Source organism: Moraxella sp. ZY210820, from assembly GCF_030674635.1.
Classification (GTDB): Bacteria; Pseudomonadota; Gammaproteobacteria; order Pseudomonadales; family Moraxellaceae; genus Acinetobacter.
This window is the reverse complement of record NZ_CP089978.1, coordinates 1,672,475-2,402,979: the sequence shown is the minus strand read 5'-3', so window position 1 is coordinate 2,402,979 and position 730,505 is coordinate 1,672,475. Positions and strand designations below refer to the sequence as shown.

The 730,505-nt window shown below is 36.0% G+C and carries 717 protein-coding genes, 15 tRNA genes, 9 rRNA genes, 2 other RNA genes, 9 pseudogenes and 2 CRISPR repeat arrays (1 of these 754 cut by a window edge); of the genes and pseudogenes, 460 read left to right on the top strand and 292 right to left on the bottom strand.

The features are described from left to right. Window positions 1-521 precede the first annotated feature (521 nt). The 5 genes from rpmH to omp38 all read left to right on the top strand — a co-directional run bounded on the left by rpmH (window position 522) and on the right by omp38 (window position 4,694). A complete protein-coding gene (gene rpmH, locus LU301_RS12025; RefSeq protein ID WP_305271220.1) occupies window positions 522-656 on the top strand; it encodes a 50S ribosomal protein L34 in 135 nt (44 codons plus the stop codon). Between the two features lie 28 nt (window positions 657-684). Further along, window positions 685-1,071 carry a ribonuclease P protein component gene (rnpA, locus tag LU301_RS12020; RefSeq protein WP_305271217.1) on the top strand — a complete coding sequence of 129 codons (387 nt, stop codon included), beginning with the start codon at window positions 685-687 and terminating at the stop codon, window positions 1,069-1,071. Between the two features lie 12 nt (window positions 1,072-1,083). Next, window positions 1,084-1,428 carry a membrane protein insertion efficiency factor YidD gene (gene yidD, locus LU301_RS12015; protein WP_305271213.1) on the top strand — a complete coding sequence of 115 codons (345 nt, stop codon included), beginning with the start codon at window positions 1,084-1,086 and terminating at the stop codon, window positions 1,426-1,428. Next, window positions 1,412-3,151, top strand: a complete 1,740-nt coding sequence (yidC, locus tag LU301_RS12010) for a membrane protein insertase YidC (protein WP_305271209.1) — start codon at window positions 1,412-1,414, stop codon at window positions 3,149-3,151. The genes yidD and yidC overlap by 17 nt, the downstream gene beginning before the upstream one ends. Before the next feature lie 487 nt (window positions 3,152-3,638). Next, window positions 3,639-4,694 (top strand): outer membrane protein Omp38, encoded by a 1,056-nt coding sequence (omp38, locus tag LU301_RS12005; RefSeq protein ID WP_305271206.1) that lies wholly within the window; start codon window positions 3,639-3,641, stop codon window positions 4,692-4,694. 109 nt (window positions 4,695-4,803) lie between these two features. Here the strand turns inward: omp38 and LU301_RS12000 are convergent, their stop codons facing one another. The 8 genes from LU301_RS12000 to prpB form a co-directional block, all read right to left on the bottom strand. Continuing rightward, complete coding sequence (locus LU301_RS12000; protein WP_305271203.1) at window positions 4,804-5,658, bottom strand: alpha/beta fold hydrolase; 855 nt, start codon at window positions 5,656-5,658, stop codon at window positions 4,804-4,806. Between the two features lie 31 nt (window positions 5,659-5,689). Beyond that, window positions 5,690-5,815 (bottom strand): hypothetical protein, encoded by a 126-nt coding sequence (locus LU301_RS11995; RefSeq protein WP_305271200.1) that lies wholly within the window; start codon window positions 5,813-5,815, stop codon window positions 5,690-5,692. 33 nt (window positions 5,816-5,848) lie between these two features. Next, entirely contained in the window at window positions 5,849-6,664 is an 816-nt protein-coding gene (locus LU301_RS11990) for a hypothetical protein (RefSeq protein ID WP_305271197.1), read from the bottom strand. A gap of 77 nt (window positions 6,665-6,741) precedes the next feature. Further along, complete coding sequence (gene prpC / locus LU301_RS11985; protein ID WP_305271194.1) at window positions 6,742-7,902, bottom strand: bifunctional 2-methylcitrate synthase/citrate synthase; 1,161 nt, start codon at window positions 7,900-7,902, stop codon at window positions 6,742-6,744. A gap of 189 nt (window positions 7,903-8,091) precedes the next feature. Continuing rightward, a complete protein-coding gene (locus LU301_RS11980) occupies window positions 8,092-8,754 on the bottom strand; it encodes a hypothetical protein (RefSeq protein WP_305271191.1) in 663 nt (220 codons plus the stop codon). A 159-nt stretch (window positions 8,755-8,913) separates the two neighbouring features. Next, a complete protein-coding gene (locus LU301_RS11975) occupies window positions 8,914-9,513 on the bottom strand; it encodes an SMI1/KNR4 family protein (RefSeq protein ID WP_305271188.1) in 600 nt (199 codons plus the stop codon). A 337-nt stretch (window positions 9,514-9,850) separates the two neighbouring features. Further along, window positions 9,851-10,216, bottom strand: a complete 366-nt coding sequence (locus LU301_RS11970) for a hypothetical protein (protein WP_305271186.1) — start codon at window positions 10,214-10,216, stop codon at window positions 9,851-9,853. Between the two features lie 67 nt (window positions 10,217-10,283). Further along, window positions 10,284-11,162, bottom strand: coding sequence for a methylisocitrate lyase (prpB, locus tag LU301_RS11965; RefSeq protein WP_305271184.1), 879 nt, complete (start codon window positions 11,160-11,162; stop codon window positions 10,284-10,286). A 310-nt stretch (window positions 11,163-11,472) separates the two neighbouring features. On the opposite strand from prpB, the gene erpA reads away from it, so the two are divergent. The 9 genes from erpA (at window position 11,473) to LU301_RS11920 (ending at window position 21,547) form a co-directional block, all read left to right on the top strand. Continuing rightward, window positions 11,473-11,808 carry an iron-sulfur cluster insertion protein ErpA gene (gene erpA / locus LU301_RS11960; protein WP_305271181.1) on the top strand — a complete coding sequence of 112 codons (336 nt, stop codon included), beginning with the start codon at window positions 11,473-11,475 and terminating at the stop codon, window positions 11,806-11,808. Between the two features lie 11 nt (window positions 11,809-11,819). After that, on the top strand, window positions 11,820-13,100 hold the full coding sequence (locus LU301_RS11955) for a replication-associated recombination protein A (RefSeq protein WP_305271178.1): 1,281 nt from the start codon (window positions 11,820-11,822) through the stop codon (window positions 13,098-13,100). A gap of 366 nt (window positions 13,101-13,466) precedes the next feature. Then, window positions 13,467-16,049, top strand: a complete 2,583-nt coding sequence (acnD, locus tag LU301_RS11950) for a Fe/S-dependent 2-methylisocitrate dehydratase AcnD (RefSeq protein WP_305271175.1) — start codon at window positions 13,467-13,469, stop codon at window positions 16,047-16,049. Between the two features lie 78 nt (window positions 16,050-16,127). Continuing rightward, on the top strand, window positions 16,128-16,763 hold the full coding sequence (locus tag LU301_RS11945) for a DarT ssDNA thymidine ADP-ribosyltransferase family protein (RefSeq protein WP_305271172.1): 636 nt from the start codon (window positions 16,128-16,130) through the stop codon (window positions 16,761-16,763). Between the two features lie 2 nt (window positions 16,764-16,765). Then, complete coding sequence (locus LU301_RS11940) at window positions 16,766-17,470, top strand: DarT1-associated NADAR antitoxin family protein (protein ID WP_305271169.1); 705 nt, start codon at window positions 16,766-16,768, stop codon at window positions 17,468-17,470. Between the two features lie 41 nt (window positions 17,471-17,511). Beyond that, on the top strand, window positions 17,512-17,682 hold the full coding sequence (locus LU301_RS11935; RefSeq protein WP_305271167.1) for an acetyltransferase: 171 nt from the start codon (window positions 17,512-17,514) through the stop codon (window positions 17,680-17,682). Next, window positions 17,682-18,086 (top strand): type II toxin-antitoxin system death-on-curing family toxin, encoded by a 405-nt coding sequence (locus tag LU301_RS11930; RefSeq protein WP_305271165.1) that lies wholly within the window; start codon window positions 17,682-17,684, stop codon window positions 18,084-18,086. The genes LU301_RS11935 and LU301_RS11930 overlap by 1 nt, the downstream gene beginning before the upstream one ends. A 4-nt stretch (window positions 18,087-18,090) precedes the next feature. Next, entirely contained in the window at window positions 18,091-19,266 is a 1,176-nt protein-coding gene (gene prpF, locus LU301_RS11925) for a 2-methylaconitate cis-trans isomerase PrpF (RefSeq protein WP_305271162.1), read from the top strand. Between the two features lie 253 nt (window positions 19,267-19,519). Continuing rightward, entirely contained in the window at window positions 19,520-21,547 is a 2,028-nt protein-coding gene (locus tag LU301_RS11920) for a BCCT family transporter (protein WP_305271159.1), read from the top strand. A gap of 250 nt (window positions 21,548-21,797) precedes the next feature. Here LU301_RS11920 and LU301_RS11915 read toward each other — a convergent pair whose 3' ends face one another. The 3 genes and pseudogenes from LU301_RS11915 to mnmE all read right to left on the bottom strand — a co-directional run bounded on the left by LU301_RS11915 (window position 21,798) and on the right by mnmE (window position 24,126). After that, entirely contained in the window at window positions 21,798-22,265 is a 468-nt protein-coding gene (locus LU301_RS11915; protein ID WP_305271156.1) for a hypothetical protein, read from the bottom strand. A gap of 106 nt (window positions 22,266-22,371) precedes the next feature. Beyond that, window positions 22,372-22,572: pseudogene (locus LU301_RS11910) on the bottom strand (universal stress protein); the annotation flags it as partial. A 201-nt stretch (window positions 22,573-22,773) separates the two neighbouring features. Beyond that, complete coding sequence (mnmE, locus tag LU301_RS11905) at window positions 22,774-24,126, bottom strand: tRNA uridine-5-carboxymethylaminomethyl(34) synthesis GTPase MnmE (RefSeq protein ID WP_305271153.1); 1,353 nt, start codon at window positions 24,124-24,126, stop codon at window positions 22,774-22,776. Window positions 24,127-24,296: 170 nt separating this feature from the next. Here mnmE and LU301_RS11900 point away from each other — a divergent pair, with 170 nt between their 5' ends. Genes LU301_RS11900 through LU301_RS11890 form a run of 3 tightly spaced genes read left to right on the top strand, consistent with a single transcriptional unit; the run spans window position 24,297 to window position 26,271 of the window. Beyond that, on the top strand, window positions 24,297-25,286 hold the full coding sequence (locus tag LU301_RS11900) for a GTPase family protein (protein ID WP_305271150.1): 990 nt from the start codon (window positions 24,297-24,299) through the stop codon (window positions 25,284-25,286). 4 nt (window positions 25,287-25,290) lie between these two features. After that, window positions 25,291-26,007, top strand: coding sequence for a GTPase family protein (locus tag LU301_RS11895; protein WP_305271147.1), 717 nt, complete (start codon window positions 25,291-25,293; stop codon window positions 26,005-26,007). Window positions 26,008-26,022: 15 nt separating this feature from the next. Beyond that, a complete protein-coding gene (locus LU301_RS11890; RefSeq protein WP_305271145.1) occupies window positions 26,023-26,271 on the top strand; it encodes a hypothetical protein in 249 nt (82 codons plus the stop codon). Between the two features lie 245 nt (window positions 26,272-26,516). Here LU301_RS11890 and LU301_RS11885 read toward each other — a convergent pair whose 3' ends face one another. Further along, on the bottom strand, window positions 26,517-27,050 hold the full coding sequence (locus LU301_RS11885) for a GspH/FimT family pseudopilin (protein ID WP_305271142.1): 534 nt from the start codon (window positions 27,048-27,050) through the stop codon (window positions 26,517-26,519). 551 nt (window positions 27,051-27,601) lie between these two features. Between LU301_RS11885 and LU301_RS11880 the strand changes: the two genes are divergently transcribed. The 7 genes from LU301_RS11880 (at window position 27,602) to LU301_RS11850 (ending at window position 35,564) form a co-directional block, all read left to right on the top strand. Continuing rightward, window positions 27,602-29,134 (top strand): 16S ribosomal RNA (locus LU301_RS11880). A 71-nt stretch (window positions 29,135-29,205) separates the two neighbouring features. Beyond that, window positions 29,206-29,282, top strand: a tRNA-Ile gene (locus LU301_RS11875). A 66-nt stretch (window positions 29,283-29,348) separates the two neighbouring features. After that, a tRNA-Ala gene (locus tag LU301_RS11870) sits at window positions 29,349-29,424 on the top strand. 445 nt (window positions 29,425-29,869) lie between these two features. Continuing rightward, window positions 29,870-32,763, top strand: a 23S ribosomal RNA gene (locus tag LU301_RS11865). A gap of 111 nt (window positions 32,764-32,874) precedes the next feature. Beyond that, window positions 32,875-32,989, top strand: a 5S ribosomal RNA gene (gene rrf, locus LU301_RS11860). Together the 16S, 23S and 5S rRNA genes with 2 tRNA genes alongside form the textbook arrangement of a ribosomal RNA operon. A gap of 121 nt (window positions 32,990-33,110) precedes the next feature. After that, window positions 33,111-35,039, top strand: coding sequence for an ATP-binding cassette domain-containing protein (locus LU301_RS11855; protein ID WP_305271139.1), 1,929 nt, complete (start codon window positions 33,111-33,113; stop codon window positions 35,037-35,039). 99 nt (window positions 35,040-35,138) lie between these two features. Beyond that, complete coding sequence (locus LU301_RS11850) at window positions 35,139-35,564, top strand: hypothetical protein (protein ID WP_305271138.1); 426 nt, start codon at window positions 35,139-35,141, stop codon at window positions 35,562-35,564. Between the two features lie 101 nt (window positions 35,565-35,665). Here the strand turns inward: LU301_RS11850 and LU301_RS11845 are convergent, their stop codons facing one another. Beyond that, a complete protein-coding gene (locus LU301_RS11845; protein WP_305271136.1) occupies window positions 35,666-36,106 on the bottom strand; it encodes a universal stress protein in 441 nt (146 codons plus the stop codon). A 169-nt stretch (window positions 36,107-36,275) separates the two neighbouring features. Next, window positions 36,276-38,114: an autotransporter domain-containing protein gene (locus LU301_RS11840; RefSeq protein ID WP_305271133.1), complete on the bottom strand. Its 1,839-nt coding sequence runs from the start codon at window positions 38,112-38,114 to the stop codon at window positions 36,276-36,278. A gap of 154 nt (window positions 38,115-38,268) precedes the next feature. On the opposite strand from LU301_RS11840, the gene parE reads away from it, so the two are divergent. The 8 genes from parE to LU301_RS11800 all read left to right on the top strand — a co-directional run bounded on the left by parE (window position 38,269) and on the right by LU301_RS11800 (window position 46,341). Continuing rightward, window positions 38,269-40,152 (top strand): DNA topoisomerase IV subunit B, encoded by a 1,884-nt coding sequence (gene parE, locus LU301_RS11835; RefSeq protein WP_305271130.1) that lies wholly within the window; start codon window positions 38,269-38,271, stop codon window positions 40,150-40,152. Window positions 40,153-40,229: 77 nt separating this feature from the next. Further along, entirely contained in the window at window positions 40,230-40,463 is a 234-nt protein-coding gene (locus tag LU301_RS11830) for a putative hemolysin (RefSeq protein WP_305271127.1), read from the top strand. A 202-nt stretch (window positions 40,464-40,665) separates the two neighbouring features. Further along, complete coding sequence (locus tag LU301_RS11825) at window positions 40,666-41,577, top strand: bestrophin family protein (protein ID WP_370692266.1); 912 nt, start codon at window positions 40,666-40,668, stop codon at window positions 41,575-41,577. A gap of 99 nt (window positions 41,578-41,676) precedes the next feature. Further along, entirely contained in the window at window positions 41,677-43,593 is a 1,917-nt protein-coding gene (gene htpG / locus LU301_RS11820) for a molecular chaperone HtpG (RefSeq protein ID WP_305271121.1), read from the top strand. A gap of 67 nt (window positions 43,594-43,660) precedes the next feature. Next, window positions 43,661-44,149: an SMI1/KNR4 family protein gene (locus tag LU301_RS11815; RefSeq protein WP_305271119.1), complete on the top strand. Its 489-nt coding sequence runs from the start codon at window positions 43,661-43,663 to the stop codon at window positions 44,147-44,149. A gap of 26 nt (window positions 44,150-44,175) precedes the next feature. Beyond that, window positions 44,176-44,682 carry a hypothetical protein gene (locus tag LU301_RS11810; RefSeq protein ID WP_305271116.1) on the top strand — a complete coding sequence of 169 codons (507 nt, stop codon included), beginning with the start codon at window positions 44,176-44,178 and terminating at the stop codon, window positions 44,680-44,682. 69 nt (window positions 44,683-44,751) lie between these two features. Further along, window positions 44,752-45,111, top strand: coding sequence for a hypothetical protein (locus tag LU301_RS11805; protein WP_305271113.1), 360 nt, complete (start codon window positions 44,752-44,754; stop codon window positions 45,109-45,111). A 57-nt stretch (window positions 45,112-45,168) separates the two neighbouring features. Beyond that, window positions 45,169-46,341: a leucine-rich repeat domain-containing protein gene (locus LU301_RS11800; RefSeq protein WP_305271111.1), complete on the top strand. Its 1,173-nt coding sequence runs from the start codon at window positions 45,169-45,171 to the stop codon at window positions 46,339-46,341. A gap of 108 nt (window positions 46,342-46,449) precedes the next feature. Here LU301_RS11800 and LU301_RS11795 read toward each other — a convergent pair whose 3' ends face one another. Further along, window positions 46,450-47,505 carry a D-alanyl-D-alanine carboxypeptidase family protein gene (locus LU301_RS11795; RefSeq protein WP_305271110.1) on the bottom strand — a complete coding sequence of 352 codons (1,056 nt, stop codon included), beginning with the start codon at window positions 47,503-47,505 and terminating at the stop codon, window positions 46,450-46,452. Window positions 47,506-47,790: 285 nt separating this feature from the next. Between LU301_RS11795 and LU301_RS11790 the strand changes: the two genes are divergently transcribed. From LU301_RS11790 to rrf (LU301_RS11750), 9 genes are all read left to right on the top strand, one after another. After that, a complete protein-coding gene (locus LU301_RS11790; RefSeq protein WP_305271108.1) occupies window positions 47,791-48,426 on the top strand; it encodes a response regulator in 636 nt (211 codons plus the stop codon). A gap of 12 nt (window positions 48,427-48,438) precedes the next feature. Continuing rightward, a complete protein-coding gene (locus LU301_RS11785) occupies window positions 48,439-50,019 on the top strand; it encodes a sensor histidine kinase (protein ID WP_305271106.1) in 1,581 nt (526 codons plus the stop codon). 67 nt (window positions 50,020-50,086) lie between these two features. Further along, the gene (locus tag LU301_RS11780; protein ID WP_305274091.1) at window positions 50,087-51,532 is read left to right on the top strand and encodes a sigma-54-dependent transcriptional regulator; all 1,446 of its coding nucleotides are present in this window, start codon (window positions 50,087-50,089) and stop codon (window positions 51,530-51,532) included. Between the two features lies 1 nt (window position 51,533). Continuing rightward, entirely contained in the window at window positions 51,534-52,763 is a 1,230-nt protein-coding gene (gene coaBC, locus LU301_RS11775) for a bifunctional phosphopantothenoylcysteine decarboxylase/phosphopantothenate--cysteine ligase CoaBC (RefSeq protein ID WP_305271105.1), read from the top strand. A gap of 536 nt (window positions 52,764-53,299) precedes the next feature. Then, window positions 53,300-54,832 (top strand): 16S ribosomal RNA (locus LU301_RS11770). Between the two features lie 71 nt (window positions 54,833-54,903). After that, window positions 54,904-54,980: transfer RNA gene (locus tag LU301_RS11765), tRNA-Ile, on the top strand. 66 nt (window positions 54,981-55,046) lie between these two features. Then, a tRNA-Ala gene (locus LU301_RS11760) sits at window positions 55,047-55,122 on the top strand. A gap of 445 nt (window positions 55,123-55,567) precedes the next feature. Then, window positions 55,568-58,461 (top strand): 23S ribosomal RNA (locus tag LU301_RS11755). A 111-nt stretch (window positions 58,462-58,572) separates the two neighbouring features. Continuing rightward, window positions 58,573-58,687 (top strand): 5S ribosomal RNA (gene rrf, locus LU301_RS11750). A gap of 98 nt (window positions 58,688-58,785) precedes the next feature. Here rrf (LU301_RS11750) and LU301_RS11745 read toward each other — a convergent pair. After that, window positions 58,786-59,220 carry an RrF2 family transcriptional regulator gene (locus tag LU301_RS11745; RefSeq protein WP_305271102.1) on the bottom strand — a complete coding sequence of 145 codons (435 nt, stop codon included), beginning with the start codon at window positions 59,218-59,220 and terminating at the stop codon, window positions 58,786-58,788. Between the two features lie 191 nt (window positions 59,221-59,411). Here LU301_RS11745 and LU301_RS11740 point away from each other — a divergent pair, with 191 nt between their 5' ends. Then, complete coding sequence (locus LU301_RS11740; protein ID WP_305271099.1) at window positions 59,412-59,831, top strand: hypothetical protein; 420 nt, start codon at window positions 59,412-59,414, stop codon at window positions 59,829-59,831. A 58-nt stretch (window positions 59,832-59,889) separates the two neighbouring features. Here the strand turns inward: LU301_RS11740 and LU301_RS11735 are convergent, their stop codons facing one another. Beyond that, a complete protein-coding gene (locus LU301_RS11735) occupies window positions 59,890-60,399 on the bottom strand; it encodes a hypothetical protein (protein ID WP_305271096.1) in 510 nt (169 codons plus the stop codon). 125 nt (window positions 60,400-60,524) lie between these two features. On the opposite strand from LU301_RS11735, the gene LU301_RS11730 reads away from it, so the two are divergent. From LU301_RS11730 to LU301_RS11720, 3 genes are read left to right on the top strand one after another with little or no spacing between them, the layout of a single operon-like run. After that, window positions 60,525-64,232: an exodeoxyribonuclease V subunit gamma gene (locus LU301_RS11730; protein WP_305271094.1), complete on the top strand. Its 3,708-nt coding sequence runs from the start codon at window positions 60,525-60,527 to the stop codon at window positions 64,230-64,232. Window positions 64,233-64,271: 39 nt separating this feature from the next. After that, window positions 64,272-68,021 carry a UvrD-helicase domain-containing protein gene (locus LU301_RS11725; protein ID WP_305271091.1) on the top strand — a complete coding sequence of 1,250 codons (3,750 nt, stop codon included), beginning with the start codon at window positions 64,272-64,274 and terminating at the stop codon, window positions 68,019-68,021. A 39-nt stretch (window positions 68,022-68,060) separates the two neighbouring features. Further along, complete coding sequence (locus LU301_RS11720; protein ID WP_305271088.1) at window positions 68,061-68,744, top strand: hypothetical protein; 684 nt, start codon at window positions 68,061-68,063, stop codon at window positions 68,742-68,744. A 91-nt stretch (window positions 68,745-68,835) separates the two neighbouring features. Here LU301_RS11720 and LU301_RS11715 read toward each other — a convergent pair whose 3' ends face one another. From LU301_RS11715 to ygfZ, 4 genes are all read right to left on the bottom strand, one after another. Next, window positions 68,836-70,551 carry an electron transfer flavoprotein-ubiquinone oxidoreductase gene (locus tag LU301_RS11715; protein WP_305271084.1) on the bottom strand — a complete coding sequence of 572 codons (1,716 nt, stop codon included), beginning with the start codon at window positions 70,549-70,551 and terminating at the stop codon, window positions 68,836-68,838. Between the two features lie 141 nt (window positions 70,552-70,692). Continuing rightward, a complete protein-coding gene (locus LU301_RS11710) occupies window positions 70,693-71,055 on the bottom strand; it encodes a RidA family protein (RefSeq protein ID WP_370692203.1) in 363 nt (120 codons plus the stop codon). A 297-nt stretch (window positions 71,056-71,352) separates the two neighbouring features. Beyond that, window positions 71,353-72,507: an acetyltransferase domain-containing protein gene (locus LU301_RS11705; RefSeq protein ID WP_305271081.1), complete on the bottom strand. Its 1,155-nt coding sequence runs from the start codon at window positions 72,505-72,507 to the stop codon at window positions 71,353-71,355. A gap of 226 nt (window positions 72,508-72,733) precedes the next feature. Beyond that, on the bottom strand, window positions 72,734-73,468 hold the full coding sequence (gene ygfZ / locus LU301_RS11700; RefSeq protein ID WP_305271079.1) for a CAF17-like 4Fe-4S cluster assembly/insertion protein YgfZ: 735 nt from the start codon (window positions 73,466-73,468) through the stop codon (window positions 72,734-72,736). 239 nt (window positions 73,469-73,707) lie between these two features. Here ygfZ and LU301_RS11695 point away from each other — a divergent pair, with 239 nt between their 5' ends. The 8 genes from LU301_RS11695 to lpxC all read left to right on the top strand — a co-directional run bounded on the left by LU301_RS11695 (window position 73,708) and on the right by lpxC (window position 84,330). Next, on the top strand, window positions 73,708-75,654 hold the full coding sequence (locus LU301_RS11695; protein ID WP_305271076.1) for a TonB-dependent receptor domain-containing protein: 1,947 nt from the start codon (window positions 73,708-73,710) through the stop codon (window positions 75,652-75,654). A 486-nt stretch (window positions 75,655-76,140) separates the two neighbouring features. After that, window positions 76,141-77,214 carry an undecaprenyldiphospho-muramoylpentapeptide beta-N-acetylglucosaminyltransferase gene (murG, locus tag LU301_RS11690; protein WP_305274087.1) on the top strand — a complete coding sequence of 358 codons (1,074 nt, stop codon included), beginning with the start codon at window positions 76,141-76,143 and terminating at the stop codon, window positions 77,212-77,214. A 16-nt stretch (window positions 77,215-77,230) separates the two neighbouring features. After that, on the top strand, window positions 77,231-78,685 hold the full coding sequence (gene murC, locus LU301_RS11685; RefSeq protein ID WP_305271073.1) for a UDP-N-acetylmuramate--L-alanine ligase: 1,455 nt from the start codon (window positions 77,231-77,233) through the stop codon (window positions 78,683-78,685). Window positions 78,686-78,708: 23 nt separating this feature from the next. Further along, window positions 78,709-79,629, top strand: coding sequence for a D-alanine--D-alanine ligase (locus LU301_RS11680; RefSeq protein ID WP_305271072.1), 921 nt, complete (start codon window positions 78,709-78,711; stop codon window positions 79,627-79,629). Window positions 79,630-79,646: 17 nt separating this feature from the next. Continuing rightward, a complete protein-coding gene (locus LU301_RS11675) occupies window positions 79,647-80,465 on the top strand; it encodes a cell division protein FtsQ/DivIB (RefSeq protein ID WP_305271069.1) in 819 nt (272 codons plus the stop codon). A 104-nt stretch (window positions 80,466-80,569) separates the two neighbouring features. Next, window positions 80,570-81,829, top strand: a complete 1,260-nt coding sequence (gene ftsA, locus LU301_RS11670) for a cell division protein FtsA (RefSeq protein WP_305271066.1) — start codon at window positions 80,570-80,572, stop codon at window positions 81,827-81,829. A gap of 273 nt (window positions 81,830-82,102) precedes the next feature. Next, window positions 82,103-83,323: a cell division protein FtsZ gene (gene ftsZ / locus LU301_RS11665; RefSeq protein ID WP_305271064.1), complete on the top strand. Its 1,221-nt coding sequence runs from the start codon at window positions 82,103-82,105 to the stop codon at window positions 83,321-83,323. A 107-nt stretch (window positions 83,324-83,430) separates the two neighbouring features. Next, window positions 83,431-84,330, top strand: coding sequence for a UDP-3-O-acyl-N-acetylglucosamine deacetylase (lpxC, locus tag LU301_RS11660; protein ID WP_305271061.1), 900 nt, complete (start codon window positions 83,431-83,433; stop codon window positions 84,328-84,330). A gap of 96 nt (window positions 84,331-84,426) precedes the next feature. On the opposite strand, the gene LU301_RS11655 is transcribed toward lpxC, so the two are convergent. Beyond that, a complete protein-coding gene (locus LU301_RS11655; protein WP_305271058.1) occupies window positions 84,427-84,876 on the bottom strand; it encodes a DUF721 domain-containing protein in 450 nt (149 codons plus the stop codon). A 362-nt stretch (window positions 84,877-85,238) separates the two neighbouring features. Here LU301_RS11655 and LU301_RS12105 point away from each other — a divergent pair. From LU301_RS12105 to LU301_RS11635, 4 genes and pseudogenes are all read left to right on the top strand, one after another. Beyond that, a pseudogene (locus tag LU301_RS12105) lies at window positions 85,239-85,595 on the top strand (M23 family metallopeptidase); the annotation flags it as partial. 75 nt (window positions 85,596-85,670) lie between these two features. Further along, window positions 85,671-86,123 (top strand): hypothetical protein, encoded by a 453-nt coding sequence (locus LU301_RS11645; RefSeq protein WP_305271053.1) that lies wholly within the window; start codon window positions 85,671-85,673, stop codon window positions 86,121-86,123. A gap of 253 nt (window positions 86,124-86,376) precedes the next feature. Next, on the top strand, window positions 86,377-89,079 hold the full coding sequence (aceE, locus tag LU301_RS11640; protein WP_305271050.1) for a pyruvate dehydrogenase (acetyl-transferring), homodimeric type: 2,703 nt from the start codon (window positions 86,377-86,379) through the stop codon (window positions 89,077-89,079). Next, window positions 89,076-90,746 (top strand): 2-oxo acid dehydrogenase subunit E2, encoded by a 1,671-nt coding sequence (locus LU301_RS11635; RefSeq protein WP_305271048.1) that lies wholly within the window; start codon window positions 89,076-89,078, stop codon window positions 90,744-90,746. Before aceE ends, LU301_RS11635 begins: the two co-directional genes overlap by 4 nt. A gap of 63 nt (window positions 90,747-90,809) precedes the next feature. Here the strand turns inward: LU301_RS11635 and LU301_RS11630 are convergent, their stop codons facing one another. After that, window positions 90,810-91,712 carry a helix-turn-helix domain-containing protein gene (locus LU301_RS11630; protein WP_305271045.1) on the bottom strand — a complete coding sequence of 301 codons (903 nt, stop codon included), beginning with the start codon at window positions 91,710-91,712 and terminating at the stop codon, window positions 90,810-90,812. A 124-nt stretch (window positions 91,713-91,836) separates the two neighbouring features. Between LU301_RS11630 and LU301_RS11625 the strand changes: the two genes are divergently transcribed. Together LU301_RS11625 and LU301_RS11620 are read left to right on the top strand one after the other, a co-directional pair. Then, window positions 91,837-92,184, top strand: coding sequence for a carboxymuconolactone decarboxylase family protein (locus tag LU301_RS11625; RefSeq protein WP_305271042.1), 348 nt, complete (start codon window positions 91,837-91,839; stop codon window positions 92,182-92,184). Window positions 92,185-92,194: 10 nt separating this feature from the next. Next, window positions 92,195-92,569 carry a rhodanese-like domain-containing protein gene (locus LU301_RS11620; protein ID WP_305271039.1) on the top strand — a complete coding sequence of 125 codons (375 nt, stop codon included), beginning with the start codon at window positions 92,195-92,197 and terminating at the stop codon, window positions 92,567-92,569. Between the two features lie 286 nt (window positions 92,570-92,855). Here LU301_RS11620 and LU301_RS11615 read toward each other — a convergent pair. After that, window positions 92,856-93,155 (bottom strand): annotated as a pseudogene (locus LU301_RS11615) (hypothetical protein); the annotation flags it as partial. Between the two features lie 124 nt (window positions 93,156-93,279). Here LU301_RS11615 and LU301_RS11610 point away from each other — a divergent pair. After that, the gene (locus tag LU301_RS11610) at window positions 93,280-93,939 is read left to right on the top strand and encodes a hypothetical protein (RefSeq protein ID WP_305271033.1); all 660 of its coding nucleotides are present in this window, start codon (window positions 93,280-93,282) and stop codon (window positions 93,937-93,939) included. A gap of 47 nt (window positions 93,940-93,986) precedes the next feature. Here the strand turns inward: LU301_RS11610 and LU301_RS11605 are convergent, their stop codons facing one another. From LU301_RS11605 to LU301_RS11595, 3 genes are all read right to left on the bottom strand, one after another. Continuing rightward, on the bottom strand, window positions 93,987-94,586 hold the full coding sequence (locus LU301_RS11605) for an SMI1/KNR4 family protein (RefSeq protein WP_305271030.1): 600 nt from the start codon (window positions 94,584-94,586) through the stop codon (window positions 93,987-93,989). 163 nt (window positions 94,587-94,749) lie between these two features. Then, a complete protein-coding gene (locus tag LU301_RS11600; protein ID WP_305274085.1) occupies window positions 94,750-95,799 on the bottom strand; it encodes an AraC family transcriptional regulator in 1,050 nt (349 codons plus the stop codon). A gap of 83 nt (window positions 95,800-95,882) precedes the next feature. Then, window positions 95,883-96,224 carry a Spx/MgsR family RNA polymerase-binding regulatory protein gene (locus LU301_RS11595; protein WP_305271028.1) on the bottom strand — a complete coding sequence of 114 codons (342 nt, stop codon included), beginning with the start codon at window positions 96,222-96,224 and terminating at the stop codon, window positions 95,883-95,885. 211 nt (window positions 96,225-96,435) lie between these two features. On the opposite strand from LU301_RS11595, the gene LU301_RS11590 reads away from it, so the two are divergent. Further along, the gene (locus tag LU301_RS11590; protein WP_305271026.1) at window positions 96,436-98,634 is read left to right on the top strand and encodes a TonB-dependent receptor domain-containing protein; all 2,199 of its coding nucleotides are present in this window, start codon (window positions 96,436-96,438) and stop codon (window positions 98,632-98,634) included. A 101-nt stretch (window positions 98,635-98,735) separates the two neighbouring features. Here LU301_RS11590 and LU301_RS11585 read toward each other — a convergent pair whose 3' ends face one another. Next, window positions 98,736-99,179, bottom strand: a complete 444-nt coding sequence (locus LU301_RS11585) for a hypothetical protein (RefSeq protein ID WP_305271024.1) — start codon at window positions 99,177-99,179, stop codon at window positions 98,736-98,738. A gap of 273 nt (window positions 99,180-99,452) precedes the next feature. Between LU301_RS11585 and LU301_RS11580 the strand changes: the two genes are divergently transcribed. The 3 genes and pseudogenes from LU301_RS11580 to LU301_RS11570 form a co-directional block, all read left to right on the top strand. Then, a complete protein-coding gene (locus LU301_RS11580; RefSeq protein WP_305271021.1) occupies window positions 99,453-99,941 on the top strand; it encodes a hypothetical protein in 489 nt (162 codons plus the stop codon). Window positions 99,942-99,953: 12 nt separating this feature from the next. Beyond that, complete coding sequence (dinB, locus tag LU301_RS11575) at window positions 99,954-101,009, top strand: DNA polymerase IV (RefSeq protein ID WP_305274083.1); 1,056 nt, start codon at window positions 99,954-99,956, stop codon at window positions 101,007-101,009. Between the two features lie 337 nt (window positions 101,010-101,346). Continuing rightward, a pseudogene (locus tag LU301_RS11570) lies at window positions 101,347-102,495 on the top strand (lytic murein transglycosylase); the annotation flags it as partial. Window positions 102,496-102,606: 111 nt separating this feature from the next. Here the strand turns inward: LU301_RS11570 and LU301_RS11565 are convergent. Together LU301_RS11565 and LU301_RS11560 are read right to left on the bottom strand one after the other, a co-directional pair. After that, the gene (locus LU301_RS11565; RefSeq protein WP_489681443.1) at window positions 102,607-103,272 is read right to left on the bottom strand and encodes a ribonuclease T2 family protein; all 666 of its coding nucleotides are present in this window, start codon (window positions 103,270-103,272) and stop codon (window positions 102,607-102,609) included. Window positions 103,273-103,309: 37 nt separating this feature from the next. Beyond that, window positions 103,310-105,304 (bottom strand): lytic transglycosylase domain-containing protein, encoded by a 1,995-nt coding sequence (locus LU301_RS11560; RefSeq protein WP_370692202.1) that lies wholly within the window; start codon window positions 105,302-105,304, stop codon window positions 103,310-103,312. A 242-nt stretch (window positions 105,305-105,546) separates the two neighbouring features. On the opposite strand from LU301_RS11560, the gene LU301_RS11555 reads away from it, so the two are divergent. Then, window positions 105,547-106,476, top strand: coding sequence for an LpxL/LpxP family acyltransferase (locus LU301_RS11555; protein ID WP_305271013.1), 930 nt, complete (start codon window positions 105,547-105,549; stop codon window positions 106,474-106,476). 32 nt (window positions 106,477-106,508) lie between these two features. Next, window positions 106,509-107,624, top strand: coding sequence for a glycosyltransferase family 4 protein (locus tag LU301_RS11550; protein ID WP_305274081.1), 1,116 nt, complete (start codon window positions 106,509-106,511; stop codon window positions 107,622-107,624). A gap of 6 nt (window positions 107,625-107,630) precedes the next feature. Here the strand turns inward: LU301_RS11550 and LU301_RS11545 are convergent, their stop codons facing one another. Together LU301_RS11545 and LU301_RS11540 are read right to left on the bottom strand one after the other, a co-directional pair. Next, window positions 107,631-108,818: a vWA domain-containing protein gene (locus LU301_RS11545; RefSeq protein WP_305271010.1), complete on the bottom strand. Its 1,188-nt coding sequence runs from the start codon at window positions 108,816-108,818 to the stop codon at window positions 107,631-107,633. Next, window positions 108,818-109,660: an AAA family ATPase gene (locus tag LU301_RS11540; protein ID WP_370692201.1), complete on the bottom strand. Its 843-nt coding sequence runs from the start codon at window positions 109,658-109,660 to the stop codon at window positions 108,818-108,820. The genes LU301_RS11545 and LU301_RS11540 overlap by 1 nt, the downstream gene beginning before the upstream one ends. Window positions 109,661-109,830: 170 nt before the next feature. Here LU301_RS11540 and LU301_RS11535 point away from each other — a divergent pair, with 170 nt between their 5' ends. The 5 genes from LU301_RS11535 (at window position 109,831) to LU301_RS11515 (ending at window position 114,208) form a co-directional block, all read left to right on the top strand. Next, complete coding sequence (locus LU301_RS11535) at window positions 109,831-110,106, top strand: hypothetical protein (RefSeq protein WP_305271006.1); 276 nt, start codon at window positions 109,831-109,833, stop codon at window positions 110,104-110,106. Window positions 110,107-110,245: 139 nt separating this feature from the next. Beyond that, entirely contained in the window at window positions 110,246-110,806 is a 561-nt protein-coding gene (locus LU301_RS11530) for an ankyrin repeat domain-containing protein (protein WP_305271003.1), read from the top strand. A gap of 19 nt (window positions 110,807-110,825) precedes the next feature. After that, a complete protein-coding gene (locus LU301_RS11525) occupies window positions 110,826-111,593 on the top strand; it encodes a transporter (protein ID WP_305271000.1) in 768 nt (255 codons plus the stop codon). A 69-nt stretch (window positions 111,594-111,662) separates the two neighbouring features. Next, the gene (gene dsbD / locus LU301_RS11520) at window positions 111,663-113,825 is read left to right on the top strand and encodes a protein-disulfide reductase DsbD (protein ID WP_305270997.1); all 2,163 of its coding nucleotides are present in this window, start codon (window positions 111,663-111,665) and stop codon (window positions 113,823-113,825) included. A gap of 308 nt (window positions 113,826-114,133) precedes the next feature. Continuing rightward, window positions 114,134-114,208: transfer RNA gene (locus LU301_RS11515), tRNA-Gln, on the top strand. A gap of 336 nt (window positions 114,209-114,544) precedes the next feature. On the opposite strand, the gene LU301_RS11510 is transcribed toward LU301_RS11515, so the two are convergent. The 3 genes from LU301_RS11510 to LU301_RS11500 are packed head-to-tail and all read right to left on the bottom strand — an operon-like array spanning window position 114,545 to window position 118,363. Next, complete coding sequence (locus LU301_RS11510; RefSeq protein WP_305270994.1) at window positions 114,545-116,731, bottom strand: polysaccharide biosynthesis tyrosine autokinase; 2,187 nt, start codon at window positions 116,729-116,731, stop codon at window positions 114,545-114,547. A gap of 56 nt (window positions 116,732-116,787) precedes the next feature. After that, window positions 116,788-117,216 (bottom strand): low molecular weight protein-tyrosine-phosphatase, encoded by a 429-nt coding sequence (locus LU301_RS11505; RefSeq protein WP_305270991.1) that lies wholly within the window; start codon window positions 117,214-117,216, stop codon window positions 116,788-116,790. 10 nt (window positions 117,217-117,226) lie between these two features. Then, the gene (locus LU301_RS11500) at window positions 117,227-118,363 is read right to left on the bottom strand and encodes a polysaccharide biosynthesis/export family protein (RefSeq protein ID WP_432525570.1); all 1,137 of its coding nucleotides are present in this window, start codon (window positions 118,361-118,363) and stop codon (window positions 117,227-117,229) included. Between the two features lie 210 nt (window positions 118,364-118,573). Here LU301_RS11500 and LU301_RS11495 point away from each other — a divergent pair, with 210 nt between their 5' ends. Together LU301_RS11495 and xerD are read left to right on the top strand one after the other, a co-directional pair. Continuing rightward, window positions 118,574-119,107 carry an inorganic diphosphatase gene (locus tag LU301_RS11495; RefSeq protein ID WP_305270986.1) on the top strand — a complete coding sequence of 178 codons (534 nt, stop codon included), beginning with the start codon at window positions 118,574-118,576 and terminating at the stop codon, window positions 119,105-119,107. Window positions 119,108-119,200: 93 nt separating this feature from the next. Continuing rightward, window positions 119,201-120,118, top strand: coding sequence for a site-specific tyrosine recombinase XerD (gene xerD / locus LU301_RS11490; RefSeq protein WP_305270981.1), 918 nt, complete (start codon window positions 119,201-119,203; stop codon window positions 120,116-120,118). Between the two features lie 63 nt (window positions 120,119-120,181). Here the strand turns inward: xerD and LU301_RS11485 are convergent, their stop codons facing one another. Genes LU301_RS11485 through hisH form a run of 3 tightly spaced genes read right to left on the bottom strand, consistent with a single transcriptional unit; the run spans window position 120,182 to window position 123,470 of the window. Further along, window positions 120,182-121,954: an SLC13 family permease gene (locus tag LU301_RS11485; protein ID WP_305270979.1), complete on the bottom strand. Its 1,773-nt coding sequence runs from the start codon at window positions 121,952-121,954 to the stop codon at window positions 120,182-120,184. A 21-nt stretch (window positions 121,955-121,975) separates the two neighbouring features. Beyond that, window positions 121,976-122,839, bottom strand: coding sequence for an acyl-CoA thioesterase (locus LU301_RS11480; RefSeq protein WP_305270976.1), 864 nt, complete (start codon window positions 122,837-122,839; stop codon window positions 121,976-121,978). Window positions 122,840-122,852: 13 nt separating this feature from the next. Continuing rightward, entirely contained in the window at window positions 122,853-123,470 is a 618-nt protein-coding gene (hisH, locus tag LU301_RS11475; RefSeq protein ID WP_305270973.1) for an imidazole glycerol phosphate synthase subunit HisH, read from the bottom strand. Window positions 123,471-123,596: 126 nt separating this feature from the next. On the opposite strand from hisH, the gene LU301_RS11470 reads away from it, so the two are divergent. Beyond that, on the top strand, window positions 123,597-124,199 hold the full coding sequence (locus tag LU301_RS11470) for a Uma2 family endonuclease (protein ID WP_305270969.1): 603 nt from the start codon (window positions 123,597-123,599) through the stop codon (window positions 124,197-124,199). Between the two features lie 61 nt (window positions 124,200-124,260). Here LU301_RS11470 and hisB read toward each other — a convergent pair whose 3' ends face one another. Continuing rightward, complete coding sequence (hisB, locus tag LU301_RS11465) at window positions 124,261-124,857, bottom strand: imidazoleglycerol-phosphate dehydratase HisB (RefSeq protein ID WP_305270966.1); 597 nt, start codon at window positions 124,855-124,857, stop codon at window positions 124,261-124,263. Window positions 124,858-125,073: 216 nt separating this feature from the next. Here hisB and LU301_RS11460 point away from each other — a divergent pair, with 216 nt between their 5' ends. After that, on the top strand, window positions 125,074-125,457 hold the full coding sequence (locus LU301_RS11460) for a GNAT family N-acetyltransferase (RefSeq protein WP_305270965.1): 384 nt from the start codon (window positions 125,074-125,076) through the stop codon (window positions 125,455-125,457). 63 nt (window positions 125,458-125,520) lie between these two features. Here the strand turns inward: LU301_RS11460 and LU301_RS11455 are convergent, their stop codons facing one another. After that, window positions 125,521-126,753, bottom strand: coding sequence for a hypothetical protein (locus LU301_RS11455; protein ID WP_305270962.1), 1,233 nt, complete (start codon window positions 126,751-126,753; stop codon window positions 125,521-125,523). 148 nt (window positions 126,754-126,901) lie between these two features. Here LU301_RS11455 and LU301_RS11450 point away from each other — a divergent pair. Next, window positions 126,902-126,977, top strand: a tRNA-Phe gene (locus LU301_RS11450). A 107-nt stretch (window positions 126,978-127,084) separates the two neighbouring features. On the opposite strand, the gene LU301_RS11445 is transcribed toward LU301_RS11450, so the two are convergent. Then, window positions 127,085-128,542: an NAD-dependent succinate-semialdehyde dehydrogenase gene (locus LU301_RS11445; RefSeq protein WP_305270960.1), complete on the bottom strand. Its 1,458-nt coding sequence runs from the start codon at window positions 128,540-128,542 to the stop codon at window positions 127,085-127,087. Window positions 128,543-128,709: 167 nt separating this feature from the next. On the opposite strand from LU301_RS11445, the gene uraH reads away from it, so the two are divergent. After that, window positions 128,710-129,156, top strand: coding sequence for a hydroxyisourate hydrolase (gene uraH / locus LU301_RS11440; protein ID WP_305270957.1), 447 nt, complete (start codon window positions 128,710-128,712; stop codon window positions 129,154-129,156). A 75-nt stretch (window positions 129,157-129,231) separates the two neighbouring features. Here uraH and LU301_RS11435 read toward each other — a convergent pair whose 3' ends face one another. Together LU301_RS11435 and argS are read right to left on the bottom strand one after the other, a co-directional pair. Then, window positions 129,232-129,825 (bottom strand): SPOR domain-containing protein, encoded by a 594-nt coding sequence (locus LU301_RS11435; RefSeq protein ID WP_305270954.1) that lies wholly within the window; start codon window positions 129,823-129,825, stop codon window positions 129,232-129,234. A gap of 89 nt (window positions 129,826-129,914) precedes the next feature. Then, window positions 129,915-131,699: an arginine--tRNA ligase gene (argS, locus tag LU301_RS11430; protein WP_305270951.1), complete on the bottom strand. Its 1,785-nt coding sequence runs from the start codon at window positions 131,697-131,699 to the stop codon at window positions 129,915-129,917. A gap of 297 nt (window positions 131,700-131,996) precedes the next feature. On the opposite strand from argS, the gene LU301_RS12100 reads away from it, so the two are divergent. The 5 genes from LU301_RS12100 to LU301_RS11405 all read left to right on the top strand — a co-directional run bounded on the left by LU301_RS12100 (window position 131,997) and on the right by LU301_RS11405 (window position 141,157). Beyond that, entirely contained in the window at window positions 131,997-132,347 is a 351-nt protein-coding gene (locus tag LU301_RS12100) for an RcnB family protein (RefSeq protein ID WP_370692200.1), read from the top strand. Window positions 132,348-132,461: 114 nt separating this feature from the next. Further along, entirely contained in the window at window positions 132,462-133,925 is a 1,464-nt protein-coding gene (gene guaB, locus LU301_RS11420) for an IMP dehydrogenase (RefSeq protein ID WP_305270948.1), read from the top strand. 357 nt (window positions 133,926-134,282) lie between these two features. Continuing rightward, the gene (locus LU301_RS11415) at window positions 134,283-138,806 is read left to right on the top strand and encodes a S6 family peptidase (RefSeq protein WP_305270945.1); all 4,524 of its coding nucleotides are present in this window, start codon (window positions 134,283-134,285) and stop codon (window positions 138,804-138,806) included. A 154-nt stretch (window positions 138,807-138,960) separates the two neighbouring features. Then, window positions 138,961-139,761 carry a DsbC family protein gene (locus LU301_RS11410; protein WP_305270942.1) on the top strand — a complete coding sequence of 267 codons (801 nt, stop codon included), beginning with the start codon at window positions 138,961-138,963 and terminating at the stop codon, window positions 139,759-139,761. A 94-nt stretch (window positions 139,762-139,855) separates the two neighbouring features. Then, entirely contained in the window at window positions 139,856-141,157 is a 1,302-nt protein-coding gene (locus tag LU301_RS11405; RefSeq protein WP_305270940.1) for a homoserine dehydrogenase, read from the top strand. Between the two features lie 455 nt (window positions 141,158-141,612). Here LU301_RS11405 and LU301_RS11400 read toward each other — a convergent pair whose 3' ends face one another. Together LU301_RS11400 and LU301_RS11395 are read right to left on the bottom strand one after the other, a co-directional pair. After that, window positions 141,613-142,308 carry a DUF3108 domain-containing protein gene (locus LU301_RS11400; RefSeq protein ID WP_305270937.1) on the bottom strand — a complete coding sequence of 232 codons (696 nt, stop codon included), beginning with the start codon at window positions 142,306-142,308 and terminating at the stop codon, window positions 141,613-141,615. A gap of 113 nt (window positions 142,309-142,421) precedes the next feature. Continuing rightward, window positions 142,422-143,114 carry a hypothetical protein gene (locus tag LU301_RS11395; RefSeq protein WP_305270934.1) on the bottom strand — a complete coding sequence of 231 codons (693 nt, stop codon included), beginning with the start codon at window positions 143,112-143,114 and terminating at the stop codon, window positions 142,422-142,424. A 154-nt stretch (window positions 143,115-143,268) separates the two neighbouring features. On the opposite strand from LU301_RS11395, the gene LU301_RS11390 reads away from it, so the two are divergent. The 5 genes from LU301_RS11390 (at window position 143,269) to LU301_RS11370 (ending at window position 148,999) form a co-directional block, all read left to right on the top strand. Next, entirely contained in the window at window positions 143,269-144,186 is a 918-nt protein-coding gene (locus tag LU301_RS11390; RefSeq protein WP_305270931.1) for an energy transducer TonB, read from the top strand. 9 nt (window positions 144,187-144,195) lie between these two features. After that, window positions 144,196-144,642 (top strand): ammonium transporter, encoded by a 447-nt coding sequence (locus tag LU301_RS11385; protein WP_305270929.1) that lies wholly within the window; start codon window positions 144,196-144,198, stop codon window positions 144,640-144,642. 131 nt (window positions 144,643-144,773) lie between these two features. Next, window positions 144,774-147,410, top strand: a complete 2,637-nt coding sequence (gene topA / locus LU301_RS11380) for a type I DNA topoisomerase (protein WP_305270926.1) — start codon at window positions 144,774-144,776, stop codon at window positions 147,408-147,410. Window positions 147,411-147,413: 3 nt separating this feature from the next. Beyond that, entirely contained in the window at window positions 147,414-148,385 is a 972-nt protein-coding gene (locus LU301_RS11375; protein ID WP_305270924.1) for an NYN domain-containing protein, read from the top strand. Next, window positions 148,382-148,999 carry a DUF6304 family protein gene (locus LU301_RS11370; protein WP_305270921.1) on the top strand — a complete coding sequence of 206 codons (618 nt, stop codon included), beginning with the start codon at window positions 148,382-148,384 and terminating at the stop codon, window positions 148,997-148,999. Before LU301_RS11375 ends, LU301_RS11370 begins: the two co-directional genes overlap by 4 nt. A gap of 10 nt (window positions 149,000-149,009) precedes the next feature. Here LU301_RS11370 and LU301_RS11365 read toward each other — a convergent pair whose 3' ends face one another. The 9 genes from LU301_RS11365 to LU301_RS11325 all read right to left on the bottom strand — a co-directional run bounded on the left by LU301_RS11365 (window position 149,010) and on the right by LU301_RS11325 (window position 158,901). Continuing rightward, a complete protein-coding gene (locus tag LU301_RS11365; RefSeq protein ID WP_305270919.1) occupies window positions 149,010-150,305 on the bottom strand; it encodes a DUF445 domain-containing protein in 1,296 nt (431 codons plus the stop codon). Between the two features lie 9 nt (window positions 150,306-150,314). Next, window positions 150,315-150,869 carry a CC0125/CC1285 family lipoprotein gene (locus tag LU301_RS11360; RefSeq protein ID WP_305270916.1) on the bottom strand — a complete coding sequence of 185 codons (555 nt, stop codon included), beginning with the start codon at window positions 150,867-150,869 and terminating at the stop codon, window positions 150,315-150,317. Window positions 150,870-150,879: 10 nt separating this feature from the next. Further along, complete coding sequence (locus tag LU301_RS11355; protein WP_305270913.1) at window positions 150,880-151,287, bottom strand: Na+/H+ antiporter subunit G; 408 nt, start codon at window positions 151,285-151,287, stop codon at window positions 150,880-150,882. A 12-nt stretch (window positions 151,288-151,299) separates the two neighbouring features. Next, entirely contained in the window at window positions 151,300-151,575 is a 276-nt protein-coding gene (locus tag LU301_RS11350; RefSeq protein WP_305270910.1) for a K+/H+ antiporter subunit F, read from the bottom strand. Further along, window positions 151,572-152,111: a Na+/H+ antiporter subunit E gene (locus tag LU301_RS11345; RefSeq protein WP_305270907.1), complete on the bottom strand. Its 540-nt coding sequence runs from the start codon at window positions 152,109-152,111 to the stop codon at window positions 151,572-151,574. Before LU301_RS11345 ends, LU301_RS11350 begins: the two co-directional genes overlap by 4 nt. Then, window positions 152,108-153,889: a monovalent cation/H+ antiporter subunit D gene (locus LU301_RS11340; protein WP_305270904.1), complete on the bottom strand. Its 1,782-nt coding sequence runs from the start codon at window positions 153,887-153,889 to the stop codon at window positions 152,108-152,110. Before LU301_RS11340 ends, LU301_RS11345 begins: the two co-directional genes overlap by 4 nt. After that, window positions 153,882-154,295: a Na+/H+ antiporter subunit C gene (locus tag LU301_RS11335; RefSeq protein ID WP_305270902.1), complete on the bottom strand. Its 414-nt coding sequence runs from the start codon at window positions 154,293-154,295 to the stop codon at window positions 153,882-153,884. Before LU301_RS11335 ends, LU301_RS11340 begins: the two co-directional genes overlap by 8 nt. A gap of 3 nt (window positions 154,296-154,298) precedes the next feature. Beyond that, entirely contained in the window at window positions 154,299-157,142 is a 2,844-nt protein-coding gene (locus tag LU301_RS11330; RefSeq protein ID WP_305270899.1) for a monovalent cation/H+ antiporter subunit A, read from the bottom strand. Between the two features lie 157 nt (window positions 157,143-157,299). Beyond that, window positions 157,300-158,901 (bottom strand): phospholipase D family protein, encoded by a 1,602-nt coding sequence (locus LU301_RS11325; RefSeq protein WP_305270896.1) that lies wholly within the window; start codon window positions 158,899-158,901, stop codon window positions 157,300-157,302. Window positions 158,902-159,201: 300 nt separating this feature from the next. Between LU301_RS11325 and LU301_RS11320 the strand changes: the two genes are divergently transcribed. The 3 genes from LU301_RS11320 to recJ all read left to right on the top strand — a co-directional run bounded on the left by LU301_RS11320 (window position 159,202) and on the right by recJ (window position 162,706). Then, window positions 159,202-160,194, top strand: a complete 993-nt coding sequence (locus tag LU301_RS11320) for a metallophosphoesterase (protein ID WP_305270894.1) — start codon at window positions 159,202-159,204, stop codon at window positions 160,192-160,194. Window positions 160,195-160,335: 141 nt separating this feature from the next. Next, window positions 160,336-160,920 carry an OmpW/AlkL family protein gene (locus LU301_RS11315; RefSeq protein ID WP_305270891.1) on the top strand — a complete coding sequence of 195 codons (585 nt, stop codon included), beginning with the start codon at window positions 160,336-160,338 and terminating at the stop codon, window positions 160,918-160,920. A gap of 79 nt (window positions 160,921-160,999) precedes the next feature. Then, window positions 161,000-162,706 carry a single-stranded-DNA-specific exonuclease RecJ gene (recJ, locus tag LU301_RS11310; RefSeq protein ID WP_305270889.1) on the top strand — a complete coding sequence of 569 codons (1,707 nt, stop codon included), beginning with the start codon at window positions 161,000-161,002 and terminating at the stop codon, window positions 162,704-162,706. 174 nt (window positions 162,707-162,880) lie between these two features. On the opposite strand, the gene LU301_RS11305 is transcribed toward recJ, so the two are convergent. From LU301_RS11305 to LU301_RS11205, 21 genes are all read right to left on the bottom strand, one after another. Continuing rightward, entirely contained in the window at window positions 162,881-163,513 is a 633-nt protein-coding gene (locus LU301_RS11305) for an N-acetylmuramidase family protein (protein ID WP_305270886.1), read from the bottom strand. A gap of 54 nt (window positions 163,514-163,567) precedes the next feature. Then, the gene (locus tag LU301_RS11300) at window positions 163,568-163,888 is read right to left on the bottom strand and encodes a phage holin family protein (RefSeq protein WP_305270884.1); all 321 of its coding nucleotides are present in this window, start codon (window positions 163,886-163,888) and stop codon (window positions 163,568-163,570) included. A gap of 46 nt (window positions 163,889-163,934) precedes the next feature. Then, on the bottom strand, window positions 163,935-164,498 hold the full coding sequence (locus LU301_RS11295) for a DUF4376 domain-containing protein (protein ID WP_305270882.1): 564 nt from the start codon (window positions 164,496-164,498) through the stop codon (window positions 163,935-163,937). Then, on the bottom strand, window positions 164,495-170,917 hold the full coding sequence (gene gpJ, locus LU301_RS11290; RefSeq protein WP_305270879.1) for a TipJ family phage tail tip protein: 6,423 nt from the start codon (window positions 170,915-170,917) through the stop codon (window positions 164,495-164,497). Before gpJ ends, LU301_RS11295 begins: the two co-directional genes overlap by 4 nt. 35 nt (window positions 170,918-170,952) lie before the next feature. Continuing rightward, on the bottom strand, window positions 170,953-171,528 hold the full coding sequence (locus LU301_RS11285) for a tail assembly protein (protein ID WP_305270876.1): 576 nt from the start codon (window positions 171,526-171,528) through the stop codon (window positions 170,953-170,955). Beyond that, window positions 171,525-172,301: a C40 family peptidase gene (locus LU301_RS11280; RefSeq protein ID WP_305270875.1), complete on the bottom strand. Its 777-nt coding sequence runs from the start codon at window positions 172,299-172,301 to the stop codon at window positions 171,525-171,527. The genes LU301_RS11285 and LU301_RS11280 overlap by 4 nt, the downstream gene beginning before the upstream one ends. 1 nt (window position 172,302) lies before the next feature. Further along, on the bottom strand, window positions 172,303-173,004 hold the full coding sequence (locus tag LU301_RS11275; protein ID WP_305270873.1) for a phage minor tail protein L: 702 nt from the start codon (window positions 173,002-173,004) through the stop codon (window positions 172,303-172,305). 65 nt (window positions 173,005-173,069) lie between these two features. Next, window positions 173,070-173,438, bottom strand: a complete 369-nt coding sequence (locus tag LU301_RS11270; protein WP_305270871.1) for a hypothetical protein — start codon at window positions 173,436-173,438, stop codon at window positions 173,070-173,072. A 23-nt stretch (window positions 173,439-173,461) separates the two neighbouring features. Continuing rightward, entirely contained in the window at window positions 173,462-173,797 is a 336-nt protein-coding gene (locus LU301_RS11265; protein WP_305270869.1) for a phage tail protein, read from the bottom strand. After that, complete coding sequence (locus LU301_RS11260) at window positions 173,794-176,874, bottom strand: phage tail tape measure protein (protein ID WP_305270867.1); 3,081 nt, start codon at window positions 176,872-176,874, stop codon at window positions 173,794-173,796. The genes LU301_RS11265 and LU301_RS11260 overlap by 4 nt, the downstream gene beginning before the upstream one ends. Window positions 176,875-176,877: 3 nt before the next feature. Beyond that, a complete protein-coding gene (locus LU301_RS11255) occupies window positions 176,878-177,132 on the bottom strand; it encodes a hypothetical protein (RefSeq protein WP_305270866.1) in 255 nt (84 codons plus the stop codon). 32 nt (window positions 177,133-177,164) lie between these two features. Next, window positions 177,165-177,524, bottom strand: coding sequence for a phage tail assembly chaperone family protein, TAC (locus LU301_RS11250; RefSeq protein ID WP_305270863.1), 360 nt, complete (start codon window positions 177,522-177,524; stop codon window positions 177,165-177,167). Between the two features lie 9 nt (window positions 177,525-177,533). After that, window positions 177,534-177,998, bottom strand: a complete 465-nt coding sequence (locus LU301_RS11245; RefSeq protein WP_305270860.1) for a phage tail tube protein — start codon at window positions 177,996-177,998, stop codon at window positions 177,534-177,536. A gap of 34 nt (window positions 177,999-178,032) precedes the next feature. Then, window positions 178,033-178,410 carry a DUF3168 domain-containing protein gene (locus tag LU301_RS11240; protein ID WP_305270858.1) on the bottom strand — a complete coding sequence of 126 codons (378 nt, stop codon included), beginning with the start codon at window positions 178,408-178,410 and terminating at the stop codon, window positions 178,033-178,035. Next, window positions 178,407-178,931 carry an HK97-gp10 family putative phage morphogenesis protein gene (locus tag LU301_RS11235; RefSeq protein WP_305270856.1) on the bottom strand — a complete coding sequence of 175 codons (525 nt, stop codon included), beginning with the start codon at window positions 178,929-178,931 and terminating at the stop codon, window positions 178,407-178,409. The genes LU301_RS11240 and LU301_RS11235 overlap by 4 nt, the downstream gene beginning before the upstream one ends. A 3-nt stretch (window positions 178,932-178,934) precedes the next feature. Further along, window positions 178,935-179,267: a phage head closure protein gene (locus LU301_RS11230; protein ID WP_305270854.1), complete on the bottom strand. Its 333-nt coding sequence runs from the start codon at window positions 179,265-179,267 to the stop codon at window positions 178,935-178,937. A 1-nt stretch (window position 179,268) separates the two neighbouring features. Then, a complete protein-coding gene (locus tag LU301_RS11225; protein WP_305270852.1) occupies window positions 179,269-179,562 on the bottom strand; it encodes a head-tail connector protein in 294 nt (97 codons plus the stop codon). After that, entirely contained in the window at window positions 179,559-179,801 is a 243-nt protein-coding gene (locus LU301_RS11220; RefSeq protein WP_305270851.1) for a hypothetical protein, read from the bottom strand. The genes LU301_RS11225 and LU301_RS11220 overlap by 4 nt, the downstream gene beginning before the upstream one ends. A 41-nt stretch (window positions 179,802-179,842) precedes the next feature. Continuing rightward, complete coding sequence (locus LU301_RS11215) at window positions 179,843-181,039, bottom strand: phage major capsid protein (RefSeq protein WP_305270849.1); 1,197 nt, start codon at window positions 181,037-181,039, stop codon at window positions 179,843-179,845. Window positions 181,040-181,051: 12 nt separating this feature from the next. After that, window positions 181,052-181,588, bottom strand: coding sequence for an HK97 family phage prohead protease (locus LU301_RS11210; RefSeq protein ID WP_305270847.1), 537 nt, complete (start codon window positions 181,586-181,588; stop codon window positions 181,052-181,054). Further along, the gene (locus LU301_RS11205; RefSeq protein WP_305270845.1) at window positions 181,581-182,786 is read right to left on the bottom strand and encodes a phage portal protein; all 1,206 of its coding nucleotides are present in this window, start codon (window positions 182,784-182,786) and stop codon (window positions 181,581-181,583) included. The genes LU301_RS11210 and LU301_RS11205 overlap by 8 nt, the downstream gene beginning before the upstream one ends. A 453-nt stretch (window positions 182,787-183,239) precedes the next feature. On the opposite strand from LU301_RS11205, the gene LU301_RS11200 reads away from it, so the two are divergent. Continuing rightward, window positions 183,240-183,440 carry a hypothetical protein gene (locus LU301_RS11200; RefSeq protein WP_305270843.1) on the top strand — a complete coding sequence of 67 codons (201 nt, stop codon included), beginning with the start codon at window positions 183,240-183,242 and terminating at the stop codon, window positions 183,438-183,440. Between the two features lies 1 nt (window position 183,441). On the opposite strand, the gene LU301_RS11195 is transcribed toward LU301_RS11200, so the two are convergent. The 17 genes from LU301_RS11195 to LU301_RS11115 form a co-directional block, all read right to left on the bottom strand. Next, window positions 183,442-185,151, bottom strand: a complete 1,710-nt coding sequence (locus LU301_RS11195; RefSeq protein ID WP_305270841.1) for a terminase large subunit — start codon at window positions 185,149-185,151, stop codon at window positions 183,442-183,444. Window positions 185,152-185,166: 15 nt separating this feature from the next. Beyond that, window positions 185,167-185,643 carry a phage terminase small subunit P27 family gene (locus tag LU301_RS11190; protein WP_305270839.1) on the bottom strand — a complete coding sequence of 159 codons (477 nt, stop codon included), beginning with the start codon at window positions 185,641-185,643 and terminating at the stop codon, window positions 185,167-185,169. An 88-nt stretch (window positions 185,644-185,731) separates the two neighbouring features. Next, on the bottom strand, window positions 185,732-186,115 hold the full coding sequence (locus LU301_RS11185; protein ID WP_305270837.1) for an HNH endonuclease: 384 nt from the start codon (window positions 186,113-186,115) through the stop codon (window positions 185,732-185,734). 12 nt (window positions 186,116-186,127) lie between these two features. Continuing rightward, window positions 186,128-186,997: a DNA adenine methylase gene (locus LU301_RS11180; protein ID WP_305270835.1), complete on the bottom strand. Its 870-nt coding sequence runs from the start codon at window positions 186,995-186,997 to the stop codon at window positions 186,128-186,130. Beyond that, window positions 186,963-187,145 (bottom strand): Com family DNA-binding transcriptional regulator, encoded by a 183-nt coding sequence (locus LU301_RS11175; protein ID WP_305270833.1) that lies wholly within the window; start codon window positions 187,143-187,145, stop codon window positions 186,963-186,965. The genes LU301_RS11180 and LU301_RS11175 overlap by 35 nt, the downstream gene beginning before the upstream one ends. Before the next feature lie 220 nt (window positions 187,146-187,365). Continuing rightward, on the bottom strand, window positions 187,366-187,857 hold the full coding sequence (locus LU301_RS11170) for a hypothetical protein (protein WP_305270831.1): 492 nt from the start codon (window positions 187,855-187,857) through the stop codon (window positions 187,366-187,368). A 59-nt stretch (window positions 187,858-187,916) separates the two neighbouring features. Continuing rightward, complete coding sequence (locus LU301_RS11165; RefSeq protein ID WP_305270829.1) at window positions 187,917-188,360, bottom strand: hypothetical protein; 444 nt, start codon at window positions 188,358-188,360, stop codon at window positions 187,917-187,919. An 8-nt stretch (window positions 188,361-188,368) separates the two neighbouring features. Further along, on the bottom strand, window positions 188,369-188,677 hold the full coding sequence (locus tag LU301_RS11160) for a hypothetical protein (protein WP_305270827.1): 309 nt from the start codon (window positions 188,675-188,677) through the stop codon (window positions 188,369-188,371). Window positions 188,678-188,685: 8 nt separating this feature from the next. After that, window positions 188,686-189,228, bottom strand: coding sequence for a hypothetical protein (locus tag LU301_RS11155; protein ID WP_305270825.1), 543 nt, complete (start codon window positions 189,226-189,228; stop codon window positions 188,686-188,688). Beyond that, window positions 189,221-189,394: a hypothetical protein gene (locus tag LU301_RS11150; protein WP_305270823.1), complete on the bottom strand. Its 174-nt coding sequence runs from the start codon at window positions 189,392-189,394 to the stop codon at window positions 189,221-189,223. Before LU301_RS11150 ends, LU301_RS11155 begins: the two co-directional genes overlap by 8 nt. Before the next feature lie 27 nt (window positions 189,395-189,421). Beyond that, window positions 189,422-189,736, bottom strand: coding sequence for a hypothetical protein (locus LU301_RS11145; protein WP_305270821.1), 315 nt, complete (start codon window positions 189,734-189,736; stop codon window positions 189,422-189,424). A 96-nt stretch (window positions 189,737-189,832) separates the two neighbouring features. Next, on the bottom strand, window positions 189,833-190,036 hold the full coding sequence (locus LU301_RS11140) for a hypothetical protein (protein WP_305270819.1): 204 nt from the start codon (window positions 190,034-190,036) through the stop codon (window positions 189,833-189,835). Then, a complete protein-coding gene (locus LU301_RS11135; RefSeq protein ID WP_370692264.1) occupies window positions 190,033-190,779 on the bottom strand; it encodes an ATP-binding protein in 747 nt (248 codons plus the stop codon). The genes LU301_RS11140 and LU301_RS11135 overlap by 4 nt, the downstream gene beginning before the upstream one ends. A 3-nt stretch (window positions 190,780-190,782) precedes the next feature. Beyond that, complete coding sequence (locus tag LU301_RS11130) at window positions 190,783-191,676, bottom strand: YdaU family protein (protein WP_305270815.1); 894 nt, start codon at window positions 191,674-191,676, stop codon at window positions 190,783-190,785. Further along, window positions 191,676-192,374 (bottom strand): phage antirepressor KilAC domain-containing protein, encoded by a 699-nt coding sequence (locus LU301_RS11125; protein WP_305270814.1) that lies wholly within the window; start codon window positions 192,372-192,374, stop codon window positions 191,676-191,678. The genes LU301_RS11130 and LU301_RS11125 overlap by 1 nt, the downstream gene beginning before the upstream one ends. Window positions 192,375-192,426: 52 nt before the next feature. After that, entirely contained in the window at window positions 192,427-192,900 is a 474-nt protein-coding gene (locus tag LU301_RS11120) for a phage regulatory CII family protein (RefSeq protein ID WP_305270812.1), read from the bottom strand. A gap of 24 nt (window positions 192,901-192,924) precedes the next feature. Beyond that, a complete protein-coding gene (locus LU301_RS11115) occupies window positions 192,925-193,113 on the bottom strand; it encodes a YdaS family helix-turn-helix protein (protein WP_305270810.1) in 189 nt (62 codons plus the stop codon). A gap of 129 nt (window positions 193,114-193,242) precedes the next feature. Here LU301_RS11115 and LU301_RS11110 point away from each other — a divergent pair, with 129 nt between their 5' ends. From LU301_RS11110 to LU301_RS11060, 11 genes are all read left to right on the top strand, one after another. Further along, the gene (locus LU301_RS11110; RefSeq protein WP_305270808.1) at window positions 193,243-193,869 is read left to right on the top strand and encodes a LexA family protein; all 627 of its coding nucleotides are present in this window, start codon (window positions 193,243-193,245) and stop codon (window positions 193,867-193,869) included. Window positions 193,870-193,882: 13 nt separating this feature from the next. Then, window positions 193,883-194,536, top strand: a complete 654-nt coding sequence (locus LU301_RS11105; RefSeq protein WP_305270806.1) for a 3'-5' exonuclease — start codon at window positions 193,883-193,885, stop codon at window positions 194,534-194,536. A gap of 179 nt (window positions 194,537-194,715) precedes the next feature. Continuing rightward, window positions 194,716-195,030 (top strand): hypothetical protein, encoded by a 315-nt coding sequence (locus LU301_RS11100; protein ID WP_305270804.1) that lies wholly within the window; start codon window positions 194,716-194,718, stop codon window positions 195,028-195,030. 71 nt (window positions 195,031-195,101) lie between these two features. Further along, window positions 195,102-195,272: a hypothetical protein gene (locus LU301_RS11095; protein ID WP_305270802.1), complete on the top strand. Its 171-nt coding sequence runs from the start codon at window positions 195,102-195,104 to the stop codon at window positions 195,270-195,272. A gap of 11 nt (window positions 195,273-195,283) precedes the next feature. Next, window positions 195,284-195,619 carry a hypothetical protein gene (locus LU301_RS11090; RefSeq protein WP_305270800.1) on the top strand — a complete coding sequence of 112 codons (336 nt, stop codon included), beginning with the start codon at window positions 195,284-195,286 and terminating at the stop codon, window positions 195,617-195,619. A gap of 15 nt (window positions 195,620-195,634) precedes the next feature. After that, window positions 195,635-196,420, top strand: a complete 786-nt coding sequence (locus tag LU301_RS11085) for a DUF2303 family protein (protein WP_305270797.1) — start codon at window positions 195,635-195,637, stop codon at window positions 196,418-196,420. Window positions 196,421-196,505: 85 nt separating this feature from the next. Then, window positions 196,506-196,766 carry a hypothetical protein gene (locus LU301_RS11080; RefSeq protein ID WP_305270793.1) on the top strand — a complete coding sequence of 87 codons (261 nt, stop codon included), beginning with the start codon at window positions 196,506-196,508 and terminating at the stop codon, window positions 196,764-196,766. A 2-nt stretch (window positions 196,767-196,768) separates the two neighbouring features. Further along, window positions 196,769-197,431: a DUF1281 family ferredoxin-like fold protein gene (locus LU301_RS11075; protein WP_305270791.1), complete on the top strand. Its 663-nt coding sequence runs from the start codon at window positions 196,769-196,771 to the stop codon at window positions 197,429-197,431. Between the two features lie 17 nt (window positions 197,432-197,448). Next, window positions 197,449-197,913 (top strand): DUF551 domain-containing protein, encoded by a 465-nt coding sequence (locus LU301_RS11070; RefSeq protein WP_305270790.1) that lies wholly within the window; start codon window positions 197,449-197,451, stop codon window positions 197,911-197,913. Window positions 197,914-197,915: 2 nt separating this feature from the next. Next, a complete protein-coding gene (locus tag LU301_RS11065) occupies window positions 197,916-198,086 on the top strand; it encodes a DUF7167 family protein (protein ID WP_305270787.1) in 171 nt (56 codons plus the stop codon). Window positions 198,087-198,089: 3 nt separating this feature from the next. Beyond that, window positions 198,090-198,287 carry a hypothetical protein gene (locus LU301_RS11060; RefSeq protein ID WP_305270784.1) on the top strand — a complete coding sequence of 66 codons (198 nt, stop codon included), beginning with the start codon at window positions 198,090-198,092 and terminating at the stop codon, window positions 198,285-198,287. A gap of 6 nt (window positions 198,288-198,293) precedes the next feature. Here LU301_RS11060 and LU301_RS11055 read toward each other — a convergent pair whose 3' ends face one another. From LU301_RS11055 to LU301_RS11030, 6 genes are all read right to left on the bottom strand, one after another. Continuing rightward, on the bottom strand, window positions 198,294-199,418 hold the full coding sequence (locus LU301_RS11055; RefSeq protein ID WP_305270781.1) for a tyrosine-type recombinase/integrase: 1,125 nt from the start codon (window positions 199,416-199,418) through the stop codon (window positions 198,294-198,296). Window positions 199,419-199,608: 190 nt separating this feature from the next. Further along, window positions 199,609-199,968: a transfer-messenger RNA gene (ssrA, locus tag LU301_RS11050) on the bottom strand. A gap of 70 nt (window positions 199,969-200,038) precedes the next feature. Further along, complete coding sequence (locus LU301_RS11045) at window positions 200,039-201,025, bottom strand: mechanosensitive ion channel family protein (RefSeq protein ID WP_370692263.1); 987 nt, start codon at window positions 201,023-201,025, stop codon at window positions 200,039-200,041. Window positions 201,026-201,236: 211 nt separating this feature from the next. Beyond that, complete coding sequence (gene tsaC / locus LU301_RS11040; protein WP_305270777.1) at window positions 201,237-201,803, bottom strand: L-threonylcarbamoyladenylate synthase type 1 TsaC; 567 nt, start codon at window positions 201,801-201,803, stop codon at window positions 201,237-201,239. 1 nt (window position 201,804) lies between these two features. After that, complete coding sequence (dprA, locus tag LU301_RS11035; protein WP_305270774.1) at window positions 201,805-202,977, bottom strand: DNA-processing protein DprA; 1,173 nt, start codon at window positions 202,975-202,977, stop codon at window positions 201,805-201,807. 34 nt (window positions 202,978-203,011) lie between these two features. Next, a complete protein-coding gene (locus LU301_RS11030) occupies window positions 203,012-204,187 on the bottom strand; it encodes a LysM peptidoglycan-binding domain-containing protein (RefSeq protein WP_305270772.1) in 1,176 nt (391 codons plus the stop codon). Between the two features lie 126 nt (window positions 204,188-204,313). Between LU301_RS11030 and def the strand changes: the two genes are divergently transcribed. The 12 genes from def to LU301_RS10970 all read left to right on the top strand — a co-directional run bounded on the left by def (window position 204,314) and on the right by LU301_RS10970 (window position 213,837). Next, on the top strand, window positions 204,314-204,832 hold the full coding sequence (gene def / locus LU301_RS11025) for a peptide deformylase (protein WP_305270770.1): 519 nt from the start codon (window positions 204,314-204,316) through the stop codon (window positions 204,830-204,832). Between the two features lie 153 nt (window positions 204,833-204,985). After that, window positions 204,986-205,237: a BolA family iron metabolism protein IbaG gene (gene ibaG, locus LU301_RS11020; protein WP_305270768.1), complete on the top strand. Its 252-nt coding sequence runs from the start codon at window positions 204,986-204,988 to the stop codon at window positions 205,235-205,237. A gap of 2 nt (window positions 205,238-205,239) precedes the next feature. Further along, window positions 205,240-206,499: a UDP-N-acetylglucosamine 1-carboxyvinyltransferase gene (gene murA / locus LU301_RS11015; RefSeq protein ID WP_305270766.1), complete on the top strand. Its 1,260-nt coding sequence runs from the start codon at window positions 205,240-205,242 to the stop codon at window positions 206,497-206,499. Next, window positions 206,500-207,177, top strand: a complete 678-nt coding sequence (hisG, locus tag LU301_RS11010) for an ATP phosphoribosyltransferase (protein WP_370692262.1) — start codon at window positions 206,500-206,502, stop codon at window positions 207,175-207,177. It abuts the gene before it with no gap. Between the two features lie 61 nt (window positions 207,178-207,238). Then, window positions 207,239-207,931, top strand: a complete 693-nt coding sequence (locus tag LU301_RS11005; RefSeq protein WP_305270762.1) for a YidX family protein — start codon at window positions 207,239-207,241, stop codon at window positions 207,929-207,931. 328 nt (window positions 207,932-208,259) lie between these two features. Next, window positions 208,260-209,603 (top strand): phosphoglucosamine mutase, encoded by a 1,344-nt coding sequence (glmM, locus tag LU301_RS11000; RefSeq protein ID WP_305270760.1) that lies wholly within the window; start codon window positions 208,260-208,262, stop codon window positions 209,601-209,603. Next, window positions 209,600-210,262: a pyridoxamine 5'-phosphate oxidase gene (gene pdxH / locus LU301_RS10995; protein WP_305274076.1), complete on the top strand. Its 663-nt coding sequence runs from the start codon at window positions 209,600-209,602 to the stop codon at window positions 210,260-210,262. The genes glmM and pdxH overlap by 4 nt, the downstream gene beginning before the upstream one ends. 121 nt (window positions 210,263-210,383) lie before the next feature. Beyond that, the gene (gene ubiG / locus LU301_RS10990) at window positions 210,384-211,094 is read left to right on the top strand and encodes a bifunctional 2-polyprenyl-6-hydroxyphenol methylase/3-demethylubiquinol 3-O-methyltransferase UbiG (protein WP_305270758.1); all 711 of its coding nucleotides are present in this window, start codon (window positions 210,384-210,386) and stop codon (window positions 211,092-211,094) included. A 5-nt stretch (window positions 211,095-211,099) separates the two neighbouring features. Next, on the top strand, window positions 211,100-211,771 hold the full coding sequence (locus tag LU301_RS10985) for an HAD family hydrolase (RefSeq protein ID WP_305270756.1): 672 nt from the start codon (window positions 211,100-211,102) through the stop codon (window positions 211,769-211,771). Between the two features lie 16 nt (window positions 211,772-211,787). Continuing rightward, a complete protein-coding gene (locus LU301_RS10980; RefSeq protein WP_305270754.1) occupies window positions 211,788-212,510 on the top strand; it encodes a YciK family oxidoreductase in 723 nt (240 codons plus the stop codon). A gap of 8 nt (window positions 212,511-212,518) precedes the next feature. Beyond that, a complete protein-coding gene (locus tag LU301_RS10975; protein WP_305270752.1) occupies window positions 212,519-213,397 on the top strand; it encodes a DMT family transporter in 879 nt (292 codons plus the stop codon). After that, window positions 213,394-213,837, top strand: coding sequence for a type IV secretion protein Rhs (locus LU301_RS10970; protein WP_305270750.1), 444 nt, complete (start codon window positions 213,394-213,396; stop codon window positions 213,835-213,837). Before LU301_RS10975 ends, LU301_RS10970 begins: the two co-directional genes overlap by 4 nt. A 9-nt stretch (window positions 213,838-213,846) precedes the next feature. Here the strand turns inward: LU301_RS10970 and LU301_RS10965 are convergent, their stop codons facing one another. The 9 genes from LU301_RS10965 to LU301_RS10925 form a co-directional block, all read right to left on the bottom strand. After that, complete coding sequence (locus LU301_RS10965; RefSeq protein ID WP_305270748.1) at window positions 213,847-214,401, bottom strand: DNA-3-methyladenine glycosylase I; 555 nt, start codon at window positions 214,399-214,401, stop codon at window positions 213,847-213,849. A gap of 12 nt (window positions 214,402-214,413) precedes the next feature. Next, window positions 214,414-214,665 carry a hypothetical protein gene (locus LU301_RS10960; RefSeq protein WP_305270747.1) on the bottom strand — a complete coding sequence of 84 codons (252 nt, stop codon included), beginning with the start codon at window positions 214,663-214,665 and terminating at the stop codon, window positions 214,414-214,416. 25 nt (window positions 214,666-214,690) lie between these two features. Continuing rightward, on the bottom strand, window positions 214,691-215,722 hold the full coding sequence (gene mutY, locus LU301_RS10955; protein ID WP_305274074.1) for an A/G-specific adenine glycosylase: 1,032 nt from the start codon (window positions 215,720-215,722) through the stop codon (window positions 214,691-214,693). Between the two features lie 56 nt (window positions 215,723-215,778). After that, on the bottom strand, window positions 215,779-216,225 hold the full coding sequence (secB, locus tag LU301_RS10950; protein WP_305270746.1) for a protein-export chaperone SecB: 447 nt from the start codon (window positions 216,223-216,225) through the stop codon (window positions 215,779-215,781). 47 nt (window positions 216,226-216,272) lie between these two features. Then, window positions 216,273-216,530 (bottom strand): glutaredoxin 3, encoded by a 258-nt coding sequence (gene grxC, locus LU301_RS10945; RefSeq protein WP_305270743.1) that lies wholly within the window; start codon window positions 216,528-216,530, stop codon window positions 216,273-216,275. A 32-nt stretch (window positions 216,531-216,562) separates the two neighbouring features. Next, on the bottom strand, window positions 216,563-216,973 hold the full coding sequence (locus tag LU301_RS10940) for a rhodanese-like domain-containing protein (RefSeq protein WP_305270741.1): 411 nt from the start codon (window positions 216,971-216,973) through the stop codon (window positions 216,563-216,565). A 191-nt stretch (window positions 216,974-217,164) separates the two neighbouring features. After that, window positions 217,165-218,658 (bottom strand): glutamate--tRNA ligase, encoded by a 1,494-nt coding sequence (gene gltX, locus LU301_RS10935; RefSeq protein ID WP_305270739.1) that lies wholly within the window; start codon window positions 218,656-218,658, stop codon window positions 217,165-217,167. A 106-nt stretch (window positions 218,659-218,764) separates the two neighbouring features. Further along, entirely contained in the window at window positions 218,765-220,096 is a 1,332-nt protein-coding gene (locus LU301_RS10930) for an SWIM zinc finger family protein (protein WP_305270737.1), read from the bottom strand. Window positions 220,097-220,123: 27 nt separating this feature from the next. Beyond that, complete coding sequence (locus tag LU301_RS10925) at window positions 220,124-223,510, bottom strand: DUF6493 family protein (RefSeq protein ID WP_305270735.1); 3,387 nt, start codon at window positions 223,508-223,510, stop codon at window positions 220,124-220,126. A 158-nt stretch (window positions 223,511-223,668) separates the two neighbouring features. Between LU301_RS10925 and LU301_RS10920 the strand changes: the two genes are divergently transcribed. Together LU301_RS10920 and LU301_RS10915 are read left to right on the top strand one after the other, a co-directional pair. Next, complete coding sequence (locus tag LU301_RS10920) at window positions 223,669-223,926, top strand: hypothetical protein (RefSeq protein ID WP_305270733.1); 258 nt, start codon at window positions 223,669-223,671, stop codon at window positions 223,924-223,926. Beyond that, a complete protein-coding gene (locus LU301_RS10915; RefSeq protein ID WP_305270731.1) occupies window positions 223,926-224,291 on the top strand; it encodes a hypothetical protein in 366 nt (121 codons plus the stop codon). Before LU301_RS10920 ends, LU301_RS10915 begins: the two co-directional genes overlap by 1 nt. Window positions 224,292-224,349: 58 nt before the next feature. Here LU301_RS10915 and LU301_RS10910 read toward each other — a convergent pair whose 3' ends face one another. Beyond that, complete coding sequence (locus LU301_RS10910) at window positions 224,350-225,750, bottom strand: phosphohexomutase domain-containing protein (RefSeq protein WP_305270729.1); 1,401 nt, start codon at window positions 225,748-225,750, stop codon at window positions 224,350-224,352. A gap of 93 nt (window positions 225,751-225,843) precedes the next feature. Between LU301_RS10910 and LU301_RS10905 the strand changes: the two genes are divergently transcribed. Further along, window positions 225,844-226,428: a uracil-DNA glycosylase family protein gene (locus tag LU301_RS10905; RefSeq protein ID WP_305270726.1), complete on the top strand. Its 585-nt coding sequence runs from the start codon at window positions 225,844-225,846 to the stop codon at window positions 226,426-226,428. Between the two features lie 59 nt (window positions 226,429-226,487). Here LU301_RS10905 and LU301_RS10900 read toward each other — a convergent pair whose 3' ends face one another. Beyond that, entirely contained in the window at window positions 226,488-226,913 is a 426-nt protein-coding gene (locus tag LU301_RS10900; protein WP_305270724.1) for a DUF2147 domain-containing protein, read from the bottom strand. A 243-nt stretch (window positions 226,914-227,156) separates the two neighbouring features. Between LU301_RS10900 and yhbY the strand changes: the two genes are divergently transcribed. The 4 genes from yhbY to LU301_RS10880 all read left to right on the top strand — a co-directional run bounded on the left by yhbY (window position 227,157) and on the right by LU301_RS10880 (window position 234,969). Continuing rightward, window positions 227,157-227,483, top strand: a complete 327-nt coding sequence (gene yhbY, locus LU301_RS10895; protein ID WP_305270721.1) for a ribosome assembly RNA-binding protein YhbY — start codon at window positions 227,157-227,159, stop codon at window positions 227,481-227,483. Window positions 227,484-227,510: 27 nt separating this feature from the next. Next, window positions 227,511-228,461, top strand: coding sequence for a glutathione synthase (gene gshB, locus LU301_RS10890; RefSeq protein WP_305270718.1), 951 nt, complete (start codon window positions 227,511-227,513; stop codon window positions 228,459-228,461). Between the two features lie 229 nt (window positions 228,462-228,690). After that, on the top strand, window positions 228,691-229,092 hold the full coding sequence (locus LU301_RS10885) for an ACP-like domain-containing protein (protein ID WP_305270716.1): 402 nt from the start codon (window positions 228,691-228,693) through the stop codon (window positions 229,090-229,092). 294 nt (window positions 229,093-229,386) lie between these two features. Continuing rightward, window positions 229,387-234,969, top strand: a complete 5,583-nt coding sequence (locus tag LU301_RS10880; protein ID WP_305270714.1) for a S6 family peptidase — start codon at window positions 229,387-229,389, stop codon at window positions 234,967-234,969. Between the two features lie 59 nt (window positions 234,970-235,028). Here the strand turns inward: LU301_RS10880 and pssA are convergent, their stop codons facing one another. Continuing rightward, window positions 235,029-235,841 carry a CDP-diacylglycerol--serine O-phosphatidyltransferase gene (gene pssA / locus LU301_RS10875; RefSeq protein ID WP_305270712.1) on the bottom strand — a complete coding sequence of 271 codons (813 nt, stop codon included), beginning with the start codon at window positions 235,839-235,841 and terminating at the stop codon, window positions 235,029-235,031. 9 nt (window positions 235,842-235,850) lie between these two features. Then, on the bottom strand, window positions 235,851-236,714 hold the full coding sequence (locus LU301_RS10870) for a 23S rRNA (adenine(2030)-N(6))-methyltransferase RlmJ (protein WP_305270710.1): 864 nt from the start codon (window positions 236,712-236,714) through the stop codon (window positions 235,851-235,853). 152 nt (window positions 236,715-236,866) lie between these two features. Here LU301_RS10870 and LU301_RS10865 point away from each other — a divergent pair, with 152 nt between their 5' ends. Next, window positions 236,867-237,478 carry a 2OG-Fe(II) oxygenase gene (locus LU301_RS10865; protein ID WP_305274072.1) on the top strand — a complete coding sequence of 204 codons (612 nt, stop codon included), beginning with the start codon at window positions 236,867-236,869 and terminating at the stop codon, window positions 237,476-237,478. 58 nt (window positions 237,479-237,536) lie between these two features. Here LU301_RS10865 and LU301_RS10860 read toward each other — a convergent pair whose 3' ends face one another. Then, window positions 237,537-237,905, bottom strand: a complete 369-nt coding sequence (locus tag LU301_RS10860; RefSeq protein WP_305274070.1) for a type II toxin-antitoxin system VapC family toxin — start codon at window positions 237,903-237,905, stop codon at window positions 237,537-237,539. Then, window positions 237,902-238,159, bottom strand: a complete 258-nt coding sequence (locus tag LU301_RS10855; RefSeq protein ID WP_305270708.1) for a hypothetical protein — start codon at window positions 238,157-238,159, stop codon at window positions 237,902-237,904. The genes LU301_RS10860 and LU301_RS10855 overlap by 4 nt, the downstream gene beginning before the upstream one ends. Window positions 238,160-238,468: 309 nt before the next feature. Here LU301_RS10855 and LU301_RS10850 point away from each other — a divergent pair, with 309 nt between their 5' ends. The 3 genes from LU301_RS10850 (at window position 238,469) to LU301_RS10840 (ending at window position 241,111) form a co-directional block, all read left to right on the top strand. Beyond that, window positions 238,469-238,924, top strand: coding sequence for a hypothetical protein (locus LU301_RS10850; protein WP_305270706.1), 456 nt, complete (start codon window positions 238,469-238,471; stop codon window positions 238,922-238,924). Between the two features lie 91 nt (window positions 238,925-239,015). Further along, window positions 239,016-240,578 carry a glutamate--cysteine ligase gene (gene gshA, locus LU301_RS10845; protein WP_305270704.1) on the top strand — a complete coding sequence of 521 codons (1,563 nt, stop codon included), beginning with the start codon at window positions 239,016-239,018 and terminating at the stop codon, window positions 240,576-240,578. A 35-nt stretch (window positions 240,579-240,613) separates the two neighbouring features. Then, a complete protein-coding gene (locus LU301_RS10840; protein ID WP_305274067.1) occupies window positions 240,614-241,111 on the top strand; it encodes a disulfide bond formation protein B in 498 nt (165 codons plus the stop codon). Between the two features lie 60 nt (window positions 241,112-241,171). Here the strand turns inward: LU301_RS10840 and LU301_RS10835 are convergent. Further along, window positions 241,172-241,247, bottom strand: a tRNA-Ala gene (locus LU301_RS10835). Window positions 241,248-241,518: 271 nt separating this feature from the next. Here LU301_RS10835 and LU301_RS10830 point away from each other — a divergent pair. Further along, entirely contained in the window at window positions 241,519-242,232 is a 714-nt protein-coding gene (locus tag LU301_RS10830) for a hypothetical protein (RefSeq protein ID WP_305270703.1), read from the top strand. A gap of 159 nt (window positions 242,233-242,391) precedes the next feature. Next, the gene (locus tag LU301_RS10825; RefSeq protein WP_305270701.1) at window positions 242,392-244,755 is read left to right on the top strand and encodes a TonB-dependent hemoglobin/transferrin/lactoferrin family receptor; all 2,364 of its coding nucleotides are present in this window, start codon (window positions 242,392-242,394) and stop codon (window positions 244,753-244,755) included. A gap of 79 nt (window positions 244,756-244,834) precedes the next feature. Here LU301_RS10825 and LU301_RS10820 read toward each other — a convergent pair whose 3' ends face one another. The 5 genes from LU301_RS10820 to LU301_RS10800 form a co-directional block, all read right to left on the bottom strand. Then, entirely contained in the window at window positions 244,835-245,044 is a 210-nt protein-coding gene (locus LU301_RS10820) for a type II toxin-antitoxin system RelE/ParE family toxin (protein ID WP_305270699.1), read from the bottom strand. Between the two features lie 84 nt (window positions 245,045-245,128). Continuing rightward, window positions 245,129-245,437 (bottom strand): hypothetical protein, encoded by a 309-nt coding sequence (locus LU301_RS10815; protein ID WP_305270697.1) that lies wholly within the window; start codon window positions 245,435-245,437, stop codon window positions 245,129-245,131. A gap of 85 nt (window positions 245,438-245,522) precedes the next feature. Then, window positions 245,523-247,067, bottom strand: coding sequence for a murein biosynthesis integral membrane protein MurJ (murJ, locus tag LU301_RS10810; protein WP_305270695.1), 1,545 nt, complete (start codon window positions 247,065-247,067; stop codon window positions 245,523-245,525). Window positions 247,068-247,136: 69 nt separating this feature from the next. Beyond that, entirely contained in the window at window positions 247,137-247,712 is a 576-nt protein-coding gene (gene ampD / locus LU301_RS10805) for a 1,6-anhydro-N-acetylmuramyl-L-alanine amidase AmpD (protein WP_305270693.1), read from the bottom strand. Next, on the bottom strand, window positions 247,699-248,076 hold the full coding sequence (locus tag LU301_RS10800; RefSeq protein WP_305270691.1) for a hypothetical protein: 378 nt from the start codon (window positions 248,074-248,076) through the stop codon (window positions 247,699-247,701). The genes ampD and LU301_RS10800 overlap by 14 nt, the downstream gene beginning before the upstream one ends. Before the next feature lie 77 nt (window positions 248,077-248,153). Here LU301_RS10800 and LU301_RS10795 point away from each other — a divergent pair, with 77 nt between their 5' ends. The 6 genes from LU301_RS10795 to rrf (LU301_RS10770) all read left to right on the top strand — a co-directional run bounded on the left by LU301_RS10795 (window position 248,154) and on the right by rrf (LU301_RS10770) (window position 254,626). Then, on the top strand, window positions 248,154-248,615 hold the full coding sequence (locus tag LU301_RS10795) for a YcgN family cysteine cluster protein (protein WP_305274065.1): 462 nt from the start codon (window positions 248,154-248,156) through the stop codon (window positions 248,613-248,615). Between the two features lie 623 nt (window positions 248,616-249,238). Next, window positions 249,239-250,771 (top strand): 16S ribosomal RNA (locus tag LU301_RS10790). A gap of 71 nt (window positions 250,772-250,842) precedes the next feature. Further along, window positions 250,843-250,919, top strand: a tRNA-Ile gene (locus LU301_RS10785). Between the two features lie 66 nt (window positions 250,920-250,985). Then, a tRNA-Ala gene (locus LU301_RS10780) sits at window positions 250,986-251,061 on the top strand. 445 nt (window positions 251,062-251,506) lie between these two features. Next, window positions 251,507-254,400: ribosomal RNA gene (locus LU301_RS10775) — 23S ribosomal RNA — on the top strand. A 111-nt stretch (window positions 254,401-254,511) separates the two neighbouring features. After that, window positions 254,512-254,626: ribosomal RNA gene (gene rrf / locus LU301_RS10770) — 5S ribosomal RNA — on the top strand. A 94-nt stretch (window positions 254,627-254,720) separates the two neighbouring features. Here rrf (LU301_RS10770) and LU301_RS10765 read toward each other — a convergent pair. The 8 genes from LU301_RS10765 to LU301_RS10730 all read right to left on the bottom strand — a co-directional run bounded on the left by LU301_RS10765 (window position 254,721) and on the right by LU301_RS10730 (window position 258,938). Next, complete coding sequence (locus LU301_RS10765) at window positions 254,721-254,903, bottom strand: zf-HC2 domain-containing protein (protein ID WP_305270689.1); 183 nt, start codon at window positions 254,901-254,903, stop codon at window positions 254,721-254,723. A gap of 5 nt (window positions 254,904-254,908) precedes the next feature. Further along, window positions 254,909-255,475 carry a sigma-70 family RNA polymerase sigma factor gene (locus tag LU301_RS10760; RefSeq protein WP_305270687.1) on the bottom strand — a complete coding sequence of 189 codons (567 nt, stop codon included), beginning with the start codon at window positions 255,473-255,475 and terminating at the stop codon, window positions 254,909-254,911. Between the two features lie 12 nt (window positions 255,476-255,487). Then, on the bottom strand, window positions 255,488-256,210 hold the full coding sequence (locus LU301_RS10755; protein WP_305270685.1) for an HvfC family RiPP maturation protein: 723 nt from the start codon (window positions 256,208-256,210) through the stop codon (window positions 255,488-255,490). 1 nt (window position 256,211) lies between these two features. Continuing rightward, entirely contained in the window at window positions 256,212-257,084 is an 873-nt protein-coding gene (locus LU301_RS10750) for an HvfB family MNIO-type RiPP peptide maturase (protein WP_305270682.1), read from the bottom strand. 185 nt (window positions 257,085-257,269) lie between these two features. Further along, window positions 257,270-257,617, bottom strand: a complete 348-nt coding sequence (locus tag LU301_RS10745) for an HvfA family oxazolone/thioamide-modified RiPP metallophore (RefSeq protein WP_305270680.1) — start codon at window positions 257,615-257,617, stop codon at window positions 257,270-257,272. Window positions 257,618-257,676: 59 nt separating this feature from the next. Then, window positions 257,677-258,054: an HvfA family oxazolone/thioamide-modified RiPP metallophore gene (locus tag LU301_RS10740; RefSeq protein WP_305270678.1), complete on the bottom strand. Its 378-nt coding sequence runs from the start codon at window positions 258,052-258,054 to the stop codon at window positions 257,677-257,679. Window positions 258,055-258,081: 27 nt separating this feature from the next. Then, the gene (locus tag LU301_RS10735; protein WP_305270676.1) at window positions 258,082-258,537 is read right to left on the bottom strand and encodes an HvfX family Cu-binding RiPP maturation protein; all 456 of its coding nucleotides are present in this window, start codon (window positions 258,535-258,537) and stop codon (window positions 258,082-258,084) included. 164 nt (window positions 258,538-258,701) lie between these two features. After that, complete coding sequence (locus LU301_RS10730; protein WP_305270674.1) at window positions 258,702-258,938, bottom strand: hypothetical protein; 237 nt, start codon at window positions 258,936-258,938, stop codon at window positions 258,702-258,704. A gap of 466 nt (window positions 258,939-259,404) precedes the next feature. Between LU301_RS10730 and grpE the strand changes: the two genes are divergently transcribed. The 25 genes and pseudogenes from grpE to LU301_RS10610 all read left to right on the top strand — a co-directional run bounded on the left by grpE (window position 259,405) and on the right by LU301_RS10610 (window position 283,515). Then, the gene (gene grpE / locus LU301_RS10725) at window positions 259,405-259,929 is read left to right on the top strand and encodes a nucleotide exchange factor GrpE (protein ID WP_305270672.1); all 525 of its coding nucleotides are present in this window, start codon (window positions 259,405-259,407) and stop codon (window positions 259,927-259,929) included. Window positions 259,930-259,948: 19 nt separating this feature from the next. Continuing rightward, window positions 259,949-260,398, top strand: a complete 450-nt coding sequence (locus LU301_RS10720) for a hypothetical protein (protein ID WP_305270670.1) — start codon at window positions 259,949-259,951, stop codon at window positions 260,396-260,398. Window positions 260,399-260,715: 317 nt separating this feature from the next. Continuing rightward, window positions 260,716-262,656, top strand: coding sequence for a molecular chaperone DnaK (gene dnaK, locus LU301_RS10715; RefSeq protein ID WP_305270668.1), 1,941 nt, complete (start codon window positions 260,716-260,718; stop codon window positions 262,654-262,656). 88 nt (window positions 262,657-262,744) lie between these two features. Then, on the top strand, window positions 262,745-262,903 hold the full coding sequence (locus LU301_RS10710) for an AbiTii domain-containing protein (protein ID WP_305270666.1): 159 nt from the start codon (window positions 262,745-262,747) through the stop codon (window positions 262,901-262,903). Window positions 262,904-263,223: 320 nt separating this feature from the next. Next, window positions 263,224-263,334 (top strand): annotated as a pseudogene (locus tag LU301_RS12120) (hypothetical protein); the annotation flags it as partial. 42 nt (window positions 263,335-263,376) lie between these two features. Further along, a complete protein-coding gene (locus tag LU301_RS12115; protein WP_305270665.1) occupies window positions 263,377-263,688 on the top strand; it encodes a hypothetical protein in 312 nt (103 codons plus the stop codon). Window positions 263,689-263,789: 101 nt separating this feature from the next. Continuing rightward, entirely contained in the window at window positions 263,790-263,927 is a 138-nt protein-coding gene (locus LU301_RS10700; RefSeq protein ID WP_305270663.1) for a hypothetical protein, read from the top strand. A gap of 204 nt (window positions 263,928-264,131) precedes the next feature. Next, window positions 264,132-265,427 carry a 3-deoxy-D-manno-octulosonic acid transferase gene (locus LU301_RS10695; RefSeq protein WP_305270661.1) on the top strand — a complete coding sequence of 432 codons (1,296 nt, stop codon included), beginning with the start codon at window positions 264,132-264,134 and terminating at the stop codon, window positions 265,425-265,427. 5 nt (window positions 265,428-265,432) lie between these two features. Next, entirely contained in the window at window positions 265,433-266,155 is a 723-nt protein-coding gene (locus tag LU301_RS10690) for a 16S rRNA (uracil(1498)-N(3))-methyltransferase (RefSeq protein WP_305270659.1), read from the top strand. Then, entirely contained in the window at window positions 266,148-266,711 is a 564-nt protein-coding gene (locus LU301_RS10685; RefSeq protein WP_305270657.1) for a DUF1285 domain-containing protein, read from the top strand. Before LU301_RS10690 ends, LU301_RS10685 begins: the two co-directional genes overlap by 8 nt. Before the next feature lie 27 nt (window positions 266,712-266,738). Further along, on the top strand, window positions 266,739-267,632 hold the full coding sequence (murI, locus tag LU301_RS10680; protein ID WP_305270655.1) for a glutamate racemase: 894 nt from the start codon (window positions 266,739-266,741) through the stop codon (window positions 267,630-267,632). 118 nt (window positions 267,633-267,750) lie between these two features. Next, window positions 267,751-268,764 carry a DUF4062 domain-containing protein gene (locus LU301_RS10675; protein ID WP_305270653.1) on the top strand — a complete coding sequence of 338 codons (1,014 nt, stop codon included), beginning with the start codon at window positions 267,751-267,753 and terminating at the stop codon, window positions 268,762-268,764. Window positions 268,765-268,863: 99 nt separating this feature from the next. After that, window positions 268,864-270,165: a nucleotide sugar dehydrogenase gene (locus tag LU301_RS10670; protein ID WP_305270650.1), complete on the top strand. Its 1,302-nt coding sequence runs from the start codon at window positions 268,864-268,866 to the stop codon at window positions 270,163-270,165. 19 nt (window positions 270,166-270,184) lie between these two features. Next, window positions 270,185-271,132, top strand: coding sequence for a Gfo/Idh/MocA family oxidoreductase (locus tag LU301_RS10665; protein ID WP_305270648.1), 948 nt, complete (start codon window positions 270,185-270,187; stop codon window positions 271,130-271,132). Next, entirely contained in the window at window positions 271,132-271,707 is a 576-nt protein-coding gene (gene wbpD / locus LU301_RS10660) for a UDP-2-acetamido-3-amino-2,3-dideoxy-D-glucuronate N-acetyltransferase (protein WP_305270646.1), read from the top strand. The genes LU301_RS10665 and wbpD overlap by 1 nt, the downstream gene beginning before the upstream one ends. 8 nt (window positions 271,708-271,715) lie before the next feature. Next, window positions 271,716-272,795 carry a DegT/DnrJ/EryC1/StrS family aminotransferase gene (locus LU301_RS10655; protein WP_305270644.1) on the top strand — a complete coding sequence of 360 codons (1,080 nt, stop codon included), beginning with the start codon at window positions 271,716-271,718 and terminating at the stop codon, window positions 272,793-272,795. A 6-nt stretch (window positions 272,796-272,801) separates the two neighbouring features. Continuing rightward, window positions 272,802-274,286: a BCCT family transporter gene (locus LU301_RS10650; protein WP_305270642.1), complete on the top strand. Its 1,485-nt coding sequence runs from the start codon at window positions 272,802-272,804 to the stop codon at window positions 274,284-274,286. Window positions 274,287-274,288: 2 nt separating this feature from the next. Next, on the top strand, window positions 274,289-275,551 hold the full coding sequence (locus LU301_RS10645) for a lipopolysaccharide biosynthesis protein (protein WP_305270640.1): 1,263 nt from the start codon (window positions 274,289-274,291) through the stop codon (window positions 275,549-275,551). 2 nt (window positions 275,552-275,553) lie between these two features. After that, window positions 275,554-276,819 (top strand): ATP-grasp domain-containing protein, encoded by a 1,266-nt coding sequence (locus LU301_RS10640; protein WP_305270638.1) that lies wholly within the window; start codon window positions 275,554-275,556, stop codon window positions 276,817-276,819. An 18-nt stretch (window positions 276,820-276,837) separates the two neighbouring features. Beyond that, the gene (locus LU301_RS10635) at window positions 276,838-278,214 is read left to right on the top strand and encodes a polysaccharide deacetylase family protein (protein WP_305270636.1); all 1,377 of its coding nucleotides are present in this window, start codon (window positions 276,838-276,840) and stop codon (window positions 278,212-278,214) included. 20 nt (window positions 278,215-278,234) lie between these two features. Beyond that, window positions 278,235-279,404 (top strand): hypothetical protein, encoded by a 1,170-nt coding sequence (locus LU301_RS10630; RefSeq protein ID WP_305270634.1) that lies wholly within the window; start codon window positions 278,235-278,237, stop codon window positions 279,402-279,404. Window positions 279,405-279,419: 15 nt separating this feature from the next. Further along, window positions 279,420-280,523, top strand: coding sequence for a glycosyltransferase family 4 protein (locus LU301_RS10625; RefSeq protein ID WP_305270632.1), 1,104 nt, complete (start codon window positions 279,420-279,422; stop codon window positions 280,521-280,523). A 15-nt stretch (window positions 280,524-280,538) separates the two neighbouring features. Beyond that, window positions 280,539-281,618 (top strand): non-hydrolyzing UDP-N-acetylglucosamine 2-epimerase, encoded by a 1,080-nt coding sequence (gene wecB, locus LU301_RS10620; protein ID WP_305270630.1) that lies wholly within the window; start codon window positions 280,539-280,541, stop codon window positions 281,616-281,618. Window positions 281,619-281,624: 6 nt separating this feature from the next. Continuing rightward, entirely contained in the window at window positions 281,625-282,857 is a 1,233-nt protein-coding gene (locus LU301_RS10615; protein ID WP_305270628.1) for a glycosyltransferase family 4 protein, read from the top strand. 25 nt (window positions 282,858-282,882) lie between these two features. Continuing rightward, a complete protein-coding gene (locus tag LU301_RS10610; protein WP_305270626.1) occupies window positions 282,883-283,515 on the top strand; it encodes a sugar transferase in 633 nt (210 codons plus the stop codon). A 109-nt stretch (window positions 283,516-283,624) separates the two neighbouring features. Here LU301_RS10610 and LU301_RS10605 read toward each other — a convergent pair whose 3' ends face one another. Next, window positions 283,625-284,536 carry a LysR substrate-binding domain-containing protein gene (locus LU301_RS10605; RefSeq protein ID WP_305270624.1) on the bottom strand — a complete coding sequence of 304 codons (912 nt, stop codon included), beginning with the start codon at window positions 284,534-284,536 and terminating at the stop codon, window positions 283,625-283,627. A gap of 142 nt (window positions 284,537-284,678) precedes the next feature. Between LU301_RS10605 and dcd the strand changes: the two genes are divergently transcribed. Further along, on the top strand, window positions 284,679-285,248 hold the full coding sequence (gene dcd / locus LU301_RS10600; protein ID WP_305270622.1) for a dCTP deaminase: 570 nt from the start codon (window positions 284,679-284,681) through the stop codon (window positions 285,246-285,248). A 100-nt stretch (window positions 285,249-285,348) separates the two neighbouring features. On the opposite strand, the gene LU301_RS10595 is transcribed toward dcd, so the two are convergent. Then, window positions 285,349-285,425, bottom strand: a tRNA-Met gene (locus tag LU301_RS10595). A gap of 103 nt (window positions 285,426-285,528) precedes the next feature. Next, window positions 285,529-285,883, bottom strand: an RNA gene (gene rnpB, locus LU301_RS10590) — RNase P RNA component class A. 107 nt (window positions 285,884-285,990) lie between these two features. Between rnpB and LU301_RS10585 the strand changes: the two genes are divergently transcribed. Together LU301_RS10585 and LU301_RS12090 are read left to right on the top strand one after the other, a co-directional pair. Beyond that, the gene (locus LU301_RS10585; protein WP_305270620.1) at window positions 285,991-286,137 is read left to right on the top strand and encodes a hypothetical protein; all 147 of its coding nucleotides are present in this window, start codon (window positions 285,991-285,993) and stop codon (window positions 286,135-286,137) included. Window positions 286,138-286,147: 10 nt separating this feature from the next. Continuing rightward, window positions 286,148-286,264 (top strand): BrnA antitoxin family protein, encoded by a 117-nt coding sequence (locus tag LU301_RS12090; RefSeq protein WP_370692260.1) that lies wholly within the window; start codon window positions 286,148-286,150, stop codon window positions 286,262-286,264. Window positions 286,265-286,294: 30 nt separating this feature from the next. Here LU301_RS12090 and LU301_RS10580 read toward each other — a convergent pair whose 3' ends face one another. Continuing rightward, a complete protein-coding gene (locus LU301_RS10580) occupies window positions 286,295-286,552 on the bottom strand; it encodes a YfhL family 4Fe-4S dicluster ferredoxin (RefSeq protein WP_305270618.1) in 258 nt (85 codons plus the stop codon). Window positions 286,553-286,574: 22 nt separating this feature from the next. Continuing rightward, window positions 286,575-287,063: a pantetheine-phosphate adenylyltransferase gene (gene coaD / locus LU301_RS10575; protein ID WP_305270616.1), complete on the bottom strand. Its 489-nt coding sequence runs from the start codon at window positions 287,061-287,063 to the stop codon at window positions 286,575-286,577. Window positions 287,064-287,197: 134 nt separating this feature from the next. On the opposite strand from coaD, the gene smpB reads away from it, so the two are divergent. From smpB to LU301_RS10520, 11 genes are all read left to right on the top strand, one after another. Next, window positions 287,198-287,674, top strand: a complete 477-nt coding sequence (gene smpB / locus LU301_RS10570) for an SsrA-binding protein SmpB (protein WP_305270614.1) — start codon at window positions 287,198-287,200, stop codon at window positions 287,672-287,674. Window positions 287,675-287,689: 15 nt separating this feature from the next. Continuing rightward, entirely contained in the window at window positions 287,690-288,820 is a 1,131-nt protein-coding gene (gene dapE, locus LU301_RS10565) for a succinyl-diaminopimelate desuccinylase (protein WP_305270612.1), read from the top strand. A 137-nt stretch (window positions 288,821-288,957) separates the two neighbouring features. Beyond that, the gene (galU, locus tag LU301_RS10560; protein ID WP_305270610.1) at window positions 288,958-289,833 is read left to right on the top strand and encodes a UTP--glucose-1-phosphate uridylyltransferase GalU; all 876 of its coding nucleotides are present in this window, start codon (window positions 288,958-288,960) and stop codon (window positions 289,831-289,833) included. Between the two features lie 12 nt (window positions 289,834-289,845). Next, complete coding sequence (locus tag LU301_RS10555) at window positions 289,846-290,145, top strand: BrnT family toxin (protein WP_305270608.1); 300 nt, start codon at window positions 289,846-289,848, stop codon at window positions 290,143-290,145. Next, window positions 290,138-290,383, top strand: coding sequence for a hypothetical protein (locus tag LU301_RS10550; RefSeq protein WP_305270606.1), 246 nt, complete (start codon window positions 290,138-290,140; stop codon window positions 290,381-290,383). Before LU301_RS10555 ends, LU301_RS10550 begins: the two co-directional genes overlap by 8 nt. Window positions 290,384-290,450: 67 nt before the next feature. Then, window positions 290,451-291,713: a nucleotide sugar dehydrogenase gene (locus tag LU301_RS10545; protein WP_305270604.1), complete on the top strand. Its 1,263-nt coding sequence runs from the start codon at window positions 290,451-290,453 to the stop codon at window positions 291,711-291,713. Continuing rightward, window positions 291,710-293,356, top strand: coding sequence for a glucose-6-phosphate isomerase (pgi, locus tag LU301_RS10540; RefSeq protein ID WP_305270602.1), 1,647 nt, complete (start codon window positions 291,710-291,712; stop codon window positions 293,354-293,356). The genes LU301_RS10545 and pgi overlap by 4 nt, the downstream gene beginning before the upstream one ends. Then, the gene (galE, locus tag LU301_RS10535; protein ID WP_305270599.1) at window positions 293,349-294,368 is read left to right on the top strand and encodes a UDP-glucose 4-epimerase GalE; all 1,020 of its coding nucleotides are present in this window, start codon (window positions 293,349-293,351) and stop codon (window positions 294,366-294,368) included. Before pgi ends, galE begins: the two co-directional genes overlap by 8 nt. A 150-nt stretch (window positions 294,369-294,518) precedes the next feature. Next, a complete protein-coding gene (locus LU301_RS10530; RefSeq protein WP_305270597.1) occupies window positions 294,519-295,976 on the top strand; it encodes a surface lipoprotein assembly modifier in 1,458 nt (485 codons plus the stop codon). A 248-nt stretch (window positions 295,977-296,224) separates the two neighbouring features. Further along, the gene (locus tag LU301_RS10525) at window positions 296,225-298,015 is read left to right on the top strand and encodes a transferrin-binding protein-like solute binding protein (RefSeq protein ID WP_305270594.1); all 1,791 of its coding nucleotides are present in this window, start codon (window positions 296,225-296,227) and stop codon (window positions 298,013-298,015) included. 82 nt (window positions 298,016-298,097) lie between these two features. After that, on the top strand, window positions 298,098-300,899 hold the full coding sequence (locus LU301_RS10520; RefSeq protein WP_305270592.1) for a lactoferrin/transferrin family TonB-dependent receptor: 2,802 nt from the start codon (window positions 298,098-298,100) through the stop codon (window positions 300,897-300,899). Window positions 300,900-301,143: 244 nt separating this feature from the next. On the opposite strand, the gene LU301_RS10515 is transcribed toward LU301_RS10520, so the two are convergent. Further along, complete coding sequence (locus LU301_RS10515) at window positions 301,144-301,944, bottom strand: DUF4198 domain-containing protein (protein ID WP_305270590.1); 801 nt, start codon at window positions 301,942-301,944, stop codon at window positions 301,144-301,146. Between the two features lie 384 nt (window positions 301,945-302,328). Between LU301_RS10515 and LU301_RS10510 the strand changes: the two genes are divergently transcribed. The 10 genes from LU301_RS10510 to LU301_RS10465 all read left to right on the top strand — a co-directional run bounded on the left by LU301_RS10510 (window position 302,329) and on the right by LU301_RS10465 (window position 312,983). Next, the gene (locus LU301_RS10510) at window positions 302,329-305,178 is read left to right on the top strand and encodes an ATP-binding protein (RefSeq protein WP_305270588.1); all 2,850 of its coding nucleotides are present in this window, start codon (window positions 302,329-302,331) and stop codon (window positions 305,176-305,178) included. A 131-nt stretch (window positions 305,179-305,309) separates the two neighbouring features. Beyond that, window positions 305,310-305,762 carry a hypothetical protein gene (locus LU301_RS10505; protein WP_305270586.1) on the top strand — a complete coding sequence of 151 codons (453 nt, stop codon included), beginning with the start codon at window positions 305,310-305,312 and terminating at the stop codon, window positions 305,760-305,762. 83 nt (window positions 305,763-305,845) lie between these two features. Next, entirely contained in the window at window positions 305,846-306,703 is an 858-nt protein-coding gene (locus LU301_RS10500; protein WP_305270584.1) for a hypothetical protein, read from the top strand. A 112-nt stretch (window positions 306,704-306,815) separates the two neighbouring features. Next, complete coding sequence (locus tag LU301_RS10495) at window positions 306,816-307,253, top strand: surface-adhesin E family protein (protein ID WP_305270582.1); 438 nt, start codon at window positions 306,816-306,818, stop codon at window positions 307,251-307,253. 9 nt (window positions 307,254-307,262) lie between these two features. Continuing rightward, window positions 307,263-307,937 carry a glutathione S-transferase family protein gene (locus LU301_RS10490; protein ID WP_305270580.1) on the top strand — a complete coding sequence of 225 codons (675 nt, stop codon included), beginning with the start codon at window positions 307,263-307,265 and terminating at the stop codon, window positions 307,935-307,937. Window positions 307,938-308,045: 108 nt separating this feature from the next. Further along, on the top strand, window positions 308,046-309,380 hold the full coding sequence (gene tig / locus LU301_RS10485; RefSeq protein ID WP_305270578.1) for a trigger factor: 1,335 nt from the start codon (window positions 308,046-308,048) through the stop codon (window positions 309,378-309,380). Window positions 309,381-309,505: 125 nt separating this feature from the next. Further along, window positions 309,506-310,102, top strand: coding sequence for an ATP-dependent Clp endopeptidase proteolytic subunit ClpP (clpP, locus tag LU301_RS10480; protein ID WP_305270576.1), 597 nt, complete (start codon window positions 309,506-309,508; stop codon window positions 310,100-310,102). A 19-nt stretch (window positions 310,103-310,121) separates the two neighbouring features. Beyond that, window positions 310,122-311,390: an ATP-dependent Clp protease ATP-binding subunit ClpX gene (gene clpX, locus LU301_RS10475; protein ID WP_370692198.1), complete on the top strand. Its 1,269-nt coding sequence runs from the start codon at window positions 310,122-310,124 to the stop codon at window positions 311,388-311,390. 52 nt (window positions 311,391-311,442) lie between these two features. Beyond that, window positions 311,443-311,856 (top strand): diacylglycerol kinase, encoded by a 414-nt coding sequence (locus LU301_RS10470; RefSeq protein WP_305270574.1) that lies wholly within the window; start codon window positions 311,443-311,445, stop codon window positions 311,854-311,856. 119 nt (window positions 311,857-311,975) lie between these two features. Beyond that, window positions 311,976-312,983 carry a magnesium and cobalt transport protein CorA gene (locus LU301_RS10465; protein ID WP_305270572.1) on the top strand — a complete coding sequence of 336 codons (1,008 nt, stop codon included), beginning with the start codon at window positions 311,976-311,978 and terminating at the stop codon, window positions 312,981-312,983. Window positions 312,984-313,037: 54 nt separating this feature from the next. Here LU301_RS10465 and LU301_RS10460 read toward each other — a convergent pair whose 3' ends face one another. From LU301_RS10460 to mdh, 4 genes are all read right to left on the bottom strand, one after another. After that, window positions 313,038-313,550 (bottom strand): hypothetical protein, encoded by a 513-nt coding sequence (locus LU301_RS10460; RefSeq protein ID WP_305270570.1) that lies wholly within the window; start codon window positions 313,548-313,550, stop codon window positions 313,038-313,040. Between the two features lie 21 nt (window positions 313,551-313,571). Further along, window positions 313,572-314,783: a nicotinate phosphoribosyltransferase gene (gene pncB, locus LU301_RS10455; RefSeq protein ID WP_305270568.1), complete on the bottom strand. Its 1,212-nt coding sequence runs from the start codon at window positions 314,781-314,783 to the stop codon at window positions 313,572-313,574. Between the two features lie 189 nt (window positions 314,784-314,972). Next, entirely contained in the window at window positions 314,973-315,818 is an 846-nt protein-coding gene (locus tag LU301_RS10450) for a carbon-nitrogen hydrolase family protein (protein WP_305270566.1), read from the bottom strand. Window positions 315,819-315,951: 133 nt separating this feature from the next. Continuing rightward, window positions 315,952-317,124: an iron-dependent methanol dehydrogenase gene (gene mdh / locus LU301_RS10445; RefSeq protein ID WP_305270564.1), complete on the bottom strand. Its 1,173-nt coding sequence runs from the start codon at window positions 317,122-317,124 to the stop codon at window positions 315,952-315,954. A 431-nt stretch (window positions 317,125-317,555) separates the two neighbouring features. Between mdh and exaC the strand changes: the two genes are divergently transcribed. Then, window positions 317,556-319,067 (top strand): acetaldehyde dehydrogenase ExaC, encoded by a 1,512-nt coding sequence (gene exaC, locus LU301_RS10440; RefSeq protein WP_305270562.1) that lies wholly within the window; start codon window positions 317,556-317,558, stop codon window positions 319,065-319,067. 118 nt (window positions 319,068-319,185) lie between these two features. Further along, the gene (locus LU301_RS10435; protein WP_305270560.1) at window positions 319,186-321,168 is read left to right on the top strand and encodes a TonB-dependent receptor domain-containing protein; all 1,983 of its coding nucleotides are present in this window, start codon (window positions 319,186-319,188) and stop codon (window positions 321,166-321,168) included. Window positions 321,169-321,228: 60 nt separating this feature from the next. On the opposite strand, the gene LU301_RS10430 is transcribed toward LU301_RS10435, so the two are convergent. Both LU301_RS10430 and argH read right to left on the bottom strand, forming a co-directional pair. Then, a complete protein-coding gene (locus LU301_RS10430; protein WP_305270558.1) occupies window positions 321,229-321,504 on the bottom strand; it encodes an oxidative damage protection protein in 276 nt (91 codons plus the stop codon). Between the two features lie 144 nt (window positions 321,505-321,648). After that, window positions 321,649-323,055 carry an argininosuccinate lyase gene (gene argH / locus LU301_RS10425; RefSeq protein WP_305270556.1) on the bottom strand — a complete coding sequence of 469 codons (1,407 nt, stop codon included), beginning with the start codon at window positions 323,053-323,055 and terminating at the stop codon, window positions 321,649-321,651. A gap of 28 nt (window positions 323,056-323,083) precedes the next feature. On the opposite strand from argH, the gene LU301_RS10420 reads away from it, so the two are divergent. The 18 genes from LU301_RS10420 to LU301_RS10335 all read left to right on the top strand — a co-directional run bounded on the left by LU301_RS10420 (window position 323,084) and on the right by LU301_RS10335 (window position 335,845). Beyond that, a complete protein-coding gene (locus LU301_RS10420; RefSeq protein ID WP_305270554.1) occupies window positions 323,084-324,169 on the top strand; it encodes a sensor histidine kinase in 1,086 nt (361 codons plus the stop codon). Window positions 324,170-324,219: 50 nt separating this feature from the next. Then, complete coding sequence (locus LU301_RS10415) at window positions 324,220-324,948, top strand: LytR/AlgR family response regulator transcription factor (RefSeq protein WP_305270552.1); 729 nt, start codon at window positions 324,220-324,222, stop codon at window positions 324,946-324,948. Window positions 324,949-324,978: 30 nt separating this feature from the next. Continuing rightward, window positions 324,979-325,899 carry a hydroxymethylbilane synthase gene (gene hemC / locus LU301_RS10410; RefSeq protein WP_305270550.1) on the top strand — a complete coding sequence of 307 codons (921 nt, stop codon included), beginning with the start codon at window positions 324,979-324,981 and terminating at the stop codon, window positions 325,897-325,899. 15 nt (window positions 325,900-325,914) lie between these two features. Further along, entirely contained in the window at window positions 325,915-326,685 is a 771-nt protein-coding gene (locus LU301_RS10405; RefSeq protein ID WP_305270547.1) for a uroporphyrinogen-III synthase, read from the top strand. Next, entirely contained in the window at window positions 326,682-327,398 is a 717-nt protein-coding gene (locus LU301_RS10400; protein ID WP_305270545.1) for a hypothetical protein, read from the top strand. Before LU301_RS10405 ends, LU301_RS10400 begins: the two co-directional genes overlap by 4 nt. Continuing rightward, a complete protein-coding gene (locus tag LU301_RS10395; RefSeq protein WP_305270544.1) occupies window positions 327,395-328,564 on the top strand; it encodes a hypothetical protein in 1,170 nt (389 codons plus the stop codon). Before LU301_RS10400 ends, LU301_RS10395 begins: the two co-directional genes overlap by 4 nt. A gap of 192 nt (window positions 328,565-328,756) precedes the next feature. Further along, the gene (locus LU301_RS10390) at window positions 328,757-329,356 is read left to right on the top strand and encodes an FHA domain-containing protein (RefSeq protein ID WP_305270542.1); all 600 of its coding nucleotides are present in this window, start codon (window positions 328,757-328,759) and stop codon (window positions 329,354-329,356) included. A 205-nt stretch (window positions 329,357-329,561) separates the two neighbouring features. Further along, entirely contained in the window at window positions 329,562-330,080 is a 519-nt protein-coding gene (locus LU301_RS10385; protein ID WP_305270540.1) for a GbsR/MarR family transcriptional regulator, read from the top strand. A 21-nt stretch (window positions 330,081-330,101) separates the two neighbouring features. Continuing rightward, entirely contained in the window at window positions 330,102-330,338 is a 237-nt protein-coding gene (locus LU301_RS10380) for a hypothetical protein (protein ID WP_305270538.1), read from the top strand. Beyond that, window positions 330,332-330,499: a PIN domain-containing protein gene (locus LU301_RS10375; protein ID WP_305270536.1), complete on the top strand. Its 168-nt coding sequence runs from the start codon at window positions 330,332-330,334 to the stop codon at window positions 330,497-330,499. The genes LU301_RS10380 and LU301_RS10375 overlap by 7 nt, the downstream gene beginning before the upstream one ends. Window positions 330,500-330,655: 156 nt before the next feature. Continuing rightward, window positions 330,656-331,066, top strand: a complete 411-nt coding sequence (locus LU301_RS10370; protein WP_305270534.1) for a thiol-disulfide oxidoreductase DCC family protein — start codon at window positions 330,656-330,658, stop codon at window positions 331,064-331,066. A gap of 56 nt (window positions 331,067-331,122) precedes the next feature. Next, complete coding sequence (locus LU301_RS10365) at window positions 331,123-331,614, top strand: hypothetical protein (RefSeq protein WP_305270532.1); 492 nt, start codon at window positions 331,123-331,125, stop codon at window positions 331,612-331,614. A 55-nt stretch (window positions 331,615-331,669) separates the two neighbouring features. Further along, window positions 331,670-332,107, top strand: a complete 438-nt coding sequence (locus LU301_RS10360; RefSeq protein ID WP_305270530.1) for a thiol-disulfide oxidoreductase DCC family protein — start codon at window positions 331,670-331,672, stop codon at window positions 332,105-332,107. A gap of 46 nt (window positions 332,108-332,153) precedes the next feature. Then, entirely contained in the window at window positions 332,154-332,990 is an 837-nt protein-coding gene (locus tag LU301_RS10355; RefSeq protein ID WP_305270528.1) for a fatty acid desaturase family protein, read from the top strand. Beyond that, window positions 332,987-333,529, top strand: a complete 543-nt coding sequence (locus tag LU301_RS10350; protein ID WP_305270526.1) for a hypothetical protein — start codon at window positions 332,987-332,989, stop codon at window positions 333,527-333,529. The genes LU301_RS10355 and LU301_RS10350 overlap by 4 nt, the downstream gene beginning before the upstream one ends. Then, window positions 333,526-334,059 carry a hypothetical protein gene (locus tag LU301_RS10345; RefSeq protein ID WP_305270524.1) on the top strand — a complete coding sequence of 178 codons (534 nt, stop codon included), beginning with the start codon at window positions 333,526-333,528 and terminating at the stop codon, window positions 334,057-334,059. The genes LU301_RS10350 and LU301_RS10345 overlap by 4 nt, the downstream gene beginning before the upstream one ends. Then, window positions 334,056-334,961 carry a TIGR01777 family oxidoreductase gene (locus LU301_RS10340; RefSeq protein ID WP_305270523.1) on the top strand — a complete coding sequence of 302 codons (906 nt, stop codon included), beginning with the start codon at window positions 334,056-334,058 and terminating at the stop codon, window positions 334,959-334,961. The genes LU301_RS10345 and LU301_RS10340 overlap by 4 nt, the downstream gene beginning before the upstream one ends. 170 nt (window positions 334,962-335,131) lie before the next feature. Then, window positions 335,132-335,845: a phosphatase PAP2 family protein gene (locus tag LU301_RS10335; RefSeq protein WP_305270521.1), complete on the top strand. Its 714-nt coding sequence runs from the start codon at window positions 335,132-335,134 to the stop codon at window positions 335,843-335,845. Between the two features lie 57 nt (window positions 335,846-335,902). On the opposite strand, the gene LU301_RS10330 is transcribed toward LU301_RS10335, so the two are convergent. Next, the gene (locus LU301_RS10330) at window positions 335,903-336,202 is read right to left on the bottom strand and encodes a hypothetical protein (RefSeq protein WP_305270520.1); all 300 of its coding nucleotides are present in this window, start codon (window positions 336,200-336,202) and stop codon (window positions 335,903-335,905) included. 119 nt (window positions 336,203-336,321) lie between these two features. Here LU301_RS10330 and LU301_RS10325 point away from each other — a divergent pair, with 119 nt between their 5' ends. Continuing rightward, window positions 336,322-336,996 (top strand): phosphoglycolate phosphatase, encoded by a 675-nt coding sequence (locus LU301_RS10325; RefSeq protein WP_305270518.1) that lies wholly within the window; start codon window positions 336,322-336,324, stop codon window positions 336,994-336,996. Between the two features lie 196 nt (window positions 336,997-337,192). On the opposite strand, the gene LU301_RS10320 is transcribed toward LU301_RS10325, so the two are convergent. Further along, complete coding sequence (locus tag LU301_RS10320; protein WP_305270516.1) at window positions 337,193-337,561, bottom strand: transposase; 369 nt, start codon at window positions 337,559-337,561, stop codon at window positions 337,193-337,195. Continuing rightward, window positions 337,545-338,108, bottom strand: a complete 564-nt coding sequence (locus tag LU301_RS10315) for a hypothetical protein (protein ID WP_305270514.1) — start codon at window positions 338,106-338,108, stop codon at window positions 337,545-337,547. The genes LU301_RS10320 and LU301_RS10315 overlap by 17 nt, the downstream gene beginning before the upstream one ends. Before the next feature lie 75 nt (window positions 338,109-338,183). Between LU301_RS10315 and LU301_RS10310 the strand changes: the two genes are divergently transcribed. Both LU301_RS10310 and LU301_RS10305 read left to right on the top strand, forming a co-directional pair. Further along, window positions 338,184-338,801 carry a DMT family transporter gene (locus LU301_RS10310; RefSeq protein WP_305270512.1) on the top strand — a complete coding sequence of 206 codons (618 nt, stop codon included), beginning with the start codon at window positions 338,184-338,186 and terminating at the stop codon, window positions 338,799-338,801. A gap of 148 nt (window positions 338,802-338,949) precedes the next feature. Then, the gene (locus tag LU301_RS10305; RefSeq protein WP_305270510.1) at window positions 338,950-341,229 is read left to right on the top strand and encodes a GIY-YIG nuclease family protein; all 2,280 of its coding nucleotides are present in this window, start codon (window positions 338,950-338,952) and stop codon (window positions 341,227-341,229) included. Window positions 341,230-341,303: 74 nt separating this feature from the next. Here LU301_RS10305 and LU301_RS10300 read toward each other — a convergent pair whose 3' ends face one another. Then, entirely contained in the window at window positions 341,304-341,486 is a 183-nt protein-coding gene (locus LU301_RS10300) for a hypothetical protein (protein ID WP_305270508.1), read from the bottom strand. An 18-nt stretch (window positions 341,487-341,504) separates the two neighbouring features. Beyond that, window positions 341,505-342,692: a PLP-dependent transferase gene (locus LU301_RS10295; RefSeq protein ID WP_305270506.1), complete on the bottom strand. Its 1,188-nt coding sequence runs from the start codon at window positions 342,690-342,692 to the stop codon at window positions 341,505-341,507. Window positions 342,693-343,123: 431 nt separating this feature from the next. Between LU301_RS10295 and rpsJ the strand changes: the two genes are divergently transcribed. The 28 genes from rpsJ to rplQ all read left to right on the top strand — a co-directional run bounded on the left by rpsJ (window position 343,124) and on the right by rplQ (window position 356,661). Then, a complete protein-coding gene (gene rpsJ, locus LU301_RS10290; protein WP_000070912.1) occupies window positions 343,124-343,435 on the top strand; it encodes a 30S ribosomal protein S10 in 312 nt (103 codons plus the stop codon). A 65-nt stretch (window positions 343,436-343,500) separates the two neighbouring features. Continuing rightward, on the top strand, window positions 343,501-344,139 hold the full coding sequence (rplC, locus tag LU301_RS10285) for a 50S ribosomal protein L3 (protein ID WP_305270503.1): 639 nt from the start codon (window positions 343,501-343,503) through the stop codon (window positions 344,137-344,139). A gap of 14 nt (window positions 344,140-344,153) precedes the next feature. Further along, window positions 344,154-344,756: a 50S ribosomal protein L4 gene (gene rplD / locus LU301_RS10280; protein WP_305270502.1), complete on the top strand. Its 603-nt coding sequence runs from the start codon at window positions 344,154-344,156 to the stop codon at window positions 344,754-344,756. After that, window positions 344,753-345,073 carry a 50S ribosomal protein L23 gene (rplW, locus tag LU301_RS10275; RefSeq protein ID WP_305270501.1) on the top strand — a complete coding sequence of 107 codons (321 nt, stop codon included), beginning with the start codon at window positions 344,753-344,755 and terminating at the stop codon, window positions 345,071-345,073. The genes rplD and rplW overlap by 4 nt, the downstream gene beginning before the upstream one ends. A gap of 11 nt (window positions 345,074-345,084) precedes the next feature. Further along, the gene (gene rplB, locus LU301_RS10270) at window positions 345,085-345,909 is read left to right on the top strand and encodes a 50S ribosomal protein L2 (RefSeq protein WP_305270499.1); all 825 of its coding nucleotides are present in this window, start codon (window positions 345,085-345,087) and stop codon (window positions 345,907-345,909) included. A gap of 20 nt (window positions 345,910-345,929) precedes the next feature. Beyond that, window positions 345,930-346,205, top strand: a complete 276-nt coding sequence (gene rpsS, locus LU301_RS10265) for a 30S ribosomal protein S19 (protein ID WP_305270498.1) — start codon at window positions 345,930-345,932, stop codon at window positions 346,203-346,205. Window positions 346,206-346,216: 11 nt separating this feature from the next. Beyond that, entirely contained in the window at window positions 346,217-346,546 is a 330-nt protein-coding gene (gene rplV, locus LU301_RS10260) for a 50S ribosomal protein L22 (RefSeq protein WP_305270497.1), read from the top strand. Window position 346,547: 1 nt separating this feature from the next. Continuing rightward, complete coding sequence (gene rpsC / locus LU301_RS10255) at window positions 346,548-347,300, top strand: 30S ribosomal protein S3 (protein WP_370692197.1); 753 nt, start codon at window positions 346,548-346,550, stop codon at window positions 347,298-347,300. 3 nt (window positions 347,301-347,303) lie between these two features. Beyond that, the gene (rplP, locus tag LU301_RS10250; RefSeq protein WP_305270496.1) at window positions 347,304-347,717 is read left to right on the top strand and encodes a 50S ribosomal protein L16; all 414 of its coding nucleotides are present in this window, start codon (window positions 347,304-347,306) and stop codon (window positions 347,715-347,717) included. Then, the gene (gene rpmC / locus LU301_RS10245) at window positions 347,718-347,915 is read left to right on the top strand and encodes a 50S ribosomal protein L29 (protein WP_305270495.1); all 198 of its coding nucleotides are present in this window, start codon (window positions 347,718-347,720) and stop codon (window positions 347,913-347,915) included. Next, complete coding sequence (rpsQ, locus tag LU301_RS10240; RefSeq protein ID WP_305270494.1) at window positions 347,912-348,169, top strand: 30S ribosomal protein S17; 258 nt, start codon at window positions 347,912-347,914, stop codon at window positions 348,167-348,169. Before rpmC ends, rpsQ begins: the two co-directional genes overlap by 4 nt. 89 nt (window positions 348,170-348,258) lie before the next feature. Then, window positions 348,259-348,627, top strand: a complete 369-nt coding sequence (gene rplN, locus LU301_RS10235) for a 50S ribosomal protein L14 (RefSeq protein WP_305270493.1) — start codon at window positions 348,259-348,261, stop codon at window positions 348,625-348,627. A gap of 12 nt (window positions 348,628-348,639) precedes the next feature. Further along, complete coding sequence (rplX, locus tag LU301_RS10230; RefSeq protein WP_305270492.1) at window positions 348,640-348,957, top strand: 50S ribosomal protein L24; 318 nt, start codon at window positions 348,640-348,642, stop codon at window positions 348,955-348,957. 15 nt (window positions 348,958-348,972) lie between these two features. Then, complete coding sequence (rplE, locus tag LU301_RS10225; RefSeq protein WP_305270489.1) at window positions 348,973-349,509, top strand: 50S ribosomal protein L5; 537 nt, start codon at window positions 348,973-348,975, stop codon at window positions 349,507-349,509. 9 nt (window positions 349,510-349,518) lie between these two features. Beyond that, on the top strand, window positions 349,519-349,824 hold the full coding sequence (gene rpsN / locus LU301_RS10220; RefSeq protein WP_305270487.1) for a 30S ribosomal protein S14: 306 nt from the start codon (window positions 349,519-349,521) through the stop codon (window positions 349,822-349,824). 11 nt (window positions 349,825-349,835) lie between these two features. Then, a complete protein-coding gene (gene rpsH, locus LU301_RS10215) occupies window positions 349,836-350,231 on the top strand; it encodes a 30S ribosomal protein S8 (RefSeq protein ID WP_305270485.1) in 396 nt (131 codons plus the stop codon). Window positions 350,232-350,246: 15 nt separating this feature from the next. Beyond that, a complete protein-coding gene (rplF, locus tag LU301_RS10210) occupies window positions 350,247-350,780 on the top strand; it encodes a 50S ribosomal protein L6 (protein WP_305270483.1) in 534 nt (177 codons plus the stop codon). Window positions 350,781-350,791: 11 nt separating this feature from the next. Continuing rightward, on the top strand, window positions 350,792-351,142 hold the full coding sequence (rplR, locus tag LU301_RS10205) for a 50S ribosomal protein L18 (protein ID WP_305270481.1): 351 nt from the start codon (window positions 350,792-350,794) through the stop codon (window positions 351,140-351,142). A 2-nt stretch (window positions 351,143-351,144) separates the two neighbouring features. Then, window positions 351,145-351,642 carry a 30S ribosomal protein S5 gene (rpsE, locus tag LU301_RS10200; RefSeq protein ID WP_305270479.1) on the top strand — a complete coding sequence of 166 codons (498 nt, stop codon included), beginning with the start codon at window positions 351,145-351,147 and terminating at the stop codon, window positions 351,640-351,642. A 6-nt stretch (window positions 351,643-351,648) separates the two neighbouring features. Next, entirely contained in the window at window positions 351,649-351,825 is a 177-nt protein-coding gene (rpmD, locus tag LU301_RS10195) for a 50S ribosomal protein L30 (RefSeq protein ID WP_305270477.1), read from the top strand. Between the two features lie 3 nt (window positions 351,826-351,828). Further along, entirely contained in the window at window positions 351,829-352,269 is a 441-nt protein-coding gene (gene rplO / locus LU301_RS10190) for a 50S ribosomal protein L15 (protein WP_305270475.1), read from the top strand. Between the two features lie 6 nt (window positions 352,270-352,275). Beyond that, a complete protein-coding gene (gene secY, locus LU301_RS10185; protein ID WP_305270473.1) occupies window positions 352,276-353,619 on the top strand; it encodes a preprotein translocase subunit SecY in 1,344 nt (447 codons plus the stop codon). Window positions 353,620-353,630: 11 nt separating this feature from the next. Then, complete coding sequence (gene rpmJ / locus LU301_RS10180; RefSeq protein ID WP_000867907.1) at window positions 353,631-353,747, top strand: 50S ribosomal protein L36; 117 nt, start codon at window positions 353,631-353,633, stop codon at window positions 353,745-353,747. A gap of 106 nt (window positions 353,748-353,853) precedes the next feature. Further along, entirely contained in the window at window positions 353,854-354,210 is a 357-nt protein-coding gene (gene rpsM, locus LU301_RS10175) for a 30S ribosomal protein S13 (RefSeq protein ID WP_305270470.1), read from the top strand. A gap of 19 nt (window positions 354,211-354,229) precedes the next feature. Continuing rightward, window positions 354,230-354,616 carry a 30S ribosomal protein S11 gene (gene rpsK / locus LU301_RS10170; protein WP_004641037.1) on the top strand — a complete coding sequence of 129 codons (387 nt, stop codon included), beginning with the start codon at window positions 354,230-354,232 and terminating at the stop codon, window positions 354,614-354,616. A gap of 12 nt (window positions 354,617-354,628) precedes the next feature. Continuing rightward, window positions 354,629-355,252, top strand: a complete 624-nt coding sequence (gene rpsD / locus LU301_RS10165; RefSeq protein WP_305270466.1) for a 30S ribosomal protein S4 — start codon at window positions 354,629-354,631, stop codon at window positions 355,250-355,252. 18 nt (window positions 355,253-355,270) lie between these two features. Continuing rightward, a complete protein-coding gene (locus LU301_RS10160; protein WP_305270464.1) occupies window positions 355,271-356,281 on the top strand; it encodes a DNA-directed RNA polymerase subunit alpha in 1,011 nt (336 codons plus the stop codon). A 14-nt stretch (window positions 356,282-356,295) separates the two neighbouring features. After that, window positions 356,296-356,661 (top strand): 50S ribosomal protein L17, encoded by a 366-nt coding sequence (gene rplQ / locus LU301_RS10155; protein WP_305270463.1) that lies wholly within the window; start codon window positions 356,296-356,298, stop codon window positions 356,659-356,661. Window positions 356,662-356,746: 85 nt separating this feature from the next. Here the strand turns inward: rplQ and LU301_RS10150 are convergent, their stop codons facing one another. The 4 genes from LU301_RS10150 to LU301_RS10135 all read right to left on the bottom strand — a co-directional run bounded on the left by LU301_RS10150 (window position 356,747) and on the right by LU301_RS10135 (window position 361,374). Continuing rightward, a complete protein-coding gene (locus tag LU301_RS10150) occupies window positions 356,747-357,685 on the bottom strand; it encodes a patatin-like phospholipase family protein (protein ID WP_305270462.1) in 939 nt (312 codons plus the stop codon). Between the two features lie 138 nt (window positions 357,686-357,823). Continuing rightward, window positions 357,824-360,565, bottom strand: coding sequence for a DNA polymerase I (polA, locus tag LU301_RS10145; RefSeq protein WP_305274063.1), 2,742 nt, complete (start codon window positions 360,563-360,565; stop codon window positions 357,824-357,826). Between the two features lie 144 nt (window positions 360,566-360,709). Further along, window positions 360,710-361,096 carry a type II toxin-antitoxin system tRNA(fMet)-specific endonuclease VapC gene (vapC, locus tag LU301_RS10140; protein ID WP_305270461.1) on the bottom strand — a complete coding sequence of 129 codons (387 nt, stop codon included), beginning with the start codon at window positions 361,094-361,096 and terminating at the stop codon, window positions 360,710-360,712. 5 nt (window positions 361,097-361,101) lie between these two features. Then, window positions 361,102-361,374, bottom strand: coding sequence for a type II toxin-antitoxin system Phd/YefM family antitoxin (locus tag LU301_RS10135; protein ID WP_305270460.1), 273 nt, complete (start codon window positions 361,372-361,374; stop codon window positions 361,102-361,104). Between the two features lie 813 nt (window positions 361,375-362,187). On the opposite strand from LU301_RS10135, the gene LU301_RS10130 reads away from it, so the two are divergent. Both LU301_RS10130 and LU301_RS10125 read left to right on the top strand, forming a co-directional pair. Beyond that, window positions 362,188-377,130 (top strand): ESPR-type extended signal peptide-containing protein, encoded by a 14,943-nt coding sequence (locus LU301_RS10130; protein WP_305270459.1) that lies wholly within the window; start codon window positions 362,188-362,190, stop codon window positions 377,128-377,130. Window positions 377,131-377,211: 81 nt separating this feature from the next. After that, window positions 377,212-378,189, top strand: coding sequence for an OmpA family protein (locus LU301_RS10125; protein ID WP_305270458.1), 978 nt, complete (start codon window positions 377,212-377,214; stop codon window positions 378,187-378,189). 145 nt (window positions 378,190-378,334) lie between these two features. On the opposite strand, the gene rpoZ is transcribed toward LU301_RS10125, so the two are convergent. Together rpoZ and gmk are read right to left on the bottom strand one after the other, a co-directional pair. Beyond that, a complete protein-coding gene (gene rpoZ, locus LU301_RS10120; protein ID WP_305270457.1) occupies window positions 378,335-378,625 on the bottom strand; it encodes a DNA-directed RNA polymerase subunit omega in 291 nt (96 codons plus the stop codon). A 100-nt stretch (window positions 378,626-378,725) separates the two neighbouring features. Continuing rightward, window positions 378,726-379,346: a guanylate kinase gene (gene gmk, locus LU301_RS10115; protein ID WP_305270454.1), complete on the bottom strand. Its 621-nt coding sequence runs from the start codon at window positions 379,344-379,346 to the stop codon at window positions 378,726-378,728. Window positions 379,347-379,481: 135 nt separating this feature from the next. Between gmk and ispH the strand changes: the two genes are divergently transcribed. From ispH to LU301_RS09990, 25 genes are all read left to right on the top strand, one after another. Next, window positions 379,482-380,435, top strand: coding sequence for a 4-hydroxy-3-methylbut-2-enyl diphosphate reductase (gene ispH / locus LU301_RS10110; RefSeq protein ID WP_305270451.1), 954 nt, complete (start codon window positions 379,482-379,484; stop codon window positions 380,433-380,435). A gap of 148 nt (window positions 380,436-380,583) precedes the next feature. Beyond that, window positions 380,584-381,054 (top strand): pilus assembly FimT family protein, encoded by a 471-nt coding sequence (locus tag LU301_RS10105; protein ID WP_305270449.1) that lies wholly within the window; start codon window positions 380,584-380,586, stop codon window positions 381,052-381,054. Window positions 381,055-381,067: 13 nt separating this feature from the next. Next, a complete protein-coding gene (gene pilV / locus LU301_RS10100) occupies window positions 381,068-381,577 on the top strand; it encodes a type IV pilus modification protein PilV (RefSeq protein ID WP_305270447.1) in 510 nt (169 codons plus the stop codon). After that, entirely contained in the window at window positions 381,570-382,616 is a 1,047-nt protein-coding gene (locus LU301_RS10095; protein WP_305270445.1) for a PilW family protein, read from the top strand. The genes pilV and LU301_RS10095 overlap by 8 nt, the downstream gene beginning before the upstream one ends. Window positions 382,617-382,619: 3 nt before the next feature. Further along, window positions 382,620-383,393, top strand: coding sequence for a PilX N-terminal domain-containing pilus assembly protein (locus tag LU301_RS10090; RefSeq protein WP_305270443.1), 774 nt, complete (start codon window positions 382,620-382,622; stop codon window positions 383,391-383,393). A 33-nt stretch (window positions 383,394-383,426) separates the two neighbouring features. Continuing rightward, window positions 383,427-387,314, top strand: coding sequence for a PilC/PilY family type IV pilus protein (locus LU301_RS10085; protein WP_305270441.1), 3,888 nt, complete (start codon window positions 383,427-383,429; stop codon window positions 387,312-387,314). A gap of 11 nt (window positions 387,315-387,325) precedes the next feature. Beyond that, complete coding sequence (locus tag LU301_RS10080; protein WP_305270439.1) at window positions 387,326-387,817, top strand: prepilin-type N-terminal cleavage/methylation domain-containing protein; 492 nt, start codon at window positions 387,326-387,328, stop codon at window positions 387,815-387,817. Then, window positions 387,817-388,254, top strand: coding sequence for a type IV pilin protein (locus LU301_RS10075; RefSeq protein WP_305270436.1), 438 nt, complete (start codon window positions 387,817-387,819; stop codon window positions 388,252-388,254). Before LU301_RS10080 ends, LU301_RS10075 begins: the two co-directional genes overlap by 1 nt. A gap of 152 nt (window positions 388,255-388,406) precedes the next feature. Then, complete coding sequence (gene rpsP / locus LU301_RS10070) at window positions 388,407-388,658, top strand: 30S ribosomal protein S16 (protein WP_305270434.1); 252 nt, start codon at window positions 388,407-388,409, stop codon at window positions 388,656-388,658. 35 nt (window positions 388,659-388,693) lie between these two features. Further along, window positions 388,694-389,245, top strand: coding sequence for a ribosome maturation factor RimM (gene rimM / locus LU301_RS10065; protein WP_305270432.1), 552 nt, complete (start codon window positions 388,694-388,696; stop codon window positions 389,243-389,245). Between the two features lie 68 nt (window positions 389,246-389,313). Beyond that, window positions 389,314-390,024, top strand: a complete 711-nt coding sequence (gene trmD, locus LU301_RS10060; RefSeq protein ID WP_305274061.1) for a tRNA (guanosine(37)-N1)-methyltransferase TrmD — start codon at window positions 389,314-389,316, stop codon at window positions 390,022-390,024. 132 nt (window positions 390,025-390,156) lie between these two features. Next, window positions 390,157-390,534: a 50S ribosomal protein L19 gene (gene rplS / locus LU301_RS10055; protein WP_305270430.1), complete on the top strand. Its 378-nt coding sequence runs from the start codon at window positions 390,157-390,159 to the stop codon at window positions 390,532-390,534. Between the two features lie 72 nt (window positions 390,535-390,606). Continuing rightward, window positions 390,607-391,521 carry a tRNA pseudouridine(55) synthase TruB gene (truB, locus tag LU301_RS10050; RefSeq protein ID WP_370692196.1) on the top strand — a complete coding sequence of 305 codons (915 nt, stop codon included), beginning with the start codon at window positions 390,607-390,609 and terminating at the stop codon, window positions 391,519-391,521. Window positions 391,522-391,620: 99 nt separating this feature from the next. After that, window positions 391,621-392,922, top strand: coding sequence for a lytic murein transglycosylase (locus LU301_RS10045; protein WP_305270426.1), 1,302 nt, complete (start codon window positions 391,621-391,623; stop codon window positions 392,920-392,922). Window positions 392,923-393,364: 442 nt separating this feature from the next. Next, a complete protein-coding gene (mqo, locus tag LU301_RS10040) occupies window positions 393,365-395,068 on the top strand; it encodes a malate dehydrogenase (quinone) (protein WP_305270424.1) in 1,704 nt (567 codons plus the stop codon). A 234-nt stretch (window positions 395,069-395,302) separates the two neighbouring features. Further along, window positions 395,303-397,009, top strand: a complete 1,707-nt coding sequence (mqo, locus tag LU301_RS10035; RefSeq protein ID WP_305270422.1) for a malate dehydrogenase (quinone) — start codon at window positions 395,303-395,305, stop codon at window positions 397,007-397,009. A gap of 142 nt (window positions 397,010-397,151) precedes the next feature. Further along, window positions 397,152-397,496, top strand: a complete 345-nt coding sequence (locus tag LU301_RS10030) for an FKBP-type peptidyl-prolyl cis-trans isomerase (protein WP_305270420.1) — start codon at window positions 397,152-397,154, stop codon at window positions 397,494-397,496. Between the two features lie 113 nt (window positions 397,497-397,609). After that, entirely contained in the window at window positions 397,610-398,287 is a 678-nt protein-coding gene (gene mtgA, locus LU301_RS10025) for a monofunctional biosynthetic peptidoglycan transglycosylase (protein ID WP_370692257.1), read from the top strand. Window positions 398,288-398,300: 13 nt separating this feature from the next. Continuing rightward, on the top strand, window positions 398,301-399,113 hold the full coding sequence (locus LU301_RS10020; protein ID WP_370692195.1) for a DUF432 domain-containing protein: 813 nt from the start codon (window positions 398,301-398,303) through the stop codon (window positions 399,111-399,113). Between the two features lie 10 nt (window positions 399,114-399,123). After that, complete coding sequence (locus tag LU301_RS10015; protein WP_305270413.1) at window positions 399,124-400,005, top strand: mechanosensitive ion channel family protein; 882 nt, start codon at window positions 399,124-399,126, stop codon at window positions 400,003-400,005. Window positions 400,006-400,026: 21 nt separating this feature from the next. Beyond that, on the top strand, window positions 400,027-400,773 hold the full coding sequence (locus LU301_RS10010) for an AAA family ATPase (RefSeq protein WP_305270410.1): 747 nt from the start codon (window positions 400,027-400,029) through the stop codon (window positions 400,771-400,773). Between the two features lie 60 nt (window positions 400,774-400,833). Continuing rightward, window positions 400,834-401,670 carry a sulfurtransferase gene (locus tag LU301_RS10005; protein ID WP_305270408.1) on the top strand — a complete coding sequence of 279 codons (837 nt, stop codon included), beginning with the start codon at window positions 400,834-400,836 and terminating at the stop codon, window positions 401,668-401,670. A 1-nt stretch (window position 401,671) separates the two neighbouring features. Continuing rightward, window positions 401,672-402,526, top strand: a complete 855-nt coding sequence (gene asd / locus LU301_RS10000; protein WP_305270406.1) for an archaetidylserine decarboxylase — start codon at window positions 401,672-401,674, stop codon at window positions 402,524-402,526. Window positions 402,527-402,557: 31 nt separating this feature from the next. Then, window positions 402,558-402,929: a hypothetical protein gene (locus LU301_RS09995; RefSeq protein WP_305270404.1), complete on the top strand. Its 372-nt coding sequence runs from the start codon at window positions 402,558-402,560 to the stop codon at window positions 402,927-402,929. 374 nt (window positions 402,930-403,303) lie between these two features. After that, window positions 403,304-403,555 carry a type B 50S ribosomal protein L31 gene (locus LU301_RS09990; protein ID WP_305270402.1) on the top strand — a complete coding sequence of 84 codons (252 nt, stop codon included), beginning with the start codon at window positions 403,304-403,306 and terminating at the stop codon, window positions 403,553-403,555. 59 nt (window positions 403,556-403,614) lie between these two features. Here LU301_RS09990 and LU301_RS09985 read toward each other — a convergent pair whose 3' ends face one another. The 5 genes from LU301_RS09985 to LU301_RS09965 all read right to left on the bottom strand — a co-directional run bounded on the left by LU301_RS09985 (window position 403,615) and on the right by LU301_RS09965 (window position 407,305). Beyond that, the gene (locus tag LU301_RS09985) at window positions 403,615-404,256 is read right to left on the bottom strand and encodes an alpha/beta hydrolase (protein ID WP_305270400.1); all 642 of its coding nucleotides are present in this window, start codon (window positions 404,254-404,256) and stop codon (window positions 403,615-403,617) included. Between the two features lie 107 nt (window positions 404,257-404,363). Continuing rightward, complete coding sequence (locus LU301_RS09980; RefSeq protein ID WP_305274059.1) at window positions 404,364-404,720, bottom strand: roadblock/LC7 domain-containing protein; 357 nt, start codon at window positions 404,718-404,720, stop codon at window positions 404,364-404,366. A gap of 101 nt (window positions 404,721-404,821) precedes the next feature. Next, a complete protein-coding gene (locus LU301_RS09975; RefSeq protein ID WP_305270398.1) occupies window positions 404,822-405,859 on the bottom strand; it encodes a hypothetical protein in 1,038 nt (345 codons plus the stop codon). Between the two features lie 456 nt (window positions 405,860-406,315). After that, window positions 406,316-406,735, bottom strand: a complete 420-nt coding sequence (locus LU301_RS09970; protein WP_305270396.1) for a roadblock/LC7 domain-containing protein — start codon at window positions 406,733-406,735, stop codon at window positions 406,316-406,318. Window positions 406,736-406,765: 30 nt separating this feature from the next. Continuing rightward, window positions 406,766-407,305, bottom strand: coding sequence for a GTP-binding protein (locus LU301_RS09965; protein ID WP_305270394.1), 540 nt, complete (start codon window positions 407,303-407,305; stop codon window positions 406,766-406,768). Window positions 407,306-407,992: 687 nt separating this feature from the next. Here LU301_RS09965 and LU301_RS09960 point away from each other — a divergent pair. From LU301_RS09960 to lysS, 7 genes are all read left to right on the top strand, one after another. After that, the gene (locus LU301_RS09960) at window positions 407,993-409,717 is read left to right on the top strand and encodes an acetolactate synthase 3 large subunit (protein ID WP_305270393.1); all 1,725 of its coding nucleotides are present in this window, start codon (window positions 407,993-407,995) and stop codon (window positions 409,715-409,717) included. Beyond that, window positions 409,717-410,208, top strand: a complete 492-nt coding sequence (ilvN, locus tag LU301_RS09955; protein WP_305270391.1) for an acetolactate synthase small subunit — start codon at window positions 409,717-409,719, stop codon at window positions 410,206-410,208. Before LU301_RS09960 ends, ilvN begins: the two co-directional genes overlap by 1 nt. Window positions 410,209-410,275: 67 nt before the next feature. After that, a complete protein-coding gene (gene ilvC / locus LU301_RS09950; RefSeq protein WP_305270389.1) occupies window positions 410,276-411,292 on the top strand; it encodes a ketol-acid reductoisomerase in 1,017 nt (338 codons plus the stop codon). Between the two features lie 463 nt (window positions 411,293-411,755). Further along, window positions 411,756-412,232 carry a hypothetical protein gene (locus LU301_RS09945; protein WP_305270387.1) on the top strand — a complete coding sequence of 159 codons (477 nt, stop codon included), beginning with the start codon at window positions 411,756-411,758 and terminating at the stop codon, window positions 412,230-412,232. A gap of 144 nt (window positions 412,233-412,376) precedes the next feature. Beyond that, window positions 412,377-412,655: a hypothetical protein gene (locus tag LU301_RS09940; RefSeq protein WP_305270385.1), complete on the top strand. Its 279-nt coding sequence runs from the start codon at window positions 412,377-412,379 to the stop codon at window positions 412,653-412,655. Then, a complete protein-coding gene (locus LU301_RS09935) occupies window positions 412,639-413,034 on the top strand; it encodes a type II toxin-antitoxin system VapC family toxin (protein WP_305270383.1) in 396 nt (131 codons plus the stop codon). Before LU301_RS09940 ends, LU301_RS09935 begins: the two co-directional genes overlap by 17 nt. A 31-nt stretch (window positions 413,035-413,065) precedes the next feature. Then, window positions 413,066-414,577 (top strand): lysine--tRNA ligase, encoded by a 1,512-nt coding sequence (gene lysS, locus LU301_RS09930; protein WP_305270381.1) that lies wholly within the window; start codon window positions 413,066-413,068, stop codon window positions 414,575-414,577. Between the two features lie 469 nt (window positions 414,578-415,046). Here the strand turns inward: lysS and LU301_RS09925 are convergent, their stop codons facing one another. The 9 genes from LU301_RS09925 to LU301_RS09885 all read right to left on the bottom strand — a co-directional run bounded on the left by LU301_RS09925 (window position 415,047) and on the right by LU301_RS09885 (window position 424,029). After that, on the bottom strand, window positions 415,047-415,685 hold the full coding sequence (locus tag LU301_RS09925; protein WP_305270379.1) for an MlaC/ttg2D family ABC transporter substrate-binding protein: 639 nt from the start codon (window positions 415,683-415,685) through the stop codon (window positions 415,047-415,049). A gap of 64 nt (window positions 415,686-415,749) precedes the next feature. Beyond that, window positions 415,750-416,430 carry an outer membrane lipid asymmetry maintenance protein MlaD gene (mlaD, locus tag LU301_RS09920; protein ID WP_305270377.1) on the bottom strand — a complete coding sequence of 227 codons (681 nt, stop codon included), beginning with the start codon at window positions 416,428-416,430 and terminating at the stop codon, window positions 415,750-415,752. Next, complete coding sequence (gene mlaE / locus LU301_RS09915; RefSeq protein ID WP_305274057.1) at window positions 416,427-417,209, bottom strand: lipid asymmetry maintenance ABC transporter permease subunit MlaE; 783 nt, start codon at window positions 417,207-417,209, stop codon at window positions 416,427-416,429. The genes mlaD and mlaE overlap by 4 nt, the downstream gene beginning before the upstream one ends. After that, on the bottom strand, window positions 417,209-418,012 hold the full coding sequence (locus LU301_RS09910; protein WP_305270375.1) for an ABC transporter ATP-binding protein: 804 nt from the start codon (window positions 418,010-418,012) through the stop codon (window positions 417,209-417,211). The genes mlaE and LU301_RS09910 overlap by 1 nt, the downstream gene beginning before the upstream one ends. 147 nt (window positions 418,013-418,159) lie before the next feature. Further along, entirely contained in the window at window positions 418,160-418,789 is a 630-nt protein-coding gene (gene bioD, locus LU301_RS09905; protein ID WP_305274055.1) for a dethiobiotin synthase, read from the bottom strand. Window positions 418,790-418,802: 13 nt separating this feature from the next. Further along, entirely contained in the window at window positions 418,803-419,573 is a 771-nt protein-coding gene (bioC, locus tag LU301_RS09900) for a malonyl-ACP O-methyltransferase BioC (protein ID WP_305270373.1), read from the bottom strand. Window positions 419,574-419,578: 5 nt separating this feature from the next. Further along, entirely contained in the window at window positions 419,579-420,772 is a 1,194-nt protein-coding gene (locus LU301_RS09895) for an aminotransferase class I/II-fold pyridoxal phosphate-dependent enzyme (protein WP_305270370.1), read from the bottom strand. Continuing rightward, entirely contained in the window at window positions 420,769-422,049 is a 1,281-nt protein-coding gene (bioA, locus tag LU301_RS09890) for an adenosylmethionine--8-amino-7-oxononanoate transaminase (RefSeq protein ID WP_305274053.1), read from the bottom strand. Before bioA ends, LU301_RS09895 begins: the two co-directional genes overlap by 4 nt. A gap of 156 nt (window positions 422,050-422,205) precedes the next feature. Beyond that, window positions 422,206-424,029 (bottom strand): acyl-CoA dehydrogenase C-terminal domain-containing protein, encoded by a 1,824-nt coding sequence (locus tag LU301_RS09885; protein ID WP_305270368.1) that lies wholly within the window; start codon window positions 424,027-424,029, stop codon window positions 422,206-422,208. Window positions 424,030-424,367: 338 nt separating this feature from the next. Between LU301_RS09885 and LU301_RS09880 the strand changes: the two genes are divergently transcribed. Further along, window positions 424,368-426,623 carry a hypothetical protein gene (locus LU301_RS09880; RefSeq protein ID WP_305270366.1) on the top strand — a complete coding sequence of 752 codons (2,256 nt, stop codon included), beginning with the start codon at window positions 424,368-424,370 and terminating at the stop codon, window positions 426,621-426,623. Window positions 426,624-426,846: 223 nt separating this feature from the next. Here the strand turns inward: LU301_RS09880 and LU301_RS09875 are convergent, their stop codons facing one another. From LU301_RS09875 to LU301_RS09850, 6 genes are all read right to left on the bottom strand, one after another. Continuing rightward, window positions 426,847-427,251 (bottom strand): ExbD/TolR family protein, encoded by a 405-nt coding sequence (locus tag LU301_RS09875; protein ID WP_305270364.1) that lies wholly within the window; start codon window positions 427,249-427,251, stop codon window positions 426,847-426,849. Next, window positions 427,251-427,868, bottom strand: coding sequence for a MotA/TolQ/ExbB proton channel family protein (locus LU301_RS09870; RefSeq protein WP_305270362.1), 618 nt, complete (start codon window positions 427,866-427,868; stop codon window positions 427,251-427,253). Before LU301_RS09870 ends, LU301_RS09875 begins: the two co-directional genes overlap by 1 nt. A 39-nt stretch (window positions 427,869-427,907) precedes the next feature. Continuing rightward, a complete protein-coding gene (locus LU301_RS09865) occupies window positions 427,908-428,714 on the bottom strand; it encodes a TonB family protein (RefSeq protein WP_305270360.1) in 807 nt (268 codons plus the stop codon). Between the two features lie 271 nt (window positions 428,715-428,985). After that, a complete protein-coding gene (locus LU301_RS09860) occupies window positions 428,986-429,315 on the bottom strand; it encodes a type II toxin-antitoxin system HicB family antitoxin (protein WP_305270358.1) in 330 nt (109 codons plus the stop codon). Further along, window positions 429,302-429,589 carry a type II toxin-antitoxin system HicA family toxin gene (locus LU301_RS09855; protein WP_305270356.1) on the bottom strand — a complete coding sequence of 96 codons (288 nt, stop codon included), beginning with the start codon at window positions 429,587-429,589 and terminating at the stop codon, window positions 429,302-429,304. The genes LU301_RS09860 and LU301_RS09855 overlap by 14 nt, the downstream gene beginning before the upstream one ends. A gap of 200 nt (window positions 429,590-429,789) precedes the next feature. Next, a complete protein-coding gene (locus tag LU301_RS09850; protein WP_305270355.1) occupies window positions 429,790-430,278 on the bottom strand; it encodes a YajQ family cyclic di-GMP-binding protein in 489 nt (162 codons plus the stop codon). 96 nt (window positions 430,279-430,374) lie between these two features. On the opposite strand from LU301_RS09850, the gene LU301_RS09845 reads away from it, so the two are divergent. The 37 genes and pseudogenes from LU301_RS09845 (at window position 430,375) to LU301_RS09665 (ending at window position 454,324) form a co-directional block, all read left to right on the top strand. Beyond that, complete coding sequence (locus tag LU301_RS09845) at window positions 430,375-430,689, top strand: rhodanese-like domain-containing protein (RefSeq protein WP_305270353.1); 315 nt, start codon at window positions 430,375-430,377, stop codon at window positions 430,687-430,689. Between the two features lie 268 nt (window positions 430,690-430,957). Beyond that, window positions 430,958-432,184 carry a bifunctional glutamate N-acetyltransferase/amino-acid acetyltransferase ArgJ gene (gene argJ, locus LU301_RS09840; protein ID WP_305270351.1) on the top strand — a complete coding sequence of 409 codons (1,227 nt, stop codon included), beginning with the start codon at window positions 430,958-430,960 and terminating at the stop codon, window positions 432,182-432,184. A 225-nt stretch (window positions 432,185-432,409) separates the two neighbouring features. Beyond that, window positions 432,410-432,486 (top strand) — tRNA-Pro (locus LU301_RS09835). 36 nt (window positions 432,487-432,522) lie between these two features. After that, window positions 432,523-432,599: transfer RNA gene (locus LU301_RS09830), tRNA-Arg, on the top strand. Window positions 432,600-432,630: 31 nt separating this feature from the next. Continuing rightward, window positions 432,631-432,706, top strand: a tRNA-His gene (locus LU301_RS09825). A 21-nt stretch (window positions 432,707-432,727) separates the two neighbouring features. After that, window positions 432,728-432,804: transfer RNA gene (locus LU301_RS09820), tRNA-Pro, on the top strand. Between the two features lie 118 nt (window positions 432,805-432,922). After that, complete coding sequence (gene yfiR, locus LU301_RS09815; protein WP_305270349.1) at window positions 432,923-433,411, top strand: regulatory sequestration protein YfiR; 489 nt, start codon at window positions 432,923-432,925, stop codon at window positions 433,409-433,411. Further along, complete coding sequence (gene dgcN, locus LU301_RS09810) at window positions 433,412-434,671, top strand: diguanylate cyclase DgcN/YfiN (RefSeq protein ID WP_305270347.1); 1,260 nt, start codon at window positions 433,412-433,414, stop codon at window positions 434,669-434,671. Beyond that, complete coding sequence (yfiB, locus tag LU301_RS09805) at window positions 434,652-435,131, top strand: outer membrane lipoprotein YfiB (RefSeq protein WP_305270345.1); 480 nt, start codon at window positions 434,652-434,654, stop codon at window positions 435,129-435,131. The genes dgcN and yfiB overlap by 20 nt, the downstream gene beginning before the upstream one ends. Before the next feature lie 84 nt (window positions 435,132-435,215). Further along, complete coding sequence (gene pdxA / locus LU301_RS09800) at window positions 435,216-436,184, top strand: 4-hydroxythreonine-4-phosphate dehydrogenase PdxA (protein WP_305270344.1); 969 nt, start codon at window positions 435,216-435,218, stop codon at window positions 436,182-436,184. An 89-nt stretch (window positions 436,185-436,273) separates the two neighbouring features. Beyond that, the gene (locus LU301_RS09795) at window positions 436,274-437,242 is read left to right on the top strand and encodes an SLAC1 family transporter (protein ID WP_305270342.1); all 969 of its coding nucleotides are present in this window, start codon (window positions 436,274-436,276) and stop codon (window positions 437,240-437,242) included. Between the two features lie 72 nt (window positions 437,243-437,314). Beyond that, window positions 437,315-437,497 (top strand): annotated as a pseudogene (locus LU301_RS09790) (RHS repeat-associated core domain-containing protein); the annotation flags it as partial. Between the two features lie 108 nt (window positions 437,498-437,605). Beyond that, the gene (locus LU301_RS09785; protein WP_305270340.1) at window positions 437,606-437,785 is read left to right on the top strand and encodes a hypothetical protein; all 180 of its coding nucleotides are present in this window, start codon (window positions 437,606-437,608) and stop codon (window positions 437,783-437,785) included. After that, window positions 437,782-438,321, top strand: coding sequence for an acetyltransferase (locus LU301_RS09780; RefSeq protein ID WP_305270339.1), 540 nt, complete (start codon window positions 437,782-437,784; stop codon window positions 438,319-438,321). Before LU301_RS09785 ends, LU301_RS09780 begins: the two co-directional genes overlap by 4 nt. 7 nt (window positions 438,322-438,328) lie before the next feature. Continuing rightward, a complete protein-coding gene (locus LU301_RS09775; RefSeq protein WP_305270338.1) occupies window positions 438,329-438,595 on the top strand; it encodes a hypothetical protein in 267 nt (88 codons plus the stop codon). A 57-nt stretch (window positions 438,596-438,652) separates the two neighbouring features. Further along, window positions 438,653-439,198 carry a hypothetical protein gene (locus LU301_RS09770; RefSeq protein WP_305270337.1) on the top strand — a complete coding sequence of 182 codons (546 nt, stop codon included), beginning with the start codon at window positions 438,653-438,655 and terminating at the stop codon, window positions 439,196-439,198. Window positions 439,199-439,219: 21 nt separating this feature from the next. Continuing rightward, window positions 439,220-439,801: a hypothetical protein gene (locus LU301_RS09765; protein WP_305270335.1), complete on the top strand. Its 582-nt coding sequence runs from the start codon at window positions 439,220-439,222 to the stop codon at window positions 439,799-439,801. Window positions 439,802-439,869: 68 nt separating this feature from the next. Then, complete coding sequence (rsmA, locus tag LU301_RS09760; protein WP_305270333.1) at window positions 439,870-440,676, top strand: 16S rRNA (adenine(1518)-N(6)/adenine(1519)-N(6))-dimethyltransferase RsmA; 807 nt, start codon at window positions 439,870-439,872, stop codon at window positions 440,674-440,676. Between the two features lie 2 nt (window positions 440,677-440,678). Beyond that, complete coding sequence (locus tag LU301_RS09755) at window positions 440,679-441,926, top strand: hypothetical protein (protein WP_305270331.1); 1,248 nt, start codon at window positions 440,679-440,681, stop codon at window positions 441,924-441,926. Window positions 441,927-442,138: 212 nt separating this feature from the next. Next, window positions 442,139-442,411, top strand: a complete 273-nt coding sequence (locus tag LU301_RS09750; protein WP_305270329.1) for a type II toxin-antitoxin system prevent-host-death family antitoxin — start codon at window positions 442,139-442,141, stop codon at window positions 442,409-442,411. Further along, window positions 442,411-442,830 (top strand): type II toxin-antitoxin system VapC family toxin, encoded by a 420-nt coding sequence (locus tag LU301_RS09745; RefSeq protein WP_305270327.1) that lies wholly within the window; start codon window positions 442,411-442,413, stop codon window positions 442,828-442,830. Before LU301_RS09750 ends, LU301_RS09745 begins: the two co-directional genes overlap by 1 nt. Window positions 442,831-442,832: 2 nt before the next feature. Continuing rightward, complete coding sequence (locus LU301_RS09740) at window positions 442,833-443,669, top strand: symmetrical bis(5'-nucleosyl)-tetraphosphatase (RefSeq protein ID WP_305274048.1); 837 nt, start codon at window positions 442,833-442,835, stop codon at window positions 443,667-443,669. 86 nt (window positions 443,670-443,755) lie between these two features. Further along, window positions 443,756-444,670: a thioredoxin fold domain-containing protein gene (locus tag LU301_RS09735; RefSeq protein WP_305270326.1), complete on the top strand. Its 915-nt coding sequence runs from the start codon at window positions 443,756-443,758 to the stop codon at window positions 444,668-444,670. 126 nt (window positions 444,671-444,796) lie between these two features. Next, on the top strand, window positions 444,797-445,195 hold the full coding sequence (locus LU301_RS09730) for a hypothetical protein (protein WP_305270325.1): 399 nt from the start codon (window positions 444,797-444,799) through the stop codon (window positions 445,193-445,195). Between the two features lie 10 nt (window positions 445,196-445,205). Continuing rightward, a complete protein-coding gene (locus tag LU301_RS09725; protein WP_305270324.1) occupies window positions 445,206-445,436 on the top strand; it encodes a hypothetical protein in 231 nt (76 codons plus the stop codon). Window position 445,437: 1 nt separating this feature from the next. Next, window positions 445,438-445,842 (top strand): type II toxin-antitoxin system VapC family toxin, encoded by a 405-nt coding sequence (locus LU301_RS09720; protein ID WP_305270323.1) that lies wholly within the window; start codon window positions 445,438-445,440, stop codon window positions 445,840-445,842. 10 nt (window positions 445,843-445,852) lie between these two features. Further along, window positions 445,853-447,265 carry a threonine synthase gene (gene thrC / locus LU301_RS09715; protein ID WP_305270321.1) on the top strand — a complete coding sequence of 471 codons (1,413 nt, stop codon included), beginning with the start codon at window positions 445,853-445,855 and terminating at the stop codon, window positions 447,263-447,265. Window positions 447,266-447,326: 61 nt separating this feature from the next. After that, on the top strand, window positions 447,327-447,953 hold the full coding sequence (locus LU301_RS09710) for a histidine phosphatase family protein (RefSeq protein WP_305270319.1): 627 nt from the start codon (window positions 447,327-447,329) through the stop codon (window positions 447,951-447,953). A gap of 189 nt (window positions 447,954-448,142) precedes the next feature. Continuing rightward, window positions 448,143-448,403 (top strand): type II toxin-antitoxin system Phd/YefM family antitoxin, encoded by a 261-nt coding sequence (locus tag LU301_RS09705; protein ID WP_305270317.1) that lies wholly within the window; start codon window positions 448,143-448,145, stop codon window positions 448,401-448,403. A gap of 2 nt (window positions 448,404-448,405) precedes the next feature. Next, window positions 448,406-448,807 (top strand): type II toxin-antitoxin system VapC family toxin, encoded by a 402-nt coding sequence (locus LU301_RS09700; protein WP_305270315.1) that lies wholly within the window; start codon window positions 448,406-448,408, stop codon window positions 448,805-448,807. 24 nt (window positions 448,808-448,831) lie between these two features. Then, window positions 448,832-449,176, top strand: a complete 345-nt coding sequence (locus tag LU301_RS09695; protein WP_305270313.1) for a 5-carboxymethyl-2-hydroxymuconate Delta-isomerase — start codon at window positions 448,832-448,834, stop codon at window positions 449,174-449,176. 19 nt (window positions 449,177-449,195) lie between these two features. Next, window positions 449,196-449,798, top strand: coding sequence for a glutathione S-transferase N-terminal domain-containing protein (locus LU301_RS09690; RefSeq protein WP_305270311.1), 603 nt, complete (start codon window positions 449,196-449,198; stop codon window positions 449,796-449,798). A 10-nt stretch (window positions 449,799-449,808) separates the two neighbouring features. Further along, complete coding sequence (locus LU301_RS09685) at window positions 449,809-450,459, top strand: HAD family hydrolase (RefSeq protein ID WP_305270309.1); 651 nt, start codon at window positions 449,809-449,811, stop codon at window positions 450,457-450,459. 5 nt (window positions 450,460-450,464) lie between these two features. After that, window positions 450,465-451,157 (top strand): two-component system response regulator CreB, encoded by a 693-nt coding sequence (gene creB / locus LU301_RS09680; RefSeq protein ID WP_305270307.1) that lies wholly within the window; start codon window positions 450,465-450,467, stop codon window positions 451,155-451,157. Window positions 451,158-451,178: 21 nt separating this feature from the next. Then, the gene (creC, locus tag LU301_RS09675; RefSeq protein WP_305270305.1) at window positions 451,179-452,633 is read left to right on the top strand and encodes a two-component system sensor histidine kinase CreC; all 1,455 of its coding nucleotides are present in this window, start codon (window positions 451,179-451,181) and stop codon (window positions 452,631-452,633) included. Window positions 452,634-452,765: 132 nt separating this feature from the next. Next, complete coding sequence (gene creD, locus LU301_RS09670; protein WP_305270303.1) at window positions 452,766-454,139, top strand: cell envelope integrity protein CreD; 1,374 nt, start codon at window positions 452,766-452,768, stop codon at window positions 454,137-454,139. A gap of 11 nt (window positions 454,140-454,150) precedes the next feature. Next, window positions 454,151-454,324, top strand: a complete 174-nt coding sequence (locus LU301_RS09665) for a hypothetical protein (RefSeq protein WP_305270301.1) — start codon at window positions 454,151-454,153, stop codon at window positions 454,322-454,324. A gap of 82 nt (window positions 454,325-454,406) precedes the next feature. Here the strand turns inward: LU301_RS09665 and LU301_RS09660 are convergent, their stop codons facing one another. Together LU301_RS09660 and LU301_RS09655 are read right to left on the bottom strand one after the other, a co-directional pair. After that, window positions 454,407-455,582, bottom strand: coding sequence for an acyl-CoA desaturase (locus tag LU301_RS09660; protein WP_305270298.1), 1,176 nt, complete (start codon window positions 455,580-455,582; stop codon window positions 454,407-454,409). Between the two features lie 203 nt (window positions 455,583-455,785). Then, window positions 455,786-456,100, bottom strand: coding sequence for a hypothetical protein (locus LU301_RS09655; RefSeq protein ID WP_305270296.1), 315 nt, complete (start codon window positions 456,098-456,100; stop codon window positions 455,786-455,788). A gap of 92 nt (window positions 456,101-456,192) precedes the next feature. On the opposite strand from LU301_RS09655, the gene LU301_RS09650 reads away from it, so the two are divergent. Continuing rightward, window positions 456,193-456,681, top strand: a complete 489-nt coding sequence (locus tag LU301_RS09650; protein ID WP_305270294.1) for a hypothetical protein — start codon at window positions 456,193-456,195, stop codon at window positions 456,679-456,681. Window positions 456,682-456,843: 162 nt separating this feature from the next. Here the strand turns inward: LU301_RS09650 and LU301_RS09645 are convergent, their stop codons facing one another. Beyond that, on the bottom strand, window positions 456,844-458,178 hold the full coding sequence (locus LU301_RS09645; RefSeq protein ID WP_305270292.1) for a metabolite/H+ symporter: 1,335 nt from the start codon (window positions 458,176-458,178) through the stop codon (window positions 456,844-456,846). A 178-nt stretch (window positions 458,179-458,356) separates the two neighbouring features. Continuing rightward, on the bottom strand, window positions 458,357-459,733 hold the full coding sequence (locus LU301_RS09640; protein WP_305270291.1) for an FAD-binding oxidoreductase: 1,377 nt from the start codon (window positions 459,731-459,733) through the stop codon (window positions 458,357-458,359). 154 nt (window positions 459,734-459,887) lie between these two features. On the opposite strand from LU301_RS09640, the gene LU301_RS09635 reads away from it, so the two are divergent. Then, window positions 459,888-460,181, top strand: a complete 294-nt coding sequence (locus LU301_RS09635) for a nucleotidyltransferase family protein (protein WP_305270290.1) — start codon at window positions 459,888-459,890, stop codon at window positions 460,179-460,181. Continuing rightward, window positions 460,178-460,525: a HepT-like ribonuclease domain-containing protein gene (locus LU301_RS09630; RefSeq protein ID WP_305270287.1), complete on the top strand. Its 348-nt coding sequence runs from the start codon at window positions 460,178-460,180 to the stop codon at window positions 460,523-460,525. The genes LU301_RS09635 and LU301_RS09630 overlap by 4 nt, the downstream gene beginning before the upstream one ends. 64 nt (window positions 460,526-460,589) lie before the next feature. Here LU301_RS09630 and LU301_RS09625 read toward each other — a convergent pair whose 3' ends face one another. Beyond that, on the bottom strand, window positions 460,590-461,354 hold the full coding sequence (locus LU301_RS09625; RefSeq protein ID WP_305270285.1) for a YaaW family protein: 765 nt from the start codon (window positions 461,352-461,354) through the stop codon (window positions 460,590-460,592). A gap of 131 nt (window positions 461,355-461,485) precedes the next feature. On the opposite strand from LU301_RS09625, the gene LU301_RS09620 reads away from it, so the two are divergent. Next, entirely contained in the window at window positions 461,486-461,737 is a 252-nt protein-coding gene (locus tag LU301_RS09620; RefSeq protein WP_305270283.1) for a helix-turn-helix domain-containing protein, read from the top strand. An 87-nt stretch (window positions 461,738-461,824) separates the two neighbouring features. Here LU301_RS09620 and scpC read toward each other — a convergent pair whose 3' ends face one another. The 9 genes from scpC to LU301_RS09575 all read right to left on the bottom strand — a co-directional run bounded on the left by scpC (window position 461,825) and on the right by LU301_RS09575 (window position 473,039). Beyond that, entirely contained in the window at window positions 461,825-463,357 is a 1,533-nt protein-coding gene (scpC, locus tag LU301_RS09615) for a succinyl-CoA:acetate CoA-transferase ScpC (RefSeq protein ID WP_305270281.1), read from the bottom strand. 216 nt (window positions 463,358-463,573) lie between these two features. Further along, on the bottom strand, window positions 463,574-464,806 hold the full coding sequence (gene serA / locus LU301_RS09610; protein ID WP_305270279.1) for a phosphoglycerate dehydrogenase: 1,233 nt from the start codon (window positions 464,804-464,806) through the stop codon (window positions 463,574-463,576). A gap of 357 nt (window positions 464,807-465,163) precedes the next feature. Then, the gene (gene rplT, locus LU301_RS09605; RefSeq protein ID WP_305270278.1) at window positions 465,164-465,520 is read right to left on the bottom strand and encodes a 50S ribosomal protein L20; all 357 of its coding nucleotides are present in this window, start codon (window positions 465,518-465,520) and stop codon (window positions 465,164-465,166) included. 11 nt (window positions 465,521-465,531) lie between these two features. Further along, the gene (gene rpmI / locus LU301_RS09600; RefSeq protein WP_034585468.1) at window positions 465,532-465,726 is read right to left on the bottom strand and encodes a 50S ribosomal protein L35; all 195 of its coding nucleotides are present in this window, start codon (window positions 465,724-465,726) and stop codon (window positions 465,532-465,534) included. A 127-nt stretch (window positions 465,727-465,853) separates the two neighbouring features. Further along, a complete protein-coding gene (locus tag LU301_RS09595) occupies window positions 465,854-467,089 on the bottom strand; it encodes a S41 family peptidase (protein ID WP_305270273.1) in 1,236 nt (411 codons plus the stop codon). 107 nt (window positions 467,090-467,196) lie between these two features. Next, window positions 467,197-468,732 carry a 2,3-bisphosphoglycerate-independent phosphoglycerate mutase gene (gene gpmI, locus LU301_RS09590; protein WP_305270271.1) on the bottom strand — a complete coding sequence of 512 codons (1,536 nt, stop codon included), beginning with the start codon at window positions 468,730-468,732 and terminating at the stop codon, window positions 467,197-467,199. A 176-nt stretch (window positions 468,733-468,908) separates the two neighbouring features. Continuing rightward, the gene (locus LU301_RS09585) at window positions 468,909-469,970 is read right to left on the bottom strand and encodes an ABC transporter ATP-binding protein (RefSeq protein WP_305270270.1); all 1,062 of its coding nucleotides are present in this window, start codon (window positions 469,968-469,970) and stop codon (window positions 468,909-468,911) included. Between the two features lie 119 nt (window positions 469,971-470,089). Beyond that, on the bottom strand, window positions 470,090-471,184 hold the full coding sequence (locus LU301_RS09580) for an Lnb N-terminal periplasmic domain-containing protein (RefSeq protein WP_370692194.1): 1,095 nt from the start codon (window positions 471,182-471,184) through the stop codon (window positions 470,090-470,092). 238 nt (window positions 471,185-471,422) lie between these two features. Continuing rightward, complete coding sequence (locus LU301_RS09575; protein WP_305270268.1) at window positions 471,423-473,039, bottom strand: ABC transporter permease; 1,617 nt, start codon at window positions 473,037-473,039, stop codon at window positions 471,423-471,425. A 143-nt stretch (window positions 473,040-473,182) separates the two neighbouring features. Between LU301_RS09575 and LU301_RS09570 the strand changes: the two genes are divergently transcribed. The 10 genes from LU301_RS09570 (at window position 473,183) to LU301_RS09525 (ending at window position 481,449) form a co-directional block, all read left to right on the top strand. After that, a complete protein-coding gene (locus LU301_RS09570) occupies window positions 473,183-474,178 on the top strand; it encodes an extracellular solute-binding protein (protein WP_305270266.1) in 996 nt (331 codons plus the stop codon). Window positions 474,179-474,419: 241 nt separating this feature from the next. Beyond that, the gene (locus tag LU301_RS09565; RefSeq protein ID WP_305270265.1) at window positions 474,420-474,974 is read left to right on the top strand and encodes an acyl-CoA thioesterase; all 555 of its coding nucleotides are present in this window, start codon (window positions 474,420-474,422) and stop codon (window positions 474,972-474,974) included. A gap of 3 nt (window positions 474,975-474,977) precedes the next feature. Further along, window positions 474,978-476,165 (top strand): iron-sulfur cluster carrier protein ApbC, encoded by a 1,188-nt coding sequence (gene apbC, locus LU301_RS09560; RefSeq protein ID WP_305270263.1) that lies wholly within the window; start codon window positions 474,978-474,980, stop codon window positions 476,163-476,165. Between the two features lie 91 nt (window positions 476,166-476,256). Further along, the gene (locus LU301_RS09555; RefSeq protein ID WP_305270261.1) at window positions 476,257-476,988 is read left to right on the top strand and encodes a hypothetical protein; all 732 of its coding nucleotides are present in this window, start codon (window positions 476,257-476,259) and stop codon (window positions 476,986-476,988) included. A 17-nt stretch (window positions 476,989-477,005) separates the two neighbouring features. Beyond that, a complete protein-coding gene (locus LU301_RS09550; protein ID WP_305270259.1) occupies window positions 477,006-478,151 on the top strand; it encodes an ImmA/IrrE family metallo-endopeptidase in 1,146 nt (381 codons plus the stop codon). Window positions 478,152-478,160: 9 nt separating this feature from the next. Then, window positions 478,161-478,595 (top strand): nucleotidyltransferase substrate binding protein, encoded by a 435-nt coding sequence (locus tag LU301_RS09545; protein ID WP_305270257.1) that lies wholly within the window; start codon window positions 478,161-478,163, stop codon window positions 478,593-478,595. After that, complete coding sequence (locus LU301_RS09540) at window positions 478,579-478,881, top strand: nucleotidyltransferase family protein (protein ID WP_305270255.1); 303 nt, start codon at window positions 478,579-478,581, stop codon at window positions 478,879-478,881. The genes LU301_RS09545 and LU301_RS09540 overlap by 17 nt, the downstream gene beginning before the upstream one ends. 205 nt (window positions 478,882-479,086) lie before the next feature. Further along, window positions 479,087-479,335 carry a FeoA family protein gene (locus LU301_RS09535; RefSeq protein WP_305270253.1) on the top strand — a complete coding sequence of 83 codons (249 nt, stop codon included), beginning with the start codon at window positions 479,087-479,089 and terminating at the stop codon, window positions 479,333-479,335. Continuing rightward, a complete protein-coding gene (gene feoB / locus LU301_RS09530) occupies window positions 479,332-481,197 on the top strand; it encodes a ferrous iron transporter B (RefSeq protein WP_305270251.1) in 1,866 nt (621 codons plus the stop codon). The genes LU301_RS09535 and feoB overlap by 4 nt, the downstream gene beginning before the upstream one ends. A 12-nt stretch (window positions 481,198-481,209) precedes the next feature. Then, window positions 481,210-481,449: a DUF6587 family protein gene (locus LU301_RS09525; protein WP_305270249.1), complete on the top strand. Its 240-nt coding sequence runs from the start codon at window positions 481,210-481,212 to the stop codon at window positions 481,447-481,449. A 63-nt stretch (window positions 481,450-481,512) separates the two neighbouring features. On the opposite strand, the gene LU301_RS09520 is transcribed toward LU301_RS09525, so the two are convergent. The 4 genes from LU301_RS09520 to LU301_RS09505 form a co-directional block, all read right to left on the bottom strand. After that, window positions 481,513-481,704, bottom strand: coding sequence for a hypothetical protein (locus LU301_RS09520; protein ID WP_305270247.1), 192 nt, complete (start codon window positions 481,702-481,704; stop codon window positions 481,513-481,515). Further along, window positions 481,688-481,960, bottom strand: coding sequence for a BrnT family toxin (locus LU301_RS09515; protein WP_305270245.1), 273 nt, complete (start codon window positions 481,958-481,960; stop codon window positions 481,688-481,690). The genes LU301_RS09520 and LU301_RS09515 overlap by 17 nt, the downstream gene beginning before the upstream one ends. A 102-nt stretch (window positions 481,961-482,062) precedes the next feature. After that, window positions 482,063-482,530 (bottom strand): hypothetical protein, encoded by a 468-nt coding sequence (locus tag LU301_RS09510; RefSeq protein ID WP_305270243.1) that lies wholly within the window; start codon window positions 482,528-482,530, stop codon window positions 482,063-482,065. Window positions 482,531-482,600: 70 nt separating this feature from the next. Then, window positions 482,601-483,077, bottom strand: coding sequence for a Dps family protein (locus tag LU301_RS09505; RefSeq protein ID WP_305270240.1), 477 nt, complete (start codon window positions 483,075-483,077; stop codon window positions 482,601-482,603). A 176-nt stretch (window positions 483,078-483,253) separates the two neighbouring features. On the opposite strand from LU301_RS09505, the gene murD reads away from it, so the two are divergent. From murD to LU301_RS09490, 3 genes are all read left to right on the top strand, one after another. Next, a complete protein-coding gene (murD, locus tag LU301_RS09500) occupies window positions 483,254-484,597 on the top strand; it encodes a UDP-N-acetylmuramoyl-L-alanine--D-glutamate ligase (RefSeq protein ID WP_305270238.1) in 1,344 nt (447 codons plus the stop codon). A gap of 30 nt (window positions 484,598-484,627) precedes the next feature. Then, a complete protein-coding gene (ftsW, locus tag LU301_RS09495) occupies window positions 484,628-485,875 on the top strand; it encodes a putative lipid II flippase FtsW (RefSeq protein WP_370692256.1) in 1,248 nt (415 codons plus the stop codon). 318 nt (window positions 485,876-486,193) lie between these two features. Continuing rightward, window positions 486,194-487,852: a glycosyltransferase family 8 protein gene (locus LU301_RS09490; RefSeq protein WP_305270234.1), complete on the top strand. Its 1,659-nt coding sequence runs from the start codon at window positions 486,194-486,196 to the stop codon at window positions 487,850-487,852. A 237-nt stretch (window positions 487,853-488,089) separates the two neighbouring features. Here the strand turns inward: LU301_RS09490 and LU301_RS09485 are convergent, their stop codons facing one another. Further along, window positions 488,090-489,106, bottom strand: coding sequence for an AraC family transcriptional regulator (locus LU301_RS09485; RefSeq protein WP_305270232.1), 1,017 nt, complete (start codon window positions 489,104-489,106; stop codon window positions 488,090-488,092). A 193-nt stretch (window positions 489,107-489,299) separates the two neighbouring features. Between LU301_RS09485 and infA the strand changes: the two genes are divergently transcribed. After that, window positions 489,300-489,521 carry a translation initiation factor IF-1 gene (gene infA / locus LU301_RS09480; protein WP_305270230.1) on the top strand — a complete coding sequence of 74 codons (222 nt, stop codon included), beginning with the start codon at window positions 489,300-489,302 and terminating at the stop codon, window positions 489,519-489,521. 62 nt (window positions 489,522-489,583) lie between these two features. Here infA and hrpA read toward each other — a convergent pair whose 3' ends face one another. From hrpA to LU301_RS09445, 7 genes and pseudogenes are all read right to left on the bottom strand, one after another. Beyond that, window positions 489,584-493,465, bottom strand: a complete 3,882-nt coding sequence (gene hrpA / locus LU301_RS09475; RefSeq protein ID WP_305274044.1) for an ATP-dependent RNA helicase HrpA — start codon at window positions 493,463-493,465, stop codon at window positions 489,584-489,586. 206 nt (window positions 493,466-493,671) lie between these two features. Further along, window positions 493,672-494,016 (bottom strand): annotated as a pseudogene (locus tag LU301_RS09470) (MBL fold metallo-hydrolase); the annotation flags it as partial. A 241-nt stretch (window positions 494,017-494,257) separates the two neighbouring features. Next, complete coding sequence (locus LU301_RS09465) at window positions 494,258-494,401, bottom strand: hypothetical protein (RefSeq protein ID WP_305270227.1); 144 nt, start codon at window positions 494,399-494,401, stop codon at window positions 494,258-494,260. A 12-nt stretch (window positions 494,402-494,413) separates the two neighbouring features. Beyond that, a complete protein-coding gene (locus LU301_RS09460; RefSeq protein WP_305270225.1) occupies window positions 494,414-494,881 on the bottom strand; it encodes a hypothetical protein in 468 nt (155 codons plus the stop codon). Window positions 494,882-494,956: 75 nt separating this feature from the next. Further along, entirely contained in the window at window positions 494,957-495,613 is a 657-nt protein-coding gene (locus tag LU301_RS09455) for an NAD(P)-dependent oxidoreductase (RefSeq protein ID WP_305270223.1), read from the bottom strand. A gap of 135 nt (window positions 495,614-495,748) precedes the next feature. Beyond that, window positions 495,749-496,012, bottom strand: a complete 264-nt coding sequence (locus LU301_RS09450; protein WP_305270221.1) for a hypothetical protein — start codon at window positions 496,010-496,012, stop codon at window positions 495,749-495,751. Further along, entirely contained in the window at window positions 495,993-496,136 is a 144-nt protein-coding gene (locus tag LU301_RS09445) for a hypothetical protein (protein WP_305270219.1), read from the bottom strand. Before LU301_RS09445 ends, LU301_RS09450 begins: the two co-directional genes overlap by 20 nt. A 123-nt stretch (window positions 496,137-496,259) precedes the next feature. Between LU301_RS09445 and LU301_RS09440 the strand changes: the two genes are divergently transcribed. The 3 genes from LU301_RS09440 to LU301_RS09430 are packed head-to-tail and all read left to right on the top strand — an operon-like array spanning window position 496,260 to window position 499,737. Next, complete coding sequence (locus LU301_RS09440) at window positions 496,260-496,625, top strand: winged helix-turn-helix transcriptional regulator (protein WP_305270217.1); 366 nt, start codon at window positions 496,260-496,262, stop codon at window positions 496,623-496,625. A gap of 49 nt (window positions 496,626-496,674) precedes the next feature. Next, window positions 496,675-498,633 carry a DUF2075 domain-containing protein gene (locus LU301_RS09435; protein WP_305270215.1) on the top strand — a complete coding sequence of 653 codons (1,959 nt, stop codon included), beginning with the start codon at window positions 496,675-496,677 and terminating at the stop codon, window positions 498,631-498,633. 3 nt (window positions 498,634-498,636) lie between these two features. Further along, window positions 498,637-499,737 carry a Shedu anti-phage system protein SduA domain-containing protein gene (locus LU301_RS09430; protein ID WP_305270213.1) on the top strand — a complete coding sequence of 367 codons (1,101 nt, stop codon included), beginning with the start codon at window positions 498,637-498,639 and terminating at the stop codon, window positions 499,735-499,737. A gap of 146 nt (window positions 499,738-499,883) precedes the next feature. Here the strand turns inward: LU301_RS09430 and LU301_RS09425 are convergent, their stop codons facing one another. The 4 genes from LU301_RS09425 to LU301_RS09410 all read right to left on the bottom strand — a co-directional run bounded on the left by LU301_RS09425 (window position 499,884) and on the right by LU301_RS09410 (window position 503,423). Continuing rightward, entirely contained in the window at window positions 499,884-500,156 is a 273-nt protein-coding gene (locus LU301_RS09425; RefSeq protein ID WP_305270211.1) for a hypothetical protein, read from the bottom strand. Between the two features lie 208 nt (window positions 500,157-500,364). Then, window positions 500,365-501,138, bottom strand: a complete 774-nt coding sequence (locus LU301_RS09420; RefSeq protein ID WP_305270209.1) for an isocitrate lyase/PEP mutase family protein — start codon at window positions 501,136-501,138, stop codon at window positions 500,365-500,367. Window positions 501,139-501,153: 15 nt separating this feature from the next. Next, complete coding sequence (locus LU301_RS09415) at window positions 501,154-502,212, bottom strand: bifunctional transcriptional activator/DNA repair enzyme AdaA (RefSeq protein ID WP_305270207.1); 1,059 nt, start codon at window positions 502,210-502,212, stop codon at window positions 501,154-501,156. Window positions 502,213-502,364: 152 nt separating this feature from the next. Next, window positions 502,365-503,423, bottom strand: a complete 1,059-nt coding sequence (locus LU301_RS09410; RefSeq protein ID WP_305270205.1) for an NAD(P)-dependent alcohol dehydrogenase — start codon at window positions 503,421-503,423, stop codon at window positions 502,365-502,367. A gap of 316 nt (window positions 503,424-503,739) precedes the next feature. Here LU301_RS09410 and LU301_RS09405 point away from each other — a divergent pair, with 316 nt between their 5' ends. Continuing rightward, a complete protein-coding gene (locus LU301_RS09405; RefSeq protein ID WP_305270203.1) occupies window positions 503,740-504,672 on the top strand; it encodes a site-specific integrase in 933 nt (310 codons plus the stop codon). A 163-nt stretch (window positions 504,673-504,835) separates the two neighbouring features. Here the strand turns inward: LU301_RS09405 and LU301_RS09400 are convergent, their stop codons facing one another. From LU301_RS09400 to fghA, 6 genes are all read right to left on the bottom strand, one after another. Further along, entirely contained in the window at window positions 504,836-507,817 is a 2,982-nt protein-coding gene (locus LU301_RS09400) for a type I restriction endonuclease subunit R (protein WP_305270201.1), read from the bottom strand. 185 nt (window positions 507,818-508,002) lie between these two features. Beyond that, entirely contained in the window at window positions 508,003-508,509 is a 507-nt protein-coding gene (locus tag LU301_RS09395; protein WP_305270199.1) for a transposase, read from the bottom strand. Window positions 508,510-509,002: 493 nt separating this feature from the next. Next, the gene (locus LU301_RS09390) at window positions 509,003-510,124 is read right to left on the bottom strand and encodes a restriction endonuclease subunit S (protein WP_305270196.1); all 1,122 of its coding nucleotides are present in this window, start codon (window positions 510,122-510,124) and stop codon (window positions 509,003-509,005) included. Between the two features lie 183 nt (window positions 510,125-510,307). Then, window positions 510,308-511,516 (bottom strand): restriction endonuclease subunit S, encoded by a 1,209-nt coding sequence (locus tag LU301_RS09385; protein ID WP_305270194.1) that lies wholly within the window; start codon window positions 511,514-511,516, stop codon window positions 510,308-510,310. Further along, a complete protein-coding gene (locus LU301_RS09380; protein WP_305270192.1) occupies window positions 511,516-514,056 on the bottom strand; it encodes a type I restriction-modification system subunit M in 2,541 nt (846 codons plus the stop codon). Before LU301_RS09380 ends, LU301_RS09385 begins: the two co-directional genes overlap by 1 nt. Window positions 514,057-514,211: 155 nt before the next feature. Continuing rightward, on the bottom strand, window positions 514,212-515,054 hold the full coding sequence (gene fghA / locus LU301_RS09375) for an S-formylglutathione hydrolase (RefSeq protein WP_305270190.1): 843 nt from the start codon (window positions 515,052-515,054) through the stop codon (window positions 514,212-514,214). A 220-nt stretch (window positions 515,055-515,274) separates the two neighbouring features. Between fghA and LU301_RS09370 the strand changes: the two genes are divergently transcribed. Beyond that, complete coding sequence (locus LU301_RS09370; RefSeq protein ID WP_305270188.1) at window positions 515,275-516,084, top strand: HamA C-terminal domain-containing protein; 810 nt, start codon at window positions 515,275-515,277, stop codon at window positions 516,082-516,084. After that, complete coding sequence (locus LU301_RS09365; protein ID WP_305270186.1) at window positions 516,084-518,240, top strand: DEAD/DEAH box helicase; 2,157 nt, start codon at window positions 516,084-516,086, stop codon at window positions 518,238-518,240. Before LU301_RS09370 ends, LU301_RS09365 begins: the two co-directional genes overlap by 1 nt. Before the next feature lie 116 nt (window positions 518,241-518,356). On the opposite strand, the gene LU301_RS09360 is transcribed toward LU301_RS09365, so the two are convergent. Further along, window positions 518,357-519,466 carry an S-(hydroxymethyl)glutathione dehydrogenase/class III alcohol dehydrogenase gene (locus LU301_RS09360; protein WP_305274042.1) on the bottom strand — a complete coding sequence of 370 codons (1,110 nt, stop codon included), beginning with the start codon at window positions 519,464-519,466 and terminating at the stop codon, window positions 518,357-518,359. Window positions 519,467-519,742: 276 nt separating this feature from the next. Between LU301_RS09360 and glyQ the strand changes: the two genes are divergently transcribed. The 3 genes from glyQ (at window position 519,743) to LU301_RS09345 (ending at window position 521,755) form a co-directional block, all read left to right on the top strand. Then, the gene (gene glyQ, locus LU301_RS09355) at window positions 519,743-520,702 is read left to right on the top strand and encodes a glycine--tRNA ligase subunit alpha (protein ID WP_305270184.1); all 960 of its coding nucleotides are present in this window, start codon (window positions 519,743-519,745) and stop codon (window positions 520,700-520,702) included. Window positions 520,703-520,823: 121 nt separating this feature from the next. After that, window positions 520,824-521,378 (top strand): hypothetical protein, encoded by a 555-nt coding sequence (locus LU301_RS09350; protein WP_305270183.1) that lies wholly within the window; start codon window positions 520,824-520,826, stop codon window positions 521,376-521,378. After that, window positions 521,378-521,755: a hypothetical protein gene (locus tag LU301_RS09345; protein WP_305270181.1), complete on the top strand. Its 378-nt coding sequence runs from the start codon at window positions 521,378-521,380 to the stop codon at window positions 521,753-521,755. The genes LU301_RS09350 and LU301_RS09345 overlap by 1 nt, the downstream gene beginning before the upstream one ends. Before the next feature lie 169 nt (window positions 521,756-521,924). On the opposite strand, the gene LU301_RS09340 is transcribed toward LU301_RS09345, so the two are convergent. From LU301_RS09340 to LU301_RS09310, 7 genes are all read right to left on the bottom strand, one after another. Then, the gene (locus tag LU301_RS09340) at window positions 521,925-522,470 is read right to left on the bottom strand and encodes a hypothetical protein (RefSeq protein WP_305270179.1); all 546 of its coding nucleotides are present in this window, start codon (window positions 522,468-522,470) and stop codon (window positions 521,925-521,927) included. Window positions 522,471-522,566: 96 nt separating this feature from the next. Further along, window positions 522,567-524,252 carry a dihydroxy-acid dehydratase gene (gene ilvD / locus LU301_RS09335; RefSeq protein ID WP_305270177.1) on the bottom strand — a complete coding sequence of 562 codons (1,686 nt, stop codon included), beginning with the start codon at window positions 524,250-524,252 and terminating at the stop codon, window positions 522,567-522,569. 167 nt (window positions 524,253-524,419) lie between these two features. Then, the gene (acpP, locus tag LU301_RS09330) at window positions 524,420-524,653 is read right to left on the bottom strand and encodes an acyl carrier protein (protein WP_305270175.1); all 234 of its coding nucleotides are present in this window, start codon (window positions 524,651-524,653) and stop codon (window positions 524,420-524,422) included. Window positions 524,654-524,821: 168 nt separating this feature from the next. Further along, the gene (fabG, locus tag LU301_RS09325; RefSeq protein ID WP_305270173.1) at window positions 524,822-525,553 is read right to left on the bottom strand and encodes a 3-oxoacyl-ACP reductase FabG; all 732 of its coding nucleotides are present in this window, start codon (window positions 525,551-525,553) and stop codon (window positions 524,822-524,824) included. Between the two features lie 27 nt (window positions 525,554-525,580). Then, a complete protein-coding gene (fabD, locus tag LU301_RS09320; RefSeq protein WP_305270171.1) occupies window positions 525,581-526,531 on the bottom strand; it encodes an ACP S-malonyltransferase in 951 nt (316 codons plus the stop codon). A gap of 165 nt (window positions 526,532-526,696) precedes the next feature. After that, a complete protein-coding gene (rpmF, locus tag LU301_RS09315) occupies window positions 526,697-526,873 on the bottom strand; it encodes a 50S ribosomal protein L32 (RefSeq protein ID WP_305270169.1) in 177 nt (58 codons plus the stop codon). A gap of 92 nt (window positions 526,874-526,965) precedes the next feature. Beyond that, window positions 526,966-527,517: a YceD family protein gene (locus LU301_RS09310; protein ID WP_305270167.1), complete on the bottom strand. Its 552-nt coding sequence runs from the start codon at window positions 527,515-527,517 to the stop codon at window positions 526,966-526,968. 81 nt (window positions 527,518-527,598) lie between these two features. Between LU301_RS09310 and LU301_RS09305 the strand changes: the two genes are divergently transcribed. Further along, window positions 527,599-528,225, top strand: a complete 627-nt coding sequence (locus tag LU301_RS09305; RefSeq protein ID WP_370692193.1) for an elongation factor P hydroxylase — start codon at window positions 527,599-527,601, stop codon at window positions 528,223-528,225. Window positions 528,226-528,248: 23 nt separating this feature from the next. Then, window positions 528,249-528,848 carry an L-threonylcarbamoyladenylate synthase gene (locus LU301_RS09300; RefSeq protein WP_305270165.1) on the top strand — a complete coding sequence of 200 codons (600 nt, stop codon included), beginning with the start codon at window positions 528,249-528,251 and terminating at the stop codon, window positions 528,846-528,848. A gap of 65 nt (window positions 528,849-528,913) precedes the next feature. Here the strand turns inward: LU301_RS09300 and LU301_RS09295 are convergent, their stop codons facing one another. Genes LU301_RS09295 through LU301_RS09285 form a run of 3 tightly spaced genes read right to left on the bottom strand, consistent with a single transcriptional unit; the run spans window position 528,914 to window position 530,704 of the window. Next, window positions 528,914-529,909, bottom strand: coding sequence for a TonB-dependent receptor (locus LU301_RS09295; protein WP_305270163.1), 996 nt, complete (start codon window positions 529,907-529,909; stop codon window positions 528,914-528,916). A 30-nt stretch (window positions 529,910-529,939) separates the two neighbouring features. After that, window positions 529,940-530,374 carry an invasion protein expression up-regulator SirB gene (locus LU301_RS09290; protein WP_305270161.1) on the bottom strand — a complete coding sequence of 145 codons (435 nt, stop codon included), beginning with the start codon at window positions 530,372-530,374 and terminating at the stop codon, window positions 529,940-529,942. Between the two features lie 24 nt (window positions 530,375-530,398). Then, window positions 530,399-530,704, bottom strand: coding sequence for a BolA family protein (locus tag LU301_RS09285; RefSeq protein ID WP_305270159.1), 306 nt, complete (start codon window positions 530,702-530,704; stop codon window positions 530,399-530,401). 154 nt (window positions 530,705-530,858) lie between these two features. On the opposite strand from LU301_RS09285, the gene LU301_RS09280 reads away from it, so the two are divergent. The 15 genes from LU301_RS09280 (at window position 530,859) to ahpC (ending at window position 545,296) form a co-directional block, all read left to right on the top strand. Continuing rightward, a tRNA-Gly gene (locus LU301_RS09280) sits at window positions 530,859-530,934 on the top strand. 541 nt (window positions 530,935-531,475) lie between these two features. Beyond that, window positions 531,476-531,835, top strand: a complete 360-nt coding sequence (locus tag LU301_RS09275) for a hypothetical protein (protein WP_305270157.1) — start codon at window positions 531,476-531,478, stop codon at window positions 531,833-531,835. 89 nt (window positions 531,836-531,924) lie between these two features. Beyond that, window positions 531,925-532,125 (top strand): hypothetical protein, encoded by a 201-nt coding sequence (locus tag LU301_RS09270; RefSeq protein ID WP_305270155.1) that lies wholly within the window; start codon window positions 531,925-531,927, stop codon window positions 532,123-532,125. 3 nt (window positions 532,126-532,128) lie between these two features. After that, window positions 532,129-533,376, top strand: a complete 1,248-nt coding sequence (gene lysA, locus LU301_RS09265) for a diaminopimelate decarboxylase (protein ID WP_305270153.1) — start codon at window positions 532,129-532,131, stop codon at window positions 533,374-533,376. A 16-nt stretch (window positions 533,377-533,392) separates the two neighbouring features. Then, complete coding sequence (gene dapF / locus LU301_RS09260; protein ID WP_305270151.1) at window positions 533,393-534,235, top strand: diaminopimelate epimerase; 843 nt, start codon at window positions 533,393-533,395, stop codon at window positions 534,233-534,235. A gap of 203 nt (window positions 534,236-534,438) precedes the next feature. Next, window positions 534,439-535,641 carry a S1C family serine protease gene (locus LU301_RS09255; protein ID WP_305270149.1) on the top strand — a complete coding sequence of 401 codons (1,203 nt, stop codon included), beginning with the start codon at window positions 534,439-534,441 and terminating at the stop codon, window positions 535,639-535,641. 227 nt (window positions 535,642-535,868) lie between these two features. Continuing rightward, entirely contained in the window at window positions 535,869-537,254 is a 1,386-nt protein-coding gene (locus LU301_RS09250) for an APC family permease (protein WP_305270147.1), read from the top strand. 185 nt (window positions 537,255-537,439) lie between these two features. Next, the gene (gene map / locus LU301_RS09245; protein ID WP_305270145.1) at window positions 537,440-538,255 is read left to right on the top strand and encodes a type I methionyl aminopeptidase; all 816 of its coding nucleotides are present in this window, start codon (window positions 537,440-537,442) and stop codon (window positions 538,253-538,255) included. Between the two features lie 9 nt (window positions 538,256-538,264). Beyond that, window positions 538,265-539,050, top strand: coding sequence for a peroxide stress protein YaaA (yaaA, locus tag LU301_RS09240; RefSeq protein ID WP_305270143.1), 786 nt, complete (start codon window positions 538,265-538,267; stop codon window positions 539,048-539,050). A 112-nt stretch (window positions 539,051-539,162) separates the two neighbouring features. Beyond that, entirely contained in the window at window positions 539,163-540,878 is a 1,716-nt protein-coding gene (gene proS / locus LU301_RS09235; RefSeq protein ID WP_305270141.1) for a proline--tRNA ligase, read from the top strand. Between the two features lie 54 nt (window positions 540,879-540,932). Beyond that, complete coding sequence (locus LU301_RS09230) at window positions 540,933-541,529, top strand: tetratricopeptide repeat protein (RefSeq protein WP_305270139.1); 597 nt, start codon at window positions 540,933-540,935, stop codon at window positions 541,527-541,529. 159 nt (window positions 541,530-541,688) lie between these two features. Next, window positions 541,689-542,027 carry a YMGG-like glycine zipper-containing protein gene (locus LU301_RS09225; protein WP_305270137.1) on the top strand — a complete coding sequence of 113 codons (339 nt, stop codon included), beginning with the start codon at window positions 541,689-541,691 and terminating at the stop codon, window positions 542,025-542,027. Between the two features lie 516 nt (window positions 542,028-542,543). Then, window positions 542,544-544,199 carry a DEAD/DEAH box helicase gene (locus tag LU301_RS09220; RefSeq protein WP_305270135.1) on the top strand — a complete coding sequence of 552 codons (1,656 nt, stop codon included), beginning with the start codon at window positions 542,544-542,546 and terminating at the stop codon, window positions 544,197-544,199. Between the two features lie 130 nt (window positions 544,200-544,329). Next, entirely contained in the window at window positions 544,330-544,611 is a 282-nt protein-coding gene (locus tag LU301_RS09215; RefSeq protein ID WP_305270133.1) for a hypothetical protein, read from the top strand. A gap of 121 nt (window positions 544,612-544,732) precedes the next feature. Further along, window positions 544,733-545,296 (top strand): alkyl hydroperoxide reductase subunit C, encoded by a 564-nt coding sequence (gene ahpC, locus LU301_RS09210; RefSeq protein WP_305270131.1) that lies wholly within the window; start codon window positions 544,733-544,735, stop codon window positions 545,294-545,296. 79 nt (window positions 545,297-545,375) lie between these two features. Here the strand turns inward: ahpC and truA are convergent, their stop codons facing one another. Together truA and LU301_RS09200 are read right to left on the bottom strand one after the other, a co-directional pair. Then, entirely contained in the window at window positions 545,376-546,200 is an 825-nt protein-coding gene (gene truA / locus LU301_RS09205; protein ID WP_305270129.1) for a tRNA pseudouridine(38-40) synthase TruA, read from the bottom strand. Then, window positions 546,193-547,182 carry an asparaginase domain-containing protein gene (locus tag LU301_RS09200; protein ID WP_305270127.1) on the bottom strand — a complete coding sequence of 330 codons (990 nt, stop codon included), beginning with the start codon at window positions 547,180-547,182 and terminating at the stop codon, window positions 546,193-546,195. The genes truA and LU301_RS09200 overlap by 8 nt, the downstream gene beginning before the upstream one ends. A gap of 175 nt (window positions 547,183-547,357) precedes the next feature. Here LU301_RS09200 and LU301_RS09195 point away from each other — a divergent pair, with 175 nt between their 5' ends. The 5 genes from LU301_RS09195 (at window position 547,358) to LU301_RS09175 (ending at window position 553,975) form a co-directional block, all read left to right on the top strand. Next, a complete protein-coding gene (locus LU301_RS09195; RefSeq protein WP_305270124.1) occupies window positions 547,358-548,467 on the top strand; it encodes a beta-ketoacyl-ACP synthase III in 1,110 nt (369 codons plus the stop codon). 122 nt (window positions 548,468-548,589) lie between these two features. Beyond that, window positions 548,590-549,750: a hypothetical protein gene (locus LU301_RS09190; RefSeq protein WP_305270122.1), complete on the top strand. Its 1,161-nt coding sequence runs from the start codon at window positions 548,590-548,592 to the stop codon at window positions 549,748-549,750. A 214-nt stretch (window positions 549,751-549,964) separates the two neighbouring features. Beyond that, complete coding sequence (ileS, locus tag LU301_RS09185; RefSeq protein ID WP_305270120.1) at window positions 549,965-552,775, top strand: isoleucine--tRNA ligase; 2,811 nt, start codon at window positions 549,965-549,967, stop codon at window positions 552,773-552,775. Continuing rightward, a complete protein-coding gene (lspA, locus tag LU301_RS09180; RefSeq protein WP_305270118.1) occupies window positions 552,768-553,292 on the top strand; it encodes a signal peptidase II in 525 nt (174 codons plus the stop codon). Before ileS ends, lspA begins: the two co-directional genes overlap by 8 nt. A gap of 194 nt (window positions 553,293-553,486) precedes the next feature. After that, complete coding sequence (locus LU301_RS09175; RefSeq protein ID WP_305270116.1) at window positions 553,487-553,975, top strand: FKBP-type peptidyl-prolyl cis-trans isomerase; 489 nt, start codon at window positions 553,487-553,489, stop codon at window positions 553,973-553,975. Window positions 553,976-554,358: 383 nt separating this feature from the next. Here the strand turns inward: LU301_RS09175 and LU301_RS09170 are convergent, their stop codons facing one another. Then, window positions 554,359-555,507 (bottom strand): class I SAM-dependent methyltransferase, encoded by a 1,149-nt coding sequence (locus LU301_RS09170; protein WP_305270114.1) that lies wholly within the window; start codon window positions 555,505-555,507, stop codon window positions 554,359-554,361. Window positions 555,508-555,654: 147 nt separating this feature from the next. Here LU301_RS09170 and LU301_RS09165 point away from each other — a divergent pair, with 147 nt between their 5' ends. Next, the gene (locus tag LU301_RS09165) at window positions 555,655-555,975 is read left to right on the top strand and encodes a type II toxin-antitoxin system RelE/ParE family toxin (protein WP_305270112.1); all 321 of its coding nucleotides are present in this window, start codon (window positions 555,655-555,657) and stop codon (window positions 555,973-555,975) included. 1 nt (window position 555,976) lies between these two features. Next, the gene (locus LU301_RS09160) at window positions 555,977-556,261 is read left to right on the top strand and encodes a helix-turn-helix domain-containing protein (protein WP_305270110.1); all 285 of its coding nucleotides are present in this window, start codon (window positions 555,977-555,979) and stop codon (window positions 556,259-556,261) included. 7 nt (window positions 556,262-556,268) lie between these two features. On the opposite strand, the gene LU301_RS09155 is transcribed toward LU301_RS09160, so the two are convergent. Beyond that, on the bottom strand, window positions 556,269-557,513 hold the full coding sequence (locus tag LU301_RS09155; RefSeq protein WP_305270108.1) for an aromatic amino acid transporter: 1,245 nt from the start codon (window positions 557,511-557,513) through the stop codon (window positions 556,269-556,271). 146 nt (window positions 557,514-557,659) lie between these two features. On the opposite strand from LU301_RS09155, the gene fumC reads away from it, so the two are divergent. The 3 genes from fumC to mscL all read left to right on the top strand — a co-directional run bounded on the left by fumC (window position 557,660) and on the right by mscL (window position 562,243). Next, window positions 557,660-559,051 carry a class II fumarate hydratase gene (fumC, locus tag LU301_RS09150; RefSeq protein ID WP_305270106.1) on the top strand — a complete coding sequence of 464 codons (1,392 nt, stop codon included), beginning with the start codon at window positions 557,660-557,662 and terminating at the stop codon, window positions 559,049-559,051. A gap of 171 nt (window positions 559,052-559,222) precedes the next feature. Further along, entirely contained in the window at window positions 559,223-561,061 is a 1,839-nt protein-coding gene (typA, locus tag LU301_RS09145; protein WP_305270104.1) for a translational GTPase TypA, read from the top strand. Between the two features lie 756 nt (window positions 561,062-561,817). Next, window positions 561,818-562,243, top strand: coding sequence for a large conductance mechanosensitive channel protein MscL (gene mscL / locus LU301_RS09140; protein WP_305270102.1), 426 nt, complete (start codon window positions 561,818-561,820; stop codon window positions 562,241-562,243). A gap of 50 nt (window positions 562,244-562,293) precedes the next feature. On the opposite strand, the gene holA is transcribed toward mscL, so the two are convergent. The 5 genes from holA to LU301_RS09115 form a co-directional block, all read right to left on the bottom strand. Then, window positions 562,294-563,280: a DNA polymerase III subunit delta gene (gene holA, locus LU301_RS09135; protein WP_305270100.1), complete on the bottom strand. Its 987-nt coding sequence runs from the start codon at window positions 563,278-563,280 to the stop codon at window positions 562,294-562,296. 1 nt (window position 563,281) lies between these two features. After that, complete coding sequence (locus LU301_RS09130) at window positions 563,282-563,776, bottom strand: LPS-assembly lipoprotein LptE (RefSeq protein WP_305270099.1); 495 nt, start codon at window positions 563,774-563,776, stop codon at window positions 563,282-563,284. A 130-nt stretch (window positions 563,777-563,906) separates the two neighbouring features. Continuing rightward, complete coding sequence (locus LU301_RS09125; RefSeq protein ID WP_305270098.1) at window positions 563,907-564,905, bottom strand: M48 family metallopeptidase; 999 nt, start codon at window positions 564,903-564,905, stop codon at window positions 563,907-563,909. A gap of 18 nt (window positions 564,906-564,923) precedes the next feature. Next, window positions 564,924-566,072: a YjgN family protein gene (locus LU301_RS09120; RefSeq protein WP_305270097.1), complete on the bottom strand. Its 1,149-nt coding sequence runs from the start codon at window positions 566,070-566,072 to the stop codon at window positions 564,924-564,926. 9 nt (window positions 566,073-566,081) lie between these two features. Continuing rightward, complete coding sequence (locus tag LU301_RS09115; RefSeq protein WP_305270096.1) at window positions 566,082-567,485, bottom strand: C13 family peptidase; 1,404 nt, start codon at window positions 567,483-567,485, stop codon at window positions 566,082-566,084. 469 nt (window positions 567,486-567,954) lie between these two features. Here LU301_RS09115 and LU301_RS09110 point away from each other — a divergent pair, with 469 nt between their 5' ends. From LU301_RS09110 to bioB, 9 genes are all read left to right on the top strand, one after another. Then, window positions 567,955-569,574, top strand: a complete 1,620-nt coding sequence (locus LU301_RS09110; protein ID WP_305270094.1) for an NAD+ synthase — start codon at window positions 567,955-567,957, stop codon at window positions 569,572-569,574. A 229-nt stretch (window positions 569,575-569,803) separates the two neighbouring features. Then, window positions 569,804-569,995 carry a hypothetical protein gene (locus tag LU301_RS09105; protein ID WP_305270093.1) on the top strand — a complete coding sequence of 64 codons (192 nt, stop codon included), beginning with the start codon at window positions 569,804-569,806 and terminating at the stop codon, window positions 569,993-569,995. Window positions 569,996-570,034: 39 nt separating this feature from the next. After that, a complete protein-coding gene (locus tag LU301_RS09100) occupies window positions 570,035-570,550 on the top strand; it encodes a hypothetical protein (protein ID WP_305270092.1) in 516 nt (171 codons plus the stop codon). Between the two features lie 96 nt (window positions 570,551-570,646). Continuing rightward, window positions 570,647-571,582 carry a lysozyme inhibitor LprI family protein gene (locus LU301_RS09095; protein ID WP_305270091.1) on the top strand — a complete coding sequence of 312 codons (936 nt, stop codon included), beginning with the start codon at window positions 570,647-570,649 and terminating at the stop codon, window positions 571,580-571,582. Between the two features lie 23 nt (window positions 571,583-571,605). Next, complete coding sequence (lipB, locus tag LU301_RS09090) at window positions 571,606-572,253, top strand: lipoyl(octanoyl) transferase LipB (protein ID WP_370692192.1); 648 nt, start codon at window positions 571,606-571,608, stop codon at window positions 572,251-572,253. Then, on the top strand, window positions 572,243-573,391 hold the full coding sequence (locus LU301_RS09085) for a DUF1176 domain-containing protein (RefSeq protein WP_305270087.1): 1,149 nt from the start codon (window positions 572,243-572,245) through the stop codon (window positions 573,389-573,391). The genes lipB and LU301_RS09085 overlap by 11 nt, the downstream gene beginning before the upstream one ends. 2 nt (window positions 573,392-573,393) lie before the next feature. Beyond that, on the top strand, window positions 573,394-573,954 hold the full coding sequence (locus tag LU301_RS09080) for a hypothetical protein (RefSeq protein WP_305270085.1): 561 nt from the start codon (window positions 573,394-573,396) through the stop codon (window positions 573,952-573,954). Beyond that, window positions 573,951-575,138 (top strand): iron-containing alcohol dehydrogenase, encoded by a 1,188-nt coding sequence (locus LU301_RS09075; RefSeq protein ID WP_305270083.1) that lies wholly within the window; start codon window positions 573,951-573,953, stop codon window positions 575,136-575,138. The genes LU301_RS09080 and LU301_RS09075 overlap by 4 nt, the downstream gene beginning before the upstream one ends. A gap of 177 nt (window positions 575,139-575,315) precedes the next feature. Next, window positions 575,316-576,305, top strand: a complete 990-nt coding sequence (gene bioB / locus LU301_RS09070; protein ID WP_305270081.1) for a biotin synthase BioB — start codon at window positions 575,316-575,318, stop codon at window positions 576,303-576,305. Window positions 576,306-576,360: 55 nt separating this feature from the next. Here bioB and LU301_RS09065 read toward each other — a convergent pair whose 3' ends face one another. Next, window positions 576,361-576,966, bottom strand: a complete 606-nt coding sequence (locus LU301_RS09065; protein WP_305270080.1) for a LysE/ArgO family amino acid transporter — start codon at window positions 576,964-576,966, stop codon at window positions 576,361-576,363. Window positions 576,967-577,041: 75 nt separating this feature from the next. Between LU301_RS09065 and LU301_RS09060 the strand changes: the two genes are divergently transcribed. From LU301_RS09060 to LU301_RS09050, 3 genes are read left to right on the top strand one after another with little or no spacing between them, the layout of a single operon-like run. Continuing rightward, window positions 577,042-577,494, top strand: coding sequence for a hypothetical protein (locus LU301_RS09060; protein WP_305270078.1), 453 nt, complete (start codon window positions 577,042-577,044; stop codon window positions 577,492-577,494). Window positions 577,495-577,509: 15 nt separating this feature from the next. After that, window positions 577,510-578,847, top strand: a complete 1,338-nt coding sequence (gene pepP, locus LU301_RS09055; RefSeq protein ID WP_305270076.1) for a Xaa-Pro aminopeptidase — start codon at window positions 577,510-577,512, stop codon at window positions 578,845-578,847. Continuing rightward, the gene (locus LU301_RS09050; RefSeq protein ID WP_305270074.1) at window positions 578,848-579,168 is read left to right on the top strand and encodes a low molecular weight protein tyrosine phosphatase family protein; all 321 of its coding nucleotides are present in this window, start codon (window positions 578,848-578,850) and stop codon (window positions 579,166-579,168) included. Window positions 579,169-579,182: 14 nt separating this feature from the next. Here LU301_RS09050 and LU301_RS09045 read toward each other — a convergent pair whose 3' ends face one another. Continuing rightward, on the bottom strand, window positions 579,183-580,373 hold the full coding sequence (locus LU301_RS09045; protein ID WP_305270072.1) for a BaiN/RdsA family NAD(P)/FAD-dependent oxidoreductase: 1,191 nt from the start codon (window positions 580,371-580,373) through the stop codon (window positions 579,183-579,185). Continuing rightward, complete coding sequence (locus tag LU301_RS09040; RefSeq protein ID WP_305270070.1) at window positions 580,360-581,220, bottom strand: 1-aminocyclopropane-1-carboxylate deaminase/D-cysteine desulfhydrase; 861 nt, start codon at window positions 581,218-581,220, stop codon at window positions 580,360-580,362. Before LU301_RS09040 ends, LU301_RS09045 begins: the two co-directional genes overlap by 14 nt. A gap of 122 nt (window positions 581,221-581,342) precedes the next feature. On the opposite strand from LU301_RS09040, the gene rpsL reads away from it, so the two are divergent. The 11 genes from rpsL (at window position 581,343) to cas6f (ending at window position 596,428) form a co-directional block, all read left to right on the top strand. After that, window positions 581,343-581,717 carry a 30S ribosomal protein S12 gene (gene rpsL, locus LU301_RS09035; RefSeq protein WP_305270068.1) on the top strand — a complete coding sequence of 125 codons (375 nt, stop codon included), beginning with the start codon at window positions 581,343-581,345 and terminating at the stop codon, window positions 581,715-581,717. Between the two features lie 157 nt (window positions 581,718-581,874). Continuing rightward, window positions 581,875-582,345: a 30S ribosomal protein S7 gene (gene rpsG / locus LU301_RS09030; protein WP_305270065.1), complete on the top strand. Its 471-nt coding sequence runs from the start codon at window positions 581,875-581,877 to the stop codon at window positions 582,343-582,345. 114 nt (window positions 582,346-582,459) lie between these two features. Next, window positions 582,460-584,598: an elongation factor G gene (gene fusA / locus LU301_RS09025; protein WP_305270063.1), complete on the top strand. Its 2,139-nt coding sequence runs from the start codon at window positions 582,460-582,462 to the stop codon at window positions 584,596-584,598. A gap of 100 nt (window positions 584,599-584,698) precedes the next feature. Beyond that, window positions 584,699-585,889 carry an elongation factor Tu gene (tuf, locus tag LU301_RS09020; RefSeq protein ID WP_305270061.1) on the top strand — a complete coding sequence of 397 codons (1,191 nt, stop codon included), beginning with the start codon at window positions 584,699-584,701 and terminating at the stop codon, window positions 585,887-585,889. A gap of 155 nt (window positions 585,890-586,044) precedes the next feature. Continuing rightward, entirely contained in the window at window positions 586,045-587,085 is a 1,041-nt protein-coding gene (gene ftsY, locus LU301_RS09015) for a signal recognition particle-docking protein FtsY (RefSeq protein WP_305270058.1), read from the top strand. 135 nt (window positions 587,086-587,220) lie between these two features. After that, a CRISPR array of direct repeats spans window positions 587,221-587,488; the repeat unit is 28 nt; unit sequence TTTTCTAAGCCACCTATGCGGTGTAAGA. A gap of 241 nt (window positions 587,489-587,729) precedes the next feature. Further along, entirely contained in the window at window positions 587,730-588,671 is a 942-nt protein-coding gene (cas1f, locus tag LU301_RS09010; RefSeq protein WP_305270055.1) for a type I-F CRISPR-associated endonuclease Cas1f, read from the top strand. 12 nt (window positions 588,672-588,683) lie between these two features. Further along, window positions 588,684-592,004 carry a type I-F CRISPR-associated helicase Cas3f gene (gene cas3f / locus LU301_RS09005; RefSeq protein ID WP_305270052.1) on the top strand — a complete coding sequence of 1,107 codons (3,321 nt, stop codon included), beginning with the start codon at window positions 588,684-588,686 and terminating at the stop codon, window positions 592,002-592,004. A gap of 11 nt (window positions 592,005-592,015) precedes the next feature. Next, window positions 592,016-593,713 carry a type I-F CRISPR-associated protein Csy1 gene (locus LU301_RS09000; RefSeq protein ID WP_305270051.1) on the top strand — a complete coding sequence of 566 codons (1,698 nt, stop codon included), beginning with the start codon at window positions 592,016-592,018 and terminating at the stop codon, window positions 593,711-593,713. 13 nt (window positions 593,714-593,726) lie between these two features. Further along, entirely contained in the window at window positions 593,727-594,725 is a 999-nt protein-coding gene (gene csy2 / locus LU301_RS08995; protein ID WP_305270049.1) for a type I-F CRISPR-associated protein Csy2, read from the top strand. Window positions 594,726-594,750: 25 nt separating this feature from the next. Beyond that, window positions 594,751-595,851, top strand: a complete 1,101-nt coding sequence (gene csy3, locus LU301_RS08990) for a type I-F CRISPR-associated protein Csy3 (protein ID WP_305270048.1) — start codon at window positions 594,751-594,753, stop codon at window positions 595,849-595,851. A 4-nt stretch (window positions 595,852-595,855) separates the two neighbouring features. Next, window positions 595,856-596,428, top strand: coding sequence for a type I-F CRISPR-associated endoribonuclease Cas6/Csy4 (gene cas6f / locus LU301_RS08985; protein ID WP_305270044.1), 573 nt, complete (start codon window positions 595,856-595,858; stop codon window positions 596,426-596,428). 68 nt (window positions 596,429-596,496) lie between these two features. On the opposite strand, the pseudogene LU301_RS08980 reads toward cas6f, so the two are convergent. The 4 genes and pseudogenes from LU301_RS08980 to LU301_RS08965 form a co-directional block, all read right to left on the bottom strand. After that, window positions 596,497-597,708 (bottom strand): annotated as a pseudogene (locus LU301_RS08980) (DEAD/DEAH box helicase); the annotation flags it as partial. Window positions 597,709-597,872: 164 nt separating this feature from the next. Continuing rightward, a complete protein-coding gene (gene clpB, locus LU301_RS08975) occupies window positions 597,873-600,437 on the bottom strand; it encodes an ATP-dependent chaperone ClpB (protein WP_305270042.1) in 2,565 nt (854 codons plus the stop codon). A gap of 414 nt (window positions 600,438-600,851) precedes the next feature. Beyond that, window positions 600,852-601,721, bottom strand: a complete 870-nt coding sequence (locus LU301_RS08970) for a crotonase/enoyl-CoA hydratase family protein (RefSeq protein ID WP_305270040.1) — start codon at window positions 601,719-601,721, stop codon at window positions 600,852-600,854. A 98-nt stretch (window positions 601,722-601,819) separates the two neighbouring features. Beyond that, complete coding sequence (locus tag LU301_RS08965) at window positions 601,820-602,266, bottom strand: universal stress protein (protein ID WP_305270038.1); 447 nt, start codon at window positions 602,264-602,266, stop codon at window positions 601,820-601,822. A gap of 236 nt (window positions 602,267-602,502) precedes the next feature. Between LU301_RS08965 and ahpF the strand changes: the two genes are divergently transcribed. From ahpF to LU301_RS08950, 3 genes are all read left to right on the top strand, one after another. Continuing rightward, window positions 602,503-604,068 carry an alkyl hydroperoxide reductase subunit F gene (ahpF, locus tag LU301_RS08960; RefSeq protein ID WP_305270036.1) on the top strand — a complete coding sequence of 522 codons (1,566 nt, stop codon included), beginning with the start codon at window positions 602,503-602,505 and terminating at the stop codon, window positions 604,066-604,068. Window positions 604,069-604,486: 418 nt separating this feature from the next. After that, entirely contained in the window at window positions 604,487-604,915 is a 429-nt protein-coding gene (locus tag LU301_RS08955; protein ID WP_305270034.1) for a hypothetical protein, read from the top strand. A 183-nt stretch (window positions 604,916-605,098) separates the two neighbouring features. Beyond that, window positions 605,099-606,196, top strand: coding sequence for a beta-ketoacyl-ACP synthase III (locus LU301_RS08950; RefSeq protein ID WP_305270031.1), 1,098 nt, complete (start codon window positions 605,099-605,101; stop codon window positions 606,194-606,196). 294 nt (window positions 606,197-606,490) lie between these two features. Here LU301_RS08950 and LU301_RS08945 read toward each other — a convergent pair whose 3' ends face one another. From LU301_RS08945 to LU301_RS08930, 4 genes are all read right to left on the bottom strand, one after another. Continuing rightward, complete coding sequence (locus LU301_RS08945) at window positions 606,491-608,119, bottom strand: hypothetical protein (protein ID WP_305270029.1); 1,629 nt, start codon at window positions 608,117-608,119, stop codon at window positions 606,491-606,493. A gap of 281 nt (window positions 608,120-608,400) precedes the next feature. After that, window positions 608,401-609,999 carry a type IV pilus assembly protein FimV gene (locus tag LU301_RS08940; protein ID WP_305270027.1) on the bottom strand — a complete coding sequence of 533 codons (1,599 nt, stop codon included), beginning with the start codon at window positions 609,997-609,999 and terminating at the stop codon, window positions 608,401-608,403. Between the two features lie 264 nt (window positions 610,000-610,263). Further along, window positions 610,264-611,382: an aspartate-semialdehyde dehydrogenase gene (asd, locus tag LU301_RS08935; protein WP_305270025.1), complete on the bottom strand. Its 1,119-nt coding sequence runs from the start codon at window positions 611,380-611,382 to the stop codon at window positions 610,264-610,266. 162 nt (window positions 611,383-611,544) lie between these two features. Next, the gene (locus tag LU301_RS08930; RefSeq protein ID WP_305270023.1) at window positions 611,545-612,321 is read right to left on the bottom strand and encodes a DUF2310 family Zn-ribbon-containing protein; all 777 of its coding nucleotides are present in this window, start codon (window positions 612,319-612,321) and stop codon (window positions 611,545-611,547) included. 310 nt (window positions 612,322-612,631) lie between these two features. On the opposite strand from LU301_RS08930, the gene LU301_RS08925 reads away from it, so the two are divergent. From LU301_RS08925 to LU301_RS08915, 3 genes are all read left to right on the top strand, one after another. Further along, window positions 612,632-613,612 carry a putative oxygenase MesX gene (locus LU301_RS08925; RefSeq protein WP_305270020.1) on the top strand — a complete coding sequence of 327 codons (981 nt, stop codon included), beginning with the start codon at window positions 612,632-612,634 and terminating at the stop codon, window positions 613,610-613,612. Between the two features lie 132 nt (window positions 613,613-613,744). Further along, the gene (locus LU301_RS08920) at window positions 613,745-614,779 is read left to right on the top strand and encodes a methionine synthase (protein WP_305270018.1); all 1,035 of its coding nucleotides are present in this window, start codon (window positions 613,745-613,747) and stop codon (window positions 614,777-614,779) included. An 11-nt stretch (window positions 614,780-614,790) separates the two neighbouring features. After that, window positions 614,791-615,264 carry a flavin reductase gene (locus tag LU301_RS08915; protein ID WP_305270016.1) on the top strand — a complete coding sequence of 158 codons (474 nt, stop codon included), beginning with the start codon at window positions 614,791-614,793 and terminating at the stop codon, window positions 615,262-615,264. A 99-nt stretch (window positions 615,265-615,363) separates the two neighbouring features. On the opposite strand, the gene LU301_RS08910 is transcribed toward LU301_RS08915, so the two are convergent. Next, window positions 615,364-616,314 carry a GlxA family transcriptional regulator gene (locus LU301_RS08910; protein WP_305270014.1) on the bottom strand — a complete coding sequence of 317 codons (951 nt, stop codon included), beginning with the start codon at window positions 616,312-616,314 and terminating at the stop codon, window positions 615,364-615,366. Next, complete coding sequence (locus LU301_RS08905) at window positions 616,315-616,926, bottom strand: 2OG-Fe(II) oxygenase (RefSeq protein ID WP_305270012.1); 612 nt, start codon at window positions 616,924-616,926, stop codon at window positions 616,315-616,317. 204 nt (window positions 616,927-617,130) lie between these two features. On the opposite strand from LU301_RS08905, the gene LU301_RS08900 reads away from it, so the two are divergent. Both LU301_RS08900 and LU301_RS08895 read left to right on the top strand, forming a co-directional pair. Next, window positions 617,131-617,979, top strand: a complete 849-nt coding sequence (locus LU301_RS08900; protein WP_305270010.1) for an MBL fold metallo-hydrolase — start codon at window positions 617,131-617,133, stop codon at window positions 617,977-617,979. Between the two features lie 24 nt (window positions 617,980-618,003). Further along, entirely contained in the window at window positions 618,004-618,504 is a 501-nt protein-coding gene (locus LU301_RS08895) for an isochorismatase family protein (RefSeq protein ID WP_305270008.1), read from the top strand. A gap of 36 nt (window positions 618,505-618,540) precedes the next feature. Here LU301_RS08895 and LU301_RS08890 read toward each other — a convergent pair whose 3' ends face one another. The 4 genes from LU301_RS08890 to LU301_RS08875 are packed head-to-tail and all read right to left on the bottom strand — an operon-like array spanning window position 618,541 to window position 623,343. Further along, a complete protein-coding gene (locus tag LU301_RS08890) occupies window positions 618,541-619,146 on the bottom strand; it encodes a DUF3841 domain-containing protein (RefSeq protein ID WP_305270006.1) in 606 nt (201 codons plus the stop codon). After that, window positions 619,118-620,008 (bottom strand): LysR family transcriptional regulator, encoded by an 891-nt coding sequence (locus LU301_RS08885; protein ID WP_305270004.1) that lies wholly within the window; start codon window positions 620,006-620,008, stop codon window positions 619,118-619,120. The genes LU301_RS08890 and LU301_RS08885 overlap by 29 nt, the downstream gene beginning before the upstream one ends. A 14-nt stretch (window positions 620,009-620,022) precedes the next feature. Then, window positions 620,023-621,261, bottom strand: a complete 1,239-nt coding sequence (locus LU301_RS08880) for a DNA-processing protein DprA (protein WP_305270002.1) — start codon at window positions 621,259-621,261, stop codon at window positions 620,023-620,025. Window positions 621,262-621,264: 3 nt separating this feature from the next. Next, window positions 621,265-623,343, bottom strand: coding sequence for a RecQ family ATP-dependent DNA helicase (locus LU301_RS08875; RefSeq protein WP_305270000.1), 2,079 nt, complete (start codon window positions 623,341-623,343; stop codon window positions 621,265-621,267). A 169-nt stretch (window positions 623,344-623,512) separates the two neighbouring features. Between LU301_RS08875 and LU301_RS08870 the strand changes: the two genes are divergently transcribed. Next, window positions 623,513-624,460 carry an NAD(P)H-dependent flavin oxidoreductase gene (locus LU301_RS08870; protein ID WP_305269998.1) on the top strand — a complete coding sequence of 316 codons (948 nt, stop codon included), beginning with the start codon at window positions 623,513-623,515 and terminating at the stop codon, window positions 624,458-624,460. 65 nt (window positions 624,461-624,525) lie between these two features. Here the strand turns inward: LU301_RS08870 and LU301_RS08865 are convergent, their stop codons facing one another. After that, entirely contained in the window at window positions 624,526-625,104 is a 579-nt protein-coding gene (locus tag LU301_RS08865; RefSeq protein ID WP_305269996.1) for a TetR/AcrR family transcriptional regulator, read from the bottom strand. A gap of 273 nt (window positions 625,105-625,377) precedes the next feature. Here LU301_RS08865 and LU301_RS08860 point away from each other — a divergent pair, with 273 nt between their 5' ends. The 17 genes from LU301_RS08860 to LU301_RS08780 all read left to right on the top strand — a co-directional run bounded on the left by LU301_RS08860 (window position 625,378) and on the right by LU301_RS08780 (window position 636,369). Next, the gene (locus tag LU301_RS08860) at window positions 625,378-625,599 is read left to right on the top strand and encodes a hypothetical protein (protein WP_305269994.1); all 222 of its coding nucleotides are present in this window, start codon (window positions 625,378-625,380) and stop codon (window positions 625,597-625,599) included. A gap of 59 nt (window positions 625,600-625,658) precedes the next feature. After that, window positions 625,659-626,045 carry a hypothetical protein gene (locus tag LU301_RS08855; RefSeq protein ID WP_305269992.1) on the top strand — a complete coding sequence of 129 codons (387 nt, stop codon included), beginning with the start codon at window positions 625,659-625,661 and terminating at the stop codon, window positions 626,043-626,045. A 184-nt stretch (window positions 626,046-626,229) separates the two neighbouring features. Further along, entirely contained in the window at window positions 626,230-627,072 is an 843-nt protein-coding gene (locus LU301_RS08850) for an N-acyl homoserine lactonase family protein (protein WP_305269990.1), read from the top strand. Window positions 627,073-627,226: 154 nt separating this feature from the next. Continuing rightward, window positions 627,227-627,664 carry a MarR family winged helix-turn-helix transcriptional regulator gene (locus tag LU301_RS08845; RefSeq protein ID WP_305269988.1) on the top strand — a complete coding sequence of 146 codons (438 nt, stop codon included), beginning with the start codon at window positions 627,227-627,229 and terminating at the stop codon, window positions 627,662-627,664. Window positions 627,665-627,693: 29 nt separating this feature from the next. Then, the gene (locus LU301_RS08840; protein ID WP_305269986.1) at window positions 627,694-628,029 is read left to right on the top strand and encodes a DMT family transporter; all 336 of its coding nucleotides are present in this window, start codon (window positions 627,694-627,696) and stop codon (window positions 628,027-628,029) included. Window positions 628,030-628,138: 109 nt separating this feature from the next. Further along, complete coding sequence (locus LU301_RS08835) at window positions 628,139-628,567, top strand: MarR family winged helix-turn-helix transcriptional regulator (RefSeq protein ID WP_305269984.1); 429 nt, start codon at window positions 628,139-628,141, stop codon at window positions 628,565-628,567. Beyond that, window positions 628,555-629,421 carry a glutathione S-transferase C-terminal domain-containing protein gene (locus tag LU301_RS08830; protein WP_305269982.1) on the top strand — a complete coding sequence of 289 codons (867 nt, stop codon included), beginning with the start codon at window positions 628,555-628,557 and terminating at the stop codon, window positions 629,419-629,421. Before LU301_RS08835 ends, LU301_RS08830 begins: the two co-directional genes overlap by 13 nt. Window positions 629,422-629,569: 148 nt before the next feature. Further along, on the top strand, window positions 629,570-630,022 hold the full coding sequence (locus LU301_RS08825; RefSeq protein WP_305269980.1) for a ferritin-like domain-containing protein: 453 nt from the start codon (window positions 629,570-629,572) through the stop codon (window positions 630,020-630,022). Window positions 630,023-630,084: 62 nt separating this feature from the next. Continuing rightward, window positions 630,085-630,516: an organic hydroperoxide resistance protein gene (locus tag LU301_RS08820; RefSeq protein WP_305269978.1), complete on the top strand. Its 432-nt coding sequence runs from the start codon at window positions 630,085-630,087 to the stop codon at window positions 630,514-630,516. A gap of 154 nt (window positions 630,517-630,670) precedes the next feature. Beyond that, window positions 630,671-630,988 (top strand): ArsR/SmtB family transcription factor, encoded by a 318-nt coding sequence (locus LU301_RS08815; protein WP_305269976.1) that lies wholly within the window; start codon window positions 630,671-630,673, stop codon window positions 630,986-630,988. Between the two features lie 7 nt (window positions 630,989-630,995). Next, a complete protein-coding gene (locus LU301_RS08810) occupies window positions 630,996-631,646 on the top strand; it encodes an NAD(P)H-binding protein (protein ID WP_305269974.1) in 651 nt (216 codons plus the stop codon). 74 nt (window positions 631,647-631,720) lie between these two features. Beyond that, window positions 631,721-632,302, top strand: a complete 582-nt coding sequence (locus LU301_RS08805) for an NAD(P)H-dependent oxidoreductase (protein WP_305269972.1) — start codon at window positions 631,721-631,723, stop codon at window positions 632,300-632,302. Window positions 632,303-632,507: 205 nt separating this feature from the next. After that, entirely contained in the window at window positions 632,508-633,233 is a 726-nt protein-coding gene (locus LU301_RS08800; RefSeq protein ID WP_305269970.1) for a DUF5131 family protein, read from the top strand. Window positions 633,234-633,299: 66 nt separating this feature from the next. Beyond that, a complete protein-coding gene (locus LU301_RS08795; protein ID WP_305269968.1) occupies window positions 633,300-634,316 on the top strand; it encodes an NADP-dependent oxidoreductase in 1,017 nt (338 codons plus the stop codon). Window positions 634,317-634,331: 15 nt separating this feature from the next. Continuing rightward, window positions 634,332-634,472, top strand: coding sequence for a hypothetical protein (locus LU301_RS08790; protein WP_305269966.1), 141 nt, complete (start codon window positions 634,332-634,334; stop codon window positions 634,470-634,472). Between the two features lie 71 nt (window positions 634,473-634,543). Next, entirely contained in the window at window positions 634,544-635,005 is a 462-nt protein-coding gene (locus tag LU301_RS08785; RefSeq protein WP_305269964.1) for a cyclophilin-like fold protein, read from the top strand. 152 nt (window positions 635,006-635,157) lie between these two features. Beyond that, window positions 635,158-636,369, top strand: a complete 1,212-nt coding sequence (locus tag LU301_RS08780; RefSeq protein WP_305269962.1) for an NADH:flavin oxidoreductase/NADH oxidase family protein — start codon at window positions 635,158-635,160, stop codon at window positions 636,367-636,369. Between the two features lie 46 nt (window positions 636,370-636,415). Here the strand turns inward: LU301_RS08780 and LU301_RS08775 are convergent, their stop codons facing one another. Beyond that, window positions 636,416-637,285: a LysR family transcriptional regulator gene (locus LU301_RS08775; protein WP_305269960.1), complete on the bottom strand. Its 870-nt coding sequence runs from the start codon at window positions 637,283-637,285 to the stop codon at window positions 636,416-636,418. Beyond that, on the bottom strand, window positions 637,285-639,207 hold the full coding sequence (locus tag LU301_RS08770; protein WP_305269958.1) for an AAA family ATPase: 1,923 nt from the start codon (window positions 639,205-639,207) through the stop codon (window positions 637,285-637,287). The genes LU301_RS08775 and LU301_RS08770 overlap by 1 nt, the downstream gene beginning before the upstream one ends. A 162-nt stretch (window positions 639,208-639,369) precedes the next feature. Here LU301_RS08770 and LU301_RS08765 point away from each other — a divergent pair, with 162 nt between their 5' ends. Both LU301_RS08765 and LU301_RS08760 read left to right on the top strand, forming a co-directional pair. After that, the gene (locus LU301_RS08765; protein WP_305269956.1) at window positions 639,370-639,903 is read left to right on the top strand and encodes an alpha/beta fold hydrolase; all 534 of its coding nucleotides are present in this window, start codon (window positions 639,370-639,372) and stop codon (window positions 639,901-639,903) included. After that, window positions 639,900-640,304 carry a serine aminopeptidase domain-containing protein gene (locus LU301_RS08760; RefSeq protein WP_305269955.1) on the top strand — a complete coding sequence of 135 codons (405 nt, stop codon included), beginning with the start codon at window positions 639,900-639,902 and terminating at the stop codon, window positions 640,302-640,304. Before LU301_RS08765 ends, LU301_RS08760 begins: the two co-directional genes overlap by 4 nt. Window positions 640,305-640,397: 93 nt before the next feature. Here LU301_RS08760 and LU301_RS08755 read toward each other — a convergent pair whose 3' ends face one another. Continuing rightward, window positions 640,398-640,940 (bottom strand): TetR/AcrR family transcriptional regulator, encoded by a 543-nt coding sequence (locus LU301_RS08755; protein ID WP_305269953.1) that lies wholly within the window; start codon window positions 640,938-640,940, stop codon window positions 640,398-640,400. A gap of 143 nt (window positions 640,941-641,083) precedes the next feature. On the opposite strand from LU301_RS08755, the gene LU301_RS08750 reads away from it, so the two are divergent. From LU301_RS08750 to LU301_RS08735, 4 genes are all read left to right on the top strand, one after another. After that, window positions 641,084-641,926 (top strand): N-acyl homoserine lactonase family protein, encoded by an 843-nt coding sequence (locus LU301_RS08750; protein ID WP_305269951.1) that lies wholly within the window; start codon window positions 641,084-641,086, stop codon window positions 641,924-641,926. Window positions 641,927-642,089: 163 nt separating this feature from the next. Further along, window positions 642,090-642,533, top strand: coding sequence for a MarR family winged helix-turn-helix transcriptional regulator (locus LU301_RS08745; protein ID WP_305269948.1), 444 nt, complete (start codon window positions 642,090-642,092; stop codon window positions 642,531-642,533). Next, the gene (locus LU301_RS08740; protein ID WP_305269946.1) at window positions 642,534-643,376 is read left to right on the top strand and encodes an ABC transporter six-transmembrane domain-containing protein; all 843 of its coding nucleotides are present in this window, start codon (window positions 642,534-642,536) and stop codon (window positions 643,374-643,376) included. It begins immediately after the preceding gene. 51 nt (window positions 643,377-643,427) lie between these two features. Further along, window positions 643,428-643,760, top strand: a complete 333-nt coding sequence (locus tag LU301_RS08735; protein WP_305269942.1) for a DMT family transporter — start codon at window positions 643,428-643,430, stop codon at window positions 643,758-643,760. A 100-nt stretch (window positions 643,761-643,860) separates the two neighbouring features. On the opposite strand, the gene tet(H) is transcribed toward LU301_RS08735, so the two are convergent. After that, window positions 643,861-645,063, bottom strand: a complete 1,203-nt coding sequence (gene tet(H) / locus LU301_RS08730) for a tetracycline efflux MFS transporter Tet(H) (protein WP_006248867.1) — start codon at window positions 645,061-645,063, stop codon at window positions 643,861-643,863. Between the two features lie 91 nt (window positions 645,064-645,154). On the opposite strand from tet(H), the gene tetR(H) reads away from it, so the two are divergent. Next, window positions 645,155-645,778, top strand: a complete 624-nt coding sequence (gene tetR(H) / locus LU301_RS08725) for a tetracycline resistance transcriptional repressor TetR(H) (protein ID WP_006248868.1) — start codon at window positions 645,155-645,157, stop codon at window positions 645,776-645,778. 2 nt (window positions 645,779-645,780) lie between these two features. Here the strand turns inward: tetR(H) and LU301_RS08720 are convergent, their stop codons facing one another. Both LU301_RS08720 and LU301_RS08715 read right to left on the bottom strand, forming a co-directional pair. Next, entirely contained in the window at window positions 645,781-646,299 is a 519-nt protein-coding gene (locus LU301_RS08720) for a diacylglycerol kinase catalytic domain-containing protein (RefSeq protein ID WP_006248869.1), read from the bottom strand. A gap of 48 nt (window positions 646,300-646,347) precedes the next feature. After that, window positions 646,348-646,527, bottom strand: coding sequence for a hypothetical protein (locus tag LU301_RS08715; RefSeq protein WP_010787307.1), 180 nt, complete (start codon window positions 646,525-646,527; stop codon window positions 646,348-646,350). A gap of 59 nt (window positions 646,528-646,586) precedes the next feature. Between LU301_RS08715 and copM (LU301_RS08710) the strand changes: the two genes are divergently transcribed. Beyond that, window positions 646,587-647,330 carry a CopM family metallochaperone gene (gene copM / locus LU301_RS08710; RefSeq protein WP_305269846.1) on the top strand — a complete coding sequence of 248 codons (744 nt, stop codon included), beginning with the start codon at window positions 646,587-646,589 and terminating at the stop codon, window positions 647,328-647,330. 85 nt (window positions 647,331-647,415) lie between these two features. On the opposite strand, the gene LU301_RS08705 is transcribed toward copM (LU301_RS08710), so the two are convergent. Next, window positions 647,416-647,814 carry a Cd(II)/Pb(II)-responsive transcriptional regulator gene (locus LU301_RS08705; protein WP_012340851.1) on the bottom strand — a complete coding sequence of 133 codons (399 nt, stop codon included), beginning with the start codon at window positions 647,812-647,814 and terminating at the stop codon, window positions 647,416-647,418. Between the two features lie 71 nt (window positions 647,815-647,885). Here LU301_RS08705 and LU301_RS08700 point away from each other — a divergent pair, with 71 nt between their 5' ends. Next, the gene (locus LU301_RS08700; RefSeq protein WP_305269854.1) at window positions 647,886-648,500 is read left to right on the top strand and encodes a cation diffusion facilitator family transporter; all 615 of its coding nucleotides are present in this window, start codon (window positions 647,886-647,888) and stop codon (window positions 648,498-648,500) included. An 83-nt stretch (window positions 648,501-648,583) separates the two neighbouring features. On the opposite strand, the gene cueR is transcribed toward LU301_RS08700, so the two are convergent. Both cueR and LU301_RS08690 read right to left on the bottom strand, forming a co-directional pair. Then, on the bottom strand, window positions 648,584-648,970 hold the full coding sequence (cueR, locus tag LU301_RS08695) for a Cu(I)-responsive transcriptional regulator (protein ID WP_305269852.1): 387 nt from the start codon (window positions 648,968-648,970) through the stop codon (window positions 648,584-648,586). Window positions 648,971-649,144: 174 nt separating this feature from the next. Then, window positions 649,145-649,324, bottom strand: a complete 180-nt coding sequence (locus LU301_RS08690) for a hypothetical protein (protein ID WP_115008289.1) — start codon at window positions 649,322-649,324, stop codon at window positions 649,145-649,147. A gap of 59 nt (window positions 649,325-649,383) precedes the next feature. On the opposite strand from LU301_RS08690, the gene copM (LU301_RS08685) reads away from it, so the two are divergent. From copM (LU301_RS08685) to LU301_RS08655, 7 genes are all read left to right on the top strand, one after another. Next, complete coding sequence (gene copM, locus LU301_RS08685; protein ID WP_305269846.1) at window positions 649,384-650,127, top strand: CopM family metallochaperone; 744 nt, start codon at window positions 649,384-649,386, stop codon at window positions 650,125-650,127. Window positions 650,128-650,287: 160 nt separating this feature from the next. Continuing rightward, the gene (locus tag LU301_RS08680) at window positions 650,288-650,731 is read left to right on the top strand and encodes a MarR family transcriptional regulator (RefSeq protein ID WP_305269844.1); all 444 of its coding nucleotides are present in this window, start codon (window positions 650,288-650,290) and stop codon (window positions 650,729-650,731) included. Between the two features lie 28 nt (window positions 650,732-650,759). Further along, the gene (locus tag LU301_RS08675) at window positions 650,760-651,092 is read left to right on the top strand and encodes a DMT family transporter (protein WP_305269841.1); all 333 of its coding nucleotides are present in this window, start codon (window positions 650,760-650,762) and stop codon (window positions 651,090-651,092) included. A 171-nt stretch (window positions 651,093-651,263) separates the two neighbouring features. Further along, window positions 651,264-651,935 (top strand): nitroreductase, encoded by a 672-nt coding sequence (locus LU301_RS08670; protein WP_305269839.1) that lies wholly within the window; start codon window positions 651,264-651,266, stop codon window positions 651,933-651,935. 19 nt (window positions 651,936-651,954) lie between these two features. After that, window positions 651,955-652,569, top strand: coding sequence for a glutathione S-transferase family protein (locus LU301_RS08665; protein WP_305269837.1), 615 nt, complete (start codon window positions 651,955-651,957; stop codon window positions 652,567-652,569). 169 nt (window positions 652,570-652,738) lie between these two features. Then, window positions 652,739-654,097 carry an NtaA/DmoA family FMN-dependent monooxygenase gene (locus LU301_RS08660; RefSeq protein WP_305269835.1) on the top strand — a complete coding sequence of 453 codons (1,359 nt, stop codon included), beginning with the start codon at window positions 652,739-652,741 and terminating at the stop codon, window positions 654,095-654,097. 238 nt (window positions 654,098-654,335) lie between these two features. After that, complete coding sequence (locus tag LU301_RS08655; RefSeq protein WP_305269833.1) at window positions 654,336-654,557, top strand: hypothetical protein; 222 nt, start codon at window positions 654,336-654,338, stop codon at window positions 654,555-654,557. Between the two features lie 55 nt (window positions 654,558-654,612). On the opposite strand, the gene LU301_RS08650 is transcribed toward LU301_RS08655, so the two are convergent. From LU301_RS08650 to LU301_RS08610, 9 genes and pseudogenes are all read right to left on the bottom strand, one after another. Continuing rightward, window positions 654,613-655,386: a Nif3-like dinuclear metal center hexameric protein gene (locus LU301_RS08650; protein ID WP_305269831.1), complete on the bottom strand. Its 774-nt coding sequence runs from the start codon at window positions 655,384-655,386 to the stop codon at window positions 654,613-654,615. Between the two features lie 137 nt (window positions 655,387-655,523). Beyond that, complete coding sequence (gene argB, locus LU301_RS08645; protein WP_305269829.1) at window positions 655,524-656,429, bottom strand: acetylglutamate kinase; 906 nt, start codon at window positions 656,427-656,429, stop codon at window positions 655,524-655,526. Window positions 656,430-656,467: 38 nt separating this feature from the next. Then, a complete protein-coding gene (locus tag LU301_RS08640; protein ID WP_305269827.1) occupies window positions 656,468-657,946 on the bottom strand; it encodes a phosphomannomutase/phosphoglucomutase in 1,479 nt (492 codons plus the stop codon). 28 nt (window positions 657,947-657,974) lie between these two features. Further along, window positions 657,975-658,430 (bottom strand): dUTP diphosphatase, encoded by a 456-nt coding sequence (gene dut, locus LU301_RS08635; RefSeq protein WP_305274040.1) that lies wholly within the window; start codon window positions 658,428-658,430, stop codon window positions 657,975-657,977. 71 nt (window positions 658,431-658,501) lie between these two features. Beyond that, window positions 658,502-660,715 carry a primosomal protein N' gene (locus tag LU301_RS08630; protein WP_305269825.1) on the bottom strand — a complete coding sequence of 738 codons (2,214 nt, stop codon included), beginning with the start codon at window positions 660,713-660,715 and terminating at the stop codon, window positions 658,502-658,504. Between the two features lie 184 nt (window positions 660,716-660,899). Continuing rightward, window positions 660,900-661,280, bottom strand: a pseudogene (locus LU301_RS12085) (septal ring lytic transglycosylase RlpA family protein); the annotation flags it as partial. Window positions 661,281-661,798: 518 nt separating this feature from the next. Continuing rightward, the gene (gene rodA, locus LU301_RS08620; RefSeq protein ID WP_305269822.1) at window positions 661,799-662,944 is read right to left on the bottom strand and encodes a rod shape-determining protein RodA; all 1,146 of its coding nucleotides are present in this window, start codon (window positions 662,942-662,944) and stop codon (window positions 661,799-661,801) included. A gap of 147 nt (window positions 662,945-663,091) precedes the next feature. Then, the gene (locus tag LU301_RS08615; protein ID WP_305269820.1) at window positions 663,092-663,931 is read right to left on the bottom strand and encodes a glycosyltransferase family 2 protein; all 840 of its coding nucleotides are present in this window, start codon (window positions 663,929-663,931) and stop codon (window positions 663,092-663,094) included. Window positions 663,932-664,033: 102 nt separating this feature from the next. After that, entirely contained in the window at window positions 664,034-664,798 is a 765-nt protein-coding gene (locus LU301_RS08610) for a DUF481 domain-containing protein (RefSeq protein WP_305269818.1), read from the bottom strand. 327 nt (window positions 664,799-665,125) lie between these two features. On the opposite strand from LU301_RS08610, the gene mnmG reads away from it, so the two are divergent. After that, a complete protein-coding gene (gene mnmG, locus LU301_RS08605; protein WP_305269815.1) occupies window positions 665,126-666,991 on the top strand; it encodes a tRNA uridine-5-carboxymethylaminomethyl(34) synthesis enzyme MnmG in 1,866 nt (621 codons plus the stop codon). Window positions 666,992-667,124: 133 nt separating this feature from the next. On the opposite strand, the gene LU301_RS08600 is transcribed toward mnmG, so the two are convergent. After that, complete coding sequence (locus tag LU301_RS08600; RefSeq protein ID WP_305269813.1) at window positions 667,125-667,967, bottom strand: cysteine hydrolase family protein; 843 nt, start codon at window positions 667,965-667,967, stop codon at window positions 667,125-667,127. A gap of 190 nt (window positions 667,968-668,157) precedes the next feature. Between LU301_RS08600 and LU301_RS08595 the strand changes: the two genes are divergently transcribed. After that, window positions 668,158-668,994, top strand: coding sequence for a helix-turn-helix transcriptional regulator (locus LU301_RS08595; protein ID WP_305269811.1), 837 nt, complete (start codon window positions 668,158-668,160; stop codon window positions 668,992-668,994). An 18-nt stretch (window positions 668,995-669,012) separates the two neighbouring features. Here LU301_RS08595 and LU301_RS08590 read toward each other — a convergent pair whose 3' ends face one another. The 3 genes from LU301_RS08590 to LU301_RS08580 are packed head-to-tail and all read right to left on the bottom strand — an operon-like array spanning window position 669,013 to window position 671,324. Next, a complete protein-coding gene (locus LU301_RS08590; protein WP_305269809.1) occupies window positions 669,013-669,627 on the bottom strand; it encodes an acyltransferase in 615 nt (204 codons plus the stop codon). An 11-nt stretch (window positions 669,628-669,638) separates the two neighbouring features. Beyond that, the gene (locus LU301_RS08585; protein WP_305269807.1) at window positions 669,639-670,226 is read right to left on the bottom strand and encodes an IMPACT family protein; all 588 of its coding nucleotides are present in this window, start codon (window positions 670,224-670,226) and stop codon (window positions 669,639-669,641) included. 6 nt (window positions 670,227-670,232) lie between these two features. After that, a complete protein-coding gene (locus tag LU301_RS08580; RefSeq protein ID WP_305269805.1) occupies window positions 670,233-671,324 on the bottom strand; it encodes a tetratricopeptide repeat protein in 1,092 nt (363 codons plus the stop codon). Window positions 671,325-671,453: 129 nt separating this feature from the next. Between LU301_RS08580 and LU301_RS08575 the strand changes: the two genes are divergently transcribed. Then, on the top strand, window positions 671,454-672,977 hold the full coding sequence (locus LU301_RS08575; RefSeq protein WP_305269803.1) for a cryptochrome/photolyase family protein: 1,524 nt from the start codon (window positions 671,454-671,456) through the stop codon (window positions 672,975-672,977). Here LU301_RS08575 and LU301_RS08570 read toward each other — a convergent pair. Next, complete coding sequence (locus LU301_RS08570) at window positions 672,967-673,584, bottom strand: YidB family protein (protein ID WP_305269801.1); 618 nt, start codon at window positions 673,582-673,584, stop codon at window positions 672,967-672,969. The two genes, LU301_RS08575 and LU301_RS08570, sit on opposite strands and share 11 nt — an antisense overlap. Before the next feature lie 136 nt (window positions 673,585-673,720). Between LU301_RS08570 and LU301_RS08565 the strand changes: the two genes are divergently transcribed. Continuing rightward, the gene (locus tag LU301_RS08565) at window positions 673,721-674,584 is read left to right on the top strand and encodes a DUF2797 domain-containing protein (RefSeq protein ID WP_305269799.1); all 864 of its coding nucleotides are present in this window, start codon (window positions 673,721-673,723) and stop codon (window positions 674,582-674,584) included. A gap of 201 nt (window positions 674,585-674,785) precedes the next feature. Here the strand turns inward: LU301_RS08565 and LU301_RS08560 are convergent, their stop codons facing one another. From LU301_RS08560 to queE, 4 genes are all read right to left on the bottom strand, one after another. Next, window positions 674,786-675,265 carry a peroxiredoxin gene (locus LU301_RS08560; protein WP_305269797.1) on the bottom strand — a complete coding sequence of 160 codons (480 nt, stop codon included), beginning with the start codon at window positions 675,263-675,265 and terminating at the stop codon, window positions 674,786-674,788. A gap of 205 nt (window positions 675,266-675,470) precedes the next feature. After that, entirely contained in the window at window positions 675,471-675,848 is a 378-nt protein-coding gene (locus LU301_RS08555; protein WP_305269795.1) for a hypothetical protein, read from the bottom strand. Between the two features lie 27 nt (window positions 675,849-675,875). After that, a complete protein-coding gene (gene queC / locus LU301_RS08550; protein ID WP_305269793.1) occupies window positions 675,876-676,541 on the bottom strand; it encodes a 7-cyano-7-deazaguanine synthase QueC in 666 nt (221 codons plus the stop codon). Between the two features lie 21 nt (window positions 676,542-676,562). Then, on the bottom strand, window positions 676,563-677,273 hold the full coding sequence (gene queE / locus LU301_RS08545) for a 7-carboxy-7-deazaguanine synthase QueE (RefSeq protein WP_305269791.1): 711 nt from the start codon (window positions 677,271-677,273) through the stop codon (window positions 676,563-676,565). 288 nt (window positions 677,274-677,561) lie between these two features. On the opposite strand from queE, the gene LU301_RS08540 reads away from it, so the two are divergent. From LU301_RS08540 to LU301_RS08500, 9 genes are all read left to right on the top strand, one after another. Further along, window positions 677,562-678,431, top strand: coding sequence for an ATP-binding protein (locus tag LU301_RS08540; protein WP_305269789.1), 870 nt, complete (start codon window positions 677,562-677,564; stop codon window positions 678,429-678,431). 395 nt (window positions 678,432-678,826) lie between these two features. Further along, window positions 678,827-679,411, top strand: coding sequence for an anthranilate synthase component II (locus LU301_RS08535; protein ID WP_305269788.1), 585 nt, complete (start codon window positions 678,827-678,829; stop codon window positions 679,409-679,411). A gap of 113 nt (window positions 679,412-679,524) precedes the next feature. Continuing rightward, window positions 679,525-680,577: an anthranilate phosphoribosyltransferase gene (trpD, locus tag LU301_RS08530; RefSeq protein WP_305269786.1), complete on the top strand. Its 1,053-nt coding sequence runs from the start codon at window positions 679,525-679,527 to the stop codon at window positions 680,575-680,577. A 3-nt stretch (window positions 680,578-680,580) separates the two neighbouring features. Then, a complete protein-coding gene (trpC, locus tag LU301_RS08525) occupies window positions 680,581-681,384 on the top strand; it encodes an indole-3-glycerol phosphate synthase TrpC (protein ID WP_305269784.1) in 804 nt (267 codons plus the stop codon). Between the two features lie 65 nt (window positions 681,385-681,449). Then, complete coding sequence (locus tag LU301_RS08520) at window positions 681,450-682,400, top strand: tetratricopeptide repeat protein (RefSeq protein WP_305269782.1); 951 nt, start codon at window positions 681,450-681,452, stop codon at window positions 682,398-682,400. 13 nt (window positions 682,401-682,413) lie between these two features. Further along, window positions 682,414-683,085, top strand: a complete 672-nt coding sequence (locus LU301_RS08515) for a Smr/MutS family protein (protein WP_370692191.1) — start codon at window positions 682,414-682,416, stop codon at window positions 683,083-683,085. Window positions 683,086-683,233: 148 nt separating this feature from the next. Next, window positions 683,234-683,641 carry a hypothetical protein gene (locus LU301_RS08510; protein WP_305269780.1) on the top strand — a complete coding sequence of 136 codons (408 nt, stop codon included), beginning with the start codon at window positions 683,234-683,236 and terminating at the stop codon, window positions 683,639-683,641. Window positions 683,642-683,750: 109 nt separating this feature from the next. Next, window positions 683,751-684,305 (top strand): GTP cyclohydrolase I FolE, encoded by a 555-nt coding sequence (gene folE, locus LU301_RS08505; RefSeq protein WP_370692190.1) that lies wholly within the window; start codon window positions 683,751-683,753, stop codon window positions 684,303-684,305. Between the two features lie 116 nt (window positions 684,306-684,421). Beyond that, a complete protein-coding gene (locus tag LU301_RS08500) occupies window positions 684,422-685,195 on the top strand; it encodes a D-Ala-D-Ala carboxypeptidase family metallohydrolase (protein WP_305269777.1) in 774 nt (257 codons plus the stop codon). 80 nt (window positions 685,196-685,275) lie between these two features. On the opposite strand, the gene LU301_RS08495 is transcribed toward LU301_RS08500, so the two are convergent. Further along, window positions 685,276-686,484: an aspartate aminotransferase family protein gene (locus LU301_RS08495; protein WP_305269775.1), complete on the bottom strand. Its 1,209-nt coding sequence runs from the start codon at window positions 686,482-686,484 to the stop codon at window positions 685,276-685,278. A 158-nt stretch (window positions 686,485-686,642) separates the two neighbouring features. Between LU301_RS08495 and grxD the strand changes: the two genes are divergently transcribed. Together grxD and LU301_RS08485 are read left to right on the top strand one after the other, a co-directional pair. Beyond that, window positions 686,643-686,978 carry a Grx4 family monothiol glutaredoxin gene (gene grxD, locus LU301_RS08490; RefSeq protein ID WP_305269773.1) on the top strand — a complete coding sequence of 112 codons (336 nt, stop codon included), beginning with the start codon at window positions 686,643-686,645 and terminating at the stop codon, window positions 686,976-686,978. A 134-nt stretch (window positions 686,979-687,112) separates the two neighbouring features. Next, entirely contained in the window at window positions 687,113-687,862 is a 750-nt protein-coding gene (locus LU301_RS08485; protein ID WP_305269771.1) for a YebC/PmpR family DNA-binding transcriptional regulator, read from the top strand. 63 nt (window positions 687,863-687,925) lie between these two features. Here the strand turns inward: LU301_RS08485 and LU301_RS08480 are convergent, their stop codons facing one another. Next, on the bottom strand, window positions 687,926-690,079 hold the full coding sequence (locus tag LU301_RS08480; RefSeq protein ID WP_305269769.1) for a TonB-dependent hemoglobin/transferrin/lactoferrin family receptor: 2,154 nt from the start codon (window positions 690,077-690,079) through the stop codon (window positions 687,926-687,928). Between the two features lie 272 nt (window positions 690,080-690,351). Between LU301_RS08480 and LU301_RS08475 the strand changes: the two genes are divergently transcribed. After that, window positions 690,352-691,233, top strand: a complete 882-nt coding sequence (locus LU301_RS08475) for an EF-hand domain-containing protein (protein WP_305269767.1) — start codon at window positions 690,352-690,354, stop codon at window positions 691,231-691,233. Window positions 691,234-691,290: 57 nt separating this feature from the next. On the opposite strand, the gene LU301_RS08470 is transcribed toward LU301_RS08475, so the two are convergent. The 5 genes from LU301_RS08470 to LU301_RS08450 form a co-directional block, all read right to left on the bottom strand. Continuing rightward, window positions 691,291-692,361 (bottom strand): DUF475 domain-containing protein, encoded by a 1,071-nt coding sequence (locus LU301_RS08470; RefSeq protein ID WP_305269765.1) that lies wholly within the window; start codon window positions 692,359-692,361, stop codon window positions 691,291-691,293. A gap of 361 nt (window positions 692,362-692,722) precedes the next feature. After that, the gene (locus LU301_RS08465) at window positions 692,723-694,120 is read right to left on the bottom strand and encodes an FAD-binding oxidoreductase (RefSeq protein WP_305269763.1); all 1,398 of its coding nucleotides are present in this window, start codon (window positions 694,118-694,120) and stop codon (window positions 692,723-692,725) included. A 68-nt stretch (window positions 694,121-694,188) separates the two neighbouring features. Beyond that, window positions 694,189-695,538, bottom strand: coding sequence for a deoxyguanosinetriphosphate triphosphohydrolase (locus LU301_RS08460; protein WP_305269761.1), 1,350 nt, complete (start codon window positions 695,536-695,538; stop codon window positions 694,189-694,191). Between the two features lie 41 nt (window positions 695,539-695,579). After that, the gene (locus tag LU301_RS08455) at window positions 695,580-695,867 is read right to left on the bottom strand and encodes a type II toxin-antitoxin system RelE/ParE family toxin (protein WP_305269759.1); all 288 of its coding nucleotides are present in this window, start codon (window positions 695,865-695,867) and stop codon (window positions 695,580-695,582) included. Beyond that, window positions 695,855-696,139, bottom strand: a complete 285-nt coding sequence (locus LU301_RS08450) for a type II toxin-antitoxin system RelB/DinJ family antitoxin (protein ID WP_305269758.1) — start codon at window positions 696,137-696,139, stop codon at window positions 695,855-695,857. Before LU301_RS08450 ends, LU301_RS08455 begins: the two co-directional genes overlap by 13 nt. Window positions 696,140-696,326: 187 nt before the next feature. Here LU301_RS08450 and LU301_RS08445 point away from each other — a divergent pair, with 187 nt between their 5' ends. Further along, the gene (locus LU301_RS08445) at window positions 696,327-696,632 is read left to right on the top strand and encodes a hypothetical protein (protein WP_305269756.1); all 306 of its coding nucleotides are present in this window, start codon (window positions 696,327-696,329) and stop codon (window positions 696,630-696,632) included. 78 nt (window positions 696,633-696,710) lie between these two features. Here LU301_RS08445 and LU301_RS08440 read toward each other — a convergent pair whose 3' ends face one another. The 3 genes from LU301_RS08440 to LU301_RS08430 form a co-directional block, all read right to left on the bottom strand. Then, the gene (locus LU301_RS08440; RefSeq protein ID WP_305269754.1) at window positions 696,711-697,232 is read right to left on the bottom strand and encodes a DUF302 domain-containing protein; all 522 of its coding nucleotides are present in this window, start codon (window positions 697,230-697,232) and stop codon (window positions 696,711-696,713) included. Window positions 697,233-697,382: 150 nt separating this feature from the next. Continuing rightward, window positions 697,383-698,481, bottom strand: a protein-coding gene (prfB, locus tag LU301_RS08435; protein ID WP_370692254.1) for a peptide chain release factor 2 whose coding sequence is annotated in 2 segments (ribosomal slippage) — window positions 697,383-698,405 and window positions 698,407-698,481 — 1,098 coding nt in all. Because the reading frame shifts where the segments join, the coding sequence is not laid out codon by codon here. Between the two features lie 115 nt (window positions 698,482-698,596). Continuing rightward, on the bottom strand, window positions 698,597-699,316 hold the full coding sequence (locus LU301_RS08430) for an outer membrane protein OmpK (RefSeq protein WP_305269750.1): 720 nt from the start codon (window positions 699,314-699,316) through the stop codon (window positions 698,597-698,599). 330 nt (window positions 699,317-699,646) lie between these two features. Here LU301_RS08430 and LU301_RS08425 point away from each other — a divergent pair, with 330 nt between their 5' ends. Continuing rightward, entirely contained in the window at window positions 699,647-700,249 is a 603-nt protein-coding gene (locus LU301_RS08425) for a threonine transporter RhtB (protein WP_305269747.1), read from the top strand. Here LU301_RS08425 and LU301_RS08420 read toward each other — a convergent pair. Together LU301_RS08420 and LU301_RS08415 are read right to left on the bottom strand one after the other, a co-directional pair. After that, complete coding sequence (locus LU301_RS08420; RefSeq protein ID WP_305269745.1) at window positions 700,234-700,656, bottom strand: hypothetical protein; 423 nt, start codon at window positions 700,654-700,656, stop codon at window positions 700,234-700,236. The two genes, LU301_RS08425 and LU301_RS08420, sit on opposite strands and share 16 nt — an antisense overlap. An 11-nt stretch (window positions 700,657-700,667) precedes the next feature. Continuing rightward, a complete protein-coding gene (locus LU301_RS08415) occupies window positions 700,668-701,834 on the bottom strand; it encodes a L,D-transpeptidase family protein (RefSeq protein ID WP_305269742.1) in 1,167 nt (388 codons plus the stop codon). Between the two features lie 327 nt (window positions 701,835-702,161). On the opposite strand from LU301_RS08415, the gene hflX reads away from it, so the two are divergent. From hflX to LU301_RS08400, 3 genes are read left to right on the top strand one after another with little or no spacing between them, the layout of a single operon-like run. Beyond that, window positions 702,162-703,472 (top strand): ribosome rescue GTPase HflX, encoded by a 1,311-nt coding sequence (gene hflX / locus LU301_RS08410; protein WP_305269740.1) that lies wholly within the window; start codon window positions 702,162-702,164, stop codon window positions 703,470-703,472. A 12-nt stretch (window positions 703,473-703,484) separates the two neighbouring features. After that, window positions 703,485-703,850 carry a CidA/LrgA family protein gene (locus LU301_RS08405; RefSeq protein WP_305269738.1) on the top strand — a complete coding sequence of 122 codons (366 nt, stop codon included), beginning with the start codon at window positions 703,485-703,487 and terminating at the stop codon, window positions 703,848-703,850. A 9-nt stretch (window positions 703,851-703,859) separates the two neighbouring features. Continuing rightward, on the top strand, window positions 703,860-704,528 hold the full coding sequence (locus LU301_RS08400) for an LrgB family protein (RefSeq protein WP_305269736.1): 669 nt from the start codon (window positions 703,860-703,862) through the stop codon (window positions 704,526-704,528). A 174-nt stretch (window positions 704,529-704,702) separates the two neighbouring features. After that, a CRISPR array of direct repeats spans window positions 704,703-707,427; the repeat unit is 28 nt; unit sequence TTTCTAAGCCACCTATACGGTGTATAAC. A 257-nt stretch (window positions 707,428-707,684) separates the two neighbouring features. Here LU301_RS08400 and rho read toward each other — a convergent pair. The 7 genes from rho to LU301_RS08365 all read right to left on the bottom strand — a co-directional run bounded on the left by rho (window position 707,685) and on the right by LU301_RS08365 (window position 714,483). Next, on the bottom strand, window positions 707,685-708,959 hold the full coding sequence (gene rho, locus LU301_RS08395; protein WP_305269734.1) for a transcription termination factor Rho: 1,275 nt from the start codon (window positions 708,957-708,959) through the stop codon (window positions 707,685-707,687). Between the two features lie 471 nt (window positions 708,960-709,430). Beyond that, window positions 709,431-710,324, bottom strand: a complete 894-nt coding sequence (locus LU301_RS08390) for an ABC transporter substrate-binding protein (protein ID WP_305269731.1) — start codon at window positions 710,322-710,324, stop codon at window positions 709,431-709,433. A 139-nt stretch (window positions 710,325-710,463) separates the two neighbouring features. Beyond that, window positions 710,464-710,787: a thioredoxin gene (gene trxA, locus LU301_RS08385; RefSeq protein WP_305269729.1), complete on the bottom strand. Its 324-nt coding sequence runs from the start codon at window positions 710,785-710,787 to the stop codon at window positions 710,464-710,466. A 242-nt stretch (window positions 710,788-711,029) separates the two neighbouring features. Continuing rightward, window positions 711,030-711,758: an amino acid ABC transporter ATP-binding protein gene (locus tag LU301_RS08380; protein WP_305274035.1), complete on the bottom strand. Its 729-nt coding sequence runs from the start codon at window positions 711,756-711,758 to the stop codon at window positions 711,030-711,032. Between the two features lie 113 nt (window positions 711,759-711,871). After that, window positions 711,872-712,543, bottom strand: coding sequence for an amino acid ABC transporter permease (locus LU301_RS08375; protein ID WP_305269727.1), 672 nt, complete (start codon window positions 712,541-712,543; stop codon window positions 711,872-711,874). Between the two features lie 3 nt (window positions 712,544-712,546). Beyond that, window positions 712,547-713,287 carry an amino acid ABC transporter permease gene (locus LU301_RS08370; RefSeq protein WP_305269726.1) on the bottom strand — a complete coding sequence of 247 codons (741 nt, stop codon included), beginning with the start codon at window positions 713,285-713,287 and terminating at the stop codon, window positions 712,547-712,549. Between the two features lie 152 nt (window positions 713,288-713,439). Then, window positions 713,440-714,483 (bottom strand): glutamate/aspartate ABC transporter substrate-binding protein, encoded by a 1,044-nt coding sequence (locus LU301_RS08365; protein ID WP_305269725.1) that lies wholly within the window; start codon window positions 714,481-714,483, stop codon window positions 713,440-713,442. A gap of 394 nt (window positions 714,484-714,877) precedes the next feature. Here LU301_RS08365 and ppx point away from each other — a divergent pair, with 394 nt between their 5' ends. The 5 genes from ppx to LU301_RS08340 all read left to right on the top strand — a co-directional run bounded on the left by ppx (window position 714,878) and on the right by LU301_RS08340 (window position 720,668). Beyond that, window positions 714,878-716,389: an exopolyphosphatase gene (gene ppx / locus LU301_RS08360; RefSeq protein ID WP_305269724.1), complete on the top strand. Its 1,512-nt coding sequence runs from the start codon at window positions 714,878-714,880 to the stop codon at window positions 716,387-716,389. Window positions 716,390-716,413: 24 nt separating this feature from the next. After that, window positions 716,414-717,259 (top strand): acetyl-CoA carboxylase carboxyltransferase subunit alpha, encoded by an 846-nt coding sequence (locus LU301_RS08355; RefSeq protein WP_305269723.1) that lies wholly within the window; start codon window positions 716,414-716,416, stop codon window positions 717,257-717,259. Then, window positions 717,196-718,560, top strand: coding sequence for a tRNA lysidine(34) synthetase TilS (gene tilS / locus LU301_RS08350; RefSeq protein WP_305269720.1), 1,365 nt, complete (start codon window positions 717,196-717,198; stop codon window positions 718,558-718,560). The genes LU301_RS08355 and tilS overlap by 64 nt, the downstream gene beginning before the upstream one ends. 1 nt (window position 718,561) lies before the next feature. Then, window positions 718,562-719,371 (top strand): pyrroline-5-carboxylate reductase, encoded by an 810-nt coding sequence (gene proC, locus LU301_RS08345; protein WP_305269718.1) that lies wholly within the window; start codon window positions 718,562-718,564, stop codon window positions 719,369-719,371. 175 nt (window positions 719,372-719,546) lie between these two features. After that, window positions 719,547-720,668, top strand: coding sequence for a PilT/PilU family type 4a pilus ATPase (locus LU301_RS08340; protein WP_305269716.1), 1,122 nt, complete (start codon window positions 719,547-719,549; stop codon window positions 720,666-720,668). A gap of 79 nt (window positions 720,669-720,747) precedes the next feature. Here the strand turns inward: LU301_RS08340 and LU301_RS08335 are convergent, their stop codons facing one another. Both LU301_RS08335 and LU301_RS08330 read right to left on the bottom strand, forming a co-directional pair. Next, window positions 720,748-721,158: a WG repeat-containing protein gene (locus tag LU301_RS08335; protein ID WP_370692253.1), complete on the bottom strand. Its 411-nt coding sequence runs from the start codon at window positions 721,156-721,158 to the stop codon at window positions 720,748-720,750. A gap of 4 nt (window positions 721,159-721,162) precedes the next feature. Continuing rightward, window positions 721,163-721,390 (bottom strand): WG repeat-containing protein, encoded by a 228-nt coding sequence (locus LU301_RS08330; protein WP_305269714.1) that lies wholly within the window; start codon window positions 721,388-721,390, stop codon window positions 721,163-721,165. Window positions 721,391-721,595: 205 nt separating this feature from the next. Between LU301_RS08330 and LU301_RS08325 the strand changes: the two genes are divergently transcribed. The 10 genes from LU301_RS08325 to ubiE form a co-directional block, all read left to right on the top strand. Continuing rightward, complete coding sequence (locus tag LU301_RS08325) at window positions 721,596-723,635, top strand: UvrD-helicase domain-containing protein (RefSeq protein ID WP_305269712.1); 2,040 nt, start codon at window positions 721,596-721,598, stop codon at window positions 723,633-723,635. A 9-nt stretch (window positions 723,636-723,644) separates the two neighbouring features. Next, complete coding sequence (locus LU301_RS08320; protein ID WP_305269710.1) at window positions 723,645-724,379, top strand: sulfite exporter TauE/SafE family protein; 735 nt, start codon at window positions 723,645-723,647, stop codon at window positions 724,377-724,379. Window positions 724,380-724,759: 380 nt separating this feature from the next. After that, on the top strand, window positions 724,760-725,260 hold the full coding sequence (gene purE, locus LU301_RS08315; protein WP_305269706.1) for a 5-(carboxyamino)imidazole ribonucleotide mutase: 501 nt from the start codon (window positions 724,760-724,762) through the stop codon (window positions 725,258-725,260). Between the two features lie 10 nt (window positions 725,261-725,270). Further along, entirely contained in the window at window positions 725,271-726,401 is a 1,131-nt protein-coding gene (locus tag LU301_RS08310) for a 5-(carboxyamino)imidazole ribonucleotide synthase (RefSeq protein ID WP_305269703.1), read from the top strand. Between the two features lie 184 nt (window positions 726,402-726,585). Beyond that, window positions 726,586-727,152, top strand: coding sequence for a hypothetical protein (locus LU301_RS08305; RefSeq protein ID WP_305269701.1), 567 nt, complete (start codon window positions 726,586-726,588; stop codon window positions 727,150-727,152). 128 nt (window positions 727,153-727,280) lie between these two features. Further along, window positions 727,281-727,922 (top strand): hypothetical protein, encoded by a 642-nt coding sequence (locus tag LU301_RS08300; RefSeq protein WP_305269700.1) that lies wholly within the window; start codon window positions 727,281-727,283, stop codon window positions 727,920-727,922. Window positions 727,923-728,369: 447 nt separating this feature from the next. After that, on the top strand, window positions 728,370-729,026 hold the full coding sequence (gene adk, locus LU301_RS08295) for an adenylate kinase (RefSeq protein ID WP_305269698.1): 657 nt from the start codon (window positions 728,370-728,372) through the stop codon (window positions 729,024-729,026). 147 nt (window positions 729,027-729,173) lie between these two features. After that, a complete protein-coding gene (locus LU301_RS08290; RefSeq protein WP_305269697.1) occupies window positions 729,174-729,404 on the top strand; it encodes a hypothetical protein in 231 nt (76 codons plus the stop codon). Window positions 729,405-729,536: 132 nt separating this feature from the next. Beyond that, the gene (locus LU301_RS08285) at window positions 729,537-729,866 is read left to right on the top strand and encodes a TraR/DksA family transcriptional regulator (protein WP_305269696.1); all 330 of its coding nucleotides are present in this window, start codon (window positions 729,537-729,539) and stop codon (window positions 729,864-729,866) included. 108 nt (window positions 729,867-729,974) lie between these two features. After that, window positions 729,975-730,505, top strand: partial view of a bifunctional demethylmenaquinone methyltransferase/2-methoxy-6-polyprenyl-1,4-benzoquinol methylase UbiE gene (ubiE, locus tag LU301_RS08280; protein ID WP_305269694.1) — the 5' portion only. Its footprint extends 336 nt past the window's final position; the window shows 531 of its 867 coding nt (coding positions 1-531); the start codon lies at window positions 729,975-729,977; the stop codon falls past the right edge of the window.

The following is a 730,505-nucleotide window of genomic DNA, read 5'->3' as shown; positions in this document are numbered from 1 at the left end:
AGTAACCTCAAAAAGAAATAAATTTAAAATCTTTGCATATTATAGTTATCCACAAGCGAAAGTGCAAAATAAATTTGAATTTAAATTTAAAATAACTTGTGGATAACTTCGGATTTAAATTTAAATTTAAAACCTTAAAACTTATCCACAGGGCAACTTAACCATTAGACCATCACATTAGTAACAACTTAAGTTATTGTAAATGCTTAATATTTAATATTTATCCACAAGCAAAGACCATTCTAATAAATAATAAATTTAAATTCAAATTTAAAATTCAAGATTTAATATGAGTTGTCTTGTGAATTTAAATTTATAAATTTAAATTCACAGTATATAAAAGTGGAATAAATTTAATCCGCAAAATCACGTCAATAGACTAATAAAAATAAAATCACCTGTTTTTAGTAAAAAATACGATTAAAAGTACGATTTAAGCTGTTTTTTTATTGACAGTTGCTTAAATAAACAATAAAATTTCCTATCTTTATTGTATTAATAGTTTTTTGGGAAGTTTTGTCATGAAACGTACATTTCAACCATCTGAATTAAAGCGTAAACGTACTCACGGTTTCCGTGCTCGTATGGCTACAAAAGCAGGTCGTCAAGTTTTAGCTCGTCGTCGTGCAAAAGGTCGTCATAGTTTAACTGTTTAATTTAAACTTTTAATGATAGACTTGGGTTATGTCTGTTTTTAGCTTTGCTAAGCAATCTCGATTACTTAATGCACAAGATTTTAAAGCAGTATTTGATGATGCACATTTTAAAGTGCATCAACCCAATTTTTTATTTTTAGCAAAACTAAATACTCAACATCGTTTAGGTTTAGTAGTTGCTAAAAAAAAAATACGTCGTGCTCATGAAAGAAATAGAATAAAGCGCTTGACACGAGAAAGTTTTCGTTTATTTCAACAAATTGATTTTCCTATCGATATTGTTGTAATGCCTAAAATGGGAATTGAGCAGGTATCTAATACTGAATTGTTACAACAGTTAGAGACTGCATGGGCTAGATTGCAGTATTTGGCTCGTAAACATTCACATAAATTTTCCTCTCCTTCATCATCTTAATCGTGTAATACAATGACTTGGTTATTGCGTGGTTTAATTCGTAGTTATCAACTATTTATAAGCCCTTTATTAATGCCACGTTGTCGCTATATTCCCACTTGTTCACAATATGCTTTAGAAGCACTACAGTTACATGGTGCTTTGAAAGGTAGTTATTTAGCTACACGGCGTATTTGTCGTTGTCATCCTTGGGGAGGCATGGGATATGACCCTGTTCCTTTAGCTAAAACACAAGTTGGCATTTCTTATGTGTGGTTTGATGTAAAAAGCTCTTATTTTGTTGTGCCTTTGAGCCAGTATTTTATTCAACACCATTTTTCAGTGTTTAGGATTATTCATTATGCAAAAGTGGGCTAGATTGGTCTTATTAGCAGGTATTTTTATTACTGCTTATATGCTTATTTTAGCTTGGCAAAAAGATTATGGCCAAGCCACTTCAGTATCAACACAAGAACCTGTAGCAGTTGCACAAGATGTATCTGCTGATTTGCCAGGTAATACAGCATCTTCTGATTTACCGCAAGCACATGTTGCTAGTGTGTCTCAACAAGCGGCAACACAAGATACTCGGGTTACAACATCTTTGATTAGTGTACAGACGGATTTATATCGTGTACAAATTAATCCTAAGGGTGGTGATATTGTCCATTTAGAACTACTATCGCATGACAAAAGTAAAAATGGTAATGAACCATTTGTGATGTTAGAAAACGATGCTCAACGGACTTATGTTGCTCAATCTGGTTTAATTGGTGTTAATGGTTTTGATAGTAGTCCAATGGGGCGACCAACCTATGAAGTAGAAAAAACAGCTTATACCTTAAATGATTTTAAAATTATTCAAGAACAGGGTATTTTGACTGTACCATTGGTTTATAAATCTGCTGATGGTGTAGAAGTGATTAAAACTTTTACTTTTAAGCAAGGTGAATATCCGATTACAATTGCTCATAAAGTGACTAACCATAGTACACAAACATGGCAAGGTCAAATGTTTGGTCAAATTAAGCGAGATAATTCTGCTGACCCTGGTACAGAAGATCAAGGTATTTTTACTTTGGGTACTTATTTGGGAGGAGCTTGGGGTACGCCTAATGAACATTATAATAAGTTGAAATTTGCTAACTTTACTGACGAAAAGTTAAATGTTGAAGCAAAAGATGGTTGGATTGCAGTTGTTCAACATTATTTTGTGAGTGCTTGGGTACCTGGTAAACTTGATCTAAAACAAGATGGTGGACAGGTATATACTGCAAAATTAGAATCTCGTAAATCTGCTGATAATATGAATATTATTAGCTTTACATCTCCGATGATTACTGTACCAGCTGGAACATCAATGACCGTTGATGCTACCTTCTTCTCTGGCCCTAAAATTCAGTCAATCTTAAAAGATTTGGCTGTGGGGTTAAACCAAACAGTTGATTATGGTTGGTTATGGCCTGTAGCAAAACTATTATTTATGGGCTTAGACTTCTTCCATAATTTAGTGAAGAACTGGGGGTGGGCGATTATTTTATTGACGATTTTGGTGAAATTAATTTTATGGCCATTATCTTCAAAAAGCTATCGTTCAATGGCAAAAATGCGTGTGATTGCACCTGAAATGCAACGTATGAAAGATGAATTCGGTGAAGATCGTATGCGTTTTTCACAAGAAATGATGGCACTTTATAAACGTGAGCAAGTAAATCCTTTATCAGGTTGTTTACCGTTATTTTTACAAATGCCAATTTTCTTAGCATTGTATTGGGTATTGATGGAAAGTGTGGAATTACGCCATGCACCATGGTTAGCATGGATTCAAGATTTATCAGCAAAAGATCCATGGTTTATTTTACCATTGATTATGGGGGGGACAATGTGGATTCAACAACGTTTAAATCCGCAACCAACTGACCCTGTACAAGCAAAAGTATTTGCGATGATGCCGATTATTTTCACAGTATTTGTATTGTTTATGCCAGCTGGCTTGGTATTGTATTGGATTGTCAATAACTTGATTACCATTTTACAGCAAGGAATGGTCAATAATGCTGTTGAAAAAGAGCGTTTACAAAAAGAACAAGCGACCAGCTAATCTTGAATGAAAAAATCCGTCTAAAATAAAATTTAGGCGGATTTTTATTTTTAGGTAGTGGTTGGAAAAGTATATTACTTATGTTTTAAATTGCAAATATTTATGTAATATATTGATTTATCATTAGATTATTCATTATAAATAAATAAGAGTTAGCATATTTTTTAAACCATAACCATGTACTGTAGAAATGTTTGATGTGTCGTTATTTGATATTTTATATTGGTTAATATGCATATTTTAACAAAAAAACTATGATAATAATGAGAATAATGTTATAATTAGCAATTGCAGTAGATGAATATTAATCATTTTTTCTATATAATAGATTAAATTTTAATATTATCTATGAATTGTCAGGCACTTAAAGAGTTTTGAAGGCTCAGTGTTTCGATGATATCTTTTAATGACAGCTTATATGAATGAAAGGGTAAATTTAAATCCTATATAAGCTTGAACAGTAATTTTTATCTTTTGGAGAATATCCATGAAATTAAGCCGTATTGCATTAGCAATGTTAGTTGCTGCTCCTTTAGCAGTTGCAAACGCTGGTGTTACAGTAACTCCTTTAATGCTTGGTTACACTATGTTTGACACTGAGCATAACAATGGTAAAACTGGTGATAACCGTTTGACATCTGGACCTGAATTACAAGATGATGTATTCGTTGGTGCAGCTTTAGGTGTTGAATTAACACCTGCAGTGGGTTTTGAAGCTGAATATAGCCAAATCAAAGGCGATGTAAATGTTGCTAAAGATGTAAAAGGTGGTGAATATAAAGGTCAAAACATTGCTGGTAACTTCTATGTAACGACTGATGCAATCACTAAAAACTATGACAGCAAAATTAAGCCATATGCTTTATTAGGTGCTGGTCATTATAAATACAAAGTTGATGGTGTTCGTGATAATGAAGAAGGTACTTTAGGTAATGCAGGTGTTGGTGTATTCTGGCGTTTAAATGATGCATTATCTCTTCGTACAGAAGCTCGTGGTACTTACCACTTTGACGAGCAATTTTGGAATTACACTGCTTTAGCAGGTTTGAATGTTGTTTTAGGTGGTCATAACAAACCAGCTGCTCCAGTTGAAGAAGTTGTTGAGCCTGTAGCACCTGTTACTCCTGTAGCACCTCCAGTTGTTGTTGAACGTCCACAACCACAATTAGTGAATGAAGACTTGAACATGGAATTGCGTGTATTCTTTGACGTGAACAAGTCTAATATCAAAGCACAATATCAACCAGAGATTGCTAAAGTTGCTGAGGCATTAAATGAATTCCCTAACGCAACTGCTCGTATCGAAGGTCATACAGATAATACAGGTCCACGTAAGTTAAATGAACGCTTATCTTTAGCACGTGCTAACTCTGTTAAATCTGCTCTTGTTAATCAATATAATATCAATCCAAATCGTTTAGCAACTCAAGGTTTTGCATGGGATCAACCTATTGCAGATAACAAGACTAAAGAAGGTCGTGCTATGAACCGCCGTGTATTTGCTACGATTTCTGGTAATCGTCAAGTAATGGTTCAACCATAATTTTTAGTTTTAAAAATTAGCTTGAATAAAAAATCGCCTTAGCAATAAGGCGGTTTTTTTATTTTAAGATGAATAGATTGTATATGGAGAATAACAATATCATAAACATTTAATCATTTTCATACTTATTTATCCAAAAAACAATGGTTTTCCAAACTTCAAGTTTGGCATTACTACTTATCATAATACGACTGTGATTATAATCTTCTAAATGACCATTCTTAATGCCAAATTCTTGAAATTTTTTATCATCTCCATTAAATAATTCAAAAAATTTATAACAACCAATCGTAGGAGCTATGATTTTATCTCCACTACCACAAATACAATAAATGGGTATGCTGATTTCTCCTAAATGATAAGCATAATCCATACCATCTATTTGGCTAATAAATTTTTTTGATAAATTCCAGTCGTACCACAGTTTCATCGTATGGTAGTTTTCATTAACAATGCCCAATCCGAGCTTTTTTGCTGGAATAAATCCCAGCATTTTATTTAAATATTTAAATATCAAAATTCTTAAATAGCTTTTATCATCAAAGACCGCTCCAAAAGACTGACAAGCAACCATTGTCATACTTTTAATACAGTTTTTAAATTCTGGGTAGCGTATCAAAAATATACTAAGACAAATGCCTCCACCACTATGAGTAATGGTGTGAATTTTTGTTAATTTTAGTTGATGACATAAATAATCAAAAGCTGTATAAAAATCATATAAAGCAACGGTTTCAAAGTCAAAAGGTTTTTTGGCTTTATAGCCATTATGACCTTGCCATTCCAAAATATAACAGGTAAAACCTTTGTCTTTTAAATAATTTGCCAATCCCAAACAAACACGCTTGTCAGAAAAAGTACCGTGCGTTAAAAAACAAACCTTACCGCTCTTATCGCCAATCTTGTGCAAAGTGATTATTTCTTGGTCTTTGGTTGTCAGATGGATTGTGTCATTTGTTGTCATTGTTTTATTTTTTTGATGATGATTGTAAGATTTATAAACATATCAATTTAAATACCACTTTATTATCATACGCACTTGGGCGAATGTCGTTAATCGCCTGCTCTACATCAAAGTAGTCTAATGCAGTATCGGCTAAGGGTTTACGGTAGTTTTTCATTGCTAAGTTCCTTTGGCTGTGAAAAATATATCGTTATTTATTCAAATCATTAAAAGATTTAAAATTGGTTGGCGTAGCACCAGAATTTTGGCTACTTAAATTTAATGTAGAACATAATCTTGCATAGAATTTTGGGTCAATTCCACCAACAAAATCCCAAGTATCCGAACCCCTGCTCATTTTCAAAACACCTGCAAGATGTCTGTATTTGTTACCTAAGCGATTTCTTTTTATATAGTTTGAAACTTGATTGCTATGAGTAAATCCGAAACTTTGAATTTCATTAACTAACTGTTCAAATTCACGCTCTTGAATTTCTTCAAGTTCTTTCCTTTTTTGAATTTCTTGTTGTCTGATAGCCATTAACCTATCATTTTCCGCCTGTATCTCTCTTTGACGCTCAATTCTTTTTTGGTTTTCTATCTGTTCTAAAATATTTCTTTCATTTTTTAGGACTTCTATTTCTTTTTTATCCAATACATCATTGATTGCTATTTCAACCCATTTTGGCAACGAAGTGGAAATATCAAGAAATTTATTTTTTAAAATTTCAATAAATGTAGGGTTGTTTTTAATTTGTTTATCATCTGATTTTAATAACCTTAAAACCTGTTCTCCTTTGTCTGTTTTTTCAATTTCAAACCAAAAATAAATGTCGTCAATGTCGCTATTTTCTAATTTGTTAAAAATTTCATAATTAAACTTTTTAATAGCTTTGATGTGGAAAAATACCTTATGATTATTACTTATAAATGAATAACTATCATTTGCATTTTTAAAACAGCAACTGACGAAACCAAAACCCCTATGTTGGATATATTTTTCAACTTTACCAAATTCAATCGTCATAAAAAATACCTTTTACAAAAATCTTAAAAAACAAAGGCACATTTTCCCAATTAAAAATATGCCTCTGTTTTATTTAATTACCGCTCACCCATCGGCACAAATTTTAAATTCTCAGGACCTGTATAATTGGCACTTGGGCGAATGATTTTACCGTCCGCTCGCTGTTCTAAGATATGAGCCGCCCAGCCTGCGGTGCGAGCCAGCACAAACAGTGGGGTAAACATCGCCGTTGGTACGCCCATTTTTTGATAGGACACCGCCGAGAACCAGTCAAGATTTGGGAACATTTTTTTCTCGTCCCACATTACACTTTCCAAGCGTTCGGCGATGTCAAATAAACGCATATCGCCTGTTTCCTCACTTAAATCTTTGGCAACTTGCTTGATGACGACATTTCTAGGGTCGGCAATGGTATAAACTGGGTGCCCAAAACCAATGATAATCTCTTTTTTGGCAATACGCTCTTTGATGTCGGCTTCGGCTTCATCAGCATTGCGATAGCGTTTTTGAATGTCGTAAGCCACTTCGTTGGCACCGCCGTGTTTTGGACCTTTTAACGCCCCAATCGCCCCTGCCACGCACGAATAGATGTCCGAGCCAGTCCCTGCAATCACACGGCTGGTAAAGGTTGAGGCATTAAACTCGTGTTCTGCGTATAGGATTAAGCTAATGTGCATCGCTTTGGTGTGATAGGCACTTGGGCGTTTGCCGTGCAGTAGGTGCAAGAAATGCCCGCCAATGCTATCTTCTTCACTTTCTACCTCAATGCGTTTACCATTGTGTGAATATTGATACCAATATAGGAGCATTGAACCAAAACAAGCAATCATTTTATCAGCAATATCACGAGCCTCAGAAGCAGGCTGGCTCTCTCGCTCTGGGTGTACACAGCCAAGCATAGACACACCAGTACGGAGGACATCCATTGGGTGCGTGTGAGCAGGTAAGCTTTCTAAGACTTGAATGACACGAATAGGCAAGCCTCGCAAGGTTTTGAGTTTTTGCTTGTAGGCGATGAGTTCAAATTTACTCGGCAAATGTCCGTGAATGAGCAAGTGGGCGACTTCTTCGTATTCACAGTGATTTGCCAAATCCATAATATCATAGCCACGATAATGCAAATCGTTACCCGATTTACCAACGGTACATAGGGCGGTATTACCAGCGACTTGTCCGCTTAGGGCGACACTCTTTTTGGGTTTAAAACCCTCTACTTTGGGTAATGCTTGGTCTGTCATAACAGCGTTCCTTTTGTCCTTAATGGGAAATGATAATTTAATGGCATTAGGCGGTTAAATTATCAGGTTTGGGATAATTATGGTTAGATAATTATCCGTTTTTAAATATCCTTTTTAAAACTTAATGGGGATATTTAAATGGGTTAAAATATTTAAAGTTTGGTTTAAGGTACATATAACGCACCGTTTTTAAAACCGACTAATTGTATAAGTATGAATTTTATGATCAATAAACTGCTTAAATAACAATTTTTTAACATCATCTCTTTCAAACAATCTTGGATCATTGCGAAACAATTCGTCCAACTTATCCATATACTCAAAATGCTTATCTTCTTCATACTTACCAAATAACAACTTTGATAAAGCAATATGGCTTTCTCTATGATAACCATCTACTTCAAATAATATCCGATAATTGTCTTTTTCTACAATCAGATTATCAGTAATTTCAATACGAGAAGGACAATTAAAACAGCCAATTTGTATATAAACTTCATTGGGTTTGACTTGATTTAAAATATCTCGCATCGTCATTTTATCCACTTGATAATTTAATGGAGAAGTTGTGCCAAACTGACAATCCTTATTGCCCCAAATTGAAATGGACTTAATTTTAGCTCTTTTGGTTGTTTCTACCGAAACAAAGCATTTGGCACTTTCGGGCGTTTGATAAAGTCGCCCATTATCACCCCATTCTTTTTCGGATAATTTTAAACCTATTTTATATTTTTTGTTTAAAATATGAACATCTTTACCCAAAGAATTTGAGCTGATAAAATTTTGATAATCCGCTCCAAAACTTACGGTTGGGACAAGCGATAAAGCCATTGCAATAAGATATTTTTTCATTAAAAATCCCCAATCGGTTATTATCAGGTTTGGGATAATTATGCTTGGATAATTATCTGTTTTTTAAATATCCTTTTTAAAACTGGGTGGGGATATTTAAATTTTTTTTAAAAAGTTTTAGGGTTTGGGTAAGGTGCGTATGACGCACCATTAAACACATTATTCAAAATCATCTACTTCATCAGCCCGAACAATACCTTCATATTCTGGGTGAATAATATATTCATCATTTTCCAAATCGGTAGCAAATTGCTCAAACAAGGTTTTTAAAGAAATGGCTTCTAATGTACGATTTGGCTCATCGTGCCACATTTGAATGATTTGTCCAACCGTGCCAGTGTCACTGGGGTCAAGGTCAATCATTTTGCTATCACCACAACCATTTCCTGTTAATGGTATCCATTTTGGATTAAACCAAAAATCCGCTTTGATTTCGTTATGTTCAGGACTGCAACCACAATCACCATCACCGTCCTTAAAATCACCATTATTGTATAAATCTATCCAAATTTGATATTCAATGATAATATCATCAATAGAAAACCAACTTTCATCAACAAAGACACCAAGATTATACGAACCATTATGAATGCGATAAATTTCTTTAAAGTCATTAGGTAATTCAAAGCCCAATACTTTTTCTAATTTAGCAAAATCATCATCGGTCGCCCCATCATTAAAAGATAAATCCATATCGCTTTGATATTTTTCTTTTAAGCGGGCGAATTCGGTGTGAATACGGTCAAAAATTTGTTGCATTTTAAATTACTCCAAAATTATTTGTTTAAAAATCATTTCTTAAACGCATTATCCAAACGGTATTCAAAATAATGATAATCAATGTGTTTATATTTTTTGGGCTTAAAGCCATCAATTTTGGGTAAGGTTTGTTCACTCATAGCAGTGTTCCTTTTGTCCTTAATGGGAAGAATGATAATTTAATGGCATTGGGCGGTTAAATTATCGGTTTTTGGATAATTATGGTTGGATAATTATCCGTTTTTAAATATCCTTTTTAAAACTGGGTGGGGATATTTAAATTTTTTTAAAAGTTTTAGGGTTTGGGTAAGGTGCGTATTACGCACCGATTTTACAGTTAAGGGTTGAAAAATTGATAAAAATGCAATGCCCAATAAGTCAGTACAATTACAGAAGTAATTTTATGAAAATAATTGGATATTTTCTCATATTTATTCAATTTTTCTGGTGAAAATTGTTGTTTGATAAAATAAGTTCTTATCCATTTTTCACTGCAAATCATAAAGATTAGTCCTATTATTACAGTAGAGAAAAATATCGTGAAAAATAAATAATCATCAATGTTATTTTTGATTTCAATTTTTATAAATCCCATTCTTGAAAGTATGCCAAATAAATGCAAAACAAAGTACAATAAATACATTGGCATACTTGATAGATGTTTATAGGATTTTTTTAAATCTAAATTTTGCTTATCATTCATTATCTTACCAATCTGCAACATTTTACCTTAACAGTGCGTAATACGCACCTTACGCACCAAATAAAACCTATTTCTTAAACGCATTATCCAAATAATCCTCAAAAGCGTGGTAATTAATGCGTTCGTATAATTCCGCACGAGTTTGCATTGTGTCTATGACATTTTTTTGCGTGCCGTCAGCTCGTATGGCATTATAGACATTCTCTGCCGCTTTATTCATCGCTCTAAATGCCGATAGGGGATACAGCACCAGTGACACATCAACGCTGGCTAATTCGTCCGTGGTATAAAGGGGTGTTGAACCAAATTCGGTAATATTGGCAAGAATAGGTACACCCGTTTTATCGCCAAACTGTTTGTACATTGACAAATCAGTAATCGCCTCTGGAAAGAGCATATCTGCCCCAGCCTCGACATAGGCACAGGCACGGTCTATCGCACTTTCCAAGCCTTCTACGGCAAGGGCATCGGTGCGAGCCATAATCACAAAATTCTCATCGGTGCGAGCATCCACCGCCGCCTTGATGCGATCTACCATTTCTTGTGTAGAAACTACAGCCTTGTTGGGGCGGTGTCCACAGCGTTTGGCACCGACTTGGTCTTCTATGTGCATTGCTGCTGCTCCAAATTTAATCAAAGATTTGGTGGTACGAGCCATATTAAAGGCACTTGCTCCAAAGCCAGTATCAGCGTCCACCAAAAGGGGTACATCACAGACATCGGTAATTCTACGAACATCGGTCAAAACATCGTCAAGACCGCTAATGCCCAAATCAGGCAAGCCCAAAGACCCTGCCGCCACTCCCCCGCCAGATAAATAAATGGCTTTAAAGCCAGCTCGTTTGGCAAGTAGGGCGTGATTGGCGTTGATGGTGCCGACAACTTGTAGCGGTTTTTCACTAGCAACCGCTTGGCGAAATAATAAACCTGCAGAAATATGGCTCATAATAAAAATCCTTTCAAATGTTCATTTTTATCAATATATCATTAAAAAAACAAATTATCATTAGGCTAAAAGTAGTAGATATTGTATAATAAATATGCAAATAGAACTTGAAGCACAATTTATCATGATGTTTCACGTGGAACATTACATCCAGTATAACAATCCCTGTAAATATCCTAATAAAATAAATAAAACTTTATAACACTCATTTTATCTGATTTTAAGCTATAATATAAAACTATCCTAAAAATTTGATATATAATTTAGGATAGTTTTATTTCCATTTTTCCTATTAATAAGTGAGATAATGATGACTGAACCAGCACTAATTTTAACTGATAATGCTGCTAAAAAAGTTCGCCAATTAAGAGAAAGTGAAGGAAATCCTCATCTAATGTTGCGTGTTTATGTAACAGGTGGTGGCTGTTCTGGCTTTTCTTATGGTTTTAATTTTGCGGAAAGTGTAAATGAAGATGATGCAGAGTTTATCAATGATGATGTCAAAATGGTGGTTGATGCTTTAAGTTATCAATATCTTGTTGGCTCAACGGTTGATTATGTTGAAGGTTTGGAAGGTTCTCGTTTTATCGTTCAAAATCCAAATGCAACAACAACTTGTGGTTGTGGTTCATCATTTTCCATTTAAAAGCGATTATTATGTCAGCACAATATATTCCTTTACCTGAACGCATACGTCCACGAGATTTAAGTGAAATTGTTGGGCAAAGCCATTTATTAGATGAGAATGTTCCATTCCGTCAAATGATTGACCAAGGACATTTGCCATCAATTATTTTTTGGGGGCCACCGGGTGTCGGGAAAACTACATTGGCGTTGTTGCTGGCTCAAGCGGTGGATCGTCCATTTATTAGCCTTTCTGCATTAAGTGCGGGAGTTAAGGATTTGCGTGAAGCGATTGGCGATGGGCAAGATTTATTACCACCTGTGCTGTTTATTGATGAAATTCATCGTTTTAATAAATCACAACAAGATGCGTTACTTAATGCGGTAGAAAAAGGAAAAGTAACACTGATTGGTGCAACGACAGAAAATCCATCATTTGAAGTGAATAATGCGTTATTATCACGTTGTCAGGTTTATACATTAAATGCTTTAACGGCTGATGAAATCCAACAATTATTAACCATCGCCGTGAAACGAGATAAAATTTTAAAACAAAAAAATATTCAAATTGATGAATACGATGCCTTAATTCAATTTTCTGCAGGCGATGCACGTAAGGCTCTCAATTTATTAGATTTAACTGCAAATACATTTGAGGATGTTGATGAGCAAGATAATGTCAATGTGATTGATAATCAGTTGGTAATTCAAGTTGCACAGCAAAATATCGCACGTTATGATAAAAATGGCGAACAGCATTATGATTTAGTATCGGCAATGATTAAATCAATTCGTGGCAGTGATCCTGATGCGAGTTTGTATTGGTTAGCTCGTATGCTAAAAGGTGGTGAAGACCCAACATTTATTGCTCGCCGTTTATTGATTTTAGCATCAGAAGATATAGGTAATGCTGACACAAATGCGTTATTATTAGCAGGAGAATGTTTTCGTTCAGTGCAAGTTTTGGGTATGCCTGAAGCACGCATTATTTTAGGTCAATGTGTGGTGTATTTGGCGACTACAGGTAAAAGTAATAGTACTTATTTGGCAATTAATAAGGCGATGGAATTAGCTGAACAAACGGCTCATTTGGCAGTGCCTTTACATTTGCGTAATGCTCCTACAGGCTTGATGAAACAGCAAGGTTATAGCGATGGTTATTTGTATCCACATGATTTTCCAGAGCATTTTGTGTTGCAGGATTATTTTCCACCTGAGCTAAAAGGTACAAAACTCTATACTTATGCGTTAAATAAACGTGAAGTTGAAAGTGAAAAATTACAACAACGTCGTTGGTTTAATAAGAAAGATTAGTTGTAAGATAAACTATCGTTAATTTATCTTTGACCGATGAATAACATACTTTGTTTGTTCAGGCTCTAAATTTTCTAAAATAATATTAGATCAAGGGTATTTGTTTTTTAATTATGCTAAAGATATTCACCAAGCGATTTACACTACTAAAAAATGGATGATGTTTATGAGAGACTGGACTTCTGCTTTAAATCGATTTATGATTGAATTTAATGATAGAGTGGAGCCTTATCTTTAATATCAAATCTAGTTCACAGATGATGAAAAAGGTTCAATTTAAAAACAGTGTGTCCTATTTTATAAAAAACAGGCGACACTGTTGCCTAAATTCAGATTTTTCACAGCCAAAGAAAAGGAAACTTAGCAATGAAAAACTACCGTAAACCCTTAGCCGATACTGCATTAGACTACTTTGATTTAGAACAGGCAATTAACGACATTCGCCCAAATGCGTATGAAGCACTTCCCTACACCGCCAAAGTACTTGCCGAGCAACTGGTACGAAATTGTAGTGATGACCCAAAACTTACCGATTATCTAAATGAACTTATCGGTAATAAGCAAGAGCTAGATTTTCCTTGGTATCCTGCACGAGTGGTATGCCACGACATTTTGGGGCAAACCGCCCTTGTGGATTTGGCGGGACTTCGTGATGCGATTGCCCAAGCTGGCGGAGACCCCTCCAAAGTCAATCCTGTGGTACAAACCCAGCTCATTGTAGACCATTCTTTGGCGGTGGAACACGGAGGCGATGACCCAGACGCTTTTGCCAAAAACCGTGCCATTGAAGACCGCCGTAATGATGACCGTTTTCATTTTATCAACTGGACAAAAACCGCCTTTAAAAATGTTGATGTGATTCCTGCTGGCAACGGCATTATGCACCAAATCAATTTAGAAAAGATGTCGCCTGTGGTGCAAAGAAAAGATGGTGTCGCTTTCCCTGATACTTGTGTGGGAACAGACAGCCATACGCCACATACCGATGCTTTGGGCGTGATTTCGGTGGGCGTAGGCGGACTTGAAGCCGAATGCGTAATGCTAGGACAACCCTCAATGATGCGTACCCCTGACATCATCGGTGTGCATTTAACAGGTAAACGGCAAGCAGGGATTACGGCAACCGACATTGTATTGTCTTTGACCAAATTTTTACGAGAGCAAAAAGTCGTTGGTGCATTCTTGGAATTTTTTGGCGAAGGGGCGAACTCTCTGTCGGTGGGCGACCGTGCCACCATTTCTAATATGACCCCTGAATATGGGGCAACGGCGGCGATGTTTTATATTGACCAAAATACCTTAGATTATTTGACCCTAACAGGGCGAGAGCCCGAACAAGTAAAATTGGTGGAAACTTACGCCAAACAAATCGGACTATGGGCGGATAAAATGGTAAACGCCCAGTATCCACAAGTGTTAGAATTTGACTTATCCAAGGTAACTCGCACCATCGCAGGACCTTCCAATCCACACGCCAAAGTTGCCACCAGCGAACTAAAAGAGAGAGGCATTGCAGGGGTGGTAGAAGAGCGTACGGACGGATTAATGCCTGACGGAGCGGTCATTATCGCAGCGATAACCAGTTGTACCAATACCTCAAACCCAAGAAATACTGTTGCAGCAGGACTTTTGGCAAAAAAAGCCAATGAACTTGGTCTAACTCGTAAACCGTGGGTCAAATCGTCCTTTGCCCCTGGCTCTAAGGTTGCCAAACTCTACCTAGAAGAAGCAGGGCTATTACCCGAACTTGAAAAATTAGGCTTTGGCATTGTTGCCTATGCTTGCACGACTTGTAATGGAATGAGCGGTGCGTTACGACCAGAAATTGAACAAGAAATCATCGACCGCGATTTGTACGCCACAGCCGTACTCTCGGGCAATCGCAATTTTGATGGACGCATTCACCCACAAGCAAAACAGGCATTTTTGGCAAGTCCGCCACTCGTTGTGGCGTATGCCATTGCTGGCACGATTCGTTTTGATATTGAAAATGATGTCTTAGGCTATCATAACGACAAGCCGATTTATCTAAACGACATTTATCCATCAGATGATGAGATTGACAAGATTGTCGCCAAGTGCGTAAAACCAGAGCAATTTAAAGAAATCTACATTCCAATGTTTGATTTGGATAAATCTGACAAGGCAAGCAATCCTTTATATGATTGGCGTGAAAAGTCCACCTATATCCGCCGTCCACCCTATTGGGAGGGAGCATTGGCAAAAGAATGTGAACTTAAAAACCTACGACCGCTTGCTATTTTGCCTGATAATATTACCACCGACCATTTGTCGCCCTCTAATGCCATTGTCAAAAATTCAGCCGCAGGCGAGTACCTTGCCAAAATGGGCGTGCCAGAGGAAGATTTTAACTCTTATGCCACACACCGAGGCGACCATTTGACCGCACAAAGAGCGACTTTGGCAAATCCAAAACTCTTTAATGAAATGGTCAAAAACTCTGACGGCACCGTGCGACAAGGCTCGCTGGCACGAGTTGAACCAGATGGCACAGTGATGAGAATGTGGGAGGCGATTGAGACCTATATGAACCGCTCACAACCTCTTATCATCATTGCAGGGGCGGATTATGGGCAAGGGTCAAGCAGGGACTGGGCAGCAAAAGGCGTGCGTTTGGCTGGTGTGGAAGTGATTGTCGCAGAAGGCTTTGAACGCATTCACCGCACCAATTTGGTGGGAATGGGCGTGTTACCACTGCAATTTATAAACGGTCAAAATCGCCATACTCTAAAATTGGACGGTACGGAAATTTATGCGGTACAAGGGGAAATTTCGGCTCGCTGTACTTTGGATTTAATCATTGAACGCAAAAATGGCGAGACCCAAACCGTGCCTGTCTTATGCCGCCTAGATAGCGATAGTGATGTCAAAACCTATAAGGCGGGGGGCGTGCTTAGGGAGTTTGCGAGTAAATTTTTAGGTAGCTAAAAATTTATAAATCGTGTAAGGACAAGGCAATTTTGTGGTAGAATTGTCTTGTTCAACTAATTTTTTTAGGAGTTCAAAATGACTATTCAAGATGTGATTAACAGACGAAATATAAAATATTTGGTGCATTTCACAAGATTGGAAAATTTGGATAATATCTTAACAAAAGGAATTATCCCAAGAAATGATATGAAAGATGAATTTATAAATCCGCTTGATTTTTTGCTTGATGACAAAAAAAGTAATGGAAAATATATTTACAATGATGATTATAGATATGACGGTAAATGTGATTACTCTTGTTTAAGCGTTGGTTTTCCAAATGATTTAATGTTTTATAAATTAAGGGCAAACAATCCCAATTCAGAATGGGCTATTATCGTAATATCAATAGAAGTTTTAATAAGTCATAATTGCTTATTCTATCCGTGCAATTCAGCTAGTAGCGATGTTAGTCATCAAGACATTTCAAATTTTCAAGGAGCAAAAGCACTTGATGAAATGTTTCAAAATGAGTTGGATTATCCAAAAAATGTCCAAGCAGAAGTTATGGTAAAAGGGATAATTGAACCAAAGCATATAAAAGGTTGTGTGTTTTCAGAACAGAAATATGTTGATGAATACAGCAAAAAATTTCCAAATTTAAAATTTATTTTACATCCAAATGGTCAAGGTTTCTTTGGAAAAAGAGAATGGACTAATATAGGTTACTAATTATGGCTAAACGACCCGTTTTTATCCCGAGTTCAAACCCAAGTAAATTGGTTGATGTTGAAATGGTGGATTTTACCTATCATTCTGGTTTCGCTGTCAGCCAAAAGCAAAAATCAATCAATTCATTGCATCAAGCAATCAATCAAAAATTTGGTTTCACGGATATTTTAGAAATATCTAGTAAATCAGAAATTGAGCTTGGCGTACAATTAAGTGCATTTAATCTAATGATTACTACTAAAATGAAAGGTAAAACTTTTAGTGTAGAAAGTGCTTTTCAAAGTAGCAAGGTTTTTGAAGGCAATATTCAATATCTTGATTTACTAGATAAATCATCACGAGAAGCCAAAAAAGATGATAGATTAAAAAGCTCTGGCAAAGTTATTGGTTTTAATTTTTATAATCAGTTTTGGGAAACAACGCCATTAACTGCATTTTATGATTGGCTGTATGTTAATGCTTTAAACAATAAACCTGAATATCACGATGAGTTATTACAATATCAAGCATTTACGGATATAGAATTTAATCCTGAAAAATCCATTAACTGTCAAGCTCAATCCGTTGCTTTATTTTGTTCGCTATATCGTAGAAATATGCTAGATGAAATAAAATCACAAGAGTTTTTCTTAACTTTATATCAAGATTATCAAATAGATAACTCTTATAAAAAGTCAAAAGATAATTCGCAAGGTAATCTATTGTAAAACGGTGCGTAATTCGCACCTTACGCCCAAAGGACAATTTTATGAGCAACAAACTTTCAAAATACGGCATTACCAAAGCCAATCGCCCAAAAATCCCTGCAACCAAAAAACTGGATTTAACAGGCGAACAAGGGCAACAAATCATCAAATCCGAAACCAAACTTGTGTTACGGACACATAAAGAAACCTTTAAACGCTTGGCGGATATGTAATGCAAATTATTTGTTTTCCATTTGAACGGGTCATTGAAATTAATACCTACATTCTTTCTACCGAAAAAGGAATGAAAGGACAAGCGGATATTGGCAAATTACAAGGAGCATTATCTCGGATTGATAATGCGATTTTGTATGAAGGTTTAAATGATGTTTTTGAAATTGCCAGTAAATATGCAAATAGCATTGCAATGGCTCACGCCTTATCTGATGCCAATAAACGCACAGGGTTGGCGGTTGCCCTAGAATATTTATCGCTCAATGATTATGAAATCACAATAGACCATATTTTAATGGCGGACGCAATGCGTGATTTGGTAATTGGCGAATTGACCGAAAGTGAATTTGCGGACATTTTGTATTATCAATATTTAAGTAGCATAAACCCACAAAAGGACTAAAACAATGCAAACCCCTATCCCAGCCACTTATATGCGTGGTGGCACATCAAAAGGCACATTTTTTAATTTAGCGGATTTGCCAGAGCCTTGCCAAGTGGCAGGGACGGCACGAGACGCATTTTTGCTCCGTGTTGTCGGCAGTCCAGACCCCTACGGCAAGCAGATTGACGGACTGGGCAACGGCTCATCAAGCACTTCCAAAGTCGTAATTATCTCGCCTGCCACAGACGGCATACACGATGTCAATTATCTGTTTGGGCAGGTCGCCATTGACAAGGCGATGATAGACTGGTCGGGCAACTGTGGCAATTTGACAGGGGCGGTGGGTAGTTTTGCGATTTTTAATGGTTTGATTTCTAAGGATAAAATCCCCGAAAACGGCATTTGCACCGTCAAAATTTATCAACAAAACATCAAAAAAACCATCATCGCCTATGTACCGATTGAGAATGGTCAAGTAGTAGAAACAGGCGATTTTGAGCTTGATGGGGTAACTTTTCCAGCCAGTGAAATTAAAATTGAATTTATAGACCCTGTGGACGAGGGCGGAGAGATGTTCCCCACAGGCAATTTAAAGGACACTTTGTCCGTGCCTGATGTGGGCGAGTTTGAAGTTACAATGATTAACGCAGGCATTCCTACGATATTTTTACACGCCCACGAGCTTGGCTTTACAGGCACAGAGCTACAAAAAGACATTAATTCTAATGCAGAAATTTTAGACAAATTAGAAAAAATCCGTGCATTCGGTGCGGTCAAAATGGGCTTGATTAATGATATTAGCGAAGCCCAAACACGCCAGCACACGCCCAAAATTGCTTGGGTCGCACCGCCGTCAGACTACATAGCATCTAGCGGCAAGACGGTCAAAGCTGATGATATTGACTTACTTGTCCGTGCAATGAGTATGGGGCAGTTGCATCACGCTATGATGGGAACAGCCAGTGTGGCAATTGGCACCGCAGGGACGATTGTTGGCACGATTGTCAATGATGAGGCAGGTGGTCAGGCACTCACAGAGGTAAAGTTTGGACACCCATCAGGAACGCTGACGGTGGGCGGACAGTCCGAATGCGTGAATGGCAAATGGCTGGCTCGTAAGGTGTCTATGAGTCGTTCGGCACGGCGGTTGATGGTGGGACAGGTGTTTGTGCCACAGGATTGTTTTTTAAAAATGTAAATAAATATTTCAAAAAATCATGTTAAATTACAATAATTTAGCATGATTTTTTTGTTTTTATGACTTATTATACATTTGATACTAAGAATAAAATTTGAAATTTACCAAATGATTTGTTAAGGTAAATCATATAGTTACTGATTAAAGTATTCTTTTACCAGAATATTTTAATTTGATTTTGTGTTTTTCATGTTTCTTCCCACATTTTAATTTAGCCATTTTAAGCTAAATTGACACAATAACAGGAGATTTTATGAGTTTAAAGACTTTTTTTAAGGAAAAATCTTCCTTTAATCTTTTCGTTACGGGTATAACACTATTGTTAGTTACCTTATTAGTTGTCGTAACCTTATTATTACCTGAGCAAATGCGTAGCATACTTGATACAGCTAAAGCAGGTATTTTTAGCAATTTTAGTTGGTTCTATATTGTTGCTTGTTCTATTTTCTTATTTTTTCTTATTTTTACAGCATTGAGCCAATTTGGTAATATTAAATTAGGTACCGATGAAGAAGAACCCGAATTTAAATTTGTATCATGGCTTGCGATGTTATTTGCCTCAGGTATGGGTGTCGGTTTAATGTTCTTCGGTGTTGCCGAGCCTTTATCTCATTATACATCTGAAATTACCACAGGTCAGCATGCTGAAAAAGCACAACAAGCCTTATTACATACTACTTTTCACTGGGGAATACACGCTTGGGCAATTTATGGATTAATTTCTCTTGCATTAGCCTATTTTGCCTTTCGTTATAAATTACCCTTAGCCTTACGTTCCTGCTTTTATCCATTATTAAAAGATAAAATTCATGGCAGACTAGGTGATAGTATCGATATTCTTGCTTTAGTTGCAACCTTATTCGGTATCATCACTACACTTGGTTTTGGTTCAGCACAAATGGGGTCAGGCTTAACCGCAATGGGTTTAATTGAAGAAAGTGGTTTTGGTTTGCAAGCCTTAGTCATTATAACGGTGATGACACTTGCCATTATTTCAGCCATTTCTGGAGTGGGCAAAGGTGTAAAAATCCTGAGTGAAATTAATTTAATTATTGCCATTGGTCTTTTGTTATTCGTACTAGCTACAGGTCCAACGCTGTATTTATTAGGGGCTTTTAGTGATAATATCGGCACATATTTTAGCAATGTTATCCAAATGAGTTTTAAAACCTATAGCTACGAACCTGAAAATACAACATGGTTTAATGGCTGGACAGTTTTATATTGGGCATGGTGGTGTTCATGGGCACCTTTTGTCGGCTTGTTTATCGCTCGTATTTCTCGTGGACGTACCATTCGTGAATTTGTATTTGGCGTATTAGCCATGCCAACTTTATTTTCAATTTTATGGTTTACCGTATTTGGTAATAGTGCAATTTGGTTCGACCATGCTACAGCACAAGGTGCATTATCAGCCTTAACAGGTTCGCCTGAAATTCTACTATTCCGCTTTTTGGAATATTTACCATTATCAAGTTTAACTAGTATCATCGCTTTAGTGAGTATTGCCCTATTTTTTATTACATCAGCCGATTCAGGTATGTATGTACTGAATAATATTGCATCACGAGATAAGAGCTTAACTTCACCTAGATGGCAAACTCTGATGTGGGGTGTGTTAATGTCGATTGTGGCGATGACCTTGCTCGGTTTTGGTGGATTAGGGACATTGCAAAGCGTAACATTAATTGTGGCTTTACCATTTGCGATGTTAATGTTATTAATGTGTATTAGCTTATTTTTAGCATTAACTGCGGATAAAAAATATTTTGATAGCCAATTTACCGCAAGTTCAGTAGCTTGGACAGGCGATAAATGGAAACAGCGTTTAACTGCTATGCTCAGTCAAAATCAAGAGCATGATGTATTAAAATTTTTACAGCAAACTGCTCAACCTGCAATGACTGAATTGAGTGATGAAATGACACGTCAATACGGTTTAAGTGTGCAAGTGAATACTTTATTTGAACAAGACGAACCAGCCATTGAATTTATTATTCAACAAGCCAGCGTGCGTGATTTTAAATATGGCATTCGTTCGGTACGTCAGCAAGTATCGGAAAGCTTGGTGCAAGATAATCATTTGCCACATATCCAACATCATCATAGCTACCAACCAATGACGTACTTTTTTGATGGTCGTTCAGGTTATGATGTACAATACATGACACATAATGAATTGATTAGTGATATTCTAAAACATTATGAACGTTATCTTTCACTCATGGGCGATGTCGGTCAGCAAATTATGGGACATCAACAAAGTGAATTAGCGGAATAATTTATTTAACATCATATAAGATATAAGGTTTCCTTTTCGGAAGCCTTATATTTTTATAAAACTGAGAGCCGATGATGGTTTGTAAGAGACCCCTACATACTAGATTAGGTAGTGGTCTGAAAAGTATGCTGATAAGATTTTCCGTTCGGACTGAGCCTGTCGAAGTCTAGGAAAATCGTACCATTCGACAAGCTCATGGCGAACGATTTTCTTTTCTAGCATACTTTTTGAACTAGAACCCTAGATTATTTTATAACTTAATTTCTTTAACAGGAATATTATGCTTTTCTACATATTCACAAACTGTAACGTGAGATTTGGTAACCATTGGTGTGTCAATACTAAATGCTTGATTACCTTTTGCAACAGTAACTCGTTTACCATTGGCATTTATTTTACTAAAACCTGCACTAAAACCACCTTGAAAAGGTGCTTTAGTTTGTTTATTAATAGGACATTCAACAATAAATGTATGAACAATAGACTTAAGTACTTTAGATTGATTAGGCTTAGCTATATTTTCTAATACATTGTAGGTTAAAGTAGGAGAAATGTTTTTATCTATATTTGTTAAAACCATTTTTTGATAAGAAATACTATCTTTTAGAATAAATAATTCATTACCATTTTCTTTTTTACCTAGCTCAATCAACTGCTCAGGTACACTTGCAGTTGCAAATAATGGACATAAAAAAATTGCACATAGCCATCTTTTCATATTAAATCTCACAAAATATATTTATAAAATCATTATAACAGTTAGAACCTATTCTTACAATAATATCAGGGCGAGCATTCGCCCCCGATAGACTGATCAATAAAACTTAATCACGCACCACTAAAACAGGCACATGAATTTCGCCTAATAGATTTTGAGCCACACTTCCTAAAACCATTTTTTTAAAGCCTTTACGACCATGTGAACCCATCACCACTAAATCAGCATTGACTTGTTCAACAAATTTAACCAATTCCGTATGGATTTCTAACCCTTCAATAATTTGTGTATCAACCACCACATCCTGCTCATGTGGAACAACTCAATGAATTTCAGGTCAATGCTGAATTTTATTTATATTTATTACAAAAAGTCTAAGATTTAATCATTCATTGTCATATTAAAATGATAATGAATGATTGACCTTATTTTTATGTTGATAATTTACACTATATTTAACATAATATTTTATTGTTAAAATAAGTTAAATTAATCATATAGTTATATATTACTTGCCAATACAGAAACTACCAAAAATCTTACCTAATAAATCATCAGCTGAAAACTCACCTGTAATTTCACCTAAAGCATTTTGTGCCAAACGTAATGATTCTGCTACTAATTCACCTGCATGATAATCAACCAACTGTTCACGAGCTTCTGTTAAATAATATTGTGTACGTTTCATGGCATCAAGATGACGAGTACGAGCAATAAAGGTATCTTCTTCAGGTTGATAGCCTGCAAATTTACTGATGATGTTGATTAAATCATCAATACCTAACTGCTGTTGTGCAGAAATAATTACACGTTGAAAACCATCTAATTCATCGACTTGAGCCGATTGTGTGGTTAAATCGCATTTATTAGCAATCAAAATCGTACGTTTTTGATCTAAATATTGTGCAAAAAATTGCTCCGCCACAGTTAATGGCTGTTGTTCATTGCTCATATCATAAACAAATAAGAGTAAATCCGCCTGTTCAATCTCTTTCACTGCACGGCGAATACCTTCTTGCTCCACAATATCGCCTGTTTCACGCAAACCAGCGGTATCCGTCAGCGTGATAGGTAAACCATTTAAGGTAATTTTTTCGTGTAAAACATCACGAGTTGTGCCTGCAATATCGGTAACAATCGCTCTATCCACACCAGCTAGGGCATTGAGTAAACTAGATTTTCCTGCATTTGGCTTACCTGCAATCACCACTTGTAAACCTTCTCGTAATAATTGCCCTTGTCGTGCCGATAGTTGCACTTTTTGCACAGATAATTGTACATCATCTAATAATGCTAAAATTTTACCATCAGCCAAAAAGTCAATTTCTTCTTCTGGAAAATCAATCGCAGCTTCAACGTGTAAACGTAAATGGATTAATTTTTCTAATACATCATTGACCCGTTGTGAAAATGCACCTTGTAATGAACGCATCGCAGAACGTGCCGCTGATTGCGAACTTGCATCGATTAAATCGGCAATCGCTTCGGCTTGTACTAAATCCATTTTGCCATTTTCAAAAGCACGCATAGAAAATTCGCCTGCTTGGGCAGGGCTTGCCCCTAATTCAAGCGTACGGGCTAATAGGGCATTTTGTACCATCACACCGCCATGCCCTTGAATTTCTACCACATCTTCACCTGTAAATGAATGTGGATTGGTAAAACACAATAAAATCCCTTCATCAATAACTTCACCATTAGCATCATAAAATTGGCGGAAACCTGCATAACGGTTTTTAGGTAGTGATTTTTGGGTTAATTGCTCGGCAATAGCAAAGGCTTTTGACCCAGACAGGCGAATCACACCCACACCGCCACGCCCAATCGGTGTTGCAATCGCTGTAATAGTTGGTTGTTGCATTGTTTTCTCTATCATTCAGTCAATATTAAATTTTCAATATGCATTGTATGGATAGATAATATTTTTATCAATAAATAAATTTTGTAAACAAAAACATTGTTTTTTTTTTGACCAATTTTATAATATTTGTGTTTATTTTAATCTTTCATTTAATGGAAAAAGGAGTCATTATGACTAATTTTCAAGATTTTGTTAATAGTATCAATCAATCAAATTTATCTGAAATTGATAAAATGCAAATATTAAAAAATGCAGAGAAATTAAAAACAGAAAAAGTTCATGTACTCATTACAGGCGCAACTGGCTGTGGTAAATCATCAACCATTAATGCACTTTTTGGTACAGAAAAAGCTAAAGTAGGACAAAGCTCAAATCCTGAAACGATAGATATTGCTCGTTATGATTTAGGTAATGTAGTACTATTTGACTCTCCAGGATTAGGCGATGGTTATGAAGCTGATTTACGTCATTCTAAAAATATCATCAATAAATTATTAGAAAAAGACAGTCAAGGTAACTTATTGATTGATTTAGTTTTAGTAATTTTAGATGGCGGTTCTCGTGATTTAGGTACATCTTATGAATTAATTAACAAGGTCATCATTCCAAATTTAGGCGAAGATAAAAGTCGCTTATTAATTGCTATCAATCAAGCTGATGTTGCAATGAAAGGACGTTATTGGAATTATGAAAATAATCAACCAGAACCAAAACTTGTTGCTTTTTTAGATGAAAAAGTCGATTCAACACGCACAAGAATTTTTGAAGCAACAGGTGTAACGGTTAATCCGATTTATTATTCAGCAGGCTATAAAGATGGTAATGATGAGCAACAGCCATGGAACTTAGCTAAGCTATTGTCTTATATTCTCAGTCATACAAGTGAAAATAAACGTATTGTTTATGCTTCTGAAATTAACCAACGTCAAGAAGTTTGGCAAAAAAATGATGATTTAGAAGATTATCAAGCAAAAGTAAAAGAAAGTTTCATTGAATCTTTTATAAATACAATTGCTAGAGGTGCTGGCGAGTTAGCTCGTGGTGTTGTAGAAGGAGCTTTAAGCGGTTTACGTACTGTTGGCAATGTGATTGGCGGTGTGGCACGCGGTATAGGTAATGCGATTGGTAGTGTAGTACGTACTATTAGCAGTTGGTGGTAATAGAATGCAAAATTTATATTACGATATTCAACGTGAAATTGAACAACGCAATTTGTTACGTCCTTTAGATGTATTATTAGTTGGTGCTACAGGTGTAGGCAAAAGCTCTACCATCAATGCTCTTTTTGGAGATAATGTTGCCAAAGTGGGTACAGGTTGTGAACCAGAAACTCAAATCGTATCTCATTACGAAGTAAATGATTATTTCCGTATTCATGATTCCGCAGGTTTGGGTGATGGTAAGGAAAATGACAAACGCCATGCTCGTAATATTACTGACATTTTAATCAAAACGGTATCGGTAGGTGGAGATAATTCAATTCCTTATGGTTTGATCGATATGGTTATGGTCATTCTTGATGGTAGTTCTCGTGATTTAGGAACAGCTTATCAATTATTACGAGATGTAATTGTACCAATTATCGACCCAAAACGTATTATTGTTTTAATTAATCAAGCAGATATGGCAATGAAAGGGCGTTATTGGGATTCGGTCAATAATTGCCCTGAAGCTACATTAAAACAGTTTTTAGATGAACAAGCCTATAATGTTCAGCAACGTATTAAAGAGGCGACAGGATTAAACATTCACATGCCTATTTATTATAGTGCAGAACATGGCTATAACATCGATAAAATATTATTGCATATCAAACAGAATCTACCTACACAGCGTAGAGTAATTCAAATTGATAGTAATAGTCGCAAGTTTATTTTTTAATAAAGGCTGAATGATATGAGTAATCAAAATAAAATTAATCAACTACGCTCTGAGATTGAAGTGCTTGAGCGTAACATCGAAAGCTACGAAGACGGAATCTATCGCCGTAGTGTGGCATTGAATAAGTTAAAAAAAGGTTTTTTTGAATCTGACGAATCTTTTTGGGAACGCTATGATAAACTAGACCGTGCCCATATGAAGACAGATAATGAAGCTGAACAAGAAATTGATAAGTGTCGCAATAAAATCCATTCTATACAGTAACAGATTCAACAACTACAGAATCAGAATGTATATAAAGATTCTATCTAAATAAAAAATCTGCTTAAAACTCAATTTAAGCAGATTTTTCTCTTTTATCTCACTTCAATCCTTCTTATTAAATCAACGACGTTGTTGCAATTTTTCTTTTCACTTTCAACTTCATGTGTGTTTAAAAAAACGCCTTATCACTAAGGTGATTTTTATTCAAGTAATAGAATTATATCTAAAAATTATATAGGAGGTATTTAAGAACAAGAATCTAATTTTTCAATTCTATGCCACCCCATGCCATTTAAGATAATACGGCGATTTAAAGATTTGTCCATTAAAGAGCAATAATAAAAACTACCTTGAGAACCTTGAGGGAGAGCATTGCTACTTTTAAACATAATATAATTGGCGTGTCTTGCACCTATACGTGTAATCGTTGCATATTTTGCGTTTACATATTGTGATGAAAGTATTTCTTCATGCTCATCTTTTTGACGATTATGATTTGTATCAACAAATGTAATAATATGGTTTTGCCACAGAGAATGATTGGTACATATTAGTCCATCATTACTCGAACAAACAACAATATCTTTACGCCGTAAGAAAGCCTCATGCCGAGCGGCTCTTAAGATTTGTGGAATTAAAATGGAAATATTTTGCATTTCTTGTCTTGCTAACATGAGTTGAATACGTGGGATAGCAACTGTAGCAATAATAGCTAAAATAGCAATGACAACTACCAGTTCAATGAGTGTTAGACCTTTTTGATTCCATATCCTATCCATACGATTAGAAACCCCTACAATCCTATGATTAATTTAGAAGAAATCTATTCAAACATAAAATAGTTGATAAAACAATAATAAAAGCAAAAGACATTGTGTTAAATGCAATAAAACATCAATATTTGCTCAAATATCATGCAACTGGAATAATTAATTGAAAGATGATGAAAATATTTTGAAAAAAAGTTTGACAAAGGTTTGAGTTGTGTCTATAATACACATCTATCGCAAGATGATAATATTTTGAATTTAAATTAAATATTGATTTTAAGTATTTATGTTTATAAGATATTATCTTATAAATTTGTGATAGTAATAATCAACAATTGAAGAGATGGTTGATAATTCATTAAGAGAGATAGAAGAACAACTTGTGTGGATTTTTGCTATTATTGGATGGATTTTTATATTTTAAATTGAATATAAAGTTCATTTGATTTGGTAGAAATTGACTCGAGATTTATTTGAGCGAAAATTTTGCTAGTGATTGAATGGGCGAATTGGTATTTGTTGTTATGTTTATGATGATGAATGCTGATTAAGAATGAATTAAACTGAAGAGTTTGATCATGGCTCAGATTGAACGCTGGCGGCAGGCTTAACACATGCAAGTCGGACGGTTGAAGGGTGCTTGCACCTGGAGATAGTGGCGAACGGGTGAGTAATGCTTAGGAATCTGGCTATTAATGGGGGACAACAATTCGAAAGGATTGCTAATACCGCATACGCCCTACGGGGGAAAGCAGGGGATCTTAGGACCTTGCGTTAATAGATGAGCCTAAGTTGGATTAGCTAGTTGGTGGGGTAAAGGCCTACCAAGGCGACGATCCATAGCGGGTCTGAGAGGATGATCCGCCACACTGGGACTGAGACACGGCCCAGACTCCTACGGGAGGCAGCAGTGGGGAATATTGGACAATGGGCGCAAGCCTGATCCAGCCATGCCGCGTGTGTGAAGAAGGTCGTAAGATTGTAAAGCACTTTAAGTGGGGAGGAGGGTACCGATGCTAATATCATTGAGTACTGGACGCTACCCACAGAATAAGCACCGGCTAACTCTGTGCCAGCAGCCGCGGTAATACAGAGGGTGCGAGCGTTAATCGGAATTACTGGGCGTAAAGCGCGCGTAGGTGGCTAATTAAGTCGGATGTGAAATCCCCGAGCTCAACTTGGGAATTGCATACGATACTGGTTGGCTAGAGTATAAGAGAGGAAGGTAGAATTCCAGGTGTAGCGGTGAAATGCGTAGAGATCTGGAGGAATACCGATGGCGAAGGCAGCCTTCTGGCTTAATACTGACGCTGAGGTGCGAAAGCATGGGGAGCAAACAGGATTAGATACCCTGGTAGTCCATGCCGTAAACGATGTCTACTAGCCGTTGGAGTCGTATAAGACTTTAGTGGCGCAGCTAACGCGATAAGTAGACCGCCTGGGGAGTACGGTCGCAAGACTAAAACTCAAATGAATTGACGGGGGCCCGCACAAGCGGTGGAGCATGTGGTTTAATTCGATGCAACGCGAAGAACCTTACCTGGTCTTGACATACAGAGAACTTAGCAGAGATGCTTTGGTGCCTTCGGGAACTCTGATACAGGTGCTGCATGGCTGTCGTCAGCTCGTGTCGTGAGATGTTGGGTTAAGTCCCGCAACGAGCGCAACCCTTATCCTTATTTGCCAGCACTTTGGGTGGGAACTATAAGGAGACTGCCAGTGACAAACTGGAGGAAGGCGGGGACGACGTCAAGTCATCATGGCCCTTACGACCAGGGCTACACACGTGCTACAATGGTAGGTACAAAGGGCAGCTTAGTCGCGAGGCTTGGCGAATCCCAAAAAGCCTATCGTAGTCCGGATTGGAGTCTGCAACTCGACTCCATGAAGTCGGAATCGCTAGTAATCGCAGATCAGAATGCTGCGGTGAATACGTTCCCGGGCCTTGTACACACCGCCCGTCACACCATGGGAGTTTGTTGCACCAGAAGTGGTTAGCTTAAAAAAGGGCGATCACCACGGTGTGGCCGATGACTGGGGTGAAGTCGTAACAAGGTAGCTGTAGGGGAACCTGCGGCTGGATCACCTCCTTAACGAAAAAAAAGATTCGTTTGATGATAGTTAGAATCCACAACAAGTTGTTCTTCTGAAAGAGTTTATCTGAGGGTCTATAGCTCAGTTGGTTAGAGCACACGCTTGATAAGCGTGGGGTCATAAGTTCAAGTCTTATTAGACCCACCACTAATTGCAAGCACTTTAAAGTGCAAGTAGTTAAAAATATAGATGGTAAGATAAATGAAAAGCTATGGGGACTTAGCTTAGTTGGTAGAGCGCCTGCTTTGCACGCAGGAGGTCAGGAGTTCGACTCTCCTAGTCTCCACCATAAGTGAGGAATAGCAAAGATTAATAATCTTAGTCCGAACACAAGATAAAAATCTATGATTTTTCTGTACGGTATAGATTAAATGATTTATTTGATTGAATAAATTAGTTATTATGTTATAATAATTAACTTATGCAATTAAGTTCACTAAGTAAAGAAATTAGTGAGTAATTAAAGCATAAAATTTAAGTGATACTGATGAGGTATTACAGTTTTATAAGTGATAACACAGGTTAAAGCTATAAAACATCATTCATTAACAGCAAGAATTGAGTCTGAAAATAATTGTTCACTCAATAGATTGAAGTAGTCGTAAGATGAAAAGATTTAATTGAGGACTAGCAAAAACTGAATCAAGCGTTTTGGAATAGATTGTGTGACTTTAAGTTGAAAGAATGAATAGATATTTTAAAATATTTATTTAAACGACAATTTGGGGTTGTATAGTCAAGTGAATAAGTGCATACGGTGGATGCCTAGGCAATCAGAGGCGAAGAAAGACGTTGTAGCCTGCGAAAAGCGTCGGGGAGTTGGCAAACAAGCATTGATCCGGCGATGTCTGAATGGGGGAACCCACCTACCATAAGGTAGGTATCATTAACTGAATCCATAGGTTAATGAAGCGAACGAGGGGAAGTGAAACATCTCAGTACCCTTAGGAAAAGAAATCAATTGAGATTCCCTTAGTAGCGGCGAGCGAAAGGGGAGTAGCCCATAAAGTTTTATATAGTTTAGTGGAACGCTCTGGGAAGTGCGAACGTAGAGGGTGATATTCCCGTACACGAAAGGCTATATAAGATGATGACGAGTAGGGCGAGGCACGTGAAACCTTGTCTGAATATGGGGGGACCATCCTCCAAGGCTAAATACTCCTGATTGACCGATAGTGAACCAGTACCGTGAGGGAAAGGCGAAAAGAACCCCTGTGAGGGGAGTGAAATAGATCCTGAAACCGTATGCATACAAGCAGTAGGAGCATACATTGTTATGTGACTGCGTACCTTTTGTATAATGGGTCAGCGACTTATATTTTGTAGCAAGGTTAACCGCATAGGGGAGCCGTAGAGAAATCGAGTCTGAATAGGGCGTTAAGTTGCAAGGTATAGACCCGAAACCGGGTGATCTATCCATGAGCAGGTTGAAGGTTGGGTAACACTAACTGGAGGACCGAACCCACTGTCGTTGAAAAGCCAGGGGATGACTTGTGGATAGGGGTGAAAGGCTAATCAAACTCGGTGATAGCTGGTTCTCCCCGAAAGCTATTTAGGTAGCGCCTCGGACGAATACCATTGGGGGTAGAGCACTGTTTCGGCTAGGGGGTCATCCCGACTTACCAAACCGATGCAAACTCCGAATACCGATGAGTACTATCCGGGAGACAGACTATGGGTGCTAACGTCCATAGTCAAGAGGAAAACAATCCAGACCGCCAGCTAAGGCCCCAAAATCATAGTTAAGTGGGAAACGATGTGGGAAGGCATAGACAGCTAGGAGGTTGGCTTAGAAGCAGCCACCCTTTAAAGAAAGCGTAATAGCTCACTAGTCGAGTCGGCCTGCGCGGAAGATGTAACGGGGCTAAAACTATGTGCCGAAGCTGCGGATTTACATTTTATGTAAGTGGTAGGGGAGCGTTCTGTAAGCCAAAGAAGGTGGGTTGAGAAGCCCGCTGGAGGTATCAGAAGTGCGAATGCTGACGTGAGTAACGACAAAACGGGTGAAAAACCCGTTCGCTGAAAGACCAAGGGTTCCAGTCCAACGTTAATCGGGGCTGGGTGAGTCGACCCCTAAGGCGAGGCCGAGAGGCGTAGTCGATGGGAAATTGGTTAATATTCCAATACTTCTGTGTAATGCGATGAGAGGACGGAGAAAGTTAAGTCAGCCTGGCGTTGGTTGTCCAGGTGGAAGGTTGTAGGCATGTATCTTAGGCAAATCCGGGGTACTCTATGCTGAGAACTGATAGCAAGCTATACTTGTATAGCAAAGTGGCTGATACTCTGCTTCCAAGAAAAGTCTCTAAGCTTCAGTTACACAGGAATCGTACCCGAAACCGACACAGGTGGTCAGGTCGAGTAGACCAAAGCGCTTGAGAGAACTCTGCTGAAGGAACTAGGCAAAATGGTACCGTAACTTCGGGAGAAGGTACACTGTTGTTGGTGATGGGACTTGCTCCTTGAGCTGACGACAGTCGCAGAAACCAGGCCGCTGCAACTGTTTATTAAAAACATAGCACTCTGCAAACACGAAAGTGGACGTATAGGGTGTGATGCCTGCCCGGTGCTGGAAGGTTAATTGATGTGGTTAGCGCAAGCGAAGCTATTGATCGAAGCCCCAGTAAACGGCGGCCGTAACTATAACGGTCCTAAGGTAGCGAAATTCCTTGTCGGGTAAGTTCCGACCTGCACGAATGGCATAATGATGGCGGCGCTGTCTCCAGCAGAGACTCAGTGAAATCGAAATCGCTGTGAAGATGCAGTGTACCCGCGGCTAGACGGAAAGACCCCGTGAACCTTTACTACAGCTTGACATTGAACTTTGACCTTACTTGTGTAGGATAGGTGGGAGGCTTAGAAGCAGAGACGCCAGTTTCTGTGGAGCCATCCTTGAAATACCACCCTGGTAATGTTGAGGTTCTAACTCAGTCCCCTAATCGGGGACGAGGACCATGTCTGGTGGGTAGTTTGACTGGGGCGGTCTCCTCCTAAAGAGTAACGGAGGAGTACGAAGGTGCGCTCAGCGTGGTCGGAAATCACGCAAAGAGTATAAAGGCAAAAGCGCGCTTAACTGCGAGACCCACAAGTCGAGCAGGTACGAAAGTAGGTCTTAGTGATCCGGTGGTTCTGTATGGAAGGGCCATCGCTCAACGGATAAAAGGTACTCTGGGGATAACAGGCTGATACCGCCCAAGAGTTCATATCGACGGCGGTGTTTGGCACCTCGATGTCGGCTCATCTCATCCTGGGGCTGAAGCAGGTCCCAAGGGTATGGCTGTTCGCCATTTAAAGAGGTACGCGAGCTGGGTTTAGAACGTCGTGAGACAGTTCGGTCCCTATCTACCGTGGGCGTTGGAAATTTGAGAGGATCTGCTCCTAGTACGAGAGGACCAGAGTGGACGAACCTCTGGTGTACCGGTTGTCACGCCAGTGGCATCGCCGGGTAGCTATGTTCGGAAGGGATAACCGCTGAAAGCATCTAAGCGGGAAGCCTACCTCAAGATGAGATTTCCCTAGTAATTTAATTACTCTAAAGAGCCGTTCAAGACTAGGACGTTGATAGGTTGGATGTGGAAGCATGGCGACATGTGAAGCTGACCAATACTAATTGCTCGTGTGGCTTGACTATACAACACCCAAGTTGTTGTATAAACACAATAATCCAAAATAAATGTGAAAACTTGATTCAGAAAATGCAATGAACAAAACAACTCAGCTCAATACTCGCTGTACCAGTTTCGTTGGCGACCATAGCAAGTGTGAACCACCTGATCCCTTCCCGAACTCAGAAGTGAAACCACTTAGCGCTGATGGTAGTGTGGTGTTAACCATGTGAGAGTAAGTCATCGCCAACTCCTTTTTAAATAAAAACCTTCAATCAAATAAATAATGGTTGAAGGTTTTTTATTACATAAATTATTTGTATTCTTAATTATTTACTTTTAAAATATCTTTTATTTATTTGATTATACTATCATGATTCAATTACAAAATTTTGCTTTACGTCAAGGCTCTCGTGTTTTATTTCAAAATGCAAATTTACAAATTCATCCAAATTGGAAAGTCGGTTTAACGGGTATCAATGGTGCAGGGAAATCATCACTATTTGCGGCATTATTGGGCGAATTGGGGGCAGATGTTGGTGAATTAAGCCGTCCTCAACATTGGACGATTGCTCACATGGCACAAGAAATTGAAGCCTTAGAGATGACAGCACTCGATTTTGTACTTTCTGGTGATACAGAGTATTGGTCAATTCAACAGCAATTACAACAGCCTGAACAATTAAGCGATGAACAATTGGCTCGTTTACATGGGCGTTTTGATGAAATTCAAGGCTATTCAGTAGTAGCAAAAGCCTCAACATTATTGGCTGGATTAGGCTTTTTACCACATCAACCACAACAATCGGTGAAAAGTTTCTCGGGTGGTTGGCGTATGAGATTAAATCTTGCTCGTACTTTGATGAGCCGTTCTGATTTATTATTGCTCGATGAGCCGACCAACCATTTGGATTTAGATGCGATTTTATGGTTAGAAGATTGGTTAAATCATTATCAAGGGACGTTGATTTTAATTTCACACGATAGAGATTTTTTAGATGCTGTGACTGACCATATTTTACATATTGAAAATGCAGAATTAACACTCTATACAGGTAATTATTCTCAATTTGAAATTATTCGTAGTGAACGCTTGGCTCAACAACAACAAGCCTATGAAAAACAACAAGAAACTAAAGCCCATTTACAAAAATTTATTGACCGTTTTAAGGCTAAAGCGACTAAAGCACGTCAGGCACAAAGCCGTATTAAACAACTTGAGCGTATGCAACAGCTTGCTCCCGCCCATATTGATACGCCATTTACCTTTCAATTTCGTGAACCGAGTAAAATGAGTTCGCCATTATTGCAACTCAATGAGGCAAGTATTGGTTATTCTGCTGATAAAATACTAGCAAAAAAAATTAATCTACAAATTACACCAAATAGCCGTTTGGGATTATTAGGTTTAAATGGTGCAGGAAAATCAACGCTAATTAAAAGTTTAGTTGGTGATTTGTTATTATTGGCAGGGGAGAGGAAAGCATCGGAATTACTCAATATTGGTTATTTTACTCAACATCAAATGGATAATTTAGATGCTCAAGCTAGTCCAATGTTGCAACTGTCTCGTATTGCTGATAAAACCATTAGTGAAGCAAGTTTGCGTGCATTTTTAGGCGGTTTTGGCTTTAGTGGCGAGCGTATGGATACGCCATGTGAGAAATTTTCAGGTGGTGAACGAGCGAGATTAGCGTTAGCATTGATTGTTTGGCAACGTCCTAATGTATTGATTTTAGATGAACCAACTAACCATTTAGATTTAGATATGCGTCATGCTTTGTCGATGGCATTGCAAGATTTTGCAGGAGCTGTAGTGTTGGTTTCACACGAACGGCAACTAATTGCAGCAGTTTGTGATGAGTTATATTTAATTCATGATGGTAAAGTCAAAGAGTTTGATGGCGATTTAAATGATTATAGTCAATGGTTACGCCAAGCCCGCCAGCAGATGATTGCACAACAAATGGCTGAATATAAAACCGCTGAACCTGAAATTAAACATCAAAAAGTCGATAAAGAAGCCCAACGTAAAGAAATGGCTCGCAGACGAGAATTAACCCGTCCAATTCGTAAAAAAATTGAGCAAAATGAAGCTAAAATGAGTAAAATCCAAGCTACATTAGCCGAAATTGAGCAAAAATTGGCGGATGAAAGTTTGTATCAAGCGGATAAAAAAGCAGAATTGTTAGCCATTATGGAACAACAACAGCAACAAAAATCTCAACTCGCTGAATTAGAAGAGTTATTATTAGAATTGATGATGGAACTAGAAGAAATGGAAAATGGATTTGATGAATGATATATGTGTGATTTGATATGATGGTAGGGGCAGAAATATTTTGCCCTAGTATTATTAAAAGGTATAGTATGTTAGATGTATGCTGTATAATGGAGAATCATGTTATATGGTTTAGAGATAATAATGCGAAAGGTTCAAACAAAAGATGCTTATGATAAACTATTGAATTCTATGCTAATATTATCAATGAGTGTTTATGGTATAGCTACTGTTTTGGGTATGATTTTTATTAACCTTTTGGTGTTGTTATTTGCAATATTTATGATACCTGTTTTTTTAATAGGTGTATTCGTATCTTCAACGGTGGTAAAAAACATTGCACGTGCCTTAAAATTTACAAATAATTTTGTTCATAGAGCAATGGTTGGATTATTGTATACCATATTAGCAGAGATTTCTGCAGTGTTTTATCTTGTGCTTGTAGCGGATCAAAATATTTGGAATGAATATGGTGTATTGATTGTTATTCTAGTATTTTGTATATGCATTGGCTTTATTTCAGCAAGAGTTTTACCTAGTGAATGATACATAATGATTGAATGGAATAAAGTAGGGATAATTATTTTTATCCCTACGCTAAATCAATGGATTACAATCATTTAGATACAATTTATATCATTAAATGCTTAATCACGCACCACCAAAACAGGTACATGAATTTCGCCTAATAGGTTTTGAGCCACACTTCCTAAAACCATTTTCTTTAATCCTTTACGTCCATGTGAACCCATTACCACTAAATCGGCATTGACTTGTTCTACCAATTTAACCAATTCAGTATGTACTTCTATTCCTTCGATGATTTGCGTATCAACTACAACACCTTGTTCAGCAAATAATTGTTTTGCATGGTCCAAAATCTCTTGTATGCCTTGACGTGCTTCTTGTGCGTAACGTTCTGACAAAGCACGTGTATCAACAAATTCTACACCCACAAAAGGATCTAAAGTTAATACACAAACAGCTGTAACTTTACTCTGAAAGGTTTTTGCTAATGTGGCTGTTTGAGCAATCGCCTTAAGTGAAGTGCGAGAACCATCAACAGGGACAATAATATGTTGGTACATACCTAACTCCTTATTATTTACATACTATTTATAAGGATATTACTGCATTTTGCAATAAATTAAAAGTGAATTTTAAAATTTTTATTGCTTGAATAGATATTTATCTCAAAATAAAGAAAGGCACTATGCAGTACCTTTCCTTATCATTAAAAAAGAAACTCTAAAATATTTAGAATTGTCCGTTTACACCGATAAAACCACCAATATTTTGTGTTTCGCTACCTGCAGTTTGTGTATTGATACCGCCTATCAAAGTCGCTTTAGGTGCAAATTGCCATTCAGCACCTATGTGAGCATTGACGGCAGTTTTGTCTGTTTTTGAGTTAATTGGCATTGTAAAACCACGGTTATATTGGCTAATGCTTGGTAAAGATGCTGTAATATTAAAATCTTGATTTTCAAATTCATGACTTACGCCTAAACCACCATAGATATTGGTTTGAGGATTAACTTTATAATTCACATTTAAACCTAACTCACCTTGTAATGACTTCTGGCTATGCCCATGAAACTTCATTGCAGTTGATAAATTAGTTTGATTTTCCAACAAATCGTTAATATTTAAACGCTGATAACTTGCACCTAAATATGGTGTATAAGTTAAATTGCCTTGTTGAATATCATAAGAGCCACGGGTACTCACTTGTAAACGTTGTCCATCAGTTTCTGCATTATGCTGACGTGCTTCCCCATCCCAATTTACCTGACGTGTATGTTCAATCGCTAAATGGTCAAGACCTGCATGGCTTTGTAATCGCCATTGATTATGTTGATAACGATGGTACAGTCCTAAACCAAATTGTTGTACATCGGTAGAATTTTTACCGATTTCATTTTTTTGCTGACCTAATTGTACATATAAACCAGTATTATGCCCACCTTTGGCGACATCAGCACCTAAACGTACTTGGCTATCTAAACCATCAGTTTTGACTTGATTGACTTCACTATGACTTACTTGCCCATCAACCCACCAGTTATTTTGTGTAGGCTTGATTTGTTGTAAACGGCGTTGCATTTGCTGATTTTGGTTATTACCTTGTACTACTAAACTATTAGTCAATACACCTACTTGTGCAGGTGCTTCAATAATTGAACGGTAATATTGAGCTAGAATACGATGAGTACGCCCTGCTGGGTGAATAGCATCGGCAAACATATAATTTTCACTATCGTTAGCATCGGCTAAATTTGCTGTAGTACATGCCAATGATTCAGATGTTGGTACACCTAATTGATTTGCACACGCTACCCCCGTTACATTTTTAAAGCCAAAACCAGTCGGGTTTGCTGTTGCTTCTTGCAATAATTTAAAAGTATTGGCAGGAACAACATTGGCAGTAGTTTGATTTAACCCATTGTATAGATTTGCATTATATAGCTGAGCTGCTTGCTGAGCAGGTGTTGCTAAAGCAGGATTATTTAAAATTAATGGTGTTAATGCTAAATCAGGAATATTAGGTACTAAAATCAGTTTTGCACCTGCTTGATTCAGTGTTTCAACATCTGCTACTGCACGAGTTGCTGAATTTATAATTGAAGCTTGAGCATTGCTAGGATTTTCTGCTACCGCAAATAAATCATTTGCCCCAATCCAAACAGAATATAATGCATTTGGGTCAGCTTTTCCGTTATTATTGGCTAAATAACTAGCAATTTGTTTTTTAGTCGATGGAATTTCTACTAAGCCATTCCATATTGCTTCTTTTCCTGCTTGCGAAGCTCCAACGGTATAATTTGTACCTTTAGGATTGTTTGCAGTATAAGGTTCAGCACTTGTGCCATAGCTATTAGCTAATACACGTGTCCATACTGGTGTTGGATTCGTGGTAAATGAGTCTTGCAATATGCTTCCTAAGGCAGGATTTTCACCGCTAATAATTTCTTTAATACGCCCTGTATCGGACAAGCTATCACCAAAGAAAACAGTTTTACTAAAATCTTGTGCAAAACTCGCTGTACTCATTAATGCAGATAATGCTAGTGTTAATGTTAATGGACGAAACATCGCAAGCTCCCTTGAATGGATAAAAATGATATTTTTCATTATAGAGTAATCATTCTAAAAGTCAAATATTTTATACAGTTATGAATAAGTGATTATTTTGCATTAACTGATATTTTCCGTTAAAATTTCATTTTTTAAATTAGAGCCATCTGCTATGTCCACGCAATACACTACTCATGAATTACAAGTTTTAACAGGTCTCGACCCAGTCCGTCTTAGACCAGGAATGTACACCGACACATCTCGTCCAAATCATTTGGCTCAAGAAGTGATTGATAATGCGGTTGATGAAGCCTTAGCAGGTTTTGCCAATAAAATTGTGGTTAAAGTGTATGCTGATGGCTCATTGTCGGTGCAGGATAATGGACGTGGTATGCCTGTGGATATTCACCCAGAATACGGACAATCAGGGATTGAAATTATTTTAACTAAATTGCACGCTGGTGGTAAATTTAGCGATAAAAACTATGAATTTTCAGGCGGTTTACACGGTGTAGGGATTTCTGTGGTCAATGCTTTATCGCATAAAGTGGAAGTTGCAGTTCAGCGTAATGGGCATATTTATCGCATGGATTTTGTTGATGGCGAAGCGGTCGGTGGTTTACAGATTGATGAAAATAAAGTCGCTAAAAAACAGACTGGTACAACTGTGCGTTTTTATCCCAATGAAAAATATTTTGATAATGTTAAATTTGCTTTAAAAGCCCTAAAGCATAATCTTAAAGCGAAAGCGGTACTCTGTGCGGGCTTAAGTATTGAATATATTGATGAAATTAACCATGAAAATATTGTTTGGCAATTTGATAATGGCTTAGTTGATTATCTAAAAGATGAAATTAATGATAGAGAAATTTTGCCAGAGATACCATTTGTGGCTAAAGGAACGGTAGAAAAATCGCAGGCGGAATTTGCCATTTGTTGGAATATTGATGGCGGAGAGCAAGTTCAAGAAAGTTATGTCAATCTCATTCCAACCGCTCAAGGTGGCACACATGTCAATGGTTTACGTACAGGTATGACTGAAGCCTTACGAGAATTTTGTGAATTACGCAATTTATTACCACGCAATGTCAAATTATCGCCTGAAGATGTCTGGGACGGCGTGAATTTTATTTTGTCATTGAAACATCAAGAACCACAATTTTCAGGACAAACCAAAGAACGCTTATCGAGCCGTGAAGCCGTGGCAATCGTACAAAGTATCGCCAAAGATAGTTTTGCATTATGGCTCAATCAATATCCTGAGATTGCTACGCAACTGGCTGAACTCGCCATCGAAAAAGCAGGCAGACGTTTAAAAGCATCGAAAAAAGTTGAACGTAAAAAAATCACATCTGGTCCTGCTTTACCGGGTAAATTAGCCGATTGTGTTGGTACGGAGCGTGAAAATTCTGAATTATTTATTGTCGAAGGCGACTCGGCAGGTGGTTCAGCCAAGCAAGCTCGAGATAAAAATTTCCAAGCGATTATGCCAATTCGTGGCAAAATTTTAAATACTTGGGAAGTCTCGTCTGATGAAGTATTGGCATCGCAAGAAGTACATGATATTGCCATTGCGATTGGTGTTGACCCAGCGAGTGATGATTTATCAGAATTACGTTATGGCAAAATTTGTATTTTAGCCGATGCTGATTCGGACGGTTTACATATCGCAACCTTATTGTGTGCGTTGTTTGTGAAACATTTCCCAGCTTTAGTCGCAGGTGGACATTTATATGTGGCGATGCCTCCATTATATCGTATTGATAGTGCGAAAGAGGTTTATTATGCCCTTGATGATGATGAATTGAATACCATCTTACAAAAAGTCAAAGGTAAAAATCCGCAAATTACTCGTTTTAAAGGCTTGGGCGAGATGAATCCATCACAATTACGAGAGACGACTATGTCACCAGATACTCGCCGATTGGTACAACTTGATTTAGATGATATTCAATTTACATCAGGCTTGTTAGATAAATTATTGGCGAAAAAACGTGCATCTGACCGCAAAATATGGCTCGAACAAAAAGGTGATTTAGCGGATTTAGCAGTGTAATATTTCCATAAATTTTTTTTGATAAGATGAGACATATTATGTTATGATGGCTATATATTTTTAAATGGGAAAAATAAATGAAATTTATCTTCTCTCTAAGTTTATTACTCAGTTTAACAGGCTGTATTTCTGTTAATATGGAATTAGAAAGTGCCAAAATTGGTAAATCTAATCCTGCTTCAGAATTTTGTTTGCAACAAAAAGGCTTTTTAGATTATCAAAAAGATGCCAATGGGAATACAGTTGGTATGTGCCATCTTAAAAATGGACAAGTGATTGAAGAGTGGCAATATTATCGCCAGTATCATTAATCGATGATTTGTTACAGATAGACTAGGACGTATGCTGATTAATACTTAAAAATGCGTCTTTGTGATTATAAAATATATCATTGAGTAAAAATTATCACTACAATAGCATAAAAATACACTAGCGATTTTATGCTATTTTGATTATAATATTTGAATTACATCACACTTTAGCTATTTATTAATTTTTTACTTTGCTATTATGATTGTCAATCGTGAAACGCCATCAGTTTTTAAATTACTGTTTTCTTGGCAAGGGACTATATTGCCTAAAATTTTACCGCCTTTGGGTGTGGTGATGTTGATTTCAGGCATTGTGGGGGGGATTGAATATGTACAATGGTATCATTTTCCTAAATTCCCGTTGATTGGCTTTACTTTAATTGGTGTAGTGCTATCTCTATTTTTAAGTTTTAAAAATAATACTTGTTATGACCGTTGGTGGGAAGCACGAAAATTATGGGGGAATTTAATTGCGACTTCACGTAACATTGACCGTGAAAGCCGTATTTTAACGCAAGCACGCCGTGAGCGAGTGATTCAACATACATTGGTATTTGCTAATGTTTTAAGGGATCGTTTACGCCGTCAAACTGTTCATCCAAATGAATTGGCTCAAATTAGTGGTGTGTCAGAACAAACATTATATCAATTATATCAACAACATAATGCACCACAATATACAATTAATCTTATTCATTGGGAAATTATGCAAGCGTATAAAGAGGGTGAAATTAGCGATATTATTTATCATCGTTTTATTGAACATTTGGCAAATTTTGGCAGTGTACAAGCGGGTTGCGACCGTATTGCCAATACACCGATTCCTTTTGCGTATTCGGTACTGTTAAATCGTACGGTTTATTGTTTTTGTTTTATGTTACCGTTTAGTTTAGGTTCAACATTGGGTCTGGTAACGCCTTTATTAGTTGGATTATTAACTTATACTTTTTTGGGTTTAGATGCGTTAAGTAGCGAATTAGAAGAACCTTTTGGTACGCAAAGCAATGATTTACCATTAGATGCAATGGTACGTAGCATTGAAATTGATTTATTATCAACCTTAGGAAGACCAACGCCACCACCTATTCAAGCACATGGCAATAATTTATTATAATCATAAGTTGTATAAAAATAATTCAATTAATATTGAAAAACTACAAATCATTCCCATATTGATAACATCGTTTAATTGATTTATTTTTGGGAATTTCTTATGACAGAACAAGCGAAACAACATAGTTTCCAAGCCGAAGTGGCACAACTTTTGCATTTAGTAACGCATTCATTGTATTCAAACCCTGAAATTTTCTTGCGTGAGTTAGTGTCAAATGCGTCTGATGCGTGTGATAAATTGCGTTTTGAAGGTATCAACAATCCTGAATTTTATGAAAATGACAGCGATTTGCGTGTGCGTATCAGCCTGGATAAAGATGCAAAAACCATCACCATTTCTGATAATGGTATCGGTTTAAGCGAGCAAGAAGCGATTGATAATTTAGGCACGATTGCAAAATCTGGTACCAAAGATTTTATGTCAAAACTCACAGGCGACCAAAAAGCAGATGCTCAATTGATTGGTCAATTTGGTGTGGGTTTTTATTCTGGCTTTATCGTAGCAGAAAAAATTACCGTTGAAAGTCGCCGTGCAGGGCTAGACAGCAAGCAAGGCGTGCGTTGGGTAAGTGGCGGTACAGGTGAGTTTACGGTTGAAAATATTGATAAGGTTTCACGTGGAACAGATATTATTTTACATTTGCGTGATGATGCCACAGAATATTTAGAAGCATGGAAAGTGCGTAATATTGTCAATAAATATTCTGACCATATCAGCTTACCAATTCAAATGCAAAAAGAAGTGTGGCAGGAAGAAGAAGTTGCCGAAGGCGAAGAGCCAAAAGGCGGACAAATGGTGAAAACCGATGAGTGGGAAACCATTAACTCGGCAAGTGCCTTATGGACACGCAGTAAAAATGACATTACTGAAGAGCAATATATTGAATTTTATAAAAATTTAAGCCACGATTATGAAGCACCAATCACTTGGTCGCATAACCGTGTAGAAGGTAATACTGAATATACACAATTATTGTATATCCCAAGCAAAGCACCACATGATATTTTTACGCGTGAAGCGAAAGCAGGCATTAAACTGTATGTGAAACGTGTGTTTATCATGGACGATGCGGATAATTTAATTCCAAATTATTTGCGTTTTGTGCAAGGTGTGGTTGATAGTGCTGATTTACCATTGAATGTCAGCCGTGAATTATTGCAAGAAAGCCGTGATGTCAAAACCATTCGTGAAGGCAATGCTCGCCGTGTTTTAACCATGCTTGATGGCTTGGCAAAATCAGAAGATGAACAAGACCAAGAGAAGTTCAAGCAATTCTATAGCGAATTTGGTGCGGTGATTAAAGAAGGTTTAGGCGAAGATTTTGGTAATCGTGAACGTATTTTAAAATTATTGCGTTTTGCGACATCAACCAATGATGAGATTTCAACATCATTAGCCGACTATAAAGCACGCATGAAAGAAGGTCAAAAGGCGATTTATTATGTGACGGCTGAAAGTTTGACTGCTGCTAAAAATTCACCACAGCTTGAATTATTTAAGAAAAAAGGCATTGAAGTGTTGTTGATGGCTGACCGTGTTGATGAATGGGCGATGAATTTTGTGCATGATTTTGACGGTACGCCAATGCAAAGTATCGCCAAAGGTGCGGTCGATTTAGGCGATTTGCAAGATGAAGAAGAGAAAAAAGCCTTAGAAACTGCACAGTTAGAGTTTAAGCCGATTGTTGATAAACTCAGCGATACACTTAAAGACAAAACCAAAGAAGTACGTGTAACCACACGTTTGGTGGATAGTCCAGCGTGTTTAGTAACAGCTGATGGTGAATTATCGCCACAATTATTGCGTATGCTGAAACAAGCGGGGCAAGCCGTGCCAGAAAGTAAGCCGATTTTGGAAATCAATCCACAACATCCATTGGTACAAAAATTGCAAGGTTCAAGCCAATTTGATGATTTAGCCAATGTGTTATTTGACCAAGCGGTGATTGCTGAGGGTGGATTACCTGATGACCCAGCAGAATATGTGAAACGTATCAATAGTTTATTGTTAAAATAATCGCTTGATTTATATTGAAAAATAGGCTAATGTTTAGGCATTAGCCTATTTTTTAGAGATACATTCAATGAAAAATATATTAGGTTTAGTTGCAAGAGAGCAAATCATTAAAAATCCTAAACCATATTTTGATTTTGATGAAGATTATCGATATTTTGTGTGTCATTATCAAAAGGCAGAATTAAATCCAGATGTTGTGTTGCTGGATTATGAGCAGAGTATTCTCCGAAATCGTGAGATGCAAAATGAATACTCTGAATTTGCTCAACAACTTTGGTTATTTGCTGATAGTGGTTGCGGAGATATGTGGTTTTTGCATAAAACAAGCAAACAAGTTTTATTTTATGACCACGAACAAGGTGAACTTTCATCTTTTGATGATTTTACAATCATGTCAGTGGAATTTAAAGAATTTGTGAATTTAATTTTAATACTTGAACAATTTCAGCAAAAATTAGATAATGATTTAATTGATGATTCAGAACAGTATTTTTTGGATCATGTATATCATATCAATCCTAATTTTTTTGCTATTTATCCCTATCAAATTTATTGACAAACTGTCATATTGGAGACTAAATAATGGTAACAATAAAAGAGATGAGAGCTTATAAAAATACAACTGAATTTCAAGATTTTTTACTTAAATTTCATCAAGATAAAGAATTTCAAAAGATTTTAAAAGCAACAAATACGATTTATCGAGATGATGATGACATTATGATGGATAAAATACTGACTGATGACATTAATCTATCGTCGTTAAGTCTTGATGATATTCACTACAATGTTCAACATCATACAGAATTATTTTTTCGTTATTATAAGCGGTTTTTATGTTTATATGTAGATGAAGATTTAGTCAATGAAATTGATGAAGATGATGATTATGAGCCAGAAGAAGATGACGATGAAGAGAACGTGATTTATCCAAAAGTTATCAATAGTTATACATTATTACATTGTATGATCGATTTCCATTTATTAAATACCAATCAAAAAGCATTATTTGAGTATCATAAAAAACTAAAAATTCCAAATGCAAAAAAGCATTCGAAAAAATTGGTTGATTTATTTAATGCATTATAAAGTTAATAATATGTTTAATTATCATCGTGAAATTTTAGGTAATATTATTATCTATAAGAGAGATGTGATATGCAATTATTATCACTTTTAACAGATTCTTATATTGCTAGAAGCCCAATTCGTTTCCAATATACAGAAAGTGAAGGTGTTGATTTAGATGTTTTTATTAGCATTCATCAACATCAAAACCTTGTTGATACTGTCATTAGATTTAAAAATGTTGCACAATTTCAATGTATTAATGTTTATTTTCCTGAATTTTATTACCAAAAATATTGTATTATCAATCAAATAGAGAGTGGATTTTTTGAAGTTTTAGATGGTAATTTTTTCACTCAGCGTTTATTAGAAGAAAAATCGAAAATCTATTTGCTATATGGTTATGATTGTTATCTCATCATTGAATGTTGTGATTATCAAATCTCTTGATTTCAGTAAATATATAGGTTAATTTAAATCATTCACCTATTTTTAAGGAATATTATCATGTCAAAAATCACCCGAGAATATGCACTTACTCCCAATAGAGTTTATCAAGTAACCACTGATATTGGGCAAGGTTCGCTCTGTATAGGCTTAGAAGGTATGGATAAAAAATATTATGATGTGCTGATTGAGCCTAATCAGCCTGTAAATTGGGATACATTTAATGAATATTATACGGGTTCTGGCGAGCAGAATAAGCATTTATATCCTTATGGTAATTTTCCCCGTTGGTTTATTTATTATGGCAATGATATAAGTTTTATTGAATGGTCAAAAAAGAGAAAAATTGAAGGTTTTGATTGGTGCCCACAACAGAATATTGAAATAGATTTTAGCAATGCTCAAATTCATGGATTATCCATTTATGCTCAATATCCAACCATTATTCATTCTATTTCAGCACATAGTAGACGCTTATATTTAAAAGGAGATTTAAATTTATTTGATATTCAGCATAATGCCAGTGATGATTTATCATTATCACTAAGCCCAGCTTTAACAAAAAATGATGAGCCATATCAAATTCCATTTTTCTCTGCATTTAAAACACAAAAATCTTTAGATATTAGCGGTCAAATTGCTCATCAAGCGATTGATTGTCGCAGTTTATTGGCTTATGAAGAGTTAGAATCGCTTGCTTTATCTGGCAATGTCATCAATCTGCAAGCATTAAGTCAATTAAAACATTTAACATCATTGCAATTACGCTACATTCCTGATTTATCCGATTTAATCGATTTAACTGCATTTCCAAAATTAGAAAGTATTTTACTGTGGAATGTGGAAGAACAAGGTGCAAAACGCTTAAAAGCACATATTAAGCAACATAAAAATCAATTATCACATTTAGACAGTCATTTTAGCCAATTAAAAAAGGCAAGTTGGTTTGTTACTGAATATCAAATGCCATTTTCTGCGTGGGAAGGGAAAAATGCCAAAACTGCTGTGAAATTGTATAAAAATGCAGTTAAATCCCTAAAAAAATTAGATGATGTGGAACAAATTAAAGCCGTTATTGTTGAATTTGTTTGTGCGTTTAATGCTTTAGAACAAATAGAAACCACCGAACGAGAAGACATAGGTACAGCCGTATTACAACTTATTCAAGTACCGAATGTGATTGTAGATGATGAGATTGCCTTACAGTGGTTTGATGAAGGGCGGGATTATTAAAATCAATTAAAAAATAGACTAATGTAAATCATTAGTCTATTGTTATTTCACCATAAAAACCGTATTGAAATTTCAATACAGCCTTTATTTTATCTTTTTACATTTAGTTTAGAAACGTTGTGGTTGTTGAGCCACCCAGTTAAATAAACGTGTAGCATCTTGTGTGCGTGCTGCACTATCAGAACCACCCAATAATACCACCACGACAGGACGAGAATTAATATTCGCTTGCATTACAACACAACGTCCAGCTTCTTTAATATAACCTGTTTTTGATACATCTAAACTCCAACCACCATTACGTACAATCGCATTGGTATTGTTTGAAGTGAGCATACGATAACCTAAATTAAAACTGTTACTTGCAGATGTTGAAAAATGACGAATCGTACCATAACGAGCAGCTGAACTGGTTAAAATACCTAAATCACGAGCTGATGATACATTCTTAGGGTCTAAACCTGATGGGTCTGTAAAATTTGAAGAATACATACCCAAACTGGCAGCTTTATTATTCATAGCCGCAATAAAAGCATTACGCCCACCTGGATAAGTGCGACTTAAAGCCATTGCTGCTGGATTTTCAGACTTCATCAACGCTAAATATAAAGCATCAGAACGAGTCATCGTATCACCAACACGCAAGGTTGAACTTGAGTTTTTACCACCAGCACCTGCAAAATCACTTGATGTTAAAGTAATTTGTTCATATAAGTTTAAATTGGCATCTAAAGTAACCATTGCGGTCATTAATTTGGTAATAGAAGCAATTGAACGTACACTTTCGGTGTTTTTACTATACAATACTTCGCCTGTAGTTGCATCCATCACTAAGGCTGCACGTGCATTGACTTCGGGTTTATAAGCACTATAATCTTGATATTGAGTATAATTACTATTGGTATAACTATTATTATAACTATTATTGTTATAGCTATAAGTATTTGTATCTTGTTGATATGAAACTGGTGTGCTAGTCATTGTTGTACTCGTTACGATACGAGCTTTTTGTGGCACTTCATTATTATTTAAAAATTTATCAGCTTCATCTGCTGACCAAATCGCACCTTGACCTGAGCGAATAACAATATCTGCAAAGCTACCAGTGCTTGCAGTTAATAATGCCGCTGCTAAAGTACAGCGTACCAATTTTGAGTTAAGCATTTCCATCTCCTGCTATCAGTATCAGAGTTTATCAAATCACCTATGTAAACCATTTATTGGTGATTGTTGTGATGAATGAAATTCTCACATTTTTTTAAGCAATTTATATTTTGTGTTGCCTATAATTTGCAAAACTATTTTGCCATGATATTATGTATAAATCACATAGAAATTCATATTTTTTGTAACGATATGGCACTAATTATTTGCAGTATGTAATATTTTAACAGAAACTTGTATTTATGGCTGTATTTTAACACAATATTTCATCAGTGAGTAGTTGCTATGATTAAAGTTTTAGTAGTTGATGACCATGAATTAGTCCGTATGGGGATTTGTAGTATTTTACAAAGTTATCCTGATATTGAAGTGGTTGGACAGGCAGAAACTGGCGAAATGGCATTGGTATTTTTAAAACAACATGACGTTGATGTGGTATTACTCGATGTAAATATGCCGGGTGTGGGCGGTGTTGAAACGACTAGACGTATCGTACAATATGATGCACAATGTAAAGTCATTGCGGTGAGTGGTATGACTGAGGAGCCTTACCCTTCAATGATTTTAAAAGCAGGTGCAAAAGGATATTTGACTAAAGGTTGTGAACCGAATGAAATGCTTAAAGCGATACAAAAAGTCATGCAAGGCGGTAAATATTTGTGTAGTGTGGTGGCAGAACAATTAGCGAGTAGCTTGTTGTCAGAACATCAACAATCGCCTTTTGAACAATTATCAGAACGAGAATTACAAGTAGCAATGATGGTGGCAAATGGCATTTCTGCTCAAGAAATTGCTGATAAATTATTTGTCAGTGTAAAAACCATTAATACTTATCGTTATCGTATTTTTGAAAAATTAGATGTGGATAGTGATGTGAAATTAACACATTTAGCCATTCGCCATAAATTAATTCAGATTTAAAGATAATGTGTCATGTCTATTGAAACTACATATATTATTCATCGCTTAGGATTATTATATTCTCTGTATCGTTTGGTGTTGGCATGCTCGTTAATGCTCACCTTTGTGATGACGTTTAATAATTTAAAAGCCTATTATGGCTATCCTGATTTATATCTTTATACATCAATAATATATATTATATTTGCTTTAGTGCAAATGACACTAATGCGTTTTGTTAAAATTGGTTCACCTGTACATTTAATTGCCATGTTTGTAGTTGATGTGGTGCTTTTAGGTCTTTTAACTTTTGCGTTGGTGCATGGTGTTAATTTACAAATTGGCTTGATTTATATGATTGCAGTGTTTTTGTCGAGTATTTTGCTCGATAAAAAATTCTCATTAATCATTATGTTATCAGCCATTATTAGTGTAACTTATCAAAATTTTATTGGTGGGATTTTTAGTTTAAGTTTATTGCGAGATTTTACCAATAATATTTTATTGGCATTTTTATTTATTGTTATGCATCAGGTGGGGCGTATTGCTTTAGAACGCTTTAAAATTTTAGAAAATATGACCATTCATCAATCGGAAGAGTTAAGCCAATTACAAGGTATTAACCAGTCGATTATGCAACAGATTGATGTAGGATATTTGCTGATAAATAAGCAAGCACAGATAGTATTATCTAATCCACGAGCGTGTCAGTTATTAGGATTACCACAATTAGTATCATATGAAAAATATCCGTTAGAAGTTTGGCAAGATGAGTTTTATCAATATATTCAAGAGCATAGTTTAATTTGTCCAGATGAGCAATTACATCATCATGCGTTTCATTTTCATAGTCATCAATCAGGGTATAAAATGAGCGTTAAATGGCATATTTTACATACTGCTAATGAGCCGATGACGTTATTTATTCTAAAAGATACGCAAGAAATTAATCAGCAAGTTCAACAGTTAAAATTAGCAGCTTTGGGACAACTCTCTGCCAGTATTGCCCATGAAATTCGTAATCCACTTGCGGCAATTGTGCAAGCGAATGAATTGTTAAAAGATGAATTATCAGAAGATGCCAAAATGCTATCAAATATGATTAGTAAACAAACCGAGCGTATTAATAAAATTATTCAAAGTACGCTAAGCATGGCAAAAAATGATGGTGTACGTACGGTGATGATTTATTTACAAGATTTTGTACAAGGAATGCTTGATGAAGATTTAAATGATGTTAAAGAACAAATTCAAGTAGAAATTGAGCCTGATTCTTGTATTTATTTTGACCAAAATCAATTGCGTCAAGTGATGATTAATTTGATACGTAATGCTTTACGCCATAATCAAAGTGAGCAAGCAATTATTATTCGTACGCAAATGTTTGAACACCTGATTTGGATTGATGTGATCGATTTTGGGCAAGGTGTGGAAAAATCACAACAAGCTAATTTATTTAAACCTTTTTTTAGTACCGAAATTAATGGTACAGGCTTGGGTTTATATTTATCGAGCAGTTTTTGTGAAGCTAATCATGCAACTTTACGTTATATTGATGAATATCAAGGGGCGTGTTTTAGAATCGAAGGTTTAGCTTGTAAGATGAGTAATTGAGAATAACAATTTAATATTTATAGATTTTATGTTAAGATGTCTGCCATTAAACTGCTCATATAGGTGAATTATGTCGCAACAACCTTTAGTTCTGATTGTCGATGATGAAGAAGATATTTGCTTACTCATGCAAATGACTTTAAAAAAACTAGGTATTGATTCACATGTTGCCTATACTATTCGCCAAGCCAAAGATGCGTTAAAAAAACATCATTATGATGTATGTTTAACCGATTTTAATTTACCAGATGGTACAGGTTTAAATTTAATAGAATTTGCGGTTGAAAAATACCCTAATATGCCTATCGCCGTGCTGACCGCTTATGGTAATATGGAAATTGCAATTTCAGCATTAAAAGCGGGTGCATTTGATTTTGTCAATAAACCTGTTAATCAAATGCACTTAGAACAATTATTACAAAAAGCATTGAGTCATTCGCAACATTTATTATTTTCACAAGAAAACTCTTTAGAAAATAAAATGTTAGTTGGCGATTCAGAACCAATTCGTCAGCTTAAAAATAGTCTTAAGAAAATTGCACGTTCGCAAGCCCCTGTGTTTATTACGGGAGAATCAGGTACAGGGAAAGAAGTGGTGGCGAATTTAGTCCATCGTTTAAGTCATCGTAGTGAAGGGTCTTTTATTAGCGTGAATTGTAGTGCGATTCCGCATGAATTGATTGAAAGTGAATTATTTGGACATAAAAAAGGTAGTTTTGCAGGTGCAACACAAGATAAACAAGGTTTAATTACATCGGCACATGGCGGTAGTTTATTTTTAGATGAAGTAGCGAATTTACCATTAACGATTCAAATTAAATTATTACATGCTATTCAGGATAAAAAAGTCCGACCTATTGGTAGTGAGCAAGATATTCACGTTGATTTTCGTTTAATCAGTGCCAGCCAACAAGATTTGGAAGCTATGGTACAACAAGGTAAATTCCGTCAAGATTTATATTTCCGCTTAGTGGTAATGGATTTACATTTACCACCATTGCGTGAGCGTGGTCAAGATGTAATTTTATTAGCAGAATATTTTATTCAGCGTATTTGCCAAGAATGGAATATTGGTGTGAAACAGCTATCTGCCGATGTGAAACACTTTTTATTGCAACAATATTTTGCAGGTAATGTGCGTGAATTACGTAATTTAATGGAACGTGCGATTACCTTATGTGATGGTTTACATATTCAGTTAGAGCATGTACAAGCTCATCATTCTCGTGTGCTGGCACCTGTAGTAGAAACATCAACGAACAAAGAAGAAAATGGAACATCAATCATCATAGAAGATCCTATGCCAGAGTTTAAACGTGGGTCAAAATTACCGATGGAAGGTTTGGAGCGTTATTTAGAAAATATTGAGAAAGAAATTATTTTGACTGCTTTAGATTTAACGCACTGGAATAGAACATTAGCTGCAAAAAAATTAGGCATGTCATTCCGTTCATTACGCTATCGTCTGAAGAAATTTGGTTTAGATGATATTGATGAAGTAGGAGATGAATAAAATGTCAGCACAACAATGTAAAAATATTATTGTAGGTATTACAGGTGGAATTGCTGCTTATAAAAGTGCAATTTTGGTTCGCCGTCTAAAAGAATATGGTTATGATGTGCGTGTGGTGATGACGCAAGGTGCATTAGCATTTATTACACCACTGACTTTACAAGCATTGTCAGGCAATCCTGTGCATACAACGCTATTAGATACTGAAGCTGAAAAGGGTATGGGGCATATCGAGTTGGCAAAATGGGCTGATTTAATTTTGATTGCACCTGCGAGTTGTGATACTTTGGCACATTTGGCACATGGTTTTGCTGATGATTTATTAAGCACTTTATGTTTAGCAACGATTGCACCTATTTGGCTTGCTCCAGCGATGAATCAACAGATGTGGCAAGCAAAAACGACACAGCGTAATTTAAAATTATTGGCTGATGATGGTTTTTATATCGTTCAGCCTGCAAGTGGTGAACAAGCGTGTGGCGATGTTGGTGTTGGGCGTATGCCTGAGCCTGAACAGATTGCGTTACAAGTTCATCAATATTTTTTACAGCAAAATATGCCATTAATTTTGGCAGGTAAAAAAGTAACGATTACCGCAGGACCAACCCGTGAAGCAATTGACCCTGTACGTTATATTTCAAATCATAGTACAGGAAAAATGGGTTTTACCATAGCTCAAGTTTGTGAACAAGCTGGAGCGGAAGTTACTTTAATTGCAGGACCCGTGTATTTAGATACACCAAAAAATATTCAGCGTATTAACGTGCAATCAGCACAACAAATGCTTGATGCAAGTTTACAAAGTGTAGAAAATGGGTGCGATATTTTTATTGCTACGGCTGCGGTGGCAGATTATCGAGTAGCTGAAGTTGCGGAACATAAAATAAAAAAAACGTCTGATAAACAAGATATGATTTTAGAATTAGTCAAAAATCCAGATATTGTAGCAACTATTGCTCAATTGACTAATGCACCTTTTATGGTTGGTTTTGCAGCGGAAACACAAAATGTTGAACAATATGCGAGCAAAAAACTAGTTGATAAAAAATTAGATATGATTGCATGTAATGATGTTTCTCGTACAGATATTGGTTTTGGTGCTGATGATAATGCGATGGTAATTTTTTTCGCAGAGCAATATCAAAAAACGGCTTTGAAACTGGAAAAAGCCAGTAAACATAAAATTGCTCAACAGTTGATTACTGCTATTGCTGAAAATATTCCAAAATAAAGTGATGTAAGTCGCATTTTAATGGTTGTTAGTTTAAAAAACAACCACTTGTAATAAATTAATAAAAAAAGTAGTTGCAAAGTATATTAAGTTACTGTAACATACGCACCTGTCGAGATAGCGTTAGTAAATAAAGCTAGTAAAATCAGGAACTTAGCTTATATTTGTATTGGGTTAAGTGATTTTAGAAGGTGTTATTAGTTTTGTTTTTGATGAAGTTTTAGTTTAAAAACAAAATAATTTTTTAAAATAAAGCTTGACAAAGATTTAAAACAGTATATAATATTCGACACTGAAATTATGAGTGATATTGAAGAGATATTACCTTACTCAATTAAAACATTTAGAAGAACAACTTGTGTGGATTTTTGCTATTATTGGATGGATTTTTATATTTTAAATTGAATATAAAGTTCATTTGATTTGGTAGAAATTGACTCGAGATTTATTTGAGCGAAAATTTTGCTAGTGATTGAATGGGCGAATTGGTATTTGTTGTTATGTTTATGATGATGAATGCTGATTAAGAATGAATTAAACTGAAGAGTTTGATCATGGCTCAGATTGAACGCTGGCGGCAGGCTTAACACATGCAAGTCGGACGGTTGAAGGGTGCTTGCACCTGGAGATAGTGGCGAACGGGTGAGTAATGCTTAGGAATCTGGCTATTAATGGGGGACAACAATTCGAAAGGATTGCTAATACCGCATACGCCCTACGGGGGAAAGCAGGGGATCTTAGGACCTTGCGTTAATAGATGAGCCTAAGTTGGATTAGCTAGTTGGTGGGGTAAAGGCCTACCAAGGCGACGATCCATAGCGGGTCTGAGAGGATGATCCGCCACACTGGGACTGAGACACGGCCCAGACTCCTACGGGAGGCAGCAGTGGGGAATATTGGACAATGGGCGCAAGCCTGATCCAGCCATGCCGCGTGTGTGAAGAAGGTCGTAAGATTGTAAAGCACTTTAAGTGGGGAGGAGGGTACCGATGCTAATATCATTGAGTACTGGACGCTACCCACAGAATAAGCACCGGCTAACTCTGTGCCAGCAGCCGCGGTAATACAGAGGGTGCGAGCGTTAATCGGAATTACTGGGCGTAAAGCGCGCGTAGGTGGCTAATTAAGTCGGATGTGAAATCCCCGAGCTCAACTTGGGAATTGCATACGATACTGGTTGGCTAGAGTATAAGAGAGGAAGGTAGAATTCCAGGTGTAGCGGTGAAATGCGTAGAGATCTGGAGGAATACCGATGGCGAAGGCAGCCTTCTGGCTTAATACTGACGCTGAGGTGCGAAAGCATGGGGAGCAAACAGGATTAGATACCCTGGTAGTCCATGCCGTAAACGATGTCTACTAGCCGTTGGAGTCGTATAAGACTTTAGTGGCGCAGCTAACGCGATAAGTAGACCGCCTGGGGAGTACGGTCGCAAGACTAAAACTCAAATGAATTGACGGGGGCCCGCACAAGCGGTGGAGCATGTGGTTTAATTCGATGCAACGCGAAGAACCTTACCTGGTCTTGACATACAGAGAACTTAGCAGAGATGCTTTGGTGCCTTCGGGAACTCTGATACAGGTGCTGCATGGCTGTCGTCAGCTCGTGTCGTGAGATGTTGGGTTAAGTCCCGCAACGAGCGCAACCCTTATCCTTATTTGCCAGCACTTTGGGTGGGAACTATAAGGAGACTGCCAGTGACAAACTGGAGGAAGGCGGGGACGACGTCAAGTCATCATGGCCCTTACGACCAGGGCTACACACGTGCTACAATGGTAGGTACAAAGGGCAGCTTAGTCGCGAGGCTTGGCGAATCCCAAAAAGCCTATCGTAGTCCGGATTGGAGTCTGCAACTCGACTCCATGAAGTCGGAATCGCTAGTAATCGCAGATCAGAATGCTGCGGTGAATACGTTCCCGGGCCTTGTACACACCGCCCGTCACACCATGGGAGTTTGTTGCACCAGAAGTGGTTAGCTTAAAAAAGGGCGATCACCACGGTGTGGCCGATGACTGGGGTGAAGTCGTAACAAGGTAGCTGTAGGGGAACCTGCGGCTGGATCACCTCCTTAACGAAAAAAAAGATTCGTTTGATGATAGTTAGAATCCACAACAAGTTGTTCTTCTGAAAGAGTTTATCTGAGGGTCTATAGCTCAGTTGGTTAGAGCACACGCTTGATAAGCGTGGGGTCATAAGTTCAAGTCTTATTAGACCCACCACTAATTGCAAGCACTTTAAAGTGCAAGTAGTTAAAAATATAGATGGTAAGATAAATGAAAAGCTATGGGGACTTAGCTTAGTTGGTAGAGCGCCTGCTTTGCACGCAGGAGGTCAGGAGTTCGACTCTCCTAGTCTCCACCATAAGTGAGGAATAGCAAAGATTAATAATCTTAGTCCGAACACAAGATAAAAATCTATGATTTTTCTGTACGGTATAGATTAAATGATTTATTTGATTGAATAAATTAGTTATTATGTTATAATAATTAACTTATGCAATTAAGTTCACTAAGTAAAGAAATTAGTGAGTAATTAAAGCATAAAATTTAAGTGATACTGATGAGGTATTACAGTTTTATAAGTGATAACACAGGTTAAAGCTATAAAACATCATTCATTAACAGCAAGAATTGAGTCTGAAAATAATTGTTCACTCAATAGATTGAAGTAGTCGTAAGATGAAAAGATTTAATTGAGGACTAGCAAAAACTGAATCAAGCGTTTTGGAATAGATTGTGTGACTTTAAGTTGAAAGAATGAATAGATATTTTAAAATATTTATTTAAACGACAATTTGGGGTTGTATAGTCAAGTGAATAAGTGCATACGGTGGATGCCTAGGCAATCAGAGGCGAAGAAAGACGTTGTAGCCTGCGAAAAGCGTCGGGGAGTTGGCAAACAAGCATTGATCCGGCGATGTCTGAATGGGGGAACCCACCTACCATAAGGTAGGTATCATTAACTGAATCCATAGGTTAATGAAGCGAACGAGGGGAAGTGAAACATCTCAGTACCCTTAGGAAAAGAAATCAATTGAGATTCCCTTAGTAGCGGCGAGCGAAAGGGGAGTAGCCCATAAAGTTTTATATAGTTTAGTGGAACGCTCTGGGAAGTGCGAACGTAGAGGGTGATATTCCCGTACACGAAAGGCTATATAAGATGATGACGAGTAGGGCGAGGCACGTGAAACCTTGTCTGAATATGGGGGGACCATCCTCCAAGGCTAAATACTCCTGATTGACCGATAGTGAACCAGTACCGTGAGGGAAAGGCGAAAAGAACCCCTGTGAGGGGAGTGAAATAGATCCTGAAACCGTATGCATACAAGCAGTAGGAGCATACATTGTTATGTGACTGCGTACCTTTTGTATAATGGGTCAGCGACTTATATTTTGTAGCAAGGTTAACCGCATAGGGGAGCCGTAGAGAAATCGAGTCTGAATAGGGCGTTAAGTTGCAAGGTATAGACCCGAAACCGGGTGATCTATCCATGAGCAGGTTGAAGGTTGGGTAACACTAACTGGAGGACCGAACCCACTGTCGTTGAAAAGCCAGGGGATGACTTGTGGATAGGGGTGAAAGGCTAATCAAACTCGGTGATAGCTGGTTCTCCCCGAAAGCTATTTAGGTAGCGCCTCGGACGAATACCATTGGGGGTAGAGCACTGTTTCGGCTAGGGGGTCATCCCGACTTACCAAACCGATGCAAACTCCGAATACCGATGAGTACTATCCGGGAGACAGACTATGGGTGCTAACGTCCATAGTCAAGAGGAAAACAATCCAGACCGCCAGCTAAGGCCCCAAAATCATAGTTAAGTGGGAAACGATGTGGGAAGGCATAGACAGCTAGGAGGTTGGCTTAGAAGCAGCCACCCTTTAAAGAAAGCGTAATAGCTCACTAGTCGAGTCGGCCTGCGCGGAAGATGTAACGGGGCTAAAACTATGTGCCGAAGCTGCGGATTTACATTTTATGTAAGTGGTAGGGGAGCGTTCTGTAAGCCAAAGAAGGTGGGTTGAGAAGCCCGCTGGAGGTATCAGAAGTGCGAATGCTGACGTGAGTAACGACAAAACGGGTGAAAAACCCGTTCGCTGAAAGACCAAGGGTTCCAGTCCAACGTTAATCGGGGCTGGGTGAGTCGACCCCTAAGGCGAGGCCGAGAGGCGTAGTCGATGGGAAATTGGTTAATATTCCAATACTTCTGTGTAATGCGATGAGAGGACGGAGAAAGTTAAGTCAGCCTGGCGTTGGTTGTCCAGGTGGAAGGTTGTAGGCATGTATCTTAGGCAAATCCGGGGTACTCTATGCTGAGAACTGATAGCAAGCTATACTTGTATAGCAAAGTGGCTGATACTCTGCTTCCAAGAAAAGTCTCTAAGCTTCAGTTACACAGGAATCGTACCCGAAACCGACACAGGTGGTCAGGTCGAGTAGACCAAAGCGCTTGAGAGAACTCTGCTGAAGGAACTAGGCAAAATGGTACCGTAACTTCGGGAGAAGGTACACTGTTGTTGGTGATGGGACTTGCTCCTTGAGCTGACGACAGTCGCAGAAACCAGGCCGCTGCAACTGTTTATTAAAAACATAGCACTCTGCAAACACGAAAGTGGACGTATAGGGTGTGATGCCTGCCCGGTGCTGGAAGGTTAATTGATGTGGTTAGCGCAAGCGAAGCTATTGATCGAAGCCCCAGTAAACGGCGGCCGTAACTATAACGGTCCTAAGGTAGCGAAATTCCTTGTCGGGTAAGTTCCGACCTGCACGAATGGCATAATGATGGCGGCGCTGTCTCCAGCAGAGACTCAGTGAAATCGAAATCGCTGTGAAGATGCAGTGTACCCGCGGCTAGACGGAAAGACCCCGTGAACCTTTACTACAGCTTGACATTGAACTTTGACCTTACTTGTGTAGGATAGGTGGGAGGCTTAGAAGCAGAGACGCCAGTTTCTGTGGAGCCATCCTTGAAATACCACCCTGGTAATGTTGAGGTTCTAACTCAGTCCCCTAATCGGGGACGAGGACCATGTCTGGTGGGTAGTTTGACTGGGGCGGTCTCCTCCTAAAGAGTAACGGAGGAGTACGAAGGTGCGCTCAGCGTGGTCGGAAATCACGCAAAGAGTATAAAGGCAAAAGCGCGCTTAACTGCGAGACCCACAAGTCGAGCAGGTACGAAAGTAGGTCTTAGTGATCCGGTGGTTCTGTATGGAAGGGCCATCGCTCAACGGATAAAAGGTACTCTGGGGATAACAGGCTGATACCGCCCAAGAGTTCATATCGACGGCGGTGTTTGGCACCTCGATGTCGGCTCATCTCATCCTGGGGCTGAAGCAGGTCCCAAGGGTATGGCTGTTCGCCATTTAAAGAGGTACGCGAGCTGGGTTTAGAACGTCGTGAGACAGTTCGGTCCCTATCTACCGTGGGCGTTGGAAATTTGAGAGGATCTGCTCCTAGTACGAGAGGACCAGAGTGGACGAACCTCTGGTGTACCGGTTGTCACGCCAGTGGCATCGCCGGGTAGCTATGTTCGGAAGGGATAACCGCTGAAAGCATCTAAGCGGGAAGCCTACCTCAAGATGAGATTTCCCTAGTAATTTAATTACTCTAAAGAGCCGTTCAAGACTAGGACGTTGATAGGTTGGATGTGGAAGCATGGCGACATGTGAAGCTGACCAATACTAATTGCTCGTGTGGCTTGACTATACAACACCCAAGTTGTTGTATAAACACAATAATCCAAAATAAATGTGAAAACTTGATTCAGAAAATGCAATGAACAAAACAACTCAGCTCAATACTCGCTGTACCAGTTTCGTTGGCGACCATAGCAAGTGTGAACCACCTGATCCCTTCCCGAACTCAGAAGTGAAACCACTTAGCGCTGATGGTAGTGTGGTGTTAACCATGTGAGAGTAAGTCATCGCCAACTCCTTTTTAAATAAAAACCTTCAATCAAATAAATAATGGTTGAAGGTTTTTTTATTATGAAAGATAGTAAAATAATAGGATATTTTTTTAATTATTAGGTTAATCTATAAAAGTAGTAGGAATTAAGTTCGCTTTAAGTTTAGGTTGTTGTAAAATTTGAGATAAGGTATATTGATTGAGACTGTTATAAAATTGTTGTAATGCTTGGTCTAAAATAGGTTTTAAACCACAAGCAGGTCTTAATATACAAGGTGGCTCAGAACAATTAATAACAGGTGGGTCATCTTGTAAAATTCTTACTATTTCACCTAAAGGTAAATCAAGTACACTAGGATGAATTGTTAAACCTCCATTTTTTCCACGCATAGTAGTCAGCCATTGTTGTTTAGCCATAAAATGTACGATTTTCATCAAATGGTTTTGTGAAATTTGTAAGTATTGAGCAAGTTCAGCGATAGTATAAAGTTGTTCACGTGGCTGAGCGATATGCAATAAAATACGCAATGCATAGTCAGTAAATTTAGTAAGTTGCATAATTTATTATCACAAAATTTATGTTAGTTAAGGTTAATATAAAATTAGAAAACTAATCTTATCTTTTAATTATAGCTTAAAATGGTGGGTTATTTACAAAAATATAGAGAATATATTAGTAAAATTATTGACGAAGTTCACAAAATTGTTCAATATGTAGCATCTAAATTTTAATATAATGTGAGATTATGATGTTGCAATCTATACACAAATTATCGCTACTTGCTGTTGGCAGTATGTTGTTTTTAACCGCTTGTAGCACGACAAATGTCAAACCGAGTTATGTATCGCCATCAAAATATCAGGCGTTAGATTGCTCACAATTACAAGCAGAATATCAACGTATTGAACAGTATATTGCAAGTGGTGTACAAGGTTCATCATCACGTGTTGGTACAGGGATTGGTATTGGTTTAGGTGGCGGTTGGAGTAGTGGAGGTGGCTGGGGTGTAATACCTTCTATCTCTATTAATATGGGTCAAGCAACTTCAACTAAGCGTTCAGAAACAGCACGTTTATTAGGTGAACAAGACGCTATTGCACAAGCAGCAAAGTTTAAAAACTGTTCTGTGAATTTAGCAACTCAAAGTGAAAAGCAAGCACAAAAATAATATTTTGTTAAAAAATCCGTATAATTAAAAACTATACGGATTTTTGTTGATAGAAATTTTAAGTTGAATGATTAGCGACACGTTGTTGAATACGTTTAGCGGTTTGATAGCTTTCTTCAACATGAGCATCAGCAATTTTTTTCATAATAATATAACCTAAAGTTGCTGCAACCATCTGCCCACCTAAAGGAATAAATTTAGTCACTTGTTTTGTAACCATTTTAGTCATAAAACCTTGTAGCGATGATTTGACAGCAATACGTGAAGCGACTAAACCTGTAAATTCAACGCCACGTTTGCGTAATTCATCCCAATAGATTGTTTTGGTGTGTGGATCATAGACTGTTACTCGTTCTTTACTTAAACCAAAACGTTCATTAATTTCAGGAATCAATTGAGATAAGATGCCTGCATCAATTAAAGCATCTAAAAAAGGTACAGGAATAACAGCAACCCCTGCTGAAATATAAGCACGCTTTTTGACTAACTCTAAACATTCTCTACGAATTTGCTCAAGATTAACATCTGGTGCAATATAATCCTGTGTGTGATTTTGGGTTGTATTCATGGTGTACTCTCAATAATCTATGCTCTTACTATAATGGGTGCATTGTGTTAAAAAATCAAATTTATTTTTGTGGTATTTTTATGATATTATTTTATTTATTTATGAATATGTTGTAGTTGTGTCCTATGTCGTTAAATATTACTCAAAGTCATCAAATTGAAACTTTATTTCAGGTATTGGCATTACAATTACAGCAACCATCATCAACCATTTTTGATTTACGTCATATTGTTATACCTAATTTAGCGGTAAAACAATGGCTTATTCAACGTATTGCTCAACAATTTGGGATTTGTAGTCAAATTTATTGGCATCAAAATGTCAATGAATTACAATGGTTTTTATATCAGGCAGTCGAGCAAGATAAGGATAAAGTACGTAGAGCTAATTTGCCACGTGTCGTGATGAAATGGCAGATTTATCAATATTTATTGACAATGGTACAATCAGCACAAATGGATTTAACATCGGAACAACACGTTTTTGAGCCGATTATTCAGCGTATTTATGATTATAGTCAAACGATTATTGATGAACAGCAAGCACGTTTAAAACGTCAGCAAATGGCGTATTGGTTAAGTCATCAAATTACTCATGTATTTCAACAGTATATGCGTTATCGACCGACTTGGTTGCAGTTATGGACGCACAATCAGCCCTTAAATATTGAACCTTTATTACAGCAAGATAGTGATATTCCTGCAGAATATATGCAACAACAACTCAATAAAGCACAAAAATTAGCGAGTTGGCAACAGGCATTGTGGTTTTCGTTATTTGCTGAACATCATACCACGATTGAACAGATTAAACAGCAATTTTTCTATACAGCAAATTTAACTGAACAGTTACCATCAACCATTTATATTTTTACCTTATTGGATTTAGCACCAAGTGAATGGCAATTTTTACAACAACTTGCACAGCATACACAAGTGGAAGTGTATCATTTAACGGTTACGCAAGAATATTGGGCGGATAGTGTCGATCCACGTTGGAAAGCCCAGCATGACTTAAAATTACAACAGCGTTTACAAGCAAAGTATCAAAAAAATATTGCTGATGATATTGGAGCATATCAATTTAATGTAGAGCAAGGTTTTGATGCTCAATTACGTGAAGATAGACATCCAATTTTAACTCGTTTTGGTAAGCAAGCTCGTGATAATTTTAGTTTGCTAGTGGAATTATCTGGCGGAGAAAGTGGTGGAGAATGGACGGATTTATTTGGACAATATAGCGATGATGGCGAAATATTGAATGAAGGGCCTGAGTTCGCATCGACATTGTTGGGGCAATTACAACAAGATATATTTTATCTGATGAGACCTGAACCACAAAGTTATGTTTTATCGCCTGATGATACATCAATACAAATTCATGCTTGTCATTCTACTTTACGTCAATTAGAAATATTAAAAGAACAATTAATGTTGTGGTTGGCACAACATACACCACAACAACCACGTTATTTGCATGATATTTTAGTTTTAGTACCCAATATCCAAGATGTAGAGCCACTCATTCGTAGTGTATTTGTTGGGAAAGATAGTCCACCGATTAGTATTTCTGGCATTGTGCCATTGCCGATACGCACGGTATGGCAATCGTTGATTTTTCCAATGATTTGGTCTCGTGGACGTTTTACTTTAGATGATTTAATTGATTGGTTAAATTTGTCTGCGACTAAACGTTATTATCAGTTACAAGATGAACAAATTGAACGTATTGCACAATTATTACAATCAGCAGGGTTTAGACGTGGTTTTGATGCGATACATTTAAGTCAAACTTTAGAGCAAAATGACCATGATTATCGCTACAGTTTTAAATATGCCTTAGACCGTTTAGCAATGGGTGTTGCGGTTGATAGAGAAAATATTTGCCCTGTTACATTGGAGCAATGGCAAAATCCTTATATCATGAGTAGTGCTGATGTACACCTTACTGATGCTGAATTAATCGGAATTTTATTAGAAATTTATCAACGTTTTGCTGAGCGTCGTGATTATTTAGAGCGTTATGATGTCTTAGCCGAGCGATGGTTAGCAATTTTGTTAGATGATATTCAACAATTACAACAAAAAGGTGTTGAATATACGCAACAACTGTATCAAGTGGTCAAACAATATGACCGTATGTTGTCATTAACTTATAATTATGAACAAATGGAGCAAGAAAGTTTTAGCTTGAAAAATTTATATTTACCATTGTGGGATATTTTGCAAGAAATTCAACAAAAATTAGAAAGTTTACAAGAAGATATTCAATTTACAGGTAAAATTTGTTTTGGGCAAATTGGTAAAGTGCGTTTATTGCCTTATCAATTAATCGCGTTACTGAATATGGATAGTGGTATTTTCCCAAATCGAGAATATCCGCAAGTTTTTGATTTATTGCATTATGTGCGTAATCAATTAGGCGACCGTTCACGTTTGGAAGACCATCAAGGGGCATTTTTAGATGCGATTTTGCACGCTCAACAACAAGTGTGGTTTTTCTATACCGCTTTTGATGTTGAAAATAGTGAATTATTAGAGCCATCAACAGTATTATTAGAATTTGTACAGCATTTGGAACAAGTGATACAGCAACCCAACTATGAACAACATGATGAAACTGATAGTTTTTTAACCAAAGAATTAGGCGTGAGTACAGCATTAGAGCCAATTTATTATCGCCATTCCGCTCAACCATTTATTCCTGCGTCTTATAGTAAATATGCGGCAAAACGTCCTTTTAGTCATTGGTATGCGTTGGCACAAATTTTAAATCATGGTGTGCAAAGTCAGAATTTTAATGTATTCCAAAGTGTATCGATGGAGATGTGGGACTTATCATTATCACAAAAATTATATGAGACACCACGTCAATGGTCGGAATTAATACAACGTTATCAATTAGATACACAACAAGTGATTCAACTCAATAGCCGACATTGGGCGAAAGAATTACGTCACCCAGCACAATTATTTTTAAAGCATTTTAATATTAGTAATGCACAAGGTGATGAGCATTTAAATGCATTTGAACCATTGATTTTAAATAGTCTAGAAAAATATCAGGTTTTGGACCGTATCATGCAACAGCATGATGAACAAGCCATATCATTTGATAGTGCACAAATTGATTTACATTTAGAGCCATTATTGCCTGTGGGTAAATTAAAATACAGTTATTGGCAAGATACGGTGAATATCTATCAACAAATGCAACAAATATTGCACAAGTTAGATTTGATGGAAACATCAACCTTACAGAAAATTTGGCAGTTTGCACCGCAATTACAATTCACTTGCACGTTACCACAAGATTTAAGTACAACGGTTTGGGCGAGAATTTTGCCGAATAGTTTATCCGCCAGTCAGCGTTTAGCAGTGTGGATTGATTATTTATTATGGTTAGCTTATTTAGATGCCGATGAGACAAGTCGAGATTATCACATGGTATGTGTGTTTAAAAATGGTGTATTGACCCAATCAGGTTTAAGTAGTGATGAAGCAAAACAACAATTATTAGCGTGGTTGGATTTATATTTTGCAGGACAACGTATGCCGATTATTTTGCCAGCAGGTTTATTATTAGATAAAGATATAAAAAAAGAACAAGATTGGCAAGATGGAAAATTGAATCCACAAGTCTATGAAAGCCTTGATAAAAAACGCAATAATAGTTTCCATCATAATAGTTATGTCAAAGAACATGAAGCTGAACACCCAGATTGGCAGTTAGTTTTACAAGGTTTTACGCAATCACAAGCATTATTTTATCGTTGTTTGGAGCAATATAGTCATTTGTATTATCCAATTTGGCAATATCAAATATTATCTTAATGATAAATAAACTAAGTACATAGATAAAGGTTCATGATTATGCACAAACAAATTCATTATTCAGTACAGCCGATTCAAGATATAACGATGACAGGGATTCATTGGATTAGTGCATCTGCGGGGACAGGAAAAACTTTTACTTTATCGAGCGTGATTGTACGCTTATTATTAGAACAATATTTGCCGAAACAAATTATCGTAACCACATTTACCCGTAAAGCAGCCAATGAATTAAGGGGGCGTATTCGTGGTCGTTTACAAGAAACCTTAAAATTATTATTACAAATACAAAACCAACAACTAACGATTGATGAATTTATTGCACAAGATGACCCTTTATATGTAAAAATTGGACGTGATTTGCAGGCTGAATTATTATCTTTAAACCATGTCATTGAGCGTTTAAAAATTATTCTTGATGTATATGATGAATTATATATTGGCACTTTAGATAGTTTTACGCAAAAAATCTTGCGTGAATTTGCTTTTGAAAGTGGGCAATTACAGCAAGTACAAATTAGTGAGCAACAAAAAGAATATATTAGTGAAATTTTACACGATAGTTTGCGTGCATGGATTGAGCAACAACCGCAAGATTTGATTACTTATTTACATCAACAACAGGTTTTACAATCACCTGAAACTTATATTTCTACAGTGTTAAATAGTTTGAATTTTACATCGGCACAATGGCAAAGTGTTGCACAACCAAGTGTTTGGGAAAATTTTGATTTGGTGCAACAAGTTGAATCATTATCGATGATTCATGTTGATGATTTAAGACAAATAGCACCCTTAGTTACTGAATTTATTAAAGAATCAGGTCGTTCAACCAATAAGGTTAAATTTAATACATTCATGCAAATATTAGCTAATCAACGCTATGATGAATTGCACCGTGATAAAGATTTAACGTTACTCAAATTACGCTATGGATTTAAAAAAGCCATACCACAAGAATTAGAACAACAATTTTTAGCCCATCCGTTGTGGGCAAAGTTAGATGAAATTATTGAGCAAAAACAGCGGAATGATCGCTTAATTGAACAATATCGAGCTTATTTGCAATATTATTTAATTCAAAGTGTGCAACAGAAATTATCGCAACGTTTAATGACAGAGCAAGAAACTACGTTTACTGAGCAAGTACAACATTTAGCTCAAGCGGTACAAAATGAATTGTGTGCTCAAGTGGTACAACAGCGTTATCCTGTGATTTTAGTTGATGAATTTCAAGATACCAATCATTATCAAGATAGTATTGTACAACGTATTTGGCGAGATAAAGCACGTTACCATCGTGGTTGTTGTATTATGGTGGGTGATGATAAACAGGCGATTTATGGCTTTCGTGGCGGTGATATGCTGACTTATAATCAGGCACGGCATGAAATTGAACAATTATATCAACAAAATCAATCACATATTTATTTTTATACTTTAGAACAAAATCATCGTACTATTCCTAATCTGGTGATGGCGGTCGATGCGTTATTTCAACGTAATATTGATTTTGGTGAGCAAGTCATTTATCGTCCTATTCAAGCAGGTAAACGTCCACATGACCGACTGGTTGAAAAAATCAATGGACAAATTTTGGTGAATCATCAACCAATGCGATGGCTTAATACGACCAAACCAAAGGCAAAATCTGAAAAGGATAGTGATATTTCACTATATGCTTATAATGATTTAGATCAAATTTCATGGCAAATTCAACATATTTTGCAACAATCGGAACAAGGCAATTTATATTTTGAGTTGGAAAAATATAATTATCAAAAAATACGTCCTGTTGATGTTAATGATATTGCGGTTTTGGTAAGTAGTAATAATCAAGCACTCACTTTAGCTGATTATTTACGCCGTGCCAATATTCCGTGCATTATTCAATCTAATCAAAGTGTATTTAATAGTGGTCTAGCTCGTGATGTTGGACACGTTTTAACCGCTATTTTAAATCCGTATCGTGAAGATAAAATTAAACGTGCCTTGATGACGCAATTATTTGCTTGCTCGATTCAAAAAATTCAAGAGCTGGAACAGCAACAAAAATTAAGCGATTATATGCAATCTTTTGCCGAAGCTAAACAACAATGGCAACAATATGGTTTTTTAAATACTTGGCAACGCTTTTTATTAGAACATGGGATTTGGCAAAATTTAATGTATGCACCAGACTATGAACGTGAACGTTTGGTTATTAATTTACGTCATATTACAGATATTCTGGCACATTATAGTACGGTGTATGATGGACAAAATCGTTTATTGTCATGGTATCAAAAACAACTGAATGCCCCACAAGAACGAGAATGGGAAATTGAACGCAAATTAAGCCAAGCACAAGGCGTGCAAATTATGACCATTCACAAGTCAAAAGGTTTGGAATTTAGACTCGTGTTTTTGATGAGTGATATAAGCGTTAAATTAGATGAGCATCTTGTTTATTCGGTACATGAACAACAGCGAACCATACACATTAAGGGTCAAGCAAATGAACAACAACTAGAACAAAATTTACAACGTAGTTTAAGTGAAAATCATCGTTTGTGGTATGTGGCATTAACACGTGCAAGTTATCGTTTATATTTGTGCGTGAAAGATAGTGGTAAATCTTTTGATGCTAAAGTTGGTGTGAATTATTGGCGATTGGCAGAAAATCAAGCAGAATTTAACCATGTAGAATCAGTTGAATTACCATTAATTGCGGATAATCCACAATTTCGTTATAGCGTACAACAGCAAGAGGATACGATTCAAGTACCACAAAAAGTCTATGTGCAACAACGAGAATATAGCAAAACCAGTTTTACTGCATTGGCCTTAGGACAAGTGTATGGACAAGCTGATCCATTTAGCGAGCCACAATTAGAAGAGATTGATTTTGATGCTAACGATGATATGAATTATATTGATGAATTTATCGTCAATGATGAGCAAGAAACAGCTTTAGCTCCGATACAACATTTATTTCCACGTGGTAAATCAGCAGGGACGTTATTGCATGGTTTGTTTGAAAAAATTGATGTGCAACAGCAAAGTACATGGCAAAGTGAAATTCAGCGACAATTTAAAAATGACTATTTATTGTTGAATAGTGCCTTATGGCAACATTACCAACAGCAATTATTGGGCGAACAGTCTATGAATGACTTAGACCATCAAACCTTGATTGCATTAGAACATCAAGTAAAACAACAATTCATGTTTGATATGCAACAGTGGATAGCACAAGTTGTTGGTGTGCCATTGGTGAATAATTTAGCGTTAGTACATATTCCAATGAAACATAAAATAATGGAATTAAAATTTTATTTAGCTTTAAAAAACAGTAATTTAGCGATAAAGCGTATTGAACAATTATTTGCCGAATATGGAATGAATTTACAGCTCAATGTCCAAGAAACAGCTCGCTATCTGGAAGGAGCAATTGATATGGTATTTTTTGATGGGCAACGTTATCATATTTTAGATTATAAAAGTAATTATTTAGGCGATAAATTTGCTGATTATCAAACGCAGGCTTTAGCACAAGATATGACCAAACATCAATATTGGTTACAAGCGAGTTTGTATTTGGTCGCGATACATCGTTATTTACAAGCCCATTTAGTGAATTATGATATAGAGCAACATTTAGGTATGGCACATTATGTGTATTTGCGTGGGGTCAATGGACAAATCGGACAAGGTGTCTATAGTTGGCAAGCTGATATTGAATTTTTACTACGTTTAGATGCGTTATTGGGTTATCATGAAAAAGCAAATCAAAATTTAAGTGTTTGATTTTTATAATATTAGACTCACACAAAAGGTAAAAAAACAATGAATAGATATAGTTATGAGATAACAAATAATGATGATAGCTTTTTTCCATTTGAATATGGAACATTATTACATAATTATTTATCATTTCATTTCATACAAAATATTTTTGAAATTGTGCTAGAAAATATAGAAATATATTTAACAGATGAGAATATTATAGGTTTGCATACTAAAACATATCCTAATAGTTGTATTACTCAATCTATTAAATGTGGATTGGATAATACAGACTTATATTGTTCTTTTTATTTGAAAAAATTAAATCTAAAAATTGAATATGTTCAATATATTTCTATAAAGATTAAGTATCAACGTAAAATTTTTTGGCATAGTTTTGGTGCTTTTAAAAAAAATGATAAGTCCTTTTTTACGTCAGGTAAATGTTTAAATTACAAAGATGTATATTATGATATATTTGTTGTGTACTCGAATACCTTAACTGCATACTTTAAAGAAGAAGATATTGTTATACATAATTATGATAATATATATGCACTATACGAAAGCAAAAATATAAATAAAGAAAAATTATTATCCTTAAATTTATTGGATAATTTTAATCCAAATAATTATAATAATATTCCTTCAATATTTTTTAACCAAAGAGATTACAATAACTTTTTTGATGATGGATTAGCTATAAAGGATTATACACCCAACCTATCTAAAATGATGTATTAGAACTATTTTAAACGTATTTTTGATTGTTTTTCTGCTTTATTAAGCAAAATAAATAAGGTGTATTTAAATCATACACCTTATCTTTTATGTTTTACATATTTGGATAGTTAGGGCCGCCGCCACCTTCAGGCGTTACCCAAACAATATTTTGTGATGGGTCTTTAATATCACAAGTTTTACAATGTACGCAGTTTGCCGCATTGATTTGGAAACGTTTAGAACCATCATCATTATCCACCACTTCATACACGCCTGCTGGGCAGTAACGTTGTGCTGGTTCGTCCCATTTTGGTAAATTGACCTGAATCGGCACATTCGGGTCTTTTAATTGCAAATGAGCTGGTTGATTTTCTTCATGCACCGTATTAGAGATAAATACTGATGATAAACGGTCAAAAGTCAATTTGCCATCTGGTTTTGGATAATTTGGTTTAAAGTTTACTGCATCAACCGTTTTTAAGGCTTTAAAATCAGGCAAGGTATCGTGCAAGGTATATGGAATTTGGAAAATATTTTGGTCGATAAAGTTAAATGCACCACCGAACCAAGTACCAAATTTGTGCATAGCAGGTCCAAAGTTACGGCTACGATACAGCTCTTCTTTTAACCAGCTATTGTTAAATTTATCGGTATAGCCAGTTACTTCTTTGGTAAAATGGTCATCTCCTTCAACCACACGAGCAACCATTAAATCACCACCTTTGGCAACGCCCGCTTGAATCGCTTCAAATACAGCTTCAGCACAAAGCATACCTGATTTCATCGCCGTGTGTGAGCCTTTGATTTTGGCAAAATTCAAGAAACCAGCGTCATCACCGATTAAGCAACCACCTGCAAATGTGAGTTTAGGCAAGGCATTAAAACCGCCTTTCACCACCGCTCTCGCACCGTAAGAAATACGTTTACCACCTTCTAAATATTGTTTGATGAGTGGGTGAGTTTTCCAACGTTGCATTTCCATAAATGGGAACATATGTGGATTTTCGTAGGCTAAATCGACAATCATGCCCAATGTTACTTGATTATTTTCTGCATGATATAACCACCAACCACCAGATGAGCCAGTTTCTGTTAATGGCCAACCTGTACCGTGCATCACTAAACCTTGTTGATGTTTGGCAGGGTCAATTTCCCATAATTCTTTAATACCAATGCCATAATGTTGTGGGTCAGCATCTTTATCGAGCTTAAATTTTTCAATAATGCGTTTGCCTAAATGCCCACGACAACCTTCAGCAAATAGCGTATATTTGGCGTGTAATTCATACCCCGGCATAAAGTTATGTGTAGGCTCGCCATCTTTACCAATGCCCATATCGCCTGTAACAATGCCTTTAACTGTTACACCATCTTCATGATACAACACATCAGCCGCAGCAAAACCTGGGAAAATTTGTACTTCTAATTCTTCTGCTTTTTGCCCTAACCAACGCACGACATTACCCAAAGAGATTACATAATTCCCTTCATTGTGCATGGTTTTTGGTACAAACAGATGTGGCACTTCTTTAGCATCTGTTTCTGATAATAAGAAATAGGTTTTATCCGCAGTAACAGGAGCGTTTAATTCTAAACCTTCATCTTTCCAATTTGGGAAAAGTTCATTTAATGCTCGTGGTTCAAGTACCGCACCCGATAAAATATGAGCTCCAACTTCTGATCCTTTTTCGACCACGCAGACCGATAAATCATTGAGATTATGCTCAATCGCTAATTGGCGTAAACGAATTGCTGCCGAAAGTCCTGCAGGACCTGCACCAACAATCACGACATCAAATTCCATCGACTCTCGTTCAATGTGTTCCATAAAGGACTCCTCTGCAAATTGGGTGGTCAAATGACTGCCTAAATTAAAAAATGTGGGCAATTATAACATAAATCCTGCTTAGTATGCTTGAATATTCAGGTTTTTGTATTGGCGGAAATGTCAATTTAATGTGTCATAAATTCAAGTTGATATTGCTCTTTGTGCAGCGATAATGCTAATTTCAACCAATACATTAGGTTGATATAATTCTGCTTGTATGCAAGTACGAGGTGGTGCTTTGATGTCTTTGACCCAATCGTCCCACACTTGGTTAAAGGCTTGATAATGTTGTGTAATGTCTTTGAGATAAATGGTTGTATTTAAAATCAAGGATTTATCACTATTGGCTTGTGTGAGCAGTTCATCAATAATAGCGAGTGTTTGTTGGGTTTGTGTTGTAATATCACTTGATAAATCATGTGCAAGTTGTCCAGCCAAATAAACAATGCCATTATGGATGGTTGCCTCACTAAAACGTGCCGATGTATGTAAATGTTGAATCATAATATGAATGGATTATAAGAAAGTTGATGAAATTGTAACATAAATTATTGTATGATAGTATTTGCTGTGTTTTTAGAATAGTCAAAGCAAAAGCCCTAATAAAAATTAGGGCTTTTGCTTATCTTGCTTTTCAGCTAAAAAATAATCTTGCCTTGCGGCTTAGATTACATATTAATATACTCACCCAACTTCAAAATAATCAAAAATTTTAAGGTGTGTAATACGCACAATTTTACTCCAAAATTCTTTAAAAATATCCCCAAAAATTTGCACTTTTAGGGATATTTACAGCAATATTTAGAAGTATTTTAAAATCGTAATATGTGGATGTGAATGTTTAAAGCGAGAGAATGCCAATACAATTGGATATAAAGCAAATGATAAAATAATACTCATAATCCAAAGGGTAGAAACATTATCTACACCAAAATAATTGCCGTGCGTGAGACCAAACATCGCCACACAAATCAAATAGATAATTTTTAATACATATAAATGTAATAAATAGAAAAACATCGGTACAGAACCAAACACGGTGAGATGATAAATCCAGCGTTGTTGTTGATATTTTTCAAATAAAATCAATAAGTAAAAACCTATCGATAATGTTAATAAAATAAACATTAATGATGGTGGATATTTGGTAATATTAAAGAAACTCATGATAGTTTGTTGAGTTGTTGGCATAATTTGCCAAGCGTGATCGCCATAAATATTGATAAAACGCAACACAAAAAAACTGATGAGCATGGTGGTAGCAATGGCAAATAGCTGTTTGATACGTGTTTGAATAGCAACCGTTGAGACAAAGGTTTTACCTATTAGCCAGCCAAATAAAATAATGCCAATCCACGGTAAAATAGGGTAAGATGTGCGTGCTTTTAGATTTTCAGTTAATTCAATCCAGCCACGGTCATGTAAAATAAACCACAAATAACGTAAAGGACTATCCGATTGACTAAAATCAATGCTGTCTAGTAAATTATGTCCAATAATAATCACACTCGCCAATGCGATTTGTAGAGTTCTCGGCAAACTGATTAAGCAGGCAAGGCTAATCATACTAAAGCCAATTGCCCAAATCACTTGTAAATACAATTTTTCAGGTGGAAATTGAGCTGTCCAAGCAAAATTCACGAGAGTGAGTTCAAGTAAAATTAAAAATAAACCACGTTTAAATAAAAAAGCACGGGTTTGAGCAAGACTTTGTTTCTTTTGGAAAAATAAATAAGCCGATAGACCTGTTAAAAATACAAAAACGGGCGCACATAGATGAGCCAATAAACGACTGACAAATAAAGCAGGCTCGGTTGCAGTAACATCCATTGGGTCAGGTACTTGATGATGTAAAAAAACTGTTTCACGAACGTGGTCAAGTAACATAATGATAATGACAAAACCACGCAAAGCATCAATGGCTAATAAGCGTTGGGATAATTGAGAGTGAGACATAGAAAATGCGATAAGAGAATATTATAACGTTTCGCATTATAAGCGATGAGATAAAAAAATAAAGAAAAATAGTGAAACATTATGTATCACTATTAGATTTCATTTTTTGTAGTGTAAATTTAATTCAAAATTGATAGTAGGGGCGTATTATATACGCCCAAATAATTGATTTTACAAAGGGTTTATATAATAAACCCCTACATTTGTGGTATTGTGTTGATATAATTTATTTTGGTCGTCCAATTTCGCCATTTAATGCTTCAGGTAAATCTAAAATTTTAACATCTAATGTTGCTAATGCCTCAGGTTTTGCCACCACTAATGCTAACCATTGATTGTCGGCATTAATTACACTATTGACCACTTGTACATCTTTATTTAATTGTGCCGCAGGCTGTGGGCAATCGCCGTGTCCTGCAATCAAATGTAACCAATGTTTAGGTTGAGCTCTAAACCATAAACGAGCGACAATTTCCTGCCCTAAATAACAGCCTTTATCATAATCTACACCACCACGTTGATGTAAACGTAATTCTTGTGGTTGAAATAAATGGCTTGTTGTGTGATTGATCCATGCTTGTCCTTGTTGAATGGCGGTACTTTGCCATAATTCATCGGCAACTTTTTGTTCAATATCTGTACTAAAATTAGCTAAACCATGTTCAATACTAGGATAAATATCAGAGGCAATCGTTAATTCCGCCTTAGAAAAAGCTCCAAATTTTTTAATATGTTGTTGAAACATTTCGGCTAAGTCTTGTGCAATAATAATAGAAAATTGTTCTGTATCAAGACGTTTAATCCATAAACCAAATTGTACACGTCCTTTTAAATCGCAAATTGCGGTGGCTTGATAATGTTCAGCATCTAACTTTCCAGCATTTACTGTGAGTTGCCCTTGTAAGAACTTTTCAGCATCTCGCCCTGTATAATAAAAATGGCTAAATTTTAACTCGTTCATATTTATCATCAATACTTTATTAAAAAATACATCTTAATGGAAATTAAAGTTAAATTCTAGCATTATTTTTCTTGATGAGATGATTGATTATTGTATTTGATAGCGTATATTGATTATTTTATAATCAAATAATATTACAAAAAGTGATATATATAACACAATTTATATACATTATTATTGATAATTACTATCAATTAAATTATCATTAGATGTATTGATAATATTATTTTAGGGTCGAAATGATGAAGAAATTTTTGTTTAAACTGAGTTTATTAACCAGTGCAATTTTGTCATGTTCTTTAGCAATAGCACAGCAAAAGGTAGAAACAACACCAGTTTTACCAACCATTGAAGTTACTGCTGAAGAGGGTGCAAAAACTAAAACCAATGTGGTAACAATTGAAAAGCAAAATAAAAGCACTGAAACCACATTGCGTGGTTTATTAAGTGATGAGCCTGCAATTGATTTTGCTGGTGGTAATGGTCGTTCACAATGGATTACAATTCGTGGCATGGGGCAAGACCAAATTAGTATGGTTGTTGATGGTTCATCAACAGATGCTCAAATGTTTCATCATGAATCACGTTTTGGTTTAGACCCATCATTAATTAAAATTGTAAAAGTACAAAAAGGTACTGGTTCTGCTAGTTCAGGTATTGGTATTAATAATGGTGCGATTATAGCTAAAACGGTTGATGCACAAGATTTATTGCGTGATAATCAAAACTTTGGTTTTAAAATTAATGGTGGTTATGCGAGTAATGATGAGCATTCTTATGGTGCAAGTGTGTTTGCTCGAGCAGGAAAATTTGATTTCTTAGTGGGTACAAACTTCCAAGACCAAAGCCATTATAAAGCAGGTAAAAAAGATGGTTCAAATTATGAAGTTTCTAACAGTGCTTTAGATAATCGTGCATGGTTGGCAAAAATCGGTTTTAATGCTAATGATAATCACCGCTTTGTATTAGGTCATCGTAATCAATTTAATAAAGGTGTGCGTAATTTACGAGAAGAGTTTGACTTTATACAAACAGGCGGTACTCGAAATAGTCCTGTTTATCGTGAAATTGAAGTTAATCAAACAACTTTAGAATGGCAAGGTAAAAATTTAGGCTTTATTAGCCAAGTAGATGCAGATGTTTCTTATGCTGAACAAACACGTGCACAAGGAACACCACTTGCACGACCTACAGGAACAAATACTTGGGCGGCTAATATTAATTTAGATAGTGAAGTTGCAAAGGGTTCATTATTAAAATATGGTGTGAATTATCGTAAACAGGAAGGCTATCCATCAAGTGGTCAAATTGTACAAGAAAAAACAGACGTTGGTGTTTATGTTGAAAGTGTCAATAAAGTAGGCAATTTTACGATAACGGGTGGATTACGCTATGATGCATGGGATTTTGAAACGATTAATGGTTCATCTCGTTCAGATTATGATTTAAACCCAAGTTTAAGCGTAGTATGGGATATTAATAATGCATTAAGTGTCAATGCAAGTCATAGTTATGCAACACGCAGTCCACGTTTTGTTGAAACATTATTAACAGGTAATAATAATACAACAGGTCAAAATGACATCACTATTTCTCAAGATACAGTTGCTGACCGTACACGTAATACAGAAATCGGATTTAATTTTGATTATTCGGGTTTAAGTGTTGATGGTAGCTATTTTTGGACTTATACTGATAATTTAGCAAGTATTATTGGTCGAAATACGATTAGCAATAATGGTCGATTAAAAAATACAGGCTATGAATTAAATACGGCTTATCAATGGGATGCGTTAAAATTACGTGCAGGCGTAGCGTATAATAAACCAACTTTAAATGGGGCAAGTATTGATAATGTAACTGTTGCTATGCCAATAGGTCGTACATGGACGACAGGTGTAAGTTATCAGTTTGATACGCCAAATATTGAAGTGGGGTATAAAGGTCGTATTGTACAAGATACTTCTTATGTTAATGGTAGTGGTACTACAATTAAACGTGATGGTTACGATGTGCATGATATTTATGCCAATTGGAAACCTTTAAATGATGACCGTTTAAATGTAAACTTTGCGATTAATAATATTGCTGATAAATATTATAAATCACATAGCCAACGTGCAACGGATAATGCTTTACCATCAGCAGGGCGTGATTTCCGTGTAGGATTTAATTATACGTTCTAATCTTAGTTGATGATTTAAACTATTCTCTTAAAAAACCGAAAAATGCCTAATCGAATGATTGGGCATTTTTATAGTTGATTGATAAATAATACAACAAATGTAGGGGGTTATTATACAGCGAAATAACTTAAGAATTGGTACAAAATTCACCATTGTGTCGTAGGGGCGAATTATATTCGCCCAATAAACACAAGGTTTGCACAGGGCAAATGTGATTTGCCCCTACAAATCTGTTCAATGTTAAATTGAATTTACTATAAAAACAATTTAAATAAAGTATTTGGGTGTTGATGATAGTTGTTATTTTGATAATATTAGATAAATTTATTTACAAAAAAACATAAATCAGTCAGATATTTTGTTAAAAATATCAAAAAATCTATAGGCTTGAAATTAAAAAAAAATTATAATATAAGGTCTGATTTTATATTAAATAGATTTTGAGATTTTATTTTTGTGTCAAATTTAACCCAACCTAAACATGTCATGATGATGGCTGCTGGTACAGGCGGTCATGTATTTCCTGCCTTAGCCGTTGCTAAACAATTACAACAGCAAGGTTATCGTGTATCATGGCTCGCTACACCGACAGGTATGGAAAATCGGTTATTACAACAAGAAAATATTGAAATTCATCAAATTAATATTCAAGGTTTACGTGGTAATGGTATTGTGCGTAAACTCATGGCACCGTTTAAAATTTTAGGTGCTATGCGTTCAGCACGAAAATTTATGCAACAACATCAAGTAGATGTGGTGGCTGGTTTTGGTGGTTATGTTGCAGGACCAGGTGGTTTGGCTGCCAAAAGTTTAGGTATTCCTGTGTTAATTCATGAGCAAAATGCCATTGCAGGTTTTACCAATATGCAACTTTCTAAAATTGCACGAGTGGTATGTCAAGCATTTCCTCATACATTTGCATCATCTGTACAAGCGATAACAACAGGAAATCCAATTCGTGCCGAAATTGCCAATATTTTCAATCCACAATGGCGTTATGATGAACGTGAAAAAGCAGAGCAACCTTTGCGTATTTTAGTGGTTGGTGGTTCTTTAGGAGCTCAAGCTTTAAATGCAACAGTACCTGAAGCACTTAAAAAATTAAATATGCCTTTAAAAGTATTTCATCAATGTGGACAACAACAACTAGAATTAACACAACAACGCTATGCAGATACAAATCAATTAGATGTGGAAGTACAACCATTTATTGCAGATATGGCACAGGCGTATAGTGAAGCTGATTTAGTAATTTGTCGTGCAGGGGCATTAACTGTAACTGAGATTGCAACGGCTGGTGTAGCAGCAATATTTGTGCCATTACCAAGTGCGGTTGATGACCATCAAACAGCAAATGCAAACTATTTGGTTAAACATGGTGCGGGGAAATTATGCCCACAAAAAGATATGACGGTTGAGTATTTAACTTCATTATTAGCACCATTAATGAACCGTAAAGTTTTGAGTGAAATGGCAGTAAAAGCACGTCAATACGCACAACCACAAGCGACTGAGCAAGTGGTACAACTTATTGAACAATTAATGAATCATGATAAATAAGTGAAAGGTAAAGATGATGGATTTTAAACAAACCCAAAAATTAATTATAATTCCTGAAATGCGTCGTATTAAACAAATTCATTTTGTAGGAATTGGTGGTGCTGGTATGTGTGGTATCGCTGAAGTTTTGAAAAATCAAGGCTATCAGGTATCGGGGTCAGATATTAAAGCGTCAAAAACAACTGAACGTTTACAAGCTCTAGGTATTCATGTCTATATTGGTCATGCTGAACATAATATTACAGGTGCAAGTGTAGTCGTGGTTTCAACCGCAATTGATACGGATAATCCTGAAATTAAAGCGGCAATAGAGCAACGTATTCCAGTGATTCGTCGTGCAGAAATGCTTGGTGAATTAATGCGTTATCGTCATGGAATTGCGGTAGCGGGAACGCATGGTAAAACCACAACCACAAGTTTGCTAACCATGATGTTGGCAGAAGGTGGTTATGACCCAACATATGTTATTGGTGGATTATTAAACAGTACAGGTGTGAATGCTGGTTTGGGAACTAGTCGTTATATCGTGGCGGAAGCTGATGAATCAGATGCATCATTTTTACATTTACAGCCAATGGCGGCGATTGTAACCAATATTAATGCTGACCATATGGATACTTATGGCGGTAGTTTTGATGTATTAAAAGATACTTTTATTCAGTTTTTACACCGTTTACCGTTTTATGGTTTGGCGGTCGTATGTGGTGATGATGAAAATATTCGTGAGATTTTACCACGCATTGCACGTCCTGTTTTGACTTATGGTTTTGGCGAACATAATGATATTCGTGCGATTGACATTGAACAAGATGGTATGCGTAGCCATTTTACAGTGTTGCGTAAAGATAAAGTACCATTACGTTTGACGATTAATCAACCGGGTTTGCATAATATTTTAAATGCGTTGGCTGCGATTGGTGTGGCGACTGATGAAGGTGTTGATGATGATGCGATTGCTCGTGCTTTAGCGGGATTTAGTGGTGTTGGTCGCCGTTTTCAAGTACAGGGTGAATTTGATATTAGCAAAAATGGCGAACAAGGTAATGTAAAATTGGTGGATGATTATGGACATCATCCAAAAGAAGTACAGGCAACGATTAAAGCAGCTCGAGATAGCCACCCAGATCGCCGTTTAGTGATGATGTTCCAACCGCATCGTTATAGCCGTACACGGGATTGTTTTGATGATTTTGTTAATGTTTTATCGCAAGTTGATCAATTATTCTTGTTAGAAGTGTATCCAGCTGGTGAAAAACCAATTGAAAAAGCAGATAGTCGTACATTGGCTCACGCATTGCGTATGCGTGGTGTTGAACCGATTTTAATTGACCCTGTGGATAGTGAAAATTTATCGCAAATTTTAAATGCAGTATTAAAACCAAATGATTTATTACTGACACAAGGTGCGGGTAATGTGGGAGCGATTTCACTTGAATTGGCTCAAAATCATTTATATTTAACCAAAGATTAATCAAAAATAGTTGAGAATAGATTGTGTCAAATGTAGAACAATTTGGTAAAGTTGCGGTTTTATTTGGTGGTATTTCTGCTGAACGTGAGGTCTCACTCAATAGTGGACAAGCGGTATTAGATTCATTATTACGCTCTGGAGTAAATGCGGAAAAATTTGACCCGAAAGAGCGTTCGATTACTGAATTAGTCCATTATGACCGTGCATTTATTGTATTACATGGTCGTGGTGGCGAAGATGGTGCGATTCAAGGCGTATTGGAATGGTTAAATATTCCATATACAGGTACAGGTGTACAAGGCTCTGCTATTGGTATGGATAAAGTGAAAACCAAACAAGTATGGGCAGGTTATCAATTACCAACAGCACCTTATAAAATCGTCAATGCACAAATAAATGTGGCTGATGTGATTGCAGAAATTGGCTTGCCATTTATTATCAAACCTGTACATGAAGGCTCAAGTATTGGTATGAGTAAAGTCGAAAAATCGGAAGATTTTGCACAAGCCTTTGCGAAAGCAACAGCACATGATGCGGTGGTTATGGCAGAAAAATGGATTACAGGTAAAGAATATACCATCGTGATTTTAAATGGTAAGGCGTTGCCTGTGATTAGTTTACAACCACCAAAAGAAGTGGCATTCTACGATTTTGAAGCGAAATATAAACGTAACGATACACAATATGGTATTCCGTGTGGTTTAAGTGCTGATGATGAACAACGCTTACAAGCATTAGCCTTAGAAGCATTCCAAGTAGTTGGAGCTGAAGGTTGGGGACGTGTTGATGCTATGCGAGATGAGCAAGGCAATTTCTGGTTATTAGAAGTGAATACTGTACCGGGAATGACCGATCATTCACTTGTACCAAAAGCAGCGAATGCGGTGGGCTATAGCTTTGATGAATTGTGTGTGCAAATTTTATCGCAAACACTCAATAAATAAGTTGGAAAAAGCACACCATGTTTAAACTCCGCAAGCGTTCTGAAGAAAATCAAGCGATTAGTACGTTTGAAGAAATTGAAATTCAGCAACAGCAAAATACAAAAAGTCTATTAAATTGGCTTTTTGTGGTGGTGAGTGTGCTTTTATTTTTCTTGAGTATTTATGCTTTTACTAAAATGTTTGAACGTGGTAAGCATATTCAATATCAAGTGTTGGGTGCTCCCACAGCTCAGGCAAAACAAAACTTAGAACAACAAATCCAAGATTTACAACAATCACATTATCTTACAGCAGATATGATGCAAATCCGTGATACGGTACTCAAACAACAATGGGTTGATGAAGTGGTAGTATCACGGTTATGGCCAAATCAAATTACGGTTAAAGTGACTCCACGCCAAGCAGTTGCACGTTGGGGTAAGGCTGGACGTTGGGTAAATGAGCAGGGTGAGATTTTTAGTTTATATCAAGAAAATCCTAATCATCGCTTAGTCACTTTATCTGGACCAAATGATCAAGCTAAGCAAATTATGCAAATTTATCGTGATGTTGATCAGTTATTTAAACCGATAGATATTCGTTTGGTTGATGTACATTTAACCGACCGTATGACGTGGTTATTACAATTTGACAGTGGTTTGCGTATTGTGGTCGATCAAGATAATACTATGCTGAAACTGCAACAATTAAGCACCATTGCACGCCGTGATTTAAAACCAATATGGTCGCGTATAGCAGGCTTTGATTTACGTTATCGTGATGGTTTGGCAATTCAGTGGAAAACAGGGCAAGCAGTCCCCGTTAGTAAGGGGAAATTTTTAATTCCGTCATCATGATGTATAAGATATATTATTAATACTAGAATAGCGATATAATCATGTTATAATAGTAAGATGACAGTAAAAATTAAATGCTAAAAGATGAACATAGGTAATTTATTATGACATTAAGCGGTACATCGTCAGTTGTTGCAATTGATATCGGAAGCACTCGTGTCTCTGTGATTATTGCACGCATCCAAGATCAACATACGCTTGATGTTATTGGTATGTCTCATGTTACTCATACTAGCATGAAAAAGGGTAAAGTTACTGATTTAGGTTTATTGACTGATGCAATTAAACAAGCAGTTGCAGAAGCAGAAGAAATAGCACGTTGCCGTGTCCATCAGGCGTGGGTGTCTATCCCAAGTGATGAGTTGTATTGTACGGTTGATGATGCAACTATTGCTATTTCATCACCAACCATTAGTACGTCTGATATGGTAGCTGTGCGTGATATTGCTAAAAATAAAAGTAGTAAACCCAATTATTATGTGACCAATGCTATTCCCTTAGCTTATTATTTAGATGGCTCGACTGATGCAGTACTTGACCCAGTTGGCATGGTAGCAAATGAATTACAGGCGTATTATCATTTTATTATGATGCCTGTAAATACCATGCAAAATATTCGTCAAGCACTTAAGAATGCCAATATTCAAGTCAGTCAAATTGTGGTTGCACCTTTGGCGACAGCAACCAGTTGTTTATTGGACGATGAAAAACGTGAAGGTGTCTGCCTATTAGATATTGGTGCAGATATGACCAATCTTTTAGTATATTTAGATGAGAAATTAATTTTAGTTCATCATTTAGCGGTTGGTGGTGAGTTAGTAACACAAGATATTCAACAAACATTCCAAGTATCGTATGAAGAAGCGAATAAATTAAAATTAAAATATGGTACACTTGACCAAAAGAATGTAAAACCTGAAAAAATGATTAAGCTTAAACAGCTTAATGGTGAATATAAAACCATCAGTCATGCTGATTTAGTTGAAGTGATTGTCGCACGTTATCGTTATATTTTACGTCAGGCTTATCGTGCATTACATCATAATCATGTAGGTATTTTGCCCCGTGGTGTGGTTTTAACGGGTGGAGCAAGTACCATTGAGCATATTGTGGCGGTGGCAAAAGAAGAGTTACACCAAGCGATTCATTTGGCAAATCGCCATGAGCATGTGGTACATCGTGAACCTGCTCAACAAGCCTTATTAGCAACACCTGATTATCAAACTGCTGTAGGGTTGGCGGTGTTTAGTCAGACAGATACAACATCGACTGAAGAGCCAATCAGCGAAGTTCCGCAAGATTTTTGGTCAAAAATGGCACGTTTATGGCATAAATTTGTGCAGGCATTTAAAAAATTGATGTAAGATATTGATTAATCATGATATTCTCAGAGAATTGTAAATGATTGATTTGATGTAAGGGCGAAAAATATTTCGTCCTTACAAATTTAAAAGAATAGAATTTGACTTTGAATTTACACTAACAAAAGTATTTCTTTAAATATGAGTATGTAAATCTTAACTTGATAAGTCAATAAAAACAGTATATTATAGCAGGTTAAATGTTTAACAATTTTTAGGCAGTATGGACGGACGAAAACGATAAGTAACTGCCAAACCTATTTTTGGAGTACACATATGTCTACTTTTGCATTTTTAGATGAAAATGGCACAAGTGATGGTAATGCACGTATCACTGTATTAGGTGTTGGTGGTGGTGGTGGTAATGCTATCCAGCATATGCTGATGTCGAATATTACAGGCGTAAAATTTGTCTGTGCTAATACTGACCGTCAAGCCCTTGAACGAGTTGATACAGAAAATAAAATTCAACTTGGCGAACAAAGTACCCGTGGTTTAGGTGCTGGTGCAAACCCTGAAGTGGGTAAAATTTCAGCAGAAGAAAGTTTGCAAGAAATTAAATCTTATTTAGAAGGCACAGATATGCTATTTGTTACTGCTGGTATGGGCGGTGGTACAGGTACAGGTGCAGCTCCTGTCATTGCTAAACTTGCTAAAGAAATGGGCATTTTAACGGTAGGTGTTGTAACCACACCATTTAGTTTTGAAGGGAAAAAGCGTTTATTAGCGGCAGAAAAAGGCATTGAAGCTTTAGAAGAAAATGTAGATTCTTTAATTGTTATTCCAAACCAACGCTTATTAAAAGTGTATCGTAATATTACAATGGCAGATGCCTACAAAAAAGTAGATGATGTCTTATTAAATTCTGTACGCAACATTTTTGATTTGATTATTCGCCCTGGTTATATCAACCTTGACTTTGCTGATTTACAAACAGCGATGAGTAGTCGTGGTTATGCGATGATGGGTGCTGGTTTAGGTCGTGGTGATGACCGTGCAAGACAAGCAGCGGAACAAGCGATTCGTAGTCCATTACTTGAGGGTGTTACCAGTATGGATGCGAAAAGTCTTATTATTAACATTACCAGTGGTGAAGATCCAGAGTATTGTGCAACACTTGAAGAAGTGGAAGAAATTACAGCCATTGCTAACCAAATTGCTAACCTTGATGAAGGTAATATTTTCTTTGGTACAGCATTTGACCCCGAATTGCGTGATGAAATCCGTGTAACGATTGTAGCGACAGGTTTAGAGCGTAGTAAATTGGCTGATGAACCACGCCGTACAACGACAGTAACATCCCGTCCTGCGATTACACCTGTAGCACATACATCGGCACCTGAAAAACCTGCTGTTGCCAATACAGGTGCTGATTTATCAGATGCACCATCAGTAACTTTAGTGATGGACACGCCACCTGCACCAGAGCCAGAAATTCCAGTACAGCAACCAACTCGTTTATCAATTGGTGATTTCTTAAAAAATCGTCAAAAATAAATGGAAAATTGCGATAAAGTTACATAAAGACAGTGAAAAATTCACTGTCTTTTTTATTTTCAGAGTATAATAGTTAAATGTAACAAGATTTTTCAAGAGATAAAACCATGCTAAAACAACGTACACTACAACAAATTGCTGAAATACAAGGTGTGGGTTTGCATAGTGGGCAAACTGTGCGTATGCGATTTTTACCAAATGATGTTGATAATGGTATCATTTTTCGCCGTGTAGATTTAAATCCTACAGTTGATATTCCTGCTCAAGCATTATTAATTCAAGAAGCCTTTATGTGTTCAAATTTAGTACAAGACGATGTTAAAGTAGGTACGATTGAACACGTCATGAGTGCAGTTTCGGCATTGGGCATTGATAATTTAATTATAGAAGTGGATGCATCAGAATTAGTGATTGCTGATGGTAGTGCTAAACCATTTATTGATTTATTCTTACAAACGGGTTTGGTGGAACAGCAGGCGAGTAAGAAATTTATTAAAATTATTGAGCCTGTAGCTATTCAAATTGAAGATAAAACAGCAAGTTTTACACCGTATGATGGCTTTTTAGTGAACTTTAAAATTGATTTTCAGCACCCAGTATTTAAACCAGAATATCAATTTTATTCCTTTGATTTGCATTCACAAGATTATATCGAACAAATTTCCTCTGCTCGCACCTTTGGATTTTTACGAGATTTAGAAATGTTACAATCAAAAAATCTTGCTTTAGGAGCAGGTTTGCATAATGCAATTGGTTTAGATGATGAAAAAGTACTTAATCCTGAAGGTTTACGTTTTGAAAATGAGTTTGTTCGCCATAAAATTTTAGATGCAATTGGTGATTTATCATTGTTAGGTTGTCAAATTTTAGCCAAATTTGATGGTTATAAAGCAGGTCATGCAGTCAATAATGCGTTATTACGTGCAGTTTTAGCCAATCCAAATTGCTATGAAATTGTAACATTTGATGACATAAAAAAATGTCCAATTCACTATCTTACTGTTTAATAACATAAAATTAAAATATCTATAAAATATAGGTGTTATAAAGTAACAAAAAAAAACTGATATATTTTGCAATTTGAGCAAAAATTAGTTATGCTATTAGGGTAAGATAGGTGGTTGGGATAATTTCTCAAACGCTCGCTTAAGTGCGGGGTCTTGTACATAACTAGCAGAGATAGCAAATAGTTCACGACTAGATGCATCAATCGTGTTTAAGGGTGTATGGGTTTCATTGGTCTTATGATTGAATGGAAGTAGTATGGCTTGTATGTTTTGCAAATCATGGAAAGCATCAAGTTGTGCTAGTTTTAAGGTATATTGGGAACGTAAATAGTTAAGCTGACTTACCATCACTTGATTATGTCCCGCAATGGTCAATATACCTGCTTGATAGCAGACAATCTGCCATTGTTCTGGCTGTGGTAATAACGGCTGAATCGATGTGCTTAATGTTTGCCAGTGTTTGACCTGTCGAGAGATTTGTGCAAATAGACTAATTTTTCGATTGGGTTGTTTGTTTTGTTGAAAATGTTTAATATGTTGTAACATTATTTCATCTCATGGTGAATTATTTACTATATATTAAGCTGTTATATTGATAAATATCAAGAGATACAACAACGTTGACCATGCGTTGCAAGAGGTTTTTTATGCGATTTTCTAAGTTTTTATTAGCCGCAACTACGGCTGTGGCAATGACTTCAGGTTTTGCAGATATTCGTACGACATTTACGCCATCTAGCGAGGAAGTGGCGTTAGAAGAGCAACAATGGTTAGAACAGCAATTGGAAGATAATACACCAAGTGTGGTATTAACTAATGCTGATGCTGCAAAATATGCTCCATCTAAAGTGTCGTTTGGTGGTAATAATGCGTGGATGTCGCATATGCCAGTTGTGAATGCACGTTCAACTTCAGGTTGGGGTGTTCGTACATTAATGGGTACAACACGTCATCATTCAGGTGTAGATTTAGCAGCACCTACAGGTACTCCTATTTATGCAACAGGCCCTGGTATTGTAACTAAATCTGGTTGGGGTTCAGGTTATGGTCAATATATCGATATTGATCACGGTAATGGTTATACAACACGTTATGCTCATGCGTCACGTTTAATTGCTAAAGTAGGTCAGCAAGTTAAAGCGGGTCAGCATATTGCTAATGTAGGTTGTACGGGTCGTTGTACAGGTCCACACTTACATTTTGAAGTAGTGAAAAATGGTAAGCGTCAAAATCCATCAACTTATTTAGCGATGATTCCAAAATAATTGATGAAAGATTACAGATTTTATAAAATTTAAGGTGTTATTCAAACACCTTAAATTTTTATTGGGGGAATAATCATGAATAAGATATTTGCATTGGTCTTGGTCTTAGTGAGTGGTTTATGTTTAACGGCTTGTGATAAAGCTCCAGATAATACATCATCTCAAGTTGGACAGACAACAAGTGCGATAATCAATGATGGTTGGGTTGAATTAGGTACCAAGACAGGTGGTATAGCGGTAGATTATTATCAACCAGCAAGCCAACGGCAGATGGATGATTATCAAGTTATAACATTTAAAACTATTCTCATACAAGATGATAGTAAACGAAAATTAAAAACTGGTGATTATTTGATTGGTGAGCTTGTTTTGGATTGTAAAAATAAGCAAGGTGGCTTATTAAAATCGAAACTGTATGGTGCTAACCAAACATTAAAACATGAATTTGATATGACGAACAATTTGCAAATGAAATCGATTGTACAAGGTGAGCCGACAGGTCGATTATGGAAGCAAGTGTGTACTTAAAGATAAAAAATTATTGTTTTATTTGGTTTGCTTAAGTTATAAGCAATAATAACTTTGTTAAGCATGGAATTAGCTTTATATTTATTTACTGAATGTATTTTTTATTAATATTTATTTTAAATAATACCTATTCTTATTAAAAATATGGTAAATATAGTCATGTAAATATTCAAATGAATTAATTACAAGGTTCGGATATTTTTTAAGCAAAAATTTCCATTTTATTCATCATTTACAAAATGTAGGTAGTTTTATGGCATATTATGGCGATACTGACGCTCTCGAAACCAAAGAATGGCAAGATGCTTTTGATTCTGTATTACAAAATATGGGAACAGAACGAGCAGCGTTTTTATTAGAAAAATTATATCAACAAGCGATTGCGAAACACGTTCCAATCCAACGTTTAAATACCCCTTATTTAAATACCATTCCTGTAGATGAACAACCTGCCATGCCGGGTGATCAACACATGGAACGCCGTATTCGTGCATTAATTCGTTGGAATGCGTTGGCAATGGTGTTGCGTGCCAACAAAACAGGTGATGATTTAGGTGGACATTTAGCAAGTTTTGCCTCATCAGCGACTTTATACGATGTTGGTTTTAACCATTTTTTCCGTGCTAATAATGAAACCTTTGGTGGAGATATGATTTATTATCAAGGACATTGTGCGCCGGGTATCTATGCACGTTCGTTCCTTGAAGGGCGTTTGACTGAAGAACAGCTGAATAATTTCCGCCGTGAAGTGGGCGGTAATGGTTTATCAAGCTATCCGCACCCTTATTTGATGCCTGATTATTGGCAATTCCCTACTGTTTCTATGGGTTTAGGTCCAATTATGTCAATTTATCAAGCACATATTCAAAAATATCTAATGAATCGTGGTTTAATTAAAGAAGAAGACCGCAAAGTATGGGCATTCTTGGGTGATGGCGAAATGGACGAGCCTGAAAGTTTGGGTGCAATTTCATTAGCAGGACGTGAAAAATTAGATAATCTTATTTGGGTGGTAAACTGTAACTTACAACGTCTTGATGGTCCTGTGCGTGGTAATGGTAAAATTATTCAAGAACTTGAATCGGTATTCCGTGGTGCAGGCTGGCGAGTCATTAAAGTGGTTTGGGGACGTCATTGGGATCCACTATTGGATAAAGACAGTTCAGGAGCATTAAAAGCCATTATGGAAGAAGCAGTTGATGGTGATTATCAACGTTTCCAAGTTAAAGGTGGCGAATATATGCGTAAAAACTTCTTTGGTCGTTATCCTGAAGCTGCTGAGTTAGTGCGTAATTTAAGTGATGAAGACATCGAAGCACTCAATCGTGGTGGGCATGACCCATATAAAGTATTTGCAGCCTATGCTAAAGCGGTACAAGCTGATGGACAACCAACAGTAATTCTCGCTAAAACAGTAAAAGGTTATGGTTTATCAGAAGAAGCAGAAAGTGTAAACCGTACGCATCAGATTAAAAAATTACAGCATTCTTCATTACAATATTTCCGTGATCGTTTCAATTTGCCATTTACTGATGAGCAATTGCATGAATTACCATTCTACCGTCCTGCAGAAAATTCACCTGAATTAAAATACATGAAAGCTCGCCGTGAGGCTTTGGGTGGATATTTACCTGCACGCCGTAAAGAAAGTGAAGTTTTGCAGATTCCTGAATTATCAATTTTTGATAGTGTATTGCAAGGGACTGGTGAAAAAGCGATTTCTACGACAATGGCAATGGTGCGTTTAATTTCAGCATTATTGAAAGATAAAGCGATTAAAGACCGTGTTGTACCTATTGTACCTGATGAGGCTCGTACCTTCGGTTTGGAAGGTATGTTCCGTCAATTAGGTATTTATGCGGCTCATGGTCAAAAATACACCCCTGAAGATAATGAACAATTGATGAACTATCGTGAAGCCAAAGATGGTCATATGTTGCAAGAAGGGATTAATGAAGCAGGTGCAATGAGTGCTTGGGCAGCTTTGGGTACAAGTTATTCAACTAATAATTTACCAATGATCCCAATGTATATGTATTATTCAATGTTCGGTTTCCAACGTATTGGTGATATTGCATGGGCAGCAGGTGATGCTCAGGCACAAGGTTTCTTATTGGGAGCGACAGCAGGACGTACCACATTAAATGGTGAAGGTTTACAACATCAAGATGGTCATTCGCATATTTTAGCAAGTACTATTCCAAATTGTGTTGCGTATGACCCTTGTTTTGCCTATGAATTGGCCGTGATTGTACATGATGGTTTACAACGTATGTATGTCAATCAAGAGCGTGTGTTCTATTATCTCACATTGATGAACGAAAATTATGAACACCCAGCAATGCCAGAAGGTGCAGAAGAAGGCATCAAGCGTGGTATGTATTTATTTGCTAAAGATGATAAAGCGACAGTACAACTCTTAGGCTCTGGGGTGATTTTGCGTGAAGTGATTAAAGCAAGTCAAATTTTGCGTGATGAATTTCAAATCCATTCAAATATTTGGTCGGTTACCAGCTTTAATGAATTAGCTCGTGATGGTATGGCGTGTGAAGAATATAACCGCTTACACCCAAATGATGAAGCAATGGAATCTTGGGTTGCTCAACAATTGCGTGATACAGCAGGTATTGTAGTTTCAGCGACTGACCATATGCGTGCTTATAGCGACCAAATTCGTGCTTATTTACCAGATAATCGTCCTTACGTTACATTGGGTACAGATGGCTATGGACGCTCAGATACTCGTGCGAATTTGCGTAGTTATTTTGGCGTTGATGCAAGTCATATTGTGGTTGCAACGCTGAAAAAATTGGCAGATGAAGGGGAAATTGATTACCGTTTAGTGAAAGACGCAATTGTGTCTTTTGAATTGGATACCGATAGCCCAATGGCATGGCAACCTCAAGCAACGCCTGAAGTGAAAGATGCATCAGTATTTACAGGAGAAAATGTATGATTATTCAAACACCAGACATTGGGGTGGATAAAGCTCTTGTAAGTGAGATTTTGGTTAAAATTGGTGATGTAGTTGAAGTCGAACAAAGCATTATGGTGCTAGAGTCCGATAAAGCAACGGTCGAAGTCCCAAGTACAGTTGCAGGAGTAGTTAAGGCAATTTTAGTCAATAAAGATGATAGCGTTAAAGAAGGCGTAGCGTTGATTGAAATTGAAGCAGTTGAGGCAAGTCAAACCACAAGTGAGCCTGCTCCACAAGTTGTTGAAACAGTACAAGTAACGACATCATCAGCACCACAAAATGAATCTATCAGCAATAGCAACGTTGCATCATCTGCATCAATTGGTGGTAGTGTTGATGTGAATGTACCTGATATTGGGGTAGATAAAGCACTTGTGAGTGAAATTTTGGTCAAAGTTGGCGATGTGGTTGAACTTGAGCAAAGTATTGCTGTACTTGAATCTGATAAAGCAACAGTTGAAGTTCCTAGTAGTGTCGCTGGTGTGATTGAAGCGATTTATATTGAATTAAATCAAAGCGTATCACAAGGTGTACCGTTGATGAAAATTAAATCATCAGCAGAGAATACGCCATCAGCGAACAATTCGCAAGCTGTTGCACCATCAACTGCACCACAAAGTACAACCGTTGAGCAAAAAACGACACCTGTTGCCACATCATCAACGCCATCAGCAGTATCATCACATTCAAGTGATAATAAATTAACTGCTGAACAAGAAGCAGATAATGCCAAAGTCTATGCTGGTCCTGCTGTGCGGAAATTAGCTCGTGAATTGGGCGTGGTTTTATCACAAGTACAAGGAACGGGTACGCAACAACGTATTTTAAAAGATGATGTTTTTGCGTATGTGAAACAGCGTTTGGTGGCGTGTGAAGTATCTTTACCAATTGGTAAACCTGCACCTGTTGTGCAAGCGAGTGGTTTACCTCCATTACCAGATTTTTCTGCATTTGGTGGTGGTGAAGTCAAAGAAATGACACGTTTACAACAAGTATCTGTGCCACAATTGTCGTTAAATAACTTTATTCCACAAGTAACCCAATTTGATTTGGCGGATATTACTGAGCTTGAGGCATGGCGTAATGAGTTAAAAGATGGCTTTAAGAAACAAGGTATTAGCTTAACGATTTTGGCATTTATTGCTAAAGCGGTGGCTCATTTATTGCTTGAAGAACGTTATTTTGCCAGCCATTTGGCAGATGACCAAAAATCGGTGGTATTGCGTAATGAAATTCACATGGGCATTGCGGTGGCAACACCTGATGGTTTAACTGTACCTGTTTTGCGGAATCCTGACCAAAAATCGATTAAGCAAATTGCACAAGAATTAGCAGAATTAAGCCAAAAAGCCCGTGATAAAAAATTATCACCCAAAGATTTGCAAGGTGCGAACTTTACCATCACGAGTTTAGGCTCGATTGGTGGTACCGCATTTACACCATTAGTCAATTGGCCACAAGTGGCGATTTTAGGGATTTCTCCTGCTAAAATGCAACCTGTATGGAATGGTAAAGAATTTGAACCACGTTTAATGTTACCATTATCATTATCGTACGACCATCGTGTGATTAATGGTGCAGATGCTGCTCGTTTTACCAATAAATTAACCAAGTTATTGGCAGATATTCGTACCTTGTTGATTTAATGGCAGTGTGAACTCAATAAAAGCGGACTTCGGTTCGCTTTTATTTTATGTGATGATTTTAAGTTAAATTTGAAAATCTACATCTGTTTTGGTTTGAGTTTGTGTCTGCTGACGATATTCATGCGGTAAACAACCATAATATTTTTTAAAAGCTTTAGAAAAATTGGTATCTGAACTAAAACCCGTGCTAAGGGCAATACTAAGAATATTTTGTGCAGAGTGTCTGAGTAAATGGGCTGATTTTTGTAAGCGTAAATTTAAAATAAATGCATAAGGGCTAATATCCATTAACTGTTTAAACAGTCGCATAAAAGTCGCACGAGATAAATGTGTCATATCTGCCATTTGTTCAATATTCCAGTCATGTTCTGGATTTTGAATCAGTTGATGAATAAGTTTGCCTAATTTAGGGTGTTGTAAACTAGAAAATAATCCTGTTAAATGTTGTTGATAATGTTGTAAATAGCCTCGAATGAGCTGTACTAATAGCACAGAAGATAATGCATTCATCACGCTATTTGCACCGAGTAAATGATTTTGTTGTTGTTCAATTTCAAATAAATGAATTAATGAGGCTAAAGGTTTATAATCTAATTTTAAATGAATTAAAGGTGGTAGGCTTTGAATGAGTTGAGCAGGTTCAGCATAACTAAATTGTACGCAGAATAATTCACATTGTGTAAGTGGTGTTTGATGTTCTAGGTTGATGCTTTCGACATGATGGCTTAAAATATGTTCATCTAACATAGGAAAGAAAATCACATCACCTTGCGTTAAAAGCTGTGTTGAGCCATCTTTAAGGCGTAAATAACTTTGTCCTTGTGTTACGATATGTACTAAACCTTGACCTTGTTGTTGCTGTTGATGTATCAACCATTCATTACTTAAATGACAATGAATATGAATATTTGCAGAAAGTTGAGCAAATTGAATGAGTTGGTCAAGGGTGTCGTATGTGTGTAGCATAATTATATCGATGTATCACTAAATCGCATACATTTTAGCAGTTTTTTGAGATGATTTATAAGTTATTTCTAGTAAAAAATTGCAATAATAGTATCATCGAAAGTAACTATATAGGACAATGAAGATGTTCAAAGATTGGTCAGCACATACGACAGAAGTAAAGCAAGCCTTTGCAAAATTGGGTAAAGAATATCCTGATATGTTGAAAGCCTATGGTGCATTAGGTCAAGCAGCAGCAAATAGCGGTTTAGATGCAAAAACACGAGAGTTAATTGCTATTGCAGTTGCAATTACTACACGTTGCGAGAGTTGTATTAGCGTTCATGCGGAAGCTGCGATTAAAGCAGGTGCAACAGACGAAGAAGTGGCAGGTGCATTAGCAACAGCAATTGCTTTAAATGCGGGAGCAGCGTATGCTTATGCATTACGAGCAATGGAAGCGGTTGATGTACAACGTCCTGAAAATGGTTAAGGAGAAATAGATGAAAGTACTTCTATTGACACCCATCATTGTACTAGGGCTAATGGCATGTACTGATAAATCACAAGTAAATTCTCAACCTGCAATGGTACAACAACCTGTACAAAGCACACAACAAGCTGAAAAAGGTATTTGGATTGACGTGCGTACTGCTGATGAGTTTAATCGTGGACATTTAGCTCATGCAGTCAATATTGCACATGGTGATATAGCGGAGAAAATTGCTACTGTTGAACCAAATAAAAATGCACCGATTCATTTATATTGTCAGAGTGGTCGCCGTGCAGAAATTGCTCGTAAAACTTTATTGGAAATGGGCTATACCAATGTCATCAATCATGGGGCTTATGATGATTTGAAAAAGCAACAGCCATAATGCAAAAAAACGCTATTCTTGAGAATAGCGTTTTATTTTGTAAACAATCAACAATTTGCCTTGTAAATAGGTATTCATACTAAAGCAATTAAAATATATTTAAGATGAGTTTATAGAGTGTTTCGTTATGGTTTAGATACAATTACTCGTTTGTTGAATACTCATCATAAACCTAAATAATTCAATGGGATAGATTTATTTAGGCTTTAGTTATGTATTTAGATATAGACGTTAATATCAATATTTTTGTGAATTAATCTACATCTGCACCCCTTCATAATAACCATGTAATTGACGATAAATCGTTATTGCCTTTGACATCATAAGCAAAATCGGCAAATCGTTTGCCACGATAATCGGCTTCGGCTAATTTATAATTTTGAATCTCTGTTCCCATCGCTCCATCAAGAAATAAAATTCGCTCTTGTAATAAGGCTTGCAAACGGGCTTTGTTGGTGCTTTGAGTGGTTTGATAAGGAAAATGAGCAGGAGGCGTAAGCTGAAAATTATCTGGATTATGGATTTTGTGGGGTGTATTTTCTTTTTGGCTAGGAGTACAACCGCAGGTGTCGGAATGGATGTGCATTTTGGCTAATCTCTTGGCTAAATTTATGGATATTATAGCATTTTTGGGGAATTTTTGGAAAAATGTGCTAAAATTGAGCAGGGGACTATTGAAGTGTCAAAATTGATTGGGTTAGGAGAATGCTATGAAAAAATCATCACCAGACGATTCTTTGAATGATTTAGCGAAATATTTAAATGACTTGGCAGAAAAATCTCCAGCAAAATTAGTTGCTCTTGTCATCTCTTTTCTGTTACTGCCCACGATCTTTGTAGCAAGTATTGTTGGTTTGGGGCAGAAGTTAGTATATGAGTATAAAGGCTACGAAACTCATCGTTATCGCCATTCACCATCAAAAACTACTTATATTTTTGGTGGCTATAATTTTACCAGTGTCTCAGTCAATGAATACAGAGCCTTAGATAAATTGCCACCACCACTCACAGATGTGATAGACATTTATCCAAATGCCAAAATTTTTAAGGGTAATTTGTCCTTTGATCGCAAAGAAGTTTATTGGTTTGATGGCTCACTTTATATTCATTCACCAGATGAGCTAGAACAAATCATTCAATTTTATGAAAATTCCGTGCGTAATAAACCCAATGTAGGTAATATTCAACCAAGTATTATTGGTATTGAATTTTATGAAAAAGACGGTCAGGTCAATCGTTTTGATATTTCAAAACTAGACGAACAAGGTGCAATATCGCCAATTAGACCAGAATACCCAGAAATCCCCGACAACCATCATATTTATCATCTGCATTTTAAGGGAAAATCTGACCCTGTTAGGGTGAAGTGATTGTTGCTTATCATCATAACTTTTTTAAATGGTTTACAGAATATTGGCTATTCTGCTTCAAGATATTTTAAAGTATCTCTTTTAATAAAACGATGTTTTGGGTGAATAAGATACTTATCATTTTCTAAATCTGTGGCAAATTGTTCAAAAAAATCTGTTAATGATACAGCCAATAATTCACAGCTTGGGTCATCGTGCCACATTTGAATAATTTGCCCTTTGGTGCCTGTCTCGCTTGGGTCAAGGTCAATCATTTTATAATCAGCAGTAGAGCTTTGTGTGAATGGTATCCATTTTGGATTAAACCAATAATTAGGTTTAATCGCTAAACTATCTGGTTCGCAACCAAAATCTATACCATCATCACTAAAAACTTGCTCATCATATAATTGTTTTAATATTTGATAATTTGTGATTATCTGCTCAATGGAAAGCCAATCATCGTGCAATACCGAACCAAAATCCAAACCATTATAAATACGATAAATATCTTTAAACTCTTTGGGTAATTCAAAACCCAATACCTGTTCTAATTTAGCAAAATCATCATCAGTCGCTCCATCATTAAATGATAAATCTATATCACTTTGAGAATGTTGTTTTAAGCGTTCAAATTGAGCGTAAATACGATTGAAAATGACTTGCATAGGTATTTCCTAGAGTTATGAATTACATGGTAGGTTTAAGGGGAAAATTTGAATCCATTATAAGAAAACTGTACCGTTTCGTTTTAATGTCTAGTAAAACATCCATGTATCCCTAAAACTTAAATAATACACCCACCTTTTAGGTCATAGCAAAAGCATACATCTACATCTGCACGCCTTCATAATAACCATGTAACTGACGATACAAACCCGGTGTAACCCCAGTCCATTTTTTAAAAGCACGATGGAATGTACTGCTTTCACTAAAGCCAATATGTAATGCGACATCTTCCAAATTATACTTTGGATCAAGTAATAAATGAATAGCAACATCACGGCGTAAAGCATCTTTTACCCCTTGATAGCTTTTACCCTCTGTTACTAAACGGCGACGTAAAGTTTGCTGTGAAATATACAACATATTTGCCACTTCATTTAAAGTTGGCATTTCTTCACCGATATGAGATTTTAAAATATCACGAATACGTGAGCTTAAAGAATGAGTATTTTTATATTTTACCAATAGATTAGCAGGAGCATATTTTAAGAAATCTTCTAAATTCTCTTTGGTACGGCGTACTGGTAAATCTAAATAATCTGATGCAAAAATCATTTCACTGCGTGCCATATTAAACTTGAGCACAGGTGCAAAAAATAATGCATCATATTCTTCTACATGGGCAGGGCGTTCATAGTTAAAATGACAACGTTCTAAGGGAATACGGCGGTCTATCAACCATGAAGCTAAACCATGCCAAATCATCATTAAGCCTTCACTTAAAAAATGGTCTGGGTCTTTTTCATTTGGGATATTAAATACTAAACGTGAGTCGTGTTTATCACGCTCTAAAGTTACTGTCCAATCATCGCCAAATAATTTGTAAAATTGCGAACTTAAATCTAAGGCTTCACCTAAAGTTTTACTATGGATAATTAACTGACACATCATAGCAAACGTACCTAAACGGCGTGGTTGCTCATCAAATGCAACGTGTTCATCTTGCGTAACGAGCCACAACATTTTAACAAATCGCATATATTGTTCTGCTGAAATGCGTGCCTGTGGATGATTTAGCAATTCTGCTTCAATTCCAACATGGGCAAGTAAGTTTTCTACATCCATACCCAAACGCTTAACCCCCGTTAAACCTGCTTTCACAAAATGAATGCTAATTGTTTCACGGCTGACTTGTTGCAGTTGTTTTTCAGTCATCATCATCGATGTTCACCTATTGGCATTATTGACAGTATAGGGTGGTTATTTTAGCAAGTTTATATGAAATTGACTATAATCATTTAGAGTTTTTGATATATTTGTTCATCAAAACCTGCTATTAATTCTTCGCCTGTATCTAAAATAGGGCGTTTAATCATACTGGTATTTGCTATCAGCATTTCAATCAAATTTTGTTCATTTTCAATCGTATATTGCTGTTGCTGTTCACTCAATTTTTTCCACGTTGTGCCTTTTTTATTTAAAACAGTTTCTGTACCAAGTTGTGCAATCCAAGTTTTTAAAGTATCTGCATCGATACCTAGTTTTTTATAATCATGAAATTCATAAGCAATATTTGCCTGTTGTAAGGCATCAAATGCTTTTTTCATTGAGTTACAATTTTTAATACCATAAATTTTCATAGCTTATTTCTCGCTTTATATTGATAAGCTATTTTACACAATTATCTTTTTAATATACAAGTCTAAAACCTAATTATCATACTGAAATATATAAAAATAATTTATCTAAATAATCAATAGTATAAAACTAAATGAGATAGATTAAGGTTTATAATTGATAATAGTTATTAAATTTGTTATGATAAGTAAAATTTTTTTGAGGATTTTTGTAATGAAAAAAATTTTATTTAAACTCAGTTTATTAACTAGTGCTATTTTATCGTGTTCTGTAGCAATGGCACAACAAACGGTAGAAACAAAACAGGTGTTACCGACAATAGAAGTAACAGCTCAACAAGGTACAAAATACAAAACTAATGTTGTAACAACTGAAGTGAAAAATGAAAGTACTGAAACGGATTTACGTGGTTTATTAAAAGAAGAACCTGCAATTGAAATTAGCGGTGGTAATGGTACTTCTCAATATTATGCTATTCGTGGTATGGGACAAAATTCTATTGATGTTAAAGTAGATAATACTTATTCAGATAGTCAAATTTTATATCATCAAGGGCGTTTTATGCTTGACCCTTCTTTAGTAAAAATTGTTGAAGTACAAAAAGGTGCAGGTTCTGCAAGTGCAGGTATTGGTGCAACCAATGGTGCAATCATCGCAAAAACAGTTGATGCTTTAGATTTGCTAGAAAATAGTGATAAAGATTACGGTTTTAAAATTCATGGTGGCTATAATAGTAATGATGGTCATAACTATGGTGCAACTGCTTTTGCTAAAGCAGGAAATTTTGACTTTTTATTATCAGCAAATCGTATAGATGAAGATGATTATAAAGGTGGTAAAGGCTATAAAAATTCAAGCAATAGTGATGTTGTTACCAATAGTGCTTTAGATAAAATTGGCGGTTTAGCAAAAATTGGGGTAACTGCAGGTAATCACCGTTTTGTTATTAGCCATATGCATGAACAGCATGAGGGTGATCGAGGTATTCGTCAAGAATTTGATATGGCAGAAACACGTTTAGCTGTAGCAAGTTTAAATGGTCGTCAAAGAGCAGCTGGATTACGATTAGCTGAAGCCACAGGTCGTAAAGATAATCAAGGGCGAGATACTTTCTATGTAGTACGTGCGAATGGTCAACCAGTTTTACAAAATGAAGCGAGTGATACAAAAATCACACAGCAAACGACTAATTTAGAATGGACTGCAACGGATTTAGGGCTTGTTGATAAAGCAACCGCTAACGTTTATTTCATGGAAAAAGAGCGTAAATCGGCAGATGATACCGCAAATGGTTATGCAGGTAATGTTCCAGGTGCTACGGTTACAACGATTAAAACCAAAGGTGCAAATGTTAATTTTGACTGGAAAGTTGCTGATGATACTATCTTGAAAACAGGTGTTAATTACCGTCATCAAGAAATTTCACCACATGAATTTAATCAAAATATCCGTAATTTAGATAACACAGGAACAATAACTTTAAGTAATCCTGAAAAAACAGATACAGGTGCTTATGTTGAAGTGATTAGTGAGATTGCTGATACTGTTACTTTAACAGGTGGTTTACGCTATGACCATTTTAAATTTAAAGCTATGGACGGTAAAACTGTTTCTAGTGATGATATTAACCCAAGTATCGCTATTAAATGGACTCCAATTCAAGGTCTCAGTTTAAATGCTAATCATCATTATGCAACACGTAGTCCACGTATGTATGATGCTTTATTAACACATGGCTATCGTGGTATTACCACTATTGCTGATGGTACAACTGCAGAACGTGCAAAAAATACTGAAGTTGGTATAAATTATACACATACTTTTGCGAATGATAGTACATTATCTGCAAATGCAAGCTATTTCTGGCAACGTATTGATGATGCTGTAATTAATCCACAAGATCGTCATACAACAGCTGATAGAACAACTATCCGTGAAATTGAAAATGCAGGTTATATTACCAATAAAGGTTTTGAAATTGATTTCACATATCGTATTAATGGCTTAACTGTTAAAGCGGGTATGGCAGATAGCGATCCTGTTTTCCATGCAGTTAAGCAAAGCAATAATAATGATATGAACCCTGAATTTGGTGCAAAAGTTGGACGTACTTGGACAAGTTCTATTGCTTATCGTTTTAATCAACCAAATTTAGAACTTGGTGTGCGTAACCGTACTGCAGAAAAATCAGATAAATCATTACGTGAAGGTATAATTACTGCACAGCGTGATGGCTATAGTGTAACAGATATTTTTGCAAATTGGAAACCATTAGCGAATGACCGTTTAAATGTAAACTTTGCTATCAATAATATCACTGATGATAATTATCGTCTGCATAGCCAACGTGCAAATGCTGGTTTACCTGCTACAGGTCGTGATTTCCGTGTAGGATTTAACTATACGTTCTAATCTAAATCGACACACTTAAAAAACCTAAAACGGCTCATCAATATGATGAGTCGTTTTTGATGTAAAATTGACTTAATTTATCTGATTAATATTGTGAATATTTAAAAAACTGCCTTTTTAAACAATAACTTGCCTATACCTTTTAACCAAGCATTTAGTAAATATAAAAAAGCGATTAATAAAATTACTGAACCTAATACAATACTTGATTTGGTTAAAATATCAGCATTCCATGTTGTCCATAATAAAGGGCTAAACCATACACTAGCCAAAGCCAATAAAGCCGAAAAAATCAAACTATTACGCATAATCCAACGAGCGTGGGCTAAAATCCATTGTTCATTTTTATGGTTACGCTCAATATTCCACGCCACTGCATAGGCTAAAATAACGCCAATTCCTGTAAATAAAGCTGTCAATAAAAATAAATACGCTAAACTTAAACCCACACGAGATGTACCATTTATCGTGGTATCGATAACTAGTTCTGTTGCGACATCATCTATTGTAGTCGTATGGGGTGTATCTGTTGGTTTTTCGGTCATTTTATCATCAAACGGGCTTTTATGAATACATGGACTTGTGTTGTATCATCATGCAAAAATTAGTTGTTACTATAATGTTTTTTTCAAATTTTCGCACCTAATTTTTGTTTAATTTGAGTAGCTTTTCAGCATATCGTCAATTTTTACATCTCTTGGTCATATTATTTACCATGATGTCGTTTTTAGTTTATAAACATGAAATTTTTGTAACTATGGCGATAGTTTAATCCTTTTTATGATAAAATCCTATCACATTTTTCATTTGTATCGAGTATGACAATGTTAAAATCATGTATGACTTTATCTCATGTAAAACAAAGTATTTTAGTGCTGTCTATTTTAGCACTTTCAGCGTGTACAACCATTGTTGAACCCCCTGCTTATGTAACAGCAATGAACCAAAATACGGCGACTAATAGCGTAAATGGCGTAAATCAGAGCATAAATACCATTCAAGATAATTTAAAACTCGATAGTCAAATTACGCAAAAATTAGCGATGCTGACCAATGAAGTAAAAGTGCATAATTTGAGTCATGTAACTCATCAAGCAGTAAACTTAGATGGTGAACGCTATATTATTTTAAGTTTTCATACTTTAGATAATAAAGTGTATCGTACACGTGTCATTGCATCAAAAATTAACAACCAAACCTTACAACGTTTACAGCAGTTAAAAGGAGCAACTTTAATTGGTTATATGCCAATTTCAGGTTATCCACAACAATTTTTCTTTAGAAATTATAAAGACCTAATCTTTTAATCATTTCCCATGATACATAAAATCATTCATATTGATATGGATGCATTTTATGCATCTGTGGAATTAAAAAAACGTCCTGAATTACAACATTTACCTGTGGTAGTGGCATTTAACCGCTCTCGCTCAGTAATTTGTGCAGCTTCTTACCCCGCTCGGCAATTCGGTTTACGTTCTGCTATGCCTTTAAGTCAAGCCAAAAAATTATGTCCACAACTTATTACCATTTCACCTAATTTTGATGAATATCGTCAAATTTCTCAACGTATTCATCAAATTTTTAAACATTATACCGACAAAATCGAACCTATTGCCTTAGATGAAGCTTATTTAGATGTTACGCAAAATAAACTTGGTATTGCTACAGCAACTGAAGTCGCTCAATGTATTCGTCAAGATATTTGGCAACAGTTAGGTTTAACTGCATCAGCAGGCGTTGCACCCAATAAATTCTTAGCAAAAATTGCCTCAGATTGGCAAAAACCGAATGGATTATTTGTCATCAAGCCACATCAAGTACAACAGTTTATATTACCCTTAGCACTCAAAAAAATACCGGGAGTGGGCAAAGTTACTCAACAAAAATTAGCTGATTTAGGTTTTCATACTTTGGGTGATTTACAACAGGTTGATGAAAATTTTTTAATACAACATTTTGGTAAATATGGCAAACAGTTATTTTTATTTGCTCAAGGTATTGATGAACGTCCTGTCATTAGTGAACGTCATTATCAACAAATTTCTAAAGAAATAACCTTTAATCAGGATTTAAATCTCATTCAAGCACAACATTATTGGCAAGACCTAGCTCAACAAATTTGGCATAGCTTACTCAAAAAACAATGTGTTGCTTTTGGTTTAAACGTCAAACTTAAACGTACCAATTTTCAAATCATACAACATAGCCAAAGTTTTAAACAGCCATTTCATTCTGTACATGATATTTTAATCGCTTGTCAGCAGTTACTATATGAACTACATATTGCTGATGATATGCCATTTCGTTTAATTGGTCTAGGTGTGTACCATTTAGAAAAAAATTATCAGCCCTCACAGCTCAATTTATGGTAGCTTAATTGGTGGCTTAATGTAGCAGAAATATGCCTAAATCCTATATTGTACAACATTTCTATACTACTCTTTTTATTGAAATCATGTTATGTTACATCTCAGAATTTAAGATGGTGTAAATATTATGAAACGTTTAACTTTAATTTGTGGATCATTATTTTTAGTTTCTTGTACCAAAATGGTTGTACCACCAACAAATACTGCCATTCAACAGCCTAATACACAAACCACACATCAACCATTACCATCAATGAATGAACAGGCGACTTATATTCCATTACCAACACAAATCACTACACCAGTCCAAAAACCAATTTATACACCAAGCATAAGCCAATATCAACCGCAAAATGATTATTATAGTTGTTTGGCAAATTTACGTCAGCGTGCGATTGCAAGTGGTGTGCGTGGCGATGTTTATGACCGTTATACGTCATCATTACGTCCTGATTATTCAGTCATTGACCGTTTAAATTATCAACCTGAATTTTCTACACCAGTTTGGGATTATTTATCAGGCTTAGTTGATGATGAACGTATTGAACAAGGTCGCCAACAACTAGCTCAACAACGTGCAACTTTAAATCGTGTACAAAACCAATATGGTATTCCTGCTGAAACAGTGGTTGCTGTGTGGGGGGTAGAAAGTAATTATGGGCAAATTTCTGGACGTTATCCATTATTAACTGCACTTAGTACCTTAAGCTGTGAAGGTCGCCGTCAAGATTTTTATCGTGGACAATTTTTTGCTACTTTACGCATTTTACAACGTCAAGATTTACAAGAACATCAACTCTATGGCTCATGGGCAGGAGCTTTTGGTCATACCCAATTTATGCCCGGAACTTATGAACAATTAGCTGTTGATTTTGATGGAGATGGTCGTCGTGATTTAGTTTCTAGCACACCTGATGCCTTAGCTTCAACTGCCAATTTCTTAAAACGTGCAGGTTGGCAAACAGGTATGCCGTGGGGATTTGAAGTCAATATTCCTGCCAATATGTCAATCAATGGTGAAGGACGTACTCATAAAAAAACATTGAGTCATTGGTTAAACCGTGGTGTGATGCGTGCTGATGGTTCACCACTCATTCAAGGTAATTTAAATTCAAGTACATCGGCAGGTTTAATTGCTCCTGCAGGGCGGAATGGTCCAATTTTCTTAGTCTTTAAAAATTTTGATACGATTTATGGTTATAATCAATCAATTAGTTATGCTTTAGCAATTGCCCATTTATCAGACCGTTTAAAAGGTGGCTCACCAATTTTAGCGTCATGGCCAACTGATGATGCAGGTACATCTCGTGCTGAACGTCGTCAAATTCAACAATATTTAATCAATAAAGGTTATGATATTGGCACAGTTGATGGTTTAATTGGTGATAAAACTCGTCAAGCTATTCGACAAGAACAATTACGCTTAGGCTTAGAGCCAACAGGTCGTGCAGGACAAAAAATCTTGCGTGCCTTGCAATCTGGTCAATAATTATCGTCAATTCAATTCATAATTGAACAGTAAGGGCAAATTATATTTGCCCAAACAATTGATAAAAAGGGTTTATATAATAAACCCCTACATTTGTTATATTGTTCTGATTTAATACATACCTTGAATTGTAAATGAACTTGGACAAGTTTGAGTAACAGGTGTGGTACAGGTTTTATATTGACCATTTGCCTTATAACATACATGAATTTGTGTTAATAGTGTTTGTTTGCTTTTCCCATGTGTTTGGCAAACAAAACGAACTGCATCTCGTGGTAAATGTTGATTCACTTGCACAAAACGATTTTGCATATCATGATAAGATACATGATGAGACTGGGACGGTCGGACTTCATTTGGAATTTTTAATTTTTGTGAAAAGTTTATAATTTTACGAAAATATTGACTTGCATTACCACTTTCACAACCACCTACTTGAGTCCATACTTGCTGACGTACATATTCATTTGGCATCACTCGTGAAATGGCTTGTGCTTGTAAAGGTGGAAGTTGTGCTGATGTTGCAGTTACACAATTATGTGATGTATCAGGAAATAAACCTAAAATGGTGAAAGAATAGCCTTCTAAACATTTACGTTGTTTTTGTTGTGATGGCTCAAGCAAGCATATGGCTGGAGCCAGTTCAATTTTTAAATCGTAGGCAGATGGTGCTGCATGGCTCGTTGAACTCATCATCAATGATACACACCATACACAAAAAGATCCCAAATATGCTATATATCGGTAAGAGCAGGGGGTGAGTTCTGTGTTTTGCATCATCATTCTACTTAGTTTTTAGTTTATGACTTGAGATTTAAGGACTAATCGGTTGCATACGTTGTAAAATCGATGCATTACCTTGACCTAAAATCACACTATAATGTGTTGCATTAGTCATCACATGTTTAACATAATTGCGTGTTTCAACAATTGGGATACTTTCAGCATATTGGTCTGCTTGTAATGTACCAAATTGTGGTCGCCAACGTTCAGCACGGGATATACCACCATTATAACCTGCTGTGGCTAAGACTGCACTACCCGAACGGTTTAATAAACTTGATAAATAATGTGTTCCGTAACGAATATTGCTTTGTGGATTGCGTAATTTTGCATCACTATATGACTCGCCCATATCACGTGCAATAGTACGTCCTGTTGATGGCATCACTTGCATTAACCCCATTGCACCAACAGGCGAGCGTGCATTTTCATTAAAACGACTTTCTTGACGAATAATACCATAAGCCCATGCAGGATTAATACCCACATTTTGACTATAATTGACCACATCATAACGATAATTTTCAGGATAACGTAACTGATAATTATGTTTGGCTACTGTACGCTCAGCTGCATAAATACTACGGTCATACCAACCCATTTGTTGAGCACGCTGTGCGGCAGCTATTAGCATACCATCATCTTGTTGTAAAACTGCCTGACGTACTGCCCAATTCCATTCACGGTTAGTATAATTCGCTGGAGCATTAATATTTTTTAAAGTAAATGCACGTTGAAAATGCACATTTTGATTTAAGCGACTTTCATCTTGATAATTTGGCTGATAATTCATTTCATGTTGTAATGGTTCACCCAAACGTGATTTTGCCCATAAATGATGATAATCACTACCTGATTTTGATAACTGCTTATAAATTTGATTTGCACGAGAATGATGACCTAATTGCTCATACGCACGAGCTATCCAATATCGCCAACGGTCTTCTTGTTGAGTCTGTTTTGGCATAGCTTCAATTGCAGATAATACACTATTCCACTCACTAAAACGAATCGCTTGGCGAGCATAAATTTCCGCTTCGCCTAAGCTAAACGGAATACCTTCACTTTTCTTGAAATAATTGACCACTTCACGGTTAAAGCCATGATCCATCACATGTGTACCGCCTATATAAGCAACCGTACGATACAAATATTTGGTTACATAAGCAGGTGTACCTTGAGCAACTTGCTCGACCATTTCAAATGCACTTGATAAATTATTTTTTGCTAAACGCCCCATCGCATAAATTAAATATGCCTGTTCTTCATTGGAATGTTTACCAGCCGACCATAAATAAACTTGTGGATTTTGTTCAATCATCGCTAATTGTTCATTTGATAATTGTAATCCTACCTGATAGCCTGCATTCACCGCATTAAAACGCTCGTCGGCAAGCAATAATCCCCAAATACGTTGTAGTTTTTGTGGGTATGCAATTTGCTGACTACGCATTAAATGATTAGCTAAATCTTTACAAGCCTGAGTCTCTTCCTTTTGTTCCATGACTCGATTCCAATAAATATCATTGAGTAAAAATACGTCTTGTTTATCGCTATGACTTGATTTTTTTCCTGTATTCAATTCAGCTTGAGCAATGGCACAACTTTCAGGCAAATCAGGATTATTTACCGCAGATACCAATTGTTGAGCCGAATGATAATCGCCCATTTTCACTTTAGTTTCAACATAATCGGCTGATAGTTTTTCTGCCATTGCCGAGTTTGGATATTTTTGTGCAAATTGTTGAATTGCATAGGCAGGTTGGCTAGCTAAATTATTATTTAACATCCAATATTCTGGATAATAGCCTAAATAATCGCCTTGCATCGATTGTTGAAAATATTCTAAAGATGCCATATCCCCAGATTGAGCTGCACGTAAAGCATCATTAAATTGTTCTTCACTTGCACAAGCAGATAAACCATACCCCAAACCTGTAGCTAAAATAATTGTTTTTAGACTTGATGTCAAAATCGTTGAGCAAAAATGCTGATTTAATAAATGTGTACGTATTTTCATCATCATAAGACCGAATATTTATTAAGTTCTATTCTAACCATTTTACAAATATAATCATTGTAGATTATGTAACATTTGATTGTGAAATCATAATTATTCAGTAGTATTTATCAACTAAATAGCATAATTTATCCAATATTTTATAGATAGTTTTAATCTTTGATAACACACCTGTTATATCTTTACTCTAGTAATTTCTTTTAAATCAATGCTATCATTAATACTTGTTTTTCGTTAATATTGATTTCATGAAACAAAATAATCTGCGTGGTCAATTTCAATGGTCATTTCTGCACCCTAAATATTGGGGGATTTGGCTTGCTTTAGCTTTTTTAATTTGTATGGCTTATCTTCCATGGGCAATACAATGGCGTTTAGCCCGTGCTTTAGGAAAATTTGCATGGAAAATACTCAAATCACGGCGTAAAACCACACTACGCAACCTAGAATTATGCTTTCCTGAATGGTCGCCAAACCAACGAGTACAACAAGGTGAACAAGTTTTTATCGATATGATGACAGGCGTATTTGAAACGTTGAATGCGTGGTATTGCCCACAATGGTTTAAAGGGCGTGTCGATATTGTCGGTTTAGAACATTTACAGCAGGCTCAACAACAAGGGCATGGCGTATTATTATTAGGCACGCACAGCACGCTACTTGATGCAGGTGGCTATATTTGTCGCCATTATTTTGACCCTGATGTCGTATATCGTCCACAAAATAATCCTTTACTTGATATGTTGATTTATCATAATCGTCATAAAATTTATCAACATCAAATTGCTCATCATGATATGCGTGGTTTAATTCGTAACTTAAAAAATCAGCGTGTAATTTGGTATAGTCCAGACCAAGATTTTGGTTTAAAACAAGGTGTGATGGCAAATTTTTTTGGTATTCCAGCCGCAACCATTACCGCTCATCGCCGTTTATTAAAAATGACCAATGCGGTGGCGATTCCTTTATTTTTCTATCGTAAAGGCGATATTGATAATCCACGTTATGAAATTATCATCGAACCAATTTTAGAACATTTCCCAAGTGATGATGAAGTTGCTGATGCCAATCGTACTAACCAAATTATTGAACGTCAATTACGCATTGCTCCAACCCAATATATGTGGTTTCATCGCCGTTTTAAAACACGTCCAGATGGCTATCCATCACTTTATTAAAATTGATAGCATATAGATTTCGAGAAGTTATGATGAAAAAAACATTAAAAATTATGCAGTTGTTGCCAGAACTCAATAGTGGTGGTGTAGAGCGTGGCACATTAGAATTAGCTCGTGCATTGGTCGCTCAAGGACATCAATCTCTTGTGGTTTCTAATGGTGGACGTTTAGTTTCACAACTTGAATCTGAAGGTTCTCAACATTTTCAACTCGCTATTCATAAAAAATCATTGGCAAGTTTATGGCAAATTCGTCCTTTACGTCAGCTCATTATGCAACAACGCCCTGATATTGTGCATGTACGTTCTCGTGTACCTGCATGGCTTACGCATTTTGCTTTGAAAGGTATTCCAGCAGAACACCGTCCACATTTAGTGAGTACCGTTCATGGTTTTTATTCGGTCAATGCTTATAGTGCCATTATGACTAAAGCTGAAAAAGTGATTGCTGTTTCAGAGAGCGTGGTAGATTATATTCATCAACATTATCCGCATTGCCCAAAACAAGATATTATTCGTATTTATCGTGGTATTGACCCGAATGCTTTTCCGTTTAATTATCGCCCAAGTGAAGCATGGCAACAGCAAATTTTACAACAATTTCCACAATTTCAAGATAAATATTTGATTGCATTGGCAGGACGTATTACACGTTTAAAAGGGCATGAAACCTTGATTAATATTATGCAACAACTTAAAAATGATTATCCACACGCTCATGCAGTGATTATTGGTGATGCTCACCCTAAAAAACAGGATTATCTTGCTGAATTAAAACAGAAAATTAAAGATTTAAATTTGGAACAACATATCACTTTTGTCGGACATCGTAGTGATATGAAAGACTGGCTCGCATTTTGTGATGTCTCACTTTCGCTGTCTAATCAAGCTGAAACCTTTGGACGCACCACATTGGAAAGTTTAGCACTTGGTCGTCCCGTCATTGGGTGGAATCGTGGTGGTGTGGCAGAAATTTTATCGGCACTCTACCCACAAGGTTTAATTGATGTTGATGATGAAATTACTTTATTGCACACTATTCAGCAACATATTCAATATCCACCGCAATTAAAAGCAGTAGAAAAATTTCATTTAAATGAAATGACAGGGCAAACTATTGATTTATATCAATCGTTAATGCAATCTTAGATGTGTTTATCTCGCTAAAAAACGAGTCATATCTTCAATGCCTTGCAAGGTCATCGGAAACATTTGCCCTTGCATAATAGTTTTAATAATATCAATACTTTGTGTATATTGCCAATACTGCTGATGTTCAGGATTTAGCCAAGCCACTTTATCAAAATGGTTGATAAAACGCTTTAACCATACTTGTCCTGTTTCAGCATTCATATGTTCCACACTTCCGCCTACTGATAACAATTCATAAGGCGACATTGATGCATCGCCAACAAAAATCACCCGATAATCTTGAGCATAAGTGTGTAATAAATCAAATGTAGGCATTGCACTCGCCGCACGGCGTTCATTATCTTTCCACACATATTCATAAACACAGTTATGAAAATAAAAAAATTCTAGCGTTTTAAATTCATTTTTACAGGCAGAAAATAGTCGCTCACATTCTGTAATATAGCTATCCATACTTCCGCCAATATCAAATAACATCAACACTTTCACACGGTTACGTCTCTCAGGTCGCATTTGAATATCTAGCAGACCTTTTTGTGCAGTTTTTTGAATGGTTGCTTCAATATCAAATTCATTTGCTGAGCCTGTACGGGCAAATTGACGTAATTTGCGTAATGCCATTTGCATACTACGAATTTCAAGTTGACTATCGCTATCTAAATTGCGATATTGACGTTGTTCCCAAACTTTTACCGCACTTCTTTTGCGAGATTCTCCGCCAATGCGAATCCCTTCAGGATGATCACCATAAGAACCAAATGGCGAAGTTCCACCCGTACCAATCCATTTATTGCCCCCTTGATGACGTTCTTTTTGTTCTTTAAAACGTTGTTCTAAGGCTTTGAGCAATTCTTCTAATGAGTCATATTTTTTAAGTAAACGGCGTTGTTCTTCTGTTAAATTTTTAGGGTTGAGTTTTAACTCAAGCCACTCTTTGGGAATTGTGCCGAGTCGATTGATTAATTCATCAATATCTAAACTATCGATACCTTGAAAATAATCCGCCATTGCACGGTCAAATTTATCAAAATATTTTTCATCTTTGACCATACACAAACGCACTAATTGATAAAACTGTTCTTGATTGGCAAAAACCAAACCTGCCTCTAATAATGCGTGTAAATCCAACAATTCTCGTGTAGAAACAGGTACGCCATACACACGTAAAGTATAAAATAAATTAATAAACATTAACGATTTAACCGAAACATAAATCCTAAACGTTCAAGCAAATTCATATCTTGCTCATTTTTAATTAATGCCCCTGCCATCGGTGGGAGTTTATCTTGGCTGTCAAATAAGGCTTGGGTTTGCTGTTCATCAGCGGTTAAAAGTTTTAACCAATCCACCAATTCAGATGTTGATGGTGGTTTTTTCAAACCATTGATTTCTCGAATGCCATAAAATACCGCTAATGCTTGTTCAACTAAACGTTCTTGTAAACCATTAAAATGCACATCAATGATGGCTTTCATGGTTTCTTGATCAGGAAAATCAATATAATGGAAAAAGCAACGGCGTAAAAATGCATCAGGCAATTCTTTTTCATTATTAGAGGTAATAATCACAATTGGACGTTGCTTTGCGGTAATGGTTTCGCCTGTTTCATAGACGTAAAATGACATTTTATCCAATTCATGTAATAAGTCATTGGGAAACTCAATATCTGCTTTGTCAATTTCATCAATTAATAATACTACACGCTGTTTGCTCGTAAACGCCTGCCATAATTTTCCTGCTTTAATATAATTAGCAATATCATAAACACGGTCATCACCAAGCTGACTATCACGCAAACGAGAAACCGCATCATATTCATATAATCCCTGCTCGGCTTTTGTGGTCGATTTAATATGCCAAGTTAGCAATTCTAAACCTAAACTCTGTGCAACTTGTTCTGCCAATAGTGTTTTACCTGTCCCCGGTTCACCTTTAATTAACAATGGTTTTTGTAAACGAATGGCAGCATTAACTGCTAGTTTTAGACTTTCTGTAGCAATATATTGTTCGGTGCTATTAAATTGGTTCATCATTTTTTAACCATTGGCTTCGTGATAATATCATTATTGTAAGCGAATTTATGATGAACGGCAATCAACAATTTATTTTCATTTTTGAGTAAATTTGATGGTTAATTGAGTATATAATATAATCATTATTTGCTATAATAGGATAATTTATTTTTAATAATGGGTTGGCTAAAATGAGTCATGATAACTTAAATGAAACAGCACCAGAGAAATCAATTTGGGGCTATAAAGGTGTAATTGCAGGTGCATTGTTTTTCGGTTTATTTTTATTTGGCTTTTTTATGGCGGCAACGTCTGAACCTGACTATATGCCAAGTCAGCAAGTAAAACGTCAGCAGGAAGCCTTGACACAGCAAAAAGCACAACAGGCAACTTCAACAGAAGCGACTGCAACAACAGAAACAGATGCAACAAAAGCAACAGCTGATGATAAGAAAACACAGCAATAATTTTTAAAAAAGTGTACAATATCTAAAAGCAGGTAAATGATGTTATATTTACCTGCTTTAGATTTTTTTATGATAATTTGAGCATAAAAAACCAAACACAATAACCAAATTCAGGTATTATCACCTAAAGTGAGTTTATATGTTAGCTGATCAGCAACAAGCCCTTGTGGATGCTATTCAAGATTTAAATACAGAAGCGGTTAAGCAACTGTTAAGCGAAGTTGAACCTAATTTTTTAACTGAACATGGCGTACCTGTCGTATCACTTTTAACTGACCGTTTATATGACTGGTGGGAAAAAATTAGTGATGCCTATGAAGCAGGTCATGCCTTAAGTGAGCAGGAAAAGTTAGCTAGCGTTAAAGTCTATGTTGATATTTTAGATGCACTCATTCAAGCAGGTGCTAATGTGCATTTATGGGATAATGAAGAGTTTTATGGACCACTTTGGGATTGTGCAAGTGCGTGTTGTGTTCCTATGGTACAACGTTTACTTGATGAAAATGTCAATCCAAACACTTTAGATGATGAAGGTTTAACGATTTTATCATCAATTAGCCAATTATTTTTTGAATGTGATTTTGATGAAATTGATTGGTATGGTGTATATCCTGAAATTCAACAAACACTCCAGTTACTCCGTGAAAACGGTGCTAAAATGAGTAAAGAGTTAGAAGTATCAACCGCTTTAAAATCTTAAATCATAGAAGGATTATGTAATGAAAAAATTAATTTCATGTGTTGCTTTATCGGTCATTACTAGTTCAGCAATGGCGTATGAATTTGCTTTTGACCGTCCGGGTACTGGTTTTGGTACAGGTATTACACCTGTTGGTCATGTGGTTTGGGAACAAGGTTTACCAACCGCAAACTATACTGAAACCAATGACAATGGTCAAAAGAGTAAAACTTGGACATTAAATACCGATACACAATTACGCACAGGCTTAGGTGGTGGTTTTGAATTACAACTTGGCTGGAATGGTTATACTTGGCAACAAACCGATGTAAACGGTGTAAAATCTGATGTCGAAGGCTTAGGTGATAGTTTTGTTGCGGTCAAAAAAGCCATTGATTTAAAAGATGAACGCTTAAAATGGGCATTATTAGCTCAAGTTAATTTTAACACAGGTGATGATGAGTTTAAGGCGGAGAATGATAGTTATTCTTTAGGTTCATCATTAGAATATCAATATGATGATATTGTAAGTACAGCATTAACCATGAATTATAGTTTTGAAGATGGTGCAAATTGGACAATCCAAGCTATTCCAACTTTAGGCTATCAATTTAATGACAAATGGAGTGGTTATTCTGAATTTGTTTATACCAAAACTGAAAGTCAGAAAAATCAAAAATCATTAGCAACTGGTGTGGTCTATACCATTAATGATAAAGCCCAAGTCGATGCTAGTATTGGTGTAGATTTAAACACAAGTGAACAACGTAGTTACAATACTGGTTTAGGCTTTTCACTCTTCTTTTAAACAGAGATTTTTCTTAGTTTAAGCTAGGGGAAACTCTAGCTTTTTTATTTGAACTATAGGTTGAAAATTATGCGTTATCTTACCTTTTTAACATTAAGTTTAATGTTTAGTCATATGGCTTATGCCGAATTATTACCTGCAAACAAAGCTTTCCAATTTTCAGTACAATCTGATGTACCACAACAAGCGACTTTAACGTGGAATATTCAACCTGATTATTATTTATATCAACAAAAAATTTCAGTACAACAGAACAATAAAGCCATCAAGTTAAAATTACCCAAAGGTGTGAGCCAATACGATGAAAATTTTGGACATAGTCAAGTGTATTGGAATAAATTATCATTTAATATAAAAGTTGATAAAAATCAAACATATACAGTGATGTGGCAAGGTTGTGCTAAAGACCAAATTTGCTATGCACCACAACGTATGCAATTTCAAACTGATGCAACAGGAGCAGTGATTAGCCCACAATCAGGCTTTAGTTTAAAAACGACAAAGTCCAATAGCGTTTTTATGCAATCTAAAACAACAGAAAGCAACACGCCTACAACAGGCTTAGGCGAGCAAACTAAAACAATGTTGGTTGATGAAAAGCCTAATGATAAAAACCAAGATAAAGCTAATGCTAAAACTGATGATAAATCCAATACTAAACTTGATGATAAAAAATCATCAACAACATCTCAAAAAGTAGATGAAAAACAATCTGCTAGTAAAACAGCCGATGAGAAAAAAAATGATAAAAATTCGTTAAAAAATAACGAACAAACGACCGAAATTCAAACGACTATTGAATCAAATCAAAATCAATCCAAACTTAAATTAGATGATAAAAAACTGGCTGATGATACACAAAATCCATCATCAGCCAATGATCAAAGCAATGATGATATTCATAATGAAAATATCCTAAATCAAAGTGATGACACCGCATTATCATCGTCAAATTTAATGCCAAATAATCAAACTTCAACATCTAAGCCATCACAAATAGTTGCTGAAGACCAACATTGGTTACAACAATTACAGCAACATTCTTTTGGTTATGCTGTCTTATTGTTTTTAGGTCTAGGCTTTTTATTGGCATTTACGCCGTGTTCATTACCAATGATACCAATTTTAAGTTCATTATTAGTTCGTGAACATAAAGGTGTCAAAGCATGGACCATTGCTTTAGTCTTTGTACTCAGCATGGCAAGTGTTTATGCGGTCATGGGTTTTATTGCTAGTAGTGCAGGTTTAGGCTTACAGCGTTGGTTACAGCAACCTGCAACGGTGATTGGTTTTGCGATTTTATTTGTGATTTTTGCCATTAATTTATTTGGTGCATTTGAAATTAAATTACCTAATCGTATTGTACAACGTTTAGACCATTGGCAATCATTGCAACAAGGTGGAACACTCGTCAGTGCGGGTATCATGGGTATGTTATCAGCATTATTAGTTGGTCCATGTATGACTGCACCATTGGCAGGCGTGTTACTTTTTATCTCACAGAGTGAACATCAATGGCAAGGGGCTATGTTACTATTTAGCATGGGTTTTGGTATGGGGATTCCATTACTACTCGTTAGTATTTTAGGGGAAAAAGCCTTACCGAAAGCAGGTATGTGGATGAACCAAGTCAAAGTATTTTTTGGTTTTGTGATGTTGGCACTGGCATTATATTTTATCCGTCCATTAATACCGACTGTTATGTATCAAATGCTAATGACGATTTTAGCGTTAAGTGCTGTCGCTTATATTTTATATAAATTTATGTGGAAATCGTTAGTACTTAAAACCATCTATGCCTTAAGTGTAGTCGCTAGTTTAATGGCTATTGGTTATTACCATTATCAGCAACATCAGCCTCAAAATCAAATTGCAGTACAACAATTACAATGGCATAAGGTTACGCAAGCACAGCAATTACAACAGACCCTTGCCACTGCTCAAGGTCAAAAAGTACTGATTGATGTGTATGCCGATTGGTGTGTATCATGCCAGCCAATTGAGCGTATGTTTAAACAAGCTGATGTACAAAATGCCTTGCAAGGCTACTATTTAATCAAATTGGATTTAAGTGAATATGACCCAGAGCATCAAGCGTTATTAGATAGCTTAGAAGTACTAGGACCACCAACGGTAATGTTTTTAGATGAACAAGGGCAAGAATTACGCCAATTACGTTTAACTGGTAGTTTTAAACAAGCGGAGTTTATGCAACGAGTCAATGATTTTTGATGAATTGAAGTGCAACCAGCTCTTCTGGCATTATAAAAGACAGATTAAAGCGATGGAGTTAGGGTTGAGAAATATTAAGTTTTGCTAGATGCACCTTTTACAAGTATTTATCGAAATGGTGTGTCTTGTGTAGCTTTAATTGCTACTCAACTCTACTTATTCTTTTATTTTCAACAGTTTATTCAAATATTAAGTCTGAACTCATGTTACTCTAGCATTCTATTTCATCTATTTGTTTAATAAAAATACAATAAAATCAATTATGATTTGACAATTCTCTTTTTTAGCTTTAGAATAACTAAACCTAAAGGGGCGTCGCCAAGTGGTAAGGCAGCGGGTTTTGATCCCGCCATCCGTTGGTTCGAATCCAGCCGCCCCTGCCATATTTTATTATACTTAAAATTATTCTATATATTTTTTATACTAAGTACATAACAAAAACCTAAACAAATCTATCACCTTCTCATTACATTCTTTAGGTTTATTGCTAAATAAGACCTAGAATATTCTAAGCCCTTGAATAAATATTTAATCTACCGATAACTGCAATATAAATCTAAACGATTGATATGATATGTATTTTTAATACTACATTACTGCTCATTGATAACGTGATAATCAACTGAAATATAACATCAATGACCTATTATTAGCGTTTGTAATTTATTGATCATCAAAAAAAGCCTATCATCAGATAGGCTTTTTTTTAAATTAATGATTTAATCATCTTTGGTTGCGGTATAGTTATAAGCATAATTATAGTTGCCATATCTATAACCAGCTTCTTTCTTAATACCATTGAGAACAAAACCATTGATTGCCAAGCCAGCTTGTTTGAAACGGCTAAGGGTAATTTCTAATTCACTTAATTGTGTTTGTGCATAACGTGCAACAAGTAAATTCACATCACTATGTTTACCAATTAAAACAGCATCAGTTACAGCTAATACAGGTGGTGTATCAATAATAATACGGTCATAACGTTTGCGTAATTCTTCAATTAATTTTTCAAAGCGTACAGAACCTAATAATTCAGATGAATTACTTGCTGCTTTACCACGTTGGATAAAATCTAAGCCATCAATTGAAGTTTTACTGATGATATTATCAAGTTTAGTAGATTCTAATAAATATTGCGTTAAACCTGTACCAACTTCTTGAGCAAAGTACTTATGTAAATAACCACGGCGTAAATCAGCATCGATAATGAGTGTGCGTTGTCCACCTAAAGCGAATAATCCAGCTAAATTTGCAGAAATAAATGATTTACCGACTCCCGGTGCAGGACCAGAAATATTAATAATTGAGTTTTTAATTTGTGCTAAATTTAAGTGAATAATGGTACGCACGCTTTTTAAACTTTCAATCGCAACATCATCATTTTTGGTAACTGCTAATACTGGAATAAATTTACGTTTCTGTAATACACGAATACGGCTTTCTTGGATATCTGAATGCGGTACAGTAGCATAAACTGGAATATCCAGCATATTTTCAATTTCTTCTGAAGAACGAATACCAGAACGTAATAAGTTTTTCGCTAATGCTAATAATATGCCTAAAAATGCACCTACAATGAGTGATAAAGCTAATATAATTGCTTTTTTCGGTTTTACTGGATTTTCAGGAATAACAGCAGTATCAATAATACGTACTGAACCAATTTCACCTGCTTTAGCAACTTTTAATTGTTGATAAGAGTTGAGCAAATTGGTATAAAGTTGTGTGTTTACTTCAACATCTCGATAAAGCTGTAAATGCTGACGCTGTAAATCGGGAACTTCTTTTAATGTAGAATTTAATTCAGCTAATTTTTGATTAATTGATTGTTCTTGTGTGATTAATTCCTGCATCATTGGATGTTCATTGGTATATTTTGCTGAATATTCTGCACGTTTTTGTTCCAATTCCAATTTTTTAGTTTCTAAAGTAATGGTTTGGCTTAAGAATAATTCAGATTCCTTTTTAATATCAATGGTATTATTTTGACTACGGAATTCATTATATAAACGTTCAGATTCATCAAGTTGAGCTTTTAATTCAGGTAATTTTTCTTCAAGCACACGCAAGGTTTGTGCTGTTTCAGCACCACGACGTTCAATATTTTGTGCACTATAAACTTGTAATACATGGTTAAGTACTTTAACTAAATGCTCTTTGTCTTGTCCTTGATAGCCTAGTTGAATAATACCAGAGGCTTTACCTTTCTCTGCTACATTATATGAACTGATGAAATGATTGACTGCTGCAGAAGTTGAAAGTTTCTTTAAATAATAACGACCATGGAGAGATGGACTTTCACTATAGACATTTAAATTCCATGTCGAGTCAAAAGTTGGTTGATTAATTTCCCCTTTATGCAAAACTTTACCTTCATGATCTTCAAGAGTAAAGTTTTTATCTTGTAAATTGAGTACTAAATTTTGATTTTCATAAATTTCTGGAACACTAAATTTATCAACAGCAAAAGTTTGTGTACCATCAGAAAAACCAACATAATTTGGTTGATATTCAGTATGATATTTAGGCTGATGAACAATGCGATTATATAATGTATTGTCTGGACTATTAATTAAGACATTTAAATTTAAATTCTCAATGACTTGACCTAAAATCATACGTGATTTTAAAATTTCAATTTCAGCTTGAGCGGGTGAACTTTGATCCATTATACTTGATAAATCACCCAATAAAGCAGCAGAAGCTCCTTTTTTAGATTCAACTTGCACCATAGCATTGACGGCATAAGTATCTGGTGTCGCACGTAAATACAATGCTCCAGCTGATAATGCAAGTACTGAGCATAATGAAATCATCTTCCATTGATAAGCTAATGAAAAAAATAATTCCCTTAAATCAATGGTATCTTCAGAATGATTGTTATTTGTTTGACCTGTATGTTTCATGTAAAATTACTCTGCTTATGCCGATAGATGGTGCTAGTTTACTTAAAAAATAATGGTTAAATACGCTGGTTCCAATCATTCACAGAATCTTGAATTAATTGACAAACTTCATCAAAAAATGCTTGGTCATGTTGATAAGGGTCTGCAATATTGGTATTACGCCAATGTCCTAAGCGAAAGACTTTACCTTTAGCAAAAGACCATGTTTTTTCAATATGTTGTTGCTGTCTGCTACTCATCACTAAAATTAAATCAGCTTGTTTAACGTGTTGTTCATTGAGTTTACGTGCTTTATGTTCACGCATATCAATATTCAAGCGGTCCATACACAAAATCGCTTTATCATCTGCAGGATAATCAACCATACCTGAAATACCTGCTGATGAAATATTTAATTCTGGGCGTGCGGTTTTAAAAAAATATTCTGCCATTGGACTACGGCAAATATTGCCTACACAAACTACAAGGATATTATTAAATTTCATAAATTTACCTTTAATTTCCGAGTTGTGCAAAACTATTAATCGCACTAGAGAATGGAACTAATTGACTGACAATACGTTGCCAACGTGCAATACCCGTTGCATCGACATAAACAATATCATTACGGTTCATGGCAAATTGGTTAGCTAACCCAAAATTACCTAAAGTTGCTAAATCCATGACATAGATATTCGTTTGTTTGCTATTTAAATCGGTACGCAAAATATAAATACGTTTCGCACTTGCGTACATTGGATTTACGCCTAAACTTTCACCCAAAGTATCACTTAAGGTCATACCTTGTTCACGCAAAGTAATCGCTTGGTTTTTACCTGATTCACCCATGACATATACTTTTTGATTTTCTTTGGCACCTACATATAAGGTATCATTTGGCTTAAGTAATAATTTATGTAGAGAATAGCCAGTTTTTTCTAAGTCTAATGGATTTAGTTGATAACTTACACCATTGCGGATTAAAGTAATGGCAGATTGGTCTCCTGTTTGGCTAATGCCACCTGCTAAACCTAAAGCGGTGTAAACACTCACAGGTTGGTTATCAAAATAAAATTGTCCGCTACGATTAACATTACCTTGTACTGAATAACGCTGGCTTTCATAGGACAACACACGAACAATAGGGTCAGGTTGAGTCAAATAGCGTGCAAATAATTGACGTAACTCTTTGCTGATTTGTGCAACCGTTTTACCCGAAGCTTTATAACGTCCAATTAATGGTAATTCAATATGACCTGTGGCATCAATTTGATAACCTGCTGATTTGGCACCAACTTCATTGTTAATAGTGATAGGTGGTGTTATTTCAGGATACGCCCACATCTGAATAGATAACACATCATAAGGTTGTAAGTGATATTGTACAGGTGTATTATTGCTAAATAATGTTGCTAAATTTTGTGTTTTATTAGGTACAGGCGTTATCGGTTGTGGACGATTAATCTCCATTAAATTATGTTGTGTAATTGGTATAATATTCACCATCGCACCTTGTTCGGTTTGATATGAGCCAGTAGTTGGTAAATCATAGGTTTGAAAACCAGGTGCTATAGCACAGCCAGTTATCAAAACACATAAACTGAACGGTAAAAAAAATGATGAATAAGATTTCACAATAGTAGCCCTGTACATATCGATAATTAACTTGTCATTATAAAATAAAAGCGATGTAAAATAAATAAAAGATACAAAAAATACCATAAAGTTTAGCATTATCTAACTTATTAATTTATAATAATTATCAATAATAATGAATAAATTTGTTGTTTTATTAGTGCTAGAGAAAAAACATAAATATTGTTATAATTCCTATCATTTTTAAACCTTAAACAGGATAATGTAATGGCTGATTTTAACCAAATTTTAGATGCAGGCGATGTTGATGGCGGTATTATTAACGTTGTTATTGAAATTCCAGCAGGTTCAAATAATAAAATCGAGTGGAATCGCAAATTAGGCGTGATGCAACTTGACCGTGTAGAGCCAAAATTATTTGCTAAACCAACCAATTATGGTTTTATTCCACAAACTTTAGATGAAGATGGCGATGAATTAGATGCTTTAATCATCACAGAAGAACCATTACCAACAGGGATTTTTATGGAAGCCAAAGTAATTGGTGTGATGAAATTTGTTGATGATGGCGAAGTTGATGATAAAATCGTTGTTGTACCTGCAGATGACCGAAATAATGGTAATGCAATCAATAGCTTAGCGGATTTGCCAGCTCAATTGATTAAGCAAATTGAGTTCCATTTCAATCACTATAAAGATTTGAAAAAAGCTGGCACGACCAAAGTTGAACATTGGGGCGATATTGAAGAAGCAAAACAAGTGATTAAAGAATCACAACAACGTTGGAAAGAACAAGCTTAAGTATTGTTTGATAAATTAATAGAATGTTCATAATCTCATATTGATGCTCAATGGTCATCACAAGATTATGGACATTTTTTATGGAATATCATCATGATAGCCAAAAAACCACGCACACCAACACCTGTACAAATCCCTGATTCTATGCCATTTTTATATGGTTTTCGTGATTATTTAATTGCCCAAGATGTTAGTCCACACACACGTAATGCTTATCTTTCAGATTTAATTCAATGTACAGCAAGTCATCAACACGCTTTAACTGAGTGGAAAAGTGTTGATATTGGCGATGCGGTGATGTATCTCACTAAACAAGGAAAAAGTCCACGTTCAATTGCACGCACTTTATCGGCATTACGCCAATTTTTTAAGTTTTTACGCTTACAAAATTTAAGAGATGATGACCCTGTAAAAGAACATAAAATTCCAAAATTAGGAACACCTTTACCAAAAGCATTATCAGAAGATGATGTAATAGCTTTGCTTAATGCTCCGAATATTGAAGATGTATTAGGCTTAAGAGATAAAGCTATGTTAGAAGTGTTATATGCCTGTGGTTTGCGTGTATCGGAACTATTGTTATTAAAAACAGAATTAATTGATTTAAATCATGGATTTATTCGAACATTAGGCAAGGGGAATAAGGAGCGTTTAGTGCCTTTAGGCGAAAATGCGGTATTTTGGTTGCAACAATATTTTAAATTATCTCGTCCGTTGTTGTTAAAAAGTCAGAGCGATTATGTATTTTTGACCCAACATGGTGGGATTATGAGTCGGCAAAATTTTTGGTATGCGATTAAACGTTATGCCTTACAAGCTAAAATTACTGCAGAATTATCGCCACATACTTTACGTCATGCGTTTGCTACTCATTTGTTGAATTATGGAGCTGATTTGCGTACCGTACAATTATTATTGGGACACGAAAATCTATCAACCACACAAATTTATACGCACGTTGCTCAACATCGTTTACAACAGCTACATGAATTATATCATCCACGTGGTTAATCATAAAAAAAGCCTGATAAAATGATGATTTACATCAAATTATCAGGCTATTTAAGCCGTGATTTATTGCACATTAAATGGGAAGAAATATGGAATACAAATCACCCCAACAATCCAATAAATAATATTCAATGGCACACCAATTTTGATAAAATCACTAAATTTATATCCCCCTGCACCATAAACCATCGTATTGGTTTGATAACCCACAGGTGTCATAAAACTGGTTGCGGCGGCAAACATTACCGCAATGATGAATGGGGAAGCATCTACACCAAGCATTTGAGCGGTTGAGATGGCAATGGGTGTCATTAATACAGCAGTCCCAGCATTACTCATCAGTTCTGTTAAAACCATTGTTAATAAATATAATACTGCTAATACCACTAAAGGACCAAAAGAAGTCATTTGTCCTAAGGTATTATCCACAATAAATTGTGCGGCTCCGCTATTTGCCATTGCTTCGCCCAAAGGTAATAAGCCTGCTAAAACCAAAATGATTTTCCAATCTATTGATTCATAGGCTTCGTCAGGCGTTAAGCAACGTGCGGCACACATGGCAAGTGCACCTAATAAGGCACAAATAGCAATCGATATATCAAATAAACTCGAACTTGCAACAACTGCAACCATCACACCCATCGCAAATTTACCACGCCAGTTACCTTCGGGTTTAGCTAACTGTGCTGATAATACAATAAAATCTTTATTTTTACGCAAAGCCGAAATATCTTCTTTGGGTAAGGTTAGTAATAAAATATCGCCCACTTTAAATGATGTACGGCGTAAACGTTCACGAATGATTTTACTGCGACGTTGCATACCTAAAATCGTTGCATTTTTATTCCAACGTTCTTGTAAAATCGGAATTGTGCCTCCTAACCAACGAGATGTTGGCGAAATCATTATTTCTGCCACCATTAAGCTGTCATCAATATCATCATCGCTATCACGGCGACCATAGACTACATGATGTAAACCATATTTATCTCTCACTTTGCGTAAATTTTCTGATTCACCACGCAATAATAAAATATCGTATTTTTGTAATGCTTGATAACTTGGTGTTGGTAAGCGTTCGCCATCACGCAACACGCCAATGGTAAATAAATTTAATTCATCATTTAATCCTGATTCAGAGGTGCTTTTACCAATCAAAGGAGAATCTGAATTGACCTTAAGTTCCGCCACATATTTACCAAAACCTTCACCATCTTCTAATTGCAAACGTGTTTCTGGTAATAAAAACTTACTAGTCAATAATATATAGACCATACCAACGACAAAGAAAATCATACCAAGCAAGGCAAAATCAAACATAGCAAAGCCTTGATGTCCTTGTTTTTGTGCAATGGCATTGACCAATAAATTAGTTGATGTACCAATCAAGGTACAAACACCTGCCATTTGTGATGAGAATGACAGTGGAATCAATGCCTTAGATGGTGCCATTTTAATATTTTGTGCAGCGGCAATCACAAGAGGAATTAATACTGCCACGACTGCGGTATTATTGACAAAGGGTGAAATCACGGCATTGATGCCAAACAAGGTAAGCAAAAATATCCATGGTGATTTAGCTTTAGATAATAAACTGCCAACATTATCTAAAGCACCGCTATTTTGTAAGCCAGCAGCAAGCACAAACATGGCAGCAACGGTTACGGTTGCTGAATTGGCAAAACCACTAAATGCAGTTGATGTATCAACTTGTCCTAAAATAACCAATGAACACAGCACTAAAATGGCAACAGCATCCATTCTTAATTTTTCAGTAGCAAATAAGAAAACGGCAATACCTGTTACAGCAAGTGTTGCCACAATATCCCAAGACATATTGACCTCAGTAGATAAATATTAAATTTCAATTTCCCGCAAACGCATTAAACCTTCTTGTACCGTGCTTGCAACGAGTTCACCATTTTGGAACATTTTACCAAAATTCAAACCACGAGAATTACTACTAGTTGTCGCTTCAATATCGTATAACATCCAATCATCAGCACGAAGTGGACGATGGAAATAGATAGTATGGTCAATACTGGCACACTGTAAATTCGGTGTAAATAAACTCATACCGTGTGGACGTAAAGCAGTGGTCATTAAAATAAAATCAGAATAAAACGCAACAATAGCTTGATGTAATGCAACATCATCTGTACTTAATGGCTCATGAGTGCGTAAATAATGGGCATTTTTAGCAGGGCTCGGTTCAGGTCTAAATGGATTTTGTAAATTAATTGGGCGAATTTCTACATGACGATCACGCATAAAAAAAGTCCGCACATTTTCTGGCACAAATTCAACCATTTCCTGTTTAATTTGTTGCTCATTTTTTAAGGTTTCTGGTGCAGGATATGTAGGTGGATTCATTTGATAATCTAAACCTTGTTCATATTCTGCAAAAGATACCATTGCCGAGAAAATAACACGTCCATGTTGAATTGCATTGACTTGACGATTGGTAAAACTTTTGCCATCACGAATACGCTGTACTTCATAAACAATTGGAGCATTAATATCGCCACCATATAAAAAATAGGCGTGTAATGAATGGGCAGGGCGGTCAGTCGTATAAGATGCAGCCCGTAAAGCTTGACCTAAAACTTGTCCACCAAATACACGTTTACCTACTAAATTACGGCTTTGTCCCCGAAATAAATTGTCTTCTAAGCGTTCTAAAGTCAATAATTCAATTAATTCTTGGGTTAAATTTGTCATCGTACTATCCTGATTAAATATCCCATTCCACAAAGTTTTTCAATAACTGTAAACCAACCGTATGGCTTTTTTCTGGGTGAAATTGCGTAGCAAATAGATTTTCTTGATGAATCGCTGTACAGAAATTTATTCCATATTCACAACTTCCTGCGGAAATGGCAACATTTTCAGGTTCTACATAATAACTATGTACAAAATAAAAACGGCTATTTTGCTCAATATTACGCCACATTGGGTGATTTTCGTCATGTTGATATACAGTATTCCAGCCCATATGTGGTACTTTTAAGCCATCAATCTGCAGAAAACGTTTGACTTTACCTTGAAAAATCCCCAACGCATCAACACCATCATTTTCTTCAGAATGTTGCATTAATGCCTGCATTCCCACACAAATTGCCAGTACAGGTTTATTAAATACAGCATTTTTCACCACATTATCAATACCTGCCTCACGCATACCGTGCATACAATCACGCATCGCCCCTACACCGGGGAAAACGATTTTATCTGCTTTAGCAATGATTTGTGGATTATTGGTAATATCAACGGTTGCTCCAACGTGTTCTAGGGCTTTAGACACGGAATGCAAATTGCCCATGCCATAATCTAATAATGCAATACGAGTCATATGTTCACTTCAAATTGAATTTTGTAATATTGTAATATAAAATAGTGATATTCACATCATCTTTTCAGTAGATTTGATGAATTTACACCATTTCATTTGACCCAACAACACATAGGAGTAAGCAAAATGACAACATTAATATTGCCAACCATGAGTTTTTTGTGGATTAAAAATAATGAACAATCTTATATTAGCCAAAAAACCAATACGACAGATTTTTTACATTTTTTAGAAAGTAATCCAAATGAACGCTTTGAATTGGTTGATGGCATGATTATTCCCATGTCTAATGCCAGTCCTAGACATGGCAAAATTATGACCAATTTTTCAGGTAAAATGATCCAACATTTAACTGATACTGGTAGCCCGTGTTTTTATTTTTCAGATATGCAATGTAAAATTGATGAATTTAATTGCCCACACCCAGATATTTTAGTGGTATGCAATGAGAGTGTGGATAGTGATTTATTAAAATATCCAACATTAGTTGGAGAAATCCATTCACCAAATAATCGTAATAATGATTTTAATAAATTATCTCGTTATAAAAAATGTTCATCAATTCAAGAAATTATGATGATTGAACAGGATAAAATAGCAATTACTGTTTATACTCGGCAGGGTCAAGATTGGCTTGAAAAAAATTATGTTCAAGATGATATTTTAATATTAAGCAGTATTGATTTAGAAGTAAAAGTGAATGATTTATATGCGAGAGTTAAATTTTAATTCTATTCGATTAAAATAAGGGCGAAAAATATTTCGCCCCTCATATCAATCACGGATTGAATTATAAACAACCTTTAGTCGATGCGACTACATTTTCTGCTCGTGGGTCGATTTCACACGCCATACGCAAGGCACGAGCAAAGGCTTTAAACGCACTTTCAATTTGATGATGGCTATTTTTACCTTTAAGATTATCGATATGTAGAGTCATCATCGAATGATTGACAAAGCCTTGAAAAAATTCAGAAAATAAATCGACATCAAAACGTCCAATGGTGGCACGAGTAAATGGAATATCCATAAATAACCCTGGACGACCCGATAAATCAACCACCACACGGCTTAAACTTTCATCAAGCGGTGCATAAAAATGTCCATAACGGCGTAAACCTTTTTTATCGCCCAATGCTTTGGCAAACGCCATGCCCAAGCTAATACCACAATCTTCAACGGTATGATGGTCATCGACTTCTAAATCGCCATCGCATTCAATATCAATATCAAATAAGCCATGACGTTTGAGCTGGTCAAGCATATGGTCAAAAAATGGAATACCTGTATTTAATACGCCTTGCCCTGTGCCATCTAAATTGACACGCACTTTGATTTTGGTTTCATTGGTATTTCGCACAATTTCGGCGATACGTTGAGTGGTCATGGGGATTACCTATTTCAAAAATATTGCGATGACATCATTTTCAATGTGATATAAATGATTGATTTTATGTAGGAGCGGAAGATTTTCCGCCCGTACGCCATTAAATGATTTAAATCATATCAATCAGTTATCAACTTAAATTGAGAATAATGTTGCTATTATAAAAAAATATCTGTTATTCTACCATAATCAACGCTCAACATAGGAATTTATTTTATGCCTGTTATCGTTCATTCATTAAACAACATTGCTGATGAAAATATCAAAACGCAAATTATCAAACTCTATCATCACACGCATGAATTTAGCGATGGCGAACACGCTTATCAACAATTAAGCCAAGCTATTCAAGATGATACACAATATTATGTTGCTGTTTTTAATGAAAAAATTATTGCTTCAATTTGGAGTACAGGTACAGGCGATAATCGATTATTACGCCATATTGTAGTGCACCCTGCCAATCGTGGGCGTGGTATTGCTGAACGTTTAATTAGTGAAGTGTGCCGTTTAGATGAAGAACAAGGCGTAAAATATTTTCAGCCCTATTGTCCAGCGATTCGTAAAACTTTGCAAAAAATTGGCAAATTAGGCGAGTAATTTCATCAAATATTTTAGATGATAAAGTAGGGACGAATACTCATTCGTCCTGATAGGTTAAATTTATTTATAAATACATTTCCACACATTATCACTTTGTTCATCGATAAAATCCATACAAATAGAATTTTCACTGTGCTGAATTTGTTTTTGGAAGAGATTATTTAGCGGTATTTTACCATCAGTTAAAATATAATTGGTGATATTAATCATATTTTGTGTATGGTATAAACGAGCCATATAAACCTTATAATCAGGTGGTGCAATATTGGCTAAAGTATGCCCAATATAATTATAAAAACGATTGATTTTAACTGCATATTCTGATTCTTTGTTATTTTCCTGCTGATAAAATTCATTAAATTTTTTTATATCAAGTTGTTGTATCTCAACAATTTTAATCCAAAAATCAGCAGTCTTATTGATAGTATCATTCGGTTTATAAAGTAAAATATAGTATTCATTTAAGAGATTTTTAAACAATTCTGTCTGCATGGCAAATTCCTGATAAAAAGCTAAGGTAAAATTTCGTTCTTGCTCTGTTAATGGTGTAATGTCTTGCTGAAAATCCACTTGATAACGTGTTTTTAATAACGCAATCGCTTGTAATTGATTGTTAATTAAGTTATTCAATACCATTTTATCAATCAACGTATCACTTTGAGCAAGATGTAAGCGTAATTGAGCCAGTTGTTGTAAACTCTGTTCTCTAGCCAACGCTTTTTGCCCATTTTTCGCCTGTTGAAATAATTGCAAAATCGCCAATTTTTGCCCTTGTGTTAAATGTTGATAACTTGGAATAGGAGAAATGGCTTCCATCACAAAAGGTGTAACCGCAGGGGGCATATTTAAAAACTGTAAATAACGTTGTTCAAGTGCATGATATTTTTGACGGTTATTTTGCCATTCATGTTGTTGTTTAAATATTTCATCAATGCAAGATTGATTATTTCGCCAATTACAAAATAAACCATCAGATTCAGGTTTTTCTAGTTTTGCAAATTGTGCACGAAATTCATGAAGTTTTTGACTGCGTGTATCATCATCGCCGTGATATTGTGTGGAAAGTTGTTGATATTGTTCAATAATCTTTTTGCCTGTTTCAATCGGTTCACTTTGATATTCTAACCCGAGTAAGAAATAAGCGGTTTGTGTTTGTTGTGGCGTGGTATTTTGACGATGTTTAGCCATGGTGTTGAGCATAGTTTGACTTGATGAGTTAAGTGCAACATCAGCACAACCTGTCATAAATGCTATAGAAATAGCTAAGATAGCAACGAGAGTAGAACGTATCATCCGTTTAAGATACCTGAAAATTAAGTATTATTTTGAGTATAAAAGAGAGCATTTATTTTGTCAAAGGTTGTTTTTTGTACTGTTATACTATATTTATAGAAAAAATAATTGACATTTACTTTAAAAAAGTGTTTAATATGCACCTATTGGCGCGATAGCTCAGTCGGTAGAGCAACGGATTGAAAATCCGTGTGTCGGCAGTTCGATCCTGCCTCACGCCACCATATTTGTTAAAGCCTTTCTTAAAAAAGAAAGGCTTTTTTAATGTTGGATATTTAAGATGATGTAAGCGTGATTAGTCTCAAACGCTTACATCATCTTAAACCTTATCTTATTCTGCAATATCTAAGCACCAATATTTGATACTGATATATTCATCAATCCCATATTTTGAACCTTCACGCCCAAAACCAGATTGTTTTACGCCACCAAATGGGGTAACCGCATTAGAAATCAATCCTGTATTTTGCCCAATCATACCATAATCTAAACGTTCTGTAACTCGCCATGAACGTGCTAAATCCTGTGTATAAAAATAAGCCGCTAAACCATAGATACTATGATTAGCGTGTTCAAGCACTTCTTGTTCATGCGTAAAACTAAAAATTGCGGTTACTGGGCCAAAAATTTCTTCATGAGCAATGTGCATATCATCGGTTAAACCATGAATAATAGTTGGTTGAAAACATAATGCACCTGCTTTATGTGTTTTACCGCCCAAAATAATTTTAGCTCCTTTACTCACTGCATCATCAAGTAATTGTTGTACTTTTTCGACTGCTGATTGATTAATCAATGGGCCAATATCAGTATTTTCATCTAAACCATTACCCACTTGTAAGGCTTTCACTTTTTTACTGTAACGTTTGATAAATTTATCTTGAATATTTTCATGTAGATAAATACGATTGGCACAAATACAGGTTTGACCAGCATTGCGATATTTTGATGCAATCAGACCATCAACTGCTTTATCAATATCGGCATCTTCAAATACAATAAATGGTGCATTTCCACCTAATTCCATCGATAATTTTTTGATAGTGGATGAACATTGTTGCATTAATTGGCGACCGATTTTGGTTGAACCTGTAAATGATAATTTTCGGATACGTTCATCTTGAGTCAGTACCGCTCCTACAACATCAGCCGAACCCGTAACGATTTGCAATACGCCGGCAGGTAAGCCCGCTTGTATTGCTAATTCACCTAAAGCTAACGCAGAAAATGGTGTTTGACTAGCAGGGCGTACAATCATAGTACAACCTGCAGCGAGTGCTGGAGCAACTTTGCGTGTAATCATTGCTGATGGAAAATTCCACGGAGTAATAGCAGCACAAACACCTATCGGTTGTTTGAGCACACTATAACGTAAATTGGTATTTAAACTTGGAATAATATCGCCATAAATACGTTTACCTTCTTCAGCAAACCAACGAATAAAACTATTGGCATAAGCAATTTCACCACGACTTTCTTTAAGTGGCTTACCTTGCTCTAAGGTCATGATAATAGCTAAATCTTCTTGATGTTCATCAATTAAATCCGCCCAACGCTGTAAAATTTGAGCTCGTTTTTCTGCTGTAAGTTTTGCCCATTCCACTTGGGCTTGTTCAGCATGAGCAATTGCTTTTTCTACTTCTTTTGCTGATAAATTTGGTACATTTCCTAATAACTCGCCTGAAAATGGATTATAAACATCGATGGTTTTACCACTTTTTGCGGTTTTCCATTTATTATTAATTAAACAGGCTTGTTTCATTAATTGTGCATTTTTTAAGTTGCTCATCAGCATTCTCCAAGAAAAGTTATTGACGACATTATAAAAATGATTTATCTTGATGAACAGGATGAACTAGGTTATAAAGATTGATTTAATGTATTTTTTTGTAAAATTAGTCTGATGACTCTTAGTTTATGATATTTGAAATAACTGTGTAAAATAGGATTATCGAGATGTTATTTAAAAAATTAGCAACCGCTACCGTATTAGCGATGGGCTTGGCAACTTCAGTTGTTAGCTATGCAGCACCAAATGCAGGGGTACAGGCAGAGAAGCCTGTTAAATATTTGATAACAAGCCATGTGTTAGATATTAATGCAGGTTTTCCAGCAAAAAATGTAAAAGTTGATTTACTTAAACAACAAGCTGATGGCAGTTGGAAAACTGTAGACAGTAAATTGACAAATGAAAAAGGTCGTATTGTTGATTTCTTACCTGAATCAGGCAATGATGAAGGCATTTATAAGTTAATTTTCCATACAGAAGCGTATTATAAAGAGCGTAATGTGCCAACATTCTACCCATATGTAGAAGTAAACTTTAAGATGCAAAATGGTCAGCACTATCATGTGCCGATTACGTTGTCTCCTTTTGGTTATAGCACTTATCGTGGTAGCTAATTATATCTTAAACATGAAAAGAGAGTTCCAAATATGCGAACTCTCTTTTTGTTGATATGATTCATGTGCTAGAGGCTAAGGTTGTTTTTTAATAGATATTTCACTTAATACTGAATCAATACCTTGCTGTGTTAAAATACTTTTGGCATGTAAAGCCTGTTGTTTATGTGGAAAAGGTCCTGCAATCACACGATATAAAGGCTGACCTTGTGCATTTTTTTCAATAATGACATCAGCAGGTAAATTAGCAAATTGAATACGACTACGTTGTTTATCTGCAGCATCAGCATTATCAAAACTGTTAATAATCAAGACTGCTCGTGTTGTGCTGTTTGTGGGCGATGATTGATAAGTCATCGGTAATGTATTTTCACTGAGTGGATTATCAGGAGCTGTTGTTAATGGTTTATCTGGCATAGGCAAAACACGCTGTTGTGCCAATAATTCATAAAATTCATAATGTGTTTGTAATTGTTCATTCTGTGTTGTATCAGGTTGTGTTTGTTGTTTGCGTTGTGTTGAATCGACAGGTTGCCAAGGTTTCCATAAATTAATAAATGCAAAAAAAGCAAACAATACACCAAGCATGACAATCATGCTAAAGCCTTTAGGAATGAAGAGAAAAGTTTGTTGTTCTTGTTGCATAGTCGTTGGGTCTTGCTGCGACATGACACACCTTTTAGACGACAAAATAAATAAAAGTTGATAATCTATCACAAAGGGCGTGAGTGATACGCCCTTATTCTGCATGATTGATATTACATAGTTTCTGGTGCAGAAACACCGAGTAAAGTTAAGCCATTTTTAATCACTTGTTGTACTGCTATTGACAGTAATAAACGAGCTTGGGTTAATTCAATATCATCATTGAGTACACGATGTTCATTGTACCAAGCATGGAATAATGCACACAATTCTTTGAGATAATGACCAATTTGATGTGGTTCATAAGCATTGGCTGAACGAATAACAACATCGCCATAAGCAGATAATTTTGCTAAAATTTCTGTTTCAATATCTAATGTTAAACGTTGTGCAGTCGCTAAATTTGGACTAAACTCGCCGTGTAATTCCGCATATTTTTCTAACATACGGCAAACACGAGCATGAGCATATTGAATATAGTAAACAGCATTATCTTTACTTTGTGATACGGCTAAATCTAAATCAAAATCAATATGTTGCTCTGATTTACGCATCACATAATAAAAACGAGATGCGTCATTCCCCACTTCTTCACGCAATTCACGCAAAGTTACAAATTGTCCAGAACGAGATGACATTTGCACCATTTCGCCACCACGCCATAAGCTGACAAATTGTACTAATAACACCGTTAAACTGTTTGAATTGTAGCCCAATGCTTCAATAGCTGCTTTAACACGTGTGATATAACCATGATGGTCTGAACCCCAGATGTTAATTAAATGCGTATAGCCACGTTGTAATTTATCTAAATGATAGGCAATATCTGATGCAAAATAAGTTGGCTGACCATTACGGCGTTTCACCACACGGTCTTTTTCATCGCCAAAATCAGTTGATTTAAACCACAAATTGCCATCTTGCTCGTAAATATAACCACGTTGCTGTAAAATTTCCAATGCTTCATCAATCTTACTTACAACGGATGCTTCACTAAACCATTGATTAAAAGTTACCCCAAACTCTGCTAAATCTTGTTGAATATCATCTAAAATGGCATTTAAGGCAGTTTGATGGAATACACGATAATCATCGCCTAACAATGTTTTGCTATTGTCGATTAACCCATCGATATGGCGTTCTTTATCGCCTGATAAAATGATTTTTTCGCCTTTTTCATCAACTTGGTCTGAATATACCACATCTTCAGGGACATTCGCATATACATTAGCCACAGGACGTATATACTGTTCGCCATCTTGATTGATAATGCTTTGTGCAATGTCTTTTACGTAATCGCCTTGATAAGCATTTTTAGGAAAAACTAAATTTTGCCCTAATAATTCTAAATAGCGTAAATAAGTTGATGTTGCTAAAATATCCATTTGACGACCTGCGTCATTGACATAATATTCCCGTTCAACAGTTGCTCCAGTTGCCTCAAGTAAGTTTGCAACAGTCATGCCATAAGCGGCACCACGACCATGTCCAACGTGTAAACTTGATGTTGGATTGGCAGATACAAACTCCACTTGAATGCGTTGTTTAGCATTGACATCACTACGTCCAAATTGTTGTTTTTGTTGTAAAATATGTTGTAATACTACAAAACGTTGGTCTGCATTTAAAAAGAAATTGATAAAACCTGCACCTGCAATTTCTACTTTACTAATTTCTGCGACTTGTGGTAATTCTGCTACGATTTTTTCTGCTAAATCACGTGGTTTCATACCAGCAACTTTAGAAGCCACCATTGCAATATTTGATGCAAAATCACCATGACTACGATCTTTTGTACGATTGAGTACACTATTATTTTGCCAATCTTGTGGAATAATTTGTTGCGTTTTTAAATTGTCGATTGCCTGTGTTAGGGCAGTTTGGATTGCAGTATTCATTTGTCAAGCTATATAATATAATGAAAATGCTAACTATAACAAATTTCCACGCTTTTTTTAAGGGTATTTTGGCGACTTTTATTTAAAAATGTAAACTTTATCACAAATATAAACTGTCTTCATAATTTCTTTGCATTTTTTTTATACTATAATAAGCGTTATACAATACTTGGTTTTTAATTGTATATAAGTAGTGATTTACGCTATCGTGCTGATTAAATGGAAATTTAATCGCTTATAATATTTAGGTATTACAATCACATGGTGATGTAGCCTATTATATCTAAGGTGTTCAATATGTATGATGATAAACGAAGTTTCCTATGGGTGTTAGTAGCATTATTGCTCAGTACGCAAACTCATGCTAATGAGAAAAGAGTAAATGTCTATAAAATAGAACCGCATCAACGTCATCAAATGATGAAAGCGGATATACGCTGTCAAGATGATAGCTGTCGTGAGCGTAAACATCGTTTTAAAGAAGGTTTTGTATTGCCACAACATTATCGTGGTAATGCTTATAAAGTAGATTATCGACAGGATAATTTAACACGCCCCAATAATAACCAACAATGGTATAAAATTAATGGTGATTATATTCTATTAGATACAGAAAAAAATCGTATTATACAAATCCATGATGATTGATTTTTGATAGCGATAAATTGTGTTTTATACAATGGTCAGTCATGATTTATGGCTAGCTTGTAACCTTAAAAAAAGGTATAATACGGCAAGTAAATCACAAGAGAGAATGATTATATGCTTACCATTATTCAAGATGCTTTAACTTTCGATGATGTGTTATTAGTGCCTGCTTATTCAACTGTTTTACCTAAAGATGTTAATTTGCAAACACGTTTAACACGGGGTATTCAACTCAATATTCCTTTAGTTTCTGCGGCAATGGACACGGTTACAGAATCTCGTATGGCAATTGCAATGGCACAAAATGGTGGTATTGGTATTTTACATAAAAATATGGATATTGCAACACAAGCAGGAGAAGTTCGCCGTGTTAAAAAATTTAAAGCAGGTGTAGTAAAAGACCCTGTGGTGGTTACACCAGAAACATCGGTGCGTGAATTGAGCGAATTAACACAAGCATATAATATTAGTGGTGTGCCTGTTGTTAAAGATGGTAAAGTGGTGGGGATTGTTACAGGTCGTGATACACGTTTTGTAACCAATTTAGAACAGCCTGTAAGCAATGTGATGACACCACAAGAGCGTTTAGTCACGGTGCGTGAAGGTGAATCACAAGAAAATATTCAAGCTTTATTACAACGTCATCGTATTGAAAAAGTGTTGGTGGTTGATGAAAATCAAAACCTAAAGGGTTTAATTACAGTTACTGATTTCCGCAAAGCTGAATTATATCCAAATGCAAGTAAAGATGATTTAGGTCGTTTACGTGTAGGTGCAGCGGTTGGTACTGGTGCAGAAACGCCAAGCCGTGTTGAAGCATTAGTTGATGCAGGTGTGGATGTGATTGTGGTCGATACTGCTCATGGTCATTCAGCAGGTGTGATTGAACGTGTGCGTTGGGTAAAGAAAAACTTCCCACAAGTGCAAGTAATTGGCGGTAATATTGCAACAGGTGATGCAGCTTTAGCCTTACTTGATGCAGGTGCTGATGCTGTAAAAGTTGGTATTGGACCGGGTTCGATTTGTACCACTCGTATCGTGGCAGGTGTGGGGGTTCCACAAATTTCTGCGATTGATATGGTTGCTCGTGCATTAAAAGACCAAATTCCATTAATCGCTGATGGTGGTATTCGTTATTCTGGCGATATGGCAAAAGCGATTGCGGCAGGTGCAAGTACCATTATGGTTGGCTCATTAATGGCGGGTACAGAAGAAGCACCGGGTGAAGTGGAATTTTTCCAAGGTCGTTATTATAAAGCGTATCGTGGTATGGGTTCTTTAGGTGCTATGGCTGGTTCATCTGGTTCAGCAGATCGTTATTTCCAAGATGCGAAAGCAGGTGCAGAAAAGTTGGTTCCTGAAGGCATTGAAGGTCGTGTACCATATAAGGGTCCAATGGGTAATATCATTCATCAAATGATGGGTGGTTTACGTTCTGCAATGGGCTATACAGGTTCGCCAACCATTGAAGACTTACGTCAAAATGCTCAATTTGTAAAAATTACATCAGCGGGTATGAAAGAATCTCATGTGCATGATGTAACCATTACTAAAGAAGCACCGAACTATCGTGTGTAATGATTTTAAAATATAAAGTTTGATTTAAGTCGAGCTCACGTTAATTAGATTATTTTTGATTATTGTAACAGCATAATTCTGCATAAGGGTTATGCTGTTTTTTATATTATGTGTAAGAAACGCAAGGGTTATTTATACTTAATCTAAAACTATCATTTTTCTATAGAGTTGAAATTAGGATTATAAAGTGAAAGTCAAAGAAATGGACACCTTACTTGTTCTAACTCTATGAGATGAGATGATCAAGCAAAAAGATATCTTGATTTTCACGAGTCTAGTTTTATTTTGCCATTGCATTATAGGCTTATTTTGTGTAGGATAACAAAAAAGACATTTTTTATATAGGTATTTAAAGCCATGAAATTAACCAAATTGAAAAAAACACTATTGGCTGTTGCATTAAGTAGTATATTGATGACATATGTACAGGCTTCAACAGTACGTGAAGATATTGACTATCAAACTTATCGTGATTTTGCTGAAAATAAAGGTGTTTTTGTTGTTGGTGCAACTAATATTGAGATTAAGGATAAAACAGGAAAAAGTTTAGGTTCACTGTTTCAGGACAATATTCCAATGCCTGATTTGAGTGCCTCTTTGGTAAATACAGGTACGGCAACATTGATTGATCCGCAGTTTATTGTTACTGCAATGCACAATGGTGAAGATACATTTCAACAATCGACACGCCCAATCCAGTTTGGTAATCAATATGGCTATCGCTATAATATTGTGGATATTAACTATGCAGAAGATTTAACCACTGCTGAAGTCGATGACGAATCTGATATTCATGGCAAATATAAAGACTTGGGTGCACCACGCCTGAATAAATTGGTAACAGAGGTAGTTCCACAATCCTATCTTGATCAAAATAATGTTATTGCAAGAGGATTAGACTTATCAAACTATACTGCCTTTGCTCGTGTCGGTAGTGGTGTACAGCGAGTAACAAATGGTGCGGCTGAACCAGAATTGTTGAATGATGCGTATGATTATTTGACTGGTGGTTCAGTGATGGCATTTAACCCAACCGTGGAGAAAAATAGCGGTGGTGGTCAATATATTGGTTCAAAGGCTGAACTCATCGATGTATATGATCCTAATGATAAAACATTTATAGGGACAAATGATCAGGTGTATCATTTTAATGATGCAATGAAGACGCATTTTGCTGATGGTCGTCCTGTTTCTTCTTCACCACTCATTACCATGACAGAACAAGGGGATAGTGGTAGTGGTCTGTTGGGTTATAACCGTAATACCAATCGTTGGGAATTGATTGGTGTTTTACACGGTGGCTTTGAAATGAGTGATAAAGATGGTAATCCACTGGCATCGGATACCTATGCGGTGTTTGATAGAGATGTGTACGACACAATCAAAGGTAGGTATATCGGCTTAGACGCTATGGGGCGCAATCTCAATTGGTCGATGACTGGACTTGATAGTAGTTTGGTGAACGGTGCGATTTCAAATCGTTTGGAGAAAGGAAAAGACATTTATTTTAGTCAAGATGCGACAGTGTCGTTGACGCAAAATATTGATCAAGGGTCGGGTGCAATTAAGGTGGGTTATCAGCCGATTGCGAATATGATTATCTCTACGCCAGCTAAAACGGTTACTTTCCGTGGCGATAATACGAGCAATCGAACATGGCTTGGTGCAGGCTTAGACATCAATACAGGTAGTACGGTTAATTGGCAATTACATAACCCTGAAGATGACCGTTTATCAAAGATTGGTGGAGGAACACTTAATGTCAATGGTAAGGGTGAAAATCTAGGTGATATTAGTGTTGGTGATGGTTTAGTGATTTTGGCTCAACAGGCTGATGCTGGTAAAAAGCAAGCTTTTAATAACGTTGAAATTACCAGTGGGCGTGGTACAGTGCGTCTAACGGACAATCAGCAAATCAATTTGGATAATTTAACATTTGGTTATCGTGGCGGACGCTTGGATTTGAATGGGGTACAAAATCTTAGCACACATAGTATTCACAATGTCGATGATGGCGGTTTGATTGTGAATCACAACGATCAAAAAGCCAGCTTGGTTTGGTTAGGTGAAAAACAGTTGCCAGAAAGAGTCGCTTTTCCTTTTGTTAATGGAACTGATGGTAATGCATATCGTGTAAAAACATCTGCCTCTTTGTTTTATAACCCAACTCGTGATAATAGCTTATATTATGATTATTTAGGCGAAGGATTTAATACAGGTAATACTACAAAAGACGATGCAAATGCCGAAAAAGCCCATGCTAATTATGTGAATCAAATCAATCGTGTGAATTTGATTACTACATTTGCAGGACATTTAGGAGAAAAAGCGGATAGCGGTAAGAAAAATGGACAAATTGATTTTACTTATCGTCCAGAAGATCGTCCTAGTGAATCAACGTTACTGCTCACTGGTGGTAGTAATTTGAATGGTCAGTTGATTGCTGAAGCTGGGCGTGTCGTGATGTCAGGTCGTCCTACACCACATGCACTGGATTATATCGCACAAAAAGAAGTTATCAAAGATGATGACTGGATTAATCGTAGCTATACGGCAAGCACAATCCAAGCAAAAAATGATGCCAAAGTCTATATCGGACGTAATGTGAGTGAAGTCAATGCCAATATTGACGCCAGTAGTACATCGAAAGTTCAATTGGGCTTTATACAAAATTCAACGCCAGTTTGCGTTCGTTCGGATTATAACTTTGAAGAAAGCTGTGATGTCAAAAACTACTCGACCGCAGTGTTGAATACTTTGCCAACGACACAAGTCAAAGGCGATGTCAATTTAGCAAATTCGGCTGAATTGGAAATAGGGCGTAGTCATTTGACTGGTAAAATCCAAGCCGTAGCAGGTACAACAACCAAGATTCAGGCAGATGGTAAATGGACACTCACTGGCAATAGCCAAGTGGGGGATTTGAGCTTAAATCAAGGTGCTATCGTACAATTAAATAACGCTAGCAATGCCAATGGTGCAACCAGTTATAATACATTGAATATTTTAGGAAATTTAACTGGTAATGGTCAGTTTAATTACTTAACTAATATTTCTAAATTGGTTAGCGACAAAGTTATTGTGAATGGCAACAATGATGCCAATGTGAAATTATTGGTACAAGATACAGGTTTAGAGCCACAAAAAACCAAAGAACATCTTACCTTGCTAAGTGTGAAAGGTACAGATCGTGGCACGGTCTTATTAGCCAATAATAACCAACAAGTTGATTTAGGTGCATATCGTTATACCTTACAAAGAGAAGGCAATGATTATCGCTTATGGAGTCCTAACTTAGAACAAGAAATTGACAACCAAGCGAATGCAACAGCACAGGCGATTAATGATGTACGAACACAAGTGAATGCTGTTGTTGGTAACGCTGAACAGGCTCTTGCTAATGCACAGCAAGTGTTGCAGAATGCTGAACGAGATCAATTAAGTGTAGCAGCGATTAATAATGCTAAAGCAGAAGTCGCTAAAGCCCAACAAGCAGTCAATGATGCAAAAGCAGCTCAAGCGGCAGCGAACAGTGCAACAACAGTTCAAGGTGCTAATAATGCCTTGGCAACAGCAACGACCGCTTTAGGTGTTACCACAGCAGTGGTTGCAACCGTAAATACAATTGTGAATGATGCGAAAGCAAAAGCTAAGGCAGAAGCAGAGGCGAAAGCTAAGGCAGAAGCAGAAGCGAAGGCTAAGGCAGAAGCAGAAGCGAAGGCAAAAGCGGAAGCAGAGGCGAAGGCTAAGGCAGAAGCAGAAGCGAAAGCTAAGGCAGAAGCAGAGGCGAAGGCTAAGGCAGAAGCAGAGGCGAAAGCTAAGGCAGAAGCAGAAGCGAAGGCAAAAGCGGAAGCAGAGGCGAAGGCTAAGGCAGAAGCAGAGGCGAAAGCTAAGGCAGAAGCAGAGGCGAAAGCTAAGGCAGAAGCAGAAGCGAAGGCTAAAGCGGAAGCAGAGGAAGAAGCACGCCGTAAAGCACTAGCACAAAAACAACAATCAGAATTAATAAGTCGTTATGCCAATACAGCATTATCAGATTTATCATCACAAGTGAATAGTGTTATTCATGTTGGGGATGGTTTAAATCATCATTTACTGGATAATATTCATTCAGGTGGCGTATGGTTAAATGTAAATCGCTATAATGAAACTGAACATGGTTCAGCGTATTATCGTGATTATAAAAAACAAGAAACCCTAACTCAAATTGGTGCTGATACGGTGCTTGATACAGCAGATGGTCAATTGCTGGTTGGTGTTGCGTATAGTCATAGTGAAGGGACAAATCGTTTTGCTGATAATGCAAGCAGTGAAAGCAAATTAGATATGCTTTCGGTTTATAGTAAACTTAACTATGCTGATAATAGTTTTGTCAGTGTTGATGTAGGTTATGGACGTACAGATAGTGAACTTCGTTCAGAAGGAGAAGATACCAAACTTGCACGCAATATAGCGACAGCAGGAGTGAATGTAGGGACAACCGTATCGACAAAGTTGGTCAATATTAAACCAAGTGTAGGTGTACGTTACCACTATTTAGAAGGACGCAACTATAACTTAAATGGTGCAAATATAGCATTGCCAGATGCAAATATTTTAAGCTATCGAGCTGGTGTATCATTAGAGAAAAGTTTTAGTTTAGGCAATGGTATTGAACTTACACCATCAATTTCTAGTCATTATGTTGATACGATGAATGAAAAGAGTGAGGTTAAAGTAAACGGTCATAGTTTAAGACAAGCGTATGGACGTTATGGACATCATGAAGTTGGTGTTAAGGTGGGTGGTAAGCAATGGTCTACAGAAATTCATGCGGGTCGTTCGGAAGGAAGTGAAGTTAATACACAGAATTCAGGTGGTGTGAAATTAAATTATCATTGGTAATGATTCCATTCTGAGCTATCCATAGTAAACGTTAATTAGGCAAATATCAGTTACATCAAACTTATAGATATTTGCCTATATTTTGCTATACTAATTGCAGTTAAGAAATAATGAATATAGTATTCATTATTTTATTGATAAAAAGAGTTTTTTTATGAAAATCAAAACATTAAGCCTATCATTACTGATAGCAAGTATAGCATTGGTGGGTTGTAAACAAGAGCAGACCACAGAAAAAGTGAGTTTAACAGCTTCAGCACCTGCTGGAGAAGCTTCTACTTTAACAGAAACTAACGCTATTCAACGTTTGCAAACTACTTTAGAACAACATTTTAAGACTGCGAATTTAAATGTTAAAATCACAGAAATTAAAGCAATTCCTAATTCTAATTTTTATTGGGTAATTCTTGATAATCATACTTCAATCTATGCTACAGCTGATGGCAGTTTTGTTTTACAGGGTGATTTATTACGTTTAGGTGGTAAACAAGTAGAAAATGTAAGTGAAAACTTCCGTGCGGATATCAACAAAAAAGCCCTAGCGACACTTAACGACAAAGATTTAATTATTTATCCTGCTAAAGGTACAAAAAAACATACAATTTATGTGTTTAGTGATGTAAGTTGTAGCTATTGCCAACGTTTACATCGTCAAATGGAAGACATGAATGCTAAAGGCATTGAAGTTCGCTATATTGCTTGGCCACGTGGTGAGCAATTATTTCCTGCTATGGAAAGTATTTGGTGTAGTGATGACCGTAAAAAAGCCTTTGATGATGTAATGAATGGGGTAAATTTACCACCTGCTACCTGTACTAATCCTGTTAGAACACAATTTGAGCTTGGGCAACAAATGGGCGTTTCAGGTACACCTGCTATTTTCACTGAAGATGGTCGTCAAATTGGAGGCTATTTAGGTGTTGATGATTTAATCAAAGCCATTAACCAAAAATAAGCCAAATTACAGTGATTTATGTTAAATTTAGCTTAACAAAATTGCTTTTTTTGGGTATGATGATGACGTTTTATCGAAAAAGATGGAGTTCATTATGAAACCTGTTCGCCTAGCAATATTAGGTTTAGGTACTGTTGGCGGTGGTGCTTTAAAAATATTACAAGAAAATGCGGCTGAAATTAAACGCCGTACGGGACGTGAAATTCAAATCACTTATGTGGGAACTCGCCGCCCACGTCCTGATTTAAATCTTGATGGCATTAAAGAAAGTGCTGATTTATTGGACATTGTACGTCAGCCAGATGTTGATGTTGTGATTGAAGTGATTGGTGGTATTCACCCTGCTTATGAAGTGGTAAAAGAAGCGATTTTACATAAAAAACAAGTGGTTACAGCCAATAAAGCTTTACTTGCTAAACATGGTAATGAGTTATTTAAACTTGCCGATGAAAATAATGTACAAATTATGTACGAAGCAGCGGTAGCTGGCGGTATTCCAATCATTAAAGTATTGCGTGAAGGTTTATCAGCAAACCGTATTGAATGGTTAGCAGGTATTATTAACGGTACAGGTAACTTTATTTTATCGGAAATGCGTGAAAAAGGTCGTGCATTTGATGATGTATTAAAAGAAGCTCAAGCTCTAGGCTATGCTGAAGCTGACCCAACATTTGATGTGGAAGGCATTGATGCGGCTCATAAATTAACATTATTGGCATCGATTGCGTTTGGTATTCCATTACAGTTTGATAAAGTGTATACTGAAGGTATCAGTAAAATTACAGCCCAAGATGTGAAATATGCTGAAGAATTAGGCTATCGTATCAAGCATTTGGGGATTGCTCGCCGTGCTGAAAAAGGTATTGAATTGCGTGTACATCCAACCTTAATTCCAGAAGACCAATTGATTGCTAATGTGAATGGCGTGATGAATGCAGTTTTAGTTAATGCGAATGCAGTTGGCTCTACTTTGTATTATGGTGCGGGTGCGGGTGCAGGTCCGACAGCATCTGCGGTAGTGGCTGATGTCATTGATATTGTACGTGATATTAGCTATACTGAAGATGGTGCAGGTACAATTCCTCATTTTGCCTTTGAAGCCCTTGCTGATATGCCGATTTTAAGCAGTGATGAAATGCAGACTGGTTACTATTTGCGTGTTCATGTTGAAGACCAAACAGGTGTATTAGCTAATATTACCACGATTTTAAGCCAAAAAGGTATTGGTGTTGATGCGATTATGCAACAAACTCGCTTAAAAGATTTAATTCCAATTGTGATTTTGACTGACCCAATCGCAGAAAGTAAAATGAATGAAGCTGTAGCAGAAATTCAAGCTCTACCTGCGGTATGTGATGAAGTAGTACGTATTCGTTTAGAAGCATTAGATAGTTAATTTAGATTGATTATCTGTTTTAAGATTTAAGGGATAACTGATAAGTTATCCCTTAATGTTTTAATGAAAAAATGTGGATAACTTTTTACTTATCCACATTTCATATGATTTATAGTAAATTCAGTTCAAAATTGAATGGTAGGGGGCGAATTATATTCGCCCAAGCGATTGATTTTAAAAAAGGGTTTATATAATAAACTCCGACATTTGTTGTATTATTCTGATATAAAAAGACTATATTTAACGTGAATTCGGTTTAAATTAATTTTTATAACCCATTGAAATATAAAGATTAAGTAGGGTTGAGAAACATCGTTTTGCAAGACGCACCATTTCGATGAAAACTTGCAAAAGGTGCGTGGTACGCACCCTACTTCTCATCTATTTAATCTATCTTTTATTTAATATCAAATAGTTACATTTTAAAATACTCCGAACTCACGTTATATTTAAATTTACTGCGAGAATTTAGTTAAATTTAAACTATAAGACGCATCTTCATCTTTATGTGTTACTTTGACTGGCAAATAATCTAACTGTGGGGCAAGCCAAAATACCGTTTGACGATTTTTACCGTTGTGTTGCATAACCACTTTTACTGTATTATAGGTGCCAGCAGGTGTTTTAATTTGTTCAGTACCTTGACGCACAAATTTACGCCCTTCGACTTCTTTGGCATCAGCGATGAAATATTGTGCTTTTAAAGCATTTTTCTTTAAATCTTCACGCACTTGCAATTCAGCATTAAGTTCATCAAGTACACCTGCTTGCCATGCAAAAGAACGTGTTTTTTTATCTTTTTGGGTATTAATTAATTTACTGCTTGGATTAAAATTAATACTCATAGTACGGTTATGTACCAAAATTTTACTGCTACGGCTAAAACTTTGCGATGAAATTTGTCCATTATTAAAGCTAAAACGGCTTGTTTCACTCGCAGAACCAATTCCTAATGCTTTTGCACTAAAGGTATATGTCCATTGCTGATGATTTTGTTGTTGTAATACACGAGTTGCGGTACCCACATTTTTACCATTATAAGCAAACTGATAACTTGCTTGGAATGGAGCAAGTGCCATAGCTGAAGTGCTTAAACCTACACTTGTGATCAATGTAGTGGCAATGAGTACTGTTTTAACATAAGCGTGCATAACTGTATCCGCAATAACTAATAAAAAGAGAATAGTATTATGATAAATACTATCAGCTAAAAAACAATGAACATTATAATGTGTTTATGATGATAAAATGTAACAAAAAATGACTACGGTATCATTGTATCTGTTTCTATAGGGGCATGGTCATAGCTTAATATCTTGTTTAAATTGAGAATTTCATCTAAATAAATCTTACCTTTCATATTTAAACTTTGCTCACTGGTTGAACCATCTAAAATATTTACTTTTTTAAGCGTATTGATAATGGTTTTGTTTGTAGCAATCCATTGCATAATATCTAAATGCAATAAACCATTATGAATTTCCACTACTTTATATGGACGTTTCAAGATAAAAGTCATACCTTTTTCACTTAAAATCCAACCTAAAGGGTCTTTTTGTAAAATTTCTTGTAGTATAAATAATGCACTATGAGCGAGCCAACCTTGCCACTTTTGTGGAAAACGAGCTTGGATAACTTGAGTATCGCTTAGTTGTTCAAAAACAAATAGTTGTTGATGATGATTAATTTTCATTTCTACTAAACATAAATCTACTGATAATTCAAAATGTGTATAGCGACCAAATTCTAAAGTTGCGTATAACCGTAACCAATCATCATGTAAATCAAGGTGTAAATCTTTCATCCACGAATGCAAATTATCAACAACAAAACGTTCTAAAGTTGCATTTAAAAATTTTTCAGAAATGCTAAAATGACGTGGTTCATCAGCCAATCGTTCAGCTTTTTGGTAGCCTTGATTTAATTGTTTATAAAATTGGGTGATAAATTGTTGCATAATTTAAAGATTCCACACAAGTTAAAAGCCTAAAGTAGTGCTATAATAACAGGTTATGCGATATTGTGCATTAGGCGATGTAAAATTATTATCAGATTAAAAGTATGTCATATTCTATGATAGATAATCTGTGATCAATAGTAGGTTTAAATTTGTGAATCCAAAATTAACTCGTATTTTAAATCAGCAGGCTTTGTGGTGGAGAGATCCATTATTTTTAGGTGCAATCTTTATTGCACTATTGGTGCATGGTGCAATTTTGAGTGTACATTTTGCTATGCCTACTGCGACTAATGCTAGTAATAAAGATACAGCTATTGCTATTAATATTCACTCTGAAGAAGTAGAAGAATCGGACTTTTTAGCTCAAGCCAATCAAGTTGGTAGTGGAGATTCGGAAGAACAAAAACGTACAGAAAAATTGTTTGATGCCCAAGACAAAGAAATGAGTGATGGTAATCAACTTGAGCAAAATTTAGAGCGATTGAAACAGCAACAAGAATTTAAATTTGAAGATAAAGTGTTGATGACCGTATTAAGCTGGCAAAAACAAGCAGAAGAAAAACAGCGTAAAAAAGCAGAAGAAGCATTTGAGAGTGAATATCAAACCCGAGCTGCGATGATTGCTAGCTTAGAAGCTCAGTATGCCAATCGTCAGCAAGATTTAGCTAAAATGCAAAATATCGAAACAGTCTCATCAAATATTACCGCAAAACAAAATGCATCGGCGGCTTATTTAGAAAAGTTCCGTCAAAAAGTGGAAACTTTTGGTAACCGTGATTATCCTGAACAAGCTCGTTTACAAAATTTAGCGGGTGAGGTACGTTTGATGGTCAGTTTAAATCAGCGTGGTGGTATTCGTGATATTCAGTTGATTAAAAGCTCTGGGCATGATGTGTTAGATAAAGCAGCAATTGCGTCTGTGCGTAAAGCAGCACCGTTTGGCGAGTTTGACCCTGCCATGAAGAAAGATATTTCTGAATTGCGTATTATTCGTACATGGCGATTTGACCCCGCTTCATCAGAAATTGGTGTTCAGGCTTCAACTGATAAATCTCAAGATGATGAATAAGGATAGAGTATGGAAAATACAGGTTTATGGGTAACGATTATTATCGTATTATTTGTGCTTGGAAGTATTTTTAATTTACGTACCAGCCCACGAGATAAGGCATTGGCTCAACTGCGTGAAAATGCACGTAAAATGGGTTTAAATCCACGTTTAGTTGCTGCACCAGATTGGTTGAAATTAGAAAAAAATGGTCAATATGCACCAATGATAGCCTATTATCATGTAATGATTGCTGATGGAAAATTACCACTAATGCGTGCATTAATTGAACAGCAACAATTAAAAGTGGTCATGGGGGATGCACGTTATCAGCACATGACTATAAATTTAAATGGATTATATGGTATTGAAATGCAGGCAAATACGGTTGCAGTATATTGGGACGAAAGTGCAGATTTACATGGTAATTATTTAGTTGATTTAAAAGCATTTTTACAGCAACTTGCCGATGCGTAAAGGGGAAATTGTATAAAAATTATCAATATGATAAATAATAAGCAAATCTGCCCTTGACGAATGCTAGTAAAACAATTTATTGTAAATAATAGAGCTATTTTTGATATTAATATTGTATTTGGAACATCACCATGACAACCGCAAAGACGACTACTTCAACAAGTACAAAAGCAAAATATTTAGTGATTGTCGAATCACCAGCAAAGGCAAAAACCATCAATAAATATTTGGGTTCGCAATATATTGTGAAATCATCGGTCGGTCATGTGCGAGATTTACCTAAGGGCGGTACAGCAAATAAAGAAAAAGGTGAAAAAGTAGAGAAAACAACCACAAAACGTACCAAACAAACACCTGAAGAAAAAGCCATCAAAGCTCAACAAGCCTTAATCAATCGTATGGGCATTGACCCTGAACACGGTTGGCAGGCACATTATGAAATTTTACCAGAAAAGCACAAAGTGGTGGCAGAACTTAAAAAATTAGCTAAAGAAGTTGATGAAATCTATCTGGCAACGGACTTGGATAGAGAAGGAGAAGCGATTGCTTGGCATCTCAAAGAAGTCATTGGTGGTGATGATAGTCGTTATCATCGTGTTGTATTTAATGAGATTACTAAAAAAGCCATTCAAGAGGCTTTTCAACAACCAACCAAATTGGATAATAATCGTGTTAATGCCCAACAGGCACGCCGTTTTCTTGACCGTGTGGTTGGATTTATGGTTTCACCATTATTGTGGGAAAAAATTGCTCGTGGTTTATCGGCAGGACGTGTACAATCAGTTGCTGTAAAATTAGTCGTTGAAAGAGAACGGGAAATTCGTGCTTTCATCCCTGAAGAATATTGGGAAATTTTTGCAGATACACACAATGCAGACAAAGAAAATATTCGCCTTGAAGCATCAAAATATCAAGGTAAAACCTTAAAATTAAAAAATAAAGAACAAACTGATAAAATTTTAGCCATTCTGCAAAATGCTGAATATAAAATTATCAATCGTGAAGATAAACCAACTAAGGTCAATCCATCAGCACCTTATATTACATCAACCTTACAGCAAGCGGCGAGTACCCGTCTCGGTTTTTCTGTGAAAAAAACCATGATGCTGGCTCAGCGTTTATATGAAGGTGGTTTTATTACTTATATGCGTACTGATAGCACTTTTTTAAGCGATGATGCAGTGGCAATGGTGCGTGAACATATTGAACAAAATTACGGTGCAAAATACTTACCAAGTAAACCAAATCGCTATGGAAATAAAGCGAATGCTCAAGAAGCTCATGAAGCCATACGACCATCAAATGTGGCATTGGTTGGAGCAGATTTAACAGCAATGGAACGAGATGCTCAACGTTTGTATGATTTAATTTGGCGACAATTTGTTTCATGTCAAATGACACCTGCTGAATATTTATCTTCAACGATTTTAGTCGAAGCCAATGGTGTGGAACTGAAAGCGAAAGGAAGAACGTTGATTTTTGATGGTTTTACTAAAGTGCGTGGAGCCAATCAATCTGCCGATGATGTATTATTGCCTGCGGTGAAAGTAGGTGATATTTTAAGCTTAGAAAAGCTCGATCCAAGTCAGCATTTTACGAAACCACCTGCTCGCTTTACTGAGGCATCATTAGTCAAAGAATTGGAAAAACGTGGCATTGGACGACCATCAACCTATGCTGCGATTATTTCAACGATTCAAGAGCGTGGTTATGTCAAATTAGAAAATAAACGCTTATTTGCAGAAAAAATGGGTGAAATTGTAACTGACCGTCTTGATGAAAGTTTTAATAATTTAATGAATTATGATTTTACTGCTGACCTAGAAGGGCAGTTGGATAAAGTGGCTGAAGGCGAACGCAATTGGAAAGAATTATTAGACCAATTTTATGGTGATTTTAAACAACGTTTGAATATTGCATCAAGCGAACAAGGTATGAGACGAAATCAACCTGTTGAAGTAAAAGATATTTCTTGTCCAACTTGTAGCCGTGCGATGCAAATTCGTACAGGTTCAACAGGGGTATTTTTAGGTTGTTCTGGCTATAATTTACCATTAAAAGAACGTTGTAAAGAAACTTTAAATCTTACTCCTGTGGAATCTTTAGCGGTATTATCTGATGATGATAATGCAGAAATGGAAGATTTACGAGCAAAACGCCGTTGCCCAATCTGTGAAACTGCAATGGATAGCTATATTTTAGATGGCGGACGAAAATTGCATATTTGTGGCAATAATCCTGATTGTCATGGTTATCAAGTCGAACAAGGTGAATTTAAAGTGAAAGGCTATGATGGACCAACTATTCCATGTGATAAATGCAATGGTGAAATGCAATTTAAAACAGGGCGTTTTGGACCTTATTTTGCCTGCACCAGTTGTGATAATACTCGTAAAGTGTTGAAAAATGGTGAAGCTGCACCGCCAAAGGCTGACCCTATTAAAATGGAGCATTTACGTTCAACCAAGCATGATGATTTCTTTGTATTGCGAGATGGTGCTGCTGGTTTATTTTTAGCAGCATCTAAATTTCCAAAAATTCGTGAAACCCGAGCACCTAAAATCAGTGAATTACGCACAGTTGCCGAACAACTCGACCCAAAATATCAATATTTACTGCAAGCCCCAGATACCGACCCAGAGGGCAACCCAACCATTTTAAAATTTAGTCGCAAGACCAAATCGCAATATGTGGCATCAGAAACTGCAGACGGCAAAGCGACTAAATGGTCAATGGTGTTTGATAATGGGCAGTGGGTTGAGGGGTAAGATATGAATAAAACTAATACTATAAAATTAGCTGTTTTAATTGACGCTGATAATTCTTCATATAAAGAAATACCTTTAATTCTACAGGAAATTGCTAAATATGGTATTGCAAGTGTAAAACGTGTTTATGGAGATTGGAGTAGTGAAAATTTAGGTGCATGGCGTGATATACTATTACCGCACGCTATCACACCTATTCAGCAATTTACTTATACTAAAGGTAAAGATGCAACGGATATGATGTTAATTATCAATGCGATGGATTTATTACATCAAGGAAATTTAGATGGATTTTGTCTTGTTTCAAGTGATAGTGATTTTACACCACTAGCGTCTCGCATTAGGGAAAGTGGTTTAATAGTTTATGGTTTTGGGAAAAATAAAACACCACAAGCATTTATTAATGCGTGTGATAAATTTGTTTATACTGAAAATTTATTATCAAATACGATGAAAGAAAGTGATAATGTGAGGAATGGTAGTGAAATTTCTCATGAGCAAAATTTAGAAGTAGAAAAACATGTTATTAATTTAATTTATAAGGGAATAAAAGATACAGCTGATGACAATGGTTGGGCTAATTTGGCTGATTTAGGTGGATACTTAGTTGCAGTTAAACCTGATTTTGATAGTAGAACTTACGGTAGAGCTAAATTATCTGGTCTTTTAGAGCAATTAAATTTATTTGATATTGAGTTGAGAGGGTCTCAAAAATATGTGAGAAAAAAACCTAGTTTTGGTGGTTTTATTAAAATTTTCCAAGAACTGATAATAAGTAAAAATAACTTAGATAATTGGTTAGATTTAAATGGTTTAGTTAGTGAATTATCGACTAAGTACCCAGATTTAGATATGCAACAGTATGGTTGTAAGAATATCAAAGATGCTATTTTGAAAATTAATAGTAAAAACTTTGAGTTTAATATTGATAAAACACAGATAAAAATGACTTCTTCAAAAGAAAGTGGCGAGTGATAAACTATCCAACAACTTACTATCATCAAAACCAATACCACGCCATCACGATTCAAAATGACGGTAAACAACTTTCATTTGAATTGTGTGGTCATTATTTTTATGGTACTGAATTATCTGCAATGCAAACTGATGATGTGGATTTAAGCATTGATTTAGCCTTTCATGATGATTGTTTATGCGACTGCCAATTTCATTATCAAATCACACAAATTTTGATTGATAAGAATAATATTCATCATCAAATCATATTAAACATTGAACATCGTTTAGGAAAACCTGCCTATCATGGTGGTTTAGATGATGAAACCATTATTATGCAATTTGATTTTAACAATCAACATTATATTGCTCAAGGTGGTTGGTATGAAGATGTTTTTATGGATTTAATACAACAGCTTGGGCAAGGATTTTATTTTAAAAATTGTTTATTTTGTAAATATAGCGATTATTCGATTTTTGGACAATCGGCATTTGCTAGTTTAATGTGTTTTTATGCACAAAAAGAGGATTATTTTAAAGTGAAAGATAAATCAGATTATATTCCATTCTATGAATATGCGGAAAATGTTCAAGAAATTGGATTGTGTGAATATTTTCAAGTAAATCAATAAATTAGATTAATTAAATCCATTCAATCACCGCTCGGATTAATCCTAGCCCTAAACCAATCATTGCCCCCACAGCAACACCATTGACACGAATCATATGTAAATCGCCACCAACCGCATTTTCAATTTTGTTAATCATTTCACGGCTATCCCATGATTCAATTTGTTGGCTGACGAAAAGAACCACTTTATCGCCATATTGTTCACTCATTTGTACAGCTAATTGTGTTAAACGCTGATTGAGTAATTCACGAACTTCTTGATTTTGTTGTAAATTTTCGCCAAGTTGTTGTATCGCTGATTGTAAATGTAAAGCAATGCCTGATGATGGTTGCTGTAAATCGTATTTAATCGCATCACAGAGCATAGCAACCGCTTGCGTGATAAAATTGAGCAAGGCAGGGCTGTCTAATAATTGATTTTTAATGTGATTGGTACGCTGACTCGTTGGGTGTTCAGGGTCAGTAAGTTCCTGCATAACACGTTGAATATGTTGCTCAATTTTGATACGCAATTCATGCTCAGGATTTTGTAAAATATCCTGTACTTTGTGCAAAATTGCTTCAATACTACGTTGTTGTACATCATAGCCGAAAAAACTTGCTCCTTGTGCGATTTTCCATAAGCCCATTTCTTTGAGTGTATCGCCAATTAAAACTTTTACTTTTTGTGGATTACGGATAATCCATTGGTAAATTTGGTCAAGTAACTGTTGTAATACTTCTTGATGGAAATCGTTATCAATAATCGCTCTTAATACTTGGCTACTGGTTTGATGGATTGGCGTATTTTTGAGCCATTGTACCGTATTTTGTTTAATAAAATCAGCAAGTTGCTGTTGCCCAATAAAATCTAAAATTCTCGGGAATAGCTGTTGTATGATAGAAACAATTTGCTGATTATTGTGCGGTTGAGCGAGCCATTGTCCCACAATTAAACTCATATCAGTACGTTGTAAGCTCGTTTGTACAATCTTTGGCGATAAAAAATTGGTTTGAATAAATTTACCCATCGATTGAGCAATGCGTGCTTTATTGCGTGGTAAAATTTCCGTATGATTACGTAAAAATGCAGGAATAGGCATTTTACCAAAAGGATTACGAAATAAAACAGTTACCGCATACCAATCGGCAAGTCCACCCACGACCCCCGCTTCTGCACTCAACAATAGAATATGCAAAATAAATTGATATTCAGGTAAAAACTTGGCAGTAATCAACAGCACCAGCCAAATCACTAAAGCAATAATGAGTGCGGTTAATGCAAGCCGTTTACTGCGATTGAGTGCAGATTGTTCGTGCGGTAACATAGTGATAATTTATTGAGCTGATTTTGGTATGATGGTTTGTCCTGTGGTCGATACGCCGTATTTTGCACCTAAATGCTGTAAAATTAAACGTGCATCAAACGCATCTTGTGGTTGATTATTTTCTTTAAATAATTCAATATGATAACTAACTTGCACAGGTTCAATTTGTACCACACGAGGTGGATTGAAAAATGGGTCATCATAAAATGGCGAATAACCATAAAATGAACGATAAGGATAATAAAAAGGCTGTGGGTAAACCACCGCCGTGCGAGCTGGTTGTACTTGACTAGTTGGGTCATTTAATACTTTAAAGTATTGATAACCTTGTTGTACCGTTATTTGGGCTGATTTTAGTAGCGTTACTTCTTCTGCTGTGGCTTGACTCATATTATTGGGTGCTTGAAAGCTAATACGATAATTATGAGCATTGAGTGGATAGCTACTAAATTGTCCGACTTGGTCAAAACTTTTAGGTGTTGTTGATGATGTAGTAGCACACGCTGAAAGCCATAATGCACCACAGATAATCACAGTTGCTTTTAAAAGCGTTTGATATTTCATAAGATAAACCCTATTTTTGGCGTTGTTGATGGCGTTGATATTGTTGAAGTTTTTTGCGTTGAACCGCACGGCTTCGTCCTGCTTGCCAAGGCAGTGGACGTTCTAAACTTTCAGGTACAGCACCACTTTTTGAACGTAAACGTAAATGTAAAGCTGCTTGTGCCATCAAATTTGCTGAAACAGGAGCGGTTAAAAAGGCGAAGAGCGAAATAATTAATTCGCCAAATACAAAATAGCCTTGTCCTAATGAATAAAAAATACTGGCTAAAATAAAGCTACCTAAGCCTAATGTACTGGATTTGGTTGGAGCGTGTAAACGGGTAAATAAATCGGGTAAACGCACCATACCTATCCCACCAATAATGGTAAAAAATGCACCAAAAATCAAGAAAAATGAAACGATAATATCAAAAAACATCATGCATCTCCATTAATCAATTACATGGGCAGATGTGAAATAACGTGCCAATGCCACAGTTGAGACAAAGCCCAACATGGCAATGAGTAACGCCGTTTCGAACATTAATGCAGTAGACCAATAAATACTGAGTACAATAATTAAACATACAGCATTTAAAAATAAAGTATCTAATGCCAATAATCTATCTACAACCGAAGGTCCAATCACTAAACGATACAAACACATCAACATAGAACAAGCAATCATTAAAATCGCAATCATTAAACTAATCGATAAAATATTCATGATGATGTTCCTTGTGTATCAACATTAAAAATTTGGATTAATAATGCTTCATAACGCTGTTTGATTTCATCAATATCCGCTTGTTCATTATCTGAACGTAAAGCATGAACCAAAATATCATGATGTTCTTGATCAATTCCTGCAGAAACTGTCCCCGGAGTAGTCGTAATAATCATTGCTAATAGCGCATTGACTAATTCATGGTCAGTATCTAATGGTACACGGAACCATTTAGGTTGTAAATTATCCATTGAACCTAAAACGATTTTTGCCACTTTAAAGTTAGATACTATAATATCCCATAATACAATGAAAATGAGTTTAATCGCTAATCCCCAACGGATATTAGGTGCTTTTGTGATAAACGGACGTACCATTTTAGGAATGATAATGGCTAATAAACCTGCCATGACAAAACTTTGCGTTGAATAACTACCAGCAAGAATAATCCATGTTATAGCGACCATACACGAGACAAATGGTAACGGAAAACAACGTTGCACGAAGTTTATCGATGTTGGAGAACTTTGTTTCATGGCTGTGTTACTCCTTGCTGTTGCAGTTGTTCAGCGATTTGCTGTTTTTTATCGTATGAAATATTCACACCATTTAAACTATCTTCATGGATAATATATGGAATAGTATGAGCATTTTTATCTTTTTGCTCACCACCATATTTGGTTTGTGGTGCATAGTTTTTATCATACGGTAATACACTAATGATATTATTTTGTGCATCACGATGTAAAATAAGTTGTTGATATTCAGCAGTATTATTAATTTGTTGCCCAGCTAGTAACGTATATTGATAAACAGGCGATGCCCACAGCATATAAGCAACCAAGATACTCAACATGATATAAATTGCGGTATCATTGGCTTTTGGTGCAACATTTGGTAATGCTTGTTCCGTCTCATACTCTGGGTGATGTGGGTCAGTATGCATAGGGCGTGCCTGCCAAAATAAGATAAAACCAACACGTACAAAACCAATAATACTTAATAAACTAACGATTAAAATAACACCAATAATCCAAAATTGTGCAGGGTGTCCTGTAGTTGCATTTAAGATAAAGACTTTACCAATAAAACCACTAAATGGAGGTAAACCTGCCATCATCAGACTGATTAAAAAGAAACAAGTAGCAATGAGATTATGTTGTTTCATACGCACTGCAACTTGGATATGGTCTTTTAATTCGCCACGTTGAGATGTAATCCAACCGCAGAGTAAATAAAATACGGCAGCAATTAAAGTACTATGCACGGTGTAATATAAAGTCGCCGCCCATGCTTCAGGAGTTGCTATGGCAATCGCAGTTAATATCGTACCGATACTAGATAATATCATAAAGCCGACAAAACGGCGTAAACGTACCGCAGCTAAAGCGGCAATAACACCATAAAGTGAACTTGCTAGACCGATAATTAATAAGAGATTTTGCCAGATTTCTTGTGATAAGTCATCATTAAATACCGTACCATTCACACGCAAAATGGCATAAATCCCTACTTTAGTCATAATAGTAAATAATGCAGCAACAGGTGTGGCAACCACAGCATAGGTTTTTGGTAGCCAAAAACCAACAGGTAACATCGCTGCTTTAATGCCAAATACGGTAAATAGCAGTAATCCACTTGCCACCGCCATGCGTTGTTGGTCAGCGTCTAATAATGGCGTTAAACGTCCAATATCTGCCATATTTAAGCTACCTACGCTGGCATACATCATGCCTAAACCAATTAGGAACAATGCAGAAGCAAATAGATTAATCACTACATAATGAATACCCCATTGGAAACGCACTTGCCCTTGTGCATAGATGAGTAGTACATAAGATGACATTAACAAAATTTCAAAAAATACAAATAAGTTAAATAAATCACCTGTTAAAAATGCACCACATACGCCCATCAATAAAAAATGGCTCATCGCATGGAAATAACGTCCACGTTGATCCCATTTATGGCTGGCATACCAAATTACAGGCACGGCTAACACATAAGTGAGTAATACCATTAATGCAGATAAACGGTCTAAAACTAAGATAATACCAAACGGTGCAGACCATTGTGCTAGATGATAAACGAAAATTTCGCCAGTATTGGCTAAAGCCACATAACTAATGGCAACGCCTAAACCGAGTAATGCTGATAGCATACTGATATGACGGCGAATCGGTTGTCGCCAATCTTGATATAACGAACCAGCACCGGGATTGCCCAATAATACCAATAAGAACCCTGTAAATGCAGGAATTAAAATACTTAAAATCGGAGCATGATGGAGCCAAAATGCAATAAATTCAGACATTTTTTTGCTCCTGTTCGTTTTCTAGTAAAGTATTGAGATGTTCATCTTCATCGACTTCATCATCACCAACAATTTCGTCTTGTTTAGCATCGACATGGTCTGTCCCTGACTCATAACGGCTACGCAAAGCCAATTGTACAATAAATGCAGTTGTTGCAAAACCAATCACAATCGCAGTTAAAACTAAGGCTTGTGGTAATGGGTCGGTAATAGTCGTAACATGAGTTAAAATTGCACTTGAATTAACTTCAAGTCGTCCTGTTGAAAATAAAAATAAATTGACTGCATAACCTATAATCGCTAATCCCATGACTACAGGGAATGTTCTCGCACGTAGGATTAAATAAATCCCTGTAGAAAATAGTACCGCAATGGCAGATGACATTAAAAATTCTAAACTTATCATGTCTTAGTCTCCCTTGCCTTTGGGTAAAGGTCCTGACATACTTGAATAGCGTGAGTCGCCTAGTACAGAAATTAATAACATCGTCGCTCCTACTACAGTCAAGTACACACCTACATCAAATAATGCTGCTGATGCTAAGTGCATATCGCCTAATAAAGGTGGGTGTACATGGGTGTGTCCGCTGGTTAAGAATGGACGTCCCCAGAACCAAGAGGCAATGCCTGTTAAACCTGCAATACTTAAACCTGCACCAATCCAAATTTCATACAAACGACCAGATTTTGCTCTAAATAAACGTTCAGCTCTATCTTGACCGAGTGCAATATATTGAATCACCATTGCCATTGCCGTAATCAAGCCTGCAATAAAACCACCACCCGGTAAGTTATGCCCACGTAAGAAAATGTATAAACTTGCGACTAATGCAATTGGTAATAACCATGAAGCCGTTACACGCAACATTAGTGGTGATGGATTAAAACTATAGCTTAAACCACGTGTGGTTGTTGTACCATGTGTACGCATACCATCCATTAAACATAAAGCACCAATAGCAGCGATACCTAATACAGCAATTTCGCCAAAAGTATCAAAGCCACGGAAATCGACTAAAATGACATTGACTACGTTTGAACCACCACCTAATGGAATTGAGTTTTGTACAAAGAACCATGAAATGGATTGATGGTCGCGAGTAAGCATCAACCAAGTAATCCAACCCATACCTAAACCTGTAACAGTGGCGATGATACCATCTCTCCAACGCCGTGCATTACTTGATTCATAAGGTGTGAGTTGAGGTAATAAAGCCAATCCCATCAATAATAATACGGTAGTTACCACATCAACGGTAATTTGTGTTAAAGCAAGGTCGATGGCAGAAAAACCAATAAATGCCATCGTTACCACTAAGCCGATTGCACCACTAATGAGTACCGCTTTAATACGCTCATGATGGAACCAAAGTAACATCAAATTAGCAATAATCAAGACAGACCATAATACGATGGAGATAAATGGAGCAGGCGTAAGTTGTCGTGTGCCTGTACCAATGTCATAGCCGATAAATGGAATGGCAACTATACCAACCGAAAAAATCACAATTAATAATAAATAATTTTGTAAAGAACCACGTTCGGTTTTAGCTTTAAATTGGGTCGCAAAGCTAAATAAGCGTTCTAAACTTTGCTCAAATAATAGCTTGCCTTGCATAAACCCAAGATGATTTTCAAGTTTAATTTTGCGTAAACGACCATCTTTTGCTAGAGCAAAATAGAATGCTAAACCGCCAATTAATGCAATTAAACTCATCATTAATGGTACATTAATACCATGCCAAATCGCTAAATGCGTAGAGAAATCTGCTTGTAAAATTGTGGCTTGAGTAACTTGATTAACCAACGTTTCAGCAAAAAAAGCAGGTGCTAAACCAACTAAAATACATAAAATAGCTAATAAAGTCGCAGGTAAACGCATTCCCAATGGTGGTTCATGGGCATTTTGGTTAGGAATATCTTTACCCAATGCACCATCAAAAAACATACCATGCACTAAACGTACTGAATAAGCTACTGCAAACATACCAGCGAGGGTAGCAACGATTGCTCCTAAATACAACGCTCCACCCGTTAAATTTGCCAAAAGTTCGGTAAAGAACATTTCTTTCGATAAAAAGCCGTTCGTTAAAGGTACACCAGCCATCGCAGCAGCAGTAATCATAGTAAGTGTGCCAGTAAATGGTAATACTGTCCACAAGCCACGTAATTTACGCATATCACGGGTAGCTGTTTCATGATCGACAATCCCCGCAATCATAAATAAAGCAGCTTTAAATGTGGCATGGTTTAAAATATGGAAAATAGCAGCAGCAACTGCTAAAGGTGAACCTAAGCCCAATAAACAAACAATCAAACCTAAATGACTGATGGTTGAATAAGCCAATAAGCCTTTTAAATCAGTTTTAAATATGGCGAAAAATGCACCTAAGCATAAGGTAATTAAACCAATTGTAGTAACAAGATTATGATATAAAGCAAAGCCTGCAAAAATTGGCAATAAACGTGCTAATAAGAAAATCCCTGCTTTTACCATGGTTGCTGAGTGTAAATAAGCCGATACAGGAGTTGGGGCTGCCATTGCATTTGGTAGCCAAAAATGAAATGGGAATTGTGCTGATTTCGTAAATGCACCTAATAAAATGAGTAATAAACTTGGAATAAATAATGTGTGCTGTTGTAAGCTATCGCCCATTGCAATAATTTGGCTGATACGATAAGTATCTGCCATTTCACCGAGTAAAATAAAACCACCCAGCATGGCTAAACCGCCCATACCTGTGATGGTTAATGCCATTCTTGCACCTTTTTGGGCGGTATCATAATTACTCCAATAACCAACCAATAAGAAAGAGGTAATACTAGTCATTTCCCAAAAAACGAGTAATAATAATAAGTTGTCTGATAGGGAAATGCCGAGCATGGCGGTCATAAACAACATGAGCAAAATATATAATTTACCCAATGAATTTTTGGCATCTAAATAATAATAAGCATAGATAAAAATCAATGTACCAATACCCGAAATGAGTAAGGCAAAAAATAAAGCTAAGGCATCTAAACGTAAATTAATATCAAATCCAATCTGCGGAATCCACGCCCAATCAAAAGATACGCTTTGACCTTGACTAATCAAGGGTAATAGACTGAGTAGTAAGCCAAAACAGCTTAAGCTAATCGCGACTGCACTCACAGCAGTTGCTCCACGCGATAAGCGATGTAATAGGCTAACTAATCCTGTTCCCACTAATAGCGGTAAAAGGATAATAAGTGGTAAAACATTCATATCCATGCACACAAAAACAAAAAATAAAGTATATGACTGCTAGGTCGGCAAAAGGCATACCAAAATTGACAGTCTCTAATAAAATCATCATATTAGATGAAATGGGATTGTACTATATTTTTAAAAATAATTTAAATTATCTTACATAAAACAAGCAAAAAAATTAAAATAAATTTTCAATTGGTAGCCATGAAACGATTTTTAAGCCTGATTTTTGCCACCATTGTATATTAGGTTCATGATTAAGCAATAATTCAGGATGTTCATCAGTTGCTGGAACATACCATGTGATGTCTTGTTGTGGGTTGAGTTGTAAATGCCACGCATAAAAACCTAAATTATGATCCATTTCTTGATGTAAATGTTGTGCCAGTTCAGGACTTTCCAATAATACGCCTAATTCAGTGTTATAAATAATTGAGCGTGGGTCAAAATTCATAGAGCCAATAAATACTTGTTGATAATCTAAAATATAAGTTTTGGCGTGTAAACTGGCGTGGCTTGAACCACCACGTGTGAGTTTCGCTTTGGAAACGGATTTTTGAGTAATTTCTTGTTGGTTATTCATAAATTGTTCGATGTTAGTTGTTGGTAAAAACTCATATATCGACACGCCGTGTGAAAGTAAATCTTTACGATAAGGTGCATAAAATGCGTGTACATAAGGCACATCATTCGATGCAAAAGAATTGGTTAAAATACGCACATTAACGCCAGATTGTTGTAATTGATTGAGTTGTTGTGTGCCTTGTTGAGTTGGAATAAAATAGGCTGAAATAATATCTAATTGCTGTTGTGGTGTTTTGATATTTTGTAATAATTGCGGGTAAACATAATCTTGTTGATTGGCTTGATTACGAATTTTGGCAACAGGGTCAATCAATGCTTTGCCTTTTACCCAAGTAAGTGATAAATCTTGTTGTAACCATTGACTTTTTTTGGTTGTATCTTGTTCAATCACTAAAAACTCATGGCGATGTTGTTGATAAAAATCATAGAGTTGCTGTGCTAATTGTGGATAGCGTAAAGTATGACGACGAGCGTTTAGCACATCACGCACTTCAAAGGCATAATCATCGAACCAATATTGTTCAAAAGATGAGGCAATTTGTTGATGAGCCTGTCCTGCCAATAGCACATCAATATCGGCAAATTGGAATTCATCACTTACATTAAAGTATTCATTACCAATATTACGCCCACCAATGATGGATAATTTTTGGTCAGCAATTACTGCTTTATTGTGCATACGGCGATTGATGCGTTTGACATCAAATAACCAATCCCATTGACGAATTTCACGAAAACGGTAAGGATTAAATAATTTAATTTCAATATTAGGGTGCTGAACAAGAGCTAAGAGCGTACTTTCTAATTCTTTGGCATTATTATCATCAATTAATAGGCGAATATGTACGCCACGATTAGCGGCTTGTATGAGCTTATAGAAAAAAAGTTGTCCAATTTTATCGTTATGCCAAATATAATATTGAATATCAAGGCGATATTGAGCCTGTTCAATCAATGCTAAACGGCTGGCTAAGGCTTCAGCGGGATTGGATAATAAATGATAACCTGTTAAATGTGGGTGTTGTTGTAATGCTGAATTTAATTGGCTAAAGGTTTGTTGATGATTTATAGGCGTTGGCGTAGATGGATATAAATTGGAATGTTGGGGTAAAGTGCTACAGGCAATTAGACCATTTGCACAAAAAAAGCCTATTAAAATTGCCTTAAATATGCGAAAATGAGAAAGATTTTTCATTATAACCGCCATCATGTGATGTTCAACTAAAAATGGCTTTATTATAATGATTTTTAAAGCATCGTCTTAAACTATTTTGTAATGATATTTTAAGTTGATAACTCCTTTTTCAACTTAAAATCATAGTATATTGATATGATTTAAAATATTTAATTTTGTACGAGCGAATAATCATTCGCCCCTACACAAAATCAATAATTTACTATGAGTTGAGAATGATGTGTTGATATTGATTTCATCAAGGTAAAATCCCACGCTTATGATTACTTTATTTGCTCAACCATCTTCGAGGCATTGGCAATGACTTATTTATATTGGAGTTTATTGTTAGTCTTGTGTTGGGCAATTGTGCAGTCATGGCGACATCAAGCTAAAACCTTAACTGTACAACCTTTTAAATCTTTTGTGCATTTATTGGCATGGTATTTGCCTTATTTATTCTTTCCCCTATTAGCAATAGTGCTCTATGCAGTTTATAGCTATCAATTATCGGTTATAGTTGGTGTAATATTAGGATTATTTCTGGTCTTGTGTATTTATGCACGTTTTATTGAGCCTAAAACATTAAGAGTAAAATATCACCGCTATGATGGATTATTGAATGCACAAGATAAGTCCAAAAGTATAAAAATGGTTGTATTATCAGATTTACATATAGGTTTATTTTCAGGACATCGTAAACAATTAGAAAATATCGTGCAACGTATCAATGAAATTGAAGTTGATATGGTATTAGTGATTGGCGATTGGACTTATGAGCCTTATGCAACATTAGCTGATGAATTACAGATTTTTAAAAAAATTCAAGCACCGATATATTCTGTTTTGGGTAATCATGATGAGCAATGTCCCGGCCCGCCAGTAAGAGAGTTATTACAACACGGTTTGACGCAGGCAAATGTCATTGATGTGGAAGGTTGTATTATTGAGCATGAACAATTTTATTTAGTGGGTGTTGGCGATTTATGGGCAGGTAAAGCGGATATGTACTTATTACCGCAATGTCCTGATGATAAACCTTATATTATTATGGCACATAATCCTGATACGGTTGATTTAATGCCAAAGTTAAATAGTAAAGTATTAATGGTGTCTGGACATACACATGGTGGACAAGTCGCATTGCCATGGATTACCAATTTTTATTTAAGACAAAGCTCAATTTTGGGACATCGTGAAGGTTGGTATCAACATGAACAAGCACAACTTTTTGTGAGTGTCGGTACAGGTATGGTGGGCATACCGTTTCGTTTTTTAACACCACCAACTATTGATGTGATTGAATTAATATAATTTTCATTAAAATGTTACAAAATATATCCATATAAATATCAGTTGTTTATATAAAGTGTGTTAAAAAAATATGCAAAAATACTTGTCAAAAAGCTATGTAAAAAGTATTATATTAATAGGTTTTTTAAGAGGTGTTTTAAAATGTTAAAACAAACTGCAATTGCTATCGCATTAGTTGGTCTTTCTTCAGCTGCGATGGCTGGTAATTTCCAAGTTAAAGTAGGTGGTTCTTTAGTTAATCCTACTCAAGATACAACTGTATCGGGTGTTGGTGTTGTTGAAGCTGCAAATGAATATGCGTTTACACCATCTGTAGAATATTTCTTCGGTAATACTGGTTTATCTACTGAAGTTTTATTGGCTACTCCAGTAAACCACGATGTAAAAATTAATGGTGCTAATGCTGTTAAATTAAAGCATTTACCACCAGTTGTTACAGTTAAATATAACTTTAACCAAGATGGTCGTTTTAACCCTTACGTTGGTGTAGGTGGTGCAGCGTTTATTCCTTGGGACGTTGAAGGTGTTAAAGACGTTAAAGAAACTTTTGGTGTTGCAGGTCAAGTAGGTTTTACATATAAGCCAGCTGATGCGAAAAACTGGGGCGTATTCTTCGATGCTCGTTATGCTAAATTAAGCCCAGAAGTTAAAGTTAATGATACACTTAAATTCGATTTAGACATTGACCCAATGGTTTATACACTTGGTTATAGCTACCGTTTCTAATCGATTTATGTGGTTATAAATCATAAAAAGACTAAGTTTAGGCTTAGTCTTTTTTATTGTGATAGATTTTGCTAGGTTAATGATGAGTTTACAGGTTCAAACACGCCCATTTTTAACAGACCCTATATCCTTTCCCCATCTCTCTCCGTTTATGGCACGAGTGATGGCTCGGCGTGGTTTATCATCAGAGCAAGAATTAGAATTAAAATTACAACATTTATTAAAGCCTAATTTAAAAGGTTTAACACAAGCAGTTGAATATATTGACCAAGCGATTGATTTACATAAAAAAATTATTATAATCGGTGATTATGATGCTGATGGTGCAACCAGTACCGCATTGATGATTTTAGCATTACGTGCATTAGGAGCAAATGTAGAATATTTAGTACCAGACCGTTTTAAATATGGTTATGGCTTAACACCTGCCATTGCTGATTTAGCTTATCAACAATTTCAACCTGATGTATTAATTACGGTAGATAATGGTATTTCTAGTCATGCAGGTGTGGAGCAAGCCCAAAAATTGGGTATGCAAGTGATTATTACTGACCATCATTTAACCACTAAAGCTACACCACAAGCAGAAGCGGTGGTTAATCCAAATCAGTTGGGTTGTGAATTTGCAAGTAAAAATTTGGCAGGCGTAGGTGTCGCATTTTATGTATTGGCTAGTTTAATGACACATCGTGCTAAACAGCAAAAATCAAATGTTAAAATGAGCCAATATTTAGATTTAGTGGCTTTAGGAACGTATGCTGATGTAGCACAACTGGACTATAATAATCGTATTTTGATTGATGCGGGAGTGAAAAAAATTCGCCAAAAACAGTGTAGATTAGGTATTTTGGCAATTTTAGAGGTGGCAAAACGTCAAGCGGAATTGTTACAAGCACAAGATTTTGGTTTTAGTATTGGTCCTCGCTTAAATGCTGCAGGACGTATGGATAATATGCAAATTGGTGTAGAATGTTTATTGGCAGAAGATTGGCAGACTGCTTATAGCTTAGCGGAACGTTTAAACCAATTAAATTTAGAACGCCGTCAAGTTGAAACCAAAATGAAACAGCAAGTATTAGAAGAGTTACAACATATTGAAATACAACATCATAACTTACCATCAGCTTTAGTGATGTTTGAGGAGCATTTCCATCAAGGAGTGATTGGTATCGTGGCAGGACGTTTAAAAGACAAATTTCATCGTCCGAGTATTGTATTTGCTCCTGATATTAATCCACAGTATATCAAAGGATCAGCACGTTCGATTGATGGTATTCATATTCGAGATATGATTGAACGTGTAGCAGAACAATATCCACATTTAGTGTGCTTTTTTGGTGGACATTCAGCTGCAGCAGGATTAACCATTGAAAAACAATATTTTAATGAATTTAAGCGTGTATTTTGTGAATTAATTTCCCAATGTGATGATGAATTATTTTCCGCAAAACTGTGGACAGATGGAGAGTTATCCATAGATGAGTTTAATTTATCCACAGTAGAGCAAATTCAATACTATGCACCATGGGGACATAAATTTCCATCGCCTGTGTTTGAAGGGAAATTTTATGTGATGGATTATCGTTGGTTGAAAGAAACGCATTTAAAATTATTTTTAACCACATCAACAGGGCAGTCTTTACAAGCAATTGCGTTTAATGCTAAAGATAAATGGTATTTTGACCCACAATCTACCCATGTATTTTTGGTATATGAATTGGATAAAAATGAATTTAATGGACAAGTAGAATTACAACTTAAAGTGAATTATTTAAAGTCGGTTTAAGATATATTTATGATTTATTTTTAGGTGATTGGTGGAGATGGCGGACTATTAATATAAGTGTCAATATATTGATTTTTAATTTAAAATATATTAAAAATATAAAATAGTGTGTTTTTTGTGTGTAAATAATTAAAGTAAGAGGTTTGCTCCTACTTTAATATTTAAAAATAATAGTTAAGCATTCGTATAGGCTTGAGCAAGTCGATTATGATAATTAAACTTTTGATAATTTTTGCCGTTGTACGTTCGTGCGATGGTGTGCCAGTCTTTGCGGTTCATTGCCCCTGTCAGCCCTGCCGATTTTAGAAAGTTAATCATGGCTTGTAATTGGGCTTGTTCGCTTTCATACATAGCATTAATAAATGATTGTAAATCATCATAACCGACTAATTTATGATTAAAGCCCATAATTTGCCCCAATCCCCACGAACACGCTTTTAAGGCACATTCACGGATAATATTTTGTAAATTTTCATCACTATCAGGACGTACTTTCAACAATAAATCTTGAGCCATTTGTAAGCGTTGATGTTGCTCATCTACTTTGCCATAACCACCTTTAGGTGTTGGTTTAGCATGGCACAAATCAGGGCGTAAAGCCGACATTTGACGTGCTAAAGTTTTATAGCCTAACGTATTTAATTCACGCCAAAAAATATGACGCTCAAATAAAATCTTAGGCTCGCCACTTGCTAAAAAGCCTTTGCCCTTGCTTTCCACTTGATAAATTGCTTTAATCACGCCAAATTCTAAGCCGTTTTTATCTGCAACTTCACGGATTTGCTCATCAGTTAAAAATTTAGACATCATTTACTCCAAAAATAAATCCAATATTTCTATTGGGCTGTTGATTAAAATTGTTTACGGTTTTTTCATCAGCGTTTCAAAAATCTGTACGATTTTATCAATGCTTGCACCACCCAAATGTCCACTAATTGCTACACATACCGCAGTCAGCAATGGGGCAAAATTCCAATACTCACACAAATAAAATGTAACAACACCTGCAAAACCACTTACAATCAATTCGCCACCTAATTTGCAAAAAATCATGGTAAGCGGTAACTCTTCTTTTGACTTGTTCAGACGGCGAATAAATGCAACTAAACCGCCTGACATCGCTAGTAAAAACACCCACACATAGGTAATAGCCGTGTAGGTTGTTGGGTCTTTTTCGTCCACGAGATTACTCCAATAAAAAACCGCTTATTTGAATAAGCGGTTAGGGTTAAAAACTAATTTTATCAACATCTGCAATGGTTTCAGCGACTTCAATCATCTGCCTTAATTGTTCAGATTTTAAATGCAGTTGTGTGATATGATATGCAATAGCTTGATGTAACAATTTTAACTGTTTATGTGTCAAATCAACCAGTTGATTATCTTTAGTCTTCCATTGTACACTTTTATTTAATGCAATCGCTGTAGCAATGCGTTGTTGTGATATTAAATCACTATCATAATAATGACCTTCGAACATCACACCGCCAAACTCTAAAGCATGACGTTGAGCTTTGATTTCTTGCCATTTTTGATATTTGACATCATCAAGCGTGCGTACATCTTGCCATTGTTTAAGTTCATAATTAAATTGATGATGTGGACTAGGTGTTTCTCCAATTGATTGCCATTGTTGCAAATCAAAATCCCAGTAATCACTTAAATCATTAGGCGGAATGCTAATTTTAAGATGTTCATCAATATGGCTAGTGTTGATTTGAATGACATCATTATCAGCTATAAATGACGATTGATATTGACCGTGTTTTGAAACAATGCAAAGATATATCATTTCTTTAACTCCAAAAATACAACTTCAACTGATGATGAATTAATGAAATTTGTAGATTTACCATCCCATTTACCGTTATCAGTATCATCTAAAAATTCAAATGAATAAATTTGCCGACCTGTTAGGTTTAAATCACACAAATATTCATTAATATCAAATTCACAAGCGTATTCTACAGACGAAATAACAAAACCACCATCTCCACCTTCCCAACGTTGATACCCACCTTTCAAACCTACTTGTTTCATATAGGCATTATAACGTTTAATTTCTTTACCGTTTCTTTTAATGATAAAAGCAGGGTTATATCGTAGATTACTACTAGAAAATCTATTATCTATAGTAATTTTAGCTTTGATTTTAAGCAACATTAAAATTTTTTTATTTGCTACTTCTAAAATTGTAAAAGACGGTACAGCATTGATTTTTCCTGAAACTAAACTACCAACAGTTACAGAACCATGAGCAATTTTTATTTCGCCAACCGCTAAATCTTGAATATGTGCTGTTTGAATTGAGCCATTTTTAATTTTGGCATTATCAATACTGGCATTTGCTATTTTTGCGTTAGTAATTGCCCCATCTTTAATTTTGGCTGTTTCAAGTGTGCTATCTTGAATGTGAGCATTTTTAATAGTCGCATTTGCAATATAAGCTGAATTAATCCAAGCCCCTGCAGGATAACTCACGCCATCAATCACTCGTGGGCTTGCGTTGAAAATAAACGGTTTTTTGCCGTTTGATGGCGAACCAATATAAAACGTATCAGCATTTACGCCAAACTGTGATGTAACACGCCCATTTCTCAATTCAGACATTAAGCCATAACCGCTAATCACACCGTTGTTATCCACCGTAACCGCACGCACCGCTGAAATGCCGTTAATGGTTTGTGTTTGTTGGCTAATGGTGGTGCTTTGGCTATTTTGTTGTGTCGTTAATGTTGTGATTTGTTTGGCTTGAGTTGTTAATTGACTGTTTAAATTACTGACATTAGTGTTAGTTTGTTGTAGTGCCGTTGCCGTTGCTACAGTATTATCCATATCATTACTTGATAATACAGATTCACATCTAAAACCTTGCAATTCCCACCAACCGCCAACTTGTGCATGACCGATTGCAAAACCAAAAAAGATTTTGGCAATGTCTGTTCTATGAGTTAAATCTACAGTTAATGATACTAAATGCCAACTTTCATCTGCAGGAACTTTAGCTGTAATATTGCCAAAATTCCCATATTGTGATTGAACAATTTGGTTATCTTCAGCTTTTAAAAAGCGATAAGTAAAATACATTGCACCAGCAGAGTTGCTACTACGTCTAACCCATGCAGATAATTTATATTTGCGAATATTAGGCACACTTGTTCTATTGTAATTCCAACAAGCAGAGTGCCGTGTATCTTTTCTAAAAACAGTTGGGGCAACCTTGCCATCTGTTACCGTTTTTAAATATTGACTAAAATCATAATTATAATGCGACCACCAACTATTTACATCGCTCATGTTAGGGTCGGGTAATAATGATGTATTATCTAAAGTCGCTTTGAATTGCTCAACTTTACCGCCAATGACATTATCCGTTTCAGCTTTTGTATAATAATTAACAATGGCTGAACTATCTAATTTAGTGGCAATATTTTGATTTGCGGTATTTAATCCGCTTTGTAGTGCGGTAATTTGATTTGCTTGAGATGTGATGTTATTGCCTTGTTGTGTTACTTTATTATCTAAAGCGGTTAATGCTGTGCTGTCTGCTTTTTGGCTGACATTAGTATTAATAGCAGTTAAATTATTATTCAACTGGGTAATGGCTTGACCTTGTGATGTAACAATATTGTTTAAATTTGATACATTACTATTGATTGTGTTGATGGCTTGAGCGTTTGCATTGATACTGTTTTGAACAATCGCACTTGCTTTATGAAATGCGGTAGCTTTTGTACCACGCTGTAATTGTACATAACGAATTTCAAACCAATCATCAGCATTCCAAATAGTGTTATTTTCCAAGCGAACGCCAAAATGAATAATACGAGTATTGATGTTTTGTGTAAATTCAATCGTTTGCCATTGTTCATTTACTGCAATATTAGTTTTAGCATAAGAATAAGCCCAGTTTATATCTCTAAGAAAAATACGGTGAACCATCAATGCTTTTGAAGCACGAATTTGACATGAAAATACATATTCTCCTTGTAAATCTAAATCTTGTGCTAAGCGAAATTCAGAATTAAAAGGAAACGCTCTTCTATTCAATGTAATACGATAATGTTCATCATAAGCATTTATTAATTCTTTACGAGAAATATCACTACTTGAAAACACGGCTTTGTCTAAAGTTAAAATGTTTTCGCCACCAATCACTAAACTGGTTTTAAATTCATCAATTTTACCGCTGACAGCATTATCTGTTTCGGTTTTAGTGTAATAATCACTTAAAGCACTTGCATTGACTTTATTATTCAGCGTTTGATTAACCGTATTTAATCCACTTTCAAGCTGTGTGATTTGATTTGCCTGCGTTGTTACTGCACCGTTGATATTTTGAACGGTCGTATTTAAGTTTGATAGAGCAGAACTATCGGCTTTGCTATTTAAAGTGCCACTAACCGTATCTAAACTGTTTTGTAATGCAGTAATTTTTTGACTTTCGGCTGTGATACGGTCATTAGTTTGCGTTACACGGCTGTCTAATGTGTTGAGTGCCGTTGTATCGGCTTTGGTTGCTACATTAGCATTGGTCAGCGTTAAATCATTGCGTAATTGCGTGAGTTGTTGGCTTTGTGATGTTAATGTATTATTGAGATTGCTTACATTGCTGTTAATTGTATTAATCGCCTGAGCATTTGCATTAATTTTGCCATCAACATCACTTAAAGCAGGTGTCCAATCGGTTGCTTTATTACCGCTTTCAATTTTAACATTTTTAACTGTTGGAATACGACCAGTACCATAAACTCCCCAGAACTCTAGTGTGCCATTAGGATTATTCGGAGAATTAGTATGTGGTTTTGGAGTAACCGTAACCGAATATCTTTTAAAAACATTAATTTCCGTAACGTTGATGTTTGCTACAAAATAAACACCTGAGTTATTGGTACTATAAACTTGTACACGACCAACAACAGGAACTTTAATATCAAAAGAAATCGTTACAACAGGGTTATTTAAATAAAATTCTTTAAGTTCTGGTAAAATCGCATAATATAAATGTTCATTTTTTCCCGTTCTTTCTACATGAGAATTAGGCAAGATATTAACACCGCCAACAGTCAAATTCGCATTAAACTCTTCAACCTTGCCACTAATCGCATTATCTGTTTCGATTTTAGTGTAATAATTGCTAATCACACTTGCATCTAATTTATTTGCCAAGCCATTTTGTACCGTGCTAATGCTTGATTGTAAATTACGTACATCATTGCTTATCGCAGTAATATTTGAGCCTTGTTGCGTTACACAAGTGGTTAATGCGTTTAGGGCGGTTGTACTTGCTTTGCTTGCAAGTGTATTATTGACGTTGTTTAATTCGCTTTGTAAGGCATTAATTTTACTTGCATTACTCGACATATCCGACACGCTAACATTGACACGCTCAATAACATTTGCAACGGCTCTATCATTACTGACTTTGTAAGCGTTAAGATTTGCAAGCGTGCTATTGTAGCCATCTTTACGCTGTTGAATTTCTTGGGTTAAGCCATTTTGTAATCCTGCTAAAGTTGTACCAATTTCGCTATTTAAAGCGGTAACACGTTGATTAATTTCAGCAGTGCGTGCTTTGGCTTCATTGCTAATTGCTGTTGCTCGTGCTTGTGCTTCTGCGGTTACTGCTTGGGTGCGTGCTTGTTGCTCGGCTAAAATCGCTTGTGTATTTGCCGTGCCTGTGGTTACTGCTGTATTGATTTTGCCTGTGAGTATGTTATCAAGCGTGCTTTCGTTGATTTGACCTTCCAGAATTTCTAATACGGCTTGTGGGTCGGCTGATGTTGTACCGCTTGTCCAATCCGTCCAGTCGCTTTCATTGCCTAATCTATCAACAATTTTAGCACGATAGAACTGTGTTAAATTGCCTTGTAAGCCTTGAATTTGGTGTGTATCAGTAGGGTAGGCAAACTGTCCAAGTGTGGCAATATTGGAGCGACCATCTGGCGATACTTGGATTTCGGTGTATGCCGTATCTTCTGATTTTGCACTAAATGCCCAGTCTAAACGCATACCGAATAGCGTGCCTGTAGCCGTTAATCTGGCTAATTTGGGTGGTTTGCCTGCTTTGCCTTGTACGGCGGTTAAAGTAGAATGTGTGGCTAAAGAATGAACATCAAACGCACTAATAGCAGTTACTCGTGCTTCATATTGACCTGCATAGACACCGACCACTTCTACGCTATTTGCTCCTGTGATAGGTAATTTAATCCAATTGCCATTATCTTTTCGCCATTCAACTTGATATTTGACCGCACCGCTGACTTGTGGATAGCTAATAATCATCGTTGCTACATTTAAGCCTTGCACGGTGCGATATTCAGTCTCAATATTTACTTCTGTAACAGGGGCTTGAATTTTGGGATTAATCACAGAAATAGGACGTTCATCAATATAAGCCCCTGTATCAATAGCATCATATTTAGAGGGTGTGTATTGCACGGCGGTAATTTTAAATTGATGTTTTTCATCTTGAGTAATCGACAGCACACGAAATTTCATGGTTGCTAAATCTTTGCTATCCAACACCCAAACATTTTCGACAGCGATATTATCAAAAGGTTGTGTTACCGTAACTTGATGATTTTGCACCGTTTGAATAATACGAGTTTCAGCTCTACCATTTTCGCCATTAATAATCAATTTGTCGCCTGCTTTGGCGGTAATTGCTCTATCTAAGCTGATGATATTTTTGCTCGTATTGATCGCAGATACACGCCCACCGTTGGCTCGCCCTGCAAATAATTCATCCGAAATTTCAATCACTTTCCCTGGTTGGGGAATATAACCATCAAGCCCAACTTTAAAAGACACCATACGAGTTTCTAATTGTTCAGATTTTAACGCCCACCAACCTGCACGTTGTGCTTGTCCTTTGGACGTACAGCCCCACGCCTGAATATCAACAAATTTAATACCAAGTTTAGAAATGGCTTGTTCATCTCGTACAAATTCATATTCTGTTTTAAAACGATTGTTTTTATTATCCCAAGCCACTTTGGCCACAGTGTGGCGGTCTCTTGCTCGTGTGCCTGTATATTCAAATTGCCCGTCAATTACATTGGCACGGCTAAAACTGTACATACTATCTTGTGGCATATCTGCATCACAAATAATTTGCTGACCGTTCCAATAGCTAATTGCACGAAACACGCCAGACATTTTAGACAAAATAGCAAATGCATCGTCAGCAGATTGCAAATAAACATTGAGCGTAAAACGTGGCTCTAATCCACCATTACCATCTGATACCATTTCATCACAATATTGTGCAAGGCGGTATAAACTCCATTTATCCACCATAAATGGCTTTAATCTTTCGCCCAAGCCGTAACGGTCAGCAGTACAAATATCATAATAAATCCATGCAGGATTATTGCTATATTCACGTTTAAATGTGCCGTCCCAAAAGCCGTGATATTGTCGTGTTTCAGGGTCATAATTACTTGGTACTTTGATTTTTAAGCCTTTTAAGCGTACAGCCATTTTTGCCACATTGCTAAAATGTTCAGCATCATATTGTAAACCCAATAGGGCAGTATTTGGATAGCGTAATTTTAAATCCACTACTTCGGTAACGGCTGAAATGTACATTTTATCAGATACATATTCAGATGTAGAATTAGGCGTAATACGGCGTACACGGATTTGCCACCCACGTTGAGCTGTTGGCAAATCAATACGGTGTGAACGTTCATAATTAGTTGATGTTTTAGCATTAATTTCGGTATTTAACACTTCTTGCCATGCTAAATTGTCTATTTTTAAATCAATAGCATACTGAATACGCACACCATTAACATCGCCATTTTCGGCATTTTGTTGTTTTAACGCTCCCCATTTTAGGCGTACACGTACCGCATCCAAATCAAGATTGTTAAATGATTTGACCCACGGCGTGCCATGTCGTAATTCAACATTAACCGCTACTTCACTAGCGACATCTGGAAAGCCTTCAATATACGTTTGGTCGTTTGTGCCATGACGAAAATCCACCGTTACATTTTGGAAATTCCACTCGCCACTTGCATTTTTAAGTGGCGTATCATCTAAATAAATGCTTTGTTCATCGCCTGTGGCTAATCCTGCAATCTCGCCTTCTGATAAGCCATACAGCATATTAATATACACTTTAGATTGTAAACTGTCAGGAGCGATAACAGGTTTCCGTTGTTTGCCACTACCTGATTTTGCACCGATAATTTTATTCATTTTATCCACCTTACACATCACACAATCAAAAAATATTACAACTGGTCTTCTGGACGTTGGCTTGCTGAAGCAATAAAGCCACCGACTTCACGCTCGCCATATAAAATCGGTACAGGATTACCTTGTGCGACTGTTGTAACCGCACCGCCAAAACCTTTATTGGCTTTATTGCCATCTTGGTTTTGGTCTTGGGTATCGACTTTAGGCATCATCATTTGAGCAATACCACCGACCATTAAGCCAATCCCCGCTTGAATAAATGGCGTTCCCCAACCGCCGTAAATATTCCCCACAATACCGACCACGATTAGCACCGCTCCCAGAATAGTTTGCATTAAGCCATTATCGCCCCCTGCACCTTCCACCACAGGCACTACTTTAATCACTTTTGATGAATGAGCCATGTCTAATTCATTTTCGCCAATATTGACATCATCATGATAGACTGCAAAACGTAAACCTTGTAAATGAGCATTGAGCATAAATTGTTCAAAACCTTGCACTTGTACACACAACGCACGCATAGCTTCTTTGGTGCTATCAACTGCTAATTTAAATTCTTTGCCAAATTTTTTCGCCAAAATGCCGTATAATTTAATTGTTTTCATCATAATAAATCTCGATGTCTAACCACTTTTGCCACACGTTCCGCCCAATTTTGCCCAAAAATTTCACGCACCGATGGACGGTTATAAGGGTGATGTAAAATAATGGTATTGCCTACACAAGGTTCAACATTTTCACTTTTTAGCGTAGTTTTATCGCCAAGCCAAATCACAGCATGATTAATATGCTCAGTACGACCGACACGGCACAATAACACATCGCCATAATGATAATGTCCTGTATTTTCCACTTCGACAAAATCAGCTTTACTAAAATTATCGGCATACAAGGCTTGATGATGTTTATCTTCCCACCACAAGTCAGAGCGTTCAAAATCAGGCAGGGCAATGTTGAATTCACGTTGATAAAAATCTCGCACAATAGCATAGCAATCTTGCCAACCATGATAATAGGCTCGTCCAATGAGTGGGGCTTGATAACCGCACGGCGTATAAACAGCAAAATCAGGCTTATCGGCATACTCTAACTCGCTATAACTGATAATGATCCACGTTAAACTGTGCAATTCAATTTGATGTAAATCTAAATCGCTGGCTTGGGTTGAGCCGTCAGGGTGCGAATGTACAATGGCTTGAATTTTGCCCATATCTTCCGCTTTTGCCCAATCCTTAGGGCAAATCTCAAACTGATTATGATTAGGAGCAATATTTTGGCATGGTATATAATCATCATTGACAATAAGACCGCAACATTCAGCAGGGTAACATTGCTTGGCATGGTCTAAAATTTTTTGTTTTAATCCATCGGATAATTGCATACTAATTCCCCAATAAGCTACTGGCAGGAAAACCGCCAAATGAGAGCGGTTTATTACGCCCAAAACGTAACTGACATGCTTTAAGCGTACCACAACATTTGTCTAGTTCAGGATTATCTGTCGGCTGATTATCATAATTAAAGCGAGCTGTACCTGTATAACCGCACTCTTCGCCACGATATTTTTCACAAACTGCCCAATGACAATAATTACTAATTTGACGTACAGGGATTTTTAGACCTTCAAAATCAACAGGATTAGACAATTCAAAACTGACTTGTTGAGCATTTTCTGATGTTTTTTGCTCAACGTACCAAATTTGCTCTTTGCATTCATCGCTTGCGTGTGGGTTGCCATCATCAAAATTAACCGCATCTAAATATTTAGCTAAGGTGGTAATGACTTTTAATTCAGCTCCTGCAAAGTCATTAAATTGTAAACAATAAGCCGATACCGCCCCTTGAATACCATTAATGTTATTTGCCATTGTCATATTAGGGGCTGAGGCTTTACCATCGGTTCGCATTTCCAAGCCTGACACTTGCATAGCCATCGGTTCAAATGTTTGTCCCCTAAACACAATATTGCCAGATTGCATATGCGAGTGAAAACGTAAAATACCTGCTCCCAATTTTTCGGCATTGAGTTCGTATAGTGTAATTAAACCATCAACGTGTAATTTTTGAAAATCAGCATTTAACATTTTATCCCCCAAGATGAGCAGAATGATGACTTTCGCCACCATTCTATTTGTTTTATTCTGATAAATTAGTTTTCACTTAATTCATCGCTTGTTGCAGTTGTTTCATCGGTGCTTGTGGTGTCTTCGACAAGCAAATCAATGCTATATTGACCGTTATCATAATGACATACCATTTTTTGTACGGTTAATTTTTGGATAAATTCTAAATTATCTAATTGACCGTTTGCCCAACTTACCACATCAGCAATCAATTTAGAGATACGGCGGCGGCGGCCCGTTTCTTTTTTGTTGGTTTCGACATCAAAATCGCCTGATTCAACATCAAATTCAATTTTGATGATATTGGCTTCTTCGCCATGATTTTGTAACATTTGCTGTACATGAAATGAAAAAGCCACCAACAAGGCAACTTCATGTGTAGTTAAAGTTTTCATAATAACTCCAATAAATCAAAGGTTTAAGGATAAAAGACTTGTGTAAATGTGGTGCTAATCTGCCATACATCACCCCCTAAGCAATTGAGTTTATAATCGCTGGTTTTGACTTTAATTTTTCCGTCAAGTGGACTTTGCCATAAAAACGCTTTCGCTCCGCTATGCTCATCAAAAAAGGCTTTAATCTGTAAAATTAAAGCCTTATTTGCAGTACGTTGGTAGCTAAATTCATGTTTACGGTTGTTGATACCTATGCTTGTATTTTGTTCATAGCCATCGCCAAAATTCGAGTTCAACACATTAAACTTGGTGTTTTGGCTATTTCCGTTTAAATCTTGTTCAAATTCAAAAGTTTTCATGCGAGCATTCCGCCTTGACGTTTCTCTTGCTGAATGATTTTAAGCACGGCGGTTTTAATGGCTTCGCCCATCGCTTGTCCAAACTGTTCATTGCTTTCAACGCTTGATGAGTTATCGCTATTAACAACAACATTAATGACAATATTTTGCCCACTTTCTGAACGGTTTTGATTTTGCAAAAATTGGGTTAGATCCGCATTTTGACGTGGACTTAATACACGCTCGCCTTTATCGAGTAGCCATGTTCCTTCTTGTGGGATATTGTCGATACCAGAGTGAGCCATGCCTACAGGGGCAACACTTTTCAATAACGCCACAAATTGACCTTGAGCCGCCACCGCTTGAGCTGCTGCCGCTGCTTTTACCCATACGTTACCTGTGGTTTCTGCATATGCTTTTGAGCCTGATTTCCACATATTCATGATGGCTTCGCCAATAGCAAAACTACGTTGTAACGCAAATAGTCGTTTATATGTGGAGCTAGATTGACTGACTAATCCCATCAATGACCCTGCAAAATCTTGTCCAATCGCTAGACTAGTATTCATCTGTAGGGCAAGGCGTTGTTGATGATATTCTTGCTCAGTAATGAGCATTTGCTCTCGTGCTTTTTTAAGTAAATCCATGTCCGATTGATATGGATTTTCTAATGTAGGGTTAAATCGTTGTTGATATTTATCCCATGTTGCTTCACGTTCGCTATTTTGCTGGATACTTTGCTCGGCATAGCTTTGTTGTATTAACGCATTTTTAACATCTTGCGGTTGGTTACTTAAATTAATTTCTTGACGGATTAAGTCAAAATAACGTTGAGCATAATCAGTAACATTTAACCAGCCCTTTTGAGTTTCCAAAATAGTTTTTTGAAATTGCACTTGTTTTAAAGATTCAGCATTGGTAAATTCCATCATCTGCTGTTTGTAGCGTGCGATTTCATTTTGCGTATAATGCTGTTTTTGCTGTTCAAGCTGTGCTAATTGTTCTTGGGTTTCTGTGCCTGTTGCTGTGTAGGCTTCTGCAATAGCTTGTAAACGTTCTTGATGTTCAAACTCCATTCTTTCAGTATCGGTCATGTATTGTTTCACGATACTTTGGCGTGCCTTATAAATTTCTTGGGCTTGTCTAATTAAATCTCGTTCACGTTTTTCTTCATTTTTTGCCACTTCATTTAACGCTTCGCCTAATTTTAAGCTGTCGCTACCATTTGGAAACCAATTTTTCATGTGCTTTTTAAAAGCACCAGATTTAACCGATTCTCCAGGTGCAATATAGCCATCTTTATTGGCGTCCCATACTTTATTTAACCGATATGCTTCTGTTCCTGCTCGGTAGCCTGTGCCTGTTACCGCATCATACACTTGTCCTAGACTTGCATTTTCTTTTAAGCCTTTGCCTTTAAAAAATTTAACTGCATATTGCATTTGCTCCATTGCTGACAACGCCCCAAATTGGTTGCGTGTCATGCCCCAATATAATTTATCTTTTTTACCATCGGCATCGTCCATAAACTGAATTAAACCTGTGCCACTTGAATTAGGATTACGGGCATTGGTACTAAATGTTCCGCCTGTTTCAAACGAGATAACGGAGGCTAAATGATTTGGGTCAATCTTAAGTTGGCTTGCACCCCATAAAATTGCTTTTTCCATGTCGCTATTTAGGCGTGCTGCCGTTGCTTGGACTGCTTTAGTCGCTTTAGTTGATGTACTTTTATTAATTTTATCGGTTTCGTTTAGGGTTTTGTTTTGAGCAATCCCTGCTGTATAGCCTGTTTGGTTATATTTGACAGAGTTTTGACTTGCTTGATTAATTGCTAAAATAGATTTTGCTAAACCATCTGCTTTGGCGGTATTACTATCTAAAATATCTCCCATAGCCCCCATACTGCGATTAACATTGGCAAAAGTATCATTACCAAAAGCACTAATATTATTTTTGAGATTGCCAAATCCATGTGCTAGGGCAGATGTAACGCCATCAAAATCATTATTGCTCATTGCTGTAAATACATGACGAGCGGTCATGCCCAATTCAGCAAAATTTTCTACAGCAAGGCGGATAAATCGTACTACACCTTCAATGGCAGAGCCAAGCCCAACCATGACAATCGCTACACCTTTAGCAACTGCAGATAGCCCAGTTAATACGCCACTTAATTGACCGCTTGCATTTGTACCGTTCATAAAATACGCAATAAGATTACTTAAGGTCGGCATCATCTGTTCTGCTAAAGTTGATTTGACCGCACCAAATTGTAATTGTAAGGCTTTAGTTTGGGCTTGTAATAATGCTGATTTCTCTATTGCTTCTTCGCTTGTGATGACCCCTGCTTGTTCAAGTGCTTTCTGATAGTCTTTCCACAATTTACCGCCATTTTCTAAAATTGGAGCAAGGGCGGTTAAATCTGACCCCATACTTTCTAAATAAAAAGATAATTGTTGTTGGTTTACCCCTGCTTCTTCCAATTTATCAACATATTTTTGTAGGGCTTCAACGCCATTCATAGCTGACATTTCTTTAGCGAGTTTTTTCGCTCCTTCAGCTCCTTTTTCGGTTTTCACGGCGATTTGCTCAAAAAAATCCATCGCACCACCAGAACCAACTGAGGCAAATTCGCCCAATTTCTCGTTAAAATCTTTGAGTTGGTCGGCTAATTTATCTTGGCTAATGCCTAATAATTCGCTTGCACCTGCCAAGCCCTGAAAACTAATCACAGAGCTATTAGCAAGATTAGCAAATTTTTGTAGCTCCATGTTAGCTTGTGCGGTTTCAATGGCGATTTTAGACATTGCACCAAAAGCCAGCACAGCACTACCTGTTGCCATACCTGCTAATGTACCGCTTAAGGCTAAAGCACTACCATTGACCCCTGCAAATTTTTGTTGTAAATCGTTTGCCCATGAGCCGATAGTGGTATTGGCTAAGGTATCATTAACACTTTTACCAAAATTACCAAAAGCACCAGACATTTTATCGGTGCTTTGTTTTGTTTGGTTTTCGGCATCTTGCATACCACGCTTAAACCCTGTCAAATTGACAAGCATATCAAGGGTTAATGTGCCTAAACTTTTTGACATGATTTAAACTCCAAATAATTGATGTAATTTATCATCAATGCTCGGTGGGTCTTCATAGCACATCAAGTCTTGGATTTCGACTTGTGAACCGCCCTTAGAAACAATAAAAGAATGATGTAAATGAGCTAATTCTTGTTGCAATCTACGCCCAATATTTAGGCTACCACGTTTATTGCGGTATTTTTGCCACAAATTAAATTCTCGCATACTCATATTGCGTTTGGCTTCGGCAAGCGTACACCCACCGATACCATTCAATACCAATTCACACCATATTTCATCTTCATCACTTAATTGGACTTTCCCCCATCATCTTTTTTGTCATTTAAGTTTTCCAAACCTAAAATTTGATTAAAGATTGCCATTGCTAATTGTTGATTAAATTTTTGTTGAATATCATCAACGGTTAAATAATTTTCGCCTTTTTCATTGACTACCGCTAAACTAATCCACTCCGCTACTAAGGTTTTATCATTATCTAATTGAGTTAAACGCTTAAATAATGGCTCAGTTGTTTGATAGCTTAAAGGTTTGATAAAGACATCGACTTGATATTCTTCGTCAAAATGCTTAAATTTAATTGAGTGTTTGACTGGCTGACCTACCAATACATCATCTTTCACAATTTTATTTAAATCTAACTTTTTCATGTCTGCTCCTTAAGATTTAGCCTGAAAATCAACGGTTGATGAGCGTGTAATGCTGACATCACAAGTTACAACATTATCACTTTCAAATTTAAAACTAGCTGAACCAATGCTACCGACAAATTTCCACCATGAGCGAGTATTAGGTAAAGTAACATTACCGCTAGGTGCTGTTGGTTCAGCAGTACCATCGGACGCACCAATTGCAAATGTCAAGCCTTCTTTTTTGCTTTTTGATAATTCAATTACTTTTTTATGGGCTGCTGAATTACTATCAAAACGCAATGATAAACTTGATTCTGATGGATCAGTTAAACCTGACATATATTTTTTTGCTACTTTTTCAGCAAGTGGGGTAACATCAATTTTGTTTACGCTGTCTGAACCTGGTTCAACATTGATGATTTCGCCAATTTCATGCACGCTTGTACCATCAATCACATAGACTTGCGTGCCTTGTGTTTTAATTAAAGCCATATTATTTACTCCAAAAAAAGCCCATAATGGGCGGTTAAATTCGTGGGTTTAACATTTCAACTTCGAGCAACACTCGAAAATTTTTAGTGATAGGGTCTTGCTCAATGCGTGATCCACGCACACGGCATTCGGTTTCTAAAATTCGCTCAATTTCATAGGCGATGTCTTGGGCTTGTTGATGTTGATGACTATACACATCAATTTGAATTAAATAATCGTCCATTTTTGGTCTATCGCCTAAAGTATTGAGTGGATTTCGTGAAATTTGTTGCCAAACCACATAAGGCAATTTCACTTCATCAGGGGCAAGCCCTGCCAAAAATAATCTAAAAATCTGCTTGTCTTGTAAATGTTGTTTTAGGACATCAGATTGTTTTAATAACTTAAAAATCGGATTATTAGGTTTCATCATGATAATTCCTTATCAAGTTCTGTACTCATGGCATTTCTAAACGTATCAATTACTTTTTCACGGTTATTTTCAAGTGCGGGTCGCATAAATGGCACGGCGGGAATATGTTGCGTACCAAATTCAATATAACGCCAGTGGCGAGTATCGCCACCAGTTAAGCCAATTTCATTATCTGCAAAAGTTTGTTTTGCTTCGCCTTTTTTTCTACGCTCTTTGATGACAATAGTTTTGCTTTTATCATTGCGACTAGCACCGCCAAGCACGCCAACACGACCAACCACATAATTGGATTTTTGTTTCGTGCGACCCGCTTTATATGTGATATTTTTTGCGATATTTTCTCTGGTTTCAGGGTCATCAATTGCTTGTGCGTTTTGTCTTGCACTTTCTACAACTGGTTTCATCGCTTGGCGAACGGCTCTTTTAGTTGCATTGACCAGTTTTTTATCATCTGCCAGTTGTCGCATTTTACGCTGGATGTCTTCAAATCCTTTTAATTGTGAGATAATTTTATTTGTCATATTTTACGCTGTTGATAATTCTAAAGTTATCCACGTTTTACCGTCTTTATGGTCAGGGATTGGCTGACCGATAATGTTGTAAATCTGATTACCAAATCGTACACGCATAGCCGTATCAATTTGAGCAGTTTTTAAACTGTGGCGAATGGTTAGACGTGCGGATAATTGACTTTGCACCGCTTGAGCCTGTAGCATTTCTTTACTGCTTAGATGGATAAATTTCCCCCAAAATGTACCCAATACTTGCCATTGTTGGCTAATTTCGCCTGTATTTTCGTCTTGCACCGTGATTGATTGCTCAATCGTAATCCGATGTTTGAGTTCGCCTGCATTCATATTACACCCCCATCAGCCGATAAGGGCGTAATAACTCATACACTGATTGAGGTACATTGGGCGTTAATTCACGCACTGCATACCAATGAGCCACCAATAACAACATCGCTTGTTTGATAATCGGTGTAATTTCAATGCCTGTTTCATCATCAAAAGCATTATCAATATAAATTTTACGGTCAAGGTAATTTTGACAAAACTCTTGAGCAGATAAAATATACAACGTTAAAATATCGTCTTCTTCGTCATGTTCGATACGGCATTGAAATTTTACTTGCTCAAGTGTAATCATCATTCATCGCCTTTTTTTGCGGTTTTCTTGGTTGATGGTTTTTCATCTTCAGGCTTTTTGTCATCAGATGTTTTTTCGCCATCAGGCTTTTTGTCATCATTTGCTTGCTGTTCATCAAGTGGTTTAATCAAACCCATATTGATAAGTTGCTCGGCATCTTGTTCATTTTCAACGATACGCACATCATTTTCAAAATATTGCTTATCGCCAAAATGCTGTTGGATAACAGTATATTGTGTCATTTTTGCACCCCAATAAAAATAGCCCAATTCAGGGTTATTGTTTAACCTTTGTCAGCTAATGTGCCTTTAATAAAGGCTTCAGGGCGATACACGGCTAAGGCTAATCGCTCAGTCGCTCGGAGCGTTGTTAATAACTTAGTAAAGTCATCATTTTCAAAACCTGCTTCAATGGTCGATAACTTACGGTCATACAGTTGAGCTGCTAAATCAAACGCACCAGTTAAAAACTTACCTAAACCAATCGCTTGCGTTTCTACAACAGGTAAACGCCATAATGATGGAGCAATCGAACCTTGTGGATTGCCGATAATATAATTATTATTTTCATCTTTGGTTAATTCAATGGTTGCCCAATCAATCGGATTGAGTACAAAACCATTGGCAGGGTATTCCGCTAAAGCAACCTGCAAAATTGCTAAACGTAACTGGTCAATTTTACTATATTTCGCCAAACTTGCAGGGTCAGCAAAGTCTGTAGCCTGTGGCATAATCCCTTTAAGATTACCGCCTAAACCATCACCATTTAAAATTTGACGGTCTTCAACCAGTTTTAAACCATAATATAAACGCCCATCAATATTGCTTGCTAATTGTGGAGCATCATCTAAAATTTGGCTCGATACTTTGACAAAATGTCCTAAAGTTTTAACCGCAACAGATTGTTCATCATATTTAATGCTTGATTGAGCGAGTTTTTCGCCTTCTGCACTTTGGGCTTTAGCATTATTGGTAAAACCAGTTTCACGCAAATATACAATGCTGTTACTATCTGTTGAACCAGCCATGATTAAATCACGCATGGTTAATCGCTGATTAGGTGGCGTAATCACGCCATTGACACGGTGCGGATTAACCAAAGCACCTGCTGAACCGTCCGCATTGGTTGTTGCTGATGTAATGGTTGCTTTAACTTCTAATTTAGCAAAACGCCCATTGCCTTGATTGTCCTTTAAATCTAAGTATTGTTTCGAGTTTACAAACTCATCGCCAATACTTTTATATTGTGGCTCGCCATGACCTGCACGGCGATAGGATTTTTGTTCCACATCATCAAGGCGTGCCTTTAATTCATTCATCGTTACTAAAGCTTCATCAGCTTTATCAATTGCCGATTGGCTTAACTTTTCGCCATTTGCCATTTTGCCCTTGAGTTCTTCTGCCATTTCTTTGACTTTATCAGTCGCTTGGGCAAATTCTTGAGCGAGTTGGGTTTTGCTTTTTTCTGTGGTATCAGACATGATATTCTCCGTTTAAAATTGGATAGATTGTAAAATGTGGATTGCGTTTTGTTCGTCTAAATCTTTTTGCCGTTCGGCTTTGACTTGGGCGACTGTGCTTTCTTCGTTGGCTGGAAATGTAACGATAGAAATTTCTTTTAAATCAATATCTAACAATTCCATAATGCTATTTTCGGCATCATACGCCCATTTGCTAACACGATAACCAATGCTTAAACCGTCAATCGCACCTGCTTTAATTAGGGCGTGTGCTTCTTTCGCTTTTGCGACATGATCAACGAGTAATCGACCTTCGACATACAAGCCTTTTTCGTCTTCGACCATTTTCGTCCACACGCCAATGACTTCCGAGCGTTGATGTTGCCATAGCACAGGGGGCATTTTATTTTTGCTTTGCCACTCGTTGATAGAGTTTAAAAAAGCACCTTTTTTAACCACATCGCCATAACTATCTTCAACATCAAAAACGCTGGCATAGCCCGAAAAAAAGCCGTCATCTTGGACGGCTTCGGCTTTAATTTGCATTGATTTAGTGTAAAAATCATTCATTTGTTATTCCCAATTTATCTAAAGGCGTTAAATTAAGCTGTACAGTTAAGACATCGCCACCATCTAAAGGCGGTAAATCTTCTAATTCTCTAACTTCATTTCTCGTCATCCAACCATTTTGCAATGCTGAAGTATAAAAATTAGCACGCCCTTGACTGTCAGCACGCAATAAACCTTCAACCGCAAATCGTGGCTTGTATAAATCACGCTCCGATGGATTAAGTAATTTTTTGACAATTGTTTGTTCAATTCGCACTAACACTGACCGCAACGAATACACCAAAAATCCTGAGTTCATACCTTCCAAACTGCTTGCCCATGAGCTTGCTTTGTCTGTGTGATAAATCAACTGTGGTGGTACGCCAAAAGTACGGCAAATTTCTTCAATGCCAAAATAACGACTTTCTAAAAGTTGGGCATCTTTGGGATTGATACGCAAACTTGAGACCACGTCCATACCCGCCTCAAGAACCATATATTTACCTGCATTTTCAGGCTTAGAAAAAGTTTCTAAATTGGCTCTTAGGCGACTGCGTTGTTCATCATTTAAGATTTTTTCGCCTGTTCTTAAAAATCCGCCTGTTTTCAACTGATTTTTAAATTCTGCATTTGATGCAGTATTCGCATCAATCTGTGAACCCATTACTTGAGATTGATATTGAATAGGAGATAAACCAACTAAGCCGTCCAATGTCATACCTTTAATGTGCAAAATATCATCACTATGATAACGCTGATATTGCCCATTTTCTTGATATTGATAATAAACTTCGCCCGTTTTTTCTCTGAAAATCGTCATAAATTCAGGGTTTAATACATCTAGGGCAATCACACGGCGAGATTTTTCATGACGATGGATAAAGGCGTAGGCATTGCCCCATAAATCCAAACTTAACACCATTGCCTCCCAAAATTCGCACGCTGTCATATCGGCATTTGGGCTATCGTGCAAAATACGATAAAGCCAATGGTCTGATGCAATGGTTTTATCATTGTTATACAAATGCAATGGTAAACTGGCAATCGTTTGGCTACGCAATCGTACGCACGCCCACACCGCTGATAATTTTAGCGATGTTTCAGCGTTTACTACATTCCCGCTCGCTGTGTGGCTCTCGGTAAATGTGTGTACATGACCGCCTTTATTTAGCCGTTTCTGACTACTAAACAAACCGCCAAACCAACTCCAAAAACTCATTAAATTTCGCCCAATAAAAAAGCCCAATGTTTAAAACATTGGGCATAGATACAATTCTGTTATGATAGCAAAATGATACCTTTTTTTGTCTCACTTGTCAAATATTAGGCAAAATAAGCTAAAAAATAAGCGTAATGAATATGTTATAGACAACAAAAAAAGCCAAATAATTTAAATAATTACTTGACTTTATACATAGATTAACCTATAATATCTATATCAACAGAATGGGTCTGTTGATTGGGCTAGGACAAGCCTAGTATTACAAGGAGGCAAAAGCGATGAAAGCTACTTTAATCATCATCGCCCTTGTTGTGTTATTACTGGTAAGCATGAACGCATACTAAACACAGCAACCTAGAATGTAATGACGGTTACAAACTAGGCGGAACAAGGAAGTTCCGAACTCCTTAACCCTTATATTAATCCCATTTTTTTTAAAGGTCAAGTCTTATGCCTAAAATTGTAGAACAACCAAAATCACGCAATCAAATTCAATATGATAGCGATGAAAAGCGTGGCGTAAAAATTAAGGGCTTTAAATTACATCTTGATGACATTGCCTTAATTGAGCAACTATCAGCACGGTTAGACGTACCACAAAATCAGTTGATTATGGATGCAATCCGAGCATATGAAAAAGGGCTAGAATAATCTAGCCTATAATTGGGTTGTTTAAAAAGTCATCAATATTGCTATTGTCCATATCTCGTTGATGAACCAACGCACGCCCTAATGCCATAATCAGAGCGACCACACCATCAATTTTATTTTCGGCTCGTTCTTTATTTGGGTAGATATTTTCTTTTTTGTCTAAGGTTGCGACCACGTTAGACATCATCCATGTCATAATAGGGCAGTCGCCATGTGCTAATTTTTTCTGCAAAACTAACGCTTCAAGTTCTTTCATTGGCTCGGACATATTTTGCACAGTATGACGTAATTCGACCATGGTCATATTTTCTTTTTCTAACTCTTGGGCGAGTTGTGTCGCTTGCCATGGGTCATAGGCGATTTCTTGCACGTCAAAACGACTATAAAATTCTCGTAAATCGTCTTTAATGGTATCAAAATCCACCACTTCGCCCATGGTCAAAGTCAATAATCCATCAGCATCAAACTGGCGATAGCGGTCTGTATTACTATCCAATTCTTCCAAAACTCGCACATCTGGCAAATAATAGCGACCATGTACATGATAATAAGGGTCATCGGCAGTCGGTGGAAACAGTAAAATTGTAGCGACCATATCGATTTTTGTCGCTAAATCCAGTCCAATATAACAGGTTCGCCCATCAAGCTCATGCAATGATTTACGCTGTGGAGCTTGTCGCCATTTTGCCATGTTCATCCACGCATTTTTAGCACCCACCCATTCATTTAAATGTTTTGTTCTAAAAACGTTTTGCTTTGTTGATGATTGTTTGGCATCTCGCTGACGAGCAAGCAAAAATTCACCGCTGACTGACACATCATAATTAGGATTGGCTTTGCGTAGGGCAATATCGCTGGTCCAATCGTCATCGACATCTTTGCCGTACAGAATCGCCCACAAATCAGGAATATCGGTTACGCCGTCAAGCATTTTTTCAGCTTCACGCACCATTAAATAGCACGGACCGCCGATATTCGAGCCTGCTGTGGTAATCACAAGCATAATGGGCTGTTCCCTTGCCCCCATACCTGTTTCCATGGTATCGTACAATTTATCATCTTTATGTTCATGATATTCATCGACAATGGCACAACTTGGGCTTGCTCCGTCCCCTGGATTGCCGATGACTGGCTCAAAACGGCTACCATCAGTAATACGGTTCATATTGGATGCGTTTACTTCTACACCAAAATAATCTTTCAGTTCTGGCGTGCGTTGGACCATCAATTTTGCAGGTCTAAAAACTTCCCATGCTTGCTTTTCTGTAGTCGCACCGCTATACACTTCCGCACCAAATTCGCCATCAGCACAAAACATATAATTGCCAATTCCTGCGGCGATAGCAGACTTGCCATTTTTACGACAGACAAAAATTAAAATCTTGCTATAACGTCTAAAGCCAGTTGATTTTTTCAGCCAACCGAACGGAATACAACAAGCGAAAATTTGCCATGGCTCAAGCGTGATTTTTTCGCCTTTACTTGCCCATTTTCCTTTTGTGTGTGGCAATAATTGGATAAATTTTGCTACTCGTTCAGCTTTTTTTGGGTCAAAATAATAGGGAAAATCATCATTTTCGCTTAATTTTAAATCGTCAAAATGACGTTTACAAGCGAGTTTAATCCATTTATTTGATATGATTTTCCCGTCAATAATGTCTTGGGCGTATTTTTCAGCTTTAGCAACATTAGGAAAATCGTTATTTTTCATATAGATAAATAATAATTACAAATCTGCAAATGGATTAGCAACCGTTTCTTTTTTCGCCCCACCAATCAAGCGGGTACGGCTTGATGGGTCAAGCCCTAATAACGCCCCAAATTGCATCATTTGTTTTAGAGCCTCATTAACAACGGTAACCGCAGGATTTTTGATTACGGTGGCTTCAGTTGTAATTGTAATGCCGTTGATTTTGACATCATTTTCGGCTTCACGCCATCTTGCATACGCCATACAAAAGGCTTCGACATTGTGTAAATCTGCCACAGTTAAAATCTTATTTTTAAGCAGTTCAGGCGTAATAGTTTGCCACATTTGGACTGCTATTTCTGATAACCATTCAGGCGGTTCAACCGCCACGATTTCAGTAAATTGCGGTTCATCTTTATTCAATGGTCGTTTACCTGCATTACCATTTAATTCACGCAATTTTGTCGGCTTAGGCTTTCGCCCACGCCCACTAATTGTTGCTGTTCCGCTCATTTTTTCATCTCTCTATTTTTGACCTAAATTTTTAATTTCGCGGTCGTAAAAATTTAGATGGGCGGGCGTTCATTTAGCCACGCCCATTTTAAACTTTTTTACCGCCCCTACCGCCGTGCGATTCGGTTTGTGTTTTGGTTTTATGACAGGTTTTACAGATTGATTGTAGATTTTCCATGTCATCCGTTCCGCCATTGGCTTTGTTGATGATGTGATCTACTTCGGTTGCAGGCGTAAAATAACCTTGAGCTAGGCACACTTGGCATAAATATTGGTCTCGTGCTAAAACTTCAGCACGGCGTTTACGCCACGCATGACCATAACCACGTTCAGTTGTATTACCTTGTTTATGCTGATAGCTTGACCAGTTGCTTTGTGTGCGTAAGTGTGCGTGTTTGTCGCAATAACCACGTTTTAAGCGACTGTTTACAAGCCCTGAACAGCCTTTAAATCTGCACGGCGTTGATGGCATTTTTACTCCAATTTATTTGAAACGGTAAATCATATTGTCTTCATAATTTGCACCACTACCATTTAAGGTAACTTGAATATTGATTTTGTCGAAACCGCCTGTACGTTGCCATGTTTGGGGTTCATATTGTTCAACATATTGCAAATAATCTAACAGCTCACTGCGTGTACTACTAAAGAAAATATAAGGTGGTCGTACCATTTGCATTAATGTTAAAAATTTAACCATGCCAAAATATTTACTTAATGCGTATGCTTGTTGCTGTGTACAGATATAGGGTGGGTCAAGTAATAATAGTGTGTTGGGTTGATGATAATATTGAGGAAGTAGTTTATCGAAACTTTGTGATGTAATTTCCAATCCATGTAAATAATCATCTGCTGTTTTATAATCAGTCAAACGAATGTTATTATACATTTCATGTTTGGATAATTCATCAATACTACTAATTTGTTTGCTACTAAATAGTAACCATGTACTTACACTACGAACATCAATATAGCCATCAAAATTGTGAATGACATTGATTATAGATTGCTTTGTTTCGTCATTAATTCGTTTATCTTTGGGGAATGGTTCTAAAATGTTATATATGATTTGTCGTAAACGATTAATATCTGTGATATTTTTTAATCGTTCGGTATAACCATCATAATCATTATAGATAACGGTTGCTTTGGGTTTTAAGCATTTGGCATTATGGGCTAATAAACCACTACCACCAAACACATCAACAATTGTCCAATTCTCGCCATCATCAGGGATATGTTGATTAATTAACGCTCGGAAATGTTTAAGAAAATTTCGTTTTTGTCCAACGAAAGGAAGTGGGGCGGAATTGTAAATTTTACGATTTTCCACGAGATTTTTTACCTTTGGCATGAACCTCTAGGGTTTCTTGTTCGGCGTTCTGGACGCTCAATGCAAAGTAATTTAATGTTTTACAGCGTGGGCATTTAATTTCTAATTGCTTAAATGATTTCGCTTTTGCTAAAAGTTTTCCACAAGTACCACATTGAATTAAATTCATTTTTGACCTATCGCAATTTTATCGAAAATATGATAGCCTTGCGTTGCTGTGTACATAGCAACAGGGCTCGCTTGCGACAAGGTAGGTTTGTCAAAAGGGTTGTTCATTGCTCCAACAGTGAACAGCACCCTGTTTTAAGACGTAAAAAAGCCCAATAAATCATATTGGGCTTTTCTATTTACACTAATCTTAGTATGACATAATCATACTGTTTTTTGTCTCACTTGTCAATTACAGCAATTTTTATCGCTTCTCTGATTATACTTTCCCATGTTGCTATCTCCTGCTCTGCACGTTGATAATATCTTGTATAAGTACGATAGTATGTTTGCTTATCCATATCGCACGCCAACGCAATATCTCGTATACTCGCATTCGTACGTTTTGATGTTTGTACATCCATCACCCCCCACGCAATATTATTAGCATGGATAAGTTTACGGCTTTCGCCAATATTAAGATGTGCCATTTCAGCATAGATAATTGACATCAAAACACGCTGACATAAATACATTTCTGTTGAGCGTGCATGGTGATTTGCAAGGATGTAAGCCCACGCTTGCACCCAATCATCAAGGTCTGCTAGTGCAGAGGCGATAACATTACCATCAATCGTGGCAGGTTTGCTACTATGAGACACAATGTCATAGCTTAAATTTTTATTATTCAAAAACTTAAGCAAATCTAAATAATCAAATTTATTGTCAAACATTTTTTACCCATGAATTACATACAGAAAACAAATAATAAATACAATGATGAATAGCTCAATCACGGCGTACGCCCCCACACCAACATAACTGCATCTCGTGCGTGTTCTGATGTGCGACCTGTCCAACCTGTGATTTTTTTAAACAAATCTCTTGAAATTTTGGTTTTGTTGTTTTTAGGTGAGACTAATTCAAAATCGATACCATAATGCACACAAAACTCTTGCCAAATTTTACTATCTCGCTTAACTGAGCCTACACCTTGCAATTTTTCACGACCACCAGTAACCCATTTGCGTTTTCGAGCATCTTCAATAAAGATTTTTATTTCTACGCCACAGCCTTTCATCATTCTGACAACGTCCATTACACGTTCTAATGCTCCAATTACGCTCAACGTTTGTACATTGACTAATTGACCGTTACACCATTCAGCAATACCAGTTTTTACACCTGGATCAATGCCAAAGTAATAGTATTCTTTGTTTTGATTTTCTGTCATCATTTCACTACCTAAAAATTAAAATCACGCTTTAAGAAAAATGTTTCATCAGCATGATATAAAACTGGATTTCTGTAAAATATATTTTGTTGCTCTCGAGTAAAACAACGAATGCAAATATATTCAATTTCATTTGGTTTGAGATAAGCATAATAACAACGAGATTGCTCTAAATTTTTACAATCCGAACATTCAATCTCATGTTCATATTCTTCATCAATAACCAAAATATCGCCATTTTCACATTTGTCTAAATCAACATTGCCACAGCTACGATTATCTGGAAGATATTTATACGCAACGTGAATATACTTACGCATATTTATACCTACTTTTTAACCATTTCCAAATGTCCAATCAACCCATTCAACAATCCACAGGCAGGACTAGGCTTTTTCACATATTCATAACAAGTCATTGTGCATATTGCTCTTTGACACTCGTATTCATGATTAAATACATCGTCAATATCATCTAGCCAAAATGCCACAATACCTTTCCAAATTTTGCCATTGATTTCAATATTTTGCTGTTCAGCGTCCAACACCTCATGAAAACTTAATAATGTTGGGATATGATATTCAACTGAACACTCTTTTTCAGAGCCATCATTATGTTTAGCCAACGTAGTGATTTTAATGTCCCAAGCATGATGATGGTCTAGTAATTGTCCAGCATATAAGGTTGGTAAATAATCGCCTTGTGTTAATGAAAACAACTCATCTTTAGTTAATCTACGCTTTTCCACATCAACCACTTGGTGCATTTTTTGACCTAGCTGTTGAATATCAAATGTAACACTTAATTTCTTAAGCTCATGTGTGCGTTTATTATTAACTTTAGCGTTAAACGATTTACGCTTTTTAGACATCTTTCCCACCATAACGCTGATTAATTTTATGTTTTGTTGCTTCAATTTCGCTTTTAAAGTGTTGATTTTCCTTATACATTTTTTGAAATACGATAAAAATAAAAATCAACGCCATAACCCATAACAAAAACGACAGTCCAACAACAATTAATACAAAATCACTCATTACATCACCTAAACCAAATCCCCAAAATTAAACACTCATCAATTCAGCCGTTGGGCTATATCCACCGACATTTTGCGTAAAATAGTAACGTGCAAACTGATAAACGTTGTACAAATTATCTCGTGCCACTTCATGGCTTGCAATTTTCATCTGTTGCCATTGTTCATCGCTTAACTTCGCCATATTCACGCCATTCATCATTTCTTTAGTGAATAAATATTTACCCACAACCGTTACATAACTGGCATAATTTTTTAAGAAATCACAATGTACCATTGGATAATTGCCACTGTGATTACTTGCAACCAATATTGCTAAAGATAAACATGAAAGCATTTTCATCTCTTTACCGCCCAATAATAACTATTTGCTTGATTTACATTTTCCCCACTTGCCACCGTTGCAAAAGTAATCAGGGCAAGGCATATCACTAAAAACTTATTTTGTTGTGTCAATTTCAATTACCTTTACTAATGGTGAAATATGATTGCGAATATCACGCACATCATCGGTATAATCATCATCTTGTTGAGTACAACAAAATGATGTCTTATCATTTTCCTGATGTCGGGAAGATGATTGTTTTAGCATGGCCCAATTTTCACGTTTGCGATTTCTACGTTTTTGATATTTGCTCATCATGCTTTTACTCCTATACGATTATCAGCCCAATTACACTCTAAATTAATCAAGCCATCATGTTGAAACCTAGACCATAAACGGTCGCCTAAATTTTCTTGCACCTGTTGAGCGGTCCAATTAGAAATGAGTACAGTCGGCTTTGCTTGGTCGTAACGTGCATAAAGTACCTTATGTACTAACTTCAAGCGTGTTTCATGCTGATCGTGCAAGCCGTACTCATCTAAAATCAATAAGTCGTAATCTGCAAAATATTTAACAGCCGTTTCTTCATCAGTATCGCTACGTTTCCACGTATTCGCAATTTCAGTCGCTAGGGCATCACTTGTGATATATCGCACTTTTTTACCATGACTGAGTAAATTTTTAGTAATTGCACACGCTAGATGTGTTTTGCCTGTACCTGTTCGCCCTGTCATGATGATATTACTTTGACTACCATCTAAATAATTTTTGCAAAATTGAATACATTGGCTCAATACATATTGTTGCTGTTGATGTGTAACCACATAATTTTTAAAACCGCTGCCTAAATGTCTTGCGGGTAACATCGCACTTGCAATATGCTTACTAAATAAATCACGGCGTACATTGTGCTGATGTTGTGCATTGGTTTTACGCAAATGTTCATCAGCACAATAACGACAGATGAGATGTCCTGCAATCATTAAAAAAGGCGTATGATGGATAGGGCAAACCTGCTCACTTTGTTTACTTTCAAGTATCTTATTAATTGGCATATTCATCATTTAGTCCCACCCTTCAGGAATTGTTACCGATTGATTTAGGTCTAGCGGTTGAATGTTAGGCTCACTCCACATTGCATTAACATTACGCTGATCATGATTTTGGTTTACAACGTTTGGTGTAGCGGTTGTCGATTTTTTCGCATATTTTGCTTGACGAATATCATTGTCAAGTTTTTCACGTTTGAGCCAACTTACCAATTTTGATAATATTTTTCCTGATGATATGCCATTGCGTATATCATCAGCATAGTAACCAACAAAGGCAGGTTTAAATTGATTAAATTCGCTTTCAGTCATTGGCTGCAAAGCTGACATTTGAATAAAATCGTTTACTTGCTTGAGCGGTATCGTCCACAACTTCAGTAACTCCTGAACGTCATCGACTTGCTCGCCTGTTTGCCCGTGCGGTGTAGATATATGAATATCTTGGTTAATGGTTACTGGTTCTTGGTTAATGGTTGCCTTTTCATTGGGTTTTAATTCGGTTTCGTTTGGGTTTTCGTTGGGTTTTGTGTCGGTTTCTGATGGGTTATCATCAGTTTGCACATCGTTTTTACTTGGGTTATCGTCTGATTTTTTAGGACGACCGCCTTTTTTACCGTTTTCGCTGTTTGTTTCTTGTTTTGTGTGATATTTATGTAACATCTCATCAACACGATTGTTGTGATAAAATCCATCAACCTCAATAAAAAAGTCACTTAACACATTTTGCAACTGTGCTACATTCTTTTTTGGCAATCCTAAAATACGCAATAAATAATCAATATTCGCTTTCAATGGTTTTTCATCAAGAAAATACCAGTCCAACAAAGTACGATAGATATAATGCTCCATCGGTGTTAAATGCGTTGTTCTACGGCGATAGTCTCCAATGTGAAATTCGTAATAGTACATTACACCGCTCCTTGATTTAACATCATTGATAATTTCGCTACGCCTTTCGCTGTGATTTTGACCTGCGAAAATACACGTTCGCCGTGTGCTGTTTGCTGTGGGCTACTGTAATGATGGATTAAATAACCTTGATTGATTTTGTCTTGATATGCCTGCGGTTTATATTTTGCATCTCGATAAATCCATTTTTTATCAATTAAAAAGTTGATAAATTTATCTTGAGCAATTTTTAAGACTTTGGCACTTTCACGCAATCCCAAATCTTCGCCTACTTGTGTAATACGCTGTAGGGCATGGGCTTGTGGTTCAATCACGGCGATACGTTGCTTTAAATGTTGGTTTTCTTGCTCGGCTTGCATAGCCAGTTGCAAAATATCCATACGAGATAAATTAGCAGGATTAAATTGCTGTTGTTGCTCTAACTGTTGCCAGCGTTTGATGATTGCCATGCGTAATTGGGCGTTATAGCCACTTACAAGATTAAGCGTTAGATTTTTATTCAGCAAAATTTCAGCCATATAACCACGCTCATCTTTAAGTATTTGATATTGTTCATCATTCAAAAATGAATGACCTAAATTATCAAACATGGTACGAATATCACGCAAAACATTGGCGTGTGTTTTTTGACAAAGTTCAGCAATTTCTAAACTAGACATTGTCTTTTGTGTAAATTGTGCTATAATAGGACTATTCATTAAAGTTTCTCCTGTAGAAACGCTTAAGCCCCTAGTGTCCGCTAGGGGTTTTTTATTTGTCATCAAAAGGGCATGGGCTTGGATTAACGCACGCCATCATTTGCATTTTGAATTGATTTAACTGTCTCACTAATTCATAAATAAGAGTATCCATATCCATTGCTTCGCCACGAGTAATACGCCCGTCCGCTATCATTTGCTTAAAGGCTTTTGTTACATCGCCCTTTTTTATAGATATTTCAAGCATTTGCTCCATCAATGACACATCTCGCTGACTTTCTGGAATATCAGGCAAATCAATCGATACTTTGCCCAGTTGTGCATTGATAGCGTGCAAAATGCGATAATCGCCTGTAATTTGCATGATTTTGACCGCTTCCATCAATGTAAGATGATGAGTTTCAGTATTTGGATTGACCTTGCTATTTAACACGGCGTGGCTTTTAATGCCCATGCGTGGGGCTAGAGCAGTCGCTCCACCTGGAAAATCATGTACTGTGTTATAAGCGGTATCTAATATGTTCATTTTTGCTCCTGTTGAACGTGTTTTTTAGCGGGTGGATACTTTATGATTTTCATCAACAGATGATGATTGCATGAAAATATCAGCGTGTTCTAATTTCACTTTCGCAGGAATACCTCGTATTTTCCAGTTTTGTACTCTTTGAACGCTATATTTAATTCTTTTTGCAAGCGTTGTAGCACCGCCTAATTTTTCAATCAATTCTTTATCTGTCATATAGGGTCTCTCTAATAAACAAAATGATTTATATTTAAACATAATGTTTATTATAAGTCAATCATAATGTTTAACACACTTTGTTTATTTGTGGGATAATTGGATATAATTAATCAAAGGTATATTGCTATGCACGACACAATGAAACGCACATTTCAAGCCTCTGGAGATTTATCGCCTACAGATTTAGCATTAGCTTTAGATGAATTACCACAGACAATTACCAATTGGTCCAAACGTGGTATTTCTAAAAAGGGTGCTTTGAAAGTTGTGGAAAAATTTAATGTCGATATGCAATGGCTTTTGACTGGGCATAGCAAAGAAGAACCTACATTAAAAGCAGAGAATTTTAGATTGGCTGATTTAAAAATTCGTGCTGTTCCTATTATTGGTTTTACACAAGCAGGGAATTGGCGATTAGCGATAGAACAGCCACTAGGTACAGCTTCAAGTACCTACCCTAAAGATGAAATTTTTGGTGTATATATGGAAGGGGATAGTATGCAGCCATTATTTTTTGAGGGGGATTTGTTGATTGTTGATCCAATGCGGTCAGCAAGACCAGGCGATTATGTTATTGCTCAAAATGGCGATTATGAAACAACATTTAAAAAGTATCGTGTGATTGATTATGATGAATACGGTAGAGAAATTTTTGAATTAATTCCACTTAATCCTGATTATCCAAAGATACGCTCAGACCGTCGTGAGATTGGCATTATTGGTGTAGTAGTTGAGCGTGTACAACGGTTCTAATACATGGTAGCGTATGGAATTTTTGATTTTTATCATTGTGATATTGGTTGTGTGGTTGATAGTTAAGCCTAAAAATCAATCCGTAACTATCGGATATAAAAAACAACAGGCTTTACAACAAATCAATCACACTATCCGTCAGATATTGACTGATAATACAGTTATTTTAGATACTGAAACAACAGGATTAGGTCATCATCATCAAGTCATAGAGATTTGTATTCTTGATAGATATGGAAATTGTTTATTAGATACCTATGTAAAGCCTAAACGTAAGATGGGACAATATAATCAAGCGGTGGCTATTCATGGCATTACCAATGAAATGCTTGAAAATGCTCCGACATGGGATAAAATTCATCAACAAGTATGTGAAATTTTACAAGGGAAAATGGTACTTGCTTACAATGCTCCATTTGATTTAAGGCTACTTGAACAAACCATGAAAAAATATGATTTATCTATGCCTGATTGTACTTTTGAATGTGCCATGAATGTTTATACTGCTTATCGTATGATTGAAAATAATGAACAGCCACAGCGATATAAACTAACAGAGGCGTGTTATCATTTAGGAATTGTACCACAAGGTCAAACTCATAGAGCATATATGGATTGTATGATGACCTTAAAATTATTAAACACGATAGAGCAACGTACACGCTGAAAAACTATTTATTATTTGAACCCACCTTGTGTGGGTTTTATTTTGCCTATTTGAATTGAGTATCAGAATAAAAAATAATCAAATAAACATCAATATAAACAAAATGTGTAAATAGTTGTTGATTAAAATAAACATTTTGTTTAATATAAATCATCAAATCAAATCACAGGTAACTAACCATGAACAACATCATCGTAACCGCTAAAGCTATGTTTAACGACTTAGAAAAAGCACAAAGCATTGGCACAATCGCAAAGGCGATGAAAAAAGCGGTAAAGGTACTTGGTATCAAACATGATACAGAAGAGATGATTGCTTTTCTCACCGAACAGCAAGCGAAATACCAGAAGCCAACAAAACAGGCAACGAAAGAATTTCAAAAGTTTGGCTTAACAGTACAACGTACACGTGCATTTATCAGCGTTTTTGGTGCGTATGACGAAGTCGAAGAAGTGAAAAATCTATACGGTAAATTGTTAGCAAAACAAAAGTAAGTTTACCAATTTTTGCTAGTTCAATGAGCTAGCAAATATGGGTAAACCAAAGCAACGAACAGGAGATAACCATGAAACACTACATTACTATGCTACAAGATTTATTTCTTACGCTCGTTTTTGTTTGTACGGTTGCGATTGCACTAGGCGGTAGCGTAAAGCATGGCGAGTGCGAAGCTGATGTCCGCCCAATGTTATGTATTCCAGTTTACAAACTACCAAGTTTTCAACAAATCCCTTAAAGGAGTTTTTTATGTCTAAACAAGCTACAGAAGCCACCGCATTTATTAGCACATTAGGTGGTGGCGTTTTTGCCGAGCAATTGGGTCAAATTATTAGCGATGTCGCTACAAGTGTTGTCGCTCACGGTAAGAAAGGCAAAATCAATATCACACTTGATATTTCACGCATTGCAGAAACTCATCAAGTCAGCATTTCGCATACTTTAGCATTTGTTGAGCCGACAGCAAAAGGCAAACGTTCAGAAGATACGTCATCTGAAACACCAATGCACTTAAACGCTGATGGTACGGTAACATTATTTGCCAACCATACCAAGCAACTTTTTGAATTACATGAAACTGCCTAACAGGAGATTAAATCTATGGCAACTTTTAACATTGCAGAACTTGTAGAACATACAAACCCTGTACAAGACTTAAACTATGATGGCTTATTTGCTATTCATGAAAATTTCCATATCAAAAATACGGAAATTTTTGCACCGCACCGCAATCGCAAACGTGGCACATTTAAAACGCCAATGCTTGACGATTTCAAAGCCTATGTTGCTGATAAAAAAGCTCCAATTTTTGTTAATCCCCAAGACATGACCGCCATTGCGATTTTCAATTATGGCGATGATGAACAGCAAGGACATTGTGATGATACGGCACAATTAAAACTTGAGCCAACTATCATTTATAAAAAGTTGCAGGCGATTAAAGACAAAAAATTTAATCAACGTGAATTTGCAACATTTTTAGAAGATTATGCAAGTGTATTTACCGCAATTGACGGTAGCGGAGAACATATCGATTTTAGCATTGCTATTACTGCCGTGCGAAATATGAAAGTCGATAATGAGCGTAAAACCGAAAGCACGGTTAATCATTTGACTGAAACACGCTCTGCATTTGACAAAATCGAAGCCAATGCAACGATGGGTAAATTACCTGCCTATCTTAAAGTAACTGACACGGCGTATGTTGGTTTACAAAAACGTGAAATTAGTTTACGCCTTGTGTTAAATACTCAAGACGACAAAGCCTATTTTGCATTACAAATCGTCAAAGAAGAGTTATTGCAAAATGAATTGGTCGATGAATTTAAGCAAACCATCTTAAATTTATTTGATACTGATGTATTTATCGGTACATTTACAGCGTAAATTTTAAATGGGTTAAGCATATCATGTCGGTTTTTAATCGGCATGATATGCAGATTGGGTAAAGCAATGCAGGAATTTTTAAGTTATGAATAAATTTAAATCTGGCGATAAAGTTTATTGTCCTAAAATTGGCGGAAAGATTTATACGCTAACGAATTATGACCGAAAGTTTTTAGCGATATATTTTATTCCAGCTGCTAGTAATTGTTATTTATTCAGCAAAAAAGGCTATGATTGTTGTAGTTATAACCGTGATTACGTCGCACTTTTTCATGTAACTCATGAAAATTATGAGTTGTTATCAAAATTACACCCTAACACCGTTTTTGAATTGCCAAAGGAATAAATATGCCAAATCATATCACAACAATCATCAAGTCATCTAATCAAGACTTGGTAAAGTTGCTTAAAGATTTTAATCAAATCATTAAAATGCCAAAAGTTTTTGATGAATTTGGCAATGGGATTTGTGTATTTTTTTATATTAATGATTTTATTGATTTTGTTAAAAGTCAAAATTTAACAAATATTGATAAAGACGTATTAAAAAAATTAGCTGCCGAATTTGCCCCATATAACGATATACGAAATAAAGATGAATTTATCTTACAAGCATATTGTTATTTTGAAATAGGGTATAAAGACCCTATTGATTGGGCGAGAGCAAATTGGAATACAAAATGGAATAGCTATGATTATGAATTAACTAATAATGGCTGTAAATTTGATACAGCTTGGACACACCCATTTTCGGTTATTCAAAAACTATCTGAAATGTATCCAGATGATGAAATTGAAGTCAAATATGCTGATGAAGATATTGGCTACAATCTCGGTCATTATAAAATCAAAAATAGTCATATTGAGATTATTTTTGATGAAGATAAGCAATCTATGAAAGATAGAAAATGGTTTGCTTTATGTGTTAAAGGTAGCCAAAATGAATATGTTTGGTCTGAAAAAGATGATGACTATATTTATGTTGATGAGAATGAAAATGTTAAATTGTAAAGATGGGTGGGACGGTAATGATTAAATATTATTTGCAAAATCAAAGTTATTATGATGGCAATATTATGAACTGGTGGGCTAAAGGTCGCAACGGCTACACCGCAAATCTTGATAATGCACATCAATTTACAGCTGAAGAATTAGCGGAAATGAGCTTACGTCCGACAGATGTCGCATGGTTATGTAGTTATATTGATGGTAAGACATTACGTTCTGCTCATACTTCATATTGCAATTATGATGAGATGAAAGAGCAGGAAAATATGCTTTTAAGTCAGTCGAATAATGGCGGTTGGATTAAGATTGAAGACGGTGGATTTGATGAAGGTCAAGAAATCTTAATTACAGATGGTAAAGATGTTTGGACTGATACTGTTATGTTTGATTTTGATGAAGGTGTACATTTTATCTATTTTGATAATGGCTCAGACCCTGAAGCTATAACGCATTGGCAACCAAAACCACAACCACCGCAGGAGTAAATATGTCAATATATCGTGTAGTCGTTTGGGCTGATACTGGCATTACAGGTAGTTACAAAAGTGCAACTATCGAAATTGAGCAAGACCAACTGCCAACTGATGAAGAAATGGCAGAAATATTTCAAGAACATATCAGTGATATTGTAAATTCAGGTTATTATTTGGAAGAGTGAATTATGAGTGAAAAATCAATAAAATGGTATTCACAAAAAGACCTTGCAAAAGCAATAGGTGTATCTGTGAACACATTTAAAGAACAATATCGTGAACAATTTCCACCTAATCGTACAGTAGGGCAACGTATGTACTGGTCCAGTGGTTATGTTGAAAATATTAAACAGCAACTTGATACCCCACAAACAACCACGATTTAATCGTGGTTATTTTATGTGTACCCATTCACTAACGATATTCGCCCACCACTGCATTAATTTAATCCGTTCATCTAAATATTCAGCACGATTATAGACATGGCGGACATCTGTTTTTACATGAGCGAGTTGTCGTTCGATGACATCAGCACGCCATAATCCACTATTATTTGCAGATGTAGAAAATAAAGAACGGAAACCGTGTGTTGTCATTTTACCGCCAAATCCTGAACGCTTAATGACTGCTAATAGGCTCTCAATTCTCATTGGTCGAGTTGGATCAAGTCGGTTTTTAAAAATAAAGTCGTTATCTGTTCGTTTTGCATATAGTTGTTTTAATAATTCAAGTGGTTGAGATGCAATAGGAACAATATGTTCTAATCTCATTTTCATACGATGGGTTGGGATAATCCATTGGGCATTATCTAAATCAAATTCACACCATTTTGCATTGCATAATTCGCTTGGTCGCACGGCGAAATAGTTTGCTAAAATTAATGCAATAATAATATACTCTTGACTTGGTGTACTTAATACTTTATCCCAAAAGATAGGCATTTCATCAATAGCTAGGCTTGCCATATTTTGTACTTTGTTGTCAGGGATAATATCTGCAACTAATAGACAAGGATTTTTTTGTGTGTATTCATGAGCTATTGCATAATTAAATACTTGAGATAATAAGCGTAATGCACGTTTTGCTGTTTCAAATGTCCCATTTTGTACAATTCTTTCTACTGCTTTTGATACCATAGCTCGACTGATTTCATGTACATATTTATTTTCTATATCTTCAGATATAAGATTTAGACGGTAAATTACGGTATATTTATATTTTTCGCTTGTCCATTGCACAGAGTAAATTTCAATCCATTTTTGGATTAAATCTTTTAATGTGATTTCTTTTACAACAGCATTATTCTTCTTTAGTTCAGCTAATTCTCGTGCTTGCTTGAGTGAAATTTGTGGGTATTCGCCTAATTTTACACGTTTACGTACACCATCTAAACGGTATTCAAGCACCCAAGATTTTTTACCTGTCGGCATAATATCAATGCTTAACCCTTTTCCATCTGAGATAGAATAGCGTTTATCTTGTGGTTTTAGACCTTTTAATTTGTTATCTGATAGCATGACTGTGTGTTATCTCGTGTGTGTCTGTGTGGTTTTTGTGTGTAAATCACATTTGATGTAAGTTGATTTAACATGATTTATTATGACACAAATTAATAGCTTTAGACAATAGAAAAGCCCTTAAATAAAGGGCTTTTTGATATATTTTGCTTGAATTTGATATGTTTTGATTTTAGTTGATTTGATGTGTTGGTGGAGATGGCGGGAGTTGAACCCGCGTCCGTAAGCACTACACTCGAGAATACTACATGCTTAGATATCGTTTATTGTTTTAACCCTAAGCGACCCAACGAACAGGGTGCAAAGAGCGATTCTCTAAATTTGGTATATCGCCCCGAGACTTGACGTTATACGGACTTGTGTGCGTTCGCTTCAGTCGGGCTAGTAGACCACAAGTATTCTACTAGGCGGACAAGCGCCCTTAGGCAGCTAGAGCGTAAGTTTCGTCGTTTGCGACTATTTAAATTGCGTATTTTATTTACGAGAGAAAACGCACTCTCGACATGCATCTATGAGTTTCATTACTAACGTCGAAGCCAATAACATCCCCATTAAAAGCTGATTATAAAATAAAAATGTATGAATTACCAGTCATATTAACATTTTTATGTAATATAATATTAAGGAGCTTTATCTGTTACTGTGATAGGAGCTACAGGGGTATTCTCTGTTTTAACAGTATGGATAGGATACGGAATACAGATATTTGCCGAATCAAAAGCCTGTTTTACTTCGGCTTGAATTTCACTTACTGATTCTACAATCAGAATTTGTGTTGTATCAATCCACCAACGCACGGTTAAATTGACTGAAAAATCAGCAAAAGTTGTTACATAAACATTAAACTTACGCTCTTTGATGACGTGTTGATTATTGTTTAGTACATTACAGATAATTTGTTTTGCCTGCTCAATATCATCATCATAGCTAATACCTACCACAAATTCACAACGACGTTCATGGTAAGCAGTATTTACCGTAATTGGACTAATATAGACTGTTGCATTTGGAATAATTATTTTTCGTCCATCAACGGAACGTAAATGAGTTGCACGGATTTGAATGTCTTCAACAGTTCCTTCTAAATCCTCAACTTGTATATAATCTCCAATCTTAAATGGTTCACTTAATAAAATTAAAATACCTGATAATAAATTTTGAAAAATATCTTTAAACGCAAAACCAATGGCAACCGAACCAATACCTAAGCTACCTACGAGCTGTGCAGGTGTAAAACTTGGAATAACAATGACCAATGCAATTAAAAAACCAATAAATAAAATGACAACATGTCCAATACGATTGAGTACTAATAGTAGGTTTTGGCGTTGTGGACTGCTGTTAGAAAGTACTTTTTCAAGAAATAAACGAAATAGTTTGGAAATACACCAAAAAATGAAAAAGACAATAAGGGCAATACATAAATAAGGTAAACGCTCCCAAAAAGCATGTGCAAATTGATCAATCACATCATAAGCATCTTTATATTTTTCAGAATGTTCAACTACTTTTTGAGTGGCAATGTGGGTTGCATCTGTTACTTTTTCGGTTGCTTGCTGTGTTGCATTGACTACTTTTTCACTGGCTTGTTGTGTAACATCAACCATTTTATCGGTTGTTTTTTTTGCAATATCTTCGACTGTTTGTGTGGTGTCTTGAACATTATTACTCATTAAAAAACCTATCATTATAAAAATACCCTTAATATGAGTTAAGGATTAAAATAAAACTAAATTATACAAGTGAATGATAGGATTCAATACCTTATTTCGTTATAAAAATGTAATGAATCGCGGAAAACTGCAATAAATAAAAATTTTAGGTACGTAAAACTGCTCCTGTTATTACATCAATAATACGGCTCGGACGTGTGGCATGTCCTAATTCGCCATTAACAATATGCAGATTGGGAAAATATTCACGCACTTGTTCTATAGTTTGAGCTGGTGTTAAACCGCTTGGGTTTGCACTGGTTGAGACAATAAATCCACCAAATTGCTGACATAATTGTTTACAAATAGGGTGATGGCTAACTCTAACGGCGACTTGCTGATATTGCCCTGTAATCCATGATGGAATATTCTTATGAGTAGGAAATAGCCAAGTTGTTGCTTGTTCAGCTTGAGTATCTTGCCAAGATGATATGACTTGTTGATACTGTTGATGGTTTAAATGATCCAATAAAAAAGAGATTTGTTGTATATCACTGGCTAATAGAATCACGCCTTTTTCAATAGGACGTTGTTTTAAAGCTAAAATTTTAAGAAATGCAGATTGTTGATAAGGGTCGCAACCTAATCCCCAAACTGCTTCGGTCGGATAGGCAATTACTTCGCCATGTTGTAATTGTTGTACGGCATGGTTGATAACGGTTTGTTCTGACATATTAGGCTCGTAAAAATAATCCTGCACGTTGTAAACTTAATCCCAATAATTCAAGTTCCATGAGCTGAGCGGTTAAATCGGTAATGGCTAATCCTGTTTTAGCATTCAATTGGTCAATGTCTAAACCTGTAAAATCTAAATGTTGATATAAATGTTGTAAATGTGCTGGTACATCGGCTTGATTCTGTTGGAATGCTAAATTATTTTGAGTTGTAACATTTGTAGGTTGTTTCTTAGATGATGAAACTGTTGGAGTTGGAATGTAAGATGAAGTTTGCCATTGTACTGTTTGTTGTAATTCATCAATGATTTGTTGTGGCTCATCAACTAGAATAGCCCCTTCACGAATTAATAAATGACACCCACGATGATATTCACTTTGAATATGCCCTGGAATGGCAAATACAGTTTTGCCTTGTTCTAAAGCCCATTTGGCAGTACTCAGTGAGCCACTTTTAATGGCAGCTTCAACCACCAATGTACCTAAACTTAAACCACTAATAATACGATTCCGTCTAGGAAAATGATGCTGTAAAGGCGGTGTGGTAGGTAAAAACTCTGTTAAGATTGCACCGTGTTGAGCAATAATCTGTTGCTGTAATGGACGATTGGCGGCAGGATATACTTGGTCTAAACCAGAACCAATTACGGCAATAGTTTTTTGAAATTTAACTCCTGCATGATGAGCTGCTGTATCGATACCATTAGCTAAACCACTGGTAATATAATAACCTTTTTCAGCTAAATAATGTGCAAAATCATAGGCAATTTTGGGGCCATGAGCACTCGGTTTGCGACTGCCAACAATAGCAATTTGAGCTTGCGTTAATATTGATAAATCACCTTGACCAAAAATTAAAGGTGAACGGTCATTATAAGGTTTTAATTGTTCAGGATAATGTTCATCGTCATCAGCAAGGATAAAATCACAATAATCACATAATTGCTGTAAGCAATGAAAAAAAGCTTGTGGATTTTGTAGATATTGTGTGGCTCGCTGTTTGTGGGAACTATGGATAGTAAGATTTTCCCATTGTCTTAAAGCATTATCTTGGGTGGCTAATTCTGCTGAACCAAAATATTGAATTAAATGATGATAGGTGGTTAAAGAATGTTGCACCAAATACCAGAGTTTAATGCGATGGAGCAAAACTTCACTAATTTGGTGCAACATAATATTTAAAATCTAAAATAATTTTAGGAATGAATTAGTCGATTAATTCAGATGGAACAATTGAACTACCCGTATGTACAGGTCCAGTTGCATCCAAAATTAAACCGTAACTCATATTATCAAAGGTTTTAAAAATCATCACATGACCAATGCCACGATCAGGTAAGCGTACAGATTGTTTAGTCTTTGGATCTTGAACCACTTCACCTGCTTCATTAATCGCAAAAACTTGTCCAGAATCCATACCGTGTTTTGTACCACGATTGATGGTTATGACGCTATTTTTTGCACCAGAAGAAATAGAACCTTGTACACGAATGACTTTACCACCAGCTGTTACTTGATTTTTAAGGGTAGGGAAGAACATTGATGGATAATTTGTTTCGTAAATTGGTAACACTACATCTGTACTGCGTACTTCAGCCGTGTAACTTTCAGTTAATTCAATGGTTGCAGTACCAGATGCATCAATTGAAGTTACTACACCTGCTGCCACTTGTTCTAACTCTTCAGCCAGTACTTTAACGGTTGGCTTTTTGTATTTTTTCTCTGCTGGAATGACTTCAGTATAAGGGGTCGTTTGGCGATATACACCATATTCTTGACCAATTTCTAAACCATTGCCGCGAGCATAAACAATTTGCCCTTTACCTGCAAGTACGCGTTTATCTGCTGGTGCAAGTATATATGGAACATGAGTCAAGCTATCTGGTGACATGATAATTGAGCGTGTAAGCCAATGTTCAATATGTGCTAAAGGAATAGTTGCAATAGAGGCTTCTAAAGGTTCTATACGGACTTGAGGGTTATTTGGACCTTTGGCACTACCTGTATGGCGTTTGATGATTCCTGCACAGCCATCACCTTGGTCTTTACCAATTAAAGGCTTACCTTTATAACTACACATTAATAAGCGATCGCCCGGATAGATACGATGTGGATTTTTAACATGACGGTTACCTGCCCAAATTTCTTTCCAACGCCATGGGCTTTTTAAAAATTTTCCAGCAATACCCCATAAAGTATCTCCTTTTTTTACCACATATACTTGTGGTGCACCTGCTTTAATTGATGGTGGTGCCTTATTTGGGCTTGCATGAACTGCTTGTGTACCTGTAAGTGCTAAACCTGTTGCTAATGCAACAGCTAAAACACTTTGCTTAAAACTTGAACGTTTTTTTGACGAAATGCCATTAAAAAGCTGAGCCATTATGATAATTCCCAAAATTAAAGTTTAGAATTAAGATATAATAACATTTTTATTGATAAAATTTCGATGTAGTTTACATTTTTATTCGATTTTTTTTAAGAAAATAGCATTTTTTGAGGTATTTTTATGGCTTTACTTCCTATTTTACATTATCCAGACCCTAAATTGCGTACCATTGCTCAACCTGTTGCGGAAATTAATGATGAAATTCGTCAATTAGTCGCTGATATGTTTGAGACGATGTATGAGGCTAAAGGTATTGGTTTGGCAGCAACCCAAATTGATCGTCATATTCAATTGATTGTGATGGATTTAACGGAAGACCATAGTGAACCAATGGTATTTATTAATGCACAAGTTACTCCTTTAACTGAAGAATGTGCAGTATATAAAGAAGGCTGTTTATCTATTCCACAAGTGTATGATGATGTGGAACGTCCAACACGTGTGAAAATTGAATATTTAAATTTAGATGGCGAACAAGTAGAAGTTGAGGCAGAGGGTTTATTTGCTGTATGTATTCAGCATGAGTTAGACCATCTAAATGGTAAATTATTTGTCGATTATTTATCGCCTTTAAAACGTCAGCGTGCTAGAGAAAAAGTGGAAAAAATTGTTCGCCAACGTCAGCGTAAACAAAAATAATATAATGAAATGATGGTAGATTGATACGGCAATAAAATCTGTATCATCTACTTTACAAAACAGTTGCTAAGGCATATTTAAAAATTGCTGAATTTCATATAAAAATCAGGTAGAATAGAAAAAATATTTTGCCAACCATCATGAAGGTCGCCCATGAATAGTGAACAATTAGCACAAATTTTAAAACAAGCATTTCCACAAGCTGAAATCCATGTAACAGGAGAGGGTGGCAAATTTGATTTGCGTATAGTTGATGACATATTTGAAGGTAAGCGTACGGTAGCACGTCAGCAATCCGTTTATGCACCATTAAATGAACATATTAAATCAGGTGTTGTTCATGCAGTTACCATTCGTGCCATGACTCAAGAAGAATGGCGTAAAGCAAGTTTATTTGGAGTGTAGAGATGGATAAATTTGTCATTCGAGGTGGTAAAGCACTCAATGGGGAAGTGCGTATTTCGGGTGCTAAGAATGCAGCATTGCCACTATTAGCAGCGATGATTTTAGCAGAAACACCAACTAAACTGACCAATGTCCCATGTTTAAGAGATGTTACAACATTAATCAAATTGATTGAAGGTTTAGGTATTACGATGACTTATGAAAAAGATATGGTCATTGCAGATACCAGTACTTTAAATAATCAATTTGCACCTTATGAACTTGTCAAGACCATGCGTGCATCCATTTTAGTATTGGGTCCGTTATTAGCACGCTATGGGCAAGCTCAAGTGTCATTACCGGGGGGCTGTGCCATTGGTTCTCGTCCTGTTGATCAGCATTTGAAAGCATTGGAAGCCTTAGGTGCGGAAATCGTGGTTGATGCAGGTTATGTTCATGCTAAAGTTGATGGTCGCTTAAAAGGTGGTGAAGTGGTTTTTGATATGGTTACAGTGGGGGGGACAGAAAATATTCTGATGGCTGCTGTGCTTGCTGATGGCGTAACCACGATTCGTAATGCAGCTCGTGAGCCTGAAATTACCGATTTAGCCAATATGCTCAATAAAATGGGTGCCAAAATTGAAGGTATCGATACCGATACTTTAATTGTAACAGGTGTAGAAAAATTATATGGTTGTGAATATGCGGTGGTCGCTGATCGTATTGAAACAGGTTCGTATTTAGCTGCGGCAGCGATGACTGGTGGTAAAATTAAAACCACGCACACCGACCCAAATTTGATGGAAGCAGTCCTAGAAAAGTTTGAAGAAATGGGTGCGGAAGTCACTCGTGGTGATGATTGGATTGAGTTGGATATGCAAGGCAAACAGCCAAAAGCAGTCAGTTTCCGTACCTTACCTCACCCAGATTTTCCAACCGATATGCAAGCTCAGTTGATGGCAGTTAATACCATCGCTCGTGGATTTTCAACCATTTCTGAAACCATTTTTGAAAATCGCTTTATGCATGTACCAGAATTATGCCGTTTAGGGGCAAATATTCAAGTCAATGGTAATGATGCAGTAGTAACAGGCGTAGAAAAATTAACAGGTGCACCTGTAATGGCGACTGATTTGCGTGCCTCATTTTCCTTAGTGATTGCAGCATTAGCGGCAGAAGGCGAAACTATTATTGACCGTATTTATCATATTGACCGTGGTTATGAAAATGTTGAAGCTAAATTACAGGCTTTAGGGGCAGACATTCAGCGTATTAAAGGATAAATCATGAGTGATATAAGTAATGATATTATGGGGCATTTTGATAATGGCTTGACTTTAGCATTAAGTAAAGGGCGTATTCTTAAAGAAACTTTACCATTGTTAAAAAATGCAAATATTGAATTATTAGAAGACCCAGAAAAATCCCGTAAATTGATTTTTCCAACGACTGACCCCAATGTACGTATTTTGATTTTGCGTGCGTCTGATGTACCAACCTATGTAGAAAATGGTGCGGCGGATTTTGGTGTGGCAGGTAAAGATGTATTGATGGAACACGGTGCGGAACAGGTCTATGAATTAGTCGATTTAAAAATTGCCCGTTGCCGTTTAATGACCGCAGGTAAAGTGGGGATGCAAAAACCACAGGGGCGTTTACGCATTGCTACAAAATATGTTAATTTGACTAAGCAATATTTTGCTAGTCGTGGTGAACAAGTTGATGTGATTAAATTGTACGGTTCTATGGAGCTTGCTCCACTGGTCGGTTTAGGGCATTATATTGTTGATGTGGTGGATACAGGAAATACCTTGCGTGCTAATGGTTTAGAGCCATTGGAAGAAATTTGCCAAATTTCATCACGTTTGATTGTCAATAAAGCCAGTTTTAAACGTAAACAACATTTGCTTAAACCGATTTTAGAACAGGTTGAACAAGCGGTGAATGAGAAAAAATCATAGCTAAAAGAAAACTTCTATGCTAATATCCAGTATAGAAGTTTTTATTTTGAGAGGAATGAAAATGAAAAAAATCCTATCAGCGAGTTTATTAGCCTGTACAGTTGTATTATCAGGCTGTGCGACACATGAGTTGCTTAATCAAGGGGGGGCAAAAACCGTAACAAGTAAGCAAAAACAAGTGCTTGTTGATGACCATGTCCTTGCATTTGCGAAACCTGCCTATCCTTTACCCAATATGCCAAATAATAGCCTTGTGATTGTTGGGCAAAAACATAGTTATGTTTTGACATCAGGGAGTGATGAATTTTTAGCATTGATTGGCAAATTAGATGCAAAAAATATTACTTTAACCAAAGGTTTAGATTTTTATTCTGCTAATGATGGCAAATTTTCAGGCTCACTTGCATTTAAATATCGTAAATTAGCAGAAGATGTTACCAAAGCCGAACGCAATTATTTTTTACAACATGGTGTAAGAGAATGTACATCATATGATGATAAAAACCTACAAGCACAAAGTTTCTGTTTTGATATTCCATTGCAAGGGGTGATTTATCCTGCGGTAAGTAATCCAGCCAGTTTAAAGCATTTGAGTAAGCCATATCCTGTAACCATTTATACTGAAGTGGAAACATCAAAAGTGGAATATGAGTCAGGTAAAAGTGTGTTCCGTAAATTAGTGTTATTACCATTTGCGGTGGCGTTTGATGTAGCGACTTTACCATTCCAAGCTTTAAATGAGATTTTTGATTAAAATCATATTTATGATTTGATATTAATATCATAAAAGACCTATTATTTTGATAATAGGTCTTTGATTTTGTTATAAAATATTAATTAAAGTGTGGAATAAATAGAAAAATCTATTTCAAATATCTTGTTTAATATATCACTTATTCTTATAATAATCTAAAGATATATTCACTATAGATCTTTAATTATGTATATTTTTGATTAGATTAATTTATCAGACTTTAGTCTAAAATTGATTTAAATTCAAGCAAATAGACTGTAACTGATTTATTAATTAGCATAAGTAGCATATAATTTCTATACTATCAACATATAGTACAGGTGTAATCATGAACCAAAACTATTTTGGCACAGATGGTATTCGTGGTGAATTCGGTCAATTTCCAATTACACCAGAATTCGCTCTTAAATTAGGCTTTGCAACAGGCAAGGTATTAAAACGTCATAGTGAAAAAAGTAAACCTTTAGTGGTGCTAGGGAAAGATACACGTTTATCTGGTTATATTTTGGAAGCTGCTTTACAAGCAGGGTTAAACTCGGCTGGCGTATATGTACATTTATTAGGTCCATTGCCTACACCGGCGATTGCACATTTAACAAGAGCATTGCATGCGAATTTAGGTATTGTGATTTCGGCTTCACATAATCCATTTACTGATAATGGCATTAAATTTTTCTCAGAAGATGGTAAAAAATTACCAGATGCTTTACAAGAAGAAATTAATGCAGAACTTGCTCATGATTTAGTGATTGATGATGCGGAAAACTTAGGGAAGAGTGTACGTGTTAAAGATGCTAATGGACGTTATATCGAGTTTTGTAAATCAACATTTCCATATCATTTAAATTTACGTCAATATAAAATTGTAGTTGATTGTGCTAATGGTGCTGCTTACAATGTTGCTCCAATGGTATTCCGTGAGTTGGGTGCAAAAGTTATTAGTATTTATGATGAACCAAATGGTCTCAATATTAATCAAAATTGTGGTTCAACGCATCCAGAAAACTTACAGCAAGCGGTTATTGATGAACAAGCTGATTTAGGCATTGCATTTGATGGTGATGCCGACCGTGTGATTATGGTCGATAAAAATGGTAAAATCGTTGATGGTGATAGTATTTTATACATTTTAGCATGTAAAGCCAAAGATAAACAGCAAGGCATTGTGGGTACAGTGATGAGTAATATGGCTTTAGAATTGGCAATGCAACAAGCAGGTGTACCATTTGTGCGTGCTAAAGTGGGCGACCGTTATGTATTGCAGGCTTTAGAAGAGCAAGGTTGGTCGATTGGTGGTGAGCAATCAGGTCATATTCTAACTTTAGATAAAAGTACCACAGGTGATGCTATTATCGCAGCACTCCAAGTACTCAAAGTGATGGTGGAACAAAATACCACTTTAGATCAATTAACAGCCGACTATCAACCTTTACCAAGCACCTTAGTGAATGTACGTTTATCAACCATGATAGACCCGTACAGCATTCCAAGTTTGGTAGAACAATTTAACCAAGTTGAGCAAAAATTAGCAGGACGTGGGCGTATTCTGATTCGTAAATCAGGTACTGAACCTGTTATTCGTGTGATGGTTGAAGCAGATGATGCCAATGAAGTGCAACAATTAGCTCACCATTTAGCAGAACAAATTCAACAACAAGCGAGTAATAACTGATGGATATGATTAAAGACTTAAGTGGAATGCGTATGGATTATGATGAAGGTGAACTGTTAGAAGAAGAGGTTCATTCTAATCCATATTTGCAGTTTTTAAGCCATATGAATGAAGCATTACATTTGGGTTTATATGAACCTTATGCAATGTCTTTAGCAACAGCTGATGAACGTGGTCGTCCGCATACACGCATTGTATTATTGCGTGGTGCAACAGAGCAGGGTTATGAGTTTTATACTCATTATGATAGCCAAAAAGCACGAGATTTAGCGGCAAATCCCTATGCGGAAATGTTGTTTTTCTGGGGTAAATTACAAACACAAGTTCGTATTTTTGGACGTGTCGAAAAAATAACAGCTGAGGAATCAGATGACTACTTCCATAAACGTCCACGTGAAAGCCAAATTGGTTCGTATGTTAGCCAACCACAAAGTGGTAAAATTGAAAGCCGTGAATTGTTATTGCAACGTTTAGCAGAAATGCAAGAAAGATTTGCTGATGAAAGTCAAGAAATTCCACGTCCCGATGATTGGGGTGGGTATCGCTTAATTCCTGAATATTATGAATTTTGGCAGGGTCGTCCTGCACGAGTGCATGACCGTTTAATTTATGAAAAACAGGAAAATGGTGAGTGGTTATTATCACGTATCATGCCTTAATGTGAGTGAATCATAGATGAATTATCCCCTTTTTAGGGGATAAATTATTTTAAAGCAGGTGCTAATTTTTTTGTTTCAGAGTACAATAGCTTTATTCTCCAAATAATATACGTGAGCAGTTATGAGTTCTATTAATGTCGATCCACAAGAAATTCAAAAATTTGCCCAACTTGCTGATTTATGGTGGGATACCACATCCGAATTTCGTCCTTTACATGAAATTAATCCATTACGTTTAAATTGGATTAATGAGCATTGTGATGGTTTAGCGGGTAAAAAAGTATTAGATGTAGGCTGTGGTGGTGGTATTTTAGCGGAAAGCATGGCTCGACGTGGTGCTGATGTACTTGGCATTGATTTAGCAGAAGAAAGTTTAAAAGTTGCACAAATTCATGCACAACAACAACAGGTGAATACGGTACAATATCAATGTATTCCTGTGGAACAATTAGCTGAAACCCATGCAGGACAATTTGATGTCGTAACGTGTATGGAAATGTTAGAGCATGTACCAAACCCTGCTTCGGTGATTCAAGCTTGCCAAAAATTAGTAAAACCCAATGGACATGTATTTTTTTCGACTATTAATCGTAATGCTAAAGCCTATTTATTGATGATTATCGGTGCGGAATATGTGTTACGTTTATTGGCTAAAGGTACGCATGATTATAAAAAATTTATTAAACCATCAGAATTAGCGTATGATATTCGCAACGCTGGTTTAACTTTAAAAGATATGACAGGATTGCATTATAATCCGATTATTAAGCGTTATCATTTGGGTGGTAATATTGATGTAAATTATATGGTTTATACGCAAAATTTAGGATAATAATGATGAAACAAGCTGTATTATTTGATTTAGATGGGACGTTGATAGATACCGCCAAAGACTTTATTCGTATCATTCAACACATGGCTCAACAGCAAGGTTTAGCACGATTAGATGATGATTTAATTCGCAGTCAAGTCTCTGAAGGTGGACGAGCGATGGTACATTTATTGTATCCAAATTTGGCTTTAGATAGTGCAGAATTATGGCAATATCGCCAACAATTTTTGGATATTTATGAGCAAAATATCTGTGTAGATACCACATTATTTGATGGTATGAATGAATTGTTACTTGATTTAGAACAGCGTGATATTGCGTGGGGCATTGTAACCAATAAGCCACGTTATTTAACTGAATTATTATTAAAATCGTTAAATTTAACTGAGCGTTGTGCGGTTTTGGTTTGCCCTGAAGATGTGAGTAAAACCAAACCCGACCCAGAACCGATGTATTTGGCGTGTAAACAATTAGATATTGCACCTGAGCAATGTATTTATGTTGGCGACCACCCACGAGATATTGAAGCTGGACGTAATGCTCAAATGTACACCATGTTAGCGAGTTATGGTTATTTACCATTAGACCGCCGTGATGATTTGTTGTCTTGGCAAGCTGATGAAATTGTGGCAGATGTGGCTACTTTACATCAAGCCATTTTAAAACGAATCACTTGATATTTGTGGTTGGCTTATGGCACGATTAAAAGATAAAATTATTTTAGTTACTGGTGCGAGTGATGGTATTGGTAAAGTCATGGCACAAAGTTATGCCCAACAAGGTGCAACGCTGATTTTACATGGGCGTAATGGTGAAAAATTACAGGCTGTTGCTGAACAGATTTATCAAACGACAGGACAAATGTCTGAATTACTTGTACTGGATTTTTTATTGGCGACTACACAAGATTATCAACAGATATATCAAAAATTAGCATTAAAATTCAAATGCTTAGATGGTATTTTACATAATGCAGGGATTTTAGGTTTACGAGAACATTTAATCGACTATCCTGCTGATATTTGGCAAGACGTGATGCAAGTGAATGTACAAGCACCATTATTTTTAACGCAAGCTTTATTGCCCTTATTAAAACAATCTATATCGGCTTCGGTAATTTTTACTAGTTCAGGCGTAGGTCGAGCGGTGCGTGCAACATGGGGTGCTTATAGTTTATCCAAAATTGCGACTGAGCAAATTTGTCAATTATTACATTTAGAAAATCAGTATGGCAATATTCGCTATAATTGTATTAATCCCGGGGCGACACGCACCGCTATGCGAGCAATGGCATTTCCCGATGAAAATCCTGATAGTTTAGTTACAGCAGAACAATTAGTACCCCGCTATATTTGGTTGATGAGTGATGATAGTCAAACTATAAAAGGGCAGAGTATCGATGCTCAAACTTGGTAAGTTATTGAATGTTATGGGTTTTATTAAGTGTATTTGCTGGCTTTATGCAGGCAGGGCGTAATGCTTTTCAAAAACAGCTAAGTGTGTATGTGCCTGTTTTAGGTGTAACTTTGGCACGATTTATTTTTGCTGTTCCATTGGCTTTGGCTTATTTATGCTTTCATTATCAATATCAGCCAAGTCTAATTATTCCCCAATTTTCATCATCATTTATTATCTATATTTTATTGGCTTCAGCAGCACAAATTATCGCTACAGCTTTAATGGTCGTATTATTTCGATTAAAAAATTATGCGATTGGAGCAGGTTTAGCCAAAAGTGAAGCGGTTTTAGCGGCAATTTTAGGCGTAACCTTATTTGGAACACAGATTAATGCCTTAGGTTGGTTGGGCATTGTGATTGGTGGTGTTGCTATATTCTTAATGACGGGTGTGAATAATTTACGTCAGTTTTCGTGGAAAACCTTGTTGCTTGGTTTGGCAAGTGGTTTAAGTTTTGCTTTAACATCATTATTTGTACGAGAAGCAAGTTTGTTGCTCAATTTGCCTGCTTTGGTGTCAGCATCTTGGGTATTATTTTGTGTGATTAGTTTACAGGCTTTAAGTTTAACATTGTATTTATGGATAAAACAGCGAGATACTTTAATAAAATTAATGCATTATCCTGCTTTAACCATTGCAACAAGTGTATTTTCATTTTTCGGCTCGGTAGGTTGGTTTAGTGCCATGAGTTTGCAACACGTTGCATTTGTTAAAACGGTAGGACAAATTGAAGTTTTATTTATGTTGATGATTTCGTTTTTTATTTTTAAAGAACGTCTAAAACAACAAGATTTAATCGGCTTATTATTGATTGTGGTTGCTGCAATTTTAGTGGTGTGGTCATGATGGGATATTTTATATTACAGAAAAGATTACTCACACAAGGGGAACGTGCATTAGCACAAGAAGTTTTTGCCCAAAATTTACAGTTAGATGATATCAAAATCATTGCCCATCGGCTCATTTTAAAAGGTTATGCTATGAGTCCAAATGGTAATATTTATTTTAATATTGCCGATTATTGTGATGATTTTTCTCAACAAAATCTCGCTATACAAAGTTGGCTAATTCATGAATTGGTGCATGTATGGCAAATTCAACAAGGCATGAAAGTGGTGCGTAGAGCGATTTTTGACCGCCGTTATCGCTATCGTTTATCACAAGATAAATCATTTTATCAATATGGTATTGAGCAACAAGCACAGATGGTACAAGATTATTTCTTAAAAATGCGACAAAATTTACCGTGTGATGATTTAAAACAATGCATTCCATTTGTACAATAATGGTGGATGTTACATTTTACTTTTACAAAAACAATGGTTTTGATGGTCATCAACCATACCGACCGCTTGCATAAATGCATAACACGTGGTCGCTCCAACAAATTTGAAGCCATGCTTTTTCAGTTGTTTAGACATAGTTTGGCTGATTTCGTTTTGTGTGATGATTTCATTTTCATGATGAATAATCGGTTGATGTTTGACAAAATGCCATAACCAATTCACTACATCGATACCTTGCTGTTGTAATTTTAACCATGCTTGGGCATTATCACGAATAGCTGTGAGTTTAGCTAAATGTCGAATTAAACCAGTATCTTTGCATTTTTCTGCTAATAATTCATCAGAAAATTGAGCAATTTCTGCAATACTATAATTGAAAAAATGCTGACGATAACATTCTCGCTTCTTGAGTACAGTAATCCATGATAGCCCTGCTTGCTGACCTTCTAAGCATAATTGTTCAAATAATAAATGCTCATCAAAACAAGGCTTTCCCCATTCATGGTCATGATAATGTTGATAAATTTCGCTATGACCTACCCAAGAGCAACGTTGTACCATCATCAATTAATACTTTTATTTCAAGAAAAACGGTTGCCATGCACTCGTTTGATGGTGCCAATAGAAAAATTGAGCTTGGTTTAATTGCTCAAATTTAATCCAAATATCTTTACTATTTTTATCGCCAAAACCTGTACTAATGAGTAAGGAATCATCTGTAATTTCCATAATCCAGCCCTGATATTCAGCAGGTTTCCCTGATGGCGTTTGACAAATAATTTTATGTTGATTGCCAAGCTCTGCAAATTCAATCAGTTGTTCAAGCATAATCTATTCTCACAATTTAGTTTGCTTATTGTACCGCAGAAATGACTTTTTGCATTGCGGTAGGTATAGCTTTTTGTTGGATTTGATTAATTTCCAACCATTCACCTGTTAAATGGCTAGGTAGTTGGGCTAAATGTTCCACGTGAAACATTTTTATGGCTAATTGCCATGTAAAATGCGTAAAACTATGTGATATGGTAATATTATCAACATCTGTTTTTAAATCAAGTGCTAAAATATGCTGATAAAGTTCATCATCATCTTGTACAATGGGTAGACACCACAAACCACCCCATAAACCAGTTAAAGGGCGTTGTTGCCATAACCATTGTTGTTGATGTTGTAAAATAAGGACATGAGCATAACGGATTGGCACGGCTGTTTTAGCTTTTTTGAATGGTAATTCATCAACCAGACCTTGTGCAAAAGCCTGACATTTTGGTTGTAATGGACAATAAATACACAATGCTTTTTTGGGTGTGCAAATGGTTGCACCTAAATCCATAATCGCTTGAGTATAATCCGCATTGCGATATTGTGGACAAAGTTGTTCTGCTAATTGCCACATACGTTTGTCATGAATAGGCTTGCTTAAATCATCTTCTATCGCAAAAAAACGGGCTAATACACGTTTGACATTGCCATCTAAAATCACACCATATTGTCTTAAACCTAAAGACATCAATGCTCCTGCGGTTGAGCGTCCAATGCCTGATAGTTGTTGCCATTCATCAGCAGTTTTAGGAAAATAACCTTGTTGATGAACTATTTGACTGGCTTTATGTAAATTTCTTGCTCGTGCATAATAGCCTAAACCAGCCCAATAGGGTGCAACATCTTCCCAATCCGCTTGGGCTAAATCGGCAACGGTAGGGAAACGTTCAATAAATTTTGGATAATAATTGAGTACGGTTTTGACTTGGGTTTGTTGTAACATGATTTCAGAGACCCAAACTTTATAAGGGTCATCAGCGACTTGCCAAGGTAGGTCATGGCGACCGTGTTGATCAAACCATGTAAGCAAATGATGTTGAAAATAATGAATAATATCAGTCATATACATAATATAAAAACGCCCAATAATCTATTGGACGTTTTATTCAAGGCTAAAATTTAGGCTTGATTTTGTGCAGCTAATTGTTGCATATTTTCTTGGAATTGTGCATCAAAATCGATAGGTGTTAAAAGTAATTGTGGGAAACTGCCTTTAACTACTAAATCATTGATAGCTTCACGTAAGAACGGGAATAAAATATTAGGAATATAAGCCCCTAATAAATAAGGTAAACGTTCTTCTTCAGCATTATCAATTAAGAAAATACCTGCTTGTGTTACATCAGCAATAAATGCAGTTGAATTATCATTTTTTGCTTCAACAACGGCTTTAAGTGTAACTTCAAAATGTGTTGGGCTCACTTGTTCTGCGGTAGAACTCATTTTGATATCAAGTTCTGGATTCCATTGTTTAGTAAATACTTCAGCACTTGGTAATTCAAAAGATGCATCTTTGATATAAATACGTTCTAATGCAAGAGCAAGTTGTTTCTCTTGTTCACTCATGGGATTCATTCCTATCAATATGGTTTTACAATCAAATCACTAGCTTATTAAGCTAATAAAGCATCGAGTTTGCCTTCACGGTCTAAGGCATGAATATCATCACAACCACCAACAAATTGGTCATTAATAAAAATTTGTGGTACTGTACGAGAACCTGTACGTTGTGTTAATTCAGCACGAACTTCAGGAGCGTGTTGTGATAAATCGATGTTTTCATAGTTTACGCCTTTACTGTCAAGTAATGCTTTAGCACGCATACAATAAGGGCAGGTTGGGGTGGTGTAAATAACAACTTTTGCAGACATTTTGGTATCCTCATTTAAAATTAAATTAACAATTATTTTTTCGCTTTGACTAATGGTAAACCATCGGCTTTCCACTGGGTAATACCGCCATCTAAACGATAGCTATCGGCATAACCGACTTGTGCTAAAGCACTACCCGCCACATGACCTAAGTTACAAACAAATACCAATGGACGTTCAGCTGTTTTTAACTCATCAATATGTTTACTTAATTGGCTATATGGAATATTACGACTACCACTGATATGTCCATCACGAAAATCTTTGTTATCTCGTAGGTCAATAACCATAGCGTTTTTAGATTTCATCAAAACCCCAAGTGAGTGTGATGAAATTTTACGTCCACTACGTTGCATTTCCATAAACCAATAGGCAGTAATTAATGCAAAAAAAACACCAAATAAGATGGGATGATTGCCCATAAATTGAAACCAACGTTCCACAGCTCACCTAAATCTATTTAAATATCAATCATAAAAAATAATGCTATAGTATAAACAATATTAATTGGGTTATATAGCCCTAATTACAAGGTCATGACAAATTTTTTACATCATTTGTGATGGTTTAGCGTATTTATTCCAAATATAAAAGGTGGTTTATTCATAAACCACCTTTAATGAATAATTGTTAATTATTCATTAACTTGCGATTTTAATTGCTCATTGAGCTTTTCCCATTCTTTAGTTTCTTTTTTCGATGGTTCACCTAAAATATTTAACGCATGACGCAAACGCGCAAAAGTTAAATCAGGACCAATCGTTACCATCGATTGCATCACAGGCGTTGAACTGGTCGAACCTGCAATTGCAATAAAGAATGTTGGCATAAAATCACGCAATTTAATGCCCATTTGATTGGCTAAATCCATCAAGGTTTTACTCACTGTGTCATTATTCCAAGTGAATAAACTTTCTAAACGCCAAATCGCAAATTGTAAACTTTGACGCACTTGTTCAGGCGTGAGTTTTTTCGATTCAAATTGTTCCGCAGTAATATTTGGCATATGATTAAAATAAAATGCCGACCAATTCACTGCTTCTGATAATAAATTGATACGTGGTTGAATTGCGGTAACAATATCTAATAATTTATCACGAGAACCTTGCCAAGATAATAAGGTATTTAGCAAATCATTCGGCGACATATTTTTGATATATTGACCATTCAGCCAATGTAATTTTTCAACATCAAAAATTGGACCGCCCAATGAAACACGTTGAATATCAAAATGTTCAATCATGTCATTTAAACTAAAAATTTCACGTTCATCAGGCATTGACCAACCCATACGCCCTAAATAATTTAATAAGGCTTCAGGCAATACACCAATATCTTTATAATAATTGATAGATGTTGGGTTTTTACGTTTTGATAATTTTGATTTATCAGGATTACGCAATAATGGCATATGACATAAAATCGGCATTTGCCAACCAAAATATTGATACAAAAGCTGATGTTTTGGTGCTGACGGAATCCATTCTTCACCACGAATAACGTGAGTAATTTCCATCAAATGATCATCCACCACATTGGCAAGATGATAAGTCGGTAAGCCATCAGTTTTTAGTAAAATTTGCATATCCACTTGCGACCAAGGAATTTCCACTTCTCCACGCAACATATCATTGAATTTACACACACCTTCAGTTGGCACTTTCATACGAATCACGTGCGGTTCGCCATTGGCAAGACGTTGTTTGACTTCATCTTCTGATAACAATAAACCACGTCCATCATATTTTGGTGTTTCGCCACGAGCCTGTTGTTCGGCACGCATTTGGTCTAATTCTTCTGCAGTGGCAAAACAGTAAAAGGCGTGTCCTTTTTCGACCAATTCAAGGGCATATTTTTTATAAATATCCATACGTTCAGATTGACGATATGGGGCGTGTTTACCGCCAATATCAGGACCTTCCGACCAGTTTAAACCAAGCCAACGCAATGAATCTAAAATCATTTTTTCACTTTCAGGCGTTGAACGCAGTTGGTCAGTATCTTCAATACGCAAAATAAATTCACCGCCATGTTGTTTGGCGAAACATAAATTAAATAAGGCAATATACGCTGTGCCAACGTGTGGAAAACCTGTTGGACTTGGGGCAATACGAGTACGAACGGTCATAAAATATTCTTCAAAATGGTTTAAAAATTTAAGATATTATAGACCTTTAGAGAAATACTGACAAATGAAAAAGCGTAAAATTACTGAAATACGTTTAAATTTTAAATTATGGATGTTGCACTAATTTTACCGCTAAAATATGCTTACATAACCCACGTTGATTTTGATGTTTTGCATACCATTGGCAAGTACATTTTGATTCATTACCTCTGATAACAACTGTATGTTCAACATCAGTACCTTTGACTTTAGCAACCACTTCATCGTGTGTTCGGCTGATGATGTGGATATTTTCATCGCTGATGAGTTTTTTGGCATTTTTTAAACGTGGATTGAGCGATAATATCTTTTCCATTTTAAAAGGCAAACGGCGATAATAATATTGACGTTGATATAAATCAAAACCTAATAATCCCATTGCTGATAATGTTGCCGTTAAACTTTCGGTACTGTTAAAATCAATTTGATGTTCTATCGATAATAAAGTTGGATTAAAAGTTTCATTGCTTTTTAATAGATGATTAAACGCATAAATATATTCAGTCGGTAATTCGGCGGTCATTTTCTCCAAAATATTCCCTTCGCCAGAAAAACCACGATTATTTTCAGGAGATAAGGCAAAGGTAAATCGCATATTGTTCATATAAAGTTGTACTGCCATACTTTCCGATTGTTCATTTTGGAAAAAGACCATTTCCTCAATATAAGGCAATAACATTTCTAATAATCTTAAACGTTCAATACCGCCAATTTTAATACTATTTGCTGAATAAATTGGCGTAAACATAACACGATTAGCACGCATTAACAAATACATATTGGTATTTTTTGATTTTGGTAATGATGCAAAAAATTGCATGACTTGTAATTTATTTAAACGGAAAATTTCGTCCATTTCCGATAAATAAACTTGCACGCTGGTTAAACCTTTAATCCAACGGTCAGGTAATTTCACTTTTTTCTCTTGAACATTACCTTGTTTGGTGCTGATATTCACTTCTTTATCACCCACGCCAATCATCATTAATTCACTTTTTTTCACCGCATTTAAAGCGTTAATCATTGGTTCATTAAAATCAACATTGGTCGTGCCATGTGCAATAAATTCACCGTCCATCGCATCAGATAATATATCTAAACGAGCATATACACCATTGCATGATGAAAATCCTTCAAAACGTAATTCATTTTGCCCTGCGGTAATAATCGGGTCTAATAATCGCACAGGAATTGGGGCAAAACTTGACCGAACCACTTTACTAAGACATAATAATGCCTTAGCAGTTAAAACTGGGGCTTTCATTTCTCCCCAAAAGAAACAGGGAATATTAGCCAACTCTTCAATTTCTGTGTGGTGCGATAATACCAACTCTTGAAATGATGGTTTTTTAATGAGACGGCTAGATGTTGAATAGCTAAAATCTAAAATATCAGACATAATATATTCCTATACATTAAAACTGCTTTACAATTTCCCAATTTTCCCCACAATGGTTTTAATGGAATTAGAAATTTCCAACCATTGTTGTAATTTATCGATGACGTTTTTATCTGATTTTTTATTTAAGCTGGATAATAACAGATAATAAATTTCCAAATACTTTTTAAAATTGGTTGGTAATTTATCTTTAAACTCAATCTGCACGATAGTTTTTTCAATCACATCTAACACAACTTTTTGATAAATCGACTCATATTGCGATAACTGTGTTATACATTCCACATATCGGCTAAATGGTGCGGAAAAATGTTGAATCCATTGACTGCTATGTTGTGCAAACATATTTGGGTCGAGTTTAAAATGTGAAATTGCAAAAATAATCGCATCAATACCCGCCAATCTGACAGCTTTATCTTTGGCAAATAAACACGCCACCAAAATAAATTGGGTATAAGCATTATATGGATAATCTTCTGACATTAAGCGTTCAAGTATCGGCAAGGTATATTTATCAAACGCATATTCATCAGAAAAGGTATAACTTGCCAAATATTTATCATAATCTGTTTGATTGAGTGGTGTTAAAAATTTTGGCAATAATATCATCGAAGTATAATAACTATCTAAATAAATATTTCTATTGATATAATGACCACATTGGCGATAAATATCGCTAGTATGAGCTAATCTAAAATACTCTTTCACTTTAAATCGAATTTCATAATGCCCCGTTTCTTCGACAATTTGTTTACGATTTTTGTAATCATAATCGTAATTGATAATCGGTTTATACTCATAATCTGAACCAGTTGCATGATTATCAATCACTCTATCAAAATATCGAGCATCATGATGCTGATAATCGAACTCAATATTTAAATGGTGTGTTTTCGCAATGGTTGCAAACACGCCACGCCAACCTTGATAATGGCTCTTTTTATGACTACCATCAAATGCTTTGACGGTATTTTCAATGGCTTTTTTAGCTTTATCCAATAATCCTTTGGCGATATTTTGATTATGACTCATATCAGCGAGTTTATTTTCACGTTCAATAATATTCGCATTGAGTTTATCAATCTGTTCTTGACTACGTTCTACCCCCATTAGTTGCATTTGCTGAATTGATGGTACAGTTTCTGTGATTTTAATTAAACCAAAAGCAAACTTTAAACTCTCTACAATCAACTCATTTTTAATTTCAGATAATAATTCAATCGCAGGTTCAATATCCACTCGTGGCATACGAGCAAGAGCAATCGCATAATCGGTTAAATCAATCTCAATATTGGCATTTTGATAAGCGATTAAGCGTTCAACCAATGTTTTTGGCTGAATAAATGCAGGAAAATGCGTTGGTGTGGATAATAACGGCAAAGTTTGATTTTGTTGATTTAACGCAATAAATTTATTAACTAATTCATAATAAGAAAACATAAATTTAAAGTCATTAAAACTAAAATTAGTTTTCTCATCTTTATTTTGGAAAATCTCGTTAATAAATTCATTTTTAAATAGGCAGAATAAGCCATGATTAAACCATTGATGACGATATTTACTTAAAACACTTTGCAGTTGTTCGATATAATCGCTTGGAAATTGTTGATTGGCTTTTAACTGTAACCAGCTTGCCATAAATATTTCAAAATCGATCGGATTGTTAGAATATTCCAACTGCCCAAAATTAAATAAAATATCATTAAATTCTGAATATAAATTTATCTTTTTATCATCAGCAAAATAATCAAGACGTACCATAGGGTCATAATGATAAGTCATATCTGACAATAAATTTTGTATAATATGCTCTGTCTTTGACTCATTTATCTCATCTTGTGTTTGATAAAGTGGTGCTAATAAAGCTTTAATATCATTCGGTAAACTATCAAATAATGTTTCAATATGGCTAATTAAATTGTCCCAATCATCGCCCAATGTATCTTGATTGGCATATTTGACCAATAATTTAGCTGCTTTTTCTTGTAAAGATAAATCATTGATAAATAATACATGACATAATGATGGATAAATCAAAGTCATGTGTTGCGGATGAGTTTTTAAGATTTTATCAAATTGCGTTAAAAGGCTTTTAATTGAGTTTTTAAATTCGCCATTCATCATCATTGGTGCAATAAAGGTCATAAACTCTGCAAAATTAAACGCTTGATGATGAATCAATGGTTTTAAGCTATCAAGGGCAAAATTGACAGTTGGTTTTAATTCGTGTTGCAACAACATAAATAAACTGTCTTGTAAATTTAATAGCTCTTGTTCTGTTGGATTTAAGGCTTTAAATAAATCTTTATAAAACTTTTTGGTGGTTTGTTTCCAAAAATTCGATTGAATTTCGATACATTTTTGTAATACCCAATCACGCTCTAATTGACCTTGTTCAATAAATTTAGGGAGTAAATAGAGCCAATTCCCGCCATGTTCTGTAACATATTGCCAAGTTGATGATTTATATTCTTTTGGAATATTTAATCCATGTATATAATCCCATGAAATATTGGTTTCATATTCAAATAAACTCTTTAAATCACGACTTGGAATATCTAATCCTAAAAATTGTTCACGATATTCATCTAAGTTAAGTTTATATTCCCAGTTTAGGGTTTTAGGTAAACTACTCACGGCTAAGCCACTGGCAAAAGATTGAGCATGATAATCAATTAAATCATGGGTTTCTAATTTGTGTAATATCCAATAGTCCACACCACCCAAATCTTGTTTAATACTCTCAGCAAAATACGCATTAAATAACTCTTTAAATTCAAAATGTTTAATGATATCAAAAACCATTTGATAGCTATTATTTTTATAATCTTTTATGGTATAAAATTTAGGGTCATCCATATAACGTAAAACTGAAATAAAACAATCAAACCAACGTCCGTTAAAATCACTGGCTGATAATAAACCGAGTGCTAAACAAAATAGCATACGTTCATGATTGGCATCGCCACGTCTTCCCCAATCACTTTTACCTGTTGGGTTTAAATCTTGCCAATCCAAATAATAATGACGAGCTTTATTTAAACGCTTTTTAAGCTCGCTGACATTGCCATTTTTGTGAGCAGTTAAAAAAGGTACAACTTGATTTAAATCGCCATTTTTAATGATTTCATCAAATTCTGCAAAAATAGCGGTTTTGTCAGTATTATTTTTTTGATTTGGCTTGCTTGTCGATGGCTGAACAGGCGTACCATCTTCGCTATAACCTTTGGCTTTTTTCGCTTTAATGAGTTTATCGGCATCTTTTTGGCACGCGGTTTCATCATCAAAAGTTTTGGTTTTGCTTTGTCCAGTCGTGCCAATTTTACCAAAAGTAACCGTGTGTGAGCATCCATCAACGTGAATCTGCCAAAATTTAGCAGAAGTGCCATCAACATAGGTCAAATAAGTGCTCATGATATGCTCCTAATTCGTGGGTGTTTTAGAATATTTTTTAACTGTATCATAGATTAAAATGCTTGTATAGAATATTTTTTGTTTAAATATTATACATATAATAGACGAGTAAGATTTTTTTTGTTAGCATAATGGTAATAAATCACGGAGAATACATCATGATTATCGAACTTGCCCCCCACCTTGAACAAATTGCGATAAAAAAAGCTCAACAGTATAATATGCGTACTGAAGATTTTATTAACAAATTGGTAGAAAGCAATTTGGTTAATGACGTACCATTTAACTATGATTTAGAGCGTATGAAAAAAGCAGTTGAAGCTCCTGCTGTGCGTGTACCTGACTTCGATACAGATGAAGAGTTTTTAGCGTGGCTCAATGCTTTAAATAAAAAAGACTTTACGGAGCAAGTATAATGCACGTCTTTTTTGGTGAATTATTTGCTCAACAAATCATTAATTTTCCGATTGCTGACCAATTAAAAATTCGTCAATTCGAAAAACACGTCAAACAATTTGGCTTAACCAATCTTAAAGGGCGTAATAAATCATCAGACAACGTCCCAACTGAAGACCCAAATTGGCGAGATAAAGTGGCGTATGCTCAAAAATACCAATTATGGCATTATCATATCGGCATTCCTGATTATTCTCTTGCAAATAATGGTGATTTAGTGAGTGAATATTTATTACATTATGTATTAGGTGATGGTTTTATTAAAATCGTGGATTTATCACCACATCCACCATTTGTCTTACCAAATATTGATTATTTAAAATAATAACTAAAAAATCAATAAGGTGGAAAGAATCCACCTTATTTTTATATTACAAGATGAATTACGCTGTAATGAGTTGCGTTAATTCATCAATATAATTTTGCATCGGTAAGGTTTTATCTGATTGACGGGTTTCAATATTTAAACGCAATAATGGTTCAGTATTAGATGCACGCACATTAAAACGCCAATGCCCAAAATCTAAACTAATGCCATCAGTTTCATCAATCTGCGGGCGTTTACGTTTATAGTGGCTTAAAATGCGTTGAATAGTCGCTTGTGTATCCGCCACTTTAAAATTAATTTCACCACTGCATGGGAATTTTGCAATCATTTCTTCGACTAAGCTGGATAATGTTTGCCCAGTTTCTGATAATAACATCACCACTAATAGCCATGGAATCATACCGCTATCACAATAAGCAAAATCACGGAAATAGTGATGAGCTGACATTTCTCCGCCATAAATCGCATTTTGTTCACGCATCATTTCTTTAATAAATGAATGCCCAGATTTTGACTGTACCGCTTGCCCATCATAACGTTGTACTACATCAAGCGTATTCCACACTAAACGTGGGTCATGTACGATTTTTTCGTCTTGTTTTTGTAATAAAAACGCCTGTGCCAATAAACCAACAATATAATAGCCTTCGATAAATTGCCCTTTTTCGTCAAATAGGAAACAACGGTCAAAATCGCCGTCCCATGCAATGCCCATATCCGCTTGATGCTCTAAAACAGCATTGGCAGTACTGGCACGATTTTCGACCAAAATCGGATTAGGAATACCATTTGGGAAATTGCCGTCTGCCTCATGGTGAATTTTGATAAATTCAACAGGCACGTTCAATTGTTTAAAACGATATTCGATTTCATCAATAACATGACCTGCCGAGCCATTGCCCGCATTGACCACCAATTTTAATGGACGGATTTTATTTGGTTTGATATAGCCCATTAAATGTTCAACATATTCCGCTAACATATTGATGTGTTTGGTTGTGCCTTTTTCATCAACCTGTGTAAAATCAGCACTTTCTGCTAAGGCTTGAATCTCTTTTAAACCTGTCTCACTGCTAATTGGGCGAGCCATTTCACGTACCAATTTCATGCCGTTATAATCCATAGGATTATGGCTTGCCGTGATTTCAATACCACCTTGTACATTCAAATGAAATGACGCAAAATACACTTCTTCCGTGCCTGTCATGCCTAAATCATACACATTCACACCTGCATCATTTAGTCCTTGAATGGTGGCTTTCTTCAAACCTTCACTGCTTAAACGGACATCGCAACCCACTACAACAGTTTTTGGTTGATAAATCTGTCCATAGGCACGTCCAATACGATAAGCAATGTCTTCATTGAGTTCTGTACCAAGTTGTCCACGAATGTCGTAGGCTTTAAAGCAAGTATATTGTGCAGGGCTAAAAACCTGTTTAAAAGATGGATTCATGATGATTAAACCTAAATATTTATATGGCTTTAGTATAACCGATTTCATGTTAAAATAGCGTGCAATAATCATGATATTTTTTGTGAACATTTGATGAATATTGAAACTCACCCATTAACCCCATTTTTACCGCAGAATGCTCGCTTTTTATTATTAGGTAGTTTTCCACCGCCGAAACAGCGTTGGAAGATGGATTTTTATTATCCGAATTATAATAATGATATGTGGCGAATTATGGGTTTGATCTTTTATGGGGATAAAGATTATTTTATTGATATTCAAAACAAAAAATTTAAACAGTATGAAATTCAACAATTTTTACAGCAACAAGGTATTGCCATTAGTGATACAGTCTATCAGGCTATTCGTTTAAAAGATAATGCATCTGATCAATTTTTACAAGTGGTGCAAGAACAAGATATTGCTCAACTTTTAGCACAGCTTCCGAATTGTCAGCATATTTTAACGACTGGCGAAAAGGCAACTAAAACTTTACTGTATCATTATGGTCAGCATGGGGAAAATAAAGATGTGATATTACCAAAAATTGGACAATTCGTTGATGTATTGATTAATCATAAAACAATAAAATTACATCGTTTACCATCATCATCACGGGCGTATCCTTTGGCATTAGAGCAAAAAGCAAGTTATTATCAAGCGGTGTTAAAATTATAAATATAAAAAAGCCATTAAAATATAATATCTTAATGGCTTTGGCATTCAAAAAAATTAAATTATTTTACACGATTCCATGTTTGGTTACGACCTGCTAAAGAAATTCCTACATAAGCACGTAATGACAATTTATTACCTTGTAGTGTACCTTTTAAGCGATAAGAACTACCAGTTTTAGGGTCAATAATGGTTCCACCTTCATAAACACCAGCTGAAACTTCTTTTAAGTTTTGGACAACAGGAACATTAATTAATTGTTTGTTCTTGTATGGACCTGTACATGTTGTACAGCTTTTACCTTGTGCAGCATCATACATACTTTGAATTTTGCCAGTATAAGTGCCATTAGGTTGTTTAGAAAAGATGATAATGGCTTTTGGTTTACCTGTTTTGTCATCAATCGTTTGCCAACGAGTATTATCAAGATTAGCAAAGGTTGCTGTACTTAAACCAAGCAAAGCACCTAAAAGGAATAATTTTTTCATGGGTTTGTATCCTGTGTTTAGTGAAAGGGAGATATTACATTTTAGAGTAATCTCACTATTTTTCTAATATGACTGAATTTTGTTTAAATTGCAAGTATTTATTTTGTATTTCTCTGTAATATTTGTACTCAATGATGAAGATATTTTAGAGTAAAGATTCTTTAAAATAAATACAGAAATGCACAATATCATTGATTAATCTTTGCTATAATGTTTAAAATGAATATTGAAAAAGAGTAACTTATGAGTCGTCAATTATCAACTGTTGAAATTAAAAAACTACGTGCGATTGGTCATCATCTAAATCCTGTGGTGATGTTAGGTAGCAATGGCTTAACCGATGCGGTTTTAGAAGAAACAGAACGTGCCTTAAATGACCACGAATTAATTAAAATTAAAGTAGCAGGCGAAGATCGTGAATTACGCCAGCATATGATTGAACAATTAGCAGAAGAAACGCAAGCTCATGTTGTGCAAAAAATTGGTAAAATGGCACTATTGTATCGTAAAGCGGTAGAGCAGAATCAAAACTTATCAAATATTGTGCGTTTTGCACATTTAAGTCATTAAGTTCATTTCATCATTAAGGAGAATTTTATGCGTGTTTTAGTAATAATGGACGATATTGCAAAAGTGAATTTGAAAAAAGATTCAACGATGGCAATGTTGTGGGCAGCACAACGCCGTGGACATGAATTAGGCTATGCTTTGCAACAAGATTTGTTTTTAAATCAGGGTAAGGCATTTGGGCAAATTTCGAATTTACAAGTTTTTGAAAATAATCAAGATTATTATCAGTTAGGCGAAAAGCGTATCGAATCTTTAGCGGATTATGATGTCATTTTAATGCGTAAAGACCCGCCATTTGATATGAATTTTATTTATACCACCTATATTTTGGAACAGGCGGAGCGTGAAGGGGCATGGGTTGTCAATAAGCCACAATCATTGCGTGATTGTAATGAAAAATTATTTGCGACTCAGTTTCCACATTTGCAAGTACCAACTTTAGTAACATCACAAGCCAATTTGATTCGTGAATTTATCGCTGAGTATAAAGATGTGATTGTCAAACCGCTTGATGGTATGGGAGGAATGGGCATTTTCCGTCTTTATCATGATGGGGTGAATATTGGTTCGACCTTAGAGGTTTTAACACAAAATGGTACGCAACCAATTATGGCACAACGTTATATTCCTGAAATTGTTGATGGTGATAAGCGTATTCTGATGATTAATGGCGAACCAGCACCATATTGTTTAGCTCGTATTCCACAGCAAGGCGATATTCGTGGTAATTTGGCGGCAGGTGGTCGTGGTGAAGCTCGTCCATTAACGGAAAAAGATAAAGCGATTGCTCAAGAAGTCGGACCTTTCTTAAAAGAGAAAGGCTTGATTTTTGTTGGTTTAGATGTGATTGGTGAATATGTTACCGAAATCAATGTAACTAGCCCAACTTGTATCCGTGAAATTGATGCTCAATTTGGTACATCATTGGCTGATGATTTATTTGATGTGTTGGAACAAGGAATTAATCAGCGTTCTTAAATAGATGTTTGAAATAATTTGTTACAGATTGAATGATATTCTCTTAATATTTCGTATGAGTTAATGCATTATGGTGTAAAATTGATTATTTTTTGCATGAATATCATAAAGTGTAACAAATTATGACAATATCTTATTAATTTATTCTAGAAGTTTTCCTATAATGAATACATCAAGAGATGTTGTACTCGCAACACATTTAGCATCATTTCCAATAGGGGAAAATATCATGAAAAAACTTTTACAAACAATTGTACCTGCAGCGTTATTAAGTGTAGGTTTGATGGCAACTGCAACAGCAAATGCTCAAACAGCACAAGAAGCTCATGCTTCAACAGTTACAACTAAACAAGTAACATATGTTTGTTCAGGTAAAAAACCAGTTAAAGTAACTTATGGTTTTAACAAACAAGGCTTGCCGACTTATGCACAAGCAGTTTTAAATGGTAAGGCACGTTTTATGCCTATTAATTTAGCTCATTCTGATTTTGTCGGTACGCATTTTGGTAATGAAAATAGCTATACTTTAGGTACAGATGCTATTACTGTGAAGAACTACAAAAAATCAACTATTTTAGTAACAACGCCAGACAATGAGATTATTTATAAAAATTGTAAATCTCGTGGCTAATACATTATAGTTAAACTCAAAAAGCATAATCTTATACGAGATTATGCTTTTATTTATGGATAAAATGATTTTTATAAAAAGGATAAATTCATCACATTTTAAATAAAAAATATTTCGTTTTGTAACAATAAAATGATAGAATATGTTACACCATTCTCAATTTAAATTGATAATGCATTAATATTATTAAAAAATATCAATATGCTACGACTTTAAGTTGAGAATGAGATCATGTTAATCTAAAAATCTACACGCTTTTAAATCAAGTATATCTTTTTATTTTGTGAGTTCTCTATGAAACGAATGACAGCAATTAATCAACCATTTTTTAAATATAATTTATTGTTTAGCTTAATGTTTTTAGGAATTAACTCAGTACAGGCAGGTGTGGTACGTGGTGATGTCGATTACCAACAATTCCGTGATTTTGCTGAAAATAAAGGTCAATTCCATTTAAATGCCAGTAATGTTGAAATCTTTGATAAAAATGGTCAATCTGTTGGAACGATGTTACAAGATATTTCTATGATTGATTTGGCAGTAGCTTCTCGTATTAATGGTATAGCAACTCTGGTTAAACCACAATATATTGTGAGTGTACAGCATAATCGTGGTTATGAATCGGTACAATTTGGTGAACATAGTAATGTGAATCCAGATAGTCATCATTTTAATTATCAAATTACTAACCGTCATGTTAAAACCCCTGGTGCAGAAATTAAGAGTTGGCATCGTGATGATTACCATACACCACGTTTACATAAGTTAGTTACCGAAGTTGCTCCAATTCCTATTGCTAATGAGACTAACATATCTGCTTTTTTAGATAAGAATAAATATACCAATTTTGTACGTGCTGGTTCAGGTATTCAGCGAGTTATTGATGAAAAAGGTGGTGAACAACGTAATATTGAAGATGCATATCACTTTATGACGGGTGGTTCGATGCTGGATTTAAAGGAAGTATTTACAAATCCTTCAATACCGGGAACTAGCTCAAATACTCTTCTTCGTTTTGATGGAATGAGTAATTTATTTGAACATCCGCTTGGTATCATGCAACGTAGTGGTGATAGTGGTTCTGGTGTGTTTGCATGGGATGTGGAAGCAAAGCGTTGGGTCTATATTGCCTCTGTACAATCTAGTACGGATAGTAATTCATTTTCTACTTCACATCTGGGTTATGTTGATGAAAATGAAAAAGCATCAATTGCAGGTACTGTGATTGGTAATGAGCAAACATTAATGTGGTTACCATCAAATAATACCAGTACCATTAGTGTGAATGGACAAACCTTATTAAATGTAGATTTGATGGATGTAAATTTAGCTGAGCGAGAAGGTATAAATAATGGACATTGGTCTCGTCCACGTCAAGATCATGGTAAAACCTTTACTATTGCAGGGGAGAATAATACCTTACAACTCACTGATAGTATTAATCAGGGTTCTGGTGCAATTTATTTTTCAGGGAATACTACAGTCGAAGGTTTAAAAAAGGATACAACTTGGCTAGGTGCTGGTGTATCAATTGATAAGGATAAAACAGTTACTTGGAAAGTCAGTAATCCCGATAAAGACCGTTTATCAAAAATAGGGGAAGGGACATTACATATACAAGGCGTGGGTAAAAACTTAGGCTCAATTAGTGTAGGAGATGGTACGGTTATTTTAGACCAACGTGCTGATGAAAATAATCAAAAACAAGCATTTAGTGAAGTTGGTATTGTAAGTGGTCGTGCTACAGTTGTCTTAAATAGTACAGATCAAGTTGATCCCAATAATATCTATTTTGGTTTTCGTGGTGGTCGTTTAGATACAAATGGTCATGATTTGAAATTTACACGTATTCAAAATGCTGATGATGGTGCAAGAATTGTCAATCATAATTTGAATAAGGCAACCACGGTTACTATTGGTAAAGAACTATTACAACCACTTTTAACAGAAAAAGACATTATTTGGGTAAATGGTCGAAGTCGATCAGGGCATATTCATATCAATGCTTATCCTGATGGACATACAGATTATTATGTATTAACGAGTGGTACAATTAATAGTTTCTTACCAGAAAGAGGGAAAAGTAATAATCGATGGTTATTATTAGCAAGTAATGATCGTAATGCAGCAGCACGTGCATTTTTAGAGCGTGAGAATGCAAAACGTACTCCTACTGCAGGAATAGACACATTTTCAGGTATTTTAGGTGAAACTGATACAACAAAAAATAATGGTCAATTAAATTTTGTTTATGATCCTCTGCCTAAAGATGATGTTTATATGCTGAATGGTGGAGCAAATTTAAATGGTAATATCATTGCTAAAAATGGTAATTTGATGCTATCGGGCAGACCAACTCCGTATGCGTATGACCATTTAAATCGTACTGAGGTGATTAAGGATGATGATTGGTTAAATCGTACATTTAATATGACGACATTAGCAGTACAGGATAATGCAACCGCATATATTGGACGTAATGTAAGTGTGGTCAATGCAAATTTATCAGTAAGTCAAAATGCTACGCTTACAGCGGGTTTTATCAATGGACAAACACCTGTATGTATTCGATCAGATTATAGTGGTACAACGACTTGTACTACACCGACTTATAATGGCGATATATTAAATAGTATTCCTGTTACAGCGATTAATGGTAATGTTAGTTTAGTTGATAATGCGACATTGACTTTAGGTAAAGCACATTTGGCAGGTAAGCTAAGTGCAACTGCTGAAACTATCGTTAATTTATCAGCAGATAGTGTATGGGACATGACTGCGAATAGTGATGTAGGTCATTTAAACTTAACAGCTGGTTCGGTGGTTAATTTAAATAATGCAACGAATGCAAATACAGGTAACTATCATACCTTAAATATTTTAGGTAATTTAACAGGTGAAGGTTTATTTAATTATCAAACTAATTTAACGCAATTTAAAGGTGATAAAGTAAATGTTCAAGGAAATGCAAGTGGTACACATCGTTTAAATGTTAATAATACAGGTAAAGAACCAACGAAGACAAAAGAACATTTAACTTTATTAACGGTTAAAGGTACAGATACATCAACGGTTAAATTAGCAAACAAAGATGAACAAGTTGATTTAGGTGCATATCGTTATAGTTTACGTCATGAAGGCGAGAACTATTATTTGTGGAGTCCTGTGCTTGAAAAAGAAATAGATGATGAAGCAGAGCGTTTAGAAAAAGAACGTCAGGCTGAGTTAGCACGTCAAGAGGCAGAGCGTTTAGAAAAAGAACGTCAAGCAGAATTGGCTCGTCAAGAAGCAGAACGGTTAGAAAAAGAACGTCAAGCAGAATTGGCTCGTCAAGAAGCAGAACGGTTAGAGAAAGAACGTCAAGCAGAATTGGCTCGTCAAGAAGCAGAACGGTTAGAGAAAGAACGTCAAGCGGAATTAGCACGCCAAGAAGCAGAACGGTTAGAGAAAGAACGTCAAGCTGAGTTAGCACGTCAAGAGGCAGAGCGTTTAGAAAAAGAACGCCAAGCAGAATTAGCTCGTCAAGAAGCAGAGCGTTTAGAAAAAGAACGTCAGGCTGAGTTAGCACGTCAAGAAGCGGAACGTTTAGAAAAAGAACGTCAGGCTGAATTAGTTCGTCAAGAAGCGGAACGTTTAGAACGAGAACGTCAGGCTGAATTAGCACGCCAAGAAGCAGAGCGTTTGGAAAGAGAGCGTCAAGCCGAGTTAGCACGCCAAGAAGCAGAACGTTTGGAAAAAGAACGTCAGGCTGAGTTAGCACGTCAAGAAGCGGAACGTTTGGAAAGAGAGCGTCAGGCTGAGTTAGCACGTCAAGAAGCGGAACGTTTAGAAAAAGAACGTCAGGCTGAATTAGTTCGTCAAGAAGCGGAACGTTTAGAACGAGAACGTCAGGCTGAATTAGCACGCCAAGAAGCAGAGCGTTTGGAAAGAGAGCGTCAAGCCGAGTTAGCACGCCAAGAAGCAGAACGTTTGGAAAAAGAACGTCAGGCTGAGTTAGCACGTCAAGAAGCGGAACGTTTGGAAAGAGAGCGTCAGGCTGAGTTAGCACGTCAAGAAGCGGAACGTTTAGAAAAAGAACGTCAGGCTGAATTAGTTCGTCAAGAAGCGGAACGTTTAGAACGAGAACGTCAGGCTGAATTAGCACGCCAAGAAGCAGAGCGTTTGGAAAGAGAGCGTCAAGCCGAGTTAGCACGCCAAGAAGCAGAACGTTTGGAAAGAGAGCGTCAGGCTGAATTAGTTCGTCAAGAAGCGGAACGTTTAGAACGAGAACGTCAGGCTGAATTAGCACGCCAAGAAGCAGAACGGTTAGAGAAAGAACGTCAAGCGGAATTAGCACGCCAAGAAGCAGAACGGTTAGAGAAAGAACGTCAAGCAGAATTGGCTCGTCAAGAAGCGGAACGCTTAGAGAAAGAACGTCAAGCGGAATTAGCACGTCAAGAAGCAGAACGTTTGGAAAAAGAACGTCAAGCTGAGTTAGCACGTCAAGAGGCAGAGCGTTTAGAAAAAGAACGTCAAGCGGAATTAGCACGCCAAGAAGCAGAACGGTTAGAGAAAGAACGTCAAGCGGAATTAGCACGCCAAGAAGCAGAACGGTTAGAGAAAGAACGTCAAGCTGAGTTAGCACGTCAAGAGGCAGAGCGTTTAGAAAAAGAACGTCAAGCGGAATTAGCACGTCAAGAAGCAGAACGTTTGGAAAAAGAACGTCAAGCAGAATTGGCTCGCCAAGAAGCGGAACGTTTGGAAAAAGAACGTCAGGCTGAGTTAGCACGCCAAGAAGCAGAGCGTTTAGAGAAAGAACGTCAAGCAGAATTGGCTCGTCAAGAAGCGGAACGCTTAGAGAAAGAACGTCAAGCGGAATTAGCACGCCAAGAAGCAGAACGGTTAGAGAAAGAACGTCAAGCTGAGTTAGCACGTCAAGAGGCAGAGCGTTTAGAAAAAGAACGCCAAGCAGAAGAAGCACGCCGTAAAGCACTAGCACAAAAACAACAATCAGAATTAATAAGTCGTTATGCCAATACAGCATTATCAGATTTATCATCACAAGTGAATAGTGTTATTCATGTTGGGGATGGTTTAAATCATCATTTACTGGATAATATTCATTCAGGTGGCGTATGGTTAAATGTAAATCGCTATAATGAAACTGAACATGGTTCAGCGTATTATCGTGATTATAAAAAACAAGAAACCCTAACTCAAATTGGTGCTGATACGGTGCTTGATACAGCAGATGGTCAATTGCTGGTTGGTGTTGCGTATAGTCATAGTGAAGGGACAAATCGTTTTGCTGATAATGCAAGCAGTGAAAGCAAATTAGATATGCTTTCGGTTTATAGTAAACTTAACTATGCTGATAATAGTTTTGTCAGTGTTGATGTAGGTTATGGACGTACAGATAGTGAACTTCGTTCAGAAGGAGAAGATACCAAACTTGCACGCAATATAGCGACAGCAGGAGTGAATGTAGGGACAACCGTATCGACAAAGTTGGTCAATATTAAACCAAGTGTAGGTGTACGTTACCACTATTTAGAAGGACGCAACTATAACTTAAATGGTGCAAATATAGCATTGCCAGATGCAAATATTTTAAGCTATCGAGCTGGTGTATCATTAGAGAAAAGTTTTAGTTTAGGCAATGGTATTGAACTTACACCATCAATTTCTAGTCATTATGTTGATACGATGAATGAAAAGAGTGAGGTTAAAGTAAACGGTCATAGTTTAAGACAAGCGTATGGACGTTATGGACATCATGAAGTTGGTGTTAAGGTGGGTGGTAAGCAATGGTCTACAGAAATTCATGCGGGTCGTTCGGAAGGAAGTGAAGTTAATACACAGAATTCAGGCGGTATGAAATTTAGCTATAAATGGTAATGAATTATCATTCATAAAAAATGAGAGTGGGTTTTGAACTCCACTCTCATTTTTTATATTTATTTATTTTTTGCCATCATTGTAGTAAAAAATCCTGAAACAATATAAGCAGATGCTAAAATCAATAAACCGACAGGAATGTTATACGTCATGGCAGCTAAAATGAGTACAATAGGAATTAACGCGATAAATGGCACACGTTTTTTATCCATGGTTTTAAACGAATAATATTTCATATTCGATACCATCAGTAAGCCTATACTTACCATCAACACGGCTAAACCAATTTGTGTTTCTAAAGCTTGTGGTACTAAAATACTATGTTTAGAAAGTCCTGCCCAAACAGTTGAAATTACTACGATACCCGCTAAAGGACTAGCAATACCAATAAAATAACGCTTATCAACAACACCAATTTGTACATTAAAACGTGCTAAACGGAATGCAGCACAAGCTGTATAAACAAAACAACATGCTAAGCCTATACGTCCTAAACCATGTAAACTCCAGCTATACATTAAAATAGCAGGTGCAACACCGAATGCTAGCATATCAGATAGCGAATCAAATTGTTCACCAAATGAGCTTTGTGCATTCATAGCACGAGCAATACGTCCATCTAATCCATCAAGTAAAGCTGCAATAAAAATAGCAATAATCGCTTGATTATAATGCCCACTCATACTCGCAGTAATGGCGTAAAACCCTGATAATAATGCCGCAGTGGTAATCGCATTCGGTACTAAATAAATACCTTTGCGTTTAACCGCTTGTCCTTCAGTACATTCAAGTTCTTCAACTTCAAACGTAATTCCATCAAATACATGATGTTCTGATGAAGGTTTTTGTTCGGGACGTGGTGTCTGACTCATTGTTAATCCTTATTCACCTACTAACCATTTCACTGTTGCACTACCTTTGCCTTCTTGCATACGCAAATGTGGTAGTAACCATTGCAAGGCTTGTTCAGCCTCTTCAGCAAATTGCCAAGGTGGATTGATAATCAACAAACCGCAACCATTCAAACCAATTTCAGTATCATCAGGCCATACACAAATTTCACAAACGAGCTGACGGCGAATACCTGTTTTAATCATTTTCTTTTCAAAACGCTCGATTCTGGCACGGTCTTTAATCGGATACCACAAGGCAAATATGCCTGTTGTCCATTTTTTATAAGCATTTTGCAACAATTCAACCAACTGCGGAAAATCCTTACGTTCCCATTCATACGGTGGGTCAATCATCACTAAACCACGTTTTTCTTTAGGTGGAATAACGGCTAATAAACCTTCGTATGCATCACGTTGATGAAGTGCCACACGGCGTTGGCTATCACGAATATTATGGCGTAATTGCTGGAAAATCTCTTCTTTTAACTCAAATACACTGATTTTATCTTGTTCACGAATTTGTTGTAAGGCAAACCATGGCGAGCCTGCATAAAACCCTTTGCCCAAATTGACACGCAAATTATCGACTAGTTGTAAATAATGTTGAATCGCTTGCGGTGCTTGTTGTTTTTCGGCATTGGATAATTGCATTAAACGATGAATGCCTGTTAAAAATTCGCCTGTTTTTTGTGCAGGTGCTTGCGATAAATCATACATACCCGCCCCACCATGTGTATCGATATAACGGTAAGGTTTATCTTTGGCATTTAAGCGTTGTAAAAGTTGTAATAACAAAATATGTTTCATCACATCGGCAAAATTTCCCGCGTGATAATGATGTTGGTAATTCATTGTAAAAAATCCTAAAATGTAAGCTACATTTTAACATGAAAAAAGTATTTCATGCGGATAACAATATGCTTTACAATAGCAATGATGTTATAGATTGTAATTTTTAGGTATTTTTGATGATAAATTCAGCAGATTTTAAGCCTTTACTCAATATGAGCAATATTACTGATGATTATTTAAACTATTTTAATGAACAACAGATTGATAAAATCCTTGATGGTTTAGAGAAATATGGTTTTGCGATTATCGATGATGTTTATAATGATGAATTTTTAATTGCTTTACGTCAGCAATGCACGCAACACCAAAAACAATTTCGTCAAGCTGAAATTCAAAATGGTAAAATGACGGATATTCGTAGCGACCATATTTTATGGATTGATGACCAGTTACCCATTGCACAACGTCATTTAGCTTATTTATTGAGGTTAGGCAAAGCGATTAATCAGGCATTTTATTTGGGTATTTTTGAAGTAGAAGGACATTTTGCTCATTATCATGCAGGCGAATTTTATAAATTACATCGTGATAATCCGCAAAATAAAAATGGACGTGTGATTTCAGCAGTCTATTATTTACATCAATCTTGGAAAAATGGCGATGGTGGCGAACTCCGCTTACAAGATAAACGGAAACAATGGCATATTATTCAGCCGTTACCTAATCGTTTGGCAATATTTCAAAGTGATTTATTGCATGAAGTTTTGCTTAGCCATCAAGATAGATTATCCATTACGGCTTGGTTGAGACAGCGGAGTGTTTAATAAATATTGAACGATAATTAATCAAAACTTTGTCATTAAATGCTAAATTTATACTGCATTAATCATTAAAAGGATTGATAAAGTTTAATGGCAAGTTTTTAAAATCTTTTTCATTACGACTAGCAAGAGTTAATTCATGGATGAGTGCTGTTGCTCCGATAATAGCATCAGGTGTTTTGATTTTCTTTTGACGGCGAATTTCAGCTGTTTTAAAAATAATATCACGGCTGACATCAAACCAAGTGAAGTTATTTTTTAAAAAATCAGTCGTATATTTTAGTTCATCTTCACGCATTGGGTAAGACAATACTTCTGAAACTGTGATTGTAGAAATCGCCAAATTTTGAGCATTTTCATTTAAAAATTCACGAGCTTTTTCCATACCTGAAAAATAATAAATGATAATATTGCTATCTACCAAAATCATTTTTCCCACTCCCGCACCCATTCACTACGGATTTGTTCTTGATATTCTAAACCATCAATTCCTAATCCTTGCCATAAACCAAATGCTTTATCATCACCAATTAAGCGGTTTGGTTTGGTTGTCTGTTCTTGTAGATTTGGGGTAAAACTCATTACAAGTTCTCCATTGCGAACAACTTCAAGATTTTCATGTTGTTTGATAGTCAAAATTTGTTCTTGTACCATTGGTGGTAATAAAGCGATATCAATTAACATAATTTATCTCCCAAATTGAGTATTTTAAGTATTATAGCAGGTTTGTCATTTTATCAGCAAAAATTCTTTGTTCTGAAAAAAATCCATAAGGTGTTAAAATTTTTTTGGCGATAGATTTGATGATTTTGTCGTGCATAAGTTTAAATTTTTGCTGAAAATTAAGAGCATTATATCAAAATTAGGCAATAGAAACATCTTGACAATTTGTAGTACACTTTCCATAATGGAAAAATGTTTGGAAAGTAAAAATGATGAGTTCAAACTTTCCTGTATTTGTTGTATAGAATGAGATAACCGCAAGAATTTATGATGACAAGTTCATATCTAATCACACAATTAGGCGAAACAGACCAGCAATTTCTACAGCAAAATAGTCCTGAATTGGCATTGCAACGGGGACAATTACGTTTACAATTAATGGCTTTGAGTAAGCAGAAAGCCGAGCAAATTTATTTTTTACAACAAGCGTTAGCAATATTAGAGCAAGCACGTTTAGAATTTGATGATATTGATTTAAATCTGTATTTGGATTTATCGATTTGTTTGGCTAAAGTCTATATGATGTATTTTGAATGTACACAAGATAAGAAGTTTGCTATTATTACACAACAAATTCTCAAACCATTATCACATTATCAACATATTGAAATTTATCAACTTTTATTTGAAAGTGCTCAAGCTCAGCAGCATCAAGCGATGCAAAAATATTGGCAGAAAAAATTGCAAACCATGATTTGTGAAACAAATGCAATAGCTTATAGTTAATTTTGCTAAACACTGACAAGAAAAAACATGATTTTCATTTGTTTCATGCTAAAATGTGTTATCTGATAAAATAAATATTTGTGAATATGATATGAGTAATTTAAGCACAACATTTACAGCTATACCACATACATTATTACAAGCCATGCAACGTGGCATAGAGCGAGAAACCTTGCGTATGCAAAATGATGGTTTTTTGGCTCAAACTCCACATCCACAGGGATTGGGTAGTGCTTTAACCCATGCAAAAATTACCACAGATTATTCTGAAGCATTGCTTGAATTTATTAGTTCGCCTAAAAAAAATATTCATGATGTATTAGCTGAATTGAATGAAATTCATCATATTAGCAATCAAAATTTACCCGAAGGCGAAAAAATGTGGTCAATGTCGATGCCATGTATGCTTGATAGTAATGATGAACAAATTCCATTAGCATATTATGGAACATCGAATATTGGACGTTTAAAAACATTATATCGCCGTGGTTTGGGTGTGCGTTATGGTCGCCGTATGCAGACCATTGCAGGTGTGCATTATAATTTATCATTTCCCGATAGCTTATTTGAATATTTACAACAAAATGAACAAGATAGCCAACTCAAAGCATTATCATTACAAGATTATCGTAGCCATCGTTATTTTGGGTTAATCCGTAATTTTATCCGTTTGATTCCATTAGTGATGTATACCATTGGGGCAAGCCCTGCGGTATGTGCTTGTTTTTTAACAGGTCGCCAGCATCATTTACAGCCATTTGTCAAAGGTTCGTATTATTTACCAAATGCGACAGCATTACGCATGGGCAATTTGGGCTATCAAAATACCGCACAAAAAAGTCTAGGCATTCATTATAATGATTTGACAGGCTATTTAAAGGGCTTACAAGCTGCGGTACATACAAAATTTGCTCCATTTGCTGAATTAGGTTTAAGTGATGAACAGGGTGAACCGACACAAATGAATGACCATATTCTGCAAATTGAAAATGAATATTACAGCTTGATTCGCCCGAAACAAATTCCACAAGCAGGGGAAACACCATCACAAGCACTGGCAAATCGTGGTGTGGCGTATGTGGAATTGCGTGCGGTGGATATTAATCCTTATAATCCAATTGGGATTGATAGTACCACAGCAGGTTTCTTAGAAACATTGGCATTATATTGTTTGATGATTGATAGTCCCATCATTACAGCTGAAGAGCAAGAGCTGATTGATTTAAATCAACAAAATATGGTAAATGATGGTCGTAATGCACAGTTAAAAATTCATCATTTAACAGGTGAAGTATTATTTAAAGATTGGGCGATGAATCATCTGCAACAAATGGAACAGTATGCACACAACCTTGACCAAGCAATGAATGATCGTTTGTACCATCAAGCAATTAAAACCATGCAAATACGTGTAGAACAGCCTGAACAGACTTTATCAGCACGTTTATTAGCGGATATTGAGCAACATGGTAGTACATGGAAATTAGGTGAGTATTTGGCACAACAACATCAACAATTCTATCAATCTATACAACTTGATGATGATAAAGTTGCTTATTATCAACAACTTGCACAACAATCTTTAAGCCAGCAACAGCAATTAGAACAACAGCAAGATATTGATTTTATGCAATATTTACAGCAATATCGCTAATTAGAGTTATTATGAAAGATATTTTTAACCGCATCATAGGCTTAAGTTATCGACAAATTCATGCTTTATTATTTTTAGGCAGTATTGTTGGTATGAGTTTTGCTCTATATTTGCAACATGGTGTAGGACTTGAACCATGTCCATTGTGTGTATTTCAGCGTGTTGGCTTGATGGCAATGGGTTTATTCTCATTGATGGCATTGGTGCATAATCCTAAGACCTTTTTATTTAGACGTGGTTATAGTTTATTGGCATGGCTCAGTATTTTATGGTCGGTTGGTGTAGCAGGTCGTCATGTATGGTTGCAACATTTACCACCTGATAAAGTACCAAGTTGTGGTGCTGGTTTAGAATATATGATGGAAACTTTTCCTTTATTAAAAGTAATGGAGCAGGTTTTGACTGGCTCAGGTGAATGTGCGGTAATTGATTGGACGTTTTTAGGACAGTCGTTGCCATTTTGGTCGTTGTTATTTTTTGGTATATTGGCAACCATAGCTACTTGGCAGTTATTTAGAGCATATCCTAAATAAAGAAAGAAAAACGCACAGAGAGCTGTGCGTTTTATTTTGGTTGTATTGTATTGAGTATTTTGGTGGAGATAAGCGGGTTCGAACCGCTGACCCCTTACATGCCATGCAAGTGCTCTACCAACTGAGCTATATCCCCATAATCTAGCATAATAGCACATTTTGTGTTTTCGTCAAGCGTGTATTTATAGAGTAATCGTATTAGTGGTTTAACTTATTGATTTTATTGAAATATTATTAAATATAGAAAATAATAATTCATTAAAAATTCAATATCTTATTATATTTTATATGATTGGTCTGTGTATATTTAAGTACAATAAAATCATTAAAGATATATTAATTTTATCAATTTTGCTGTATAATACTTTAGTCTTAGTTAGATAGGGGTGAAAGTCAAAAAAAGTGCGATGAGTAATACAATTCATCATTTTATCCAGTCTTCAATTTCTATTGCATTTTTAACAATCATTAGCTTTTCAACAGCATACTGTTATGGTTGGGGACAGGCTGTGGCTTATGGTTATCCTTGGTGGCATGTAGAAATCGGTAATGCGAGTATGGCAAGAAGCCTAGCTTATGTTTTTGTAACATCTCTTGTATTATTTTTATGTTATTTACTCGGTTATGCCTTTTTAAATAAAATTTCCAAAAATCAATATTTTCAACAAATTGGCTGGTTGCGTGTTATTGTTTTAGTTTCTGTTTTTACTATTCCTGTATTGCTTACTTTTTATCTATTTATTGGTGCTATTCCCGTATATTTAGCGATTATTTACATATTAATTAGCAGTTTTTGTGTGTGGATGTTTCATCAAAAATGGAATAATATCTCCTTTAAAATGGATTTTAGAATGATGCTGAAGCAACAACATTTTTGGATATTTAATTTATTTATTTTTGTTTATTTTAGTATGTTAGCATTGAGTATTGGTTATTTGCGTGCGGATTTACGTGTAACTTATGACTATATGCAACTTAATGATAAATATTATTATATATTATCAACCAATAGTGAAAACAGTTATATTATGGCAGAAAAGACGAAGGATAATGATGAGTTTGTATTTTTTAATCGAGAAAATCAGAACTATTATATTATCAATGTCGTGAAAAAACAGTAAATCAGGGACGATAATATTGCATTTAAAACCATTCTTTTTGTATTGAAATTATTATCATAATTCAAAGCCTTAGCTAGATAAAACACAATTAAACACTATTGACAACTTTAATAATAATATTTATCATTTCCAATCATTTTTAATATTGGAAAAAATAGAATGAAACCTAAATTTTATCGGCAGTTATTAGCCGTTTGTGTTGCGAGTTTAATGTCAGCGATGTCTTATGGGCAACAAAATGTCGAAGCTGAAGAAGTGTTGCCAACCATTGAAGTACAAGCAACAGCAGATGAGCAACCTAAAGTAAATGTTGTACAGAAAAAACGTGAAAATATTCAAACAGAAATGATCGGTAATAATCAGGATTTGGTGCGTTATACAACTGATGTCGGTATTGTAGATAATGGTCGTCATCAAAAAGGTTTTGCTATGCGAGGGGTGGAAGGCAATCGTGTTAATGTAGCTGTTGATGGTATTGCAACACCAGATTATGAGGAAAATTCACTTTATACACGGTATGGTAACTTAAATCAATCACGCTTAACGATTGACCCAGAGTTAATGGGTACAATTGATTTGGTACGAGGTTCAGATTCATTTAATTCTGGTGCTAATGCTTTAGGTGGTTCGGTTAATTATCGCACTATGAATGTGAAAGATGTGCTGACTGGCGATAAAAATTGGGGTATGTATTTTAAAAGTGGTTATGCAAGTAAAAATAATGAATGGACTAATACTGTAGCAACTGCGTTTGATAATGGTATGGTGGATGTGCTTTTAGCAGCAACACGCCGTCAAGGGCATGAGATGGAGAGTAAGGGTAATGGTGAAGACTTACAAGGTAGTAATCGTCGAGGTATTCCAGACCCTTCTGAACATACCAATAAAAGCTATTTAGCGAAATTGGGTTATCGTATTAATGATGCTCATCGTATTCATCTATCTTATAATCAACAAGATAATGAAAATTTTACGGATGAAAAATCTTACAATGGTTTTGGTTGGCGTGAAGCATTGGATATTGGTAAGCGTAAACAAGCTAATATTGGCTATGAATTTACACCTGAAAATAATATCATTTCTCGTGTAAAATTAGGTTTCGATTGGTCAAAAGCAGAAATTGGTGTGATTAATAATAAAGGCTCTTATAATTGGAGTGATAATTCTAAGAGACCTGTGAGTGAGATACAAGATCGTAACGCAATTACTACTTTTAAACAAGCAACAATTGGTGTAGATTTTATGCCATTTGAGACCAATGGTCATAGCCATCAATTTGCCTTACGCACGGGTTATTCTGATAAAGAAATGAAAATGTTATTATTGGATAATTTCTTCTTTTCAGGTGCATGGCTACCTACAGTTGAAACAACAATTCAAAATCCAACACAAACCAAAAATTATTATGTATCTTTAGCTGATAAAATTCAGTTTAATAGCATTTTCTCGTCTGATTTTGGTGTGAAATATGACCGTTATACTACAACACCATTAGATTTAAATGCACGTTGTATTATTTGTTCGCCTGATGTGAAAGAATTAAAGTTTAATGGTTGGAGTGGTTTAGTTGGTTTAAATGCACAATTAAATGATACTTGGAAATTAGCATATCAATTTTCAACAGGTTTCCGTATTCCAAGTGCGACAGAGCTATATTTTAGTTTTAATCATCCAGCAGGACAGTGGCGACCAAATCCAAATCTAAAACAAGAGAAAAGCCAAACACATAATTTAAGTGTAGAAGCACATAACGCAGTTGGTGATTTAAAAGCGTCGGTTTATCAAACGAACTATAAAGATTTCTTGTTTGAAACAGAAGGTATGGAAATGCAAGCAGGTTGGGGTGGAGGACGACCACGTGAACAACTTTATCAACAAATGATTAATTTAGATGATGCTAAAATTCGTGGTATTGATATAGAAGGTCGTTTGAATTTAGCTTCAATCAGTCCTGCCCCAGAAGGTCTGAGTGTGATGGGTGCTTTGGGTTATAGTACAGGTAAGTTGTCTAATGGTGCGAGTTTGTTATCAATTCAACCATTAAAATTGGTTACAGGTATTGATTATGTTGATCCAAATGGTAAATGGGGCGTATTTTCTCGTGTAAGTCATGCTCGTGGTAAATCTGCTAAAGATGCTCAAATTAACCAACAATCTGTAGAATGTACTGGCGGTTATACTCGCACATTAAATCCATATTATCCATCTGATTGGCGACCACAATATATTGAAACTTGTGATGAGTGGGGTTCTGTAGAAAATACGATTAGTTATCCTTGGTTAAATAAATCTTATACGACTGTTGATTTGTTTGGTTATTATAATCCTATTAAGAATTTAACATTGCGTGCAGGCGTGTATAATTTAACAAATCAGAAATATCATACTTGGGATGCATTGCGTGGTACTAATTCACATATTCGTAGTGGTACAACCAATACCATTGATAGAAATGGTATAGGTTTAGAACGCTACTATGCACCGGGGCGTAATTATTCAATGGCGATTGAATATAAATTCTAAGTTTTACTTATTTGTTTGTAAAATACCCCAAAATTTGAGTTTTGGGGTATTTTTTGTTTGCATTAAAAATAATTGTATTTTAAAGATTAGGCTCAAGCTCTCTTGCGTGGCGTATCGTTTCCATAATAATCAAGTTTTTATCTTCTTCATAAGAATACAATGCAACGTAGCCATATTTTCCCCATTTAATGGTAAGCTGTCGTAAATTTGGCAATTTTTCATTTGGAATAGGATGACCAAGCTTAGGAAAAGTCAAAAGCATATCAATCTTTTCAAAAATTGTTTGCATGGCTTCAGCGACTTTATGCGGTGCAGTTTCTTGTAAAAAAACCTTGAAGTCTTTGAAAATCTTGCCCTATACGTTCGGTATATATTATTTGTGGCATACTGGTGGTCTATGGTCAGTATTTGTCGATAGGGAATTTACCCATGCTTTCATTTCGTCATGAGTCGTGTGTAAACCTGTGGCTATATAATGTTCATGTGCTTCTACAGCATCATCTACAAATTGAGCAAACATAATTTGTTTCACTCGTTCTTGTATCATTTTTTCTTTTTCTTGCGGAGTCATAACTTCCAAAATAACTCGTCCTTGTTGTGTTATGCTCACAGGTTGTGTTAATGCGATACCAGTTAATCTATCAAAATTTTGTTTGGCTTCAGTGGTGGTAAACATTAGCATAGTTAAGCCTCAAAAATAAATTGTCTATTTTAACATTATAGAAAAAATAGACAAAAAATCAAATTATTTCAAATTTTCAAATGAATCATTGTGCTTTTAAATCACGTGGTCTAAAACCAGTCGCCAATAAAGCAATAGCATAACTGATAATACCTAAAGCAATTAAGCCCACTAATTGTACAATGCGTAATATTTCACTGGTATTACCATTAAAATATTGCACACCGAAATATAAAGCCACGCCCATAACGAGATTAGCAATGGTAAATTGTAAAGCTAATTTTTTCCAATGCCCACCAAAACGGAAAATATCACGTTTATGTAAATAATAATAAAGTAAACCTGCATTCACTAAAGCTGAACCCGATGATGCAATGGCTAATGCCATATGCTGTGCTTGCCAATTCATCCATTTAAAAATCATCACAAAAATAACAGTCAAAATTGCATTGGATGCAACAGCGATTAAACCAATACGCACGGGTGTTTTAGTATCTTGTTGAGCATAAAAACCGGGAGCAAAAACTTTAATTAACATAAATGAAATAACACCACCACTCATACATTGTAAAGCTAAAGCGGTCATTTGCGTATCAAAATAGTTAAATTGTCCACGTTGAAATAGTGTTTGAATAATCGGTGTAGCTAACATAAATAACGCAATACTAGCAGGAACACCTACAGTAATAATCACTTTACTTGCCCAATCCATCATTGCTTTAAATTTTACGGTATCTTGTTCTGCTTTTTTGGCAGAAAGTGATGGCAAGATGACTGTACCAATTGCTACGCCAATCACACCAAGTGGCAGTTCGGTCATACGCTCAGCACCATATAACCACGATACTGAACCATCTTGCATATAAGAGGCCCAAATTGTATTGAGTAATAAATTAATTTGCGTAACCGATACCCCAAATAAAGCAGGCAACATTAATTTTAAAATGCGTTCCACACCTTCATGTTTAAAATCTGGCTTAGGTGGGATTAATAATTTTTTACGCCATAATTCTGGTAATTGTAAAGCAAATTGTAATAACCCAGCGACAATGACTGCCCAACCTAATGATTTAATACCGTCATCTAAATAAGGTGTTAAAAATATTGCACCTAAAATCATGGATAGATTTAATAAAACTGGAGCAAAAGCAGGTGTGGCAAATGAACCATAACTATTTAAAATACTACTAGCAAATGCCGTTAATGACATAAACATTAAATAGGGCATAGTTAAGCGGAACATTTCAACCGTTAAGGTAAATTTTGCAGGATTTTCAGCAAAGCCAGATGCGTATAAATAAATAATTGCAGGTGCAAAAATCATTGCTGCAAGTGTAACTAAAGACATTACCAATAATAAACTGCCAAATACACGGCTAATTAAAATCTGTACTTCTGCATGTGTTTTGGTTGTTTTATATTCGGTTAAAACAGGAATAAAGGCTTGTGAGAATGAGCCTTCAGCAAATAAACGCCGAAAGAAATTAGGAATTTTAAAAGCAACGACAAAGGTATCGAAATCTTTACTTGCTCCAAATACATTGAGTAAAACGACATCTCGTACTAGACCCATTACACGAGAAAGCATGGTCATTGCACTCACGACCATTGTTGAACGCCATAACGCCATGAAAAAGTTCCGCTATTAAAGAATAGCCTATTTTAACATTTTATTGATGAGCATGAATAGATTGACATATTATCTATGTGTTCCATTTTGTGCTGATAATAATTGCCGAAAATATTGCCAATTAAAAAATGGACCGGGGTCGGTTTTGCGTATGGGAGCAATATCGCTATGTCCTGCAATATGTTGTTGAATTTTTGGATAGGCTTGGCGAATAGCGTGCGTAACATTAGCTAAAACATGATATTGCACATCTTCAAATGGTAAATCATCACTTCCTTCTAGTTCTATACCAATAGAATAATCATTACATTCTACCTTACCTAGATAGCTTGAACGCCCTGCATGCCATGCACGATGTTCAAAATTGACAAATTGAATTACCTGCCCATCACGCAAAATGAGTAAATGGGCAGAAACTTGTAAATCTTTAATCGTTTCAAAATAAGGATGAATAGATGAATCTAATTGATTTTGAAAGAATTGTTCAATGTAACCTCCACCAAATTGTGATGGAGGTAAACTAATATTATGAATGACTAATAAGCTAATTTCGCCTAATTTTCCATCAGGACGTTGATTAAAATTAGGCGAAGGAATTTGTTTTGCACCGTGTAATACGCCGTGTTGCACACTAAATTTTTGCATATTCTTTAGCCTGAAATGCTTCAATCATATCAAAAATTACGCTGGTTACATCACGACTTAAACTACGGTCGTTAAAAATTTCATAAGCAGAAATTGTAATATCCGTTTCACTTGGTAATAAACGCTGTTCTTGTTGAATTAACTCTTGAATAGGCAACAAAGTCTGACGCACCGAAAGATGAAGTACATCTTCTGCTACAACCGTTTCATCATCGATATTTAATTCCGATTTTTGAAAATAAGGCAACAAAACCTGTTGTAAAAAAGGTTGAATATCTTGAATATCAAACAATTCAATATCACGAGTTTGCTCAATCGTACTAATATAATCTTTACACTCGATTAGAATATGATAATAACTCATAATATTCTCCCAACTTTAAAAATAAATACAATCAATGCTATAATAACATGATTAAATTAAAAATTCATTATCCAATTATGACACAAACAGACGCAACATTACGCCCACAATTTTGGCAAAATTATCCACTTGAACAACTCAACACCCATGAATGGGAAGCCTTATGCGATGGCTGTGGTTTATGTTGCCTTGTTAAATTAGAAGATGATGAAAGTCGTAAAGTTTACTATACCAAAGTTGCTTGTAAACTATTAGATTGTAGCACGGGTTTTTGTAGTGATTATGCTAATCGTGGAAAATATGTCCCTGATTGCATTAAAATTTCAATGAAAAATATTCGTTATTTGACATGGTTACCACCAAGTTGTGCTTATAAACGTTTAGCTGAAGGGAAAAAACTACCATCATGGCATTATTTAATTAGTGGCTCACGCCAAACCGTGATTGATGCTAAAAAATCTGTGGCGGGACGTTGTATTTCAGAACTTGAAATTAGAGAACAAGATGTTGAAGATTATATCGTACGCTGGATTAAATAGTAAAAACTTGTTGTCAGCTATTGATTTTGTATAGGAATATTTTCCTTCCTTACAAAATTAAACGATGTAAATTATATCAATAAATTGTGAAAATGAATGACGTTAAAAGTAGTAAATTGAATAAAAAACAACCACTTGTAATAAATTAATAAAAAAAGTAGTTGCAAAGTATATTAAGTTACTGTAACATACGCACCTGTCGAGATAGCGTTAGTAAATAAAGCTAGTAAAATCAGGAACTTAGCTTATATTTGTATTGGGTTAAGTGATTTTAGAAGGTGTTATTAGTTTTGTTTTTGATGAAGTTTTAGTTTAAAAACAAAATAATTTTTTAAAATAAAGCTTGACAAAGATTTAAAACAGTATATAATATTCGACACTGAAATTATGAGTGATATTGAAGAGATATTACCTTACTCAATTAAAACATTTAGAAGAACAACTTGTGTGGATTTTTGCTATTATTGGATGGATTTTTATATTTTAAATTGAATATAAAGTTCATTTGATTTGGTAGAAATTGACTCGAGATTTATTTGAGCGAAAATTTTGCTAGTGATTGAATGGGCGAATTGGTATTTGTTGTTATGTTTATGATGATGAATGCTGATTAAGAATGAATTAAACTGAAGAGTTTGATCATGGCTCAGATTGAACGCTGGCGGCAGGCTTAACACATGCAAGTCGGACGGTTGAAGGGTGCTTGCACCTGGAGATAGTGGCGAACGGGTGAGTAATGCTTAGGAATCTGGCTATTAATGGGGGACAACAATTCGAAAGGATTGCTAATACCGCATACGCCCTACGGGGGAAAGCAGGGGATCTTAGGACCTTGCGTTAATAGATGAGCCTAAGTTGGATTAGCTAGTTGGTGGGGTAAAGGCCTACCAAGGCGACGATCCATAGCGGGTCTGAGAGGATGATCCGCCACACTGGGACTGAGACACGGCCCAGACTCCTACGGGAGGCAGCAGTGGGGAATATTGGACAATGGGCGCAAGCCTGATCCAGCCATGCCGCGTGTGTGAAGAAGGTCGTAAGATTGTAAAGCACTTTAAGTGGGGAGGAGGGTACCGATGCTAATATCATTGAGTACTGGACGCTACCCACAGAATAAGCACCGGCTAACTCTGTGCCAGCAGCCGCGGTAATACAGAGGGTGCGAGCGTTAATCGGAATTACTGGGCGTAAAGCGCGCGTAGGTGGCTAATTAAGTCGGATGTGAAATCCCCGAGCTCAACTTGGGAATTGCATACGATACTGGTTGGCTAGAGTATAAGAGAGGAAGGTAGAATTCCAGGTGTAGCGGTGAAATGCGTAGAGATCTGGAGGAATACCGATGGCGAAGGCAGCCTTCTGGCTTAATACTGACGCTGAGGTGCGAAAGCATGGGGAGCAAACAGGATTAGATACCCTGGTAGTCCATGCCGTAAACGATGTCTACTAGCCGTTGGAGTCGTATAAGACTTTAGTGGCGCAGCTAACGCGATAAGTAGACCGCCTGGGGAGTACGGTCGCAAGACTAAAACTCAAATGAATTGACGGGGGCCCGCACAAGCGGTGGAGCATGTGGTTTAATTCGATGCAACGCGAAGAACCTTACCTGGTCTTGACATACAGAGAACTTAGCAGAGATGCTTTGGTGCCTTCGGGAACTCTGATACAGGTGCTGCATGGCTGTCGTCAGCTCGTGTCGTGAGATGTTGGGTTAAGTCCCGCAACGAGCGCAACCCTTATCCTTATTTGCCAGCACTTTGGGTGGGAACTATAAGGAGACTGCCAGTGACAAACTGGAGGAAGGCGGGGACGACGTCAAGTCATCATGGCCCTTACGACCAGGGCTACACACGTGCTACAATGGTAGGTACAAAGGGCAGCTTAGTCGCGAGGCTTGGCGAATCCCAAAAAGCCTATCGTAGTCCGGATTGGAGTCTGCAACTCGACTCCATGAAGTCGGAATCGCTAGTAATCGCAGATCAGAATGCTGCGGTGAATACGTTCCCGGGCCTTGTACACACCGCCCGTCACACCATGGGAGTTTGTTGCACCAGAAGTGGTTAGCTTAAAAAAGGGCGATCACCACGGTGTGGCCGATGACTGGGGTGAAGTCGTAACAAGGTAGCTGTAGGGGAACCTGCGGCTGGATCACCTCCTTAACGAAAAAAAAGATTCGTTTGATGATAGTTAGAATCCACAACAAGTTGTTCTTCTGAAAGAGTTTATCTGAGGGTCTATAGCTCAGTTGGTTAGAGCACACGCTTGATAAGCGTGGGGTCATAAGTTCAAGTCTTATTAGACCCACCACTAATTGCAAGCACTTTAAAGTGCAAGTAGTTAAAAATATAGATGGTAAGATAAATGAAAAGCTATGGGGACTTAGCTTAGTTGGTAGAGCGCCTGCTTTGCACGCAGGAGGTCAGGAGTTCGACTCTCCTAGTCTCCACCATAAGTGAGGAATAGCAAAGATTAATAATCTTAGTCCGAACACAAGATAAAAATCTATGATTTTTCTGTACGGTATAGATTAAATGATTTATTTGATTGAATAAATTAGTTATTATGTTATAATAATTAACTTATGCAATTAAGTTCACTAAGTAAAGAAATTAGTGAGTAATTAAAGCATAAAATTTAAGTGATACTGATGAGGTATTACAGTTTTATAAGTGATAACACAGGTTAAAGCTATAAAACATCATTCATTAACAGCAAGAATTGAGTCTGAAAATAATTGTTCACTCAATAGATTGAAGTAGTCGTAAGATGAAAAGATTTAATTGAGGACTAGCAAAAACTGAATCAAGCGTTTTGGAATAGATTGTGTGACTTTAAGTTGAAAGAATGAATAGATATTTTAAAATATTTATTTAAACGACAATTTGGGGTTGTATAGTCAAGTGAATAAGTGCATACGGTGGATGCCTAGGCAATCAGAGGCGAAGAAAGACGTTGTAGCCTGCGAAAAGCGTCGGGGAGTTGGCAAACAAGCATTGATCCGGCGATGTCTGAATGGGGGAACCCACCTACCATAAGGTAGGTATCATTAACTGAATCCATAGGTTAATGAAGCGAACGAGGGGAAGTGAAACATCTCAGTACCCTTAGGAAAAGAAATCAATTGAGATTCCCTTAGTAGCGGCGAGCGAAAGGGGAGTAGCCCATAAAGTTTTATATAGTTTAGTGGAACGCTCTGGGAAGTGCGAACGTAGAGGGTGATATTCCCGTACACGAAAGGCTATATAAGATGATGACGAGTAGGGCGAGGCACGTGAAACCTTGTCTGAATATGGGGGGACCATCCTCCAAGGCTAAATACTCCTGATTGACCGATAGTGAACCAGTACCGTGAGGGAAAGGCGAAAAGAACCCCTGTGAGGGGAGTGAAATAGATCCTGAAACCGTATGCATACAAGCAGTAGGAGCATACATTGTTATGTGACTGCGTACCTTTTGTATAATGGGTCAGCGACTTATATTTTGTAGCAAGGTTAACCGCATAGGGGAGCCGTAGAGAAATCGAGTCTGAATAGGGCGTTAAGTTGCAAGGTATAGACCCGAAACCGGGTGATCTATCCATGAGCAGGTTGAAGGTTGGGTAACACTAACTGGAGGACCGAACCCACTGTCGTTGAAAAGCCAGGGGATGACTTGTGGATAGGGGTGAAAGGCTAATCAAACTCGGTGATAGCTGGTTCTCCCCGAAAGCTATTTAGGTAGCGCCTCGGACGAATACCATTGGGGGTAGAGCACTGTTTCGGCTAGGGGGTCATCCCGACTTACCAAACCGATGCAAACTCCGAATACCGATGAGTACTATCCGGGAGACAGACTATGGGTGCTAACGTCCATAGTCAAGAGGAAAACAATCCAGACCGCCAGCTAAGGCCCCAAAATCATAGTTAAGTGGGAAACGATGTGGGAAGGCATAGACAGCTAGGAGGTTGGCTTAGAAGCAGCCACCCTTTAAAGAAAGCGTAATAGCTCACTAGTCGAGTCGGCCTGCGCGGAAGATGTAACGGGGCTAAAACTATGTGCCGAAGCTGCGGATTTACATTTTATGTAAGTGGTAGGGGAGCGTTCTGTAAGCCAAAGAAGGTGGGTTGAGAAGCCCGCTGGAGGTATCAGAAGTGCGAATGCTGACGTGAGTAACGACAAAACGGGTGAAAAACCCGTTCGCTGAAAGACCAAGGGTTCCAGTCCAACGTTAATCGGGGCTGGGTGAGTCGACCCCTAAGGCGAGGCCGAGAGGCGTAGTCGATGGGAAATTGGTTAATATTCCAATACTTCTGTGTAATGCGATGAGAGGACGGAGAAAGTTAAGTCAGCCTGGCGTTGGTTGTCCAGGTGGAAGGTTGTAGGCATGTATCTTAGGCAAATCCGGGGTACTCTATGCTGAGAACTGATAGCAAGCTATACTTGTATAGCAAAGTGGCTGATACTCTGCTTCCAAGAAAAGTCTCTAAGCTTCAGTTACACAGGAATCGTACCCGAAACCGACACAGGTGGTCAGGTCGAGTAGACCAAAGCGCTTGAGAGAACTCTGCTGAAGGAACTAGGCAAAATGGTACCGTAACTTCGGGAGAAGGTACACTGTTGTTGGTGATGGGACTTGCTCCTTGAGCTGACGACAGTCGCAGAAACCAGGCCGCTGCAACTGTTTATTAAAAACATAGCACTCTGCAAACACGAAAGTGGACGTATAGGGTGTGATGCCTGCCCGGTGCTGGAAGGTTAATTGATGTGGTTAGCGCAAGCGAAGCTATTGATCGAAGCCCCAGTAAACGGCGGCCGTAACTATAACGGTCCTAAGGTAGCGAAATTCCTTGTCGGGTAAGTTCCGACCTGCACGAATGGCATAATGATGGCGGCGCTGTCTCCAGCAGAGACTCAGTGAAATCGAAATCGCTGTGAAGATGCAGTGTACCCGCGGCTAGACGGAAAGACCCCGTGAACCTTTACTACAGCTTGACATTGAACTTTGACCTTACTTGTGTAGGATAGGTGGGAGGCTTAGAAGCAGAGACGCCAGTTTCTGTGGAGCCATCCTTGAAATACCACCCTGGTAATGTTGAGGTTCTAACTCAGTCCCCTAATCGGGGACGAGGACCATGTCTGGTGGGTAGTTTGACTGGGGCGGTCTCCTCCTAAAGAGTAACGGAGGAGTACGAAGGTGCGCTCAGCGTGGTCGGAAATCACGCAAAGAGTATAAAGGCAAAAGCGCGCTTAACTGCGAGACCCACAAGTCGAGCAGGTACGAAAGTAGGTCTTAGTGATCCGGTGGTTCTGTATGGAAGGGCCATCGCTCAACGGATAAAAGGTACTCTGGGGATAACAGGCTGATACCGCCCAAGAGTTCATATCGACGGCGGTGTTTGGCACCTCGATGTCGGCTCATCTCATCCTGGGGCTGAAGCAGGTCCCAAGGGTATGGCTGTTCGCCATTTAAAGAGGTACGCGAGCTGGGTTTAGAACGTCGTGAGACAGTTCGGTCCCTATCTACCGTGGGCGTTGGAAATTTGAGAGGATCTGCTCCTAGTACGAGAGGACCAGAGTGGACGAACCTCTGGTGTACCGGTTGTCACGCCAGTGGCATCGCCGGGTAGCTATGTTCGGAAGGGATAACCGCTGAAAGCATCTAAGCGGGAAGCCTACCTCAAGATGAGATTTCCCTAGTAATTTAATTACTCTAAAGAGCCGTTCAAGACTAGGACGTTGATAGGTTGGATGTGGAAGCATGGCGACATGTGAAGCTGACCAATACTAATTGCTCGTGTGGCTTGACTATACAACACCCAAGTTGTTGTATAAACACAATAATCCAAAATAAATGTGAAAACTTGATTCAGAAAATGCAATGAACAAAACAACTCAGCTCAATACTCGCTGTACCAGTTTCGTTGGCGACCATAGCAAGTGTGAACCACCTGATCCCTTCCCGAACTCAGAAGTGAAACCACTTAGCGCTGATGGTAGTGTGGTGTTAACCATGTGAGAGTAAGTCATCGCCAACTCCTTTTTAAATAAAAACCTTCAATCAAATAAATAATGGTTGAAGGTTTTTTATTATGGAAGGAAAGGTAGTAAATAGAAAGATATCAGAAAAAATTAGTCATCGGTTTGTTGAGTAAACTTTTTAATTAAAATGCTTAGCTGTTTATTATTTTGCTGAAAGGCTTTACAAGCAGGACACATTAAACTATGAAGATAAACATTAAAATGTTGTATTTTACTTAAATCTTGTTCATGACTTAAAGATATTAGTTGTGTGATTTTTTGACAATTAAACATAGCGATTATTCTTTATTAAACCATTTTTCAGATAAGCAAACTTGCAATTGCAATCTTGCCCGATATAAACAAGTATGTAAATTAGCCGATGAGATTTGGCAAATTTGACAAATTTCATCACTAGGCATATCTAAATGTTCACGCATAATGAAGACTCGAGCCTGTAAAGCAGGTAAATTTTCAAGACAAATGGTTAAAATATCCCAAAATTGCTGCTGATATACGCTTTGTTCGGTACTTTTCCATTCATTCACTTGAAATACATCTTTATCCCAATTTCCATTGTGGTGGAATAAAGTATTTTCAATATACTCTATCTCTTGATACTCCTTTGATGAACATTTTTTGATAGCTCGGAAATGGTCAATAATTTTATGCTTTAAAATGGCAAATACCCATGTTTTAAAGGCTGATTGATTTTGAAAAGTATGAGCATACTGGCAAGCACTAGTAAATGCTTCTTGTACCATGTCTTCAGCTAAATCAATCTGTTGTAGTTGTAAGCGAGCAAAATGGAGCATTTGTTGGCGTAACTCTTCCAACTGTTGCGTATCCAGTTGATAAATTGACAATCGCAGTATTCCTTAGGTTGGGATAGGGTAAATCACACTCGCTCTAACCCATTTACTCCAAGACTGTTCAAGGAGATGGGCAAATTCAATATTATTGGCAATGACTTCACTTAAGGCATTTTGTAAATCTTGTAATGAACACTGTTGCTCACTAATATAGGACAATACGCCAAAATCAATTTCATTTAAGGTTTGATAATACACATCAAATTCATGATTTCGCCAAACTAACACATTGCTTGGTTCATCAGTCATTTCACTAAAATTTGATGATATAAAATTCACAGGATAACTGCGTAAAAATGATGCAGGGGAGAGTTGCATTGTAGTATGTTCGTCCCAAATAGTCACTTTAGGTACATCAACCATCGCCACTTCTGCCAATAATTGCGTATGTTCAAAATCCATCAAGGCTAAAATATCATCGCTGAATAATTGTTGATTTTGACAATAGTGTAAAAATTCGCCTGCAATTTCTTGGAAAAATGATGTATGCGACTGCCCAGATAAGATAAATTGTTGTTGAGCCTGATGCCATTCGTCATCACAAAATTTAGGTGTTTCAGTAAAACAACGATTGATAAAACCTAAAATGTTATTGTGTACCAAGCGAGTATAAATGCCCAAACGTTGTGCTGGGTGAAGTTCAGGCGTATCACTATGCCCCAAACGCACCGCTTTGGCGAGTGCGTGTTGGGTTTCAGCAAGGCTTGATGTTTTTTTTAAGTCATTCATATTATGATACTTTTTTATAGATTTCCGTTTTAGCATATTGGTGTTGTAAATCAGCAATATGTTGCACTTCGGCATATAATTCTGCAAAAGGAGGAAAATTAAAATCACGCTCAAGCAAAGTTGCAGGAATATGCGGTAATTTTTGATAAGTGTAAGCCAATAAATCCCACACATCGCCTTTTACCGCTTCGCCATGCGTATCCACTAAAATGCGTTGTTGTTCGCCATTGTCCACACTTGGATGTTCTTCATCGTGTCCTGCAATGTGGATATAATTTACCCGTTTACCATCAACACCATCCAAAAATACATAAGGATCAAGTAAGCCGTGATTGACACTATTGACATAAATATTATTGACATCAAGATGGATACCGCAATCCGCTTCTTGGGCAATGGCATTTAAAAATTCCACTTCATTCATGGTACTTGTCGGTGAATGCAAATAATATGATGTATTTTCTAACGAAATTTGCATACCTAGAAAATCTTGTACATAGCGAATACGTTCTGCAGTATGTTTTACCGCCTCTTCGGTAAATGGCATGGGTAATAAATCGTACAAATGCCCATCACATTCACAAAAGCTCAGATGTTCTGAAAAAAATGGAATATTGTAGCGTTGCAATAAGTATTTGATACCATTGAGTAACTCTTGGTCAAGTGGTGCTTGTCCGCCTAAGGATAATGACAATCCATGCAATGATAATGGAAAACGTTCTGCCACTTGGTCAAATTGATAGCGTGCTGAACCGCCCATTTTTAACCAATTTTCAGGGGCGATTTCCAAAAAATCAATCACATGATGTTCTGGTAATTGTAAAAAGTGTTGAGCGATGTCTCGGCGATAACCTAAACCTGAACCTGTGAGCATATTGATATTCCTAATACGATAGAAGATAATGTTATTCTTAATTTATCATAAATTATTGATAAAAAGGGGAAATACTCATTTGCCCATATATTTATATTATTTCAATATTATCAATAAGCTATATAATAAATTGGAGAATGGCGTAAAAATGGGAATGATGTATTCCCATCTTCAATGATGATAACTTATTTTTTCGGTTGAGCACCGCAAGCACCTTCACCACATTTGCCTTCGGCAGATTTTACGCCATCAGCTTTTTTGGCATCAGCACCACATTTGCCTTCACTCGCTTTATCAGCATGATGATGAGCGTGATTTGCACCGCACGCACCTTCGCCTGCTTTGTGTGTATGTTGATGTGCATGATTTGCCCCACACGCACCCTGACTAGCTTTCTGAGAAGTGGTTTTTTTGGTTACTTTTGCTGTTTTCTGAGCTTTTTGCACGTTTTGTGTTGATTCAGCTTGAGCAGTTGTACCACATACTGCTACGGTTAATGCACCTGCAAGTGCAAGTAATGATGTTTTTTTCATAATATATGCTCTCTTATCATACAGAAATAGCGTTATAAAACGCTATTTCCATACTAAAATTATTTTTTCTCTTCAGTTTTAGGTGCTTCTGTAGTTGCCTCTTTTTTAGGCTCAGCACCGCACTTACCTTCGCCACATTTGCCTTCAGCAGATTTAGTAGCATCAGCTTTTGTAGGCTCAGCACCGCATTTCCCTTCGCCACATTTACCTTCAGCAGATTTAGTAGCATCAGCTTTTGTAGGCTCAGCACCACACTTGCCTTCGCCACATTTACCTTCAGCAGTTTTGCTATCGGTTGGAGTAGGTGTTGCTGTGTTTGCTGGTGCAGTTTCAGCAGGTTTGTTTGGATTTTGTGTTGCTGGTGTTTCTGTTTTTGTTGGAGAACACGCAGCAACCGTTAAAGCACCTGCTAAAGCAAGAAGAGTTGTCTTATTCATAGAACATAATCCTATCTAAATGAACAATTAAAGATGTTTAAACCAACAAGGCAATGATGATTTTTTCTGCAACCAATATTGTACAGAAAATAAACCAGAACCTTGCATTAAAATGGGAATCAGCATCACAATATACATCAACGCCATTTTATAACCATTTTGACAGACATTATAGCCTGCATCGCTATGGACAGCATACCACGCCACGCTGGTTAAAATGATTAAAATACCAGCACTTAATCTTGGCAATAAACCAATCACCAATAATACAGGTACGACTAATTCTGCATAAGTCGCTAGTTGCCAGTTAATGTCAGCAGGTAATGCTGAAAACGGCATTGGAAATTGTGCTTGGATATCCGCAAACCAATTTTGTCCACGCCATTTTTCTAAGCCAGCCTCAAAAAATTCATAGGCGAGAAATAGACGTAAAACCAATAAACCTAATCCAGTTGCCATTAGACTATAAAGATTTTTGTGCATAATAATTACCTATAAATATATCTTATTATTTAGACGGAGAAATGGCAAAAATCTTACAAAATTTTTGATAAATATAAAATGTTTGTGTGTTTTTTATTCTATTATAAATTAAAAAAGCAATTCAAGTGTTTTGAATTGCTTTTTATATGATGGATAAATCAGCATTAAGCATAATCAATTAAACTTAAACTCACTTTATTGCGTAGTAAACGTGTAATAGATATAGCTTGACCACGAGTATTTAACTCAAAATCTACTTCTTCACCTACCTGAGGTAATTCTGAACTTAAGAAACTTGCTGCTGAAAATGGATATGGACGTTTTGTACCATACTTACCAACTTTCGCTAAAATTAACCCCGTACCATCAACACTAGAAAATGTAATCACTCGACCTTGCATTGTTAAATCTCCTCTTAGCATATCGCTATAAAATATGGTGGTAATATAACTGAATATTTTATAAACAAATAGAGTAAAAAATCAAAAATTACATAAATTGACAAAATCATATCATTAACGATGATTTTTTGCTGATTATGTCTCATAAAAAGTGTGATTTAACTTTAAAATTTGTTAATTAATTATTGAATTATTTGTTTGATTTTAAAAATATTATCTAATAAAACGATAATATATGTGATTTGTATCTATATTTTAAGTTTGCTAAATGAATATAAAAAGTTATATAAGTCAGCATTAATTTAAAGTTAGTGTAAATTTTTAAATAATTTACCTTGATTTTATTTAATATCACCCAATATAAATAAAGATATGATTTTATTCTCCTGACAGTTCAGTAGTTTTTAATGACTGATACGAAAAGGACTGTACCATGTTCAAAAACTTATTTAAACGGAGTAGCAAAATGACTACAGAGCAAAACGCAACCCCAGAGCAAGAACAACTTGAAAATGCTGAAAATGTTGAGCAAGCTGAAGTCAGCATTGAAGATTTACAAGCCCAAATCGCTCAACTCGAAGGTGATTTAAAGCTCGAAAAAGCCCGTACTGCCAATGCAGTGTACGAAGCACAAAAAAGTGTGGAACGCATTCAACGTGATGCCGAAAACCACAAAAGTATGGCTTTAGAAAAATTTGCGAAAGAATTGCTCGACAGCGTAGATAATTTAGAACGTGCGATTCAAGCCACGAGCCAAGAACAAACCGCAACTTTGGAAGGCTTAGAATTAACCTTAAAATCATTGCTTTCAACTTTGGAAAAATTTGGCGTTGCTGTGGTTGATACCGCCAATGGCTTTAATGCAGAGTTTCATCAAGCGGTGGGAATTGACCCAAATGCCAAAGCCAATGAAATCGGCACAGTATTGCAAAAAGGCTATACACTCAATGGTCGCCTGCTCCGCCCTGCAATGGTAATGGTTGGTGCTTAATCATTAAGCTGAGAACAATATGAGTCGCTATCTCATTACTTTTGATATGGATACCAACTGTTTAAAAACACATTATCATGGCAATAGCTACAATAATGCCTATAATGATATCAAAACTGTTCTTGCTAAACATGGTTTCGATAATATTCAAGGTAGTGTGTATTTAGGGTATGAAAATGTGAGTGAAGCACATGGAACCATCGCCATTCAGGAGCTAACTGCTCGTTTTGACTGGTTTTATTCCTGTGTGTCTAATATCAAATTTTACCGTGTTGAAAGTGATTTAGATGCTCAATTCATTGCTGATGGTGTGTATCATGCTAAGCAAGCCTTTATACAACGGATTGAACAGTTAAAAAAAACGTTGGTACAAGCAGGTTTGACAGATGAACAAATTGCAACCATATTATCCCAGCAGAATTTTGAGTTAGATGGTTTAACATTACCATTAAAAAGTAGTGTAAATTAGAATTTATCCTATTACTGGTATAAAGCGTATTTTTACTTGGTTGGACTGTAGGGGCGAAACATTTTTCGCCCAAAATCAATCCATTATCATTGGGCGAATGATTATTCGCCCCTACACTAACAATTTGCATCTGCTTTTAACTCAACAATCCCTAATCATTGCAGTTTATTAAGTGTGTATGCTATTTTTCACAGGTGATTGACCAAATTGACAGAAAATTTTTAAAATATTTTTTAAAATTTTCTTGAAATTTCACAAAGCACACTCATATAGAAGATAACTGAAATTAGATTTAAAAATTTTTGAGGTAACATATCATGGCTAAAATTATCGGTATTGACTTAGGTACAACCAACTCATGTGTATCTGTACTTGAAGGTGATAAAGTTAAAGTTATTGAGAACGCTGAAGGGGCTCGTACCACACCATCAATTATTGCCTATAAAGATGGTGAGACTTTAGTCGGTCAGTCAGCAAAACGTCAAGCGGTAACGAATCCTAAAAATACATTATTCGCCATCAAACGTTTAATTGGTCGCCGTTATGATGACCAAGCCGTACAAAAAGACATCGGTTTAGTGCCATACAAAATTATTCGTGCAGACAATGGCGATGCGTGGGTTGAAGTAAACGATAAAAAACTTGCACCACAACAAATCTCTGCTGAAGTTTTGAAAAAAATGAAGAAAACTGCAGAAGATTATTTAGGTGAAACAGTGACTGAAGCGGTGATTACAGTTCCTGCTTATTTTAACGATGCACAACGTCAAGCAACTAAAGATGCAGGTCGTATCGCTGGTTTAGATGTTAAACGTATCATTAACGAGCCAACTGCAGCAGCATTAGCGTTCGGTATGGATAAAAAAGAAGGCGACCGTAAAGTAGCTGTATATGACTTAGGTGGTGGTACATTTGACGTATCAATCATTGAAATTGCTGACCTAGACGGAGACCAACAAATCGAAGTATTATCAACCAATGGTGATACTTTCCTAGGTGGTGAAGATTTCGATACAGCTTTAATCGACTATTTGGTTGAAGAGTTCAAAAAAGAACAAGACGTGAATTTGAAAAATGACCCAATGGCTTTACAACGCTTAAAAGAAGCTGCGGAAAAAGCAAAAATTGAGTTATCTTCTTCAAATGCAACAGAAATTAACTTACCATATATCACCGCTGATGCATCAGGTCCTAAACACTTAGTGATTAACGTGACTCGTGCAAAATTAGAAGGTTTGGTTGCGGATTTAGTTGAGCGTACCATTGAGCCTTGCCGTATTGCGTTGAAAGATGCTGGCTTATCAACATCTGATATTTCTGATGTGATTTTGGTCGGTGGTCAATCTCGTATGCCATTGGTTCAACAAAAAGTTCAAGAATTCTTTGGTAAAGAACCACGTAAAGATGTAAACCCTGATGAAGCAGTAGCGATGGGTGCAGCGATTCAAGGTGCGGTATTGTCTGGCGATAAGAATGACGTATTATTACTTGACGTTACGCCATTAACTTTAGGTATTGAAACTATGGGCGGTGTATTAACACCAATCATTGAGAAAAATACCACAATTCCTGCGAAAAAGTCTCAGGTATTCTCAACAGCAGCGGACAATCAACCTGCGGTAGATATCCAAGTGTATCAAGGCGAGCGTAAAATGGCTGCCCAAAATAAATTATTGGGTCATTTCCAATTAGGCGATATTCCACCTGCTCCACGTGGCGTACCGCAAATTGAAGTGTCATTCGATATTAACGCTGATGGTATCTTAAAAGTATCTGCAAAAGATAAAAGCACTGGTAAAGAGCAATCAATTCAAATTAAGGCAAACTCTGGTTTGAGCGATGCTGAAATTGAAGCGATGATTAAAGATGCTGAAGCCAATGCTGAAGAAGACCGCAAGTTTGAAGAATTAGCCAAAGCACGCAACGAAGCTGATGCCTTAATTGCAAGCTCAAATAAAGCGATTAAAGATTTAGGCGAGCAAGTGACAGCTGATGAAAAAACTGCGATTGAAACTGCGATTTCTGAACTTGAAACTGTTGCAAAAGAAAATGATATTGAAGCGATTAAAGCGAAAACTGAAAAACTTCAAGACATCATTATGCCAATTACGCAACGTGTTTATGAACAAGCTCAACAAGCAGGTGGTGCGCAAGGTTTTGACCCAAATGCCTTTAATCAAGCACAAGATGCAGGTAAAAAAGCAGATGACGGCGTAGTCGATGCTGAATTTACTGAAGTCAAAGACGATAAAAAATAATCGTTTTTGTTAAAGTAAAGCCGTCAATTTAATACTAAGTTGGCGGTTTTATTGTTTTAAATTAACTAACTTAATAATGAGATTAAAAATGAGTACAAATTCAGCAGTTATTCAACTACAACAAGAAGCATTAGATGATACTTGTTCTGTAGAAAAATTAGTACGATTAACTTATACAATAGCAATGAAATTAGAGATGACAGAAATGATAGAATGGTGTAATAATGAGTTGTCAGGATATCATTAACAAAAAGATGTACCCCTTATCGTATTCTTAGAGGTTTCTTAAAAATCAAATTAAATAATGGGCAGGAAAAATATATTCCTAATAAATTGGGGGATATTAATATCCATGAAAATTTTTTAGATTGTACTATAATCCCATTACCATTGGCTAGATTGGAGAGTTTATTAAGAAATTCTGAGAAGTTTCTTGATTGTACTTATATTGATCCAAAAATTGAAGAAATATTACGTCATTATATTGATGAAAGTTTCAGGCAACATATAGAAAAAACAGGAGATTTCTTTCTTATTGATAAAAATACTAAAGAAATAGTGAGATATATGACTAATTATATAATAGTTATACAAATTCAAAGAAATCAAATTCTAGATATATTTTCTGAAGTTAGACAATATATTTTAAATTGGGCTCTATCTCTTGAAAAAGCAGGTATTTTGGGTGAAAATTTAATCTTCACTAAAGAGGAACAAAAGATGAGTGCTAATGTTACTTACAATATCCAGAGTGTTGGAAATATGGCGAACCATAATCAACATTCTACTATTCAACAATTATCATCTCCTGTTCAAAAAGGTGATTTTAATTCCTTAGAGTCGGCATTAAAATCACATGGTATCAGTACAGAAGATATTCAACAACTAAAAGAAATTCTTGATAATGTTCAACAACCTGTGAATGAGTTACCTGCTGAAGTAGATGGGTGGCTTGGAAAAATTGGGCGAACAGTCAAAGATATTTCTATTCAAACAATTGTAGGACTAATTACAGGTTATGCCTTAGGTTAAGTCAATTAAACCGCCAAATGGGAAACTGTTTGGTGTTTTTTACTTTTCTAAACTTCACGTTATAATCGCAATAAAGCAAGACACTTTTTAGGAGAATCATAATGCGTTTAGAAATTTCCCTACATATCGAACAAGCTATGCTGTATCATGCTCATCAACAAGGCGTCTCAGTCGAAACCGTTGCGATGCAAGCCTTAGAACAGCATTTTCATCAAGAACGCCCTTTAATTTTGATTTAGATGAAATGAAACAAGCAGTTGAGAGTGGTTTTAAACCTATGCCTGATTGAGCTACAAAAGATTTTGCAAGTTTTCAACGTTGGTTGCATGAGTAATGGGGTGTTATAAAAAGTTAAGTATTTCATAAATCTTGCAAAATCATTATTATCATAACCTAAATTTTTGCTACAATAGCTTTATCTTTTATCTGCATAGGTTTATTTCGTGTCCACTCCATTTTGGTATAACGCTTTATTGGCAATCGCAAAACCAATTTATCGCTGGAAAATTAAGCAAAAAGCACAAAATCAACAGCAATTTGACTTGGAAATTCGTCAACGCTTTGGTTCTTTTTTACCAGTAAAAAATAAACAGGCACTTTGGTTTCATGCGGTTTCTGTAGGTGAAACCAATGCAGTACAAGCATTAGTGGAGCATTATTTGCAACAAGGTCAGCCGATTTTAATGACCAATACCACCAAAACAGGGCAGGCACGAGCCAAACAGTTATTTGAAAGTAAATATCCACAATTATTCCAAGCGGTTTTTGTGCCAATTGACCAAAAGTCAGTTGTTCGTGCGTTTTTAGATAAATATCAGCCTAAATTATTAGTTTTGGTGGAAACTGAATTATGGGCAAATTTATTACATGAAGTGCGAGCTAGAAATATTCCAAGTGTGCTGGTCAATGCTCGCTTATCACAAAAATCAGCAGATAAATATGCTAAATATCCAAGTTTAACACAACCGATGTTACAACAGTTGAATGCAATTTTGGCACAAAATATTGAGACAAAACAACGCTTTATTCAGCTAGGTATGTCAGAACAGCATATTCAAGTGCTGGGGAATTTAAAATTTGATACAATTATCCCTGAACATTTTATTCATCAATCTAAGGTTTTACGTCAAGAATGGCAATTACAAGAGCGTGTGATTTTTACGCTTGCAAGTACTCATGCTCCAGAAGAATATGAAATTATTCAAGGGTTTCAAAAATATTTAGTACAACATCCGCAATTATTAGCAATTATTGCACCACGCCACCCAGAACGCTTTGATGAAGTTTATCAACAATGCCAAAGTTTAGGTTTACGCACCCATCGCCGTAGTTTGGGCGAGTCAATTCAAGCAGATACACAGGTGTATTTAGCAGATAGCATGGGCGAGTTATGGTTATGGTATGCCTTAAGTCGTACCTGTTTTGTTGGTGGCTCGTTAAATGAAAGTGGTGGTGGGCATAATATTTTAGAGCCAATGATGTTGGGTGTACCAACGATTACAGGGGATAAATATTTTAATTTTCAACAAATTGTCGATGAATTAATCGCCGTGCAAGGTATTAAAGTAGCGCAAAATTTTCAACAAGCGATTGAAAATTTAAAACAAGATTTAAGTGATGGACAGCGTGCAGGACAACGTGCCAAAAATGCACGTCAGGTTTTAGAGCGTAATCAAGGTTCATTAAAATGGCATATTCATAATATTGACCAATTACTGAAAGTTGCAAATGATTGGTAATCATCATGAATTTATTATTATTGCCTGAACATACCGATATTACACAACCTGTTTTGATTGATAATATACGTCAAATCAATCATTTACATCAAGTCTTAAAAATCAATGTAGGTGATGAGATTAAAATTGGTATTGCACAAGGTCAGCGATATTTAGCAAAAATTATTGAATTAAATCAAGATAATGTAAAAATTCAAGTCATTTTTCAAAGTGATTTTCCAGCAAATCCACCACAAAAACTACCTGTTACTTTAGTTTTGGCATTACCACGCCCAAAAGTTTTACGCCGAATGGTGCAAGATGCAACGGCAATGGGGGTGCAAAAAATCGTATTGTTACATAGTTATCATGTAGATAAAAGTTATTGGTCTAGCCCAATTCTACAACAACTTGATGAAGCGATGATTTTAGGATTAGAACAAGCACAAGATACGATTTTTCCTGAATTAACATGGGAAAAACGGTTTAAACCTTTTGTAGAAGACCGTTTAGCGGTATGGATTGATGAAAATTGTCCCGCTTATGTGGCTCATCCTTATGCTCAAGCTAGTTTACCATCTAACATACAACATGAGTGTATTTTAATAGTGGGTTGTGAGCGTGGTTTTATTGATTATGAAATCAATTTACTGATGGAAAATGGTTGTCAGATTTATCAATTGGGTTCACGTATTTTACGTACTGAAAATAGTGTACCTTATTGTTTAGGAAGATTATTTTATGAATAATGCAAATTTACAACAGATGATTCAACAATTATCATCAACAGAATTACAGGAAAAACAACGAATCATTCCTGATTTAACACAATGGAATCCGCAATTATGTGGTAAGATGGATTTGTGTATTAAAGCTAATGGCGAATGGTGGCATGAAGGCGTGCCTATTCAACGTCAGGCTTTGATTGATTTATTTTCTAAAGTTTTATGCTATGAAGATGGGCAATATTATTTAAAAACACCCATTGAAAAAATTCAAATTCAAGTGGAAGAAGCACCTTTACATATTAAAGATGTACAACAGCGTGGTGATGAGCTTTATTTTATTAGTACACAAGGTGATGAAATTTTGCTTGATGAACAACATTCAATTGAACTGCGAAAGGTTGATGGACAATATAAACCATATATTTATGTGCGTTATGGTTTATGGGCATTAATTCAACGTCATGCGTTTTATCATTTAATTGACTTGGGGCAGTTGCAACAAAATGCACAAAATGATACGATTTTAACCTTAAAAAGTGGTCATTTTAGTGTAGAATTAATCACGCCAAGCCTTTAAAAATAAACCTAATCATGAGTATTTATCATGTATAACACGCCACCTTTGAGTATCATTCATCAAAATACCTATCGTATTCCATTGAATGAGCAAAATACGCTTAATGATGCTCCGATTGGTATTTTTGATTCGGGGGTAGGTGGTTTGTCGGTGGCGATAGAAATTGCACGTCATTTGCCGAATGAAAAAATTATTTATTTTGCTGATACGGCAAATGTGCCTTATGGTGCAAAAAGCGACCAAGAAATTCGTGATTTAACGGCAAGGGCGATTGCGTGGCTCTATGAGCGTGGCTGTAAGTTGGTGGTTGTAGCGTGTAATTCGGCATCAGCTTTTAGTTTGGATTATTTGCGTCAATTTTATGGTGAACGTTTACCCATTATTGGCTTAGTGCCTGCTTTAAAGCCTGCGGTATTGCAAAGCAAAAATAAAGTGGTGGCGGTTTTAGCAACACCTGCAACATTTCGTGGTAAATTAATTCAAAATGTGATGCAAAATTTTGCACAACCTGCCAATGTGCAAGTATTATCCATTACTTGTTTGGATTTAGTACCTTATGTGGAGCAAGGATTGCAAATGAGTGAACAATGTTTAAACACATTATCAACTATTTTGAAACCAGCGATTGAGCAAGGGGCTGATTATTTAGTTTTGGGTTGTACGCACTATCCATTTTTACGTCCAGCTTTAGAACATTTATTTGCTGAGCAGCTTAATTTAATTGATTCTGGTTCGGCTGTCGCAAGGCAAACCGCTCGAGTATTATTACAAAATAAATTAAATTGTGTACAAGATATGGTTCATCAACCACACTTGAAAATTTTTAGTAGTGGACAGAATTTACAACAATTACAACAAATTATTCAACAATTATTACCAATCGATATATCATGGCAATTAGAATATGCGGTTAGTACTTAAGTTGATGTGAAAAAAATAAGATGAACACTTTTAAAAAAATAAATTAATGGTATAATTCCTTACTTAAATTAGAGAGTTATTTTTATATTCATATTTAGCCATAGAGAACTTATCGTTTATGTTTGAAAAACGCTATCAGGTTTTTTACTCAACTTCGGGTGAAGACACACGAAATGAACGTTTGCAACTTACGCAAGCGCTAAGTGCTATTGGTTGTTTTACAGTCGGGTTAGAACAAAGAACCCCTTTATCTAGTACATTGGCTCGCCGTCAGATTGATGAAAGTGATTATGTTGTTATGCTTATTGGTGGTAAATATGGTGAGCAGTCAGTTACAGGTGAAAGTTATTTACACTTAGAATATAAATATGCGGTTATGAGAAATAAGCCTATTATCGTGTTTATGGCAAAGCATCCTGAATTGATGGAGTTAAATTTAAGAGAAAATCATCCTAAATTGATTGAGCGTTTTGAACAATTTTGTGATGAATTAAGAAAAAATCATGAAGTGATTTATTATAATAACTTGCGTGATTTGGATATGAATATTCGTACCTTTATGCCAAAATTTATTGAAAAAAATCCACAAGAAGGCTGGGTGCAGGCACGTTATATTGAACAATTAAAACAAAAACTGCGAGATTTGGAAGAGCGAGTTGCAAAAGGAAGTGTCGTGTTGTCTGCAACTCGTTCATCACGTCCTGCAGTTGTTACACCAATACAAGAGCAATATTCATTTGACCATTTGCCTAAAGTTGCATTATTAAACAATGTGTCTTTGGAGTACCGTATTCACGCTTATCAAGATGGTAATTTTAGAGATGTACATCTAGTGCGTTATCTAACATGGATGCAAATTATTGAATTTTATGGTAAATATTTTCTTGAGCCAACGCCTGAAGAAGTCTTTAATAAAAGTATGAATGATTATTTAAATGATACTGCTTTATCAGAAGTACAGCAAAAATATCCACGTGTACATGCAGTGGCACGAGCTCAGATTGATTTAAAAATTTTAAAAATGGTTAAAGAACAGCTCCATCATCATGAATGGTTTAAACCAGTTGCGAAAGATGAAAAGCAACGTGTTTTATGGCAAATTACTGAGTTGGGTAAGCAGTATTTAAAATAGCTTGTTAGAAATTATGCAAAAATAATACAATGTGGGATATTCTAGTTTACTAGAAAAATATGTTACACTAATTATCATTTTTAAATTTTTGAGAAAATAATGCGTTTAGAGCTACAACAATTAAAAGTTGCCATCATTGGCTTGGGCTATGTGGGTTTACCATTGGCTGTGGAATTTGGTAAAAAGATTAAGACAGTTGGTTTTGATATTAATGCAAAACGTGTTGCTGAATTGCAACAAAATCAAGATCATACCTTAGAAGTTTCTCCTGATGAATTACAATTAGCAACATTGTTAAATTACACCGATGATTTAGAACAATTAAAAACGTGCAATTTTTTTATTGTTACTGTACCAACACCAATTGATGGCGTAAATCGTCCAGATTTAACACCGCTAAAAAAAGCCAGTGAAACAATTGGTAAGGTTTTGAAAAAGGGTGATATTGTCGTATATGAATCGACAGTATATCCTGGTGCAACAGAAGAAGTCTGCATTCCAGTATTAGAAAAAGTATCGGGTTTAAAGTTTAATGTAGATTTCTTTGCAGGTTATAGTCCAGAACGTATTAATCCTGGCGATAAAGTCAATACATTAACCAAAATTAAAAAGATTACTAGTGGTAGTACAGCTGAAATCGCAACCATTGTGAATGAAGTGTATGCAAGTATTATTACGGCAGGTACACATCAAGCCTCTTCGATTAAAGTTGCTGAGGCTGCCAAAGTGATTGAGAATACCCAGCGTGATTTGAATATTGCCTTAATCAATGAATTGTCGATTATTTTTGAGCGTATTGGTATTGATACACTTGATGTGCTTGAGGCGGCAGGTAGTAAATGGAATTTCTTACCCTTCCGTCCAGGTTTAGTGGGTGGGCATTGTATTGGTGTTGATCCCTATTATTTAACGCATAAAGCGGAAGAAGTGGGTTATCATCCACAAGTGATTTTGGCGGGTCGCCGTATTAATGATGAAATGGCACGTTATACTGCACAGCATACTGTTAAATTAATGTTGCAAAATGGTATTGATGTTCCACGTGCGAAAGTGGGTGTATTAGGTATTACCTTTAAAGAAAATTGCCCAGATATTCGCAATAGTAAAATTGTCGATATGATTCGTGAATTTAAAGAGTGGGGCGTGGACGTTGTTGTAGCTGACCCGTGGGCAGATACACAAGAAGTCTTTGATGAGTATGGTATTCATTTGACTGCGATGACCGAATTAAAAGATGTGGATACGTTGGTTGTGGCGGTGGGTCATCATGAGTTCCGTGAATTAACTGCACAACAGCTCAAGGATTTGGTGCGTTCTGATAAGCCTGTGATTGCTGATGTGAAAAGTTTATTTAATCGTGAACAACTTCAAGCGGTTGGCTTTACCGTATTCCGTTTATAATGTTTAGGAGTGATTATAGATGAAAAAATTTGCATTAATTGGTGCTGCTGGATATATTGCACCACGTCATTTAAAAGCCATTAAAGAAACGGGTAATGAGCTGGTTGTAGCAATGGATATTAATGATTCTGTTGGAATTATGGATAGTCATTTTCCTGAAGCGGAATTTTTTACAGAATTTGAGCAATTTGAAGCATTTGTAGAAGATCAAAAAATGAAAGGGAATAAATTGGACTATGTTTCAATTTGTTCTCCGAATTATCTGCATGCACCACATATGAAATATGCACTGAAAAATGGTATTGATGTCATTTGTGAAAAACCTTTGGTATTAAGTTCGCAAGATTTGGATATTTTGGCACAGTATGAGAAAGAATATGGTGCAAAAGTTAATTCAATTTTACAATTGCGTTTGCATCCATCTATTATTGCCTTGCGTGATAAAGTTCAAGCTGCCCCAGTAGATAAAGTCTTTGATGTGGATTTAACTTATTTAACTTCTCGTGGCAAATGGTATTTAAAATCATGGAAAGGGGTTGATGGTAAATCGGGCGGTGTTGCTACCAATATTGGCGTACATTTTTACGATATGTTACATTTTATCTTTGGTAAAATTGTTAAAAATGAAGTGCATTATTGTGATGAGCAGACTGCCTGCGGTTATTTAGAATATGAGCGTGCGAGAGTGCGTTGGTTCTTATCTATCGATGCCAATAATCTACCTGAAAATGCAGTGCAAGGTGAAAAATTAACTTATCGTAGTATTACCATTGAAAATGAAGAGTTAGAGTTTTCTGGTGGCTTTACTGATTTGCATACGCAAAGTTATCAACGCATATTAGATGGTAAAGGCTATGGCGTAGAAGAAAATCGTGTGGCGATTGAAACGGTTGAACATATTCGTGTAGCTGATATTGTGGAAAATCCAACAAATCCACATCCACTTTTGGCAAAGGTAAAGAAATAATGAGTTTTTATCAACATGAAACAGCCATTGTTGATGATGGTGCTGAAATTGGTGAAGGTTCACGGGTTTGGCATTTTGTTCATGTGTGTGGCGGTGCGAAAATCGGTAAAGGCGTATCACTTGGACAAAATGTATTTGTTGGTAATAAAGTAACCATTGGGGACAACTGCAAAATCCAAAATAACGTATCAGTTTATGATAATGTTTATTTAGAAGAAGGTGTATTTTGTGGTCCAAGCATGGTTTTTACCAATGTATATAATCCACGCTCATTAATTGAACGTAAAGACCAGTATCGTGATACGATTGTGAAAAAAGGAGCAACTTTAGGTGCAAACTGTACAATTGTATGTGGCGTTACTATTGGTGAATTTGCCTTTGTCGGTGCTGGTGCGGTTGTGAATAAAGATGTGCCTGCCTATGCTTTAATGGTAGGTGTACCAGCAAAACAAATTGGTTGGATGAGTGAGTTTGGTGAACAGTTGGATTTACCGTTATCTGGGCAGGCTGAAACAACTTGCCCGTATACAGGTAAAATTTATAAACTTGATGGTGAAACATTAACAAAAGTTTAGAGTAAGGTATGGAATTTATTGATTTAAAAAGTCAGCAACTGCGTTTAAAAGATAAAATTGATGCAGGTATTCAGCGAGTATTGGCTCATGGTCAATATATTCTAGGTCCTGAAGTGACTGAACTTGAAGAGAAATTAGCACATTATGTTGGTGCGAAGTATTGTATTACTTGTGCAAATGGCACAGATGCGTTACAAATTGCACAAATGGCGTTGGGTATTGGTGTTGGCGATGAAGTGATTACACCAGGTTTTACCTATATTGCGACTGCGGAAACGGTGGCATTATTAGGTGCAAAGCCTGTTTATGTCGATGTGAATCCGCAAACCTATAATATTGATATTCATCAATTAGAACAAGCTATTACACCTAAAACCAAAGCGATTATTCCTGTTAGTTTGTATGGACAGTGTGCTGATTTTGATGCGATTAATACGATTGCACAAAAATATAATATCCCTGTGATTGAAGATGCAGCACAAAGTTTTGGTGCGGCTTATAAAGGACGTAAAAGCTGTAATTTAACAACAATTGCATGTACGAGTTTTTTCCCTAGCAAACCTTTAGGTTGCTATGGTGATGGTGGTGCAATTTTTACCAATGATGAAGAGTTAGCAAAAGTCATTCGTCAAATCGCTCGTCATGGTCAAGATAGACGTTATCATCATATTCGTGTTGGGGTGAATAGTCGCTTGGATACATTGCAGGCAGCGATTTTATTGCCTAAACTTGAAATTTTAGATGAAGAAATTCAAGCTCGTCAAAAGGTTGCAGAAACTTATAATCGCTTGTTTAATGAAATGGGCATTATGACGACTCCATTTGTGGAAGAGCATAACCAATCCGCTTGGGCTCAATATACCATTCAAGTAGAAAATCGTGATGCAGTGCAAGAAAAGCTGAAAGCAAATGGTATTCCAACTGCGGTACATTATCCTATTCCGTTGAATAAACAGCCTGCTGTTGCAGATGATAGTGTGTATTTACCTGTTGGTGATGCGATTGCTGAAAGAGTGATGAGTTTGCCGATGCATGCTTATATGTCAAATACGGATATAATGTACTTAATTTCTAAAATAAATGGCTAAATAAAAATGAAAATTTCATTTTTAAAAAAACAAAAAGTATTTGTATCTATTGTATTCTTTTTGGGCGTAATTACAATATTTGCAAGTTATGCCCCAAATGAATTAAATTCAATTTTGCTGAAAATTAAGAATTTTATTTTTGATTATTTCGCATGGAGTTATGTTTTATTTACCTCTTTTTTTCTATTCATGTTGTTGTACCTTGTGTTTAGTAAGTATGGTGCGGTAGTATTGGGGGGGGCAACTAGTAAGCCAGAATTTTCTTTTTTAACATGGTTGTCTATGCTTTTTTCTGCAGGAATGGGGATAGGATTGATGTATTTTGGCGTTGCTGAACCAATTATGCATTTTTCTTCACCTATTTCAAATGGTAAAGCTGAAAATGCTTTATTACATACAATTTTCCATTGGGCTTTACATCCTTGGGCAATATATGGTGTTTTGGCACTAATTATTTCTTTTTTTAGTTATAAACAAAATCTTCCATTATCATTAAAATCTATATTATTTCCTATTTTTAAAAATCGAATCAATGGAGCTTTAGGGGTATTTGTCGATATTATTACTATTTTAGCGATTGTATTTGGTCTCATTACAACTTTCGCTTTAGGTTCATCACAACTAAATTCTGGATTGCTCTACTTGGGTATTCTCGATTCTGCTAATTTGATTACACAATTTACTATCATACTAACAGTTAGTATTATTGCTTGTATTTCATCTTTTACAGGAATAAATTCAGGTGTAAGAAAGTTAAGTAATCTCAACTTCTTTTTGGCATTGTTTTTATTAGCTGTTTTTATATATTTTTCAGGTAAAATAGTTTTTTCATTTTTTTTGGAGAATTTTGGTTATTACTTAAACAACTTATTTAAATTAAGCTTTAGTACTTTTGCCTATGACGGACAACATGCAGAATGGTTTAAAAGTTGGACATTATTTTACTGGGCATGGTGGGTGTCTTGGGCTCCATTTGTAGCTTTATTTATTGCACGAATTTCAAAGGGTAGAACAATTAGAGAATTTATTTTAGGTGTTTTAATAGCCCCATCATTATTGGCATTACTGTGGTTTACTGTTTTTGGTAATACAGCTATTAGCATTGATGTTATGAATAATGGAGTGCTTAGTGCATTTAGTAAAAGTCCAGATATTCTATTGTTTAAGTTTTTTGAATTTTTTCCATTGTCAACACCAATTACAGCAGTGTCGATGATGATTGTATTTTTATTCTTTATTACATCTATAGACTCTGGGATTTTGGTCTTAAATCATCTAACCTTTGGACAATCTGATAGGGTGTCATATATCCAAAGTTTATTTTGGGTAAGTGTTTTTGTTTTTTTAACAACTGTTTTACTAATAACTGGGGGGGTAAATGCTATCCAAAATCTCGTCATTATTATTGCTTTACCATTGTTATTCTTTATGTTCTTTTCTTGTATATTGTTTTTATTTACTTTGATAAAAAATGAGTTTAAGAGAGAGTAAAATTGTTTAAAAAATATCTGTCATCTGATATTGTCAAGAATATTTCTATTTTATTTTTCGGTACAATTTTAGCACAAATGATTCCATTTTTGGCATCACCAATATTAACTCGTTTGTATACTCCAGAAGCCTTTGGGTTATTCTCTATATTTTTAAGTTTAAGCCTTATTATTGCTTCATTTTCAACGGGTAAATATGAGCTTGCTATTATGTTGCCTAAAAAAGAGAATAAATCATTTTATTTGTTTATATTGGCGATAGCGTTCTCACTCGTATTTAATGTTATATTTTTTTTGGTTTTATTGTGTTTTAATGTAGAAATTGCAAAATTAATTCAATTTTCAGGAAGAGTTGAATATTTGTACTTATGCCCTTTATTGGCATTTGTTACTGCAATATACAGTTCGAGTCAGTATTTTTTTAATAGAAAACAACAGTATAAGAAAGTTACCAATAATAAATTGGTTCAAGCAACATTAATTACATTTACACAAGTTACTTTTGCTAAGTTTTTAAATACTTTAGGGTTAATGATTGGGCATCTAGTAGGTTGTATTTTGGCTGTTTTAAATTTGATAAAAGGTGGTTTAAAAAGTGAACATAAATATTTGAAATCAATAAGTTTTAAACGCTTATTACTGGTAGCTAAAGAGTATAAAAAATTTCCTATTTTTTTTAGCTTTTCTTATGGGCTTAATACTTTTGTTACGAATATTATTCCAATTTTACTCACGACATCATTTGGTTTGAAATATGCAGGTTTTTATGTGTTGGTGCAAAGAACATTTGGTATGCCAGCTAGTATGATTGTAAGTTCAATTAGTGGTGTTTTTTTTCAAAAAGCAACAACACAACAAGATTGTAGAAAATTGTATTTGACTATTTCACTTTGTCTATTTTTGGTTGGTGCACCATTTGTAGTGATGTTTTATTATTATGCACCAATGCTTTTTCAATATATGTTTGGTAAAGAGTGGATGGCTGCTGGAGAAATTGCTTCAATTTTGGCTTTTGTCTATTGGTTGTCAATCTCCACTAATTGTGTAGCACAATTTTCTACTATTCATCAAAAAGTAATGTATAATATTGGTTGGCAAATTGCCTTGTTGTGTGGTGTGCTGTTGGCTTGGCATTTGGGCGATATTCATCAAGATATTTTTGTGTATTTTAAAGTTTTTGTAATAGTACAATGCTTGCTATATATTATTGGATATGTTTATGAGTATTATCTTTGCTTTAAACAAGCGAAAGGTGGTAAGGTATAGTTATGTTAGGTCATGTTAAACGTTTTGCGTGGAAATTTCTGAATAAAATTTCTTATATAGTTTTGTCATCAAGAAAGCAACAAATTAGTCAAAATGATCAAATTGTAGCTGTTTTTGTTGATTATTTAGATGCTTCTTTTTTATTAGCTTCGCCAAAACTAAATGGTAAAAAAATAGTATTATTTTGTACACATCGCTCACCATTATTTCAAATGTTTAGAACAGGCGTACAGAAAAAAATTGCAAAAGTTATTTTTGTTGAAAATTATGCAGAAAATCAATATGATTTTTTAGTGCAATCATGTAAAAATAATAACGTAGAGGTAGTCATGATTCAGGCAGGAGATTTTTTAGTGCCTGCCTACAATTATGTAAACTGTGCGATTGGTGCAAAAGGGAATAGTGAGTTAGCTGTTGCTTGTTCTTTGGATAAAGGTGTGATGAGAGCGGCTTTAAATAGCAATAATATCTCACCATTTAAAATGCTAGATTTGAAAAGTAAAGATGACATTGAAAAAGTTGATTTTTATCCATGTGTTTTAAAACCAAAAATTGGTACTTTTTCTGAAGGTGTTGTTTTATTACAATCAAAAGATGATTTTTATCACTTAATTGATGAGGCTGAAAAGCAACGTAGAAAAACAGAGTTTGAAACAGGTTATATTGTTGAAGAATACATTGAAGGACGTCAATTCGATGTTGAAGGTATTGTTCACAATGGCGAATTGGTTATTTTATCAATTGTAGAAGAAAACTATACAGGATTTTTTCCATATTTTAACATTAATTGGTTTTTCTTTAATGCCTTTGTTGGAGAAGAATTATACAATAAAATATATGACACATTGCAACGTGCTTTTGTAGCTTGTGGTATGTTACATGGTGCATATCATTGTGAATTAAGGATTGATAAAAATGGTGATGTTCGCATTTTAGAGTTTTCTAATAGAATGGGTGGTGGTTTTGAAAAGCCAATTAGTGATGTGACAGGTAGTAGTTTTGCTGATCTATATGTAGAATCTATGTTGGATATACTTAAGACTACTGCTGTAATAAATAAAAATCACTATCTGCTACAGAAGTATTTCCAATACCCTGAAGAGCTGGAGCAATGGAAAGAATATTTGAAGCGAGCAAATATTTCATATTCCTTTAAACCTTTGTTTTATCGAGGGCATATTGGTATGATGAATATTTATCATCATAATAAAGAGGTTATGTTAAAGATTGCTCAAGATTTTGATTTAATATTTAAAACTCCAATTTAAATACTTGGGCGGTAATTTATGAATTTTCAGAACATTAATTGGCAAAATATTGATAAGTGGTTTCTTTTAATTCTTAAGGAGCGTTATGGTGTTGATTTTATAATTGAACGTACACCTAATAGGGTTAAAATATCTTTACCAAATATGGAGAATTCTATTGTTATCAATAAGATTGATATTGCTTTTTATAATTATGCAAATGCATTAAATATTGGCTGTACAAAATGGAGTGCTTCATCAAATGGTTTTACGGGTATCATTGATGATGAATTGTATTTACCTTATGGTAATGAATTAACTGACGTGCTAATCAAAGAAGAATTTGGAAATTATATTTTCAATTATGATTTTTTAGGACTGGTTTATTGGATACTGAATAGATTGGAGGAAGTTAATTCGATATATGTAGATCGGTTTGATAGATTTGATCCAAAATTTTCCCATGCTTATGTACATGGTTATTTGCAACGTCCAATTGTTGATGAGTGGTTTGATATTTTCAAACAAGTGATGTTGAGATTATGGTCCACCATTCAATTACAAGAGACAAAATTTAGATTTGAAATATCTCATGATGTTGATAGACCTACTCGGTATGGTTTTAAAAATGGAATAAATCTGATTAAAGCTGTGTTGAGTGATATAAAGAACGGCTATATTTCAGATGCTATTATTGCTCCTTTGGTTAAACTGAATAGTCATAATAATCTACATGCAAAAGATCCATATAATACCTTTGAGTGGATATTGAATATATCTAAAAAATTGAATATAAAGAATGCTTTTTATTTTATTGCGGATGGTAAGCATGCTAATGATGCTGATTATAAATTGTCCCATACTTCTATACAAAACTTATTAAAAAAAATAGCTGAGCATGGGCATGAGATTGGTCTGCATCCTAGTTTTGATACATACTTAAATCCAGAGCAATTACAAAAAGAGCTCCTTTTGTTAAAAGATGTGTGTAATAAACTGGGTATTCATCAAAATACTTGGGGGGGGAGAATGCATTATTTAAGATGGTCTCATCCTAATACTTTACAGTCATGGAATGATGTTGGTTTGAGTTATGATTCAACATTGGGCTATTCTGCTGAGACAGGCTTTCGTTGTGGGACATGTCATGAGTATACCATGTTTAATCCTGTTACTTATGAACTACTAAAGCTTAAACAAAAGCCATTAATTTTCATGGAGGTTATGTGTGTACAAGATACTCAGCTTAACTTAGATACAAAAAATGAGATACAAAATCATATTTATGAATTAATTGAAATTGTTAAAAAGTTAAATGGTAACTTTACTTTTTTATGGCATAACAGTAATTTGAGAAACCCTTTATCTAGACAATTATATGAAGATACCTTAGAGTTTTTAGTTTCAAAAACCTAATTTATCTTTGAGTGCATAAAATGAACATGAATTTTGCTTTCAATGAGCTAAGTAAGTATTCTTTGTTGATATTGTTTCCAGGCTTTTTTATATATCATAGTATGGTTGCAATGTCATTTATACCTGCTTTTTTAGGTGGATATTTTTCTTTAATGAGTGTTGCTTTATTAGGTATATATGCTTTTTTTAGTTTGTTTATTAATAAAATTAGAAAAGAATTATTATTGCCATACTTTGTTTTTATTTTTTGGTTTGTCATGGTCTCTATTTTTTATTTTTTGGGAGATAAACAAACTAATGATTATATATTATATCAATGGTCTTTGATTGCAATAATATCTAATATTATTTGTTTCTGTATTTTTTCTAATCTTAACTTAAATGGAAAAATAAAACGTAGTTTGATATTTTCTCTATGTTTAATGGTTGTGATTATTCTATTAAATATTGATTCATCAGGTAGGTTCTTATTGGCTGTTAGTGATAATGATAGCGTAGCAAGTTATCAAGCATTTGGACGTTCATTACTAGTTGTGGGGTTTATAACGTTTATTCTAACTCAGGGTTGGTCTAGGTTTTTGATAGTGGTGTTATCGATTTTCGCCTTGTATTTTAATACGGCTCGTTCGGAGTTTGTATGTTTTATTATTGCAATTGTATTGTATTATGGGTTAGATTTTTTGATTAAACGAAATAGTTTAAACAAATATATTAATTTATTCTTAATTATAGTGATTGTTTCTGGTGGTATATATTTTATGAAACAAATAACATTTGATGACTTAAATAGAACGGCACAACTTATAGATATTTCAAATTCTAGTTCATTTGCTGGACGTAAAGAGTTACAAGATTATGCTGTTAATAGTATTGTAAATAATATTTTCTTTGGTAATTATGGGTATTATATGGATAGATTTGGTAAAGGAGGTTATGTACACAACGCTTTGTCAATTTTGGCTGATTTTGGATTATTTGCTTTTATTTTTTATGTATTTAGTGTGGTTTATTTATGGATATATTCTATTGTACAATTTTTTAAGATGTCATCAGATAATCATTATATTAAATTATTGCTATTGTGCTCAACCTGTTTGCTTATTGTTATGATAACAAGTAAAGATTATTCATATATGTTTTTAGGTATAGTATCGGGTATTTATTTTAACAGAAATATCCAGTCAAATTAATTAGTAGGTTATATTATGAAAGCTGTTCATTTAACATCAGTACATCCGCGTTATGATACACGTATTTTTGTAAAAGAATGTGTGTCTTTAACTAATCATGGTTATGATGTATCTTTAGTTGTTGCTGATGGTAAAGGCGATGAACAAAAAAATGGTGTTTCTATTTATGATATAGGTGCACCAAAAAGCCGTTGGGATCGTATGAGAAATGCACCAATGCGTGTTTTTCGAAAAGCAATTGAGTTAGATGCACAAATTTATCATTTTCATGACCCCGAGTTAATTTCAATTGGCTTGAAACTTAAGAAAATGGGTAAAAAAGTTATTTTTGATGCACATGAAGATACACCTAAACAAATTTTGAGTAAACCATATTTGTATAAATCTTTAAGAAATCTTATTTCTAAAGTTTTTGGTACTTATGAGCAATGGGCTTCTAAGCAATTAGATGCAGTCGTTGCTGCAACTCCTTTTTTAAGAGATAAATTTTTAAAATTTGGTATAACAGTAGTAGATGTTAATAATTATCCATTACTAAGTGAATTCAACATTGGGGAAATTGATTGGTCTCAAAAGCAAAATTATGTTTGTTATATTGGTGGTTTATCTAGAGTACGAGGTATTTTAGAAATAGTAGAAGCAATGCAATATGTTCAAAATAACACAAGACTAACAATTGCTGGTTCATATTCAGAGGCTAATCTTAAGCAAGAGGTTATACAATCTATAGGTTGGAATAATGTAGATTATTTAGGTTGGCAAAATCGGGTGGGTATTCAAGATATTTTAAATGATTCGATTGCAGGTTTAGTAACTTTACACCCAATTATTAATTATTTAGATGCATTACCAGTTAAGATGTTTGAGTATATGGCGGCAGGCATTCCTGTAATAGCTTCAGATATTCCATTATGGAAACAGATTATTGATGAGAATCAATGTGGTGTGTGCGTAAATCCATTTGACTCCAAAGCAATTGCACAAGCTATTAATCATTTAGTTGAAAATCCTGAAAATGCTGAAAAAATGGGGTATAATGGTCAGCAAGCAGTTTTGCAAAAATATAATTGGTCGATAGAAGAGCAGAAGCTAATTACGTTATATCGAAAATTAATTTAAAAAGGTAGGTAAAACATGACTCAAAAAATTTTAACAGTAATTGGAGCTAGACCGCAATTTATCAAAGCGAGTGTGGTATCATCAGCAATTCAACAAAAGAATGGATTGAGTGAAATTATTATTCATACTGGACAGCATTTTGATGAAAATATGTCCAAAATATTCTTTGATGAATTGGGTATTCCGAAGCCGAATTACCAATTAAATATTAATGGTAATAGTCATGGTGCAATGACTGCTCGTATGTTGGAGGAAATTGAAAAAATTTGTTTAGCTGAAACTCCTGATTATTTAATGGTTTATGGAGATACCAACTCAACTTTGGCTGGAGCATTGGCTGCATCTAAATTGCATATTCCTGTAGTACATATTGAAGCGGGTTTACGTAGTTTTAATATGCAGATGCCTGAAGAAATTAATCGTATTTTAACTGATCAAGTGAGTGAAATTTTATTTTGTCCAACAGAGACAGCGATACAAAATTTAAAACAAGAAGGCTTTGATAAGAAACCAGTGAAAATATATAATGTTGGCGATGTTATGCAAGACTCTTCTTTATTTTTTTCTAATAAAGCGACTAAAGGATATTTATTAAAAAATATACCTGAAAGTAATTTTATTTTAGCAACATTACATCGTGCTGAAAATACAGATGATGTGGATCGGTTAAAATCGATTGTTGAAGCATTAAATTATATTCATGATAATATTCTACCTATAGTGTTACCATTGCACCCAAGAACTAGAAAAGTTATCCAAAATTTGGGCTTAAATTTAAAAGTCAATCTTTTGGAACCAGTAGGCTATTTGGATATGATCTGGTTACTTAAACATTGTAATTTAGTTTTATCTGATAGTGGTGGTGTACAGAAAGAAGCTTTCTTCTTTAAGAAACCATGTGTAACCATGCGAGATCAAACAGAATGGGTTGAATTGATTGAGAGTGGTGTCAATGTATTGTCTGGTGCTAATACTAGAAAGATTATAGAAATGGTGCAAAATATGTTAGGTAAAGAAATTAATGACCCATATCAATTGTATGGCGGTGGTGAGGCATCAAAGCGTATAGCAACAATTTTATCTGAAAAAGGTTAAATATTTATGAGTCAGCAAAACGTAATTTGGATGATCAATCAAACGGCATCTACTCCAGAGACTGGGTATGCTGGGAGACAATATTATCTAGGATTAGAATTGGCAAAGTTAGGCTATAAAGTTTATGTTATTGCTGGCTCATATAGTCATTTACTTCGTGTACCTAAAATATTTGAAGGTGATTTTTTAACAGAAAATATTACTCCTGACTTTGATTTTGTCTGGGTGAATATTCCACATTATCCTAATTCACATAGTAAAAAGAGAATAGTGGGAGAGTTTATTTTTTCTTGGAAAATTAAAGAATTAAAAAAATATATTAAAGATAAACCAGATATTATTTTGCATTCATCTCCACCATTAATTTCTTATTTTGGAGCAAAATATTTAGCAAGCTATTTTAATGCTAAATATGTGTTTGAAGTTCGGGATATTTGGCCAAAGACCTTAGTAGAATTAGGTGGATATTCTCTTTTACATCCATTTATTCAACTTTTACAATGGATTGAAGATAATTCTTATCGCTCAGCGGATATTGTATTATCAAATTTAAAAAATTCTGTAGAACATATGGTAACACGAGGTTTAGACAGAGAGAAATTTCTGTGGATTCCAAATGGATATTCTCAACAAGAAGTCCTTGGAAAAGAAGATTTACCAGATGAAATACAATTATTAATACCTAAAGATAAATTTATCATAGGTTATGCTGGTAGTATTGGTATAGCAAATTGTTTGCATCATTTAATTGAAGTTGCAAATGATTTAAAAAAATATGAAAACTTATGCTTTGTAATAGTTGGTAAGGGAGCTTATAAAGGAGTCTTATTAACAAAAGTTAAAGAATTACAATTAAATAATGTTATATTTATAGATCCTATACCTAAAAGACAGATACAAAGTGTATTAGAGCTCTTTGATGTATGCTATGTTGGTTTAACGAAAGATCCATTATTTAAATTTGGTGTATCTCCCAATAAACTATTTGATTATTTGTACGCAGGTAAACCCATTTTATATGCGATTGATTCAGGTACTTATACTCCTGTAGCAGATGCTCAAGCAGGTTATCAAGTGATACCTGAAAATACAATTGATTTAGCAGAAAAAATAGAAAAATTAATGTCATTATCTTCTAATGAACGTGAGCTTATGGGTAAAAATGCTAGAAAACATGCTGAAGAGTTTTATGAATATAGTGCAATAGCTAAGAAATTAGCTAACAAGTTATTTAATTAAAGCTATATTAAGTGTGGTATATTAGATGAAACGCCTTATAGATATTATTATCTCATTAACAGCCCTAATTATTTTATTATCTGTATTTTTGTTTGTAGCTTACAAAGTACGCCAAAACTTAGGCTCACCTATCTTTTTTATCCAGCATCGCCCAGGTAAAGATGGTAAACTATTTGGTATGATTAAGTTTCGCTCGATGAAAAATGCTGTTGATAAAGATGGAAACTTTTTACCCGACGAAGAACGGATTACTCCATTTGGTCAAAAATTACGCTCAACAAGTTTGGATGAAATGCCACAACTCATCAATGTTTTAAAAGGGGATATGTCGATTGTCGGTCCTCGTCCGCAATTAGCTGAATTTATGGAGCATTATACACCACACCAGCATCGCCGTCATGAAGTGAAACCTGGTATGACTGGTTTGGCTCAAGTGAGTGGTCGTAATCATCTGACGTGGGAAGAAAAGTTTGATTATGATGTGCAATATGTTGATAGCCATAATATTTTCTTAGATTTTAAAATTATGTTTAAAACAGTACTGGTAATGCTTAAAAAAGAAGGTATTAATGCACCAGATGTTGAAGTTGGGCAGGAAAGATTTGTTGGTAATAATGTTGAAGAGCAATCGTTACAGCCGAAAGATACCACTAAATGATAGAAATGGATAAATAAATTTAGAAAGTTATTGATAGTAAAAGAAATGATAAAAATCTTAATGAAACTAGACATTTAGCCATCTAGTTTCTAGTATTATGAATTGAGTATTATTTTTCTAAAATATCACTCATAATTTCTTTTAATAACTTACTAATGACATCAAATTCATTATGTAAAGGTGTACTTTTTCGTGTAACTAAGGCTAAGGTACGATTAGGAGCATCTTCTAATTTATGTATGTTAATATCATTATGAGATTGAATTAATTGACTTTTTAATGCAGCCTCTGGCAATAATGTATAACCTAAGCCTGATGAAACCATTTCAATTAACGTTGGTAATGAGCTTGCTTTAAGACGCTGTTCATTTTTACGTTCATTAATAGGGCAAACTGCAAGTGCATGTTCTCGTAAACAATGACCTTCTTCTAATAAAATCAGACGATTTAAATCTAAATCTAAAATATTTTTTGCATGGCTAACTTGAGAATCTTGTTTATGAGCAATTAAAGATAATTGTTCTTTTCTAATTTCAGTAATTCTTAAACTACGTGTATCAAATGGTAGAGCTAAAAGCACCATATCTAAACGTCCATGTTCTAATTGTTCTATAGCATCTTCACTTTGTATTTCATGGAGATAGAGTTTGATTTTAGGTAAATGTTGTTGTACTGCGTGTAATAATGGAGATAGGATAAAAGGAGCAATCGTTGGAATTAGACCTAAGTGTAAATCACCAGTTAATGGCTCACTCATTTCACGGCTAAGTCGCATTAAGTCTTGAGCATCTGCTAACAGTACTCTTGCACGATCAACGACTTCTTCTCCAAGAGGTGTAAGACGGACATTTTGTCGGTCTCGCTCAACTAAAACTCCACCTAATAAACGCTCTAATTCCATGATACCACCTGATAAAGTCGATTGGGTAACGAATGAACGGCGAGCTGCTTCTGTAAAGTGTAAAGTTTCAGATAAAGTTACGAGATAAGAAAGTTGTCTTAATGATGGTAAAGCTGCCATAGCAAATCCTAATACAATTCATCATATTGATAAAAATAGCTATATCATACCATTTTATAACAGATTTCCCAAAATAAAAATATGTTTTTAAGGTTATTTTATTGTAAAATAATACTCAATATCAATATTAAGGTAATATTTTATGAGTATAAAATCGGATCGTTGGATTCGTGAAATGAGCGAACAATATGGCATGATTGAGCCTTTTGCTCCACAGCAAGTAAGAGTAAATGAAACAGGTAATAAAATCGTGTCTTATGGTGTATCTAGCTATGGTTATGATGTACGTTGTGCAAGGGAGTTTAAGGTTTTTACCAATGTACATTCAGCAATTGTTGATCCTAAAAATTTTGATGAACGTAGCTTTATTGATATTGTGGGTGATGAATGTATTATTCCGCCGAATTCATTTGCCTTAGCTCGTACGGTTGAATATTTCCGTATCCCACGAAATGTTCTCACTGTATGTTTAGGTAAATCGACTTATGCACGTTGTGGTATTATTGTCAATGTTACACCACTTGAGCCAGAATGGGAGGGTCATGTTACTTTAGAATTTTCAAATACGACTAATTTGCCAGCACGTATTTATGCAGGTGAGGGTGTAGCACAAATGCTATTTTTTGAAAGTGATGAAGTGTGTGAAACATCTTATAAAGATAGGGGTGGAAAATATCAAGGACAAACAGGCGTTACACTTCCTAAGGCTTAATTAAATATCTAAACGGCTTGTGATTATAGCCGTTTAATTTTTTATGATACACAAAATTAAATAAAAAAAAGTTCATACGGAGAGGTATGAACTTATAAAATGGTGGCTATGACTGGACTTGAACCTGTGACCCCAGCATTATGAGTGCTGTGCTCTAACCAACTGAGCTACATAGCCTTAAACTTGTGGAACGTATTATGCTATTTTCAATGGAGATTGTCAAGTTTAATTTTTATTAAAACTTGTTAGATTATTTTAAGTGTTTAATTATTCAGCAAAAAATAAAAGTGAACCGATAAGCCGGGTTCTGTCAAGGACGATCATTCATCTAGGCGTACAATCACTCATACGCTCCAGCAACCTACCCAAATCCAGTACGGGCCGCACCATTGGATTTCTATTTGGTCTTGCTTTAAGTGGGGTTTACCATGCCATGTCCTGTTGCCAGTCATGCGGTGAGCTCTTACCTCGCCGTTTCACCCTTACCGTTTACACGGCGGTTTACTTTCTGTTGCACTTTCCGTCAGTTCACACTGCCTAGGCGTTACCTAGCACTTTTGCCCTATAAAGCCCGGACTTTCCTCTCTTGTTTCAATCACGGAGATCTCCACAACAGCGATCGTCTAGTTCACTTCAGACGATATTATAATGGATTTTACTAGGTTGGGATAGTGTTTTTTCACTTGAGTTCGTTTAATAAATATGTATAATGATATATATTATTGATAACAAGTGATATGTTATGCAATTTATTTGGGATGAAGCTAAAGAAACCTTTGATGATTATCCTGAATTTACGCAAGAGGATATTGACCGTGCAGTTTTTAAGGTTGCTGGTAAGCCTGTTGATAAAGCAACATGGCAACGTCAAGTGAAAAAAAACGCTTAAAAAGCAACGTATTAGCATTGCTTTAGATCCAGATATTATTGAATTTTTTAAAAATCAAGCTGGCGAGCGTGGCTATCAAACGTTAATTAATCAAACCTTACGTCAAGCGATGTTAAGTCAATCTTAGTTTGTATCATAGGCAGATAGTAGTATTTGTCTATGATGTCTTATTTGCCATCAATTGCTGATATTTTTCTAATAATTCTGCTTTAGTTTCTAAATAGGCAGGGTCTCTTGGAATGCAATCAACAGGGCAAAATAAAGCACATTGTGGCTCATCAAAATGTCCAACACATTCGGTGCATAATTCTGGGTGAATTTGATAAATTTCTTCCCCCATAAAAATGGCTTCATTTGGGCAGACAGGTTCGCACACATCACAATTAATACATTCTTCAGTAATATATAAAGCCACAATTTTGCCTTTTAATTCAACATTATAATGATTTAAACTTTTCAATAAAGGCTTGTTCAACCACAGGTGGTACAAATTTACTAACATCACCTTGTAAACGTGCAATTTCCCGCACTAAAGTTGATGAAATAAATGAATATTGTTCAGCAGGAGTAAAGAAAATGACTTCATATTCTGCCGATAATTGGCGGTTCATATTAGCAAGTTGAAACTCATATTCAAAATCAGAAATTGCTCTTAAGCCACGCACCACTGCTGTTGCATTTTGTTGTTTAAATAAATCAATGAGTAAACCATCAAAACCAACAATTTCAATATTATGTAAATGTTGTGTGGACTGTTTAACCAATTCTATGCGTTCATCTAGGCTAAATAAAGGCTTTTTATGATGTCCAATGGCAATGGCAATCACAACTTCATCAAACATTTTACTTGCACGATTGACAATATCAACATGACCGTTGGTTATAGGGTCAAAGGTACCAGGATAGATGACACGAGTTTTGGACATAGGATAACTCTATTGAAAATTTTAAAATGCGTATTTTAACAAAAATTGAGAGAAATGTTAATTTTTTCAGTCTAGCGATTTTTTGCTAAATATGCGACAATGTACTTTATTTTACGATACATCAGAGTGTAATGATGACAAAAGCAAAAGTGGTAAAAAAATCATCTGGCGGTACGATTGCACAAAATAAACGTGCTAGACATGATTATTTTATTGAAGAAAAATTTGAAGCTGGAATGTCTTTACAAGGTTGGGAAGTCAAATCATTGCGTGCTGGGCGAATGAGTTTGGTCGAAAGCTATGTGATTTTTAAAAATGGTGAAGCATTTTTATTTGGTGCACAAATTCAGCCGTTATTATCAGCATCGACACATGTGGTTGCAGAAGCAACACGTACACGCAAATTATTGTTATCACGCAGAGAGTTAGATAAATTGATGGGAGCAGTCAATCAAAAAGGCTATTCTTGTGTGCCATTAGCGTGTTATTGGAAAGGACATTTGGTTAAGTTAGAAATTGTTTTAGTAAAAGGTAAGCAATTGCATGATAAGCGTGCAAGTGAAAAAGACCGTGATTGGCAACGTGATAAAGCACGTTTATTCCATCGTTAATGAGAGATAAATGCAATGTCAAATGCAACTTTAGATTTAAGTTTACAATTATTACAACAACCATCGGTTACACCAAATGATCATAATTGTCAGCAAATTATTGCACAACGTTTAGCAAAAATCGGCTTTAATATTGAACCTATGCGTTTTGCTGATGTGGATAATTTATGGGCAAGACGTGGGACAGAAAGTCCAGTATTTTGTTTTGCAGGACATACTGATGTTGTGCCAACAGGCGACTTATCAGCATGGCAATCTCCGCCATTTGAACCTCAAGTGCGTGATGGTAAATTATATGGACGTGGTAGTGCAGATATGAAAACTGCAATTGCTGCCTTTACCATTGCAACAGAACGTTTTGTGGCAAAATATCCAAATCATAAAGGTTCAATTGCTTATTTGATTACGTCTGATGAAGAAGGTGTGGCAACACACGGTACAGTAAAAGTGATCGAAACTTTAGAAACTCGTCAAGAAAAAATTACATGGTGTTTGGTTGGAGAGCCATCGAGTACACATACTTTGGGAGATGTGATTAAAAATGGTCGCCGTGGCTCGTTGAGTGGTGTATTGACGGTGCAGGGCAAGCAAGGTCATGTAGCTTATCCACATTTGGCTGATAATCCGATTCATCAAGCTAGTCAAGCGATTGCTGAGTTATGTGCAACGGTGTGGGATAATGGTAATGAATATTTTCCTGCGACTTCATTCCAAATTTCGAACATCAATGCAGGGACTGGGGCTGGTAATGTCATTCCTGATAGTATGCAAGTGATGTTTAATTTTCGCTATTCAACAGAAGTTACTGCTGATGAGTTGAAACAGCGTGTACAAGCGATTTTAGATAAACATCTGGTTAAATATTCATTACAATGGACATTATCAGGTTTGCCATTTTTAACACCTGTTGGGCAATTAGTGAATGTTACAAAACAAGCGATTAAACAAGTAACAGGAACTGATGCACAACTTTCGACCAGTGGCGGTACATCTGATGGACGTTTTATTGCACCAACTGGAGCGGAAGTTTTAGAGTTGGGTGTGTTAAATGCAACCATTCATCAAATTGATGAACACGTTGATGTGGCTGATTTAGAAAAATTGACCGATATTTATGAATTGATGTTGGAGCAATTGTTAGTTTAATAAGTTAAGTTTGATGATGAAAAAACTTGTGTAAAATACACACATAAGCTTTATTTTATGAATTTTGTTGTATTTAGATGTATTATGCATAAAGTTCATGAGATAACATGACCATGTAAAAAATATTAGAGATAATGATGATTAAGAAAGCGATACTCCCAGTTGCAGGTTTAGGAACCCGTTTTTTACCTGCGAGCAAGTCTATTCCCAAAGAGATGGTTACAGTGGTCGATAGACCTGCGATTGAATATGTGGTGCGTGAAGCGGTTCAAGCAGGCATAGAGCAGATTATCTTGGTAACACATTCATCAAAAAGTGCGATTGAAAACTATTTTGATAGCCATTTTGAATTAGAAACAACATTGACCGAAAAGAAAAAGTTTGATTTATTGGCGGAAATTACCGAAATTATTCCGTCAAATGTGAGTATTGTGAGTGTGCGTCAGCCAAAACCATTGGGTTTAGGTCATGCGGTATTATGTGCAAAATCGGTGGTGGGTGATGATGATTTTGCGGTGTTATTGCCCGATGTATTGGTGAAAAATACAACTGCTAAGAATGATTTAGCGTGTATGATTGAGCGTTATCAACAGTCTAATTCAGCTCAAATTATGGTTGAATCTGTGCCAGATGATATGGTGAATCAGTATGGTATTGTTGATGTGGCAGACATACCTGCAGAAGGTCAAAGTATCATCATGCGAGGGATTGTAGAAAAACCAAACATTGGTGAAGCTCCATCAAATTTATCTGTGGTAGGTCGCTATATTTTACCTGCTAAGATTATGAATTTATTAGAACAAACGCCAAAAGGTGCAGGCAATGAAATTCAACTCACCGATGCCATCGCCATGCTCCAACAAACCGACAGTGTGGAAGCCTATCGTATGCAAGGGCAAACTTTTGATTGTGGTAGTAAATTGGGCTATCTCAAAGCAGTGTTGCATTATGGCGTGGAACATCAAAAATTAGGCGATGATTTTAAACAGTTAATTCGTGAATTAAAGTTGTAATGTAGAGTTCATATGCCAGTCAAATTTAAACATGGGATTTATTTTTATTGGAATGACAATAAATATAAATTGGTGTATGATGATAGAAATATTGATTTCGATGAAGTGATTTCAGTATTTAATGATGCCTTGCATTATAGTATGGTTGATGACCGTTTTGATTATGATGAATTACGCATGATTACGATAGGTATGACCAATCAAGGGCGGTTATTAACAGTGGTATGGTTTGAGTCTGATGAAGATAGCATTACGATTATTATCGCCTTTAAGCCAACTGCTCAACAAGTTAAGGAGTACCAAAATGCATGATGATTTAGTCAGTTATTATCAACAGTTTGAAATGTCTCGAGCAAAAGCGGTAGAACCTAAAATTTTGCAAAAATATAAAGCAAATAAAGCCCGAGATGAAGCATTGGCACAACAGTCAAATAACTTAAATATCAATGAGTTATTTGATGATGATGTCTTGCAAATTTTAGCTCAATTACAAACAAACGCTAAGGAAAAACAAGTCATTAATCGTTTAATTCGAGCTGTGTATGCCTGATAGATTGGTGATTTAAAAGATAAGATATTGATAAATATATCAATATCTTATTAGTTATAGGTAAATTATGAAAATCGCAATTTTTGGACAAACGCTCTACGCAGGCGTGATGGCAGGGCTATGGGCAGAATCAGGGCATCAAGTATTTTGGTGTGTGGAAACGCCACACGATGACTTGGTGCAATATGTCGCTGATGAGCAACTCAATCAGCTCTTAGTCTCCCAAGCCAACAAAGAACAGCTGACGATTGGCAGTTTAGATGATGTGCCATTACAGACAGATGTTTATTTTTTCGCCTTAAATGTGTCGGAAAAATCGCTTGCCGAGCAATACATTCGTCATTTGGCTGACCGTGTTGAAGTGCGTCCAAAATTGATGATTAACGGTTGTACTTTTGGTTTAAATGCCACGCATCATTTAAGCCAATTCGCACCTAAAGATGATTGGGCATATCTGCCTGATATTATTCAAGAAGGACGAGCGATTTCCAGTTTTGTGCAATTAAAACAAATCATTATCGGTGTGCAACAAGAGCAAGACCGTGTACAGCGTTTGATGCAAGAATTATTGCGTCCATTTTTCCCATTAAGCCAACAATTTTTGATGATGCCGATTTTAGATGCTGAATTTACCAAATTGAGCATTTCTGGAATGTTGGCAACTCGTATCAGTTATATGAATGATTTGGCTCAAGTTGCTGAAAAATTAGGCATTGATATTCTTAATGTTCAGCAAGGTTTAGGGGCGGATAATCGCATTGGTTCGGTATATTTATCGGCTGGTGTGGGCTTTGGTGGTGAAAATTTCTGCAATGATGTCTTAACTTTAGCCAATACCGTGTCCAATACAGGGGCAAAAAGCCGCCTATTGGAGCAAGTGTGGCAGATTAACGAAGCACAAAAAGAAGTGTTATTCCGCAAATTATGGCAATATTATCAAGGTGATTTACACGGACGCACCATTGCCATTTGGGGAGCATCGTTCAAAGAAAATACTGCTCGCATTGAATATTCGCCAACCTTAGTGTTATTAGATGCCTTATTTGCACAAGGGGCAACTGTGCAACTGCACGACCCGCAAGCCTTAATGGTGATTGAACAACATTATGGCTCAAAAGAGAATTTAATCCTTTGTACCGATGCTTATCAAGCGATAGAAAATGCCGATGCGTTGTGTGTGATGACTGCATGGAAAGAGTATTACAGCCCAGATTTTCAACAATTAAAACATAAAATGAAACATCCGTTGATTTTAGATGGACGCAATATTTATGACCCATATTTCATGCGTTTACAAGGTTTAGTGTATATGGGAGTAGGACGAGAATGATTAAAACCAATCCTGAAATTCAAAATCTGTATCGTATGGCTCAACAGATGCACTATGTGCATTTAACTGAATTATTTGCCCAACATAAGAATCGCTTTCAAGATTATAGTTTGAATTTAAACGGTTTAATTTTTGATTATAGTAAACAACGTGTCAATGAAGATGTATTAAATGAATTGTTGGAAAGTGCCAGACAACAAGATTTATCCACATGGATAGAATGTTTATTTTCAACTGAAGCGATTAACTATACCGAAAAACGGGCAGCGATGCACTGGGCATTGCGTTTACCTGCCGATAATCAAGAATTTCCCGATTTGGTGGAAAAAGTTCACGCTCAACTGGAACGTTTGTATGAATTGGTGAATAAAATTCATGCAGGTCAGGCTCGTGGGGCGACTGGTGAAGTGATTCAAGATGTGGTCAATATTGGCGTGGGCGGTTCAGATTTAGGACCGTTGATGGCAAGCACCGCATTGTCGGATTTTAAACAAAAAACCGCCAAAACGTTGAATGTACATTTTGTATCCACGATGGACGGTAGCCAATTATCAGATTTATTGCATCAGTTACGTCCAGAAACTACGTTGTTTATTATTTCATCAAAATCATTTGGTACGATTGATACTTTATCCAATGCACAAACGGTGCGTTTATGGTTGGAAAAATCTCTTGGGCAACGTCCTGCGGTATTAAAAAATCATTTTATTGGTATTTCTACTCGTGTTGATAAAATGGCAGATTGGGGTATTGCACCACAAAATCGCTTTTTATTGTGGGATTGGGTTGGCGGTCGTTATTCCTTGTGGTCGGGTATTGGTTTACCGATTATGCTAACCATTGGTGTGGAAGGGTTTAAGCAATTTTTAGCTGGGGCGTATGCGATAGACCAACATTTCCGTACGGCAGATTTTCGCCATAATATTCCTGTGTTGATGGCGTTAATCGGGATTTGGAATAGCAATTTTCTCAATATGCAAACCCATGCCATTTTACCGTATGATGGACGTTTAAAATATTTTGCACCGTATCTGCAACAGTTGGAAATGGAATCCAATGGTAAATCCATTCAACGTAATCATGATAAAGTGAATTATGGCACTTGTCCGATTATTTGGGGCGATGTCGGACCGAATGCTCAACACGCTTTTTATCAGTTGTTGCATCAAGGCACGCAGGCGGTGAGTTGTGATTTTATCGCACCAATTCGCCGATATAATGCTCAACAATACACTTATGCGGAAAATGCTGAAGCCTTAGCCGAACAACATCACTTAGCCATTTCAAATTGTTTGGCTCAATCTCGTTTATTGGCTTTTGGTAATCAGGCACTCGATGCCAATGAGTTGCGGAACTTGCCAGAATATAAACAATATGCAGGTAATCAACCAAGTAGTACCATTTTATTAAAAGAGTTAAATCCATATAGTTTGGGAATGTTGATTGCCTTGTATGAACATAAAGTGTTTGTACAATCGGTGATGTGGAATATCAATCCATTTGACCAATGGGGCGTGGAAAAAGGTAAAGAAATCGCCAATCAAATTTTACCGATTTTAAACCGCACGCACGATGATTTATCCGCATTAGATAGCTCAACACAAGGCTTATTAAAATTATTTTTGGAGAAAAGTCATGGCTAATATTTTAGTCACAGGTGGAGCGGGTTATATTGGCTCGCATACTTGCGTAGAATTATTAAACGCAGGGCATGATGTGGTTGTGGTGGATAATTTATCCAATAGTAGTGAGGTGTCATTACAACGTGTAGAACAGATTACAGGCAAAACGCTAACATTTGTGCGTGGCGATATTTTAGATGCTGAATTATTGGATGATATTTTCCAAAAACACAAAATAGATGCGGTGATTCATTTTGCAGGTTTAAAAGCAGTGGGCGAAAGTCAGCAAAAACCGTTGATTTATTTTGAAAATAATATTTCTGGTACGGTGCAATTAGTGAAAGCCATGCAACGTGCAGGGGTTTATACTATTGTATTTAGTTCATCAGCAACAGTGTATGATGAAGCGAATATTTCACCACTGAATGAAGATATGCCAACAGGTATGCCAAGTAATAATTATGGCTATACTAAGTTGATTTGTGAGCAAATTTTACAAAAAACCGCACAGACTGATGAGCGTTGGTCAGTGGCATTATTGCGATATTTTAATCCAGTTGGGGCTCATGCCAGTGGACAAATTGGTGAAGACCCGCAAGATATTCCAAATAATTTAATGCCTTATGTAACACAAGTGGCTGTAGGTCGCCGTGAAAAATTATCGATTTATGGTCATGATTATCCAACGGAAGATGGTACGGGCGTGCGTGATTATATTCATGTTGTGGATTTGGCAAATGCTCATTTGTTTGCGTTAAATTATCGTTTGCAACATAGCGGTTGCCGTGCATGGAATATCGGTACTGGCAATGGCTATTCTGTGTTACAAATCAAAAATACTTTTGAGCAAGTGAATGGTGTTGAAATTCCATTTGAATTTGCTCCACGCCGTGCAGGCGATGTGGCGATTTCTTTTGCTAATCCACAACGTGCCAAAGATGAACTCAACTGGCAAGCTCAATTTGGCTTAACAGAAATGTTGCGTGATAGCTGGAATTGGCAAAAAAATAATCCGAATGGTTATCGTGAATAGTTTAGAAATTGAAATTATAAAGTATGCTAGGAGAGTCAATCTTTTTGGCATACTTTTTTGATGATGAATATTCTGAGTTTTTGGATTGATACTTATAATCAAATATATTATCATAAATGATTATATTTTACATTTAAAAGTATTGTATCTATGAAAAAAATTAATTTATTTATTTTAATCAGTACATTGCAATTTTCATTAAATGTATCTGCTCAAACTCTATCTCAGCTAGACGACCGCCGTTTGCAAGATGAAAAACTACAACAATACGATACTTTGCCCAATACAGAAATGACACCTACAGTGTCTATAGCAACGACATCAAGCCAACAAATTCATCTTGATGAACAGCAATTATTACAACAACCTGCTCTATTACAACACACATTATTATCAGCATTGACTTATCATCATGTGGAAAATAGTATTTATTTACTTGATTTATATCAAAAATTAGATAAACAATATATCGATGATAATCTACTCACTTGGGCAAATGCTGTCAAGGCTGAACATCAACAACGTTATCTTGAGGCAATCCATAGTTATCAACAGATTTTGGAAAAATATCCACAGTATGATTTATTACGTTTGCGTTTGGCATTGGTTTTATTAAAACAACAACATTATTTAGAAGCTCAACAGCAATTTGAACAGATTTTAGCAAATCAACAGCTTGCACCAGCACTCAAACAGGCGGTTGAACAGCATCTTGCACAACTGAAACAACGCCAACGTTGGCAATTTTCAACTGATTTAACCTATATGCGTGATAAAAATATCAACAATGCTCCAAATAATCCAAATATTAATGCCCACTGGACAGCACAACAACAACAATCCGCTCACGGCGTACAATTTGCATTGAGCACACAAAAAAAATATCAGTTAAATCAAGGATTTTTTCTCGAACATCGTTGGCAAACATATGGAAAATATTATTGGGATAGCTCACATTATAATGATGTTAATGCTCGTATCAATGTAGGTTTAGGAAAATATTATCCTCGCTCTAGTGTGCTTGTTTTACCATTTTATGAACAGAATTGGTATGCTGGAGGAAATCCGCAACAACATCAACTTAAGGCATTTTCTAAAAGTCACGGCATCAGTTTAGAGGCAAAACACGCCTTAACTGACAAATTATTGCTCGGATTACATACAGAATTTGCCCAAAATAATTATCGTACTCGACCACACCTCAATGGGCATGGACAATATGTGGCATTATCAAGCACATATTTTGCCAATCCACAACGTTATTATTATACAGCAATCGACTATCAGCAGGTAAAAACTCAAGATTCCGATGACAGTTTTCAACGACATGGTATACGTCTAGGCGTTGGGCAACAATGGCAATCTGGTATCAATAGCTATTTTGCTATCAACTATGCACAGCGAAAATATCAAGGAGCAATGCCAATTTTTAATATCAAACAACATAGCCACGATTATGGTGCGAGTTTAAGTCTAGGGCATCAAAAATTACAATGGCATGGTATCAGCCCACGTTTGACGTGGCAATATCAAAAAGTTGATAGTAATATAGCACTCTATGATTATGATAAACAAAAAGTTTTTATCGAATTTGCGAAACATTTTTAATCTAGGTTTCGATACTTATCAGCATACATTATAATGATATTTATTTTTAATCATTTGCATAAATATATAAAATAAAATGATGTGAATATTAAAAACAGATAGTCATAATTGAAATTATCGATAAATAATAAGAATACATTACTTTATCAAATAATAATTATTAGCATTTGTGTTTACATAAGTATGTTGTTTATGTAAAATAACGTAATGTTTTACATTTTTATTTACATTTTCGATAGAGATTACACATGAAACAACGTCATTATTTAGCAATTTGTATCTCTAGTGCCATGTTATTGCTCACTGCTTGTGGCGGTGGTGGTAGTTTTGGTGTAGATACTGCGACAAAACCAACTGTCATTCCAACTAATCCAAGTACACCAAAACAACCAACATTGGTTGATGATACATCAGACAAACGTCCTAGTGAAGAACAGCTCAACGATTTTATGCAACCAAGTACAGGGCAATCCGTTTTTATTCCACGCCGTATTGCTGGGGGACGAAATGTTACACCAGAAACACAAAAAGATTTAAGTCAAGCTGATATTAAAACCATCAGTGCAGATTTTAAAACGGATTTAGAAACTGTTTTTAATGATGATAAAATAGACAACTCTGCCCATACACATTATGCACAAGGTAACTTAGCCACCCAGCGTAATGAATTAAAATTTGTACGTTCTGGTTATTTCTTACAAGACTCTGGCAAAACCATATTTGCACCAACAGGTCGTACGATGGGGAATTATGGTTATCTATTTTATCAAGGACAAAACCCATCAACTGCTTTACCAACTGAAAATGCCAACTTAATTTATAAAGGTTATTGGGACTTTACCACCAATGCAGTGAATGATGCAGGACGTAAAGGTTTAGGTAACACTAGCGGTTATACGTCTTATGATAGTATTAGTAAGGAAGAGGTCAATGTCAGCATCAAAGAGCATGATGGAAAGCCAGCAGGTATAGGTTATAGCTCTGAATTTACTGTGAATTTTAACGATAAAACCGTTACAGGCGATTTAAAACGCAATGGCTATATCAACCGCAACACCACCGAACAAGAGATTGATACTTTATATAAAGTTGATGCCAAAATTCATGGAAACCGCTTTAGAGGCTCCGCAACAGCAAATAAAACCGATGAGCAATTTTTTAAAGCCAATGCTACAAACCAACTAGAAGGTGGTTTTTATGGCGACAATGCTGAAGAATTGACAGGAAAATTTTTAGCTGATGATAATTCTCTCTTCGCCGTATTCTCTGCCCGTCAGCAAACACAAGATGGTAAATTAGCTGATACCGATACGCTATTTGATGCTCGTCAAATTCAAGCAGATGCTAAAACTGCAACGCTTAAAGAACAAAAGTTAGATAGTTTTGGCAATGCTACACAATTGGTTATCAATGGTAAAGTCTTTTCATTATTACCAACAGCAGGAGCAAATGCCACTGACCCACTCAAATATAATGTTAGTGATAAAGAACTCAATATTAGCCCTTGTTGTAGTAATTTAGATTATGTGAAATTTGGTACGCATTGGTTTACTAATGAAAGTTTGTATTATTTCCTAACTGGTGAACGCACTCCAGTTGCCAAAGTTGAAGCACACACAGGTAGTGTTCAATATAAAGGGCATTGGGACGCAACGGCTATCACCGCAGATGGACAACATTCATGGAATCCAAGTACAGGCGGTACAGATAAAAATCGTGCTGAATTGACCTTTAATTTTGACGATAAATCCTTTGTAGGCAGTTTATATGCTCAAGATGCGACCTCTCCTGCACTCAATCTCACAGGTAAAATTGATAAAAATGGTTTTACAGGTTCAGCAAAAACCAATCCAAATGGCATTAATACTGATCCAAAAAGTACAGGTTCACCACCAATTTTACATTTAGATGCTAAAGTTGATGGTGCATTTTATGGTCCAAATGCTCAAGAAGTTGGTGGAACATTCTTTAGCAATCAAGATGGAAAAGACAAAATCGCAGGGGCTTTTGGTGCAAAACGTCAAGTTGAGCAACCATAATTAATGGCTATCATCAATCATTCTAGCCAAGTTTTTCGGCTTGTGAAACTTGGCTTTAGTTTTATATAAATGGGGTTTTAATATGGTTAAAAAATTCAAAACACATGTATTATGGTTAAGTATATTGAGCTGTTTATATACTGTACCTGCCATTGCTCAAGATGAGATTTTACCTACAATTGAAGTAATTGCAGAGCGAGAAAATCCTAAAACTGAAAATGAAATTACAGGTTTAGGTAAAGTACACAAATCTGCCAAAGACATCAGCGAAAAACAAATTCTCAATATTCGTGATTTAACACGCTATGACCCGGGGATTTCGGTGGTGGAACAAGGGCGTGGAGCAAGCAGTGGTTATGCCATTCGTGGGGTAGATAAAAACCGTGTGGGGGTTTTTGTTGATGGTGTACCACAGGCTCAATCTTATGTAATGCAATCAAATTCACAAGGTTATGTACTTTCTGGAGCCAATGGTGGTTCAATCAATGAAATTGAATTTGAAAATATTCGTTCGGTGGAACTGAGTAAAGGGGCAAGTTCAGCTGAATATGGTAATGGTGCATTAGGTGGTGCGGTCGGTTTTCGTACCAAAAATCCTGATGATATTCTCCAAGATAATAAACCTTGGGGAGTACAAACCAAATCTGCTTATAGTAGTAAAAATGAACAATGGATAAATTCTATCGCAACTGCAGGAAAAATTGACAAATTTGAGGGCTTAGCAATTTTTACCCATCGCAAAGGGAAAGAAACGCAAAGTCATAAAGCAGTCGATGATTTGCAATTTAGTTATCGTCCATTAACGGGGTATGTTGATGAATGGGATTTGTTCCGCCGTGCCAATACTCGGAATCGTAATTATTTTTTAATTGAAGATAATTGCCCAAATAAAGATTGTACAGGGCAACCCCCCTCTGCTCAAGTATTACCTAACCTCAAACATGAACGTTTTTTATCCGACAGTAAACTCGCAGGCTTAACCGCAGAAGAACGCCAACAGTATGAAAAAATGAATTATCAAGATGTTACTGTTTCGGCGAAAGATTATACAGGTAAAGATGGAATCACTCCAAACCCTATGGACTATGAGAGTAATTCTTTATTTTTAAAAGGAATTTATCAATTTACACCTGAACATCGTATTGAGGCAGTGGCAGAACATACCAAACAACAATACGATATTCGTGATATGACTGAACCTGCTTATTTTACTGTCGATGATATTAATATAAATTCGTCAGTGAGTGGTTTGTATGAACCCAATGCACCCATTTTAACAGGCTTAGTCCATAACAATGGTTTATTACCTTATAGCTATGCATATACTAAAGCTCGATATTATGATGAACATCACAAAAAAACACGTTTTGGTTTAAATTATGATTATCAACCTGAACAAGCAACTTGGGCAGATAAAATTAATATCAGTTTTAATCACCAAAAAATTAGTTTAGATAGTTTAATGTCAAAAAATCATTGTTCATTATATCCTATTGCAGATAAACATTGTCGTCCATCGATTGATAAACCATGGTCAGCGTATCATGCAGAAAATAATGTTTATCAGGAACAACATCAATTATTACAATTAAAATGGGACAAAGCGTTATATTGGGGACAAACTACACATCATTTAACTGCTTTAGCTGGCTTTGATAAATTCCGTTCACAGTTGGAGAAAAGAAGTCATTTAAATAGTTATGCCACAGGTGGTTATGAAAATCTTGATATCGATGGGCGAAATGGAAGTTTTGAAAAGCCTTATATTTACAGTCGTAAACCTGTTGAATTATATCACAAAGAATTATGTACGTATGATGGTAGTGCGTCAAATCATGAATTAGATTGTCGTACTCGTAATATTGATGGGCATAATTATTTTATGGCATTAAATGATAAAATCCAACTAAATCAATATTTAGATTTGGGGGTGGGTTTACGTTTTGATAAATACCGATTTAAAGCAAATGATGAATTGACTAAAACAGGTGATTATCAAAATTGGTCATGGAATACAGGTTTAGTGATTAAACCAATGGAACATTTAAATTTATTATATCGTATTTCCAATGGATTTAGAGTCCCTGCATTTTATGAGTTATATGGTGTACGAGACGGTTTAACTAAAAATAATCAAAATTTAAAAGCAGAAAAATCATTAAATCAAGAATTAGGTCTTGTTTTAGACTTTGATGGTGTAGATATTGAAGCCAGTTATTTTAATAATCGTTATCGTGATTTAATCACTCGTGCATCGATTGCAGGAAAATTCGATACTGCTGGTTTTTATAATATTCAAAATGTCAATTTACATGGGCTCTCACTCACAGGGCGTGTAGAATGGCAACCATTATTGCAACAGACATGGCTTGCACAACAAAAATGGTTATCGCCACTGACTGATGGATTATATACAACCTTTGCGTATAATCACACTAAAATCAAAGACCGTGAAACCAAAGCAGGTTATACCAATACGACCAATGCACCTGTGTTAGATGCGATTCAACCTGCACGTTATGTATTTGGTATGGGCTATGATGCACCAAATCAACAATGGGGTGTCAATTGGTTACTCACTTACTCCAAAGCTAAAGAGAATGATGAAGTCAATAGCCTACGTCAAGTAGGGGCATTAACGCAAGATATTCCTGCTGTTCTCACTCGTTCATGGTACACACATGATGTATCTGCCTATGCAAATCTAGGTAAATATGCAACTGTGCGTGCAGGTGTTTATAATTTATTTGATTATAAATACAGCACTTGGGAAAGTGTACGTCAATCATCAGTCAATGCTGTCAATCAAGACCGTAATCTCAATGGAGCAAGATTTGCTGCACCGGGGCGAAATTATAGTTTAGCCTTAGAATTTAAGTTTTAATTTGGCTATTGATATTCTTTAGAATATTTAATGGTGTATGGGTGAATTAATTCACCCTAGATAAAATTAATAACTTATATTGTTGAGAATGGTTATAAAGTAAAAAGGTATTCATGATTACAGTCATTATGAATACCTATTGTGATTTAATGTGGTCTAAAAATATACTGGAGAAAGAATACTGTTTGCTATATAAATTTGCATGGTAAATCTAATCAGCATAATTTTTAGACCGTTACCCCAATTATTCAGTTACTTGCACAGTAGTAATGACATAATGTTGGTCAGTTGGTTTGTGCTTTGAGTTTTCATCAAAAGGTTGATGGACTGTAATGACATATTCACCTGCTTTAGGGAAAGTGATATTGACTTGTCCTAGAGCGTTAGTTTGTGATTCAAGAAGAGCTTTTTGATGTGAAGTGCCTTTTGTATGGACTTCAACTTGGCTCAGTATAGGTTGTTTGTCTTGCGTTACAGTTAATGTAACACTTTGGTTGGCTTTAAGTTGATTCGGATGTTGAGTAAACGTTACATTTAAAGGATAATCGGCAACAGTTTGTACATCTGAAATTTTCTCTTTAGTAACGAAACTTTGAATTAACCAATGACGTGTAACATCAACAGTTTGTGGTGCTTTTTTAAAATCACTTGGAATCATGTAATCACGTTCAGCAAGAGGTTTTGCTTTGTCAGCAGGCGTATCATACAATTTTTTCCATTTTTTATCATGATAAACATATTTTAAAGGATAGTTAGCACGGGTAGAAACAGTATAAGTTCCTTGCTCTTTCAATTCTAAATTCGCGAAAGTTGCTGATTTAATCATTGATGTTTCTAATTCATGCTTGTTTTGTTTTGGGTCAATCATTTGAAAAGATTTAACATCTTTCATTGCATATTCAGGTATCAGCATTTCTTCTGTATAAGAAGCTAATACAGGAATTTGTTTATTTTCAGTTATATAAGCAGATGGTGTTAGAAATGGTTCATGTGCAAAACTTGCTGTTGAACATATTAATGCTAAGAGAGCAACAGATTTTTTCATGGGAAATATCCAATTACAATAATAGTAATTAAATTATAGCGTATTTTTGATATAATTGATAATTATTTTTATTTGATAATGTAAATTTTTTAATAATAATGTAAATCTAAAATTTCGATGTCAAAATAAATCATGATGTTAATGTATTGATTTTATACCAACAGAACTCAAAAACTACCACAAATTATAAGGTGCGTATAACGCACCGTTTTGGGTTAAGTTCTTTTAATGATGCGTGGTACGTACCTTACACCCAAAAACAAATTTGTCGCACTTTTTAATTTGTTTGAGTATAGCCATAGCGATAATAGCTTTAGTTTTGTTATAATGCATAAGTTATGATAATCACTATTTTATGATTTTATTTTATTTATGCGTCATTTTATGCAACAAATATTAAAAATATTTTATCTTAATCAAGCACATGGACAATTAATTGCTTTGATTATTATTCCTATTTCGATTTTAATGATAGCAGGAACGTGGATAATTTATAGTGAAGTTACGCAGAATTATTTTTCGCAACAACGTCATGTAATGTACACGATTTTATTGCAAACTCGTAAACAGATTGAACAAGAACTTGGTGAACGTGGTTATAATAATTTAGATACAAAAGATATTGAATACTTTTTACAGTATTTATTAGCTGAAAAAAATATTTTATCGGTACAATGGATCAGTGATAAAGACAATGTACATTTGGGTGAGCCTTTAAATGTGCAAGATAATTTTTATTTTTATTCTTATTTAAAAAAATCAGCACAACATATCCAAACTGCACGCACTTTAGATTTAATAGAAGTAGATGGACGACATTTTTATGCGTTTTCTTTAAGTGATATTTCACAATTGCCTGATACTTGGCTTGTGATTGAAGTCGATAAAGAAGAATTATATGTTGTACAATATCGAGTAATTTTAAATTTAACAATCACTATTTTCTTTATTTTACTATTTATCTTTTTTACGCTTTTTTTCTATGCACGACATTGGTTAAATCCTATCTATAAAATCCGTTTACAAATACAGCGTTTGACCAGTGAAAATTTGGCTGATTATAAATTGGTACATAGTTCAGGTGAATTATGGGATTTACAACAAGATATTTTTAGTTTTTTAAAACGTTTACAGAAAAATTTTGCGGAACTACGTATCTATGTACAAGAAACGGAAGATGATACACGCCGTTTATTAGATGATATGGAAATGGATTTGGCTAAATATCAACATCAGCTTAAATCAGTCATATCTATTAATCAATCTAAATCGATATTCTTAGCTAATATTAGTCATGAGTTGCGTACACCATTGAATAGTATTGAAGGTTTTGTACAATTATTATTACGTCAAAAACAGTTGGGAGCAGAACAACGTTTATATTTGGAAACCATTAAAAAGTCATCATCACATTTATTGGCGTTGATTAATGATGTTTTGGATTATTCTAAAATTGAGGCAGGTAAATTACATCTTGATTTAGATTGGTTTAATTTAGAAAATGCGATGTATGATGCACTGGATATGTTATCGCCTTTAGCAACACAAAAAAATTTACAACTTATTTTTTATTATCCATTTGATGTGCCAACTTTGGTTAAAGGGGATGAATTACGTTTCAAACAAATTTTAACCAATTTAGTATCCAATGCAATTAAATTTACTCCAGATGGTGAAATTATTATTCGTGTACGTGTGGAAAAGAAACAACAAGCGAATTATATGTTGCATTTTAGTGTACAAGATAGCGGTATTGGCATTCAAGGGCAAGATAAACGTAAATTATTTGATTCATTTAATCAGGCTGATACATCGATTACTCGTCAATATGGTGGTACGGGTTTAGGTTTAGCCATTGCTAAACGATTAACGCTATTAATGCAGGGTGATATTGGTTTTTATGATAACCAAGACCATGCAATTAATAACAAAGGTACAACTTTTTGGTTTACGGCTCAATTTCAAGCGGATATAGTACCACAAATTGATATACCACGTTGGCGAGATATACGGGTTTTATATTATTTACAAAACCCTGCAACGGCGAGTGTATTACGTTATTATTTAGATGAAGAAAGAATTAGCTATCAGGAAGTAGGTTCTGCTTTAGATTTCTTTGCTTTATTAAAGGAAAAAAATAATAATCCAAATCAATGGGTTATTTTAGATTATAGCTCACAAATGCACTTGATTTTGCCACAAATTCGTGAGCGTTATCAAGGTGAAGTCGCTGTTTATGGAGAGCAATTGTCGATGGATATGGATTTGTTAAAACGTTATCGTGTTTCAGTTTTAGCACAACCGATTTATCGTCAGGCTTTGGGTAAATTATTTGAATGCAAACAATGTAGTCGTGAAATATCGACTTATCAGTTAAATGGTCAGCATTTACATATTTTAGCGGTAGATGACCATATGGTGAATTTACTGGTATTAGAAGCCTTGTTGCAAGAGTTTAATATTCAATTGGTTAAGGTCAATAGTGGACAAGATGCACTTAATTTAATAGAGCAACGTATTGAACAACAACAACCATTATTTGATTTAATTTTTATGGATATTCAAATGCCAATCATGTCAGGCTTTGATACCACTCGAGCCATTCGTTCCTTAGAGCAAACCCTAGATGAGCCTATAAAAATGCCAATAGTTGCATTATCGGCGTATTTATTGGCTGATGAGCAACTGAAATTGCGTGAGTGTGGCATGAGTGATGAATTGGTTAAACCAGTACAACTTGATGAATTATTACATATTTTACGCAAATGGACGAATATTGGACAAGCACAGGTCAATATTATGCCAACAGATATGCTTATGATGGAACAAACATCGTCAAAATTAGAGACTTATGCTTCATCGCAGATATTAGATTGGTCAATGAGTTTGAAATTATCAGCACAAAAAGAAGATTTAGCCTTAAATTTACTCAATATGCTGGTGGCTAATTTTGTACAAGAACAAAATGAGATTGCAGAGTTAATTGAGTTGGAAGATTTTCCACAATTAGAGCAGATTTTACATCGTATTTATGGGGCAACACATTATGTGGGAACTCCACAATTACAACAGATAACAGGGGAATTTGAACAATTTGTTAGCCAATTACGCAAGCAACAACGCCGTGCTGATGATGAGTTTGCTCAACAAGTACAACAACGATTTATACAGTTGAAACAGGCGATGAGCAATGTAGAACAGGCAGTACAGGCTTTAAATCGTATGCATAAATAAGTATGGAATTGCATGGTTTATATGAGTATTTTGCATATCAAATCACGCTTTGCTCACAAGAATAGCATTGACGAAATGTCTATTTTTTAGCATAATACTACAAAATGTAATATTATTTCAGGGTGAATATATTGAAACTTTTAAAGCCTTTTGCATTTGTGGCTATGTGTATGGTCGCAACAACGAGTTTTGCAAATACTTTTCAGCCGCAGGTAACGACTAATCCATCTGTGAGTAGTTACCCAAATTGGCGATATATTGAAATTGCAAATAATGAATTTAAATTATGGGTAGATACAAATTCAGTGCATACCGTACAAACTTTTTTTGGTAAACAATATAAACAAGCATGGTTTAAACGTGAAATTAGCAATGATATTAATCAGCTTGATGATATTGGGGTTGGCGATTATGCTTTAGATTTATGGCGTGCTAATTGTGAAACTTTTCAAATTACACGAATAAAGTCATTACAATATACCAAAACAAATATCTTTAAAGGTCAATATCACGCACCAGTATATATGCGTAATGTAATTCCTGCTACAGCAGGTCAAGCAATATTTAACAGTATGTGTGTATGATATAGGTTATATCATCAATGTTTAAATAAATGAAAGGGATGAATGAGAATGCATTCATCTCTTTTGCTATAGGAAATAATCAGATGAAATTATGTAAATTAATGATGGCAGGTATGGCATTGTTTAGCTTCACTAGTATGGTTTATGCTGAGCAATGGGTGCATTTAAAATCGACTGAAACAAGTGATATTTTGGTTAATATCGACCAAGTGCGAGAAGTGGAAATTGAGCAAAAACCATTTAAACAAACATGGATTAAAACCATTAAATTACAAGATAGTTTAGCAGATGATATGGTGAAAGGTGATTATACCCAAGCTTTATGGCGTTTTGATTGTCAGCAAGCGACATCAAGTATTTTAAGCTATGTTGATTATCGTAAAAATGGTGATATTATCAATAGTGGTATGTTTGAATATGCACAACAGCAAATTGTGTTACCAGATAGTATTGAAGAAAATGCGTTACTTGCAGTCTGTGATGGTCGTTATCCACAAAAAAGTATGAAACAAGTCGTTACTGAAAAAGTGAATGTTGTAAAACAAGAAATGAAAGAAACGACTCAAAAGGTAACGACTACTGCAAATAAAGCGAAAACTGCAGTGGAAAATAGTGCGACCAAAGCCAAAGCAACTGCAACAGATAGTAAAAATCAAGTGAAAGATAGTGCAAAACAAGCCAAAGAGAATGTAGCAAAAAAAGTTACTGATACCAAAACAGCAGTAAGCCAAAAAGTAGAGCAAGCGAAAAAGACCGCAAATACAGCGAATGTAAGTCAAAAGGTTGCTGAGGCTAAAACTACAGTAACGCAAAAAGCAACACAGGCACAAAAAGCGGTGCAAAAAACTGCAGAGAAAACTGTAGAAAAGACCACTCAAAAAGCAACACAAACCAAAGAAGCCGTGAAAAAAGTGGTGAGTCCTGCAACGACTAAAAATTAAGCTTTGATATAAGATGCTTATATGCATTGTGAGACAAAAATTGTTTTGCTTTTATTGAAACTTATTGGATTATCAATATCTTAAGATTATATTGAATGTGGAGATTAACCCCATGAAAGATAAATTTTTAATGCGTATTGGCTTGGCGACTACTTTATCTGTAGTAGCGACTGTGTGCTATGCAAATAGTGATTGGGAATGGGTTGGTAAAAATGCAGAATATGCAGTATTTATTAGTCCTTCGAGTGTGAAAACCGTACAGAAAAATGCACGCAGTCCGATTTATCAACAAGCATGGTTTAAAATGCACATTCAAAATGACATCAGCAAAGATGGTCTACGTGTGGGCGATTATAAATTACGCCTTTACCAATTTGACTGTGCCCAACAAACTGTAGGGTTAGTATATTCGGTAAATCAAAACAAAAAAGATAACCAAACGATTACTGAACAAGCAAAAACGATTGATATGAAACCTGCTGTTCCTGAATCAATGGGGCAAGCATTTATGGATATTATTTGTTCAAATAAATATCCAGCTCAATCATAGGTTAATGTGATGATTACCTTATATGCATTGGCTCAATCTCGCTCTATTCGTATTGTTTGGTTGCTTGAGCTGTTGGGCGTAGAATATGAATTAAAGCAATATCAACGTCAGGGTATTTTTGCTCCTGATGAGATGAAAAAAATCCACCCATTAGGTAAAGCACCAATCTTGCAAGATGGCGATTTGATTTTGACAGAAAGTGGTGCAATTGTGGATTATTTAATCAGTACTTATGGGCAAAGTCAATATGGACGTAGTCGTGAGCAACAAGATTATTGGCAATATCAACGTTGGTTACATTATGCTGAAGGTTCACTTATGCCGTTTATGATTATGGCATTGGTGTTTTATAAGGTTGAACATAGTAAAATGCCATTTTTTGTTAAACCCATTGCCCGTCAAATAAGTCAAAAAACCTATCAGCAATTTTTAAATCCACAAATGCGTTTGCATTTAAGTATGATTAACCAAGAACTGTCTGATAAAACATGGCTGATGGGCGATGATTTAACAGGTGCTGATATTATGATGAGTTTTGCTTTATTAGGAGCAAAAATACGTTATAATTTAAGTGCTTATCCGCATATTTTACGTTATTTACAGCAGATAGAGCGTGATTCGGCTTATCAACGTGCTATACAAAAAGCAGGTGAGCCAATGTTGAATATGAAGCAAACCACTTAAAAAGATGTTGTATATACAAAACATTGTAAAAATTAATTTGTTATTATGGGGTAAATTATTATATAATTCCCAAGTTTATACACATTATTATCAGTTTTGAGGAAAATTATGAACGTTACAGTTGAGGCAGTATCAAGTATTGCACGCCGTTTAAATGTATCAGTACCAACTAGCCAAGTGAATGAACAGTTTGAAGCTCGTTTAAAACGTACTGCTAAAACAATTAAAATCAATGGTTTCCGTCCAGGTAAAGTACCTGTAAACGTGGTTCGCCGTGATTATGGTGCAGGCATTTATCAAGAAGTGGTCAATGATGTGGTGCGTGATGCGGTATTTGCTGCGATTGAACAACAACAAGTAAAAGCAGTAAGTATGCCAAATATTGAAAAATTAGAAGCAAAAGATGATGCTTTGGTTTTCTCTGCTGTGGTTGAAGTTTATCCTGAAGTAACGGTAAATGCGTTTGATAGCTTAGAAATTGAGCGTAAAGTAACATCTGTTGAAGACAAAGATGTCGAAACAATGCTTGAAAACTTGCAAAAACAACGTCAAACTTGGGTAGATACCAAAGGTATGGCGAAAAAAGATATGCAAGTTACTTTTGATTTTGAAGGCTCTATCGATGGTGAAAAGTTTGAAGGCGGTTCAGCACAAGACTTTAAACTTGTATTAGGTTCAGGTCGTATGATTCCAGGTTTTGAAGATGGTATCATCGGTATGAAAAAAGGCGAAGAGAAAGTAATTGATGTAACTTTCCCTGAAGATTATCAAGCTGAAAACTTGGCTGGTAAATTAGCTCAATTCAAAATCAATGTGAAAAATGTTGAAAAGCCACAATTACCTGAAATTGATGCTGAATTCTTGAAAGTATTTGGTATTTCTGAAGAAGAGGGTATTGAAAAATTAAAAGCTGACGTTCGTAAAAATATGGAACGTGAAGTGAAAAATGGCTTACGTAACCAAGTGAAAGCAAATGCATTTGAAGCGTTAGTGGCTGCTAATGAAGTTGAATTACCAAATGCAATGGTTGCTCAAGAAATTCAAAATCAACGTCAAAAAATGATTCAACAGTTTGTACAACAATTTGGTCCACAAGCAGCTAAAGCGTTTGATGCAAACTTATTACCAGATGATATGTTTAAAGAGCAAGCTGAAAAAGCAGTCAAATTAGGTGTATTGGTTGGTGCAATTATTGATAGTGCAAACTTAACTGTTGATCAAGCTCGTGTAGAAGCGTTTATTGAAGATGTGGCTTCTTCTTATGAAGACCCAGCAGAAGTTGTTGAATATTTCAAAACTGATGCTCAACAACGTGCTCAAATCGAGGCTGTAGTATTAGAAGACCAAGTGGTTGATCATATCTTAGCAGGTGCGAAAGTGACTGAGAAGAAAGTAACTTATCAAGAGTTATTACAAGAACAACAAGCACGTCAAATGATGTAATTTCATTATTTTAGATGAATACAAGCTAAGGTGTAAATGTAAATTTGCACCTTTGCTATTTTTAAGTTGTTGTTATTTTACTATCATGTTATTATTCAATAGTTTTAAAAAAATTTAGGTTGATTATGAATATTCACAATGCTTTAGTGCCAATGGTGGTTGAACAGTCTTCTCGTGGAGAGCGTTCGTTTGATATTTTCTCACGTATGTTGCGTGAGCGTGTGATTTTTTTAACTGGTGAAGTTGAAGATAATATGGCGAATTTGATTGTCGCTCAGTTATTATTTTTAGAAGCTGAAGATCCAAAAAAAGATATTCATTTATATATTAACTCGCCCGGTGGTTCGGTAACGGCTGGTATGGCAATTTATGATACTATGCAATTTATCAAACCAGATGTTTCAACCATTTGTATTGGTCAAGCGGCATCAATGGGTGCATTTTTGTTAAATGCTGGGACAAAAGGTAAACGTTTCTGTTTAGAAAATGCACGTGTAATGATTCATCAGCCATTAGGCGGTTTCCGTGGTCAAGCATCAGATATTGAAATTCATGCCCGTGAAATTTTGGATATCAAAGAGCGTTTAAACCGTTTAATGGCAGAGCATAGTGGTCAAGATTATGAGCGTGTGGCAAAAGATACCGACCGTGATAATTTTATGACAGCACAAGCCGCAAAAGCCTATGGCTTGGTTGATGAAGTGTTATCGAAACGTCCATAACATTATAAGAGTAGTAAAAATGGCGAAAAACCAAGATGAAAAACATTGTTCGTTTTGTCAAAAAACACGCAAAGAAGTACAGCGTTTAATTGCAGGCGAAAGTAATACTTATATTTGTAATGAATGCGTGGAAGAAAGCCATGCAATGCTTAGCCAAGCACAAAAAGAGCAAAAACAAGAAGATAAAGCCGAAGTTAATCCTGAGTTGGCATGGTTAGAACGTGAATTACCAACACCAATCGAGTTGCGTGAAGCCTTAGACCAATATGTGATTGGACAAGATTTGGCGAAAAAAACTTTATCGGTGGCGGTGTATAACCACTATAAACGTCTTAAAACCGTTTATGGTAAAGACAATAAATCTGATGTCGAAATTTCAAAAAGTAACATCTTATTGATTGGTCCAACAGGCTCTGGTAAAACGCTTTTAGCACAGACTTTAGCACGTTTATTAGATGTTCCCTTTGCTATTGCTGATGCCACAGCATTGACTGAAGCTGGTTATGTTGGTGAAGATGTTGAAAATATTGTACAAAAGTTGCTATTACAAGCCAATTTTGATGTAGAAAAAACCCAACGTGGTATTATCTATGTTGATGAAATTGATAAAATTACCCGTAAAGCGGAAAATTTATCCATTACTCGTGATGTATCTGGCGAAGGTGTACAGCAAGCCTTATTAAAAATCATTGAAGGTACAGTGGCTTCAATTCCGCCACAAGGCGGACGTAAGCACCCAAATACTGAAATGATTCGTGTTGATACCTCAAATATTTTATTTATTTGCGGTGGTGCATTTGCAGGCTTAGAACGTATCGTTCAGCAACGCCAAGAAAAAGGTGGTATCGGTTTTAATGCTCAACTTAAAGCGAAAGATGACCGTAAGCAACTGACAGAATTATTTAAGGAAGTTGAGCCGACTGATTTAGTTAAATATGGTTTAATTCCTGAATTTATTGGTCGTTTGCCAATGATTGCGACCTTAGAAGAGCTTGATGAAGAAGCATTAGTGAAGATTTTATCTGAACCGAAAAATGCATTGATTCGCCAATATCAGGCTTTATTTGATATGGAAAATATCGAATTGAAATTTGATGATGAAGCCTTAATTGCTGTTGCGAAAAAAGCCTTAGAGCGTAATACAGGTGCACGTGGTTTACGTTCGATTATGGAAAATGTACTGCTTGATAGTATGTATGAATTGCCAAGCCGTAAAGATGTCAAAACCGTTGTGATTACTGCTGATGTGGTTAATGGTTTAGCTAAGCCACAATTTTTGACGACATAATGATAATGAATGAACCGTATCCTATATGATACGGTTTTTTCTGGAGTATATTATGCAATCTTCGCAACCTAATCCGTCTGATGACAGTTATGCCCAAGAAATGAAAGGTAAAACGGGCTTTAAGCGTATTTTAAAAGCAAGTCAATATTCTAAAGATGGTTTTAAAGCAGCCTATCAAAATGAAGCTGCCTTTCGCCAAGTGGTGTGGATTAATGCTATTTTATTGATATTCATTCTATTTTTACCATTTTCTTTAGCAATCAAAATGATATTGCTCGTGGTGTCTGCATTATCGATTATTGTTGAATTATTTAATACTGGTTTAGAAGCGATTGTCGATAGAGTTTCTGATGAATATCATCCATTATCTAAAATTGCCAAAGATGTGGGTTCAGCAGCACAATTTGTGATGCTGGTTTTACAATTTATTTTATGGTTAATGGCGATGTATAGTGTATTTGCTTAACATATGCTGAAAATAATTGCTACTTGGTTTAATTTTGCATACAATACACAGCTAGAAAATTGGGGATTTGTTGATTAAGACAAATTAAAATCTAACCGCTAAATTTGATGGGGTAAACCATGCTTGAAGCCTTTTTTGCGACTGAACGTGGTAGTTTAGAAGATAGCACCATCAATGGTAGTTTTGATTTACATCAAGAATTAACATGGATTGATTTGATTGCCCCAACACAAGAAGAACAAGATTGGGTATTGGAAGCCTATCAACAAAATTTACCCACATTAAAATCACTAGAAGACATTTCGTCATCAGCCCGTTTTTACCGTGATGATGATGGTATTTTGCATATTAGTACCTATTTTCTAAGTAAAACTAAACATCAACATGAAGAAGATGTACCAGAAAGTGGTGTTTTGGCAACCATGCATACGGTGGCATTTATTTTACATAAAGACCGTTTATTTACATTGCGTGGTGAAAAATTAGTCGCTTTCCGTGCGTTTCGTGCTAGAGCCAAGCGTAATGATTATGATATGGATTATAAAGATCCAATTTGGGTTTTGTTAGGCTTATTAGAAGCAAAATTAGATGAATTAGCTGATATTTTAGAAGATACACATCGAGATTTGGAACGCTGTTCGACTGAAGTGCTGAATAATCATCATCGTGAAAATGTGTTAGATTTAGAAGATATGATTACCCGTTTAGCATATCAGGAAGATATGTTAGGAAAGGCACAATTATGTTTAATTGATTTACGCCGTGTTTTGACGTTTTTATCACGTCCAAGAGCATTGGGTAGTCATATTTATGATGCGGATATTCGAGAATTAAGTGAAGATGTACGTTCATTAGTTGAGCACGATGCATTTTTATTCCAAAAAGTACGATTCTTACTCGATACTACATCAGGGTTTATTAATGCTGAACAAAGCGATACCATTCGCCGCTTCTCGATTTTACCCAGTATGCTTGCACCACCGATGTTAGTAGCGAGTGTATATGGTATGAATACTGATGTATTGCCATTTGCTCGTGGTGAAGTGAGTTTTTATATTGTGATTAGTATTTTAGTCGCGTTTTTTGTAGTACCAATGATTTATTTCCGTTGGAAAAAATGGATTTAATCTATTTTTATGGATAAACAAGCAAAAGGGCGATGGTTATATCGCCCTTTGTTTTTATTTAATGACATTAAACTTTTGGGTAGGGAATAAAATGTCGCCAATACTAATCTCAATATGATATTGTCCGATAGGATCTTGTTTGGTAAATTGCCAACATTGTGAAACTGTACCGTTAATATTATCAAGTGTAGAAATGATTTGATGGCGAGTACCATCAGCACTGGTTCGCGTTTGTGCTTTTGGACTTTCAAAAACAGTTGCAGCAGGAGAAATAATCTCTTCTTTAGCAATCACTTGTTGAGTATTTGATGGAGCGTTTACCACGACCCAACATAAGCGATTTTTTTGGTCTGAGCGAGAAATTGCATTTTGTGTGGTTTGTTTGATACCAGTTTCACTTTCTTCAAACACCCCTAAAATAAGTTGTGGTTCTGCGATTGCTTGGGTTGGCATGGTTACTAAAGGTGTTTCTTCTAAAGCAGGCTGAGCTAAGGTTGGTGTGGCAATATTTGCCATTGTCATACCAGATAAACCGAGTAATACGGCTGATGTGATTAATTTTTTCATTTTTACTCCGATTGGAATGACTTATTCAGTCATTTCAATTTGAAATGTTTGACGTAAATAGGCTAAGAAAGTGTCATTATCGCTCATGGTTTTTCCAGGACTATCAGAAATTTTTGCGACTGATTGACCATTACATTCAACGAGTTTTAACACGATATTGAGAGGAGTTTGCCCCATATCATTGGTTAAATTAGTACCAATACCAAAACTGACTTGGAAACGGTCTTTAAAATATAAATATAGTTGCCATGCTTTTTCAAGGTCTAAACCATCACTAAAGGTTAGCATTTTAGTTTTGGTATTGATTTTTAGTTTTTTGTAATGTTGATAGGCTTTATCGCCCCATGCATAAGGGTCGCCACTATCATGACGTAAACCATCAAATAATTTAGCAAAATACAAATCAAAATCACGCAAAAATGCGTCCATACCTACAACATCAGTCAGGGCGATACCTAAATCACCACGATACTCTTGTACCCACGCCTCTAAAGCAGCTTTTTGGAAGTTGCGTAAACGTACATCTAAGGCTTGAAAGGCTTGCATAAATTCATGAGCCATTGTACCAATAGGAGTAATCCCCAATTCTTTGGCTAATAATACATTACTTGTACCACGCATAATTTCTGGTGCAGTTTGGTGTAAAGTTTGTACCACGTGTTTTTGCCATTCAAAACTATAACGGCGACGTGTACCAAAATCAGACACTAAAAATGGCTCAATATTTTGATGTTGAGTAATATAATGCTGATATTGTTGTAATAATTTAACTTTGGCTTGTAAACGTTTTTCACCTTCGATACGAGCTTGTTGTTGGTCTAAGCGTTGGAAATATAGTTCATTGACAATAGCAAGCACAAAAATCTCAAACATCATGGCTTGTACCATTGGACCTTCAATACGAATATCTAAACGTCCTTCGCTGTCAATACTGGCATGAATAAAACGGCGTTTCAGTTGGAATAACTCTAAATAATCAACAAAATCGCTTTTGATAAAACGTAATCCACGCAAATAGGTCAATTCATCTTCTTTAAAACGTAACTGACATAGTAAATCAAGTTGATGATTGACATCATTTAACAATTCCGCAAGTGGATAGACCGTATGTTCAGTATTACGACAACGAAATAAATAAACACTATGTGCTTGTGGAAATTGATGAAGTACCACTTGCAACATGGTAAATTTATATAGGTCAGTATCAAGTAAGGATTTTATAATAGCAGTCATAGGAGACCTAATCATAGTAACAATATTGCTTAACACATTTTACATCAAAAGCAATAAGTGAATGATGAAATATTGTGATATTTTTGCATATTTTTAATTTATCTTAGACTCAATAACTAAGTGCAATGTTTAGAATAAGAGGGCTAAATGTAAGAAGCGTAATGTTGTACTTTATACTTGAATCTATGTTTAAAACTTTACTAGCCGTCTATGCTCTATCAATGGCATGGCTTGACGGATTTTAGTTTGTTCATCTAAATCAAAATCAATAGTGATAAGACTTGCACCCTGTTCATTCAGTTGATGATCTTCAATAATGCCTAATAATTGACCGTTGCTATGTGTTGCACCAGCATGACCCCAAGTTTGTCGTTGTTTATTATCGCCGTGCCAACCCCCTTGAGCTGAACCGAGTACATGACATTGGCTGTCCATTGCACGAGCTTGCAATAGTAGTTGCCAGTGCATTTGCCCTGTGGTGTAGGTAAATGCCGATGGAGCAGTGAGCAAATTTGCCCCATGTTGGCGTAAAGTGAGTGCTAATTCAGGAAAACGCAAATCATAACACACCATCAAACCAATATTGCCAAACGGTGTTTTTGCGACAACGACTTTATTGCCTGCTTCAAAAAAGCGTGATTCTTGATATTGCCCGATACCATCGCCCACATTCACATCAAACAGATGGATTTTATCATAACGGGCTTCGGTTTTCTCTGGGCTAATGCACAAACTTACTGTGCGTACCCGACCATCGGCAATGATTGAACCATCAGGACGATAAGGGCAAGGTAATGTTCCTGCGATAATCCAAGTATTATACTGATGAGCAAGTTGTTCTAAGCGTTGTTTTAATTCATCAAAACGTTCTGCGGTTTCACGTTGTTTAGCCCCCGCAAAACAAATAAAATTTTCAGGAAAAACAATTAATTCTGCTCCATTGGCTTGGCTTTGTTGTAATAATTGTTCCACCACAATAAAGTTTTGTTCAATATCGCTTTGGGAATTCATTTGGGTAATACTAAGATGAGTCATAGTTGTTCTCAAAAATAATATTTTCTTTATTTTAAATAGGTTATCGATGATTTGCAATGTTATTTATTGATAATTCAAACATAAAAAAGAAGAAATATGTTGCCATATTTCTTCTTGTAGGAGTAACAGGATATTACATCGCAGCTTTAAAGATGTCCACCACTTGAGCATGAGTTGCTTGACGTGGGTTAGTGAGCATACACGCATCATTTTGAGCGTTAGTTGCCATAATTGCAAGGTCTTCTTCTTTCACGCCTAGCTCGGTTAAACCAGATGGAATACCAACATCAGCCGCTAAAGCACGAATTGCATCAATCGCTGCATAACCTGCTTCCATGTCGCTTAATCCTGTCGTGTCAATACCTAGTAAACGTGCAATTTCTGCATAACGGTCTGGGCAAGCAATCAAGTTAAACTCACAAACGTGCGGTAATAATACTGCATTACATACGCCATGTGGTAAATTGTAGAAACCACCAAGCTGATGAGCCATCGCATGCACATAACCTAACGATGCGTTGTTAAATGCCATACCTGCTAAATATTGTGCATAACTCATCGCTTCACGAGCTTCAATGTTATCACCATTTGCCACTGCTTGACGTAGCCATTGTTGAATCATACGAATCGCTTTTTCTGCACACGCATCAGTAATTGGGTTTGCTGCTGTTGATACATAGGCTTCAATCGCATGGGTCAATGCGTCCATACCTGTAGCTGCAGTTAATCCTGCTGGTTTAGCGGTCATCAAACGTGGGTCATCAATCGCCATCAATGGAGTACAACGCCAGTCCACAATTGCCATTTTCACCATCGTATCTGTATTGGTGATAATACAGAAACGAGTCATTTCTGATGCAGTCCCTGCAGTGGTGTTAATCGAAATGAGTGGTGTCATTGGCACCTTGCTCTTATTCACACCTTCATAATCACGGATATGTCCGCCACCTGCTGTTACAAGTCCAATCCCTTTCGCACAGTCGTGTGATGAACCACCACCAAGTGAAATAATGAAATCACATCCATTATTGTTGTATTCATCAACGCCATCATGTACGTTTTTATCGGTTGGGTTTGGTTCAGCACCCGCATAAACATGACTTCCTACGCCTGCTTCATTTAAATAACCAACCAAAATATCAGCAACACCCGCTTTGAATAAGCCTGCATCAGTAACGATAAGTGCCTTTTTAGCCCCTAATTCTTTTGCTTGGTTGCCCACTTCTTTTGAACAGCCTGGCCCAAATAATGATACACAAGGGATATAGAATCCATTAGTGTGGTCTGCGATTTGTTTAAATGCCATAAATTTTACTTCCTCTATAAAACTTAAGTTGATAATCGGATAAAACTATCCTAATCATTGGGTTGTTCTATCCTTAAAAACAAATTAGCATAAAAAAATAGGTGTGTACATATGATATTTTTAATTTTTACAAATTAATAACAATTATTCTTTAAAAAGTATTGAAAATTATTATTTTTATTGAATATTAAATATAACTTATTGATATTAAATAATATTAATATAATAAAATAATTTTATTATTGTAAATAATAATCATTATATTTATTTGTATTAAAAAGTGTAACAAAATATTTTATCATTTGCACAATCAAAATTATTTTGCTAGTATCGATGAAAATAGAAGCTGTTTATTTTTTAACATTGATGATGATGTTAAATCATAAGTTTTCTATTTTACATTAAATATCAAAGGAATAGGAGTATTGCGAATGCGTTATGCAGATCCAAATACAGCGGACTCAAAAGTCCAATTCAAGGCACAATATGAAAACTTTATTGGGGGCAAATGGGTTGCACCAGTAAAAGGCGAATATTTTGAAGATATTTCTCCTGTTGATGGTAAGGCGTTTGCCAAAGTACCACGTTCAACGGCTGAGGATATTGAATTGGCACTCGATGCAGCACATCAAGCCAAAACAACATGGAATAAATCTTCGCCAACTGAGCGTTCAAATTTGTTATTAAAAATTGCTGACCGTTTAGAGCAAAATTTGGAATTATTGGCGGTGGCAGAAACGTGGGAAAATGGTAAACCAGTTCGTGAAACATTGGCAGCGGATATTCCATTAGCGATTGACCATTTCCGTTATTTTGCGGGCTGTATTCGTGCCCAAGAAGGCACAATCTCACAAATTGATGAGGATACTGTTGCTTATCATTTCTATGAGCCGATTGGTGTTGTAGGACAAATTATTCCATGGAATTTCCCAATTTTGATGGCAGCATGGAAAATTGCACCTGCATTGGCAGCGGGGAACTGTATCGTACTGAAACCTGCTGAACAAACGCCAGTGAGTATTCTCGTTCTTGTTGAATTGATTGAAGATTTATTGCCAGCAGGTGTGTTGAATATCGTTAATGGTTTTGGTGTGGAAGCAGGACGACCATTGGCAACTAATCCGAGAATTGGCAAAATCGCATTTACGGGTTCGACTGAAATCGGTCAAAAAATCATGGAATACGCTACAGAAAATATCATTCCTGTTACGTTAGAATTGGGTGGAAAATCACCAAATATTTTCTTCGCTGATGTCATGGACAAAGATGATGAGTTCTTGGATAAGGCACTCGAAGGCTTTAGTATGTTCGCACTGAATCAGGGTGAAGTCTGTACTTGTCCATCTCGTGCATTAGTGCATGAAAGTATCGCTGATGAATTCTTAAAACGTGCGGTTGAACGTGTGAAGAAAATCAAAACAGGACATCCACTCGATACAGAGACTATGATTGGTGCTCAAGCATCGCAAGAACAACAAGATAAAATTCTTGGCTGTATTGCGAAAGGTAAATCTGAAGGTGCAGAAGTGCTAACAGGTGGTGGTGAACGTAAAGAAGTGGGCGATGGTTTCTATATTGAGCCGACCATCTTTAAAGGTCATAACAAAATGGAAATCTTCCAAGAAGAGATTTTTGGACCTGTACTTTCTGTAACCACGTTTAAAGATTTTGATGAAGCGATTGCAATTGCCAATGATACCATGTATGGTTTAGGTGCAGGTGTGTGGTCTCGTGATGGCAACACAGCGTATCGTGCAGGGCGTGCGATTGAAGCAGGTCGTGTATGGACGAACTGTTATCATATCTACCCAGCTCATGCAGCGTTCGGTGGATACAAGAAATCAGGTATCGGGCGTGAAACCCATAAGATGATGCTTGGTCATTATCAACAAACTAAAAACTTGTTGGTGAGCTATTCGCCTAAGGCTTTAGGTTTCTTCTAAATCTAAGTTAATTAAAAAATGGAATAGTCGTGATGATTATTCCATTTTTTATACACTTACTTGATTTTAAAAATAAAAATTATTATCATTATTCTTATTATATAATTGGGGTTTGAAAATGTTATTTAAAAAAACGTTATTATCGTGCTGTGTTGCGATGGGTGGTTTGATTTTATCTGCAATGAGTTGGGCAAATGATGATACGAACCATGTTCCTGTTTTAGAGACCATTGTAGTTACAGCTTCAGGTCATCAACAAACTGTTAAAGAAGCTCCTGCTTCAGTGAGTATTATTGAAGCAAAAGATATTGTAAATAAAGGCTATTTAAATGTTTATCAGGCTTTAGAGAATATTGAAGGGGTTTCACTTGAAGGTGGACCAGGTGCGAGAGCAACGGGGACAGAAATTTCAATTCGTGGTTTTGATTCTGCTTATACGCTACTTTTGGTGAATGGTGTACCACAAGGTTCAAAACAAGCCTATTATAATGGGCATGGTACAGGTATGGAAGCTGGTTGGTTACCACCGATTCAAGCGATTGAACGTATTGAAATTATTCGTGGTCCAATGTCATCTTTATATGGTTCGTCCGCTTTGGGTGGTGTGGTCAATATTATTACTAAAGATATTGATAATCATTTTTCTGCGAGTGTAGGGCTAAACTATCTACACCCAAGTGCAAGTGATGCTGGAGCTAAGAAACAGTTAGAAGTTGCGAGTAATATCCCATTATTACAGGATAAACTATTTTTAACATTGAATGGTCAAATTAGCCGTCAAGATGAAGATGGTTTTGCAGGTGGCTATCATCAACATGACCGTAAAAAGGCAACTGCAAAATTGACTTGGAAAGCAACGCCAAATGATGTATTGAGTATTGAAGCATCGCAAGCTACACAGCATTTTCAAGGAAATCGTGAAAAAGTAGGCAATGACTTATCTAAAAAATTATCGCAACAAAACTATACTTTGCGTCATAAGCATGAATGGAATCGTGATGTTGATATGACAACGGATAGTTATGTCCGTTATGAAGATTTTGATAATAAATTGCAGAGTGCGAAATTTAACCGTTTGATGGCCAATAGTAATACTACGCTTAAATGGGACAATTTGCGTGTCAATGCAGGTGTGCAATATCAAAAACAACAAACAGAAAATCCAACACGAGCGAAAAAACAGGCGAATTTATCATTAACAGATATGGCATTATTTGCTGAAGCAGAATGGAATATCAATGATAAAACAGCTTTAACAGGTGGTGGTCGTTTGGTGCATGATGAGCATTATGGTACAAAATTTGTGCCACGCTTTTATGTCGTACATCATGCTACTCCTAATTTGACTGTTAAAGGTGGTGTAAGTGCAGGTTATAAAACGCCTGATTTAAAACAAGGTAATTCCAATTGGGTTGAAGGCGGTGGTGGTGCGAGAACCGATGGTGCAGATATTGGTAATTCTAACTTAAAACCTGAAAGCAGTATGAGTTATGAATTGGGCAGTTTATGGGAAAAAGGGGCATTTAATGCGCATATAACCGCATTTTATACGGATTTTAAAGATAAAATTGAAAAGCCAAGAATTTGTACAGAAAGTCGCCGTTTAGTTAAAGATTGTTATTATGATGGTATTGGCTATCAAGGTATTTGGCAGTATCAAAATGTCGATAAAGCTAAATTGTATGGCGTGGAATTAGCAACAGGCTATCGTTTTAATGATGTTGCTGGTTTGAAGTTGAATTATACATATAATCAAAGCGAGCAAAAAACAGGTACAAATAAAGGCTATCCATTAAACAATATGCCAAAACATCGTGTGAATGCTCATTTTGATTGGGACGTGTTACCACAATTGAATGTGTGGACAAAATGGAAATATCGCAGTCAAACTTTAGAAACTTTAAATGCTCGTACAGGTCAAACCAATGCTTATAAAGGTTATTATTTGTTTGATATGGGTGGTACTTATAAATTTAGTGATGCATTAAATGCTGATTTTGCCGTTAATAATGTGGCAAATAAGCAAATTAGTAGTGCAGAACATGGTAAATATGTCGATGGTCGTGTGTATATGCTCGGCTTGCGTTGGAATATGCCATAAAATTTAATTTGATAAAAAATCCACGATGTTTTTATCATGGATTTTTTGATAGTTCAGAATTTACTTCTTCGGCGTTAAACCTTCTGCAACTTCTAAACTTTCATCATTATTAAAAAACTTTTCACGTTGTTCTTCCAAAAACTTTTTAGCTTCAGGTTCAAACACGTTGAGACGTTTTTCGTTAATGAGCGTGGTTTGATGTTGTAACCATTCTTGCCACGCTTGTTTAGAGACGCTGTCAAATAATTCTTGACCTTTTGCACCTGGAAATGGTGGATTGGCTAAACCTTCCATTTCTTGTTGATATTTACGGCAAAATACTTGGCGAGTTGTCATCTTATATTCCTATATTTACGTTATTCTCAACATGATATAACCTATTGATTTGATGTAGGGGCGGAAGATTTTCCGCCCGTACAAAATGAGATGATTTAAACAATATCAATATATTATCAATGTTAGTTGAGAATAGGGTTATATTTAAGCAAAAAGCTGTTGTAAGCGTTGTTCTGCACGTTCAATGGCTTGTTGCACTTGGTTTGGAGCAGTTCCACCAATATGATTACGAGCCGATACAGACGCATCTAAAGTTAAGGCAACATCAAATACATCAGCTTCAATCAATGATGAAAATTGTTGTAGTTGAGCAAGCGTTAATTCTGATAAGTCTTTATCTTCTTGTACGCCTAATGCGACTGCTTTGCCAACAATTTCATGTGCATCACGGAAAGGCACGCCTTTTTTCACCAAATAATCTGCTAAATCGGTCGCTGTTGAAAAACCACGCAATGCCGCTTCACGCATATTCTCGATATTGGGTACAAGAGCAGGAATCATATCAGCAAATGCCATCAAACTACCACGTACGGTATCAATCGCATCAAATAACGGTTCTTTATCTTCTTGGTTGTCTTTGTTATAGGCGAGTGGTTGTCCTTTCATCAGTGTGAGTAAGCTGATTAAATCGCCAAATACACGTCCAGATTTACCACGAATTAACTCTGGCACATCAGGATTTTTCTTTTGTGGCATGATGGAAGAGCCTGTACAGAAACGGTCTGGAATTTGTACAAATTTAAATTGAGCGGATGTCCACAAAATCAATTCTTCAGAGATACGAGATAAGTGCATCATAATCAGTGATGCAACCGAACAAAATTCAATAGCAAAATCACGGTCAGAAACAGCATCAAGCGAGTTTTCACACACACCATCAAAACCCAATAATTCAGCTACATACCCACGGTCGATTGGATAAGTCGTCCCTGCCAATGCAGCCGAACCAAGTGGTAAACGATTAACACGTCTGTAGCAATCTTGTAAGCGTTCGCCATCACGCATCAACATTTCAAACCATGCCAATAAATGATGCCCAAATGTAACAGGTTGAGCGGTTTGTAAATGGGTAAAACCCGGCATGATGGTATGGGTATTTTGCTTGGCAAGTTGTAAAATTCCGTGTTGTAAACGCTGTAAGATCTGTAAAATCGCCTTGATTTCATCACGCAAATACAAGCGAATATCGGTTGCAACTTGGTCATTACGGCTACGTCCAGTATGCAATTTTTTGCCTGTAATACCAATACGTTCGGTTAAACGATGTTCGATATTCATGTGTACATCTTCAAGGTCGATACGCCATTCAAATGAACCTGCTTCGATTTCTGCTTGAATTTGTGTTAAACCGTTGATAATATCATCACGTTCTTGTTCGGTTAAAATGCCAACTTTCGCCAACATAGTGGCATGGGCAATCGAACCTTGAATATCTTGACGGTAAAAACGTTGGTCAAATTGAACGGATGCGGTAAATTCGGCAACAAAGGCATCGGTCGCTTCACTGAAACGCCCGCCCCACATACCTGAAGTTTGGTTTTGAGCTGTCATCTTTTTTCATCTTAACTTGGAAAATAATATGCCTAGTATAACAAATTCAAGCAAAAATTCCGAAGTTTCAGTCGATTCTTTTGTAGATTATTTTTCCACACGCTCAGGACGCTGGCATTTATTATTTGAAATGTTAGGAGCGAGTGCGATTTTTTCGGTGGTCATTGTCCTTGCTCAAGCAGGTTCTTGGCTCAAAATGAATATTGGCGATATTTTAAGTTATTTTTTTTATATGGCTTGGACGGTGGTCGCTTTTGTAGCGATTGTGGATTATTATCATCATGAATTAAATCAAAAAACACAAAAACAAGTATTGGTTTATTCTTTTATTTTATTACAATTGATTGTTATTTCAACTACCAGCCTTTTAACGATTTTATGGAGTGTATTAGGTTTAGGTTGGAAGAACTTTATCAGCCGTATTGGTCATCAATTAAGTTTAGATTTAAGCTATAGTATTTTATTGGGTGGTTTTTGTTTGCACTATATTTATATTAAAAATCAATGGCTTCATAAAAGAAATAGTGAATTAAAATATCGTGTGCAAGCGATGCAAGCTCGTATTCATCCACATTTTTTATTTAACAGTTTAAATAGTGCGGTAAGTTTGATTGCAATTGACCCTGATAAGGCAGAAACGATGTTGATTGATTTATCACGTTTATTTCGTGCGAGTTTCCAAGAGTTAAAATTGGTCAGTTTGCAAGAAGAAATTAAATTATGTCGGCATTATTTAGCGATTGAACAAATTCGTTTAGGTGAGCGTTTAAATATTGAATGGAAAATTTTAGCAGGCGATATACAGTTACTTAAATTTCGTATTCCGCTTTTAACTTTACAACCATTATTAGAAAATAGTATTTTACATGGTGTTGAAAAAATTGGACAAACGGGTACGGTATCGATTTTGGTGGAAGTGGTTGAAAATCAAGTGAATATTGTCATTAGTAATCCTTTTCAACCCAATTCAACGCTAAAACGCCGTGAGCATAATGGTATTGCAGTGGAAAATGTACGACAACGTTTGCAGATGTATTATGGTAAAAGTTTAAAATTTTTAAGCTATCAAGGGGAAATGACTTACACGACAGTCATTCAATATCGTGATGAATAGATGATGATCTTATGTTACAATGAGTCAAATCGATAATCAGTTTAGCTAGTATGAATATTTTAATTTGCGATGATGAACCTTTGGCTATACAACGTCTTATTCGCCTTGTTGAAAAACTAGGCTATGATGTGGTGGCGACTGCGGAAAATGGTATTCAAGCGATTGAAAAGGCTAAACAATATGAGCCTGATGTAATTTTGCTTGATGTACAAATGCCAGAAATGGACGGCTTAAGTTGTGCTGAGCAATTACGCCAAATTGATCCAAGTTTATCGATTGTTTTTTGTACGGCTTATGATGAACACGCTTTAGATGCTTTTCGTTTACATGCCAATGGTTATTTGCTGAAACCTGTACGCCTTGATGAGTTAGAGCAAGCCTTAAATCATTTACAACATATCTATAAAATTCAACGCCAACAATTACAACAACAAGCCGAAAAAAATAACAGTCGTCAGCATTTAACTATTAAAACCCATAAAGGTATTGAGTTGATTGCTATAGATGATATTTATTATTTTATCGCTGACCAAAAATATGTGACGGTACGTCATCAAGATGGGCAGAGTTTGATTGATGAAACCTTAAAAGAATTAGAGCAAGAATTTGCCCATAAATTTATGCGTATTCATCGTAATGCATTGATTTATCGTCATTTATTAAATGGCTTAGAAGTAAACGATGGGCAATATTATGCCTGTTTAAAAGGGATTGATGATAAATTGCTCATTAGTCGCCGTCATCTAACTGAAGTGAAAGATTATTTAAATCATCGCTAAATTTACCATATTGATTATAGAGTATTGATTATGACTATTTTAAAAATCGCTACACGTCAAAGTCCATTAGCCTTATGGCAAGCTGAACATATTCGTACACGTTTACAGCAATTACACCCTAATTTACAGGTGGAATTGGTTACATTTGTAACGCAGGGCGATAAAATTTTAGATACGCCATTGGCTAAAATTGGTGGAAAAGGCTTATTTGTTAAAGAATTAGAAAATGCGTTACTTGATGGGCGAGCAGATTTAGCTGTACATTCAATGAAAGATGTACCGATGGAATTGCCAGAAGGTTTACATTTGCCCGTGATTTGTGAGCGTGAAGACCCATTTGATGCTTTTGTGTCTAATCAATATCAGCATTTAGATGAATTGCCACAAGGTGCAACACTTGGTACATCAAGTTTACGCCGTAAATGTCAAATTTTACAAGCTCGCCCAGATTTAAATATCATCGATTTGCGTGGCAATGTGGGAACACGTTTATCTAAACTTGATGCAGGCGAATATGATGCGATTATTTTAGCCAGTGCAGGTTTAAAACGTTTAGGTTTGGGTGAGCGTATTCGCCATCAATTATTGCCAACGGTGAGTTTACCTGCGGTGGGGCAGGGGGCATTAGGTTTAGAATGCCGAAGCAATGACCAAGCGGTTTTAGAGTTAATTTTACCATTATTACATATGGAAACTGATGTTTGTGTGCGTGCAGAACGTGCTTTTAATCGTACTTTGCAAGGTGGTTGCCAAGTACCAATCGCAGGTTTTGCAACTTTGCAACAAGGACAACTTTATATAGAAGGGCGTGTTGGTAGTGTTGATGGCAAAGTTTTATTAACTGCTCAACGACAAGGCTCTCCACAACAAGCAGAATTGTTAGGTGAGCAATTGGCACAAGATTTATTAGCACAAGGTGCAGGGGAATTATTACAAGCTTTATATCAGTAAATGATTGATAATAAAATGAATATAGCATTGATTAATACTCGTCCTCGTGAACGAGCCAAAACCATCACAACACAAGTAGATGAATATTTTTTACCTTTGCTTGAGTTAATGGCATGTCCGCTTGATGAGCATTTAAGCACACAATTACAACAGCTTATTTTTTCTGATGTAGTGATTGTGGTAAGCCCAATGGCGGTGCAAGTATTAATCGATTATATTCATCAGCTTGATTTAGATATCTTACAATATCAACATATTCAATGGCTTGCAGTTGGACAAACAACAGCAGAATGCTTGGCACAATATGGTATTATTGCCCAAACGCCTGAATTAGAAACATCAGAAGGCTTGTTTCAATTACCTATTTTTCAGCAAGATGTTAAACGTGTCACATTTTTGCGTGGTTATGGTGGGCGTGAATGGTTAATGCAACAGTTGAGTACACAAGGTATGCAAGTGGATAATATTTTACTGTATCGCCGTGCTTTGCCTAAATTAAGTACTAACATCTGGTTGCAAATTGAACCCAAATTGGTGCATTATCAGCGTATTTTTGTATTGATTAGTAGTGGAGCAAGTTGGCAAAATTGGTTGGATATTACTCAATCATCAACATTACAAGATTTGAATCTATGCTATTTGGTGTTAGGTGAACGTGTTTATCAGCAAGTCAGTGAATATTGTCAAACCAATGGTGTGAGTGATCATCAAGTGATGTATTTAGAAAACTTAAGCACATCACATTTGATGGCGTGTATGCAAAATATTGAGGAACAACTCAAATGAAATTATTCAAATGGATAGGTGGATTATTGCTGGTGGCGGTAATGGGGCAAATCATTGTGGGTTATGTGAATTATTATAAACAATTCAATCAGTTAAAAGCACAAGTGAGTGCATTAGAACATGAAAATTCTAACCTGCGTGATGAATGGGTACAATGGCAACGGCAAAATCGTACAAAACCAAACACCACATTACCAACTACCAGCGAACAGCAACTTGATGGCTTTATGATATCAGAACATTTAAAATTAAGTTTAAAACAAGCGATTGAGCAGGATAAACAACAAATTAAATTAACCTATCAACAAGCTCAGCAACAGCAACAATCATTTAATAATTTGATTCAACATTTAGAACAAATTTTACAAGATAAATTAAGCTTAAATTATCAACAACCGCAACAAGGTTCGTGGTGGCAACGTTTATGGGTGGTAGAAAAAACGACGCAACCAACCGTGAATACTGCACAACATCAATTGTTATTAAAAGAAATACAGCTAGATGTGATGATTTTAAAAACCATGAATGTGCTACAGCAACCTATTGAATTTCAACATATGATGAATGGACTAGAACGAAAAATGGCACAATTACCATTACCATTATTCCAACAATTAGAGTCCGATATTCAAAGTTTAAAACAAATTCAACGATTAAATATTCCTAATTTGACCAGTTTAGAATTATTGGGCAAGCAAAAGGAACAGTTATGAAACAAAGGCTTAGACGTTATTTCTTGGCAATGCTGACCGTATTATTTGTGATCGGCATAGTATTGTTATGTTCTGATGTTGGCTATGTGTATATTTATTTATGGCAATGGCAAATTCAAAGTAGTTTATTGATATTATTACTTTTATGGGCAATATTTTCTTTAAGCGTTTATTTTGTGGCACAAATCATCAAAAAATTACAGCGTAAGCATTTACAAAAACAACAACAAATCACGCATTTTCAGCAATTTTATCGCTATGAACAAACAGGAATTTTGTATTTATTACAAACACAATATCGCTATTGTGAACATCAATTTAAAATTATGCGTGAGACTTATCATCCATCGTTATTTTTAAAACCTTTAATTAAAGCCCATATTGCTTATCAACATCAGCATTATGACAAAGCATTTCGTCATTTAAAATGGGTCGTTCCATCATGTTTTGAATTAAAAGAATTACAACTTATTCAAATTTATTTAGCACAGCATGATGCGCAAAAAAGTTTAACGCATTTGTTGGTTTTAGAGCATACACAACAGGCATGGTTACAGGATATTGATGATTTATATCAAAAAAAATTGCATTATTTATGGGTGGAATTTGCGATTTTATTTCCCATTGTTTATGTGCAACAACAGCGTAAACATACATTTAGTGCCGAGCAATGGCAAAGTTTTTGTCAAGCACTATTGAATAAAATAAATCATGTTGAACAATTACCGATTACGATTGCCGATTTGGATATTTTTAATGATGTACAACAACAATATCGTCAATCTACAGCGTGTATTTGGTATAAAATTTTGTATCATTTAGATCTACATCAAGCTGAACAATATTTCCAAAGTATTATGCAACAATATTTTGATGAAGATTTATTTCACCTATGGTTATATCAACGTTTACAAGATTGTGATACGCCACAAATTGAAAAACAATTAGCACAATGGCAGGCACGTTATACGCATTTGCCTTGTTTTCAATTTGCACAAATTTTATGCGATATACAACAGGGTAATAATGAGCGTGTACAACAGTATTTAAACCAAGTGAGTGAACATCAAGGCATACAGCGTTTACAGCAATTAAAAAATGTGATCCATGAGTTGCAATGGCAACAGATTTGGGCAATTTTTTATTATCAAGTTGATGAGTTGTGATTTTACTTGATTATCAAAATAGATATTTATATGATATAAGGTCATTCTCAATTCATAGTAAGTTATTGATTTTGCGTAGGGGCGAATGATTATTCGCCCGTACAAAATGAAATATTTTAAATCATATCAATATATTATGATTTTAAGTTGAGAATGGAGTATGATATAGTTTTTTAAACACAAAGGTGTACTATGTGGATATTACAAGCAACGCAAACTGATATTGAGCCACAAAGCATTGTGATTGATGGTGATTTGTTGATTGGTCGTCATCAAACTGCGGATATTCAATTACATTCGCCTGATATTTCACGCCGTCATGCGGGTTTAAGTGTACAGGGTGATCATTTATTGGTTATCGATTTACAATCATCAAATGGTACTTTTGTAAATGATGTCCGTATTGAAAATGATGTAACAGTGCAGGTAGGTGATAAAATTCGTTTTGCTCATATAGAATATCTTGTTGCACAAGCGGATATTCAGATTGAAAAAGAAATTACTGTTGCACAACAAATGAATGAACAGGGTATGCCAAGTCTAACGGAACGTGCGGGCGATGTGCAAATTAATCGTGAAGGAATGCCACAAAATATTGGTGTGCCAAAACCTGCACCAATTCCTGAAGGGGTTGATGTTACAGCAAAGCAAGTACCTATTTATAATGAGCAAGATAAGTTACCGTCTGATGTAAACCAAGAAAAAGAACAACAAAAAAATGCGTCAATTGGTTTGATTACGGTTATTTTCTTAATTATACTTGCTGTGATTGGTTTTTTTGTATTTAAATGATTGAAATTTAAATAAAAAGTAAGGTGCATATGATGTGCCTTACAAATCATATTAAAAAAATAATAAAAATAATGCCTTCATTTAAAACCACAATTTATAGCAAAATTTTAAATTTATTTTTATTATTTTATATATTTCAGTATTGACAGAAATTTCAAAAATAATCATAATACGCCTATCAACATAAAATTTAGGCGAATTGCTAATGAAATTAAATCCAACCACTGAAAAATTTATTCTACATTGGGGTGAAATGGGCAGTAAATGGGGCGTGAATCGAACGATTTCACAAATTCATGCTTTATTGTATTTGGTTGGCAGACCGATGAATGCAGAAGAAATTGTTGAAACTTTAGGTGTGGCTCGTTCTAATGTTTCTAATAGTATTAAAGAGTTACAGAGTATGAACTTGGTGCAGACTGTACATATTATGGGCGACCGCCGTGATTATTTTACTACCAGTACAGATGTATGGGAATTGGCTCGCTTGATTGTGGAAGACCGTTATCGCAAAGAATTAGCGCCAACGGTAACATTTTTGCATGACTTAATGCAAACACCAGAATTTCAACAAGAAAATCCACAAGTACAACAACGTATTAAAGATACGCACCATTTTATTGACACGCTGACCAGTTGGGCAAATGAAATGTTGAAATTATCAACCACAACACTCAGTAAAGTGTTAAAGCTCGGTGCAAGTGTACAGAAATTTTTGAAATAATTAGTATTTAAGGAGAGTAATATGCAATTCGCGATTTCAGGTACATATCAAGGTGGGCAAATTATACTCAATGAGCAACCGCCCATCGATACGCCAAGTCAAGTCATGGTGGTATTTTTATCGGAATCCTTTTCTCAAACGGTTCATTTTACCCCTAAAATCAGTAAACGCCAACAGCAATTAGGCATATTGGCAGATTTTAAAGCTGACCCTGCATTTGATGAACCATTGGATAAAGACGAGCTAGAACAATGGTAAATCGATATTTATTAGATACACATACATTATTATGGTATTGGACTGAGCCTGAAAAACTCTCTGAGAAAGCAACTCAAATTTTAATTGATGATCATCAGCAGATTTATGTGAGTTCAGCAAGTGTTTGGGAAATGGCAACCGATACTCCATTCTCAACTTAAAATCATAATATATTGATATGATTTAAAATATTTCATTTTGTACGGGCGAATAATCATTCGCCCCTACGCAAAATCAATAACTTACTATGAATTGAGAATGATCTAACCGATGTCATTTGGTAAATTGAATGAAATAATTTTTACAGGAAAATGCCGATGAAAGTAACCATGTATTATGATGACAAATGTCCAATTTGTACGGCTGAAGCTAAAACGTTAGCCAGTCATAGCGACAATATCCATATTATTGGCGTACATGATGCCTTAGATGAGTTGGAGCGAGCGGGTTTTAGCTATCAAGATGTGATGACCTATGTTTGTGTCAAAGATGAGCATGGGCGTTGGTACACGGCAATGGATGCAATTCGTGTGTTGTATCAAGTGGCGGATTTGCCTTTATCGAAGTTTTTAAATTTACCGATTGTTAAGCCGTTGAGTGATAAACTTTATCCAGTGATTGCACGCAATCGTTACCGTATTCCAAAGTCGATGGTACGTTTATTTACAGGGAAAAAATTGCCTGAATGCGAAAATGGTGTGTGTCATTTACCGCCACATCAACGTTAATTTTTTTTAAATGATATTTTCTGTTTTTACAGAAATTTCCAATAGAGGTATCGTTAATGTATATGGAGCGTTTTAGTTTTAAACAAGCGATATATCTGATACTCGTATTTAGTTTATATGGCGGTATCGTTGGTGGGTTAATTTTTGCACTAGGTATGATACCAATGATGTTGTTTGATGTCGGGTTTTCTATTATAGGCATTGGTATGATATTACTATTATCAGTATTATTTGGTTGGATATTTGGTTTCATTCCTGCCTTAATAACAGGGTTAGGTATTGTGATTGCACGCAATTATTTTAATATCGTGGAGCTAAATAAAAAAGTTTTATTTGGTTTTGGATTTTTTATTACGATTTTATTGATTATTTTAGCCAGTCTTGTGATTACTATTTTTGACGGCTCATTACTCTATCGAATTGAAGATGCCAGTATCGGTGATATATTGAGTGGTGTTTTTGGTACGTTGGCATTTGGTGGGATTGGTGGATTATCATCATTAATTTTGGGTAAATTTGTATTGCCACGTATTACACTAACACATTAATTTTTTTAAGTAAATATTTCTGTTTTTACAGAAATTGTCGTAAGGGTAAAATATAATGAAAGTAACAATGTTTTATGATGGTCATTGTACATTATGTTGGCATGAAGCGATGGCATTACAGCAGAAAAATCCAGAACAAATTCAAATTTGTTCTTTGCATGATAATTTAGATTATTTAAATCAATGTGGGATTAGTTATGAGCAAGCGATGACGTGTTTATATGTGCAAGATGAAAATGGGCAATGGTATCAAGGTATGCAATCGGTGCGTTTATTATATGGTTTAGCCAATATGAAATACCAAGCGATATTATCGATGTTTTTATTTAAATCATTTTTTGATTGGCTTTATCCGTATTTTGCTCAAAATCGTTATCGTATGCCAAAACTTTTTATTCGCTGGTGGTATGCTCATTTATATGATGTACAAATTGATGGACAATGTATGAATGGGCAATGTCATTTACCGCATTTATCTCGGCAAATTTTTTAACTTAATATTTCTGTTTTTACAGAAATTACAGTATAATAGGTGAAATATGAAATCACATAAACAGATAATTCAACAAATTGAATGGAAAGATTTACGCCATTTAACGATATGGCAAATTGCTTATAATGTGATTTTACCTTATCCATTTGTGTTGATTTCATGGTATTTTGCCAGTCAGTCGCAGTATGTGTTGGCGGTACTATTTTCCTACTTCTTTTTTGCGGGGGCGTTCCGTCAAGGGCATGATATTTATCATCGTTCGCTAGGGGTATCAGGTTGGAAAAGTACGCTGTTACTGTATATTTTAAGTGCTTTGACCTTGACCAGTTTACACGCCATTGGGCAAAGTCATTTACAACATCATCGTAATCCGTTGGGTGAAGATGATGCCGAAGGTCAATTATCACACAAAACATGGTGGCAAGCATTGTTGGGTGGTTTGAGTTTTCGCTATCGTGTGTATGTGCATGGTTGGAAATTAGCTAAAAAATATCAACGAGATACAGGACATATTATGGTGGATAGCGTGTTGGTGGTGGCGATGACGATACTGACTTTTGTTACAGGTTGGGAGATTTTGCTTTATCAATTTTGTGTGATGTTTGTGGCGAATGCGTTGGTGGGCGTGGTCGGTGTGTGGGGAATGCACCATGATTGCGATGATGATGTGGTGGCTCGCACTGAACGTAACCCTATCATTAACTTATTGACTTTTAACCTATTTTATCATGTGGAGCATCATTTATTTCCTGCTGTGCCGACCAATCATTTACCAGAATTGGCAAAACGTTTGGATAAAATTGCTCCTGAAATGACGCAACTTGCTGTTATTTCAATATTACAGAAAAAACAGGATACTGATATGCAAAAGGTGGAATTATGAACAATAAACAGATTACTCAACAGTTAGAGCAACATGGTTGGCAATATGATGGAGTTGGAACTGTAGCTCTATTTAGTTTATGTGGTGGTTTTATTGGTGGTGTGGTTGTAGCGATAGCTATGGGCATTTTTTCGATCATTACTGGAATAGTGGAAATGTTAATCAATCTACATTTTAATGTGAATATTGTTGAAATTATTTTATCTATTTTTGCTCCTGTTGTATTTGGATTGATAGGTCTCTTTTTGGGATTTATTCCTGCACTATTCACAGGGTTATATTGTGCTTGGCGAAAAGTGATGATTGTAGATCTGTTGAGTTATGTACGTTTATATAAGATTGGTTTTTTATCAACAAGTGCGTGTTGCCTTTTTATGTTTCCTGTTCGTGATAGTATCATAGGGAGTATTTTTATATGCTTTGTATTTGGTTTAGTTGGTGGTATTTCTGCTACGATTTGTGGTAAATTGTTTCTACCGAAATTGCAAGACTTATCTATGCAGTTTTATCAAAATAGTTCTCTAGGAGACAAAACATGAAAAAATCACCACGCAATAAAGCATTAAAGCGTAAACCATCTCAAGCTCGTAAAAAACATACGGCTGAACATGATTATCCAACATGGCGAATTATGCTTGGTTTTCCATTATTATTTATGTTATTTAGCAGTGCTTTTGGTGTGTTTCAAGATATTTCTTATATCATGAAAAGTGGAGCAATGATTGGTGAAATTGATGAAATGCGTTTATTTTCGGCTCGTTTTTTTAATTTATATTTATGGTTGATACCGATAACGATTTCAGCATTTTTTGTCTATTTTAAATATAAATTTACTCGGTTACTCGATTATATTTATGTATTTGTTGCATCTATTTTGGTTTATCTTTGTTTAGTGCTTGCATTTTCAGGTACGATGGATTGGAATAGTTTAGATTTAGTGGCAAAAAGAAAATTTGTATCGTCATTGATGAGTATGAGCATTTTTGTGGGAATAATATCAGTGATTATCTCACATTTTTTATTACCACACAATTTTGATAAAGATGAAGATATTAGGAGAGTACAATGAATATTTTAATCACAGGCGGTTCAGGATTTTTAGGTCAGGTTTTAACTTGTTATTTTCTGGAAGGTCTCTATCCGCTAAATATTATTTGGGTGAGCCAAAATAAACGCAAAACACAAAAATTCAATGCTGATATTCAAGTGATTGATTATCAAGATTTAAAAAACTTTACTCGACCGATTGATATTATTATCAATTTGGCAGGAGCTGGCATTGCTGATAAACGTTGGACGGCACAACAAAAACAATATTTACTCGATAGTCGTTTAAAACCAACACAGGCGATTTTGGATTTTATTTATCAAGCAGAGATAAAACCAAAACTACTCATCAGTGGTTCGGCGATTGGTTGGTATGGCAATCAAGGCGATAATATCTTAGATGAAAATAGCAGTTATCATACTGAATTTGCACATGATTTATGTCAGCAATGGGAACAGCTTGCTTTAACTGCTCAGATTCCAACGACTATTATTCGTACAGGTGTGGTACTTGATGTGAATGGGCGTGGTATGTTGCAAAAATTATTGCCAGTGTTTCGTTTAGGGCTTGGTGGGCGTTTGGGTGATGGACAACAAATCATGAGTTGGATTGCATTAGCAGATTGGTTGCGTGCTGTCGATTTTATTATGCAAAGGCATTTATCAGGACAACATATTCAACAGGTCTATAATTTAACTGCACCAAATCCTGTCAATAATGCGGAATTTACCCAATTATTAGCAAAATATGTAAATAGACCTGCATTATTACCTTTACCAAGTTTTATTTTAAAAATGATGTTTGGTGAAATGGCAACCTTACTCACTGATGGGCAAAAGGTTTTGCCTCAGCATTTAATCGATGATGGGTTTGTATTTTTATTTCCAGAATTGAAGGATTTATTATCAACTGAAAAAGTGTAATATACCAATCTTATCTAATAGTTAAAATCTAAGTATTTAATTATTCAGTTTAAAATTAAGAGATGACTATGCCAAAATATTTATCCATGATGATGTCTATTTTTATATTATTTTGTTTAATAATCATAGGTATATGTATTTGGCACTTTACTAAACTTGAATTTCATCATTTGATTAATTTCGTTTTTTTAGGCATTTTAATTACTGTAATCATTAAAAATGGTGTAAATCGTTGGATTGGTTTTTTTATTCTAATTTTATCTTATGCTATTTTTCCAATGTTTTCTGTGGTTGGAAAATTGATACCTTATCGTTTTGATGATATTTTATACACTTTAGATGGTTTTATTTTTGGGCAAAGTTTACCACTTTATTTGACTTATCGTCCTGCATGGTTGGCTGAATATCTGGCGATGTGTTATTTAGCATTGTTTCCCATGCAACTTGGAGCGTGTTATTATTGGTTTAAAAATAATCAGAAAGATTATCATGCATTTTGCTTTGGCTTGTTAGTTCTGATGCTTATTGGCTATATCGGGTATTTTATTTTTCCTGCACAAGGGGGATATTTGGCATATGATAATGTATTTAATTTGCCCAATACGGGTGGGTATATGACACAATTCTTGATGAATGCCAATCAACAGTTAATTGTTGGTATTGATGCATTTCCGAGTTTACATACAGGATTTTCAGTGTTTATCAATGGATTTTTCTTTATCAAAAAACGTTGGTGGATTGGGTGTTTGTTGTTACCTATTACTTTGGGTTTAATGATTTCTACTCAATATTTTGCTTTCCATTATGGGGTGGATTTATTGGTAGGGCTGATATTAGCAATGGGTGTTTTAATTTTTATAGCTTATTCTCATAAGGTGCAATAACAAAACTTTATTGCCTCAATCATAGGGAAATAATAGGGCGGCTCAATCATTGAGACATTAACGCCCTACTGCATTTTTACCTATACGAGCAAATTGTTGTGGATATTCAATTTTCAGCCATAAATTTGGTGCAGGTTTAAAATAAAAGTATTTTTGTCTTTGTGATAACAACTGTTTCATTTTACGTTTTTTACGGCGTAATATTGATGGTTTTTCATAATAGCCATAACGTTTTTTATACCAACGTGTTGCTGTATTCACATAAAGCTGTTGATGTAATCGCCATAAAGCAAGGTCGATGTCTTGTGTTTCATCAAGCATGATTTTGGTCATGAGTTGAGTGTTAGAGACTGACACCTGTCTATCAAAATAAATATGGATTAGCGTTAATCCTATCATAAAATCACTAATTTTCCATCTCAAAATCGCATAAAATTTGTTACAATGGAAGTAATATCAATAGATGAGATATGACAATGAACGCTCAACAACTTGCTAATTTATCGCAACGAGATTTGATTTTATTTGACCTTGATGGGACTTTGGTTGATTCTGCCAAAGATATTTACCGTGCGATGAATTTAACTTTAACGGCATTAAATCGTACCAATGTAACTGAACAACAAGTGCGTACATGGATTGGGCGTGGAGCAGGGCAGTTATGTGAATGTGTGCTAAGACATCAAGATGGTACATTTAGCTCTGCAACACATCAGCAGTTATTACAAAGTTTTTTAAATATTTACGAACAAAATGTTTGTGTTGATACAGTATTATATGATGGGGTTGTGGAGTTTGTGGATTATTGTCAAAAAGAGCAAAAATTAATTGCTATAGTAACGAATAAGCCTTATCAAGCGACAATAAATTTATTAAAAGCGATGAATTTATTAGAGCGTTTTGATTTTGTGATTGGCGGAGACAGTTTGCCACAACGTAAACCAAGTCCAGAACCATTATTACATGTGATGAATCATTTTAATAAAACACCTGCACAAACCTTAATGATTGGTGATTCTCGTAATGATGTTGAATCGGCTCGTTCAGCCAATATTGATTGTATTATGCTGAGCTATGGTTATAATCATGGTGAGCCTTTGCAAGCGTGTCAGCCACAAATGATTATTGATTGTTTAAATGAGTTATTGTAAAGTCAAAATAAATGATTTTTGGGGATAATATAGGCAAACGCATTGTTTAGTCTGGCTTATTTTCAGTAGAGATAATATATAAACTTTCAGATGAAGAGATTGAAAATGCGATTCTGCAAGGCACAATGGAGTGTGCAATGAGAGACTTATATGACTAATATTGTTGTCATTAATACAAATATTCTATTGCGATATACTAAGTACATGACAAAAACCACCTAAAGAAGTCCATGTTAATAATTTCTTTAGGTTTAAAACCAGAAATGAGATAGCGAGAGAGTTTATCAAGTCCATATTTAAACACACTTTCAGCTTGAAGACCATGAGTTTTAATGACAATGGGTTGAATGTGTTCATGTATATATTCCCCAATACGATAACACCATACAAAGGCGAATAAACACACACTAATTAATATGTGTAAACGTTGTAAATCTTTCACATGAGCATCTTTAAGATGAAATCCTGATGACTTTAAGGCTTTAAATAAACATTCAATCTGCCATCGGCTTTGATATAACTCTAAACGATTGTTTTGAGATGTATTTTTAATTACGAATAACATACTGTATTTGTTGCTGTTCTAAGTAAGCAATCCAACGTTTACCTATAAATTCTCTGTCTGCCAATATATGCTCAATGCTATCTTGACTAAACCATTTGATATAATCATTGATTAAGGCAATACGTTCATCTCTATTAGAATTTCCACGTTTATTCAATAACTTAAACATCAACGGATAAGCAATACCACGATGTTTAATGGCTAACATTAAAATATTGATATTTTGTTCACCAAATTTCCAGTTGGTTCTATCCATGATTAATACATGTTTGCCTGATGTTATCCCTAGGCATTGATAAATGATTTGAGCAACGACCATCATACTTAAACAAGCACTGTCCATAAAACGTTGGATTCTACGGTAATTACTTTCAGTTTTGGCATCTGTTCCCATCTGCAAGGATAGTCGTTGATAATTCACCGGACGAGCACTGCATAATGTAATAATAAGCCACGCCAAAAAATTGCTACGTCTTGCATCAATTTTATGTTGTACTTTTGAAAATGACTGTTGAATGACTGATAAAAGTTCGATATGATGTTTCATGAGAGTTAGATATTTCTATTATTTTCTTCAACTGAAATTCTAACTCTTTTTTATTTTTGTCATGTACTCAGATTTATGTTTTTCTATAGTTTAGGAAATTTGCCTTTAGCGACTGCTATTACATTTAATCATACATCAGCAATATTTTTAGCCTTATTATCAGTTATTATTTTAAAACAAATCCCAAGCCGTTTAACATGGTTCACGTTAATATTAGGCTTAATTGGCGTGATTTTTATTTTACGCCCGAGTATTTTACAGTATGGTGTATTTGCTACATTAATCGGGTTATGTAGTGGAGCAATAGCTAGTTATGCCTATTTGCAAGTACGAGAATTATCTTTATTGGGCGAGCCGTCATGGCGAATAGTATTTTATTTTTCCACTTTGGCGACTATTTTAGCAGGAATCGCCAGTAGTATAAAAGGCTGGTCAAGTTTAACTTTTGAAATGTTGCCTTATTTATTGGGTATTGGCTTTTTTGCGATGGTCGGACAATTAGCCATGACCTATGCGTATAAAGTCGGACGTAAATTTATGGTGGCGGCATTGGGTTATTTGGTAGTGGTATTTTCAACTTTGTTTGGGATATTTGTGTTTAATGAACCAGTTTCTATGTTGATTATTATAGGAATGTTGCTGATTATTGTGAGTGGGATTATTGTGAGTGGGATTATTGCAGGGGTGAAATAAAATAAAAATGTAGAATTTGTTGAAATACCCTTAAAAGGATTAATCGTTTTTAATTAGTGATTGCAAGTTATTTTAAATTTAGGTAGGATTATTTGTAGTCTTTATATATTAATTTTTTCAATATTTTTCTTTTATAGTTGGAGTGGATATGTCAGAACTTAACCAAGAGCAATTAGATTTTATTAATAGGTTAGGAGTTCCATTAGAAAAAGTATTTAATGCTACAGGACATAAACGGAAAGATTATCGAGAAATAATGAAAGATAATGGATATATTTTAGCCTATGGCGTAACTCCATGTAAACGAGGACATGAACTTCGTACTCGATCTGGAAATTGTGTTATATGTCGCCCTGATAATTTAAGCTACAATGAAAGAGAACATAAAGAAGGATATATTTATATTGCTGTGTCGTTTGTAGAAAGTATAGTAAAAATAGGGGCTTCAACCAATTGTGAAGCTCGTATAAAAAATTTAAATGTTGAACAATATGCGAATATCAGTGATTGGCAATTAATTGGATATTTTTCTACCCAAGATATGGGAGAAGTTGAGAGACAAATTCAACAACTTTTTAAATCATATAAAGTTAAAAGAACATATTATAAAAATGAAAAAGAAACTATTGCGACAGAGATATATCAAGTAGATTTATTGACGGTAATTAATTCAATTAAGAATTTAAGCTATAACTTTGATTTTATAAATGAAGCGTTAGCTCAAAAGTACATCAAAACTTGTGACTTAAAAGATAATAGTAATTTTATTGGTGTTGAGATAAAAAATATAGCTCAAAATGATAATGCTACTCTTGATAATAAATCAAATTTAAGAATAATAGAACAACTAGTTGGAGTGGATATGTCAGAACTTAACCAAGAGCAATTAGATTTTATTAATAGGTTAGGAATTCCATTAGAAAAAGTATTTAATGCTACAGGACGTAAACGGAAAGATTATCGAGAAATCATGGAAGATAATGGGTATATTTTAGCCTATGGCGTAACTCTGTGTAAAAGAGGACATGAACTTCGTAATAAATTTGGAAACTGTGTTATGTGTCGCCCAGATACTTTAAGCTACATGAACAGAGAGCATCAAGAAGGATATATTTATATTGCTGTGTCGTTTGTAGAAAGTATAGTAAAAATAGGGGCTTCAACCAATTGTGAAGCTCGTATAAAAAATTTAAATGTTGAACAATATGCGAATATCAGTGATTGGCAATTAATTGGATATTTTTCTACCCAAGATATGGGAGAAGTTGAGAGACAAATTCAACAACTTTTTAAATCATATAAAGTTAAAAGAACATATTATAAAAATGAAAAAGAAACTATTGCGACTGAGATATATCAAGTAGATTTATTGACGGTAATTAATTCAATTAAGAATTTAGGCTATAACTTTGATTTTATAAATGAAGCGTTAGCTCAAAAGTACATCAAAACTTGTGATTTAAAAGATACTAGTAATTTTATTGCTGTTGAGATAAAAAATATAGCTCAAAATGATAATGCTATTCTTGATAATAAATCAAATTTAAGAATAGAACAACTAGAAAATAAAGAAAAGACTAATCAAAAAAGCAATATTATTGATAAATTATATCAAAAAGGGTATATCTATATTGCGGTATCATGTACAGAATGTGTAGTAAAAGTAGGAACATCAGCTGACTACAAAACGTGTGTTAAAAATATAAATATCCAACAATATGGTAATATTGATGATTGGGTATTAGTAGGGTATTTTTATACTCAAAATCTAGAAGAAGTTGAGCAACAAATCAAGAACATATTGGTGTCTTATCAGAGCAAAAGAACTTTTTATCAAGATGGAAAATTCATTGATGTAAATGATATATATAACGTAGATTTATTGATAGTTATTAATTCAATTAAAGGTTTGAATTATAAGTTTGATTTTATAGATGAATATTTTAAAGAATCTTATATTCAAATTTGCAAATCAAAATTTTCACATTATCGTGATAGTACAAATAAAAATGATAGTTTTATAGTGCAAAATAAATCTAATGCCAAGAGAAAAAAAGTGAATAATCAAAATGGGTCTAATCAAGTAAATAATAATCTTGATAGAGTAAATTCTTTAGATGATAATATTAAAGTTTTTGATAAAAAATCTAAAAAGAAATCAAGAAATACTAAACAAATTAGTAAAGTAGATTTTAATGACTTGATGAAAAGATTGGATAATCATACTATCAATGATTTAAATGATAACCATGTAAGTAATGATGAACAAAAAATCATTACGAATCATCCATATCAAGTACAACATATCAATGCTTCTCGCAATAGAAATAAGAAGGAAAGAAAGGATAATGAAAATAGTATTAGTGTTGTTAAATATATTTGTATTAGTATTATTGTTATTTTATTAATTATTTACTTTTACAAATAGATTCAAAACTTTTAGTGGTAGTTTGAAAAGAGTGCTAGTAAGATTTTCTTTACTAGCATTGTTGAATCAAAATCTTAAGGCGTAGCAAACATCAAACGTATCATTTCATTTAAACGCTGGCGTTGATATTCATTGCTTAGCACTTTTTCTTTGAGAATAATCTCTACATCTTTATCAAAAATAGATTGTTGTTTAAGTTGCTGTGCATAAGGATTTGGGCGAGATTTCATACGACTGAAATTATATTCACCTTTCATAGTAATTCAACTCTATTCTCATATAAAATAAAAAACATTTAATGCCTGTTCAATATCCGCAATTAAATCATTCACATCTTCTAAACCAATACAAAAACGTACTAAGTACCCTTTTTTTAGATGAGTTTGCGGTAATTGACGCATTTTTTTTACATCATACAACATCACCAAACTGGTTGCTCCACCCCAACTATAGCCTAATTTAAAGAGTTTTAAAGCATCACAAAAACGGCATACTGCATTCCAATCGTAGCGTTCATCAATAATGATGCTAATCAAACCTGCACTTAAACTTGTTTGACAGCTTTCACGCCAAAAGCCATGACTAATATTATCAGGGTCAGCAGGGTGTAATACTTGAGAGATAAAAGTTTGTTGTTTAAGCCAGTCGAGTAAAACCATAGCATTAATAGATTGTTGGCGATAACGTAAAGCCATACTTGGTAAACTACGGTAAATCGTAGCACAATCATCACCTGATACACAAATGCCTTGTAAAGCGTGTACACGCAATAATTGATGATGTAAATTTTTATCTACTGTTACTACACTACCCATTAAAATATCGCCACCACCACTTGGATATTTGGTTAAAGCATGCACTGAAATATCAACTGCTAAATGTTCATCAGTTAAATCAAATGGTGAATAAGCTAAACCAGCTCCCCAAGTACTATCGAGTGCAGTTAAAATATTGAAAGATTGTGCTTTTTTGATGAGATTTTTTAAATCTGGAAATTCCATCGTAACCGAGCCAGTGGCTTCTAACCATAACAATTTTGCTTTCTTTGATGGTTGGAAACTTTCGACATCAAGTGGATTATAGATTTTTAAGATAATGCCATATTGTTTTTGTAAATATTGTAAATGTTCTAAATTGGGGCCATAACTATTATCGGGTAACCATACTTCATCGCCATGTGTTAAAAAGGTGCTATTGACTAAATTAATTGCAGATAAACCACTAGGAGCAAGTAAACAATATTGCCCACCCTCTAATAAAGCAATTTGGTCAGCTAAACTATAAGTCGTTGGTGTGCCATGTGTACCATAACTATAATCATAAGCATCTGTCCAATGACGATTGAGCATGGCAGATGTATTTTTAAACACAATTGTTGATGCTCGATATACTGCAGGTTGTAGGGTTTCTATATTTTGTGGTGCTTGACGATGATGAATAAGTTTGGTTTGTAATGTAGGCATTGTGTACTCAAATTAAGATAATCATGTATAAATATTATTCTAGTAGAGAAATAATAAGAAAGCAATTATCCTTTGATTTTATTTTATAAATTTAGCTGTAAATTGCAGACTAATCACATGAGTGATTTAAATTATTGATTTAATTAAAATATTAAAAAAATAAAAATCAATAATTCATTAAACATCAATATCTTATTATATTTAATGAGATTACTCTATAAATTGTTGCAAAAAAAATCATCATTTGTTATAATGAATAATCCCATAAATGGGTAATATGTTTATGTTTTAAACATATTTCATTGTTTATATCATGGCATCGTTCATGATTACAGTGTTTTTCACTGCCTTTGAATATTTTGTGGATTTAAAATAAACAAAATTGCATCAAAGGTGATTCTTTATTTATTTTGGCTTGGAGTTTTACTGGTATGTCTAACCAGCGAATCCGTATCCGTCTTAAGTCTTTTGATCATCGCTTAATTGATCAATCAGCTCAAGAGATCGTAGAAACCGCTAAGCGTACAGGGGCACAAGTGTGTGGTCCTATTCCGATGCCTACTCGCATCGAACGCTTCAACGTTTTAACGTCACCACACGTCAATAAAGACGCTCGTGACCAATATGAAATCCGCACTTATAAGCGTCTTATCGATATCGTACAACCTACAGATAAAACTGTAGATGCGTTGATGAAATTAGATTTGGCTGCTGGTGTTGATGTACAGATCGCATTGGGATAAGGCTTTCGATTGATTAACTTAAATTAAATTAGTTAATCGAGCCGTAATTTAAGAGGTTTACACACATGGCTATTGGTTTAGTCGGTCGCAAATGCGGTATGACTCGCATTTTTACAGAGACCGGCGTCTCTGTGCCAGTTACAGTGATCGAAGTCGATCCAAACCGTATCACACAAATTAAAACACTTGAAACTGATGGTTATCAAGCAATTCAAGTAACTACAGGCGAGCGTCGTGAATCTCGTGTTGCAAATGCTCAAAAAGGTCATTTTGCAAAAGCGGGTGTGGCAGCTGGTCGTTTAGTAAAAGAATTTCGTGTTTCTGAAGCGGAGCTTGAAGGTCGCGAAGTTGGTCAATCAATTGGTGTTGATTTATTTGCTGTTGGTCAAATTGTTGATGTTACTGGTCAATCTAAAGGTAAGGGTTTTCAGGGTGGTGTAAAGCGTTGGAATTTCCGTACGCAAGATGCTTCTCATGGTAACTCTGTTTCTCACCGTGTATTAGGTTCTACTGGTCAAAACCAAACACCAGGACGCGTATTTAAAGGTAAAAAAATGCCGGGTCACTTAGGTGATGTGCGTGTAACTGTACAGGGTTTAGAAATCGTATCGATTGATGCAGAAAAATCAATTTTAGTTGTAAAAGGTGCAATTCCTGGTGCAACTGGTGGAGACGTAATTGTACGTCCTACTATCAAGGCTTAATGAGGGGAAATAACGTGAATTTAAAAACTGTTTCCGGCTCTGCGGTTGAATTGTCTGAAGTAACATTTGGACGTGAATTTAACGAAGCTCTTGTTCATCAAGTGGTTACTGCTTATTTAGCAGGTGGTCGTCAAGGTTCTCGCGCTCATAAATCTCGTGCAGATGTATCTGGTGGTGGTAAGAAGCCATTCCGTCAAAAAGGTACAGGTCGTGCACGTGCTGGTTCTATTCGTAGCCCAATTTGGGTTGGTGGTGGTAAAACATTTGCCGCTCGTCCACAAGATTGGTCGCAAAAAGTAAACCGTAAAATGTACCGTGGTGCAATGCAATGTATTTTGGCTGAGTTAGTTCGTCAAGAACGCTTAGTGCTAGTGGATAATATTCAAGTATCTGCTCCAAAAACAAAAGAATTACTTGCAAAATTAAACGAATTAAACGCAACTCGTGCTTTAATCGTTACTGATGCTGTTGATGAGAACTTGTATTTAGCTGCTCGTAACTTGCCACATGTTGATGTGGTTGATGCAACTGCAATTAATCCAGTAGATTTAATTGCGTTTGATAAAGTTGTGATGTCTGTGGCTGCTGCTAAGAAAATTGAGGTAGAACTCGGATGAATAACGAACGTATCTATCAGGTCTTAAAAGGGCCAGTATTCTCAGAAAAAGCGCAAATTTTAGGTGATACTGCTGGTGTTCAAGTATTTAAAGTTGATATCAATGCAACTAAACTTGAAATTAAAAAAGCAGTAGAAAAACTCTTTGGTGTTGAAGTTGTTAAAGTAAATACAACAATCACTAAAGGTAAAACTAAACGCTTTGGTCGTACATTAGGACGACGTTCTGATGTTAAAAAAGCATACGTCACCCTGAAAGCTGGTCAAGATGTAGAAATGGCTGACTTGGGCGATACCGCTGAGAATGCAGCGGAATAAGGACGAAAATTATGCCGATTCAAAAATGTAAGCCAACGTCTCCAGGTCGTCGCTTTGTAGAGAAGGTGGTACATGATCATCTTCACAAAGGTCGTCCTTATGCACCGTTGGTAGAAGCTAAAAAACGTACTGGTGGTCGTAATAATAACGGTCACATTACTACTCGCCATGTTGGTGGTGGTCATAAACAGCACTATCGTATTGTTGATTTTAAACGTAATAAAGATGGTATTCCAGCTGTTGTAGAGCGTATTGAATACGATCCAAACCGTACTGCTCATATTGCATTATTAAAATATGCAGATGGTGAACGTCGTTATATCATTGCACCAAAAGGTTTGCGTGCAGGTGATAGTGTACAGTCAGGTAATGATGCTCCTATCCGTACAGGTAACTGCTTGCCACTTCGTAATATGCCATTAGGTTCTACACTTCATAACTTAGAATTGAAAATTGGTAAAGGTGCTCAATTGGCACGTTCTGCTGGTGCTTCAGTTCAATTATTAGGTCGTGATGGTTCTTATGCAATTATTCGTTTGCGTTCAGGCGAAATGCGTAAAGTACATGTAGACTGCCGTGCTGTAATTGGCGAAGTTTCTAATAGCGAAAATAACCTTCGTTCATTAGGTAAAGCTGGTGCTTCACGCTGGCGTGGTGTTCGTCCTACCGTACGTGGTATGGCTATGAACCCTGTAGATCACCCACATGGTGGTGGTGAAGGACGTAACAAAGGTATTCAGCCTGTAAGTCCATGGGGTCAAAAAGCTAAAGGGTACAAGACTCGTACTAATAAGCGTACTTCTAAGATGATTATCCGCGACCGTCGTGTCAAGTAACAAGTAAAGGAATCTGACTAATGCCTCGTTCATTGAAAAAAGGTCCATTCGTCGATGCGCACTTGTTTGCTAAGGTTGAAGCGGCTATTGCGAGTAATTCTCGTAAGCCGATTAAAACTTGGTCTCGTCGTTCGATGATTCTTCCAGATTTTGTTGGTTTAACAATTTCTGTGCATAATGGTCGTAACCATGTTCCTGTAATTATTACAGAGCATATGGTTGGACATAAATTGGGTGAATTCGCTCCAACTCGTACCTATCGTGGTCACGGTGTTGATAAGAAGTCTAAACGTTAATAGGTGTCATGATGGAAGTTACTGCAAAATTACGCGGTGCCGCTATCTCGGCACAAAAAGCTCGCTTAGTTGCTGATCAAGTACGTGGTAAATCTGTTGCTCGTGCTTTGGATATTTTAAATTTTAGCAATAAAAAAGCAGCAGTGCTGGTTAAAAAAGCACTTGAATCAGCGATTGCGAATGCTGAACATAATAACGGTTTAGATGTAGACGATTTGAAGGTAACAACGATTTTTGTTGATGAGGGTATGAGCTTAAAGCGTATCATGCCTCGTGCAAAAGGTCGTGCAGATCGTATCACTAAGCGTACTTGTCATATCACCGTTAAGGTAGGGGTTTGATATGGGTCAAAAGGTTCATCCAATTGGCATTCGTTTAGGTGTTGTGAAACGTCACAATGCTAACTGGTATGCTAATCCGAAACAATATGCTGACTATTTGCTTAAAGATTTGCAAGTTCGTGAGTTTTTAAATAAAGAACTTAAAAATGCAATGGTTAGTAATATTCTTATCGAGCGTCCTACTGGTGCAGCTAAAGTAACAATTAGTACAGCTCGCCCTGGTATCGTGATTGGTAAGAAAGGTGAAGATATTGAAAAATTACAGAACAAACTTGCTAAAATCATGGGTGTTCCTGTACAAGTCAGTATCAATGAAATTGATCGCCCAGATTTAGACGCACGTTTAGTTGCAGAAGCAATTGCTTCACAATTAGAAAAACGTGTAATGTTCCGTCGTGCAATGAAACGTGCGGTACAAAATACGATGCGTGCTGGTGCTAAGGGTATCAAAGTTGAAGTTTCTGGTCGTTTAGGTGGTGCGGAAATCGCTCGTACAGAATGGTATCGTGAAGGTCGTGTACCTCTACATACACTTCGTGCTGATATTGATTATGCAACTATGCGTGCTGAAACAACTTATGGTACTATCGGCGTTAAAGTATGGATCTTCCGTGGTGAGATTTTGGGTGGTATGAAACAAGTTATGAACCCAACTCCAGCTGAAGAGCGTCCAGCTAAACGTGGTCGTGGTCGTGGTGAAGGGCAAGAACGCCGTCGTCGCAATAATGACCGTGCTGCGGACAAGGGAGAATAATCCATGTTGCAACCTAAACGTACTAAATTCCGTAAAGTGCATAAAGGCCGTAATACAGGTTTGGCACATCGTGGAAGTACAGTATCATTTGGTAGTATTGCATTAAAAGCTACAGAACGCGGTCGTATGACTGCTCGTCAAATTGAAGCTTGTCGTCGTACTATCAGTCGTCGTATTAAGCGTGGTGGTAAAATCTTTATCCGTGTATTCCCTGATAAACCAATTACTGAAAAACCATTAGAAGTTCGTATGGGTAACGGTAAAGGTAATGTGGAATATTGGGTTTGTGAAATTAAACCTGGTAAGATTCTGTACGAAATTGAAGGTGTAAACGACGAATTAGCGAGCGAAGCATTTGCTTTAGCTGCTGCTAAACTTCCGTTTAAGACCACTATCGTGACTCGGACGGTAATGTAAATGAATACTAAAGATCTACGTGAAAAATCGGTAGAAGAGTTAAAAGCTTTACTTGATGAACAACAATTAAATCAGTTTCGTTTGCGTATGGCAAAATCAACTGGTCAATTGAGTAAAACACATGAAGTAAAAGTTGCTCGCAAAACTATTGCTCGCATTAAAACACTCCTTACCGAAAAACAGGGGAACGGACAATGAGTGAAAAAGTAGTCCGCACGTTAACAGGTAAAGTCGTAAGTGACAAAATGGATAAATCTATTGTTGTACTTATTGAACGCCGTGTTCAACACCCGGTGTACGGCAAATCAATTCGCCGTTCAACCAAATTACATGCTCATGATGAAAACAATACTGCTAAAATTGGTGATATTGTAACTATCAAAGAAAGTCGCCCAATTTCAAAGACTAAATCTTGGGTTTTAGTCGATGTAGTTGAAGCTGCTACTGAGTAATTAACGTTTTTATTGCATTATTAGCCAAATTCGGGTATCATATTTACTCGAATTTGTGGCTAGTAGTGCTTGGTTTTTGGAGTAGGGCAATGATTCAGACCGAAACTATGCTCGACGTTGCAGATAACAGCGGTGCTCGCCGTGTACAATGTATTAAAGTACTAGGTGGTTCACATCGTCGTTATGCTTCTGTTGGCGACATTATTAAAGTGACTGTAAAAGAAGCTATTCCGCGTGGCCGTGTTAAAAAAGGTGACGTGATGAATGCAGTTGTTGTTCGTACAAAATTTGGTGTGCGTCGTCCAGATGGTTCATTAATCCGTTTTGATGATAATGCAGCAGTATTGTTGAATAATAACAAAGCTCCGATTGCTACTCGTATTTTCGGACCAGTGACACGTGAACTTCGTACTGAACAGTTCATGAAAATTATTTCATTGGCTCCAGAAGTTTTGTAAAAAGAGGCAGTCATGGCAAAAATTAAAGCAGGCGATCAAGTTATTGTGATTGCTGGTAAAGAGAAAGGTAAACAAGGTACAGTTTTATCAGTATCTGGTGACCGTGTTAAGATTGAAGGTCTTAACTTAGTAACGAAGCATCAAAAGCCAAATCGTTTAACTGGTGCTGAAGGTGGTATTGTTAAACAAGAAGCTTCGCTTCATATTTCAAATGTGGCAATTTTAAATGCTGCAACCCAAAAGGCTGACCGTGTTGGTTATCAAGTTGTAGATGGTGTAAAAACACGCGTTTACAAATCTAATGGTGAACCAGTGGCGGTGGCGAAGTAATAGGTTGGAAAGGCAATGGCCAGACTTAAAACTCGTTATAATGAAGAGCTTAAAGCTAAGTTAAAAGAAGAACTTGGTTTAGCTAACGTGATGGAAATTCCTCGCATCACTAAGATTACTCTCAATATGGGTGTTGGTGCTGCTGCAACTGACAAAAAATTGTTAGATGGTGCAGTTGCTGATATGCAATTAATTGCTGGTCAAAAACCAGTAGTAACATTGGCTCGTAAGTCAATTGCAGGTTTTAAAATTCGTGATGGTTGGCCGATTGGTTGTAAAGTAACCCTTCGTGGTGATCAAATGTATGAATTTTTAGATCGTTTGATTTCGATTGCTATCCCACGTATTCGTGATTTCCGTGGTTTTTCTTCAAAATCTTTTGATGGTCGTGGTAACTATTCTATGGGTCTAAAAGAGCAAATCGTTTTCCCTGAAATTGATTTTGACAAAATTGACCGTATCCGTGGTTTAGATATTACAATTACTACAACTGCTCGTAATGATGATGAAGGTCGTGCACTTCTTCGTGCGTTCGGCTTCCCATTTAAGTAAGAGGTCGATATGGCTAAGAAAAGTATGGTAAATCGTGAGTTAAAACGCGAGAAAACTGTTGCAAAATATGCTGCAAAACGTGCTGAATTAAAAGCAGTTATTGCTAATGTGAATGCAAGTGAGGAAGAGCGTTTTGAAGCAATGTTGAAATTACAAGCATTGCCTCGTAATGCCTCTCCTGTTCGTTTACGCAATCGTTGTGGATTGACAGGTCGTCCACATGGCTATTTCCGTAAATTTGGTTTAAGTCGTAATATGTTGCGTTTAACAGTAATGCAGGGTGATGTACCTGGTGTTGTTAAGGCAAGCTGGTAAGGAGCTACAAAATGAGTATGCAAGATACAGTTGCCGACATGTTAACTCGTGTTCGTAACGCACAAATGGCAAAGAAAGAAACTGTTTCTATGCCAAGCTCTAAATTAAAAGTTGCTATTGCAAATTTATTAGAGAAAGAGGGTTATATCTCAAATGTTGAAGTAGCACAAGATGGTGTTAAATCAACTTTGACTTTAACTTTAAAATATTTTGAAGGCAAACCAGTTATTGAAACGATTAAACGTGTAAGCCGTCCAGGTTTACGTCAATATCGTGCAAAAGATAGCTTACCAAGTGTTAAACAAGGTTTGGGTATTGCAATTATTTCTACAAGCAAAGGTATCATGACTGATCGTGCAGCACGTGTTGCAGGTATTGGTGGTGAAGTAATTGCTTTTGTTTCTTAATTAAGGTGATTCCTCATGTCTCGTGTGGCTAAAGCCCCAGTAACTGTGCCAAATGGTGTTACAGTTACTCAGAACGGTCGGCAGGTCGAAGTGAAAGGTAGTAAAGGTACACTATCTTTCAACCTGCATGCACTGGTCGAGTTGAAACAGGAAGAAGGTAAACTTCAAGTTGCTCCTGTAAAAGAGTCTAAAGACGCTTGGATGCAAGCTGGTACTGCTCGTGCTGTATTAAATAACCTTGTGAAAGGTGTAAGTGAAGGTTTTGAACGCAAATTACAACTTATTGGTGTTGGTTATAAAGCTGCAGTTCAAGGTAATGTTGTGAATTTAAACTTAGGTTATTCACACCCTATTAACTACACTTTACCTGAAGGTGTAACTGCTGAAACTCCAACTCAAACAGAAATTGTTTTGAAGTCTGCAGATAAACAAAAATTAGGTCAAGTTGCAGCAAATATTCGTGCATATCGTGCTCCTGAACCATATAAAGGTAAAGGTGTGCGTTATTCAGATGAAGTTGTACTTCGTAAAGAAGCTAAGAAGAAGTAAGGGTGTAAAAGATGAACGAAAAGAAACAATCTCGTTTGCGTCGTGCAAAAAGCACTCGTTTACACATCCGTGCTTTAGGTGCAATTCGTTTGTGTGTAAATCGTACACCACGTCATATCTATGCGCAAATTATTTCAGCAGATGGTGGAAAAGTTTTAGCTCAAGCTTCAACTTTAGATGCTACTTTGCGTAGCGGTACAACTGGTAATGTTGAAGCTGCAAAGAAAGTAGGTGCATTAATTGCTGAACGTGCAAAAGCTGCTGGTATTACAGCTGTTGCTTTTGACCGTTCGGGTTTTAAATATCATGGTCGTATCAAAGCATTAGCTGATGCTGCTCGTGAAGGTGGCTTGGAGTTCTAATCATGGCAAAAGTTGAACAAAACGAAGGTCTCGTTGAAAAGCTGGTTGCTGTAGATCGTGTAGCCAAAGTTGTAAAAGGTGGTCGTATTTTCTCTTTCACAGCATTAACTGTGGTAGGTGATGGTAATGGTCGTGTAGGTTTTGGTCGTGGTAAAGCTCGTGAAGTGCCTGCTGCAATTGCTAAAGCTTTAGAGGCTGCACGCCGTAATATGATTACTGTAGATTTAAATGGTACAACATTACAGCATCCAGTAAATGCTCGTCATGGTGCAAGCCGTGTTTATATGCAACCTGCTTCTGAAGGTACTGGTGTAATTGCTGGTGGTGCAATGCGTGCAGTGTTAGAAGCTGCTGGTGTTCAAAATGTACTTGCTAAATGCTATGGATCTACAAATGCTGCGAATGTTGTAAATGCAACATTTAAAGGTTTACGTGATATGACTTCTCCAGAAAAAGTTGCTGCTAAACGTGGTCTTTCTGTAGAAGAAATTCAAGGGTAATCAATCATGAAAACGATTAAAGTTACCCAGACTAAGTCTTCATCACATCGTTTAGAAAAGCATAAACAATGTTTGAAAGGTTTAGGTCTGCGTCGTATTGGTCATACTGTAGAAGTGCAAGATACGCCTTCTAACCGAGGTATGATTAATAAAGTGTATTATATGGTTAGTGTAGAGGAATAACACATGACTCTGCGTTTAAATGAACTTGCACCTGCTGAAGGTGCTAAACGTGAACATCGCCGTTTAGGTCGTGGTATTGGCTCTGGTGTTGGTAAGACTGGTGGTCGTGGTATCAAAGGTCAAAAATCACGTAAAAGTGGTGGTGTGCGTCCAGGTTTTGAAGGTGGTCAAACTGCGATCTACCGTCGTTTGCCAAAGTTTGGCTTTACTAGTCAGATTGCACTTAAAACAGCAGAAGTACGTTTGTCTGAATTAAATAAAATTGAAGGCGAAACTATTAGCCTTGAAACTTTAAAAGCAGCAAATATTGTGCGTAAAGATATGTTGCGTGCTCGTATTATTCTTTCTGGTGAAGTAACTCGTGCATTTACTGTTCAAGATGTAGCATTAACTAAAGGTGCTAAAGCTGCTATTGAGGCTGCTGGTGGTAAAGTCGAGGGGTAATGAAAGGTGTTAAAATCTCCTAGTTTAGATGGTCATGTGCAAAAAGGGCAACCTTTTCATATTAAATATCGTGATCTTATTCGCCGAATGATGTTTCTACTTGGAGCTTTATTGGTATTTCGACTAGGGGTACACATTCCTTTACCTGGTATTGATAACCAAGCATTAGCAGAGTTTTTTAAACATAATGAAGGAACTTTTGTTGGTTTATTCAATATGTTTTCTGGTGGTGCTTTGGAAAGAATGTCAATTTTCGCTTTAGGAATTATGCCTTATATTACAGCTTCTATTGTCATACAGCTTGTTACAAGTATTGTTCCTGCTTTAGAAGCTCTTAAGAAAGAAGGTGAACAAGGACGCCGTAAAATTAATCAATATACACGTTATGGAACTTTAGTTTTAGCACTAGTACAAGCAATGGGTATGAGTGCAGGACTAATTAGTCAGAATATTACTTCTACGACTGGATTGGCATTTTATATTCCTGCAGTAACTTCTTTGGTTGCTGGGACAATGTTCTTGATGTGGCTTGGTGAGCAAATTACTGAACGTGGTATTGGTAATGGTATATCAATGATTATTTTTGCAGGTATTGTTGCTGCATTACCTTCAACTATTTTGCAGTTTTTCCCAGTAGAAAGTAGTGATAAATTAATTCCACTTATTTCTTTAGGAGTATTATCGCTAGCTGTTTTAGTTGGTATTGTGTTTATTGAAAAAGCACAACGTCGCGTAACTGTGAATTATGCACAAAAACAGCAAGATAGAAGAATGTTTTCTGCTCAACAATCACATTTGCCATTTAAAATTAATATGGCAGGTGTGATTCCTGTAATTTTTGCAAGTTCATTATTGATGGTACCAGCAAGTTTAGGTCAATGGTTAGGTGATCCTAATGCAGGCCCAGTGAAGCGTATGCTACAAGATGTGTCTATTTATCTTGGGTATGGGCAACCATTATATATCGTGTTATTTGCTGTATTGATTATTTTTTTCTGCTACTTTTATTCTGCTTTGATGTTCAGTCCAAAAGAAATTGCTGAAAATTTAAAGCGTAGTGGTGCTTATGTGCCTGGTATTCGTCCAGGTGAACAAACGGCTCGCTATTTAGATCAAGTTCTGGGGCGTTTGACATTCATTGGTGCGATTTATATTACAATCATTTGTGTGTTACCGATGTTGATACAAAACTCATTGGGTTTATCAAGTAGTTTACATTTACAAGGTACTTCATTATTGATTGTTGCTGTTGTTGCAATGGACTTTATTGCTCAATTGCAATCACATTTAACATCACATCAATATACTAATCAAACCTTAATGAAGAAAAATACTAGTTCTACTGAGTAAAGAGAGAAGTTATGAAAGTGCAAGCTTCTGTTAAAAAAATTTGTGGTAGCTGTAAAGTTATCCGTCGTAATGGGGTTATTCGCGTTATTTGTAGCGCAGAACCTCGTCATAAACAGCGTCAAGGTTAAAAAATATCTTTGAACTGTTGATTTCAGTGGGTGAATTAAGTTATTATTGCAGGTCTTAACCTTAAGATGAGTTTTATAATTTAATTCCCTTTATTGGAGAAAGTAAATGGCTCGTATTGCCGGTGTAAATATTCCGGATAACAAGCATGCAGTAATCTCACTTACCTATATTTTTGGTATCGGTCGCTATACTGCTCAGCAAATTTTATCTGCTGTAGGTATTGCTCCAACAACAAAAATTCGTGAGTTAGATGATGCTCAACTCGATGCGATTCGTGCAGAAGTTGCCAAAATCCCTACGGAAGGTGACTTACGTCGTGAAATTTCTATGAACATTAAACGTTTATTAGATTTAGGCTGCTATCGTGGTCTTCGTCATCGTCGTGGCTTGCCTGTCCGCGGTCAACGCACAAAAACTAACGCGCGTACTCGTAAGGGTCCTCGCAAACCGATTAAAAAGTAAGATTTCTGGAAGCTAAAAGATGGCTAAAGATACTCGCACACGCAAGAAGGTCTCTCGTACCGTTTCTGAAGGTGTTGCACACATTCACGCGTCTTTTAATAACACCATTGTGACGATTACAGATCGTCAAGGTAATGCATTGGCTTGGGCCACTTCAGGTGGACAAGGCTTCCGTGGATCACGTAAATCAACTCCATTTGCTGCTCAGGTGGCTGCTGAAGTTGCTGGTAAAGCAGCTTTAGATTATGGTTTGAAAAACTTGGATGTGCTTGTAAAAGGTCCAGGTCCAGGTCGTGAATCTGCGGTTCGTGCATTAGGTGCAGTGGGTTATAAGATTAATAGCATTACCGATGTGACTCCAATTCCTCACAACGGTTGTCGTCCACCTAAAAAACGTCGCGTATAAGGAGAAACATTCATGGCTCGTTACATTGGTCCAAAATGCAAACTCTCTCGTCGTGAAGGGACGGATCTGCAATTAAAATCAGGCGTTAAACCATTTGATGTTAAGACTAAGAAGCATGCAAAAGCACCAGGTCAACATGGTCAATCTCGTGCTAAACAGTCTGAATACTCATTACAATTACGTGAAAAACAAAAAGTTCGTCGTATTTATGGTGTGTTAGAACGTCAATTTAGTAATTATTACAAAGAAGCAGCACGTATTAAAGGTGCAACAGGTGAAAACTTATTAAAGTTACTTGAAAGCCGCCTAGATAACGTTGTATATCGTATGGGTTTTGGTTCTACTCGTGCAGAAGCTCGTCAATTAGTAAGTCATCGTAGCATTACATTAAATGGTCGTCGCGTAAATATTGCGTCTATTCAAGTTAAAGCAGGTGATGTAATTGCTGTGCATGAAGGTGCTAAACAACAATTGCGTATTAAAAATGCAGTTGAGTTAGCTAGCCAACGCGGTATCCCTGCTTGGTTAGAAGTTGATCATGCTAAGTTAGAAGGTGTTTTCAAATCTGCACCTGATCGTTCAGATTTATCTGCTGACATTAACGAAAGCTTGATTGTAGAATTGTATTCTAAATAATCCTTGAGGTAGCAATAAATGACGCGTACTGCAAATGAGTTTCTTACACCGCAAGCAATTAAAGTTGAAGCGGTGAGTGAAACTTCAGCAAAAGTAATTCTAGAACCTTTAGAGCGTGGCTTTGGTCATACTCTAGGAAATGCTTTACGTCGTATTCTTTTATCTTCTTTACCTGGTGCAACTGTGGTTGAGGTGGAAATTGAAGGTGTAGAGCATGAATACAGTACTTTAGAAGGCTTGCAGCAGGACATCGTCGAGCTCTTGCTAAATCTAAAAGGGTTGTCTATTAAGCTATTCGATCAAAATGAGGCATATTTGACATTAGAGAAACAAGGTCCTGGAGATGTTACTGCTGCAGATCTTCGTTTACCTCATAATGTTGAAGTGGTAAACCCAAATCATTTGATTGGTACTCTAAGTGCAACAGGCTCGCTTAAAATGCGTTTGAAAGTTGCACAGGGTCGTGGCTATGAAACATCTGATGCTCGTTTTTCTGAAGGTGAAACTCGCCCTGTAGGACGTTTGCAACTTGATGCAAGCTATAGCCCTGTAAAAGGGGTGTCTTATACGGTTGAAAATGCCCGTGTAGAACAGCGTACAGACTTAGATAAGCTGATTATTGATTTAGAAACTAATGGTACTGTAGATCCTGAAGAAGCGATTCGTAAAGCAGCTACAATTTTGCAACAACAAATTGCAATTTTTGTAGACCTTCAGAAAGATCACACTCCTGTAAATACAGAACCTAGTGAAGAGGTTGATCCAATCTTGCTTCGTCCAGTAGATGATCTAGAGCTTACTGTTCGATCTGCTAACTGTTTAAAAGCAGAAAATATTTATTACATTGGTGATCTTGTACAGCGTACTGAAGTTGAGTTATTAAAAACACCTAACTTGGGTAAAAAATCGCTTACAGAGATTAAAGATGTGTTGGCTTCTAAAGATTTGCAACTTGGTATGCGTTTAGATAACTGGCCACCTGCTAGTTTGAGAATGGATGACCGTTTTGCATATCGTAGCCGTAATTAAGTAGGACTATCGCCATGCGTCATCGTAATAGTGGTGTGAAATTAGGCCGTACAAGCAGTCATCGTAAAGCGATGTTCCAAAATTTGGCAAATTCTTTATTTGAACATGAGTTAATTAAAACAACTGTGCCTAAAGCAAAAGAATTACGCCGAGTTGCTGAGCCTTTAATCACTTTAGCAAAAAACGATACAGTAGCAAATCGTCGTTTAGCATTTGCTCGTACTCGTAATGCTGCAACTGTTGGTAAATTATTTACCGTACTTGGCCCTCGTTATAAAGAACGTAACGGTGGTTATTTACGAGTTCTTAAAGCAGGCTACCGTGCTGGAGATGCAGCACCAATGGCTTATGTAGAGCTTGTAGATCGTGAAGTAAAATAATTTTAGGTTTATAATCTAAAATAAAAAGACCGATAAATGTGATTATCGGTCTTTTTTATATTTTATAGTGAAATGAATTTATTTTTTATTCCTTAAGGCTCTTAAGATTATGCTTCTCTGTTAATTGTTGAATTTGCTGTTTTATGTCAGTTATTTTTGCTTGAGTAGCATATTGTCCTGCTTGTATTATTTCATTGCGTGCTTTAATATCAAAAACGTGTTTTTTATCTTTAATATCTGGTTGAATCACAATATCAGCATGATTTAATTCCTGTTTAGCTAAATGATATTGCATAATATTAATATTCTGGTTAAATAATCCCCACATATTATTTGTATTTGTATAATGTGGCTGAGCTAAAATATCTACCGCAATGACCATATCAGCTCCTAAATCTTTTGCTACTTTTACGGAAACAGGACTAACTAAACCACCATCAACATATTCATATTGTCCAATTTTAACAGGTGCAAACATGGTTGGAATGCTAATGGAAGCCTGAACGGCTTTACCTGCATCGCCATAGTTAAATATGGTTTGTTCTCCATTATCCAATCGTGTTGCTACAACGTAAACAGGTATTTTTAACTCTTCTAATTTTTGTTGTTGGATATGTTTATTCACAAAATTAGCGATTTTATCTCCATCAAAGACGCTTTGCATACCAATGTCAAATTCACGAATGTCATTAACTTTGAGTTGCTCCGCAATTTCATATAGGGCTTGTGCTGATTGCTTGCCAGAATACAATACGCCTGCTAAACTACCTGCACTTGTTCCTACAATGAAGTCAGGTTTAATGCCTTGTTGCTCAAGCACTTGTAATACACCTATATGAGCATAACCCCTTGCTCCGCCACTTCCTAAAACTAGGGCAATTACAGGGCGAGTTTGCTGATTTTGTTCAGCATTCATTGTAATCATTTGCTTAGGTTCATTGATAGATAAATTGGGTTGAGATGTGCTACAAGCAGTTAAACTAACAGATAATATTACACAATAATATAATTTTTTCAATAACATAACAGTTCTAAATCATGGGTTAAATTACTATAAACTATCAATTTTACATAGGGAATAGCATTTTTGCCTAAAATAGCACATCAAATGAATAATATAAAGACGAAAACCATTCGCCCTTATATTACATTTTTAAAAATATTAATGTGCCTGCTCCCAATTTTGTCCTTGCCCAACTTCAACTTCTAACGGTACATTGAGTGTGTACACATTTTCCATTAACTGTTTAATTTGTTGAGCAACTTCATCAGCATATTCTTGTTTCACTTCAAAAACCAGTTCATCGTGGACTTGTAACAGTAGGCGAGCATGTGCGGGATTAAGCTGTTGTTCTACCGCAATCATCGCCAATTTAATAATATCAGCCGCACTGCCTTGTAATGGTGCGTTAATTGCGGCACGTTCTGCTGATTTACGCACCATCATATTTTGTGCATGAATATCTGGTGTATATAAACGTCTGCCTAAGATGGTTTCTACAAAACCTTGTTCACTCGCCAGTTGTCGTGTACGTTGCATATAATCATAAATTGCTGGATAACGCTGAAAATATTGCTTAATATAATTTTGCGATTCTTCTCGTGTAAACCCGAGCTGACGAATTAAACCAAATTCTGACATACCGTATAATAAACCAAAATTTACTGCTTTGGCTTGTCGGCGTTGGTCGCTGGTAACTTCATCAAGTGGAATATTTAATACTTCCGATGCAGTACGGCGGTGAATATCTTGTCCTTGATTAAACGCATCAACTAAGGCTTCATCTTGTGAAAAATGAGCCATTAAACGTAATTCAATTTGTGAATAATCCGCCGCCAATAATACATGACCTTCAGGTGCAATAAAGGCTTGACGAATTTGTCGTCCAATCTCATCACGAATTGGAATATTTTGTAAATTTGGGTCGCTTGATGATAATCGCCCAGTTGCTGTAACCGCTTGATGATAATTGGTATGCACACGTTTACTGCTTTGCATACGTTCTTTTAAACCATCAGTATAAGTGCTTTTTAATTTGGTTAAGCTACGATAGTTTAAAATTGGTTCAATAATCGGATGGTCTATTTTTTCTAAAATACTTTCACTGGTACTATATTGACCTGTAGCAGTTTTTTTACCACCTTTTAATTGCAATTTTTCAAATAATATTTCACCCACTTGTTTTGGCGAGCCGATATTGAATGCTTCACCTGCAATTTCATGAGCTTGTTGTTCAAGTTGTTGAATATGTTTACTAAATTCATCACTTAAATCACCAAGAAAACTATCATTGAGTAAAATACCACGTTCTTCCATGTGCATTAAAATGTTTGAGGTTGGTATTTCAACCTGTAATAATATATTTAATAATTCAGGAGATTCAGCCAGTTTTTCTGATAAAACTTGATATAAACGATAAGTAACATCAACATCTTCACAGGCATAGCGGCTTGCAATATCAATCTCAATTTGATTAAAGGTTTTTTGTTTTGCCCCTTTACCTGCAATATCTTCAAATGATGTGGTGATATAGCCTAAATATAAACGTGCTACATCATCCATATTATGTCGTGTTGCCACACTATTTAAGACATACGATGCAAGCATAGTATCAAAATAGCAACCATTTAAATCAATATCATAACGTTTAAAAATATGTTGGTCATATTTTAAATGATGTCCGATTTTTTTAATCTTTGCATTTTCTAAATAGGGTTTTAATTGCTGTAAAATATCATCACGATTGAGTTGTTGTGGTGCGTTTGGATAATCATGAGCAAGTGGAATATAATAACAATCTTGACCATCAAATGTTAAAGAAATACCGACCAATTCTGCCTTTAAATAATCCAAAGCAGTGGTTTCTGTATCAATCGTGATATATTCCGTTGTAGCAATTTTATTGAGAATATCATTAAATTCATCTTGTTTAAAAATGGTATGATATTTCGTTGATGTTTGCTGTTTTTCAGCAGTAGCATTCTCATTTGCTATGATATTTGGTGCTGTTTTACTTTGAGTTGGATTATCTTGATATTTTGGATTGTCAGGATTATTAGGATGATTGAGTGATTTTAAATCATTTCTAAATTCAAGTTCAGTATATAAACGTTGTAATTCATTGACATTCGGTGCAGATAATTTTAAATCATGCCAATCTAATTCTAAGGGTAAATCACAAATAATGGTCGCTAATTGATGGTCAAGTTTAATTTGCTCTAAACTATTGGCGATATTTTCACCAATTTTCCCTTTAATATTAGACGCATTGGCAATAATATTTTCTAAATTATCATATTGATTGAGTAGTTTTGCTGCAGTTTTTCCACCCACACCGGCAACACCAGCGATACCATCAACAGCATCGCCCATTAAGGTTAAATAATCAACAATTTGCTCAGGTCGTACACCGAATTTTTCAATCACGCCTGCAATATCCATGGTTTTTTCTTTAAAGCTATCTTCTAACGTAACCTGTTCACAGACCAGTTGTGCCATGTCTTTGTCGCCTGTAGAAATCAGCACTTGCATACCTTCAGCAACGGCTCGTTTGGTTAGTGTACCAATAATATCATCGGCTTCTGCTCCAACCAATTTGAATAATGGAATGCCTAGTGCTTGAATTAACGCATGAAGATAGGGAATTTGCTCTGCCAATTCATCTGGCATACTAGGTCGATTGCCTTTGTATTCTGGTGATAACACGTGGCGAAAGGTTGGTTCAGGTGTATCAAAAATCACCGCCATGTGCGTAGGCTGTACACGTTTGATGAGTTTTTGAATGGCGTTAATTGCACCACGCACCGCATTGGTATGTAGTCCTGCTGATGTCATTAACGGCGGTAAAGCATGAAAGGCACGAAATAAAAAATATGAACCATCAACTAAAACAAAAGGGGGCATCATCGTTCTCAATATACATTTAAATTGCTTTATTGTACCTTATTTTTAGTCTAAAAATCTTGTCAAATATTAAATTTTGTACAGGTAAGTTACAATTAGCCGTTATGAAAAATCAATCATTTATTATAAGTTGAGAATAGTGTTCTAGACCCAATTTTCTAATTTTAGGTAAGATATACGTTTGAATTCTGCTGTATTATTGGTAACTAAAGTTAAATCTTTACTAATAGCATGGCTAGCAATGAGCATATCAAGTGGTCCAATGGTTTTTCCTTGACTTTCTAAATGATGTCTGATGTGAGCATAATGCCACATTTCTTGTTCAGAAAAAGGCAAAATAGTTAAGGGCGATAAAAATTTTTCTAAAGCGATTTTATTACGCTTAGAGCCTGATTTTTCAACACCAAAAGCTAACTCTGCTACACTAATACTTGAAATTGTGATGTCATGAATAGAATGTAGAGCAAAACGTTCCAGTACTTGAGTAGGTTTTTGATTAATGATATAGATGCAAATATTAGTATCTAACATATATTTCATTTTACAAAATCTCGAATTTGTTCACCTTGTTCGCTTCGCTCAAGTTTAAAACCTTCTTCAAACTCATTAAGTGCATCAAACATAGTTTGCCATGTTGGTTTAGACTGGAGTTTTTGCCATTGTTGATAGCGTTCAAACTCTGCAAAATCCATAAGTACAGTTGGAGCTTGACCTGTAGCAGTTAAAATAATAGGATTGTGTTGATGATGTACACAAGATAATGCGTTAATTAAAGCAGGGCTTGGGTCTGATACATGAATTGTTTGCATGATAATTTACTCCTAAACCATAAATTTGATTTAAATATCTTATCATATTCAAATATGCTAAACAATTCATTTGAACAGCACTTATATACTGTACTTGACCCGCTTTAATTGTTGCTAGATGTATTATATAGTAAAACAACTTATTTTCTGATACGAAACCGTTCGCCTTGAGTTTGTCGAAAGGTAACGGTTTCCTATGGTTCCTTGCGAAACGATGTTTCTCATCACCACGAACGGAAACCGTAGCATTTTTAACGTTGTTTTACTATAACATCAACTCCATTTTCAACTCATTATAAACCATTGATTTTGTGTACGAGCAAATCACATTTGCCCAATAAATACGATATTCATATAGGGCGAATATGATTCGCCCCTACGAGTTTCTACTAAATTTTTAACTTCTTTTGTTGTATTCTACAACTTTTCCCCTCTAAAACTGACACAAAATGTCATATTCCGATTAAAATGCTCAACATAGGTAAAAAAGCACATATTTCTTTTACAAAAAAAAACAAGTGAAGTGATATTTTTTGTATTTTATTAAACTTAAGTTATTGAAAAATATATTAAATATTATTGTATTATGCTATTAAAATAGTTACAAAAATATGGACTAAATATGGTTGGTAACGTGAAATATCTCACAAAATATTGTATAATGATAGTGAAATTCTATCTAAAAGTAGAATATGTGTAACGTTACAATTGAGCAGATAAGATTTAACTTGAAAATAAATATTAAATTGAAATCTTGCCGAATAACATAATTGTTGCGTTATATATGTTTTTTAGTTTCTTAGGAAATTCTATATGAATAAAGTCTTTAAAGTCGTGTGGTGTGAAGCCACAGGTTCTTGGGTTGCGGTTTCAGAAATTGCAAAAGCTCAGGGCAAAACAAAGTCAAAAACAAATAAACTTGCAAAAGCTGGTCTAGCAGTAATGGGCTTGGCAAGTGCTGTGGTAGGTATGGAGGCACAAGCAGCGGCAGTCATTACTACAAGTCAAACAGGGCTTGCGATTGGTGTGAATGGTACTGGTGGTGCTGGTGCTGTAACTAATGCTACTTCTCAGATCGCGATTGGTGCTAGAGCTAATGCTTCATCAGGCGGTAAATCTATTGCTATTGGTAGTGTAAATGGTACTGAAACACCTACAACAGCTTCAGGTAATTTTGCGATTGCTGTAGGTAGTGGTGCGCAAGCTGTTGGTTTGGGTGATGTTGTTATCGGTGCTGATAGTAAAGTTCATAAACTAACTGCCAATCCATTGGGTGGTTCACAGCAATGGTATGCACCTGACAAAACAAGTCCAATTAATGGTGTAATGCCATCAGTTGTATTGGGTTATAACGCAACATCAGCTGGTTTTAGTGGCGATGTAATGATTGGTGCACATGCAACGAATAACTTTAGTGCGGTGATGTTACTTAACCAAAATCAACCAGATGGACCAAGAAGAACAATTGGTCAAAGTACTGGTGTTGGTTCACGTGCATTTGTTTTAGGTGATCAGGCGACAGCATTGGGTGCGGATTCAACAGCCTTAGGACATTCTGCTATTGCGATTGGTGGTGATGACTATACAACAGCTGCTCCTGTTTTAAATACACGTATTGGTGCATTGTTGGGCACTACGCAAATGACCGATGAAACGGTTAAAGATGCATTAGAAGCACGTTTTAGAGCTGCCAATGGCGGTCAGTTGAATGGATTTGCAAATACGTCACTGAACTTATTAAGTACACGTGCAATGGAAGGGACAATTCCAACAGGTACATTCACTACAACTGTGCATGCGGAAGCAGGAAATGTTTCTCAAAAGAATGGTTATGCATTTTTGCGTACAGCAGCGGGTGGTGAAGCATCTATTGCGATGGGTACTTCGACACAAACATCGGGTGCAGGTGCGGTTGCGATTGGTCTGAATGCTTTAGCGTATGATGATGCAGCTATTTCTCAGGGTGTACACTCACGTGCACGTGGTTTATCTAGTATTGCAGTTGGTACATCAGCAGATGCGGTAGGAAATCTGTCTAATGCGATTGGTTTTGATGCACATGCTGTTGGTACTAATGCTTCAGCACTAGGTAGTAATTCACATGCAGTGGGTAATAATACTATTGCTATTGGTAGTGATGCGACTGCTGGTGGTGGTTATGTAGCTAAAACAGCAAATGCTGTTGTTCAATCTGATTTAAATAGATTGAAAACAGTCTACGCTCAAGTTTCGCAGATGGGGCAATTTTCAGCTTCTAATGTAACACCTAGGTTTGTAGCGGCATTGAGAGATGATAGTACATCGGATTATTTAGGTCAAACAAAAGAAGAATATGTACAATATTTAGCAAGTATAGCAGCAAAAGCGACAGGTGCTACTGATGCTGAAAGAGTGGCAAATGCAAAAGCATTGGTTGCTGCACAAATTGATAAAGATATTGTAGGTGGTATGTTTGCATCTAAAAATGTTGCGGATCAACATGCTATTTCTATTGGTACAAATGCTACTTCGGGTGTTTTGGGGTCAATCACGATTGGTGCGAATAGTCATTTGAAAACACCTGTTGGTGCTACAAATGTTACTGTTGGTGCAGTACAAAATGGTAATACTCCATTTGTGTTAGTTGGTTATAACACAAGTTCTCAATCACGCTTTGGTGATACGATTGTGGGTGCTTGGGCAAGATCTGAAAATCCTAACTTTGAAATTAATCAAGCAACAGTAGTTGGTAATCGTGCGATTGTCTATGGTGATCAAGGTGTAGCTTTAGGTGCAGATACTCGTGCTTTGGGTAATTCATCAGTTGCGATTGGTGGTGATGATTTAGATAGAGCTGCGGGTAAATTAGCAAAATTACTTGGTGTAACTGTAAGTAGTGAAACTAGTCCAACAGCACAAGATATTACTAATGTAACCCAGCAATATGAAACATTCCGTGCAAATTTATCAGCTGGTTTACAGGATTATATCCAGGATAAGTTTCCTGATGATTATAGTGTTGAAAATTTACGTGGTCGTCAATATCCAAATACAGCAGCGATTGGCGATGTTTCTTTAGCGATTGGTACAGGTTCACAAACTTTAGATGCAGCTGCTAATGCGATTGGTGCAAATGCATTAGCAAAAGGTTTATCTTCAACGGCAGTAGGTACTTTAGCACGTGCATGGAATGAATCTACAATTGCAATGGGTACACGAGCAAATGCTTCAGGTGTAAATGCTACAGCGATTGGTCGTTTGGCAACAGCTAAACAATTATCGGATATTGCTATCGGAACAGGTGCTAATGCACAATCAACAAATGGTGAACGAACTTCTTCTAATCAGTTGCCTGCAACGGGTGCAGTTGCTATTGGTAAAAATGCTAGTGCTACTGGTAGTACAGGTCATGTTAATCGTGGTAATCCTATTAATACAGTGATTGCTACAGGTACGGCACTTGGTTCAGTAAATAATGAGCAATATTCTACTGGTGTGGCTATTGGTACTAATGCTTCAACACACTCAGGCGTATCTATTGGTGATGGTGCAGCTAGTACGCAAGGTGGATTGTCTGTTGTTATTGGACCGTTAGCACGTTCAGAAAATACATCAAGTGTTGTGATAGGTGCAGCGGCACAATCTAAAGGAAATACGGGTGTTGCTATTGGTCGTCAATCAGTTGTAAATTCAAGTCATGGTATTGCTATTGGTAACACTGTTGTATCAGATGGTAAAGGTGCGATGGCAATGGGTCATTCTGCCAATGCGACAGGTTATCGTGCAATAGCATTTGGTTCGACTGATATTGAGCGTGCAAAGGGGGTAGAGTTAGCAGGGCTTATTACTTCACAAGCTGATTCTATACACCAACCAGATGCTCAGTCTAAAGCAGCAGCACAAGATGCGATAGCATTTGGTTCAGGTACAAAAGCGTTACATAATTCAACTATTGCAATGGGGGCTTTTGCAAAAGCTGATGCAAACCGTGCGATTGCGATTGGTGGTATTATTCAAGATGATTTAAATGTTCTTGTTGAAGATGGTAAAACGCATAATATTACAGCGGCAACCGCAGAAAATGCAATTGCGATTGGTACACAAAGTGCAAAAGGTACTCGTGGTACAAAAGCAACAGGACAATATTCAGTTGCAATGGGTACAGATGCTTTAGCAAGTGGTGAAAATGCAACAGCAATCGGTCGTGATGCGACTGCTTCAGGTAAAAACTCGATTTCTGTAGGTGTAGGTAACCAAGTATCTGGTGAAAATTCTGGTGCATTTGGTGATCCATCTATTGTTGCTGGTACAAACTCATATTCATTGGGTAATAACAATATTATTGCCAATAATACTGATAATGCGATTTCTATCGGTGGTCAAAACAACATTGGTAATACAGCAGGTACAACTACCCGTACAAATGGTGTGGTTAATACTAGTGTTGCTGTAACAAATGCAGCTCAAGGTGCTAACCGTTCAATGGTTATTGGTTTTAACAATACGGTAAGTGCTGATGATGTAATGGTATTGGGTAACAATGTTAATGTTACTAATGCCGCAGATAAAAAATACAACGGCTCTGTGATTTTAGGTCAAAATGCAAGTGTTACTGGTTCACATGATATTGCAAATGTAACAGAGGCAACTGTAAATGGTATTACTTATGGTTCGTTTGCAGGTAAAGTTGCTGATACAGGTCGTTTTGTAAGCGTTGGTGCTAAAGGTGATGAACGTAAAATCATCAACTTAGCAGCGGGTAATATTTCTGCAACGTCTACAGAAGCAATTAACGGTTCACAACTTTACGCCGTGATTGATAAAATGCCTGTAGTATCAACCGTTTCAAATGAAGACGGTAAGATTAAAAATGACGCTCCAACAAATCCAAATGCGGTAGCGACAACATCTTCTGTAGCAACAGCTGTAAATAATTCATTCTGGACATTGCAAAATCATTCTGCTGAAGTTGGTAAAGTCAATCCAGGTGATGTTGTAAACTTTGAATCTAGCGATAAGACAGTTACGATTACTGCTACACCTGAAAATCAAGGTGTAAGTAAGTTAGACTTTAAAGTTAATGTTGATGGTTCAACAATTAAAATTGGTAATGATGGTAAATTGTATGCAGTCATTCCTCCTGCAACAGCACCTACAAGCATACCAAATACTTACTTCCACGTAAATGGTGCTGAAAGTGTTGATGGTGGAGATTCAGCGACTAACTCAGGTCCAATTAATGCAAAAGCAGGTGCTACGGGTACAAATAGCTTGGCAGCAGGGGTTAATGCAACTGCAACAGCAGCGAATGCAGTTTCTGTTGGTCGAGACACCAAAGCATCTGGTAATAGTTCAGTAGCAGTTGGTTTAAATGCAAATGCAACAAATACTAATGCGGTAGCAGTGGGTGTACGTGCCAATGCTTCTGGTAATGTAGCAGTTGCGATTGGTGAAAACGCAACAGCAAGCAATGAAAAATCGATTGCAATTGGTGGCGCTTCTAAGAGTGGTGGTGACAAATCTATTGCTATTGGTGACCAAGCAAATGCTACAAATACACATTCATTTGCAATGGGTGGTAACTCATTATCAACAGGTACAAATGCAGTTGCTGTAGGTAGTAATACTAAAGCGACAGGTAATTTTACTGTTGCCTTAGGTAATGCTGCTAATGCTTCAGTACACCGTGCTACAGCAATTGGTGTAGAATCTAAAGCTAGTGGTACAAATAGTACTGCAGTTGGTTCAGCAGCCAATGCTACTGCAACAAATGCGATTGCTTTAGGTAATAATGCTCAAGCAACAGCAGGGCATACGATTGCCACAGGTGTAAATGCAACTGCAGGCGGTGTAAGTGCGATTGCTACAGGTAATGGTGCGATTGCAAATGGTGCTAACTCTATTGCTACAGGCTTTAATGCAACAACAAGCACAAGTACAAATGCGGTAGCAATTGGTCGAGAAGCAACTGTTGGCGAAAACATGGGTGGTGCTGTAGCAGTAGGTGCGAAATCTGTAGCAAGTATGGGAACAGTTGTAACTGAAGCAACAGTTGGACCTCATACTTATACTGGTTTTGCAGGTACTAACTTAAAATATGATGCGTCTAATTCAGCAGACCCTAATAGTATGGTATTCTCTGTAGGTTCTGCAGGTAATGAACGTCAAATTCAAAATGTAGCAGCAGGTCGTATCACAGAGACTTCTACAGATGCAATCAATGGTTCACAGCTTTATGCAGTAGCGAAATCTATTCCTGTATTAAAGGCAGGTGATAACATCACTTTAGACACTGTAAATGGTGTAACAACTATTAAGGCAACTGATACCAATACACAAGCGACAGTAACTGCAGGTAAAGGTGTTGAAGTTGCATTAGGTACGCCAAATAGTAATAATGGTACTGCGAACTATACAGTATCAGCAAAAGTTGACGGTACATCAATTACGACAAATAATGATGGTGCATTAACAGTTGTGAATACGACTTTAACGCCAAATCCTGATACTGGTGCGATTGATACACCAACAGAAGGCGACAAGTTAGTCAATGCGACGACTGTTGCGAATGCGATTAACAAAAGTGGTTGGACAACAAGCACTACAGATAATCCATCAGAAAAAGTTGTGATTAATCCTGGCGATGCTGTAAACTATGTAAATGGTAACGGTACAACAGCGAATGTCATTAAAAATAATGATGGTGGTGTAAACGTTAGCTATAACATTAATACATCAACTGTAGCACAAAATCCTACCAATACACCTGCTCCGAATACTGTTACAATCACTGAAGGTGGTAAAGCAGCTGCACCAACAACAAATGGTGATAACAGCTTCTTAACGACGAATAGTGTAGTTGATTTGGTCAACAACGTATCATGGACAGCAAAACAAGGTGCAAGTGTTGATACGAATGAAGACACATCAGGTAAAGCGACAGACAGTCAAATTAGTGCAGGCGATAACGTAACATTTATCGCAGGTAAGAATATGGCGTTGCAAAAAGATGGTGAAAAATTCATCTATGCAACAAAAGATGATGTAGAATTTAAATCTATCAAAGCAGGTGATGATGTTCAGAATAAACCAATTACAATTGGTACAACTGATGGCAAGAATGTTATTGGTGGTTTAGATACAACAATCCAAGCACCAACGACCACTCCTACTACAGCAAAACCTACAACAGGTTTAAATAATGCAGCGACTTTAGGTGATGTATTAAATGCTGGTTGGAACTTAAAAGAAAATGGTACAGCAAAAGATGTTGTAACTCCGTATGATACTGTTGATTTTGTTAATAGTTCAAATACTGTTGTAAATATTTCTACTGCTAATGGTGTTTCAACTGTTAAAGTAGATGTTAAAGTAGATGGTACAACTGTTACGAATACACCAGAAGGTTTAACAGTTGCAAATACAACATTAAACAATGACCCTGCTAAACCAGTTCAAGTGCCTACAGGTGGCGAAGAGAAGAAATTCGTTAATGCAGGCGACTTAGCAAATACATTAAACAAATTAGGCTTTAATGTAGAAGCAGGTAAAACTGGTACAGGTACAAATAGCGGTACCGCACCTGCAAATACACCTGTTGTAACTGGCGAGACTGTTAAATTTATCGCTGGCGATAATATTGATATTGCACAAAATGGCAAAGACTTTACAATTTCTGCAAAAGTAAATACTTTACCACCATCAAATACAACTTTAACAGTAAACGATGGCAAAGTGGCAAGTCCTACTCCAGCAGATGAAGGTAATAAGTTAGTCAATGCAACAACTGTTGCCAATGCAATTAATGAAAGCGGTTGGACAACGACTAATACAGATGGTTCAACATCAGTTATTAATCCAGGTGATAAAGTAAATTACACAAATGGTACTGGTACAACAGCAAATGTTGTAACAAATGGTAATACTACAACAGTTAAGTTTGATGTAAATACAGCAAAAGAGCCAACAGTTAATCCAAATGGTACAGTAGCTACTCCTGCAGGTACAGACGGTTCTAACTTTGTAAATGCAACAACATTAGCGAATACTGTAAATAATGTTTCACATAACATTACCATTGGCTCGACTACAGATAAGTTTACAGACCAAGCTGGTAAGAGTGATTCAAAAGTTAAAGCTGGCGATACAATTACTTTAGTATCAGGTCAAAACTTAATTGCGAAACAAGATGGTAATAACATCACATTTGCAACGGCTGAAAATGTAACATTCAACAATGTGAATACAACGACATTAACAGTTGGTGATGTAAACAAACCTGCAGATGCAAGCAACCCAGTTGTAAACATCAAGACAGAAGCTGCAAAACCTGCGACTAACAATGCTGAACAACCTACAAGTGCGTTGAACATTACAAGTGCAGATGGTAAGCCGACACAAATTACAGGTGTAGGCTCTAGTTTAGATAAAGCTCCTGTAACAACAAATACAGGTACTCAAGGCACGACTCCGGGTACTGCAGGTACAACTGATCTTGTAAACTTAGGTTCACCTACCACAGTAAATCCAAACGCTGTAGCAACAGTTGGCGATTTACAAAACATGGGTTGGGTATTATCAGCTCCTGCTAACGGTTATGTTCAAGCGGTTAAAAATGCTCAACAAGTAAACTTTGTTGGTGAAGGTGCAACTGTTACAGGTGCAAACAATGGTACTGCTTACGAAATTAAAGTTGCAGTAAACAAAACTGGTGTAACAGTTCCTACAGGTACAGCTCCAGTAGCAACGCCTACAGATGCAAACAATGTAACGGTTAATAATGGTAAAGCACAAGCTCCAACAACTCCAGCTAAAGCAAACGATAGTTTCTTAACAGCAGGTGATGTTGTAAACTTAGTGAACAATGTTGGTTGGACAACTACCAATACTAATGGCGATAAAGTTGTTGTAAATCCAGGTGATACGGTTAATTACGAAAGTGGTAACGGTACAACAGCAAATGTTGTAACAAATGGTAATACTACAACAGTTAAGTTTGATGTAAATACAGCAAAAGAGCCAACAGTTAATCCAAATGGTACAGTAGCTACTCCTGCAGGTACAGACGGTTCTAACTTTGTAAATGCAACAACATTAGCGAATACTGTAAATAATGTTTCACATAACATTACCATTGGCTCGACTACAGATAAGTTTACAGACCAAGCTGGTAAGAGTGATTCAAAAGTTAAAGCTGGCGATACAATTACTTTAGTATCAGGTCAAAACTTAATTGCGAAACAAGATGGTAATAACATCACATTTGCAACGGCTGAAAATGTAACATTCAACAATGTGAATACAACGACATTAACAGTTGGTGATGTAAACAAACCTGCAGATGCAAGCAACCCAGTTGTAAACATCAAGACAGAAGCAGCAAAACCTGCGACTAACAATGCTGAACAACCTACAAGTGCGTTGAACATTACAAGTGCAGATGGTAAACCGACACAAATTACAGGTGTAGGTTCTAGCTTGAATACAACAACTGTAAATACTAACCCTACAGGTATTTCACCTGTAACAAACACAGTCCCATCAACATTAGTTGATTTGAAAAATGCAACGAATCCTAATGCTGTAGCAACAGTGGGCGACTTACAAAATATGGGTTGGGTGGTAAGCACACAAACTGGTGAGTACAAAGACACTGTTAAGAACGCAAATGAAGTTAAATTCATTGGTACAGGTGCTGCGACAGTAACAGGTGTAACGAACACAACAAGTGGTATTCGTGAAATCACAATTGATGTTAAGACACCAGAAGCTGCTCAATTGCCAGTTGTTTATACAACGAAAGCAGGTGAACCTGTCGTTAAAGCGAAAGATGGTAACTTCTACAAGCCAAATGAAGTTGATTCAGATGGTAATGTAATTACACCAACAGGTGGTACAGCTCCAACGCCAACTAAACCAGCAGACGTAATTGCGTCAATGAATAATGGCGATAACAGCACAACAGCACCAACAACGTTGGCAAATGTTAAAGGTAACTTAGCACCGACTTACAACAAAGATGGTTTGACTGAAGATTCTGCTAAGAAATTAACAGATGATAAAGCACCTACAGCTACTACAAATGCTACAGCACCTACAGGCGAAGACTTGAAGAAAGTTTATAACAACGCTGCAACAGTAGGCGATGTGTTAAATGCAGGCTTCAATGTACAAGAGAATGGTGTAGCGAAAGACTTCGTTAAAGCGTATGACACAGTAGGTTTTGTAAACGGTACAGGTACAACAGCGAATGTAAGTGTAAATGCTGATGGTTCAGTAGCGAATGTTACATTTAATGTAAACAAAGCTGGTGTAACTACTGCACCTACAAATACATCTGATGCAAACAATGTAACTGTAAATAATGCAGGTAAAGTAATTGCTCCGACTAATACAACAGTAGCAGGTAATACATTCTTAACAGCAGGTGATGTTGCGACTGTTATTAACAACAGCGGTTGGACAACGAAGAATACTGACGGTACAACATCAGTAATCAATCCTGGCGATGCTGTAAACTATGAAAATGGTAAGGGTACAACAGCCAAGGTTGAAACTAAAGATGGTGTAACCACTGTTAAGTACGATGTGAATACAGCCCAAGCTCCGACTATTAATCCAAATGGTACAGTAGCTACTCCTACTGATGGCGGTAACTTTGTAAATGCAACAACATTAGCAAATACCATCAACAATGTAAGTTGGAATGTAACAGCGTTTGGTACAAATGCAACTGGTGCGAAAGAAGAGCAAGTTAAAGCTGGCGAAGTGGTAACATTTGAAGCTGGTAAGAACATGACATTGACTCAACAAGGTCAAAACTTCACTTACGCAACAGCAGACAATGTAACATTTAACAATGTGAATACGACTACATTGTCAGTGGGTAGTCCAACGGATGCATCTAAACCTGTTGTGAACTTTACAACAGAAGCTGCGAAACCTGCGAGCAATAACCCTACAACAAATGCACCTACAAGTGCATTGAACATTACAAGTGCAGATGGTAAGCCGACACAAATTACAGGTGTGGGTTCAAGCTTGAACAAGCAAGATGTAAATACTAATCCATTTACAGGCGGTGCAAGCACTCCAAGCACAGCGACTTTAGTGAACTTAACAGAACCAAGCGTAAATCCAAATGCAGTAGCAACTGTAGGCGATTTACAAAATATGGGTTGGGTAGTTAGTGCTTCAAATGGTTACTCAGATGCGGTTAAGAATGCAAATGAAGTTAAATTTGTGGCAGGTAATGGTATTACTGTAACTGGTGAAACCAAAGATAATGTTCGTGAAATTAAAATTGAAACGAATGCTCAAAGTTTAACGAACAACAGCCAATTACCAGTTGTTTATACATTAGCAGATGGTACGAAGGTTTATCCGCATCCAACAGAAGCAGGTAAATTTAATACTAAGGTAGATGGTACAGGTGATGATGTAGCACCAGATACTGTCATTGCGTCAATGAACAGTGCAGGTAACAATACAACAGCACCAACAACGTTGGCAAATGTTAAAGGTAACTTAGCGCCGACTTACAACAAAGATGGTTTGACTGAAGATTCTGCTAAGAAATTAACAGATGATAAAGCACCTACAGCTACTACAAATGCTACAGCACCTACAGGCGAAGACTTGAAGAAAGTTTATAACAACGCTGCAACAGTAGGCGATGTGTTAAATGCAGGTTTCAATGTACAAGAGAATGGTGTAGCGAAAGACTTCGTTAAAGCGTATGACACAGTAGGTTTTGTAAACGGTACAGGTACAACAGCGAATGTAAGTGTAAATGCTGATGGTTCAGTAGCGAATGTTACATTTAATGTAAACAAAGCTGGTGTAACTACTGCACCTACAGATACATCTGATGCAAACAATGTAACTGTAAATAATGCAGGTAAAGTAATTGCTCCGACTAATACAACAGTAGCAGGTAATACATTCTTAACGGCAGGCGATGTTGCGACTGTTATTAACAACAGCGGTTGGACAACGAAGAATACTGACGGTACAACATCAGTAATCAATCCTGGCGATGCTGTAAACTATGAAAATGGTAACGGTACAACAGCTAAGGTTGAAACTAAAGATGGTGTAACCACTGTTAAGTACGATGTGAATACAGCCCAAGCTCCGACTATTAATCCAAATGGTACAGTAGCTACTCCTACTGATGGCGGTAACTTTGTAAATGCAACAACATTAGCAAATACCATCAACAATGTAAGTTGGAATGTAACAGCGTTTGGTACAAATGCAACTGGTGCGAAAGAAGAGCAAGTTAAAGCTGGCGAAGTGGTAACATTTGAAGCTGGTAAGAACATGACATTGACTCAAAACGGTCAAAACTTCACTTACGCAACAGCAGATAATGTAACATTTAACAATGTGAATACGACTACATTGTCAGTGGGTAGTCCAACGGATGCGACAAAACCTGTTGTGAACTTTACAACAGAAGCTGCGAAACCTGCGACTAATAACCCTACAACAAATGCACCTACAAGTGCGTTGAACATTACAAGTGCAGATGGTAAGCCGACACAAATTACAGGTGTGGGTTCAAGCTTGAATATAACAACTGTTGCGACTAATCCAGATGCGAATCCAACGACAGCTCCAGTAGATGCTAAGTTTGTTAATTTGGGTAATACAACGAATCCATTAACTGATACAGTACTCAACAGCGTAGCGACAGTACGTGATTTACAAAATATGGGTTGGGTAGTTAGTGCTTCAAATGGTTACTCAGATGCGGTTAAGAACGCAAATGAAGTTAAATTCATTGGTGGTACAGGTATTACTGTAAAAGGTGAGACCAAAGGTGATATTCGTGAAATCGTGATTGAAACGAATGCTCAAGGTTTAACAAACAACAGCCAATTACCAGTTGTTTATACATTAGCAGATGGTACGAAGGTTTATAAGAATCCTAACCCAACTGCAACTGATGGTTCAGATGCGTTTACAACTAATCCAGATGGTACAGGCGATAAGCATAAAGCTGGTGATGTAATTGCGTCAATGAACAGTGCGGGTAACAATACAACAGCACCAACAACGTTGGCAAATGTTAAAGGTAACTTAGCACCGACTTACAACAAAGATGGTTTGACTGAAGATTCTGCTAAGAAATTAACAGATGATAAAGCACCTACAGCTACTACAAATGCTACAGCACCTACAGGCGAAGACTTGAAGAAAGTTTATAACAATGCTGCGACAGTAGGCGATGTGTTAAATGCCGGCTTCAATGTACAAGAGAATGGCGTAGCGAAAGACTTCGTTAAAGCGTATGACACAGTAGGTTTTGTAAACGGTACAGGTACAACAGCGAATGTAAGTGTAAATGCTGATGGTTCAGTAGCGAACGTTACATTTAATGTAAACAAAGCTGGTGTAAACACTGTTCCTACAAATACAGCTGATACAGACAATGTAACAGTAAATACTAAAGGTCAAGCAGTAGCACCAACAGACGCTAATAAAGCAGACAATTCATTCTTGACTGCAGGCGATGTTGTAGATGTTGTAAACAACACAGGTTGGACAACAAAGAATACAGATGGTACAACGACAGTTGTTAAACCAGGTCATGCAGTAAACTTCGTAGATGGTAATGGTATCACTGCAGATGTAACAACTACAGGTGATGCGACTACCGTTAAGTTTAACTTGAATACGGGTTCAATCGGTACAAATGGTGGTATTGCTGCAAATACAACAAACGGTATTGCAACAACAGCAGATGTAGTGAATGCGATTAATAATTCTGGTTGGAAAGCGGTTGCAAATAACGGTGCTAACCCTGAATTAATCAATCCGGGTGAAACTGTAAGTTTTAACAATGGTACAAACATTGTTGTAACGCAAACAGGTAACAACTTTACATTTGCAACAACTAAAGACATTGGTGTAGAAGGTAACTTAACTGTTGCTGGTAACACAACTTTAGGTAATGTAACTGTTAAACTAAATTCAAATGTGAATATGGGGAATAATACAGTTGCTGGCGTGAAGTCTAACTTAGTTGATGTAACACCTACAACTAATGCACAACCTACAGCGAATACACCTGCTAACCAAGCTGTGAACAAAAACAATGCAGCAACTGTTGGCGATGTGTTAAATGCTGGTTGGAACTTACAAGGTAATGGTCAAGCTGTTGATACAGTGGTACATAACGATACTGTAAACTTCGAAGATGGTCGTGGTTCTAATGTAGTGGTTGCGAAAGACCCTACAACTGGTGCGAACAGCATTAAAGTGAACACAGCAGTTGGTTATGTAACGAATACTGGTACAGAAACAACGACACCAACTAATACTGTAAAATTATTCGGTGGCGATGAGAACAATCCAGTACAAGTAACCAATGTAGCAAGTGGTGTGCGTAATCCAGATGGCTCTATGCCAGCGAACCGTACACAAGCAATTCAAAATGCAACAGGCGATACATTAAATAACGCTGCGAATATTGGTGATTTACAAGCGTTACAAATGAATGTAACCAATGTTCATAATAATTTTGTGAACAATATTACCCAAATTATTGGTAATCCTGAAATCATTAAAACTTATGATGCAGCAGGTAATACTGAGAAACACACTATTAGTATTGTTACAGCAATTAACAATATGAACAAAGAGGGTATCCGTTTCTTCCATACCAACAGTGAAGAAAAAGCTGATGGTACAAACATTAAGAAGAATGCGGTAGACTCTAGTGCAAGTGGTACACATGCAACTGCGATTGGTTATCAAGCGAGTGCAAGTGGTAATCAGACTGTAGCATTGGGTAACAGTATTGCGAAAGAAGGTACACCAGTATTAGCAAGTACAGATCGATCTAAGATTGAGATTGTAGATGAGAATATTAATGGTACTGATAACAAAGCAGGTATTAACACTGTCTACACTAATACTGAAACTGGTGACGTGTATAAAGCACAAATCACTCGTGCAGATGGTGATAGTGCAATTGCAATTGGTACAGGCTCTCAAGCACTTGGTAACAAAACGATTGCAGTTGGTTATGGTAACGTTGTAACAGGTAATAACTCTGGTGCATTTGGTGACCCTAACTACATTAGTGGTAATGAGAGCTATGCAGTGGGTAATAACAATAACATTACAACGACTAATACACATGTAGTAGGTAATAATGTTAAGGTTACTGCTGATAACTCTGTTGCTTTAGGTAATAACGCTTCTATTACGGCAGGTAATGCTGTTGGTACTGTTGCTAAGAAAACTGATGGTACAAATGGTAATACAACAACTGCGGGTACAACAGGTAAAGTTGAAACAGCAACAGTGCGTGGTGTAACTTATGGTGGCTTTGCTGGTGCGACTTCAACAGGTGCAGTATCTGTAGGTGCTTCTGGTGCTGAACGCCGTATCCAAAACGTAGCTGCGGGTGAAGTCTCAGCAACTTCTACTGATGCGATTAACGGTAGCCAATTATATGCGGTTGCTGGTGCTGTAAGTAATATCGCAGGCGATATCAATAACTTGAACAAACGTTTAGGTGATGTAGCAGATAATGCTTATGGTGGTGTCGCACAAGCGATTGCAACTGCAGGTTTACCACAAGCATACTTACCAGGTAAGAGCTTAGTAGCAGTAGGTGCAGGTCACTATAAGGGTGAAACTGGTTATGCAGTGAGCTTCTCTAGCATTAGTGATGGCGGTAACTGGATCTTCAAAGGTACAGGTAGCGGTAGTTCACAAGGTAATGTAGGTGGTTCTGTTGCAATCGGTTATCAGTGGTAATCAGCAACTGAATTGAACAAAGCAAGTTACTTCTCACTAGGGAAGTAACTTGTGAATTCAACTTCAATTTAGGAATTTAAAATGAAATTTAAAACAGCAATGTTAAAACTTGCAGCAGTTGCGAGCTTGGCAGCAGCAGTAAGTGCTTGTACAACGCCATCTTCTGTTTCACAACAAGGTACAACAGATAAACCTGTATGGCCAAAATGGGATTCTGTAACATTTGATAATAGTCGTGGTACATTCCCAACGCCAGAAGCGTTACGTCAAATTAAATCAGGTGTAACCAAAGACCAACTTTATCAATTAATTGGTCGTCCACATTATGATGAAGTATGGCGTCCACGTGAATGGAACTATTTATTTCATTTCCATACACCGGGTGTAGGAACTGATGGTGTAACAACTTGTCAATTCAAAATCTTATTTGATGATAAAAAATTTGCACGCAGTTTCTATTGGAACCCAATTGATCCAATCGATGCAGCTTGTCCAGCAGTATTGATGAAAGTTCCAGAAAATCCAACACCAGTTGTTGTGCCTGCAACGCCAGTAACCCCTGCGAAAGCATATGGTTTACAGCGTTATACTTTAAGTGCTGATGCGTTATTTAAATTTGATAAATATCGTGTCGAAGATATGAACCCTAAAGGTCGTGCAGAGTTAGATGAATTAGCTGAGAAGTTAAAATCATTTGACCAGTTAAATGGTGTATTGGTTGTAGGTCATACTGACTTATTAGGTACAGATGAATACAACATGGTATTATCTCGTAACCGTGCAGATACAGTAAGCCGTTACTTAATTCAACGTGGTGTACCAACAGGTATTTTACGTTCTTATGGTGCGGGTGAGCGTGAGCCTGTGAAACACTGTGAAAATCATGGTAATCGTGAAGAATATATTAAGTGTTTACATCCAAACCGTCGTGTAGAAGTAACAGTTGATGGTTCAGGTGTATTATTGAATGATACTAAGACAGAACATCTTGAAATTCAGCAAGTACCTGCAGTGTTACCAGTGCAACAGCAGTTGCCACCACCAATGCAACAACAATAAGCGATTGATGATGATTAATCATTATTAAAAGCTAAAAATAAAATCTCTTAGTGCTAAAATGCTAAGAGATTTTTTATTGGGAATAAGATAATAAAAAACCTAATTGCATTTAACAATTAGGTTTTTGATATTTATGATAGAGCGATTAAAATTCACTACCAATAATGCTATCAAGGCTATTTTCAAGCAAAACTTTATCAAGGCTCTTACTTTGATAATCTTGATATTCTTTTTCACGTTGCTGTAGATATTCTTTACTAATATGACCGACTGCTATTTCACGCAAAGCTACTACAGTTGGCTTATCATCGTCCCACTCTACTGTTGGGTCAATATTATGACGTGCCAACTGACGAGCACGTTTGCTAGCTAATAAAATTAATTCAAAACGATTATCAACGTGATCTAAACAATCTTCAACAGTTACACGAGCCATAATGATATACCTAATATGATAAATCTCAATAAACCTATAGTATAAAAGGCTTTAATTCGAGATACAAGCCTTTTATATAAAATGATAAAAAATAATTTATTTACACTGTGCCAGTGAGTAAGCTATTAATCAATGTTTCATGTTTAGCACTTTGTTGATTAATTGTTAAACGATGGCAAGTAATAATAGAATATAATTCAGAAACAGCTTTATCAAAAGCATCATTAATGACCACATAGTCAAAACTGGTATAGTGTTGCATATCGGCAACTGCACAGCTTAAACGGTGTTCAATCACTTCTAAAGAATCGGTTTTGCGGTTTGATAAACGCTGACGTAATTCAAATTGACTTGGTGGTAAAATAAAAATCTGAATGGATTGTGGAAATAAACGGCGAACTTGCTCTGCACCTTGCCAGTCGATTTCTAATAATACATCATGACCTTTATTGAGCTGTTCTTGGACTTTAGCGTGTGATGTTCCATAGTAATTGCCAAAAACTTCAGCGTACTCAATAAAACGCCCTTCATTAATTTGTTGGACAAAATCGTCTTTGGCAATAAAATGATAATGCACACCATCAACTTCGCCAACACGTTGCGGACGTGTGGTATGTGAAACAGATACATGTAAATTACTGATACGGTCTAATAATGCTTTGACTAACGATGTTTTGCCTGTACCTGAAGCAGCAGAAACTACAAATAATAATCCAGCCATAATTTTTCTCGGTGTTTAGAAATGATGGTTTATTTTAAAGCAAGTGAGTGAAAATGTCATTTTATTTACAAATAATTTCCCATATCTTGCAAAATTCTTTTAAAATAATAGTTCATTTGATATGTTGAGAATTATATGCAAATTTTATTAGCAAATCCACGTGGCTTTTGTGCGGGTGTGGATAGAGCGATTGCGATTGTGAATCGTGCTTTAGAAAGTTTTTCTCCACCGATTTATGTGCGTCATGAAGTGGTACATAACAAATTTGTAGTCGATGATTTACGCCAACGTGGTGCGATTTTTGTAGAAGAATTAGACCAAGTACCTGATGATTCAATCGTGATTTTTTCGGCTCACGGTGTATCTAAAGCGGTACAAAATGAAGCTGAACGCCGTGGTTTAAAGGTATTTGATGCCACTTGCCCTTTAGTAACCAAAGTACATATTGAGGTTACTAAATATGCACGTGAGGGTAAAGAAGCAATTCTAATTGGTCATCATGGACATCCTGAAGTTGAAGGTACGATGGGACAATACGATACATCTCAAGGTGGTAAAATTTATTTGGTTGAAGATGAACAAGATGTTGAGCGATTGCAGGTTGTTAATGAAAATAATCTGGCTTTTGTAACGCAAACGACTTTATCAATTGACGATACTGCAAAAGTGATTGATGCATTACGCAAAAAATTTCCTAATATCCAAGGGCCTCGCAAAGATGACATCTGCTATGCTACACAAAATCGCCAAGATGCAGTGCGTGAACTGGCAGAGCGTTGTGATGTCGTGTTAGTTGTGGGGTCGCCAAATTCATCAAATTCTAATCGTTTACGTGAGTTGGCTGAGCGTATGGGGAAAAAGGCTTATCTCATTGATAATGCTGATGAGTTAAAACAAAATTGGTTTAACGCTGAAACAAAAATTGGTGTAACTGCTGGGGCATCTGCACCTGAAATTTTGATTAAACAAGTATTACAACGTTTACAAGATTGGGGTGCTTCAGTGCCAATAGAGTTACAAGGGCAAGAAGAAAATATCACGTTTAGTTTGCCTAAAGAATTACGCATAAAAGTAACAGAAGTAAAATAAAATAGTTCATATCTATGATTTATTCATGATTGGTTAAAGGATTAACCGTTTATCTATAAAAATGTAAGTTTTATCACATAATGCTACAGAATGGAACGGATTTATATTATCATATAAAATAGGTAAAAATGGGTAGAGTTTTCAAGTTATGATGACTTATAAACAACAAAAAGGTTTTACACTCATCGAAATGATGATTGTGATTGCGATTATTGCTGTTTTAGCGATGATTGCAGCACCATCGATGATTGATATGAAACGTAAATTTGAAGTACAACAAGAAGCAAAAAGTTTTGTTGCTACAATGAATGAAGCTCGTGCTGAGGCGATTATGAAACGTGTTAATGTGTATATTGGTGCAGCACCGAGCCATCGTCAAACAAGTGATATTGTACGTACATGGCAGATTTCAAATGCTAATGTACAATGGGATACTGCACCTGCAAGTAGTATTCAATTTAACTACATGGGACGTTTGCCAAATTTAGCGGGTAATGCAACAGAAAGTTGTTTATTGTTAGGTCATAGAAGTAATGCAGAAGCCAAAGCGGTGATTATGCTTTATCAACATGGTGCTGTCCAGTTGTTACGCAATGCAACAGAGTGCCCATCAAGATAAGAGAGAATAAAATATGAAATCCCAACAAGGTGTCGGTTTATTAGAAGTCTTGGTTGCATTGGTACTGTTAGGTGTAGCGGTATTAGGTTTTGCAGCCTTACAATTAAGAGCGATTAATGCGTCTTTAGAGGCGAATAACAACGTACAAGCGGTCAGTTTAGCACGAGATTTAGCAGAGCGTATGCGTGTTAATCGTGATGGTTTAATTACTTATCAAGGTAACTATACTGGGGCGAGCGGAGCAACAGCTAATAGTAATAATAATACTTGTGCCACAAGCTATTGTACGCCTGCACAGCTTGCTCAATATGATTTTGCTCAAGTGCAACAACGTGCAACAGAGATGGGTATGAGTGTTGCCGTGCGTAATTGTCAAGGTATTACGTCAAGACGTGCGTGTATTTATGTTGCTTGGGAAGATACTACGCCAACTAATGGTACAGGTGAGAATGATTGTACCAATGGCACAACTTATGTACCAAATGCGAAATGTATTATTTTAGAGGCGTACAATTATGACTAAGTATAGTAAACAACAACGTATATTTGCGAGTAATTTACGTGCAATGGGTAAGCAAGCAGGTTTTACCTTAATTGAATTAATGATTGCCATCATACTAGGTATGCTGGTTGTTGCGGCGGCTTTAGCGATCTTTATTGGTGGTCAGCGTGCATTAAATGTACAGCAAGGTATGGGTAGTGTCCAAGAGAGTGCAATTTTTGGTTTAAATCAATTAACCTATTTTGTGCGTCATGCAAATTTAAATAGCACAGAAACACAACAAGTGAAATTGAATGACTTAGGTAGTGGTATTATATTTAATGCAAATAATTTCCCTGTAACTGCGACATCTCAGAGAGCTGCACAACCTTTTACACAAACAGGGCAAAGAGCTGCTGTCAGAGGTGTATTGGCTGAAAGTGATAGTTTAGCCATACAATATATGCCGAGTTATGACCGTAGTACCCCTGCTAATTTTATTTCAACGATGGTTGATTGTGAAGGGAGAGATATTAGTTTCAGAAGTAAAAATCCTGACTCACGCTATGTGTCTGTACACCGTTTTTATGTAGATTTAATGCCTGCTTCACAACAAAATGCTGATGGTACACGCTATGCCTTATACTGCGATGCATCATATTATGATGCTGTAGCTAAAAGTAGCACAGGGATTGACAATATTGGCGGACAACTTATCAATAATTCAGGGGGGGTTGCATCTGTTCCGGGGACACCGGATAATAGTAATGCGATTGTACTGATTCCTGATATTGAAGCTTTTAAAGTACGTTTAGGTGTTAAAAATGCGGCAGGCAGTATTCGTTATATGCCGATTAATCAATATACGAATGCGACTGAAAATGTGGTATCGGTGGAGTTAGGCATATTGGTACGTTCCAATGAAAGTGTGGGTAACGATGATAATATTGATGCGACGAGACGTTATGATGTTGCAGGAACGACGGTACAAATCAATACAGATAATACAGGTACAAAGCGTTTGCGAGAAGCCTTTAGTCAAGTGGTTGCATTGCGTAATGCTCAAGGGAGCGGGAACTAAACTATGAATATTAAACATCAACAAGGTTCAACACTCATCATTGTATTGGTAGTATTGTTATTGATTACTATTGTCGGTACGATTGCTATGCGTGGTAGTATGCTCGGTTTACGCTTATCAACCAGTAGCCAAATTAGCAATATTTTAGTTGAAAGTAGCGATGCGGCAATTTTTAACCTACAAGACCCAACCAAAGTTACAGCACGTTTGACTGCACAACAAATGTATGGTCATTTTGATGTGGCAGGAAACACAGAAGATGAGCTGGTATTTTGTTATTTAAGAAACCAAGCCAACATCTTTGCTGTAAACCGTTCGAGTGTGATAGGCTCGTCAAAATTGGGTACACGTGGTTATTGTAGAGCAAATGACTTTGCGACAGGGCGAGATGCCGTAGTATCACAAGTGTACTTACGTAAAGTTATTGGTGGTGCCAGCAGTTCAGGAAATACATTCAGTAATATGCAAGAGGGTAGTAGTGTTGGTGGTGGTTCAACAAGCTATGCTAATATGAAAACGATGGCGGCAACAGTGGTGTCGATTATGCCGACTTTTTCCAGCGTAACGCAACAACAGATTCAAGACTGTTTTAGACGTACTGCAATGACTACTGTGGCGGACAACGTTGCAGCGTGTTTCCGTAATTTAAATGTGCCGTACAATGTGCAATATGCCGAATATCAAGTAGGTACGGATCTGGAAAATAGTAATCTTGCTGCAAGAAGAGCATCCCTCGCTGGTACGACTGGCTCATCGTCAAATGCAACAAACCCATAATCAGAGATTATACAACTGATAGTGAGATAAAATATGAAAAAATTTAATTTAAAACAACTCAGTTTATCTATGGCGACCGCGATTGGTCTAGCTGTCGCAGGTACAAGTGTGACAACTAGCCAAGCAAGTGATATTGAAATTTATACTGTGCCTGATAAAGCACAAAAAATTATTGTGATGATGCTTGATACTTCTGGCTCAATGGTGGGCTGTGATGTTAAAGCTGTTATACCTATGGATTGGCCTAGCAATGGTGGATGGATTAAAGCTTCAGTATCATACAGTAATTTAAATAGTGTAGATTATTTTAACAATGGTTTTAGTTATTCTGAAGCTAATAAAGCAGAATTGCGAAAATATGTAGGTCGTGATAAAAGTAATACTACCCCAAGTTATGATCGCGCATTCTGCTATGGTCAAGATGGGTATTTTAGAATAGATACGAGAACAAAACATTATGACCGTATGACGAAACTAAAAGATGCAGTATTTGCATTAATGGACAGTAATCAATTAGATGATTCTATACATATTGCTGTGGGGCAATTTAGTGGCAATGGTAAAGGTTCGATTAAAATTGAAGCAGCCCCTTTGACGCAAGAACATAGAACTAGAATCAAGACATACGTTGCTGGATTAGGAGGAAGTGGTCCAACTCCAACGGCTTCTTCATTTGCTGAAGCAGCAGCTTATTTTATGGGGACAAATACTGTAGTAGAAAATCCAAAAATAGAGCATACACGCCAATTATGGGTAGCTAAAGATCCTAATAATCTTTCGACATATTATTACTGTGGACGTAAAGATGCTCGACCTTCTAAATTAACTGATCCAATTAGTGAGTTAAATGTAGATGCAACAGGAGCGTGTACAGGTATCGCTGGTTCTACATTGACAAAAAATTTCAATGATGCTAAAAATAATGAGGGGTTTACAGGAGCACAAAAATGTCGTGGCTTAAATGGTCTAGTTTGGACGGGAGCTAAAAATGTTGATACCTATTGTTTATATAAAGCAAATGATACGATAACCGTAAATGCTCTAGGTGATGATTATAATAATAATTACTCTGGCTTTGCTCAATCTGTTGTTGCTACCAAACAGGCTGATTTACAGAATTATAAATCACCATTACCTGCTGTAGGACGTGAATGTAGTGGTCAAGCAATTTACTTCTTAACAGATGGTGAACCCAATAATGCGAATAATTCACAGTATCTAATGCGTGCTGCATTGGGGAATAAAGCAGGTGACTTTCCAACAGTAGCATCAGCATTCTCAGATACAACGAAGTATTTGGAGAGTACAAATGATGAAGGTATGGGACCTGCGAGTGAATTAGCTAAACGATTAAATAATCCAGCCCTTAATCCACAAGGTGTATCGATAAAAACTGCTCTAGTTGGTTTTGGTGCAGATTTTATTGAGGCAAAAGATAAGAAGGTTACTTTGGTAGATAATGAAGGAAAGCCTAGAGAGTACTATAATTGTAGTAAAATTGAGAAACGAACTATTAAAAATGCATGTAATTTTGCTGAAAAATCACATCCTGATTTAAAAAATGTTGGTGGCTATGGTGAGGGTGGTTTCTTTTATGCAGAAGATGCAAAAGATGTAATTAATAGTTTCCTTTCAGTTGCTAAAGATATTAAAACTAAATTTAGCCCAGTAACAACAGGAGCGCCAACTATTCCTGTCGATGCGCTATTGGTGGGTCGTGTGTCAGATACAGCGTATTACGGTTCATTTACGCCACGTCCAGACCTTGCTCAACAGTTGTGGACAGGTGATATGAACAAATATAGCGTAACGGATGGCGTGTTAAAAAATAAAGCTGGTGATAATTTATTTAGAGCCGACGGTAGCTTAAATAGTGTGCTGACTGGACTTTGGGATGATGGTCTTAAATCTAAACTTGCCTTACAAAATCAAGCAAATATTGCGTCAGGTATTGGTCGTATTATTTTCACCAACCGTAAAATGGAAGGTGGTGTGGCTAAAAATAGTACAGAGTTGCAAACGGTAACGGTTGAAAAATTATATACGGGTTCTTTGAAAGAGGACACTACTAAGCGTAACTACTGGCTCAACGCTTTGGGTTACAATGTGGGAGAGACGGAAGAGGTTGCCCAAAATAAATTGAGTGAAAAAGCTGAATTACGTCAAGTGGGTGCAACTATGCACTCAAGCCCAATTTTGCTCACTCAAAAAGGCTTGGTGGAAACACAACGTGTAAATGGTGTGCTACAACCTACGGTTAAGGAAAATACACGTGAAGATTATTTATTATTCGGTAGTACACAAGGTATTTTACACGTTGTGGACAGTAAAACAGGTAAAGAAAAATTTGCCTTTATTCCAAATGAAATGATAGAAAGACAACCACAAGCGTTGTTGGCGGAAACTTCGACTGCGGGTGGTCGAGCGAATATGTTCTATGGTATTGACGCACCGTGGGTGGCTCATACACAATATGTGCCTGTGTCAGACCGTGATACGACTTTGACAGTTGGTGACTCTGAATTAACAGAAGATGATAATGAAAAAAGTACCTTAAATTTGCGTGGCGTACAGTGGGTGTACGGTGGCTTACGTATGGGTGGTCAAAGCTATTATGCTTTAGATTTAGCGAATATGAATGCGCCTAAAATGAAATTCCATATCGACCCTGCAACGCAAACCATTCATACGGGTGATGAAGCATTGTCTTATCCACAATTACAACATATGGGGCAGAGTTGGTCTAAACCGACTTTAGGCTATGTACGTTGGAATGGTCAGCGTAAACTGGTGATGTTTGTCGGCGGTGGTTATGATACTGGCTATGAAAATACCACGTATCAACAAACCAATGGCAAAGGTGCGGGTGTTTATATGTTTGACGCTGCCAATGGTAAATTATTATGGTGGGCAAGTAGCCACAACACTACTGGTAACAATGTACGATTAACACAAGACGCAAATTTACGTTATAGCGTTGTGAGCCGTATCAATACCTTAGACCGTGATGGTGATGGTTTGGTAGATAACTTGTATTTTGGTGATTTGGGTGGTCAAGTATTCCGTATTGACTTAAACAATGAATCACAAAAAACAGAAAATAATACCGCAAGTTTTGGTCATCGTGTTACACGCATTATGAATGAAAATAAAACAGACGGTAAGAGTCCACGTTTCTACAACATGCCAAGTTTGTCAGTTCATACTGCAAGTGGCTCATCGGGCAACGGACAACGTTTCCTTGTTGTTGCTCTAGGTTCGGGTGATAGTAGTTCTCCTTTGGCTGGTATTGAGAAAAGCGTGCAAGGGGCTTCACGTACACGTGAAACAGCAGAAGATGGTGTATATGTTATCTATGACAATGATGTAGGTAAAACATCACTCTTTACTTCAAGTTTTACAGCAGAGCCGTTGGCGGATAATGGTCGCATAAAAGTGTCTAACTTCACTGATGGTGTCCCACAGGTAGTTACTGAAAATGGTAAAACCTTGTTTAATCGTGGTTGGAAATATACCTTCCCTGACAATACCCAGTCAGAAAGCTATGGTCGTTATAAAGTATTGAATGATGCTTATGCTTTAACAGATTTATTATTCGTCAATGTGTATAATAAAGATGAAAATGGTAATAGCTCGGCGTGTGGTGGTGGTGTACGTGGTACAACTTATTTATATCAATACTGCTTACCAACGGGTCGCTGTGAACAAGATAAGCACGGTTTTGAAACTCGTGCAAGTGAGATGAGAGCTAAAGTTGGTTCTGGTAATATTAACACAGCACTGGGTGGAGGTCCAAACACTTCTATTGTTAATACTGGTGGTGGTGGTGCTGGTGGTGCTGGTGGTCCAGAAAATCCATTTAACACAAAGTGGCAACAACCTGCTAGTATCAAGCAATTACGTTGGTATGAAAGCCGTTAAGGAAATACATGATGAAAAAAATACAAGGTTTTACCTTAATAGAAGTCATGGTGGTGGTGGTGGTGGTGGCAATTATTGCCGCCATTGCCTTACCAAGCTATGAACAATATATCCGTAAAAAAGATTTGGCGGTTGCTCAACAAGAGATTCAAAAGTTAGCGACAGAACTTGAACGTCATAAAATGCGTAATTTTAGCTTTCGTAACTTTTGTCCATCTGTGAATATTAGTCAAAATGCAACTTGTGGTGGTAACTCATTCCGAGTACCAGTAAATGCACCAAAGTACACCATTACCGTTGTTGATTTGGCGAATAATGGAGCATTAAATGCTGCGAATGCGACTGGTTTTGCGTGGGGTATTAGTGCTACGCGTATTAATCCGAAAGAGCAAGCTAAAAACTATGATTTATTGATGAGAAGTGATGGTGTTCGTTGTATGACTCGTACAACGAATGCAGTTTCAACTCATGCAAACTGTGGTACAGCTTCGGAGAATTGGTAATGCAAAAAGGGTTTACTTTAATTGAATTGATGATTGTGATTGCAATTATTGCAGTATTAGCTTCAATTGCTTATCCAGCATATCAAGATTATATCATACGTGGTCATCGTGTAGATATGCAACAAGAAATGATGCGTGTAGCACAAAATATTCAACGTTATAAAGTGGCGAATAAGGTGTATGATAGTGGTAAAACTATTGCAGATTTTGGCAAGGCGAACTATCCAACAGATAAACCGCTGTATACATTGAGTTTAACATGGACACCATCAGGAGCGTCCCGCCCATCGGATTGGGTTCTAGTGGCAACGCCAATTGCAACTGAACGTCAGAAAGGCAATGGTTCATTGCGTTTGAATGGACAAGGGCATAAATGCTGGACTAAGGGGTCTGACAATTGTACTCTATCAGCAACTTCCACATGGGAAGGTAATTAAGAGATTAAGTCCATGAAAAACATCGATAACACTTGCTGTTATCGATGTTTTTTTGTTATAATACAAAGCTAGTCTGTCTAACTTATTAGGTTAGATTTCATATATCCCAAAACTGGTTTGTGATGGGATTGTTTTTTAATGAGAGTACTATTATGGTCGTTATTCGTCTAGCACGCGGTGGTGCTAAAAAGCGTCCGTTCTATCAAATCGTTGTAACTGACAGTCGCAACGCACGTGATGGTCGTTTTATTGAGCGTATCGGTTTTTATAACCCATTAGCACAAGGTCAATCTGAAAAATTACGTTTAGATTTAGACCGTTTAGCTTATTGGACTGAAAAAGGTGCACAATCATCTGATCGTGTTGCTGATCTAGCTAAACAAGCTAAAAAACAAGCAGCTTAAGTCTAAGCAAAACATAAATTGCAATAAGGTTAAACATGAGTACTATAGAGAATGTACCTGAAGATCGCATATTGATTGGGCAGTTGCGTTCTGCGTATGGGCTAAATGGCTGGTTATGGGTATATTCCAAAACCGAACCGATGAGCAATATGTTTGACTATTTGCCGTGGTGGCTTGAAACTAAATCAGGTTGGCAAATGGTAACGGTAAAACGTTGGAAACCACATGGTAAAGGCTTAGTGGTCGCCATTAAAGGGGTAGATAACCGCACAATGGCAGATACATTAGTTGGTGCAAATATTTGGATTGCAAAAACACAGTTGCCTAAAGCAGGCATTGATGAATATTATTGGTCAGATTTAAAAGGCTTAACCGTGATTGGTTTTGATGAAGAAACTGAACAAGAAGCCATTTTAGGGCGTATTCATGAGATGTTTGAAACTGGAGCAAATGATGTGATGTTGGTTCATGCAACGGCTGAAAGTGTCGATACTCAAGAGCGTATGATTCCATGGCATTCTGATGTAATACAAAACGTTGATTTAGATGCAGGTCGTATTTATGTTAATTGGGGTGTGGATTATTGAACCAACAATCAATATCCAATCAAAGTGAGCCAAATTTATGGTTTGCGGTGATTACATTATTCCCTGAAATGTTTGAAGCGATTACAGCATATGGAATCAGCGGACGTGCAGTCAAGCGGAATTTAGTACAGATTGAATGTATTAATCCACGAGATTTTGCACAAGGCAACTATAAAAAGGTCGATGAACGTCCTTTCGGTGGTGGGCCGGGTATGGTGATGATGGCTGAACCTTTAGCCAAAGCAATTCAACATGCCAAACAGCTTGCAAAGCAAGCAGGTAAAAATAATGTACCAGTGATGTATATGTCGCCACAAGGTCAAACTTTAAACGAAACAATGGTGCAACAATATCAGCAACAGTATGATAGTTTGATTGTACTCTGTGGTCGCTATGAAGGGGTCGATGAGCGTTTAATTCAACGTTATGTCGATATTGAACTTTCGATTGGTGATTATGTGCTTTCGGGTGGAGAATTACCTGCAATGGTGTTATTAGATAGCTTAATTCGGCGTTTGCCCGAAGCGATGTCTGATGAGCAATCTGCAGTGCAAGATTCTTTTGTTGATGGTTTATTAGACTGTCCACAATATACCAAGCCAGATACTTTTGAAGGATTGGCGGTGCCAGATGTTTTAAAATCAGGACATCATGCCAAGATTGAAAAATGGCGTTTTTTGCAACGTTATCAACGAACTTTACAACGTCGCCCAGAATTGGTAGAACAAGTAGAGTTATCAGCATTGCAAAAAAAATGGCTGAAAGATTTAGAAGATTGAATATTCAATCACATAGGCTCTGTTTAAATTAAATCATAATTTATACAGAAAAATATAACCGAGTGATATGCGTGAAGCCTCTATCCTCCGCAATTAGGTAAAACCTTATTTGCATTTTTTGGAGAACTCCACATGAGTGGTAAACATCCTTTAGTTCAACATGTTGAAAATTCACAGTTAAAAACTGATATTCCTGCATTTGCACCAGGTGATACGGTTGTTGTATCAGTAAAAGTAAAAGAAGGCGACCGTGAGCGTTTACAGGCGTATGAAGGTGTGGTCATTGCGAAGAAGAATCGTGGTTTAAATTCTGCGTTTACTGTGCGTAAAATTTCTAGTGGCGTAGGTGTTGAACGTGTATTCCAAACACATTCGCCAATTGTTGCAAAAATCGAAGTGAAACGTCGTGGTGATGTTCGCCGTGCGAAACTTTACTATCTTCGTGAATTGTCTGGTAAAGCGGCTCGTATCCGTGAAAAATTACCTACTCGTAAGGCAAGTGCTGAATAATATTTGCAGTTGTTGTTATGACAAAAATGCACTTCTTTTTTGGGAAGTGCATTTTTTATATAGAATATTAGGTTGTTTATGTCAAAAGCAAAAATATTACGCCGTGCGATTCATGGTGTATTCTTACTCAATAAACCGTTGGGTTTAAGTTCTAATCAAGCCTTGCAAAAAGTACGATATTTATTCCGTGCGGAAAAAGCAGGGCATACAGGAGCATTAGATCCATTAGCGAGTGGATTATTACCAATTTGTTTGGGTGAGGCGACTAAGTTTTCACATTATTTACTTGATGCAAAAAAATGTTATCGTACTACTATTCGTTTGGGGCAAGCGACCAGTACAGGCGATGTTGAAGGTAATGTGATTGTGGAAAAGAATATTCCTAGCTTGAGTAAGGACACTATTGAACAGGTATTACAACAATTTTTAGGCAAAACGCAACAAATTCCGCCGATGTATTCTGCCTTAAAAAAAGATGGGCGACCATTATATGAATTGGCCCGACAAGGTATTGAAATTGAACGTCAGCCAAGAAATATTGAGATTGATAGATTAACGTTATTACATTTTGATGAACAGTCTTTAAGTTTAGAAGTGAGTTGTTCTAAAGGAACGTATGTGCGTATATTGGGTGAAGATATTGCACAAGCCTTAGGAACAGTGGGGCATTTAACCGCTTTACATCGTATAGAAACAGGTCATTTTCAACTTAATGAAACCTATACGATTGAATATTTGGAAAGTTTAAGTGAAAGTGAGCGTGAGCAGTTATTATTGCCAGTTTTTGCTCCTGTACAGCACTTGCCACAGTTTGAATTGGTAGAAGAACGTGTAAAATATTTTTGTAATGGGCAAGAAAGTTCAGTGGATTATCCTGCCACAGATGAATTATTAGTATTCTATCAAGGGCGATGTCTAGGTTTGGCTCAAGTTAATAATAAAGGACGTTTAATTCCTAAGCGTTTATTAAATCTACCTTTAAATTAGGTTCATTTGCTAAAAAATTGATATTATTCACAAAATATCATCGACTAAAACCATGAAAATTGTTATAGTGTCGAGCATAAATAATTGAAGGAGTGTGTGATGCAAAAATCTCTTATAGCATTAAGTGTAATGATATTAGGTGTAGGTTTGATCTCTTGTACTAAAACTGTAGTTTACCATTCAGGTCAGCCGAATAATATACCATCACCAACAGTACCAACAACACAGCCACATTTACCGCCTGTTACAACAACACCTAATCATGTGCCAAATATTAGCACTGGTATGGCACGACACTATGTAAATTTTTCTGAATGGAAACAAGATTTTTTATATCGTGCTACTCAAAGTGGTTATCCAACCTATGCTTTACAGCGTTTATTGGAACAAGCGACTTATAATACACAAGTGATTAATCTTGACCGTCAGCAACCTGAATTTTCAAAAATGCCATGGGCTTATGCTCAATCAGTACAAAGCAAAAATAAAGCTGGGCAACAACATTTAGCTCAAAATCGTAATTTACTGATGAGTTTAGAGTCTCAATATGGCGTGCCTGCTTCGATTGTAACAGCGATTTGGGGTATTGAATCATCTTATGGTGCAGGAACAGGCACCAGTAATTTACCAAGTGCTTTAGCAACCTTAGCTTATGATGGTCGTCGTCGTGATTGGGCAGAACAGCAATTATTGGCGATGGCTGATTTGTTACAGCGTGGTGATTTAGTATGGCATCATCTCAAAGGTTCTTGGGCTGGTGGTATGGGGCATACACAATTTATCCCAACGACTTGGCAAAGTTTTGGTGTAGATGGTAATGGCGATGGTCGCCGTAATCCATGGGCAACAGCTGATGCTTTAAGTTCAACGGCAAATTATTTATCTAAATCAGGTTGGGTTCGTGGTTTAAATCCTTATTATGAAGTAACTTTACCGCTTGGTTTTGATTATAAAAATGTAGGTGCGAAAAGAACTTTTGCTCAATGGCAACAATTAGGCTTGCATTTTGTAGCGGATATTCCAGAATTATTAAATAGTGAAGCAGAATTGTGGTTACCTGCGGGTGCAAATGGTCCTGCATTATTATTAAGCAAGAATTTTGATATGATTCGTGTGTATAATAATTCATCAAGTTATGCATTAGCAGTGAGTATGTTGGCAAAAGGGATTGTTAATAAGCAAGCGATGCATCGTTCATGGCCTCAAAATGAGCAAGCATTATCATCAAGTCAAGTACAAGTGTTACAACAGCGTTTAACTTCACTTGGTTTTGATACTAAAGGTACAGATGGCGTATTAGGTAGCAATACTCGCCGTGCATTCCATCAATGGCAAATCGCAAGTGGTTTGTTGGCTGATGGATTTATTAGCGTGCGTACCGCAAGTCCATTATTATATTAATTGATTTGAGTATAATCAAAGACCGTTTATGTGAGAGCATAAACGGTTTTTGGTGATTTGGATTATAATTTTTCTATGATTACTATAGTAGTGCTTGATTTTTTTGTATGCGTTAATGATAATTTATCTAACATCATATAGATAATTTAAATATTATCAATACCTTATAAAATTAAATTGAGTGAAGTTAAACTATATTTTTAAATTTGATATATAAAATAATACTATTTATTACAAAAATAACCCGAATGCTTGACCATTTGCTATAATATCCGAGTAATACAGTAAACATTCCAATTAATCTATTGATTAAGCAAGATTAAAACTGATTATTGTGTGTTGCTTATAAATTATAAGATATTGAAAATATTTTAATTTTTATCATGAAACATACTTTTATTTGATTTTTATTGCTTTGCTTAATCTATCAAGAAGTTAAATTATGAAAAAATCCCTTAAAATCATAGGTGCATTGATTGTCGTAGCAATTCTTGCAGCTATTTTATTCTTATATTGGCCTTTATATAAACGTGCCGTTCCAGCTGCTGAAAATGACCAACCGATTGATGTTGTATTGATTGGTGGTGGTATTATGAGTATGACTTTAGCCACCTATTTACAAGAGTTAGAGCCTGATTGGAAAGTGCAAGCCTTTGAACGTTTAGATGCGGTGGCATTGGAAAGTTCTAATGGTTGGAATAATGCAGGTACAGGTCATGCTGGTTTTGCTGAATTAAATTATACACCTGAAAAAAATGGTGTAGTACAAACTGAACGTGCAGTTAAAATTGCTGAACAATTTGAAATTTCTCGCCAATTTTGGGCTCATCAAGTGCAACAAGGGCGTTTAAGTGCTAATCCTGCTGATTTTATCAATGCTGTACCACACATGAGTTTTGTGTGGGGCGATAAAAATGTAGAATTTTTGCGTAAACGTCATGAAGCGATTACCAAAAATCCATTATTTTATGGTATGGAATTTACCACTGACCAAGAGCAAATTCGTAAATGGGCTCCATTAATTATTGAAGGACGTGATCCAAATCAAAAAGTGGCAGCAACTTATATGCCATTAGGTACTGATGTGAATTTTGGTGTGATTACTAATCAATTAACTGATAGTTTAAAACGTAACTCAAATTTTAAACTTGAAGTGCAACATGAAGTGCGTGATTTACGTCAAAATGATGATAAAACGTGGAATGTAACCGTTTATGATTTGAAAAATAATACTGAACGTACAGTTAAAACAAAATTTGTATTTATCGGTGCGGGTGGTGCTTCATTAAAATTATTACAATTATCTGGTATTCCTGAAGCGAAATATTATGGTGGTTTTCCTGTAGGTGGTCAATTCTTATCATTTGAAGACCCTGAAATTACCACTCGTCATCGTGCTAAAGTGTATGGTCAAGCGGAAGTGGGGGCTCCACCAATGTCTGTTCCACACTTAGATACACGTTTCTTAGACGGTAAGCAAACCATGTTATTTGGTCCTTATGCGTTATTTAATACACGTTTTTTAAAAACAGGTTCAATTTTTGATGTAGTTTCATCAGTTAATAATAATAACGTCTTAGGTATGATGAAAGTAGGTGTGGATAATACTGATTTAGTCACTTATCTCATGCAACAAGCTCAATTAAATGATGAAGCACGTCATGCAGAGTTGTTGAAATATTATCCAAATGCAAAAAAAGAGCATTGGAAATTAATTACAGCAGGTCAGCGTGTACAAGTGATTAAGAAAGACCCTGAGAAAGGTACGGTTTTACAGTTTGGCACTGAAGTCGTAACAGATAAAGACCATTCGATTGCAGCTTTATTGGGTGCTTCACCGGGTGCTTCAACATCACCTCCAATTATGCTGACGGTATTGACAAAATCATTCCCTAATCAAATGAAAAATGGTTGGGAAGATAAGTTGAAACAAATTATTCCATCTTATGGTTTAAGTTTGAATGAAAGTGCCGAATTAACCAATAAAATTCGCCGTATGACCAGTGAAGCATTAAAACTGCCATATCTTGAAGTACCAGCAGATTTAACACCAAATGCTCCTAAGGCTGATGTAAAACTTGATACACCAAAGCGTGATGATAAATCAACATCTAAAAATTTAAACAATGAACAACAAGCATTGTAAGCATTTAAGGTAGATGTGAAATAGCTAGGTCGATGTTACCTAGCTATTTTTTATGATGATAATAGTTATTTTGAAATATAATATTAAGGTTTGATAGATTGCTAAGTCTATGATAAAAAATAAAAATATAGCAAAATAGGTGAATTGAAAATAGAAAATTGTCTGTATAAAAATCAGCTTTTTATATAAAAGTCAAATAGATAAGATGAATTATTTTAAAAAATATGCTATCTTATGCGTCAAACTTTCTGTCAGTCGGAATGTAATATTATGGTCATTGTAACATTCATTATCCTTCTTATTATTGCAGTCTTTTTATTTCTGCATTGGCCTTTAATCAAACGTAGTGTTCCAGCACCACAAAATGAGCAACCTGTAGAGGCAGTTGTTATTGGTGGCGGTATTATGAGTATGACCCTTGCAACTTATTTGCAAGAGTTAGAACCAACATGGAAAATTCATGCTTTTGAACGTTTATCAGCGGTTGCTATGGAAAGTTCTGATGGTTGGAATAATGCGGGAACAGGACACGCAGGTTTTGCAGAATTAAACTATACACCACAAGCTAAAGATGGTAGTGTAAGTGCTGACCGTGCGGTGGGTATTGCAGAACAATTTGAAGTAGCACGCCAATTTTGGGCTAGTATGGTTAAATTAAAACGTTTAAGTGCTACACCGACTGATTTTATCAATGATGTACCACATATGAGTTTTGTATGGGGTGATAACAATATTGAGTTTTTGCGTAAACGTCATGAAGTGATGACTAAAAACCCATTATTCTATGGTATGCAATTTACAACTGACCAAGAACAAATTCGTAAATGGGCTCCACTTTTGATTGAAGGACGTGATCCAAATCAAAAAGTAGCAGCAACTTATATGCCGATTGGTACTGATGTCAATTTTGGTGCGATTACTCGTCAATTAACAGAAAGTTTACAACGTAGTGAAAACTTCAAGTTAGATTTAGAGCATGAAGTAACAGCATTACGTCAAAATGCGGATAAAACGTGGAATGTTACCGTTAAAGATTTAAAAACCAATACTGAGCGTACCATTAAAACAAAATTTGTATTTTTAGGTGCGGGCGGTGCATCATTAACTTTATTACAAATGGCAGATACACCAGAATCACATAATTATGGTGGTTTCCCTGTAGGTGGTCAATTCTTATCATTTGAAGATCCAAATATAACAGGCAAGCATAATGCAAAAGTCTATGGTCAAGCTGAAGTGGGAGCACCACCGATGTCTGTGCCACACTTAGACACTCGTTTCCTTGATGGTAAACGTACTATGTTATTTGGTCCTTATGCATTGTTTAATACACGTTTCTTAAAAACAGGTTCAATTTTTGATATTGTATCATCAGTAAATAATCACAATTTATTTGGTATGATGAAAATTGGTGTACAAAATACAGATTTAATTAAATATTTAATGCAACAAGCACAGCTTAAAGACAATGACCGTCATGCTGAATTGGTTAAATATTACCCTACTGCTGAACGTAAATACTGGAAATTAATTACAGCAGGTCAGCGTGTGCAAGTGATTAAGAAAGACCCTAAATTGGGTGCTGTGTTACAATTTGGTACTGAAGTGGTAACAGATAAAGATCATTCTATGGCAGCGTTATTGGGAGCTTCACCAGGTGCATCAATTTCTCCGCCTGCAATGCTTGATGTATTAGCAAAATCATTCCCAGAACAAATGAAAAATGGTTGGGCAGAAAAGTTAAAGCAAATCATTCCATCTTATGGGCAAAAGCTCAATGAAAGTGTGGCTTTAACTAATGAAATTCGCCGTATGACCAGTGAAGCATTACAATTAACGCATATTGAAGTACCTGCAGATTTAGCAACTCGTCCAACAGCTGAAGTATCAGCTCAAAGTGAAGGTAGCAAAAACTTAAATAATGAAGAGCAAGCGTTGTGATGTTACTCTTGATGTTCAAATATGCTAAGTAGAAATACTTAGCATATTTTTTGTAACCACGATTTACATCAAACCTATCATAAAGTACTTTTATCAATCCACAGTTCAGCATATAATAATTTTTTTGCAAAGAGATAGTACAATGTCTGAAAAACAAACTGAAATCATTGATTTAGTAGTCGGTACGGGTAAAGAAGCGGTTAAAGGTGCATTAATTACCACACATTATACGGGGTGGTTAGCTGATGGAACAAAGTTTGATTCATCGATTGATAAAGGTCGTTATTTTGAATGCGTGATTGGTACAGGACGTGTGATTAAAGGTTGGGATATAGGGATTATGGGTATGAAAGTAGGTGGTAAGCGTAAGCTCATTGTACCATCACATTTAGCTTATGGCGAGCGTAAAATGGGGAATATTATTCCACCGCATTCCGATTTGACTTTTGAAATTGAATTATTTGATGTGAAAACACGTGATGATTAATGATAAATGTTGATGAAATATGAGATTGTATATTTAGAATATCGATAAGATAGAGAATCGCCGTGCGTGAAAAATTGCAGTGGTTGAAACAAGAATTTCAACGTTTATTATTATTGATTAAAAAATTACTCATTATTGTGCTGAGTGTATTTTTAGCATTTCAATTAGCTGTATTTGCGAGTTTATTCTATTGGCGAACTAATCCTGTTGAAACTACGATGTTTATGCGTTGGAGTTATTATTTTGGTGGTAATTTAAATCAGGGTATTCAACATGAGTGGCGAGATTGGGACGAAATTAGTCCTTATATGGCACAGGCAATTATCGCTTCTGAAGATACACGTTTTATTAAACATCATGGCTTTGATTGGCATAGTATTGAAAATGCATTGATTAATAACCAACGACATGGTACGGTAGTTCGTGGTGGTTCAACCATTTCTCAACAATTAGCAAAAAATTTATATTTGACTAATCATCGTTCTTTATTACGTAAAGGGCAAGAAGCGATGATTACGATTATGATGGAATTATTATGGTCTAAAAAACGTATTTTAGAAGTGTATATGAATTCGGTAGAGTTTGGCGATCATATTTATGGTGTGGAAACAGCGTCTTTGTATTATTTTGGGCATAGTGCCAAGTATTTAACTCGTGAGCAAGCAGCATTTTTAGCAGCGATTTTGCCACAGCCACGTTATTATCAAAAAAATCGCAATAATGCAAAATTAAAACAACGTCAGCGTGTTATTTTAGGACGTATGGCGAGTAGTCAAGTGCCAAAAGATTAAATTAAACAGTAGGTTGAGTATGTTAGAACAATTACATTTGCCACAAAAAAATATCATTAAATGGTGGGGGGTACAACATTTTGATTTAAATCAAAGTCGAATTTGGCAAATGGGGTCTTTACAAATCAAAATTACTCGTCATTTAACTGAGTGGCGTTTGGAATATTATCGCCCTGAAATACAATATGACTACGAACAGGATTTTCGTGAAATTTTGGATACGGCTTATCAATTACCACAGCCGAGCCAAGTCAATCGTTTTATGTTTAAGCATACTGAGCCGACTTTACATCTAATGCCACGTTTAGCACCACGCTCGATTGTGATTAAACCTGTTGAACCGATTTATGTTGCGAGTGGACAAAGTGCAATATTATATATTAGTACACCTTTATGGTTGCGTGCTTATATTCATCGTGCGGAACAGCCTTTATTTGAATTACCGATTATGCGTCCTAAGGAAACATGGTTTGGCGAGAATAAACGTGAAGGGCAGATTTGCTATGTAACATCGGTAGATGGGCGTACAGAATTAGATGCGTTGGTACTCAGAGCATTTCGTGCGGTAACGCCTGTATTTGTGCAAAATGTAAGTACACGCCCTTTGCATTTTGAACGTATGAATATTCCTGTAACGGCATTACCATTATTTTATAGTGAAAGTAGCGGGCGTTTAGTTACATCGTTAATTCGTGTGAATTATGATGGAGACCAAAATCCACGTATTAAAATTGAACAGCGTAGCCCAGATTTTGCAGGTCAAGTGGAAAATATTCATTCTGAACATGAGCAAACCACATTATTTAAAATGTTTGAATTATTTTAATGAGTAGGATATGGCAAATAATATTTCTCAAGAGATTAGCCAAGATTTAACCAATACTTTTCAAGGTATGCTCAAAAGTTTTAGCAGTGAGCGTATAGTAGAAATTTTACTTGCGGTGATTTTGGTTTTTATAGGTTTTTTATTAGCTCGTTTTATTTCCAATACTTTTGTTAAAACCATTGGCTTAAAGCTCAATGCCCATCAAAATTTGGTATGGCGACGTTTAATTTTTTATGCGATTTTCCTATTTTTTGTGATTGCAGGTTTAAAAGAAGCAGGTTTTAATTTAAGTTTATTTTTAGGTGCGGCGGGTATTTTGACGGTGGCATTGGGTTTTGCATCGCAAACATCAGCCAGTAACTTGATTAGTGGTATGTTTTTAATTGGCGAAGGGGCATTTGAAGTGGGCGATACCATTCAAATTACCTATATTCGTGGGCATACTTTAGAAGGTAAAGTGATTTCGATTGATTTAATGTCGGTGAAATTATTAACTTTAGATAATATTTATATTCGACTGCCAAATGAGCAACTTATTCGTTCACCTGTATTGAATTTATCCAAATTTCCAATACGCCGTTTACCGATTACGCTCTATATTGATTTTAAAGAAGATTTAAGTAAAGTGCGTAAAATATTATTGGACGTAGGTCGTCAATATCATTTGGCTTTAGAAGAGCCTAAACCAACAGTTGCGGTTACAGCATTTAAAGAAACATCGCTTGAATTATTATTTTGTGTATGGTGTCGTCAAGAAAACTTTACTTTGGTGCGAGATGAAGTGCAAGAAAAAGTATGCGATGCTTTTGTGCAACATCAAATTCGTTTTGCGGTACAAAAAATTCAAGTGCTTAATGATACTGATTTAAACGCAGATATCAATGAAAGCTAAAGAAGTTAAGAGTTGGTGCAGATGGAAGATTTTTTAGCCATGCGTCCCTATGTACGCCGTATCGAATTTATACAGCAACAGCATATTGATTGGAGTGAATTTCCATTTAATATTCCTGCAGTGCAAAATTTGGATAAAATAAATTTTCATGCTGATGTAACATTTTTTGTAGGGGAAAATGGTTCTGGGAAATCGACTGTATTGGAAGCGATTGCTAAAGCTTTTGGTTTAGGCACAGAAGGTGGTAATCGTAATATTGATTTTAAAACAACGAATAAAATTGATACAGGATTGGAACAACATTTACGTTTAATCAAAAGTTTTAAACGTGCTAGAGATGCTTACTTTTTAAGAGCTGAAAGTTTTTATAATGTTGCAACTTATATGGATAATTTAGACGACCCTGCTTATTTAAATGGTTTTGGTGGCGGTTCTTTACATACACGTTCACATGGCGAAGCATTTATGGCGATGTTGTTACATAAATTTAAAGGTAATGGTCTATATTTGCTAGATGAGCCTGAAGCCGCATTATCGCCAACACGTTTATTAGCTGCTTTGGTTCAAATTGATGAATTAGTGAAAAATAATTCACAATTTATTATTGCGACCCATTCACCGATTTTATTAGTTTATCCTAATGCACAAATTTTCCAATTTGACTATGTAGGGGTAAGACCGATTGATTATACTGATACTGAGCATTACTTTATTACTAAAGATTTTCTCAATCATTTTCCAGCACGATTAAAAGAATTATTGACTTAGCTAATGTTTAACAATTTATTTCTATGTTAAAATAGCACAATTTATAACTGAAAAATAAATATGCAAACCTTTCCCTTATTGCTTGAAGCTGAAGATTTAGCATTATACTTTGAACGTGAGCAGATTGATGAACAACACATTCGATTTGTAGATTTAAGTCGTGAAAGTGTATATCGACAAATTCATTTACCCCATGCGGTACATTTATCAGCCAAACGTTTAGTACGTCAAGTTGATGAAATCACAGGTTTATTACCTTTAGCTGATGAATTGCAAGCTTTAATTGCTGATTTAGCCATTTCGCCACAGCATTGGGTTATTGCTTATGATGATGAAGGTGGTGGTTGGGCAAGTCGGTTGATTTGGACTTTACATTGTTTAGGTTTCGAGCGAGTGAGTCTCTTAAATGGCGGTATCCATGCGTGTTTGGCTGCACAATTACCTGTAACAAGTGATTTGCCTACTTTAGCACCTGCATCTGAATTATTGCCTATACATCTGACTGGACAGTATCGTATTGAGTATGATGAATTATTGGCAAAAGTCGAGCAAGGCAAGGTACAATTATGGGATTGTCGTAGCAAAGAAGAGTTTATCGGCGAAAAACGTATGGCTCGCCGTGCAGGGCATATTCCCGAGGCTGTAAATTATGATTGGCTAAATTTATTTGATAAACAACAGCAGTATCGATTATATCCTTTAGCTTACATTCGTCAGCAATTAGAACAGCAAGGTTTAGATTTAAATCAACCATTGGTGGTGTATTGTCAGTCCCATCATCGCTCAAGTTTAGCTTATGTGGTGGCACGTTTACTCGGTGTTGATGTGCGTGCCTATGATGGGGCATGGAGTGAATGGGGCAATCAAAGTAACAGTTTAATTGAATTAGGAACATAATATGAAATTATCAAAGTTAAAACAGCAGTTGTTTATTCAATTCCAAAAACATATCCCACAACATCAATTAAGTCGTTTAGTGGGGAAAATTGCGGAAAGTGAACAGCCAGTGCTTAAAAATATTGCTATTCAATCATTTAAGATAAAATATGGCATTGATATGTCGATTGCTGAACAGCGTAATGCCTTGAAATATAAATCATTTAATGAATTTTTTACCCGTTCATTAAAACAAGGTGTACGTCAAATTGATGATAATCCACAAGCTATTGTTTGTCCTGCTGATGGTATGATTTCACAAATTGGACGTATTACACAAGGTGATATTTTCCAAGCTAAAGGACAATCATTCTCGGTGGAAAAATTAATTGGCGATACACAACTGGCACAACCTTTTATCGATGGTCAATTTGCAACAGTGTATTTATCGCCAAGAGATTATCATCGTGTACATATGCCGTTGGCAGGGACTTTAACCGAAACTTTATATATTCCGGGTGAGTTATTTTCAGTTAATCAAACCACAGCAGAAAATATTGATGGTTTATTTGCCCGTAATGAGCGTATGGTATGCTTATTTGATACTGAAATTGGTCGTATGGCGGTGGTTTTGGTCGGTGCGATGATTGTAGCAGGTATTGAAACGGTGGCAACAGGCAAAGTAAAACCAACAGGGCGTTTAGAGTTAAATCATCATCAATTAGCGTTGGCGAAAGGCGATGAGTTAGGGCGTTTTTATTTAGGTTCAACAGCAATTGTTTTATTTGAAAAAGATAAAATGAATTGGCAAGCCATGTTTGATGCAAATAGCAAAGTAAAAATGGGCGAAAAATTAGGCGAAATTTTAGCTAAATAATTGGCTTATCATGGTAAATGGTAGATAAAAGATGAAAAAATTTGCAATATTCTTGACATTATGTGCTTTATCGCCAATGGTGATGGCAAATACAAACTTACCTTTTGTAGGTAAAAAAGCGTTTAATTTTAGTCCATATCCTGAAGAGCAACACGTGATTGAAATTCAAAGTAATGGTCAAATGACAGTGTCTTTACCTGAAATGGATAGCGTGTTATATCAAGGTCAATATCAGACTTTATTTCCTGTGTATGATGCAATGGGTGATTTAAGTGGTTATTATCAATTTGATGGTACGACTAAAATCAATGCACTCAATGAACACCGTGAATTTGAAATGGGTTGTAATTTAGAAAATGATGATATGCCGTGTCAGGCGGAGTTTTACGAGATTACACCTTAAACAATTATAGTTTCATCATTGAATATACACAAAATGGGGTTAGGTTAGTGAAGACTTAACGTGTTGTTGTGATGTTCAAAGTCTTAATCTTTCTTTTTTGTCTCATATAGTAAAACAATTTATTATGATATGAAACTGTCGCCTTGAGCTTATCGAAAGGTGATAGTTTCTTATTATATATGTCCAAATAATTGATTTTACAAAGGGTTTATATAATCACTCTCTATGTGTTATATCCTTCTATAATACCATATCACTCTAATACAAAAAATTTACACGACCGATAGTTTAATACAAATTGTCATGATGATAAACTTGCATTATTTTTAATAATGTTATATCATAACAATATTGCACTATATTGGAGATTTCTTATGCGTAAAGGCATTCACCCTGAATATCAAAAAGTCTTATTCCATGATACCAATGCAGATGTTTATTTTTTGATTGGTAGCACTATTCAATCAAAGCAAACACGTGAGTATCAAGGGCAAGTTTATCCTTATGTAACGCTTGATATTTCAAGTGCATCACACCCATTCTATACAGGTGAGATTCGCCAAGCAAGTAATGAAGGGCGTGTTGCAAGCTTTAATAAACGTTTTGCTCGTTTTAAACGTTCTTAAGCGTATTAGAAAAAGATGGAACAAAGGCATATCCAATTGATATGCCTTTATTTTATATTTTAATGCATACCTAAAAATCGTGTAATCACTTGTTTGAGAGGTTTTAGATGTCCTGTAAAAAAGTGATTAGCATTAGGGAATATGCTAATTGGGTGTTTTTGTGGTGTTGCCCAAGTAATTAAATCGGATAGTAGCGTGATATCATCTTTTTCGCCGTGAGCAAATAAAATATCACCAGTAATTTCAGGTGTTTTGTAGTGGCGTAACCCAGCAACATAAACATCAGCAGTAGGTAAGCCACACAAAATCAGTTTTTTTGCACGTTGCTGTTCACCTAAAAGATGATGGCATTGAGCCATAACAAAAGCACCAAAACTAAAACCACCTGCATAAAATGGTAAATTTGGATATTTTTGTTTAATTTGGGCGATGACTTGTAACATATCTTCCGTTTCGCCTACACCATTGTCATGTTTGCCATCACTTTGACCTGCTCCACGGAAACTTGGACGGTAGGCGACACAACCCATCTCATTAAAAATTTGTGCTAAAAGTACAGGTACTTTATGATGGGCATTCCCTCCTTGTAATGGATGTGGGTGGCAAACAATTGCAATCCCTTTAATTTCACCTTCAGGTTGGGTTACAAAGCATTCAATTTTACCAGCTGAGCCAGTAATAAATTCAATTTGTTCAGACATAAATCAATGTTTTTAAGAAAATTACTTTAATATAAAACTAGTAAAATAAAAAGCACCAATTATAAACAACTGGTGCTTTTTAAGAACACTTAAATTAAAGGGTTCAATTAAGCAAAATCTAAACCTTTCTCGAAGCCTTTTAACATATGGCGAGCCATAGCCAAGTTAGACTTAGCACGGTCAAGAACCAAATACAAGAAAAGGTTTTCGTTAGCATCTAAAGGACGGATTAAGTGGTATTGTTTACCTAAAGTAACCAAGATATCTTCGATGCTGTCGCCTAAGTTTAAAGCAGCAGCAGCACGACGCTTAGCACGAACTACTTCAGTGTTACCAGCAGCAGCTAATTCTAAGTCAAGACCGCCACCTTGAGTAGCTAATGCAAGACCACTTTCGCTGTCTACAAGAGCAGCACAAATGAAACCGTCAATATCGCTTAATGCGTTTAATGAAATTTTTGCCATGATGGCTCTCCTCATTTAACATAATTAGTCTAAATTAGACTAATTTGAATGAAATACACCTAAACTAGGTATAAAGTTTAAATATAGGGCTATCAATAAAATTAAAACCCTAATCGCTTACGCAGTCGCCCAAAGAAACTCGATACAGCACTCGCTTGTTCAGTTTGTTGCGGTGTCGCTTGCTCTTTTGGTACTACAAATTTAACTAATTTTGCTTGTTCTACAGGCACTTCTTCAATAAGACGTGCAACTAAACAAGCTGAAATAAATTTTTCAATAGTTTGTGTATTGACTTTAGTAAAATTTTCTACTTGTTCAATACTTGCCCCTTTAGCAAAAGCTGCAGATAAACGAATAATATCTCGGCGGTCTTTACCTACTTCTGCCTGTGGCCAATAAATTAATTTGTAGAATTTCTGTTTTGATACAGGTAAATTCAATACATTGCTTGAGTTCCAAGCTAAATTAAATATCCATAGATGTAAATCTATACCAGCTACATCTTTTACTACATTTAAATTTTGTGCAGTAACATAAGTATAGTTAAAAGCTCCATCAGTTTTTAATTCAGAGCGTGTACTATTAAGCCAAACTTGTTCTGATTTAGCATTAATAATCGCTAAGTTACCAATACTATCAAACAGTTGGATATTACCATTTTTATCGTTAAAAATATCATCTAAAATTTTTTCGCTAACTACATTATGATTTGATGCAGTTGTTGAATTCAAAGGTTTAACTGTACTACTGATTGTTGCTGTTGTATTTGTAGTCGCTATAGGAGAACTTACATGTACATGAGTTGCAGTTTCACCATTAAGTACATATTGATTAATCCATTGATTTAAAGGGGCAGTATTAATCACTGGTACATATAAAACATCACCAACTAATTCACCACCTTTCGTTTCATCTTTAACTAAACGTAAATAATTAAGTCGTTTATTTTGAATTAAATTTTGGATATTGGCTGATGAAAAAAATACATCATTAATCATGATACAATCTAAATTTGGTTCAGCAATATTCGTCCAGTTCACTTGTACATGATTTGGAATCATCAAACGAATTTTGCTTTTGATTTCATCTAATAAACTTAGACTCATACCAAAAATTGCAATATTGATTTCACTTTTCATAAATTAATCAACTCAGATATGATCACGATAGACAACATCTTATTTAGTCCTACGATTTATATCATACTCTAAAAGAGTTTATATAAACTGTATATATTGTAATTGAACTGTTACCAAATGTCAAGCATAATGTGATTTATTTTGCATATTTTTAAAAAAATTGAGTTTATTTCACATTAGGTTTGATTAAATTCAATAGCTTGGATAAGATTGCTATCGTCTCTCATCATTTATTATCTATAACGTGAGTTCGGCTTAAATTAAATATTGTAACATATTGAAATATAAAGATTATATGGAGATTAAAGCTATGCAAGACACATCATTTTAATAAAACTTGGATAAAAGTTTATCTTGTAAAACGATGCTGTCCAACTCTACTGTTCATTAATTCTATCTATTTTTCTTTAATATCAAATAGTTGTATTTAAAAGCACCCCGAATTCACGTATACTATTAAACATCTGCAGCAACGATCGTTTCAGTTGCTTTGTTTAAACTATAGAATAATTGTCCTAATAAAATATCCTTATCTGTAACAGTAACGATGAGCATAGGATTATTTTTTGCGGGAATAGAAGTTAAGATTGCTTTACCATTTTCCGCATCTAAAGTAACGGTTTGACAACCTTTAAGATTAATCTCTGAAATGAAAGCTGTTACCATTGCTAAAATTGAACTACTTACAGCAGCAATTTTACCATTATTATTTACATTTTTTTTATTTGCTAATGCAAGTTCAAAACCATCCGTTGAACATAACATAACAAAATGTACCCCATGCACATTGCTCAAAATTGAATTAATTTCTAACTTTGCAATACTAAGCAATTTTGGTGGAACTGTACGACTTGGAGAAGTGCCTAAGTTAAACATTGTCATACCCTAAAAAGTGTTTGTTAAAAATTATTTTGCTAAAAAGTCAATTTCAGCTGTAGCGATTAATGTTTCAATTAGAAGAAAAACGTCATCTCGTTTGCGTGCATCAACTGCATAAAGTGGGAAGTTATAGCCATTACGTTTGAGCCAGTCTCGATACCCCGTGAGCAAATGGTCGCTTTTAATGTCTGTATGTGTGATGCCGATGACGATATTTTCTCCATGTGCTTTGAATTGATCAACAAAGAAAGTAATGTCTTTCAACGCATTTGGATTGGCGTGATCAACTAAAATGACAATACCTAAAGCCCCTTTACAAATCACTGGCCACATAAAATCAAAGCGGTCTTGTCCTGGTGTGCCATACAAACCAACTTTTAAATCCCCATCAATGGTAATTTCGCCATAATCGATACCTACCGTGGTAAGCATTTTTTCATGAGCTTCAATATCGGTATTTAGAACTTCTGTTGAAAGTACGGGAATTTCAGATAAAGCTTGAATCGCTGTTGTTTTACCTGCACCCATTGTACCGCCAAACACAATTTTATATTGTTGAAGTATCATATAATTTCCTCATACCTCTTACAATAAAATACAAATTTGTATTATAAGAAATAAATTGATCAACAAAGCATAATTTTAAATATTATAATACTTGACATACCATTTGTCAGTCGTTTTTAACAGTTTTTTTGTGATTTTTTTGACAAATTGTCTGGATTATGTGAAATAAACTATAAACCATTCTTATTAATAGTGGTTTAGAGGTGGTGCTGAATAGAATTATAGAGTTTCTGATTATCCATTATGATTTAATCCTTGAATTATTGTGTATATTAAATAGACAACAATATGTTAAACATAAATGATATAATATGCTTATTTTTTACTCATTTATTTAATTTTAAGTGGATAAATAAGATTTTATGCTTGACATGATGGGTTAAATCGATAAAGAATATGCATTCTATTTTACTTAGTTTAAACCACCCTTTAAATTAAGTTATCGCTTTGCAATTAGCCCATTCTTTTCACAAAAAGAGCAGGTCAATGTTATGATATTTACCCTTATTATCATAAAAGCGATGGTTTAGAGAACAATTCTCGTATTGGTAATTCTGTTTATGTAACAAATTACGCTATAATATCAAATTGCATACATATCTAATTTTTAATACATAACTTTGTTGTGTCATTTTTTATTGCTCATTATGTTAATTTTTAATGAGTGCAATTATAGGGTGAATTATTGTGGAACTTTTATCTGGCGGTGAAATGCTCGTTCGTGCCTTAGCGGACGAAGGTGTAGAACACGTTTTTGGTTATCCTGGTGGTGCAGTTTTGCATATTTATGATGCAATTTTCCAACAGGATAAAGTTGAGCATTATTTAGTGCGTCATGAGCAAGCAGCAGGTCATATGGCAGATGCTTATTCTCGTGTAACAGGTAAAACTGGTGTTGTTCTAGTAACATCAGGGCCGGGTGCAACTAACACCGTTACGCCAATCGCAACAGCTTATACTGATTCTATTCCAATGGTGATTATTTCTGGTCAAGTGCCAAGTCATTTGATTGGGGAAGATGCATTCCAAGAAACGGATATGGTAGGGATTTCTCGCCCAATTGTTAAACATAGTTTCCAAGTACGCCATGCAAGTGAAATTCCTACCATTATTAAAAAGGCATTTTATATTGCATCAAGTGGTCGTCCCGGTCCTGTAGTAATTGATATTCCTAAAGATGCGACTGACCCAACAAAAAAATTTCCTTATGAATATCCAGCATCTGTGAAGATGCGTTCTTATCAACCACCTTCTCGTGGACATTCAGGACAAATTCGTAAAGCAATTGATGAATTAATTACTGCAAAAAAACCTGTGATTTATGCAGGAGGGGGTGTGGTACAAGGTAATGCATCAGAATATCTAACTGAATTAGCACATATTTTGGGTTATCCTGTTACTAATACCTTAATGGGTTTAGGGTGTTTCCCTGGAAATGACCCACAATTTATTGGTATGTTGGGGATGCATGGTACTTATGAAGCCAATATGGCAATGCACCATGCAGATGTAATTTTAGCGGTTGGTGCACGTTTTGATGACCGTGTAACCAATAATCCTGCAAAATTCTGTCCAAATGCGAAAGTCATTCATATTGATATTGACCCTGCAAGTATTTCTAAAACCATTATGGCTCATATTCCAATCGTGGGTGCGGTGGATTTAGTATTACAAGAAATGTTGGCTCAAATTAAGCAACGTGAAATTTCTAAGCCAAATGCTGATGCCGTTGCAAGTTGGTGGGAAAAAATTGATGAATGGCGTAAAGTTCATGGTTTACGTTATCAAACTCCAAATGATAACACTATGAAACCACAACAAGTGGTTGAAGCTTTGTATAAAGTAACTAATGGTGAAGCGATTATTACCTCCGATGTAGGGCAACATCAAATGTTTGCTGCCTTATACTATAAATATCAACGTCCACGCCAATGGCTGAATTCTGGTGGTTTAGGTACCATGGGTGTAGGCTTACCGTATGCAATGGCGGCTAAATTAGCATTCCCAAATCAACAAGTAGTATGTATTACGGGTGAAGCTTCAATTCAGATGTGTATTCAAGAATTATCAACCTGTAAACAATATGGCTTAAATGTTAAAATCTTGTGCTTAAATAACCGTGCTTTAGGTATGGTAAAACAATGGCAAGATATGAATTATGAAGGTCGTCATTCGAGTTCTTATGTTGATTCATTGCCTGACTTTACTAAATTAATGGAAGCTTACGGTCATGCAGGTATTACGATTGAACATGCTGATGAATTAGAAAGCAAATTACAACAAGCGATGGCAATTAATGATCGATGTGTGTTTATCAATGTCATGGTAGATCGTTCAGAACACGTTTATCCAATGCAAGTTGCTGGACAATCGATGCGTGATATGTGGTTAGCAAAAGGGGAGCGTACATAATGCGACATATTATTTCTGTATTGATGGAAAATGAATCGGGTGCGTTATCTCGTGTTGTCGGTTTGTTTAGCCAACGTGGTTATAATATTGAAACCCTAAACGTTGCTCCAACTGAAGATGAAACTTTATCTCGCTTAACATTAACGACCTATGGCGATGACCATAAAATCGAACAAATTACTAAACAACTCAATAAGTTAGTGGAAGTTGTGAAAGTGGTTGATTTGTCTGATGGTGCACATATTGAACGTGAATTGATGTTGATTAAAGTACGTGCATCAGGTGTAGCTCGTGATGAAGTAAAACGTACAGCTGATATTTTCCGTGGTCAAATCGTTGATGTAACACCAAATACTTATACTATTCAATTAGCAGGTACAACTGAAAAGATTGATGGTTTTATTCAAGCCTTAGCTGAAAATACCATTTTAGAAGTGGTGCGTTCAGGTGTGTCTGGTATTGCACGTGGCGAAAAAGTTTTAACTGTATAAATTTTAAATCTAAGATGGTAATTTTATTGAAAGTACTATCTTAAAACGCATTATTTGGAGTGTCAAAATGCAAATTTTTTATGATAAAGATTGTGATTTATCAATCATTCAAAGCAAAAAAGTAGCAATTATTGGCTACGGCTCACAAGGTCATGCTCATGCATTAAACTTAAAAGACAGTGGTGTTGATGTAACCGTTGGTTTACGTGCTGATTCTACTTCTTGGAAAAAAGCTGAGAATGCTGGTTTAAAAGTTGCTGAAGTACCAGAAGCGGTTAAACAAGCTGACTTAGTGATGATTTTAACGCCAGATGAATTCCAATCTCAACTTTATCGTGATGTGATTGAACCAAATATCAAGCAAGGTGCAACTTTAGCATTTGCTCATGGTTTCTCTGTACTTTATAACCAAGTTGTACCACGTAAAGATTTAGATGTAATCATGGTTGCACCAAAGGCACCGGGTCATACAGTTCGTTCAGAATTCCAACGTGGTTCAGGTGTGCCTGACTTAATTGCTGTACATCAAGATGCAACTGGTAATGCACGTAATGTAGCACTTTCTTATGCTTCTGGTGTAGGTGGTGGTCGTACTGGTATTATTGAAACTTCATTCCGTGAAGAAACTGAAACTGACTTATTCGGTGAGCAAGCAGTACTTTGTGGTGGTGCGGTTGAATTGGTGAAAATGGGCTTTGAAACTTTAGTTGAAGCTGGTTATTCTCCAGAAATGGCGTACTTCGAATGCTTACACGAATTAAAATTAATCGTTGATTTAATGTTCGAAGGTGGTATCGCTGATATGAACTATTCAGTATCTAACAATGCTGAATATGGTGAATATGTAACAGGTCCTGAAGTAATCAATGAGCAATCTCGTGAAGCAATGCGTAATGCGTTAAAACGTATTCAATCTGGTGAATATGCGAAGATGTTTATCCAAGAAGGTGCGTTGAATTATCCGTCAATGACTGCTCGTCGCCGTCAAAATGCAGCTCATGGTATTGAGGTTACTGGTGCTAAATTGCGTGCAATGATGCCATGGATTAAAGCAAACAAAATCATTGATAAAGAGAAAAACTAATCTTTATTGAAGTAATGGGTGCTAAATTGAGTGCCTCACAAAAAGCAAAGATACTTAATTTTTGCTTTTTGTTCGTACCATGGATTAAAGCAAACAAAATCATTGATAAAGAGAAGAACTAATCTTTATTGAAGTAATTGGTGCTAAGTTGAGTGCCTCACAAAAAAGCAAAGATACTTAATCTTTGCTTTTTTGTTCGTACCTTGGATTACAGCAAACAAAATTATTGATAAAGAGAACAGAGTAATCGCACTATAAAAAATATCTATATGATTTTATTAAATATTTTCAGCATTCTAATGTTGTTTATAAAAAATAAATTTTAACTAAATCAATCAGTTATCTATATAGTGTGATTGCCCTGTAAAGAGAAGAACTAATCTTTACGATAGAGTGTAGCTTTTAGTAAAATAGGGGAGATAATTAAGTTTATCTTCCTTTTTTGGTATTTAAAATTGAGTATATGCAAGTAAAAATTCAGGATAAATATTCTCCTAAAAATCATTTTACACAAGATGAAGAATATCATTTACTGACTATAGAAGATGATTATGTTAGAGTTGTGGATAATACTTTGGATAATTATTTAAAATCAATCAGCGATTATTCTCATATTAATTTACAAGATTGTCCCAATAATTTGTTTGATAATGAACCTTATTTTTGGGATAGATTGCATGATGGGGATCATCAATCTTCTTTAATTTATGCTGATAAGTATATGGCATATTTATTTCATTACTTAAACATAGATGTTGCTAATATTTTATACCAAAATTATTTAAAAACTTTACAAGGAGAATTGGGCTTAATTTGCTATTGGCAAAAACAATGGTTAAAATATGTATTTAATGTCAATGTTGCCCAAGAATTAAGAAAATTTAATGAGAAACAATGGATTACTATTATCAATCATCATGTAAACTCTATAAAAATATGATAGATGGTGTAAATGTATCTAATTCATTGATAGATATAAAAACTAGTCTGTTCGATATTTGAAATAATTCATCATTTTCGCTATGTATTTTGTAAGTAAATCGGCTATACTATTGACTTCACTCAATTAATATAGGTGAATAAGATGGAACAGATAGTGATTGTTGAACAAACTAAAGCTGATATAATGGCAATTATTGAACAGGTTAGAGCTGAAAGAAAATCAGTTATTTTAACAGATGTAAATAAATTGCCAATTAAAATTTCTGTTTTAGAAAATGAACCTGATAGTAAAAAAGGTAAACGATCAGGGGGATTTTTAGTGGGTACAAATAATACTTCTGCCCCTGTTGATTTTGACAGAATAAATGAAGATGAAATATTTGCTTTGTTTTCTGGGGAATATGATGAATATTCTCGTTGATACACAAATTTTGATTTGGCATGGTAAAAATGAATTGCAAAAAATGGCACCAAAAGCAATACCAATCATTCAAAATTTCAATTATCATCTTTATTTTAGTTCTGTGAGTCTGTGGGAAGTTTCTATTAAGTCATCTTTAAATAAACCTGAATTTGATGTTAATCCAGAAGATTTATTTAATGGTTTAATTTATGATGGTTTTAAACAACTTTATATCCAAAATCAACATTTATTTGAAATAAAAAACTTACCCCAAATGCCTAAGCATAAAGACCCATTTGATAGATTATTAATCTCTCAAGCTAAATCAGAAAATTTTTATTTTTTAACGGTTGATGAAAAAATTTTAGAATATCCTTATGATTTTATCATCAAATAATTTTGTATTTATTTTTAATTAAGGCTTATTTATGTCAAACCAACCTGAAAATCAAATCAGCGAAAATGATTTAATCGCCCAACGCCATTCCAAATTAAAAGAATTGGAACAAAAGGCAAAAGCGAATGGCAAAACCGCTTATCCAAATACCTTTAAGCGTGAAGATTACGCCGCCGATTTACAAGCCAAATTTGAAGGCGTGGATAAAGAAACCATTGAGAATGGCGAAAAAGTCTATGCCAAAGTCGCAGGGCGGGTAATGCTCAATCGTGGCTCGTTTATTGTCATTCAAGATATGACAGGTCGTATTCAGCTTTATGTGGATAGAAAAGGGCTTGATGCGGATACTCTGGAACTGATTAAATCACTAGATTTGGGCGATATTATCGCAGGGAGTGGTTATATTGGTCGTTCTGGTAAAGGCGATTTATACATTCATTTAGAACAATTTGAATTATTGACCAAATCGTTACGCCCATTGCCTGATAAATTTCACGGTTTAACCGATACTGAAGTCAAATACCGCCAACGCTATTTGGATTTAATGGTCAATGAAGACACTCGCAAAACTTTTGAAATTCGCTCCAAAGTTGTTGCTGGTATTCGTGCATTTTTGACCAATGAGCGTTATATGGAAGTAGAAACGCCAATGATGCATATTATCCCTGGGGGTGCGTCAGCAAAACCGTTTATTACTCATCATAATGCTTTGGATATGGATTTGTATTTACGCATTGCCCCAGAGCTGTATTTAAAACGCCTTGTTGTCGGCGGTTTTGAGCGAGTATTTGAAATTAACCGTAATTTTAGAAATGAAGGCGTTTCCACTCGCCATAATCCTGAATTTACCATGATTGAATTTTATCAAGCATACGCTGATTATAAAGATTTAATGGCATTGACCGAAAATATGCTTGAAAAATTGGCAATGGATATTTTGGGAACAACCGATGTGCCTTATGGCGAAGAAGTATTTAGCTTTAAAGCCCCATTTGCCAAAATTCCAATGAGTGAAGCGATTTTAAAATATAATCCAAATCTAACTTTGGATAACATCAATGACCGTGAATTTTTGGCGGAATTTGTTAAAAATACCTTAAAAGAAGAAGTCAAACCATCGTTTGGTTTGGGTAAATTACAAACGATTGTTTTTGAAGAAACGGTAGAAACAAAGTTAAGACAGCCGACTTTTATTACCGAATACCCAGCCGAAACATCGCCCCTTGCTCGCCGTAATGATGACAATGCTCATATTACCGACCGTTTTGAGATGTTTATTGGTGGGCGTGAAATTGCTAATGGGTTTAGTGAGCTTAATGACCCCATTGACCAAGCCGAGCGTTTTAAACAGCAAGTTGCCGAAAAAGAGGCAGGCGATGATGAGGCAATGCATTATGATGCCGATTTTATTGAGGCGTTGGAATATGGTTTACCGCCAACCGCAGGCGAAGGGATTGGTATTGACCGCCTTGTGATGTTATTTGCCAATGCTCCAAGCATTCGTGATGTGATTTTATTCCCACATATGCGTCATAAAGTATAATATTATTTTATGGAAGATATTTTCTATCTCATTATAAAAGTGTTAAAAATCATTTTTAGATTTGTGATAGAAATTATCTTTCAATGCATATTTGAGTGGAGTGGTTTGTGGAAAAATGCTATCGTCATTATCCTAAAACCACAATATTTTTCAATTCTCTTTTTGATTTTATTGATTACTATAGTCAATTCAATTCAAAATTGAACAGTAGGGGCGAATGATATTCGCCCAAGCAATTGATTTTACAAAGGGTTTATGTAATAAACCCCTACATGTATTGTATTATTCTGATATAAATCAACTATATTTTGATTTATATTTTTTAGCTGTTTCATGGAAGAAATCATTAAAATTCTGTTACTTATTTTAAAAGCATTAGGCTATGCTCTACAGGCAATCGCAGATTTTTTCTATAAAAGCATAGGGCGAAAATATTCCGCCCTAACTATCTAAAAGCTCAGTTGTGAACTTACTTTTTCTTCGCTTTCTCTAAATCAGGATTAAAGTTAGTAATGGCTTTATCGATATTATTACCATTTTTTGTTACCGTATCAGCGAATTGACTGCGTAAAGTAAAACCGATATTCACGCCTTCTACATCAATATTACGGATTTTCCATTGATTATTTTTTTCAATCAACTGGAATGCAACTGGAATTTTTTGACCTTGATGTAAAAAGTCAATCATCACCACAGGATAGGTTTTATTCGCTGCATTTTCTTTATATGGACGCATGGTATAGCTATTATTTGCATATTTTGCCAATTCCGCACCATAGTTATTAATTAACTTATCTTTGAAACTGCGTTCAAATTGTGCACGTTGTGCTGCTGTACTATAAGTATTACTTGCATAATTACCCATCACTAAACGTGCAAAACCTTGAGTATCTACATGTGGTTCAATGTTTTGTTGTACAATTTGACGCACTAAAGCTGGGTTATTTTTAAGTTTTGGTGCATCAGTTTTAAGACGTGTTGTGAGTTGGTCAGCAACACGTTTAACAAAGGCATTTGGTGCTTCAGCAGGAGCAGCAAAAGCGGTTGTAGTCATGGTAAAACTTGCGATTACTGCAACTGTCATCGCTGTTTTTTGCATTAAGTTCATAATAAACCTCTAAATATTAATTTTTGGTTGATTGTTAATTATACACTGGATATGATAACAATCATTACTCTTCAAAACTTGGTACATCATCTTGGCTAGATGTTTTACTATCGCTATTTTTGGCTTTAGTATCATCACCGCCTAATTTACTTGCACCACCATTGGTAATGAATTTGTTAATTAAATCTTCCAATTCAACAGAACCTTGCTTATTGATAAACTCACCGCCACGTTTTAAGTAACGATAATGTCCACCTGGAGTAATACGTAAATATTTCTCGCCCAATAAGCCGTTGGTTGAGATGATAATATACGCGTCTTCATCGATGTTTGTGATGGAGGTCATGTTATTTAATAGTTGCGTTTCCATTTCTTTTTGTTGCTCTGCTGTTGCACTTTCATATTCAGAACTGTAACGCAAATCTTCAATGGCACTGGCTTTTACCTGTTCTAACTGCTTGTTATTAAACGATGTCAAAGAACCATCTAAGGTCATATAGACCGTTGCTAAACGGGTTACAGGGTCAAGTTGAATATCCGTTACACGTCCAACAGTTACACCACTTAAAGTTACTTTGGCACGTTTTTTGAGACCATTGACATTATGGAATGTTGCGGTCATTTGATAAGGGTCTTTGACATTTGTACCAATTAAACCACTCACTTTCATTGCTAAGAAAAATAGTGCAGCACCAAACAAAATAATAAAAATGCCGACTGCAAACTCACTACCACGTTTATTCATGATAAACCTCCAAACATCACTGCAGTTAATACAAAATCAGAACCTAAAACACACAGCGATGAATATACAACCGTACGGGTTGTAGCTGTTGCGATACCTTCTGATGTCGGTTCACAAGCATAGCCTTGATATACTGCAATCCAAGTACAAATTAAAGCAAAAACAATACTTTTGATAATCGTGCCATTAAAAACATCTTTAGCGAATTGTACATTATTGTGCATTCCGCCCCAGTAAGCTCCTTCATCGACACCTAAAAAATCAACACCAACCCATTTACCGCCTAAAATACCAATGGAAGCAAAAATAACGGTTAGCATGGGTAAACTTACAATACCTGCCCATAAACGTGGCGATACGATACGTTTTAATGGATCAACCCCGATCATTTCCATACTGGAGAGTTGCTCAGTTGCTTTCATTAAGCCAATTTCTGCAGTAAGTGCTGAACCTGCACGTCCTGCAAATAATAAAGCGGCAACCACAGGTGCTAATTCACGCAATAGGGTTAATGAAACCATTGTACCGAGCATGGCTTCACTCCCTACATTGACTAAAATGGAATAGCCTTGTAAGCCCAAAACCAAGCCAATAAATAAGCCAGATACGCTAATAATAAGTAGGGATAATACGCCTACACGGTACATTTGATAGACAAATAATTTTACGCCTAGCCATGTTGGCATAGAGAAAATAATTTGCATTAACATCACACTTGCCATACCAATACCGCTAATACGGTCAATTACAGCCCGTCCAAGATTGGCTACCCAATTCATCATACAGTTCCTCCTGTTACATCAAATTGATAAGCGACAGGACCTTCTGCTGAACCAGTAATGAATTGTTGTACAAAAGCTGATGGATGCTGACGTAATTCATCAGGTGTGCCTTCGCCTTGTACCTTACCTTCTGCGATAATATAAATATAATCAGCAATCGATAAAGTTTCACTGACATCATGCGACACAATGATGGTAGTTAAATCTAAGGCTTCACGCAAGGAACGAATTAAACGAATTAATACACCCATGACAATAGGGTCTTGTCCTGCAAATGGCTCATCATACATAATTAGTTCTGGATTGAGTGCAATGGCTCGTGCTAATGCAACACGGCGATTCATACCACCAGAGAGCTGACTTGGCATAAGTTGTTCTGCACCACGCAAGCCGACTGACTCTAATTTTTCAGCAACGATTTGTTTGATTTCCATTTCTGATTTTTTGGTATGAGCACGAATAGGGAATGCCACATTTTCATAAACTGACATATCGGTGAATAATGCTCCACTTTGAAACAGCATACCCATTTTAGCTCGAGCTTCAAATAATTGTTTGCGAGACATTTGAGCAATATTTTGTCCATCAAGTAGAATTTCTCCACTATCAGGTTTAAGTTGTCCACCAATTAAACGTAATAAGGTTGTTTTACCTGTACCTGATGGACCCATAATGGCGGTAATTTGACCACGTCGGATTTGTAAATCCACTCCATTATAGATAATTCGCTGACCACGTTTAAAATGGAGATTTTTAACATCAATCAGTACATCGTTGGGCGGATTTGTCTGATGGTTCATTCAGCATTTCCTCTATTTTTTAGCGTGCATACTATAACATTTTTTAGCATAATTTTTGTGATATTTTTTACATTTTTTAGGTGTAAAATGTATGTAGATTTTGAATATGACCATAAATTGCTTTAAAATCGATGATTGATACCATCATTAAAATTCCCACCATTGTGCCCTTGGGCAATGCTGCTTTAAATAGGATTTCAAAAAGTTTTGTGTATCATTGGCAATCAATTTGTCTTGATGATCATCAAAATGATTGTAAGCAACCGCATATAAAGTTAAACCTTGCTTTAAAATGGCATTGATGCTCAAAATGGTGTGATTGATACTGCCAAGCCGTCCAGAAGTAACCAAAATAACTGGATATTGGCGTATTTTAATATAATCTATCAAAAACAATTCATTATTGATGGGTACAAATAACCCACCTGCACCCTCAATCAACACAATATCAAACATCTTTTCTAATTGACAAGTTGTTTGATAAATATTATCTAAATCAATCACTTTATTATCAATGCGACTTGCCAAATGTGGTGAGCAAGGATAACTTAACACACACGGCATGGTTAAGCCAGTTTTATCGCAGTCTAATAAATCAATGCCCATCATTTGACGATGGGTCAAAACATCATCAGCGTATTGATGACAGCCTGTTTGAATAAGTTTTTGAGTAATGACAGATTGCCCATTTTCATATAAAGTTTTTGCCAATTTTCCTGTAAAATAAGTCTTGCCAATATCGGTATCAATGCCTGTAATAAAATAACTGCCTTGCATTGTATGATAATCATCAAATTTCATTGTGGTTTGCCTTTTTTGCTAAGATAATTACGCTATGATAAGTTAAAGGATAAACAATTTTATTTTGATGAAGTGTTTTAAATTTTTGATAATCATCGTTAAATTGTTTTAATTTTTGTTTATTCCACATAAAACCATCACGATTTGCAGTAACGCCTGTATATTTTAAATGTTTTAAAATGTCATAAGGCTCATCAAAATAATAGTCCTCGTACCGCTCCTTAATATCGATAATATTAAAACCGCAATTTAAAAAAACAGCTTTTAATTCATCAAAACCATAATAATCCAATCCTTGTCCAGTTAATTGTTTTATTTGCCATAAATTATCACTTAAAAAACTGCTTAACAATACATAACCATCATCTGTTAAAGATTGGTGCATTTTGGTTAATAAATCCTCTAATGGATAAATCCATTGTATGGCTGAACTGGATAATATTAAATCAAAATAATGGTGATTTAAACCAATTCTTTGAATATCGCCAATCAGATAATTGATGTTTTGATGACAAAAATTTTGTTGAATGTCGTACAAATCATTTAAATACAAATTTTGGGCTTGGTATTGACCAAGAAACCGATTTGTTAAAAATCCCGTCCCACAACCAATTTCTAATACATTTTGATATGTCTTAGGTAAATGATATTTATCCATCAATGCCATTAAATCATTGACAATTTTTCTTTGAATATAAGCGTGATGATGATAATGTTTATGATTTTTTTGAAATCGCTGACGGATTAATTCAACATTCACGCTGTTTATTCCTTATCATTTTGCTTTAACTGCTCTAATTGATACAGTAACTTTGTCAATTCATCATCAGTCATATTGGCATTTAAACAAATACGCAGTCTTGCCTGATTTTTGGCAACTGTTGGGTGGCGAACTGCCATAATATAATGACCTGATTGTTGTAATTGTTGAGCATAAGATAACGCTTTTTCGTTTGCTCCCAATATCACAGGCACAATATGGCTTGATGATGGGCAAGTGTAGTCCAGAGCTTTGATTTTATTAATTAAGGTATTGGATAAATAATCCAATCTTTCTCTTTTTATTTGAATGGCTTTATCATTGATAATTTTATTTAAAATAAAAGAAGTCCACGCCATATTGATAGGTGGCAAGGCGGTACTAAATATGAGTGGTCGCATAAAGTTAATCAAATAGTGTTTGATGATTTTATCACAAATAATATAGCCGCCCACTGATGCACACGCCTTACCAAATGTCCCCACCAAAAAATCAATGTTATTCATCACATTATATTGTTCAGCACAGCCTAAACCACGCTCGCCACGCACACCCATAGCGTGAGCATCATCAACATAGAGTAATACTTTATCAAATTGATGTTTAAAATCAACCAATTTTTTTAAATCGGTTTCATCACCGTCCATACTAAAAATGCTTTCAGTAACGATAACAATTTTATTATAAGTATCATCATCTTGATATTTATGTAATAAACTTTCTAATTGCACTAAATCTTGATGGGGATAACGAACCAATTTTGCTTTTGATAATAAAATGCCATCAATGATACTGGCGTGAATGAGTTTATCCGCCAAAATTAAAGTTTTATCATCACAAATCGCAGGTAATATGCCCAAATTCATATGATAACCGCTATTAAATAATAACGCAGGTCGCCCAAAATAGCTGTCTAATTCTGATTCTAATTGCTGATAAATGGCAAAATTACCTGTTAAAAGCCGTGATGATGACGAACTCATTAAATGATTGGAATATGTGTCAAAAAATTCTTGTTTTAATAAGTCATCGCTTGCCAAACCCAGATAATCATTGCTGGCAAGATTGAGCATTGTTTTCCCGTTTTTAATCATATATTTGCCATTGTGAATGATGGAATGAAATTCACGAAAATTATTATTTGCCTTTAATTCATCTAACTTTTGGGCATAATGTTCCAAATACTTATTTTTGCTCATAAATATTCCTTATTTTTAATCAGCTCTTTGACTTGTGTTAATAAATAAATCAACTCATCATCACCAATAATATAAGGTGGCATTAAATACACCAATTTGCCAAAAGGTCTTATCCAAATACCTCGTTTAATACATTGTTCTTGAATGGCTCTCATATTAACATTAACTGTCAATTCAATCACACAAATCGCCCCCAAAATACGAATATCGGCAATATTATCCGCCTTAAAGTTTTTTAATTGATTTTGGCAAATTTGTTCAATTCGTTTGATATTTGCTTGCCAATCTTGGCTTAATAACAGCTCTATACTTTTTTTGGCAACGGCACAAGCCAAAGGATTTGCCATAAAAGTAGGGCCGTGCATAAAGACACCGCCATTATCACTAATACCATAAGCCACTTTTTGATTGGTTAAAACAGCAGACAAAGTCATATAACCGCCTGTTAAGGCTTTGCCAAGACATAGAATATCAGGCTCTATATTGGCATATTCACAAGCAAATAATTTTCCTGTTCGTCCAAATCCTGTAGCAATTTCATCAAAAATCAATAAAATATCATAATCATCACATAACTTTTTTAATGCTTGTAAATAGCGTGGGTGATAAAACCGCATTCCCCCAGCCCCTTGTACAATCGGTTCAATAATAAAAGCACAAATGCTGTCGTGATGGTTTTTAAATAATTCTGCTACAGGCAAAATATCACCATCAGACCATTTACCGTCAAAAGGGCTTATTGGTGCAGGTACAAAAAATCTTTTGGGTAAACTTACGCCAAATAAATGGTGCATTCCTGTATCGGGGTCGCAGACACTCATTGCATTAAAGGTGTCGCCGTGATATCCAGAACGAGTGGTGGCAATGTTATTTTTATTCGGTTTGCCTTGTGTATAATAATATTGCATTGCCATTTTTAAGGCGACTTCTACAGCAACCGAACCGCTATCGGCATAAAAAATGTGTTTTAAACTTGGCGGGCAAATGGATAATAATAATTTACCCAATTCAATCGCAGGCTCGTGTGTTAATCCGCCAAACATCATATGCGACATTTGATTTAATTGCTCGCCAATTGCCTGATTTAAAACGGGGTGATTGTAGCCGTGAATGGCACACCACCAAGATGACATACCATCAATCAATTTTGTGCCATCATCTAAATAAATACAGCACCCTTTTGCTTTAGAAACCTTTAAAGCAGGAATGGGCGATTTCATAGAAGTATAGGGGTGCCAGAGATGGGCGGTGTCAAAATCGTCTAAAAGTGCGTGCATATGCAATTTAAAAATCATCATTATGTGTGCGTTATTATAATGAATTTTGCTATGAGAATGTATGGCAAAAATGATGATTGATGATATAATTCTAAAAAAGAAAACCGTTGTGATAAGACAACGGCTTTCCTACGTTAAGAAATATTACAGTTATCATTAATAATCAAAACTGAAATGTTCTTCTGCTAAAGACAATAACACTTTAGGTGGAGAAATACACGCATCAGCATGTGCTTGTGTGCGTGGCAATAAACGCTCAAAATAGAAATGAGCCAATTTAATTTTTGCCTTATAGAATTCTGGTGTTTCTGCACCATCGCCTTGTTCAAGTTTTTGCGATGCAACGACCGCTTGTTGAGCCCAGAAGTAAGCCATCATCACATAGCCAGAGAACATTAAATAATCAACTGCAGCACTTGCGACAATCTCACGGTCTTTACGAGCCATCATCACGATACGAGCGGTTAAAATGCCCCATTGTGTACATAATTTACTCAAATCCCAAGAGAAACGGCGTAAATATTTATTGGTTGCGTGTTGTCCTGCAAATTTTAAAATTTCAGCAGTATAATTTGCTACCACTTTACCACGAGATGATAATAACACTTTACGTCCTAAGAAGTCTAAACCTTGTACGCCTGTGGTGCCTTCATAAAGTGTAGAGATACGGGCATCACGTACGATTTGTTCCATGCCCCATTCTTTGATATAGCCATGACCACCAAATACTTGTACGCCGTGATTCGCTGCTTCAAAACCCAATTCGGTTAAGAATGCTTTTAAAATTGGTGTATAGAAACCCAGTTCATTATCAGCTTCTTCATAAGCTTGTTGATTGCCTTGACGTAAAGCATCAGTCATTTTATCGGCAAGTTTAGCTGCATGATAAATCATGGCACGACCACCTTCCGCAATTGCTTTTTGTGTCATGAGCATACGGCGAACATCAGCATGATGGATAATGGTATCTGCCACTTTTTCAGGTTGTTTTGCACCAGACATGGCACGCATTGACATACGTTCTTTGGCATACGCTAATGCACCTTGAAATGATAATTCAGCATGGCATACACCTTGAATAGCTGTACCAATACGAGCAGTATTCATAAAGGTAAACATTGCTTGTAAACCTTTATTCTTTTCGCCAATTAAGTAACCTGTTGCACCATCAAAATTGAGTACGGCTGTTGCTGAAGCACGAATCCCCATTTTATGTTCAATTGAACCACACTCTACACCATTACGTTCGCCTAAACTACCATCAGCATTAATCATAAATTTTGGCACGATAAATAATGAAATGCCTTTAGTTCCTGCAGGTGCATCAGGTAAACGTGCTAATACGATGTGAATAATATTTTCGGTTAAATCATGTTCGCCTGCAGAAATAAAGATTTTTGTACCTGTGATTTTATAAGTACCGTCTGCTTGTGGTTCAGCTTTACTTTTCACTTGAGCTAAATCTGTACCGCATTGTGGCTCGGTCAAGCACATTGTTCCAGACCAAGTTCCCGCCACTAAATTTGGCATATAGGTTTGTTTTTGAGCATCTGTTCCGTATTGCATGATGGTATTCATACAGCCAATACTTAAGCCGGGGTACATTTGAAATGACCAATTGGCTGTACCAATCATTTCTGATTTAATCAGGTTAAGTGACATGGGTAAGTTTTGACCGCCAAATTCTTCTGGGTAAGATAAGCCTTGCCAACCACCCATCACCAATTGGTCATAAGCATCTTTAAAACCTGCAGGGGTTTTGACTTCGCCATTGTTAAAATGGCAACCCTCTTCATCACCTGTTTGATTTAAAGGAGAAAGAACAGTTTCACAAAATTCAGCAGCACCATCTAAAATCATATCAATGGTATCTTTATCAACTAAATTACCATTGGATAATGTAGTGTAGTGAGTTGGGTAATCCAAAACTTCATTCATTAAGAAACGCATATCACGCAAAGGAGCTTTATAGGCTGGCATAATGGTCAATCTCCATCAAATATAGGGTAAATTATAACTTATATACTATTATGCCTGACAGATATTTTTTTGCATTGATAGTTTTGGTTAAATCTAATGTCATAAAAGCAAATAAATGATAAAAAGTATCTTTATTTTTTCCTATTTTGTGATAAAGTAAACATATACTAATTCAACCTAAAAATTGGTATAGACTTGTAGGGGCAAATCACATTTGCCCAATAAATACGATATTCATATAGGGCGAATATGATTCGCCCCTACAGCACGATGATGAATTTTGTACCAGTTTTTAAGTTATTTGACTATATCTTTTATACAATGAATAGGATTCTATTATGCGTTTAACAACACTATCTTTATCACTTTTAACAGTGGGTTTAACGGCGTGTGCAAGTTTACCACAGTCATCATCACAAATAGTTTCGAATAAGACACAGAATGTAAATCAACAAGCAACGACAGCATTAAATAGTCTTTATACACAACCCAATTATAATTTTAATGCTCGTCTATATGGAAATTTACAATTTAGCGATGTAAAACCAGATACAGCTCAGACACAAGAACAAAAGCAAGTGATTGAACAGTTTTTACGTCAGCAAAAAATTAACCTAAATAAAGAGCAACAGCAAGCATTATTGCAACAAGTTGAGCAAACATCATCAGGTTTACAAAATTCTCGTATGCAAGCAGGGTTAAGTGTATTACAAAATATTGCACAATATGGTGAATTGCAAATGAATGGCGGTATTGATTTCCGTCAAAAACGTGCTATATTAGAAACACAAGCTCATTACCAAGATAGCAATTTACTGGTGCAATATCGTCTGCCATTCTTTTTAGATTTGCAACAACATCGTATTTATATGAATGATATTGACCCACAAAAATTATCAGGCAAAGCAAAACAAGATGCTCAAAGTTATTATTATGATTTTTCTGAATACAAAGATGTACTCAAAGCGGTAAATTTGAAAGCATTTACCGATTATTTAAAAGTGGCAAATGCTTTATATTATGAAAATTTGATTGGGCAAGAAAGCGTACAACAATTAAAATTGACCGATGATGAACGTAAATTGGGTGCAGTGCAAAAGGTTCGTTTAAATACCAGTATCGAAGAATTAGTGTTAGAAAGTGCTATTTTTGAGATTATTAATAAGAAATTCTCAGAAGAAAAATTATTAGACCTTGATAAGTTAAAGGCTGAAGCAAATAAAATCGGTAAAGCTGATACTGCACCAAAAGCTGAGCCAGACGTGTATGATTCTGCTGAAGAATTGTTCGATAAAATCTATGACCATTTAGATAGTTTAGAAGTAGATGAACACGACCATGACCACGAGCATGGCGATGAACATGACCATGCTGAAGTTGAAACTGAACAAGGAGAACGTTTGGCAGAGCCTTATGATGGTTTATCACCAGAACAATGTCGTGAATTGGTACAGAAAAAGCCTAATTTTGGTACACTGACAGAATGTTATCAAGAATATGGCAGTAGCATTTTTAGTGAAAAATCATCAAATACATCATTATGGGCGAATTTATTTAATATGGTGTTGGGTAATGATGAGGAACTTAACAAAACATTTGCTCAATATGACAATGGCGAGTTAAAAACGTTAGAACAATTTAAAGAAATTTTGGCGAAACATCAAGATGTGATTCAAAAGCGTTTACCAAAAGATTTACACCCTGTTTATATGGATACTTTAATTGACGCACAAGGTCGTTTAGTAGCGAATAACATGATGTTTAATGTTGATAGCACTATTTTAGATGTTAAACATATAAAAGGGACTGTTAATTTTGATATGAATGTACAAAATTATGGTCAAGCTAAAGTTAATTTAACTACAAATGCGAAAAATGCTAAACCATTTACTGAACACCCATTTGCTTTAGTATCTAAAAAAGAGGTAGGTTCATCTCGTTATGGTAGTGAATTGGCGGAGAATATTGCTCAGTCAGTTTATCAACAAACAAAATCGTATGAACAGGCTTATGTGGCAACTTTTATTAGTTTATTAAGCCATTATCGTCCAGAGTTCTTGAATTATGTATCGGCAAAAGATTTGCAAGAAATTGCTTTAGTGTATGCGTATAGCTATGCTGATGAAGAATTGTATATGCTAAAACCTGCACAAGTGAAACAGATTCAAGCCTTAGAGCAAAAGCATAATTTACGCTCAAGCCGTCAAATGTTGAATAATATCGGTTCACAAACTGCTGAAATTGTGGAAGAAATTATTCAACCTGTAACAACAGAGCCTGCTGATGATATGTTTAATGAAGCTCAAAAAGCAGAATTAAAGAAAAAGTTTAAAACACCTGAAGCGTTATTTGCTCATCTTTATGTACAGCGTTATGAAGTCATGATGTTAGATGGTAAACTTGAAGCTGAATCACAAGTGCATTTAGACAAAGCAGGGCAGTTCTTGGCGAAAGCATATGTAGATTTACAGCAAAATAAGTTTGATGATGCTATGCTTAAGCAATTGACTGTAGAACAAGGCGATTATATATCAATGTTGGTATATGTCGGTACAGTTGAACTCGTGGAAAGTATTTTCCCTGTGAAAAAATAAATCATTGACCACATAAAAACACCCTAAATTATTGAATTTAGGGTGTTTTTTATTGATGATTTGATTTAGATGAGCATTTATGCTCTTATAGTCAATTCAATTCAAAATTGAACAGTAGGGGCGAATTATATTCGCCCAAGCAATTGATTTTACAAAGGGTTTATATAATAAACCCCTACATTTATTGTATTATTCTGATATAAATCGACTATATTTGTGTTGTTTAGTTTTCACTTACAAATGCAATATCCGTTAAACCGACTTCACTTGCACGAGACATGACTTGAGCAGTGGTATCATATTTAGAATCTTTATCCGCTCGTAACTGTAAACTTGGTTTCTTTTCTTCTTGTGAAGCCGTTTCTAAACGATTTCTTAACTCATCTAAACTGACCATTTCACCATTATAAGCGACTTCATTTTGAGCATTAATAGAAATGCTAATTACTTTTGGTGGCTCTGGTTGCATTTCTGCAGATGTTTTAGGTAAAGTTAAAGGAATTGAAGGATTAGCCACCGTTGCCGTAACAAGGAAAATAATCATCAACACCAACATAATATCGATGAGTGGAATGAGGTTAATTTCATTCATACCACCATCATCGCCATCGCCTAATGAAAAAGCCATTATGCTTGACTCCCCACAGTTTGTACTTGTTTTACAGTTTCAGTTTTTTTCTCGGTCGTTTGTTGAAGCATAACATCGATTAATAACTGATGTGCGTATTCTTGCATTTCATTACTTAAACCACGATTTTGACGTGTACAGATATTGTACGCCAATACTGCAGGAATTGCCACAGCCAAACCCAAACCTGTCATAATTAAAGCTTCACCCACAGGTGTTGCTACTTGTGCTAAACCTGCTTGACCACTTTTACCAACTGCAACAAGTGCATGGAAAATGCCCCAAACTGTACCAAATAAGCCGACAAACGGTGCAATTGAAGCGGTCGTACCTAATACTGCTACGCCTTTTTCAGCTTTTGCTTTTTCATTACCAATTTGGCGTAATAATGCTTGTTCAGCAACAGCTTTACGTTCTGTTAAAGGTAAAGCATTAAGTTTATGTTGCATGGCGTGAATCGCTTGATTTAATCGCTCTTTTGCTTCGGCTTTGAGTTTTTTAGTCCCCATGTAGCGTAGAACAAAAATTGTCCAAGTTGCAATCGAAAAAGCCAATAATACAAAATATAGTGTTTTGCTGATTACATCGGCATGAGCCCAATAGATAGAGAAGTTCATAACATTTTCCTAATTATTGATAACTGTTGAACTAATACCTTATTTAGGTTTACGCAACAGGAAATTTTGGGTTGATTTGACTGGTGTTGGTACACCATTTGGTTTGTATTCTTTCAGTTTCGCCCCCATCACACGATTTTTTACATAAGTATCGAGTGCAGGGATACCACTAGATTTTGTTACTGTTGCCGAAACAATTTTACCTTTTGCATCTGATGTGAAAGATACTGTTACAGTAACGCTATCAGCTTCTAATTGTTTCAAATGCGTATTTAATGCACTTGGGTCAATATGTGGTCTACGTTGCCATGCCAATTGACCTTCCGATACAGAAACAGGTGCAGGCGGACTCGGCGGAGCTGGTGGACTCGGTGGAGCTGGCGGTGCAGGTGGGCTTGGCGGTGTAGGTGGACTCGGTGGAGTTTTTACTACAGGTGGAGCTGGTGGTGCAGGCGGACTCGGTGGAGCTGGTGGCACATCAACAGCAACTTGTTGTGGTTTTGGACTAGGTGTTTTGGTTTGAATAACACGTTGCGGTACAGGTTTTGGTGGCTGTACTACAGGTTTTGGTTTTTCAACTTTTTTAATTTCTTTAGGTGGTTGTGGCTTAGGTTTTGGTTTTTCTTTCGGAGGTTCTTTTTTAGGTTGTGGTGGTACAATTGGTTTTGGCTTTTCTATATGGATCATTTTAACTTCCAATGGTTTAGTGAGTTCCAAAGGACGAATTTCAGGCATTTTCATATTGCCAATAAGCCAAGCTGATACCAAATGCCCAACAGCAACCATCGCCAAAACGCCACTAATGTGTAAAGCTTTATTGTTTTTAGAAGATTGAGCAGATGACATAAATGAACCTAATAAAATTTTTGTATCAAAAAGACTGTATTGATTATTATAAATAATAATATTTCTCAAATGCAAATAATTTTTTATTGTTATTATTGTAATTTCAGATGATTATTTAGAGAATAATCGTTTTTATGATATAAAGTAACATTTTAATTTGTAATTTAGGTTAAAAATTTGATTTTTATCACAAAAATGGGGTATGTCGATGATATACCCCATATCTTATTAGAAATTTATGCTCATCATCAATCATAAAATCTTGATATGATTATAGCGATAAGCGAGATAATTTTTCACTAATTGCTTCAGTTACAAAAGCATTTAAGCTACTTCCTTGACTAGCAATGACTGCTCTGCGGTGTAAATCATCACCAATGCGTACATTAAATGACCCTTTAAATGGTTTATCAGGTTCAATATTTTGTTCTTGACAAAATGTAAGATAGTCATCGACTGCATCAAAAAAAGCAAGGCGTAAATCGTGAGCATTGTTAGCTTCAAAAGTAACTAACTGATTGATACCAATAAGTTTACCATAGAACATTTCATCATCTTCATCGAGTGTAAAAGTGCCAACATAGCCTTTATAAGTCATCATCATGTTGCTCCATTGTATCAATAGAAAAATAGCCTTTTTCTTCTAAATAATGTTTTACAGCCTTTAATGCACCACCTTTGATGGTATTTTCAGGGTGTGGTTTATGTAAGTGAATACGAATACTAGAATCGTCATCACAAATAAAAACGACTCGTGAACCTTCTCGCTCATGCATAGTAAAACCGAGTTGTTTTAAAAGCGTAACTAACTCACTAAATACAAAAGTTTTTTGTGAATTTTTGAGTTTTTCTAGCAATTTTTCAGATTTGGTCATGCATATGCTCCATTTTGTAACTTAGTATAGTTACAATATGCGAGATAAGCAAGGATTTTTATTGATGGTATATGTAAGAATTTTAATATCTATTATTTAATTTTGAAGTTATATTGATGTTGTAGTATATGATGAAACAAGACTTTTTGGCTTTAAGGCAAAATTAGAATTGTTTCATCATGAATGTGTTGAGATAAGTTTTAATCTTTAAAATTATTAAACTGCAACGGAATACCAAATTGTTGCTCACGCAAAAATGCCATGACTTGTTGTAATGTATCACGTTTTTTATCAGTTACACGGATTTTATCCCCTTGAATCGATGATTGCACTTTAATCCCACTATCTTTAATCGCTTTGTTGATTTTTTTAGCGGTATCACTGTCTAAGCCATCTTTTAATTTAATCACTTGAATCACGTGTTTACCAGATGCAGTAGCTTTTTGTGGGTCAAGTGCTTGAATATCGACTTTACGTTTAAAGAAATGATTTTCAAGCATATTATAAACTTGTTCACATTGGAAATCGGCTTCAGCAGTGATTTTAATTTCTTTGGCTTTTTCGTTGAGTTCAATCGATACATCATGACCACGAAAATCAAAACGTGTTCCAATTTCTTTTTGGGTATTTTGTACAGCGTGATTGACTTCAAACAGTTCGAGTTCCGAAACAATATCAAAAGATGGCATAATCCACTCCATAAATCATAAAAACTATTGACATTTTACCGCAAATACGATTTGATTGCAGTATATTTTTTCTAAGCTGAGTTAGGCAGAGTAATTATGATTCGTAAACAAGATATTACCAGTTTTGATTTTCCTGAACATGCGGTGATTTGGGACGTGCGTGAGCCGACTTCTTATCAAGAAGGGCATATTATGGGGGCGGTCAATCGACCATTTAATACGCTGACCGCAGAAAGTTTAAATGACATTGACCCAGCTCAACCGATTTATATTTTGTGTGGCGGTGGTAGTAAAGCACCACGTTCCGCAGAATTATTAGACAGTTTTGATAGTCAGCGTGAATATGTGGTGTTGATGGGCGGAACTCGGGCAGCAAAAGAAGCTGGTATGACGATTATTCAAGGTGAATAATTCTAGTCTAAGCGTCATTCTCAACTCATTGTAAATAATTGATTCTGTGTAGGGGCGAATTGCAATTCGCCCGTACAAAATTAAATGATTCAAGTAAAATTTGATACCTTTATATTATTAATTCATGGTCGGTTATTGATTTTATGTAGGGGCGGAAGATTTTCCGCCCTTACGAAATTAAACAATGTAAATCATATCAATAAGTTATGAAGTTAAGTTGAGAATGATATATAGTAATTAACCGTTAATGATTTAAAAGAGAAATAGTATGGCAGTTGGCGATATTTCATTACCTAATACAATTTATCCAATTCAAGGCGTAAAAATAGGCATTCATGAAGCCTATATCCGTTATCAAAATCGCAAAGATTTAGTGATTTTTGAATTGGCTGAAGGTTCAAGTGTCGCAGGTGTTTTTACACAAAATTCATTTTGTGCGGCACCTGTACAAGTGTGTAAAAAACATTTGCAACAGCAACAAGGCATTCGTTATCTGGTGATTAATACAGGCAATGCCAATGCAGGTACAGGCGATGTCGGTTTACAAAATGCTTATCGTACTTGTGCAGAATTGGCACAAATTGCTGGTGTAGAAGCATCACAAATTTTACCATTTTCTACAGGGGTGATTGGTGAACAATTACCGATGGAACGTCTGATTGCAGGTTTACAGCCATGTTTAGCCCAAGCGGATGCGAATGCGTGGCAAACATCAGCACATGGTATTATGACCACAGATACCATTCCAAAAGTTGCATCAGAACAGTTTAGTTTTGATGGTATCACTTATCATATTACAGGGATTAGTAAAGGTGCAGGTATGATACGCCCAAATATGGCGACTATGCTGGGTTTTGTCGCAACTGATTTGCCAATTACTCAACCGTTATTGCAAAAATTATTGAAAAATGCCACAGAGCAATCCTTTAACCGTATTACCATTGATGGCGATACATCGACCAATGACTCATGTATTTTAATCGCAACAGGTCAGGCAGGTGGTGAGATTTTAGCTAATGAAGATGATGTTCGTTATCAAGCATTTGCAGAGATTTTAAACCGTGTAATGAAACGTCTTGCCGAGTTAATTGTGCGTGATGGTGAAGGTGCAACTAAATTTGTCGCCGTGCAGGTTGAAGGCGGTGCAACGATTGAAGAGTGTTGTGATGTGGCGTATAGTATTGCCCATTCACCATTGGTTAAAACGGCATTATTTGCGTCTGACCCGAACTGGGGACGTTTAGTGGCGGCGATTGGTAATGCAGGTTTGCAAAATCTTGATGTCAGCAAAATCAACATTTGGCTTGATGATGTGTTGATTTGTGAACATGGCGGATTAGCACCGACTTATCATGAAGAGCAGGGAGCAAAGGTCATGGCTCAAAGCGAGTTTGTAATTCGTGTCGAGTTAAATCGTGGCGAATTTAAAGATACGGTTTATACTTGTGATTTTTCTTATGATTATGTGAAAATCAATGCGGATTATCGTTCCTAATAGTTTAATCGTGTAGATAAAATCATCAAGCTGTGGATAAATTTGATGTTATACACAGCTTGATGATAAATAAATTTACTCATTTTGATTAATAATGATGGATAATTAAACGAATACAATAAAAAAATGCTAAAAATATAAAATAAATATTGACGAAAGCCAAATATAGTCCTAAAATACGCAACCGTAACGATGAATTATTATTGATTGTTACAAGCTGAGAAGCGGAGCATAGCACAGCCTGGTAGTGCACCTGGTTTGGGACCAGGGGGTCGTAGGTTCGAATCCTACTGCTCCGACCAATTCGGCAAATACAATGATTCTTGTCATCTGTTGAAGCGCCTGTAGCTCAGCTGGATAGAGCATCCGCCTTCTAAGCGGATGGTCACAGGTTCGAATCCTGTCAGGCGCGCCATGCGTTTGATAAGTAAGAACAAATCATTATGGTGGATGTAGCTCAGTTGGTAGAGCCCCGGATTGTGATTCCGGTTGTCGCGAGTTCGAGCCTCGTCATTCACCCCAATTTATTATCACTAAGTGATACGGAGCATAGCACAGCCTGGTAGTGCACCTGGTTTGGGACCAGGGGGTCGTAGGTTCGAATCCTACTGCTCCGACCATCTAATTTAAAATAAAAATCCGCTTAAATGCGGTTTTTTTTGTATTTACGTTTTAAACATTGCTTTTATTTGAATTTTTAATTAAAATTTGCGATTATATTTATCGATAATATTGAAGATGAAAAAATATTTAAAAAAAAGTATATTACTTAGTTTGATGTTGGTCATATCATCATCGGTATTAGCTCAATCTTCAACACAATATTATAAAACTATTGTTCATATTTTGCGTTATAGTACTTTATCTAAACAATCTACTATATGCGTATTTAATGATAAAGCAGTTACAGATAGCTTTAACCAGCATTTTAAACAATTAAATCTAGAATATTCTGCGATTGTAGTGAATGCCGACAATTTTGTGCGTTCTAATTGTCAGGCTGTTTATTTTCCTAATCAGTCACCTAAGGTACAAAATGATTGGATTAACCGTTACCCAACTTCGATATTATCCTTTAGCTCGACAAATCCACAATGTGAAATTGGTAGTGCGGTGTGCTTATCTCAAGGACAAAATAAAATTAATATGGCATTTAATATGGATGGATTGAGCCGTGCTAAAGTCAGTATTAATCCACATGTATTAAAAATGGCAGCAGGGAAGTAAATGGAACAACATACTGAAATTGAGCAGGCTTTGCCATTGAAATATATTTTTAGGCGTTCTCAATTATGGGTTATGCTGTTAGGTGTAGCAATGATTTTTGTATTATTGTTTACAGTAACTCTATGGTCATTTAATACGTATTTACGCCGTAATGTGCAAGTTTTAGGGAAGACTTTAATGGAATTGGTACAACCTGCTTTAGAATTTCAGGATATGGATTATTTAAATAAAACAGTTGTTTCATATTTAAATTCGTATTCGATTCGCAAAATTGAGTTATTTGACATTGATAATAATATTTTGCTGAGTGAACAAATACAAAGTACAGAATATTCTATACTCCAGAAATGGATTGATGGCAGTTTTTCTAATAAACCTGTGTATTTTGATATTTATTTAAAAGAAGAAAATATTAAAGTTGGAACATTAGCATTATACCCAAGTTCAGAACAAATGGCCGTTTATGTGATGCAAATTTTGTGCATTTTATTAATCTGTTTGTGTGCCATGATGTTATGTTGGTTTTATTCGATACAGCGTATCTATCGTGTGATGATGGGAGCTATTTCCCCGTTAATACATACAGCATCCTATGTGCGAGATGAGAAAGCCTATAATATTCGTTTTAAAACCAGTAAAATTACAGAGTTGAATATTTTAATTCAAGTATTTAACCAGTTGTTAAACGAAATGCAAAAATGGCATATTCATTTACAACAAGAAAATGCGGAATTATCTCATCAAGCATTGCATGATGAATTAACAGGTTTACCAAATCGTCATGTATTTTATAAAACGTTACAAGAAATTTTTAATAATGATGAAATGCGTCAAAATAGTGTATTGATGTTTATTGATAATAATAAGTTTAAGGAGATTAATGATACTTATGGGCATTTGGCAGGAGATGCAGTGTTAAAAGAAATGGCTTTGCGTTTAAAGGCACGAATTCGCCGTGATGATATATTTGTACGGATTGGTGGAGATGAATTTGCCATTATTTTAAAAAATGTGAATAGAATTGAATTTTTACAGACGATTGCGACTAATTTAATTGCATGTACACAAGAACCATTATGGTTTGAGAAACAGTATATCCATTTTGGATTTAGTATTGGTATGGCATTTTCTCCTTATGCTCAATCGGTGGAACATTGGATTGAGCAAGCTGACCGTGCTATGTATCAGGCAAAAACATCGCCATTACATTGGGCGATTTATCATCATGATGAGGTATCATATGTTAATGAAAATAGTTAAAGTTTTAGGAATGGGGGCAATGATTGCTGTCTTAACAGCATGTATGCATTCATCAGGCTTAAAGCATTCTCAGGTTAAAATGTTGCAAAAGCAAGGCTTTCAATTGACTGATGAAGGTTGGACTCTGGCATTATCCGCACAAATTTTATTTGATTTTAATAGCTCAGAAGTGAAACAAGAAAATCAAGCTGAGATTATTACATTGGCAAAAAATTTGCAAAAATATGATTTACCACGTGTTAAAATTATTGGACATACAGATAATGTTGGTTCAGAAGAGTATAATCAAAAGTTATCGGAGCAACGTGCACAAGGTGTAACAGATATTTTTGTACAAGCAGGTTATCAACCACAAAATATTGAAACGATTGGGCGTGGTATGTCGCAACCTATTGTGGATAATGACACTGAAGAACATCGTGCTGAAAATCGCCGTGTAGCAATTGTGATTGTCCCTTAATATTCTCATAATGTTAGAATTGATTTGCCATCTGCTGTGTAGTAAGATGGCATTTTTATTGAAATTTAAAAAATCGAGATAATGATGAAACCTCTATATATCACCAGTGGTGAGCCTGCTGGTATTGGCTTGGACATTTGTTTAGATTTGGCGAAACGTGTTGATGAACGCCCAATTGTCGTATTGGCGGATAAAAATGCCTTACAACAGCGTGCTATAATGTTGGGTTTGACGGATATTCAACTGATTGATTATACAGGACAACATCAATCCTCTGCCCAAAATGAATTGTATGTTGAGCATATTCCCGCTCATGCTGATGTAGTCGCAGGCGAGTTAAATTCGCAAAATTCGGCTTATGTATTGGAACAGCTTCGCCGTTCGGCAGATTATGCAATGAGCGGAAAAAGTGTTGGGGTGGCAACTGCTCCTGTACAAAAATCAGTCATCAATGAGGCAGGTATTGCCTTTAGCGGACATACTGAATATTATCAAGAATTTGCAGGTGTGGAACGTGTTGTGATGATGTTGGCAACGCCGAATTTGCGAGTGGCGTTGGTGACTACACATTTGCCATTGCGTGATGTGGCAGATGCCATTACCACTGAACGCTTAACGCAAGTGATTGATATTTTAATTGCGGATTTACAACAAAAATTTAAAATCCAAAATCCTAAAATTTTAGTGTGTGGGTTAAATCCTCATGCAGGCGAAAATGGCTATTTAGGGCGTGAAGAAATTGATATTATTAACCCTGTGTTGCGTGAATATCAAGCAAAAGGAATTGATATTACAGAATGTTTACCTGCGGATACTTTATTTACACCACGTTATTTAAAAGACGCTGATGCAGTATTATCGATGTTTCATGATCAAGGCTTGCCTGTATTAAAAGCACAAGGTTTTGGCGAGGCGATTAATATTACCTTAGGTTTACCATTTATTCGTACTTCGGTGGATCATGGCACGGCATTAAGCTTGGCAGGAACAGGGCAGGCAAGTGCATCAAGTTTAAATGTGGCGGTGGATTTGGCATTACAGTTAGCGAGATAAATTTATGGTTTTTTGAAACGATTAACTAGGTATAAACGGAAAATTATCATTAAACTACAGGAGCTTTTGTGATGTGATGATGAAAAATTATGCCTAACCCAGATAAAAATCTATTCTTACAAGCCTGTACCCATATGCCAGCCTCTTATTTTTCTGTACCTTTAGGATTAGGTGCGTTGGCATTAGCATGGCATAAAGCGGAACCTGTTTTTGAATATGCTCATTCTGTCAGTTTAATTCTGACGATGATGGCGATTTTGATCTGGGTATTTTTCTTATGTATTTATATTGTCAAAATTAAAGTCTGTCCCCAAAACTTTTTACAGGAATATCATTGTCCTATTCGATTTTCCTTGATTATGTTGATTCCAATTAGCAGTTTGGTCATTGGTGAATTATTATTTGTTTTAGGTTTTTTGACGATAGGTAAAATCCTTATTTTTACAAGTATATTGATACAAATAGGCTATGCGACTTGGCGAATTGGAATGTTGTGGCGTGGAGATACTTTTACCGAAAATGCAACATTACCTACATTTTATTTACCTGCGGTTGCTGCGAATTTTACCAGTGCTAGTGGGTTGTCATTATTAGGTTTTCATGATGTTGCTCAATTATTTTTTGGAGCTGGATTATTTGCATGGATTATTTTTGAGCCTGTATTATTGCAATATTTACGCACACATCAAATTCCACAAGCATTGCGTCCAACGATGGGGATTATTTTAGCGCCTGCATTTGTTGGAGCGAATGCTTATTTGTCTATTACCGCAGGGGAAGTTGATTTTTTTGCAAAAATGTTATGGGGTTATGGTTTATTGCAATTATTATTTTTAATACGCTTATTTAGCTGGATTGCCGAAGGTGGCATTGATGCGAGATTTTGGAGTTTCTCGTTTGGTTTAGCATCTATGGCAGGTGTAGCAATTTTATTTTATCAAAGCCCAACGTACCATACTTTTGGTTTATCCGCATTTATTTTTGCAAATAGTGCTATGCTGATATTGATAATATTTACTTTGATTGAAATATTTAAAGGACGTTTTTTTAAACTCTGATGAAAAAATCTAAATTTTAACACTTGTCAAAGTTTAAATAATTGTGCCATACTAGAGTACGAGATACAGCCTATCAGGTTTCAAGGTCAATTCTTTGACCAAGAAACATCACTGCATTATAACCGTTTTAGATATTATGATAGTGATGTGGGGATGTTTATCAGCCGAGACTCTATCGGTCTATTAGGTGGTAGTAATGTCTTTGCTTATGCTCCAAATCCGATACATTGGGTGGATGTGTTGGGGTTGGCGAGATGATTATGTATAATCAAAGTAGGACTAGGTTCGATTGATTATAAATTATTGATTTGATATAGAGGCAAAGATTTTTGTCCTTATATTAAGCCTAATTAGGAGCAAAAAATGAGTACAGAATCTTTTGATAAAACATTTGTGGTTACAGACCCGAAAGCGATTGAGCAATTTTTATATGATTTGGAACACGCTGAACCGCCAAAATACGAATTGCCTAAAGCTCAGGTGCAACCAAGTATTGAGCAGGCAATAGAAATTCTGAAAAAACGTTTGGCTGAACAATCATGATTTATCCATTATCTGCTTTTTTAGACAATGGAGAAAATGAGCTTTTGGTTAAAAAATTGATTGCAGAGTTTTCTAGCCCCAAAAATAAAGATGTGGAATTATTTTTACGACAAAAAGCCATTGATTTTGAGCGTACGCATAATGCTAGAACATATTTAATTACCAATGCTAAGATGGAAATCCAAGCCTATTTTTCTTTATCATTTAAAGAAATTATGGTCAATGCCGATAAAATGAGTAAATCAGAAATTAAAAAATTAGATGGTTTTAATAAAAATGCAAAACGTATTCGTGTATTTTTGATTGGTCAGATTGGTAAAAATGCCAATTTGGTAGATAATCCAGTAAATTTAAAAGATATTTTTGCTCAAATCTTTCATTATTTACTTTCTGCACGGGAAATTATTGGAGGTCGAGCAGTGATTTTAGAATGTCAGCCGATTGAAAAATTATTGAATTTATATCATCAACATGGTTTTAAACAGTTAGCTGTGCTTGATGATGATGAGATGAAAACCTTATATCATGTTTTATGAGGTAAATATGAAAAACATTTTGCTAGAAAAAAGAGTTTTTGCGTCAGTATATCAAGAGCAAAAAATTTTGGTTTATGCGTTGTATAATAATGAACAAAAATTATATGCTATAGTGGCAATTCATTTTTTATATGAAGGTATCTTAACTCCTTTTGCTGAATATGAAAGTTTATTTCATGATTTACTCTGTTCTGAATTAACTAAACCATATTTAGAGTGGTATGAAGATATTCATTTTGCTATTCAAAAACACTTTGAAGGTTTTAGTGAATAGGTTTATCGTATTATAAACTAAGCCTTGCAAAAATTATCTGCTGATATGAGATAAAATATGAAAAAAACACTCCTATTATTTACCATAATGAGTTTGCTTTCTGGCTGTTATTTTATGGCTATGGCAAATATAGGTGGTGATGGTGCTGAAAAACGTCTATTTATATTTGTGGATAAACCGACTGTGATTAAAAACGTGCTGTTACCTGTCAATACTGAAGTTTTATATCATGAAAATAGTCATAAAAAATTAGAGCAAGAAATCGAAGAATTTCGCTTGATGCCAGACCCGAGTACGGGAGCGTATGAACCACAATCTTATATTCAATGGGGTGGTGCTTATGTGGAAAATATGGGATTTAATGGTCAATTCCTGCGAGTTAAACCAACAGGTTTTGTCAAAATGCCACAACATAATGAATTTCTACGTTTATGGAAAGATTGTGATGGGGAATTATTGATTACACTGAAAGATGGTAATGATTGGTCATTTAATCCCCAAAATATGTATATTGAAAATTGTGGGCGTTTTACTTATCCTGATGATGGACGTGCTGAGCAAGTGGAATTTATGCAAAAAATAAATCAAGCCTTACAAAAATGATCTGCTGATATGAGGTAAAATATGAAAAAAATTATCCCATTATTCACTTTATTAATGGTTATCACTTTACTATCAAGTTGTTATTTATCATCTTTTGCAAAAAATATGGGAAGTGCTAATCCTGAAACAAGACCTATGATAGAGCTGGATAAGCCTACAGTATTAAAAAATGTATTATTGCCCGTAAATACACAAGTTTTATATGATAGGAATACTCATAAAAAAGAACAGAATATACAAGAATTTAGAGTACCGCCTTATGTGCTTAAATATGAAGATAGAGCAAATCCGCAGTCTTATATTCAATGGGGTGGTGCTTATGTGGATTATATGAGAATTGAAGGTCAAGTATTGCGAGTGAGTACAATCAATGATGTAAAAATGCCAAATCATAATGAATTTTTGCGTTTATGGGGTCAAACGCATTGTGAAGGTAAATTATTGATTAAACTGAAAAATACAAATGATTGGTCGTTTAATCCCAAGAATATGTATATTGAAGATTGTGGGCTTTTTACTTATCCTGAAAATGCTCGTGCTAAAGCTGAATTTCTACAAAAAATAAATCAAGCCTTGCAAAAACTGCCTGCCCAATCACCTTGATTGAAAAAACTATATTGCGATGAATTTTAATGGTAAAATAGGTGTATTGTTAAATAATAGGTTACATTATGCACATTACGCCACTCAACCCCAAAGATGAAGGTCATCAAGCTCGTAAACGTTTTGGACAAAATTTCTTACATGATCAACGTGTGATTGAAAAAATTGTGCGTTCAGTTAATCCTAAACAAGGCGAAACTGTGGTTGAAATTGGACCGGGTTTGGCGGCTTTAACAGCTCCACTCATCAGTGAAGTGGAACATTTAACGGTGGTGGAATTAGACCGTGATTTAGCCAAAGGTTTGCCAAGTCGTGTGCCATATCCTGAACGTTTGACCATTGTTGAAGCGGACGCTTTAAAATACGATTTTTCTCAATTAGTTAATGAAAATAAGCCATTACGCATTGTCGGAAATTTACCTTATAATATTTCTACACCGTTATTATTTCATCTTTTGACCTTTGGTAATGCCATTCAAGATATGCACTTTATGTTACAAAAAGAAGTAGTGGAACGCATTACCGCCGAACCAAATAGCAAAGAATATGGGCGTTTATCGGTAATGATTCAATATTATTGCCAAGCGACTTATTTATTTGAAGTGCCAGCAGGGGCGTTTAACCCACCGCCCAAAGTAACCAGTGCGGTGTTCCGTTTAGTGCCATATAAAGATAAACCGATTATCGCTAAAAATGAACAAAAATTAGCCCAGTTGGTCGCCCATGTCTTTACACAACGCCGTAAAACTTTACGCAATAGCTTAAAAAATATGCTGAATGATGGTGCATTTGAACGTACAGGTATTGACGAAATGGCTCGTCCAGAAACCCTAACATTAGCAGAGTTTGTCGCTTTGGCTGATGAGATGGTGTGAAAATGACAATAGAACAGCAAATTTTTGCATTAACCAAAAAACCTGATGAGTTATTAAAATACTGCTTGGAACGGCTTGAGCAAGACCGTTGTGATATGACTTTTCAAGATAGTTTGTCTTATTTAAGTCAAGATGAACTCAAGGTTTTATTGCAAAAAGCCTTTGAAATTTTAAATCAACCAAAAAAGGCTTTATTTTCTTTAAAATTTAAAGAAAATAAAATACCAGAGCCGATAGAAGATTTGATTTGCCATATCAGTTATCAATATCCTAAATTATTACATCCTTATATCAAGGATATTTGGCAATTTAAAATCAATCAAAGCACTTATTATGCTTATAGGGCATTTCGTGATTTAAATGAAACGGATATTACATATTTTAAAGAATTATTTATCCATAGTACAGATAAAGATGAACGTTACGAGTTGTATCGCACGTTAATTGAAACTTGTCATATCCCTACATTGCAATGGCTTTATGAATATTGTCAAAATAATGTAGGTTATATTGATAGTTATTCACAGGATATTATAACTTATACCAATTATCATTTGGAAGAAGTGGGGTTTACGATAGAGCATGGGCGAGTTAAATCTATGCCAAAAATTCCTATTTATCATTTAATATTTCCAAAAAATCATATTATCACTTTTGATAATCAAAATCCATTTTTAACTCAGCATCCAACTTATTTTGGTAATGATAATGACTTAACTTTTGAATTTGGTGGGATATTACAAGATGATGATAAAAATCCTTTATGTAAAATCATTGAATTTAACCCCATTCCATATGAGTTTAATATTAAAAGTTTGTCCAAATTAACTTTGGCATGTCATTTGGTTGAATGTGGTTATGATAATTTATTTTATCAGCATGATGAACAAGGTATGCCCACACGAATTTACGCATCAGATGATGAGGCGGAGTATATGGATAAGGAGGAGTGTATATTTTCGCCATGCCAAGTGAAGTTGCATAAAAGCGATGAGCGTTGGTATTTGCAAGATTGGGCGGGTAGTAACTCTCGTCAAAATCTAAATCGCATTGGTGGTGTGCCAAGTTGGATACAATCAGCAGACATTCCGATTTGTCCTATTACTGGGCAAAAAATGCGGTTTTTAATGCAACTCGATAGTAATATCAAAAGTATGGAAGGTAATGAAGTCTGTTTTGGTTATGGCTTATGTTATGTGTTTTGGTGTGATGAAAGTCGTGTCAGTGCGTTTTTGATGCAGTGTACCTAATGTGTATGTTAAATATCTTGTGAAATAAACAATAGGTTAGCTATTCATGCACAAAAAATACAAAAATTTGTGCACGAACTGCCAAAAATCAGAGTACGTGCACACGAAATCGCATTTTCTTGTGCATGTTTATTTTATAACTATATTGATAAAGACAATTAAAGTTGTTAAGATAGATAAAAGTTTATACATCACTACATTTGGAGTGTGCGATGACCGTAATGACCAGTCGAGAATTTAACCAACACACCAGCCTCGCTCAAAAATATGCACAAACAGCCCCTGTGATTATTACACATCGTGGTAAGCCTGCTTTTGTGTTATTAAAATATGAAGATTATCAAATACCAAAGCAACCATTTAAAAGTGCATTAGATGTTTTAACACCCCCTTTAGAGATTGCTGAAGCATTGGAATTTATTGATTTACCGTTACAACCACGCAGTAAAGCCCAACGCCCACCTGTTGATTTTGGAGATGATTAATGTATCTACTGGATACAAATGTGATTAGTGAAAGTCGCAGACGCACTCAGTATAATGCTCAGATATTTACTTGGCTTGAAAGTATTGAAAGCAAAAATTTATATACCAATGCAATTGTGATGATGGAATTAGAGCGTGGTATTTTGTCAAAAGAGAGAAAAGATGTCTCACAGGGTAAAGTCTTACGTATTTGGTTTGAAGAAACGGTAAAACCTGCATTTGATGGTAAAATTTTACCAATCTCTGCTAAAACCGCTCAAATTTGTGCAAAATTGCATATTCCTGATTTAGCACCTGAAAATGATGCGTGGATTGCGAGTTCTGCATTAGAACATCATTTGATATTGGTAACACGTAACGTGCAAGATTTTGCACGAACTGGCGTCAAATTATTTAATCCTTTTGAGTATGAAGCATGAATATGAATAAACGATATACTTATGTGATTGGCGATTTACAAGGTTGTTTTTCAGCATTAAAAGCCTTATTAAAACATATTGAATTTGACCCAAGCCAAGATTTTATTTATTTTGCGGGTGATTTAGTGGCTCGTGGTGAAGATTCATTATCTTGCTTACGTTTTGTAAAAAAATTAGTGGAAAATGGCTCGGCTCAAACTGTATTAGGCAATCATGATTTAACTCTAATTGCCTGTGCGAGAGGTTTTAAAAAAATCAAAGATAAAGATAAAACTAAAGATTTAATTGATGCCATTGATAGTGATGAATTGATTGATTGGTTGCGTAAACAGCCATTATGTTTATTTCCCAATGCCAATACCATATTAACCCATGCAGGTGTGCCATGTATTTGGACAGCCGAACAAACTGCACAATATGCCAAAGAAGTAGAATATTATTTAGGGCATGATGATTTTAATGTCTTAGACCAGTTTTTAGATAAAATGTATGGTTCTGAACCTGATATTTGGTCAGAAGATTTAACAGGTTTTGATCGTATTCGCACCATTACGAATTATCTCACTCGAATGCGATTAACCGATAAAAACGGTCGTTTAGAATTTAGTTTTAAAGAAAGTTTAGATGACCCAATGCCTAAAGGTTTTGCACCATGGTTTGAGTTTGAGAGTCTAACGGCAAAAACACATCAGATTTTATTTGGACATTGGGCAGGCTTACAAGGTAAAAAAGTCAATGAACAGATTCAAAATGTTGATGGTGGTTGTGTGTGGGGCAATCGTTTATTGGCATATCGTTTAGAAGATAAACAATTATTAGGCGTAGCACGTCCCGAATAGATTGTTTTATTTACAAAAATATGGGCGAGAGATGATTATGAATTTTGTTATAATCATCTCTCTTTTTTTATTGAGTATTCATAATGATGTTTAATCATAAAATCATTGTATCTGGTCTAATTTTAAGTTTATCAACATGGTCAATGGGCAGTTTTGCTGAGACATTAGCTGTAAAAACACCAAAAATTGAGCAAATTTTAACTACATCAAAAAGTATTACTGATGTTGAAAAGATTTTAAAACAAGCTGATATCCCTATGGATAAGTTAATCGAAAGCCCTTATCAAGGTTTATATCAAATTATTTATCAAGATCAAACTGCTTATGTTGATACGACAGGGCAGTATTTGCTTATTGGTGAAATCTATAAACTTGATGATATTAAAAAAAATAATCAAGGGCAATTACCACCTTTTGAAAAAATAACGAGTCTAGGAACAAGTCTTTTAAACTATGCAAAATTAGGCACAGATTTAGTGATTTTAGATAAAAATCAACAATTTGTAATGGCGGGTGAAGTAATTCGTTTAACTGATCGTGTAGCAATGAGTGATGAATTACGATTAGAAGTAAATAAAGTAGATTGGACAAGTTTACCTTTACAGCAAGCAATGAAACAGGTTAAAGGTAATGGGCAACACAAAATCGCCGTGTTTTCTGACCCTTATTGTCCATATTGTAAGCAATTAGAGCAAACTTTAGCAACATTGGATAATGTTACCATTTACACATTTTTATATCCAGTCAAATCTAATTCTATGAAAGTGAGTGAGTCGATTTGGTGTGCGAAAAATGCGACACAAGCATGGCAGGATTTTATGCTGAAAAATCGCCAACCTGAAGTGAAAAAATGCCCTAATCCATTACAAAATAATCTACAATTAGGGAATCAAGTTGGTGCTTATGGTACGCCAACCATGATTTTTGAAAATGGTTATGTGTTGATGGGAGCGATGTCTAAGCAAGAAATTGAGCAAATTTTACAACAAATGAAACCTTAATTATTGGATTGCAAGGGATTGCTCTGATGGATTGCTGATAGAGGTTTAAAGTGTGTAAGTAACGTGTTACAATGATATTGAACTATTGATTAGGTGGTTTTAATCAATTTTGATGAGAGAATGGCAATGATTAAGTTATTTTTTTATGATGAAAATTTAAAACTGATTGATCAAGGCGAATTTGATATTTCTCAACTTAATCAATTGTTTGATGAGCGTTTTTCCCATAAAAATATTCATTTTACCAATATGGAGCAGATGGTGAGTAAGACGAGCTTTTGTTTATCACGTAATGAACTGGATTTTTTAGCAATGGATTGTCAAAAAAATGGTAAAGTGAGTATTCAAAGTGATAGATTGCACTATCCAACTGATTTTTTGAGTAAATTACGAGATTTTTTTCGTAATAAAAATTGTTTATCTGGCGAAGTGGATTTAGCAACCGCAAAAATCATGTGCCAAGATTATGTGAAATTAGATAGACAAACATTTGAACAAAAATATCAAATGTTTTATAGTTATTGATAGGTAAAATATGAATACAGTCCGAACTCAAACACTTGAACAGGCAATAAAACATATTCAAACATTGCCTATTCAAAAACAGCAAAGTATTTTTGATTATATTGATTTAGTTATGTTAGATTATCAAATCAAAAATCAAGAAAGTAGCGGCAAACGCCAATTTGGATTATATCAAGGCAAAGGAAGTTTTAAACTTTCTGATGATTGGCATATGACTGAAGAAGAATTACTTGGATTATAAAATGAAAAATAACTATATTATAGATACACATATTTTTCTTTGGCTTATTTTTAATCCAAGTAAAATCAACTCAGAGCTTAGAGTATTGTTAGAGTGTAAAAATAATCAAATTTTTATTTGTAATACAAGTTTTTGGGAAATTTCTATTAAATACAATTTAGGTAAATTGAATTTGGAAGGTATTTTACCTAATGAATTACCCAAAATTGCTTTACAAATGGGGATTGATATCATTCAAGTTAATCATGAAATCATGGCAAATTTCTACAAATTGCCAAAAGTTGAGAAACATAAAGAGCCTTTTGATAGAATTATGATTTATTATTGTATTTATCATCAAATCCCTTTAATATCGATTGATGATAAATTTAATGAATACAAACTATTTGGTTTAAATTTAATATAAGGTTTTAGTTATGCAATATATCAGCACACGTGGCAATACGCCCAAAATGCCATTTAGCGAAGTTTTATTGATGGGACTTGCTCCAGACGGCGGTTTAATGTTACCAGAACATTATCCACAAATTAATCATGACACATTGGCAAAATGGCGTACATTATCTTATACTGAATTAGCATTTGAGATTATGTCATTATTTGCGACAGATATTCCATCTGCTGATTTAAAAGCGTTGATTGATAAAACTTATACCGAAAATGCGTTTGGTAATACTGAAATTACGCCTGTGCGTACCTTAAAAGATGGGATTAAAATTTTAGAATTATCTAATGGTCCAACACTTGCATTTAAAGATATTGCCATGCAGTTTTTGGGTAATGCCTTTGAGTATGCGTTAAAACAAAAAAATCAACGTTTAACCATTATTGGTGCAACATCTGGCGATACAGGTTCAGCCGCAGAATATGCTTTGCGTGGTAAAGAAAATATCGAAGTGTTTATGATGTCGCCACATGGCAAAATGAGTGAGTTTCAGCGTGCTCAAATGTATAGTTTAATGGACGAAAATATCCATAATATTGCGATTCATGGTATGTTTGATGATTGCCAAGATATTGTAAAAGCCTTACAACAAGATCAAGATTTTAAAGCCAAATATAGTTTAGGTACGGTAAACTCGATTAACTGGGGACGTATTTTGGCACAAATCGTATATTATTTTAAAGGCTATTTTAATGCGACTGAAAATAATACGCAAAAAGTCAGTTTCTGTGTACCATCTGGTAATTTTGGTAATATCTGTGCGGGACATATCGCTCGTGAAATGGGATTACCAATCGCTCGTTTAATTGTAGCGACCAATGAAAATGATGTATTAAATGATTTCTTTAATACAGGAAAATATATTCCACGCACCAGTGAAAATACTTTTGTAACATCAAGTCCGTCAATGGATATTTCTAAAGCATCAAATTTTGAACGTTTTATTTATTTATTGGTTGGCAAAGATAGCGAAAAACTCACCACATTATGGCAAGATGTGAATAGTGGTAAAGGTTTTGATTTAAGTGATTTATTGGCAGATGCTCAAAATAAATATGGTTTTGCATCAGGTAAATCAACGCACGCTGACCGTATTGCAACGATTAAAGCTGTTTATGAAAGCGATAATGATTTAATTGACCCGCATACCGCTGATGGTGTAAAAGTGGCTCGTGAACTGCGTTTAGACAATGAAATTATGATTGTTGCAGAAACCGCTTTACCTGCTAAATTTGCGGAAACCATTTTTGAAGCAGTGGGCAAAATTGATATTCCACGTCCAGCACATACACAAAATATTGAAAGCCTACCGCAAAAAGTGGTGGTGCTAGAGAATAAAGCGGAATTGGTGCGTGAACAAATTGAGCAGTTTGTGAAACTGTAAGTGAAAAGAAAAGCCATTTTATAAAAATAGAATGGCTTTTTTAATCATTTAGGACAACAACATGAAATCCCTTTATTTTATCCGACATGGTCAAAGCCTTGCCAATACAGGGGCTAAATCTATGCCTGATGCGGAAATTCCTTTAACTGAATTGGGTCGGCAACAGGCTCATGATTTATTAATCAATTGGCAACAATTAGATATTGAGCCAAGTTCTATTTATGCTTCACCTTTGTTACGGGCGAGACAGACTGCGGAAATATTTAATCAAAATTATGGTTTAGATATTCACACTTTACCAGAATTAAAAGAATTTGGTTGTTTAAGTTTTGCCAATATTGAAAATATGCTAGGCGATGAACGAGCAGTGTTGGCAAAACAATATTGGCAAACTGCACATATTGATTTCAAAGATGGTAATGATGCAGATAGTTTTGCTGAATTTCAACAACGAGTTGCAACATTTTTAAATAACCTTGATGATTTTGAACATAATAGCTTCTTTTTTGGGCATGGGATTTGGATAGGTATGTTAGCTTGGCAATTATTGGGTTTATCTGCTAAAGATAACGCTGATATACAAAAATTCCGTCAGTTTCAAACTGCTTTACCAATGTATAATACAGTTGTCTATCGGCTTGATGTTGCGGAACATCATATTCGGCAAATACAAGTTGTGGCTAGTTAAGAAAGGATAAAACGGCATTGTTAAATTATCATTATCGTTTGGTTAAATAGCTGGTAATTGTTATTATTGTTGCAAATAGGGCGGTTGTTTATTTATCTTAATACAAAAGAATAAATACAGTCATAATGCATTGACAACATTGGTTATATTACTTAAACTAAACTAATCAACTAAGTTTAAGGAAGTACAATGACAGCACTGACTCAACCAACACAAGTAAGTATCAACATTCACTATGCTAAAACACATTTATCTCGTCTTGTAGAAGAAGTTGCAAGTACAGGTCAGGCGATTACCATTGCAAAAGCAGGTAAACCAAAAGTGATGATTGTCCCGATTGATGACAAGCCAGTAAAGCGTGAAATGGGAACATTGAAAGGGAAAATCAAGATACCAAACAATTTTAATGTTGCATTTGCTGATGAAATTGCTGATATGTTTGAAGGTTAATCATGAATTATTTGTTAGATACTCATGTTTTATTATGGTTTTTAACTGAAAATTGTGAACATCTGTCAGAACATTGCCAAGAAGTTTTGTTAGATGAGCAAAATACTTTATATTTTAGTAAAGTAAGTGTTTGGGAAATGGCAATAAAATACAGTTTAGGTAAACCTGATTTTGATTATAATCCACAAGAAATTGTCAATGAATTATTGAGATTGGGTTTTCGTGTTTTAGATATAGATATTGCACATTTATATGCCATTGTTGATTTAGCATGGATTCATCGAGACCCATTTGACCGTTTGTTAATTGTCCAAGCTGAGTTAGAAAAAATGCAATTTTTAACGGCAGATAGTGCTATATTGCAATATGATAAAGCATTTATTTTAGATACGAGAATGATTTAATTTTATCCAACAGAGTGTAAAATTATGCCACATGTGATTATTGAAATGCCTAAAAAATTATTAAATCAGCCGAATGATTTATTAAAATATATCAATCAAATTTTAATTGATACAGGTCATTTTAAAGCCGTTGATATTAAAACTCGTATTATTCCAGTTGAAGATTATTTGATTGGTACAGGTGTAGAATGTCAAGATTTTATTGCGGTAAAATTATTGATTATGCAAGGGCGAAGTTTGGAGGTACGTCAAAGTTTTGCTGATGTCTTATTAAACGGTTTAAAACAGCATTTTGTCAATTATCCTGCTATGCAATGCACGGTGGAAGTGCTAGAATTAAGTCAAGTTTATGCTAAAACTACGATTTAAAAATTGAAGAGAGACTATCATGCCAACTTTATATATTAGTACTACATCGCCCTATACTCGTATGTTATTGACGGTTGCCGAGCAGTATCAAATTGATTTAGCATTAAAATTTGTCATGCCTTGGGAAAATCCAACGGAATTAACAGCGGTAAATCCATTTAGCCAAGTGCCATCATTATTGTTAGATAATGGTGATGTGATTACTGAAACGCCAATGATTATGCAAGCCATCGCTCCGCAAATGTTTGATGATAATCGTGAATACAATTTACCGAAAATCGCTCAAGCACTTACTATGACGGCTCAAGGCGTGCGTGCCTTTTCAATTCAACGTTTTACCTTAGAAGGGCAGGAATTTCACCCATTCGTGGCACGTTCAACCGATTTACTGAAACAAGTTTTAAGTAATTTACCAACATTATCGGCAGAGAGTCAAGAAATTGGCGATAAATTAGTCTTATGTGCCTTAATTTGGTTAAGTATTCGCCTACCTGAAGTATTTAATACTTTGAGTACTGAAAATCAAAATGTCGTCAAAACATTTGAACAAAGTGAATTAATGCAAAAGTTTTCAACAGCACGTTTAGAGCAATTATTACCCAAAACCATCGCTGAATTATAAGTAGCCAAACATGAAGAATATCAAATTAGTGATTTTTGATTGGGACGGTACGTTGTGCAATTCGATTGATACCATTGTATCGAGTTTACAATTTACTGCGGATAAATTTGGTTATCAGATTAGTAATCAACAAGCCAAAGATGTGATTGGTTTAGCTTTACCAATCGCCTTAGACACGTTATTTCCGACTGATGATGCAGAAAAACGCCAACAGATTTTTGATACTTATGTTGAGCATAATGTGCCACATTCCGCCCATGATGCTTGGTATGATGGGGCATTGACGATGTTACAAGATTTAAAACAACGTGGTATTTTGTTGGCAGTGGCGACAGGTAAGGCTCGTAAAGGTTTAAATCGTGTGTTTGAGCGTATGCCTGAATGTAAAGATATTTTTGTTACTTCTCGTTGTGCTGATGAAGCTTTATCTAAACCTAACCCATTGATGCTAGAGCAGATTTTAACAGAACTCAATCTGACGGCAGAACAAGCGATTATGGTGGGCGATAGCGTGTACGATGTGCAGATGGCAAAAAATATCAATATGCAAGCGATTGGCATCACACATGGCGTGCATGGTGCGGAGATTTTACAGCCTTATGCCGATGTGATTGTGGATAATATTGAGCAGTTACATCAGCATTTCCAAGCGAAGTTATAGGCATATTGATGTCCAAGCATATTCTTTATGTTGAAGATGAGCAAGCGATTGTATTGCCTTTGCGTTATGCGTTAGAGCGTGAAGGCTGGCAGGTAACATGGGTCGCACAAGGGCAACAGGCGTTGGACATTTGTCGGCAACAGCATTTTGATTTTATTATTTTAGATGTGGGTTTGCCTGATATGAACGGTTTTGAATTATGCAAGCAATTACGGCAATTTTGTCAAACGCCATTATTATTTTTAACCGCTCGTGATGATGAAATTGACCGCATTATTGGTTTAGAAATTGGGGCTGATGATTATTGTCCTAAGCCATTTAGTGCCAGAGAAATTATCTCTCGGATTAAAGCGATTTGGCGGAGAATGGAACGTCCGATATTATCCGATGGCAATCAGCAAGCATCAACATTATTATGGCAAATGATTCCAGAGCGATTACAAATTTATTATCATGGTGAATTATTATATTTAACACGTTATGAATATGGATTATTGGCGTATTTTATTGCTCACCCAGAACAGATTTTTAGCCGTCAGCAGTTAATGAATGCCGTATGGGAAAATCCAGACCATAGTTTAGAACGTACGATTGATACGCATATTAAATCATTAAGACAAAAGATTAAACAGATTACACCTGATGATGAACAGATTATGACCTATCGTGGTGTGGGATATGCCTTAAAAAAATATTAAAATGATTCTGGAATATTTTAAATGTCGATATTTGTGCGGATTTGGTTTTTCTTTAGTTTAGTTTTAGTCTTGGTATTGGCATTGATGTTATATACCGTGAATGAACAAATTAAACCGAATATGCGACAAGTGGTGGAAGATACATTAGCAGAAAATGTCAATATTATTGCTCAATTAGTCGCAGAAGATGTGTATTATCAAAAAGTACAACACGATGATTTTCAGCAAAAAATTGAATTGGCATTAAATCGTGAATTACACGCAACCATTTGGCAAATGCCCAAAAAGCAAATTCATCAGCAAATATATATTACTAATGTGCAAGGTATTGTGATTTATGATTCTACAGGGCAAGCGGTTGGGCAGGATTATTCACAATGGAATGATGTATATTTAACTTTGCGTGGACGTTATGGGGCAAGAAGTACTCGACAAAATCCTGATGACCCAAATAGTACAGTGATGTTTATTGCTGCTCCGATTATTTGGCAAAATCAGTTAATTGGCGTGATAAGTGTGGGCAAGCCGAATTATTCAGTACAGCCTTATATTCAACGTGCAAAACAATATATGTTACAGCAGGCATTTTGGATTGCTTTTGCTAGTTTAATATTATCGAGTATGGTTGCATTTTGGTTAAGACATAGTATTGATAAAGTACGACATTATGCTCAAGCCCTTGCTCCGATTCAACACGCACCTTATTTTTATTCCGCCAAAGAATTAAATGCAGTAACGCAAGCGATTAGTGATATGAGAATGGTTTTAGAAGACCGTGCCTATGTGGAAAATTATATTAATACGCTGACCCATGAATTAAAAAGTCCATTAACTGCGATTCAAGCCAATGCAGAATTATTACAAGAAGATATTCCATATTCACATCAACAACAATTTGCTCAACAAATAGAACAACAAAGCCAACGTTTATATCAATTGATTGAGCGAATGCTTTTATTAACACGATTAGAAAAAGCACCTTATACCTTTGAATTTCAGCGATTAAATTTTTCACAATTATTATTAGAGATTATGGAAAATTATCAGAATAAAATTCAACAATTTGATTGTCAATTATCACTACATATTGTTGATGATATTTATATTGATAGTGATAAGTTTTGGTTATCACAAGTAATTTATAATGTGTTAGATAATGCGATTGATTTTTGTGATAGGCAATTATGGGTGTCTTTAAATATCCGTCAGCATAAAGTCCAATTGGAGATTATCAATCAAGGGAAACATATTCCAGATTTTGCCTTATCGCAAATATTTGAACGTTATTTTTCTTTGCCACGCCCACATACGCAACAACGGAGTTCTGGTATTGGTTTAACCTTAGTGAAACAGGTGTTAATCGGTTTACATGGTGATATTTTCATTGAAAATATCACAGAAATAACCACAGCTGATGATGTTAAAACACCGTGTCATGGGGTGCGTGTGTGTATTTATTTTGATTTGATAAATTGATTTAATGCATTGATTTTTATAAAATATTTAATTTTAAATGTGTATTAGTTTAATTTTGAGAATAAAAAATAAGCAAAAACTTCACAGAAACTTCATCTACACTTCAAAGCGATTTCACCGAAGTGGATTATTATGACGCATATTGTAACTATGTTATTTATTTTTGGTGAAATGATGCAACAAAATCGCTTATTTTCAAAATGTATGATGTTGGTATTTTTACTCATTGGTTTTGCATTTACTTTAGTATTGGTACGTTATATTGTGCATGAACGTGCGGATTATCAAAAAGATGTGATTGAACAAATCGAAAAACATCAAATTTCGACACAATATATGGTGAGTCCGATGATTCGTGTGCCTTATATGGTGCAATTACCGTGTCAGAAAAATACCGAAGAGCCATTAAATGCAAAATTATGTACTTATGAAAAACAGCATTTAATTTTTCCAAGTCAAAGTGAATGGAATACGGATTTTAATGTGTCCAATCAACAATATCAACGTGGGATTTATCGTGCGACCAGTTATCAAGCACAAATTTCCGCTAAAATGGGTTTTAATATGGAGCAGTTACCACAATTGAATTATGATTGGTCTAAAGCAAAGTTAATATTTCCTGTGGCTGATTTGCGTGGTATTCAGCAAAAACCTGTATTAACGATGGGCGGGCAAAAATATACCTTAGAATTTGCTCAATTTCAACAGAAAAATGCAGGATTAACCGCATTAGAGTTAGATTTAAATTCATCAGATTGGCAAAACTTAAAACAGAATGTAGAATTAAATCTACAGCTTGATGGTTTAAAATCATTTGCGTTTATTCCTAATCATGAGCATCATATTTTTAATGCTAAAGGAAATTGGTCAGATGCAAAATATGCAGGGGAAAATCTACCGCAACAAAATACATCAACGGAGCAAGGTTTTTCTGCAATGTGGAAAAATTTAAATCTAGGTAATTACTACCAAGAACAGTTAAAAAGTTGTTTTAATGATCATCAATGTTCGCATAGTATCTTACCTGAAAAAGGCTTTTATGTTGAATTTATTGAACCCATCAATATTTATAGCCAAACCGATAGAGCAACAAAATATGGTTGGTTAATTACCATGATGACTTTTGGTTGTTTCTTCTTATTTGAAGTGTTAAAAGGTTTGCGTATTCATCCAATTCAATATTTATTGGTTGGTGTAGCTCAATCGGTATTCTTTGTTTTATTATTATCGGTGAGTGAACATTTTAGTTATCTTGTGGCATATTATAGTGCAAGTATTGCTTGTATTGGTTTAATTTCTTGGTATTTGATGTATGTTTTAAAAGGCTGGAAAAATGTCGCATTATTTAGTGTGTTATTAAGCGGTTTATATATGGTGATGTATGTGTTATTGCAATCATCAGAAAAAACATTCTTAATGGGTTCAATCTTTGCCTTTATTTTAGTGGCAGTGGTGATGTTTATTACACGTCATGTCGATTGGTATGCGATTGGTGAAAAACAGTAGGAGAGATAAATATGATTAAACTACCATTAAATGTGCAGTTAAATATGAGTTATGCTGAATGTTTACAGTATTTACGGAAAACCAATATTCAATTTTTAAATTTGCGTCAGATGATTTTATGTGAGCATTTGGGAGTGATTTTATATTTTCAACAAAAACATTTAATTGAGATTAAATACTTTTAATCGATTTCTAAATGATATAAACTAGAATTGATATGTAAAAAGGCAAATCCATTTCAGATTTGCCTTTTTATTTACATTGAGTTTAAGCTATTTTTTTACTAATGCCTTTCATCAGATGTTCTAAACGTTGTTGTTGTTCAGCTAAACGATGTTCTAAAGTAGCAAATTCTGCTTTTAATTTACCATCAATTTCGCTAACTTTATGATTAAACTCATCTTTTTTAGCTTTTAATTCTTGCTCTTTTAATGCTTTCCACTCGTTCATTGTTGTGCAGAAATCATCATATTCTTGAGCAATTTTTGTTTTAATGGTTTGCATATCTTCACTTAAATTATGCCCATAAATCGCTAAATCTTGTTCAGCATATTTAAATTTCATGGCCAATTCAGCTTTTTTGATATTAAATTCTGGAATACTACGTAAATCACTCGCTAAGCCAAGTTTTGAACTCAACCAAATTAACCATTTTGTTGGGTCATATTGCCACCATTTGATACCATTACGATAGTCGTATTGGAAAATATGATGATAATTATGATAGCCTTCACCCCAAGTAAAAATCGCTAACCAGAAATTATCACGAGCAGTATTTTCATCGGTATAAGGACGTTTACCATACATATGGCAAAGTGAGTTAATAAAGAAAGTCATATGATGACTAACAATTAAACGCAATAAGCCACCTAATAAAATCACACCCCAAACATCGCCAACAATCCAACCTGTAATCAGTAAGATAGCAGTATGACACACAATCACAAAGGGTACATAGTGATTATGTTGGAACATCACTAATTTATCATTTAGTAAATCAGGGACATTACTGAAATCTTTAGGAGCAGAATCATAATTACGCAACATCCAGCCCATGTGAGCAAACCAAAAACCACGTTTAATTGAGTATGGGTCATGGTCTTCATCATCAACAAAACGATGATGTACACGATGTCCTGCTGACCAGTAAAGAATACTGTTTTGAATTGCCATCGTACCGCCAATCATCAAGAATATTTTGAGTGGTAAAGAAGCATTATAAGAACGGTGCGACCATAAACGATGATAGCCTGCTGTAATACCTAAGCCACTATATGCCCAAAGCACAAAAAAGCTAATCCATGCTGCAATACTAAAATCATGATAATAGGTATAAATTGGAATAGCAATTAAGGCTAAAATTGGCGAACCAATCAGCATAATTGTTGCTGGCCAGTTTATGGGTGCATTTTTATCAAATTCGACATGATGGTCATCGTACATAATTTGCCTCCTATAGGCGATAGGTCTTGAATGAATTTTAAGTAACTCACTCAAGGCTTAATGATAAGCCATTTTAATTTACATTTTTATATATTATAATATTTTCATTAGTTTTGCTATAGCTTTTTTGACATTTGTAATAATAATAATTCATTTTAATGATTAGTTTTTCTGATAAGTATTATTTTAACCATCATCAAAGACTAGGATAAAACTATCATCAAACCTAGTATCCATACACTAGACAGTAGCATCAAACCGAACATGATTTTTTGAAAGATACGCCATTTGCCAATTTGACTTATACTATAGCCAATACTAAATACGATAAAGCCAATAGCAAGTTGTTGTAGCATATGAATAGGGAACATCATGACCCATTTTCCAAGCATTGCAGTTAAAATAAAAACACTATGTAAATGGGTATAGATAGACGTTTTGGTTTGTGTAGAAAAACGTTGCATAAGTGGAACAGTAATCAGTGGTAACAGCAAAATAAATGCCATTAAAATAAACATCAATTTCATAAATCAGCGAGTAAAATGATTATCAAAAGGGATATTTTATGCTATTATCCACATAATATCATTGTTAAATTGTAATATTTGTTATGGCATTCCGTGCAAAAAATCATGAAATAAAAACTTATGGTACACCGAAAAAGGTGAAAAGAAGTAATGAACAGCAAGAGATGTTGAATGAACAACAACAATTAGATAATGCCTTAAAATTGTACGAAGAAACCGACCAACAAATTAATCGTGCATTTAAAATTGTATTACCCATTATTGCGTTTTTAATTGCAGCGATTGCCGCCAATATGCCAATTTATTCATTTATTGCAACTTTTGTGATGAGTACCATTGCATTTTTGGCGGTGGGTATTAAAAAGCATAATATTTTAGCATGGGTAGCGGTGTTAGCTTCGTATGCGATTATTGATAACTTATTAAGTTATGGTACGTTAAATCCCTCAGGTTTATCACGCCATTTGGGTACAATGTTGATTTTCTTGGCTTTAATTCATTATATGCGACCATTTTTAGGTAAATGGGTGGTACGTTCTAAATTAAAACAGCAGGAAAAATCATTATCTTAATAGATTATACTTTTCTTAACTTGATTAGCTATTAATGTTGTGTAGGGCGAATGGTAATTCACTCCTAATTTTTACATCATTTTTATGCGTGAAAAATGATTTTTCAATAAAAATACGGTGATTGAAAAAACACCGTATTTTAATATTATCAAGCATGATAAATTAGAGTTTAGTCAAATCCACATCTTTAGTTTCTTTGGAGAACCAGAAAGCAATAATACTCAATACTGCATTGGCTGTGAGATAAATCCCTACTCCCATCATACCGTACTGTTCATTGATTGCCATTGCCACTAAAGTTGCAATCGATGCACCAGTGATAGCTGCCAAGTTATAGGCTAAATTTGCCCCAGTATAACGCACTTCAGTTGGGAAAATTTCAGGTAAAATCGCTGCCACAGGACCGTAAGTCAAACCCATCAAGGCAAAACCAATCACAAGGAATGCTAAGACCGACATTGGCGTACCATCAACCAAGAACATTGGTAAGCACAAACCAAAAATACCAATCAATGCTGTTACAATCAACTGTAATTTACGGCGACCAATTTTATCGCCCAATACACCAGAAATGGCAACAAAACAACCAAATACCACTGCACCAAATAGTAAGAAACCTGTATAAGTATTGGCAGGGATACCTAAGCCCATCTGATAGCCTGCTTCAGAATATTTCACAGGTGATTTAGAATACACTTGAGCAAATGCCGTCATGATGTAGAACAATACATACAAGGCAGTAATCATAATAGTACCTTGAAGCACTTGTAACCAGCTCTTTTTAAACACTTCAATGGTTGGTACACCTTTGGTTTTACCCGCTTGTTCCGCTTCTTCAAAAACATGGCTCTCATGCAAGCTAATACGCATATATAAACCTGTTGCAACCAATAAAATTGATGCGATAAATGGAATACGCCAGCCCCATTCTACCAATGCCTCATGACCAATCGCTAAGCTAATACCAAAGAATACCGCATTTGCTAAAAATAAACCGATTGGAGCACCGAGTTGCGGGAACATACCAAACCAAGCACGTTTTTCAGGTGGAGCATTTTCTACTGCAACCAGAGCTGCACCACCCCATTCACCGCCTAAGCCAATACCTTGACCGATACGGCAAATACACAATAAAATCGCTGCCCAAATGCCAATATCGTCATAGGTTGGTAAACAGCCAATGGCGATGGTTGAAATCCCCATGGTTAGGAGTGAGGCAACGAGCGTTTTTTTACGTCCAATTTTATCGCCAAAGTAGCCAAATAATAATGAACCAAACGGGCGAGCAATAAATGCCAATGCTAATGTGGATAATGATAATAAAGTCGCTACCGCTGGGTCAGACTTATTAAAAAACTGTGTACTAAATACCAATACTGCTGCTGCTGCATAGATATAATAGTCATAAAATTCAATAGCTGTGCCGACCATTGATGAAATAGCAACCTTATAAGGATTGTTATTTAAAGTTTGAGTTGTTTGCGTTTCAGTAGTCATTCCATACATTCCTAAACAACGTGTTGATGTTAATATGAATTTTTTGTTTTGCTATATTACAAAAGTTTTTATTTTTTGTATATTTATTTTTTTATCGTGGAAATTATTTGGTTACATTTAAAAAGTAGGTGAATATATTATATACAATATATCCACCTACCTATTTTAAGTCATCGATTTAAAACCAAATCTTATCAGGATTCATGATATTATTTGGGTCGATAGCAGTTTTAATGGCTTTCATCACGGCGATGGCTTCTGCTCCATGTTCAAGTTCCATATAGGAACGTTTACCTTGTCCAATCCCATGCTCACCTGTACAGGTGCCGTCCATTGCAATGGCACGTTTCGCCAAACGAGATAAAATACCTTTGGTCTTTTCAATATCATCAGGATTATTCTTATCCAACAATAATAATACATGGAAATTACCATCGCCCACATGACCGACCACAGGAGCAATCATACCTTGTTGTTCAATATCGGCAATCGTTTCTGTTACACATTCCGCTAAACGAGAAATCGGCACACAGGCATCAGTTGATAAACTTTCATATTCTGGTTTTAGAGCTTTGGTCGCATAGTAGGCATTATGACGAGCCGTCCACATTTTTTTACGTTCATTTTCATCGCTGCTATAGCTAAAATCTGAACCGCCATATTCGCTGATAATCCCTTGAAAAATTTCCGCTTGTTCCGCTACGCTGTTTTCTGTGCCATGAAACTCTACAAATAATGTCGGTTTTTCCGCTAAAGTCAATTTTGAATAGGCATTACACGCTTTTACTTGCGTTGCGTCCAATAATTCTAAACGAGCCACTGGTAAGCCGTATTGTACTGTGAGCATTACCGCTTGGCACGCACCATCAATGCTATCAAAATGACATATACCACTGCCCACACATTCAGGTTGCCCAAATAATTTTACGGTAATTTCAGTAATAATCCCCAACGTTCCTTCTGAACCAATCATTAAACGGGTTAAATCGTAACCTGCTGATGATTTTTTTGCTCGTGTTCCTGTTTTAATGATTTCTCCATTGGGCAATACTACTTCTAGGCACAATACCACATCTTTCATCGTGCCATAGCGAACCGCATTTGTTCCTGATGCACGAGTCGCTGTCATACCGCCAATACTGGCATTTGCACCAGGGTCAATCGGGAAAAATAATCCTGTATGGCGTAAGGCTTCATTAAGCTGTTCACGGGTAACACCTGCTTGCACGGTAGCGGTTAAATCTTCTGCATTGATACTTAATACTTCTGTCATTTGCGACATATCAATGCTTAATCCGCCGTGTGGTGCGTTGAGTTGCCCTTCCAATGACGAACCTGTACCAAAAGCAATCACAGGCATTTTATGAGCATTACAAATTTTAACCGCTTCACTAATTTGATATTTATCTGTAACAGTTAAAACGGCATCAGGTGCTTGTGGTGAAAGCCAACTCATGGTATGAGCATGTTGCTCTCGTACCGTTAAATTGGTCGATAAGGCATTGCCAAATTTGGCTTTTAATTCGTCAATCGCAGTCGAAAATCGTTCAGTCATGGGATTTATCCTTAAAAATAACATGGTTTATTATAACACAATCTATACAATTTGGATAAAATGATGATATTGAATCATTCCACGAATTTGAATTTAACAGACTTTTCATTCATCATGATTTCAGTTAGAATGTGAAAAAATAGGAGAGTTTAAAATGCCTAAACCATCTGAAATTTTAGCAAATAACCGCTTACTTATTAGCCAAGTTATTCAACAATTTAATGTGGCGAATCCACGCATTTTTGGTTCAATTATTCATAAAAAAGATAATGAAAACAGTGATTTAGATTTGCTAGTTGATGCCTTGCCTAGCACCACATTATTTGATTTAGGTGGTTTACAATGTGAACTTGAAGATTTGCTCGGCATTAAAGTCGATGTTAAAACTCCGTATGATTTACCCATTCAATTTCGTGAACAAGTTTTACAGGAAGCGATACCGTTATGAACCGCCAAAATGATTATATTCAACACATGAAAATAGCGATTCAAGACACTTTAATTTATGTAGAAGGATTAACTTTTGATGAATTTTTAGAAGATAAGCGTACACAACAAGCCTGTATTATGAACTTAATTATTATTGGTGAAGCATCAACGAAATTGATGAATGAATACAGCGAATTTACGCAACAAAATCCGCACATTGAATGGCGAAGTATGCGTGGTATGAGAAATCGTATCGCACATGGTTATTTTGATATTGATTTGGCTGTTGTATGGGAAACGATCCAAACAGGATTGCCTGATTTACGCACAAAACTGGAAAAAATTCAGTTAGATATAAATTAAATATTAAATATTAAAAAAATACGGTGATTAAAAACCACCGTATTTATATTTATTGATAAATCTATCAATATAATTGCTCAATTAAAGCATAATCACTCGTTCCTTTTGCCATGATACGCTGACGTAATAATGCAACTTCAAAAACAGCAGGAATCGTAACACGCATAGCAGGAGAAGCAATATCTATGGCTGTCCAAACCCCTGAAATTGTCCAACCAATCGGTCCAGTCAAGATTGATAATGTTTTGACTAAGGTTCTATTTGCTGCAATTGTTAATCCCTTACCAAAAAGAGCTTTTACAACTGCATTTACAACGATTAAACTTATTTTATAAGATTTAAATCCACCTAGTTTAAATAACGATTGAAGTGCTATGGTCAAAGCTTGTGGCGTTAAATCATTTAAATCAATACCACCTAATTCTTCTGCAAATGCTCGTCTTTCTTCAGGTGAAAGTTGTTCAATACTGTCCGCTAAAACTTTTAAAAATAATGCTTGCTCTATTTCTACAGTATTTGACTTTTTATCATACTTCACTTTGAATTTATCACAAACATCACATAAAACTTCTTTATATGGAACACCTTTGCCACCACGAAATATTGTAGCAATACTATTTGCACCAAAACATTGAATTTCAGCACCAATTTCTTGCCAATAATGACTATGACGTGGCGAATATTTTTTATATGCACTGCTTATAGTCAATTCTTCAGTTAAACGTTTCTGTCCATCTTTACCATAAATTAGACAATCTACTAAATCATTGAGTTCATGGTCTGAACATTGACCAAGAAACTCCAAGTCAGGATCAGGACGATATGCCATCTTACATTACCTCTTTTACGCTTAAATTAGGTTCATTCTATCCAAATATAAATATATTGTCAATTATAGTTGTCTTTTAGATATTTAAATCATGTTGTTTGATATTTATTTTTATCTAAAATTGAAAAACTATGAAAAATGATAATCCACCACATCGCCAACGCCTTATTTTTGCCCAAAATTTAAGAAAAATTCGCCGTTGGAAAGATTTATCCCAAGAAGCATTAGCCTTAAATGCAAATGTGAGCCGTACTTACATTGGTGAAGTAGAACGGGGGGAAAGATCCGTTTCTATTGATGTCATGGGCAGAATCGCTGATACATTAGAAGTAGAATTAGTTGATTTAATTACTGAAAATTTAACGATAAATATACCTAATTGATTGTTTTAATTTTTATATTATCTTTAAGTACAAAATAAAAATACGGTGATTAAAAACCACCGTATTTATTAAATATTCATTTAAGAATTATTTAATACGCATATCGCCTGTTTCTACAAAGCGTTGATGCCAAGACAATGCTTCAAGCAAGATGTGTGGTGTATGTACACCACCTGCTTTTTCACTTGCGACTAATGCACGGTCATAGTAATCACGCAACATATCACGGTAATCAGGGTGTGAACAGTTTTCAATGATTAACTTCGCACGTTGTTTTGGTGATTTACCACGCAAATCCGCCATACCTTGTTCTGTTACAATAAACATGACATCGTGTTCTGTGTGGTCGTGATGGCTGACCATTGGCACAATTGATGAAATCTTACCATCTTTCGCTGTTGATGGGCTGACATAGAACGAGAAGAAACCGTTACGGGTAAAGTCACCAGAACCACCAATACCGTTCATCATGCGTGTACCCATCACGTGAGTTGAGTTCACGTTACCATAAATGTCCGCTTCAATCATCGCATTCATACCGATGATACCAAGGCGGCGGATAATTTCTGGGTTGTTACTGATTTCCATTGGACGTAAAATCAACTTATCACGCAAGAATTCGATATTGTCGTTAAAGCGTTGTAATGCATCTGGACTAAATGACAATGCAGTTGCAGATGCGTGCTTCATTTTACCTGCTAAGATTAAGTCAAGCATACCGTCTTGTAAAACTTCGGTATAACCTGTTAAATCTTCAAAAGGAGCATCTAAAAGACCAGCCATGACCGCATTCGCAACATTACCCACGCCTGATTGCAATGGCAATAAGCTCTTCGGTAAACGACCTGCTTTTACTTCATGGTCTAAGAAATCGATGATTTGTGCTGCGATACGCTTAGAGGTATCATCAGGGTCAGCAAATTTAGAGTTACGGTCGCCACCGTTAGTTAAAACAATCGCAAGGATTTTATCTTCAGGGCATTCCATATAAGGTGAACCGATACGGTCAAACGCACCGACTAATGGAATTGGCTTACGATGTGGCGGTAAACCTACTTCACCATACACATCATGCATACCTTCTAAGCCAGCATTTTGAGCAGCGTTTACTTCGATGATGACTTTATCCGCATTTTTAATTGCTTCTACGCCATGACCGATACCCATTGCAAAAATCAATTTGCCATCTTCAGTAATACCTGCCGTTTCTACAATTGCAATATCAAATTTGCCATAGAAACCTTGACGCATTTGTTGTTCAACGTGCGATAGGTGCATGTCTTGGTAGGCAGTATTGCCTGCGTTAATGCTGTTACGCAATGTTGGGTCAGATTGGAATGGTGAACGGAATTTAATTGCTCCTGCTTCAGCCAAAACACCATCACATTCTGGAGCAGTTGATGCACCAGTAACCATGCCAATACCAAAAGATTCACCACGAGCATGAGCTTCTTTCGCTTTATTCGCAATTGCAGTTGGTAATGCTTTTGGATAACCTGCACCTGTAAAGCCAGTAATTGCAAGATTCATACCATCTTTAACAAATTCAGCTGCTTGTTCAGCTGTCATAATTTTTTGGCGTAAGCCTTCGTGTTTTACACGCTCATGTGCGTTACTCATTTGATTTCTCCACGCATAAATTTTGGATTAGGATAAGCCCTAGACATAAATAGGGTTAATATAGCCTAATCTATACGGTTAAACAAGTATTTTTCTGATTTTATTGATAATCATTGTATAAAAAATATCGTAACTTACAATAAATCATCATAATAAAAAATCACCTAATCAAAGACTAGGTGATTTGTATGATTATCTTAATAATTTAAATCATTATTAAAATAAAACACGAACACGGATTGTGCCATCCACTTGTTCTAAAGTTGCCAAAGCTTCTTGTGAGCCTGATGCATCAACGTCCATTACTAAATAACCAACATCGCCTTTAGTCATGAGTGATTGACCTGAAATATTAATGCCTTGTTCTGCAAATAAGCTATTAATTTTAGACAATACACCTGGCACATTTTTGTGAATATGTAATAAACGGTGTTTACCTTCTGTTAATGGTAAGGCAATTTCAGGGAAATTCACTGCTGATAATGTCATACCTTTATCAGAATAAGCCACAAATTTCTCTGCTACTTCTAAACCGATATTGGCTTGAGCTTCCATTGTAGAACCACCAACGTGTGGTGTTAAAATCACGTTATTTAAACCACGCAATGGAGATTGGAATTCTTCGCCATTGGCTTTAGGTTCTTTAGGGAATACATCAACTGCTGCACCCGCTAAATGACCTGATGTTAATGCTTCTGCTAAATCTTCAATGACTACACACGTACCACGTGCAGCATTTAAGAAAATAGAGCCTTGTTTCATCTTTGCAAATTGTTCTTTACCAAAGAAATAACGAGTAGATGGAACATCTGGGACATGTAAAGTTACTACATCGGCTTGTTCAAGTAATTCATCAAGCGTACCTACTTGACGTGCATTACCTAGAGGTAATTTAGTAACCACATCAAAATAGATCACTTTCATACCCATACTTTCAGCTAACACAGAAAGTTGAGAACCAATCGAACCATAACCAACAATACCTAAAGTCTTACCACGTGTTTCAAAAGAACCTACTGCAGATTTATCCCAACCACCTGCATGGCACGCTATTGATTTTTCAGGTACACGGCGTAATAATAAAATCGTTTCAGCTAATACTAATTCTGCTACAGAACGTGTATTTGAATATGGTGCATTAAATACAGGAATACCACGTAACATAGCAGCATTTAAATCAACTTGGTTAGTACCGATACAGAAACAACCAACTGCAATTAATTTATTTGCAGCTTCAAAGATTTCTTCTGTTAATTGAGTACGTGAACGAATACCAATAAAATGTACATCTTGAATCGCCTGTTTGAGTTCGTCTCCTTCAAGAGCCGTTTTACGATGGTCGATATTGGTATAACCTGCTGCTTTTAACGTATCAATCGCATTTTGATGAATACCTTCGAGCAATAAAAATTTGATTTTATCTTTAGGTAGAGAAAGATGTTGGCTCATGATATTATCCTAAATATTAAAAAAATTATGAGTATAATAGCATAAAATCCATCTATTGTTGATGATAAATTTTCAAAATGTTGTGATAAATTTTGATAAGCACTTAACGATTGGCATTATTTTTTTCTAAAATCATTCGGGTATATTAATTGGTAGTGGTCTGAAAAGTATGTTACAAGATTTTCCGTTTGGACTGAGCTTGTCGAAGTCTAGGAAAATCATACCATTCGACAAGCTCATGGCGAACGATTTTCTTTCCAGCATACTTTTGAACCAGAACCTATTAATTATTATCATCATAAATAAAAAGGCATTGCGATAAACACAATGCCTTTTTGCTTATTTAAATAAATTTAATTAAGCTAATGCAGATTTTGCTTTTTCAGCTAAAGCCGCAAATGCAACAGCGTCATGCATAGCAATGTCTGCTAATACACGGCGGTCGATAATTACTTGAGCTTTTTTCAAGCCATCAATCATACGGCTATAAGATAAACCATTTTGACGAGCACCAGCATTGATACGTGCAATCCATAAAGCACGGAATTGACGTTTTTTCTGACGACGGTCACGGTACGCATATTGACCAGCTTTGATTACTGCTTGGAACGCTACACGATATACACGTGAACGAGCACCGTAGTAACCTTTAGCACGAGCAAGAATTTTTTTGTGACGGCGATGAGCCACTACACCACGTTTAACACGAGCCATTTTTTATCTCCTTAGATGTATGGGCACATACGACGAACTGAAGCAACATCACTCACATGAACCATTACACAGCCACGTAATTGACGGATACGTTTAGAAGATTTTTTAGTCAAAATGTGACGTTTAAACGCTTGTTTGCGTTTGAAACCGTTCGCAGTTGCTTTGAAGCGTTTAGCTGCACCACGGCGAGTTTTTAACTTTGCCATAATAACCTCTTTAAGTACCTGTTTGGCTCAACTACCCCATTGTAGCAGACCTGCAGGTAAGGACTGCATTATTTTAAAGCAATTTTATCATCTTGCCAAGCAATTTCTCTATTTTAACAAAACTTATTTAGCGTTTAGATGACTGTTGCAATAATGCTTCTGCCATTTTTTCTAAATATTCATCATCATCTAGTTGATTTCGTGGAGATAATAAATTAGGCATGATACCTTTACCATCAAGTTGCTGACCGTTTGGTGTATAATAATGTGCAACTGTTAATGAAACAGCATCGCCATTATCTAAAGGTAAAACTTTTTGCACCACACCTTTACCGTAACTTTTTTCACCCATCACATAAGCACGTTGATTTTGTTGCATAGCGGCAGTAAATACTTCAGCAGCAGAAGCAGATTTGCTATTAATTAGAATGCCTAATTTATGCTCAAAAACTTGTTTCGATAGGGCTCTAAAATTTTGATTACCTTCGGCACGGCTTTTAGTACTGACAATTAAGCCCTGTTTTAAAAATAATTCTGATGTTTCCACTGCTGATGACAATAATCCTCCCGGATTATTACGTAAATCAATTAAAATCGCTTGTACAGGCAAATGTGCGGTATCATAAATTGCATTTTTAATTTCATTGGCTGTTTCTTGTTTAAATACAGGAATATGAATATAAAGTACCTGATTTTGTAGCATTAATTTTGAACGAATATCGGTATTTTGGGCTTTATTACGGATTAATTTAATCGGCTGTGTATTTTCCCCGAGTTGAATGGTTAAAGTTGAACCCATTGCACCTGATAATAAATGTTGTACTTGCTCTGCATCAAGCTGATTGATGTTTTGTTCATTAATACGATATACGGCTAAATCATTTTTTAGACCTAGTTTTGCTGTGGTACTATCTTCACGTAACTGACTGATTACCCAATGATTATTTTTTTTAACTAATTCAAAATCAACCGTTGCTTCACCGCCTTCGGTATAGCGTATTAAATCTTGATAATCTTCCATATTTAAATAACGAGAATAATTATCTTGATTAACCAAGCCTTTAATGGCAGCATTAAATAGCTGTTCATCATTGAGTTCATTTACATAATTTTGTTGCACTACCTGATAGACTTTAATAAATTGTTGAATTGCTTCTACAGGTACTTCACTAATTTGTTCATCTTCTGTCAATTCAAGTGAATTGTCATCTGTTTCGGTTAAGTTTGATTGATTTGTTACAGATGTCTTGTTTTTATTAGCTTGAATATTTTTAGTATTTGCTTGTTGTGTTTTAGCCATTACTGTACTATTGAATAAACTCAAAAGGGTAATAGCAAGTAGTGTTTTAGTCAAAGATGACATAATACTTCCTAAAATATTTCATTATTGCACGGATAATGTGTAGCATATAAGAAAAAAGAGTGAATGACAATTGCAATATCATTCACTCTATCGTTTTTTATGCTCAATTAATCCGTCAAGTGAATTAAATTACGTCCCGACATTTCTTTAGGTTGTGGCACATTCATTAACGCTAAAATTGTTGGTGCAACATCGGCTAAAATACCACCTGTCTCAATAGTTGCTCCTGTCTGTCCTACATAAATAAAAGGTACAGGTTCAGTGGTATGCTGTGTATGTACTTGACCAGTTTCATAATCCATCATTTGCTCAACATTACCATGGTCAGCAGTGATAATCATGTGTCCTTTTTTCGCCATTACTACATCATAGACACGAGCCAAACAAGTATCCACTGTTTCTACTGCTTTCACCGCAGCTTCAAATACGCCTGTGTGTCCGACCATATCGCCATTGGCATAATTGACGATAAATACATCAAATTCACCACTATTAATAGCATCAATTAAAGCATCAGTGACTTGATAAGCACTCATTTCTGGTTGTAAATCATAAGTCGCTACTTTTGGCGATGGAATCAGAATACGTTTTTCACCTGTATATTCTTGTTCTATACCACCGCTAAAGAAAAAGCTGACATGAGGATATTTTTCAGTTTCTGCCAAACGTAATTGTGTTTTACCAACTTTTGCCAAATATTCGCCTAAACCATTATCTAAACTTTGTGGTTTATAAACGATATTAACAGGTAAACCTTCTTGATAACGGGTTAGGGTAACATAATCAGATAATTTTGGACGAACTTGACGGGTAAAACCATCAAAATCATCAATCACAAAGGCTTTAGTTAATTCTCTAGCACGGTCAGAACGGAAATTCATAAAGACAATACTATCGCCATCATTAATGGTTACTACTTCACCAATACGAGTCGCTTTAACAAATTCATCTGTCTCGCCAGCTTCATAAGCAAGCTGTAAACCTTGAACTGCACTATCTACGACACGTTCTGCCACGCCTTCAGTAATTAAACGATAAGCCTGTTCCACACGTTCCCAACGGTTATCTCTATCCATTGCAAAATAACGCCCAATCATGGTTGCCAAACGTGCATTTGGCTTATCGGCAAAGAATTGTTCAAAACGTTGTAAACTTGGCTCTGCACTTTTTGGTGGGGTATCACGACCATCTAAAAAGGCATGAAGATATACTTTTGCACCACGTTGTAATGCTAATTCACACATTGCCATAATATGATCTTCATGTGAATGCACACCACCTTGCGACAATAAGCCAAAAATATGTACTGCACCGTCTGCATTTTTGGCTTGTTCTACGGCATTAATAAAGGTCTCTTTTTGAAAAAAGCCACCTTCACGAATATCTTTACTAATGAGAGTAAAATCTTGATAAACAATGCGTCCTGCACCTAAATTCATATGTCCAACTTCAGAATTACCCATTTGCCCAGCTGGTAAGCCGACATCTTCACCTGTGGTTGAAATTAAACCATGTGGATGTTTTTGCTTAATCATATCAAGGGTTGGTGTTTTTGCTGATGCGTAGGCATTATCACGGTTATCTTCACGATGTCCAATACCGTCCATAATGATAAGAACGTGCGGGATTTTTTTATCAGTCATGATTTGAACTCACCATAGTTTTTGAGAATGTCTATATTTTACTGAAAAATAATGGGCTTGTCATGTAGATTATAGGAGATATAAAAAATATTTATGGTTAGAGATTCCGAATAAGATAAAATGAGTGGATATAAAATAACAAGGTAGCTCGTCTATTTTTTAGACTGTAACTTAGTTTAAACTACCCACCCTTTTTTCACTTGCACTTTTAATGTATCACCGACTTTTGCAGTCATGTGTGTTGGCAAGTGGGCTAGTACTTCCTCACCTGTTGCTAAGAGTAAATTTGCTTGCCAGTAACTACCCTTAAAGTTAAGTTTGTGAAGTGTTACAGGTATGCCATCACTACTAATGATGACTTGTTCAGGGCGTATTAAAACATGGTGATTTTCTTGAGCATCGTTAGCATTTTCGCAGGTGATGATACCTACAGCTGTCTGTACACTTGTTTGATTATCCAGCACATTTTGTATAGGGAATAATACACCTTCTCCAACAAAACTCGCCACTGCTTGACTAGCAGGTTTTTGATATAAATTAGTAGGTGTATCCCATTGTTGTAACTGACCATTTGCCATCACACCAATTTTATCTGCCATTGCAAAGGCTTCTGCTTGGTCGTGAGTTACTAAAATAGCAGTTGTATTTTGTGATTTTAATAATTCTCGTACTTCAAAAGATAAACTTGCTCTCAATTCAACATCAAGGTTTGAAAATGGTTCATCAAGCAAAATAAGATTTGGTTTTAGGGCAAAAGCACGTGCTAAAGCTACTCGTTGTTGTTGTCCGCCTGAAAGTTCATGTGGATAACGGCGGGCAAAATCTTCCATACCAACTAAGGTTAAAAGTTCATCTAGGCGAGTTTTTTGTTCATTTTTAGCTAGATGTTTAATACCAAAACAAATATTATCTGCTACTGTTAAATGACTAAACAAGGCATAATCTTGAAATACCATGCCAATGTGGCGTAAATGTGGTGCGATATTTTGTTTATTCTGAGCATTATATAGAAGTTTATTCGCTAGATGAATTGTACCATTTTGAGGCTGACAAAAGCCCATAATAGAACGTAATACGGTAGTTTTACCACAACCTGATTGTCCGAGTAAACAACCAATTTCACCTTGCTCTAAAGCAAAAGATATGCTAGAAAAAATCGTTTTATTACCAAAAGTGACTGTAAGGTCATTGACGATTAAATTTTGACTTGTTTGTGTATTGTTAGTTAAAGTTGTCATATTAGTTGCCAGATTTCTGATGTATTTTAGGGGTGTTTTACACGCTATTTTTGATGCATATATGTTATATAAATAACATTTCATCATCATTTAAAGCATTATAACTGATATGATAAATCTTAGGGTTTAGGTAAGCCTTGTCTGATCAGTATTGAAAAATCATTGCTGTTTATATCAGTTTGGGTCAAATGTGCTACATGTGGATTGGCATGAGCCATCGTTCGCCATTGCTTTGCTGTATAATGGGTATCAATTGCCTGTTCATCGAGTAAATATTCGGGTAATAACCCCGCTAATAATGCACGATAATCAATAGGGATTGGCTCAATTTGTGCCATCATATCAAAAATCAGTGTACTACAATTACTTGTGAGCGTGTTGTACCATTTTGCTTCATGATTAAGGCTTTCGCCTTTTTCTAGGTATAATAAAAATAATTTTAGCATACTCTCTTTAGATAAGTTTACAGGGTAAATATAGACATCTTCACCACGTACATTGGTGCGACTATAGAGTAAATCTTTTTCATCGCCTGCGACAAGTGCAAGTTCAAATTGGCGGAAAAATCCTCCTATTGCGGAAAAACTTTCGTGTGCCTCTTTGCGAATTTCAATGGAAAAGCTGAGTTTACGACCATCTCTAAAGCCAAAACTTGCCATCGTATGCACAATTTTATTGAGTCCCCAATCAGAGATGATAATATCAAAACTTTCAAGATCATTTAAATTATATTGGCGAGTTTCCCATCGAATATCATATTTGTCGATAGTATGCCAATTAAAATTACGCACATTATGTAAGGTTACGATATTACCTTGTTGTTCAAATTGGAGAATTTTAGCAACTTCATCATGCCAAATACGGTCATTTTTAGCAGGCATAGCAAAATACCACCCCAATGCCAAACCAAAACAAACAAGGTATACTGCCAAATCAGTACGTCGTCTAAACACTGCACGTGTAATAAAAAAGCCTGTTAGACTCAGTGCTAAACACGCCCAAAATATCATAAAAATCTTAGTGCCAAGTTCGCCAAGTGGTTGATGTACCCATAACGCCATGAGTAACCAACAGCTTGTTACACCTACAAAGAGTGTAAAAACAATAGAAATCAGCCATACGAATGCTCTTGTTACAAAAAATCGAGCAATAAAACGCTGTACAGTCGGTGGTAATGCCTGTATGAGAGCATTTTTTGGCAGTCTATTGGTCATTGTAAAGATTCTTATGATATGATTGATAAATGTAATCCCATTCTTAACTTAAAATCATAGTATATTGATATGATTTAAGATATTTAATTTTGTACGGGCGAATAATCATTCGCCCCTACACAAAATCAATAACTTACTATGAGTTTAGAATGACTTAAATGTATTATAAAAGAATGTACCCTAAAATGCACCTAAAATCACACACTTACTATTGATGATAAAGCTAATAACATTAACCTTATTTATCTACTTTATTTTGTCCAAGTTTAGAAAACCAAATCACAGGTATGAGTCCTACTGCCACAATGAGCAGAGCGGGTAAACTTGCTCTATCATAAATACCTTCCATCGTAAAAGCATGAATGCGTACTGCAAGCATATCCCAGTCAGAAGGACGCATCATCAGCGTAATTGGCATTTCTTTCATCACATCGACAAATACCATTAGTAAAGCTACACCAACTGCTCCTTTAAGCATAGGTAAATATACTCGCCACACAAGAGTAAAACCTGATATGCCCAAAGAATGTGAAGTTTCGATCAGTGATGGTTTAACTCGCTCCATACCTGCTGAAATTGCTGATGAACCGAGTGCTAAAAAGCGGATTAAATAAGCAATAACCATTACTAAAAGTGTACCTTTAAAAATAGCGGTCGTTTCTTCGCCAAGAGCAAGCCATTCAATTAAAAAATTATCTAAATAAGCGACAGGCACAAATATACCAACGGCTAATACGGTACCCGGAATAGTATAGCCCATTAAAGCAAGTTTAGTAGCAAGTAAGGTAAAACGGCTATTATCTTGTCGTTGAGCTAAGGCAATAAGTAAAGCTACGAATGCAACAGCAAAAGATGCCATGAATGCAACAGATATAGAGTGCCATGCTTGTAAGGCAACTTCTGCTAAATCCACGCCTTGCCAAGTTTGATATACCCAAATGCTAAGTTGAGCGACAGGAATAAAAAATGCTAAGCCAAGTACAAGTAAGCACCAGCCCATCGCAAGATATTTTTTAATTCCTGTTAAGGTTTTAGGTATATATTGGTTGCCACGTCCAGCTTCTTCAAAACGTCTGCCACGTCGTGTCCATTCTTCTAATGCGACCATCACAAATACAGCTAAAATAAGTAAACTGGCTAATTGTTTTGCAGTCTCGATGGAGAAGAAGCCAAACCAAGAATCATAAATAGCTGTGGTAAAAGTATCATAACCAAAAATGGATACTGCTCCAAAATCAGCTAAGACTTCCATCAAAGCAAGCATTAAGCCACCTGCTATCCATGGACGAGCCATTGGCAGGGCAATTTTAATAAAAGATTGCATTGGCGATAAACCAAGAGAAGCACCAACTTCTAAAGCACGAGAACCCATGCTACCAAAAGCATTTTTGGCAAGTAAATAGACATAAGGATAGAAAGCAAGACTCATCACTAATGTTAGACCTAAGCCATTGCGAATATCAGGTAAGCCTTGTTCAAAACCGTGTACTTCTCGTAAATAAGTGCTAATTGGTGCAGAATATTCAAAAAGACCCAGTTGTACAAAGGCAAGTACATAAGCAGGTACGGCAAGGGGTAACATCATTGCCCATGACAAGGTTTTTGATAAAGGAAAACGATACATTGCTAACAACCATGCGGTCGTTGTGCCTAAAAATAGCACACCTATACTCACACCAATAGCGAGTACAATTGTATTTTTGATTAATAAGGGTAATTGGAATTCTAATAAGAATTCCCAAATTTCAGCATCAAACTCGCCAAGTGCCAGTACAATAACTGACACAGGAATAGCCACTAGCACAGCACACAACAGTACCCACAAGCGAGACAGTAGGATAGAGAGTTTTCCCATGTTTATCTCAAACACAAACCAATGATTTTAAAAATCGTTTATTATAACATAAAAAGATAATGATAACTTTTATTGTTTATTATTTTAAAATTTAGTATGATAGCCCAAGTTATCATTATTTCTAGTTAAAGGAAGTTTTAGTCATGCTTAAAAAATTATTGGTTACTTCAATCGCTTTTGCTACGATTGCTCCTGCTTTTGCAGCTGAATTAACGATTTATTCAGCTCGTTCTGATGAGTTGTTAAAGCCATTAGTCAGCACTTATGAGAAAAAAACAGGACATAAAATTACCCTAGTAACTGACCGTAATGCTGGTTCATTAATGGAAAAATTAAAAGCTGAAGGTAAAAATACGAAAGCTGATATTTTAGTAACAGTTGATGGTGGTAATTTGTGGCAAGCTGCTCAAGCAGGTTTGTTCCGCCCAATTAATTCAAGTGTATTAACGAGCAATATTCCTGCACATTTACGTGACCCACAAAATCGTTGGTTTGGTCTATCGGTACGTGCAAGAACGATTTTTTATAATCCGAAAAAAGTGAATCCAAATCAGCTTTCAACTTATGCAGACTTAGCTCATCCAAAATGGAAAGGCAAGTTATGTTTGCGTACGTCTGGTAATGTTTATAACCAATCGTTAGTAGCGACCATGATTGCTCATGATGGTTTAGCAAATACTGAAAAAGTGGTGAAAGGTTGGGTATCTAACCTTGCGGTTCAGCCATTTTCTAATGATACAGCTTTATTAAAAGCGATTGATGCAGGGCAATGTGATGTGGGTATTGCCAATACTTATTATTTTGGTCGTTTAGTGGCGGATAATCCAAATATTAATGTGAAAGCATTCTTTGCGAATCAAAATGCTAAAGGTACTCATGTTAATGTGTCAGGTGCAGGCGTGGTAAAATTTAGTAAAAATCCTGTAGAAGCACAAAAATTTATTGAATGGTTATCTAGCAATGAAGCACAAGCCATTTTTGCGGGTAATAATTATGAATATCCTGCGAGTGTGCGTGCGAGCAATGCACCACTTGTAGCAAAATGGGGAACATTTAAGCAAGACTTTATCAATGTATCAGTTGCTGGTCAAAATCAAATGAAAGCCATTATGTTGATGAAAAAAGCAGGTTATAAATAAGTTTTAATTGATTATAAGTGATTGATGTTATGTGAGGGTGAAATATTTTTGCCCTTACATTTTTTAAGCTGAGAATAATCAATATATTAAGCTATTAAAATATAGTCAATATTAAATAAGTCTGCAAAATAACGTGTATTAAAATTGCAATTATTCATATTATTTGCACTAAAAATATAGGCAAAATACAGCATTCTATTTTATAATCAAATATCATTTTTATAGTAATTTAGTGTTGAATATGTATCCATTTTTACGTTTTGGGAAAACTTTAGCTCAAAGTACATTTAACAGTATGCGTGGTAAAACGTTATCGATTTATGATACCAGTGAAATTACGACGATGAGTAATTTTAATGATATTGATAACTTTTTAGAGATGAACAATGGGCGTATTTTTACCCTATTTGATTTAGGACGATTTGATTTTGCTATTCGTACAGGTCTAGGTAAAAAATTATTACAGAATAAATGGGGGCTAGTTGTTGCAGGGAGTACGATTCAATATCGTAAACGTATTCGGTTATTTGATAAAGTTACTATCAAAACACGATTTTTAGGTACTGATCAGCGTTGGTTGTATATTGAGCAAACTATGTGGGTTAAAGGTAAAGCCACGTCTCATGCTTTATTGCGTACAGGTGTAACCAATCTTATGACAGGAAAAGTGATTGAAACAGAAAAAGTTTTTCAAGCAATGGATATTAAATTAAATGAACTTGAATTGCCTGAATGGGTGTGTGCATGGGCTGAAGCTGATAAATTACGCCCATTTCCACATGATGAAAAGGAATAATAGATGTCTTGGTTATCTTCACTAAAAGCGGTATTTAATCCTGCTCCTGAAATTAATGAAACTGAAATACAACAGGTATTACAGCAATATCAAATGGCAAATCATGTGCCATTAATGGAGCGTGTAAAGCAAATTCAAGTTGAACAAACGACTTTACAGTTACATATTTTTATTTATAGTGATGAAAAAGATAGTTTACAAGCCTTACATGATGGTTTGGTGGAACAGTTACAAAAATGTGGTATTCAAACCTTAAATTTGCATGTTGTTGAAAAGAAAAATAAAGTTGATCATCAAACTGAGCATTCATCACAAAGCACAAATGCCGATGCACAACACTATGACCCCAATAATCCACCGATTACACAAAAAGCACCAACACAACAAAGTGTACCTGCTCATCCACGCATTAAGCAAGTGATTGTTGTGTCGTCAGGTAAGGGTGGTGTTGGTAAATCAACGACTACAGTGAATTTGGCATTGGCTTTACAGCAATTAGGTTTAAAAATCGGTGTATTAGATGCGGATATTTATGGACCTAGTATTCCAACCATGTTGGGGAATGCTGGCAAAACGCCACAAATTGAACACGAGCGGTTTATTCCGCTTGAAGCCTATGGTATGCCAACTTTATCGATAGGACATTTAACAGGCGATGATACTACACCGATTGCATGGCGTGGAGCAAAAGCGACAGGAGCATTAATGCAAATGTTTAATCAGACTTTATGGCCTGATTTAGATATTTTAGTGATTGATATGCCACCCGGTACAGGCGATATTCAATTAACTTTAGCACAACGTATTCCTGTTAATGGTGCCGTTATTGTAACTACACCACAAAATATCGCTTTACTGGATGCACAGAAAGGTATTGAATTATTTAATAAAGTGTCTATTCCTGTGCTTGGTGTAGTGGAAAATATGTCGTATCATATTTGTTCAAATTGTGGTGCGGAAGAACATATTTTTGGTGAAGCTGGTGGCGATGATTTGGCTGAACGTTATCAAGTGCCAATGTTAGGGCATATTCCATTGAGCTTAGAAATCCGTAAAAATGTTGATGAAGGTAAACCTAGTATGATTGCAGGCGATGAAGCGACTGAACATTATATCGCCATTGCTGAACAAGTATTGGCTCAATTACAACGATTACCGAAACGTGAACGTCAAGATAAGCGGTTTTTTTGATTTAAAAATATTCTATTTAGTTTTAATTATCCTTTTCATAACATCAATTGATGTTGTATAATGGCTAAAATTTGTAGTTTTAGGAGATTTTATGCTTAAATTAGTCCAATTAGATTTATATGATGTTAAAAAAGATGATGTTGAATGTCATATTTTTATGCAAGATGAAGCTATTTCTAAGTCGAAAGAGATTGTAGGAGTTGATGTAGAAGAATTGCAAGGAGTTCTTTCGGCTGTTGCAAATTTGGTTAAGGCAAAAATAGCTAAGTATAACTCAACGATTGGCGTTGCTCGTTGGGGTGATGTTGTTGAACATTTCATGCGTAATTTGAGTTCTTTACCTAATTTCGAATATGTTAAAGAGTATGGGCAACCTAGAATTTACAATAGAGAAAAGAATATTCAATTTATTGTAATGACTGCCAATTCAGGATTAGGCAATGTAGATGAATTACTTAAACCTAAGTCTGAAAAAGGAGGGATGACACAGAAATGTATTGATAATAATCCATTGGATTATCTAGATAAGACAGCATTGCGTACCTTTATTTTATATATTCCATCGTTAGGTAATGAGCAATATAGAAGTAAAAACAGTCTATCTATCCCTATTGAAATAGCCTATCCTATCGGCTATTCGGTAAGGGAAACAAAAGATGGAAAAATCAAAGTTATACCTAATAAATATGGTTGCCGTATTATTCATTTTATTGATACTGAAGCACTTAGCCAATCTATGAAATTTAAAGACAAACCTGATTTTACTCCAACTGAAGAAATCACTGAAGATAGTTTTGAACTAAATTTGAAATTTATTGGTTAGTTTATTTGGTTTTAGTGATGTCATTTAGTAAGAAAAACTTGCGTCTTGCGATGGATTTAAGACAGCTCAATAATTCTGCTTTTGCGGAATTATTGGGGTGTTCTGTGTCTAAAGTTAAGTTATTGCTTGATGAAAATAAAGATATATCATCACAAGATATAGAAAAAATTTGTCAGGTTCTTAATTTACCACAATCTTTCTTTATTGATGATGAATTAGAAGCTGTTGTAGAAGATGAAATTTTTTATCGTTCTGGTGCTAGAATTAAGGCATCGTATAAGCGTCAAAATCAGAGTAATACAAAATCGGCTAAGAAAATCAATCAATATTTTATGAAGAGATTAGATTTACCGAAATTTAATCTGAGTTTATTAGAATTAGGTAGTAATTTATATGAAGTTAATAAAAATACTTCCATTGATGATGACATGATAAATAGTCATGAAATACTTAATCTTGTTTATGATTTGCGTAGTAAATGGGGTTTAGGTGTTCAACCAATAAACAATATTGTAGCATTATGCGAATTACAAGGTATAAGAGTGTTTCAATTACCTACAGAAATTCATGAAGTAGATGCACTTTCATTTTTTGATGAAGAAAATGGTTGTCCGATTATATTTTTAAATACATTTAAATCGGCAGAACGAGTTCGTTTTGATTGTGCTCATGAATTGGGGCATATTATGATGCATATCTATTATAAAGAAATAAAAAAAAATAGAAACTATAAAAGTTTAGAGAAAGAGGCAAATTTATTTGCTTCGGAGTTTTTAATGCCTGAGGAAGCATTTAGGGCAAGTTGCTCACGTTATTTATCATTAGAAAATATGATGGGTATAAAAAAAATATGGAGAACTTCACTTAAAGCAGTAGCTTATAAAGCACATAAATTAGGTTTAATTAGTGAATGGAGTTATCGTACTATTTCATCACAAATAAATATTTTAGGTTATCATATAAATGAACCTGAAGAAACACATCGCGATGAAAGTGTAATGTTGCCAAAAATTATGCAACTATTAACATCACAACCAAATTTTAGTAAAGAGCAAATGTTTGAAGAATTAGGGTTTTATGAAGATGATTTTAATGCTTTAACATTTGATGTTTTAAAGAAAGTAGAACATGCTAAAAAGCCTAAATTATATTTTGTTGATTAGGTATGTAAAATGTCTTTATCTGTACAACATTTACGCCACACGGCAGATACGTTAGAACAAGCAATTATTCATTTACAAACAACACCTGCTGAAAATACGGTATTATATGATTTATTCCGTAATGCTTGTATTAAAAGTTTTGAATTATCTTTAGAAACATCAGGTAAGTTATTGAGAAAATTATTAAAACTCTATGCAGGTTCTCCTAAAGAAATTGACCGACTTGTGTTTAATGATGTATTTCGTATGGCTTATAAACATGATATTTTAGATGAAGCAAGCATTGAGCGTTGGTTGAATTATCGAGCGAATCGTAATAATACAGCTCATGATTATGGAGTGCAATTTGCTGAAAAAACGTTAGTGTTATTACCTGACTATTTACAAGATGTGCGTGCTTTAGCAGAGACTATGGAACGAATTTTTGATGAACACGCAGAATGATTTGTATTTGAAACCACGACATTTAGCGATGTTACAACAGATATTAAAGATGCATTTACCTGATTGTGAAGTGTGGGCGTATGGTAGCCGAGTTAAAGGTACTGCCCATGATGGCAGTGATTTAGATTTGGTGGTACATGGTGTAAAAGATAAAATTAGCTTTCAAAATTGTGTGGATAGCTTAAAAAATAGTACTTTGCCCATGCTGATTGATATACATAATTGGGAAGATTTACCTGTAGAATTTCAGCATAATATTAAAAAAAAGTATGTGATATTGGATTAATTTCTATTATCACTCCATTCTCAGCTTACAATATACGGGCTAATAATCATTAGCTCTTACACAAGAGTAATAACTTAAATATCATTTATAGTGAATAATGGTTTAAATGATGAATAAACAAGAATAATTTACAATAATATTTGGAAAATATTCTAGTTTAGTTTTATAATACTGCCTCGAAATAAGAAATAATGGTAGTTAAGTCGTGCGACTTTCAGATTTAAAAGCAAAACAATCCGCCACGATAAGTGGCATTATACAAGATGCAACAACTCAGCCCGATATTGTTGCCAACCGCTTAGAAGTTTTGGGCTTTTTAGTGGGAACACCAGTAAAAGTCATCACCAAAGGTATGTTTGGCGGTGAGCCGATTTTGGTGCAAATCGGTTTTACTCGCTTTGCGTTACGCAAAACTGAAGCCGAACGCATTGAAGTGGAAGGAGTATCGGCATGAGCCAAGATTTGTTAAAAGTGGCGTTGGTGGGCAATCCAAACTGCGGAAAAACATCATTATTTAACCAACTCACTGGTGCAAAGCAAAAAGTGGGTAACTATGCAGGCGTAACCGTTGAACGTAAAGAAGGTTTTTTTAGCCTTGCCTCAGGGCAACAAGTGCGTATTTTGGATTTACCGGGGACATACAGTCTCAATGCCAGTAGTCCAGATGAAGAAGTGACTCGCCGTGTGTGTATGGGTGAAATTGCGGAAGAAGCCCATCAAGATGCGTTTTTATTGATTGTTGATGCGACTAACTTAAAACTCAATTTAAAATTAGTTTTGGAGATGATTGCATTAAATCGTCCTGTCTTATTGGTTTTAAATATGATGGATGAAGCCCGCAGACGTGGTATCAACATCAATGTACAAAAATTGTCTGAACGTCTAGGTATTCCTGTGGTAGAAACGGTGGCAACACGGCGTTCGGGTGTAGAAAATCTGATTTCTGCATTACAGCAAGGACAATATGATTTACCGCATTTAGAACTCAATACTTTAAATTTAAATGAACAACAACACGGACAGCAAATTGAAGCCATTCTCGCCGATGTGATGAGTTTTGCCGATGCCGAAGATAAACGTACCGACTTTTTAGATGGTATTTTCTTGCATCCTGTATTTGGTTTAATCACTTTAACTGTCTTGATGTTTATTATTTTCCAAGCGGTATTTGCGTGGGCTGAACCGTTTATTGGCTGGATTGAAGACTTTTTCGGCTGGCTTGGTGAAAAAGTAGGTGAAATGCTCGGTGATGGTTTATTAAGCAGTTTAGTGGTTGATGGTTTTATCAACGGTGCAGGCAGTGTAGTGGTATTCTTACCGCAAATTATCATTTTATTCTTCTTTATTTTGATGTTAGAAGAATCGGGATATTTACCACGTGCAGCATTTTTATTAGATAAATTGATGTTCAAAGCAGGTTTAAGCGGACGTTCATTTATTCCATTATTATCGAGTTTTGCCTGTGCCGTGCCAGGGGTAATGGCAGCTCGTACCATTAGCGACCCACGCGACCGATTAACCACGATTATGGTTGCTCCATTGATGACTTGCTCGGCTCGTTTACCTGTTTATACACTATTGATTGGGGCATTTATTCCTGATGAAAATGTGATGGGTGTGTTTAATTTACAAGGCTTAGTTTTATTTGGCTTGTATATGGGCGGGATTGTGAGTGCCTTAGTGGTTGCGTTTGTGATGAAACTATTACGCAAAGATAAATCACAACATTTATTGATGATGGAATTACCAAGTTATCGATTCCCAAATTTAAAAAGTGTTGGTATTGGTTTATTAGAACGAACTAAAATCTTTTTAAAACGTGTAGGCACAATTATTTTCGCTTTAGTGGTGATTTTATGGTTCTTATGTACTTTCCCACAACCGCCAGAAAATGCCACCATGCCAGCGATTGATTATAGTTTTGCGGGGATGTTGGGGCATTTATTACAACCAATTTTTGCACCAATTGGCTTTAACTGGCAAATTGCGATTGCGTTAATTCCAGCGATGGCAGCTCGTGAAGTGGTGATTGCAGCTTTAGGTACGGTATATTCGTTATCTGGTGCTGATGATGATGCGATTGCGGAAGGTTTATCAAGCTTAATTACGCAAGGTGATTTGGCGTGGAGCTTTGCCACTGGGATTTCATTATTGGTGTGGTTTATTTATGCACCGCACTGTTTATCGACATTGGCAACGGTCAAACGTGAGACGCAATCGTGGAAAATCACGGGCATTATGACATTGTATTTATTTGCATTAGCCTATATTATGTCATTATTGGCGTATCAAATTACGCTCAGTTTGACCAGTTAATAGGAGTATAAAATGCTTGAATATTTGATTATTGGTTTAATCATGCTGTGGAGTATTTATATTGTATTTAAAAAAGTATTCCCAAGCAGCTATAATCGTACATTTAATCAACTGGCGAATTATTGTCAAACACAAGGTTGGCAAGGTTTAGCCAAATGGCTCCGTCCGCCTATGTCGATGGGTTGCGGTGGTGGCTGTGGCTGTAAAGCTGATGATGCACCAACACAAGTTAGCTCGGTCAAGTGGAAATAAAAAGTCATTTTGATAAAAATACCCCGATGGTGAAGCCATTGGGGTATATTTTTTATGAGATGGTTAGGATTGGGCAGGTTGTTTAATAGCGATAATTTGACGTATCATTTCACTAATATAGCTTTTGGTTTGGCTATCTTGTTGGCTTAACCATTGTGTTACGTCTTCATCGAGTAATTGTTGTTCACGCAAGCGGTTTAGGTGTGGAACTTGCGTAGCTCTTTTGGCTTGAGAAAAATCATATTCCGCTTTCATAGGCTTTACGCTCCATTTTTGTGGCAGTTCTTGCTGAAATTAACCGAATAATATTATCATCATCGAGATAACAATAAACGACAACTAATAATTTATGAGCCATACCAACTAAAACAAATCGTGCTTCATCATGGTCGTTATCTTCACTAACTAAAGCATGGGGGTCAAATAATGCTTGTTTTGCATCTTCAAAATTGACACCATGCTTTATCAGATTACTTTGAGCTTTGTTCGCATCATAGATGATTTTAATCATGGTTGAATAACCTAGTTTTTGTTTGTTTAACTCATATAACCATCGTACTATAGGCTTGTATGAGTGTCAATGAAAACTTATAGATGAATATTTACACTCAAATTATTCATACCAAGATTCATGTAAAATTCCTAGATGGTTAAAACTTATAATCAATATTTGACTGATACTAGTCCATAAAACGATAAAGCCTACTTGTCCAATCATTATCGGTTTAAGCCAAGATTTACGTTGATAATGTGTATAATGTTGAGTTATAAATTCAGTTTGTTTTCTGCCTAAATGAAAGTACCAGATAATCAATAAAATTGCGACTAATGTAGGGCGAGATTCAAAACCTGTGAACATATCAAATATTCTGTTTGCCAACATGGAAAATATCATCGCCAAAACATAATATTGATTATATTTGCAGAGTTTATCATTGCCTAAAGTTTGCCAATTTTTTGCATGTATCCATGCTCCAAAAAATGGAACAATAATTGACCATAATCCAGCAACATTAGGATTCCATAATGCAATTTGTGTTGTAGATTGCTCTTGTTGAGAATTGGATTGAGAATTATTCATATTTATTTCCCTTAAAAAAAATGATGTTATTCATGACAAATAACATCATTATCGATAATACTAACTTAGCTTATTTACCTAAGAACGCATTATACATCCAAACCATTTTTTCTTGCTCTTGTACATATTCATTGACTAAATCAGCAGAACCTTGGTCGCCTGCTTGTTCAGCAATTTCTGCTAATGTACGCTGTTCGCTAATTAGGGCATTTAAGCCATCAACCAAACCAATAACACATTCACGACCATCAAAAACAGTTTTATGTTCTTTTACGCTTGAGTTTTGAGCAAAATCGCTATATGCATGAAGTGGTGTACCGCCTAAAGTTAAAATACGCTCTGCAATTGCATCGATTTGTAATTGCAATTCAGTATATAACTCTTCAAACTTTGTATGTAAAGAGAAGAAATGCTCGCCTTTTACGTTCCAATGATAACCACGCACATTGATATAAAAAATGTGGTAGCTTGATAATAATTGATTTAATTTGGCAATCACAGGTTTCATATCAGCCTGTTCAAGACCAATTTGATTCACTTGAGTCATAGGAAATACCTCTATCTAAATGATATTATAATTTTAACATTTTTAAACAATAAATTAAAGAAAATAGTAGGATTTTTATACTGGATTTTCTTGATAAAGTGTGAAGAAAATCTCCATTTATAAACTTAGGCATGATAAAATAGATAAATTTTATTGAGTAAATAAATAGGTGGTATATGCAACAACAGCATGGTTTAAAAGTCGTGGTAGGGTTAGGGATTTCAGGTGTATCTGCGATTAATTTTTTACATCAGCAAGGATATCAAGTTGCGGTAACAGATTCTCGTGTTACACCGCCCGGTTGTGAGCAAATTCCTGCTGATGTACAAACATCATTTGGTAAAATTGATTTAGATTTATTATTACAAGCAGAGGAAATTATTATCAGTCCGGGTTTGGCAGTGGAAACAGTAGAAATTCAACAAGCGATTGCTCAAGGTATTCCCGTTATTAGTGAAATTCAATTATTACGCCGTGCTACAGATATTCCGCTGATTGCGATTACAGGTTCAAATGCGAAAAGTACCGTTACCACATTAATTGGCGAAATGATACATAATACAGGTAAAAAAGTAGCAGTAGGCGGTAATTTGGGTCGCCCTGCTTTAGATTTGCTTAATGATAATCCTGAATTATTGGTTTTAGAATTATCTAGTTTTCAGCTAGAAACCACCACCGATTTAAATGCTGAAGTTGCGATTATTTTAAATATGAGTGAAGACCATCTTGACCGACATGGTGATATGGCACATTATCAAAATATCAAACATCGTATTTTTCAAGGTGCAAAACATATCGTTTTTAACCGTGATGATATAGCAACACAAACGGATATTTCTGTACCAAAAATCAGTTTTGGTATTGATGAGCCACAAAATGGGCAATATGGCGTATCTTTTGAGCAAGATGGCATATGGTTAATGCGTGGGCAACAGCGTTTGATGCGTAGTGATGAATTGTACATACAAGGCACACATAATATTGCCAATGTCTTAGCTTGTTTTGCATTAGGTGAAAGTATTGGTTTAGATTTAAACAGCATGATTACAACAGCAAAACAATTCAAAGGCTTAGAACATCGTTGTCAATATGTTAGTGAAGTTTATGGCGTGCGTTATTATAATGATTCTAAAGGAACGAATGTTGGTGCAACTTTAGCTGCTATTGATGGTTTAGGTAAATCAACACAAATCAAAGGTGGAAAATTAGCTTTAATTCTGGGGGGACAAGGTAAAGGGCAGGATTTTAGTTTATTGGCTCAAGCGGTACAATCTTATGTAAAAGTTGTTGTTTTAATTGGCGAAGATGCGAAAAAAATTCATCAGGATTTGGCTTTAGTCAAAAACGTAACTTTTATATTTGCTGATAGCCTACAACAAGCAGTAGAAATTTGTCAGCAACACACACAGGTTAATGATGTGGTGTTACTATCGCCTGCTTGTGCAAGTTTTGATATGTTTAGTGGCTATCCTGAGCGTGGTCGCAAATTTGTAGAATATGTGCAACAATTAGTAGGATAAGCAATGTCATTTCAAAACTATTTACAGCCTTTGACTAATTTTTGTCAAAAAGGACTAAAATATTTTGCACAAGCACTTGCTTGGATAGGCAACAAGTTTCCATCTGAAATATCAGCACGTTATGTGTTGATGTTTTGTGTAATGACTTTGTTGAGTATTGGTACTATTATGGTTGCATCAGCTTCTATGCCTTATGCGGAAAGTATAGGTGCGAATACACCTTATTTTTTCGTGATACGTCATGTCTTTGCTATCATATTTGCTTTTGCGAGTGCTTATTTTTGTTATACCATCAAAGATACCTATCTGTTTGAAAATACAGTCTTAATTTATCTAATAGCACTATTTGCTTTACTTTTGGTTCTTGTGATTGGGATTGAAAAAAATGGTTCAACACGATGGCTAAATTTAGGCATTATGAATTTCCAACCGACAGAACTAGCAAAAGTTGCGATGGCGATTTTTATGGCGGATTATGTGGTTCGCCGTGATAAAGAAGTGAAAAGTAACTTTGGTTATAGTCTGACACGTTTGAGTATAGCTTTTGGTTTGATGGTTCTCTTGATTGCTGCTGAACCTGATTTGGGTGCAGCAGTGGTGATTGGGGGCATGGCATTAGGTATATTCTATCTAGCAGGTGCTCCTATTAAGCAGTTTTTATATACGACCGCATTTGCTGTGGTCGTGATTGCGATTGGTGTGCTATCGAAATCTTATCGTTTAGAACGTTTATTGAGTTTTACACGTCCATTTGAAGATCAATATGGCTCAGGTTATCAGCTTTCAAACTCATTGATGGCATATGGTTTAGGTGATTGGACTGGGGTTGGGTTAGGGCAAAGTGTACAAAAATTATCTTATTTACCTGAAGCTCATACTGACTTTATGTTGGCAATTTTAGGCGAAGAATTTGGGTTTGTCGGAGTTGCATTTATTCTTATTTTATCCTTTACGATGGCAGCGAGTTGTATGGTAATAGGGCAAAATGCACTTAAGAAAAATTATCTAAAAGCAGGTTATTTAGCTTATGCGGTGAGTTTAATCTTTGTGATTCAAATTGTAGTTAATGTGGGAATGACCTTAGGTATGTTACCAACTAAAGGTTTGACTTTACCATTTATTAGCTATGGTGGTTCATCATTATGGGCGTGTGCAGTGATGGTGGGTTTGGTGCTTCAAGTCGATAAGAAGACTCGTATCAATCATGACCCAAGCGATGTAATTATCAACTTTAAACCGAGTGAAAAGAAGGTAAAAAAGGCACGAGCAGTGAATTAACATGATATTTGTGTATTAAGTTTATGCGTTTGTATGTTATGATAGCGTATAGTGTTGAGTAACCATTAATGCTATTATAGTAATAATAGTAGAATAACGTGAATTCGGCTTAAATTAAATTTTGCAACTTATTGAAATATAAAGATTAAGTAGAGTGCGTATTACGCACAATTTGATGAAAATTTATATAAAGGTGTGTCTTGCGAAACGATGTTTCTCAACCCTACTCTTCATCAATTTAATCTATTTTTATTTAATATCAAATAGTTACATTTTAAAATGCCCCGAACTCACGTTAGAATAGTTTGAGATATAAAAATGTACATGACTGAACCAGTAAATGTGGTAATTGCATTAGATAAAAATTATCAGGATATGGCAAAAGTAATGTTAAAATCTTTATGTTGTTATCAACGCAATTTGGCTATTTTTGTGTTGTCTAATGAAGATTTAGATGAAACATTTAAAGGTGAATTGACTTATTATTTAAAAGATAAAATTATCGATATTAAATTTTTTCAAATGACTGTACCAGATAATTTTAAATCTCATGATTACATTAGTCCAGCAACTTATTTACGTTATGCGATTGAAGATTTATTTGAATATGGCTATAGTGATTATTGGTTATATTTAGATTGCGATATACTGGTGGTACGTAATATTTTAGAACCATTTACATGGGCAGAGTTCCAAGATTATGCATTAGCAGCCGTACCAGATGTTTATGTTAAACAGATGAAACATCATGTACAAAAATTTGGTGAAGATGATTATTTTAATGCAGGTGTACTCTATATAAATGCAAAACAATGGAAAAATAAAGATTATAAACAACGTTTTATCAACAAAACTCTCCTTTATGCAGAAGAATTAAAATTTGCTGATCAAGATGTATTTAATTTAGCCTTTAAACAACAGTGGCTTAAACTACCGTTACAATATAATGTACAATCTGATGCTCAATCGGGTTTGCCCAATAAGCAAGCAGCAGTCTTACATTTTACAGGCTCTAAAAAACCTTATGGTTTAGATATTGAGCAAAATCCAAATTATCCAAATTTACAACGTTATCAACATTATCAACAAAAAACATGGTCAGATGTACTGAAAACAAAAAGTGTTGCAGTGGTTACATCAACTATTGGGCGAGCTGAATTAGAACGGGCAATAGAAAGTGTACAACAGCAAAGTTATCCTTGTAAGCATTATGTTTTTGTTGATGGTGAACAATATTTTGATAAAGTAAAACCATTACAAACCAAATATCCAGAAGTAATTTTTACATTCTTGCCGATGAATACAGGAGCTGATGGTTGGACGAATAGTTCAATTAATGCGATTGCTCCGTTTTTAGTTCAAGAAGAAATCATATGCTATTTAGATGATGATAACTGGTATGATAATGACCATGTACAAAATATCGTTGATGGTTTTAATAGCTATGAAAATGTAGGAGTAGTTTATAATTTACGCCGTTTTGTGATGGAAGATGGACAATATTTATGCAATGATAATACTGAATCTTTAGGTTTTTGGGGATTTAGACAAATCAATTATTCATTTAAGTTTAATCAGATTACGGCTGATTTATATTCTTTCATGCATCGCCAAGGTCATGTAGATACCAATTGTTTAGCAATGACACTGCAAACAGCACAAGCATTGGCTCATTACTGGGTGCAAAGTAAACTGAATGATTATATGGTATTTAAACAATGTCAATTGCAAAATAAAACGATTGTTTCTACAGGACAACGTACAGTAAATTATGTGTTAAATATCAAAAATAATGAATATACCAATTTGTTTGATACTTTTAAGGTTGAAGAATCACAAAAGGTAGATTTTATTTATCAGATGTTTGCTGAAAAAAATAATCAGGTGTTACAACAAATTCCTGAAATGGTTGATTGGTTTAAAACAACCGTTTTTGTCGATGGTGAATTGGTTTGCTTAAGTGAAACGGTAGGGTAGGGTAAAGTCAAACATCAACAATGGATTATAAATTTTATCTATTGTTGATGTGAGAATATGAATACTGATAAATCAACTATCAATCAGCTAAGTTTTTGCTTTCAGCTTAAATGAGCATGACTTTATCCTTTTGATACAAATAAGTGAAAATATCGTATTAGAATACCATGATATTGTGTTGATTATATATTATACAATATCATACAAAGTCTTTAGTCATCTCTAATAATGTATGGATTATAAACTTTGAGATTGTTTACGTTTACGATATTCTACAGGTGTTTCATTTGTCCAACGTTTAAAGGCTCGATAAAAGGTGCTTGGTTCAGAAAAACCTGTTAAATAGACGATTTCTTCAACACTTTCATTGCTGTTTGCCAATAATTTTTTGGCTAATCTACAACGATAGCCTGATAAAATTTGCTGAAAACTTGTATCTGCTTCGCTAAGTTGCGAACGTAAACGGCGTGGTGTCATGTTTAATTGTTTGGCAACTGTTTCCAAAGTAGTTTCTCCACTTTCTAAACTTGCACCAATTACACGGCGGACATCATCAACTAAATCATAGCGTGCTAATTCTTGTAGTTTTTCAAGTGCTAATTGCTCATGTAATTGTAATAATTCAGGCTCTGCCTGCCATAATTCGTAGTTTAAAATACTGCTATCAAAATACAAACGAGTTTCTTTTTGTCCTAAACTGACAGGGCATTCGTAAACACGCAGATATTCTTCATCGCTTGCCCCTTGCTCAAAATTAAATTCGATAAAAGTAGGCTGGAAATAACCTTCAGTAATAAATTTAAAAAATCTTAAAATACCACACATGGCACTTTCAGAAAAACAGCGATTAATTTTCGTATTTGGCGATGATTGTAAGCCATTAGTCAGGTAGCATAAACCATCTTCTACGACCAATTGTGCTTGAAATGAATCACTAATTAAACGTTGATAAGCCAAAGCACGGCGTAAACCTTCGCCAAAAGTACCACTACTGACGAATAAATGCTCAATTACTTGTCCACGATATAATGGCAAATGTTCGCCTAGATGTAAGCCTATATCAGGGTCGCCAGTAATCTCTTCCAATGCTCCCCAAAATGCTAATTGTGTGGAGATAGGGGTGCGAATTTTACTGTCCATTTGATTTAAAGTAATACCTGCTTTGAGTAAAATTTCATCGACTGGTAAATTTGCCTTGCGTATAGCTTGATAGGCGAGACGTAGTAAAATAGATGCATCGGTTGGTTGAGTCATGGTTATTGTATCCACATTTCATTTTAAAAATTATGTAATATTACATACGTTATTGACTATATTGACAAGTTTTACAAGGAAATGCAACGCTATTTTTGTAGATTTGTATATGTTTTATACAAATAAATTCTTGCAATTTTGTTAATATTTACCTATAATCTTGTCTAATTTTTATTATACATTTAGGTAGGCTATGGCCAGTAAAGAAGATTTATTAGAATTTGAAGGCGTTGTTACAGAAACGTTGCCAAATACTATGTTCCGTGTACGTTTAGAAAACGGTCATGAAGTGATTGCTCATATTTCGGGTAAAATGCGTAAACACTATATCCGTATTTTAACAGGGGATAGTGTAAAGGTAGAAATGACCCCATACGATTTGACCAAAGGGCGTATTACTTACCGTGCACGTTAAGTTAAAATTTAAAAATAACCTATTGATAATAATAGGTTATTTTTATGAAATTAACTTAATTTTCACAAAATATTTCCCCAAACTTCTTTTAACTTTTTCTCTGACACGGCGATTTTAGTTTTCATTGGCTGAGAAAATAACGAAATACGATATTCTTCTGTGAGTTGATAAAATAACTGTTCTGCTTCCCCCCATTCTCGTTTTTTATCATCAAACAAGCTGAATAATTTTTCTGCCCAAGTGTCCATTTTATAAATCGCATCAATATCTCGATTTAAATTATTTGGCAAGCGTTCTAAACGTAATTGCAAGGCTTTTAAATAGCGTGGATATTCAGACCACACTGCAGGTATTTTTGTATAAAAGCATTTTGATAATTGCATTAATTCAAGTTGGTCTTCAATATCTTGCAAACTATCGACAAAAATTTGTCGATTTAAACCTTGCATTTTGCTACGAATATCTTGCCATAATACAAATACATCTTTAAAAATCGCTAAAACATCTTGTCCTATAGTTAAAAATTGTTGTTTAACCTGTTGTAATAACTGTTGATAGTCTGACACATTCATCGGTAATTTATCGATACAACGTTGTAAGGTGGCATAAATTAACATTTGTTCTAATTTTGCTTGATTGCCCAATGGAGCATATGCCAACGATACGTTATTTGGAATTTGTTTTTTTAATTGACGGATTAAATCACCTAATTGTAAATAAATCAAGTGGATAATGCCTTGTCGATAGCGACTTAAAGCCACTTTTTCATCATTAAATGATTGTAAAATCACACCATATTTTTTACCATCTGTTAAATTTTCTAAATCAATAAATGCAATTTTGGGTACAACAACCTGAAATTGCTTTACAATCACACCCGTTACTTTTTGTTGATGTTCAAATTGAAATTTTTTAGGAAATTCAAAATATTCTTCATCAGATTGTATCAACACTTGCTGGCTATCATCTCGACAACGGATTTGTAATTCTGCTAAATCCCTGCCTTGCTCCAAGACACGCCCTTTTGCATCAACCACATGAATAAATGGTAATAAATAGGCATCAACTTTTTCAAATGAAAAATCATCAGCAAAAATATCGTCTCCACGTAATAAATACGCTAAAACATCAAAAATGTGTTGTTTTTGTACACCATCTCCAATTTCAGAATATAATTTTTGAGCAGTATCTGGAATTGGTACAAGTGGACGGCGTTTATCTTTAGGTAAATTTTTTAATAAATTTTCAATCAAACTTAAACGCCACCCTAAAATGCCCCATGACCACTGGGCAATATCCATTTGTGATAAAGCATGAACAGGGACGGTAACAATCGCACCATCTCTCTCATGGCTTGGGTCAAAATGGTATTTTACTTTAAATTTTAATGAACCATTGGATAATTCATCAGGAAATTGCTGTGTGGTTGGACGAGCTGTTTGCCACAAATCTTGTTCATTAAAATACAAATATTTAGGATTATTCGCTTCGATTTTTGCTCGCCACTGTTCAAAACTTTGTCGAGATGCAACCGATTTATCCACTTTATCAGCATAAAATTGATAAATCATTTCTTCATCAACCACCAAATCTCTGCGGCGTAATTTATCTTCAACTTTTTGAATTTCTTGTAATTTATGCTGATTATGCTGTAAAAATGGTGGCATAATACCTAACTGATTACATACTAATGCATCTCGTATAAAAATTTCATGCGCATTGACCAAATCCACTTTTTCATATTGGATTAAACGCTTAGGTTCCAAAATTAAGCCAAATAATGAAATTTGTGCATAAGCGTGAACTAACCCTGATTTTTTCGACCAATGTGGCTCAAAATAATGATATTTTAATAAATCACCAGCCGCTAAAATCACCCATTCAGGTTCAATTTTTGCCAATGTACGCAAATATACCTGTGAAGTCTCAACCATTTCAAATGCCATCACCCAAGGCGTATTGGTTTTATGTAAGGTACTGGCAGGAAAAACTCTAGCACGTTGTTGGCGAACTGCTTCAAACACATTCCGCTCTTCGGTTTTATTGGCAATAAAAGACAATAATCCTGTTAATAAAGCACGATGAATATTTTCATAACTTGCTGATTTTTCATTCAATGTCATGCCCAATTGAGTACTCATCTCTAATAATTGTTGGTGGGTTTGTCGCCATTCCCGTAAACGCAACCAACTTAAATAATGTTGTTTAGCAAATAATCGACGTTTATTTTCACTCAGTTGATGCTCATTTTTTAGCGTCTCTAAAGTATTCCATAAATTCACATAAAATAAAAAATCAGAATCTTCTGCTTTAAATAAAGCATGTTTTTGGTCAGCTTGCATTTGTTTATCATGTGGTCGTTCTCGTGGGTCTTGTACCGCTAATGCACTGACAATAATCAATATTTCACTTAATGCACCAAAATGATTGCCAGCAACTAACATTCTTGCTAAACGTGGATCAATCGGCATCTTTGCCATCATTTGTCCAACTTTGGTTAAAGTTGAGAATGAACCAGATTTTTTATTTTTCTTGGCTTGTGTTTTGGTTTCGCTTGGCAATGCACCCAATTCTATCAATAATTTACGTCCATCATTGACTAAACGATAATCAGGTGGTTCAATAAAATCAAATTCATTCACATCACCTAAACCTAAATTTTGCATTTGTAGAATAACAGATGCTAAATTGGTGCGTTTAATTTCAGGTTCGGTAAATGCTGGACGACTTAAAAAATCTTCTTCAGAATAGAGGCGAATACACACCCCTTCCGCAATACGCCCACATCGCCCTTTACGCTGATTTGCCGATGCCTGAGAAATCGCCTCAATTGGCAAACGTTGTACACGAGAACGATAACTATAGCGTGAAATTCGAGCAAAACCACTATCAATCACATAACGAATATTCGGTACTGTTAAAGCTGTCTCTGCCACATTGGTTGCAATAATAATTCTCCGCCCTGCACCCGTTGGATTAAAAATTTTTTGTTGCTCAGATAATGCTAAACGAGCATATAATGGCAGAATTTCAACATGCCTAAATTGCTGTTTTTGCAGAATATCTTGTAATTCTCGAATTTCCTGTTCAGTACTAGCAAAGATTAAAATATCAGCGTGTTCTGGGTGTCCTGTGTGTTCAGCATCAGCAAAACACTCCTCTACCGCTTGCACCACGGCACGAGGTAAATTTTCTTCAAACTCATCAAATTCATCATCATCACTCCCCACAATCGATAATTCCGAAATTGGACGATAACGGACTTCAACAGGGTAACTACGCCCTTCAACCTGAAAAATAGGTGCATCATGAAAATAACGACTAAAACGCTCTACATCTAAAGTTGCTGAGGTAACAATCACTTTTAAATCAGGGCGTTTAGCTAAAATTGTTTTCAAATAACCGAGAATAAAATCAATATTGAGTGAACGTTCATGTGCTTCATCAATAATAATGGTATCATATTTGGTCAAATAACGGTCATTTGCCAATTCTGCTAATAAAATCCCATCGGTCATCAAACGTACAATCGAATCTTCATTCCCCTGCTCATTAAAACGCACCTTAAAACTCACTGTCTGTCCTAAAGGCTCGCCTAATTCTTCTGCAATCCGTTGAGATACACTTCTTGCTGCGAGTCGGCGTGGTTGTGTATGTCCAATGAGACCTGTTAATCCACGTCTTGCCAGCATTGCAATTTGTGGTAATTGTGTCGTTTTACCTGAACCTGTTTCCCCAGCCACGATAATCACTTGATACTGCTGAATAGCATTGATTAATTTTTCGGCATATTGACTGACTGGCAAATCTTGATTCAGTTGAATGTGAGGCAGTCGTGCAATACGAGCTTGTACTTGTTGTTGAGATTTTTCTAGTAATTTTTGATATTGTTCAATTTTTTGTTCTTTTTTGAGACGATAAAGACGGTAACGGTCTTTTGCCATCACTGCTGTAGTTTCTTGTTTTTGCTGGGAAGATAATCGCACAATTCAACCTAAATAGACAGGAAAATGGCTATTTTACCTGAAAATTAGGGGAAATTTAAGTATTTTATTTGATATAACATTTAATTTTGTATGGGTAAATAATAATTCCTATTCCATAAAATCAATAACTTATAATGAGTTGAGAATTTGGTAAGCATATAAAATTATTCTTTTCTTAAAGCTTTATTTTCCCACCAACCCTCATTTACAAAACCGTCCGCATATTTCTCACCCATTTTGGGGACATCAATGGGCAAATTGTGTTCTTTGGCACTTTTTACCGCATTGTCAATAGACTCGTACCACGGATTTCTACCAAGACTAAACACGCCCCAGTGTATTGGCACGATTTTTTTTGCGTTCAAATCCAAAGCAGCCTGAACCGATTGGTGGGCGAACATATGCGTTTTGGGCCAGCCTTGATTGGCGGCATCAATTTCCATAAAAGCGATGTCAAATCCACCGTATTTTTTGCCGATGTCGCTAAAATGCGGGGCATAACCCGTGTCGCCACTCCAATAGCGTGAGTACGCCCAAAGTGGCTAGGGTAAATTTAAGGAATTTTTTAAAAATGGGTTTCATTATACATCAAATAAATCAAACCATTAGGATTTGGGTGTCCTAATGGTTTTGGCTTAGGTTACAAGTGCGTTATTATAGCAGATTTGGGTTATTTTGGAAAATTGAGTGTTGTTATGGGTGGGTATATCAGGTGGGGTTATAATATGTTCTGTTAGACAGCCTGAAACTTTAAATTTGCGATAAAAATCGCCGAATATTCTCCTCCACATTATCCGTATCTTGATACAAAAAACCATTTGGCACATTCACAAATTTACCATCAATTTTAGCAATTAAACTTGGCACACCATTGATGGCAAATTGATGAGCCAAAAGTTGTCCTTATCATATCCACGCATTCGCCCCTGCAATCACATCATCATCGCCCAAACGCCTAGCAAGTTCATTTTTACCCAATTCAATCAAACCTTGTTTCACTACATCAATGTCGCTGGTGTCCTGCCCGTCCACATAACGGATTTTTTGCAACTGGGAAAATATTGGCAACACTTCGTTTGGATTATCCTTCCTTAACAAATAACACGCCTGCGTCAAGGGGAAGGAATCAAACGCCCCGCCTTTTAGCAATAATTGGCGATAATTTTCGCTAAATGGCAAACCTGTGATTTGGGCGATACAGCTGTCGTTCGTCCAAGCGTGCTTGGCAAACTGCTCGTCAATGATTTTGCCAGTACTGGCAAACAGTCCTGTGGCATAAATATCAACCATATGCGTCTGTGCCAATTTGCCAATGCCCACCGATGACGCATAGCACCAACCGCATAAGGGGTCAAATAAGTAAATGAATTTCATAAGTTTTTCTTAAAAACACCCACTTAAAAATGATGTTTAAGTGGGCTGATTTTTGGTGTTAAAATGGATCAATGATTAATTGGCAACGGTAAAACGCTGATGCAAATGTGCTTTTTTCTCCACATCATCGCTAATTGCCACCGCCAAATCCGCCACGCTAATGTCGGCAGGCGTACCGTCGGCATTAAACAGCACATTATCGCCACCGATACGGTAAGATCCTGTTTTTTCAAAAGAAACAGGATTGACCGCAAACATCGCCGCAGGCGATAAAAATGCCCAATTCACATCGGTACGGGTGCGAAGTTCGGTTAAAAGCTCACGCACCACATTCGCCGCAGGATAAACATCGGCAGGAAAATCAGGCGTGTCCACCAATTGCAGATTTGGGGCGACATTTAGACTGCCTGCACCGCCCACCACCAAAAGATAAGGCACATCAGAGGTTTTGCTGGCGGTCAAAATATTGGCGTGTCCTGTTTTTAGGTCATTGACAATATTGGGATTTTCCCAGCCTGCATTAAAGGCATTGACCACCGCATCAAAGCCTGATAACTGATTGGCAAAGTCAGGACTGTTCACATCAATCGCCACCGGCTTGACATTATCCGCCTGCACGACCTTGTCAATGTTTCTGGCAAAAGCGGTTACTTGATGACCACGAGCGGCAAGCTCTTTGATCACTGCCGAACCAACCAAACCTGTGGCACCGATGACTGCAAATTTTTTCATAGCTAAGCTCCTATTTTGGTTAAAAATTCAATTTGCTTGCGATAGTCATATTATAAGAAAGTTAATTTTTAAATAGAAGTACTTACAAAAAAGTAAGTATAAAAAATACATATTAAGTCATTGAAAAATATGGTTTTATTTTAAAGGCTGATAAGCAAAAGAGCTGATTTTTGCCTCAAATTCGTCCAAATCCATTGGTCTGTCGCTTTGCACCAAACGCACCTTATCCACCAGACGAAGTAGCCGTGCCGAATGGGTCTCAAAGCGTATTGCCACCGAATAAAAATCAAAAAAATCATAGCGTTCTTCACACACCTTTGCCAATGCCAAGACCGCAGGCACAAGGCGAAAGTAGCCGTGTATCGCCCCTTGATAATCATCAAACGCCACTTCCTCCACCGTGTAACAAACCCCGTCTTGCACCCACACCGCCTGCCCAACCCACCGCCCAAGCGGTAGATGACGCTTGGGCTTTTTGCCAAATACCAGCCAGCTTATCAAACCCAAAGCCAGCAATAGCCAAAACATTTGAGCCATTTTGCCACCTTGTTTATCTTGTTGATTTTAATTATAATAGCAAAATACAGATATTTTTATAAGTACTTACAAAAAAGTAAGTACTATTTAACCACTTTAAGGCATTGTGATGAATGAATTAAACACAAACGATTTGAACAAAGGACGGGTGCTCTCCAAAAACTGCCCCAGTCGTGCGATATTAAACCACTTAACCAGTCGTTGGGGCGTGCTTGTGATGATTGTGCTGTTAAACGGTACAAAACGCTTTGGCGAAATCCGCCGTGAGATTGAAGGCGTGAGCGAACGGATGCTGTCTGAAACCCTAAAACAACTTGAAACGGACGGAATGTTAATCCGCAAATCCTACAACACCGTACCACCGCACACCGACTACACGCTGACCGAGTATGGACGGCAGGCGGGGGAGCGGATTTATGCGTTGGTGGATTGGCTTGAAAATAATTTGTGTGGGATTTTGGACAAAAGACAATAAACTTCATCAATAATTTGTATTTATAACAATCAATTTATGGGATTATTTTATGTTTCAACGCGCCTACTATCAAAATCCTATCACAAACTTTATCAATGAAAATCCTGAACATATTTTAGGGCATTTAAGCAAAAATCACCTAAACCGTAGCTTAGAAGATAGTCAAAGAAATGCCTGGCTAAGACAGATTGAGATTTTGCAAAATTCATTACACACTTTACAAGGACATATTTTCTTTGAGTTTTCCATTCCCAGAATGGGCAAACGCGTGGACAATATTATCATCATCGGTCAGACAATTTTTGTTGTGGAATTTAAAATCGGTGCTAAGCAATATGACAAACACGCCATTAATCAAGTGATTGATTATTGCTTGGATTTAAAAAATTTCCATCAAGGCAATCATCAGGCATATTTAATTCCTGTTTTGGTGGCTGAAAATGCACCTGAGTGTAGCGCATTTGACTTTGAGAAGGCAGCCAAATTTAATACTGCCATTACCACCAATGCCAGCCAATTAGCTAAACTGCTTCAATCTAAATCCACACCAGAGCAACCAACACTTAATGCACAAGACTGGGCAAATTCACCCTATCACCCCACACCAACCATCGTGGAGGCCGCCCAAGCACTATATCAAGGACACAGTGTGGCAAGCATTACACGTTCAGATGCGGGCGCCCAAAATTTAGGCTTAACCAACCAATGCTTACATCAGATTATCGAGCACAGCAAACAAGCCAAGCAAAAATCCATTTGTTTTATCACGGGTGTGCCAGGTGCAGGCAAGACACTGGCGGGGCTGAATATTGCCACACAGCGTATGAATATTGACGAAGCGGAGCACGCCGTGTTTTTATCAGGCAATGGGCCGCTTGTCAATGTTTTGCGTGAAGCGTTGGTGCGTGATTCGGTCAAAACAGGACAAGCGCCCAATAAAAAAGCGGCACGACCAAAGGTTGAAGCTTTTATTCAAAATATTCATCATTTTCGCGATGAATATTTAAAAGATAAAGGCGCCCCTATTGAAAAAGTCGTGATTTTTGATGAAGCGCAACGTGCCTGGAATCAAGAACAAGCCAGTAAATTTATGAAAGAAAAACGCAGTCTGGAAAATTTTAATCAATCCGAGCCACAATTTTTGATTGATGTGATGAATCGCCATCAAGATTGGTGTGTGATTATTTGCTTAATTGGTGGTGGACAAGAAATCAATACGGGTGAAGCAGGTATTTCTGAATGGATAAATGCATTAAACCATCATTTTAATGATTGGCAGCTTTATTATTCACCTTATTTAATTAGGCAGCCTGAATATTTAAATAATGGTGAGTTAATTGAGTATTTAAATCAATATGGTCAAACAAAAAACGAATTACATTTAGCCAATTCGGTGCGTTCATTTCGCTCCGAGCAGCTTTCTTATTTTATCAATCAATTACTACAACTCAATACCGATACCGCCAAACAATTATATCAACTTATCAATGAAAATTATCCCATTGTTTTAACAAGAAACTTGGATAAGGCAAAGCAATGGCTCAAACAACACGCCAAAAGCTCGGAGCGTTATGGTTTGTTAGCGTCATCAGGTGGAAGGCGCTTAAAAGCCTTTGGCATAGATGTTAAAAATGAAATCAATGAAAGTGATTGGTTTTTAAATGACAGTGATGATGTGCGTTCAGCATATTTTTTGGAAGATGTGGCAACTGAATTTAGTGTACAAGGTTTAGAATTGGATTGGGCTTGTGTGGCTTGGGACGCCAATTTTTATATCCAAAATGGTGTTTGGCATTATCAAAATTTTAAAGGCAGTAAATGGCAAAACATTAATCAAGTTCACAATCAAAGATATTTATTGAATGCTTATCGGGTATTATTAACTCGTGCCAGACAGGGTATGGTGATTTGGATTCCCAATGGTAATAATGAGGATAAAACGAGGATTTGCGCATATCATGATTGTACTTATCAATATTTAAAGTCTTTGGGAATTGAGGATATATAAACGATGAAAATATTGGATTTTGTTTTGGATTTTACTAGTGATAAGTTAAAAGGTTTTTGCCGTGTCCGAACTTATATGAGCAACCAACAACCTGTTACCATTTTAACTGAATTGGATAAAAATGATGGGCAATCGGTTACCAATGCTGTAGAAATCATTATTGAAAAGCTGCATAATGAATTTGGTTTTAAAAAGCATATTTTTATTGAACATTATGAAAAATTAGGCGATACCAATAATTCTTTTGATTTGACAACAATTAATTTAAATAAAAAACCACAATGGCAAACTTTGAATAATCATCAAATGATTGAAATCATTGGAGAGGAGAATTTTAACAATCTCATCAATGACCGTTCATCATACAATTCAGCCATTATTCATCAAGCTGATACCATTCGTTTTAAGAGAAATATTTGGGCTGATTTTCCTTGGTTTGAGAGCAGTCGTTTTATTCAAAGAAAACTAGCCATTGAAAAACAAATGAAATCCAAGCAGGAATTAATTAACTTAATCCAATCCAATGCCAAAGAAAGAGAATTGTTGTCTTTCTTTAAAGAAGATTTGTCATTTTTTGGAGAGATTTATGCTGAATTAGAAGATGAATACATTGTTTTTTCTGAATATCCCATTCATAAAGGCACAAAAGACAAAGATGGTTTTGTGGATTTTGTCATTTTTACTGGTCGTTCAAGAATGATGGTTATTTTAATTGAAATCAAAGGTTCTGATTTTAATCTATTTAATCAGACGGGCTATAAACAACCGCATTCTCATATTTCAATTGCCGCACAACAAATTAGAAACAGATTAGATAGCATATATGGTCGTTATTATGATGAATTTAGAAAAGAATGCCATAAAATTAGAAAGCTGGCAGAGAAAAATAAATCACCAATCAAGCACACTTTACTGGGTGCAAAACCCAAATTACAGGTAGATGAGAATAAAGATATTAATATCCGTACGGTTATTATTGGCGGTAGAACAGTGAATGATTATGAAGAAAGTATGGAGCGTAGTAAATTTGAACGTAGCCATACCATTTCTGTTATTTTAGATTCTTGGGATACTTGGGTTAGAAAATTAAAGCGTGATAATTGATTGCCATAGAAAATGTTATTTCTTGCCTATCGCCCCAACTGATTAAATCCCAATAGACTAAGGGCTGTAACAGGAGAGAATATTTATGCATTGGTGGAGTGATTGGAGGGGAATTTGGGGCATATAAAATAAAAGTTTCAGGTAGCCTAAAACCGTTGATTGAATAAAATCGTTGGTAAATAATAATTAAAGATAAAACCGCCTTTGCCTGTGGCTTTGTCGGGATAATAGGGCAAATCATCGGTATAAAGATTGGTAAATTGCCCGTTTTTGTAATAAGGCAAATGGGCAAAACGGCTTTCATCGGGCAATGCACCCAAATTGCGGTAGAGCAGAATGCCCAAAATAGCCACAATCAGCGTGAGTACGCCCAAAGTGGCTAGGGTGAATTTAAGGAATTTTTTAAAAATGGGTTTCATCATACATCAAATAAATCAAACCATTAGAATTTGGGTTTCCTAATGGTTTTGGCTTAGGTTACAAACGGATATATTATAAGGGATTAGGGTTATTGGGGATAATTGATAATTTTGATAATTAGGTATCAGTTAAAATGATGATGATTTTTCAGGCTGCCTAAAATAAGGCGTTTTTTAATACACCTTATTCATTTACAACTAAAATCATTTATTTAAATTTTGTTATTACTCCCTGATGACGATACAAACAAGCGGTATTTTGTTCATTTAAAATGGATTTTGTGAGTTGCTCAATTTGACAAATAATATAATCAGACATAGCATTGCCATAACTTATTCTTTGCACGCCCAATGTTTTTAATCTTTTTATATCAGTCAAACTAGGTAAACACATTACATTTAAAGGAATATTGATGTTTTCCAAAACTTTTTTGATGTCTTCATCTTTTTGAATGCAAGGTATAAAAATACCATCTGCTCCAAAATTTTGATACAAAACCGCCCTGCTAATGGTTTCTTCTATTGGGTTGTCAAGCGTCAAATAAGTATCTGTTCTGATATTAAAATAAAAATCATCAAAACCATTATTAACCAATGCTGTTTTGGTTTCTTTTATTAAAATGGCAAATTCATTTTTATCTTTTAGTCCTTGATTGGGGAGAGAATCCTCTAAATTTACCCCAGCACACCCCATTTTTGCAAGTGTTAATATATTATCAATAATTTCTTGATTATTTTTGCCATATCCTGCTTCTATATCTACTGACAATGGTATTGTAATGACTTTTAAAATTTGCGATACAACATTTTTAAGCTCATCAAAACCAATCCGTTGTCCGTCTTGGTAGCCCAAAGTATTGGCAATTCCCCAACTGGTTGTACCCAATGCCTTAAAACCTGCTTGTTCGTGTATTATCGCTGACAAGCTGTCCCATACATTGCCTATAATTAGGCATTCATTTTTTAAAATTAACTGTTTCATAAATTTACCTTAAAATTAATGATGGCTGCTTAATGGGTTTTCCAATTCTAATAAATATTGTTTTCGCCAAAGTCCACCGCCATACCCTGTTAATTCACCGTTTGCACCAATCACACGATGACACGGCACCAATATAGCAATGCTATTCATTCCATTGGCATTGGCGACTGCTCTAACTGCTTTGGGATTGCCCAAGATTTTGGCTTGTTGTCCATAAGAATAAGTTTTGCCATAAGGAATTTGTTGTAAAATTTGCCAAACTTTTTGTTGAAAATCGGTACCAATCAAATGCAATGGCACACTAAATTCGGTGCGTTTTTGGGCAAAATATTCTTTTAATTGTATTTCCAAAATTTCAAAAAACGGATTGTCGCCCTGAATAAGAATGGCATTTTGGCGTTTGGCGATATTTTTTAATTCCGTTTCAAGCATTTTTCGGTCGGTAAATTCCAATAAACAAATGCCTTTATCGGTAGCACAAGTCATCATTGTGCCAAGCGGTGTTTCTATTCTTTTTAAATTAATAAGAGTTTGGGTTTTACCTTGTTTGGGAGAAACGCCAAATATTTTTTTAAAAGAGTCTGAAAAACCGCTTAATGAATCAAAGCCCAAATCAAATGCGGTATGGGTGATTTGTTCGCCTGATTGAATTTTTTTAAAGGCAGAGTTAATGCGATACATACGACAAAAAGCGTGAAAAGTCATACCGTGATTTTTTAAAAACCAACGGCGAATGAATTTGGGGTCAATATTTCGTTGTTTTAATTCAAAATCTGTGAATTTTAGACTGGGATTTTGGGTAAATTCATCAAGAATGGCTTGAATTGCGGTAGGTGTTTGGTCTAAATGTTGTAATGGACGACAAACTTTGCAAGGGCGATAGCCTTTTAAAATACATTCTTTGGTGGTCGCAAAAAATTCTACATTTTCGCTTTTGGGTTTTCTAGCGGTACAAGACGGACGACAAAAAATGCCTGTGGTTTTTACAGCCGTAAAAAATATGCCTTCAAATGTCGTATCTTTTTCCAAAATGGCTTGGTACATTCGCTCGTGAGTTAAAGATAAGTTTTTCATTTTTCATCATAAAATAAAGAAGGTGCTTTATTTTATGGGTTAATTTATACAAAAACAACCGAAAACTGGACAAGTATTTTTTTTAGACAGCCTGAAAAAAACAAAAAACACCGTTTCCAACCCTGAAAACGGTGTTTTTTATGCAAAAGAACTTATCCTCTCAAACTCCCCATATCAATCACAAAGCGATATTTCACATCGGATTTAAGCATTCTTTCATACGCATCATTGATATTTTGCATATCAATCATTTCCACATCTGGCACGATGTTATGCTCGGCACAAAAATCCAGCATTTCTTGGGTTTCGGCAATGCCACCAATCACAGAAGCAGAAATACTGCGGCGACCGACAATCATCGGTACGGTGTTGATGGTTTCTTTGAGTTCGCCCACCAGTCCCACCAGCACCAGCGTACCGTCCAATGCCAAAGTTGGCATATAAGGTTTTAAATCGTGGGTGTATGGCACGGTATCAATAATCAAATCAAAGGTATTGGCGACTTCTTTCATCTGGTTTTCATCGGTAGAAAGCACCACACGGCTTGCCCCCAAACGGTAAGCATCATTAGCTTTGCCCAGTGAGCGGGTAAAAAGCGTAACTTCTGCCCCCATTGCGTGAGCCAGTTTGACCGCCATATGCCCAAGTCCGCCAAGCCCGACAACAGCGACTTTTGAGCCAGCTTTGACATTCCAATGACGCAGGGGCGAGTAGGTGGTAATGCCTGCACACAAAAGAGGGGCAACCGCTTTGGTGTCCAATGTTTCAGAGACTTTTAAGACAAAATCTTCGCTCACCACCACGCCTGTACTGTAACCGCCTTGTGTTGGTGTGCCGTCAAAGCGGTCAATACCGCCATAAGTCCCGATGTTGCCCACTTCGCAGTACTGCTCCAAACCGTGCTGGCAAGGGCTACATTCACGGCAAGAGTCCACCATACAGCCGACACCGACCAAATCGCCAATTTTAAATTTGTTGGCGTTTTTACCGACTTTGGCAACACGACCGATGATTTCGTGTCCCGGTACAAGCGGATAACTTTGCGTCCAGCCCCAATCATTGCGAGCCATATGCAAGTCTGAATGGCATACGCCACAGTACAAAATATCAATTAAAACATCGTCTTCACGGAGTTCTCGGCGTTCAAAACTGTGTGGAGTAAGCGGTGTGGTTGCTGAAAAAGCAGCGTAGGATTTTACGGGGTGGGTCATTTTACGATTCCTAAATGATTAAAAATGAATATTAAACCTCTTGCGAAAATCGGTTTTCCGTTCGTGGTGAGCTTGTCGAACCATAGGAAAACCGACCCTTCGACAAGCTCAGGGCGAACGGTTTTCCTTTTACTTTTCTAATTTCGCAAGAAGTCTATTATAAAGGATTGGGATTATTGGCGATAATGGATAATTTTGATAATTAGATATCAAGCAAAATGATGATTGGGTTTCAGGCTGCCTGAAAAAATTTAATCAATAAAATCATTAAAAAACCTAAAATACACACTCTTTTTTAATTATGAGTGATGATTTTATGAAACAAACTTTATTTTCCGATTACTTTGAACAATGGGTCAAGACCTACAAAGAAGGGGCGGTGCGTCCTGTTACGATGAAAAAATACCAATCCAGTTTGTATTGGCTCAAAAAACTTGCCCCAGATTTGCAGGTTGGCGAATTGTCGCGTTCTCGTTATCAAAAATTGCTCAATGATTATGCCGAAGTCCACGAACGCCAAACCACGATGGATTTTCATCATCAAATCAAAGGGGCGATTTTGGATGCGGTTGATGAAGGCTTGATTGACAATGACCCCACTCGCAAAGCCATTATCAAAGGCAAAACCCCTGCCAATAAAAAAATCAAATTTTTAAATCAAAATGAATTGCAATTATTACTCAATCAACTTAATTTAAATCAACAATTAAATTGGGATTGGTTTATTTTATTGATTGCCAAAACAGGTATGCGTTTTTCTGAAGCCCTTGCCATTACCACAGGTGATTTTGATTTTGCTCATCAAACTTTAAGCGTCAATAAAACTTGGGATTATAAAAACAATGGCGGATTTTTACCTACCAAAAACCGCTCATCAGTTCGCAAAATTCAATTAGACTGGCAAACGGTAATGCAATTTTCAGGCTTAATCAAAAACTTAAACAGCGACCCCGAAACACCCATTTTTGTGGGTTTAATGAAAACGGGCGATAAAGTTTATAATTCCACCGTCAATTACCGCATTGCCCGCCATTGTAAAAAAGCGGGCATTTCTGTGATTAGCGTACACGGTTTACGCCATACCCATGCCTCATTGTTGTTATTTGCAGGCGTATCTATTGCCAGTGTGGCAAGACGGCTTGGGCATTCGAGCATGACCACCACTCAGCAGACCTATTTGCATATCATTCAAGAACTTGAAAACAAAGATACTGATATTGTGATGCGACATTTGGCATCATTGTGTTAATGGATATGTTGGGGCGAATGTAATTTTGGGCAAATATAATTTGCCCCTACAATATTTTTTTGCGTAGGGGAGAATCACATTTGCCCTATATAAATATCGTATTTATTAGGAAAATGTAATTTTCCCCTACGATTTTAAACCAATATTATTTTTCCCTACATTATTATCGCTCACTTAATATTTTTTCAATATGAAATTTGATTTTATCTTCTACATATTTTTTCAACGTCATTTTGTTGCCAACTTTGCCCATTTCTTGCTCGTATAAATGGGCGACTTTTTCCATATCGGCGGTTTTTGCCAAATCTTTTAATAGATTAAATTCGTGCCAATCTTCTTTACCAAATACATGATGGTGCAATAATTTTTCAAATAAGGCTTTATCCAAATCAAACAAATTAACCAGTTCAAAAATATTGCTTTTTTCACGACTTTGGCGGTATTTGTCCAGCAATAAATTTAAAGAAATGTCATCAGGCAATTTGCCCGCCAAAGCATCCGCCAAAATTTGTTGTAATAACTCTTGGTCGGTTTTGCGGTATTGGGTGGACAATTCATTAAAGCGTGCAATATCGGCATTGTTTTGTGATTGTTTAATATTTTTTAATAATTGGCTGATATAATCATTGTCAATTTTAATGCGTTCGCCACCAATTAGCGTATTGTCAATCAGCAAAATACCCAAGTCATCGCCACCCGTTTCGCCTGAATGTTCATTTTGCACATCTAAATAACGGGCTTGTAATCGCCCATAATCTTCAATATCAAAAGGCAATTTTGCCATATCTTCCGCATTGTTCATATCAAAACCCTGCTGACGGATTTTAATCATATTTTTTTCAAGTTCATTGACCCAACGCACAAATTGTTTTTGGCTTGGTACATCATCAGGCAATGCACTAAAATCAGGCTGCCCATTGACATTTTGGGGAAATAAAGTGGTAATATCTTGATAAATCGCACAAATTGTTGATATATTTTCCTGCAATGTCGGTGCATACATCACATTGGCATTGTCTTTATTGGCGTATAACTCAAATGCCTTATCAATTTGCAATTTCATCTGCAAAGGACGGCGATAATATTCAATATTGCCTTGTTGTTTTTGTTCATTGGTAATGCGATTGGTGCGTGAAAAGGCTTGAATTAAACCTGCATAATCCAATAATTTATCCACATACAAAGTATTTAAATACGGAGCGTCAAAGCCTGTCAAAAGCTGCTGCACCACAATCACCAAATCAAGGCGAGTGCTGTCATCAATTTCTCTATATTGATAACGGCGTGCCAATCTGTCCATTAAATCGGTTTTATACGCTGGCACATTATCAATGCCAAAATTGGTATTAAATCTTTGATTGTAATGAATAATGGCTTGTTCTAATTTTAAACTGTTTTCCAAATCATTGTCTTGATTTCTATCACTGTCATCATAAATCACTGCCACGCTAATATTTTTGTCATTGTTTTTTAATTTATCAAAATACAGATTGGCGGTTTTGATGTCTTTTACAGTCAGCATTGCCGAAAATAAGCGATTGGACGAATTATTATCCCATTTTCTTAAAATATCTTTAACCACCATATCAATATGATTTTCGCCATAATTATCTTCTGGCAATTCTTTTTCTATTTCCAAATCGCTTTTTTCAGACAGCCATTTTTGATAAACTTCGCCTTTGGAAGGGTCTTTAAATTCTGCGACTTTTTGGCGTAATTCATAAGCATCATAAGTGAAATTTTGCCGAACATCAAAAGGCAAAACATTTTTATCAAAAATACCGTCTGCCACCGAATAAATGTGCAAGGCTTCACCAAATAATTCGTGCGTGGTAACATCTCGTTTATTTTCATTAAACAACGGTGTGCCAGTAAAGCCAAACCAAACAGAACGCCCAAACATTTGCCGAATTTGAATCAGCATTTCGCCTGCGGTAGAGCGATGGGCTTCATCAACAATAAACACAATGTTTTTGTCTTTGATTTTATCTTGCTCCAAACCTGCGACTTTATTGGCTTTTTGAATACTGGTAACAATGAGTTTATCTTTGGTTTTGTGATTGATGGCTTTTAATAAAGCATAAGAATTGCGAGTGGCGGTAATACTGTCTTCTTCACCAAAAGATTGATATTCATCAATGGTTTGTTTCACCAGCTCATTTCTGTCCGCCAAAAACACCACTTTATCTACATTGGGCAAGGTGCTGACCAATTCGGCGGTTTTAAAAGAAGTCATTGTTTTGCCCGAACCTGTGGTATGCCAAACATAACCGCCCAATTTGGATTCGTGATTAATGCCAAACTCCGCTCCATTTAATCGCTCTAATATGGCTTCCACCGCATAAATTTGATATGACCGCAATACTTTTAAGGCGTTTCGCTCATTATCAAAAATGGTATAAAGCGATACCAATTTATGCCCCATTGGTACGGACAAAACTTTTTCAATAAATTGACTGGTGCCAAATACATTTTGATTGTCAAAATCTTTCCAATTAAAGGCAAATTTAAAATTAAATTTATCATAATGTCCAAAATTGGCAAAATAACGACATTCATCAGGGTTTAATATCACAAAAATTTGAATGAGTGAATAAAATCCTGAAAAACTCAATTCTTCGCTGTATCGTTTGATTTGATTAAAAGCCTCATCGGTTTTAATGCCGTCTTTTTTGAGTTCCAAATGAATCACAGGAATGCCAGAAATCAATAAAGTAATGTCAAAACGGCGGTCTTTGCGGTGTTCTTTGCTGGCTGGGCGTTGGATTTGGCGGACAATTTCATAGCTATTGCGACCGCCACCGACATCATGCCGCCAAAAAAATTCCAAAAATAAGGGGGTATTTTCCAAACCTTTGGCATCTCGTACGATTTGTAATTGCCCATTGGCAAGCATTTTGCCTGCTTCTATGGGCGTTTTGACGGCAAAAATTTGTTCGGTCAGTTGTCCAAATTCGTTGTCGGTTAATTCCACGCCCTGCAAACGGTCTTTGTTTTGGGCATTTAAAATAGCTCGCCAGTTGGCTAATAATTCGCTTTCGGTTTTGTAATACAAATCAGGGCGTGGTGTCCAGCCGTATTTGGATAGGCGGTCAATGATTTCTAATTCAAGTTCGGTTTCGGTTTGGGTGGTTTTTTGGGTCATTTTTTTGCTCCGTTTGGGCGATGTATTCTAGACAAATATGATTGGGCAAATGTAATTTACCCCTACACAATTTTAAATTGATGGATGTAGGGGCGAATCATATTCGCCCTGTGTGAATATCGTATTTATTGGGCGAATGTAATTCGCCCCTACCATTTATCTCAAAATGTATTTATTCAACAATATTATGAATAAAAACAATCATCTTGCCATTTTAATGGATTATTTTCAATATATTCACAAATTTTTAAATACGATGTTTCATTGCGAATAATATGGTCGTGATAATTGCGTTGCCAAATATCGTAAATATCGGTATTTTGCCTTGCCCATTGGGTAACACCTGTTTTAAATCCACGCACAATAGAACCAATCGTTTTTGATGTACCATGAATTTTTTGTTTGGACTGTTGGGGTAAATTGTCATTTTTTGCCATAAAACTGTGATGATTTGCATTAAATATAATTTCAATGACACCATGAATATGATTGGGCATTACCACAAAATGATGTAAAACTATATTGGGAAAATGGCTGGGTATGCTATGCCAGCATTGCTCCACAACCTGACCAATGTCATTTAAAATCATCTTGTTATCAACAATCTCACCAAAAAAGTGCATTTTATCCTTACAACAAATGGTAATAAAATACAAACCTTCTTGAGCGTAATCATAATTTTTAAGACGCATAGAACGCCTTTTATGAATATTTGGATTGTATTGATTCATTGATGTGCCTTATGATATTTTTGGGGAATATGATTTATCCTACGATTTCAGATTTTTGGTGTAGGGGCGAATGATATTCGCCCTGTATAATATTCGCATTGCGAATATTCATTCCATACAATATTTACCACGATTTTGATGTGATATTTTAGACAAATGTGATTTGCCCCCTATAATTTCAATTTTTGCGTAGGGGCGAATGATATTCGCCCTATTTACACAAAAAAAGACCATAATTTCAATTTTGTACATTTGCATAGTGTTTAGGGCAAATGTGATTTTCCCCTACAATAATTCCAAATTTTTGCGTAGGGGCGAATGATATTCGCCCTATTTACACACAAAAAAGACCATAATTTCAATTTTGTACATTTGCATAGTGTTTAGGGTAAATATAATTTGCCCCTACAAATCACCTATTATCATAGCATATTTTGGTGAAATTTACATAAACTTACACAAAAAGTTGGTCAAGCAAAACCTGCTTTAATTGTTGATACTTTTCTAACTCACGCTGATGAAAAGCGATGGTGTCGTCTAGCTGTCTGAAAAACTCGCCAATGGCTTGTTGTTCGGCTTTTGTAGGTGGAATAAATATCTCTAATTTTTTAAAATCAGTTGTATTTATTGCAGGGTAACTTGTACCTGTTGAATGCTCCATAACACTATCTACAAAATGTTGATTTTGCAAACTACTCAACAAAAAATAACTATCTAAACTAGGTCTAATTTGAATATATCCTGTTGAAAAAATGAAATTATCTTCATTTAAATCAAATAAATAGTTATTTTTTTGGTAAGGACGGACAGCCTGAAAAAATACATCACCTTTTTTTGCTAGCCTTTGAGCTCTGGACGGTGCATTTTCTTTGTTATAACGCTTAAAAAATAATAATTCTGTACCGATAACGCATTCTAAATCAACATAAAAAAACTCATTAGGAATTAAGCCATTTGGGTTGTATTCCCCAATCTCTCCCAACTTTCGCTGTTTCCAAGCGTAATTAATTTTGGCGAACATTTTTTCAAGGTAAGATTTTTTGAGATTTTGATACTTTTTTTGCGTACGCTGATGAAAAGCGATGGTGTCGTCTAGCTGCCTGAAAAACTCGCCAATGGCTTGTTGTTCGGTTTCACTTGGTAAATTAAATTCAAAATTTAATAAGTTTTTTGCGGTAATTCCAAAAACTTTTGTACCTGTTGCGATAACTTTTCCGTATTGTGAAAAAATATCTGTATGCAAAAGATAATATAAAAACAGCGAATTAACTTCTGTTGGTCTTAAAGCGATTGTATGCAAACCCGCTACAATATTTCTTGATAAAAAACAATCAATTAGACAAGAATTTCCGATACCTTCATAGTCTTCTGACGCATCGGCAATAACCAAATCTCCCTTTTGTAAAAATTCATAATTACCTTTTTGAATGCTAGGTAAATTATTTTCAGATGATAATAATTTTGCAATATTCCTATGAATATCGCCATAGTGGACATATTTAAATCCTGTATCTTTATTTGTCTCAACATTTCTTGATAATGAATAAGACTTAATTTGAAAAACAACTTCCCCCAACTTTCGCTGTTTCCAAGCGTAAATATGGGAATGTGCTATTTATACCAAAAATAAAAATATCTTTATTATCAATAAGTTATTTTTGATATAAAAATGCAATGACTCATTGGCAAAAAGCAATTCTTGCCAATGAGTTAATTATTGTTAATCTATGTAATAAAATATACCACTTCTTAACATTTTTTATACAAACATCTGTTTTAGATAGCCATTTTTAAGGTTTTTATACTTTTCTAACTCACGCTGATGAAAAGCGATGGTGTTGTCTAGCTGTTTAAAAAACTCGCCTATGGCTTGTTGTTCGGTTTCACTTGGTAAATTAAATTCAAAATTTAATAAGTTTTTTGCGGTAATTCCAAAAACTTTTGTACCTGTGGCGATAACTTTTCCGTATTGTAAAAAAATATCTGTATGCAAAAGATAATATAAAAACAGCGAATTAACTTCTGTTGGTCTTAAAGCAATTGTATGCAAACCCGCTACAATATTTCTTGATAAAAAACAATCAATTAGACAAGAATTTCCGATACCTTCATAGTCTTCTGACGCATCGGCAATAACCAAATCTCCCTTTTGTAAAAATTCATAATTACCTTTTTGAATGCTAGGTAAATTATTTTCAGATGATAATAATTTTGCAATATTCCTATGAATATCGCCATAGTGGACATATTTAAATCCTGTATCTTTATTTGTCTCAACATTTCTTGATAATGAATAAGACTTAATTTGAAAAACAACTTCCCCCAACTTTCGCTGTTTCCAAGCGTCAGTAAAATTAGGAAAGCGTAATTGCGGTTTATTCTCATTTTCTTGGGGAAACATCTTTTCCAAGTACGAAATTTTTAAATTTTTGTACTTTTCCCACTCACGCTGATGAAAAGCGATGGTGTCATCTAGCTGTTTAAAAAACTCGCCTATGGCTTGTTGTTCGGGCAGGGTTGGGACGAAAATTGACATTTGTGAAATCAAATTCCAATCCGCTCTTGGCATTTTTGTTCCTGCGGAAATATTGGCTATTTTCAAAAAATTTTCGGTTTGTACCAATAAATAGATAAAATTTCTACAAAATTCGTCAGTTGAATAAAAAGCCCAAATTTCCCCACTTTTCAAGCCGTTAGTTTGAGCTAAATGCCATTTTTTCAAATATGGTCTTAATCTACCAAATAATATATCGCCCTTTTTGAAAATAGAATTGGTCTTTGTTCGGATTGACAAATCCCCGATTAAACGACCTGTTTCAGGCTCTAAATTTTCCAATTCAATATCTATTTTAAAATAATGTTGTTCGGCAAACTCATTTCTAACTAAAAGGACTTCCCCCAACTTTCGCTGTTTCCAATCATCAGTAAATCCAGCAAATCGCAATTTAGGCACTTTACGCTCGCTCATCACACACCTCCAATCAATTGATTTGCCATTGCCCAAAATGCATTTTCCGCCTGCTGTCTTTGACGGCGAATGTCTTCTAGCGTGTCGGCATAGCGTTCGTCCAGCACTTTAAGCTGATTGGCGACCGTTTTGGCATAACTTTGCCCAACATCGCTTAAATTGTTTGCCAATTCACCAAACCATTTTTGAATGAGCAAGCGTTTAATGGTTGGCAAATCAAGTGTTTGATATTGCTGTTCAATTTTGCTATTTAAGGCAGGCTCTTTGGTTTTAAGCTGGGCTTTTAATGTTTTGGCAGCCTGAAAATCCGTCAAACTTTCGGATAACAGCTCAAAATTTTCATCGTCCTTACGCATTGTTTTTAAATCTTTTTCTATGGCTTTATAAGATTTTTCGTCCAATTTTTCTTTGTCATTCAGATAATCCGCCAATGCGGTATCGGCAATGTTGGCAAGGCGTTCGGCTTGACGTTCTTCAATCTCATCAAGGCTTTGTTTTAGGTGGTCAATCTCACCAATTTCATCAGCAAAAAACACATAACCAATCATTTGCTTGGACAAAAGTTCGCCTTTAACACCGTCTTGTACTTCGTTTTTACCCTTCATTACCATATTGGGGACAAGCCGTCTGGCTTTATAAAAGCCATTTTCACTAATCAAATTTGCCAATTCTTCATCATCGTCCGCCCCTGCCTCGTCCGACAAAATGAGCAAATCAGGCAAAATCGTGCTGTGCCACACATCAATCAGCGATTGATAGGCGTGATAAGGGTCGCTAAATTCAGACAGCCTGAAAAGTTCAAATAGGCGGTTTTCGGCATTTTCAAAAGCTAGGGTAAAGTCGTCTTCGTCAAGCGGTTTGTCTGCTGTCAAGGCGTGGGCAAAATCGTGTTGCCAAGCGGTGATTTGTTGCTCCAAGTCATTGATATAACGCCCATAATCGTGGTCTTGATTGATGATGTCAAAAATTTGGTCTGTTTTGACGCTTAATTTGACAAAATTGGGTCGAATTTCTTGCCATAATTTGGGCGAAATGTTGGGGAATTTTTGCCAAAATGGGACAAAGCGAGCCATATCTTCAAGCGGAATGCCGCCTTTTAAATGGGCTTCAATGGACTGGCTGTCATCGTTGCCAACAGGCGTAACATAGCGTGGAATATTGAGATTAAAGCCATTGGCACGAATTTCGTCCAAGTTGGCAAGGTGGGCATAGCCGTCCACATTTTGCCGTGCGATGTAGGTGTCTAGGATTTTTTTGATGTCTTGTTCACGCAAAACATTGGTATTTTTTTCTTTGCGATAGCCATTTGAGGCATCAATAAACAGCACATTGTTGTGTTTGCTTTGTTTACGCAAAATCACAATGATGGTCGGAATGCCTGTGTTGGTAAAAATCCCTGCTGGCAAGCCGATGACTGCATCAATTTGTCCACGCTGCAACAATTTGGTGCGGATTTTTTCTTCTTCGTTGCCACGAAACAGCACACCGTGTGGCAAGACAATCGCCATTACCCCGTCAGGTTTTAAGTGATACAGCGAATGGAGCAAAAAGGCATAATCGGCTTTGGTGGCAGGGGCAACGCCATAATCACGGTAGCGTGGGTCTTTGAGCTGGTTTTCGGATGCTTCCCATTTGGCAGAATAAGGCGGATTGGCAACGACTGCGTCCACAAATAAGGGGTCGTCTTTGCCGCTGATAATGCCGTTTGGCCAGTCTTCTTTGAGCGTGTCGGCATTATGCAAAACCATATTGGCAGGGCTTACGCCACGCATTAAAAGGTTCATTCTGGCGATGTTGTAGGTGGTGGAGTTGTTTTCTTGACCGTAATATTTGATTTGGTTGCGTTGTTTGGGCGAGATTGCCGAACCCAAAGTCAAAAGCAAAGAGCCTGAACCTGCGGTCGGGTCGTACACGGTGGGTTTGTCTTTATCACGAATTTCATTGGCGACAATGCTTGCCATAATTTGCGAAACTTGGTGCGGGGTGTAAAACTCGCCTGCTTTTTTGCCCGAACTCATCGCAAATTGGGCAATCAAGTATTCATAAATAAAACCAAAAGTATCGTAATCGGTGTTGCTAGAAATGTTAATATCATCAAGCAATACCAAAAGTTTACGCACAGCAGATTCTTTTTCGCTGGCGTTTGAGCCAAGTTTTTCGGAAGTTAAATTGACATCGTCAAAAATCCCTTCAAAATCTTCTTTTTGGTGTGGGTCTAGGTTTTGACGAAAATGGGAAAGTGCGTCTGTTACATTGCTGATTCGCCAATTTCCGCCCTTGATATTGGCAATCCAAGTGCTGTACAAGTCGCCTTTGGCGATGTAGTAGCCCAAGTCTGATTTTAGGGTGTCAATGTTGTCATCGTCCAAGTCGTCAAGGGTCATCTCGTATTCTTTGGCAAGGTAGCCAACTTCGTATTCGGACAAAAATTTGTAAAACAAAAAGCCCAAAATGTAGTTTTTGTATTCGCTGGCGTCCATTTTGCCACGCAAGTCGTTGGCTGACGCCCAAAGTTTGGCGGCGAGTTGTTGTTTGTTCATTGGGGGGTTTCCTTAAAATACTTACGCTTAGGTGTAGCGAGAATATAAATGGGTTTATTTTAGCGTAAAATACAACAAAATCATATGGATATTTTAGGCTGCCTGAAAAATAAAAACACCGTTTTTATGATAAACGGTGTTTTTTCAGATAAAAATTATTTTAAATTCTTGGCGTGAAAAGCAATATGCTTACCAATAAAACTGGCAATAAAATAATAAGAATGGTCAAAGCCTGCCTGTAAATCATATTGATAATTGATGCCCAATTTATCCGCCATTTGACAAAATAATTCTGGCTTTAACTGCGTGTGCAAAAACTCATCTTTATCGCCCTGTTCAATCAAAATGGGTAGATTTTTTTGTTTAATCGCAAGATGATGTTTTTCTAATAACGCCACGCTGTCATAATCCGCCCACGCCTGTTTGTCATCGCCCAGATAAGCTAAAAATGCCTTTTGTCCCCAAGCCACAGAACTGGGTGCAACAATGGGCGAAAATGCCGAAACGCTTTGATAATGCTCCAAATTTTTAAGGGCAGTGGTCAAAGCACCGTGCCCGCCCATTGAATGCCCAAAAATGGATTGTTTGCCATTGGTGGGGAAATGCTCGTTAATCAAAGTTGGCAATTCTGTCGCAATATAATCATACATTTGATAGTGCCTTGCCCACTCGCCCTGTGTGGCATTCAGATAAAATCCTGCCCCCTGCCCCAAATCATAAGCCGTATCGTCCGCCACGCTCTCGCCTCGTGGCGATGTGTCAGGGGCGACAACGATGACATTATGCTCATCGGCATAGCGTTGATAGCCTGATTTGGTAATGAAATTTTGCTCGGTGCAGGTTAAGCCTGATAGCCAGTAGAGTACAGGCAATTTTTGATGTTTAGCGGTATCGGGTAGATAAATGGCAAATTTCATTTCACAATTTAGGCTGCCTGAAAAATGTTGCCAGAGTTGTTGTTCGCCGTTGAAAATGCGGTGGGTGGTTAATTGTTTCATTGGTTTACTCTGTGTTTTACTTGTTAAATTTGCTTATTATACAAGGATTTGATTTATTATAAAAATTGATAATTGTGATATGTGGGTATTAGTGTTTGTGATAACTAGGTTGAAATTGGCATAATCTATTGTATTTATAGTATAATAAACCCTCTCTTATTTTCGACCTACCAATTTTATGAACTATCCTGACCCGCCAGAATCATTTTTGGAACTACGAGTGCATAATCTTGATGTAACTCCAAGTATTTCTGCACTCTGTGCAGGTTATGAAGGAGGAAAATGGCGTTCCGCTCAATTAGCAGAACATACAATGAACTGGCTACCTGAATTTTGTTTCAATTTTAAAGAACTTATCCAATTACAATCAGGCAATGCTCTTAGTATGATCAAACAAGCAGCTCGGATGGTCTATCAAACAGATAAATATGGTAATCGTGGAGAATTTGGCGAAATTTTTCTGCATATTGCATTACGGCAAGTTTATCAATCTGTTCCTGTAATTAGTAAAATATTTTTCAAAGATTCTGTTAATAATACAGTTAAAGGATTTGATGCGGTTCATGTTGTTCAAAATGATGAAAAATGGGAATTATGGTTAGGCGAAGTGAAATTCTATGATGATTACCAGGGAGCCATCAGAGAGGTTATTAAAGAAATTAGCGAGCATACAAAATTAGATTACCTCAGAAACGAAAAAATGCTCATTGCAAATAAACTTGATGAAGGACACCCATTTTATGAAAAATTAAAGGAGGTATTACACCAAAATACTTCTCTCGATGTTTTATTTGATTGTGTATGCATTCCTATTTTAGTAACTTACAATAGTAAAGTTTTAAGCGAACACAATAAAGTCACTGACGATTTTAAACAGCAAGCTCTTGAAGAGGTTATGTCTGTTAGGAAATATTTAGAAGATAAAATTCCGGATGGATTATCTGTAAAAATCCACTTATTTTTAATTCCATTACAAGACAAAAAGATTCTTATTGAAGAGTTGGATAATCAATTAAAGGGGTTGCAATAATGCTTAATATTAGTCAAATTGAGAAAGAATTAAAATCTACTGAAAAAATCAATCAAGAGATTGCTTTTGACATTTTACAATCTCTATGTTTTCTAGCAAGTACTGAACCAGACAATAACCAGATTCAATTACTTCTATTGCGGGTTTTGGATAGAAAAGAAGAATTTAGTGGCTTTTTGGAAGTAATTAACGGTCTAATTCAACATTTTGGGCTATATCCCTATTTGGATATCAGCTTATTAACTACAAAAGAAGCAATTATTAGAGAAATTCATAGACCAGCATTATTAAATAACGATATAGAAAGCCAAGACTTCTCTAATGAAGGCGTTGTTTTTCACCGTGTTCAATATGAAGTTTTTCAACATTTAATGAATGGTGAAAATGTGATATTGAGTGCCCCAACCAGCTTTGGAAAAAGTGCTTTGATTGATTCTTTGGTTGAGAGTAAAAAATTTCAAAATATCATTATTGTTGTGCCAACCATTGCATTAATAGATGAAACAAGAAGAAGGATTTTTGGACTTAACTGTGTCTATAAAATCATCACACACGCATCACAACAATTAGAAGAAAAAAATATTTTCATACTAACCCAAGAAAGAGTAGTGGATTTCCCTAACTTGCCAAATTTTGATATATTTATTATTGATGAATTTTATAAATTAGAACCCAGAAAAGAAGAGGGTGAAAGAGCGATGACCTTGAATCACGCTTTTTATAAATTACATAAAAAATCTAAACAGTTTTATTTGCTTGGTCCAAATATTGAAAATATTTCTGAGGCATTGCCAGAAAAGGTAAATTGTAGATTTATCCGCACAGATTATGCCACCGTTGTAACCGAATTAATTCGGGTCAAAACCAAAAAGAAAAATGCAAGCAACAAATTAATTGAACTTTGCAATAACATTCAAGATTCTACCCTGATTTACTGTGCCTCACCAAACAGAGCAAGAGAAATTGCAAATTTACTGATAGAAAATTTAACTTGGAAAGGAGAGGGATTGCAAGAAGCCTCTGAATGGGTTGCTGAGCATTATCATGAGGATTGGACTTTTGTTAAAGGTTTAAAATATGGCATTGGCATACATCATGGTAAAATCCCACGAGCCTTAGCTCATTTGTGTATAAAAGGTTTTAATGAAGGAAAACTTCCATTTTTAATTTGCACTTCTACACTAATAGAGGGGGTAAATACCAAAGCTAAAAATGTTATTATTTTAGACAATAAAATTGCAAGCCAAAAGTATGATTTCTTTACATTTAATAATATAAAAGGTCGTTCTGGTAGAATGTTTAAGCATTTTATTGGAAAGGTTTATCTCTTTAATGACCCTCCACAAGAGAGTTTACCACTTATTGAAATGCCATTATTTGCGCAAAACCCCAAAAATACAACGGAATCCTTGATTATCCAATTAGATAAAGATGATATGACAGATGATTCTTGGAAAAGAGTAGAAAAATATTATTCTGAAGATTTTTTGAGTTTAGAGACAATAAAGAGCAATGCTGGAATAGAGCCCGAATTACAGGTTAAATTAGCAAAGTTTTTACTTAATAATGCTAAAATTGTATCTAGTTTGGCTTGGGAGGGTTATCCAGAGTACTCGCAGCTAGAATTACTATGTCAAATTATTTGGGAGTTCTTCAAAAAAGGAGACCCTAACAAGCTTATTTTCACATTTAGAGTGTTAGCATTTAAAATAAATCAACTCAGAAATAATTCTATTAGCCAAATCATTTTATCAGATTTAAATAGATACCAAAATCAAAAATCAACCGATGAAATCATAGAATGCGTTTTGGATTTTATTAGAAACTGGGCTCAATTTCATTTTCCTAGATTGGCAATGGCTGTTTGTAGAATACAAAATGATGTTGCCAATAAACTTGGTTTAGAAAAAGCGGATTATTCTTTCTATTGTGGACAGGTTGAAAATTTATTCCTAGACCCTGCATTAATTGCTTTAGATGAATACGGGTTGCCATTGCCATTAGCTGAAAGATTAAGTGATAGATTGGAAACCGAATCTATGGATATAGCTATGGATAGTTTATTAAGGTTGGATTTATCAGAATTAGATTTAAGTTCATTTGAAAAAAGTCTTCTTGAGGATGTGATAAAATACATAGACCAGTCAAGAATTTAATGGTTGTATATATTGGGTAAATTAAGGGGTAATTTGTTGTAGTCTAAAAAATAAACAATACTAAAAACAAAAACACCGCCCAAATTTCCCATTCAGACGGCATTTTTATTTCACAATCAATAATAAATCACACTGCGAATAGATTTCCCTTCGTGCATTAAATCAAAAGCGTCATTGATTTTATCAAGGGGCATTGTGTGCGTTACAAAAGGCGACAGGCGGATTTTGCCAGCCATTGCGTCTTCCACCATTTGCGGTAATTGTGAGCGACCTTTGACACCGCCAAATGCCGTACCTTTCCAAGTTCTGCCTGTTACAAGCTGGAACGGGCGAGTGCTAATCTCTTGTCCTGCCCCTGCCACGCCAATAATCACCGACTGCCCCCAGCCACGATGAGCCGACTCCAACGCCGCACGCATTACCTCCACATTGCCGATACATTCAAAAGTATGGTCTATGCCCCATTTGGTCATTTCAATCAACACTTGTTGGATTGGCTTGTCAAAATCTTTGGGGTTTAGGCAATCGGTTGCCCCAAATTCTTTGGCAAGGGCAAATTTTTCAGGGTTGGTATCAATCGCAAAAATCCGCCCAGCGTTCGCCTGTTTTGCCCCTTGAATCACCGCCAAACCAATACCGCCCAAGCCAAACACCGCCACCGAGTCGCCTGCCTGCACTTTGGCGGTATTATGCACCGCCCCAATGCCTGTGGTTACGCCACAGCCAAGCAAGCAAATTTCCTCTGGATTGGCTTTGGGGTTGATTTTGGCAAGCGACACCTCCGCCACCACCGTGTATTCGCTAAAAGTGGAACAGCCCATATAGTGATAAATCGGCTCGCCATTATAAGAAAAACGGCTGGTGCCGTCTGGCATTACGCCTTGCCCTTGCGTGGCGCGCACCGATACGCACAAATTGCTTTTGTTAGATTGACAAAATTCACACTCGCCACATTCTGCCGTATAAAGTGGAATGACGTGGTCGCCCACATTGACAGAAGTTACGCCCTCGCCCACTTCTACCACCACGCCTGCCCCTTCGTGTCCAAGCACGACAGGGAACAAGCCTTCGGGGTCAGCCCCTGATAGGGTAAAGGCATCGGTGTGGCACACGCCTGTGTGGGTGATTTTGACCAAAACTTCGCCTTTTTTGGGGCGTTCTACATCAATTTCTACGATTTTTAAGGGCTGGTTGGGGGCAAATGCCACTGCGGCACGGGATTTAATGGTGTTCATTTGGATACCTGATTGTCAAATGGTTTTAAAATGGCAATGATTATAATGACTTACAGGTATTTTGGCTAATTGATAATTGTGATAATTGGGTATTAGTTAGAGTAATGAATGGGATTTTCAGGCAACATGGAAAAGATTTTTGCAAAATCATATTCGAGTTGAAATATGTGATTTAAAATCGTAAAGTATATATTGAAAATTCTTTGCTACCATTCTAAAAAAATCATATAATAAGCCTAATTTTTATGTATTTATAACGGATAAGCAATGTCTAAAGCTATTTCACATATTGACACATTTCAAGGCTTAATTTTAGCCTTACAAAACTATTGGGCAGAGCAGGGCTGTGTGGTACTACAACCCTATGATTTAGAAATGGGTGCAGGTACATTCCATACAGCAACTTTTTTGCGTGCTTTAGGGCCTGAAACTTGGAATGCAGCTTATGTTCAACCATCTCGCCGTCCCAAAGATGGTCGTTATGGCGAAAATCCAAACCGTTTACAACATTATTATCAATTCCAAGTCGTGTTAAAGCCAAACCCAGCTAATATTCAAGAGTTATATTTAAACTCTTTAAAAGCGATTGGTATTGATACTTTAACACATGATATTCGTTTTGTAGAAGATAATTGGGAAAGTCCAACACTTGGTGCGTGGGGGTTAGGTTGGGAAGTATGGCTAAACGGTATGGAAGTTACACAATTTACCTATTTCCAGCAAGTCGGTGGGGTAGAATGTTATCCCGTAACTGGCGAAATTACTTACGGTTTAGAACGTTTAGCGATGTATTTGCAAGGTGTTGATTCTGTTTATGATTTGGTATGGACAAAAGGTCAATTTGGTACAGTTACTTATGGAGATGTATTCCATCAAAATGAAGTGGAACAATCAACTTATAATTTTGAACAAGCACCTGTAGACAAATTATTTGAATTATTTGATTTTTATGAAAGTGAATCAAATCGTTTGATGGAAGCTCAATTGCCATTACCTGCTTATGAGCAAGTGGTAAAAGCATCGCATACTTTTAACTTGCTTGACGCTCGTGGTGCGATTTCAGTAACAGAACGTCAGCGTTATATTTTGCGTGTGCGTGCGTTGGCTCGTGCGATTGCACAAAGCTATGTACTTTCTCGTGCGAAATTAGGTTTCCCAATGGCGACCGAAAAATTGCGTAATGAAGTGTTAGAGCAAATGCAAGAGCAGTTAAATATTACACAATAGAATATTTTTAATGAAGAGAAAAATTTCTCATTGATAATATAGTCATCATAATGCTCTCTTCTTTTCAAGAAAGCATTTTTTAGATGGATAGAATGGTTTGATGAAAAAATAGGTATAGAAAATGCGTAAATCTATCATCTTAAGTTTATTAGCAATTCCGTTTTGTGTATTGACCACAACAGCTCACGCAGAAAAAATGGTCGGTTATGATTTTAATCAATATGCCACAAAAATCTATACTGGCAAAAAAGCCCCATTAAAGTTAGGCGACTGGAAAATGTTTAAAACCCGTTTAAAATGGGCACATCAAGAGGGTGAAATTGGCTTTGCAGGCAATTATATGGTGAGTACTTGGGGCTGTGGTACAGGCTGTTTAAGTGGAGCAATGATTGATAAACGTACAGGTATTGTGTATGGTTTGCCGATTGGTGAAGATACACCATATGATTTTGGTTGTATGCACGAATGGGAAAATGAATTAGATAATGAACGTGTGGTATTTATGCCGAAGAGTCGTTTATTTATTAGCCGCAATTGTGATGCTGAACAAATTGGTGATAGTAACCAATATATTGAAAAATATACCTATTTTGTCAATGTGTGGGATGAAAAAGCCAAAAAATTTAAGTTGATTAAACAAGTGGAAAAATCAGTAAAAACCGTGAGAGATTGGTAATGACTAAACCAAATATATTCTGCCATTCTTTTGGAGTAAAAAATAATCATGCTTTATTATTGTCGTGTGATGTCAATAGTGGTTTAGGGCATGCTTTAAGTATTAGGTCAGCAGATTTTAATGCTATTGCCGATTATGCAAAACATCAATTGGTGTTTTATTTTAATGGTTCAGACCGAGCCTATATTTTAAAAGCAAAAAATCAAATTTCAGCCTATGAATGGACGCAATTTATGTTGCGTTTGGCTGGTGCTCAAGAAATTAAAATTTATCATAAAAATGTTCAGCTGATTCATATAAAACCATCTATTTTTAGTCGTAAACGCTATGCTAAACACATGGTTGATAATTGTAAGGCAGAACATTTGAATGAATAACATCAAATAGTAAGAGCATTTTTAGATAGATATAATGATAAGTAGATACCATCTCTCCATACCTTTTGCAAGTTTCATCAAAATGGTGCGTCTTGCGACACGATGTTTCTCAACTTTATTTCTAAAATTGATTTTCTGGTTCTCTAACTATATTATGATTTTCTACGTATTACAAATAATTGCTGACATTAAAATCATAAATATCATCTTCTCTCGGGTCTTTAAGAGATTCAAAAGAATTGGCAGGTTTAAATTGAAATGAAAAACATGGTACATTATTTTGCATTGAACCAAAAATAGAAACTAAATATTTTCCATTATTCATAGGGATTTTTATTGCACTTACAATCTTTTTATTATCTAATGTATAATAATGAATCTCATCGGTGTTTTGAAATAAACTTTTATCAAAACTAGATAATTCACCAATATCACAAATCCATATATAATGATCTGTTATTTCCAAATTAAAACCATCATAATGAAAAAAATGTTCTATATCATGATTGATAATTTCTATTTTATAAGTGCCACTATTAATTTGTGGAATAGGAAACCATACACCTGTTTTTAAAGATTGAATATAAAAATCGTGATTTTTTTCAAAAAAATCTAATAATTGTTTGGTTCTGGTCTTTTTATTTTCAGCGAAAAAAGAGAGAATTTTCTCATAAGAAAATAAACAAAAACCATAATTAGCAGTATCGATAATCATGTTATCCTGACCAATTCATAAATATTTCATTCTAAACGCTATTTAACAAAGGGCGAATCAAATCTGAATCGCCCCTATTGAATTTAAATGATGATATTAAATATCCAAATTCAAATCCGTAACCGCACCTTTATCCGCACCTGATGCCAATTTCGCAAATTTTGCCAATGCACCAGATTTATATTTCGGAGCAGGTTTGACCCAATTTTTACGGCGTTCTGCCATCTCTTCATCAGAAATATGTAGGGTAATTTCACGAGTTTCGGCATTAATAGAGATTTTATCGCCATTTTTCACTAAACCGATTGGACCACCTTCATAGGCTTCAGGCGTAACGTGTCCAATCACAAAACCATGACTACCACCAGAGAAACGACCATCAGTAATTAAAGCCACCGATTTACCTAAACCTTTACCAATAATCGCTGATGTTGGCTTAAGCATTTCACGCATACCCGGTCCACCTTTAGGACCTTCGCCACGAATCACTACCACTTCACCTTCTTGTACTTCACCATCTAAAATACCACGCATCGCCCCTTCTTCACCTTCAAAGACACGAGCCGACCCTTCAAAATACAAGCCTTCTTTACCAGAAATTTTTGCGACAGCACCTGTAGGTGATAGATTACCTTTTAACACCACCAGATGTGAATCTTTTTTGATTGGTTTATCAAACGGCATAATAATTTCTTGACCCTCAGGATAATCCTGTACATCAGCCAAGTTTTCTGCCAATGTTTTTCCTGTAACAGTTAAACATGAACCATCAAGCATACCTGCATCAAGCATACGCTTCATCAACGGTTGAATACCACCGATTTTAATCAATTCAGACATCAAATATTTACCTGATGGGCGGACATCTGCCACGACTGGCGTTTCTGCACCAATACGCACAAAATCATCAAGGGTTAATTCCACACCTGCGGTATGTGCCATTGCCAATAAGTGCAAGACAGCATTGGTCGAACCACCTAGTGCAATCACCACTTTAATCGCATTTTCAAATGCAGGTTTAGTCATGATATCTAATGGCTTGATATTTAAGCGTAATAAATTCATCACCGCTTCGCCTGCACGTTGGCAGTCATCAATTTTATCATCAGAAACCGCATCTTGTGCTGATGACCCTGGTAAACTCATGCCCAATGCTTCAATTGCTGATGCCATCGTGTTGGCTGTGTACATACCACCACATGACCCCGGTCCAGGGATTGAAACTTCCTCAATTTGTTTCACTTGGATTTCGTTGATTTCGCCTTTTGCGTGTTGTCCCACTGCTTCAAAGACAGAAATAATATCGGTATGTCCCGCACCTGGACGAATCGAACCACCATAAATAAATAAACCTGGACGATTAAGGCGAGCTAGCCCCATCACACACCCCGGCATATTTTTATCACAACCACCAATGGCAATAACACCATCAAAACCTTGACAGCCTACAACTGTTTCAATTGAATCGGCAATCACTTCACGAGAAAGCAATGAATATTTCATGCCTTCCGTACCATTAGAAATACCATCAGAAATAGTAATGGTATTAAAAATCACACCAATACCATTGGCTTGATTCACGCCTTTTTCCACTTCACGAGCTAAGCCATCGATGTGCATATTACACGGCGTAACGTTTGCCCATGTTGATGCAATACCAATTTGTGGTTTTTTGAAATCTTCATCTTTAAAGCCGACTGCACGCATCATTGAACGAGCTGGGGCGTTTTCTACACCGTCATATACTGGGGCAGAATGACTACGTAAATTCTCATCACACATAAAAACTCCGTTGGCTTAGGCGAAATGCCATCGCTAAAATTAAAAATATTGTCTGTATTGTATAGAAAAATCAGCAATATTAAAAGTTTAATTTCATGATATCCATGATAAAAAATAAAAACCGAACTCATGATGAATTCGGTTTTTATCATTATCTAAAAATAAATTTAGATTTTTGCGTTTACATAATCAATCGCAGATTGAACAGTAGTGATTTGGTTAGAATCTTCATCAGGAATGGTGATGTCAAATTCATTTTCCAAAGCCATTACTAATTCAACTAAGTCTAAAGAATCAGCACCTAAATCGTCCATAAAAGACGCTTCATTTTTGATTGATTCAGCATCTAAACTTAATTGTTCAGCAACTGCTTGTTTTACGCGTTGTTCGATATCGCTCACGGCTATCTCCGAAAATAATAATTTGGCGTTCTATGCCAACATGAAAAAATTTATGCTATTTTAGTCATAATGACTAGGGTGTTCAATGGCAAATTATATCGTATTTTTAAAATGAATTGTTAATTCCTGTAGCTTAACAATTTTACATGATTTCATTGAGCTAAGTTATTAATTCATATACAATCCGCCATTTACATGTAATACTGTACCAGTGATATAAGCTGCTTTATCACTGGCTAAGAAACTTACTGCATTGGCAATTTCTTGTGGTTCGCCAAAACGATTGAGTGCTACTTGCTCAAGCATTTTTTTGCGGATATCTTCACTAAGCTCTGCGGTCATTTCTGTAGCGATAAAACCTGGGGCAACGCTATTTACCGTAATTTGGCGACTGCCCATTTCTTTAGCAAGGCTACGACCAAAGGCTTCCATACCTGCCTTTGCGGCTGAGTAATTGGTTTGTCCTGCATTGGCAAAATGTGCAACTACGGAACTGATATTAATAATACGTCCAAAACGTGCTTTGGTCATACCTTTTAACACACGTTTTGATAGACGATAAACTGCTTTTAAATGAATATTTAAAATATCGTCCCAATCATCTTCACTTAAACGTAATAATAAATTATCACGTGTGATACCTGCATTATTAACTAAAACTAGAACTGAACCATAATTTTGTTCAATATTGCTAATCAGTTGTTCAATCGCATCACCATCACGCACATCAAGTACCATGCCTGTGCCATTATCAGCAAAATTTTGGCTAAGTTGATTTGCACCTTGTTCACTAGTTGCTGTGCCAATCACAAAAAAACCATCATTTATCAGTTGTTGTGCAATGGCTGCACCAATACCACGACTCGCACCTGTAACAAGGGCAATTTTCTTATCAGTCATTTTGATATATCCTATTGAAATTTAACATTAAATCATTGAAATCGTTTGTACTGCATCTTGTAAACGGTTTGCAGTATCGGTCGGTAAAGCTTTTGCAATGTTTGGTAAACGTTTGGCTAAGTTGGTTAAGACATTACCAGCACCACATTCTACGACATATTGTACGCCATCATCTTGTAGCTTTTGCATGGTCGCTGTCCATTGTACTGATTGATAAAGTTGTTCAGTTAATGCTTGGCGTAATTGCTCAACATCATTGGCAACTTGTACATTGGTGTTTTGAATGACTGGAATGTTTGGTAATTGAATATTGACTTGTTGCAAGGCTTGTGCAAATTCATCGGCAGCTGATTTCATTAATGAACAATGTGATGGCACAGAAACAGGTAGGGCAATAGCTTTACCACCTAATTCTTTGGCTTGATTCATGGCTTGTTCAACCAATTCACGATGACCTGCAATGACCACTTGTCCTTGTGTATTGTAGTTTGCTACTTCAACTGTTTGTGTAGTTGATTGAGCTTGTACAGTTTTGCATAAATTTTGTACTTGTTCATCACTTAATGATAAAATTGCTGCCATACTGCCCACACCTTGAGCCACAGCGTTTTGCATGAGTTTACCACGCAAATGGACTAATTTAACTGCGTCAGTTAATGATAATGAGCTACCTGCGACTAAGGCACTATATTCACCTAAAGAATGACCTGCTAAATAACGTGGTTGGATTTCACTTTGTTGTTGCCATACTCGCCAAATCGCAATACTGGCAGTTAATAGGGCAGGTTGGGTGTTTTCGGTTAGATCTAAACCTTCGCCAGATTGTACAATATGCCATAAATCAAAACCTAATGCTTGGCTTGCTTCGTTAAATGTTTGTTGTACAATTGGATATTGTTCAGCTAATTCAGCTAACATACCTGCTTTTTGTGAGCCTTGACCTGGGAAAACAAAAGCTAGAGATGATAAAGTTGTCATGTACTTTTCCTAAAATATAAGATTACATGTAATGTAACAAGTTTTAGGACTTTTAGGAATTGCGAAAACTTTCAAAATATTGTAATGATTTATTTTTAAAATATAATAAAAAAAGAGAGCCTAAACTCTCTTTTTGTTGATGATACAACGTCATCTAGTCTTTACTTATTCAGCAGTAGCGAATAAAGAACGACCACGATAGAAACCATCTTTAGTAACGTGATGGCGACGATGAGTTTCACCAGTCTTGCTATCTACGGTTAAAGTCGCAGCAGTTAAAGCATCATGAGAACGACGCATATCACGGCGTGAACGACTTTTTCGGTTTTGTTGAACTGCCATGACGGCTCCTTAAAACAAAATCTTAAAAATAATTAGAACGACATTAACCCTATTTTATCACAAAATTTAAGCAATAAAAAGGGGGGAGCATATTAACTCTTTTTTAAACTTGCTAAAATCTCAAAAGGATTTTCTTTTTTCTCTTCCACGACTTTAATTTCTTGTGGTTGATAACCATGCTCACAATCATTATGCTTTGGTGAGAAAGGAATCATCAATAATAATTCATCTTCAATTAATGCTAATAAATCGACTTGGGCATGGTGGTCGAAATCGCTTTTGTGAGAGCTATCATTTTCGCCTAAAATCACAAAATCAACTTCATTTTCTAGGCTATCAATTAAACGTTCATCATTTAAAATCGCTAAATGTACATCACAAGTTAAATCAAGGGTAACAGGTTCTAAACAACGTTGGCATTCAAATTGAGCTTGTCCTATAACTTGGGCATTCAACCAAACAAAACGGCTAAAATTATCCATTTTCAGATTGCAGTCAATATTAAATTTCTGTTGTGCTAAATCGCCTAAAGCATCTAAAGCTAAACGTTTAAATTGATTTAAACTAAGTTCACCTGACCATGTAAAGCCTTGTTCTGCTGATTTAAAAGGGTCAAGTTGTGTCGGAAAATGTGTTTTATTCATTGTTAAACTCATAAAAATTTTTGTTTCAATAAAATTTAAGTTACAATAAGCACTTAGATTTTATCATATTTAGGTTTGTTTATGTCCACATTTTCGCCATTTCAGCCTGTACAACACCCTAATTTAACTGAATTGACGGCTTTTTCAACTTGGCATCATTTAACTAGCGAAGATGAACAGGTGGATTGGCTTATTGTACACTTTAATCGTTGGTTTGCCCATCATCATGTTGTATTATTTCGTGGCGAAAGTGAGCCAGAATATTTTCCAGCACAAGGTGAAAATCCTGCTCGTATTGAATTTGCACATGGTTTTTTTAATAGTGCTTTACATGAAATCAGTCATTGGACGATTGCAGGAGAGCAACGCCGATTATTACCTGATTTAGGTTATTGGTATGCACCTGATGGGCGTACACAAGCACAACAAGCTGAATTTGAACAAGTTGAAATTAAACCACAAGCGATTGAATGGTTATTTGCTAAAGCCTTTGGTCGTAAATTTCGTGTATCTTTGGATAATTTAACAGGTGAAGGGGGTGATGGCAGTCAATTTAAAGATAATGTATTTGCTCAAGTACAACGTTATTTTTTAGGTGAGCAAAAATTACCACGAGATGCGATTGTGTTGATTATAGCCATTTGCAATAGTGTGCGTGATGGGCAATTGCTTACTTTGAATGAATTTCGCCGTGAAGATTTAGATTGACGATTAAAATAAAGGATTTCAAAATGTTACGTTTATATATACACCCAGAAAATCCACAACCACGTTTAATGCAACAAGTGGTACAAGCCTTAAATGATGATAAGATTGTCATTTATCCAACTGATACTTGTTATGCGATTGGTTGTAAAATTGGCAATAAATCAGGCGTGGAACGCATTAGCCGACTTTTGCAGTTAAATGACAAATATACTTTTAGCTTATTATGCCAAGATTTATCACAAGTAAGTCAATATGCTGAAGTGGATAATCAGCAATTTCGCATTTTAAAGACTAATACGCCATCTGAGATTGCCTTTATTTTATCGGCAAGCAAAATGACTCCCAAATATTTACACAATAAAGTCAAACAAATTGCTATTCGGATAAATCAGCATATCATTAATCAACAGCTTATTGAGCAATTGAACGAGCCGTTATTGGTCTGTGATTTAATGGTAAATGATGAAATTTTAGATGACCCAGAGCAAATTGAATTACAATTTGATAAATTGGTTGATGTATTTATTGATAATGGGTATGGTATGTCAATGAGTTCTACTTTGGTGGATATCTCAACTGGTGAAATACAAGTATTATCACAAGGTTTAGGTGAAATAAATTAAAATTGATTTTGCGTAGAGGTAAAATTTTTCACCACTACGCAATGATTATATTTATATCATTATGATTAAAATAACATCTCCAATCGTACACCTGCACTTGGGTAATGGTCTCGATTTAAACGTTTATCATTCATATAATTAACATCAGCTTGTACAAAGAACCATTCACGCCACAGTGGTTGTCGCCATGAAACAAATGCTCCCCAACGATTTAAATCCCATTCTTTGACATACGCATTATCACTATTAAAATAACCCGTTGCTTGTAAACCATAATTTAATCGTTGATGTTGGTTAAACTGATGCTGACGGAATAAACTACTATCCCACGTTAAATCATCATCACTTTTTTCTTGATAATTAAAATTGCTTTGCCACATCATACGTGTATTATCATTTTGTTGATAATAAATTTCCCAAAAGCTTCGTATTTCATTTTTATTTTTACGACTATAGCGATAAGTTTGCTCAGTATATAAGCCTGTGGTTGGACTAAATGACCAATCTTTACTAATTTTTAAACGAGCAAATGGGTTATCATGTGAACGTAAACCAATATCAAAATCGGCATCAAATGGTAAATTGTCATTCCATTTAGAAAAACGTAAAGCAAGTGATGTATTTTCTTTGCGTGTTTGAGTACGATCAATGACTTTCTTTGACTGAGTGGTTGAATGCTGATCAACGGTAACTTTGTGGTCAGATACATCATCTAAACTATCATCACCAATCATAATGCTGAGTTTTTTCTCTAAAGTAGGTAGCTTGATTTTACCACGAATACGGGGATGACTATGAAAATCATCATATTCATTCCATTGATTATCGACAATAATACGCAAATTAGCACTTGCAGGGCGTGATGGGTCAATATCACCAAACCAATTGTCAATTTTGTTTGATGAATCATTTAACCATTCTTTTACATCACTATGGCGATGGTCTACCCAACGATTATTCTCTGTTTGTACGGTAGATTGGGTAACTTCAGTTTGAGCCAAACTAACTTGGCTTAAGCTTAAACCTAAACTTAGGAGAACTGTATAATGGATATAATTCATAAAACCCCTGTAAACTTGATATGGTAAATTTTAATTACCATTAACAATGACTAAAGCTAAAATCGATATATAACAAAATAAAGCAATATATAATCCAGCTTTACGTTGAACTAGTAAAATATGTGGATTTGGTTTTTTAAATGCTTTAATTAGACTAGATAATAATACTGCAAATAGCATGATTTTGGCATAGAACCATGGTTGTATTTGGAAATCTTTATTATAAAGTAAATAAATACCCGAAAAGCCAACTAAAGTTAAGCAAGAATGCTGACAAGCGACATATAAACGGCGATATTTTTGGTCAGGTTGTAAATTGGCGGTTGTTAATGTCTCGTTATTTTCATTTTCTATAGCTGTTAAACCTGTAAATAATGTTTTAGCACGGATAAGAACCACAACCAAAAGTAGAGCAAATCCAATCAAGTGGATATAATGAGCGAGAGTAAAATGAGCAAAATTCATAGCAATACAACCTTAAAATGATGATTAAACTTTAGGTGCATGAGCACATTGTGGGCTTACTGGAGCGTATCCTTGCCATTCATCTGGCGTATAGGCATGAATGGCTAAAGCATGGATTTGACCTGTACGAATTAAATCAGTTAAAGCATAGATTTTTTGGTGGCGTTGTACAGGACGTAAATTTTGAAACACATCAGCAACGATGATTAATTTAAAATGACTTTCTTTTCCTTCATAATAACCGCCGTGTTGATGTGATTCATTGATAAGATCAATATGTTGTGGATTGAGTGCTTGTAGCTGCTGAAATAACTGTTGTTGTAATGACATGGGATAAACTCGCATATTATTAAATGCTTTGATTTTATCATATTGCCATAAAATATGTAAAAAATCTTAAAAAATGATGATATTTTATGCATTTAAATTTAAAAAATGAAAAATATTTTGACATGATTTAAAAATATGATATTATACACGTCATGCGGGAATAGCTCAGTTGGTAGAGCATAACCTTGCCAAGGTTGGGGTCGCGAGTTCGAGTCTCGTTTCCCGCTCCAAATTTTTAAAAATCCAGTTTTTATAACTGGATTTTTTTGTTTTAGAAAGAAATGAATTTAAATACTAACTCAACTTAAAAATTGGTACAGACTTGTAGGGGCAAATCACATTTGCCCTGTGCAAATCTTGAGTTTAGTGGGCGAATATAATTCGCCCCTACGATACAATGATGAATTTTATACCAATTCTTAAGTTCTTTGGCTATATTATAAAATTAAGATGCAAAATCAAGTTAATCATAATGAAATATTAAGCTTAATAGAATAAAATATAGGAACTGATCTTGATTGAAATGAGACCATAAAGTAAATGAATACTCAACAAATAGTAGAATTACCTATACAAATTTATGCTTTGAAATGTTATCGCATAGTCGTATGTGTCTTTTTATCATTTTTATTGTATTCAATAACTTATAATATTGAATGGTTGATTTTTATCAAAGAATGGCAAGAGCATTGGATATTATGGATGATAATCATGCTATTCGGAATAAGTTTGCTTTATTTGCTGATAACCCTGATAAAGCCTAAGCCATGTATGATAATTAACCAACAAGGAATCACATTTTTTGACTTTTATTTTCAGCAAGGGAAATTTTTTGCATGGCAAGACATTCAACATTTTCATTTTATTGTTGATGGGGCTTTAACGATTGATGTTTATTTAAACCATAAAACTTTACTTGATATACCACAGCGTTTTGAATATGGTTTTGATTTAAAAGTCGAGAAACATTATATTCACGCTAAACAGATGATAGACATTTTGAATCAATGTCTATTACAATCTAAACAAGAAACAATTCATGAAATTGTGATTCACCCAATACCTTTAACGTGGATAGAACATTTGAAACGCTTTGTTTATTTTACAGGTTCATCTCGCCATTTAAGATAATTTAAGTAGATATAAAATCTAGTTATTTACTTATAATTGAGCTTAGCGTTATACTATGCCGATGTATATATTTTAAAAATGAGTATATTATGCGTTTTTTAGCCATTTCAACCGTATTGATGAGTATTTTATTATCAGCTTGTGGACAATCTGGTACTTTACAATTGGTTTCTGACCCTGACTATGACCAACGAGCAAAATATCTCTTATATCCCAATCCTTTACAAAAACAAGTGAAACCAGTGGAAGCATCGAACGCACCACAATCACAGCAACAAGTAACTGAGTAAATTATGAATTTTCAACGTAAAAATGGCGTATTATACGCAGAACAATGTCGCCTTGATGATGTGGCACAGCAATTTGGTACACCTTTGTATGTGTATTCTAAAAATGCGTTTACCGAACATTATCAAGCGATGGATAAAGCCTTTGATTTTATTGACCATCAAGTGTGCTTTGCAGTTAAGTCAAATTCTAATATTGCGGTATTAAATGTATTAGCGAAATTAGGTGCGGGCTTTGATATTGTTACAGGTGGTGAGTTAGCTCGTGTATTAAAAGCAGGTGGCGAGCCAAGCAAAATTGTTTATTCTGGTTTATCAAAATCGACTGCTGATATTGCAAAAGCGTTAGAAGTCGGTATTGCTTGCTTTAATGTTGAATCCTATGCCGAACTTGACCGTATCAATCAAGTTGCAGGAATTTTAGGTAAAAAAGCACCAATTTCATTACGTGTGAATCCTGATGTCGATGCAAAAACACATCCTTATATTTCAACAGGGTTAAAAGAAAATAAATTTGGTATCCCAAGCGATGAAGTATTAGCAACATATCGTTATGCCCATTCATTAGAACATTTAGAGATAGTGGGAATTGATTGTCATATCGGTTCACAGCTCACAGAAACCCAGCCTTTTGTTGATGCGTTAGAGCGTGTTAGTGTATGGATTGAGCAATTACAAGCTGAAGGTATTGTATTGCAACATATTGATATTGGTGGTGGTCTGGGTGTGCGTTATACCACAGAAAATCCGCCAACAGTTGAGCAATATGCTGAAGCATTACGTCCAACTTTAGAAAAGTTAGGTCTTAAAGTATATATGGAACCAGGGCGTAGTATTAGTGCTAATGCGGGTGTACTTTTAACACAAGTTGATTTTTTAAAACCAACAGCACATCGTAACTTTGCCATTGTTGATGCGGCGATGAATGATTTAATTCGTCCTGCTTTATATGAATCTTATATGGATATTCAAAAAGTGAATGATAGTGATGTTGAGCCACAAGATTGGGACATTGTTGGTACGATTTGTGAAACGGCTGATTTCTTAGGTAAGCAACGTTCATTAGCATTACAAGCAGGTGATATATTAGCAGTAATGGGGGCTGGTGCATATGGTTTTGTGATGAGTTCTAATTATAATAGTCGTGGTCGTGCTGCTGAAGTGATGGTTGATGGCGATAAAGCTTATATTATTCGTCAGCGTGAAACGATTGAAAGTTTATGGCAAAATGAGCAATTATTACCTAATCATTAAGTTTGAGAATTAAACCATGATATTAGAATTTACAAAAATGCACGGTCTAGGCAATGATTTTGTCGTATTAGATATGATTACTCAGCGTGCAGAATTAGACCCAATTACTATTCGCCGTATGGCAAATCGCCATTTTGGTATTGGTTTTGACCAATTGTTAATTGTAGAAGCTCCTGATGTGCCTTATGCTGATTTTAAATATCGTATTTTTAATGCCGATGGTAGTGAAGTACAGCAGTGCGGTAATGGAGCAAGATGTTTTGCACGTTTTGTCTATGAACGTCAATTAACCAACAAAACTCGCATTAAGGTTCAAACTCAATCGGGTATTATTGAGCCTGAATTAGGTGCAAATGGCTGGGTGCGTGTAAATATGGGAATGCCTAAATTTTTACCGCATGAAATTCCATTTATTGCTGAAGAGCCAGAAGCATTGTATCAGTTAGAATTGGCTGAACAACAATTGACCATTGATGTGGTCAATATGGGTAATCCTCATGCCGTTACTATCGTCCCTGATATTTTAACGGCAGATGTCGCAAAAATTGGTGCTGAAGTAGAAAGCCATCAACGTTTTCCAGAACGTGTCAATGTGGGTTTTATGCAAATCATTGATGAAAAACATGTGCGTTTGCGTGTATTTGAACGTGGTGTAGGCGAAACGATGGCGTGTGGCACTGGTGCTTGTGCAGCAGCTATTAGTGGTATACGTCGTGGTTTATTGAGCAATGAAGTTGAAGTTGAATTGGCAGGTGGAAAATTGCATATTGCATGGCGTGAAGGAGAGCCTGTATTTATGACAGGTCCAACAACGATGGTTTATGTTGGACGTTGTGATTTAAGCTATTTTCAAAGTTAAATAATGATAAAAGGCTGAATTATATAGTAATTCAGTCTTTTTTATGGTTATGATGATTTCTATCATTTAAATACTAAATTTATTCATCATTGTGTAAAGTTTTACAAAATATTGCAAATAAGTATATAAAATTATTGATATATAAAGAGATATTCTATTAAAATTTAACTTTAAAATTTGATATAAATACAAGTAGGTTAATGATGAAACGTATTGTAATTTGGTTGCCTTGGGTGCTATTGATTGTCGTCATTAGTAGCTTTTTTGTTTGGCAAAAGAAACAAGAAAAAATTACGATGGTTGCTCCCGATGGTGTAAAAATGCAAGCTGAAAAATTAGAGCCATTGGTTGAACAAGATTCTTTAGGGGGAGTTGTTTCGTATCATAAAGCGGTTCAAAATGCTGCACCTGCGGTCGTGAGTATTTTTGTTGAATCACAGAATAAAAATGCACAAAATCAGTTAGACCCTATTTTGCGTGAGTTGTTTGGCGATAATTTTCCACAACAAAATCAAGCACAAAATAATTTAGGCTCAGGTGTGATTGTGCGTGAAGATGGTTATATTTTAACGAATGCTCATGTCATTAAAGATGCGGATAAAATTGTTGTTGCTTTAAATGATGGTCGCCGTGTTGAAGCAAAAGTGGTAGGTACAGACAATGAAGTTGATTTAGCCGTAATAAAAGTGGCATTAACCGATTTACCTGTGATTCCATTTAAATTGAGTGGTAATCAAGTGGGGGATGTGGTGTTGGCGATTGGTAATCCATTTGGGGTAGGGCAAACTGTTACGCAAGGGATTATTTCAGCGACTGAACGTACTGATATTGGTATTAATACCTATGAAAACTTTATTCAAACGGATGCAGCAATTAATCCCGGTAATTCAGGTGGTGCGTTAATTGATGTTGCAGGGAATTTAATTGGTGTAAATACTGCGATTTTCTCTCGTACAGGTGGTTCATTAGGGATTGGTTTTGCCATTCCTGCAAGTACATCGAAACAAGTATTAGATTCTATTTTAAAACATGGTCGTGTGGTACGTGGCTGGTTAGGTGTTTATTTAGCACGAGATGAAGCTAAGCGTGATATGTTAGATGTTAATAAAAATGCAGTCATTGTTGCAGGGGTAATGGAAAACTCTCCAGCACAATTAGGTGGTCTACAAGCAGGCGATCAAATTGTGAAAGTGAATGATGAAAAAATTAAATCATCAAATCATTTAATGAATTTAATCGCATTACAACAACCTGAAACAACGGTTAAAATTACAGTTAAACGTAATAATGAGTTACAAGTGCTAGATGTGGTGGTTGCAGACCGTCAAACGGCTGAAAAAAGTATAAAGGCTGAGTATGAAAATTCTAAACAGTACATTCCTTTACCACATCAACAGCGTGATTAAAACTAATCATTGGTGATTAAATTGATTATAAATAAAGGTAATATTCACTATTACCTTTATTTTTTGCAAAAAATAAGCAAAAAATGAAAAAAATATCATGACAAATCATTATCATTAGTTTACATTACACACTTTTAATATATGAATTGCTTGGGTGCGGTTTTGATTTGCTCAAACCGTATAATATCTATTCTGATTTTATATCAGTGTATTTTGAGGATACGCTATTGAGCCATCTGTCTGATACATCATCATCGGTCAAGTTACAAAAGAATTTGTTACTGTGGCACGTTATTATTATCGGTTTAGCCTATATTCAACCGATGACTTTGTTTGATACCTTTGGTATGGTTTCTCGAGATAGTGGTGGACACGTTCCCACATCTTATATTTTTGCATTATTTGCCATTTTATTGACATCGATTAGTTATGGACATATGATTCGCCGTTATCCATCATCAGGATCGGCTTATACTTATGCACAAAAAGCCATTCACCCAAATGTAGGTTTTATGGTGGGCTGGTCGTCATGGATGGATTATTTACTCGCACCGATGATTAATATCATCTTAGCCCGTATTTATTTGGCAGATTTATTTCCAAATGTCAATGAATGGATTTGGGTAATTTTCCTAGTAGCGATTATGACTATAGTCAATATTTTTGGAGCTAGATTTGTCGCTCGCCTAAATAGTATGATTGTATTTTTACAAATCGTTGTTATTGGATATTTTACCTATAGTGTTTATAATTTATTAGCAAATGGTTTAACGGCTGATGGTTCGATTGATACAGCAAAATATCAATTATGGACATTTGACCCATTTTGGACGAGTAATACCGAATTAACAGCATTGGTGGCTGGGGCAACGATTTTATGTTTCTCATTTACAGGGTTTGATGCTTTATCATCATTGGCTGAAGAAACCAAAGATGCGAAAAGAGTTTTACCTAAGGCGATTGTCTTAACATCATTGATTGCGGGTATTATCTTTATTATCAGTACTTATTTTATTCAAATTTATTTTCCAAGCGACCCAACGAAATATTTTAATGCGGTTGATGAAACCCAGCCTGAAATTTTAGCGGCAATCTTTTCAGAAGGTTTGAAAGCTCTGGTACTTTATTTTGCGATTGTTACGGTCATGGCATCGGGGATTTCTGCTCATGCAGGTGTGTCTCGTTTGATGTATGTGATGGGACGTGATGGCGTGATTAACAAAAAAATCTTTGCACATATCAGTCCAAAATTCTATACGCCGACTTATAATATCGCTATTGTTGGTTTGATTGCTTTAACAGCAGGTTATTTTGATTTTGAAGATATTGTTGAATTATTGAGTTTTGGTGCTTTAACAGCATTTAGCTTTGTGAATTTTTCAGTATTTTGCCAATATGCACTGCGTGATAAATGCTACCGTGGTATGGATTTTGTCAATTATGTGTTGATACCAACTGGTGGTTTTATTGCTGTATTTTTAATGTGGTTGAATATCGACCCAACAGCATTAAAGTATGGTCTAATTTGGGCGATGCTTGGTCTATTCTATTTAGCGTGGAAAACAGAAGGCTTTAAGAAACCTGCACCGCAGTATCAAGAAGATGATGATTGATAATTTTATATCGATTTTATGATTTTCTTGAGTAAACAGGGACTAAACCAACAATTTAGTCCCTTTTTATGTCAATGCTTATTTCTATTATTTGCAATAATCTATATAAAAAGTATTTGCGAAAACACACACAAACTTATATCATAAACTTGATTTTATTTTCTTTACTTTTTAATGAAAAAATTATGAAACAATCTGTTGCTCATTTAATTAAAACTCCTGAACAAATTGAAAAAATGCGTGTCGCAGGTAAACTTGCTGCTGATGTTTTAGTCATGATTAAACCTTATGTTAAAGCAGGTGTGAGTACTTTAGAGTTAGAAACTCTGTGTCATGACTATATTGTAAACGTACAAAAAGCCATTCCAGCTTGTGTTGGTTATGGTGGTGGTGGCGGTCGTCCTGCTTATCAATATGCAACCTGTATTTCAGTCAATCATGTAGTTTGTCATGGTATTCCATCAGCCAATAAAATTTTGAAAAAAGGCGATATTTTAAATATTGATGTTACTGTGATTAAAGATGGTTATCATGGTGATACCAGTATGATGTATATTGTAGGTGAGCCGTCTGTTTTAGCACAACGTTTATGTGATGTAACACAAGAGGCTCTTTATATCGGCATGGAAGTAGTTAAAGCAGGCGCTTATGTGGGCGATATTGGTCATGCGATTCAACGTTATGTAGAAGCAGAGCGTTTTAGTGTGGTGCGTGAGTTTTGTGGGCATGGTATTGGAGAAAAAATCCATGATGAACCTCAAATTGTACATTATGGTCAAAAAGGTACAGGTATGCGTTTAGAAGCAGGCATGACTTTTACGATTGAACCCATGATTAATGCAGGTGGTTGGCAGACCAAAATTTTAGGCGATAAATGGACAGCAGTTACCAAAGACCATAGTTTATCGGCACAATATGAACATACCGTTTTAGTCACTGAAACTGGTTTAGAAGTTTTAACTGCTCGTCCCGATGAAGATTTATCACGTTTTAAAATTTAGAGTATTGATATGTTAGCTTTAATTTCTCCTGCAAAAACATTGGATTATGATAGTAAATTACCTACTTTAAATCATAGTCAAGCCCGTTTATTAGAACAATCTCAACAATTAATTGATGTTTGTCGTACGCTTTCTAGTCAAAATCTAATGGATTTGATGAGCGTAAGTCAAAAAATTGCTGATTTAAATGTACAGCGTTTCCAAGATTGGCATAGTGATATGGCAATGCCAGAAGCTCGCCAAGCGATTTTTGCATTTAAAGGCGATGTCTATACAGGTTTAGATGCTTATACACTCACTGAATCACAATTAGCATTTGCCCAACAGCATTTACGTTGCTTGTCTGGTTTATATGGTTTGTTACGCCCTTTAGATTTGATGTTACCCTATCGTTTAGAAATGGGAACAAAATTAAAAAATCCTTTTGGGCAAAATTTATATGAATTTTGGGGACAGCAAATTACAGATGTCATTAACCAAGATTTAGCCGAAATTAATGCGAATTATTTGATTAATTTAGCCTCTGATGAATATTATAAATCTGTCAAAGAGTCAAAAATTAATGCCAAAATTATCAAAGTAACGTTCTTAGACCAAAAGAATGGTAAATATAAAATCATCAGTTTTTATGCGAAAAAAGCACGTGGTTTAATGGCACGTCATATGATTGAACAGAATACAACGCATTTAGATGATTTACGTCAATTTAAGGCGGAAGGTTATTATTTTGATGAAATTAATTCTAATCAGCAAGAATTAGTGTTTAAACGAGATGAGATTGTGGATAATGATTAAGTTATCCACATCATTAAAATTTGCTTGAAATAAATACGATAATTATCAACAATTCATCACTTTTAGCGTATAATGTCGCTATATTCATAACCATGATTTTTAGAGATATTTTATGCGTGCAAGTCAATTTTTATTTGCCACTTTACGAGATACACCAAATGACGCTCATGTTATTTCTCATCAATTGATGCTCCGTGCTGGTATGATTCGCCAGCTTGCGTCAGGACTTTATACTTGGTTGCCAACAGGGATTCGTGTACTCAATAAAGTGAGCCAAATTATTCATCAAGAAATGCAAAAATCAGGTGCATTGGAAGTGTTTATGCCTGTTACACAACCTGCAGAACTATGGCAAGAAAGTGGACGTTATGAACAATATGGCCCTGAATTATTACGCTTTTTAGACCGTCATGATAACCCATTTGTGTTAGGTCCAACCCATGAAGAAGTGATTACGGATTTAGCTCGTAATGAACTGAAAAGTTATAAACAACTTCCTGTGAATTTTTATCAAGTACAAACGAAATTCCGTGATGAAATTCGTCCACGTTTTGGTGTGATGCGTTCTCGTGAATTTATCATGAAAGATGCTTATTCTTTCCACATCGACCAAGCATCATTACAACAAACCTATGATGTGATGTATCAAACCTATAGCAATATTTTTAGTCGTTTAGGTTTAGATTTCCGTGCGGTTCAAGCTGATACAGGTTCGATTGGTGGTTCAGCATCACATGAATTTCACGTTTTGGCGGATAGTGGCGAAGATGATATCGCCTTCTCAACTGAATCAGATTATGCCGCTAATGTGGAAATGGCAGAAGCGATTACTGTTGGTGAACGCCCTGCTCCATCACAAGATTTACAACTTGTTGATACGCCAAATACCAAAACCATCGACAGCGTTTGTGAATTTTTAGGCACCGACCCGAAACAATCGGTGAAAGCATTATTGGTACAAGGTATTGCCAATGAACAAGGCGAAGTACCTGTGATTGCACTATTTGTACGTGGCGACCATGAACTCAACGAAATTAAAGCAGAAAAACATCCGTTAATTGCTAGTCCATTAACATTTGCTAGCGAAGAACAATTACAAAAATACGGTTTAACCGCAGGATTTACAGGTCCACAAGGTTTGGTTGAAAAAGGTATTACGGTGATTATTGACCGTGCAGCAGCAATTTTGGCAGATTTTGTGGCAGGTGGTAACCAAGTCGATAAACACGCTACAGGCGTAAACTGGGAGCGTGATGCCAAATATAGCGAAATTTATGATTTGCGTAATGTCGTTGAAGGCGACCCATCACCAGATGGTAAAGGTACGTTGCAAATTAAACGGGGTATCGAAGTCGGTCATATTTTCCAACTTGGTAAAAAATATTCTGAAGCATTAAATTGTTCAGTTTTAGGTGAAGATGGTAAACCGTTGATTTTGACGATGGGTTGTTATGGTATCGGTGTAACTCGTGTGGTGGCAGCAGCGATTGAGCAAAATTATGATGAAAAAGGCATTATTTTCCCGCAAGCGATTGCTCCATTTGAAGTGGCAATTGTGCCAATGAATGCCCATAAATCACCACGTACGATGGAAGTTGCAGAAAAACTTTATCAAGAATTACAATCACTTGGTTATGATGTCTTACTTGATGACCGTAATGAACGCCCTGGCGTTAAATTCTCTGATATTGAATTGATTGGCGTGCCACATCGTATCGTGATTGGTGAAAAAGGTTTAGAAGCAGGCACTTTTGAATATAAAGCCCGTACTGCTGAAAATGCTGAAAATCTCACTAAAGATGAATTATTGGCAAAAATCGCAAAATAATCAAATTGGGGATAATGTTAAAGTTATCCCCATTTTATTTCATCAAGGTTTATTATGTTAAAAAAATTATTGCTTGGCGTATGTAGTTTAATATTGTCTATATCCGTTTATGCCAATGACGACAACATTCAACAACTCATCAAAAAAGCTAAACAAGGCGATGCGAAAGCTCAAAATGATTTAGGTGTATATTATTTAGAGCAAGGTTATCACGATTATGGCGATAAGGCATTCTATTGGCTATCAAAATCTGCAAGACAAAATTTTGCACAAGGTCAATATAATCTTGGTGTATTTTATGACAAGTTTAAAAGTCAGTACTATAAAGCATTTGATTGGTATACAAAATCTGCACATCAAGGCAACCCTTTAGCACAATTTGAACTAGCAATGGCATATCAATATGGTATGCTTGTAAAGCAAGATGATAAAAAATCATTTGAATGGTCTGAAAAATCGGCTAAAGGCGGTTATGCACCTGCTCAATCTGCTGTCGCTTTTTCATATCTAAAAGGTGTAGGTGTAGAACAAAATATCTTATCAGCTTTAAAATGGTTTAAAATCTCTTGCCAGAATGGTATCGAATTGAATTGTGAAATATACAATCAAGTAATTCAAGAAAATCCTACATATAAATTATTGTTAGAGTAAGCGAGTATTTTGTAAGTCAGAAAATTATTTTAAATTGCATATAATTAATAACTTATTTTAAATGTATGAGATATAAATCATACGAAAAATTACAGCTTATACGCAATAATCACTTAAATTTAGCATATGCTAATGCAACTTAGTTTGGAGCTAAATTTTATGAAAAATATGAAATTATTATGCCTTACAGCATTGATGTCAGCTACAGTGATAATGACAGGTTGTGCGACAACGACATCTGAGCAAAAAGCAGCTATGGGCGTGTTGGGTGGTGCAGCAGGTACAATTGTTGGTCAAAAACTTGGAGGTTCGACAGGTGCTGCCTTAGGCGGTGCGATTGGTACAAGTGTAGCGACTGGTAAAGTTGATGGTGCAACCATTGGTTCTGGTGTAGGGGCTGCGGTAGGAAATAAGATGGGTGGTTCTACAGGTGCGGTAATTGGTAGTGCTGTAGGTACAATTGCTGGTTCTGCTGCGGAATCGCAAATGAAAAAGTAATACAGTGCGATGAGCAGAATTATAAAAGGCGTTTTATCATAAGATAAAATGCCTTTTTATGTGGAAATCAATCATAAATTGCAATCAACAAGATACAATAAAATTACACAATATGAGAAAATAAATCGTTTTTTAGGATAAACTATGCTATAATATTGTTACGCACATTTATTTCTGTTCATTACCTGAACATTCTTTCTAGGATTTATCAAATCCTTCATTGTCTGCACGTTCCTGTCCAAGTTAGTAGGATGATTTTTCGTGTACCAATCGCTTAGCGATTTTCAGGTTTCGACCTTATCATGGGTGCGTAATTAGTACACATCGTCATTACTCGGAATATTAGACAAAAGCTTTTTATCCTACCGTTTTTGTTGATTGTAATTATATTATTTATATTCTATGCTTTTTATGCATGGGAATATAAGCCTGTAATTTGCCTATTGGTATTGGGCGATGTTTTTATTAAAAATCAATCTCTTATGGACACCTATTTAGTTATAGGTGCAATATTTTATGACTCAAACATTTACATCATTTGCTTTACATGACTCTTTAAATCAAGCCTTAGCCACTTTAGGTTTTACCACACCAACACCAGTACAACAAAAAGCTGTACCGGCCGCTTTAGAAGGTAAAGATTTATTGGTTTCAAGCCAAACAGGCTCTGGTAAAACTGTCGCATTTTTATTGCCAACTTTGAATGCTTTAGCTGAAAATAATGTATTTATACCATTTAAACAGCGTATGAAAGCGATTACTCGTCCACGTGTATTGGTACTTTGCCCAACACGTGAATTAGCTCAACAAGTGAGTAAAGATGCGATTGCCTTAGTACGTCATATGAAAGGTGTGCGTGTAGCCGCAATTATGGGTGGAATGCCTTTTGGTAAGCAAATTCAAGAACTTAAAGGCTCTCAAGTTGTGGTAGCAACACCAGGACGTTTGTTAGATTTAGTGAATCGTCGTCAAATTAAATTAGACAAAGTAGAAGCTTTAATTGTTGATGAAGCTGACCGTATGCTTGATTTAGGTTTCTCGGAAGATTTAGAAGCAATTAGCGATTTAGCGGAACAACGTGAACAAACGTTAATGTTCTCAGCAACATTTGCTGACCGTATTATTGCTTTAGCTGAACGTATGATGAATGACCCTGAGCGTATTGCCATTGAAACAGGTCATTCAACCAATACGGACATCGCTCAAACTCTACATTGGACAGATGGTTTTGAACATAAGAAAAAATTATTAAACCATTGGTTAAGTGATGAAACTTTAGACCAAGCGGTTGTGTTTGCCAGTACGCAAGAAGATACAGATATGTTAGCGGAGGAGTTGGCAGAAGCTGGACATTCTGTGGTTGCATTACACGGTGCAATGCCACAATCGGTGCGTAATCGTCGTTTAAAAAGTATCCGTGATGGTAAAGCAAAAATCTTAGTGGCAACTGATGTTGCAGCACGTGGTTTAGATGTACCAACAATTTCTCATGTAATTAACTTTGGTTTACCAATGAAAAATGAAGACTATGTACACCGTGTAGGTCGTACAGGTCGTGCAGGTCGTACAGGTCAAGCGATTACTTTAGCGACTTATCGTGAGCGTGGTAAAATTCGTGCTTTAGAAGATTATTTAAAAGCGCGTTTAGAAGTATCTGAAATTGAAGGTTTAGAGCCATCTCCACCACCAGAACGTTCACGTCATAAAAAGAAAGATGGTAAGCGTGGGAATGAGCGTAGTCGAGGTGAGCGTCGTTTTGGTAAAGGTCGTGGTCGTCGCTTAGAAGGTGAAAGCCATTTTAAACGAGAGCGTGATAATGATCGCCCACGTCGTGATTTTGATGATAATCGTCCATCTCGTAAATTTGATGACCGTCCACGCCGTGATTTTGATGATAATCGTTCATCTCGTAAATTTGATGACCGTCCACGTCGTGATTTTGATGATAATCGTCCATCTCGTAAGTTCGATGACCGTCCACGTCGTGATTTTGATGATAATCGTCCATCTCGCAAGTTTGATGACCGTCCACGCCGTGATTTTGATGACAGTCGTTCATCTCGTAAATTTGATGACCGTCCACGCCGTGATTTTGATGACAGTCGTTCATCTCGTAAATTTGATGACCGTCCACGCCGTGAATTTGGTAACAGTCGCTCACGTCGCCGTTAAAATTTAACATTTAAAGCTGCATTGATGTTGATAATTGAACATTCAATGCAGTTTTTTTATGGAATAAACTTGCATATTAGGATATTTGCCCTTATATTAACAGGGAAAATCAATGATTTTGGGTTAAATGATGTCTATATCTAAATTAAAACAATTATTTGGTAGTGAAGAAGTTATGCTAGAGTTAATTGAAGCTGAAACAGGTGAGTTAATTCTGCGTAATGGTCGTCATGAGCAAGCTAAGGAATTGGTAAAGATAACATTTCATAGCGATGTACGAGAAGCACTAGATGGTGAAATGCATATGGTTGCACAACATATGGTACAAGCAGTTTTATTTAATCTATTAGAAAAACAATTAGGCGAATGGCATGCTAATATTGTTGATGAACCACCTGCACATTATAGTTAATTTGATAATATGATGGTTTTATTCATTATTATTGGAAAAATCTATTATTATAATGTGAAAAATAATTTTTCCTGTATAATGTCCATTATCACGAATGATGTGAGCTTATCAGGAGTTTTTTATGAGTTTAATTAATACTGAAGTAAAACCATTCCAAGCAACTGCTTATCATAATGGTCAATTTGTAGAAATTTCAGAAGCGAATCTTAAAGGACAATGGTCTGTATTTTTCTTCTATCCAGCTGATTTTACTTTTGTTTGCCCAACAGAATTAGGTGATTTAGCTGATAACTATGCTGAATTTCAAAAATTAGGTGTAGAAATTTACGGTATTTCAACAGATACGCATTTTACGCATAAAGCATGGCACGATACGTCAGAAGTGATTGGTAAAATTCAATTCCCATTAGTAGGTGATCCTGCTTGGACTTTGGTTAAAAATTTCGATGTATTAATTGAGTCTGCAGGTTTAGCAGATCGTGGTACATTTGTAATTGACCCAGATGGTAAAATTCAAATTGTTGAAATTAGTGCAGGTGGTATTGGTCGTGATGCAACTGAATTATTGCGTAAAGTAAAAGCTGCTCAATATGTTCACACTCATCCAGGTGAAGTTTGTCCTGCTAAATGGAAAGAAGGCGATGAAACTTTAGCACCTTCAATTGATTTGGTTGGTAAAATCTAAAATTTTTCATAGCTAATAAAACACCCCAAAAGTTAAGATTTTGGGGTGTTTTTATTGATATAGAAATGATTAAGAATGCCTATTCAGGTAAATTTAACCATGCGGGTCCTAATGGATATTGCGGTAAATCAAATTTCTCAGGATAATATGCCTGTACAAAATATAATCCATCAGGTGGTGCGGTAATACCTGCTGCTTTACGGTCTTCAGCTGCAAAAATAGCATGAATATGTTCAGGTTCATATTTACCTTGTCCAATTTCGAGCAAACAACCCATAATATTACGCACCATGTGATGTAGAAAACCATCAGCTTGAATATCGAGTATCAAAAAATTTCCATGCTGAATTAAACGGCAATGTTTTACATGACGTACAGGCTGATTCGACTGGCAAAAACTGGCACGAAAACTCTCAAAGTTATGCGTACCTTCAAACATTTTTGCACCTTGTATCATTTTTTCTACATTGAGTGGATAATAAGCGTGTGTTACTTGACCATACATCAGAGCAGGGCGGTGCGGTGCATTATAAACCACATATCGATACCGCCGTGCATTGGCTTTAAAACGGGCATGAAAATCCATATCCATTTCTCTAATCCATTGAATTGCAATATCTTTTGGAAGTTGTGAATTAGCTCCCATAATCCAACCACGTTCAGGGCGTATAGCTGTGGTATCAAAATGAGCCACCATGTTGGTTGCATGAACACCTGCATCGGTGCGACCCGCACCATGTAAAATAATTGGCTCATCGGCAATTTTGCTTAACACTTGTTCAATGGTTTGTTGAATACTGCGTACCCCTGCTTGTTGTGTTTGCCAACCTTTAAAGCGTGTACCGCAAAATTCAATACCAATCGCATAACATTTATTATTGTTATCAGGTATTTCATTATTCATGTGTCATATTCCAATGTTGTTGCCAATTAGGTGTATAAAATGCTAATAATAACATGGCTCGAGCATAACTATCTGCTTGGCTGATGTGATGATCAAATAATACTCCAATTTCACTTAACCATGAACCTGTGGCATATTTTTGTGATAAATGGCCTTGTAACACCTGACTGCTGATGATAATTTGGCAATCATTGTCCAATAAGTTGTTTAATGTTTCTTTTAAACCCTCTGAATAGGGTAAATTACCAGAGCCGAAACCTTGAATAAATAGAATTTTGGGTGGGTTTAGCATTTTTTGTAATAAGGATTCTTGAATAAGCCATGTCGATATCGGCATGAGATATAAATTATCAATATAGATATTTTTTAACTTTTCGATATGATGTTCAACATTTTGATTTAAATCGATTTTTTGTGTGATATTTAAGCTATGAAAAGTAGTGTGTGATGTTGTATATTCTATGCCTGAAAAAGCATCAAAATGTTCGGTATGTTGTTTATAGCAACTATTGCCATAAAATAATTTTTGATTAAATGCTAAATATACACCATGATTGATATTTGATATTTGTTGGAGGGCGAAATCTAAATTTTGGCGTGCATCAGAATGTTCACGTAGTTGTTTACCATGTGTATCTAAAATAGGTAATTGGCTACCTGTCAAAATAATACGATATTGATAAGCAAAAATATGATGTAAAAATGCACTCGCATATGCTAAAGTATCTGTACCATGAAGAATGATAAATTGTTGATAATTATGATTTTTATATAAATTTTGTATAAAAGAAGCTAACCTAAACCAATCAGGGGCAGAGAGTTCGCTACTATCTTTAATGATAGGTGATGCGAAAAAATTTACATCAGCTTGTGGATAATGTTGCTGTAATATTGCTAAAAATTGTTCAGCAGGCATTGGGGTAAGTGGCTCACCGATACAGCCAAATGTCCCCCCCATATAAATAATTGCAGTTTTATTCATACAAACCATTAAACTTGATAAAAATTATATTTTATCATGAAATCGGCAAGGATTTTTGGTTTCTTTTGATGGTAAATTTCATTTAAAATGATATAAAAAAGATAGTTTTTGCCATCAACAAACCACACAATTTTATGCAAAATGGTATTTAATTAAATAGATGTGGAAAAGATGAATGAGCATTCGTATTACAGGAACAGGCGTTTATACACCTGCCGATACCATTAGTAATGATGAATTAGTCAATAGTTTAAATGCTTATGTAGAACGTTATAATAAACAATATGCTGATGAAATTGAAGCAGGTGAACGTGAAGCATTACGACCATCAACTGTTGAATTTATTGAAAAAGCATCGGGAATTAAGTCTCGTTATGTAGTTGAAAAAACGGGTATTTTAGATATTGACCGTATGCGTCCACATTTGCGTGAGCGTAGTAATGATGAGTTATCATTACAAGCGGAAATGGGGGTTGAAGCTGCCAAAATTGCGATGCAAAATGCAGGTGTAACTGCTGAAGATGTCGATGTGGTAATTTTATCATGTTTAGGTTTACAACGTGCCTATCCTGCGGTGGCGATTGAAATTCAAACGGCTTTAGGTATTAATGGCTATGCATTTGATATGAGTGTGGCATGTTCAGCAGCAACTTTTGCTTTAAAACAGGCTTATGATAGCTTAAAAGCAGGCACAGCTAAATGTGTGTTGATGCTTAATGTAGAAATTATGTCGGGGCAGTTAGATTATACATCTCGAGATAGCCATTTTATTTTTGGCGATGTGGCGGCTGCAACGATTATTGAAAATACTGAACGAAAATCAGGCTTTGAAATTTTAGATACTTATTTGCTGAGCCAATTCTCTAATGCGATTCGCAATAATTTTGGTTTCTTAAATCCAAGTGAAGATGCGGTGCGTGATGACCGTATTTTCCGTCAAGATGGACGTAGAGTATTTAAAGAAGTGTGTCCTATGGTGGCAAATATCATTAAAAATCAATTAGAAAAGAATCAATTAAGTGCAGATGATGTAAAACGTTTTTGGTTACATCAAGCGAATATCAATATGAATCAATTGATTTTGAAATATATTGCTGGTAAAGATGTGGCAATGGAAAAAGCACCAATTGTACTTGATGAATTTGCTAATACATCATCAGCAGGTGTCATTATTGCGTTAAATCGTACTGCTGATGAAGTTGAACATGGGGAATATGGGGTGATTTGCTCATTTGGTGCAGGTTATTCAATTGGCTCAATTTTAGTGAAAAAAGTTGTGGTTTAAGTTGCTATAAATTATACTTAAATAGCAGGTCAATTATTGATTGTATGTGGGGTGAGAAATGAAATCGCCCTTAGTTATTTTCAATGATTTAAATATTAATTTAAGGTATTTGGAAAAATATTATGTTACCTACTCCACATACAGCACAAATGAAAGAATTTATTGAACGATATAATCGAATTGAAGGATTAGATTCATTTTATGAAAGCACATTTAAACATGAAAATAATGTCATTTTATATTACCGTCTTTTGTTAAATCATGGTATGTTGATTTATCAAAAATTTGGTAAAGATGTGATGGATACAGATACTGAATTATATTTTGAAAATATGGAAGCATTTTATCAACAAGTTGCTGATTATCCATGTGAAAAAATAGAAGAGAAAATGTTTATTTCTGTCAATGAGTTAGCATATTATTTATCAAAAGATAGACTCATTATGAAAGATTATAAACAGGCAGAACAGCAAATATATCATGCGTATGAACAACAATATCCTAATACGGATTGGTGTACGGTCTCTATTTTTGATTTTAAAGCCTATCCTGTACCACGACATGAATTTGCAACCAAACCAGAGCATCAAAGTGAATCAATTCAATTCAATAGCCCAATGTCTTATTTTAACAAAGATATTGTTGAGAGATTAGTTGAATGGGAAAATCGTTTTATTCAGACAAAAAATGATGTTCATCAACAAAATTGTAAGAAACTTGATTTAGAAATTGCTGACAAAGGCTTGAATCAATTACTTGGACTTCCTGAACATCCAGCTAATGTAGCTCAAATAAAATTACTTAATGCGGATACAGAATTTGAAAAAATTCGTAAATTCATGCGTGTTAATCCAGAAATTTTAGTCCCTTATGTTGAGATTATTTTATTAATCGTATTGTTTAGCATAATTATGATTATGGGTATTTTACAATTTATACTAAAAATTAAATTTGGTTTAGTCGTATGGGCAAGTCTGACGTGGATATTTATATTATTCAATAATGTAAAAATTATCAGTTGGCTTGCAAAAGCGAAACGTCAGTATTATTTAAATAATTTATATCCAAAACTGTGGAAACTTTATGTTCATAAACCTAATAAATTAAAAACGTTTTGGCGAACTGGAACAATCAGTCAAAAATGGGCATTAGGTGGGCTGATGATGTTTAGTCTCTATCTAATATGTATTGCACTTGGTCTATCCGCATTATGGACAAAAATCGCATTTTATATCACGCTTGGGTGCGGTGGAATATATTGTTTTTATTATTATAAAACCTGATAGAGATTGCATTTTAAATCATTGATTGTTTATAGGGGCGAAATTTTTTTGCCCTTATATTTTTGAATGATGAACATATAAATGAATAAATTTTATCCATATTTTATGTATTGACAAAAATATCAATAAAATCATCTCAATTTTCCATCATTTTACGTTATACTAAGCATATTTTCTAAAATTTTGATAGGCGATTTGCCAACAGGAACAACACATGAGTGAGCAAAATCCAGTAGATTATAAATCTACCTTAAATTTACCAGACACTGAATTTGCCATGAAAGCCAATCTCGCTGTGCGTGAAGTCAAATGGCTTGAAGATTGGTATGCTGATGATATTTATCAAAAAATTCGTGCTTCTCGTGTGGGCAAACCAAAATATATTTTGCATGATGGACCTCCCTATGCCAATGGTGGTATTCATTTAGGTCATGCGGTCAATAAAGTTTTAAAAGATATGATTGTCAAAAGCCGTACTTTGAGCGGTTTTGATGCACCATATGTACCGGGTTGGGATTGTCATGGCTTGCCGATTGAGCTAAAAGTCGAAGCAAAAGTAGGGAAAGTTGGGGAAAAAGTCACCGCAAGTGAGTTTCGTCAGCATTGCCGTACTTATGCCTTAGAGCAAGTTGAGTTACAAAAGAAAGATTTTAAACGCTTAGGTGCTTTTATGGATTGGGATAATCCATATTTGACCATGAATTATCATCAAGAAGCAAATATTGTTCGTGCTTTAGGTAAAATTTATCAAAATGGACATATTCATCGTGGTTTTAAACCCGTAAATTGGTGTTTAGATTGCGGTTCAGCCCTTGCCGAAGCTGAAGTTGAATATGTAGATAAACAGTCTGATGCGATTTATGTTGGTTTTGATGTGGTGAATCGTCAAGATTTAGCAGAAACAGCCAGTATTCAAGGTACATTACAGGCGGTGATTTGGACAACAACGCCTTGGACATTGCCTGCCAACCAAGCAATTTCAGCCCATGCAGAATTAGATTATGCCATCATTCAGTTAAATGATGCACATTATATTGTTGCTGAAGTTTTAGCTGAAGAATTTACTAAAGTTTTAAATGTTGAACAATATCAAACCATTGCAACCATTAAAGGCGAACAATTAAAAGCCCTTACTGCTCAACATCCTTTAATTGCAGAACGTCAAGTGCCAATCATTACAGGCGACCACGTTACGGCTGATAGCGGTACAGGTTTAGTACATACCGCACCTGCACACGGTGTGGACGACTATAATGTTGGTGTATTGTATAAATTACCAACCGAAAACCCTGTCGCTGGTAATGGCGTTTATTTACCACAAGCAAAGGTTTTTGTGGGAGAACATATTTATAAAGCTCAACCAAAAATTATCGAAACTTTGCAAAATAGTGGTCATTTATTAAACCATAAGAAAATCACGCATAGTTATCCGCATTGTTGGCGACATAAAACTCCAATTATTTTCCGTGCAACACCACAATGGTTTATCAGCATGGAACAACAAGGCTTACGTCAAAATACGCTTAATGCCATCAAAAATGATATTGAGTTTTTCCCAGATTGGGGTGAAGCTCGTATTGAAGCGATGATTGCTGGTCGCCCAGATTGGTGTATTTCTCGTCAAAGAACGTGGGGTGTACCAATTCCATTCTTTATTCACAAAGAGACTGATGAATTACATCCTAATACCGCAGAATTGATTGAAAAAGTTGCTAAATTGATTGAACAATCAGGGATTAATGCGTGGTTTGAATTAAATGTTGAAGAATTTTTGGGAGATGATGCCAAAGATTATCAAGCCATTACTGATACTTTAGATGTGTGGTTTGACTCTGGTACAACACATTATGCGGTACTTGAGCAACGTGATGAACTGGTTAGCCCTGCCGATTTATATTTAGAAGGTTCAGACCAACATCGTGGTTGGTTCCAATCATCATTATTAACATCGATGGCGATTCACAATCGTCCGCCATATAAAGCGATTTTAACACACGGTTTTACAGTTGATGAAAAAGGCTATAAATTATCAAAATCATTAGGTAATTATATTCCATTTGAAGAATTGATTAAAAAACTTGGGGCTGATGGTTTGCGTTTATATGTGGCATCGAGCGATTATCGCTATGAAATTGCGGCATCACAAACGGTATTTGATCGAGTATCTGATAGTTACCGCCGTATTCGTAATACTTTGCGTTTCTTATTGGCAAATTTAAATGGTTTTGTGCCAAGCCGTGATTTAATGCCTGTTGATGATTTAATTGCACTTGACCAATACATTTTACAGCGTGCCAATGAAGTACAGCAAAGTATCATTGCTGATTATCATGCGATGAGTTTCCATACGGTTGTAAGTAGCATTACTAACTTCTGTATCAATGACTTAGGTGGTTTTTATTTAGATATTATCAAAGACCGTCAATATACCACAAAGGCAGATTCACAAGCTCGCCGTTCAGCTCAAACAGCGTTATATCATGTAGTCAATGCTTTTGTTCGTTGGATTAGCCCAATTTTAAGTTTTACTGCTCAAGAAGCATGGGCGTTAATTCCAGAGCAAAACGAAAAATATGTGTTTACTGCAGAATGGTATAATCTTGAAATGGTAAGCCAAAACAATGCGTTATCGGAGCAGGATTGGCAAAGCTTAATTCAAGTGAAATCAGCGGTGAATAAACACATCGAAAATGCTCGTAATGAAAAAATCATTGGCGGTAACTTGTCAGCCAAAGTTGAATTATGGGCAAAACCAGAACTCAAAACATTGTTGGATAAATTGGGCGATGAATTGCGTTTTGTGTTAATTACTTCACAAGTAAAAGTCTATGATTTTGATGAAAATCAAGGCAATGCTAGCGATTTTGATGGCTTAAATGTCAAAATCTCAACGGCTGATGGTGAAAAATGTGTGCGTTGTTGGCATGTCTTACCTGATGTCAATACCCACGCAGGACACGCAGGCATTTGCGGACGCTGTGTGATTAACGTTGCAGGCAATGGGGAAGTACGTCATTATGCCTAAATATTTGATGGGTAAGCCATTTTATCCACAAAATGCCTTTTGGTTAGCACTGACCGTCTTTGCGGTCGTGCTTGACCAATGGACAAAACGACTGGCTGAAACACATTTAATTTTTCATGAGCCTGTTCCTGTCATGCCCATGTTGAATTGGACGTTGGCATATAATAAAGGGGCAGCATTTAGTTTTTTGTCGAATGCAGGTGGTTGGCAACAATATTTTTTTATTGCCCTTGCTAGTGTGATGTCGGTGATTTTTACGGTGTGGTTATTGCGATTATCGCCTAAACTGATTGTATTACCGATGGCATTAGCCTTAATTTTAGGTGGTGCGGTTGGTAATTTAATTGACCGTATTGATTTAGGTCATGTGATTGATTTTATTCATGTTTATTGGAATGATTCACATTTTCCTATTTTTAATATTGCTGATTGTGCGATTACTTTAGGGGCAATACTATTATTGGTTGATTCGTTCTTTTTGGAAAAGAAACGCAAAAATGATGATGAACAGGTTTAAACCTATCATTAACCATGATTTATTTAATCATTGATATTGTAAAACGAAAAGATATGTAAATTGGGATTGTAGGGGCGAATAATTATTCGCCCAATTAAATGTTGATTGTGGGCGAAAGATATTTCGCCCCTACATATAAACATATTAAAATCATTTTACAATAACAATAGCGATGATTTATTATTGAGAATATTATGTCAGAATTAAATACTATTTTACCCAATGAAGAAATCCGTGTCGAACACGGTTCAAAAGTTGATTTACATTTTTCTGTGAGTTTGGAAAATGGCGTAGAAATCGACAATACTCGCTCTCGTGCTGAACCTGTGAGTCTTGTGATTGGTGATGGGAATTTACTCGAAGGTTTTGAAAAAGCCTTATTTGGTTTGCGTGCAGGCGACCGCCGTACGGTGCATTTACCGCCTGAAGAAGCCTTTGGCGAGTGGAATCCTGAAAATGTACAACGTTTTGATACGGTTAAATTTGAACAACGTCCAGAAGTTGGACAAATGATTGAATTTGAAGATAAAGCCAAAACCACATTGGTTGGTGTGGTAAAAAGTGTTGATGATAATATCACCGAAGTCGATTTTAATCACCCATTAGCCAGCAAAAATATTAGTTTTGAAGTGGAAATCTTTAAAGTTACGCCTGCTGGGCAACAAGGGGTGCAGTTGCGGTGATTGTTTTTTCAAAAAACGATGATAAACAGGATAAATACTATAATGTGAGTTCAGCTTAATGTTTTATATAACCTATTGAAAAATAAAATAATAAGTAGGGTTGAGTAGCGATTAAAGCTATGCAAGACGCACCATTTCGATGGAGACTGGTAAAAGGTGCGTGGTACGCACTCTACCTTCATCTATGTAACAAGTCTTTTATTTAATATCAAGTAGTTATGTTTCATAAAACTCCGAACTCACGTTACTATACTGTATTAAAATTATCAGAGTTTATAAAATGGTTTGAATAATTAATAAGCTAAGTTTGCAATTGCAACGAGAATCTTGCGTATAGAGATAGATGAATTTTTGAGCGATACCAAAGGTGTTGGTGATATCTTTTATTCAGCGAGTAAAGTTTCTAGCATTTGCGTTTTAATCCCATACATTTGTTTCAAATCAGCAATCTGTTGCAAAATTTTCTCATCAACCGTTTTAAAATTTGGTTTTTTAACTGCTAGAATCATTTTATTTTTACTGGTGTGTTCAAGTGCTACAAATTCAAATACTTTTGTTTCATAACCATAGGCTTGTAAAAATAATGCTCTTAAAGTATCGGTAAGCATTTCCGCTTGTTGTCCTGCATGAATGCCAAATTGCAACATTGGCTGTAAAATCTCTGGACTATGTAATTGTGGACGTAATTCTTTATGACAACATGGAGAACAAACAATCAATTCCGCATTCAGGCGAATCCCTGTATGAATGGCAAAATCAGTTGCTACATCGCAAGCGTGTAGAGCAATCATGACATCAAGGCGTTCAGGTTGGTAACTGCGTACATCGCCTGCATAAAAACTAAGCTGTTGATAGCCTAATTCATCAGCCGTTTTTTGACAAAATTCCACCAAATGTGGACGTAATTCCACGCCAACCATTGAAGGCTGTTTGCCTTGTTGAACTAAATAATCATACAAAGCAAAAGTCAAATAGCCCTTGCCACAGCCAAAATCAACTAAATGTAAATCTTGTTTTTGAGGTAAGACAGTTGATAAAACTTCAATAAACTTATTGATTTGTTTCCATTTTTTAGACATGGCAGGGATAATATTACCTTGTGTATCACTAATGCCTAAATGTTGTAAAAATGCACTATTTTGCTCAATATAACGCCGTTTTTCTCGGTTGTGTTGTGTTGAAATGGCTATCTGCTGTTTTATTTTTTTGGTTGATAATAAATTGGATTTTTTACCTTTTTTAAGCTGAGTTTCTTGCTCTAGGGTAAATAGATTGGCTTGTTTACAGTCATTTGATAAACATTCAATTTCTGTTAAAGCATCAGTAATTGCATAATTCTTAGTCTGCTGATGTGTGCCAAAATCGTAAACTGCTGATAATAATGTTTCTTGTTGGATATCAATAAAACGCCAACTGATTTTTTGTAAATCAGCTTGCTCGCCAGAATATTGGCTTAAAATTAAGCGTTGAAATGTTTTTTGTTCAATCGCGTGTTGGATTTTATCTAAAAATTGTGTGATTTCAGATGACATAACTATTCTTCAATGTATTGAAATAATAAAAAATGTGTTAGTTTTTTTAACTTAACCTACTCTAGTTCACTATTTTAGCTGATTTTTCCTTTAATGTGAAACTTGTTTTTTATATTGAAATCAGTATAATGAAATTGGGAGACTATCATGAAAGAAATTAGTTTTTTAGCAACTACGCTTGATGATATTCGTGAATTTCCTGAAGATATTCGACAGGATACAGGATATCAACTACATAAAGTACAATGTGGTGGAATGCCTGATGATTTTAAATATATGCCAGCGATAGGGCAAGGTGTGGTTGAAATCCGCTTAAAAGATAGTCAAGGCATTTATCGTGTCATTTATACGGCTAAATTTGCGGATAAAGTTTATGTTTTACACGCTTTTACCAAAAAGACCCAAAAGACATCTCAAGCAGATATTCAACTTGCCAAAACACGCCTAAAAATGCTACAGGAGCAATAATATGACAACTTTTAATTCAGTATTTGATGCTTTAGCTGACACTCCTACACAAGCAACTAATCTAAAATTACGAGCAGAATTATTACATCATATCCAACAACAATTACAACCGTTGGAGCAGTCTCAACAACAATTAGCTCAACTTTGTGGAATTACCCAACCACGTTTAAATGATTTATTACAAGGTAAAATTAGTAAATTTAGTTTAGATGCGTTGGTAAATATTCAAGCTCAACTTGATATGAATTTACAAGGACAATCTACTTTACATTTTGCATGGGCTTGAGTTGAACTCAACCCATAAACACAGGAAACCAACCTAATTTTATACCAATTTGTGCAATGATATTAAGCACACCAAACGAAATAACAAAATAAATCATAAATTGCCCACCAAATACTCGATAAGGTGCATTAGGGAAACGCTTACGGCTTGCTTGTGCTAATAATGCAGGTACAATCGCTGCCCAAATCGTTGCAGCCAAACCTGCGAAACCAATTGCAGTTACAAAGCCAAATGGTGCATTTAAACTAAATAATAAAGGCGGTAAGAAGGTCATGAATGTAGCTTTGGTGCGTCCCATTATACTATCATCAAATTTAAATAAATCAGATATATAGTCAAATAAACCTAAGGCAACACCTAAAAATGAGCTAGTTAATGCCATATACGCAAAAGCATTGAGCATTTTTGCGACTAAACCTGTTTCAATGTAAGCACTTAATACAGATAATAAAATACTAATATCGCCATCTTTAGCGATGACAGGAGCAAATTCGCTGCGTGGTAAATTTCCATGAATAGCAAATTGCCATAATAAATAAATAGTTAATGCTAATACAGAACCTAAGGTAATAGCTTGTACGACTTTTTTAATATCGCCATTAAAATATTTAACGAGACTAGGCACATTACCATGATAACCAAATGATACTAAACAAGCAGGTAAGGCTACTAAAATGTAGGGTAAATAACTTTGTTCGCCTTGTGCAACGCTATTAAATAAAATAGGCATTTGCACATTAGCCAATAAATCGCCCATTGATAATAAAAATGTAATTACCATACCACCAATTAAGATGGTACTCATTCTATCGACTGCTTTGGTTGAAAGCCAAACAAAAAAGGCAAAAATCACACAGAAAATAAATGAACCTAAACTTTGCCCAATATTCAGTGATGTAACTTGATTGAAATAATTTGCAGTTAAACCACCACCACTTGTGATGTAGGCATATAATAAAATATACAAGACAAAAGCGATTGATAAGCCATTGATAATATTCCACCCCGGACCGAGTAAATCTTGTACGATAGTACTAAAACTTGAGCGAGATGGGTAATGAATATTGGCTTCCAAAATCATTAATCCTGAAGCCCACATACAAAACCATGTGTAAATAAATACCAGTAATGACCAGCTAAACCAAATACCTGCGGTTGCAGTTGGGTTAGCAAACATACCTGCACCAATGGCCGTTCCAGCAATAATCATTGCACCACCAAAAATTGTGGCTTTGTGTTTGTGTGATTGCATTGTTTTGATTTGTCAAATTTAAGATAACGCATTATACTGTATTTTGTCTGTAAATTTCATTTGTACAAATGGATTTTAATGCTTTGACTTTTTATAAAATATCATTATAATGATAATTACTTTCATTAAATATAAGGAAAACGAACATGAGTAATACTCGTATTGAAAAAGACACTATGGGTGAAATTGCCGTCCCTGTTGATGCTTATTGGGGGGCGCAAACTCAACGTAGCCGTGAAAATTTCAAAATTGGTGGCGAAACGTTACCACGTCCACTGATTGAAGCAATGGCATTAGTAAAAAAATCTGCTGCTATTACCAATAGCTCGCTTGCTCGTATTGATGGAGAAAAAGCCAAGTTAATTATTCAAGCGTGCGATGAAGTCTTAGCAGGGCAATTCGCTGACCAATTTCCATTGGTAGTGTGGCAAACGGGTTCTGGTACGCAATCCAATATGAATATCAATGAAGTACTTGCCAATCGTGCCAATGAAATTGTTGGCAATGCAAAAGGTAGTTACAAACCTGTACATCCAAATGATGATGTCAATCATGCTCAATCGACTAATGATAGTTTTCCAACCGCTATTCGTGTCGCAAGTGCGATTGAAATTGACAAAAAATTATTACCAGCGATTGCCAATTTGCGTGATACCTTAAATCGTAAATCAGCAGAATTTAATGATATTATCAAAATAGGTCGTACTCATTTACAAGATGCAACCCCTTTAACTTTAGGTCAAGAGTTTAGTGCTTATGTATGCCAGTTAGATAATGCGTTAATCCGTATTAATCAGGCTTTGGCTGGGTTGTGTGAATTGCCACTTGGTGGTACAGCAGTTGGTACAGGACTCAATAGTCACCCAGATTATGCGGTCAAATCCGCTCAAACTTTAGCTGAATTAACAGGTTTACCATTTGTTACTGCACCAAATAAATTTGAAGCCTTAGCCAGCCGTGATGCGGAAGTGTTCGCATCAGGAGCATTAAAAACATTGGCAGTGAGTTTAAATAAAATTGCTAATGATGTGCGTTGGTTGGCTTCTGGTCCAAGATGTGGTTTAGGCGAATTACGCATTCCTGAAAATGAACCTGGTTCATCAATTATGCCGGGGAAAGTCAATCCAACACAATGTGAAGCTATGACGATGGTTTGTTGTCAAGTGATTGGTAATGATACAACTATTGCAATGGCAGGGGCGAGTGGTAATTTTGAATTGAATGTATATATGCCTGTGATTGGCTATAATTTATTACAATCAATTCGTTTATTGACTGATAGTATTAATAGTTTTGATGAACATTGTGCAGTAGGTATTGAGCCAAATCGTGAAAAAATTGATTATTTCTTACACCATTCTTTAATGCTTGTTACTGCTTTAAACCGTAAAATCGGATATGAAAATGCAGCCAAAGTGGCGAAAACGGCTTATAAAAATGATAAATCACTCAAAGAAACCGCAGTAGAATTAGGCTTGCTGACTGCTGAAGAGTTTGATGAGATTGTGCGTCCTGAAGATATGGTTGCTCCTAAATAAAAAGTGCTTTATATGAGGATTTAATCGAAAAGGCATATCATGATGATATGCTTTTTCATATTCATAACTCAGAAAAAAGTATTATCTTTTACAAAATATTGCTATTTATTCAGCCTATTTTACTGTATAATTTGCCGTCATTTTTTATTTATACTTTATAGTAGAATTTTCATGTCTGATATTAAAACTTTGCGAAATATTGCAATCATTGCCCACGTTGATCACGGCAAAACCACATTAGTCGATAAATTGTTACAACAATCAGGTGCATTAGGCGACCGTGCAGGTGAAATTGAACGTGTGATGGATTCAAACGCCTTAGAAAGTGAGCGTGGAATTACCATTTTAGCGAAAAATACTGCTATTAAATGGTTAGATAAACGTACGAATACCGAATATCGTATTAACATTGTAGATACTCCGGGACACGCAGACTTCGGTGGTGAAGTAGAGCGTGTATTGTCGATGGTGGATTGCGTACTATTATTGGTCGATTCTCAAGAAGGTCCAATGCCACAAACTCGCTTTGTAACTCAAAAAGCCTTTGCTCGTGGTTTAAAACCAATCGTCATTATTAACAAAATTGATAAACCTGCTGCTCGTGCAGATTGGGTGATTGACCAAGTTTTTGATTTGTTTGATAATTTGGGTGCAACAGATGAACAACTTGATTTCCCAATTGTTTACGCATCAGGTATTAATGGTATCGCAGGGCGTGAAGCGGATAATTTAGCACCTGATATGACACCATTATTTGAAACGATTGTGGATATTGTTGAACCGCCAAGTGTGGATGTAGATGGTGCATTCCAAATGCAAATTTCATCACTGGATTATAATAGTTTCGTTGGTGTGATTGGGGTTGGTCGTATTCAACGTGGTTCAATTAAAACCAATACTCCTGTAACTGTGATTGATAAAGATGGTAAGACTCGTAATGGTCGTATCTTAAAAATCATGGGTTATCATGGACTTGAACGTGTTGATGTGGAAAGTGCATCAGCAGGCGACATCGTATGTATTACAGGTTTAGATGAATTAAATATTTCTGATACCATTTGTGATCCAAAAGCGGTAGAAGCCTTACCAGCATTATCGGTTGATGAGCCAACAGTATCGATGACGTTCCAAGTGAATAATTCACCATTTGCGGGTCGTGAAGGTAAGTTTGTAACATCTCGTAATATTCGTGAACGTTTAGACCGTGAACTAATTCATAATGTGGCGTTGCGTGTAGAAGATACTGATAGTCCAGATGCGTTTAAAGTATCGGGTCGTGGCGAATTGCATCTTTCTGTTTTAATTGAAAATATGCGTCGTGAGGGTTTTGAATTAGGCGTATCTCGTCCACAAGTGATTATGAAAGAAATCGATGGCGTGATGTGCGAACCTTACGAAAATGTAACTTTTGATGTGGAAGAACAACATCAAGGTGCAGTGATGGAACAAATGGGCAACCGTAAAGCTGAACTCACTAATATGGAAGTTGATGGTAAAGGACGTATTCGTATTGAAGCGACTGTACCGTCTCGTGGTTTAATTGGTTTCCGTTCAGAATTTATGACCATGACCTCTGGTACAGGGATTATGACATCAAGTTTTTCTCACTATGGTCCTGCAAAAGATGGTCAAGTGGCAAAACGTCAAAATGGTGTATTGATTTCAATGGTTACAGGTACTTGCTTAGGTTATGCGTTATTTAGCTTGCAAGAACGTGGTCGTTTATTTGCGAAACCACAGCTTGAAGTCTATGAAGGTATGATTGTGGGCATTAACTCACGTTCTGATGATATGGTGGTCAATCCAACCAAAGCAAAACAGCTCACTAACATTCGTGCATCAGGTTCAGATGATGCAATTATTTTAACGCCTGCTTTAGAATATACCCTTGAGCAAGCTTTAGAATTTATCGAAGATGATGAATTAGTGGAAGTAACACCAAAATCCATCCGTATTCGTAAGCGTTTCTTAACTGAAAATGACCGTAAACGTGCGGCTCGTGGTTTATAATCTTTATTGAATATTATTTATCAATTATATTGATAAATATGGTGTAGAGGCGAAATATTTTTCGTCTCTATATAGTAAATTCAATTCAAAATGGAACAGTAGGGGCGAATTATATTCGCCCAAGTAATTGATTTTACAAAGGGTTTATGTAATAAACCCCTACATTTATTGTATTATTCTGATATAAATCGACTATATAATTGAATAGTAGGGGTAAATTATATTTTTCCAAGTGATTGATTTTACAATGGGTTTATGTAATAAACGCCTACATTAGCTGTATTGTTCTAATATAAATCGACTATATAATATGGTAATATAACTTTGGTTGTAAAATTAAGATAAACTAAATTGGAAAAAACTATCAAAATTTAAAGTTGATAGTTTTTTTAGTTACATAAACATCAACAAAATACTATCGATTTTTTACATAAAATAGAGTAAATTAGTCGGAATTTTTTAGTTCCCTAAAATAATCTAAGACTTTAGTATAAAATAACGTGAGTTCGGGCATTTAAAAATGTAACTATTTGATATTAAAAAATAGATTAAATTGATGGAGAGTAGGGTGCGTACCACGCACCTTTATATAAATTTTCATCAAATGGTGCGTCTTGCGAAACGATGTTTCTCAACCCTATTTAATCTTTATATTTCAATAAGTTACAAAATTTAATTTAAGCCGAATTCACGTTAAAATACTAAATTAAACTGAATAAATTAGGGGTAATATTATTTTTATTGGAATTATATACGATGAGTATTGTTCAAGAATTTAAAGAATTTGCCGTCAAAGGTAATATGATGGATTTAGCGATTGGTGTCATCATTGGTGGTGCGTTTGGTAAAATCGTTGATTCATTAGTTAAAGACATTATGATGCCGTTAATTTCTGCGGTGATTGGCGATGTTGATTTTAATGAATTATTTATTGTATTGGGTGACAATCCAAACAATATCCAAACATTAGCAGCTGCTCGTGAAGCAGGTTTAAATGTACTTGCTTATGGTAGCTTTATTACCATTTTAATTAATTTCTTCTTATTGGCAGTTGTGGTATTTATGTTAGTGAAAGTATTAAATAAAATGCGTAAACAACAGGAAGCTGAACCAGAAGCTCCAGCTGAACCATCAGAAGATGTATTATTATTGCGTGAAATCCGTGATTCTTTGAAAAAATAATCCATCATTCAGATAAAATAAGCGATAGTATAAAAGCTATCGCTTATTTTTTAGTTAAATAGTTGCTGTCCACATAATAAGGCTAGAATTTGTAAACATAAATGTTGTGGATTTTCTTTAGATAAACCTTTGATTGCTTGGTCTATTCTCAATAATAATGACGGAAATTGTAATAATAGCTGTGGATTTAAACGGCGAACTGCTTGTTGATAAAGTGAAACTTTATTTTTCCAAATGCCGAGTTGTAGGGCATTTTGTGGTTGTTCATATAATTGCATGAGTAAATGTGTTTCTTTACTAATGACCCATAAAATTAAACTCATTGGCTCATCAGCTTCGATTAAATAATTAAAAATTTTAACACAATTTGCAAAATGACCTTGTAAAATTTGTTCGCCTAAATCATACACTGTATAGCGTGATTGGTCGTGTAAACAGGATAATAATTGTTCAACTGTAATTTGTTTTAAATCAGCAAAGGTATCATGTACACGAATGAGGCTATTGCGTGCAGATAATAAATTATGCTCATGATGTTGTAATAACCATTGCCATGCTGAATTGTCTAAGTGGATACCTAATTTATCTGCTTCTAGTTGTAAAATATGTTGTTGGTCGTGTAGACTATTTGCTTGTAACGGTACAACTACACCATTGGCTTCAATGCTTTGATAAAAAGTTGTTTTAAAAAATGAACTTTCTTGTTTAGGTAAAATGATAATTAAGCTATTATCTTGATTATGTTGTAAAAAATAAGTGAGTTGTTGTTGTATATTTTTATCAGGTTTGATATTACCGTGTACTTCAACCGCTAATTGCGTTGAAAATAAAGATAGACTATCTAAAGCATTAAATACTAATTTCCAATCACTTATACTTGTTAAATCAAAACGTTGGCGTTCAATGTCGTGTTGTTGCCAATATTGGCGTAAACCATCTAACAGGTTTTGTTGCAACAAGGGTTCATCGCCATGTAATAGCCAAACCCCTTGACATTGTTCGATACGTTTTAAAGCGTGAAGATAGTCTATTTTCATGTTATTTTAGTTCAGGCAAACGATTATTGCTAATCTGTAAGCTGATTTGTTGTGCAATATCATCAAGCATAATTTTGCTTAAATATTGTTCTTGTTGATTTTCAGTATTTACCGTTTCAATATTATATTGATAATTACGATAGCTACGCACGGTTCGTTCTTGTGTTAAAGCTTTACCTTGACTATCTTCAATACGGAAAGTAACAGTCAAATTTAATAAAATTTCCGTGAGTTTACCATTGAGTTGCTGACGGCGAAATTGATAATCAACAATTTTAAGCACTTTACCATCTTGTCCATTTAATTGGATACCAGCAGACTCTAAGTGTTTTTGTAATGGCGTGTGTAACTGTTGATACGCTGATGGAATGTCAAGACTTAAATTTGGATAATGTAATGTTTGTATATTTTTTGTTGGTGCTGTACCTTTTAGATGAAAACCGCAAGCCGTTGCTGTACTGGCAACTAAAATACTGATGGCAATCGCTTTAAGCATAATCGGAACTCAAATATCAAAATAGAGATAAGAGTGATTTTACCTGTTTTTTATCAATAATCATAGTTTTATTATAAAAATCATCACAAAAAATAAGGGCAGATATGAATTGAACCGCCCTTAAAATAGTTTATGGTAATTGTTGTTGTATTTGTGCTACTCGTTCAGGTGTTGGTGGGTGGCTGGCAAAAATATCCATTAAGCTATTGTCATTGCTATCTCCGCCATGTTGTTGATTTAAACGTTGTAAAAAATCAGCCAAATGTTGTGGCGAAATACCGAGACGTTTCATTTCATCAATCGACTTTTGGTCGGCTTCTAATTCAAAATGTTGTGAATATTGAGCAGACATCAGCATAACAGGGAAATTGGCAAATAAATCTGTACTATCGCCTGTAATCATCATATAAAACAAACTCATACCTAAACCACGCAAAATTTGCTGTAAAGAATGACGTTCATCTAAATGTCCTTGCTCGTGGGCAAGTACCGCCAATAATTCATAATCATTTTGCGTAAGTTCAACCAATTCATCAGTTAAAACAATGGTATTATTGGGAATGGCTAAGGCATTGGCACCAATACGACCACCACCACGAAATACTAATTTTGCAGGTTGTTTTTGTTCTAAACGTTGATAAAGCTGTAAAATTTGTTGTTGGCGTTGGTCGGATAATTGTGTATCTTTGGTATATTGCATGACCATTTTTTCACTTTCATCGCCTAGACGTTGCAATGTATCAGCAGGTAAATTCATGGCAACGGTATAGGCAGCAGCAGGAATTAACCATTTAAATGTAGCAAAAATAACAAAAACCACCACAATAAAACTTAAAGCAATCCATCGCCAACTTTGCTCAATATGTTGCACATGAAACAGCATTTTTTTATGTTGTAATGGCAACCATTCAGGGATTTCATGCGAGAGAAACTCAATACGAGCATCATTAGGTAAATCAATGCAGGGTAAAATATCGCCAACACTTGCAATATATTCAAAACTTTTAATTGGATAAATTTTGCTTTGCTGTTGATAAATAATTTTAACGTGCTGTTCATCATGATAGCTTAAAATTGCATCATGAGCGACATTGACCACACCATCATAATAACGTACTTGAGTTTGCATTTTTATTCTCGCCCAATTTTATAAAGAAATATCAATATCAAAGACATCGGTAATTTCTTCTGCAAGAGAATCATATTCTTTTTGACTGACATTGATTAAATCTTGCGGATTATCCATAAAGGTTACGCTTAGGCTTTCCATTTGATAACGGTATAAACGCACTTGTGCCCATGCAAATAGCAAACCAAAACTAAAAATAATCGCTAGATAGTTACTAAATTGAATCCACGCATATTGAAATGGCTTAATATTGGTATTCATAGGGTTGCGTCCCACTTTCACATTATTCCATGTGGCTTGGAATAAATAAGCATTAATTAACGGCACAAAAAATGACATCACCGTTACATAACCAATCATGATTAAAATACTAACGACTGAGAGACTGTCAGCATTTAATCCGCTACCGCCTAATATAACACCCATAGCGATACTGGCAACAAAAACAAAAGCAAACAGAAATAAATAAGGTTTTAATACCGCTTTATAAAAATCCCAAATGGTTGCTTTGATATTAAATTTTAGTTGCCCGACTTGTAAATTATTAAATTGATAACGTTTAAATAATAATAACGCAATCGGATAAGCCAACCCTAAACTAAATACAGTTAAACACGCACAGGCAATCAAAATCGCATAACTTTTGATTAAGTCTGCAGAAAAAATAAAACGGATATTGCCATATTTACTATTTCGAGCACGGAAACGCAGGGTTGAGCGTAGTAACCAAGGCGAGACGAGAATTAAAATTAATGTCCCTAGTGCCGAATATTCTGGAGCAAATTTACTTGTAATGGAAATAAATAAAAAAATGGCTAAGGCAATTAAACGCCCAACTAAAATTTTTGTTGGTAGGGCAGTAAAGCTAAAATTTTGACGATTGAGATAGGTATTGCCATAGAAATATTGTAAACGGCGGACTTTTGCCCATGGTGCATAGAGCGTAAAAGTAATAATGGTTAAAAATAAGTTACTAATCCAAATTTTAAAATAGTCGGTGGCATTGCCACGAAAGGCAAAATTCCACGCTGTCGGTTGATATGGTGGTGTCGGTGGAGCAGATTGATGTCCTGTTTGCTCAAAAGGCGATGAAAATTCTGTTTGTGGTGTTTGATGTGGAGCGAAAATTCCATCAATATGCTGATTTGAATGTTGATGAGTGGTCATAGTATCGTCCTAAGGCGTTGTTAAACTTGTCTCTTGCGTTGGTAGATTAGAAATCGGTTGTGGAAACAAGATTTTTTCAAATTGTGGTAACATCAATTCGATATTTTTACCCATAGACCATTGTGGTTCAGATGGAATAAAGCCTTGATTTTTTTCCCATTCTGCAACAGTCGTTTGAGCGGTTATGAATGCTTGCTTAATGCTGGTTTTATCACGCATAGCTTGGTCGAAAAATGCACGTCCAAAATAGGTATATTCCGCTTCATGTGTACAGCCAAAAGAGTCTTTATCGCTTGCTGCGGCGGTAATAATTAGCGTATCAGGCGATTGTAAGGCTGGAATAAAACTACCTGAACGACAAGCTGAAATCACAATCACACGCCAACGAATGCCTGCATTGTCTAAAGTTTTACGCAACCATGTAGGGTCAATATCTTCTAAATCAATCGGCTGATTCTCAAGTTGAAATTGATTTTCTAAACCATGTGATGTTAGATATAAAAATAACACATCTTGTTCACGGTTCATTTTTTGTCCAATTTCTTTTAAACTTTGCTCAATACTGGTTTTGCTAGCAATCGGTACATCTAAACCTGTATTGGGATTGTTAATGAGTGCAATTGAGCGACCTTGTGTATTAAAACGAGTGTCAAATTGCTGTTTAATACGTTCAATTTCTGATTTAAACACATCTTGATAGCTAGCCCCAGCTACACCCATAAAATACCAATGGCTTTGTTCAACAGAGCTCATTTGAATATTTTGTAAGGCTTGGTTTAATATTTTGGGTTGTGCATAAAAGATAGTTTCGTCTAAGGTTGGTGTAACTTCATCAATTTTCCAAATTGGTTGATTTTGGGTTGAAATTTGCCACACGACTAAGGTCGCTAATGTACCGATAAAAACCAAAATTCGTTCCCACCATAACCATTTGAGTTCACGAGAAAGTACCCAAACAATCGATAAACTTTGCCATACAAATAAAGCAGTGAATAATTTAGGTAAATAAGGATCTAAAAAAATTGGGAAAAAGTTAATTTGTACTAAGAATTGAATTAAACTTTGGATTAAAATGACATAACTATCAAGTACTAACCACAAAATAACAGGCATAAGTAATAGACGATTGTCGCCCACTTTTTGTGATAAAAATACCCCAGAAATGAGTGCGAGAAACGGCCATAGGGCATAGCTCACTAAGCCTTGTGTATTAAAATAGCCATAACCACCTGAAATTAACCAACTAAATAAACTATTGGCACTGCCTGCCAATACGCCCCAAAATAAAAATTGTAATACTGATGGGCGTACATATTCTAAAGAACGGCGAGAACCAATAAACAGCCACAATCCAGCACATAAATTTGCTTTTAAATCATGTCCAAAATTGATTGATGGTTGTAAATTAATCATATTAAATCAGCTTATTCTTGAAACAATTATTGTTCATTGGTGAGTTGTTATATTATGCGATTGTTACTAGATTTTGACAATATGTAAAATATAAAAAAGCACGAATTTTTATTGATTATTTGGTATAATAAATAATCACTAAGCTAGAAAAAGACAGGAATATAATGCACTTTTGGTTGATTTCAGTTATCATAGGAAACTAATCTCTAGTATGACAGAGAGTATATTTTAACTTAAGGTTGAAGTTATTTAATCTCAACGTAAATTTAGGTTTTAAAATATAACTATTTAATATAAAAGAGAAAAAAGTTTATAGATACTTGTAGGGTGCGTAATACGCACCTTACTTACTCTTTTATTTTTAATAGTTTATATAAATATATTAAGCCGAACTTATGTTAAGTAAAATGATTTAAATCATTTGTATCCAATAGACAATTTTTCGATAAATGAATTTAGGATTGGAAATATGAAAAATTTTAAAATAGCACTTGCACAATTTTCACCAGTAACGGGCAATGTTGTGGCAAATACACATAAAATGATTGAACAGGCAAATCAAGCAAAGCAACAAAATGCGGATATTATTGTTTTTCCTGAACTTTCAATGGTGGGATATTCATCAGAAGATTTGTTATTGCGTACTAGTTTACAACAACGCATTCAACAAAATTTTGTACAGTTACAAGATGTGAAAGATATAATCATGGTCTTTGGTTTTGTTCATCAAGATGAGCAAGGACAACGCTATAACTCGGCTGCTGTGATGAAAGATGGACAAATATTAGGCGTTTATCATAAACAAAATCTACCAAACTATGGTATTTTTGATGAAAAACGTTACTTTACTGAGGGACAGCAACATTTAGTTTTTGATTATTTAGGACATCGTTTTGGTGTATTGATTTGTGAAGATGCGTGGGCATTACCAACAGTACAACAACTTGCACAATTAAATGTACAAACAATATTAGTATTAAATGCATCGCCTTATGAAGTAGGTAAACCACAACATCGTGTACAAACTTTAGGCGAATTGGCACGACAAATGAATATCAACTTAGTCTATGTCAATCAAGTGGGTGGACAAGATGATTTGATTTTTGATGGCTCTAGTTTTGTGGTAAACCAAGAAGGGAAGGTGCAATTATCTGCACCAAGTTTCCAAGAAGGAATATTTTATTGTGATTATGTGAATGATGATAAGAGTTATCAACAAGCTCAAGTTGTTGATTCTACTAATACCATTGCAGAAATTTATCAGGCTTTGGTAATGGCAACACGTGATTATGTACAACGTTTAGGCTTTAATGGCGTAGTTTTAGGCTTATCTGGTGGTATTGACTCTGCATTGACTTTAGCGATAGCAGTTGATGCATTGGGGGCAGATAAAGTCCAAGCGTTAATGATGCCTTATACTTATACTTCATCGATGAGTGTAGAAGATGCTCAACAACAAGCACAACGTTTAGGTATTACTTTTGGCGTAGCTGAAATTCACCCAATTGTCTCAAGTTTCCAACAAACTTTATATCCATTCTGCGGTGATACCACACAAGAAATTACCGAAGAAAATTTACAAGCACGTGCACGTGGTACGTTATTAATGGGCTTATCAAATAAATTTGGTAATTTGGTGTTAGCAACAGGCAATAAATCAGAATTAGCAGTGGGCTATTGTACACTTTATGGTGATATGGTGGGTGGTTTTGCTCCATTGAAAGATGTATATAAGAGCATTGTATTTGAATTGGCGAAGTATCGTAACAGCTTAGAAGAAAGTCCAATTATTCCAGAGCGTGTGATTAATCGTCCGCCATCAGCTGAATTACGTCCAGAGCAAACTGACCAAGATAGTTTACCAGCTTATGATGTCTTAGATGGTATTTTATATGCTTATATTGAAGAAGATTTATCACTTGAAGAAATTGTAGCTAAAGGTTTTGAATCAGAACTTGTACAAAAAGTTGTACAGATGGTTGAGCGTAGCGAATATAAACGCCGTCAAGGGGCTATCGGTCCACGTATTAGTCCAAAAGCATTTGGTCGTGAACGCCGTATGCCAATTGTACAAGGTTGGAAAGCCTAAAAGCATTATAGAAAAATAAAAGCAATCATTTATTTTGATTGCTTTTATTCTATTTGGATATTGAGTCGCTAAAATGAATATTGAACAAACTTTAACTGTAGCGGTTATTACGCCAACTTTAGGTCGTGAAAGTTTAATTAAAGCCATTGAAAGCGTACAGTAACAAACTTACCCTTGTAAACACTATATTTTTGTTGATGGTAAAAAATATCATAAAGCTGTAAAGAAAATGGTTCAACCTTATTCAAATATTGAAGTGATTTATTTGCCAATGAATACAGGAGGGACAAGTAAAAAATTACTTAATTCTGCAATTAATTCGGCAGCGACATTTTTGGTTGAAGAAGATATTATTTGCTATTTAGATGATGATAATTGGTATGACTTACATCATGTGGAATATTTAGTACAAGATATGTAACACTATCAAGCGGATTATGCTTATAATTTACGTTATTTTGTGGATAAGCAAGGCGATATGATTTGTGCGGATAATAGTGAAAGTTTAGGATTTTGGAAAATTGCAGATGGTAGTTATGCTTTTAACTATATTGTGAATGGTAAATTGATTGAAAATAATTTATTATTCAATAAGTTACAATCTTATCTAATTGATACTAATTGTATTGCATTTCGCCGTGAATTGGCACAACAACTGAGTTTAATTTGGATAAAAGATGGCTATTTAAATGATAGAAATGCGACCAGATTTTTATTAGAACAAGGTTTTTTAGGCGTATGTACAGCACATTATACAGTGTACTATTATTATGATACGCATAAATCTTGTATTGTTTCTGATGAAATTATCAAATTTTATCAACTTTATGATGAACAACAGTTTGAGCAATTTGCTTTAGCTAATATTCAAGCAAAACAACAGTCGATTCATCATCGTTGTCGAGATGAACAAGGGAAGTTTGCATGGCAATATAAAACTATGATAAAAAATGGTGAATTATTACGAGTGGAGTAAATATTATTCCATATCAAAAGGATAATTTAGGCTATTTTCAATCTACTGTGAATTTGTTACACTTACAACGCTTTAAATGTTTTAGGTGTAATGAAAATGAAAAAAAAATCAATATTAGTTAGTATATTTACGAGTATGATGTTGCTATCAGCTTGTGATAAATTGCCATTGGCAAAACCAAAATTACAATGTAATGATGAAGTTGCTAAACAACATATTCAACAAATATTTTTGGATAGTGTGAATGAAAAAGCAAAACTTGATGTTAAGGACATGATTAGTGATGGACATCCAATTGATATGTCGCATTTAACATCATTAATGTCGCAAATAAACGTACAATTAGTTGATGTACGCACAGTACAAGCTGATGATAAAAGTAGTAAAAAATTATGTGAAGCCAATTTAACAGTAAAAATTCCAGCAGATTTAGTGGAAGAAGCAGATTTGGCTCGTGAATTAATGGAACGTGAAAGCATTCAACAGCAAGCAGTTTTTAATGAGCTAAAGTTTGAAAATAATACTTTACATTATGATGTGGCTTATAGTGTACAGCCAACTGATGATGGGCAAAAAATTTATGGAATATTAGAAAACGCAGATAAAGCGAGTAAATTTACCAGTGAAATGATTTCTGATATTTTATGGAAACCAATTATTGAACAGTTACAAAAACAACATCAAGCAGAATTAGAGCTTGCAGAAGCAAAATATCAAGCTGAACAAGAAAAACAAGCGCAAACACGAGTGGAATATGTGGCAGTTTTGGAAAAAGAAGCCAAACAGAACTTAGAAAAAGCGAATACGAAATTGAATTTGGTGTGGAATGCCGCAACAGCTGAAACACGTCAAGAATTATTACCAGAACAAAAAACTTGGCTGAAAAAACGTGAGTTAGAATGTAAACTCAAAGCTCAAGATGCAGAAAAAGATGATGAAAAAGAAATCGAACGTTTAAAATGTGAAACATCGATGACTGATAAACGTACTGATGAACTGAAAGCACAAATCTCAGAAATGCAAGCCAATTAATAGAATTAGTTAGGTAAATGAATATGCAATTAAATATTCGTTATTTTACATTGTTACAGGATTATCAACATACTTTTGAAACGATGCAACAATTCACACATCAGCGAGATGAATATACAACTGATGAGTTATGGTTATTGCAACATAATTCTGTTTTAACGCAAGGACAAGCAGGAAAAGCTGAACATATTTTAATTCCGAGCGATATTCCTGTGGTACAAACTGATCGTGGTGGACAGGTAACATGGCATGGAGAAGGGCAACTCGTGGCATATTTTCTATTTGATTTAAATCGCTTAAAATGGAATGTACGCCAACTAGTTGATTTTTCTGAAAATATGATGATTGATATTTTGGCAAAATATGGCATTCATGCTTATGCTAAAAAAGATGCACCGGGGGTGTATGTTGATGAGCGTAAAATTGGTTCTTTAGGTTTTAAAATTCGCAAAGGTCGTAGTTATCATGGTTTTGCTCTCAATGTTGATTGCGATTTGCGTGGCTTTCAAACCATCAATCCTTGTGGTTATGCAGGTTTAGAAATGGTGCGTATGTGTGATTTATTAGATAATTCGCCAAGTATGAATGAGTTGATGGATTTATGTACACAATATTTGCAAGAAAAAAATATTTATCAACAAATTCATGTGGAGAAAATTAATGAAATTTAAAACTTTATTGATGATGGGATTATTTTCGCTTGCAAATATGAGTTTTGCTGACAGTACATTGCAATATCCAAGTCATGCACCATTTAAAGGTTTAGAGTTTGAGCATCATGATTGGCAAGTCAGTTGCGATAATATTGGAACTTGCCGTATTGCAGGTTATCATCAGGAAGAAGAAACACGCCGTTTAGTGAGCGTATTATTCACTCGTACGATGGACTCTAAAAAACCGATTCAAGGGGTGGTTCAAGTTGACTTATTATACGATACGGTATTTGACTATATACTTCCCTTAGAAATGAAAATTAATGGTAAATCCTATGGGCAGATTCGTAAGGTGAAGGACGAACATCTCTTAAATACAACACAAATTCAGGCGTTAATTCAACATGCCAATCAAAATGCGAAAATCGAATTTATCGCAGGGGAATATGTGTGGCAATTATCTGACAAAGGTATGCGTGCGGTTTTGTTAAAAGCTGATGAATATCAACAACGTGTCAATACGCCATCGGCTTTTACCAAAAAAGGAAATCAAGCCAATCCGCAAGGTCGTTATTATATACCATCAATCACAGCGAAATCTTTACCGAGACAGCTCAATCAACGCTCTATTGCGTTTAATAGTAAACAAGGGCAAGCCTTAGTTAAAATTTTAGCTCAAACGGTGGATACCCGTGCAGTCATTGATATTGATAGCAAATCAAGTAAACCACATTGTAGAGATTTGGTTGATACTGAAGCAGTTCATTCTCCAGCATTTCACGTGATTGATGTATCAAAAACGCAAAAACTCGTGTCTTATCAATGTTGGTCGGGGGCGTATAATACGGGCTATGGTGTGTGGTTGATGAATTATGATTTAAGTCAAGTACAACAATTAGTTACTGTCCATGCCAGTGATGTACCTGACCGCCAATATCCAGATAATAAAATTATGGCAAATCATAAAGGTCTTGGTACGGGTGATTGTTGGGTCAATGAAACATGGACATGGAATGGTCAAAAATTTATCAAAACTTATGCAGGTAGTACAGGAATGTGTCGTGGTTTCACAGGTGGTGCGTGGGCTTTACCGACCTATTCTGTTGATTTAGATAATAATAAATCACAGCGTGCTATATTGTCTAATGGGAGTTAAAAATGAAATTGCCATTTGCTCAACTTTCTCAATTGCCTCAACTTGTTCAACGAAGTCAGGCGGTACAACGTCCTTATGTGAAAGCATTATTTGATATAGTCTCCCGTGCTTTGGTCAGTGCAAGTCAGATTGATGCTAAGATTCAGCAAGAAATTGCTCAATTTCCTGTAGGATTTCGTTTTGCTATGACGGTATTTTCCAGTGATTTAGCTTTTTACTTGCAAGTCAATCAACAACATCAATTCACTTTAATTGAACCGCAAGCAGTTGATTTAAATATTCAATTTAAACACATCAATCATGCTTTTTTGGTATTGTCTTTTCAAGAAAGTACAGCAGTGGCATTTGCTCGAGACCGTATGATTGTTGATGGCGATTTAGCCCACGCAGTACGTTTAGTGCGTTGTTTAAATCAGCTTGAAGCGGTGATTTTGCCAAAAGTGGTGGCGAGTTTAGCGGTTAAACAATATCCTAAAAATTTACCATTGGTTAAAAAAGTAACATTAGCCAGTCAAATTTATCGTAAAGTTGCCTATCAATATTTACAGGAATTATCATCATGACTTCATCTTATTATGAATTTTTTTGCCCAGTTAAAATGATGGCAGGGCATTCCGCTTTGGAAAATATTCCATTTGAATTAAAAAGTCTAGGGGCAAAACGTCCGTTGGTCATTACCTTTAAAAGTGCTAAAAAACATGGCACATTGGGATTGTTGGAGCAAGTATTTTCTGCGACAGATATGCAAATTGCAGGTATTTTTGACCGTGTGCCGCCAGATTCTAGCTTAGAAGTGGTACAAGAAATTGCCAAATATTATCGTCATCAAGGGTGTGATAGTATTTTAGCATTGGGTGGTGGCTCGGTGATTGATACAGCAAAAGCGGTGAATATTTTGGTGTCCGAAGGCGGAGATGATTTATTGCAATATGTCGGCTCACATCATTTACCAAAACCGTTAAAACCGTTATTTGTCATTCCAACTACATCGGGAACGGGTTCAGAAGTTACGATGGTAACCGTGATTGCAGATAAACAACGCCAACAAAAAATTGCTGTTGCATCATATTATTTAATGCCTAATGTTGCGGTGCTTGACCCACGCATGACGCAAACATTACCTGCGGAAATGACTGCTCAAACGGCAATGGACGCTTTAACTCATGCGATAGAAGCTTATATTGGTTTAGCTCATAATCCAATTAGTGATAGTTATGCGTTTACAGCAGTTGAAAAAATTAGTCAAAATTTAGTGCCATGTTTAGATGATTTAGAGAATAGCAATTTACGTTTAGAATTAGCACAGGCCTCAACGATGGCAGGTATTGCTTTTTCTAATTCAATGGTTGGAGCTGTACACGCTTTAGGTCATGCTTTGGGAGCGGTAACTGATTTACCGCATGGCGTGTGTATGAATTTATTTTTGCCTTATGTTTTAGAATATAATTTAGAGCATTGCCGTGAACGTTTAGCACGTTTATTATTAGCATTAGCAGGAGATGAAATTTATAGTCAAACACCTGTTGCTCAACGTGCAGAACAAAGTATTGTTATCATTAAAAATTTGCGTGAACAGTTAAAACTTAAAGCAAATTTACCACGCACGTTACAAGAAACTGGGCGTGTACATCAAGCTCAATTTGATGCAATTGCAGATAAAGCTTTAGATGATGGTTCGATTATTTTTAATCAACGTGAATTAGAGCGTGATGATATTTTAAAGCTATTACATAAAGCGTGGGAATAATTCATTATTCATAATTAAAATCATGAGTGATGATGTTTTTATCATCATCACTTATGTTAAATTAATCGATGGATAAAGATACAATACATTAAAAAATTGGCATATTTTACCCTATAGTTTTATGGAAAATTCTGTATCATATCATTATCTTTAATGTTTATATGATAGGAATAGTTTATGATGGTGCGTAATGACTGGACAAGAGAAGAAATACAGGCTTTGTATCAACAACCATTTTTGGATTTAGTATTTCAAGCTCAACAAGTTCATCGTCAATATTTTTCTGCTAACCAAATTCAGGTTAGCACCTTATTATCGATTAAAACAGGGCGTTGTCCTGAAGATTGTAAATACTGTTCGCAATCAGCACATTATGATTCTAAATTAGAAGCTGAAAAACGCATTGCCGTAGAAAAAGTCATTGCTGAAGCAAAAAAGGCAAAAGAAAGTGGTTCATCACGTTTTTGTATGGGGGCAGCATGGCGTAATCCACATGAGCGTGATATGCCTTATGTACTAGAAATGGTGCGTGAAGTAAAAGCATTAGGCTTAGAAACCTGTATGACTTTAGGTATGCTAAACCAATCACAAGCGGAACGTTTAAGAGATGCAGGTTTAGATTATTATAACCATAATTTAGATACATCTCGTGAATATTATAGCAATATTATCAGCACACGCACGTTTGATGACCGTTTAAATACGTTAGAATATGTACGTCAAGCAGGAATGAAAGTGTGTAGTGGCGGTATTGTGGGTTTGGGCGAAAATCAAAATGACCGTATTGGTTTATTACATGAATTATCCACCTTACCCATTCATCCAGAGTCTGTTCCGATTAATATGCTGGTACCGATTGAAGGTACACCATTGGCTGATGTGGAAAAATTAGACACGATTGAATGGATTCGTACCATTGCAGTGGCTCGCATTATTATGCCTGCCAGTTATATTCGTCTATCGGCAGGGCGTGAGTCGTTGAGTGATAGCGACCAAGCCTTAGCATTTATGGCGGGTGCAAATTCGATTTTCTCAGGAGATAAATTACTCACTACGCCAAATGCAGGGCAGGGGCAAGATCAGATTTTATTTGCAAAATTAGGTTTGACTGCTGAAGCTCCAAAATTAACTGTACGAGATTTAGCGATTGATGCGATGAGTGCTTAAAATTACTTAGGATTGAAATTAAGGTTATGTTTTTGATGATAAAACCTAACCTTAATTAGGATTTAAAAACCAAACTCAACGCAATTCCCCACATCACTACGCCAATGATAAAATCCAAAATTTGCCATGCTTTAGGATTTTTAAAAATGGGTTCTAAAACTCTTGCACCATAACCGAGACTAAAAAAGAATATAAAAGACGCACTCATCGCACCAATCGCAAAGGAAATTTTATCGTGAAAAGGCGTGGAAAGTGTACCAATTAAAACGAGTGTATCTAAATAAACGTGTGGATTAAGCCAAGTAAATGCTAAGGTTAAGGCAATAATTTTCTTGAAATGTTGCGTATCTTGTCCGCCAGCGATTAAACCATTTCCGCCTTTAAAACTGCTGATAAAATTTTTCAAACCATACCAAAATAAAAATATCGCACCTGCATATTTGGCAAGGGTCGCAATCATTGGATGTTGTGTGATGATTGTACCTAAACCAAAAACACCAACAGCAATCAATATTGCATCAGAAACCGCACAAATTAAACAGATAATAAAGACAAATTCTTGTTTAAGTCCTTGTTTTAATACAAAGGCATTTTGTGCACCAATCGCTAAAATTAGTGAAAAAGAGACACTCATACCATAAATAAATGTGGATAGACTCATTGCATGGTTTACTTCATAGGTTCAATTTTGTAGAATGGGCTATTGTAACTGAACATGGTCAAATAAAGCGTAAATATGTGTAATGAGTTGATTATTAGTACTGATGCTCCTTTTGATTTAGCAAAATTTAATCAAAAAGATGTGTATTTTGAGCAAACTGTGCCTGATGAAGATAAAGTGAATGTTAAATATCCTCATGTGTATCGTTTAGCGACTTATATGCCGAATTGTTGTAGTTGTGGTTTTCGTCATTGGGGAGTAGATTTAGCTGGTAGTTTTAATTTTGAATTTCAAGAATTACAAGATTGGATAGATGAATTACCAGATGATGATAATATTTTAAATACACATTTTTTATTTCAAGTGATTAAAAACTTAGTGAATCAAGGTTGTTCTGTGGATAGTTATACCGCTTGGAATGGAGAAATGGCTGATAAACCATTAGGTGAAAAAATAATTAAAGTGAATGAGCTAGATAAAGAAAAATTTACTTTATTTGAAGGTTATTATTTTGATTATCAAAAATAGTTTTAGGTGTTTAACATGAATAATATTGATTTACCAACATTATCATCACAAGATTTTAAACAACGCCGTGATATTTTAGCCCAAAATATGGGAAAAAATAGCATTGCTATTATTGCCACACGAGCGGAAATGTATCGTAATCGTGATGCGGATTATAAATATCGTGCAGATAGTAGTTTTTATTATTTAACGGGTTTTGCTGAACCTGAAGCGGTTGCGGTCATTGAAACCTTTGAACGTGCTGATGATTATCGCTATACCTTATTCTGCCGTGAGCGTAATCGTGATATGGAAATTTGGACAGGTTATCGAGCAGGATTACAAGGTGCAGTTGAGCAATATCATGCTGATGAAGCTTTTGCTATTGATAAAATCGCTGAACATATTTTAAATAAATTATCCAAAAAAGAAAATTTATATTATCGTATTGGGCAGGATAAAGAATTTGATAGTCAAGTATTATCATGGCTGAATCAGTTGGATAAAAAACAACGAGATGGCGAAAGTTCTCCGCAAAATATTCAACAGCTTGACCGTATTTTAGATGAAATGCGATTATTTAAGTCTGAAAAAGAATTAGATTTAATGCGTACTGCAGCAAAAATTTCTGCTCAAGCTCATATTCAAGCCATGCAAAAAGTGCGTCCAAATATGATGGAGTATCAATTAGAGGCAGAAATCAATTATATTTTTGGACAATATGGTTGTGTACCATCTTATAATAGTATTGTTGGTGGTGGTGAAAATGCGTGTATTTTACATTATATTGATAATAATAAAATGCTCAAATCAGGTGATTTAGTGTTAATTGATGCAGGTTGTGAATATCAATATTATGCAGGTGATATTACCCGAACTTTTCCTGTTAATGGTAAATTTACAGGTGAACAAAAAGCCTTATATGAATTGGTTTTAACCGCTCAATTATCAGCGATAGAGCAGGTTAAAATCGGTCATCATTATCGTAAACCACATGAAACGGTGATGAATATTTTAACGCAAGGTTTAATTGATTTAGGTTTATTAAAAGGTGAATTAAACGAGTTAATTGAAACTGAAAAATATCGTCAATTTTTTATGCATGGTACAGGACATTGGTTGGGTATGGACGTGCATGATGTCGGAAATTATAAAAATGCACAACATCAATGGCGAGAATTACAAGAAAATATGGTTTTAACCATTGAACCGGGATTATATATTGCCCCTGATGATGAAACCGTTGATGCACGTTGGCGTGGTATCGGTATTCGCATTGAAGATGATGTGGTGGTTAAAAATAATCATGCAGAAATATTAACATCAGACGTGGTGAAAAGCGTTGCTGATATTGAATATTTAATGGCACAATAAATGACAAATATTTTATTTATTTGCTCAAAAAATCAATGGCGTAGTCCAACTGCTGAACGGATATTTAAGGATTATCCAAATATTTATACTCGTTCAGCAGGCACTAGTCGGCAAGCACGCCATGCGGTTTCTAGTCGAGATATTGCGTGGGCGGATTTAATTTTTGTCATGGAATATCATCATAAAGATTATCTCAAACAACATTTTCGGCAAGATATTCGTGGTAAATCTATCATCGTGTTAGATATTGCAGATGATTATCAATATATGAATGATGAATTGATTACATTGCTAAAATTAAGTGTTGAACCATATTTGTAATTTTGAATGAATTATCAAACATATTGTCCTGCAACGTAACCAGATGACCATGCCCATTGGAAATTATAGCCACCTAAATGTCCTGTAACATCAAGCACTTCACCAATTAAATATAAATTTTCAGTTTTTTTACTTTGCATGGTTTTTGATGATACTTCATCAGTATTTACACCGCCTAAAGTTACTTCTGCGGTACGATATCCTTCAGTATCTGATGGTTTAAGTGGATAATGTTGTAATTTATCCGCAAGTTGAGTTAAAAATTGGTCGCTTAATTCAGCGATTGGTGTATCGCTTTGTACTTGCCATAGTAAACTTTGTAATTCTAAAACCACACTTTTAGGTAAATGATTGGCTAAAATAGTGCGTAATAATAATTTAGGATGCTGTTGTTTTTGCTGTTTAAATAAGTCCAAAATATCAAGTTCTGGTAAAAAATTAACAAAAAAACGTTCGCCTTGTTGCCAATAATTTGATAATTGTAAAATACTTGGTCCACTTAAACCACGATGTGTAAATAGCATGGACTCTTTGAAACAGGCTCTTTTATTTTCAACAATGACTTCGATGGCATTACCACTTAATTTAGCTGTAATATCTTTAAAATAATCACTAAAACACAAGGGTACTAAACCTGCACGTGTTTTATAAATGGAATGTCCAAATTGTTGAGCAAGTTCATAGCCAAAACCTGAACCACCTAATGTTGGAATAGATAATCCACCACTAGCAATGACTAATGATGATGATGAAAATTGACCTAAATTGGTTTTGATATTAAAAATATCTGATTTTTTATCAACTTGTGTAATCTCACAATGCGTTTTAATGGTAACATTTTGCGTTTTATTACATTCATCAAGCAGGCAATTTAAAATTTCTTTTGAACCATTGATGGTAAATAATTGTCCATGTTTACGTTCTTCATAGGCAATCTGATAATCGCTAACTAGACCAATAAAATCCCATTGTGTATATTGAGATAGGGCAGAAATCACAAAATGTGGATTGTGGCAAATATAATATTCTGGTTCAATGGTATAATTGGTAAAATTACATTTACCACCACCTGACATGAGAATTTTTTTACCCACTTTATTGGCTTTTTCTAACATCAATACTGAGCGACCACGTTTACCAGCTTCAATAGCACACATCAAACCTGATGCACCTGCACCAATAATCATAACATCATAATGTTGCATGAGATTTGCCCTTGAGTAAATATTGTCCAGCCATTAATCCACCAGTATGAATAGCTAAAATACGGCTTTGTTGTGGAAAATAAGATTGTTGTATTAAATCAAAAATACCGTACATCATTTTACCTGTGTAAATTGGGTCAAGCTGAATGTGATATTGCTGTTGAAAATGCTCTAAAAATATGCGTAAAGCTGGTGTGATTTTAGCATATCCACCACAGCAATAATCATCAATTATTTTAACATTGGTGTGTTGGATATTAAAATCGTATCCTTTAAGTGCAGAAAATCCTAAAAGATGTTGTTGGGTTGTGCGTTGTGCTAAACCTGTAATTGTACCACTGCTACCTACTGCACAACAAATATAATCATATTGTGCTAAATCATCATCGGTTAAAATTTCTTGGCAACCTTTTATAGCTAAATCATTATGACCGCCTTCAGGTAAAACGTAAAAATTAGGATATTGTGCTTGTAAATAGTGCAAATAATCATCATGATAACGTAACCGATATGTATCTCGACTGACAAAAATAAATTGCATACCCCAATTTTTAGCCTGTTGTAAAATAGGATTAAGTGGGCGATGAGCAAGTTCCTCACCACGAATGATCGCTATACTGGATAGATGAGCTTGATGGCACGCATAAGCAAGTGCCAAAATATGATTAGAATAAGCACCACCAAAACTTAAAATACCATGATAGTGATGTCGTTGTGCATATGCTAAATTGTACTTTAATTTAAAATATTTGTTGCCTGAAATATAAGGATGAATTAAATCTAAACGTTTAATATCAAGGTAGATATTTTGATTTAGGATAGGTTGATTGAAAGACTGAACAGGCATGGGTAAATGTGTGAATGTAAAATGTTGATTATAGCATATCCTTGCAATAATTTATAAAATAAGTTAGAATGTGGTGTCCAAAAGTTTTTTTGGGTAATTAAACTTAACGGGAGAATTGCCAGATGGCAACAACAAATCAGTTGATCCGTAAGGGTCGTACATCTTTGGTTGAAAAATCCAAAGTTCCTGCGTTGAAGGCTTGTCCACAACGCCGTGGTGTATGTACTCGTGTATATACTACTACACCTAAAAAACCAAACTCTGCAATGCGTAAAGTGTGCCGTGTACGCTTAACTTCAGGTTTTGAAGTATCAAGCTATATCGGTGGTGAAGGTCATAACTTACAAGAACACAGTGTAGTGCTTATCCGTGGTGGTCGTGTGAGAGACTTACCGGGTGTGCGTTATCATACAGTGCGTGGTTCATTAGACTGTGCTGGTGTGAAAGATCGTAACCAATCACGCTCTAAATATGGTGCAAAACGTCCTAAGAAATAATCTTAAGATGTTGAAACCCATTGCTATCGCTTGACAGATTTCAAATTGTTGAATTCTAAAAATAATCAAGCGACGTAGTAAGGCCAACGAAAAGCAATCGACACTCATGCTTCTGTTGGATTATCCTGAAGTGTCATAATTTAAAAGGTAATGTAAAATGCCAAGACGTCGCGTCGTAGCTGCCCGTGAAATTTTGCCAGATCCAAAATTCGGTAGCCAAACTATTGCTAAATTCATGAACCATGTCATGAAAGATGGTAAAAAATCAATCGCTGAAAGTATCGTTTATGGTGCTTTAGAGCGTGTTCAAGAAAAAAATAAAGTAGACCCAGTAGAATTTTTTGAGGCAACACTTGAAAAAGTTCGTCCTACTGTGGAAGTAAAAGCACGCCGTGTAGGTGGTGCTACTTATCAAGTACCTATGGAAGTACGCCCATCCCGTCGTACTGCTTTAGCAATGCGTTGGTTAGTAGATGCTGCTGCTAAGCGTTCTGAAAAAACAATGGCTTTACGTCTTGCTGGTGAGTTGCTTGATGCGGCTGAAGGTAAAGGTGCAGCTGTTAAGAAACGTGATGACGTGCATCGTATGGCTGAAGCCAACAAAGCATTCTCACATTATCGTTTCTAATACAAAGGCAATAATTGAGATAGACCCATGTTGATCTTTATTGCTTTTGTGAATGAGATAAACATGGGCAAAATTATCTAAAATGTTTTTGTAGAACTAAATTAGGAATGTAGCATGGCTCGTCAAACTCCAATTTCTCGTTACCGTAATATCGGTATCTCTGCACACATCGATGCAGGTAAAACAACAACTTCTGAACGTATTTTGTTCTACACAGGTGTATCTCACAAATTAGGTGAAGTGCATGATGGTGCAGCAACAATGGACTGGATGGAACAAGAGCAAGAACGTGGTATTACTATTACGTCTGCTGCAACGACTTGTTTCTGGTCAGGTATGGCTGGTCAATACCCAGAACACCGTATCAACGTAATTGATACTCCAGGACACGTTGACTTCACAATTGAAGTAGAACGTTCAATGCGTGTACTTGATGGTGCATGTATGGTTTATTGTGCTGTAGGTGGTGTACAACCTCAGTCTGAAACTGTATGGCGTCAAGCAAATAAATATAAAGTACCACGTTTAGCATTTGTAAACAAAATGGACCGTACGGGTGCAAACTTTTTCCGTGTGGTTGAGCAAATGAAAACACGTTTAGGTGCAAATCCTGTACCAATCGTGATTCCAGTAGGTGCTGAAGATACATTTACTGGTGTGGTTGATTTGATTGAAATGAAATCAATCATTTGGGATGAACCATCTCAAGGTATGAAATTTGAGTATGGTGATATTCCAGCTGACTTAGTTGAAACTGCTCAAGAATGGCGCACCAACATGGTTGAAGCTGCTGCTGAAGCATCAGAAGAATTAATGGATAAATACTTAAGTGAAGGTGATTTATCTAAAGAAGATATCTTTGCTGGCTTACGTACACGTACATTAGCATCTGAAATTCAACCAATGCTTTGTGGTTCTGCGTTTAAGAACAAAGGTGTACAACGTATGTTGGACGCTGTAATTCAGTTCTTACCTGCACCAAATGATGTTGAAGCAATTAAAGGTGTATTAGATGACAAAGACGAGACTGAAGCATCTCGTGAAGCATCTGATGACGCTCCATTCTCAGCGTTAGCATTTAAAATTATGAACGATAAGTTCGTTGGTAACTTAACATTTGTTCGTGTTTATTCTGGTGTATTAAAGCAAGGTGATAGCGTTTATAACCCAGTGAAAGCAAAACGTGAGCGTATTGGTCGTATTGTACAAATGCACGCAAACGAACGTGAAGACATTGAAGAAATCCGTGCAGGCGACATCGCTGCGTGTGTGGGTTTGAAAGATGTAACCACTGGTGATACATTGTGTGATGAGAAAAACATCATTACACTTGAGCGTATGGAATTCCCAGAACCAGTTATTCAGTTAGCGGTTGAGCCAAAAACTAAAGCAGACCAAGAAAAAATGTCTATTGCTTTAGGTCGTTTAGCGAAAGAAGATCCTTCATTCCGTGTTTATACTGATGAAGAATCAGGTCAAACCATTATCGCAGGTATGGGTGAATTACACTTAGACATCATCGTTGATCGTATGAAGCGAGAGTTCGGTGTTGAAGCGAATATCGGTAAGCCAATGGTTGCATATCGTGAAACAATTCGTAAGACTGTTGAACAAGAAGGTAAATTCGTACGTCAAACAGGTGGTAAAGGTAAATTCGGTCACGTTTATATCCGTTTAGAGCCAATTGATGTTGAAGAAACTGGTAAAGAATACGAGTTTGCTGAAGAAGTTGTTGGTGGTGTGGTACCTAAAGAATTCTTCGGTGCGGTGGATAAAGGTATCCAAGAACGTATGAAGAATGGTGTATTAGCAGGTTACCCAGTTGTAGGTATCAAAGCGACACTTTATGATGGTTCTTACCATGATGTAGACTCTGACGAATTATCATTTAAGATGGCAGGTTCTTATGCCTTCCGTGATGGTTTTATGAAAGCTGACCCAGTTTTACTTGAGCCAATCATGAAAGTTGAAGTAGAAACACCTGAAGATTACATGGGCGATATCATGGGTGATTTAAACCGTCGTCGTGGTATGGTTCAAGGTATGGACGACTTACCTGGCGGAACAAAAGCAATCCGTGCCGAAGTACCGTTAGCTGAGATGTTTGGTTACGCAACTCAAATGCGTTCTATGTCGCAAGGTCGTGCAACTTACTCAATGGAATTCTCTAAATATGCTGAAACTCCACGTAACGTGGCGGATGGCATTATTGCGAAATTCCAAGCTGGTGGTAAGAAAGGTGATGATGAGTAATTTTATCCTAAATGATAAATACTCAAGTCCTAACTTTTATTAAAAATCAATCTGCTTATGGGTAAATCCTTATCCATAAGCACTTTCAAAGGAAACAAAAATGGCTAAGGCTAAGTTTGAACGTAATAAACCACACGTTAACGTGGGCACAATCGGTCACGTTGACCATGGTAAAACAACTTTAACTGCTGCAATTGCAACAATCTGTGCAAAAAACTATGGCGGTGAAGCAAAAGACTATTCTCAAATCGACTCAGCACCAGAAGAAAAAGCACGTGGTATTACCATCAACACTTCTCACGTTGAGTATGACTCTCCAACTCGTCACTATGCACACGTTGACTGCCCAGGACACGCTGACTATGTGAAAAACATGATTACTGGTGCGGCACAAATGGACGGTGCAATCCTTGTTTGTGCAGCAACTGACGGTCCAATGCCACAAACTCGTGAGCATATCTTATTGTCTCGCCAAGTAGGTGTACCATATATCATCGTATTCTTGAACAAGTGTGACCTTGTTGATGATGAAGAATTACTTGAATTAGTAGAAATGGAAGTTCGTGAACTTCTTTCTTCTTACGACTTCCCTGGTGATGATACTCCAGTAATTCGTGGTTCTGCATTAAAAGCATTAGAAGGTGATGCTGGTCAATATGGTGAATCTTCAGTATTAGCTTTAGTTGAAGCGTTAGATAGCTATATCCCAGAACCAGAGCGTGCAATTGACAAAGACTTCTTAATGCCAATCGAAGATGTATTCTCAATTTCTGGTCGTGGTACAGTAGTAACAGGTCGTGTAGAAACTGGTGTTATCAAAGTAGGTGAAGAAGTTGAAATCGTTGGTATCAAAGATACAGCGAAAACAACAGTAACTGGCGTTGAAATGTTCCGTAAATTACTAGACGAAGGTCGTGCAGGTGAAAACTGTGGTATCTTATTGCGTGGTACTAAGCGTGAAGAAGTACAACGTGGTCAAGTATTGGCTAAACCAGGTACAATTAAGCCACACACTAAATTCAATGCAGAAGTATATGTATTGTCTAAAGAAGAAGGTGGTCGTCATACTCCATTCTTAAATGGTTACCGTCCACAATTCTATTTCCGTACTACTGACGTAACTGGTGCAATCCAGTTGAAAGAAGGCGTTGAAATGGTAATGCCAGGTGATAACGTAGAAATGTCAGTAGAGTTAATCCACCCAATTGCAATGGACGCAGGTTTACGCTTTGCGATTCGTGAAGGTGGTCGTACTGTAGGTGCTGGTGTTGTAGCAACAGTTATCTCTTAATTCTAACATTATATTGTTTAGAAATTAAAGTGCAAAAAGCTAGGTCTTTATGGTCTAGCTTTTTTATTTGTGAAAAATATCATTTCCATCAATCATTTCTATCATTAAAGTGTTATAATAACAAATGCTATATTTATTTATTTTGGGCTTTTATTATGCAACATACACCACATTCTAAATTTTCAATCGATGCTGATTTAGGCGATGATGATGTAACATTGCCAAATTTACCAACAATGGAACAATCACAAGCAGTAGAAGAAAAAAAAGGTTTTTTTAGCCGAATGAAAGAAGGCTTGAGCAAAACACGTAAAAGTTTTACTGATAGTATGGTTAATATCCTAATTGGCGGTAAAGAAATTGATGATGAATTGCTTGAAGAAGTGGAAGAACAATTATTGGTTGCAGATATTGGTGTGGAAGCAACTAAAACTATAATTGCTAATTTAACAGAACGTACAGCTCGTGGAGATTTAATTTATTCTCATGCTTTATATAAAGCCTTGCAAGAAGAGTTGGTTGCATTATTAGCCCCTCGTGTGAAGCCTTTACAAATTGATAGTAATAAACGTCCTTATGTGATTTTAATGGTGGGTGTGAATGGTGTAGGGAAGACTACAACAATTGGTAAATTGGCAAAACGTTTGCAAGGTGAAGGAAAAAAAGTGATGTTAGCGGCTGGAGATACATTTCGTGCAGCAGCGACAGAGCAATTACAAATTTGGGGCGAGCGTAATGATATTCCTGTGATAGCACAGGGGCATGGTGCAGATAGTGCATCAGTTATTTTTGATGCCTTTGAAAGTGCGAGAGCGAAAGGTATTGATGTTTTAATTGCGGATACTGCAGGACGTTTACAAAATAAAAGTAATTTAATGGAAGAATTGAAAAAAGTTAAACGTGTAATGCAAAAAATTGATGCAACTGCACCACATGAAATTATGCTTGTGGTTGATGCTGGTACAGGTCAAAATGCGATTAATCAAGTTGAAATGTTTGATGAAGCGGTTGGATTGACTGGTATTACCATCACTAAACTTGATGGTACAGCGAAAGGTGGTGTTTTATTTAATATTGCAACAAAAACTCGTGTACCGATTCGTTTTATTGGAGTAGGTGAACAGATTGATGACTTACGCCCATTTTCAGCGAAGTCATTTGTAGCTGCTTTATTTGAAGCTGATAAGGATAAGTAATTTAATTGATGTAGATAATTATTTCTTTATTCATTGAGATGATGTAAATGGTATGGGGTTTTATTCTATACCATTTTTAATTAAAACCATCTATACAATGTAAGAGTTTGCTCAGGGATTTTTTGATGGACAAAGTTTTCTAAGCCACCTGTGCGGTGTAAGACACCCACGCCAATCCCTACCTTGATGATATGGTTTTCTAAGCCACCTATGCGGTGTAAGACAAGTTATATCGATATGACTAACCCATGCTTTTTTTCTAAGCCACCTATGCGGTGTAAGAGTCGATAATACTTGGTCGATCAGCGCCTTGCTCTTTCTAAACCACCTGTGCGGTGTAAGACGTTTAGAAATAATGGCGTGCGCTCCAAAAAGCTTTCTAAGCCACCTGTGCGGTGTAAGACTAGGTATTCTACAAAAAACAATCAGTAAAGTTAAGCTCTAGAACTTCTTTTATCAAAAATACCAATAATTTTGCCTTTATTTATAATCAATTGATTTTGTTAAGTTTTTAAAGAACATAAAAATTAAAGGGTGAATTTGTTATTGATTTTGTAAGTGTAAAATAATCATTAACATCGAAACATTTTTAAATCATTATAGTGTAATATAGCTTTTTTAAAAATAATTTTCATGGATACCATATGGACATTCTCAAACCCACCGAACTCAAAGCCATTTTGCATTCCAAACGAGCCAATCTTTATTATTTGGAGCATTGCCGAGTGATGCAAAAAGACGGTCGGGTTTTGTATTTAACCGAAGGCAAAAACGAAAATCTTTATTACAATATTCCCATTGCCAATACCACTTGTATTTTGCTTGGTACAGGCACTTCCATTACCCAAGCGGCAATGCGACTTCTGGCAAGTGCGGGCGTGATGGTGGGATTTTCTGGGGGCGGTGGTACGCCCCTTTTTAGTGCCTGTGAAATTGAATGGCTGTCGCCCCAATCTGAATATCGCCCCACCGAATATGTGCAGGGCTGGTTATCTTGGTGGTTTGATGATGAAAAACGCTTTATTCAAGCCAAAACATTGCAATTTAAACGCCTAGCATTTATCCATAAAATTTGGCATAAAGACAAAGAATTTAAATCTTATGAATTTCATCAACAGATTGATGAATTATTATCCCATTATCAAAAAGAAATTCCTAAACAAAATAACAATACCCAATTATTAACCTTAGAGGGGAGAATGACCAAAGAGCTGTATAAAATCGCCGCTAAAAATACCAATAATGCTGGATTTCATCGTGATTTTGACAGCAGTGATAAAGCCAATGCCTTTTTAAATCACGGCAATTATTTGGCTTATGGGCTTGGGGCAACGACTGCTTGGGTGCTTGGTATTCCACACGGCTTTGCCCTAATGCACGGTAAAACACGGCGTGGGGCTTTGGTGTTTGATATTGCTGATTTAATTAAAGATGCGATTGTCCTGCCGCTTGCCTTTATTTGTGCCAAAGACAATGCGACAGAACAAGAATTTCGTCAGGAAGTGTTAAATTATTTTACCGATTATCAGGTGCTTGATTTTATGTTTGATGTCATTAAAGAGCTGGCATTAAAAAAGGGATTTTAAAAGGATAAATCAATGAATGTCATCTTTATTTCCCAATGTCAGAAAAAAGCGCTTTCTCGCACTCGTAAAATATTGGACGCTTATGCCAATCGTATAGGCGATAACACTTGGCAAACGGCAATCACCGAAGAGGGCTTAATAATGGTGAAAAAATTATTACGCCAAACGGTAAGTAAAAATACTGCTGTCAGTTGTCATCGGATTATGACAAGAAGTCGCACACAATTAGTTTGGATAGTTGGCAGTAAATCGCAATTTAATGAAAATGGTTTTGTGCCTGTAAATCGTACCCAAAAAGACTTTTCTATCTATCAAGACAATCATTTATGGCAAAACTTACCTATTATTGCGTTGGCTTCGGCAATGGCAGGGCTATTTCACGATTTTGGAAAAGCCAATGATTTATTTCAACAAAAATTAAATCCAAAGATTAAAACCAAAAACTATGAACCCTATCGCCACGAATGGGTTTCTTTTCAATTATTTATCAGTTTTGCTAACAATAAAAGCAATGAACAATGGCTTGATTTATTAGCCAATCCCAAAAATATTGATGAAACTGCCATTATCAAAAACATTGATGACAAAAATAATTTTAAGGCATTTGCTCAATTAAGCGATTTTGCCAAATTGGTGGCGTGGCTGATTGTGTCTCATCATCGTTTATTGAGTTCTTACAAAAAAACCATTCCTCTTTTTTCGCAATTAGATGATTATCAAAAAATTTATGATGAATTGGATATGGATTGGAATTCAGCCAATTACAATCAATTTTCTGATGAAATAAGAAATTTAAATTGGCACTTTGAAAACGGCTTGCCATTTCAAAGTCAAACTTGGCAAAGTAAATCCCAAGAAATCGCCCAAAATGCGTTCAATCATTTGGCAAAAATCAATGCTTTTTCTTGGGAAAATGACCATTTGACGACTCATTTGGCTCGTTTGGCATTGATGTATGCCGACCATCATTATTCATCACAAAATGCCAACACTTATTTTCAAGACCCTAATTATTCCGTCTATGCCAATACTGATAAAAATCATCAATATAAACAGACCCTTGATGAACACAATATTAGGGTCGCCCATTACGCCCATCAATTTAGCCAAAAATTGCCATTATTATTGAGTCAATTATCCTATATTGATGACAACTCTGTCTTAAAAAATGGTTTGCCCCCAAAATCAGATGCCGACAAACACAATTATGAATGGCAAAATCAATCTTATCATCTTGCTAAAAACTTAAATATCCGTGCCAATGAATGCGGATTTTTTGGCATCAATATGGCTTCCACAGGCAAGGGCAAAACGCTTGCCAATGCTCGGATTATGTATGCTTTGGCAAATAGTGAAACAGGCTTGCGGTTAAATATTGCTTTGGGGTTAAGGGCTTTAACTTTGCAAACAGGGCAAACCCTAAAAACCTTATTAAAAATGGACAATGATGAAATTGCCACTTTAATCGGTTCTAATGCCATTTTACAATTATTCAATAAAATCAATCTTAACGAAAAGAATGATGAACAATCCTTAAAAGAACAAGCCCAATTATTACAAGATTTGGAAAAATCACATTTTGCCACTTTGGGTAGCGAAAGTTTGGACGATGATGTTGATGAATTTGATTTGGATTATGCTGATATTAAGTTAGATACAAACAGCCCATTATATCAATTATTTCAATCCAAACCCAAACACCAAAAATTATTGCACGCTCCTATTGTGGTTAGTACGATAGATTATTTAATGCCTGCGACTGAAAGTTTGCGTGGCGGCAAGCACATTATCCCCACTTTGCGTTTGTTGAGCAGTGATTTGGTGCTTGATGAGCCTGATGAATTTGGCATTGATGATTGGTTTGCCTTGACCCGTTTGGTGCATTGGGCGGGTATGCTGGGTTCAAAAGTGTTGTTGTCCAGTGCCACCATTGCCCCTGCAATGGCTTGCACTTTGTTTGATGCTTATCAAAAAGGACGCCAAGTTTATGAACGCAATATGGCTGGAAACAGTCAAGAAAAGCCGATTGTGTGTGCGTGGTTTGATGAATTTGGCGTGCAAAGTGCCGAATGTTTCAGCCAGCCTGAAATGCTTAAACAACACAGCCAATTTATCAAAAAACGCATTGAACAACTCAAAGAAAATCCAAATGTGGTTCATCGTGCCAAACTTGTTCCCATTATTAAAACGGATAAGGTGTTTGATAATATGGCAAACACCTTGTTTGAAACAATGTTAATGGCACATCAACGCCATCATCAAAATTTTGATGATAAAACTTTGTCGGTGGGCGTGATGCGATTTGCCAATATCAATCCTTTGGTGGAAGTTGCTAAATCCTTAATTGCCAAAGATTTGCCCAATGATGTTTGTGTGCATTATTGCGTGTATCACAGCCAATTTACCCTTGCCAAAAGAGGAATGATTGAACAAAAACTAGACCGCATTTTAAATCGCAAAAACAGCGATGAGATTTTCAGGCAGCCTGAAATTCAAAACGCCATCAACCAAAATCCCAACGCAAAAAATCACATTTTTGTGGTATTGGCGACTTCGGTGTGTGAAGTGGGGCGAGACCACGATTATGATTGGGCGATTGCCGAACCCAGCTCTATGCGTTCCTTAATTCAACTATCAGGGCGAGTACAACGACATAGAAAACAAGCCGTTCATTGTGAAAACATTTTTGTTTTAAATGAAAATATTAAGGCATTAAAAGGCAATGCCCCTGCTTATCATCGCCCCGGATTTGAAAGCAAAAAATATGAATTACAATCACATCAATTAGACCAATTATTAAAACCAGAGCATTATCAAAATATCAATGCAATCACGGCGATTAACTTCATTAAGCCCGTAGATAGTCCCTATAACGAATTGGTGCGTTTGGAACACAGCGTACAATGGGCGTATTTAACAGGTAAAAATGGCGAAAACAATCACGCCAGCATTTGGCTTAATCAGCCTGTTACTTGGCTTGGTGAAATACAAAGACAACAGCCTTTTCGTGCGTCATCGCTTGATGTTGCATTGGTCTATCAATACAATCAAGACAATGGGCAAGAAAAGCTGGTGTGGCACGAACATTGTGCCAGCGATTATCAAAAATTTATTGTAAGCCATTTGATTAAAGAGCTTGATGAATTGGAATGGGGCAACAATGCCTTTGCTTGGTTTGAGTGCGATGATGAGCAAATTTATGATGAATTATCTTACATTTTACAAAAACCCTTGGCTTATATTCAAAAAGTGTATGGCGAAGTGCAAGTGGGCTATGGCAAGCAATTTTATCATCACCCCTTATTGGGCGTATTTGGAAAAACAGGTACATAAAGGTCATTCAAATGTCAGAAAATAAAGAAATTTTATTGGCACAGCAGGCGGTAAAAGATTTTCTTAACGAAAGAATGGAAAAAGAGTTAAGAAAACAGCCTGATAAGAAAAAGTTTAAAGGTCGCCTTAATTCATCAGAAGAGATTGCCATTAGCACACAACTTAATGGCTACGAACTCGTTCATTCAAATAATAAATTAGCTCCTAAAAAAGTTGATGAGTTATTGGAATGGTTTGCCGAGCTTAAACTGGATTTGGATAGCAAATGGACTTTATGGCGAGTGCCTTATAACTCAAATTCAAATATTGTTCAGTATAAAAACAATAACGCTTGTAATCTAATTTTTGAAAATGAGCAGGATTTGGAAAATAGTTTTGATAAAGATTATTTTTGGATTTTGTATGAGCATATTGCGTTTTTAAACATTGAAAATAATAAGAAATCAAAACCAAAAAAACCAAAAGTCTATTTTATTGACAATGAGTTAATGAAACAAAAACTCAAAGGCAAGCCCAAAAAAAGCAAGAAAGCAGATACAGCAGGTGATGATAATGAGAGTATGCAAAAATATGAGCCAAAAAACTGGTTCAATTATGTGGCAGAAAACATTGAAAAAGTCTTTTTGAATGTCAGTCATATTGCCAAACTCACTCATTCCAGCAGTCAAGCGGTTAATATCAAAGACAGCATTCTTCAAACCGAGCATTTGCATTTAATTAGCACCCAAACGGCTAATGCAAATATGTTGGATAGGGGTTATGCCGATGCCAAATTTGCACCGATTGCCGAATTTTTGACTTACCCTGTTGAAAATACAAACAAACAACTGGGCGAGATTTTGCGTGAAAATGAACAAGGTTTTGCCAAAATTTCAGATAGCCAAGCCGAACGACAAGCGTGGTGTGATGCCATTAAAGGGGCGTATGTTGCCCAAAAATTAAGCTCACACACTTTGGCAAAGCAAATTTATGTGCCTGTATCTGATGATTGTGAATATCATTTGCTATCGCCGATGTATTCTAGTTCGTTGGCGCAGCATATTTTTGAAACGATTAAACACGCCCACGACAAAGACAATCCTGCCAAAATTGCCAAACAAAAAGGCGAATATCATCAAGATGAAAGCATTTATTTTGCTGATATTGCCACACTTGCCACCACCAAAAGCAATCATCAAAATGTGTCATTTTTAAACAATCAAAGAAGTGGGCAGTTGTATTTATTTTGTGCCAAACCACCCAAAATCAGACACAATCCCAATCCACCCAAAAGCGTGAATGAATTATTGAATGTGTGTTATTCAGACTGCAAAGATGAATTGTTTGAAATCAAAAAATTATTATCGGTAACAGAGAATAAAGCCTTGTTTTTAAATGATGATAGAAAAAACGCTTTGATTGAGCATATTCAAAATATTGGCGATACCATTATCACACAAATGTTGGTTATTTATCAAAATCAAGCAAATGGCTGGACGAATAATGTGAATATACCAACATATTTAAAACTGTTTTTGGATAAAGCAATAAGCGAGCAATGGATTTTGTCCCAACCTGAATTGATGTCTGAACTGACCCAATTGGCAGAAGAAATATCAGCGTGGATAAGCACCCAAACCCATAAAAACCGTGTGGCAAAATTGGAAAAAATCTATGCCAAAATCCTGCTGCCCTTATTGCAATCGCATTATTGGGTTTTAAAGGCATAATGGGGGAAACACAATGTCATCATACATTTTATTAGAGCGACTTAAAGTAGAAAATGCCAATGCACTGGCGGGTATGACTTATGGTTTTCCTGCAATTACGGCATTTTTGGGTTTAACCCACGCCCTATCACGCAAGTTTAAAGAGCAATTTGCTGTGGAATTAACAGGTTGTGGGATTTTTTGCCACGATTATGAATTAAACACTTATCAGGATTATTATGTAAAATTCATTCAAAATCGCTGTCCGCCTTCTACTTTGAAAGGAAAAAGTGCTGATGCCAAAAGTCCTGCCCCCATTATTGAAGAAGCCAAAATGGATATGACGGTATCCTTATTGTTCAAATGCGACACACCATTATCCACCAATCAAGACAAAGTTTATGAATATCAGGCAGCCTTAAAACAATGGCTCTACCCATCTCGCTTGGCAGGCGGTTCTATTTACCATTTGGCGGACATTAAATTCATCAATAATGACTCACAAAATACAGGTTTAGCCCAATTAAAAAAAGCGGTATTGCCCAGTTTTGTGCTGTTAAATGCCAGTCATTATTTAAAAGAGCACGAGCAATATTGTTTGGACAATCAAATGGATAAAAACGCCTTTGATAGATGGACGGACTTTTTTGCATTTAAACATCAAGCCAAGTACATTGAAACAGACAACGAAACCCCAAACAATGAAAATGAAGTTGTATGGGAACGCATTATTCCACCCAATAAAAAGGGCTGGATTGTGCCGTTGATGGTGGGATTTAAAGGCATTAGTCCATTATATTCACCTGATGAAGTGGAAAATTTGCGAGACCAGCGTTATCCATTTCGTTTTGTGGAGGCGGTTCACGGCTTGGGCGAATGGAAAAGCACGCACCGCATTAGCAACATAGACAGCCTGATTTGGAGATATGATTGCCGTGATGAATGGTATTTATGCACCCAAGACAAAGCGGTTGTGCCACACCAAACGCACCCCCTTGATGACATTTTTGAAGATGACGACCTTTTTTCCTAATATTTTAAATAGCGGAGTATGAACAATGGCAAAAGCCCCTAAAACCCCAAAAGCAGAAAACAAAGCCCCCGTGCCAAGCGTATTGGCATTTAGTCGCAAAATTGAGCCCTCCGATGGCTTAATGCAAGCAGGTCTTTGGAATGCTGATGTAGCACAATTATCCCAGCAAACTTGGCAAAACATTGAATTGCACGACAAAAGTAATCGTGGTGTTAAAAGCCAATACGGTGTGGCAGATGAAGAAAAGTCTCAACCCAATTTGGTGCGTGGCGATGATACCAGCTTGCCACCACATTTGGATACTTTAAAAGTGGCTTTTACGGTAAAATTTTTGGGCGATATTGCCACCGCCACCGCCAATAATGAACCTGACTTTGGTATTAAACTGACTGAAAAATTCAAAGTCTATCAAGATGAAATAGGATTTTTACCGTTGGCTCGCCGTTATGCTTATAACTTGGTAAATGGTCGGTTTTTGTGGCGAAATCGTGTTGGGGCGGAAAGTGTCATTGTGCGTATTTATGATACCGAAAATCCCACACAAGAATGGATTTTTGACAATGCACGCACAATGCCCTTAAATGATTTTGAGGTAGAAAATACAAAACTCGATGATTTAGCAAAGTGCATTGCCGAAAGTTTTGCCACAGGCAAGTATTTGTTGTTAAAGGCAGAAGCCTTTGTCAAAGTGGGTTTGGGGCAACGGGTATTCCCATCACAAGAAATGCGTGAAAAAGACAAGGACAACAAATCCAAGTTTTTATATCAAATCAAAACGCCAAATGGTTTATGTGCTGGTTTGCATTCTGAAAAAATCGGTAATGCCATTCGCACCATTGATACTTGGTATAATTTTCCACAAGCAGATGATTTGTTTGAAAAGACAGTTAAGCCCGCCATTGCCATTGAGCCTTATGGCTCTGTACCGACACAGGGGCAAGCCTATCGCAGAAACGCAAGTGAAGGAGATCTGTATAGCTTGATGGCAAATTGGTTAAGTGATGATGGCAACATCAGCACCGAACAGAAGCATTTTGTGGTGGCAAATCTGATTCGTGGTGGCGTGTTTGGTGGAAAAGACGAAGACAAAGACAAAAAAGGCAAAAAACAGGAGAATAAGGAATAAAACAATGAAATTCTACCAAGAAATCATGCTCTTGCCTGATGAAGAAAATGATTTGTACTTTTTGTGGAGCAAGATTTACACCCAAATCCACATTGCCTTGGTGGACAATGGCAATCCCAAAATTGGGGTCGGCTTTCCGCAATACCGTTTTGACAACAAAGGGGCAAGTTTGGGTTTGAAATTGCGTGTGTTTGCCCATACAGAGCAAGAATTGCTGGATTTGAATTTGGCAAAATGGCTGGCACGCTTGTCGGATTATTTGCATTTGAAATCGGTGCAAGCCGTCCCCACAAATCATCGCCATGCCATTTTCAGTCGTTACAACCCTGATTTATCCAAAGAAAATCTGGCAAGACGATATGCCAAAAAACACGCCATAAGCTACGATGAGGCATTGGCAAGATTGGCGGATTATGTGCCACAGCCCATCATCAACTACCCCTTTATCACGCTCAAAAGCCAAACCACAGGCATGGATTTCAATGTACGCATTGCCAAAAAAACGGTGGTAAATGCCATATTGGGCGAATTTGGGGCGTATGGATTGAGCCAATCTGCCAGTGTACCTGAGTTCTAATATTAATATCGCTCCAATTTTGTACTATGCATCAAAGGAGCGATTATGTTTATTTGATAGAATGGATTTTAAAATTTCTCAAATAAATTCATAATATCTTCTTCATTAAACTGAATATCATCACTACTTTGTTCTAAAATTGAGCGTGCTAATTGGGCTTTTTTCTCCTGCAATTGTAAAATACGTTGCTCAATGCTCTGATTGGTCATTAATTTATAGACAAAAACAGGCTTATCTTGCCCAATTCGCCATGCACAGTCTGATGCTTGATTTTCTGCTGCTGGATTCCACTATGGGTCATAATGAATCACTGTATCGGCTGTGGTTGAATTTAAACCGACTCCACCTGCTTTCAGGCTAATTAAAAAGACTGATACAGCTCCCGATTGAAACTGCTCAATCGCTTGTTCACGCTTACGTGTTTGTCCAGTCAATTTTGCCTATGCAATACCTTGTTGTTTCAACCCTTCGCCAATTAAATCAAGCATACTGGTAAATTGTGAAAAGATTAAAATTTTCCGTCCTTCACGCAACATTTCAGGTACAGTTTCCATTAAATAAGCAAATTTTGCCGATGGAATTTTATCAATATTTTTGATTTTATCAGAAATATTTTCACCATTTAATAATTTAGGATGACAACAAATTTGACGCAATTTTAATAACGCCTCTAAAATATGAATATGACTGCGATTAAATCCTTTTTCTGCAATAATCTTACGCACATTTTCCTGCATGGTCAATCGAACTGCTTCATAAACTTTTTCTTGAGTAGTATTCATATCAATATGAATTGTAGTTGTGGTTTTTTCTGGCAATTCTTGAATAACATCAGTTTTTAAAACGGCGTAAAATAAATGGTTTCACACGATTAATTAATTTCATTTTTAGAGTTTGGTTATTTTCTTTCTCAATCGGATTACGATAATTTTTATTAAAATCTTTATAATGCCCCAAAAAAGCTGGCATCATAAAATGGAATAATGACCAAAGCTCCGATAAATTATTTTCCATTGGTGTACCAGTTAAACAAAAACGGTGTTTTGCATTAACTTTTCGTGCAGTTTGTGCCATTTTAGTATTGGGTTTTTTAATATAATGAGCTTCATCTAAAATCATCACATGATAATGATGTTGCATTAAAATCTCTTCATCACGCACCAATAATGGATAACTACTAATAATCACATCATAATCATTTATGTGATTAAAATACTGTTCTCGTTCAGCACCATGCAAAACCAAGACTTTTAAATCAGGGGGGTAAACTTTTCAGCCTCTAATCGCCTTTAGTCAAATTTATTTTTCCTAAATAATTTTGAAAGACTAAAAATATTTAATAAAATCAAATATATATTTACATAAAGTGAGAACCATAAATTTTCATAGATACATTGTATAAAAAACGGCTTTACCTTTGCAAAGCCGTTTTTAGCATTGGTGATTATTTTGTAAACACTAAACCATCATCATGGATTTGAATATTCACGGTTTCGCCAGCCACAAATTCCCCTGCCAAAATCTTTTGAGCAAGTGGATTTTCAATGTGCATTTGAATGGCTCGTTTTAAAGGTCTTGCCCCAAACACTGGGTCATAACCAATATCAACAAGTTGGTCGAGAGCGTCATCACTCACCATTAAGCCAATATCTCGCTCTGCCAAACGGTTACGCAAACGAGCTAACTGAATATCGGCAATACCACGCATTTGAGCTTTTTTCAGACCATCAAAAATGACTAGTTCATCAATACGGTTAATAAATTCTGGACGGAAATGTTGTCCTACCGCATTCATCACAACCGAACGAACTTCATCACGACTGGCATCATCGCCCAAAGCACGCACATCAGCCGAGCCTAAGTTAGAAGTCATTACAATCACCGTATTTTTAAAATCAACTACTCGTCCGTGCGAATCGGTCAAGCGTCCATCATCAAGCACTTGTAGCAAGATATTAAACACATCTGGATGAGCTTTTTCTACTTCATCAAAAAGTACCACGCTGTACGGCTTACGGCGTACAGCTTCAGTCAAAACACCGCCCTCTTCATAGCCAACATAGCCCGGAGGAGCACCAACCAAACGACTCACGCTATGTTTTTCCATAAATTCTGACATATCAATCCGCACCATCGCTTCATCACTATCAAATAGGAAATTAGCAAGCGATTTAGTCAGTTCGGTTTTACCAACCCCCGTTGGACCTAAAAATAGGAATGAACCACTTGGACGATTAGGGTCAGAAAGCCCTGCACGACTACGGCGAACAGCATTGGCAACGGCAACCACCGCCTCATCTTGTCCGACGACACGAGTGTGTAAAAACTCTTCCATTGCTAAGAGTTTTTCTCGCTCACCTTGTAGCATTTTTGCCACAGGAATACCTGTTGCCATTGAGACCACTTCGGCAATTTCATTGTCCGATACTTTATCTCGTAACAATTTGGTTTCGTTATTATCGCCTTTTTCATCGTGTTCAAGCTGTTTGGTGAGTTCTGGAATCACACCATATTGCAAACGCCCTGCTTCGGCAAAATCGCCTTCTCTTTGGGCTTTTTCTAGGGCAATACGAGCCTTATCAAGTTGTACTTGTATATTTTTTGTACCAGCGACAAGGGCTTTTTCAGACTTCCAAATTTCATCAAGCTCACTGTATTGTTTGGATAATTCATCAATCTGCTCTTGTAGATGAATGCTCTCCGCTTTGGCACTTGCACTGTCATCATTTTTTACCGTTTCTAATTGCATTTTTAATTGAATAATACGGCGATCGAGTTTGTCCATCACTTCTGGCTTGCTATCTAATTCCATTTTGATACGGCTTGCCGCCTCATCAATCAAATCAATTGCCTTATCAGGAAGCTGACGGTCGGTAATGTAGCGGTGCGACATTTTGGCAGCGGCAATAATCGCACTGTCCAAAATACGCACGCCGTGATGAAGTTCGTATCGTTGTTTTAAACCACGCAAAATCGCAATGGTATCTTCTACGCTTGGTTCATCAACTTGTACTTTTTGAAAACGGCGTTCTAGAGCGGCATCTTTTTCAATATATTGGCGATATTCGTCCAAAGTAGTCGCTCCCACACAACGCAATTCTCCACGAGCCAGAGCTGGTTTTAGCATATTGCCAGCGTCCATTGCACCGTCTGTTTTGCCTGCACCAACAAGGGTATGCAATTCATCAATAAATAAAATAATGTCGCCATCGTGCTTGGCAAGGTCATTTAATACCGCTTTTAAGCGTTCTTCAAATTCACCACGATATTTTGCCCCTGCCAATAATGCACCTAAATCCAATGATAAAACTCGTTTGTTTTTAAGACTTTCTGGTACTTCACCATTGACAATGCGTTGGGCTAAGCCTTCAACGATGGCGGTTTTCCCCACCCCTGGTTCACCAATCAGTACAGGATTGTTTTTTGTACGACGAGACAACACTTGCACGGTACGGCGAATTTCGTCATCTCGTCCGATGACGGGGTCAAGTTTGCCTGCCAATGCACGTTCAGTCAGGTCAATGGTATATTTGCTTAATGCTTCTCGATTTTCTTCATGGTTATTGGTGTTCACTTTTTCATCTCCACGAATGTTGTTAATTGCTTGACGTAATTTTTGTGGATTTACGCCTTGTTGTTCAAGAATTTTTTTGCTTTCGCCTTGTTCTGCTAAGGCGAGTAGCACCCAATCAGTAGATAGAAAGGCATCACCTGCTTTTTGAGCATAACTATCCGCCAAATTGAGTATTCTGCTAGATTCCGCATTGAGCGGGACATCGCCTGTAGGGTTGCTCATCACCGCTAAATCATTAATGGCATTTTGCAATTTTTGCTGTAATTGCGGTAAATTAGCCCCTGCCTGTTGCAATAAACTTTGGTTCGATGCTTCATTTAACAAACTCGCCAAAATGTGTAAAGGACTAATCGATGTATGGTCTTTACTCATGGCTAGGCGTTGAGCATCAGCTAAAGTGCGTTGTAGGCGTTGGGTAAATTGTTCAAAGTTCATATTGTATTCCTAAAAAATCTTGCTTGATAAATAGATGGGATTTTCTTAAAATATTTCAAGGGAAATTTTTAAAAAATTATTATTATTCAAAATGTTATAATTAAAATAAAAGACAAAATACAGTATAATAATGGGGGCGAAATGATAAAATTTCAAGTTCATTTTCAGCGATTTTTGCTTGTAATGAATGTGGAAATATTTGACGATAATATCATCATTAAATATAGGTAAATGTATGTTGGACGTTGAATATATTGATAGATTACACACATAATCAGTAGTAGGCTATTTCGTACTTTGTATGTGTTTGACTCAAGATATACAGCAATTTTATTAATCTCGGATGATAAAACGAGCAATAAACGTTGGTATGATATTTATATAATATTGTGAAATTGATCATGATTCCTGAAATTATTTAAACTGACGTTGTAAAAATTTAACACTCTTATCTTTGGCTTTTTTTATCGCTCGTTTTTGATTATGACCAAGTAACAGTTTGATTTGCCATAATTTTTCTTGATACAAGGTGCAAGATTTTTGTTGATACATGGCATTGATAATACGTTTACTGACTAATACCGCATCAGGTGAACGAGTTGCAATTTCATCTGCTAAAGATTTTGCTTGTTCCAAAGGTTGCTCATTTAAATGTGAAACCAAACCATAATTTAATGCTTTTTCTCCATCAAAAATACGGGCAGTCATCGCGAGTTCTTTTAAAATATCAGGAGCAATCCCCAAAGCTGATTGTGTAATGCCCATATCTGCTACCAACCCCCAGTGGCTTTCACGAATGGCAAATTGACATTGCGTTGTAGCAATACGAATATCACAAGCAAGGGCTAACTGTAAGCCTGCACCAATACAATGTCCATGTAATACTGCAATGACTGGCACAGGGAGCGATTGCCAAATTAAACATACTTGTTGATACTTACTTTTAGTTGGTTTAAGGAGTTGCCATGCAATCGCTTTCATATTACGAGCAGCATTTAAATCGTCTAAATCTAAACCTGCACAAAAACTCACGCCATGTCCTGCTAAAATCACACAACGTAAATCGTTCCATGATTTAAAGTGTTGAGCTAAATGAATGAGTTTGTCCATCATAGTAAAAGTCATAGCATTACGCTTTTCAACACGATTAAGATAGACAATTACACTATGGGAATGGTGAAGTTCTAAACAAATTTCAGGTGTTAAATATTGATTGAGTCGAACAATACGCTCTTCTAAAGGTGTTTGGCTCATGGATTTTGCTAAAAAAGTGATATTTAACATGAAGTATGCCTTGAGAGATGATGTTTATTTAAAAAATAAGTGGGCGAAACATATTCCACCCACATCTAAAATAATTATATAGATAATTGCAAATCGCATTATTTCTTAATAATCAACACAGGTAGTTCAGTAGTGGCAAGCACTTCATTTGCCAAACTACCTAAAAGTAAACGCTGAAAGCCTTTACGTCCATGTGAACCCATGACTACTAAATCAACGCCAGAATTTTCTGCAACCGTAACAATATGTTCAGCAGAAATTTCCCCTTTGACAATGACAGTTTCGATGTCTAAACCGTAATCTGTTACACAGAGTTGCTGAGCTTGTGCGAGTGTTTTTTCTGCTTTTTCATAAGCAGCTACAAAATATTCTTTTAACATTGGTGATACAGAGTAAAAATCAGCACTATCAAAAGGGTCTACAGCGATTAAACTCATTGCAGTTAATTTGGCATTGGTTTTTTGAGCTAGACTAGCTGCTTGTTTTAGAGCAGAGATAGAAATATCTGAACCATCGATCGGTACTAATAGATGTTGGTAGCTCATTTTATACTCCATAAAATCATCTGATAATTGATGATAGTAGCGTTAAATTAAGCAAAATTCAAGGGTATATTTACAAAAAATAAGTAAAATACATAATAAAAATATGTCTTTTCTTAAAATATCTAATAACAGATTGTTAGATGAATTATTTCATCAAACGATAAAAAAGTGTAGAATAAAGGAATGTTATTTGATGATATTCATCATATTAAACTCATGTCATTTAGGATAAAGTTATGTTAGATCAAAATACAACTGCACAATTAAAAATGCTATTAGAACGCTTAGAAGCTCCAATTGAAATTGTGGCTTCATTAGATGATTCTGAAAAATCACAAAAAATTAAAGACCTTGTCGCCCAAATTGAAGTATTATCAGACAAAGTAACAGCACGTTATGATGGTACACATACACGTCGTCCAAGCTTTGCCATTGCTAAAGTGGGAGAAAATGCTCGTGTACATTTTGCAGGCTTACCTATGGGGCATGAATTTACTTCATTAATTTTAGCTTTATTACAAACTTCGGGTTATCCTCCAAAAATTTCTGATGAATTGTTAAATCAAATTAAGGCATTGGATTTAAAGACCAATTTTGATGTTTTTATTTCATTAAGTTGTCATAATTGCCCAGATGTGGTACAGGCTTTAAATATTATTGCAATTTATAATCCACAAACAACAGCGACCATGATTGATGGTGCTTTTTTCCAAGATGAAGTGGAGCAACGAAAAATCATGGCAGTGCCAATGGTTTTCCAAGATGATGAGCATTTTGGTCAAGGTCGTATGACTTTGGAAGAAATTGTTGCTAAATTAGATACAAACTCAGCACAAAAAGAAGCTGAAAAACTCAATGCCCGTGCAGCGTTTGATGTTTTAGTCGTTGGTGGTGGTCCTGCTGGCAATACAGCAGCACTTTATGCAGCACGAAAAGGTATTCAAACAGGTATCGTTGCAGAACGCTTTGGCGGTCAAGTGATGGATACCATGGATATTGAAAACTATACCACAGTTAAAAAGACACAAGGTCCTAAATTTAGCATGGATATGGAAGCCCATGTGCGTGAATATGGCGTTGATATTATGAATTTACAACGTGTAAAAAATATTATCGGTGCTGATAAAACTGAAGATGGTTTAGTTCACGTTGAGCTAGAAAATGGTGCGGTGTTAGAATCTAAAACAGTCGTTTTAGCGACAGGTGCAAAATGGCGTGAAATGGGTGTGGTAGGTGAGCAAGAATATCGCACGCGTGGTGTCGCTTATTGCCCGCATTGTGATGGTCCATTATTTAAAGGTAAGAAAGTTGCTGTGATTGGCGGTGGTAATTCTGGTGTAGAAGCTGCGATTGATTTGGCAGGGATTGTAGAACATGTAACTTTAATTGAATTTGGTGCGACATTGCGTGCTGACCAAGTGTTACAAGATAAATTGCGTAGTTTAACCAATAGTACGATTATTACCAATGCACAAACAACTGAGATTTTAGGTGATGGTTCACAAGTTACAGGCTTAAGTTATAAGAACCGTGCGACTGATGAGTTACATTATATTGAATTAGCAGGAATTTTTGTACAAATTGGTTTGTTGCCAAACACTGAGTTTTTGAAATCAACACAAGTTGCACTTAATAAATATGGTGAAATTATTATTAATGAGCGTAATGAAACCAATGTACAAGGTGTATTTGCAGCAGGCGATTGTACCACAGTACCATATAAACAAATTATTATTGCGACAGGGGAAGGAGCGAAAGCTTCTTTAAGTGCATTTGATTATATTATCCGCTCTAGTCAATAGGCTTATCACATAAATTTTATCAATATAGCCTTGAGCAAATTAACTGGCAAGGCTATATTTTATACGTTTATTTGTATTTTTAGGGATATTGATACATAATCTTAACTAAATTACTAGGATTTTATAAAGATAATCATAAAAAATGTTTTTACAAAAAATTACATTATTATCATATTTTTATCAAATTTTAATGCAAAAAATGCGTAAATTATGAATTTAATGCTTGCTAATTTTCTAAAATAGGATTATATTTTGCACTTGAGTTTTTAGGCTCAAAAACGTGTTTAATATACTATGGCTAAATATTTTTTTGACCATAGATTAAACAAAAAGATTTATCTAATCATTGCTGACTTCCAATTTTACGGAGCGTGGTTAGATAGCCCATTTAATTTTTACCTGTTATAGGAAAGACAAAATGAACAAGTTACTTGTTGCTTTAGGTTTGGCTACTACTGTTGCTTTAGTTGGTTGTGGTGGTGCTGAACAAAAACCTGCAGAAGCTGCTAAAGCTGGTGCAGAAGCTGTGAAAGATGCTGCAAAAGACGGTGCTGCTGCAACTGCTGATGCTGCTAAACAAGCTGTAGATGCAACTGCTGAAGCTGGTAAGCAAGCTGTAGAAGCTGCTAAAGAAGGTGCAGAGGCTGGTAAAGATGCAGCTGCTGGTGCTGTAACTGCAACTGCAGAAGCTGGTAAAGAAGCTGTTGCTGCAACTGCTGATGCTGCTAAAGCTGGTGTAGAAGCAACTGCTGATGCTGCTAAAGCTGGCGTAGAAGCAACTAAAGAAGCTGCTAAAGATGCAGCTGCAACTGTTGCTCCAGCTACAGAAGAGAAAAAAGCTCAGTAATATTAGTTAGAGTTTGAGATTTTCTCAACTAACATAATATGAGTTGAAAAACCTGCTACATTAGTTAGCAGGTTTTTTTATTACTTAAGTTATAATGAAGATGAAATGAGAATTTAACTCTATCTTTTATTCATAGAATTACGTTAAAATAGCTCAATGTTAATTATGATTTAAGAGAGTATGATGAGTATTCGTATCACAGGTACAGGTTTGTACCATCCAACTGAAAAAATTAATAATGATGAATTAGTTGCGAGCCTAAATGCTTATGTTGAGCGTTATAATCGTGAAAATGCTGATAAAATTGCCAATGGTGAATTGACTGAACTGTTAGGTTCTACAGCAGAGTTTATTGAAAAAGCATCTGGTGTGAAATCACGTTATGTTGTTGAGAAATCTGGTATTTTGGATATTGATCGTATGTATCCACATTTACCTATGCGTAGTAATGATGAGTTATCATTACAAGCAGAAATGGGGGTAAAAGCAGCAAAGATGGCAATGGAAAATGCACAAGTTACAGCTGAAGATATTGATGTAGTCATTTTATCTTGTTCAAATATGCAACGTGCCTATCCTGCGGTAGCGATTGAAATTCAATCTGCTTTAGGTATTAAAGGCTATGCTTATGATATGAATGTAGCGTGTTCTGCTGCAACTTTTGGTTTAAAACAAGCACATGATGCGATTAAATGTGGGGCAAAACGTGTATTGTTAGTCAATGCTGAAATTACATCAGGACATTTAGATTTTACTCAACGTGATAGCCACTTTATTTTTGGTGATGTTGCAACAGCAAGTATTATTGAGCAGACTGATACAAAATCAGGATTTGAGATTATTGATTGCGTATTATATACTGAATTTTCAAATAATATCCGTAATAATTTTGGTTTTTTAAATCGTGTAGAAAATGCGACACAAGGTTTACTATTCCGCCAAGATGGACGTAAAGTTTTTAAAGAGGTGTCTCCTTTGGTTGCCAATACCATTAAACAGCAATTAGAGCGTTTAAATATTGATATTAATATACCTAAACGTTTTTGGTTACACCAAGCCAATGCAAATATGAATGCCTTGATTTTAAAACTTTTGCTAGGGAAAGATGCTGAACCAGAGATTGCACCAATTATTTTGGATGAATTTGCTAATACGTCATCTGCAGGTGTAATTATTGCTTTACATAAAACAGGGCATGAAGTTAATGTAGGTGAATATGGTGTATTATGTTCATTTGGTGCTGGTTATTCGATAGGCTCTATTGTCTTAAAAAGAGTTTAAGAGAATGCTCGTAAGCTAATTTAACGTGAGTTTGGAGTTTTCTAAAATATAACGATTTGATATTAAAGAAAATATGGATTATATAGATGAAGGTAGGGTACGTGCCACGCACCTTTTACAAGTTTCTATCGAAATGGTGGTCTTGGTAGCTTTAATCGCTACTCAACCCTACTTATTATTTTATTTTCAATAGGCTATATAAAACATTAAGCCAAACTCACGTTAATTTAAATTAATACTCTGATAAGAAATATCCCCTAAATAATTTAGGGGATATCTGATTGATAAGAATGATTAAGCTGTAATGCGTGCTAAAATTGCGTCAGCTTGTTGATTTTGTTGCTCATTAAAATTATCACGTTGTGCTAATAATTGATGAGCTGCTTCATAGGCACCTAACTTAACGTATTGGCTAGCCAATTTTAAGTTTACAGTGATTTCATCATAATCATTTAAGACAGGGAATTGATTGACTAGAGGGTCATTACTAGCAGATTTAATTTGTTCAGTCGCCAATGCAGTTGCAACGATTGCACCGCCTGCTACTAAAGCTTCATCTACGCCTAAGTCATTTTCTTCAACAAAACTTACTGCTGGTTCAATTAATGAAGAATCTACATCTAGGTTTTCTGTTAATGTAGATGATTCAGAAACAGGCTCATTAAATGAGAAATCAAAATCATGACTTTCTGATTCAACATTTTCTACAACAGGCGTAGATAATCCAGCTGTTTTTTCTACAGTAGGTTCGTCAAAAGAAAAATCAAAACTTTCTTCAGTTTTTACTGTTTCTGTAACTGGTGTAGAGAATGATAAATCTAAATCAGGAGCTTCATTTGCTGTAGTTAATGTTGCAGGTTCATCAAAAGAAAAATCAAAACTTTCTTCAGTTTTTGCTGTTTCTGTAACTGGTGCAGAGAATGATAAATCAAGTTCATTGATCTCTGCAACTGGCGTTTCTACACTAGGCGTAGAAAAAGATAAATCTAAATCAGCCGTTTCAGTTGTAGGCTGAGAGAAAGAAAAATCAAGTTCATCTGTTTCAGTATTAGTAACTTCTGATGTAGGTGCAGAGAATGAAAAGTCTAACTCGTTACTTTCTACAGTAGGTGCTTGAGTTTCTGATTGAGAGAAAGAAAAATCAAGCTCATTACTTTCAGTTGTAACAGCTTCAGAAACTGGTGTCGAAAATGAGAAATCAGTACTTGTTGTTTCTGTTGTTACATTTGAACCTAATAGATTATCAAAATCAAGACTTTGTTCTTGTGTGTTAGTGTGAGTAGGTACTGATGTATTGATTAAACTATCAAAATCTAAGCTATTATTTGCTGTTTCTGTTTGTGTACTAGAAAAGCTAAAATCCATACTGTTGTCAGTATTGGTTGTACTTGATGGTGTTGATAATAAATTATCAAAATCCATTGCTGTACCTGCAGCAACGACACTACCTGCTACAGCTGCTTGTTCAATAGATGATGAAGTTGGAGTGGAGACCGCTTGTTGTGTTTTTTGCTGTGCAAAAGCTTCTTGACGTATGTTAAGTTCATCAACTAGATTGTATAGTTGAGATTGTTGTAAATGATTGATAAGTTGCTTAAATGCAAATTCATCTTCTTGATGTAAATAGACATCAGCTAACAAATAATATAAGTCATGTTGTGTATCATCTTGATGTAGGGCAGCATTGATTTGTGCTTCAGCTACTTGATAATTACGATGGCGAATATTATTTTCAATTTCACGGCGTAGTTGATCATCTACAGCACTCGATTGAGCTACTGTTTCTGTAAAAGAAGAAGGTGATTCTTTAATTTCAGCTGTTTTTGCAGATTTTTTACCGAATCCAAGCCCTTTTTTCTTTTTGAGCAACAAAAAGGCAATAGCAGCTGCGACTAAGAATGCTGCAACGATATATAGTGTCATGTTTTATCCCCATGTCATAACCGAATATACGGTCATTGCCCTGAATGCTTAAATAAACAAATTCAGAAATTTTAATATAGGCTTGATGATCTGCATCATATAAAGCCAAAATTTAAAGACATTATATTATAGCTGAAAAATAGAGTTTTTTGTGAACTAGTAGCACAATTTTTTATAAAAAAGACAAAAATTCTCTATAAAATAGAGAATTTTTGTCTTTGATTGTATAAAACATAACAATATCAAAAGTTATCATGATATTGATGGTATATAGATATGCTTTATTGTTGTTCTTTCTTAGGTTGTTTTTCACTAAGCTGTTGCTCTAATTGTGCTAAACGAGCGTTTATCAATTTAAGCTTTTGGTCTTTTGCTTTTAAGCTACCTGCTAAATCTGAAACCGTACGCTGAGTATTGACTGTTTGCTCACGTGCTTGCATAACCTTTTTACTTAAGTTTGCAGATGAGGTATTTTTACCATTACCTGCTTTAGCTGAACCATGTGCAGAATCTTGTTTGCTGTCAGCTACAATGCTTAATTGAGCTTGAGATGCTTTAGGTTTAGCTGGCTGAGTTTGAACTGTTTGAGGTTTATTTATAGGTTTTGCTGTTGGTTTATTTGCAGGTTTTGCCGTTTGCTGAGCAGGTGTTTTTGCTTTACTTGTTGCTTTTGTATCATTTGCAATTTCTGTTGATGGTACAACAACAATATTCAGCGTTACTCCTTGACGTAAACGAGAAATATCGCCACGTGTAAATGCTGTAGGGTTATCACGATGAATTTGCTTCATCACTTGACTAATTGGTTGTGATGTTTGTACAGCAATTGCTTGAGCAATACTCCATAAATTATCATTTTTTTGTACCACATGCTGACGTTGAGTTGGTTGTGCTACAACTTCTGGTTGCGTTTGTGGTGTTTGCTGTGCTTGTTGTACTGGTTCTAAAGGTTGAGTTCTCAAACTATCAGCACTAACTTTTTGACCATTTGGTAAGGTAATGGTACGTTGAATAATTAAATAATCAGATTTATATTCTGCTTGCTCATTTAAAACATTAGCACTTGCTTGGGCTAAGGTTGGTTGAGTTGCAGGTTGAGTCTTTGTTTTAGACTCTACAACAGGCTGGGCTTGAGCTGTTGTAGGTTTTTCACTTGCTTTAGGCTCTGTAATAGGTTGTGTTTGAGCAACTGTTGGTTTGTTGTTTACTTTAGGTTGTACTGGTTGGGCTTGGGCAGTCGTTGGTTTAGTAGTTGCTTTAGTTTCTTCAACAGGCTGAGCTTGAGCAGTTGTTGGTTTATTTGTTTGGGCTACAGAAACAACAGGCGGTGTAATAGTTGATTTTTTTGTTTCAGTTGTTTTATTTTCAGCTTGGGCGGTTGTAGCACCTGTTGCTTCAGCTAAATTTAAATCAAAGTCTTTTTCACTAACAACAGTTGGAACTAGGCTACGTTCATTATTGGCAATTTGTTCTTTCGTTAATGTGGCTTTAAGTGGGGTGCGTACATGTTGTAAACGTGTTGAATTCCCTTGATTAATCTTAATAACGACATTTAATTCTTGTTCAGTTAGTGGACGATTTGATGTAATGGTAATGACACCATCGCCATAATTGTTTGAGCGAGAGTAAAAGTTTAAATGCTCAGTAGATAGATTTTCGCTAATACCTAAACTTGCTAAATCTGCATTAGAGGCTGCACTGACATTGATACTTTCAGATGTATTTGCACCAGTAAATCGAATTTCAGCATATAATAATTCACCTGGTGAAGATAAAACATCGATAGGTTGTAAGCTAATTGCATGAGTATTTTGCACTGCCATCGCAGCTAACAGAGCAAATGTTAAACGATTTGCTTTAAAAGAACGAAATAAAGCCATAATTAAACCTTTTAATATTTATCATTCAGTTAAGTAAGTAACTGATTGATTTGACTAAATTTATGATATTTAAAGTGCTGAATCTAATATAAATTTAGTCGTCCAATGCCAATGAATGTTTTTAATCTCTAGCTTTAGCCATATTTAACATTCATCTATATAATATTGCATTATATTCTATCATAAAAATAGAGTTAAAAAAAAGACCAGTTCACAAAAAGATATAAACTGGTCTGATTGAATTTTACTATTGTGTTGAATGTATTATTTAGCTTTATAATCAATCAAAATACGCAACATACGGCGTAAAGGTTCAGCAGCCCCCCATAATAGTTGGTCGCCTACGGTAAATGCACCAAGATATTCTTTACCCATGTTGAGTTTGCGTAAACGTCCTACAGGAATACTCAATGTTCCTGTAACAGCAACTGGCGTTAAATCAGTCATTGATGCTTCACGAGTGTTTGGTACAACTTTAGCCCATTGATTTGATTGTGCAATCATATCTTCAATTTCATTCAATGGTACATCTTTACGTAATTTAATCGTTAATGCTTGTGAATGGCAACGCATTGCACCGATACGTACACAATGTCCATCAATCGGAATAATGGTTGAATTACCTAAAATCTTGTTGGTCTCAGCTTGACCTTTCCATTCTTCTTTAGATTGACCACTTTCTAATTGTTTATCGATATATGGAATGAGAGAGCCTGCTAATGGTACACCAAAATTTTCTTTAGGGAAGCCATCGCCACGTTGTAATTCTGCAATTTTGCGGTCAATATCTAAAATCGCTGATTTAGGGTCATCTAATAAATCTTTAGTATTGTTATATAAATAACCCATACCTGTAATGAGTTCACGCATATTTTGTGCACCAGCACCTGATGCTGCTTGATAAGTCATTGATGTTGCCCATTCCACTAAATTATTTTGGAATAATGAACCTAAGCCCATCAACATGAGAGATACTGTACAGTTACCGCCAACAAAAGTTTTAATACCTTTTGCTAAACCATTTTGAATAACTTGAGCATTCACAGGGTCAAGTACAATAATTGCATCATCAGCCATGCGTAAAGTGCTGGCAGCATCAATCCAATAACCGTCCCAATGTTCAGCTTTTAGTTTAGGGAATATCTCTGAAGTATAATCGCCACCTTGACAGCTGATAATGACATCCATTTTTTTTAAACTGTTAATGTCTGCTGCGTCCATTAAATTTGGTGCAGTTTTACCACCAAAACTTGGTGCTTCACCACCTGCATTACTGGTTGAAAAATAAAACGGTTCAAAATGAGCGAAATCATTTTCTTCAACCATACGTTGCATGAGTACAGAACCCACCATACCACGCCAGCCAACGAGACCTACTTTCATAGCAATTCCTCTAAAATGAGCAAAAAATTAAATATGATGACACCTCATAGTTGAGAACATCGTAAACTTAACACTATAGCAAAAAAAATAGTATTTGATAAGCTATTAATGAAAAATAAATACTAAATATAAATTCAAAAAAATATTAATAGTGATAGAAAATTAATCTTTTTCACTTAACCCAAGATTTGACAATAAATAACATTTATCACATTTAAAATCATATTGCTCATGTAATGGCTCTATTAATCGCCATTCGCCGCCACATTTTGGACATTTTCGATGTGCTTCATCATCTAAAATATAGTATTGGTATAAATCATAATAAACAGGTTTTCTTAATTTTTCCATTAAAATTTTACAAATTTCTAATCCTTGTTGTGATAATTCAGAATGAATATCGCCCATTTGATTGAGTGCCCATGTTTCTCCAACAGTACAACGTATTTGTAAACTATCGCAGGCTTGAAAATCACGTTGCCAGCAAATCAGATTATGATATTCTTCATGATCATGATAGGTCTTAGGTAAATAATGAATAGGAATAGGATTAAACTCGAAACTTTTTACAGGAGATTGCTGACTGTAGCAACGGGTTGTTAAAATCAATGCTTCTGTTTCATCAGGGGTGGCAATATCTGGGCTTTCTAACTCTTTACCTAAAATATCAATACGAAAATCATCAGATTTTAATTTAGATAAGGTATTTTTAATATAAATATTGTGATATTGTTGATCTAAACTATCGTGATTAAAAATATTCACAATAATACAAATATAATCCTGTTCGATAAAATGCGGGTGATTATGACTATCAGTCATCTGACCATTGTTAATAAAATAGCCAATTAAACTGTATAAAATATCTAATGCAGTTTCTTGATGTGTATGATAATTAATCATAGCAGTTTGTTTGATTGATAATTTTGCTGTGTACATTGTTATCTACTATGGTATCATCAACTTGAATATTCAAATTTGCTTTTTATGATTTGCAAAACATGAAAAGATGCAAAAATATTGTAAAACAAATAGCGTACATCGACAAGTCATTATGTTTGCGATGAAAATTACGAGTATATTATGTTGTTCTTAAATTCTTAACATATTGATTATATTGTAAAAAATATGATTAAATAAGATAAGATGAATAATTTTCAACTTTTTTTAAAAAAACTTCAATTTATTCATGTTGAAAAATATGCTTTAATATAAACATCTTGAAATAAATAAGCAAATAGGTGCTAAGATGACGACAAATTTTGCATGCCAAGTTCATACTATTGAATTTGATGAAAATTATGAACCAGCGGAAAGTACACGTTTAACCACGAATTTTGCCAATTTAGCACGTGGTGAAAACCGCAAAAAGAATTTACAAAATGCTATTACCATGATTAACAATCGTTTTAACGATTTGGCACATTGGGACAATCCAACATCTGACCGTTATGAAGTCAAAGTAGAAATTGTATCGATTGATATTGATGTTGAAGGCAAAGGTAAGTTTTTCTCTGGGCTTGAATGGTTAAAAACATATATTATTGATAACAAAACGGGCAAGAAAATTGACGGTATTATCGGTAATAGTTTTTCATCTTTTGTACGTGATTATGATTTTAGCGTTTTATTGCTAGATTATAATAAAGACAAGCCTCAATTTACCGTACCAGAAGGTTATGGTGATTTACATGGTAAATTATTTAAATATTTATTGGAGTCGCCAGAATACAAGGCTCGTAATGAAAAACCACCTGTACTTTGTTTAAGTGTTTCAACCACCAAAGAATATCATAAGACAACCAATATTCACCCAATTTTAGGTGTAGAATATGTGCAAAATGATTATTCTTTAACAGATGAATATTTTGCCAAAATGGGCTTAAAAGTACGTTATTTTATGCCACATGGTTCGGTTGCACCTTATGCATTTTATTTTGATGAAAATGCTGATTTGTTAAATGATTATACGCCTTTAGAGTTGATTAGCACGATTGCGACAATGGAAACTTTCCAAAAAATCTATCGTCCAGAAATTTATAATGCCAATTCAATTGCAGGGCAAGTGTATAAGGGTAGTTTAACTTATCAAGATTATTCTGTAACACAAGTTGAATATGACCGTGTGGAACGTACTCAACTTGCCATCAAACAAGGTAAATTAGCTGAAGAACAATTTATTTTGCCATATCAAGCGATTTTAAATGCTTGGGTAAATGAAAATAAATAACCTTGTTCTAATATACGCATAATAGGGTGTGTATGACGTATCAATTTAACATGAAATTTTCATGATACGTGGTATGCACCCTATAATCGTGGTAAAATTCTCCCATTCAACCATTTTTAAAGAAGATACATCATGAGCAAAATCCTTTTACCTACTTCAACTGCGGGCAGTTTACCAAAGCCATCTTGGTTGGCTGAGCCTGAAAAATTATGGTCGCCTTGGAAATTTGAAGGCGAAGAATTATTACAAGCAAAAAGAGATGCGTTGTTGGTCTCACTTGCTGAACAAACCGCTGCAGGCATTGATATTGTGAGCGATGGCGAACAAACTCGTCAGCATTTTGTAACCACATTTATTGAACATTTGGACGGTGTGGATTTTAATAAACGTGAAACGGTACGTATCCGTAACCGTTATGATGCTAGCGTACCAAGCGTGGTTGGTGATGTGTCTCGTCCAAAATCAGTTTTTGTTGATGATGCGAGATTCTTACGCCAACATACTGATAAATTGATTAAATGGGCATTACCTGGCCCAATGACTATGATTGATACGTTGTATGATGGTCATTATAAAAGCCGTGAAAAGTTAGCGTGGGAATTTGCCAAAATTCTAAACGAAGAAGCTAAAGAATTAGAAGCAGCAGGTGTGGATATTATTCAATTTGATGAGCCAGCATTTAATGTCTTTTTTGATGAGTTGAATGATTGGGGGATTGCTGCTTTAGAGCGTGCGGTAGAAGGTTTAAAATGTCAAACCGCAGTACATATCTGCTATGGCTATGGCATTAAAGCCAATACCGATTGGAAACAAACACTTGGTTCAGAATGGCGTCAATATGAAGAAAGTTTCCCATTGTTACAAAAGTCTAATATTGATATTATCTCACTAGAATGCCAAAACTCAAAAGTACCAATGGATTTAATTGAGTTAGTGCGTGGTAAAAAAGTGATGCTTGGGGCGATTGATGTAGCAACCAATGAGATTGAAACGCCTGAACAAGTCGCAGATACATTGCGTAAAGCCTTACAATTTGTTGATGCTGAAAATCTGTATCCTTGCACTAACTGTGGTATGGCTCCATTGTCTCGTACTGTGGCTCGTGGTAAGTTGCTTGCACTTTCTGCGGGAGCGAATATTATCCGTGCAGAATTGGCAGGAAAATAATTGGGGCAAATATGGTAGATGTAACCCAATTTAAGGACGCAATGGCACGGCTTGCCACTGCCGTCCATGTTGTAACCACTGACGGTGAAGCAGGGCGACACGGCTTTACCGCATCGGCGGTGTGTAGCGTCACTGATTCACCACCAACACTGTTGGTATGTATGAATGGCAATGCTCGTTCCTATGAACATTTTGTTAAAAACCGTGTGTTAATGGTCAATACTTTGACGGCGGAGCAATCAGAATTATCTAATGTTTTTGCATCGCCTTTAAGTTCAGAAGAGCGTTTTGCAAAAGCCACTTGGACGACTTTACAGACAGGTTCACCATTACTTGACAATGCCTTGATTGGTTTTGATTGTGAAATTACTGATATTAAACAAGTGGGTACACACGGTATTTTAATCTGTAAGATTGTAGCGATAAAACAAGGCGATGAACATCAAGCCTTGGTTTATCGTAATCGTAGTTATCATCGTGTCTAAAGCATTGTGCTTAACCCAGCAAAATAGAAATAAAACTTGGCGAAAGTCAGGTTTTATTTTTTGTGGTATATTTTTCAGATTGCTACCTAGATTCTACTTTTAATCATTTCCAAAACTATTCCTAAAACTTTGCGGACTGACACCAAAACGAGCCTTAAACTGCATTCGCAAATTGCTTGCCGTGCCAAAACCTGTTTTATCTGCGATGATTTCAATCGGCAAATCCGTGCTTTCCAAATAGTCTTGCACTTTTGCCAAACGCTTGGCGGTCAGCCACTGGGTCAAGGTCATATTGGTGGCATTTTTAAAATAGCGATTAAAACTTCTTTTGGATAAATGCACTTTATCAGCCAAATCGTCCAATGTATGTGTTTTATCCAAATTATCGCTTAAAAATCGCAATAAGTCATTGATTTTACTGTCTTTGGTGTGATTCACGATACTAAGCTGGCTAAACTGTGCCTGACCGCCTTCACGATGCGGTGCAGAGACAAACAGTCGTGCCAAATCATTGGCAACACTTGCCCCATACAGTGTACGGATAAAATACAGACAACAATCCATACCTGCATACGCCCCTGCGGAGGTCAAAATATTGCCATCATCAAGATAGAGCTTGTTGTTATCAAGCTTGATGTGGGGAAATTTGTGTTTAAAGGCATTTTCGCCTGCCCAATGGGTAACGACTGTTTTATCCGTCAAAATGTCGGCAAAGGCAAGACCAAAAGCCCCATAGCATAAGGCAATGATTTTTTTACCATTTTGATGGGCGGTTTGTAATTTTTGGGTAAAGGCACGGCTTGGTTTGTCGCCGACCCAACCACTAATGACGATGATGTCGGCATTGTCCATTAAATCCAAATTGCCGTGTGGCGTGATTGTTGCCCCTAATTCCGTACGAATGGCTTTGCCATTGTCGCTCACGATTTGAAAATCAAAGAGCTTTTTGCCCTGATAGGGTGCTTGAAAGACGCTAAACGGAATATTAAACACAAAATCATTACAGCCGTTTTGGGCGTAGAGGGTGAGTTTGGGGAGCGTGATAGTCATTTAATTAATTTTTTGATACATTGCATCGGTTCGCAATACATATTTTGTGCCTTGCTTAATAGTTGCCCCTTCGTGGAATTGAGCGTGATAAAAAATCAATGCACTGCCTTTTCTTGGGTTAATGATAAACTTGGGTTGATTGACATTCAATCGCCCATTCTCTTTGGTAAAAAATTTGGTTTCACCGCCTTGATAATCATCATTTAAATAAAATAATACGGTCAAAAAACTTTTGTAATCATCTTTTTCATAAAATCCGTCCAAATGAGCCTTAAAGCGTTGCCCAGCTTGATAGCGATAATAACGAAAATCATCATTTAATCCCACTAATTGATATTTTTGATTATCGTCATACCATTCATTTGGCAAATATAAATGAATTAACTCAAATAATTGCAATGCTAAATTATCATCTTTAAATTTAATTCTGTCATTATTGCGGATATTTAAATGTGTTTGGCTTTGTCCATTGCCGATATGAATTTGAGCTTGTTCATAACCGTGATTTTCACTTTCATTGATAAGATTTTGACAAAAATCATCTGTTAGGACATTATTAAGTGTAAAAATCAATGGTTGTTGTTGCAAATGAGTAATTATCATTTTATCCATTCTCTATCTTAGGTTATGCTACGCACCATTAACAAATATTGTGTAAAATTGGTGCGTGTTACGCACCTTACCAATTTTTACATTATACCACCTTTCCCACCAAAACAAAATGGCAAAATCCTTGCGATAGTTGGCAATATTGCCTATTTTAGCATAACCAAAAAATCATTAAAATACGCCCAAATCTTAACTTGGAACTTTAAAATGCTAAAAAAACTTACCCTTACCGCTCTTTCCTTAACGATGAGCGTTTCAGCTTTTGCCCTTGACAGCTATCAACATATCCGTAACGCCACCGCCAAGATTGAATATGCTGGGCAGACCTTTTTGGTCGATCCATTTTTTGCCAAAAAAGATTCAATGAAAGGCTTTGAAGGCACATTTAACAGCCATTTACGCTCGCCAATGGTGGCATTACCAATGCCTGTCAGCGAAATCATCAAAGGCGTGGATGCCGTGATTGTTACCCACACCCACGAAGACCATTGGGACGAAACTGCCCAAAAAGCCATTCCAAAGCATTTGCCGATTTTTACCCAAAATGAAGATGATGCCAAGCTCATTCGCTCACAAGGCTTTCAAAATGTACAAGTATTGCACGAAAAATTAACCTTTAATGGTGTGGAGCTCCACAAAACTGGCGGTTCACACGGCACAGAGGCGATGTACGCCAACCCAACCTTTGCCAAAATTTTGGGCGAGGCGATGGGCGTGGTCATCAAAAAAGACGGACATAAAACCGCCTATATCGTGGGCGATACGGTGTGGACGGCGGATGTTAATAAGGCTTTACACAAATACCAGCCCAGTTACATTGTGATGAACACAGGCTACGCTCGTATCAACGGCATTGCAGAGGGCATTATTATGGGGACGGCTGATGTGTTAAAGGCAAGCCAAATCGCCCCAAACGCCAAGCTTATCACCGTGCATATGGACACCACCAATCATAATGCGGTAAGCCGTGAAGATATGCGTAAATTTGTGATTGGCGAGAAATTAACCGATAAAGTCATCATTCCTAATGATGGACAAATCATTGAATTAAAATAACTTTTAACCAAAATGGAGAGAAATATGAAAACTGCTCTTTTAATCATTGATGTACAAAACGAATACTTTGCCTCCGCAGACGGCAAATTTGACCAGTTTAATGTGGACAAAATCGCCCAAGAGATTGCCGATTATGCCCAAACTGCCCAGCAAAATGGCGAACTTGTAATTGGCGTTCAGCACCTGATGGCAGAGGATTATCCGTTATTTGCCAAAGGTGGGGCAGGGGCAGAGCTTCACTCATCGGTCGCTGGGATTTTAGCGGACAAGCCATTGGTACAAAAAGCCCACGCCGACAGTTTTTTAAACACCAATCTGCTTGAAATCTTAAAACAACACGGCATTGAACAAATTGACATCTGTGGGATTATGACTCAAAACTGCGTAACCCATACCGCACTTTCGCCGTTTGCCAAAGATTATAAAATCCGTGTCTTATCCAACCTTTGCACCGCACCGACCGAGCTGATTCATCAAATCGCCTTAGGAGCATTGGCAGATAGAGAATGGATTGAGGTGGTCTAAATTTAATAAAACACCGTTTTTGATAAAAGCGGTGTTTTATTTTGCCATAAAAATACGCACGCTTTTAATCTCATCAACAGATAATTGCCAAAAAGTTGCCTGAATGCTTTTTTGCGAAAATGAATTGGTACTGTATTCTGCACAATAATCCATATCAAAGATTTTTTGCCAACTGTTTTGCATAATCTGGCGAATATTGGGCGGATATAAATGTTTATCACAATAATCAATGTTGGCTTGTTTTAATAAATCATCAAACGAATCATCATCTTTGACATTATCGGCAATATAATATTCATTTAAAACAGCGTGCCATAAATCAAAATCGCTTAATAAGACTTCATTATCCTTTTTTTCAATTTCTAATAAAACGCTTTTTTGACCTTTTATGCCAATGCCTTTAAACCTTAAATCAGGCTTGTTTTTCTTGGCGTTTTGCCATTGATACCACGCCCAAATCGGATAAACATTAGGTATTGGGGGTTTGCCAATTTTATGTGCCATTTGCTCCATTAGCCAATGATAGGCAACTTTAAAATTGTCTTCATTTAACCAATCAATCCGCTCGGCTGTGGCATAAATCACGCCATCGCTCATCAGGGTTTCATACCAATCAAATGGCTGAACTGTCCAAAGTCTCATTGTCTGCCTTATCAAGCACAAACTCCACAAACGCCCGCACAATACTAGACGGATAACGATGGGCGGCATAAATCATCGTCAAATCAAATTTGGGGTTTTCCGTTTCGCCCAAGACTTCCACCAAGCCATTTTCTGCCACGAGTCTATCCACCGTGCTGTCGGCAAGTAGAGCCACTGCTTTGCCCTGTTTTGCCATATATTCAATAGCATAGCTGTCATTGCTGGCAAAAAGATAGGGAATTTCTAGTGCTTGTCTGCCAGTACCTAGCGTGATGACGCTGGCTTCATTTTTTGCCCAAGCGGCAATGGGGAAATTTTTCAAATCCTTGATGGTATTGGGCGTACCCAATCGTGCCAAAAATTTAGGGTGTGCCACCCATTTACTGCCAATTTGCCCCACTTTTTTGGCGATAAACTGTTCGCCGTGTAACTGCCCAATCCGAAACGCCACATCAATGCCGTCTGCCGACAAATCCAAAAGACGGTCGGTCAGCGTGCAATGCACCTGTACTTGTGGATAAGCTGCCTGAAAATCAGCTATCCACGAAAGAACAGGCTCACAAGCAGGCGGTGCAGACAGGCGTAATTTGCCCTTTAAATTGCCTTGCTCTTCAAACAGCACTTCTTTGGCAGTGGCAAGCTGTTCAATGGACAAATGCACCTGTTCATACAGGCGTTGCCCTGCCATTGTGGGTTTAACGCCTGATTTTTGGCGGTCAAAGAGTTGAATATTCAGCTCTTTTTCCAAATCGGCAATTTGACGGCTAATGGTCGCAATCGGCACACCTGTTCGTTCGGAGGCTTTGGAGAGGCTGCCGTGCTGGATAACGGCAACAAAAAGACGGAGGGTGTTGAGGTTCATTTTTGTTTTTCCCATTAAGAAGGAAATAATTCCAAATTCTCAGATTTTGAACGCAGGGCATATCGTATAGGCTTATTTTGTTTAACAACCACATCTTCTTTAATTAAGCGTTCAAGCCATATTCGGATTTGAGAACTGGAAACTGCCAATAATTCAGCCAGCTCTTTTTCTTTTTTAGGTTCTTGCAAATTTTGCTCAATCAGTTTTTTAACCAATAAAAATAACTCTTTTTCTGGAGATAAATCAAGATTCGGATGTGTAATTGATTTATCATTAGGTGATGAATTTGTTTGTGGTTTTGGTGTATTCATATTTGATACAAATTTGCCGTTAAAAATATCTAAAAATGATTGTGTATCTCTTGGATTATCCCACCATAATGCTCCTTTATTTACCAAGGCATTTAATCCTGCATTTTCAGTACCAGTTGAACGGACATAAATCGGAATGTGCTTGTATTTGTCTAATTGCTCAACAGCACCAGCCCAAGTTCCCCCTTTATTTAAATCAGAATTAACAACCAAGCCAATATCCGAAAGTGCATAAATATATTTATTGCGTTGCATTGCATTGCCAACCATAAAACGAGATTTGGGGTCGCACGCAGAAATAAGTACTAAACGATTTTCTTGTAATGCAGAGCGATTTACTGCATTCAAAGCCATTTTCTCCAAACTATCTGCCAACACACCACAAACAACCCCACCAACCTGTAAAGCCTCTTGCATTGCTGCTAAATCTACTCCTTTTGCTCCACCAGAAACGACCATTTTGCCAGATTGTGCAGCTAGGTGAGCAATATTTTGTGTATAAGTAATCAATTCATCATCAATATTGCGAGAGCCTACAATTGCTATCCCACCAAAATTGAGTAAATTAACATCGCCACAACCATATAATATTGGTGGTGCTTGTTCTCCTAAACGAATTTTTAAACGACTTGGGTAAGTTTTATCTGCACGACTGATGACCCAAATATTGCGAGAATGCCAATAATCAAGAGTTTGGCTTAATAAAAAACCTCTTTGTAATAATTGCTGGATTCGCTCATATTCTAATTTTCCATAATCAGCTAAAATATCACTTAATTCGTTACCCAGTAAATCCGCAGGCTGTTTATGATGATTTTTTAAATAAACAGCTAACTGATGATATTCTTTATTGCTTAATAATTTAATATTATTTTGACTTTTTCCCAATAATAATGGTGCAGTTAAAAGTAAAATGACTTTGGTATTATCTGAAATAAACATTTCTTATTCACCTTGATTGCTGGTTTGGGAAAGTACAAGTGGAAAGACTGCACCACTACCATTAAATTTTAAAAGATAGCTACATATGGTTAAAGTCCAACGAGAATCCACCATATCATCAATCAATAAAACGGGTTCTGACAATGGATTATCACTCAACTGAAATACGCCATCTAAATTATGGGCTTGCATATGGCTATTTTGCATCATTTTTTGTGGCTCAGTTTTTTTGATTTTTTGGATAATTGGCATAAATGGTAATCCCAATTTCATTGCCAACCGCCTAGCAAAATCAGGTACCAAAGTAGGGTGTCGCAAAGACGGCACGCAAGTTACCCAAGTTGGTTTTGGATTGGGTTGCCAACGCTCAATCATTTCACAACAGGCATTCACCAATTCATCTGCAAAATGATTATCTTGATACTTTCCTTGTTTGACCAATTTACCCCAGCCAGCATCGCCCCAAATGGATAATGCACGTCCTTCCTCTGCTTGAAAATTTGGATTGATATTACCTTTTTGCGAAAATTGTGTTGAACCACCTGTTGCCCATTTCTTTCTTGGTTCAATAATCACATTACTTCTGTGCAAAAATTCACTGGCTTGTTGAACGAAAGTTGGGTGAATTAAAGTTGGTAATGGTGGTAATTGGGGTGGCATAATTTGTTGTGTATCACCATCAAGTGCATTAACTAAAAATGCCATATGCTGACCAAATGGTAAATCAACATAATTTTTCATTTGCTGATGTTCATTTTTTCTTAATTCTGTGAGGCGATTAACCCTTTGCCAAAAATCAGTAGATAATGTAGCGGAAGTTAATTGCCATTTTGTACCTTGCTTAACCAAAGGTGCTGGCGATTCTAATGATAAGACTTTTAATGCTTTGCTGATTCTGCCTTGACTTAAATTGATGTTGTCTTGCAATTCATTTGATGATAATCCATTTGGCGATTGTTTTAATGCATTTAAAATTTGATTCACTTCATTTGGTTTTGGGAAGGCACTGTCAATAAAAAATTCACTGATTTCATCATCTTCTATACCGCTCAATAAAACGCCATAAGCGTTCGATAATGCTCTTCCTGCTCGTCCAACTTGTTGATAATAAGCAACAACAGAATTTGGCATTTGATAATGAATGACAAATCCCAAATCAGGCTTATCATATCCCATTCCCAAAGCAGTTGTGGCAACCAATGCTTTGACTTGATTATTAAGTAGTTTATCTTCTAATTCAATCCTTTTATCACCACTTTCGCCTGTATAGGCTTCTACATCAAAACCTTGCAATTTAAGCCAATCAGCAACTTGATTGGCGTCTCTTACTGTTAAAGTATAAATAATGCCACTACCTTGTAAATGAGGCAGTTGTTCAGCCAGCCACGCCAAACGCTCAATTTGGCTGGGCAATTTAATCGTTTGTAAGGTTAATGATGGGCGATTTAAATCTCCTCTTGAAACTTCAATATTGGGTCCTAAAATGGCAATAAGGTCATCCATTACACGCTGATTGGCGGTTGCTGTAGTTGCCAAAACACGCAGATTGGGTGGTAAATTTTTAATAATTCGTTCAATTAAACGATAATCTGGACGAAAATCGTGTCCCCAATCTGAAATACAGTGTGCTTCATCAATAACCAATAAACCAATATTTCCAGCAATTTGACTCAAAACATTATTGATAAAGTTCTGATTTGCCAATCGTTCAGGTGAGATTAGAACGATATCCACTTGTCCTGAAATAATCTCTTGTTCTATTTGTTTCCAATCATCGGTATTTTCTGAATTGATGCTTACCGCCTTTAAGCCCATTCTTTTTGCTGCCGCAATTTGGTTACGCATTAACGCTAATAATGGCGAGATAAGTAGCGTAATGCCGGCACCTGATTCTCTTAATAATTGTGTGGCAATAAAATAAACAAAACTTTTACCCCAACCTGTTTTTTGCACTACCAGCAGTCTTTGTGTGCTGGTAACAAGATGAGTAATTGCCTCCTCTTGTCCATCACGAAATTTAGCATTTGGATTACTTGAACCTTGTCTTAATAATTCAAGAGCGCGACTTGGATTAAAGTGCATAATGTGTTATTCCTTGATTGAGATTTTGGATATTATAGATTTTTTTGACAGCTTTTTCAAATGATATATTTCCAAATCCGAAAACCACCTTCCCATTTTCACTCATTCCATCCCAAATCCAAAACCGTTAAAATACGCCCCATTCTTTTCATTCAAATAGGAAAATCCAATGAACCGCATTACCCAAATCTTAAACATCAAACACCCTATCGTCCAAGCCCCAATGTCGTGGCTGACGGACGCCCATCTGGTGGCGAGCGTGGCGGAGGCTGGCGGACTGGGTTTTTTAGCCCCACACGCAGGGCAGACGACCAACCCCACTTCCAACGAAGAAGTTTTAGAGCGTATGCGTAACGAAATCCGCAAGGTCAAAGCCTTGACCGATAAGCCTTTTGGCGTGCCATTTATGTTGTCGTACGATTTTTCGCTGATTCCTTTAATGGTGGATTTGTTTATTGAAGAAGGCGTGCCTGTGGTGCTGGATAACGGCTGGCTTGACCCTGAAATTTATGCCAAACTCAAACAGGCGGGCATTAAAATCATCTGCCGTCTGCATAATCCTAATTTAGCGGACGCACTAAAAGCCCAAAACTTGGGGGCGGATATTTTGGTGCTGACAGGGTTTGATGAGGGCGGTACTTTGCCGATGAAAGAAGTGGGCAGTTTTAATGTGCTTTCAGAATTTGTGGGTAAAGTGGATTTGCCGATGATGCTGGCTGGTGGCATTGCTGATAAAAAAGCGGTACAGGCTGCCTTGATGCTTGGGGCGGAAGGCGTGTGGATTGGTACGGCATTTATCGCGACTTTTGAGTGCCGAAGTCATCAAAAAGTCAAAGAATGGATTGTGAATGCAACGGCTAATGATTTGCTGTTGTTCCGCACCGAGCCGTATTATTACCGCTCTTTGCCGACCGAATTGGCGAAAAAATGCTTTGAAATGAGTGAAAATGGGGCAACCCGTGCCGACATTGCCAAGGTGATGAATGCTGGCACAGGAATGCGTTTGGGTATGTTAGAAGGTAATTTTGACAACGGCTATGTGTCGGTGGGTAATGGTATTTCACAAATTAACAAAATCAAAAGCGTGAAAGAATTGATTGATGAGTTGATGGCTTGATTTAACCATAAACAAACACCGCTTGTAATCATGCAAGCGGTGGTTTTTCTGCAATATTTTACCATTTACTCCCCAACGCTTTTCAACACCTGCACCATTTCTATCCACGCCTCAAACACCTGTGGAATGGGCAAAAGTTTGCCTTGTTCAAAATAATATTTATGGCTTTCAAGGGCGATGGTGGCAAAAATATGGGCTTGGTAATCCCAGTTTTTATCAGCCCAATTTTTATCGTCTGATGTTATCCGTTTGGCGTGGGCGATAAAGGCGTTTTTTAACAGCGTGTGCATATCGTCATACAAATGATGGCGTGGGGTTTTGATTTGCCAAAGTGCCAAAATCAGCCGTCTTTTTTCCAATAAGCGATTGCCGATGGTTTGCATAAATCGCAGTAAATTATCGCTTTCAAAACGCTTTTTGAGCAGGTCTTGATATTCCGCTTTCACTTCTTTTATCAATTTGCCGACCAAATCGCTTTTGCCCGAATAATAACGGTAAAAAGTGGTGCGGTTAATCAAGGCTTTTTCAATGATTTCTTGGACTTGCACTTTTTCAAACGGTTTTTCATCTAATAATTCAATCAAAGCGTTTTGGATTGCCAGATGGGTTTTAACGACCCTTAAATCGGTATTGAACTCGTTCATCTTTTTTTTAAAATAAGCATACATTTTTAATATTTTATCTGTATATCCTGTTAAATACAAGCTATTTTTATCATTTTTCTAAGATTATTTTTTTGACAAATTAATTGTTTATTTATATAATAAATACTTGTCATATATGAAAGTAAAAACAGACTATTTTTAATATCTTATTTTACTTTTTGATTTTTTATAAGCCTTTATATTGACAAAATAAATTGCAATTCAATCTAATTAGCCTATCACATAGAATATAATATTATTGATATGATACATATGAATAATGAGTTTTTAATACGCCAAGCAATCCAATATTTAGATGGGTTATTAAAGAATAATCGTGCCGATGAACTGGATTTATTCTATTCTATTGATGAATTACAACATTGTTGGTTTATTAAAGAGAATTTAAATAAGACATATTCAATCATCTTTATCATCATTCTCATTGTGTGGCAAAATATGAGCTTATATTTGATGAAAATAAGCAAATCATAGATGAGTTTTTTATCACATATTAAGTATTGATTTAACTTAGAATAAAAAAGTGTTTCATAATGATAGATATTCTTGTAGATAAAAAATATGACATCAATCAAGCAAGCAATCTAATGATGAATTTGTTTGAACTTGATAAAAATAAGATTGTGGTTTGTCAAATTGATGAACTGGATAAAATGACTGTTTCTGATGATATTTCTTGTTTGTGTGTTATATCTGATGTGAATGGCGATGTTCATTCTCTATTATCGCTGTACATTATTGAGATGGGTTTTGAATTATTGGTTCAAAAATTAAGTGAATTATCTGCCGTCTTTGAAAATGCTTTCTTTGTTCCTTATGGCGATTTTAATGAGTATTTAAAAATACAGAACAAATCCGTAAAAACCGTTGTTCTTGATGCAGAACATTCTGATGATAAGTTTATCTATTTTCTGACTTAATCCAAATCAATCCACAAAAAAAATAAAAACCCAAATCATTTGAGTTGGGTTTTTATTTTCAAAATATCCATACATTTTTTACTATTTTATCCGTATATCCTATTAAATACAAGTATTTTGGTGTTTGTACGGCTTGTTTATGCCTTGTAAAATATACTCAATTTGACAAAACAAGGTTTTAACAATGATTAAAGTGCATTGTCTGACAACAGGTTGGGTACAAATCAAAATTCATCATCAAGTGGCACGCTTTTTTGCCCGTCCTGCCCGTGTGCTTGATGTGCTGACCGATAAAAAATGGTCGCCCAAACTGCCGATTGGTTGCTGGCTGATTGAACACGATGAGGGTTTGATTTTGGTGGATACAGGCGAAAGCTCTTCCGCCAATGACAAGGGCTATCAACCGTGGTGGCACCCATTTATGCAGTTTTGCGAACGGCGTGGGGTCAAAAAACACGAAGAAGTGGGCGAAATTTTAAAGGCAAACGGCTTTGACCCTTTACGCATTGACACAGTGGTAATGACCCATATGCACGGCGACCACGCAGGCGGTATTGCCCATTTTCCAAACAGCCGATTTGTGATGAGTGAGATGGAAAAACAGGCAATCAACGCCCCCAATGCGGTGATGAACGGCTATTTGACAATGCACTATCCTGATTGGTTTAATCCTTGCGGTATCACCTTTAATGATGGGGCGTTTGAAAGTTTTGAACAAAGTCATAAATTGACCAAAGACGGCAAAATCCGCCTTGTGCCAACCGCAGGACATACGCTGGGGCATTTGGCGGTGGTGGTGGATATGGGCGAGCATTATATTTTGATTGGCGGAGATGCGTCATACAGCGAACAAGATATGCTTGCCGGCAACATTGACGGCGTATGTATGGACGGCAAATTACATAGGCAAAGCACAGCAAAAATGCGTGAGCTTTGCCAAAACAAACCCACCATTACCCAGTTCGCCCACGATGAAAAAAGCGAATATCGCCTGAAAAATAAGGTGTTTACGGTGGTAGGGGGTTAATGAGAATGCCGTTTGGATTTTGGTTCAAGCGGTGTTTTTCTTTTAAAATTTTGCAAAACAAACTTTCAGGCAGCCTGAAAAAATTTACAGACCCCTTGCAATTCGTCCTAAAATTGACTAAAATACGCAATTAGTGAATTTTAGGACTATTTTTATGAGCAATACCCCCAAAAATCCCCTAGACCAACTGGGCGATATTTCCACCAAAATAGTGGCAAGCTATGCCATTTTTGCCAAAAAATATGGCATTAGCGATAATGAATTGGCGATTTTTTATGCTCTTTGGGTCAATGAATGTCGCACGCAAAAACAAATTGCCGATGAATATGTGCTTGCCAAACAAACCATTAACACTTTATGCAAACGCTTTGAGGCAGACGGTTTAATCACAAGTATCATTAGTCAAAATGACAAACGAGAAAAAATCCTATCCTTGACCGATAAGGGTAAAGCCTTTGCTAAACCTATTATTGAACCTCTATTAAACCTTGAACAACAAATCATTGATGAGTTTGGTAATGAGCGAATGTTATTGTTATTAAAAGAAATGCAAAACTTGCAAACCTTAATGGCAAATCATTTGGAAAGTTAATTTTAATTTTATTTTTTATTTTTGGAGTAATGATGCACTGGTCTATTTTATTGGCGATTGCCATTTGTAGTGAAGTGTTTGGCACAACGATGATGAAGCTCTCACAAGGCTTTACCAAACCTTTGCCCTCTGTGGGTTTTGTGATTGGTTTTATTGTGGCGTTTTATTGTTTGTCTTTAACGCTAAAATCCATACCGCTTGGAATGGCGTATGCGATATGGTCTGGTGTCGGGCTTGTTTTGACGGCGATTGTTGGCGTGGTGGTGTTTGGCGAAAAAGTGGATTTTTGGGGAATGGCGAGCATTGGCTTGATTTTGGCTGGGGTGATAATGATGAATACGCTGTCCAAAATGGGTGGGCATTAGGATAAACATCGCTTGCAAAAAATAGCAGTGTTGTTTTTATCAATATAATTGTAAACAAGATAATTTTGTATTATAATATCACTCCATTTTTATCAAACCATTTAAGACAATGCACGAACAATTACGCCTATCCAATCAAATCTGCTTTCCCTTATACGCCTTATCCAAAGCGATGATTAAGCAATACACACCGTTTTTGGAGAGACTTGATTTGACCTATCCGCAGTATTTGGTAATGCTCGTTTTGTGGGAATTTGGCGAACAGAGTGTAGGTGAGATTGGCGACAAACTGCACCTTGATAGTGGTACGCTAACCCCACTATTAAAACGCTTACAAAACAAAGGCTTGGTGGAGCGAAAACGCTCAATGAGCGATGAGAGAAGTGTGATGATTAGCCTAACAGAAGCTGGAAAAACACTTGAAAATCAAGCCGTTGCCATTCCAGAGCAAATGCAGGCGTGTCTTAATTTATCCTTTGATGAAGTGGCACTGCTTAAAAAAATCGTGGAGCGAGTGGAGGTGTTATGTCTTTACTGAAAAACGGTCAGTGGGTTGCCGACCAAGAATTAAGCCATACCGATACCATTATCACAGAGAGTACGCCAATGGCGAACCGTTATCATTTGTACATTTCGCTGGCGTGTCCTTATGCCCACCGTGCCAATTTGGTGGTGCAATTTTTGGGCTTGCCGATTGATGTATCCAGCGTTTCGCCCTTAAAAACAGACGGTTGGGATTTTGATGAACATTATCCCGACCCCTTGTTTGGCGTGGGGCATTTGTACGAACTCTATCAAAAACACGACCGCACTTTTTCAGGCAGGGCAACCGTGCCTGTGCTGTGGGATAAGGAGGAGCATAAAATTGTCTCCAACAGTTCGGCAGATTTGGCACTGCATTTGGCAGAACATTGGCAGGATTTGGCAAAAAGTAAGCACAATCTTGCCCCCAGTCCGTTAAAAAACGACATTATCGCCCTAAACGCTTGGCTAAACGACCACATCACCGTGAAGGTCTATCATATCGGCTTTGCCAAAACCCAAAGCGATTATGAACGACATCTGTTTGAATTGTTTGATGATTTGGCAACATTAAACAACCGCCTTGCTTCGCAAAAATACCTGTTTGGCGATGACATCACGCTGTCGGACTTTTTCCTGTTTCCAACTTTGGTGCGTTTTGAAAAAGTGTATGCCACTTTGTTTAAATGCAGTTTAAAGCCTTTGTCTGAATTTAAAAACTTGTATCGTTATCTGATTGATTTGTATCAGATTGACCGTATTCAAAACACGGTGGATTTAGAATATATCGTGCAAAATTATTTTTATTCATTCGCCAATGTCAATCCCAGCCGTGTCGTGCCGAAAGTGGCAAAATTGGGGTGGGAATAAGATAACACACTGCTTGGATTAAGGTTCAAGCGGTGTTTTTTATTGGCAAAATGAGTTTTAAGGCAGCCTTAAAAAATTTTACAAAAAACTATTGCACACAATTTAATTTTAAACTATAATAATATCATTCCCACATAGGAGAGCCAAAATGAACCAAATCCACACCATCATCAACGACTTATTGTCAGTCTATTGGAAAGCCCTTATTCAGCACAAAAGCCACGTTGCCGTGATTGAAAGCGAGGGGGCAAGCCTTTTGGCAAGTCAGATGACCGATAAAATCGCCGATGAGCCAGAGACCATTAAAAATCTGCAAAATCGTCTTTTGGACTTGGGCGGTGTGATTAACTTTACGGTCAGCCAGCCCAACATCGGCACAAACTTGCGTGAAGCCTTACAAAACGATTATGAACTGCAAAAAGACGCTCGCACAGGGCTAAACAAACTCATCAAAGAAGTCGATGAGCTGGGCGATGCCACTACTCGCAACTTGATTGAAGAGATTTTTGCGGACGAAGAAGAGCATTTGGCTTGGCTAGAACAAGAGTTGTCTTTACTGGAAAAATTGGGCGAGCCGCTTTATTTGTCCAAAAGAATGTGATTAACCCACAAACTTAAACCATAGAAATTTCAACACTTTAACACGCTTATAAGGAGCATTTTATGAAAATCTTTTATCACACCTCAGCCACTGCCACAGGCGGACGAGATGGTCGCACTCAAGTTGATGATGGCTCTATCGGCTTTGATTTGGTCGGCTTTCAAAATGACAGTGGCAAAGTTGGCACCAACCCAGAACAACTGTTTGCAATGGGCTATGCCGCCTGTTTTGACAGTGCGATGAACCATATTGCCCCAAGTTTAAATATCAAACCCAAAAAATCCTCCACCACCGTTGCGGTCGGTATTGGTCAAAAAGCAGACGGTGCGTTTGGGCTAGATTTGGACATCACGATTACGGTAGAGGGCATCAGTGCCGATGACGCCAAAAAGCTCATCACAAGAGCCCACGAAGTTTGCCCCTATTCAAATGCCGTGCGTGGTAATGTCGATGTGCGTTTGCACGTGAAAGTGGTAGAAGCATTTGATTTGTAAGTTTGGTGATGAAAAACACCGTTTGCTTTTTTAAAAAAGGGCAAGCGGTGTTTTTTTATTGGCAAAATCCTTTTTTAGCCACCCCAAACCCTTGAAAAATCCGCCCATTTTTCTTATAATGATTTCATATTTTTAAACATTTAATCCTAACACAATGAACGAACAAGCCCACGCAATGCGTTTGATGAAAGACTGCATTCCCATTTTTACCGTGCTATCAGACGAAAACCGCCATTTGATTTTAAAACTTTTACTGGAAAACGGCAAAATGAAAGTCAACGACATCACCGAAAACTTACATTTATCACGCCCTGCGGTGTCGCATCATTTAAAAATTATGCTATCCGCCAATGCCGTCAGCGTAGAGCAAATCGGCAAAGAGCGGTTTTATGCGTTGGCGATGAAAGATGAAATTGAAAAAATGGGTGAACTCGTTGAATTGATGAAAAAATATTGTCCATCCAAGGAATAAACTAAAAATGAAAGCAATTGTTATTGGTGCAACAGGGGCGACAGGCAATGCCCTGACCCAATTATTATTAAATAATGAGCATTACCAAAGTGTGATGATTTTTGTGCGAAAACCTGTGGCAATCACGCACCCAAAATTAACCGTGCATTTGATTGATTTTGACCGTCCTGACACTTGGGCGGATAAAGTGCGTGGCGATGTGCTGTTTTGCTGTTTGGGGACGACCTTAAAGCAGGCAGGGAGCAAAGACAATCAACGAAAAATTGACCTAGATTATCCTGTCAATTTTGCCAAAATCGCCAAGCAAAATGACATTGCACGCTTTGTTGTCATCTCATCGCAGGGGGCAAATGCAAAAAGTCCCTTATTTTATTACCGCTTAAAAGGCGAGCTTGAAAATGCCTTACAAGCCATTGGATTAAATAAACTGACCATTGTCAGACCGCCTTTATTAAAACGAGAACATTCCGACCGTTTGGGCGAAAATTTAAGCGAAAAGATTTTATCATTTTTTAATGGATTGGGCTTGTTTCAATCTGCCAAACCAATGCCCACCGATGTTTTGGCAAGGGCAATGATTGAGGCGGCATTACAGAATAAAACAGGCATTTTGGAAAAAGAAGAGATTTGGGGGGTGGGTAATATAAATATAAATTAATTTCTTCCATCGCTAAAATGGCTTTCAGGTAGCCATAAAATATAATGTTTCTTTAATTTTTGGAATTTCAGGATATGCAAAACATTTTAATCATCAACGCCCACCAGCCTTATGATTTCTCCAAAGGCGAATTAACAAAGTCCTTAATTGATGTCGCTACCAAATCATTACAAAATAAAGGTTTAACAGTCAAACACAGTCAAGTTACCGATTATGCCGTATCTGATGAACTTGAAAAATGGCAATGGGCGGACGCAGTGATTTTCCAATTCCCAAGCAATTGGATGATGATACCGTGGCTTGCCAAAAAATATATGGACGATGTATTTACCGCAGGAATGGGTGGCATTTTGTGCAACACGGATGGTCGTTCATCAGCCAATCCGAATATCAATTACGGCACAGGCGGAAAAATGCACGGCAAAAAATATCTGCTTTCTGCCACTTTCAATGCCCCGAAAAATGCGTTTGATAATGCACAGGAATATTTATTTGCTGGCAAAGGGCTTGATGATTTGTTTTTCCCCATTCATTGTAATTTTAAATTTTTTGCAATGACAGCATTGCCGACTTTTGCTTGTTTTGATGTGGTCAAAAATCCGCAAATTGAGCAGGATTTAAAAGATTTTGAAAGCCATATCAATCTGCATTTTTAAGCTTTTTATTTTTAAAATACCGTTTGGGTTTTGGTTCAAGCGGTATTTTTATTTAAACGGTGGTGCGATAAAGCGCTTTTCAGGTAGCCTAAATCTCCCTAATTTCCCTCACTTGATTTTTTATAAATTGGGATTTTGGAAAAATAGGAGATTTGGGGCTGGCGAGTGATTTTTTAAAAGATGTAATGACTGTTTAGGGGTAAAAATGGCGATTTTTTGGAATTTGTGGCACGGCTGTACAAAAATCAGTGAGGGCTGTGCCAACTGCTATATGTATGCCGATGACAAAAAATACGGTAGAGACAGTCAAACTGTCAAAAAGACCCAAAATTTTCATTTGCCGATTAAAAAATCCAGAAATAAAACTTATAAAGTGCCGTCTGGTGAGGTGCTTTATACTTGTTTTACTTCAGATTTTTTTATTGATGAGGCGGACGAGTGGCGAGATGAAGCGTGGGCGATGATAAGGCAACGACCCGATTTGCAATTTTTTATGACCACCAAGCGAGTAGAGCGTATTGGGGCGCATTTGCCGTCCGATTGGGCGTTGTTTGATAATGTTACCATTTGTTGTACGGTTGAAAATCAAAAACAAGCCGATATCCGCCTGCCTATTTATCTTAATTTACCTCTAAAAAACAAAACCTTAATTTGCGAACCCTTATTATCCGCCATTGATTTGTCTGTTTATTTGCACGGTCTTGATAAGGTCATCGTCGGCGGAGAGTCTGGCGATAGGGCAAGGGCGTGTGATTTTGGGTGGATTTTGGCAATTCGCACCGCTTGCATTCACGCTGGTGTGGATTTTGAATTTCATCAAACAGGGGCAAATTTTATCAAAGAGGGGCGACATTACACCATTCCACGCCATCTACACCACTTGCAAGCCAAAAAAGCAGGTATTGATGTCAAATTCGTGTCATCAGATTAAACCCCTTGACTTCCCCCACCTTCCCCCTTATAATATGTTTAAATTTTTAAACCTATGAGAATATAAATGACCCTACCTGCCCAAATGAACGCAATGACCGTCCAAAAATACGGCAAACACCCTGTACAAAAGACCAGCGTACCAACACCCGCTATCGGCGATGATGATGTGCTGGTCAAGGTGCATTCAGCCAGCGTCAATCCGCTTGATTTTAAAATCAGAAATGGCGATTTAAAGCTGGTTTTGCCTTTTTCTATGCCCCTTGTGCTGGGTAATGATTTTGCTGGCACGGTGGCAGGCGTGGGCAAAAATGTGCGTGAATTTGCAGTGAGCGATGAAGTCTTTGCTCGCACGGATACCTTGCGGATTGGCAGTTTTGGGGAGTTTGTCGCTATCGACCAATCCAATCTTGCCAAAAAACCTGCCAATCTTAACTTTAATGAGTCGGCAAGTTTGCCCCTTGTGGCTTTGACCGCCTATCAAGCCTTTAAAAAAATGAACGCCAAAGCAGGCGACAAAGTGCTTATTCACGCAGGGGCGGGCGGTCTTGGCAGTGTCGCCATTCAAATCGCCAAAATTTTGGGTTTGTATGTCGCCACCACCGCAAGTAATCAGGGTTTGGCATTGGTCAAATCGCTGGGGGCTGATGAAGTGATTGATTATAAACAAGAAAATTTTTATGACAAATTATCCGATTTTGATTTTGTCTTAGATACCATTGGCGGTGAGACTTTGGAGCATTCCTTTAAGGTGCTAAAAAGGGGCGGAAAAGTTGTCAGCGTGGCAGGCGTGCCAACCAAAGATTTTGCCAAAGCAATGGGGCTGTCGTGGGTCAAACAATTTATAATGGGCTTAATCAGTGCCAAAACCCACAAAACCGCCCAAAAGTATGGGGTAAGTTATGAATTTTTGTTTATGAAACCCTCTGGCAAAGCGTTAAACATCATCAAAACTTGGGTAGAGGACGGCAAATTACGCCCAATCATTGACCAAGTATTTGTCTTTGACGACACCCAAAAAGCCCTAGAATACAGCGAAAGCGGACGAGCAAAGGGCAAGATTGTCATTCAAATTGTAGCTTAATTTAGGAAACTTTTTATGCTATTCAAGCCCTTTTCTTTCACAAACGACACAAACGCCAAAAACCGCTTTTACACTTTGGCGATGAAAGATGAAATTGAAAAAATGGGCGAATTGGTTGAATTGATGAAGAAATATTGTCCGAGCAATCAGAAATAGGATTTTCAGGCAGTCTGAAAATGAAATTGGGCAGTTAATTTGTTATAATACTTTATTTTAAAAGGTAAAAAATGAAAACCCATTTATTTGCCATTTTAATGGCGGTCAATGCCACATTCATCACCGCCTGCAATGCCGAGCCAAACAACCCCACCGCCCCCAAACAGGAAATTTTGATGAACCAGTCCGCCATTGTTTTACAAATCAACAATCAACCATTTGATTTACAATTAGAAAATAACGAAACTGCCACCGCTTTTGCCAATCTTTTACCACTTGATTTGGCAATGGACGACCATTTAAACAATGAAAAATTTGCCACTTTGCCCAAACCTTTGCCGACGAACGACCAAAAAATCGGGCGTATCAATGCGGGCGATGTCCTGCTTTGGCAAGGCGATACGGTGGTGATTTTTTATGAAAGTTTTGACAGCACTTACCGCTACACCAAAATCGGCAAAATCCACCAAACGGACGGCTTAAAAAACGCTTTGGGGCGTGGTACAGTACAGGTCAAATGGGGCAAACCATAAGCACAACACCGCTTGCAAAAATGTGGGCGGTGTTTTTTATTGAAATTGTGCAAAATCATTTTCAGGCAGCCTGAAAACTCTTGACTTCCCCCACTTTCCCCCTTATAATATGTTTAAATTTTTAAACATATCAACTTAAAAAGAGACATTCTATGTTATTTCAATCCTTTACCTTCCCAAACGGCACGACCGCCAAAAACCGCTTTTTTAAATCGGCGATGGAAGAACAGCTTGCCAAAAGCGACAAACCCACCCAAAGCCTTGTTAATCTGTACCGCACTTGGGCAAAAGGTGGGGCAGGGGTTTTGGTTACAGGCAATGTGATGATAAACAAAGAGGGCAAAGGCTCTACGCACGATGTCGTGGTGTCAAACGAAGACGATTTAAATATGCTAAAAGCGTGGGCGGACGCTGGCAAAACAGACGGCACCTTGATGATTATGCAAATCAACCACGCAGGTAAACAATCGCCCAAAGCGGTAAATCCTGTGCCGGTTGCCCCAAGTGCCGTACCCCTGGTCGGAATGGACGGCTTTATCAATCCGCCACGAGAGCTTCAAGCATTTGAAATTAAAGAGCTTATTGATAATTTTGTCAAGACCGCCCAAATCGCCCAAAAGGCAGGGTTTAGCGGTGTGCAGATTCACGCGGCACACGGTTATTTGATTAGCCAATTTTTGTCGCCACACCACAATACTCGTACCGATGACTGGGGCGGAAGTTTGGCTAACCGAATGAATTTTTTGTTAAAAATTTATCAAGGCATTCGTGAAAATGTCCGTCCTGATTTTTTGGTGGGCGTGAAATTAAATTCAGCCGATTTTCAAAAAGGCGGTTTTGATGAAAATGACAGTCTTGCCGTTGTTGCCAAACTGTCGGAATTAGGCATTGATTTTATTGAAATTTCTGGTGGAAACTACGAAAGCCCTGCTATGCTGGCTGAAAAATCCAGCACCCGCCAAAGAGAAGCCTTTTTCCTAGATTATGCCGAAAAAGCCCGCAAAATCAGCCAAGTTCCGCTCATTATCACAGGCGGATTTAGAAGCGAAACAGCGATGAATGACGCGTTAAAAAGTGGCAATTTAGATTTAATCGGCATTGCTCGTCCGCTTGCCCTAATGCCCGATTTGCCCAATCAAATCCAAAATGGCACATACCAAACGCTGACCACCAACCGCATTAAAACAGGCTTTGCACCGCTTGATAAAAAAGTCGGGGCGGTTTTGGAAATGGATTGGTATATGTCGCAAATGCGTTTAATTGGCGAAGGCAAATCGCCCAATCCGAAATTGTCGGCGTGGAAAGTGCTGTTTAATACGATTGTGGCGAATGGGAAAGCTGGATTAAGTACAGGGCGGAGTTAATTAAAAAACACCGTTTAAGTTTTGATTTTAAACGGTGTTTTTATATTCAGGCTGCCTGAATTTTCCCCAAAACAAATTCCACAAATTTCCGCACAATCGCAGACGGATAACGCTTTGAAGCATAGAGCATAAACAAATCATAATTGGGCTTGGCAAGCTCGGGCAAAATCTCCACCACACGCTTGTCTTTTATCCACTCATTTGCCGTCAAATCAGAAATTTGCCCAATCGCCTGCCCCTGCAAAACCATATATTCCACCGCATAGGCATCATTGCTGGCAAACAAAAACGGCAAGGCGATTTTCTCTTTATTCATTTGAATGATAATTTCGTTTTCGCCATTTTTTGCCCAAGTGGCAATGGGGAAATTTTTCAATTCTTTCAAGGTGCTTGGCGTACCAAAACGAGCCAATAACTCGGGGTGAGCCACCCATTTTGTGCCAAGCGTGGCGACTTTTTTGGCGATAAAATGCTCGCCGTGAAGCTCGCCAATGCGAAACGCCACATCAATGCTGTCGGCACTCAAATCCAAAATGCGTTCGGTCATCGTGGCGTGAATTTGCACATTGGGGAATTTTTGTTGAAATTCGCTGACCCACGCCAGCACAGGCTCGCATTTGGGCGGAGCGGAAATCCGCAAAATGCCTTTTAAATTTTGTTCATCGTCAAACAAAACCTGCTTGGCATTCAACAAATTATCAATGGACAAATGCACTTCGTCATAGAGTTTTTGCCCTGCCATTGTCGGTTTAACACCTGATTTTTGGCGGTCAAACAGTTGAATTTGTAAGGATTTTTCCAGCTCGGCAATTTGACGGCTAATGGTAGCAATCGGCACGCCCAATTTTTCAGCCGTTTTGGAGAGACTACCGTGTTTGATGACGGCAACAAATAGGGATAAGGCGTTTAGGTTCATTATTCCAACTCAATAATCTGAGCGATAACATCTAAAATTTTTTGAAAATTAGAGAAGTCTATGCCCGTGAAATATTCATTCTCATTTAATATGTAATCTGCAAAATCACTTTTTGTTAAAGCAATTGAATTTTGCATTTCTTTATCATCCGACTTATATATTTTTTCATCAATGACAGTAAGTTTTCCTGCCTTATCCATTTTTTTAGTCTGATATTGACCACATATACTATTTGGGGTTCCTTCATGGAAATCAGTACCTAAAAATAACTTTCTACCATGATTATCTTCTCTAGATAAGTCATTTTTATTATAGTAAAACTCAATAGAAATTTTATCTAACTCATTGGATATTTTAGGAATACACATAGTAAAAACATTATTACCTAAATTGTTAAATGATTGTTGACCATATGACCTTAAAATTTCATTATTATCCCTATCAAAAATACAAATTATCTTTCTTTGATTGGGTAATGATTTAAAATTTTCAGCCATTGTTCTTAATGTGGTATCTCCCATTTTTATATCTTCCTCATACTCAAGAAACTCTATATCTAAACGGTGATCTAGATGTTTTAGTGCAGACTTAATATGTTTCCAATCTGTTTTTCCTTCAGTAATAATTAATGGCTTAGTACTTTCTCTTATTTGAGAGTGAAGTATATCAAGCTCATATTTATAGTTATTATTTATATCAACAAATAAATCGTAAGCTTTCTTAAACTCTTCAAATCTAGAAGTATCAGTAATAATATCCCCATTTGGCATATTAACCAATAAATATTCTTCTTGGGAGAAAGTTTCTGATAGGCCTGCCAAGAAAAATGGAGAGTGCGTAGTAATGATGAACTGAACCTTTGGGAATAATTTAATCAGCTCTGGTAGAATTTTATTTTGTAATTCAATGTGTAAATGCAAGTCTATTTCATCAATAATTACAATGCCTTGTATTTCACCTAAGTTGATGCTTTTTATAAGATCTGCTCTATCTGAATATTGAATAATTGTTCCAAATATACTTAGTAGAGTGCTTTGTCCAGCCGATAGGTTATCAAGGGAAGGAACAAACTCAAGATTTGATGATACATCTATCAGTCTAATTCTAGATTGAGAAGTGCCCCTTAAATTTAAATCTAATACAATGTCTTTTTGTACAATTCTGCCAATTAATTTTTCTATATTTCTTATTGATGTTTGCAATAATTGTAAATCTTGCATTGGTCTTTTTGCATGTACTGAGCCATCGTTCTTGAATAATAAATCAGCTCTTGAATCTAGAAAAACATCTAGAATCCAAGCTTTGATATTATCTAAAGATTTTCTTACTAAAATATCTCGATTTAACTTGTTTGAAAATCTTTGAATTTCTTTAAATTGCTCTAGTTGAGAAATAGCCCCCTTATTAATCCAGTAGGGCAACTCATATCTATCAGAAGGAAAATAACAATAGGAATTAGCCAAAAAATCTTTTTCAAAAATATCGTTTTGCTCCTGATTAAATGAGGAAATTTGCTTACCTTTGTTAGATTTTAGGTTGTTGGAAATTAGATTATTTGTCGCCAAAGATATATCTATATTATCTACATCCCCATTTTTATCACAATACTCTAAAATTTCTTCTTCAACAGCAAAATTAATATACGAGAAAGCATATTGGGAATTAACTCTCATATTTTTTGAACCTGAAACTTTAAAATATTGGCGATTTAGCCCCTCATGTGGTAAAACATCTTGGAAACAATTGCTGGAAAGTTCGTAAAGGGCATCTACTATACTAGATAACAGTGTGGTTTTTCCAGTACCATTTTTCCCCAATAGAATAATTGGTTTAGGATTGTCATTGATAAATAAATCATTTTCAACCAATGAAAATTTTTCAATAGCGCCCATGTTTTCAATAAAAATATTTTTTAGATACATACTACACTCACTATGTTTGATGATGATTAAATATACATTATTTTATCACAAAAAATCCACCTTTCCAAATCCGAAAACAAACTTCCCACAAATTGCAATTCCATTCCCAATTCTAAAATTTTACAATATGCTCATTCCAATCAATCAAATGAGAGTAACCTTATGAAAAACTTATTAAAATCAACCACCCTTGCCCTAGCTTTATCTTTGTCTTTTGGTTCGGTGGCAACCGCCAAAACCAAAACGCCTGAACAGCCTGTCAAGTTAAGCATTACAAAATCAACCGCACAAAAAATCAAAACCTTTGACGGCTTAAATTTGCACTTACAAAAAGACATTCCCAACGCCCGCCCCAAAGCCGTTGTCGTGATTTCGCACGGGTTGGCGAGCCATTCTGGGGTGTTTGGCGATTTTGCTAAAACGATGAATGCAAACGACATTGCCGTCTATCGTTTTGACCATCGTGGACACGGCAAATCGGACGGACGAGACAGCATTCACATCAAAAGCTATTTTGAAATGGTGGAAGATTTGCGTTTGGTGGTGCAAAAAGCCAAAGCCGAAAATCCCAATACGCCTGTTTTTGTGCTGGGACACTCTATGGGCGGACACATTTCGGCACTGTACGGCACGAAGTACCCACACGATGTGAACGGCTTTATTTTGGCGGGGGGGGGTTACGGTATAACACAATGAATTTTGGGCATTTGCCACGCCCAGAACCAAAAGACAGTTTTGTGGACGGTTCGGTGTCTTTGACCACGCTCAACATTCCGTTTGAAGGGGCTGGTTTGTCGGTGGCTGGCGACCCGTTGATGTTGAACAAATTTTCGGTGTCTTTCCCCAACGGCTTTAAAGAAGGCATCAAATATTTAAAAGACAATGACGACAAATTTGTCGCCCCTGTAATGCTGATTAGCGGTAATAAAGATGTGTTTGTCGCCCCCAAAGATGCCATTGATTTTTATAACGAAACCAACTCGGTGGATAAAAGTTTGATTTTGTATCCAAACTTTGGGCATTTGTTGATGCTAGAAAATGGCGGACAAAAAATCAATGATGATGTGGCGGAATGGATTAACGAGCGAGTGAAATAAATTAACTAAAAGAAAACACCGTTTAATTTAAAATTAAGCGGTGTTTTTGTTTTTAAAATGGGCAAAATGATTTTCAGGCAGCCTGAAAAAATCTTACCCTTTTAATATTTCCGCCATTTCTATCCATTCATCAAACACTTGGGAGATTTTTAAAATTTCCCCTTGTTCAAAATAATAGCGATGACTTTCTAGGGCAATGGTGGAAAAAATATGGGCTTGGTAGTCCCAATTTTTATCGTCTGATTTTACCCGTTTGGCGTGGGCGATAAAGGCGTTTTTTAATAAAGCGTGCATATCGTCATACAAATGATGGCGTGGGGTTTTGATTTGCCAAAGTGCCAAAATCAGCCGTCTTTTTTCCAATAAGCGGTTGCCAATGGTTTGCATAAATCGCAATAAATTATCGCTTTCAAAACGCTTTTTGAGCAGGTCTTGATATTCCGCCTTCACTTCTTTTATCAATTTGCCGACCAAATCGCTTTTGCCTGAATAATAACGGTAAAAAGTGGTGCGGTTAATCAAGGCTTTTTCAATGATTTCTTGGGCTTGAATTTTTTCAAACGGTTTTTCGTCCAATAAGTCAATTAAGGCATTGGCAATCGCATTGTGGGTTTTAATGGTGCGTAAATCGGTCATTTTACTACTCCAACTTTTTTCAAATTATGCCTACATTTTTAATATTTTATAGGCTTATCCTGTTAAATACAAGGATTTTGGCGTTTGTGTGGGGAACTCAAAATTTATAAAATACCCACATCAACCATTTGGAAATTGAAAAAATGATTAAAGTGCATTGCCTAACAACTGGTTGGGTACAAATCAAAATTCATCATCAAGTGGCACGCTTTTTTGCTCGTCCTTTGCGTGTGTTTGATGTGCTGACTGACAGTAAATGGTCGCCCAAATTGCCGATTGGGTGCTGGCTGATTGAACACGATGACGGTTTGATTTTGGTGGATACAGGCGAGAGTAGCCGTGCCAATGACAAGGGCTATCAACCGTGGTGGCACCCATTTATGCAGTTTTGCGAACGGCGCGGGGTCAAAAAACACGAAGAAGTGGGCGAAGTGTTGAAGGCAAAAGGCTTTGACCCATTAAAAATAGACACGGTGGTGATGACCCATATGCACGGCGACCACGCAGGCGGATTGCCCAATTTCCCAAATAGCCGATTTGTTTTGACCGAGATTGAAAAACAGGCGATACAAGCCCCCAATGCGGTGTTTAATGGTTATTTGACCCAGCATTATCCTGATTGGTTTAATCCTTGCGGTATCGCCTTTGATGATGGGGCGTTTGAAAGTTTTGAACAAAGCCACAAATTAACCAAAGACGGCAAAATCCGCCTTGTGCCAACCGCAGGGCATACGCTGGGGCATTTGGCGGTGATTGTGGATATGGGCGAGTATTATATTTTGATTGGCGGTGATGCCTCTTACTCTGAACAAGATATGCTTGCTGGCAACATTGACGGCGTGTGTATGGACGGCAAATTGCATAAAGAAAGCACCGCCAAAATGCGTGAACTCTGTAAAAGAAAACCCACCATTGTGCAACTGGCTCACGATGAAAAAAGTGAATATCGGTTGAATAATAAGGTGTTTACGGTGGTTAAAGATTAGGGATTGAGCGATGAGTGTGAGTTTTAAAATGCCGTCTGAAAATTTTTAGACGGTGTTTTTGTTTTTCAGGCAGCCTGAAAATAACATTTCTTTACAAAAAAACCTTGCAAACGGTCTGAAAATTGACTATAATAATTCCAATGTCAATTTTCGGACTATTTTTATGACAGCTTTTCACTATTCCCCCAGTCTGTTGGAACAAATTGGCGATGTTTGCACGCAGGTCAATTTAAGTTATGCAGTTTTTGCCAAAAATCATCAGATGAACGCCAATGAACTTGCCATATTTTATACACTCTGGACGCAAGAACAAGCCACACAAAAATACATTGCCGATAAATATCATCTAGCCAAACAAACCATTAATACTTTATGCAAACGCTTTGAGGTAGATGGTTTAATCACAAGTATCATTAGTCAAAATGACAAACGAGAAAAAATCATCTCTTTGACCGATAAGGGTAAAGCCTTTGCCAAACCCATTATTGAAACGCTGTTAAACCTTGAACAAAAAATCATTGATGAATTTGGCGGTGAGCGAATGTTATTGTTATTAAAAGAAATGCAAGACTTGCAAACCTTAATGGCAAATCATTTGGAGCAATAAATGAATACAACAATTCATACTCTAAAAAATATTGCCTTAAACAATAAAAGAAAATTATCGGCAACTTTTGGCTTAGTGGCATTAGAAAATATGTTGTTTTTATTATATCCATTGGTAGGCAGTTTTGCCGTCAATGCGGTATTAAATGGGCAGACATTCAATGCGTTAATTTATGCTTTAATGGTGCTTTTGATTTGGTCTGTGGGTTCGGCACGCCGTGCAGTGGATACTCGTGCCTTTGTAAAAATTTACGCTGATTTAGCAAGTAAAGCCATTATTAGTGAAAAACAAAAAGGCAATACCTCATCAGCCACTGCCCACGCTGTGATGGCACGGCAGTTTGTGGCATTTTTTGAGGAACATTTACCGATTTTAATCACGGCTTTATTTAATATTATTGGTTCGGTGATAATGCTATTAACCATTGAATTTTATTCAGGAGTGATTGCATTATTGATTCTTGTGATATTTACTTTGATATTGCCAAATTATAGTCGGCAAAATGATAAATTGTATTTTAAACTCAATAACCGCCTTGAAAAAGAAGTCAATGTGATTGAACAAAATAAACATCATCATTTAATCAAGCATTATGATGTTTTATCCAAAATTCGTATTGCCATCTCCAATCGTGAAGCCTTTTCTTATTTGATGATTGGGGTTGCAGTAGCGATATTATTTGGGGCTACTTTGGCAATTTTGGCTCAAAAACAAGTGCAAGCAGGGCATATTTATGCCGTGATGACTTATTTGTGGGGCTTTGCAATGAGCCTTGATGATATGCCAGAATTGGTGGAGAAATTTTCTGAATTAAAAGACATTGGGCAAAGAGTGGCGATTTAGTTTTTAAAAATGGTGTGTGGTACATATTTTGGTTAATTTTAGGAGCATTTTATGCACTGGTCTTTATTATTGGCGATTGCTATTTGTAGTGAAGTTTTTGGTTCTACGATGCTAAAATTATCACAAGGGTTTAGTAAGCCTTTGCCGAGTATTGGTTTTGTGCTGGGTTTTGGCTTGGCGTTTTATTTGCTGTCATTGGCGTTAAAAAGCATTCCTTTGGGAATGGCGTATGCGATTTGGTCTGGCGTGGGCTTGGTTTTGACGGCGATTGTGGGCGTGGTGGTGTTTGGCGAAAAGGTCGATTTTTGGGGAATTGCGAGCATTGGCTTGATTTTGGCAGGTGTGATAATGATGAATACGCTGTCCAAAATGGGTGGGCATTAAAAAAAACACCGCTTGGGGGAAAATTCAAGCGATAAAAATAAAGTCCTATCAACGTTATTAAGAGCGGACAGGACTTTTATGATCTTTATAATTTCTAGTATTAAGGGGTTGAAATAACAGCTTTAGGTGTGGTTTTTCTTTGGTGAAAATAAGCGGTAATAAGCAACATAGCATAAAGTATTGCCCCCATCAGCCATAACAGACCATCCCAATAAGCGACGCTATAACTATAAATAAAGGCAAATAAAAGGGGACCAATGATCCCGGTAATATTGGTTAGGCTCACCAGAGTACCTTGTAATTTCCCTTGCGCATTATCATCGACAGATTTTGATAAATAACCTTGTAATGCGGGTTGCCCCATACCTCCTGCCGCTAAGCAAATTAATGCTGGTAAGATGACCCAAACGTGGCCTATCCACGCTAATAATAAACAGCCCATCATATCAATAGACATACTGATCATAATGGTGGTTTTTTCGCCCCATTTTTGTGCCAATTTCCCAGCGACAATCGCCTGAAAGAAAATATGTAATACACCCAGAACCGCCAAAGACATACCGATAGAAGTTGTGTTCCAATCAAAACGATATTGTGTAAACAGCACCCAGATGGTGGCAGGAATTTGCCCGATAAGCTGGATAATAAAATAGGTTGCTAACCAAAAGTAGAGGCTTTTCTTAAAAAAAACAGTGACTGTATTTGAGGCAGTTTGGTTTTCAGGTGTCCTATTGGCAACAAGCGCTTCTCTTTTTTGTGTTTCTCGGAAAAAGAGCAAAGAGAGTATTAATAATATCGAGTGTGAAATAGCGGCAAAAATAAATGGCATATGAGCACTGATATCACCTAATAATCCCCCTAGCATTGGGCCGATAATAAGGCCAACACCAAAAGCACCACCTAAGAAACCAAAATAGCGAGTTCGATTTTTAGCGGGAGTCACATCACTCATCGCTGATGCACATACGGCACCTGTTGCGCCTGTGATCCCCGCAATGATGCGCCCAATATAGAGCATCCAAAGTGTGGTTGAGAATGCCATTAAAAGATAGTCGAGTGCCGCGCCTAAAAGGGAAAACAGCAAGATGGGTTTTCTGCCGTATTTATCAGACAGTCGTCCTAGAATAGGAGCAAAAATAACCTGCATGGTAGCATAGAGCGCTAATAGCACACCGTAATGGGTTGCCAGTGAATTTTCACTGACAAATTCATTTAATAGAGTAGGGAGTACTGGCATGATAAGCCCGATACCAATGGCATCTAATACGGTGATCAGCAGTATAATAATAATTGATTTATTCATTGAGATCCTAAAAATCTATCAGTGATAGAGTGGGTGTAATATATCTCTATCAGTGATAGATTGTCAAGGCTATTTTATTTTGAGGTAGGTAATGGCAAAGCTAGATAAAGAACAAGTTATTGATAATGCGTTGATTTTACTTAATGAAGTTGGTATTGAAGGATTAACAACGCGTAAGCTGGCGCAAAAAATAGGTGTGGAACAACCCACATTGTATTGGCATGTAAAAAATAAACGCGCTTTGTTAGATGCATTAGCAGAAACTATTTTGCAAAAGCACCATCATCATGTTTTGCCATTGCCGAATGAAACATGGCAGGACTTTTTGCGAAATAACGCGAAAAGCTTCCGCCAAGCCTTATTAATGTATCGTGATGGTGGCAAAATTCATGCGGGAACACGCCCCTCTGAAAGTCAATTTGAGACATCAGAACAGCAACTACAGTTTTTGTGTGATGCTGGGTTTAGTCTATCTCAAGCCGTGTATGCATTAAGCTCTATTGCGCATTTTACATTAGGCTCCGTACTGGAAACTCAAGAGCATCAAGAAAGCCAAAAAGAGCGTGAAAAAGTAGAGACGGATACTGTTGCCTATCCGCCATTATTAACCCAAGCCGTTGCAATTATGGATAGTGATAATGGTGATGCTGCATTTTTGTTTGTCCTTGATGTGATGATCTCTGGACTTGAAACAGTATTAAAGAGCGCTAAATAAATCTAAATTCGCTGACGCCCTTTTTGGCTAATTAGTTGCCCTTGTATGTCAGCGATACCAATGTGAGCAATACAACCTGCATTAAATTGTAAATAGTCATCTTCGATGCCATCAGAGAAAATTACGCCATTCTCTGGCATCAAAGATCCTAATTGCAGTGGTGAGTCAGGCTCAATAGTGCCAAAAGTCAGTGCAACACCTGTTGTTCTACTTGGAAATGGCTCTCTTACACTAAATTGTAGCTTTCGATCACTCCAGCTAAAGCCTTGTAATAGAGGGTGCGAAGCTTCTCCTGTAATTGCCATCGCACCAGCAAGAATAGATTGAAACCACCCCGTTGATCCCAATCCTGTTGATACAATAATGCCTGATGAAGATTGCACTTCTTCAGCGCCATTCCATTGCAAAATATACTGTGCGGAAGTGTGGCTTTTAGGGCCAATAAATAAGTCATTAACCGCTAATAAGGATTGACCATCATTGGTTGTTGCTTGTGCAAAAGTGACCGTTTTAAATGGCATTTTTTTATTAATGGGTTTAAAAACGGTTTTTGTTTTGATAATCAACCTTTAATTTGGAGAATTGTTATGAACGACATCATCAAAAACCCAAACGCCCACTGCGGTTGCCAATCTTGCACAGGGCAAAATTGCAATCCAAAATGCAACTGCCAAAATGGCGAGCCGTGCATTTGTCAAAACTGCACTTGTGGCGATTGTGATTGCAAGTAATTGATTAGCTAAAAACATTGGGCGGACTTATGTTTGCCCAATGTTTGCCAAATCCCATTTTGATAAGGAAAACTGTAATGAAAATGTTTAAAAACCGTGCCGTACAATTATCTGCCCTTGCCCTTATTTTGGCGACTTCAACCGCTTTTGCCGACGGAAAAAACGAAGTGCCGACGCACTCGATGGTAGGCGACAATAACCACACCCAAACCACCCACGACAGCCCAAATAACCAAAACGGGCACGCAGAGATGAACCACGCCCATATGAACCACTCTGCTATGGCGATGGACACTCAAAATGCTCCGCCCCATACCCAAGCCTATCTTGCAATGATGAACAAGATGGGCGATGAGATGAGCAAAGCGGGCAATCTTGCTGATGCTGATACCGCTTTTGCCAAAGGTATGATTCCGCACCATATCGGAGCAGTTGAGATGGCAAAAGTACAGCTTGAATATGGTAAAGATGAAACAATGAGAAAACTTGCCCAAGCGATTATTGATGGGCAACAAGCCGAAATTGACTTGATGAATGGCTGGCTGAATGGCAAAGACACGACCACCCAAAACGCCAACGCCCCACACGCCAAAGCCTATGCCTTGGACAATTCACACAGCGAAATGATGACGGCAATTTATGAGACCGACCCTGATGTCGCCTTTGCCAAAGCGATGATTCCCCACCACAAGGGAGCGGTCAATATGGCAAAAGTGCAATTAGAATACGGCAAAGATAAAGCAATGCAAGATTTAGCAAAGCAAATCATCAATGCCCAAGAGCCTGAAATTAAGCTGATGGAAGATTGGCTAAAACAGTAGGGGCAATAAAGCAAAAGCACCGTTTTTTAAAATAAAAGCGGTGTTTTTATTTTAAAAACTTTCAGCCAGCCTGAAAAATATTCCGCTATTCTTTTTCTTTAATACCTTGAATAATCTGACACTTATCAACCGTTTTATTTTCACAACCCACAAATTGCATTAAAAAAGTTTTAACTTGTTGTAGTTCTGTGATTTGTTCGTCCAAATATGCCAAATGTTGCTCGGCAAGTGCATTGATTTCATTGCATTGTTTGTTAGGCGTTTGTTGTAATTGCAACAGCGTTTTGATGTTACTTAAAGAAAAACCGATATTACGGCAAGTTTTAATAAAGCGTAATTGTTCTAACTGATTTTCATCAAACACACGATAGCCATTTTGTTGATGTGTAGGGGCGATTAAGCCTTGTTTTTCATAATAACGAATGGTTTCCAAATGTACGCCTGTTTGTTCACTGGCTTGTTTTATTTTAAAAAATTTTGACATTTTGGCTTGACCCTGTAATGACTACGGAGTTTATAGTATAGCAAATTTCATCTTAAAACAGGAGCAAAAAAATGGCGTGCCAAAATTGTTGTGGTTCAAATCAACCCATTCATCAATCGTCCAAGTACAAAAAAGCCTTGTGGATTGTCTTGATATTAAATTTATCAATGTTTTTTGTGGAAATTGTGATGGGGGTTAAATCGGGTTCAACTTCGCTGTTGTCGGACAGTTTGGATTTCTTGGGCGACAGTGCCAATTATTTGATAAGTTTGATTGTGTTGCCAATGGCGTTAAGTTACCGTGCCAAAGCATCTATGGTTAAGGGGCTGACGATGGGCGGTTTTGGTTTATTTATTTTAATGACGACCATTTATCGTGTGTTTTATGGGGAAATGCCCAGTTCTTCTGAAATGAGCATTGTGGGATTTTTGGCGTTATTGGTCAATGTGTCGGCAGTGTTGATATTATTAAAATTTCGTGATGGCGACAGCAATGTCCGCAGTGTGTGGGTGTGTTCCCGAAACGATGCGATTGGTAATGTGGCGGTAATTTTGGCGGGTATGGCAGTTTATTTTTTTCAATCAAAATATCCTGATTTAATTGTGGCGTTTGTTTTGGCATTTTTGGCATTACAAGCCAGTCAAGAAATCATCAAAAGGGCTTGGGCGGAATTAAAAGTCAGTTAATTTAAAACACCGTTTGGATTGAAGTTCAAGCGGTGTTTTTGTGTGGAAATTTTGCAAAATAATTTTTCAGGCTGCTTGAAAACCTATCCCCCAAGCCCCTGTAAAATCGGACATTCTGGCATATCATCGCCACGACAGGCATCACGCCACGCCCCAAGAGCAGTTTTCATTTCTTCCAATTCCTTGATTTTATTTGATAAAAATTCAATGTGCGTATTTGCCAACGCTTTGACTTCACAGCTTTTGCGGTGTGGATTGTCTTGCAGTGCCAAAAGCTCGCCAATTTGGGCAAGCGAAAAACCGACGCTGCGGGCTTTGGCGATGAATTTTAGCCGAGCGATGTCATTGGAGTTATAAATCCGATAACCTGCTTCACTGCGTGATGGGTTAATTAATAAGCCTGCTTTTTCATAATCACGGATTTGCTTGATGGATAGCCCTGTGGCTTTGGACGCTTGACCGATGTTCATTGTTGCTCCTTGTTTTGGCGTTTGTAAAAAATTGTCAATCCGTAAAAATAATCCTTGACCCTAACATAAGGTTAGGCTTTATGATGCGCTCATCAAAACAAAAAAGCAATGTTTTTAGTGGCTTAAAAACGGTTTTTGTTTTGATAATCAACCTTTAATTTTGATAATCAACCTTTAATTTGGAGAATTGTTATGAACGACATCATCAAAAACCCAAACGCCCACTGCGGTTGCCAATCTTGCACAGGGCAAAATTGCAATCCAAAATGCAACTGCCAAAATGGCGAGCCGTGCATTTGTCAAAACTGCACTTGTGGCGATTGTGATTGCAAGTAATTGATTAACTAAAAACATTGGGCGGGCTTAGGTTTGCCCAATGTTTGCCAAATCCCATTTTGATAAGGAAAACTGTAATGAAAATGTTTAAAAACCGTGCCGTACAATTATCTGCCCTTGCCCTTATTTTGGCGACTTCAACCGCTTTTGCCGACGGAAAAAACGAAGTGCCGACGCACTCGATGGTAGGCGACAATAACCACACCCAAACCACCCACGACAGCCCAAATAACCAAAACGGGCACGCAGAGATGAACCACGCCCATATGAACCACTCTGCTATGGCGATGGACACTCAAAATGCTCCGCCCCATACCCAAGCCTATCTTGCAATGATGAACAAGATGGGCGATGAGATGAGCAAAGCGGGCAATCTTGCTGATGCTGATACCGCTTTTGCCAAAGGTATGATTCCGCACCATATCGGAGCAGTTGAGATGGCAAAAGTACAGCTTGAATATGGTAAAGATGAAACAATGAGAAAACTTGCCCAAGCGATTATTGATGGGCAACAAGCCGAAATTGACTTGATGAATGGCTGGCTGAATGGCAAAGACACGACCACCCAAAACGCCAACGCCCCACACGCCAAAGCCTATGCCTTGGACAATTCACACAGCGAAATGATGACGGCAATTTATGAGACCGACCCTGATGTCGCCTTTGCCAAAGCGATGATTCCCCACCACAAGGGAGCGGTCAATATGGCAAAAGTGCAATTAGAATACGGCAAAGATAAAGCAATGCAAGATTTGGCAAAGCAAATCATCAATGCCCAAGAGCCTGAAATTAAGCTGATGGAAGATTGGCTAAAACAGTAGGGGCAATAAGGCAAAAGCACCGTTTTTAAAATAAAAGCGGTGTTTTTTTATTTTAAAAACTTTCAGGCTGCCTGAAAATAACATTTTTTTACAAAAAAATCTTGCACACAGTCCGATAATTGACTATAATAATTCCAATGTCAATTTTCGGACTATTTTTATGACAACTTTTAATCATTCCCCCAATCTGTTGGAGCAAATTGGCGATGTTTGCACGCAGGTCAATTTAAGTTATGCAGTTTTTGCCAAAAATCATCAGATGAACGCCAATGAACTTGCCATATTTTATACACTCTGGACGCAAGAACAAGCCACGCAAAAATACATTGCCGACAAATATTATCTTGCCAAACAAACCATTAACAGCTTGTGCAAACGCCTTGAAACAGACGGTTTCATCGCAAGCGATGTCAAAGAAAATAACAAACGAGAAAAAGTCATTTCGTTGACCGATAAAGGCAAAGCGTTTGCCCGCCCGATTATCGCCCCTTTATTGACGCAGGAAGGGCAAGTGATTGATGAATTTGGCATTGAACGACTTGTGTTTTTGCTCAATGAAATGAATGCGTTGCAAAAAATGCTGGCACAGCGTTTGGAAAATTAATTGTTAACTTTTTATTTTGGAGCTTTTTATGCACTGGTCTATTTTATTGGCGATTGCTATTTGTAGTGAAGTTTTTGGTTCTACGATGATTAAATTGTCGCACGGCTTTACCAAGCCTTTGCCGTCTGTTGGTGTGGCGGTGGGATTTGCGGTGGCGTTTTATTGTTTGTCTTTGACTTTAAAAAGCATTCCTTTGGGAATGGCGTATGCGATTTGGTCTGGCGTGGGCTTGGTTTTGACGGCGATTGTGGGCGTGGTGGTGTTTGGCGAAAAGGTGGATTTTTGGGGAATGGCGAGCATTGGCTTGATTTTGGCTGGTGTGATAATGATGAATACGCTTTCCAAAATGGGTGGGCATTAGTTGGGCGGACACCGTTTGCAGGAATGCGAGCGGTGTTTTTCTTTTCAGGCTGCCTGAAAAAACCAAGCCTTTCCATTTTTGAAAACCTACTTTCCAAAAATAAATATTGCACACAATTTAATTTTACACTATAATAAATCAATCTTTTCACCAATCCAATGAGAAAACAAAATGTTAGACTTTCAAACCACCGCTCGCACTCGCCATTCGGTACGACAATTTTTAGACAAACCTTTGACGAAGCAAGAAATTGTCGAAGTTTTAACTGATGCCCAAAAAGCACCGTCCGCCACAAACACCCAACCTTGGCGTGTGTATCTTGCCTCTGGCGAAACCTTAAATCGCCTCAAAGAGCGGATTATGCAAAAATTTGAACAAGGCGAATTCAAACCTGATTTTGTGTATGACCAAAGCAAATATGGCGGTATTTACGAAAACCGTTGGCGTACCAATTACCAAGAATTTTTCGCCACTTTTGGGGTAGAGCGAGGCGATAAAGATGGTCGGGCAATGATTACTCGCCGTAATGCCGAACTGTATGATGCCCCACACGCTGCGTTTTTGTTTATGCCTGATTTGGGCGATGGCAATGTCAATGTCGCCTCCGATATGGGAATGTATTCGCAAACCTTTTTGTTGTCGCTCCACGCTCGTGGTTTTGGTGGTGTGCCAATGCTGTTTTTGGCGATGTTTGCCGATGTGGTGCGTGAAGAATTGGGCGTATCGCCTGATTTGAAATTATTACACGGCATTGCTTTTGGCTATCCAGATCCCAATTCGCCACAAAACAAATACCGTTCTAGCCGTGTGGCGTTGGACGAAAGCGTAACTTTGCTTTGGTAAATTTAAATAGGAAAATCAAATGATTACACTTTATAATCTTGAAAATTCTCGCTCACAACGCATCAGTTGGTTGCTTGAAGAGCTTGGCGTGGATTATCAAATCAAAGAATTTAAAAGAGACCCCAACACTCGCCTTGCACCAGCAGAACTTCGCCAAATTCACCCACTGGGCAAAGCCCCTGTGATTGATGATAGTGGTGTGATTGTTGCCGAAAGTGGGGCGATTATGCAGTATTTGCTCTACCGCTATGGAGGCGGACGGCTTGAACCTGACGCAGACAGTCCTGATTATGCCAAGTTTTTACAATGGCTACATTATGCCGAAGGGTCGGCAATGGTGGCATTTGGTATGAAATTTTTGGGCGAGACAGGGGGTAGTAATGAGCTGGTGTCTACCTTTACCCAATCGCAATTTGATTTGCACACAGATTATATTGAAAACAGTCTCAATGGCAAAAAATGGTTGCTTGGCGATGATTTGACTGCTGCCGATATGATGATGTCTTATCCTTTGCAATATGTTTTGACAATGGTGGAAAAAGGCAAATTCCCCAATATTGAGCGAGTGGTTGCCCAAATTCAAAATCACCCAAGCTATCAAAAAGCGTGTGAGCGTGCAGGGGCTGTACATTAAAATGGGATTAAAACACCGTTTAATTTAAAATTAAGCGGTGTTTTTGTTTTTCAGGCTGCCTGAAAAACAATATTTCCAAAAATAAAAATCAAATTCCCATTTTTAACCATTCAATTATCAATAATAAAATTCTATAATATCCCCATACTTTTTAATGGGAGAACCCAAAATGAGCGATTATCTTGACAATTCAAACAAACAAATGAAACTGGCGATGATGTTTGTCACAGGTTATGGCAACGAATCTTATGCGTGGCGACTTGCCGATAGTAACGAGCGAGCCTACACCGACATCAACAACTACATCAAACTGGCTCAAATTGCCGAACAAGGCAAAATCCACACCCTGTTTATTGCCGACACCCCTGCAATGGTTGGGGCGGGCGTAAGTGGCGATTTTGCCCGTAAATCGCCGATGTTTGTGTTGGAGCCGATGACCATTTTTTCCGCCATTGCCACACACACCCAAAAAATCGGCTTGGTGGCGACTTATTCCACGACCTACAACCTACCCTATAATTTGGCACGCCAACTCAAAACGCTGGACATCATCAGTGGTGGGCGTATCGGTTGGAATGCCGTAACCACAGGCACAAGAGAAGTGGCGTACAATTTTGGCAATAAGCCCTTGCCTGATACTACCACTCGTTATGAGATGGCACACGAAATGGTGGAAGCGGTGCAGACTTTGTGGGGGACTTTTGGCGAAAATGCCTACATCACCGACAAAGCCACAGGGCAATTTGCCGATATGAGCCAAATAAAGCCTGCCAATTACCAAGGCAAACATTACCAAGTCAAAGGAGCATTGCCGATTCCAGCCACACCGCAAGGACAACCGCCCATTTTTCAGGCAGGACCAAGCCCAGAAGGGGTGGAGCTGGCAGGACGATTTGCCAGTGGTGTGTATGCCAATCCGTTTACGATTGAAGAAGCGAAAGCCTATCGCAATGTATTAAAACAAAGTGCCATTGCCCACGGTCGCAATCCTAATGAAATCAATATGTTTAGCGGATTTATGTTTACCATTGGCGACACTTATGAAGACGCACTCGCTCGCCGTATGAAGCTCCTTGATTTTATGAGTGATGAGGAATTTAATGGGCAAATTCGCTATTTATCGGCGATGATTGGGGTGGATTTGACAGGGCGAGATGTCAATGAACCTTTGCCAGAATATCTACAAAATCAGGCAAGCCCACACCCCCACGACCCGCGTTCGCCAAGAGCGGTAGAACTCATCAAGCGTGGAATGTCGCCCAAAGAAGTCTTGGCAAATGGTGTGATTAACTATCACCCTGTGGTGGTCGGCACGGCAAGCGATGTGGCGGATTTTATGGAAGAATGGTTTAAAGCTGGGGCGACAGACGGCTTTTCGCTTGCTCCTGACAGTCAAATGGGCGTGCGTGAATTTGTGGAAAAAGTCGTACCGATTTTGCAGGAGCGAGGCATTTATCATCTTGATTATGAAGGCGATACGCTAAGGGAGCATTTGGAGGTAAGTTATCAGTATGGGTTGAAAGGTTAAGAGAAAGGAAACACCGTTTGGGGAAATTCAAGCGGTGTTTTTATTTTCAGGCTACTTAAAAATAATCATTATTTTACCTTCATACTGTAAGTAACGGGAGTTTATCTTATATGTAAATCTTTTAATTTTGAGCATAACATCAAAAAATGTGAAAAACTTTACAAAAAATAGCGATGATGATTTTTAAAATATGCTATAAATAACACTATGATTTTATTTGCTGTTTAAGGGCTAAGTTATGTCTAAAAAATCATCATTTGCTAAAAAGTTCCCACCACTTTTTATTGTAGGTGCAGTGATTGGTGTACTTGTTGTAGCATATAAATATATTTTTTCTGATCGTCCAGAAAAAATACGCCGTGCAAGTGAGCAGGATAAACCATTAAAAACAGTTAATGAACCTGTACAAATTAGCCATCAGACGGAACATGAAGTTAAACAAATTGAACATAAACAATAGTTTTATCTAATAAAAATGCTGTAAATCAATATATTACAGCATTTTTATTCTGTGACTAGATAGGATTATGTAATTCAATATAATCATAATCTAAATTAAATTGTTGTGCGATAGCTTGTCCCAAACGTTGTACGCCATAACGCTCGGTAGCATGGTGTCCACAAGCATAATAATGCACGTTTAATTCTTTTGCTTCATAAAAAGTTCGCTCACTCACTTCACCTGAAATAAACGCATCACAATTCATACGACTAGCTTTGTGAATATAATCTTGAGCTGCTCCTGTACAATAAGCGACTGTTTTAATATGCTTTTTTTGTGCAGGTAAATGTAAAATAGGTGTATCAGTATTTTCCACTTGAATTTTTTTGCGTAGTAACTCTTGAAATTCATGAGGCGTTAAGGGATTAGCTAATTCACCAATTTGCCCAATCGGATGACGGTCATGTTCATCTAAATGACGGATATTACTCAAACCTAATAAATCAGCAATTGCTTGATTATTCCCATAAATAGGGTGAGCATCAAGCGGTAAATGATAAGCAAGTAGGGAAATATCATGTTGTAGAAGCTGTTTGATTCGTTTACCTTTCATGCCTGTTAAAGTTGGCTCTTCGCCTTTCCAAAAGTAACCATGATGAACTAACAATACATCAGCATTTACATCAATCGCTTGTTGAATCGCATCAAGTGAAGCAGTTACAGCTGTTACTATTTTTTTGACTTCACTTTTGCCTTCAACTTGTAAACCGTTAGGTGCATAATCTTTAAATTCATGGGAGAGTAATTGTTGGTCGCACCATGAAATAATATCATATAAATTTGCCATATTTTTCACTCAAATTTTATTCTATGTCATATTCAAATTATTATAGTTTATTAGTTCTATGTAAGGGCGAAAAAATTTTTACCCTTACAAAATTAATAGGAACAATAAATTACAATAAGTTAAGTATGGCTTTAAGATTAGGCTTTTTTATGAATTTGGTTGGTAATCAATGTACCTACACCATGATCGGTAAAAATTTCCAATAATGATGCGTGTGGTACACGTCCATCAACAATGTGAGCTGATTTTACACCATTTTTTACAGCATCTAAAGCACAACTTATTTTTGGAATCATACCACCATAAATCACACCTGTTTCAATTAAATTATCCACATCTTGTGTAGTTAAACCCGTTAAAAGTTTTTTATTTTCATCAAGTACACCTGCAATATTGGTTAATAAAATTAACTTCTCAGCTTGTAATGCTTCAGCCACTTTACCAGCCACCAAATCCGCGTTGATATTATAAGTATGTCCTAATTCATCGACACCTAAAGGTGCAATCACAGGAATAAAATCACTATTGCATAGCATTTCAAGCAAATCAGTTTGTACATGAGTAACTTCACCTACTAAGCCTAAATCGATTTTTTGAATGCCAGTATCACTTTGTTTTTCAAGAAATAATTTTGTGGCACGAATCAGCTTGCCGTCTTTACCTGTAAGACCAATCGCACGTCCACCATGTTGATTAATCAAATTGACAATTGATTTATTAACACTACCACCAAGTACCATTTCGACCACTTCCATCGTAGCAGGGTCAGTAACACGCATACCATCAATACGGTCGCTTTCACGTCCTAATTGCTGGAGCATAGCATCAACTTGTGGTCCACCACCGTGTACAACAATTGGATTTAAGCCGACAGTTTTCATCAGCACAATATCACGTGCAAATGAACTTTCGAGTTCAGGGTCAGTCATGGCATTACCGCCATATTTAACAACTAAGGTTTTACCGCTAAAACGTTGAATATAAGGTAATGCTTCGGTTAAAACTTTAGCTTTATCTTGAGCAGTTTGTTGTTGTATGGTCATCATAGAATCCTATTTTTGGTCAATGGAGATATTATACCTTAACGATGTGGGCTAGATATAGCTTTAATTTGCATAATTGCTTGACTTAATATTGGATAGTCATTAGACAATAATTGAGCGAGTTGCTGTTGAATATAGTCAAAATTGTGTTGTGAATTAGCATCAATACGCACAGTTAAATTATCGCTCGTATTTGATGCACGGATAATAAAAAATCCATTTAAATTATTATGTTGAAAATCAAAACGTAAACCATCAATTTCACTCATATTTGCATAAGTAAAGCACTTTTGTTGGCGTAATAGGGTAAATAATGCTTCAATGTCATAATGTTTATGGCTGATATAAATATCTTCACTGGCAATACGTTTTGGATATTGTATCATCACTTGATTTAAATCAAGCTGTTGTTGTGATAAATATTCCAAAATACGTAAACCTGCATAAATTGCATCATCATAGCCTAAACCACGCCCATCATAAAAGGCATAATGCCCTGAAAATTCACCTGCAAAAATTGCTTTACCTTGTGCTTGCAATAAATAATTACGCAAAAAACTACTGCCAGTACGTATCATAGTCGCTGTACCGCCATAGCTTTCAACAGTCTGCTTAACGAGCGTTGAGCATTTTACATCATAAACAAATTCATGTTGTTGATGTCTTTGATTTTTAAGACAAATCTCTGTAAATAAACACAACATTCTATCTGCATCTAGCATTTCACCTTGAGCATTTACAATGACTAGACGGTCTCCATCACCATCTAGGGCAATACCAAGTTCCGCTTGATGTTGAATAACCGTCTGCTTTAATAATGTTAAATGTGCTTCGACCGATGGGTCTGGAGCATGATGAGGAAAATGTCCATTCGCATCACAACGCAATTCAATAATTTCACAATTGAGAGTATTGAGTAAACGTTCAGCGATACGACCTGCTGAACCATTTAAACCATCAAGTACGATTTTAAATGGACGCTTTAAATCAATATCTTTTAAGATATAGTCTTGATAATATTGAAAATATTTAGGAAATTGTGTTTGTCGTTTAAATTGACTGAGTTGGCTAAAACTCGGAAATTTAATATCTGCTTGATAATAGTGTTCAGCCATTTTCCCAACATCTTGAATATGTTGAGGTGATGGCGGTTTTGCTTGACAAATCCATTTAATACCATTGTCATGTTTAGGATTATGACTTGCGGTAACCATAATGCCATTGCCATCAAAATATTGTGCAGAAAAATACAGCATTGGACTGGAACAACGTCCAATTACAACGCTATGAAAACCAGCTTGTTGAAAGGCTCGTTCTATCAAATAAGCATAACTTGGACTCGCAAGGCGTGCATCATAGCCAATCACGATTTGCCGACTGTCTGATTGCTGTTGATAAAAATTAACCAATGCACGAGCAATGGCATAAACACTTGGAGCAGTCAAATCATCAATATGACCACGAATATCATAAGCTCTAAATAATTTAGGGTTGATATAAGGTTGATTGTTTGTCATCGCCTGCTCCAAAATAATAATCTATGAATTATTGCTGACCTGTATGCCCAAAACCGCCTACACCACGTTCGCTGGCAACAAATTCATCAACAATATCAAATTCAGCTTGTACCACAGGTACGAGTACATATTGTGCTAAACGTTCGCCTGCTTCAAGTGTAAACGCAGTTTGCCCACGATTCCACACAGAAATCATTAATTCACCTTGATAGTCTGAATCAATTAAACCGACTAAATTACCGAGTACAATACCATGTTTATGTCCCAGCCCCGAGCGTGGTAGGATTAAACCTGCATAATGTGGATTTTCGATATAAATAGATAATCCAGTTTTTACTAAAACTGTTTGTCCTGCTTCAATGGTAATAGACGGTTCATCTAAACACGCACGTAAATCTAAACCTGCTGAACCTGTGGTGGCATATTTAGGCATTTCCCATTGTGTGCCTAAACGTGGGTCTAAAATTTTAACTTGGAGTTTCATCATGTTGAGTCCTGATAATAAAAACAATCACTATATTATCGCAAATTTATACAATTTAAGCGAATGAATTATTACCCCAACTCTTGCGGGTCAATATCTAAACTTAATCTTAAACTAAATTGTTTTTTTGCATTTAATTTAACAACATCTAGCCACCAAGTTTTTAATTGTTGGTGAAACTCACGGCGATGAAGTGACATCAATAGAATATGAGCTTGATAATAACCTGCTTTTTTAGACATAGGGGCAGGGGTAGGACCTAAAATATTGATGGTTAAACCACTATTTTGAGGTAACAATGTAATGGCTTGTTGTAAAAACGCTAAATTATATTGTTCATTTTTTGATGATGCTCGTACCAAACCAGCATAGCTATAAGGGGGATAATGTGCCGATTTGCGTTCAGCCAAACTGTGTAAAGCAAAACTACGATAATTTTCTTTTAATAAAATGTCTAACATAGGGTGCTGTGGACGATAAGTCTGTAAATACACTTCACCTTTTTTATGAATACGTCCAGCACGTCCAGCTACTTGAATAATTTGCTGTGCCGTACGTTCTGACGCACGAAAATCAACACTAAAAAAGCCTGCATCAACATCTAAAATCCCTACCAAAGTGACATAGGGAAAATGATGACCTTTAGAGAGCATTTGTGTCCCAATTAAAATCAAAGGCTTATTTTCTTGAATTTGTTGATAAAATTTATCCCAACTATCTGCCTTATGTGTGCTATCTCGGTCTATACGTACAATAGGATAATCTTTAAACAAAACTTGTAAATGTTGCTCCATTTGACTCGTTCCCATGCCTAAGGGTTTTAAGCTATGGGACTGACATTTTGGGCATTGTTGGGGTAGGGTATAAACTAAACTACAATGATGGCAACGTAAATGCTGATAAGGTTGATTATGCACGGTAAAATGGGCATCACAACGAGGGCAATCCGCTTGCCATGCACAATTTTCACAAAATAATACAGGTGCATAACCACGTCGATTTAAAAATAATAATACTTGTTCACCCTGTTTTAAGGTGTGTTTAATTTTACCAATGAGTAACTCACTTAGACCATATTTTTTCTTTTGAGTGGTTAAATCAATGGTATGCAATTGAGGTAAACTTGCCACACCTGCTCGTTGGTTGAGTTGTAAAACACTTAATTTTTGTTGTTCTACTAAATAATAACTTTCGATACTGGGTGTGGCTGACCCTAAAATAATCGGACAATTTTGTTGATAGGCACGATATAAGGCAACATCTCGGGCGTGATAACGTAAGCTATCTTGTTGTTTATAAGATAAATCATGCTCTTCATCAAGAATAATTAAACCTAAATTTTTAAAAGGTGTAAAAATAGCAGATCGAGTACCTAATACAATTGAGACACGTCCTGATTTTGCTTGTTGCCAGGCTTGTAGGCGTTTTGAGTCATTTAATCCTGAATGTAAAACCGCCATAGGTGTATTAAAACGTGATTGAAAACGAGCAATAGTTTGTGGTGTTAAACCGATTTCGGGTACGAGTACTAAAACTTGTCTCTCTTGTTTAAGTACTTCATATATGACCTGTAGATAAACTTCGGTTTTACCACTGCCTGTCAAACCATCTAACAAAAAACCATGATAATGATGTTGATGTGCTAGAATTTGTTCAATCGCATGACGTTGTTCAACATTGGGTGTTAAAGGTAATTGAGCTAGTTGTACCGATGGCGAAGATGTTGTTGGTTGTTCTACACTACAAACAACTGCATTTTTATTTAATAATTGATTTAAAGTTGCTGTGCTAACGCCACTTGCATTTAAAATATCTTCGCTACTGCCATGTTGATGTAAATTGACAATCTGATAGGCTTGTTGCTGTTTATCTGTTAATTTTGCGGTAAATTGTTCTGGTGCTAATGCTCGCCAATGATGCCAAATAATATCAGCAGGTTTACCTTGTCGCAGTAGGGCAGGTAAACCGATGTGAAAAGTTTCCCCTAAAGGATATTGATAATATTGAGCAACCCATTGTAATAGATTAAAAACCTCATGACCAAAAATATTATGTTCATCTAATAGTTGAATAATAGGTTTAAGTTTAAATGTGGTTTCTATAACATCATTAGGGCTAAATTTATCTGTGATAATAGCAATTAATTGTTGTGAGCCAAATGGAACTATTACTCTTGCACCAATTTGAGCACGAGTAAAATCATCAGCTTTAATTTGATAATCAAAACTTTGATATAATGGTGAAGGTACTGCAACACGTACACGGTGGATTGTTTGAGTGGTCATAGAACACTTTTGAGCATAAGTATTAAGATGATAATAGGTAATTATGTCTAAAAAAGCAATCATTATGATGCAAGATTTTTTATTAATCTCAAGTTATACATAAAAAAGATGGTATTACCTAGGAGTCGTAATACCATCATAAACTGGTGATTTTTATTTATTATTGTATATCATCTATTATGTATTATGATTGTGGACCATCAACACGCTCAATACGCACTTTAGCACTACCTGCATCAACAATACCTAATTTTTTAGCTGCACCATAAGATAAATCTAAGACACGATTACCATGAAATGGACCACGGTCATTGATTTTTACTACTACACTTTTACCATTTTTTTCATTGGTTACACGAACATAACAGTTTAATGGTAAAGTACGATGTGCTGCTGTTAAAGCATTCATATCGAAAGTTTCACCACTTGCTGTCTTACGACCATGAAATTGGCGACCATACCAAGAAGCTACACCTGTTTGGCTAAATTTACGTACAGCAGTAGAAGCAACAGTATTTAATTTTTCTACAACACTTTTTTCTTCTGGCAAATCAATCTTTGCCTTTACTGTTTCACTAATCACTTTGTCGCCAGTAGTTTTAGTCACAGTTAAGCTACTTAATTGATTTAAGTTGGTATTAAAACTCGGTGAGTTTTTACTCATCACACGAGATACTAAACTTTGTTCTTCAGTAGTTTGTGTTACTGTGCTTTGTGGTGCAATTTCTGCATAAGCAGGAATTGTTGTAAATACCACTAAACTGGAAACAATATATTTTAATGAAAATCGCATATTTTACTCCTAAAAAAAGTGGCTACTTGAGCATAACAATATCAAAATGTGATATTGTTCACTTTCTTTATTTGATTTTTTGCATTAATATCAAACTAGTTTAATCAATAATTAATTTATTGTCTAGTAAAAATAGCAAATCTTGTACTTTTTATAGGTTTTTTTGATTAATTATTAACCTTTTATTCATAATTTTATCAGAGTTATACTGTAAACTAGATTTGTTTTTATGTGATATTTATCACATTTAATACACCATGATGATAGTTGATGATGGTGTATTAAATGGTTTAGCGATGGGTATGAATGGACATCACAATACCAAAAGTTGCCATTAAAGTAATGATTGCTGTTCCACCATAACTCATAAAAGGTAAGGGAACACCTACTACAGGTAAAATTCCTCCCACCATACCAGCATTGACAAATACATAGATAAAGAATGAAAGCCCATAAGCACCTGCGACTAAACGCCCATAATTATGGAAACTCTGTAGCCCAATTTGAAATATACGGAAAATAATGGCTAAATAAATTCCACTTAAAATTAAAACACCTACAAAGCCAAATTCTTCTGAATAAGCGGCAATAATAAAATCAGTATGAGCTTCAGGTAAGAAATTTAAATGAGACTGTGTGCCTTCTAAATAACCTTTACCTGAAAATCCACCTGAACCAATAGCTGTTTTAGATTGAGTAATATTCCAACCATCGCCTAATTTATCTGCTTCAGGGTTAAACAAGGTTTCAACACGGCGACGTTGATAATCATGCAACAAAAAATTCCATGCAATAGGAATAATTGCTGTGACACAAGCAATAGCACTAAAAATCAATGTCCATGATAAACCGCTTAGAAACAAAATAAACACGCCACTAATCAGCACTAATAATGATGTACCTAAGTCGGGTTGTTCTGCAATCAGTAAAAAAGGTACAAAAATCAAAGCTAAAGCAATCATGACATGTTTTAATGATGGCGGTAAAGGATGCCGAGACATATACCATGCAATCATCATTGGCATACCGATTTTCATAAATTCACTGGGTTGCACACTGCCAAATCCGGGGATGTCAATCCAACGTTGGGCACCCATACGCACCTCACCAAAGAGCATAACTGCTAATAGTGATAGCAAACCCATAATATAAAAATAAGGTGAAAAAGCTTGATAAATTTTAGGTGGAATTTGTGCAAGGGTAAACATGACCACAAAACCAATGATGAAACTAATTCCTTGTTTGATGACACGTGCTACTTCTTCACCTGATGCACTATAAAGCACCAAAAGTCCTAAACAAGCATTGAGTATGAGAAAAAAAGTTAGCCATGGGTCAATATGTAATCTATCCCAAGTAGAAATTTTATGAATGGTACTCATACCATCTCTAGGAGCTTGGCGTAAAAATTTGTATTGCTGATTAGGTAATGACATAACAAATTTGTAGTGAATAAAATATATAAAAATGCTGACTATTTTATCATAGAATGTATCGTAAAAAGAGTGAAAATGACACTTTTCTACAAAATTATCAATACTATAAATAAAATAATCTATATTATTGATATAACTATGTTTTTATTATTCATTGGGAGCATATTCAATTAAAATTTCCCGTCTGCCTACTTGTTCATTGTAATTTAAAATTGGTTTAAGCTGATTAAGTTGATTTACAATATTTTGTGTGAGTTGCTCGGCAAGGTCAAATTCATGTTGTGTTAAACGTTGATCGTGGACATTGAATAAATATGCATTTAAGAGACGTTCAGCGTGCATACCTGTTCGACAGTAATTGAGTACCCCCATATGTTGTGGTGCAAATAGAGAACCCACCATAGTACTACGTTCTAAAGCATGACTTAAACACGCATCTTCACCGCCAAATTTTTTAAATAATTCATGTTGTGGAAATCCACCACAAGCTAAAAATAAACTACGTCTAAAGATAGAATTACCAGCTCCGATATTTTGTAAAACATTCCATACGTTATGAAAATCAGAATGCTGAGAATATTTATCGGCTAAATCAATAGGAATCAGTCTAAGTTTTAGAACACTTAGGGTAGGCAGATATTGAAAAATAGTTGGTATTGGACTTAAAGCATTGCTTTGATAAGCATCATCAGCATCTAAAAAAGCAATCAAATCTGCTTGACTGTGTAAAGCTCCCCAATTGCGAGCGGTCGCTACACCATTGTTGTATGGCATATTGAGTAGAATGATTTTATGAGGATATTGTGATTGATATTTTGCTTGTAATTGTTGTAAAACTTGCCAAGTATCATCGGTTGAACCATCATTGACGATATAAAGATGTTGTACAGTATTCTGTGGTAATACACTTATTATTGCACGTTCAATAGTTGAACTGGCATTGTAACAGGGAATAATCACATCTAAAGTAGGTAATATAGTTGTCATCGTATTTGATTTTTCATAGGAATGTGAAAGTATATTGTCATGAAAAAGCCCATAATGCAAGACATTATGGACTTTTTATCTGATGGTTTCTATTAGAAACGATTAGTATTTATAACGTACACCAAAAGATGTTAAAGATGTACGAGAATCACCTGCATCAGCACGAACATCTTTTAAGTTATAGCTTGCAACAGCAGCGAAATTCTTAGTTAAATCAGCACTTAAAGCAGTACGTGAGCGTAAAGTACGTGATTTATCGCCAAATTCATAACCTAAATCTTGGTTAAAACGAACCATTGGATTGATTTGATATTCATAGAATGCTGCAACAGAACCAATCGCTTCATTATGTGTATCTTTAGGTGCAAAACGATCTTTACTATGGCGTACACCAGCACCAACTTCAGCAGTTAAAGACTGTTGTTGAGTTTTGATAATATCAAAACCAATACCAGCAAGAGCTGCAGCTTGATAATCAAATGCACTGCTAGAATCTTTTTCGCCTGTTAATTGAGCAAATTGATAAACAGTATTTGAACTACGGTGTAATAATTTGCCAGATAAATAGTATTGTTCAGTGTTGTCGGTTGATTTGTCATCGTGTGAAGAAATTGCAGAAGCACGAACTTCTTGTCCCCATACACCCACTTGGCGTTGGAATAAAACGTGAGCAGCTAAGTTGTCCTTAGTGCTTTTTGATGCTTCATTTTTAGTTGTGGTACGAGAATAACCAACATCAGCTTCTAAACGGTATGGTTTGTTTGCATCAACTGAAATGCTACCTGTTGCTAAACGTGTTGGAGCTTCTGCATAAGCAGTACCACTTACTGCTGTTACAAGACAAGCTAAAAGGGTAATTTTTTTCATCATAAAGCCTTGATAAAGTTGATTAAATATAATGATGGATTCTATTGACCTGTACAATTTAATGTTTAATTGTAATGGGATAGCAACCATGCAATATATTGTAGAAATCGAATTAATTATACATATATCCTAAAATAAATAGATGTATAATAGTAAATAATTGTTTGAATTATATCACAAAACAATACAAAACAAAGCAAAAATACGCAAATAATACAGAATTGATAAAATATAAGGAGAGCCATGTGATTAATTTCATGATTTAACATGATGTTTTGTCAGAGTTTTGTTATAATAAAGCGAATTTTTATTTTGAAAAAGAAGATTATGCACTATCCAAAACATTATGATGTCATCGTGATTGGTGGCGGACACGCAGGTACAGAAGCAGCATTAGCAGCCGCTCGTATGGGGCGACAAACCTTACTTTTAACCCATAATATTGAAACTTTGGGGCAGATGAGTTGTAACCCAGCGATTGGCGGTATTGGTAAATCGCATTTGGTGCGTGAAATTGATGCGTTGGGTGGTGCAATGGCGTTGGCTGCCGATAAAGGTGGGATTCAATTTCGTATTTTAAACTCTCGTAAGGGAGCGGCGGTGCGTGCAACTCGAGCTCAAGCTGACCGTGTGCGTTATAAAGCAGCGATTCGACATACACTTGAAAATCAAGCGAATTTAGATATTTTTCAACAACCTGCTGATGATTTAATCGTTGAAGGCGATACCGTTAAAGGCGTGATTACCCAAATGGGCGTGCGTTTTGATTGTAAAACAGTCGTATTGACGACTGGAACATTTTTAGGTGGTGTCATTCATATTGGTTTACAAAATGCCAGTGGTGGACGTGCAGGAGACCCACCATCGATTGCATTGGCTCATCGTTTACGTGAATTAAAATTGCCTGTGGGACGTCTAAAAACAGGCACACCACCACGCATTGACGCACGCACGGTAGATTTTTCAGTCATGACACCACAACCTGGGGATTTTCCATCACCAGTGATGTCATTTTTGGGTGATGCATCTATGCACCCAGAGCAAGTGAATTGTTATATCACGCATACCAATGAAAAAACTCATGATATTATTCGTGGTGGTTTAGATCGTTCACCAATGTATACAGGTGTGATTGAAGGTGTTGGTCCTCGTTATTGTCCATCGATTGAAGATAAAATTCATCGTTTTGCCGATAAAGAATCACATCAAGTATTTTTAGAGCCAGAGGGCTTAGACACGCACGAACTTTATCCAAATGGAATTTCAACGTCATTACCATTTGATGTGCAATTTAATCTTGTACGTTCAATTCGTGGTATGGAAAATGCACATATTTTACGCCCGGGCTATGCGATTGAATACGATTATTTTGATCCACAAGCATTAAAATATACCTTAGAAACCAAAGCGATAAACAACTTGTATTTTGCAGGACAAATTAATGGAACGACAGGCTATGAAGAAGCTGGGGCTCAAGGTTTATTAGCAGGCTTAAATGCGGCTCGCCGTGCGTGGGAACAGGAACAATGGACACCACAACGTGACCAAGCCTATTTGGGGGTGTTGGTTGATGACCTAATTACGTTGGGTACAAAAGAGCCATATCGAATGTTTACGTCTCGTGCTGAATATCGTTTGATGTTACGTGAAGATAATGCTGACCAGCGTTTAACCCCAATTGGTCGAGAATTAGGCTTGGTTGATGATGTGCGTTGGCAAGCCTATTGTGAAAAAATGGAAGCTATCGAAACAGAAACTGCACGTTTGCAACATTTGTGGGCAGCTCCGAATAATCCAATGGGCAAAAAATTTGTTGAAATGACTGGAGCCGATTTAAGTAAAGAATGTAGTGCAATTGATTTATTAAAACGCCCAAATATCCATTTCGGTCAAATTGCTGAATTAACAGGTTCAGAAGTGAGTGAGCAAGTTGGTGAACAAATTGAAATTGCGGTGAAATACGAAGGCTATATCAACCGTCAGCATGAAGATGTAGCACAGCTCAAACGTTTACAAGAAACCAAAATTCCAAACGATTTTGATTATGATGGCGTGTCTGGTTTATCTCGTGAAATTACGCAAAAGTTAAAAACTGTTCGTCCTGATACTTTGGCTCAAGCAAGTCGTATTCAAGGGGTTACACCTGCTGCCGTGCAGTTGTTGATGATTAGTATTCGTAAAGCGAAGAAATAATCAGAAAAAAGTAGGATAGATGAAGTTATCCTGCTTTTATTTTGAAGATTGAATATTCAAGAGCTAAAAATAACTTAACAAAAATAAAAAAACCACCAATCCGAGCAGATTGATGGTTTTGTGATGGAGAGGGTTACAGCGGAGATGCCCCCATATTTTTAATGGTTTGTTCGGTTGTCCATAAATCATTGGCGATTAGGCGGAAGTTTACCAGTGCTGCCAAGTAGCCATCACCTTCTGGAATACGAGGTCCTGCAGTTGCATCTTTGACTACAGCGACTTCAAAACCTTGTTCTATAAGCTCTCGTAGATGAGATTCAATACATAAATTGGCTGCCATACCTGCCAAAATTACTTGGTCAATTTTGCGTTTTCTAAGTTGTAGTACAACATCGCTAGTCTCTGGTCCAAAGATTTTGTGTGGTGAGCAAATTGTGGTTTTACCATCAAAAATATAAGGTTTGTAGCGTTCTACAAAGTCTGCTCCAGAACCTTCAAAGCCATTCATACTGTACGCACTTTTGCGAGCAAACATATCAGTTTTGTGCATAAAGTTTTCGCCTGGTGCCATAAACTCCCATTGATGGTCAGTTGGGTAATAGTAATGTGGTGAGACAATGACGGGCATATCTACTTTTTTGGCTGCCTTAAACAAGGTCTCGATGTTTTCAACAGTATTATTTTCAATAATACTATCTTTTAATACACCCCACATCACACCATTTGGGCTTAAAAAGTCATTTTGTGGATCGACTACCACAAGAGCAACACGTTTTGGATCAATACTCATACCAGGGCGTTCAAGTCCGTATTGGTCTGGTTCGGCATAGGGACTTTTTATTTGTTTGGGAGCAGTATTACCAATACCCATTGCTTCTAACACGCCTGTAGCCATTGCGATATTTGTTTCATTGCTCGACATATTAAGGTGAGAAGCATCGATAGTTTCTGATTGTTTGTTGGTTTGTTCTGACATAATAACACCTATTTGTTTGATTAAAAATAGGATTGATAAAATATTATTTATCAAACTTGTTGCGTATTATAGTCAAGTTTTTTATTATCAATTTAACCAATCACACACATGATTTAACCAACCCATTATTTGTTTGCGTGTAATTTGTTTTTTTGTTAGAATTGATCCAAAATCAAACAACGATAAAACAATGACAACATCTACTAATACTGATGCTTTAACGCATCTATTTACCCAATTTTCATTTCGCACAGAGCTATTTTTTGTGGGGCTTTTGTGCAGTATGGGGCAGTTTGATGAGCCGAACAAAGGCTATTTGCATTTTATTTATCAAGGAAGTTGTCGCCTGATACAAAAAGATAATACATCTATTATCATTGACCGTCCTTGTGTGTTATTTTCACCTACAGACAGTTTGCACCGTATTGAGCCGATGAGTGAAAATTTACAGGTTTTTTGTTTAAATTTTGACTTTGGGCAGGGTGTGTATAATCCTTTGATTTATGATTTGGCACAGATTGCGATTTTGTTTTTGGACGATATACCGCATTTGATGGTAATTGCTGAGCAAATTTTTGCTGAAAATCAAAACAAACAATGTGGCTATGAGGCAATGATTCAATCTTTGTCTGCTTACGTAATGATGTTAGTGATTAGACAATGTTTGACACAAGGACTGATTAAGATAGGTTTATTAAAGGGACTAACGGATATCGCTCTTGCACCGCTATTATTAGATATTCATCAAAATCCCCAAAAAGATTGGCATATAGAGATGATGGCGAATCAAGTTTTTATGTCAAAATCAAAATTTAGCCAATATTTTAAGGAAATTATGGGGATTTCACCCAATGAGTATTTGACTAATTGGCGGATTAGCCTTGCCCAAATGCTTCTCAAAAAAGGCTTACCAGTGGCGGTGGTTGCTCAAAAGGTGGGTTATAGTCATAATGCATCTTTGACACGAGTGTTTGTCAAGGTACTTGGCAAAACGCCAAGAGAGTGGCTTGACAAATATGCTAACTAAACCAAAAAATTAATATTTTCACGTTCGCCATCGCACAAAACGAGCAGGATTACCCACCATCACTGCTCGACTTTCTACACTTTTTGTAACCATACTATCCATGCCAATAATTGCTTGCCGACCAATTTTTACGCCATCACGCACACTAACATGACTACCTAACCAAACATCTTGTTCAATTTCAATCCCTTGTGATGTATTCGCTTGCTGATAAATCGGTCTTTGTAAATCCATACCATGATTAAAAGCATATAAATGACTGTACGCCCCAATTCGCACTTGGTCATGAATAGTAATTCCAGTTCGCCCACCATCTAAAATACAATGATGGTTAATTGCCACTTCATTGCCAATATTTAAAGGTCCATGTAAAAAACAATCGCCTGCAATAAATGTATTATCACCAATATAAATATCCCGTCCACGTTCAGCAAAAATATGAGCCAACGGTGAAATAAAACAATTTTTACCAATATGTATGGTTTCAACTTGCATTAAATAGTGTTGATATTGAATTTGCCATTCATACGCCCATTGTTTATGTTTATCTTTCAGTGAATAATAAAGCCAAGGCATATAATTTAAACGGTGCTTATGTTGTTCTCTATAAAATAAAGTTTTATCATCTTGCATTCTGATAATTCCTATGTATCTAAAATAATTAACTGCTGACGTCCACGTGTAATATCTTGGATTTTTTGTTTAAAATAATCAATTTGATTTTCTAATAAATTTAATTGAATATCCACACCATTTTCCGTATAATGCTCCTGATATTCCACTTTATAATGTTGCAATTCATATTGAAAAATCGCCCATTCAGAAAAATCACATTGAAAAAATGCAGAAATGGTTTTAATCAATTCGATTTTTTCCGCCAGTTGTAAACATTTTCCAGCACAACCACCATAAGCACGCACCAAACCGCCTGTACCGAGTTTGACACCGCCAAACCAACGATTGACCAACACCAACACATTGGTTAAATCATTGCCTTCGATACTGGCCAAAATCGGACGACCTGCCGTACCTGTGGGTTCGCCATCATCATTAAAACGCACGTCATGCCCAATTTTCCACGCCCAACATTGATGTGTGGTTGTTGTATCTTTTTTAAGCTGTAAAAATTCTTTTACCTGCTGTTCATTCGCAACTGGCACGGCGAAGGTCTGAAAACGACTTTTTTTAATCTCTTCTTCATATTCAATCAGTTGGGCAATAGTAAATGGCATAATTTCTTACTCATCATCGGCTAAATTATTGCAATGTTCACAACCAAACAGCCAGCATTTAGAAAAATAGCGTAAATCTACCAAACATTGCTCTTTTATAGACAATTGTAGCATAGGTTGTTGTTTTTGTTTGTTTTTTAATTCGCTCAATGTTTTCTCACCGTCCAATATCCATTCTTTAATTTTTTCTTGTTCAGATGATTCTTGGCAATTTGCTAATTCGGCTTTGTGTTCGTTTAGCCATATTATTTCTCGCTGAATTTGAGTGGCAACTTGCCCATTATAATCACTCGGCTCAATCTCATAAATCGCCTGCCAAATCCAATCCCAACTCAAATCAATTTCTTGACCTTTAATTATATCATAACAAGCTTGATTATCACCCATGATTGCATATAAATGGGCAATATCATAATTATCGGCTTGTGGATTTTGTTTGGCAGTTGCCAAAAATATTTTGGCGGTCGTCATATCATCTGCCAAAATTTTTAATCTCACTTTATTTAAAGCCGTAAAATAAAGATATTCATTAAGTCTATCTGGATTTAAATCGGTTTGATTATCTTGTGAAATTGTAGAAAATACATGAATAGCTTGATTATAATAGTTATCAGCATCTGTAAAATTTTGTTGTACAAGGTAAATATTAGCTAGGTTGTTATATAGATAAGCAAGTTCATGCTGATGGCTATTTTGATATTCTTGTGGTGAATTATCAAATAAAGGAATGGCTTTTTGATATAGCTTGATAAGCTGATAAGAATTGGATTTTAGAAATTTAAAATCTTCTGAGAAATTAGTACAACCATATAAAAACTGCCCATACGCCATATAAGGATAAAATGACTTAGGATTTTTCGCCATCAATTGTTGAAATAATTCTAAAGCTACTTCATCTTGCCCATATTCATAATACAACCAAAAGGCATAATTATGGGTATTTTTAATACTTGGATTGAGTTCATACGCCTGTTTAAAATATTCTAACTCTTTATTCCCATCAGGATTTTTTAGATAATAAAAAGCCAACTGCGATAAGATTTTATCATCGGTTGGGTTTTGTTGTTTTAACTGTAATAAATATTCTAATTCATTCATTTTATTACCTTTTTAATCATTTTTGTATAAAACATGATGATATATGATATAGTGATGATAAGTTGCATTATTATTTCAAATAATTTAACATAAATCAATGAATTACAATGATTTTAAATGGTTGATTTGATGCCAAATAATACTCAACCCCATTATTTAATGTGGTTTCGCCGTGATTTACGCACATTAGATAATACAGCATTATTACAATGTATTGAACAGGCACAGCAGAAGAATGCTCAAGTTTCCGCTTTATTTATTGCGACACCACAAACGTGGTTACAGCATGATATGTCATTGATACAGCTTAAATTTATGCTTAACACATTATTGCCATTGGCTGAAAAATTAGCTCAACATCAAATTTATTTTGATATCAAAATTGTACCATCTTATAATAATGTGGCTGATATCTTAAAGCAATATTGTTTAGAACATCATATTCAACAGATTTATTTTAATTATGAATATGAGGAGCGAGAAATCCACCGTGATGATGATGTTTATCAGCAGTTAAAATCATTGAATATTTCTTGTTTTGCCTATCATGACCAATGTATTTTAGCACCACGTACGGTATTAAAAGATGATGGTGATGATTATTGTGTATTTACACCTTTTTATAAAAAATGGTTGGATATTTTACAAAAAGGTTATTTTATCATCAAAAAATTACCTAAAAATAGACATAATCGATGTGATGAGATAAATGCTCAAATTGAACGCATAAAAAATGCTGTAGAAAAAACTATCAATGATTATGCTCAACAATCGCCACAATCCCACATTGATAGCCCATTTTTGCACCAAGCAGGTGAGCAATATGCCTTACAACATTTGAGTAATTTTATTGACCATCATATCCATCATTATATTATTCAACGAGATATTCCAAGTATTGTACAAGGAACTAGTCAATTATCACCGTATTTGGCAATTGGGGCTATTAGTCCAAGAGTGTGCTATCAAATGGTCATGACAGCTATTCAGCAACAGTCATATGGACATGAAGCTATGTTTAAATGGCTAAATGAATTATGTTGGCGAGATTTTTATCGACATATTTTAGTGGCACGTCCAGATATGATTCGTCATCATGCCTTTCAAAAAGCGGTCGATAAACAGATTGATTGGCGATATAATGAGCAAGATTTTCAACGTTGGTGCGATGGGCAAACAGGTGTACCGATTGTTGATGCTGGAATGCGATGTCTGAAACAAACAGGATTCTTACATAATCGTGTGCGTATGATTGTGGCGATGTTTTTGACTAAAAATTTGTTGATTGATTGGCGATGGGGTGAGCGATATTTTATGCAACAGTTGATTGATGGTGATTTTGCCTCTAATAATGGCGGTTGGCAATGGTCGGCATCAGTAGGAACGGATGCAGTGCCTTATTTTCGCATTATGAATCCTTTTAGTCAGGCAAAAACGCATGATGTTGATGCAATTTTTATCAAAACATGGGTGCCAGAGTTGGTCGATATTCCAGCACATATTTTACATGATGAAAAAAAATTGACTGTCTATTTGACAGCCAACCCACATATCAATTATCCCTTGCCGATAGTTGATTTAAAAACTAGTCGAGCAAAGGCGATTGATGTATTTAAGCAAGCTAATGAGCAAGCAAAAATGATTATTTCATAAATTTAGAAAGCATATTCATTACATTTTGAATATCATTATTGGCTTCATTGGTATTCGTTTGATTACCTTGTGGTGTTAAAGCGTTAATCACTTGTGGTAATACACTTGAAATCGCACCATAAACATCTTGTTTAGAGCATTGGGCTTGGTCAGCAACTTGGCAAATATCATTGTCATTAAATAATGCTTGTACTTCATTAATTGGAGCTGCATCATTATTGGCATTTGGATCGACCCAATTATTCACTTGGTTAGACATACCTGTGCCACGCAATTTATCTAAAGCCGCTTGCAAACCACCTTGCTGTTGAATCCAATTTAAAATCAAGGGGATAACTGCCATTAAAATTGCAGTTTTCATATTACTTGAGCCAGTAGAATTTTGCTGATTACTGCCTAAAACGTTGCTTAAAACTGAGCCTAAAATACCATCTAAGCCTGATTTAGGTTGTGCTTGCTGTGACTGTCCACCGCCTAATACATTACCTAAAACTGAACCCAAAATACTATCTAAACCAGATTGATTTTGTTGTGGTTGTTGTTGGTTATTTTGATTGTTCATCGCTTGTTTGGCGATTGCACCGACTAAATCGACTAAATTGGTCATCATATATTACCTATATTAAAAGATGTGTTTATTTTAACTGATTTAAAAGCCGATAAATGCAATCATTTGTATTAATTTTAATATCGGATGAAAATCAGGTACAATACGCACTAATCATTAAAATAGAGTTTATATTATGCACTATCAAGGCGTATGCCAAAAAATGCAAGCCAGCTTAACGCAAGATAATCCACACGGTGCGAATAAGCCAGCTAATGTACAGTATCATTTTGTATTAAATAATCAAGCAGTTGAGCAACAAATTCAACTTGGGCAAACCTTAAATATTCAATGGACAGGTAATATTTATTGTGTAGGTTGTGGGTCAAAAACAAAAAAATCGTTTTCGCAAGGCTATTGTTATCGCTGTTTTCAACAAAGTGCGGAATGTGATTTGTGTATTATGAAACCTGAAACGTGTCATTATGATGAAGGGACGTGCCGAGATACACAATTTGCTCATGACATTTGTTTCCAACCACATATTGTTTATTTAGCCAATTCAAGTGGTTTAAAAGTAGGTATCACTCGTATTAAAAATCAACCAAGTCGATGGCTTGATCAAGGGGCGATGCAAGCCTTACCGATTTTAAGTGTAGGGTCTCGCCGATTATCTGGACAGTTGGAAAGTTTATTTGCAACAGAATTGGCGGATAAAACCAACTGGCAACGTTTATTAAAATCTGATGCTGAAATGTTAGATTTAATTGAACTTAAAGAAACGGTATTGCAACAGTTTAGTGAACAGATACAAAAAATTAAAGCTGAATATAGCGAAAAAATTGAGTTTAATGAACACATTGAAATTTTAAATCAAGATGTACAATTGTTTAACTATCCGATTTTACAATATCCAGCCAAAGTGAAATCGCATAATTTAGATAAAACGCCTGAAATTTCTGGCGTATTACATGGGATTAAAGGACAATATCTGATTTTAGATACAGGTGTGATTAATTTGCGTAAATATACGGGATATGAGTTGATTTTGGATTATTAATTTGCTTTTATTCAAATGACAATAAAATAGCGTGAGTAAATTTTAACTATAGTCAATTCAATTCAAAATTGAACAGTAGGGGCGAATTATATTCGCCCAAGCAATTGATTTTACAAAGGGTTTATGTAATACCCCCCCTATATGTATTGTATTATTCTGATATAAATCGACTATAATTTACACACGCTATTTTTATCAATATTATTCAGAGACTAAGTTTTGCAATGCTTTTAAATCTTGTAATACTTGCTGTGCGTGTTCTTTGGCTTTGACTTTACGATAGGCTTGTTTTAATTCACCACGGTAAAAAATAAAGGTTGAACGCTCAATACCGAGCACTTGTTTACCATACATATTTTTTTGTTTAATTACATCAAAATGACGGCATAAAGTTTCATCACTATCACTAATTAATGGTAAAGTAAGCTCATATTTACAAGTAAAATTTTGATGAGATTTTACACTATCACGAGATACACCGATAACAATCGTATTCAGTTGTTGAAATTGTGCATATAAGCTAGAAAAATCAGTAGCTTGTACGGTACAAGCTGGCGTAGAATCTTTAGGATAAAAATACAGAATTAGCCAATCTTGTTCTAATTGAGTGAGATTAATTTCGCCAGTCGTAGTAGGGAAACTTTGATTGGGTAAGAGAATAGTGGTGTTCTCGTTTGACATATAAAAATTCCATATAGCCAAATAATTTAAGAATTGCTACAAAATTAACCATTGTGTCGTAGGGGCGAATTATATTCGCCCAATAAACTCAAGGTTTACACAGAGCAAATGTGATTTGCCCCTACAAGCTTGTTTAGGATAGAAAAACCGTTTATGCAGTATAAACGGTTTTATCGTAAAATTAAACTAAAAATTAAATTTAAGTTTATTTTTTACTTTGTTGTTGCTGTTGTGCTAATTTTTGCAATTTCGCTGTTAAATCAGTACCATAGCACGCTAATAAGTTTTTATTTTGTTGTTGAACAAAAGCTAAACTTTCAGGTGATTTTTTGGCATTTATCGCACTTTGAATTTCCCATTGCTGTGCCACAGTCATTTTACCTTGAGCTTCAACTTGGCAATTACATAATTTTTTTGCATCAGCAGCACTTAATTTGCCACCTTTAGTCATGCTTGTTGTACAATCTTGTAATAAAGCAGCCTTGATATTCGTACTTTGATATGGGTTTGCCATAGCAACAGGAGTAGTAATAGCGGAAACTAATACAGTTGTAGATAATGCAATTTTAGATAATAAATTCATCAGAATATTCCTATATAAAACAAAGAATTAAAAATAGCGAGTTGGGTCAGCTACACCAGCATCAATAAAGCCTTGCTGACGTAAACGACAACTATCACATTTACCACAGGCACGACCATCATCATCGGCTTGATAGCATGAAACTGTCTGGCTATAGTTTACACCATGTTCAAGCCCTAAGCGTATGATATTTGCTTTAGATAAATGTAATAATGGTGTTTCAATAGTTAATGGATGTCCCTCAACGCCTGCTTTTGTAGCTAAACGTGCAAGTTCTGTAAATGCATGAATAAATTCTGGACGACAATCAGGATAGCCCGAGTAATCGACAGCATTCACACCAATCACAATAGCTTCCGCTTCAAAGACTTCAGCCACTGCCAAAGCATAAGAAAGAAAAATAGTATTACGAGCAGGGACGTAAGTGATGGGAATACCTTGACTTTCTGCATTTTCTGGCATGGCTAAACTATGGTCTGTGAGGGCAGAACCACCTAAATTGGCTAAATCAATATTAATAATACGATGTTGTACACCCGCTTGTTCAGCTAATTTTTTTGCAGCATTAAGTTCTGTTGTTGAACGTTGTCCATACATAAAACTTAGGGCAATACATTCATAACGTGATTTAGCCCATGCCAAACAAGTTGCTGAATCTAAACCGCCAGAGAGTAAAATAATTGCTTTTTTCATGGTCATTATCCAAAATTAACATTAACGCCCAGTTTCATCATGCCACAATAGTTTATGTAGTTGTAATTGAAAACGTACAGGCAATTTATCATCTAAAATCCATTGTGCCAAATCTCGTGCTAAATCGGGTAATTTTACAGCACCTTTTTCAATGGCAAAAGCAGGAGAAAACCACACACAATTCACTAATGTATCTAGTTGATATTGTGCAACTTGTTGTTTTGCCCATTCATAATCTTCATGATGAGAAATGACGAATTTAATTTGGTCATGTGTGGTTAAATAATCTAAATTTTTCATTAAATTACGTTTTTCTTCTCCTGATGATGGGGTTTTTAAATCCATCACCTTGGACACTCGTTTATCAACGGCCGATATGTCCAATGCACCACTGGTTTCTAAAGATACTTGAAAGCCTAAATCACATAATTGTTGAAGTAGTGGAATACAATTTGGTTGGGCTAAAGGCTCTCCACCTGTAACACAGACATAAGGCGTGCCAAATTGTTGTGTAGTTGTGATAATATCTGCTAAAGACTGACGTTGCCCACCTTCAAATGAGTAAGTTGTATCGCAATAGATACAACGCAAAGGGCAACCTGTCAAACGAATAAAAACAGTTGGTAAGCCAGCAGTATTGGCTTCGCCTTGTAAAGAGTAAAAAATTTCAGTAATGCGTAAACCTGCACTTGGGTCGGTTACTGGAATATGACTGGAACGTAAACTGGACATTTGATAATATAATATTTGAAATAGTCGGCTATTTTACGCTTTTTTTCAGGAAAATTAAATGTTTTGTATGTAACTGATTTGATAATATTCTGTGCTTTTACTCAAGCAAGATTTTTGTGTGCAATTTTATGCTAAAGTGATTGAATTTCGTCAGTCATGTTATTTTAGATTATTTTTTATAAGAAAGTAGCTGAATCTTTTTATACAAGATGATAAGATGTCTAAGACGGACTAAAATTTTGATGAGATTTTAGAGTGTAAAAATCTTCGATTAAGGTGGTATATTCGATGAACTTCCAATTATCTGAACAATTACAACAGCAATTATTACAGGCATTGCAACAGTGGTCAAAAACATTGCCACCATTAACACAAGAAATAGATTTTTCTGCTCCAGCATTTAAGTGGAAAAATCGTCAATTACAGCCGATTTATCAGCTAAAAAATATTCACCTTGCTGATATTTTGGGTGTAGAAACGCAAAAACAAAAAATTGTGCAAAATACCTTACAATTTTTACACGGCTTACCTGCTAATGATGTTTTATTAACTGGTTCTCGTGGTACGGGTAAATCATCAATTGTACGAGCTTTACTCAATGAATATCAACATCAAGGTTTGCGTTTGATTGAAATTGAGCGTGATGATTTGGTTGATTTAGCAGAAATTCAGCAATTAATCCGTCATCGTCCTGAAAAGTTTATTATCTATTGTGATGATTTAGCATTTAATGCCGAAAATGAACAATATCGCAGTTTAAAAAGTGTGCTAGATGGTTCCTTACAATCAGGGCATGACAATTTTATTATTTATGCGACATCGAATCGCCGTCATTTATTGCCAGAATTTATGCATGAAAATACGCCAGCTCGTGTGGTTGATGTACCACAATATGATGAATTGCACCCACAAGAAGCGATAGAAGAGAAAATTTCACTTTCTGATCGATTTGGTTTGTGGTTGTCATTTTATCCTATGGGGCAGGATTTATATTTGGAAATTGTAGAGCATTATTTAAATCAGGCAAATATTACTCTTGATGATGATGCTCGTGCGGAAAGTTTGCGTTGGTGCCAAAGTCGTGGGCAACGTTCTGGGCGTTCAGCTTATCAATTTGCTAAACACTGGATAGGGCAACAGGGATTGAAAAAATTATAATATCAAGTGTAAGCAAGAGTTATTTACATTTAATCTAATGAACGAAATAAAAAGCGGTTGTGCTAAAATCATATAACCGCTTTTTGATGATGAAAGATAGAAAATGATGGGATGAATCGCTTTTTTACTTGGTCTTTAGAAATATTGTTTGTGAAATTATCTTAAAGTAGAAACAGCAAATAAACATTTTACCTGTCCGTAGTGGGTATTTCTCATGATGTTGGTAAATATGACGTTATGGCTAGCGAATATATTTTGCATTATTAACGATTTGATGATAGGATTGTATTGTTAGCCATCACAGCACACTCTCCTTTTGTGTTGCTTATTATCTGTGAGTAACAATTTATTTAACATCTTACAATAGCTAATTTATTCAAAAGGTTACAACGCTTATGCTTTTAATGATAGATAATTACGACTCGTTTACTTATAACATCGTACAATATTTTGGCGAATTGCAACAAGAGGTCAAAGTAGTGCGTAATGATGAACTGACTTTAGAAGATATTGAGCGTTGGCAACCAAAATATTTGGTGATTGGTCCGGGCCCGTGTTCGCCAACTGAAGCAGGCATTTCTGTACCAGCGATTCAGCATTTTGCAGGAAAGATTCCAATTTTGGGTGTGTGTTTGGGACATCAAGCGATTGGACAGGCATTTGGTGGTAAAATTATTCGTGCAAAAACCGTGATGCATGGTCGTTTATCTGCCATGTATCATAAAGATGTGGGGATTTTTTCTAACTTACCATCGCCGTTTGATGCGACACGTTATCATTCCTTAGTCATCGAGCAGGAAAGTTTGCCAGATTGTTTGGAAATGACTTGTTGGACGCAGGAAGCAGATGGATCGGTTGAAGAGATTATGGGCGTTCGTCATCGTGAATTTGCCATTGAAGGTGTACAATTTCACCCAGAATCGATATTAAGCCAACACGGTCATGCAGTGTTTAAAAACTTTTTAGACATTTATGCCTAATATGATGTTTAATTTGTAATCACTGATTGATTGGATGTAGGTGCGAAAAATTTTTCGCCCGTACATTAAGAATGAGCTAACATTAATATTTTGATATTAAAGAGATAAATAATATGAATATTCAACAGGCATTAAATAATATTGTGCAAAATATCGACTTGACCCAAAGCGAAATGGAACACATCATGCGTGCCTTAATGCAAGGTGAACTCACCGATGCTCAAATTGGTGCTTTGATGATGGGTTTACGAATGAAAGGCGAAAGTATCGATGAAATTACCGCAGCTGCTCGTATTATGCGTGAATTTTCTGCAAAAATTCAGGTCGATGATGTGCCATATTTGGTGGATATTGTTGGTACAGGTGGCGATGGACAACATTTATTTAATGTATCGACCGCATCAACTTTTGTCATAGCAGCGGCAGGAGCGAATGTCGCAAAACATGGCAATCGTGGGGTATCGAGTAAATCGGGGTCATCTGATTTACTGGAAAAAGCTGATATTCGTTTAGATTTAAATTTGGCACAGACTGAACGTAGTTTACGTGAAATGGGTATTTGTTTCTTGTTTGCACCAAATCATCACCCCGCCATGAAACACGCAATAAATGCACGCCGTGAACTCGGATTACGTTCATTTTTTAATTTGTTAGGACCTTTGACCAATCCTGCCAATGTCAAACGTTTAGTGATTGGTGTGTTTAATCAGGCATTGTGTCGTCCGTTGGCAGAAGTGTTAAAAAATCTCGGTGCAGAACACGTGATGGTGGTGCATTCACAAGATGGTTTAGATGAAATTAGTTTAGCATCAACCACTTATGTGGCTGAATTAAAAGATGGTCATATTCACGAATGGACGATTAAACCTGAAGATGTTGGCATTCAATCGCAAAGTTTACAAGGTTTATCGGTTGCCAATGCCGATGAAAGTTTTGACTTGATTAAAAATGCCTTATCGAAAAAGAAAACCGAATTGGACGAAAAAGCCAGTGATATGATTGCACTCAATGCTGGGGCAGGTTTATATGTTTCTGGATTGTGTAAAGATTATGCACAAGGCGTGGCATTAGCACAAGATATTTTATATGGTGGACAAGCCATTGAAAAATTAAGTGTTTTTGGGGAATATTGTAAAACGATTAAACAGTATGAACAACAAGGATAAGCCATGAATATTCAAAATACCATTTTAGGAAAAATTGTTGAGCGTAAACAGCAAGAATTAGCAGAATGTTTACAGCGTTATAGTTTGGCTGATATGGAACAAATGGCGAAAAATGCATCTCCTTTGCGTGCATTTGCTCAGGCACTCAATCAGAAAAGCCCTGCAGTCATTGCTGAGATTAAAAAAGCATCGCCATCTAAAGGCATTATCCGTTCAAATTTTAATCCTGCTGAAATTGCTCAACAATATCAATCTGCTGGTGCCAGTTGCTTGTCAGTTTTGACAGATGTAGATTTTTTTCAGGGGGCAAATGAAAATATTGCCATTGCTCGAGCGAACTGTGATTTGCCGATTTTACGTAAAGATTTTTTAATTGACCCGTATCAAGTGATTGAAGCACGGGCATTGCACGCTGATTGTATTTTGTTAATTGTGGCGTGTTTGTCTGATGGGCAGTTACAAGAAATGTCGCAAACAGCTTTTGAATATGGTTTAGATGTATTAGTCGAAGTACATGATGAACAAGAAATGGAACGTGCTTTACAGTTAGATAAACGCTGTCTGATTGGGGTCAATAATCGTAATTTGAAAACCTTTGATGTGGATTTACAAACCACATTGCGCTTAAAAAACATGCTTGATGATGGACGAGATTTAATCACCGAAAGTGGTATTGCCACATCTAATGATGTACAAATGATGTTAGACAATGGCATTTATCGCTTTTTGGTTGGTGAAAGTTTTATGAAACAGCCACGCCCAGATGAAGCATTTACAGCGTTGTTTGGTGAGCTGAAAGAAAAGTAATATCATTGTTGATGTATGGTAAATGATTAATTTTGTATAAGTTTAAAAATTTTAGAGTATTTATGATGAAAAAATCATTATTTAAAGTATGTATATTATCATTGAGTCTAGCTGTTAGTATGTTAGCATCTTGTACAACCACAACTCAAGTTCAACCTATTGCATTTTCAGAATTAAAAAATAAAGCTGATAAAGGCGATAAAGACGCACAATATCGTTATGCTGTTGCTGTTATGTCGAAAAATAGTGGAGATGTTTCTGTACATGATCCAAAAGTTTTTTTACAGCAATATAGTGAATTAATGACACAAGTTTTACCTTATGTTGAACAATCAGCACAGCAAGAACATTATCAGGCACAAATGCTTTTGGGAATGTATCATGTGAGCAAAGATGAAAAATTGGGTATAGAGTGGATAACTAAATCAGCACAACAGGGTTATGCTCAAGCTCAAATTTTTTTAGGCAGTTGGTATTTACAAGAATCTAAAGATACTCGTCAAGCACAGGTTTGGTTAGAGAAAGCATCTGTTCAAGGTTATGGTAATGCTAAAGCGATGTTAGCAGTAATTTATCTAACAGACAAAGATAGCACTAATGATTCATTAGTTAAACCACTTCTAGCTGAAGCAACTAAGCAAGGGGAAATAGAAGCAGGTAGAATGCAATTATTGAACCTAAGAGCAGATATGATAACAAGCATGGCAACAAATATTCAAAAAAAAGCAGAATTAGGTCATGCTGATTCGCAAATGGCATATGCTGTATTATATCATCTAGGTGTAATAGGTAAAGATGAAAACAAAGCCCGAGAATGGCTAACTAAATCAGCTGAACAAGGTCATGCTCCAGCGATATATAATTTGGCATTATATAATCAACAAGGTATTGCAGGGCAAGTGGATTTTGATCGTGCAGAAAGTTTATTTCAGCAAGCCTGTAAAGGTGGAATTAAGCGTGCTTGTGATGAATATGAAAAACTACATTTAATTTCATCGATTGATTTTGAAAAATAATATTAGGTTATATATGAGTAAATCTCCATTTGCTACAGTAAAATCTGAGTTAAATCAGCTCAAACAGCAATTGAAAAATGCTGAAATTGAACAAAAAATTGCTGAACAGCAGGCTCAACAACATGCCGAAAATAGTGATGAAAATGTATTTGCTAAAGCAATGGCTGGAGTTAAACCATTGCCACCATCAAATCAGGCAGTGATTGAACGCCCTAAAAAAGGCAAAATTGATGCACAAATTTTGGCTCGCCGTGCAGCTGCGGAAGGTGAAATGCAAACTGATGAAACTTTATTATCTGATACTCGGGCTATGCTCAATCCTGTGGGGAGCCAACAGCAACTTAGTTATAAAATCCGTACCTTGCAAGATAAAGTATTTGATGATTTAAAAACAGGTAAATTGCCGTGGTTTGAAGCGGTGGATTTACATGGTTGTACAGTGGAGCAAGCTCGTACAGCGGTATTACAAATCATTCAAATGGCAAAAGATGAACAGCAAACCGTACTGAAAATCGTACATGGTAAAGGCGGTGATGGTGGTGTGTTAAAAACCTATGTCAATGGGTGGTTACGTCAGCACCCAGATGTGTTGGCATTTGTTTCTGCTCCAAGTAATCAAGGCGGAAGTGGAGCAGTGTTGGTGTTGATTAAACGTGTTGGGCGTGATAAAACACGTCAAGACTAATGAGGAAACGTATTGGATATGATGATGAGATTATGTAGTAATTCTATTTCCTTGCTAACAAAAATACATCATAATATATCAAAAAAGCCTATTTTTATAGCAGTAATTATGTTAATCTGAATTAAATTTTCATTGAAAGGTAGATAAGATGTCTATGTATAAATCTCTAGTGGCAACGGTTTTAGGTGCTACGGTACTCTTAGGCTCAGCGACTGCACAAGCAGAAACACAAAAACCACAATTTTCAAAAGAGCAAGCATTTCAAATGTGTAGTATGTTTGCGTATATTGCAAATGAAGCTTATAAAGAGCATCAAGCAAATAAAACGACAAAAGTGGCTAAACAAAACTTATATAAAAGCATTATTAATGCGAAAGCAGGAAAAGAAGAACGTGAGTTCTTTACCAATATTATTGATGCAAGTGTAGAAGATGCATCAAAATTACCTGTGCCAAAAACAAAACAGGAAAAAGAGCAAGCACTTAAAGAATATAGCTTTGGTGTCATGGAAGGTTGTATTGAAGAGATGGGTTATAAAGTCTCCGACTTTAAATAATTTTCGTGTTTAACTGAACAATGCTCATGGAAATATAAATCTATGAGCATTTAAATTTTATATCATAGCTGTTATAATATTACTTTTATTTGATAATTTAGCGATTTATATGTCTATTTCACACGCCTATGCTGATATTATTAATGCTGTTGGAGAAGATTTAAACCGTGCAGGTTTAAAAGATACGCCACAACGTGCTGCTAAAGCATTTCAATATTTAACATCTGGTTATCAACAAGATTTAGTTGAAGTTGCGAATGATGCGGTATTTCCATCAGATAACCGTGAAATGGTTTTGGTGAAAAATATTGAATTTTATTCTTTATGTGAACATCATTTATTGCCATTTTATGGGCGTGTGCATATTGCCTATCTACCAGAAGGGCAAGTATTAGGTTTGTCAAAATTTGCTCGTATTACTGAAATGTTTGCTCGCCGTTTACAAATTCAAGAAAATTTAACGCAACAAATTGCTCAAGCGATTCAAGATATTACCAAAGCTCGTGGTGTAGCTGTTGTGATTGATTCAGCTCATATGTGTATGATGATGCGTGGTATTCAAAAACAACATTCAACGACTCGTACAGTATCTTTTATAGGCGATTTTAAAACAGATAAAGAAGCACGCCAAGAATTTTTAATGGCAGTACCTGAACAAATCTAAATCCATCATTGTTGATATTGATTGCATAAATTGCACAATTTTTTGCAAAAATAGTTTATCTATTCAGCAAAAAATTAGGTACAATATTGTAATAATTTTGTATAAAAGGCAGTAAAATGCAATCACGCTTTAAATTAGGGCTGACCCTAGTGCTATTTTCTGGTGTTATGGTCGGCTGTACTCCCGCTTCTCCCCCACCTAAAGTACAGAAAACAGTAAAAATTCCTAAACCTGTGGCGGAAATTCCTGCACAATATAGTGTTCCTTTGCCTAAGTTAAAACCTGTAAAACAAAAAGAAAAAACCATTCCTTATTCTTATGTGATTTGGCTATCGCAAGGGGAAAATCGTTTGCGTGTGCAACAATATGAACAATATTTACAACAATATCAGGTTGCTAATATTGTGCCAATGTTTGAGCTGTTGCGTACTGCACGTTCATGGGAAAGTTGTGGAGCATCTGAATATATGGTGCCATCTCGTGAGTTATGGAGTAATTCGATTGCGACTTTAAAGGTTTTCCATTATTTACAATCTGCCAAGATTTTAAAAGATTTTGAAGTTACTTCAGTGTATCGTGATTATCCAACCAATAGTTGTGCAGGTGGGGCAAGCTCATCTAAACATTTATTTAATGCAGCCATTGATTTCCGTTTAGGTTCTGAGTATCCAACTGTAGAAGAATATGTGGAAATCGAGCATACCAAGCAAAAATTATGCTATTTTTGGTTACAACATGGTGCAAGTTTTAATATGGGTTTAGGCGTTTATCGTTCTGGACAAATTCATATTGATACGCAAGGTTTTCGTACTTGGGGGGCTGATTTAACACGTGTTAGTTCGCCGTGCTATCCTTTGATTGCAGATCAAATAGAGCAGAGTGAATCTTAATATTTGCTATTTTGATTAAAATTATGTAAGGGCAATACTTTCGCCCTTACCATTTATCAAGGAATAGAGAGTAAATTTTACTAAGCGTGTTGCTCAATCATTTTCACTAAACGTTGAATTAAATCATCAGCTTGTTCTTGTGTCAGATTTAAAGCAGGCAATAAACGAATCACATTACCCGCTGTTACATTTAAAATTAGATGATATTCATCACGAGCAATGGCGACTAAATCGCCACATTCACGTTTAAGTTCAATACCAATCATCATACCAAAACCACGCACTTCGACAATTTTATCTGTAAGCTGGGTGCGTAATTGTTGTACAATATAATTACCTATTTTTTCAGCATTTTCGACTGCATTTTCGTGTTGCATTTGTTCAATTACGGTGTAAACAATGCGTGAACCTAATGCCGTACCACCATAAGTTGAGCCATGATTACCTGCTTGTAAAATCCCGACCGCTTGACCTTGTGTCATCACCGCACCAATCGGGAAGCCATTGCCTAAGCCTTTAGCTGTAGTTAAAACATCAGGTACAATATTGGTATGTTGATAAGCAAAATAACGCCCTGTACGTCCATTACCGGTTTGTACTTCATCAAGCATCATTAACCAATGATGTTGATTACAAATACGGCGTACATCTTCTAAATAACTAAAACCTTGTGGAGCAGTATTGATACCACCTTCACCTTGAATTGGTTCAAGTAAAACGGCAACAATATCAGGGTGTTGTAATGCAACTTCTTCTAATGCTTCAACATCGCCAAATGGAATGCGAATAAAACCTTCAACGAGTGGTGCAAAACCTTCTTGCACTTTTTTATTGCCTGTTGCGGTAAGTGTTGCCATGGTACGTCCATGAAATGATTTTTCCATGACCACAATTTTAGGATTGTCAATGCCTTGCTGATGACCATATTTACGGGCAATTTTAATCGCTCCTTCATTGGCTTCTGCACCACTATTGGCAAAGAAAATTTCTTGCATACCTGACACTTCAGCCAATTTTTGTGCAGCTGCTGTTTGCCATGGGATTTCAAATAAATTACTGGTATGAATTAACGTTTGTGCTTGTTCAGCAATTGCTTGGGCTATTACAGGATGGGAATGACCTAAACCACATACGGCAATGCCTGTTAAGGCATCAAAATATTCTGTTCCATCTTCAGTGTATAAAGATGAACCCTTGCCACGCACAAAAGCGATATTTTGTCTGGCATAAGTTGGCATAATGTGTGATGGTTCGTTGGGATTAATTGGTGCTGGAGTGTAGGTCATCATCGTTATCCTATAAAAAATAAAGGCTTATATATAGCAAAATTTGATAAAAAAATAAAGTAATATTGATAAAAAATAGATTATATCACGCAGTAAATTCTGTTATAATAAAAATATTTCTAACACAAGCGATAAGATAATTAATCGATAGAGGCTTCGCCATGACTGAACAACGTGATACAGAAACGTTAATCCGTGAACAAATTGCTAAACATAATGTATTATTGTATATGAAAGGTACACCACAATTTCCACAATGTGGTTTTTCTGCTCGTGCAGTAGAAGTATTAAGTCAAATTGGTCGTCCATTTGCTTATGTCAATATTTTAGAAAATCAAGATATTCGTGCAACATTACCACAAATTGCGAATTGGCCTACTTTCCCACAACTTTGGGTAAAAGGTGAGCTTATTGGTGGTAGCGATATTATGCTGGAAATGTTTCAATCAGGTGAATTAAAACCATTGATTGAAGCAAATAGTCCAGCTGTAGAATAATTTTGATGTAAAAACTCTTTCTATCACAGTATAGAAAGGGTTTTTTATTGAAATAAAATTTTTGTTATGATTTACCTTATGTTAAATTAAAATAATAAGGTAAATTTAGTTTTTTATTTTAGTGGAGTTCTGCAATGGCAGGTCATTCAAAATGGGCGAATATTAAGCATCGTAAAGCAAAACAAGATGCAAGCCGTGGTAAAATTTTTACAAAATATATCCGTGAAATCGTTACAGCTGCTAAATTAGGTGGCGGTGAAGTGGCAAGTAACCCACGTTTGCGTGCGGTAGTAGAAAAAGCCTTATCTGTTAATATGACACGTGATACTATTAACCGTGCAATTCAGCGTGGTGTTGGTGGTGAAGATAATGATGATTTAAAAGAAGTCACTTACGAAGGTTATGGTGTTGGTGGTGTTGCAGTTATTGTTGAAACCATGACTGATAATTTGAATCGTACTGTACCTGATGTACGTCATTGTTTTACTAAAACGAATGGTAATTTAGGAACAACAGGTTCAGTGGCTTATTTATTTACCAAGCGTGGTGAGATTTCATTTGAAGATGTAACGCTTGAAGATCAAATCATGGAAATTGCTTTAGAAGCAGGTGCTGATGATATTGAAGTATCTGAAGATAATATTTTAGTGATTACTACTCCAGAAAGTTTTGGTGATGTACAAGATGCTTTAGCTAATGCAGGTTTAAAATCAGATAATGCTGAAGTGGTCATGCACCCATCAACTAAAGCAGAAATTACCGACATCGACCAAGCAAAACAAATCATGAAAATGATTGATATGCTTGAAGATTTAGACGATGTACAAAACGTTTATACTAACGTTGAATTTTCTGATGATGTATTAGCACAGCTTGATGCTTAATTTGCTAACATGAATATAAAAATAAGCCAATCGTGATGATTGGCTTATTTATTGATATTTCAATTAAAATTTAAATTCTACAGAAGCCATCATATAACGTTTAGGTGCATTATAACGCTCAATACCGTCATTTGTTGGTGTATTACTTAAAGATGGATTAGAAGCGATTGAGCGTACGCTATCCCATGTACGGTATTTTTTATTGAATAAATTATAAATACCCAGATTAATTGTAGTATTTTTACCAAACTTTTTATGACCATATAAATCAAACACAGTATAAGATGGACTTAAATAGCGTGCTTCACCATATGAAGCTAAAGTTGGTGCACCAGTATAACGGTCAAAGAATGTACCACGATAAGCAAGAGTATCTTTTGCTTTTTTAGCTTGTACATATTGTCCTTGTAAATGAATTGACCAATTATCATCAGGTGCTTGATAGCTTAAACCCAAAAGGCTACGTTTAGGCTGAATGCTTAATAAACGTTCCCCTGTATCTTTTTTACCTGTTGCATAACCAAAGCCTAAATTTATCATTAAACCTTGTGCTAATGGGTTAAATATTTGATGTAAATCAATTTGCCCTGAAATATCTAAACCTGATACTTTGGCTTCACGAATATTTTGTGATTGATAGGTATCATTGGCAATAACAACACGTTCAATCATATTGTGATAACGATTTTGATAGGCGGTTAAATTTAATTGTCCTAAATTATTATCTGCTTTAAAAGTGAGTTCATGATTATGACTATATTCAGGTTTGAGATGTGGATTAGATATAATATCTAATCCACGCATTTTACCGCCAAAATACATTTCGGTTGCTGTTGGCATACGGAAACCTGTATTAAATCCATAGCCTAAACTCCATGTTGGTGTTAATTGATATTTAAAACCTAAGCCACCAGAAAGCACAGAAACATCAGGTTTTTCTTGACGTGTTTCTTGTTCAAATTGAGTATGATCATAACGTAATTTAGCATAACCTGTTAAATTATTTGGTGTAAATTGAATATCATCTCTAATTGCAATATGCCAACGTTTACGTTCTACAGGGCGGGGCATATAGCCATTTGCACTACGATTATTACTATAAGTATAATCTACACTTTTAAATTTTAGTTGAGAGTAGCCTGCATTTAAACTCAATTGATGTTGTGTATATGCTGTTGGAGTAGGTGCAAATTTCATATCTAATGTTGCTTGATTAAGCTGGGTATAGAAACCGCGATTGGTATGGTCTGGTGTACGTCCATTTTGTTTATTGGTAGCTGACATGATTGTATCTTGGTGGTCATAACCAATTTTAAAACGTTCTAACCATGTAGATTGTGTTGGTTGATATTGATAAAATACACCGTAGCTTTGACGTTCTTGTTTATCATTAAATTCTCGGAAAGTTGCTGAAGAATAACTAAGTTCTTGTCCTTCATTTTTATTGTTTTGTTTATCAGCTTTGAGTTCGATACGATGTTGCTCATTATCCCATTTAAAGCCTAATTTTGCTAAATAACTATATTGTTTTGATTGATAAGGATTAGGGAGTGAACGCTCTTGTCCCATTTTAATACCATTATCTTTGCTATGGATTTGTGTTTCATGACCTTTACGATAACTGTATAAGGCAAGTGCATCAACATATTGGCTATCTACAGCAGTACCTGCAGTATTAATCCATTCTTTACTACTACCATTGTAAGTATTTTTGAAATAAGCACCAATTTTACGATTATCAAGCAGAATATCATCTATATTTTTGGTTTGATAATGGACTGAACCACCCAAAGCATTGGCTGAACTGCCTTTTTGAATATTCACTTGGCTCATCATTTCATTATCAACATTAATTCTAGAACGGTTATAGTAGCTATAATTTTGTACCACAGAAATAGTTTCAGAATCAGCCTGTGCAATACCATCAACAGTCATTTCTACACGGTTGCCATCAACACCACGAATATTAAAACCTTGACTACCAAAACGCCCTAATTCACTGGTTCCCATATCTGTACTATAACGAACTAGGTCTTGGTTATTAGTTACTAATTTTTGTGTATCACTATTTGCTTCCGCTTTAGCGTTAATAACAATTGTTGGTAATGCTTGAACAGTTGTTGGTTCAGTATCTGCCCATATTGGAAACGCAGACATTAAACAGGTGATACACAAACTGAGTTGTTTTTTATTGAAGTAGCTTAGTAGATTTTGCATATGATATACCATTATTCAGTTAAAAGTAATATTGTGTAACTGCATTATAATAATAAAAATTATCATTTACAATAGTTAATAATAATTATAATTTATGTTATTAAGTTTTAAATAAATAATAAGTGATTGATATTAAACTAATATTATATATTTAAATGTTATATTGATTAAAAAAAAGTATAAATTAATTTTAAAAATAAACAATGATGTCTTGCTAATTGTAATTTTTTATTTATAATAAGAATAAGTCTTATTATTAATGGAGCATTTTCATGCGTATTTTAAATGTGTGTATTGTAGGTTTAATGTTGAGTACATCTGCGATGGCTAATCCTGTTTATTTGTCGCCAATTGAAGAATCTGTGGAAGATGCTCGTTTGCGTTTTGTACTTAAATTTGGTGGAGAACAGGCACAGGAATTAAGCCAAAAGACTTTTGAGCAACAAATCCAACAACACATTAAAGAAATTTTCGCTAAAAAGAAAAGTTTAACACAGCAAGAATTTGTTACACGTCATAATGCAAAATCATCAGCAGAATTGGCTAAATTTCGTGAAATGCAAATTAAACAAACACAAGTGCGTTTTAAATCGATAGATGCCAATAAAGATGAACGCATTGATTTGCATGAATTTCAAGCAGTTGGTTTAAAATCATTTGTTCGTTATGATAGTAATAAAGACGGTTATATGGATAGCAAAGATAGTAAAGAAACCATTGAAGTTGAAGCACAACAAAAAGATAGTGCTTCATTGAAATATCGTTTAAAACCATTATTGGCAATGCCAACCACGCATAATGCACAAGGATTTATGGCACTTTATACTGAAAATGGGCAAAAACGTGTGAGTTTGGCAGATTATTTAAAAATGCGTGAACAGCAATTTAGCCGTACAGATAGTAATCAAGATGGGCTGATTGATTCAACTGAATATGAAACTGAATTTTTACAACGTGCTGATGAAATGATGGAAAAAACAAAACAAAAATTAAGCGATTTTACAGTACAACGTTTTAAAGCAATCGATACAGATCATAATGGAAAAATTAGTCCACAAGATGTGGTTTTATTCTCAAAACATTATTTTGCATTCTGGGATACCGATAACAATGGTGTAGTTACTTTGACGGAAAAGTTACCAGAAATAAAATAAATAGGACATAAAAAATTCCTTTCATGTGTAGTGAAAGGAATTTTTTTATACAACACTTTAGTTGAGATGGGTGATTTTTTTACGATAAGCAATAGAAGCAAAAACAGCCCATACAATAAACGCAACACCAATCAAACCCGTAATCACTTCAGGAATATGCATACCTGTAGCACCGATAATCATGATAATTGCCAAAGCACCAATTGCATAGTGAGCCCCGTGTTCAAGGTAAATATAAGCATCGAGTGTACCTTTTTCCACAAGATAAATGGTCATTGAACGGACAAAAATTGCACCAATTGCTAAACCAAGCATGATAATAACAACATCACTACTAATTGCAAATGCACCAACAACACCATCAAAACTGAATGACGCATCAAGTACTTCTAAGTATAAGAAACCACCAAGACCTGCTTTTACAACACCGCCACTTGCACCGCTAATAGCGTTACCATTTTCATCGATTTCAGGTTCACCACCAAGTAGATGAGCAATTACTTGTACACCGATATAAATGACAATTCCCCAAATACCCGCCATAACCACCACGAGACGTTGTTGTTCATCGATAGCACTTGCCATACCTAATAAAACAGCTAAAGCTAAAAAAACTGACATCGCAGGGATATTACCTAAACTGGCTAAACGTGTTTCCAACCATTTAAACCAATGGGTATCTTTACTATCATCAAAAAAGAAGTTTAAAAATACCATTAATAGGAAAATACCACCAAAAGCAGCAATTTCAGCATGATGTGCCATTAAGCGTTTCGAATATTCTTCGGGTTCTTTGAGTGCCATATTGACCACTTCCATCATGCCCATTTCTGCGGTTACAGCAACGATTACAACAGGGAATACCAAACGCATACCAAATACAGCAATTAAAATTCCCACTGTGAGAAAGATTTTTTTCCAAAATTCGTCCCAATTACGCAATACAGAAGCATTAACCACCGCATTATCAAAAGATAGGGAAATTTCCATCACCGCTAAAATCGCAGTAATAGCAAGAGCTTTCATCATGGTAGCTATACCTGCATTAGGTCCATGTGTATAGCCCCAATAAGCAGAAAGCATCAAACAAATGATGGTAAATAAAATTGAAAAACGAAAATGTTTCATTTAGACCTATTCAAATATTCAAAGAAGAAAATTAATCGACTATTATCTAATGTTTTAGGTTAAATTAGAATAGTTGTTACTAAAAGAAACAAAAGCTTGTTGGTATTATGCTGAATATCTGTAATGTTGATGACCTATGTCATTTTTTAAGAGATAATGATTTTTAAGATTGTTTTAAATTTAATGATGATTTTGAGTATAGTAAAAAAAATTATTGGTAAATATTTAAATAAACTATTATATTACATATAGTTATGTTGCCTAAAGATATAAATACTTTCTTTTTTGATATAGTGTTGTGCTTGATTTGGCAATTCAAATTATTAAAAAACTCCTATCATGATGATAGGAGTTTTTACTATTAATCAAATAATTTGCCTTTATTCATAATTCCATTTGGGTCAAAAACAGCTTTTAGGGCTTTCATATATTCGATTTCTTCAGCTGAACGAGTATAGTCTAAATAAGGTTTTTTTGTCATACCAACGCCGTGTTCTGCAGAAATAGAACCATTATATTTCTTTACTGTATCAAATACATATTGATTGACGACTTGGCATTTAGCAAAAAACTCATCTTTACTTAAATCAGTAGGTTTTAAAATATTAAGATGTAAATTACCATCGCCGATATGACCAAACCAGCAAATTTCAAAATCAGGATAATTTTCAGTTACAATCTTATCAATTTCTTCGATGAATGCTGGTACATGAGTAATCAATACTGAAATATCATTTTTATATGGAATAAAAGGAGCGATGGATTCAGAAATATCTTCACGTAAACGCCATAAACTATGTACTTGTTCAAGATTTTGACTCATTACACCATCAACAATCCAACCTTGTTCCATACAATGCTCAAAAATTTCCATCGCTTTATCCATAATCGGTTCATATGGTGCTTCAAATTCTAGCAATACATAAAATGGACATTCAGTTTCAAATGGACGTTGCACATGACCATGTGCTAAAACTTTTTGTACGGCTAATTCGCTGAAAAATTCAAATGCAGTTAAATCAATTTTACTTTGGAATGCATGTAAAATCGGCATAACCGCTGCAAAATCAGGTACCCCTAGTACCATTACTTGTAAATCTTGTGGTTGGCGTTCAAGTTTAATTTCTGCTTCAGTTACGATACCAAGCGTACCTTCGCCGCCAATAAACAGATGTTGTAGGGCATATCCTGTTGCATTTTTAATCATACCTTTATTTAAATGCAGAATATCACCTTTACCTGTAACAACCGTTAAACCTAAAATCCAATTACGTGTCATACCATATTTAATGACTTTGATTCCACCGGCATTGGTACCAATATTACCACCAATTTGGCTTGAACCTGCTGAAGCAAAATCAACAGGGTAATACATTCCTTGTTCTTCAGCATAATCTTGTAATTGTTCCGTAATTACGCCTGCTTGTACACGTACCATACGGTCAGCAGGGAAGAATTCTAAAATTTGGTTCATTTTATCCATGCTGATGACAATTTCACCATTACTTGCCACAGCACCTGCGGATAACCCTGTACGTCCACCTGATGGAGTAATGACGATATGATGTTCATTGGCTAATTTGATAATGGCTTGAACTTGTTCAGTCGTGCTTGGAAAGACAATTGCACTTGGATTAGGGTCAAAATGTTTAGTATAATCTTTGCCCCAATGGGTTAAACTGTCTGAGTCGGTTTTTACACGCTCTGTGCCAACAATAGCACTAAGCTGGCTTAAAATTTCTGCTGATAATGTGGTCATGTAGGAAACCTAATTGTTTTACAAAAATAGGAAAATTGTGATTAAGTTTAACACATTTTATGTGTCTTTTATAGCATATTCAATCCAGATAATTCACGAGCCATTTGAGCTGCATAATTATCTGTCATACCGCCAATATAATCTAAAACAACCATATAAGATTGATATAAATCATCATTATGCTGAATTTTAATTGGCTCAAGTAGTTTTAATGCGTGTTGCTGTTCGACATTCAACTGACCTGTGGTTACTTGCTGATAAACAGATGGAATGAGTAAATCTAAAATAGTCGCTAAACATTTAAAAGCAGCTAAACCATGCATCAATTTACTACGATGATTAAAAATCTGATCACGAGCTAATTGTTTTGCATTTTCTAGTGTTTGTTGTACATAGTCATCGGTATAACTGAGTAAGTCTGCCTTGTCTGAAAACTCTCCATTGAGCAACTGTTGTTCATGACGCATAAAGACTTCCGCAATATGTTCAATCGCTTGACCGATTGCAATTCCACGCATCATGGCAATTTTTTCACGTGGATGATAAACTTGATGGCGTTTTTCAAGTGTTGCGAGTGGTTGTAACACTTGAGTAACAGTTTCATAGTCTAATAAATCAAGGTCAATCGCATCTTCTAAATCCATGAGAGCATAGCAAATATCATCAGCAGCTTCCATTAAATAAGATAAAGGATGTCTTGCCCAACAATATTGGTCTTTACGTACCAAACCTAAATGATTAGCAATTTGTTCAATATAAACTAATTCAGTTTGATAAATATTAAACTTACTTTGACCATATTTAGGGTGCTGACTAGTCCATGGGTATTTTAATAAGCTACCAATAGAAGCAGCAGTCAAACGCATACCACCTTGCTGATTGTACATTTCTAAACTGGCGATTTGTCTGAGACTGTGAGCATTACCTTCATAGCTTTGAATATCTAAGCGTTGTTCTTGGCTTAATGGTTGTAAATAATGTGCATGTTGTGGATGACGAAACCATTGACGTAAAGCATCTTCGCCTGTATGCCCAAAAGGTGGATTGCCCAAATCATGTGCTAAACAAGCGACTTGTACACACATTCCCATATCATCAATACTCACGGATTCAGGCAAACGCTGTTGCATGGCTAACATAGCTGCGACTTTACGTCCTAAACTACGTCCAACACTAGCGACTTCCACACTATGAGTAAGGCGGTTATGCGTATGGTCATTTTTAGCAAGAGGATGTACTTGGGTTTTACGTCCTAAACGGCGAAAGGCATGAGAAAATACTAAACGGTCATAATCAATATGAAATGCAGTACGATAAGGGTCAATGACAGTTTTAGGCGGTATGATTTGCACTTGCCCATCACTATCGACTTGAAAACGAGTGGTAGACATTAATGTTGCCCAATTCATTTGTGTCATATATTCCCCCTATTGATGATTAAGTTTTATGATATGGTAGATTAATCAAGCATACCCGCATCTTGATAGCTTTTTATTGCTAAAATAATGATTTGATGTTCATATTGACGATAATTAACTACAAAACCATTAGAGCCGATTTTAATGTTTAATACTTGAAAATCTTGATTTTCTTTTTGTCCACGCATAGGACGAACCAAATCTAAACGATTAATGTGTTGTAAAATTAATTGAATAGCGTGTTTACCAATTTGTGGGTCTTTACGCCATTGTTCAGCGATATACTGTAAATGTTCGACCGCAGTTTGACTATAAATTATTTGCGACATGTTAATACCCGCTCTGATGTACTATATAAACGTTCAGCCCATAATTCAATATCAGCGTGAGTAGCATGTAATCCAGATTGTTGATAATGTTGCCATGCACGATTGGCTTGACTTTGAAATACAAATTGGGCTTTTTCTTGTTCATCAATTTTAAAAGGGAAAGTGTTAAGTTCTACAATTTGACGATAAAAAATAGCTAAGGCTTGTTCATGGGTTAAACCCATACGTTCAATGATTGCCAAAGCTTGCTGTTGGATTTGTTTTGCAGTCATAATACAGTTCTATTAAAATATGAAAGTTAAATATTAAAATAAGATTGTCTAAGAAACAAGAAAAATTTTTAGATTTTTAGTTGGATAACTCTACAAATGAGATGAAACATAAATCTATCAGCATTTTTAGATAATAATTTGAGATGTATGTTAAAATATCTAAAGCTTATTTTGTAAGGTTATTTTGATGCAAGAAAAGATTTGGCAAACAAATTATCAAGGTATTGAAATTGTAGTTAAAAATGCTTGGAATTTTTCAGGAGATACCTATGAAGAAATTTGCATTGATAATAAAATTGTTCATCAAGAAAGATATAATATTCATGATGATTTTAAGCTAGGAATGAGTCATGAGTATTTTGTTAGGGGATATAAAATCACGATTAAAATAGGTTCAGCTTGGTATTTATTTGGTGTTGCTTGTCAAATTCTTGTGAATGATATTCATTATAGTGGCAATAAAATTGTTTTATTTGCGAGCAAGAAAAAGTGAATATTAAAATATAAACAAGGACGAAAAAAATCGTCCTTATTAAAATCAATAATTTATAATAACCGAAGTATAATAAATTTATTTAATCGTTGCTTGAATCACTAATTCAGCTTTAGCCAGTGTATTTTCAACATCGCTATATTGAATTTTACTACCAGCAATTAAACTTTCAGTTTTGTTAATCACCACTTGGGTTTTACCATTTACTTCAGTTACTAACACTTTAAGTGGCAGTTGTAAGGCAAAATTTGGGTCTTTAATCATCAATGGTGTACCTGCTTTAGGTGTACCAAAAATAATGACTGTGGCAGGTTGCATGGTTAAACCAGCATTTGTAGCTGCTTGTTGATGGTCAATTTCTGCAAAAATAGTCATACCTTTTGATTTTAAGGCTTCAACAATTTTACTCTTGGTTGTGGCAAAATCATAAGCACTATCAAATGTTACGTTACGTTGCATATTTTGCTCCATATTCACAGTTACAGTTGGTATTTCTGGTAATTGTGGTAATTTTGATAAATCAGGCATTTCAGGAATGTTAATGGTTGCACAACCTGTCATGGCGATTGCCATTACACCTGTCATTAAGAATTTTTTCATCGTCATACTCATAATGTGTTATTACTTCATTCTCAACTTAAAAGCATAGTACATTGATATGATTTAAAATATTTAATTTTGTACGGGCGAATAATCATTCGCCCCTACATAAAATCAATAACTTATGATGAGTTAAGAATGACGTTGTATTTATAAACCTTGTTTTAAACTCGCTTCAATAAACTTATCTAAATCGCCATCAAGCACAGCTTTGGTATTGGAATTTTCCACACCTGTACGCAAATCTTTAATGCGAGAGTCATCAAGCACATATGAACGAATTTGACTACCCCAACCAATATCAGATTTACTATCTTCTAAGGCTTGAGCGGCTTCATTACGTTTTTGCATTTCTAAGTCATACAATTTTGCACGTAACATTTTCCACGCACGGTCTCGGTTGGCGTGTTGTGAACGCTCATTTTGACACGCCACCACAATGCCTGTTGGTATATGCGTTAAGCGTACTGCCGAATCGGTTTTGTTAATATGCTGACCACCTGCACCAGAGGCACGATAAGTATCCGTGCGTACATCAGCTGGATTGATTTCAATTTCGATATTATCATCAATCTCAGGAGAAACAAATACCGCAGAGAATGAAGTATGACGGTTATTATTACTATCAAAAGGCGATTTACGTACCAAACGATGTACGCCAGTTTCAGTACGCAACCAACCATAGGCAAATTCTCCATCAACACGAATGGTTGCTGATTTAATACCTGCTACATCACCATCAGAGACTTCTAATAACTCACCTTTAAAGCCATGACGCTCAATCCAACGTAAATACATACGCAACAACATCGATGCCCAATCTTGTGCTTCCGTACCGCCAGAACCTGCTTGAATGTCTAAGAAACACGGATTTGGATCCATTGGATTGCTAAACATACGCTGAAATTCAAGTTTAGCTAATTTTTCTTCTGCTACATCAAGTTCAGCAGTAACATCGTCAAGTAAAGTTTCATCATCAGCTTCAACGGCTAAATCTAACATTGCTTGAGCATCGGCTAATTGTTCAGTGAGTTGGTCAAGTACACCAATACTATTTTCCAATGCCCCTTTTTCTTTTGCAATCGCTTGAGCACGTTGTTGGTCATTCCAAATACTTGGGTCTTCCAACTCTCGCAAGACTTCTTCTAAACGTTCTTTCTTGCTATCGTAGTCAAAGATACCCCCGTAAGGTTACACCACGCTCATTTAAATCTTTTAAACGTAATACAAAAGGATTGATTTCCACAATAAAACTCTCTATTTATTTATGATAGCTTATTCTAACATATTTTATAGTAAGCAATAAATGATATAAGGCGTAAATGCTTGTTTTACACCTTATATTTTATATGATGATGTTAATGTTAAAAGTGATATTTTATTAAAGCACTGACATTGTTTTCATCGGCATTATTTACGCCATATTTATTTTGCCATAATGAATGCTCAAGTCCAATATATAAACGTGTATTAGGCGAGATATGTTTACCAGCATTCCATTTTAACTGATTGGTCCAGTTGGTTTCAGCAGCATGATCGTCTTCTTTTGTGCTCCAATCTAGGAAACCATCAAATAAGAAATCTTCATTACCTAATTTAAATGGTACGCCATACGTTGCAGTAACTTGCCAGTCATCTTGTACATTTTCATTGTTTGCACGATAGAAATTCAGGCTTGCATATTGAAATTTTGGAATATTTAAATCAACACCAACCCCATAAAGATAATTATTGAAACCATCTCCAGCTTCCCAAGTGGTACTCACTAAAATGTCTTTGACCAATCCATTGCCAAAGTTTAAACCTGTCGTTTCTTTTAAACTTAAACGTGGTGAAACTTCGGCATAAGTTGATTTAACGCTATTACTTTCCGTACGGTCAGCAAATGCAAAAAAATCTGCATATTTGATTTTAGCAGCATATTCGAAAGTAATAGTCGTTTGTTTGCCAGATGGGTCTGCAACTAATTCATAATTGGTACCATATAAACCAGAGATACTAAAATCTTGCCATACTGGGGTAGCGTGTACACTTGCTGTTGATAACGCAATCATACCGAGCATTGCGATATTTAAAATTTTCATAAGTTACCTTACTCTTTTAGGTGAAATATAATACATTTGATGATAAAATCAAACGGTAGACATATTCGTTGGCGAATAGCTAATATACAAATAGTTGTTTTGTATAGAAATATAATGTCATGTTTGCTTTAGGATAATTAATATTATATGAAAAATGATATGTAAATGCTATGTAATATGCCATAAATTTAGGCGTTTGATGGGATAATGATTTGTCAGAATGGATAAATTATTATATGATACAATTAGATAGAATTCTATTTTAATGATGGTTGCTAGTTCCTAACATTTTCTATCAAATAAAGATAGCTACAATATTGTGGACGCTACATGAACTTAAATTATTTTTTAATCCTAACATTATTCACATTATTTCTGATACCAGGTCCAAGTAACGCGATTTTTGCTTATCGTGCCTATCAAAAAAATATTTTAAGTGCATTTAAATATTTTCCTGCTGAATATTTAGGTTACTTGTATGCAATCAGTCTATGTGCTTTATTTGTGCATATTATGCGTCCTTATTGGTCTGATTTAGTGCTGATTTTGCATAGTTTAAGTTTAATTTATGTGTTGTGGTTAGCCATACGATTATGGAAATATAGTGATTTACATCGTCATGTATCGCCTAAAAAAGAATTGTCATCGGCGGATATGTTTTATGTAACTTTACGTAATCCGAAAGCGATTTTATTAACCGTTGGCATATTGCCACAACATACATGGGATAGTAGCCAAAACTTTTTTGAAATGATGATTATTTTATTATTAGTCATGTTACCCAGTGCATTATTTTGGATGTTTTTTGGGCGAGCATTACTGAGTAATGGTTTGTTAGGTGTTAATGCCAAACGTTTATATCAATGTTCAGCCATTATGTTGATTTTATGTACAGTTCCGATGATTCTATCGTTGATTTATTTAGGGGAATGATTTTTCATTGCTTGTTGAATATCATCTCTTAATGCTTTTACTTGCTCTGATTTTTGAGATAAATCAACATCTTGTTTCTTACCATTTTTTAAATAGAAGGTTAATCCGCAATTCATTTTATTACATTTTAAATTAATTTTATCAATATCTGCATAATTAATCATCATTAATTTATTTTTACGATAAGCATAATAAATGTCGAGTCTTTCAGATTTTAGTTCTACTTTTTCCACAATATTTTGCTGATAATGATAAAAAGACCAAAATAATCCACCAAAAATCAATAAAGTAAAAACAATTAAGACTTTAATTTGTGTTGGCCTACTCAATTCAGCTTGATGACGTGGACGGTCAAGTAAAGGTTTATAATAATCATCTTTATTTCTCATCTCACGTCTATTCCACATAGTTATTGACCTTAATTAGAAGCTGATGTCTGTTCAATTTGTTGTTTTAACTGTTCTAATTTCTGTTGCTCTTGAGTGATTAACAGCGAACGTTGTTGCTCTTGTTTCGACATCATATAGTCTTTTTCCACAAACTCAACTTCTGCACCATGTTGTATTGTACCAAACAGTGATAAAGCATCCCAGTTGGTTAAGCGTACACAACCTGCTGATTTTTGATGACTAATCATTTCAGGTTCAGGCGAACCATGAATACCAAAACTTTTTTTACTTAAACCCATCCATACACGCCCAACAGGATTGTTTGGACCTCCTGGTATAGAGCTGGCTTTATTTTTAAAATCTTTATTATAGCTTGGGTCTATATGGCGATTAACTACACGATGTTTACCTGTTGGTGATGGTGAATTACGTCCACCTACTGTGGTAGGGTAGCTTGCTACTAATTCATCATGTTCATTATAAGCAAATAAAATATTACGTTTTTTATCTGCAATGACACGTGTTACTGCCTGCATATTAGGTTGAGCAGGGTTATAAACAATAATGCTATTGCCTGCTTGTAAAGGTGTGTTAGGGTTAAGTTGAGTTAATAATTGACGACTCATTTGAAAACGTTCAGCAATTGCTTCGGCTGCTTTTTTATAACGTGTACGTTCAGGATATTTAAATAAATCAACATCTTCTTTGGTTAAAGTATATTTCACTAATACAGGGCGTTCTAATAATGCTTTATCTTGGGTAAGAGCCTGCCATGTGGCTTCGTTCATTGTTTGGGTTAAAGGTAAATTATGTTTGTATTGAAACACATTCATGGCTTTGACGGTATTGGCATTAAATTTACCATCAACAGCACCTACTTTATGATGATGCCAATTTAGTAGGGCTTGAATTTTAATAATCTGCTCTGTAGTTAAATTGTCATATGTTTCATCATTTTGCCAAAGTTGCGTATTTACTTTTTGTGCAAATTCACTTAGTCCATCTAAACTATAAGGAATTTCAGGTAAGGCAATGGCAAGACGTTGTTCAATTTCACTTTGACCATTAAATTGTTGGCTGACATTGGGTTTCCATATTGGTTTTGCTTCAGGCTCTGCTGCCACAGCAGAAGTGATAGGTAAAGCTTCATCTACTCGTTTTTTATCAGAAAAACAAGCAGTTAAACATAAACTCATACAAAGTATGCTGAGTTTGAGTATGGGTAAATATGAATAATTCATATTTAGAATAATCCTATCGATAGTGGTCAATTTAGCGTTCGATATTATACTCAATAAAACAAATTTTAGCCAAGTATTTTATTGAGATTGTAGAATTATTTTCTTGGTGATAATGGATGAATTTTAATGATCGTAACACTGATATTATGTCTATCATTTACAATGATGTGAATATTATCAATATGTTATAAAATCATCAAACAATGGACTTAAGTTGAATAGATTTTTGATCGTTATTCATGTTAAGATTGATTACATTTTCCCATTTGATAAAATGCTAATATGATGAATGATAACAAGACCTTATTGGTAAGTGTACATATCGACCATTTTACAAAATGTAATGTTGATGAATTTTATCTGCTTGCTATTTCGGCAGGGGCGGAAGTGGTTCAGCATTTACAAATTCATCGTCATAAAGCTGAAGCGAAATATTTTATCGGTTCTGGTAAAGTAGAAGAAATTACAGATTTAGTACAGCAACATGATATTGACCTTGTTATTTTTGAACAAACTTTAACACCCGCCCAAGAACGTAACTTAGAACAAGCCTTTCAATGCCGTGTGCTTGACCGTACTCGCTTGATTTTAGATATTTTTGCGTTGCGTGCCAGAACTTATGAAGGACAATTACAAGTTGAAGTTGCACAATTAGAATATATTTCTGCACGTTTGGTACGTGGCTATACGCATTTATCGAGCCAAAAGGGTGGTATTGGCTTGCGTGGACCAGGGGAAACACAATTAGAAACTGATAGACGTTTATTGCGTATTCGCCTGCAACAGCTAAAAGAAAAGCTTAAAAAAGTACAGCAAACACGCCAACAAGGACGTATGGCACGACAAAAAAATACCATTCCAACAGTTTCTTTGGTCGGCTATACCAATGCAGGGAAATCAACTTTATTTAATCGTTTAGCAAATAGTAATGTTTATGCTGAAAATCAATTATTTGCTACTTTAGACCCGACATTACGCCGTATGGATTGGGCAGGCATTGGTTCGGTGGTTTTGGCAGATACGGTAGGTTTTGTTAGTCAATTATCACATAGTTTAGTGGATTCTTTTAAAGCCACGCTTGAAGAAACGGTACAATCGAGTTTATTATTGCATGTGATTGATAGCAGTAGTGATGAAATGTTGGAGCAAATAGAGACTGTTGAACAAGTACTGCAAGATATAGGAGCTGATGTTCCGATTATTCGTGTGTATAATAAAATTGATATGACAGGTGAACCTGTGCGAGTGCATTATCATGCGGATAGTCAATTGCCTGAGCGAGTATATGTTTCAGCACATACAGGGCAGGGCATTGATGAATTATTTCAAGTGGTACAAGAATATTTAGCTGGCAAAAGTCAATTATTTGATTTAAGTTTGGATTATCAACATGCTCGGTTGCAACATCGTTTATTTGAATTAGGTGTAGTGCAACAACAATATTATGATGAACATGGGCGATTGCATTTACAAGTGAATTTAGCTCCAAATATTTTGGTACAGACTATTTTACAACATCATATTTCGCTTGATGATGTATTGGGCGAGCGAGCAAAGGATTTTAAACCAGTGTTAGAAGAGTTTGAACAATAAAGGAGTGAGTGAATGTTAAAAAATATTGATTATCCTGCTTGGTTAGGTACATTAGCATTAATTATTGTGTATCGAGAAGTGAGTGTGTGGATTTGTAGTCAATTTAATCACCCAGAATTGGGAAATTTATTGGGGTTGATTTTATTATTGATTACATTGAGTGTGGTGCGTCAAGTGAGCCAAATTCCTGCACGTTTAATTGATACCACAAATAAAGTGATGAAAGAAAGCGGTTTTGCATTTGTACCAATTGCAGCAGGGTCATGTTTTGCGATTTTACAATTAGGTGATGAACTAATTCGTTTTGTAATAATTTTATTTGTCAGTACGCTAATTCCGCTTTGGGTTTATGCCAAAATTGCGAAAAAATGGTTGTAGGAGTGCGTGATGTTTTCAATTATTTTTGCTTTTGCGATCACCATTATTGCTTATTTGTTGGCAAAACCGATTAATCGCCGTTTTCCGCAGGTGCCTGTATTGGTCATTGCGATGGTGATTGTGATTATCTTTTTAACAATATTCCAATTTGATTATCAAGTTTATAAACAGCATACTGATGCGACTTTTGCACGTTTATTGGGTTATGTAACGGTTGCTTTAGCCATTCCTTTGGCGAGTATGAAATATGATGATTTACCAAAAAAGCAATTAGCAATTATTGTCGCATTTGCAACTACGACAGGTGTGGCAATTCCAATGGGATTGGCTTATTTAATGCATTTGAGTGAGCCTGTCTTTTTGGCATTTGCTTCACGAGCGGTAACTAGTCCATTAGCGATTAATATTGCAACATTAATTCATGCACCTGTTGATGTGGCGGTGTTGATTGTGATTGTATCGGGTTTGATTGGTTCAGCTTTTTCGAGTGTGATTTTACGTCATATTAATGATGAGCGTGCTTCAGGTTTGGCTTTAGGATTAGCTGCTCATGCGATTGGTACAGCACAAGCATGGCAACGTGGGGCAGTGGCGGGGCGTTATGCTGCGTTTGGTATGGCGATTAATGGTGTAGTTACAGCGATTTGGTTGCCTGCGTTTATTTTAGCGTTACGTTAAAATCATAAAGGAATAAAAGCAGATAAGATATTGAATTTTATCTGCTTTTTTATAGAAAGCATAAATGATATTTAATACTTATGATTTAAAAAAATTATGTTAATCAATAAATTATAAAATTGAGTTTCTTACAATTTAAAGATGATTTAATCAGTCACAGTACAAGACTTAATGTTTCTAAGCCACCTATGCGGTGTATAACATATTTGCAAGTATTGCGATGTTGTGTATTTTATTTCTAAGCCACCTATACGGTGTATAACTGGCTAAAAAAGATGTTCGTACATATTTAAAATTTCTAAGCCACCTATACGGTGTATAACCACAAAGCATTATTAACTGGCGTGTGATTAATTTTCTAAGCCACCTATACGGTGTATAACGTGAGCAAAATCCTCCAGAAGCCCTAAACAATTTTCTAAGCCACCTATACGATGTAACATAAATAGGGTCTTGCCCTGCCCATAGTAGCGTTTTAAGCCACCTATGCGGTGTATAACATCAGTATTTCAATGAAATGCAAGGTGCAAATTTTCTAAGCCACCTATGCGGTGTATAACGCCCAAATGGTTCTACAGGTTCATTTCTAAGCCACCTATGCGGTGTATAACTGTGGTAACAATAGCATTTGCGATTTTGTTTTTTTCTAAGCCACCTATGCGGTGTATAACTATTCAGAAGTTATGCAACTTCCACTTCAAATTTTCTAAGCCACCTATGCGGTGTATAACACAGGGGCAGGACTTGGGCTAGTAACGGTTGGCTTTCTAAGCCACCTATACGGTGTATAACTTTAATATGGTATAATTTGGGCTTACTTGATGTTTCTAAGCCACCTATACGGTGTATAACGCACATATTCATCACTTGTTTTAATGAAGAAATTTCTAAGCCACCTATACGGTGTATAACAGTTACTGACAATGTTTGTAATTTCATCATCATTTCTAAGCCACCTATACGGTGTATAACAAACCCTACAATAAATACTGTGTAGTGAAAATTTTCTAAGCCACCTATACGGTGTATAACAAAATTTAGCTTTAAATAGCGTTGATTATGGATTTTCTAAGCCACCTATACGGTGTATAACGACTGCGAATATCACAAGTATCATCATAATACTTTCTAAGCCACCTATGCGGTGTATAACCATAACCTGCTGATGCTTCTACATCATATACTTTTCTAAGCCACCTATGCGGTGTATAACTGTTTTTGAGTGTGATTTCATTAGCCCAATTTTTTCTAAGCCACCTATGCGGTGTATAACTTGTTGTGTCAATTTCAATTACCTTTACTAACTTTCTAAGCCACCTATGCGGTGTATAACATGCTACACTTAATCACAGGAACGCCGGGCAGTTTTCTAAGCCACCTATGCGGTGTATAACAACAGGATTTTAGCTATTTTGAAGTAGAGTTATTTCTAAGCCACCTATGCGGTGTATAACCTTTTAAACTGTTCTATTGCCAAAATCTTACATTTCTAAGCCACCTATGCGGTGTATAACTCGCAATACTAGCAAATATAAATACACCTTTATTTCTAAGCCACCTATGCGGTGTATAACGACGCTATCGAAACATTTTTAAAAACTTTAAATTTCTAAGCCACCTATGCGGTGTATAACCCATACACTGACTAACTGCTTTTAAAATTGCTTTTCTAAGCCACCTATGCGGTGTATAACGATGCAAAAAAGACTTTTATTGATATGCTTATTTTCTAAGCCACCTATGCGGTGTATAACCGCCCTGTTTGCGTTTATCTCTTAGATATGCATTTCTAAGCCACCTATGCGGTGTATAACATTGCGTGCTTTTGGTTTTGGTAATAATAATTTTTCTAAGCCACCTATGCGGTGTATAACGGAGCTGTAACAATGGCTATTGATATGCTGTTGTTTCTAAGCCACCTATGCGGTGTATAACATTCTTATGGTTTTTGGACAGGTTTATTTATTTTTCTAAGCCACCTATGCGGTGTATAACGACATTTACGGTATTACACAGTTTCCACGCTTTTTCTAAGCCACCTATGCGGTGTATAACGGTGCTGTCGTTACTCGCATTATGTTGAACAATTTTCTAAGCCACCTATGCGGTGTATAACTTGAAAAAACCGATTGATGGTAATCGTTATCAATTTCTAAGCCACCTATACGGTGTATAACCTTTATCTTCTATGCCTGACACTGATAACGCTTTTCTAAGCCACCTATACGGTGTATAACAAAAAAAACCTCGGAGAAAACGCAACTTTTACCTTTCTAAGCCACCTATACGGTGTATAACCAACATCTATTTACAATGGGCTTAAAAAAGTTTTTCTAAGCCACCTATACGGTGTATAACATTATGCTTGTTATAAAAATTAATCGCAGCACTTTCTAAGCCACCTATACGGTGTATAACGGATTAATCGGTGCTAAATCTTGTAGCGTATCTTTCTAAGCCACCTATACGGTGTATAACTGGGTAGAAAGCAAGGTCATTCGGCTTTCAATTTTCTAAGCCACCTATACGGTGTATAACCAGGGTTAATCATGTCTAAATGTACTATTTGCTTTCTAAGCCACCTATACGGTGTATAACTTACCACCACCGCTAGAACCGCCCCCACTAGATTTCTAAGCCACCTATACGGTGTATAACTAACTGTTTAAGATTAATCGATAAATCTTCTTTTTCTAAGCCACCTATACGGTGTATAACAATCAAGCAGTAGAAGCAGTTCGTTCATCTATTTTCTAAGCCACCTATACGGTGTATAACGGCAAAGGTTTTTATTTCAAAGATGATACATACTTTCTAAGCCACCTATACGGTGTATAACCAACTTTGGACAATTCTCTTCAACGTATGCACTTTCTAAGCCACCTATACGGTGTATAACTAGAGATTTTACTGAAAATTATCAGTAAAATCAAGGTTTAATCAGTATTTTGAACCCAAATACCAATTATTTTTAACCTAATATTAAAATATTGATTTTAAATAAGTTTTTAAAGAGTGTAAAAATAAAGGTCTAAACTTCATTAGTTATCGCTATATTATAATAAAATATATTCCATTAATCAAAATAAAGAGACTATGAATTCACTGATAAAAAATAGGCGAATAATTATTATCCGCCCATTTTTTATTCTAAATTTAAGTAGCTTGATTTTGCTTACGTTTCATCAAATCAAAAAATTCATCATTCGTCTTGGTTTCTTTCATGCGATTAAGTAAATATTCAATCGCTGGCAATTCATCATGTGAATGTAATAATTTGCGTAAAACCCAAACTTTGCGTAAATTTTCTTCGTCCATCAAACGTTCTTCACGGCGAGTACCTGATTTTTTGATATTGATAGCAGGGAATACACGTTTTTCTGCAATACGGCGGTCAAGGGTAATTTCTTGGTTACCTGTACCTTTAAATTCTTCATAGATGACTTCATCCATTTTACTACCCGTTTCAATCAAAGCAGTTGAAATAATAGTCAATGAACCACCTTCTTCAATATTACGAGCTGCACCAAAAAAGCGTTTTGGACGTTCTAATGCATGAGCATCAACACCACCTGTTAAAACTTTCCCTGATGATGGAATAACGGTATTATAAGCACGAGCCAAACGAGTAATACTATCAAGCAAAATTACCACGTCTTTTTTGTGTTCAACTAAACGCTTGGCTTTTTCAATCACCATTTCTGCAACTTGTACATGACGAGCTGGGGCTTCATCGAATGTTGATGCAACCACTTCACCACGCACAGTACGTTCCATTTCAGTCACTTCTTCTGGACGTTCATCAATTAATAATACAATTAAATATACTTCGGGATTATTACGGGTAATCGATTGAGCAATACTTTGTAATAGCATGGTTTTACCCGCTTTTGGTGGTGCAACCACGATTGAACGTTGTCCTTTACCAATTGGAGCAATTAAATCCACCATACGAGCAGTAAGGTCTTCAGTTGTACCGTTACCGAGTTCCATCACAAGTTGTTCAGTTGGGAATAAAGGTGTTAAGTTTTCAAAAAGGATTTTATTACGAGAGTTTTCAGGTGTATCGTAGTTAATTTCATTGACTTTTAATAAAGCAAAATAACGTTCACCTTCTTTAGGTGGGCGAATCGTACCTGTAATGGTATCGCCTGTACGTAAGTTAAAACGGCGGATTTGTGATGGGCTGATATAAATATCATCAGGACCTGCTAAGTAAGATTCTGTTGCAGAACGTAAAAAACCAAATCCATCGCTTAAAATTTCTAATACACCATCGCCAAAAATCTCTTCGCCATTCATGGCATGACGTTTTAAAATAGCAAAAATAATGTCCTGTTTACGGTTACGAGCAAGTCCTTCCAAGCCCATAAATTCAGCAATTTTAACTAATTCGCTAATCGGTTTTTTCTTCAGTTCGGTTAAGTTCATAGAGTTACAAATCAATGTCGTGAAAGGAAAAGGAGGGATACAAGAATATTGCAATTCATATAACCATAAGAAACAATGATTATCAAATCAATGTTTGTTTTAGATCATATTGGAAAATAAAATTGAATGGCAAATGATGGTTGATTGAAATTTATCCTACATTGTTAATATTAGATATTATCAATCATAACAAATTATTCTTGTTTAGAATATTTTAAGTAAAAATATAATAATTGTCAAATAAATGTTTTATTTCTGGTATGAAGCATGATAAAAAATAGGCGGTTTATAGGTTTAAGTTCATGGATAAATGAGTATCTATCCATGAATAGTAAAAATGATAACACCATTCTCAACTTGATATAAGTTATTGATTTTATGTGGAGATGGAATATTTTTTATCTATGCATAAAAATATTCTAATCATATCAATATATTATGCTTTTAAGTTGAGAATAGCGTAATGATAAATTAATCTAAAGTCAGCCATAAATTTTGATATTGTTCATCTTGCAAATGAATAATATCAATATCCGCTAACATTTGACGTACATTTTGCCATTTTGTTGCATCAGCACGGATAGGTGAACGTAAACGTGGTAAAGTATCGATAATAATTGCATTCATCAAATCATCAGCTTGCGTTTGTGTGTAGTCATAATAATACTGTTTTGCTAGTTCAGGATTATTTTGACAATGTTGTACCATTTCACTGGTTACTTTTAAAAAGGTCTTAAATAATTCGCCTTTTTGTGCGACTAAGGTGCGTGTGGTAATAAACTCTAATGCTGAAAAATTGGCATAAGGACTTTGATGTTGGTCGATAAATAAAAACTCTAAGCCTTTTTGTTGAGCTTCAATTGCTTCAAAATTATAGAAACATAGCCAAGCACCATCTAAATGCTTATTAGCCAATAAGTTATCAATATGATGAAAACCTGCTGAAATAAATTCTACTTGTGATGGTTCGATGTTGCCTTGATGTTTTTCAACATAGCGTTTTAAAATTTCAAAACCAATACGATTGGTTTCAGGTTCGGCAGCAGGTGTACAGATACGAATTTTTTCGCCATTTTTTAATTTATCAACACTTGTAGCACGCATTAACACGCCACCATCAGTTTCAAAAAAACAACCTAATGCACAAATATCAGGGTCATAATGTTCAAATAAATGTAGTGGTTCATTGCTATGTAAATCGATTTCACCTTGATGTAATGCAGTAAAACCATCGTAATGGTCGCTTGGTTCAATCATGTGTAAATCGATACCATGTTGTTGATAAGCTCCAGTTTGAATACCTGCAATCATGGGTAAATGGTCAGGATTTAAAAACCATTCTAAAGTTAAGGTTAATTTTTGCATTGTATAACTCCATTGGATATTGGACTATACTACAAAAATCATTATAAAGAGTAAAGAGAATTATTATTGATATATCGCATAAAAAATACGCTACCATATTTTGATAGCGTATGTTCAAGCATTTATCATTTAATGTAAATTAGATATTTGCATCGATAAATTGTTTTAAAGCAGGTTTTGGTACGGCACCAATTTGTTTTGCAACAGGCTGACCATCTTTAAACATAATTAAAGCAGGAATATTACGCAAACCTAAACTTGCAAATACTTCTTGGTTAGCCGTAACATCAACCTTAGCGATCGTTACTTTACCAGCATATTCAGTTGCTAAATCCTCTAAAGTGGGTGCAATTTGTTTACAAGGCCCGCACCATTCTGCCCAAAAATCAACCAATACAGGAAGGTTATTTTCAACAACATCTTGCTTAAAGCTAGCGTCAGTAACGTAAATAATATTTGACATGGAAACTCCAAAGATTTCTTAAATTTACTAAACAATAAAAATATTATAGTCATTATTTTTACTGCTTAGTAAGATTACTCAATGATTTGAGTTATATATTGAGACATTCCGACTATTTTCAAGGGTTTTATAAATTTTGTCTAATTGTCTTTTGTGATAATCCTTATTGGATTGGTAAAGTTTGTATTAAATATGCTTAAAAATTAAAAAGCTAATGGAAATCCACTAGCTTTTTAAGATGATTAATGGTTTAAAATTTTAGATAAGAAGTCTTTCGCACGCTCACTTCTTGCACCTGAGAAAAACTCTTCACGACTACAGTTCTCTACCACATGACCACCGTCCATAAAGATAATACGGTTTGCCACTTGACGAGCAAAACCCATTTCATGTGTTACACACATCATGGTCATACCTTCTTTTGCGAGTTCCACCATCACTTCTAATACTTCTTGAATCATTTCTGGGTCAAGGGCAGATGTTGGTTCGTCAAATAACATCGCAATCGGGTCCATACTCAAGGCACGAGCGATTGCTACACGTTGTTGCTGACCGCCTGATAATTCAGCAGGGAATTTTTTTGCATGTGCTGATAAACCCACACGGTCTAAATAAGCTAAGCCTTTTTTCTTGGCTTCCTCTTCACTACGACCTAACACTTTAATTTGAGCAATAGTCAAATTATCGGTAATCGATAAATGTGGAAATAATTCAAAATGTTGGAAGACCATACCCACACGACTACGTAATTTTGCTAAGTCAGTTTTTTTATCACCAACAGAAACACCATCAACTAAAATTTCACCAGCTTGGAACGGCTCTAAACCATTTACAGTTTTAATTAAAGTGGATTTACCACTACCTGATGGTCCACAAACTACAACTACATCACCTTTATGGATATGTGCGGTACAATCAGTTAAAACTTTGAAATCGCCATACCATTTGCTGATATTATTGATATTAATCATGATTTCTTTGCTAGCATGACCTTCATTAGATACTAAACCGCCAAATTCATTGAGCCATGTAGTTTCATTAATTTTTGTAACAACAGCCATAATTGAAAATCTCTAAAAATAAGTTATTGGATACGCAGACGTTTTTGTAAGCGATTGACCAGAATAGAAGCAGGAAAACAAATCATAAAATAGACGAATCCTGCCAATAAAATATAATGCTCTAAGAAGCCCATCAGTTCGCCACGAACATAACTTGCACGGAAGAAATCAACCAACCCAATGGCAAATACTAAGGTGGTATCTTGGAATAAAATAATGGTTTGTTGTAATACCAACGGTAACATTTTACGGAATGCCTGTGGCAAAATCACTAAACGCATGGTTTGACTATAGGTCATACCGAGTGCTTTGGCTGCATTAATTTGTCCTTTACCAATCGACTGAATACCTGCACGCACGATTTCTGAAAAGTACGCTGCTTCAAACACCATAAAGGCAATTACGCATGAAGTAAATTTGGTATCAATGGTTAAATAGCTACCCGTAACTAAATTGTAAAGCATTGGTACAGCGAAATAGAACCATAACAAGACTAACAGTAAGGGAACAGAGCGGAAAAAATTGACGTACAATGTTGCAGGAATGGATAACCATTTTTGACCCGATAAACGCATTAGAGCCAATACTGTACCAAGTGCTAAACCACCAACAACAGCAAAAGCCAATACCTTAAAGGTAATCATTAAACCGCTCCACAAAGTTGGTAGAGCTGTTTGTAATTCAACGAGATTCATGCACTATCCCCCACTAATTTGTCCAGGAATACGCAAACGTTTTTCTAAACGACCCATTAAGAAAATTAACGTTAAATTAAAAATCAAATAGATAATCGTTGCATAAGTATAAACTTCAAAATTATTTTGCGTGTATTCACTAATAGTTTTGGTTTGACTAATGAGTTCAGCCACACCGACTAATGAAGCTACAGAAGCATTTTTAAAGCAGTTGGTTAATTCAGAGCTTAAAGGTGGTAAAATCACACGGAAACCTTGAGGTAATAATACATAACGATACACTTGCGATGTACTAAAACCTAACGCATAAGCTGCATTTGATTGACCTTTAGGCAGAGATTGAATACCTGTACGCACTTGTTCGATAATACGGGCTGCCGTAAATAAGCCTAAACCTAAACTTGCTGATAACATTGCAGTCGTGCTTGGGCTTAAATCTTGATACCACCATTTTTGTAAACTTGGCGATAATAAAGTTGGTACTACATAAAACCAAAAAAATAGTTGGATTAATAATGGAATATTACGAAAAAAACCAACATAAGCAATGGCAATATTTTGTGCTGTTTTGCTTGGTAGAGTACGCATGATACCAAGTACCGTACCAATAACCATCGCAATTGTCCACCCAATACTACCAATCAGTAATAACCAACCAAAGCCAGTTACTAGCCAATGCCAATATAGTTCATTACCAACACCTGTTGATTGGAAGAGTACTCCCCAATTCCAGTTATAATTCATAGCATATCTCTCTTGAAATGGTTGAATTAAAAAAACTAACCTAATCATTGAGATAGGTAACATCTTGTTATAATCTCAGGCTTAGGTTAGTTTTTGTTAAATTGCTTATTTCATTAATTTAAAATAAGCAATTTAAGTTGTTTATGCTTGAATTACTGTTTTGCAGTTTGAGCATCAGCAGGTTTATTTGCTACTTGTTCAGCTGGCTTTTCTTCAGTTTTTGGAGCTTCGGCTGGAGTATCACCAGCTTTTTTAGGTTGGTCGCCATCATGTGGATTTGCCAATAACTCTTTTAAGTTATCAGACATAGCAAAGCTCATATTCACATTTTTTGGTGGAATTGGGCTTGTAAACCATTGCTCATAAATCTTGTTAATTTCACCTGATTTATAGGTTTCTTTTAATGCACCATCAACTACTTCTTTAAATGCAGTATCGCCTTTACGCATCATACAGCCATAAATTTCGAAAGTTTGTGGTGTACCTACGATTTCCCATTTGCTTGGGTCTTTCGATTTTGCTTTTTCGCCTGCCAATAATACATCGTCCATCATAAATGCTTCAGCACGACCATTTTCAAGCATTAAGAATGCTTCGCCGTGGTCTTTTGCAGAAATAATGTTGATATTTAATTTGTTATCTTCATTATATTTACGGATATAACGTTCAGATGTAGTGCCTGCAGTTGTTACTAAAGTTTTTCCTTTTAAGTCAGCAAAATCTTTAATAGGAGAATCTTTTGCTACTAATAAACGAGTACCGATTTCAAAGAAACCAACAGAGAAATCAACTTGTTGCTGACGTTCAGGGTTGTTCGTTGTTGAACCACATTCTAAATCTACTGTACCATTTTGTACCAATGGTATACGTGTTTGTGAGGTAACAAGGTTATAACGCACTTTTAGGTCAGGCATACCTAATTTTTGTTTTACGGCTTCAACCACTTTTAATTGTAAGTCATGTGCATAACCCACTGGTTGATTTGGATTATCAGCGATATAAGAAAATGGAATTGATGAATCTCGGTGTCCTAAAACGATTGTACCTGATTTTTTAATTTTATCTAATGTGCTTTCAGTTGTTGCTGGTGTAGCTTCACCGCTTGCTTTTGGTTGTTCAGCATTATTACACGCAGTTAAGCCAAGTGCCATCATGGTAAGAGTTGCGATAGCTAAAGGTTTCATATTTAGTGCCATGTTGTGACTCCTAAAAAAGTTTAATCTATGGTGATTTAATTTAAATCACATTGTTCAACGAGTATCCTGTTACTATTTTTGAGCAATATAGGATAAATGATGAATTTATCATAAATGAAATGTTATTGTTTTGACAATAGGGTAAATTAAGTTTTTTTCACTTAATGTGAACTATATCTAAAAAAAATCCGATAAAGCAAAGATTTAATTTGACTATTGCTATAATTTGCTCATATGTTTTATATTGTGTAATGATTAATACTAAGAATTTTTATGAATAAAATGCTCAAAATATATAAAAAATCATGGTTCTTTATCAAAAAAGTCTTTAAAAAAAGTGCAGATTGTTTTAATCTATCCCATAATTTTATTTTGATATTTTGTGTTGAGAATCATGTCTGATTTTTTGGTTGATGAAGAATTACTTGCAGCAATCGATATGGGGTCAAATAGTTTCCATTTAGCGATTGCTCGTGTAGATCATGGTGAAGTAAAAAAAGTTGTATCGATGTCTGAAAAAGTACAGCTTGCAGCGGGTTTAGACGAAAATCGTAATTTAACTGAAACAGCACAACAGCGTGGTTTGGCGTGTTTATCACGTTTTGTACAACGTTTAGGAGCAGTCAATCCCAATCGTTTGCGTATTGTGGCAACCAATGCTTTACGTCAAGCCAAAAATGGACACGAATTTATCCAAAAGGCGATGGAAATTTTGCCTAAACCAATTGAAATTATTGCAGGTCGTGAAGAAGCACGTTTAATTTATTTAGGTGTTTCGCATACCATGATGAATGGTAATCGCCGTTTGGTGATGGATATCGGTGGTGGTTCGACTGAATTTATTATCGGTGAACAATTTGAACCTTTACAAATGGAATCATTACAATTAGGTTGTGTGAGTTTTACTAAGAAATATTTCCCAGAAGGTGATATTAGCCAAAAAGCTTTTGAAAAAGCCTTTGTGGAAGCGTGTAAACAATTGGCTGGTATTGTTAATACTTATAAAGCTGTAGGTTGGGATACAGTTGTTGGCTCTAGTGGTACGATTAAAGCCTGTCGCCAAATTATGATTAATATGGGGCTGGCTGATGAGCAAGAAAACATCACACGAGAAGGTTTATATAAATTAAAAGATAAACTTTTGAAGTTTAGACACGTTTCTGAAATTGATTTTGTAGGTTTAAAAGAAGACAGACGAGCAGTTTTGCCAGCAGGTATGGCAATTTTATATGCAATTTTTGAAGTATTAGACATTGACAAATTGATTTATTCTGATGGTGCATTGCGTGAAGGTGTGATGTATGACTTGCTTGGACGCTTTAAACATGAAGATATTCGGGACCGAAGTGTACAAGCTTTAATTGGTCGCTATAATGCTGATGCTAAACAAGCTGAACGTGTGGTAATGACAGCTCAAAAACTGTTTGACCAAGTGGCTGAGAAATTAAAATTATCGAATGATGATAGCGATTTATTACGTCGTGCGGGCTATGTGCATGAGATTGGCTTAGCAATTAGCCATAATGGTTATCATCGTCATGGAGCATATTTATTGCAATATTCTGATATTGCAGGTTTCTCACAAATTGACCAAAATTACTTATCGCAATTAGTTTTACATCATCGTAGAAAATTGAAAAATGAAGGTAAATTACAAGTTTTAAGTGTTGGTCAATCACGATTATTATATTTGTGTTTGTTATTGCGTTTGGCAGTTTTAATCAATCACAGTCGTAGTGAACAGGTGCTTCCTGCCATTGCTTTAAAAGTGAAAAATGAGCAACAATGGCAACTCAGTGTAGAAGGGGATGCAAAAGATTGGTCATTATTGTATGAAGATTTACATGATGAGCAACATCAATTTGAAAATTGGGGCATTCACTTAGAGGTAAAATTTAACAGTTAGGCTGTTTAAAGGTTGAGTGAAACAATGAAAAAAGAAGCAAAAGCTAAAAAAACAGAGCAACAGCATATTCATGCATGGCAAACGGTACAACTTGCACGTCATGCAGAGCGTCCACAATTTTTAGATTATGTTGATGGCTTATTTACCGATTTTGATGAATTGCATGGTGATCGTTTATTTGGTGATGATGGTGCATTAATTGGTGGTTTGGCTCGTTTTGATGGTCAGCCTGTGATGGTGATTGGGCAACAAAAAGGACGTACTGTTAAAGAACGTTTAAAGCATAATTTTGGTATGTCGAATCCTGAAGGTTATCGTAAAGCACAGCGTTTATGTGCATTGGCGGAGCGTTTTAATCTGCCTGTTTTGACCTTTATTGATACCGCTGGGGCTTATCCGGGGCGTGGTGCGGAAGAACGTGGACAAGCAGAAGCCATTGCAACAAGCCTTGAGCAATTATCCGATTTAAAAGTGCCTGTGATTGCGACTGTAATTGGTGAAGGTGGTTCAGGTGGTGCATTGGCGATTGGTGTGTCTGATGTGGTGATTATGTTGTCAAATAGCACATATTCAGTGATTTCACCTGAAGGTTGTGCATCAATTTTATGGCGTTCGGCAGAAAAAGCAGAGCAAGCCAGTGAAGCATTGGCTTTAACTGCTCATCGTTTACATGAAATTGGCATTGCGGAATATGTGATTGATGAAGGCGATGGAGCCCATCTTGAAGCAGAGAAAGTCATGAAACGCTTGAAAAAACAACTGAAAAAGACCTTAGCAGAATTGCAGGAAATGGACGCAAACCAACGATGCGAAGCACGTTATCAACGTTTAATGAAGTTTGGCAGTGTCAGTTTAGGCAATCTGTCTTAAATCAATTAGCACAATTTCCATCACACAGCCGACTTTGGTTGGCGTGCAGTGGTGGTTTGGATTCCTTATTATTGTGTCGAGTGATGGCTGATATTTGTGCAGAACGTTTGTGCGTGGTTTATATCAATCATCAATTACAGGCAGATAGTGAGTGGTGGGGCGAGCATATCGCCCAATTTTGTCAAAATTATCAGCTTAAATTTCAATGTATTACTGTAGATGTTGCCGATGGAAATGTTGAACAACAGGCACGGATTGCACGTTATCAGGCATTTGCACAATTATTATCCCCACAAGATGTACTGATTTTGGCACATCATCAACAAGACCAAGCTGAAACGCTGATGTTACGTTTGCTTTCTGGTACGGGCGTACGTGGTTTGGGTGCAATGAAATATTGCGAATATCGTCAGCAACAACAATATTTTATTTGGCGACCTTTTTTACATTATTCACGACAACAACTCACACAATGGGCAGAACAACTACAACTAGATTTTGTGCATGACCCAATGAATGATGATGAACAGTTTGACAGAATATGGTGTCGTAAAACTTTGTGGCATGTATTGGAACAACGCTTTCCACAAATGCAAAATGCACTGACTCGTACCAGTCAGATTATGCAAGACGCTGATGAAATTTTATATGAAATCGCCGTGCAAGATTGGGCAAGTTGTGGTTATCAACATCAACTTAATATTTCTCAATTACAACTGCTTAGCCATGCACGCCAACGGCAAGTTTTAAGTCTATTTATGCAGGGAGAGCATGAATATCGCCCATCTTTTGATATGGTTGAACGTTTGCAACAAGAAGTCATTTCTAGTCGTGATGATGCTCAGGCTCGATTACATTATCAACAATATGATTATGTGCGATACGGTCAAATATTATACCGTTATCATCATCAACAATGGTTGCAATTTCAGCAAAAACCATTAGAACAAGAATTTATATTTAACATGAGGATAAATCTACAATTATCCACAGGATTGTTTAATATTCAATCCATTAGACATTGGGGATTATCTCGGCAATTATTAGGGCAAACCTTACAGCTAAAAAATGCGGTTGATGGCTTAAAAATTAGCCTACATCAACGGCAAGGCTCGAAATCCTTTAAAAAATTTTGCCAAGAGTATAAAATTCCTGTATGGTGGCGGTTAAGTATCCAATTTTTATATTTTAATGGTCAATTATTGGGTGTTTTTATCCCTAATCGATTTATTTTGGCTCAATCGGATTTTGTAGAAAAAGACGGTTGCTTGCCTATGGCTAATGAAAATAGAGCATCGTAATATGTTTACACAAAAAATTGGTTTTATTGGTGGCGGTAATATGGCTCAGGCGATTATTGGTGGTTTAATCGCTCAAGGCTTTAATCAACAATCAATTATGGTTTCTGAACCTTATCAACCGACACGAGAAATTTTACAATCAAAAAATATTCAATTACTGAATGATAATGTTGCTGTGGTTCAACACGTAGATATTATCATAATTGCAGTAAAACCACAGATGGCAAAGGAAGTGCTTGCACCATTGACAGGCTTGTGTGATGATAAGCTCATCATTTCGATTATGGCAGGGATTGAAATTGAGACCATTAGCCAATTATTAGGCGGTGCAAAACGCATTGTACGTGTGATGCCAAATACACCTGCTTTATTGCAATTAGGTGCGAGTGGTGCATTTGCCCATGACTTAACGGCTGATGATAAAAACATCGCAACACAGATTCTACAGGCGATTGGTTTAGTGGTTTGGGTGAAAAATGAACGTGAAATAGATGCCGTAACGGCTATTTCAGGGTCTGGACCTGCTTATTTTTTCTATATGATGGAACAAATGATACAAGCAGGTATTGATATGGGACTTGATGAACAAACTGTAAAACAACTGACTTTACAAACGGCTCTCGGCTCCGCACAAATGGCAATGCAAAGTGAATATTCACCAACACAACTGCGTAAAAATGTAACATCGCCTAATGGTACAACGCAAAAAGCCATTGAAACCTTTGATGAATTGGGCGTAGGGCAAGGCATTCAACAAGGTGTAAAAAATGCTGAGCGGAGAAGTCAAGAATTGGCGGAAATATTACGTTGATGGATTTAATGTGTATGAATTGGTGTGGTGTATGAGTATCATCATAAAAACATCAAAAATGCAGATAAATCCTATTTTTAATTAGCTACATTGTATATAATAATAACGATATGAAACAATGAACAGATTGATGTTTTATCGAAACAATCTTTACAATTTTTTATGAGGCAATGCAATGGATTTTAATGATTTACTCAATATGATGGTAGCACAAAAAGCGTCAGACTTATTTGTTACTGCTGATGTTGAACCATCGATGAAAATTCACGGACAAATTGTACCAGTGGCAAAAACAAAACTGACAGGCGAAATGGTAGGTCAAATTATTCATTCAATTATGACTGACCGTCAGCGTAAAGAGTTTGTGGAAACACGTGAATGTAACTTTGCGATTACGAACCGTGAAAATACGGCTCGTTTTCGTGTGAGTGCATTCCAACAACGAGACCAGCCGGGAATGGTACTACGCCGTATTGAAACAGTTATTCCAACCATGGAAGAGTTGCGTTTACCGCCTGTTTTAAAAGAATTATCGATGACCAAACGTGGGATTATTATTTTCGTAGGGGCGACAGGTACAGGTAAATCAACATCGTTAGCTTCAATGATTAGCTATCGTAACCATAATTCTAAAGGACATATTATTACCCTTGAAGACCCAATTGAATTTGTACATCAGCACGCTGGTTGTATTATTACACAACGTGAAGTGGGGATTGATACAGAATCATTTGAAGTTGGTCTAAAAAATACCCTTCGTCAAGCACCAGATGTGATTTTGATTGGTGAAATTCGTTCTCGTGAGACGATGGATTATGCGATTGCCTTTGCCGAAACAGGGCATTTGGTATTTGCTACACTGCACGCTAATAACGCAAACCAAGCAGTCGATCGTATTATTCACTTCTTTGAAGCTGACCGCCATAGTCAATTATTTATGGATTTATCGCTTAACTTGCGTGCCATGATTGCACAACAACTGATTCCAACGGTTGATGGTAAGGGTCGCCGTGCAGCAATTGAAATTATGATTAACTCGCCGTTAATTTCGGATTATATTCGTAAAGGCGAAGTACATGAGTTAAAAGAATTAATGCGTCGTTCTCGTGAATTAGGTATGCAAACTTTTGACCAAGCTTTATTTGACTTATATAAAGCAGGTGAAATTACCTATGAAAATGCATTAAAACACGCAGACTCTCCAAACGATTTACGTCTATTAATCAAATTGGATGCTGAAGGGGCAAGCGATGCCTTATATAGTGCAACCAAAAATATTACCTTTGATGGGCAATAATCGTTGGTTTATTTTAACTTATACAAAAAGTATAGGGTGGTTAATTAACCACCCTATACTTTTTGATAAAAAATAAAATTTAGTCGATACGTTTACCTGTTTTGTCGATGTAAAATTCTTCACCATTTAATTTAACCCACGCTTTCTCACCATACATATCAAAATCTGAAAGAGATTCATATTTTAAAGGAATGACAATTTTTCCAGAAGTAAGGCTAATAAATCCAGCTTTTCCATTTTTATGAATATTAACTGGTGTGTGTACAGAAAATCCAACTTCACCAATACCATCATATTCTATAGGAATGATGATAGAACCATTTTTATACATTAAACCATATTTACCATTTTGTATAATTATTGCAACATCATTTGAAAAACGTCCAATCAAGTCATATTGTATTGGAATTACAATTTTACTTGTTTTATCAATAAAGCCATATTTACCATTTTGTTTAACTTTGATTAAATCATCTGAAAAGCCATACAGATCATCATATTTTATATTTTAAAGGAATAATAATTTTACCTGTTTTATTAATAACACCATATTTACCATTTTTTTCAACTTTTGCTAAACCTTCATCAGATAAACAACTTACTAATTGATAACCTTCAACTTGAGGCTTTTCACAAGCAAACACATTTTGGCTGAAGAGTGAAAGTCCAGCGATTGTCACGCTGAGACTTAATTTAGATAAGTTTAAAACATTTAATTTCATTGATTTACTCCATTGAACATAGAAATTGCATTGGCTGTTTAGCCTAGATATTGTTCGATTATAGCATATTTGTGTATGTATTAAAGTTGTTGAAATATTTTGTATGATGATTTTTTACGATTTTGGTTGTGTTTAAAAGTATCACTCTATCTTACAGATTTGCTATAATGCCACCATTTGAGTTAGCATGTTAGTGAGTATCATCATGTCCAAATCCACCCAATTAAATAATAAACAATTAGAAGCAATGTATTATGTACAAGGACCATTGTTGGTATTGGCAGGGGCTGGCTCAGGCAAAACATCAGTGATTACTCAAAAAATCGCCTATTTAGTAAAACAATGTGGTATTCCAGCTCACCGTATTACAGCCATGACGTTTACCAATAAAGCTGCACGAGAAATGAAAGAACGTGTGGGGAAATTATTATCTAAAGATGAAGCAAAAGGTCTAAATGTATCGACTTTCCATACATTCGGCTTAAATTTACTACGCTTAGAACTCAAACATTTACCTTTAAAAAATAACTTTTCAATTTTAGATGCAGATGATTGTAAACGTGTATTAAGTGATTTAATGCAACGTGATAATATGTCGGGGGCTGAAAGTAAAGATTTAATTGCTAAAGCTATGAAACAAATCTCGGATTGGAAAAATGAATTAATTCTGCCTGAGCAAGTGCATAGTATTTGTGAAACCGAGCAAGATGTGTATTTTGCCCATTTATATCAACTTTATGAGCGTAATTTACGTGCTTATAATGCGGTAGATTTTGATGATTTGATTGTACTACCAACACGTTTACTACAAGAAAATGCTGAGGTGCGTGATAAATGGCAAAATCGTACACAATATTTATTGGTTGATGAATATCAAGATACCAATACTGCTCAATATGCTCTAGTGAAATTATTAGTTGGTGTATTGGGGCGGTTTACTGCGGTAGGCGATGATGACCAATCGATTTATGCATGGCGTGGAGCAAAGCCTGAAAATATGGCATTGTTAAAACAAGATTTTCCAAATTTAAATGTGATTAAATTGGAGCAAAATTACCGTTCAACTAGCCGTATTTTACGTTCAGCCAACGCAGTGATTGCTAATAATCCACATATTTTTGAAAAACAATTATGGAGTGATAAAGGACATGGCGATGTCATCCGTGTGATTAGTTGTCCAAATGATTTAAATGAAGCTGAGCGTGTGGTTAAAGATATTATTACCCATAAATTGATGAATGGTAAAAATTGGAAAGATTATGCGGTGTTGTATCGTGGTAATTTCCAAGCTCGAGCATTGGAAACCGAATTACGCCAAATGCAAATTCCTTATAAACTTTCAGGCGGTACATCATTTTTTGCCCGAGCGGAAATTAAAGATGTGATGAGTTATCTGCGTTTAGTCATCAACCCTGAAGATGATAGTGCATTTTTACGTATTATCAATACACCTAAACGTTCGATTGGACCTGCGACTTTAGAAAAATTGGGATTATTCGCTCAAGAATATCATTTGTCATTATTAGCAGCATCTGGCGACCAACGTTTGGCATCGGTTTTAACCAAAAAAGTAACCAGTCAATTGCATGAATTTTATGAATTTATGCAGCATTTTACTCAAGAGTTACTTGATGATGATAATCCTGTGCCATTGGTACGCCAAATGATTAATGAATGTGGTTATATTGATTATGTCAAAGAAACTGCATCAACACCAGCTCAAGAAAAAAACAAGTTAGATAATATTGAAAGTTTAATGACCAGCATTCAAAATCTGATTCAAAAAGAAGATGATGTTGATGAGCGTAATATTGAAAGCGTGATTCGTAAATTGGTGTTACTAGATATGTTGGAACAGCAACAGGAAGAGGAAGATACCGATAAAGTTAATCTTTTGACTTTACACGCAGCCAAAGGTTTAGAGTTTCCTTACGTCTATATCATTGGTTTAGAAGAAGAAATTTTGCCACATAAAAATTCAATTGTTGCTGATACCATTGAAGAAGAACGCCGTCTTATGTATGTAGGCATTACACGAGCCAAGCAAGGTTTGACTTTAACTTTAGCTGAACAACGCCGTGCGGGTAATCAAATGAAACACATGACACCAAGTCGTTTTTTAGATGAATTGCCTGAAGATGAGTTAGATTGGCTTGGGAAAAAGAAAAAAATTCACGCTGATATTGACCCTAAACAACAAGCTCAAGATTATTTAAATAATTTGCGTTCAATGCTGAAAAAATAAATTTTTCTTATGCTAGATGAAATTATACTTGCTATTGCGAATCTAGTTACATCTGCCTTTACAGCAATCACAGGTTTGGGCGGTGGTATGATACTCATAGGAATTATGCCTTTGTTCTTACCTGCGATTGCGATTATTCCACTTCATGCGGTAACGCAACTGTCTGGTAATGCCAGCCGTGCATGGTTTGGTCGTCAAGATATTGCATGGCAACCCATCAAACCATTTGTTTTTGGTTCGATTTTAGGTATGGCAATCTGTGGCTTTTTAGTGCAATTTATTTCATTACAACTGATTCCTTTGTTTATTGGCATTTATATTTTATTATTACAATGGTCAAAATGGTTTAACAAAATGATTCGCCGTTTTGAAAACTTTTTTATTGTTGGATTATTACAAACAGGTTTAGGTGTATTTGTGGGTACACCCGGCCCGTTAAATATTGCGGTGTTGAATAATCATTATGAAGATAATCATGTGATCGTTACCACAGGTGCATTGATGATGACTGTGGTGCATAGTGGAAAATTAATTGTTTATTTTGCCTTAGGTTTTAGTTTTTTAGAATATTGGCGATTGCTTTTACTCATGATAGTGATGTCGATATTAGGCTCGTGGGTTGGTACTAAAATTCGTCATAATATTTCATCGGAATGGTTAAAAAAGATTTTACCGTATATTTTAACGCTCTTGGCGGTAAAGTTGATTGTTGATGTGTTACTAAATATGTTGGTGGGTGGGTAAAGAGAGAATTTGTGATGGTATATTGTTAAATATAAAAATATAGCAAGTACAACAAGATATTGTAAAAAAATGGCAGGATTATTATAATAAATAGAAAACGCTAATAGGCATGATGTTTAACTTATTTTTATGTGCGGTTAAACATCAAATTTAGGCGAAAAAATCCTTATCACGCAAGCCATTTTATAGTCAATTCAATTCAAAATTGAACAGTAGGGGGCGAATTATATTCGCCCAAGTAATTGATTTTAAAAAGGGTTTATGTTATAAACCCCTACATTTATTGTATTATTCTGATATAAATCGACTATACATTACCAATACATCAAAAAACTGTTATAATAATCTGCTTTAAATCAAAGCCATTTGAGGAAAATCAGATGAATAGCACACAACCACTTGTTGGTATTATCATGGGTTCACAATCCGACTGGGCAACGATGGAACATACTGCCAAAATGTTAGAACAATTGGGCGTTCCATTTGAGGCTGAAGTTGTGTCCGCACATCGTACACCAGACCGTTTATTTGAATATGCGGAAACAGCTCGTGAGCGTGGTTTGCAAGTAATTATTGCAGGAGCGGGTGGAGCAGCCCATTTACCGGGAATGTGTGCAGCGAAAACAGATTTACCTGTGCTTGGTGTGCCTGTAAAATCATCAATTTTGAATGGTGTCGATTCTTTACTTTCGATTGTGCAAATGCCAGCAGGGATTGCAGTAGGTACATTAGCGATTGGGCAAGCAGGAGCGAGTAATGCAGGTCTAATGGCTGCTCAAATTGTCGGCTTAACACACTCGGAAATTGCAGAAAAAGTACGTCAATTCCGTACAGCTCAAACTGAAAAGGTCAGTAATAATAACATTCCGGGGCAAGTATAAGAGTATCATTATGACACAACAAATTAAAACCATTGGTATTTTTGGTGGCGGACAGCTTGGTCGTATGATGGCTCAATCGGCATTACCATTAAATATTCAATGTACTTTTTTTGAGCAACAAAAAGATTGTCCATCATCAGCGTTAGGCAAAGTGTATTCTCCACAAGATGAGAATGCTTTACAAAATTTTATTAACAGTGCTGATGTCTTTAGCTTAGAATTTGAAAATACACCAGTACAAGATGTTGATGTTTTAACGCAACAAAAAACCTTGTATCCACCACGTCAAGCTCTTGCTACTGCTCAAAATCGTTTGGCAGAAAAAGCCTTGTTTGATGAGTTAAATATTCCTGTTGCTCCCTATCGTGCGGTACATTCATTGGACGATTTACAATCCGCAGTACAACAATTAGGCTTGCCGATTGTACTAAAAACAGCCACAGGCGGTTATGATGGTAAAGGTCAATTTGTGATTCGTGAACAACAAGACATCAATCAAGCATGGCAAGAATTGAAGCCAGCAGGGGCATTGATTGCAGAAGGTTTCATCAAATTTAACCGAGAAGTGTCGATTATCGCTGTACGTGGACAAAATGGTGAAGTGAAAACGTGGGATTTAGCGGAAAATCATCATCATCATGGTATTTTATCGCATTCGATTGTGCCTGCTCCACAAAGTGAACATTTACAACCCATTGCACAAGATTATATTTCACGTTTGCTCAATCATTTAAATTATGTAGGTGTGCTGACGTTGGAATTATTCGTCACAGATGATGGATTATTAGCCAATGAAATTGCTCCCCGTGTGCATAATTCGGGACATTGGACGATTGAAGGAGCGGTGTGTTCACAGTTTGAAAATCATATTCGTGCGGTGGCAGGGTTGCCATTAGGTAATACTGAAACTGTTCGTCCAAATGTGATGGTCAATATCATTGGACAGCATCCAAACTCTGCTGATGTGTTGGTGTTAAATGGGGCTCATCTGCATTTATATAATAAGAACGAGCGTCAAGGGCGAAAGTTGGGGCATATCACTTTGATGCCAAATGATAGCCAACAATTAACCGATTTATGTCGTCAATTAGCGAATATTTTGCCTAATCCGTTAGCGTTAAGTGATGATATGACGATTTAAAATATCAGAGTGGAATTTTTTTCACTCTTTTTACTTTTATATGTATATCAATAACTTAATGGATATATTGAGATTAATAAGATAATTTCCTATTTGAAAATAATATGTAATACAGCTTGACATCCCCCCCCCCCCCCGAATATATAATAGGGAAGATTTAGTTAAGTATAGCGTTATAGATTAAATGAAAAATATACTTATTAAGTTCTTTGCAATTTCATATTTGTTTGTGGTTGCAGGATTAGGGTTGATTACAAGTCATTTCTATTTCAATCATAAAGCAGAAAATGGTGGGGGTATCCCTGCTGAAACTGAATTGACTATTGTTGAAGGTAAAGTGACAGAAGGACGTGATGTTACTTTGGAAACTAGACGCCGTGCTGGTCTGAATAGTAAGGAACAATTTTATGAGCTTGATATTAAGCAAAAAACAGGTGATGTCGTCAAATTACGCTTAGATCATAGTTTAAACAAAGAACATTTAGGTCAGGTGTTGCAAGAAAATATTGTTGCAAAATACGATAAAAGTGATGAAAATATGACCTATGATATTCAAATGAAAGGTCAGTCAATCATTACTTATCAAGATATGGCAAAAATGGCTCAAGATAAAGCCAATAAGCAAGCAGGATTTTTTAGTGATGGGGTTATGCTCAAAACTGGATTTTCATGGTTGATTATGGGTGCTATTGGTTTGTTTTTACGTCAATTATTGAAACGTAGTCAGAAAAAGACTGAAAATGTTGAATAATTACTACAAATAAAAGCTAATTTTGAAATGATATTTAACAAATATTTGTTAAAAAATTTTGTTTTGAGTCAATTATTTTGATATGATTAGTTTTTATATGTGAAATTTACTTAAAGGAGAATACTCTCATGAAAAAGACAATGTTAGTTGTTGCCCTAACAGGTGCATTAGTTGCTTGTGGTGGTAATGAAAAAGCTGAACCAAGCAAAGCTCCAGCAGCAGAGCAAAAAGCTCAACCTACTCCACAAGTTGAAGCCCAAGCTCCTGAAGCTCCAAAAGCTGTTGAAAATCCACACGTCAATGCAGTTGAGTTGCAAAAGGCTCAAGATGCATTACAAGCATTACCACAATTTGCGGGTAAAGAATTAAATTTCTTCCAAGAAGTGAATATTACCAATAATGTGTTGCAAGTTAATGTTCAAGATCCAAATAAACCTGAAAATATTGACCATTATGAATATAAATGGGAAGAAGGGAAATGGAGTGAGCCAAGACCAGTACAATTATCGGGTGGTGGTGATTTGAAAGCAAACTTAACACCATTTAAAGATGTTCGTTTTGCTGATGTGGCGGACAAATATATGGTGCTTTATAATCAAATCGTGGAAAAAGAACAGTTAAAACCTGTTGAAGCTGTACCATCAGTGATTACGTTTGTGTTAATTCCACATAACCAAGACCGTTTCTGGCAGGCTTCTTTAGATACTGACCGTTCAAAATCACTTCTTCGTATGAATATGGACGGTACTTTAAAAGAGATTTTAAAATAATCTTTCATTAGTACAGTAAAATTAAATGGGGACAGTCATATTGATAAAATATGACTGTTTTATTCTTAAGTTGTCAAATTGGCATTGTTTATTGTGATTATGTTGTAAATTGAGTTCATCAAGGGGGTGTTTGAAAATATTGATGATATGCTTATGCAAACAATCAACATAGTAAGAGAAATTATTTTTAGAACTGTCCAATGAAAGTGAGTAACCAATAACATAAACAACGAATATAAAAAAGTGAAATATGCTAAAAGAGTAAATCAAACATTTTGCATATAAATTTGCTCTAACAACATGGTGGTACAGTTGATATTAAAACTCAACTAAAATTTAAAAGATAAATTAGCTTTATTTTTTACATAATCGTGTAAATGACTTGAAAAAATCATGTAATTTGATTAAAATTTATAAGATTATTAAATGTTTAGCTAGGAAAAACCGATGCGTATTATTTTATTAGGCCCACCTGGTGCAGGTAAAGGTACTCAAGCTCAATTAATTACCAAACGTTATAATGTGCCACAAATTTCTACAGGCGATATGTTGCGTAGTGCTATTCGTGAAGGAACTGAACTTGGTTTACAAGCGAAACAAGTAATGGATAATGGCGGTTTAGTTTCTGATGATTTGATTATTGGTTTAGTCAAAGAGCGTATTGCACAACCTGATTGTGCAAATGGTTGTATTTTTGATGGTTTCCCACGTACTATTCCACAAGCAGAAGCTTTAGAAAAGGAAGGTATCAATATTGACCATGTAATTGAAATTGATGTTGATGATGAAGAAATTGTAAAACGTTTATCAGGTCGCCGTCAGCACCCTGCATCTGGTCGAGTATATCATATTGTTTACAATCCGCCAAAAGTGGAAGGTAAAGATGATGAAACTGGCGAAGATTTGGTACAACGTGATGACGATAAAGAAGAAACGATTCGTAAACGTTTAGTTGCATATCATAAAGATACAGCTCAATTAGTGGGTTTCTATCAACAACGTGCTCAAGCAGGTGTTAATGCTCCTGTTTATAACCGTTTAGATGGTTTGCGTGATATTGATGTGGTACAAGCGGATTTATTTGCGATTTTAGATCAAAAATAATTTGTCATTTACATAGGTCAATAAAAATAAGTTTTATGCTTAGTTTTTAATGATTTATCAGTTTATGGTAGGGGCGGAAAATTTTCTGCCCATACAAAATTATCAATTTATGTTGGAAATAGCATCGGTAAAATAAAGTGAGTATAAATGATGAAAATTGCATTAATCATTGTGGTAATTATTGCATTAGTGGTAATATTAGGTGCAATTTTTATTAGTTTAAAAGCCTTAAATCAAGTACAAAAGCAAGCTAAAGAAAATTCTGAAGCTGGGCAAAAATTAAAAATGCGTCATCCAAGTATTGATAAAGAATTGGCAGAAATTGAACGTCAAAAACAAAAGTTAAAACAAACGAAATCATCAAAAAAGCATAAATAAAATAAGGATAAATGCTGATATTTGCTTGCTATCTTGCTTGAATTGTATCATAATGTAAATGAGAAGATTAGCTAAAACAATATTGAGATGTCGAGAAAATATTCAGTATTGTTCATATTGGGGAGTACAAATATGATTGATAAAGTTCAAGCAAAACAAAGCCTTTTGTCGTTGCAAGCGGAATATCAGGAACGTATTAACAAAATTGATGACCATATTCGTCATCCGCAAGATGCTGATTTAGCACATGATTGGGATGATCAGGCATTAGCAGTATCTCAAAATGATATGCGATTAAATCTGCTAAATGAAGCAACTGAAAATTTAGGTTTAGTTAATCATGCACTTGCCAAAATTGATAGTGATGAATTTGGCTATTGTGAAGAATGTGGCGAAGAAATTGAAGAGAAACGTTTAGCAAGTGTGCCGTATGCTAAAATGTGTATCAAACACGCACATTAATCTATTATAGTAAATTATTGATTTTATATAAGGGCGAATTGTAATTCGCCCTTTCAATTTTGATAAAAATCTGTCATCATACTACAATATTTTTATTGGTATAGGTTAATGGTAATGAGTACACAATTTGAACACAATAATTTAGAACATCATCAAATTAATCCACAAGATGAAACTTCATCATCAGCTCCATATTATGATTTACCGCAGGGTAAAGAGCGTGTGGAATATGTAGGGGAAACTACACATTTTGGTTATGAAACGGTAAAAACCCAAGAAAAAGCACAAAAAGTTGCTCATGTTTTTCATTCTGTTGCACAAAAATATGATTTAATGAATGATATTATGTCATTCGGTATTCATCGCTTATGGAAACGTTTTGCTATTCAAATTTCAGGTGTACGTCGTGGTCAGCATGTGTTAGATATTGCTGGTGGAACTGGTGATTTAGCCAAAGTATTTAGCCGTGAAGTGGGACGACAAGGACGTGTGGTATTATCAGATATTAACCAATCCATGCTAGATGTAGGGCGTGATCGTTTAATCAATGCAGGTTGTACCAATGTTGAATTTGTATTAGCCAATGCCGAAACCTTAGAGCCTTTTGCTGATAATAGTTTTGACCTTGTTACCATCAGT

Coding starts and splice junctions, on each gene's coding strand:
- rpmH (WP_305271220.1), top strand. CDS start 522: ATGAAACGTACATTTCAACCATCTGAATTAAAGCGTAAACGTACTCAC.
- rnpA (WP_305271217.1), top strand. CDS start 685: ATGTCTGTTTTTAGCTTTGCTAAGCAATCTCGATTACTTAATGCACAA.
- yidD (WP_305271213.1), top strand. CDS start 1,084: ATGACTTGGTTATTGCGTGGTTTAATTCGTAGTTATCAACTATTTATA.
- yidC (WP_305271209.1), top strand. CDS start 1,412: ATGCAAAAGTGGGCTAGATTGGTCTTATTAGCAGGTATTTTTATTACT.
- omp38 (WP_305271206.1), top strand. CDS start 3,639: ATGAAATTAAGCCGTATTGCATTAGCAATGTTAGTTGCTGCTCCTTTA.
- LU301_RS12000 (WP_305271203.1), bottom strand. CDS start 5,658: ATGACAACAAATGACACAATCCATCTGACAACCAAAGACCAAGAAATA.
- LU301_RS11995 (WP_305271200.1), bottom strand. CDS start 5,815: ATGAAAAACTACCGTAAACCCTTAGCCGATACTGCATTAGACTACTTT.
- LU301_RS11990 (WP_305271197.1), bottom strand. CDS start 6,664: ATGACGATTGAATTTGGTAAAGTTGAAAAATATATCCAACATAGGGGT.
- prpC (WP_305271194.1), bottom strand. CDS start 7,902: ATGACAGACCAAGCATTACCCAAAGTAGAGGGTTTTAAACCCAAAAAG.
- LU301_RS11980 (WP_305271191.1), bottom strand. CDS start 8,754: ATGAAAAAATATCTTATTGCAATGGCTTTATCGCTTGTCCCAACCGTA.
- LU301_RS11975 (WP_305271188.1), bottom strand. CDS start 9,513: ATGCAACAAATTTTTGACCGTATTCACACCGAATTCGCCCGCTTAAAA.
- LU301_RS11970 (WP_305271186.1), bottom strand. CDS start 10,216: ATGAATGATAAGCAAAATTTAGATTTAAAAAAATCCTATAAACATCTA.
- prpB (WP_305271184.1), bottom strand. CDS start 11,162: ATGAGCCATATTTCTGCAGGTTTATTATTTCGCCAAGCGGTTGCTAGT.
- erpA (WP_305271181.1), top strand. CDS start 11,473: ATGACTGAACCAGCACTAATTTTAACTGATAATGCTGCTAAAAAAGTT.
- LU301_RS11955 (WP_305271178.1), top strand. CDS start 11,820: ATGTCAGCACAATATATTCCTTTACCTGAACGCATACGTCCACGAGAT.
- acnD (WP_305271175.1), top strand. CDS start 13,467: ATGAAAAACTACCGTAAACCCTTAGCCGATACTGCATTAGACTACTTT.
- LU301_RS11945 (WP_305271172.1), top strand. CDS start 16,128: ATGACTATTCAAGATGTGATTAACAGACGAAATATAAAATATTTGGTG.
- LU301_RS11940 (WP_305271169.1), top strand. CDS start 16,766: ATGGCTAAACGACCCGTTTTTATCCCGAGTTCAAACCCAAGTAAATTG.
- LU301_RS11935 (WP_305271167.1), top strand. CDS start 17,512: ATGAGCAACAAACTTTCAAAATACGGCATTACCAAAGCCAATCGCCCA.
- LU301_RS11930 (WP_305271165.1), top strand. CDS start 17,682: ATGCAAATTATTTGTTTTCCATTTGAACGGGTCATTGAAATTAATACC.
- prpF (WP_305271162.1), top strand. CDS start 18,091: ATGCAAACCCCTATCCCAGCCACTTATATGCGTGGTGGCACATCAAAA.
- LU301_RS11920 (WP_305271159.1), top strand. CDS start 19,520: ATGAGTTTAAAGACTTTTTTTAAGGAAAAATCTTCCTTTAATCTTTTC.
- LU301_RS11915 (WP_305271156.1), bottom strand. CDS start 22,265: ATGAAAAGATGGCTATGTGCAATTTTTTTATGTCCATTATTTGCAACT.
- mnmE (WP_305271153.1), bottom strand. CDS start 24,126: ATGCAACAACCAACTATTACAGCGATTGCAACACCGATTGGGCGTGGC.
- LU301_RS11900 (WP_305271150.1), top strand. CDS start 24,297: ATGACTAATTTTCAAGATTTTGTTAATAGTATCAATCAATCAAATTTA.
- LU301_RS11895 (WP_305271147.1), top strand. CDS start 25,291: ATGCAAAATTTATATTACGATATTCAACGTGAAATTGAACAACGCAAT.
- LU301_RS11890 (WP_305271145.1), top strand. CDS start 26,023: ATGAGTAATCAAAATAAAATTAATCAACTACGCTCTGAGATTGAAGTG.
- LU301_RS11885 (WP_305271142.1), bottom strand. CDS start 27,050: ATGGATAGGATATGGAATCAAAAAGGTCTAACACTCATTGAACTGGTA.
- LU301_RS11855 (WP_305271139.1), top strand. CDS start 33,111: ATGATTCAATTACAAAATTTTGCTTTACGTCAAGGCTCTCGTGTTTTA.
- LU301_RS11850 (WP_305271138.1), top strand. CDS start 35,139: ATGTTATATGGTTTAGAGATAATAATGCGAAAGGTTCAAACAAAAGAT.
- LU301_RS11845 (WP_305271136.1), bottom strand. CDS start 36,106: ATGTACCAACATATTATTGTCCCTGTTGATGGTTCTCGCACTTCACTT.
- LU301_RS11840 (WP_305271133.1), bottom strand. CDS start 38,114: ATGTTTCGTCCATTAACATTAACACTAGCATTATCTGCATTAATGAGT.
- parE (WP_305271130.1), top strand. CDS start 38,269: ATGTCCACGCAATACACTACTCATGAATTACAAGTTTTAACAGGTCTC.
- LU301_RS11830 (WP_305271127.1), top strand. CDS start 40,230: ATGAAATTTATCTTCTCTCTAAGTTTATTACTCAGTTTAACAGGCTGT.
- htpG (WP_305271121.1), top strand. CDS start 41,677: ATGACAGAACAAGCGAAACAACATAGTTTCCAAGCCGAAGTGGCACAA.
- LU301_RS11815 (WP_305271119.1), top strand. CDS start 43,661: ATGAAAAATATATTAGGTTTAGTTGCAAGAGAGCAAATCATTAAAAAT.
- LU301_RS11810 (WP_305271116.1), top strand. CDS start 44,176: ATGGTAACAATAAAAGAGATGAGAGCTTATAAAAATACAACTGAATTT.
- LU301_RS11805 (WP_305271113.1), top strand. CDS start 44,752: ATGCAATTATTATCACTTTTAACAGATTCTTATATTGCTAGAAGCCCA.
- LU301_RS11800 (WP_305271111.1), top strand. CDS start 45,169: ATGTCAAAAATCACCCGAGAATATGCACTTACTCCCAATAGAGTTTAT.
- LU301_RS11795 (WP_305271110.1), bottom strand. CDS start 47,505: ATGCTTAACTCAAAATTGGTACGCTGTACTTTAGCAGCGGCATTATTA.
- LU301_RS11790 (WP_305271108.1), top strand. CDS start 47,791: ATGATTAAAGTTTTAGTAGTTGATGACCATGAATTAGTCCGTATGGGG.
- LU301_RS11785 (WP_305271106.1), top strand. CDS start 48,439: ATGTCTATTGAAACTACATATATTATTCATCGCTTAGGATTATTATAT.
- coaBC (WP_305271105.1), top strand. CDS start 51,534: ATGTCAGCACAACAATGTAAAAATATTATTGTAGGTATTACAGGTGGA.
- LU301_RS11745 (WP_305271102.1), bottom strand. CDS start 59,220: ATGCAACTTACTAAATTTACTGACTATGCATTGCGTATTTTATTGCAT.
- LU301_RS11740 (WP_305271099.1), top strand. CDS start 59,412: ATGTTGCAATCTATACACAAATTATCGCTACTTGCTGTTGGCAGTATG.
- LU301_RS11735 (WP_305271096.1), bottom strand. CDS start 60,399: ATGAATACAACCCAAAATCACACACAGGATTATATTGCACCAGATGTT.
- LU301_RS11730 (WP_305271094.1), top strand. CDS start 60,525: ATGTCGTTAAATATTACTCAAAGTCATCAAATTGAAACTTTATTTCAG.
- LU301_RS11725 (WP_305271091.1), top strand. CDS start 64,272: ATGCACAAACAAATTCATTATTCAGTACAGCCGATTCAAGATATAACG.
- LU301_RS11720 (WP_305271088.1), top strand. CDS start 68,061: ATGAATAGATATAGTTATGAGATAACAAATAATGATGATAGCTTTTTT.
- LU301_RS11715 (WP_305271084.1), bottom strand. CDS start 70,551: ATGGAACACATTGAACGAGAGTCGATGGAATTTGATGTCGTGATTGTT.
- LU301_RS11710 (WP_370692203.1), bottom strand. CDS start 71,055: ATGATTCAACATTTACATACATCGGCACGTTTTAGTGAGGCAACCATC.
- LU301_RS11705 (WP_305271081.1), bottom strand. CDS start 72,507: ATGTCTCACTCTCAATTATCCCAACGCTTATTAGCCATTGATGCTTTG.
- ygfZ (WP_305271079.1), bottom strand. CDS start 73,468: ATGAACGAGTTAAAATTTAGCCATTTTTATTATACAGGGCGAGATGCT.
- LU301_RS11695 (WP_305271076.1), top strand. CDS start 73,708: ATGATGAAGAAATTTTTGTTTAAACTGAGTTTATTAACCAGTGCAATT.
- murG (WP_305274087.1), top strand. CDS start 76,141: ATGATGATGGCTGCTGGTACAGGCGGTCATGTATTTCCTGCCTTAGCC.
- murC (WP_305271073.1), top strand. CDS start 77,231: ATGGATTTTAAACAAACCCAAAAATTAATTATAATTCCTGAAATGCGT.
- LU301_RS11675 (WP_305271069.1), top strand. CDS start 79,647: ATGTTTAAACTCCGCAAGCGTTCTGAAGAAAATCAAGCGATTAGTACG.
- ftsA (WP_305271066.1), top strand. CDS start 80,570: ATGACATTAAGCGGTACATCGTCAGTTGTTGCAATTGATATCGGAAGC.
- ftsZ (WP_305271064.1), top strand. CDS start 82,103: ATGTCTACTTTTGCATTTTTAGATGAAAATGGCACAAGTGATGGTAAT.
- lpxC (WP_305271061.1), top strand. CDS start 83,431: ATGCTAAAACAACGTACACTACAACAAATTGCTGAAATACAAGGTGTG.
- LU301_RS11655 (WP_305271058.1), bottom strand. CDS start 84,876: ATGTTACAACATATTAAACATTTTCAACAAAACAAACAACCCAATCGA.
- LU301_RS11645 (WP_305271053.1), top strand. CDS start 85,671: ATGAATAAGATATTTGCATTGGTCTTGGTCTTAGTGAGTGGTTTATGT.
- aceE (WP_305271050.1), top strand. CDS start 86,377: ATGGCATATTATGGCGATACTGACGCTCTCGAAACCAAAGAATGGCAA.
- LU301_RS11635 (WP_305271048.1), top strand. CDS start 89,076: ATGATTATTCAAACACCAGACATTGGGGTGGATAAAGCTCTTGTAAGT.
- LU301_RS11630 (WP_305271045.1), bottom strand. CDS start 91,712: ATGCTACACACATACGACACCCTTGACCAACTCATTCAATTTGCTCAA.
- LU301_RS11625 (WP_305271042.1), top strand. CDS start 91,837: ATGTTCAAAGATTGGTCAGCACATACGACAGAAGTAAAGCAAGCCTTT.
- LU301_RS11620 (WP_305271039.1), top strand. CDS start 92,195: ATGAAAGTACTTCTATTGACACCCATCATTGTACTAGGGCTAATGGCA.
- LU301_RS11610 (WP_305271033.1), top strand. CDS start 93,280: ATGAAAAAATCATCACCAGACGATTCTTTGAATGATTTAGCGAAATAT.
- LU301_RS11605 (WP_305271030.1), bottom strand. CDS start 94,586: ATGCAAGTCATTTTCAATCGTATTTACGCTCAATTTGAACGCTTAAAA.
- LU301_RS11600 (WP_305274085.1), bottom strand. CDS start 95,799: ATGACTGAAAAACAACTGCAACAAGTCAGCCGTGAAACAATTAGCATT.
- LU301_RS11595 (WP_305271028.1), bottom strand. CDS start 96,224: ATGAAAATTTATGGTATTAAAAATTGTAACTCAATGAAAAAAGCATTT.
- LU301_RS11590 (WP_305271026.1), top strand. CDS start 96,436: ATGAAAAAAATTTTATTTAAACTCAGTTTATTAACTAGTGCTATTTTA.
- LU301_RS11585 (WP_305271024.1), bottom strand. CDS start 99,179: ATGACCGAAAAACCAACAGATACACCCCATACGACTACAATAGATGAT.
- LU301_RS11580 (WP_305271021.1), top strand. CDS start 99,453: ATGACAATGTTAAAATCATGTATGACTTTATCTCATGTAAAACAAAGT.
- LU301_RS11565 (WP_489681443.1), bottom strand. CDS start 103,272: ATGCAAAACACAGAACTCACCCCCTGCTCTTACCGATATATAGCATAT.
- LU301_RS11560 (WP_370692202.1), bottom strand. CDS start 105,304: ATGATGATGAAAATACGTACACATTTATTAAATCAGCATTTTTGCTCA.
- LU301_RS11555 (WP_305271013.1), top strand. CDS start 105,547: ATGAAACAAAATAATCTGCGTGGTCAATTTCAATGGTCATTTCTGCAC.
- LU301_RS11550 (WP_305274081.1), top strand. CDS start 106,509: ATGAAAAAAACATTAAAAATTATGCAGTTGTTGCCAGAACTCAATAGT.
- LU301_RS11545 (WP_305271010.1), bottom strand. CDS start 108,818: ATGTTTATTAATTTATTTTATACTTTACGTGTGTATGGCGTACCTGTT.
- LU301_RS11540 (WP_370692201.1), bottom strand. CDS start 109,660: ATGATGAACCAATTTAATAGCACCGAACAATATATTGCTACAGAAAGT.
- LU301_RS11535 (WP_305271006.1), top strand. CDS start 109,831: ATGAGTCATGATAACTTAAATGAAACAGCACCAGAGAAATCAATTTGG.
- LU301_RS11530 (WP_305271003.1), top strand. CDS start 110,246: ATGTTAGCTGATCAGCAACAAGCCCTTGTGGATGCTATTCAAGATTTA.
- LU301_RS11525 (WP_305271000.1), top strand. CDS start 110,826: ATGAAAAAATTAATTTCATGTGTTGCTTTATCGGTCATTACTAGTTCA.
- dsbD (WP_305270997.1), top strand. CDS start 111,663: ATGCGTTATCTTACCTTTTTAACATTAAGTTTAATGTTTAGTCATATG.
- LU301_RS11510 (WP_305270994.1), bottom strand. CDS start 116,731: ATGAAACATACAGGTCAAACAAATAACAATCATTCTGAAGATACCATT.
- LU301_RS11505 (WP_305270991.1), bottom strand. CDS start 117,216: ATGAAATTTAATAATATCCTTGTAGTTTGTGTAGGCAATATTTGCCGT.
- LU301_RS11500 (WP_432525570.1), bottom strand. CDS start 118,363: ATGTACAGGGCTACTATTGTGAAATCTTATTCATCATTTTTTTTACCG.
- LU301_RS11495 (WP_305270986.1), top strand. CDS start 118,574: ATGGCTGATTTTAACCAAATTTTAGATGCAGGCGATGTTGATGGCGGT.
- xerD (WP_305270981.1), top strand. CDS start 119,201: ATGATAGCCAAAAAACCACGCACACCAACACCTGTACAAATCCCTGAT.
- LU301_RS11485 (WP_305270979.1), bottom strand. CDS start 121,954: ATGTCTTGGGATATTGTGGCAACACTTGCTGTAACAGGTATTGCCGTT.
- LU301_RS11480 (WP_305270976.1), bottom strand. CDS start 122,839: ATGACAAATTTAACCCAAGAATTAATTGAATTATTGACTTTAGAACGC.
- hisH (WP_305270973.1), bottom strand. CDS start 123,470: ATGACTCGTATTGCATTATTAGATTATGGCATGGGCAATTTGCATTCC.
- LU301_RS11470 (WP_305270969.1), top strand. CDS start 123,597: ATGACAACATTAATATTGCCAACCATGAGTTTTTTGTGGATTAAAAAT.
- hisB (WP_305270966.1), bottom strand. CDS start 124,857: ATGACCACTCAACGTATCGCCGAAATTGTGCGAAATACCAATGAAACC.
- LU301_RS11460 (WP_305270965.1), top strand. CDS start 125,074: ATGCCTGTTATCGTTCATTCATTAAACAACATTGCTGATGAAAATATC.
- LU301_RS11455 (WP_305270962.1), bottom strand. CDS start 126,753: ATGATACGTTCTACTCTCGTTGCTATCTTAGCTATTTCTATAGCATTT.
- LU301_RS11445 (WP_305270960.1), bottom strand. CDS start 128,542: ATGAGCAACTTAAAAAATGCACAATTAATGAAACAAGCCTGTTTAATT.
- uraH (WP_305270957.1), top strand. CDS start 128,710: ATGTTATTTAAAAAATTAGCAACCGCTACCGTATTAGCGATGGGCTTG.
- LU301_RS11435 (WP_305270954.1), bottom strand. CDS start 129,825: ATGTCGCAGCAAGACCCAACGACTATGCAACAAGAACAACAAACTTTT.
- argS (WP_305270951.1), bottom strand. CDS start 131,699: ATGAATACTGCAATCCAAACTGCCCTAACACAGGCAATCGACAATTTA.
- LU301_RS12100 (WP_370692200.1), top strand. CDS start 131,997: ATGTATGATGATAAACGAAGTTTCCTATGGGTGTTAGTAGCATTATTG.
- guaB (WP_305270948.1), top strand. CDS start 132,462: ATGCTTACCATTATTCAAGATGCTTTAACTTTCGATGATGTGTTATTA.
- LU301_RS11415 (WP_305270945.1), top strand. CDS start 134,283: ATGAAATTAACCAAATTGAAAAAAACACTATTGGCTGTTGCATTAAGT.
- LU301_RS11410 (WP_305270942.1), top strand. CDS start 138,961: ATGAAAATCAAAACATTAAGCCTATCATTACTGATAGCAAGTATAGCA.
- LU301_RS11405 (WP_305270940.1), top strand. CDS start 139,856: ATGAAACCTGTTCGCCTAGCAATATTAGGTTTAGGTACTGTTGGCGGT.
- LU301_RS11400 (WP_305270937.1), bottom strand. CDS start 142,308: ATGCACGCTTATGTTAAAACAGTACTCATTGCCACTACATTGATCACA.
- LU301_RS11395 (WP_305270934.1), bottom strand. CDS start 143,114: ATGCAACAATTTATCACCCAATTTTATAAACAATTAAATCAAGGCTAC.
- LU301_RS11385 (WP_305270929.1), top strand. CDS start 144,196: ATGGAAAATACAGGTTTATGGGTAACGATTATTATCGTATTATTTGTG.
- topA (WP_305270926.1), top strand. CDS start 144,774: ATGACAACCGCAAAGACGACTACTTCAACAAGTACAAAAGCAAAATAT.
- LU301_RS11375 (WP_305270924.1), top strand. CDS start 147,414: ATGAATAAAACTAATACTATAAAATTAGCTGTTTTAATTGACGCTGAT.
- LU301_RS11365 (WP_305270919.1), bottom strand. CDS start 150,305: ATGTTACCGCACGAACAATCTGCACTCAATCGCAGTAAACGGCTTGCA.
- LU301_RS11360 (WP_305270916.1), bottom strand. CDS start 150,869: ATGAAATATCAAACGCTTTTAAAAGCAACTGTGATTATCTGTGGTGCA.
- LU301_RS11355 (WP_305270913.1), bottom strand. CDS start 151,287: ATGTTTTTTGATATTATCGTTTCATTTTTCTTGATTTTTGGTGCATTT.
- LU301_RS11350 (WP_305270910.1), bottom strand. CDS start 151,575: ATGAATATTTTATCGATTAGTTTAATGATTGCGATTTTAATGATTGCT.
- LU301_RS11345 (WP_305270907.1), bottom strand. CDS start 152,111: ATGAAACAAAGTTCTCCAACATCGATAAACTTCGTGCAACGTTGTTTT.
- LU301_RS11340 (WP_305270904.1), bottom strand. CDS start 153,889: ATGTCTGAATTTATTGCATTTTGGCTCCATCATGCTCCGATTTTAAGT.
- LU301_RS11335 (WP_305270902.1), bottom strand. CDS start 154,295: ATGATAAGTTTAGAATTTTTAATGTCATCTGCCATTGCGGTACTATTT.
- LU301_RS11330 (WP_305270899.1), bottom strand. CDS start 157,142: ATGGATATGAATGTTTTACCACTTATTATCCTTTTACCGCTATTAGTG.
- LU301_RS11325 (WP_305270896.1), bottom strand. CDS start 158,901: ATGAAAAATCTTTCTCATTTTCGCATATTTAAGGCAATTTTAATAGGC.
- LU301_RS11320 (WP_305270894.1), top strand. CDS start 159,202: ATGACTTATTTATATTGGAGTTTATTGTTAGTCTTGTGTTGGGCAATT.
- LU301_RS11315 (WP_305270891.1), top strand. CDS start 160,336: ATGTTAAAACAAACTGCAATTGCTATCGCATTAGTTGGTCTTTCTTCA.
- recJ (WP_305270889.1), top strand. CDS start 161,000: ATGATGAGTTTACAGGTTCAAACACGCCCATTTTTAACAGACCCTATA.
- LU301_RS11305 (WP_305270886.1), bottom strand. CDS start 163,513: ATGTCTAAATTTTTAACTGATGAGCAAATCCGTGAAGTTGCAGATAAA.
- LU301_RS11295 (WP_305270882.1), bottom strand. CDS start 164,498: ATGATATATCTTTGCATTGTTTCAAAACACGGTCAATATCAATCGTCA.
- gpJ (WP_305270879.1), bottom strand. CDS start 170,917: ATGAATAAAATTATCGGTGCAAAATCAGGTAGTGGCAAACAACGGAAA.
- LU301_RS11285 (WP_305270876.1), bottom strand. CDS start 171,528: ATGATGAAAACAATTAAATTATACGGCATTTTGGCGAAAAAATTTGGC.
- LU301_RS11280 (WP_305270875.1), bottom strand. CDS start 172,301: ATGCAATTATCCGATGGATTAAAACAAAAAATTTTAGACCATGCCAAG.
- LU301_RS11275 (WP_305270873.1), bottom strand. CDS start 173,004: ATGTTAAATGCTGATTTTCAAAAATTACACGTTGATGGTTTAATTACA.
- LU301_RS11270 (WP_305270871.1), bottom strand. CDS start 173,438: ATGAAAACTTTAACTACACATGAAGTTGCCTTGTTGGTGGCTTTTTCA.
- LU301_RS11265 (WP_305270869.1), bottom strand. CDS start 173,797: ATGAAAACTTTTGAATTTGAACAAGATTTAAACGGAAATAGCCAAAAC.
- LU301_RS11260 (WP_305270867.1), bottom strand. CDS start 176,874: ATGTCAAAAAGTTTAGGCACATTAACCCTTGATATGCTTGTCAATTTG.
- LU301_RS11250 (WP_305270863.1), bottom strand. CDS start 177,524: ATGAAAAAGTTAGATTTAAATAAAATTGTGAAAGATGATGTATTGGTA.
- LU301_RS11245 (WP_305270860.1), bottom strand. CDS start 177,998: ATGGCTTTAATTAAAACACAAGGCACGCAAGTCTATGTGATTGATGGT.
- LU301_RS11240 (WP_305270858.1), bottom strand. CDS start 178,410: ATGATGAAACCTAATAATCCGATTTTTAAGTTATTAAAACAATCTGAT.
- LU301_RS11235 (WP_305270856.1), bottom strand. CDS start 178,931: ATGACAAATAAAATTATCTCACAATTAAAAGGATTTGAAGACATCCAG.
- LU301_RS11230 (WP_305270854.1), bottom strand. CDS start 179,267: ATGAATGCAGGCGAACTCAAACATCGGATTACGATTGAGCAATCAATC.
- LU301_RS11225 (WP_305270852.1), bottom strand. CDS start 179,562: ATGATGATTACACTTGAGCAAGTAAAATTTCAATGCCGTATCGAACAT.
- LU301_RS11220 (WP_305270851.1), bottom strand. CDS start 179,801: ATGACACAATATACTGTTATCCAACAGCATTTTGGCGATAAGCAATAT.
- LU301_RS11215 (WP_305270849.1), bottom strand. CDS start 181,039: ATGTCTGATACCACAGAAAAAAGCAAAACCCAACTCGCTCAAGAATTT.
- LU301_RS11210 (WP_305270847.1), bottom strand. CDS start 181,588: ATGAATGATTTTTACACTAAATCAATGCAAATTAAAGCCGAAGCCGTC.
- LU301_RS11205 (WP_305270845.1), bottom strand. CDS start 182,786: ATGAGTTTTTGGAGTTGGTTTGGCGGTTTGTTTAGTAGTCAGAAACGG.
- LU301_RS11200 (WP_305270843.1), top strand. CDS start 183,240: ATGCCTAAAATTGTAGAACAACCAAAATCACGCAATCAAATTCAATAT.
- LU301_RS11195 (WP_305270841.1), bottom strand. CDS start 185,151: ATGAAAAATAACGATTTTCCTAATGTTGCTAAAGCTGAAAAATACGCC.
- LU301_RS11190 (WP_305270839.1), bottom strand. CDS start 185,643: ATGAGCGGAACAGCAACAATTAGTGGGCGTGGGCGAAAGCCTAAGCCG.
- LU301_RS11185 (WP_305270837.1), bottom strand. CDS start 186,115: ATGCCATCAACGCCGTGCAGATTTAAAGGCTGTTCAGGGCTTGTAAAC.
- LU301_RS11180 (WP_305270835.1), bottom strand. CDS start 186,997: ATGCCAAAGGTAAAAAATCTCGTGGAAAATCGTAAAATTTACAATTCC.
- LU301_RS11175 (WP_305270833.1), bottom strand. CDS start 187,145: ATGAATTTAATTCAATGTGGTACTTGTGGAAAACTTTTAGCAAAAGCG.
- LU301_RS11170 (WP_305270831.1), bottom strand. CDS start 187,857: ATGTTTGACAATAAATTTGATTATTTAGATTTGCTTAAGTTTTTGAAT.
- LU301_RS11165 (WP_305270829.1), bottom strand. CDS start 188,360: ATGATGACAGAAAATCAAAACAAAGAATACTATTACTTTGGCATTGAT.
- LU301_RS11160 (WP_305270827.1), bottom strand. CDS start 188,677: ATGCGTAAGTATATTCACGTTGCGTATAAATATCTTCCAGATAATCGT.
- LU301_RS11155 (WP_305270825.1), bottom strand. CDS start 189,228: ATGTCTAAAAAGCGTAAATCGTTTAACGCTAAAGTTAATAATAAACGC.
- LU301_RS11150 (WP_305270823.1), bottom strand. CDS start 189,394: ATGAGTGATTTTGTATTAATTGTTGTTGGACTGTCGTTTTTGTTATGG.
- LU301_RS11145 (WP_305270821.1), bottom strand. CDS start 189,736: ATGAAAATGCTTTCATGTTTATCTTTAGCAATATTGGTTGCAAGTAAT.
- LU301_RS11140 (WP_305270819.1), bottom strand. CDS start 190,036: ATGATGAGCAAATATCAAAAACGTAGAAATCGCAAACGTGAAAATTGG.
- LU301_RS11135 (WP_370692264.1), bottom strand. CDS start 190,779: ATGAATATGCCAATTAATAAGATACTTGAAAGTAAACAAAGTGAGCAG.
- LU301_RS11130 (WP_305270815.1), bottom strand. CDS start 191,676: ATGTACTATTACGAATTTCACATTGGAGACTATCGCCGTAGAACAACG.
- LU301_RS11125 (WP_305270814.1), bottom strand. CDS start 192,374: ATGAATAGTCCTATTATAGCACAATTTACACAAAAGACAATGTCTAGT.
- LU301_RS11120 (WP_305270812.1), bottom strand. CDS start 192,900: ATGAACATATTAGATACCGCTTATAACACAGTACATGATTTTCCAGGT.
- LU301_RS11115 (WP_305270810.1), bottom strand. CDS start 193,113: ATGACAGATAAAGAATTGATTGAAAAATTAGGCGGTGCTACAACGCTT.
- LU301_RS11110 (WP_305270808.1), top strand. CDS start 193,243: ATGCACGACACAATGAAACGCACATTTCAAGCCTCTGGAGATTTATCG.
- LU301_RS11105 (WP_305270806.1), top strand. CDS start 193,883: ATGGAATTTTTGATTTTTATCATTGTGATATTGGTTGTGTGGTTGATA.
- LU301_RS11100 (WP_305270804.1), top strand. CDS start 194,716: ATGAACAACATCATCGTAACCGCTAAAGCTATGTTTAACGACTTAGAA.
- LU301_RS11095 (WP_305270802.1), top strand. CDS start 195,102: ATGAAACACTACATTACTATGCTACAAGATTTATTTCTTACGCTCGTT.
- LU301_RS11090 (WP_305270800.1), top strand. CDS start 195,284: ATGTCTAAACAAGCTACAGAAGCCACCGCATTTATTAGCACATTAGGT.
- LU301_RS11085 (WP_305270797.1), top strand. CDS start 195,635: ATGGCAACTTTTAACATTGCAGAACTTGTAGAACATACAAACCCTGTA.
- LU301_RS11080 (WP_305270793.1), top strand. CDS start 196,506: ATGAATAAATTTAAATCTGGCGATAAAGTTTATTGTCCTAAAATTGGC.
- LU301_RS11075 (WP_305270791.1), top strand. CDS start 196,769: ATGCCAAATCATATCACAACAATCATCAAGTCATCTAATCAAGACTTG.
- LU301_RS11070 (WP_305270790.1), top strand. CDS start 197,449: ATGATTAAATATTATTTGCAAAATCAAAGTTATTATGATGGCAATATT.
- LU301_RS11065 (WP_305270787.1), top strand. CDS start 197,916: ATGTCAATATATCGTGTAGTCGTTTGGGCTGATACTGGCATTACAGGT.
- LU301_RS11060 (WP_305270784.1), top strand. CDS start 198,090: ATGAGTGAAAAATCAATAAAATGGTATTCACAAAAAGACCTTGCAAAA.
- LU301_RS11055 (WP_305270781.1), bottom strand. CDS start 199,418: ATGCTATCAGATAACAAATTAAAAGGTCTAAAACCACAAGATAAACGC.
- LU301_RS11045 (WP_370692263.1), bottom strand. CDS start 201,025: ATGGTTGATGTTACACAACAAGCCAGTGAAAAAGTAGTCAATGCAACA.
- tsaC (WP_305270777.1), bottom strand. CDS start 201,803: ATGTCAGAACAAACCGTTATCAACCATGCCGTACAACAATTACAACAT.
- dprA (WP_305270774.1), bottom strand. CDS start 202,977: ATGTTGCACCAAATTAGTGAAGTTTTGCTCCATCGCATTAAACTCTGG.
- LU301_RS11030 (WP_305270772.1), bottom strand. CDS start 204,187: ATGGCTCAGCTTTTTAATGGCATTTCGTCAAAAAAACGTTCAAGTTTT.
- def (WP_305270770.1), top strand. CDS start 204,314: ATGGCTTTACTTCCTATTTTACATTATCCAGACCCTAAATTGCGTACC.
- ibaG (WP_305270768.1), top strand. CDS start 204,986: ATGAATAGTGAACAATTAGCACAAATTTTAAAACAAGCATTTCCACAA.
- murA (WP_305270766.1), top strand. CDS start 205,240: ATGGATAAATTTGTCATTCGAGGTGGTAAAGCACTCAATGGGGAAGTG.
- LU301_RS11005 (WP_305270762.1), top strand. CDS start 207,239: ATGAAAAAAATCCTATCAGCGAGTTTATTAGCCTGTACAGTTGTATTA.
- glmM (WP_305270760.1), top strand. CDS start 208,260: ATGAACCAAAACTATTTTGGCACAGATGGTATTCGTGGTGAATTCGGT.
- ubiG (WP_305270758.1), top strand. CDS start 210,384: ATGAGTTCTATTAATGTCGATCCACAAGAAATTCAAAAATTTGCCCAA.
- LU301_RS10985 (WP_305270756.1), top strand. CDS start 211,100: ATGAAACAAGCTGTATTATTTGATTTAGATGGGACGTTGATAGATACC.
- LU301_RS10980 (WP_305270754.1), top strand. CDS start 211,788: ATGGCACGATTAAAAGATAAAATTATTTTAGTTACTGGTGCGAGTGAT.
- LU301_RS10975 (WP_305270752.1), top strand. CDS start 212,519: ATGTTATGGGTTTTATTAAGTGTATTTGCTGGCTTTATGCAGGCAGGG.
- LU301_RS10970 (WP_305270750.1), top strand. CDS start 213,394: ATGATGGGATATTTTATATTACAGAAAAGATTACTCACACAAGGGGAA.
- LU301_RS10965 (WP_305270748.1), bottom strand. CDS start 214,401: ATGATGGTACAACGTTGCTCTTGGGTAGGTCATAGCGAAATTTATCAA.
- LU301_RS10960 (WP_305270747.1), bottom strand. CDS start 214,665: ATGCTTGAACAACTGATTGAATTTGCAGAGCTTGGCAATCAACATAAA.
- mutY (WP_305274074.1), bottom strand. CDS start 215,722: ATGACTGATATTATTCATTATTTTCAACATCATTTGCTTACATGGTTT.
- secB (WP_305270746.1), bottom strand. CDS start 216,225: ATGAGTGAACAAGAGAAACAACTTGCTCTTGCATTAGAACGTATTTAT.
- grxC (WP_305270743.1), bottom strand. CDS start 216,530: ATGTCTGCAAAAGTTGTTATTTACACCACCCCAACCTGCCCTTATTGT.
- gltX (WP_305270739.1), bottom strand. CDS start 218,658: ATGACCGTTCGTACTCGTATTGCCCCAAGTCCAACAGGTTTTCCACAC.
- LU301_RS10930 (WP_305270737.1), bottom strand. CDS start 220,096: ATGTCTGATATTTTAGATTTTAGCTATTCAACATCTAGCCGTCTCATT.
- LU301_RS10925 (WP_305270735.1), bottom strand. CDS start 223,510: ATGAGCACTTATTTGACCTATGTTGATGGCACTTCTGCTAAATTTTGG.
- LU301_RS10920 (WP_305270733.1), top strand. CDS start 223,669: ATGATTATCGAACTTGCCCCCCACCTTGAACAAATTGCGATAAAAAAA.
- LU301_RS10915 (WP_305270731.1), top strand. CDS start 223,926: ATGCACGTCTTTTTTGGTGAATTATTTGCTCAACAAATCATTAATTTT.
- LU301_RS10910 (WP_305270729.1), bottom strand. CDS start 225,750: ATGAATCCATCTTTTAAACAGGTTTTTAGCCCTGCACAATATACTTGC.
- LU301_RS10905 (WP_305270726.1), top strand. CDS start 225,844: ATGAATATTGAAACTCACCCATTAACCCCATTTTTACCGCAGAATGCT.
- LU301_RS10900 (WP_305270724.1), bottom strand. CDS start 226,913: ATGAAAAAATTATTCCTTTTAGGTGCTTTGCTTGGTTTAAGTACAGCA.
- yhbY (WP_305270721.1), top strand. CDS start 227,157: ATGAGTCGTCAATTATCAACTGTTGAAATTAAAAAACTACGTGCGATT.
- gshB (WP_305270718.1), top strand. CDS start 227,511: ATGCGTGTTTTAGTAATAATGGACGATATTGCAAAAGTGAATTTGAAA.
- LU301_RS10885 (WP_305270716.1), top strand. CDS start 228,691: ATGAAAAAACTTTTACAAACAATTGTACCTGCAGCGTTATTAAGTGTA.
- LU301_RS10880 (WP_305270714.1), top strand. CDS start 229,387: ATGAAACGAATGACAGCAATTAATCAACCATTTTTTAAATATAATTTA.
- pssA (WP_305270712.1), bottom strand. CDS start 235,841: ATGAGTCAGACACCACGTCCCGAACAAAAACCTTCATCAGAACATCAT.
- LU301_RS10870 (WP_305270710.1), bottom strand. CDS start 236,714: ATGAATTACCAACATCATTATCACGCGGGAAATTTTGCCGATGTGATG.
- LU301_RS10865 (WP_305274072.1), top strand. CDS start 236,867: ATGAGCAATATTACTGATGATTATTTAAACTATTTTAATGAACAACAG.
- LU301_RS10860 (WP_305274070.1), bottom strand. CDS start 237,905: ATGATTTTGGTAGATAGCAATATTATCATTTATTATTTTTCAGGTATG.
- LU301_RS10855 (WP_305270708.1), bottom strand. CDS start 238,159: ATGTTAATTGATATCGCTTTATTACCACCAATGGTACAAGAACAAATT.
- LU301_RS10850 (WP_305270706.1), top strand. CDS start 238,469: ATGACAAGTTCATATCTAATCACACAATTAGGCGAAACAGACCAGCAA.
- gshA (WP_305270704.1), top strand. CDS start 239,016: ATGAGTAATTTAAGCACAACATTTACAGCTATACCACATACATTATTA.
- LU301_RS10830 (WP_305270703.1), top strand. CDS start 241,519: ATGAGTAATACAATTCATCATTTTATCCAGTCTTCAATTTCTATTGCA.
- LU301_RS10825 (WP_305270701.1), top strand. CDS start 242,392: ATGAAACCTAAATTTTATCGGCAGTTATTAGCCGTTTGTGTTGCGAGT.
- LU301_RS10820 (WP_305270699.1), bottom strand. CDS start 245,044: ATGCAAACAATTTTTGAAAAGATTGATATGCTTTTGACTTTTCCTAAG.
- LU301_RS10815 (WP_305270697.1), bottom strand. CDS start 245,437: ATGCTAATGTTTACCACCACTGAAGCCAAACAAAATTTTGATAGATTA.
- murJ (WP_305270695.1), bottom strand. CDS start 247,067: ATGGCGTTATGGCGTTCAACAATGGTCGTGAGTGCAATGACCATGCTT.
- ampD (WP_305270693.1), bottom strand. CDS start 247,712: ATGCAAAAATTTAGTGTGCAACACGGCGTATTACACGGTGCAAAACAA.
- LU301_RS10800 (WP_305270691.1), bottom strand. CDS start 248,076: ATGAGTTATTATCATATTCTAATCGAGTGTAAAGATTATATTAGTACG.
- LU301_RS10795 (WP_305274065.1), top strand. CDS start 248,154: ATGACACAAACAGACGCAACATTACGCCCACAATTTTGGCAAAATTAT.
- LU301_RS10765 (WP_305270689.1), bottom strand. CDS start 254,903: ATGTTTAATTGTCAAAAAATCACACAACTAATATCTTTAAGTCATGAA.
- LU301_RS10755 (WP_305270685.1), bottom strand. CDS start 256,210: ATGAATGACTTAAAAAAAACATCAAGCCTTGCTGAAACCCAACACGCA.
- LU301_RS10750 (WP_305270682.1), bottom strand. CDS start 257,084: ATGCTCACAGGTTCAGGTTTAGGTTATCGCCGAGACATCGCTCAACAC.
- LU301_RS10745 (WP_305270680.1), bottom strand. CDS start 257,617: ATGAAAAAAACATCATTACTTGCACTTGCAGGTGCATTAACCGTAGCA.
- LU301_RS10740 (WP_305270678.1), bottom strand. CDS start 258,054: ATGAATAAGACAACTCTTCTTGCTTTAGCAGGTGCTTTAACGGTTGCT.
- LU301_RS10735 (WP_305270676.1), bottom strand. CDS start 258,537: ATGCACAAAAATCTTTATAGTCTAATGGCAACTGGATTAGGTTTATTG.
- LU301_RS10730 (WP_305270674.1), bottom strand. CDS start 258,938: ATGCAAGGTCGAGTGATTACATTTTCTAGTGTTGATGGTACGGGGTTA.
- grpE (WP_305270672.1), top strand. CDS start 259,405: ATGACTACAGAGCAAAACGCAACCCCAGAGCAAGAACAACTTGAAAAT.
- LU301_RS10720 (WP_305270670.1), top strand. CDS start 259,949: ATGAGTCGCTATCTCATTACTTTTGATATGGATACCAACTGTTTAAAA.
- dnaK (WP_305270668.1), top strand. CDS start 260,716: ATGGCTAAAATTATCGGTATTGACTTAGGTACAACCAACTCATGTGTA.
- LU301_RS10710 (WP_305270666.1), top strand. CDS start 262,745: ATGAGTACAAATTCAGCAGTTATTCAACTACAACAAGAAGCATTAGAT.
- LU301_RS12115 (WP_305270665.1), top strand. CDS start 263,377: ATGAGTGCTAATGTTACTTACAATATCCAGAGTGTTGGAAATATGGCG.
- LU301_RS10700 (WP_305270663.1), top strand. CDS start 263,790: ATGCGTTTAGAAATTTCCCTACATATCGAACAAGCTATGCTGTATCAT.
- LU301_RS10690 (WP_305270659.1), top strand. CDS start 265,433: ATGAATTTATTATTATTGCCTGAACATACCGATATTACACAACCTGTT.
- LU301_RS10685 (WP_305270657.1), top strand. CDS start 266,148: ATGAATAATGCAAATTTACAACAGATGATTCAACAATTATCATCAACA.
- murI (WP_305270655.1), top strand. CDS start 266,739: ATGTATAACACGCCACCTTTGAGTATCATTCATCAAAATACCTATCGT.
- LU301_RS10675 (WP_305270653.1), top strand. CDS start 267,751: ATGTTTGAAAAACGCTATCAGGTTTTTTACTCAACTTCGGGTGAAGAC.
- LU301_RS10670 (WP_305270650.1), top strand. CDS start 268,864: ATGCGTTTAGAGCTACAACAATTAAAAGTTGCCATCATTGGCTTGGGC.
- LU301_RS10665 (WP_305270648.1), top strand. CDS start 270,185: ATGAAAAAATTTGCATTAATTGGTGCTGCTGGATATATTGCACCACGT.
- wbpD (WP_305270646.1), top strand. CDS start 271,132: ATGAGTTTTTATCAACATGAAACAGCCATTGTTGATGATGGTGCTGAA.
- LU301_RS10655 (WP_305270644.1), top strand. CDS start 271,716: ATGGAATTTATTGATTTAAAAAGTCAGCAACTGCGTTTAAAAGATAAA.
- LU301_RS10650 (WP_305270642.1), top strand. CDS start 272,802: ATGAAAATTTCATTTTTAAAAAAACAAAAAGTATTTGTATCTATTGTA.
- LU301_RS10640 (WP_305270638.1), top strand. CDS start 275,554: ATGTTAGGTCATGTTAAACGTTTTGCGTGGAAATTTCTGAATAAAATT.
- LU301_RS10635 (WP_305270636.1), top strand. CDS start 276,838: ATGAATTTTCAGAACATTAATTGGCAAAATATTGATAAGTGGTTTCTT.
- LU301_RS10630 (WP_305270634.1), top strand. CDS start 278,235: ATGAACATGAATTTTGCTTTCAATGAGCTAAGTAAGTATTCTTTGTTG.
- LU301_RS10625 (WP_305270632.1), top strand. CDS start 279,420: ATGAAAGCTGTTCATTTAACATCAGTACATCCGCGTTATGATACACGT.
- wecB (WP_305270630.1), top strand. CDS start 280,539: ATGACTCAAAAAATTTTAACAGTAATTGGAGCTAGACCGCAATTTATC.
- LU301_RS10615 (WP_305270628.1), top strand. CDS start 281,625: ATGAGTCAGCAAAACGTAATTTGGATGATCAATCAAACGGCATCTACT.
- LU301_RS10610 (WP_305270626.1), top strand. CDS start 282,883: ATGAAACGCCTTATAGATATTATTATCTCATTAACAGCCCTAATTATT.
- LU301_RS10605 (WP_305270624.1), bottom strand. CDS start 284,536: ATGGCAGCTTTACCATCATTAAGACAACTTTCTTATCTCGTAACTTTA.
- dcd (WP_305270622.1), top strand. CDS start 284,679: ATGAGTATAAAATCGGATCGTTGGATTCGTGAAATGAGCGAACAATAT.
- LU301_RS10585 (WP_305270620.1), top strand. CDS start 285,991: ATGCAATTTATTTGGGATGAAGCTAAAGAAACCTTTGATGATTATCCT.
- coaD (WP_305270616.1), bottom strand. CDS start 287,063: ATGTCCAAAACTCGTGTCATCTATCCTGGTACCTTTGACCCTATAACC.
- smpB (WP_305270614.1), top strand. CDS start 287,198: ATGACAAAAGCAAAAGTGGTAAAAAAATCATCTGGCGGTACGATTGCA.
- dapE (WP_305270612.1), top strand. CDS start 287,690: ATGTCAAATGCAACTTTAGATTTAAGTTTACAATTATTACAACAACCA.
- galU (WP_305270610.1), top strand. CDS start 288,958: ATGATTAAGAAAGCGATACTCCCAGTTGCAGGTTTAGGAACCCGTTTT.
- LU301_RS10555 (WP_305270608.1), top strand. CDS start 289,846: ATGCCAGTCAAATTTAAACATGGGATTTATTTTTATTGGAATGACAAT.
- LU301_RS10550 (WP_305270606.1), top strand. CDS start 290,138: ATGCATGATGATTTAGTCAGTTATTATCAACAGTTTGAAATGTCTCGA.
- LU301_RS10545 (WP_305270604.1), top strand. CDS start 290,451: ATGAAAATCGCAATTTTTGGACAAACGCTCTACGCAGGCGTGATGGCA.
- pgi (WP_305270602.1), top strand. CDS start 291,710: ATGATTAAAACCAATCCTGAAATTCAAAATCTGTATCGTATGGCTCAA.
- galE (WP_305270599.1), top strand. CDS start 293,349: ATGGCTAATATTTTAGTCACAGGTGGAGCGGGTTATATTGGCTCGCAT.
- LU301_RS10530 (WP_305270597.1), top strand. CDS start 294,519: ATGAAAAAAATTAATTTATTTATTTTAATCAGTACATTGCAATTTTCA.
- LU301_RS10525 (WP_305270594.1), top strand. CDS start 296,225: ATGAAACAACGTCATTATTTAGCAATTTGTATCTCTAGTGCCATGTTA.
- LU301_RS10520 (WP_305270592.1), top strand. CDS start 298,098: ATGGTTAAAAAATTCAAAACACATGTATTATGGTTAAGTATATTGAGC.
- LU301_RS10515 (WP_305270590.1), bottom strand. CDS start 301,944: ATGAAAAAATCTGTTGCTCTCTTAGCATTAATATGTTCAACAGCAAGT.
- LU301_RS10510 (WP_305270588.1), top strand. CDS start 302,329: ATGCAACAAATATTAAAAATATTTTATCTTAATCAAGCACATGGACAA.
- LU301_RS10500 (WP_305270584.1), top strand. CDS start 305,846: ATGAAATTATGTAAATTAATGATGGCAGGTATGGCATTGTTTAGCTTC.
- LU301_RS10495 (WP_305270582.1), top strand. CDS start 306,816: ATGAAAGATAAATTTTTAATGCGTATTGGCTTGGCGACTACTTTATCT.
- LU301_RS10490 (WP_305270580.1), top strand. CDS start 307,263: ATGATTACCTTATATGCATTGGCTCAATCTCGCTCTATTCGTATTGTT.
- tig (WP_305270578.1), top strand. CDS start 308,046: ATGAACGTTACAGTTGAGGCAGTATCAAGTATTGCACGCCGTTTAAAT.
- clpP (WP_305270576.1), top strand. CDS start 309,506: ATGAATATTCACAATGCTTTAGTGCCAATGGTGGTTGAACAGTCTTCT.
- clpX (WP_370692198.1), top strand. CDS start 310,122: ATGGCGAAAAACCAAGATGAAAAACATTGTTCGTTTTGTCAAAAAACA.
- LU301_RS10470 (WP_305270574.1), top strand. CDS start 311,443: ATGCAATCTTCGCAACCTAATCCGTCTGATGACAGTTATGCCCAAGAA.
- LU301_RS10465 (WP_305270572.1), top strand. CDS start 311,976: ATGCTTGAAGCCTTTTTTGCGACTGAACGTGGTAGTTTAGAAGATAGC.
- LU301_RS10460 (WP_305270570.1), bottom strand. CDS start 313,550: ATGAAAAAATTAATCACATCAGCCGTATTACTCGGTTTATCTGGTATG.
- pncB (WP_305270568.1), bottom strand. CDS start 314,783: ATGACTGCTATTATAAAATCCTTACTTGATACTGACCTATATAAATTT.
- LU301_RS10450 (WP_305270566.1), bottom strand. CDS start 315,818: ATGACTCATCTTAGTATTACCCAAATGAATTCCCAAAGCGATATTGAA.
- mdh (WP_305270564.1), bottom strand. CDS start 317,124: ATGGCATTTAAACAAATCGCAGACCACACTAATGGATTCTATATCCCT.
- exaC (WP_305270562.1), top strand. CDS start 317,556: ATGCGTTATGCAGATCCAAATACAGCGGACTCAAAAGTCCAATTCAAG.
- LU301_RS10435 (WP_305270560.1), top strand. CDS start 319,186: ATGTTATTTAAAAAAACGTTATTATCGTGCTGTGTTGCGATGGGTGGT.
- LU301_RS10430 (WP_305270558.1), bottom strand. CDS start 321,504: ATGACAACTCGCCAAGTATTTTGCCGTAAATATCAACAAGAAATGGAA.
- argH (WP_305270556.1), bottom strand. CDS start 323,055: ATGACAGCTCAAAACCAAACTTCAGGTATGTGGGGCGGGCGTTTCAGT.
- LU301_RS10420 (WP_305270554.1), top strand. CDS start 323,084: ATGCCTAGTATAACAAATTCAAGCAAAAATTCCGAAGTTTCAGTCGAT.
- LU301_RS10415 (WP_305270552.1), top strand. CDS start 324,220: ATGAATATTTTAATTTGCGATGATGAACCTTTGGCTATACAACGTCTT.
- hemC (WP_305270550.1), top strand. CDS start 324,979: ATGACTATTTTAAAAATCGCTACACGTCAAAGTCCATTAGCCTTATGG.
- LU301_RS10405 (WP_305270547.1), top strand. CDS start 325,915: ATGAATATAGCATTGATTAATACTCGTCCTCGTGAACGAGCCAAAACC.
- LU301_RS10400 (WP_305270545.1), top strand. CDS start 326,682: ATGAAATTATTCAAATGGATAGGTGGATTATTGCTGGTGGCGGTAATG.
- LU301_RS10395 (WP_305270544.1), top strand. CDS start 327,395: ATGAAACAAAGGCTTAGACGTTATTTCTTGGCAATGCTGACCGTATTA.
- LU301_RS10390 (WP_305270542.1), top strand. CDS start 328,757: ATGTGGATATTACAAGCAACGCAAACTGATATTGAGCCACAAAGCATT.
- LU301_RS10385 (WP_305270540.1), top strand. CDS start 329,562: ATGAAATTAAATCCAACCACTGAAAAATTTATTCTACATTGGGGTGAA.
- LU301_RS10380 (WP_305270538.1), top strand. CDS start 330,102: ATGCAATTCGCGATTTCAGGTACATATCAAGGTGGGCAAATTATACTC.
- LU301_RS10375 (WP_305270536.1), top strand. CDS start 330,332: ATGGTAAATCGATATTTATTAGATACACATACATTATTATGGTATTGG.
- LU301_RS10370 (WP_305270534.1), top strand. CDS start 330,656: ATGAAAGTAACCATGTATTATGATGACAAATGTCCAATTTGTACGGCT.
- LU301_RS10365 (WP_305270532.1), top strand. CDS start 331,123: ATGTATATGGAGCGTTTTAGTTTTAAACAAGCGATATATCTGATACTC.
- LU301_RS10360 (WP_305270530.1), top strand. CDS start 331,670: ATGAAAGTAACAATGTTTTATGATGGTCATTGTACATTATGTTGGCAT.
- LU301_RS10355 (WP_305270528.1), top strand. CDS start 332,154: ATGAAATCACATAAACAGATAATTCAACAAATTGAATGGAAAGATTTA.
- LU301_RS10350 (WP_305270526.1), top strand. CDS start 332,987: ATGAACAATAAACAGATTACTCAACAGTTAGAGCAACATGGTTGGCAA.
- LU301_RS10345 (WP_305270524.1), top strand. CDS start 333,526: ATGAAAAAATCACCACGCAATAAAGCATTAAAGCGTAAACCATCTCAA.
- LU301_RS10340 (WP_305270523.1), top strand. CDS start 334,056: ATGAATATTTTAATCACAGGCGGTTCAGGATTTTTAGGTCAGGTTTTA.
- LU301_RS10325 (WP_305270518.1), top strand. CDS start 336,322: ATGAACGCTCAACAACTTGCTAATTTATCGCAACGAGATTTGATTTTA.
- LU301_RS10320 (WP_305270516.1), bottom strand. CDS start 337,561: ATGTTATTCGTAATTAAAAATACATCTCAAAACAATCGTTTAGAGTTA.
- LU301_RS10315 (WP_305270514.1), bottom strand. CDS start 338,108: ATGAAACATCATATCGAACTTTTATCAGTCATTCAACAGTCATTTTCA.
- LU301_RS10310 (WP_305270512.1), top strand. CDS start 338,184: ATGTTTTTCTATAGTTTAGGAAATTTGCCTTTAGCGACTGCTATTACA.
- LU301_RS10305 (WP_305270510.1), top strand. CDS start 338,950: ATGTCAGAACTTAACCAAGAGCAATTAGATTTTATTAATAGGTTAGGA.
- LU301_RS10300 (WP_305270508.1), bottom strand. CDS start 341,486: ATGAAAGGTGAATATAATTTCAGTCGTATGAAATCTCGCCCAAATCCT.
- LU301_RS10295 (WP_305270506.1), bottom strand. CDS start 342,692: ATGCCTACATTACAAACCAAACTTATTCATCATCGTCAAGCACCACAA.
- rpsJ (WP_000070912.1), top strand. CDS start 343,124: ATGTCTAACCAGCGAATCCGTATCCGTCTTAAGTCTTTTGATCATCGC.
- rplC (WP_305270503.1), top strand. CDS start 343,501: ATGGCTATTGGTTTAGTCGGTCGCAAATGCGGTATGACTCGCATTTTT.
- rplW (WP_305270501.1), top strand. CDS start 344,753: ATGAATAACGAACGTATCTATCAGGTCTTAAAAGGGCCAGTATTCTCA.
- rplB (WP_305270499.1), top strand. CDS start 345,085: ATGCCGATTCAAAAATGTAAGCCAACGTCTCCAGGTCGTCGCTTTGTA.
- rpsS (WP_305270498.1), top strand. CDS start 345,930: ATGCCTCGTTCATTGAAAAAAGGTCCATTCGTCGATGCGCACTTGTTT.
- rplV (WP_305270497.1), top strand. CDS start 346,217: ATGGAAGTTACTGCAAAATTACGCGGTGCCGCTATCTCGGCACAAAAA.
- rpsC (WP_370692197.1), top strand. CDS start 346,548: ATGGGTCAAAAGGTTCATCCAATTGGCATTCGTTTAGGTGTTGTGAAA.
- rplP (WP_305270496.1), top strand. CDS start 347,304: ATGTTGCAACCTAAACGTACTAAATTCCGTAAAGTGCATAAAGGCCGT.
- rpmC (WP_305270495.1), top strand. CDS start 347,718: ATGAATACTAAAGATCTACGTGAAAAATCGGTAGAAGAGTTAAAAGCT.
- rpsQ (WP_305270494.1), top strand. CDS start 347,912: ATGAGTGAAAAAGTAGTCCGCACGTTAACAGGTAAAGTCGTAAGTGAC.
- rplN (WP_305270493.1), top strand. CDS start 348,259: ATGATTCAGACCGAAACTATGCTCGACGTTGCAGATAACAGCGGTGCT.
- rplX (WP_305270492.1), top strand. CDS start 348,640: ATGGCAAAAATTAAAGCAGGCGATCAAGTTATTGTGATTGCTGGTAAA.
- rplE (WP_305270489.1), top strand. CDS start 348,973: ATGGCCAGACTTAAAACTCGTTATAATGAAGAGCTTAAAGCTAAGTTA.
- rpsN (WP_305270487.1), top strand. CDS start 349,519: ATGGCTAAGAAAAGTATGGTAAATCGTGAGTTAAAACGCGAGAAAACT.
- rpsH (WP_305270485.1), top strand. CDS start 349,836: ATGAGTATGCAAGATACAGTTGCCGACATGTTAACTCGTGTTCGTAAC.
- rplF (WP_305270483.1), top strand. CDS start 350,247: ATGTCTCGTGTGGCTAAAGCCCCAGTAACTGTGCCAAATGGTGTTACA.
- rplR (WP_305270481.1), top strand. CDS start 350,792: ATGAACGAAAAGAAACAATCTCGTTTGCGTCGTGCAAAAAGCACTCGT.
- rpsE (WP_305270479.1), top strand. CDS start 351,145: ATGGCAAAAGTTGAACAAAACGAAGGTCTCGTTGAAAAGCTGGTTGCT.
- rpmD (WP_305270477.1), top strand. CDS start 351,649: ATGAAAACGATTAAAGTTACCCAGACTAAGTCTTCATCACATCGTTTA.
- rplO (WP_305270475.1), top strand. CDS start 351,829: ATGACTCTGCGTTTAAATGAACTTGCACCTGCTGAAGGTGCTAAACGT.
- rpmJ (WP_000867907.1), top strand. CDS start 353,631: ATGAAAGTGCAAGCTTCTGTTAAAAAAATTTGTGGTAGCTGTAAAGTT.
- rpsM (WP_305270470.1), top strand. CDS start 353,854: ATGGCTCGTATTGCCGGTGTAAATATTCCGGATAACAAGCATGCAGTA.
- rpsK (WP_004641037.1), top strand. CDS start 354,230: ATGGCTAAAGATACTCGCACACGCAAGAAGGTCTCTCGTACCGTTTCT.
- rpsD (WP_305270466.1), top strand. CDS start 354,629: ATGGCTCGTTACATTGGTCCAAAATGCAAACTCTCTCGTCGTGAAGGG.
- LU301_RS10160 (WP_305270464.1), top strand. CDS start 355,271: ATGACGCGTACTGCAAATGAGTTTCTTACACCGCAAGCAATTAAAGTT.
- rplQ (WP_305270463.1), top strand. CDS start 356,296: ATGCGTCATCGTAATAGTGGTGTGAAATTAGGCCGTACAAGCAGTCAT.
- LU301_RS10150 (WP_305270462.1), bottom strand. CDS start 357,685: ATGTTATTGAAAAAATTATATTATTGTGTAATATTATCTGTTAGTTTA.
- polA (WP_305274063.1), bottom strand. CDS start 360,565: ATGCCCCCTTTTGTTTTAGTTGATGGTTCATATTTTTTATTTCGTGCC.
- vapC (WP_305270461.1), bottom strand. CDS start 361,096: ATGTTAGATACTAATATTTGCATCTATATCATTAATCAAAAACCTACT.
- LU301_RS10135 (WP_305270460.1), bottom strand. CDS start 361,374: ATGCAAACAATTCATGTATCAGACCCAAGCCCTGCTTTAATTAACGCA.
- LU301_RS10130 (WP_305270459.1), top strand. CDS start 362,188: ATGAATAAAGTCTTTAAAGTCGTGTGGTGTGAAGCCACAGGTTCTTGG.
- LU301_RS10125 (WP_305270458.1), top strand. CDS start 377,212: ATGAAATTTAAAACAGCAATGTTAAAACTTGCAGCAGTTGCGAGCTTG.
- rpoZ (WP_305270457.1), bottom strand. CDS start 378,625: ATGGCTCGTGTAACTGTTGAAGATTGTTTAGATCACGTTGATAATCGT.
- gmk (WP_305270454.1), bottom strand. CDS start 379,346: ATGGCTGGATTATTATTTGTAGTTTCTGCTGCTTCAGGTACAGGCAAA.
- ispH (WP_305270451.1), top strand. CDS start 379,482: ATGCAAATTTTATTAGCAAATCCACGTGGCTTTTGTGCGGGTGTGGAT.
- LU301_RS10105 (WP_305270449.1), top strand. CDS start 380,584: ATGATGACTTATAAACAACAAAAAGGTTTTACACTCATCGAAATGATG.
- pilV (WP_305270447.1), top strand. CDS start 381,068: ATGAAATCCCAACAAGGTGTCGGTTTATTAGAAGTCTTGGTTGCATTG.
- LU301_RS10095 (WP_305270445.1), top strand. CDS start 381,570: ATGACTAAGTATAGTAAACAACAACGTATATTTGCGAGTAATTTACGT.
- LU301_RS10090 (WP_305270443.1), top strand. CDS start 382,620: ATGAATATTAAACATCAACAAGGTTCAACACTCATCATTGTATTGGTA.
- LU301_RS10085 (WP_305270441.1), top strand. CDS start 383,427: ATGAAAAAATTTAATTTAAAACAACTCAGTTTATCTATGGCGACCGCG.
- LU301_RS10080 (WP_305270439.1), top strand. CDS start 387,326: ATGAAAAAAATACAAGGTTTTACCTTAATAGAAGTCATGGTGGTGGTG.
- LU301_RS10075 (WP_305270436.1), top strand. CDS start 387,817: ATGCAAAAAGGGTTTACTTTAATTGAATTGATGATTGTGATTGCAATT.
- rpsP (WP_305270434.1), top strand. CDS start 388,407: ATGGTCGTTATTCGTCTAGCACGCGGTGGTGCTAAAAAGCGTCCGTTC.
- rimM (WP_305270432.1), top strand. CDS start 388,694: ATGAGTACTATAGAGAATGTACCTGAAGATCGCATATTGATTGGGCAG.
- trmD (WP_305274061.1), top strand. CDS start 389,314: ATGTTTGAAGCGATTACAGCATATGGAATCAGCGGACGTGCAGTCAAG.
- rplS (WP_305270430.1), top strand. CDS start 390,157: ATGAGTGGTAAACATCCTTTAGTTCAACATGTTGAAAATTCACAGTTA.
- LU301_RS10045 (WP_305270426.1), top strand. CDS start 391,621: ATGCAAAAATCTCTTATAGCATTAAGTGTAATGATATTAGGTGTAGGT.
- mqo (WP_305270424.1), top strand. CDS start 393,365: ATGAAAAAATCCCTTAAAATCATAGGTGCATTGATTGTCGTAGCAATT.
- mqo (WP_305270422.1), top strand. CDS start 395,303: ATGCGTCAAACTTTCTGTCAGTCGGAATGTAATATTATGGTCATTGTA.
- LU301_RS10030 (WP_305270420.1), top strand. CDS start 397,152: ATGTCTGAAAAACAAACTGAAATCATTGATTTAGTAGTCGGTACGGGT.
- LU301_RS10015 (WP_305270413.1), top strand. CDS start 399,124: ATGGCAAATAATATTTCTCAAGAGATTAGCCAAGATTTAACCAATACT.
- LU301_RS10010 (WP_305270410.1), top strand. CDS start 400,027: ATGGAAGATTTTTTAGCCATGCGTCCCTATGTACGCCGTATCGAATTT.
- LU301_RS10005 (WP_305270408.1), top strand. CDS start 400,834: ATGCAAACCTTTCCCTTATTGCTTGAAGCTGAAGATTTAGCATTATAC.
- asd (WP_305270406.1), top strand. CDS start 401,672: ATGAAATTATCAAAGTTAAAACAGCAGTTGTTTATTCAATTCCAAAAA.
- LU301_RS09995 (WP_305270404.1), top strand. CDS start 402,558: ATGAAAAAATTTGCAATATTCTTGACATTATGTGCTTTATCGCCAATG.
- LU301_RS09990 (WP_305270402.1), top strand. CDS start 403,304: ATGCGTAAAGGCATTCACCCTGAATATCAAAAAGTCTTATTCCATGAT.
- LU301_RS09985 (WP_305270400.1), bottom strand. CDS start 404,256: ATGTCTGAACAAATTGAATTTATTACTGGCTCAGCTGGTAAAATTGAA.
- LU301_RS09980 (WP_305274059.1), bottom strand. CDS start 404,720: ATGGCAAAAATTTCATTAAACGCATTAAGCGATATTGACGGTTTCATT.
- LU301_RS09975 (WP_305270398.1), bottom strand. CDS start 405,859: ATGAAAAGTGAAATCAATATTGCAATTTTTGGTATGAGTCTAAGTTTA.
- LU301_RS09970 (WP_305270396.1), bottom strand. CDS start 406,735: ATGTTTAACTTAGGCACTTCTCCAAGTCGTACAGTTCCACCAAAATTG.
- LU301_RS09965 (WP_305270394.1), bottom strand. CDS start 407,305: ATGATACTTCAACAATATAAAATTGTGTTTGGCGGTACAATGGGTGCA.
- ilvN (WP_305270391.1), top strand. CDS start 409,717: ATGCGACATATTATTTCTGTATTGATGGAAAATGAATCGGGTGCGTTA.
- ilvC (WP_305270389.1), top strand. CDS start 410,276: ATGCAAATTTTTTATGATAAAGATTGTGATTTATCAATCATTCAAAGC.
- LU301_RS09945 (WP_305270387.1), top strand. CDS start 411,756: ATGCAAGTAAAAATTCAGGATAAATATTCTCCTAAAAATCATTTTACA.
- LU301_RS09940 (WP_305270385.1), top strand. CDS start 412,377: ATGGAACAGATAGTGATTGTTGAACAAACTAAAGCTGATATAATGGCA.
- LU301_RS09935 (WP_305270383.1), top strand. CDS start 412,639: ATGAATATTCTCGTTGATACACAAATTTTGATTTGGCATGGTAAAAAT.
- lysS (WP_305270381.1), top strand. CDS start 413,066: ATGTCAAACCAACCTGAAAATCAAATCAGCGAAAATGATTTAATCGCC.
- LU301_RS09925 (WP_305270379.1), bottom strand. CDS start 415,685: ATGAACTTAATGCAAAAAACAGCGATGACAGTTGCAGTAATCGCAAGT.
- mlaD (WP_305270377.1), bottom strand. CDS start 416,430: ATGAATAAACGTGGTAGTGAGTTTGCAGTCGGCATTTTTATTATTTTG.
- mlaE (WP_305274057.1), bottom strand. CDS start 417,209: ATGAATTGGGTAGCCAATCTTGGACGGGCTGTAATTGACCGTATTAGC.
- LU301_RS09910 (WP_305270375.1), bottom strand. CDS start 418,012: ATGAACCATCAGACAAATCCGCCCAACGATGTACTGATTGATGTTAAA.
- bioD (WP_305274055.1), bottom strand. CDS start 418,789: ATGCAAGGCAGTTATTTTATTACAGGCATTGATACCGATATTGGCAAG.
- LU301_RS09895 (WP_305270370.1), bottom strand. CDS start 420,772: ATGAGCAAAAATAAGTATTTGGAACATTATGCCCAAAAGTTAGATGAA.
- bioA (WP_305274053.1), bottom strand. CDS start 422,049: ATGCACGCACTTTTAGACGATTTTGACACCGCCCATCTCTGGCACCCC.
- LU301_RS09885 (WP_305270368.1), bottom strand. CDS start 424,029: ATGCCAGCCTATAAAGCTCCTTTGCGTGATATGCGTTTCTTAATGAAT.
- LU301_RS09880 (WP_305270366.1), top strand. CDS start 424,368: ATGCGTTTAACAACACTATCTTTATCACTTTTAACAGTGGGTTTAACG.
- LU301_RS09875 (WP_305270364.1), bottom strand. CDS start 427,251: ATGGCTTTTTCATTAGGCGATGGCGATGATGGTGGTATGAATGAAATT.
- LU301_RS09870 (WP_305270362.1), bottom strand. CDS start 427,868: ATGAACTTCTCTATCTATTGGGCTCATGCCGATGTAATCAGCAAAACA.
- LU301_RS09865 (WP_305270360.1), bottom strand. CDS start 428,714: ATGTCATCTGCTCAATCTTCTAAAAACAATAAAGCTTTACACATTAGT.
- LU301_RS09860 (WP_305270358.1), bottom strand. CDS start 429,315: ATGATGACTTATAAAGGCTATGTTGGCACTTTTACACTCGATGAAGAT.
- LU301_RS09855 (WP_305270356.1), bottom strand. CDS start 429,589: ATGACCAAATCTGAAAAATTGCTAGAAAAACTCAAAAATTCACAAAAA.
- LU301_RS09850 (WP_305270355.1), bottom strand. CDS start 430,278: ATGCCATCTTTTGATATTGTTTCGGAACTCGAACTGTTTGAAGTCAAT.
- LU301_RS09845 (WP_305270353.1), top strand. CDS start 430,375: ATGATTCGTAAACAAGATATTACCAGTTTTGATTTTCCTGAACATGCG.
- argJ (WP_305270351.1), top strand. CDS start 430,958: ATGGCAGTTGGCGATATTTCATTACCTAATACAATTTATCCAATTCAA.
- yfiR (WP_305270349.1), top strand. CDS start 432,923: ATGAAAAAATATTTAAAAAAAAGTATATTACTTAGTTTGATGTTGGTC.
- dgcN (WP_305270347.1), top strand. CDS start 433,412: ATGGAACAACATACTGAAATTGAGCAGGCTTTGCCATTGAAATATATT.
- yfiB (WP_305270345.1), top strand. CDS start 434,652: ATGTTAATGAAAATAGTTAAAGTTTTAGGAATGGGGGCAATGATTGCT.
- pdxA (WP_305270344.1), top strand. CDS start 435,216: ATGAAACCTCTATATATCACCAGTGGTGAGCCTGCTGGTATTGGCTTG.
- LU301_RS09795 (WP_305270342.1), top strand. CDS start 436,274: ATGCCTAACCCAGATAAAAATCTATTCTTACAAGCCTGTACCCATATG.
- LU301_RS09785 (WP_305270340.1), top strand. CDS start 437,606: ATGAGTACAGAATCTTTTGATAAAACATTTGTGGTTACAGACCCGAAA.
- LU301_RS09780 (WP_305270339.1), top strand. CDS start 437,782: ATGATTTATCCATTATCTGCTTTTTTAGACAATGGAGAAAATGAGCTT.
- LU301_RS09775 (WP_305270338.1), top strand. CDS start 438,329: ATGAAAAACATTTTGCTAGAAAAAAGAGTTTTTGCGTCAGTATATCAA.
- LU301_RS09770 (WP_305270337.1), top strand. CDS start 438,653: ATGAAAAAAACACTCCTATTATTTACCATAATGAGTTTGCTTTCTGGC.
- LU301_RS09765 (WP_305270335.1), top strand. CDS start 439,220: ATGAAAAAAATTATCCCATTATTCACTTTATTAATGGTTATCACTTTA.
- rsmA (WP_305270333.1), top strand. CDS start 439,870: ATGCACATTACGCCACTCAACCCCAAAGATGAAGGTCATCAAGCTCGT.
- LU301_RS09755 (WP_305270331.1), top strand. CDS start 440,679: ATGACAATAGAACAGCAAATTTTTGCATTAACCAAAAAACCTGATGAG.
- LU301_RS09750 (WP_305270329.1), top strand. CDS start 442,139: ATGACCGTAATGACCAGTCGAGAATTTAACCAACACACCAGCCTCGCT.
- LU301_RS09745 (WP_305270327.1), top strand. CDS start 442,411: ATGTATCTACTGGATACAAATGTGATTAGTGAAAGTCGCAGACGCACT.
- LU301_RS09740 (WP_305274048.1), top strand. CDS start 442,833: ATGAATAAACGATATACTTATGTGATTGGCGATTTACAAGGTTGTTTT.
- LU301_RS09735 (WP_305270326.1), top strand. CDS start 443,756: ATGTTTAATCATAAAATCATTGTATCTGGTCTAATTTTAAGTTTATCA.
- LU301_RS09730 (WP_305270325.1), top strand. CDS start 444,797: ATGATTAAGTTATTTTTTTATGATGAAAATTTAAAACTGATTGATCAA.
- LU301_RS09725 (WP_305270324.1), top strand. CDS start 445,206: ATGAATACAGTCCGAACTCAAACACTTGAACAGGCAATAAAACATATT.
- LU301_RS09720 (WP_305270323.1), top strand. CDS start 445,438: ATGAAAAATAACTATATTATAGATACACATATTTTTCTTTGGCTTATT.
- thrC (WP_305270321.1), top strand. CDS start 445,853: ATGCAATATATCAGCACACGTGGCAATACGCCCAAAATGCCATTTAGC.
- LU301_RS09710 (WP_305270319.1), top strand. CDS start 447,327: ATGAAATCCCTTTATTTTATCCGACATGGTCAAAGCCTTGCCAATACA.
- LU301_RS09705 (WP_305270317.1), top strand. CDS start 448,143: ATGACAGCACTGACTCAACCAACACAAGTAAGTATCAACATTCACTAT.
- LU301_RS09700 (WP_305270315.1), top strand. CDS start 448,406: ATGAATTATTTGTTAGATACTCATGTTTTATTATGGTTTTTAACTGAA.
- LU301_RS09695 (WP_305270313.1), top strand. CDS start 448,832: ATGCCACATGTGATTATTGAAATGCCTAAAAAATTATTAAATCAGCCG.
- LU301_RS09690 (WP_305270311.1), top strand. CDS start 449,196: ATGCCAACTTTATATATTAGTACTACATCGCCCTATACTCGTATGTTA.
- LU301_RS09685 (WP_305270309.1), top strand. CDS start 449,809: ATGAAGAATATCAAATTAGTGATTTTTGATTGGGACGGTACGTTGTGC.
- creC (WP_305270305.1), top strand. CDS start 451,179: ATGTCGATATTTGTGCGGATTTGGTTTTTCTTTAGTTTAGTTTTAGTC.
- creD (WP_305270303.1), top strand. CDS start 452,766: ATGACGCATATTGTAACTATGTTATTTATTTTTGGTGAAATGATGCAA.
- LU301_RS09665 (WP_305270301.1), top strand. CDS start 454,151: ATGATTAAACTACCATTAAATGTGCAGTTAAATATGAGTTATGCTGAA.
- LU301_RS09660 (WP_305270298.1), bottom strand. CDS start 455,582: ATGTACGATGACCATCATGTCGAATTTGATAAAAATGCACCCATAAAC.
- LU301_RS09655 (WP_305270296.1), bottom strand. CDS start 456,100: ATGTTTATTTTAATGGCATTTATTTTGCTGTTACCACTGATTACTGTT.
- LU301_RS09650 (WP_305270294.1), top strand. CDS start 456,193: ATGGCATTCCGTGCAAAAAATCATGAAATAAAAACTTATGGTACACCG.
- LU301_RS09645 (WP_305270292.1), bottom strand. CDS start 458,178: ATGACTACTGAAACGCAAACAACTCAAACTTTAAATAACAATCCTTAT.
- LU301_RS09640 (WP_305270291.1), bottom strand. CDS start 459,733: ATGACTGAACGATTTTCGACTGCGATTGACGAATTAAAAGCCAAATTT.
- LU301_RS09635 (WP_305270290.1), top strand. CDS start 459,888: ATGCCTAAACCATCTGAAATTTTAGCAAATAACCGCTTACTTATTAGC.
- LU301_RS09630 (WP_305270287.1), top strand. CDS start 460,178: ATGAACCGCCAAAATGATTATATTCAACACATGAAAATAGCGATTCAA.
- LU301_RS09625 (WP_305270285.1), bottom strand. CDS start 461,354: ATGGCATATCGTCCTGATCCTGACTTGGAGTTTCTTGGTCAATGTTCA.
- LU301_RS09620 (WP_305270283.1), top strand. CDS start 461,486: ATGAAAAATGATAATCCACCACATCGCCAACGCCTTATTTTTGCCCAA.
- scpC (WP_305270281.1), bottom strand. CDS start 463,357: ATGAGTAACGCACATGAGCGTGTAAAACACGAAGGCTTACGCCAAAAA.
- serA (WP_305270279.1), bottom strand. CDS start 464,806: ATGAGCCAACATCTTTCTCTACCTAAAGATAAAATCAAATTTTTATTG.
- rplT (WP_305270278.1), bottom strand. CDS start 465,520: ATGGCTCGTGTTAAACGTGGTGTAGTGGCTCATCGCCGTCACAAAAAA.
- rpmI (WP_034585468.1), bottom strand. CDS start 465,726: ATGGCAAAGTTAAAAACTCGCCGTGGTGCAGCTAAACGCTTCAAAGCA.
- LU301_RS09595 (WP_305270273.1), bottom strand. CDS start 467,089: ATGTCATCTTTGACTAAAACACTACTTGCTATTACCCTTTTGAGTTTA.
- gpmI (WP_305270271.1), bottom strand. CDS start 468,732: ATGACTGATAAAAAAATCCCGCACGTTCTTATCATTATGGACGGTATT.
- LU301_RS09585 (WP_305270270.1), bottom strand. CDS start 469,970: ATGACAACTTTAACTAACAATACACAAACAAGTCAAAATTTAATCGTC.
- LU301_RS09580 (WP_370692194.1), bottom strand. CDS start 471,184: ATGACCAATAGACTGCCAAAAAATGCTCTCATACAGGCATTACCACCG.
- LU301_RS09575 (WP_305270268.1), bottom strand. CDS start 473,039: ATGGGAAAACTCTCTATCCTACTGTCTCGCTTGTGGGTACTGTTGTGT.
- LU301_RS09570 (WP_305270266.1), top strand. CDS start 473,183: ATGCTTAAAAAATTATTGGTTACTTCAATCGCTTTTGCTACGATTGCT.
- LU301_RS09565 (WP_305270265.1), top strand. CDS start 474,420: ATGTATCCATTTTTACGTTTTGGGAAAACTTTAGCTCAAAGTACATTT.
- apbC (WP_305270263.1), top strand. CDS start 474,978: ATGTCTTGGTTATCTTCACTAAAAGCGGTATTTAATCCTGCTCCTGAA.
- LU301_RS09555 (WP_305270261.1), top strand. CDS start 476,257: ATGCTTAAATTAGTCCAATTAGATTTATATGATGTTAAAAAAGATGAT.
- LU301_RS09550 (WP_305270259.1), top strand. CDS start 477,006: ATGTCATTTAGTAAGAAAAACTTGCGTCTTGCGATGGATTTAAGACAG.
- LU301_RS09545 (WP_305270257.1), top strand. CDS start 478,161: ATGTCTTTATCTGTACAACATTTACGCCACACGGCAGATACGTTAGAA.
- LU301_RS09540 (WP_305270255.1), top strand. CDS start 478,579: ATGAACACGCAGAATGATTTGTATTTGAAACCACGACATTTAGCGATG.
- feoB (WP_305270251.1), top strand. CDS start 479,332: ATGAGCCAAGATTTGTTAAAAGTGGCGTTGGTGGGCAATCCAAACTGC.
- LU301_RS09525 (WP_305270249.1), top strand. CDS start 481,210: ATGCTTGAATATTTGATTATTGGTTTAATCATGCTGTGGAGTATTTAT.
- LU301_RS09520 (WP_305270247.1), bottom strand. CDS start 481,704: ATGAAAGCGGAATATGATTTTTCTCAAGCCAAAAGAGCTACGCAAGTT.
- LU301_RS09515 (WP_305270245.1), bottom strand. CDS start 481,960: ATGATTAAAATCATCTATGATGCGAACAAAGCTCAAAGTAATCTGATA.
- LU301_RS09510 (WP_305270243.1), bottom strand. CDS start 482,530: ATGAATAATTCTCAATCCAATTCTCAACAAGAGCAATCTACAACACAA.
- LU301_RS09505 (WP_305270240.1), bottom strand. CDS start 483,077: ATGACTCAAGTGAATCAAATTGGTCTTGAACAGGCTGATATGAAACCT.
- murD (WP_305270238.1), top strand. CDS start 483,254: ATGCAACAACAGCATGGTTTAAAAGTCGTGGTAGGGTTAGGGATTTCA.
- LU301_RS09490 (WP_305270234.1), top strand. CDS start 486,194: ATGTACATGACTGAACCAGTAAATGTGGTAATTGCATTAGATAAAAAT.
- LU301_RS09485 (WP_305270232.1), bottom strand. CDS start 489,106: ATGACTCAACCAACCGATGCATCTATTTTACTACGTCTCGCCTATCAA.
- infA (WP_305270230.1), top strand. CDS start 489,300: ATGGCCAGTAAAGAAGATTTATTAGAATTTGAAGGCGTTGTTACAGAA.
- hrpA (WP_305274044.1), bottom strand. CDS start 493,465: ATGGCAAAAGACCGTTACCGTCTTTATCGTCTCAAAAAAGAACAAAAA.
- LU301_RS09460 (WP_305270225.1), bottom strand. CDS start 494,881: ATGAAATTCATTTACTTATTTGACCCCTTATGCGGTTGGTGCTATGCG.
- LU301_RS09455 (WP_305270223.1), bottom strand. CDS start 495,613: ATGAAAAAATTTGCAGTCATCGGTGCCACAGGTTTGGTTGGTTCGGCA.
- LU301_RS09440 (WP_305270217.1), top strand. CDS start 496,260: ATGAATGAATTAAACACAAACGATTTGAACAAAGGACGGGTGCTCTCC.
- LU301_RS09435 (WP_305270215.1), top strand. CDS start 496,675: ATGTTTCAACGCGCCTACTATCAAAATCCTATCACAAACTTTATCAAT.
- LU301_RS09430 (WP_305270213.1), top strand. CDS start 498,637: ATGAAAATATTGGATTTTGTTTTGGATTTTACTAGTGATAAGTTAAAA.
- LU301_RS09425 (WP_305270211.1), bottom strand. CDS start 500,156: ATGAAACCCATTTTTAAAAAATTCCTTAAATTCACCCTAGCCACTTTG.
- LU301_RS09420 (WP_305270209.1), bottom strand. CDS start 501,138: ATGAAACAGTTAATTTTAAAAAATGAATGCCTAATTATAGGCAATGTA.
- LU301_RS09415 (WP_305270207.1), bottom strand. CDS start 502,212: ATGAAAAACTTATCTTTAACTCACGAGCGAATGTACCAAGCCATTTTG.
- LU301_RS09410 (WP_305270205.1), bottom strand. CDS start 503,423: ATGACCCACCCCGTAAAATCCTACGCTGCTTTTTCAGCAACCACACCG.
- LU301_RS09405 (WP_305270203.1), top strand. CDS start 503,740: ATGAAACAAACTTTATTTTCCGATTACTTTGAACAATGGGTCAAGACC.
- LU301_RS09400 (WP_305270201.1), bottom strand. CDS start 507,817: ATGACCCAAAAAACCACCCAAACCGAAACCGAACTTGAATTAGAAATC.
- LU301_RS09395 (WP_305270199.1), bottom strand. CDS start 508,509: ATGCGTCTTAAAAATTATGATTACGCTCAAGAAGGTTTGTATTTTATT.
- LU301_RS09385 (WP_305270194.1), bottom strand. CDS start 511,516: ATGAGCGAGCGTAAAGTGCCTAAATTGCGATTTGCTGGATTTACTGAT.
- LU301_RS09380 (WP_305270192.1), bottom strand. CDS start 514,056: ATGAACAAACAACAACTCGCCGCCAAACTTTGGGCGTCAGCCAACGAC.
- fghA (WP_305270190.1), bottom strand. CDS start 515,054: ATGAAACAATTAACCACCCACCGCATTTTCAACGGCGAACAACAACTC.
- LU301_RS09365 (WP_305270186.1), top strand. CDS start 516,084: ATGCTTAATATTAGTCAAATTGAGAAAGAATTAAAATCTACTGAAAAA.
- glyQ (WP_305270184.1), top strand. CDS start 519,743: ATGTCTAAAGCTATTTCACATATTGACACATTTCAAGGCTTAATTTTA.
- LU301_RS09350 (WP_305270183.1), top strand. CDS start 520,824: ATGCGTAAATCTATCATCTTAAGTTTATTAGCAATTCCGTTTTGTGTA.
- LU301_RS09345 (WP_305270181.1), top strand. CDS start 521,378: ATGACTAAACCAAATATATTCTGCCATTCTTTTGGAGTAAAAAATAAT.
- LU301_RS09340 (WP_305270179.1), bottom strand. CDS start 522,470: ATGATTATCGATACTGCTAATTATGGTTTTTGTTTATTTTCTTATGAG.
- ilvD (WP_305270177.1), bottom strand. CDS start 524,252: ATGTGTGATGAGAATTTACGTAGTCATTCTGCCCCAGTATATGACGGT.
- fabG (WP_305270173.1), bottom strand. CDS start 525,553: ATGACTGATAAGAAAATTGCCCTTGTTACAGGTGCGAGTCGTGGTATT.
- fabD (WP_305270171.1), bottom strand. CDS start 526,531: ATGACAACTTTATCATCTCTAGCTTTTGTTTTCCCAGGTCAAGGCTCA.
- rpmF (WP_305270169.1), bottom strand. CDS start 526,873: ATGGCAGTTCAACAAAACCGAAAAAGTCGTTCACGCCGTGATATGCGT.
- LU301_RS09310 (WP_305270167.1), bottom strand. CDS start 527,517: ATGAATAAAACACATTTTCCGACACAACTTGACCCTTTTAAATCAGCA.
- LU301_RS09305 (WP_370692193.1), top strand. CDS start 527,599: ATGTCCACATTTTCGCCATTTCAGCCTGTACAACACCCTAATTTAACT.
- LU301_RS09300 (WP_305270165.1), top strand. CDS start 528,249: ATGTTACGTTTATATATACACCCAGAAAATCCACAACCACGTTTAATG.
- LU301_RS09295 (WP_305270163.1), bottom strand. CDS start 529,909: ATGAATTATATCCATTATACAGTTCTCCTAAGTTTAGGTTTAAGCTTA.
- LU301_RS09290 (WP_305270161.1), bottom strand. CDS start 530,374: ATGAATTTTGCTCATTTTACTCTCGCTCATTATATCCACTTGATTGGA.
- LU301_RS09285 (WP_305270159.1), bottom strand. CDS start 530,704: ATGTCATTACAACAACAGTTATTTCAGCAGCTACAAGCACTCAATCCA.
- LU301_RS09275 (WP_305270157.1), top strand. CDS start 531,476: ATGATAATTAACCAACAAGGAATCACATTTTTTGACTTTTATTTTCAG.
- LU301_RS09270 (WP_305270155.1), top strand. CDS start 531,925: ATGCGTTTTTTAGCCATTTCAACCGTATTGATGAGTATTTTATTATCA.
- lysA (WP_305270153.1), top strand. CDS start 532,129: ATGAATTTTCAACGTAAAAATGGCGTATTATACGCAGAACAATGTCGC.
- dapF (WP_305270151.1), top strand. CDS start 533,393: ATGATATTAGAATTTACAAAAATGCACGGTCTAGGCAATGATTTTGTC.
- LU301_RS09255 (WP_305270149.1), top strand. CDS start 534,439: ATGAAACGTATTGTAATTTGGTTGCCTTGGGTGCTATTGATTGTCGTC.
- map (WP_305270145.1), top strand. CDS start 537,440: ATGAAACAATCTGTTGCTCATTTAATTAAAACTCCTGAACAAATTGAA.
- yaaA (WP_305270143.1), top strand. CDS start 538,265: ATGTTAGCTTTAATTTCTCCTGCAAAAACATTGGATTATGATAGTAAA.
- proS (WP_305270141.1), top strand. CDS start 539,163: ATGCGTGCAAGTCAATTTTTATTTGCCACTTTACGAGATACACCAAAT.
- LU301_RS09230 (WP_305270139.1), top strand. CDS start 540,933: ATGTTAAAAAAATTATTGCTTGGCGTATGTAGTTTAATATTGTCTATA.
- LU301_RS09225 (WP_305270137.1), top strand. CDS start 541,689: ATGAAAAATATGAAATTATTATGCCTTACAGCATTGATGTCAGCTACA.
- LU301_RS09220 (WP_305270135.1), top strand. CDS start 542,544: ATGACTCAAACATTTACATCATTTGCTTTACATGACTCTTTAAATCAA.
- LU301_RS09215 (WP_305270133.1), top strand. CDS start 544,330: ATGTCTATATCTAAATTAAAACAATTATTTGGTAGTGAAGAAGTTATG.
- ahpC (WP_305270131.1), top strand. CDS start 544,733: ATGAGTTTAATTAATACTGAAGTAAAACCATTCCAAGCAACTGCTTAT.
- truA (WP_305270129.1), bottom strand. CDS start 546,200: ATGAATAATGAAATACCTGATAACAATAATAAATGTTATGCGATTGGT.
- LU301_RS09200 (WP_305270127.1), bottom strand. CDS start 547,182: ATGAATAAAACTGCAATTATTTATATGGGGGGGACATTTGGCTGTATC.
- LU301_RS09195 (WP_305270124.1), top strand. CDS start 547,358: ATGAGCATTCGTATTACAGGAACAGGCGTTTATACACCTGCCGATACC.
- LU301_RS09190 (WP_305270122.1), top strand. CDS start 548,590: ATGTTACCTACTCCACATACAGCACAAATGAAAGAATTTATTGAACGA.
- ileS (WP_305270120.1), top strand. CDS start 549,965: ATGAGTGAGCAAAATCCAGTAGATTATAAATCTACCTTAAATTTACCA.
- lspA (WP_305270118.1), top strand. CDS start 552,768: ATGCCTAAATATTTGATGGGTAAGCCATTTTATCCACAAAATGCCTTT.
- LU301_RS09175 (WP_305270116.1), top strand. CDS start 553,487: ATGTCAGAATTAAATACTATTTTACCCAATGAAGAAATCCGTGTCGAA.
- LU301_RS09170 (WP_305270114.1), bottom strand. CDS start 555,507: ATGTCATCTGAAATCACACAATTTTTAGATAAAATCCAACACGCGATT.
- LU301_RS09165 (WP_305270112.1), top strand. CDS start 555,655: ATGAAAGAAATTAGTTTTTTAGCAACTACGCTTGATGATATTCGTGAA.
- LU301_RS09160 (WP_305270110.1), top strand. CDS start 555,977: ATGACAACTTTTAATTCAGTATTTGATGCTTTAGCTGACACTCCTACA.
- LU301_RS09155 (WP_305270108.1), bottom strand. CDS start 557,513: ATGCAATCACACAAACACAAAGCCACAATTTTTGGTGGTGCAATGATT.
- fumC (WP_305270106.1), top strand. CDS start 557,660: ATGAGTAATACTCGTATTGAAAAAGACACTATGGGTGAAATTGCCGTC.
- typA (WP_305270104.1), top strand. CDS start 559,223: ATGTCTGATATTAAAACTTTGCGAAATATTGCAATCATTGCCCACGTT.
- mscL (WP_305270102.1), top strand. CDS start 561,818: ATGAGTATTGTTCAAGAATTTAAAGAATTTGCCGTCAAAGGTAATATG.
- holA (WP_305270100.1), bottom strand. CDS start 563,280: ATGAAAATAGACTATCTTCACGCTTTAAAACGTATCGAACAATGTCAA.
- LU301_RS09130 (WP_305270099.1), bottom strand. CDS start 563,776: ATGCTTAAAGCGATTGCCATCAGTATTTTAGTTGCCAGTACAGCAACG.
- LU301_RS09125 (WP_305270098.1), bottom strand. CDS start 564,905: ATGCAAACTCAAGTACGTTATTATGATGGTGTGGTCAATGTCGCTCAT.
- LU301_RS09120 (WP_305270097.1), bottom strand. CDS start 566,072: ATGACCACTCATCAACATTCAAATCAGCATATTGATGGAATTTTCGCT.
- LU301_RS09115 (WP_305270096.1), bottom strand. CDS start 567,485: ATGATTAATTTACAACCATCAATCAATTTTGGACATGATTTAAAAGCA.
- LU301_RS09110 (WP_305270094.1), top strand. CDS start 567,955: ATGAAAAATTTTAAAATAGCACTTGCACAATTTTCACCAGTAACGGGC.
- LU301_RS09105 (WP_305270093.1), top strand. CDS start 569,804: ATGGTTCAACCTTATTCAAATATTGAAGTGATTTATTTGCCAATGAAT.
- LU301_RS09095 (WP_305270091.1), top strand. CDS start 570,647: ATGAAAAAAAAATCAATATTAGTTAGTATATTTACGAGTATGATGTTG.
- lipB (WP_370692192.1), top strand. CDS start 571,606: ATGCAATTAAATATTCGTTATTTTACATTGTTACAGGATTATCAACAT.
- LU301_RS09085 (WP_305270087.1), top strand. CDS start 572,243: ATGAAATTTAAAACTTTATTGATGATGGGATTATTTTCGCTTGCAAAT.
- LU301_RS09080 (WP_305270085.1), top strand. CDS start 573,394: ATGAAATTGCCATTTGCTCAACTTTCTCAATTGCCTCAACTTGTTCAA.
- LU301_RS09075 (WP_305270083.1), top strand. CDS start 573,951: ATGACTTCATCTTATTATGAATTTTTTTGCCCAGTTAAAATGATGGCA.
- bioB (WP_305270081.1), top strand. CDS start 575,316: ATGATGGTGCGTAATGACTGGACAAGAGAAGAAATACAGGCTTTGTAT.
- LU301_RS09065 (WP_305270080.1), bottom strand. CDS start 576,966: ATGAGTCTATCCACATTTATTTATGGTATGAGTGTCTCTTTTTCACTA.
- LU301_RS09060 (WP_305270078.1), top strand. CDS start 577,042: ATGTGTAATGAGTTGATTATTAGTACTGATGCTCCTTTTGATTTAGCA.
- pepP (WP_305270076.1), top strand. CDS start 577,510: ATGAATAATATTGATTTACCAACATTATCATCACAAGATTTTAAACAA.
- LU301_RS09050 (WP_305270074.1), top strand. CDS start 578,848: ATGACAAATATTTTATTTATTTGCTCAAAAAATCAATGGCGTAGTCCA.
- LU301_RS09045 (WP_305270072.1), bottom strand. CDS start 580,373: ATGCAACATTATGATGTTATGATTATTGGTGCAGGTGCATCAGGTTTG.
- LU301_RS09040 (WP_305270070.1), bottom strand. CDS start 581,220: ATGCCTGTTCAGTCTTTCAATCAACCTATCCTAAATCAAAATATCTAC.
- rpsL (WP_305270068.1), top strand. CDS start 581,343: ATGGCAACAACAAATCAGTTGATCCGTAAGGGTCGTACATCTTTGGTT.
- rpsG (WP_305270065.1), top strand. CDS start 581,875: ATGCCAAGACGTCGCGTCGTAGCTGCCCGTGAAATTTTGCCAGATCCA.
- fusA (WP_305270063.1), top strand. CDS start 582,460: ATGGCTCGTCAAACTCCAATTTCTCGTTACCGTAATATCGGTATCTCT.
- tuf (WP_305270061.1), top strand. CDS start 584,699: ATGGCTAAGGCTAAGTTTGAACGTAATAAACCACACGTTAACGTGGGC.
- ftsY (WP_305270058.1), top strand. CDS start 586,045: ATGCAACATACACCACATTCTAAATTTTCAATCGATGCTGATTTAGGC.
- cas1f (WP_305270055.1), top strand. CDS start 587,730: ATGGACATTCTCAAACCCACCGAACTCAAAGCCATTTTGCATTCCAAA.
- cas3f (WP_305270052.1), top strand. CDS start 588,684: ATGAATGTCATCTTTATTTCCCAATGTCAGAAAAAAGCGCTTTCTCGC.
- LU301_RS09000 (WP_305270051.1), top strand. CDS start 592,016: ATGTCAGAAAATAAAGAAATTTTATTGGCACAGCAGGCGGTAAAAGAT.
- csy2 (WP_305270049.1), top strand. CDS start 593,727: ATGTCATCATACATTTTATTAGAGCGACTTAAAGTAGAAAATGCCAAT.
- csy3 (WP_305270048.1), top strand. CDS start 594,751: ATGGCAAAAGCCCCTAAAACCCCAAAAGCAGAAAACAAAGCCCCCGTG.
- cas6f (WP_305270044.1), top strand. CDS start 595,856: ATGAAATTCTACCAAGAAATCATGCTCTTGCCTGATGAAGAAAATGAT.
- clpB (WP_305270042.1), bottom strand. CDS start 600,437: ATGAACTTTGAACAATTTACCCAACGCCTACAACGCACTTTAGCTGAT.
- LU301_RS08970 (WP_305270040.1), bottom strand. CDS start 601,721: ATGTTAAATATCACTTTTTTAGCAAAATCCATGAGCCAAACACCTTTA.
- LU301_RS08965 (WP_305270038.1), bottom strand. CDS start 602,266: ATGAGCTACCAACATCTATTAGTACCGATCGATGGTTCAGATATTTCT.
- ahpF (WP_305270036.1), top strand. CDS start 602,503: ATGTTAGATCAAAATACAACTGCACAATTAAAAATGCTATTAGAACGC.
- LU301_RS08955 (WP_305270034.1), top strand. CDS start 604,487: ATGAACAAGTTACTTGTTGCTTTAGGTTTGGCTACTACTGTTGCTTTA.
- LU301_RS08950 (WP_305270031.1), top strand. CDS start 605,099: ATGAGTATTCGTATCACAGGTACAGGTTTGTACCATCCAACTGAAAAA.
- LU301_RS08945 (WP_305270029.1), bottom strand. CDS start 608,119: ATGACACTATATATCGTTGCAGCATTCTTAGTCGCAGCTGCTATTGCC.
- LU301_RS08940 (WP_305270027.1), bottom strand. CDS start 609,999: ATGGCTTTATTTCGTTCTTTTAAAGCAAATCGTTTAACATTTGCTCTG.
- asd (WP_305270025.1), bottom strand. CDS start 611,382: ATGAAAGTAGGTCTCGTTGGCTGGCGTGGTATGGTGGGTTCTGTACTC.
- LU301_RS08930 (WP_305270023.1), bottom strand. CDS start 612,321: ATGTACACAGCAAAATTATCAATCAAACAAACTGCTATGATTAATTAT.
- LU301_RS08925 (WP_305270020.1), top strand. CDS start 612,632: ATGACGACAAATTTTGCATGCCAAGTTCATACTATTGAATTTGATGAA.
- LU301_RS08920 (WP_305270018.1), top strand. CDS start 613,745: ATGAGCAAAATCCTTTTACCTACTTCAACTGCGGGCAGTTTACCAAAG.
- LU301_RS08915 (WP_305270016.1), top strand. CDS start 614,791: ATGGTAGATGTAACCCAATTTAAGGACGCAATGGCACGGCTTGCCACT.
- LU301_RS08910 (WP_305270014.1), bottom strand. CDS start 616,314: ATGACTATCACGCTCCCCAAACTCACCCTCTACGCCCAAAACGGCTGT.
- LU301_RS08905 (WP_305270012.1), bottom strand. CDS start 616,926: ATGGATAAAATGATAATTACTCATTTGCAACAACAACCATTGATTTTT.
- LU301_RS08900 (WP_305270010.1), top strand. CDS start 617,131: ATGCTAAAAAAACTTACCCTTACCGCTCTTTCCTTAACGATGAGCGTT.
- LU301_RS08895 (WP_305270008.1), top strand. CDS start 618,004: ATGAAAACTGCTCTTTTAATCATTGATGTACAAAACGAATACTTTGCC.
- LU301_RS08890 (WP_305270006.1), bottom strand. CDS start 619,146: ATGAGACTTTGGACAGTTCAGCCATTTGATTGGTATGAAACCCTGATG.
- LU301_RS08885 (WP_305270004.1), bottom strand. CDS start 620,008: ATGAACCTCAACACCCTCCGTCTTTTTGTTGCCGTTATCCAGCACGGC.
- LU301_RS08880 (WP_305270002.1), bottom strand. CDS start 621,261: ATGTTTATTTCAGATAATACCAAAGTCATTTTACTTTTAACTGCACCA.
- LU301_RS08875 (WP_305270000.1), bottom strand. CDS start 623,343: ATGCACTTTAATCCAAGTCGCGCTCTTGAATTATTAAGACAAGGTTCA.
- LU301_RS08870 (WP_305269998.1), top strand. CDS start 623,513: ATGAACCGCATTACCCAAATCTTAAACATCAAACACCCTATCGTCCAA.
- LU301_RS08865 (WP_305269996.1), bottom strand. CDS start 625,104: ATGAACGAGTTCAATACCGATTTAAGGGTCGTTAAAACCCATCTGGCA.
- LU301_RS08860 (WP_305269994.1), top strand. CDS start 625,378: ATGAATAATGAGTTTTTAATACGCCAAGCAATCCAATATTTAGATGGG.
- LU301_RS08855 (WP_305269992.1), top strand. CDS start 625,659: ATGATAGATATTCTTGTAGATAAAAAATATGACATCAATCAAGCAAGC.
- LU301_RS08850 (WP_305269990.1), top strand. CDS start 626,230: ATGATTAAAGTGCATTGTCTGACAACAGGTTGGGTACAAATCAAAATT.
- LU301_RS08845 (WP_305269988.1), top strand. CDS start 627,227: ATGAGCAATACCCCCAAAAATCCCCTAGACCAACTGGGCGATATTTCC.
- LU301_RS08840 (WP_305269986.1), top strand. CDS start 627,694: ATGATGCACTGGTCTATTTTATTGGCGATTGCCATTTGTAGTGAAGTG.
- LU301_RS08835 (WP_305269984.1), top strand. CDS start 628,139: ATGCACGAACAATTACGCCTATCCAATCAAATCTGCTTTCCCTTATAC.
- LU301_RS08830 (WP_305269982.1), top strand. CDS start 628,555: ATGTCTTTACTGAAAAACGGTCAGTGGGTTGCCGACCAAGAATTAAGC.
- LU301_RS08825 (WP_305269980.1), top strand. CDS start 629,570: ATGAACCAAATCCACACCATCATCAACGACTTATTGTCAGTCTATTGG.
- LU301_RS08820 (WP_305269978.1), top strand. CDS start 630,085: ATGAAAATCTTTTATCACACCTCAGCCACTGCCACAGGCGGACGAGAT.
- LU301_RS08815 (WP_305269976.1), top strand. CDS start 630,671: ATGAACGAACAAGCCCACGCAATGCGTTTGATGAAAGACTGCATTCCC.
- LU301_RS08810 (WP_305269974.1), top strand. CDS start 630,996: ATGAAAGCAATTGTTATTGGTGCAACAGGGGCGACAGGCAATGCCCTG.
- LU301_RS08805 (WP_305269972.1), top strand. CDS start 631,721: ATGCAAAACATTTTAATCATCAACGCCCACCAGCCTTATGATTTCTCC.
- LU301_RS08800 (WP_305269970.1), top strand. CDS start 632,508: ATGGCGATTTTTTGGAATTTGTGGCACGGCTGTACAAAAATCAGTGAG.
- LU301_RS08795 (WP_305269968.1), top strand. CDS start 633,300: ATGACCCTACCTGCCCAAATGAACGCAATGACCGTCCAAAAATACGGC.
- LU301_RS08790 (WP_305269966.1), top strand. CDS start 634,332: ATGCTATTCAAGCCCTTTTCTTTCACAAACGACACAAACGCCAAAAAC.
- LU301_RS08785 (WP_305269964.1), top strand. CDS start 634,544: ATGAAAACCCATTTATTTGCCATTTTAATGGCGGTCAATGCCACATTC.
- LU301_RS08780 (WP_305269962.1), top strand. CDS start 635,158: ATGTTATTTCAATCCTTTACCTTCCCAAACGGCACGACCGCCAAAAAC.
- LU301_RS08775 (WP_305269960.1), bottom strand. CDS start 637,285: ATGAACCTAAACGCCTTATCCCTATTTGTTGCCGTCATCAAACACGGT.
- LU301_RS08770 (WP_305269958.1), bottom strand. CDS start 639,207: ATGTATCTAAAAAATATTTTTATTGAAAACATGGGCGCTATTGAAAAA.
- LU301_RS08765 (WP_305269956.1), top strand. CDS start 639,370: ATGAAAAACTTATTAAAATCAACCACCCTTGCCCTAGCTTTATCTTTG.
- LU301_RS08760 (WP_305269955.1), top strand. CDS start 639,900: ATGAATTTTGGGCATTTGCCACGCCCAGAACCAAAAGACAGTTTTGTG.
- LU301_RS08755 (WP_305269953.1), bottom strand. CDS start 640,940: ATGACCGATTTACGCACCATTAAAACCCACAATGCGATTGCCAATGCC.
- LU301_RS08750 (WP_305269951.1), top strand. CDS start 641,084: ATGATTAAAGTGCATTGCCTAACAACTGGTTGGGTACAAATCAAAATT.
- LU301_RS08745 (WP_305269948.1), top strand. CDS start 642,090: ATGACAGCTTTTCACTATTCCCCCAGTCTGTTGGAACAAATTGGCGAT.
- LU301_RS08740 (WP_305269946.1), top strand. CDS start 642,534: ATGAATACAACAATTCATACTCTAAAAAATATTGCCTTAAACAATAAA.
- LU301_RS08735 (WP_305269942.1), top strand. CDS start 643,428: ATGCACTGGTCTTTATTATTGGCGATTGCTATTTGTAGTGAAGTTTTT.
- LU301_RS08720 (WP_006248869.1), bottom strand. CDS start 646,299: ATGCCATTTAAAACGGTCACTTTTGCACAAGCAACAACCAATGATGGT.
- LU301_RS08715 (WP_010787307.1), bottom strand. CDS start 646,527: ATGTTTTTAGCTAATCAATTACTTGCAATCACAATCGCCACAAGTGCA.
- copM (WP_305269846.1), top strand. CDS start 646,587: ATGAAAATGTTTAAAAACCGTGCCGTACAATTATCTGCCCTTGCCCTT.
- LU301_RS08705 (WP_012340851.1), bottom strand. CDS start 647,814: ATGTCAAAATTTTTTAAAATAAAACAAGCCAGTGAACAAACAGGCGTA.
- LU301_RS08700 (WP_305269854.1), top strand. CDS start 647,886: ATGGCGTGCCAAAATTGTTGTGGTTCAAATCAACCCATTCATCAATCG.
- cueR (WP_305269852.1), bottom strand. CDS start 648,970: ATGAACATCGGTCAAGCGTCCAAAGCCACAGGGCTATCCATCAAGCAA.
- LU301_RS08690 (WP_115008289.1), bottom strand. CDS start 649,324: ATGTTTTTAGTTAATCAATTACTTGCAATCACAATCGCCACAAGTGCA.
- copM (WP_305269846.1), top strand. CDS start 649,384: ATGAAAATGTTTAAAAACCGTGCCGTACAATTATCTGCCCTTGCCCTT.
- LU301_RS08680 (WP_305269844.1), top strand. CDS start 650,288: ATGACAACTTTTAATCATTCCCCCAATCTGTTGGAGCAAATTGGCGAT.
- LU301_RS08675 (WP_305269841.1), top strand. CDS start 650,760: ATGCACTGGTCTATTTTATTGGCGATTGCTATTTGTAGTGAAGTTTTT.
- LU301_RS08670 (WP_305269839.1), top strand. CDS start 651,264: ATGTTAGACTTTCAAACCACCGCTCGCACTCGCCATTCGGTACGACAA.
- LU301_RS08665 (WP_305269837.1), top strand. CDS start 651,955: ATGATTACACTTTATAATCTTGAAAATTCTCGCTCACAACGCATCAGT.
- LU301_RS08660 (WP_305269835.1), top strand. CDS start 652,739: ATGAGCGATTATCTTGACAATTCAAACAAACAAATGAAACTGGCGATG.
- LU301_RS08655 (WP_305269833.1), top strand. CDS start 654,336: ATGTCTAAAAAATCATCATTTGCTAAAAAGTTCCCACCACTTTTTATT.
- LU301_RS08650 (WP_305269831.1), bottom strand. CDS start 655,386: ATGGCAAATTTATATGATATTATTTCATGGTGCGACCAACAATTACTC.
- argB (WP_305269829.1), bottom strand. CDS start 656,429: ATGACCATACAACAACAAACTGCTCAAGATAAAGCTAAAGTTTTAACC.
- LU301_RS08640 (WP_305269827.1), bottom strand. CDS start 657,946: ATGACAAACAATCAACCTTATATCAACCCTAAATTATTTAGAGCTTAT.
- dut (WP_305274040.1), bottom strand. CDS start 658,430: ATGAAACTCCAAGTTAAAATTTTAGACCCACGTTTAGGCACACAATGG.
- LU301_RS08630 (WP_305269825.1), bottom strand. CDS start 660,715: ATGACCACTCAAACAATCCACCGTGTACGTGTTGCAGTACCTTCACCA.
- rodA (WP_305269822.1), bottom strand. CDS start 662,944: ATGTCATTACCTAATCAGCAATACAAATTTTTACGCCAAGCTCCTAGA.
- LU301_RS08615 (WP_305269820.1), bottom strand. CDS start 663,931: ATGACAACTATATTACCTACTTTAGATGTGATTATTCCCTGTTACAAT.
- LU301_RS08610 (WP_305269818.1), bottom strand. CDS start 664,798: ATGAAAAAAATTACCCTTTTAGCTTGTCTTGTAACAGCAGTAAGTGGT.
- mnmG (WP_305269815.1), top strand. CDS start 665,126: ATGCACTATCCAAAACATTATGATGTCATCGTGATTGGTGGCGGACAC.
- LU301_RS08600 (WP_305269813.1), bottom strand. CDS start 667,967: ATGTCAGAACAAACCAACAAACAATCAGAAACTATCGATGCTTCTCAC.
- LU301_RS08595 (WP_305269811.1), top strand. CDS start 668,158: ATGACAACATCTACTAATACTGATGCTTTAACGCATCTATTTACCCAA.
- LU301_RS08590 (WP_305269809.1), bottom strand. CDS start 669,627: ATGCAAGATGATAAAACTTTATTTTATAGAGAACAACATAAGCACCGT.
- LU301_RS08585 (WP_305269807.1), bottom strand. CDS start 670,226: ATGCCATTTACTATTGCCCAACTGATTGAATATGAAGAAGAGATTAAA.
- LU301_RS08580 (WP_305269805.1), bottom strand. CDS start 671,324: ATGAATGAATTAGAATATTTATTACAGTTAAAACAACAAAACCCAACC.
- LU301_RS08575 (WP_305269803.1), top strand. CDS start 671,454: ATGCCAAATAATACTCAACCCCATTATTTAATGTGGTTTCGCCGTGAT.
- LU301_RS08570 (WP_305269801.1), bottom strand. CDS start 673,584: ATGACCAATTTAGTCGATTTAGTCGGTGCAATCGCCAAACAAGCGATG.
- LU301_RS08565 (WP_305269799.1), top strand. CDS start 673,721: ATGCACTATCAAGGCGTATGCCAAAAAATGCAAGCCAGCTTAACGCAA.
- LU301_RS08560 (WP_305269797.1), bottom strand. CDS start 675,265: ATGTCAAACGAGAACACCACTATTCTCTTACCCAATCAAAGTTTCCCT.
- LU301_RS08555 (WP_305269795.1), bottom strand. CDS start 675,848: ATGAATTTATTATCTAAAATTGCATTATCTACAACTGTATTAGTTTCC.
- queC (WP_305269793.1), bottom strand. CDS start 676,541: ATGAAAAAAGCAATTATTTTACTCTCTGGCGGTTTAGATTCAGCAACT.
- queE (WP_305269791.1), bottom strand. CDS start 677,273: ATGTCCAGTTTACGTTCCAGTCATATTCCAGTAACCGACCCAAGTGCA.
- LU301_RS08540 (WP_305269789.1), top strand. CDS start 677,562: ATGAACTTCCAATTATCTGAACAATTACAACAGCAATTATTACAGGCA.
- LU301_RS08535 (WP_305269788.1), top strand. CDS start 678,827: ATGCTTTTAATGATAGATAATTACGACTCGTTTACTTATAACATCGTA.
- trpD (WP_305269786.1), top strand. CDS start 679,525: ATGAATATTCAACAGGCATTAAATAATATTGTGCAAAATATCGACTTG.
- trpC (WP_305269784.1), top strand. CDS start 680,581: ATGAATATTCAAAATACCATTTTAGGAAAAATTGTTGAGCGTAAACAG.
- LU301_RS08520 (WP_305269782.1), top strand. CDS start 681,450: ATGAAAAAATCATTATTTAAAGTATGTATATTATCATTGAGTCTAGCT.
- LU301_RS08515 (WP_370692191.1), top strand. CDS start 682,414: ATGAGTAAATCTCCATTTGCTACAGTAAAATCTGAGTTAAATCAGCTC.
- LU301_RS08510 (WP_305269780.1), top strand. CDS start 683,234: ATGTCTATGTATAAATCTCTAGTGGCAACGGTTTTAGGTGCTACGGTA.
- folE (WP_370692190.1), top strand. CDS start 683,751: ATGTCTATTTCACACGCCTATGCTGATATTATTAATGCTGTTGGAGAA.
- LU301_RS08500 (WP_305269777.1), top strand. CDS start 684,422: ATGCAATCACGCTTTAAATTAGGGCTGACCCTAGTGCTATTTTCTGGT.
- LU301_RS08495 (WP_305269775.1), bottom strand. CDS start 686,484: ATGATGACCTACACTCCAGCACCAATTAATCCCAACGAACCATCACAC.
- grxD (WP_305269773.1), top strand. CDS start 686,643: ATGACTGAACAACGTGATACAGAAACGTTAATCCGTGAACAAATTGCT.
- LU301_RS08485 (WP_305269771.1), top strand. CDS start 687,113: ATGGCAGGTCATTCAAAATGGGCGAATATTAAGCATCGTAAAGCAAAA.
- LU301_RS08480 (WP_305269769.1), bottom strand. CDS start 690,079: ATGCAAAATCTACTAAGCTACTTCAATAAAAAACAACTCAGTTTGTGT.
- LU301_RS08475 (WP_305269767.1), top strand. CDS start 690,352: ATGCGTATTTTAAATGTGTGTATTGTAGGTTTAATGTTGAGTACATCT.
- LU301_RS08470 (WP_305269765.1), bottom strand. CDS start 692,361: ATGAAACATTTTCGTTTTTCAATTTTATTTACCATCATTTGTTTGATG.
- LU301_RS08465 (WP_305269763.1), bottom strand. CDS start 694,120: ATGACCACATTATCAGCAGAAATTTTAAGCCAGCTTAGTGCTATTGTT.
- LU301_RS08460 (WP_305269761.1), bottom strand. CDS start 695,538: ATGACACAAATGAATTGGGCAACATTAATGTCTACCACTCGTTTTCAA.
- LU301_RS08455 (WP_305269759.1), bottom strand. CDS start 695,867: ATGTCGCAAATAATTTATAGTCAAACTGCGGTCGAACATTTACAGTAT.
- LU301_RS08450 (WP_305269758.1), bottom strand. CDS start 696,139: ATGACTGCAAAACAAATCCAACAGCAAGCTTTGGCAATCATTGAACGT.
- LU301_RS08445 (WP_305269756.1), top strand. CDS start 696,327: ATGCAAGAAAAGATTTGGCAAACAAATTATCAAGGTATTGAAATTGTA.
- LU301_RS08440 (WP_305269754.1), bottom strand. CDS start 697,232: ATGAAAAAATTCTTAATGACAGGTGTAATGGCAATCGCCATGACAGGT.
- LU301_RS08430 (WP_305269750.1), bottom strand. CDS start 699,316: ATGAAAATTTTAAATATCGCAATGCTCGGTATGATTGCGTTATCAACA.
- LU301_RS08425 (WP_305269747.1), top strand. CDS start 699,647: ATGAACTTAAATTATTTTTTAATCCTAACATTATTCACATTATTTCTG.
- LU301_RS08420 (WP_305269745.1), bottom strand. CDS start 700,656: ATGTGGAATAGACGTGAGATGAGAAATAAAGATGATTATTATAAACCT.
- LU301_RS08415 (WP_305269742.1), bottom strand. CDS start 701,834: ATGAGTTTATGTTTAACTGCTTGTTTTTCTGATAAAAAACGAGTAGAT.
- hflX (WP_305269740.1), top strand. CDS start 702,162: ATGATGAATGATAACAAGACCTTATTGGTAAGTGTACATATCGACCAT.
- LU301_RS08405 (WP_305269738.1), top strand. CDS start 703,485: ATGTTAAAAAATATTGATTATCCTGCTTGGTTAGGTACATTAGCATTA.
- LU301_RS08400 (WP_305269736.1), top strand. CDS start 703,860: ATGTTTTCAATTATTTTTGCTTTTGCGATCACCATTATTGCTTATTTG.
- rho (WP_305269734.1), bottom strand. CDS start 708,959: ATGAACTTAACCGAACTGAAGAAAAAACCGATTAGCGAATTAGTTAAA.
- LU301_RS08390 (WP_305269731.1), bottom strand. CDS start 710,324: ATGCAAAAATTAACCTTAACTTTAGAATGGTTTTTAAATCCTGACCAT.
- trxA (WP_305269729.1), bottom strand. CDS start 710,787: ATGTCAAATATTATTTACGTTACTGACGCTAGCTTTAAGCAAGATGTT.
- LU301_RS08380 (WP_305274035.1), bottom strand. CDS start 711,758: ATGATTAATATCAATAATATCAGCAAATGGTATGGCGATTTCAAAGTT.
- LU301_RS08375 (WP_305269727.1), bottom strand. CDS start 712,543: ATGAATCTCGTTGAATTACAAACAGCTCTACCAACTTTGTGGAGCGGT.
- LU301_RS08370 (WP_305269726.1), bottom strand. CDS start 713,287: ATGAATTATAACTGGAATTGGGGAGTACTCTTCCAATCAACAGGTGTT.
- LU301_RS08365 (WP_305269725.1), bottom strand. CDS start 714,483: ATGGCACTAAATATGAAACCTTTAGCTATCGCAACTCTTACCATGATG.
- ppx (WP_305269724.1), top strand. CDS start 714,878: ATGTCTGATTTTTTGGTTGATGAAGAATTACTTGCAGCAATCGATATG.
- LU301_RS08355 (WP_305269723.1), top strand. CDS start 716,414: ATGAAAAAAGAAGCAAAAGCTAAAAAAACAGAGCAACAGCATATTCAT.
- tilS (WP_305269720.1), top strand. CDS start 717,196: ATGCGAAGCACGTTATCAACGTTTAATGAAGTTTGGCAGTGTCAGTTT.
- proC (WP_305269718.1), top strand. CDS start 718,562: ATGTTTACACAAAAAATTGGTTTTATTGGTGGCGGTAATATGGCTCAG.
- LU301_RS08340 (WP_305269716.1), top strand. CDS start 719,547: ATGGATTTTAATGATTTACTCAATATGATGGTAGCACAAAAAGCGTCA.
- LU301_RS08330 (WP_305269714.1), bottom strand. CDS start 721,390: ATGAAATTAAATGTTTTAAACTTATCTAAATTAAGTCTCAGCGTGACA.
- LU301_RS08325 (WP_305269712.1), top strand. CDS start 721,596: ATGTCCAAATCCACCCAATTAAATAATAAACAATTAGAAGCAATGTAT.
- LU301_RS08320 (WP_305269710.1), top strand. CDS start 723,645: ATGCTAGATGAAATTATACTTGCTATTGCGAATCTAGTTACATCTGCC.
- purE (WP_305269706.1), top strand. CDS start 724,760: ATGAATAGCACACAACCACTTGTTGGTATTATCATGGGTTCACAATCC.
- LU301_RS08310 (WP_305269703.1), top strand. CDS start 725,271: ATGACACAACAAATTAAAACCATTGGTATTTTTGGTGGCGGACAGCTT.
- LU301_RS08305 (WP_305269701.1), top strand. CDS start 726,586: ATGAAAAATATACTTATTAAGTTCTTTGCAATTTCATATTTGTTTGTG.
- LU301_RS08300 (WP_305269700.1), top strand. CDS start 727,281: ATGAAAAAGACAATGTTAGTTGTTGCCCTAACAGGTGCATTAGTTGCT.
- adk (WP_305269698.1), top strand. CDS start 728,370: ATGCGTATTATTTTATTAGGCCCACCTGGTGCAGGTAAAGGTACTCAA.
- LU301_RS08290 (WP_305269697.1), top strand. CDS start 729,174: ATGATGAAAATTGCATTAATCATTGTGGTAATTATTGCATTAGTGGTA.
- LU301_RS08285 (WP_305269696.1), top strand. CDS start 729,537: ATGATTGATAAAGTTCAAGCAAAACAAAGCCTTTTGTCGTTGCAAGCG.